At 71.7% G+C, this 908,767-nt stretch carries 806 protein-coding genes, 9 tRNA genes, 3 rRNA genes, 5 pseudogenes and 4 riboswitches (2 of these 827 cut by a window edge); of the genes and pseudogenes, 474 read left to right on the top strand and 349 right to left on the bottom strand.

Going from position 1 to position 908,767, the window contains the following annotated elements:
* From BJ999_RS35490 to BJ999_RS35450, 9 genes are all read left to right on the top strand, one after another.
* Positions 1–1,444, top strand: partial view of a bis-aminopropyl spermidine synthase family protein gene (locus tag BJ999_RS35490; RefSeq protein WP_229809980.1) — the 3' portion only. Its footprint begins 161 nt before the window's first position; the window shows 1,444 of its 1,605 coding nt (coding positions 162–1,605); the start codon falls outside the window, past its left edge; its stop codon occupies positions 1,442–1,444.
* Between the two features lie 110 nt (positions 1,445–1,554).
* A complete protein-coding gene (locus BJ999_RS35485) occupies positions 1,555–1,710 on the top strand; it encodes an aldehyde dehydrogenase family protein (protein WP_179837306.1) in 156 nt (51 codons plus the stop codon).
* Between the two features lie 146 nt (positions 1,711–1,856).
* Positions 1,857–4,151 carry a transketolase-like TK C-terminal-containing protein gene (locus tag BJ999_RS35480; protein ID WP_179837305.1) on the top strand — a complete coding sequence of 765 codons (2,295 nt, stop codon included), beginning with the start codon at positions 1,857–1,859 and terminating at the stop codon, positions 4,149–4,151.
* A 169-nt stretch (positions 4,152–4,320) separates the two neighbouring features.
* On the top strand, positions 4,321–4,734 hold the full coding sequence (locus BJ999_RS35475) for a VOC family protein (RefSeq protein WP_179837304.1): 414 nt from the start codon (positions 4,321–4,323) through the stop codon (positions 4,732–4,734).
* 164 nt (positions 4,735–4,898) lie between these two features.
* On the top strand, positions 4,899–6,068 hold the full coding sequence (locus tag BJ999_RS35470) for a PP2C family protein-serine/threonine phosphatase (RefSeq protein WP_179837303.1): 1,170 nt from the start codon (positions 4,899–4,901) through the stop codon (positions 6,066–6,068).
* Positions 6,069–6,435: 367 nt separating this feature from the next.
* Positions 6,436–6,978: a hypothetical protein gene (locus BJ999_RS35465; protein WP_179837302.1), complete on the top strand. Its 543-nt coding sequence runs from the start codon at positions 6,436–6,438 to the stop codon at positions 6,976–6,978.
* Positions 6,979–7,619: 641 nt separating this feature from the next.
* Entirely contained in the window at positions 7,620–7,979 is a 360-nt protein-coding gene (locus BJ999_RS35460; RefSeq protein WP_132054035.1) for a hypothetical protein, read from the top strand.
* A gap of 368 nt (positions 7,980–8,347) precedes the next feature.
* Entirely contained in the window at positions 8,348–8,704 is a 357-nt protein-coding gene (locus tag BJ999_RS35455) for a site-specific integrase (RefSeq protein WP_179837301.1), read from the top strand.
* Between the two features lie 685 nt (positions 8,705–9,389).
* Positions 9,390–10,253, top strand: coding sequence for an HNH endonuclease (locus tag BJ999_RS35450; protein WP_179837300.1), 864 nt, complete (start codon positions 9,390–9,392; stop codon positions 10,251–10,253).
* A 591-nt stretch (positions 10,254–10,844) separates the two neighbouring features.
* On the opposite strand, the gene BJ999_RS35445 is transcribed toward BJ999_RS35450, so the two are convergent.
* The 3 genes from BJ999_RS35445 to BJ999_RS35435 all read right to left on the bottom strand — a co-directional run bounded on the left by BJ999_RS35445 (position 10,845) and on the right by BJ999_RS35435 (position 14,282).
* Complete coding sequence (locus BJ999_RS35445; RefSeq protein ID WP_179837299.1) at positions 10,845–12,212, bottom strand: hypothetical protein; 1,368 nt, start codon at positions 12,210–12,212, stop codon at positions 10,845–10,847.
* A gap of 119 nt (positions 12,213–12,331) precedes the next feature.
* Entirely contained in the window at positions 12,332–13,492 is a 1,161-nt protein-coding gene (locus BJ999_RS35440) for a type III PLP-dependent enzyme (protein WP_179837298.1), read from the bottom strand.
* 22 nt (positions 13,493–13,514) lie between these two features.
* Positions 13,515–14,282, bottom strand: coding sequence for a GntR family transcriptional regulator (locus BJ999_RS35435; RefSeq protein ID WP_179837297.1), 768 nt, complete (start codon positions 14,280–14,282; stop codon positions 13,515–13,517).
* A gap of 176 nt (positions 14,283–14,458) precedes the next feature.
* Between BJ999_RS35435 and BJ999_RS35430 the strand changes: the two genes are divergently transcribed.
* The 13 genes from BJ999_RS35430 to BJ999_RS35370 all read left to right on the top strand — a co-directional run bounded on the left by BJ999_RS35430 (position 14,459) and on the right by BJ999_RS35370 (position 24,676).
* Positions 14,459–14,605 (top strand): hypothetical protein, encoded by a 147-nt coding sequence (locus tag BJ999_RS35430; protein WP_157419387.1) that lies wholly within the window; start codon positions 14,459–14,461, stop codon positions 14,603–14,605.
* A 6-nt stretch (positions 14,606–14,611) separates the two neighbouring features.
* Positions 14,612–15,031: a WhiB family transcriptional regulator gene (locus BJ999_RS35425; RefSeq protein ID WP_179837296.1), complete on the top strand. Its 420-nt coding sequence runs from the start codon at positions 14,612–14,614 to the stop codon at positions 15,029–15,031.
* Positions 15,031–15,450 (top strand): RapZ C-terminal domain-containing protein, encoded by a 420-nt coding sequence (locus BJ999_RS35420; RefSeq protein ID WP_179837295.1) that lies wholly within the window; start codon positions 15,031–15,033, stop codon positions 15,448–15,450. Before BJ999_RS35425 ends, BJ999_RS35420 begins: the two co-directional genes overlap by 1 nt.
* Positions 15,447–15,710, top strand: a complete 264-nt coding sequence (locus BJ999_RS35415) for a hypothetical protein (protein WP_179837294.1) — start codon at positions 15,447–15,449, stop codon at positions 15,708–15,710. The genes BJ999_RS35420 and BJ999_RS35415 overlap by 4 nt, the downstream gene beginning before the upstream one ends.
* Positions 15,707–16,105: an RRQRL motif-containing zinc-binding protein gene (locus BJ999_RS35410; protein WP_179837293.1), complete on the top strand. Its 399-nt coding sequence runs from the start codon at positions 15,707–15,709 to the stop codon at positions 16,103–16,105. The genes BJ999_RS35415 and BJ999_RS35410 overlap by 4 nt, the downstream gene beginning before the upstream one ends.
* Positions 16,102–17,322, top strand: a complete 1,221-nt coding sequence (locus BJ999_RS35405; protein ID WP_179837292.1) for a DUF2637 domain-containing protein — start codon at positions 16,102–16,104, stop codon at positions 17,320–17,322. Before BJ999_RS35410 ends, BJ999_RS35405 begins: the two co-directional genes overlap by 4 nt.
* The gene (locus BJ999_RS35400) at positions 17,319–19,490 is read left to right on the top strand and encodes a P-loop NTPase family protein (RefSeq protein WP_179837291.1); all 2,172 of its coding nucleotides are present in this window, start codon (positions 17,319–17,321) and stop codon (positions 19,488–19,490) included. The genes BJ999_RS35405 and BJ999_RS35400 overlap by 4 nt, the downstream gene beginning before the upstream one ends.
* 188 nt (positions 19,491–19,678) lie before the next feature.
* Positions 19,679–19,894 carry a hypothetical protein gene (locus BJ999_RS35395; RefSeq protein WP_229809979.1) on the top strand — a complete coding sequence of 72 codons (216 nt, stop codon included), beginning with the start codon at positions 19,679–19,681 and terminating at the stop codon, positions 19,892–19,894.
* Positions 19,895–19,995: 101 nt separating this feature from the next.
* The gene (locus BJ999_RS35390; RefSeq protein ID WP_179837289.1) at positions 19,996–20,352 is read left to right on the top strand and encodes a hypothetical protein; all 357 of its coding nucleotides are present in this window, start codon (positions 19,996–19,998) and stop codon (positions 20,350–20,352) included.
* Between the two features lie 100 nt (positions 20,353–20,452).
* Complete coding sequence (locus BJ999_RS35385; RefSeq protein WP_179837288.1) at positions 20,453–22,438, top strand: DUF3987 domain-containing protein; 1,986 nt, start codon at positions 20,453–20,455, stop codon at positions 22,436–22,438.
* A gap of 247 nt (positions 22,439–22,685) precedes the next feature.
* A complete protein-coding gene (locus tag BJ999_RS35380) occupies positions 22,686–22,880 on the top strand; it encodes a helix-turn-helix transcriptional regulator (RefSeq protein WP_179837287.1) in 195 nt (64 codons plus the stop codon).
* On the top strand, positions 22,877–24,253 hold the full coding sequence (locus tag BJ999_RS35375; protein ID WP_179837286.1) for a tyrosine-type recombinase/integrase: 1,377 nt from the start codon (positions 22,877–22,879) through the stop codon (positions 24,251–24,253). The genes BJ999_RS35380 and BJ999_RS35375 overlap by 4 nt, the downstream gene beginning before the upstream one ends.
* A 111-nt stretch (positions 24,254–24,364) precedes the next feature.
* Entirely contained in the window at positions 24,365–24,676 is a 312-nt protein-coding gene (locus tag BJ999_RS35370; RefSeq protein ID WP_179837285.1) for a hypothetical protein, read from the top strand.
* A gap of 233 nt (positions 24,677–24,909) precedes the next feature.
* On the opposite strand, the gene BJ999_RS35365 is transcribed toward BJ999_RS35370, so the two are convergent.
* Positions 24,910–24,981 (bottom strand) — tRNA-Arg (locus BJ999_RS35365).
* Between the two features lie 115 nt (positions 24,982–25,096).
* Between BJ999_RS35365 and BJ999_RS35360 the strand changes: the two genes are divergently transcribed.
* The 13 genes from BJ999_RS35360 (at position 25,097) to BJ999_RS35300 (ending at position 39,133) form a co-directional block, all read left to right on the top strand.
* Positions 25,097–25,459: a response regulator transcription factor gene (locus BJ999_RS35360; RefSeq protein WP_179839026.1), complete on the top strand. Its 363-nt coding sequence runs from the start codon at positions 25,097–25,099 to the stop codon at positions 25,457–25,459.
* A gap of 21 nt (positions 25,460–25,480) precedes the next feature.
* Positions 25,481–26,155 (top strand): DALR anticodon-binding domain-containing protein, encoded by a 675-nt coding sequence (locus tag BJ999_RS35355; RefSeq protein WP_179837284.1) that lies wholly within the window; start codon positions 25,481–25,483, stop codon positions 26,153–26,155.
* The gene (lysA, locus tag BJ999_RS35350; protein ID WP_179837283.1) at positions 26,152–27,543 is read left to right on the top strand and encodes a diaminopimelate decarboxylase; all 1,392 of its coding nucleotides are present in this window, start codon (positions 26,152–26,154) and stop codon (positions 27,541–27,543) included. The genes BJ999_RS35355 and lysA overlap by 4 nt, the downstream gene beginning before the upstream one ends.
* On the top strand, positions 27,540–28,844 hold the full coding sequence (locus BJ999_RS35345; RefSeq protein ID WP_179837282.1) for a homoserine dehydrogenase: 1,305 nt from the start codon (positions 27,540–27,542) through the stop codon (positions 28,842–28,844). Before lysA ends, BJ999_RS35345 begins: the two co-directional genes overlap by 4 nt.
* 58 nt (positions 28,845–28,902) lie before the next feature.
* Positions 28,903–29,970 carry a threonine synthase gene (gene thrC / locus BJ999_RS35340; protein ID WP_179837281.1) on the top strand — a complete coding sequence of 356 codons (1,068 nt, stop codon included), beginning with the start codon at positions 28,903–28,905 and terminating at the stop codon, positions 29,968–29,970.
* 22 nt (positions 29,971–29,992) lie between these two features.
* Positions 29,993–30,904 carry a homoserine kinase gene (thrB, locus tag BJ999_RS35335; protein WP_229809978.1) on the top strand — a complete coding sequence of 304 codons (912 nt, stop codon included), beginning with the start codon at positions 29,993–29,995 and terminating at the stop codon, positions 30,902–30,904.
* Between the two features lie 462 nt (positions 30,905–31,366).
* Positions 31,367–33,433, top strand: coding sequence for a transcription termination factor Rho (rho, locus tag BJ999_RS35330; RefSeq protein ID WP_179837279.1), 2,067 nt, complete (start codon positions 31,367–31,369; stop codon positions 33,431–33,433).
* A 201-nt stretch (positions 33,434–33,634) separates the two neighbouring features.
* A complete protein-coding gene (locus BJ999_RS35325; protein WP_229809977.1) occupies positions 33,635–35,020 on the top strand; it encodes a sensor histidine kinase in 1,386 nt (461 codons plus the stop codon).
* Positions 35,021–35,060: 40 nt separating this feature from the next.
* Positions 35,061–35,708 (top strand): response regulator transcription factor, encoded by a 648-nt coding sequence (locus tag BJ999_RS35320; protein WP_179837278.1) that lies wholly within the window; start codon positions 35,061–35,063, stop codon positions 35,706–35,708.
* Between the two features lie 294 nt (positions 35,709–36,002).
* Positions 36,003–36,221: a 50S ribosomal protein L31 gene (rpmE, locus tag BJ999_RS35315; RefSeq protein ID WP_173396406.1), complete on the top strand. Its 219-nt coding sequence runs from the start codon at positions 36,003–36,005 to the stop codon at positions 36,219–36,221.
* A 112-nt stretch (positions 36,222–36,333) separates the two neighbouring features.
* Complete coding sequence (prfA, locus tag BJ999_RS35310; RefSeq protein WP_179837277.1) at positions 36,334–37,398, top strand: peptide chain release factor 1; 1,065 nt, start codon at positions 36,334–36,336, stop codon at positions 37,396–37,398.
* On the top strand, positions 37,395–38,255 hold the full coding sequence (gene prmC / locus BJ999_RS35305) for a peptide chain release factor N(5)-glutamine methyltransferase (RefSeq protein WP_179837276.1): 861 nt from the start codon (positions 37,395–37,397) through the stop codon (positions 38,253–38,255). The genes prfA and prmC overlap by 4 nt, the downstream gene beginning before the upstream one ends.
* 62 nt (positions 38,256–38,317) lie before the next feature.
* Positions 38,318–39,133: an L-threonylcarbamoyladenylate synthase gene (locus BJ999_RS35300; protein ID WP_179837275.1), complete on the top strand. Its 816-nt coding sequence runs from the start codon at positions 38,318–38,320 to the stop codon at positions 39,131–39,133.
* A gap of 122 nt (positions 39,134–39,255) precedes the next feature.
* Here BJ999_RS35300 and BJ999_RS35295 read toward each other — a convergent pair whose 3' ends face one another.
* Positions 39,256–39,687 carry a hypothetical protein gene (locus BJ999_RS35295; protein ID WP_179837274.1) on the bottom strand — a complete coding sequence of 144 codons (432 nt, stop codon included), beginning with the start codon at positions 39,685–39,687 and terminating at the stop codon, positions 39,256–39,258.
* Between the two features lie 237 nt (positions 39,688–39,924).
* Between BJ999_RS35295 and BJ999_RS35290 the strand changes: the two genes are divergently transcribed.
* From BJ999_RS35290 to BJ999_RS35225, 14 genes are all read left to right on the top strand, one after another.
* Positions 39,925–41,001, top strand: a complete 1,077-nt coding sequence (locus BJ999_RS35290; RefSeq protein WP_179837273.1) for a DUF2207 domain-containing protein — start codon at positions 39,925–39,927, stop codon at positions 40,999–41,001.
* A gap of 87 nt (positions 41,002–41,088) precedes the next feature.
* A complete protein-coding gene (locus tag BJ999_RS35285) occupies positions 41,089–42,249 on the top strand; it encodes an MraY family glycosyltransferase (protein ID WP_179837272.1) in 1,161 nt (386 codons plus the stop codon).
* Positions 42,250–42,477: 228 nt separating this feature from the next.
* On the top strand, positions 42,478–42,894 hold the full coding sequence (locus BJ999_RS35280) for a Cg1360 family ATP-synthase-associated protein (RefSeq protein WP_179837271.1): 417 nt from the start codon (positions 42,478–42,480) through the stop codon (positions 42,892–42,894).
* Positions 42,895–42,981: 87 nt separating this feature from the next.
* Positions 42,982–43,206, top strand: coding sequence for an AtpZ/AtpI family protein (locus tag BJ999_RS35275; RefSeq protein ID WP_179837270.1), 225 nt, complete (start codon positions 42,982–42,984; stop codon positions 43,204–43,206).
* Between the two features lie 61 nt (positions 43,207–43,267).
* On the top strand, positions 43,268–44,059 hold the full coding sequence (gene atpB / locus BJ999_RS35270) for a F0F1 ATP synthase subunit A (RefSeq protein WP_179837269.1): 792 nt from the start codon (positions 43,268–43,270) through the stop codon (positions 44,057–44,059).
* A 103-nt stretch (positions 44,060–44,162) separates the two neighbouring features.
* Positions 44,163–44,396: an ATP synthase F0 subunit C gene (gene atpE / locus BJ999_RS35265; protein WP_089310093.1), complete on the top strand. Its 234-nt coding sequence runs from the start codon at positions 44,163–44,165 to the stop codon at positions 44,394–44,396.
* A 32-nt stretch (positions 44,397–44,428) separates the two neighbouring features.
* Positions 44,429–44,986: a F0F1 ATP synthase subunit B gene (locus tag BJ999_RS35260; protein WP_179837268.1), complete on the top strand. Its 558-nt coding sequence runs from the start codon at positions 44,429–44,431 to the stop codon at positions 44,984–44,986.
* Positions 44,983–45,804: a F0F1 ATP synthase subunit delta gene (locus tag BJ999_RS35255; protein WP_179837267.1), complete on the top strand. Its 822-nt coding sequence runs from the start codon at positions 44,983–44,985 to the stop codon at positions 45,802–45,804. Before BJ999_RS35260 ends, BJ999_RS35255 begins: the two co-directional genes overlap by 4 nt.
* A 41-nt stretch (positions 45,805–45,845) precedes the next feature.
* Positions 45,846–47,480: a F0F1 ATP synthase subunit alpha gene (gene atpA, locus BJ999_RS35250; protein WP_179837266.1), complete on the top strand. Its 1,635-nt coding sequence runs from the start codon at positions 45,846–45,848 to the stop codon at positions 47,478–47,480.
* A gap of 5 nt (positions 47,481–47,485) precedes the next feature.
* Positions 47,486–48,382, top strand: a complete 897-nt coding sequence (locus BJ999_RS35245) for a F0F1 ATP synthase subunit gamma (RefSeq protein WP_179837265.1) — start codon at positions 47,486–47,488, stop codon at positions 48,380–48,382.
* 7 nt (positions 48,383–48,389) lie between these two features.
* Positions 48,390–49,820 carry a F0F1 ATP synthase subunit beta gene (gene atpD, locus BJ999_RS35240; RefSeq protein ID WP_179837264.1) on the top strand — a complete coding sequence of 477 codons (1,431 nt, stop codon included), beginning with the start codon at positions 48,390–48,392 and terminating at the stop codon, positions 49,818–49,820.
* A gap of 78 nt (positions 49,821–49,898) precedes the next feature.
* Complete coding sequence (locus BJ999_RS35235; RefSeq protein WP_179837263.1) at positions 49,899–50,285, top strand: F0F1 ATP synthase subunit epsilon; 387 nt, start codon at positions 49,899–49,901, stop codon at positions 50,283–50,285.
* 22 nt (positions 50,286–50,307) lie between these two features.
* Positions 50,308–50,772: a DUF2550 domain-containing protein gene (locus BJ999_RS35230; RefSeq protein ID WP_179837262.1), complete on the top strand. Its 465-nt coding sequence runs from the start codon at positions 50,308–50,310 to the stop codon at positions 50,770–50,772.
* Between the two features lie 163 nt (positions 50,773–50,935).
* Complete coding sequence (locus BJ999_RS35225; RefSeq protein ID WP_229810012.1) at positions 50,936–52,474, top strand: M28 family peptidase; 1,539 nt, start codon at positions 50,936–50,938, stop codon at positions 52,472–52,474.
* A 25-nt stretch (positions 52,475–52,499) separates the two neighbouring features.
* Here the strand turns inward: BJ999_RS35225 and BJ999_RS42615 are convergent, their stop codons facing one another.
* The 3 genes from BJ999_RS42615 to BJ999_RS35210 form a co-directional block, all read right to left on the bottom strand.
* On the bottom strand, positions 52,500–53,066 hold the full coding sequence (locus BJ999_RS42615; RefSeq protein WP_179837260.1) for a DUF4913 domain-containing protein: 567 nt from the start codon (positions 53,064–53,066) through the stop codon (positions 52,500–52,502).
* A gap of 84 nt (positions 53,067–53,150) precedes the next feature.
* On the bottom strand, positions 53,151–54,077 hold the full coding sequence (locus BJ999_RS35215; RefSeq protein WP_179837259.1) for a DUF4097 family beta strand repeat-containing protein: 927 nt from the start codon (positions 54,075–54,077) through the stop codon (positions 53,151–53,153).
* Between the two features lie 119 nt (positions 54,078–54,196).
* The gene (locus tag BJ999_RS35210) at positions 54,197–54,811 is read right to left on the bottom strand and encodes a cob(I)yrinic acid a,c-diamide adenosyltransferase (protein WP_179837258.1); all 615 of its coding nucleotides are present in this window, start codon (positions 54,809–54,811) and stop codon (positions 54,197–54,199) included.
* A gap of 71 nt (positions 54,812–54,882) precedes the next feature.
* On the opposite strand from BJ999_RS35210, the gene BJ999_RS43825 reads away from it, so the two are divergent.
* Positions 54,883–56,475, top strand: a complete 1,593-nt coding sequence (locus tag BJ999_RS43825; protein ID WP_179837257.1) for a GMC family oxidoreductase — start codon at positions 54,883–54,885, stop codon at positions 56,473–56,475.
* 341 nt (positions 56,476–56,816) lie between these two features.
* Here the strand turns inward: BJ999_RS43825 and BJ999_RS35200 are convergent, their stop codons facing one another.
* Positions 56,817–57,167, bottom strand: a complete 351-nt coding sequence (locus tag BJ999_RS35200; protein WP_179837256.1) for a VOC family protein — start codon at positions 57,165–57,167, stop codon at positions 56,817–56,819.
* 58 nt (positions 57,168–57,225) lie between these two features.
* Positions 57,226–58,155, bottom strand: a complete 930-nt coding sequence (locus BJ999_RS35195) for an SDR family NAD(P)-dependent oxidoreductase (RefSeq protein WP_218935385.1) — start codon at positions 58,153–58,155, stop codon at positions 57,226–57,228.
* A gap of 110 nt (positions 58,156–58,265) precedes the next feature.
* Here BJ999_RS35195 and BJ999_RS35190 point away from each other — a divergent pair, with 110 nt between their 5' ends.
* From BJ999_RS35190 to BJ999_RS35180, 3 genes are all read left to right on the top strand, one after another.
* On the top strand, positions 58,266–58,922 hold the full coding sequence (locus tag BJ999_RS35190; RefSeq protein WP_179837255.1) for a winged helix-turn-helix transcriptional regulator: 657 nt from the start codon (positions 58,266–58,268) through the stop codon (positions 58,920–58,922).
* A 130-nt stretch (positions 58,923–59,052) separates the two neighbouring features.
* On the top strand, positions 59,053–60,147 hold the full coding sequence (locus BJ999_RS35185) for a DUF6745 domain-containing protein (RefSeq protein WP_179837254.1): 1,095 nt from the start codon (positions 59,053–59,055) through the stop codon (positions 60,145–60,147).
* A gap of 12 nt (positions 60,148–60,159) precedes the next feature.
* Complete coding sequence (locus tag BJ999_RS35180) at positions 60,160–60,630, top strand: hypothetical protein (RefSeq protein ID WP_229809976.1); 471 nt, start codon at positions 60,160–60,162, stop codon at positions 60,628–60,630.
* A gap of 41 nt (positions 60,631–60,671) precedes the next feature.
* Here the strand turns inward: BJ999_RS35180 and BJ999_RS35175 are convergent, their stop codons facing one another.
* The 4 genes from BJ999_RS35175 to BJ999_RS35160 all read right to left on the bottom strand — a co-directional run bounded on the left by BJ999_RS35175 (position 60,672) and on the right by BJ999_RS35160 (position 64,783).
* On the bottom strand, positions 60,672–61,151 hold the full coding sequence (locus BJ999_RS35175) for a GNAT family N-acetyltransferase (protein WP_179837253.1): 480 nt from the start codon (positions 61,149–61,151) through the stop codon (positions 60,672–60,674).
* A gap of 53 nt (positions 61,152–61,204) precedes the next feature.
* Positions 61,205–62,704 carry an aldehyde dehydrogenase family protein gene (locus BJ999_RS35170; RefSeq protein ID WP_179837252.1) on the bottom strand — a complete coding sequence of 500 codons (1,500 nt, stop codon included), beginning with the start codon at positions 62,702–62,704 and terminating at the stop codon, positions 61,205–61,207.
* A 66-nt stretch (positions 62,705–62,770) separates the two neighbouring features.
* Complete coding sequence (locus BJ999_RS35165; RefSeq protein ID WP_179837251.1) at positions 62,771–64,129, bottom strand: carotenoid oxygenase family protein; 1,359 nt, start codon at positions 64,127–64,129, stop codon at positions 62,771–62,773.
* Positions 64,130–64,165: 36 nt separating this feature from the next.
* Positions 64,166–64,783, bottom strand: a complete 618-nt coding sequence (locus tag BJ999_RS35160) for a hypothetical protein (protein WP_179837250.1) — start codon at positions 64,781–64,783, stop codon at positions 64,166–64,168.
* 96 nt (positions 64,784–64,879) lie between these two features.
* On the opposite strand from BJ999_RS35160, the gene BJ999_RS35155 reads away from it, so the two are divergent.
* Positions 64,880–65,431 carry a PadR family transcriptional regulator gene (locus BJ999_RS35155; protein WP_179837249.1) on the top strand — a complete coding sequence of 184 codons (552 nt, stop codon included), beginning with the start codon at positions 64,880–64,882 and terminating at the stop codon, positions 65,429–65,431.
* Between the two features lie 115 nt (positions 65,432–65,546).
* On the opposite strand, the gene BJ999_RS35150 is transcribed toward BJ999_RS35155, so the two are convergent.
* Positions 65,547–66,368, bottom strand: coding sequence for an NAD(P)H-binding protein (locus BJ999_RS35150; protein ID WP_179837248.1), 822 nt, complete (start codon positions 66,366–66,368; stop codon positions 65,547–65,549).
* Between the two features lie 82 nt (positions 66,369–66,450).
* Between BJ999_RS35150 and BJ999_RS35145 the strand changes: the two genes are divergently transcribed.
* The gene (locus tag BJ999_RS35145) at positions 66,451–67,074 is read left to right on the top strand and encodes a TetR/AcrR family transcriptional regulator (protein WP_229809975.1); all 624 of its coding nucleotides are present in this window, start codon (positions 66,451–66,453) and stop codon (positions 67,072–67,074) included.
* Here BJ999_RS35145 and BJ999_RS35140 read toward each other — a convergent pair.
* The 6 genes from BJ999_RS35140 to BJ999_RS35115 form a co-directional block, all read right to left on the bottom strand.
* Positions 67,071–67,892, bottom strand: a complete 822-nt coding sequence (locus tag BJ999_RS35140) for a site-2 protease family protein (RefSeq protein ID WP_179837246.1) — start codon at positions 67,890–67,892, stop codon at positions 67,071–67,073. The genes BJ999_RS35145 and BJ999_RS35140 overlap by 4 nt on opposite strands.
* Before the next feature lie 52 nt (positions 67,893–67,944).
* The gene (locus BJ999_RS35135) at positions 67,945–68,553 is read right to left on the bottom strand and encodes a TetR/AcrR family transcriptional regulator (RefSeq protein ID WP_179837245.1); all 609 of its coding nucleotides are present in this window, start codon (positions 68,551–68,553) and stop codon (positions 67,945–67,947) included.
* Positions 68,554–68,584: 31 nt separating this feature from the next.
* On the bottom strand, positions 68,585–68,992 hold the full coding sequence (locus BJ999_RS35130; RefSeq protein WP_179837244.1) for a DUF3224 domain-containing protein: 408 nt from the start codon (positions 68,990–68,992) through the stop codon (positions 68,585–68,587).
* A gap of 50 nt (positions 68,993–69,042) precedes the next feature.
* A complete protein-coding gene (locus BJ999_RS35125; protein ID WP_179837243.1) occupies positions 69,043–69,525 on the bottom strand; it encodes a GNAT family N-acetyltransferase in 483 nt (160 codons plus the stop codon).
* Between the two features lie 116 nt (positions 69,526–69,641).
* Entirely contained in the window at positions 69,642–71,069 is a 1,428-nt protein-coding gene (locus tag BJ999_RS35120) for an amidase family protein (protein ID WP_179837242.1), read from the bottom strand.
* Positions 71,070–71,522: 453 nt separating this feature from the next.
* On the bottom strand, positions 71,523–71,963 hold the full coding sequence (locus tag BJ999_RS35115; RefSeq protein WP_179837241.1) for a YybH family protein: 441 nt from the start codon (positions 71,961–71,963) through the stop codon (positions 71,523–71,525).
* Positions 71,964–72,848: 885 nt separating this feature from the next.
* Between BJ999_RS35115 and BJ999_RS41560 the strand changes: the two genes are divergently transcribed.
* Positions 72,849–74,696: a serine/threonine-protein kinase gene (locus BJ999_RS41560; RefSeq protein ID WP_218935384.1), complete on the top strand. Its 1,848-nt coding sequence runs from the start codon at positions 72,849–72,851 to the stop codon at positions 74,694–74,696.
* Between the two features lie 81 nt (positions 74,697–74,777).
* Here BJ999_RS41560 and nucS read toward each other — a convergent pair whose 3' ends face one another.
* The gene (gene nucS / locus BJ999_RS35105) at positions 74,778–75,458 is read right to left on the bottom strand and encodes an endonuclease NucS (RefSeq protein ID WP_179837240.1); all 681 of its coding nucleotides are present in this window, start codon (positions 75,456–75,458) and stop codon (positions 74,778–74,780) included.
* A gap of 33 nt (positions 75,459–75,491) precedes the next feature.
* On the bottom strand, positions 75,492–76,583 hold the full coding sequence (locus BJ999_RS35100) for a HEAT repeat domain-containing protein (RefSeq protein WP_179837239.1): 1,092 nt from the start codon (positions 76,581–76,583) through the stop codon (positions 75,492–75,494).
* Positions 76,584–76,745: 162 nt separating this feature from the next.
* Here BJ999_RS35100 and BJ999_RS35095 point away from each other — a divergent pair, with 162 nt between their 5' ends.
* Both BJ999_RS35095 and BJ999_RS35090 read left to right on the top strand, forming a co-directional pair.
* Positions 76,746–76,937 carry a hypothetical protein gene (locus tag BJ999_RS35095; RefSeq protein ID WP_179837238.1) on the top strand — a complete coding sequence of 64 codons (192 nt, stop codon included), beginning with the start codon at positions 76,746–76,748 and terminating at the stop codon, positions 76,935–76,937.
* Positions 76,938–77,070: 133 nt separating this feature from the next.
* Entirely contained in the window at positions 77,071–77,457 is a 387-nt protein-coding gene (locus BJ999_RS35090) for an SCO5389 family protein (protein ID WP_179837237.1), read from the top strand.
* 48 nt (positions 77,458–77,505) lie between these two features.
* On the opposite strand, the gene BJ999_RS35085 is transcribed toward BJ999_RS35090, so the two are convergent.
* A complete protein-coding gene (locus BJ999_RS35085) occupies positions 77,506–78,546 on the bottom strand; it encodes an LLM class flavin-dependent oxidoreductase (RefSeq protein WP_218935383.1) in 1,041 nt (346 codons plus the stop codon).
* On the opposite strand from BJ999_RS35085, the gene BJ999_RS35080 reads away from it, so the two are divergent.
* The 4 genes from BJ999_RS35080 to BJ999_RS35065 all read left to right on the top strand — a co-directional run bounded on the left by BJ999_RS35080 (position 78,545) and on the right by BJ999_RS35065 (position 82,105).
* Positions 78,545–80,131 (top strand): 3-hydroxyacyl-CoA dehydrogenase family protein, encoded by a 1,587-nt coding sequence (locus tag BJ999_RS35080; RefSeq protein ID WP_179837236.1) that lies wholly within the window; start codon positions 78,545–78,547, stop codon positions 80,129–80,131. The genes BJ999_RS35085 and BJ999_RS35080 overlap by 2 nt on opposite strands.
* A 28-nt stretch (positions 80,132–80,159) precedes the next feature.
* A complete protein-coding gene (locus BJ999_RS35075) occupies positions 80,160–80,471 on the top strand; it encodes an ATP/GTP-binding protein (RefSeq protein WP_179837235.1) in 312 nt (103 codons plus the stop codon).
* 59 nt (positions 80,472–80,530) lie between these two features.
* On the top strand, positions 80,531–81,250 hold the full coding sequence (locus BJ999_RS35070; RefSeq protein WP_179839021.1) for an alpha/beta hydrolase: 720 nt from the start codon (positions 80,531–80,533) through the stop codon (positions 81,248–81,250).
* Between the two features lie 63 nt (positions 81,251–81,313).
* A complete protein-coding gene (locus BJ999_RS35065) occupies positions 81,314–82,105 on the top strand; it encodes an alpha/beta fold hydrolase (RefSeq protein WP_179837234.1) in 792 nt (263 codons plus the stop codon).
* Positions 82,106–82,133: 28 nt separating this feature from the next.
* Here BJ999_RS35065 and BJ999_RS35060 read toward each other — a convergent pair whose 3' ends face one another.
* From BJ999_RS35060 to mce, 3 genes are all read right to left on the bottom strand, one after another.
* Positions 82,134–83,594, bottom strand: coding sequence for an AI-2E family transporter (locus BJ999_RS35060; protein WP_179837233.1), 1,461 nt, complete (start codon positions 83,592–83,594; stop codon positions 82,134–82,136).
* 100 nt (positions 83,595–83,694) lie between these two features.
* Positions 83,695–85,026 (bottom strand): DivIVA domain-containing protein, encoded by a 1,332-nt coding sequence (locus BJ999_RS35055; RefSeq protein ID WP_179837232.1) that lies wholly within the window; start codon positions 85,024–85,026, stop codon positions 83,695–83,697.
* Between the two features lie 329 nt (positions 85,027–85,355).
* Complete coding sequence (gene mce, locus BJ999_RS35050; protein ID WP_179837231.1) at positions 85,356–85,790, bottom strand: methylmalonyl-CoA epimerase; 435 nt, start codon at positions 85,788–85,790, stop codon at positions 85,356–85,358.
* Between the two features lie 107 nt (positions 85,791–85,897).
* Between mce and BJ999_RS35045 the strand changes: the two genes are divergently transcribed.
* Positions 85,898–87,097 carry an acetyl-CoA C-acetyltransferase gene (locus tag BJ999_RS35045; RefSeq protein WP_179837230.1) on the top strand — a complete coding sequence of 400 codons (1,200 nt, stop codon included), beginning with the start codon at positions 85,898–85,900 and terminating at the stop codon, positions 87,095–87,097.
* Positions 87,098–87,492: 395 nt separating this feature from the next.
* On the opposite strand, the gene BJ999_RS35040 is transcribed toward BJ999_RS35045, so the two are convergent.
* On the bottom strand, positions 87,493–88,206 hold the full coding sequence (locus tag BJ999_RS35040; protein ID WP_179837229.1) for a DUF4230 domain-containing protein: 714 nt from the start codon (positions 88,204–88,206) through the stop codon (positions 87,493–87,495).
* A gap of 34 nt (positions 88,207–88,240) precedes the next feature.
* Positions 88,241–89,038 (bottom strand): DUF2127 domain-containing protein, encoded by a 798-nt coding sequence (locus BJ999_RS35035; protein ID WP_179837228.1) that lies wholly within the window; start codon positions 89,036–89,038, stop codon positions 88,241–88,243.
* A 134-nt stretch (positions 89,039–89,172) separates the two neighbouring features.
* Here BJ999_RS35035 and BJ999_RS35030 point away from each other — a divergent pair, with 134 nt between their 5' ends.
* Positions 89,173–89,481 (top strand): DUF3817 domain-containing protein, encoded by a 309-nt coding sequence (locus BJ999_RS35030; RefSeq protein ID WP_179837227.1) that lies wholly within the window; start codon positions 89,173–89,175, stop codon positions 89,479–89,481.
* A gap of 41 nt (positions 89,482–89,522) precedes the next feature.
* Here the strand turns inward: BJ999_RS35030 and BJ999_RS35025 are convergent, their stop codons facing one another.
* Together BJ999_RS35025 and BJ999_RS35020 are read right to left on the bottom strand one after the other, a co-directional pair.
* Positions 89,523–90,809 (bottom strand): hypothetical protein, encoded by a 1,287-nt coding sequence (locus BJ999_RS35025; RefSeq protein ID WP_179837226.1) that lies wholly within the window; start codon positions 90,807–90,809, stop codon positions 89,523–89,525.
* A complete protein-coding gene (locus BJ999_RS35020; protein WP_229810011.1) occupies positions 90,802–91,710 on the bottom strand; it encodes an ATP-binding cassette domain-containing protein in 909 nt (302 codons plus the stop codon). The genes BJ999_RS35025 and BJ999_RS35020 overlap by 8 nt, the downstream gene beginning before the upstream one ends.
* 439 nt (positions 91,711–92,149) lie before the next feature.
* On the opposite strand from BJ999_RS35020, the gene BJ999_RS35015 reads away from it, so the two are divergent.
* Together BJ999_RS35015 and BJ999_RS35010 are read left to right on the top strand one after the other, a co-directional pair.
* On the top strand, positions 92,150–93,106 hold the full coding sequence (locus tag BJ999_RS35015; RefSeq protein WP_179837224.1) for a tetratricopeptide repeat protein: 957 nt from the start codon (positions 92,150–92,152) through the stop codon (positions 93,104–93,106).
* Positions 93,107–93,646: 540 nt separating this feature from the next.
* Positions 93,647–95,050: an NAD-dependent malic enzyme gene (locus tag BJ999_RS35010; protein WP_179837223.1), complete on the top strand. Its 1,404-nt coding sequence runs from the start codon at positions 93,647–93,649 to the stop codon at positions 95,048–95,050.
* 42 nt (positions 95,051–95,092) lie between these two features.
* On the opposite strand, the gene BJ999_RS35005 is transcribed toward BJ999_RS35010, so the two are convergent.
* The gene (locus BJ999_RS35005; RefSeq protein WP_179837222.1) at positions 95,093–95,770 is read right to left on the bottom strand and encodes a hypothetical protein; all 678 of its coding nucleotides are present in this window, start codon (positions 95,768–95,770) and stop codon (positions 95,093–95,095) included.
* 161 nt (positions 95,771–95,931) lie between these two features.
* On the opposite strand from BJ999_RS35005, the gene BJ999_RS35000 reads away from it, so the two are divergent.
* From BJ999_RS35000 to BJ999_RS34985, 4 genes are all read left to right on the top strand, one after another.
* Complete coding sequence (locus BJ999_RS35000) at positions 95,932–96,507, top strand: YqgE/AlgH family protein (RefSeq protein ID WP_179837221.1); 576 nt, start codon at positions 95,932–95,934, stop codon at positions 96,505–96,507.
* A 10-nt stretch (positions 96,508–96,517) separates the two neighbouring features.
* On the top strand, positions 96,518–96,781 hold the full coding sequence (locus tag BJ999_RS34995; protein WP_179837220.1) for a DUF3039 domain-containing protein: 264 nt from the start codon (positions 96,518–96,520) through the stop codon (positions 96,779–96,781).
* A gap of 207 nt (positions 96,782–96,988) precedes the next feature.
* Entirely contained in the window at positions 96,989–98,071 is a 1,083-nt protein-coding gene (locus BJ999_RS34990; RefSeq protein WP_229809974.1) for a zinc metalloprotease, read from the top strand.
* A gap of 36 nt (positions 98,072–98,107) precedes the next feature.
* Positions 98,108–99,850 carry a DEAD/DEAH box helicase gene (locus BJ999_RS34985; RefSeq protein ID WP_179839020.1) on the top strand — a complete coding sequence of 581 codons (1,743 nt, stop codon included), beginning with the start codon at positions 98,108–98,110 and terminating at the stop codon, positions 99,848–99,850.
* Between the two features lie 75 nt (positions 99,851–99,925).
* Here BJ999_RS34985 and BJ999_RS34980 read toward each other — a convergent pair whose 3' ends face one another.
* Positions 99,926–100,714 carry an FAD-dependent oxidoreductase gene (locus BJ999_RS34980; RefSeq protein WP_229809973.1) on the bottom strand — a complete coding sequence of 263 codons (789 nt, stop codon included), beginning with the start codon at positions 100,712–100,714 and terminating at the stop codon, positions 99,926–99,928.
* Between the two features lie 603 nt (positions 100,715–101,317).
* On the opposite strand from BJ999_RS34980, the gene BJ999_RS34975 reads away from it, so the two are divergent.
* Positions 101,318–101,926 carry a hypothetical protein gene (locus BJ999_RS34975; RefSeq protein WP_179837218.1) on the top strand — a complete coding sequence of 203 codons (609 nt, stop codon included), beginning with the start codon at positions 101,318–101,320 and terminating at the stop codon, positions 101,924–101,926.
* Positions 101,927–102,161: 235 nt separating this feature from the next.
* On the opposite strand, the gene BJ999_RS34970 is transcribed toward BJ999_RS34975, so the two are convergent.
* The 3 genes from BJ999_RS34970 to BJ999_RS34960 form a co-directional block, all read right to left on the bottom strand.
* The gene (locus tag BJ999_RS34970) at positions 102,162–102,707 is read right to left on the bottom strand and encodes a gluconokinase (protein WP_179837217.1); all 546 of its coding nucleotides are present in this window, start codon (positions 102,705–102,707) and stop codon (positions 102,162–102,164) included.
* A 2-nt stretch (positions 102,708–102,709) separates the two neighbouring features.
* Positions 102,710–103,291 carry a nicotinamidase gene (locus BJ999_RS34965; protein WP_179837216.1) on the bottom strand — a complete coding sequence of 194 codons (582 nt, stop codon included), beginning with the start codon at positions 103,289–103,291 and terminating at the stop codon, positions 102,710–102,712.
* 76 nt (positions 103,292–103,367) lie between these two features.
* On the bottom strand, positions 103,368–104,720 hold the full coding sequence (locus tag BJ999_RS34960; RefSeq protein ID WP_179839019.1) for a nicotinate phosphoribosyltransferase: 1,353 nt from the start codon (positions 104,718–104,720) through the stop codon (positions 103,368–103,370).
* A 121-nt stretch (positions 104,721–104,841) separates the two neighbouring features.
* Between BJ999_RS34960 and clpS the strand changes: the two genes are divergently transcribed.
* From clpS to rdgB, 11 genes are all read left to right on the top strand, one after another.
* Entirely contained in the window at positions 104,842–105,138 is a 297-nt protein-coding gene (gene clpS / locus BJ999_RS34955) for an ATP-dependent Clp protease adapter ClpS (protein WP_179839018.1), read from the top strand.
* Between the two features lie 4 nt (positions 105,139–105,142).
* Positions 105,143–105,670, top strand: coding sequence for a DUF2017 domain-containing protein (locus tag BJ999_RS34950; RefSeq protein ID WP_179837215.1), 528 nt, complete (start codon positions 105,143–105,145; stop codon positions 105,668–105,670).
* Between the two features lie 21 nt (positions 105,671–105,691).
* Positions 105,692–106,105 (top strand): M67 family metallopeptidase, encoded by a 414-nt coding sequence (locus BJ999_RS34945; RefSeq protein WP_179837214.1) that lies wholly within the window; start codon positions 105,692–105,694, stop codon positions 106,103–106,105.
* A 31-nt stretch (positions 106,106–106,136) separates the two neighbouring features.
* Positions 106,137–106,325, top strand: coding sequence for a hypothetical protein (locus BJ999_RS34940; protein ID WP_179837213.1), 189 nt, complete (start codon positions 106,137–106,139; stop codon positions 106,323–106,325).
* Positions 106,326–106,416: 91 nt separating this feature from the next.
* Entirely contained in the window at positions 106,417–106,689 is a 273-nt protein-coding gene (locus BJ999_RS34935; RefSeq protein ID WP_179837212.1) for a MoaD/ThiS family protein, read from the top strand.
* Positions 106,690–106,710: 21 nt separating this feature from the next.
* Positions 106,711–107,658 (top strand): PLP-dependent cysteine synthase family protein, encoded by a 948-nt coding sequence (locus tag BJ999_RS34930; protein ID WP_179837211.1) that lies wholly within the window; start codon positions 106,711–106,713, stop codon positions 107,656–107,658.
* Positions 107,659–107,767: 109 nt separating this feature from the next.
* On the top strand, positions 107,768–108,598 hold the full coding sequence (locus BJ999_RS34925) for a thioesterase family protein (RefSeq protein WP_179837210.1): 831 nt from the start codon (positions 107,768–107,770) through the stop codon (positions 108,596–108,598).
* Positions 108,599–108,711: 113 nt separating this feature from the next.
* Complete coding sequence (gene murI, locus BJ999_RS34920; RefSeq protein WP_179837209.1) at positions 108,712–109,551, top strand: glutamate racemase; 840 nt, start codon at positions 108,712–108,714, stop codon at positions 109,549–109,551.
* A 28-nt stretch (positions 109,552–109,579) separates the two neighbouring features.
* Entirely contained in the window at positions 109,580–110,329 is a 750-nt protein-coding gene (locus BJ999_RS34915) for an MBL fold metallo-hydrolase (protein WP_179837208.1), read from the top strand.
* A gap of 76 nt (positions 110,330–110,405) precedes the next feature.
* Positions 110,406–111,125, top strand: a complete 720-nt coding sequence (rph, locus tag BJ999_RS34910; RefSeq protein WP_179837207.1) for a ribonuclease PH — start codon at positions 110,406–110,408, stop codon at positions 111,123–111,125.
* A complete protein-coding gene (gene rdgB, locus BJ999_RS34905) occupies positions 111,122–111,736 on the top strand; it encodes an RdgB/HAM1 family non-canonical purine NTP pyrophosphatase (RefSeq protein WP_179837206.1) in 615 nt (204 codons plus the stop codon). The genes rph and rdgB overlap by 4 nt, the downstream gene beginning before the upstream one ends.
* A 45-nt stretch (positions 111,737–111,781) precedes the next feature.
* On the opposite strand, the gene BJ999_RS34900 is transcribed toward rdgB, so the two are convergent.
* The 5 genes from BJ999_RS34900 to BJ999_RS34885 all read right to left on the bottom strand — a co-directional run bounded on the left by BJ999_RS34900 (position 111,782) and on the right by BJ999_RS34885 (position 115,486).
* Positions 111,782–112,702, bottom strand: a complete 921-nt coding sequence (locus BJ999_RS34900) for a sensor histidine kinase (RefSeq protein ID WP_179837205.1) — start codon at positions 112,700–112,702, stop codon at positions 111,782–111,784.
* Positions 112,702–113,058: an STAS domain-containing protein gene (locus tag BJ999_RS42610; protein WP_338070790.1), complete on the bottom strand. Its 357-nt coding sequence runs from the start codon at positions 113,056–113,058 to the stop codon at positions 112,702–112,704. The genes BJ999_RS34900 and BJ999_RS42610 overlap by 1 nt, the downstream gene beginning before the upstream one ends.
* Positions 113,049–113,603 (bottom strand): MEDS domain-containing protein, encoded by a 555-nt coding sequence (locus BJ999_RS42605; RefSeq protein ID WP_244983830.1) that lies wholly within the window; start codon positions 113,601–113,603, stop codon positions 113,049–113,051. Before BJ999_RS42605 ends, BJ999_RS42610 begins: the two co-directional genes overlap by 10 nt.
* A 131-nt stretch (positions 113,604–113,734) precedes the next feature.
* A complete protein-coding gene (locus BJ999_RS34890) occupies positions 113,735–114,697 on the bottom strand; it encodes a sensor histidine kinase (protein ID WP_229809972.1) in 963 nt (320 codons plus the stop codon).
* 171 nt (positions 114,698–114,868) lie between these two features.
* On the bottom strand, positions 114,869–115,486 hold the full coding sequence (locus tag BJ999_RS34885; RefSeq protein WP_229809971.1) for a TetR/AcrR family transcriptional regulator: 618 nt from the start codon (positions 115,484–115,486) through the stop codon (positions 114,869–114,871).
* 38 nt (positions 115,487–115,524) lie between these two features.
* Between BJ999_RS34885 and BJ999_RS34880 the strand changes: the two genes are divergently transcribed.
* Positions 115,525–117,126, top strand: a complete 1,602-nt coding sequence (locus tag BJ999_RS34880; protein ID WP_179837204.1) for an MFS transporter — start codon at positions 115,525–115,527, stop codon at positions 117,124–117,126.
* Positions 117,089–117,173: transfer RNA gene (locus BJ999_RS34875), tRNA-Leu, on the top strand. The genes BJ999_RS34880 and BJ999_RS34875 overlap by 38 nt, the downstream gene beginning before the upstream one ends.
* Before the next feature lie 34 nt (positions 117,174–117,207).
* Here the strand turns inward: BJ999_RS34875 and bcp are convergent.
* On the bottom strand, positions 117,208–117,675 hold the full coding sequence (gene bcp, locus BJ999_RS34870; RefSeq protein ID WP_229809970.1) for a thioredoxin-dependent thiol peroxidase: 468 nt from the start codon (positions 117,673–117,675) through the stop codon (positions 117,208–117,210).
* A gap of 154 nt (positions 117,676–117,829) precedes the next feature.
* On the opposite strand from bcp, the gene BJ999_RS34865 reads away from it, so the two are divergent.
* Entirely contained in the window at positions 117,830–118,138 is a 309-nt protein-coding gene (locus BJ999_RS34865) for a DUF3618 domain-containing protein (RefSeq protein WP_179837202.1), read from the top strand.
* On the opposite strand, the gene BJ999_RS34860 is transcribed toward BJ999_RS34865, so the two are convergent.
* The 4 genes from BJ999_RS34860 to BJ999_RS34845 are packed head-to-tail and all read right to left on the bottom strand — an operon-like array spanning position 118,089 to position 121,329.
* A complete protein-coding gene (locus tag BJ999_RS34860; RefSeq protein WP_218935380.1) occupies positions 118,089–118,406 on the bottom strand; it encodes an anti-sigma factor family protein in 318 nt (105 codons plus the stop codon). The two genes, BJ999_RS34865 and BJ999_RS34860, sit on opposite strands and share 50 nt — an antisense overlap.
* Before the next feature lie 52 nt (positions 118,407–118,458).
* Positions 118,459–119,130 (bottom strand): SIMPL domain-containing protein, encoded by a 672-nt coding sequence (locus tag BJ999_RS34855; RefSeq protein ID WP_179837201.1) that lies wholly within the window; start codon positions 119,128–119,130, stop codon positions 118,459–118,461.
* Between the two features lie 30 nt (positions 119,131–119,160).
* On the bottom strand, positions 119,161–120,345 hold the full coding sequence (locus BJ999_RS34850) for an amino acid deaminase/aldolase (protein WP_179839014.1): 1,185 nt from the start codon (positions 120,343–120,345) through the stop codon (positions 119,161–119,163).
* Between the two features lie 42 nt (positions 120,346–120,387).
* Positions 120,388–121,329 carry a CE1 family esterase gene (locus tag BJ999_RS34845; protein WP_179837200.1) on the bottom strand — a complete coding sequence of 314 codons (942 nt, stop codon included), beginning with the start codon at positions 121,327–121,329 and terminating at the stop codon, positions 120,388–120,390.
* Positions 121,330–121,539: 210 nt separating this feature from the next.
* On the opposite strand from BJ999_RS34845, the gene purU reads away from it, so the two are divergent.
* The 8 genes from purU to BJ999_RS34805 all read left to right on the top strand — a co-directional run bounded on the left by purU (position 121,540) and on the right by BJ999_RS34805 (position 128,837).
* Entirely contained in the window at positions 121,540–122,400 is an 861-nt protein-coding gene (gene purU, locus BJ999_RS34840) for a formyltetrahydrofolate deformylase (RefSeq protein WP_179837199.1), read from the top strand.
* A gap of 120 nt (positions 122,401–122,520) precedes the next feature.
* Positions 122,521–123,135, top strand: coding sequence for a DUF6286 domain-containing protein (locus BJ999_RS34835; protein ID WP_179837198.1), 615 nt, complete (start codon positions 122,521–122,523; stop codon positions 123,133–123,135).
* Positions 123,136–123,241: 106 nt separating this feature from the next.
* Positions 123,242–123,817: a hypothetical protein gene (locus BJ999_RS34830; RefSeq protein ID WP_179837197.1), complete on the top strand. Its 576-nt coding sequence runs from the start codon at positions 123,242–123,244 to the stop codon at positions 123,815–123,817.
* 410 nt (positions 123,818–124,227) lie between these two features.
* Entirely contained in the window at positions 124,228–125,934 is a 1,707-nt protein-coding gene (locus BJ999_RS34825) for a sensor histidine kinase (RefSeq protein ID WP_229809969.1), read from the top strand.
* Entirely contained in the window at positions 125,931–126,602 is a 672-nt protein-coding gene (locus BJ999_RS34820) for a response regulator (protein WP_179837196.1), read from the top strand. Before BJ999_RS34825 ends, BJ999_RS34820 begins: the two co-directional genes overlap by 4 nt.
* A gap of 48 nt (positions 126,603–126,650) precedes the next feature.
* Positions 126,651–126,812, top strand: a complete 162-nt coding sequence (locus tag BJ999_RS34815; RefSeq protein WP_179278653.1) for a hypothetical protein — start codon at positions 126,651–126,653, stop codon at positions 126,810–126,812.
* 378 nt (positions 126,813–127,190) lie between these two features.
* Entirely contained in the window at positions 127,191–128,354 is a 1,164-nt protein-coding gene (locus BJ999_RS34810; protein WP_179837195.1) for a thiolase family protein, read from the top strand.
* A 39-nt stretch (positions 128,355–128,393) separates the two neighbouring features.
* Positions 128,394–128,837, top strand: a complete 444-nt coding sequence (locus BJ999_RS34805) for a winged helix-turn-helix transcriptional regulator (protein ID WP_179837194.1) — start codon at positions 128,394–128,396, stop codon at positions 128,835–128,837.
* Between the two features lie 48 nt (positions 128,838–128,885).
* Here BJ999_RS34805 and BJ999_RS34800 read toward each other — a convergent pair whose 3' ends face one another.
* The 4 genes from BJ999_RS34800 to BJ999_RS34785 form a co-directional block, all read right to left on the bottom strand.
* Positions 128,886–129,506, bottom strand: a complete 621-nt coding sequence (locus tag BJ999_RS34800; protein WP_179837193.1) for a LysE family translocator — start codon at positions 129,504–129,506, stop codon at positions 128,886–128,888.
* Between the two features lie 72 nt (positions 129,507–129,578).
* A complete protein-coding gene (locus BJ999_RS34795; RefSeq protein ID WP_179837192.1) occupies positions 129,579–129,950 on the bottom strand; it encodes a MerR family transcriptional regulator in 372 nt (123 codons plus the stop codon).
* 49 nt (positions 129,951–129,999) lie between these two features.
* Positions 130,000–130,749 (bottom strand): SDR family NAD(P)-dependent oxidoreductase, encoded by a 750-nt coding sequence (locus tag BJ999_RS34790; RefSeq protein ID WP_179837191.1) that lies wholly within the window; start codon positions 130,747–130,749, stop codon positions 130,000–130,002.
* A gap of 35 nt (positions 130,750–130,784) precedes the next feature.
* A complete protein-coding gene (locus tag BJ999_RS34785; protein WP_179837190.1) occupies positions 130,785–131,360 on the bottom strand; it encodes a TetR/AcrR family transcriptional regulator in 576 nt (191 codons plus the stop codon).
* Between the two features lie 89 nt (positions 131,361–131,449).
* Here BJ999_RS34785 and BJ999_RS34780 point away from each other — a divergent pair, with 89 nt between their 5' ends.
* The gene (locus BJ999_RS34780; protein ID WP_179837189.1) at positions 131,450–131,911 is read left to right on the top strand and encodes a nuclear transport factor 2 family protein; all 462 of its coding nucleotides are present in this window, start codon (positions 131,450–131,452) and stop codon (positions 131,909–131,911) included.
* A gap of 9 nt (positions 131,912–131,920) precedes the next feature.
* On the opposite strand, the gene BJ999_RS34775 is transcribed toward BJ999_RS34780, so the two are convergent.
* The 5 genes from BJ999_RS34775 to BJ999_RS34755 all read right to left on the bottom strand — a co-directional run bounded on the left by BJ999_RS34775 (position 131,921) and on the right by BJ999_RS34755 (position 137,181).
* Positions 131,921–133,294 (bottom strand): L-serine ammonia-lyase, encoded by a 1,374-nt coding sequence (locus BJ999_RS34775; RefSeq protein WP_179837188.1) that lies wholly within the window; start codon positions 133,292–133,294, stop codon positions 131,921–131,923.
* 55 nt (positions 133,295–133,349) lie between these two features.
* Complete coding sequence (locus tag BJ999_RS34770) at positions 133,350–134,606, bottom strand: serine hydroxymethyltransferase (protein WP_179837187.1); 1,257 nt, start codon at positions 134,604–134,606, stop codon at positions 133,350–133,352.
* Positions 134,603–134,992: a glycine cleavage system protein GcvH gene (gene gcvH / locus BJ999_RS34765; RefSeq protein ID WP_179837186.1), complete on the bottom strand. Its 390-nt coding sequence runs from the start codon at positions 134,990–134,992 to the stop codon at positions 134,603–134,605. The genes BJ999_RS34770 and gcvH overlap by 4 nt, the downstream gene beginning before the upstream one ends.
* Positions 134,993–135,051: 59 nt before the next feature.
* Positions 135,052–136,146, bottom strand: a complete 1,095-nt coding sequence (gene gcvT, locus BJ999_RS34760; protein ID WP_179837185.1) for a glycine cleavage system aminomethyltransferase GcvT — start codon at positions 136,144–136,146, stop codon at positions 135,052–135,054.
* Between the two features lie 73 nt (positions 136,147–136,219).
* Positions 136,220–136,309: riboswitch (glycine riboswitch) on the bottom strand.
* A gap of 4 nt (positions 136,310–136,313) precedes the next feature.
* Positions 136,314–136,409, bottom strand: a riboswitch (glycine riboswitch).
* A gap of 424 nt (positions 136,410–136,833) precedes the next feature.
* Complete coding sequence (locus tag BJ999_RS34755; protein WP_179837184.1) at positions 136,834–137,181, bottom strand: hypothetical protein; 348 nt, start codon at positions 137,179–137,181, stop codon at positions 136,834–136,836.
* Between the two features lie 276 nt (positions 137,182–137,457).
* On the opposite strand from BJ999_RS34755, the gene BJ999_RS34750 reads away from it, so the two are divergent.
* From BJ999_RS34750 to BJ999_RS34735, 4 genes are all read left to right on the top strand, one after another.
* Positions 137,458–138,129, top strand: a complete 672-nt coding sequence (locus BJ999_RS34750) for an ArsR/SmtB family transcription factor (RefSeq protein ID WP_179837183.1) — start codon at positions 137,458–137,460, stop codon at positions 138,127–138,129.
* Positions 138,126–138,863 (top strand): SRPBCC family protein, encoded by a 738-nt coding sequence (locus BJ999_RS34745; protein ID WP_179837182.1) that lies wholly within the window; start codon positions 138,126–138,128, stop codon positions 138,861–138,863. The genes BJ999_RS34750 and BJ999_RS34745 overlap by 4 nt, the downstream gene beginning before the upstream one ends.
* 155 nt (positions 138,864–139,018) lie before the next feature.
* Positions 139,019–139,591, top strand: coding sequence for a dihydrofolate reductase family protein (locus tag BJ999_RS34740; RefSeq protein WP_179837181.1), 573 nt, complete (start codon positions 139,019–139,021; stop codon positions 139,589–139,591).
* Positions 139,592–140,008: 417 nt separating this feature from the next.
* Positions 140,009–141,307, top strand: coding sequence for a M50 family metallopeptidase (locus BJ999_RS34735; RefSeq protein ID WP_179837180.1), 1,299 nt, complete (start codon positions 140,009–140,011; stop codon positions 141,305–141,307).
* Here the strand turns inward: BJ999_RS34735 and cds1 are convergent.
* Positions 141,297–142,397 carry an L-cysteine desulfhydrase Cds1 gene (cds1, locus tag BJ999_RS34730; protein WP_179837179.1) on the bottom strand — a complete coding sequence of 367 codons (1,101 nt, stop codon included), beginning with the start codon at positions 142,395–142,397 and terminating at the stop codon, positions 141,297–141,299. The two genes, BJ999_RS34735 and cds1, sit on opposite strands and share 11 nt — an antisense overlap.
* Positions 142,398–142,478: 81 nt before the next feature.
* Here cds1 and BJ999_RS34725 point away from each other — a divergent pair, with 81 nt between their 5' ends.
* Entirely contained in the window at positions 142,479–143,612 is a 1,134-nt protein-coding gene (locus BJ999_RS34725) for a hypothetical protein (protein WP_229809968.1), read from the top strand.
* Positions 143,613–143,618: 6 nt separating this feature from the next.
* On the opposite strand, the gene BJ999_RS34720 is transcribed toward BJ999_RS34725, so the two are convergent.
* On the bottom strand, positions 143,619–145,178 hold the full coding sequence (locus tag BJ999_RS34720) for an ATP-dependent DNA ligase (protein ID WP_179837178.1): 1,560 nt from the start codon (positions 145,176–145,178) through the stop codon (positions 143,619–143,621).
* A 123-nt stretch (positions 145,179–145,301) separates the two neighbouring features.
* Here BJ999_RS34720 and BJ999_RS34715 point away from each other — a divergent pair, with 123 nt between their 5' ends.
* Positions 145,302–146,051 (top strand): hypothetical protein, encoded by a 750-nt coding sequence (locus tag BJ999_RS34715; RefSeq protein WP_179837177.1) that lies wholly within the window; start codon positions 145,302–145,304, stop codon positions 146,049–146,051.
* A 527-nt stretch (positions 146,052–146,578) separates the two neighbouring features.
* Here BJ999_RS34715 and BJ999_RS34710 read toward each other — a convergent pair.
* The 5 genes from BJ999_RS34710 to BJ999_RS34690 form a co-directional block, all read right to left on the bottom strand.
* Positions 146,579–147,682 carry a serine hydrolase domain-containing protein gene (locus BJ999_RS34710; protein WP_179837176.1) on the bottom strand — a complete coding sequence of 368 codons (1,104 nt, stop codon included), beginning with the start codon at positions 147,680–147,682 and terminating at the stop codon, positions 146,579–146,581.
* Between the two features lie 236 nt (positions 147,683–147,918).
* Positions 147,919–149,049, bottom strand: a complete 1,131-nt coding sequence (locus BJ999_RS34705; RefSeq protein ID WP_179837175.1) for a serine hydrolase domain-containing protein — start codon at positions 149,047–149,049, stop codon at positions 147,919–147,921.
* Positions 149,050–149,555: 506 nt separating this feature from the next.
* The gene (locus tag BJ999_RS34700; protein ID WP_179837174.1) at positions 149,556–150,527 is read right to left on the bottom strand and encodes an AurF N-oxygenase family protein; all 972 of its coding nucleotides are present in this window, start codon (positions 150,525–150,527) and stop codon (positions 149,556–149,558) included.
* Positions 150,528–150,583: 56 nt separating this feature from the next.
* Complete coding sequence (locus BJ999_RS34695) at positions 150,584–151,444, bottom strand: SDR family NAD(P)-dependent oxidoreductase (RefSeq protein WP_179837173.1); 861 nt, start codon at positions 151,442–151,444, stop codon at positions 150,584–150,586.
* Between the two features lie 45 nt (positions 151,445–151,489).
* Entirely contained in the window at positions 151,490–152,599 is a 1,110-nt protein-coding gene (locus BJ999_RS34690; RefSeq protein ID WP_179837172.1) for a ferritin-like domain-containing protein, read from the bottom strand.
* 124 nt (positions 152,600–152,723) lie between these two features.
* Here BJ999_RS34690 and BJ999_RS34685 point away from each other — a divergent pair, with 124 nt between their 5' ends.
* Positions 152,724–153,398 (top strand): TetR/AcrR family transcriptional regulator, encoded by a 675-nt coding sequence (locus BJ999_RS34685; protein WP_179837171.1) that lies wholly within the window; start codon positions 152,724–152,726, stop codon positions 153,396–153,398.
* Here the strand turns inward: BJ999_RS34685 and BJ999_RS34680 are convergent.
* Entirely contained in the window at positions 153,349–153,990 is a 642-nt protein-coding gene (locus tag BJ999_RS34680) for a TetR/AcrR family transcriptional regulator (protein ID WP_229809967.1), read from the bottom strand. The genes BJ999_RS34685 and BJ999_RS34680 overlap by 50 nt on opposite strands.
* A gap of 83 nt (positions 153,991–154,073) precedes the next feature.
* On the opposite strand from BJ999_RS34680, the gene BJ999_RS34675 reads away from it, so the two are divergent.
* Entirely contained in the window at positions 154,074–155,537 is a 1,464-nt protein-coding gene (locus BJ999_RS34675; protein WP_179837170.1) for a flavin-containing monooxygenase, read from the top strand.
* An 86-nt stretch (positions 155,538–155,623) separates the two neighbouring features.
* Entirely contained in the window at positions 155,624–156,004 is a 381-nt protein-coding gene (locus BJ999_RS34670) for a nitroreductase family deazaflavin-dependent oxidoreductase (protein ID WP_218935376.1), read from the top strand.
* A gap of 49 nt (positions 156,005–156,053) precedes the next feature.
* Here the strand turns inward: BJ999_RS34670 and BJ999_RS34665 are convergent, their stop codons facing one another.
* Positions 156,054–156,701, bottom strand: coding sequence for a TetR/AcrR family transcriptional regulator (locus BJ999_RS34665; protein WP_179837169.1), 648 nt, complete (start codon positions 156,699–156,701; stop codon positions 156,054–156,056).
* A 106-nt stretch (positions 156,702–156,807) separates the two neighbouring features.
* Complete coding sequence (locus BJ999_RS34660; RefSeq protein ID WP_179837168.1) at positions 156,808–158,016, bottom strand: PucR-like N-terminal domain-containing protein; 1,209 nt, start codon at positions 158,014–158,016, stop codon at positions 156,808–156,810.
* 474 nt (positions 158,017–158,490) lie between these two features.
* Here BJ999_RS34660 and BJ999_RS34655 point away from each other — a divergent pair, with 474 nt between their 5' ends.
* The 20 genes from BJ999_RS34655 (at position 158,491) to BJ999_RS34560 (ending at position 179,497) form a co-directional block, all read left to right on the top strand.
* Entirely contained in the window at positions 158,491–159,480 is a 990-nt protein-coding gene (locus BJ999_RS34655) for an ABC transporter ATP-binding protein (protein ID WP_179837167.1), read from the top strand.
* 68 nt (positions 159,481–159,548) lie between these two features.
* Positions 159,549–160,337, top strand: a complete 789-nt coding sequence (locus tag BJ999_RS34650) for an MlaE family ABC transporter permease (protein ID WP_179837166.1) — start codon at positions 159,549–159,551, stop codon at positions 160,335–160,337.
* Position 160,338: 1 nt separating this feature from the next.
* Positions 160,339–161,175, top strand: a complete 837-nt coding sequence (locus BJ999_RS34645) for an MlaE family ABC transporter permease (RefSeq protein WP_179837165.1) — start codon at positions 160,339–160,341, stop codon at positions 161,173–161,175.
* A 33-nt stretch (positions 161,176–161,208) separates the two neighbouring features.
* Entirely contained in the window at positions 161,209–162,486 is a 1,278-nt protein-coding gene (locus BJ999_RS34640; RefSeq protein ID WP_179837164.1) for an MCE family protein, read from the top strand.
* Positions 162,483–163,541: an MCE family protein gene (locus tag BJ999_RS34635; RefSeq protein ID WP_229809966.1), complete on the top strand. Its 1,059-nt coding sequence runs from the start codon at positions 162,483–162,485 to the stop codon at positions 163,539–163,541. The genes BJ999_RS34640 and BJ999_RS34635 overlap by 4 nt, the downstream gene beginning before the upstream one ends.
* The gene (locus BJ999_RS34630) at positions 163,538–164,683 is read left to right on the top strand and encodes an MCE family protein (RefSeq protein ID WP_179837163.1); all 1,146 of its coding nucleotides are present in this window, start codon (positions 163,538–163,540) and stop codon (positions 164,681–164,683) included. Before BJ999_RS34635 ends, BJ999_RS34630 begins: the two co-directional genes overlap by 4 nt.
* 1 nt (position 164,684) lies before the next feature.
* A complete protein-coding gene (locus tag BJ999_RS34625) occupies positions 164,685–165,923 on the top strand; it encodes an MCE family protein (protein WP_179837162.1) in 1,239 nt (412 codons plus the stop codon).
* Positions 165,923–167,212: an MCE family protein gene (locus tag BJ999_RS34620; RefSeq protein ID WP_218935375.1), complete on the top strand. Its 1,290-nt coding sequence runs from the start codon at positions 165,923–165,925 to the stop codon at positions 167,210–167,212. The genes BJ999_RS34625 and BJ999_RS34620 overlap by 1 nt, the downstream gene beginning before the upstream one ends.
* A gap of 1 nt (position 167,213) precedes the next feature.
* Positions 167,214–168,464 (top strand): MCE family protein, encoded by a 1,251-nt coding sequence (locus BJ999_RS34615; protein ID WP_179837161.1) that lies wholly within the window; start codon positions 167,214–167,216, stop codon positions 168,462–168,464.
* Positions 168,461–169,018, top strand: coding sequence for a hypothetical protein (locus BJ999_RS34610; RefSeq protein WP_179837160.1), 558 nt, complete (start codon positions 168,461–168,463; stop codon positions 169,016–169,018). The genes BJ999_RS34615 and BJ999_RS34610 overlap by 4 nt, the downstream gene beginning before the upstream one ends.
* The gene (locus tag BJ999_RS34605) at positions 169,015–169,605 is read left to right on the top strand and encodes a hypothetical protein (protein ID WP_179837159.1); all 591 of its coding nucleotides are present in this window, start codon (positions 169,015–169,017) and stop codon (positions 169,603–169,605) included. The genes BJ999_RS34610 and BJ999_RS34605 overlap by 4 nt, the downstream gene beginning before the upstream one ends.
* A 20-nt stretch (positions 169,606–169,625) precedes the next feature.
* Positions 169,626–170,387 (top strand): nuclear transport factor 2 family protein, encoded by a 762-nt coding sequence (locus tag BJ999_RS41555; RefSeq protein ID WP_218935374.1) that lies wholly within the window; start codon positions 169,626–169,628, stop codon positions 170,385–170,387.
* A 19-nt stretch (positions 170,388–170,406) separates the two neighbouring features.
* The gene (locus BJ999_RS34595) at positions 170,407–170,958 is read left to right on the top strand and encodes a hypothetical protein (RefSeq protein ID WP_179837158.1); all 552 of its coding nucleotides are present in this window, start codon (positions 170,407–170,409) and stop codon (positions 170,956–170,958) included.
* An 84-nt stretch (positions 170,959–171,042) separates the two neighbouring features.
* Positions 171,043–171,717 carry a hypothetical protein gene (locus tag BJ999_RS34590; RefSeq protein ID WP_179837157.1) on the top strand — a complete coding sequence of 225 codons (675 nt, stop codon included), beginning with the start codon at positions 171,043–171,045 and terminating at the stop codon, positions 171,715–171,717.
* 338 nt (positions 171,718–172,055) lie between these two features.
* On the top strand, positions 172,056–172,739 hold the full coding sequence (locus BJ999_RS34585; RefSeq protein ID WP_179837156.1) for a hypothetical protein: 684 nt from the start codon (positions 172,056–172,058) through the stop codon (positions 172,737–172,739).
* Between the two features lie 80 nt (positions 172,740–172,819).
* A complete protein-coding gene (locus BJ999_RS34580; protein ID WP_179837155.1) occupies positions 172,820–174,931 on the top strand; it encodes a hypothetical protein in 2,112 nt (703 codons plus the stop codon).
* A 489-nt stretch (positions 174,932–175,420) separates the two neighbouring features.
* Complete coding sequence (locus tag BJ999_RS34575; protein ID WP_179837154.1) at positions 175,421–176,221, top strand: hypothetical protein; 801 nt, start codon at positions 175,421–175,423, stop codon at positions 176,219–176,221.
* A gap of 25 nt (positions 176,222–176,246) precedes the next feature.
* The gene (locus BJ999_RS34570) at positions 176,247–176,447 is read left to right on the top strand and encodes a hypothetical protein (protein WP_179837153.1); all 201 of its coding nucleotides are present in this window, start codon (positions 176,247–176,249) and stop codon (positions 176,445–176,447) included.
* 304 nt (positions 176,448–176,751) lie between these two features.
* Positions 176,752–177,951 carry a PucR-like N-terminal domain-containing protein gene (locus tag BJ999_RS34565; RefSeq protein ID WP_179837152.1) on the top strand — a complete coding sequence of 400 codons (1,200 nt, stop codon included), beginning with the start codon at positions 176,752–176,754 and terminating at the stop codon, positions 177,949–177,951.
* A 253-nt stretch (positions 177,952–178,204) separates the two neighbouring features.
* Complete coding sequence (locus tag BJ999_RS34560) at positions 178,205–179,497, top strand: PucR-like N-terminal domain-containing protein (protein ID WP_179837151.1); 1,293 nt, start codon at positions 178,205–178,207, stop codon at positions 179,495–179,497.
* 56 nt (positions 179,498–179,553) lie between these two features.
* Here BJ999_RS34560 and BJ999_RS34555 read toward each other — a convergent pair whose 3' ends face one another.
* On the bottom strand, positions 179,554–180,096 hold the full coding sequence (locus BJ999_RS34555) for a hypothetical protein (protein ID WP_179837150.1): 543 nt from the start codon (positions 180,094–180,096) through the stop codon (positions 179,554–179,556).
* On the opposite strand from BJ999_RS34555, the gene BJ999_RS34550 reads away from it, so the two are divergent.
* Complete coding sequence (locus BJ999_RS34550) at positions 180,077–180,766, top strand: superantigen-like protein SSL4 (RefSeq protein WP_179837149.1); 690 nt, start codon at positions 180,077–180,079, stop codon at positions 180,764–180,766. The two genes, BJ999_RS34555 and BJ999_RS34550, sit on opposite strands and share 20 nt — an antisense overlap.
* Positions 180,767–180,835: 69 nt before the next feature.
* On the opposite strand, the gene BJ999_RS34545 is transcribed toward BJ999_RS34550, so the two are convergent.
* From BJ999_RS34545 to BJ999_RS34535, 3 genes are all read right to left on the bottom strand, one after another.
* Positions 180,836–181,507, bottom strand: coding sequence for a TetR/AcrR family transcriptional regulator (locus BJ999_RS34545; RefSeq protein ID WP_179837148.1), 672 nt, complete (start codon positions 181,505–181,507; stop codon positions 180,836–180,838).
* Positions 181,508–181,543: 36 nt separating this feature from the next.
* On the bottom strand, positions 181,544–182,326 hold the full coding sequence (locus BJ999_RS34540; RefSeq protein ID WP_229809965.1) for an aggregation-promoting factor C-terminal-like domain-containing protein: 783 nt from the start codon (positions 182,324–182,326) through the stop codon (positions 181,544–181,546).
* A gap of 186 nt (positions 182,327–182,512) precedes the next feature.
* Entirely contained in the window at positions 182,513–183,055 is a 543-nt protein-coding gene (locus tag BJ999_RS34535; RefSeq protein ID WP_179837146.1) for a MarR family winged helix-turn-helix transcriptional regulator, read from the bottom strand.
* 323 nt (positions 183,056–183,378) lie between these two features.
* On the opposite strand from BJ999_RS34535, the gene BJ999_RS34530 reads away from it, so the two are divergent.
* The 10 genes from BJ999_RS34530 (at position 183,379) to BJ999_RS34485 (ending at position 193,341) form a co-directional block, all read left to right on the top strand.
* Positions 183,379–184,182 (top strand): MlaE family ABC transporter permease, encoded by an 804-nt coding sequence (locus BJ999_RS34530; RefSeq protein WP_179837145.1) that lies wholly within the window; start codon positions 183,379–183,381, stop codon positions 184,180–184,182.
* Complete coding sequence (locus tag BJ999_RS34525) at positions 184,182–185,036, top strand: ABC transporter permease (RefSeq protein ID WP_179837144.1); 855 nt, start codon at positions 184,182–184,184, stop codon at positions 185,034–185,036. The genes BJ999_RS34530 and BJ999_RS34525 overlap by 1 nt, the downstream gene beginning before the upstream one ends.
* Positions 185,033–186,136, top strand: a complete 1,104-nt coding sequence (locus BJ999_RS34520) for an MlaD family protein (protein ID WP_179837143.1) — start codon at positions 185,033–185,035, stop codon at positions 186,134–186,136. Before BJ999_RS34525 ends, BJ999_RS34520 begins: the two co-directional genes overlap by 4 nt.
* The gene (locus BJ999_RS34515; RefSeq protein ID WP_229809963.1) at positions 186,133–187,212 is read left to right on the top strand and encodes an MCE family protein; all 1,080 of its coding nucleotides are present in this window, start codon (positions 186,133–186,135) and stop codon (positions 187,210–187,212) included. Before BJ999_RS34520 ends, BJ999_RS34515 begins: the two co-directional genes overlap by 4 nt.
* On the top strand, positions 187,212–188,234 hold the full coding sequence (locus BJ999_RS34510) for an MCE family protein (RefSeq protein WP_179837142.1): 1,023 nt from the start codon (positions 187,212–187,214) through the stop codon (positions 188,232–188,234). The genes BJ999_RS34515 and BJ999_RS34510 overlap by 1 nt, the downstream gene beginning before the upstream one ends.
* Positions 188,234–189,307: an MCE family protein gene (locus BJ999_RS34505; RefSeq protein WP_179837141.1), complete on the top strand. Its 1,074-nt coding sequence runs from the start codon at positions 188,234–188,236 to the stop codon at positions 189,305–189,307. Before BJ999_RS34510 ends, BJ999_RS34505 begins: the two co-directional genes overlap by 1 nt.
* Entirely contained in the window at positions 189,307–190,413 is a 1,107-nt protein-coding gene (locus tag BJ999_RS34500) for an MCE family protein (protein WP_179837140.1), read from the top strand. The genes BJ999_RS34505 and BJ999_RS34500 overlap by 1 nt, the downstream gene beginning before the upstream one ends.
* Positions 190,410–191,702, top strand: coding sequence for an MCE family protein (locus tag BJ999_RS34495; protein WP_179837139.1), 1,293 nt, complete (start codon positions 190,410–190,412; stop codon positions 191,700–191,702). The genes BJ999_RS34500 and BJ999_RS34495 overlap by 4 nt, the downstream gene beginning before the upstream one ends.
* Positions 191,703–191,726: 24 nt before the next feature.
* Positions 191,727–192,746 carry a hypothetical protein gene (locus tag BJ999_RS34490; RefSeq protein ID WP_179837138.1) on the top strand — a complete coding sequence of 340 codons (1,020 nt, stop codon included), beginning with the start codon at positions 191,727–191,729 and terminating at the stop codon, positions 192,744–192,746.
* Between the two features lie 97 nt (positions 192,747–192,843).
* Positions 192,844–193,341, top strand: coding sequence for a MarR family winged helix-turn-helix transcriptional regulator (locus BJ999_RS34485; protein WP_179837137.1), 498 nt, complete (start codon positions 192,844–192,846; stop codon positions 193,339–193,341).
* 14 nt (positions 193,342–193,355) lie between these two features.
* Here the strand turns inward: BJ999_RS34485 and rpsD are convergent, their stop codons facing one another.
* Positions 193,356–193,961, bottom strand: coding sequence for a 30S ribosomal protein S4 (rpsD, locus tag BJ999_RS34480; RefSeq protein ID WP_179837136.1), 606 nt, complete (start codon positions 193,959–193,961; stop codon positions 193,356–193,358).
* 66 nt (positions 193,962–194,027) lie between these two features.
* On the opposite strand from rpsD, the gene BJ999_RS43820 reads away from it, so the two are divergent.
* Positions 194,028–194,819 (top strand): DUF2470 domain-containing protein, encoded by a 792-nt coding sequence (locus BJ999_RS43820; protein ID WP_179837135.1) that lies wholly within the window; start codon positions 194,028–194,030, stop codon positions 194,817–194,819.
* A 316-nt stretch (positions 194,820–195,135) separates the two neighbouring features.
* Positions 195,136–196,317 (top strand): trans-sulfuration enzyme family protein, encoded by a 1,182-nt coding sequence (locus tag BJ999_RS34470; RefSeq protein WP_179837134.1) that lies wholly within the window; start codon positions 195,136–195,138, stop codon positions 196,315–196,317.
* On the opposite strand, the gene BJ999_RS34465 is transcribed toward BJ999_RS34470, so the two are convergent.
* Complete coding sequence (locus BJ999_RS34465; RefSeq protein ID WP_308427168.1) at positions 196,314–197,471, bottom strand: DUF5925 domain-containing protein; 1,158 nt, start codon at positions 197,469–197,471, stop codon at positions 196,314–196,316. The two genes, BJ999_RS34470 and BJ999_RS34465, sit on opposite strands and share 4 nt — an antisense overlap.
* Before the next feature lie 74 nt (positions 197,472–197,545).
* The gene (locus BJ999_RS34460) at positions 197,546–198,331 is read right to left on the bottom strand and encodes a lysophospholipid acyltransferase family protein (protein ID WP_179837133.1); all 786 of its coding nucleotides are present in this window, start codon (positions 198,329–198,331) and stop codon (positions 197,546–197,548) included.
* A 134-nt stretch (positions 198,332–198,465) separates the two neighbouring features.
* Between BJ999_RS34460 and BJ999_RS34455 the strand changes: the two genes are divergently transcribed.
* Entirely contained in the window at positions 198,466–199,323 is an 858-nt protein-coding gene (locus BJ999_RS34455; RefSeq protein ID WP_179837132.1) for a hypothetical protein, read from the top strand.
* Positions 199,324–199,350: 27 nt separating this feature from the next.
* Here the strand turns inward: BJ999_RS34455 and BJ999_RS34450 are convergent, their stop codons facing one another.
* Entirely contained in the window at positions 199,351–200,028 is a 678-nt protein-coding gene (locus BJ999_RS34450) for a uracil-DNA glycosylase (protein ID WP_179837131.1), read from the bottom strand.
* A 255-nt stretch (positions 200,029–200,283) separates the two neighbouring features.
* Here BJ999_RS34450 and BJ999_RS34445 point away from each other — a divergent pair, with 255 nt between their 5' ends.
* The gene (locus tag BJ999_RS34445) at positions 200,284–201,732 is read left to right on the top strand and encodes a WS/DGAT/MGAT family O-acyltransferase (protein ID WP_179837130.1); all 1,449 of its coding nucleotides are present in this window, start codon (positions 200,284–200,286) and stop codon (positions 201,730–201,732) included.
* A gap of 5 nt (positions 201,733–201,737) precedes the next feature.
* Here the strand turns inward: BJ999_RS34445 and BJ999_RS34440 are convergent, their stop codons facing one another.
* Together BJ999_RS34440 and BJ999_RS34435 are read right to left on the bottom strand one after the other, a co-directional pair.
* Positions 201,738–202,727: a transcriptional regulator gene (locus BJ999_RS34440; protein WP_179837129.1), complete on the bottom strand. Its 990-nt coding sequence runs from the start codon at positions 202,725–202,727 to the stop codon at positions 201,738–201,740.
* Between the two features lie 9 nt (positions 202,728–202,736).
* Positions 202,737–203,651, bottom strand: coding sequence for an NAD(P)/FAD-dependent oxidoreductase (locus BJ999_RS34435; RefSeq protein WP_179837128.1), 915 nt, complete (start codon positions 203,649–203,651; stop codon positions 202,737–202,739).
* A 64-nt stretch (positions 203,652–203,715) separates the two neighbouring features.
* On the opposite strand from BJ999_RS34435, the gene BJ999_RS34430 reads away from it, so the two are divergent.
* Both BJ999_RS34430 and BJ999_RS34425 read left to right on the top strand, forming a co-directional pair.
* Positions 203,716–204,288 (top strand): helix-turn-helix domain-containing protein, encoded by a 573-nt coding sequence (locus BJ999_RS34430; protein ID WP_179837127.1) that lies wholly within the window; start codon positions 203,716–203,718, stop codon positions 204,286–204,288.
* Positions 204,289–204,358: 70 nt separating this feature from the next.
* Positions 204,359–205,579 (top strand): MFS transporter, encoded by a 1,221-nt coding sequence (locus BJ999_RS34425; protein WP_179837126.1) that lies wholly within the window; start codon positions 204,359–204,361, stop codon positions 205,577–205,579.
* Between the two features lie 19 nt (positions 205,580–205,598).
* On the opposite strand, the gene ddaH is transcribed toward BJ999_RS34425, so the two are convergent.
* On the bottom strand, positions 205,599–206,438 hold the full coding sequence (ddaH, locus tag BJ999_RS34420; RefSeq protein WP_179837125.1) for a dimethylargininase: 840 nt from the start codon (positions 206,436–206,438) through the stop codon (positions 205,599–205,601).
* Positions 206,439–206,748: 310 nt separating this feature from the next.
* Here ddaH and BJ999_RS34415 point away from each other — a divergent pair, with 310 nt between their 5' ends.
* Both BJ999_RS34415 and BJ999_RS34410 read left to right on the top strand, forming a co-directional pair.
* Positions 206,749–207,750: a hypothetical protein gene (locus BJ999_RS34415; protein WP_179837124.1), complete on the top strand. Its 1,002-nt coding sequence runs from the start codon at positions 206,749–206,751 to the stop codon at positions 207,748–207,750.
* Positions 207,751–207,962: 212 nt separating this feature from the next.
* On the top strand, positions 207,963–208,178 hold the full coding sequence (locus tag BJ999_RS34410) for a hypothetical protein (RefSeq protein WP_179837123.1): 216 nt from the start codon (positions 207,963–207,965) through the stop codon (positions 208,176–208,178).
* 176 nt (positions 208,179–208,354) lie between these two features.
* On the opposite strand, the gene BJ999_RS34405 is transcribed toward BJ999_RS34410, so the two are convergent.
* Both BJ999_RS34405 and BJ999_RS43275 read right to left on the bottom strand, forming a co-directional pair.
* Positions 208,355–208,573, bottom strand: coding sequence for a hypothetical protein (locus tag BJ999_RS34405; RefSeq protein WP_268247752.1), 219 nt, complete (start codon positions 208,571–208,573; stop codon positions 208,355–208,357).
* A 49-nt stretch (positions 208,574–208,622) separates the two neighbouring features.
* Positions 208,623–210,155 carry a PucR family transcriptional regulator gene (locus BJ999_RS43275; RefSeq protein WP_179837121.1) on the bottom strand — a complete coding sequence of 511 codons (1,533 nt, stop codon included), beginning with the start codon at positions 210,153–210,155 and terminating at the stop codon, positions 208,623–208,625.
* Positions 210,156–210,286: 131 nt separating this feature from the next.
* Between BJ999_RS43275 and BJ999_RS34395 the strand changes: the two genes are divergently transcribed.
* The 3 genes from BJ999_RS34395 to BJ999_RS34385 all read left to right on the top strand — a co-directional run bounded on the left by BJ999_RS34395 (position 210,287) and on the right by BJ999_RS34385 (position 213,269).
* A complete protein-coding gene (locus BJ999_RS34395) occupies positions 210,287–211,525 on the top strand; it encodes an NAD(P)/FAD-dependent oxidoreductase (RefSeq protein ID WP_179837120.1) in 1,239 nt (412 codons plus the stop codon).
* Positions 211,526–211,627: 102 nt separating this feature from the next.
* Positions 211,628–212,608 (top strand): DUF2637 domain-containing protein, encoded by a 981-nt coding sequence (locus BJ999_RS34390; RefSeq protein ID WP_179837119.1) that lies wholly within the window; start codon positions 211,628–211,630, stop codon positions 212,606–212,608.
* Between the two features lie 52 nt (positions 212,609–212,660).
* On the top strand, positions 212,661–213,269 hold the full coding sequence (locus BJ999_RS34385) for a hemerythrin domain-containing protein (RefSeq protein ID WP_179837118.1): 609 nt from the start codon (positions 212,661–212,663) through the stop codon (positions 213,267–213,269).
* A 68-nt stretch (positions 213,270–213,337) separates the two neighbouring features.
* Here the strand turns inward: BJ999_RS34385 and lpdA are convergent, their stop codons facing one another.
* Positions 213,338–214,741, bottom strand: coding sequence for a dihydrolipoyl dehydrogenase (gene lpdA, locus BJ999_RS34380; protein WP_179837117.1), 1,404 nt, complete (start codon positions 214,739–214,741; stop codon positions 213,338–213,340).
* Positions 214,742–214,853: 112 nt separating this feature from the next.
* Complete coding sequence (locus BJ999_RS41550) at positions 214,854–215,090, bottom strand: Lrp/AsnC ligand binding domain-containing protein (protein WP_218935373.1); 237 nt, start codon at positions 215,088–215,090, stop codon at positions 214,854–214,856.
* A 21-nt stretch (positions 215,091–215,111) separates the two neighbouring features.
* On the opposite strand from BJ999_RS41550, the gene BJ999_RS41545 reads away from it, so the two are divergent.
* From BJ999_RS41545 to BJ999_RS34345, 7 genes are all read left to right on the top strand, one after another.
* Positions 215,112–215,261 (top strand): hypothetical protein, encoded by a 150-nt coding sequence (locus BJ999_RS41545; protein ID WP_218935372.1) that lies wholly within the window; start codon positions 215,112–215,114, stop codon positions 215,259–215,261.
* 351 nt (positions 215,262–215,612) lie between these two features.
* The gene (locus BJ999_RS34370) at positions 215,613–216,263 is read left to right on the top strand and encodes a hypothetical protein (protein ID WP_179837116.1); all 651 of its coding nucleotides are present in this window, start codon (positions 215,613–215,615) and stop codon (positions 216,261–216,263) included.
* An 86-nt stretch (positions 216,264–216,349) separates the two neighbouring features.
* Positions 216,350–217,759: an MFS transporter gene (locus tag BJ999_RS34365; RefSeq protein WP_229809962.1), complete on the top strand. Its 1,410-nt coding sequence runs from the start codon at positions 216,350–216,352 to the stop codon at positions 217,757–217,759.
* 452 nt (positions 217,760–218,211) lie between these two features.
* Positions 218,212–219,645: a family 2B encapsulin nanocompartment shell protein gene (locus BJ999_RS34360; protein ID WP_229809961.1), complete on the top strand. Its 1,434-nt coding sequence runs from the start codon at positions 218,212–218,214 to the stop codon at positions 219,643–219,645.
* Entirely contained in the window at positions 219,642–221,012 is a 1,371-nt protein-coding gene (locus BJ999_RS34355) for a family 2B encapsulin nanocompartment shell protein (RefSeq protein WP_179837115.1), read from the top strand. The genes BJ999_RS34360 and BJ999_RS34355 overlap by 4 nt, the downstream gene beginning before the upstream one ends.
* Before the next feature lie 16 nt (positions 221,013–221,028).
* Positions 221,029–222,108 carry a family 2 encapsulin nanocompartment cargo protein polyprenyl transferase gene (locus BJ999_RS34350; RefSeq protein ID WP_179837114.1) on the top strand — a complete coding sequence of 360 codons (1,080 nt, stop codon included), beginning with the start codon at positions 221,029–221,031 and terminating at the stop codon, positions 222,106–222,108.
* A 78-nt stretch (positions 222,109–222,186) separates the two neighbouring features.
* Entirely contained in the window at positions 222,187–222,420 is a 234-nt protein-coding gene (locus BJ999_RS34345; protein WP_179837113.1) for a hypothetical protein, read from the top strand.
* A gap of 296 nt (positions 222,421–222,716) precedes the next feature.
* On the opposite strand, the gene BJ999_RS34340 is transcribed toward BJ999_RS34345, so the two are convergent.
* Positions 222,717–223,934: an ABC transporter substrate-binding protein gene (locus BJ999_RS34340; RefSeq protein WP_179839004.1), complete on the bottom strand. Its 1,218-nt coding sequence runs from the start codon at positions 223,932–223,934 to the stop codon at positions 222,717–222,719.
* 289 nt (positions 223,935–224,223) lie between these two features.
* Between BJ999_RS34340 and BJ999_RS34335 the strand changes: the two genes are divergently transcribed.
* The 5 genes from BJ999_RS34335 to BJ999_RS43270 all read left to right on the top strand — a co-directional run bounded on the left by BJ999_RS34335 (position 224,224) and on the right by BJ999_RS43270 (position 229,832).
* A complete protein-coding gene (locus BJ999_RS34335; protein ID WP_179837112.1) occupies positions 224,224–226,740 on the top strand; it encodes a sensor histidine kinase in 2,517 nt (838 codons plus the stop codon).
* A gap of 6 nt (positions 226,741–226,746) precedes the next feature.
* A complete protein-coding gene (locus tag BJ999_RS34330; protein WP_179837111.1) occupies positions 226,747–227,124 on the top strand; it encodes a DUF742 domain-containing protein in 378 nt (125 codons plus the stop codon).
* Positions 227,105–227,761, top strand: coding sequence for a GTP-binding protein (locus BJ999_RS34325; protein ID WP_179837110.1), 657 nt, complete (start codon positions 227,105–227,107; stop codon positions 227,759–227,761). Before BJ999_RS34330 ends, BJ999_RS34325 begins: the two co-directional genes overlap by 20 nt.
* 24 nt (positions 227,762–227,785) lie before the next feature.
* On the top strand, positions 227,786–228,835 hold the full coding sequence (gene galT, locus BJ999_RS34320) for a galactose-1-phosphate uridylyltransferase (protein WP_179837109.1): 1,050 nt from the start codon (positions 227,786–227,788) through the stop codon (positions 228,833–228,835).
* 70 nt (positions 228,836–228,905) lie between these two features.
* Positions 228,906–229,832: a WD40 repeat domain-containing protein gene (locus BJ999_RS43270; protein ID WP_179837108.1), complete on the top strand. Its 927-nt coding sequence runs from the start codon at positions 228,906–228,908 to the stop codon at positions 229,830–229,832.
* Between the two features lie 79 nt (positions 229,833–229,911).
* On the opposite strand, the gene BJ999_RS34310 is transcribed toward BJ999_RS43270, so the two are convergent.
* The 9 genes from BJ999_RS34310 to BJ999_RS34270 all read right to left on the bottom strand — a co-directional run bounded on the left by BJ999_RS34310 (position 229,912) and on the right by BJ999_RS34270 (position 240,401).
* Positions 229,912–230,847 (bottom strand): LamG domain-containing protein, encoded by a 936-nt coding sequence (locus tag BJ999_RS34310; RefSeq protein ID WP_179837107.1) that lies wholly within the window; start codon positions 230,845–230,847, stop codon positions 229,912–229,914.
* Between the two features lie 61 nt (positions 230,848–230,908).
* Positions 230,909–233,002 carry a PQQ-dependent sugar dehydrogenase gene (locus tag BJ999_RS34305; protein ID WP_179837106.1) on the bottom strand — a complete coding sequence of 698 codons (2,094 nt, stop codon included), beginning with the start codon at positions 233,000–233,002 and terminating at the stop codon, positions 230,909–230,911.
* A gap of 125 nt (positions 233,003–233,127) precedes the next feature.
* Positions 233,128–234,417, bottom strand: a complete 1,290-nt coding sequence (locus BJ999_RS34300; RefSeq protein ID WP_179837105.1) for a purine-cytosine permease family protein — start codon at positions 234,415–234,417, stop codon at positions 233,128–233,130.
* A complete protein-coding gene (locus BJ999_RS34295; RefSeq protein ID WP_179837104.1) occupies positions 234,414–235,244 on the bottom strand; it encodes a sugar phosphate isomerase/epimerase family protein in 831 nt (276 codons plus the stop codon). Before BJ999_RS34295 ends, BJ999_RS34300 begins: the two co-directional genes overlap by 4 nt.
* Entirely contained in the window at positions 235,244–236,359 is a 1,116-nt protein-coding gene (locus BJ999_RS34290) for a dihydrodipicolinate synthase family protein (RefSeq protein WP_179837103.1), read from the bottom strand. The genes BJ999_RS34295 and BJ999_RS34290 overlap by 1 nt, the downstream gene beginning before the upstream one ends.
* Entirely contained in the window at positions 236,356–237,507 is a 1,152-nt protein-coding gene (locus tag BJ999_RS34285; RefSeq protein ID WP_179837102.1) for a Gfo/Idh/MocA family protein, read from the bottom strand. Before BJ999_RS34285 ends, BJ999_RS34290 begins: the two co-directional genes overlap by 4 nt.
* 58 nt (positions 237,508–237,565) lie before the next feature.
* A complete protein-coding gene (locus tag BJ999_RS34280) occupies positions 237,566–238,375 on the bottom strand; it encodes an ABC transporter ATP-binding protein (protein WP_229809960.1) in 810 nt (269 codons plus the stop codon).
* 20 nt (positions 238,376–238,395) lie between these two features.
* A complete protein-coding gene (locus tag BJ999_RS34275) occupies positions 238,396–239,418 on the bottom strand; it encodes an ABC transporter substrate-binding protein (RefSeq protein ID WP_179837100.1) in 1,023 nt (340 codons plus the stop codon).
* 113 nt (positions 239,419–239,531) lie between these two features.
* The gene (locus BJ999_RS34270; protein ID WP_179837099.1) at positions 239,532–240,401 is read right to left on the bottom strand and encodes an ABC transporter permease; all 870 of its coding nucleotides are present in this window, start codon (positions 240,399–240,401) and stop codon (positions 239,532–239,534) included.
* 142 nt (positions 240,402–240,543) lie between these two features.
* Here BJ999_RS34270 and BJ999_RS34265 point away from each other — a divergent pair, with 142 nt between their 5' ends.
* The gene (locus BJ999_RS34265; RefSeq protein ID WP_179837098.1) at positions 240,544–241,602 is read left to right on the top strand and encodes a LacI family DNA-binding transcriptional regulator; all 1,059 of its coding nucleotides are present in this window, start codon (positions 240,544–240,546) and stop codon (positions 241,600–241,602) included.
* 30 nt (positions 241,603–241,632) lie between these two features.
* Positions 241,633–242,757 (top strand): mandelate racemase/muconate lactonizing enzyme family protein, encoded by a 1,125-nt coding sequence (locus BJ999_RS34260; RefSeq protein WP_179837097.1) that lies wholly within the window; start codon positions 241,633–241,635, stop codon positions 242,755–242,757.
* A gap of 22 nt (positions 242,758–242,779) precedes the next feature.
* On the opposite strand, the gene BJ999_RS34255 is transcribed toward BJ999_RS34260, so the two are convergent.
* The gene (locus BJ999_RS34255; protein ID WP_179837096.1) at positions 242,780–243,274 is read right to left on the bottom strand and encodes a DUF3237 domain-containing protein; all 495 of its coding nucleotides are present in this window, start codon (positions 243,272–243,274) and stop codon (positions 242,780–242,782) included.
* A 28-nt stretch (positions 243,275–243,302) separates the two neighbouring features.
* Positions 243,303–243,752 carry an ester cyclase gene (locus BJ999_RS34250; RefSeq protein WP_218935370.1) on the bottom strand — a complete coding sequence of 150 codons (450 nt, stop codon included), beginning with the start codon at positions 243,750–243,752 and terminating at the stop codon, positions 243,303–243,305.
* A gap of 87 nt (positions 243,753–243,839) precedes the next feature.
* Here BJ999_RS34250 and BJ999_RS34245 point away from each other — a divergent pair, with 87 nt between their 5' ends.
* Positions 243,840–244,469, top strand: coding sequence for a TetR family transcriptional regulator C-terminal domain-containing protein (locus BJ999_RS34245; RefSeq protein WP_179837095.1), 630 nt, complete (start codon positions 243,840–243,842; stop codon positions 244,467–244,469).
* A 90-nt stretch (positions 244,470–244,559) separates the two neighbouring features.
* On the opposite strand, the gene BJ999_RS43265 is transcribed toward BJ999_RS34245, so the two are convergent.
* On the bottom strand, positions 244,560–244,688 hold the full coding sequence (locus tag BJ999_RS43265) for a hypothetical protein (protein ID WP_268247751.1): 129 nt from the start codon (positions 244,686–244,688) through the stop codon (positions 244,560–244,562).
* 195 nt (positions 244,689–244,883) lie between these two features.
* On the opposite strand from BJ999_RS43265, the gene BJ999_RS34240 reads away from it, so the two are divergent.
* On the top strand, positions 244,884–245,411 hold the full coding sequence (locus BJ999_RS34240) for an NADAR family protein (protein WP_179837094.1): 528 nt from the start codon (positions 244,884–244,886) through the stop codon (positions 245,409–245,411).
* A 100-nt stretch (positions 245,412–245,511) separates the two neighbouring features.
* Here BJ999_RS34240 and BJ999_RS34235 read toward each other — a convergent pair whose 3' ends face one another.
* Positions 245,512–246,111 carry a helix-turn-helix domain-containing protein gene (locus BJ999_RS34235; protein ID WP_179837093.1) on the bottom strand — a complete coding sequence of 200 codons (600 nt, stop codon included), beginning with the start codon at positions 246,109–246,111 and terminating at the stop codon, positions 245,512–245,514.
* Between the two features lie 92 nt (positions 246,112–246,203).
* On the opposite strand from BJ999_RS34235, the gene BJ999_RS34230 reads away from it, so the two are divergent.
* Both BJ999_RS34230 and BJ999_RS34225 read left to right on the top strand, forming a co-directional pair.
* On the top strand, positions 246,204–247,151 hold the full coding sequence (locus BJ999_RS34230; RefSeq protein ID WP_179837092.1) for an NAD(P)/FAD-dependent oxidoreductase: 948 nt from the start codon (positions 246,204–246,206) through the stop codon (positions 247,149–247,151).
* Positions 247,148–248,347: an MFS transporter gene (locus BJ999_RS34225; RefSeq protein WP_179837091.1), complete on the top strand. Its 1,200-nt coding sequence runs from the start codon at positions 247,148–247,150 to the stop codon at positions 248,345–248,347. The genes BJ999_RS34230 and BJ999_RS34225 overlap by 4 nt, the downstream gene beginning before the upstream one ends.
* Before the next feature lie 50 nt (positions 248,348–248,397).
* On the opposite strand, the gene BJ999_RS34220 is transcribed toward BJ999_RS34225, so the two are convergent.
* The 3 genes from BJ999_RS34220 to BJ999_RS34210 form a co-directional block, all read right to left on the bottom strand.
* On the bottom strand, positions 248,398–249,348 hold the full coding sequence (locus BJ999_RS34220) for a hypothetical protein (RefSeq protein ID WP_179837090.1): 951 nt from the start codon (positions 249,346–249,348) through the stop codon (positions 248,398–248,400).
* Positions 249,345–250,010 carry an RNA polymerase sigma factor gene (locus BJ999_RS34215; RefSeq protein WP_229809959.1) on the bottom strand — a complete coding sequence of 222 codons (666 nt, stop codon included), beginning with the start codon at positions 250,008–250,010 and terminating at the stop codon, positions 249,345–249,347. Before BJ999_RS34215 ends, BJ999_RS34220 begins: the two co-directional genes overlap by 4 nt.
* Positions 250,011–250,143: 133 nt before the next feature.
* Positions 250,144–252,291: a terpene synthase family protein gene (locus BJ999_RS34210; protein WP_179837088.1), complete on the bottom strand. Its 2,148-nt coding sequence runs from the start codon at positions 252,289–252,291 to the stop codon at positions 250,144–250,146.
* 112 nt (positions 252,292–252,403) lie between these two features.
* Between BJ999_RS34210 and BJ999_RS34205 the strand changes: the two genes are divergently transcribed.
* The 5 genes from BJ999_RS34205 to BJ999_RS34185 all read left to right on the top strand — a co-directional run bounded on the left by BJ999_RS34205 (position 252,404) and on the right by BJ999_RS34185 (position 258,175).
* A complete protein-coding gene (locus BJ999_RS34205) occupies positions 252,404–252,775 on the top strand; it encodes a phage holin family protein (protein WP_179837087.1) in 372 nt (123 codons plus the stop codon).
* 78 nt (positions 252,776–252,853) lie between these two features.
* Complete coding sequence (locus BJ999_RS34200) at positions 252,854–253,399, top strand: (2Fe-2S)-binding protein (protein ID WP_218935369.1); 546 nt, start codon at positions 252,854–252,856, stop codon at positions 253,397–253,399.
* Complete coding sequence (locus BJ999_RS34195) at positions 253,396–254,370, top strand: FAD binding domain-containing protein (RefSeq protein ID WP_179837086.1); 975 nt, start codon at positions 253,396–253,398, stop codon at positions 254,368–254,370. The genes BJ999_RS34200 and BJ999_RS34195 overlap by 4 nt, the downstream gene beginning before the upstream one ends.
* A complete protein-coding gene (locus BJ999_RS34190) occupies positions 254,367–256,424 on the top strand; it encodes a xanthine dehydrogenase family protein molybdopterin-binding subunit (protein ID WP_179837085.1) in 2,058 nt (685 codons plus the stop codon). The genes BJ999_RS34195 and BJ999_RS34190 overlap by 4 nt, the downstream gene beginning before the upstream one ends.
* Positions 256,425–256,519: 95 nt before the next feature.
* Positions 256,520–258,175, top strand: a complete 1,656-nt coding sequence (locus tag BJ999_RS34185) for an L-lactate permease (protein ID WP_179837084.1) — start codon at positions 256,520–256,522, stop codon at positions 258,173–258,175.
* A 15-nt stretch (positions 258,176–258,190) separates the two neighbouring features.
* Here the strand turns inward: BJ999_RS34185 and BJ999_RS34180 are convergent, their stop codons facing one another.
* Positions 258,191–258,436 (bottom strand): DUF2630 family protein, encoded by a 246-nt coding sequence (locus BJ999_RS34180; RefSeq protein WP_179837083.1) that lies wholly within the window; start codon positions 258,434–258,436, stop codon positions 258,191–258,193.
* 123 nt (positions 258,437–258,559) lie between these two features.
* Here BJ999_RS34180 and BJ999_RS34175 point away from each other — a divergent pair, with 123 nt between their 5' ends.
* The 3 genes from BJ999_RS34175 to BJ999_RS34165 all read left to right on the top strand — a co-directional run bounded on the left by BJ999_RS34175 (position 258,560) and on the right by BJ999_RS34165 (position 260,346).
* Complete coding sequence (locus BJ999_RS34175) at positions 258,560–258,973, top strand: STAS domain-containing protein (RefSeq protein WP_179837082.1); 414 nt, start codon at positions 258,560–258,562, stop codon at positions 258,971–258,973.
* Positions 258,974–259,213: 240 nt separating this feature from the next.
* Positions 259,214–260,077 carry an acetate uptake transporter family protein gene (locus BJ999_RS34170; protein ID WP_179837081.1) on the top strand — a complete coding sequence of 288 codons (864 nt, stop codon included), beginning with the start codon at positions 259,214–259,216 and terminating at the stop codon, positions 260,075–260,077.
* An 83-nt stretch (positions 260,078–260,160) separates the two neighbouring features.
* Positions 260,161–260,346: a hypothetical protein gene (locus tag BJ999_RS34165; protein WP_179837080.1), complete on the top strand. Its 186-nt coding sequence runs from the start codon at positions 260,161–260,163 to the stop codon at positions 260,344–260,346.
* Positions 260,347–260,388: 42 nt separating this feature from the next.
* Here the strand turns inward: BJ999_RS34165 and BJ999_RS43815 are convergent, their stop codons facing one another.
* Positions 260,389–261,585: a PucR family transcriptional regulator gene (locus tag BJ999_RS43815; RefSeq protein ID WP_218935368.1), complete on the bottom strand. Its 1,197-nt coding sequence runs from the start codon at positions 261,583–261,585 to the stop codon at positions 260,389–260,391.
* Between the two features lie 98 nt (positions 261,586–261,683).
* Between BJ999_RS43815 and BJ999_RS34155 the strand changes: the two genes are divergently transcribed.
* Both BJ999_RS34155 and BJ999_RS34150 read left to right on the top strand, forming a co-directional pair.
* A complete protein-coding gene (locus BJ999_RS34155; protein WP_179837079.1) occupies positions 261,684–262,607 on the top strand; it encodes an SGNH/GDSL hydrolase family protein in 924 nt (307 codons plus the stop codon).
* Between the two features lie 80 nt (positions 262,608–262,687).
* The gene (locus BJ999_RS34150; RefSeq protein ID WP_179837078.1) at positions 262,688–263,488 is read left to right on the top strand and encodes a maleylpyruvate isomerase family mycothiol-dependent enzyme; all 801 of its coding nucleotides are present in this window, start codon (positions 262,688–262,690) and stop codon (positions 263,486–263,488) included.
* Between the two features lie 15 nt (positions 263,489–263,503).
* On the opposite strand, the gene BJ999_RS34145 is transcribed toward BJ999_RS34150, so the two are convergent.
* Together BJ999_RS34145 and BJ999_RS34140 are read right to left on the bottom strand one after the other, a co-directional pair.
* Positions 263,504–263,998, bottom strand: a complete 495-nt coding sequence (locus BJ999_RS34145; RefSeq protein WP_179837077.1) for a nuclear transport factor 2 family protein — start codon at positions 263,996–263,998, stop codon at positions 263,504–263,506.
* A complete protein-coding gene (locus BJ999_RS34140) occupies positions 263,995–264,867 on the bottom strand; it encodes a TIGR03619 family F420-dependent LLM class oxidoreductase (RefSeq protein WP_179837076.1) in 873 nt (290 codons plus the stop codon). Before BJ999_RS34140 ends, BJ999_RS34145 begins: the two co-directional genes overlap by 4 nt.
* Before the next feature lie 179 nt (positions 264,868–265,046).
* On the opposite strand from BJ999_RS34140, the gene BJ999_RS34135 reads away from it, so the two are divergent.
* Complete coding sequence (locus BJ999_RS34135) at positions 265,047–266,027, top strand: IclR family transcriptional regulator (RefSeq protein ID WP_229809958.1); 981 nt, start codon at positions 265,047–265,049, stop codon at positions 266,025–266,027.
* Between the two features lie 19 nt (positions 266,028–266,046).
* Here BJ999_RS34135 and BJ999_RS34130 read toward each other — a convergent pair whose 3' ends face one another.
* Positions 266,047–266,637 carry a flavin reductase family protein gene (locus tag BJ999_RS34130; RefSeq protein WP_179837075.1) on the bottom strand — a complete coding sequence of 197 codons (591 nt, stop codon included), beginning with the start codon at positions 266,635–266,637 and terminating at the stop codon, positions 266,047–266,049.
* A 284-nt stretch (positions 266,638–266,921) separates the two neighbouring features.
* Here BJ999_RS34130 and BJ999_RS34125 point away from each other — a divergent pair, with 284 nt between their 5' ends.
* From BJ999_RS34125 to BJ999_RS34110, 4 genes are read left to right on the top strand one after another with little or no spacing between them, the layout of a single operon-like run.
* Positions 266,922–267,791, top strand: a complete 870-nt coding sequence (locus BJ999_RS34125; RefSeq protein WP_179837074.1) for an alpha/beta fold hydrolase — start codon at positions 266,922–266,924, stop codon at positions 267,789–267,791.
* Positions 267,788–269,497, top strand: coding sequence for an FAD-binding protein (locus tag BJ999_RS34120; RefSeq protein ID WP_229809957.1), 1,710 nt, complete (start codon positions 267,788–267,790; stop codon positions 269,495–269,497). Before BJ999_RS34125 ends, BJ999_RS34120 begins: the two co-directional genes overlap by 4 nt.
* Positions 269,494–270,519 (top strand): ferredoxin--NADP reductase, encoded by a 1,026-nt coding sequence (locus tag BJ999_RS34115; protein ID WP_179837073.1) that lies wholly within the window; start codon positions 269,494–269,496, stop codon positions 270,517–270,519. The genes BJ999_RS34120 and BJ999_RS34115 overlap by 4 nt, the downstream gene beginning before the upstream one ends.
* Before the next feature lie 23 nt (positions 270,520–270,542).
* Positions 270,543–271,727, top strand: coding sequence for an acyl-CoA dehydrogenase family protein (locus BJ999_RS34110; RefSeq protein ID WP_179837072.1), 1,185 nt, complete (start codon positions 270,543–270,545; stop codon positions 271,725–271,727).
* Positions 271,728–271,803: 76 nt separating this feature from the next.
* Here BJ999_RS34110 and BJ999_RS34105 read toward each other — a convergent pair whose 3' ends face one another.
* A complete protein-coding gene (locus tag BJ999_RS34105; protein ID WP_179837071.1) occupies positions 271,804–272,640 on the bottom strand; it encodes an SDR family NAD(P)-dependent oxidoreductase in 837 nt (278 codons plus the stop codon).
* A gap of 189 nt (positions 272,641–272,829) precedes the next feature.
* Here BJ999_RS34105 and BJ999_RS34100 point away from each other — a divergent pair, with 189 nt between their 5' ends.
* The 5 genes from BJ999_RS34100 (at position 272,830) to BJ999_RS34075 (ending at position 278,347) form a co-directional block, all read left to right on the top strand.
* On the top strand, positions 272,830–273,741 hold the full coding sequence (locus BJ999_RS34100) for a VOC family protein (RefSeq protein WP_179837070.1): 912 nt from the start codon (positions 272,830–272,832) through the stop codon (positions 273,739–273,741).
* A gap of 5 nt (positions 273,742–273,746) precedes the next feature.
* The gene (locus BJ999_RS34095; RefSeq protein WP_179837069.1) at positions 273,747–275,213 is read left to right on the top strand and encodes an FAD-dependent oxidoreductase; all 1,467 of its coding nucleotides are present in this window, start codon (positions 273,747–273,749) and stop codon (positions 275,211–275,213) included.
* A 24-nt stretch (positions 275,214–275,237) separates the two neighbouring features.
* Complete coding sequence (locus tag BJ999_RS34090; protein ID WP_179837068.1) at positions 275,238–276,125, top strand: LLM class F420-dependent oxidoreductase; 888 nt, start codon at positions 275,238–275,240, stop codon at positions 276,123–276,125.
* Entirely contained in the window at positions 276,122–276,586 is a 465-nt protein-coding gene (locus BJ999_RS34085) for a nuclear transport factor 2 family protein (RefSeq protein ID WP_179837067.1), read from the top strand. The genes BJ999_RS34090 and BJ999_RS34085 overlap by 4 nt, the downstream gene beginning before the upstream one ends.
* A 135-nt stretch (positions 276,587–276,721) precedes the next feature.
* Positions 276,722–278,347 carry an AMP-binding protein gene (locus BJ999_RS34075; protein WP_179837066.1) on the top strand — a complete coding sequence of 542 codons (1,626 nt, stop codon included), beginning with the start codon at positions 276,722–276,724 and terminating at the stop codon, positions 278,345–278,347.
* A gap of 7 nt (positions 278,348–278,354) precedes the next feature.
* Here the strand turns inward: BJ999_RS34075 and BJ999_RS34070 are convergent, their stop codons facing one another.
* The 5 genes from BJ999_RS34070 to BJ999_RS34050 form a co-directional block, all read right to left on the bottom strand.
* Positions 278,355–279,200, bottom strand: coding sequence for an alpha/beta fold hydrolase (locus BJ999_RS34070; RefSeq protein ID WP_179837065.1), 846 nt, complete (start codon positions 279,198–279,200; stop codon positions 278,355–278,357).
* A gap of 35 nt (positions 279,201–279,235) precedes the next feature.
* A complete protein-coding gene (locus tag BJ999_RS34065) occupies positions 279,236–280,024 on the bottom strand; it encodes an SDR family NAD(P)-dependent oxidoreductase (protein WP_179837064.1) in 789 nt (262 codons plus the stop codon).
* A gap of 127 nt (positions 280,025–280,151) precedes the next feature.
* The gene (locus BJ999_RS34060; RefSeq protein ID WP_179837063.1) at positions 280,152–281,348 is read right to left on the bottom strand and encodes an RNA-guided endonuclease InsQ/TnpB family protein; all 1,197 of its coding nucleotides are present in this window, start codon (positions 281,346–281,348) and stop codon (positions 280,152–280,154) included.
* A 162-nt stretch (positions 281,349–281,510) separates the two neighbouring features.
* Positions 281,511–281,747 carry a ferredoxin gene (locus tag BJ999_RS34055; protein ID WP_089309888.1) on the bottom strand — a complete coding sequence of 79 codons (237 nt, stop codon included), beginning with the start codon at positions 281,745–281,747 and terminating at the stop codon, positions 281,511–281,513.
* On the bottom strand, positions 281,744–282,901 hold the full coding sequence (locus tag BJ999_RS34050) for a 3-ketosteroid-9-alpha-monooxygenase, oxygenase component (protein WP_179837062.1): 1,158 nt from the start codon (positions 282,899–282,901) through the stop codon (positions 281,744–281,746). The genes BJ999_RS34055 and BJ999_RS34050 overlap by 4 nt, the downstream gene beginning before the upstream one ends.
* Before the next feature lie 143 nt (positions 282,902–283,044).
* Between BJ999_RS34050 and hsaA the strand changes: the two genes are divergently transcribed.
* The gene (gene hsaA, locus BJ999_RS34045) at positions 283,045–284,211 is read left to right on the top strand and encodes a 3-hydroxy-9,10-secoandrosta-1,3,5(10)-triene-9,17-dione monooxygenase oxygenase subunit (protein WP_179837061.1); all 1,167 of its coding nucleotides are present in this window, start codon (positions 283,045–283,047) and stop codon (positions 284,209–284,211) included.
* A 474-nt stretch (positions 284,212–284,685) separates the two neighbouring features.
* Here hsaA and BJ999_RS34040 read toward each other — a convergent pair whose 3' ends face one another.
* Positions 284,686–285,846: an alpha/beta hydrolase family protein gene (locus BJ999_RS34040; RefSeq protein WP_179837060.1), complete on the bottom strand. Its 1,161-nt coding sequence runs from the start codon at positions 285,844–285,846 to the stop codon at positions 284,686–284,688.
* A complete protein-coding gene (locus tag BJ999_RS34035) occupies positions 285,843–287,363 on the bottom strand; it encodes an FAD-dependent oxidoreductase (protein WP_179837059.1) in 1,521 nt (506 codons plus the stop codon). Before BJ999_RS34035 ends, BJ999_RS34040 begins: the two co-directional genes overlap by 4 nt.
* Positions 287,364–287,537: 174 nt before the next feature.
* Here BJ999_RS34035 and BJ999_RS34030 point away from each other — a divergent pair, with 174 nt between their 5' ends.
* The 3 genes from BJ999_RS34030 to BJ999_RS34020 are packed head-to-tail and all read left to right on the top strand — an operon-like array spanning position 287,538 to position 289,765.
* On the top strand, positions 287,538–288,179 hold the full coding sequence (locus BJ999_RS34030; protein WP_179837058.1) for a TetR/AcrR family transcriptional regulator: 642 nt from the start codon (positions 287,538–287,540) through the stop codon (positions 288,177–288,179).
* Between the two features lie 48 nt (positions 288,180–288,227).
* Positions 288,228–288,977 (top strand): SDR family NAD(P)-dependent oxidoreductase, encoded by a 750-nt coding sequence (locus BJ999_RS34025; RefSeq protein WP_179837057.1) that lies wholly within the window; start codon positions 288,228–288,230, stop codon positions 288,975–288,977.
* Positions 288,978–288,988: 11 nt separating this feature from the next.
* Entirely contained in the window at positions 288,989–289,765 is a 777-nt protein-coding gene (locus BJ999_RS34020) for an SDR family oxidoreductase (protein ID WP_179837056.1), read from the top strand.
* A gap of 48 nt (positions 289,766–289,813) precedes the next feature.
* Here BJ999_RS34020 and BJ999_RS34015 read toward each other — a convergent pair whose 3' ends face one another.
* Positions 289,814–290,734 (bottom strand): 3-oxoacyl-ACP reductase, encoded by a 921-nt coding sequence (locus BJ999_RS34015; RefSeq protein ID WP_179837055.1) that lies wholly within the window; start codon positions 290,732–290,734, stop codon positions 289,814–289,816.
* Between the two features lie 283 nt (positions 290,735–291,017).
* Here BJ999_RS34015 and BJ999_RS34010 point away from each other — a divergent pair, with 283 nt between their 5' ends.
* From BJ999_RS34010 to BJ999_RS33985, 6 genes are all read left to right on the top strand, one after another.
* Positions 291,018–292,178 carry a steroid 3-ketoacyl-CoA thiolase gene (locus tag BJ999_RS34010; protein WP_179837054.1) on the top strand — a complete coding sequence of 387 codons (1,161 nt, stop codon included), beginning with the start codon at positions 291,018–291,020 and terminating at the stop codon, positions 292,176–292,178.
* A 7-nt stretch (positions 292,179–292,185) separates the two neighbouring features.
* A complete protein-coding gene (locus BJ999_RS34005) occupies positions 292,186–294,372 on the top strand; it encodes an acyl-CoA dehydrogenase family protein (RefSeq protein WP_179837053.1) in 2,187 nt (728 codons plus the stop codon).
* On the top strand, positions 294,369–294,980 hold the full coding sequence (locus tag BJ999_RS34000) for a PaaI family thioesterase (RefSeq protein WP_179837052.1): 612 nt from the start codon (positions 294,369–294,371) through the stop codon (positions 294,978–294,980). Before BJ999_RS34005 ends, BJ999_RS34000 begins: the two co-directional genes overlap by 4 nt.
* Positions 294,981–295,034: 54 nt before the next feature.
* Positions 295,035–295,619 carry a TetR/AcrR family transcriptional regulator gene (locus tag BJ999_RS33995; RefSeq protein WP_179837051.1) on the top strand — a complete coding sequence of 195 codons (585 nt, stop codon included), beginning with the start codon at positions 295,035–295,037 and terminating at the stop codon, positions 295,617–295,619.
* On the top strand, positions 295,616–296,740 hold the full coding sequence (locus BJ999_RS33990; protein WP_218935366.1) for an epoxide hydrolase family protein: 1,125 nt from the start codon (positions 295,616–295,618) through the stop codon (positions 296,738–296,740). The genes BJ999_RS33995 and BJ999_RS33990 overlap by 4 nt, the downstream gene beginning before the upstream one ends.
* 87 nt (positions 296,741–296,827) lie before the next feature.
* Entirely contained in the window at positions 296,828–297,445 is a 618-nt protein-coding gene (locus BJ999_RS33985; RefSeq protein WP_179837050.1) for a Type 1 glutamine amidotransferase-like domain-containing protein, read from the top strand.
* Positions 297,446–297,460: 15 nt separating this feature from the next.
* On the opposite strand, the gene BJ999_RS33980 is transcribed toward BJ999_RS33985, so the two are convergent.
* Positions 297,461–298,204, bottom strand: coding sequence for a hypothetical protein (locus BJ999_RS33980; RefSeq protein ID WP_179837049.1), 744 nt, complete (start codon positions 298,202–298,204; stop codon positions 297,461–297,463).
* Between the two features lie 182 nt (positions 298,205–298,386).
* Between BJ999_RS33980 and BJ999_RS33975 the strand changes: the two genes are divergently transcribed.
* Positions 298,387–299,808 carry an AAA family ATPase gene (locus BJ999_RS33975; RefSeq protein ID WP_218935365.1) on the top strand — a complete coding sequence of 474 codons (1,422 nt, stop codon included), beginning with the start codon at positions 298,387–298,389 and terminating at the stop codon, positions 299,806–299,808.
* Between the two features lie 81 nt (positions 299,809–299,889).
* Positions 299,890–300,681 carry an SDR family oxidoreductase gene (locus tag BJ999_RS33970; protein WP_179837048.1) on the top strand — a complete coding sequence of 264 codons (792 nt, stop codon included), beginning with the start codon at positions 299,890–299,892 and terminating at the stop codon, positions 300,679–300,681.
* 43 nt (positions 300,682–300,724) lie between these two features.
* On the opposite strand, the gene casG is transcribed toward BJ999_RS33970, so the two are convergent.
* Complete coding sequence (gene casG, locus BJ999_RS33965; protein WP_179837047.1) at positions 300,725–302,332, bottom strand: steroid-24-oyl-CoA synthetase; 1,608 nt, start codon at positions 302,330–302,332, stop codon at positions 300,725–300,727.
* 253 nt (positions 302,333–302,585) lie between these two features.
* Here casG and BJ999_RS33960 point away from each other — a divergent pair, with 253 nt between their 5' ends.
* The 17 genes from BJ999_RS33960 (at position 302,586) to BJ999_RS33880 (ending at position 320,094) form a co-directional block, all read left to right on the top strand.
* Complete coding sequence (locus tag BJ999_RS33960; RefSeq protein ID WP_179837046.1) at positions 302,586–303,347, top strand: SDR family NAD(P)-dependent oxidoreductase; 762 nt, start codon at positions 302,586–302,588, stop codon at positions 303,345–303,347.
* Between the two features lie 99 nt (positions 303,348–303,446).
* Positions 303,447–304,883, top strand: a complete 1,437-nt coding sequence (locus tag BJ999_RS33955; RefSeq protein WP_179837045.1) for an ABC transporter substrate-binding protein — start codon at positions 303,447–303,449, stop codon at positions 304,881–304,883.
* 55 nt (positions 304,884–304,938) lie between these two features.
* Positions 304,939–307,149: a branched-chain amino acid ABC transporter permease gene (locus BJ999_RS33950; protein WP_179837044.1), complete on the top strand. Its 2,211-nt coding sequence runs from the start codon at positions 304,939–304,941 to the stop codon at positions 307,147–307,149.
* Positions 307,142–307,891 carry an ABC transporter ATP-binding protein gene (locus BJ999_RS33945; protein ID WP_179837043.1) on the top strand — a complete coding sequence of 250 codons (750 nt, stop codon included), beginning with the start codon at positions 307,142–307,144 and terminating at the stop codon, positions 307,889–307,891. Before BJ999_RS33950 ends, BJ999_RS33945 begins: the two co-directional genes overlap by 8 nt.
* The gene (locus BJ999_RS33940) at positions 307,884–308,627 is read left to right on the top strand and encodes an ABC transporter ATP-binding protein (RefSeq protein WP_179837042.1); all 744 of its coding nucleotides are present in this window, start codon (positions 307,884–307,886) and stop codon (positions 308,625–308,627) included. Before BJ999_RS33945 ends, BJ999_RS33940 begins: the two co-directional genes overlap by 8 nt.
* Positions 308,628–308,633: 6 nt before the next feature.
* Positions 308,634–308,987, top strand: a complete 354-nt coding sequence (locus BJ999_RS33935) for a hypothetical protein (protein WP_179837041.1) — start codon at positions 308,634–308,636, stop codon at positions 308,985–308,987.
* A gap of 85 nt (positions 308,988–309,072) precedes the next feature.
* The gene (locus BJ999_RS33930; RefSeq protein WP_179837040.1) at positions 309,073–310,359 is read left to right on the top strand and encodes an NADH:flavin oxidoreductase; all 1,287 of its coding nucleotides are present in this window, start codon (positions 309,073–309,075) and stop codon (positions 310,357–310,359) included.
* Complete coding sequence (casI, locus tag BJ999_RS33925) at positions 310,352–312,007, top strand: steroid-22-oyl-CoA synthetase (RefSeq protein ID WP_179837039.1); 1,656 nt, start codon at positions 310,352–310,354, stop codon at positions 312,005–312,007. Before BJ999_RS33930 ends, casI begins: the two co-directional genes overlap by 8 nt.
* Before the next feature lie 16 nt (positions 312,008–312,023).
* On the top strand, positions 312,024–313,187 hold the full coding sequence (locus BJ999_RS33920; protein ID WP_179837038.1) for an acyl-CoA dehydrogenase family protein: 1,164 nt from the start codon (positions 312,024–312,026) through the stop codon (positions 313,185–313,187).
* On the top strand, positions 313,184–314,176 hold the full coding sequence (locus BJ999_RS33915) for a bifunctional MaoC family dehydratase N-terminal/OB-fold nucleic acid binding domain-containing protein (RefSeq protein WP_179837037.1): 993 nt from the start codon (positions 313,184–313,186) through the stop codon (positions 314,174–314,176). The genes BJ999_RS33920 and BJ999_RS33915 overlap by 4 nt, the downstream gene beginning before the upstream one ends.
* On the top strand, positions 314,176–315,240 hold the full coding sequence (locus BJ999_RS33910) for an acyl-CoA dehydrogenase family protein (RefSeq protein WP_179837036.1): 1,065 nt from the start codon (positions 314,176–314,178) through the stop codon (positions 315,238–315,240). The genes BJ999_RS33915 and BJ999_RS33910 overlap by 1 nt, the downstream gene beginning before the upstream one ends.
* Positions 315,237–315,716 (top strand): MaoC family dehydratase, encoded by a 480-nt coding sequence (locus BJ999_RS33905; protein ID WP_229809956.1) that lies wholly within the window; start codon positions 315,237–315,239, stop codon positions 315,714–315,716. Before BJ999_RS33910 ends, BJ999_RS33905 begins: the two co-directional genes overlap by 4 nt.
* Positions 315,713–316,888, top strand: coding sequence for a lipid-transfer protein (locus BJ999_RS33900; RefSeq protein WP_179837035.1), 1,176 nt, complete (start codon positions 315,713–315,715; stop codon positions 316,886–316,888). Before BJ999_RS33905 ends, BJ999_RS33900 begins: the two co-directional genes overlap by 4 nt.
* A complete protein-coding gene (locus BJ999_RS33895) occupies positions 316,885–317,727 on the top strand; it encodes a MaoC/PaaZ C-terminal domain-containing protein (protein ID WP_229809955.1) in 843 nt (280 codons plus the stop codon). Before BJ999_RS33900 ends, BJ999_RS33895 begins: the two co-directional genes overlap by 4 nt.
* A gap of 11 nt (positions 317,728–317,738) precedes the next feature.
* Positions 317,739–318,530 carry an SDR family NAD(P)-dependent oxidoreductase gene (locus BJ999_RS33890; RefSeq protein ID WP_179837034.1) on the top strand — a complete coding sequence of 264 codons (792 nt, stop codon included), beginning with the start codon at positions 317,739–317,741 and terminating at the stop codon, positions 318,528–318,530.
* Positions 318,531–318,794: 264 nt separating this feature from the next.
* Positions 318,795–319,424 carry an HNH endonuclease family protein gene (locus BJ999_RS33885; RefSeq protein WP_179837033.1) on the top strand — a complete coding sequence of 210 codons (630 nt, stop codon included), beginning with the start codon at positions 318,795–318,797 and terminating at the stop codon, positions 319,422–319,424.
* Positions 319,425–319,524: 100 nt separating this feature from the next.
* The gene (locus BJ999_RS33880; protein WP_179837032.1) at positions 319,525–320,094 is read left to right on the top strand and encodes a putative glycolipid-binding domain-containing protein; all 570 of its coding nucleotides are present in this window, start codon (positions 319,525–319,527) and stop codon (positions 320,092–320,094) included.
* Between the two features lie 22 nt (positions 320,095–320,116).
* On the opposite strand, the gene BJ999_RS33875 is transcribed toward BJ999_RS33880, so the two are convergent.
* Positions 320,117–321,049, bottom strand: a complete 933-nt coding sequence (locus BJ999_RS33875) for an aminoglycoside phosphotransferase family protein (RefSeq protein WP_179837031.1) — start codon at positions 321,047–321,049, stop codon at positions 320,117–320,119.
* A gap of 111 nt (positions 321,050–321,160) precedes the next feature.
* Complete coding sequence (locus tag BJ999_RS33870) at positions 321,161–322,753, bottom strand: amidohydrolase family protein (protein ID WP_179837030.1); 1,593 nt, start codon at positions 322,751–322,753, stop codon at positions 321,161–321,163.
* A gap of 549 nt (positions 322,754–323,302) precedes the next feature.
* Between BJ999_RS33870 and BJ999_RS33865 the strand changes: the two genes are divergently transcribed.
* Positions 323,303–324,862, top strand: coding sequence for a FadD3 family acyl-CoA ligase (locus BJ999_RS33865; protein ID WP_179837029.1), 1,560 nt, complete (start codon positions 323,303–323,305; stop codon positions 324,860–324,862).
* A 6-nt stretch (positions 324,863–324,868) separates the two neighbouring features.
* Here BJ999_RS33865 and BJ999_RS33860 read toward each other — a convergent pair whose 3' ends face one another.
* The 4 genes from BJ999_RS33860 to BJ999_RS33845 form a co-directional block, all read right to left on the bottom strand.
* Positions 324,869–325,771, bottom strand: a complete 903-nt coding sequence (locus BJ999_RS33860; RefSeq protein ID WP_179837028.1) for an acyl-CoA dehydrogenase family protein — start codon at positions 325,769–325,771, stop codon at positions 324,869–324,871.
* Positions 325,768–326,952 carry an acyl-CoA dehydrogenase family protein gene (locus BJ999_RS33855; RefSeq protein ID WP_179837027.1) on the bottom strand — a complete coding sequence of 395 codons (1,185 nt, stop codon included), beginning with the start codon at positions 326,950–326,952 and terminating at the stop codon, positions 325,768–325,770. The genes BJ999_RS33860 and BJ999_RS33855 overlap by 4 nt, the downstream gene beginning before the upstream one ends.
* Positions 326,953–327,386: 434 nt before the next feature.
* Entirely contained in the window at positions 327,387–327,791 is a 405-nt protein-coding gene (locus BJ999_RS33850; protein ID WP_179837026.1) for a nuclear transport factor 2 family protein, read from the bottom strand.
* A 67-nt stretch (positions 327,792–327,858) separates the two neighbouring features.
* Positions 327,859–328,299: a VOC family protein gene (locus BJ999_RS33845; RefSeq protein WP_179837025.1), complete on the bottom strand. Its 441-nt coding sequence runs from the start codon at positions 328,297–328,299 to the stop codon at positions 327,859–327,861.
* A 262-nt stretch (positions 328,300–328,561) separates the two neighbouring features.
* Between BJ999_RS33845 and BJ999_RS33840 the strand changes: the two genes are divergently transcribed.
* On the top strand, positions 328,562–329,338 hold the full coding sequence (locus BJ999_RS33840) for an NYN domain-containing protein (RefSeq protein ID WP_179837024.1): 777 nt from the start codon (positions 328,562–328,564) through the stop codon (positions 329,336–329,338).
* Between the two features lie 108 nt (positions 329,339–329,446).
* On the opposite strand, the gene BJ999_RS33835 is transcribed toward BJ999_RS33840, so the two are convergent.
* From BJ999_RS33835 to BJ999_RS33825, 3 genes are all read right to left on the bottom strand, one after another.
* A complete protein-coding gene (locus BJ999_RS33835; RefSeq protein ID WP_179837023.1) occupies positions 329,447–330,736 on the bottom strand; it encodes a phosphodiester glycosidase family protein in 1,290 nt (429 codons plus the stop codon).
* A 116-nt stretch (positions 330,737–330,852) separates the two neighbouring features.
* Complete coding sequence (locus tag BJ999_RS33830) at positions 330,853–331,809, bottom strand: DUF5954 family protein (protein ID WP_179837022.1); 957 nt, start codon at positions 331,807–331,809, stop codon at positions 330,853–330,855.
* A 266-nt stretch (positions 331,810–332,075) separates the two neighbouring features.
* Positions 332,076–333,461 (bottom strand): glycoside hydrolase family 10 protein, encoded by a 1,386-nt coding sequence (locus tag BJ999_RS33825; RefSeq protein ID WP_179837021.1) that lies wholly within the window; start codon positions 333,459–333,461, stop codon positions 332,076–332,078.
* A 429-nt stretch (positions 333,462–333,890) separates the two neighbouring features.
* On the opposite strand from BJ999_RS33825, the gene BJ999_RS33820 reads away from it, so the two are divergent.
* Genes BJ999_RS33820 through BJ999_RS33810 form a run of 3 tightly spaced genes read left to right on the top strand, consistent with a single transcriptional unit; the run spans position 333,891 to position 336,300 of the window.
* Complete coding sequence (locus tag BJ999_RS33820; protein ID WP_179837020.1) at positions 333,891–334,901, top strand: patatin-like phospholipase family protein; 1,011 nt, start codon at positions 333,891–333,893, stop codon at positions 334,899–334,901.
* A 45-nt stretch (positions 334,902–334,946) separates the two neighbouring features.
* Positions 334,947–335,447 carry an ArsR/SmtB family transcription factor gene (locus BJ999_RS33815; protein ID WP_179837019.1) on the top strand — a complete coding sequence of 167 codons (501 nt, stop codon included), beginning with the start codon at positions 334,947–334,949 and terminating at the stop codon, positions 335,445–335,447.
* 19 nt (positions 335,448–335,466) lie between these two features.
* Positions 335,467–336,300, top strand: a complete 834-nt coding sequence (locus BJ999_RS33810; protein WP_179837018.1) for a M23 family metallopeptidase — start codon at positions 335,467–335,469, stop codon at positions 336,298–336,300.
* A 13-nt stretch (positions 336,301–336,313) separates the two neighbouring features.
* Here BJ999_RS33810 and BJ999_RS33805 read toward each other — a convergent pair whose 3' ends face one another.
* From BJ999_RS33805 to BJ999_RS33755, 11 genes are all read right to left on the bottom strand, one after another.
* On the bottom strand, positions 336,314–337,345 hold the full coding sequence (locus BJ999_RS33805) for a M20/M25/M40 family metallo-hydrolase (protein WP_179837017.1): 1,032 nt from the start codon (positions 337,343–337,345) through the stop codon (positions 336,314–336,316).
* Complete coding sequence (locus BJ999_RS33800; protein ID WP_179837016.1) at positions 337,342–338,157, bottom strand: [LysW]-aminoadipate kinase; 816 nt, start codon at positions 338,155–338,157, stop codon at positions 337,342–337,344. Before BJ999_RS33800 ends, BJ999_RS33805 begins: the two co-directional genes overlap by 4 nt.
* On the bottom strand, positions 338,157–339,170 hold the full coding sequence (gene argC, locus BJ999_RS33795) for an N-acetyl-gamma-glutamyl-phosphate reductase (RefSeq protein ID WP_179837015.1): 1,014 nt from the start codon (positions 339,168–339,170) through the stop codon (positions 338,157–338,159). Before argC ends, BJ999_RS33800 begins: the two co-directional genes overlap by 1 nt.
* Positions 339,167–340,042, bottom strand: a complete 876-nt coding sequence (lysX, locus tag BJ999_RS33790; protein WP_218935364.1) for a lysine biosynthesis protein LysX — start codon at positions 340,040–340,042, stop codon at positions 339,167–339,169. The genes argC and lysX overlap by 4 nt, the downstream gene beginning before the upstream one ends.
* Positions 340,039–340,206, bottom strand: coding sequence for a lysine biosynthesis protein LysW (gene lysW, locus BJ999_RS33785; RefSeq protein ID WP_141582295.1), 168 nt, complete (start codon positions 340,204–340,206; stop codon positions 340,039–340,041). Before lysW ends, lysX begins: the two co-directional genes overlap by 4 nt.
* Entirely contained in the window at positions 340,181–341,197 is a 1,017-nt protein-coding gene (locus tag BJ999_RS33780; protein WP_179837014.1) for a transketolase family protein, read from the bottom strand. Before BJ999_RS33780 ends, lysW begins: the two co-directional genes overlap by 26 nt.
* Positions 341,194–342,036, bottom strand: coding sequence for a transketolase (locus BJ999_RS33775; RefSeq protein ID WP_179837013.1), 843 nt, complete (start codon positions 342,034–342,036; stop codon positions 341,194–341,196). Before BJ999_RS33775 ends, BJ999_RS33780 begins: the two co-directional genes overlap by 4 nt.
* Positions 342,036–342,875 carry a family 3 encapsulin nanocompartment shell protein gene (locus tag BJ999_RS33770; RefSeq protein WP_179837012.1) on the bottom strand — a complete coding sequence of 280 codons (840 nt, stop codon included), beginning with the start codon at positions 342,873–342,875 and terminating at the stop codon, positions 342,036–342,038. Before BJ999_RS33770 ends, BJ999_RS33775 begins: the two co-directional genes overlap by 1 nt.
* Positions 342,876–342,892: 17 nt before the next feature.
* On the bottom strand, positions 342,893–343,666 hold the full coding sequence (locus BJ999_RS33765; RefSeq protein WP_179837011.1) for an SDR family NAD(P)-dependent oxidoreductase: 774 nt from the start codon (positions 343,664–343,666) through the stop codon (positions 342,893–342,895).
* A gap of 1 nt (position 343,667) precedes the next feature.
* Positions 343,668–344,555, bottom strand: a complete 888-nt coding sequence (locus tag BJ999_RS33760; RefSeq protein ID WP_218935362.1) for a sulfotransferase — start codon at positions 344,553–344,555, stop codon at positions 343,668–343,670.
* A 184-nt stretch (positions 344,556–344,739) separates the two neighbouring features.
* Positions 344,740–345,777 (bottom strand): ketoacyl-ACP synthase III family protein, encoded by a 1,038-nt coding sequence (locus tag BJ999_RS33755; RefSeq protein ID WP_179837009.1) that lies wholly within the window; start codon positions 345,775–345,777, stop codon positions 344,740–344,742.
* Between the two features lie 157 nt (positions 345,778–345,934).
* Between BJ999_RS33755 and BJ999_RS33750 the strand changes: the two genes are divergently transcribed.
* A complete protein-coding gene (locus BJ999_RS33750) occupies positions 345,935–348,166 on the top strand; it encodes a lantibiotic dehydratase (RefSeq protein WP_229809953.1) in 2,232 nt (743 codons plus the stop codon).
* On the opposite strand, the gene BJ999_RS33745 is transcribed toward BJ999_RS33750, so the two are convergent.
* Both BJ999_RS33745 and BJ999_RS33740 read right to left on the bottom strand, forming a co-directional pair.
* Complete coding sequence (locus tag BJ999_RS33745; protein WP_218935360.1) at positions 348,139–349,482, bottom strand: MFS transporter; 1,344 nt, start codon at positions 349,480–349,482, stop codon at positions 348,139–348,141. The two genes, BJ999_RS33750 and BJ999_RS33745, sit on opposite strands and share 28 nt — an antisense overlap.
* 121 nt (positions 349,483–349,603) lie before the next feature.
* On the bottom strand, positions 349,604–350,188 hold the full coding sequence (locus BJ999_RS33740; protein WP_179837006.1) for a dihydrofolate reductase family protein: 585 nt from the start codon (positions 350,186–350,188) through the stop codon (positions 349,604–349,606).
* 529 nt (positions 350,189–350,717) lie between these two features.
* On the opposite strand from BJ999_RS33740, the gene BJ999_RS33735 reads away from it, so the two are divergent.
* Positions 350,718–352,511, top strand: coding sequence for a selenium-binding family protein (locus BJ999_RS33735; RefSeq protein ID WP_218935359.1), 1,794 nt, complete (start codon positions 350,718–350,720; stop codon positions 352,509–352,511).
* On the top strand, positions 352,495–353,904 hold the full coding sequence (locus BJ999_RS33730) for a hypothetical protein (RefSeq protein ID WP_179837005.1): 1,410 nt from the start codon (positions 352,495–352,497) through the stop codon (positions 353,902–353,904). The genes BJ999_RS33735 and BJ999_RS33730 overlap by 17 nt, the downstream gene beginning before the upstream one ends.
* Here the strand turns inward: BJ999_RS33730 and BJ999_RS33725 are convergent.
* On the bottom strand, positions 353,897–354,691 hold the full coding sequence (locus BJ999_RS33725) for an SDR family NAD(P)-dependent oxidoreductase (RefSeq protein ID WP_179837004.1): 795 nt from the start codon (positions 354,689–354,691) through the stop codon (positions 353,897–353,899). The two genes, BJ999_RS33730 and BJ999_RS33725, sit on opposite strands and share 8 nt — an antisense overlap.
* 229 nt (positions 354,692–354,920) lie before the next feature.
* Between BJ999_RS33725 and BJ999_RS33720 the strand changes: the two genes are divergently transcribed.
* Positions 354,921–355,568, top strand: a complete 648-nt coding sequence (locus BJ999_RS33720; protein WP_179837003.1) for a TetR/AcrR family transcriptional regulator — start codon at positions 354,921–354,923, stop codon at positions 355,566–355,568.
* A gap of 71 nt (positions 355,569–355,639) precedes the next feature.
* Here BJ999_RS33720 and BJ999_RS33715 read toward each other — a convergent pair whose 3' ends face one another.
* Both BJ999_RS33715 and BJ999_RS33710 read right to left on the bottom strand, forming a co-directional pair.
* Entirely contained in the window at positions 355,640–356,785 is a 1,146-nt protein-coding gene (locus BJ999_RS33715; protein WP_179837002.1) for an outer membrane protein assembly factor BamB family protein, read from the bottom strand.
* A gap of 128 nt (positions 356,786–356,913) precedes the next feature.
* Entirely contained in the window at positions 356,914–358,410 is a 1,497-nt protein-coding gene (locus BJ999_RS33710; RefSeq protein WP_179837001.1) for an MFS transporter, read from the bottom strand.
* A gap of 145 nt (positions 358,411–358,555) precedes the next feature.
* On the opposite strand from BJ999_RS33710, the gene BJ999_RS33705 reads away from it, so the two are divergent.
* From BJ999_RS33705 to BJ999_RS33690, 4 genes are all read left to right on the top strand, one after another.
* Positions 358,556–359,230 carry a TetR/AcrR family transcriptional regulator gene (locus BJ999_RS33705; RefSeq protein WP_179837000.1) on the top strand — a complete coding sequence of 225 codons (675 nt, stop codon included), beginning with the start codon at positions 358,556–358,558 and terminating at the stop codon, positions 359,228–359,230.
* Positions 359,231–359,386: 156 nt separating this feature from the next.
* Positions 359,387–360,331, top strand: coding sequence for a TIGR01777 family oxidoreductase (locus BJ999_RS33700; protein ID WP_179836999.1), 945 nt, complete (start codon positions 359,387–359,389; stop codon positions 360,329–360,331).
* Positions 360,332–360,536: 205 nt separating this feature from the next.
* Positions 360,537–362,321: a RecQ family ATP-dependent DNA helicase gene (locus BJ999_RS33695; protein ID WP_179836998.1), complete on the top strand. Its 1,785-nt coding sequence runs from the start codon at positions 360,537–360,539 to the stop codon at positions 362,319–362,321.
* Between the two features lie 92 nt (positions 362,322–362,413).
* Positions 362,414–363,856 (top strand): hypothetical protein, encoded by a 1,443-nt coding sequence (locus BJ999_RS33690; protein WP_179836997.1) that lies wholly within the window; start codon positions 362,414–362,416, stop codon positions 363,854–363,856.
* A gap of 104 nt (positions 363,857–363,960) precedes the next feature.
* Here BJ999_RS33690 and BJ999_RS33685 read toward each other — a convergent pair whose 3' ends face one another.
* Complete coding sequence (locus BJ999_RS33685; protein ID WP_179836996.1) at positions 363,961–364,155, bottom strand: DUF397 domain-containing protein; 195 nt, start codon at positions 364,153–364,155, stop codon at positions 363,961–363,963.
* Positions 364,152–364,967 (bottom strand): helix-turn-helix domain-containing protein, encoded by an 816-nt coding sequence (locus BJ999_RS33680; protein WP_179836995.1) that lies wholly within the window; start codon positions 364,965–364,967, stop codon positions 364,152–364,154. The genes BJ999_RS33685 and BJ999_RS33680 overlap by 4 nt, the downstream gene beginning before the upstream one ends.
* 99 nt (positions 364,968–365,066) lie before the next feature.
* Here BJ999_RS33680 and BJ999_RS33675 point away from each other — a divergent pair, with 99 nt between their 5' ends.
* Positions 365,067–365,495: an ATP-binding protein gene (locus tag BJ999_RS33675; protein WP_179836994.1), complete on the top strand. Its 429-nt coding sequence runs from the start codon at positions 365,067–365,069 to the stop codon at positions 365,493–365,495.
* Positions 365,496–365,591: 96 nt separating this feature from the next.
* On the opposite strand, the gene BJ999_RS33670 is transcribed toward BJ999_RS33675, so the two are convergent.
* The 4 genes from BJ999_RS33670 to BJ999_RS33655 all read right to left on the bottom strand — a co-directional run bounded on the left by BJ999_RS33670 (position 365,592) and on the right by BJ999_RS33655 (position 370,887).
* A complete protein-coding gene (locus BJ999_RS33670; RefSeq protein ID WP_229810008.1) occupies positions 365,592–367,598 on the bottom strand; it encodes a WD40 repeat domain-containing serine/threonine protein kinase in 2,007 nt (668 codons plus the stop codon).
* A gap of 22 nt (positions 367,599–367,620) precedes the next feature.
* Entirely contained in the window at positions 367,621–369,645 is a 2,025-nt protein-coding gene (locus tag BJ999_RS33665; RefSeq protein WP_179836992.1) for a WD40 repeat domain-containing serine/threonine protein kinase, read from the bottom strand.
* Between the two features lie 515 nt (positions 369,646–370,160).
* Positions 370,161–370,233: transfer RNA gene (locus BJ999_RS33660), tRNA-Lys, on the bottom strand.
* Positions 370,234–370,317: 84 nt separating this feature from the next.
* On the bottom strand, positions 370,318–370,887 hold the full coding sequence (locus tag BJ999_RS33655; RefSeq protein WP_179836991.1) for a response regulator transcription factor: 570 nt from the start codon (positions 370,885–370,887) through the stop codon (positions 370,318–370,320).
* Positions 370,888–371,621: 734 nt separating this feature from the next.
* Between BJ999_RS33655 and BJ999_RS33650 the strand changes: the two genes are divergently transcribed.
* Positions 371,622–372,188, top strand: coding sequence for a DUF488 domain-containing protein (locus BJ999_RS33650; protein ID WP_229809952.1), 567 nt, complete (start codon positions 371,622–371,624; stop codon positions 372,186–372,188).
* On the opposite strand, the gene BJ999_RS33645 is transcribed toward BJ999_RS33650, so the two are convergent.
* The 4 genes from BJ999_RS33645 to BJ999_RS33630 all read right to left on the bottom strand — a co-directional run bounded on the left by BJ999_RS33645 (position 372,173) and on the right by BJ999_RS33630 (position 374,669).
* Complete coding sequence (locus BJ999_RS33645; RefSeq protein WP_218935357.1) at positions 372,173–373,021, bottom strand: hypothetical protein; 849 nt, start codon at positions 373,019–373,021, stop codon at positions 372,173–372,175. The genes BJ999_RS33650 and BJ999_RS33645 overlap by 16 nt on opposite strands.
* Positions 373,022–373,239: 218 nt before the next feature.
* A tRNA-His gene (locus tag BJ999_RS33640) sits at positions 373,240–373,315 on the bottom strand.
* Between the two features lie 54 nt (positions 373,316–373,369).
* Positions 373,370–373,966: an oligoribonuclease gene (gene orn / locus BJ999_RS33635; RefSeq protein WP_179836990.1), complete on the bottom strand. Its 597-nt coding sequence runs from the start codon at positions 373,964–373,966 to the stop codon at positions 373,370–373,372.
* Positions 373,967–374,018: 52 nt separating this feature from the next.
* The gene (locus BJ999_RS33630; protein ID WP_179836989.1) at positions 374,019–374,669 is read right to left on the bottom strand and encodes a pyridoxamine 5'-phosphate oxidase family protein; all 651 of its coding nucleotides are present in this window, start codon (positions 374,667–374,669) and stop codon (positions 374,019–374,021) included.
* Positions 374,670–374,786: 117 nt separating this feature from the next.
* Between BJ999_RS33630 and pdxR (BJ999_RS33625) the strand changes: the two genes are divergently transcribed.
* A complete protein-coding gene (gene pdxR / locus BJ999_RS33625) occupies positions 374,787–376,106 on the top strand; it encodes a MocR-like pyridoxine biosynthesis transcription factor PdxR (protein WP_179836988.1) in 1,320 nt (439 codons plus the stop codon).
* A gap of 9 nt (positions 376,107–376,115) precedes the next feature.
* On the opposite strand, the gene BJ999_RS33620 is transcribed toward pdxR (BJ999_RS33625), so the two are convergent.
* Positions 376,116–376,805, bottom strand: coding sequence for a hypothetical protein (locus tag BJ999_RS33620; protein WP_179836987.1), 690 nt, complete (start codon positions 376,803–376,805; stop codon positions 376,116–376,118).
* 430 nt (positions 376,806–377,235) lie between these two features.
* Between BJ999_RS33620 and BJ999_RS33615 the strand changes: the two genes are divergently transcribed.
* Complete coding sequence (locus tag BJ999_RS33615) at positions 377,236–378,321, top strand: phosphotransferase family protein (RefSeq protein WP_179836986.1); 1,086 nt, start codon at positions 377,236–377,238, stop codon at positions 378,319–378,321.
* Between the two features lie 9 nt (positions 378,322–378,330).
* On the opposite strand, the gene BJ999_RS33610 is transcribed toward BJ999_RS33615, so the two are convergent.
* From BJ999_RS33610 to BJ999_RS33600, 3 genes are all read right to left on the bottom strand, one after another.
* A complete protein-coding gene (locus BJ999_RS33610; protein WP_179836985.1) occupies positions 378,331–379,815 on the bottom strand; it encodes an RNA polymerase sigma factor in 1,485 nt (494 codons plus the stop codon).
* A 213-nt stretch (positions 379,816–380,028) separates the two neighbouring features.
* Positions 380,029–381,540, bottom strand: a complete 1,512-nt coding sequence (locus BJ999_RS33605; protein WP_179836984.1) for a sigma-70 family RNA polymerase sigma factor — start codon at positions 381,538–381,540, stop codon at positions 380,029–380,031.
* Between the two features lie 292 nt (positions 381,541–381,832).
* Complete coding sequence (locus BJ999_RS33600; protein ID WP_179836983.1) at positions 381,833–384,082, bottom strand: substrate-binding domain-containing protein; 2,250 nt, start codon at positions 384,080–384,082, stop codon at positions 381,833–381,835.
* Between the two features lie 270 nt (positions 384,083–384,352).
* Between BJ999_RS33600 and BJ999_RS33595 the strand changes: the two genes are divergently transcribed.
* Positions 384,353–385,177: a TrmH family RNA methyltransferase gene (locus BJ999_RS33595; RefSeq protein WP_179836982.1), complete on the top strand. Its 825-nt coding sequence runs from the start codon at positions 384,353–384,355 to the stop codon at positions 385,175–385,177.
* Positions 385,178–385,201: 24 nt separating this feature from the next.
* Here BJ999_RS33595 and BJ999_RS33590 read toward each other — a convergent pair whose 3' ends face one another.
* From BJ999_RS33590 to BJ999_RS33570, 5 genes are all read right to left on the bottom strand, one after another.
* Positions 385,202–385,621: a hypothetical protein gene (locus tag BJ999_RS33590; RefSeq protein ID WP_179836981.1), complete on the bottom strand. Its 420-nt coding sequence runs from the start codon at positions 385,619–385,621 to the stop codon at positions 385,202–385,204.
* Between the two features lie 571 nt (positions 385,622–386,192).
* Positions 386,193–387,203 carry a hypothetical protein gene (locus BJ999_RS33585; protein ID WP_179836980.1) on the bottom strand — a complete coding sequence of 337 codons (1,011 nt, stop codon included), beginning with the start codon at positions 387,201–387,203 and terminating at the stop codon, positions 386,193–386,195.
* 104 nt (positions 387,204–387,307) lie between these two features.
* Positions 387,308–387,676 (bottom strand): hypothetical protein, encoded by a 369-nt coding sequence (locus BJ999_RS33580; protein ID WP_179836979.1) that lies wholly within the window; start codon positions 387,674–387,676, stop codon positions 387,308–387,310.
* Complete coding sequence (locus BJ999_RS33575) at positions 387,673–391,689, bottom strand: SseB family protein (protein WP_179836978.1); 4,017 nt, start codon at positions 391,687–391,689, stop codon at positions 387,673–387,675. Before BJ999_RS33575 ends, BJ999_RS33580 begins: the two co-directional genes overlap by 4 nt.
* A 111-nt stretch (positions 391,690–391,800) precedes the next feature.
* Positions 391,801–393,060: an aminotransferase class V-fold PLP-dependent enzyme gene (locus BJ999_RS33570; protein ID WP_179836977.1), complete on the bottom strand. Its 1,260-nt coding sequence runs from the start codon at positions 393,058–393,060 to the stop codon at positions 391,801–391,803.
* Positions 393,061–393,101: 41 nt separating this feature from the next.
* Positions 393,102–393,218: riboswitch (SAM riboswitch) on the bottom strand.
* A gap of 49 nt (positions 393,219–393,267) precedes the next feature.
* On the opposite strand from BJ999_RS33570, the gene BJ999_RS33565 reads away from it, so the two are divergent.
* Positions 393,268–393,642, top strand: a complete 375-nt coding sequence (locus tag BJ999_RS33565; protein WP_179836976.1) for a hypothetical protein — start codon at positions 393,268–393,270, stop codon at positions 393,640–393,642.
* A 15-nt stretch (positions 393,643–393,657) separates the two neighbouring features.
* On the opposite strand, the gene BJ999_RS43810 is transcribed toward BJ999_RS33565, so the two are convergent.
* The 3 genes from BJ999_RS43810 to BJ999_RS33550 form a co-directional block, all read right to left on the bottom strand.
* Complete coding sequence (locus BJ999_RS43810) at positions 393,658–396,708, bottom strand: transglycosylase domain-containing protein (protein WP_179836975.1); 3,051 nt, start codon at positions 396,706–396,708, stop codon at positions 393,658–393,660.
* A gap of 217 nt (positions 396,709–396,925) precedes the next feature.
* Positions 396,926–398,074, bottom strand: coding sequence for an FKBP-type peptidyl-prolyl cis-trans isomerase (locus BJ999_RS33555; protein WP_179836974.1), 1,149 nt, complete (start codon positions 398,072–398,074; stop codon positions 396,926–396,928).
* A 225-nt stretch (positions 398,075–398,299) separates the two neighbouring features.
* Positions 398,300–399,055 (bottom strand): response regulator transcription factor, encoded by a 756-nt coding sequence (locus BJ999_RS33550; protein WP_179836973.1) that lies wholly within the window; start codon positions 399,053–399,055, stop codon positions 398,300–398,302.
* Positions 399,056–399,253: 198 nt separating this feature from the next.
* On the opposite strand from BJ999_RS33550, the gene BJ999_RS33545 reads away from it, so the two are divergent.
* From BJ999_RS33545 to BJ999_RS33525, 5 genes are all read left to right on the top strand, one after another.
* A complete protein-coding gene (locus BJ999_RS33545) occupies positions 399,254–399,652 on the top strand; it encodes a hypothetical protein (protein ID WP_179836972.1) in 399 nt (132 codons plus the stop codon).
* A 2-nt stretch (positions 399,653–399,654) separates the two neighbouring features.
* Positions 399,655–400,023 carry a hypothetical protein gene (locus tag BJ999_RS33540; RefSeq protein WP_179836971.1) on the top strand — a complete coding sequence of 123 codons (369 nt, stop codon included), beginning with the start codon at positions 399,655–399,657 and terminating at the stop codon, positions 400,021–400,023.
* Between the two features lie 39 nt (positions 400,024–400,062).
* Complete coding sequence (locus BJ999_RS33535; protein ID WP_179836970.1) at positions 400,063–400,788, top strand: hypothetical protein; 726 nt, start codon at positions 400,063–400,065, stop codon at positions 400,786–400,788.
* A 27-nt stretch (positions 400,789–400,815) separates the two neighbouring features.
* Positions 400,816–401,649, top strand: coding sequence for an exodeoxyribonuclease III (locus BJ999_RS33530; protein ID WP_179836969.1), 834 nt, complete (start codon positions 400,816–400,818; stop codon positions 401,647–401,649).
* A gap of 101 nt (positions 401,650–401,750) precedes the next feature.
* On the top strand, positions 401,751–401,960 hold the full coding sequence (locus BJ999_RS33525; RefSeq protein ID WP_179836968.1) for a hypothetical protein: 210 nt from the start codon (positions 401,751–401,753) through the stop codon (positions 401,958–401,960).
* Between the two features lie 110 nt (positions 401,961–402,070).
* Here BJ999_RS33525 and BJ999_RS33520 read toward each other — a convergent pair whose 3' ends face one another.
* The 8 genes from BJ999_RS33520 to BJ999_RS33485 form a co-directional block, all read right to left on the bottom strand.
* Positions 402,071–402,652, bottom strand: a complete 582-nt coding sequence (locus BJ999_RS33520) for a class I SAM-dependent methyltransferase (protein ID WP_179836967.1) — start codon at positions 402,650–402,652, stop codon at positions 402,071–402,073.
* 9 nt (positions 402,653–402,661) lie between these two features.
* Positions 402,662–403,423 (bottom strand): class I SAM-dependent methyltransferase, encoded by a 762-nt coding sequence (locus BJ999_RS33515; RefSeq protein ID WP_179836966.1) that lies wholly within the window; start codon positions 403,421–403,423, stop codon positions 402,662–402,664.
* A 26-nt stretch (positions 403,424–403,449) separates the two neighbouring features.
* Positions 403,450–404,448 carry a hypothetical protein gene (locus BJ999_RS33510; protein ID WP_179836965.1) on the bottom strand — a complete coding sequence of 333 codons (999 nt, stop codon included), beginning with the start codon at positions 404,446–404,448 and terminating at the stop codon, positions 403,450–403,452.
* A 160-nt stretch (positions 404,449–404,608) separates the two neighbouring features.
* On the bottom strand, positions 404,609–405,445 hold the full coding sequence (locus BJ999_RS33505; RefSeq protein WP_179836964.1) for an SAM-dependent methyltransferase: 837 nt from the start codon (positions 405,443–405,445) through the stop codon (positions 404,609–404,611).
* Positions 405,430–405,954 (bottom strand): ATP-binding protein, encoded by a 525-nt coding sequence (locus BJ999_RS33500; protein WP_179836963.1) that lies wholly within the window; start codon positions 405,952–405,954, stop codon positions 405,430–405,432. The genes BJ999_RS33505 and BJ999_RS33500 overlap by 16 nt, the downstream gene beginning before the upstream one ends.
* A gap of 242 nt (positions 405,955–406,196) precedes the next feature.
* Positions 406,197–406,994: a methyltransferase gene (locus tag BJ999_RS33495; RefSeq protein WP_218935354.1), complete on the bottom strand. Its 798-nt coding sequence runs from the start codon at positions 406,992–406,994 to the stop codon at positions 406,197–406,199.
* A 40-nt stretch (positions 406,995–407,034) separates the two neighbouring features.
* The gene (locus BJ999_RS33490; RefSeq protein ID WP_179836962.1) at positions 407,035–408,072 is read right to left on the bottom strand and encodes a restriction endonuclease subunit S; all 1,038 of its coding nucleotides are present in this window, start codon (positions 408,070–408,072) and stop codon (positions 407,035–407,037) included.
* Positions 408,073–408,086: 14 nt separating this feature from the next.
* On the bottom strand, positions 408,087–409,490 hold the full coding sequence (locus BJ999_RS33485) for a type I restriction-modification system subunit M (protein WP_179836961.1): 1,404 nt from the start codon (positions 409,488–409,490) through the stop codon (positions 408,087–408,089).
* An 87-nt stretch (positions 409,491–409,577) separates the two neighbouring features.
* Between BJ999_RS33485 and BJ999_RS33480 the strand changes: the two genes are divergently transcribed.
* From BJ999_RS33480 to BJ999_RS33470, 3 genes are all read left to right on the top strand, one after another.
* On the top strand, positions 409,578–410,768 hold the full coding sequence (locus tag BJ999_RS33480; RefSeq protein ID WP_179838989.1) for a glycosyltransferase: 1,191 nt from the start codon (positions 409,578–409,580) through the stop codon (positions 410,766–410,768).
* Positions 410,769–410,852: 84 nt separating this feature from the next.
* Positions 410,853–412,106, top strand: a complete 1,254-nt coding sequence (locus BJ999_RS33475) for a lipase family protein (RefSeq protein ID WP_179836960.1) — start codon at positions 410,853–410,855, stop codon at positions 412,104–412,106.
* Positions 412,107–412,188: 82 nt separating this feature from the next.
* Positions 412,189–412,578, top strand: a complete 390-nt coding sequence (locus BJ999_RS33470; protein ID WP_179836959.1) for a DUF6221 family protein — start codon at positions 412,189–412,191, stop codon at positions 412,576–412,578.
* Here BJ999_RS33470 and BJ999_RS33465 read toward each other — a convergent pair.
* Complete coding sequence (locus BJ999_RS33465) at positions 412,575–413,204, bottom strand: nucleoside/nucleotide kinase family protein (protein WP_179836958.1); 630 nt, start codon at positions 413,202–413,204, stop codon at positions 412,575–412,577. The two genes, BJ999_RS33470 and BJ999_RS33465, sit on opposite strands and share 4 nt — an antisense overlap.
* A gap of 67 nt (positions 413,205–413,271) precedes the next feature.
* Positions 413,272–413,352: riboswitch (S-adenosyl-L-homocysteine riboswitch) on the top strand.
* Between the two features lie 22 nt (positions 413,353–413,374).
* Between BJ999_RS33465 and metH the strand changes: the two genes are divergently transcribed.
* Positions 413,375–416,980: a methionine synthase gene (metH, locus tag BJ999_RS33460; RefSeq protein ID WP_179836957.1), complete on the top strand. Its 3,606-nt coding sequence runs from the start codon at positions 413,375–413,377 to the stop codon at positions 416,978–416,980.
* Positions 416,981–417,007: 27 nt separating this feature from the next.
* Here metH and BJ999_RS33455 read toward each other — a convergent pair whose 3' ends face one another.
* Positions 417,008–417,523: a hypothetical protein gene (locus tag BJ999_RS33455; RefSeq protein ID WP_179836956.1), complete on the bottom strand. Its 516-nt coding sequence runs from the start codon at positions 417,521–417,523 to the stop codon at positions 417,008–417,010.
* A 124-nt stretch (positions 417,524–417,647) separates the two neighbouring features.
* On the opposite strand from BJ999_RS33455, the gene BJ999_RS33450 reads away from it, so the two are divergent.
* From BJ999_RS33450 to BJ999_RS42575, 8 genes are all read left to right on the top strand, one after another.
* Positions 417,648–418,331 (top strand): TetR/AcrR family transcriptional regulator, encoded by a 684-nt coding sequence (locus BJ999_RS33450; RefSeq protein WP_179836955.1) that lies wholly within the window; start codon positions 417,648–417,650, stop codon positions 418,329–418,331.
* 77 nt (positions 418,332–418,408) lie between these two features.
* Entirely contained in the window at positions 418,409–419,104 is a 696-nt protein-coding gene (locus BJ999_RS33445) for a formylglycine-generating enzyme family protein (RefSeq protein ID WP_420838220.1), read from the top strand.
* 149 nt (positions 419,105–419,253) lie between these two features.
* Complete coding sequence (locus tag BJ999_RS33440) at positions 419,254–420,300, top strand: SRPBCC family protein (RefSeq protein WP_179836954.1); 1,047 nt, start codon at positions 419,254–419,256, stop codon at positions 420,298–420,300.
* Between the two features lie 75 nt (positions 420,301–420,375).
* Entirely contained in the window at positions 420,376–421,662 is a 1,287-nt protein-coding gene (locus BJ999_RS33435) for a hypothetical protein (protein WP_179836953.1), read from the top strand.
* Positions 421,659–421,916, top strand: coding sequence for a hypothetical protein (locus tag BJ999_RS33430; protein WP_179836952.1), 258 nt, complete (start codon positions 421,659–421,661; stop codon positions 421,914–421,916). Before BJ999_RS33435 ends, BJ999_RS33430 begins: the two co-directional genes overlap by 4 nt.
* 41 nt (positions 421,917–421,957) lie before the next feature.
* Positions 421,958–422,440, top strand: coding sequence for a hypothetical protein (locus tag BJ999_RS33425; protein WP_218935351.1), 483 nt, complete (start codon positions 421,958–421,960; stop codon positions 422,438–422,440).
* A gap of 73 nt (positions 422,441–422,513) precedes the next feature.
* A complete protein-coding gene (bla, locus tag BJ999_RS33420; protein WP_229810528.1) occupies positions 422,514–423,470 on the top strand; it encodes a class A beta-lactamase in 957 nt (318 codons plus the stop codon).
* Between the two features lie 113 nt (positions 423,471–423,583).
* Positions 423,584–424,381 carry an NUDIX domain-containing protein gene (locus BJ999_RS42575; protein ID WP_179836950.1) on the top strand — a complete coding sequence of 266 codons (798 nt, stop codon included), beginning with the start codon at positions 423,584–423,586 and terminating at the stop codon, positions 424,379–424,381.
* Positions 424,382–424,452: 71 nt separating this feature from the next.
* Here the strand turns inward: BJ999_RS42575 and BJ999_RS33410 are convergent, their stop codons facing one another.
* Complete coding sequence (locus tag BJ999_RS33410; RefSeq protein ID WP_179836949.1) at positions 424,453–425,052, bottom strand: hypothetical protein; 600 nt, start codon at positions 425,050–425,052, stop codon at positions 424,453–424,455.
* A gap of 763 nt (positions 425,053–425,815) precedes the next feature.
* Between BJ999_RS33410 and BJ999_RS43260 the strand changes: the two genes are divergently transcribed.
* Entirely contained in the window at positions 425,816–426,127 is a 312-nt protein-coding gene (locus tag BJ999_RS43260; protein ID WP_218935350.1) for a dihydrofolate reductase family protein, read from the top strand.
* A gap of 66 nt (positions 426,128–426,193) precedes the next feature.
* Here BJ999_RS43260 and BJ999_RS33400 read toward each other — a convergent pair whose 3' ends face one another.
* Complete coding sequence (locus BJ999_RS33400) at positions 426,194–426,583, bottom strand: ATP-binding protein (RefSeq protein ID WP_244983827.1); 390 nt, start codon at positions 426,581–426,583, stop codon at positions 426,194–426,196.
* Positions 426,584–426,724: 141 nt separating this feature from the next.
* On the opposite strand from BJ999_RS33400, the gene BJ999_RS33395 reads away from it, so the two are divergent.
* Together BJ999_RS33395 and BJ999_RS33390 are read left to right on the top strand one after the other, a co-directional pair.
* The gene (locus BJ999_RS33395) at positions 426,725–427,540 is read left to right on the top strand and encodes a helix-turn-helix domain-containing protein (RefSeq protein ID WP_179836947.1); all 816 of its coding nucleotides are present in this window, start codon (positions 426,725–426,727) and stop codon (positions 427,538–427,540) included.
* Positions 427,537–427,731, top strand: a complete 195-nt coding sequence (locus tag BJ999_RS33390) for a DUF397 domain-containing protein (protein ID WP_179836946.1) — start codon at positions 427,537–427,539, stop codon at positions 427,729–427,731. Before BJ999_RS33395 ends, BJ999_RS33390 begins: the two co-directional genes overlap by 4 nt.
* Positions 427,732–427,905: 174 nt before the next feature.
* Here the strand turns inward: BJ999_RS33390 and BJ999_RS33385 are convergent, their stop codons facing one another.
* Positions 427,906–428,385, bottom strand: coding sequence for a hypothetical protein (locus BJ999_RS33385; RefSeq protein WP_179836945.1), 480 nt, complete (start codon positions 428,383–428,385; stop codon positions 427,906–427,908).
* 216 nt (positions 428,386–428,601) lie between these two features.
* Here BJ999_RS33385 and BJ999_RS44130 point away from each other — a divergent pair, with 216 nt between their 5' ends.
* The 4 genes from BJ999_RS44130 (at position 428,602) to BJ999_RS33365 (ending at position 431,568) form a co-directional block, all read left to right on the top strand.
* Positions 428,602–429,048 carry a MerR family DNA-binding protein gene (locus BJ999_RS44130; protein ID WP_218935349.1) on the top strand — a complete coding sequence of 149 codons (447 nt, stop codon included), beginning with the start codon at positions 428,602–428,604 and terminating at the stop codon, positions 429,046–429,048.
* Positions 428,957–430,306 carry a pentapeptide repeat-containing protein gene (locus BJ999_RS33375; protein WP_179836944.1) on the top strand — a complete coding sequence of 450 codons (1,350 nt, stop codon included), beginning with the start codon at positions 428,957–428,959 and terminating at the stop codon, positions 430,304–430,306. Before BJ999_RS44130 ends, BJ999_RS33375 begins: the two co-directional genes overlap by 92 nt.
* 402 nt (positions 430,307–430,708) lie before the next feature.
* Positions 430,709–431,071, top strand: coding sequence for a metalloregulator ArsR/SmtB family transcription factor (locus BJ999_RS33370; protein ID WP_229810529.1), 363 nt, complete (start codon positions 430,709–430,711; stop codon positions 431,069–431,071).
* Positions 431,068–431,568, top strand: coding sequence for an SRPBCC family protein (locus BJ999_RS33365; protein ID WP_179836942.1), 501 nt, complete (start codon positions 431,068–431,070; stop codon positions 431,566–431,568). The genes BJ999_RS33370 and BJ999_RS33365 overlap by 4 nt, the downstream gene beginning before the upstream one ends.
* Positions 431,569–431,748: 180 nt before the next feature.
* Here BJ999_RS33365 and BJ999_RS33360 read toward each other — a convergent pair whose 3' ends face one another.
* Together BJ999_RS33360 and BJ999_RS33355 are read right to left on the bottom strand one after the other, a co-directional pair.
* Complete coding sequence (locus tag BJ999_RS33360) at positions 431,749–432,273, bottom strand: hypothetical protein (protein WP_179836941.1); 525 nt, start codon at positions 432,271–432,273, stop codon at positions 431,749–431,751.
* A 290-nt stretch (positions 432,274–432,563) separates the two neighbouring features.
* Positions 432,564–432,941 carry a winged helix-turn-helix transcriptional regulator gene (locus BJ999_RS33355; protein WP_179836940.1) on the bottom strand — a complete coding sequence of 126 codons (378 nt, stop codon included), beginning with the start codon at positions 432,939–432,941 and terminating at the stop codon, positions 432,564–432,566.
* Positions 432,942–433,072: 131 nt separating this feature from the next.
* Here BJ999_RS33355 and BJ999_RS33350 point away from each other — a divergent pair, with 131 nt between their 5' ends.
* Complete coding sequence (locus BJ999_RS33350; protein ID WP_179836939.1) at positions 433,073–433,438, top strand: DoxX family protein; 366 nt, start codon at positions 433,073–433,075, stop codon at positions 433,436–433,438.
* Between the two features lie 442 nt (positions 433,439–433,880).
* Here BJ999_RS33350 and BJ999_RS33345 read toward each other — a convergent pair whose 3' ends face one another.
* On the bottom strand, positions 433,881–434,375 hold the full coding sequence (locus BJ999_RS33345; protein ID WP_179836938.1) for a hypothetical protein: 495 nt from the start codon (positions 434,373–434,375) through the stop codon (positions 433,881–433,883).
* Positions 434,376–434,631: 256 nt separating this feature from the next.
* Here BJ999_RS33345 and BJ999_RS43255 point away from each other — a divergent pair, with 256 nt between their 5' ends.
* Complete coding sequence (locus BJ999_RS43255) at positions 434,632–434,766, top strand: hypothetical protein (protein ID WP_268247845.1); 135 nt, start codon at positions 434,632–434,634, stop codon at positions 434,764–434,766.
* Between the two features lie 62 nt (positions 434,767–434,828).
* Here the strand turns inward: BJ999_RS43255 and BJ999_RS33340 are convergent, their stop codons facing one another.
* Entirely contained in the window at positions 434,829–435,608 is a 780-nt protein-coding gene (locus tag BJ999_RS33340) for a class I SAM-dependent methyltransferase (protein ID WP_179836937.1), read from the bottom strand.
* 422 nt (positions 435,609–436,030) lie between these two features.
* Here BJ999_RS33340 and BJ999_RS33335 point away from each other — a divergent pair, with 422 nt between their 5' ends.
* Entirely contained in the window at positions 436,031–436,825 is a 795-nt protein-coding gene (locus BJ999_RS33335; protein ID WP_179836936.1) for a family 16 glycosylhydrolase, read from the top strand.
* 166 nt (positions 436,826–436,991) lie between these two features.
* Here BJ999_RS33335 and BJ999_RS33330 read toward each other — a convergent pair whose 3' ends face one another.
* Positions 436,992–437,372: an ester cyclase gene (locus BJ999_RS33330; protein WP_179836935.1), complete on the bottom strand. Its 381-nt coding sequence runs from the start codon at positions 437,370–437,372 to the stop codon at positions 436,992–436,994.
* Positions 437,373–437,483: 111 nt separating this feature from the next.
* Here BJ999_RS33330 and BJ999_RS33325 point away from each other — a divergent pair, with 111 nt between their 5' ends.
* A complete protein-coding gene (locus BJ999_RS33325; protein WP_179836934.1) occupies positions 437,484–438,134 on the top strand; it encodes a TetR/AcrR family transcriptional regulator in 651 nt (216 codons plus the stop codon).
* 188 nt (positions 438,135–438,322) lie between these two features.
* Complete coding sequence (locus tag BJ999_RS33320; RefSeq protein ID WP_179836933.1) at positions 438,323–439,291, top strand: suppressor of fused domain protein; 969 nt, start codon at positions 438,323–438,325, stop codon at positions 439,289–439,291.
* Here BJ999_RS33320 and BJ999_RS33315 read toward each other — a convergent pair.
* On the bottom strand, positions 439,288–441,240 hold the full coding sequence (locus BJ999_RS33315; protein WP_179836932.1) for a SpoIIE family protein phosphatase: 1,953 nt from the start codon (positions 441,238–441,240) through the stop codon (positions 439,288–439,290). The genes BJ999_RS33320 and BJ999_RS33315 overlap by 4 nt on opposite strands.
* Before the next feature lie 260 nt (positions 441,241–441,500).
* Here BJ999_RS33315 and BJ999_RS33310 point away from each other — a divergent pair, with 260 nt between their 5' ends.
* Positions 441,501–442,928, top strand: a complete 1,428-nt coding sequence (locus tag BJ999_RS33310) for an MFS transporter (protein WP_179836931.1) — start codon at positions 441,501–441,503, stop codon at positions 442,926–442,928.
* 153 nt (positions 442,929–443,081) lie between these two features.
* Here the strand turns inward: BJ999_RS33310 and BJ999_RS33305 are convergent, their stop codons facing one another.
* Both BJ999_RS33305 and BJ999_RS33300 read right to left on the bottom strand, forming a co-directional pair.
* A complete protein-coding gene (locus BJ999_RS33305) occupies positions 443,082–445,238 on the bottom strand; it encodes a TerD family protein (protein WP_179836930.1) in 2,157 nt (718 codons plus the stop codon).
* A gap of 71 nt (positions 445,239–445,309) precedes the next feature.
* Positions 445,310–446,581 (bottom strand): acyltransferase family protein, encoded by a 1,272-nt coding sequence (locus BJ999_RS33300; RefSeq protein WP_218935347.1) that lies wholly within the window; start codon positions 446,579–446,581, stop codon positions 445,310–445,312.
* A gap of 131 nt (positions 446,582–446,712) precedes the next feature.
* Between BJ999_RS33300 and BJ999_RS33295 the strand changes: the two genes are divergently transcribed.
* Complete coding sequence (locus BJ999_RS33295; protein WP_179836929.1) at positions 446,713–447,255, top strand: VOC family protein; 543 nt, start codon at positions 446,713–446,715, stop codon at positions 447,253–447,255.
* 93 nt (positions 447,256–447,348) lie between these two features.
* On the opposite strand, the gene BJ999_RS33290 is transcribed toward BJ999_RS33295, so the two are convergent.
* Positions 447,349–448,212 carry an NAD(P)H-binding protein gene (locus BJ999_RS33290; protein ID WP_179836928.1) on the bottom strand — a complete coding sequence of 288 codons (864 nt, stop codon included), beginning with the start codon at positions 448,210–448,212 and terminating at the stop codon, positions 447,349–447,351.
* A gap of 116 nt (positions 448,213–448,328) precedes the next feature.
* On the opposite strand from BJ999_RS33290, the gene BJ999_RS43805 reads away from it, so the two are divergent.
* Both BJ999_RS43805 and BJ999_RS33280 read left to right on the top strand, forming a co-directional pair.
* A complete protein-coding gene (locus BJ999_RS43805; protein WP_179836927.1) occupies positions 448,329–449,276 on the top strand; it encodes an Lrp/AsnC family transcriptional regulator in 948 nt (315 codons plus the stop codon).
* Positions 449,277–449,428: 152 nt separating this feature from the next.
* Positions 449,429–450,097, top strand: a complete 669-nt coding sequence (locus tag BJ999_RS33280) for a nitroreductase family protein (RefSeq protein ID WP_179836926.1) — start codon at positions 449,429–449,431, stop codon at positions 450,095–450,097.
* Positions 450,098–450,447: 350 nt separating this feature from the next.
* Here the strand turns inward: BJ999_RS33280 and BJ999_RS33275 are convergent, their stop codons facing one another.
* Genes BJ999_RS33275 through BJ999_RS33255 form a run of 5 tightly spaced genes read right to left on the bottom strand, consistent with a single transcriptional unit; the run spans position 450,448 to position 457,926 of the window.
* On the bottom strand, positions 450,448–453,009 hold the full coding sequence (locus tag BJ999_RS33275; protein WP_179836925.1) for a glycosyl hydrolase family 18 protein: 2,562 nt from the start codon (positions 453,007–453,009) through the stop codon (positions 450,448–450,450).
* Positions 453,010–453,018: 9 nt separating this feature from the next.
* Entirely contained in the window at positions 453,019–453,639 is a 621-nt protein-coding gene (locus tag BJ999_RS33270; protein WP_179836924.1) for a DUF305 domain-containing protein, read from the bottom strand.
* A 13-nt stretch (positions 453,640–453,652) separates the two neighbouring features.
* A complete protein-coding gene (locus BJ999_RS33265; RefSeq protein ID WP_179836923.1) occupies positions 453,653–454,522 on the bottom strand; it encodes a lytic polysaccharide monooxygenase in 870 nt (289 codons plus the stop codon).
* A gap of 60 nt (positions 454,523–454,582) precedes the next feature.
* Positions 454,583–456,346, bottom strand: a complete 1,764-nt coding sequence (locus BJ999_RS33260) for a chitinase (protein ID WP_179836922.1) — start codon at positions 456,344–456,346, stop codon at positions 454,583–454,585.
* 11 nt (positions 456,347–456,357) lie between these two features.
* Complete coding sequence (locus BJ999_RS33255) at positions 456,358–457,926, bottom strand: chitinase (RefSeq protein WP_179836921.1); 1,569 nt, start codon at positions 457,924–457,926, stop codon at positions 456,358–456,360.
* Between the two features lie 412 nt (positions 457,927–458,338).
* Here BJ999_RS33255 and BJ999_RS33250 point away from each other — a divergent pair, with 412 nt between their 5' ends.
* Together BJ999_RS33250 and katG are read left to right on the top strand one after the other, a co-directional pair.
* A complete protein-coding gene (locus BJ999_RS33250) occupies positions 458,339–458,743 on the top strand; it encodes a Fur family transcriptional regulator (protein ID WP_218936275.1) in 405 nt (134 codons plus the stop codon).
* 30 nt (positions 458,744–458,773) lie between these two features.
* Entirely contained in the window at positions 458,774–460,990 is a 2,217-nt protein-coding gene (gene katG, locus BJ999_RS33245; RefSeq protein WP_179836919.1) for a catalase/peroxidase HPI, read from the top strand.
* 84 nt (positions 460,991–461,074) lie between these two features.
* On the opposite strand, the gene BJ999_RS33240 is transcribed toward katG, so the two are convergent.
* Both BJ999_RS33240 and BJ999_RS33235 read right to left on the bottom strand, forming a co-directional pair.
* Positions 461,075–461,509 (bottom strand): Fur family transcriptional regulator, encoded by a 435-nt coding sequence (locus BJ999_RS33240; RefSeq protein WP_179836918.1) that lies wholly within the window; start codon positions 461,507–461,509, stop codon positions 461,075–461,077.
* Positions 461,510–461,636: 127 nt separating this feature from the next.
* Entirely contained in the window at positions 461,637–463,205 is a 1,569-nt protein-coding gene (locus tag BJ999_RS33235) for a cellulose binding domain-containing protein (RefSeq protein ID WP_218935345.1), read from the bottom strand.
* A 266-nt stretch (positions 463,206–463,471) separates the two neighbouring features.
* Between BJ999_RS33235 and BJ999_RS33230 the strand changes: the two genes are divergently transcribed.
* The gene (locus tag BJ999_RS33230) at positions 463,472–464,197 is read left to right on the top strand and encodes a hypothetical protein (RefSeq protein WP_179836917.1); all 726 of its coding nucleotides are present in this window, start codon (positions 463,472–463,474) and stop codon (positions 464,195–464,197) included.
* A gap of 39 nt (positions 464,198–464,236) precedes the next feature.
* On the opposite strand, the gene BJ999_RS33225 is transcribed toward BJ999_RS33230, so the two are convergent.
* Positions 464,237–464,773 (bottom strand): cysteine hydrolase family protein, encoded by a 537-nt coding sequence (locus BJ999_RS33225; RefSeq protein ID WP_179836916.1) that lies wholly within the window; start codon positions 464,771–464,773, stop codon positions 464,237–464,239.
* Positions 464,774–464,863: 90 nt separating this feature from the next.
* Positions 464,864–465,481: a TetR/AcrR family transcriptional regulator gene (locus BJ999_RS33220; RefSeq protein WP_179836915.1), complete on the bottom strand. Its 618-nt coding sequence runs from the start codon at positions 465,479–465,481 to the stop codon at positions 464,864–464,866.
* Between the two features lie 86 nt (positions 465,482–465,567).
* Between BJ999_RS33220 and BJ999_RS33215 the strand changes: the two genes are divergently transcribed.
* A complete protein-coding gene (locus tag BJ999_RS33215; RefSeq protein ID WP_179836914.1) occupies positions 465,568–466,482 on the top strand; it encodes an oxygenase MpaB family protein in 915 nt (304 codons plus the stop codon).
* A gap of 22 nt (positions 466,483–466,504) precedes the next feature.
* Positions 466,505–468,049 carry a class I adenylate-forming enzyme family protein gene (locus tag BJ999_RS33210; RefSeq protein WP_179836913.1) on the top strand — a complete coding sequence of 515 codons (1,545 nt, stop codon included), beginning with the start codon at positions 466,505–466,507 and terminating at the stop codon, positions 468,047–468,049.
* A gap of 67 nt (positions 468,050–468,116) precedes the next feature.
* Here the strand turns inward: BJ999_RS33210 and BJ999_RS33205 are convergent, their stop codons facing one another.
* Positions 468,117–468,683, bottom strand: coding sequence for a hypothetical protein (locus BJ999_RS33205; RefSeq protein ID WP_179836912.1), 567 nt, complete (start codon positions 468,681–468,683; stop codon positions 468,117–468,119).
* Positions 468,684–468,989: 306 nt separating this feature from the next.
* Positions 468,990–470,432 (bottom strand): purine-cytosine permease family protein, encoded by a 1,443-nt coding sequence (locus BJ999_RS33200; RefSeq protein ID WP_179836911.1) that lies wholly within the window; start codon positions 470,430–470,432, stop codon positions 468,990–468,992.
* A 104-nt stretch (positions 470,433–470,536) separates the two neighbouring features.
* Here BJ999_RS33200 and BJ999_RS33195 point away from each other — a divergent pair, with 104 nt between their 5' ends.
* Complete coding sequence (locus BJ999_RS33195) at positions 470,537–472,093, top strand: PucR family transcriptional regulator (protein ID WP_179836910.1); 1,557 nt, start codon at positions 470,537–470,539, stop codon at positions 472,091–472,093.
* Positions 472,094–472,133: 40 nt separating this feature from the next.
* Here BJ999_RS33195 and BJ999_RS33190 read toward each other — a convergent pair whose 3' ends face one another.
* Genes BJ999_RS33190 through BJ999_RS33180 form a run of 3 tightly spaced genes read right to left on the bottom strand, consistent with a single transcriptional unit; the run spans position 472,134 to position 474,802 of the window.
* Positions 472,134–473,000 carry a polysaccharide deacetylase family protein gene (locus BJ999_RS33190; protein ID WP_179836909.1) on the bottom strand — a complete coding sequence of 289 codons (867 nt, stop codon included), beginning with the start codon at positions 472,998–473,000 and terminating at the stop codon, positions 472,134–472,136.
* A 34-nt stretch (positions 473,001–473,034) separates the two neighbouring features.
* Positions 473,035–474,165 carry an oxidoreductase gene (locus BJ999_RS33185; RefSeq protein WP_179836908.1) on the bottom strand — a complete coding sequence of 377 codons (1,131 nt, stop codon included), beginning with the start codon at positions 474,163–474,165 and terminating at the stop codon, positions 473,035–473,037.
* 43 nt (positions 474,166–474,208) lie between these two features.
* Positions 474,209–474,802, bottom strand: coding sequence for a DUF1989 domain-containing protein (locus BJ999_RS33180; RefSeq protein WP_229810531.1), 594 nt, complete (start codon positions 474,800–474,802; stop codon positions 474,209–474,211).
* 392 nt (positions 474,803–475,194) lie between these two features.
* Here BJ999_RS33180 and BJ999_RS33175 point away from each other — a divergent pair, with 392 nt between their 5' ends.
* The 17 genes from BJ999_RS33175 to BJ999_RS33095 all read left to right on the top strand — a co-directional run bounded on the left by BJ999_RS33175 (position 475,195) and on the right by BJ999_RS33095 (position 490,753).
* Positions 475,195–476,019 carry an STAS domain-containing protein gene (locus BJ999_RS33175; protein ID WP_373292827.1) on the top strand — a complete coding sequence of 275 codons (825 nt, stop codon included), beginning with the start codon at positions 475,195–475,197 and terminating at the stop codon, positions 476,017–476,019.
* The gene (locus BJ999_RS33170; RefSeq protein WP_179836907.1) at positions 476,019–476,405 is read left to right on the top strand and encodes an STAS domain-containing protein; all 387 of its coding nucleotides are present in this window, start codon (positions 476,019–476,021) and stop codon (positions 476,403–476,405) included. The genes BJ999_RS33175 and BJ999_RS33170 overlap by 1 nt, the downstream gene beginning before the upstream one ends.
* Positions 476,402–476,812 carry an anti-sigma regulatory factor gene (locus tag BJ999_RS33165; protein ID WP_179836906.1) on the top strand — a complete coding sequence of 137 codons (411 nt, stop codon included), beginning with the start codon at positions 476,402–476,404 and terminating at the stop codon, positions 476,810–476,812. Before BJ999_RS33170 ends, BJ999_RS33165 begins: the two co-directional genes overlap by 4 nt.
* A complete protein-coding gene (locus tag BJ999_RS33160) occupies positions 476,800–477,855 on the top strand; it encodes an ATP-binding protein (protein WP_229810533.1) in 1,056 nt (351 codons plus the stop codon). Before BJ999_RS33165 ends, BJ999_RS33160 begins: the two co-directional genes overlap by 13 nt.
* A 4-nt stretch (positions 477,856–477,859) precedes the next feature.
* The gene (locus tag BJ999_RS33155; protein ID WP_179836905.1) at positions 477,860–479,584 is read left to right on the top strand and encodes a sensor histidine kinase; all 1,725 of its coding nucleotides are present in this window, start codon (positions 477,860–477,862) and stop codon (positions 479,582–479,584) included.
* On the top strand, positions 479,581–481,161 hold the full coding sequence (locus BJ999_RS33150; RefSeq protein ID WP_179836904.1) for a fused response regulator/phosphatase: 1,581 nt from the start codon (positions 479,581–479,583) through the stop codon (positions 481,159–481,161). Before BJ999_RS33155 ends, BJ999_RS33150 begins: the two co-directional genes overlap by 4 nt.
* 199 nt (positions 481,162–481,360) lie before the next feature.
* Entirely contained in the window at positions 481,361–482,344 is a 984-nt protein-coding gene (locus BJ999_RS33145) for an urea transporter (RefSeq protein ID WP_218935344.1), read from the top strand.
* Positions 482,345–482,378: 34 nt separating this feature from the next.
* Positions 482,379–482,687: an urease subunit gamma gene (locus tag BJ999_RS33140; RefSeq protein ID WP_179836903.1), complete on the top strand. Its 309-nt coding sequence runs from the start codon at positions 482,379–482,381 to the stop codon at positions 482,685–482,687.
* The gene (locus BJ999_RS33135) at positions 482,687–483,487 is read left to right on the top strand and encodes a sirohydrochlorin chelatase (protein ID WP_179836902.1); all 801 of its coding nucleotides are present in this window, start codon (positions 482,687–482,689) and stop codon (positions 483,485–483,487) included. Before BJ999_RS33140 ends, BJ999_RS33135 begins: the two co-directional genes overlap by 1 nt.
* Entirely contained in the window at positions 483,477–483,908 is a 432-nt protein-coding gene (gene ureB / locus BJ999_RS33130; protein WP_179836901.1) for an urease subunit beta, read from the top strand. The genes BJ999_RS33135 and ureB overlap by 11 nt, the downstream gene beginning before the upstream one ends.
* A gap of 6 nt (positions 483,909–483,914) precedes the next feature.
* The gene (gene ureC, locus BJ999_RS33125) at positions 483,915–485,636 is read left to right on the top strand and encodes an urease subunit alpha (protein ID WP_179836900.1); all 1,722 of its coding nucleotides are present in this window, start codon (positions 483,915–483,917) and stop codon (positions 485,634–485,636) included.
* A complete protein-coding gene (locus BJ999_RS33120; RefSeq protein ID WP_179836899.1) occupies positions 485,633–486,343 on the top strand; it encodes an urease accessory protein UreF in 711 nt (236 codons plus the stop codon). Before ureC ends, BJ999_RS33120 begins: the two co-directional genes overlap by 4 nt.
* Positions 486,344–486,366: 23 nt before the next feature.
* Complete coding sequence (gene ureG, locus BJ999_RS33115; protein ID WP_179836898.1) at positions 486,367–487,002, top strand: urease accessory protein UreG; 636 nt, start codon at positions 486,367–486,369, stop codon at positions 487,000–487,002.
* 5 nt (positions 487,003–487,007) lie between these two features.
* Positions 487,008–487,952: an urease accessory protein UreD gene (locus BJ999_RS33110; RefSeq protein ID WP_229810534.1), complete on the top strand. Its 945-nt coding sequence runs from the start codon at positions 487,008–487,010 to the stop codon at positions 487,950–487,952.
* Between the two features lie 8 nt (positions 487,953–487,960).
* Positions 487,961–488,476, top strand: a complete 516-nt coding sequence (locus tag BJ999_RS33105; RefSeq protein WP_179836897.1) for a fluoride efflux transporter FluC — start codon at positions 487,961–487,963, stop codon at positions 488,474–488,476.
* Positions 488,473–488,829 carry a fluoride efflux transporter CrcB gene (gene crcB, locus BJ999_RS33100; protein WP_179836896.1) on the top strand — a complete coding sequence of 119 codons (357 nt, stop codon included), beginning with the start codon at positions 488,473–488,475 and terminating at the stop codon, positions 488,827–488,829. Before BJ999_RS33105 ends, crcB begins: the two co-directional genes overlap by 4 nt.
* Before the next feature lies 1 nt (position 488,830).
* On the top strand, positions 488,831–490,753 hold the full coding sequence (locus BJ999_RS33095; protein ID WP_179836895.1) for an FUSC family protein: 1,923 nt from the start codon (positions 488,831–488,833) through the stop codon (positions 490,751–490,753).
* A 6-nt stretch (positions 490,754–490,759) separates the two neighbouring features.
* On the opposite strand, the gene BJ999_RS33090 is transcribed toward BJ999_RS33095, so the two are convergent.
* A complete protein-coding gene (locus BJ999_RS33090; protein ID WP_179836894.1) occupies positions 490,760–491,974 on the bottom strand; it encodes an ammonium transporter in 1,215 nt (404 codons plus the stop codon).
* Positions 491,975–492,161: 187 nt separating this feature from the next.
* Positions 492,162–492,725, bottom strand: a complete 564-nt coding sequence (locus BJ999_RS33085) for a peptidoglycan recognition protein family protein (RefSeq protein WP_373292821.1) — start codon at positions 492,723–492,725, stop codon at positions 492,162–492,164.
* Between the two features lie 189 nt (positions 492,726–492,914).
* On the opposite strand from BJ999_RS33085, the gene BJ999_RS33080 reads away from it, so the two are divergent.
* Positions 492,915–493,925 carry an NBR1-Ig-like domain-containing protein gene (locus BJ999_RS33080; RefSeq protein ID WP_229810540.1) on the top strand — a complete coding sequence of 337 codons (1,011 nt, stop codon included), beginning with the start codon at positions 492,915–492,917 and terminating at the stop codon, positions 493,923–493,925.
* A gap of 52 nt (positions 493,926–493,977) precedes the next feature.
* Here the strand turns inward: BJ999_RS33080 and BJ999_RS33075 are convergent, their stop codons facing one another.
* The 3 genes from BJ999_RS33075 to BJ999_RS33065 form a co-directional block, all read right to left on the bottom strand.
* Positions 493,978–494,925, bottom strand: coding sequence for a peptidase inhibitor family I36 protein (locus BJ999_RS33075; protein ID WP_179836892.1), 948 nt, complete (start codon positions 494,923–494,925; stop codon positions 493,978–493,980).
* 34 nt (positions 494,926–494,959) lie between these two features.
* Positions 494,960–495,850 (bottom strand): peptidase inhibitor family I36 protein, encoded by an 891-nt coding sequence (locus tag BJ999_RS33070; RefSeq protein ID WP_179836891.1) that lies wholly within the window; start codon positions 495,848–495,850, stop codon positions 494,960–494,962.
* Positions 495,851–495,927: 77 nt separating this feature from the next.
* Positions 495,928–496,788 (bottom strand): peptidoglycan-binding domain-containing protein, encoded by an 861-nt coding sequence (locus BJ999_RS33065; RefSeq protein WP_179836890.1) that lies wholly within the window; start codon positions 496,786–496,788, stop codon positions 495,928–495,930.
* A gap of 284 nt (positions 496,789–497,072) precedes the next feature.
* Between BJ999_RS33065 and BJ999_RS33060 the strand changes: the two genes are divergently transcribed.
* A complete protein-coding gene (locus BJ999_RS33060) occupies positions 497,073–497,849 on the top strand; it encodes an aldo/keto reductase (protein WP_179836889.1) in 777 nt (258 codons plus the stop codon).
* Positions 497,850–497,900: 51 nt separating this feature from the next.
* On the opposite strand, the gene BJ999_RS33055 is transcribed toward BJ999_RS33060, so the two are convergent.
* From BJ999_RS33055 to BJ999_RS33045, 3 genes are read right to left on the bottom strand one after another with little or no spacing between them, the layout of a single operon-like run.
* A complete protein-coding gene (locus BJ999_RS33055) occupies positions 497,901–498,821 on the bottom strand; it encodes an NAD-dependent epimerase/dehydratase family protein (RefSeq protein ID WP_179836888.1) in 921 nt (306 codons plus the stop codon).
* Positions 498,818–499,423 (bottom strand): dihydrofolate reductase family protein, encoded by a 606-nt coding sequence (locus BJ999_RS33050; protein WP_179836887.1) that lies wholly within the window; start codon positions 499,421–499,423, stop codon positions 498,818–498,820. The genes BJ999_RS33055 and BJ999_RS33050 overlap by 4 nt, the downstream gene beginning before the upstream one ends.
* Positions 499,424–499,468: 45 nt before the next feature.
* The gene (locus tag BJ999_RS33045) at positions 499,469–500,071 is read right to left on the bottom strand and encodes a dihydrofolate reductase family protein (RefSeq protein ID WP_179836886.1); all 603 of its coding nucleotides are present in this window, start codon (positions 500,069–500,071) and stop codon (positions 499,469–499,471) included.
* A gap of 108 nt (positions 500,072–500,179) precedes the next feature.
* On the opposite strand from BJ999_RS33045, the gene BJ999_RS33040 reads away from it, so the two are divergent.
* Positions 500,180–503,074, top strand: a complete 2,895-nt coding sequence (locus tag BJ999_RS33040; protein ID WP_179836885.1) for an ATP-binding protein — start codon at positions 500,180–500,182, stop codon at positions 503,072–503,074.
* A 114-nt stretch (positions 503,075–503,188) separates the two neighbouring features.
* On the opposite strand, the gene BJ999_RS33035 is transcribed toward BJ999_RS33040, so the two are convergent.
* The 8 genes from BJ999_RS33035 to BJ999_RS33000 all read right to left on the bottom strand — a co-directional run bounded on the left by BJ999_RS33035 (position 503,189) and on the right by BJ999_RS33000 (position 508,584).
* Positions 503,189–503,767, bottom strand: coding sequence for an alkaline shock response membrane anchor protein AmaP (locus tag BJ999_RS33035; protein ID WP_179836884.1), 579 nt, complete (start codon positions 503,765–503,767; stop codon positions 503,189–503,191).
* A complete protein-coding gene (locus BJ999_RS33030) occupies positions 503,767–504,375 on the bottom strand; it encodes a DUF6286 domain-containing protein (RefSeq protein WP_179836883.1) in 609 nt (202 codons plus the stop codon). The genes BJ999_RS33035 and BJ999_RS33030 overlap by 1 nt, the downstream gene beginning before the upstream one ends.
* Positions 504,372–504,725 (bottom strand): Asp23/Gls24 family envelope stress response protein, encoded by a 354-nt coding sequence (locus BJ999_RS33025; protein WP_179836882.1) that lies wholly within the window; start codon positions 504,723–504,725, stop codon positions 504,372–504,374. The genes BJ999_RS33030 and BJ999_RS33025 overlap by 4 nt, the downstream gene beginning before the upstream one ends.
* Positions 504,722–504,925: a hypothetical protein gene (locus BJ999_RS33020; protein WP_179836881.1), complete on the bottom strand. Its 204-nt coding sequence runs from the start codon at positions 504,923–504,925 to the stop codon at positions 504,722–504,724. The genes BJ999_RS33025 and BJ999_RS33020 overlap by 4 nt, the downstream gene beginning before the upstream one ends.
* A 30-nt stretch (positions 504,926–504,955) precedes the next feature.
* Entirely contained in the window at positions 504,956–505,438 is a 483-nt protein-coding gene (locus BJ999_RS42565) for a hypothetical protein (RefSeq protein ID WP_229810535.1), read from the bottom strand.
* On the bottom strand, positions 505,435–505,929 hold the full coding sequence (locus tag BJ999_RS33010; protein ID WP_179836880.1) for an Asp23/Gls24 family envelope stress response protein: 495 nt from the start codon (positions 505,927–505,929) through the stop codon (positions 505,435–505,437). The genes BJ999_RS42565 and BJ999_RS33010 overlap by 4 nt, the downstream gene beginning before the upstream one ends.
* A gap of 112 nt (positions 505,930–506,041) precedes the next feature.
* Complete coding sequence (locus BJ999_RS33005; RefSeq protein ID WP_179836879.1) at positions 506,042–507,217, bottom strand: FxsB family cyclophane-forming radical SAM/SPASM peptide maturase; 1,176 nt, start codon at positions 507,215–507,217, stop codon at positions 506,042–506,044.
* The gene (locus tag BJ999_RS33000) at positions 507,214–508,584 is read right to left on the bottom strand and encodes an HEXXH motif domain-containing protein (RefSeq protein ID WP_179836878.1); all 1,371 of its coding nucleotides are present in this window, start codon (positions 508,582–508,584) and stop codon (positions 507,214–507,216) included. Before BJ999_RS33000 ends, BJ999_RS33005 begins: the two co-directional genes overlap by 4 nt.
* 196 nt (positions 508,585–508,780) lie before the next feature.
* Between BJ999_RS33000 and BJ999_RS32995 the strand changes: the two genes are divergently transcribed.
* From BJ999_RS32995 to BJ999_RS32985, 3 genes are all read left to right on the top strand, one after another.
* Complete coding sequence (locus tag BJ999_RS32995) at positions 508,781–509,749, top strand: hypothetical protein (protein WP_179836877.1); 969 nt, start codon at positions 508,781–508,783, stop codon at positions 509,747–509,749.
* Positions 509,746–510,753, top strand: a complete 1,008-nt coding sequence (locus tag BJ999_RS32990) for a hypothetical protein (RefSeq protein ID WP_179836876.1) — start codon at positions 509,746–509,748, stop codon at positions 510,751–510,753. The genes BJ999_RS32995 and BJ999_RS32990 overlap by 4 nt, the downstream gene beginning before the upstream one ends.
* A 62-nt stretch (positions 510,754–510,815) precedes the next feature.
* On the top strand, positions 510,816–513,221 hold the full coding sequence (locus BJ999_RS32985; protein WP_179836875.1) for an ATP-binding protein: 2,406 nt from the start codon (positions 510,816–510,818) through the stop codon (positions 513,219–513,221).
* An 84-nt stretch (positions 513,222–513,305) separates the two neighbouring features.
* On the opposite strand, the gene BJ999_RS32980 is transcribed toward BJ999_RS32985, so the two are convergent.
* The 5 genes from BJ999_RS32980 to BJ999_RS32960 form a co-directional block, all read right to left on the bottom strand.
* The gene (locus tag BJ999_RS32980) at positions 513,306–514,244 is read right to left on the bottom strand and encodes a hypothetical protein (RefSeq protein ID WP_179836874.1); all 939 of its coding nucleotides are present in this window, start codon (positions 514,242–514,244) and stop codon (positions 513,306–513,308) included.
* Positions 514,245–514,270: 26 nt separating this feature from the next.
* The gene (fxsT, locus tag BJ999_RS32975) at positions 514,271–518,158 is read right to left on the bottom strand and encodes an FxSxx-COOH system tetratricopeptide repeat protein (protein ID WP_179836873.1); all 3,888 of its coding nucleotides are present in this window, start codon (positions 518,156–518,158) and stop codon (positions 514,271–514,273) included.
* Positions 518,159–518,256: 98 nt separating this feature from the next.
* On the bottom strand, positions 518,257–518,427 hold the full coding sequence (locus BJ999_RS32970) for a hypothetical protein (RefSeq protein WP_179836872.1): 171 nt from the start codon (positions 518,425–518,427) through the stop codon (positions 518,257–518,259).
* A gap of 204 nt (positions 518,428–518,631) precedes the next feature.
* Positions 518,632–519,954, bottom strand: coding sequence for a hypothetical protein (locus BJ999_RS32965; protein WP_179836871.1), 1,323 nt, complete (start codon positions 519,952–519,954; stop codon positions 518,632–518,634).
* Positions 519,955–520,319: 365 nt separating this feature from the next.
* Complete coding sequence (locus tag BJ999_RS32960; protein ID WP_179836870.1) at positions 520,320–520,994, bottom strand: GntR family transcriptional regulator; 675 nt, start codon at positions 520,992–520,994, stop codon at positions 520,320–520,322.
* A gap of 195 nt (positions 520,995–521,189) precedes the next feature.
* On the opposite strand from BJ999_RS32960, the gene BJ999_RS32955 reads away from it, so the two are divergent.
* From BJ999_RS32955 to BJ999_RS32925, 7 genes are all read left to right on the top strand, one after another.
* Positions 521,190–522,872 carry an alpha-amylase family glycosyl hydrolase gene (locus BJ999_RS32955; RefSeq protein ID WP_179836869.1) on the top strand — a complete coding sequence of 561 codons (1,683 nt, stop codon included), beginning with the start codon at positions 521,190–521,192 and terminating at the stop codon, positions 522,870–522,872.
* Positions 522,869–523,804 carry a carbohydrate ABC transporter permease gene (locus BJ999_RS32950; RefSeq protein WP_179836868.1) on the top strand — a complete coding sequence of 312 codons (936 nt, stop codon included), beginning with the start codon at positions 522,869–522,871 and terminating at the stop codon, positions 523,802–523,804. Before BJ999_RS32955 ends, BJ999_RS32950 begins: the two co-directional genes overlap by 4 nt.
* 4 nt (positions 523,805–523,808) lie before the next feature.
* Positions 523,809–524,669 carry a carbohydrate ABC transporter permease gene (locus BJ999_RS32945; RefSeq protein WP_179836867.1) on the top strand — a complete coding sequence of 287 codons (861 nt, stop codon included), beginning with the start codon at positions 523,809–523,811 and terminating at the stop codon, positions 524,667–524,669.
* Between the two features lie 63 nt (positions 524,670–524,732).
* Entirely contained in the window at positions 524,733–526,043 is a 1,311-nt protein-coding gene (locus BJ999_RS32940; protein ID WP_179836866.1) for an ABC transporter substrate-binding protein, read from the top strand.
* Between the two features lie 78 nt (positions 526,044–526,121).
* Positions 526,122–527,258: a mandelate racemase/muconate lactonizing enzyme family protein gene (locus BJ999_RS32935; RefSeq protein WP_179836865.1), complete on the top strand. Its 1,137-nt coding sequence runs from the start codon at positions 526,122–526,124 to the stop codon at positions 527,256–527,258.
* Positions 527,259–527,315: 57 nt separating this feature from the next.
* Positions 527,316–528,089, top strand: a complete 774-nt coding sequence (locus tag BJ999_RS32930; protein ID WP_218935343.1) for an SDR family NAD(P)-dependent oxidoreductase — start codon at positions 527,316–527,318, stop codon at positions 528,087–528,089.
* 66 nt (positions 528,090–528,155) lie between these two features.
* Positions 528,156–528,539 carry a sensory rhodopsin transducer gene (locus tag BJ999_RS32925; protein ID WP_179836864.1) on the top strand — a complete coding sequence of 128 codons (384 nt, stop codon included), beginning with the start codon at positions 528,156–528,158 and terminating at the stop codon, positions 528,537–528,539.
* Between the two features lie 80 nt (positions 528,540–528,619).
* On the opposite strand, the gene BJ999_RS32920 is transcribed toward BJ999_RS32925, so the two are convergent.
* The 3 genes from BJ999_RS32920 to BJ999_RS32910 form a co-directional block, all read right to left on the bottom strand.
* Entirely contained in the window at positions 528,620–530,554 is a 1,935-nt protein-coding gene (locus BJ999_RS32920) for an ABC transporter ATP-binding protein (protein ID WP_229810537.1), read from the bottom strand.
* A 347-nt stretch (positions 530,555–530,901) separates the two neighbouring features.
* Complete coding sequence (locus tag BJ999_RS32915) at positions 530,902–531,708, bottom strand: SAM-dependent methyltransferase (RefSeq protein ID WP_218935342.1); 807 nt, start codon at positions 531,706–531,708, stop codon at positions 530,902–530,904.
* A 140-nt stretch (positions 531,709–531,848) separates the two neighbouring features.
* Positions 531,849–532,769, bottom strand: a complete 921-nt coding sequence (locus BJ999_RS32910) for a hypothetical protein (RefSeq protein ID WP_179836863.1) — start codon at positions 532,767–532,769, stop codon at positions 531,849–531,851.
* Between the two features lie 148 nt (positions 532,770–532,917).
* On the opposite strand from BJ999_RS32910, the gene BJ999_RS32905 reads away from it, so the two are divergent.
* Together BJ999_RS32905 and BJ999_RS32900 are read left to right on the top strand one after the other, a co-directional pair.
* Positions 532,918–533,283, top strand: a complete 366-nt coding sequence (locus BJ999_RS32905; protein ID WP_179836862.1) for a hypothetical protein — start codon at positions 532,918–532,920, stop codon at positions 533,281–533,283.
* A gap of 38 nt (positions 533,284–533,321) precedes the next feature.
* Entirely contained in the window at positions 533,322–533,687 is a 366-nt protein-coding gene (locus tag BJ999_RS32900; RefSeq protein ID WP_179836861.1) for a roadblock/LC7 domain-containing protein, read from the top strand.
* A gap of 71 nt (positions 533,688–533,758) precedes the next feature.
* Here the strand turns inward: BJ999_RS32900 and BJ999_RS32895 are convergent, their stop codons facing one another.
* A complete protein-coding gene (locus tag BJ999_RS32895) occupies positions 533,759–534,475 on the bottom strand; it encodes a DUF4386 domain-containing protein (RefSeq protein WP_179838974.1) in 717 nt (238 codons plus the stop codon).
* Between the two features lie 257 nt (positions 534,476–534,732).
* Here BJ999_RS32895 and BJ999_RS32890 point away from each other — a divergent pair, with 257 nt between their 5' ends.
* Positions 534,733–535,173 carry an SRPBCC family protein gene (locus BJ999_RS32890; protein WP_179836860.1) on the top strand — a complete coding sequence of 147 codons (441 nt, stop codon included), beginning with the start codon at positions 534,733–534,735 and terminating at the stop codon, positions 535,171–535,173.
* The gene (locus BJ999_RS32885; protein WP_179836859.1) at positions 535,170–535,685 is read left to right on the top strand and encodes an NUDIX hydrolase; all 516 of its coding nucleotides are present in this window, start codon (positions 535,170–535,172) and stop codon (positions 535,683–535,685) included. Before BJ999_RS32890 ends, BJ999_RS32885 begins: the two co-directional genes overlap by 4 nt.
* 49 nt (positions 535,686–535,734) lie before the next feature.
* Here BJ999_RS32885 and BJ999_RS32880 read toward each other — a convergent pair whose 3' ends face one another.
* Both BJ999_RS32880 and BJ999_RS32875 read right to left on the bottom strand, forming a co-directional pair.
* Positions 535,735–536,355 carry a DUF4240 domain-containing protein gene (locus tag BJ999_RS32880; protein ID WP_218935340.1) on the bottom strand — a complete coding sequence of 207 codons (621 nt, stop codon included), beginning with the start codon at positions 536,353–536,355 and terminating at the stop codon, positions 535,735–535,737.
* Between the two features lie 35 nt (positions 536,356–536,390).
* Positions 536,391–536,633 carry a hypothetical protein gene (locus BJ999_RS32875; RefSeq protein ID WP_179836858.1) on the bottom strand — a complete coding sequence of 81 codons (243 nt, stop codon included), beginning with the start codon at positions 536,631–536,633 and terminating at the stop codon, positions 536,391–536,393.
* A gap of 303 nt (positions 536,634–536,936) precedes the next feature.
* Here BJ999_RS32875 and BJ999_RS43800 point away from each other — a divergent pair, with 303 nt between their 5' ends.
* The 4 genes from BJ999_RS43800 (at position 536,937) to BJ999_RS32855 (ending at position 558,651) form a co-directional block, all read left to right on the top strand.
* Positions 536,937–538,577, top strand: a complete 1,641-nt coding sequence (locus BJ999_RS43800) for a phospholipase D family protein (RefSeq protein ID WP_179836857.1) — start codon at positions 536,937–536,939, stop codon at positions 538,575–538,577.
* A complete protein-coding gene (locus tag BJ999_RS32865; RefSeq protein WP_179836856.1) occupies positions 538,574–548,590 on the top strand; it encodes a hypothetical protein in 10,017 nt (3,338 codons plus the stop codon). The genes BJ999_RS43800 and BJ999_RS32865 overlap by 4 nt, the downstream gene beginning before the upstream one ends.
* A gap of 55 nt (positions 548,591–548,645) precedes the next feature.
* Positions 548,646–557,282 carry a LamG-like jellyroll fold domain-containing protein gene (locus BJ999_RS32860; protein WP_179836855.1) on the top strand — a complete coding sequence of 2,879 codons (8,637 nt, stop codon included), beginning with the start codon at positions 548,646–548,648 and terminating at the stop codon, positions 557,280–557,282.
* A gap of 250 nt (positions 557,283–557,532) precedes the next feature.
* Positions 557,533–558,651, top strand: coding sequence for a S1 family peptidase (locus BJ999_RS32855; protein WP_179836854.1), 1,119 nt, complete (start codon positions 557,533–557,535; stop codon positions 558,649–558,651).
* 228 nt (positions 558,652–558,879) lie between these two features.
* Here the strand turns inward: BJ999_RS32855 and BJ999_RS32850 are convergent, their stop codons facing one another.
* A complete protein-coding gene (locus BJ999_RS32850) occupies positions 558,880–560,232 on the bottom strand; it encodes a serine/threonine-protein kinase (RefSeq protein ID WP_218935339.1) in 1,353 nt (450 codons plus the stop codon).
* A 215-nt stretch (positions 560,233–560,447) separates the two neighbouring features.
* Here BJ999_RS32850 and BJ999_RS32845 point away from each other — a divergent pair, with 215 nt between their 5' ends.
* Both BJ999_RS32845 and BJ999_RS32840 read left to right on the top strand, forming a co-directional pair.
* Complete coding sequence (locus BJ999_RS32845) at positions 560,448–560,840, top strand: VOC family protein (protein ID WP_179836853.1); 393 nt, start codon at positions 560,448–560,450, stop codon at positions 560,838–560,840.
* Positions 560,837–561,712: a sigma-70 family RNA polymerase sigma factor gene (locus BJ999_RS32840; RefSeq protein WP_179836852.1), complete on the top strand. Its 876-nt coding sequence runs from the start codon at positions 560,837–560,839 to the stop codon at positions 561,710–561,712. The genes BJ999_RS32845 and BJ999_RS32840 overlap by 4 nt, the downstream gene beginning before the upstream one ends.
* Before the next feature lie 101 nt (positions 561,713–561,813).
* Here the strand turns inward: BJ999_RS32840 and BJ999_RS32835 are convergent, their stop codons facing one another.
* Positions 561,814–562,803, bottom strand: coding sequence for a BtrH N-terminal domain-containing protein (locus BJ999_RS32835; protein ID WP_179836851.1), 990 nt, complete (start codon positions 562,801–562,803; stop codon positions 561,814–561,816).
* A 319-nt stretch (positions 562,804–563,122) separates the two neighbouring features.
* On the bottom strand, positions 563,123–564,703 hold the full coding sequence (locus BJ999_RS32830) for an MDR family MFS transporter (protein ID WP_179836850.1): 1,581 nt from the start codon (positions 564,701–564,703) through the stop codon (positions 563,123–563,125).
* Positions 564,704–564,814: 111 nt separating this feature from the next.
* Here BJ999_RS32830 and BJ999_RS32825 point away from each other — a divergent pair, with 111 nt between their 5' ends.
* The 9 genes from BJ999_RS32825 (at position 564,815) to BJ999_RS32785 (ending at position 573,073) form a co-directional block, all read left to right on the top strand.
* The gene (locus BJ999_RS32825; RefSeq protein WP_179836849.1) at positions 564,815–565,369 is read left to right on the top strand and encodes a TetR/AcrR family transcriptional regulator; all 555 of its coding nucleotides are present in this window, start codon (positions 564,815–564,817) and stop codon (positions 565,367–565,369) included.
* Between the two features lie 169 nt (positions 565,370–565,538).
* Entirely contained in the window at positions 565,539–565,781 is a 243-nt protein-coding gene (locus BJ999_RS32820; protein ID WP_268247848.1) for a cytochrome P450, read from the top strand.
* A gap of 140 nt (positions 565,782–565,921) precedes the next feature.
* Complete coding sequence (locus BJ999_RS32815; protein WP_179836847.1) at positions 565,922–567,094, top strand: ROK family transcriptional regulator; 1,173 nt, start codon at positions 565,922–565,924, stop codon at positions 567,092–567,094.
* On the top strand, positions 567,091–568,062 hold the full coding sequence (locus tag BJ999_RS32810) for a hypothetical protein (protein ID WP_179836846.1): 972 nt from the start codon (positions 567,091–567,093) through the stop codon (positions 568,060–568,062). Before BJ999_RS32815 ends, BJ999_RS32810 begins: the two co-directional genes overlap by 4 nt.
* Positions 568,050–568,859 carry an ABC transporter permease gene (locus tag BJ999_RS32805; protein WP_179836845.1) on the top strand — a complete coding sequence of 270 codons (810 nt, stop codon included), beginning with the start codon at positions 568,050–568,052 and terminating at the stop codon, positions 568,857–568,859. The genes BJ999_RS32810 and BJ999_RS32805 overlap by 13 nt, the downstream gene beginning before the upstream one ends.
* Entirely contained in the window at positions 568,856–569,677 is an 822-nt protein-coding gene (locus BJ999_RS32800; RefSeq protein WP_179836844.1) for an ABC transporter ATP-binding protein, read from the top strand. The genes BJ999_RS32805 and BJ999_RS32800 overlap by 4 nt, the downstream gene beginning before the upstream one ends.
* A gap of 2 nt (positions 569,678–569,679) precedes the next feature.
* Positions 569,680–570,678, top strand: coding sequence for an aliphatic sulfonate ABC transporter substrate-binding protein (locus BJ999_RS32795; RefSeq protein WP_179838971.1), 999 nt, complete (start codon positions 569,680–569,682; stop codon positions 570,676–570,678).
* Positions 570,675–572,195 (top strand): sulfatase family protein, encoded by a 1,521-nt coding sequence (locus tag BJ999_RS32790; RefSeq protein WP_179836843.1) that lies wholly within the window; start codon positions 570,675–570,677, stop codon positions 572,193–572,195. Before BJ999_RS32795 ends, BJ999_RS32790 begins: the two co-directional genes overlap by 4 nt.
* 380 nt (positions 572,196–572,575) lie before the next feature.
* Positions 572,576–573,073 carry a beta-class carbonic anhydrase gene (locus BJ999_RS32785; RefSeq protein ID WP_179836842.1) on the top strand — a complete coding sequence of 166 codons (498 nt, stop codon included), beginning with the start codon at positions 572,576–572,578 and terminating at the stop codon, positions 573,071–573,073.
* Between the two features lie 54 nt (positions 573,074–573,127).
* Here BJ999_RS32785 and BJ999_RS32780 read toward each other — a convergent pair whose 3' ends face one another.
* The 6 genes from BJ999_RS32780 to BJ999_RS32755 form a co-directional block, all read right to left on the bottom strand.
* A complete protein-coding gene (locus tag BJ999_RS32780) occupies positions 573,128–574,243 on the bottom strand; it encodes an LLM class flavin-dependent oxidoreductase (RefSeq protein WP_179836841.1) in 1,116 nt (371 codons plus the stop codon).
* Between the two features lie 25 nt (positions 574,244–574,268).
* Positions 574,269–575,057, bottom strand: coding sequence for an ABC transporter ATP-binding protein (locus tag BJ999_RS32775; RefSeq protein WP_179836840.1), 789 nt, complete (start codon positions 575,055–575,057; stop codon positions 574,269–574,271).
* On the bottom strand, positions 575,041–576,084 hold the full coding sequence (locus BJ999_RS32770; RefSeq protein WP_179836839.1) for a taurine ABC transporter substrate-binding protein: 1,044 nt from the start codon (positions 576,082–576,084) through the stop codon (positions 575,041–575,043). Before BJ999_RS32770 ends, BJ999_RS32775 begins: the two co-directional genes overlap by 17 nt.
* Positions 576,085–576,122: 38 nt before the next feature.
* Positions 576,123–576,902 carry an ABC transporter permease gene (locus BJ999_RS32765; protein ID WP_229810538.1) on the bottom strand — a complete coding sequence of 260 codons (780 nt, stop codon included), beginning with the start codon at positions 576,900–576,902 and terminating at the stop codon, positions 576,123–576,125.
* A gap of 92 nt (positions 576,903–576,994) precedes the next feature.
* The gene (gene pdxR / locus BJ999_RS32760; RefSeq protein WP_476723716.1) at positions 576,995–578,422 is read right to left on the bottom strand and encodes a MocR-like pyridoxine biosynthesis transcription factor PdxR; all 1,428 of its coding nucleotides are present in this window, start codon (positions 578,420–578,422) and stop codon (positions 576,995–576,997) included.
* Between the two features lie 263 nt (positions 578,423–578,685).
* Positions 578,686–579,132 (bottom strand): Lrp/AsnC family transcriptional regulator, encoded by a 447-nt coding sequence (locus BJ999_RS32755; RefSeq protein ID WP_179836836.1) that lies wholly within the window; start codon positions 579,130–579,132, stop codon positions 578,686–578,688.
* Between the two features lie 93 nt (positions 579,133–579,225).
* On the opposite strand from BJ999_RS32755, the gene BJ999_RS32750 reads away from it, so the two are divergent.
* Both BJ999_RS32750 and BJ999_RS32745 read left to right on the top strand, forming a co-directional pair.
* The gene (locus BJ999_RS32750; protein WP_179836835.1) at positions 579,226–580,044 is read left to right on the top strand and encodes an LLM class flavin-dependent oxidoreductase; all 819 of its coding nucleotides are present in this window, start codon (positions 579,226–579,228) and stop codon (positions 580,042–580,044) included.
* The gene (locus tag BJ999_RS32745) at positions 580,041–580,508 is read left to right on the top strand and encodes a nucleoside deaminase (protein WP_179836834.1); all 468 of its coding nucleotides are present in this window, start codon (positions 580,041–580,043) and stop codon (positions 580,506–580,508) included. Before BJ999_RS32750 ends, BJ999_RS32745 begins: the two co-directional genes overlap by 4 nt.
* Before the next feature lie 159 nt (positions 580,509–580,667).
* On the opposite strand, the gene BJ999_RS32740 is transcribed toward BJ999_RS32745, so the two are convergent.
* The gene (locus BJ999_RS32740; protein ID WP_179836833.1) at positions 580,668–581,012 is read right to left on the bottom strand and encodes a hypothetical protein; all 345 of its coding nucleotides are present in this window, start codon (positions 581,010–581,012) and stop codon (positions 580,668–580,670) included.
* A 643-nt stretch (positions 581,013–581,655) separates the two neighbouring features.
* Between BJ999_RS32740 and BJ999_RS41535 the strand changes: the two genes are divergently transcribed.
* Together BJ999_RS41535 and BJ999_RS41530 are read left to right on the top strand one after the other, a co-directional pair.
* Positions 581,656–582,117, top strand: a complete 462-nt coding sequence (locus BJ999_RS41535) for a restriction endonuclease (RefSeq protein WP_218935337.1) — start codon at positions 581,656–581,658, stop codon at positions 582,115–582,117.
* A gap of 29 nt (positions 582,118–582,146) precedes the next feature.
* Positions 582,147–582,428 (top strand): hypothetical protein, encoded by a 282-nt coding sequence (locus BJ999_RS41530; protein ID WP_218935336.1) that lies wholly within the window; start codon positions 582,147–582,149, stop codon positions 582,426–582,428.
* A 648-nt stretch (positions 582,429–583,076) separates the two neighbouring features.
* Here BJ999_RS41530 and BJ999_RS32730 read toward each other — a convergent pair.
* A complete protein-coding gene (locus BJ999_RS32730; protein ID WP_179836832.1) occupies positions 583,077–586,340 on the bottom strand; it encodes a serine protease in 3,264 nt (1,087 codons plus the stop codon).
* A 45-nt stretch (positions 586,341–586,385) separates the two neighbouring features.
* Positions 586,386–586,721, bottom strand: coding sequence for a CU044_2847 family protein (locus BJ999_RS32725; RefSeq protein ID WP_189269960.1), 336 nt, complete (start codon positions 586,719–586,721; stop codon positions 586,386–586,388).
* 708 nt (positions 586,722–587,429) lie between these two features.
* On the opposite strand from BJ999_RS32725, the pseudogene BJ999_RS32720 reads away from it, so the two are divergent.
* Positions 587,430–588,005: pseudogene (locus tag BJ999_RS32720) on the top strand (NAD-dependent epimerase/dehydratase family protein); the annotation flags it as partial.
* Positions 588,002–588,928 carry a thymidylate synthase gene (locus BJ999_RS32715; protein WP_218935335.1) on the top strand — a complete coding sequence of 309 codons (927 nt, stop codon included), beginning with the start codon at positions 588,002–588,004 and terminating at the stop codon, positions 588,926–588,928. The pseudogene BJ999_RS32720 and the gene BJ999_RS32715, both read left to right, overlap by 4 nt.
* A 34-nt stretch (positions 588,929–588,962) precedes the next feature.
* On the opposite strand, the gene BJ999_RS32710 is transcribed toward BJ999_RS32715, so the two are convergent.
* On the bottom strand, positions 588,963–589,241 hold the full coding sequence (locus tag BJ999_RS32710) for a hypothetical protein (RefSeq protein WP_179831329.1): 279 nt from the start codon (positions 589,239–589,241) through the stop codon (positions 588,963–588,965).
* A 23-nt stretch (positions 589,242–589,264) separates the two neighbouring features.
* Between BJ999_RS32710 and BJ999_RS32705 the strand changes: the two genes are divergently transcribed.
* Positions 589,265–589,579, top strand: a complete 315-nt coding sequence (locus tag BJ999_RS32705) for a tyrosine-type recombinase/integrase (RefSeq protein ID WP_218935334.1) — start codon at positions 589,265–589,267, stop codon at positions 589,577–589,579.
* Between the two features lie 692 nt (positions 589,580–590,271).
* On the opposite strand, the gene BJ999_RS32700 is transcribed toward BJ999_RS32705, so the two are convergent.
* Positions 590,272–592,797 carry a GmrSD restriction endonuclease domain-containing protein gene (locus BJ999_RS32700; RefSeq protein ID WP_179836829.1) on the bottom strand — a complete coding sequence of 842 codons (2,526 nt, stop codon included), beginning with the start codon at positions 592,795–592,797 and terminating at the stop codon, positions 590,272–590,274.
* A 783-nt stretch (positions 592,798–593,580) separates the two neighbouring features.
* On the opposite strand from BJ999_RS32700, the gene BJ999_RS32695 reads away from it, so the two are divergent.
* The 3 genes from BJ999_RS32695 to BJ999_RS32685 all read left to right on the top strand — a co-directional run bounded on the left by BJ999_RS32695 (position 593,581) and on the right by BJ999_RS32685 (position 595,798).
* On the top strand, positions 593,581–594,126 hold the full coding sequence (locus BJ999_RS32695; protein ID WP_179836828.1) for a hypothetical protein: 546 nt from the start codon (positions 593,581–593,583) through the stop codon (positions 594,124–594,126).
* 120 nt (positions 594,127–594,246) lie between these two features.
* Entirely contained in the window at positions 594,247–595,224 is a 978-nt protein-coding gene (locus BJ999_RS32690; RefSeq protein WP_179836827.1) for a hypothetical protein, read from the top strand.
* 361 nt (positions 595,225–595,585) lie between these two features.
* Entirely contained in the window at positions 595,586–595,798 is a 213-nt protein-coding gene (locus tag BJ999_RS32685; RefSeq protein WP_218935333.1) for a transposase, read from the top strand.
* Between the two features lie 17 nt (positions 595,799–595,815).
* Here BJ999_RS32685 and BJ999_RS32680 read toward each other — a convergent pair whose 3' ends face one another.
* Together BJ999_RS32680 and BJ999_RS32675 are read right to left on the bottom strand one after the other, a co-directional pair.
* The gene (locus BJ999_RS32680) at positions 595,816–596,379 is read right to left on the bottom strand and encodes a hypothetical protein (RefSeq protein ID WP_179836826.1); all 564 of its coding nucleotides are present in this window, start codon (positions 596,377–596,379) and stop codon (positions 595,816–595,818) included.
* 371 nt (positions 596,380–596,750) lie between these two features.
* A pseudogene (locus BJ999_RS32675) lies at positions 596,751–597,245 on the bottom strand (HD-GYP domain-containing protein); the annotation flags it as partial.
* 252 nt (positions 597,246–597,497) lie between these two features.
* On the opposite strand from BJ999_RS32675, the gene BJ999_RS32670 reads away from it, so the two are divergent.
* The 3 genes from BJ999_RS32670 to BJ999_RS41520 are packed head-to-tail and all read left to right on the top strand — an operon-like array spanning position 597,498 to position 599,340.
* On the top strand, positions 597,498–597,734 hold the full coding sequence (locus BJ999_RS32670; protein WP_179836824.1) for a DNA-binding protein: 237 nt from the start codon (positions 597,498–597,500) through the stop codon (positions 597,732–597,734).
* A 5-nt stretch (positions 597,735–597,739) separates the two neighbouring features.
* A complete protein-coding gene (locus tag BJ999_RS41525; protein WP_218935332.1) occupies positions 597,740–599,149 on the top strand; it encodes a tyrosine-type recombinase/integrase in 1,410 nt (469 codons plus the stop codon).
* Positions 599,032–599,340: a tyrosine-type recombinase/integrase gene (locus BJ999_RS41520; RefSeq protein ID WP_218935331.1), complete on the top strand. Its 309-nt coding sequence runs from the start codon at positions 599,032–599,034 to the stop codon at positions 599,338–599,340. The genes BJ999_RS41525 and BJ999_RS41520 overlap by 118 nt, the downstream gene beginning before the upstream one ends.
* Before the next feature lie 302 nt (positions 599,341–599,642).
* Here BJ999_RS41520 and BJ999_RS32655 read toward each other — a convergent pair.
* Positions 599,643–599,719 (bottom strand) — tRNA-Arg (locus tag BJ999_RS32655).
* Between the two features lie 105 nt (positions 599,720–599,824).
* Here BJ999_RS32655 and BJ999_RS32650 point away from each other — a divergent pair.
* The 5 genes from BJ999_RS32650 to BJ999_RS32630 all read left to right on the top strand — a co-directional run bounded on the left by BJ999_RS32650 (position 599,825) and on the right by BJ999_RS32630 (position 604,389).
* Positions 599,825–600,613, top strand: coding sequence for a phosphotransferase enzyme family protein (locus BJ999_RS32650; RefSeq protein ID WP_179836823.1), 789 nt, complete (start codon positions 599,825–599,827; stop codon positions 600,611–600,613).
* Positions 600,588–601,493 carry a cobalamin biosynthesis protein gene (locus BJ999_RS32645; RefSeq protein WP_229810776.1) on the top strand — a complete coding sequence of 302 codons (906 nt, stop codon included), beginning with the start codon at positions 600,588–600,590 and terminating at the stop codon, positions 601,491–601,493. Before BJ999_RS32650 ends, BJ999_RS32645 begins: the two co-directional genes overlap by 26 nt.
* On the top strand, positions 601,490–603,001 hold the full coding sequence (locus BJ999_RS32640) for a cobyric acid synthase (protein ID WP_179836822.1): 1,512 nt from the start codon (positions 601,490–601,492) through the stop codon (positions 602,999–603,001). The genes BJ999_RS32645 and BJ999_RS32640 overlap by 4 nt, the downstream gene beginning before the upstream one ends.
* Before the next feature lie 51 nt (positions 603,002–603,052).
* On the top strand, positions 603,053–603,685 hold the full coding sequence (locus BJ999_RS32635) for a DUF1444 family protein (protein ID WP_229810777.1): 633 nt from the start codon (positions 603,053–603,055) through the stop codon (positions 603,683–603,685).
* A gap of 65 nt (positions 603,686–603,750) precedes the next feature.
* Entirely contained in the window at positions 603,751–604,389 is a 639-nt protein-coding gene (locus BJ999_RS32630; protein ID WP_179836821.1) for a LysE family translocator, read from the top strand.
* Positions 604,390–604,537: 148 nt separating this feature from the next.
* Here BJ999_RS32630 and BJ999_RS41515 read toward each other — a convergent pair whose 3' ends face one another.
* Positions 604,538–606,256, bottom strand: coding sequence for a serine/threonine-protein kinase (locus tag BJ999_RS41515; RefSeq protein WP_218935330.1), 1,719 nt, complete (start codon positions 606,254–606,256; stop codon positions 604,538–604,540).
* Between the two features lie 108 nt (positions 606,257–606,364).
* On the opposite strand from BJ999_RS41515, the gene BJ999_RS32620 reads away from it, so the two are divergent.
* The gene (locus BJ999_RS32620) at positions 606,365–607,321 is read left to right on the top strand and encodes an alpha/beta hydrolase (protein ID WP_229810778.1); all 957 of its coding nucleotides are present in this window, start codon (positions 606,365–606,367) and stop codon (positions 607,319–607,321) included.
* Positions 607,322–607,333: 12 nt separating this feature from the next.
* Here the strand turns inward: BJ999_RS32620 and BJ999_RS32615 are convergent, their stop codons facing one another.
* From BJ999_RS32615 to BJ999_RS32600, 4 genes are all read right to left on the bottom strand, one after another.
* Positions 607,334–609,031 (bottom strand): serine/threonine-protein kinase, encoded by a 1,698-nt coding sequence (locus tag BJ999_RS32615; RefSeq protein WP_179836820.1) that lies wholly within the window; start codon positions 609,029–609,031, stop codon positions 607,334–607,336.
* An 85-nt stretch (positions 609,032–609,116) separates the two neighbouring features.
* Positions 609,117–610,436 (bottom strand): DUF4389 domain-containing protein, encoded by a 1,320-nt coding sequence (locus BJ999_RS32610; protein ID WP_179836819.1) that lies wholly within the window; start codon positions 610,434–610,436, stop codon positions 609,117–609,119.
* Positions 610,437–610,508: 72 nt separating this feature from the next.
* Positions 610,509–611,471: a quinone oxidoreductase family protein gene (locus tag BJ999_RS32605; RefSeq protein ID WP_179836818.1), complete on the bottom strand. Its 963-nt coding sequence runs from the start codon at positions 611,469–611,471 to the stop codon at positions 610,509–610,511.
* Between the two features lie 81 nt (positions 611,472–611,552).
* A complete protein-coding gene (locus BJ999_RS32600; RefSeq protein WP_179836817.1) occupies positions 611,553–612,245 on the bottom strand; it encodes a TetR family transcriptional regulator in 693 nt (230 codons plus the stop codon).
* A gap of 316 nt (positions 612,246–612,561) precedes the next feature.
* Here BJ999_RS32600 and BJ999_RS32595 point away from each other — a divergent pair, with 316 nt between their 5' ends.
* From BJ999_RS32595 to BJ999_RS32585, 3 genes are all read left to right on the top strand, one after another.
* Positions 612,562–612,834, top strand: coding sequence for a hypothetical protein (locus BJ999_RS32595; RefSeq protein WP_229810350.1), 273 nt, complete (start codon positions 612,562–612,564; stop codon positions 612,832–612,834).
* A gap of 111 nt (positions 612,835–612,945) precedes the next feature.
* Positions 612,946–613,221, top strand: coding sequence for a DUF6504 family protein (locus BJ999_RS32590; RefSeq protein WP_179836816.1), 276 nt, complete (start codon positions 612,946–612,948; stop codon positions 613,219–613,221).
* Between the two features lies 1 nt (position 613,222).
* Positions 613,223–616,585 carry a DNA polymerase III subunit alpha gene (locus BJ999_RS32585; RefSeq protein WP_229810349.1) on the top strand — a complete coding sequence of 1,121 codons (3,363 nt, stop codon included), beginning with the start codon at positions 613,223–613,225 and terminating at the stop codon, positions 616,583–616,585.
* A gap of 30 nt (positions 616,586–616,615) precedes the next feature.
* Here the strand turns inward: BJ999_RS32585 and BJ999_RS32580 are convergent, their stop codons facing one another.
* From BJ999_RS32580 to BJ999_RS32565, 4 genes are all read right to left on the bottom strand, one after another.
* Positions 616,616–617,290 (bottom strand): DUF4328 domain-containing protein, encoded by a 675-nt coding sequence (locus tag BJ999_RS32580; RefSeq protein WP_179836814.1) that lies wholly within the window; start codon positions 617,288–617,290, stop codon positions 616,616–616,618.
* Between the two features lie 96 nt (positions 617,291–617,386).
* Positions 617,387–617,734 (bottom strand): hypothetical protein, encoded by a 348-nt coding sequence (locus BJ999_RS32575; RefSeq protein WP_229810348.1) that lies wholly within the window; start codon positions 617,732–617,734, stop codon positions 617,387–617,389.
* Between the two features lie 72 nt (positions 617,735–617,806).
* The gene (locus tag BJ999_RS32570) at positions 617,807–618,454 is read right to left on the bottom strand and encodes a response regulator (protein ID WP_229810347.1); all 648 of its coding nucleotides are present in this window, start codon (positions 618,452–618,454) and stop codon (positions 617,807–617,809) included.
* A gap of 26 nt (positions 618,455–618,480) precedes the next feature.
* Positions 618,481–619,674 (bottom strand): sensor histidine kinase, encoded by a 1,194-nt coding sequence (locus tag BJ999_RS32565; RefSeq protein WP_229810346.1) that lies wholly within the window; start codon positions 619,672–619,674, stop codon positions 618,481–618,483.
* Between the two features lie 119 nt (positions 619,675–619,793).
* Between BJ999_RS32565 and BJ999_RS42555 the strand changes: the two genes are divergently transcribed.
* The 5 genes from BJ999_RS42555 (at position 619,794) to BJ999_RS32545 (ending at position 623,986) form a co-directional block, all read left to right on the top strand.
* On the top strand, positions 619,794–619,985 hold the full coding sequence (locus BJ999_RS42555) for a hypothetical protein (RefSeq protein WP_229810345.1): 192 nt from the start codon (positions 619,794–619,796) through the stop codon (positions 619,983–619,985).
* Entirely contained in the window at positions 619,982–620,665 is a 684-nt protein-coding gene (locus BJ999_RS32560; protein WP_179836811.1) for an ABC transporter ATP-binding protein, read from the top strand. Before BJ999_RS42555 ends, BJ999_RS32560 begins: the two co-directional genes overlap by 4 nt.
* A complete protein-coding gene (locus BJ999_RS32555; RefSeq protein ID WP_179836810.1) occupies positions 620,665–622,662 on the top strand; it encodes an FtsX-like permease family protein in 1,998 nt (665 codons plus the stop codon). Before BJ999_RS32560 ends, BJ999_RS32555 begins: the two co-directional genes overlap by 1 nt.
* 176 nt (positions 622,663–622,838) lie before the next feature.
* Entirely contained in the window at positions 622,839–623,045 is a 207-nt protein-coding gene (locus BJ999_RS32550; RefSeq protein WP_179836809.1) for a hypothetical protein, read from the top strand.
* Positions 623,046–623,185: 140 nt separating this feature from the next.
* Positions 623,186–623,986 carry a methyltransferase domain-containing protein gene (locus tag BJ999_RS32545; RefSeq protein WP_179836808.1) on the top strand — a complete coding sequence of 267 codons (801 nt, stop codon included), beginning with the start codon at positions 623,186–623,188 and terminating at the stop codon, positions 623,984–623,986.
* A gap of 16 nt (positions 623,987–624,002) precedes the next feature.
* Here BJ999_RS32545 and BJ999_RS32540 read toward each other — a convergent pair whose 3' ends face one another.
* The 4 genes from BJ999_RS32540 to BJ999_RS32525 form a co-directional block, all read right to left on the bottom strand.
* On the bottom strand, positions 624,003–625,709 hold the full coding sequence (locus BJ999_RS32540) for an acetolactate synthase large subunit (protein WP_179836807.1): 1,707 nt from the start codon (positions 625,707–625,709) through the stop codon (positions 624,003–624,005).
* 97 nt (positions 625,710–625,806) lie between these two features.
* Positions 625,807–626,826, bottom strand: coding sequence for an LLM class F420-dependent oxidoreductase (locus BJ999_RS32535; RefSeq protein ID WP_179836806.1), 1,020 nt, complete (start codon positions 626,824–626,826; stop codon positions 625,807–625,809).
* A 135-nt stretch (positions 626,827–626,961) separates the two neighbouring features.
* The gene (locus BJ999_RS32530; RefSeq protein WP_179836805.1) at positions 626,962–627,162 is read right to left on the bottom strand and encodes a DUF397 domain-containing protein; all 201 of its coding nucleotides are present in this window, start codon (positions 627,160–627,162) and stop codon (positions 626,962–626,964) included.
* Complete coding sequence (locus BJ999_RS32525; protein WP_179836804.1) at positions 627,159–628,004, bottom strand: helix-turn-helix domain-containing protein; 846 nt, start codon at positions 628,002–628,004, stop codon at positions 627,159–627,161. The genes BJ999_RS32530 and BJ999_RS32525 overlap by 4 nt, the downstream gene beginning before the upstream one ends.
* A 202-nt stretch (positions 628,005–628,206) precedes the next feature.
* On the opposite strand from BJ999_RS32525, the gene BJ999_RS32520 reads away from it, so the two are divergent.
* Positions 628,207–628,719 (top strand): ATP-binding protein, encoded by a 513-nt coding sequence (locus BJ999_RS32520; RefSeq protein ID WP_179836803.1) that lies wholly within the window; start codon positions 628,207–628,209, stop codon positions 628,717–628,719.
* Here BJ999_RS32520 and BJ999_RS32515 read toward each other — a convergent pair.
* Complete coding sequence (locus tag BJ999_RS32515) at positions 628,716–629,342, bottom strand: TetR/AcrR family transcriptional regulator (protein ID WP_179836802.1); 627 nt, start codon at positions 629,340–629,342, stop codon at positions 628,716–628,718. The genes BJ999_RS32520 and BJ999_RS32515 overlap by 4 nt on opposite strands.
* 132 nt (positions 629,343–629,474) lie before the next feature.
* Between BJ999_RS32515 and BJ999_RS32510 the strand changes: the two genes are divergently transcribed.
* The 16 genes from BJ999_RS32510 to BJ999_RS32435 all read left to right on the top strand — a co-directional run bounded on the left by BJ999_RS32510 (position 629,475) and on the right by BJ999_RS32435 (position 649,436).
* The gene (locus BJ999_RS32510) at positions 629,475–629,954 is read left to right on the top strand and encodes a hypothetical protein (RefSeq protein WP_179836801.1); all 480 of its coding nucleotides are present in this window, start codon (positions 629,475–629,477) and stop codon (positions 629,952–629,954) included.
* Positions 629,955–629,956: 2 nt separating this feature from the next.
* Positions 629,957–631,204 (top strand): precorrin-6y C5,15-methyltransferase (decarboxylating) subunit CbiE, encoded by a 1,248-nt coding sequence (cbiE, locus tag BJ999_RS32505; RefSeq protein ID WP_179836800.1) that lies wholly within the window; start codon positions 629,957–629,959, stop codon positions 631,202–631,204.
* Positions 631,201–631,797 (top strand): precorrin-8X methylmutase, encoded by a 597-nt coding sequence (locus tag BJ999_RS32500; protein WP_179836799.1) that lies wholly within the window; start codon positions 631,201–631,203, stop codon positions 631,795–631,797. Before cbiE ends, BJ999_RS32500 begins: the two co-directional genes overlap by 4 nt.
* Positions 631,794–632,819 carry an Rv2231c family histidinol phosphate aminotransferase CobC gene (gene cobC / locus BJ999_RS32495; RefSeq protein WP_179836798.1) on the top strand — a complete coding sequence of 342 codons (1,026 nt, stop codon included), beginning with the start codon at positions 631,794–631,796 and terminating at the stop codon, positions 632,817–632,819. Before BJ999_RS32500 ends, cobC begins: the two co-directional genes overlap by 4 nt.
* A gap of 28 nt (positions 632,820–632,847) precedes the next feature.
* Positions 632,848–633,927: a nicotinate-nucleotide--dimethylbenzimidazole phosphoribosyltransferase gene (cobT, locus tag BJ999_RS32490; protein WP_179836797.1), complete on the top strand. Its 1,080-nt coding sequence runs from the start codon at positions 632,848–632,850 to the stop codon at positions 633,925–633,927.
* 127 nt (positions 633,928–634,054) lie between these two features.
* Positions 634,055–635,293, top strand: a complete 1,239-nt coding sequence (cobA, locus tag BJ999_RS32485) for a uroporphyrinogen-III C-methyltransferase (protein ID WP_179836796.1) — start codon at positions 634,055–634,057, stop codon at positions 635,291–635,293.
* Positions 635,290–637,302, top strand: coding sequence for a GTPase family protein (locus BJ999_RS32480; protein ID WP_229810344.1), 2,013 nt, complete (start codon positions 635,290–635,292; stop codon positions 637,300–637,302). The genes cobA and BJ999_RS32480 overlap by 4 nt, the downstream gene beginning before the upstream one ends.
* The gene (locus BJ999_RS32475) at positions 637,299–639,035 is read left to right on the top strand and encodes a GTPase family protein (RefSeq protein WP_229810343.1); all 1,737 of its coding nucleotides are present in this window, start codon (positions 637,299–637,301) and stop codon (positions 639,033–639,035) included. Before BJ999_RS32480 ends, BJ999_RS32475 begins: the two co-directional genes overlap by 4 nt.
* Before the next feature lie 84 nt (positions 639,036–639,119).
* Positions 639,120–639,593 carry a single-stranded DNA-binding protein gene (locus tag BJ999_RS32470; protein WP_179836795.1) on the top strand — a complete coding sequence of 158 codons (474 nt, stop codon included), beginning with the start codon at positions 639,120–639,122 and terminating at the stop codon, positions 639,591–639,593.
* Between the two features lie 979 nt (positions 639,594–640,572).
* Positions 640,573–641,862 (top strand): sensor domain-containing diguanylate cyclase, encoded by a 1,290-nt coding sequence (locus BJ999_RS32465; RefSeq protein ID WP_179836794.1) that lies wholly within the window; start codon positions 640,573–640,575, stop codon positions 641,860–641,862.
* 47 nt (positions 641,863–641,909) lie between these two features.
* Positions 641,910–643,574 carry an energy-dependent translational throttle protein EttA gene (gene ettA, locus BJ999_RS32460; protein WP_179836793.1) on the top strand — a complete coding sequence of 555 codons (1,665 nt, stop codon included), beginning with the start codon at positions 641,910–641,912 and terminating at the stop codon, positions 643,572–643,574.
* Between the two features lie 175 nt (positions 643,575–643,749).
* Complete coding sequence (locus BJ999_RS32455; RefSeq protein WP_218935329.1) at positions 643,750–645,285, top strand: aldehyde dehydrogenase (NADP(+)); 1,536 nt, start codon at positions 643,750–643,752, stop codon at positions 645,283–645,285.
* Positions 645,282–646,625 (top strand): enolase C-terminal domain-like protein, encoded by a 1,344-nt coding sequence (locus tag BJ999_RS32450; RefSeq protein WP_268247820.1) that lies wholly within the window; start codon positions 645,282–645,284, stop codon positions 646,623–646,625. Before BJ999_RS32455 ends, BJ999_RS32450 begins: the two co-directional genes overlap by 4 nt.
* Before the next feature lie 43 nt (positions 646,626–646,668).
* The gene (locus BJ999_RS32445) at positions 646,669–647,100 is read left to right on the top strand and encodes an acyl-CoA thioesterase (protein ID WP_179836792.1); all 432 of its coding nucleotides are present in this window, start codon (positions 646,669–646,671) and stop codon (positions 647,098–647,100) included.
* Entirely contained in the window at positions 647,097–647,690 is a 594-nt protein-coding gene (locus BJ999_RS32440) for a GNAT family N-acetyltransferase (protein WP_179836791.1), read from the top strand. The genes BJ999_RS32445 and BJ999_RS32440 overlap by 4 nt, the downstream gene beginning before the upstream one ends.
* A 336-nt stretch (positions 647,691–648,026) precedes the next feature.
* Entirely contained in the window at positions 648,027–649,436 is a 1,410-nt protein-coding gene (locus tag BJ999_RS32435) for a S28 family serine protease (RefSeq protein ID WP_179836790.1), read from the top strand.
* An 85-nt stretch (positions 649,437–649,521) separates the two neighbouring features.
* On the opposite strand, the gene BJ999_RS32430 is transcribed toward BJ999_RS32435, so the two are convergent.
* The 4 genes and pseudogenes from BJ999_RS32430 to BJ999_RS32415 form a co-directional block, all read right to left on the bottom strand.
* Positions 649,522–651,093, bottom strand: a complete 1,572-nt coding sequence (locus BJ999_RS32430; protein ID WP_179836789.1) for a glycoside hydrolase family 13 protein — start codon at positions 651,091–651,093, stop codon at positions 649,522–649,524.
* A 24-nt stretch (positions 651,094–651,117) separates the two neighbouring features.
* Positions 651,118–651,483 (bottom strand): annotated as a pseudogene (locus BJ999_RS32425) (globin); the annotation flags it as partial.
* A 73-nt stretch (positions 651,484–651,556) separates the two neighbouring features.
* On the bottom strand, positions 651,557–652,588 hold the full coding sequence (locus BJ999_RS32420) for a mechanosensitive ion channel family protein (RefSeq protein ID WP_179836787.1): 1,032 nt from the start codon (positions 652,586–652,588) through the stop codon (positions 651,557–651,559).
* Positions 652,589–652,882: 294 nt separating this feature from the next.
* Entirely contained in the window at positions 652,883–653,167 is a 285-nt protein-coding gene (locus tag BJ999_RS32415) for a hypothetical protein (protein ID WP_179836786.1), read from the bottom strand.
* Between the two features lie 469 nt (positions 653,168–653,636).
* Here BJ999_RS32415 and BJ999_RS32410 point away from each other — a divergent pair, with 469 nt between their 5' ends.
* On the top strand, positions 653,637–655,208 hold the full coding sequence (locus BJ999_RS32410; protein WP_179836785.1) for an NsdA family TPR-like regulatory protein: 1,572 nt from the start codon (positions 653,637–653,639) through the stop codon (positions 655,206–655,208).
* Between the two features lie 5 nt (positions 655,209–655,213).
* Positions 655,214–655,816: a GNAT family N-acetyltransferase gene (locus BJ999_RS32405; RefSeq protein WP_179836784.1), complete on the top strand. Its 603-nt coding sequence runs from the start codon at positions 655,214–655,216 to the stop codon at positions 655,814–655,816.
* A 441-nt stretch (positions 655,817–656,257) separates the two neighbouring features.
* Here BJ999_RS32405 and BJ999_RS32400 read toward each other — a convergent pair whose 3' ends face one another.
* Together BJ999_RS32400 and BJ999_RS32395 are read right to left on the bottom strand one after the other, a co-directional pair.
* Positions 656,258–657,040 carry a class I SAM-dependent methyltransferase gene (locus BJ999_RS32400; RefSeq protein WP_179836783.1) on the bottom strand — a complete coding sequence of 261 codons (783 nt, stop codon included), beginning with the start codon at positions 657,038–657,040 and terminating at the stop codon, positions 656,258–656,260.
* Complete coding sequence (locus tag BJ999_RS32395; RefSeq protein WP_179836782.1) at positions 657,037–659,139, bottom strand: prolyl oligopeptidase family serine peptidase; 2,103 nt, start codon at positions 659,137–659,139, stop codon at positions 657,037–657,039. Before BJ999_RS32395 ends, BJ999_RS32400 begins: the two co-directional genes overlap by 4 nt.
* Before the next feature lie 131 nt (positions 659,140–659,270).
* On the opposite strand from BJ999_RS32395, the gene BJ999_RS32390 reads away from it, so the two are divergent.
* From BJ999_RS32390 to BJ999_RS32380, 3 genes are all read left to right on the top strand, one after another.
* Positions 659,271–660,479: an RNA-guided endonuclease InsQ/TnpB family protein gene (locus BJ999_RS32390; RefSeq protein ID WP_179836781.1), complete on the top strand. Its 1,209-nt coding sequence runs from the start codon at positions 659,271–659,273 to the stop codon at positions 660,477–660,479.
* Between the two features lie 279 nt (positions 660,480–660,758).
* Positions 660,759–661,268 carry an HNH endonuclease gene (locus tag BJ999_RS32385; protein ID WP_179836780.1) on the top strand — a complete coding sequence of 170 codons (510 nt, stop codon included), beginning with the start codon at positions 660,759–660,761 and terminating at the stop codon, positions 661,266–661,268.
* A gap of 18 nt (positions 661,269–661,286) precedes the next feature.
* Positions 661,287–661,505 (top strand): FmdB family zinc ribbon protein, encoded by a 219-nt coding sequence (locus BJ999_RS32380; RefSeq protein ID WP_179836779.1) that lies wholly within the window; start codon positions 661,287–661,289, stop codon positions 661,503–661,505.
* A 4-nt stretch (positions 661,506–661,509) separates the two neighbouring features.
* Here BJ999_RS32380 and BJ999_RS32375 read toward each other — a convergent pair whose 3' ends face one another.
* The 3 genes from BJ999_RS32375 to BJ999_RS32365 form a co-directional block, all read right to left on the bottom strand.
* Positions 661,510–661,857 carry a DUF1330 domain-containing protein gene (locus BJ999_RS32375; protein ID WP_179836778.1) on the bottom strand — a complete coding sequence of 116 codons (348 nt, stop codon included), beginning with the start codon at positions 661,855–661,857 and terminating at the stop codon, positions 661,510–661,512.
* A gap of 96 nt (positions 661,858–661,953) precedes the next feature.
* Positions 661,954–663,816: a dihydroxy-acid dehydratase gene (gene ilvD / locus BJ999_RS32370; protein WP_179836777.1), complete on the bottom strand. Its 1,863-nt coding sequence runs from the start codon at positions 663,814–663,816 to the stop codon at positions 661,954–661,956.
* Positions 663,817–664,067: 251 nt separating this feature from the next.
* Positions 664,068–664,880: a nuclease-related domain-containing protein gene (locus BJ999_RS32365; protein WP_179836776.1), complete on the bottom strand. Its 813-nt coding sequence runs from the start codon at positions 664,878–664,880 to the stop codon at positions 664,068–664,070.
* 223 nt (positions 664,881–665,103) lie between these two features.
* Here BJ999_RS32365 and BJ999_RS32360 point away from each other — a divergent pair, with 223 nt between their 5' ends.
* Positions 665,104–666,528 carry an amidase gene (locus BJ999_RS32360; protein ID WP_179836775.1) on the top strand — a complete coding sequence of 475 codons (1,425 nt, stop codon included), beginning with the start codon at positions 665,104–665,106 and terminating at the stop codon, positions 666,526–666,528.
* Positions 666,529–666,556: 28 nt separating this feature from the next.
* Entirely contained in the window at positions 666,557–668,656 is a 2,100-nt protein-coding gene (gene malQ, locus BJ999_RS32355; protein ID WP_179836774.1) for a 4-alpha-glucanotransferase, read from the top strand.
* On the opposite strand, the gene BJ999_RS32350 is transcribed toward malQ, so the two are convergent.
* Positions 668,637–669,629, bottom strand: coding sequence for a hypothetical protein (locus BJ999_RS32350; protein WP_179836773.1), 993 nt, complete (start codon positions 669,627–669,629; stop codon positions 668,637–668,639). The two genes, malQ and BJ999_RS32350, sit on opposite strands and share 20 nt — an antisense overlap.
* A gap of 86 nt (positions 669,630–669,715) precedes the next feature.
* On the bottom strand, positions 669,716–672,250 hold the full coding sequence (gene pepN, locus BJ999_RS32345; protein WP_179836772.1) for an aminopeptidase N: 2,535 nt from the start codon (positions 672,248–672,250) through the stop codon (positions 669,716–669,718).
* Between the two features lie 165 nt (positions 672,251–672,415).
* Between pepN and BJ999_RS32340 the strand changes: the two genes are divergently transcribed.
* From BJ999_RS32340 to BJ999_RS32310, 8 genes are all read left to right on the top strand, one after another.
* Positions 672,416–673,030 (top strand): mycothiol-dependent nitroreductase Rv2466c family protein, encoded by a 615-nt coding sequence (locus BJ999_RS32340; RefSeq protein ID WP_179836771.1) that lies wholly within the window; start codon positions 672,416–672,418, stop codon positions 673,028–673,030.
* Positions 673,031–673,163: 133 nt separating this feature from the next.
* Entirely contained in the window at positions 673,164–673,874 is a 711-nt protein-coding gene (locus BJ999_RS41510) for an energy-coupling factor ABC transporter permease (RefSeq protein WP_229810342.1), read from the top strand.
* 11 nt (positions 673,875–673,885) lie between these two features.
* A complete protein-coding gene (locus BJ999_RS41505) occupies positions 673,886–674,242 on the top strand; it encodes a PDGLE domain-containing protein (RefSeq protein ID WP_218935327.1) in 357 nt (118 codons plus the stop codon).
* Positions 674,242–675,006 carry a cobalt ECF transporter T component CbiQ gene (cbiQ, locus tag BJ999_RS32330; protein ID WP_179836770.1) on the top strand — a complete coding sequence of 255 codons (765 nt, stop codon included), beginning with the start codon at positions 674,242–674,244 and terminating at the stop codon, positions 675,004–675,006. The genes BJ999_RS41505 and cbiQ overlap by 1 nt, the downstream gene beginning before the upstream one ends.
* Positions 675,003–675,755, top strand: coding sequence for an energy-coupling factor ABC transporter ATP-binding protein (locus BJ999_RS32325; RefSeq protein WP_179836769.1), 753 nt, complete (start codon positions 675,003–675,005; stop codon positions 675,753–675,755). Before cbiQ ends, BJ999_RS32325 begins: the two co-directional genes overlap by 4 nt.
* A gap of 138 nt (positions 675,756–675,893) precedes the next feature.
* Positions 675,894–676,838 (top strand): ATP-binding protein, encoded by a 945-nt coding sequence (locus tag BJ999_RS32320; RefSeq protein ID WP_179836768.1) that lies wholly within the window; start codon positions 675,894–675,896, stop codon positions 676,836–676,838.
* A gap of 61 nt (positions 676,839–676,899) precedes the next feature.
* The gene (locus BJ999_RS32315) at positions 676,900–677,922 is read left to right on the top strand and encodes a hypothetical protein (RefSeq protein WP_179836767.1); all 1,023 of its coding nucleotides are present in this window, start codon (positions 676,900–676,902) and stop codon (positions 677,920–677,922) included.
* Positions 677,923–677,965: 43 nt separating this feature from the next.
* Positions 677,966–678,442: a ribose-5-phosphate isomerase gene (locus tag BJ999_RS32310; protein ID WP_179836766.1), complete on the top strand. Its 477-nt coding sequence runs from the start codon at positions 677,966–677,968 to the stop codon at positions 678,440–678,442.
* A gap of 21 nt (positions 678,443–678,463) precedes the next feature.
* Here BJ999_RS32310 and BJ999_RS32305 read toward each other — a convergent pair whose 3' ends face one another.
* Positions 678,464–678,697: a hypothetical protein gene (locus BJ999_RS32305; RefSeq protein ID WP_179836765.1), complete on the bottom strand. Its 234-nt coding sequence runs from the start codon at positions 678,695–678,697 to the stop codon at positions 678,464–678,466.
* A gap of 132 nt (positions 678,698–678,829) precedes the next feature.
* On the opposite strand from BJ999_RS32305, the gene BJ999_RS32300 reads away from it, so the two are divergent.
* Positions 678,830–679,948, top strand: coding sequence for a PP2C family protein-serine/threonine phosphatase (locus BJ999_RS32300; protein WP_179836764.1), 1,119 nt, complete (start codon positions 678,830–678,832; stop codon positions 679,946–679,948).
* 24 nt (positions 679,949–679,972) lie between these two features.
* Here the strand turns inward: BJ999_RS32300 and BJ999_RS32295 are convergent, their stop codons facing one another.
* The gene (locus BJ999_RS32295) at positions 679,973–681,292 is read right to left on the bottom strand and encodes a serine/threonine-protein kinase (protein WP_179836763.1); all 1,320 of its coding nucleotides are present in this window, start codon (positions 681,290–681,292) and stop codon (positions 679,973–679,975) included.
* A gap of 333 nt (positions 681,293–681,625) precedes the next feature.
* Here BJ999_RS32295 and BJ999_RS43235 point away from each other — a divergent pair, with 333 nt between their 5' ends.
* Positions 681,626–682,987 carry a sensor histidine kinase gene (locus BJ999_RS43235; protein WP_179836762.1) on the top strand — a complete coding sequence of 454 codons (1,362 nt, stop codon included), beginning with the start codon at positions 681,626–681,628 and terminating at the stop codon, positions 682,985–682,987.
* Here BJ999_RS43235 and BJ999_RS32285 read toward each other — a convergent pair.
* Complete coding sequence (locus BJ999_RS32285; RefSeq protein WP_179836761.1) at positions 682,984–684,405, bottom strand: amidase; 1,422 nt, start codon at positions 684,403–684,405, stop codon at positions 682,984–682,986. The two genes, BJ999_RS43235 and BJ999_RS32285, sit on opposite strands and share 4 nt — an antisense overlap.
* 101 nt (positions 684,406–684,506) lie before the next feature.
* Between BJ999_RS32285 and BJ999_RS32280 the strand changes: the two genes are divergently transcribed.
* Positions 684,507–685,979 carry a carboxyl transferase domain-containing protein gene (locus BJ999_RS32280; RefSeq protein WP_229810341.1) on the top strand — a complete coding sequence of 491 codons (1,473 nt, stop codon included), beginning with the start codon at positions 684,507–684,509 and terminating at the stop codon, positions 685,977–685,979.
* On the top strand, positions 685,976–686,590 hold the full coding sequence (locus tag BJ999_RS32275) for a class I SAM-dependent DNA methyltransferase (RefSeq protein WP_179836759.1): 615 nt from the start codon (positions 685,976–685,978) through the stop codon (positions 686,588–686,590). Before BJ999_RS32280 ends, BJ999_RS32275 begins: the two co-directional genes overlap by 4 nt.
* 23 nt (positions 686,591–686,613) lie before the next feature.
* Here BJ999_RS32275 and BJ999_RS32270 read toward each other — a convergent pair whose 3' ends face one another.
* Entirely contained in the window at positions 686,614–686,994 is a 381-nt protein-coding gene (locus BJ999_RS32270) for a MerR family transcriptional regulator (RefSeq protein WP_179836758.1), read from the bottom strand.
* 116 nt (positions 686,995–687,110) lie between these two features.
* Between BJ999_RS32270 and BJ999_RS32265 the strand changes: the two genes are divergently transcribed.
* Positions 687,111–687,797, top strand: coding sequence for an SDR family NAD(P)-dependent oxidoreductase (locus BJ999_RS32265; protein WP_179836757.1), 687 nt, complete (start codon positions 687,111–687,113; stop codon positions 687,795–687,797).
* A gap of 130 nt (positions 687,798–687,927) precedes the next feature.
* Positions 687,928–688,548: a hypothetical protein gene (locus BJ999_RS32260; protein WP_179836756.1), complete on the top strand. Its 621-nt coding sequence runs from the start codon at positions 687,928–687,930 to the stop codon at positions 688,546–688,548.
* A 98-nt stretch (positions 688,549–688,646) separates the two neighbouring features.
* On the opposite strand, the gene BJ999_RS32255 is transcribed toward BJ999_RS32260, so the two are convergent.
* Complete coding sequence (locus tag BJ999_RS32255; RefSeq protein WP_179836755.1) at positions 688,647–689,570, bottom strand: hypothetical protein; 924 nt, start codon at positions 689,568–689,570, stop codon at positions 688,647–688,649.
* 188 nt (positions 689,571–689,758) lie between these two features.
* Between BJ999_RS32255 and BJ999_RS32250 the strand changes: the two genes are divergently transcribed.
* The gene (locus tag BJ999_RS32250) at positions 689,759–690,808 is read left to right on the top strand and encodes an alpha/beta hydrolase (protein ID WP_218935325.1); all 1,050 of its coding nucleotides are present in this window, start codon (positions 689,759–689,761) and stop codon (positions 690,806–690,808) included.
* On the opposite strand, the gene BJ999_RS32245 is transcribed toward BJ999_RS32250, so the two are convergent.
* Together BJ999_RS32245 and BJ999_RS32240 are read right to left on the bottom strand one after the other, a co-directional pair.
* Positions 690,805–692,232 (bottom strand): aldehyde dehydrogenase family protein, encoded by a 1,428-nt coding sequence (locus BJ999_RS32245; RefSeq protein ID WP_179836753.1) that lies wholly within the window; start codon positions 692,230–692,232, stop codon positions 690,805–690,807. The genes BJ999_RS32250 and BJ999_RS32245 overlap by 4 nt on opposite strands.
* 5 nt (positions 692,233–692,237) lie before the next feature.
* Positions 692,238–693,716, bottom strand: a complete 1,479-nt coding sequence (locus BJ999_RS32240; protein ID WP_179836752.1) for a PucR family transcriptional regulator — start codon at positions 693,714–693,716, stop codon at positions 692,238–692,240.
* A gap of 91 nt (positions 693,717–693,807) precedes the next feature.
* Here BJ999_RS32240 and gabT point away from each other — a divergent pair, with 91 nt between their 5' ends.
* A complete protein-coding gene (gene gabT, locus BJ999_RS32235; RefSeq protein ID WP_179836751.1) occupies positions 693,808–695,169 on the top strand; it encodes a 4-aminobutyrate--2-oxoglutarate transaminase in 1,362 nt (453 codons plus the stop codon).
* 90 nt (positions 695,170–695,259) lie between these two features.
* On the opposite strand, the gene BJ999_RS32230 is transcribed toward gabT, so the two are convergent.
* The 4 genes from BJ999_RS32230 to BJ999_RS32215 form a co-directional block, all read right to left on the bottom strand.
* A complete protein-coding gene (locus tag BJ999_RS32230; RefSeq protein ID WP_179836750.1) occupies positions 695,260–696,249 on the bottom strand; it encodes an LLM class flavin-dependent oxidoreductase in 990 nt (329 codons plus the stop codon).
* A 37-nt stretch (positions 696,250–696,286) separates the two neighbouring features.
* The gene (locus BJ999_RS32225; protein ID WP_179836749.1) at positions 696,287–696,595 is read right to left on the bottom strand and encodes a hypothetical protein; all 309 of its coding nucleotides are present in this window, start codon (positions 696,593–696,595) and stop codon (positions 696,287–696,289) included.
* A gap of 104 nt (positions 696,596–696,699) precedes the next feature.
* Positions 696,700–698,388: an ExeM/NucH family extracellular endonuclease gene (locus tag BJ999_RS32220; RefSeq protein WP_179836748.1), complete on the bottom strand. Its 1,689-nt coding sequence runs from the start codon at positions 698,386–698,388 to the stop codon at positions 696,700–696,702.
* 76 nt (positions 698,389–698,464) lie between these two features.
* The gene (locus tag BJ999_RS32215; RefSeq protein ID WP_218935324.1) at positions 698,465–699,328 is read right to left on the bottom strand and encodes an NAD(P)-dependent oxidoreductase; all 864 of its coding nucleotides are present in this window, start codon (positions 699,326–699,328) and stop codon (positions 698,465–698,467) included.
* Between the two features lie 81 nt (positions 699,329–699,409).
* Here BJ999_RS32215 and BJ999_RS32210 point away from each other — a divergent pair, with 81 nt between their 5' ends.
* Entirely contained in the window at positions 699,410–702,385 is a 2,976-nt protein-coding gene (locus BJ999_RS32210) for an ATP-binding protein (RefSeq protein WP_179836746.1), read from the top strand.
* On the opposite strand, the gene BJ999_RS32205 is transcribed toward BJ999_RS32210, so the two are convergent.
* The gene (locus BJ999_RS32205; protein ID WP_218935323.1) at positions 702,382–703,602 is read right to left on the bottom strand and encodes an MFS transporter; all 1,221 of its coding nucleotides are present in this window, start codon (positions 703,600–703,602) and stop codon (positions 702,382–702,384) included. The two genes, BJ999_RS32210 and BJ999_RS32205, sit on opposite strands and share 4 nt — an antisense overlap.
* A 47-nt stretch (positions 703,603–703,649) precedes the next feature.
* Here BJ999_RS32205 and pdxR (BJ999_RS32200) point away from each other — a divergent pair, with 47 nt between their 5' ends.
* The 4 genes from pdxR (BJ999_RS32200) (at position 703,650) to BJ999_RS32185 (ending at position 709,222) form a co-directional block, all read left to right on the top strand.
* Entirely contained in the window at positions 703,650–705,059 is a 1,410-nt protein-coding gene (pdxR, locus tag BJ999_RS32200; protein WP_179836744.1) for a MocR-like pyridoxine biosynthesis transcription factor PdxR, read from the top strand.
* Between the two features lie 111 nt (positions 705,060–705,170).
* Positions 705,171–706,442 (top strand): lipase family protein, encoded by a 1,272-nt coding sequence (locus BJ999_RS32195; protein ID WP_179836743.1) that lies wholly within the window; start codon positions 705,171–705,173, stop codon positions 706,440–706,442.
* A 57-nt stretch (positions 706,443–706,499) separates the two neighbouring features.
* Entirely contained in the window at positions 706,500–707,468 is a 969-nt protein-coding gene (locus BJ999_RS32190; protein WP_179838961.1) for an acyl-CoA desaturase, read from the top strand.
* Entirely contained in the window at positions 707,465–709,222 is a 1,758-nt protein-coding gene (locus tag BJ999_RS32185; protein WP_179836742.1) for a fatty acyl-AMP ligase, read from the top strand. The genes BJ999_RS32190 and BJ999_RS32185 overlap by 4 nt, the downstream gene beginning before the upstream one ends.
* 16 nt (positions 709,223–709,238) lie before the next feature.
* On the opposite strand, the gene BJ999_RS32180 is transcribed toward BJ999_RS32185, so the two are convergent.
* The 3 genes from BJ999_RS32180 to BJ999_RS32170 form a co-directional block, all read right to left on the bottom strand.
* Positions 709,239–710,483 (bottom strand): PucR family transcriptional regulator, encoded by a 1,245-nt coding sequence (locus BJ999_RS32180; RefSeq protein WP_229810340.1) that lies wholly within the window; start codon positions 710,481–710,483, stop codon positions 709,239–709,241.
* A 142-nt stretch (positions 710,484–710,625) separates the two neighbouring features.
* Positions 710,626–711,468, bottom strand: coding sequence for an EamA family transporter (locus BJ999_RS32175; RefSeq protein WP_179836741.1), 843 nt, complete (start codon positions 711,466–711,468; stop codon positions 710,626–710,628).
* Positions 711,465–711,983 carry a MarR family winged helix-turn-helix transcriptional regulator gene (locus tag BJ999_RS32170; protein ID WP_179836740.1) on the bottom strand — a complete coding sequence of 173 codons (519 nt, stop codon included), beginning with the start codon at positions 711,981–711,983 and terminating at the stop codon, positions 711,465–711,467. The genes BJ999_RS32175 and BJ999_RS32170 overlap by 4 nt, the downstream gene beginning before the upstream one ends.
* 99 nt (positions 711,984–712,082) lie before the next feature.
* Between BJ999_RS32170 and selA the strand changes: the two genes are divergently transcribed.
* The 3 genes from selA to selD are packed head-to-tail and all read left to right on the top strand — an operon-like array spanning position 712,083 to position 716,178.
* Positions 712,083–713,417: an L-seryl-tRNA(Sec) selenium transferase gene (selA, locus tag BJ999_RS32165; protein WP_179836739.1), complete on the top strand. Its 1,335-nt coding sequence runs from the start codon at positions 712,083–712,085 to the stop codon at positions 713,415–713,417.
* A complete protein-coding gene (gene selB / locus BJ999_RS32160) occupies positions 713,414–715,180 on the top strand; it encodes a selenocysteine-specific translation elongation factor (protein WP_179836738.1) in 1,767 nt (588 codons plus the stop codon). Before selA ends, selB begins: the two co-directional genes overlap by 4 nt.
* Complete coding sequence (gene selD, locus BJ999_RS32155; RefSeq protein WP_179836737.1) at positions 715,177–716,178, top strand: selenide, water dikinase SelD; 1,002 nt, start codon at positions 715,177–715,179, stop codon at positions 716,176–716,178. The genes selB and selD overlap by 4 nt, the downstream gene beginning before the upstream one ends.
* Here the strand turns inward: selD and fdh are convergent.
* From fdh to BJ999_RS43795, 5 genes are all read right to left on the bottom strand, one after another.
* Positions 716,175–719,426 carry a formate dehydrogenase gene (gene fdh, locus BJ999_RS32150; protein ID WP_229810339.1) on the bottom strand — a complete coding sequence of 1,084 codons (3,252 nt, stop codon included), beginning with the start codon at positions 719,424–719,426 and terminating at the stop codon, positions 716,175–716,177. The genes selD and fdh overlap by 4 nt on opposite strands.
* Positions 719,427–719,526: 100 nt before the next feature.
* Positions 719,527–721,257: a hypothetical protein gene (locus BJ999_RS32140; protein ID WP_218935322.1), complete on the bottom strand. Its 1,731-nt coding sequence runs from the start codon at positions 721,255–721,257 to the stop codon at positions 719,527–719,529.
* A gap of 141 nt (positions 721,258–721,398) precedes the next feature.
* Complete coding sequence (locus BJ999_RS32135) at positions 721,399–722,136, bottom strand: SCO6745 family protein (RefSeq protein ID WP_179836735.1); 738 nt, start codon at positions 722,134–722,136, stop codon at positions 721,399–721,401.
* A gap of 80 nt (positions 722,137–722,216) precedes the next feature.
* Positions 722,217–723,560 (bottom strand): PP2C family protein-serine/threonine phosphatase, encoded by a 1,344-nt coding sequence (locus BJ999_RS32130; RefSeq protein ID WP_179836734.1) that lies wholly within the window; start codon positions 723,558–723,560, stop codon positions 722,217–722,219.
* Between the two features lie 265 nt (positions 723,561–723,825).
* On the bottom strand, positions 723,826–724,350 hold the full coding sequence (locus BJ999_RS43795) for a MarR family winged helix-turn-helix transcriptional regulator (RefSeq protein WP_179836733.1): 525 nt from the start codon (positions 724,348–724,350) through the stop codon (positions 723,826–723,828).
* Positions 724,351–725,479: 1,129 nt separating this feature from the next.
* On the opposite strand from BJ999_RS43795, the gene BJ999_RS32120 reads away from it, so the two are divergent.
* Positions 725,480–725,896 carry a hypothetical protein gene (locus tag BJ999_RS32120; protein WP_179836732.1) on the top strand — a complete coding sequence of 139 codons (417 nt, stop codon included), beginning with the start codon at positions 725,480–725,482 and terminating at the stop codon, positions 725,894–725,896.
* A 39-nt stretch (positions 725,897–725,935) separates the two neighbouring features.
* On the opposite strand, the gene BJ999_RS32115 is transcribed toward BJ999_RS32120, so the two are convergent.
* The 8 genes from BJ999_RS32115 to BJ999_RS32080 all read right to left on the bottom strand — a co-directional run bounded on the left by BJ999_RS32115 (position 725,936) and on the right by BJ999_RS32080 (position 733,611).
* Positions 725,936–726,496, bottom strand: coding sequence for a TetR/AcrR family transcriptional regulator (locus tag BJ999_RS32115; protein WP_179836731.1), 561 nt, complete (start codon positions 726,494–726,496; stop codon positions 725,936–725,938).
* 30 nt (positions 726,497–726,526) lie between these two features.
* Positions 726,527–727,690 (bottom strand): acyl-CoA dehydrogenase family protein, encoded by a 1,164-nt coding sequence (locus BJ999_RS32110; protein ID WP_179836730.1) that lies wholly within the window; start codon positions 727,688–727,690, stop codon positions 726,527–726,529.
* A gap of 45 nt (positions 727,691–727,735) precedes the next feature.
* Positions 727,736–728,971, bottom strand: coding sequence for a cytochrome P450 (locus BJ999_RS32105; protein ID WP_179836729.1), 1,236 nt, complete (start codon positions 728,969–728,971; stop codon positions 727,736–727,738).
* Positions 728,968–729,615, bottom strand: a complete 648-nt coding sequence (locus BJ999_RS32100; RefSeq protein WP_218935321.1) for a GTP-binding protein — start codon at positions 729,613–729,615, stop codon at positions 728,968–728,970. The genes BJ999_RS32105 and BJ999_RS32100 overlap by 4 nt, the downstream gene beginning before the upstream one ends.
* Positions 729,596–729,958: a DUF742 domain-containing protein gene (locus tag BJ999_RS32095; RefSeq protein WP_179836728.1), complete on the bottom strand. Its 363-nt coding sequence runs from the start codon at positions 729,956–729,958 to the stop codon at positions 729,596–729,598. Before BJ999_RS32095 ends, BJ999_RS32100 begins: the two co-directional genes overlap by 20 nt.
* A complete protein-coding gene (locus tag BJ999_RS32090) occupies positions 729,955–730,359 on the bottom strand; it encodes a roadblock/LC7 domain-containing protein (RefSeq protein ID WP_179836727.1) in 405 nt (134 codons plus the stop codon). The genes BJ999_RS32095 and BJ999_RS32090 overlap by 4 nt, the downstream gene beginning before the upstream one ends.
* Positions 730,360–730,490: 131 nt before the next feature.
* Positions 730,491–732,146, bottom strand: coding sequence for a sensor histidine kinase (locus tag BJ999_RS32085; protein ID WP_229810338.1), 1,656 nt, complete (start codon positions 732,144–732,146; stop codon positions 730,491–730,493).
* A gap of 241 nt (positions 732,147–732,387) precedes the next feature.
* On the bottom strand, positions 732,388–733,611 hold the full coding sequence (locus BJ999_RS32080) for a cytochrome P450 family protein (protein WP_179836726.1): 1,224 nt from the start codon (positions 733,609–733,611) through the stop codon (positions 732,388–732,390).
* Positions 733,612–733,941: 330 nt separating this feature from the next.
* Between BJ999_RS32080 and BJ999_RS32075 the strand changes: the two genes are divergently transcribed.
* From BJ999_RS32075 to BJ999_RS32050, 6 genes are all read left to right on the top strand, one after another.
* On the top strand, positions 733,942–734,724 hold the full coding sequence (locus BJ999_RS32075; protein WP_179838955.1) for a DeoR/GlpR family DNA-binding transcription regulator: 783 nt from the start codon (positions 733,942–733,944) through the stop codon (positions 734,722–734,724).
* A gap of 200 nt (positions 734,725–734,924) precedes the next feature.
* Complete coding sequence (locus BJ999_RS32070; protein WP_179836725.1) at positions 734,925–737,621, top strand: alpha-L-rhamnosidase; 2,697 nt, start codon at positions 734,925–734,927, stop codon at positions 737,619–737,621.
* A 79-nt stretch (positions 737,622–737,700) separates the two neighbouring features.
* Positions 737,701–738,981: an ABC transporter substrate-binding protein gene (locus BJ999_RS32065; RefSeq protein WP_179836724.1), complete on the top strand. Its 1,281-nt coding sequence runs from the start codon at positions 737,701–737,703 to the stop codon at positions 738,979–738,981.
* Between the two features lie 3 nt (positions 738,982–738,984).
* Positions 738,985–739,956 (top strand): carbohydrate ABC transporter permease, encoded by a 972-nt coding sequence (locus BJ999_RS32060; protein WP_179836723.1) that lies wholly within the window; start codon positions 738,985–738,987, stop codon positions 739,954–739,956.
* Positions 739,953–740,780, top strand: a complete 828-nt coding sequence (locus BJ999_RS32055) for a carbohydrate ABC transporter permease (RefSeq protein WP_179836722.1) — start codon at positions 739,953–739,955, stop codon at positions 740,778–740,780. The genes BJ999_RS32060 and BJ999_RS32055 overlap by 4 nt, the downstream gene beginning before the upstream one ends.
* 157 nt (positions 740,781–740,937) lie before the next feature.
* Positions 740,938–744,612, top strand: coding sequence for a glycosyl hydrolase (locus BJ999_RS32050; protein WP_179836721.1), 3,675 nt, complete (start codon positions 740,938–740,940; stop codon positions 744,610–744,612).
* Positions 744,613–744,654: 42 nt separating this feature from the next.
* Here BJ999_RS32050 and BJ999_RS32045 read toward each other — a convergent pair whose 3' ends face one another.
* Entirely contained in the window at positions 744,655–746,241 is a 1,587-nt protein-coding gene (locus BJ999_RS32045; RefSeq protein WP_218935320.1) for an alpha/beta hydrolase, read from the bottom strand.
* A 311-nt stretch (positions 746,242–746,552) separates the two neighbouring features.
* Between BJ999_RS32045 and BJ999_RS32040 the strand changes: the two genes are divergently transcribed.
* Positions 746,553–749,087: a collagenase gene (locus tag BJ999_RS32040; RefSeq protein WP_308427260.1), complete on the top strand. Its 2,535-nt coding sequence runs from the start codon at positions 746,553–746,555 to the stop codon at positions 749,085–749,087.
* A gap of 56 nt (positions 749,088–749,143) precedes the next feature.
* Here the strand turns inward: BJ999_RS32040 and BJ999_RS32035 are convergent, their stop codons facing one another.
* From BJ999_RS32035 to BJ999_RS32015, 5 genes are all read right to left on the bottom strand, one after another.
* Positions 749,144–750,100 (bottom strand): ABC transporter ATP-binding protein, encoded by a 957-nt coding sequence (locus BJ999_RS32035; RefSeq protein WP_179836720.1) that lies wholly within the window; start codon positions 750,098–750,100, stop codon positions 749,144–749,146.
* Positions 750,097–751,062, bottom strand: a complete 966-nt coding sequence (locus BJ999_RS32030; protein ID WP_179836719.1) for an ABC transporter ATP-binding protein — start codon at positions 751,060–751,062, stop codon at positions 750,097–750,099. The genes BJ999_RS32035 and BJ999_RS32030 overlap by 4 nt, the downstream gene beginning before the upstream one ends.
* Before the next feature lie 67 nt (positions 751,063–751,129).
* Positions 751,130–752,119, bottom strand: coding sequence for an ABC transporter permease (locus BJ999_RS32025; protein WP_179836718.1), 990 nt, complete (start codon positions 752,117–752,119; stop codon positions 751,130–751,132).
* Positions 752,116–753,063: an ABC transporter permease gene (locus BJ999_RS32020; protein ID WP_179836717.1), complete on the bottom strand. Its 948-nt coding sequence runs from the start codon at positions 753,061–753,063 to the stop codon at positions 752,116–752,118. The genes BJ999_RS32025 and BJ999_RS32020 overlap by 4 nt, the downstream gene beginning before the upstream one ends.
* Entirely contained in the window at positions 753,063–754,727 is a 1,665-nt protein-coding gene (locus BJ999_RS32015) for an ABC transporter substrate-binding protein (RefSeq protein WP_179836716.1), read from the bottom strand. Before BJ999_RS32015 ends, BJ999_RS32020 begins: the two co-directional genes overlap by 1 nt.
* A gap of 99 nt (positions 754,728–754,826) precedes the next feature.
* Between BJ999_RS32015 and BJ999_RS32010 the strand changes: the two genes are divergently transcribed.
* Positions 754,827–756,272, top strand: a complete 1,446-nt coding sequence (locus BJ999_RS32010; RefSeq protein ID WP_179836715.1) for an aminopeptidase P family protein — start codon at positions 754,827–754,829, stop codon at positions 756,270–756,272.
* A 73-nt stretch (positions 756,273–756,345) separates the two neighbouring features.
* On the opposite strand, the gene BJ999_RS32005 is transcribed toward BJ999_RS32010, so the two are convergent.
* From BJ999_RS32005 to BJ999_RS31995, 3 genes are all read right to left on the bottom strand, one after another.
* A complete protein-coding gene (locus tag BJ999_RS32005) occupies positions 756,346–757,617 on the bottom strand; it encodes a S1 family peptidase (protein ID WP_179836714.1) in 1,272 nt (423 codons plus the stop codon).
* A 181-nt stretch (positions 757,618–757,798) separates the two neighbouring features.
* Complete coding sequence (locus BJ999_RS32000) at positions 757,799–758,467, bottom strand: GntR family transcriptional regulator (RefSeq protein ID WP_179836713.1); 669 nt, start codon at positions 758,465–758,467, stop codon at positions 757,799–757,801.
* Between the two features lie 104 nt (positions 758,468–758,571).
* On the bottom strand, positions 758,572–759,528 hold the full coding sequence (locus BJ999_RS31995) for a LysR family transcriptional regulator (RefSeq protein ID WP_179836712.1): 957 nt from the start codon (positions 759,526–759,528) through the stop codon (positions 758,572–758,574).
* Positions 759,529–759,774: 246 nt separating this feature from the next.
* Here BJ999_RS31995 and BJ999_RS31990 point away from each other — a divergent pair, with 246 nt between their 5' ends.
* Positions 759,775–760,590, top strand: coding sequence for an ATP-binding protein (locus BJ999_RS31990; RefSeq protein WP_179836711.1), 816 nt, complete (start codon positions 759,775–759,777; stop codon positions 760,588–760,590).
* 13 nt (positions 760,591–760,603) lie between these two features.
* Here the strand turns inward: BJ999_RS31990 and BJ999_RS31985 are convergent, their stop codons facing one another.
* The 6 genes from BJ999_RS31985 to gcvPA form a co-directional block, all read right to left on the bottom strand.
* Positions 760,604–761,269, bottom strand: a complete 666-nt coding sequence (locus BJ999_RS31985) for a GntR family transcriptional regulator (RefSeq protein ID WP_179836710.1) — start codon at positions 761,267–761,269, stop codon at positions 760,604–760,606.
* Positions 761,270–761,344: 75 nt separating this feature from the next.
* Positions 761,345–761,989: a GntR family transcriptional regulator gene (locus tag BJ999_RS31980; RefSeq protein WP_179836709.1), complete on the bottom strand. Its 645-nt coding sequence runs from the start codon at positions 761,987–761,989 to the stop codon at positions 761,345–761,347.
* 53 nt (positions 761,990–762,042) lie between these two features.
* Entirely contained in the window at positions 762,043–762,801 is a 759-nt protein-coding gene (locus BJ999_RS31975; RefSeq protein ID WP_179836708.1) for an SDR family NAD(P)-dependent oxidoreductase, read from the bottom strand.
* Positions 762,802–762,815: 14 nt separating this feature from the next.
* Positions 762,816–763,922, bottom strand: a complete 1,107-nt coding sequence (locus BJ999_RS31970) for an ATP-NAD kinase family protein (RefSeq protein WP_179836707.1) — start codon at positions 763,920–763,922, stop codon at positions 762,816–762,818.
* Between the two features lie 8 nt (positions 763,923–763,930).
* Positions 763,931–765,511, bottom strand: coding sequence for an aminomethyl-transferring glycine dehydrogenase subunit GcvPB (gene gcvPB, locus BJ999_RS31965; RefSeq protein ID WP_179836706.1), 1,581 nt, complete (start codon positions 765,509–765,511; stop codon positions 763,931–763,933).
* The gene (gcvPA, locus tag BJ999_RS31960) at positions 765,508–766,872 is read right to left on the bottom strand and encodes an aminomethyl-transferring glycine dehydrogenase subunit GcvPA (RefSeq protein WP_179836705.1); all 1,365 of its coding nucleotides are present in this window, start codon (positions 766,870–766,872) and stop codon (positions 765,508–765,510) included. The genes gcvPB and gcvPA overlap by 4 nt, the downstream gene beginning before the upstream one ends.
* Before the next feature lie 98 nt (positions 766,873–766,970).
* Here gcvPA and BJ999_RS31955 point away from each other — a divergent pair, with 98 nt between their 5' ends.
* From BJ999_RS31955 to BJ999_RS31935, 5 genes are read left to right on the top strand one after another with little or no spacing between them, the layout of a single operon-like run.
* Positions 766,971–768,320, top strand: coding sequence for an ABC transporter substrate-binding protein (locus BJ999_RS31955; protein WP_179836704.1), 1,350 nt, complete (start codon positions 766,971–766,973; stop codon positions 768,318–768,320).
* A 16-nt stretch (positions 768,321–768,336) separates the two neighbouring features.
* Positions 768,337–769,275: a carbohydrate ABC transporter permease gene (locus BJ999_RS42540; RefSeq protein WP_179836703.1), complete on the top strand. Its 939-nt coding sequence runs from the start codon at positions 768,337–768,339 to the stop codon at positions 769,273–769,275.
* Positions 769,272–770,117, top strand: coding sequence for a carbohydrate ABC transporter permease (locus BJ999_RS31945; protein ID WP_218935318.1), 846 nt, complete (start codon positions 769,272–769,274; stop codon positions 770,115–770,117). Before BJ999_RS42540 ends, BJ999_RS31945 begins: the two co-directional genes overlap by 4 nt.
* A gap of 50 nt (positions 770,118–770,167) precedes the next feature.
* A complete protein-coding gene (locus BJ999_RS31940; RefSeq protein ID WP_229810337.1) occupies positions 770,168–772,180 on the top strand; it encodes a beta-galactosidase in 2,013 nt (670 codons plus the stop codon).
* 2 nt (positions 772,181–772,182) lie between these two features.
* Entirely contained in the window at positions 772,183–774,336 is a 2,154-nt protein-coding gene (locus BJ999_RS31935; RefSeq protein WP_179836701.1) for an MGH1-like glycoside hydrolase domain-containing protein, read from the top strand.
* 24 nt (positions 774,337–774,360) lie between these two features.
* On the opposite strand, the gene BJ999_RS31930 is transcribed toward BJ999_RS31935, so the two are convergent.
* Positions 774,361–777,246, bottom strand: coding sequence for a tetratricopeptide repeat protein (locus BJ999_RS31930; RefSeq protein WP_179836700.1), 2,886 nt, complete (start codon positions 777,244–777,246; stop codon positions 774,361–774,363).
* 201 nt (positions 777,247–777,447) lie between these two features.
* On the opposite strand from BJ999_RS31930, the gene BJ999_RS31925 reads away from it, so the two are divergent.
* The 3 genes from BJ999_RS31925 to BJ999_RS31915 all read left to right on the top strand — a co-directional run bounded on the left by BJ999_RS31925 (position 777,448) and on the right by BJ999_RS31915 (position 779,018).
* Positions 777,448–777,612 (top strand): hypothetical protein, encoded by a 165-nt coding sequence (locus tag BJ999_RS31925; RefSeq protein WP_179836699.1) that lies wholly within the window; start codon positions 777,448–777,450, stop codon positions 777,610–777,612.
* Between the two features lie 546 nt (positions 777,613–778,158).
* Positions 778,159–778,323, top strand: a complete 165-nt coding sequence (locus BJ999_RS31920) for a hypothetical protein (RefSeq protein WP_179836698.1) — start codon at positions 778,159–778,161, stop codon at positions 778,321–778,323.
* Positions 778,320–779,018 carry a peptidoglycan-binding protein gene (locus tag BJ999_RS31915; RefSeq protein WP_179836697.1) on the top strand — a complete coding sequence of 233 codons (699 nt, stop codon included), beginning with the start codon at positions 778,320–778,322 and terminating at the stop codon, positions 779,016–779,018. The genes BJ999_RS31920 and BJ999_RS31915 overlap by 4 nt, the downstream gene beginning before the upstream one ends.
* A 76-nt stretch (positions 779,019–779,094) precedes the next feature.
* Here the strand turns inward: BJ999_RS31915 and BJ999_RS31910 are convergent, their stop codons facing one another.
* Both BJ999_RS31910 and BJ999_RS31905 read right to left on the bottom strand, forming a co-directional pair.
* Positions 779,095–779,832 carry a glucose 1-dehydrogenase gene (locus BJ999_RS31910; RefSeq protein ID WP_179836696.1) on the bottom strand — a complete coding sequence of 246 codons (738 nt, stop codon included), beginning with the start codon at positions 779,830–779,832 and terminating at the stop codon, positions 779,095–779,097.
* Positions 779,833–779,859: 27 nt separating this feature from the next.
* Positions 779,860–780,945, bottom strand: a complete 1,086-nt coding sequence (locus BJ999_RS31905; RefSeq protein ID WP_179836695.1) for an NAD(P)H-dependent amine dehydrogenase family protein — start codon at positions 780,943–780,945, stop codon at positions 779,860–779,862.
* 464 nt (positions 780,946–781,409) lie between these two features.
* On the opposite strand from BJ999_RS31905, the gene BJ999_RS31900 reads away from it, so the two are divergent.
* Complete coding sequence (locus tag BJ999_RS31900) at positions 781,410–782,672, top strand: hypothetical protein (protein WP_179836694.1); 1,263 nt, start codon at positions 781,410–781,412, stop codon at positions 782,670–782,672.
* A gap of 8 nt (positions 782,673–782,680) precedes the next feature.
* Here BJ999_RS31900 and BJ999_RS31895 read toward each other — a convergent pair whose 3' ends face one another.
* From BJ999_RS31895 to BJ999_RS31885, 3 genes are read right to left on the bottom strand one after another with little or no spacing between them, the layout of a single operon-like run.
* Positions 782,681–783,295 carry a TetR/AcrR family transcriptional regulator gene (locus BJ999_RS31895; RefSeq protein WP_179836693.1) on the bottom strand — a complete coding sequence of 205 codons (615 nt, stop codon included), beginning with the start codon at positions 783,293–783,295 and terminating at the stop codon, positions 782,681–782,683.
* Between the two features lie 5 nt (positions 783,296–783,300).
* On the bottom strand, positions 783,301–784,425 hold the full coding sequence (locus BJ999_RS31890) for a hypothetical protein (protein ID WP_179836692.1): 1,125 nt from the start codon (positions 784,423–784,425) through the stop codon (positions 783,301–783,303).
* Positions 784,426–784,441: 16 nt separating this feature from the next.
* Positions 784,442–785,926, bottom strand: coding sequence for an FAD-dependent oxidoreductase (locus BJ999_RS31885; protein WP_179836691.1), 1,485 nt, complete (start codon positions 785,924–785,926; stop codon positions 784,442–784,444).
* Positions 785,927–786,140: 214 nt separating this feature from the next.
* On the opposite strand from BJ999_RS31885, the gene BJ999_RS31880 reads away from it, so the two are divergent.
* Entirely contained in the window at positions 786,141–786,734 is a 594-nt protein-coding gene (locus BJ999_RS31880; protein WP_229810352.1) for a TetR/AcrR family transcriptional regulator, read from the top strand.
* A 166-nt stretch (positions 786,735–786,900) separates the two neighbouring features.
* Positions 786,901–788,835 carry an amino acid transporter gene (locus tag BJ999_RS31875; RefSeq protein ID WP_179836689.1) on the top strand — a complete coding sequence of 645 codons (1,935 nt, stop codon included), beginning with the start codon at positions 786,901–786,903 and terminating at the stop codon, positions 788,833–788,835.
* Between the two features lie 91 nt (positions 788,836–788,926).
* Here the strand turns inward: BJ999_RS31875 and BJ999_RS31870 are convergent, their stop codons facing one another.
* The 3 genes from BJ999_RS31870 to BJ999_RS31860 all read right to left on the bottom strand — a co-directional run bounded on the left by BJ999_RS31870 (position 788,927) and on the right by BJ999_RS31860 (position 794,436).
* Complete coding sequence (locus tag BJ999_RS31870) at positions 788,927–790,015, bottom strand: hypothetical protein (protein ID WP_179836688.1); 1,089 nt, start codon at positions 790,013–790,015, stop codon at positions 788,927–788,929.
* Positions 790,016–790,183: 168 nt separating this feature from the next.
* Entirely contained in the window at positions 790,184–792,346 is a 2,163-nt protein-coding gene (locus tag BJ999_RS31865; RefSeq protein WP_179836687.1) for a serine/threonine-protein kinase, read from the bottom strand.
* Positions 792,343–794,436: a protein kinase domain-containing protein gene (locus BJ999_RS31860; RefSeq protein ID WP_268247816.1), complete on the bottom strand. Its 2,094-nt coding sequence runs from the start codon at positions 794,434–794,436 to the stop codon at positions 792,343–792,345. The genes BJ999_RS31865 and BJ999_RS31860 overlap by 4 nt, the downstream gene beginning before the upstream one ends.
* 886 nt (positions 794,437–795,322) lie before the next feature.
* Between BJ999_RS31860 and BJ999_RS31855 the strand changes: the two genes are divergently transcribed.
* From BJ999_RS31855 to BJ999_RS31825, 7 genes are all read left to right on the top strand, one after another.
* Positions 795,323–796,777, top strand: a complete 1,455-nt coding sequence (locus tag BJ999_RS31855) for a site-specific integrase (protein WP_179836685.1) — start codon at positions 795,323–795,325, stop codon at positions 796,775–796,777.
* 209 nt (positions 796,778–796,986) lie between these two features.
* Positions 796,987–797,295 (top strand): hypothetical protein, encoded by a 309-nt coding sequence (locus BJ999_RS31850; RefSeq protein ID WP_179836684.1) that lies wholly within the window; start codon positions 796,987–796,989, stop codon positions 797,293–797,295.
* Between the two features lie 44 nt (positions 797,296–797,339).
* Positions 797,340–797,771 carry a PIN domain-containing protein gene (locus tag BJ999_RS31845; protein ID WP_179836683.1) on the top strand — a complete coding sequence of 144 codons (432 nt, stop codon included), beginning with the start codon at positions 797,340–797,342 and terminating at the stop codon, positions 797,769–797,771.
* A 586-nt stretch (positions 797,772–798,357) separates the two neighbouring features.
* Positions 798,358–799,746 carry a hypothetical protein gene (locus BJ999_RS31840; protein WP_179836682.1) on the top strand — a complete coding sequence of 463 codons (1,389 nt, stop codon included), beginning with the start codon at positions 798,358–798,360 and terminating at the stop codon, positions 799,744–799,746.
* Positions 799,739–802,393, top strand: a complete 2,655-nt coding sequence (locus BJ999_RS31835) for a phospholipase D-like domain-containing protein (protein WP_179836681.1) — start codon at positions 799,739–799,741, stop codon at positions 802,391–802,393. Before BJ999_RS31840 ends, BJ999_RS31835 begins: the two co-directional genes overlap by 8 nt.
* A 102-nt stretch (positions 802,394–802,495) precedes the next feature.
* On the top strand, positions 802,496–803,008 hold the full coding sequence (locus BJ999_RS31830; RefSeq protein WP_179838951.1) for a DUF4365 domain-containing protein: 513 nt from the start codon (positions 802,496–802,498) through the stop codon (positions 803,006–803,008).
* Complete coding sequence (locus BJ999_RS31825; protein ID WP_179836680.1) at positions 803,005–804,168, top strand: hypothetical protein; 1,164 nt, start codon at positions 803,005–803,007, stop codon at positions 804,166–804,168. The genes BJ999_RS31830 and BJ999_RS31825 overlap by 4 nt, the downstream gene beginning before the upstream one ends.
* On the opposite strand, the gene drmC is transcribed toward BJ999_RS31825, so the two are convergent.
* The 5 genes from drmC to BJ999_RS31800 all read right to left on the bottom strand — a co-directional run bounded on the left by drmC (position 804,138) and on the right by BJ999_RS31800 (position 811,405).
* Positions 804,138–804,935: a DISARM system phospholipase D-like protein DrmC gene (gene drmC / locus BJ999_RS31820; RefSeq protein WP_179836679.1), complete on the bottom strand. Its 798-nt coding sequence runs from the start codon at positions 804,933–804,935 to the stop codon at positions 804,138–804,140. The genes BJ999_RS31825 and drmC overlap by 31 nt on opposite strands.
* Positions 804,932–806,767, bottom strand: a complete 1,836-nt coding sequence (gene drmB, locus BJ999_RS31815) for a DUF1998 domain-containing protein (protein WP_179836678.1) — start codon at positions 806,765–806,767, stop codon at positions 804,932–804,934. Before drmB ends, drmC begins: the two co-directional genes overlap by 4 nt.
* Complete coding sequence (gene drmA, locus BJ999_RS31810) at positions 806,764–810,297, bottom strand: DISARM system helicase DrmA (RefSeq protein WP_179836677.1); 3,534 nt, start codon at positions 810,295–810,297, stop codon at positions 806,764–806,766. The genes drmB and drmA overlap by 4 nt, the downstream gene beginning before the upstream one ends.
* A gap of 71 nt (positions 810,298–810,368) precedes the next feature.
* Positions 810,369–810,581, bottom strand: a complete 213-nt coding sequence (locus BJ999_RS31805; RefSeq protein WP_179836676.1) for a DUF397 domain-containing protein — start codon at positions 810,579–810,581, stop codon at positions 810,369–810,371.
* The gene (locus BJ999_RS31800; protein WP_179836675.1) at positions 810,578–811,405 is read right to left on the bottom strand and encodes a helix-turn-helix domain-containing protein; all 828 of its coding nucleotides are present in this window, start codon (positions 811,403–811,405) and stop codon (positions 810,578–810,580) included. The genes BJ999_RS31805 and BJ999_RS31800 overlap by 4 nt, the downstream gene beginning before the upstream one ends.
* A gap of 501 nt (positions 811,406–811,906) precedes the next feature.
* On the opposite strand from BJ999_RS31800, the gene BJ999_RS31795 reads away from it, so the two are divergent.
* The 3 genes and pseudogenes from BJ999_RS31795 (at position 811,907) to BJ999_RS31785 (ending at position 816,875) form a co-directional block, all read left to right on the top strand.
* Complete coding sequence (locus tag BJ999_RS31795; protein ID WP_179836674.1) at positions 811,907–812,236, top strand: hypothetical protein; 330 nt, start codon at positions 811,907–811,909, stop codon at positions 812,234–812,236.
* Positions 812,237–812,669: 433 nt separating this feature from the next.
* Positions 812,670–813,412 (top strand): annotated as a pseudogene (locus BJ999_RS31790) (IS5 family transposase).
* Between the two features lie 187 nt (positions 813,413–813,599).
* A complete protein-coding gene (locus BJ999_RS31785; protein WP_179836673.1) occupies positions 813,600–816,875 on the top strand; it encodes a type ISP restriction/modification enzyme in 3,276 nt (1,091 codons plus the stop codon).
* 79 nt (positions 816,876–816,954) lie between these two features.
* On the opposite strand, the gene BJ999_RS31780 is transcribed toward BJ999_RS31785, so the two are convergent.
* The 3 genes from BJ999_RS31780 to drmD form a co-directional block, all read right to left on the bottom strand.
* Positions 816,955–817,278, bottom strand: a complete 324-nt coding sequence (locus tag BJ999_RS31780) for a PadR family transcriptional regulator (RefSeq protein ID WP_179836672.1) — start codon at positions 817,276–817,278, stop codon at positions 816,955–816,957.
* 414 nt (positions 817,279–817,692) lie between these two features.
* Complete coding sequence (locus BJ999_RS31775) at positions 817,693–821,943, bottom strand: Eco57I restriction-modification methylase domain-containing protein (protein WP_179836671.1); 4,251 nt, start codon at positions 821,941–821,943, stop codon at positions 817,693–817,695.
* Positions 821,943–825,143, bottom strand: coding sequence for a DISARM system SNF2-like helicase DrmD (gene drmD / locus BJ999_RS31770; protein WP_229810336.1), 3,201 nt, complete (start codon positions 825,141–825,143; stop codon positions 821,943–821,945). The genes BJ999_RS31775 and drmD overlap by 1 nt, the downstream gene beginning before the upstream one ends.
* Positions 825,144–825,260: 117 nt before the next feature.
* On the opposite strand from drmD, the gene BJ999_RS31765 reads away from it, so the two are divergent.
* The gene (locus tag BJ999_RS31765) at positions 825,261–827,369 is read left to right on the top strand and encodes a UvrD-helicase domain-containing protein (protein WP_179836669.1); all 2,109 of its coding nucleotides are present in this window, start codon (positions 825,261–825,263) and stop codon (positions 827,367–827,369) included.
* 328 nt (positions 827,370–827,697) lie between these two features.
* Here BJ999_RS31765 and BJ999_RS31760 read toward each other — a convergent pair whose 3' ends face one another.
* Entirely contained in the window at positions 827,698–828,150 is a 453-nt protein-coding gene (locus BJ999_RS31760) for a hypothetical protein (protein WP_179836668.1), read from the bottom strand.
* Between the two features lie 90 nt (positions 828,151–828,240).
* Between BJ999_RS31760 and BJ999_RS41500 the strand changes: the two genes are divergently transcribed.
* The 5 genes from BJ999_RS41500 (at position 828,241) to BJ999_RS31735 (ending at position 832,951) form a co-directional block, all read left to right on the top strand.
* Positions 828,241–828,699 carry a DUF4062 domain-containing protein gene (locus BJ999_RS41500; RefSeq protein WP_218935316.1) on the top strand — a complete coding sequence of 153 codons (459 nt, stop codon included), beginning with the start codon at positions 828,241–828,243 and terminating at the stop codon, positions 828,697–828,699.
* Positions 828,700–830,046: 1,347 nt separating this feature from the next.
* Entirely contained in the window at positions 830,047–830,463 is a 417-nt protein-coding gene (locus BJ999_RS44125) for a plasmid mobilization protein (protein ID WP_244983823.1), read from the top strand.
* On the top strand, positions 830,460–832,007 hold the full coding sequence (locus BJ999_RS31745) for a relaxase/mobilization nuclease domain-containing protein (protein WP_179836666.1): 1,548 nt from the start codon (positions 830,460–830,462) through the stop codon (positions 832,005–832,007). Before BJ999_RS44125 ends, BJ999_RS31745 begins: the two co-directional genes overlap by 4 nt.
* 195 nt (positions 832,008–832,202) lie before the next feature.
* The gene (locus BJ999_RS31740; RefSeq protein ID WP_179836665.1) at positions 832,203–832,748 is read left to right on the top strand and encodes a hypothetical protein; all 546 of its coding nucleotides are present in this window, start codon (positions 832,203–832,205) and stop codon (positions 832,746–832,748) included.
* A complete protein-coding gene (locus BJ999_RS31735) occupies positions 832,745–832,951 on the top strand; it encodes a helix-turn-helix domain-containing protein (protein ID WP_218935315.1) in 207 nt (68 codons plus the stop codon). The genes BJ999_RS31740 and BJ999_RS31735 overlap by 4 nt, the downstream gene beginning before the upstream one ends.
* A gap of 242 nt (positions 832,952–833,193) precedes the next feature.
* Here BJ999_RS31735 and BJ999_RS31730 read toward each other — a convergent pair.
* Positions 833,194–833,264, bottom strand: a tRNA-Gly gene (locus BJ999_RS31730).
* A gap of 137 nt (positions 833,265–833,401) precedes the next feature.
* On the opposite strand from BJ999_RS31730, the gene BJ999_RS31725 reads away from it, so the two are divergent.
* Positions 833,402–833,475, top strand: a tRNA-Pro gene (locus BJ999_RS31725).
* 117 nt (positions 833,476–833,592) lie between these two features.
* Here BJ999_RS31725 and alaS read toward each other — a convergent pair.
* Both alaS and BJ999_RS31715 read right to left on the bottom strand, forming a co-directional pair.
* Positions 833,593–836,226 carry an alanine--tRNA ligase gene (gene alaS / locus BJ999_RS31720; RefSeq protein WP_179836664.1) on the bottom strand — a complete coding sequence of 878 codons (2,634 nt, stop codon included), beginning with the start codon at positions 836,224–836,226 and terminating at the stop codon, positions 833,593–833,595.
* A gap of 128 nt (positions 836,227–836,354) precedes the next feature.
* Positions 836,355–836,735, bottom strand: coding sequence for a winged helix-turn-helix transcriptional regulator (locus tag BJ999_RS31715; RefSeq protein ID WP_179836663.1), 381 nt, complete (start codon positions 836,733–836,735; stop codon positions 836,355–836,357).
* Between the two features lie 123 nt (positions 836,736–836,858).
* On the opposite strand from BJ999_RS31715, the gene BJ999_RS31710 reads away from it, so the two are divergent.
* Positions 836,859–837,437, top strand: a complete 579-nt coding sequence (locus BJ999_RS31710; protein WP_179836662.1) for a YceI family protein — start codon at positions 836,859–836,861, stop codon at positions 837,435–837,437.
* Between the two features lie 63 nt (positions 837,438–837,500).
* Here the strand turns inward: BJ999_RS31710 and BJ999_RS31705 are convergent, their stop codons facing one another.
* From BJ999_RS31705 to BJ999_RS31690, 4 genes are all read right to left on the bottom strand, one after another.
* Positions 837,501–838,184: an HAD family hydrolase gene (locus BJ999_RS31705; RefSeq protein ID WP_179836661.1), complete on the bottom strand. Its 684-nt coding sequence runs from the start codon at positions 838,182–838,184 to the stop codon at positions 837,501–837,503.
* Positions 838,181–839,005 carry an alpha/beta fold hydrolase gene (locus BJ999_RS31700; RefSeq protein WP_179836660.1) on the bottom strand — a complete coding sequence of 275 codons (825 nt, stop codon included), beginning with the start codon at positions 839,003–839,005 and terminating at the stop codon, positions 838,181–838,183. Before BJ999_RS31700 ends, BJ999_RS31705 begins: the two co-directional genes overlap by 4 nt.
* A gap of 213 nt (positions 839,006–839,218) precedes the next feature.
* The gene (locus tag BJ999_RS31695; protein WP_179836659.1) at positions 839,219–841,051 is read right to left on the bottom strand and encodes a glycosyl hydrolase family 18 protein; all 1,833 of its coding nucleotides are present in this window, start codon (positions 841,049–841,051) and stop codon (positions 839,219–839,221) included.
* 190 nt (positions 841,052–841,241) lie between these two features.
* Positions 841,242–841,727, bottom strand: coding sequence for a MarR family winged helix-turn-helix transcriptional regulator (locus BJ999_RS31690; RefSeq protein WP_179836658.1), 486 nt, complete (start codon positions 841,725–841,727; stop codon positions 841,242–841,244).
* 61 nt (positions 841,728–841,788) lie between these two features.
* Between BJ999_RS31690 and BJ999_RS31685 the strand changes: the two genes are divergently transcribed.
* On the top strand, positions 841,789–842,205 hold the full coding sequence (locus tag BJ999_RS31685) for a cupin domain-containing protein (RefSeq protein ID WP_179836657.1): 417 nt from the start codon (positions 841,789–841,791) through the stop codon (positions 842,203–842,205).
* Between the two features lie 16 nt (positions 842,206–842,221).
* On the opposite strand, the gene BJ999_RS31680 is transcribed toward BJ999_RS31685, so the two are convergent.
* Entirely contained in the window at positions 842,222–842,866 is a 645-nt protein-coding gene (locus BJ999_RS31680; RefSeq protein WP_179836656.1) for a response regulator, read from the bottom strand.
* On the bottom strand, positions 842,818–844,104 hold the full coding sequence (locus BJ999_RS31675) for a sensor histidine kinase (protein ID WP_229810335.1): 1,287 nt from the start codon (positions 844,102–844,104) through the stop codon (positions 842,818–842,820). The genes BJ999_RS31680 and BJ999_RS31675 overlap by 49 nt, the downstream gene beginning before the upstream one ends.
* 197 nt (positions 844,105–844,301) lie before the next feature.
* Here BJ999_RS31675 and BJ999_RS31670 point away from each other — a divergent pair, with 197 nt between their 5' ends.
* Entirely contained in the window at positions 844,302–846,866 is a 2,565-nt protein-coding gene (locus BJ999_RS31670) for a Tex family protein (RefSeq protein WP_179836655.1), read from the top strand.
* A gap of 51 nt (positions 846,867–846,917) precedes the next feature.
* Here the strand turns inward: BJ999_RS31670 and BJ999_RS31665 are convergent, their stop codons facing one another.
* Positions 846,918–848,075, bottom strand: a complete 1,158-nt coding sequence (locus BJ999_RS31665; protein WP_179836654.1) for a DMT family transporter — start codon at positions 848,073–848,075, stop codon at positions 846,918–846,920.
* A 294-nt stretch (positions 848,076–848,369) separates the two neighbouring features.
* On the opposite strand from BJ999_RS31665, the gene tig reads away from it, so the two are divergent.
* The 4 genes from tig to clpX all read left to right on the top strand — a co-directional run bounded on the left by tig (position 848,370) and on the right by clpX (position 852,912).
* A complete protein-coding gene (gene tig, locus BJ999_RS31660) occupies positions 848,370–849,857 on the top strand; it encodes a trigger factor (RefSeq protein ID WP_179836653.1) in 1,488 nt (495 codons plus the stop codon).
* 251 nt (positions 849,858–850,108) lie between these two features.
* Positions 850,109–850,741 carry a ClpP family protease gene (locus tag BJ999_RS31655; protein WP_089309497.1) on the top strand — a complete coding sequence of 211 codons (633 nt, stop codon included), beginning with the start codon at positions 850,109–850,111 and terminating at the stop codon, positions 850,739–850,741.
* Positions 850,742–850,817: 76 nt separating this feature from the next.
* On the top strand, positions 850,818–851,465 hold the full coding sequence (locus tag BJ999_RS31650; RefSeq protein ID WP_179836652.1) for an ATP-dependent Clp protease proteolytic subunit: 648 nt from the start codon (positions 850,818–850,820) through the stop codon (positions 851,463–851,465).
* A gap of 172 nt (positions 851,466–851,637) precedes the next feature.
* Entirely contained in the window at positions 851,638–852,912 is a 1,275-nt protein-coding gene (clpX, locus tag BJ999_RS31645; RefSeq protein WP_179836651.1) for an ATP-dependent Clp protease ATP-binding subunit ClpX, read from the top strand.
* A gap of 83 nt (positions 852,913–852,995) precedes the next feature.
* Here clpX and BJ999_RS31640 read toward each other — a convergent pair whose 3' ends face one another.
* Positions 852,996–853,592, bottom strand: a complete 597-nt coding sequence (locus tag BJ999_RS31640; RefSeq protein WP_179836650.1) for a TetR/AcrR family transcriptional regulator — start codon at positions 853,590–853,592, stop codon at positions 852,996–852,998.
* A 65-nt stretch (positions 853,593–853,657) separates the two neighbouring features.
* Here BJ999_RS31640 and BJ999_RS31635 point away from each other — a divergent pair, with 65 nt between their 5' ends.
* Positions 853,658–854,821, top strand: a complete 1,164-nt coding sequence (locus BJ999_RS31635) for an SGNH/GDSL hydrolase family protein (RefSeq protein ID WP_179836649.1) — start codon at positions 853,658–853,660, stop codon at positions 854,819–854,821.
* A 21-nt stretch (positions 854,822–854,842) separates the two neighbouring features.
* Here the strand turns inward: BJ999_RS31635 and BJ999_RS31630 are convergent, their stop codons facing one another.
* The gene (locus BJ999_RS31630) at positions 854,843–855,496 is read right to left on the bottom strand and encodes a response regulator transcription factor (RefSeq protein WP_179836648.1); all 654 of its coding nucleotides are present in this window, start codon (positions 855,494–855,496) and stop codon (positions 854,843–854,845) included.
* On the bottom strand, positions 855,493–856,293 hold the full coding sequence (locus BJ999_RS31625; RefSeq protein ID WP_179836647.1) for a sensor histidine kinase: 801 nt from the start codon (positions 856,291–856,293) through the stop codon (positions 855,493–855,495). The genes BJ999_RS31630 and BJ999_RS31625 overlap by 4 nt, the downstream gene beginning before the upstream one ends.
* Before the next feature lie 384 nt (positions 856,294–856,677).
* On the opposite strand from BJ999_RS31625, the gene BJ999_RS31620 reads away from it, so the two are divergent.
* A complete protein-coding gene (locus tag BJ999_RS31620; RefSeq protein WP_179836646.1) occupies positions 856,678–859,299 on the top strand; it encodes a valine--tRNA ligase in 2,622 nt (873 codons plus the stop codon).
* A 136-nt stretch (positions 859,300–859,435) separates the two neighbouring features.
* Positions 859,436–860,416: a hypothetical protein gene (locus tag BJ999_RS44120; RefSeq protein WP_179836645.1), complete on the top strand. Its 981-nt coding sequence runs from the start codon at positions 859,436–859,438 to the stop codon at positions 860,414–860,416.
* Here BJ999_RS44120 and BJ999_RS31610 read toward each other — a convergent pair.
* Complete coding sequence (locus BJ999_RS31610; RefSeq protein WP_179836644.1) at positions 860,388–861,590, bottom strand: folylpolyglutamate synthase/dihydrofolate synthase family protein; 1,203 nt, start codon at positions 861,588–861,590, stop codon at positions 860,388–860,390. The genes BJ999_RS44120 and BJ999_RS31610 overlap by 29 nt on opposite strands.
* 107 nt (positions 861,591–861,697) lie before the next feature.
* Here BJ999_RS31610 and BJ999_RS31605 point away from each other — a divergent pair, with 107 nt between their 5' ends.
* The 18 genes from BJ999_RS31605 to BJ999_RS31520 all read left to right on the top strand — a co-directional run bounded on the left by BJ999_RS31605 (position 861,698) and on the right by BJ999_RS31520 (position 885,347).
* On the top strand, positions 861,698–863,068 hold the full coding sequence (locus BJ999_RS31605; protein ID WP_179838948.1) for a bifunctional folylpolyglutamate synthase/dihydrofolate synthase: 1,371 nt from the start codon (positions 861,698–861,700) through the stop codon (positions 863,066–863,068).
* Positions 863,069–863,073: 5 nt separating this feature from the next.
* Positions 863,074–863,418, top strand: coding sequence for a DUF4233 domain-containing protein (locus tag BJ999_RS31600; protein WP_179836643.1), 345 nt, complete (start codon positions 863,074–863,076; stop codon positions 863,416–863,418).
* A 124-nt stretch (positions 863,419–863,542) separates the two neighbouring features.
* Positions 863,543–865,045 (top strand): hypothetical protein, encoded by a 1,503-nt coding sequence (locus BJ999_RS31595; RefSeq protein WP_179836642.1) that lies wholly within the window; start codon positions 863,543–863,545, stop codon positions 865,043–865,045.
* 45 nt (positions 865,046–865,090) lie between these two features.
* A complete protein-coding gene (gene ndk / locus BJ999_RS31590; RefSeq protein ID WP_089309488.1) occupies positions 865,091–865,498 on the top strand; it encodes a nucleoside-diphosphate kinase in 408 nt (135 codons plus the stop codon).
* Between the two features lie 785 nt (positions 865,499–866,283).
* A complete protein-coding gene (locus BJ999_RS31585; protein ID WP_132197821.1) occupies positions 866,284–867,318 on the top strand; it encodes a rod shape-determining protein in 1,035 nt (344 codons plus the stop codon).
* Positions 867,319–867,460: 142 nt separating this feature from the next.
* Positions 867,461–868,450 (top strand): rod shape-determining protein MreC, encoded by a 990-nt coding sequence (gene mreC, locus BJ999_RS31580; RefSeq protein ID WP_179836641.1) that lies wholly within the window; start codon positions 867,461–867,463, stop codon positions 868,448–868,450.
* A gap of 1 nt (position 868,451) precedes the next feature.
* Positions 868,452–869,051 carry a rod shape-determining protein MreD gene (gene mreD / locus BJ999_RS31575; RefSeq protein ID WP_179836640.1) on the top strand — a complete coding sequence of 200 codons (600 nt, stop codon included), beginning with the start codon at positions 868,452–868,454 and terminating at the stop codon, positions 869,049–869,051.
* Positions 869,048–871,120 carry a penicillin-binding protein 2 gene (gene mrdA, locus BJ999_RS31570; protein WP_179836639.1) on the top strand — a complete coding sequence of 691 codons (2,073 nt, stop codon included), beginning with the start codon at positions 869,048–869,050 and terminating at the stop codon, positions 871,118–871,120. The genes mreD and mrdA overlap by 4 nt, the downstream gene beginning before the upstream one ends.
* The gene (gene rodA / locus BJ999_RS31565; RefSeq protein ID WP_229810334.1) at positions 871,117–872,301 is read left to right on the top strand and encodes a rod shape-determining protein RodA; all 1,185 of its coding nucleotides are present in this window, start codon (positions 871,117–871,119) and stop codon (positions 872,299–872,301) included. The genes mrdA and rodA overlap by 4 nt, the downstream gene beginning before the upstream one ends.
* A 60-nt stretch (positions 872,302–872,361) precedes the next feature.
* Complete coding sequence (locus BJ999_RS31560) at positions 872,362–874,284, top strand: TIGR03960 family B12-binding radical SAM protein (protein ID WP_179836638.1); 1,923 nt, start codon at positions 872,362–872,364, stop codon at positions 874,282–874,284.
* Between the two features lie 150 nt (positions 874,285–874,434).
* Positions 874,435–875,292, top strand: coding sequence for a TIGR03936 family radical SAM-associated protein (locus BJ999_RS31555; protein WP_179836637.1), 858 nt, complete (start codon positions 874,435–874,437; stop codon positions 875,290–875,292).
* Positions 875,293–875,495: 203 nt separating this feature from the next.
* Positions 875,496–878,600, top strand: a complete 3,105-nt coding sequence (locus tag BJ999_RS31550; RefSeq protein ID WP_179836636.1) for a ribonuclease E/G — start codon at positions 875,496–875,498, stop codon at positions 878,598–878,600.
* Between the two features lie 289 nt (positions 878,601–878,889).
* Positions 878,890–879,207 (top strand): 50S ribosomal protein L21, encoded by a 318-nt coding sequence (gene rplU / locus BJ999_RS31545; protein WP_179836635.1) that lies wholly within the window; start codon positions 878,890–878,892, stop codon positions 879,205–879,207.
* A 14-nt stretch (positions 879,208–879,221) separates the two neighbouring features.
* Complete coding sequence (gene rpmA / locus BJ999_RS31540; protein WP_075899989.1) at positions 879,222–879,479, top strand: 50S ribosomal protein L27; 258 nt, start codon at positions 879,222–879,224, stop codon at positions 879,477–879,479.
* A 94-nt stretch (positions 879,480–879,573) separates the two neighbouring features.
* Entirely contained in the window at positions 879,574–880,971 is a 1,398-nt protein-coding gene (obgE, locus tag BJ999_RS31535) for a GTPase ObgE (protein WP_179836634.1), read from the top strand.
* A gap of 174 nt (positions 880,972–881,145) precedes the next feature.
* On the top strand, positions 881,146–882,252 hold the full coding sequence (gene proB, locus BJ999_RS31530) for a glutamate 5-kinase (RefSeq protein ID WP_179836633.1): 1,107 nt from the start codon (positions 881,146–881,148) through the stop codon (positions 882,250–882,252).
* Positions 882,253–882,265: 13 nt separating this feature from the next.
* Complete coding sequence (locus BJ999_RS31525; protein WP_179836632.1) at positions 882,266–883,525, top strand: glutamate-5-semialdehyde dehydrogenase; 1,260 nt, start codon at positions 882,266–882,268, stop codon at positions 883,523–883,525.
* Positions 883,526–883,589: 64 nt separating this feature from the next.
* Entirely contained in the window at positions 883,590–885,347 is a 1,758-nt protein-coding gene (locus tag BJ999_RS31520) for a TIGR03767 family metallophosphoesterase (RefSeq protein ID WP_179836631.1), read from the top strand.
* A gap of 55 nt (positions 885,348–885,402) precedes the next feature.
* On the opposite strand, the gene BJ999_RS31515 is transcribed toward BJ999_RS31520, so the two are convergent.
* Complete coding sequence (locus BJ999_RS31515) at positions 885,403–886,437, bottom strand: M48 family metallopeptidase (RefSeq protein ID WP_179836630.1); 1,035 nt, start codon at positions 886,435–886,437, stop codon at positions 885,403–885,405.
* A 134-nt stretch (positions 886,438–886,571) separates the two neighbouring features.
* Between BJ999_RS31515 and BJ999_RS41495 the strand changes: the two are divergent.
* The 9 genes and pseudogenes from BJ999_RS41495 to BJ999_RS31470 form a co-directional block, all read left to right on the top strand.
* Positions 886,572–886,706 (top strand): annotated as a pseudogene (locus tag BJ999_RS41495) (helix-turn-helix domain-containing protein); the annotation flags it as partial.
* Between the two features lie 362 nt (positions 886,707–887,068).
* Positions 887,069–888,355, top strand: a complete 1,287-nt coding sequence (locus BJ999_RS31505; RefSeq protein WP_218935313.1) for a phenylacetate--CoA ligase family protein — start codon at positions 887,069–887,071, stop codon at positions 888,353–888,355.
* 52 nt (positions 888,356–888,407) lie between these two features.
* Positions 888,408–889,007: a nicotinate-nucleotide adenylyltransferase gene (gene nadD, locus BJ999_RS31500; RefSeq protein ID WP_179836629.1), complete on the top strand. Its 600-nt coding sequence runs from the start codon at positions 888,408–888,410 to the stop codon at positions 889,005–889,007.
* A 189-nt stretch (positions 889,008–889,196) separates the two neighbouring features.
* A complete protein-coding gene (gene rsfS / locus BJ999_RS31495; protein ID WP_179836628.1) occupies positions 889,197–889,610 on the top strand; it encodes a ribosome silencing factor in 414 nt (137 codons plus the stop codon).
* Entirely contained in the window at positions 889,603–890,265 is a 663-nt protein-coding gene (locus BJ999_RS31490; protein ID WP_179836627.1) for a histidine phosphatase family protein, read from the top strand. The genes rsfS and BJ999_RS31490 overlap by 8 nt, the downstream gene beginning before the upstream one ends.
* Before the next feature lie 76 nt (positions 890,266–890,341).
* A tRNA-Ala gene (locus tag BJ999_RS31485) sits at positions 890,342–890,414 on the top strand.
* Positions 890,415–890,936: 522 nt separating this feature from the next.
* Positions 890,937–891,167 (top strand): hypothetical protein, encoded by a 231-nt coding sequence (locus BJ999_RS31480; protein WP_179836626.1) that lies wholly within the window; start codon positions 890,937–890,939, stop codon positions 891,165–891,167.
* 111 nt (positions 891,168–891,278) lie between these two features.
* Positions 891,279–891,665, top strand: a complete 387-nt coding sequence (locus BJ999_RS31475; RefSeq protein ID WP_179836625.1) for a hypothetical protein — start codon at positions 891,279–891,281, stop codon at positions 891,663–891,665.
* An 84-nt stretch (positions 891,666–891,749) separates the two neighbouring features.
* Positions 891,750–891,822 (top strand) — tRNA-Ala (locus BJ999_RS31470).
* Positions 891,823–891,869: 47 nt separating this feature from the next.
* On the opposite strand, the gene BJ999_RS31465 is transcribed toward BJ999_RS31470, so the two are convergent.
* The 3 genes from BJ999_RS31465 to BJ999_RS31455 form a co-directional block, all read right to left on the bottom strand.
* Positions 891,870–892,970 carry a baeRF2 domain-containing protein gene (locus BJ999_RS31465; protein WP_179836624.1) on the bottom strand — a complete coding sequence of 367 codons (1,101 nt, stop codon included), beginning with the start codon at positions 892,968–892,970 and terminating at the stop codon, positions 891,870–891,872.
* 45 nt (positions 892,971–893,015) lie between these two features.
* A complete protein-coding gene (locus BJ999_RS31460; protein ID WP_179836623.1) occupies positions 893,016–893,525 on the bottom strand; it encodes a DUF1360 domain-containing protein in 510 nt (169 codons plus the stop codon).
* A 95-nt stretch (positions 893,526–893,620) separates the two neighbouring features.
* Positions 893,621–893,878, bottom strand: coding sequence for a DUF7218 family protein (locus BJ999_RS31455; RefSeq protein ID WP_179836622.1), 258 nt, complete (start codon positions 893,876–893,878; stop codon positions 893,621–893,623).
* A 67-nt stretch (positions 893,879–893,945) separates the two neighbouring features.
* Here BJ999_RS31455 and BJ999_RS31450 point away from each other — a divergent pair, with 67 nt between their 5' ends.
* A complete protein-coding gene (locus tag BJ999_RS31450) occupies positions 893,946–897,176 on the top strand; it encodes an ATP-binding protein (RefSeq protein WP_179836621.1) in 3,231 nt (1,076 codons plus the stop codon).
* Positions 897,177–897,276: 100 nt separating this feature from the next.
* Here BJ999_RS31450 and BJ999_RS31445 read toward each other — a convergent pair whose 3' ends face one another.
* Together BJ999_RS31445 and BJ999_RS31440 are read right to left on the bottom strand one after the other, a co-directional pair.
* Positions 897,277–898,098 (bottom strand): ABC transporter permease, encoded by an 822-nt coding sequence (locus BJ999_RS31445; RefSeq protein WP_179836620.1) that lies wholly within the window; start codon positions 898,096–898,098, stop codon positions 897,277–897,279.
* Positions 898,095–899,072: an ATP-binding cassette domain-containing protein gene (locus tag BJ999_RS31440; protein WP_179836619.1), complete on the bottom strand. Its 978-nt coding sequence runs from the start codon at positions 899,070–899,072 to the stop codon at positions 898,095–898,097. The genes BJ999_RS31445 and BJ999_RS31440 overlap by 4 nt, the downstream gene beginning before the upstream one ends.
* 762 nt (positions 899,073–899,834) lie before the next feature.
* Here BJ999_RS31440 and BJ999_RS31435 point away from each other — a divergent pair.
* The 3 genes from BJ999_RS31435 to rrf all read left to right on the top strand — a co-directional run bounded on the left by BJ999_RS31435 (position 899,835) and on the right by rrf (position 905,169).
* Positions 899,835–901,353: ribosomal RNA gene (locus tag BJ999_RS31435) — 16S ribosomal RNA — on the top strand.
* Positions 901,354–901,780: 427 nt separating this feature from the next.
* Positions 901,781–904,896, top strand: a 23S ribosomal RNA gene (locus BJ999_RS31430).
* Positions 904,897–905,052: 156 nt separating this feature from the next.
* A 5S ribosomal RNA gene (rrf, locus tag BJ999_RS31425) occupies positions 905,053–905,169 on the top strand.
* Together the 16S, 23S and 5S rRNA genes form the textbook arrangement of a ribosomal RNA operon.
* Before the next feature lie 217 nt (positions 905,170–905,386).
* Here rrf and BJ999_RS31420 read toward each other — a convergent pair.
* Positions 905,387–905,683 carry an ArsR/SmtB family transcription factor gene (locus tag BJ999_RS31420; RefSeq protein WP_218935311.1) on the bottom strand — a complete coding sequence of 99 codons (297 nt, stop codon included), beginning with the start codon at positions 905,681–905,683 and terminating at the stop codon, positions 905,387–905,389.
* Between the two features lie 126 nt (positions 905,684–905,809).
* Entirely contained in the window at positions 905,810–907,276 is a 1,467-nt protein-coding gene (locus tag BJ999_RS31415; RefSeq protein WP_179836617.1) for an MFS transporter, read from the bottom strand.
* Between the two features lie 155 nt (positions 907,277–907,431).
* On the opposite strand from BJ999_RS31415, the gene BJ999_RS31410 reads away from it, so the two are divergent.
* Positions 907,432–908,364 carry a helix-turn-helix transcriptional regulator gene (locus tag BJ999_RS31410; protein WP_229810158.1) on the top strand — a complete coding sequence of 311 codons (933 nt, stop codon included), beginning with the start codon at positions 907,432–907,434 and terminating at the stop codon, positions 908,362–908,364.
* Between the two features lie 62 nt (positions 908,365–908,426).
* Here BJ999_RS31410 and BJ999_RS31405 read toward each other — a convergent pair whose 3' ends face one another.
* On the bottom strand, positions 908,427–908,767 hold the 3' end of the coding sequence (locus BJ999_RS31405) for an SDR family NAD(P)-dependent oxidoreductase (RefSeq protein ID WP_179836616.1). Its footprint extends 367 nt past the window's final position; the window shows 341 of its 708 coding nt (coding positions 368–708); the start codon falls outside the window, past its right edge — the gene reads right to left on this strand; the stop codon is at positions 908,427–908,429.

Here is a 908,767-nt window from a genome sequence, read left to right as displayed (position 1 = left end):
GGCCGGGCTCTCGCTGGAGCACGCCGGCGGCGACCGGTTCCGCCTCACCCCGGAGCAGGGCGGCGAGATCGCCGAGTCGCTGCGCACCGGGTACCGTCCGCTCGACCCGGCCGACCCGGTGGGGCACCTGCTGCCCGAGTACGCCGCCGTGGTGGAGCGTGTGGCCGGGCTGATCGAGCGGGCGCCGCGGGCGCGGCACGTCCTGGACCACGTGTCGGCCACGCCGGAGACGGTGGTCCGGCGGGCGCTGCTCCTGGGGGCGCGGTTCTGGCTGCCGGGCACGCGCCTGCTGTGCGTGGGAGACCACGATCTGACCTCGCTGGCCGTCGGGCTGGTCCATCCGGGCGTGCAGACCACCGTCGTGGACGTCGACGAGCGGATCCTGGCCTACATCGACGCGTGCGCCGCCGAACTGGGGGCGGACGTGCGCACCCGCTGGGCGGATCTGAGGCTGGGGCTGCCCCCGTCCGCCGTCGAGTACGCGGATCTGGCGGTGACCGACCCCCCGTACACGCCGGAGGGCGTCGGACTGTTCGTGGCCCGGGCGGTGCAGGGGCTACGTGACCAGGGGCGGGGCCGGGTCCTGCTGGCCTACGGGGCGAGCGACCGCACGCCGATGCTCGCGCTGAAGGTCCAGCAGGCGCTGCAGGAACTGAACCTCGTGAGCGAGGCCGTCTACCCGGACTTCAACGCCTATTTCGGTGCGGAGGCGATCGGTTCGCGCGCCGACCTGTACCTCCTGCGGCCGACCGGAAAGAGCCTGCCGGCCGCCGCCGCCCGCGCCGACCGGTTCGCCACCGCCATCTACACCCAGGGGCCCCAGGCCGTCGAAGCCCGGACCGGGGTGCAGGCGTCGCCTGACGACGTCGCCGATCTGCGCCCGGACGTCCTGGTCGGGGACTGGCCCAAGCAGGTGCTCCCACAGGTGCCGCGGGTGCGGCTGACGACCTGGCTGGCCAAACCGTACGCCGCGCGGGTGCGTCACGCGGCCGTCGCGCTGCCCCCGGGGCTGGAGGGCGCCCTGGTCCGCGTGCTACTGGCCACCCGCGCCGAGCACGTGCGGGTGTTCCTGGCCGAGCCTCCCGGCGACCTCGCGGACGAGGCCGCGGCACTGGCGGGCGTGTACGAGCTGACCCGGCGCGGCTCGACCGTGGAGGCGGCGCGCACCTCGTCCGACACGGCCGACCAGGCGCAGCGGATCGTGCGCGCCATCATGGACCGGGCGCACGGGAAGGTCGCCAACGTCTGGCGCGACGCCCTGATCGACGCGCACACCGGCCTGACCAAGCGCCAGGCCCGCACGGTCGTGGCCGACGCCGCTCCCTGGGCGCGAGACGTCACATTGCTGGAACTCCCGCTCCACCGGCTGAGCGACCTGCCCGCCGCCGTGCGCACCTCCCTGAACCTCGCCACGACGGCATCGGGTAGTGAGAACACCCGGTAACAGCCCCTTCAGCAGGGTTCGGGTCGCGGCGGTATGAGCGCCCCCGAGCATCAGGCTGATGCGCCGGGCCCAGGACCCGCACGCCGGGGCGTCCGACGAGGGCTTGGCCGGTGCTGCGGGTCGCTGACGACGCCGAGGCGATCCTCCGCGCCGTGAACCGCGCCCCGTACGGGCTGACCTCGGCGGTCTTCGGGCGCGATCTGGACCGTACCCTGGCGGTGGCCGGCCGGCTCCGCGCGGGGCAGGTCACCGTCGACCACCGGTAGCCGCATCCGCCGTTCGGCGGAGCGCCGGGCACCGTCAGCGGTCACGGCCGGCTGGGAGGCCGCTTCATTCGCGGAGGCCGTCACGGAGATCCCGTCGATCTCCGTCGGCCCGACCCCGTCCTGGCGCTGAGGCAAAGGAGCCGACGATGAATGATCCGGTGGCGACGGCCACGCACTCCGGGGTGCTGGAGGAGGTCGAGCGGCGGGTGCTGTGGCTGTCCACGGCCATCGTGCACCACGCCAACCGCGTCCGGCCCAACCCGTCCGGGCTGAAGGTGGGCGGCCACCAGGCGTCCTCGGCGTCGATCGCGTCCATCATGACGGCGCTGTGGTTCCGCCACCTCGGGCCGCAGGACCGCGTCTCGGTCAAGCCGCACGCCTCCCCCGTCCTGCACGCGATCAACTACCTGCTCGGCGAGCTGGACGAGCGGTACCTGACGACCCTGCGCGAGTTCGGCGGGCTGCAGAGCTACCCGAGCCGGACCAAGGACCCCGACCCCGTCGACTACTCCACCGGATCGGTGGGCATCGGGGCCACCGCGCCGATCTGGGGCGCGGTCGCCCGCCGGTACGTGGAAGGGGCGCCCGCGGGCCGGCAGTACTCCCTGGTCGGCGACGCGGAACTGGACGAGGGCGCCGTCTGGGAGGCGATCCTCGACCCGGGCGTGGCCGAGCTGGGCGAGATCGTGTGGATCGTCGACCTCAACCGGCAGTCCCTCGACCGCGTCGTCCCGTACCTGGCCGCGCACCGGCTGAAGGGCATGTTCGCCGCCGCCGGCTGGCAGGTGCTGACGCTGAAGTACGGCCGGCTGCTCACCGAGCTGTTCGACCGCCCCGGCGGCGAGGACCTGCGCGCCCGCATCGACGCGATGCCCAACCCGGAGTACCAGCGCCTGCTGCGCTGCGACGCCGGCGAACTCCGCGACCGCCTCCCCGGCGGCAGCGAGCCCGTCGCCCGCCTGATCGCGGAACTCGACGACGCCACGCTCCTCGCGGCCCTCCGCAACCTGGGCGGCCACGACCTCGGCACCCTGGCGGAGGCGTTCGACGCCATCGACGACACCCGGCCGACCGTGATCTTCGCGTACACGGTCAAGGGCCGCGGCCTGCCCAGCGAGGGCCACCCGCAGAACCACTCCTCGCTCCTCACCGCCGACCAGATCGCCGAGCTCGCGCCCCGCCTGGGCGCCGACCCGGACGCCCCCTGGGCCCGTTTCGAGGACGGATCGGCGGCCGCCCGCCTGTGCGCCGACACCGCGACGCGGCTGCGCCGGCCCCCCGCCGCGCCGCAGGCACCGCCCCCGGTGCCGGACGACATCGGCCGCACCCCCAAGGGCACCGCCACCACCCAGGCAGCCCTCGGCCGCCTGCTCCTCGACCTCACCCGCGAGGCCCCCGACGCCGCCGCCCGCGTCGTCACCGTGAGCCCGGACGTCAGCTCCAGCACCAACCTCGGCGGCTGGGTGAACAAGGTCGGCGTCTGGTCGACCTCCGAACGCCGCGACTGGTTCGCCGACGACGGCGAGACGATCCTGCACTGGCGGGAAGGCCCCGCGGGCCAGCACATCGAGCTCGGCATCGCCGAGACCAACCTGGTCGGCCTCCTCGGCGAACTCGGCGCCACCTGGAGCCGCTGGAACCGTCCTCTGCTCCCCATCGGCGTCCTGTACGACCCGTTCGTCGGCCGCGCGCTCGAACCCTGGTCGTTCGGCATCTACGCGGGCGGCCAGTCGATCCTGATCGGCACCCCGTCCGGGGTCACGCTGGCCCCCGAGGGCGGCGCCCACCAGTCCATCGTCACCCCGTCGATCGGCGTGGAGCAGCCGGGCTGCGTCGCCTACGAGCCCGCGTTCGTCCTCGACACCGAATGGACGCTGCTCGCGAGCATGGCCCGCCTGGGCCGCCCCGACGGCGGCTCCGCCTACCTGCGCCTGTCGACCCGCCCGGTCGACCAGACCCTCGCCGCGGTCCCGGCCGACCCGGCGTCCCGCGAACGCCGCCGCCGCCAGGTGATCGCCGGTGCCTACCCGCTGCGCCGCTCCGCCCGACCCGCCGTGACCATCGCGGCGATGGGCGCCCTCGTCCCCGAGGCCCTGGCCGCCGCCGACCGCCTGGAGCAGGCGGGCGTCGGCGCGGACGTGGTCTGCGTGACCAGCCCCGGCCTGCTCTTCCAGGCCCTCCGCTCCCGCCAGGGCCAGGACGACGCCCCGAACTGGATCCTGGACCAGGCGTTCCCCGCCTCCCGCGCCACCCCGCTGGTCACCGTCCTGGACGGGCACCCCCACACCCTGGCCTTCCTGGCCGGCGTGAACAACGTCCCCTGCACGACCCTGGGTGTCACCGCCTTCGGCCAGTCCGGCTCCATAGAAGACGTGCACCGCCACCACGGCATAGACACGGACTCGATAATCCGCGCGGCCCTGGACCTCCACTCCTCCTGAACCGCGCAGGGATCGATCAGGAATCGAGAAGTGCCCGCCCCCGGTCCCTACGTAGCGTGATCCTCACAAGGCGGAAGCAGGGGGCCGACCGGCTCACCCACGCCGAGGTGCCCGCCCGAACCGGTCGCCGGTTCGGGCGGCACCCACCACGCACACAAGGGGACAAGACATGAAGGCGCACGTGAGCTCGATCCTGCTGGGCGTCCGGGACATGGACCGGGCCAAGCGGTTCTACACCGAGGGGCTCGGCTGGAAGATCCAGAATGACTACGGCATCTCGGTGTTCTTCGAATCGGACGGAGCCTCGCCCGTCGGCTTCTACGGCCGCGAAGGTCTCGCCGACCAGGTGGGCACGAGCCCGGACGGCAGCGGCTTCAGCGGGCTGGTGCTCACCTACGTCGTCCGCAGCGAGGCGCGGGTCGACGAGGTCATGGCGGAGGCCGAGAAGGCCGGCGCCACGATCCTCAAGCCCGCCGGCGCCCTGCCGTGGGGCGGGTACGGCGGCACCTTCGCCGACCCGGACGGCTACATCTGGAGCCTCGGCTACAGCGCCCAGGGAACCGACCAGCCCTACGCGGAGTGACCACGCGCCGGTCCGGCGTCGCCACCGCGGCGCGACGCCGGACCGCCGCACATCGAACGAGGCCCCGCTCCCGTCCCTTGGCCACGGGCCCCCATCCCATCCGGAGAAGCTCACGCTGCGTGTTCTAATGATCACGTCAGGGGCGGCTCTCGGTGGGGCAGGGGATGCACATCTCGGAGGATCCGGACGGTCGGAACACCGTCACGAGACGGGGCGGCCTCACCTGGCGAGTCCTGGCGGGATGGCTGGTGGGGATCACGGCCGCCCTCGCGGTCACCGGCATCGCGCTCGACAGGGAGACCGGCCTGGCCCCGTTCCTGGTCTTCCTGCCCACCTTGATCGCCGGCCGCGGGACCGTTCGGCAGACCGCGGTCGCCTCCGTGTGGACGGTCCTGGTCATCGCCGGCTCACTGATCCGCAGCCCCCTCCCCACCCTGGCGGCCAACACGAGCGTGATCGCTTTCGCCCTCGTGCTCGACGGCCTGAGCGTCATCCAGGCGGTCCGGCGCGTCCGCCAGGAAAGGGAGATCAGCCGGCTCCGTTCCGCGGCCGCCGCCCTGCAGCGCCAGATCCTGCGCCCGTTCCCCCTCGAAACCGACGAACTGGTCGTCCACGGCCTGTACGAGCCGGTCGAGGAGGACAGCATGGTCGGCGGCGACGTCTACGAGGCCCTGCCGACACCGTTCGGCAGCCGCGTCCTCATCGCCGACGTCCAGGGCAAGGGCCTGCCCGCCATCAGCGCCGCCTTCGCGGTGCTCAACTCGTTCCGTGAAGCGGCCCTGGCCGAGCTCACGCTCAGCGCCGTCGTCGAGGCCCTGGAGAACTCGGTGCGGCGGCACAACTCCTTCGCCGCCCAAGCAGGCGAGGAACAACGCTTCGTCACGGCGCTCATCCTCGACATCGGCTCGGAAACGAAGGCCCAGGCCATCAACTGCGGCCACATTCCGCCCTACCTGCTGACCGAGCAAGAAGCCGGCCAGGTACCCCTGGGAGAGGCATCCCTACCACTCGGCCTGGCCTCCCTCAGCCCCGAGCCACGGACCGTCGCAGCCTTCGACTTCCCAGGCGATTCCACACTCCTCCTGTGCACTGACGGCGTCACCGAAACCCGGAACCCGTCCGGCGCCTTCTTCCCACTGGCAGAGCGCCTGGCCGCCTGGAAGCACCTGCCTCCCGAGGAGATCGCACCGACCGTCCATGATGAGCTGAAGGACTACGCAAAAGGCAGGCTGGCGGACGACAGAGCACTCCTCGTAATCCACAGAAGCCCCACCAAGCCCCCTCTTCGACCACCGCCCGGATCGCGGAGAACATCCCACCAGGCCCGGGCGTAGAAAGAACCGACGCAACACATCGCCGGACAGTTTCTCATTCCGGATTTCCAGCCGAGTCGCCTCGTCCCGGAGCGTCCTCGCCCGCGCTCGGCGGCTTTGCGGTGCGCGGCACGGCACCGGCCTTCGGCACGCGTCGCAGGCGGCGGGGCCTGCCGTCCGGTCGGCGAGGGTCATCGCCACCGCGACGTTCGTCCTATCCAGTCCTATTTGTTGCTAAAAGTACCTACATGTCCCATGTCTCGCGGCAGTCTGACAGAGAGGGCATTGCCGATCGCCGCCGACCAGCGACGGTCCAACGAGAGCGACCGCCAGAAAGAGCGGTCAACAAAGAAAATTCGGAGGACCCAGCGTGCTTACCAAACAACGCGTGACCGTCGGGCTGCTCATCTTTGCGCTGACGGCAGTGCTCGCAAGCCTCTACAGTCGCGGGATCGCCGACAACGGGCCGCTGACTTACGCCGAGGTCTGCGCGAAGGAAGAGAAGGAACTGGCGGACCTGCCCGGCACCGAGGCCCTGACGCGGGCCCTGGAATCCCGGCGGACGTCGGAAGACGTCTACGCCGTCATCTGGGTCGACGTCCATCTCCTCCAGGCGCCCGGCTGCCCCGGCAGTACCGAAGCCGATCCCCAGTCCCTGGCGATCGACAAGTACATGCTGGTCGACGCGATCGACAAGGGCGGACCGGCAGTGCTGAGCAAGACCATCTACCGGCCGGTCGCTTCGGAACTCGCGGCCCTGGTCCACATCTCCGGTACGAAGGACACCGCGTGGGCCAGGTTCGACCGGCTGATGAAGAAGGTCGACGGGGATCTCGCGAAGACCGGCATCGGCGGGAACGGCCCGCTGAGCGACACCTCGGTATCCGGCTACCTGTTCGTCGGAGGCCACGGGTACGGTCACTGGCGCTGACCGGTACCTCGCGGGTCGATCCTCGCCGATGAACTCCTCCCGGCGTCACTGACGGCGCCGGGACACCAGCCGAGGGCGGGACGGATCACAACGATCCGCCCCGCCCTTCCTCGTCGTGCGAGCCCCTCTTCATCCGCGACAGGCATGGGCATGCGCGGCAAAGGCCTCATTGGAATCGCGACACAAAGTCTGCGAGGAAGTAGATGGAAGGGATGGGACGGCTGGAACTCGCCGACGGTGCTCCTGAAGATCTACGCCAAGGTCATCCCGGCCACGACCACATGTGGAAGGCACGCACAGACGACGTCCTAGGCAGTTAGGTGCTGGAACACAAATGGAACACGCGCCTTGGCATACGGCGTCCTGTAGTGGCATCTGAAGTCACATGGCCCAGGAACGAAAAGAGCCGGTTTCCGCAACTCAAGCACAGGAACCCGCTGGTCGTCTGAGGTGCCCCCTGCAGGATCCGAACACGCGCACACGGCTCCGGAGGGCGCTGACTCATCTCGGTTGCATCCAGGCGCTGACCTGCGAGCGGACGCGTGCTCTCCGTTGCTGATCCTTGTGCCGTTCCGTGTATGTTCCGGATCTTGCTCCTCGCCATGCTGCTGGGCTCTCCGGCTGCCTATAACGTCTGTCCCATGGAGATGCCCGACCTTGCGGACCTGATCTGGCTCTTCGAAGACGAACCGTTCTCGGAGTTCGAGGACATGCCTTGGCCTGTCGGGCTTCAGTCGTTTCGTCTCCGGCGAGGAACTCGTGAAGTGCTCTTCTCGCTCGATCCCACGTCGGGTGAGGCGTACCTGACGATGTACGAGGCGGGCGAAGAGACCATGTCGATTGGTCGGCTCCGCAGGTTGGAGAGCCTCACCGTTGAGAAGCGGGACGAGTATGAAGGCCTGGTCCTGCTCTTCGCGACTGGTGACCTTGATCCGTTGCGGTTGCAGACGCGTCCCGTCATTCGTCTCTCGTGGAACGTCATGCGGCTCGGAGTCTGGTGACCGGGTGTGCTCTCGCGCGCAGTGCCCTGCCCGAGCTTCCCGTCTGCCGTCGTCCCGCGCTCCGCAACGGACAAACGGACCGGTCCGGGGGGTGCTCCCGCGCGAACGGCGCGAATCCCGAGACAGACAGATTCGCGCGGGAGTGCCCTCCGGCTCCAGGAGGGGTCTGGGGAACCACGGGGTTCCCCAGTAGCGCACGCTCAGCCGATCTTCCGGCAATCTCCCCCGCGGCCTCCAATGGCGCTCGATCACAGTCAGGCCCTGGTGCTGATCGCCGAAACGGGCTCAGAGGCTCCGGCGTCGACTCGTCAGGGCGGTGGCGCGCCCCTGCGGTGAGCGGTCGGGGCGGGGCTAGCGGGCGTGGCGCGATGCGTGGCCCGGCGCGGCCGTCCGGTGACCGGCGCCCACGCCGCACGCTCCGGGCGGCCTGGCGCTGGGCCGCGCAGCGGCCTGAGCGCCGCCGCCCCTTGACGCTGTGGCGGGTCCTGGACGTAGCGCGGGGCAAGGCGCTGACGGCGGCACAGGTGAAGACTCCGCTGGCGCGCAAGCCGTACGACTTCCGGCACGCCGGGGTCTCGTGGCGGCTCAACTCGGGGGTGCCGGCTACCCAGGTCGCCGAGTGGGCCGGGCACAGCGTGGAGGTCCTGCAACGGATCTACGCGCACTGCCTCGACGGGGAGGACGGTCTCTGGTTCGAACGGATGGATGCGGCGCTACGCCGCTAGTCTGAGCCCCGGTTCCGCACCGGGGCTCTTTTCTTGGGGGTGACCTGGGCGGATGGCCTCGACCGCGTTCCGCGTATGTTCCGGGAAGCGTGACAAACGGCGGCTTCCGCTGGCACATGGCTGCATACGCAACAAACCCCGGCGACAGACAAGATGCCTGGTCAACCGGGGTTTGCGGTGATCGTCTGAGGTGCCCCCTGCAGGATTCGAACCTGCGCACACGGCTCCGGAGACCAGCACCGAATAGGCGCCCTACCAGGGAAGGTGCCTCCGCAGTACTGCTCAGCGGACGCAGATGGAACACGTCGCGGCCCTGAGTCGCGTTCTGAGGCCGCCCCTAGACCCCTTCCGACCTGTATGTGCCGAGGTGTGGGGCCTGACGGGCTCTCTCTTCGCTTCATGGGGGCGACGCGGTGAGCGGCGGTGCCGTACCTGAGCCTGATGTAGGCACGGCGCGGAGTGGCACCTAGAGCGATGCGCCATGCCTGGCACCGCCGGTGACTGTGTTGCCGTCGGAAAGACTCAGTGACAGTCATGATGGTGACGGCAACGAATCTGATGCATACACCGTACAGCCTGCATCTCTTACTACGTAAAGCCTAAGGCGGCATGTGCTCTGAACTTGCTATGACGGCATGCCGCCCTTAGAGTTTGATCACCTACTCCGCCCCCCGAGGAGGACGACATGCCCGACGTGGCACCGCAGGATCGGCCGCTGCCCGACCCGCAGAGCAGCGAGATCAGCGAGCTGTTCCCCAACCGCGAGGAGGAGGAAGCCTGCCGCTTCCTGCTGGAACGGAGGCTCGACCCGCCGACCATGGCTGAATGGCTCGAACGGTCCCAGGCAGTGCTGGGCAAGGCCAACGTTCAAAGCCAGCGTCGGCTGCGGGCGGTACGGGACCACTTCACCGTCACCTCCTATCGCCGGGAGGGAGACGGTGCGTGGGTCTACCGGGTCGATGGCTGGAGCCCGACGCCGGCCGCGGACAAGGGCCACCGCGTCTCGCCCAAGCTGGAGGCGGAGGTCTTCACCAAGCACGGCAGGTTCTGCGCCATGTGTGGCGTCGGCCCCGAGGACGCCAAGCTCCAGATCGACCACAAAGTGCCCCGATCCTGGGGTGGGGAGACGGTCCTTGAGAACCTTGAACCGCTGTGCGAGCGGCACAACAACGGCAAGAAGGCCTTCTTCGCCACGTTGGACCCCTACGGCGACGTCCTGGCAGCTGCGATCAACCGCCCCAACCCCTGGGAGCGCATCGGTGAGCTACTCAAGGCTTTCGCGGAACGTGGAGAGCAGACACCAGTCGAACTGCTGACCGTAGTGGCCAAGGACACCCACAAGGGAGACCCCAAGAAGAGGCTCCGTGAGCTGCGTTTCGTTCTGGGGTGGGACATCGCCCCGCATCGCGTGAAAGAGAACGGCGTTACGCAGGTGACCTACGAGCTGCGGGCCTGGAAGCCATGGCCCCCGGAGGGGGCTCCGGAAGCGGTCAACCGGTATGAGCGAGAGCGCAAGAGCCGGAAGGCTGCCGAGAAGCGCGAAGAGTAAAGGATAGGGCCCGCTTGCTCTCCGTAGGCTCGATCACAACTAGAGAGCAAGCGAGGACCGATTGTGCAAGCCGCCGGAGGTATCGTCGTGTACTGACACCAGTCGGTCTCGTGATTGGACTCGATCCGGCCACACCCGGAACGGTCGGACGGCGCCGCCTAGCGACGACAGGCAACGACGTCACAGCTGCCCGGAGGAGTCCACATACATTCATCTCGGTTGGCGCTCACTTCGGTACTCGATCTGGGTCAGCAGTGGCCCCGAGGCCGACTGCGGCCAAGGGTTCGCGTGCTGATCATCAGGTCGCTCCCTCATGCCAGAGTTCGTGTATGCGAGCGCCAACAGATGATGGTCGAACCTCGGAAGCTGAGTATTTGGTAGAGGCCAAGCCATGCAAGGACTTTTCGGAGACGGGCCCCTGTTATCTGCCAAGTAGGTCTGGCAATTCCGAGGACATCCTGTCAGGTGGCGATGAATAGCTTTATGAATTATCGGTCTTCGGATTTTTCTCCGAAAATGTAGCGGCCAATTCTGTGGATCAGGCGCAGCGATATGGGCGAGCCAGCATAGAACGTCAGACTCTCTGGCATGTCAATCTTCTCCAGATGTTGATTGCCCTCTGTCATCCGTCCAAGAGATATATCCCTCAAAGAGGGGATTCATGAACATCTCGTAAGGAGTGAGCGCCTGATTCTTGAGTTCCGCATCTATATCCTCCTTGCACCTGTCAAAATCGTCGAGAAGGAGGCATTTTGCAATACTGTATTTCCTGGCAAGACCTGTTACATCCCAGGACCTGACATGGGTAGCGACTGATGTATCATCCAACTTCTTGTGGGCGAGCCATCCGTTTACCCTGGCATCCAGAACTATGTGCCTGTTCGCCTCAAGTGATTCGATGTAGCGGGAAGTCAGGAGTGTTGCCGTCCACATTTGCTGGTGGATTAGCCCCTCCTGCCTATCGGAAATCCATGCAGCAGCCGTGTCGGCCAGAGGCTTATGTAGGCGCGCCCAGACGGAATGAACGAGTATCAGCCCGAATGCGATAAGGCGTTGCAATGCCTGATCGAGATACTGTGGGTCCACGCCAATATCTTGGCCAACTGATATACCTTTAGTATCGATGCCAGCTCTTTCTAGATCGGATATATAGCGTCGGCTTGCTACTCCTCCTGCGTGGACAATGATGTTTCTTCGGGCGAATATTTCCCTAGTCTCCATCCAATCTCCTACAATGTTTGGAAGTTTGATGTTTGTCGTCCTGTCAATCCATTTAATCCAATTGTCGACGCTCTCCATCAAAAGACTTTCGATGCGTCGAAAAATGAGGGCTTCGCGTGCATCCTCAATCGTTGCGTAAGTGTTGAGCTCTTCAAGTGTGAACTCATGGTCAGATCTTTGCAGTGCTGAAGGATTCTTTCGGTAGATCTCTCGCGCCACTGCACTCAGGAGTGCCTCGAATGATGAGGTGGCGGCCATAAGAAAGGCGCCTGTAGTGATCTGATTGCGGTGATCGGCGCCGGTGAACAGTGGCACAGTGAAAAGGTTCTTGAAAAAGTTGCCTATGCTTCGACTTGGAAGATTGAAGTGAATCGGCTCTACTTCTGGATTCTCGCCCTCCCCTTTTTGTTTCGCGAACTCCGTTAGTGCCTCTACGCCTTGGCTGATCTCTTTAAGTTTGTCTTTGATTATCTTGGCTTCGTCCGCTGGGAATAGGTTCATCGCCTTGCGGTACTTCTCGGACCATTCGGGGTCCAGAGCGGGCATCTCCTGTATCGCTCTGGAAACTCCACGTAGCGCTGATAGTTGCCCGAGGTAGCGGTCTCCAGCGACCGAGAATCCCTTGGATGGTTGCTTAGGCTGATTGCTGTTCATTGATACCTCCTTGTTGGGTTCTGTGGCATTCTCCAGTACAGGTGAAGAGCATGCAAGCAGTTCCGAGATATCGTTCTCGTCCACGCAACTGCGTTGTGTGACTTGTAGCTGTCAGGGATGTCGCTGCGCCAGGTCGCCTCTCCGCACAGATGAAAGCCCCTGACCGACGAACTGGACAGGGGCTGACATCCCGAAGCTTTGGTCTAGGGGTGCAAGTAGCGGAAGGCGGGTTTGGGATGCATGAGGAAGTCGTGGTGGGAGATGTTCCAGGCGTAGGCGCCGGACATGGAGAAGGCGACTAGGTCGCCTACCGCGATGCGGTCTGTGGGGACCTCGCGTGCGAAGACGTCCTTCGGGGTGCAGAGCTGGCCAACGAGGGTTATGGGCTCGCCGGCGACTGCCGGGCCGTCGCCGTTGCGGGTGAGGACGTCGTGCGGGTGGTTGTGTTGCTTGGTGACTGGTGTGCGGATGTGCATGGTGCCGCCGCGTAGGACGGCGTACCACTGGCCGTGTGCCTTCTTCACGTCCAGGACCTCGGTGATGTACCACCCGGCGTAGACGCTTATGGAGCGGCCCGGTTCGATGCGCAGCGTTTCGCCCGGCTCGGCGAGCGCAGCGACGTCGGCGCCGTACTGCTTCCAGTCGAATCGGGTGCCGGGCGTGGAGTAGTCGACGGCCATGCCGCCGCCGAGGTTGAACTCACGCGGTCCGGTGTGGCCGATCCTGTCGAGCCACGCGCGGCCCCACGCGAGGATCTCGGCGGACTGGGCGACCATGGCGGACGCGTCCAGGCCGGACGCCAAGTGCGCATGGATGCCGCGTAGGCGCGCCTGCGGGGAGTTGTTCAGGATGTCGGTGCATGAATCGATCAGCTCGGGGTCCATGCCGAACGGGCCGCTCATGGCGAGCGCGACGCCGCTGCGGTCGCCAGCGAGGTTGACCCGTAGCAGGACATCGACATCGCGGCCGGACGTGGCAGCGATGTCGGCCAGGCGGGACAGCTCGTAGGGGCTTTCGACGTGGATGCGCTCGACGCCGAGGTCGAGGGCCAGCCGTAGTTCGTCGTCGGTCTTGCCGGGGCCGCCGAACGCCAACCGCGCGTCCGGCAGTGCCTCGCGCACGTGCGCCAGCTCGCCGCCGGACGCGACCTCGATCCCGTCGACGTAGGGGGCGAGAGCTTGCAGGATCGGGGCGTCCGGGTTGGCCTTTGCGGCGTAGAAGATCTCCGGCGCACCGGGCGCCGAGAGCGCGGCCTTGACCTCGGCCGCGTGCTCGCGCAGCGCGGCGAGGTCGTAGACGAAGGCGGGTAGCTCGCCCTTGCCGGCGAGGGCCTGGGCGTGGTCCTGGACTGGGCGCGTGATCATCGGGTGTGATCTCTTCCGGTTGTCAGGCAAGCGGGAACTCGTACTGAGCCGTCACGTAGTGGGCGGGCGCGACCGAGACCGTGACCTCGACGGCGCGGCCCTCGGCCGTCAGGCCGACATGCGTGATCTCGACGACCGTGCGCTCCGGGCTGATCTCCAGCGCGCGCGCCTCGGCGTCGGTGGGCAGACGGCTCGGGATGATCTGCTCGCGCGCCCTGGTCTGCGCGTAGCCGAGTTCGGCGAGCGCGCTCTTGACGCCGCCGACGATCACCGGCCCGTCTTCCTCCAGGACGGTCCCCTCGGCGATGTCGAGCGGGAACCAACTGGCGTTCAGCCGGACGGGAATGCCGCTGGCGAGCAGTCGCCGGCGCCGGACAAGGCAGTTCACTTCGCCGGCCGGCAGGCCGAGCGCCTCGGCGACGGCCGCCGGCGGTTCGGCGCGTTCGGTGGTGATCTCGTGCTGCGGTTCCAGTCCCCGGGCGCGCACCTCGGCGTCGAACGCGCCGCGGGCGCCGTTGTTCTCGCGGGTCGCCCGGTCGTAGCGCGCCGGCGAGTGGAGCATCGGCGGAAGCCAGGTGACCATGGTGCCCCGCCCCTGCCGAGGCCGCACAAGGCCCTCGGCCGCGAGTACCTGCATTGCCCTGTTCACCAGGCTGCGGGACGCCCCGTAGCGGTCGGCAAGCTCCGGCTCGGCCGGCAGGACGGATCCGGTGGGGTACCGGCCGTCGATGATTTCTTCCCGGATCTTGGCGGCGATGTCGCGGAACCCGTGGCGCTCCGGTGTGGCCATCTACCTGCTCCTTCTCGCTGTCTACCCGCTATCTACCTGCTGCGTTAGCCCCACCTAACCAGACCAGACGTCAAACGCCAAACGATTGATGCCTCTTGACATCTGCTCTGGAGCGGCCACAATCGAGGGCAACGCCAAACGACAAACGTTTGATGTATTTCGTGAGGAGTGCTCGGATGTTCCCCCAGAAGTCCAGCAACATCCCGCAGTGGCTCGCCGGCATCGCGGTCGCGATCTTCGCGATCAACAACCCGGAGAAGGCCGCCGCGCTGGTCAACCAGGTGATTCACGCGATCACGACGTTCTCGGGCTCGCTGGGCTGACCAGCGATGACCGCCCGCCACACGCAGACGCTCGCCCTCGGCGCACAAGCCACCAAGCACGCCGCCGAGGGCCGTCCCTCCCGACCGATCACGAGTTTCAACGAGGTGCCCGTGTCCCGTTCCCTGACCCCGTTCGTCGCGCTGGCCGGTGTCGACCTGCGCGGCATGCCGATCACCGGCGCTCAGTGCCGGTTTGACCCCGACCTGCACACCGGCCCGGACGGCGACGAGTCGCCGGACGAGCGCGCCGCCCGTGAGCTGGTCGCCGCCGAGGTGTGCCAGACCTGCCCGCTACGCGGCGCCTGCTTGGAGCTGGCGACGCGGGTCCGCCCCGAGTACGGGGTGTGGGCCGGTCTGACCCCCGCCGAGCTGGCCGCCCTCCCTGACCTGGACATGTCCGACGTCGACCTGAACGAGGTGGCCTGATGAACGCCCCCACGAACACGACCACCGCGACCGGGCACGCCGAGGTCCGGGTGACCACGTTCGGATACCTGCACGACGCCCCGCCCGCCGGCGCGCACATCGTCCTCGACCTGCGCCACCACTTCCGCGACCCGCACGCCGTGCGCGGCCTGCGGAACCTGACCGCCCAGGACGCCGAGGTCCGCGCCGCGGTGCTGAACACACCCGGTATCCGGCCGTTGATCGACGCGACCGTCGCCGCGGTGCTGGCCTACCTGTCCGGCCCGTCCGCCGGTCCGGTCATGGTCGCGGTCGGCTGCGCCGGCGGCCGGCACCGCGCCGCCACCGTGGGCGGCGTCCTCGCCGCGATGCTGGCCGACCTCGACGTCCCGGTGACGCTCGCGCACCGCGACATCGGCAAGGCGGTGGTGCAGCGATGACCGCCGTGATCGTCGCGCTGGCCGTGCTCGCCGTGGCGGGGTGGCTGTGCCTGGCCCCCGCCCGCCTCGCCGTCGTCGGCGCGGCGCTGCTGATCACGCACCCCCTGCCGACGTTCGTCCTCACCGCGGTGGCGGTGCTCGGCGTGACGGTGGCCGGCGTGCGGCTGACCCGCCGGTCGCTGAGGGAGGGCGGTTGGTACCTGGTCACCGTGCAGCGTCCCGCCTACGCCAAGAGCCGGGCGGGGGGTGTGGCGTCGTGACCCGCCGCCGTAGCTCCGCGCGGTTCTTCGACCCGACCGGTGCCCGCTTCGGGATCCCCACGTGGCCGTGGCGCATGGCGCCGCCGCACCTGCGCACCCTCCGCCAGCTCGCCGCCGAGGGCCTGCGCCCCGGCGGTCAGGAGATCGCCGGACAGGTGCTGTGGAACTCCCGCCGCTATCGCAAGGGAGTGCGCGCCGCCTATCTGTACGACGTGCGCCTGGCGCTGCCCAAGCGCGTCCCGACCGACCGGCAGCGCGCCGCCCTCGGCAAGGCGCTCGCCGCCCGCCGGATGTGCCCGACCTGCCGACGCGACGCCGGATACGTCCTGCCCCGCCACCTCGGCGAGTGCCTGGACTGCGCCGACGCGATCGGAACGGAGGTATCAGCCGCATGACGACTCTCGACCACCGCATGCCCGCGTCCCTCGGCGCTCCCGCCCGATCGATCACGCGCCTCAGCGACACCCCGACCGCCCCGGCCGCCGTGCTGGACGGCGCCGAGGTCGCTGCGCAGCAAACTTCGCCGAGGGGCCGCGCGCTGACCAGTAGCGAGTTCACCGCGGTTGCCGTTGTGGCTGCGCTGGTGGGCGTACTGGGGCTGCTGGGGTTCGTCAACAGCTTCGCGGCCGTCGCCGAGGCGTCCCGCCCGTCGTTCGGTGGGCTGGCCTGGACGGTGCCCCTCGGTATCGACCTGGGCATCGCGATCTTCGCCGCCCTCGACATCGTGCTCGCCCGGCTGGACATGCGGATTCGGTGGCTGCGGTTCATCCCCTGGGCGCTGACCGCCGCGACCATCTACCTCAACGTGGCCGGTGAGCACGGCACGTTCGGGAAGGTCGCCCACGCCGTGCTGCCCGCACTGTGGGTCATCGCGGTAGAGATCGCCGCGCACGTGATCCGGATCCGCGCTGGCATCGCCGCCGGAACCCGCATGGACGGCATCCGGGCCGCCCGGTGGATCCTCGCCCCGTGGCCAACCATGAAGCTGTGGCGCCGGATGGTGCTGTGGGAGATCCGCTCCTACCCCGACGCCCTGAGCCGTGAGCGCGCCCGGCTGCTGGCCCTGACCGACCTGCAAGACACCTACGGCCGGTGGGCCTGGCGCCGCCGCGCACCCCGCCGCGTCCGCGCTCTGTACCGGCTCGGCGAACTCGCCACCGCCGAGGACACCGGCACGCCGTCCGCTGCGCGGTCCGACGAGGACGGTCCCGCCGCCGGGCCGGTGGACCGTCCCGCACTGGAGTCCGGACCGTCCACCCCACCCATCCCCGGACCGTCCGCCGCGCCGTCCCGGACGCGCACCCGGACCACCGGCGGACAGTCCGCGCGCCGCGCCGGTGGACCGTCCGCCCGCCGGTCCCGCAAGACCACCGCGCCGCCGCCGGACGTGGACGACCTCATGCCCACCGGACGGCGCATCGCCGCCGACCTCGCCGAGAACGGCCAGGCGCTGACCCGCAACGCGCTCGCCGTCCGGCTCCGCGAAGCAGGACACAGCGCCGGAAACGCCCGCGTCGGCGCCCTGCTGGCCCGCCTGAAGACCGAACCCGCCGACCCGTCCGACGCCGAAGACGCCGCCGTGCCGTCCGCCGAGGGGGACCCCAAGTCATGAGCCACGCCAACGCCATGGGCGAGGTCGTACACCTGCCCGTCAAGCACACCACCGACGCCGAGACGTCGCCCGCCCTCGACGCCCCGGCTACCGACCCGGCCGCCGGTCCGGACGGTCCTGCCGCACCGGCGGACACCTCCTATGAGATCGACCTGGACGAGTCGCCGACCGCCGCGGCGACCGCGCCGCCGGCCCCGGTCGACATGCCCGAGCGGGACGCCGCGCAGCGCCCGGTCATCCCGGCGGCCTTGCAGAGCTGGGTGGGGGTCAAGGCCGCCGCCCGGCAGGCGGTGAGCCGGTGGGCGCACGTCGCCGCGTTCCACGCGATTCGCGTCCCGGCCTACGCCGGACTGGCCACCGTCTACGCCGCAGCCGGTGTGTTCCGGCTCGCGGGCCGACAACTGCGGTGGTGGTGGGTGAGCGAACAGTTCTCGCTGCGCAACGGCGCCGCGGCGGCCGGTGACGCCGATCTGTGGCTCAAGCTTCACCGCGAGGCCAAAGCCACCCGCACGTGGCGCGGCATGGTCGTCGCCGGCGAGGCGGCCGGGGTGGCCGTGGGAGGGATGATGCTGGTCAGCGCCCCGTTCTGGACGCAAGCCCTCACCGCCGGCATCGTGGTCCCGCTGCTGGCGCGGTTCGGTCGCCCGGCTGACAAGCGCATCGTGAGCGCCGCCGTGGTGGCGCCCCGGTTCCGCAAGCTCAACGCCGACATCGTGCTTCGCGCCTACTACGCCGCCAAGCTCGGCGACCCGGCCAAGCCCGGACAACAGATCGAGTTCGGGTCGAGCATGTCCCGCGACGGGGAAGGCAGCCGCGTCGTGGTCGACCTCCCGTACGGCAAGGGCCTGGACGACGCCATCAAGGCCAAGCCCGCCATCGCGTCCGGCCTGGACGTCTCCCTGTCGCAGGTGTTCATCACCCGCGACCCGACCTCGCACCGGCGTCACGTGCTGTGGGTCGCCGACCGTGACCCGCTCGCCGTGCCCGCCGGCCGGACGCCGCTGCTCAAGCTGCAGCCCACCGACATCTGGGAACCGGCCCCGTTCGGCGTCGACGAGCGCGGACGCCCGGTGACCGTCGACATGATGTGGAACTCCATCCTGGTCGGCGCACAGCCGCGCCAGGGCAAGACGTTCTCGGCCCGCGCGCTCGCCCTGTACGCCGCGCTTGACCCCTACGTGCGGCTGAGCGTGTTCGACGGCAAGGGCTCGCCGGACTGGCGCAAGTTCAAGCTCGTGGCCGACCGATGCGCGTTCGGCCTGGCCATGGGACGCGACGGCGACCCGGTGGACCTGTTCATCCAGGCGCTACGCGACATCAAGGCCGACGTGCAGGACCGGTATCAGCGCCTGTCGGAGCTGCCCGCCGAGGTGTGCCCGGAGGGCAAGCTCACACGCGACATCGCCCGTGACCCGGCGTACCGCATGCCGGTCCGTCTGGTGGTGATCGATGAGTTTCAGGAGTACTTCGACACCCCCGACCCCGACGCCAACAAGGAGATCGCCGCGCTTCTGGTCTTCCTGGTCAAGGTCGCCCCGGCCGCCGGCGTCATCGTGCTCGGCGCGACGCAGAAGCCGTCCGGCATCGGCACCGGGCAGGTTGCCCAGCAGTTCAACGCCTTCCGCGACAACCACCAGATCCGTTTCAGCCTCCGCACCGGGTCATGGCAGGTCTCCGACCTGGTTCTGGGATCGGGCGCCTACTCCGAGGGCTACGACTCCTCGACCCTGCTGCCCGACTACAAGGGCGTGGGCATCCTGCGTGGCGCCGGCGACTCGACGCCGACGACCCGGACCTACCTCGCCGATGCCGAGGACGCCGAGAAGATCCTCACCGCGGCCCGCGCGTTCCGCGACCGCGCCGGAACCCTGTCGGGCATGGCGGCCGGAGAGGACGTCACGCGAGAGACCCGAGACGTGCTCGCCGACGTCCGCGCCGTCGTCCAGCCCGGCGAGAAGTGGGTGAGCTGGCAGCACCTGGCGACCCGTCTCGCCGAGCGGCTCCCCGAGAGCTACGGCGAGGTGACGGCCGAAGCGATCTCGGCTCAGGTCCGCGCGTTCGGCGTCCCCAGCGCCAACGGCAAGCGCGGCGGCCAGGTCCTCAAGGGCGCGAAGGTCGCCGCCCTCGACGAGGCCGTCGCGCGCCGCGCCGAGAGCCTCACCCGGTAGCGGACGCCCCGCTACCGGTAGCGGCTCCGCTACCTCGGCCGCTACCCGATCTACCTGCGCAAACAAGCGCAGGTAGCGGGTAGCGCCCACCCCCTAACTGGCCCGAAAACCGCCCTGGGAGACCCATGCACACCCTCTACGCCGCTACCGCTACGGCTACCGGCACCCCGGCCCCGATGCTCATCCTCTTGGCGATCATTGGCACCGCCGTCTACCTCGTGTCGTGCTTCATCTGGCCGTTCCGCCCGTGCTCCCGCTGCGACGGCGCCGGCCGCTTCCGCTCCCCGTCCGGCCGCGCCTGGCGCTACTGCCACCGCTGCAGCGGCAAGGGCGCCCAACTCCGCGCAGGCCGCCGCATCCTGACCTACCTCGGCAACACCCGCGACCGCGGAACCCGCCACTAGACGTAAAGCGGCCCTCGGCGCACAAGCCACCAAGCACGCCGCCGAGGGCCTACCCCCAACCGATCACGGACCCCAACGAGGCCCTAGAAGGAGGCCCCTTCATGATGCCGCACAACCCGCCCGAGTTCCCGCCCGTCGAGCAATGGCCCGTGCTGGCCGCGCCGGACTGCCCCACCTGTCAGTGCCCCGCCGACGTGGCATGGATCGGCCCCGCCACCTCGGCGACCGGCACCGAGGCCAACGTCTGGCACTGCCGCAGTTGCCGCGCCGAGATCTACGTCCCGGTGACGCATTGGCCGGTGCTGGACGGCCCCGACTGCCCGTACTGCCGCACCGTCGTTACGTGCTGGGCCGCGCTCGCCCTCGACATCCCCGGCGACCTCTGGACGTGCGAGCACGGGCATGAGTTCGTGCTCACGCCCGAGGGGCTGATCATCCTGCCCGAGGACGCCGCATGACCCGCCAGCAGCGCGAGGCGTCGGTTACGGCTGCCCGCGACACGTCGCGCCTCCAGACACAACGCGCCACCTCACCGACAGCACACGAGGGGACTGCAGGATGACCAACCCCGCACCGCTGCGCGTGGTCGACAGCCAGCCCGCCGGCCTCGACCTCGACCTCGACGCGCCGCCGCACAGCATCGAAGCCGAGCAATGCGTTCTCGGCGCGGTGATGCTCTCGCCTACCGCGCTCGCCGAGGTCCGGCCGCTGCTGGACGGCACCGACTTCTACCGGCCCGCGCACGCCCAGATCTGGGACGCCGTGTGCACTCTGGCCGACCGCGGCGCGCCCGCCGACCCGCTCGCCGTCGGTGCGCACATCGGCGCCCGGCAGCTCAGCAAGATCGGCGGTGGCCCCTACCTCCACACTCTGATCAGCCGTGTCCCGACCGCAGCGAACGCCGCCTACTGGGCCCACATGATTCGCGACCTCGCCTACGCGCGCACCGTCGCCGAGACCGGAACCCGGCTCATCCAACTCGCCAACCTCGCCGAGGGCGACGCCGCCGAGCTACGCGCCCAGGTCGCCGCGCAGCTGGCCGCCGTGACCGGCGCCGACCGGCGCGGCTGGCCCGACCCGACGCCGCTCTCAACCGCGCCCGACCTGCCGACGTTCCCCATTTGGTGCCTGCCGGACTGGGCCGCCGAGTACGCCGCCGGCGTCGCCGACGTCACCCAGACGCCGGTAGATCTGGCCGGGTGTCTCGCGCTGGCCGCGCTCGCCGTGGCCGCCGCCGGCAACGTGACGGTGAGCGCCGGCGCATGGTCCGAGCCGGTGAACCTGTTCCTGGTCATGGTGCTGCCGCCCGGCAACCGGAAGTCCGAGGTCTACAAGGCCATGACCGGACCCATTCGGGCCGCCGAGGGCATTCTGACCGACCTGGCCGCGCCGCTTATCGCCGAGGCGACCATTGCGCGCAAGGTCGCCGAGGCCGAGGCCGAGCGTTCGGAGAAGGCCGCCACCGACCACCCGGATAGTCTCGACCGGCGCGCCGACGCGTCCGCCGCGCGAATGGCTCTCGACAACGCCGCGGTGCCCGCCGAGCCCGCGCTGTTCGGCGGTAACGACTCGACGGTTGAGAAGGTCACCTCACGACTGGCCGAACAGAACGGCCGTTACGCCGTCATGGCGCCCGAGGGCGGCAAGCTGTTCTCGATCGCTGGTGGCCGCTACTCCGGCTCCCCGGACATCGGCGTATTCCTGTCCGGGCATGCCGGCGAGGAAATGCGCATCGAGCGCATGGGCCGCCCGTCGGAGCGCATCGACGCCGCTGCCCTGACCATCGGTGTGTGCCTGCAACCCGGCGTGCTGGCCGGGCTCGGCGACACCCCCGAATTCCGCGAACAGGGCTTGCTTGGACGCCTGCTGATCACCATGCCGGAGTCCATGCTCGGCCACCGCAACGCCCGGCCCGACCCCATCCCCGCGCACGCCGCCCACACCTACGAGCGGACGCTTACCGATCTCGTCCTGTCGCTGCGCAGGTTCGGCGACCCGGACGGCACGCCCGTCGCCCTGACGTTCACCAGCGAAGCGCAAGAGGCCGTCATCGACCTTCTGGAGGCCACCGAACCGCGCTTCCGCCCCGGTAGCGGCGACCTCGCCCACATGACCGATTGGGGCGGCAAGCTGGTCGGCGCCGTCGTTCGCATCGCCGCGCTCCTTCACCTGGCCAAGCACCTGCGCGACGGGTACGGGCGCCCGATCGACCTCGCCACGTTCCGAGAAGCCTGCCAGCTCGGCGAGTACTTCACCGCGCACGCCCAAGCGGCCTATGACGCCATCGGCGCCGACCCTGCCGTCAACCATGCCCGCACCGTCCTGGACTGGGCACGCCGCACCGAAACCACCCGGTTCACCGCTCGCGACCTCATGCGCGGCCCGCTCAAGAACCGCGCCCGCAAGGTCGCCGATCTCGAACCGGTCTTGCGGGTCCTGCAAACCCACGGCTGGGTTCGGCAGATTCCCGGCGCGCGGACGGGAGGACGGCCCACCTCACCGGCTTACGAGACTCACCCCGATCTGTCGGAGGACTTCCGATGACTCGCCTCGTACGCCGCTACGAGCCGTTACCGCACCTAGCGCAGATCTGGCGGCCGGGACGCCGGGACGGGGTGACAGAAGCCGACACAAGCCCTTGTGTCGCCTTCTGTCCCCGTGTCCCTTGTCCCCGCGCGCCCCCTCGGCCCCGATTCGCCTCACGCTCCGTCGCCCGGCGCACAAGCCACCAAGCCCGCCGCCGGCGCCGTCCCGACCGATCACCCCCGGACTGATTGAGGTGACCGCCCCAATGGCCAAGAGGTCCAACGCATGGATCACCGTGCCCGAGATCCTCGACGAACTCGGTGTCACCCGGCGCACATGGCAGCGCTGGCGCGCCCTCGGCAAGACGCCGCCCTGCACCGTTCTGCCCAACCGCAAGCTTCGGATTCGCCGAGTCGACTTCGAGAACTGGCTTTCCAGCCTTGAAGAGAGGGCCGCTTGAACAGGAGCTACGACGTCCGGTTCTGGAACATCACCATAAAGAAGGGAAGGAAACGGCCCTACGTCCTGCGCTGGCTGGTAGGCGGCAAGGTTCAAACCAAACCGTTCACCGCACGGGAACTCGCGGACAGCTTCAAGTCGGAACTGATTCAAGCCGCCCGGCGAGGTGAGGCATTCGACATCGAGACCGGCCTACCCGAGTCCATGATTCGCGCGGCCCGGTCCGTGAGCTGGTTCCAGCACGCGCGCGACTACGTGGACGATCGATGGGACAAGGTGTCCGCCAAACAGCGCATCTCGATCGCTGAAACGCTCACCGCCGTGACGGTAGGTCTCACCGCCGACCACAAGGGCGCGCCAGACTCGGAAACACTACGGAAGGCGTTGCGTCGATGGGAGTACAACAAGAACCGGCGCGAGGCCGACCAGCCCGCCGAGGTGGCCGCTGCGCTTAACTGGGTCCGTAAGGCGTCCGTGCCGCTGGCAGATCTCGCCGAGTTCGAGGGCATCACGCTGGCCCTCGCCACGTGTGCGCAGAAGCTCGACGGCTCCCCGGCCGCGCCGAGCTACTACACCCGGCGCCGTCGCGTCCTCTACAACGTGCTCAAGTACGCCGTTCAGCGGAAGCGCCTTGCCGGAAACCCCATCGACGGTCTCGACTGGAAAGCGACCGAAGATGACGAGGTGTGGGAGGAAATAGACCCGGCCGTCGTTCCTTCGCCGCGCCAAATGGCGGAACTCCTCACAGCAGTCAGCTATGCGGGACCTCGACGAGGCCCTCGAATGGTCGCTTTCTTTGCGTGCGTCTACTACGCCATGATGCGGCCCGGTGAGGTCGTCTCCCTGCGCGAATCCGACTGCGAGCTACCCGCGAAGGGATGGGGACGGTTGATGCTCGCTGGTTCCAAGCCCTCGGTCGGAACTGAGTGGACTGATTCGGGGGAGTACCACGACGACCGCGGGCTCAAAGGGCGGAATCGTAGGGCCAAGCGGCCCGTGCCAATCCCGCCGGAACTCTGCCGGATCCTGCGGGACCACATCAACCGATATGGCGTCGCTCCTGACGGTCGCCTGTTCCGCACTGAGCGCGGGGGAGTGCTGCTCCCGTCCGGCTACGGGCGGACGTGGCACAAGGCGCGCACGCTCGCCCTGATGCCCGCCGAGGAAGCGTCGGACCTCGCCAGGCGCCCGTACGACCTACGGCACGCTGGCGTCTCCCTACGACTCAACGCCGGCGTCCCGCCCACCCAGGTCGCCGAGTGGGCCGGTCACAGTGTGGAGGTGCTGCTGAAGATCTACGCCAAGGTCATTGCTGGCCAAGACCACTTGTGGGAGGGCCTCATAGACGAGGCCCTCGGCGAAAAGCCCCTGTAACCATGGGGGCTGGCGTACGCTCGGATGTGCAGGATGTCCGGAAGTGAAGGAGGTGGTCCGTCGTGGGCCGGAGTGTGGAGAAGAGGGTCTAGACCAGCTATGGCCGATCGCATGCCACTCGCGATCGGCTTGGGAACAGACGACGTACTGCTCGTCATCGGAGCCCTGTTCTTGGGGGTCGTTGCCACGATGGCAGCCGCCAAGGTGCTCCGCTTTCAGCGGTTCAAAGTTGTTCTGTTCGGGTTGGTCCAGATCGAAGGTGACCCCTGTGGGGTGAATGACAGCACCCAAGCCGGGCAAGGCAAGCCCGATCAGGTCGGTAAGGGTGAATCGAGGCAAAGTGATCGGGATAGGAGAAAAGCTGTGGCCCGCCCCAAGAAGGGACGCAGCAAGGCCGTAGAGCGAACCGGCCGCCCGGACTAACCCAACAGGAGACCGAGCTCCGCCCCAGAGGGGCGTTGAGCGCAAGGACCCCCGGACCTATGACCTCCGGGGGTCCTGTTCTTCTCAGAGGCGCTACTCGAAGCCTGGAACACAGATGGAACGCGTGCCGTGGCATACGGCGTCCTGTGGTGGCCTCTGGTGTCACATGGCCCAAGAACGACGAGAGCCGGTTTCCGCTGGTCAAGGGCGGGAACCGGCTGATCGTTTGTGGGTGCCCCCTGCAGGATTCGAACCTGCGCACACGGCTCCGGAGGCCGTTGCTCTATCCCCTGAGCTAAGGGGGCGCGACGCGGTATGAGGTTACCAGGGTTGGCGGGGTGACGCGCACGGGGAGGTTTGCCGTGCGTTCGGGGGGTGGAGTGGGCTAACTTCGAGGCCGTGACCGAGCCACTGGGACGCGTGCTGGTCGTCGATGATGACGAGGTGATCCGCCAGCTCATCGCCGTGAACCTGCAACTGGAGGGGTTCGAGGTGTCGACCGCGGTGGACGGTCAGGACTGCCTGGACAAGGTGGTGGAGGCCGGGCCGGACGTGATCACGCTGGACGTGATGATGCCCCGGCTGGACGGGTGGGTCACCGCGGTGCGGCTGCGGGAGGACCCGAGGACCGCGCACATCAAGGTCGTGATGATCACGGCACGGGCGCAGGAGCATGATGTGCGGCGGGGGTACGAGATCGGTGTCGACGCGTATGTGACGAAGCCGTTCGACCCCAATCAGCTGATCCAGACGGTGCGGAAACTGGCCGCGGTGTCCAGATAGTGGTCGGCTAGTCTCACCAGGATGACTCCAGGGGATGCTCTCGTGCGCGCGGTACGGGACGCCGTGGACGCGGGGGAGATCGATGTCGTCGTTCCCGAGCAGGTCGTGGTGTTCGGGCGGGGCGGCGGGGTCTTCGAGAGTCCGGTGGCGCTGAGGCTCGGCGTCGATCCGTGGGTGATCGCGCGGCGGGTCGGGGGGAGTGTCTCCGGGCCCGGGTTCGTCAGGGTCGTGGTGGGGCCGGAGCTGGTGGAGGTCATTCGGCGTGATCCTGGTTACGGGGTCGCGCGGGTGCCGCCGGGCGGGTGGAGCGAGTGGCCGCGGACGTTCGAGAATCCGGGGTTCTCGGTGCGTTATGCCTACGCGCGGGCCTGTTGGGTGGGGCGCTGGGCCCGGGAACTCGGGGTCGGGCCCGGGCCGTTCGAGGGTGGTGCGGAGGAGCTCTTGGGGGCGTTGGGGGACGTTCCCGGACGGGCCGCGCAGGCGGAGCGGGAACGCGACGCCAGGCCCCTGATGTTGTGCTTGGAGAGCGTGGCCGGGGCGTACCACGAGGTGCACGAGCGCTGTCCCGCGCTGCCCGTGGGCGATGAGGAGCCCCGGGCGGCGCATGCGGGACGGGTCGGCTTGGCGGAGGCCGTCAAGGTCGTCCTCGGCAACGGGCTGAACATGATCGGTGAGACCCCTAGAGAGCGGATATGAGTCGAGTACACCCTGCTGGGCCGCGGCATGCCGACGTCCTGCCGGAGGATCATCCGGTCGGGCCGGCGGAGGACCTGAACGCCCTCGAGTCTTCTGTGTGGCCGCGGAACTCCAAGCGGGAGGAGGGCGTCCTCACCGTCGGGGGAGTGGACGTCAGGGACCTGGCGAAGGAGTACGGGACGCCCCTCTACGTCTATGACGAGGAGGACGTCCGGAGCCGCGCCAGGGAGTACGTGGCGGCGTTCCACGACGGGGACGTCCACTATGCGGGCAAGGCGTTCCTGTGCACGGCCGTCGCGCGGTGGCTGAAGGAGGAGGGGCTCGGCCTCGACGTGTGCAGCGGGGGCGAGCTGGCCGTGGCGCTCGCGGCAGGGTTTCCTACTGAGCGCATCACGTTGCACGGGAGCAACAAGGCGCCCTGGGAGCTGAAGAGGGCCCTGGAGGTGGGGGTCGGACGGATCGTTCTCGATTCGTTCGAGGAGATTGCCCGGGTGGGGTATCTCGCCCAGGAGATGGGTGTCCGGCCCAAGGTGATGGTGCGCGTCACCACGGGTGTTGAGGCGCACACCCACGAGTTCATCGCCACTGCGCACGACGACCAGAAGTTCGGGTTCTCCAGGAGTTCCGGGGCGGCCCTGGAGGCGGTCAGACGGGTCCTGGAGCTGGAGCAGCTCGAACTGGTGGGGCTGCACAGCCACATCGGGTCGCAGATCTTCGAGGTGGACGGGTTCGAGGTGGCCGCGCACCGGCTGGCCGAGCTGCTGGTGGCCATCCGGGACGAGCACGGGATCGAGCTTCCGGAGCTGGACCTGGGCGGCGGCTACGGCATCGCGTACGTGCCGGGCGAGGAGCCGCACGATCCGAAGTCGATCGCGGACGGGCTGCGCGGCATCGTGGCGCGCGAGTGCCGGGCGTACGGGCTGTCGATGCCGCGGCTGACCGTGGAGCCGGGACGGGCGATCATCGGCCCGGGCGGCGTCACGCTGTACGAGGTCGGGACGGTCAAGGACGTCGAGGGCCTGCGCACGTACGTGTCGGTGGACGGCGGCATGTCCGACAACCTGCGCACGGCCCTGTACGGCGCCGAGTACACCGGGGCGCTGGCGAGCAGGTCGTCCGACGCCGCCCCCATGCTCAGTAGGCTTGTCGGCAAGCACTGCGAGAGCGGCGACATTGTGGTGCGGGACCTGTGGTTCCCCGAAGATCTTGCGGCGGGGGATCTGGTGGCGGTGGCGGCGACCGGTGCGTACTGTCGGTCGATGGCCAGCAACTACAACCATGTCCCGAAGCCCGCCGTGGTGGCGGTGAGGGAGGGCAGGTCGCGCGTGATCATCCGGCGGGAGAGCGCGGAGGACCTGCTGCGGCTCGATGCGGAGGTCGAAGCGTGAAACCCGGACTGCGCGTGGCGCTGCTCGGTTGCGGCGTGGTCGGGACGGAGGTCGTCCGGCTGCTGAACGAGCAGGCGGACGATCTGGCCGCGCGCGTCGGGGTCCCCCTGGAGCTGGCCGGGATCGCCGTGCGCAGGCCGGACCGGGTGCGCGCGGGCATCGACCCGGGGCTGCTGACCACGGACGCGCAGACGCTGGTGACCAGGGACGACGTCGACCTCGTCATCGAGGTGATCGGCGGCATCGAGCCGGCCAGGACGCTGATGCTGGAGGCGATGAAGACCGGCAAGTCGGTCATCACCGCGAACAAGGCGCTGCTGGCCGAGGACGGGGCGACGCTGTTCGCGGCGGCGCGGGAGTACGGCGCCGACCTGTACTACGAGGCGTCGGTGGCGGGGGCGATCCCGCTGCTGCGGCCGCTGCGGGAGTCCCTGGTCGGCGACCACGTGCACCGGGTGCTCGGCATCGTGAACGGGACCACGAACTACATCCTCGACCAGATGGACACGCACGGCGCCGGCTTCAACGAGGCGCTGGAGGAGGCGCAGGCGCTCGGCTACGCCGAGGCCGATCCGACGGCCGACGTGGAGGGTTTCGACGCGGCGGCCAAGGCGGCGATCCTGGCGCAGCTCGCCTTCCACACGCCGGTGACGGCCGCGGACGTCCACCGCGAGGGCATCACCGAGGTGAGCGCCGCCGATGTGGCGGGCGCCCAGGGCATGGACTGCGTCGTCAAGCTTCTGGCCATCTGCGAGCGCATCCCCTCGCAGGACGGCCGGAACGGCCGCGGGGTGTCGGTCCGCGTGTATCCGGCGATGATTCCCAGGTCGCACCCGCTGGCGAGCGTCCGCGAGGCCTACAACGCGGTGTTCGTCGAGGCGGAGTCGGCGGGCTCGCTGATGTTCTACGGCGCGGGGGCCGGCGGCGCTCCGACGGCGTCGGCGATCCTCGGCGACCTCGTCGCGGTCGCCCGCAACGTGGTCGGCGGTACGCCCGGCCCAGTGGAGGTCACGTACGCGAAGCTGCCGGTGCTGCCGATGGGCGAGACCGTCACCCGCTACTACATCGAGGTGGACGTGACGGACGAGGCCGGCGTGCTCGCCACGGTCGCCGAGGAGTTCGCCAGGCACGGGGTGTCGATCCAGGCCGTCCGGCAGGTGGGCTCGGGCGAGGAGGCGCAGCTCGTCGTCGTGACGCACCGGGCGCCGGACGCCGCGCTGTCGGCGACGGTGGCGGGCCTGCGCGAGCTGGAGATCGTCCGCGGCGTGACGAGCGTCATGCGCGTCGAGGGAGACGAGTGAGGCGGGGCCGGTCCCGGTAGACTCCGGGCGAACATCGCAGGTCAGCCGAGGAGACCGAGTGAACGCGAACGCCCGCGCGTGGCGCGGCATTATCGAGGAGTACCGCGACCGGCTTCCGGTGACGGACGCGACGCCCGTCGTCACCCTGCTGGAGGGCGGTACCCCCCTGGTGCCCGCCCAGCGGCTCTCCCAGTTGACCCGTTGCGAGGTGTTCCTCAAGGTCGAGGGCGCCAACCCGACCGGGTCGTTCAAGGACCGCGGCATGACGATGGCGATCAGCAAGGCCGCCGAGGACGGCGCCAAGGCCGTCATCTGCGCCTCGACCGGCAACACCTCCGCGTCCGCCGCCGCGTACGCGGTGCGGGCCGGGATGACCTGCGCGGTCCTGGTGCCCAACGGCAAGATCGCGATGGGCAAGCTGGCGCAGGCGCTGGTGCACGGCGCCCGGCTCCTCCAGGTGGACGGCAACTTCGACGACTGCCTCGAACTGGCGCGCAAGCTGTCGGTCGACTACCCGGTGGCGCTCGTCAACTCGGTCAACAAGTACCGGCTGCAGGGCCAGAAGACGGCCGCGTTCGAGATCGTGGACACGCTCGGCGACGCGCCCGACGTCCACTGCCTGCCCGTCGGCAACGCCGGAAACATCTCCGCGTACTGGATGGGCTACAAGGAGTACGCCAAGGACGGCGCCGCCTCGCGCACCCCGCGCATGCTGGGCTTCCAGGCGAGCGGCGCGGCGCCGTTCGTGAAGGGCGAGCCCGTCCTGAAGCCGCAGACCATCGCCACCGCGATCCGCATCGGCAACCCCGCCTCGTGGGACCTCGCGGTCGCCGCGCGTGACGAGTCCGGCGGCGCGATCGACTCGGTCACCGACCGGCAGATCCTCGCCGCCTACCGGCTCCTCGCCCGGGAGGAGGGCGTCTTCGTGGAGCCCGCCTCCGCGGCGAGCGTCGCCGGCCTGCTGCAGGTGAGCGAGCGTGGCGGGCTCGCGGCCGGATCCAGGGTCGTCTGCACGGTGACGGGCAACGGCCTCAAGGACCCCGACTGGGCCATCTCCGGGGCGCCCGCGCCGACGACCATCAAGGTCGACGCGCACTCCGCCGCGTCCGAGCTCGGCCTCACCTGAGGTGGGCTGGCAGGACGGCCCGGTGCTGGTGCGGACGCCCGCCACCAGCGCCAACCTGGGCCCGGGATTCGACTCGCTCGGCCTTGCGCTGGACCTGCACGACGACGTCGAGGTCGAGGCGACCGGGGCGGGTCTGTCCATCGAGGTGGACGGCGAGGGCGCCGAGGTCGCCGACCGCGCCGAGCGGCACCTGATCGTGCGGGTGTTGCGGCGGACCTTCGACGTGCTGGACGACCTGGCCGGAACCGGTCCCGCCCGCCCGGACGGGCTCCGGCTGCGCTGCCGCAACCGCATCCCGCACAGCCGCGGCCTCGGCTCCTCGTCGGCCGCGATCGTCGCCGGGATCGTCGCGGGCCGCGCGCTGCACCCCGCCGGGAAGCTCCTCGACGACGCCGGGGCGCTGCGCCTCGCGACGGAGATCGAGGGGCACCCCGACAACGTGGCGCCGTGCCTCGCCGGCGGCCTGACCGTCGCCTGGACGACGCCTGGCGGCCCCCGGTCGGTGCGGCTGGAGTCGCAGGTCAGGCAGGTTGTCGCCTTCGTTCCCGAGCAGCGGCTCGCGACGGAGCGGGCCCGCGGCCTGCTGCCCGAGACCGTCCCGCACGGGGACGCCGCCGCCAACGCGGGACGCGCCGCGCTGCTCGTCGCGGCCCTCACCGGCGGCCTGGACGCCGGCATCCTGCTCGACGCGACCGAGGACCGGCTCCACCAGGACTACCGCGCCCCGGCCATGCCCGAATCGGCGGCACTCGTCGCGCGGCTGCGGGACGCGGGCGTGCCGGCGGTGATTTCCGGCGCGGGGCCCACTGTCCTGGCCTTCACAACCGCATCGCAGGTTGATTCGATGGGCGGCGAAGTGGGTAAAGGCTGGCACGAGCACCCGTTGGACGTCGCGACCCGCGGCGCACGCGTGATGACCGGAGAATCCGAGTAACCGGGACTGACGGCGGCGCCGGGGGCGGGGGACGCGCGTCGCTCCGGCCGGTGCAGGTCCGGCAGGATCTCGCTAGGTAAAATGCGAAGACATCGACCTCTGGGGAATAGCAGTGTGCCCTGGTGATGTTAGGCTGATTGCCGCACCAGATGCCCCGTTCGGGGCAGCGTGCTCGTCAGCCGCGCGTCACCTTTTCGGCCCTCCGGTCGTGTCGGTCCCGCGTACCAGGCTCCCCGACACCGTGACTTCCCGTTGTCAGGCATTCCAGCGAAACTTCGGACGTGGCGGTACCGGGGACACGCACGAGCGGAACGTCCCGTCCACCATCTGGCTGTGCCCAGAACACGCAGATCCCGGTTCCATCGTGATCAGCGGAGCCCGATCCGGCGCCCCCGCCGGGCCGCACCACCGGGTCGACTGGCCGAACGCCGGCCAACGCCCGCGCCCTGGGAAGGACCCTTAGTGAGCGAATCCAGCGAACTCCTTACGGACGCAACCAGCACGGAACCCGCCGCCGCTCCGGCCGGCGCGGAGCCCGCCGCCCCCCGGCGCCGCCGCGGCACCGGCCTGTCGGCCATGGTGCTCCCCGAGCTCAAGGCACTCGCGTCCAGCCTCGGCATCACCGGCACGACCGGGATGCGCAAGAGCCAGCTCATCGCCGCCATTCAGGAGAAGCAGGGCGGCCAGGGGCAGGGCTCGGCGGGGGGCGAGCAGGGAGCCGCTGCCCCGGTGACGGCCGAGCGGCCGCGCCGCGGCCGCGCCGCGGCCAAGCGCGAGGTGCCCGACGAGCAGGTCACCATCGCCGACGCCGCGCCCGTGGCCGCGCCCGCGTCCGAGAACGCGGCCGCGCCCGAGGCGCAGTCCGGCACGGCCGAGAAGGCCGTCCAGGGCGACAAGCAGGAGAAGGCCGACCGGCAGGGCGGTCGGCAGCGGGGCGAGAAGCAGGAGCGGGGAGCTTCCGAGGGACGCGGCGACCGGCAGAGCCGGGACCAGGGGCGCGAGCAGGGTCGCGAGCAGAACGCCGAGGACGGCGAGTCGCAGGGCGGCCGGGACGGCAACCGCGACGGCCGCGAGGGCCGGGAAGGCGGCGGCCGCCAGCGGCAGCGCGGCAGCCGGGAGCGCGGCGAGGGCCGCGACCGGGGCGAGCGGGGCGACCGTGGTGAGCGTGGCGACAGGGGCGACCGCGGCGACCGTGGTGACCGCGGTGAGCGTGGTGACCGCGGTGACCAGGGCGGCGGCCGCCAGCGCGGTCAGGGTGGCGGCGGCGGTCAGGGCGGCGGCGGCCAGCACGACGATGACGACGGCGGCGGCCGGGGCCGTCGCGGGCGCCGGTTCCGGGAGCGCAACCGCGGCCGTGGCCGCGAGCGCTACGAGGAGCCGGTGGTCACCGAGGACGACGTCCTCATCCCCGTCGCGGGCATCCTCGACATCCTCGACAACTACGCCTTCGTCCGGACGACCGGCTACCTGCCCGGCCCGAACGACGTGTACGTCTCGCTGGCGCAGGTCCGCAAGAACGGGCTGCGCAAGGGCGACGTCATCACCGGCGCCGTCCGGCAGGCGCGCGAGGGCGAGCGGCGCGAGAAGTTCAACGCGCTGGTCCGCCTCGACACCGTCAACGGGGTGGAGCCCGACCAGGCCAAGGGCCGCGTCGACTTCAGCAAGCTGACCCCGCTGTACCCGCAGGAGCGGCTGCGCCTGGAGTCCGACGCGGGCATCCTGACGACCCGGATCATCGACCTGGTGTCGCCGATCGGCAAGGGCCAGCGCGGCCTGATCGTGTCGCCGCCGAAGGCCGGCAAGACGATGGTGCTCCAGGCGATCGCCAACGCGATCACCAAGAACAACCCGGAGTGCCACCTGATGGTCGTCCTCGTGGACGAGCGTCCGGAAGAGGTCACCGACATGCAGCGGACGGTGAAGGGCGAGGTCATCCACTCGACCTTCGACCGTCCCGCCGAGGACCACACCACGGTCGCGGAGCTGGCCATCGAGCGCGCCAAGCGGCTCGTGGAGCTCGGCCACGACGTCGTGGTGCTGCTCGACTCGATCACCCGCCTGGGCCGGGCCTACAACCTGGCGGCGCCCGCGTCCGGCCGCATCCTGTCCGGCGGTGTCGACTCGACCGCGCTGTACCCGCCGAAGCGGTTCTTCGGCGCGGCGCGCAACATCGAGAACGGCGGCTCGCTGACGATCCTCGCCACCGCGCTGGTGGAGACCGGGTCCCGCATGGACGAGGTCATCTTCGAGGAGTTCAAGGGCACCGGCAACATGGAGCTGAAGCTCAACCGGTCGCTCGCGGACAAGCGGATCTTCCCGGCGGTGGACGTCGACCAGTCCTCCACCCGCAAGGAGGAGATCCTCATGGCTCCGGAGGAGCTGCGGGTCGTCTGGCAGCTGCGCCGGGTGCTGCACGCGCTCGACACGCAGCAGGCGCTGGAGCTCCTCATCGAGAAGATGAAGGAGACCAAGTCCAACGCCGAGTTCCTGCTCCAGGTGCAGAAGACGACCGTCTCCGACGATCGCTGAGACGCGCCGCGCACGCCCCCGTCCGGTCCTCCGGGCGGGGGCGTCGCCGTCCCGCGGGCGGGCCGCGCGGCAGGGGGAGGGTGGGGTTAGCCCCACCTCTGATCGGGCGGCGGACGTCATGGCGGCCCCGCCCCGCACCCGGCACGCTTGACACGTAGGACGGAAGGGCCAACGCAGGTCGGAGCGGCACGGAGGGACGACGTGGGCGAGCTGAGCAAGGACGGCGGTGCGGTGGGCGGCGCCGCCGTCCAGTGGGCCGCGGCGCGGTGGGCGACGGCGACACGGGCCGGCGGCGGGTCGACGTCCGTCATGAACCGGTCCTGGCATCCGCTCGCGATGGTGAAGTCCTCGCTGACCTGGCGTTCGGCGGTGTATCTGGGCGTCAGCCTGGCCTGGGGGCTCGGCTGGTTCGTCGTCCTCGCCGTCGGGCTGACCCTGTCGGTCGCACTGCTGATCATCTGGGTGGGCCTCCCGCTGCTGGCGCTGCTGATGCTCGCCTGGCGGTTCGGCGCGGTGCTGGAGCGGCGGTTCGTCCTGGCGGCGTTCGGCGTCCGGATCCCGAGCCCCTACCGGCGCGTGCCGGAGGGCCGCAACCCGCTGGCCAAGCTCAAGGCGATGGCGGGGGACCCGGCCACCTGGAAGGACCTGGCCTACCTGGCCGTGCTGTTCCCGATCACGCTGGTGGAGTTCGTCGTGTCGGTGACGGCGTGGGCCGGGACGGGCACGCTGCTGTTCCTCCCGGCGATCGTGGCGGCGGGCGGCGGCGCCGAGATCAACTTCGGGGTCTCGTACTGGGCGGGCAACCCCGTCGAGGCGCTGCCGATGTCGCTCCTCGGCCTGGTGCTCCTCGTCCCGGCGATGTACGTGACGCGCGTCATGGCGATGGGGCACGCCGCGTTCGCCGCGCTGATGCTGGGCCCGAGCCCGTCGCAGGCCGAGAACGCCGCGCTGCGCGAGCGGACCGAGCACCTGCGGGCCAGCCGCGCCCGCGGGGTGGACGCGGCCGAGTTCGAGCGGCGCCGCATCGAGCGGGACCTGCACGACGGGGCGCAGCAGCGGCTGCTGGCCGTGGCGATGGACATCGGCCGCGCCCGCGCCAAGCTGGACGAGGACCCCGAGGGCGCGCGGGCGCTGATCGAGCAGGCCCACGCGGGCACCCGGGAGGCGATCTCCGAGCTGCGCGACCTCGCCCGCGGGATCTACCCGGCGATCCTCACCGACCGCGGTCTGGACCCGGCGCTGTCCGGGCTGGCCGGGCGCGCCCCCGTCCCCGTCGAGGTGGAGGTCGACCTGCCGGAGCGCCCGCCGGCGGCGGTCGAGAGCATCGCCTACTTCATCGTCGCCGAGTCGCTGGCCAACATCGCCAAGTACGCCCGCGCGACCCGCGCGTCCGTCCGCGTGGTCCGCGAGGACCGCTGGGTGGTCGTCGAAGTGATCGACAACGGGATGGGCGGCGCGGTCGCGCGGCCGGAGGGCGGCCTGGCCGGGCTGGCCGACCGGGCGGCGACGATCGACGGCCTGCTGATCGTGGACAGCCCGCCCGGCGGCCCCACGATCATCCGGGCGGATCTGCCCTGCACGTGGTGATCGCGGCACGCGGCGCCGCGCCGAGCCCGATAATGGGCGGATGCGGGTAGTGATCGCCGAGGACTCGGTGCTGTTGCGGGAAGGGCTCGTCCGGCTGCTCGCCGACGCCGGGATCGAGACGGTGGCGACCGTGGGCGACGGCCCGGGGCTGCCCGGGCTCGTCGAGGAGCACGCCCCCGACCTCGCCATCGTGGACGTCCGGATGCCGCCCTCGTTCACCGACGAGGGGCTGCGCGCGGCCCTCGCCGTCCGGGAGCGCCGCCCGGGCACGCCGATCCTCGTCCTGTCCCAGTACGTGGAGGAGCGCTACGCCACGGACCTCATCGGCGGCGGCGCCCAGGGCGTCGGCTACCTGCTGAAGGAGCGGGTGTCGGACGTCGAGGAGTTCATCGATGCGGTGCGCCGCATCGCCGCCGGCGGGACGGTCATCGACCCCGAGGTGATCGGGCAGCTCCTCGGCCGGCGCCGCACCGGCGACCCGCTGGAGACGCTGACCCCGCGCGAGCGCGAGGTGCTCGGGCTGATGGCGCAGGGACGCTCGAACGGCGCCATCGCCGCGGACCTCGTCGTCACCGAGGGCGCCGTGGAGAAGCACATCTCCAACATCTTCATGAAGCTGGGCCTGCAGCCGGCGCAGGGCGGGCACCGCCGCGTCATGGCGGTGCTGGCCTACCTGGGGCTGAGCTAGCCGTGTCTTCCCAGGGGGCGACCCCCTGGAACCCCCGTCACGAGCCGGGCGGTCCTCACGCCACGGCTGAGGTCTTCGTGCTCGTCCGGCCTCCAGGCGCCAGAGCGCCTTCCACCCGCCCGGCCCGGGTGGGTGGCCCCTAGATCGGGAATGCCCGGTGACCTCGCCGCGTTCGGGTATCTGGCACACTTGGTGTGCAACCGCTGCGGTACCGGTTCACGCCTCCCACATCTCCCATGGCATCGCCATGCGGATTCGGGGGCGCCCGGCGACCGCCTGAGGCGAGGAGAACCCATGAAGCCCGACATCCACCCGAACTACGTCGTCACGACCGTGACGTGTACGTGCGGCAACACCTTCGAGACCCGCAGCACCGCCGCCAACGGCGTGATCCACGCGGACGTGTGCTCGAACTGCCACCCGTTCTACACGGGCAAGCAGAAGATCCTCGACACCGGCGGCCGGGTCGCGCGCTTCGAGCAGCGCTTCGGCAAGAAGAAGGCCGACAAGTAGGGCGAACCGCACGGCGGACATCAGGGGCGGCCCGGGGACTCACAGGTTCCCGGGCCGTCCGAAACCGGTGCGGGGGCGCCCGTCCCCGCGCCGCAACGGGCCAGGACACAGCGTGAATCTCGACGATCTGATCAGCGAATACGCGGGCATCGAGGAACGGCTCGCCGACCCGTCCGTCCATGCCGACCAGAGCCTGGCGCGCAAGCTCGGCAAGCGTTACGCGGAGCTGCGCCCGATCGTCGAGACGCACCGCGAGCTGTCCGCGACCGAGGACGACCTCGGCACCGCCCGTGAGCTGGCCGGCGAGGACGCCGCGTTCGCCGCCGAGGCCGAGGACCTCGGAAAGCGCCGCGCGGAACTGGAGGAGCGGCTGCGGCGGCTGCTCGTCCCGCGCGACCCGAGCGACGGCAAGGACGTCATCCTGGAGGTCAAGGCGGGTGAGGGCGGCGAGGAGTCGGCGCTGTTCGCCGGCGACCTGCTGCGGATGTACCTCCGCTACGCCGAGCGCGTCGGCTGGAAGACCGAGATCCTCGACTCCCACCCCTCCGACCTCGGCGGATACAAGGACGTCACGGTCGCGGTGAAGGCCAGGGGCGCCCAGGAGGACGGGGTCTGGACGCGGCTGAAGTTCGAGGGCGGCGTCCACCGGGTGCAGCGGGTGCCCGCGACCGAGTCGCAGGGGCGCATCCACACCAGCGCCGTCGGCGTCCTGGTGACGCCCGAGGCCGAGGACGTCGACGTCCAGATCGACCCGAACGACCTGCGCATCGACGTGTACCGCTCGTCCGGGCCGGGCGGGCAGAGCGTCAACACGACCGACTCCGCGGTCCGCATCACGCACCTGCCGACCGGCGTCGTCGTCTCCTGCCAGAACGAGAAGAGCCAGCTGCAGAACAAGGAGCAGGCGCTGCGCATCCTGCGGTCCCGGCTGCTGGCGATGGCGCAGGAGGAGGCCGACGCGGCCGCCTCCGCCGAGCGCAAGAGCCAGGTCCGCACCGTGGACCGCTCCGAGCGGGTGCGCACCTACAACTACCCGGAGAACCGGATCTCCGACCACCGGGTCGGCTACAAGGCCTACAACCTCGACCAGGTGCTGGACGGCGACCTCCAGAACGTCACCCAGGCGCTGGTCGACGCCGAGATGGAACGCCGCCTGGCCGAAGCACAAGGATCATGAACCTGCTGCTCGACGAGATCGCCAGGGCCACCGCGCGGCTCGCCGACGCGGGCGCCGCCTCGCCCCGCGCCGACGCCGAGGAGCTCGCGGCGGCCGTGCACCGGGTGCGGCGCTCGGAGCTGCACGGCGTCCCCGACAGCGCGTTCGACGCCCGGTTCTGGGAGTTCGTCGCGCGCCGCGAGGCGGGGGAGCCGCTGCAGCACATCACCGGCCGGGCGTTCTTCCGCTACCTGGAGATGAAGGTCGGGCCCGGCGTGTTCGTGCCGCGCCCGGAGACCGAGGTGATGGTCGGCTGGGCACTGGAGACGCTGCGCGACATGGACGTCCGCGACCCCCTCGTCGTCGACCTCGGCACCGGCTCCGCCGCGATCGCGCTGTCCATCGCGCTGGAGGCCCCCCGCGCCCGCGTCCACGCCGTCGAGAAGGACCCGACCGCCTTCGTCCACGCGACCCGCAACGTGGAGGAGCTGGACGAGCGGGGCCGCGTCCGCCTGCACCTGGACGACTTCGCCGCCGCGCTCACCGAGCTGGACGGCACCGTCGACCTCGTCGTCAGCAACCCCCCGTACATCCCGATGAGCGAGTGGGAGTACGTCCCGCGCGACGTCCGCGACCACGACCCCGCCGACGCCCTGTGGGGCGGCGGCGACGACGGCCTGGACGCGATCCGCGTGGTGGAGCGCACCGCCCGCCGCCTCCTGCGGCCCGGCGGCTACGCGGCCGTCGAGCACAGCGATCTGCAGGGCAACGGCGTCTACTGGGTCTTCGCGGAGGAGCACGGCTGGCGCGACGTGCGCAACCGCCGCGACCTGGCGAACCGGGACCGCTTCGTCACCGCGCGTCTGGCCGCCGACTAGCCCCGCTATCCTGGGCGGTGCCAAACCGGACGAGCGCTGTGCAGATGGGAAGACGGGCGACCGTGAGCCGACGTTACGACTGCTCTGAGCCGATGGAGCGCACCCGGGGGATCGCCGAGGCCTTCTCGGCCGTCCGGCGCGGCGAGCTGATCGTCCTGCCGACCGACACCGTGTACGGCGTCGGCGTGGACGCCTTCATGCCGCCCGCCGTGACCGCCCTCCTGGACGCCAAGGGCCGCGGCCGCGAGATGCCGCCGCCGGTGCTGGTCGGCTCCGTCCGCGCCGCCACGGCCCTCGTGGACGACCTCGGCACCTACGGGCAGGACCTCATCGACGAGTTCTGGCCTGGCGCGCTGACCCTCGTCTGCCGAGCCAACCCCAACCTCATGTGGGACCTCGGCGAGACCAAGGGCACCGTCGCCATCCGGATGCCGATGCACGAGCTCGCCGTCCAACTGCTCAAGGAGACGGGCCCTCTCGCCGTCAGCAGCGCGAACCTGTCCGGCCGCCCCGCCGCCCGCACGGTCGACGAGGCCGAGAAGATGCTGGGCGACTCGGTCGCGGTCTACCTGGACGGCGGCGCCGCCGGCCACGCCGACCCGTCCACGATCATCGACCTGACCGGCTCCGTGCCCCGCCTCCTGCGCGCCGGCGCCGTCCCCGAGGACAAGATCCGCGCCGTGGTCGGCGTCCTGCTCACCGAAGAGGACGAGCCCGAGACGCCCGCAGAGGCCCCCTCCACCGCCGAGGCGGCCAAGCCTTCCCTCACCAAGGAAGAACCTCCGCAGACCCCTCAAGAGCCCTCTGAGCCCCTCCAGGAATCCCCTGCCCCGAACCCCAAGCCGTCCCTCCACAAGGACGAACCCGGCACCGACTGACGGGCGGGCCGGCAAGATCCGTTCGATCTGGGCCGGTGTGCCGGAGGCGGCGCGGCCCGAGAAACGCGAAGGCCCCGCCGGGTCGGGCGGGGCCTGTGTCGTCAGACGGAAAGGGGGGCGGATCAGAAGATCTGCTTGCCCTTGCCGTAGTAGTACTTGCCGGTCTTCTTGTTCCGGCCGCACTCCTGCACCCACATGTGGCTGCCGTAGGACGACTTCACGCTGATCTTGACTTTGGCCTTGCCGTCGAAGTTGTAACGGGTGCCGCTGGACGTCACGCCGATGATCTTGAAGCGTGACCAGTACACCTTGGAGCCCTCGGTGAACTTGAAGCGCACGCAGGAGGTCCAGCCGTTGGTCTTGTCGTCGAGGAGGTAGCCCGTGACGGAGGTGCTGCCGCCGCTCCGGGTGTAGGTCCCGTAGGAGGCCACGTGGCTGTAGGAGTCGTACGGCTTCCAGCTGCCGGTGGCGGCGGCTTCGGCGGGGGCGCCGACGGCGGCCATGCCGGCCATCAGCGTGCCGGCGGTCAGGGCTACTGCAGCGATTCGCCGCATAGGTCCCTCCGTGTTCGAATTGGGGGGTTAGCGAGCGACAACCTAGCAGCCCCTTACCAGCGATTTTTGGCGGGGAGCCACATCTGACCGGGGCAGGCCGAATCCGGCGGTTCGGCGAACCGATCCGGCGCTGGACGCGTCCAAGGCTCCTCTGACCGTCCGTGCAGGGGGCAAAGGGCTTACCCGGCGGGCGGATCGGGGGCGTTACACCGACACGATCACGGCAACGGTGGAAACATGCCCGACGTGCCTGGCCGTGTCCGGCGCTCCGCGATCATCGCGGGTGTGCTGCTGTTCCTCGTGCTCGGGCTGCCCGCCTGCGCCGGACGGGAGGCGGGCGCCGAGCCCGCGCCCGGAGCCTCCGGTGTCGCGCCGCCTCCCGAGCCGGCCTACCGCGGCGAGAGCATCCCGGCCTACGACGTCGTCCTCACCATCGGTACCGACGGCGTGCTGTACGTGCGGGAGACGATCACCTACGACTTCGACCGGGCGGGGGAGCACGGGATCGTCCGGCACGTGCCGTTCCGCCGCGGCGACCGCCTCTACGAGGTCCGGGGCGTCAGCAGCAGCTCCTCCACCGGCGCGCCGGCCCGCGTCCGCACGACCCGGTTCCTGCACGACGTGCAGATCAGCATCGGCGACCGGCACCGCGAGGTCCGCGGCCGCCAGGCCTACGTGATCGAGTACGAGGTGCGCCGCGTGTTCACCCCGCGCGCCGACCACGACGACCTGCTGTGGGACGCGATCGGGACGAACTGGGACGTCCCCATCGGGAACGCGGCGGTCCGGGTGCAGGCGCCGGTGCCGCTGCGGCACGCGACCTGCCGGGCGGGCGCGCCCGGCGTGACGACCCGGTGCCTGCGCGACCGCGACGGCCCGTACGCCATCGACTTCGTCCAGAACGCGCTCGCCCCGCACGAGGGGATGAGGATCCGGGTCCGGCTGCCCAAGCACGCGATCGCCGTCCCGCCGCCGCGGTACGTCCCGCCGCGCTGGACGGGCCACTGGACGGGCACCGCCGTCCTGGCCCTCGGGCTCGCCGCCGTGCCCCTGCTCGCGCGCCGCCCCGCGCCGCCGCGGGGGACCGGCGCCGGCCTGGCCGCCGCCGGGACGCTGCTCGTCGTCGCCGACGCCGGGGACGACGTCGCGGCGAGCGGCCCGTGGGCGTTCTCGCTGGGCGACCGGTGCCTCGCCGGGCTCGCGCTCATGATCGTCGGCGCCGGGATCATGTGCGTTCGGCGGACCCGTAGTGCCCGATATGCCGCGGACGACCGTCAGGGAGGACTACAGTTGGCCGGTCGCGACGTGAACTGATCGTCCCGGCGGGTCGTCTACCAAGGTGAACTCCGTCCCGGACGGGGCACGTAGGCATCGTTGATCGGCGAAGGGAGGCGCAGGGGAGTGCGGGAGTACCTGCTCACGATCCTGGTCGCCGCTCTCGTCGCCTACCTGCTGACGCCGTCGGTGCGCAGGTTCGCCGTCTGGTTCGGCGCGCAGGCCGTCCCGCGCGACCGCGACGTGCACGTGATCCCGACGCCCCGCCTCGGCGGCCTGGCGATGTTCGGCGGGATGGTGGCGGCGCTGGTGGTCGCGACCGGGCTCCCGGAGATGCGCAAGGTCCTCGGCGACGGCGGGATCAGCGTCAGCAAGGCGCTGCTGCTGTCGGGCGGGCTGATCGTGCTGATCGGGATCGCCGACGACCGCTGGGAGGTGGACGCGCTCACCAAGTTCGCCGGGCAGGTCGCGGCCGCCGGGATCTTCATCATGCAGGGCATCCAGATCTACGTGATCCCGCTGCCGACCGGCGACTCGCTGTCGCTGCCGCCCGCCTACGGGGTGCCGCTCACCGTCCTCGTCGTCGTCGCCACGATCAACGCGGTCAACTTCATCGACGGGCTGGACGGCCTCGCCGCCGGCGTCGTCGGGATCGCCGCGCTGGCGCTGTTCTCCTACGCCTACCTGCTGTCGAGGACGAACGGGCTCACCACGCTGAGCGCCGCGACCCTCATCGCCGCGGTGCTGTTCGGCATGTGCGCGGGTTTCCTGCCGCACAACTTCAGCCCGGCCAAGATCTTCATGGGCGACACCGGCTCGATGCTGATCGGGCTCCTGCTCAGCGCCTCCACGATCATGCTGACCGGGCAGTTCGACCCGGCCATCCTCGCCAACGGCCTGTTCCCGTTCTTCGTCCCGGTGCTGCTCGTCCCGGCGGTGGCGGCGGTGCCGTTCATGGACATGCTGCTCGCGGTGTGGCGGCGCACCAACCAGGGCCGCTCGCCGTTCGCCCCGGACAAGCAGCACCTGCACCACCGGCTGCTGGAGCTCGGCCACTCCACCCGCCGCGCCGTGCTGATCATGTACTTCTGGGTCGGGCTGCTGGCCTCCGGGCTGGTCGGCCTCGCGCTGTTCGACGCCGCCTGGATCACCCTCGGCGCCACCCTGCTCGTCGCGGTCGCGGGCGTGCTGCTGATGCTCCGCATCCCCGGTCGCCGCAGGTCGGCCCGCGCGAAGGCCCCGGGCGCCGGCGACCAGCCCGCCGAGCGCCCCTCGATGCCCGTCTGAACTGCGCCGGGGCGCCACCGGACGGCATCGGGCACGTCCGGTTCGCGCGCCTCGAACGTGCGTGGGCACGGGGCAGGCTCGGCTACAGTCCCTCGTGCGGGTGTCGCGCGCGGTAGCGTCGCGCGCGCCGGATCGCATTACCTCTAGGGTAATTGTGGACATTCCGGACGCTTGTGATACCTTTCACGAACAACAGACGACCACTGAACGTGACCAGCCGGAGCCCTCATGCATACCTCCGACGCCCGGATGCTCCGCGGCGCCGCGATCCCGACGTCGGTCGTCGGGGTGGGCGCCGTGGTGATCGGCCTGCTGGCCGCCGGCGCCAAGGGCGCCCTGGCGGCGGCGCTGGCCTCCGTCGTGGTGATCGCCTTCTTCTCGCTCAGCGCGGTGGTGGTCTCCTGGGCCGCCAAGTACTCGGCGCAGACCATGATGCTCGGCGCCCTCGCCAGCTACGCGGTGAAGATCCTCGCGGTGATGGTGCTGGTCACGGTCATCGACGGTGTCTCGATCTTCAACACCCAGGTCTTCGGCTGGACGGTCATCGGGCTCGCGCTGATCTGGATCGCGGCCGAGTTCCGAGTCGTCCTCCAGCGGAGGCCCTACATTGACGACCCCGAGAACGTCCTGGACCGGAGTCCGTGATGATGCGCTCGCGGACGGTGTCCTCCCCCATGACGGACTACTCCAATATGACCACCGCAGGCATGGCCTGCTATCGTCCGGAGCGCGATGAGCGAGCAGAAACGCCGGCCGGAGGACGGCCAGCGGGAATTCGCCGACGCCGCCTGGTCCGCGCCCAGCTATCTCCTTTCCGGGATGCTCATCTGGGGCGGTCTCGGGTGGCTGCTGTCCAAGTGGACGCACCAGACCTGGCTGGTCCCGATCGGCCTGGTCATCGGCATCGTGCTCGCCGTCTACCTGGTCTACGTGAAGTTCGGTCGCGACTCCTCCTGAGCGGCCCCGCCGCCGAGGAAGCCTCCGTGAAACATCACCACATTGATGAAGGGAACGCCGCGTGAACGCGCTGACGGTCCTCGCCTCCGGCGGAGATGAGTTCCAGGCCCCCGGCCCAGAGCTGTTCGACTTCCCGCCCCTGTTCGCCGGCGGCCCCGCTTGGCTGACCAAGCCCGTCGTCTTCGCGGTCGTCGGGTCGCTGGTGGTCTGCGTCTTCTTCTGGAGCGCCTTCGCCAAGCCGAAGCTCGTGCCGCGGGGCGTGCAGAACCTCGGCGAGGTCGGCTACATGTTCGTGCGGGACGAGATCGCCCGCCCGTTCCTCGGCAAGAACACCGACCGGTGGATGCCGATGCTCATGTCGATGTTCTTCCTGATCTGGATCTGGAACATCTTCGCGGTCGTCCCGATCATCCAGTTCCCGATCGCCTCGCACATCGCGTTCCCGATCGTCCTGGCGCTCTTCGTCTACATCGTCAAGATCTACCTCGGTCTGCGGCACCAGGGGATCCGGTACTTCACGAACATGATCCCCGGCGGCCTGCCGCTGCCCGTCTACTTCCTGCTGGTGCCGATCGAGTACCTCTCGACCTTCGTCCTGGCCCCGTTCACCCACGCGGTCCGGCTCTTCGCCAACATGTTCGCGGGCCACACGATCCTGGCGTTCTTCAGCCTGGTCGGCTTCTGGTTCCTGTTCGAGAAGCCCACGGTCGCCGGATTCGGCGTCGGCATCATCGGCGTGATCGTCACCATCGCCATGACGGCGCTGGAGCTGCTGATCCAGTTCCTGCAGGCGTTCCTGTTCACCATGCTGGCCGCGATGTACATCCAGAGCGGCCTGGAAGCCGACCACTAAGACCGCGGGGCACGCGACGCCCCCGGCTCCGCGGACCCCATCGGACAACCTCGTAAGCCCAGACCGGCGGAGCTTCCGTCGGCCGACAGAAAAGGGAAAGAACATGGGAGACCTCGCTGCCCTCAGCGGTAACGTCACCTCGATCGGTTACGGCCTCGCGGCGATCGGCCCGGGCATCGGCGTCGGCATCATCTTCGGCCAGGGCGTGAACGCCATCGCCCGCCAGCCCGAGCTGACCGGTGTCATCCGCACCAACATGCTGCTGGGCTTCGTCCTTACCGAGGCGCTCGCCCTGATCGGCCTGGTCGCGCCGTTCATCTTCCAGGGCATCAAGTAGTAGCCGTCCGAACCTGAGGAAGGGCTGCAGACATGATCACAGCAGCTTCCGTCCTGGCGGCGGAGGAGAACAACCCTCTCATTCCGCACCCGTTCGAGCTGGTCGTCGGCATCTTCTCGTTCCTGGTCGTCCTGATCATCCTCGGCAAGATCCTCACGCCGCGCATCCAGAAGACGCTGGAGGAGCGGACCGAGGCGATCGAGGGCGGTCTCGTACGGGCCGAGCAGGCGCAACAGGAGGCCCAGCAGGTCCTTGAGCAGTACAAGGCCCAGCAGAAGGCGGCCGCGGTCGAGGCGTCGAACGAGCGGCGCAAGGCCGAGGAGCAGGGCGCGCAGATCATCGCCCAGGCCAAGGAGCAGGCCCAGGTCGAGGCGCGCCGCATCGTCGAGAACGCCAAGGCGCAGATCGAGGCCGAGCGGCAGCAGGCGCTGCAGTCGCTGCGCGCCGAGATCGGGGCCCTGTCGGTCGAGCTGGCCGGACGGGTCGTGGGCGAGTCCCTCGAGGACAGCGCGCGGCAGAGCCGGGTCGTCGACCGGTTCCTCGAGGAGCTCGAGGAACGCGCTCGCACCCAGGAGCAGATCACATCATGACCATCACGGGAGCGGTGAGCAGGGCGTCGCTGGCCGAGGCCAGGGAACGGCTGGAGGCCGCGATCTCCTCCGCCGACCTGGCGCGGCTCGGCGGCGACCTGTTCGCGGTGCTGCACCTGATCGACCGCGAGCACGGCCTGCGGCGGGCGGTCTCCGACCCGGCGCGCGACGGTGCCGAGAAGGCGCAGCTCGTCCAGATCCTGCTGGAGGGCAAGGTGTCGCCGGCCGCTCTCGGGCTGGTCGCCGACGTCGTCCGGCTGCGCTGGTCCAGGCCGTCGGAGCTGTCGGACGCGGTGGAGATCCTCGCGGTCACCGCCGAGTCCGCCCGCGCCGAGGCCGACGGCCGGATCGACGACTTGGAGGACGAGCTGTTCCGGTTCTCCAGGGTCGTCGAGGGGGAGCCGGATCTGCGCGGCGCCCTGGCCAACCCCGGCCTGCCGGACGAGCGCAAGCTCGGCCTGGTCAACGCGCTGGTGGAGGGCAAGGTCACCGACGCGACGCTGACGCTCGTCACCGAACTGGTGCTGCGGCCGCGAGGACGTAGCCTGGAAAGCGGGCTCGCCGACTACGGCAAGCTCGTCGCCCAGCGACGGCAGCGGCTGGTCGCCCTGGTCCGCACGCCGGCGCCGCTTTCGGCGGAGCAGCGGACGCGGCTCGCCGCGGTGCTGGCCGCCGCCTACGGCCACGAAGTACATCTGAACATCGAGATCGACCCCACCTCGATCGGCGGCCTGTCGGTCCAGATCGGGGACGAGATCATCGACGGCACGATCGCCGGACGGCTGGACGACGTCCGCCGGCGGCTCGGCACCGGCTGACCCGCCGGCTAGCTGACCCCATAGGGAGCAAGAGAGGAATCATGGCGGAGCTGACGATCCGTCCGGACGAGATCCGGAACGCGCTGGAGCGCTTCGTCCAGTCGTACGAGCCCGAGGCCGCCGCGCGCGATGAGGTCGGCACCGTCGTCGATTCGGGCGACGGTATCGCCCACGTCGAGGGCCTGCCCTCCGCGATGGCGAACGAACTCCTTGAGTTCGAGGACGGTACCCGTGGCCTGGCTCTGAACCTGGACGTACGTGAGATCGGCGCCGTTGTCCTGGGTGACTTCAGCAAGATCGAAGAGGGCCAGAAGGTCCGCCGGACCGGCGAGGTCCTCTCGGTCCCCGTCGGCGACGGCTTCCTGGGCCGCGTCGTGGACGCGCTGGGCAACCCACTGGACGGCCAAGGGCCGATCGAGACGACCGAGCGCCGCGCGCTCGAACTGCAGGCCCCCACGGTCGTGCAGCGGCAGTCGGTGAGCGAGCCGCTGCAGACCGGCATCAAGGCCATCGACGCGATGACGCCGATCGGCCGCGGCCAGCGGCAGCTGATCATCGGTGACCGGCAGACCGGCAAGACGACGGTCGCCGTGGACACCATCATCAACCAGAAGGAGAACTGGGAGTCCGGCGACGAGAAGAAGCAGGTCCGCTGCATCTACGTCGCGATCGGCCAGAAGGGCTCCACGATCGCCAACGTGCGCCGCTCCCTGGAGGAGGCCGGCGCGCTGGAGTACACCACGATCGTGGCGGCTCCCGCCTCCGAGCCGGCGGGCTACAAGTACATCGCCCCCTACACCGGGTCCGCGATCGGGCAGCACTGGATGTACCAGGGCAAGCACGTCCTGATCATCTTTGACGACCTGTCGAAGCAGGCCGAGGCCTACCGCGCGGTGTCGCTGCTGCTGCGCCGCCCGCCGGGCCGCGAGGCCTACCCCGGTGACGTCTTCTACCTGCACTCCCGGCTGCTGGAGCGCTGCGCGAAGCTGTCGGACGACATGGGCGGCGGCTCGATGACGGGCCTGCCGATCATCGAGACCAAGGGCAGCGACGTGTCGGCCTACATTCCGACGAACGTCATCTCGATCACCGACGGGCAGTGCTTCCTGGAGACCGACCTGTTCAACCAGGGCGTCCGGCCGGCGATCAACGTCGGCATCTCGGTCTCCCGGGTCGGCGGCGATGCGCAGATCAAGGTGATGAAGACCGTCGCCGGCACGCTGCGCCTGGCGCTGTCGCAGTACCGCGACCTGGAGGCGTTCGCCGCGTTCGCGTCCGACCTGGACGCCGCGTCGCGTGCGCAGCTGGACCGCGGCGCCCGGCTGGTCGAGCTGCTCAAGCAGCCCCAGGGCAGCCCGTTCCCGGTCGAGCAGGAGGTCGTGTCCGTGTGGGCCGGCACCTCCGGCGGGCTGGACGACGTCCCGGTGGCCGACATCCGCCGCTTCGAGCGCGAGTTCCTCGACTACGTCGAGCGCGAGGAGAGCGGCGTGCTGACCTCCATCCGCGAGACCGGCAAGCTGTCCGACGACGGCTTCACCAGCCTCAAGAACGCCATCACGGAGTTCAAGAAGGGCTTCCAGACCAGCGAGGGAGAGCTGCTCGCCGAGGAGCCCGTCGAGGCGATCGAGGACGAGGACGTCAAGCAGGAGACGATCACCCGCGTCAAGAAGGGCTGACGGCCATGGCCGCACAGCTTCGCCAACTCCGGCAGAAGATCAAGACGGTCAAGTCGACCGCCAAGATCACTCGTGCCCAGGAGATGATCGCCACGTCGCGGATCGTCAAGGCCCAGCAGGCGGTGGCGGCCTCCAAGCCGTACGCCGACCAGATCACGCAGGCCCTGACCGCGCTGGTGAGCCACCACGTCGGGATCGACCATCCGCTGCTGGAGGAGCAGCCGGCCGACAACCGCAGCGCCGTGCTGATCATCACGAGCGACCGCGGGTTCTGCGGCGCCTACAACGCCAACGTCATCCGCGAGGCGGAGTCGCTGATCAAGGCGCTGCGGGACGAGGGCCGCGAGCCGGTCCCCTACGTCGTCGGCAACAAGGGCATCACCTGGTACCGGTTCCGGGACCGGGACGTCGCCGAGTCCTGGAACGGGTTCAGCGACCGTCCCGTCTTCGGCAACGCCGAGCGGATCGGGCGGCGGCTGGCCGAGGACTTCCTCAAGACCGACGCCGAGGGCGGGGTCGGGGAGATCCACGTGGTCTACACCGAGTTCGTCTCGATGCTGACCCAGACCGTCCGGGTCACCCGGCTGATGCCGCTGGAGATCGAGGAGGCCGAGTCCTCCAAGGTCCCGCCGGCGTACGAGTTCGAGCCGTCCGCCCAGGCCGCGCTCGACCTGCTCCTGCCGAACTACATCGAGAGCCGCATCTTCCACATGCTGCTTCAGTCGGCGGCGTCCTTCCAGGCGTCGGTCCGGCGGGCCATGAAGTCGGCGACCGACAATGCCAACGAACTGATCGGGGTCTACACGCGCCAGATGAACCAGGCGCGGCAGGCGGCGATCACCCAGGAAATCAGCGAGATCGTCGGTGGCGCTGACGCGCTCGCCGATTCTGGCGGGGAGTGAGAAGGGTATGACTGCTCAGGTAGAGACGGCGACCGCGACCGGGCGCGTCGCCCGTGTCATCGGCCCGGTCGTCGACGTGGAGTTCCCCGCCGACGCCATCCCGGAGATCTACAACGCCCTCAACGCGCAGGTCACCCTGGGCGGCGAGGCGAAGACCCTGACGTTCGAGGTCGCCCAGCACCTCGGCGACAACATGGTCAGGGCGATCTCGATGCAGCCGACGGACGGCCTCGTCCGCGGCGCTCCGGTGACGGACTCGGGCCGTTCGATCGCGGTGCCGGTCGGCGACATCACCAAGGGCCACGTGTGGAACGCCCTCGGCGAGGCGCTGGACGTCCCCACCGCCTCGCTGGAGGTCAACGAGCGCTGGGGCATCCACCGCGGTGCTCCGCCGTTCGACCAGCTGGAGTCCAAGACCGAGATGCTGGAGACCGGCATCAAGGTCATCGACCTGCTGTGCCCGTACGTCAAGGGCGGCAAGATCGGCCTGTTCGGCGGCGCGGGTGTGGGCAAGACCGTCCTCATCCAGGAGATGATCCGCCGCGTCGCCCGCAACTTCGGTGGCACCTCGGTGTTCGCCGGAGTGGGCGAGCGCACCCGTGAGGGCAACGACCTCTGGGTGGAGATGGACGAGGCGGACGTCCTCAAGGACACCGCGATGGTGTTCGGCCAGATGGACGAGCCGCCGGGCACCCGGCTGCGGGTGGCGCTGTCCGCGCTGACGATGGCGGAGTACTTCCGCGACGTGCAGAACCAGGACGTGCTGCTGTTCATCGACAACATCTTCCGGTTCACGCAGGCCGGTTCGGAGGTGTCCACGCTGCTCGGGCGCATGCCGTCCGCGGTGGGGTACCAGCCGACGCTGGCCGACGAGATGGGCGTGCTCCAGGAGCGGATCACCTCGACGCGCGGTAACTCGATCACCTCGATGCAGGCGATCTACGTGCCCGCCGACGACATCACCGACCCGGCGCCGCACACCACGTTCGCGCACCTGGACGCCACCACGACGCTGTCGCGAGGCATCTCCGAGAAGGGCATCTTCCCGGCGGTCGACCCGCTCGACTCCACCTCGCGGATCATGGACCCGCAGATCCTGGGGAACGAGCACTACGAGGTCGCCCAGGAAGTGATCCGGATCCTGCAGAAGTACAAGGAGCTGCAGGACATCATCGCGATCCTCGGCATCGACGAGCTCTCCGAGGAGGACAAGGTCACCGTCCAGCGGGCGCGGCGCATCGAGCGCTTCCTGTCGCACCCGATGTACGTGGCCGAGCAGTTCACCGGCCAGCCCGGTGAGACGGTGCCGAAGGACGAGACGATCTCCTCGTTCAAGGCGATCGCGGAGGGCAAGTACGACCATCTCCCCGAGCAGGCGTTCTTCATGTGCGGCGGCATCGAGGATGTCGAGAAGAAGGCCAAGGAGCTGGAGAAGTAGTCCGCTCCGGCGGGCCACGCCCGGGCCTCGCGCCCGGGGCGGCCCGCCGGATCCGCTCCAGTAGTCGGAGGGAATGACGTGGCAACCCTGAAGGTCGGGCTGGTCTCGCCGGAGCGCGAGGTCTGGTCCGGCGAGGCCAAGATGGTGGTCGCGCAGACCATTGAGGGCTCGCTCGGTATCCTGCCGGGGCACGCCCCGGTGCTGGGCGTCCTCCTCGACGGCAGCGTGGTGAAGATCGAGCCCGCGGACGGCGGCGCGCCGGTCCTGGCGGCGGTCGGCAGCGGGTTCTTCTCCGTCGCCGCCGACGAGGTCTCGGTGCTGGCCGAGCAGGTCGAGCGGGACGAAGAGATCGACGTCGACGACGCCAAGCGGGCGCTGGACGAGGCCCTGTCCGCCGAGGCCGAGGACGCGACGCCGGAGCGGCGCGCCAGGGCGCGGCTGCGCGCGGCGGGCGTCGAGGTCTAGGTTCGGGCGGACGGCGGGGGATTTGGGCGAGCACCTGGCACTGGACGTCGGCGGGGTGCTCGCCGCGCTCGTTCTGGCGGCGGCGCTGCTGTTCGTCTCCATGGCGGTGCGCCGCTGGCTGTTCACGCGCGGCGGCGGCACCGTGGAGTGCAGCCTGCGCGAACTGCCCCGGGAGGGCGGAGCCCCCGGAGTGTGGAGGCTCGGCATCGGCCGCTACAAGGGCGATGTCCTGCACTGGCACCGCGTGTTCGGTTTCCGCAGACGGCCCCGGCAGGTCATCCACCGCCGGGGCCTCGTCGTGTCCAACCGGCGCGTCCCGGATCCGGACGAGGCCGAGGGCCTGCTGCCGGACGTGAGCGTCATCGAGGTCAGGAACGGCGACCTGGCGGTGGAGCTGGCGATGGGCGCGGCGGCCCTGACCGGGTTCCTGGCGTGGCTGGAGGCGGCCCCGCCCGGCTTCCCGGTGGACCTGCACTCCCCGGAATGAGGGTGTGGCCGGCGGGCCGGAATGAGGCCCGGCCGGGAATGAGCTGGTAAGAGCCCGGTATCGAAACGGCCTTACCGTGCCGCGGCTGCTTGAGGCGGGCGGGGCGCGGGGTGAGGATCGCGCTGGTCCGCTCCCTACTCCGCCCGCTGGAGTGCACGTGCGCATGCTCCTCACCGGCCGCAGGCTGTTCGTCGCCCGCAGGCTCCTCTTCGGCACGGCCGTCGCGCTGCCCGCGCTGTTCCTGCCCGCCGCCCTGCCGCCGGCCGGGGCCGCGCGGGCGCGGCCCGATCTCGCGGCGCTGGTCACGTTGAAGGACGTCGAGCCGCACCTGTCCGCGTTCCAGGAGATCGCCGACTACAACGGCGGGAACCGCGCGGCGGGGAGGGCCGGCTACGACGTGTCCGTGCGGTACGTCACCGGACGGTTGAAGAAGGCCGGGTTCTCGCCGAAGGTGCTGAAGTTCACCTACCCGTACTGGCAGGAGCGGTCGCAGGCGAAGCTCGCGCGGACGACGCCGTCCAAGGCGTCCTACAAGCGGGAGGCCGACTTCCTCACGCTCGCCTACTCCGGTTCCGGCGATGTGACGGCGCCGGCGGCGCCGGTGGACGTCCCCGCCAAGGGCGAGGGGACGAGCGGCTGCGAGGCCGCCGACTTCAAGGGATTCGCGAAGGGCTCGATCGCGCTCGTCCAGCGGGGCACCTGCACGTTCGCGGCCAAGGCCGCCAGGGCGCGGGCGGCCGGCGCCTCCGCCGTGGTGATCTTCAACAAGCCGGGGGAGAAGGGGCCGGTGAACGGGACGCTGTCCAGGCCGGCCGCGATCCCGGTCGTCGGCCCGACGCACGCGGTGGGCGCCGCACTGGTGAAGGCCGCGCGCAAGGGCGGCCTGAAGCTGCGGGTGAGGACCGACGCCGTGCACGGCAGACGGACGTCGTCCAACGTCATCGCCGACACCCGGCAGGGGCGGGCCGACAACGTCGTGGTCGTCGGCGCGCATCTGGACAGCGTCCCGGCGGGCCCGGGGATCAACGACAACGGCACCGGCGCCGCCACCCTGCTCGCCATCGCCGCCAAGATCAAGGAACTCGGCCGGGACGGCCTGCGCAACCGGGTGCGCTTCGCCTGGTGGGGAGCCGAGGAGGAGGGGATGCAGGGGTCGGAGCAGTACCTGCGATCGCTGCCCGCGGCCCAGCGGGAGCGGATCGCGCTGAACCTGAACCTCGACATGCTCGGTTCGCCGAACGGCACCCGGGGCGTCTACGACGGCGACCACTCGACCGGCGCGGGCACGCGGGCGCCCGCCGGGTCGGGGGCGATCGAGCGGATGTTCCGGCAGTACTTCCAGGGCCGCCGTCTGCCGGTCACCGCGAGCGAGTTCAACGGGCGCTCCGACTACGGGCCGTTCGTCGAGCGGGGCATCCCGGCGGGCGGGATGGACACCGGGGCCGAGGGAGTGAAGACGGCCGCCGAGGCCAAGGCGTTCGGCGGCAGGGCGGGCAAGGCGTACGACCCGTGCTACCACGCGAGGTGCGACCGCCTGAAGAACGTCAACCTCAAGCTGCTCGACAGCAACGCCGACGGTGTCGCGCACGTCCTGCAGCACCTGGCCCGGACGACGGTCGCGGTGAACGGCGGCGCCCGGGTCGGCCCGGTCCGGGACCGGTCCTACGCCCCGCTGTGGCAGGGCTCGTACCTGCTGCGCTAGCCGCGCGGGTTCGGCCGGCTCGGCGTCACGCGGGAGGGAACCCGAAGTCTTCGACCGGGGTGGAGGGGCCCGCGTTGTGGGCGGGCCGCTCGGGATCGAGCATGCACCCCGCGAAGGGGCCGTCGGGGGCGCGGAGGCGGGCGAGCGCGGGGTCGAGATGGTCGCGGTGCCAGATGCTGGGACCGGTGTGCCCGCAGGACGGTGAGTCGGTGAGCCCCTGCCAGGCCATCCAGAGAGCGTGGAGGCGAGCGAGCGCCTCGGGATGTTCCCACCAGCGTGAGCACCACGGTCGGAGCGGGCTCACCTGGTTGACGTAGACGGGGACCAGGAGCACGTTGACCCACGTCGCCATGGTCTCGAGTTCCAGGGTGTGCTCTGGGCCGTCCAGGTACAGCAGGAAGGTCGGTATCAGCGGACGTTCGTCATCCGGCCGGCCGGCGGTCTCCTCGGCGTCGATGGAAGCGGGCGAACCGAGCCGATCGCGAAGGCCCTTGATGACCTCTGCGTGCCTGGCGAGACCATGGCCGTGGATCTCGACGACCGCACGCAGGTCGGCGAGATCTTCGGCGAGGCCGTCGGGTGAGTCGGTCATGGTGTGTCTCCATCGTGCTACTGGCTGCGAGCACCATGGATGACCGTCCGGAGACCTCGGGGCAGGTCAAGTCCGGCGTGACCGCTAGTGCGGCGCCACGGTGATCCCGCCGTCGTGGGTGCGGAGATCGATGTGCCGCGCGGACCGCGAGTCCTGGTGGACGGCCGGGTCGATCCGCTTGCCGCCCTCGGCGGACATGGTGATGGCGTAGCTCTCCCCGGTCGGGAGGCGCAGCCGGATCGAGCCGGTGCCGGCGAGGGCCCGGACGTTCGCGGGCGGCGAGTCCAGCCGCATCGTGATGCCGCCGTCGTCGGTCCGGACGGTGATCCGGTCGGCGGCCAGCCCGTCCAGGGTGATCGAGCCGCTGCCGGTGCCGAGGTCGGCGACGGCGACCCGCCCGCTCACCTCGACGCGGCCGTCGGACGCGCGGGCCTTCAGCCGGTCGGCGGTGAGGTTCTCCGCGGTGACGGCTCCGCTGCCGCTGCGCAGGTCGGCGGTGGCCGCGCGGCCCGTGACGTGCACCGAGCCGTCGTCGGCGCTGATCGACACCGTCGCCGCCCGCAGATCCGTCGCCCTGACCGAGCCGCTGCCGCTGCGCAGCCGCACCGTCCCGGCGAGGCCGGACGCCTCGATCGCCCCGTCCTGGCTGTCGATCTGCACCGCAGTGCTGCGCGGCACCTGGACGCGGTAGGAGACCCCGCACGTCGCGAAACCCATCACGTTCCTGCCGCACGAGGACGACAGCGCCAGGGTGGAGCCCTCGGAGACGTGCCGCGCCTTCGGCTTGTTCTTGTCGTTCGACCAGCGCAGCCGCTCGGTGATCCTGATGCCGGGGGAGTCGGACGCGGTGACCTCGACCCGGCCCCCGTGCGTTGTGATCTTCAGCCCGGCGGTGCCCGCGGGCGCGGCGTAGGAGCGGTCCTGCTGGTGCCGGCCGACGCCGACGTTGCCGCAGCCGGCCAGCGCCGCCGCCGTCACCGCCGCGGCGGCCGTGGCTGTCAGGGTCCTCACTGGTCTCTCCCCGTCGTCGGCGTGCGCCCGTCCAGGTCAAGCCTGCTCCAGGCGTGGCGGCGCCGCCAGGAGGGGAGCCGGTCATCCGGGGGTGGGGTTAGCCCCACCCCCGCGGTGCCTCAGCGCTCCCCGCCGGGCTTCCAGAGGACGTCGCCGTGCTCGGCGTTGGCGACGCGGCAGAGGATGAACAGCAGGTCCGACAGCCGGTTGAGGTACGTGGCCGTCAGCAGGTTCACGCCGCCCTCGGGAGTGGCGCCGGAGTCGCCGTGGGCCTCGATCGCGGCCCAGGCGGACCGCTCGGCGCGGCGGGTCACCGTCCGCGCGACGTGCAGGAGCGCGGCGCCGGGCGTCCCGCCGGGCAGGATGAAGCTGCGCAGCGTCGGAAGGTCGGCGTTGTACTCGTCGCAGGCCTCCTCCAGCCGCTCGATGTAGGCCGGCTCGACGCGCAGCGGCGGGTACTGCGGGTCGGGGACGACGGGCGCGCACAGGTCGGCGCCCACGTCGAACAGGTCGTTCTGGATGCGGGTCAGCAGCGCTACCAGGGCCTCGGGCAGGGACCCGAGCGCGAGCGCGGTGCCGATCGCGGCGTTGGCCTCCTCCACGTCGGCGTACGCGGCGAGGCGCGGATCGGTCTTGGACGTGCGGGACGCGTCGCCCAGCGCGGTGGTGCCGTCGTCTCCCGTGCGGGTGTAGATCCGGGAGAGCACGACGGGATTGTCCCTGTTCTTGGCCATGGGGGCAGCCTAGCCCTGCCGCTGGCAGAAGCCCGTTCGGTAGGGTTTTCGGAAAGACCCCGGAGGCCGCCGTGTACGACTACATCATCGTGGGAGCGGGCAGCGCGGGCTGTGTCCTGGCCGCCCGACTGACCGAGGACCCCTCCGTGAAGGTCCTGCTGCTGGAGGCGGGCCCGCCCGACGACGCCCCCGAGATCCACATCCCGGCCGCCGTGGCCGCGTTGATCAAGGGACCGTTCGACTGGGACTACGCGACCGTCCCGCAGGAGCACGCGGCCGGACGCAGCGTGTACTGGCCGCGCGGGCGCACGCTCGGCGGCAGTTCGTCCACCAACGCGATGATCTACATCCGGGGGGCCCGGTACGACTACGACACCTGGCGCGACTCCTACGGATGCGACGGCTGGGGCTACGAGGACCTGCTGCCCTACTTCGTCCGCGCCGAGGACCAGCAGCGCGGTGAGCGTCCCTACCACGGCGTCGGCGGCCCGCTGCGCGTCGAGGACCTGCGCTACAAGCACACCCTCACCCGCGCGTGGGTGCAGTCGGCCAAGGCGTACGGCCTCGCCGCCAACCACGACTTCAACGGCGCCGACCAGGACGGCGTCGGCTTCTACCAGGTCACCCACAAGCGCGGCCGCCGCTGGTCGACCGCCGCCGGCTACCTGCACCCGATCGAGTACCGCCCGAACCTGACGGTCGTCACCGACGCCCTCGCCACCCGCGTCGTGATCGAGGACGGCCGCGCCACCGGCGTCCGCTACGAGGCGCGCGGCGAGACGATGTCGGCCCGCGCCGAGGCCGAGGTGATCCTTTCGGGCGGCGCGGTGAACAGCCCGCAGCTCCTCATGCTCTCGGGCGTCGGCCCCGCCGACCACCTGCGCTCCCTCGGCATCGACGTCCTGGTCGACTCCCCGGTGGGGCAGCGCCTCCAGGACCACCCGTTCGTGAACGTCATGTTCGCCACCCCCCGCACCAAGGCCCTCTGGGAACTGGCGAACGCCCGCTCCTTCGCCCTCTACCAGGCCCTGGCGCGCGGCCCCTACGCCTCGAACGTCGCCGAGGCCGGAGGGTTCGCCCGCACGGTGGAGGGCCTGCCCGCCCCCGACCTGCAGTACCACGTCCTGCCGAACCCGTTCGTCGACCAGGGGCTCACCGACTCGTCCGAGCGCCTCCTGTCGGTCATGGTCACCGCGGTGGCGATCGCGAGCCGCGGCACGCTCACCCTCCGCTCCGCCAGCCCCCACGCCAAGCCGCTGATCGACCCCGCCTACCTCGCCGAGAAGGCCGACCTGGACATCCTGGTCGCCGGCGTCCGGCAGGCCCGCGAGATCGCCTCCTCCGGGCCGCTGGCGTCCCTGATCGGCGGCGAGTGGGCCCCCGGTGAGCAGGTCGACTCCGACGAGGCCATCGCCGACTTCGTCCGCCGCGAGGCCGCGACGCTGTTCCATCCCACCAGCACCTGCGCGATGGGCGCGGACGGCTCCGTCTGCGACACCGAACTGCGCGTCCGCGGCGTCGAGGGCCTGCGCGTGGTGGACGCCTCGGTCATGCCGGCCGTGCCTCGGGGCAACACCAACGCCCCGACCATCGCGATCGCCGAACGCGCCGCCGACCTGATCCGGGGCCGCGCCCCCCTCGCGCCCGCGGGCGCCCCGAAATGAGGAACGCCCCCGTCGGAGACGACGGGGGCGTGGCCGCTGGGACGCAGGCTGCGGGGTTCACCGCTTGAGCGCCTTCGCGATACGGGCGCGACGGCTGTTCTTCCCCTCCGCCCGCAGCATCCGCACGCGGTCCTCGATGACGACCTTCATGAACTCCTGGCTGAACATTCGCTTCTCCTTGTTCCTGCCGGTCCCTCTTGGCCCGACATGTACAAGGTTCGCCCTAAGGCCCCACCCCCAACATCGGGACGACGCCTTATCTAGGCATGCCTAGGACGCCTTAGGCCCCCGCCGTCCCCGCCGGACGGACCTGAGCCGGGTACCGGTGAGGAGCGACATGCTCAGGCGTCCTTCTTCCACTCGATGATCTGGAGGTAGTTCCCGTCGGGGTCGGCGAACGTGCCGAACCTGCCCTTCGCCCGGTCCTCGACCGAGATCCACTCGGCGCCGGCCGCGTCCAGCCGGGCCTCCACGACGTCGAAGTCGTCGACGTGGAAGTTGAGGATCATGCGCCCTGGTTCGTCGTTGTGCGGTCGAACGTCGTCACGCCCGTCGATGACGAGCAGGAAGCCGCCCAGGTCGATCGCGCCCTCGCCGGTGGACTCCGGCGCCAGCGCCTTGATGTACCAGGCCCGCAGCTCGGCGGGACGGGTCGTGCCGAGCAGCATGCTGCCGGGCTTCAGCGTCGTCATGTCGAATCTCCTCATGGGTGGTGTACCTGCGGCTGCGTTCGCACCTCTGGACCGACACTCAGTCCACGAGTGCTCCGCCGGACAGATTGGCGATCGTTCCGGTCATGGCTCCGGCTCGATCTGACGCCAGGAACGCGGCCGTCTCTGCGATCTCGGAAAGTGTGGGCAGCCTTTTCAGGAGCGTCCCCTGCACCATCCCTCCGTCCTCCAGGAAGTCCTGGACCGACTGCCCCGCCGCTGCCGCGGATCGTTCGAAGAGGTCTTTGGTGTAGGAACCCGCTGCCGGCGCGTCGACGACGGCGTGCGGACGGATGCCGATGACCCGGATGTTGCCGGGGGCCAGCTCCGCGGCCAGAAGCCGCGAGAACGCCTCCTTGCCGGCCGAGCTCACGCCGTGCCCCAGAATGCCGCCCACGGCCAGTTTGGCGCCCGGCTCGGAGAGGGTCAGGATGACGCCGGGGCGCTCGCGGCCCATGTGCCGTGCCACGGCCTTGCTCGTGATGAACAGCGTCCGCAGGAAACCGTCGATCGGCCGCATGAACTCCTCCAGCGAGAGGTCCGCCAGCGAAGTCCCCTGGTCGTGCATGACGCTCACGGCGTTCAGGGCGATGTCGATGCCGCCGGCCGTCGCGGCGATCGCATCGGCGTGCTTCTCGACCGCCTGCAGGTCGAGAACGTCGACCTGTGCGGTCTCGACCATTCCGCCCGTGGCGGCGATGTCACGTGCCACGGCGTCGAGTTTCGCCTGCGTCCGCCCGGCGATGAAGACTCGCGCGCCTTCCCGGGCGAACACCCGTGCGACGGCGCCGCCGATGGCGCCCCCGCCTCCGTAGATCACGGCGTTCTTGTTCTCGAGCAGCAGTCCACTCATGTGTTCTCCAGCTGATCGGCATACGGGGCCGAAGCGACGCCCGCGTCGGCTGTTGAGGCGGTCGGCGCGGCGGCCTTGCCGCCGTCCCGCGGGCCGTCCTGAACCCGGGTCGGCCATGTGAGCCAACGGTAACCACAGTTGGCTGTTAAAAACAACCAGCTCTAGTTGTAAAAAACAACCAGGATGCATGGTAGTTTCGGGGCCACACAGGGACGAGGAGAGTGGCCGTGCCGACCAGCCGTAGCTATCGGGACTCGTGCGGGATCGCCCGGGCCCTCGACGTCGTCGGGGAGCGATGGGCCCTGCTGGTCGTCCGCGAGCTGCTCCTGGCGCCTCAGCGCTTCTCGGAGCTGCGGCACGCGCTGCCCAACGTCAGCTCGAACGTGCTGGCGGACCGGCTTCGAGAACTCGAACACAACGGGGTGATCCGCCGCGGGCCGGCACCGGCGGACGGCCCCCGGGTCTACGAGCTGTCCGAACGGGGACGGCGGCTGGAACCGATCCTGACGGCTCTGGGCGACTGGGGGATCGCCGTCCCGGAGCCCCCGGCGCCGTCCGCGCTCAGCGCCACCTCCGTGCTGATCTTCCTGCGCGGCGCCGCTCGCCCCGACCCCGCGGCGCCTCCGACGACGTGCCGTCTCGAGCTCGGCGGTCGGGTCTGGACGGTCCGCCTGGCGGCCGGACGGGCTGAGGTCCGGCCCGGCGAACCCGCAAGGGCGGACGTCTCGCTCCGTACCGAGCCCAAGACGCTCAGCGCCCTGCTGAACGATCCGGGCGCGCTCGCGACCGCATGCGCCGACGGCAGCGTCGCCGTCGTGGGAGATCACGCGGCCGTCGACCGGCTGCTCCACGCGGTCACCGACCCGTGGTCGCCCGGCGATTAGACGAGCCCTTCCAGGGAGCGCCAGGCGGAGCGGCCGGTCGCGAACCCGTCCGAAAGGTGTGGACAGGCGGGGCGCGGTGTGCCACCATCCTGCGCATGATCAATGAAAGGGGCGCTGCCGCCCTGACCCGGTGAGCGTCGACGCGCAGCGGGAAGCTGCCGCCGTCCGCGCGGAGTGGCTCGGGCATCTGCTCTCCACCGCGCCGGCCGACCGACCGGCCGCCGAGGCCGCCATATCCGAGCTGTACCGGCTGATCGGTCTCGATCCTCCCCGTTTCCACTGGGTGTCGTCGCCGCTGTCGGCCCTGGAGACCGTCCCGCCCGGTACCCGGCCGCGGCCGTCCGAGAGCGCGGACCGACCTTCCGACTGGCCCCTGCCGACGCGTTTGCGCAGGCTGATCGCCGGGGCGTCCGTGGAACTGGACGAACGCGTCATGCGGGGCTCTCCGGGGCTGGACCCGATGGTCCGGCAACTGGTTCGGATGCCGCTCATGGCCTCGGTCCGGAGCACGATCCGCATGGCGCTCCGGTCGGCCCAGGAACCGTACCTGCGGGATGACGCCTGGTACACGGCCCTCTGCATCTCGTGGAGCGCCCACTACGACGCGGTTCGCCGGACGTCCGGCGTGGTCTTCACGCCCGAGCAGGATCGGCTGATCGACCTGTGGGCGACGCCGGCCCGGTCCTGCGGCTGGTGGTGGCCGCGCGAGGACGTCTGCGTCGTCTCCGAACGGCCCGTCGAGATCCACACGGAGGTCTGGGGCGACGATGGCGAGGTGCGCCTGCACCGCTCGGACGGTCCCGCGCTCCGGTACGCCGACGGCTGGGACGTGCACGCCTGGCACGGCACGAGGGTGCCGGCCTGGGTGGCGGAGGATCCGAGCGTCGAGCGGATCGCGCGGGAGGCCAACGTCGAGGTCCGGCGGTGCGCGGTCGAGAACATCGGCTGGGGCGAGTACATCGACCGGGCCGGGCTGCGGCTCGTGGCCGCCGCGCCGGACCCCGGCAACCCCGGCTCGGAGGTGCGGCTCTACGAGCTCGGGCCCCACGAGTTGCGCGAGCAGGCCAGGGTGCTGCTCGCCGCCAACGGCTCCGTCGAGCGCGACGGGAGCCGCCGCCGGTACGGGCTGGCCGTTCCGGGCGTCTTCGACGATCCGGTCGCCGCCGCCGGATGGACCTACGGGCTGTCCGCCGACCAGTACGCACGCCTCGTCCGCCGAACCTGAAAGGTGATCTCTGTGACCGTGATTCCCGAGACCGTGATGTCCGAGGCCGTGACTCTCGCCTCCCTCTCCCAGCAGACCGGGCTCGCCGTCCTCGACCATCTCGACCGGTCGGTGAGCATTCCCGTCGTCGACGGGATCCAGGCGCAGGGCGACCTGATCGTCGTCCCCATGTCCGAGATCTCGTCGCTGTCGTTCTGGCCGGACGCCAGGTGGACGGACGTGCCGCCCGAGGGCGTCGAACTGCTCCGGGGCGCGGCGGGCGGCAACCCGCACACGCTGGTCGCCGACCCCGGTACCTGCCGCTGGACGCAGAACGTGTGGGAGACCGGCGGCCTGGTCATCGGCGTCTTCGAGGCGTCAGCGCCCGTCTACCTGCTGCACCCCGAGCACGGCGCCTCCGGCTGCGCGCCGGGCCGCTACGCCGTCCGCCGCCAGCGCGAGTACGCTCCCGGCGGCTGGGGCTCCCGTCTCGTGGCCGACTGAGTCCGGCCGGCCGGCTGGGGGCTGGGCGGGCTCGACCAGAACTAGGCGACCTCGATGAAGCCCAGGCGGTCGTAGAGGCGGCGGGCACGGCGGTTGCGGCGCGTCACGGCCAGGGTGAGGGTGTCGTGGCCTTGCGCGGCCAGGGCGTGCATGACGGCCTGGACGAGGCCCTGGCCCAGGCCGCGGCCCGCGTGGGCCGGGGCGGTGAAGAGGAATGCGAGCAGGGGGCGGTCCCTGTAGAGGGTGACGAGGGCCGCTCCCACGGGACGGCCCTCGTAGTCGGCCACGAAGGACGCATCGGGGAGGAACGCGCCGTACTCGCCGGCCACGGTGAGGTGGATCTCGCGGACGGCGCCCTGGACGTCCCCCACGTCGGCCTCGTCGGGGGTGCCGCGGTAGGCGTCCCACATCAGGGCGGCCAGAGCCGGGACGTCGGCGCCGGTGAACGGCAGGAAACCGGGCGGGGGCGGAGGCGGCGCACCCAGGGTCACCTGAAGGCGGCTCCGCACGGGGGCGTTCATGGTGTCGAGTCTAGGCGGCGCCCCCGCCGGAGACCGGCGGGGGCGCTACCGGGTCAGCGCTTGTAGCGGCGGCCGTGGATCATGTTGATCATGCCGAGGACGCGCGCCATCTCCTTCTCGGTGCGGGCGAACGTGGTGAGGTTCATGGTCGCGAACCGCTGGCGCGTGATGGCCTTCGGGCGGGCGAACTCGCGCAGGCCGTCCGCGCCGTGGATGCGGCCGAAGCCGGACTCGCCGACGCCGCCGAACGGCAGGGCCGCGACCTGGGCGAAGGCGGCGAAGGCGTTGATGGACGTCATGCCCGACCGCATCCGGCGGGCGGCGTCCATCGCGCGGGACCTGTCACCGGAGAAGATCGTCCCGGCGAGGCCGTAGCTGGTCTGGTTGGCCTTCTCGACCGCCTCGTCCATGTCCTGCACGCGGTGGACGGTGATCGTGGGACCGAACGTCTCCTCGCGCACGGCCGACGAGTCGTCCGGGACGTTCGTCAGCACGACCGGCTCGACGTAGGGCTTGCGGACGGACTCGGCGCCGCCGACGACCGCCTTCCCGCCCTTGTCCAGCGCGTCCTTGATGTGGCGCTCGATGATGTCGAGCTGCGAGGGCATCGTGATGGGACCGTAGGCGGCCTCGCGGTCGAAGCCGGGACGCAGGTCGCGGGCCTTCTCGGTCAGCTTGCCGAGGAACTTGTCGTAGGCCTCGTCCACGACGTAGATCCGCTCGACGCCGATGCAGGTCTGGCCCGCGTTGGACATGGCGCCCCACAGCGCGGCGTCGGCGGCGGCGTCGAGGTCGGCGCCGGCGTCGACGATGCAGGCGTCCTTGCCGCCGCACTCGGCGACGATCGGGGTCAGGTTCTCGGCGCAGGCCGCCATGACGCGCTTGGCGGTGCGGGCCGAACCGGTGAAGGCGATCTTGTCGACGTGCGGGGACGAGGCGAGCGCCGCGCCCGTCTCGCCGAGCCCGGTGACCGTCTGCAGGACGGGGTGCTCGGGGATCACCGCGGCGAACAGCTCGGCGAGGAACACTCCGACGCCCGGGGTGAACTCGGACGGCTTGAACACCACGGCGTTGCCGGCGGCGAGCGCGTAGGCGATCGAGCCCATCGGGGTGAAGATCGGGTAGTTCCACGGCCCGATGACCCCGACGACGCCGAGCGACTGGTACTCCAGGACGCAGCGCTGGTTGATCGCCATGAGCCCGGGGTAGACGTTGCGCGGCCCGAGGATCTTCTGCGCGTTGCGCGCCGCCCAGTCCAGATGCGTGATCGCCATGATCGTCTCAAGCTGGGCGTCCTGGACCGGCTTGCCGGTCTCCTGGTGGATGAGCTCGGCCATCCGGTTCAGGTTGCGGGTGAGCGAGCCCTTGACGTTCAGCAGCCGGAGCCGGCGCTCCTTCCAGCCGAGGGCGCGCCACCAGCCGGCGGCCTCGCGGGCGCGCTCGACCGCCGCGGCCACTGCGGCGCCGTCCTGGACGGGGTGCTCGGCGACGACCTCGCCGGTGGCCGGGTTCAGCGACGCGAACGTCTCGGTGTTCTCCGTGGCCACGGACATGGGGAACCTCCCGGGAGGGGCCTGGTAAGTGACTGCTTGCACGGCAGTACCGGCTAGTAAACCACCCTATGTGCCGGTTCGGGCGTCGGGGATCCAGCTTCCGTGGAATCCGGCCGGAACGCGGCGCGGCAGCCGGACGCTCGCGGTGGGCGACAGGTCCGCCGCGTCCAGCACCAGCAGCTCGGACGCCGAGCCGCGGGTGACGATCGACAGCAGCCAGCCCTCGTCCTCCGCGCGGGCGCCCGCCGCCGGGACGAAGACCGCCTCGCCGACGTGCGCGTCCTCGCCGAGCGCGTGCGCGGACGTCCCCTGCCCGCGCAGGTCGTACTTCACGATCGATTCGCCGCCCACCGTGTAGAGGTAGCGGTGCTCCCTGCCGGTGCGGGCGTCGTCGTGCGTGGGGAACTCGACGCCGCGGTCGTCGAGCGGCTCCTCGGTCGCACGGCGGGTGGCGGGGTCGAGGATCCAGCGGTGCAGGCCGGCGGTCTGCGAGCGCGCCGCCCCGGTGGCGGGATCGACGGTTCCGCCGATGTCCTCCCAGAGGGTGACGAAGTTGTCGGGACGGTAGCGCGCACCGTCCACCACGATCCGTCCGGCGGCGTCCTCGTGGGCGTTGCCGACATGGAAGACGTAGCAGGGGTCGACCTCGTACCAGGTGACCTCGTCCGTGCCGTCCCGGCGCATCACACCGAGCCGGGCGCCGTACGCGTCGTCCCAGACGTAGGGCATGCCGGTCGATCCGGACAACGCCAGGTCGACGTCGAACACCACCGGCAGGTCGAGCCAGACCACGTGGTTCTCGGTGATCGCGAAGTCGTGCATCATCGTCGGGCCCGCCACCGTGACCTCGCGGCTCTCGGCGAGCGTCCCGTCCGGCGCCAGCCGATGGTAGGAGAGGTGGGGCTCGAACGCCCCGTACCCGAAGAACAGCAGGTCACCGGTGACCGGGTCCTCCTTCGGGTGGGCGGTCATGGCGCTGGTGAGCCGCCCGCCGAAGTCGCAGGCGCCGACCGTCTCCAGGTCGGGCGTCACCTCGTAGGGGAACCCGGCCTCCACCAGCGCCCAGATCTTGCCCGCGTGCGGGACGACGTGGGTGTTGGCCTGCACCGAGCGGCGGTCGAAGGTGAGGTCGTCGCGGACGAACGGCGTCCCGTTGAGGTAGGCGTCGGTCCGCACCCACCGGTTGCGGTACCACTCGGCGCGGCCGTCCCGCAGCCGGATGCCGTGGATCATCCCGTGGCCGGTGAACCAGTGCCTGCTCGGCTCGCCGGGCTTGGGGTTCGGCCCGTTGCGCAGGTAGCGGCCGGTCAGTTCGGGGGGCAGCACGCCGGTGACCTGGAGGTCGCGGGCGTCGGTCTCGTCGGGGACGGGGGCCAGATGACCGTCCAGCCAGGTGGCGGGGCGCTCGGCGATGTTCTCGCCCATCTCGGTGCTCCTTTCCGGGCCGCTCCTCGGCGAGGGTCAGCGGGGGGACGGCTCGGGCTGCGACGTGGCGGGCGCCTCCGTCAACGGTAGCCCGAGCCGCGCGAGGTGGCGCCTGCGCGCGGCCTCGGGGTACCGGGCGGTGACGACGGCCGGGACCAGGAAACCGGCGATCTTGACGGCGACCAGCAGCGCAGTGTCGTCCGGTGACCAGTGCTGGACGCAGCCGAGGGCGGCCGCCAGCACGGTGAAGCTCGCCGCCCACACGGTGGTGAGCACGCGGTTGATGCTCCGGAACACGTCCGTCGCGGCGATCTCCGCGGTGACCTGGCGGCGCGCGATGCCCGCCGTGAAGGGGCGTCCGAGCAGCAGCGTCGCCCAGGCGGTGAGCCCCAGCCACCCGATCGCGAGCGAGGCGCCGTAGTCCAGCGCCGGCGACCCGGGGACGGTGAAGGCGAGCGCGGTGAGGACGGCCATGAACACCGAGGTGGAGATCTCCAGGACCAGCGAGTCGGCGCGGCGGCCCCGGCGCAGGTCCTGGCCGAGCAGGGCCAGCGCGGCGACGAGCCCGGAGACGGCGCCGGCCCGGTCGTCGAAGCCGCTGACGACCGCGAGCAGGATCCAGGGGAGGAAGGTTCGGGCGTAGTACTTCGGCATGGCCGGGGACTCCTGGCTTCACGTTCCAACTTTGACATGTCAAAGATAAACATTCCAGTTTCGACATGTCAACTATGAAGGGTTAGAGTGCGGGGCATGAGTTTGCGACATGCGGTGCTCGGGCTCATCGCCGAGATGGACGGCGCCAGCGGCTACGACCTGCTGAAGATGTTCGAGATCTCGCTGGGGAACGTCTGGCCTGCCCGGCAGAGCCAGCTCTACGGCGAGCTGGGCAAACTCGCCGAGACCGGGCTGATCGAGGTCGCCGAGGAGGGACCCCGCGGTCGCAAGGCGTACCGGATCACCGAGTCCGGCCGCGCAGAGCTGCGCCACTGGCTGGTGGACGTCCCCTCGAAGGGGAGCCGCAAGGACGAGTCGCTGCTGCGCGTCTTCTTCCTCGGCCTGGTCGAGCCGGCGGAGGCCCGGCGCTACATGCGCGGGCACGTGGCCGGGCTCGGGGAGTACCTCGACGAGCTGACCGCCCTGGAGAAGAACGTCGACTGGGGCGAGGACGACCTGTCCGTCTACGGACGGCTGGTCATCGAGTACGGCAAGCGGTTCGCCGCGATGCGCCGCGACTGGTTCGACTGGGCCTCGCGGGAGATCGAGTCCCTCGGCGAGCGCGAGCGGGCCGCCGAGCGCGGGTAGCGCGGTGGGACGAACCGGGCCGGTGAGCGGCAGGGCCGCGAGCATTGCGGCTCGCGGCCCGGCGGGGCGGTCGGAGCAGGGGCGTGCGCGCGTTCGGTGAAGGTCGTGAACGCGGTCAGCGGAAGTCGTCGGCGTGGTCGGCGGCCCACTCCTTGAACGTCCGGCCCGGGCGGCCGGTGATCCGCTCGACCTCTCCGGACGGCGCGGCCGGATGGTCGACGGCGCGGGCGCGCAGGCGGAGCAGGACGTCCACCAGGCCCTCGCGCATGTAGGGGCGGCCGAGCATCTCCTCCCGCGCCTGCTCGGGAGCGACCTCCTCGAACCGCGCCGGCCGGCCGGCCGCCTCCCCGATGAGCCCGACCATCTCCGGATGGGTGAGCTGCTCGGGGCCGGTCAGCACCGGCTTGGCGCCGACCAGGGCATCGGTGAGCAGGGCCTTCGCCGCGACGGCCGCGATGTCGCGCTCGTGGATCGGCGTGCTGCGCGCGGTCGCGTACGGCTCGCGGACGGGCGCGCCCGCGCGGATCGCCTCGCGCCACCCCAGCGCGTTGGAGGCGAACTCGCCGGGACGCGTGAACGTCCACTCCATCCCGGTCGCCTCGATCGCCCGCTCGATGGCGAGGTGGTGGACGGCCAGGTCGTTGGACGGGTCGTCGTCCAGCGCCGCGGCGGACGAGAGCATGACGACGCGCCGGACGCCGCGGTCGACCGCGCGGGCGAGCAGGTCGTCGAGGCCGTGCCAGAACACGGCCGGGTTGAGGAAGAGCGACGTGACGCCGTCCAGCGGCATCTCGTCGGTACGGGCGACCTGCGCCTCGCTGGGCAGGTTCGCGGTGGCGGGGTCCCGGGACAGCGCGCGGACGGCGGCGCCCGCGGTGAGCAGCTCGCCGACGAGATGGCGTCCGACATTGCCGGTCGCTCCGGTTACGAGAATCATGGGGCCAGCTTCAACCAGTTGGATGAACTTGTCAAACAGCAGGATGGTTGAACTTCTCAGAAGCCCGGCTACCATGGGGAACGTGACGGAACCGACGAAGCGGCCGGCGACGAAACAGGCGAGGCGTGCTCCCGCCCCGGACGAGCGCACGCTGGACGCCGAGCGGTCGCGGCGCCTCCTGCTGGACGCCGCGCTGGAGGAGTTCTCCGCCAAGGGCTACGCGGGAGCCCGCGTCCAGGACATCGCCGACCGCGCCGGCGTCAACAAGCAGCTGATCAACTACTACTTCGGCGGCAAGGAGGGGCTGTACTGCGAGCTCCACCGCCGCTGGCTGAAGCGGGAGGCCGAGTTCAACGACCCGGACGTCCCGTTCGACGAGATCGTCGGCCGGTACCTGCGACACGTCCTGGACGACCCGCGCGGCACGAGGCTGAACGCCTGGCGCGGCCTCACCGAGGACCTGGACGACATCCCGCCCGGCCCCCGGGAGGACCTGTCCGACATCGAACGCCGCCAGGCCGCCGGGGAACTGCCCGGCGACCTGGACCCGGCCGCGATCATGTTCGCCGTGATGGCGCTGGTCTCGGCGCCGGTCACCAAGCCGCTCGCCGTACGCCACGTCTTCGGGATGGACCCGGAGTCACCCGAGTTCCAGGAGCACTACGCCGAGCAGCTGCGCCGCATCGTCCGCCACCTGACGGGCTAGTTCTTCCACCACTGGAACAGGTAGTGCCCGAGCTCGATCGGGAAGTGGTCGATCGAGCCGTTGACCCGGAACGGGAACTCGCCGAGGCCGATCGCGTCGGTGAGGTAGTAGATGACGTTGAAGAAGCCCTCGTTGATCGGGCCCAGCCACAGCAGCGCGATCAGGATGAGGAACGCGTAGCCGCCGTAGGCGTTCGCCTGGTCGGCCAGGCGCCGCGGCAGGTACGGCTCGACGATCCCGAAGCCGTCCAGCCCGGGGATCGGCAGCAGGTTCAGGATCGTGGCGGTCACCTGCAGGAACGCCAGGAACGCCAGGCCCGACCAGAACAGCGCGTGGTCGGCGTCGGCGAAGTTCTTGAAGATCACCGCGAGCATGATGGCGAACAGCGCGTTCGACAGCGGGCCCGCCGCCGAGATCAGGCTGTGGCGCAGCCGGCCCTGGATCACGTGCCGGTCGATCCACACCGCGCCGCCCGGCAGGCCGATGCCGCCGAGCACGATGAACACGACGGGGATGAGGAAGCTCAGCGTGATGTCGGAGTACTTCAGCGGGTTGAGCGTCAGGTAGCCCTTGGCGGCGACGCTGCGGTCGCCCGACCGGTAGGCCATGTAAGCGTGCCCGAACTCGTGCAGGGACAGCGACAGGACCCACGCCGAGATCACGAACCCGAACAGGGCGATCCGGCCTGGCTTGTCCAGGATCGTCCCGTACCGCCAGGCGATCAGGCCGCACAGGACGGTCGCCCCCACGACCGCGAGGAACACCGGGCTCGGCCGGACGGCCGCGCCTCCCCGCTTCTCGCCCGCAGTGCCATTCATCGTTCCAGGCCCCTCTCGCCGCGCCGTCTCCGCGGCGTCCCGTCCCAGGTCCTCATGCGGAGACCGTCCGCCCGGACGCCGGCGCCGCGATGACCGGGACGACGTAGGTGCGCAGGAAGCGGCGCAGCCCGTCGGCGTCCCGGTCCCGGTCCATCACGATCAGCGAGGTGATGATGCGGAAGAGGAACTCGACCGTCCCCTCCACCTCGATGTCGGCGCGCAGCGTCCGCTGCCGCTGCGCCTGATCGAAATAGGGCCGCACGTACTCGCAGCACAGCGCGAGCACGGGCTCGGCCGCCCCCGCCACCGCCGCCTGCATGTGCCCCGCCGCCTCAGGGACGAGGAAGTGCGCGATCGCCGGCTCCTCGCGGACGTAGTTCACCGCGTCCAGCGTCCCCTCGACGATCGCCTCCGAGACCGACCGCTCCCGGCGCAGCCGCTCGGCGAGCCGGTCAAGGAACCGCCGCAGGTCGCGCACCACCACGGCGAGGATCAGCTCGTCCCGTCCGCCGGTGACGCTGCGGTACACGGTCGCCCGCGACAGCTTCGCGGCGGCGGCGATGTCCTCGACCGTGGTCTTGGCCACGCCGAAACGGCCGAAGCACACTTCGGCCGCGTCGATGATGCGCTCACGCGTGGCGTCGCCGGTGACCGGGGGCATGACCCGAACATTACCGGCCGCTGGTCGGCGCTCAGTCCAGCGTGTACTCCAGCGCCCAGGTGTGCGCGCCGTCCTCGGTGACGGAGATCTGGCCGACGCCGCGGATCCCGGCGAGCTCCCCCGTCCCCGAGGTGGGGACGATCAGCCACCGCAGCCACTGGGTGTCGGCCGTCCCGTCCTCGCTGCCCGCGCTGTGCTGCAGGACGAACGTCCCCTCACGGCCGTGCAGGATCCCCTGGACGTGCTCGATCCCCACATAGGCGACCGGCCCCGCCGGCGACTCCACCGTGATCAGCTCGGTGGAGCTCGTCCCCACGAGGTCGCCGTGGAAGGTCTTGCCCACGTGGACCCGGGTCAGCCGGTTGCCGCCCTGCTCGTCATAGGGCTTGTCGGCGTCCCACGCCTCGATGTCGAAGCTGCCGCTGGCTTGAAACGTCATGCCCGCCATGATGCCCGCCCCATCCGACACCACGGGACCCTACGCCCACCTCACCGACCGACTTCCCGTCCTGGGGAGAGCCGGAGCTGAAAGACGACGCGGTCGATCGCAGGGCCGTCGTAGTCGGCGACGGGTCCGGTGACGGTGAAACCCATCGCGGCGTGAAAGGCGACGGAACCGAGGTTCTGTGGAGAGGTGATCGCCTTCACCTTTGTCCGACGCTCGGTCGCGGCCAGGTCGAAGAACTGGTGGTAGAGGCGACGGGCCAGGCCGTTGCCACGAAGACGGGGTGCAACGCCGACGAAGTGGATGTAGGCGGTGTCGGGCATCGAAGGCGACAACAGTCCGATGAGGAACCCCGCCAGGCCGACGCCGTCTTCGGCGACCAGGCTCGTGCGGTGGAAGTGATCCAGGAACAGGCGCGGCAGGATCGACCTGATCGGCCGCCCCCACCAGTCATCCACCACACCGACGATGCGGTCGTAGTCATCCGGTTCGGCCGGTCGTAGGCGCACACTCTGGTTCACGGCCATGAATCGTCCCGGCAACGCCCGTCCACTGTCCAGAGTTGACGGAGGGGAGCGTGAAGGGACCGGCCCCAGCGGGTGGCTGGGGCCGGTCGGAGGTCACCTGTCACACGTGCCGGGCGTCACACCGGAAGCGTGGGCAGGTACAGGGGCCGCTTGCGCGCCAAGGTCGCCTGCTCGAAGGAGTAGGCGAGACCCAGGAGTTCCTCGTCGCGGTTCCTGCGGCCTGTGAACGAGACCCCCAGCGGGAGCTGGGAGTCGGCGTAGCCGGCCGGGACGGTGATGCTCGGATATCCGCCGACCGCCGCCGGGCCGCAGGAGTGCAGCCAGGCGAAGTCGCGCTCGGAGATCTCCGGCGCCCGGCCGTTGGTCGGGCTCATGATCGCGTCCAGGCGGTGACGCACGAAGACGCGGTCAAGGCTGTCGCGCGCCTCCTCGGTGATCTGAACGCGTTCTTCCAGGTAGTCACTCGGCCGGCGGGCCATGTCCGAATCCTGGGCCCGTTCGAACTTGGCCAGCCCCAGATCGGACGTCCGCTCGGCAGGATGACTCCGGAATGCGATCAGCTCGTCGAGATCGTGCGGGCCGTCGCCGCCGATCGAGCTCAGGTAGTCGTTGATGCTCACCTTGAACTCGTAGGAGAGCACCTCGGACGTGTCGAACACGGACAGGTCCACCTCGACGATGGTCGCGCCCAGTTCGTGCAGCTTCGCCGTGGCTTCGGCGAGAACACGATTCTCATCCTGATGGCTCGCACTCTTCCTGACCCCGCTCCACAGACCGATCCTGGTCCCGGCCAGAAGGCCCGGTTCCAGACGGATTGCGCGGCGGGACGTGGCGATCACCTCGAACACCGCGCCCGCGTCGGCCACGTTCCGGGTGATCGGCCCGGCCGTGTCCTGGTACGGCGAGATCGGCACGATGCCGGCCCCGCTGACCCGCCCCAGGGACGGCTTGAAGCCCACGACGCCGTTCATCCCGGAGGGCGAGACGATGGAGCCGAAGGTCTCGGTGCCGATGGTCACCGGGGCCAGACCGGCGGCCGCCGCGACCGCGGAACCGCTGGAGGACCCGAAGGGCGACCGATCCAGGACGTAGGGATTCCTGGTCTGGCCACCGACCGGGCTCCACCCGTTGTGCGGGATCTCGGAGCGGTAGGCGGCCCACTCCGTCAGATTCGCCTTGCCCAGGATGATCGCGCCACTTCGGCGCAACCGGACCACCAACTCCGCGTCGCGGTGCGGCAGGGCGTGGCGCAGAGCCTCGGAGCCCGCCGTGGTGGGCAGGCCCAGGGTGTCGATGTTGTCCTTCACCAGGACCGGGATCCCGGAGAGCGGACCGAGCGGGAAGCCCGAGGCCCGAAGGCGATCGACCTTGCGGGCCTCTGCCAACGCGTGCGGATTCACGCTGATGACTGCGTGCAGCAGGGGGTTCAGAAGCTCGATGCGCTTCAGGCACCGGCCGGTGAGCTCTTCTGCGGTCAGCAGACCGTGCGCCATTGCTCGAAGCAAGTCGCTGACGGTCATCCTTTCGAAAAAGGCCGTTTCCATGGCCTCCTCCTGTCTGGTTTACCTCCGCCGTTCGGCGGGGCCGCCTTAGGCGACCATCAAGAACAGTCCGGGAGGGGAGGACGACGTCAAGGAGCTGCTTCCGCCTTGACGTGCTGATACCAGCGGGTTATGGCCTGCGGGTCCGGCTCTGGGCGAGGTGCTTTACGGGCCGTGTAAGTGTTGGACTGGACCGCGTTGGCGTAGTCCTTTTCGGTAAGGGACCAGTATTCTTCGGCGGTCGGTGCGCGGATCTGTGCGGCCTCAGGCTCGGAACCGTCCGAGGGCGGGGGCAGTAACTCGTTACCGCGCCGACCTCGCATTCTCTGGGGACGCGGGTCCGGTCGGCGCGAAGCAGGGTCTCGCTGACAGCGACAAGGCCGAGCCCGTGACCTGTGAGACCAGGTCACGGGCTCGGCCTTGTCGCATGCGCTGGGGGCTCGGGCCGGTGGCTCGTCAGGGCTGGAGGTCGATCACTCCCTTGCCACTCGCCATGTCGAGTGGCACGGAGACCTGGTCGTGCGCGATCAGCCAGTCGTCGTCGGTCTTCCGGAAGCAGAAGGTCGCCCGGACCCACATGCCGTCGGTCGCCGTTCCGTTCCCCAGCGTGCCGCTGAGCCGGCCGAAGCAGTACCCGAAGGCCACGTCCTCGCTCACGGTGACCGTCAGGTCGCGGATCTCGTACGCCGCCTCCTGGAAGAACGTGAACACGTTCGTCCAGTTCTTCATCTTCGCGGCGACCCCGACGTGCTGCAGTGGCGGCTCGACGTCGAAGGACACGACGTCCGCCGCGTACAGCCGCTCCAGGGCCTTCAGGTCCTTGGTCCGGATCCCTTCGACGATCTTGTCGATCTGCTGCCGGATCTCGGCTTCGTCGATCTCGCGTTGCGTAGGCATGCTCGTCCACCCCTTGGATTCAGTGAGGAATCTCGGCTTCTCACCCCTATGACGGAGCAGTCCCCGGAAATGTGATGCCCTCGCCGGAAGCCGTCTGGAATGACGGCTCTGCCGGAGGGACCCCTCGACCGCTCGTCCCCCCCCCCCGGGAGGGCCGCGCCACCGCGTCCAGGCCGCGCCAGCGGACGAGGTGCACCGGCGCAAGGTCCGTCGTTGCCCACAAACGGCCACCTGATCAGTGCTACCGCTGATTCATCGCCCGCGTTCCGAATGGTGGGATGGCCGAAGCCGTTTCGGGGAGGTTGGACTTGGTGCGACGGGTGGGCATCGCGGCGGTGGCGGTCTGCGGTCTGCTGCTGGCGGCATGCGGGGGGCGATGGCTGCTCCGGAGCCGGTGGCGGATCCCCCGGGGCCGCCGCGTCGTCCGCATCCTCGGCGGCGCCCGGGGCGCCCGGGGAGGCCGGCGGCCCGACGTACCCCGGGCCCACCGGACACGGCGCTCCCAAGCTCGGCCGGGAGCGGCGGCAGGACGAGCCGGCGGGGCTCATCGTCGTCCGGTCGGAGCCCCCCGGAGGGACGGGGTGCGGCACGTTCGGCCTCAAGGAGGCTTCGCAGAGGAGTTCGGACTCGGACGGGTACCTTTCGGCGGAACCCGGCGTCGCGTCGATCGTCGCCGTGGACGGCATGAGCACTCCCGAGGGCGTCAAGGTCGGCGCGCCGGCCTCGGAGGCCGAGAAGGCGTATCCGAAAATCCGCAAGGGCCCCCGCCCTTCTTTCGTCACGGTGCCGGGTGACGCCGAGGCCGTGTCCCGAACATCGGACCGAACATCCTCGCGGACCATCGCGTCACAGTGATCAACAAGGCCGGGGCGTCGAGGAGATCATGTGGGCGAGTGGAAGATCTCCGGTTTTCGCGAGGTGCGGGAGCTCGGGGCGGGGGCGCAGGGACGCGTCGTTCTGGCGCAGCACGAGGAGACCGGTTTCCCGGTCGCGGTGAAGTACGTCGCCCTCGGGGCGGACCCGGCCCCGCTGGAGGCGTTGCGCCGCGAGGCCGAGATGCTGGCCAGGGTGGAGAGCCCGCACGTGGCCCGGCTGTACCGGCTGGTGGAGAGCGAGCACGGCGCCGCCATCGTGATGGAGGCGGTCGACGGCGTCTCGCTCAAGGTGGTCCTCGCCGAGCACGGGCGGCTGGAACCGCACGCGGCGCTGACCGTCCTGAAGGGGTCGCTGCTCGGCCTGGCGGCGGCGCACGCGGCGGGCGTCGTCCACCGGGACTACAAGCCCGCCAACGTGGTGGTGCCCGAGGACGGGCGCAGCAAGCTCATCGACTTCGGCATCGCGTCGGCCGCCGGTTCGGCGTCGCGGTCGGGCACGCCGTCCTACATGGCGCCGGAGCAGTGGCAGGCGGGCGAGGCCGGACCGTCCGCCGACGTGTACGCGGCGACCTGCGTCTTCTACGAATGCGTCATGGGCCGGCGCCCGTTCGGCGCGGACAGCGTCGTCGGGCTGCGCGGGCAGCACCTCACCGCCCCCGTCCCGCTGGGCGACTTCCCCGAACCGCTGCGCCCGCTGGTCGCCCGGGGACTGGCGAAGAGCCCCGCGGAGCGGCACGCCGGGGCCCTGGACTTCGTCGCCGAGCTGGAGAGCGTCGCCCGCACGGCCTACGGGGACGACTGGGAGGGCCGCGGCATCCGCGCGCTGGCCACGACGGCGGCGGGGCTGTCCATGCTGTTCCCGCTCGTCGCCGCGGGGATCTCGGCGCCGGCGGGAACGACCGCCGCCGGCGCGGGCGCCGCGGCCGGGGCCGGGGGAGCGGGGGCGGGGGGCGCAGGGGGCGCCGGAACGGCCGGGACCGTCGCCACGGGTGCGGGGAAGACCTCGGCGGGCTTCCTCGCCAAGGCGAGCGTGGCCAAGGCGGCTCTGGTCGTCGCGGGGGCGACCGCGGCGGGTACGGTCAGCGTGGTCGCCTACGAGACGACCCGCCCGGAGGCCGCACAGGAGCCCCAGATCACCCTCGCCTCCCTGAACCAGACCTACGGCGACCGGGTGCTCAAGGTCCAGGGCGGCCAGTACGCCCGGGTCAAGGGGATGAAGAAGGCGTCGGTCCAGACCGCGGCCAACAAGGCCCTGCGCGTCCCTCTCGACCAGGCCATCAGGTTCTACAAGGAATGGGGCAAGACCGCCGCCGCGCGCGCCGCCTGCGGCGGCCGGATGAACCTGCTCGGCACGAGCGTCGTCAAGGGGTTGAGCGGCCCCGACCTCGTGTCGGTGCGCTACGTGCCGAAGTTCCAGCGCAGTTGCGGCAAGGGGCCCGGCTACTTTCCGGGGTTCGGCGTCACCGTCGACCTGCGCACCGGCCGCGCGCTGACGGCCGACGACATCTTCAAGCCCGCCTCGTTCGGCGAAGCTGGAATGACCCGGTTGTGGGACGGGATTCCGGAAGGACCCGACAAGCGGCAGATGATGCGCGGCTACTCAGGCTCGGGCGGTTTCTTCAACCCCTTCAACCGCGAAGCGTTCTTCCAGAACTCCCGGCGACCTGAGTCGCCCCCATGGGCGCTGCCGTTCTTCGGTAAGCGGCAGTTCGACCTTGTCTACACCGGACTGGATGTCGGACCGGACTCGGGGGGGCTGGATCTGAGCCACACGAGTGCCTACGATTTCGCCATCCCTTACGGAAGAGTGAAAGACCTCTTCAAGCCCGAACTGGTGGCACGGCTCCCCGTTTCGTGACCCCGCCGCGCACGCGTATGAGGTCACGAAACAAAAGGCGGGGACGTGCGAGGGCTTCACCGTCACCGAACGGCAGGACCGTCAGAAGAGGGTGCCCTCGTGTTCGATGCCGCGCAGGGCGTCGTAGTCGAGGGTGACGCAGGTGATGCCGCGGTCGGTGGCGAGGACGCGGGCCTGGGGCTTGATCTCCTGGGCCGCGAAGACGCCGCGGACGGGGGCCAGGTGCGGGTCGCGGTTCAGCAGCTCCAGGTAGCGGGTGAGTTGTTCGACGCCGTCGATCTCGCCTCGGCGTTTGATCTCGATGGCGACGGTGGCGCTGGCGGCGTCGCGGCAGAGGATGTCGACCGGGCCGATGGCGGTCGGGAACTCGCGGCGGATCAGGGTGTAGCCCTCACCGAGGGTGGTGATGTGCTCGGCGAGCAGTTCCTGGAGGTGGGCTTCGACGCCGTCCTTCTGGAGGCCGGGGTCGATGCCCAGTTCGTGGCTGGTGTCGTGGAGGAGCTCCTCGATGGTGAGGATCAGCCGCTCGCCCGATTTGCCGTGCGTGACCGTCCAGCGTGCGACGGCGCCGTTCTCCTCGTAGACCTCCTCGCGCAGCGAGCAGGGCGGGTTCATCCAGTTGAGGGGCTTGTAGGCGCGGTCGTCGGCGTGCACGCTCACACTCCCGTCCGCCTTGATCAGGATCAGGCGGAGGGCCATCGGCAGATGGGCGGTGAGCTTGCCGGCGTAGTCGACACTGCAGCGGGCGATAACGAGACGCACGCTGCATCACCTTAGTGCGACGTCCGGCCCGCTTCAGGCGAGACCGGCGTACCGGCGGCACTCTTCGTGGGCGGTGGGCAGGCCCCAGTCGCGGAGGATCTCCAGCAGATTGACCCACCGCCAGCTCTCGGACGGCAGTTCGGCGATCGTGCGGACGGTCCGCCGCTGCGCGGAGCTGAGCTCGGCGAACCGGGGGAGCGGGAGGACCGGTGTGCGGAACGTCAGCCTCAGCGCCGCCCCGGCCATCGGGAACGACGCCTCGTCGGACGTGCGGGCCAGGCCGTCGAGGACGGCGTCGACGGCATCGGACGGCACCTCGTCCAGCGCGGCGACCGTCAGTGCCGAGTAGAGGCGCAGGTCGCCCTCCAGAAAGGCCACCTCCCCCTCGGGCGGAGACGCGCTGCAGGCCGCCAGTTCGGCGATGACGGGTGCGTCGGCCGCGTCCAGCCGGGCGAGCGCGATCGCGGCGGCCCAGCGCGGCAGCGGCTCGGCGGCGGCCAGGTGCTCGCGGATCCGGGGGAGCAGCGCCCGGCCCTCCAGCAGCCCGGCGGCGACGAGCGCGTGCGCGATGACGCCCGGGTCCTGCTCGACGTCGAGGAGCGCGTCCAGCGCGGTGAGCGTGGCCGCCGCATCCTCGGGGAACCAGCCCGCCGTGTACGCGGCGGCGGCCCGCACTCCGGCGTCGTCATCGCCGAGCAGGTTCCGAACGGCGGGCAGCCCGGTGCGGACGGCGTCGTAGGCGGCGAGCTCCGCCTCCGCGGCACGGTCGGTCTCGCGCAGCCGCGCCGCCTCCTCGCGCCAGGCCGTGATGTCGACACCGGACGGCAGGTGCGCCTCGTCGTACCCGATGGCCAGCGCGGCCGCCAGGTAGAGCGGCCAGATGCGTTCCGGAGCGCCGGGATCGGACGCCAGGGCGAGCAGGAACGGGACGGCCGCGGCGGACGCGCCGTACCGGTTTCCCTGATGGAAGATGTTGGTGAACAGCTCCCCCAACGCCGTCTGCCGCTCATCCTCGTCCGCCGAGGAAAGCGCGCGGAGGAGGTCGGGCACGTCCTCCGCCGAGCCGTAGGCGTGGTCGAGGCCCGCCCAGTCGATGTCGTCCAGCCCGGCCGGCGGTTCGCGCATGCCGCGATCATGCCAGCCGCGCCGGGACATCCGCCCCTGAGCGCGCCTAAGACCACTGACCGGGCGATATAAGGCGTCATGCCCATGTGGGGACGGGGACCTTAGCGCGAGTCTCTTGGATGTCGGGCCGTGTCGATCGGCCCGGAGCCATTCGGAGGGGCCGTGTACCACCACGAGATCATGCAGTCGGTCATGAGCGAGCGGGTCCGAGCGCTGCGCGCGGAGGCCGGGGCCGAGCGGGACGCACGACTGGTGCGCCGGGCCCGCGAGTACTGGGCCGAGCGCGCCGAGCGGATCGCCGCCCGCCCGGCGGCACGGCGGCGTCGCCACCACGACGCCGCACCCGCGCGATGATCACGGTCCCGGCCGCCCGGCCGGGGCCGTGGTCATAGCGGAATGAAAACCTTTGTCAAGCCTGGAATTCTCTCGGGTCCGTGATTACCGTCGGCGGGTGGGTGTTCATCCTCCGTCTGCGAAAGGACCCCGCATGTCTCTCGACGTGACCCCGGAACTGCTGGAGACGGCGCAGAAGGGCGAGGTCGGCGACGCGGACTTCGTCGAGTGCATCAGGACCTCCCTCCCCTACGCCTGGGACATGGTCAGCGGCCTCGTCGCCCGGCTCCAGGTGGACGGCGGGGACTTCGCCGACAACCTCACCCCGCCGCCGGACGAGAAGGCGCGCGGCCAACTCCTCCGCGTCCTCGCGAGCGACGCCATGCGCGGCGCGCTGGAACGTTACTTCGGGGTGAGACTCGCGTTCCAGAACTGCCACCGCGTCGCGGTCTTCCCCACCGAAGACTCCTCCGCCTACCGGACGTTCGTCACGGCCCGCGAACAGATCCTCAACCAGTCCCCCGAACTCCGAGACTGCTGACCCGCCCAGCCCCACGCGGCGCGCCGACCGGTTCGGCGCGCCGCGCCGCTATGTGGCGGCGCGGAGTCCGGGGAGGACTTCCCGGCCCAGGCGGGTGATGTTCTCCAGGGTGGCGGCGCGGGAGCCGGCGGCCTCCACCAGGAGGATCAGGTGCCTTATGCCGGTCCGCTCGACCGTGGTGATGAGGGACTCGGCGCAGTCGTCCGGTGAGCCGATCGGGTGGAGGGCGCACATCAGGCGCGTGTAGGCCACGGGGTCGCGGGACGGGCGCGGGCGGTCGTCCACGGCGACGTATCCCTCCAGGCCGGGGCCCAGCCAGCGCGGCATCCCGTCCATGAGGGCGGCGACCGCCTGCTCCCGCGTGTCGGCGACCTGGGCCACATGGGCGGAGACGTGGGGGAGGGACGGGTCGCCGTGCCGGGCGACGGCGGCGGCCTTCTCGTCCGGTCCGACATGCATGCCGAGGAGCATCGGCAGGCCCCGCTCCGCCGCCAGCGCCTCGGTCGCGGGGGACGTGCAGGCGACCGTCACCGGCGGCGGGACGGGCGCCCGCGGGACGACCGGCACCTCCCGGAAGGCGAAATGCTCGCCCGACCACGCGAGACGGTCGGAACGCAGCCACGCCAGCAGCAGATCGAGGGATTCGGCGAAGCCGTCCTCGTAGCGGGGGAGGCCCGTGCCGAACACCTCCAGGTCGCGCCACGGTCCGCCGCGCCCGACGCCCAGCCGGAAGCGGCCGCCGGACAGCAGCGCCAGCATCGCGGCCTGCTCGGCCAGCGCCACCGGATGCTGGCTGGACAGCACGCTGACCGCCGTCCCGACGCCGACCCGCGAGGTGGCGGCCAGCAGATGCCCGGCCAGCACGGTCGCGGACGGCACCACCCCGTACGACATGAAGTGGTGCTCGGCGAGCCACACGTCGTCGAACCCGGCGCGCTCGGCGGCGACGGCGGCCTCGACGGTGCGGGACAGGGCGGCGGCGTCGTCCTGGCCGGGGAAACGGGCGGCGAGGAGGAGGATTCCGAGGCGCACGTCCCCGTCGTACCCGCCCTGGGGGACGGGCGAGCGCTCTGCAAGACTGCGATTCATGACTGGTGGTTCGTTCAACAGGGTCGGGGTCGTCGGACTGGGCACGATGGGCGCGGGCATCGCCGAAGTGCTGGCGCGGGGCGGCTTCGCGGTCGTCGGCATCGAGGTGAACCGGGAGGCGCTGGAGCGCGGGCGCGGCAACCTGGAGTCCTCGACCGGACGGGCCGTCAAGCGCGGCAAGCTCGGTGAGGACGCCCGGCGCGAGATCCTCGGCCGGATCACCCTGTCGACCGACTTCGCCGACCTCGGCGACTGCGGCCTCGTCATCGAGGCCGTCCCCGAGCGGCTCGACCTGAAGCGCACGGTGTTCGCCGAGCTCGACCGCGTGTGCCGGGACGACGCGGTCCTCGCCACCAACACCTCCTCCCTGTCGGTCACCGACATCGCGGTCACCACCGGCCGCCCCACCAAGATCGTCGGGGTGCACTTCTTCAACCCGGCGCCGGTCATGAAGCTCGTCGAGGTCATCGGGACCGTCCTCACCGAGCCGGAGGCCGTCGCCCGGGTGGCCGGCCTGGTCAAGGGCCTCGGCAAGACGCCGGTGACGATCGGGGACCGGGCGGGGTTCGTCGCCAACCGCCTCCTGTTCGGCTACCTGAACCAGGCCGCGACCATGCTGGAGACCGGGCACGCCACCCGCGACGACATCGACGCCGCGATGAAGGGGGGCGCCGGCCTGCCGATGGGCCCGTTCACCCTGATGGACCTGATCGGCCTCGACACCTGCGTCGAGGTGCTGGACGCGATCTACGCCGAGTCCCGCGACCGCCGCCACGCCGCCTCGCCGCTGCTCCGCGAACTCGTCACCGCCGGGCTCCTCGGCCGCAAGACCGGCCGAGGCTTCCACACCTACGACAAGTCCGGGCCAGGTGACGAGGGGCCGCCCGAGGCCGCGGCGCCGACCGTGGGCGTCGTCGGCGTCGGGCCGCTCGCGGACGCGGTCGCCGCGCTGTGCGACCGGGCGGGCGGCCAGGTCGTGGACTCCGCCGCCGAACTCGCCGGCTGCGACCTGGTCATCGAGGCCGCGCAGGACCCCGAGGCGGCGCGGGCGCTGCTGTCCGCCGCCGTCCAGGCCGTCAAGCCCGGCACGGTCATCGCCGTCACCTCGCTGGACGGCTCCGCGGACGGTTCCGCGATCCGGCAGGCCATGGCCACCGGGCGTCCGTCCGACGTCGTCGGGCTGCACCTCCCCGACCCGGCCGGCGCTCTGGTGGAGATGTCCGCCACGGTCGCGACCGCTCCGGACGTCGCCGACCGCGCCGCCGTCCTCCTCGCGCGTCTCGGCCTCACCGTCGTGCGCTGCCGCGACCGCGCCGGGTTCATCGTGGACGCCCTGCGGCTGCCGTACCTGAACGACGCCGCCGCCATGCTCGGCGCCGGATACGCCGATGCCGACTCCATCGACGCCGCGATGACGCTGGGCTGCGGCTATCCGACCGGCCCCATCGCCGACCTCGACCGCATCGGCCCCGATCGCGCCGTCGCCGTCCTGCGCGCCCTCCACGCGGAGACCCGCGACCCGGCCCTGGCGCCGGCTCCCCTCCTCGTGGAACACGCGACGGCGGAAAAGCCCCTGCGTTCGTGAGGGTGGTCGAGTTCATATGCTTTAGGGCATGAGCCCCCGGAAGAATCGCCGTGCCGCGTCTGGACGTTCCGCCGGAGGCGGGGGCGCTTCGTGGGCTCAGGAGACCGAGGAGGGGCCGGACGGGGAATGGATCGTCCGGTCGGTCTCCGGGGCGGGGGCGGCCAAGCCGTACCGCTGCCCGGGATGCGACCAGGAGATCCCGCCGGGCGTCGGCCATGTCGTCGCGTGGCGGGCGGGTGACGGCGGCGACGACCGGCGGCACTGGCACCGGCCCTGCTGGCAGGCCCGGACCCGCCGGTCGCCCCGCGTCCTGCGGTCGCGCAACGCCCCGCGCTACTGACGACCGGCGTCCGGAGCGCGGCGGACGCCGCCCGGCCGAGTGAGACGGAGAGAACGATGGTGGAGATCAGGGCGGCCTCGGTGCTGCCGGCGCGGCGTGAGGAGATCACGCTGCACACGTCCGACGGCCTGGAGCTGGTCGGCGAGCTGGCACTGCCGCCGGAGCGGCCGCCGGTGGCGACGCTGGTCTGCCTGCATCCGCTGCCCACGGCCGAGGGGATGATGGACAGCCACGTCCTGCGCAAGGCGTCCTTCCGGCTGCCCGCGCTCGCCGACCTCGCCGTCCTGCGCTTCAACACGCGGGGGACGACGTCCGCGCGCGGCACGAGCCAGGGCGAGTTCGGCGAGGGCGAGACCGAGCGGTTCGACGTGGCGGCGGCGCTGGAGTACACCGAGTACCACGACCTGCCGCGGCCGTGGCTGCTCGGCTGGTCGTTCGGCACCGAGCTGGCGCTCAAGTGGGGCCTCGACCCGCTGGTGGAGGGTGCGATCCTGCTGTCGCCGCCGTTGAAGAGGGCCGGCGACGCCGACCTCGACGCGTGGGGCGCCGACGGGCGGCCCGTCGTGGCGCTGGTGCCGGAGTTCGACGACTACCTGCGCCCGGCGGAGGCGCGGGAGCGGTTCAAGCGCGTCCCGCAGGCCGAGGTGGTCGCGGTGGACGACGCCAAGCACCTCTGGGTGGGCGAACCCTACGTCCGGATCGTGCTGAACGAGATCGTCAAGCGGGTCGCGCCAGCCGCCTGCCCGCTCCCCACCGAATGGGATGAAACGGACAGATAAACACGTGCGGCCGATCGCGGCCACTCCGTCCCACCGGCCGCGCCAGCGGGCGACCATTGCCCAATGACGGTGCAGCTGTACGCAAGGGACGTGGGGACCGGCACACCGCTCGTACTGCTGCACGCCTTCCCGCTGTCGTCGGCGATGTGGCTCGCCCAGCGCGAGGGCCTCGCCGCCCGGTTCCGGGTCGTCACCCCCGACCTGCGCGGCTTCGGCGGCTCCCTGCTGGGCGACGACGAGCCGTCCGTCGACGCGATGGCCGACGACGTCGCCCGCGCGTGCCGCTCGCTCGGCGTCCGGCGGGCCGTCGTCGGCGGGCTGTCCATGGGCGGGTACGTGGCGATGGCGCTGTGCCGGCGGCACCCCGACCTCGTCCTCGGCCTCGTGCTGGCCGCCACCCGCGCCACCGCCGACACCGCCCCCGCCCGGGAGAACCGGCTCCGGCAGGCCGACACACTGGAAAGCGAGCACAGCACGCGCGTCCTCGTGGACGAGGTGCTGCCCGGTCTCGTCGGCCCCACCACCTTCCGGCAGCGGGCGCTGGTCTACGGGCGGGTCCGCGGGCTCGTCCAGGCGGCGCCGCCGCTCGCCGCCGCGTGGGCGCAGCGCGCCATGGCGGGACGCGCGGACTCCTCCGCGACGCTCGGCGGCCTCCGCGCCCCCGCGCTCGTCATGATCGGGGACGAGGACGCGCTGGCCACCGTGGACGAGGCCCGCGCCATGGCCGAGGCGATGCCGAACGCCGAACTGCTGGTCATCCCGCGCGCCGGGCACCTGTGCGCGGTGGAGCAGCCCGACCTGTTCAACCAGGCGGTGGCGGAGTTCGCCGCCGCCCTCGCCCGCACCGCGCGCTGAGCCCGGCGCGGGCGCTCCGGAGCCCGGCCTACAGCGTCTCCTGGCGCGGTATGGCTACCTCGCGGATCAGCAGCGAGATCGCGGCCGCCGTGGGGATCGCCAGCAGCGCGCCGACCACGCCGAGCAGCGCCGCGCCGACCAGCGCCGCCACGATCGTCACCGCCGGCTGGACGTCCACGGTCCGCTTCATCACCCGCGGGTAGACGAGGTAGTTCTCCACCTGCTGGTAGACGACGTAGAAGATCGCGCAGACGATGAGGTCGGTCGTGGTCCCGGTCAGGAACGCCACCAGGGAGACGACCACCGCGCCGATCGTGGCGCCGATGAGCGGGACGAGGTCGGTCACCGCGACGATCAGCGCCAGGGCGAGCGCGTACTTCACCCCGACGATCGACAGGAAGATGTACGAGCACACGCCCGCGATGAGCGCGATCGTGAACTGGCCGGCGACGTAGCCGCCGATCCGGTCGAGGATCTCGTCGCCGAGCAGGGCGACGCGGGCCCGCCGGGTGCGCGGCGCCAGCTGGTAGAAGAACGTCTTGATCTGCGGCAGCGAGCTGAGGAAGTACAGCGTCAGGATCAGGATCGTGATCGTCTGGAAGATGCCGTTGATCGCGACCTTGCCGATGCCGGTGGCGGTGTCGGTGAGGCCCTTCTGGAAGCCGTCGCCGTTCACCGTCTTCTCGGCGCGTTCCAGCAGGCCGTAGCGCTTGTCCCAGTCGGCCAGCGTCTTGTTGTTCTGCAGCTGCTGGACGTACTCGGGGATGTTGTGCCGCAGCTCGGTGACCTGCTCGGACACCGGCTGGACGAGGGAGGCGACGAATCCGGCGAAGAACAGGATCACGATCAGGAACACCGTGGCGACCGCGGCCCCGCGCGGGAGGCCGAACCTGCGGAGCCGTTCCACCGCCGGGTTGAGGCCGACCGCGAGGAACATCGCCACCACGATCATGACGAGCACCGACTTGGCGTTCGTCGCGGCCTTCACCAGCATCCAGGCGGTGATGACGCCGAGCGCCGCGGTGAACCCGAACACGAACGGGTGCGCGCGGCCGAGCGGCTGGCCGGGCTTGCCGAACGGGAACAGGTGGTCGACGCCGGCCTCGCGCTTGCGCTGCTCGACGTCGTGCGCCGGGTCGGGCGCGCCGGGCTCGGGCGCCACCGGCTCGGCGGTGGTCGCCGCAGCCGGAAGGGTGACCGGGGCGCCGGTCGCCGGGTCGCGTTCCCCCACGGGCTGCTCGATCTCCTCGGGTATCAGCGCACCACTGGGCGCGACACTGCCGTCGTCACCGGTGTCGTCCTTGCCGGAGCCGGTCTCGCCGTCGCGGGACTCGCCGTCGCGGGAATCGCCGGACGGGTCGCCGTCGCGGTCCGCCTCGTCGGTGTCGTCGGCGGGCGGCGCCGGAGCGGGGACCCGGCGGCCGGTCGCGGACCGTCCCTCGCCGGGGACGGGCTCACGGCCGTCGTCCTGGGGGGTCTCGTCGGGCACGCCGCTCTCCTCTGTCGTGCGTCTACGGGGTTGAGACGACGGAAAGCCCGGAGGCGTTTCACCGCCTCCAGGCTTCCCGTCATGCCCGACCTTTAAGGGGTCACTCCTGCCACCAGTCCTCGTCGTCCTCTTCGGACTTCTTGGCCTGGGCCGGCTTGGCGGGTGCGGCCTTGGCGGCCGGCTGCTGCTGCTGCTTGGGCTGGGCCTGCGGCGCCGGGGCCGGCTTCGGCTCGGCGGCCGGGATCGCGGCCTTCTCCGGGGGCGCGGCCAGCTCGGGCTCGGAGCCCATCGACGGCGCGACGCCGCCGATGAGCTGGCGCAGCTGGTTGAGGTGGCTGGTGATGCTGTCGCGCTGCCGGGTGAGCTCGTCGACCTGGCGCTGCGCCGCCGTCCGGACGCGGTCGGCCTCGGACTTGGTCTCGGCGAGCAGCTGCTCGGCCTGCGACTTGGCCTCGGCGATCACGTTGTCGGAGTTCTTGCGCGCGTTGGCCATCAGCTGCTTGGCGTGCGAGTCGGCCTCGCGCCGGGTCTGCTCGGCCTGCTGCGTCGCCTTCGCGGCGCGCTGCTCGGCGGACGCGGCGCGCTGCTCGGCCTCGGCGACGAGCTTCTGCGTCGCGGCCTGGGCGGCGGAGTGGCGCTCGGCGTCCTGCCGGTCGGCCTCCTCGCGTCGGGCGGCGAGCTGGATCTCGAACTCGGCCTCGGCCTGGGCGCGCTGGGCCTCGCTCTCCTCCAGGATGCGCTGGGCCTGGGCCCGCATCTCGTCGGCCTGCCGCTTGGCCGTGGTGAGGATCTCGTCGCGCTCCCGCTTGGTGGACGCGCGCAGCTGCGCCACCTCGCGCTCGGTGGTGGTGCGCAGCTTGGCGATCTCACGCTCGGCGCCGGCGCGCTTCTCGGCGACCTCGTGGTCGGCGGTGGCCCGCAGCTTGGCGACCTCGCGCTCGGTGGTGGAGGTCAGCTCGTCGGCCTCGCGGTGGGCGGAGGTGCGCACCTCCTCGGCCTCCCGCTCGGCCGCCTGCCGCATGTCGTCGCCCTCGCGCTGGGCGTTGGCGCGCAGCTCGGAGGCGTCGTTCTCGGCGGTGGCGCGCTGCTCGGCGGCGTCGACCTTGGCCGCGGCCTTGATCTCGTTCGCCTCCGAGCGGGCCGCCTGGACCAGCTCGGTCGCCTGCTCCTCGGCGAGCCGCAGCAGCTGTTCGATGCGGGCGCCGAGGCCGGAGTAGGTCGGACGTTCCTGCTCCTGCAGCTGGCGATGGGCGTCCGACAGCTCGCGCTGCAGGGCCTGGGTCTGCTCGCGGGTCTGCCGCACCTCGTTGTCGAGCTGCTTGATGTGCTCGTCGACCTGGTGCCGGTCGTAGCCGCGAAGCACCACGTCGAACTCGCGCGGGGGCGTGTCTTCAAAGAAGTTGCTGAGCTGGGCGTCGATGTCGGACTGCATGTGGCTCAATCCTGATGTGACGGGGCTACGGGTGGTTCCGGGGACCGGTCGATCGCCTGGCATGACGGACGCACTTGCCCGAGACCTCTTCCGGCGAATGAAGCGTACTCCGGACACTGCCGTGTTGGGGGCTCATCTTGACGCGCTGCGTGGAATGTCCCTTTTGTTCGGACCTGTGACGGGGTCGCAGCGGCCCAGGTGTGGGGGGTGCAAATACACCAGATGTGTCCGAACGGTCACAGAGCGGCGGTCCATGCCGCGCGGTCCGTGACCGTGATATCGAACACGTCACGATCCTGGCGCACCCCCGCCAGGCCCGGCGTACAAGATCATTCGGCGTCCGGCCGCTTCTGCACCAGCTCCGTCAGGACGCCGTGGCAGTCCTTCGGATGCAAAAAGTTGATCAACGATCCCATCGACCCGTTGCGCGGCGCGTCGTACAGCACGCGCACGCCCTTGCCGGCGATTCCGGCGGCCTCGCCGGCGACCGTCCCGTCCGTCCCGAACGCGATGTGGTGGACGCCCTCGCCGTTCTTCTCCATCCACTTGGCGACGGCCGAGTCCTCCCGGATCGGCTCGATGAGCTGCAGGTAGCTCGCCGCGCCGTCCCCCGTGTCGTTGATCTTGAGCATGCACTCCCGCACGCCCTGCTCCTCGTTCACCTCGAAGTGCGCGTCGGTGAAGCCGTAGGTCGCCTTGTAGAACTCGACGGTCGCGTCCAGATCGCGGCAGGCGATGCCGATGTGGTCGATACGGGTCAGCATGGGCTTTGTCCCTCCTCGGACGGCCAGGCGGGGGCGAACGGAACCGAACGCCGCTCCCGTGGGTATCGTGGCAAACGTCGCCGCAGCACCACCCTGGAGGCCCCCACATGACCACCTCGTCCGTGATCGTCGCCGGAGCGCGCACCCCCATCGGGCGCCTGATGGGCTCGCTGAAGGACTTCTCCGCGGCCGACCTCGGGGCGCACGCGATCAAGGCGGCGCTGGAGCGTGCCGGGGTGTCCGGCGACCAGGTGCAGTACGTGATCCTCGGTCAGGTGCTGCAGGCGGGCGCGGGGCAGATCCCGTCCCGGCAGGCGGCGGTCAAGGCGGGCATCCCGATGAGCGTCCCGTCCATCACGATCAACAAGGTCTGCCTCTCCGGGCTGGACGCGATCGCGCTGGCGGACCAGCTCATCCGGGCGGGCGAGTTCGACATCGTGGTGGCGGGCGGCATGGAGTCGATGACCCAGGCCCCGCACCTGCTGCCGAAGTCGCGCGGCGGCTACAAGTACGGCTCCGTCGAGCTCCTCGACCACATGGCCCACGACGCCCTCACCGACGCCTTCGACGGCGTCTCCATGGGCGAGTCGACCGAGCGCTACAACGCCGAGCTGGGCATCTCCCGCGAGGAGCAGGACGAGTTCTCCGCCCGCTCCCACCAGCGCGCCGCCGAGGCGATCAAGAACGGCGTGTTCGACGAGGAGATCGCCCCGGTCGAGGTCCCGCAGCGGCGCGGCGAGGCGGTCGTGTTCGCCGCCGACGAGGGCGTGCGCGGCGACACCACCGCCGAGGGCCTGGCCAGGCTGCGCCCGGCGTTCGGCAAGGACGGGACGATCACCGCGGGCTCGGCCTCGCAGATCTCCGACGGCGCCGCGGCGGTCGTGGTGATGTCCAAGGCCAAGGCCGAGGAGCTCGGCCTCACCTGGCTCGCCGAGATCGGCGCGCACGGCAACGTCGCGGGGCCGGACAACTCCCTGCAGTCCCAGCCGTCCAACGCGATCAAGCACGCCCTCGGCAAGGAGGGCCTCACCGTCGACGACCTCGACCTCATCGAGATCAACGAGGCGTTCGCCTCCGTCGGCATCCAGTCGATGCGCGACCTCGGCGTCGGCCCCGAGAAGGTCAACGTCAACGGCGGCGCCATCGCCGTCGGCCACCCGGTCGGCATGTCCGGCGCCCGCATCCTCCTGCACCTGGCCTACGAGCTGAAGCGCCGAGGCGGCGGCACCGGCGCCGCCGCCCTCTGCGGCGGCGGCGGCCAGGGCGATGCTGTACTTATTCGTGTTCCGACCCGGGAACTCGCCTAGCGGCTCGCTCCCGATCGGACCACGGCGATCGCTGGCATCGCTTCGGCTCGCCTTGCGGCTCGCTGCGCGATCGGATTCTCGCAAGCTCGAATCCGCCTTCGGACGCGATCGCGATTGTCGGGGTCGTCGGGGGTTCCGACTCGGGAACTCGCTGCGGCTCGTTCTCGATCGGATCACTTAACGATCGCCGGCATCGCTGTGCCTGTGGCAGTGCTCTCCTTCTTCGGGCCTGGCGGCCCTCCATCGTCGGGCACGCGGGCGATCGCTGGCATCGCTTCGGCTCGCCTTGCGGCTCGCTGCGCGATCGGATTCTCGCAGGCTCGAATCCGCCTTCGGACGCGATCGCGAGTGGTGGGTCGTTGCTTGGGTGCGGGGGTGGCTGAGGGTGGTGCGGGTTATTGGGGGGCCGGGGTGATGGTCACCGTTTTGAAGCCGAGGGCCTTGAGCATGTTCTCCAGCATCGACTTCGTGTTGGCGTCGGCGCGTTGCTTCAGGCCGCTCTGGCCGGCGGCCGTCTGGATCTTCTGGGACGCCAGGACGTAGAGCTGCTGCTGGTTGTTCGGGTTGCTGCTGAAGAAGTCGCCGAAGCGGTCGAAGACGCCGCGCTGGGTCGCGTAGACGTAGCTGTTCTTCGTGTCGAGGTTCGTCTTCTCCAGCTGGGCGGGCGGGAGTGAGATCGTCGCCGCCGTCCGGTCCGCGTTGACCTTGAGGGCGCCCGAACCGAGCCGGGAGAGGTCCACGTAGGCGTCGACCGAGCCGTTGCCGACGAACAGGGTCCGCTTGCCGCGCAGCGAGGACGGCAGGAACTTGGCGTCCTTCTCCAGGTCCACGACGACCTGGAAGTTGCCGCTCGCCGCCTCGTAGCGGTGCAGGTCGCGGATCGACTTCAGCAGGACGGGGCCGCTGCGGTCCTTCGTCTCCTCCGCGAACGGGTTCAGCCAGTGGGGGAGGCCGTGCAGCACCTGCTGGGCGACCAGGACGAGCGCGACGGTGGCGACGATGATCGCGACCGGGGTGAGCAGGCCGCGCCGCGGGGGGCGGGACCGGCGGGGGGACGACTTGACGGATGCGTCGTTCTTCGCGTCGTTCTTCGTTTCCGAGCGAGCCATGTATCCGACATTCCCGGCAGCGGCGTTCGCTACCTCATCCGGCGGGTTCGGGCTCGGGCGGAGTCGGGTGCCGCAGGTCCGACTCGTGGGTCGCCTGCTCCACCTCGATCAGCGACTCGCTGCGAAGATGCGCCTCGTGGGCGGCCCGGCCGCCCCGCACGCCGAATAGCCGTTTGGTGACGACGATGTAGACGATGAGACCGATGTTGAGCACCAGCGCGCCGATGCGGAGCGCGGTGACCTTCTCCACCAGCTCGTAGACCTCGATCGGCAGCCCGAAGCACGTCGCGACGACCGCGAAGTACTCGCCCCAGCGCTGCAGCAGCCAGAGCCCGACCGCCTCGATCAGCTCGATCGCGCCGTAGACGATGAGGCCGACGGCCAGCCAGCGCAGCGTCCGCGCGTCCAGGTCGAACACGTGCCGGACGGACGTGACGACCTTGGAGTGGTCGAGGTCCCAGCCGACCTGCTCGGCGATGGGGCGCAGCAGCGGGATCTCCTTCTCGAAGATCCGCTCGATCGATCCGCGGCTGTCCGCGAAGCGCCACACCCCGTACGCGGCGACCAGCACGATCAGGCCGCGGATGCCGCGCTCCACGGCGAAGAACCGCATGATGAAGGCGTCGCGCAGCTCCCGGCCGCGCTTGACCAGCGGCGCCCGGTCGGCCGGGCCGGTTCCGTGCGGCTCGCCGTGCACGTAGGTCCCGCAGCGCAGGCATCGCCACGCCGCGCCGATGGGGGACGAGACGACGAGCCGCTCGCGCAGCGTCTCCTCGTCCGGCGCGTAGGTGATGTGTCCCTTGCGCGCGCAGGTCAGCAGGCTCCAGTCCACGCGGACACACTAGAGGTCCGCCGGGGTCCGGATACGTCACGGTTTGCACACGGTCGTGTGAGCGCCGTGTGAGCAACGCCATAGAGGGCGCGGAAACCGCGGGCCGATGCCGCGCCGTTGAGCGGGGCGTGGACATGATTCGTGCTTTCCGGTTCGTCTCCGTCGCCGAGGCGTTCTCGTTCCTCCTCCTGCTGCTGGTCGCGATGCCGCTGAAGTACGGGGCGGACGCGCCGATCGGCGTGCAGGTGATGGGCCCGGTGCACGGCGTCCTGTTCATGGCCTACGTCGGCCTGGTCTTCCTCGTCCGCGAGCAGCTCGGCTGGGACCTCGGGCGCACGGTCCTCGCGCTCGGCGCCGCCGTCCTGCCCGTCGCGCCGTTCTTCGTGGAGCGCCACTGGACGCGGCCCGCCGCCGAGCCGGAACCGGCCGGGCGGGGCGCCTGACCTCCTGCGTGACCGCGGCCGGCCGGGGGGTCCTGCCGCGGTCACGCAGGCCGGGTGTCCAGGACGTCGTCGAGGCGGCCCTCCGCGTTGCGGGGGACGTGGAAGTCCTGCGGGCGGAGCGTGCAGGCGCGGTACTCGGCGAAGTGGAGCCGCAGCCAGTCGCGCCGCCGCTGCTCGGTCCAGGACGCGAACCGGTGCCCCGCGCGCGTGTCGGCCATGGCGGGGGGCTCGTCGCCGAGAAGCCACGCGTCGACCACCGCGCGGTACCCGTCGCCGGACGCGCAGGACCGTGCGTCCTTGAGCGCCTCGCTGATCTGCCGGACGGCCCGGGACGCGTATCCCGGGGCCAGGTCCTCGTCGAGGTGGACGGCGGCGACGCCGTCCACCACCGTGACGGGCGTCCAGGCGGGACGCTGCTCGACCATCGTGAAGGCGCCGGGCGTGCCGTTCAGCCGCGCGGCGAGCGGGGTGGCCACCGCCATCAGCGGGGGCAGCGCGTCCCGCAGGGCGGGGTGCACGCAGACGGTGAGAGGCCATCTCCGGCACACCGGCTCCGCCTGGGCGGGCGCGACCGTCCCGCCGGAGCCGTGCAGGCCGAGGGTGGCGGAGACGGTCGCGGCCAGCGCCACCGCCAGGGGCAGGACGAGCAGGAAGCGCCGCGTCGCCCACATCACGTAGCCGAGGATCAGCGCGGTGGTCAGCCCGGCGGCCCAGAGGACCTGGACGGCGAACACCTCCGGACGCAGGGTGGTGAACAGCTGGATGCGAGGGAACGCTGCCGGGGGCAGCAGGCTCCACCAGGACATGCCGGGGACGCGCAGAGCGGCCCACAGGGACGTCGCGGCGAGCACCAGGGCCGCGGTGGCGCGGTGGGGTGCGACGCGTCCCGTCAGGTAGCCCATGACGACGTGCAGGACGAGCGCGACCGCGCCCGAGACCACGCCGAGCGGATGCGGCTGCCCGGCGTGCGCGTGCAGGAGGGTGACGGTGACGACCACCGCCGTGACCACGACGTAGGAGACCAGCGCGGCGGACGACAGCAGCAACAGGTCGAACAGCACGCCGGTCGCGGGAGAGCGGGCGGTGAGGTCGCGCAGGTAGTCGAGCGGGCGTTCCCGGACGGCCGTCCACGCGGCCAGCCCCGCGGCCGCCGGGCCCAGGAGCCGGACGGCGTTGACCAGCGCCACGACGGTGTTGTCCCAGTACGCGACCGCCGGGCTCAGCGACAGGCACGCCGCCGTCGTGCCGAGCACGGTGAGGACCGGCACCGCGACGAGCAGTGCCGTGCGGCGGGCGTCCAACCGGAGCACCCGCCCGAGGTCAGACACCGGTGGGGCTCTCGGCGGGCGACCGCCGCGCCCGCGCCTTCGCAAGCTGTGGCAGGGGCAGGTGCGGCAGGGCCAGCGGCGGCAGGGCGAGCTGCGGCAGGGACACCTGCGGCAGCGTGCGCCGGGCCGGGCGGCGCCCGGTCATCGCGTCGACGGTCTGCGGATGGAGAGCACTCCGCGGGGCGGCGGCGCCGCGCCGGTCGGCGGGGGAGCGGCCCCGGCGGGCGGCGGCCGAGTGCGTGGGCTGCTCGGAGAGCCGGCCGCGGGCGAGGGTGAAGAGGCGGTCGCACCAGCCGGTGAGCGTCCCGGCGGCGTCGGCGGTGACGACCACGGTGGGCGCCAGCGTGCGCAGCACGGGGACCAGCTCGGCCATGGCCGCGGTGAGCGAGTGCCGTCCGGGGCCCGCGGCGCCCGTGGGCCAGGGCTCGGCGGCGGCGCACAGCTCGCCGAAGGGGTCGTCGAGCAGCACCAGGCCGGGCTCGTGGACGCAGGCGGCGGCCAGCCCGGCGCGCAGCCGGACGTCCGGCGGCAGCAGCGCCAGCTCCGTCCCGGCGGCCTCGGTGAGGTCGAAGCGACGGATCATGCTCTGCGCGGCGGACGCGCTCGTCCGCTTGTAGTACGCGGCGTAGGCGACGAACTCGCCGGCCGTCATGCCCTCCGCGCGCGAGAAGCGGGCCGGCAGGTAACCGATCCCGGCACGGGCGGCCCGCTGCCCGGCGGCGTTCGTGATGTCGTGCCCCAGAATGTGCAGCGCGCCGGTGTTCGGTCTGCGCAAGGTCGCGAACGTGGCCAGCAGAGTGGATTTACCGGCACCCGGTGGACCGGCCAAGCCGACCACGCCTTCGGGCACGCCGAAGGTCACCGGGCGCAGGAGCCACCGCCCCCCGCGGCGGACACCCATTCCTCGGGCCACGATCACGGAATGCTCCGCGATCACAAGTTTCCCCCCGTTGTTCGTCATGCTGTCGCGGCGGCCGGACGGTGCGCCTGCCGCGCCGGTGGCCTCGGGTCCCCCAACCCGCCACGCGGCACGCCCGCAGGCCGGGCCGCCCCCCGGCGGCTCCGGCCCGGTCGCTTTTGCCGGGCCGCAATGCATCGACATCGTGACTATAACCGGGCTTGGTGATGGCTGTCAGCAATCTAATCGCCTTTACGGCGAGACGACGGAAGTCTTTGCCCCGGGGCGCGGCGGGAAAGAGAATAAAAAAGCCGGACAATTCTCTGGATATGCCGTCCATATGGACCCCCTGCGGACGCGCCGGGCGTCCGGCGCGGGCGCGGCGCTCCGCTGGGAGCGTACGGACGTACGGCAGGGCGCGGTCATGGGGCAGGATGGTCCCATGCCTTCTCGGGACTTTTCGTTGCACGGGGCCATCGACCTGGGAGCGCGCCAGGCCGCGGCAAGGAAGCAGCAGGAACGCCGGGCCCAGGGCGGCGGTGCGCCGGCTCCGGCCGCGGCCGCGCCCGGCGGCCCCTACGTCTTGGACGTCACTGACGAGACCTTCAACACCGAGGTCGTGGAACGGTCGCAGTCCGTTCCCGTCCTGGTGGACTTCTGGGCCGAGTGGTGCGGCCCGTGCAAGCAGCTCGGCCCCATCCTGGAGAAGCTCGCCACCGAGGCGGCCGGCAAGTGGATCCTGGCCAAGGTCGACATCGACGCGAACCCGCAGCTCGGCGCCTACATGCAGCAGATGGGCGTGCGCGGCATCCCGTTCGTGGCCGCGGTCGTCGCCGGGCAGCTGCTGCCGTTCCTGAACGGCGCCGCGCCGGAGCCGCAGGTCCGCCAGGCCATCGACCAGCTCTTCGACGCGCTGCGCAAGGAGGGCATCCTGCCGGACGCCCCCGAGGGCGAGCAGCCGGCCCCCGGCGCGGAGGCCCCCGCAGCCGACCCGGTGTACGGCGAGGCCGAGGACGCCCTGCAGCGCGGCGACCTGGACAGCGCCAAGGTCGCGTTCGAGCGGATCCTCGCCGCGGACCCGAGGGACGGCCAGGCCAGGCAGGGCCTCGCCCTGGTCGAGCTGAGCCTGCGCGTGCGCTCGCTGGACGCCGAGCGCGTCCTCCAGGAGGCGGCCGAGAAGCCCGGCGACGTCCAGGCGCAGATCAACGCGTCCGACGTGGAGATGGTGTCCGGGCGCATCGACGAGGCCTTCGACCGGCTGGTGGGCGCGGTGCGGCGCGGCGCGGGCGACGACCGCGACGCGGCGCGCAAGCACCTGCTGTCGCTGTTCGAGCTCCTGCCCCCGGACGACCCGCGCATCGGCAAGGCCCGCCGCGGCCTGCAGTCCGCCCTGTTCTGACCAGGCCGCCGGTCCGGCCCGGGCCGCTGTGCGACCCGGGCCCGTCTTCTGGCGCGCGGGCCGTTCTGGCTCGTGTCGTCGCGGTGGTCACCGTGTTCCGGGTGCGTGCCGGAGATGATCGCGGCCGCGTGGCGCGGGCGGACGGCGTCCCGGCGGCCCGTGCCGGCACACGGGCGACGGCCGAAGGGTGGCGAGCTGGGGCGAGCGGGACACCTGACCGCGCTGGTGAGCGTATGCTCGTTGACTGATGACCGCGCCCGTGCGGCCGTGTGGAGCACTTCCACGGGTGAAGTACTCCACGGGGCCGATCCGGCCGGTCCGCGGCTCCGCCGCCTCGTGATCGACACCGCCCGTGCCCGGCACCGGCTCGTGATCGACACCACGGGGGCGCCCGTGCCCGCGACCGTCGAGCCGATCGTCGTCGCGGCCCGGGCTCTGCGAGCCGCGGGACGGGACCGGGCGGCGGCTCCGGACGCACCGTCCCCTGGTGAGCGGCGCGCTCGGATGTGGACAAACCCGTATAAATAGGGAGCAGCTGTCGTGGCGAGCGTGCCAAGCGTGTCGTACTCCATCACCGTCCGGCTGGAGGTCCCGGCCGGCGGCAGGGCCGTCAGCCAGATCACCCATGTGGTCGAGAACGCGGGCGGCATCGTCACGGCCCTCGACGTCAACACCGCCGGTCACGAGACCCTGCGCATCGACGTCACGATCGCCACCCGCGACACCCAGCACGCCGAGGCGATCGCGGGCGCGCTGGAGCGGATCGACTCCGTCAAGATCCACAAGGTCAGCGACCGGACGTTCCTGATGCACCTCGGCGGCAAGATCGAGATGCAGTCGAAGGTGCCGCTGCGCAACCGCGACGAGCTGTCGATGGCCTACACGCCCGGCGTCGCCCGCGTCTCCCTGGCCATCGCCCGCAACCCCGAGGACGTCCGCCGGCTGACGATCAAACGCAACAGCGTCGCCGTGGTGACCGACGGCTCGGCGGTGCTCGGCCTCGGCAACATCGGCCCGGAGGCCGCGCTGCCGGTCATGGAGGGCAAGGCGGCGCTGTTCAAGCGGTTCGCCGGGATCGACGCGTGGCCGATCTGCCTGGACACCCAGGACACCGACGAGATCGTCCGGACGGTGCAGATCCTCGCGCCCGCCTTCGGCGGCATCAACCTGGAGGACATCTCCGCGCCGCGCTGCTTCGAGGTCGAGGCCCGGCTGCGCGAGCTGCTGGACATCCCCGTCTTCCACGACGACCAGCACGGCACCGCGATCTGCGTGCTCGCCGCGCTGACCAACGCGCTGGGCGTCGTCGGCAAGGACATCGGCACCGTGCGCATCACCATGGCGGGCGCGGGCGCGGCCGGCAGCGCCATCCTGAAACTGCTGATGTACGCGGGGGCCCGCAACCTCGTCGTCTGCGACTACGCCGGCGCCGTGCACAAGGGCCGCGACGACCTGGACGACTCGCTGCGCTGGATCGCCGAGCACACCAACGAGGGCGGCTACTCCGGCGACCTGCGCGGTGCGGTGAAGGACGCCGACGTGTTCATCGGCGTGTCCGCCCCCGGCATCCTGAACGGCGACGACATCGCCACGATGAGCCCCGACGCGATCGTGTTCGCGCTCGCCAACCCCGAGCCGGAGGTCTCGCCGGACGAGGCGCGCGAGCACGCCGCCGTGGTCGCCACCGGGCGCAGCGACTACCCGAACCAGATCAACAACGTGCTGGCGTTCCCCGGGGTGTTCCGCGGCCTGCTGGACGCCCAGGCCGACGGCGTCACCCTCGACATGCTCGCGGCCGCGGCCAAGGCCCTCGCCGAGGTCGTCACCCCGGACGAGCTCGGCCCGAACTACATCGTGCCGAGCGTCTTCCACCCGGACGTCAGCACCCGCGTGGCCGGCGCCGTCCGCGAGGCCGCGGGCGGCCGTCCCCGCACCGAGGCGTAGGCGCCCGGAAGGCGGGCCCGCGGCGCGGGCCCGCCGCTCCGCTCAGTCGGACTTCCTGCCCGCGAACATCTGCTCGCGGCGGCGCGGCCAGGTGCCGCCCCACCAGAAGATGATCGCGCCGGTCAGGATGACGGCGACGCCGGTCGCGGCCCGCGCCCACAGCACGGTGTCGGGGCCGGTGTGCGGCAGCTTGCCGGGCGGCGTCTCGCGCGGCGCGGCGCCGCCGGCCTTCTTGCAGTTCGCCTTGGCGGCGGCGCTCCCGATCTGACGGTTCGCCCACCGGACGGTGATGCGGGTGCCGCGGTCCTCGCGCAGCTTCACCGCGACCGTCCGGGTGGCGCCCGGGCCGATCTTGCCGGGGACGGCGGCGGTGTCGTCGTTCTTCTCGACGGAGAAGTCCTCGGTCTGCGTTCCGGTGTTGCGGACCCTGACGTTCACGGTGCGGTCCGGGCAGGACACCGATCCGATGGTGGCCGTCACCGGCCGCGCCGGAGCCCCCGTCGGCGTGCGGGTCGGGGTGCGCGTCGGGGTGCGCGTCGGGGTCCGGGTGGGCTTGCCCGAGGCGGACGGCGAACCGCCGGACGGGCTCGGGCTCGCCGACGTGGACGCGGCACCGGAGGTCGGCGACGCGGAGCCGTCCGACCTGAACAGGGCCGGGATCGCGATCAGCGCCCCGATCACGACGAACACGGCGGCGATGACGACCCTGGGCAACTGCATCGCTGGTCCTCCCGGCCCGCACCAAGCGGGTGGCCGATGATCCTAGATCATTCTTAACCCAGGACCTTGTGGTGCCGATATCCCCATCGATAGGAATGCGTAACAGGCTAACGAGCGAGGAGGCGTGCCGCCGGAGGTCCGGGCAACGCATCATGGGACCCATGGAAGACGGGATCAGGGTCGGGCTCCTGCTGGTGGCCACTCCACAGCTGGAGGATCCGAACTTTCGGCGCAGCGTCGTCCTGCTGGTCGAGCACGACGGCGACGGGGGAACCCTCGGGGTTGTCCTCAACCGGCCGACCGAGATTCCGGTGGACCGCGTGCTGCCGCCGTGGGCGGAGCTGGTGACCGGACCGGCCGTGGTGTTCCAGGGCGGGCCGGTCGCGCTGGAGAACGCGCTCGCCCTGGCCCGGCTCCCCGGCGAGGACGAGCCGCTCGGATGGCGCGCCCTGGACGGCGGCCATGAGGTCGCCCGGGTCGGCCTGGTCGACCTGGAGGCCCCGCCCGGCCTGCTCGCGGCGGAGCTGCTGCAACTGCGCGTGTTCGCCGGATACGCGGGCTGGTCACCCGGGCAGCTGCGCACCGAGGTCGAGGAGGGCTCGTGGTACCTGGTGCCCGCCGAGGCGGGGGACGTGTTCGCCGGCGACCCGGACCGGCTGTGGCAGGACGTGCTCCGCAGGCAGGGCGGCGACCTGGCCTTCGTCGCCACTTTCCCCGAGGACCCGACGCTGAACTAAGGTGAACGGTGTGAGTACGAAGATCCTTCCCGACGGCGACACCCAGACCGATGTCAAGCCGGACCTCTCCCACGGTGACGGCGACCACGAGCGGTTCGCCCACTACGTGAAGAAGGCCAAGATCACCGAGAGCGCGGTGACCGGTACGCCGGTGATCGCGCTGTGCGGCAAGGTCTGGGTGCCGAACCGGGATCCGAAGAAGTACCCCGTCTGCCCGGAGTGCAAGGAGATCTACGAGTCCATGCAGTCGGGCGGGGGCAAGGGCGAGGAGTGACCGGCCGCTGAACGGCGGCCGACGGCGCGGCGCCGGGTAGGCGTGCGCGCGAGAGGTCCTGCGGTCATGTGCCGCGGGACCTCGGCCTTTCTTATCGCGGGATGCCCCGAAAGGGACGTCCCTGAACAATCGGGGGATTGAATGCGGCGCTTGGCCGGGGTTTCACTGTGCGCACTGACGGTCACGGTGTGTGCTGTTCCAGGTTCGGTGAGTGAGGGGGAGTGGGAACGGACGAAGGTCGCTCCCGCCGCCGGCGGCGACGACTGCGTCCGCCCGGGCACGACGGGCACGACGGGCACAACGGGCGGGACGGCCGCCGTCGGCGGGACCGCCCTCCGCGGGAGGGGCGCCTCGGGCGGGGTGGCGAGATCGGCCCAGGCGCGCGACCGGGCCGACCTCGGCCACGAGCAGGCCACCGCCATGCTCGCCGACCTCCGCCGCACGCTCCTCGACCGGTTCGGGACGACCGACGAGGCCCTCCTCGACTCGCGCCTGCTCGGCGAGACGCTCCCGGGCTCGGCCCGCCGCGGGTCGGAACGGCGCGCGACGGGGAGCCTCGTCGTGCCGGTGCGGTTCCACGTCGTCCACAGCGGGGGTTCCGGGCGGCTGTCCACGGCGGCGGTCCGGCGCCAGATCGCCACGCTGAACGCGGCCTACGGCGGACGCCTCGGCGGCTCCGACACCCATGTGAGGTTCCGGCTCGACTCCCTGGACCGCACCGACAACTCGGCCTGGTTCCACAACCCGCAGCGCAACGAGGGCCCGATCAAGCGGCGCCTGCGCAAGGGCGGGCGCGGCACGCTCAACCTCTACACGGCGGCCGTCGGCTCTGACGTGCTGGGCTTCTCCACCTTCCCGCAGTGGTACCGGCGCGACCCGCGCCTGGACGGCGTCATCGTCGACTTCCGCAGCCTGCCGTACGGGTCGTACGCGCCGTTCAACCACGGGTTCACGGCCGTCCACGAGATCGGGCACTGGCTCGGTCTGATGCACACGTTCGAGGGCGGGTGCGTGTCGCCGGGCGACGGGGTGGCCGACACTCCGTACGAGCAGGAGCCGGCGCAGGGCTGCCCGCAGGGCCGCGACACGTGCCCGCAGCGCGGCCGCGATCCGATCCACAATTTCATGGACTACGCGCACGACGCCTGCATGCGGGGCTTCACCACAGGTCAGGGCCGCCGGATCCGTGCCGTGTGGGCGGCGTACCGGTCCCGAAAGCCCGGCCGCCACCGTGTGGATCTCGGCACAGGTGCGCCGGGCGCGGCACGATCTGTCGGTGCGGCTCGGTAGCCTTCAATGACCGTGAGCACCTTCGCCGCATCGAGCATGCCCCCCGCCTTCCCCGAGCGGGCCGCCTGGGGGACCGCGTCCTCCCTGCGCGCCTGGCAGCAGCAGGCGCTGGAGGCGTACTTCGGCGCGGACGGAACGGCGCCCGGCCCGCGCGACTTCCTCACCGTCGCGACGCCGGGCGCCGGCAAGACGACGTTCGCGCTCCGGCTCGCCCGCGAGCTGATGGAGCGCCGCGTCGTCTCGTCGCTCACGATCGTGTGCCCCACCGAGCACCTCAAGCGGCAGTGGGCCGAGTCGGCGGCCCGCGTCGGCATCAGGATCGACCCCGAGTACCAGAACGGGCAGGGCCCCGTCGGCAAGGACTTCCACGGCGTCGCCGTCACGTACGCGACCGTCGCCGCGCGCCCGGCACTGCACCGCAACCGCACCGAGGCGCGCAAGTCGCTGGTCATCTTCGACGAGGTGCACCACGCGGGCGACGGTCTGTCGTGGGGCGACGCCGTCCGGGAGGCGTTCGAGCCGGCGACGCGGCGGGTCGCCCTCTCCGGCACGCCCTTCCGCACCGACATCAACCCGATCCCGTTCGTCCAGTACGAGGAGGGGCCGGACGGCGTCCGGCGCAGCCGGGCCGACTACACCTACGGCTACGGCCCCGCCCTCGCCGACGGCGTCGTCCGACCGGTGATCTTCCTGGCGTACGCGGGCGAGATGCGCTGGCGCACCCGCGCGGGCGACGAGATCACCGCGACCCTCGGCGAGCCGCTCACCCAGGACCAGACGTCCCAGGCGTGGCGGGCCGCGCTCGACCCCAAGGGCAACTGGATCACACAGGTGCTGGCCGCGGCCGACCGCCGCCTCACCGAGCTGCGCCGCGTCATCCCGGACGCGGGCGGCCTGGTCATCGCCACCGATCACGAGGCCGCCCGCGCCTACGCCAAGATGCTGCGCGCGGTGACCGGGCAGGGCGCCACGATCGTGCTGTCGGACGACCCGACCGCGTCCAAGAAGATCAAGGCGTTCGGCGAGACCGACGACCGCTGGATGGTCGCGGTCCGCATGGTGTCCGAGGGCGTCGACATCCCGCGGCTGTGCGTCGGCGTGTACGCCACCTCCACCAGCACGCCGCTGTTCTTCGCGCAGGCCATCGGGCGCTTCGTCCGCGCCCGCAAGCGCGGCGAGACCGCGTCGGTGTTCCTGCCGTCGGTGCCGACGCTGATGGGCCACGCCTCCGAGATGGAGGAGGAGCGCGACCACGTCCTCGACCGGCCCGTCCGCGAGGACGGCCTCGACGACGATCTGCTCGCCGAGGCCAACCGCGAGCAGGACTCGCCCGACGTCGGCGAGGAGCTGCCGTTCGAGACGGTGGAGGCGTCCGCGACGTTCGACCGCGTGCTCTACGACGGCGGCGAGTTCGGCATGAACGCCGAGCCGGGGTCGGCCGAGGAGGAGGAGTTCCTCGGCATCCCCGGCCTGCTGGAGCCCGACCAGGTGTCGGCGCTGCTGCGCAAGCGGCAGGCCGAGCAGATCGCCAACGAGCGCAGGCGCAAGACCGGCGACCCCCGCGCCGACCGCACCGCCGCCGAGGACATCGCGGCCCTGCGCCGCGAGCTGAACGGCCTCGTCAACTCCTGGAACCACCGGACCGGCCAGCCGCAGGGAGTCATCCACAACGAGCTGCGGCGCGCCTGCGGCGGCCCGCCCGTCCCCCAGGCGAGCGCCGAGGAGATCCGCGAGCGCATAGCCAAGATCCGCGAATGGGCCACCAAACGCCGCCGCTGACGCGTCACCGCCGCGGCCGAGTCTGCCGCGGAGTCGGCGGGACCGCGGGCGCCCAGGCGATCCTGGAGGACGTCGTCAAGGACGCCCGCCACGCGCTGGGGGCCGTCGCACGGGTGGCTGGACCTGGTCGAAGAGGGCGAGGGCTTCGGCGGGGTCCGGGCTCACAAGGCGTTCCAGACCGGCCGTCGTGATCTTCGCCCACCTGCCGGCCCGTGCCCACATCTGTTCCTCGAAGACGCGGATGCCCTTGTCCATATCTCCGGGGCCGGCGGCGATGGACTCGGCGAGCTCGGCGCCTTCCAGCATCGCGAGGTTCGCGCCCGCCCCCAAGGGGGGCATCAGATGGGCGGCGTCGCCCAGTAGCGTCACCCCCGGGACATGGCTCCAGGTGTGGGACACGGGCAGGACGTAGAGGGGGCGGTGGACGAAAGCGCTGCCGTGGCGGAGCAGATCGAGGACGGGAGCGGCCCAGCCGTCGAACAGGGCCAGCAGGCTCGACCGCACGGCCTCGACGTCGGCCGGGTCCAGGTTCGTGTGCCAGTCCAGCGGCGCGCGGAATTGGGCGTACACCTTGACGTGGCCGCCGCTGTTGCGCTGGGCGACGAGACCTCGGTTCACGCCGTACACCGCCACGGAACCGTCGCCGACCAGCCGGGCGAGGTCGGGGTGGCGGGTGTCGACGTCGTCCAGGGAGGTCTCGACCAAGGTGACGCCGGTGTACTGCGGCGTCACCGGCGAGACCGCCGGGCGGACCCGGGACCAGGCGCCGTCCGCGCCGACCACGAGGTCGAACGCCTCCTGGCGCCCGTCCGCGAAATGGACCAGTACGCCATCCCGGTCCCCGGCACCACCTTCGTCACCCACCGGTTCGAGACGTGCCATAGTCCGGCGGTTCGATCAGAAGTGAACGAGGGCCTGGCTCCGCCAGGGGAGGTGGTCGTCGTCGGTGAGAGGGTGGCCCGCGCGCGCAACAGCGCCTCTCACGCGCAGGTGCTGGACGCCCACGCCAAGGGCGTCGGCCTGGAGGAGTACCGGCACGTGCGTGCTCAGAGGCCGAGCCCTCGAATCAGGGCGCGAAATGAAGGCCGGCCAGGCCTCGTAGATGATGTGAAAAGGCGTGGATTTCCATACTGTGACCGCCTTGTCAGGCTGGTCTGGTTGCCCCTGCAAAGGGGGCGCGCGGGGCGGCGGGCAGCCCGGAAGTTGTGAATGCCGCTGCTGATGGCGCCCGGCCTGAGGACGCTGGCGCCGATGCCGTCCGCCGTCGCGGATGCTGTCAGGTGCCGTCTGCGACGGCTCCCCGCCCGGTGCTGTCGGGGAGGGGGCGGGGAACTCAGGCCAAAGATTTGCAGGCAGAGCGGCATCGCCTGATTGCGAAGCGATTCAGCATGCGGACGGTGATATGAAGCACCCGCGCATCAGCGCGAGTGCAACGCAACCCAGACACCACTACTCAAGGAGTACGACATGCGTCGTCTTCTCAAGCAGCGCCTTCTGACCGTGCAACCCGGCCTCAGCCCGATTCTCCATGGTGGATTCGGCGCGATGACCATCGTCGCCGAAGACCGCCCGGACGTTCAGGTCGTCCTGAGCGGCCTCGGACTCCGCAGGATCCCCGAGTGGGTCATCCTGGATCCCACCACCAACGGATACTGCTTCGTCCGTTGTGATCGCCTGTGGGAATGGGGCGCGCTCGTCAGGGCGGTCACCGTCCGCGTTCCGCGCGATTTCGCCTACCTCATCCAGGCGTACACGCGAGGTCGCATCACCACCACCGGCCCGATCGGGCGCGTCCAACTGACCGCCTTCGGGCGCATCAGGGTCGAGGAGATCCCCACGAACTCCACGGCCGTTCTGTCCACCAAGGGCTGGTGGAGCTCGATCAAGGTCGGCAAGACCAGCGGTGAACTCTCCGCGTACACCAACGGCGGGTCCGTACAGGTCGAGGCGGCCGCCCCCAGTTCCCTCACCATCTCCCCCAAGGGAGGGAACGTCGACGTTCACGGCGACTGGGACGACCGAGCCCTGTGGATCTTGGGCGAGTGCTGGCGCGAGACCCTTCGCGAGAGCACCTGACCAGCCACGGGCAACGGCCGCCGGCCGTCACCCTTCACCAAGGCTTCGGCGCCGGCCAAAGCCCCGCACATCGAGAGGCCCGGCACCAGCCGGGTCTCTCTTCGTTCCGATCTGGGACGCGTGGCCATGGTGGAGTAGGTGTGATCGCCGAACCGGGCGTGCGGGCCGCCACGGCCCGGTCTCGTTGCACGGCACCCGGAAGTGACGTCAGGCGATCATCGTCATCGGCATGAGGTCAGGGGGAGGTGGGAGTCAGGGCCAGGGACTTGAGGATGTGGGTGACGGTTTCCTCGGGGGTGCCCGTGACGGGGGCGGTGATGATGTTCTCGTCCGGGCCCGGGGGTTCGAGGTCGGCGAACTGGGAGTCGAGGAGCTCGGCCTTGAAGAAGTGGCCCTTGCGGGAGCGCATGCGGGCGGCGATCGTGTCGCGGTCGCCGTCCAGCAGGACCAGGCGGACGCCCGCGTGGCCGCCGGCCAGCAGGTCGCGGTAGCGGCGTTTGAGGGCGGAGCAGGTGACGACGCCGGGGCGGCCGGTGGCGAGGCGGTCGGCGATCCACGCGGCGATGGCGCGCAGCCAGGGGAGCCGGTCAGCGTCGGTGAGGGGGTGGCCCGCGCGCATCTTGGCGACGTTGGCCTCGGAGTGGAACGCGTCGGCCTCGGCGTACTCCCAGCCGAGGCGTTCGGCGAGGAGCGTGCCGATCGTGGTCTTGCCGCTGCCGGACACGCCGGCGACCAGGATGACCATGGGCTCGGCCGTGTCCGGGGGGTTGTCCGGGGGCATGGTCAGGCGGTCACCACCGGGGCGCCGGACAGGACGATGCCCTCCTGCCCGAGCTCGTCCAGCGCCCGGTCGACGGTGGCCTTGCCGACCCCGGCCGTGAGGTCCAGCAGGACGGTGGTGCGCAGGCCCGCGCGGACGGCGTCCACCGCCGTGGCGCGGACGCAGTGGTCGGTGGCGATGCCGACGACGTCGACGGAGTCCACGCCGCGGGCGGCGAGCCAGTCGGCGAGCGGGGTCTCGTCGTCGGAGAACCCCTCGAAGCCGCTGTAGGCGGCGGTCTCGCGGCCCTTGCTGAACACGGCCTCGATGGGGGCGAGGGCGAGGTTGGGGTGGAAGTCGGCGCCGGGGGTGCCGATCACGCAGTGCGGCGGCCAGGTGTCGGCGAAGTCCGGTTCGGCGGAGAAATGGCCGCCCGGGTCGAGATGGAAGTCGCGGGTCGCCACGATGTGCGCGTACTCGGACCGGTGGGCGGCCATGTACTCGGAGATCGCGGTCGCCACCGCGGCGCCGCCGCCGACGGCGAGCGAACCGCCCTCGCAGAAATCGTTCTGCACGTCCACGATGATCAGAGCCTTCGTGCCCATGACCGCTCCCTCTACCGGTTGCCCCACCGGACCTCCACCGACCGTACCCCAGCCTTGTTCCCCCACGCGGGACGGCTCAACGGCGTGGCCCGCCGTCGACGAACTCGGTCGGGACGGCGGGCTCCCCCTTGGAGAGCCGGCGCGCCGTCGGGGGCAGTTCGGCGACCGAGCGCGTGTGCCGTTCCCTGGCGACGCTGAGCGGCTCGCGTCCGACGACCTCGCCGTCCCGCACCAGCTCCACCTGGAGGACGCGGTCGTGGGGGCCGGACGTCGGCTCCGTGGTGAACACGGTCTCGGCGTGGGCGACGCCGTGCCCGTCGACGCGGCGGACGGCGGTCTTGCGCCCGCCGCGGCTCGGCTTGCCCGTCGAGCGCTTGGCCACCGGGCGCATGGGCGCGTCCTCCCGCGGGCCGTCCGCCCGGGCGACGAGCTTGTAGACGAGCGAGGCCGTGGGGGCGCCGGAACCGGTCACCAGGGACGTCCCCACGCCGTACCCGTCCACGGGCGCCGCGCCGAGCGCCGCGATGCCGTACTCGTCCAGGTCGCCGGTCACCACGATGCGCGTGCCGTGCGCGCCGAGGGAGTCGAGCTGCTCGCGGACGCGCCGCGCCATCACGCCGAGGTCGCCGCTGTCGATCCGGACGGCGCCGAGGTTCGGTCCCGCCAGCTCCACCGCCGTCCGGACGGCCCGCTCGACCTCGTAGGTGTCGACCAGCAGTGTGGTGGCCTCGCCCAGGGCCGCGAGCTGCGCCTCGAACGCGTGCCGCTCGCTGTCGTGCAGGAGGGTGAAGGAGTGCGCGCTCGTCCCGGCGGTCGGGACGCCGTACAGCCGGCCCGCCTCCAGGTTGGACGTGGTGGTGAACCCGGCGATGTAGGCGGCGCGGGCGGCGGCCACGGCGGCGCGCTCGTGGGTGCGCCGCGACCCCATCTCGATGATCGGGCGCTCCTGCGCGGCCTGCGCCATCCGGGACGCGGCGGACGCGATCGCGCAGTCGTGGTTGAGGATCGACAGGGCGATGGTCTCCAGCAGGACCGCCTCCCCGAACGTCCCCTCGACCGTCAGGATCGGCGATTCGGGGAAGTAGCACTCGCCCTCGGGGTAGCCCCAGACGTTCCCGGTGAAGCGGTACTTCTCAAGCCAGCGCACCGTGGGCTCGTCCACGATGCCGTTCTCGCTGAGGAACTCCAGTTCGGCGTCGCCGAAACGGAAGGCCTCGATGGCGTCCAGGAGCCGCCCGGTGCCGGCGACGACCCCGTACCGGCGCCCGGCGGGGAGGCTCCGCGCGAACACCTCGAAGACCGCGCGGCGGCCCTCCGTCCCGCTGCGCAGGGCGGCCTGCAACATGGTCAGCTCGTACTGGTCGGTCAGCAGGGCCGTGCCGTCACCAAGGTCCACAAGTGGAACTTTAGGGCCGACTGCGGGCACCATGGTGACGCGGGCCGTCACACGCGCCGGGGGTGCGGCGCATAGCATCGGATGCGGTGGGCGGCCGCGTCCTCCAGGGTGAGACTGCGCGCGAGAGAAGGGGGAGACCCGGCCAATGAGCGCCATGAGCACGGCGCCCGCACCGGTGGAGCTGGAGCGGCCGGAGGGGGCGGAGGACGTGAGCGCCGACCGGCCCTGGCTGGCGATCGTCTGGAACGACCCGATCAACCTGATGTCGTACGTCACGTACGTGTTCCAGGCCGTCTTCGCCTACCCCAAGGCCAAGGCCGAGAAGCTGATGCTCGACGTGCACCACAAGGGCCGCGCCGTGGTGGCCAACGGCACCCGCGAGGAGATGGAGCGGGACGTCGAGATCCTGCACTCCTACGGCCTGTGGGCGACCGTGAAGAAGGACGACTGAGCCGATGAGCCATGTGAGGAAGAAGCGCGAGGGCTTCCGGGTGCGGTTGGAGCCGGAGGAGACCGCGCTGCTGCGCGCCCTCATGGAGCAGCTGCTCGCCCTCCTCGGCGAGGGGCCGGGCGAGGACGGTGAGCTGGCGTCCCTCGGCATCGCCGAGAACGCCACGAAGTCGGACGACCCGGTCCTGGCGCGGCTGTTCCCGGACGCCTACCGCGACGACGGCGAGGCCGCCGGGGAGTTCCGCCGCTACACGGAGATGGGCCTGCGCGACGGCAAGCGCGAGGCGGCCCAGGCGGTCCTCGGGGCGCTGGGCGAGCACGGCACCGACGCCGTCCTCGACGAGAAGCAGGTGCAGGAGTGGCTGCGGGCGCTGAACGACGTCCGGCTGGCGCTCGGCACCCGGCTGGACATCACCGAGGACTGGTACGAGGAGGTGGGCGGCATGGACCCGCGCGACCCGCGCGCCCCCATGTTCGCCGCCTACGACTGGCTGACGATGCTGCAGGACGGTCTCGTCCGCGCCCTGCAATAGGCGCCGCCTAAGCTTGCGGCCATGCTGACGATTGAACGGGCCCTGGTCGACCAGATCATCGCGCACGCGCGCGCGGACCACCCCGACGAGGCCTGCGGCATCATCGCCGGCCCGGTCGGCTCGGACCGGCCCGTCCGGTTCGTCGCGATGGTCAACGCGGAGCGCTCCCCGACCTTCTACCGGTTCGACTCCCAGGAGCAGCTGAAGGTGTGGCGGGAGATGGACGACCGGGACGAGGAGCCGGTGGTGATCTACCACTCCCACACCGCGACCGAGGCCTACCCCTCCCGCACCGACATCTCCTACGCGTCCGAGCCGAACGCGCACTATGTCCTCGTCTCGACCCGCGAGGAGGGCGAGACCGAGTTCCGTTCGTTCCGGATCGTGGACGGTGAGGTCACCGAGGAGGAGGTCGCCGTCGTCGACGGGTCCTGACGGCGTCGCCGGAGAGGACGGGCTGAGGACGATGCGCGGCGCGGGAGGTCCGGAGGCGGCCGGGATCGGCGGCCCCGCGGCCGGTAAACTGGTCGACATGTGGACGAGCGGGCATGGGACGGGCGGCGCCGGGCGCCGTGCCGGGGCCCCAGCGGTGCCGCCCGTGCAGAGCTTCCTGTTCGGGCACTCGCGCGCCGAGGTCGTCTACGACTGTCGCTGACGCGCTGATCACGCCTGGAATCATCCCGCCGCCCGCCCGGTTCCACACGAGGGGCGGGCAGTCCCGTACGACGTTTAAGGAGATCATCGCGATGGCGATCGAGGTCCGGATCCCGACGATCCTGCGCAACCTCACCGACGGCGCCAAGGCCGTCGAGGGCAAGGGCGGCACGCTCGACGAACTGTTCGCCGACCTGGACGCCCGGCATGCCGGCCTGCGCGACCGGCTCGTGGACGACAAGGGCCTGCGCAAGTTCGTCAACGTCTACCTGAACGACGAGGACGTGCGCTTCCTCGGCGGGCTGGAGACGGAGGTCGCCGACGGCGACAGCGTCACGATCCTGCCGGCCGTCGCCGGCGGCTGAGCCGGCCGGGACGAGCGCCACATGCGATTCGACTCACTGCTGGACTCGCTCGGCGGCACCCCGCTGGTCGGGCTGCCGCGGCTGTCGCCGAGCGAGGACGTGCGGCTCTGGGCCAAGCTGGAGGACCGCAACCCCACCGGCTCGGTGAAGGACCGCCCCGCCTTCCACATGATCGAGAAGGCGGAGAAGGAGGGGCTGCTGACGCCCGGCTGCACGATCCTGGAGCCGACGTCCGGCAACACCGGCATCTCGCTGGCCATGGTCGCCAAGCTGCGCGGCTACTCGATGGTGTGCGTGATGCCGGAGAACACCTCCGCCGAGCGCCGCCAGCTCCTGGAGATGTGGGGCGCGCGGATCATCTCCTCCCCGGCGGCGGGCGGCTCGAACGAGGCCGTGCGGGTGGCCAAGGGCCTGGCCCGGGAGAACCCCGAGTGGGTGATGCTGTACCAGTACGGCAACGAGGCCAACGCGCTCGCGCACTACGAGACGACCGGCCCGGAGATCCTCGCCGACCTGCCGTCGGTGACGCACTTCGTCGCCGGGCTCGGCACGACGGGCACCCTGATGGGCGTCGGCAGGTTCCTGCGCGAGCGGGTGCCGGACGTCAGGATCGTCGCAGCGGAGCCGCGGTACGGGGAGCTGGTGTACGGGCTGCGCAACATCGACGAGGGCTTCATCCCCGAGCTGTACGACGACTCCGTCCTGACGACCCGGTTCTCGGTGGGGTCGCTGGACGCGCTGCGCCGCACCCGCGAGCTGCTGGAGCAGGAGGGCATCTTCGCCGGCATCTCGACCGGCGGGGCGCTGCACGCGGCGATGGGGATGGCGAAGAAGGCGGTGAAGGCCGGGGAGCGCGCCGACATCGTGTTCGTCGTCGCCGACGGCGGCTGGAAGTACCTGTCGACCGGCGCGTACGGCGGCACCCTGGAGGAGGCCGAGGCCCGGCTCGAAGGCCAGCTCTGGGCCTGACCGGCGGGGTCGCCCGTGAGGGCGGGCAGGGTAGAGTGCGTACTCGAACGTGATTCTAGAACCGTCTCGGCGGGGCATCCGCCGGGACGGTCGAGCCGGGAGAGTGCGGATGAGCGGGTTCGGAGACTCCACGGCGGTGAAGCCGGCCGGTGAGGGCCGGTACGAGGCCGTCCTGGACGAGGGCTACGGCATCGCCCAGGCGCTGAACGGCGGCTACCTGATGGCCGTCCTCGCCCGCGCCGCCGTGGACGCCTCTCCGCACGAGCACCCGGTCTCGACCGCGGCGAACTTCCACCGCGTCGCCAAGGCGGGCCCCGCCGAGCTGGTCGTCGACTCCCGCAAGGTGGGGCGGACGGCCGCCTCGTCCCTCGTCACCCTCGTCCAGGACGGCCGTCCCGTCGTGGACGCCCTGATCACCACCGGCACCCTCGACCCGTCCGCCGAGCCCGACTTCGCCACCGAGGCGCCCGCCACGCTGCCGCCGCTGGAGGAGTGCACGGGGTTCCGGCCGCCCGCCGCCACCGGCGGCGGCTTCGCCGACCAGGTCGACATGCGCTTCGACCCGACGACCATGGGCTGGCTGGACGGGCGGCCGAGCGGGCGCCCGGACATCCGCGCCTGGTTCCGGCACGGCTGCGGCCAGGAGCCCGACGGCTACTCCCTGGCCCTCGCCGTGGACGCGCTGCCGCCCGTGGCGCTCAACCTCGGCGCGCAGGGCTGGGCCCCGACCGTCGAGCTGACCTGGCACATGCGGGCCGTTCCCGCGCCCGGCTGGCTCGCCGTGCACGGCACCGGGCGGCTCCTCTCCGGCGGCTGGTTCGACGAGGAGGTCGAGGTGTGGGACAGCGCCGGCCGCCTCGTCGCGCAGAGCCGGCAGATCGCCCGCGTCCCCCTCGCCCGCTCCCAGCCGGCGCGACGCACCGGCGTTTCGGAGCGATGAACGACCGGACCCTGTGTCAACGGCGTGAGCTGGACGGTTTTCCGGTGCGTGACGGTGTGATGTCCAACGCATGACGCACCCGGGCGGGGCGCTGTCGCCTAGCCTTGTGCACCATGTCAGATCCAGCCCGGGGGGACGGCCTCCCAGACGCGCCCATCGGGATCTTCGACAGCGGTTTCGGGGGCCTCACGGTGGCCCGCGCCATCCTCGACCAGCTGCCGAACGAGCCGATCGTCTACCTCGGAGACTCGGGCCGCCAGCCGTACGGTCCGCGCCCGATCGCGCAGGTCCGCGCGTTCGCCCTGGAGATGCTGGACGAGCTGGTCGACGAGGGCGTGAAGATGCTGGTGATCGCCTGCAACAGCGCCAGCTCGGCGATGCTGCGCGACGCACGCGAACGCTACGACGTCCCGGTCGTGGAGGTCATCAACCCCGCGACCCGGCGCGCGGCGCGCGCCACCTCCAACGGGCGGGTCGGCCTGATCGCCACCGAGGCCACCGTGAACAGCCGCGCCTACGAGGACGCGTTCGCCGCCGCGCCGCACATCGAGCTGGTCAGCGTCGCCTGCCCGCGCTTCGTCGACTTCGTCGAGGCGGGCGTGACGATGGGCGAGGACCTGCTCGACGCCGCCCGCGGCTACCTGCGCCCGATCGTGGACGCGGACTGCGACACCCTGATCCTCGGATGCACGCACTACCCCCTTTTGACGGGCGTCATCTCGTATGTGGTCGGAGACGGGGTCACACTGGTCTCAAGCGCCGACGAGACCGCCAAGGACGTGTACCGAGTGCTGCACGATCGGGGACTGGCCCGCGCCGAGGCGACGCCCCGGCCGGGGCACCGGTTCCGCGCCACCGGTGACCCCGCCGTGTTCGCCGAGCTCGGCCGCCGCTTCCTCGGGCCGGAGATCGGTCCGGTGGAGAGCACGTTGAGCAAGGCTTTGACGACCTGAATCCTCGGGACCCAGAGGAGGAGTGAGCGTGCGGGTCACTGTGATCGGCTGTTCCGGCAGCTTCCCAGGGCCGGACAGCCCGGCGTCCAGCTACCTGGTCGAGGCGGACGGCTTCTCCATGCTCCTCGACATCGGCAACGGCGCGGTCGGAAGCCTCCAGCGCTTCCACGGCCTGCTGGACATCGACGCCATCTGCATCTCGCACCTGCATCCCGACCACTGCCTCGACCTCACCGTCTACTGGATCGCGCGGACGTACTGTCCGGACGGCCCGGCGCCGCGCATCCCGGTGTACGGGCCCCGCGACACCGCGGACCACATGATCAAGGCGTACGAGCTGGAGCCGAACCCGGAGATGACCGCCACCTTCGACTTCCGTCCGCTGGAGCCGGGGCCGACGCGCATCGGCCCCTTCACGGTGACCACCGCGCTGATGAACCACCCGGTGGAGGCCTACGGCCTGCGGATCGAGCACGGCGGCAGCGCCCTGACCTACTCCGGCGACACCGGCCACAGCGACGACCTGGTGCGGCTGGCCCGCGGCTCCGACCTGTTCCTGTGCGAGGCGGGGTTCGCCGACCGGCCGGACCTGCCGCCGGACATGCACCTGACGGGACGGGAGGCGGGCGAGCACGCCGAGCGGGCCGGCGTCGGCCGGCTGGTCCTGACGCACCTGCTGCCGTGGAACGACCCGTCCGAGACGCTCTCCGAGGCGAAGGCCAGCGGCTTCCGCGGCCCGGTCGAACTGGCCGAGGTCGGCGCCGTCTACGACTTCTGAGTGGTGCCGTCGCGGTGACCGGCGCCACCCCGCGGTAGGCCGCGTCCGGCGAGGGCCCGCCCGCTAGGGTGGGCGCATGGCTCGCCCCGATGATCGTGCATCCGACCGGCTCCGTCCCGTCCGCATCCAGCGCGGATGGCTCGACCACGCGGAGGGGTCGGTGCTCGTCGAGTTCGGCGCGACCCGGGTGCTGTGCGCCGCGTCCGTGCAGGCTTCGGTGCCCCGCTGGCGGCGCGACAGCGGGCTCGGCTGGGTCACCGCCGAGTACGCGATGCTGCCGCGCGCGACCAACACCCGCAACGACCGCGAGTCCGTCAAGGGCCGGATCGGCGGGCGCACCCACGAGATCTCCCGGCTGATCGGCCGGTCGATCCGGGCGTGCCTGGACCTCAAGGCGCTCGGCGAGAACACCGTCCAGCTCGACTGCGACGTCCTGCAGGCCGACGGCGGCACCCGCACCGCCGCGATCACCGGCGCGTACGTCGCGCTGGCCGACGCGGTGAGCTGGATGCGCGAGCGCCGCCTGCTCAAGGGGGACCCGCTCATCACCTCGGTGTCGGCGGTCAGCGTCGGCGTCGTGGACGGCGAGCCCCGACTCGACCTGTGCTACGAGGAGGACTCGGCCGCCGGGACGGACATGAACGTCGTCTGCACCGGCGACGGCCGGTTCGTCGAGGTGCAGGGCACCGCGGAGGGCGCCCCGTTCGACCGGGCAGAGCTGGACGCGCTGCTCGACCTCGGCGCCGCCGGCTGCGCCGAGCTGACCCGCATCCAGAACGAGGCCCTCGGCCGATGAGCGGGATCGTCCTCGCCACCCACAACCAGGGCAAGGTCGCCGAGCTCCACCGGATCCTCGGCGCCCTCGACGTCGTCGGCCTCGACGCCTTCCCCGGTGCCCCCGACGTGCCCGAGACCGAGCTGACCTTCGAGGGCAACGCGCTGCTGAAGGCCCGCGCGATCGCCGCGTTCACCGGGCTGCCCGCCGTCGCCGACGACTCCGGCCTGTGCGTGGACGCGCTGAACGGCATGCCCGGCGTCCTGTCGGCCCGCTGGTCGGGACGGTTCGGCGCCGGCGACCGGGACGCCGCGAACCTGCGGCTCGTCCTGGACCAGCTCGCCGACGTGGCCGACGACCGGCGCGGTGGCTCGTTCGTGTGCGCGGCCGCGCTGGTCGTCCCGGGCGGCGCCGAGCACTGCGTCGAGGGCCGGATGCGCGGCACCGTCATCCGGGAGCCGCGCGGCACCGGCGGCTTCGGCTACGACCCGGTCTTCCTTCCCGAGGGTGAGACCCGCACGACCGCCGAGCTGGCGCCCGCCGAGAAGGACGCCATCAGCCACCGGGGCCGCGCCTTCCGCGCACTCGCCGAGATCGTCCCCAGCGCCCTCCGAACCGCCGGCCTGGCCTGACCACAGGTCCCGGCCGGCCGTCCGCGACCGGTCACCCGCTCCGGGTCACCCGCAGCGGAGCCGGACGAAGGTGCCGTCCCATCCGGCGCGCAGTTCCATCAGGTCGACCAGGAGGCGGACGGTCCACAGGCCGAAGCCGCGCTGGAGGGCGGAGTCGGGCGGGATGAAGCCGGTCAGCGGGTCGGGGCCGGGGCGCCAGAAGCCGTGGTCGCCGATCTCGCAGACGAGGTCGGCGCCGTCCTGCCACGTCCACAGCCCGATCGGCGGGGTGCCGTGCTGGAGGGCGTTCGCGGCCACCTCGTTGGCGGCGGTGACGAGGTTCTGCGCCTTCTGCTTGGTCAGGCCGTGCGTGAGGGCGCGCTCGCCGACGAACACGCGCAGCGCGTGCAGGTCGTCGCCGTCGATGGACAGGTACTCCGCGGCGGCCGGGCGGTCGGAGCGGAACCGGCGATCGCAGCCGGACCCGAACTTCACCGGGTCGATGTAGTCGCCGTTGACCCCGTCGTGGCCCGGGGCGAGCAGCAGCGGATGGGTGCGGCGCGCCTCGTCGAGGATGCGGGGCGGCAGTTCCTCCGCGTCGTAGGGGCACAGGGCCCGCGCCCCCGAATCGCCGAAGACCACGTTGATGAGGGATTCGTAGCGGACCCATTCGAGCGTCTGGCGCTCGTCCCACCCGTACCAGAGCGGCTCGGCGAGCGCGCAGACGGTGCGCGGCGCGCTCTGCTTCACGATGGTCTGGTAGTCGCGCAGGGTGTGCACGGGGTGCTGGTAGAAGGCGGCGGAGTCGAAGTACATGATCGCGTCGCCGTGCGGGGCCAGCGTGTCCCGCAGGGCGGCCAGATGCGGCTCGCGGGTGACGACGATCACGACCTGGTCGCCTTCCAGGCCCGACTCGACGAAGGGCACGGTGACGGACAGGAAGTCGTCGGTGCCCCGGTACATGAACGCCTTGTGCTCCAGTGCCATCAGGCGATGCCCTCCCTCTCCGCGAGCCGCCGTCCGCGGGCGAGGCCGGGCAGCCGGTGCCAGCCGACCATGTCGATGACGCTCTCGACGTCGGGCGAGAGGTGGTCCAGGACCAGCGCGGCGTCGGCGGGCAGCCGGGTGGCGTGCTTGGCCAGCAGGTGCAGCCCGCCGAGGTCGATGAACCCGAGCCGGGAGAGGTCGAGGTGGACGCTGCGGCCGGGCCGCAGCCGGCGGAGCTGCTCGGCGAAGACCGAGTGCCGCGCGGCGTCCAGCTCGCCCTCGACGCGGAGCCCGTCGGGCTCGAACGTGCGCACGATCTTCAATATCCCGTCGTCGAACTCGGGGTTCACTTCCACGAGGACCTCGTGTGTGTCGCGAAGGGCGGTGAGCTCGGCGGGCACGCGTACCGGTCGACCTGGCAGATCGCCATCGCCATGGTGCTCGGCGAGACGGTGTCGCCGACCCGGTGCTCGCAGCCCAGCACCCGGCCGAGGTCGGATCGGCCGGGATCGTTCAGCAGCCTGCTGTGGTCGGTGGTGAGGCGCACGGCGCGAAAGCCCTGCCCGAACGCGGTGCCGACCTCGCGGCTGACGGTGTCGGCCATCTTGGCCGGCTCGAACGCGCCGTCGCGGTCGAGGCACGCCTCCCGGAGCGGAATGACCCGCAGCTGGCCCGACCTGACGCGGGCGTCCACGTCGATCGGGTGCCCCGGGCCGAGGCCGGGCAGCCGATCGGCCGGGACGTCGGTGACGTACACGACCTTCTCGGTGGTCCCCAGGCCCTCCAGGACGAAGGGCCCGATGACCCGGTCGCGCTCCTCCTGACTGCTGTAGGCCAGCCAGCCGTGATCTCCGGGACGGAGTGCGCTTACGTGGCGCTTGGCGAACCAGGATGTGTCCATGGCCTGCCCATCGGTGTGAGGCGGATCTGTTCAGCGTACGCCGGTCCGCTGCCTTTGGAAGCCCAACGCATGGAGTTCCTCACGCTCTGTTCGAACCGCCGTGGTCACCTCGGCGATTCGCCGTGGTCGTGCTACGGGAGGGCGATGCGCAGCCGCACGGCGGTGCCGTTACGGCCCGTCCGGATCTGGACGAACGAGCACAGCAGCCGCACAGCCCACAGCCCGAACCGGTCGCCGGGCGGCCCACCGTCCGGCTTCGGCGGGACGAACCCGAACCCGCCGTTCGGCTCCCAGCGTCCTCGGTCGGTGACCTCGCAGACCAGGGCGGCGGCGCCGGGTGATGCGTCGGTCCACGTGCGCAGGACGACGGGCGGCTCGCCGTGCCGGAACGCGTTCGTGACGACCTCGGTGACCGCGACCAGGAGCCGCTGCAGGTCGCCGCCCGGCAGCGTGGTCTGCGCGCAGTCGGTGACCCACACACGGAGCCAGTACAGGTCGGGGCGCTCGACCTCCAGGGTCTCGGCGCCGTCCGGCGGCGGGGGCAGCGGCTCCCTGTCGCACCGGGCGCAGTACGCCGCGGTGCTCACGAAGCCGGGGTTCGGGAGGGCCCGCGCGCCGCGCACGGTCTCGGGGTGCGTCCTGCGTCCGGCCGCGACGACGGACGCGGGGAGCGACGCCGCGTAAGGGCACATGATCGCGGCGCCGGTGTCGCGGAGCGCCTCGTTCAGCACGGCCTCGGCGCGCTGCCATTCGACGACCTCCAGCGGCGGCCGCGTCGCCCAGACGGGCTCGCCGAGGACGCGCAGCCGTCGTCCGTGCCGCGCGGTCTCGCAGGCGACGCCCAGGCAGTCCGCCAGCGAGCGGGACGGGTGCGCGTACCAGGCGGCGGCCTCGGTGAACTCGACGCCCGCCGCGGCGGGCCCGAGGGCGTCGCGCAGCAGCATCCCGTGCCCCGTGCCGCACACCGCGAGGACGCGGTCGCCCGCGTCGAGGCCGGCGCGCAGGAAGGGCACCGCGCCGCCGAGGAACTCCTCCGCGCCGGAGAAGGGCAGCAGGCGATGGGTGAAGCCGCCGCTCAGGAGATCGGCGCTCACGGAGTCGGCGCTCACGGCGGTCCCGCCAGATGTGTGATCATGTTGTCACCGGCTGCGCGTGGTGAAAGGGTGCGGCCAGCCTAGAGCGCCCGCCCCGGGCGCGCTGAGAATCTTTGCCCGAATCGTCCGATGTGTCGTCCGCAATCCCGCCGCGGCGTGTCCGCTACCGGGTCACCGCATCCGGGGACGGCGGGACGGGCCGTGGACCGCGGCGCGGAGGCCGGGGGCGAGGTACCGGGTTAATTCATCGGGCGGCATCGAGGCGACGGGTTCCACCGCGAGGATGTAGCGCACGAAGATCAGCCCGGCGAGCTGGGCGCCGAACGCCCCGGCCCGCGCGGTGGCGTCGGGGCCGCCGAGATGGTCGGCGATGCGGCCGACCACCTCGCGTTCCAGGAGGTCGCGCACCAGCCGGGTCAGGTCCGGGTCCTGGACGGCCGCGCGCACCATGAGCAGCAGCGGCGCGCCGCGCTCGGGGTCGTCCCATGCGCCGACCAGCGCGCGCAGGACGCGTTCGGGCAGCTCGGCGGGGTCGCCGGGCAGCGCGCCCGCCAACACCTCGGGCGGGTTGGCGACGAGCCCGAGCACCGCGCCGAACAGGCCCTTCTTCGAGCCGAAGAAATAGCTGATCAGCGCGGCGTCCACGCCCGCCTCGGCGGCGACGGACCGCATCGTGACCGGCCCGTACCCGTCGGCCAGGAACCGCCGGCGGGCCACCGCGAGGATCGTCTCGCGGGTGTCGGGGCTGCCGCGCCGGCGCCCGCGTCCGCCCCCGGATTTATTCATCATGGTTGAAATATAGGCGGGGCCGGAGGCACGGTCGAGGCATGAACACCACGAAGCAGGGGCCGGGCGCCGTCCACCGGGCGGTGCTGCCGGCCGTGATGCTGTCCCTCGCCACGGTGGTCTCGGCCGTGGCCTCGCTCAACACGGCGGTGCCGTCCATCGCCCGCGACACCCACGCCGGCCTCACCGAGCTGTCGTGGATCATCGACGCCTACGCGCTGGTCTTCGCGGCCCTGCTGCTGCTCGGCGGCGCGATCGGCGACCGCTACGGACGGCGGCGCGCCCTCGCCGCCGGGCTCGCCGTGTTCGGTGCGGGCTCGGCCGCGGCGGCGCTGGGGGGCGACCCGAACTGGCTGATCGCGATGCGCGGCGTCCTCGGCGTCGGCGCGGCCCTGGTCATGCCGGCGACGCTGTCCACGATCACCTCGACGTTCCCGGCCGCGCAGCGCACCCGCGCGGTCGGCGCCTGGGCGGGCGTCGCCGGGGCCAGCGCCATCTTCGGCCTGCTGGTGTCGGGGACCCTGCTGGAGTTCTGGTCGTGGCGGTCGGTGTTCTGGATGAACGTCGTGCTCGCCGTGGTCGCGCTGGTCGCGACGCTCGCGTTCGTCCCCGAGTCCGCCGAGCCGGACGCGCCGAGGCTCGACCTGACCGGCGCGCTGATCACCGTGGCCGGGCTCGGCGCCGCCGTCTACTCGATCATCGAGGCGCCGACGCACGGCTGGGCCTCCGCGCGGACCCTGCTCGGCCTCGCCGCCGCCCTGGTCGTCCTCGCCGGGTTCGTCGCGTGGGAGCTGAAGCGGCCGAACCCGCTGCTCGACCCGCGGCTGTTCCGGCTCCGGGCCTTCTCGGCCGGCTCCCTCACGATCACCCTGCAGTTCTTCGCCTTCTTCGGCTTCGTCTTCATCATCCTGCAGTACCTGCAACTGGTGAAGGGCGACAGCGCGCTGGTGGGCGCCCTCAGCCTGGTGCCGATGGCGCTCGCGATGATGCCGTCCGCCCGGGTCGTCGCGCCGAAGCTGGCCGCGAGGCTCGGCCCGCGCCGCGTCATCACGGCCGGCCTGCTCCTGGTCGGCGTCGGGATGCTGGTCTTCTCGCTGCTGGACGAGGACAGCACCTACTGGCTGCTGCTCGCGGGCCTCATCCCGTTCGGCGCCGGCATGGGCCTCGCCATGACCCCGTCCACCGCCTCGATCACCGACGCGCTGCCCGCCGAGAAGCAGGGCGTGGGCTCGGCGATGAACGACCTGGCCCGGGAGCTCGGCGGTGCGCTCGGCATCGCCGTCCTCGGCAGCCTCCTCCAGTCGGTCTACCGCGCGAACCTCGACCTCGGGAACGTTCCGGACCCGGCCGCCGAGCAGGCGAGGACGTCCGTCGCGGTGGCGGTACGGCTCGGCCCGCAGGCCGCCGACCACGCGCGGGCGGCCTTCAGCGACGGCCTCCAGTCGGCGTTCCTCACCGCGTCGATCGCGCTCGCCGTCACCGCGGTCGCCGTCGCGATCCTGTACCGGGCGCCCCGGCGGGAGGCCGCGGAATCCGTTCCCGCACCCGCCGATCAGGGCGCTAAGCTGAACGCGCTCTCGAACGGGAGCCCGGACGAGAGCACGGGCGGGCGTGGCGAAATCAGGTATACGCGGCAGGTTTAGGTCCTGTTGGTGGCGACACCGTGGGGGTTCGAATCCCCCCGCCCGCACCCGGCCCGCGCGGAGCGCGGGCCGGCGCGGTGCCTACAGGCCGAGGTCGCGGCGGAGGCGCTCCACGTGCCCCGCCGCCTTCACGTTGTAGTACGACTTCTCGATCTTGCCGTCGGCGTCGATGAGGAACGTCGACCGGATGACCCCGACGACGGCCTTGCCGTACAGCTTCTTCTCCCCGTAGGCGCCGTAGGCCTGCAGGACCTTCGTGTCCGGGTCGGACAGGAGCGGGAACGTGAGCCCTTCCTTGTCCCGGAACTTGGCGAGCTTGGCCGGCTTGTCGGGGGAGACGCCGACGACGGTGACGCCCGCGGCCTCCAGCTCGGGCAGGCTTCCCTCGAAGTCGACCGACTCCTTGGTACAGCCGGGGGTCATGGCCGCCGGGTAGAAGTAGAGGATCACGCGCTTGCCGCGCAGCGAGGCCAGCGACACCGCGGTCTCGTCGGCGTCGGGTAGCTCGAACTCGGGGGCGACGTCGCCCGGCTGCAGCCGCTCGGACACCCTGTCCCGCCTTTCGCTCGGATGGTGGGTCCAACGGTACCGGCTGGGGTGCGGCGGGCATCCGCCGGGAAGACCTGCAAGACTGTGCGGATCACCGCTCGGCTCGTCACGGTCCCGGCCCGCGCGAGTACGCCCGACACGATAAGGACACGGCATGGCTGACAAGAGCCGCGACCCGGAGGCGCTGGAACGGGAGATAGAGCGCAGCCGGCGGCAACTGGCCCGCACCATCGACGAGCTCGCCGACCGGGTCAGCCCGCGGAATGTCGCGCAGCGTGGCGCGGAGCGGCTGAAGGAGGAGGCCGACCAGGTCGCCAAGGCGCTCGGCGCGATGGTGCGCCCCTCCGAGGACGAGGACGGCGAGGGCGGTCAGATCGACAGGCGGCTGGTGCTCGCGGGCGTCGGCGCGGCGGTCATCGTGACCGCCCTGGTCCTGCGGCGCCGTAGGCGCAGGCGCCCCTGAGCCCCGCCCCCGAGGCGCCGGTCCGCGGTCCGCGGCCGGCGCTTCCGCGTTTCCGGGCGGGACTCGGGTGCGGCGGGACGGCGCCGTTCCACTGCCGGGCGGAGCGGGCGAGCAGCTCGGCGACGTCGCGGAGCCGGGCGAGCTCGTCCCGGCACGGCGGGCAGTCGTCCAGGTGCGCCGACAGCGCGTCCGCCTCGGCGTCGGCGAGCCGCCCGATGGCGTAGACGCCGAGGCCGATCCGGTACTCCCCGCAGTCCGTTCCTCCCACGTCCTGGAGTACGGGCGCGGCGGCCCCCGCAGTTCAGCGGAGGCCGGGCCGGTCAGCCGAGGTCGGGCGCCGTCGCGGTGAACCGGGCCTCGACCGTGGCGCGGACGATCTGCGTCTCGGGCTCCAGGTCGATCGGCTCGGGCTCCTCGGCGGCCCCGCCCGGCGCGCGCCCGTAGGCGGCGGCGAGCGCGACGGGCCCGCCCGCGCCGTTGTCGCGGCCGAGGCCCTCGTCCGACAGCTCCACCAGCCCGGTGAGCCGGGCCCCGAGCGCCTCGGCGTAGCCGCGGGCCCGCTCGACGGCCTCGTTCGCCGCCTGCCGCGCGGCCCGCCGGTACACCTCGCTGTCGTGCCGCAGTTCCCACTCCGGCCCGGAGACGTAGGTGCGCTCCAGGTCGCCGAGCCGGGTGACCAGCTCGCCCAGCACCGCGAAGTCGCTGACCGTGATCTTGATCCAGACGGTGCCGCGGTAGGCGCGGACGTCGCCCTCGCGCCGCTTGTACTTCAGCAGCGGCGTGATCGACAGGCCGCCGGTCTCCAGCTTCTCCACAGCCTCGCCGTAGGACTTGACCAGGTCGAGGCACCGCTGGTTCCGCTCGGTGAGCCGGTCGAGGGCCGCGCGCCGGTCCGACTCCTGCGACTGGACGTGCACCGACAGCCGCGCGATCTCCGGCTCGGCCTCCAGCACCGCCTCGCCGCGGACACTGATCATGGGAGCGTCGCTCATGCCCCCCAACCTAGACGGTCGGGCGGGCGCTCACAGGAACGTGCGGCCCTCGCCCCGGTAGGTGGGGACGGTGCGGACGTGCCGGCCGTCCTCGACGAGGTGCAGCGCGTCGAAGCGTTCGCACAGCTCCCCGGCCTTGGTGTGGCGGAACCAGACGCGGTCGCCGACCGCCAGCAGGTCGGCGGCGCGCCCGAGCAGCGGCGTCTGCACCTCGCCCGCGCCCTCGTTGCCGTTGTAGGACAGGCCCGTCGGCAGGTAGGGCTGGGGGAGGCGGACGGCGTCGGCCGGTCCGGACGCGAGGTAGCCGCCGCCGAGGCACGTCACGACACCGGGCGCCGGACGCCGGACGACGGGCAGCGCGAACAGCGCGGCCGGCCGTCCGGTGAAGTTGGAGTACTGGTCGAACAGGTGCGGCTGGTAGAGGCCGGAGCCCGCCGCGACCTCGGTGACGGCGCGCTCGGCCGCGGTCTTCTCGACGCTGCCGGTGCCGCCGCCGTTGACGAACTCCAGCTCGGTCAGCCCCCGGACGGCCCGGACGATCGCCGCGCGGCGCCGGGCCAGCTCCGCCCGGGACTGCCGCTGCATGGCGCGGATGACGCGGCCCCGCGCGGGCCGGCCGGGCGGCACGTCGCCGACGCCCGCGATCTGCGACTCGTAGGCCATCAGGCCGACGAGGTCGAGCGAGGGCCGCTTGAGGACCAGCTCGGCGAACTCCCCGACGTCGGCGGCGGTGTGCAGCGGGGAGCGCAGCGCGCCGATCCGGACCCGGCCGCCGAGCGTGCGGAACGAGGCGTCGATGTCGATGCAGACCCGCACGCGCCGGTCGCCCGCGGCGGACTCGATCAGGTCGAGGTGCTCGGGGGAGTCGACCATCAGCGTGACGGCGCGGGCGGCGCGGGGATCGTCGGCGAGCGCGGCGATCGCGCTGCGGTCGGCCGTGGGGTAGGCGACGAGGATGTCGTCGCTGACGCCCTCGGCGGCCAGCCAGAGCGCCTCCGGGAGGGTGAACGCCATGATCCCGGCGAAGCCGTCCATCGCGAGGACGTCCTCCAGGAGGGCCCGGCAGCGCACCGACTTGCTGGCGACCCGGATGGGCTTGCCCGCGGCGCGGCGCACGAGGTCGGCGGCGTTGGCACGGAAGGCCGCGAGGTCGACGACGGCGAACGGCGCCTCTAGTCCGGCGGTCGCGGCGTCATAGCGGTCCCGGAGGTTCATGCTCGTCACGATGCCACACTACCGGGAGAATATGAAAAGCTCTCACGTCCCGCTGCGCGGATGGGCGGCGAAGAAGCTCCAGAGCATCGAGCTCGCCCCCTTGGGCCACTGGTGCCGCCCCCCGTCGATCTTGCAGAAGGTCACGGCGACGCCGCGCCCGCCCTTGCCCGTGCTCTCGCACCGGGTGTCGTCGCTCAGCGCCTTCACCCGCTCGCGCGGCTGGGGAAGCCCCGCGAGCCTGCGCCAGAAGTCCACCGCGTCCGAGACCGGCGGGAACGGGCGCTTGTCGTTGAAGTCCCGGTTGCCGCCCCCGTTGAAGGGGACGTTCCCGTCCGCCGTCCCGTGGAAGATCATCGCCGAGACCGGACGGCCCGGATCGCACTTGGTCACCAGCGCGCCCTCGACCACCCCGATCGCCGCCACCTTGCCCGGCTTCTCGCAGGCCATCCGGTACGCCATCCCGGCGCCGTTGGAGAACCCGGTGACATAGACGCGCTTCGGGTCGGCCAGCCCGGCGCCGGTGAGCTTGTCGATGAGCTTGCCGAGGAACCCCACGTCGTCGACGTTCCCGACCTTCGCCGCGCCGCAGCAGTCGCCCGCGTTCCACGTGGTCATGAACCCGTCGGGGTAGGCGACGAGGAAGCCGTGCTCGTCCGACAGCTTGTCGAAGCCGGTCAGGTCCCGCATCTTCGACATGGTGGCCAGGCCGCCGTGCAGGGCGATGACCAGCGCGGGCTTGTCGGCCGGCCTGCCGTCCTTCCATTTCCCGTCCGCGACCTTGGACGGGACGTGCAGCAGGTACTCGCGGTGCCCGACCGTCCCCACGTCGAGCTTCTGCTTGTGCGTCCCCTCGGAGGTCGGGACGCCGCCGACCGTCGCGGGACGGCCGCCCTTCCCGCCCTCGCCGCCCTTCTCGCCGGTCTTGTCGGTGCAGCCCGCCAGGGCCAGGGTGACCGCCAGCGCCACGAGCGCGATTCGCCGCATGGGGGCAAAGGTAACCCCAAGCCAAGGCTTCAAACTACTCACCGGTAGACAAGGGGGCGGTGGAAAGGCGCACGCGGCATGGGCCGCCGGCCGCCGCGCGGATCCACGCCTGACCGGCCGGTACGGCGGCGGGACGGAACGCCGCCGCGTAAGCTCGGGAGGGACCCGTCCTGAGCCGGCGCCTCCCGCGCCGAGGCGAGAATGAGACCCGTGAGCGAACCCGTGAACGAGTACGTGCTGACCCTGTCCTGCCCCGATCGGCCCGGCATCGTGGCCGCCGTCTCGGGGCTGCTGGCCGAGCGCGGGTGCAACATCGTCGAGAGCCAGCAGTTCGGCGACGGCGAGACCGGCACCTACTTCATGCGGGTGCAGTTCACGGCGCTCGACGACACCGACCCCGACGAGCTGCGCGGGGCGTTCGCGTCCCTGGTGCCCGAGCTCGGCCTGCAGTGGCGGCTGCACCCGCTGGCCGAGCGCCCGCGCGTGCTGATCATGGTGTCGAAGGGCGGGCACTGCCTCAACGACCTGCTGTACCGGACGCGGTCCGGGCTGCTCGACATCGACATCGTCGCGGTCGCGTCCAACCACCCCGACCTGCGGCCGCTCACCCAGTCGTACGGGATCGACTACCACCACCTGCCGGCCGGGCCGGGCGGCAAGGCCGCGCAGGAGGCCGAGATCCTGACGCTGGTCGAGCACTACCGCGTCGACCTCGTCGTCCTCGCCCGGTACATGCAGATCCTGTCCGACGACTTCTGCGCCAAGCTGCCCGGCGCGATCATCAACATCCACCACTCGTTCCTGCCGAGCTTCAAGGGCGCCCGCCCCTACCACCAGGCGCACGCGCGCGGCGTGAAGCTGATCGGCGCGACCGCGCACTACGTCACCGCCGACCTGGACGAGGGGCCGATCATCGAGCAGGAGGTCGCGCGCGTCGACCACAGCCACAGCCCGGAGGAGCTGGTGGCCGTGGGGCGCGACGTGGAGTGCCTCGCGCTCGCCCGCGCCGTCCGCTGGCACGCCGAGCACCGCGTGCTGCTCAACGGCGACCGGACGGTCGTCTTCCGCTGACCTGCGGGTATCCCCGACCGGCGAACGCGTGAGATGTCGGCATGGCGTGTTTCACTCCGCGTCACTTTCGCGCACCATGGGTGACGAAGCCGGATGTGCCGAGGGCTCACGGGGGTGGCTATGGCCGAGACGCTGGTCAAGGAGCTGATCGAGGAGGCGCAGGGCAGGCGGCTGGCGCGCCGGCTCGCCGTCCGCGAGCTGCGGCCCCGCCGCGCGTTCGCGGGGCTCGCCGCGGCGCTGCTGGTGACCGCGTTCGCCGGGGTGGCCGCGATCGAACTGCTCGCCGGGGCGCTCGGATCGGCCGTCCACCCGGTGCCGGGCGTCGCCCCGGTCGTGGAGGCCCTGCGGCGGCACGCCTGGAACGACCCGGACGTGCTGGCGGCGTCGGGCGCGCTGGCCGCCCTCGGGGCGGCCTTCATGGCGGCCGCGCTGCCCGGACGGCTGCGCGGGGTGCCGCTGGCGGGCGCCGATCCGCGGCTGGCGGGCGTCATCGGCCGCGCCGCGCTGCGCCGCACGCTCGCCGCCGCGGCGCTGGAGGTCCCCGGCATCGAGCGCGCACGTGTCCGGGGCCTCGGGATCTTCCGGCGGGGCCTGCTCGTGCGGGCCGCCACCCACTACCGCAACCCGGCGAACCTCGCCGACCTCGTCCACGACGCGGTCGACGCGCGCCTGGACCGGATCGAGCCGATGCACCGGCCGCCGGTCGACGTCCGCCTCGGTTGGCGGAAGGACTGAGGTGCCGGCGGAGGGACCGACCGTGCCGGCGGAGGGTCCGGCGGCGCCGGGCGGCACGTCTGACAGGGCTGCGAAAGGACCGACGGTACCGACGGAAGGACTGACGATGAGGATCGCGCTCGCGGTGACCGGGGCGGTGCTGCTGCTGGCCGGTGCGTCCGGTCTCGCCCTCGGCCTCGGCGCCTTCGACGCGTTCGGCGCCCTGTCGGAGCGGCCGCTGCTCGACCCCGCCCTGGCGCGCTTCACCCGGGAGACCGGCTGGTTCCTGCCGGCCGCGGCGGGCGCCGCCGAGGTGCTGGCGCTCGCCGGCCAGCTGTGGCTGGTCCTTCAGGGGCGGGCCGTCGTCCACCACCGGTGGCCCGACCTCGACCCCGAGACCCGCGCCCGGGCCCGCGCCGCCGCCGACGTCCTGCACCGGGACGCGCGCGGCCTGCCCGGCGTCCAGGACGCCCGCGCCCGCCTCACCGGGACGGCCGACCGGCCGCGCCTGCGGCTGAACGTGTCCTGCGGGGGCGATGCGCTCGTCAGCGAGGTGTACGGGGAACTCGGCGCGGGCCCGGTCGAGCGGTACCGCCGCGCGGTCGGCATGCCCGACCTCCCGGTGGTGATCCGCTTCCGGCCGGTGGCCGAACGGCCCCGCAGGCGCCTGCGCGGGCGCCGTCCGCAGCCCGAGTCCGCGTGAGACGGCCGCCCGGCGCCGGAGCGGGGACGCGCGGCGCCGGGCGGCCGGGCCTCTGGACGGGCGCGCCGCCTGGCGCGGGAAGCGGGGCCTTCCGCGTCCCGGACGGCTCGGCGGCCGGCGCGACGATCATGAAGGAGGCGGGCGGGGTCACGGGGCACCTCCTCGGCTCAGGACTCCCCGCCTCGGGGCGAGGAGCGGCGCCCGCCCGGTCCGGTCGGATCGGCGGGCGGGCGGCCGCCCCGCGGCGGCACCCATCCTCCGGCCGGAGCCGGAGCATGCACACCATGGGCGCCGCTCTGGAGGTGAGCTCGCAGGTACTATGCGCGGTTCCGTGACGGCGGTCACCCTTGTGTACATTTCGTTCACGGCAAGGTGCGATGTGGTGACGTCGAGAGGCGAGGGGGGCGGGAGTGCGTCCTCGATGGGCGGCGCCCGGCCGCTGGAGCCTGGCACGGCAGCTGCTCGTGCTCCAGGCGGCGATCGTCGGGCTCCTGGTGGCGGCCGGCGCGGCGCTGGCCTTCCTGGACTCCGGCCGCGCCGTCGACGACAGCGCGACCCAGACGGTGTCGGCGGTCGCGGCGAGCATCGCCGACGCCCCGACCGTCCGGGCCGCGCTCGCCGACCCGGCCCCGAGCCGCCTCCTGCAGCCCTACGCCGAACGCGTCCGGCACGACACCGGCGTCGACTTCATCACGATCATGAGTCCGGCCGGGATCCGCTACACGCATCCGAACCCGTCGCGCATCGGCGGGCCGTTCGTCGGCAACACCGCGCCCGCGCTCGCGGGCCGGACGTTCACCGAGACCTACACCGGCACGCTCGGACCGTCCGTGCGCACCGTCGCCCCCGTCTTCGGCGAGGACCACCGGGTGGTCGCCCTGGTCGCGGTCGGGATCACGGTCAAGGCGATCTCGGCCGAGCTCCGCCAGCGCCTGCTGGCCCTCGGCGCCGTCGCCGCGGCCGTCCTCGCCGTCGGGATGGCGGGCAGCTACCTCGTCTCCGCCCGCCTCCGCCGCCAGACCCGCGGCGTCGCCCCCGACGAGCTGCGCGGCATGTTCGAGTACTACGAGGCGATCCTGCACGCCGTCCGCGAAGGCCTCCTCATCCTCGACCGCGCGGGCCGTATCGTCCTCTGCAACGACGCCGCAAGACACCTCCTCGACCTCGGCGCCCCCCGTACCCCGTCCCCACCCGCCGCAGTGCGCGGGGGTGGGATGCCGCGCGGGCGGGCCTCGGGGGAGTTGCGGGGGCGGAACGTGGCGGAGCTGGGGTTGCCGGAGGAGTTGGTGGCGACGCTGGTGTCGGGCGAGCGGCGGTCGGACGAGATCCATGTGGGGGACACGCGGGTGCTCGTGGTGAACACCTCGCCCGTCCGGTCGCGGGACCGCGTGATGGGAAACGTCGTCACCCTGCGGGACCACACCGAGCTGCAGGCGCTGACGGGTGAGCTGGACACGGTGCGCGGGTTCGCCGAGTCGTTGCGCTCGCAGGCGCACGAGGCCGCGAACCGGTTGCACACGGTGGTGTCGCTGGTGGAGCTGGGCCGTTCCGAGCAGGCCGTGGAGTTCGCGACGGCCGAACTGGCGAGCGCGCAGCGGCTCACCGACCGGGTCGTCGGCTCGGTCGGCGAGCCGGTGCTGGCCGCGCTGCTGCTCGGCAAGTCCGCCGAGGCGGGGGAGCGCGGCGTGGAGCTCGTGATCGGCGAGGACAGCGTGATCGAGGGCACGATCGAGCCGCGCGACCTGGTCACCATCCTCGGCAACCTCATCGACAACGCGGTCGACGCGGCCGTCGAGGGCGCCGGCGACCGGCCGCCGCGCGTCGCCGTCAGCGCAGGCGAGCAGGACGGGGCGCTCGTGCTGGAGGTGTCCGACAGCGGGCCGGGCGTGGACCCGTCCGCCGTGCCCGCGCTGTTCCGGCGCGGGTGGACGACGAAGTCGTCCGACGGCCCGGTCGGGCACGGCCTCGGCCTCGCCCTGGTCGGCCAGGCGGTCCGCCGCAATGGCGGTGACGTGCGGGTCAGCGCCGCCGGTCCCGATCACGGCGCCGTGTTCACCGTCCGGCTGCCGCTGCCGAGGCGGACGGCCGAGGCGGGTCACGGGGGCGGCGAGCCGTGATCAGAGTGCTGGTGGTCGAGGACGACCCGGTGGCGGCGGAGGCCCACCGGACCTACGTCGAGCGGGTCGCCGGATTCACCGTCGCCGGGGTCGTGCACTCGGGGGCGGACGCGCTGCGGTTCTGCGGGCGCACGCAGGTCGACGTCGTCCTGCTGGACTTCTACCTGCCGGACACGCACGGCCTCACCGTCTGCCGCGCGCTGCGCGCCGGGGGACGGGACGTGGACGTCATCGCCGTGACGTCCGCGCGGGACCTCGCAGTGATCCGCACCGCCGTGGCGGTGGGCATCGTCCAGTACCTGCTGAAACCGTTCACGTTCGCCTCGCTGCGCGACAAGCTCGTCCGGTATGCGCGGTTCCGGGAGCAGGCGGTCGGCTCGGGGGAGGTCAGCGGGCAGGCGGACGTGGACGGGATGCTCGCCACCCTGCGCACCCCCGACCACCACGCGCTGCCCAAGGGGATGAGCGGGGAGACCCTCCAGGCCGTGACCGACGTGCTGGTGTCGGCCGCCGAGGGCCTGTCCGCCGCCGCTGCCGCCGATCTCACCGGCGTCTCCCGCGTCACCGCGCGCAGGTACCTGGAGTACCTGGCGGAGAGCGGGCTGGCGGACCGCCGGCCCCACTACGGCCAGGTCGGCCGTCCTGAGGTGCGCTTCTATCCCCGCTAGACGGGGTACCTAAGGACCGACAGTTGGAACGACATCGGGGGAGTTGTCGTGAACGACAAGCCTGGCAAGCCCGGGAAGCCCACGGGCAAGGCGGAGTCCGAACCGGAGCGCGAGAAGCGGCCGCGCCGCGGCGAGGAGGCCACGGGCAAGGGGCCGAAGCGCAAACCGGGCGACGCCGCGCGCAAGATGCGGGAGATGTACAAGGGCTAGACGGTCCGCCGGGACGGCGGTCCCCGATGCTTGACGGCGGTTTGGACTCCCATTTTGGGTCTATGTCGGCTCGTGGGACTAACGTCCAAAGTGAACGCGACGTCGAGGAGATCGAGGAGGCACGCTTGTCCGACCGACGACATTCGGGCGGCCCGCCCGAGGGGCTCTTCGACGCATGGAGGGTAGAGACGGACCACGGCACGGGCCCCTCCCGCTGAGCGGCCCGAAGACCCGGGGGTTGCGGCGATAGCTGCGGCCCCCGGGGTTTTTGCGCACTTAGTTGTGTAATCCAACTCACTCGCGATGTGGATTGTGCTCTCCAATCGGCCGAGCGGATACTGCCCGAGTGAGTTGGAAAACACAACGGAGGTGGGGTTCATGCGGGACGCGGTGATCGTGGAGGCGGTGCGCACGCCGCTGGGCAAGGGCAGGGCGAACGGGGCCCTGCACGGCGACCACCCGGCCGACCTGCTGGCGCGGACGCTGGCGTCCCTGGTCGAGCGGGCGGGCATCGACCCGGCGGCCGTGGACGACGTGATCGGCGGCGTGGTCACCCAGGCGGGCGACCAGGCGCTCAACATCACCCGCACGGCCGTCCTCGCCGCCGGGTTCCCCGAGAGCGTCCCCGCCATGACGGTCGACCGGCAGTGCGGCTCGTCCCAGCAGGCCCTGCACATCGCGGCGCAGGGCGTGCAGAGCGGCGCCTACGACATCGCCATCGCCTGCGGGGTCGAGTCGATGTCGCGGGTGCCGATGGGGTCGAGCGTCCTGCCGGGCAGCGACCCGTTCGGGACGCTGCTCCCCGACCGCTACCCCGGCGGGCTCGTCGGCCAGGGAATCAGCGCCGAGCTGATCGCCGCCCGCTGGGACCTGTCCCGGGAGGAGCTCGACGCCTACGCCTACGAGTCCCACCGCCGCGCCGCCGAGGCGTGGAAGAACGGCGAGTTCGACCGGGAGGTCGCCTGGACCGGGCAGCGGGACGAGACCGTCCGCCCGGGGACGTCGCCGGAGATCCTCGCCGGCCTGAGGCCCGCCTACCACGACGAGCGCATGGCCGAGCGGTTCCCCGAGATCGGCTGGAAGATCACCGCGGGCAACGCCTCCCCGGTCAACGACGGCGCCGCGGCCGTCCTGGTCATGGGCGCCGACGTCGCCGCGCGGCTCGGCCTGCGCCCGCGCGCCCGCTTCCACGCCTTCGCCGTGACGGGCCACGACCCCCTGCTGATGCTCACCGCGATCATCCCCGCCACCGCGAAGGTGCTGGAGCGCGGCGGCCTCACCCTGGACGACATCGACCTGTTCGAGGTGAACGAGGCGTTCTCACCGGTCGTCCTCGCGTGGGCGCGCGAGACCGGTGCCGACCTCGCGCGCGTCAACGTGCGCGGCGGCGCGATCGCCATCGGCCACCCGCTCGGCGCGAGCGGCGCCCGCCTCATGACGACCCTGCTGCACGCCCTGGAGGACCGCGGCGGCCGGTTCGGCCTCCAGACCATGTGCGAGGCGGGCGGGCTGGCCAACGCCACCGTCGTGGAGCGGCTCTGACGGGCGGTCCGGCCAGGTCCGGCGGCTAGGCTTCCCGGTATGCCGAAGGACGCCGATCCGCGCGAGTGCTCGATCGCCGACACCCTGGACCTGGTCGGCGAGCGCTGGAGCCTGCTGGCGATCCGGGAGCTGAGCTACGGGGTGCGGCGCTTCGACCAGATCGTCCACAACACCGGCGCGTCCCGCGACATCCTCACCGCCCGCCTCCGCAAGCTGGAGGCGGGCGGCATCATCCGCCGGGAGCGCTACAGCGACCATCCGGTGCGCCACGAGTACCGCCTCACGCCCGCCGGCACAGAGCTGTGCGACGTCCTGCTCGTGCTGATGGCCTGGGGCGACCGGCACCTGCACCCGGACGACCCGCCCGTCCGGTGGCACCACTCCTGCGGCGAGACGGTCAGCCCCCTGGTCGTCTGCCGTCACTGCGGCAACGAGGCCCGCCAGGGCGCGCACTCCCCCACAGGCCGGGGCGCCCGCCCCTGACCACCCCTCCCCGGGCGGTGCCTGGCCGGGCGGGTGTGGTTCGCGGCGTCACCGCTCCGCGGCCAGGCGGACGCCCAGGCCGATGAAGAGGGTCCCCACCGTGGCGTTGAGCCTGCGGCGGGCGGTGTGGCGGCGGCGCAGCCAGTCTCCGATGCGTCCGGCGAGGACGCCGACGGTGCCGTCCACGAGGAACTCCAGCGCGATCAGGATGGCGCCGAGGATCGCGAACTGCGCCCACACATGCCCGAGCCCGGGATCGATGAACTGGGGCAGGAACGCGACGGTGAAGGTGACCATCTTCGGGTTCAGCAGGTTGGTCAGCAGCCCGTTGAGATACGCCCGCCGTCCCGAGACGCCGTCCGGTGCCGCGTCCACGTCCCTGCGGTGCCGCAGGGTCTGGACGCCCAGATAGATCAGATAGGCGGCCCCGGCGACCCGCACCACCGTGAACGCGACCGGTACCGCCGCGAAGAGCGCGGCCAGCCCCGCCGCGGCCACGGCGATGTGCAGGGCCTCGCTCGTCGCGACTCCGGCCGTGGCGAGGAGCCCCGCCCGCGGGCCGCCCCGCATGCCGCACCCGAGGACGAACAGCATGTCGGGACCGGGGATCACCATGGCGATGATCGAGGTCACGAAGAACACCGCGAGCAGATGCGCGTCGATCGGCATGTCGCGATCATCACACGGTTCCCGGTGTGTGCGGAACCAGCCGGACCCGGGCGGGCCCCCGGAAGTCGCGCGTCAGCGGGCCGGTGCGGGGCGTCGCTCGCCCGCCCGGGCCAGGGCGGTCGCGAGGCGGTCGCGGGCTTCGGCCTGGGCGCTGATGCGGGCGTCGAGGATCGCGAGGCGGTCCTGTGCGATCTGGAGGCCCCTGGCGGACGGGGGCGAGGCCGCGACGTCGCCGTCCAGGCAGACCGAGAAGGCGCGCACGTCGTCGAGGGTGAGGCCGACGGCGAGCAGCTCCCGGATGTTGCGGACCCGCACGGCCGCGCTCTGGTCGTAGATCCGGTACCCGTTCTCCGCCCGGCGGGACGTGATCAGACCCGCCTCCTCGTAGTGCCGCAGCGCGCGCGGCGTCGTCCCGGTGATCCGCGCCAGCTCGCCGATCCGCACCGCCACCACCTCCGGCCCCAGTCCTACCAGGTGCCGCGCCCGCCCGCGCTCAGGCGATCACCGCGCCCCCGTCCACCGCGAGGACGACGCCGGTGACGAACGAGGCGGCGGGCGAGGCCAGCCGCGTGATCGCCCAGGCGACCTCCTCGGGGCGGCCGACACGGCCGAGCGGGGTGTGCTCGATCTGCCACTGCCGGAGCGCCGCCAGGCGCTCGGCGGAGAGGCCCTGGTGCTCGCCGATCGGGGTGGCGATCGCGCCGGGCGCCACGGCGGCCACCCGGATGCCGCGGGGCGCGAGCTCCACCGCCCAGCCGCGCGTCAGCGTCTCCAGCGCCGACTTCGTGGCGGCGTAGAACGCGTTGCCCGCCCAGCCCCGCTGCCCGACGGACGTGCTGACGTTGACGACCACCCCGCCGCCCTCCAGCGCGGGCAGCGCCGCCCGGGTCAGCAGGACGGGCGCCACCAGGTTCGTGGCGAGCTGCGGCGCGATCATCTCCGGGGTGAGGGTCTCCAGGGTCCCGCTCCGGACGATCGCCGCGTTGTTGACCAGCACGTCCAGCCGCCCGTGCGCGTCGGTCACCCTGCGCACGATCTCGGCGGCCGCGCCGTCGCCGGTGACGTCGGCGGCGAGGGGCTCGATGCCGGGGTGCCCGTGCGCGGTCTCGGCCAGGGGGTCCGCGCGGCGCCCGACGGCCACCACCCGGGCTCCGTCCGCCGCGAACATGCGCGCCGTGGCGCGTCCGATCCCGGTTCCCGCGCCGGTGACCAGGACGACCCTGTCCTGCGAGTTCGTCTTCATGCCCCCAGCCTGGAACCCTGCCGCCAACGGCAGGGTCAACCCTGGCCGGTCCTGTCCAGGAGGAGCCGGGCGCCCGTCCGGGCTTGGGCGGCGGCGGTGGGGTCGCCGTGGATCCCGGCGACCACGATGGCGCCCTCGGCGAGCAGGTAGACGGTTTCGGCGGCGGACGCGTCGACGGGCGAGACCAGGGCGACGACCTGGTCGCGGAAGGCCTGCTTGTGGGCTCGGGCCGCGTCCGCGATCGGCCGGGAGGACGAGCCGAGCTCCCCGTGGGCGTTGACCCAGGCGCAGCCGCGGAAGCCCGGCTCGGCGAACCACGCGCCGAGCCAGTCGAACAGGGCGAGGACGCGCCGCCGGGGGTCGGGCTCGGCGTCCAGGTGGGCGGCCAGGCTCGCCCGCCAGCGGCGGTCGCGGCGGTCCAGCATCGCGACGACGAGGGCCTCCTTCGTCGGGAAGAGCCGGTAGATGCGCTTGAGCGGCAGGCCGGACACGGTTCGCAGCTCGTCCATGCCCACCGCCTGGACGCCCTGCCGGTAGAAGAGGCGCTCCGCGACGTCCAGCAGCCCCTGGCGGTCCCGGTCCTGCTGCTCCTCGGTGATCGCGGCCGGCATCGACGCTCCTGGCTTGACGTTGAGAACGGGCGTTCCCTATCGTAGCGGAACAGACAGAGAACGCTCGTTCTCAACTTGAGGAGGCCGCTGTGCCCGACGATCGTCCGCCCTACCCGCCGTTCACCCTGGAGACCGCCGGGCAGAAGGTCCAAGCGGCCGAGGACGCGTGGAACACCCGCGACCCGCACCTGGTGGCGCAGGCCTACACGCCCGACTCGGTCTGGCGCAACCGGGACCGGTTCGTCACCGGCCGGGAGGAGATCATCGCCTTCCTGACGGACAAGTGGGAGCGGGAACTCGACTACGCGCTGCGCAAGAGCCTGTGGGGATTCCGCGAGAACCGCATGGCCGTCCGCTTCCAGTACGAGTGGCACGACGCCGGCGGGCAGTGGTGGCGCAGCTACGGCAACGAACTGTGGGAGTTCGACGAGCGCGGCCTCATGCGGCGGCGGGAGGCGAGCATCAACGACGTCGCGATCGGCGAGGCCGACCGGCGCATCCACGGCCCGCGCCCCGCGAGCGAGCACGGACTCGACGTCCCGCTCCGATAGCGCGGGCGCTCAGCATTCGATGACGTTGACGGCGAGGCCGCCGCGCGAGGTCTCCTTGTACTTGTCGAGCATGTCGCGGCCGGTGTCGCGCATGGTCTTGATGGCCTTGTCGAGGGAGACGAAGTGGCGGCCGTCGCCGCGCAGGGAGATCCGGGCGGCGCTGATGGCCTTGACGGCGCCGACGGCGTTGCGTTCGATGCAGGGGACCTGGACCAGGCCGCCGACGGGATCGCAGGTCAGCCCGAGGTTGTGCTCGATGCCGATCTCGGCGGCGTTCTCCACCTGCTCGGGGGTGCCGCCGAGGACCTCGGTGAGCCCGGCGGCGGCCATCGAGCAGGCCGAGCCGACCTCGCCCTGGCAGCCGACCTCGGCGCCGGAGATCGAGGCGTTCTGCTTGAACAGCACGCCGATCGCCCCGGCGGTCAGCAGGAACCGCACGACGCCCTCGTCGTCCCGGCCGGGGATGAACCGGTCGTAGTAGTGCAGGACGGCCGGGATGATGCCCGCGGCGCCGTTGGTGGGGGCGGTGACGATCCGCCCGCCCGCGGCGTTCTCCTCGTTGACGGCGAGGGCGAACAGGGTGATCCAGTCCATCGCGTGGAGCGGGTCGGACGCCTTCTCGACGGAGAGCTGGCGGTGCAGCTGGGGAGCGCGGCGGCGCACCTTGAGCCCGCCCGGCAGCAGGCCCTCGCGCGTGCAGCCCCGGACGACGCAGGCCCGCATGACCTGCCAGAGTTCGAGCAGGCCGTCGTGGATCTCGGCGGCGTCGCGGCCGAACGCCCTCTCGTTCTCCAGCATCAGCGCGGAGATCGAAAGGCCCGTCTCCCGGCAGCGTTCGAGCAGCTCGGCGGCCGTGTCGAAGGGGTGCGGCAGGACGGTGTCGTCAGGCTTGATGCGGTCGGCGCCGGTGGCGTTCTCGTCCAGGATGAAGCCGCCGCCGACCGAGTAGTACACCTTGGCGCGCAGCTCCTCGCCCGAGGCGTCCAGGGCCGTGAAGCGCATCCCGTTGGGGTGGCCGGGCAGCGACTCCTTGCGCTCGAAGACCAGGTGCTCGTTGACCACGAACGGGACGTCGTGGTCGCCGAACAGGCGCAGGGCCCCGCGCTCACGGATGGCGGCGAGCCGCTCGTCCACCCGGTCGACGTCGACGAGCTCGGGTTTGTCGCCTTCGAGGCCGAGGATGACGGCCTTGTCTGAGCCGTGGCCCTTGCCGGTGAGGCCGAGCGACCCGTAGAGGGTGACGGCGACGGACCCCGTCTTCTCCAGCAGCCCGTCGCGCTGCAGGCCCCTGGCGAACCGGTGCGCCGCGGCCATCGGGCCCCCCGTGTGGGAGGACGACGGTCCGATACCGATCTTGAACAGGTCGAAAACGCTGATGGCCATCGCTACCTCGTTGTAGCCGCGCCCCCTCCCCGCTAGGGGAGGGGGCGCCGGAACGTCACAGGTTCGGGTACAGGGGGTGCCGGTCGGCCAGCGCCTCGACCCGGGCCGCGAGCCCGTCCCGGTCGAAGGACGGCTGTAGCGCCAGCGCGATCACGTCCGCGACCTCGGCGAAGTCCTCGGCGGTGAAGCCGCGCGTCGCCAGGGCCGGGGTGCCGATCCGCAGGCCGGAGGTGACCATCGGTGGGCGCGGGTCGTTCGGCACCGCGTTGCGGTTGACCGTGATGCCGATGTCGTGCAGGCGGTCCTCGGCGTCCCGCCCGGTGAGCTCGGAGTCCACCAGGTCGACCAGCACGAGGTGGACGTCCGTCCCGCCCGTCAGGACCTTGACGCCGGCCTTGGCGGAGTCCTCGGCGAGCAGGCGCTCGGCCAGCAGCTTCGCGCCCTGCACCGTCGCCGCCTGCCGGGCCCGGAACTCCTCCGACGCGGCGATCTTCAGGGCGACGGCCTTGGCGGCGATCACGTGCTCCAGCGGCCCGCCCTGCATGCCGGGGAACACCGCTGAGTTGATCTTCTTGCCGAACTCCTCGCGGGCGAGGATCAGCCCGCCGCGCGGTCCGCCGAGCGTCTTGTGCGTCGTGGTCGTCACGATGTCGGCGTGCGGGACGGGCGAGGGGTGCAGCCCCGCCGCGACCAGGCCCGCGAAGTGCGCCATGTCGACCATGAGCAGCGCCCCGACCGAGTCGGCGATCCGGCGGAACGCGGCGAAGTCGAGCTGCCGCGGGTACGCCGACCAGCCCGCCACGATCATCTTCGGCCGGTGCTCGGCCGCGAGCGAGGCCACCTCGTCCATGTCGACCAGGCCGTCCTCGGCGCGGACGTGGTAGGGCACCACGTTCAGCACCTTGCCGGAATAGTTGAGCCGCATCCCGTGCGTGAGGTGCCCGCCGTGCGCGAGGTCGAGGCCGAGGATCGTGTCGCCGTGCTGGAGCAGCGCGAAGTAGACGGCCGTGTTGGCCTGCGCCCCGCTGTGCGGCTGGACGTTCGCGTGCTCGGCGCCGAACAGCGCCTTGGCCCGGTCGATCGCGAGCTGCTCGGTGACGTCGACGAACTCGCAGCCGCCGTAGTACCGGCGCCCCGGATACCCCTCGGCGTACTTGTTCGTCAGGACCGACCCCTGCGCCTCCAGCACCGAGACGGGCGCGAAGTTCTCCGACGCGATCATCTCCAGGGTGCCCTGCTGGCGCCGCAGCTCCGCCGCGACGGCCTCGGCGACCTCCGGATCGGCCGTCGCGAGAGAGTCGTCCAAGCTCATGATTCCTCGACCAGCTTGCCGTAGGCGGTGGAGTCGAGCAGGTCGCCCGGCTCCACCGAGATCCGCACCTTGAAGATCCAGCCCTCGCCGTACGGGTCGTCGTTGATGACCTTCGGCTCGTCCACCACCGCGCTGTTGATCGCGGTGATCTCGCCGCTGACGGGGGAGTAGAGCTCGCTGACCGACTTGGTCGACTCCACCTCGCCGCACGGTTCGCCCGCCTCGACGGCGTCGCCCTCCGACGGCGTCAGCTCGATGTAGACGATCTCACCGAGGGCGTCGGCGGCGTGCGCGGTGATGCCGACCGTGACGATGCCGTCCTCGCCACCGAGGCCCGACACCCACTCGTGCTCCTCGCTGTAGCGGAGCTCCTCCGGAACGCTCACGATCACTTCTCTCTTTCCCCTGTGGGGGGCGCGCGCCCCCACACCGCCGGACAACTTGTTCAGGAACGCTTGTAGAACGGTAGGGCCACCACGTCCACCGGCTCGTGCCGGCCGCGGACGTCCACGGCCAGGCCCGTCTCCTCGACGCCGCTGTCGAGGTACGCCATGGCGATCGGCGTGCCCAGTGTGGGCGACGGGGCGCCGCTCGTCACGATGCCGCACGGCGCGCCGCCGGACGTGACGACCTGGTACCCCTTGCGGGGCGCGCGACGCCCCCGCGCGACCAGTCCCACGAGCCTACGGCCCGGCGGGGTCTGCGCCTGCGCCGCCAGAGCGGACTTCCCCACGAAATCGCCAGGCTTGTCCAGCTTCACCACACGGCCGAGGCCCGCCTCGAACGGCGTCGTCTCGGCCGTCAGCTCGTTTCCGTACAGCGGCATCCCCGCCTCCAGGCGCAGCGTGTCGCGCGCCGACAGCCCAGCCGGGACGACCCCCTCCACCGCGGCGAGCGCCTTCCACAGCCGGACCGCGTCGGACGCGTCCACGAACAGCTCGAACCCGTCCTCGCCCGTGTACCCGGTGCGGGCGACCAGCGCGTCCACGCCCGCGACCCGCCCCGCGAGGATCGCGTAGTACTTCAGGCCCTCCAGCGGCGCATCCGTGAACCCTTCGAGAATCCCCTGGGAACGCGGCCCCTGCAGGGCGATCAGCGCGTAGGAGCCGGACCGGTCGTCCACCGCGGCCTCGAACCCCGCGGCACGCTCGACCAGCGCCTCCCGGACGACGGCGGCGTTCGCGGCGTTCGCCACCACCATCCACGTCTCGTCCGCGAGCCGGTAGACGATCAGGTCGTCCAGGACGCCGCCGTCGTGCCCGCAGATCATCGTGTAGCGGGCCTTGCCGACCGGCATCGGCGACAGGTTGCCGACCAGCGCGAAGTCGAGCGCGGCCCCCGCGCCCGGCCCCGAGAGGAAGATCTCCCCCATGTGCGACAGGTCGAACAGCCCCGCACCCGTGCGGACGGCCTGGTGCTCGGCGGTCTCGCTCGCGTAGCGCAGCGGCATCAGATGGCCGGCGAAGTCGACGAGGTTCGCGCCGAGGTCCTCATGGACGTCGTGCAGCGGCGTCTTCTTCGCGGTCGGATCGGCGGACATGGGCTCGGCTCCTTCGTCACGGGCGCGCATGGTCCATCGTCCCACTCGCGCACCGGGCGTATCGGTGCCTCCCCCTCTGTCATCGGCGCCTGAGAGCTTCACCCGCCGCGGCACGGCGGGCTTTCACCTTCGGCGGGGGACCGGAGTCCCCGCTTTCCAGAGGTCGCCTGGCCCGTGCGGTCCGTGGGCCTGAGAGGTTCCGGGGAGGATTTGCTCCTTCGGCGTCCCCCGCCGGCTGCGAGGGACTCTCCCGCACGGGATCATCGGCTGTCGCAGAAGGCTAGCAGTGTTCATTGCGTTTCCCCAGGGTCGGGGCCCTGGGGGCCCCGACCCTGGGGAAACGCGTGCGATCGCTGCATCGCTCCGGCTCGCCTTGCGGCTCGCTTCGCGATCAGATCCTTGCTTCGCTCGGATCTGCCTTCGGACGCGATCGCGGGGGTCCAGGTGGTCGCGGGGCTCAGGTGGCGGCTGAGGTTGCTTCGTCAGACGGCTGAGGTTGCTTCGTTGGACGGTTGCTGCCGCCCGCGGCCATTTCGGTCCCCCTTGGCGCGGCGCCCCTCGCGCTCTGGCTTGTGCTTGGCCTGGCGGGTGCCCGCGGCGGCTTGGCTGTGTGCTGCGGCAACGGGGGCGACAGATCTGAGCGTCCTTGGGGATGCTCGGGTGCGCTTCGGCCGGTTCCGGCGGGCGTCAGCGTGGGGACGTGCCGGGGGAGGCGGACATGGACTTTACGCAGGTTTGTAGGGCGGTCCTGATCTTTTGCAGCTCGTCGGGGGCGGGGGTTCTGGTGGGGTTGGGGGTCGGCATCTGGACGCCTTGCTCGTGCATGCAGTCGTTGAAGGCCTTGACCGCCTTGGACTGGGCCGGGGGGAGGGGCGTGGTCTCGCTGCCTGGGCCGGGCTTGGGGGTGGACGGGGCCGTGGCCGCGGGGGTCGGGGCGGGGGGTGACGACGCGCTCGTCGCCTTGCCGTCGTCGGAGCCGCCGCAGCCGGCCAGGGCCAGCGTCAGCGCCAGTACCGCTACATGACCGCGCTTCAAGGGGGAACCTCCGTGGGACGGGGTGGGGTCGCCCATGATGCGCGTTCGGCCCTCCTTGGGGATACGGGCTCTCGTGACAATGACGCGCGGCCGGGTTAGCACCGCGACCGCAGACGATCAGTACGGAATCGATGGCTTCCTCGGGCATCGCCGAGCCGGCGCCGCTGTGACCTTGGTCGGCCCGAACCACGATGACGCTGCACACCATGGGCGCTCGGCGGCACCGACAACTAGAATTTCCTTGACAAATTATTTTGTCGGTTGGATCCTGGAGCGGTGCTGGAAGTCGCTGTGATCGAAGAACCCGCTGCGGCCGAGGCGTCCCTGGACCCGATCAGGTCACGGATCCTCGCCGCCCTGGCCGAGCCCGGCTCGGCCGCCATGCTGGCCGCCCGGCTGGGGCTCCCCCGGCAGAAGGTCAACTACCACCTGAAGGAACTGGAGCGCCATGGGCTGGTCGAACTCGCCGAGGAGCGGCGCAAGGGCAGCGTCACCGAACGGGTGTACCGCGCTACCGCCGCCTCCTATGTGATCTCTCCCAGCGTCCTGGCCGCCGTCAGCCCGGATCCCTCCCGGTCTCCGGACCAGATGTCCGCCCACTGGCTGCTGGCGCTGGGGGCCCGGCTGGTGCAGGAGGTCGGGACCCTGCTGACCGGCGCCTCTCGGGCCCGGCGGCAGGTCGCCACCTTCGGCATCGACGCGGAGGTGCGGTTCGCCACCGCGGCTGACCGGTCGGCCTTCGCCGATGAACTGGCCCAGGCCGTGGCCGTCCTGGTCGGCCGCTACCACGACGAGTTCGCCCCGCAGGGCCGGAACCACCGGGTGGTCGTCGGGCTCCACCAGGTCCCCGCGCAGCCCGGCGCCCGGAGGACCGCGCCCGGCCCGCAGCAGGTGGACGCGGGGGCGCACGCGGGCGAACCCGAAGCAGGAGAGGAGAACCGACGATGACCCACCCCTTCGAGATCGAGCTGGAGACGACCCTGCCGGCAAGCCCGGAACAGGTCTGGGAGGCGATCGCCACCGGACCGGGGATCGACTCCTGGTTCATGGGCCGCAACGAGGTCGAGCCGCGCGAGGGCGGAGTCGCCGCGATGGAGACCGGAGGCCGCCGGGAGGAAGCGATGATCATCGCCTACGAACCCGGCAAGCGCTTCGCCACCCGCACGGCCACCGCCGAGGACGGCCGGTTCATGGCCTTCGAGTATCTGATCGAGGGACGGGACGGCGGCAGCACTGTGCTCCGCGTCGTTCACAGCGGCGTGCTCGGCGACGACTGGCAGGACGAGTACGACGGGCTGCGCCGCGGCTGGCCCTTCCACCTCCACACACTCCGCGAGTACCTGACGCACTTCCCGGGACGCGCCGGTGTCCCCGTCTTCGCCGTCGCGCCGTCGGCCGGACGCTCGGCGCAGGAGGTTCACGAGGCGCTCACCCGCGGGCTGTCACTGCCGACCCCGGTCGCCGTGGGCGCGCGGGCGCACGCCGAACCCGCGGAGCTGCCGCCACTTGACGGCGAAGTGGTCTGGTCGGACGACGAGCGCATCAAGGTCCGCACCGCGGACGGGATCTACACCTTCCTCCACATCGCCGGCGCGGTGCTGATGTTCCATCACCTCTTTCGGCCGGACACGGACGGGGCCGAGGCGGCCTGGCGGCAGTGGCTGATCGGGCTCCTCGCCTGAGAGCCCCCCAGGTACGCCCGTACGCCGCCGGCGCCGTCGGGCCACCGGGGACTGGACCGCCCCCGGCGCCGCGGAACGACCGCGCTCCGCTCCAACGCGGCCTAAGCGCGTACCGAACAGCCTGAATACACACACGAATGACCAAGGAGTCTTCAATGCGTACCCTGATCAGCACTGCCTTCATGTCGCTCGACGGGGTCGTCGAGGCCCCGGGCGACGAACCGGGCTACCGGAACTCCGGATGGACCTTCAAGGACGTCGAGTTCCTCCCCGAGGCCTACGAGATCAAGGGGCGGGAGCAGATGGAAGCTACCGCGATCCTGATGGGCCGGATCAGCTATGAGGTGTTCAGCCCGGTTTGGCCGAACATGCAGGAATTCGCGCATTACAACACGTTGCCGAAGTACGTCCTATCCACCACCCTCACCAAAGAAGACCTGGTCCCGAACTGGGGCGAGACCACGATCCTGCGCTCACTCGACCAGGTCACCGCTCTCAAGCAGACCGAGGGAGGCCCGATCATCGTCCACGGCAGCGCCTCCTTGAACCACGGCTTCTCGGACGCCGGCCTGATCGACCGCTACCACCTGCTCGTCTTCCCGCTGCTGCTCGGCGCCGGCAAGCGACTGTTCAGTACCACGGACAAGGACGCCCAGAAACTGAAGCTGGTAGAGCACGACGTCTACGCCAACGGCCTGCAAAAGCAGATCTTCGACGTGATCCACTGACAATGTGCTCCGGCATCTCGCTCTTCACCGCGATCGCGGGAGCGGGATGTCGTCCAGGTTAAGAGCCAGTGCCGACCGCGCATCCTGGTCTGGCAGCAACAGCGCGGCCACCAGCTCGCGAGCCCGGCCGGTGAGCTCGGCCTGTCCCGGGCCGGGGGCGAACGTCTCAGGGAGCTGCTGGACCAGGATCTGTCTGCCTCGCCGTCGGAGCCGCCGCAGCCGGCCAGGGCCGCTCCGTGGGGCGGGTGGGGTCGCCCATGACGCGCGGTCGGGTCGGCGCCGCGCATCAAAGCGGTGTGCGGCGCGTGCCGCTTCCTCGTTCGCCTCAACCGGATCGCGGGCCGTAACGTACTCTGAATTGGTTGTCGGAGATCACCCCCGGGTGCGTGGGGTGGACGGACCCGGAGGGCACGCCGCATGGTCTACTACCTGGCTGGAGCGCTGATCCTCTTCTTCGGCCTGCTGGTCTCCATCGCGCTGCACGAACTCGGGCACTTCTCGTTCGCCAAGCTGTTCAAGGTGCGGACCACGCAGTTCATGGTCGGATTCGGGCCCACCATGTGGTCGAGGCACAAGGGCGAGACCGAGTACGGCGTCAAGTGGATCCCGCTCGGCGGCTACATCCGCATGATCGGCATGCTGCCGCCGCGCAAGGGCGACGCGCCCGGGCAGGTGCGGCGGATCAGCACCGGACCGTGGCAGGGGCTGATCGAGTCCGCGCGCGGAGCCTCGCTGGAGGAGGTCGGCCCCGGCGACGGCGACCGCGTGTTCTACGCCAAGAAGTGGTGGCAGAAGCTGCTCATCATGTTCGGCGGGCCCGCGATGAACCTGCTGCTCTCGGTGATGTTCTTCGCGATCCTGCTGATGGGCATCGGGACCAACCAGCCGCAGCCGGTGATCAAGGAGGTCGCCGAGTGCATGGTGCCGGCGAGCGCCAAGGTCGCCGCGTGCCCGGCGAACGCGGCGCCGACGCCCGCGCGGCAGGTCGGGCTGCGGGCCGGCGACCGGATCGTGGCGTTCGACGGCCGGAAGGTCGACGACTACGGGCAGCTGCAGCGCATGATCCGCAGGGACGGCGGCAAGACCGTGCCGATGACCGTCCGGCGCGACGGCAGGGACGTGCGGTTGAACGTCCCCATCACCCGCAACCAGATGTACGACCTCAAGGACGAGGACAAGGTCGTCAACGTCGGGTTCCTCGGCATCACGCCGTCCAGCGCGATCGAGCGACAGGGGCCGGGCGTGGTCGCGAGCACGATGGGCGACCTGACCGCGCGCACCGTCGGCGCGCTGGTGCGGATGCCGCAGAAGATGGTCGGCGTGTGGAACGCGGCCTTCGGCGGCCACGAGCGCGACCCGAACGGGCCGATCGGCGTCGTCGGCGTCAGCCGGATCGGCGGCGAGGTCGCCGCGTCCGACGACTTCACCGGCACGCAGAAGGTCTCCTTCTTCGTGATGCTGCTCGGCTCGCTGAACCTCGCGGTCGGGCTGTTCAACCTCATCCCGCTGCTCCCGCTGGACGGCGGGCACATCGCCGGCGCGCTGCTGGAAGCGATCAAGAAGGCGTTCGCCCGGATCTTCCGCAGGCCCGACCCGGGTTACGTGGACGTCGCCAAGGCGCTGCCGGTCACGTACGTGATGGCGGTCGTCCTGATCGTCATGGGCGGCCTGCTGATCTACGCCGACCTGTTCAACCCGATCCGCGTCACCGGGTGACGTCCGGCATCGTGCCGGTCTTCAGGAAGCCGTCCAGCGCGGCCAGGTAGGGGGCGATGTCGAGGCCCTGCCCGGCCAGCCACGCGTCCGACCCGTAGGTGCCCGCGTAGCGCTCGCCGCCGTCGCACAGGAGCGTGACGACGCTGCCGCGCTCGCCGCGGGCCCGCATCTGCGCGATCAGTTCGGCCGCGCCCCACATGTTCGTGCCGGTCGAGCCGCCGACGCTGCGGCCGCTGACCTCGCTCGTCCAGCGCATCGCCGCGATGGACGCCGCGTCCGGCACCCGGATCATCCGGTCGATCACCGTGGGCAGGAACGACGGCTCGACGCGGGGGCGGCCGATGCCCTCGATCCGCGAGCCCGCCGCGGTGCGCCCGGGGTCGCCGTCGGCGAACGAGCCGTGGAACGCCGACCCCTCCGGGTCGACCACCGCGAGCCGCGTCTGGAACATCCGGTAGCGGGCGTACCGGCCGATCGTCGCGGACGTCCCGCCGGTGCCCGCGCCGACCACGATCCAGGACGGCTCGGGGAACCGCTCCAGCCGCATCTGCTCGAAGATCGACTCGGCGATGTTGTTGTTGCCGCGCCAGTCCGTCGCCCGCTCGGCGAAGGTGAACTGGTCCATGAAGTGGCCGCCGCACTCGGCCGCGAGCCGCCGCGATTCCTCGTAGATCGCCGACGGGTCGGCCACCAGGTGGCAGCGGCCGCCGTGGAACTCGATGAGCTGGATCTTCTCCGGGCTGGTGGAGGCCGGCATGACCGCGATGAAGGGCAGGCCCAGCAGCCGCGCGAAGTACGCCTCCGACACCGCCGTCGACCCGCTGGACGCCTCGATGATCGTCGTGTCCCGGCGGATCCAGCCGTTGGCCAGCCCGTACAGGAACAGCGACCGCGCGAGCCGGTGCTTCAGGGAACCCGTGGGGTGGACGGACTCGTCCTTCAGGTAGAGGTCGATGCCCCACTCCGGTGGCAGCGGGAACACGTGCAGGTGCGTGTCGGCGCTGCGGTTGGCGTCGGCGTCCACGAGCCGGATCGCCTCGGCGATCCATGCCCGGTACCCGGGATCGCAGCGGTCCACGATGCGGCTCATGACGGTTCTCTCCTTGATCGTCGGCAGGGTCCCACGATATCCGCGCATGTCACGGTGCATCATTGAGTGGGCGGGGGGCAGATGATCGAGATGTTCGACGAACGCATCATGGCGACCGGGCGGCTGCCGCTGTTCGGCTTCTTCGTCGCGTTCATGATCACGTTCGTGCTGACGCGGGTGAACGTGCGGCTGATCCGCGCGGACGTCCGCTGGTGGTTCCGGAACGTGAAGGCGGGGGACGTGCACATCCACCACGTCGTGTTCGGCGTGGTGCTGATGCTGATGGGCGGGGTGGCGAGCCTCGCCGTCCCGGACGCCTACGTCGGCCTCGACCTGGCGGCGGCGGTGGTGTTCGGGATGGGCTCGGCCCTCGTCCTGGACGAGTTCGCGCTGATCCTGCACCTCAGCGACGTCTACTGGACGGAGAAGGGCCGCGCGTCCCTCGACGCCGTGTTCGTCGCCATGGCGGTGACCGGGCTGCTGCTGCTCGGCATCCGCCCCCTCGGCTACGAGGGCATCGCGCCCGACCCGGGCACCGGGCTGATCACCCGCGTCTACGTCGCCTCCCTCGCCGTCAACCTCGTCCTCGCCGTGATCACGCTGCTGAAGGGCAAGATCTGGACGGGCCTGATCGGGCTGTTCATGCCCGCGCTGCTGATCGTCGGCGCGATCCGGGTGGCGCGGCCCGGCTCGCCCTGGTCGCGCTGGCGCTACGACCCCGCCTCGCGCCGGTACCAGCGGGCCGTCCGGCGCGAGACGCGGCTCCGGCGGCCGCTGATCCGCGCCAAGATCTGGGTGCAGGAGTTCATCGCGGGCCGGCACGACCTCATCCCGCCCGAGCTGCTGCAGCGCCGCGCCGAGGCCGCCGAGCGGATCCGCCGCCGCAAGCTGGCCCGTGCCGCCGCCCGCGCCGAGCGCTGGGCCGAGCGCCGGGCCGAACGCGGCCGGGCGCGCCGCGCCGAGCGCCGGGCGGCGCGCCGCGCGGCCGTCCGGGCCGAGCGGGAGGCCGTCGCGCGCGCCGAACGCAACGCCGCGGCACGCGCCCAGCGGGAGGCCGCGGCACGGGCGCGCCGCCGCAGCCTGTCGCGCGTGCGGGGGCGGACCGGCTCGCGGATCCGGACGCGCGCCGCGTCCACCCGGCGGGCACGCGGCCGCGGGGAGGAGCCGCAGGCCGGGGACCAGCCGCCGGCCGAGGCCCCCGAGCTCAGCCCGTGACGGGGCTCAGTCCATGACGGGCGCGACGGCCCGGACGGTGTCGATCGTGTCGGCCTCGGCGGCGGACTTGTCGGGCCGGTACCGCAGGACGCGGGCGAACCGCAGCGCGATGCCGCCGGGGTAGCGGGGGCTGTGCTGGACGCCGTCGAACGCGATCTCGACGACCAGTTCGGGCCGGACGTGCACCGTCCAGGAGTCCTCGCGCACGGCCAGCTCGCGCAGCTTCTCGGTCTGCCAGGCGAGCAGCTCGTCGGTGAGCCCCTTGAAGGTCTTGCCGAGCATGACGAAGCCGCCGGTCTCGGGGTCGCGGGCGCCGAGGTGCAGGTTGGACAGCAGGCCCTGCCGGCGGCCGTGCCCCCACTCGACGGCGAGGACGACGAGGTCGAGGGTGTGCCGGGGCTTGACCTTGATCCAGCCGGCGCCGCGCCGCCCGGCGGTGTACGGGGTGTCGAGCGCCTTGACGACGACGCCCTCGTGGCCGCGCGCGACCGCCTCGTCGAAGACCTCCTTGGCCTTCGCGGGGTCGCCGGTGACCACCCGGGGCATCCGCAGTTCTTCGGGGACGACCCGCGCGAGCGCCTCGTACCGCTCCGCCCCGGGCGCGTCGAGCAGGTCCTCGCCGTGCGCGCCCTGCGGAGGGGCGTCGCCGGCCTCCACGAGGTACAGCACGTCGAACAGGAAGACGGCCAGCGGCACCGGCTCGGTGTCCTTCGCCGTGCGCGTCGCGGTGCGGGCGGAGGTGACCTGGAACGGGTGGGGAGTGCCGTCCGGCCGCAGGGCGATCAGCTCGCCGTCGAACACGGCCTCGCGGACGGGCAGCCCCCGCACCGCCTCCACCACCTCGGGCAGCCGGGAGGTGATCTCGTCCAGCGTCCGGGTGAACACCCGGACCCCGCCGCCGGACACGTGCACCTGCGCGCGGATGCCGTCGAGCTTCCACTCGACGGCCGCCTCGCCCCTGAGCTTGGCGAACGCCTCGTCGACCGACGGCGCGGCGGAGGCCAGCATCGGCTTGACCGGCCGCCCCACCTCCAGCGTGAACGCGCGCAGCCCGTCCACCCCCTCCGCGAGGGCGGTCGTCGCGACCGGGCCGAGCGAGCCGCGCAGCATGAACGCGCGCCGGACCTCGGCGGAGGGCACCCCGGCCGCCGCCGCGATCGCCTCGGCCATCACCCCGTCCAGCGCGCCCTGACGCAGCTCGCCCGCCAGCAGCCTGACGAGGAAGCCCTGCTCGGGGGCGGTGGCGCGGCCGAACAGGGCCGCGAGCAGCTCGCGCCGCCGGGCGACCGAGCCGGGCCCGGACACGGCGCCGATCTCGCCGAACGCCTCGTGCACCCCGGGCACGGTCAGGGACGGCTGCGCGGCGGGCGGCGGGAGGTCGCGCAGCGCGGCGTACCCCACCCCGATCTGGCGCTGTGGCAGCTCGCCGGACAGGTAGGCGACGACGGTCGCGGCCTCGCCCGGGTCGGCCGCGCGCAGGCACTCCGCGAGCGCGGACACCTTGGCCTTGCGGCCCGAGGTGCCCGCGACCGCCTTCGAGGTCCGTGCGATGTCCGCTAGCAGCATCCCTTCATTGTGACCACCGGGTCTGACGAACGGCACCGTCAGGGTCCCTGGTCAGGTGCCGCGGCCCTGGTTACGTTGGCAGATGGCGGGAACGGTCGACGGGACGGGAGTGAGGAGCGCGGAGTGGGCCTTCAGCGTCCGGTCGAGCCGTTCCACCGGCCGTACTCCGGCCCGGAGCCGCCGGCCCCGGGCCGCCGCCCGCGCAGGCTGATCGCGGTGCTCGCGGCGGCCGTGGCGCTCGCCGCGGCGACGGTCGTGGTCGTCCTCGTCATGTCCGGGGGGAGCGAGCAGGAGGCCGCCCCGCGGCGGACGCCGCAGGACGGCCCGTCGCAGAGGCCGGGCCGCCCGTCCGGGTCACCGGGCCCGCGGCAGAAGGTGATCAACGCGCTCCCGGCGCCGTGCGGGACGGTCGCGGCGGGCACCGTCGAGCGGGCCGTCCCGAAGGCGACGCGGAGGCAGAGCGCGAACTCGACGCTCACCACGTGCACGTACTCCTCGACCGGCTCGGGGTTCCGCTGGCTGCGGGTGGAGGCGCACCTGTACGCGCCGGGCGACACCGCGACGCCCGTCCAGGACGCCGAGGGCTACTACGACGCGCAGTGGGCGCAGGCGCACGACGCGCCGCTCGTGCGGACCGCGACCCTGGAGCGCCGGGGCGGCATCGGGGACGAGGCGTTCCGCTGGTTCAAGACCGACGAGGGGCAGCCGACCGTGGTCGGGCAGGTCACGGCCCGGATCCGCAACGCGGTCTTCACGGTCAGCTACAGCGAGCAGACGCCGCGCAGGGGGCCCGCGGACGCCCGGGAGCGCGCCTGTCTCGACACCGCCACCGGCGTCGCCCGCGAAGTCCTCGCCGCGCTAAGTCATTCCTGACCTGAATCGGCCGATCACGGCGTCATTTTCGCCGACACCTTCTATGGTGAACCGGTAAAGGGGAGGGAGTGCGCCGATCGAGCTCCCGCGCCAGGCAGGATGATCGGCGCGCGGCGATGCCTGGGGAGGAGGGGGTCGACGTCGTGACCATGCCGTCGCTGGGAGTGTCCTGGGTGTGAGGCGCCCAGGTTGAGCGGCCCGCGCTCGCCTTGGGGCCGCGGAGTGGTCCCTGCTCCGCGGCCCTTTCGCGTGCTCGCGCCGAGTCCAGTTCCACGCCATTGGCGAACCATTTTCTAATAATCGGTTCGACGTCGAGACAAATGGCGTCCCGGTGTACCGGCCACCGCTTCGGAGGCCTCGCCCCGGATCCATATATCGCGTGCCCGGCCGTCCGGGAAACCGCCTCGTCCAAGAACGCGGTGCGTTTTCGGGGCGACCGCGCCATCGTCGCGCGGCGGTGCGGGCCGCGCGCCGCCACGCGTCGCGCCGAGCCCCGCCCCGGAACCGGGTCCAGCGCCGAGCAGGGCTCAGGCCGTCGGACAGAGGACGGCTTCGACGCTTTTGATCATCGCGGGGACGATGGCGTCGTCGCCGGCGGTGCTCCGCGTGACGGAGATGGCGAACTGCTGCCGGCCGTCGGTCGAGGCGAAGGTCAGTGTGGTGAGGCCGGGCGCCGAACCGCCGAGCATCTGGCCTTTGAGACTTCCTCCGCACAGGCCCCCGCCCTGCTGCGCACTGCCACCGGTGAGGACCGCCTGCAGCGGTGGCGGCAGAAGCCTGCCCTGGTTGAGGGCCCGCCGGAAGGTGCTGAGGTCCTGCGTGGTCGAGACGACGCCGCCGGCACCGTTGCCCCAGCTGGCATTGAAGCGGTGCACGTCGCGCGGGGCCCCGGTGGAGTCGGGGTAGTAGCCGTGTCCGTGCGGGCCCTTGATGCCCTGGGGAGGCCTGGTGGCCTGGTAGGTCCCGGTCATGCCGAGCGGGCGGAAGAGACGCCGGTCGAGCTCGCGGGCCAGGGTGTGCCCGGTCACCTTCTCGATGATCATGCCGATGAGGGTGTAGTTGGTGTTGGAGTAGGCGTACGTCTCGCCCGGCGCGCCGGTGCGCGGCCGGCCCCGCGTCATCTTCACGATCTCGATGGGCGGGTAGTAGGTGGTGAAGTCGAAGACGTCGAACGCCGGGGCGGTCGAGCCGCTCTGGTGGAACCAGTCGGGGATGCCGGAGGTGTGCTGGACGAGCTGCTGGACGGTGATCTCGTCTGCTCGTTCCACCAGCCCGTCGGCGGCCACCTCGGGCAGCAGGTCGGCGAGCTTGTCATCCAGGCCGATGCCGCCCTCCTCGACGAGCTGGAGGAGCACGGTGGCCACCATCGTCTTGGATTGCGAGCCGATGCGGAACCGGGAGTTCGCTGGGATCGCGCCGCCCTTGCCGTCGAGCAGCCGCGACCCGGCGGTGCCGCGGCCGGCGGGCTTGCCGTTCACGTACGCGCCGCCGATGGCGCCCACCACGCCGGGCGTCTTGGCCAGGGTCTCCATGGCCCGCTGGACGTCGCCGATCGCGGTGGCGGCGGCGCCCGTCGGGGGCGAGGCGGTGGCCAGCAGCAGGGCTGCCGCGGTCGCGACGGCAGCGGACATGCGCTTCAAGACGATAACTCCTTCGAGGGGACGAAAAGGGTCAGGAGAGTGCCCCGGGACCCGTGGAGCCGCCGGAGTGGCCGAGACGTGCCGGCCGTTACGATGGCGTCCACGAAGCCGCAGCCGTGGAAGGGCTGCCGGCGGGCGGGGGATGTGTCATGCGCCGCGCATGGGTTCTCAACCCTCCAGCCGCACAGGGCGATCATGATCACGCTCGCCCTGTGCGGCTGGACTGATCACTTCACGGGGCAGAACAGCGATTTCAGGGCGTTGGTGATGCGCGCCGGCACGGTGCCGCGCTCGGCGTCGTCCATGGCCAGGGTCAGGGACACGGCGAACTGCACGCGGCCGTCGGATGAGGTGAGGGTCGCGGCGGTGAAGCCGGGGGCGCTGCCTCCGCCCCCGGCGGCGAACTCAGGGTCGCCGGAGCACGGGCCGCCCCCCGGCTGCGGCGCCTGGCCGGCGGGCGGATCGGTGATCACCTTGGCCAGGGACGCCGGCAGCAGCCTGCCCTGGCGGAAGGCGCGTTGGAAGACGCTCATCTCGCGCGCGGTGGAGATCCCGCCGCCGGCGCCGAGCATGGTGGTGGCGTTGAGCTTGTCGGCATCGCGCATCGTGCCCGTACCGTCCGGGGCGTAGCCGTGCCCGTGCGGGCCCTTGATGCCCTCGGTCGCCTTCGTGGGCAGGTAGGTGTGGCGCATGCCGAGCGGGGCGAAGAGCCTCCGGTTGAGTTCGGCCGCCAGCGACCTTCCGGACAGCTTCTCGATGATCATGCCGAGCAGGATGTAGTTGGTGTTGGAGTAGTTGAAGGCGCCGACCTCCACGGGCCGGGCGTTCTTGCGCGAGAGCGCCAGCAGGTCGGTCGGGCTGTAGTTGCGATCGGGGTCCAGGGCTTCGGGGCCGAGGTAGTCGGGGATGCCCGAGGTCAGCTGGATCAGGTTGCGTACCGTGATCTCGTCGGCCCGTTCCACCAGGTCCTTTTCCGCCACCTCCGGCAGGACCTCGCTGAGTTTGTCGTCCAGGCCGAGCTTGCCCTCCTTGACCAGTTGAAGCGCCACGGCGGCGGTCATGGTCTTGGTCTGCGAGCCGATCCGGTAGCGGGCGGTCGACGGGACGGCGCCGCCCTTGCCGTTGAGCAGGCGCGACCCGGCCGATCCCTTCCCGACTTGTTTGCCGTCCACGTACACCTCGCCGATGGCGCCGACCACGTGGCCCGTCTGCACCAGGTTCTCCATCGCCTTCTGCACGTCCCCGACCTCGACGGGGGCGGCGGTCGTCGAGGCAGTGGTGGGCGGAGCCGCGCTCAAGACCAGCGCCGCGCACGCCAACGAGGCTGCGCCAGTGAGTGTCGCTCGACGCAGAATCATGCAGTCTCCTTTTCCAGTTCCGAATACCCGGCTGTCGAGCCACAAGTTCTAACGAGGGTGGCGTTTCCTCGGCGTTAGCCGTGCCGGCCGAGTGACTCTGCACGGCGCCCTAAGCGCAGGCGCGGACTTTCGGGGCGGCGTGCACCCGTGGGGCCGTCACCCGGTCGTGCAGGCGGCCCGTTCGGGGGCGAAGGCGCGAATGCGGCGACGCCGGATGCCGTCGGCCGCGAGAATGACGTCGTCCGGCCCGGAGCCTGCGCGGACCGGGTGATCGGTGCGCGGCGAGGCCTGGGGAGGAGGGGGTCCACGTCGTGACGATGCCATCGCTCGGAGTGTCCTGGGTGCGTGACATCCGGGGCTAGCAGCCCTTACTTGCCCTTGGGCCGCGGAGTGGTCCCTGCTCCGCGGCCCTTCTCCCGCTCGCCCCAGGTCCATTTCGCACCATTGCCGAACCATTTTCTAATCATCGGTTCGACAATGGTACGAATGGCGGACCGATGTATCGGTCACAGCTCCAGCAGCCCCGCCCGGACCCATACGTCGCGCGCCCGGCCGTCCAGGAAACCGACCTCGTCCAGGAACGCGGTGCATTTACGGAACGACCACGCCATCGTCGCGCGCCGGTGCGGGCTGCGCGCCGCCACGCGCCGTGCCAGCTCCGGATCCAGCCCCACCGCCGTGTAGCAGGACGGGTGGACGAGCTGCGCGGCCATCAGCCGCGTGGCCTGCGCCATCCCGTAGGCCACCATCCGCCGCCGCACCGGGGGGATCTCCGCGACCAGCCGCTTCAGCTCCTCCCGCGCGTACCTGATGTGCCGGGCCTCCTCGACCACGTGGATCCTGGTGACCTGGCGGATCATCGGCTGGACGTCCTCGTCCGGGAACGTCAGCCGCTGGAACGCGTCGGTGAACTCCTCCACGATCAGCGTCCCGGCGAACATCGGCATCGGGTCGTACACGGCGCCGAACAGCTTGGCGAAGTGGAACTCCAGCGCCCGCGGCCGGTGCGTGCGCAGCCCGCAGGCGCGCACCATCCGGCCGAACATCTTCGAGTGGCGGCACTCGTCGGCGATCTCCGTCAGCGCGTACGCCACGTGGTCGCTGTCGTAGCGGTGCCGGTAGGCGTGCATCACCAGCGACTGCATCAGCAGCATCTCCGACCAGATGCCGAACGAGGCGATGCTGCACATCTCCCGCTTGGTCAGCTCCACCCGCTGCCGGTGGGTCAGCCCGTCCCACAGCGGCGTCTCGTAGATCGACGTGAGCTGGGGCGGGAAGTAGAACACGTCCGGGTCCTGCGGGGCGTCCCAGTCGACGTCCACGTCCGGGTCGAAGGAGTGCTTGCGGGACGCGCGCAGCAGCCGCTCGGCGACCACCTCCCGATGGGTCAGCTCCAGCGTGTGGTCGCCGTCGCCGCACCGGATCCGCGCCGTCCAGTTCCGCGGACGGCCGTCGCTCAGCAGGACATCGGGGGGCATCGATCCTTCTCCTCTCACCGCGGGGAGAGTCGGGGGCCGCGCCCGGCGGGCGGGCGCTAGCCCCGGGCGGGAATCCTGGCCAGCAGGCGCAGGGAGGCGGGGGACACCCTGGACAGGGCGTGCAGGAGGTGCCCTTCGGCGTTGACGGGCACGACGGGCTTGTTCTTGATGATGGCGTGGACGACCCGCTCGGCGACCTTCTCCGGCGGGTAGTTGCGCAGCTTGATGGCACGCTGCCCGCGCTCGCGGAGGCGTGCGCGGGCCTCGGCGTCGCCCTCCAGGTGGACGGCGTTGTCGACGATGCTGGTGCTGACGAACCCGGGGCACACGGCCGTGACGCCGATGCGCGAGCCGGCCAGCTCGGCGCGCAGGCACTCGCTGAGCATGAGGACGGCGGACTTCGTCGTGCAGTAGGCGGGCATGCCGCGCCACGGCGCGAACGCGGCCGCCGACGCGATGTTGACGATGTGGCCGCCGAGGTTGGGCTTGTCGGGCTTGTTGGGCAGCGCGTCCACGCGGTCGCGCATCTGGCGGCCGAACAGCCGGCAGCCGTGGATCACGCCCCACAGGTTCACGCCGAGGATGCGCTCCCAGTCCTCGACCCCGGTGTCCAGGAAGGGGCCGGTGACCGCGATGCCGGCGTTGTTGACGACGATGTCGGGGACGCGGTGGGTCTCCTTCACCCGGGCGGCGAAGTCCTCCATCGCGGCCTCGTCCGCCACGTCCACCTCGTAGGCGGTGCCGCCCGCGCCGAGCGTCTTGGCGAGGGTGACCGTGTTCTCGGCGGCGGGGAGGTCGATGTCCGCCGCGACGACGGTGGCGCCGTTCCCGGCCAGGGCGAGGGCGACGGCCCGGCCGATGCCGCTGCCGGCTCCGGTGACGACGGCGAGCGCTCCGTCGAAGTGCGCGAGGGGCATCCAGACCTCCGAGGTGTGCGGCGGATCGAATGATCTGAACGTTACTCAGCCCGCCGCCGCCGCGCCGGCGATGACGGTGTCCACCTCCGCTTTGCGGGCGGTCTCCTCGGCGGCGAACCGCTCGGCGTCCACCTTCTCGGCGATCTCCTCGTCCTGGTGCATGAGGGCGTCGAGGTCGGCCTTGGACATGTCCAGGACGCCCATGTCGTCATAGGCGCGCCGGATGCGGTCGCTCCACAGCCCGATGTCCTTCACGCACGGCACGATGCGGCTGAACAGCAGGCTCTGGAACATCCGCATGTACGGCGAGTTCTCGACCATCTCGTCGACCTCCTTCGGGTCGATCCCGAAGTTGGTCCAGATCTCCCGGCCGCGGATGCGGTCGCGCATCAGGTAGCAGCCCTCGATGACGAAATCCTCGCGCTCGCGGAGCTCCGCCTGCGAGAGCTGCTTGTAGTAGTCGCGCAGCGCCAGCCGCCCGAACGCGACGTGGCGCGCCTCGTCCTGCATGACGTAGGCGAGGATCTGCTTGGGCAGCGGCTTGGTGGTGATGTCGCGGATGACGCCGAACGCGGCGAGCGCCAGGCCCTCGATGAGCACCTGCATGCCGAGGTAGGGCATGTCCCAGCGCGGGTCGGTGAGGGTCTCGTTCAGCAGGTCCTGCAGCTTGGTGTTGATCGGGTAGACCATCCCGACCTTCTCGTGCAGGAACCGCGTGAACAGCTCGACGTGGCGGGCCTCGTCCATCGTCTGGGTGGCGGAGTAGAACTTGGAGTCCAGGTCGGGCACCGACTCGACGATGCGGGCGGCGGTGACCATAGCGCCCTGCTCGCCGTGCACGAACTGGGAGAACTGCCAGGACGTGGAGTGCTGCCGCAGCTCACCGCGCTCCTTCTCCGACATCATGTCCCAGTACTTCGTCCCGTAGATGGCGAGGGACTGGTCGGGGACGCCGAGGACGTCGTGCGGGTCGACCTCCAGGTCCCAGTCGATGCGCTTGACCGAGTCCCACTGCTTGTCCTTGCCCTTCTGGTAGAGGGCGAGGAGACGGTCGCGGCCGTCGTCGTACTCCCAGGTGAACCTGGCGTCGCCGGTCATCGGCACGGTCCAGGCTTCGGACGGGACGGAGTCGGTGTACAGATCGTGGGTCGACATGGGCGTCCTCCCCGAGCGCGGGCGTGCGCCGCCCGCTGGTACGTACGCTGTACGTCTTACGTACAATGTACGTACCGTGTCATGACACACTTACGGGTGTCAACGGCGAGGAGGAGCGGAAGCGATGGCGAGGCGTGTGACCTCCGACACCCCGCGGCCGGGCCTGACCCGCACGCGCATCGTGGAGGCGGCGGTCGAGCTCATCGAGCGGGAGGGCGCGGACGCGCTGTCCATGCGCCGGGTCGCCGCCGAGCTGGACGTCGCCGTGATGTCGCTCTACAACCACGTCCCGAACAAGGGCGCGCTGCTGGAGGGCGTGGCCGAGCACGTCGTCGCGGGACTGGAGCTGTCCGACGACCCGTCCGAGCCGTGGCAGGAGCGCGCGCGGGCGCTCGTCCGGGCGTTCCGGAAGGTCGCCCACGACAACCCGCGCTGCATGTCGATCGTCCTCACCCACAAGGTCGACACCCCGGTGGGACTGCGGCCGGCCGAGCGCGCCCTGGCCCTCGCCGACGCGGCCGGGTTCGACGGCGAGACGGCCGTGCGCATCATGCGGGCGCTCATCGCCTACGCGCTCGGCGCCCAGATGCGCGAGATCGGCATGGCGAAGATGCTGGGGCACCTCGCCGAGACGGGGGCCGAGTCGTGGACGCGCCTCGACCCGGACGAGTTCCCGCACGTGATCGCCTATGGCCCGGCGCTGGCCGACTTCGATGCCGAGACCGACTTCGAGTTCGGCCTCGACCTGCTCATCGGGGCGCTGGACGCGCTTCCCCGGCGGGCGCCAGGTAGGGGCTGAGTCCGTTCCAGCAGAAGTCGGTCATGTAGCGGGCCGCGTCCTCCGCCGACACGTCGGGACGGCCCGTCTGCCACAGCGCCATCCGCTCGCTCGCCCCCATGATGATCTGCGTGTACGCCTCGACCGCCCCGGCCGGGGCGGACGGCGCGAACGTGCCGAGCACTCCGGCGATGAGCTCGCTCTGCTGCCGCCGGGTCTCGTCGATGGCCTGGATGGCCTCCGGGGCGGCGGCCATCGGCTCGCGCAGCAGCATCGCGAACGACCTGCTGTGCTCGTCGATGAAACGGAAGTAGGCGACCATTCCGCGCGACAGGATGTCCTCGGGGGTGGTGGCGCCCGCCATCGCCTTCTGGGTGACGTCGAACAGCTCGGCCTTGGAGCGGCTCACGCACGCCACGAGCAGGCCGTCCTTGGAGCCGAAGTACTCGTAGAGCATCGGCTTGGAGACCCCGCAGCGCTCGGCGATCTCGTCCATGGAGGCGGCCTGGTAGCCGCGCTCGCCGAACACCCGCTCCGCCACGTCCAGCATCTGCCGTTCGCGCTCGGCGCGCGACATCCGGCGGCGGCGGGGCGGGGGTGTGGCGCCACTCACAGGAGAATCCCCTCTGTTGGACCTACCGTCAGTAACCTACTCCCGGTAACTTACTGCGAGTAGGTTATCTGAGAGGAGGGGTCATGAGCGAGCGCGCCCCGGCGATCGTCATCATCGGCTCCGGTTTCGCCGGCCTCGGCATGGCGATCCGGCTCAAGCGGTCCGGCTTCCACGACTTCGTCGTGCTGGAGAAGAGCGAGGCGCTCGGCGGGACCTGGCACGACAACACCTATCCGGGCTGTGCCTGCGACGTCCCGTCGCACATGTACTCCTTCTCCTTCGAGCTGAACCCGGGCTGGACGCGGATGTTCGCGCCGCAGCCGGAGATCCGCGCCTACATGGAGCGCACCGCCGGCAAGTACCGGGTGCGCGAGCACATCAGGTTCGGGGCGGCGGTCGACTCCATGGAGTACGACGACGACGCCCGCCGCTGGAAGGTGGCGCTCGCCGACGGGACGGTCCTCACCCCGAAGGCCGTCGTGTCCGGCATCGGCGCGCTGCACGTCCCGTCGTTCCCGGACCTGCCGGGCGTCGAGCGGTTCCAGGGGACGGCCTTCCACTCCGCCGAGTGGGACCACTCCTACGACCTCACCGGCAAGCGCGTCGCCGTCATCGGCACGGGCGCGTCCGCGATCCAGTTCGTGCCGAAGATCGCCAAGCGGGCGGGCGAGCTCGTGGTCTTCCAGCGGACGCCGCCGTGGATCCAGCCGAAGCCCGACGTCCCCATCCCCGCGCCCGTCCGCGCGGTGTTCGGGAAGGTGCCGGGCGCCGCCCGCGCGTTCCGCGGCGGCATCTACTGGGCGCTGGAGGCCCGCGCGGTCGGCTTCACGATCGACCCGCGGCTGTCCACTCCGCAGGAGAAGATCGCCCGCCGGCACATCGCCAACCAGGTCGCCGACCCCGGGCTGCGCGCCAAGGTGACGCCGGACTACACGATCGGCTGCAAGCGGATCCTGCTGTCCAACGACTACTATCCGGCGCTCTCGCGTCCCAACGTGGAGGTGGAGACCTCCGGGATCGCCGAGGTGCGGGAGAACTCGGTCGTCACCGAGGACGGGCGCGAGTACGAGGTCGACTGCATCATCTACGGCACCGGCTTCAAGGTGACCGACGCCCTCACCGACCTGCGCGTCACCGGCCGGGACGGCGTCAAGCTCCAGGAGATCTGGGCGGACGGCATCGAGGCGCACCGCGGTACGACGATCCCCGGCCTGCCGAACTTCTTCATGCTGCTCGGCCCGAACACCGGCCTCGGCCACACCTCCGTCGTCTTCATGATCGAGGTGCAGATCCAGCACGTGCTGAGCTGCCTGCGCCTGATGCAGGAGACCGGCGCCGACGCCATCGAGCCGAAGCCGGAGGCGGCGCGCCGCTTCAACGACCGCCTGCAGCGGCGGCTGCGCCGCGCCGTCTGGAACGAGGGCGGCTGCAACAGCTGGTACCTCGACGACCAGGGCGTCAACCGCACCCTCTGGCCGGGCCACACGTTCGAGTTCTGGGCCGGCTCCCGCAAGGCCAGGCCGGAGGAGTTCGTCCTCACCCATTGAGCGGGGCCTGGCGGGAGGCCATGCCCGGCGGGAGGCCTTGCTGGTCATGGGCGGCGGTGGGTCAAGGGCCGTGCTAGTCAGGAGGCATGGTGAAACCGCTGATGCCGAGATCGGTCGCCCGCTTCAACAAGGTCGTCACGAACCGGGTGCAGGGCGTCTACGCGCCCTACCTCCCGCCCTTCGCGATGATCGTCCACCGGGGCCGCAGGTCGGGGCGCGAGTACCGGACGCCGGTGACCGCGTTCCGCAGCGGCGACCGGCTCATCGTCGGGCTGCCGTACGGGCGGGACGCGGACTGGGTCCGCAACCTGCTCGCCGAGGGCCGCGGCGGCGTGGAACGGCTCGGCCGCGTCCGCAGGCTCGGCCGTCCGCGCGTGCTGACGGCCGCCGACACCGCCGAGCTCCCGCCGCCCGCCCGCCTGGCCGCCCGCCACATGGACCTTCTGGTGGCCGAGATCGAGGACTGATCGGATCCGCGACGGCGCGGGGATGCCCGTCACGTCCTCCTCGGGGGCGTCACTTGCCGGGCGTGAACATCGGGCGGAAGCCCGCGACGAGCTGGCGGATCACCGGGCGCTGCTGGTCCGGGGTGCGGCCGCGCAGGTCGTGGATCGGGTCGAGGCCGTCGTAGTACGGGGCGAGCGCGAGGAACGGCAGGATCATCATCAGCCAGGTGGCGAGGACCTCCAGGTCGGCGTCCTCCCCGATGGCGCCCTGCGCCTTCCACAGCTCCAGCGTCGGGTGGATGACCAGCAGGTAGTGCTGGTTGGCCGTGTCGCGGACGACGGACCGGACGCCGTTGTCGAGCTCGAAGTTCGTGGCCGCGGTGACGCCGCGCTCCAGCGGGTGGTCGGCCATGTACTCGGTCCAGTCGCACAGGACGTCGACCAGCCACTCGTCGAAGGGCTGGTCGAAGTCGATCCGCTCGATGCGGCGCTCCATCTCCTCGCGGATGCGGCGCGACGCCTCGTCGCACACGAACGCGAAGAACTCCAGCTTGTCGCTGAAGTACTGGAACAGCGAGCCCTTCGCGATCCCGGCCTCGCGCGCGATCGTGTTGAGGCTGCCGGTCGAGTACCCGTGCTCCCCGAACTCGCGCATCGCCACTTCGAGCACGCGTTCGCGCTTGGCGACGTTGAGGCGGAACCAGGTCGACGTCGGCATGGACCCCTTCGACTTTCCGTCAGGAACCGGTAACCAGGAGGTCAGGATAACGCTCTGTCGAACCACCTGTGACCCGAACGTCACGCGCGCCCCTGGCGGGTCCTGGTCACCGTGCGCCGGGCTGGCCCCGGCGGGCGCGCCGGCGACCGTACAGACTTGCGGCGCGGAGGGTGGCGTCGAGGGAGAACCGGGCGTCGGCGTTCTCGAGGCTGTCGCCGAGGTAGCCCTCCAACTGGCGGAGCCGGTACCGGACGGTCTGCGGGTGGATCTTCAGGCGCTCCCCGATGTCGACGGCGGTCGCCCGGGTGGTGACGGATTCGGTGAGCGTCTCGACGAGGCGCCTGCGCTGCCCGTCCGACACGTCCTGCAGTGGTTCCAGGTGCCGGCGGGTGAGCTCCTCGACCAGCGGCGGATCGGACAGCAGCCACATGGTCATCAGGTGGTCCTCGCAGGGGATGAGGGAACCGTCCGGGATGATGCCCTCCTCGGCGAGGTCGAGGACGCGGCGGGCCCAGCGCAGGGAGTGGGCGGCCCGTTCCAGCGGCAGGGTGAGGCCGAGGACGCAGCTGGCGTCCGGCAGCGCGGCGCGCAGCATGTTCCGCCGGTCGGCGGTGAGCGGCCCGGGGACGAGCAGGCACGGTTCCGCCGAGTCGAAGTCGGTGAGGATGTCGGTGTCGAGCGCGGAGCGGGTGCAGGGCGCCTCGGGATGGACGGCGACGAGGGTGGCCTCGGCCGGCAGCGGCCACCAGCCGGTGGACTTGGCGAGGTCCTCGATGGCCTCGGGGACGACGGCGGGCCGCTGCAGGATCAGATGCAGCAGCCGGCGCCGCTCCTCGCGGCGGCGCAGGTCGGCGTGCCCGGTGGCCTGCTGGTAGCCGAGGCGGGCCTGTGCGACGGATTCCTCGAGGTAGACGAGCATGGCGTCGACGGCGGCGGACACGACGAAGGTGGGGACCCGGGCGCGCTCGGCGAGGACGGCCGTCCGGCGCCACGCGACGTGGAAGGCGATCCGGGCCGCGGCCTGGAGATGGTCGAGGCTGCGCCCCTCGATGGCCTCGAAGCGGCCGAGGGTGCGGCAGGTCTCGTCGCGCTGGTCGGTGGAGGCGTCCGGATCGGAGATCCGGTCCAGGAAGGTCGGCAGCAGGATGTCGGCGCAGAGCCGGAGGGTCTGGTCGTAGGCGGGATCGGGCCGGTCGTACTCCGGGATGCTCCGCTTGATCTCGGTGACGATCTCGTTCGTGACGTCGGACAGTTCCGCGCGCAGCAGGCCGAGGAATTCTTGGAAGTCAGTCTGACTCCGGTCGTGTTCAGACAATTCTAATGCCTGCGACATGGGAAAGCGAACCTCCACATCGAGCCGGCCCGGCGCCGTGGCGCCCTCCTGGCGGCGGCGCTGGATGGGGGTGTGCCGGACGGGAGGCGAACACCCTGGAATGAGATCGATAACACCGTGAACATAAAGTCGCCAGTCGGCGGTGGCAAGGGTCTTCGGTTCGATAGGCCGCACGGCGCCACGTCTTTGCGCGTGATGTGACAAGAACGACGTTCGGTTGCTGGGCCGGTGACAAAACTGGTGCCCTGGATGGGCGGGCGTGCCGTCGGCCGGTCTCATGTTACCGAGTGGTAGTCAACTGGTGACGGTTCCAGGGAGGGGGAAGGCTAAGCCGGTGACAATTTTCTGAGGCCATTTACCGAATTGTGCCGAAGAGCCCGTGGTCCCCTATTGAATACTGCGTCCAGTGCGCCGTAATGTCCTCGAAACCTCCTTCCGAGCGCGAGCGGTGGTGTCGTGGGAATTGAAGTGGTCGTCGAGGGGCTGACGAAAGTCTTCGGCCGGCAGACGATCTGGCGTGATGTCACGCTCACTCTCCCGCCCGGTGAGGTGAGCGTGCTGCTGGGCCCCTCCGGCACCGGCAAGACCGTCTTCCTCAAGTCGCTCGTCGGGCTGCTCAAGCCGGAGGAGGGCCGCGTCCTCATCGGCGGGGTCGACATGGTCAACGACCGCGACCGCGAGGTGTTCGAGGCGCGCAAGCGGTTCGGGCTGATGTTCCAGGACGGCGCGCTCTTCGGCTCGCTGCCGCTGTTCGACAACATCGCGTTCCCGCTCCGCGAGCACACCCGCAAGAAGGAGTCCGAGATCCGGCGGATCGTGATGGAGCGGATGGAGATGGTCGGCCTCACCGGCGAGGAGCGCAAACTGCCCGGCCAGATTTCCGGCGGCATGCGCAAGCGCGCCGGCCTCGCCCGCGCGCTCGTCCTCGACCCGGAGATCATTCTGTGCGACGAGCCCGACTCCGGCCTGGACCCCGTCCGCACGGCGCATATCTCCCAGTTGCTGATCGACGTCAACGCGCGGATCGACGCGACGATGCTGATCGTCACGCACAACATCGACATCGCCGCGACCGTCCCGGACAACATCGGCATGCTGTACCGCCGCGACCTCATCGCGTTCGGCCCCCGCGAGGCGCTGCTGACCAGCGACGAGCCGGCCGTCCTGCAGTTCCTGCACGGCGACACGCGCGGACCGATCGGCATGTCGGAGGAGAAGGACGCCGCGCTGCTCGCCGCCGAGGCCGCCGGCCCCGCGCCCCTCCAACGCACCCTGGAGATCCCGCCGCAGCTGCGTCCCACGCCCGGGGCGCCGCCCCGGCAGGGCGAGCTGCGGCACGCGCGGCGCCTCGACGAGATGATGCCGCGCCTCTCCCGCCGGGCGCAGCAGGCGATCTACGCGAACCGCAGGCACGCGCCGGAGGGCGGCGTCCCCGATGCGAACTGACCGCCCTCGAACCGACGAGCCGACCGCACCGCGCGGCGACGCCCGTGTGCACGAGGAAGGAGACGCGCGTGGCGGCACCTGACTCCGCCGTTCCCGGCGCCGGCGCGCTGCGCCAGACCGGGCGGCTCTTCGCGCTGGCCGCGACGGTACTGGCGCTGTCGTTCCGGCGCCCGTTCCAGCTCCGCGAGCTGGTCCAGCAGTTCTGGTTCATCGCGTCGGTGTCGATCCTGCCGACCGCGCTCGTGTCCATCCCGTTCGGCGCGGTCATCTCGCTCCAGGTCGGGTCGCTGGCCAAGCAGCTCGGCGCGCAGTCGCTCACCGGTGGGGCGAGCGTCCTCGCCGTCGTGCAGCAGGCCAGCCCGCTGATCGTGGCGCTGCTGATCTCCGGCGCGGCCGGGTCGGCGATCTGCGCGGACCTCGGCTCCCGGACGATCCGCGAGGAGATGGACGCGATGGAGGTGATGGGCGTCTCGCCCATTCAGCGCCTCGTGGTCCCGCGCGTCCTCGCCTGCATGGCGGTCGCGGTGCTGCTGAACGGCCTGGTCTCGGTCGTCGGGGTCGCGGGCGGCTACTTCTTCAACGTGCTGCTGCAGGACGGGACGCCCGGCGCCTACCTCGCCTCGTTCTCCGCGCTCGCGCAGCTGCCCGACCTGTACATCGGCGAGTTCAAGGCGCTGATCTTCGGATTCATCGCCGGCGTGGTGGCCGCCTACCGCGGCCTGAACCCGAATGCCGGCCCGAAAGGCGTCGGGGACGCGGTCAACCAGTCGGTCGTCATCACGTTCCTGATGCTGTTCTTCGTCAACCTCGTGCTGACCGCCATCTACCTGCAGGTCGTCCCCCCGAAGGGAGCGTGACATGGCGGTCTCCGGGGTTCGCCGCCTCCGCCCGGTGAAGCTGGTCTCCTGGCTGGACCAGCCCGGCGACCAGCTCGGCTTCTACGTCCGGGCGCTGCTGTGGACGCCGCGCGCGCTGCGCCGCTACCTGCGCGAGTCGCTGCGGCTGCTCGGCGAGGTCGCGTTCGGCAGCGGCGCGCTCGCCGTCATCGGCGGCACCGTCGGCGTGATGATCGGCATGACGGTGTTCACGGGCGTCGTCGTCGGCCTGTCCGGCTACGCCGCGCTCGACCAGATCGGGTCGGCGGCGTTCACCGGCTTCGTGTCGGCGTACTTCAACACCCGGGAGATCGCCCCCCTGGTGTCCGGGCTGGCGCTGTCGGCGACGGTCGGCGCCGGGTTCACCGCGCAGCTCGGCGCGATGCGGATCAACGAGGAGATCGACGCGCTGGAGGGCATGGGCATCCAGTCGGTGCCCTACCTGGTCACCACCCGGATCATCGCGGGGACCGTCGCGATCGTTCCGCTGTACGGCATCGGGCTGCTCAGCTCCTATCTGGCCTCCAGACAGGTGACGCTCTGGTTCAACGGGCAGTCGGCCGGCACCTACGACCACTACTTCAACATCTTCCTCGCCCCCGAGGACGTGCTGCTCTCGTTCGCCAAGGTGCTGATCTTCAGCGTGATGGTGGTGCTCGCGCACTGCTACTACGGCTACCGCGCGGTCGGCGGCCCCGCCGGCGTGGGCGTGGCCGTCGGCCGCGCGGTCCGCACCGCGATCGTGCTGATCAGCGTGACGGACTTCTTCGCCAGCCTCGCCATCTGGGGTGCCACGACCACCGTGAAGGTGACGGGCTGACATGGGGCCGAACTGACATGGGGTGGATCTGACATGGCTCGGCGAACCACCCGGCACGTGGTCGGGCAGCGCCTCACCGGGGTGGCGTTCCTGCTCGTCCCGGCGCTGCTGGTCTGGTTGTCGATCGCGATCTACGACAAGCAGTTCACCGACGCGACGACGGTGACGCTGCGCACCTCGACGGCCGGGCACGAGATGCACGCGATGGCGGACGTGAAGGTCCGCGGCGTCGTCGTCGGCGAAGTCCGGTCCATCAGGGCGGACGGGGCCGGCGCGAAGCTGGAGCTGGCGCTGAAACCGGGGGTGACCGACCGGATCCCGGCGGACGTCCAGGCGCGGCTGCTGCCGACGACGGTGTTCGGCGCCCGGTTCGTCTCGCTCGTCCCGCCGCCCGGGTCGACGGGACGGCCGATCGCCGACGGCGACGTGATCTCCGAGGACCGCAGCCAGAACGCGGTGGAGCTGTCGGAGGTCCTCAACCACACGATGGACCTGCTCGACACCATCCAGCCGGCGAAGCTCTCGGCGACGCTGAACGCCATGGCGCGGGCGCTGGAAGGGCGCGGCGACCAGATCGGCCGCAACTTCGAGCAGCTCGACGCGTTCCTGACCAGGCTCAACCCGGAGGTGCCGGCGCTCGCCCGCAACCTCCAGGAGCTGGCGGCGTTCACCCAGCACGCCTCCGACGCGGCGCCCGACCTGCTTCAGGCGCTCACGGACTTCACGGTCACCAGCCGGACGATCGTCGACCAGCGCACCGCCCTCGCGACCCTGTACGACGCGGTGTCGGGATCGTCCGCCGACCTTGAGGACTTCCTGCGCGCCAACTCCGGCAACATCATCGCGCTGGCGACCGAGAGCCGGGGGAGCCTGGACCTGATGCGCCGCTACGCCCCGGCCGCGCCCTGCACGTTCCGCGCGCTCGCGGGCTTCATCCCGACGATGAACAAGGTCCTCGGCAAGGGCACGGACGAGCACGGCGTCCACGGCCTGGTCGTGCCGGTCACGAGTAAGGGCCGCTACGTCCCGGGCAGGGACGCCCCCCGCTACGACGGCGGCGGTGGGCCGCGCTGCCCGGGCGTCCCCTACCTCGGGACCGGGGACGGGGTGCGGGTGCTGCCCGCCGGCGGCGCGCCGGGCCAGGGCGGCGCGGCCGGCAGCGGCCTGGGCCCCGCGAACTCGGCGTCGGAGAACGACCTGGTCAACGAGCTTGCCGGGGCGCCGCTGGACGAGGTCCCCGAGGAGCTGCCGGACTGGTCCAGCGTGCTGGTCGGGCCGATCTACCGGGGCACGGAGGTGACGGTGAAGTGAGGCTCGCCGGTCAGGGGATCAAGGGCATGGGCTTCCCGCTCGTCAGCTCGCTGATCTTCATCGTCGTCACGGTGCTGGCGACCGCGCTGCTGGCGTCCAGCATCACCGGCGCCACCAGCGGCGACCGCGTCACCTACTACGCCAAGTTCACCGACGTGGCCGGGCTCCACCCGGGGCACGGCGTGCGGATCGCGGGCGTCGAGGTCGGCCAGGTCGAGGAGATCAAGGTCAGCGACCGGCGGCTCGCCCGGGTGAAGATCTCCGTCGACCGGGACCGGCAGATCCCCGCGTCGGCGACCGCCGCCGTCAAGTACCTGAACCTGGTCGGCGGAAGGTACGTCTCCCTCGGCCAGGGCACCGGCTCGCCCGGCCAGGTACTGAAGCCCGGCGGGACGATCCCGGTCGGGCACACCGCCGGGACGCTCAACCTCACCCAGCTGTTCCAGGGGTTCCAGCCGCTCATGCAGGCGCTGTCGCCCGGGGACGCCAACAAGCTCTCGGAGTCGGTCGTCAAGGTGCTCCAGGGCGAGAGCGGCACCGTGGAGAGCCTGCTGCGCACCGTCGGAGAGCTGACGAGCACGCTCGCCGCCAAGGACAAGGTGATCGGCCAGCTCATCGCGAACCTCGACAGCGTCGTCCAGACCATCAACGGGCGGGACCGTCAGCTCGTCGACCTGGTCACCACGCTGCGCCGGTTCACCTCCGGCCTCGCCACCGACCGCGTCCCGATCGGCGAGGCGCTCGGGTCGGTCGCCGACCTGACCACCGCCACCGCCGGGCTGCTCCAGGTCACGCGGGACCCGCTGAAGGACGACATCGTCCAGCTCGGCCGGCTCAGCGACAACCTCAACCGCGACGAGCCGCTGCTGACGCGCTTCCTCCAGCGCTCGCCCGGGAAGATGGCGACCTTCGGCCGCCTGGCCTCCTACGGCTCGTGGGTGAACTTCTACCAGTGCGAGGTGAAGTTGATCGGCGTCAGCTACGCGGGCTCCGACCTGTCGAACCAGCCGCCGCCGACCGGCCTGCCCATCAAGGACGCGAGGTGCCGCGGATGACGCCCCCGACTCCGCCCCCCGGCGGCCCGCCCCCCGTCCCCCCGGCGGGCGGGCCGCCTTCGCCGCTGCCGCGCCCCCTGCCGCGCGCCCTGCCGCGCCCGAAGCGGGGCCGGCCGCGGCTGAAGCCGTTGCGCGACCGCAACCCGATCGGGGTGGCGGCCGTAGGCATCGTGATCCTGCTGGTCCTCGGCACGCTCGCCTACCGCGCCGACCGGCTGCCGCTCATCGGCGGCGGGACGACCTACAGCGCGTACTTCTCCGAGGCCGCCGGGTTGGATCCCGGCCAGGAGGTCCGTGTCGCCGGGGTGAAGGTCGGCAAGGTCACCGGCGTCTCGCTCAAGGGGAACAAGGTCAAGGTCACGTTCCGGGTGAAGGACACCTGGGTCGGGAACGCGACCCGCGCCACCATCATGATCAAGACGCTGCTGGGGTCGAAGTACCTCCAGCTGGACCCGCTCGGCTACCGCAGGCAGAACCCGGAGAAGCCGATCCCGCTCGACCGGACCGTGGCCCCCTACGACGTCACGACGGCGTTCCAGGACCTCGGCCGGACGTTCGAGCAGCTCGACACGACCAAGCTCGCGCAGAGCCTGGAGACGATCTCTACGACGTTCGAGGACACACCGGCCAGCGTCCGGGTCGCGCTGCACGGCCTGTCGGCGCTGTCCACCACGATCGCGTCGCGGGACGCCGAGCTGTCCCGGCTGCTCGCCGGGACCAAGCAGCTGTCCGGCACGATCGCCGCGCAGAACTCCCAGTTCGAGACGCTCTTCAAGGACGGCAACCTGCTGCTCGGCGAGCTGCGCCGGCGGCGCGACGCCATCCACGCGCTGCTCGTCGGCACGCAGCGGCTCGGCACGGAGCTGGTCGGCCTCGTCGACGACAACCGCCGCACGCTGGGCCCGACGCTCGCGTCCCTGGAGCGGGTCGTCGGCGTCCTCCAACGCAACCAGAAGAACCTGGAGCGCGTGCTGACGACCGCCACGCCCTACATCCGCGTCCTCGGCAACGCGACGGGCAACGGCCGCTGGGTGGACGGCTACCTGTGCGGGACCGTCCCCGAGGAGTACCTGGTGAACGGCAGATGGCAACCGGAGGACCCGGACCGCTGCAAGCCGCCGCACCTGACGGGAGGACGGTGAGATGGCGTCCCCCCCGACGCGCCCGGTGAAGCTGCCGAAGCTCGGCTCGCCGATCCGCGACCACCGGACCCGGGTGCTGCAAGCGCTCATCGCGGTCTTCGTCCTGCTGGTCGCGATCGCGTTGGTCCCCTTCCTGAGCGGCGGCCCGACGCACCGGATCACCGCGTACTTCGCCACCGCGATCGGCGTCTACCCCGGCTCCGACATCCGCGTCCTCGGCGTGAGGGTCGGCTCGATCGACTCCGTCGAACCGCTCGGCGACAAGGTCAAGGTCGAGATGCGGGTGGACGACGACGTCGACGTCCCCGCCGGCGCCCGCGCCATCGTCATCGCGCCGAACCTGGTGTCGGACCGGTACGTCCAGCTCGACCCCGCCTACGACGGCGGCCCGAAGATGGCCGACGGCGGGTCGATCGATGTGAGCGACACCGCGACCCCGTTGGAACTCGACCAGCTCTACGCCGCGGTCCGGAAGATCTCGGGCGATCTCGGCCCGCGGGGGGTGAACGCGCAGGGCGCCCTGTCGGACGTCATCCGGGTCGGCGCCGCCAACCTCGGCGGCAACGGGCAGGCCCTCAACACCATGATCTCCGACCTCGGCAAGGCGTCGCAGACGCTCGCCGACAACAGCGGCGACCTGTACGCGACCGTCGCCAACCTCAACAAGTTCAGCGAGATGCTCCGCGCCAACGACGGGCGGATCCGCCTTGCCGAGAACCAGCTCGCCGAGGTGAGCGGGTTCCTCGCCGCCGACCGCGACGAGCTCGGCGCGGCCCTGCGCAACCTCGCGCGGGCGCTCGCCGAGGTGAAGGGGTTCATCCAGGACAACCGCGCGGCGCTGAAACGCAACGTCGGCAAGCTCACGGACGTCACCCAGGTCCTGGTCGACCAGCGGGCGTCCCTCGCCGAGCTCATCGACACCGCGCCGCTGGTGACGCAGAACGCCCTGAGCGCCTACGACCCGAAGACCCGGACGCTGATGGCGCGCGGCAACCTCCTGGAGATCACCAAGTCGTTCGGCAGCCTGGACCAGCCGGGCGTCGACCCGATCGCCGCCGACCAGCGGCCGGTGTGCGCCGCGGCGGCGTCCGCCACGCGGACGCTCCGCGAGCAGTGCGACCGGCTGACGAGGGGCGGGCTGGTCGCGGTGGCGCCGGCCGGGGAGACCGGCCTGCCGGCGCTGCCGCTGCCGCCCGCGGGCAAGATCTACGCCGGTACCGGCGGGAAGGCGGACCGCTGATGCGCACGCCCAAGCTCGTCGCGGCCCTCGCCGCCGGTGTGGTCCTGACGGCGGGCTGCTCGGTGCGGCTGGAGGACGTCCCGCTGCCCGGCGGCGCCGACCTCGGCGCCCACCCCTACACGGTGAGGGTGCAGTTCGAGGACGTGCTGAACCTGGTCCCGCAGGCCGCTGTCCGTGTCAACGACGTCCCGGTCGGGCGGGTGAAGAAGGTGTCGCTGCCGGCGGGGGCGTGGCAGGCGGAGGTGACGCTCGTCGTGAACGGCGACGTGCACCTGCCCGCGAACGCGACCGCCAACCTGGAGCAGTCGAGCCTGCTGGGGGAGAAGTACGTCAAGCTCGCCGCGCCGACGACGGCGCCGTCCCCGCAGCGGCTCACCGACGGCGCCGTCATCCCGGCGTCCCGCACGACGCGCAACGCCGACACCGAGGAGGTGTTCGGCGCGCTGTCACTGCTGCTGTCGGGCGGCGGGCTCCCGCAGATCCGGACCATCAACCGGGAACTGAACCAGGCGCTCAACGGGCGCGAGGACAAGGTCCGGTCCGCTCTGCGGAACCTCAACGCCTTCACCGGCACGCTCAACCGGAACCGGCAGTCGATCGTGAACGCGCTCGACGGGCTGAACCGGCTGTCGTCCACGGTCAGAGCCCGCAACGGGCAGGTCGGGACCGTCCTGGACGACCTGTCGCCCGGCCTGAAGGTGCTGGAGGAGCAGCGCGGCCGGCTCGTCGAGATGCTGCGCCGGCTGGAGAAGCTCTCGGACGTCGCCGTCAAGACGATCAACGCCAGCAGGGACGACACGGCTGCGAACCTGCGCTCTCTGGCGGTCATCCTGCGCAAGCTCGCCGACTCCGGCCGCGACCTGCCGAAGTCCCTGGAGATCCTGCTGACCTACCCGTTCACCGACGAGGCGCTCAAGGCGATCAAGGGCGACTACCTCAACGGCTACGTCACCGTCATCGCCGCCGACGGCTTCAACTGCGTCATGCCGCCGGTGAAGGAGGAGGGGCCGTTCGACGGCCTCGACGACGAGGAGGGGGCGCAGGCGCGCGCCCTCGCCGCGACGCCCACGGTCCCCGGCCCGCAGCCGGCGCCCTGCCCGGACACGGCGGCGGGTCGCGGTTCCGGAGCCGCCGCGCCCGGCGCCGGGACCCCCATCACGGGGACTCCGGACACCGGGACCCCCACCACGGGGACGCCGCGACCGGTGACACCGAGCCGGGCACCCGGGCCCGAAGGCCCGAGCAGCGAGCCCGCCCTTCCGCTGCCGACTCTCGGGGAGGGGAACTGACATGCTGACCCTGGTCACCCGCATCAAGGTCGCCGTGTTCGTCGTCATCGCGATCGTCGTCGTCGCCTACATCGGCGTCAACTACGCCGACGCGGGCCGCTACATCGGGCTGCGCGGGTACTACACCGTCCGGCTCGACCTGGCCGGCACCGGAGGCCTCTTCGAAGGGTCCGCGGTGTCCTACCGGGGCGTCACCGTCGGCAAGGTCGGCAAGCTCGACCTGACGCGGGACGGCGTCATCGCCGAACTCCGGATCGACGACTCGGCGCCGGACATCCCCCGCGACCTCCAGGCGATCGTCGCGAACCGCTCCGCGGTCGGCGAGCAGTACGTCGACCTGCGGCCCCGCGCCGACGCCGGGCCCTATCTGGCCCAGGGCACCACGATCCCGCGCAGCGTCACCACCATCCCGGCGCCGGTCGACGAGACGCTCAAGAGCGTCAACGACCTCACCGCCTCGCTCCCGCTCAACGACACCAGGGTCCTCATCGACGAGCTGGGGCGGGCGTTCGCCGGGCAGGGCCCGCACCTCCAGCAGCTCCTCGACACGAGCGACCGGTTCATCTCGGCGTCCGACGCGGCGTTCCCCGAAACGCGCGCTCTGATCCACAACGGGGAGGCGGTGCTGCGGACGCAGAACGAGATGTCGGGGGCGTTCAAGGCGTTCGCGACCAACTCCAGCCTGCTCGCGCGGCAGCTCCGCGACTCCGACGCCGACCTGCGCGAGCTGATCACGGCCGGGCCCGGCGCGGCGGCCGAGCTGTCCGGCCTGCTCCACGACCTTGACCCGAGCCTCGGCGTCCTGCTGGCGAACCTCCTCACGACCGCCCGCGTGGCCGAGCCGCGCCAGGCCGCCATCGAGGAGATGCTGGCCAATCTCCCGCGGGTCGCGGCGATCGGCCCCAGCATCGTGGACGGGAGCAAGCTCAGGATGGGCCTGGTCACCACGTTCTTCAACCCGCAGCCCTGCACGCGCGGTTACGGCAAGACCAGGTACCGCGACGGCCTCACCCTGTCGCCCGCCCCGTTCAACAGCGACGCGCACTGCGCGGAGAGCCCGAGCAGCGGCATCAACGTGCGCGGCACCGCCAACGCGCCGCGCAAGGGCGTCCCGGCGCCGGCCAGGCCGGGCACGCTGGGCGGCCCGGAGGCGACCGGCCTGCTCGCCTCGCTGGGCTTGGCCGGGCTGGCGCGGCAGCAGGCGCCGCCCGGCGACCTCGCCGCCCTGCTCGGGCTCGGGGGTGCGCGGTGACCTTCGTGGCGGCCGTGCTGCGCAAGCCGACCTGGACGATCCGGTGGATCCGTCCGGCCGGCCACGCCCTCACGGCCGCCGCCACCGTCCTGCTGCTGCTGTCGTTCTGGTCGCTGATCCAGTCCGGGCGGGGCGCCGACCACGACCTCGCCACCGCGCGGGACGAGGTGAGCCGGACCGCCGTCCGCGATCTGGCGCTGATCAACAGCATCGACCCCAAGGTGGCGGAGCTGGACATGGCGCACTGGCTGGACGTCGCCACCGGCCCGTTCGCCGACGCGCTGAAACGCGACATGCCGGGCGCGCGCGCGAAGTTCGCCGGGCAGAAGGCTCCCTCGCACGGACGGGTCACCGCACTCGCCGTCACCGCACTCGACCGGTCGGCGGGCGAGGCGACCGTCCTGGCCTCGGTCCGGATCTTCACCGAGCCCGCCGGTGACGCCGCCCAGGGCACCGAGCAGCGCAAACGCTACGAGGTCGGGATGCAGCGGGTCGGCGGCGCCTGGAAGATCAGCTCGCTGAGATCGCTGACGCCCGGGGGGAGCGGCCCGTGAGCATCACGAAGGAGCGCGCCGCGCGCCGCGGCCCCGTCCCGCGGCGGAAGAAGAGCCGCCGGCGCCCGCTCGCCGCCGGGCTCAGGCGGGCGGCCGGGCTCGGGTGGCCGGTGGCCCTCGCGCTGGCGCTGTGCCTGTCCGCCCTCGCCCTCGACGCCTGGGCCGGCAGGCGGAGCGAGCGGTCACCGGCCGCCAACCGTGCACTCGTCGACAAGGCCCGGACCGGTGCGGTCGTCGCCGACGTCTCGGCGAAGGTCGCGCGGATCTTCACCTACTCCCACACCGACCCGGCGGCCACCGAGCGCGCCGCGAACGAGGCCCTCACCGGCCGCGCCGTCGGCGACTACCGCAGGCTGTTCGGTCTCGTGAAGCAGAACGCACCGGTCATGAAGCTCGCCCTCACCACGAAGGTCGCGAAGGCCGGGCTGATCAGACTCTCCCGGGACGGGACGGCGGTCCTGCTGGTCCTGCTCGACCAGCAGGCCACCCGCGGCGGCAAGGCGACCGGCCCGCCGGTCGCGGCCCAACTCATCGTCTCGGCCCGCGACGACCACGGCTGGCGCATCAGCGACCTCCGGGCCGCCTGAAAAGAAAGGGTGGATTTCAGGTGACCAAGACCAGGACGAAGACCGCCGGCCCGGCGGCCGGCGAGCCCGAGGTCCGGGCGGACGAGCCCGAGACCCCGGCGGAAGAGGCGTCGGAGCCGGAACCGTCCGCGGGCCACGCGGCCGAGACCCCGGAGCCCGCGGGAGAGGAGGCCGCCGAGGACCCGGAGCCGTCGCCGTCCGAGAAGGAGACCGCTGAGGCGCCGACCGCGGGGCGGTCGGCGAAGGACGCGGCCGACCGGCCCCGGAACCGCCTCTCCAGGGATCCGCTGATCCGGGTCGCGTCGCTCGTGACGCTGGTCGCGGCCGGTGCCGCCGCGTGGTCCGGCTGGTCGTACCACACGGCGTCCGGCGACGACTCGATGGCCTACGCCGCCGAACGGGACCGGGTGCTCGCCGTCGCGGGACAGGAGATCGTCAATCTCAACACCCTCGACCACCGGCAGGTCGACGCGGGCCTCAAGGTGTGGCAGGACTCGGCGACCGCGCAACTCTACGACCAGATCGTCCAGGGGCGGGCCCGGCTGAGGACCGAGGTGCAGAAGGCGAGGACGACCAGCAGCGCGAAGATCCTCGAATCCGGGCTGACCGAACTCGACTCCCGCGCGGGCAAGGCGGCCGTCATCGCCGCCGTCCGCATCACCATCACCGGTGCCGACGGCAGGCCGGTCGACAACACCCGCCGGTTCGCCGGCCAGCTCACCCGGACCCCGGACGGCTGGAAACTGTCGGCGCTCGGCCAGGCCCCCACCGGCACGCCCTGATCGGGGAGGAGAAAGCGAGATGGCAGCGATCACTTCGGCCGGACGGTTCGTCCCCGGCACCGCGCGCACCCGCCTGGTCGTTCTCCTCGGGGCGCTGACGATAGCGCTCGGTTGCGCGGCCGCCTGGGCGAACGCCCAGGAGCGCGACCTGGCGGGCGCGGCGTCCGCGCAGAACGACGCCCTCAGTGACAACGGCCGTACCGCCGAGGTGAAGGGCCAGGTGACCACGGCCGTCAACACGGTGTTCTCCTACAACTACGCCGACGTGGCCAAGACGGAGAAGGCGGCGCAGGAACTGCTCACCGGAAAGGCCGTCCAGCAGTACAACCAGCTTTTCGCCCTGGTGCGCGAGCAGGCTCCGCAGCAGAAGCAGGTACTCACCACGGCGGTCACCGACTCGGCGGTGAAATCCCTGACCGGCGACCGTGCCCGCCTGCTCGTCTTCGCCGACCAGCGCAACACCCGCACCGACACGAACAAGACGAGCTACTCCGCGGCCGTCTTCGCCGTCGACGCCCTGTACGCCGACGGCAAATGGAAGATCTCCGCCATCGACACCCTCGGCGCGTGATGGGAACGGCATGCCACTGACAGGTGTTCGCCGATTAAGGAATGGCAGAACTGGGTGATAATGATGTTCGGAAAAATCCCCAGAATGGTCCTGGCCGTCACCGCGGTCACGGCCACCGCCACCGCTCTCACCGCGACCCCCGCCTGGGCGCTCGATCACAACGTCTTCATGCCCGGCGTGCCCTCGCCCTCCACCCAGCCCGTCACCGGAGAGAACAGCGGTTCCATCACGGCCGTGACCAGCAGTGGCGGGATCCTGACCTGCGTCGACACGGGCGCTTCGAAGGCCCTGAAGGCCACCGGAACGGTGCGGGTCGGCACCCGCGTCCTGGACCCCCCGCCCATCGGCTGGGTGACCGGTCTGACGTTCAGCAACTGCACTGTCTCGGGCCAGATCGCCGTGGTGACACCCCAGCTGCCGTGGTCCCTCTCTCTCCCGGGCCCGACCGCTTCCGGAGCCACAGCCGCTCAGCTGGGCGGCGTGAGGTTCACGGTGAGCATCCCCGCCATGGGGTGCTCCGTGAGGTTCCAGGGTTTGAGCAGTGGCAACGGAACGATCAACGGCGTGCACGCCAACCCGGCTAGCGCTGGAGCCGCCAGCACCCTCTCGCTGCCCTTCTCCGTCGCCAGCCTCCACGCGATCGTCCTCTACCCATGCCCCCCCGGCATCGTCCGGGGCGGTGACCAGCTCCTGATCAACGGCGTGATCACGCTGAGGGGTGTCAACTCCACCGCCAACGAGGGCCCGACCATCACGTGAGAGCACGCCGCTGGCCCTGAATCGTTACCAGACTCGAATCCGTTGATAAATCCGGCCTGATCGAAGACTAATCCGATGACAAACCTGTAAGGATCGGCGGAGTGCTTTAAGGGGAAGTCGAACAGCCTCTTGAGAAGTTCACTACTGGCGGGTATATTCCATTTTAGTACGGCAGGACTGGGTGGTCTTGTGGTGAAGTCGAAGAAGTTCGGCTTTCGGGGTTCTGCTCCCGTCGACCTGGAGGAGTTCGACCTGTAGAACGCGGTCAGTGTCCCTACGAGAAGAAGAATCCACCCCCCGTGAAGGGAAAGCGGACTGACATGCGAAAGATCACGAGAATGGCTCTGACCGTCACCGCGGTCACGGCCACCGCCGCCGCGCTGACCACGACCCCCGCCTGGGCGGCCGGTATCAACGTCACCATGCCCGGCGTGCCCTCGCCCTCCACCCAGGCCGTCACCGGCGAGAACAGCGGTTCCGTCGCGGCCGCCAGTAGCAGCGGCGGAGTTCTGACCTGCGTCGACACGGGCGCTTCGAAGGCCCTGCTGGCCACCGGAACGGTGAAGGTCGGCACCGGCGTCACGGACCCCATCGGCTCGGTGACCGGTCTGACGTTCAGCAACTGCACCGTCTCCAGCCAGGTCGCCACGGTGACGCCGCAGAACCTGCCGTGGTCCCTCTCCACCACGGGCCTGACCGCTTCGGGAGTCACCCCCGGCCGGCTGAGCGGCGTCAGGATCGTGGTGAACATCCCCAGCATCCCGTGCTCCGCGACGTTCCAGGGCTCGACCAGCACTAACGGGTTCATCAACGGTACGCACACCAACCCGACGAGCGCGGGAGCCGCCAGCACCCTCTCGCTGCCGTTCGGGTCCACCAACAACCTCGTCGCGACCGCCGTCTCCGCTACGTGCCCCACCAACATCGTCAAGAACGGTGACACGGCCACGCTCGCCGGCGTGATCAAGCTGAGGGGCGTCAACTCCACGGCCAAGGAGGGCCCGACCGTCGTCCGCACGTGACGTGAGAGCACGCCTCTGACCGAAGCCGCACCCGGGCGCTCGCCGCCCGGGTGCGGTTCCCCGTCGAAAAAGGATGTGGAATGCAGCGGATGTTCCGAGGTGCAGCGCGGATCGCAGCGGTCGCGGGCCTTGCCGTGAGCGGCGGCGCACTGGTGGCGGTCCCGCCGGCGATCGCGGACATCGGCTCCGACATGGGGCTCCTCTGCTCCGGCAAGTCCGGAACACACGATGTGGCGCTGCGGATCGAGACGACCGTCCCGTCGACCGGGACCGTCGGCCAGCCGGTCCAGCTGGGCACCATCAGGATCGACGTCGGTCTTCCGCCCGAGTTGGTGAGAAGGGTCTCGGCGGCCTCCCCCGCCGGGGCGTCGACACCACCGGCGACGAGCGTCGCCCCATCGCCCGCGCCCTCGCCCGCGCTCGGCGGGGTCGCGGAGATCCAGGTCGCGGTGCGCGGGCCGGATGGCGACCGGCGTGCCGGGTGGCCGGCCTTCGCTCTGGCGGCCGCACCGCCACGGGGTGACGGGGCCGTGCACCTGACCGGCAGCGGGGTGGCACCGCCGGTGGTCCCCGAAGCGCCGGGGGAGCTCTCATGGTCCGCCGGGGCAGTGGACCTGTCGCTGGTGCCGGGCGACGCGGCGACGGGGAGGGACGCGGCCGAACTGGCGCTGCACTGCGCGGCGGAGAAGGCGCCGGTGCTCGGGAGCCTGCGGGTGCGGCGCGGAAACGAGTTGACGACCCCCGGCGCGTCGAGCGCGGCACCCCGTCAGCCCACCGCCTCCCAGGGGGGACTGTGCAAGCTGATCCCCGCTCGGGGGCAGGATCCGCGGTACGCCATCAGCGACGATCCCGAACTGGCAAAGATCTTTGAGTCCCCGGAGAATCCGAGCGGCCTGAACTTCGACACTGGCGATGGACTGATGTACTGCCTGAAGGCAACGGGGTTCTTCAACATCAAGAAAGTTGGAAACGCCGCTCCCGTTGCTTTCGAGAACAATGTTCGGGCACTGACCGAAAGTTATATGGGGAACATTTTCTTCGGGCCGAACTGGACGGATTTCCGCGGATACTTCATTAACCGTACCTATCCAACTCCCGCCACGATGCTGGGTTTCGGCTTCATGCCGACACGTGCAGTGGCGGAAGCTGTTCAGGTCGGTTCCCCGCGAGCCGGCGGGGCCGGTCCGATCACAGGCAACATGCGGATTCTCCAGCAGCTGTCGACTGAACTCGACATCTCGGGTCCGACGGTCGACAGACAGCAACTCAAAGCCAGCGCATACGTGCGCATCAAAGCGGGCAAGGCCGAGGTCAACGGAGTTCCGCTCAATCTCGGTTCCACATGCATGACCAGCCCCACCTCGCTCTCTGCGACCGGGTTCATGGGGACGCTGAGAACCGGGACGACCCAGTACGAGAGCGGGCAGCCTCTCATCGCCCAGAACGTCACGATCCCTTCCTTCTCCGGTTGCGGGGTGACCGAGGATCTCAGCCCGATCCTCACCGCGAGTGTCTCCGGGGCGGGAAACTACGCGAGCCTCGAATCGGGACTCTGGTGTGAGGTCACCACTGGCAACCGTTGCGTGGACGGCGCGGGCGCGCTTCCCCAGACCTTCACCGTGGAGCCGGGCGGGGTCGTCACTGCGGTCGCGAAACCGTTCATCCTGGGGTACGCCGGGGACAACGCGGAGTTCAGGTGCGAGTCGGCGACCATGCGGCTCGATCTCGAACGGGGGCATTGGCAGTCGCGCTTCAGGCTGGGCAAGGGCGACATGTCCCTCGACGGCTGCGAGGTGGAGGCGTCGGACGGCACCGTCCATCAGGTGCGGGGCGAGGTCACGCAGGACGGCTCGTTGTGGCTGAACATGACCATCGACGCGGCGACCGGCCGGCCGGCGATGAGGATCAACGGCGTCGTGCTCGACGCGACCGTGGACGTCGGCGGAGGGGCGCGGTGCACGCTGCGGATATCCCACAACCTCGGGGGCATCTTCCTCCCGGGGCAGCGCGAGGTTCCCGGGCTTCTCGAAGGCTCCTATGACAACGGGACCTTCTCCATGAACTCGCACACGTTGAAGCCGTCGGGGAGGTCGACGTGCGAGATCCCGGGGTTCACGGACTTCACCAGCGTCTTCAATTCATACAAGGGCGATTTCGTCTTCCGGCCGACTCAGCGGATCACCTCCCCCTGACCGGACCTTCCATCGCCATGGGCCTGTCGTTCCGACACGAGATCGGATCGTGCCGGAAGTCTCCCGGGCCCTCCAGGACTGGCCGCAACGTCGCCTGCACCACCCCGGGCGACGGCAGGGCCAGGCCGGCTCGCTGCAGGCCGTCGCCGGCCTGCGGCGAGTACGGTAGCTCCTCTCGCTGCCCGCCATATGAAGCGGACGGGGCGAACGAGTCCGGCGGAGGATGGCGCCCCCGTGATATGCGGTCGATGACAATACCGGCTACTCCCGGGCCGTCATCATTCGTATTCGCTTACAAGGCGAGAAAATCTCCATGCTCGTGCGTTGCGGTGTATTGAACCGGGCATTGTTTCGGTATTACCCTCCGATTGGGAATCGAGGATCTTTCTCGTCGAGGATCCGCTTCACGGTTCCGCGTCGGCTGGGATCACGCTGTGGCTGTCCGGCGCTCTGTATCCGTTTCTCCCGGCAAGAAGAAAGGACGGACTGGTGAAGTCCATTCGTTTCCGGAGAAGCAGTTCCCGGCTGGCGCTTCCCGCTGTGCTCGGTGCTGCGCTGCTCACCCTCGGCCTGGCGTCCCCCGCTTCGGCGGCCAACCCGGACCCGATCCCCGCGAACTTCAGCTTCGCCGACTGCCCGCCCCTCCCGGAGGGTGCGTCGCCGGACTACTCGCAGTGCTGGGTGGGTGTGGTCACCAGCGGCACCTTCAAGGTCGGCAAGTTCGACCAGAAGATCGAGGAGCCGATCAGGATCACGTGGGCGAACACCTTCAACACCAGCACCTTCGAGACCAAGACGGTCTTCGGCGCGATCAACGCCCCGAAGATGCTCGTCCAGCCCGGCCTGTTCGGGGACCCGCTCCTGTCGGCCGTGTACGCCAGGGTCGAGTACGCCGGCGTCTTCGAGATGCCGGTCAGCAGCAGCTTCGAGATCAACATCGGGCTGAAGGTCCGGCTCATCAACCCGTTCCTCGGAAGCAACTGCACGGTCGGCACCAACAGCAACCCGATCAGGGTGAGCCTCACCACCGGGACCACCAGCCCTCCGGCCCCCAACACGCCCATCACCGGCGAGGGCCTCTCGATCGCGCGGCAGGACCCGCCGCCACCGGTGCTGCAGGCCAAGCACGTCGGCAACTCGTTCGCGGTGCCCGGCGCCAAGGGGTGCCTGTTCGGCGGCGGCGTCGCCGACTGGCTGGTCAACCAGGTGGGCGGATTCCCCTCGGCGGCCGGCAAGAACACGATGATCCAGAACGAGTACCTCGTGTCGAAGAACTACAGCGAGCTCTGAGGCCGAGCCCGCTCGAGACCGGTCCGTGCCCGCGGCGATCCCGCTGGCACGGACCGTCGCGATGAGCGTGCCGCGCGTCGAGCGTCCGGGCGGTGCCGACGCGGCGGGCCCGGGTTTGGATCTGCTGGAGATCGGTGCAGGCGATGATCTCGAAGGACGCGGGTTCACCGTCGACGATGAACTGCGGCGACGCTTGTCCACTTCGAAGGCGCGAGACGGACACTAGTGGTGTCCGCATGACCACCATGAGAGAAATTCGTTACGTGGTGTAATGGCGGAAGATTCTCATAGTTCCGGCCGGGGTGCAGGGGTGATTGGCGGGCCAGGCGAGGCGGCCGGGCGGGAACGGGCGGGGCGCGGTGCTTCTCCGGATTGTCTCCGATTGATCGTTCGAACCGGCCATTTTTGTTGGCCGGTGAGTGTCGCGGCCATTCAGGGTGCGGGATCTCTTCCGTAATGATGTGCGGTGGCCGTGGTGTGGGTTACATTTTATCGACGCATTTCTTCGAACTGTGCGAGGGGAGGGGTGAATGACGAGGGCCCTCGTTGGGGGAGGGAGGCGTCCCGAAGCTCTCCCGCCACAGGTCATCGCCATTCTGAGTGCTGAGCTGCCCTCGCTGGCCGAGGAGATCCTCAAGGAGGTCCAGCGATCGGTGCCCGAGTACGCGCGGCAGGAGGGGATGCCGGAACCGGCCGCGTACCGGATCACCGTCGAGCAGGCCATGGCGGCCTTCGTCGACCAGGTCTCCGGCGGCGGCGACGGCTACGAGCGGCGCGACGAGCTGTGCCGGGAACTCGGTCGCAGCGAGGCCTACCAGGGGCGCACGCTGGACGCGCTGCAGGCGGCCTACAGGGTCGGGGTGCAGGTCGCGTGGCGGCGTGTGGCGTCCGTCGCGCGGGAGCGGCGGCTGCCGGCGGAGGTCATGACGCGGCTGGCCGAGGCGCTGTTCGCCTACATCGACGAGCTGGCCTCCCTGTCGGTCGAGGGCTACCTGGAGGTCCGGTCGTCCGCCGACGAGCTGCCCGGCGACCACCGGCGGCTGCTGCGCACGGTGCTCGGGCCCGGCGCGGCGAGCGGCGCGCTCGCCGGGGCCGCCGAGGCCGCCGGCTGGGCGGTGCCCCACACGGTGACGATGGTCGCGATGCCTGCGGGCGCGCGGTGCGTCCGGGAGGCGATGGACCGCGACGTGCTCGTCGACCTCGCGGACACCGAGCCCCATCTGCTCATCCCCGGCGGATACGGCGCGGAGCGCGCGGCGATGCTGCGCCGCGCCCTGCCCGAGCGCCGCTCCGCGGTGGGGCTGACCGTCCCGCTGTGGGAGGCGGCCGACTCGCTGCGCTGGGCGCGGCGGGCGCTGGCGCTGGTGGAGGCGGGCTGTCTGGAGGATGGCGGCCCCACACTGTGCGAGCGGCACCTGCTGGAGCTGTGGCTGCTCTCGGACGGACCGCTGCTCGACCAGCTCGCCCGCCGGGAACTGGGCGCGTTGGCGGGAATGCCGCGCACCCGGCGTAAGCGCGTGACCGAAACCCTGTGCGCGTGGCTCGACGCGCAAGGAAACGCAGTGGAGGCGGCGCAGAGGCTCCGGCTGCACCCGCAGACCGTCCGGTACAGGATGCGGCAGATCAGCGTGGAATTCGACCGGCAGCTCGCCGACCCGGCGGCGCGTTTCGTGCTGGACGCGGTGCTGCGCGCGTACCGGTTGCGGGAGCGTGGCCCCGCACTGAAATGAGACCGCCCCTATTGGGCGCTGAATGTGACTACAGGGCCACAGGCTGCTGAATTTACCTTCCCTTTACTTTGCTGGATTTCGTATGATCTAAGTTCAACGTGTTTCAGCTCACAGAATGCGGAGGGTGCGCAGGGTCCCCGCTCGGCGTGCTCTCGGTGTTGACGCCATATGGCCGATCATCCGGACGACCGGGTGCCCCGCCCGGAACCCCCCCCTCGTTCGCGATGGCGGTGTCTGGAGGTGTGCCGACCCCATGACACAGCAGACGTTGACACGGGAGGCGGCGAGTCCCCGGAGCCGGCTGCCGCGCCGGCTCGCCCTGCTGATGCGCCCGGAACTGCCCAGCCTCGCTGGGGAGATCATCGACGAGGTGCGCCGGTCGATCCCCGAGTACGGGCGGCCCCTCAAGGGTCCCTACGTCGAGGCATTGCGCATCGGGGTCGACCGTGCCCTGACGGACTTCGTCGACCGGGTCGCCAACCCGCTGGAACCGAGCGCGCGCCATCGGGAGACCTACCGCAGGCTCGGCCGCTTCGAGGCACAGGAGGGCCGGACGCTCGACACCTTCCAGGCCGCGCTGCGCATCGGCGCCCAGGTCGCGTGGCGGCGCATCATGAAGGTCGGGCCGCGCCGACGGGTGTCGCCCGAGGTGATGGCCCAGCTCGCCGACGCGCTGTTCGCCTACATCGACGAACTGGCCGCGCTCGCGCTGGAGGGATATCTGGACGCCCGCCCGGACGGCGAGGCTGAGGCGCACCGCCGCCGCCTGCTGGAGCTCCTGCTCCGCCGCGACGTGTCGTCCCGCGTCCTGGCCGAGGCCGCCGAACGGGCCGGATGGACGCTGCCGGACGAGGCGACCGCCGTTGTGGCCCCGCCCGGCGCCCGGTACGTCCGGGCCGCCCTGGACGAGGACGTGCTCGCCGACCTCACCGCCGCCCAGCCGTTCCTGGTCGTTCCCGGAAGACCGACCCCGGAGCGTCGGCGATCCCTGCTCCGCGTCCTGCCCGACAGGCAGGTCGTCATCGGCCTCACCGTGCCGATCGCGGGCGTCGCCGACTCGCTGCGCTGGGCGCGGTGCGCCCTCGGCCTGGTGGAGACCGGTGTGATCGAGGACGCCCCGGTGACCGACTGCGGGGAGCACCTCATCACCCTCTGGCTGCTCTCCGACCAGGCCCTCATCGGCCAGCTCGCGCACCGCCACCTCGGTGAGATGGACGGCTTCAGCCCCCGGCAGCGCGACCGCCTGCTGGAGACCCTGCACGCCTGGCTGGTGACCCGCGGCACCGCCAACGACATCGCCAGGGAGCTCGGCGTCCACCCGCAGACCGTCCGCTACCGGATGCGGCAGGTCGAAGGAGTCCTGGGCGACCGGCTGACCGACCGCGAGGCGCGCTTCGCGATCGAGGCCGTGCTGCGTGCGATGCGGTTGCGCGAACGTGCCGCGCGACCGCCCGGCACGAGTGCCGCATGGGATGGCGCCGCCGCCCGGGAACGAGCACCGATTGATAATCGCCCAATACCCGATCGGCGCGATATGAGCACCTGAAACGAACCTTGACCTGCGGGGTTGATTCCCCGAATCGCCGCATGCTTCCATCCAATTCAATGCAATTCGGCGGGATAGTCGCAATGCGGTGGAGGTGCGTTCGGGGTGCGTTCACGATCGGCTTCGATCCTGGCCGGATTCGGAGCGGTGACGCTCATCGGCATGGTGGGCGTCCACCCGGTTCTCGCGGACGAGCCGGCTCCCACGCCGACCACCACCGTCACCGACACGCCGACGGACCCACCGACGGATCCGCCCACGAACCCGCCCACCGATCCGCCGACCGATCCGCCGACGGACCCGCCGACGGACCCGCCGACGGACCCGCCGACCGATCCGCCGACCGATCCGCCCACAGACCCACCCACAGACCCACCCACGAACCCGCCCACCGACCCGCCGACGAATCCGCCGACGAATCCGCCGACGAATCCGCCGACCGGCCCGGGCAAGCCCAAGACGCCGGTGCTGTCCCTGGGGCTGACGGTGTCGGCGGCGACGATGCGGCCCGGCGGCTCGATCACCGCGACCGTGCGGGTGGCGTCGGCCAACGCCACCGCGAACGGGATCGTCCTGCGGATGTCGGCCTCGGGCGCCACGGTCGGTCCCCGGACGCAGTCCCTCGGCAGTGTCGGATCCGGCGGCGCCTCCGCGATCGCGACCGTGCGGGCGCCGTCCGGTGCGGAGCCCGGCGTGATCACCCTGCGTGCGGTCGTCTCGGCGGCCCGTGCCAGAAGCGTGTCCCGCAGCTACAAGCTGATCATCACGTCCGCGTCCGGGGCGCTGCCGCCGGGGGTCAGCCCGACGACGCCCGGCGTCCCGCCGCTGACCCCGCCCGACTTCAACCCCCTCGCCGGCATGGCCGGGCCGCAGGTGGCGCTGCCGCCGATCGTGTCCGCCGAGTCCCCGCAGATCGCGCCCGCCTCCGGGCCCCTCGTCCCGGTGTCGAGCCTGCACGAGCTACCCCCCGAGCCGTTCACCATCAAGGAGTTGACCGCGCTCCAGGCGGGGTTCCTCGCCGCACTGGCGGCCGGGGTGGTGCTCCTGCTGCTCAGGATGCGGCTGATCCGGCGCTCCGACGGCCGCGTCCCGCTCGCCGCGCGCCGCCGCCTGCGCGCCGCCGGCTCGCGACTCGCGGACAAGCGCCCCACCGCGGCCCGGCTCCGCACGCTCCCGCCGCAGCCTGCCCGCGCCCGGCGTCCGCGACCGCTCCAGCCGGTCCCCCCGATCCGGCTCTCCGTCCGCCGGGTCCACACCGCCCGCCCCTGACCGCCGCGTCCGCCGGGACACGGCTTCCGGAGGCCGCCGTGGCGCCGGCGGAGGCCCTGCGCCAGGAGGTCAGCGGGCCAGCCGGATCAGGATGCGGCACACCTCGTCGATGATCTCGGCGGCCTCCGCCTCGTCCTCGGCGGTGGCGATCTCCCGCCCGGCCTCGCCGATCACCGTCGTCAGCACGAGGCTCAGCACCTGCTCGGGACGTCCGGCGGGCGCGTCGCCGGACGGGCCGCGCAGCAGCTTGGTGTTCTGCGCGATCCAGTGCTGGGCGCGGCTGCGGCGCATCAGCGACGACCCGGACGGGCCCTCGCCGGCGAGGAAGAGCCGGGCCGCCTCGCGCCGCTCCCAGCACACCCGCAGGTAGGCGCGGGCGCCCGCGATGAACAGCGCGATCGGGTCGGACTCGCCGTCCTTGCGGGCGGCGGACACCGCCTGCGCGGCGCTCGCCTCCTGCTCCTCGGTGAGGTCCTCCCACAGCGCCACGTAGAGGCCGGCCTTGCCGCCGTAGTGGTGGTAGAGGCTGCCGACGCTGATACCGGACCGCTCCACGATCTCGGCGATGCCCGCGTCGGCGTAGCCGCGGTCGGCGAAGACCCGCAGCGCCGCGGTCAGCAGCGCCTGGCGGGTCGCGTCGGCGCGGGCCCACTGACGGCCCCCGCCGCCCTCGGCTCCGGCGCCCTCACCCGTGCCGTTCGCCCGCTCGTCGCCGGCGCGGCGCGCCCTGCTCGTCCGCATCACACCATGGTGCCAGGCCGGGCCGCCCGGTTGGGCTCAGTACCAGTTGTGCGCCTGCCACCAGGCCCAGGCGCCGCAGGGGTCCTTGTAGCGCGCCTTGATGTAGCCGAGGCCCCACGCGATCTGGGTGGGGGAGCTGGTGCGCCAGTCGGCGCCCGCGCTCGCCAGCTTGGAGCCGGGCAGTGCCTGCGGGATGCCGTACGCGCCGCTGGAGGGGTTCTCGGCCCGCTCGTTCCAGCCGCTCTCGTGGTTCCACAGCGTCAGCAGGGACGGCCAGCAGCGGTCCCATCCCTTGATCGCGTTCATCTTCTTGCCGAACGCCTTGTTCTGACCGGCGCTCGGGTTCGACTTGGCGAGCCGCTCGCGCTCCTGCTCGGCCTTGAGCTTCGCCCGCGCCGCCGCGTCCCGCTTGGCCTTCTCCTTGAGCCGCTTCAGCTCCCGCTGGTGCTCCTCGTAGGCGCGCTTCTTGGCGACCGCGACCGCGTCGGCCGCGACCTTGTCCATGTCGGACGCCGAGGTCAGCTTCGCGAGCATGTCGTTGGTGGACAGGCCCGCGCTCGCGGCCTTGGGCGGCTCGCTCGCGTCGTCGACGAAGCTGCCGAGGTCGACCACCGTCAACGCACCGCCGAGCACGCCGATCGCCGCGATCGTGATGGTGACGTTGCTGGTGAGCACCCGCCGGACGCGCCGCCCGCCCTCGCGCTCCCGGGGCGCCTCCGGTTCCTCGTACGGGTCGCGGGAGTCGTCCGGCTCCAGGAACTCCGGTCCGTAGGGTCCCCCCGCGTCGCGGCCGTCAGGCGACGTGCGGGGTTCCGGCACGCGCGTGGCGCGCCTGGTGCCGGCCCTCCTGGAGCCGCGACGCCCCCCGGCGCTCCCTTGAGCGCCTCCGGCTTCCTCCGCGGGACGTCTGCGCGTGCCGTGACTCTGTGGCATAGGAGAAGACTGCCTTATCGCCCGGGTGTGGTGCTCTCGAAGAGCAAGTACGCAGGCCGGACGATACCCGGTTCACCCGGCCTGTCGTCCACGGCCGCGCCCCCCGCCGGGGTTCAGCAGTTCCACGTCGCCGGCGGCCAGACGCGCGGGTTGCAGCGCCTCGAAGAGCTCGCGGTGCATCCCGTCGAACGCCGCGAGCGCGCCGCCGGGCGCCTCCAGCGCCTGGCTCACCTGGTTGGCCCGCTCCCGTCCCGCCGCGGTGATCTCGACGAGCGTGGCGCGCCGGTCGCGGGGATGCGGGGTCCGGCCGACGAGCCCGGCCGCCTCCAGCTGGTCCACGGTGAGCTTCACCGTGGTCGGGTGCATCATCAGGATCCGGCCGAGCGTGCTCAGCCGTGCCCGGCCGTGGACGGTGAGCGCGAGCGTGGTCAGCAGGAAGTAGCCGGTCTGGGTGAGATCCAGCCTCTTCAGCTCCACGTCCAGGGCCTTCTTGAGCAACTGGTTGAGCCGCCCGACCGAACAGATCGCCAGGAACGGCCACGGATCGCCGAGCAGCCCCTGGCCCTCCCAGCGGTCGCGCACGCCCATGACCAGCGGGTCCACGCCGTCGTCCATCTCGTCTTCTACGCCTCGTCGCGCCTCGGTCTGCACCGGCTGATCGTAGCTTCGGACAAAACCAGATGTAAGTACTCGCTTCTTAGACCTTCTTCCAATAGAGTGCCTCAAATCACAGGCGGAGCCCGTGTGCTCTTGAGGGTGCGCGGAGTCGCGTGTGGTAACCGGTCTCGGCCGAGACCGCTGTGGCGCGCGAACGAGCATGACGAGGGCGCCCCCGCGGTACCGGCAGGATCCGGTGTTTCGGATGGGCGCCGACGTCCGAGCACGAAGGAGGCTGGAGTGACCCTTCTCATCCCCGCCCCGGGGGAGGGCACCGGCTGATGGCCCTGAGCCTGAACAAGGCCCCGGACCTGGCACGCAGACGCGTCGGGAGAGCACTCGACGAGACCGGACTGCTGTGCGTGACCCTCCTCGAAGGGCTGCGCCGCACCTGGGACCTGCGCCAGTGGTGGGGCGAATTCGTCGAGCAGTGCTGGTTCCTCGCACGCGTCACGAGCGTGCCGGTCATGCTCATCGCCGTGCCGCTCGGCGCGACCATCTCACTTCAGGTGGGCGACATCGCCCGGCAGCTCGGCGCGCAGTCGGGCACCGGGGCGCTGCTCACCGCGGCGATGATCCAGCAGGTGGCGCCGCTGGCCGCGGCGCTGCTGGTCTCCGGCGTGGGCGGGTCGGCCATCACCGCCGACATGGGGGCCCGCAACATCCGCGACGAACTCGCGGCGATGGAGGTCATGGGCATCAACCCGATCCACCGCCTGGTCACCCCCAGGCTGTGGGCGGCGAGCATGGTGTCCGGACTGCTCTGCTCGGTGGTGATCCTCGCGGGCGTCATCGGCGGGTACTACTTCAACGTCATCCAGCAGGGCGTCAGCCCCGGCGCGTTCTTCGACGGCGCCACCACCCTGCTGCAGTTCTCGGACCTGATGATCACGCTGTTCAAGGCGTGGGTGTTCGGATTCATCGCCGCCGCGGTCGCCTGCTACATGGGCATGAACTGCGACTACGGACCCGTCGGCGTCGGCCGCGCGGTGAACCGGGCCGTGGTCGTCACCTCGATCGTGGTGTTCGCGACGAACTACATCCTCACCATGATCTACCAGGTCCTCTTCCCCCCGAGGTTCTGATGGTCGCCATATTCCCCGTCCGCAAGCTGGGCCGCGCCGTCAGGGGCCGCACCGCGGGCCTCGCCGCGTCGGCCGACCTGCCGGTGTTCCTCGGCCGGGTCCTGTACCACCTCCTGGTCGACATCATCATCCGCCGCAAGTACGGCAAGACCCTCGCCAAGCAGGTCAGCGACATCACCGTCGGCGTGGGCGCGCTCGTCATCGGCGGCGGCATGATCTTCGTGATCGCGACGATGTCGCTCGCCACCGGCGCCATGGTCGGCCTCCAGGGCTACCCCGGGCTGGAGCGCATCGGCGCCGAGGCGTTCACCGGACTGGTCGCGAGCTACTCCAACGTCCGCGAGGTCACCCCGATCATCGCGGGCGTCGCGCTGGTCGCGCAGGTCGGCACCGGGTTCACCGCCGAGATCGGCGCGATGCGGATCTCCGAGGAGATCGACGCGCTGGAGGTCATGGGCATCAACTCCCTGGCCTACCTGGTGTGCACCCGGGTCGCCGCGGGCGTCATCGCGCTGGTGCCGCTGTACCTGGTCTCGCTGTTCATGGCGTTCTTCGCCACGAGGTTCATCACGATCCAGTACTTCGGCCTCTCACCCGGCATCTACGACTACTACTTCCACCTCTACCTGCCGCCGATCGACGTGTTCTACAGCGTCATCAAGGTCGCGGTGTTCGCCTTCATCATCATGTTCATCCACTGCTACCGCGGCTACTACGCGGCGGGCGGTCCGGTCGGCGTCGGCGTCGCCGCCGGCCGCGCCATCCGGGAGTCGACCATCCTGATGATCCTGATGAACCTGGTCCTGTCGTACATCTTCTGGGGCCACGGCAGCACGGTGAGGCTGACCGGATGAGCGACGAATCACTGTCCAGCCGGTCCCGGACGGTCTTCGGGCTGGTCGGCGCCGGCGTCATCGCGGCGGCCGCGGCGTTCGTCGCGATCGGTTCCACGCCGTCCCACGCGGGCTCCACCTACTACGACGCGACGTTCGGCCGCGCCGGGCAGGGCCTCGACCCCGGCAAGTCCGATGTGAAGGTCCGCGGGATCGCGGTCGGCGCGGTCGAGGAGGTCAAGCTCGACCGCAACGGCAGGGTCACCGTCCGGCTCCGGGTCGACAAGGGCGTCAGGGTGGCCGACACGGCCGTCGCGACGGTCGAGCCGGTCTCGGTGTTCGGCCCGAAGGACCTCGCCCTCGACCTCGGCGCGCACGAGCTGACCGGCCCCTACCTGAAGGACGGCGGGCGGATCGCGAAGACCAACGACCCGAAGGAGCTGTCGGACACGGCCTGGCCCACCTACCGGCTCACGCGGGCGATCAACCCCGACGACGTGGCGACCCTCCTGCACACGTTCGGCGCCGGGCTCTCCGGGCAGGGGCCGGCGCTGCGCCGGACGATCGACAACGGCGCGATCGTCGTCGACGCGACCTACAAGGACCGGGCCGCGATCCAGTCGCTGCTGAACGACATCAACGGCCTGTCCGGGACGCTGGAGTCGCGCGGCGACACCCTCACCCGGTTCGCCGGGGACTTCAACCGGCTCTCCCAGGTCGTCAACGAGCGACCCGACAAGGTCACCCAGCTGCTGGACGAGTCGACCCGGCTCGGCCAGACCGTCGGCACGAACCTGGAGCAGCACGGCCGCAACCTCGGCAGGATCATCGACTCGGGCGGCCAGGTCGTGCGGGTGTTCAACGGGCAGCGCCGCAACGTCCCGGTGCTGCTCGACAGCCTGACCGGGTTCTTCGGCCTGCTGGCGCAGATCATCCGCATCCCCGGACCGGAGGGCACCCTGATCGCCCAGGCACGCGACGACCTCCCGCTGGACATCTGCCAGATCCTCATCGACGTCTGCGCGGTCAAGCCCAAGGCGACCGCGTTCGACGTGCCGCTCCCCGGCACGGGCGGCGGGCGGGGCGGGCAGGGCCGCACGGCGACGGGGACGCGGCCGTGAGCCCGCTGCTGCGCGGCAAGACCGCGCGCGGGCCCGAGTACTCCACGATCCTGAAGTTCCTGGTGTTCGTGGCGTTGACCGGGCTGCTCACGTTCTACATCGGCCAGCAGATCCTCGGCACGAGCTTCAAGTCCCGCTACCGGCTGTCCGCCACGTTCGACGACGTCACCGGCCTGCTGGAGGGCGACGCCGTGAAGGTGGCGGGCACGCCCGTCGGCCAGGTCGCGGGCATCAAGGTGGTGCGCGGCAAGGCCGTGGTGAAGATGGCCGTCGACAAGGAGGTCCGGCTGCCCTCCGACTCCACCGCCGCGATCCGCTGGCGCAACGTGATGGGGCAGCGGGTCGTCTACCTGGAGCCCGGGTCGAGCCAGGGCAGGCTGGGCGACGGCGACCGCGTCCCGCACACCAGGTCGGTGGTGGACCTCGGCGACATCGTCAACAGCCTCGGCCCGCTCACCCGCAACCTGGACCCGAACCAGCTCAACAAGATCCTTTTCGCCTTCTCCCAGGCGCTGGACGGCAACGAGCAGAGCATCTCGCTGCTGACCGACAACCTGGACATGCTGCTGCAGACGTTCGCGGCCCGGAAGAAGACGATCAAGGGGATGATCGACGACTACGAGACGGTGAGCGACGCGATCGCCACCCGGGACCGGCAGATCGCCGCCAGCGCCGACAACCTGGAGTCGCTGACCAGGGTCTTCGCCAACAACCGCAAGCTGCTGGAGAGCGCGGTCGTGGAGATCTCGGGCGTGACCACCAACCTCAACCAGGTGCTCGGGGGCAACGACGCGCAGCTCGCCCGCATCATCACCAACCTCGGCAGGTTCAGCGAGACGTTCCGGCTGAACGTCGACCAGCTGGAGAAGATGGTGCAGCAGCTCCCGCTGACCCTCCGGCAGCTGTTCGCGTCCGCGAACGGCGGCCACTACCTGCGCACCAACGCGCTCTGCCTGAACGTCGTCCAGGGCCCCTGCCCGTTCCCGATGGAGCTGCCGAAGTCGCCCGGTGCGGGCCAGCCCAGCAAGGACGACCTCACCAAGCTCAGGAAGATGCTGCTGGGGGGTGGCGGCTGATGGCGCTGAAGTCGCTGCGCGACGTCAACCACAAGATCGTCGCGATCGTCACCCTGGCCGCGCTCGGCGCGGGCTGCGTGTTCGCGTTCGCCCTCGGCCAGCTGCACCTGCTCGAGCGCGGCTACACGATGAGCGGGGAGTTCAGCGACACCGCCGGGCTGAAGAAGGGCCAGGACGTGCGGGTCGCCGGGGTGAAGTCCGGCCGGATCACCGCCGTGGAGCCCGACTTCGCCCACGGCAGGGTCATCGTCTCCTGGCACGTGAACGCCGGGATCGACCTCGGTCCGAAGACCCGCGCCGAGATCCAGACGACGACCCTGCTCGGCGGCCGGTACCTGCGGCTGTCCGGCCCGGTCTCCAAGCCCTACCTGGCGGACGTGCCGGAGTCGCGGCGGCGGATTCCGCTGTCGCGCACCAGCGTCCCGTTCACCGTGCCGGAGGCCCTGGAGAGCGCGCAGAACATCGTGGGCAAGCTCGACCAGCGCAGCGTCGACAAGCTGCTCACCGAGATCAACAAGATCAGGTCGCCGGGGGCGGTGAAGCTGCGCCGCATCCTGGTCAACATCCAGGAGCTGTCCCGGACGCTGAACGACTCCTATCCCGAGATCCAGCGGCTGATCGAGAACAGCAAGACGATCACCGGCACGCTGGCGGGCAAGGACCAGGAGCTGCGCCAGATCATCGACGCCAGCCAGGTGCTGCTGCAGTCGCTCGTCCGGCGCCGCAACGAACTGGCGGCGGCGATCGGGCAGGGCAGTGAGACCGTCCGGACGCTGTCCAACGTGATCTCCAGGAACCAGAAGGAGCTCGACACCCTGCTGGACAACCTGCACCTGCTGACGACCCGGCTCGCGCCCAACATGGACGCGCTGAACACCGACTTCTCGCTGCTCGGCCCGACGTTCCAGCAGGTCGCCAACCTCAAGGGCAACGGCCAGTACATCGAGGGCCTGCTCACCGGGCTCGGCCCGCTGCAGCCGGCCGGTCCGATCTCCACGCGGCGACCGCAGGGAGGCAACTGATGAGCGGCGACGGCACGGGGGGACGGCCCCCCGGAGGTCCCGGCGGCGGCCGGCTGCGCGGCGTGGCCGTCGCGCTCGGCCTCGCCCTGACCGCCTCGCTCGGCGGCTGCTCGCTCGCCCCGTCCGCGGGCGGCGAGCGCACCATGGTCGTCTACGTCCCGAAGGCCCGCTCCTTCTACGAGGAGTCGAAGGTCAAGGTGATGGGCGCCGACGTGGGGCTCGTCGACAAGGTCGAGAACCAGGGCGACCGGGTGAAGGTCACCTTCCATCTGCGCCGGGACGTCCCGCTGCCGAAGGGCGTGCAGGCCTCGATCGTCCCGCTGAACCTGATCGGCGAGCGCAACCTCGTCCTGCACCCGGCGTGGAGGCCGGGGGAGGCCAAGGAGACCGCGGACGTCATCCCGATCGAGCGCACCCACGTGCCCGTCGAGGTGGACGACGCGCTCAGCTCGTTCACCAACCTGGCCAACGCGCTCGACCCGACCAAGATGCAGAGCGCGCTCGGCACGGCCGCCGACACGGTGAAGGGCAACGGCAGGGAGTTCAACGCGACCCTGGAGCAGAGCGCCCGCCTCGTCGAGAACGTCGCCGGGCAGGACAAGGAGCTCATCGAGGTCGCGCAGAACCTCAGCCGGCTGGCGGGGGTGGTGCGCGGGCGCGAGCAGATCCTCGGCACGATGATCCGCGACTTCGGCACCGCGAGCCAGGTGCTGAGCTCCGAGCGCGGCGAGCTGCAGCAGCTGATCAGCGGCATCCTGGAGCTGGCGAAGAACGGCGACAAGCTGCTGCAGAAGTACAAGGGGAACCTGCCCTACGACCTGGCGGTCCTCACCCGGACGGCCCTGATCCTCAAGGGCAACGCCAGGGAGCTGGCGCAGCTCATCCGGGTGCTGCCCGGCATCAGCGACGCGCTCATCGGCGGCTACAACCCGAAGAACAAGTCGCTGCAGATCCGCTTCGCCACGGACGCGTTCCTGCGGACCTGGCTCAAGGGCCTGATGAACTCCGACGACGTCGACTGCCCGCTGCCCGCACCCAACTCCAACTGTCCCTGGCAGAACGGAGGCAACTGATGGGCAGGCTCGTCATCACGGGACGGCGCCGCGCGGCGGCCGGCGGCCGGCTGCTGCTGGTGCTCGTCGCGGCCGCGGCCCTCGCCGTCTCCGGCTGCTCCTACAAGACGGCGGGCGCGCCGAAGGGCGGCCTGAAGCTGACCGCCACGTTCGACGACGCGCAGGGTCTCGTCGCGGGGCACAGCGTGAAGATGTCCGACATCACGATCGGCACCGTCACGAAGGTCGAGCTCGCCGGCTACCGGTCGAAGGCGACGCTGGCCATCAAGGACGGCATCAAGATCCCGCAGGGCACCCGGGCCGAGATCAAGGTGACCTCGCTGCTCGGCGAGAACTACGTGGACCTGCAGATGCCGCCCGGCGCGAGCATGAACCGCGGCCCGTACCTGGCCACCGGCACGGCGATCACCGACACCAGCGTCCAGCCGGCGTTCGAGCAGGTCGTCGGGCAGGCCGGGCCGCTGATCCAGGCCCTGGCCGGGGACGACGTCGCGACGGTCGTCAACGCGGGCGCCACCGCCCTGGACGGCAACGGGCAGAAGCTGAACAAGACGATCGCGCAGGCGGGCGCGCTGCTGAAGATGTTCGCCGAGCAGCGCCGCGAGCTCGGCGAGTCGGTCGACCGGTTCGCCCGGCTCGGCCGGTCCCTCGCCAAGGGCAGCGACGCCCTGAACGAGACGCCCGAGCAGCTCGAACGCACCACCCGGCTGCTCGACCAGGACAAGTACAAGATCATCAAGATGGTCGACAAGCTCACCACGACGGCGCGCGAGCTGAACGACAAGGTGCTGGAGGGACGCATCCAGCGCTTCCGCGCGCTGCTGCGCGACCTCGACCCCGTCCTGCAGCAGCTCGGCGACAACCGCAAGCGGCTCACGGCGCTGGTGGACGGCCTGGTCGAGTTCACCGACAAGCTGCCGCGGGCCACCTATGACGGCCAGCTGCTGCTGTACCCGCTCCTGCGGATCGTCTGGCCGGACGGAACGCCGATCTTCCCGGGCCTCAGCCAGAGCCCCAAGAAGAAGAAGGCCGGATCGCCGGAGATCCCCAAGCAGCTCCAGGGCGCCCTGCCGGACCTCGACAAGATCCTGGAGCCGCGCGGATGAACAGACGGCTGACGATCAACCTGGCGGCGTTCGGCGTGCTCGCCGCGTTGATGGTCGTGTGGGCGTTCAACAACGTCGTCCGCTTCGACTTCATCGACCGGCCCTACCACATCACCGTGGAGTTCGAGTCCTCGCCGGGCCTGCACCCGAACTTCGAGGTCGACTACCTCGGCCTGCGGGTCGGCAAGATCGACTCGGTGCGGCTGGAGAAGGACAAGGTCGTCGTCCGGCTGGACATGCAGCGCGGCGTCAAGATCCCGCAGGGGGTCACCGCCGCCGCGGCCCGCAAGTCCGCGGTGGGCGAGCCGGTGGTCGAGCTGACCCCGGGGCCCGGCAGGTCCGGCGCCCCGCCGATGAAGCCCGGCACCGTGATCCCGGTGTCGCAGACGAAGGTCCCGCCGAAGTACGGCGACCTCTTCGGCGCCGTCATCGACACCCTGAAGGCGATCGACCCGGACGACGCCAAGGTGCTCACCCAGGAGCTGGCCGCCGGATGGGCCGGACGCGAGGACTCCCTCCGCCAGATCGTCAACGGCGGCGACGACCTCACCCAGACGTTCGCGCAGAACACCGAGCTGCTGGACGGGCTGACCAACGACCTCGGCCGCATCACCCACGTGCTGAACCAGAACCGCGGCTCCCTCGGCGCGGGGATCGACAACCTCGCCGCCCTCACCGCCGCGCTCAGCCAGGTCCGCGGGCAGATCGCCGAGCTGCGCGACCGCGGCCCCGGCCTGCTCGCCACGGTGAACGACCTGCTCGACAAGACCGGTCCCGACTTCGGCTGCACCGTGGACATGCTCGGCAACCTGGGCATCGGGATCTACGACCCCAACTACCTCAACGACCTGCGCAAGACGCTCGCGGTGGCGCCGCAGCTCAAGGTCGTCCTGGACAACGTGATCGGACGGGACCAGGGCCGGCCCGTGCTGAACGTCGTCTTCCAGGTCACGCTGAAGAGGCTCGCGACGCTGGAGTACAAGTACCCGCGCGCGCAGCCCGCGGTGAACCGGGTCCCGACCTGCCCCGGCGGCCGCACCCCGGCGGTGACCAAGCAGAAGCCCTACAAGGCGAAGAACCCGGGCGAGACGATCCCCACCCACGATCCCGCCCTCCAGCGGAACGTGCAGGCCAGGAAGGCCGCGAACGAGAGCGACTCTTCCGGCGGACCGCCGATCTGGCTGGTGTACGTTCCCCCGATCATCGCCCTTCTGGTGCTGATCAGGGTCATGATGGGCTCGGTGCCCGTGGTGTCCCGCCTTTCCCGACTGCGTCGGGGCAAGGACTGACCCCAACCCCGAGGAGTATCCGAAGTGACAGCCAAGACCACCAAGGGCGGGTCCGACCAGGTCGAGGCGGTCCCGGCCGAGGAGGCGCCCGAACAGACCGAGGCGATCGAGACCGAGTCCGCCGAGGAGGCCGTGGAGCGGCCCGCCAGGCCCGCCGCCAAGCGCAAGCGCCGGGTGCGGGTCATCGAGGTCATCGACGACGAGGACCTCGACGAGGTCCTGGAGGCGCTCGACGCCGAGGACGAGGAGGCCCCGGACGAGGCTCCGGCCCGGCCGGCCAAGCCGGCGGCGAAGCCCGCCGCCAAGGCGCCCGCCAAGCCGGCCGCCAAGCCGAGGCCGCGCCCGACCCGTCTCGAACCGCCGGAGGACGAGGCCGAGGAGGACGAGGCCGAGGCGCCGAAGAAGGCCCCGGCCCGGCGGAGCCCCGCGGCGTCCGCGGAGGCCCGGCCGGGGATCTTCGGTCTCGGCATGGTGCAGGCGGTCGTGGTGGTCGTCCTGGTCGCGCTGCTGGCGAGCCTGGCGATATGGCAGTGGACGAGCGCGAGCTCCCTGTCGTCCGAGCAGGACGACCGGGACGCGGTGAGCAAGGTCGCGTCCGCCTACGGCGACGTCGCGCTCAACTACAACGCGCAGAACTACCAGACGCAGATGGACAAGGCCCAGAAGCTGATGGGCGGCGACCTGCTGGAGAGCTTCAAGAGCACCACGCTCCCCAGCCTCGGCGAGACGTTCAAGAGCAACCCCGAGCTGTCGCTGACGTCCAAGACGAACCAGGTCTTCGTGGGCAGCGTGGACGGCAGGTTCGCCACCGCCGTCGTCATGGTCGACATCGACGTCCGGACCAAGGACGGCGCGACCTCGGCACCCGCGACGCTGCTCCGTCTCGCCCTTGCCAAGGTCGACGGGAAGTGGAAGGTCACCAAGCAGTACGCGTCGGGCACCAACGACCAGAACCAGAACCAGCAGAACCAGCTGCCGACCGTTCCGAGCGGCGGCGCGTCGAAGTCGCCCGAGGCGGAGAGCAGCGGCAAGCCCAAGAACTGAGCCCGCGCAGCACGGCGCAGGCGCCCCGCACGGAAGCCGTGCGGGGCGCTCGCGCGTTATGCCGATGACGGGGCCGAGGGACGGAGGCGGGGGCATCATGTCGATCGTGGCGGAGCCGGACGGGCAGGGCACGGCCGTCCCGGACGCGCTGGTGCACGAGTTCGGCGCGCTGCTGGGCGCGGCGTCGGGCCTGGAGCGGATCGCGGGCCGCGAGCTGGAGCGCCGCTGCGGCATCCGGCACGCGGTCTTCGAGGTGCTGCTGAGGCTGTCCGGCGCGGGCGGCGAGTGCGCGGTGTCGATGGGCGGGCTGGCCGGCGACCTGATCCTGACCAGCGGCGGCATGACCCGCATCATCGACCGGATGCAGGAGGCCGGGCTCGTCCGCCGCGAACCCGCCCCGGGCGACCGGCGCCGCCAGAACGTGGCGCTGACCCCGGCCGGGCGGGCGAAGCTGGACGAGGCCCTGCGCGTGCACGCCGAGACGCTCCGCGCGCACTTCGCGGGCCCCCTCACCGAGGAGCAGCGCCGCGTCCTCGTGGACGCCCTGCGCACCCTGCGCACCACCGCCCGCGAGGAACTCGGCGACCTGCGCTAGCCGCACGCGGGCGCCTAGCGGGAGTAGTGCTCGACGACGAGCTGCTCGTCGCAGACGATGGGGATCTCGGCGCGCTCGGGCAGCCGCGCGAGCCGGGCGGCGAGCGCGTCGTGCCGGACCTCCAGGTAGGGCGGGACCTCGGCGGCGTGCCCGCCGGCGGCCGCGACCTGGAACGGGACCATCGCGCGGCTCCGCTCGGCGACCGTGATGACGTCTCCGGGCCGCAGCCGGTAGGACGGGCGGTCCACGCGGCCGCCGTTCACCAGCACGTGGCGGTGCACGACGAACTGGCGGGCCTGGTAGATCGTCCGGGCGAACCCGGCGCGCAGGACGAGGGCGTCCAGCCGGCGTTCGAGGTCGACGAGCAGGGCCTCGCCGGTCTTGCCTCCCGTCCGGGCGGCCTTGTCGAAGGCGTTGCGGAGCTGCGCCTCGCGGATGTTGTACTGCGCGCGGAGCCGCTGCTTCTCGCGGAGCCGGACCTTGTAGTCGCTCTCCTGCTTGCGGGCACGGCCGTGCACGCCGGGCGGGTAGGGGCGGGCCTCGAAGTACTTCACGCTCTTCGGCGTCAGGGGGATGCCCAGGGCTCGCGAGAGCCGCACCTTGGGACGGGGGTTGTTCATCACGCTCCTTGATGGTTAGGTAAGCCTAAGTTAGGTAAGCCTAACCTGAAACGTCAAGGAGGCACGGTGCCGCGAGCGGAGACCACGCAGAGCGCGCAGACCCCGCCGGTCAAGCAGGGCCCCACGGCGGCGGAACGCGCGCGAACTCTCACCTATGGCGTCGCGGACGGCGTGCTCGTCGCGCCGGGCGTCCCCTACGCCCCCGTCCCGGCGCACACGACCGACCGGGACGGCAGGCCGCTGCTGCTCGTCCGGGCGGACGCGCCGGTCGCGGCGGCCCTCGCCGGCGAGGACGACGTGCCCGCCACGCTGCGGATCTTCGACGTCGCGCCGGTGCCGCTGCCGGACCGCGTCCGGGGCCGGGCCTGGCTGCACGGCTGGCTGAGCGAGATCCCCGAGGGCGAACTGCGCGCCGCCGCGCTGCGCCTCTCGCACGCGCACCCGCGTCCCGAACTGCTCGACCTCGGCGCCGAGCGGGACGGCCGGCGCGAGTGGACGATCCTGGCCCTCGAAGCCGCCCAGGTCGAGGTCGACGACGCCTGGGGGAGCGCCATCCTGGAGCCCGAGGAGTACGCGGACGCCGCACCCGACCCGTTCGTCGCCGTCGAGGCGGGCATACTGACGCACCTGGACTCCGCCCACCGCGCCGAGCTGACGCACCTGCTGCCGGAGTCGGTCCCGCCCGGACCGGTCCGGCCGCTCGGGCTCGACCGGTACGGCATGTGGCTGCGCTGCTCCGCGCCGCCGCCGGACGCGCCGTCGTCGTTCGACGTGCGGATCCCGTTCGCCGAGCCCGTCAGTGATCTCCACGGTCTGCGGCACGTGTACCGGAGGCTGTTCGCCCGGGCGACCCCGTAGTACGGAGGGCGGGGACACGTACAAGCCCTCCCCGGATGCCAGTGATCCCCCGGATGGTGGGCGGGCCCCTCCGCGGGCGATGATCGTGTCTCCGGTCGAGGACGCCGTTCTCACTCCCCGACCGGACGGCCTCGACCGCCGGTTCGCCCCTGCGGGGTGGGCGGGCCGGCGGCGAGACGGTACCGGCCGGCCAGGGACGCGGCGCCTTCGGCCGGGCCGGTGGTCCGGCGCGGTGCGAGCACGAGCCGGGGGCGCACCGGGCCACTGGTCGCGATTGGCCGTTCCCGCCGCGCCGTTCCCGCCGCACGCTGGGAGCATGACCGCACATCACCCGCAGACGCGAGCCGTCCACCCGCCCGTGATCGTCCCCGAGGGCAGCCGTCCGCTCGGCGTCCCGATCTACCAGGGCCACCTTTTCTCCTTCGACGCCTCCGACGCGCTGGCCGCCGCGTTCCAGGGCCCCGACGAGGCGTTCTTCTACGCCCGGATGGCCAACCCGACCGTCCGCGCCCTGGAGCAGTCGCTCACCGATCTCGAAGGCGGCTCCGGCACGCTCGCCACCGGATCCGGCATGGGCGCGGTCAACGCGGTGCTGATGGGTCTGCTCCGCAGCGGCGACCACGTCATCGCGCAGGCCGCCCTCTACGGCGGAACCCACGCGCTGCTCCAGGACCTCGCCGCACGGTGGGGCGTCGAGGTCACGTTCGTCTCCGGCGACGACCCCGCCGAGGTACGGGACGCGCTCCGCGCCACGACGAAGATCCTCTACCTGGAGACGGTCGCCAACCCCACCACCCACGTGACGGACCTGCCCGCGTTCACCGAGGCCGTCCGCGGGACGGGCGTGCTGACCGTCGTCGACAACACCTTCGTCCCGCTCCTGTGCAGGCCCATCGAGCACGGGGCCGACATCGTCGTCCACTCCACGACGAAGTACCTCGGCGGGCACGGCGACACCATCGGCGGGGCCGCCGTCTTCGCCGACGCGTCCGTCCACCAACGCGTCTGGGAGCACGCCGTCGAGCTGGGCTCCACCCCCGACCCGTTCGCCTCGTGGCTGACCGTCCGGGGTCTCGCCACGATGCCGCTGCGCGTGGCCAGGCAGAGCGAGTCCGCCCTCGACATCGCCCGCCGCCTGGCCGGCCACCCGTCGGTCATCCGCGTCCACTACCCGGGGCTGGAGGACCACCCGCAGCACGAGCTCGCCCGGCGGCTGCTGCCGGACGGCGCCGGCGGGGTCCTCGCGTTCGAGCTGGCCGGCGGCCGGGACGCGGGCCGGACCTTCTCCGAGGCCGTCGAGCTGGTCTCGCTGGGCCCGTCGCTCGGCGACATCGCGACCCTGGTCATGCACCCGGCCAGCACGTCCCACCGGCAGTTGGACGCCGCGTCCCTCGCCGCCGCCGGCATCGGCGAGGGAACGGTGCGCCTCGCCGTCGGCCTCGAACACCCGGACGACCTCTGGGCCGACATCGAGCAGGCCCTGCGGAAGGCGTCCTAGAGGTAGAAGCCGGTGGCGGTGCTGGGAGCGTCCTGACCCTCGGGACGCTTCTCGCCCTTGCGCAGCGCGGCCAGCTCGGCGAGCGTCGCGCCGTCGGCGCCGATCTCCGCGCCGGGGACGTCCGTGCCGTCCAGCCACGAGAGCGACTCCGCGCGGGTGAGCCGGCCCACCTCGATCTGGGCGAGGCAGCGGCCGGGGCGGACCACCGCCGGGTGCAGCATGGCGAGGTCCTCGTTGGTGGTGATGGCCACCAGCACGTCCCGGCCCTGGCCGAGCATCCCGTCGGTGAGGTTCAGCAGCCGCGACAGGCCCTGGCCCGTCGACTGCTTGGCCTCGCCGCGGATCAGCTCGTCGCAGTCCTCCAGGATGAGCAGCCGCCAGCGGCGGTTCTCGTCCTCGTCGTCGCCGACCGCGACCTCCATCAGGTAGCTGGGCGTGCCGAACAGCGCCTCGGGGTCCAGGACGCAGTCGGACTGGCACCAGTCGTTCCAGGAGCGGGCGAGGGCGCGCAGCGCGGTGGTCTTGCCGGTGCCGGGCGGGCCGTGCAGGAGCAGCAGCCGTCCGGAGACCTCGTCGCGGGTGAGCTTCATCACCGCGTCGAGCGCCTCGGCGACCGGCGCGGTGTAGTTGCGCCGGATGTCCTCCCACGAGTCGGCCGTGATGGCGCGCTCGCTGCGGACGGGGCCGTGCGCACCCATGTGCCAGAAGCCCATCTCGACGCTGGCCTCGTCCACCTTCGGCGGCTCGGTCGCGTCCTTCACCGACGCGGCGAGGACGGTCTCGGCCAGCTCGTCGGTCACGGCGGACACCGCGACGTAGGCGATGCCGCTCTTCCACCGGTTGCTCAGCAGCGTCCAGCCGTCGCCCTCGGCCAGCACCGACTCCTTGCCCTTCTCGTGCGCGACCCGCACGAGCCGTGCGTCGCCCGGGCGCAGCGGCGCCTCCGTCCGGACGTTCTCCAGCCGCGTCGACCGCGACCAGGGCTGCTCCCCGGACGCGAACGGGCGCAGCGACAGCACGTCCATCACGTCGGCGGGGGAGTTGTTGTCGGACAGGTTGAAGACCACGGGGAGCGCGGGCTCCGGCGCGTCGGCGCCTTGCCGGGGCTCGATCAGATGCAGGACCTCCTGCGGCCTCTCCTGCGACATGGTCATGACACTGATGATCACGCCCGGCGGCGGGCCGCGTCCACCGAATTAGCCGGACGCGCCGCGGGCCGGGGCCCGTGTCAGGAGCCGCCGCCCTCCCCGGCCTCGCGCTCCGCGTGGGCGGCCTTGCGCGCCTCGGCCTCCTCCAGGTCGAGCTTCTCGGCCTCCTCCGGCGTCGGCGCCGTGCCACCGAGGTAGGCGGGCTGCCACCACGTCTCGTCCGAGCGCGGGACGTCGGAGTACTCGCGCTGCGCCTTCTCCAGCAGTTCCGCCATCCGGGCGTGCAGATCCCGGGTGACCTGCTCGTAGTCGTCGCCGCGCTTGGGGTACATGGGCTCGCCGACGATGATCGTCACCGGCACGTTGCGCTGGAGGAGCCGGCGCTTGCGGCCCTTGGTCCACATCCGCTGCGGGCCCCAGAGCGCGACCGGGATGAGCGGCGTCTTGGACGCCACCGCCATCCGCACCGCGCCGCTCTTGATCTCCTTCACCGTGAACGAGCGGCTGATCGTCGCCTCGGCGAACACCCCGACGATCTCCCCGCTCTTCAGCGCCTTGAGCGCCGCCGCGTAGGAGGAGGCGCCCGCGTCGCGGTCCACCGGGATGTGGTGCATGCCGCGCATCAGCGGCCCGCCGATCCGGTTGTCGAAGATCTCCTTCTTCGCCATGAACCGCACCAGCCGGCCCGCCGGGTGCGCGGCGAGGCCCGCGAAGATGAAGTCGAGGTAGCTGACGTGGTTGCTGACGAGCACCGCACCCCCGGTGCTGGGGATCTGGTCGGTCCCCTCCAGACGGATTCTGATGTTCAGGGCCTTGAACACGCCGAGAGCCGTCTTGATCACCGGTGGGTACACGAGTTCGCGCATGTAGGCACCGTACTTGAGCAACTCCTGATCAGCGAGTGCGAGGCGGGGATCGCGATGCATCGCACAACCGGGCCCAACTCTGAGAAGGTGGTGTGTGCAACTGATCCGCCGAAGGCTGAGGGAGGATGAGCCCCATGGAACCGTTGGACGCGGCGGCGGACGTGCACGCGCTCATCCGCGACGTGCTGCCCGCCCTGGCGCCCAGCGCCTGGTTCGACCACGGTACCTCCGAGGTGGTGCTGCCCGTGGGCCGGTCAGAGGCCCGCGCCTCCAGTTGGACGGTGCTGGAGCGCTGCGCCCGCGAGCCGCGCTCGGCGTGGCCGAAGGTGGTGGACGAGTGGGTCCGCGAGGTCGGCGACCGCGCGTTCCTGGCCGTCGGTGAGATGGAGCTGTTCGGCGACGTCCGGGAGCTGCTCCGCCTGCGCATCGTGCCGAAGCTCGACCCCCGCGACCGCGAGGGCCTCGTCGTCGTCCCCGCCGGCGACCACTTCGACGCCATGGTGATGATCGAGCACCCCCGCTACGGCGGCCCCCTCACCAAGGCCCGCGCGGGCCTGCTCGGCCTCCACAAGCTCGGCTACGTGATGACGAACACCCACGACCGCGAGCTGGCCGACGTGTCCGTGCACGACCAGCCGCTCCTGCCGGGCCGCAACGTCCGCGTCGTCGGCAAGCCGGGCAGCCGCTACGTGTCGGCGCTGCTCAGCGAGGTCCACCAGTTCGTGCCGTGGCCGAACGAGCACGGCGCCCTGGTCGGGGTCCCCTGCCACAGCACGCTGCTGCTGTACCCGATCACCTCCACGGCCGTCCGCGAGGTCCTGCCCGTCTTCGCCGACGTCGTCCGGGAGATGCACGCCAACGCCGAGGACCCCTGCGCCCCCGGCGTCTACTGGAGCCACGGCGAGCGCCGCCTCACCCCCCTCTCCCCGGACGCGGCAGCCGAAGGCGCCGGCGAATTCGCCCTCTTCCTCCGCAAACTCCCCCAGGAGTGAGTCAACCCCAGGGGGTCGCCCCTGGGGTTAAGGCAGCTTCCAGTCGACCGGTGGGGCGCCTTGCTGTTCCAGGAGGTGGTTGGCGCGGGAGAAGGGGCGGGAGCCGAAGAAGCCGCGGTCGGCCGACATGGGGCTCGGGTGGGGGGACTCGATGCAGGGGACGTCGCCGAGCAGCGGCTTGAGGTTGCGGGCGTCGCGGCCCCAGAGGATGGCGACGAGGGGGCGGTCCCGGGAGGCGAGGGCGCGGATGGCCTGCTCGGTGACCTCTTCCCAGCCCTTGTTGCGGTGCGAGCCCGGCTTGCCCGGCATGACGGTCAGCGACCTGTTGAGCAGGCAGACGCCCTGCTGCGTCCAGGGGGAGAGGTCGCCGTTGGACGGCTGCGGGTGGCCGAGGTCGTCGCAGTACTCGCGGAAGATGTTGACGAGGCTGCCGGGCAGCGGCCGGACGTCCGGGGCGACCGAGAAGCTGAGGCCGACCGGGTGGCCGGGCGTCGGATAGGGGTCCTGCCCCATGATGAGGACGCGCACGTCGTCGAACGGCTGGGTGAAGGCGCGCAGGACGTGGTTCCCGGCGGGCAGGTAGCGGCGCCCGGCCGCGACCTCGGCGCGCAGCCAGTCGCCCGCGGCGGCGATCGTCCCGGCGACGGGGGCCAGCGCGGTCGCCCATCCCGCTTCGACGATCTCCGAGAGTGGTCGTGCCGTCATGGCGCACCAGCCTAGTGTGATGATCTTGGCGTCGGCGGGGGATTGCCTGCCTTATCGGCGTTGCGACGTTTCCCGACCGCATCAGGTCGGGGCGCGGGCAAATGTTCTCCAGTGCTTCGGAAAGTGCCAGATGAACTGGGTGAAACGCCCCGTTAAGTCGCTGTTACTTCCTGGCGGTCGTCATTGACCTGCGGACTTCCAGCGCATAACTCCTAGAGAGTAAGGACGGCGCAGGACGAGCGGACGGACGAGAGCATGACCCAGCTGACCACCGTGGACGCCACCTTCCTCCATGCCGAGAACGCGAAGACCCATGCCCACATCGCCGGGCTCGGCATCGTCGACCCCGGGACGTGCCCCGGCGGCCGGCTCACCGTCCCGCACGTCGCCGAACTGATCCGCGCCCGCGCGCACCTCGCGGCCCGGCCGCTGCGGCAGCGGCTCGTCCAGGTGCCGCTCGGCCTGGACCACCCGTACTGGGAGGACGACCCCGACTTCGAGCCCGAGCGGCACATCTCCGAGTTCGGGCTGCCGGAGCCTGGCAGCGACCGGCAGCTCGCCAACCTGGTCGCGATGCTGCACGAGCAGCCGCTCGACCGGTCCCGTCCGCTGTGGGAGATGGTCCTCATCCAGGGCCTCGCCGGGGGCCGGACGGCCGTCTACGTGAAGGTGCACCACGCCGCCATCGACGGCGTGATGGCCGCCGAGACGCTCGCCGCCCTGCTCGACCTGACGCCCGAGCCCCGCGACCTGCCCGCCGACGAGTCCGTCCCGGCCCGCGCCCCCGGCACGGCGAGCATGCTCGGCACCGGACTGCTGCGGACCGCGCTGCACCCGGTGCGGTCGGCGATGTCGGCGGTGCGCGCCGCCCCCTACCTCGACGAGGTCCCGGGCCTGTCGGCCGTTCCGGGCGTCGGGCTCATGTCGTCCTGGATGCAGGGTGCGCTGGGCCGCCCGGAGCTTCCGAAGGCGCCGCGGATCAGCGCGCCGCCGACGCCGTTCAACCATCCGATCGGGCGGCGCCGCGCGGTCGCGTGCGGGGAGCTGCCGCTGGCCGACATCAAGGAGATCCGGCGGGCCCTCGGCGGCAGCGTCAACGACGTGGTCATGGCGCTGTGCGCGACGGCGCTGCGGCAGTGGCTCGACAAGCGCGGCGAGCTGCCCGAGCGCCCGCTGGTCGCGGCCGTACCGGTGTCGCTGCGGCGCGGTGCGGGCGCGGCCGCGGAGCCGGGCAACCAGGTCTCGATCATGACCACCCCACTGGCCACGCACCTCCCCGACCCCGCCGACCGGTACGCCGCCGTCCAGCGCGACATGGACGTGGCGAAGCGGCGCTTCACCGGGTCGTCGGGCAGCTGGGTGCGGGAGATGAGCGGGCTGCTCCCGCCGCCCTTCGCCGCGGCGGTCACGCGGCTCGCGCTGCAGGCCGCGCCGGCGGTGTCGCTGCGCCCGGTCAACCTGGTCATCTCCAACGTGCCGGGCCCGCAGTTCCCGCTGTACCTGTGCGGCGCGAAGGTGCTCGGCTACTACCCGATCTCCGTCATCACCGATGTCAGCGGCGGCCTGAACATCACCGTGTTCTCCTACGACGGGAAGGTGGACGTCGGCATCGTCGCCTGCCGCGAGCTCATCCCCGACCCGTCGGAGATCATCGACCACCTCGTGGACGCGCTGGACGAGCTGCGTTCGCTCAGCCGCGCGTGAGGCCGCTACAGCCCGAGGGCCGCCCGGTGCCGCCGCGCCAGGCCCAGCGCGGCGGCCCCCGCCGGCTGCATCGGCCGGGGGAGGGGCCCGCCGAACGGCGCCATCGACACCTCGCCCTCGTCGTTGACCGCGACGAGGCCGCCGAAGAGCCGGCCGAACAGCGCGTCGTCGATGATGACGACGGTCAGCAGGTCGAGCGCCAGCGTCAGCGGGTCTACGCCGAGCCCCAGGAAGTGCGCCCGGATGCGTCCCTCGTCGCGGGCGGCGGACATCGCCTGGTGAAAAGGCCAGTCCTCCTGGACGAAGTCGTCGCCGTAGTCCTCGCCCGCGCCGAGAAACTCCTCGGCGTACTCGCGGACCATGCAATGCCACAGATCAGGCGGCTCGTCCCCGAGCGGCTGGAACACCCCGACCGGCATCACCTGGTAGAGCCCGCCGGCGTGCGCCACCTTCGCGGCGTCGCGCCGATGCAGGACGTACCGCCCGGACGTCGTCACGGTGACCGTGGTGACGGCGGGCAGCGCGGGCCTGCGTGACAGGTCGCACGGGTCGCCGATCCGGTCGCGCAGCGGCAGCCCGTCCACCCCGGCGGCCAGTTCGTGCGCCGCGGACTCGCCCACGTTGACGGCGTCGAAGTAGCGGGCGGGGCCGAGCCGGAGCACCGGCGGGTCGGCCGCGAGCAGCCGGTGGCTCGGACGGTCCTCGAACAGCTTCGGCGGGGCGAGGGCCGCGACCGCCTCCGCGTACGTCCGGTACCCGTCCGGGAGCCCGTCGGCAGGGTCGGCGATCGCGGGCGGGACGGGGCGGGCCTCCCACTCCAGCCGGATCTCCTCCAGCGGAACCGGCGCTTCAGGGATCCAGGCGTCCCGGCAGAGCAGCGGCGTTCCCGCGACGCGCGGCACGCCCGGGTACAGCCCGTCCGCGACCTCGCCCAACCGGCCGCGGGCGGCGTTCAGCGCCGCCCGCTCCCGCCGCCACGTCCCCGCGTCCGCCACACGCCGAGCCTAGGGCGTGCCTGGCAGCGCGGCGAGCCCCCGCGCGACCTCCTCCTCGACCAGATCGGCGTTGATCATCGCGGCCGCCATCGCCCCGGCCGCGGCCGCCATGACGACCTGGCCCGCGGGGACGACGACGTTGCCCGCCGCCCACACGCCGGGCACGCTGGTCCGCCCGGTCGGATCGGTCTTCACGAAGCCGTCCTCGCCGGTCTCGCAGCCGAGGTCGGTCAGCGGCCCGGCCTTGGGGACCCATGTCGGCGCGAGGAACACGGCGTCGCAGCCGAGCACCGAGCCGTCCGACAGTTCCAGCCCGGTCAGCCGGTCGTCCTCGACGACGACGCGCCGCACCCCGGCCGACGCGACGCGGATGCCGCGCGCGGCCAGGCGCGCCGCGTCCTCGCCCACCGGGGGCGCGTCCGCGACGAACGTCACGTCCGGCGACCACTGGCGCAGCAGCAGCGCCTGATGGACGGAGTTCGGGGACGTCCCCAGCACGGCGATCCTCTGGTCGCGGACCTCCCAGCCATGGCAGTAGGGGCACATCTGCGCCTCGCGGCCCCACCGCTCCCGCAGGCCGGGAACGTCCGGCAGGAGGTCGGTCACGCCCGTGGTGACCAGCAGGCGGCGGCCCCGCAACCGGGAGCCGTCGCCGAGGGTGAGGACGAAGCCCTCCTCGGCGCGGGCGACCGTCCCGTCAACGATCTCGCCGCCGTAGCCGCGCACCTCGGTGCGGCCGGTCTCCAGCAGGCGGCCGGGCGGCATCCCGTCCCGGGTGAGGAAGCCGTGCATGTGGTCGACCCCGGCGTTGCGCGGCTCGCCCGCGTCGACGACGGTGACGGAGCGGCGGGCGCGGGCGAGGACGAGGGCGCCGCTCAGCCCGGCGGGCCCGCCTCCGATGATCAGTACGTCTCGTTCGGTCATGACCCGAGCGTGCGCGACGCCTTCCGGATTTGACAAACTCCTTTGCCGATCCTGCAATAAGGCCATGGAGACGACCGAGGAGGTCCTGGCCGGGGTCGGGCCGAGGCTCAGGCGGCTGCGGCAGGAGCGGAACGTCACGCTGTCCGCGCTCGCGGAGGCCACCGGCATCTCGGTGAGCACGCTGTCGCGGCTGGAGTCGGGCAAGCGGCGGCCGAGCCTGGAACTGCTGCTCCCGCTCGCCCAGGCACACCAGGTCCCGCTGGACGAGCTGGTCGGCGCCCCGGCCGTCGGGGACCCGCGGATCAGGCCGCGGCCGCTGCGGATGCACGACATGGTCGTGCTGCCGCTGACCAGGCGCCCCGGCGGGGTCCAGGCGTTCAAGATGGTCGTGCCCGAACGGATCCCGGCGCCCGAGCCGCGGACCCACGAGGGCTACGACTGGCTGTACGTGCTGAACGGGCGCCTGCGCCTGCACCTCGCCGGCCGCGAGATGGTGCTGGAACCGGGGGAGGCGGCCGAGTTCGACACCCGGCTCCCGCACTGGTTCGGCGGCGACGGCGGGCCGGTCGAGGTGCTCAGCCTGTTCGGTCCGCAGGGGGAGCGGATGCACCTGCGCGCGAAGCCCCGGCAGGCGTGACATAAATTGGGTAAACGTGCAGACCGCCCAAATTCCCCAGAAAGCCCCTGCCCGTAAGAAGCCCGCCCCCATGGCGTGGGTGCTGTGGAGCGTCGGCGTCCTCGCCTACGCCGTGGCGGTACTGCACCGGACGTCCTTCGGCGTCGTCGGCCTGGACGCGGTGCACCGGTTCGACGCGTCCGCCGGGATCCTCGCGTCCTTCACCGTCCTGCAACTGCTCGTGTACGCGGGCCTGCAGATCCCCGTCGGACTCCTGCTCGACCGCGTCGGCCCGCGCTGGATGGTCGCCGGCGGCGCGCTGCTCATGGCCGGCGGCCAGGCGCTCATGGCCGTCTCCACCGGCGTCGGGACGGCCGTCGCCGCCCGCGTCATGGTCGGCGCCGGCGACGCCATGACGTTCATCAGCGTCCTCGGCATCGTCGCGACCTGGTTCCCCGGACGCTACGTCCCGGTCGTGACGCAGCTCACGGGGCAGCTCGGACAGCTCGGCCAGGTGCTCAGCGCGATCCCTCTGGTCGCCCTCCTGCACGGCCCCGGCTGGGGCACCGCGTTCGGCTCCGCCGCCGCGCTCGGCGCCCTCATGGCCGTGCTCGCGGTCGCCGTCCTGCGCAACGGCCCCGGCCGCGCGAGCGTCCCGTCGCTGCGCGAGACGGGCACCAACCTGGCCGAGGCGTTCCGCCACCCCGGCACGCGCCTCGGCCTCTGGTCGCACTTCGTCACGCAGTTCTCGTCCAACACCTTCGCGCTGATGTGGGGCTACCCGTACCTGGTGTCCGGACAGGGCATGCGGCCCGCGACCGCCTCGACGCTGCTGACGCTGTTCGTGCTGGTCAACGTCGTGTCGGGACCGTTCATCGGACGTCTCGTCGCCCGCTACCCGCTGCGCCGCTCCTGGCTCGTCCTCGGCATCGTCGCCCTCAACGCGACGGCGTGGGCGGCCGTCCTCGCCGTGCCGCCGCCCGCGCCGTCCTGGCTGCTGGTCCTGCTCGTGCTGTGCGTCGCGCCCGGCGGCCCCGGCTCGATGATCGGCTTCGACTACGCCCGGACGTTCAACCCGCCCGGACGGCAGGGCACCGCGACCGGCATCGTCAACGTCGGAGGCTTCGTCGCCTCCCTCGTCACGATCCTGCTGATCGGGATCGTCCTGGACGCCCTGTCGCCCGGGGGCGAGTTCACGCCTGGAGCGTTCCGGGCGGCCTGGACCGTCCAGATCGGCATCTGGGTGATCGGTGTGGCGGGCGTCCTGCGCACCCGCACCCTGGCCCGCCGCCACCTCGCCCTCGCCGACTAGGAGCGGAGCGCCCCACCCGTCAGGAACGCAGTTCCAGGGTGCAGCACTTCGGCCCGCCGCCCGCCTTGCGCAGCTCGGACAGGTCGACCGGCAGCGGCTCGTACCCGTGCCCCCGCAGCGTGTCGATCAGCCCGGCCGCCTCGGCGTTGATGACGACGTTGCGCCCGTCGCACACCGCGTTGAGCCCGAGCACCGCCGCGTCCGCCTCGCTCGCGAGGACCGCGTCCGGGAACAGCCGCTCCAGCACCGCCCGGCTGCCGGGGGAGAACGCGCCGGGGAAGTAGGCCACGTTGTCGCCGCCGAGGGGGAACAGCGCCGTGTCCAGGTGGTAGAAGCGCGGGTCGACGAGCCGCAGCGTCACCACCGGGCGTCCGAGGAACTCCTGCGCCTCCTGGTGTGCGGCGATCTCCGTCCGGAAGCCCGTCCCGGCCAGGATGACGTGGTCGAGCGTGAGGAAGTCGCCCTCGCCCTCGTTGGTGTGCTCGGCTTCCAGCAGCTCGGAGAACCCGTTCTCCAGCATCCACTTGGCGTACGCGGGCCCTTCGGCGTACCGCTCCGGATGCGTGAACTTCGCCCCGTACACCCGTCCGCCGACCACCAGCGCCCCGTTGGCCGCGAACACCATGTCGGGCAGTCCCTCGATGGGGTCGATGAGGCTCACCTCGTGCCCGAGCGCGAGGTACGCCGCCCGCAACTCCTCCCACTGCGCCACGGCCTTCGCGGCCTCGGCGCCCGCCACCGGGTCCATCCACGGGTTGATCGCGTAGGTGACGGCGAAGTGGTCCGGACGGCACATCAGGTAGTGCTTCCGCAGCGCGGTCCGGACGGCGGTCGGCTCCATCGCCGGCATGACGGTCATAGGTGGCTCCAGGAACATCCGAAGGGCGAACGACTCAGCGAAAGCCTAAGAACGAACGACGCGCAATCCAATGCGCCAATCTTGCTCTGACCTGGTCATTCGTTGCGTCTTTCTGACCTTCGCGCCCTATTCGTTGCGTGCTTCCGCGGGCCTGCCCCCGGCTGGGACCACCGATCCCCGGCCCGCCAGGACCTGCGCCCACCACACCGTCTTGCCGCCGCCCGGCCCCGGGCGCCAATCGGGGCGGCGGCGGTCGGGGTACACGATGGCGATCAGGAACGTCCGATGGCGGCGCACTAGGGTTTGCCGGATGTCAGAACCGACATCGTCCCCTCCGCGGATCGGGACTCCCGGGTGGGATCGGGAACTCGCGGGCGTCGGGCTGGACCGGCCCTGCGTCGACGCCAGTGTGGATCACGCGCTGGAGGCCGCGGACGCTCACGACGCCTTCGACCCGCACGCGCTGGATCTTGGGTCAGATGCCGAGAGTGCCGCAGTCTGGGTCCTGCTGCACCAGAGGTTCCCGTCCTATGGGGTCTTGATGTACCTGCGGATGTGCTGGTCGAGCGGTGACCACGTACTTCAGGACTGGATCGTGCGCCAGTTCGCCGCGATGCTGACGCACGGTCCGGACCCGGTGGCCGAGTCGGCCGAGTACGGGCTCTGGGTCGACTACTTCGAATCGCCCGAGGCATCGCAGGTCTTCACCGCGCTGGCCCTCCAGATGCCGCGGTCCCACCGGGGCCGTCTGATCAGCGGTGCCGGCCCGGTGCCCTGGGAGGCCAAGCACCACGTGTTCCAGGAGGCGGCCGAGGTCCCGGCGCTGCATCCCGCGCTCGCCAGGGGGCTCGCGGGTTCGTTCTATGACCTGTACGGCCAGGTGGACGCCGTGGCCGCGTCAGCGCTGGTCGATCGGATCACGGTCGCGGACGAGGATCTGCTGGAGGCACTGAGCGAGGCCACCACGCAGCCGCTGCGGCTGCGGACGGGATCGGCCGTGGTCGTGGACGAGTCCGATCCGGGCTGGCCGCACGAGGGGAGCTTCCTGCTCCGTGCGGTGGTGCGCAGCCCGCGGAGCCGGTGGGTGCGGCGATCCGAACTGGTGGCCGACGGCCGGGTGTACGGCCGGCTGGTCCACTGGGACTTCCCGTTCGACGCAGCGAAGATCGCGCACCGAACCGTGGTCGCTCCGGAGCCGGAGGGGCGGATCGTGCTGTTCCGGGTCGAAGGGCCCGCCGAGCACGCCGAACTGCTGGTGAACCGGGACATCGAGGCGTGGCCCCCCGGCCTGAGAGAACACCTCGCCCGCTGACCTTCGCGAAAGCTCGCGCGGCGTTCCGTCGCGGCGCCGACTCCGGTCCGGGGTGATCTTCAGCACAGGTGAAGGCCGGTGACCTGGTGTTCAGCGGTGCGCTACCAGGTCGGAGTCCTTATCAGACCTGCGGTTCGGGTGTTTCGACGAACGGTAGCGGCTGCGGCCGATGAGAGCCGCACCATCGGAACAACGAAAAGAGGAACCCAGATATGTCTGGTAACCAGAGCAGTGGCAGCGCTGCGGACGCGCACATCGCGGCCGAGGCCAAGTCCGACACCGCGCACGGCGACCTGGCCGACACGGCCAAGGCCTTCGTGCGGGGCGAGGCCTCTCAGACGGACTACGACACCGCGCGCGACAACGCGGCCGGCGCCACGCAGGACGTCCACCAGACCAACAGCCAGCTGCCCTACTCCCAGGGCTGAAGGCTTCTGATCAACAGCCCGAACTAAGGGCTGCGCACCATCCGGCCGGTTCCCACGCCCTTGCGGTGTGGGAGCCGGCTTCCTTCTTCCAGCGCGGCGCATCCGCATTTGCGGTCATTGCGTGATGCGGTTCTCCTCGGTGTCCAGCCAGATGCGCCGGCCTTCCGGGCGGACGGTCAAGCCCCACCGGTCTGCGGCGGGACGGTCCAGCGCGTCCCACCACTGGAAGGCCGCTTCCACCTCATCACACGGGCCGCGGTCACCCGGTCGAACGGCGCACCCGGCGGGAATCCCAGCGCGCCGTCTCCAGTCATCACGGTGACCTTGCAGCCGACCTCGCGCAGCTTTCGCCGGGCATGGTCGGCCACCGCCGGGTCCACCTCCGCCGAGGTCACGCGGTCGGCTCCGAGCCGGGGCGACGGGGACACGGGGCCGGCGCGCGGGTCATGGCCGGGGCTCCAGGGCGGCCAGTTGGAGGCGGAGGGCTAGGCGTGTCCGGGATGTCGACAGGTCGACCGGGGTCACCTCGGTCATGCGGCGGAGGCGGTGGCGGAGGGTGTTGGGGTGGACGGCCAGGGCCTGGGCCGTTCCCTTGGGGTCGCCGTAGTGGTCCAGCCAGGCGGCGAGGGTCGGGAGGTAGGACGTTCCGTGCTTCTCGTCGTGGGCGCGGAGGGCGGGGAGGGGGCCGCCCGGTGGGTCGGTGCCGACCGCCCTTCTGGCGCGGTCGATGGTGACGGCGTCCCAGGCGTCCTCCAGCAGGACCGTTCCGGAGGGCGGCTTGAGGTCGGCCGGGAGGGCGTGGAGTTCGGCGGCTTCGGCGCGGGAGCGGGGGAGGTCGGCGGGGGAGTGGGCGAGGCCGCCCGCCGCCGCGTACAGGGTGCGGTCGTGGGCGCGGACGCGGGCGAGCACGTGGCGCAGCCAGGGCATCGTTCCGGACTCGGCGGTGTCGCGTCCCGGCTCTGCCAGGACCGCGAAGATCGTTCCGGCGAGTTCGGTGAGGAGGGGGCGGTGCCAGCCGTAGCGGCGGGTGATCGCGTCCCAGAGGTCGAGGCGCCCGCGGAGGTCCTCGGTCTCGGCCTGGTCGCCGAGCGCGACCACGCGCCAGGGCGGTGGTGTCGGGACGGGCTGCGAGCCGTCCTGGAGTGCGGCGCGCACCTGGTCCGCCGTGACGCGGCGTGCGACGCCGGCCTCGGCCCGGAGGCGGAGCAGGTGCAGGGCCAGGACGGACGCCAGGTCGGCCAGGCGCCGGACGCGGTCGGGGGAGATCGCCGTGCGCGCCACCACCCAGATCGAACCGAGCCACTCGCCGCCGGCGCGGACCGGGATGACGAGGCGGGGCAGCATGCCGTCCGGGCCGGCGGGGACGAGGACCGGGTCGCTCGACCGGGCCAGCTTGCGGAACACCCCGGAGGCCCGCAGGTGGGCGATGACCTGCGGCGGGACGCGGCGGCCGACGATCGTGGAGACACGGGCCGGGTCGGTGCTGTCCTGGCGGCCCGAGTAGGCGAGAACGCGGGAGCGCGCGTCCTCCAGCGTCACCGGAGCGTCGGCGATCTCCGCGGCCGTGTCGGCCAGGGCGAACAGGTCGTCCTGCGGGCCGGACGGTCCGGGGAGCGGTGCGTGGGCGCGGTCGACGGCGCCGCGCACCAGCCAGATGACGTGCGTCCAGGACGCGTCCCGCTGGAGTTCGACGAGCGCCGGCTCCAGGCCGCGCGCGGCGGTGGTCACCTCGGCGGCCCCGGCGAGGGGCGCCTTGAACACCACGCCGCTCGCCCCCGCCGCGTCGGCGCGTTCCAGGAGCGCGACGGCGCCCGCAGGGTTCGTCACGCCGGCGCCGAGGACGATCTCTCCCGGCTGCCCGGCCGCCTCGCCGGGTTCGGCCAGGACCACGTCGTGCACCTGCGCGTCCCGGCCGGGCGCGACCAGCCGCAGCAGCCCCGGGCCCAGCGCGTCGACCAGGCCGGTCACGCTGATCATTGGCTCCCCCTTCCTCTTCATTGTGCGCTTCGCATCATGATGGCCGTCCGGATTGGCCGGACACGACAGGGGCGTCCGCTCGCGGACGTATCACCATGGAAGTGACCCATTTCACGAGGAGAGGAGAGGACATGGCGCGCCGAGTCGCCGTTGTGGGGGCCGGGATGGTCGGTCTGTCCACCGCATGGTTCCTGCAGGAGCACGGCGACGACGTCACCGTGTTCGACCGGCGCGACGTCGCGGCCGGCGCGTCCTGGGGCAACGCCGGGTGGCTCACCCCCGGCCTGGCGACCCCGCTGCCCGAACCGGCCGTCCTCTCCTACGGCGTGCGCGCGGTGCTCAGCCCGTCGTCGCCGGTCTACGTCCCGCCGAGCGCGAACCCGCGCCTGCTGCGGTTCCTCGCGGGGTTCGCCCGCAACAGCACCGCGGCCAGATGGCGGCGCGCGATGGAGGCGCTGGTCCCGATCAACGGCCGGGCGCTGCCGAGCTTCGACGCGCTGCTGGACGGCGGCGTCCGCGCGGAGACGAACGAGGCCGGGTCCTTCCTCGCCGCGTACCGGACGGAGGAGGAGCGGCGCGTCCTGCTGGAGGAGATCGAGCACATCCGCGCGGCCGGCCAGGAGCTGGAGTACGAGGTCCTGAGCGGCGACGAGGCGCGCCGGGTGGAGCCCGCCCTGTCCGAGGAGATCGGCGCGGCGATCCTGCTGCGCGGCCAGCGCTTCATCGACCCCGGCGTGTTCGTGCACGCCCTCGCCGACTCCGTCCGCGACCGCGGCGGCAAGATCCGCGCGGGTGCGGACGTGGCGGACGTCCGGGACGAGCCGGGCGGCGTGGCCGTCCGCACGGGCGGCAGCGAGTTCGAGACGTTCGACGCGGTGGTCCTCGCGAGCGGCGCGTGGCTCGGCGACCTCGCCCGGCGGTTCGGCGTCGGCGCGCTCGTCCAGGCGGGCCGCGGGTACAGCTTCAGCGTGCCGATGGAGCGCGTCCCGGACGGGCCGGTGTACTTCCCCGCGCAGCGGGTCGCGTGCACGCCGCTCGGAGACCGGCTCCGTGTCGCCGGGATGATGGAGTTCCGCCGTCCCGAGGCGCCGCTCGACCCGCGCCGGATCAGGGCGATCGTCGAGGCCGCCCGCCCGCTGCTGCGCGGCGCCGACCTCGGCGCCCGGCAGGACGAGTGGGTCGGGTCGCGCCCCTGCACCCGCGACGGCCTCCCGCTGATCGGCGCCACCCGGTCCCCGCGGGTCTTCGCCGCGGGCGGCCACGGCATGTGGGGCATCACCCTCGGCCCGGCCACCGGGAGCCTCCTCGCCGAGATGATCGCCACCGGGCGCCGTCCCGGCGAGCTGGACCCGTTCGACCCGCTTCGCTGACGACCTGCGGCTTCTGGGTGGTTATGGCGCTTTCGTCCGGACGGGCGGCGCCGGCACGCTACCGTCTCCGGGTGATCCGGACCCCGTGACGGAGGAACGCCGATGGACGAGCAGCGCGCGGCCGTCGTGCCGCTGACCCGGGCCCAGCGGGTCCTGGCCGGAGTCGGCGGGCTGTTCTTCGCCGGCCTCGCCGGGCTCGGCGGCTACGGGTCGTTCGCCTCCGTCCGGGACGTGGCCGAGCCCTGGTTCGGCGGCCAGGCGTGGATCGTCCCGGCGGGCGTCGACCTCGGCATCCTCGCGCTGGTGTCGGTCGCGCTGCTGCTGGAGTGGCTGGCCATGCCGATGCCGGCGCTGCGCTGGATGGCGTTCGCGTTCACCGCCGCCACCGTCTGGCTGAACGTCTCGGCCGCGCACGGCGACGCGACCGGCATGGTGATGCACGCCGCCATGCCGGTGCTGTTCATCACGTTCATCGAGGCCGTCCGGCACGCCATCCGCCGCCGTGCCGGGATCGCCGCCGGGACCGTCCGCGAAGGCATCCCCCTCGCCCGCTGGCTGCTGGCCCCGTTCTCGACGTTCCGGCTGTGGCGCCGCATGGTGCTGTGGCAGATCACCTCCTACCCGCACGCCCTGACCGCCGAGCAGCGCCGCCGCCACGCCCTGGCCCTCCTGGACGCCCACTACGGCCGCAGGTGGAGGACCAGGGCCCCCGCCGACGTCGTCTGGATGCTCACCGACGGCGTCATGCTCGACCAGGCCCTCGCCCGCGTCACCGAGTTGACCGCGCCGACGCCGGACCCCGTGGACGAGACTCCGCCCGCGAAGAAGCCCGCGTCGAGGAGACCGGCCGTGCCGGCTCCGCCCCAGAAGGGCCCGTCCCAGAAGACCTCGTCCCCGAAGGCCCCGTCCGAGAAGGCACCGCGCGGCGTCGCCACCGACAACGAGGCCCGCGCCCTCGCCATCCTCGACGCCGAGCCCGGCATCACCGGCGCCGAGCTGGCCCGCCGCCTGGACGTCAGCTCCCGCCAGGGCCAGCGCCTCCTCAGCCGCCTCAACCGGCCCGCGCCGACGCACACGTCCTGAGCCGTCACCTTTCCTCCGTTCGCTCCGTCAATGCGGTGAAGAAGGAGGAGCGATGAGCGAATACGACTGGACACTGATGTACGTCATGCACGACGCGCTGAGGAGGGAGCTGGAGCATCTCGCCAAGGTGACGGCGCGCGAGGACGACGACCCCCGCCGCCTCCTGGCCGCGGCCGCGGGCTGGGAGTTGTTCAAACTGTCACTGCACGCCCACCACACCGCCGAGGACGAGGCCCTCTGGCCGGTGGTGCGGGAGACCCTCGACGGCCGCTCCGACGACCTGGCCCTTCTGGACGCGATGGAGGCCGAGCACGCCGCGGTCGACCCCCTCATCGAGGCCATCGACACGGGCGCCGAACCCGTGGGCGAACTCGTCGACGCCCTCGCCACCGCTCTGACCGCGCACCTCGCGCACGAGGAGAAGGAGGCGCTGCCTCTGATCGACGCCACTCTGACGCTGGAGCAGTTCCAGAACTTCGGCCAGGCCCACGGACGCCGCGTCGGCCCCAACGCGCCGCGCGTGCTGCCCTGGCTCCTCGACGGGGTGGACGACGCGACGGTGACCTCCACGCTGTCCGTCCTGCCCGAGCCGGCCCGGACCGCGTTCGCCACGCAGTGGCAGCCCGCCTACACGGCATTGGAGCGCTGGCCGGCGTCCTGACCAGCGGAGAAACGGCGAGGCCGCCGCCACGGGCGAACCGTGGCGGCGGCCTCGCGCCGTTCCGCTCGTCAGAGGTTGATCATGTGCCCGGCCAGGCCGTGCACGGCCTCCTTCATGGCCTCGCCCAGGGACGGGTGGGCGTGCACGTTGCGCGCGACCTCCTTGACGGTGAGGTCCCACTGCTGGGCCAGGGTCAGCTCGGGCAGCAGCTCGGTCACCTCGGGGCCGATCATGTGCGCGCCGAGGATCTCCCCGTACTTGGCGTCGCTGATCACCTTCACGAAGCCGTCGCCCTCGCCGAGGCCGAGCGCCTTGCCGTTGGCGCTGAACGGGAACTTGGCGGTCTTGACGTCGAAGCCCTGCTCCTTCGCCTGCGCCTCCGTCCAGCCGAACGAGGCGACCTGCGGCTGGCAGTAGGTGGCGCGCGGGATCATCACGTAGTCGAGCTCCATCGTCTCGGCGTCGCCGATGGTCTCGGCCGCGACGATGCCCATGGCCTCGGCGGCGTGCGCGAGCATCAGCTTCGCGGTGACGTCGCCGATGGCGTAGATGTGGGGGACGGAGGTGCGGCAGCGGCCGTCCACGTCGATCGCGCCGCGCTCGGTCAGCGCGACGCCGGTCTTCTCCAGCCCGTAGCCCTCGACGTTCGGCTGGAACCCGATCGCCTGGAGCACCTTGTCGGCCTCCAGCACCTGCTGCGCGCCGTCCTTGCCGGTGACGGTGACCTTGACCTTCTCGCCCGAGTCGTCGATCGCGTCCACCCGGGTCGAGGTGAGGACGTCCACGCCGAGCTTGCGGTACCGCTTCGCCAGCTCCTTGGACACGTCGGCGTCCTCGTTCGGGACCATCCGGTCGAGGAACTCGACGATCGTGACCTTCACCCCGTAGTTGTGCAGCACGTAGGCGAACTCGACGCCGATCGCGCCGGCGCCCGCGATGACGATGCTGCCCGGCAGCTCGGAGCTGAGGATCTGCTCCTCGTAGGTGACGACGCGCTCCGACAGCGACGTGCCCGGCAGCAGCTTGGTGTGCGCGCCGGCCGCGATGATGCAGTTGTCGAACGTGACCGTCTCGCTCGACCCGTCCCGCCCGGCCACCTGGAGGGTGTTCGGGTCGGTGAACGTGCCGCGCCCGTCGTAGGACGTGATCTTGTTCTTCTTCATCAGGAACTGGACGCCCTTGACGAGCTTGTCCGACACCTGGCGGCTGCGCTGGTAGGCGACGCCGTAGTCGAAGGACACGCTGCCCTCGACGTTGATCCCGAACGTCTTCTGCTCCTGGGTGAAGATGTGCGCCAGCTCGGCGTTGCGCAGCAGCGCCTTCGAGGGGATGCAGCCGACGTTGAGGCACACCCCGCCCCAGTACCTCTCCTCGATGATCGCCGTCTTCAGCCCGAGCTGTGCCGACCGGATCGCGGCGACATATCCACCCGGGCCCGAGCCCAGGACCACGACGTCAAAGTGTTCGCTCATATCCAAGGACGATATTCGCCGCGACCATGTGCTCGCATCCCGGCGGGCACCGCCGGGATGCGAAGTCGCCGGCACGGATCTTCGTGGTCCTCGGCACGCCGTCCGGGGCCGCTCACGACCGGAGAGTCGCCACGGTCTTCAGGGTGCGCAGTACGGGGGCGGTCTCGATGGCGGTGATCGCGTCGATCGCCAGGCGCCGGGTCAGGTAGTGGTGCAGGTCCTCGGTGTCGGTGCACAGCGCGTGGGCCATGAGGTTGGTGCGGCCGGTGGTGGCGGCCACGACCGCCAGCTCGCGGTGGGTGGCCAGCTCGGTGGCGACGCGTTCCAGGTGCGCCGGGGCGACGGCCATCCACAGGACGCCGAGGCCGTGATGTCGACCACACCGGGGTCCAGGTCGACGTCGAAGAAGATCGCGCCCCGTGCGCGCAGGTCGTGCAGCCGCCTGGTGACGGTCGCCGCCGTCCTCGTGGTCGGCGCCGCCCTCGCGGCCGTCCCGCTCCGCGCCGGCCTCGAAAGATGACAGGGCCCCCGGAGCGCGTGTACGGCGCGGCGTTCCGGGGGAGTTTGTGGCGGTGTGCGGAACGTGTGCGGGACGTGTGCGGGGGGCGCCCGGGACGGTCCGCGGGCGACGCGCGGGGCGCCGGGTCGGATGCGGCGGTCACATCCTGTTAGGGTTTCGGCAAGGTCTCCCTCCGGTCACGATCCGTGGGAGCCCATCGACTGACAGGGCGGCGCGCAAGGGCGCGAGCCCGGTGCCGTCCCGGCCGCGGAGCCCGGCGGCGTCCCCTGGAACGGCGGTGCCACGGCGCTGGAACATCGCGCCCCGGCCCGGTCGTTGTCCCCGTTCCGAGCCGACTGGAGGAGAAGACGAGTGAGGATCCCCAAGCGCGTCAACACCGTCCTGGACTGGGTGGAACAGCACCTGCTCGCGCTCGCGGTCGTCTTCGCGCTGGTCGTGGTCGCACTGGTCGCCACGCTCGCACCGCCGGCCGTCGGCCTCCCGGTCGCCGGGTTCGTCCTGGGCGCCGCCGCCGGAGGCCTCCTCGTGCACGTCCGGATGAGCCGCCGCGTCGCCCGCGCCCGCTCCGACATCGACAACCTGCTCCGCGAGAACGGCGCGCTGCGGCACCGCAACACCGTCCTCGCCAGCGGCGTGATCACGCGGGAGGCGCAGGAGACGCAGGCGCTCGTCGCCATCCCCGAGGACGACCTGCGGGGCGCGCCGGACGACCCGCAGACCACCGCGTCCCTCGACGAGCTGCTGGACGGCGACCCGCAGACCACCAACGAGCTGCCGGACGAGCCCCGGACCACCGGTGACCCGCAGATCACCGGCGACCCCCAGACCACCGATGAGCTTCCCGGACGGGACAAGGCCCCGCGGCGCACCGCCGGCCCCCTGGACGGCGACCCGCAGCGCACCACCGTCCTGCCCGCGCTGCCGGACGACCTCCTCGGCGGCGCGGACGCCGGCGAGGAGGAGGACACCGCGCGGACTCCGCGCCGGTCCCGCAGGGCCTGACCGAGCCCGACCAGGGCCTTCTACCGCAGGGTCACCGGAACCCCAACCCGGCGTTACTTTTGCCGATCATCGGGCAGAGGCAAGCCGTGAACGACTCGACGAACGCGCGGCAGGGGGCGGATCCGGGACGCGGAGGCGAGGGCGCCGGGCCGCCGAAGGACGCGGAGCCCGGCGAGGGCACCGTCCGCAAGGCGGTGATCGCCTCGGCGATGGGCAACTGCATCGAGTGGTTCGACTTCGGCGTGTTCAGCGCCGGGGTGATGACCTCGATCATCGGCACGGTGTTCTTCCCCGAGGACGCGGGCGGCAGCGCCACGCTGCGCTCGTTCGCGCTGGTCGCGGCCGCGTTCCTCGCCCGCCCGTTCGGCGGCATGTTCTTCGGTCCGATGGGGGACAGGCTCGGCCGCAAGCGGGTGCTGGCCGCCACCATCATCCTGATGTCGGGCTCGACGTTCGTGATCGGCGTCCTGCCCGGCTACGCCACGATCGGGATCGCCGCGCCGCTGCTGCTGCTCGGCGTCCGGCTCGTCCAGGGCTTCTCGACCGGCGGCGAGTACGGCGGCGCCGCCACGATGATCGCCGAGTACGCGCCCACGAACCGGCGCGGGTTCTACGGCGCGTTCCTGGAGTTCGGCACCCTCGGCGGCTACATCATGGGCGCCGGGCTCGTCCTGCTGATCGACCTCTCGCTCAGCGAGAGCGCGATGCACGGATGGGGCTGGCGCATCCCGTTCCTGATCGCGCTGCCGCTCGGCGCCGTCGGGCTCTACGTCCGGACGCGGATCGAGGACACCCCGGCCTTCCAGCACATGGAGGCGGAGGGGAAGAAGGCCCGGTCGCCGCTCAAGGAGACCGTGGAGCACCACTGGCGCACCATCCTGAGGCTCATCGGGATCGTGATCCTGCTGAACGTCGCCGTCTACACGCTGCTGACGTTCATGCCGTCCTACCTCGTCGACTTCCTGGACATGAACGACACCTCATCGCAGCTCACCACGATCGGCGTGGAGGCGGCGATGATGGTGGTGATCCTGCCGCTCGGCGCACTGTCGGACCGGATCGGCCGCAAGCCGCTGCTGATCGCCGCCGCGGTCGGCTTCCTCGTACTGTCCTGGCCGGCGTTCGCGCTCATGCAGACGCACGACGCGGTCGGGGTCGTGGTCGGCTACGCGATCATCGGCGGGCTGCTGGTGCTGATGCTGGCGGTGATCGGCGCGACGTTCCCGGCCATGTTCCCGACCCAGGTGCGGTACGGGGCCTTCGCGATCGGCTACAACATCTCGACGTCGCTGTTCGGCGGGACGGCGGCCGTGCTCGTGGGCTCGCTGATCGACGCCACGGGTTCCAACTCCGTCCCGGCCTACTACCTGATGATCGTCGCGCTGGTCGCGCTGCTGCCGATCATCAGGACCCCGGAGACGGCCGGGGTGCCGATCGACCAGGCCGGGGACGAGAAGGCCCCGGAACCGGTGGGTTCCGGGGCGCGGCGGAGCTGAGGCCCGGGAGCCGGCACAGCGCGGGAGCGGGCGGTCAGCGGGAGCGGGCGAAGTGCCGGCGGGCCCAGCCCGCCAGCGAACCCGCGACCACCAGCGCGGCTCCGGTCTCGATCGCCAGTGCGGTCCACACTCCGGTCACTGGGGGCCTCCTCTCGGGTTCCGCCGGGCCCTTCCTGAACCGGGCCCGATCCGGTGCACGCCGGGTACAACATCGAAATGCAGTGGATCTTTCCGCGCCGGCGCCGTCCGGCGAGGTGATCTGCCCCACGGCCGCGTCGGTGAGCAGGCATGTTACGGGTGATGTTGCGCCTGGGTGCGAGTTGTGTGGCGTGAGGGCAAATCATAGGTGCTGTGAATGGCTCCTTGCGACCGTCTCATTACCGTCTGTAGCGTCACGGGTGGCCAAAGGCCGCCTCTTCCCCGCAGGACCACGACGAATCGGTGGTGTGGACGTGACGGAACAGCAGCATCAGGAGCAGCAGCAACAGGACCACCAGCTGAGCCTCGGTACCGCCGCCGCGCGGAACCTGGCGACCACGACCAAGTCCGTCCCGCAGATGCAGGGCATCACGTCGCGCTGGTTGCTGAAGCTGCTGCCCTGGGTGCAGGCGTCCGGCGGCACCTACCGGGTCAACCGGCGGCTCACCTATACGCTGGGCGACGGGCGCGTCACGTTCGTGACCACCGGCGCCGACATCCGCGTGATCCCGCGCGAGCTCGGCGAGCTGGCCCCGCTGCGCGGCTACGACGACGACCTGACCCTGGACGCCATCGCGGGACGCTTCACCCAGCAGGAGTACGCACCCGGTGAGGTCGTCGTCGAGCGGGGACGCCCCGTCGACCGCGTCGTCCTCGTCGCGCACGGCAAGCTCAGCAAGATCGGCGCCGGCGAGTTCGGCTCCGACGCCGTCCTCGGAACGCTCGCGGGCGGCGACTTCTTCGGCGAGCAGTCCCTCCTCCGGACGGAGGAGGGCGAGGAGCCGCCGACGTGGGAGCACACCGTCAAGGCGGTGACCACCTGCACGATCCTCAGCATGACCCAGGCCGACTTCCAGGCGACGCTCGGCCAGTCCTCCTCTCTCCAGGAGCACCTGGACGAGTACCGGGCGAGCCCGCGGCGCGCGCACAACGCGCACGGTGAGGCGGAGATCGATGTGGCGTCGGGGCACGACGGCGAACCCGTCCTGCCGAGCACGTTCGTCGACTACGAGGCGTCTCCCCGAGAGTACGAGCTGAGCGTCGCGCAGACCGTGCTGCGCGTCCACACCCGCGTCGCCGACCTCTACAACCAGCCGATGGACCAGATCGAGCAGCAGCTCAGGCTGACGATCGAGGCACTGCGCGAGCGGCAGGAGCACGAGATCGTCAACAACCGCGACTTCGGCCTGCTGCACAACACCGACCTGTCGCAGCGCGTCCACACCCGCTCGGGCCCGCCCACGCCCGACGACATGGACGAACTGCTCAGCCTCGTCTGGAAGGACCCGGCGTTCTTCCTCGCGCACCCGAAGGCGATCGCCGCGTTCGGCCGCGAGTGCAGCGCCCGCGGCGTCTACCCCGACAGCGTCGACGTCGGCGGCCACAAGGTGCCCGGCTGGCGCGGCGTGCCCCTCTTCCCGTGCAACAAGATCCCGGTCTCGTCGACGCTGACCAGCTCGATCCTGCTGATGCGGACCGGCGAGGCGGCGCAGGGCGTCGTCGGGCTGCACCAGGTCGGCCTGCCGGACGAGTACCAGCCGGGGCTGTCGGTCCGGTACATGGGCATCGACGACAAGGCGCTCCTCAACTACCTGGTCAGCGCGTACTACTCGGCGGCCGTCCTGGTGCCCGACGCGCTCGGCATGCTGGAGTCGGTCGAGGTCGCGCACGGCGGTGCCGGCGCGTGACGGAGGAACGGCTGGCCCTCTCCACCCGCGCGGCGAGCAACCTCGCCTCGACGACCAAGACCGTCCCGCAGACGCAGGGCACCACCCCGCGGTGGCTGCTGTCGCAGCTGCCGTGGGTGGAGGCCGGCGGCGGCTCCTACCGGGTGAACCGCAGGCTCACCTACCGGCTCGGCGACGGGCTCGTGACGTTCGTCAACGACGGCGCGGCGATCCGGGTCGTTCCGCCCGAACTGGCCGAGCTGCCCCCGCTGCGCGGCCTGTCCGACCCCGCGATCCTGGACGGTCTCGCCTCGCGGTTCGAGCAGCGCGAGTACCGGCCCGGCGAGGTGATCGCGGAGTCGGGCGGGCCCCTCGACGCGGTCCACCTGATCGCGCACGGCAAGGTCGAGGAGAGCGTCCCCGGCGCCTACGACGCCGCCGGGCGGGTCGGCGTCCGCGACGGGGGCGGGTTCTTCGGCGCCGACGCCCTGCTCGGCGAGCCGGGGGAGTGGGCGCACACGTTCCGCGCGCTCACCCCCGTGATCGTCCTGTCGCTGCCGCGGGAGGCGATCGAGGAGCTGACCGAGCGGTCCGCGGGGCTGCGCGCGCACCTGGAGGAGTACCGGGCCGCACCCGCCCCGCCGCGGACCAGGCACGGCGAGGCGGCGATCGAGGTGGCGTCCGGGCACGACGGCGAGCCCGTCCTGCCCGGCACGTTCGTCGACTACGAGGCCTCGCCCCGCGAGTACGAGCTTGCCGTCACCCAGACGATCCTGCGCGTCCACTCCCGGGTCGCCGACCTCTACAGCGAGCCGATGGACCAGGTCGAGCAGCAGCTCAGGCTGACGATCGAGGAGGTCAGGGAGCGCCAGGAGCACGAACTGGTCAACAACCCCGACTTCGGCCTGCTGCACAACGCGGACCTGCGCCAGCGCATCCAGACCCTCGGCGGCCCCCCGACCCCCGCCGACATGGACGAGCTGCTGGCGCGGCGCCGCAAGACCCGGTTCTTCCTCGCCCACCCCAAGACGATCGCGGCGATCGGCCGGGAGTGCACCCGGCGCGGCGTGTACCCGGCGCCCGTCGAGATCGAGGGACGCCGCGTGCACGCCTGGCGCGGCGTCCCGATCCTCCCGTCCGACAAGATCCCCATCTCCCCGACCGGGACCAGCTCGATCCTCGCGCTGCGCACCGGCGAGGACGACCAGGGCGTCGTCGGCCTGCACCGCACCGGGCTGGAGAACGAGGTCCGGCCGGGCCTCACGGCCCGGTTCACCGGCATCGACGACAAGGGCCTGCTGACCTACCTGGTCAGCACCTACCACTCGGCCGCCGTGCTGGTCCCCGACGCCCTCGGTGTCCTGGAGAACGTCGAGATCGCCCGCTGAGGAGAGGGGACCCCCCATGCCCGCCTGGAGAGACGACCCGGCCGTGATCGGCTGCGACCACCGGACGGGGCCGCAGCACCGCCCCCGGACGGCGGCGGAGGTGCTCACCTGGAGCCGCCGCCTGCTCGACCCCGCGCTGCGTCACGTGGTCGAGGCCATGCCGGACGCGTCGCGCTCCACCGCGGGCTTCCACTTCGGCTGGCGCGACGAGCGCGGCCGTCCTGCCGCCGGGGCGGGCGGCAAGGCGATCCGGCCCGCGCTCACGCTGCTGGCCGCGGAGGCGGTCGGCGGGACGGTCCAGGCCGCCCTGCCGGCCGCCGTGGCGGTCGAGCTCGCGCACAACTTCTCCCTCATGCACGACGACGTGATGGACGGCGACCTCACCCGCCGGCACCGCCCCACCGCGTGGGCGGTCTTCGGCGCCAACGCGGCGATCCTGTCCGGTGACGCACTCCTCGCCGCCGCCTACGAGATCCTCGCCGAGGAGCCCTCCGCGGTGGTCGCCCGCGGCGTGCGCATCCTCGCCCGGGCCGTCCTGGAACTGGTCGAGGGCCAGCGCGCCGACCTGGCCTTCGAGGAGCGCGGCGACGTCACGCTCGACGAGTGCCTGGCCATGGCGGCGGGCAAGACCGGGGCCCTGCTCGGCGCCTCGTGCGCGCTCGGTGCCGTGTACGGCGGCGGCACCGCCGGGCAGGTCTCCCGCCTGCGCGTCTTCGGCGAGCGCCTCGGCCTGGCCTTCCAGCTCGTCGACGACCTGCTCGGCATCTGGGGCGAACCGGCGGTCACCGGCAAGCCCGTCCACGCCGACCTGCGCCGCCGCAAGAAGTCGCTGCCCGTCGTCGCGGCCCTCACCTCCGGCAGCGCCGCCGGCGGCGACCTCGCCGCCCTCTACCTGCGCGACGCGCCGCTCACCGACGAGGAGGCGATCCTCGCCGCCGGCCTCGTCGACGCGGCGGGCGGCCGCGCCTGGGCCGCCGCCCACGCCGACGAACTCCTCACCGACGCGCTCGCCGACCTCGACGCCGCCGGCGCCGCCCCGTGCGCCGACGCCGAACTGCGCGCGCTCGCCCACCTGATGACCGACCGCGACCACTGACCGTCCGCCCGTACCCGGCCCCGCCGCGCGAGGGAGGCCCACTTCCTGATCGATCACATGTTCGAGTAGGGTCGAGCCGTGCAGGCTCCCGAACACGTCCCGTTCCTGTGCCCCGCCGGGCACCGGCTCGGCCCGGGCCGGGTCATCGTCGGCTGGTCGCCGTGCGTATGCCCGCCCTGCGACAGACGGGGCCGCGGGCTGCGCGGCCACCGCACCTACCTGTGCCTCGACTGCAAGGACGAGCACGTCACGACGAAGTGCTACCTGCCCCACCACGTCCCGCCCGAGGGCGCCGAGTACCGCTGGCCCTGAACGTGGTGCTGCCGGCCCTGAACCGGGGGCGCCACCAGTGGTCAGTACGGGAGGGTACGACCGGACGGGGTACGCAGGTCCAGGGCCGGGCGTTCGGCCCGGTCGTCGGCGGTGCGTTTGCCAATTCTGACGCGGACTTGACCCTTCATGGCGTTCTCCTTCCCCGGCTTTACAGGCCGTGGTACGGGAGATCTGCCCACATTCGTTCGACTTCACCGTCGCCCGCGGGTGACGGCTCGGTGCATTGGCCGGGGGAGGTGGCCGTGTCCACCGCCTGAGGCGCAGGTCAGACGGGGTCAGCCCTTGATCTGCGTCCAGGCCTGGGCCCAGCGGGAGTAATCCACGCATTTGTTGCCGCGGTCGTCCCCGCAGTCCTTCACCGGGGTTTTCCAGAACGCCAGGCGCTTGTAGAACTCCGGGTCGCCGACGTGATAGGTCGAGCAGAAGCCCTTGGCGGTGTACCTGCACGCCTTGGGGTTGGCGGGCGCCTCACCGAACCACTGCGCGACCTCCGCCTGCACCTTCGGCATGGTGATCCAGTTCATCCACTTGTACATGCAGGTCGGATGCTGGGCCTTCGAGGAGATCATCCAGGTGTCGGACCAGCCGGTCGCGCCCTCGTCCGGGATCGTCGTGGCGACCGGCGCCTTGTCCGTCATGGCCAGGTTCGCGGTCACCTGCCAGGCGGTGCCGGCGTAGTTGTAGCCGCTCTTGAACGACTGGAGCTCGTCCAGGTAGTTCGCCCAGTACTGGTTGACGTTCGGGCGCTGCTGCTTGAGCAGGTTCACCGCGGCGTCGAACTGCTCGTCGTCCAGCTCGTAGACGTCGTTGATCTTCAGATCGGGGCGGTGCGTCTTGAGGTAGAGCGCCGCGTCCGCGATGTAGATGGGGGAGTCGTAGGCGACGACGTGCCCGGCGGCGGGGGACTCCTTGTCCCACACCACGCTCCACGACGTCGGACGCTGGGTGATCTTGTCCGTCCGGTACATCAGCATGTTGGCGCCGTAGCCGTGCGGGACGCCGTACATCCGCCCGGCGGCGGAGTTGTACGGCTGGTTCTTCAGGTACTTGGCGATGTCCTCCCAACTGCTGATCAGGCCGGTGTTGACGGGCGCGACCGTCCCGCCGTAGATGAGCCGCAGGCTCGCGTCGCCGGACGCCGACACGCCGTCGTACCGCCCGGTCTTCATGAGCGCGACCATCGAGTCGGAGGTATCGGCGACCTTCGTGTACACCTTGCAGCCGGTCGCCTTCGTGAACGGCGTGACCCAGTCGACCTTCGGGTCGTTCGTGCCGTTCTCGGCGTATCCGGCCCAGGCGACGAGGTCGAGCCGGCCTTCTGGGGTGCCGAGTTCCTGCAGCACCGGGACTTCGGGCGGCGCCGCGGTCCCGCCGGAGTCGCCACTGCAGGCGCCGGTCAGCGCCGCCGCGACCAGCGCCCCCGTGGCGAGCAGGGTCCGGCGGGCGCGGGCCGGTGGGCGCACGGTCGTCGTCGCTTCTGGGGTACGAGCCATCACGCTGAGGCATCGTAGGGGTATTTTGGGCTGACCGCCGCCACAAAACGTGATGATCTGGAAACTGTCGACACATGGCGGCAGACCGTCCTAGGCTCTCCTGCGTTCCGCGTGAGCCGCTCCGCACGCAATCGATGCCAGCCGTCCGACCAGTCGATGTCAGCCGTCCGACCGAGTTGAAGGTTCAGCCGCAGTGCCAAATCGAGGCCGCACAACGGACTCGTCCGCCGGACACCGGCGGGCTCCCAAGGCCGCCCGTTTCCGGTCCATCCGCTTCAAGGTCGTCCTGATGGTCACCGTCTCGGTGGTCTCCCTGGGCGTGCTGTGGGCGTTCGCCGCGAGCATCGCGCTCGGCGAAGGGCTCAACCTCCGCCATGTCAAGACCGTCCAGGACCACTACGGCTACCCGTCGGGCGCGCTCGGCAGCGCGCTGCAGGCCGAGCGGCGGCTGTCGATGGTGTACCTCGGCGGTCGCGCGGAGGGCGACCGCGCCGCCATGGAGTCCGGCCGCCTGGTCACCGACCGGCAGGCCGACCTGTTCCGCCGGCTCGCCGGGTCCGAGTCCGTCCAGAACGCCGCCCCCAAGGACGCCCGGGGCATCGCCGGCAAGATCCTCACCGAGCTGGACGGTCTGGCGGACCGGCGCCGCGCCATCGACGCCGGCCGCCTGGACCGGGCCCGCGCGTTCGCCGACTACACGTCCCTGCTCGGCGACGTCGGCGCGCTGCAGGGCTCGCTCGCCACGCTGGACAACTCCGAGGTCGCCAAGGACGCCCGCAACGAGGCGTCGCTGACCCGGGCCCGCGAGGTCCTCGCGCAGGAGGACGCGCTGCTGGCGGGCGCGCTCGCCGCCGGCAGGATCACGCCCGGCGAGCACGCCCAGTACGTCAAGCTCGTCGGCACGCAGCGCACCCTGTACACCTACACGGCGGCCGAGCTGCGCTCGCCCGACCAGTCCTACTACGAGCGCATCGTCGGCATGCCCGAGTACGGCCGGCTCCGCACGCTGGAAGACCGCTTCGTCGCCTCGCCGCGGCTGGTCAACGCCACCGGCGCCGCCGGCGCGTTGTGGAAGACCACCGCCGACTCCAACCTCACCCGGCTCCGCGGCCTCGAACTGTCGGTGTCGGCGGGCGCCGAGAAGCGCGCCCAGCCGATCTCCGAGGGCATCATCACCCGCGTCGTCCTCGCGGGCGCGCTCGGGCTGGTCGCGGTCGTCGCCACCCTCGTCCTGGCGATCTGGGTCGCCCGGTCCGTCATCCGCGAGTTGCGCCGGCTGCGCCGCGAGGCGATCGACCTGGCCGACGTCCGGCTGCCCGGCGTGATCCGCCGGCTGCGCCGCGGCGAGGAGGTCGACGTGGCCGCCGAGGCGCCGCCGCTGTCGTTCGGGACGCGCGAGATCGACCAGGTCGGCGAGGCGTTCAACGCCGCCCGCCGCACCGCGATCCAGAGCGCCGTCGAGGAGGCGACGCTGCGCCACAACGTCAGCGACGTGTTCGTCAACCTCGCCCGCCGCAGCCAGACGCTGCTGCACCGCCAGCTCAAGCTGCTGGACTCGATGGAGCGGCGCATCGAGACCCCCGACGACCTGGAGGACCTGTTCCGGGTCGACCACCTCGCCACCCGCATGCGCCGGCACGCCGAGGGCCTGATCATCCTGTCCGGGCAGGCGCCCGGCCGCGGCTGGCGCAGCCCCGTCGCGATCGTGGACGTCGCCCGCGCCGCCGCGTCCGAGGTCGAGGACTACACCCGCGTCAACGTCGCCCCGATGACCCGCGCCGCGATCGTCGGCCCGGCCGTCGCCGACGTCATCCACCTGCTCGCCGAGCTGATCGAGAACGCCGCGACGTTCTCGCCGCCGCACACGACCGTCCAGGTGCAGGGGCAGGCCGTCTCGCACGGCTTCACGCTGGAGGTCGAGGACCGCGGCCTCAGCATGGACGAGCCCAGCCTCGCCGCCGCCAACGAGCGGCTCGCCACCGCCGCCGAGTTCGACCTGTCCGACAGCGCGCAGCTCGGACTGTTCGTCGTCGGCCGGCTGGCCCGCCGGCACGGCATCAAGGTCACCCTGCGGACGTCCCCCTACGGCGGCATGACCGCGATCGTGCTGCTGCCCGAGGAGCTCGTCGTCCCCGACGAGGGCGAACCGGTGCGTAACGCGCCCGCCCTCACCACCCGCCGCGCCGAGGACGCGCTCGTCCCCGTCGGCACCGTCGTGAACGGCGCCAGCGTCCGCAGCGGCCCGCAGCCGGTGCTGGACGAGGGCGGGTCCGTGCTGCACCTGCCGTCCGGACGGCACGCGGCGCAGTCTCCGGCGCCGCCCTCCCCGCAGCAGGAGCCGCTCGCCCCGCCCGCGCAGCCCGTCCGCCCGTTCATCCCCCCGGCCGCCGCCATGCCTGCGTCCGGGGAGCCGGACGCGCTGACCGGGCCCATCCCGGTGTTCGAGGAGCCGATCCAGGGCCAGTCGCCGGCACACCGGCCGGCCCCGTCCCCGTGGGGCGACCCGCCGCCCGAGCCCGAGCCCGCGTCCTCGCCGCCGCCCCCGCCGGGCGTGCCGCGCTCGCCCCGCGAGGTGCGGCGCCGTCCCCCGGGCAAGTCGTCCGGCGGCGACCGTCCCTCGCTGCCGAAGCGGGTCCGGCAGGAGAACATGGCCTCCCAGTTGCGGGAGGAGCACTCCGCCCCGGCCGGTCCCGCGCCCGCCGCCCGTGCCGACCGGTCGCCCGAGCAGCTGAGGTCGATGATGTCGTCCATCCAGAGGGGCACTCGGCGCGGACGCGCCGAGTCCCTCGATACCGAGGAATCGTGACGGACCATGACCGGTCCTGGCAGCGAATGGCTCGATGACGAGGCCGGCCCGATCGTGCGGTCGTACGCGCTCACCCGCGGGCGCGCCAGGCCCGCGACCGGCGAGGCCTTCGACATGATCACGATAGTCTCGACCGCGGCGCGGCCGCGGTCGGGCTCGCCCGGCATCGGTCCCGAGCACCTCGACATCCTGGAGATGTGCCTGCAACCGCAGCCGGTGGCCGAGGTCGCGGCGCGGATGCGGCTGCCGCTCGTCGTCGTGCGGGTGCTGCTCGGCGACCTGCTCCACCACCGGCTCATCACCGCCACCCGTCCCCAACAGGAGAGCGCGCTCTCCAAGGAACGTCTGCTGAGGGAAGTGCTCCATGGTCTCCAAGCCCTCTGAGAACGCCGGTGCGGCCGCCGGAGGGAGCGCGGGGCCGTCCCCCCGGGAGGGGGTCGGCCCGGCGACGCCGGTGGCGGTGAAGATCCTCGTCGCCGGGGGCTTCGGCGTCGGCAAGACCACGCTCGTCGGCTCCGTCAGCGAGATCCGCCCCCTGCAGACCGAGGAACTGCTCACCGACCGGGGCGTCGGCGTCGACGACACCGAGGGCGTCGAGCAGAAGACCACCACCACGGTCGCGATGGACTTCGGCCGCATCACGATCCGCGAAGGCCTCGTGCTCTACCTGTTCGGCACGCCCGGCCAGGACCGGTTCTGGTTCATGTGGGACGAGCTGTCCTTCGGGGCGCTCGGTGCCGTCGTGCTCGCCGACACCCGCCGCCTCTCGGACAGCTTCCCCGCCGTCGACTACTTCGAGAACCGGGGCCTGCCGTTCGTCATCGCCGTGAACCGCTTCGACGACGGCTACGACTACACGCCCTCGGAGATCCGGGAGGCGCTCGACCTCAGCGAGGGGACCCCGGTCGTGATGTGCGACGTCCGGGAGCGGACGTCCGGCAAGGACGTGCTGACGACGCTGGTCAGGTATCTGCTGTCGGTGCACGAGGAGGCGACGCGGGCGGACGCCTCCGCGCTGTAGGCTGCCGGTCGAGATGAAGTCGAGATGAACCGGACACGCGCGCGGCTCTCGGACGGCCGCGAGATCGTCTACTACGACGAGGCCCCCGGCCGGGCGCCCGTCGCCGACCCGCGCGGCCTGCCGCCGGTCGAGCCGGTCTGCGAGGTCCGCCGCGACCCGCTGACCGGCGACCACGTCACGATCACCGGGCACCGCAACACGCGGACGTTCCTGCCGCCCGCCGACCAGTGCCCGCTGTGCCCCGGCGGCCCGGCCTCGGAGATCCCGGACCCGTCCTACGACGTCGCCGTGTTCGAGAACCGCTTCCCCTCCTTCGACGTCCGCACCCCGCCGGTACCGCTCTCGATCGACGGTGTGGAACGGTCCCGCGGCGCCGGGCGCTGCGAGGTCGTCTGCTTCACCGACGACCACTCCACCTCGATGGCGCTGCTGCCCGTCTCCCGCGTCCGGACGGTCGTCGACGCGTGGGCCGACCGCACCGCCGAACTGTCGGCCGTCCCCGGCGTCGCGCAGGTCTTCGCGTTCGAGAACCGCGGCGTCGAGATCGGCGTGACCCTGCACCACCCGCACGGCCAGATCTACGCCTACCCGTTCCTCACCCCCCGCACCGAGCGGATGCTGGCGTCGGCCGCCGCGAACCCGGACCTGTTCGGCGACGTCCTGAAGGCCGAGCGCGCCGGCAGCCGCGTCGTGCTGTCCGGCGAGCACTGGACGGCCTACGTCCCCGCGGCCGCCCGCTGGCCGGTGGAGGTGCACCTGATGCCGCATCGCCACGTCCCCGACATGGCCGCTCTCGACGCAGGGGAGCGCGACGAGCTCGCCGTCCTCTACCGTGACCTCCTGCGCCGCTGCGACGCCCTCTACGGCGCCCCGCTGCCCTACGTCGCGGGCTGGCACCAGGCGCCGGTCGGCGAGGGCCGCGACCTGCTCCGCCTGCACCTGGAGCTCTTCTCGGTCCGGCGCGCCGCCGACAAGATCAAGTACCTGGCCGGCTCGGAGTCGGGCATGGCCGCCTGGATCAACGACGTCCCGCCGGAGGACGTCGCCGCGCGCCTGCGCGGCGACCGCGGTTGACTCGGGCTTGACCCGACCGATTTCGCGACTGTCCAGAACGATCTCCGCCGCGTGGCCTACGCTCCGACGCATGCCGGAAAGCGTGCTGGCGGACCCGTTGGCGCGAGGGTCCTTCGACGGCGTCGCCGCCACCGCCGAGCGTCCGTCGCTGGCGTTCACCTCCCGGGTCGGGCAGGGCGTGAACACCGGCCAGGCGTGGGACCTGGCGGCCGGCGCGCCGCTCGGCCCGCCGATCCCCGACTTCCCCGCCGATCGTGCCGACTGGGCGTTCGGCCTCCTCGCCGGGTCGCCGACCGTCGCCTGGACGCACCGCGACCGCCTCCACGTCCACGATCTCGGCACGGGCCGCGAACTCGCCCTGGACGCCCACCCGGACCTGCTCGGCCTCACCGTCCACCACGGCCGCGGCGCGGTCGTCGCCGTCTTCGGTCCCGCGAACGACGCCGAGGTCGCCGTGTGGGACGCCCTCACGGGCGACCGCCTCGCCGACTTCCGCCTCTGGCTCGGCCACCACAGCGCCCTCGGCCGCAGGCTCCTGCACGCGACGCCCGCGACGGGCGCCCTCACCGCCCTCACCGGCCTGACCGGCCTGACCGGCGACTCCACGGTCAGGCTCCTGGATCTCGAACGCGGCGAGGAGATCGCCGCAGCCCCCTCCGGCGCCGCGACCCTCACCCCGTCCCCGGACGGCCTCGTCCTCCTCTCTCCGACCCCGGAGGGCCTGGGCGTGCAGGGCCTGGACGGCGACCGCCTCGCGACCCTGTCCACACCGGCCCCCTGCGACCAGGTGGCCGGCGGCCTGGTCGACGGTCACCTCCTGGTGGCCGCCGCCCTCCGGGACGCTCCCGACACCCTCGTCGCCTGGAACGCCGCCGTCCCGACCCCGTCCCACCGCATCAAGCTGCCGACCCCGGCCAACGACCTGGCCCTGGCCCCCGACGGCACCCTCCTGGCCGCCACGGACACCGCCCTCTACACCGCCCGCCTGTGCACGTGAAAGGGCCGGGTGGTGACCCGGCCCTGATGTCGAGTGAAGAGAAGGACCGCCGGCGCCCAGGGGGCGCCGGCGGCGGGGGTCAGCGGTTCGCGAACTTGTACTGGATGGCCGCTTCCTTCGGGGTGAGGGGGCGGTCGAGGAACATCAGGCCGTCCATGCGGCAGTTGCAGGGGTTCTTCTCCGCGGTGTTCTGCGGGTAGCTCCCGCCGATCTTGATGCCGCGGGGGTCCGTGGCGGACGTGACGTCGGGCTCGGGGGCGCCTTCGAGGCCCCACGGGTCCCCGGCCGTGGTGTAGAAGCCGTCCAGCGGCCTGCCGTCCTTGTAGAGCGCCATCGCACCGGTGTCGTAGTCGAACGTCGCTGCGAGGTGCACCCAGGTGTTCTGGGGGAGGATGCTCTGCCAGTCCTCGCTCGCCGCGAACGTCTGGGACTTCGAACCGTCCACGCGGCGGCCCAGCGCGACGACGTGCAGGGTGCCGGAGACCTCGATGATCTCCAGCAGGGCGCGCACGGCGTGGCCGTCGGAGTCCCCGGTGAGCAGGCCGGACAGGCCGATCGCGTTGTAGACGTCGCTCGGGTTGGACGTCTCGGTGTTGGGGCTCGGGTTCGTGCCGGTCATCTTGATCCAGCCCGCGAGGGTCGCGCCCTTGGCGGAGCTGAACGCGTGCAGGGACGGGACGCCGGGCGCGGAGTAGACCCCCGCCTTCCAGTCGTCGTTGCCCTTCGCGGACGGGGCGACCTGCCCGAGCTGGACGGCGTGCCGCCGCGCGCCGTCCCGGACCCGCATGGCCGCGCCGCCGTTGATCAGGTTGATCGTGGTTCCGGAGCGTCCGCGGTCGGCCTCGCGGGACGGGTCGCCCGGGACGGGGTGCTCGAAGTCGTAGTAGGAGATGAGGTTCTTCTTCAGGGGCGGGAAGACGCCGCCGGTCGAGGCGTGGGCCGGGGCTGCGGCGACGCAGAGAGAGGCGCCCAGCAGCGCGGTGGTGAGTGCGGCGGTGCCGCGGCGAATCATCATGTCGACTCCTTGAGGCCCTCCGGGCGGGCGCCGGGTCGCGGCGCCCGCCCGGAGGAGGCCGTTACTTCGCCGGGGTTCCGCGGACCGTCAGGTCGCGGAGCCGGCCGATGTTGTCGAACGAGCCGAAGCCCACCCGGCCGGAGCCGAGGGTCTTGTCGACGGCCGTGAAGACCGGCCGGGAGGACCCGTCCACGTACACGGCGGTCTCGCCGGTGTCCGCTCGGCGGTCGACCCGGACGCGGTGCCACGCCTCGTCGGTGATGGCCGGCGGGGCGCCGTGCGACCGGTTGGCGTTCCACTGCTGGTCGATGCGCAGCCGGTCGGCGCCGTTCACCAGGAAGATCCCGTTGTGCGGGTAGATGGTGTTGTCGCTGGAGAGGTGGGTGTAGTAGTAGTGCGTGTCGTCCTGGTAGCCGAAGATGACGATCACGTCCCGGTTGCTGACCGACACCGGCGTGTCCAGCCGCACCTGCGCGTCGATCTGCGTCGAGGTGAGCGCGGGGCCCTTGTTCAGCACCGCGTACTCGAACGGGCGGCGCGGGCCCGGACGCTGCTCGCCGGCCTCGGCCAGGATCACCTGGTCGCCCGGGAACTGCCACTTGGACGGCGTGACGGGCGTCCAGTTCGCGGCGTTCATCGCGTTCCCGACGCGGACGGGGCCCGCCGCTCCGGACGCGACCCGCTTGGTCCCGACGACCTTCCAGATCTTGCCGTTGGCCTTGGCGAGCAGGTAGGGCTCGCCCTTGCCGTCCGACCCGTACCGCAGGTCGACGCGCTGGTCACCGGCCAGCTCCCGCATCGTGACGGGCTTGCCGGAGGTGTCGTAGGCCGCCATCTCGTAGATCTGGGCGCGGTTCGTGCCGGTCGCGTCGTGCTTCATCTCCGACTCTTCGGTGTACATGAGCCGGCCGTCCACGATGTCGGTGAACAGGTACTTGCCGCGCAGCGCGGGCAGCCTCGCGCCCCGGTAGACGTAGCCGCCGGAGATGGCGTGGCCGACGTCGCTGCTGCAGTTCCAGTCGGCGGGCGGGTCGTGGTCGTAGGCCGCGAGCGGGTACTCGTAGTCGTACTTGGCGTCGTCGGCCGGCAGCGGGTACAGGTGGCAGCGGTCGTCCTTGCGGAACGTGAACGCGCCCTCCCGCTCGCTCCACCCGATGTTCGCGCCCGGGTAGAGCTCGTGGATCGACTCGATCTCGTGCTCGCCGATGTGCGCGAGGAACAGCCGGTGCTTCCCGCCGGTGTCCCAGCTGAACCGGTGCGGGTCGCGCATGCCGTAGGCGTAGATCTCGCCGAGCTTGCCGGCCTGCCCGGCGAACGGGTTGTCGGCGGGGACGCCGTACCTGCCGTTGGCGCTGTCGTTCCCGGCGGGGTCGATCCGCAGGATCTTGCCCTGCGGGACGCCGAGGTTCTGCGGGTCGCCGCCGTTGTCGCCGACGTTGCCGTTGCCGCCGTCGCCGACCGACACGTAGAGCTTGCCGTAGTCGGCGTCGCCCGGACGGGCGTTCGGGTTGAAGTCGATCTGCTGGAGGTTGTGGATGCGCCCGGCGAAGCCGACGCGCAGGATCTCGCGATGCGTCCCGGAGAAGGTGTCGGCCTCGGGGTTCGTGGCCGTCCACTCGTCGATGACGCCGTGGTAGCCGGTCTTCGGCTGCGGGGTGAGGTCGGGCGTCTTGGTCTTCAGCGCCTCGCCCGCCTCGACGTGCGTGGTGTAGAACTTCCCGTTCTTGCGGAAGTCAGGGTGGAACGCGACGAATCCGAAGCCCTGCCCGAGTCCGGCCTGGGAGAAGAAGTCGGGCGCGAACGTGGCGGCGACGTCCAGGTAGACGTGCGGGGTGCGGGTCTTCTTGTCGAGCAGGTACAGGTTGCCGTTCAGGTCGGGCACGTACAGGCGGCCCGAGTGGTCGGGGACCTCACCGACGTGGTTGATGCGGTTCCACCGCAGCAGCCGCGGGTCGGTGGGGGTGCCGGTCGGCGTCGACTTCGGCAGCTGCGCGACCTCCTGGAGGACGAGGCCGAGGCCGGACGGGGCGGGGTCGTCGGGGATCGGGTCGAGGATCGGGGCGTCGTCCCGGGCCTGCGCCGCCGGGGGGACGCTGAGCAGCGGCAGCAGCAGCGCCGCGATCGTGAGGAGACACCAGCTGAGCTTTCTTCGCATTCCAGCCGTCCTAGGGTGGGGATCGGTGGCAGGAAAGCGCTTTCTGGAAGCGCTTTCCAGAAGGTACGACCGGCCTCGCCCGACGTCAAGGATCAATTTCGGGCCAGCCGGATGTGGACATCCCGTCACGACCGCTCGCGACGGAACCACGCGTGGACCAGCGTCGCGCCTGTGGACACGATGAGACCCACGGGGGCGGCGGCGGCATGCCCGGCCAGGGTCAGGGTCACGGCCACCGCGGCACCGGGCGCCCAGATCCACGTCGCCACGGGCCGTCCCGCGCGCCCGCGCCGCCTCCGCCCGAACTCGGCCGCCATCGGCGGAACCAGCGCCGGCAGCGCCGCCGCCAGCACCGTCAGCCATTCGAGCAGCATCCGGTCGACCCGCAGCGCCGCGAGCACCGCGCCGGGCACCGCGATCGCCAGCACCGCCACGACCCGCCGCCCCTCCATCCGCCCCCGACGCCCTCCTGGCGGCCCCCCGGCGGCGCCGTCCGCCGGGGCGGTGCCGGGTGGGGGATGGGGGAGGAAGCGGTTGGCGGCCAGGGCGCCGGAGTGGACGGCGGCGAGGGTCGGGGCTATGACCGAGGCGGCGACGAACAGGTTGGCGGCCGGAAGCCCGTCCGGGCCGGCGAGGACGGCGACCACGTCGGTGGAGCCGCTGGCCGCCGCGACCCCGGCGCCGACGACGGAGGCCGCCAGGGCGGGGACGACGAGCAGCGCGACGCAGGCCGCGAGGTCGCGGCGGCCGCGCAGGCCGACGGTGAAGTCGGGGGCCCGCACGGCGAACACCGACACGTACCCGATGTACCCGGCGAGGTCCGCGGCGAGGACGCCGGGCGGCCCGTCCCGCGCGAGCGAGACGGGCGAGGCGGGCGAGGCGGGCGGCGCGAGCTTCACCGCGACGATGCCGATCAGCGCGACCGCGGTGAGGGTGGTGGCGACCGCGACCGCGTTCCACCGCCCGCCGCCCGCGACCAGCACCGCGACCGTGGGGACGGTCAGCACCGCGACGCCGACCGCGTCCGGGACGCCGCCGAGCGCCGCGGCGGCCGCCCCGCCGAGGCCGACGTTGAACCCGAACCAGCCGACCATCGCGACCGCGAGCAGCGCGGTGAAGGCGCGCTCGGCGACCGGGGCCAGGTAGCGGGGCGCGAGGTCGGCCATGCCGGCGTTCTCCCCTGCGGGCTCCCGCAGGCCGAGCCGTCCCTGCGCGGCGAGCAGCGCGGCCATGACGGCCCCGCCGACCACCAGGACCGGGACGGGCAGCGCGCCGCCGTGCCGCCCGCCGACCTGCGCCCCGAGGACGAGCGCGCCCGGCGCCGTCCCGATCCCGAGCCACGCCCCGGACGCCGCCCGCCACGTCCGGCCGCCGCCGGATCCGGACGTGCGCGGGCGCGCCGGAGCGGACGTCACGCCCCGTGTCCCTCGAAGACGTGTCCCTCGAAGACGTGCTCCTCGTAGCGGGCCATCGTCAGGGCGAGGGCGTCGGGGCCCGGCATGGCCCACAACGCGTCGTTGAAGATCTCCACCTCGATCGGGCCGGTGTAGCCGGTGGCGTCCACCGCCTCGCGGAACCGGCGCAGCTCGACGCACCCGTCGCCGAGCATGCCGCGCCCGGTGAGGACGCCCTCGGGCAGCGGCGTGATCCAGTCGGCGACCTGGAACAGCGAGATCCGCCCCTCGGCGCCGGCGCGGGCGATGCCGTCCCACACCGCCGGGTCCCACCACAGGTGGTAGGTGTCGACCATGACGCCCACCTGGGAGGACGGGAAGGGCGCCGCCAGGTCGAGCGCCTGCCCGAGGGTGGAGACGACGCAGCGGTCCGAGCAGAACATCGGGTGCAGCGGCTCGATCGCGAGCTGGACGCCGTGCTCGCCCGCGTAGGGCGCGAGTTCGGCCAGGACGTCGGCGACGCGCGAGCGCGCCCCGTCCAGGTCGCGGGACCCGTCCGACAGGCCGCCGCTGACCAGGCACAGGGCCGGCGCGCCCAGCTCGGCCGCCTCCTCGACGGCGCGGCGGTTGTTCTCCAGCGCGTCCGGCTCCTGGAAGAAGCCGCCCCGGCACAGGGACGTGACCGCCAGCCCGTGGTCGCGCATGAGCTTGCCGGTGCGGGCCAGGCCGTACTCGGCGACGGGCTCGCGCCACAGCCCGACGCCCCTCACCCCGGCGGACGCGCAGCCGGCGGCCAGCTCGGCCAGGGGCCAGTGCCTGGTCGTCCACTGGTTGAGGCTGAACCTCATCACGCGGCTCCCTGGACGGTCAGCCAGGCGCGCATCCGGTGCGCCGCGAGGTCGGGGTCGGGGAAGAGGCCGGCGGCGTCGGCCAGCCGGAAGAGGCCGGTCATGTGCGGCACCGAGCGCGCGGTCTCCAGCCCGCCGACCATCCGGAAGTGCCGCTGGTGGCCGGTCAGCCAGGCCAGGAACACCACACCCGTCTTGTAGTAGTAGGTGGGGGTCTCGAAGAGGTGCCGGGCCAGCGGCACCGTGGGGCCGAAGATCTCCTCGTAGGACGCGGTGTCGCCGTCGTCCAGCGCGTGCAGGGCGGCCGCGGCGGCGGGCGCGATGGGGTCGAAGATCCCGAGCAGCGCGTCGCTGTGCCCCTCGGAGTCGCCCCGGATCAGCTCCGGATAGTTGAAGTCGTCCCCGGTGTAGAGCCGGACCCCGGACGGCAACCGGCGGCGCAGGTCGATCTCCCGCCCCGCGTCCAGCAGCGAGATCTTCACTCCGTCGATCCGGGACGCGTGCTCGCCGATCAGGGCGAGCAGCGCGCCGGACGCCACGTCCAGATCGGACGAGCCCCAGTAGCCCTCCAGCGCCGGGTCGAACATCGGGCCCAGCCAGTGCAGCACGACCGGACGCCCGGCCTGGGCGAGCAGCCGCCCGTATACGGCGGCGTAGTCCTCCGGGCCGCTCGCCGCGGCGGCCAGGTGCCGGCTCGCCATCAGCACCGGCACCGCGCCGACGGACTCGATGACGGCGAGCTGCTCCTCGTAGGCGGCGGCGATCTCCTCCAGCGACGCCGGTCCGGCGGGGAGCTGGTCGGTGCCCGCTCCGCAGACGATCCGGCCTCCTGCTGAAAGCGCTTCCTCACCGCTCCGCACGATGAGCTCGCGGGTCGTCGCCCAGTCCAGGCCCATGCCGCGCTGGGCGGTGTCCATCGCCTCGGCGACGCCCAGCCCGTGGGACCACAGGTGGCGGCGGAACGCCAGCGTCGTGTCCCAGTCCAGTGACTCGTCCCCCGCCACCACGTGCGCGGCCGCGTACGCGACGCGTGACGTGGCGGGCCCGGCGGGCGGCTTGTAGGTGCGCGGCTCGCTCATCGCGTAGCCGGGCGCCCCGGGCAGATCGATCTTCATGGCGTCAGCTCCGGGACGTCGAGGCGGCGGCCCTCCCGCCACGCCCGGAGGCCCAGCTCGGCGAGCTGGACGCCGCGCGCTCCGGCGTAGAAGTCCCAGGGGAAGGGGCCGTCGTCGGCGACGTGGCGCAGGAACATCTCCCACTGGGTCTTGAATCCGTTGTCGAACTCGGTGTTGTCGGGGATCTCCTGCCACTGGGAGCGGAAGTCCTCGGTGGCGGGCAGGTCGGGGTTCCACACCGGCTTCGGCGTCATCGTGCGGTGCTGGACGCGGCACCGCCGCAGTCCCGCGACCGCCGAGCCCTCGGTGCCGTCGACCTGGAACTCCACCAGCTCGTCGCGGAAGACCCGGGTGGCCCACGAGGAGTTGATCTGGGCGACGATCCCGCCCTCCAGCTCGAAGATCCCGTAGGCGGCGTCGTCGGCGGTGGCCTCGTAGGGCTTGCCGTGCTCGTCCACCCGCTCGCCGATGTGCGTCGCGCCGAGTGCCTGCACCGACCGCACCGGCGCGATCACCCCGTCCAGCACGTACCGCCAGTGGCAGAACATGTCCAGGATGATGCCGCCGCCGTCCTCGGCGCGGTAGTTCCAGCTGGGCCGCTGGGCCTCCTGCCAGTCGCCCTCGAACACCCAGTACCCGAACTCGCCGCGCACCGACAGGATCCGGCCGAAGAACCCGCCGTCCACCAGCCGCTTGAGCTTGAGCAGCCCCGGCAGGAACAGCTTGTCCTGCACCACGCCGTGCTTGACCCCCGCCTCGTCGGCCAGCCGGGCCAGGGCGAGCGCCTCGTCGAGGTCTTCGGCGAGGGGCTTCTCGGTGTAGATGTGCTTGCCGGCGGCCACCGCCGCGCGGATCGCCTCGACCCGCGCGCCGGTGACCTGGGCGTCGAAATAGATGTCGGTGCCCGGACGCGCCAGCGCCTCGGCCAGGTCGGTCGTCCACGCCGTCAGCCCGTGCCGTTCGGCCAGTTCGCGCAGCTTGGTCTCGCTGCGTCCCACCAGCACCGGCTCCGGCCACAGCACGGTGCCCTCGGCGGTGCGGACCCCGCCCTGCTCCCTGATCGCGAGGATCGAGCGCAGTAGATGCTGGCGGTACCCCATGCGGCCGGTGACGCCGTTCATGACGATCCCGATGGACCTGCGTGCCATCCCGTTCCTTCCTAGCCTGTCGTATGTCCTGTGCGGCGCGCCCTCTGCGGCGCGCCGGTCAGTCGGCCGCGCCGCCCGCGCCGAGAAGTCCCCGGACGCGGTTGGTGACGCGGGCGAACTCCGGGCGGGCCATCGTGGCTGCGTAGTCGCGCTCCGCGGGCAGGTCGACGTCGATGATCTCGGCGATCGATCCGGGCCTGTCGGTCATCACCACGACGCGGTTCGCCAGGTAGGCGGCCTCCGCGATGGAGTGGGTGACCAGCAGGACGGTCGTGCCCGTCTCCCGCCAGATCCGGTTCATCTCGATGTTGAGCTGCTCGCGGGTGAGGGCGTCGAGGGCGCCGAACGGCTCGTCCATCAGCAGGACGCGCGGCTCGTGCAGCAGCGCCCGGCACAGCGCGACCCGCTGCTGCATGCCGCCGGACAGCTCGTGCGGCAGCGCGTCCTCGAAGCCCTTCAGGCCGGTCATCTCGATCAGCTCGGCGGTCCGCCTGCGCGCCTGCTCGGACGGCATCTTGCGCATCTCCGCCTGGAGCAGGATGTTCTTGCGGGCGCTGCGCCACTCCAGCAGCGCGGCCCGCTGGAACACGTAGCCGATGTCGTGGCGGGGCCCCTTGACCTCGTCCCCGCGCAGCCGCACGTCCCCGGTCGAGGGCTTCAGCAGCCCCGCGACCAGCTTCAGCAACGTGGACTTGCCGCAGCCGGACGGTCCGACGATCGCGACGAACTCGCCCATCGGGACGTCCAGCGACACCTCGCGCAGGGCGGTGACGTCGCGCTTGCGGGTGCGGAACCGGACCGCGACCTCGTCGAGGCTGACGGCCGTCTCCCGGCCGGTGTCCGGCTTCGCGGTGGATTTCTCGCTCATGATCCTCATCGCTCGTCCCGTCACGTCTGCGGCGCGGCCGACGCCTGCCAGTACTCCGAGGGCGCCTGCGCCTTTCCGATGACCCCCGCCTGCTGGAAGGTGGCGATCGTCTGCTTCCAGTCGTCCTCGGAGTTGACGCCGGGCGCCTTGCCCTGCGTCGCGGGGGTGTGCAGCAGCGTCAGCGTGGTCTTGAACTGCTCGGTGAGCACCTTCTCGGGCGGCAGCTGCTCGGACGCGCCCGCCATGCTCGCGACGGCGCCGGCCTGGTCGGACTCCGCGGCCGTCCACGACTCGCTCGTGGCCGCGACCATCTCCTTGACCAGCTTGGCGTCGCTCTTCAGCTTCCGCTCGCCGGCCAGCAGGCCGTTGGAGAAGAAGTTCAGCCCGAAGTCGGAGTACCGCAGGTACGAGACCGGCTTGCCGGACTTGGCGGCCATCGTCGGGCCCTGGTCGTTCGCGAAGCCCATGAGCCCGGCGGTCTTCCCGGCCAGCACCGCGGCCATCTTCCCGGCCGGGTCGGTGTTCTGGACGGGGACGTCGCTCGCGCTCATCCCGTTCTTCTGCAGGAACACCGGGAAGGTGCGCGCCAGCGCGTCCCCGGCCGTACCCGCGATCTTCTTGCCCTTCAGGTCGGCGGGCTTCTTGATCCCGGCCGAGGTGAACGACTGCACGGACGCGGGCGTCGTCTGCAGGAACACGCCGATGCTCTTGACCGGCATCCCCTTGTCGACGGCGGCGAGCAGCGCGGGCGTGTCGGCCCAGCCGAAGTCGGTCTGCCCGGCGCCGGTGGCCTGGACGGTCTTCTGCGAGCCCTGGCCCGCCTTGATCTCCAGGTCGATGCCGTGCTTCTCGAAGATCCCCTTCTTCTTGCCGTAGTAGAACGGCGCGTGCTCGCCGTAGGGGTACCAGTTCAGGGTCAGCGTGACCTTGGTCAGCTTCTTGCCCGAGGCGCTCGTGGTCTCGCCCGAGTCACCGCCGCAGGCGGTGCCGGCGAGTGCCAGGGCCGGAGCCATGACGGCGATGGCGAGGGTGCGGAGTTTCATGAGGCGGCCCTCCGTAAGGGGGTGGGTTGTTCTCGGCCGTTGGTCTGTCGGGACGTCCCGTCCGGCGGATTCCGGGCGGGCGGTTCGGGTGGCGGGGGGCGCGTGGGGCGCCGTCAGTAGGTCGTGGTGACGGCGTCGCCTCGGCGGCTGGCGTGCCACGGCAGCAGCAGCTTCTCCGCGACCTCGACGACGACGAACAGCACGACGCCGATGGCCGACATGACCAGCAGCCCGGCGAACAGCATCGGGGTGTCGAGATTGCCGTTGGCCTGCAGGATCACGTAGCCGAGTCCCTCGTTCGCGCCGACGAACTCGCCGACCACGGCGCCGGTGACGGCCAGGGTGACCGCGACCTTCAGGCCGGAGAACAGGTGCGGGAGCGACGCCGGCAGCCGGATCTTGCTGAACGTGGCCATCGGGCTCGCGCCCATCGTGGCCGACAGTTGCAGCATCTCCGGATCCACCGCCTTCAGCCCGGCGACCATCGAGATCACCACCGGGAAGAAGGCGATCAGCACCGCCACGACGATCTTGGGACCGATGCCGAAGCCGAGCCACACCACGAACAGCGGGGCGATCGCGATCTTCGGGACGACCTGCGCGAACAGCAGGATCGGGTAGAGGGTGCGCTCGACCGTGGACGAGTACACCATGAGCACCGCGGACGCGACGCCGATGAGCACCGCGAGCGCGAAGCCGATCAGGGTCTCGTACGTGGTGACCCACGTGTGGTGCCAGATGTAGCCCCACTTGTCGCCCATCAGCCGCAGCGTCGCGCCGGGCGATGGGACGAGGTAGGCCTCGACCAGCTTGAAGGCGCTGATCGCCCACCACGCGGCGAAGCAGGCCACCAGCAGGGCGACCGGCCGCCACGACCGTTCCAGGCCGTCGCGGATCCGTTCGCCCGCGCCGGGCCTGGCGCGTTCCACGACGCCCGCCGCGTCCGCCGAGGGCGGTGCGGCCGTCGTACCCTGACTCACCATGGGTTCCTCCGGACGGGGTGGTTCGGAAAGCGCGTTCAGAAAGCGCTTTCTGATGTACCGTAAGAACCGGCACGCACCGCGGTCAAGAGGGTCTTCGTCAGGAACCCGCCGCGAGGGCCCGTGCCGGCCGAGGGGGGCGGGGATGACGGAAGCGGCCGAGGGGGAGCGCACCGGCGACCGAGCGTACGTGACCCTGCAGGACGTCGCGCGGGATGCCGGCGTCTCGCTCGCCACCGCGTCCCGCGTCCTGAACGGGACCTCGCAGGTCCGCGCCGACCTGCGGGAACGCGTCCTGGCCGCGGCGGCCGAGCTGAGCTACACCCCGAACGCGCACGCCCAGGCGCTCGCCAGCTCCTCCAGCAAGTCCGTCGGGGTGGTCTGCCACGACGTCAGCGACCCCTACTTCGCCGCCGTGGCCCGCGGCGTCATGCGCACCGCCGCCGAGTACGGGATGCTGGTGATGCTCGCCAGCACGTTCCGCGACCCGGCGCGCGAGGTCGAGTACGTGGCGATGCTGCGCGCCCAGCGTGCCCGCGCGATCCTGCTCATCGGCTCCGGCTTCGAGGACCGCGAGTGGGAGCGGGCGATGGCCGCCGAGCTCGACCCCTACCAGCGCACCGGCGGTCGCGTCGCCGTCCTCAGCCGGCACCGCAGCCTCAAGGTCGACGCCATCCTGCCGCAGAACCGGGAGGGCGCCGCCGCCCTCGCCCGCGCCCTGCTCGACCTCGGCCACCGCCGCTTCGGCGTGCTGACTGGCCCGCGCGCCCTGACGACCGTCCACGACCGGCTCGGCGGGTTCACCGAGGCGCTCGCCGACGCGGGCGTCCGCGTCGCGCCCGAGCACATCGTCGAAGCCCCCTTCACCCGCGACGGCGGCTACCGGGCGGCGGCCGAGCTGCTCCGCCGCGAAAACCGTCCGACCTGCGTGTTCGCCGTCACGGACGTGATGGCGGTCGGCGCGCTCGCCGCGCTGCGCGACCACGGCGTGTTAGTGCCGGGGGAGATGTCGCTCGCCGGATTCGACGACATCTCGATCGTCCGCGACCTGACCCCGGCGCTCACCACCGTCGCGCTGCCGCTGAACGCGATGGGGGAGCGCGTCATGGGACTGGCCCTGCGCGAGCCCGCCACCCGCCGCAGCCGCATCGAGCGCGTCGCGGGCGAGGTGGTGCTGCGCGCCAGCACCGCACCGCCCGGCTGAGCCGCGGGCGCCCGCTTCCCGGAGGCGTGAATGAAGATCGAAAAAATCGAGACGTTCTGCGTCGCGCTGCCCACCCGGCGCTCGTTCGGGGTGTCCGGCGGCGCGGTCGCCGTCGCCGGACGGCCCAGCCTGCGCGTCCTGGTCAAGGTCAGCGCCGAGGGCGCGCACGGCTGGGGCGAGGCGACCCCCATCCCCGCCTGGACGTACGAGACCGCCGAGTCCATCGTCACCACCATCGACCGGTACCTCGCGCCGGCGATCACCGGCCGTCCCGCCTGGGACCTCGACGGCGTGACGACCGCCTTCGACCGGGCCGTCAACCGGGGCTTCAGCATCGGCGCGCCGCTGGCCAAGTCCGCCGTGGACGTCGCCCTCCACGACCTCCTCGGCCGCGCCGCCGGCGTCCCGCTGGGCGTCATGTGGGGCCGGCGCCGACGGGAGACGATCGATCTCGGGTGGATCGTCTCCGGCCGATCCTCCGCCGAGGTGGCCGACAGCGTCGCCGAGGGCCGCGGCCTGGGGTACCGCGCCTTCAAGGTCAAGGTCGGCCTGGGCCCCGAGGACGCCGACGTCGTGGAGGCCGTCCGGCTCCACGCGGGTGACGCCGCGGCGCTCTGGGTGGACGCGAACCAGGGCTACACCGTCCGCTCGGCCCTCGCGCTGGCGCGCCGCCTGGAGGACCTCGGCGTGACCGCGTTCGAGCAGCCCCTCCCCGCCAACGACATCGTGGGCCTGCGCCGCCTCCGCGACGCATGCCCGATCCCGGTCGCCCTCGACGAGAGCCTGCGCCACCCATCCGACCTGGCGACCTTCGTCCGCCTCGACGCGGTCGACGTCGCCATCGCGAAGGTCCAGCGCACCGGCGGCCTGACCCTGTCCCGCCGCCTGTGCGCCCTCGCCGAGGACTGCGGCGTCGCGCTGATGGGCTCCGGCCTCACCGACTCCGACCTCGGCCTCGCCGCGTCCCTGCACCTCTTCTCGGCCTTCGGCATCGACACCCCGGTCGACCTCAACGGCCGCCAGTTCATCGACTCCCCGTACGCGGGGCCGACGGTCGAGATCCGCGACGGCACCGCCCGCGTCCCCGACGCCCCCGGCCTCGGCGTCGAGGTGGACGAGCGAACCGTCCGCGACCTCGCGGTGGACGTCCTCTGACCGCTCGGCGTCCGGAGGATCTTCACAGCACCTGGAAGACCTTGTAGGCGATCCCGTCCTGGACGAGGTAGCCCGATCCCACGCAGACGACGTCGTTGAGCCAGGTGTACTGCTCGGCTCCCGTCTCGAACAGCGGATTGGTCCGGAAGTAGTACCGGGACGGGTCGACCCGGTGCCTGGCGGCGGGGTCGGCCATCTCGGCGCGCAGGCCCGGCGGGGTGGTGTAGCGGCCGCCGTAGGTCATGTGCAGCAGGGCGCCGTCGTCGGTGCGCAGGGTGAGCCGGACGTCCAGGAGCATGGTCCCGTCGGACCGGAACAGCGCCCAGTCGCCGCCGCCCGGCAGGACCTCGCCGCGCAGCGCCGGTCCCTCGAACGTCCCGCCGGCGGAGCCGAACAGGACGCGCCGCCCGACCGGCCCCCGGCCGAAGTCCAGGGGCGGGTCCAGATCGACGACGATGTCGAAGAGGAACTCGGTCCGGATCCCGTCGACGTCCCTCACACGGGGATCTGCCGGCATGGGTCGCCGCCTTTCTCGTCGGAGGGCCTCAGCCTGCGGAGCCGAAGAGCGTGCGGCGGACGGCGTCGGTCGAGACCCCCGACTGGGCGCACAGCTCCGACAGGTCGAAGAAGAAGTACTCGGCGGCGATCAGGTCGTCCTCGAAACCGAACCGGATGAACACCGGGAGTTCGGCGCGCCTGCCGTTCGGCTCGGCGCCGAACCGGTCGCCGGTCATGGTCATGCGGACGGTCCCCCAGCAGGCCAGCGCCTCGCCGCTCGCGGCGTGGCCCTGCAGGACGACGTCGTAGTCGGGGAACGAGGCGAAGAACCGGCGGAGCGCCTTCTCGTTCTCGGCCGGGCCGCGGGCCGTCGTCCCGAAGGCCGGGCTCTCCAGCACCATCTCGGGGTGCAGCAGCTTCATCGCCGCGGGGACGTCCTGGCGGCTCTTGGCGGCGGCCAGCGCCTGAGCCAGTTCGAACATGCGGTCGCCGTCCATGGTCGGACCTCCGTCGGTGTGCCGATGGCCGAACAAACAATACGGTCGATCGTACGTATAGGCAATCGCTGTGCCAGGATGGAGGAGATGAGCGAGAACGACCCGTCCCCGGAGCCCGAGTCGACCGACGGGCGGCTCCTGCGCGGCGCCCGGGCACGACGAACGATCACCCGGCACGCCGTGGACGTCGCGTCGCTGGAGGGACTCAACGGGCTGAGCTTCGGCCGACTGGCCACCGACCTGCGGGTGAGCAAGAGCGGCATCCAGACGCTGTTCAGGACCAGGCAGAACCTGCAACTGGCCACCGTCGGGGCGGCCCGCGAACTCTTCGCCGACGCGGTCGTGCGTCCCGCGCAGGCCGCACCCGCCGGTGCCGCCCGGCTACGGGCCCTGGTCGGGTACTGGATCGAGTACGCGGAGAAGCCGCTGTTCACCGGCGGCTGCTTCTGGGCGGCCAACCTCCCCGACTTCGACAGCCGCCCCGGCCCCGTCCGGGACACGCTGGCGCAGCAGCACCGCCGATGGCTCTCCCTGATCGCGGGGGAGCTGCGGCACGCGGTCGACGCCGGTGAGATCGCCCCCCTGGACCCCGACCTGGCCGCCTTCCAGACCGACGCGGTCCTCAACGCCGCCAACACCGCCCTGCGCCTGGGCGATCAGGACGCGGCCGGCAAGGCCCGCCGCGTGGTCGACGCCTTGCTCACCCGCCCGGTCTGAACCACGCCGCGGCGCTCGTCCGCCGGGCCCGGACACGAAGAACCCGCCCGGGGGAGCCGGGCGGGTTCTCATCTATCGGCCGGAAGGCCGTCAATGCGCGGCGAGCTCGTCCTCGGACACGTCGGCCTCCGCGGGACGCTCGGAGTCCGGTTCCGCGGGCCGCCATTCGGGCCACGCGTCGATCTTGGTGCGCCGGGGGTTCGCCAGGGCGTTGTCCATTGTTACCGCAGTCCTCCTGTTCAAGGCCGGGCCGGATCAATAGATGGTCCCGGCGAGATGCCGGGTCCGCAAAATGGTCTAGACCGCGATCCCCACCCCGGGTCGCGGCAAACCTGTCAACAACGCCAATCGATCATCCATTCCCGGTGGGAAACCGGATGGACCGCGGCGGCCGGCCCTGGCACCCTCTCACCCATGGACGTCGCCGAGTTGACCCGCCTCCAGGAGCAGGGCACGCGCCTGAGGTTCCTGTTCTTCTGGGGCCACCAGACCCCAGGTCGCGGCTACCTCAGCCAGTGGTGGCCGTCCCCCTTCACCGTCGGCGGCGTCACCTACGCGACCGCCGAGCACTACATGATGGCGGAAAAGGCCCGCCTCTTCGGCGACGAGGAAACGGCCGCCGCCATCGTCGCCGCGTCCCATCCCCGCCGTGCGAAAGACCTCGGCCGCCGCGTCCGCGACTTCGACGAGCGGACATGGCGCGACAATCGTGTGACCATTGTCACGAAGGGCGGCGAGGCCAAGTTCGCCCAGAACAAAGATCTTCGCGACTACCTTGCCGGCACCCGCGACCGCATCCTCGTCGAAGCGAGTCCCCTGGACCGCGTCTGGGGCATCGGCCTGACCGCCGACGACCCCCGCACCGAACACCCCGCCTCCTGGCAGGGCGAGAACCTCTTGGGCTTCGCCCTGATGACCGTCCGCGAAGCACTGGCCTCCTGACCACCGCGCCGGCTGCGACGGTCTCGCACGCGGTCGTCGACGAAGACCGGACCGCGGCCTGGAGTCCTCGGCGGAACAGGCGCGCCCTTCGCCGGACGGGTCAGGACGCGGGCTCCTGGCGGGGGCGGGGCCTGGCGCGGATGTGGAGGCGTTCTCCCTGACGGCCGAAGAGGCTGAGGACCTCGACCGGGCCTTCTCCGGTGGTGCCGAACCAGTGCGGTAGCCGGGTGTCGAACTCGGCCACCTCGCCCGGGCCCAGCACCAGGTCGTGGTCGGCCAGGACCAGGCGCAGTCGTCCCGACAGCACGTAGAGCCACTCGTAGCCCTCGTGGGTGCAGAGGTCGGGTACGCGCCGGGCCGCCGGGAGAACCATCTTGTACGACTGGATCGGGCCGGGCTGGCGCGTCAGGGGGAGGACGGTGTTGCCGTTCACGCGCCGGGGGGTCAGCCGGACGCGGGGGTCGCCGACCTCGGGGGCTCCCACCAGTTCGTCCAGCGGGACCTGATGGGCGTGCGAGATGGGCAGCAGGAGTTCCAGGCTGGGACGGCGCTGACCGGACTCCAGGCGCGACAGCGTGCTCTTGGAGATCCCGGTGGCCTCGGAGAGCTCGGCCAGTGTCACGTTGCGCTCGTTGCGCAGCCGCTTGAGGCGCGGGCCGACTTCGGCGAGCGCGTCGGCGATGGCGGATGGGTGAGGCATGCCCCCATTCCACTGCGGTCGTCCCGGAAATGGCAACAAAGGTTGTCGTTCAGCCGGTGGGCAGGGCACCGTCCGCGGCGGAGGTGATCGCGATGAGCGATGCGGAGTACGACGTCGTGGTGGTCGGTGCGGGGGCCGCGGGGCTGAGCGCGGCGCTGGTGCTGGCGCGGGCGCGGCGGCGGGTCGCGGTGGTGGACGCGGGCGAGCCCCGCAACGCACCGGCCGCGCACATGCAGGGGTTCCTGTCGCGGGACGGGATGCGGCCCGCCGCGCTGCTGGAGGTGGGCCGGGCCGAGGTCACCGGATACGGGGCGGCGTTGATCGACGCTCGGGTGGAGCACGTCGACCCGGGGTTCACCGTGCGCCTCGTCGGCGGGGCGGTACTGGGAGCGCGGCGGCTGGTGGTGGCCACCGGTCTGCGCGACGAGTTGCCCGGCATCCCCGGTGTGGCGGAGCGGTGGGGCCGGGACGTGCTGCACTGCCCGTACTGCCACGGGTACGAGTTCCGCGACAGGCCCATGGGCGTTCTGGGCACCTCGCCCGGCGCGGTGCACCAGGCGCTGCTGCTGCGGCAGTGGTCCGACGATGTGGTGTTGTTCGTCCACACCCTGGAGTTGGACGAAGAGGAGCATGAACGTCTCACCGCCCGCGGCGTGCGTCTCGTGGACGGCGAGATCAAGCGCGTGGTGGCGGAGAACGACGGGGTGCGCGGCGTCGAGTTGGCCGACGGGCGCATGGTGCCGCGCCGCGTGGTGTTCCTGTTCCCGCGCATGGTTCCGCACGACGCCCTGCTGACCGCACTCGGCTGCGCCGTCGAGGACCGCCGGGTCGTCACCGACCGGACCGGGCGCACCACCGTGCCGGGCGTGTGGGCGGTGGGCAACGTGGCGGACCCGCGCGCCCAGGTCGTCACCGCCGCCGGCATGGGCTCCGCCGCCGCCATCGCCGTCAACGCCGACCTGCTGGACGAGGACGTCCATCAGGCCGTCGACCAGGGCCGTGCCGTCGAGCGGGGACGCGTCGGGGGTGGGGGCCGGTGAGCGTCGAGACCGCTTCGCCGCGGGTGTCGGTCTCCGGGGGGAGGCTGCCGCTCGGGGTCTACCTGCTGGCGTTCAGCCTGTTCGCGATGGGCAGCGCGGAGTTCCTGCTGGCCGGGGTCCTGCCGGAGATCGCCGACGACCTCGGGATCAGCCTGTCCTCCGCCGGGGCGCTGATCTCGGCGTTCGCCGTCGGGGTGGTCGTCGGCGGGCCGCCCTTCGCCATCCTGACGCTGCACCTGCCGCGCCGCACCACCCTGGTGGCCACGCAGGTCGTCTTCGCGGTCTCGGTGACGGCCGGCCTGGTGATCGACGGTTACGCGGTGCTGCTGGCCAGCCGCTTCCTGTGCGGGCTGGCCTATGCGGGGTACTGGGCGGTCGCGGCGGTCACCGCGATCGGCCTCGTCACGTCCGACCGCACCGCGCGGGCGTCCGGGGTGGTCGTCAGCGGGCTCGGCCTGGCGATGATCGCCGGTGGTCCGGCGGGCGCGCTGCTCAGCTACTTCACCGGGTGGCGGGGCGGGTTCTGGGGCGTGGTCGTCCTGACCGCCGCGGGCGCGGTCCTGAGCCTGCTCGCGGTGCCCGCGACCGGCGCGGACGCGAAGCCGAGCGTGCGGGGGGAGCTGCGCACCATGAGGCGGCCGCAACTGTGGGTCGTCTACGCCGCCACCGTCCTGAGCACCGCCGCCTACATGATCTCGTTCAACTACCTCGCGGCGTTCCTGACGGACGTCACCGGCATTCCAGGCGTGTGGGTGCCCGCGATCCTCGCGCTGTTCGGCGTCGGCGCCTTCATCGGCCTGTCCGTGGGGGGCCGGATCGCCGACAGGCGGCCCACTCACGCGCTCATGGCCGGCGCGCTGGGGATATCGGCCAGTTCCGTGCTGCTCGCGGTCCTGTCCGGGCATGCGACGGCCGTCGTCCCGCTCGTTCTGCTGCTCGGAGTCGCCGGATTCGTCCTGAACCCGGCCATCTACGGGCGGGTGTTCGCCATCGCGTCGGAGGCGCCGACGCTCGCCGGGGCCGCGACCGTCTCGGCCTTCCAGCTCGGCATCAGCCTCGTTCCGGTCCTCGCCGGCGCCGCCATGAACGCCGGCGCGGGACTCACCGCCGTCCCCTGGATCGGCGCCGGGCTGGCGGCGGCCATCGTGCCGACCGTCCTCCTCGACCGGACGCTCTCCCGCCGCGCAAAGATATGAGCGGGCCCTGAGAGCGGCGGACCGCCCCGGTCGGGGCGGTCCGCCGGTGCTCAGGAGGTCGGGGTCGCGCTCGGAGCGGCGGGTGCTCCGGGAGGCGCCGACGCGGGCGGCGCGCCGCCGGCGTCCTCGGTGGGGTGCGGGCCCACGAAGAGGAGGACCTGGTTCTTGGCCCAGGGGGTCGCGCTGTGGACGTACCACGTGGGCGGGACCTGGCCGGGCTTCAGCACGTTGCTGACGTTGCCCTCCATGGCGCGGTACTCGGGCACCGTGACGTGCCGCTTTCGCAGGGCGGCCAGCACCTCGCCGACGCGGTGCTTGCGGTAGGTCATGCCGTGCATGACCTCGCCCGGGGCCGTGGCGGGGGCGCTGCTGTTGTACTGCTCGCCCGGGCGGGCCTCCCGCCCGAAGGTGATGGAGGCGGTGCCCTTGTAGCCGGTGCGGATCCGGACGCCGACCGGGCAGACGTCCCCTCCGCCGCCGGTCTCGCACCCGCCCCTGGCGGTGATCGTGGTGACGTCGCGCTCGGCGGTGTTCTCGCTGGTCTCCATCGCGACGACCGTGCCGACGATGGACGGGGACGCCGGCACCATCGACAGCGTGACCTTGAGGCCGTGGGCGGCGAACTCCTCCTGGTAGCGCTTCGGGTCGGCCAGCGGGTCGCGCACGCGCACGTCGATGTAGCCGCCCTTGCGGGTGAACGTCAGCGCCGCGGCCAGCACGACGCGCGGGCTCGTCGGCGTGACGCCCGGGGTGCTGCCGGGTCCGCCGTCGCGGGTCGTCACGACCGCCGTGACGGCGGCGGCGGCGATGCCGGCCGCGGCCAGCGGCAGTCCGATGAGCATGACCGGCGAGCGCCGCCCGCGCGCGGGGGCCGAGGGGACCGCGGTCGCGGTGATGCGGTCGGCGAGGGCGGTGGCGGCGTCCTCGGGCAGCAGGGTCCCGGCCTGCCGGTCGGTGACGGAGGCGAGGCCCCCGATCAGCGGGTCGATGTCGCGGTTCATGTGGGGTCTCCGTTCGGGATCCGCCGCCCCTTGGCAGGCAGGGAGGCGGCATGCAGGGAGGTGGCGGGCGTGGAGGCGGCACGCAGGGAGGCGGCCGGCGCGGGGGCGGCGGGGGCGTCCGCGTCCATGCTGGCCAGGGCGCGGGCGAACCGGCGGCGGGCGCGGTGCAGGCGGATCCGCACCGCGTTGCGGGAGCAGCCGAGGACGGTCGCGATCTCGCCGTGGTCGAGTCCCTCCCAGCCGACCAGGGCCAGCAGTTCGCGGTCGGACTCGGGCAGGCCGCGGAACGCGGCGCCCACGCCGGTCGGCCCGTCGCCGGACGGGTCCTGGACGGCCAGGCCGTCGCGCAGCCGGGAGCCGAGGTCGGCGGCCAGGGCGGACCGGCGGCGCTCGCCGCGGTGGTGGTTGGCCAGGACGCGCCGGGCCACCCCGTACAGCCACAGCCGGGCCTGGTCGCCGGGCGGGACGTCGTCGAGCCGCCGCCAGGCGGTGAGGAACGTCTCCGCCAGGACGTCGGCGGCGTCCTGCGGGTCACTGGTCCGGCGCAGCGCGTACCCGAGGATCCGGGCGCGGTTGGCCGCGTAGACGTCCTCGAAGCGGCGCCGCCGGTCGTCGGGCGGGTGGGACTCCTGCGAGGTGGATTTTCGCAATGGGGATGGCAAGCCCTCTCCTCTCGTCGCGGCGTTCTCACCGGACGCAGGGCACATGTCCGCACATTGCCGAGCATTTCAACACAGCATGTCGCGGTGCCCGCTCAGGCCGCCGCCCCGGGGCGGCGGCCTGAGCGGGCACCGCTCAGCGGGCGGCGCGCGCAAAGAGGTGGAAGGCCGACATCCCCAGGCCGGTGGGCCTGGGAAGCCGGAGGACGGGCTCGCGCTCGTCGTAGCGATCGGTCTCGCGGTGCCACTTGAGGATCCCGGCCATCCAGTCGCGCAGTTCCTCGACGTAGGAGGAGAGCGCGGCCCGCGCGGCGTCGTCCAGGTCGAGCCGGTCGCAGAGGGCGGGGAGCTCCCCGGCGGCGAGGTGCTCGAACTGGCGGCGGCGCGAGGCGATGAGGTCGGCGACGATGGGCAGCGCCTCGTCGCGGCCGCAGCCGAAGAAGTTCCCGACGGCGAGGACGCCGTTGTTCAGCTCGCCCTCGTACTCGATCTCCTTCTGGTAGGAGAAGCAGTCGTTGAGCAGGCACGCGACGTCCATCGCGGAGGCGTCGATCTCGCGCAGGGTGCGGGTCTCGAAGACGTGCTGAGGGATCTCGTCCGCGCGCCCGATGCGCGCCAGGCTCATCGTCAGCTCGGAGCCGAACGTGTGCCGGCGCATCTCGATGTAGTCGACGGGGTCGGGGACGCGCGACTGGAGGTGGTTGTTCAGTTCCCACACCCAGCTCTCGACCATGTGCTCGACGGCCGCCCGGAACTCGCGGCGGCCCTTGTCGTCCATGGGCCCGGCGGTGCGGGGCCACAGGTCCGCGAGCCCCGCCTCGAACGGGTTCTCCGGGGCGGGGGCGGCGCCGCAGTCCAGCGGCATGAACCGGGGGACGCGGGCGTTGAACGCCTTCGCGCCCGCCATGTCGCGGTCGCGGTTGAAGACGGCCGGGAAGAAGTCGTCGCCGAACGTGCCGCACGCCAGCCACTGGACGGCGAGGTCGAGCGCCTCCGGATCGGCGTCCGGGTCGAGGGACGCGGCGCAGACCTCCAGCACCATCCCGGCGAGCCGGTCGGGGCTCCACACCGGGACGGGCGTCCGGGGGTGGGGGGAGAACATGCCCATCTCCCGCGCCCAGGCGAGCAGGTTGCGGCCGGCGCGCTCGCGGTGCGGGTTCACGCGGGCCGCGTAGGGGATGTCGAACGAGGGCAGCGGCGTCGGCCCCACCCTCTGGAACGGGACGTGGGGGAGGCTGATCCGCGCCGACTTCACCAGGGCCGGGATGCGGGCGGCGGACATGCCGAGCGACCTGTCGTTCATGTACCGGCTGGACCGCAGGTGCCATTCGTGGCCGCCGGACTGCCAGTCCTGGAGGGCCTTCACGTAGGCCGCGACGCCCGCCCGCTCCGCCGGGTCGAGGCCGTGGTCCTCGAAGACGTGCGGCAGCTCGGTCACCGCGGTGTTCTCGAACTGGCGCAGCCGCGAGGTCAGCAGGTCGTTGACGGTGTCGGCGGCGACCTGCGGCGCGACCGACAGGAAGCGCTCCATCACCAGGACGGAGTTGTTGACCTCGCCCTCGGACTCGGTCTCGCGCTGGTAGGAGAAGATGTCGTTGCGCAGGTGGACGCCGTCGGAGAAGGTGTCCTTCAGGACGCGCAGCGGCCGCGTCGCCACCACGCGTTCGGGGATCTCGACGCCAGCGGCGTGCTCGGCGAGGTCGGCCGACCAGGGCGCCCCGCCGACCTTGCGCCGCATCTCGATGTACTCGACCGGGTTCGGGATCCGGCCGGTACTGATGTTGGACAGCTCCCACAGCGACTCGCGCAGCAGGTTCAGGGTGCTCATCGAAAAGCGGCGCCGCCAGGCGTCCGACCGCGCCGGGACGGTCCGCGCCCACAGGTCGGCGAGCCCGCGCTCGACGGCGTTCACCGGTTCGGGCGGGTCGAGCGACATGAACAGCGGCAGCCGGTCGAGGTAGGTGCGGGCGCCCTCCTGGTCCCGGGGTTTCTTGAGCACCTCCAGGAAGTGGTCGTCGAAGTAGAAGACCCAGACGTACCAGTCGGTGACGAGGTCGAGTTCGGGGGCGGCGCAGTCGGGGTGCGTGTAGGCGCAAAGGAGGGCGTAGTCCATCGCTTCGAGTGCGGGCTCGTCCCAGATGTCGGGGGTGCCGGGGTCCCGGTCGGCGTCCAGCATCTTCATCTCGCGCGCCCAGGCCATGGTGTGCCGGCGTGCGCCCTCCAGATGCGGGTTGAGTCGCGCGGGGTACGGGACGTAGAAGTCGGGCAGCTCGAAGGGTTGCATGAACCGGCCTCTCTGTCGGGTCCGGTTCGGCAACCTACAGCACCTGCAAAGTCACTGAAAGTGACATATTGCTTCCTGGAATCTCCTCCCCATCTGCGGGTAAGCCGAGGTCATGTCGGAGTCGCGCAAACCTGCCGCGGCCGGCGACCCGCTGGAGCAGAACCTCGTGCTCGCCCGGCGTGTGGTCGAGGCGGCGCAGCAGGAGATGATCGATAAGGCCAGGCAGCGCATACCGGCGCTGCGCCTCGGGGCCGTGGCCGGGGCCTTCGGGGTCATGGCGACCGCGGCCACCTACCGGATGAACGTGCTGCTGCTGGAGAAGAAGCTGCCTCCCGAACTGGCGTCGTTCATCACCGCCGCCGTGTACGGGGGAGGGGCCGGCGCGGCCGCGATGGCCGCGTCCCGCAAGTGGAAGGGGCTGCCGGCGCCGCTGCCGACCGACACGGCCCGGCAGGTCGTGGAGATCCTCACCGACAACGACTGATCGCCGGCCGCCGGAAGCGGGTGCGGACGGCCGTCGATGTTCTGTGACCGATGGGAGATCTGGGGTAGGCCCCCCGGCATGGACAGCGAAGCCACTCCGGTGCGCGCCGACGTCACCCTGGTCGTGAACGGGGCGGAGCACCGGCTCAACGTCGATACCCGAGCGTCCCTCCTGGACGTGCTGCGCGAGCAACTCGGCCTGACGGGGTCGAAGAAGGGCTGCGACCACGGCCAGTGCGGAGCCTGCACCGTCCTTCTCGACGGCCGCCGGGTGAACGGGTGCCTGGCCCTGGCCGTCGCCCATGACGGAGCGGACGTCGTCACGGTCGAAGGGCTGGCGCGGGACGGGGAGCTCAGTCCCGTCCAGGAGGCGTTCATCGAGAACGACGCGTTCCAGTGCGGGTACTGCACACCCGGCCAGCTCTGCTCCGCCACGGGAATGCTGGACGAGGCCGAACGCGGCTGGCCCAGCGTCGTCACCGGCGACCTGAGGGCCGACCCCGTACTCGACGACGACGAGATACGCGAGCGCATGAGCGGCAACCTGTGCCGGTGCGGCGCCTACGTCGGCATAGTCGCGGCCCTCAAACAGGCCGCGAGACGCAGGGAGGGGGCCGAGGCATGAGGCCCTTCGCGTACGAGCGCGCCACCAGCGCCGAGGACGCACTGCGGCGCCACCAGGACGGAGCCGTCTACCTGGGCGGCGGAACCAACCTCGTCGACCTGATGCGACTCGGCGTGGAGGAGCCGGCCAGGCTCGTCGACGTCGCGCATCTTCCGTACGACCAGATCGAACTGCGGCCGGACGGGAGCCTCGTCATCGGCGCGGCGGTGACCAACAGCGCCGTCGCCGCCGACCGGACCGTGCGCGAGGGCCATCCCGTCCTGGCGCAGGCCGTGCTCGCGGGGGCGTCCGGCCAGGTCCGCAACCTCGCCACCGTCGGCGGCAACCTGCTCCAGCGGACCCGCTGCTCCTACTTCCAGGACGCCGCCAAGCCCTGCAACAAGCGCACCCCGGGCAGCGGGTGCCCGGCGCGGGAGGGCGAGCACCACAATCTGGCGATCTTGGGCTGGTCGGACGCCTGTGTGGCGACGCACCCGTCCGACATGGCCGTCGCACTGGCCGCCTTGGACGCGTCCATACGCATCCGGGGGCGCGGTGGAGAGAGAACCATCCCCATCGAAGACCTGTACCGGCTTCCGGGTGACGAACCCCAGCGCGACACCACGCTCGAACCGGGCGACCTCGTCACCGCCGTGGAGGTCCCCGCGCTGGGCGTGCCGTCCCGCTACCGCAAGGTCCGAGAGCGCGCGTCGTTCGCGTTCGCGCTGGTCTCCATCGCGGCGGCCCTGGACGTCGGCGACGGCCGGGTGCGGGACGTCCGGCTGGCCCTCGGCGGCGTCGCCCACAAGCCGTGGCGGGCGCGGCGCGCCGAAGAGGCCCTGCGCGGCGCGGAGGCGACCGAGGAGTCGTTCCTGCGCGCCGCCGAGGCCGAGTTGGAGGCCGCCGAGCCGCTGCGCGACAACGCCTACAAGGTGCCGCTGGCGCGCAACCTGATCGTCCGGACGCTGACCGAGCTGGGGGAGGAGTCATGACCGACCGGCTGGAGGGCCGCGAGAAGGTCACCGGGACGGCGCGGTACGCGTTCGAGTACCCCGTGCGGAACGCCGCCTACGCCGCGGCGGTCCAGGCGAGCGTGGGCAAGGGGCAGGTCAGGTCGGTCGACGCCGAGGCCGCGCTGAGGCTGCCCGGGGTGCTCGCCGTCCTGTCCTGCGAGAACGCCCCCGAGCTCAGCGACACCTCGGACGGCGAACTGGCCCTGTTCCAGTCGCGGACGGTCTCCTTCCGCGGCCAGTTCGTCGCCGCCGTGGTCGCCGAGACCCTGGAGACCGCCCGGGAGGCGGCCCGCCTGCTGCGCGTCGAGTACGCCGGGGAGGCACCGGACGTGCGGCTCCGCGCCGACCATCCGGGCCTCTACAAGCCGGACAAGGTGAACCCGGTGTTCCCGGCGGACACCGAGCAGGGCGAGCCCGAGAAGGCGTTCGCCGACTCGGCGGTGCGCGTGGACGCCGTCTACACGACCCCGGCCGAGCACAACAACCCGATGGAGCCGCACGCCACGATCGCCCAGTGGAACGAGGACGGCACCCTCACGCTCTACGACTCCAACCAGGGCGCGTCGACCGTCCAGGCCACGATCGCGAAGGTGTTCGGGCTCGATCCTTCCCGGGTGCACGTTGTATCGCCGCACGTCGGCGGCGGTTTCGGCTCCAAGGGAATGCCCCGGCCGAACGTGGTGCTCGCCGCGATGGCCGCCCGCGCCGTGGGACGTCCCGTGAAGTTCGCCGTCCCGCGCCAGCAGATGTTCGCCACCACCGGCTACCGGACCCCGACCATCCAGCGTCTCCGGCTCGGCGCCGACGAGGACGGGCGGCTGAACGCGATCCTCCACGAGGTGACCGAGCAGACCTCCACCGTCAAGGAGTTCGCCGAGCAGACCGCGACGCCCACGCGCATCCTGTACCAGGCCCCGCACCGCCTCACGTCGCACCGGGTGGTGGCCTTGGACGTCCCCACGCCGTCCTGGATGCGGGCCCCCGGGGAGACGCCCGGCATGTACGCGCTCGAAACGGCGATGGACGAGCTGGCCGTCGCCGCGGGCATCGACCCGGTCGAGCTCCGCGTGCGCAACGACACCGACCGGGAGCCGGAGAGCGGGCTGCCGTTCAGCTCGCGGAACCTGGTCGCCTGCCTCCGCGAGGGCTCCGAACGCTTCGGCTGGGCGGGGCGCGCCCCCGAACCCGGTGCCCGCCGGGAGGGCCGCAAGTTCGTCGGTATGGGCGTCGCCGCGTCCACCTATCCCGCCTACCAGCGCCCCAACCAGGCCACGGCCCGCGCCGAGCCCGACGGGACGTTCACCGTCCGGATCGCCGCCGCCGACATCGGCACCGGCGCCCGCACCGCCCTGGCCCTGATCGCCGCCGAGACGCTGAAGGAGGATCTCGCCGACGTCAGGATGGAGATCGGCGACAGCGCGTTCCCCCGGGCGTCGGTGGCGGGCGGCTCCGCCGGGACGGCCGGCTGGGGCACGGCCGTCGTGCGCGCCTGCGAGGCCCTGCGCGGCAAGCTGAACGGCGCCGTCCCGCCCGGGGGGATCGAGGCGTCCGCCGACACCGGCGAGGAGCTCAGGGCCCGGGCCGAGTACGCCCGGCACGCGTTCGGCGCGCAGTTCGCCGAGGTGGAGGTGGACGCCGACACCGGAGAGGTCCGCGTCCGCCGGATGCTCGGCGTGTTCGCCGCCGGCCGGATCATCAACCCCACGACGGCCCGGTCCCAGTTCATCGGCGGGATGACGATGGGCGTCGGGATGGCGCTGATGGAGCAGAGCGTCATGGACCGGGAGTTCGGCGACTACCTCACCCGCGACCTCGCCCAGTACCACGTCCCGGTCTGCGCCGACATCCGCGACATCGACGCCGCGTGGGTGGAGGAGTCCGACCCGCACCTGAACCCGATGGGCGCCAAGGGCATCGGCGAGATCGGCATCGTCGGGGCGGCGGCGGCCGTCGGCAACGCCGTCCACCACGCGACCGGCATCCGCGTCCGGGACCTGCCCATCACCCCGGCCAGGCTTCTCCAGGCCCTCTGACCGAGGGAAAAGTTCACTATCAAGGTGATCTCCGTCATCGGGACGGGTAAGGATCACGTGCTCGGGGGCGACCACTACCCCGCGAGGTGATCGCCGTGTACCAGCAGGTCCTCGATCCCGTCGCCGACTCGCTCGGCTGGAGCTCCCTGGTCGCCGCGCTGCCGCTGGCCGTGCTGTTCGTCCTGCTCGGCGGCGTGCGCATGCGCGCGTGGCCGGCGTCCCTGATCGCGCTGGCCGTCGCGCTGGCGGTCGCCGTCTGGACGTACGGCATGCCCGCCGACCAGGCGCTGCTCGCCGCCTCCGAAGGCGCCGCGTTCGGCTTCTACCCGATCCTGTGGATCGTCATCAACGCCCTCTGGGTCTACAACATCACCGTCGCCACCGGCCACTTCGACGTGCTGCGCCGCTCGTTCGCGCAGGTCAGCGACGACAACAGGCTCCAGGCGGTGCTGATCGCCTTCTCGTTCGGCGCGCTGCTGGAGGCCCTGGCCGGGTTCGGCACGCCGGTCGCGGTCACCTCCGTCATGCTGATCGCGCTCGGCTTCCCGCCGCTCAAGGCCGCCGTGCTGGCCCTCACCGCCAACACCGCGCCCGTCGCGTTCGGCGCGATGGCGACGCCGATCCTCACGCTCGGCAAGGTCACCGGCGAGTCCAGCGACACGCTCGGCGCCATGGTGGGGCGGCAGACCCCGATCCTCGCCCTGTTCGTCCCGCTCGTCCTCGTCGTCATCGTGGACGGGCGGCGCGGCCTGCGCGAGACCTGGCCCGTCGCCCTGCTGTGCGGCGCCGCGTTCGGCGTCGCCCAGTACGTCACGGCGAACTTCATCTCGGTGCCGCTCGCCGACGTCGTGGCCTCGCTGGTCTCGGCCGCGGCCGTCGTCCTCGCCGTCCGGCTGCGTCCGTCGGCGGCGCCGGCGAGGCCGGCCCCGGTCGCGGGCGGTGCGGCGGACGAGCCGACCCCCGAGTTCGCCGCCCGCGTCGAAGGACGGGACGGGGGACCGGACGGGGACTCCCGCGCCGAGGTCGCCCGCGCCTACGCGCCCTACGCGATCATCATCGCGGTCTTCGTCGTCTGCCAGATCGGGCCGGTCAAGGATCTCCTGGACAGGGCGACCCGGACGTTCTCCTGGCCGGGCCTGCACCTCACGGGCCCGTCCGGCAAGCCGCTGGCCCTGCCGACCTTCACCTTCAACTACCTGACCACGCCCGGCACGCAGATGCTCGTCGCCGGGCTGATCACCATGGCCGCCCTCGGCGTCGGCCTGCGCCGGGCCCTGGGCGCCTACCGGACGACCCTCGTTCAGCTCAGGTGGGCGATCATCACGGTCATGGCCGTCCTGGCGCTGGCCTTCGTGATGAACGCCTCCGGGCAGACCGTGACGCTCGGGACGTGGATGGCCGGTGCGGGCGGCGCGTTCGCGCTGCTGTCGCCGATCCTCGGCTGGCTCGGCACCGCCGTCACCGGATCGGACACCTCGTCCAACTCGCTGTTCGGCTCCCTGCAGGTCACCGCCGCGAACAAGGCCGACCTGTCGACGGTCCTGATGGCGGCGACCAACAGCTCCGGCGGCGTCCTCGGCAAGATGGTGTCGCCGCAGAACCTCGCCATCGCCGCGGCGGCCGTCGGCCTGGACGGGCGCGAGGGCGACATCTTCCGCCGCGTCGTGCTGTGGAGCCTGCTGTTCCTCGCCGGGATGTGCCTGCTCTCCGGCCTGCAGTCCACCGCCGTGCTCGGCTGGATGGTCCCGTGACGGGCCCGTGAGGCGCTACTGCCGGTAGCCTTCCACTTCGCCGGCGGGACGGACCTGGGCGTCGTCGGGGTTCTGTCCCGCCGCGAGGCGGGCCCGCCGCTGCCGCAGCAGATCCCAGCACTGGTCGAGGGCCACTTCCAGGTCCCGCAGCCGCGCCTGGGCCTCGGCGTTGGAGGTCTCGGCCCGCTCGTGCGCCTGCCGGAGGGCGTGTTCCTCCTCGATGAAATCGTTGATACGTTCCAGGATCGCCTTCTCGTCCATGAAATGGCTTCCGATCGTGGTTTTCCGCTCTGGTGGGGTCCAGAAGGTCCCGACAGGTGAGAGCCTTGCATATACGGGGCCGCGCACGGTAGCGGCGGCGCCCCCGTTGAGGGTGAGGAGCAGATGACGGTCTGGCGGATCACCGGCGGCGAGGGCGCCCCCGACCCCGGTGCGCGGGAGGCTGCCCGCTACGACATCGTCGAGCACGACTCCGCGCTGCTGCGCATCACGGCCGCGTCGGGCGTGTCCCGGGTGCTGCTCGCCGGGGAGGTCGACGTCTCCAACACCGCCGCGGTCGCGCACGCCCTGCGCGCCGTCCACGAACGCGGGTCCGGTGACCTGCACGCCGACCTGTCGGGGGTCGAGTTCATGGACGTCGCGGGTCTGCGCGCCTTCAGCGAGGCCGCCCGCGCCCTGCACGACCGTGGCCGCCTCCTCGTCCTGCACGGGGTCCCCCCGCACATCGAGCGGCTGTTCACGCTGATCGGCTGGCACACCACGCCCGGCCTTGAGATCCACTGCCCGCCGCCCCGCTGAGCCGCCGGAGGACCGGGCCGCCGGAACACTGAGCCGTCGGAACACTGAGCCGCCCGATCGCCGAGCCACCTGACCCGCGTCCCGGACCGCCGGGCCACCGGATCGCCATGCCCGTGTCAGCGCCTGGCAAAGGGTGCCGGGTGCAAACGCGAACCTCTTCAGGAAACGGTCATATGCCGTTTGACCTGCTTGAACACGGTTAGGAGGGGCTTACAGCTCTCCGATTCAGAGGGGGATCTCATGGCAAGGCGTAGAGAGCACCAATCCGCGCCGATGCCCGGCGAGCACACGGGATCGGCGATGCCCGCGGAGGGCATGGAGACGCCGGCGCACGGCGCGGCCGCGCCGGCGCACGGCGCGGCGATGGCGCCCCCGCGGGGCGCGGACCAGGCCGGCGAACACGCGCTCTGGGAGGACCGCACCCGCGTCTTCCTGCAGCCCATCGCGGCGCCGTCGATCCTCGGGCTGTTCGGGCTCGCCGCGGCGGCCATGATGGTGGGCGCGTGGCAGGCCGGCTGGTACGGCGGCGCCGGCACCCCGCTCATCCTGTGGCCGTTCGTGCTGACCTTCGGCGGCGTCGCGCAGCTGCTGGCCGGCATGTGGGGCTACCGGGCGCGCGACGGCGTGGCCACCGCGATGCACGGCATGTGGGGCGCGTTCTTCATCGGCTGGGGCCTGCTGTTCCTGCTGGTGAGCATCGGCGCCGCGCCCGTGGCGCTGGCGCCGGTCCTCGGTACCTCCTTCCAGGGCTTCGCGTTCTGGTTCATTCCACTCGCGGTGATCACCGGCCTGGGCGCGCTCGCCGCGCTCGGTGAGAATCTGATGACGGCCCTGGTGTGGGGCTGCCTGGCCGTCGGCGCGGGCTTCACGGCCGCCGGATTCTGGGCCGGCTCGACCTGGCCGCTGGACGTCGGCGGCTGGCTGTTCGTCGCGGCGGCGGTGGTCGCCCTGTACGCGGCGGCCGCGATGATGTTCGTGAACAGCTTCGGACGGACGATCCTGCCCACGGGCATGATCCGCCGGGGCGCCAACATGCCCGGCGGCCGGGGAGTCCGGCCCCTGGAGTACCGGTACGGTGAGCCGGGTGTGAAGATCGGGCAGTGATGTCCGGCGTTTCGCCTTGACATTCCCGTTACCCTATGCTGAGCCCAAGAAGGTTGGAAACCGGGCTCGGAGGGGGAGCGGGAATGTCATCGGCGGTCCGGCGGACGTGGCGACGCCTCGTCCAGTCCTACAACCTGCTGTGCGCGCGCGAGGACGCGACGGCGCGCGGCGTCTCCATTCCCAGCGGAGTCTGGGCCTGCGACCACTGCCACGCGCCGCACCTCGAACTGGCCACGCTCAAGCACCACCTCCGCACCGAACACGCCTGACCCCGCCCGTCCCCGGTCTCCCGGGGATCCGGCCGGATGGGATCAGTGCAGGGAGCGGCGGGCCACCAGGGCGGCGTTCAGCAGCTGGAGGTCGCCGGGGCGGCCCGGGTCCAGTCCGGTGAGGGCGCTGATGCGGCGGATGCGATAGGCGACCGTGTTCGGGTGGACGTGCAGGGCCGCACCGGTCGCGCGGCGGTCCAGGTCGAACGCCAGGTAGCGCTCCAGGGTGCTCAGCAGATCCGGCCTGCGGTCGAGCGGCGCCAGCAGGGCGGCGAGCGCGGCGAGCGCGCCGCTCGGGCGGCTCAGCTGGTAGTCCAGCAGGACGTCGGCGAGCCGGTACAGGCCGGGCGGGCGGCCCGCCCGGCGCACCAGATCCATGATCTCGGCGGTCTGGGCGACGGCGCCCGGCACGCCCGCCGGGCCGATGATCTCCGCGGCGGCCGTCACCTCGATGTCGGCCGCCTTCGCCGCGCCCGCGACCAGGTCGTGCAGGGCCTCCCAGCCGGAGGAGAAGGGCAGTAGAGCCGTCCCTCCCGATGCGTCCAGGGCGGTGAGGGCGGGCTCGTCGGCGACGGCGTCCAGGGCGGTCCGGACGCGGCGGATCTTGCGGCGGGCGGCGATCCGGGCCCGCTGGCCCGAGCCGGCCTCGTCCGGATGCGGGCCGAACGCCAGCGCCAGGACGGCGTACCGGGGCGCCGGGCGGTGCCCCGCGGTGTCCCCTGCCAGCAGCGCGGTCATCAGGGCGTGCCGGCCGCCGTGCTCCTGGCTGTCGAGGATCTGCCGCACCTCCAGGTAGGCGGCGCTGACGGCCGAGGTCAGCAGCCGCTGGAAGTCGAGGAAGTAGCCGAGCGCCTCCTGGAAGGCGGGCAGGTCGGCGGGCTCGGCCCCGGTGGTCAGCTCCTCCCAGGCCATGGCCGCCCCGATCTGGTAGGCGGCGAGGATCGCGTCCAGCGGCACGCCCTCCTCGGCCCGTAGCGCCGCCGAGTCGCGCTGCCGGGCGAAGTCGGCCGCGCGGGCCGGCCGGCGCCGCTCCAGGACGTCCGCGAACTGCCGCAGGCTGTGCTGGACGATCCCGGCGATGTCCCCGGCGACCTCCTCCTGCGGCAGTTCGGCGTAGACGGGCAGCTCGGCGAGCAGCCGCGCCACGACCCGGCGGGTCAGCAGCGGCGCGCGGACCCGCAGATGGGCCGCCATCGGCCGGCCCGCCACCCGCAGCGCCGGCGTCTTGTCCCGCGTCACAACGGCTCCCGGAAGAGTCTGTCCCCACGCCAATTGAACGGCGTGTCCAGATTCTGGACGATCACGGCGACATCGTCCATGACGCCGGGAGTCAGCTCATGAAGCGTCTGTTCAACGGCCGCCCGTCCACCGGCCGGGTCGTCACGCGAGTCGCCGCACGCCGGCGCGGCAGGGGCCGGGTCGTCAGGGGCGCCGTCGGCGCGATCGTCCTGGCGGGGGCGGCCCTCGGCGGGACGGCGGTGCCCGCGGCGGCGGCCGCGCAGGAGTACGTCGCGCTCGGCGACTCGATGGCGTCCGGCCCGCTCATCCCGGACATCACCGGCCCGATCGGCTGCGGGCGCTCCACCCACAACTACGCGCACGAGCTGGCGTCCCGGCTCGGCGCCGCGCTCCGGGACGTCACCTGCAGCGGCGCCAAGACCACCCACATGACCCAGTCGCAGAGCACCAGCGTCGGCGGTGTCGACACGGGGACCGTCCCGCCGCAGCTCGACGCGCTCACCGCGTCCACCGCGCTGGTGACCCTCACCATCGGCGGCAACGACGTCGGCCTCGTCGGCATCGCCCAGGACTGCGCCACCCTCGACCCCACCGCCACCCCGTGCAAGGGCGAGTTCGAGGAGCAGGTGGCCCAGCGCACCCGCGACTTCGGCCCGAAGCTGTCCGCCGTCCTGGACGGCATCCGCGCCCGCTCCCCGAAGGCCCGGATCGTCGTCACCGGCTACGGCCTCTACATCAAGCAGAACGGCTGCTGGCCCGTGCAACCCGTGCTCCCCACGGACGCCAACTTCCTGCAGGGCTCCGTGAACGCCATGAACGACGTGATCCGTCAGCAGACGACCGCGCACGGCGGGACCTACGTCGACCTGGTCACGCCCAGCGCGGGACATGACGCCTGCCAGTCGTCGTCCAGGCGCTGGGTCGAGGGCTACGTCCCCGTCCACGCCGCCGCCCCCCTCCACCCGAACGCGCAGGGCGAGGCCGCCTACGCCGCCGTCCTCGGCGGCGTCCTCGGCGCCTGAGCCCGCTGATGACCCGTCCCGGCCAGGCCCCTCGGCCGGGACGGGCCGTAAGCTTCGTGACGCCGACCGGAGGGGCTCACATGAACGAGCAGATGCGCGCCAACACCGCCGCGTACGAGCAGACGATCCGCTCGACGCTCGCGCTCGCCGAGACGTTGCGCGACGACGACTGGGACCGGCCGACCGAGTGCCCCGGCTGGACGGTCAAGGACCAGTTCTCCCACCTCGCCGGTGTGGAGCGCGACCTGCTCGGCGACCCCGCCCCGCCCGTCGAGCTGCCCGAGTTCGACCACCTCCGCAACGACTTCGCCCGGTACACCGAGATCGCGGTGCACGCGCGGCGGCCCGTCCCCGGCCCGCAGGTCGTGGCGGAGCTGGCGGACGCGCTCGAACGCCGCCTGGTGCAGGTGGCCGGCGAGGACCCCGACCGCGTCCTGATGTGCCCGGACGGCAGGGAGGGCCCCTACACGCGGTTCATGAAGTTCCGCGCCATGGACTGCTGGACCCACGAGCAGGACATCCGCCGCGCGGTCGGCCGCCCCGGCAACCTCGACGGCCCGGCGGCGCAGTGCTTCTGGGAGCTGCTGAGCCGCTCCCTGCCCCGCATCGTGGCCCGCGCCGCGAAGGGCGAGCCCGGCCGGAGCGCCGCCCTCACGATCTCCGGCCCGCCCGACTTCGAGGTCGCCGTGACCGTCGGCGACGACGGTCGCGGCACGTGGTCGGACGTCCCGGCGTCCCCGGCGGCGAGGATCGCCATGGACTGGGAGACCTACGTCCGGCTTGCCGCCGGCCGCTGCGCGGCGGGCGACGTCGCCGTCCGCACCGAGGGCGACGGGGAGCTGGCCGGCGGGGTCCTCGCCACCATGGGCGTCACCCCCTGAGCCGCCGCGACCCCCTCAGCGGTGCCGGACGGCGTCCGGGAAGTGGGAGGCGAGCAGGTCGGGCGACTCCTCGCGGCCGTCGAGGACGCGGTTGGTGCGGGTCACGGCGCGCCAGCCGGACGGGGTGCGGCGCAGCCGCCAGTGGTTGGCGGTGGCACGGCGCAGCACGAAGCCGTCCGGCCGCTTGACGATCATGAGGGTGTAGCCGACGGCGGTGGCCTCGTCGCCGGAGACCGCGACGTGCGGCGGGCCGACGACGTGCGCGCAGCCGCCGGAGATCCACCGCTGGTGGTTCGCCGAGCGGACCATCGCCTCGATCTCCGGGTGCCCGGTCATCATCAGCTCGTCCACGTCGTAGACGCCGTCCGGCTCCCAGAGCCCGGCGACCTCGGCCGCGCAGCCGGCGTCGACCAGCGGGCCGTAGGAGAGGATCAGCCGGGTGATCTCCCGCTCGTCCTCCAGGGCACGCAGCCGCTCTTCGAGGGCGGCCAGGCGGGCCTCGACGCTCACGCCTCCTCCCCGAAGGCCAGGCCGTAGTCGGCGGCCAGCCCGCGCAGGGCGGCGAGCTGCTCGCAGTAGTGCGGTGCCGAATCCGACTCCATCCGGACGCCGGCGATCGTGGCGCCCGCCTCGCGCAGCCGGGCGAGCGCCGTCCCGGACGCCTCCGGTGCGCCGATCGGGTCCAGCGGGCGCGACGGTGCGAGGACCACGTCGAAGCCGGGCGGCACGTCGGCGTCCGCGAGCATCTCCGCGAGCGTGCGCAGCGGCAGGCCGAACGGGACCCAGCCGTCGGCGTCCAGCGCGCGGCGCAGCGAGCGGCCCGAGCGGCCGCCGATCCACAGCGGGACGCGGTCCTGGACGGCGTGCGGCTCCACGACCAGACCGGAGTAGGCGTAGTGCTCGCCGCGGTACTCGGGCGTGCGCCGCGACAGGGACGCGCGGAGCGCGGCCAGTGCGTCGTCGGCGCGGGCGCCGCGGCCGGCGAACGGTGCTCCGAGCAGGCCGAACTCCTCCTCCAGGCTGCCGACGCCGAGGCCGAGCGTGAGCCGCCCGCCGCTGACCCGGTCGAGCGTGCCGTAGCGCTTGGCGATGGCGAGCGGGTGGTGGTAGCCGAGCACGAGCACCTGCGTGGCGAGCCGGATCCGGGACGTGCGGGCGGCGAGGTGGCCGAAGGTCGCGAGCGGGTCCCAGTAGACGCCGCCGCGCTGCTCGGCCGCCCCGGCCGGGACGGCGACGTGCTCGCTGCACGTCACGTGGTGGTAGCCGAGCCGGTCTGCGGTCCCGGCGATCAGGGCGATCTCCTCGATGCCCGCGTCGCGCTCCCAGGCGGCATGGCCGGGCGGCTGCGCCACCACCGGCGTGACGATCCCGACGCGCATCGCTGCTCCCCTCGTTGGCAGAAAAACGTTCTATCACGGCGTCCGGTCCGACCTGGGCCGCGGTCCCGATGTCGTAGCCTCCGGCTGACCTGCCCTTACTCCCCCTCTTCCGCTGAGAGCAAGCGGTTGCTACATTCGAGGTAACAAGAATTCATTTCAGTCATGTTCTGGGAGGTGCGATGACCGAGGCCACGATGCCGGAGGCAGCGACGCCGGAGGTCATGACGCGGCGGGGGGTCATGTCGGCGGCGGCCATGCAGTCGGAGAGCCTGCAGTCGGCGGACGCGCGCCGGGAGTCGCCGCCGTCGATGATCGAGCGGATGACGCTGATCCTCGACGCGTTCAACGGCCCGACCGCCCGGCTGACCCTGGAGGACGTCGCCCGCCGCACCCGGCTGCCGCGCTCCACCGCGCACCGGATCCTGGACCAGCTCGTCCGGCAGCGCTGGCTCGCGCACCACTCGTTCGGCTACGGGCTCGGCCAGCGCGCCCTCGGCCTCGGCGGGCAGGACGGCGGGCACGGCAAGATCCGCGAGGCCGCCGCGCCGCTGCTGCACGAGCTGCAGGTCACCACCGGGCTCGTCGCGCACCTGGCCGTCCTGGACGGCGCCGAGGTCTTCTACCTGGACAAGCTCGGCGGGCGGCTCGCGACCTCCGTCCCGTCGCGGGTCGGCGGCCGCGCACCGGCGCACTGCACCGCCCTCGGCAAGGCGATGCTGGCCTGGCTGGAGCCCGAGCAGGTGGACGCGCTGCTCGGCTCGGGCATCAGCCGCTTCACCAGCCGCACGATCGGCGAGCTCGGCACGCTCCACCAGGAGCTGCACCGCATCCGGCAGCGCCGCGGCCTGGCGTTCGAGCGCGGCGAGTCCTACCCCGGCATCGCCTGCGTCGCCGCGGCGATCCGCGGCGCGGAGGTGCCGGTCGCCGGGATCTCCCTGGTCGGCGACATCCGCGCACCGCTGGAGAACGTCGCGCCGCTGGTGGTCACCGCCGCCCGGGAGGCGTCGCAGATCCTGTTCCCCGGCTCGGCCCCCGGCGCCCGCGCGGGCCGCCCCGGCGGGCGCACCCGGCGCGCCGTGCGGACGGGCGAGGAGACCAGCTGGTCGCCGGAGACGATGAACCGGCTGCTCGCGGTCGACGGGCGCGGCGACTGGATGTGACGGGCGGCCGGAGGTGACGTCAACCCCAGCCCCACCGGTCGCCGATGCCCCACGGGTCGGGGGCGATCGGCGCGTCGGGCTCCCCGACGCCGAACCGGCTGCGGAAGAACACCATCGGGTGCCGCCACGTGCCGTTCACCACCTCGTGCCGGTCCACCGCCAGGACCCGCCCGATCACCACCTCGTGGTCGCCGGCCTCGTGCACGTCGTGCACGACGCAGTGGACGGCGAGCAGGACGTCCGGCAGGGCGGGGGCGCCCCAGCGCGACTCCTCCCACTCCAGGCCCTCGAACTTGGTGCCCCGGCTCGACCCGAAGCGCTCGCACAGGTCGCGCTGCTCCTCTCCGAGGACGTTCACGCAGAACCGCCCCGCCGAGCGGATCCGGGGCCACGACCGGCCGCGCTTGTCCGCGCAGAACAGGATCAGCGGCGGGTCCAGCGACACCGACGCGAACGACTGGCAGGCAAAGCCGACCGGCTCGCCGCCGTCGAGGGCGGTGACGACGGTGACGCCGGTCGCGAACTCCGCCATGGCCAGGCGGAAGTCCGCCGGCTCCGGCGCGGCCGCGTCGGCGTCGTGCAGGGGCGTGAGCGCTGGCTCGGCTGGCATGTGTTCACCTCGGGGCTGCGAGCGGGCGGGCGTTCGGATCCACTATGCGGTATTTCCACTAACAGGTACTCACCCGGCACCGGTCAAGGGGCGGCCGGTGAGCCCGAAGGTAGGCACGGCCCGCCGGGGCCACGCGCCCCGATCCCGATGAGTGGAAGCGGGTGCCGGGACGGGCCCGCCGAGCCGCCCTGAGACCCGCGTCCCGCTGATCGGGATCCACCGCCTGACCCCGCCGTCCCGCCGATTACGTTCCGGACAAGCCACCGTCGAAGGACTGGGAGATCATGCCTGCGGAGCTGACCTACGAGTCGACGTTGCGCGAGCTCGCCACCGACCAGGGCGTCCTGCGCTACCACGAGGCCGGTGAGGGCCCGCCGCTGCTGCTGCTGCACGGCTCCGGTCCCGGCGTCACCGGCTGGCGCAACTACCGCGGCAACCTCGCCCGGTTCGCCGAGCACTTCCGCTGCCTGGTCCTGGAGTTCCCCGGCTTCGGGGTCAGCGACCCGACCGACGAGCACCCGATGATGGCCGCCGGCGGCGCCGTGGTCCGGTTCCTGGACGGCCTCGGCCTCGACCAGGTCGACGTGATCGGCAACTCCATGGGCGGAATCGTCGCGACGCAGGTGGCGCTCCGGCACCCCGAGCGCGTCCGGCGGCTGGTGACCATCGGCGGGATCGGCCGCAACGTCTTCAGTCCCGCGCCCGGTGAGGGGATCAGGCTGCTGGCGGAGTTCACCGACGACCCGACCCGCGAGGGCCTCGTCCGGTGGCTGAACTCGATGGTGTACGACCCGCGGATCGTCACCGAGGAGATGATCGAGGAGCGCTGGCGGCAGGCGACCGACCCGGACACCCTCGCGAGCGCGCGCCGCATGTACGGCTCGAAGGCGATGGCGGCCCGCGCGAAGGCGATGGCGGCCTCCGACGAGCCGCCGTACTGGGCGATGCTCCACAGGCTCAAGGCCGAGACTCTGATCACCTGGGGCCGGGACGACCGGGTCAGCCCCGTCGACATGGTGCTCGTGCCGATGCGGACCATCCCGGACGTCCAGGTGAACATCTTCCCTAACTGCGGGCACTGGGTGATGATCGAGCAGAAGTCCGCCTGGGAGAGCGCCGTGCTGGCGTTCCTGACCCGGAAGGACGAGCGGTGAGCGACCGAGCGGTGAGTGACGGTGAGCACGCGAGCGACTGGGACCACGAGTACGACCTCGTCATCGTCGGCAGCGGCGGCGGCGGGATGGCCGCGGCGCTGACCGCGCACGACGCCGGGCTCTCCGCGCTGATCGTGGAGAAGGGCAAGAAGTTCGGCGGCTCCACCGCGATCTCCGGCGGCGGGATCTGGATCCCGAACAACCCGACGCTGAAGGCGCGCGGCCACGACGACAGCCGCGAGTCGGTCCGCCGGTACCTGGACCGGCTCACCGAGGGGCGCGTCCCGGCGGCGCGGCTGGACGCGTTCGTCGACAACGGGCCCGCCGCCATGGAACTGCTCTGCCAGAGCAGGTGGATGCGGTTCTTCTGGACGAAGGGCTACGCCGACTACCACCCCGAGTACGAGGGCGGGCGCGCGCTCGGCCGGTCCATCGAGGCCAAGCCGTTCGACACCCGCAAGCTCGGCGAGGACGAGCGGTACCAGCGGCCGAACAGCATGAAGGGCCCGCTCGGCCTGTGGATCACCGCGAAGGACTACCACGACCTCGCGATGGCCAAGCGCACCTGGACGGGCCGGCGCGCGTCGCTGGTCGCGGCGTGGCGCGTGTCGTCCAACATGGTCCGCCGCCGCCACATGGCGACCGGCGGCCGGGCCCTCGCCGCGCGGCTGCGGATGGCGCTGAAGGACGCCGGGGTCCCGCTCTGGCTGAAGACCGCGATGACCGAGCTCGTCGTCGAGGACGGCCGTGTCACCGGCGTCGTCGTCACGCGCGACGGTGCGCCGCTGCGCATCCGCGGGCGCCGGGGCGTCCTGCTCGCGACGGGCGGCTTCGACCACAACCAGGAGATGCGCGACACCTACCTGCCGAAGGGCGGCCAGGAGGACTTCGCGATGGGCGCCCGCGAGAACACCGGCGACGGCATCCGCGCCGGTGAGAGCGTCGGCGCGGCCCTGGACCTGATGGACGACGCCTGGTGGATGCCGGCCGTCCGCCACCCGGCGGGGGCGACGATCCCGCTGCTGTCGGAGCGGTGCATCCCGCGGTCGGTGATCGTGGGGCAGGACGGCAAGCGGTTCACCAACGAGTCCGCCCCGTACGTCAACTTCGTCCACGACCAGCTCGAGGGCGGGCACGTCCCCTGCTGGTTCGTGATGGACGCCAAGGCCCGGGCCCGCTACCCGTTCGCGCAGATCCTGCCCGGCGCGCCGATCCCGAAGGCGTTCTACGAGGCGGGCATCGCGTTCAAGGCGGACACGCTCGCCGAGCTGGCCGTCAAGATCGGCGTCCCGGCGGACGCGCTGGGCGAGACCGTCGAGACGTTCAACCGGTACGCGCGCGAGGGCAGGGACCCCGAGTTCGGCCGCGGCGACTCCGCCTACGACCGCTACTACGGCGACCCGAACCTGGAGAACCCGAACCTGGACGTGATCGAGGGCGGGCCGTACCACGCGTTCCGGATGGAGGTCGGCGACCTCGGCACCAAGGGCGGTCTCGTCTCCGACGAGCACGCCCGCGTCCTGCGCGGGGACGGGACGGCCATCGAGGGCCTGTACGTGACGGGCAACTCCTCGGCGTCGGTGATGGGCAACGAGTACGCGGGCCCGGGCGCCACGATCGGCCCGGCCATCGTCTTCGGCTACATCGCCGCCCGGCACGCCGCCGCCTCGGCCGGGTCGGCAGGGAAGGCCGCGGGACGCTCATGACGGCTCTGAAGGCGCGGGTGGTGGAGGTCGTCCGGGAGACGGCCGACGCGCACTCGCTCGTCCTCGAACCCGTCGAGGGCGACCGGGAGCGGTTCGCCTACCGGCCCGGGCAGTTCCTCACCGTCCGGGTGCCGGCGGAGGGCGGCTGGGCCGCGCGCTGCTACTCGCTGTGCAGCTCGCCGCTCACCGACGACCGGCCGAAGGTGACGGTCAAGCGGGTCGCGGGCGGTCTCGGGTCCAACTGGATCTGCGACAACGTCACGGCGGGCGACGTCCTGGAGGTGCTGCGCCCGGCGGGCACGTTCACGCCGCCCTCGCTGGAGGAGGACCTGCTGCTCGTCGCGGGCGGCAGCGGCATCACCCCGGTCATGTCGATCCTCAAGTCGTGCCTGGCGGGCGGCTCCGCGAAGGTGGCGCTGCTGTACGCCAACCGGGACGAGCGGTCGGTCATCTTCGCCGACGAGCTCAGGGAGCTGACCGAGCGCCACCCGGACCGGCTCACCGTCGTCCACCTGCTGGAGTCGGTGCAGGGCCTGCCGACGGCCGCCGCCGTCCTTTCCCTGGCGGGCCCCTACGCGGGCCGCCCCGCCTACGTGTGCGGGCCCGAGATCTTCATGGACCTGGTCTCCGAGACGCTCACCGGCCTCGGCGCGCGGGTGCACGCCGAGCGGTTCTTCTCGCTGGAGGGCGACCCGTTCGAGGGGCCCGAGGACGCGCCGGAGCAGGCGGAGGCGGAGGACGGCGACGCGGGCGAGATCGAGGTCGAGATGGACGGCGAGACCCGCACGGTTCCGTGGCGCGGATCCGAGCGGCTCCTCGACGCGCTGCTGCGCGCCGGGGTCGACGCCCCGTTCTCCTGCCGGGAGGGCTCCTGCTCGGCCTGCGCCTGCGTGGCGCTGGAGGGCGAGGTCACCCTGGACGCCAACACGGTCCTCGACGAGCAGGATCTCGCCGACGGCCTCATCCTCGCCTGTCAGGCGAGGCCGGTCACCGACCGGCTGAAGATCACTTACGACGGCTGACGAACACATACGGGAGACAGGCGATGGCCAACCGCGTGCTTGACACGATCATGGAGAGGGCGGAGCAGATCCGCGAGCTCGGCCCGGTCAACGAGGCGCTCGGCAGGCTCGACGACAAGGCGGCGCAGATCCTGAAGGACGCGGGCGCGATCCGGCTGCTGCAGCCGGAGGCGCACGGCGGCCTGGAGGTGCACCCGCGCGAGTTCGCCGAGACGGTGATGGGGATCGCCTCCCTGGACGGCTCCACCGGCTGGGTCGCCGGCATCGTCGGCGTCCACCCGTGGGAGCTGGCCTACGCCGACCCGAAGGTGCGCGAGGAGATCTGGGGCGAGGACCCCGACACCTGGATCGCCTCCCCGTACGCGCCGATGGGCATCGCCCGGCCCGTGGACGGCGGCTACGTCTTCAACGGCCGCTGGCAGTTCTCCTCCGGCACCGACCACTGCGACTGGATCTTCCTCGGCGCGATGCTGGGCGACGACGAGGGCAAGATGGCGCAGCCGCCGCGGTCGCTGCACATGATCCTGCCCCGCTCCGACTACCGGATCGTCGAGGACTCCTGGGACGTCGCCGGGCTCAAGGGCACCGGCAGCAAGGACATCATCGTCAAGGACGCGTTCGTCCCGGCGTACCGGACGCTGGAGTACACCAAGGTCGTGGACGGTTCGGCGCCGCGCGAGGCGGGGCTGACCAACCCGTCCTACCTGATGCCGTTCTCCTGCGTCTTCCCGCTCGGCATCTCCTCCGCGGTCATCGGCATCGCCGAGGGCGCGCTGCACCACCACCTGGCCTACCAGCGCAACCGCGTCCAGATCACCGGCACGAAGATCAAGGACGACCCGTACGTGCTGTACGCGATCAGCGAGGCGGCCGAGGAGATCAAGGCGTCCCGCACGGCGCTGCTCGACAACTGCTCGCGCATGTACGACATGGTCGCCGCCGGGCACGAGCCGACGTTCGCCGAGCGCGCCGCCGGCCGCCGCACCCAGGTCCGCGCGGCGTGGCGGGCGGTGCAGGCGATGAACGAGATCGTCGTCCGGTCCGGCGGCAACGCGATGCGCAACGACAACCCGATCCAGCGGTTCTGGCGGGACGCGCACGTGGGCCTCGCCCACGCCATCCACGTCCCGGGCTCGGTCTACCACGTCACCGCCCTGACGGACCTGGACATCGAGCCGCCCCAGGGCCCGATGCGGTCGATGATCTGAGCCCCGCCGACTCGCGGCGTGCCGGGAGCGTGGGCGCCTCCACCGCCCGGCACGCCGCGTCCCAGCCGACGGTCCCCTAGCCGAGCAGATCGAGGTCCGCGACGAGCTTGGGGGTCCAGACGACCCGGCCCAGGTACTCCTCCGCGGCCGGGTCGGTGACCAGCCAGACGACGGCCGCCGCCGGCGCCTCCTCCGGCGTCGGCACGAAGCCCTCGTCCTTCAGGCCGTCGAGGCCGCCGCGCGCCGCGCCCGCCTCGGTGACGACGAACCCGGGGTCGAGGTTGAACGCGCGGACGCCGCTGCCGCGGTACTCGGCGTTGATCGCGCCGGCGAGGCGCCCGAACGCCGCCTTGGACGCCGAGTACGCCACGCCCCAGCCGCCCTCGCCGGGCGGCCCGGGCGGGTCGGTGGTCGCCGACCCGGAGCACAGGTCGACGATCGTCCCGCCGCCCCGTGCCAGCATCGCGGGCAGGACGGCCTGCAGCAGGACGATCTGGTTCAGGTAGTTGCCGGTGACGGTCCGCGCCGCCACCTCCGGGTCGAGGTCGAGGAACCGCTCGTGGGTGCCCGCGATGTGCGCGACCGCGTTGTTGACCAGGACGTCCACCCGCCCCCACGCGTCGAGCACCGTTCCGGCGGCGGCCGTCACGCTCGCCCTGTCGAGCAGGTCCATCCGCACCGGCAGGGCCCGCGCGCCGAGCGCCTCGATCTCCGCCCTGGTGCGTTCCAGGCTTCCCGGGACGGGGATCGGCTCCGCCCGCCCGTGGCGCGGCGGTATCCGGCCCCGGCCCTCTTCGACCGTGCGCGCGGTGAACGCGACGTCGTACCCGGCGGCGGCCAGCGCGAGCGCCGTCCGCCGTCCGATGCCCCGGCTCGCCCCGGTCACCATCGCGACCGGCCTGTCCGCCGTCATGAGACCTCCCCCTTTGGTTGGGAGCCGCCGCTCGGGTGAGGGCGGCCGCCCCGATCAGAGCCGCCGCCGTCCGCCCGCCGCAGGAAGACTCTCACTCAGCGGGAAGGGCGCGGCGGCCCGCCCCCGGATTTGGCAGGTTGAGCCTGGACGGCCGCCGCGCGGGCCGCTATCCAGAAGGGACCGAGGACAGTGACGCAGATCCGAGGGCTGGGATATCTGAAGGTCCAGACCCGGCACATCGACCGCTGGCGCGAGTTCGCCCTGGACGGGCTCGGGTTCGCCGAGGGGAGCGGACCGGACCCGGACGGCCTCTACCTGCGCATGGACGAGCGCCGGTCGCGCCTCCAGGTGCTGCCCGGCGACACCGACCGGGTGCTGGCCGTCGGCTGGGAGGTCCGCGACCAGTACGCGCTCGCCGCCGTCCGCGAGGCCGTGGAGAAGTCCGGGACGGCCGTGACGAAGCTGACGTCCAAGGAGGCGGCGGAGCGCGACGCGGAGGAGGCCGTCGCGTTCACCGATCCGGGCGGTACCCCCGTCGAGGTGTTCTGGGGCCCGCTTCTCGACCACGGCCCCCTGCGCACCGGTTTCGCGCAGAAGTTCGTCACCGGCCCCATGGGCATGGGCCACGTCGTGCTGCCCACCCCCAGGTTCACCGAGACCGTCGCGTTCTACGCCGAGGTTCTCGGGTTCCTGCCGCGCGGCGCGATGAAGGTCGGCGGCGGCGCCGCGAAGGTCAGGTTCATGGGCGTCAACCAGCGCCACCACAGCCTCGCGATCTGCCCGGCGCCGTTCGACGGCGACCCGGGCCTCGTCCACCTCATGGTGGAGGTCGACACGCTCGACGCGGTCGGCATCGCGCTCGACTCCATCACGAAGAGGGGCTTCTCGATCTCCTCCACGCTCGGCCGCCACACCAACGACAAGATGGTGTCGTTCTACGTGCGCGCCCCCGGGGGCTGGGACGTGGAGTACGGCTGCGAGGGCATGCTCGTGGACGAGGCGTACTACACCGCCGAGGAGATCACCAAGGACAGCTACTGGGGCCACGACTGGTCCGGGTCCGAGCCGCTGGCGGCCTTCGTCCCGCAGCAGAAGGGCTGACGCCGATGGCGAAGCCCTCGGTGGAACCGGTCGGCGCCGCGGAGGCGGAGCCCGACCACGAGTGCGATGTGCTGGTGGTCGGCTTCGGCGCCGCCGGCGCCGCCGCGGCGTACGAGGCCGCGGTGGCGGGCGCGGACGTGCTCGTCCTGGAACGGTCGAGCGGCCCCGGCGGGACGTCCGCCCAGTCGGGCGGGGAGCTGTACCTCGGCGGCGGCACCCGGGTGCAGAAGGCGTGCGGCTTCGACGACACGCCCGACGACATGTTCGCCTTCCTCGCGGCGGCGCTCGGCCCGCACGCCGACGCGGAGAAGCTGCGACTGTACTGCGACGGGAGCGTGGAGCACTTCGAGTGGTTCCGCGCGCGCGGCGTCCCGTTCAAGGAGAGCCTGTTCGACGCGCCGGGCTGGATGCCGTACACCGACGACGGCCTGATGTGGCTCGGCGAGAACGCCTGGCCGTACAACGAGATCGCCCGGCCCGCGCCACGCGGGCACCGCCCGGAGACGCCGATGTTCGCCGGCGGCATCCTCATGGAGAAGCTGATCGCGGCCGCCGCCGAGGCGGGCGCCGTCGCCCACCAGGACACCTGTGCCACGAACCTCGTCGTGGACGGTGCGGGCCGCGTCACCGGCGTCGTCGCGCGCAGGTTCGCCGACCGGGTGGTCTACCGGGCGCGCAGGGGCGTCATCCTGACCTCCGGCGGGTTCGTCGACAACGAGGAGATGCTCGCCGACCACGCCCCGGTGCTGCTCGGGCACGACAAGGTCAGCGACGGCACCAGCGACGGGTCCGGCATCCGGATGGCGACCGCGCTCGGCGCCGCGACCCGCCGCATGGCGACGGTGGAGATCGCGCTCACCGCCAACCCCGCCGTCATCTGCCGGGGCATGCTCGTCGACGGCCTCGGCCGCCGGTTCATCAACGAGGACGTCTACCCGGGCCTGTTCAGCCACCAGGCCGTCCAGCACCAGCCCGGTCCCTACTGGGCGATCATCGACGAGGCCGGGCACGACGAGATCCCCGAGGCCGACATGTGGGGCGTCCGCCCCAAGCACGCGGCGGAGACGCTCGCGGAGCTGGAGGAGTCGCTCGGCCTGCCGCCCGGTTCGCTGGAGGCGACCGTCGAGACCTACAACCGGTTCGCGGAGCGGGGCGAGGATCCCTACTTCCGCAAGGACCGCAAGTGGCTGCGCCCCCTGAAGGGGCCGTTCGCGGCGATCGACCCGGCCGACGGGTTCTTCGGCGCCGGCAAGCACGGCGCCGGGACGGGCGCCGGCGGGTTCACCCTCGGCGGCCTCGACACCACCGTGGACGGCGAGGTCCGCAACAACTCCGGTGAGCCGATCCCCGGCCTGTACGCCGCCGGGCGCACCGCCTCCGGCATCCACGGCGAGGGTTACGTCAGCGGGACGTCCCTCGGCGACGGCACGTTCTTCGGGCGCCGCGCCGGACGCGCCGCCGCCGCGAACTGACGGCCCGGAACTGAGAGGAATCGGATGAAGTACGCCGTCCTGCTTCCCGTGGCGGCGGGGGTCACCGCCGATCCCGCGTGGATCGGCGAGTACGCCCGGCACGCGGAGGTCTGCGGCTTCGAGTCGGTCGGCGCGGTCGAGCACGCGGTGGTGGCGAGCGGCTACTCCAGCGTGTACCCCTACGACCGGTCGGGGCGGATGGAGCTGGCCGACGACCTGGACATTCCCGATCCGCTGGACCTGCTGGCGTTCCTCGCCGGACGGACCGGGCGGATCGGGCTCGCCACCGGTGTGCTCGTCCTGCCGAACCACCACCCGGTGGTGCTGGCCAAGCGGCTCGCGACGGTCGACGCGCTGTCGGGCGGCCGGCTGCGGCTCGTCGTCGGCATGGGCTGGATGCGCGAGGAGGTCGAGGCGTGCGGCGCCGACTTCGAGACGCGGGGCCGGCGCGGCGACGAGCAGCTCCGGGTGCTGCGCGAGCTGTGGGCCGACACCGCGCCCGGGGGCGCCTCCCACGACGGGGAGTTCTTCCGGTTCGAGGGTGCGATGAGCTACCCGAAGCCCGTCCAGGAGGGCGGGATCCCGATCCACATCGGCGGCCACTCCAAGGCCGCCGCACGCCGCGCGGGCCGCTACGGCGACGGCCTCCAGCCGCTCGGCGTGGCGGGGGAGGAGCTGCGCGGACTGGTGGCGCTGATGCGGGAGGAGGCCGAGAGGAACGGCCGCGACCCGGACGCCCTCGAACTGACCCTCGGCCACTCGCTGTCGGCGGTCACGCCGGAGAAGGCGGGGAGACTGGCCGCCCTCGGCGCGGACCGGCTCGTCCTGCGCGGGACCGTGACGAAGGACCTCGGCGAGGCCAGGGACGGGCTGTCCGCCTGCGCCGACCGCCTGGGCCTGTCGGGATCATGACGCTCGAAGCCGCCGACCGGATCGCGCTCGGCGACCTCGTCGCCCGGTACGCGCTGCACGCCGACCGCCGCGAGGTCGGCGCCATGGCCGACCTGTTCGCGCCGGGCGCGGTCCTCGTCCTGCCCGACGCCCCCGGCGAGCTCGACCCCGTGCGGACCTTCACCGGACGCGCCGAGATCGCCGCGACGCTCTCGGCGCTGCACGGCATCCCGGTCACGTTCCACGCGCTCGCCGGAGAGGTGTTCGCCGCGGGTTCCGAGCCCGGTACCGCCACCGGCGAGATCGCCTGCGTCGCCCACCACCTGAGCGACGGCGAGGACGGCTCCGCACGGGACCTGGTGTGGCACTGCCGCTACACCGACGCCTACCGGCTGGACGGCGGGACCTGGCGGTTCGCCCGGCGCGAGCAGCGGATCGACTCGATCGAGACCCGTCCCGTCCGGAGGCGGCGCGATGGCTGAGGGCGCGCGCACGATCCCGGTCGACGGCGGCACGCTCGCCGCGTCCGGCTGGTTCGTCCGCGCCGACGACCAGGGTTGGACGAACCGCCCGCACCGCGCCTAGGGGCGCTCCGAGACGAGAGGGGCCAGGGCAGCATGCAGGACGAGAAGGCAGGGGCGCTCAGAGAGAAGGCGGTGCTGGGCGAGAAGGCGGTGCTGGGCGACGATCGTCCCGCCCGCGAGACCGCGTTCGCGGAGCTGATCGCGGCGCGCGGCGGCGACGACCGGACGGGCCTGTGCTTCGAGGACCGCTCCTGGACCTGGAGGGAGGTCGTCGCGGAGTCCCTGCGGCGGGCCTCGCTCGTCCGGGACCTGCCCGGCCACGTCGGCCTGTTCCTGGAGAACGGCCCCGAGCACCTGTTCTGGCTGCTGGGCTCGGCCCTCGCCGGCGTCCCCGTCGTGGAGCTGAACCCGACGCGGCGGGGCGCCGAGCTGGCCCGCGACATCACCCACACCGACTGCGCGCTGCTGGTCACCGAGACGTCCCGCGCGCCGCTGCTCGAAGGGCTCACACCGGTCCCGTCCCTGGCGGTCGACACGCCCGCGCACGCCGAGCGGCTGGCCTCCGCCCGCCTGGCCGCGCCCGCCCCGGTGGACCCCGGCACGATCTTCTCGCTGGTGTTCACGTCCGGGACGACGTCCGCGCCCAAGGCGGTGATCTGCACGCAGCGCAGGCTCGGCCGGATCGCCGTGCAGCAGCGCGACCGGCGCCGCCTCACCGGGGACGACGTGTTCTACGTGGTCATGCCGATGTTCCACTCCAACGCGCTGATGGCCGGGATCGCGCCCGCCGTGGCCGCCGGCGGCCGCATCGTCCTGCGCCGCACGTTCTCGGCCTCCGGGTTCCTGCCGGACGTGCGCCGCCACGGCGTGACGTTCTTCAACTACGTCGGCAAGCCCCTCAGCTACATCCTGGCCGTCCCGGAGAAGCCGGACGACGCCGACAACACGCTCCGGATCGCGTTCGGCAACGAGGCGGCGCAGCGCGACATCGACGCGTTCGCCCGCCGCTTCGGCTGCACCGTCATCGACTCCTACGGGTCGAGCGAGGGCGAGATCCGCCTCAACCGCGTCCCGGGCACGCCGCCCGGCTCGCTGGGCGTCGCCGAGGCGGGCACCGTCGTGATGGACCCCGACTCCCTGCGGGAATGCCCGCGCGCCGAGTTCGACGCGGACGGGTTGCTGCTCAACGCCGAGGAGGCCATCGGCGAGATCGTCGACACGATGGGCGCCGCCAAGTTCGAGGGCTACTACAACAACCCCGAGGCGACGGCGCGGCGCGTCCGCAACGGCTGGACCTGGTCGGGTGACCTCGCCTACCGCGACGCCGACGGCTACTGGTACTTCGCCGGCCGCGACGACGACTGGCTGCGCGTGGACGGCGAGAACTTCGCCGCCGCCCCCGTCGAACGCCTCCTGGCCCGCTTCGAGCCCTTCACCGACGTCGCCGTCTACGCCGTCCCGGACGACCGCGTGGGCGACCAGGTGATGGCGGCCGTCACCCTGGCCCCGGGCCGCGCCTTCGACCCGTCCGCCTTCACCGCCTTCCTGGCCGCCCAGCCGGACCTCGGCACCAAGTGGACCCCGCGCTACGTCCGCGTGGTCGAGGCTCTGCCCCGCACCCCGACCAACAAGGTCGTCAAGCGCGTCCTCCGCACCGAAGGCCGCGACGCCCCGGACCCCGTCTACGAGCACCGCGACGGCACCTACCGGCCCCGCTGATCGCGGCTCAGCCCTCCCGGGCGGCGAAGGCGTGGATCTCGGCCCAGACCGCGGCGGGCTGCTCTTCCTGGGAGAAGTGGCCCGTGTCGCGGATGGTCGCGGTGGTCAGGTTCTCCACGCCCGCCTTGCGGAAGCCTTCCGCATAGGCGGCGATGTCGCCGCCCTCTCCGTCCCCGCGCAGGTAGAGAACGGGTGTCGTGACCGGGCCCGTCAGGGCGGCGTTGTCCTCGGCGTCCTGCGCGAAGGCGCGGTAGAGGTCGAAACCGGCGGTCAGGGACGCGTCCGTGCCGTAGGCGGCCGCGTGGGCGGCGCGGGCGTCGGGCGTGATCCTGGACGGATCCGCGGACAGCACGTCGTAGAAGTGGTCGAAGTACTCGGCCTGGCGGCCGCGGACGAGGGTCTCCGGCAGGCCGGGAACGGCGTGCAGGCCGAAATGCCAGATGGTGGGGCTGGCGATGACCGCGTCCCAGGGCGCGACGCCCGGGATCGCCGTGTTCATGATGACCACCCGCGCCGCCTCGTACCGGCGCAGGTAGGCGTAGGCGACCATTCCCCCGGCGTCGTGGCCGACCAGGGTGAGGTCGTCCAGGCCCAGGTGCCGGACGAGGTCGTGGACGACCGAGGCCAGGGCGCGCTTCGATCCGCAGGTCGCCCCGGTCGACCCCCCGATGCCCGGCAGGTCGGCCGCGACGAGGCGGACCCCCGGGGGCGCGGCGGCCATCACGTCCCGCCACGTCCGCCACGACTCCGGCCAGCCGTGCAGGAACAGGTACGGCCGGCCGGAGGGGTCTCCCGACTCCGCGACGTGCAGCGAGTGGCCGGCGACCGGGATACGGGCATGGTGAACGGACATGCTCCATGCCTACCGGACGCCGGCTCCGGAGCGTGTCAGGACGGCTTCGGAAGCATGCGCCGCATCGCGGCGTGCGCCCCGGCGACGAGCCTCTCGCGGGGGAAACCGGCGCGTTTGCGGGCCATGTCGTAGTTGCCGCCCGCGACCCAGACCGGGCCGTCCCCCAGGTGTTCGAGGCCCTCGCGGGCGACGTCGTCGGGCTCGGCGACGTTCAGGCCCGGCATGTCCATGTCGAGGCCGGCGCGCTCCATCGCCGGGGTGCGGGTCACGCCGAGGACCAGTTCCAGGACGTCCACCCCGTGCTCGCGCATCTCCAGCCACAGCCCCTCGGCGAAGACGCGGCCGAACGCCTTCACCGCCGAGTAGATGCTGATCTGCGGCTGTCCCATGTAGCCGGCGAGGGAGCCGACCAGCAGGATGCCGCCGCGCCCCCGCTCCTTCATCAGCGCGCCGAAGTGGTGCGTCAGCGCGAGCTGGGCGGTGACGTTGAGGTCGATGACGCCCTGGAAGCGGTCCAGGTCGCCGGTGACGAACTCGTGGCCGTAGCTGTTCGCGCCCGCGTTGAAGACCAGCAGCCCGACGTCCAGGCCCTCGGTCACCTCGCGGATCGCCTTGACCGGGTCCGGGGCGACCAGGTCCAGTTCGAGGGTGCGCACCTCGACGCCCTTCGCGCGGACGGCCTCGGCCGTCTCCGCCAGCGGCCCCGGCTTGCGCGCGATCAGCACGAGGTTCAGGCCCGCGTCGGCGAGGCGGTGCGCGAAGGCCGAGCCGACGCCCTCCGAGCCCCCGGCGATCACGGCCCACGGGCCGTATCGGTCGATCATTGCTCTCCGTCCAGGTCCGGGGTCCAGGCGACGCCGTTGACATGCGAGCCGCCGTCCGCGAACAGGGTGTTTCCGGTCAGTTGACGCGCTCTCCGGCCCGAAGGCCGAAAAATCAGCCCGTGCCGCGTCATGCGGCACCTCTGAGGCTTCCTGCTTCGCGGCGCTGTGCCGGGGCAGGCCCCGGTCTTACCTGCGCTCCACAGGCGTTTGGTCTGTCCGCCCGTCCGGCGGCCAGGATGTTGATCGCCGCGTTCACGTCCCGGTCGTGGGCCACCCCGCACGGGCAGGTCCACGACCGGATGTTCAGCGGCATCGACTCGGCGAGCGCTCCGCAGGCCGAACACAGCTTAGAAGAGGGGGACCACCGGTCGATCTTGGCGAAGTGGCGGCCGCTCCGGGCCGCCTTGTACGCCAGCATCGACACGAACTGCGACCAGCCCGCGTCATGCACGGATTTGGCGAGGCGTGTGCGACCGAGGCCGGACACGGCAAGGTCCTCCACGTACACCGCTTGGTTCTCGCGGATCAACGCGGTGGAGAGCTTGTGCGCCCAGTCGCGGCGCGCGTCGGCCACCCGGGCGTGGGCCCGCGCGACCTTGACCACGGCCTTCTCGCGGTTGCTGGAGCCCTTCACCTTCCGGAGCAGGGTTCGCCGCGCTTTTCGCAGTCGGCGTTCGGCGCGCCGCAGGAAACGCGGGTTGGCGATCTTTCGGCCGTCGGAGGTGACCGCGAAGTGGGTCAGCCCCAGATCGATGCCGATCTCTGATGTCGCGTCTGGCAGCGGCTCCTCGCGGGCCTGGATCACGAACGAGGCGAAGTACCGCCCGGCCGCGTCCTTGACCACCGTCAGGCTGGAGGGTTCGGCGGGCAGTTCCCGCGACCAGCGCACGCGGACGTCCCCGATCTTGGGCAGGCGCAGTCTCCCGCCCGCCGTGATGCGGAACCGGGCGTTGCGGGTGAACCGGATCGCCTGCCGGTTGTCCCTGCGGGACCGGAACCGGGGCGCGGCGGCCTTCGGCCCGTTGCGCTTGCCTGTGAGGGAGGCGAAGAAGTTGCGGTAGGCGGAGTTCAGGTCGGCCAGGGCCTGCTGCAGCACCACGGCCGACACCTCGCCCAGCCACGCGCGCTCCGAGGTCTTCTTGGCCTCAGTGATGACCCGCTTGGACAACTCGCCGTCGCGGATGTAGGGCAGTCCGGCCGCGTGGGCGTTCTGCCTGGCGCGCAGCCCGTCATTGAACACCGTTCGCGCGCACCCGAACGCGCGGGCCAGAGCCTGACGCTGGCCCGCGGTCGGATAGAGGCGGTACTGGTAACGAAGCTGCACGTCAAAGACCATAGTTTTGACCTAGGGCGTCGAGCAGCAGAACCGCACTGTCTGAGCCCACCTGGCGGCGGATCGGCTTTTCCTGACCCGCTGCGCCGGACAGCCCGCTTCTCCAGGCCGAAGGCCGGAGCGCCGCGACCCGCCCTGCCGGCCGCCCGCCCGTCACTCGACCACCGTGATGGCGCCGTTCAGCGCGGCCTCCTGGATGGCCGAGCGGAGCGCCGGGCAGGTCGCGTGCGGGTCGTCCAGACCCACGCACGCCTCCCTGGCCTCGGCGTTCCACTGGATGCTCGTCTGCTCCCAGCTCGACTTGCGCACCAGCACCTCGGCGGCGCAGCGGCGGCAGCGGACCGGCAGCAGCGGCCCCTCCAGCAGGCGCTCGTCCTGGCGGGTCGTCACGCCGACGCCCCCTCGGCCTCCCGGCGGGCCATGTTCGCGTCGACCTCCTTCTGCCAGGACTCCACCGGACGGGTCGTGTCGATCTCGTACTCGAACCGGTCGGTCATCTCCGGCGTGACGTCGGCGGCGTCCACGTAGAACTGCTCGTACCAGCGGCGCAGCTGGTAGACGGGCCCGTCCTCCTCGCAGAGCAGCGGGTTGTCGATGCGGGTCTTGTTCCGCCAGATCTCGATGTCCTGCTCGAAGCCCGTCAGGATGAAGTCCGACAGCTTCTGCGCGGTGGCCTCGGCGGCATCGGGCGGGAGCGCGTCGCTGTGCTGGACGATGATGCCCGAGTGCAGCGCGAACGAGTTCTCGTCGATCGGGTAGTGGCAGTTGATCAGGACGGAGTGCAGGTCGTACCCCTCGTAGTGGTACGTCAGCTCGTCGATCATGAAAGAGGGGCCGTGGTAGGACGCCACGGAGGTGTTGCCGAGCATCTTCGGCCCGCCGCCCCCGCCCTCCCGGCGCGCGTCCTCCCGCGTCCGGCCCTTCATGATCTGCGTGGCCACCTGGCCCTCGAAGATGTTCTTGAAGTAGGTCGGGAACGACTTGTGGATGTAGAAGAAGTGCGCCATGTCCACGACGTTGTCGATGACCTCGCGCGCGTTGGTGTGGACGACCGTCTCCGTCCAGCGCCAGTCGGTCCAGTCGTCGCGGGTGGCGCCCTCGATCACCGGGATCGTCACGTCCTCCGGCGGCTTGCGGCCCTCCGGGTCGTTCCAGACGAACAGCAGCCCGTCCTGCTCCATCGTCGGCCACGCGGCCGTCCGTGCCCGCAGCGGGACGCGGCGCGCGTAGGGGATCTGCTTGCAGCGGCCGTCGCCGCCCCAGCGCCAGTCGTGGAACGGGCACGCGATCGCGTTGCCCTTGACGGTGCCCTGGGACAGGTCGCCGCCCATGTGCCGGCAGTAGGCGTCCAGGACGTTCGTCGTGCCGTCCTCACCGGTGAAGACCACGAGCTTCTGCCCGAACGCGTTGACCGTGTGGGGCTTGCCGTCCCGGAACTTCTCGGCCAGCCCGAGGCAGTGCCATCCCCGGGCGAACCGGCGGGCGATCGCCTCCGCCTCGATGGCGCGGACGGCGTCCGACTCGGTAGCGGTCACGTGGATCATCCCTTCAGCGATGGATGGGTGATTCGAACGTTAGGTCGCAGGTCACCGTCCCGACCGCCGAGTCCCATTGGGCGGGACGCCCGTCCCCGCGCCGGCAGGGGACCATGGTCTCCTGCAATGGCCTTACTAGGGAAGGAGCGGGGATGAGCAACGAGGTCCTGGACGCGGTGCGCGGCCTGCTGCCCGGCATCGCCGAGCGGGCCCGGTCCGTGGACGAGAAGGGAGGCGTCCCCGCAGAGACGATCCGGGAGCTGACCGCCGCCGGGGTGTTCCGGATGCTCCAGCCCACCCGCTACGGCGGAGCCGAGGACGACCCGGTCGCCTTCTACGAGGTGATCCGCGCGGTCTCCGGCGCCTGCGGCTCGACCGGCTGGGTCGCCGCGGTCCTCGGCGTCCACTCCTGGCATCTCGGCCTGTTCGCCGACGAGGCGCAGCGCGAGGTGTGGGGTGCCGGCCCGGACACCCTCATCGCCTCCTCCTACGCCCCGATCGGGCGCCTCACCCCCGTCGACGGCGGCTACGAGGTGACCGGGCGCTGGTCGTTCTCCTCCGGCTGCGAGTTCGCCTCCTGGGCCCTGCTCGGCGCGCTCGTCGTCGGCGCCGAGGGCCGCCCGGTCGACTTCATGACCGTCCTCGTCCCCCGGCGCGACTACGAGATCGCCGAGGTCTGGGACTCGATGGGCCTGCGCGGCACCGCCAGCGACGACATCGTCGTGGAGAAGGCGTTCGTCCCGTCCCACCGCGCGATGCGCAACTTCGAGCAGGCCCAGCTCCGCAACCCCGGCCGCAAGGTCAACACGGGCCCGCTCTACCGCATGCCCTTCGGGACGATCTTCACCAGCACCGTCGCCGCCAGCGTGATCGGCATGGCGGCCGGCTGCCACGACCTGTACGTGACCCGCATGCGCGACCGGATCCGCCTCAGCCTCGGCGGCGGCCGCTTCGTCGAGGACCAGTTCGCCCAGGTCGCCGTCGCCCGCGCCGCCTCCGAGATCGACGCCGCGATCCTGCAGACCGACCGCAACGTCCGCGAGATCCACGAGTACGCCGTCCGCAACGAGAAGATCCCGATGGAGCTGCGCCTGCGCGCCCGCCGCGACCAGGTCCGCGGCACCGAGCGCGCCATCGAGGCCATCGACATCCTCTTCAAGACCGCCGGCGGAAACTCCCTGCACCGCGGCAACGTCATCGAACGCGCCTGGCGCGACGCCCACGCCGGCAGCGTCCACGTCGCCAACGACGTCGAACACGCCCTCTCCATGTACGGCCGAGGCGAATTCGGCCTCAAGGTGGAAGACAACCTGGTCTGACCCCGCCGGCCGGAATGTGATCTTCCCGACGCGGCGACGCGATTGCGGCCGGGGCTCCTCATCGGACCGTTCGGATTGAGCCGCCAGAGCGGTGGCCATCGAACAAACCGAGGAGGGTTCCCTTATGGGCACCTATCAGAAGGACGGCGACAAGGGCGGTTCCGGCACCCCGATCAAGGACGAGGGCGACAAGGGCGGCAAGTAGGCGCCTGCCCGTCACCGTCAGGATCGAGACCTAGGAGCAGACCATGCCCGACAAGCCCATCATTCCCCCCGACGACCTCCCCACGAGGACCCCGTCGGGTCGACCGCCGCAGCCGGGGCACCGGCTGATCGGCTGACATAGACCCGCGCCAGAAGCGAGCCTGCGAAGGCGCGCGGCCGAGTCGCAGCTCCTCCCCCCTCCGGGGGAGGAGCTGCACCTTTTTCGAGCCCGACCGAGAAGCACGCCAGTGTCGGTTTAGGGCGGTGCTCTCAGCAGGTCGTGGGCGGGGTCTCGCCTCTGCGGACGGCCTGGGCGAACTTCAGGGACGTCTCGAAGGACGCGCTGATGGCGCCCCGGTGGTCGGCGCCCTCGAACGGCCGGTACGCGATGTTCCCGTAGCGCTTGCACAGGTCGCCGACGACGTTCTGCGTCGCGGCGGGGGCCACCTCGCGGTCGGCGGTGCCCTGGGCGACGAGCGTCGGCACCTTCAGGGTCAGGCCGAGCGCCTCCTGCGAGTCGTAGTAGGCCTCGAACCGCGTCAGGTCGGCGTCCGGGCGGAACACCTTGTCCAGCGGCAGCGTCGGACCGAGCTGCTTGAGCTGGGCGAGGCAGGCGTTCGTGCGGCCGGCCTTGGCGATCGCCGCCGCCTCGGGGGCGAGGAGGTCCTCGGGCGGCATCGACGGGTCGGCCGCGTAGGCGCCGTTCAGCAGCACGAACAGGAACGGCAGCGCGGTCTCCGCCCCCGGGTACTCGCCCTTGACGAACTGCGCGGTCTGGCTCATGTTCGAGCCGGGCGCGATCGCCACGGCACCCTTGAGGCGGATGTCGCGGGGCTTCTGCCTCGACGCCGCCGTGTAGAGCGTGGCCTGGCCGCCCTGGCTGTGGCCGGCGACGAACCAGTCGCGTCCGATGCGGTGGTCCACCTCGCGGGCGGCCCGGACGATGTCGGTGACGGTGTTAGCCTCGCTGACCCCGTTCATGTACGGGTGCCCGCCGGGCGTGCCGAGTCCCTCGTAGTCGGTCTGGACGACCGCGAAGCCGTTCGCGACCCACTTGTCCAGGTACGGCTCGGTGAGCGACAGGTAGTCGCGCACCGGGCCGCCGGGGGCGTCGGCGGACGGCGCGCAGGCGTCGGCCGTCCCGGTGGTGCCGTGCGCCCAGCTCAGCACCGGCCAGCCGCCGCGCGGCGGGGCGCCCTTCGGGACGGCGACCGTCCCCGAGACCGTGATCCGCTTCCCGCCCACGCCCTCGGAGACGTAGGTGACGAACCGGTTCCTCGCCGCGCTCGGCAGCGCGGCGAGGTTCGTCAGCGGCCGGTTGTGGAGCAGCGTCCCGCGCTGCGCCGGGGCGGCCTGCGCGGGGACGGCGGCGACCCCGGCCATCGCGGCGCACGCGGCGGCCGCGACGGCGACCCTTCCTGCGGATCTCACGTGTGGTTCCTCCTGATGTCCTGGACGGCGCGGTAGGCGAAGGCCATGGCCGACCCGATCGGCACTCCGGGCCCCGGGTAGACGGGGCCCGTGAACGAGGCGCTGGTGTTGCCGGCGGCGTAGAGCCCGGGGAGGTGACGTCCCGAGCCGTCCAGGACGCGGGCGTCGGCGTCGGTGCGCAGCCCGCCCTTCGTGCCGAGGTCGCTCAGGACGACCCGTGCCGCGAGGTAGGGCGGCCGGTCGACGGGCACGACGCACGGCTCGCCGCCGGAGAAGTACAGGTCGTAGGCGTCCTCGCCGCGATGGAAGTCCTCGTCCGCGCCCTTGGCGGCGAAGCCGTTGAACCGCTCGACCGTGCCGATGAGCGCGTCCGGCGGGAGGCCGATCATCTCGGCCAGCTCGGGCAGGGCGCCCGCCCGGACCCAGGCGCCCGACGCGAGCTGCTCGTCGGCCCGCAGCGGCGGGACGGAGATCGCGGGCAGGCCGCCCGCGCGCGAGTCCCAGACGAGGTGGAACGGTCCCTCGGCGGCGGCCATCCGGCGGCCCATCCGGTCGTAGGGGAGGGACTCGTTGGCGAACCGGCGGCCCGCGGCGTCCACGATCAGCCCGCCGCGGAACCCGAGGGTGAACGCGGGCCGGCCGTCCGGGGTGAGGAGGCCGGGGCAGAACCAGGCCTGGTCCAGCAGGCCGGTGGACGCGCCGATCCGGACGGCGGCCTCGATCGCGTCGCCGGTGTTCGCGCCCTCGGGGGCCATTGTCCAGCCGGCGCCGCCCGGCACGCCGCGCTCGGCCCGCAGCGCGGTGGACGACTCGAACCCGCCCGCCGCCAGCAGGACGCCGCGCCGGGCCCGCAGCCGCACCGGGCCGTCCGCGGTCCTCGCCGCGACCCCGGCCACCCGGCCGTCCTCGACGATCAGGTCGGTCAGCGCGGTCCGCGTGCGGACGTCCCCGGCACCGGTCGCGGTGATCGCCAGCAGCAGCCGGCCGATCAGGGCCCGGCCCTGCGCCAGCGGCTTGGACGCCGAATGCCCCCGCCCCGCCCTGTCCCGGTCGACCGGCGGACGGACGAGCGCCGCCAGCTCCCCGAGCCGCTCGGCCGGCAGCTCCAGCGGGACGAACGACCGCCCCAGGTCCAGGCGTCCAGGCGCGTCGAAGTAGTCGGGGAACGCCTGGAAACGGAACTCGATCTCCGGGTCCTTCTCCAAGAAGTCCACCAGTTCAGGCGCCGTTTCCAGGAATGCCTCGCGGCGCTTCTCCTCGGCGTCGCCCAGCAGCGCCCGCAGGTAGGTCCGCGCGCCCTCGGTCGAGTCGCCGAGCCCGGCGCGCTCCTGGACCCGAGTCCCCGGCAGCCAGATCGCCGAGCCCGAGTACGCGGACGTCCCGCCGAGCAGGCCCGTCTTCTCCAGGACGGCGGTGCGCAGCCCGCCCGACGCGGCGGCGAGCGCGCCCGCCATCGCCCCGGCCCCGGAGCCGGCGACCACCACGTCGTACTCGTCGTCCCATCCGGCTCGTCCCATGTGACATGCCCTCCGACCTCGGGATCTCGGCGCGGGCACACCGTAGAGCGCGGCCCGGGCGGGGAGGGGCGGCCCGTCCCACTGACCGGTACGGACGTTCGCGGGGACGGTCCGGAGCCCGGATATTGTTCCTGGCAGGGAAGGATCGGGACGCGAGGGGACCGGGGGAGGACCGTGGCGAGGATCGCAGCGGGCAGGCTGTCCGCCGAGCCGAGCTCGCCGGAGCAGCACGACCGGCGCGAGCGCATCCTGCGCGCCGCGTCGCGCATCGGTGCCGAGAAGTCCCTCGAACGCGTCCAGATGCACGAGGTCGCGAAGGCCGCCGGGGTCGCGATCGGGACCCTGTACCGGTACTTCCCGTCCAAGGTCCACCTGTTCACCGCGGTCATGGCCAAGCAGGTCGACCGGCTCCGCGACCAGGTCAGCGAGCCCGCGCCCGGCACGAGCCCGGAGGACGCGGTCGCCGACCTGCTGGTGCAGGCCAGCCGGCACCTCATGGCGCAGCCGGTCCTTTCGACGTCGATGCTGCACGCGTCCAACACCGCCCACGTCGCCACCGTCGCCGACACCGTCTACATCGACAGCACGTTCCGGGAGATCCTGCTGCGGGCGGTGGGGATCGAGGTGCCGACCGCGCAGGACGTCACCCTCGTCCGGCTGCTGATGCAGTGCTGGTACGGCGTGCTCCAGTCGAGCCTGAACGGCCGCGCGTCCATGGCCGACGTCGAGAGCGACATCCGCCTCGCCTGCCGGCTGCTGCTGGCGCCCCGCTCGAACGCCCCGCGAACCGGCGGGACGCCCGACGCCTCCCGGTGATCGGGACCGTTCCGGCGGACGCCCCGCGGCCGCGGCTAGCGTGCCGCCATGAATCGCTTTGACGGCGTGAAAGTGCTGCTCACCGGGGCGGCGTCGGGCATCGGGCGGGCCACCGCGATCCGCCTGGCCGCCGAGGGCGCCGCGGTGTGCGCCGTGGACGTCTCGGAGCGGGGCCTCGCGGAGACGGCCGCCGCGGCGGGTGGTCCCGGCACCATCGCCACCCGCGTGGCGGACGTGACCGACGAGGCCGCCGTGGTCGCGACCGTGGCGGACGCGGCCGGGACGCTCGGCGGCATCGACGTCCTCGTCAACGTCGCGGGCGTCCACAAGACCACCCCGATCGAGACCCTCACGGTGGACGACCTCCACCGGATGTTCTCTGTCAACCTCGTCGGCACGGCCCTGTTCTGCCGCGAGGCCCTCCAGCACCTCCCCGACCGCACCGGCGTGATCGTCAACACCGCCTCGCTGTCGGCGACGCAGGGCAACCCGTTCATGACGGCGTACTCGGCGTCCAAGGGGGCCGTGCTGGCGTTCTCGCTGAGCCTCGCCGCCGAGCTGGCCGCCCGCCGCATCCGGGTCGTGCCGATCTCCCCGGGCGCCGTCGACACCCCGCTGACCCGGGCGCCCGGCATGTTCCCGGACGGCCTGGACCTCACCTACTTCACGAAGATCCGCTCCTACTACGGCGCGGCCGAGCCCGAGCACGTCGCAGCCGCGATCGCGTTCGCCGCCTCGTCCGACGCCGCCTACTTCACCGGCGCCGACCTCCGCGTGGACGGCGGCGCCCACACCTGAGAGGGACCACCATGGCACGCACCATCGCCGTCAGCGGTTCGGCGTCCGGCATCGGCGAGTCCCTCGCCGGGATGCTCCGCGACGCGGGTGAGACCGTCATCGGGATCGACCGTCGCGATGCGGACGTCTGCGCCGACCTCGGTGTCCCCGATGGCCGCGCGAGCGCGGTCGCAGAGACGCTGGAGAAGGCGGGCGGGCGGCTCGACGCCGTCGTGGCCTGCGCCGGCGTCTCCGACTTCACGATCATGCCCGTCAAGGTGAACTTCTTCGGTGTCGTCGGGCTGCTGGACGGGCTGCGGCCCGCGCTCGCGAAGGCCGGGGCGCCGCGCGCCGCCGTGGTCGGTTCGATCTCCGGCACCCACCCGGTGGACGACGGCACCGTCCGCGCCTGCCTGGACCTGGACGAGCCGGCTGCGATCGCGGCGGCGACGAAGGTCGAGGAGAGCGGCGCCGGCGGCCGGCTGTACCCGTCGTCGAAGTCGGCGCTCGCGCAGTGGATGCGCCGGGTCTGCGCCACCCCCGAGTGGGCGGGCGCGGGCATCCCGCTGAACGCGATCGCGCCGGGCGTCGTCAGGACGCCGATGACCGTTCCGCTCTTCGAGGACGAGGGCATGTTCGAGATCATGAAGGAGGCCGTCCCGATGCCGCTGAACGGCTTCGCCGGCCCCGAGGTGATCGCAGCTGCGCTGCGCTGGCTGATCTCCCCGGTCAACACGCACATGACCGGCCAGGTCATCTACGTGGACGGCGGCGCCGAGGCCACCCTCCGCGGCGCGGACGTGTTCTGAGCGGACGACGGCCGCCCTCGCCTCGCGGGGGCGGCCGTCGTCCGCGCTTCAGTGCTTGCTGGTGCCGGTGTCGTCGAGCGCGGCGACGCTGTAGGCGGCGTAGGTCCTGTGCGGCTCACGTCCCTCGAAGTACGGGGTGACCTGCTCACCGAGCTCCTCGACGGAGAAGACGCCGTCCGCGGCGGTGAACTTGTGCTCCACGGTCGGCGCGGCCATCAGCGCGACCATGTCGCCGTACACGACGAACACCTGCCCGCTGATCTTCTCCGCGGCCGGGGACGCGAGGTAGCCGACGAACGTCCCGACCCGCTCGGGCGCCATGGAGTCCAGCCCTCCGGGGGAGGTGCCCTCGGCGAACGTCGCCTCGGTCATCGCCGTCCTGGCCCGGGGGCAGATCGCGTTGGCGCGCACCCCGTACCGGCCGAGGCCCGCCGCCGTCGACAGCGTGAGAGCGACGATGCCGGCCTTCGCCGCCGAGTAGTTCGGCTGGCCGGCCGACCCGAACAGGAACGCCTCCGACGCGGTGTTGACCACCCGTCCGTAGACGGGACCGCCCGCGGCCTTGCTGGCGGTACGCCAGTGCACGGCGGCGGCCCGCGACACCGACGCGTGGCCCTTCAGGTGGACGCGGATGACGTCGTCCCAGTCCGACTCCGACAGGTTGAACAGCATCTTGTCGCGCAGCACGCCCGCGTTGTTGACCAGGACGTCCAGGGAGCCGAACGTGTCGACCGCGGCCGACACCAGCGTGTCGCCCATCGACCAGTCGCCGACGTCCCCGGTCACCGCGACGGCCTGGCCGCCCGCCCGCTTGATCTCGGCGGCGACCTCCTCGGCGGCCGGGCCCATGTCGTTGACGACGACGTTGGCGCCCCGCGCGGCCAGGGCGAGGGCCTCGCAGCGGCCCAGCCCCGCGCCCGCGCCGGTGACGACGGCGGTACGGCCCGCCAGGGAGAGGTCAGCGTTCATCAGAGCCTCCGGGTCGGTGATCGGGATCGTCCGCGCGGAGGCTAGTACGTATTCTAGTTCCGCGGCCGGGGACGTCCCGCTGAGCGGGTCCGAAGCGGCCGTTTGAGCGGCCCGGACCGTTGAGTGGGACATCCGTTGTGCCCGAATGAGAATGAATTCTAGTCTCGCATCATGACGCTGAACCTGGCGACCCTCTTCGAGGCGGTGGCCGCGGCCGTGCCCGGCCGCCCCGCCCGCGTCTGCGGCGACTGATCTGCTTGTTCGTAGTGAAGGAGTGTCCTCCATGCCCGAGGCCGTCATCGTCGATGCCGTCCGGACTCCGGTCGGCAAGCGGTACGGGGCCCTTTCGGGGCTCCATCCGGCGCAGTTGCTCGGGGCGGCGCAGCGCGGGCTGCTCGACCGCGCCGGGGTCGAGGCCGCGACGGTGGGGCAGGTCGTCGGCGGGTGCGTGACGCAGGCGGGCGAGCAGTCCAACAACGTGACCCGCAACGCCTGGCTGTACGCGGGCCTGCCGTACCAGACGGCGTGCACCACGATCGACTGCGCGTGCGGGTCGTCCCAGCAGGCCGTGCACCTCGTCGCCGGGCTGATCGCGTCCGGGGCGGTCCACACCGGGATCGGCTGCGGCGTCGAGGCGATGAGCCGGGTCTTCCTCGGCGGGGCGCTCACGCCGGAGACCGGCAGCCCGGCGCCGGACGGATGGGAGCTGGACATGCCCGACCAGTTCACCGCGGCCGAGCGCATCGCGAAGAAGCGCGGCATCACCCGCGAGGACGCGGACGCGTTCGGGCTGGCATCGCAGGTCAAGGCGAACACGGCATGGGCGGAGAACCGTTTCGCGGGCCAGATCCTGGAGATCGAGGCGCCGGTCATGACCAAGGAGGGCCCCACCGGGGAGACCGCCGTCGTCACCCGCGACCAGGGCCTGCGCGACACGACCGCCGACGCGCTCGCCGGGCTGAAGCCGGTCCTCCCGGACGGTGTCCACACCGCGGGCAACTCCTCGCAGATCAGCGACGGCGCCGCGGCGGTGCTGCTGATGGCGGCGGACCGGGCCGCCGAGCTGGGGCTGCGCCCCCGCGCCCGGATCGTCGCGTCCGGGATGGTGGGCTCCGACCCGTACTACCACCTGGACGGGCCGATCGAGGCGACGCGGCACGTGCTGGACCGGGCCCGGATGAAGCTGTCCGACATCGACCTCGTGGAGATCAACGAGGCGTTCGCGTCGGTCGTCCTGTCCTGGGCCTCGGTGCACGGCGCGGACATGGACCGGGTCAACGTCAACGGCGGCGCCATCGCCCTCGGACACGCCGTCGGCTCCACCGGCGCGCGACTCATCACCCAGGCCGTGAACGAGTTGGAGCGGTCCGACAAGTCGACGGCGCTCGTCACGATGTGCGCGGGCGGCGCGCACTCCACGGCCACCATCATCGAACGGATCTGAGGAGCACATGACCATCGGGCTGACCGAGGAGCACCGCGACCTGCGCGACGCCGTGCGCGCGTTCGCCTCCCGGCAGGTGACCCCAGCGGCCGTCCGCGCCGCCGTGGACGCCGAGCGGGAGCAGGCGCCCGCGTTCTGGGACGATCTCGCCGCGCAGGGCCTGCTCGGCCTGCACCTTCCCGAGGGCGCCGGCGGTGCGGGCTACGGTCTGGTCGAACTGGCCGTCGTCCTGGAGGAGCTGGGGCGGGCCGTCGCTCCGGGGCCGTTCCTGCCGACGGTGCTGGCGAGCGCCGTGCTGGACCGGGCGGGGCACACCGAGCACCTGCCGTCCCTCGCCGACGGGAGCACGGTCGGCGCCGTGGGCCTGGACGCGGGGACGCTCTCGCTCTCCCGCGCGGGCGGCGAGATCACGGTGACCGGCACGTCGGGACCCGTCCTCGGCGCCCCGCGGGCGGACGTCCTCGTCCTCCCGGTGAAGGACGGCGACGCGATGGCCTGGATCGTGCTGCCCCGGGACGCCGTGAGGGTGGACGAGCTGCCCAGCCACGACCTGACCCGTCGGCTGGCCCGGGTCGGGGCGGAGAACCGGATGGTCTCCGACCGTTCAGTCCTGAATCTGGACGCACAGGCCGTGCGCGACCTCGCGGCGGTCCTGTTCTCCGCCGAAGCCTCCGGCCTGGCCGACCGGGCGACGGCGACCGCCGCCGAGTACGCCAAGGTCCGCGAGCAGTTCGGCCGTCCCATCGGGCAGTTCCAGGGGGTCAAGCACCGCTGCGCCCGGATGCTCGCGCACGCCGAGCAGGCCCGCGCCTGCGCCTGGGACGCCGCCCGCGCCCAGGACGAGGGGCGGGCGCGGGAGGCGTCGCTCGCGGCCGCCGTCGCCGGGGCCACCAGCGTCCAGGCCGCGTTCCAGACCGCGAAGGACTGCGTGCAGACACTCGGCGGCATCGGCTTCACCTGGGAGCACGACGCGAGCCTCTACCTGCGCCGCGCCCAGACCCTCCGCGTCCTGCTCGGCTCCACCGCGTCCTGGCGCCGCCGCGTCGCCCGCCTCACCCTCGACGGCGTCCGCCGCGAACTCCGCGTCGGACTTCCCCCGGAGGCCGAGCGGATCCGCGCCGAGGTCCGGGCCGAGCTGGAGCCCGCCAAGGCCCTGGACGGCGAGGAGCGCTCCGCCTACCTCGCCGACCGCGGCTACACGTCCCCCCACCTGCCCGAGCCCTGGGGCAAGGGCGCCGGCGCCGTCACCCAGCTCGTCATCGCCGAGGAGATGCGCGCCGCCGGCCTGCGCGCCCACGACATGATCATCGGCAACTGGGTGGTGCCGACGCTGATCGCGCACGGCTCGCCCGCCCAGCACGAGCGGTTCCTGCCCCCTTCCCTGCGCGGCGACATCCGCTGGTGCCAGCTGTTCTCCGAGCCGGGCGCGGGCTCCGACCTCGCCGCCCTCGCCACCCGCGCGGAGAAGGCCGAGGGCGGCTGGAAGATCACCGGCCAGAAGGTGTGGACGTCCATGGCCCGCGAGGCCGACTGGGGCATCCTGCTCGCGCGCACCGACCCGTCCGTCCCGAAGCACAAGGGTCTGTCGTACTTCCTCCTCGACATGAGGTCGCCCGGCATCGACATCCGGCCGCTGCGCGAGCTGACCGGCGACACCCTGTTCAACGAGGTGTTCCTGGACGGCGTGTTCATCCCCGACGACCTCCTCGTCGCGGCGCCGGGCGACGGCTGGAAGCTCGCCCGCACGACCCTCGCCGACGAACGCGTCTCGCTCTCGAACGACTCGTCCCTCGGCAGCGGCGGCGAGGCCCTGATCAGGCTGGCCGCGGACGCCGGCGACGAGCGCCTGACCACGCTCGGCGGCATCCTCTGCGACGCGCAGTCGAGCAGCCTGTTCGGCCTGCGCACGACGCTGCGCTCGCTCGCGGGGGGCCGGCCCGGCGCCGAGTCCAGCATCAGCAAGCTGATCGGCGTCGAGCACATCCAGCAGGTGTGGGAGACGGCCGTGGACTGGATCGGCCCGGAGGCGCTCTCCGGCGAGGGCGAGGGCGGGAGGGACGACCCGACCTGGATGTTCCTGAACTCCCGCAACATGTCGATCGCGGGCGGCACCACCGACGTCCAGCTGAACATCATCGGGGAGCGCCTCCTCGGCCTCCCGCGCGACCCGCAGCCGTCCGGAGCGGCGTCATGACCCTCGACCTTCAGGCCGAGGCGCAGGCGACCGGTGTGGACGCGGCGGCCGCGGCGGCCCGCCGCGTCCTCGACGCGCTGGTCGGCTCCGGAGACCTCTCGGGTGCCGACATGTCGGACGTGGCCGCCCGCCTGAACGCCGTGGCCGACGACCTGGAGGCGGCGGCACCGCCGCTGCGCGACCGCCTGGTCGACATGTGGCGCGGCGACGGCAACACCCGCCACGACCCGGTCACCGGCCCCGAGAACCCGATCGCCCCGCCGCTGGAGTACACCGCCGCGGACTCCCGCACCATCGAGGCCACCACGACGCTGGGCCTGCCCTACCAGGGGCCGCCGTCCAGCGTCCACGGCGGAATCTCGGCCCTCCTCCTGGACCACACCCTCGGCGTGGCGAACGGATGGGCGGGCAAGTCCGGCATGACAGCGGAGCTCACCCTGCGCTACCACCGCCTGACGCCCCTCTTCGAGCCCCTCACGATCAGCGCCCGCCAGGTCTCCGTGGACGGCCGCAAGATCCGGACGGTGGGAGCCATCCGGGCCGGCGGCGAAGACTGCGTGACCGCCGAGGGCCTCTTCGTCGCCAAGTACCCACCCCGCCCTCGCTGACCTGCGATGACAGATATGTACGTTTGTTCCTAAGATTCGTGTACGTTTGTACATATGGGGGAGACGGAACCAGCGGAGGACCGCAGGCGGACACGCCGCAACGACCCGGACCGCAAGGCGCGCATCGTCGAGGCCGCCCTCGACGCCATCGCGGAGGACGGCGCGGCGGCGGCGACCCACCGGAGCATCGCCGCCCGGGCCGGCGTGCCGCTCGGCTCGGTCACCTACCACTTCGCCGGTCTCGGCGACCTGCACGCGCAGGCGTTCGCCCGGTACGTGGACGTGGCATCGGCGGCGTTCGAGGACCTGTTCGCCGACGTCGGGAGCCGCGAGCAACTCGTCGACGTCCTGGTCGGCTATGTGCACGGGGGGCCGGCCCGGCGGCGCAGTGCGACCCTCGGCTTCGAACTCCACCTCGCGGCGCTCAGGGCGCCCGCCCTCCGCGCCCTCACGCAGGCGTGGACGGCGGGAAGCCGCGCGGTGCTGGCCCGCTTCACCGGCCCCGACGCCGCCGCCCGCCTGGACGCGCTGCTGGAGGGGATGGTCATGCACGCCCTGCTCACCACCGAACCGGAGCCGCGCGAGGCGACGAGGGCGGCGATCGTCCAGACCCTCGGACCGGAGGACGCGCGCCCGTGACGCCTCCCGTGATCGCCGTGCCCGACGCCGACCTGGACGACCTGCGCTCGCGGCTGCGCCGCACCCGATGGCCGGACCCCTGGCCCGCCCCCGGATGGAGCGCCGGCACCGACCCCGCCGCGCTGCGACGCCTCACCGCCTACTGGGCGGACGGCTACGACTGGCGCACCCACGAGGCCGCCCTCAACGCGCTCCCGTCCCGCTTCGCGGACATCGGCGGAACACCGGTCCACTACCTCCGCTTCGACGGAGAGCACCCGGACGCCCTGCCGATCATCCTGACGCACGGCTGGCCCAGTACCGTCCTCGAACTGGTGGACCTGGCCCGCCGCCTTTCCGCGCCATCGCGATACGGAGGCGACCCGACCGACGCGTTCACCGTCATCGTCCCGTCCCTCCCCGGCTTCGCGTTCTCACCGCAGCGCCCGTCGCTCGAAGCGGAGCAGACGCACGAACTCTGGCACCGCCTCATGCACGACGAACTCGGCTTCGCCCGCTACGCCGCCCACGGCGGCGACCTGGGCGCCGGAATCAGCGCCCGCCTGGCGGAGGCCCACCCCGAAGCCCTCGTCGGCATCCACGTCCTGGCGGTGGCCGCCCCCACCGCCTACGACCCCGCGAGCCTCACCCCGCAGGAGCAAGCGCACCTCGACTCCGTGACGGCCTGGAGCATCGAGGAGGGCGGCTACCAGCACCAACAGAGCACGCGCCCCATCACGCTGAGCTATGGCCTGGCCGACTCTCCAACCGGGCTGCTCGCCTGGATCGTGGAGAAGTACCGGGCCTGGAGCGACTGCGGAGGCGACCTGTCCTCCCGGTTCAGCGACGACTTCGTCCTGACACAGGCGTCCCTCTACTGGTTCACCAACACCATCGGAACGTCCTTCCGCCCCTACTACGAGTACGACCAGGGCCTGACCCGCCGCGTGGAGAAGGTGGACGTCCCCACGGCCCTCGCCCTCTTTCCAGCCGACCTGGCTCACCCACCCCGCACCTGGGCCGAGCGCACCTACAACCTGACGAGATACACGGCCATGCCCCGCGGCGGCCACTTCGCCGCCCACGAGGAACCCGCCCTACTCGCAGACGACCTCAAGGACTTCTTCCGCCCCCTCCGCTGACTCCATCGACTCCTGGACCCTGACGCACCGCCACTCCTGCGTCCTGACCGCTCCCCGGCCGTGTCCAGGGCGGGAGAGAATCAGGGGGTGACCTTCTTGGCGGCGCGGTTGTTCCTGGGGTCGGCCGGGCTGGGAGCGCTGCCCGCCTGGCTGGGCTCGCTGCCGGTCGTGCCGCGCCGGGCGGTGCTGATCCCCACGGCGGCGAATCCTCTGCCGTCCGCACCGTTCGTCGGTGTCGCCGCCGAGCTGCTCGGGACGGAGGGGGTGGCGGTGGACGTCCTCGATCTCGAACGCGCCGCAGGTGACGACCTACGGCGTGCGCTGGACGGAGCCCAGGTGGTGTTCGTCACCGGCGGGTATCCCATCTTCCTGCTGGAACATGTCCGCCGCAGCGGGTTCGACCGCCTTGCCGCGACCGCCGTCGCCGACGGGGCCCTGGCCTATGCGGGGATCTCGGCGGGAGCGGCTCTCGCCGGGCCCGACCTGCGGGCGCTGCAAGCCGCGGACGACCCTGGAACCGTCGACTCCACCGCCGGGCTCGGCCTGGTCCCCTTCGTGGTGCTGCCCCACCGGAACCGGGGGCGGGCCGCGCGGCACGACCGGCTGGCCCGCGAACTCGGCGGGACCTGGCGCATGATCTCCATCAACGACGACCAGGCCGTCGGCGTCGCCGGCGACGCCTTCGAGATCTTGGATTCCGGCTGATTCTCGGGAGGCGCGCTAACGGCCGGTCCCCAGGGCGATGTGGGCCTTGCAGCCCTGCCTGGCCTCGGTCGGGGACGGCACCCATGCCTTGGTCTTGCCCGGGGAGACCCTGGCGAGGACGCAGCGCGGTTTGCCCGGGGGCGTGGCGTCGGAGTGCAGGGCCACGCCGACGGCGAAGTCGGACTGGGGCTCGGTCTCGATCCTGATCGCGGGGTGCAGGCCGAGCTTCGCCAACGCTGCGCGGACGTCCCTCTCCTCCACGCCCCGGCCCGAGGGAAGCGCGTTCACCTTGGGCAGGGCCCGCTCGATGCGCGCGGCGGAGACCGGCGGTGCCTCGGGCCATGGGGCGAACGTCGGGGGTGCGCCGTCGGGGCAGGGTGCGGGTGGTGGGGCGGTGTCCCACTCGCCGGGCCTGCCGTCGAAGGCCAGCTCGAAGCAGCGGTTCGCGGTGACCCGACCGGGCCCCTGGAACAGGCCCTCGCCGCGTAGCGCGACGCCGGAGACCCGCACGGTCACCCGGACGCCGCCCGGGGTGCCGGTGCCGGCGCCCGACACGTTCAGGACCTCGACGCCCTTGAGGTCCGCGATGTGGTGGCCGATGTCGTCCGCCTTGACCAGCCGGGTGCCGTACATGGCGTTGCTCACCTGCCTGACCTTGTCGCGGGCGTCGTCGACGGCGTCCGCCTCGGCCGTGGCGTCCGCGCAGCCGGCGGCGGCCAGGGCGGTGACCGCCAGGGCCGCGATCATGGTGAGGCGCACCGCTCGACTCAATCACACCCCGGGGGCGGCCCCCAGTCCGGCCGTCACGGTTCGTGAGGCCACCGCCGTTAGAGGTCGCGGCCAGGGCGACGGACAGTTCCACCGGCATCGGCCCTTCCTTGGTAGTTCTCATCTACGTAGACTGAATCTACATAGATTCGAGCTACGAGCTTGGGGGCCTGGTGTTCATCGGGAGGACGGCCGAGCTGGCGCTCTTGGGAAAGCGTCTGGAGCGGGTCGCGGCCACGGGGGCCGGGACGGCGGTCGCCCTGCGCGGTCGCCGCCAGGTCGGCAAGTCGCGGCTCGTCCAGGAGTTCTGCGACCTCGCCGGGGTGCCGTACCTGTTCTCGGCCGCCACGAAGGGGGCGTCGCCGGTCGAGGCGGTGGCCTCGTTCACCCGCGACCTCAGGGAATCGGCGCTGCCGAGCGAGCCCGATCTCGTCCCTCGGCTGGACGGCGGCAACTGGCCTGACGCGTTCAGGGTCCTTGCGGCGACCCTGCCGGACACGCCGTCCATCGTCGTGCTGGACGAACTGCCGTGGCTCGCCGAGCAGGACCCGGTGTTCGACGGCGCGTTGCAGACCGCGTGGGATCGGCTTCTGTCGTCCAAGCCCGTCCTGCTCCTGCTCCTCGGCAGCGACCTGCACATGATGGAGCGCCTCACCGCCTACGACCGCCCGTTCTACGGGCGGGCCGACAACCTGGTGCTCGGTCCGCTGAATCCGGCCGACCTGGGCCGGGCGCTCGGACTCGGCGCCGCCGACGCCATCGACGCGCACCTGGTCTCCGGAGGACTGCCGGGCATCGTCCGCACCTGGCCCCATGCCACCCCCGCGCTGGACTTCATGCGGGACGAGTGCGCCGACCCGGCCGCGGCCCTGTTCGGTGTGCCGGAAGCGTCCCTCCTGGCGGAGTTCCCCAACCCCGACACGGCGCGGCGCGTGCTGGAGGCGATCGGCTCCGGCGACCGGACGCACGCCAACATCGCCGCGGCGGCCGGTGGACGCGGCGAGGCGCTCCCGTCCGGGACCCTGTCGCCTCTCCTGCGCCGGCTGACCCGCGACAAGCACGTCCTCGTCGAGGAGCACCCCGTCTCCACGAAGCCCGGCAGGCCCGCTCTGTACCGGATCGCCGACAGCAGCATGCGCCTCTACCTGGCGGTCCTCCGGGCGGCGCACGAGCAGGCCCGCCGGGGACGGCCCGAAACGGGCTTCCGCCTGGTCGAGCGCCGCTGGACGTCCTGGCGGGGCCGGGCCGTGGAGCCGCTCGTCCGGCAGGCCCTGGAGCTGTCGGACCTGCCCTGGCCGGACGTCGGCGCGGTCGGCGGCTGGTGGAACCGCCGCTTCGACCCGGAGATCGACCTCGTCGGCGCCGACCGCGCCCCCGTGGCGAACCGGATCCGCTTCGCCGGCTCGATCAAGTGGCTCAACGGGCCGTTCGACGACCGCGACCTGGCGGAGCTCCGCCGCGCCGCCGTCGAGGTGCCCGGCCTGGACCCGGCGACCGCGGGCCTCGTCGTGGTCTCGCTTTCCGGCACGGACTTCACCGGTGATGTCGCCCTGAGCTGGGGCCCCGACGACGTGATCGCCGCCTGGCGCCACTAGCCGGGACGCGTCGATGTCACGTTCTCGGGGTGCGGGGGGTCGTGGAGGAGTAACGACACAGCGGATCCGCTTGGAGGAGTCATGACATCGACCATCCTGGTCACCGGTGGGACGGGCACCCTCGGGCGGCAGGTCGTGCCGCGGCTGCGGGAGGCCGGGCAGGCCGTGCGGGTGCTCAGCCGCAGCAGGCGGGAGCCCGCGGACGGCGTCGAGTACGTGACCGGCGACCTGTCCGAGAACGAGGGGATCGACGCCGCGCTGGACGGCATCGAGACCGTCATGCACCTCGCGGGCGGCAACAAGGGCGATGACGTGGTCGCGCGGAACATGGTGCGCGCCGCGTCGCGCGCGGGGGTGAGGCACCTCGTGCTCATCTCGGTCATCGGTGCCGACAGCGTGCCGGTGGCCTGGCTCAGGACCCAGATGGAGGTGGAGCGGATCGTGACGGAGTCGGGCGTGCCGTTCACGATCCTGCGGGCCGCGCAGTTCCACGACCTGGTGTTCAAGGTGGTGCGGGGGATGGCGAAGTCCCCGGTGGTGCCGGTCCCGGGCGGGCTCCGCTTCCAGCCGGTGGACGCGCGCGACGTCGCGGAGCGGCTCGTGGAACTGGCGCTCGGCGAACCGGCCGGCCGCGTCCCCGACCTGGCCGGGCCCGCGGTGTTCCCGATCGGCGCGCTCATCCGCGGATACCTGCGGGCGAGCGGCAAGCGCCGCGCGACGATGCCCGTCCGCATCCCGGGGAAGGCCGGGCGCGCCTACCGCGCCGGCGACAACCTCTCCATCGAAGGGACCGACCGGGGCGCGCACACCTGGGAGGACTTCCAGGCCGAGCAGCTCGGGCGCCCCGCCTCCCTCCAGGGGGCGGCCGGCTGACGGCGCCCGCCGCCGGGATCCCCGTCCCGGCGCTGCGGGCGGATCAGAGGACCTCGGTCTCGACCTGTTTGCGGAGCACCTTTCCGGTCGCGTTGCGGGGGAGGGGGTGGGTGGTGACGTGCCAGCGGGACGGGACCTTGAAGTAGGCGAGCCGCTCCCGGGCGAAGTCGGCCAGATCCTCGGCGGTGGGCGGGGCGTCGGCGAAGACGGCGACCGCGGCGACCTCCTGGCCGAGATCGGGGTGCGGGACGCCGATGACGATGCACTCGCGCAGCCCCGGGTACTCGGCGAGGACGTTCTCGATCTCCGCCGGGTAGACGTTCTCGCCGCCGCGGATGATCAGGTCGGAGCGGCGGGTGGTGAGCCGCAGCCGGCCCTGCTCGACCATGCCGATGTCGCCGGTGTGCAGCCAGCGGTCGGCGTCGAACGCGCGGGCGGTGGCCTCGGGGTCGCGCCAGTAGCCGACCATGTTGTAGGCGCTGCGGACGCAGACCTCGCCCTCGACGCCGTCGGGGAGCGGCTTGTCGTCGGGGTCGCGGATCTCCAGTTGCACCCCGACCGACGGGCGGCCGAGCGTCCCCGGCGCCTCCGCCAGGTCGGCGGGGGTGGCGGTGGACACGCCGGTGCACGACTCGGTGAGCCCGTAGCTGTCGACCAGGCCGCCCTTCGCGGGCGGGAACACCGCGCGCAGCCGCTCCTTGAACGCCGGTGAGGACGGCGCGGTGGCCAGCGAGAACGCCGTGAGCGAGGAGACGTCGTACTTGGCCAGGTCGCCGTGCTCGATCATCCGGTGCGCCATGGTGGGGACGGCGCCCCAGTTCGTCACGCGCTCCCGCTCGATGAGGCCGAGCACCTTGTCCACGTCGAAGCCGCCCTCGTGCATGATCACGGCGGTGCCGGTGGCGAGCCGGGGCACGGCGAGGTTGTGCAGGCACGCGATGTGGAACAGCGGCAGCGCCAGCAGGTAGCGGCGGGACGCGGGGTCCACCGGGTCGCCGAAGGCGCGCATCAGGGCGTCGTTGAAGCGGTGGTACTCGATCACCGAGGTCAGGTTCCGGTGCGAGTGGACGGCCCCCTTGGGGCGGCCCGACGTCCCGCTGGTGTAGAGGATGACCGCCGGGTCGTCCTCGGCGACCCGCGGCGGCTCCAGGACGGCGTCCGGGTAGCGGCGCGTCAGCGACGGGACGTCCCGCTCCACCGTCAGCACGTCCTCGGAGATCAGCGCGGCCCGCTTCTCGTCGGCGATGACGACCTTCGGGTCGGTGTGCCCGAGGGCGTACTCGATCTCGCGGGGCGCCCACCAGGCGTTGTAGCCGACCGCGACGGCCCCCGCGGCGATCGCCGCCCAGAACGACACGATCCACTCGGGGCTGTTGGCGGCGTCGATCGCGATGCGGTCTCCGGGGCGCACCCCGAGGTCGTCCCGCAGCGCCTTCGCCATGGAGGCGACGGCGGCCGCGTGCTCGGCGAAGCTCAGCCGCCGGTCCGCGGTGACGATGTAGTCGCGGTCGCCGTGGGACGCCGAGTCGACGAGCACCTCGCCGAGGCTGCGGGCGCGGTTCGCGAACACCGGGATCCGGGCGCCGAGCACGTCCTCCTCCCGCAGCTCGAACTCGCCACCGGGACCGGTCAGCCTCCGGACGATCTCCATGGGGACCCCTCCTCCTCGCCGGACGCGCTCATTGTCGGCCGCCCCACCACGGGCTTCACCAGGGCATTCCGCTCAGCGGGACCGCCGCCCGCACCTCAGGTCGCGGTGATTCCCGGTGAGCGGGACTGGTCACTTCACGTGGTCCCCATCACATCACCATGGGCCCTCACCAGGACTGATTCAGTCCGGGCCCTGCCGCGTGCGGCGCGGGGGACCGGGCTGGGCGCGAAGCAGGACTGAGCGGAGTCGTTACATGGGAAGCCTCAGCGGCAAGGTCGCGATCGTGACCGGAGCGGGACAGGGCGTCGGGCAGGGCATCGCGCTCGCGCTGGCGTCGGAGGGCGCGGCGATCGCCGCGCTCGGCAGGACGCGGGCCAAGCTCGACGCGACGTGCGAGCTGGTCCGGGCGCGCGGCGCGAAGGCCGAGGCGTTCGTGTGCGACGTCGCCGAGACCGAGGCGATCCCCGCGGTGGTCGAGCGGGTCGCCGAGACGTTCGGCGGCGTCGACATCCTCGTCAACAACGCCTACTCCGGCGCCTACGGGCCGCTCCTGGAGATGAGCGACCGCGCGTTCCGGAAGGGGTTCACGACCGGCCCGTTCGCCGCGTTCGCGTTCATGAGGGCGTGCCACCCGCACATGAAGGCGCGCGGCGGCGGCAGCATCGTCAACCTCGTCACCTCCGCCATGGTCCGCTGGGATCCCACCACCTTCGGCGCCTACGCGGCCGCCAAGCAGGCGCTCCGGTCGCTGACCCGCACGGCCGCCGCCGAGTGGGGGCCGGACGGGATCCGCGCCAACAGCATCGCCCCGCACGCCCTTTCTCCCGGGCTGAAGTGGTGGGCGGAGACGAACCCCGAGGAGGCCGAGGAGTTCCGCAAGACGATCCCCCTCGGCTACATCGGCGACTGCGAGGACGACATCGGCAGGGCCGTGGTGGCGCTCGTCCAGCCCGCCATGCGCTACCTCACCGGAGCCACCATCCCGCTTGACGGCGGCCAGGCCCACTTCGGCTGAACCGGCGGCGACACAGACCACGCCCCCCGCCTGACATCACCTCACCCACCCCATGCCACCGGCCGCGTCCGCGCGCGCCGGTGAAAGGAGTACGTCCGTATGAAGCTCGACAAGATCGGACGCCTCGCGGCGGGAGCCGTCGCGGTCGCGCTCGTGACGACGTCCTGTGCCAGCGACCGCTCGGGCACCGACGGGACGGCCGCCGGGAACGGGCCGGGCGGCGGCGCGAGCGCGAGCGCGAGCGCGAGCGCGGGCGCGGGCGCCAAGGCGTTCGGGACGCTGCCGTCGCCGTGCGGACCGGGCGACGCCAAGGGCAGGACCGACCAGGGCGTCACCGACGACCAGATCGCGATCGGGTTCGGCGACGACCGCGGCTTCACCTCGGCGCCCGGCCTGTCCAAGGAGATGGGCGACGCCGTCAGCGCCATGATCGACTGGTGCAACGGGCAGGGCGGCATCAACGGGCGCAAGATCAAGGGCAACCAGTACGACGCCGCCTACATGCAGTCCGCGAAGGTGGTGCAGGAGTCCTGCAAGCAGGACTTCATGCTCGTCGGGCAGGGCTTCGCGATGGACGAGGCCGCCGAGCAGTACCGCGTGGGCTGCAAGCTGCCGACCGTCGCCGGCTTCACCGTCGGCCCGAACGCGGCGATGGGCCCGATGAAGTACGAGGCCGTCCCGTACCCGGTGGACATGATGAACATCGGGGCGCTGCGCATCGCGCAGAAGATGTTCCCCGACTACAAGGACAGGACGGATCTGCTGCTGTCGACGTCCCCGGCCGTCAGCACCGGCACCAACAAGGTCGCGAGCGCGATGAAGGGGATCGGCGTCAAGCCGCTGGAGTGCGGCGTCCGGCTGAACGACGCGGGCGAGAGCAGCTACATGCCGTTCGCCAAGAAGATCAAGGACTGCGGGGCGAAGTACCTGTGGACGTCCGACTCGCCCGACCCGGGGCAGTTCAACCTGCTGGAGTCGATCGATCGGGCGGGCGCCGACCCCACCTACGTGTTCGAGGCGACCTGGTACAGCTCGCTGGTCTCCAAGTGGAACACCTCCGGCGCGGGTGACCGCCTGCACGTCGGCATGATCTTCCAGCCGCTGGAGAACGCGGACAAGGTCCCGGCGGTCAAGCAGTACACCGACCTCGTCAGCGCCGAGAAGGGCAAGGTCGCGCTGCTCGGCATGCAGGCGACCTCGGCGTTCCTGCTGTGGGCGCAGTCCGCGAGCAAGTGCGGCTCGGACCTCACCCGGCAGTGCGTGATCAACGAACTGTCGAAGGTGCACGAGTGGACGGGCGGCGGCCTGCACGCGCCGACCGACCCGGGCGCCAACAAGCCGGCGTCGTGCTCGCTCATGGTCAAGCTGGACAAGACCAGGTACGAGCAGGTCTACCCGAAGAACGCGGGCGAGTTCGAGTGCGGCGGCGACTTCGTCGTCAAGACCGACCCGAAGACGTGGGGGACGCAGCTCAACGGCGACCGGATCTCCACCAAGTTCCTGACCGGCGACGTCATCAAGCCCCAGACGTCCTGACCGCGACGGCGGCCGGAGCGTCCTCCCATGGCGGTGAACAAGTGGCGGTGACCACGTGACCACGTTCCTGACCTACACCATTCTCGGCCTGGTCCTCGGCTCGGTGTACTCCATCGCGGCCTCGGGGCTCGTGCTGACGTACAACACCTCGGGAATCTTCAACTTCGCGCATGGCGCGCAAGCCATGTTCGGAACGTTCCTGTACTGGCACTGCACCGAGCGGTGGGGCTGGCCGGTGTGGCTCGCGCTGACCGTCGTGGTCGGCGTCGCCGGCCCCGCGATGGGCGCCGCCCTGCACGCCGCCATCATGCGGGGCCTGCGCGGCACCGCCGACGTCACGAAGATCATCGTGACGGTGGCGGTGCTGCTCGGGACCGTCTACCTGGCGCAGTGGATCTGGAATCCCGACGAGGCCCACACCGTCGGCATGTTCTTCGGCGCGGGCTCGAAGATCACGGTCGCGGGGGTGGTGGTCCGGTACCACGAGATCGTGTGCCTGGTCGCCGCCGTCGCGATCGCCGCGGGGCTGCGGGTGCTGTTCACCCGCAGCCGCGTGGGCGTGGTGATGCGCGGGTCCGTCGACGACCCCGACCTGCTGCGGCTGAACGGCCACGACCCGGAGCGCGCCGCGATGCTGTCGTGGGCGCTCGGGTCGACGCTGGCCGTGCTGGCCGGGGTGCTGATCGTGCCGATCAGCGGCGGCGGGCTGGACGCCAATGCGCTGACGCTGCTGGTGATCGACGCGTTCGCGGCGGCGATGTTCGGGCGGCTGCGCAGCATCCCCCGCACCTTCGCCGGCGCGATGGTGCTCGGGCTGGCCGCCAACTACGTGCTGGCCTACCTGCCGTCGGCGGGCACGTTCACCGGCAACCTGCGCGTCTCGCTCCCGATGATCATCTTGTTCGTGGTCCTGGTGGTGCTGCCCCAGGACCGGCTGCGCGGGGCCGCGATCCGGACCCGTGAGCGGTACCGGCCGCCGACCGTCCGGTCGGCGGCGGTGTGGGGGCTCGTCCTGGTCGCGGTCGTCTACCTCTACAGCCTGCTGCTGTCGGACGGCGCGGTCACGACGTTCTCGCTCGGCATGACGTTCGCGATCATCGCCCTGTCGCTGACCGTCCTCACCGGCTACGCGGGCGAGCTGAACCTCGCGCCGCTGGCGTTCGGGGCGGTCGCGACGGTGGTGGCGTTCCACTTCGGCGTGCAGGGCAGCGGCCTCGGAGCCCGGACGAACATCCAGGGCGTGCTGCTCGCCGTCGCGGCGGCGGCGCTGGTCGGCGGGCTCGTCGCGCTGCCGGCGCTGCGGCTGCGCGGCCTGTACCTGGCGCTCGCGACCATGGCGTTCGGCGAGTTCCTGTCGAACATGGTGCTGCGCGACACCACCGAGCACGAACTTTTCGGGATGCGGTTCACCCTCTTCCCGGACGGGGCGCTCGTCGTCCCGCCCCTCAAGGTCGGCCCGCTCGACCTGCGGGACGGAACGACCTCGCTGATGACCGCGACCGCGCTGTTCGCGCTCATCGCCGTCGGGCTCGCCGCGCTGCGCGGCAGCGGCTACGGGCGGCGGCTCGCGGCGATGAAGGACAGCCCGGCGGCGACGGCGATGCTCGGGCAGAACCTCGTCCGGCTGAAGCTGAGCGTCTTCATGATCTCCGCGGCGATCGCGGGGCTCGGCGGCGTGCTGATGTCGGCGGCGACCGGGACCGTCGCGCAGGAGAACTTCTCCTTCGTCGGCAGCCTCGCCCTGCTCATGCTCGTCGTGGTGGCGGGCATCGGCTACCTCAGCGGCGCCCTGTTCGGCGGCCTGATGGCGGGCGTCGGCTCGGCCGTCCTCGTCTCGACGTTCGGCGACCTCGCCCTGGAGAACGAGGGCATGGCCACCGTCTACCGGGCGCTCGGCCACCTCGTCCTCGTCGGGACGGCGCTGGTCGGGATGGGCGTCGGCCGGAACCCGAGCGGGTTCGTCCACGACCTCGTCGACGGCTACCGCGCGATCCGGACTGCCAGGCCCCTGCTGTTCGGGGCGGGGGCGCTGGGCGCCGTCCTGTACGTCCTCGCGCTGACCGGCGTGATCGGCACCTGGACGTTCGCCCTGGCCGCGCTGTGCGTCGTCATGCTGCTGCCCGCCGTGGGCCGCGCCTACCTGGAGGAGGGACGCGGGGGCCGCCCGGTGCCGCTGGAACTCGTCGGCGTGGACGAGCCCTACACCGACGCGCTGCGCGTCCGCCTCGACCGCGAACTCGGCCTGAAGGGAACGGTCCATGCCTGAGACCCCGCCCCTGCTCGCGACCCGGGGCGTCACCGTCCGGTTCGGCGGCAACACCGCCGTGGACGACGTCAGCCTCACCATGGGCGAAGGCCGCATCACCGGGCTCATCGGCCCGAACGGCGCGGGCAAGACCACGATGTTCAACACCATCACCGGGCTGCAGAGGCCCGCGTCCGGCCAAGTGCTCCTGGACGGGGACGACATCACCCGCCTGTCCCCGGCCAAGCGCGCGCGGCGCGGCATGGCGCGGACGTTCCAGCGGCTGGAGCTGTTCCTGTCCCTGTCCGTGCGCGACAACGTCCGCGTCGCTGGCGACGTCCTGCGCGCCACGTCCCGCAGGCGGTTCGACCTGAACGAGGAGACCGACCGGGTCCTGGAGCGCACGGGCCTCATCGACGTCGCCGACCGCGACGTGTCCGACATCCCGATCGGGCGGGCCCGGGTGGTGGAGGTGGCGCGCGCGCTGATGACCTCGCCGCGCGTGCTGCTGCTGGACGAGCCCGCCTCCGGCCAGACCGAGCGCGAGACGGAGGCGTTCGCCGAGATGCTCACCGGCCTCGCCGCCGAGGGCCTCGCCATCTGCCTGGTCGAGCACGACCTGCCGCTGGTCATGCGGCTGTGCTCCACCGTCCACGTCCTCGACTACGGCGCGCTCATCGCGTCCGGCGCACCCCGGGAGATCAAGGAGTCGCCGGAGGTCATCGCCGCCTACATCGGCACCGAGGAGGGGAGCCATGCCTGAACCGGACGCGGTCGCCGAACCGGCCGCCACGGCACCGCCGGAACCGCTGCTCGAACTGAGGGGCATCCGCGCGGGCTACGGCGCCATCGAGGTCCTGCACGGCGTCGACCTGGCGCTGCGGCCCGGCTCGCTGCTGGCGCTGCTCGGCCCGAACGGCGGCGGCAAGTCGACCACGATGCGGGTCTGCGCGGGCCTGCACCCGCCGACCGGCGGCGACCTGCTGTTCGCCGGGCGGAGGGTGAACGGCGTCTCGGCGCAGGACGCGGCGCGCCTCGGCGTCTGCGCCGTCCCCGAGGGCCGCGGGATCTTCCCCAACCTGACGGTGCGGGAGAACCTGTGGGCCGCCACCGGGACCGGTGCCCGGCTGGAGGACCTGGAGGAGCGGGCCTACGCCCGCTTCCCGATCCTCGGCGAGCGCCGCCACCAGCTCGCCGGATCGATGTCCGGCGGCGAGCAGCAGATGCTCGCGCTGTCGCGCGCTCTCGGCAGCGACCCCGCGGTGCTGCTGCTCGACGAGCTGTCCATGGGCCTCGCGCCCATGATCGTCACCCGGATGTACGAGACGGTCGCCGAGCTGGTCGAGGGCGGCCTGTCGGTGCTGGTCGCGGAGCAGTTCGCCCGCGCCGTCCTGCCGATCGCCGACACCGCCGCGCTGATGCTGCACGGGCGCGTGGTGGCGGCCGGCCCGCCCGCCGAGATCGAAGACCGGCTGTCCAGCGACTACCTGGGAGGTTGACCCATCATGCTCACTGAGGAACGGCGCCAGCGGTTCAAGGACGACGTCGCGCGCCACCGGCTCAGGACCGGCCGGCCCCGCTTCGACGGGGCGGCGCGGATCGCCGGCGTCCTGGCCATGATCGCAGGAATCGCCGGGACCTTCGTCGCCTACAACGTGTCCCTCACCAAGGACGACCTGCGGGACGTGGGCTCGCTGCAGACGCTCGCCGTCGGGTTCCTGGCGGTGACCGTCCTCGGCGCGGCCCTCTACCTGGCCGCCGCCGTCACCCGCGTCCTGCGCCTGTGGCTGCTGCGCCAGCTCGTGGAGCAGCAGTCCCAGGCCGACCAGATCGCCGCCGCGCTGCGCGGGGACGCCTAGCGGCCCGACGCTCCCGGTCAGCGGGATGTCCGGAGTGCCCGGACATCCCGCTGATTAACGTCTAGTCCGGATGGAGGACTCTCACATGAACGACCCGACTCGCCTGCGGGCGGGCGACCCCCCGGCGACCGCCGCGACCCGCACGCGGGGGGACGACCCCCCGCACCCCCCGGCGGCCGCCCTTGGGCCCGACGTGTTCACCCCGGCCAAGCTGGGACCCGTCACGCTGCGGAACCGCATCGTCAAGGCGGCGACGTACGAGGGGCTGACCAAGGACGGCCAGGTCACCGACGCGCTGATCGACTTCCATGTCCGGCACGCGCGCGGCGGCGTCGGGATGACCACCGTCGCGTACTGCGCGGTCGCGCCGGAGGGCCGCACCGACCGCAGGCAGATCCACTGGCGGGACGAGGCGATGCCCGGCCTCCGCAGGCTGACCGACGCCGTGCACGCGGAGGGGGCGGCGGTCCAGGCGCAGATCGGGCACGCCGGTCCGGTCGCCAACCCCAAGAGCAACAAGCTCCCCGCGCTCGCGCCCAGCCGCCACTTCCACCTGACCACGCAGACCGTCGCGAAGGCCGCCACGCATGCGGACCTGAAGCGCGTCGTCGAGGCGCACGGCCGCGCGGGCAGGATGGCGATCGAGGCGGGGTTCGACTCCATCGAGATCCACATGGGGCACAACTACCTGACGAGCGCGTTCCTCAGCCCCAAGATCAACCACCGCGGGGACGAGTACGGCGGGTCGCTGGAGAACCGCGCCCGGCTGGCGCGCGACATCGGCCGCGCCGTCCGCGACGCCGTCGGCGACCGCATCGCGATCACCGCGAAGCTCAACATGGACGACGGCGTGCCCGGCGGCTTCTGGATCGACGAGGCCATCCAGGTGGCGCGGTGGCTGGAGGCCGACGGCACGGTCGACGCCCTCCAGATGACCGCCGGAAGCTCCCTGCTCAACCCCATGTACCTGTTCAAGGGCGACGCGCCGCTGCACGAGTTCGCCTCGGTCATGAAGCAGCCGACCAAGCTCGGGATCAAGCTGATCGGCAAGCACTTCCTGAAGTCCTACCCCTACGAGGACCTCTACCTGCTCAAGGACGCCCGGCAGATCCGCGCCGCGGTGAGGCTGCCGATGATCCTGCTGGGCGGCGTCACCGACAGGGCGGGCATGGACACCGCGATGGCGGAGGGCTTCGCGTTCGTCGCGATGGCCCGCGCCCTGCTGCGCGAGCCCGACCTGATCAACCGGATCAAGGACGAGCCCGCGACCCGGTCGCTGTGCATCCACTGCAACAAGTGCATGACCGCGATCTACGGCGGCACCCACTGCGTCCTGTCCACCGAGCCGGCCTGGGGCGCCGCGCGTGCGTGACGAGACGATCGCGGCGATGCTGCTGGCCCGGCTGGGCGACGCCCGCCCCGGCCTGCGGAGCCGCGAGCGGACATGGTCGTGGGACGAGGTGGTCCGGGAGAGCGCGGCGCGCGCGTCGCTCGCCCGCGCACTGCGCCGGGACGGGCCCTTCCACATCGGCGTGCTCCTGGAGAACGTCCCGGAGTACGTCCTGTGGCTCGGGGCGGCGGCACTGGGCGGCGCGACGATCGTCGGCATCAACTCCACCCGGACCGGCGCCTACCTGGAGCAGGAGGTCCGGCACACCGACCTTCAGCTCGTCGTCACCGACCGGGCCGGGCTGAAGCTGCTGGACGGCCTCGACATCGGCGTCCCGCGCGACCGCTTCCTGCTGATCGACGACGACGGCTACCCGGAGCTGGTCGCGGCCCACGCCTGCGAGCCCGGGGCCGATGAGTCGATCACCCCGCTGACGCAGCTGCTGCTGCTGTTCACCTCCGGGACCACCGGCGCGTCGAAGGCGGCGCGCTGCTCGCAGGGACGGCTCGCCGAGCTCGGCCGCAACAACAGCGCCAAGTACGACGTCAAGCGCGAGGACGTCAGCTACTGCCCGATGCCGCTGTTCCACGGCAACGCGCTCATGGCGCTCTGGGCGCCGTCGCTGGCGGTCGGCGCGACCGTCGTCCTGGCGAGGAGGTTCTCCGCGTCCGGGTTCCTGCCGGACGTCCGGTACTACGGCGCGACGTTCTTCACCTACGTCGGCAAGGCGATCGGCTACGTCCTCGCCACCCCCGAGAGCCCGGACGACGGCGACAACACGCTCACGCACGGGTTCGGGACGGAGGCGTCCCCGGAGGACAAGGCCGAGTTCCTGCGCCGCTTCGGCGCGCGGCTGGTCGAGGGCTACGGGTCCAGCGAGAGCGCCGGCATGATCAAGCAGGATCCGCAGGCGCCGCCGAGCGCGCTCGGGCGCCCGGCCCACGACGGCGTCCGCATCGTCAACCCCGAGACGCGCGAGACCTGCGCGCCCGCCGTCCTGGACGGGCACGGCCGCGTCACCAACGCCGAGGCCGCCGTCGGGGAGATCGTCGACGTGCACGGCGCGGCCAGGTTCGAGGGCTACTACAGGAACCCGGAGGCCGACGCCGAGCGCGTCAGGCACGGCTGGTACTGGACGGGCGACCTCGGCTACGTCGACGGCGACGGGTTCCTGTACTTCGGCGGGCGGTCCGGCGACTGGATCCGGGTGGACTCGGAGAACATCTCCGCGCTGCTCACCCAGAACGTCGTCCGCCGCCACCCGAAGATCGTGGACGCGGTCGCGTTCGGCGTGCCGGACCCGCGCTCCGGCGACCAGGTGATGGCGGCGATCGAGATCCCCGAGGGCGTCGGCTTCGAGGACCTGGACCTGCCCGCCTTCCTGGCCCGCCAGGACGACCTCGGCACCAAGGGCGCGCCGCGCTTCGTGCGCGTCTCGCACGCGCTGCCGACGACCGGGTCGGGAAAGCTCAAGAAGAAGGAGCTGCAGCTCGACGGCTGGCGGACGTCCGACCCCGTGTTCCGGTGGGCGGGCCGGGGCTCGCCGGAGTACGTCCCGATGACCGAGGCGGACAAGGCCGCGCTCCGCGAGGAGTTCGCCGCCGCGGGCCGCGGGCGCTTCCTCCCCTGACCGAGAAAGGGCATGTATGGATCTGCGTGAGTCCGAGGCGCATCGCGAGCTGCGCGCGGAACTGAGGGCGTACTTCGCGGGCCTGCTGCCCGAGGACGTGCGGCGCCGCGCCGGCGAGCAGGGCGTGGGCGGCGAGCGGTTCCGCGAGATCGTCAAGATGCTCGGCAACGACGGCTGGCTCGGCTACGGCTGGCCGGAGGAGTACGGCGGGCAGGGCAGGTCGATCGCCGAGCAGTACGTCTTCTTCGACGAGGTGCAGCGCGCCGGGCTGCCGTTCCCCTTCGTCACCGTGAACACGGTCGGCCCCACGCTGATGCGGTTCGGCACCGACGAGCAGAAGCGCGCGTACCTGCCCGGCATCCTGTCCGGCGACCTCGTCTTCGCGATCGGCTACACCGAGCCCGAGGCCGGGACCGACCTCGCCTCGCTGCGCACCCGGGCCGTCCGGGACGGCGACCGGTTCGTCATCGACGGCAGCAAGGTCTTCACCAGCGGCGCCAACACCGCCGACCACATCTGGCTCGCGGCGCGCACGAACCCGGACGCGCCCAAGCACAAGGGCATCTCGATCCTGATCGTCCCGACCGACGCCGACGGGTTCTCCTGGAGCCCGATCCCGACGGTCGGCGGGATGGTCGTGACGGCGACGTACTACAACGGCGTCGCGGTGCCCGCGTCGTCGGTGGTCGGGGACGTCGACGGCGGCTGGAGCCTGATCACCACGCAGCTCAACCACGAGCGCATCGGGCTCGCCGCACTCGGCGGCCGGATGATCCGGCTGTGGGAGGACGTGCGCGACTGGGCGCGCGAGAACGGGGTGATCGACCTGCCCTGGGTGCGGGCCGACCTCGCCCGCACCCACGCCAAGCTGGAGGCGATGCGGCTGATGAACTGGAAGATGACGATGGCGGTGGACGCCGGGACGCTGACCGGCGCGCAGGCCGGGGCAGCCAAGTCCTACGGGACCGAGACGCACATCGAGGTCCAGCGGACGCTGACCGGGGTCCTCGGCGCCGCCGGCCGGATCCGCCCCGAGTCGCCGGGGGCCGTGCTGCACGGGCAGATCGAGCAGCTGTCGCGGCAGGGCATCGTCAACACCTTCGGCGGCGGCGTCAACGAGGTGCTGCGCGACATGGTCGCGGTCCAGGGACTGGGTCTGCCGAGGTCGAGGCGGTCATGAGCGGGAACGGCGAGGAGTACGAGGCGCGGCTCCAGGCGTGGGTCGGGCGGCCCTACGGCGCGCCACGGGTCGGGCAGGACCCGGTGAACGTCCCCATGATCCGGCACTGGGTCGAGGCGATGGAGGACGGCAACCCCGTCTACCTGGACGAGGAGGCCGCGCGGGCCACCGGCCGCGACGGTGTCGTGGCCCCCGCGTCGATGATGCAGGCGTGGACGATGCGCGGGTACGCCGCGTCCGTCCGCGCCGACCCCGCGGGACCGGACGAGCTGACCGAGCTGCTGGCCGAGGGCGGCTACACCTCCGTCGTCGCCACCGACTCGGAGTTCGAGTTCCACCGGGAGCTGGTGCCGGGCGACCGCGTCAGCGTCGAGGAGACCGTCGAGTCGATCTCCCCGGAGAAGAGGACCGCGCTCGGTGCGGGACGTTTCGTCAGCACGGTCAAGACCTACCGGGACGGGGCGGGGGAGGTCGTCGCCACGCAGCGGTGGCGCCTCCTGAGGTTCCGCCCCGCCGGGAAGCCCGCCGGGAAGCCCGCCGGGAAGCCCGCCGAGAAGACCACCGAGAAGACGGAGCCGAAGGCGCTGCGCCCGCGCCCGGCGATCAACCTGGACAACGCGTTCTGGTTCGAGGCGGCCCGCGAGCACCGGCTCGTCATCCAGCGCTGCGCCGACTGCAAGTCGCTGCGGCACCCGCCGGGGCCGTGCTGCCCGCAGTGCGGCTCGTTCGACTGGGACACCGTCCAGGCGTCGGGCGACGGCCACGTCCACAGCTACGTCGTCAACCACCACCCGCGCCACCCCGCGTTCGACTACCCGCTGGTCGTCGCGGTGATCGAGCTGGCCGAGGGGACGCGGCTGATCGCGAACATGACCGGGGTCGCGCCGCAGGACGTCGAGGTCGGCATGCCCGTCGTCCTCGACTGGATCGACCCGGACCCCGACCTGTCCCTGCCGGCGTTCCGCCCGGCCGGACCGAAGGAGCGCTGATGGACTTCACGCTCGGCGAAGAGCCGGCGGCGGTCAGGGACCTCGCCCGGCAGATCTTCACCGACCGCGCCACGCAGGCGCGGATCAAGGACGCCGAAGGGTCCGGGCACGGATACGACGAGGGACTGTGGGCCGAGCTCGGCGAGACGGGCCTGCTCGGCGTCGCGCTGCCCGAGCCCGCGGGCGGTGCGGGCCTCGGCGCCGCCGGCCTGGCCGTCCTGCTGGAGGAGCAGGGCCGCACCGTCGCGCCCGTCCCGATCTGGCCCGCCGTCGTCGCCGCGCTCACGCTCGCCTCGCACGGCGAGGACGTCCCCGCGGCCTTCGCGGACGGGACGTCCCGGCCGACCCTCGCCCTGGAGGAGTTCGGCCCCGCCGACCCGGCCGCGCCGCGCTGCGCGGCCGCCCGCGACGGCGAGAACTGGCTGCTGACCGGCACGAAGGCCGCCGTCCCGACGCCGTTCGGGGCGAGCCACGTCCTCGTCTCGGCCGCGTCGCCGGAGGGGCCCGGCCTGTTCCTGCTGGAGACCTCGGCCTCCGGGGTGTCGTGGGAGCGCGCCGAGACCACCAGCCGCGACGTCGCCGGGCACCTGACCCTCGACGGCGCCCCGGCACGCGCCCTTCCGGACGGCGCGCTGGCCACGGCGCTGCGGCTGGCCCGCCTCGCCCTGGCCGCCGTCCAGGTCGGCGTCGCGGAGGGCGCGCTGCGCATGGCCGCCGACTACCTGTCGGGCCGCGAGCAGTTCGGCCGCCCGCTCGCCACCTTCCAGGCAGCCCAGCACCAGCTCGCCGACTGCTACATCGAGATCGACGCGCTGCGCGTCTGCCTCTGGCACGCCCTCTCGCTGGTCGACGCCGGGGAGGACGCCGAGACCGCCGTGCTCGTCGCCAAGTGGTGGTCGGACGAGGGCGGGCTGAACGTCGTCCACCGCGTCCAGCACCTGCACGGCGGCATCGGCGTGGACGTCGACTACCCGGTGCACCGCCACTTCCTGTGGGGCAAGCAGATCTCCGGGACGCTCGGCGGCGCGTCCTCCGACCTGGAGCTGCTGGGGGCGGCCCTGTGAGCGCGGACGCCGTGAGCAGGGGATACGAGGACGTGGCGGTGGGGGAGGAGCTCCCCGAGCTGAGCATCCCGCTGACCCGAACGATGATCGTCGCGACCGCGCTGGCGAGCCGCGACTACCAGGACGTCCACCACGACCCGTCGCTCGCGGTCGAGCGCGGCTCCCGTGACGTCTTCATGAACATCCTGACCACCAACGGGCTCGTCGACAGGTACGTGACGGGCTGGGCCGGGCCCGCCGCGGTCGTGAAGGCCATCAGGATCAGGCTCGGCGCGCCCAACTACCCGGGCGACACGATGGTGCTGACCGGCGCCGTCGCCGCCAAGCACGACACCGGCCGCCGGGTCGAGATCGCCGTGCGCGGCGTCAACGCGATCGGCCCGCACGTCACCGGCACCGTCGTGGTGGAACTGCCCGCCGCCGGAGCACCCGCCGTCGAGCTACCCGCAGTCGAAGCACAGGGGAGCGGCGCATGAGCGTGCTGCCGGGGGCGGCCGCGGTCGCCGGGATCGGCGCCACCGAGTTCTCCAAGGAGTCGGGCCGCAGCGAGCTGCGGCTGGCCTGCGAGGCGGTGCTCGCCGCCATCGTGGACGCGGGGCTCCAGCCGTCCGACGTGGACGGCATGGTGACCTTCACCGCCGACACCAACTCCGAGATCCACATCGCGCGCAACCTCGGTATCGGCGAGCTGAAGTTCTTCTCCCGCATCGGGTACGGCGGCGGCGCGGCCTGCGGCACCGTCCAGCAGGCGGCGATGGCCGTCGCGACCGGCGTCGCCGACGTGGTCGTGTGCTACCGCGCGTTCAACGAGCGGTCCGGCACCCGCTACGGCCTCGGGCAGGCCGACCGCCCGATGGACGTCAGCGCCGACAGCGCCGCGTACGCGTGGATGAACCCGTTCGGCCTCTCGACCCCCGCCCAGTGGGTCGCGATGTTCGCCCGCCGCTACATGCACGAGTACGGCGCGACCAGCGAGGACTTCGGCCGCATCGCCGTCGTCGACCGCAGGCACGCCGCCGCGAACCCGGCCGCGTGGTTCTACGGGCGGCCGATCACGCTGGAGGACCACCAGGCGTCCCGCTGGATCGCCGAGCCGCTCCGCCTCCTGGACTGCTGCCAGGAGAGCGACGGCGGCCAGGCGCTCGTCGTCGTCTCCGCCGAGCGCGCCCGCGACCTCCCGCACCGGCCCGCCGTGATCTGGGGCGCGGCGCAGGGTTCCGGCAACGACCAGCACATGATGACCAGCTACTACCGCTCGGAGATCACCGGCATTCCCGAGATGGGCCTGGTCGGGCGGCAGCTCTACGGCCAGTCGCGCCTCACGCCGGCCGACGTCCAGGCCGCGATCCTCTACGACCACTTCACGCCGCTCGTCCTTCCGCAGCTGGAGGAGCTGGGCTTCTGCGCGAAGGGCGAGGGCAAGGACTTCGTCGCCGACGGCAACCTGGAGCTCTGCGGCAGGCTCCCGATCAACACCCACGGCGGCCAGCTCGGGGAGGCCTACATCCACGGGATGAACGGCATCGCCGAGGCCGTCCGGCTCGTCCGCGGCACCTCGGTGAACCAGCCGGGCGACGTCCACAACGTCCTCGTCACCGCCGGCACCGGCGTCCCGACCAGCGGTCTGATCCTGGGAGCCGACCAATGAACGAGCGGAGCGAACCGGGAGGCCGTCCTCCCGCCGGGGGCATGAGCGCGTGGCAGGGGCGTGCGCTCGGCGCGCGGACGGTGACCTACGACGAGACGCGGCCCATCCTCTACGCGCTCGCGGTGGGCGCGGGCGCCTCGGACCTGGACCTGGTGTTCGAGGAGAGGCTCCGTGTCCTGCCCACGTTCGTGCTGACCCTCGCCCAGTGGGCCCCGGACGCCCTGGGCTCGGCGGGCGCGTTCGACGTGCGGACGGCCGTCCACGGGACCCAGCGCCTCCGCGTCCTGAAGCCGCTGCCGCGTTCAGGCTCGGTGGAGATGAGCGCCCGCGTCACCGACGTGTGGGACAAGGGCTCCGCGGCCGTCTTCGACGTGGCGGTCGAGAGCGAGTACTTCGAGGCGACGTGGTCGCTGTTCGCGCCGGGCAGCGGTGGTTTCGGCGGCGAGCGCGGCCCGTCGTCGCGCCGCCGGCCCGAGGCCGACCCGGACGGCGTGCTGACCGTCCGCACATCGTCCGACCAGGCGGCCCTCTACCGGTTGCTCGGCGACCGCCACCACCTGCACATCGACCCGGAGGCGGCGAAGGCGGCCGGGATGCCGCGCCCGATCATGCACGGCCTGTGCACGCTCGCGGCCGTCACCCTCCCGCTGGCCGAGTCCCTCGGTGCCCACCCGGCCGACCTCGCCGAGCTCGAAGGCCGCTTCGCCGCGCCCGTCTTCCCCGGCGACGTGCTCCAGGTCAGCACCTGGCAGGACGGTGACGCGGTCCTCTTCGAGGCGGCCGTGGACGGCCTGACGGTCATCTCGGGCGGACGGGCTCATTTCGCCGCGGCCCGCTAGGCTGCGGCACCATGGACGAGCCGTCGAGCGTCGTCGTGACCGGTGGGAACCGGGGTGTGGGACGGGTGGTCGCCGCGGAGGCCGTCCGGCGGGGGCACCGGGTGACGATCGTGGCGCGGCGGCCGGACGCGGGAGCCGCCGCCGCGCGGGAGATCGGCGCGGACCTCGTCGTGGGCGACCTGTCGTCCGTCCGCACGGTCCGTGACCTGGCCGGGGCGCTCGCCGCGGCCGATCCCGGGCCGGGCGTGCTCGTGCACAACGCGGCGCTCTGGCCCCACCGGCGCGAGGTCAACGAGGACGGCTTCGAGCAGGCGTTCTTCACCAACCACCTGGCGCCGTTCCTGCTGAACCGCCTGCTGGAGGAGCGGCTGCGCCGGGTCGTGCAGGTCAGCGCCGCCCTCTACACCACGGGCCGGGTCGACCCCGAGCGGACGCCCGAGGGCCGGGACTTCCACCCCGTCCGGACCTACGCCAACACCAAGCTGGCGAACCTGCTGATGGTCCCGCTGTTCGCCGAGAGGTGGAAGGACGCCGGGGTGACGATCGACGCGGTGCACCCGGGCGTGCTGCGCACGGAGCTCACCACCCGGGGCGGGCCCCTCGGCGTGCTCATGAGAGTGGTCAGGCCGGCGCTGAAGCCGGTGGCCAGGGCCGCCCCACCGGTCGTCGACCTGGTGGACTCCGGCGGCACCGGACGGTACTTCCAGGTCGCCAGGGAGAAGCCGCTCAAGCCCAGGGCCCGCGACGGCGCCCTCGCCCGCCGCCTCTGGGACGACGCCGAAACCGTCCTCGCCACCGTGTAGCGCCAGAGCGGGTTCTGCGCGCGCCGGGTCGCGGGTTCGAAAACTCTTCATCCGCCGTTACGGGACCGGCCTCTCCGGTGCTGTCGCAGCTCAGCGGCATTCGAGCGGCGAGAGACGTCACCTTCCGACCAACGGCGGCACCGCGCATGGGCAAAGCGTGACATTTATTCGGATTTGTCGAAAATGTAACCGTCGCAGTGCCGTCGTTCCCGCTCCCCCTCGGGGCCCCCGCCCCGGCCCGGGACGACAGCGGAAAGGCACCCGATGCGACGACTTCTCACGCTCGCGCTCCCCGCCGCCCTGAGCGCGGCACTGCTCGGCGCGGCGGCCGCGCCCGCGTCCGCCACACCGCCCAACATCCCGTCCGCCGCCACGGCCGCGAGCCGCCTGGCCACCCTCACCGTGGCCGCCGAATCGCACGGGAGCACCTACGACCGCGACCTGTTCCCGCACTGGATCACCATCTCCGGGACGTGCAACACCCGCGAGACCGTGCTCAAGCGGGACGGCACGAACGTCACCACCGACTCAGCGTGCGCCGCGACGTCCGGCAGCTGGCACTCGCCGTACGACGGCGCCACCTGGACGCTCGCGTCCGACCTGGACATCGACCACATGGTGCCGCTCGCCGAGGCGTGGGCGTCCGGTGCCTGGTCCTGGACGACGTCCCGCCGCCAGTCGTTCGCCAACGACCTCGGCGGCCCCCAGCTGTGGGCCGTCACCGACAACGTCAACCAGGCGAAGAGCGACAAGGACCCGGCCGAGTGGCAGCCGTCGGTCGGCTCCTTCCGCTGCACCTACGCCCGCGCCTGGATCCAGGTGAAGTGGTACTACGGCCTCACCGTGGACAGCGCGGAGAAGAGCGCGCTCAACACGATGCTCGGCACCTGCTGACCGACCCCACCGGCGCCTGCGAGAACCCTCTCGCGGGCGCCGGTGCGGCGTCCTCCGACCGGCCCTGCTGGTGTCCTCCCCTGGTGCCAGGATGGCGGGCATGACGTTCGCGGAACCCCCGGAAACGGCCGCCTGGCAGCATCGTGAGGCACGCACCGGCTTCGAGGTCCTCCAGATCGCGCGGTCGGGCGGAGGGTGGCGGCTGCACGGCACGACGACCGCCGTGGAGGACGGCGCGCCGTGGACCGTGGACTACGTGATCGAGGTCGACGTGCGTTGGCGCACCCGCTCCGCCAGGGTCTCGAACCTGCTCGACGGGGGTCCGGGAGAGGTGGTCGTCCGCCAGGTCCGGGAGGGACGCTGGACGGTCGACGGCCGGCCCGCGCCCGACCTGGACGGCTGCCTGGACGTCGACCTGGAGTCCTCGGCGATGACCAACGCGCTTCCGGTGCACCGGCTCGACCTGCCCGCCGGCGGCACCGCGGAGGTCCCGGCGGTCTACGTCCGGGCCGCCGATCTGAGCGTCGGCCGGCTCGAACAGACCTACACGCGCGGGGGCCGTGCCGCCTACGACTACGCGGCCCCCGCGTTCGACTTCACCGCCCGGCTCGTCTACGACGACGCGGGGTTCGTGCTGGAGTACCCGGGCCTCGCGACCCGCCGCGCCTGAGCAACGGCCCGCCTCTCCGAGGTCATCCGGCCCGGTGGCGGAGGAGAGTGGTGGCGATGGCGACCTGGGCGGGGTCCAGGGCGGTCTCGCCGTCCTCGACGTCCCACAGCGCGTTCTGCAGCACGCGGCCGAGCGTCCAGCCGGCCGCCCGCCGCCTGTCCAGGCCGAGGGCCTCGGTCAGCAGGTCGAAGCGGCGCAGGACCGTGCGGGTGACGTCGCCGCTCGCGACCACCTCGTCCCAGCGGTTGTCCAGCGCCGGCAGCAGGTCGAAGCCGGGGTCGCCGGCGAGGGGCTTCGGGTCGATGGCCAGCCAGGGTTCCCGCTCCCCGGCGAGGACGTTGTCGTAGTGCAGGTCCCAGTGCAGCAGGCGGTCGCCGGGTTCGCCGACCAGTTCGGCCACGGCGGACGCGCACGTCCGCACCAGCCGCCGGTCGGCCGGGTCGCCCAGCACGGGCACGGCGGCGGGAACCTGGTCGAGCATGGCGGCGGCGATGTCGGCCAGGTGGCGCAACCCCTCGGGTGCGGGCCACGCGACCAGGCGCACCAGCAGTTCGGCCAGGACTCCCACGGCGGTGTCGTCGTCGGGCACCGATGACAGCGGCCGGGCCGCGTCCAGGCGTTCGAGCAGCATCGTGCCGGTGTCCGGGTCGTGGTCGAGCAGGCGCACCGCCCCGTCGCCGTCCCATACGCGCAGGCCCACCGGTTCGGTGGCGTGCTCGTCGGTGACCGTCTGGAGCTTGAGCGCGGCCGGCGTGCCGTCCGCGCGGGTCACCGGGAGCACGAGCGAGGCCATGCCGTGCCGTCCCGGACCGTCCAGGCGCAGGGTCCAGCGGTCCAGGAAGCCGGCGGCCAGGTCGGGCAGCGCGGCGATCCAGGCGCGCCCGGACGCGCCGCTGTGCTTGCTGTACGAGGCGGCCAGCGCCTCGGGGACGTCGATGCGGATCGACGTGTTCATGGTGACGTCTCCTTCGTGGGTTCCGTTCTCGGTCGGGTGTCACGAAGGAGACGTCGGCGGTGCCCGGCTCGCGGGCAGGGGTCAACGCATGGCCCCCAGGCTACCGATCTTTCAGGAGGGCGCGGTCTCGGCGCCGCGCCACAGCCGCAGGTAGACCTCCGCGCCGCGCGCCATGTCCTCGGTGATCTCCGGCCCGCCGACCGCGCGGAGGTCGGCGATCCAGTCGGGGACGAGCCCGTAGTTCGCGACGCCGTCGGTGTTGAGGTCCCAGGTGCGCAGCCCGGCGCTGAGGCGGTCGAGCTTCACCGCCGGGTCGATCGGCGAGGTGAAGGGATAGCGCAGCGGGCCCGCGTCACCGCCCGTGCGGGGCTCCGGCAGCGCGCCCATGCCGTTGGCGTCGAGCCCGTACCCGTAGCCGAACGGGCGGGCGGGATCGCGCTGGGCCTTGTTGCGCCGCCACTCGTCGGTGAACCGGTCGGCCGCGCTCCCGTACCCGGCCACCATGCCGCCGAGCCGGTAGACGCGGGGCAGGTAGGTCGCGTCCATCCAGCTGTGGGACGAGATGACGCCGGGGTACCGCGCGGCCTCCAGGACGCCGAGGGCCTGGCCGGCGGCCTTGGCGCTCATGTGGTCGATCTCGACGATCATGTGCCGCTTCATCATCCCCTGGATCATGTACGCGCCGAGGTCGCTGAGCCCCCGGACGTTGCAGTGCGGGGCGCTCGGATAGATCGGGAGCGTGATCCCCGCCAGCCCGAGCAGCTTCAGGATCGGTTCGAGGGCGTCGCCGACCTCGCCCGCCGGGGCGATCGTGTTGTCGTGGGCGGGGCCCTTGCACGTCTCGGCCTGCCAGAACCGTCCGGTGCCGACGAAGTTGGCGAGGTTGACGAAGGCGCCCGCCACGCCGCCGTCGAACCGCACGCCGCACAGCGCGTTGTCGTACTTGTGGCACACGAACATCGAGGCCACGCCGAGGCTCCGCGCCTCGTCCAGACCCCGGTCGATGTCGGCGCGGGTGCAGGCCGGGGCGCCGCCCACGAGCCGGCAGCCGAACGGCTCGGAGGTCTCGATGCCGAGGACGACGGCGAGCTTGCCGTCCTCGATGACCCGGCGGGCGTCCGCCGAGTCGCGCACGATCCGGAACCAGCCCTTGCCGGGGCCGCCGCTGCGCTCGTCGATGAAGCTCTGCATCTCCCGCATCCGCTGCGCCTGGACCCGGATCGAGGCCATCTCGTCGCAGGGGGTGCGCTTGAGCGGATAGATCTCGCAGAGCTGCCGGTTGTCCACCAGGTGGTTGACGAGGACGCGCTGCCCGGCCCGCCAGGACCGCTCCAGCCATGCGTAGTAGACCTGCTGGTGGGTGCGGGAATCGTAGGCGGGCCAGTCCTTGAACGTCGGCCAGCCGGTCGGGTCGTGGGTCCCGAACGGGCTGCCGTACCTGAGGAAGTTCTCCCACCAGGCGAGCACCCCGTTGCCGGCGTGGTCGGGGCAGTCGCGCAGCGCCTCCTGGATGCCGCGCGGGTCGAACGGCTTGCCGCACATGAGCGCGCCGCCGAACGCCTCGTACGCCATCAGGTGGCTGTGGACGTCGATGTAGCCGCGCACCTCGCGCGGTTCGCCCTCCGCATGCGCGCGGGGGACGGGCAGAAGAGCGAGCAGGAGAACGAGGAGGATCGGAACGCAGGTGGCACGGCGGACGGGCATGGGGCACCTCGGCCGGGGAGACGTCCAGTGGCTCTCAGCCGAGTGAAACACCGATCCGAGAAAATGTGAATAGTCCTCACATCGCCGCCGGTCAGGCGAGCGGCACGCGCGCGACGGCCAGGCCTCCGACCTGAGGCGACGACCTGCAGAGAGAGAAGAGTCCCGGTGGGAGTGGCGCACGACCACCCCACCGGGATTCGATATCAGGGCTCCGCGCACGCGGAGCCCTTACTCAGCGCTGGTGCTCACAGCGCCGCCGGCGGCCGCGGCGCCCCCGGCCCGCCCGGGGTCTGCGGCGGCTTCGGAAGCGGAGGCGGGTACGGCGTGGCGCAGAGCGTGGCGTGATGCATCGCGTCGATCCTTTCGGTTGGGCGACCGTCGGTCGCATCTCGGTGAAGATCGTCCGCGCCACGCGATCTTCGGCAACCCGGACGCGGGCGGATGGGTCCAGACCGCGCCTACACCTTGCGCGCGTGCGGACGAGACCGGCGTACCGGTCACCGGGACGTCGGCGGCCGGGCGGGGGCGCGGCCGGGATGATGGTGGCTCATGAGCGAGCTGACGGTTCCGGGGTTGGTGGCGCGGGCGGCGAGGGAGTTTCCGGACGCGGAGGCGGTCGTGGACGGGGACGTCCGGGTCACCTACGCCGAGCTGCGGGAGCAGGTCCGCCAGGCGACGGGCGCGTTCGCCGGCGCGGGGATCGAGCCGGGCGACCGCATCGCCGTCTGGGCGCCGAACGGCCTGCGCTGGATCGTCACCGTGCTCGGCGCGCTCGGCGCGGGCGCGACGCTCGTCCCGCTCAACACCCGCTACAAGGGCGACGAGGCCCGGTGGCCGCTCTCCAAGGCCGGGGCGAAGATCCTGTTCGTGGAGGACGGGTTCCTCGGCATCGACTATCCCGGCATGCTCGGCGCGGACGGATCCGGCGTCCCCGGGCTGCCCGCGCTGCGGACGGTCGTCACCTTCAACGGCGCCGCGCGCCCGGGAGTGATCTCCTGGGACGACTTCACCGCCAAGGCCGCGCCCCCGGACGAGGCGGACGCGCGGGCGGCGGCCGTCGCGCCGGACGACGTCGCCGACATCCTGTTCACCTCCGGGACCACCGGCAGGCCCAAGGGCGCCATGGTCACGCACGAGCAGAACGTCCGCACCTACCGGGCGTGGGCGGGCCGCACCGGCGTGCGGGCCGGCGACCGCTACCTCATCGTGAACCCGATGTTCCACACGTTCGGCTACAAGGCCGGCGTGCTGGCGTGCGTGATGCAGGGCGCCACGATGGTGCTGCAGCGCACGTTCGACGTCCCGGAGACGCTGCGGCTCATCGAGCGGGAGAGGATCACCGTCCTGCCGGGGCCGCCGACCATCTACACCGCGCTCCTGGACGCCCCCGGCCGGGACGAGCGCGACCTGTCGTCCCTCCGGCTGGCGGTGACGGGCGCGGGGGACGTGCCCGTCGCGCTGGTGCGGCGTATCAAGGACGAGCTGTTCCCGCAGGTCGTGACCGCGTACGGGCTGACGGAGTCGTCCGGCACGGTCTCGGCGTGCTCCGTGGACGACGACGACGAGACCATCTCCACCACGTCCGGCAGGCCCATCGCCGACGTCGAGGTCACGATCGTCGACGGCGAGGGCGAGCGGGTCCCGGCCGGGACCGACGGCGCGATCCTCGTCCGCGGCTACAACGTCATGAAGGGCTACCTGGACGACCCGGAGGCGACCGCCGAGACGGTCCGCGACGGCTGGCTCGACACCGGCGACCGCGGGCGCGTCGACGAGCGCGGCAACATCACCATCACCGGCCGCACCAAGGAGATGTACGTCGTCGGCGGGTTCAACGTGTACCCGGCCGAGGTCGAGAACGTCCTCGCCCGCCACGACGCCGTCGCCGAGTCGGGCGTCGTCGGCGTCCCGGACGCGCGCATGGGCGAGGTGGGGCGCGCCTACGTCCGGCTCCGCCACGGCAGGACGGCCACGCAGGACGAGCTGGTCGCGCACTGCCGGGAGCGGCTCGCGAACTTCAAGGTCCCCCGGGAGGTCGTCTTCGTGGACGACCTCCCGAAGACCGCGTCCGGCAAGATCTGGCGCGTGAAGCTCAAGGAGCGCCTCTGACCGCGTCTAGAGCGCGGCGACGACCCGCGCCCTGTGCTCGGCCACGGTGCCCCACGCCGAGTACAGGGCCCGCGCCTTGCGGATCCACAGCGACGGGTCGTACTCGTCGGTGTAGCCGATCGCGCCGTGCACCTGGAGCGCGGTCTTGGCCATCCCGTAGGACGCCTCGGACGCGGCGACCTTCGCGGCGGACACGTCCCGCGCGAAGTCCGGCGTCCCGTACGCCAGCGCCGCCCCGTACACCAGCGGGCGGGCGAACTCCAGCTCGACCATCGCGCTCGCCAGATGGTGCTTGATCGCCTGGTACTCGCCGATCGGGCGGCCGAACTGCCGCCGGGTCCTGGCGTACTCGACGGACACCTCCAGCAGCGCCCGCCCGAGCCCGACCTGCTGCGCCGCGCACAGCAGCACGCCGAAGTCGGTGAACCCCGCCCCCTCGGGGACGCGGAACAGCCGCCGCGCCGGGTCGAGCGACGTCACGGCCGCCCCGGTCGCCCTGCGCTCGACGCCGTCGACGGTGAGCACCAGGTCGGCGACGTCGGCGTCCAGCGCGTGCGGGACGGCGAGCGTCACGACCGCCTCGCCCTCGGCGATGCGCGGCAGCCACGGCGACCCGCCGAGCAGCTCGGCGGCGGCGAGCGTCTCCACGTAGGGGCCGGGCGCGGCGGCCCGCCCCAGCTCCTCCGCCGCGACGGCCAGCTCGACCGGCAGCAGCCCGGCGCCGCCCGCCTCCTCCGGGACGGCCACCGCGAACGCCCCGGCCTCGGCGACCGCCGACCACAGCGCGCGCCCCGGCCCGGCGTCCCCGTCCGCCCAGGCGCGGGCCGCCTCGGCGGTGCCGGGCCCGCCCAGCAGCTTGCGCAGCGTCTCGCCGAACATCCGCTGCTCGGCGGAGAGAACGAACTTCACCGGGACCCCCTCGGCAGGCCGAGCAGCCGCTCGGCGATCACGTTGCGCTGGATCTCGTTCGTGCCCGCGTAGATGGGCCCGGCCAGCGAGAACACGTAGTTCTCCAGCCACTCGGACTCCAGCTCGCCGTCCGGGCCGAGCAGGTCGAGCGCGGTCTCGTGCAGCGCCACGTCCAGCTCCGACCAGAACACCTTGTTCAGGCTCGACTCCGCGCCGATGTCGTCGTCCCGCGAGACCGTCTCGAACCCCTTGAGCCGGTAGGCCCGCGCCCTGATCCAGGCGTCCGCGACCCGGTCCCGCAGCGCGTCGCCGGAGGCGTCCGCGCGCTCCTTCCACAGCTCGACGAGCCGCTCGGCCGCCGCGGTGAACCGCCCGGGGCTGCGCAGCGTGAGGCCGCGCTCGTTGCCGGCGGTGGCCATCGCGACCCGCCAGCCGTCCCCGGTCGTGCCGATGACGTCCTCGTCGGGGACGAAGACACTGTCGAGGAACAGCTCGGCGAACGCGGGCTTGCCGTCCAGCCGCCCGATCGGGCGGACCGTCACGCCCTCGGTGTCCAGCGGGAACATCACATAGGTGAGCCCCTTGTGTCTGTTCACTGTGGGGGGACGACCCCCCACACCCCCCGGTTCGCTCCGCTCGTTTCCGGACGACTCGGGATCGGACCGGAACAGCCCGAACCCCCGGTCGGCGAACGCGGCGCGCGAACTCCACGTCTTCTGCCCGTCCAGCAGCCATCCGCCGTCGGTGCGGGTCGCCGTCGACCGCAGGGCCGCCAGGTCACTGCCCGCGCCCGGCTCCGACCACGCCTGCGCCCAGATCACCTCGCCGGCCGCCATCGGCGGCAGGATCCGCGCGAGCTGCTCGGGCGTCCCGTGCTTGAGCAGCGTCGGCGCCAGCAGGTTGATGCCGTTCTGGCTGACCCGTCCCGGCGCCCCCGCCGCGTAGTACTCCTCCTCGAAGACCAGCCATTGCAGCACCGACGCGCCGCGCCCGCCGTACTCCTCCGGCCACGACACCACGCCCAGCCGCGCCGCCCCGAGCGTCCGCTCCCACTCCCGGTGCGCCGCGAAGCCCTCCCCGGTCTCCAGCGACGGGAGGGGGCGCGCCGGGACGTGCTCGCGCAGCCACGCCCGCACCTCGCCGCGGAACTCCTCGTCCGCCGCCCCGAACTCAAGATCCATGCGACCCTCTTTCTAACAACTGTTTGGTAGAGTAACCGCCCCTCGCCACCCCCGCCTCCCCCTCCCGCCCAGTGAGATCCAGGCGGCCGGAGAACCTTCGGGGCGCCGCCGCTTTCGCGTCTGCGGAATCCTCGTTCGTGGGGCTCATGGGCCGCCCGCCGTGACGACCGTCCCGGGCCTCGTCTGGGAGGGCGGCATGGGCGGCAAGATGCGCGCCGGCTCGGGGGAGCGGAGGTTGTGGGCGACACCGCCCGCCTCGACGTCACGGGCGATCGCGCGGGCGAGGATGCCTTCGGGGCCTCGCCGTCGGTCAGGCGACCGGGAATTCGAGAAGGAGCAGGGCCACCGGCCGGTCGAAGCCGAGCGTCGCGGTGGCCCTGGCCAGGATCACGTCCGGCTCGCGCGGGAGCTGGTCGCGCGAGCCGGCCGGACGGTCAGTCGCCGAAGTAGGCCTTGGCGACGGCGTAGGTGTCCTCGTAGAGGTGGTAGCGGGTGATCCGCCCGTCCCGGACCGTGGTGTGCAGGACGAACGCGGTGTCGATGTCCCGGCCCGTCTTCTTGACCTCGGAGACCATGTGCCCGATGAGCACGACATCGTCGCCCTCGGCGACGACCTGGTGGAGGTCGAGTTCTTTGGCCTGCACATGGGTCTGAAGCAGCTCGAAGAACGCCCGCATGCCGTCCGCCGAGTCGACCTCCGGTACCCACGGAATGCCCGGCGGGTGCGGGATCGAGAATGACACCGAGTCGGCGAACAACGCCGCCGCCTCCGCGCTCTTCCCCTCGGCGAGCAGCGGGAACAAACGCTGTACGGTCTGCGCCGGTGTTTCTGCTGTCATGCGTGCCGACCTTACAGGCCGGACCTGCGGAGCAAGCCCGCCGAGTGCGGGTCCGCGTCGGCGGCTCTCAGCTCAGCTGCTCGGCGAGTCCGACGACGATGCCCTCGGGGCCGCGGACGTAGCAGAGCCGGTAGATGTTCTCGTACTGCACGATCTCGCCGACGAGTTCGGCGCCGCGGGCCCGCAGGCGGGCGACGACGTCCTCGATGTCGTCGACGGCGAACATGACGCGACGAAGCCCGAGCGTGTTCGCCGGCGCGTCCTTCGGCTCGGGGGCGATGGCCTTCGGCCTGTGGAACCTCGCCAGCTCCACTCGCCCGGGGCCGTCCGGGACCCGCAGCATGGCGACGTCCTGCCGGACGTCGTCGAGCCCGATGACACGCTCGGCCCCGCGCCATTCGAGTGGCCCCTGGCCCTCGAGCTCCAGGCCCAGTTCGACGAAGAACGCGATGACGGCCTCAAGATCCTCGACGACGATGAGGACGTTGTCCATCCGCTGGACCGTCATGCCGGGCCTCCTCCGGGTGGCACGGCCAGTAGCCGCTTCTGGCCTTGGGACGGAGATGATAGGCCGTCCTCGGCATCCCCGGCCACGGAACAACCGCATGGTCGGCGAGGTGCGGGACGGCAAGGTTCCTGCGGGTGGGGGCCCGGCCTTGGATAATGAGGCCGGGGTCGCCTTGCCGGCGCAGGTCGGGCAAGGGGTGTACGACCTTTGACATGGTGAACCCGCTCGGGGCGAGCGGGGCGGAGGCTTTCGGGGGGCGCGTATGGTCAGCGAGAACACTGCCAGGCTGGCGGTGCTCATCGACTCCGACAACGCGCAGCCCGCGATCGTCGAGGCGCTGCTGGCCGAGGTCGCGAAGTACGGGACCGCGCACGTCAAGCGCGCCTACGGCGACTGGACCGGCACCAGCCTGCGGGGCTGGAAGGAGCAGCTGCTCGACCAGTCGATCCAGCCGATCCAGCAGTTCGCCTACACCAAGGGCAAGAACGCGACCGACGCGGCGATGGTCATCGACGCGATGGACCTGCTGTACTCGGACCGCTTCGACGGGTTCTGCCTCGTCTCCAGTGACAGCGACTTCACCCGCCTGGCCGCGCGCATCCGTGAGTCGGGCCTCACGGTGTACGGGTTCGGTGAACGCAAGACGCCCAAGCCCTTCGTGGCGGCGTGCGACAAGTTCATCTACATCGAGAACCTGCTGTACGACCAGAGTTCGACCACCCCGACCGCCGTGACGCTCAAGCCGGCGCCCCCGACACCGGCCGCCAAGCTGAAGAAGGACGCCGCCCTCGTCAACCTTCTCCGCAACGCCGTGGAGGCGGCGTCCGACGAGGACGGGTGGGCCGCCCTCGCGTCCGTCGGCCACATCATCACCAAGCAGCGCCCCGAGTTCGACTCCCGCAACTACGGCTACGTGAAGCTCAACGAGTTGATCGCCGCGACGACCCTGTTCGTCCTGGACCGCCGCAGCCCCGGTGACGGCAAGGCGAACATCATCTACGTCCGCGACAAGCGCCACCAGGACAAGAAGCCGTCCTAGCCCCCGGCCAGGCGTTCGTGCGCGACGGGTGATCGGTGGGGCATGCGATGCGGGGCACCGTCCCTCGTCCTCGACGCCAGTGCCTCCAGCGAGCGGCCGCGGGCCCTTTCAGTGCCGGGCGCCCGGTGTGAAGACGCCGATGCCGTTGGCGACCGCGCGTTCTGATCCGTCCGAGGGGGCGTTGCGGACGGTCACCGAGGGCTCGCCGGGGGATCGCGCGACGAACGTCGACGAACCGCCGCCGTCGAGGTTCACGGCGTCGTCGGCACCCGCCTTGTCCAGCAGGGACGCCAGCTCGGCGACGGTCACCCCGCCGCTCTGCTCGGACCTTCCGTCCACCACCACGAGGTAGAAGCGGCGGCCGTCGCGGCTCACCCCGGCGGCCGTGCGCGGCGCCGGGCCGGTGGCGCTCAGGCCGTCCAGCGGCCTGCCGTTCCGCAGGATCGGGAACCCGCCGACGGCGAACCGGAAGCGGACCGGCCCGGTGAAGCGGTAGGAGACCCGCACCCGGTCGCCGGGCTTGAGGCGGCGCAGCGCCTCGGCGCCCTTCTCCCTCCCGACCAGCACGGTCGTGCCGGACGGGATCGCGCCGCCGCCCACCGTGCCGGAGACGCCCGTCACCACGCCCCGGCGCACGGTCACCTCGGCGGTGTTCGTGCTGCACGGGTCGTTGCGCACCTTGTCCGTCCCGCATACGGCGCGCTGCCGGGAAACCTCCCCCCAAGCGGGGCCGAACGCCCCGACGCCGCCGACCGGGAGCGCGTACTGGTTGAGGCCGCGCAGAGCGATGGACGTCTTGCCGGAGCGGACAGTCCCGGTCAGGCGCAGGCGCGCCATGTGCCCCCGCCGGTCGGCGCCGACCCCGATGACGTCCTCGGCGGACGTGCCGGGCGGCAGCGGGGGGCCGAACCGCTGCCCGTCCGGGACGGCCCCCTTGAGCGGGCGGCCGCCGTCCACCTCCGGCCCGGACGACGACCCCGTGGGCAGCACCCCGGAATGGGTCTCGCTGATGTTGAAGAAGTCGCCGTTCACGCCCGCCACGGCGTGCTGCGCGTCCGCCATCGCCGACACCGTGCGCCGCGCGGCGACCACGGGCGGCCGCAGGAGGCCGACCCCGGCTCTGCGCAGGTCGACGCCCACCAGATCCCCGGCGACCCGGCCGCCGGCCCCGGACGTCTCGAACCTCCGGAACGTCGCGCCGGACGCGAGCTTCTCCGAGGAGGTGAACCGCACGTCCCCGACCTCGGCCGAGACCCGGGCCCGCGCCCCCGCCGCGTCCGCCCGCTCACCCGACCCCGCCCCGTCGCCGCCCGGCGGCGCCTGCGCCCGCGCGGGACCCCATCCGACCCCGACCACCACGATCGCCGCCGCTCCCACGGCCGCCCACCTGCTGCTCATCCGCCCACCTTCCATCGGCTCCCCTGCTTTTTGATCATGACGCGCGGCGGATGAAGGACAAAGGAGCCGGAGATTGACACCCGCGGAAGATCACGCGACACGCACCGGGCGGGCGGTCAGCCGAAGGTGGGGAGGCCGTAGTGGTCCTGGTCGGACGGGCGGGGGGCCTCGGGGCCGTCGCGGCCGAGGCGGAGCATGCGGCAGACGCGGACCGTGCGGAACTCGCGGCCCCGGACGCTGAACAGGTGGCCCGACGTCGCCCGGATGCCGTCGGCGATCGCGGTCCACTCGGCGAGCTCGGCGTCCGACGGGGGGTCGCCCTGGAACTCGCGGAGCCTCGGCATCAGGTCGGTGAAGTGGCGCGCCAGCCGGTCGCGGGCCTCCTCCGGGTCGTCGCCGCCGGTGAGCGGGGCCCAGGCCGCGCCGTCGACCTCCACCGCGATGAAGGTGGGCGGGAGCAGCACGACGCCGGGGTGCGTGCGGATCGCGTGCCGCGCCTCCGTGCGGATCATGTCCGGGACGGTGCCGGCGACCGGCAGCCGTCCGACGAGGTTCAGCCGGAGCTGCGCCTCCCACGGGCCGCACGGCGCCGGCGGGTCGAGCAGGTGGTCGCGCAGCAGGCCGTCGGCGGTGAGGTCGGCGTCGGTGGACCGGGGCGGCTCCATCACCCGGTCGCCGAGCAGGATGAACTTCTCCACCCGGACGACGCGGTAGCGGCGGTCGCCGATCTCCCACTCGTCCTTGGCGAGCTGCTCGCCCTCCTCTGGGTCGAGCCGCGCGGCCGCCGCGAGCATCGCCCGGACGGTCGGGGGATCGGTCTCCTGCGCGGCGGAGGTGCGGAGGTCGATCGCGAGGTTGTAGCGGGCGGTGGCCGGGCCGTCCGCGCCCAGCGACCCGATCCGCCATTCTTTCCCGAATTGCACTGCGTAACCGAACTCGGGGGATCCCGCGGGAAAGAGCTTTGGATATCCCTGAATCCGCTCACCGAGTTCCCGATCTCGGACGTCCGCGACCGGATCGAGCCGGGCCACCACGTTGATGTGATCGTACCCGTGCATCAGCGGGAAGGTCATGCCCGCATCCTGGCCGGACGCGGCACCGCTCGCACGGCTTTTCCCGCATTCGAACGCCGGAAAGATTCGGTCTTGAGAGTATTTGCGAGGTTTATTTGGCGGAGCTGTTCGGTGAGGGTGACAACGACTTTCCTATCGTCCGGATGGGGGTGAGGGCGTCCGCGAACGCTCCGGCGGGGCGCGGCGGGAGAACGGCCGCGTGAGCCGTCCGGCACGGCGGCACGGGAGCCGGCGCCGTGCCGGACGACGGTCTTACAGAGCGGGCGTCAGGGACTGCTGCAGGTGAGGGCCGGGGGCGCCTGGTTGCCGCCCGGGGCGTTGACGGTGAACCCGAACGAGGCGGACGCGCCCGGCGCGAGGTCGGCGTTCCAGCCGACCGGCTTCACCGTGACGACGTTGCCGCTCGTGCTCGGGGTTCCGTTCCACAGGCCGCTGATCTGCTGGCCCGAGCCCATCGTCAGAACGGCCGTCCACGAGCTGACCCGACTGGAGCCCGCCTTGATGGTCACCTGGCCGTTGAAGCCCGTGTCCCACTGCGCGGTGCGGGTGTAGGAGCAGGTGACGGCGCCGGGGTCGCCCGGGTCGCCGGGGTCGCCCGGGTCCGTGCCGCCCAGGGCTTCGAGGGACGCGTTGTAAGCGGGCTTCTTGCCGTAGTTGTCGTCGAACAGCAGCGCGGCGCCCTCACCGGGGAACACGTCGGGAATCCACGAGTACTTGTCGGTGATGCCCCAGACGGTGATGACGGTGCAGCGCGACACGGCGAGGCACGCGGAGACGACCTTCCTGTAGTCGTTCGCCTGGGTGGCGAGCTTGGAGCCGTCGGCGGGCGTGGACATGCGGATGTCCAGCTCGGTGATGTGGACGTCCACGCCCAGGTCGGCGAAGCGCTGCATGTTGGCCTGCATGTCGGACGGGACGTTCCCCAGCGTCAGGTGCGCCTGCAGTCCCACGCAGTCGATCGGGACGCCGCGCGCCCTGAAGTCCTTGACCATGGCGTAGACCGCATTGCTCTTCGCGTTCTGGCCGTCGATGTTGTAGTCGTTGTAGCAGAGCTTGGCGGCGGGGTCCGCCGTGCGCGCCGCCCGGAACGCCTCCTCGATGTAGCCGTCGCCCATGACGCGCTGGAACACCGAGTCGCGCCGCGCGCCGGAACCGTCCTGGAACGCCTCGTTGACCACGTCCCAGTAGGCGATCTTGCCCGCGAAGTGGCCGGCCTCCTTCGCGATGTGGTTGCGCATGGCGCTCAGCAGGTCGTCCCGGGACGAGATGCCGCCGGCCCAGCCCGGCAGCTGGTTGTGCCACACGAGGGTGTGCCCGCGGATCTTCATGCCCTGGGCCTGGGCGTGGCCGACGATCTGGTCGGCGGCGCCGAAGTTGAACGAGTTCCTGGACGGCTCGGTGGTGTCCCACTTCATCTCGTTCTCGGGCGTGAGCTGGTTGAACTCGCGGTCGAGCGTGGAGGCGTACGCCGATTCGCCCAGGTGGGCCTGGGCGGCGGCGGTGCCGAAGACCCGGCCCTTGGCGGCGGCGGCCTCCTTGAGCGTGCCCGGGGCGGCCTCCTTGATCGTGGCCAGGGCGGGAGGCGCGACGGCCACCGGCGCCGCCAGGAGCAGTGCGCCCGCGCTGAGCAGCGCGATGAATGCTCTCCTCATGGTCTCGTTCTCCTTGCAGGGGTGGGAGGATGAGGGGCTTCGAAAAGTTTCGATACTTTTCGACAACCGACAGGAAAGTAACCCCGGGGGTCCCGGGCGTCAACCGGTTGTTTCCTGTTTTCAAAGGGCAGGCATGCACAGGGTGTGCCCTACCGCGGAACCGTCCTTCGAAATGTTTCGATGCCTCAGCCGTGGTCCGGTCCCACCCTCCCCGCGCGGCCGGTCGCTGATGGGCATCGCGTCCGCGTCGCCGCCGCGACGGTCAGAAAAGGGTGCGTAAAAATACCCGCCGCGGACCAATGAAAGATCGATCGATAGGGCATCTCATAAGAGAGCGACGAAACGGATTCATTCATTAGACGAGTGATTTCTGTTTTCAACCGAAAAGTGATCCGTGGTGCCGTGGGGCGCCGCGGGGAAGGGAGATCGATGGACTCTTCGGCAGTGCCGCGCGCCGACCTCGTGCTGGAGGGCGGCGGCGTGAAGGGCATCGCGCTGGTCGGCGCGATCGCCGAGACGCAGGCGCGGGGGTACCGGCTCGGCGCGCCGGCCCGCGTCGCCGGGACGTCCGCCGGCGCGATCGTCGGAGCGCTGCTGGCGGCCGGGATGCCGGTCCCGGAGATGGTCGAGTTGATGCGCGGGCTCGACTACCGGTCGTTCCAGGACGGCTCGCGCTTCGCCGTCGTCCGGGGCCTGTCCCTGCTCACCACTCTCGGACTGCACAAGGGCGACGCCCTGCACGGGTGGATCTCGGCGCGCCTGAAGGAATGCGGCGTCGAGACGTTCGGGCAGTTGAAAATGCACGACCCCGATTCGGCGCTCCCGCCGCGGCACGCCTACAAACTCGTCGTCGTGGTCTCCGACATCAGCAGCGGGCGAATGGTCCGCCTGCCGTGGGACTACGAGCGGTACGGACTGGACCCCGACGAGCAGCCCGTCGCGGACGCGGTGCGCGCCTCGGCGTCCATCCCGGTGTTCTTCCGGCCGCGCCGCGTCCGCCGGATCGACGGTCGCGCATGCGTCCAGGTGGACGGCGGAATGCTCTCCAACTACCCGATCACCATCTTCGACCGGGAGGACCGCGAGCCCCGCTGGCCGACGTTCGGCGTGAAGCTGTCGGCCCGTCCCCTGCCCGGCGGCGTCTTCCCGCAGTGGCGCTCCGTCCGCGGCCCCGCCGGCTACGGCCGCGCACTAGTGACGACGATGGCGGAGGCGCACGACAGGGTGCAGATGGACGAGCCGGCCATCGTGGCCCGCACGATGTTCGCCCACACCGGCGGCGTCCTCGCCACCGACTTCGACCTCGACGCCGCCACCCGCGACCGTCTCTATGCGGCCGGTCGCGAGGCCGCGGCCCGCTTCCTGGACGACTGGGACCACCGCGCCTACCTGGCGCGCCACCGCACGTCCCGTCCCCTCGCGCGCCCGGCGACCGACTGAGCCGCGTGATTTGTCGAATCTACGTACTTACGTAATAGTGAAGCGGTGACAGAGGAGACGCTGGCGGAACGCGTCGCGCGCCTGGAGGAGCGCGTGACCGCGCTCGAAGGGACCCCGCCCGGCGCCGGACGCCCGGAACCGGCCGGCACGTTCTGGGCCCTGGACGCCCTGAAGGAGCGGGTCGCCGAGCCCGGCGCGGTGCTGTTCACCGGCTCGGTGACGCTCCCGTCCGGGGAGCACTACGAATGGCAGCAGGGGCACCCGACCGGCGACCTGCTGGCGGACGACTGGTCGCAGAACGCCGAGACGCTGTCGGCGCTCGCACACCCCGTCCGGCTGCTGCTGCTCCGGGAGATCCTGCAGGGCGCGCGCACCGCCGCCGAGCTGGCCGCCCACGAGAGCCTCGGCACGACCGGGCAGCTCTACCACCATCTTCGCCAGCTGGTCGCGGCCGGGTGGCTGCGCACCACCGGGCGCGGGCGCTACAGCGTCCCCGGCGAACGGGTGGTGCCGATTCTCACCGTGCTGGCGGCCACCCGCCGCTGACCGACCCGATGGAGGGACGATGCCCAGGACACTCGCACGATTCAGGACGCTGTTCATCCTGCTTGGGCTGGTGCCGGCCCTCACCGCGCCCCTGCACGGCATCGACGTGCTCGCGTGGCTCGGGATGGCCCTCATCGTGGCCGGGTTCGTCGTGTTCTTCGTGCGCAGCGGCCCCTCGGACACCGAACCGGTCGCCCTGCGCAGCCCGGTCGAAGGACGCTGGGTGCCCGTCAACAGCCCCGCCGACAAGGTGCCCAGCCACGGAACCCACGAGCTGGGCCAGACCTACGCGATCGACCTGGTCCACGTCCCGGACGGCGGCTGGAGCGCTCTGCGGAGCCGGCCCCTCGCGGCGCGTCCGGACACGTTCCCCTCGTTCGGGCGGGACGTCCTCGCACCGGCCGACGGCGTCGTCGTCCAGGTGAGCGGGTGGCAGCGCGACCACTGGAGCCGGAACTCCTGGCCCGGCGTCGTCTACCTGATGGTCGAGGGGATGGTGTTCCGCCAGCTGCTGTCGCTCCTGACGCTGTCGGCGGGCAGGTTCGTCGTCGGCAACTCCGTCACCCTCGACCTCGGCGACGGCGTGTACGCGGTCTTCGCCCACCTGCGCCGCGGCTCGCCGCGCGTCTCCAAGGGCGACCGCGTCCGGGCCGGGGACGTCCTCGGCGAGGTCGGCAACTCCGGAAACTCCTCCGAGCCGCACCTGCACTTCCACCTCATGGACCGCCCGCGCCCGATGGCCGCCGCCGGCCTGCCGTTCGCGTTCCCCTACGAGAGCGGCGGCGAGACCCGGACCGGCGTCCCCGGCGGCCGCCGCCCCTTCACCACCGCGGCCGGCGCGCCGGCCCGCTGAAGACGAGCCCGCGTCAGAGCGTGGTGGCCAGCTCGTCGAGGGCGGTGGTGAGCACGTCCACGCCCTTCAGGAACTCGGCGATCTCGATGTGCTCCTCGTCGGAGTGGTCCAGCGAGCTGTCGCCCGGCCCGTACGTCGCCATGGGCACGTCCCAGTGCGGCGCGACGGTGTTCATGTCGGAGGTGCCGGTCTTGAGGGTCGGCCGCGGCGTCCCGCCGTGCCGCCGGATCGCGGCCGACACCGCCCGGACCACCGGGTCGGTCCGCCCGCGGCGCACCGCCGGGACGTGCCGGACGACCGTGACCTCCCCGCCGTCCGCGCGGGCGCGCAGCCGCGCGGCCAGGGCCTGCGCGTCGTACCCGGGCGGGACGCGGCAGTCGACGTCGAGCCGCGCCTCGGTGAGGTCGCCGCGGACGCCGCGCAGGGTGGCGGCGGGCAGCCCGAAGGCGCCGTGGTCGCGCTCGGGGCCGAGCGCCTCCAGCAGGTCGTGCCAGAACGCCACCGCGACCTCGGTGGCCTTGGCGGCGGGGTTGGTGGAGTGCGTCGCGGCGCGGGCCACCCGGTACTCGATGTCGATCTTGCCCTTGTAGCCGAGCACCACCCGCGACCAGCCGCTCGGCTCCCCGACCAGCAGCGCGTCCGGCGCGGGGACGGTGCGCGCCAGGTGCTCGCCGCCCCGCGACAGCCGCTCCTCCTCGACCGCGCCCACCACCCGCAGCGTGCCGGGGAACGAGGGCCGGGCCGCCGCCGCGCTGATCATCGCGGCGAGCGGCCCCTTGGCGTCGGCGGCGCCCCGGCCGACGAGGCGGCCGCCCTCGCGCCGCGCCGGCAGCGGCCGGTCGACGGTGTCGAGATGGCTGAGCAGCATCACCACCGGTCCCCGGCCGGTGCCGATGTCGCCGATCACGTTGCCGGCCTCGTCGCGTCCCGCGGCCATGCCGAGGTCGTTCATGACCTTCTCCAGGTACCGCGCCAGCTCGTCCTCCCGGCCGGACGGGGAGGGGATGGACAGCATGGCGTGCAGCAGGTCGACGGGGCCGCTCATATGATCTCCAGTGTCGTGCCGGCGCCGTCCAGGGCCGCGGTGACCGGGCGGGGGAGCCGCCCGTCGCCGATCGACACCCGGGGGACGCCCGCGAGCAGGGCCTCGCGGGAGGCGATGAGCTTGCGGTGCATGCCGCCGCTCGCCGCGTGGGGGACGGGGCCCTCGCGCGGAAGCGGGCAGCGGTCGAGCAGGGAGTCCTCGTCGGACGCGTCGCGCAGCACGCCCGGCGCCGCGGTCAGCAGGACCAGCCGCTCGGCGCGCAGCGCGCCCGCGACCGCCGCCGCGACCCGGTCGGCGTCCACGTTCACCGGCGCGCCGTCCTCGCCCAGCGCGGGCGGCGACACCACCGGGACGAACCCGGCCCCGACCAGCACGTTCAGTACCCGGGGCCGAACGCCGGTGAGCCGCCCGCTGTGGTCGTCCCGGACGATGACGGTGCGGCCGTCGCGCACGGTGCGCTGCGCGGGCTTGCGCCGCGCCCGCAGCAGCCCGCCGTCCAGCCCCGTCAGCCCCACGGCCGGGACGCCGTTCGCGGCCAGGGCGCGTAGCAGCCGCGGCTTGACCCGCCCGGCGAGCGCCAGCGTGAGCACCTCCAGCATGGCCGGATCGGTGTGCCGGCTGCTCACGCCGCTCGGTGACACGAGGGTGCGGGCGGGCACGCCGAGGTCCCCGGCGAGCCGGTCGACGTCGGCGGCGCCGCCGTGCACGAGGACGACCCGGCCCGCGAGCCCGGCGAGGTCCGCGCACACCGCCTCGGCGGGCACCGCGCCGCCGCACTTCACCACGACGATCCCCATCAGACCGGAGCCCATCAGACCGGGTGCAGGCCGGGGAACCCCAGGCCCAGGGTCTCGGGCTGGCCGGTGCGGATGTTCAGGCACTGCACCGCGGCGCCCGCCCCGCCCTTCACCAGGTTGTCCAGCGCGGCGATCGCGGTGATCCGGTCGCCGTCCACCGCGAAGCCGACGTCGCAGTAGTTGGAGCCGGACAGCAGCTTCGGATCGGGGAGCCGGTGCGTCCCCGTGCGGTGCGCGACGATCCGGACGAACGGCTCGCCGGCGTAGCGCTCGCGGTAGGCGCGGCGGACGGCCCGCTCGTCGACGGAGCCGGTGCCGGTGGCGTGGCAGACGACCTGCACTCCGCGCACGGCCTCGACCCCGGTGGCGGTCATCCTCGCGTTCAGCCCGGTCAGGCGCGCCACCTCCGCCTCGTGGCGGTGCCGCACCGGGGCGAACACCCGCAGCGCGCCGCTGCGCTCGGCGTGCAGGTTGGCGTCCCCGGCGAGCGCGCCCGACCCGCTCGACCCGGTGCGCGCGTCGACGTGCACGTCCGGGCCGATCAGCCCGGTCAGGGGGTGCAGCGCGAGGATCGCCGCGGCGGCCATGCACCCGGGCACGCTGATGAGGTCGGCCTCGGCCAGCTCCGCGCGGAACAGCTCGGGGACGCCGGGGACGAACGCGCCGAGCAGCTCTGCCGCGGTGTGCGGGACGCCGTAGTACCGCTCGTAGACGGCGGGGTCGGGGTCGCGGAAGTCCCCCGAGAGGTCGATGACCGTCTTGGCCCGTCCCCTCATCTCGGGCAGCAGGCCCATGGTGGCCTTGTGCGGGGTCGCCATGAGCAGCACGTCGCAGGCGTCGAGGTCGTCGGGGGCGCTGAACAGCAGGTCGGTCTGGGCCCGCAGGTTGGGGTGGACGGAGTCCACGCGGCGGCCGGGGAACCGGGTCGAGACCGCGTGCGCGACCTCCGTCCCCGGATGGCCGATGAGCAGCCGCAGCAGCTCGCCGCCGAGGTAGCCGGCGGCGCCCATGACGGCGGCCCGGATCACGCCGCCTCCAGCACGTGGGAGACGATCGCGTCCGCGACGTCCACGTCCTCGCCGTGCGCGTCCTGGAACCCGCGGAACTCGACGTTGTGGTTGACCTCCAGGACGAGCGGCCCCCGCGGCCCCTCGATCAGGTCGACGCCCAGGATCCCGCCGCCCACGGCCCGCGCTGCCCGCAGAGCCGGCTCGACCAGCTCGGGCGTGAGCGGGCAGGGCTCGGAGCGCGCGCCCCGGGCGGTGTTGGTGCGCCAGCCGTCCGCGTAGCGGTACGTCGCGCCCACGACCGTGTCCCCGGCCACGATCACCCGGATGTCGCGTCCCGGTTTGTCGACGAGTTCCTGCAGGTAGACGATGTGCTGGAGCGGTGAGGGCAGGGCGGCCCGGTGCTCCAGGACGGTCTGCGCCGCGTCCCGGTCGCGCACCGCCGCCGCGAGCCGTCCCCACGATCCCGTCAGCGGTTTGATCACCAGGGGGAAGCCCAGCCGCTCGGCGGCCGCGGCGCCCTCGTCGGGGGTGAGCGCGACCGCCGTGCGCGGCGCCGGGACGCCGGCGCGCTCCAGCTCCAGCGAGGTGCGCAGCTTGTCGCCGCAGACGGCGATCACCTCCGACCGGTTGACCGTCGGCACCCCGCGCGCCTCCAGGAGCATCGACGCGTAGAGGCCGCGGCTGTGGGAGATCTCCCGGTTCAGCGCCGCCGCGTAGAGCGGCCCGTCCGCGTCCGCCGACCGGCCGCCCGGCGCCGTCCCCCCGCCCAGTTCGGCGCTGAACCGGCGGGTGTCCACGTGCGCGTACGGCACCCCGCGGCGCTCCAGCGCGGTGAAGATGCGCTTCTCCTCGTACCGCACCCGGGAGGCCAGCACGGCCACCGGCCTCACTCGCCCCAGTCCTCCTCGATCTCGGGGGCGAGCGCGAGGGTCACCGGCTCCAGGCCGACCACCTCCAGCTCGCTGGAGCAGTCGGCGCACTGCGCGATCTCGCTGAGCCGGACCGGCTCGGCGAGCTGGACCGGGCCCTCACACTCGGGACAGGTCTGGGTCATGGGTGCCACCTCCATGGGTTCCGCTGGTCAGGTTCAGCGCCGCGGCGACGACCGCGTCCGCCGTGATGCCGTACCGGTCGAGCAGGTCCTCCTGGCCGCCCGCGCGCTCGGCGAACGTGTCGGGCATGCCGACGCGCGCCACCCGGGCGGGCGCGTGCTCGGCGAGGGTCTCGGCGACGGCGCCGCCGAGGCCGCCCGAGCGCCAGTGCTCCTCGACGGTGACGACGCCCGCGGTGCCCTCGGCCGCCGCGACCACGGCCGCGGCGTCGAGCGGGCGCAGCGTGTGCAGGTTGAGGACGGCGGCCCGCACGCCCCGCCCGGCGAGCCGGTCGGCGGCGTGCGCCGCGGCCAGCACCGGATGCGGTCCGCAGGCGATGAGCGCCACGTCCCCGCCGCGCCGCAGCCACTGCGCCCGGCCGATCTCGAAGGGGCCGCCCCCGGGAGCCGCGCCGTCCAGGCCGGGGGTGGCCGACCGGCCGAGCCGGATGTAGACGGGGCCGGGCAGCGCCGCGCTCTGCCGGACGGCCTCGCCCGCCTGCCCCGCGTCGCCCGGGACGACCACGGTGAAGCCGGGCAGCGCCCGCATGACGGCCAGGTCCTCCAGCGCGTGGTGGGTCGGGCCGAGGTGCCCGGCGGCCAGCCCGCCGTGGGTGGCGACGATGCGGACGGGCAGCGCGTTGTACGCGATGTCGATCTTGATGGCCTCCAGCGCCCGGGTCGCGGCGAAGGTCGCCATCGTCGTGACGTACGGGACGTTCCCGCTGGCGGCCAGGCCCGCGGCCGTGCCCATGAGGTTGTGCTCGGCGATGCCGAGGTTGAGGTAGCGGCCGGGGACCTCGGCGAAGGCGGCCGCATCGAACAGCCCGGTGTCGCTGTCCAGGCAGTACAGCCGGTCGTCGGCGCGCATCAGCTCCGGCAGCAGGTCGCGGTACACCTCCCGCGCGGAGCGCGGCCGGGACGTCTCGTGGGGGGCGGGGCGGTCGGCCGTCATGAGACGGCCCTCCTGCGCCGGGCCCGGAGCACGGCCAGGGACCGTTCGGCCTGGCGGCCGCTCAGCTTGGCGTAGTGGCTGCGCGTCTTCGCCTCCAGCGACGGCAGGCCGCGCCCCTTGACCGTGCGGGCGATGACCGCCACCGGAGGCCCCTCCCCGGTCACGCCGGGGGCGAGCGCCTCCCGCAGCGCGCCGAAGTCGTGGCCGTCCACCTCGCGCACCGTCCAGCCGAAGCTGCGCCAGCGGTCCGCCAGCGGCTCCAGTCCGATCGCGTCCTCGGTGGGGCCGGTGATCTGAAGGCGGTTGCGGTCGACGACGGCCGTGAGGTTGCCGAGGCGGAGCGCGGCCGAGGCCATGGCCGCCTCCCAGACCGCGCCCTCCTGCAGCTCGCCGTCCCCGAGGACGGCGAAGCAGCGGCGGCCCCGGTCGGCGACCGCGAACCCGTTGGCGAGCGCGAGCCCGTGCCCGAGCGATCCGGTGGGCATCTCCACCCCGGGCACCGCGCGGACCGGATGGCCCATCAGCCTGCTGCCCGGCCGGGAGTAGTCCGCCAGCTCCGCGACGGGGAAGAAGCCCCGCTCGGCCAGCACCGCGTACAGGCACATCGCGCCGTGCCCCTTGCTGAGGAGGAAGATGTCACGCTCCACCGCGGCGGGACGGCGCGGATCGACCCGCATCACCTCGAAGTACAGCAGGGTGAGGATCTCCACCAGCGACATCGACCCGCCGAGGTGGCCGCCCTCCGGCCCGGCGCACATCCGCACGATGTGCTCGCGGACCCGGTGGGCGACCGCCGGCAGGTCCGCCGCCGGCGGATCGGCCGGTGCCTGCGCGCCCATCAGCGCCCGCCGGGAAGCGAGGTGAGCACGAAATGGCCGGGCAGGTGGACGGCCAGGCCCTCGCGGATCTCGGCCACCAGCGCGTCCCCGTCCAGCCGGATCGTCGAGGACCGGCGGTCCAGCAGCGTCGCGGCGGCGGTGAAGTCGCCGACCAGGGCCGTGCCCGCGGGCACCATGCGGGTCCGGCCGACCTTGACGCCCTGCACGGCGAGCCGTTCCAGGAACGCGCCGTCCCCCACGAGCGGCCACCAGTCGTCGGGGTGCATGACGATCCCGTCCGCCGACCCGCCGTACCACTCGCACAGCGCCGCCGTCGCCAGCAGCGTCCGGGCGGCGGACCCGCCGTCCGCCGGGTCGGCGGGACGGCGCCGTAACCCGGGGACGCGCAGCAGGCCCTGAATCGGTCCCGTTCCGTTGAGCAGGACGTCGTTCTCCGCCGTGCCGAGCCGCACCAGCAGGCGGTAGTCGACGAACGCGGCGAGCGCGGCGGGGTCGGCGAGGATCTCCTTGGGCACCGGAACCGAGGCCCGCACGACCTGCGTCCGGACGGTCGCGGAGCCCACCTCGAACTCCCACTCGGGGGCGGCGTCGTCCGGCGAGGTGTTCTCGGCCCGCTCGGTGAAGACGGTGACCTCGTCGGCGTCCACGACGGCCTTGCGGAGCAGGTGCCGGACGGTGAGGCGCGGACGACGTCTGGCCGGCGGGAACAGGTCGCTGATGGAGGCGCGCAGCCCGACCGCCGCGTCCGGGCCGTGCCGCGCGTGGGCGAGCGCGAACTCCTCGCCGGGGCTGCGCCGGGTCAGCTCGGGATCGTCCAGCATCATGCGCACGTCGGACATGGGCACATCGGACATGGTCAGACCCCCAGGGAACGGCCGCCGTCGACGACCTGGACGGTGCCGGTCACGAAGCTCGCGCGGGCGCTCAGCAGGAACACCCCGGCCGCCGCGACCTCCTCCGGACGGGCGACCCGGCCGAGCGGGATGCCCGCCTCCCGCGCGACGCGGGCGGTCTCGGCCTCGTGCTCGCCGGTGATGCCGGACAGCAGCGCGTCCGTCGCGGTGTACCCGGGCGCGAGGACGTTGACGGTGACGTCCCCGGGGCCGAGCTCGTGCACGAGGGTCTTGGCGTAGCCGACCAGCCCGGTCCGCACGATCCCCGACAGCGCGAAGGCGGGGATGAGGTCGCGGATCGTCTCGCTGGTGACCATCAGCACCCGGCCCCAGCCGGCCTCCCGCAGGTGCGGGAGCGCGGCCTGCACGAGCCCGATGTGGGAGACCATCCCGAGGTCGAGCGCGGCGCGGTAGTCGTCCGGGCCGAACGCCCCGGTCGGCCCGGCGGGCGGCCCGCCCGCGTTGGTGACCATGATGTGCACGGCGCCGTGCTCGGCCGCGGCGTCGTCCACCCAGGCCCGCGCCGCCGCGGTGTCGCGCACGTCCAGCGGGCGGGTCCCGACCTCCGCGCCGAGGTCGGCGAGGATCCCGTCGCGGGCCTTGGCCAGCCGGCCGGGGTCGCGGCCCGCGATCGACACCGTGGCGCCCTCGCGCACCAGGTCGCGGGCGATCGCGAGCCCGATGCCCGCCGACCCGCCCGCGACCAGGGCCACCTTGCCGTTCAGTCCGAGGTCCACGTCACACCCTCTTCTCGTAGCCGTACCGGTGCAGCAGCGGGAGCGCCATGAGCGTGGTCGCGGAACGCTGGGGGCGCGGGAGCGCGGCGTGCCACCTGCGGTCCTCCTCGATCCGGGTCCGGCCGCGGCCGAAGCGGTCGGGGTTGCCGGTGACCGTGTGGTTGCCGCCGAGCTCGACCGTCCCGTCGGCGTCGACGGGGTTCGGCCCCTCGTGCCCGAGCAGGTCGAGGATGGTGCCGACGGCGGCGCGGGGGCTGCGCACCAGGGTCTCGTAGCGCATGTGCAGCGAGCGGTCCCGGTGCGCGCGGCCGACCGCCTCGGCCGCCAGGTTGAAGCCGGTCCAGTGCCAGGTGCTGTTCAGCGCGGAGCGGCGGCCCGTGTACGCCTTGGGCCGAAGCCACGACCAGGCGACCGCGCGGGGATCGCGGATCAGGTGGACGTAGCTGCCCTCGACGCCCGGCAGGGACGCCAGCAGCGCGGCGTCCGAGGCGAACTTGGAGCTGTCGACGATGACGCGCGCCCCCGAGACCCGGGCGATGGCGCGGTAGGTGGCGGCGAGCGCGTCCGGCCACCCGTTGCGCGGCGGGTCGCGCAGCACCCGCCAGGTGTGCCGGGTCCGGTAGGCCTCCTGCCAGGCGACGACCTCGGCGGCGTGCCGTTCCAGGGGCGTCCCGGGCGGGCGGACCTCCTCCAGCACCTCGGACCAGAACGGGCATTCGCGGTGGCCGAGCCCGCAGCCGCACCTGCCGTTGCTGCCCGTTCCGAGAACCCCGTTCAGCCAGAGAAAACGCAGTTCGCCGACGTGCACGATGCCCGGGGCCTCGGCGAGGACGTTGCCCAGCATGGTGCTGCCGCTGCGACACCAACCGGTGATGTAAAGCACCTTCATTGGCAAACCGCGACCCTCCGGGGTGTACCGGCACAAGCTGGTCGGGAACATAAAAACATGATCTTCCGTAAAGTGGAACCGTCACGCGAGGAAGAGGATTGATTCGTCTTTTTGTGACTTCATGACATAACAGAGGGCGGTCGTGATGGCGGGGGCGACCAGCGCTCCGCAATATCGGCGGGCGTCAGCCGTCCCAGCCGGGACGCTCGGTGATCTCGACGGCGGCGCACGTCCAGGCGAACCCGGCGCCGATCCCGACCAGCAGCACCCGGTCGCCCGGCCCCACCCGCCCGGTCTCGACCAGATGGGTCAGGCCGGTGAGCTGGTCGGCCGCGCCGACGTGGCCGGTGCGGCGGCCCCAGTCCCAGGTGGTGCGCTCCACGTCCAGGCCGAGCGGCTCGGCGTACCGGGTGCGCAGCACGTGCAGGCCGACGTTGGGGAAGGCGAAGCGGGAGACGTCGGCGAGCTTCAGCCCGGCCTCGTCCAGCGTCCGTCCGACGGCCTCGCTCAGACCGGAGGTGGTCCGCTCCGCCAGGCTCCCCACCAGTTGCCTCGCGTGCGCGGCGAAGGCGGCGCGGCGGGCGCGCACGTCCACCCGGCGGCCGGGCGCCGCGGCGAACGGCTCGTCGCCGCGGTACATGCCCTCCAGCGCGGTGTCGACGACCGTCGAGACGGCCAGCAGCCGGGCGAAGCCCTCCCGGGCCAGCACCGCCGCCGCCGCGCCGTCCCCGTAGACGATGCCGCGCACGTCCCCGCGCCACCGGTCGAACCCGGGGTCGGTGAACCGGTCCGCGGTCGTGACCAGGGCGGACGCGCGGGAGGCGTCGGCGGCCAGGTAGGAGGCGGCCAGTTCCAGCGCGCCGAGGGCGCCCGCGCACATCTGCTGGACGTCCAGCGCGGGCGCGCGCCGGCCGTCGTCGCCGAGGACCTCGCGGTGCACGTACGAGGCGGCCGGCCAGTAGTCGACGCCCTGGAACCAGGCCGACGCGTGCAGCAGGAGCGCGACGCCGGACGGCGGGAGCCCGGACCGGTCCAGCGCGAGGCGCGCCGCCGCGGCCGCCATCTCCGGCGGGGCCTCGTCGGTGGCGACGGCGACGGAGGCGTACGCGTCGGCCTTCCGGTCGTCGGCGTCGTAGCGGCCGCCGTCCACCGCCCCGTCCACCTCCACGGCCTCGGGAAGCCGGTGGGCGAGCCCGGCGAGGAACAGACCGTCGCAGCGCATGTGCGGACCTCCGAGAGGGTGACGGCAAACAAATCACACATTATGTTGATCTTCTTTGCGGGGCGAGAGCCGTTTCCGGTGGCGGAGGGAGATCGCAGTGGGCGACGGACGGCACTCGGTGCCGCTACCCGGAACGCGATGGTCGGTTTGGCGAGATGTGCTGATCCGCTCCACCGGATTCCCCGCGGACGGGCTCGCGCTTTTCGCCGCGCCGGAATGCGCCGCCACCGCCGACGACTTTCTCGACGGCGCCACCGGTGAAACCGAATTCACGCAGGCCATGGACACCGCATTGGCGGACGCGAGCCGCGCCGCCGCGAAGATCGCCGCCGATCCGCTGTTCCGCGAGGCGGTGACATGGCAGAACCCCGCCGCCGCGGTGCATTTGGCACGTCTCGCCGACGGCCCGGCCGTCCGGCCGGGCAAGAACCCGAGGCTGGAGCGCAAGAAGCGGCGGGGGCGGGAGAACACGCTCGTCCGCTACTGGCAGCGCTACTGCGGCAAGAACGACACCGCCGGGTTCTTCGGCCCCGTCGCCTGGGGCACGCTAGACCCCGAGGCGACGGACGCGGTCGAGGCGCGGCCCGGTGGGGGGCTGGTGCGGTCCCGCAGGGTCGACTACGAGTTCTGGGCACTGGAGGCGTACGTCGCCGCACTCCTGGACGACCCGGACGTGGCGCGGTGGCTGCCCGCCGGCGTCCACCCGCACCTGCTCGCCGACGGAGACCGCGTCCTGCGTCCGGGGGAGGGCCCGCGCCCCCTGACCGCCGCCGAGGCCGAGGTGGTGTCCCGCTGCGACGGCACCCGCGCCGTGGCCGAGATCGCCTCCGACCCGCACCTGGCCACCGCGCTGGATCGGCTGGTGGACGACGGAATCGTCTGGCGGGGCGTGAACATGCCGTACAACCCGAGGGCGGAAAGCGTGCTGCGCGGCACCCTCAACGCGATTCCCGAGCCGAAGGCCCGGGAACGGGCGCTGGCCGGACTCGCCCGGCTCGACCGGGCGCGCGCGTCCGTGGCCGCCGCGGCGGGCGACGCCGACGCCCTGGCCGCCGCCCTGGAACGCCTGGACACCGAGTTCACCGCCGTCACCGGGGCGGAGCCGGAGCGGCGCAGCGGGCAGATGTACGCGGGGCGGCGGCTCTGCTACGAGGACACCGTCCGCGACCTGGACGTCACGTTCGGCCGCCCGCTCCTGGACGCGCTGTCCGGCCCGTTCGGGTCCGTCCTGCTGCCCGCCGCGCGCTGGCTCTCGGCCACTCTCGCGGACGCCTACGACGCCGCCTTCCGCGACCTGTACCGCGACCTGCTCGAACCGGGCGCCGACGGCGTGCCGATGCCGGTGTTCTGGGACGCCGCCCAGGCCCTGCTGACGGGGCACGACCGCCCGGTGGACTCGGTCGCCGCCGAGTTCGCCCGCCGCTGGAACGCGCTGTTCGGGCTGGACGGCGCGCCGGGCGAGCGCCGCCTGGCCTTCACCGCCGCCGACCTGGACGAGCCCGCCGCCCGGCTGTTCGCCGCCGAGCGTCCCGGCTGGGCGGGCGCCCGCATCCACAGTCCCGACCTGTGCCTCGGCGCGGCCGGCGCCGAGGCGATGGCGGCGGGGGAGTTCACCCTCGTCCTCGGCGAGATGCACACCGCGTGGCCGACCCTGGACTGCGCCGTGTTCGCCGACCGGCACCCCGACCCGGGCCGGCTGCGCGCCGCGGCGGCCGAGGACATCGGCCCCCAGTTCCGGCCGCTGTACCCGACCTGGTGGCCCCACTACACCGCGCGCATCGCGCCCGTCCTCGGCGTCACCGACCACCAGCTCGGGTTCGCCGCGGCCCCCGGAGCCGATCCCGCCCGCGCCCTGCCGCTCGTCGCGCTCACCGTGTCCGAGCACGCCGGAACCCTGGAGGTCACCGGACCGGACGGGCTCCGGTGCCCGCTCCGCGAGGTGTTCGCGCTGCTGTTCGGCTGGCTCGGCGCCGAGGCGTTCAAGCTCGCCGGCGCCGGCCCCCACCACCCGCGGCTCACCCTGGACGGGCTCGTCGTGGCCCGCGAGACCTGGCGCACGACCGTCGGCGGGACGGGCATCGCGCCCGCGCACGGCGCCCGCGAGTACCTCGCCGCCCGCCGCCTGCGCCGCTCCCTCGGCATGCCCGAACGCGTCTTCGCGAAGGTCGGCACGGAGGTCAAACCGGTGTACGTCGACTTCACCGGCCCCCGGTACGTCTCCTCGTTCGCCACGCTGCTCCGCGCCGCCCGCGCGTCCTCCGGCGACGACGTCCCCGTCGTCTTCACCGAACTCCTGCCGGACCTGGACGAATCGTGGCTGCCCGACGCGAAGGGTCGGCGCTACAGCTGCGAGCTGCGCCTTCAGCTCTGCGACCCGGAACGTCCCTGAGCGCGGAAGGCGACCAGCGCCAGGAGCATGCAGCCGGTGAACGCCACCCCGGCCGTGAACGCGTCCCGCATGCCGTCCACCTTCGACGAACCGGCGTGGTCCACGGTGACCAGGACGGCGACGCCCAGCGACCCGCCGATCTGCTGCATGCTCTGCAGCAGCGCCGAGGCGGCCCCGGACTCCCCGGGCGGCACCGACCGCATCGCCACGAACGTCGCCGCCACCGCCACCAGCCCCGTCCCCGCCCCGAACAGCAGCACCGGCCCGAGGATCATCGCGAGGTAGGAGCTGTCCCGCGCCACCTGGGTCAGCCACACCATCCCGGCCACGCACAGCACGGCCCCGGCCGCCATGATCGGCCGCGGCCCGTACCGGGGCAGCAGGCCGGGCACCGCCCTGCTGGCGGCGATCAGCGCGATCGTCGTCGGCAGGAACCCGAACCCCGTCGCCAGCGGCCCGTACCCCAGCACCCCCTGGACGTAGAGCGTCAGGAAGAACAGCATCCCGCTCATGGCCGCCGTGAGAAGGAACCGCATGAGGAAGGCGCCCACCCGGTCCCGGTCGGCGAACAGCCCCAGCGGCACGATCGGCTGCCGCGCCCGCGCCTCGACCACCGGGAACAGCACCAGCAGCGCCCCCGCCCCGCAGAAGGCGCCCACCGTGAGCGCCCCGGACCATCCCTGCTCGGCGGCGCGGATGAACCCGTACACCAGCAGCGTCGACCCGAGGGTGCACGTGAGCGCCCCGCCCACGTCGAACCGCCCCTCCTGCCTGGCCGACTCCCGCACGACCCGCGGCACGAGCAGCACGATCGCGAGGCCCACCGGCACGTTGACGAACAGCACGGCCCGCCAGGACGCCCACGCCGTCAGGACGCCCCCGAGCACCAGCCCGGCGACCATCCCCACACTCGCGACCATGGAGAACGCGGCCAGCGCACGGCTCCTGCGCTCCGCGTCCTGGAACGTCGTCGCGATGAGCGCCAGCGCCCCCGGACCCGCGAGCGCGGCCCCGACCCCCTGCGTCGCCCGGGCCGCCAGCAGCCACCCCGGCGAGACCGCGAGCCCCCCGACCAGTGAGGCGACGGTGAACACCCCGACCCCCGCGACGAACACCCGCCGGTGCCCGAGCAGATCGCCGGCCCGTCCCCCGAGCAGCAGCAACCCCCCGAACGCGAGCGTGTAGGCGTTGACCACCCACGAGAGCCCGGCGTCGCTGAAGCCGAGCCCCCGCTGGATCCCGGGCAACGCGATGTTCACGATCGAGGCGTCGACCACCAACGTGAGCTGGCACCCGCACAGCAACGCCAGCGCCACCCCCCCGCCGCCCGCAGCCGCAGGACGCCGACCAGACGCTTTCGCAGGGAGCATGGGTCTCCTCACCAGGAGCAGTCAGCCCAAAAGCTAACCAACATCCCACCAACCCCCAAATCCGGTCTCAGCGGCGGTTGTAGTGAGCGATGATCACGCCCTTGGGGGTCGTTACGCTTCCGGTCAGGTCGAACTCGGTCAGCGGGGCGGGGCCTTCGAAGAGGCGCCTGCCGGCGCCGAGGGTCAGCGGGTGGATCAGCAGCGTGTAGCGGTCGATCAGGCCGGCGGCGTGCAGGCTCTGGACCAGTGAGGCGCTGCCGTTGATCGCGAGATCGCCGCCGGGCCGGGCCTTCAGCTCCGCGACCGTCTCGGCGGCCTCGCCGCGCAGGAGGATCGAGTTCTGCCACGCGTCCACGTCGTCCAGCGTCCTCGACGCCACGTACTTCGTGGCCGCGTTCATGTGCTCGGTGAACGGGTTGCCGTCGGTGGCCCGTCCCCACGCGCGGAGGAAGTCCTCCCACGTCCGGCGGCCGAACAGCATGTGCCCGGCGTTGGCCATCCCCTTGGCCATCTCGCGGCCCATCACCTCGTCGTTGTACCGCGGGCCCCAGCCTCCGTGGGCGAAGCCGCCGCGGGTGTCCTCGTCCGGGCGCCCCAGGCCCTGGACGACTCCATCGAGGGTGACGAACATCGTGACGCTGATCGAACGCATCGAGCTGATCCCTTCCGTGGCGCGGGCCGTCCTGCTGCGGCCCCTCACCCCCTACACGAACGACCACCCCCGAAATCGACACTGCTGCGGCGAGACCTCAACCGAGTTCGCACTGCCGAGCGGGGCGAGCCTCAGGGCGGATCGGGCAGTGAACTCGGCGCCCAAGAATGTGGTCCGTGCGTAAGGGTCGTCGAAGCGCTTCGCTCAAACCTCGGACGGTGGGCCGGATTCGGTCAACTGGAGGATTATGTAGCAAAGTCGCGGCCCGCGAGCGTGGCTTATGGGGAATGGCGGGGAGGTGCGGCGTGACCGCCGGCCAGGTCGCCGACTGGCTGCACCGTGCGGAATGGCGTCGTCGGACGCGGAAATCCTTCACCTCCGGGCATCCGCGGACGGCGGCGAGGCAATCCGCGCGCCCTTCCGCCTTGGGGGTGGGGTGCTGCGCGCCGGACTCTGGATCGCTAGTAATTAGTATAGTAAATTGACGCCGATCGGCGATCCCGCCTGCAGGAACACGGGGGAGAAGGCCATGGTCGGCACCGCACCGTTCTCGAACCTGCGCCGAAGAGTGATCGTTCTCATCGCGGCGGCGGCGGCCGCCGGTCTGCTCGCGTTCCAGCCCATGGCAGGGGCGGACGCCAGGGCCGGTGACGTGGCCGTCAGCACGTCCAGCGTCAAGGGACGCGACGGCACCACCTACACCGTCACGAACCACGTGGTCCGAACGAAGGGCGAAGGCCGCCGGAAGGAATGGCTGCTGGTCTGGACGGGTGACGCGAGCGTCCCGGGCGGCCCGGTGGGCGCCGCAGGCCACACCGCCCACCGGAAGTCCGACGTCGAGGGCTCCGGGGACCCCGACTTCCTCGCCGTGATCGACGCGACGAAGGGGTCCCGCGACTACGGCAAGGTCGTCAACACCGCGACGATCGGCCCGCTGCTGCAGAACGAGCCGCACCACATGCAGTACGTGTGGCACAAGGGCGACAAGGTGTTCGCCGGCGGGCTGCTCAGCGACACGACCTACGTGTTCGACGTGGGGCAGCTGCCCCGGATCAGGCTCAGCGGCGTCACCACCGCCACGGACACCCCCTGCGGCACGGCCCCGGACGCGTTCACGACCCTGAAGGACGGCACCGTCTACGGCGCCTACATGGGCGGCCCCAACGTCCCCGGCCCCTGCACGTACACGCACGGCGAGGTCAGGACCGGTAACGGCGCGGCGGGTACTCCGGGAGAGGTGCTCCGGATCGACCAGACCGGCAGGGTGCGGGTCGAGTACCCGGCGGCCACAGAGGCGGCCGAGCCCGACACCTGCCACAGCATCCCGCAGGTGGACCCGCCGACCTGCGCCAACCCGCACGGCATCCGGGTGCGCGAGGACCTGAACCGGCTGGTCACCAGCGACTTCGCCGAGGTGCGGAGCCTGATGCTGCTCCCGACCGCCGACTTCTACATCGCCCGCGACACGGTGCGGATCTACGACATCGCGCACCGCGACCGCCCCAGGCTGCTGTCGGTCTCCCGCCTCCCGGACGGACCGCGCAAGGAGCCGTTCCTCATCGAGGAGGAGCCGCGCGTGGTGATGGAGACGGCGCTCACCAACGAACGCCGCCACCGGGGCGGGTTCGTGTCGACGATGGGCGGGGCGTCCATCTACTACACCCCCGACATCACCGACCCGAAGCCGACGTGGCGCGAGGTCTTCGACGACACGACCGCGTTCACCAGGCTCGCCCCCGAGCTGGACAACCGCGTCGGCATGGACGGCGGCTCCTGGCTCCAGACCAGCGCGGACGACCGCTACCTGTACCACGTCGTCATGCGCCGGGGGGACGAGTCGTCCGGCGGCAAGGACACCGGCATGGTGTACGTGCTGGACGTCCGCAAGCTCGTCGACGCGGGCAGGCGGACCCGGTGCAACATCGACACCCTGGAGGAGGTGACGCGCGGCGGCGCCGAGCCCGACTGCCCGTCCCTGGTGAGCGCCCTGCCCGTGGAGGACCCGACGACCGGCGGCCCGCACTGGGCGGCGCTGGACAACTTCCGGCAGGGCCCCGGCGGCCACTACCAGGAGACGCGGCAGCCGACGCGCCTCGTGCTGGCGAACTACTTCGTCGCCGCGTCGCCGTTCGACGGCGACCACCGCGTCTGCATGGTCGACATCTCGCCGCGGCAGCAGCTCTCCCTGGACCGGAGCTTCAAGGACGAGCACACCCGCCGCCCCTGCGTGGAGTTCAACCGGTCCGCGTGGCCGCACGGCGAGACCGGCGACGCCCGGCCGCACGGCGTGCTCTTCGCGGTCTCCGATGCCGACGTCCGCTGACGTCCGACGCGCGCTGCCGTCCACCGGGGTGTGGACGGCGGCGGCGCTGCTGCTCCTCGCCTCCCCGGCGTGGGCGGACGGCGGTCACGGCGGTCACGGCGCGGTGCCGGACGGCGGCCGGGCCACCACGGCGATCCGCGTCGTCGCCCTGCTCGCCACCGCCGTCGTGGCGGGCGCCGCGCTGCTCCGTCCGCGCACCGGCCCGCCGTCCCGCCGCCTCACCGTGCTCGTCTCCGTCGTCGCGGCCGTCGCGGCGGTCGGGTACCTGGTGGCCGTGGACCGCGTCCTCGTGGCGCTCGCGCTGGCCGCGGTGGCGCTCGCGACGCCCCGCGCGCTCCAGCACCCCCGGCGCTCCGTCGCGTCCGGCGCGGTGCTGGCCGCCGCGCTCGCGACGCTCACCGTGGGCGGCTCGCTCACGGTGGTTCGGGACCGGGTCACCCCCGGTGTTCCGCTGTTGCGCGAGGTCGACCTGGCCGGGGAGCGCCTGCCGATCCTGGTGACTCCGCAGCGCCCCGGCTGGAACCTCGTCCACACCGGCGACCGTCCGGTCTCGGTGGGGACCTCCCGGGATCCGGCGAGCGCCACGGCGCGCCTGCCGGGCGCGCCGGGAACCTGGCGGCAGGTGTGGCTCCCGACCGGCCGCAGCCGGATCAGCCTCGGCTCCGGCGGCCGGACGACCTTCCTCCCGGTCGACACCGGCCGTGGTCCGGCCACGTCGCCGCAGCTGGGCGCGGACGGCCCGGAATGCGCGAGCGCCGCCCTCGGCACCCTCGTCTCGGGCGGTCGCACGGCGGTCCCGTGCCCCGCCGGCCGGCTCGACACCGCCGACGCCGCCGCCCTCCGCGCGACGGTCGCGTTCCTCGCCGGCCGCGGGGTCCGTTCCGTTCACCTGGTCGGCGACGGGTCACCCCGCTCGCGGGCCGCGGAGCTGGTCGTCCGGGAGGCGAGCACGCGGGCCGGGATGAAGCTCGCGGCGGCGGGCGCGAACCGTCCGGTCATCCTCGTCTCAGGCTGGTCCGGAGGGGAGGCGGCCCTCCGCCAGATGGCGCGCGGCAGTCTGCGGGGACAGGGCGCCTACCTGGCGCCCTGGCTGCTCAGCGCGCCGCTGCTGGCCATCCCGGCCGCCCAGATGCTCCCGCTGCGCTTCTCCCCACGCGACCCGGAACCGCTTCGCTACGCCGCCGAGCTACGGGCCCGGTTCCCTGACGAAACCCCCTCCTCCGCCGGTTACCGGGCATGGCGCGGCGGCAGGGGAGAGGCCGGCCCGCCTCGGCTGTACTCGGCCTCCCTCGTCACCTTCATGCCGTCGAGAGCCCCGGCGCGACACCCGCACACCGGCACCAGCTGGCTCCCCGGCGGCACAATCACGGTGGCCACCGGCCCCCTCACCTGAGGTCGACCCGTCGCGTCACGACCTTGGCGATGAGCCGGCCCAGGGCCGGTATCTCCAGTGGCAGGAGCGACGTCGCCGGATGGCTGCGGCGAAGCTCGCCACGCTCGACGGCCTTCACGATCGCCTTGGCCGTCGACTCGGGCGAGACCGGCGGCGGGGTTCGCATCGGGCCGGCCCGCCAGGGGAGCAGATCGATGTCACGGGCGGCGGTGTCCGTGGCACCGGGCACGATCTCCAGCACCGACACACCGGTGCCCCGCAGTTCGTGTCGCAGCGTGACGGTCAGATGCGCCAGGGCGGCCTTTGACGCGCCGTAGTAGCCCAGAAGCGGGATCGGCACGGCCCGCAGGGTGGAGGTGACGTTCACCACCAGACCACCGCTGGAGCGCAGGGTCGGGAACAGGTGCCGGGTCAGGGCGAGCGGAGACCAGAGGTTCGTCTCGAACAGCGCCCGTGCCTGATCGTCGTCACCCATGGCGCACTGCGCGGCCACCAGGCCGATGCCGGCGTTGTTGATCAGAATCTGCACACTGCCCAGCGCGGACATCGCGTTCCGCGCCAGCTCGGCGGCCGCGCCGGGACGGGACAGGTCCGCCTCGATCACGTGGGGCCGTACCAGGCCGGCGCCCTCGATCTGGTCGGCGGTCTCCTCCAGGACCGCCCGGCGACGAGCGGCGATCGCCAACCGTCCACCCCGCTCGGCCAGGGCGAACGCCACCGCTCGGCCGATCCCGCTCGAAGCGCCCGTCACCAGGATCGGCGCCTCTGCCACCGATCGACGGCTCATCCTCCTGCTCCCACCCGAAGTGCCGCTGCCCATCCGAGGCTCCCTATTGACTGATTATCAATCAGTTTGGGACGGTAGTCCTGCCGTTCCGGATCGTCAAGCAAGGGGAACCTCGATGAAACCGGTGACCTTCAGGCCCCTGACGGCCCGCGCCCTGCCGCTGTCGTCGGCGAACTCCGCCATGCCCGAGCCCACGCGGCCGTCGGCCGCCGCGCTCTAGGCTTTTTCCATGACCGGCCCGCACCTCGACGGCACCAGGACACCCCGCATCGACCGGCGTGCCCGACTCATCACGGCCGCCTCGCAGCTGTTCTCAGAACGCGCCTACGACGAGGTGACGACCACCGAGATCGCCAGCCGGGCGGGCGTCGCTTACGGGCTCATCGCCCACCACTTCACCAACAAGCGCGGGCTCTACCTGGCCACCATCCGTGCGGCCGGCGAAGCACTCCAGACTCTTCAGGAGACCCCGCCCGACGGCGAGACGCCGGCCGAGCGGCTCCGCAACGCCATCAGCCGGCACATCGCCTACATGGACCGCCACGCCGCGGGGTTCCTCACCCTCCTCCGCGGCGGCATCGGTTCGGATCCCGAGGTCCGCGCCATCATCGAGGATCTGCGTTGGCAGGGTGCTCTCCGCATCCTCGACGCCCTCGGCGTCGACCAGCCCGTCCACCCCGTGCTCCGCGCCTCCATGCGCGGCTGGGTCGGCTACCTCGACGAACTCATCGTCGACCACATCCACCACCACGACATCCCGCGAGAAGATCTCGTTCGGCTCACCATCAGCGCGCTGACGGCGACCTTGCGCACGGCCTGGTCCATCACCCCCGATATCGGGATCGCCCCGGCCACCGTCGATCTCCTCGGCGCCTGACAAGGCGCCGGTGACGCGGGAGTCCGACGCCCGTCGTGTTCCGCTCGCCTGAGCGGGCCGCGGCAGGCCGTTCAGACGCGGATGAAGTCCAAGGTGAGCGTGTTCACCTTGGCGTCGTGGCCTATCGCGACCCAGTCGTTCCCGAGCCCTTGCAGCCATCCCGGGAAGCGGCCGAGGCGACGGCCCGTGGCGGCGTCGTAGACGAGGACGAACGGGTGGTCGCCCTCGGCTCCGCTGACGGCGACGCGCCGCTGCGTGACGGCGGTCTCCCAGCTGGCGGACTCTCCCGGCAGGCCGGGATCGGGCGCCTTCCACAGCACGCGGCCGGAAACGAAGTCCAGCAGAGAAAGGGCGCCGGTGTCCGCGTGCTGACGGACCAGGAGCGTGTGCCCGTCACCGTCGATCGGGACGCCCGGAGCGTCGCCGCGCCAGACCGTCCGTCCCGAGCCGAGATCGAAGACCTGCGGCCTGCCGGTGTCGGTGGACGCGGCGATCCGTCGGCCGTCGCCGATGAGGTCGAGTCCTGTGCTGGACGGGGCGAGCCGCTTCTCGCACTCGCCATCAGCATTGCGACCCGCGTAGACCTTCCGGGTCCATGCGCGGCGGGCGGCCCCCGCCTCGGCCGCGGAGACGGTGACCGTGCAGTTCTCGTCGCCGGACGGAGGATCGTGGTCGGTGCTGATCAGCGTCCGCCCTACCACCACCGAGTACCAGCCGCTCCTGTCGGGTCCACCCTCTTCGGGCGGTGGCAGGGGCCGGTCGTCGCCGCGGTGTGAAACGAAGATCTGGCCGGTGTCCGGGACGGACGGCCGCCGCACTCCGACCGCCGCGTTCGCCAACCGCACGTCGTCGCCCCGGAGGCTCCAGCCGACCTTCCCGGTGCGCAGATCCTTCCGGGTGATCTTGCAGGTGGCCCCTGCGCCGCAGCCGGTGGTGAGGACGGCGTCCGTCGTGACCTGCACTTTCGTGACCGGACCGTCCTGCCAGAGCGTCCGGCCGTTCGCCGGGTCGATGACGCTGAACCGAACCGCGTCGGTCGTGGAGGTCTTGCGCCGGTGCACGATCAGGGCGCCCGCCACATCGACCTCATCGTCCTCCCCGGAGGGCACCCGCCACAGCTCCCGGCCGGACCCGGGGTCGACGCCGAGGACCGCCCGGTCGTTGGCGATCACCGCGACCCGCCCGATGACCGCCGTGGAGTTCTCGCCGGTCGGCACGGTCAGGGACCAGGCCGCGGGCGGGCCCTCGCGGGTCGGGAGCTTCAGAGAGGCACCAGAGCAGGAGGCCCCCGCCGTGGAAACCAGGAGCACAAGGGCGGCAGTCCCTACACCGAGCCGGGAGCGGATCATTCCGACATTGTGACGGACGGCTGCGAATCGGTGGCGGGACCGGTCCGGGGCCCGCGGACGCGAGTGGACGGGGTGCGGAGGTTGAGGGCGACGAGGAGCGTGGCGACGATCCCTCCGGCGATGACGAGAACGGCGGCCTGTATGCCTTCGGCGGTGGCGACGCGCAGTTCTTCACCGGCGAGTCCCTCGGTGCGGGCGTTGGCGACCAGGACGAGTGCGGCGAGCCCGACGACGGCGCCGATGCCCGAGCTGGTGGAGGCCATGCCGGAGGCGACCCCCTGCCGGTGGTCGGCCACCCCCGTGCCGGCGGCGATGAACATCATCGTGAACACGACGCCGTCGCCGATGCTGACCGCGACGAGCCCCGGGACGAGCGCGGCGTAGGAGCCGTCGGCGGAGACGGCCAGGCCGACGGCGGCCGCTCCGGCCGCGCCGACGGCGAGCGCGGCGACCAGGGTGCGCCTGAGGCCGAAGCGCGTCACGGCCTGGCCGGCGAAGGTCGAGCCCGCCACCACCACCGCGGTGGGGAGCAGGAACGCCACGCCGGTCTGCAGCGGGTCGTAGCCGCGGACATCCTGGAAGTAGATGGACAGGAAATACAGGAGGGCCCCGAATGTCGCCGTGAACATGAAAGCGACCACCAGGGCCACGCACAGAACGCGGTTGGCGAGAAGCCGCATGGGCACGAGGGGGTCCGGGCTGCGCCGCTCGACGACGGCGAACGCCGCGAGCAGCAGGAGCCCCCCGGCCGCGGTGCCGATGGTCCAGGGCGAGTCCCAGCCGAGGGCCGGGCCCTGGACCAGGGAGAACACCAGCAGGGTGACCGCGCCGGTGGAGGTCAGCGCGCCCGGCAGATCGAACACCCGGCCCGCTTCCCGCGACCGGTCCGGCTCAAGGAGCCGGAAGGCCGAGACGAGCGCCGCTCCGGCGAGGGGGACGTTGACGAAGAACACCGCCTCCCAGCCGAGCATGCGGGTGAGCACGCCGCCGAGCAGCACGCCGACCACCAGCCCGGCGGCGCCGGAGCCGCCCCAGACGCCCAGGGCGCGGTTGCGATCACGACCCTCGGCGAAGGTGGTGTTGATGATCGCCAGCGTGCTGGGAAAGACCAGCGCCCCACCGAGCCCCTGGACCGCCCGGGCCGCCAGTTGCGGCGCCGGACCGGTGGCGAGCCCGCCGGCCAGCGAGGCCACGGCGTAAAGCGTGAGCCCGGCGACCAGCATCCGGCGCCGGCCGAGCAGGTCGGCGGCGCGGCCGCCCAGCAGCAGGAATCCGCTCGAGGCGACGGCGTACGCGCTGACCACCAACTGCAGCGTCCGCGTCGAATATCCCAGCTCGCGGCCGATGTCCGGCAGGGCGACGACGACGATGTACTGATCGAGGGAAACGATCAGCATCGCGAACGACAGCAGCGCCAAGGCGGCCGTCTTGGAGTGAGCACCACCCCGACCGTGCGGGTCGCGTGCTTTCGGTGGGACACGGGTGTCGTGCATGGCGTCACTCCAGTGTTCAGGTCTTGCCGCGGGGGAGGACACATCCAGCCCGCGGCCTTTCTTGTACTGTACGGAACAGTTCAGTTGAACTCAACCGTACAGTTCAGATTTTGGTACGCTGGACCTCCACGACGAAGGAGCGATGATGCCGGCACCCCCGCAGCGCGCAGGGTCACGCGCCGAGTCTCCGCGCGTTCTCACCGGCGACCGGGCGGCGCGCAAGCGGCAGGTGATCATCCAGGCGGCCCGATCGGCCTTCGTCCGGGACGGCTTCGACGCCGCGATGGACGCCATCGCCGCCGACGCCGGCGTTTCCAAGGTCACCGTCTACAACCACTACGGGAGCAAGGAGACCCTCTTCGTCGCCGTCATCGGCGAAGCCCTCCAGGGGGCCCTCGCCGACGCCATCTCCGGCACCGCGCAACGGCTGGAACACTCCGACGACCTGCGGGCCGCACTCAAGTGGACCGCCCGCGCGTGGGTGGACAGCATGACCCGGCCCGACATGGTGGCCCTGCGCCGCCTGGTCGCCAGTGAAGTCCGCCGCTTCCCGGAACTCGGCGAAGCCTGGCGCCACCATGGCCCGGACCGCGCCCGTCCCGCGCTGGCGGCGGCCTTCGAACGCCTCATCGCCGCCGAGCGGCTGACCATGCCGGACGTGGAGACCGCGATCCTCCAGCTCTACGCGCTCGTCCTCTACCCGCACCTGGTGCACGGCACCTACGGAACGACGCTCGACCGCCACACGACCGAGCGCCTCATCGACTCCGGAGTCGACATGTTCCTGTCCTTCTACGCCTACCGCGACGCCACGGCGTAACTTCGCATCTCGACTGCCACCCGCCGCGCCGGCGCCGTCGACCGCTCTCATGCGCGCCCTGCGACGGTCGCCTCTCCGTCTGATCGCCTTGCGACCAGGTATTGAACGTGTTCAAATACAGACGTCAGGCTCGTGCACGAGACGGGGAGAGCCGCCATGAGGATCGTGATACCTGGGGGAACCGGCCAGATCGGCGCGATCCTGAACCGCGCGCTGACGACCGCCGGCCATGACGTCGTGGTCCTGACCAGGCACCCGTCACACGAGCACGAGATCCCGTGGGACGGCGAGACGCCGGGTCCCTGGACCGAGGCGATCGATGGCAGCGATGTCGTGATCAACCTGGCCGGACGCAGCGTGAGCTGCCGATACACCCCGGCCACCCTGGAGGCCATGATGGATTCGCGGGTGCGCTCCACCAAGGTCGTCGGTGCGGCGATCGCCGGCGCCGCGAAGCCTCCCCGGGTCTGGCTCCAGATGAGCACCGCCACCATCTACGCCCACCGCTACGACGCGCCCAACGACGAGGCGTCCGGCGTGCTCGGCGGCGCCGAGCCCGGAGCGCCCGGCTACTGGGCCTACAGCGTCAAGATCGCCAAGGAGTGGGAGCGGGCGCAGCAGGAGGCCGAGACACCGTCCACCCGCAAGGTCGCCCTACGTTCCGCCATGGTGATGAGCCCCGATCGCGGCGGCGTCTTCGACTACCTGCTCTGGCTGGCCCGGCTCGGCCTCGGCGGCCCGGTCGCGGGCGGTGCCCAGTACGTGTCCTGGATCCACGACCAGGACTTCGTCCGCGCGGTCGAGTTCCTGATCGGCCAGGACGACCTCGCCGGACCGGTGAACCTCGCGGCTCCTGACCCCGTCCCGCAGCGCACCTTGATGCGAACACTGCGCACCGCATGCCGCGTCCCGGTGGGCCTGCCCGCAACGAAATGGATGGCCGAACTCGGCGCCCTCGCACTGCGCTCGGACACCGAACTCCTGCTGAAAAGCCGCCGCGTCGTCCCAGGCCGCCTACTCGAAGCAGACTTCACCTTCCACCACCCCCACTGGCAAGAGGCCGCCGAAGACCTCGTCCACCGCGTACGCACCTCCCGGTAACGACCGCCGCCGACCTCGTAGCGGGCCCGCCTGCGGGTGGCCGACGGACGTTTCCGCAGCCCAATGCCGCCGGAGGTTTCCGCAGAGCGTTCCTGAGGGAGAGATCCGCGTGTTTCGTCGCTTCCGGCGAGGGAGGACGGTCGGCGCCGCGCCGACACACGCTCCTCGAAACTCGGCGGCGGGGACACTGCGCAAGGAGGACTGGATGGGCAAGCGGGTTGTCTGGGGCCGGCTGGGCAGGCGTCGCCGGTTGCGCCGGGTGGCCAGGGAGGTCTTCGGCTGGCCGGACCTGCGCCCGGGCCAGGGCGAGGCGATGGAGCACCTGCTGCGGGGCCGTGACGTGCTGCTGGTCATGCCGACCGGCGGCGGCAAGTCCGCCGTCTACCAGGTCCCCGCCCAACTGCTTCCCGGGCCGACCGTGGTGATCTCGCCCCTGATCGCCCTGCAACGGGATCAGATGGTCGCGCTCGCCGGTCGCGACGCCGGCGGCGCCGTGATGGTCAACTCCGCGCAGTCCGACGGCGCGAGCGAGGACGCCATGGACCAGATCCGGGCGGGCAGAGCGGAGTACATCTTTCTCTCACCCGAGCAGCTGGCCAAGCCGTCGGTCGTGGAGCGGCTCGCCGCCGTGCGCCCCTCGCTGGTCGCCGTCGACGAGGCGCACTGCGTCTCCTCGTGGGGCCACGACTTCCGGCCGGACTACCAGCGGCTCGGCCGGGTGATCGAGCGCCTCGGGCATCCCCCGGTGATCGCGCTGACCGCGACCGCCTCGCCGCCGGTACGCGATGACATCCTCGCGACGCTCGGGCTCGGCGAGGCACGGCAGATCGTCCGCGGTTTCGACCGGCCCAACCTGTCCCTGGAGGTACGGCGGTTCCACGAGGAGGCGGACAAGAGGCGGGCGCTGGTCGAGGACGCCGCCGGTCGAAAGGGGCTGGGCCTCGTCTACGTCGCCACCCGGCGCGACGCCGAGGCCTACGGCGAGGAGCTGGCCGCGGCGGGGCTGCGTGCGGCCGCCTATCACGCCGGGATGAAGGCGGCCGACCGTCACCGGGTGCACGAGGCGTTCCAGGGCGACGAGCTCGATGTCGTGGTGGCCACCTCGGCGTTCGGCATGGGAATCGACAAGGCCGACGTCCGCTACGTGCTGCACGCCGCCCCGCCGGAGTCCCCGGAGTCGTACTACCAGGAGATCGGCCGTGCCGGGCGGGACGGGGAGCCCGCGGCCGCCGTCCTGTTCTACCGGTCGCAGGACCTCGGACTGCGCCGCTTCTTCGCCGCAGGTAAGCCGGACGAAGAGAAAATGCTCCAGACCGCGACGCTCCTCCAGGCCCACGGTGGCACTGTTCCGGCGAGCGAGATGCGCACCACCCTCGGCGTCGGCGCATCCAAGCTCACCAGCCTGGTGAATCTGCTGGAGCAGACCGGAGCCGTGGAGACGACCGGCCGGGGAGATCTGCGATACGTCCAGGAGGGGCCACCGCCCGAGGAGGCCGTCGCACGCGCCACGGAACTCGACGAGAACCGCCGCCGCGTCGACGACTCACGCATCGACATGATGCGCGCCTACGCGGAGACGACGGATTGCCGTCGCCGTTTCCTGCTGGAATACCTGGGCGAGCCCTACCCGGGCCCATGCGGCCACTGCGACGTCTGCCAAACCGGGACAGCCTGGTCGCCAGACCACGCCGACGAAACGGCCGCACCACCAGACCATGCCGACGGAGCCCCGTTCCCTCTGCACTCCGAGGTGCAGCACGCCGCGTGGGGAACCGGAACGGTCATGCGGGTGGAACCCGACCGGATCACCGTCCTCTTCGAGGAGGCCGGCTACCGCACGCTGTCCCTAGAGGCGATCCAACGCGACAACGACCTCCTGACTTTCCACCCCGACGCGGCCCGTCCACCAGCACGACGCGGACGGGGACCCCGAATACGCCGAGACAAGGCCGCCGCAGCCAGCAAGAAGACCACCACCGGCGTGTCCTAGGGGTTCGTGCCGGGGGCGCTGGGTGCGTGCGGCGGTGTGGGCTTACATGCGATGGTTCCTCCCCAGGAGGATCAGCGCTCAGGTGGAGGGGCATGAAGCGGCGAGAGCCGGGGGCTGCGGCCGCGTTCGGCGCGTTGCTGGACCGTTCGATGGTGCAGATCGAGGCGGTGGCCACTGACGGCCGGAAGTTCGACCGGGAAGCGGTCCGCTGGATTTCGGATGTGTGGGACAACAACACCTTCGCGCTGTTCGGTGTCGCGGTGGCCCCTACCCGAGGGGGCCGTGAGCGGCGGGCGCGGGCCGCGCTGACTTGGATGGCGGGCTTCGGGGCGGAACGACGGGCGTGGATGGTGCGGTCGGCCGGTTTGACCGGGCATCGGCTGGAGCCGCTGCCGACGCCGGAGGCCGTGCCCGGCCGGGACTACCGGGGTGTGGTGAGGCCGCGGCGGGTCCCGCTGACCGCGGACTTGGCGGCGGGACTTGCCGCCGACTATGACCTGACCGGCGCGCAGGTGCGGACCTTTCAGGTGGAACGGGCCGGTGACAGGCTGGTCGGCTTCGTGGAGGTCGTGGCCGGGCGGCGGTTCCCCGTCGGCTCCGATGACGTCGACCCGGCTGAGCTGGAGATGTGGTTGGACGATGTCACCGAGGCGCGTTTCGACTCCGGCGACAGGTCCCCGGTCACTGTGTGCGCAGGGCCTGACGGGATCGTTGTCGGCTTCGGCGACGGTCTCATCGGTGCGAAGAGCGGCTCGGTGTACTGCGACGATTCGTACTGGCATCTGTCGGGCGCCGGGCTGACCGCCGACCGTAGGACTCCGCCGAACGGCGAGCACCCTGCGCGCCCCGCTCCGTTGCGACGGCCAGAGCCGTTGGACGGTGCGGCGCTGGCGGCGGCGATGCTGCTGCGCGGCATCATGTGGGAGTTCCGTATGGTGCGCTACGTCGGCGAGGTCGGCGCGGTGCCGATTGCGCCGTTGTGCCGGGTGTTCGCCGGGGCGGGCACCCAGATCCTGGCCGCGGGCCGCCGCAGCGGCGCTGAACGCCGTGAGGAGGCGTTTCGTCGACTGGTCGAGGAGTGGCTGGACCGCGCTGGTCCTGCACTTCAGCACTGGCTCTGGCGATGGTTGGGGGGACCCGCCGACGATCCGCACATCGGTGAGAGCACCCGGTCGTGGCTCGCGGCCCTGGCACAACAACGGCCACGGCCTTCGAGGCAGGGGGGCGAGTCAAGCCTGGAGCTGCCTTCGCAGGCCGAACTGCGGTTAGCCTCCTATACCGCGGCGCACACCCGGTACGGCAAGGAGCGAGAGGCATCCAGCGTCCTCAACCTGGCCGTGCCGCTCCACGCTGAAGCCGCCCCGGACGAACCCTGGAAGCTGCGCACGCTGAAGATCGGCAACACTGGCCGGTTCCGCCTCGACACCACCGCTTTCGACGGCCCCCACCGCCCGCAAGCGATCATCGAGCAGGACGTGGTGCACTCCTTCACCCTGCACGAGGAGGCTCTCACCGTACGGCGCACGGACGAGTGACCGCTCGAATCAAGAGCGGCCTTTCACCGAGGAACACCACGGCGTCCGTCGTCGGATCTCGGGACTGGCCCGGCGTGTGGGGAACGAGTCGGGTGGGAGGGCGGTCAGCAGGCCGGGTCCCGCTTGATCTGCTCGATCAGGTGGGCGAACTGGGCGGGGGAGAGGGTGAGGCGGCCTCCGTCCGGGTCCTTCGAGTCCCGCAGGCCGATTCCGACCCCTGGGGCAAGTCGTCCCAGTTCAACGCACTGATTGTCGTTTGCTCCACCGGTGTACGTGCTCTTGCGCCACTTCACGATCATTCGTAGTGCTCCAAGTACCGCTTGATGATCTCTTGGGAGGCTTCCTCGGAAGCAGCCTTCACTCCGATGCGATCGAACATAACGGACAGCTCTCGAACCTCGCGAGGAGATTCGATCAACCGTCCGCCGTTCTGAGCGGCGGAGTACGCGACGTCTCGGTCCTCAAGGCCGATGATCTGCATAGACCCGTCAACGCCCATGTACTCCCCTGAAGAGAAGGGGATGACCCGCAAGCTCACGTGGGGCAGTTCAGCGATCTTCAGCAGGTGTTCCAGTTGCCTCTTCATGACCTCTACCCCGCCCACCGGGCGAGCCAGGACCCCCTCGTCGATCACTGTCCAGGTGAGTAGCGAGTCACCCTTCTCCCAGTACGCCTTCTTCTTTGCGATGCGGACCGCCATGATCGCGTCCAGGTCTTTGAATCTGCTCGCCTTGACGTACGCCCAGGTGTAGTCGTCGGTCTGTAGTGCAAGCGGGACGACCTGTCCGTGGTAGGTCTTGATCGAGACGGCTTCCTCCTCGTACTTGTCGATTTGGCGGGCCCAGTCTGGATCATGCGCCATTCGGGCAAACCAAAGAAGAACCTGAAAAAGCATTCCGGTCCCGTACGCATGGTCGAGCAGCCGCATTTGATCATCCTGCGGGCGCCGCCGTCCGGCCTCCAGATTGGAAACAGTCGAGCGAGCCACACCGATGATCTCGCCACACTGGGTCAGCGACAGCCCCATCTTCTCCCTGAAGAAGCGCATGCAGAAGGCCAGAAAGTGCCACATGGAGATCTTGGGATCGAGAGGGTCCCGGACGATCGGCATCGTTCCTCCTGTTTTCACTTCTCCCGTTAACAATGAAACCGTAGAACGTGCCGGTGATCCTTGCCATATGAATTCGGAATCTCGGGCAAGGGTGAGGCGATGGTGATGGCGGCGACCGGGGATCTGCTTTTGCCCCTTATGGGCACACCGTCCGCAGTGGGGCTGGCGCGTACGCTTGTGGACGCAAGAATCCGCAATTGGACCTATTTCCACATTCTCGACAATGCGCTTCTCGTCGTCTCGGAGCTCGTCACCAACGCGGCGCGCCAGACGCCGCACCAGGAGATCCGCCTGCAGCTCAGCCGGGTCGCGCACGGCATCGTCATCGCCGTATGGGACGCGGACTACGCCCTCCCTCAGTCCAAGCCGATGAAGGAGCTCACCCTCGAAGACCTGGACCTCTCCGCGAAGGCGTTCGATGACAACGGCGGCTGGGGCCTCCACATCGTCCAGGCGCTGTCGAGCAAGTGCGGCGTCACCGCCGACCCGGCCGGCGGTAAGTGGGTCTGGTCACGCATCCAACCGTGACCTTTCCGTCGAATACCAACTGTTCGCGGCGTGCCTGGCGTCATGGGGGTCGTGACGCCGGCACGCCGCGACACCTGACACGGTCGGCTCGCGTGCCTACGTGGGCACCTTCCACAGGCGGATGGTGCCGTCCTGGCCGCCGGTGGCGAGAGTATGGCCGTCCGGGCTGAAGCGCACGCTGAGGACGGCGCCGTCGTGCCCGGTGAGCGTCGGGCCGAGCTGCCGGTGGCGGGTCACGTCCCACAGCCGGACGGTCCCTTCCGAGCCCCCGGCCGCGAGGATGCGGCCGTCCGGGCTGAACACCGCCGTGTGGCAGCGGCTGTCGCACTGGAACGGAGTGCCCTTCTGCAGGCTCCTGGCCACGTCCCACAGACGGACTGTCTCACCGCCCGCCGTCGCCAGTGTCTGCCCGTCGGGGCTGAACGCCACGTCCTCCGTCCATGAGTCGTGCCCGGACAGGTCCCCGCTGAGCTTCTTGCGGTCGTACACCTCCCACAGCTGCGTCACTCCGCGGGTGTTCCCGGTGCCGGGATCCTCCTCGGTACCGGTCGTGCCGATCGCCAGCATCCGGCTGTCCGGGGCGAACGCCAGGGCCTGCACGTTGCCGGCGCCGGTCTCCAGGAGCGGGCCCACCTTCCCGTCGTCCAGGTCCCACAGCCGTACGGACTGGTCCGTGTTGCTGGTGGCCAGGACGCGGTCGTCCGGGCTCAGGGCCAGGGACGTCAGGGGTCCGAGATCGATGTCGAGGTCGCCTGGTTCACCCTTGCCCGACACCGGGAAGAGGCGGAGGCTGCCGTCGTCGCCCGCGGTGTACAGGGTGCTGCCGCCGTGGCTGATCGCCAGCGCGTTGACGCCGTCGGGGTGGTCGAGGGGCGCGCGGCGCTGCTTCCCGTCCGCGACGTTCCAGAGCCGCACCGTGGCGTCGTCACCGGCGCTGGCCAGCGTCCGTCCGTCCGGGGTGAACACCAGGTCGCGCACGGACGCGGTGTGCCCGCGCAGCGATCGGCTCGGCGGCGGGGCAGTGGACCGGTGCGCCCCGGGGTCGCTCCGGGCAGCGGACCCCGACCAAGGCGCCACCACCAGGGCCGTCACCACGAGGGCCACCACCAGGGCCGTGGCCACCGCCGCGCACGCCGCCAGCGCACCGCGCGGGGAGCCGAGGACGGTGAAAGGGCCGGAGCGGGGGCGGCGCGTGTCGACCAGGGTCGCCGCGGGCTCCGGGCCGGGCGCCCACCCGATCCAGGCCCGCCGCTCGTCGATCATTCGCTGCACTGCGGGCGGCCACGGCTGCGCGGCCGGGGCGACCGCGCCGAGCATCGCCCTCAGCCGGGCGGGGTTCGGCCGCCCGGCCGGGTCCTTGGCCAGGCACGCCGCGACGGCCGGGCGGAGCCGGTCCGGTACGGCGGACAGGTCGGGCTCGGCGTGCACGACGTTGTACAGAGCCTGCGCCGGGCCGGGCCCGTCGAAGGGGCCGCGGCCGGTGCAGGCGTACACCAGCACCGCCCCCAGCGAGAAGACGTCGTCGGCCGCGGTCGCCCACCCTCCCTCGGCCTGTTCCGGCGACATGTACCCGGGCGTTCCGGCCGGCACGCCGGTCTGCCCGTGGCGGCCGTCGCCCTCGGCCGCCCGCGCGACCCCGAAGTCGATCACCTTCGGGCCGTCGGCGGCCAGCAGCACGTTGGACGGCTTGAGGTCGCGGTGCACCAGCCCGGCCCGGTGGATCTCCACGAGCGCGGCCGCGAGCCCGGCCGCCAGCCGCAGCGCGGCCGGCTCCGGCAGCGGCCCGGCCGCCCGGACCGCGTCCCGCAGCGACGGCCCCGGCACGTACACCGAGGCCAGCCACGGGGTCGGCGCGTCGGCGTCCGCGTCGAGCACGGCGGCCGTGTACGCGCCGGACACGCTGCGGGTGGCCGCCACCTCGGCGTGGAACCGCTCCCGGAAGCCGGGGGTGCCGGTCAGCCGGGCGTGCAGGAGCTTCACCGCGACCGGACGCCCGTCGGGCGCGGCCCCCAGCAGCACCCGGCCCATCCCGCCGCGGCCGAGCTCGCCGAGCATCCGGTAGTGCCCGACCCGCCGCGGGTCGGACGCGGCGAGCGGTCGCATGGTCACCTCGCTCACCGGTGGTTCAGGCGCGGGTGCGGCCGGCGACGTCGTAGAGCCACACCTTCTCGTCGCCGCCGACGGCGAGGACCTTCCCGTCCGGGCTGAACGCCACGGCGGACGCCTTGCTCGGGAGGCTGATCGGCTTCCCGACCTCCTTGCGCCCGGCCACGTCCCACAGCCGCGCGGTGGTGTCGTTGCCCACGCTGGCCAGCAGCCGTCCGTCCCCGCTGAACGCGAGACCCTGCGGGGCGTGGTCACTCGCGGGCACTATCTCACCGAGCGGAGCCGCACGCCGAACGTCCCACAGCCGCACGGTCATGTCGGCGCCCCCGGTCGCCAGCGTCCGGCCGTCCGGGCTCATCACCGCCTCCGTGATCTGGACGGTGTGCCCGCGCAGGGGCTGCCCGACCACCTTGCGGGAACTCACGTCCAACACCCGCACCAGATCCCGCTCGGTGAAGGCCAGCAGCCGCCCGTCCCCGCTGAACGCGATGAACGACATGATGTTCGCCTTGTCGAAGGTGAGCCCGCTCACCTCCTTGCGGGACTCGGTGTCCCACACCTTCAGGTGGGAGCCGATGGCCGCCAGCCGGTCCCCGGCCGGACTGAAGGCCACGTCGCTCACCGGGGCCGGATCGTCGCTGAAGTCGAACATGGGGATGCCGAGGGTCGCGCCGATCTGCCGGCGGGTCCGCACGTCCCACACCTTGACGCCGCCGTCCATGCTGGCGGTGAGCAGCAGCCGCCCCGCCCTGTCGAACCTGGCCTTGAGGGCCGACTTGGGGGCGATCTTGAGCGGCTGGCCGGACGGCCGCCGGGCCTTGGCGTCCCACAGCCGTACGGTGCCGTCCTCCCCGGCGGTGACCAGGAGAGCACCCGCGCGGTCGAACTCCGCGTGGTGCACGGAACCGGCATGGCCTTCCAAGACCGCCAGCGGCTTCGCGTCCGTACCGCCGCTCCCGCCGGGCACGCTCTTCCGGCCGGACGCCGGCTCGCCGTCACCGCGCAGTGCCCAGGCGGCGGCGCCGCCGAGCGCGGCGAGGCCGAGGGCGCCACCGCCCGCCATCAGCAGGAACCGCCTCCTGTCCGGCGCCGGCGCGACGGCCGTGGGCGTAGGCGCCGGTGCGGGCGGGACGTGCGGCGCCGGGGCCTGCGGGGCCTGAAGCAGCCACGCGACCTCGGTGCCCTGCCGCGCGATCGCATCGTGCACCACGTCCGGCCAGGGCCGCGCGGACGGCGGTACATCGCCGATCCACCGCAGCAGCTCGGCGGGCGCCGGCCGTGCGGCCGGGTCCTTGGCCAGGCAGGCCGAAACGATCTCGCGGATCCGGTCCGGCAGGTCGCCCAGCACGGGATCGGCGTGGATCACGTTCTGCAGGGTCTGCGGGGTGCTCCGCGCGTGGAACGGGCCGTGGCCGGTGCAGGCGTACACCAGCGTCGAGCCCAGCGAGAAGACGTCGCTGGCGGTGGTCAGGTCCCGCCCCAGGGCCTGCTCCGGGGACATGAAGCCGGGCGTGCCGACCAGGGCGCCGGTGCGGGTGAGCTGGGTGCCGTCCTCGCCCTCGGCGGCCCGCGCGATACCGAAGTCGATCACGCGCAGGCCGTCCTCGGTGAGCAGCACGTTGGACGGCTTCAGGTCGCGGTGCACCAGCCCGGCGCGGTGCACCTCGGTCAGCGCGGCGGCGAGGCCGGCGGCGAGCCGGAGCGCCGATCCGGCCGCCGGCGGACCGGTCGCGGCGACGACCTCGTGCAGCGACGGGCCCGGAACGTACACCGAGGCCAGCCAGGGCTCGGCCGCCTCGGGGTCGGCGTCGATCACCGCCGCGGTGTAGGCCCCGGCGACCCGGCGGGAGGCGCGGACCTCGCGGCGGAACCGGCCGCGAAACCCGTCGTCGTGCACGAACTGCTCGTCGACCAGCTTGACCGCGGCCAGCCGCCCGTCCGGCGCGCTGCCGAGCAGTACCCGTCCCATGCCTCCGCGGCCGAGCTGGGCCAGCATTCGGTAATGCCCGATCTGGCGGGGATCGGACGCCTCCAGGGGTCTCACGGCACACCTCCCTCTCAAAAAGACAATAACGTCTGATTGATCGTTGTGGAGGCATCCGCAGTCATCCGTCACCACGCCGTCACCTTCCGCCGCCGCGGATGGAGAGGGTCGGTTCGCGCCACCCGGACTTCCAGCGGCTGGTCTGGCTGCACGAGGGGGGCGGGACCTCCGCGTTCCGGGTCGCCGGGGCCGCTCGTCCGCGAACGCCGCCGATGAGATCTACATCCTGCCCACCGCCGACGCGCCTCGGCCCGCAACAAACGACGCGGGCGAAAGGGCGCTTTTCGGTTCCATGGCGTTGACCCGGCGATGCCGAAAGGGCAACTGAACTCCATGCGGGGGGTGATCCGAATGGGTCCACGTGCGTGCGTCCCGGGCGCTGGTCGCCCTCAGAAGGGCCGAAACGATCTCGCCTTGATCGCACGCACAGTGGCGGGCGCAGGTCGGCCTCAATTCGGCCCCATACGGAAGCAGCGACGACTCCCGGGAGGGACGTCGTCGCTGGTGGTAGCGGGTGCGCCGTCAGGGACTTGAACCCCGAACCCGCGGATTAAGAGTCCGCTGCTCTGCCAATTGAGCTAACGGCGCCTGTCGTACGGGCCTCGGCGGTGGGCCGGGGTCCCTCGCGACAGGAAGAACAGTATCAGGCCCTGCGGACCAGTGCGAACCGGTTTAGTCCCTGGCCGGGAGGACGCTCATCATGCCCCGCCAGAGGGCGATGGCGGTGGCGCGGGAGCCGACGCCGAGCTTGGCGTAGATGCGGTTGACGTGGTTCTTGACCGTCTTCTCGCTGAGGAAGAGCTGCCGGGCGATCTCGCCGTTGGAGCGGCCGGTGGCGATGAGATCCATGACCTCGGCCTCGCGGGCGGACAGGCCGAGGGTGGTGCGGGACGCGTGGCGGACGCCGCGGACGAGGTCGTGCGCGGTGAACGAGCCGGGGACGAGGTGACCGCAGGCGCCGGCGCGGAGGGCGGCCTCGACGGCGGGCTGGTCGTCCGAGCCGAGGACGAAGACGCGGGAGGACGTGCTGAGGGGCAGCACGTGGTCGGCGGCCGCCGCGTCCAGCAGGACGATGTCGGGCCGCAGGCGCTCGGCCAGCGGAACCGCCGCTGCGGGATCGGGGGACTCGGCCACGACCTGGAACTCGTCGCTGGCCTCCAGTACGGAGATGACGTCAGCCCTGCCCTGGGCGTCACCGTCCACCACGAGTACGCGCAGCGGGGCCGTCTCGTCGACGCTCATCCATCGCCCTTGGCGTGTCGTTGACATCTCTAGGGTCGGAGCATAACCGGATGATCTTCGAAGGTCGATGAGCCCGCCACTACGGACGCCTTATCGAGACCGGAACGGCGTCAGGACCTGATCGTCGGCGGGCGCCCAGGCCCTGGCCTCGTAGCCAGGGCGGCGATGCGAACAGTGTGCGGCTGGCACCCAGATGGTTGTGGCCGTGAGAAGCGGCAACGTTTGTTCGTCGGTATGAGCGACGGCCGCCAGGAAGCTAAGGGGTGATGTCGATGAGATTTAGTGACGGGGGCGTGGAGTGCATGGTTGAAGCGCCGGCCCCGCGTTTACGAGCCCTAACACCACGACTTCAAACATCCAGGTCAAAGGCCCTCTCCGGGGACGAACTCCCGCTGGCGAGGGCGGGCGATGTGGTCGGTGAAGATCAACCGACAACGTGTTCGGTTCGGGCGCGAGTCTGGACGAGGCGGTAGGAGTCGAGACCCGCTCTGCCCTGGCTGACGCCCCACGGGCCTCCGGCGCGGTCATCGGCCGTGCATGGTCAACGCGGGCACCCCGTATGTCCTGAAATCCGAGCGGATGGGGCACGAGGTTCCCGGCATGCGCGGCACCTAAGCCCACCCCACTCCGGAGATGCGCGCCACTCCTCACGGCTCTCGGGTGCCCTTGGGAGGTAGCGGTAGCGCGAGCGGGCTTGGCCGGCGCCTCGGTCCGGAGTGCGGACCCTGGACGTCTTGCTCAAGTGGGTGCCAAGACCGAAGGCGGTCGCCAAAACAGCGGATATTGCCCGAACTGAGGGGGAGGCGGTTTACATCTATGATCGCCATGAGAGGCTGAGCGGCATGTCCGTAACCGATCAGTTCACCGGCCAGACCGGCTTGACCGGCATCGGCTACCAGGGGTATGACCTCGCCTCGTTCCTTGCGCAGCTCTCCGCCGAAGGCGTCTCGCTTCTCGTAGACGTACGGCTGAACCCGATCTCACGCAAACGCGGATTCAGCAAGCGCGCCCTGGCCGAAGCCCTGGACTCTGTCGGGATCGGATACGAGCATGCCCGGCCGCTCGGCAACCCGAAGGAGAACCGCGCGGGGTTCGGCGGCGGCCCGTCGGAACTGCGGGACGCTAGACAGCGCTTCGCTGAGGAGCTGGACGCACCGGCCGCGCGAGAGTGGCTCTCGGCCATCGCCGGCTGGGCAACCGAACGCAGGGTTGCACTGCTCTGCTTTGAAGCCGAGCAAGAACGCTGCCACCGTGACGTGGTGGCCGACGCCATCGCCGCCGAGGTTCACCGCTTCGGGTAGAAGACCCCCAAGGTCATGAACGTCTGCTGGCGCTTGGCTTGGTTGCCCACGTAAAAGATCGTGTCCTTGTCCGGGCCGCACATCTGCTCGAAGAACTTGTTCCGCAACTCCTCCTTGGCCACGGCGTCGCTGACGCCACGCAGGTTCCGTTGCAGGGCGACCCATTCCCAGTCGTAGATGCCCTGCTTGTGCCCCTTGCAGGTCGCCGACTGGCACAGGTAGTCGTACCAGCCCCTGAACCGCGGGGCTTCGAGGGGAGTGCGGGGGCCGCCCCCGAACAGGTTCTCCTGCGTGACGTAGCGATCAATCTTCGCCTGCTCGTCCGGCCTCCAGCCCCCGTGTGGCTTGATCTCTATGTTCTTGACCATTCGTGGGCGGATGGCGGCCAGAGAGCGTGCCGGCGGCTGGTTGCGAACGTCGGCCAGCAGGTCGCACATCGAAGCCTGTACGTGGTCGATGACGAACACCTTGCGCCGATCCCACTTCGGAATGTTCGTCTCGGCTCGGACGGTACTGATATTCGGGCGGTAGCTCTCCGGGCGCGGATCAGCAGGGGCGGGCCGGGCGCGGACGGAGACGATGTCGTACTTGCGGAACGTGTTGTTGCTTTCCAGTTCGCGGAAATTGATCGGATACAGCCGAACCCACTGCGTCGGCTCCACGTCGATCCGGATACCGGCGACGCACACGGTCTCGCCGTAGGTCTCCGAAGGGTTCGGCGCGGCCTTAACGGTGATCAGGACGCGCATCTCTTCCTCCAAGTGGCCTGGAGGCTTCACCAGCGGCTCGTGAGGGTCGGGCCCGAACAAAGATGGCTGATCGGCGGTCGTCACTGTCGGTTTCCTCCTCAGTCCCTCTTGTGAGGGTCCGTCTGGAGGACGGCCGACGCTAGATCGTGACCGCATCCGGCGCGGTTCGAAGGGAGTTACGGAAGCTCGCTGGTAGCAAGATCACTCCCAGATCGCTCCCGGAATCGGACGTCCGAGAGGGGGAGCCTGACGCAGGACGCGGAGAAGCCCTGGTCGTCTTCGTGATGACCAGGGCTTCTCGTTGGGGTGAGTGAGGGGACTTGAACCCCCGACATCTTGGACCACAACCAAGTGCTCTGCCAGCTGAGCTACACCCACCGTGGCCGGGATCGATCCCGGCTCCCAGTAGTGTAGCGGCTTCTTCGGGGTGGGTCAGCCGGAGGCGACCTGGGAGGCGATGGCGCGGGCCGTGTCGGAGTCGGGGCCGGGCTGCTGGACGAAGACGGCGGCGCGGTAGTAGCGCAGTTCCTGGATGCTCTCGGTGATGTCGGCGAGGGCGCGGTGGCCGCCCTTCTTCTCGGGGCTGGCGAAGTAGACGCGCGGGTACCAGCGCCGGGCAAGCTCCTTGATCGAGGAGACGTCCACCATGCGGTAGTGGAGGTGGGAGTCGAGGGCCGGCATGTCGCGGGCGAGGAACGAGCGGTCGGTCGCGATGGAGTTGCCGCACAGGGGCGCCTTCTTGGCGTCCTTCACGTGGCCCCTGACATAGGCGAGGACGATGTCCTCGGCCTCGGCGAGGGTGACCCCGCCGGGGAGCGCTTCCAGCAGGCCCGACGTGGTGTGCATGTCGCGGACGACTTTGGTCATCTGGGTGACCGACTCGGGCGGGGGCTTGATGACCACGTCGACGCCCTCGTCGAGGATGTTGAGCTCGCTGTCGGTGACCAGGGCGGCTATCTCGATGAGCGCGTCGTCGCGCAGGTCGAGTCCCGTCATCTCGCAGTCGATCCAGACCAGCCGCTCGTTCATGCACTCACCCTACGGCCATGAACGACTGCGCGGGGCATAGCGGGCGATCGAATTAGGAGGTCACGCGCTGGGCGATATGTCCGGGGATGGGGATGCCGGGACGCAGCAGCGGATCGGGGTCCGGTGTGCCGAAGGCCTGGGTGACGGGCAGGACGCCGGCCCAGACGTCGAGGGCGTGGTCCTCGTCCTCGTCTCCGGGCGGGCCCTGCCGCACCTTTACGGACGCCTCGTCCAGGGAGAGCGCCAGGACGGAGACGCCGGCCAGTTCCTTGCGGTTGGGCCGGCGGGCCACGTCCCACTGGCCGGGGGTCAGCTGCTCGGTGATGACGCGGAGGCCGGTCAGCTTCTCCTCCGGGTCGTCGGCGAGGCGGGGCGTCCCGTAGACGACGGCGCTGCGGTAGTTGATGGAGTGGTGGAACAGAGAGCGGGCGAGGACGAGCCCGTCCAGGTGGGTGACGGTGACGCAGATGTCCTGGGACGGCCCGGCCCTGAGGCTGCTCGCCCCGGTGGATCCGTGGAGGTAGAGAGTGTCGTCCAGGCGGCCGTAGCCGGTGGGGATGACGCGGGGTGAACCGTCCACGATGAGGCCGAGGTGGCAGATCATGCCGTCGTCGAGGATCTCGTACAGGACGGAACGGTCGGTGCTGGAGCGTTCGGGAAGGCGGCCGAGACGGGTGCGGGCGGTTGAGGAGAGCGGGTTCATGTCCGTTTACGCTAGGAGGCGAGTGGCCTGGCCGGTATGGCCACTTGGCGCGTATAGCAGGTGACCACTTTGTCGATCGATCTGCCTCTTTCCGTGGAGCGGGACGCACGGCGGCCGATGAGCACGCAACTCGTCGCGCAGTTGCGTTCCGCGATGGGGGAGGGACGGCTCGCCGCGGGCGAGCGGCTTCCGTCCAGCAGGGCGCTGGCCGGTCTGCTCGGTGTCAGCCGGACGGTGGTGACGGAGGCGTATGAGCAGCTCTACGCGGAGGGCTGGCTGGAAGGGCGGCATGGGTCCGGCACCTATGTGACCGAGGGTGTCGCCGCCGCGCCTGTGCCGAGGCATGAGGTGCCGGAGACGATATCGGTGCGGAGGGCTGCGGCCCCACACGAGATCGACCTGAGGCCCGGTCTCGCCTGGATCGGGGCCCTGGACACACCCGCTTGGCGCAGGGCATGGCGGCTCGCTGCGGGGATGCCGCCGCAGCAGCGTCAGGACCCGCATGGTCTGCTCGGCCTACGGCAGGCTCTCGCCGACTACATCAGGCGTAGTCGCGGCGTGACCTGTCCCTTGGACGGCCTTCTCATCACGCGTGGAGCGACGAACGGGCTCGATCTGCTTGCCGCGACCGTGCTGCGCCCCGGGGACCGGGTGGGTGTGGAAGAGCCCGGCTACAGCAGAGCGCGCGCGGTCCTGACGGGACGTGGCGCGGAGCTCGTTCCCTGCCCTGTGGACGAGCACGGCCTCGTTGTCGATGCTCTGCCCGATGACCTGCGCATCGTCTACACGACGCCGTCGCACCAGTTTCCGATGGGCGGCGTGCTGCCCGTCCCGCGCAGGCAGGCCCTGCTGGCATGGGCGAGGCGCAACGGGGCGCTCGTCGCCGAGGACGACTACGACGGAGAGTTCCGCTACGACGTCGCGCCGCTGCCCGCGCTCTACGGCCTGGACCCGGACGTCGTCGTCTACCTGGGTACGACCGCCAAGATCCTCACCGCGGACATGGGCGTCGGCTGGCTGGGAGGCCGTCCCGACCTGGTGGCGGAGGTGGCGCTCCGGAGGGAGGAGCTGAACGACCGCACCGCCGTGGTGCCGCAGGACGCGTTGAGGCTCCTCCTGGAACGGGGTGACCTGGACAGGTACGTCCGCCGGATGCGCGGGGAGTACGCACGGCGCCGCGAGGTGGTGGTGCAGGCGCTGGACGGCCTGCCCCTGCGCGGCGACACGGCCGGCCTGCACCTCGTGGTGGACGTCCCGGAGACGGTGGCCGCGCGCACCGTGGACGAGGCGGCCCGGCGCGGTGTCGTGGTGGAGACGCTGGACCGCCACCACATGGGCCCGGTGCGCGCCTCCGGACTGGTGATCGGCTACGGCTCCGCCGCGACCCTGGCCGAGCTGCGCGCGGGGTGCGAGGTCGTCCGGACGCTCGCCGGGTAGCGCCGCAGGTCAGTTGGACAGGGGGCCGACCGGGACGGGCTCCACCGCGGGGTGCAGCGGTCCGGGACGCGCGGACGGCGCGTCGCTCGGCGCCGGACGGACGGTCTCGGGCGTGCGCGGCCGCGCCGTCACGAGCCGGGGGCCGGCGGGGGTGCCGGGGAGCCGGGGCTTCGGGATGGGGGCGACCGGGGTGTCGGGCCCGGTGATGCGCCGGACGTCGATCCCGCCGGGGTCGGGACGGTCCAGGAGCGGCACCTGGGACGCGCCGTAGTGCCCGCCGCGCGCCCAGTCCCTGCGGCTGCGCTGCGCGTGGTAGGACTGCGGCGACGGCAGCGGGGGGCCCGCGGGCCAGCGGCGCGCGACGCCCCACGCGTCCAGCCATTGGACGATCGCCTCGACGCCGGTGAGCGGCCAGCCGGTGAACGGCGAACGCGACTGGCCCACCACCATGATCTGCGCGCAGACACGGCCCTCCCGCCCGAGGGCGCCGCCGAGCAGCCGGGCCGCGCGGGTGATCGGCAGGAGCTGGACGATCTCACCGGTGCCCGGGTGCCACACCAGGTGGGCGGGCCGGTTCTCCTTCAGCAGGTCGGCGGCCACCGAGCGCGCGGAGACGGTGTGCGGGTCGTGCTCCTCGGCGCACCAGACGACGCGGGGAGCACCTCCCCGCAACGCTCCGCCATCGTTCGGTGCCGGCATGCGGCCGGCTGTTGGCAGCCATGCGTCTGCCACGGTGCGTCCCCCCCAATCGGGCGGTCTGACCCCCGAGTGGTATCAGTTACTTCTCTTAGCCCAGCGAGACCCATAAGTCCAGCCCGCCGCCTTGTGGCGGGATGACGGCTGACGCCCACTGAGCCGGGTTTGATCCGGTGTGGTGGCAGACGGGCACCCCGCGTGTCCGAGCATTCCACCTTGTGTCACATTTTTCCTCCGGGGGTTCGGTCGAGTTGCTCACCCTGGGCGGAAGAGAGGCTGAGGCTCCCCGTGTTCTCGCAGGTCAAGCCCTACTCTGGAGAACGGATTACACGCGGCCGCAAGTCGGCCGGAAGTGGCCGGGGTTTCAGGGGCCGGACGCCGGTACGGGGGTGGGGTTCACAGCCCTGACCGAGCCGCGTTCTAATAGTGCGTCATGACCGTTGACGCAGAACTGCCCGCCGGGGTGCCCGGTATCGACGTCCCCCGGCTGGCGGCCTGGCTGGCCCGTGAGCTGCCCGGATCCGGACGGATCAGCGCGATCGACCTGATCGCGGGCGGGCGTTCCAACCTCACGTACGGCCTCACGCTGGACGGGGGCCGCCGCATCGTGCTGCGCCGGCCGCCGCTCGGCCACGTCCTGCCGACGGCGCACGACATGGGCCGCGAGTACCGCGTGCTGTCGGCACTCGGCCACGGGACGGCGGTGCCGGTGCCGACGACGCTGGCCTTCTGCGACGACGAGGAGGTCATCGGCGCCCGCTTCTACCTCATGGACTTCGTCGAGGGCCGCGTCCTGCGCACCCGGGAGGACGCCGCCGACATCACTCCCGAGCAGGCGCGCGGCCTCAGCGACGCGCTGGCCGAGGCGCTCGCCGCGATCCACACGGTCGACGTGGAGGCCGTCGGGCTGGGGGACTTCGGGCGTCCGAGCGGCTACATGGAGCGCCAGCTCAAGCGCTGGGGCAAGCAGTGGGACAGCTCGCAGGAGGCCGTCCGCGCCACCGGCGACACCCATGACCTGCCCGAGTACGACCGGCTCGTCGCGCGGCTGGCCGAGAGGCTGCCGGCCGACGCCCCGGCCCGCCTGGTCCACGGCGACTTCCGGCTCGACAACGCGCTCGCGCGCCTGGAGCCGCGCCCGCAGATCGCCGCCGTCGTCGACTGGGAGATGTCGACGCTCGGCGACCCCCTGTCCGACCTCGGGCTGACGCTCGTCTACTGGGCGGAGGCGGCCGACGCCGAGCAGCTCCCGGTGGGCGCCACGATCACCTCCGCGCCCGGCTTCGTCACGCGCCGCGAGTTCGCCGGGCGGTACGCCGAGCTGACCGGATTCGACCTCGCCGACCTCGACTTCTACGTCGCCTTCGCGTGCTTCAAGCTCGCGGTCATCCTGGAGGGCATCCACGCCCGCTACCTGCAGAACGCGACGGTCGGCGAGGGCTTCGACCAGATCGGCGGCGGCGTGCCGCTCCTGCTGGACCGCGCCCACCGCACCCTCGACGCGGGCTCGGTCTGGTAGCCGCCCCGCTCAGCAGCGGTAGGTGACCGTCGCCGAGCCGCCCGAGGAGAACGACACCGTCCCGGTCTGCCTGCCCCAGCAGAACCCGGACGCGCGCGACACCCGCACGCCGCCGCTCTGGCCCGCGTCGAGGTGGCCGGAGCCGCCCGCCCTGACGGGCCCGGACGTGCCGGTCACCTGCCAGTTCACATAGCCCCCCACGGCGGTGACCGTGACGGTGCACGCGTCGTTCCTGTCCATGTCGCAGCCGCTCACCGACAGGGTGCCCGGCTTGGGCGGCTTCGGCGCGCTGGTCGTGGGCGGCGCCGGCGGCCTGCTCGACGGCGGCTTGGACATGCTCTTGGACGCCGACGGCGACGGCGACTTCGAAGGCGACTTCGACTCGGTCGGGGACGCCGTCGGCGATGTGGGCGACGACGGGTCGGTCGGTATCGGCTCCGGCGCGGACGAACCGCCGGGCGGGGTGCCGCCGGGCGTCACGGGCCCGGTCGCCGCCGCGTTCGTCCCCTCGTCCCCGCCGCCCAGCCACGCCATCGCGCCGGCGAACAGGACCAGGACGCCGACGCCCACCGCGACGGCGGCGAGCAGCGGCCCGCGCCGCCGCCCGGGCGCGCGGTCCCGGGCGCGCGGGGCGGTCTGCTGGTAGGGGAGCGGCCAGCCGTACTCGTCGAACGGCTCGGTCCAGGCGGCGATGGCGCGGCGGTTCCCGGCCCGGTCCTCGGCGGTCGCCGCGGTCAGCACGTCCAGCCGCAGGTCGGCGGGGATCGCCGCGATCGGCAGCACCGACAGCAGCCGGTCCGGCGGCAGCGGCGGCGTCTCCCGCGCCCCGCACACCGGGCAGTTCTCCACATGCCGGACGAGCGCCGCCGATGTCTGCGGGGACAGCGGCCACGACTCGGTCAGGGCCGCGACGCTCGGGCAGTCCTTCCAGTGGTTCTGCGCGATGAGGGACGCGTGCAGCGCGGCGGCGAGGTCCTCGCGGGCCTGCTGCGCCAGGGCGAGCGTCTCCTCCAGCGGCATGCCGAAGATGCCGGACAGGTCCACCTCGTCCAGCTCGTGGCGGACCGACAGGTCGATGGCCTCGCGCTGCCGCCCGTTGAGCGCGGCGAGCGCGCTGTGCGCGAGCAGCCGGCGCTCCTCGCGGCGGGCGAGCTGCTCGGGCGTCAGCTCGTCCTCGGCCTCCGGGGCCTCCTGACCGGTGTGCCGGTTCGGGCTGTCGCGGCGCCGCATGCACTCCTTGCGGGCGATCGCGTACAGCCAGCCGCGCAGCCGGGCCGGCTCGGTGAGCCGGTCCACGTGCTCGCGGGCGGCGATGACGACGTTGCGCAGGGCCCCGGACGCCTCGACGCGGTCGCGCAGCAGGCCGTGGCAGTAGTCGTAGAGGAACGGCGCGTAGGTGTCGTAGACCTCGGTCAGCGCGATGACGTCCCCGGCTCGCAGCGAGTCCGCCAGCCTGAGGTCGTCATTCTGCGCGGCCCCTGACTCACCGGCCACGGGAACCCTCCCAGTCGAAATCGGTCATCGAAGATCTGCCCCCGACGAGCCCCGACGCGCGTCGGCCGGCTCAGGTTGCCTGATCTTGCCACCAAGTTGCTGGGATTTCTCCCTTATGAGCAGATTTAAGTGACGAATCCGGTACGCCCCGTGGCCGTATCGCCTCGTGGGGCGGCCCTCCCGCGCGCGAAAGTGATCTGGATCACCCTTCGATCAGCTGGACCGCCGGCCGCCGCCGTCTCCGTCCTCCGGCTGGCACGTCAGCGTCACGGTGCGCACGTCCCCGTTGGAGAAGCTGACCGTCCCGGAGCCGCCGGGCGGGGTGCAGGTCCCGCTGACGCGGGCGTAGCCGACCTGGCCGCTGCGCAGCGTGCCGCCGCCGCTGGCGCTGAGTCCGCCGGACGCGCCCGTGACCGACCAGGTGGCCGTCCCGCCGACGGCCCGCACGGTGATGGTGCAGCTGCCCGGCCCCGCGCCCTCGATGGCGCAGGAGCCGATCGACAACCGTCCGGTCCTGGGCTGGGTACGGGTCGCGGTCGGGCGGGGCGAGCGCGACGGCTCGCGCGTCTTCGTCGGGGTCGGCGTCGGCGAGGAGGTCGTCGGCGTCGGGGTGGCCGACCGCGTGGGCGTCGGGGTGTCGGACGGCTCCTGCGACTCGGTCGGGGAGGACGGCGAGACGGAGGACGCCGACGTCCCGTCCGAGGGGCCCTGCGCGGCCGTCGGTTCGCCGGACGAGCCGGACATCAGGTAGTACGCCGCCGCGACGACAGCGATGACGGCGGCGGCCGCGGCCAGCGCGGCCCACACCCCGCGCTGGCCGCCGCCCCCTCCGGACGACGCGGCGCGCACGGGCTCCTGCTCGACCATGGCGGGCCAGCCCCAGTCGTCGAACGGCCGGGCCGCGTGCGCGACGGCGGCGAGGTCCGGCGCCAGCGCCGGGTCGGTGGCGGTCGCCATGACGAGCCCGCGCAGGTCGTTCGGCATCATCGCGACCGGCAGCACCTGCAGGAGCCGCGCCGCCGAGACGGTGCGGTCGCGCCGGGGGCCGCAGACGCCGCACGACTCGATGTGCTGGACGAGCCTGTGCACGACCGGCGGCGGGAGCGGCCATCCCGCGTCGTCGACGATCGCCGCGGCCTCGAAGCAGTCGTCGCGTCCCGCGCGGGCGATGTAGGCGGCGGCGAGCGAGTCGTCCAGACGGGCGCGGGCCTCGGCGGTCAGCCCCGCGGCCTGCTGCGCGTCCATGCCGAGGACGCCGCCGATCTCGTCGGCGTCCAGGCCGTGCCGCAGCATGAGGTCGACCGACTCGCGCTCGCGTCCGCGCAGGCCGGACAGGGCGGCGTGGACGAGCCGCCGGGCCTCCTGGCGCCGGGCGAGCTCCGCGTCGTCCAGGAAGCCGTCCTCGACCTCGGGCGCCTCGTGGCGCTGCGCGGGACGGTCCGGGTCGCGCAGCCGCCGCATGCACTCGTTGCGGACGAGCGCGTACAGCCAGCCGCGGAAGCGGTCGGGTTCGCGCAGGCCGGACACGTGCGCGTAGGCGGCGATGAGCGCGTCGTGGAGTGCGCCGGCCGCCTGGTCCTGGTCGCGCAGCAGTGCGTGGCAGTAGTCGTACAGGCGGGCCGCGTAGCGGTCCATGACCTGGATGAGGGCGCTCGGATCGCCTGCCGCGAGCGTCCGCGCCAGGCGCTCGTCGTCGGCGCGGTCGAGACTGGGCCAACCGGACACGAAGTCCTCCCGCGGGCTGTGCTGGGAATCCTCGTCCGGGGCGTCGTGGACGCCGGGGACGGGCTGGAAGATCTCAGAGGGAGCGGTTCGCTCTCCCGGCCCCGGTCGGTCGTCCGACCGGCGGCCGCCTCCCCGTCACGGGCCAGGGAGGGATGTAGGTCGGAGGCCCGACGGCCCCGCTCCCCGTCGGGCCTCCACATAGATTGACGGTCGAATCGGGCGCCCGGTTGACACGGATTTCAGGGAAAAATCAAGAACTACCTGGCGCATTCGGAAGATCACCGAATGGTGATCACTGGATCCGGCGGGAGAGCATCTTGAGGAAGATCTTGGAGATCTCGCCGGGCGTCATGGCGATCTGCACGTTGCCGTTCGTCGCCGCGGCGATCTGCTCCAGCTCGCCCCGGTCCACGCCCTTGCCGAACCCGATCATGTTCACCTGGATCGGCTTGTTCGGGTCCTGCATGTCCTTCAGCTGCTCCAGGGTGTCCTTCAGCGACGGGCCGTCCGGGTCGTCGTTCTTCCCGTCGGTGAGCAGCAGGATCGAGTTGCCGAACTCCGGCTTGTAGGAGTCGTTCATGCTCTTGTACGCGGCCAGCATCGTCCGGTAGAGGCCGGTGTCGCCGTCCGGCTTCGGCTTCATCTGGTTGAGCGTGGACAGGACGAGGCCGCGCCGCGTGTTGGACCCGACCCGCTCGCCGAGGGGGCCGACCGGCACCGTCTCCTTGTACGGCGTCTTGCCGTCCATGTTCGTCGAGAACAGCCACTGTCCGAGCTCGGTGTCGTTGGACATCATGCTGAGCCCGCCCTGCGACACCTGCGCGATGGCCTGGAGCCGGTTGACGTTCGGCCCGACCTTCTCGGACATCGACCCGGACACGTCGATCAGGGTGAGCATGCGCAGGCCGAGCGACAGCTTCGACCACGCCTGCATGACCTTCGCGACGTCCTCGCTCTTCGGCGCGGGCAGCTGCCGCGGCCGGGCCGGGCTGACGCCGGCCGCCTCGCCGAACCCGGGCGGCGCCTTGCCGTCGGTCGCCCGGAACCCGGCGTCGAGGACGTCCTTGCGGGTCGCCTCGGTCCGCATCGCCTGTTCGAGCAGGCGGGCGGCCTTGCGCTCACCGTCGCCCTTGGCGGTGACGGTGAACGGGTAGTCCATCGACAGCGTGCCCTCGATCGGGTACAGCGCGACCGCGGGCTCGGCGGGCTTGCTCCGGTTGTAGGAGTAGAGCGACTGCTCCGACGACAGCGAGATCGGCTGCTTGCCGGTGCGGTCCTTGCGGAAGTGCTCGAACTCCGCCTTCACGTTCGGGACGGTGCTCTCCCGGACGGTCCGGACGATGCCGGTGAAGATCGAGTCCCGGTTCGGGTCGTTGGCCAGCAGCGTGCTCGTGACCATCAGCGAGCCCATGCCCGCGGCGTTCCTCATCGGGTCGGGCACGACGAGCCGCACCGACCCCGCCGGGATCATCTGGTTCTTGGTGACCGCGCCGCCCGCGACGCCGCCCGCGGCCTTCAGCAGGTTGTCCCACGACGGGCTGGCGGTGATGCCCTGCTTCTTCAGCTGCAGCGCGAGCGTCCGCGGCAGCCCCACCACGATCGGGCTGGTCGCGAGCGAGGTCTTGGTGGACACGACGCCGCTCTTGTCGCCGTTCTCGCCGTCGGTCTGCGCCAGCGAGATCCACAGGGACGAGTCGGGGATCCACACGTCCGGCCGGTCGTTCGCCACGGCCTGCCCGGACAGCTGCGTCGTCACCGCCGAGGGCTCGACCCGCTTCACGGTCGCCTTGACGCACTTGCCGTCGACCTTGTGCTTGCCGTCGTTGAACCGTCCGGCGGCCTTCTCCACGACCGGCGCGATGTCGAGCGCGGCCGCCACGGACAGGTTCATCGCGCCGTCGCCGGAGCAGCCGCCGCCGCTCTCGGCGAAGGCGTAGACGCCCACACCGAGCAGCAGCGCCAGGCCCACGGCGCCCGCCATCGGCCCGATCAGCGCGGTCGCGCTGCGCTTGCGCCTGCGCCGCCCGTACTCGTAGCCGCCCGATCCGCTGCCATGGCCGCCCGAGCCGCCCGAGCCGCCTGAACCGCCCGAGCCGCCTGAACCACCAGAACCGCCGCCGTATCCGCCGGAGTCACCCGACCCGCCGGAACCGCCGAAGAACCCGGCCTGGCCGCCGTCCGACCTGCTGATGGCGTCGTACTCGCTGTAACCCGTCCCGGCCAGGGGCGAGGACTCCGGGGGAGGCCCCTGCGGGGACGCGGTCCTCGGCTCCTCTCCGTACCGGCCCTGCCCGTAGACCGGCTGCTCGGACGAACTCCGGGGCGTGAACCACTCGGGCGTCTCACCGGACGCGCCCGGCGCCGTGCCGGGCGGGGCGCCCTGCGGGCCCGCCTGGGGCTGGGCGAGCGGCTGGCCCTGGCTGTCCCGCGCTCCGAACCAGTCGGACGACCCGTCGTTGGCCGGGCCGAAGACGGGGGTGGACGGGTCGTACCCGCCTTCGCCCGCCCCTCCGGGGAAGTCATTGCGATGACGTCCGCTCACGGCTGCCCTCGATTCGCCTGAAACCCGCCGATGTTCCCCGGCACTGTAGTAGTACGCCACAGAGGTTACAAAGGACTCAAAACTGATAATGACGCAGGTCATGAGCGTGAGCCCCGACGAACCTGGCAGCGTACGCGGCCGCCCCGCCCAGCGATCGGAGGGGTACGAGAGTACGCGAATCTCTCTCTAGAACCGGATTCAGGGCCTCTCGCGGCCGGATCCGGCCGCGACGCAGCCGGGGCACCGCGTGCCCGGCGGCAGACTGGGGGGATGGCCAGCCTGATCCCCGTCTCCGACCCCGCCGACCCGCGCCTCGCGGACTATGTCCGCCTCCGCGACGTCAACCTCCGCAAGAGCCTGGAGGCCGAGCACGGCCTGTTCGTCGCCGAGGGCGAGAAGGTGATCCGCCGCGCGGTCGGCGCCGGGCACCCCGTCCGCTCCCTGCTGATGGCCCGCCGCTGGACCGGACCGCTGGCCGACCTGCTGGACGGCATGGACGCCCCCGCCTACCTTGCCGACGACGCCACGATGGAAGCGATCACAGGCTTCCAGGTGCACCGCGGCGCCCTGGCCTCCCTGGAACGACTCCCCCTGCCGCCCGTCGACACCGTCCTCGGCACGGCCCGCCGCGTCGTCATCTGCGAGGACATCGTCGACCACACCAACGTCGGCGCCATCTTCCGGTGCGCGGCCGCGCTGGGCGTCGACGCGATCATCCTGTCGCCGAGGTGCGCCGATCCCCTGTACCGGCGCGCGGTCAAGGTCTCCATGGGCGCGGTCTTCGCGATCCCCTACGCCCGGATGACCAGCTGGCACGACGGCCTCGGCAAGGTGCGGGCGGCGGGGTTCAGCCTCCTGGCGCTGACTCCGGACCAGTCGGTCACGCCGCTGGACGAGGTGCCCATCGGCGACCGCGCCGCGCTCATGCTCGGGTCGGAGGGGGACGGCCTTTCCTCCCACTGGCTGGACGAGGCCGACGAGCGCGTGTGCATCCCCATGAGCGCGGAGGCCATGTCCAACGGAGTCGACTCGCTCAACGTCACCGCGGCCGCCGCGATCGCCTGCCACACCCTCATGCGCAGGGTGCCCTCCTGAGGAGGACGGGCGCTGGGGCGCCGTCTATGCGACGGCGGCCTCGTCGTCCCGGTCGGCCAGCAGCCTCGTCAGGCGCTCCCTTTCCATGAACGCCCAGTCCTCCGGGTCGTCCTCCCAGTCGACGCGTTCGTCGACGTCCAGACCGGCGTTGAACTCCTCGTGGAGGCCGGAAGGGTTCTGCCTGACCGGGTCGGAGAACTGCCACACCTCCACGGCGGCCCTCAGGTCGCCGCGGTCGGCCAGCAGGTCGGCCAGGCGCCTCGTCGTCGGCGAGGCCTCCCCGTAGGCGCGGGCCCACACGTGCAACGCCGCTTCCAGGTCGCCGTGCTTCGCCAGCAGCTCACCCAGCCGTCCGGCGGCGTTCCGGTCGCCGGCCTCCGCCCGGGCGCGCAGCTCCGCGATCTCGTCCTGGTTCGGCACGTCACCGTTTGTCCGAATTTCCATTACCGGTCACCTCTTCCGGGGGCAGCAAGGGCGCTGGCAAGGAACAGTCGCTTCGGGAAAGTGTCCATTTCAGAGGGCCTCAAACCGCTTCCTTCCAGCGAGTTGGCCGATCCGTGCTCCTGAATCCGAGAGGACGGTCACGCGGTCGCCGCCGTTTCGCCGGGCATCCCGCACGCCTGCCCACAATCGTCAAGACGCGCTACGCGAATCGGGGTTTTCGCTCGGCTTGGAACGGGACGGTCGGCGCCGCGCCGCCCGACGGCGGACGCGGAGTCCGTCGTTCCGCATCAGTGGGTTCGGCGGTTCGCCGGGGAACGACGCGTGTCGGCCCGGACGGTCGGGGTCACCGGGTACGGGTATTTCCGGGCCCCGTTCCCCGACGTCTGGGAAGGGCGTGCGTGAGATTCTCTTTCGAGGATCCGCCGTTTCCGGGGCCGTCCTCGATGTGGTGCCGGCGCCGGCGGTCGAGTTCCACGGGGCATGCCATAAACGAACGCGCGCCACTCGTCGAATGCGCGACCGGCGCATGACCTGCGCTGATCATCTGGGTGAAGACGCGCGCGTCCCGGCGTCACCGGCCGAACATGCCGCCTCGCGGCCGGCGGTGCGTTCCCCTGGGCCGCCTGGGGGCCCCGGCGGGCAGCCGCCGGCGGCCGAGGCGCAGCTGCGTCAGCAGCAGCGAGAACGCCACCATCAGCGCCGCCAGCCACGCGATCTGCGTGCTGGCCATCCGCTCGAACGTCAGGTCCTGCGCGACGGGCGCCTTGTTGCCCTGGAGCCGGCTCTGCGGCGTCTCCGCCCCGGGGTTCGGGCTCGGCGCCACGGACGGGTTGGGCGCCTGGATGGAGGGCAGCGCCACCTGCGGGTTCTGCGCCTCGAACGACGAATTGGGCGACGTCTGGACGGACCCGCTCGTCCCCGTGCCGTTCCCGGAGGAGCCGCTTCCCCCGCCGGACCCGCCGTGCGACGTCCCCGACGACGAGGAGTGCGACGACGTGGGCGAGGGCTTCGTGGGCGTGCGCGACGGCGACTTCGTGGGCGTCTTCGAGGGCGTGGGGGTCGGGGTGGGCGTCTTCGTGGGCGGCTTGGACGGGACGACGTACTTGAACGTCGTGGTCCCGGCGACCGGGGAGAGGTCGGTCGCGTCGACGGTCACGATGATCGTGTAGACGGTCGTCGCGTCCGGGCCCTCCTTCGGGACCGTCACGTGCGACTTGACGGGCGCCCCGCTCTTGCCCTCGGCCAGGTCACCGACGGCGCACCCCGCCGACTCGAACGGCGCGCCGCAGTCACCGGTCACCGTCGTGCCCTTGAGGGTCGCCGTGATGTTGGTGACCTTGATGTTCGCCACGGCGCCGCCGGCGGCCGTGACCGTCGTCGTGATGTCGAGCGAGTCACCGGGGTCCAGCCTGGTCGCCGTCGAGGCGACGTTCACCTGGAGCCGGCCCGTCGCGGGGGACTCGGGATCCGATCCTGAGGGGGAGGGCGCGGCGTCGGCCACGGCGGACGCGCCGCCGGCGGCGAGGATGGCCGCCGTGCCGAGCCCAACAAAGATCGGTTTCACCGTCGCTCGGCAGATCACTGCCGCCGCACCTCCGTCGCGTCGCCGTTGAGCGCTTCTGTCCGAGGGATCGCCTCGGGACACATGCGAACACGGATCCAAGGGCCAAATCAACCCCGCCCGGGTCAGACGAACTCTTCCCGGACGTCCTCAATCTCCGCCCCGGGCGCCCACGCCTGCCAGATGCCCTGGTCGACGCGGTCGAGCCCCAGACTCTCGGCGACCGGGGCCCGCCCGCCCGCGTATTCGACCCGCACCCACGTCTCGTGCTCTCCGACGATGACGAAGCGCTCGCCGCGCCAGCGGCACGTCGTCCGGACGTAGCGGAGCTCCTCGACCTCGGACGCGGGGACGATGCGGCGGAAGCGCCCCGGCCGCAGCTCCTCGAACCCGTCCGTCGGCTCGGGCGCGTACAGCCTGATCTCGCCGTCGGCGCCCGGCGCGGCCTCGAAGTCGCGGCCGAGCCACCGCGCGACGTACCCGTCCCGGATCACTGCGCGGCCTCCGTCCGTCCGTCCCATGCCTCGGCGCCGGTGTCCGGCCGCAGCCAGGCGAGCCGGTCGGGGTCGTACATCGCGATGAAGCGCTCGGAGCGGTCCCTGCCGATGTAGTACATCTCCGCTCCGTACGGCAGCCGGACGCTGGTCACCTTGTACTCGCGGATGGACCCGGCGCTGCCCGGCGCGAAGCCGCTCCCCGTGAACGGCGGCCGCTCGATGACCCAGCCGGACTCGCCCCAGGAGGCCATCTCCTCCTCGTCGCGTCCGCCGAACGGGACGAGGTAGAGGTCGGGGCAGTACGCCGGCCACCGGATGACGTACACGCCCTCGTCGTCGGGGGAGAACGAGGAGTCGGAGAACAGCAGCCCCAGCGCCTCGTAGATCTGGGCGGGCGTCTGCAACTCGGCCACGTCGTTCGTGGAGTGGACGAAGCCGCCGACGCGGTCGTACCCCTGCTCCAGGTACCAGGAGACGTGGCTGTGCGGGACGACCTTCTGCATGATGACCGGCGAGGCGACGCGGTCCTCGGGGTCGGAAGGCATCTGCGGCACCGGCTCCCGCCGCGGCGGCGGCAGCGGAACCTCCGGCCGCGCCTGGACGAGCCCGACCCGCACCGCCCACTCGCTGAGCGAACGCACCTGGTCGCCGTGCAGCGACGCCCCGATGTGCGTCCCCGGGTTGAGCACCATGGCCCAGTCCTCCCGGGGCCACGCGCCGATCAGCTCCCGGAAGTCGGCGTACACGAACCGGGACTCCGGCAGCACCTCGCGCAACCGGACCATCGACGTGAACACCTGCACGGACACCGCGTCCCGCAGCGCCGCGTCCCACCGGAACTCCTGCTGTACCGGCGTCACCTCAAGCGGCGCGTCATCGGGAATCGGCACGAGCACGTTCGCGTTCAGCAGCACCCGCAGGAACGCGTCGGAGTCTCCGCTCGAAGCCGCCTCGTACAGGTCCTGGTCGATCCGGTTCCCCGGCTCGAACGCGGGCTCCGGCTCCCCGACGGCACGCAGCGCCCGGCCCGCCCCCGGCCCTCCAGTGGGCGCGCCCTTTCCACCGCCGTCATCCCCGCCGGCGGCGTCGGCCGCATCATGCCTCTCCGGCCGGCCGGGGTGCGCGGCATCCTGAGGAACCGCCGCGAGGCCGCTCGGCGCCGCTTCACCGCCGGGCGCGTTATGCGGAACCGTCGGCGCGCCCGCGTGGTGAACTCCCGCTTCCTCCGGGGTGCCAGATGTGGCACCCGGAGGTTCGTTGCCCTGGGCGCCGACACCAGCGGGCCCGGTTTCCACGGGGCCGCCACTCGACGAGGGAACGCCGTGGTCGGACCCCGCAACGCGACGGTCGGCACCTTCCGGCAGGCCGGGGACGGCGCCACCAAGCCCGGCCACATGCCCCGGATCGTCGGCCGCACCCGACGGTACTCCGGGCGCGCGGCCCGCGTCGTCTCGGCCGCCCGGTGCGGCGCCGAGGGGCTCGACGCCCTGAGCCGTAGGTCCGGGAGGAGTTGGGACCGGCGGTGCGCCGGGCGCGACCGTGTCGTCCGGCTTGCCCGGCGCGTTGTCGAGGGGCGTGGCGCCTTGAGCCGCAGGCCCGGGGAGGCCGGGCTCCGGGACGCCGCCGGGGGTGGTTGCGCTGGGTGCGCCCAGGTGGGGTCGGTTCGTGTCGTCTTGCAGGCCCGGTGCGGCGCCTGGTGGTTCGTTGCCTTGGGGAGCGGGGGCGCTGGGAGGCGCGTCCGCGAGGTGGCGGCCCGCGTCGTCTGTCGCACTCGGTGCGGCGCCGAGGGGCTCGACGCCCTGAGCCGTAGGTCCGGGAGGAGTTGGGACCGGCGGTGCGCCGGGCGCGACCGTGTCGTCCGGCTTGCCCGGCGCGTTGTCGAGGGGCGTGGCGCCTTGAGCCGCAGGCCCGGGGAGGCCGGGCTCCGGGACGCCGCCGGGGGTGGTTGCGCTGGGTGCGCCCAGGTGGGATCGGCTGGCGTCGTCTTGCAGGCCCGGTGCGGCGCTTGGAGGCTCGATGCTCTGGGGCGCAGGTCCAGGAGCGGGGGCGCTGGGAGGCGCGTCCGGGAGGTGGCGGCCCGCGTCTCCCGGCACTCCTGGCGCGTCACCGAGGGGGTCGGTGCCCTGAGGGGCGGGTTCGGGGAGGCCGGGCACTTCGATGCCGGACGGGTCGGGCGTGACGGGAGTGGGCGCGCCGGAATAAGGACGGCCCGCGTCTGCCGGCGCTCCTGGCGTGGCGCTGAGGGGTTCGGCGCCCTGAGACGCGGGGTCGGGGAGGCCGCCGGGCGGGTTGGTCGTGCCGGGGGTGGCCGCCGGCTCAGGTCCGGCCATGTGGCCTGGGTCGATGGCAGTGCTGGACGGGTCCGCGAAGTGGCTCCCCGGAACGCCCGGTACGGGCCCCGGAACATCGGCGGCCGAGACGTCGCCCGCCTCAACCGCCGTGTCGGGGGCGGCCGGCTGGGGTGCGGCCGCCTCGCCGAAGTGCGCGGGGGCCGGGGGCACGGCTTCAGGAAGGCCGAGCTGCGCGGCGCCGCCAGGTGTTCCTGCGTGGTGGCGGCCCGATTCCGCGGGCGCGGGGACGGCGGGCTCGTCCGCGGGCGGCGGGCCCGCGTGGCGGCCCGTGCCGGCGGCGGGGGCGGCCGGCACGGCGGGGGCCACCGGAACCGAGGGCGCGTCCGGAGGCGGGGGCGTCGCGGCGGACGGGGGAGCGGGCGGGCCGCTGAGGGTGCGGACCTGCTCGCCCGGCATGGACGCGTCGATGGGCGTGCCCGGGTTGAGGACGAGCGTCCACGAGGCGTCCGGCCAGGCGGTGACCATTTCCAGAAGGCTCGGCATGATGAAGCGCGACGAGCCGATCGCCTCGTTCATCCACTTCAGCGACGTGAAGATCTGGATCGACGTCCGCCCGTGGACGGGGACGGGGCGCCACGGGAACTCGGGGTCGCCGGGGACGATGCCCCACGGGGTCTCGGCGTCCACCGGGACGAGCACCTGGGCACCGAGGAGGATCTTGAAGAACGTCTCGGTGTCGCGGCGGCGGGCGGCGTCGAAGAGGCGCTGCTCGATGTCGTTCTGGGGCTCGAAGCGGTCGGTCATCCGCTGGGCGGCGCGCTGGTCGGCCCAGGTGGCGAGGCCGGGGAGCTGCTGCGCGAGGACGGTGCCGCCCGCTGGTGAGCCGGAGTTGATGGCGAGGAGCCAGTGGTGGTCCGGCCAGTAGCGCAGCGCGACGGTGAACGGCAGCGCGATGTGCTCGGTGCCGGGCCCGGACGCCTCGGCCAGGCGCTCGGGCGAGGTGAAGACCGGGACGACGGTGGAGCCGTCGACCTCACGGGTCTGCCACGGGAAGCCGGGGCGGCCCGGACGCAGCGAGAAGTCCATGTCGTCCGGGACGGGCAGCAGCACGTCGGTGGCCGCCAGCGTCTGGAGGAACAGGTCGTGGTCGTTGTTCGCGGCGGCCCGCAGCAGCTCGCGCTCCACGTCGTTGGCCGGCTGGAACTCCGGGCGCGGCGCCTCGCGGGGCAGGTCGCGGTGCTGGTCGCGCAGCTCCTCCCACGGCGGGGACGCGCGGCCGACCTGCGGGGGGCGGCCGTCGCCCTCGGCGACCTGCCGGACGAACCAGGCCGGCAGCCGCGCCTCGATCGGCAGGGCGGCGGGGACGCCGCGCGCGGGGGCGTCCACGGCGAGCCACCAGCGGCTGTCCGGCCAGCTCTCGGCGATGTCGCCGAACCGGACGGTCATGAAGTGCTGGTAGGACGGCCCGAGGCACGCCCGCATCGCCGCCGCCGACGTGTAAACCAGGACGTGGACCCGGCCGTCCTCCTCCTGGGTGGGCCACGACGGCTGGGCCTCCCCCGCGAGGACGCCGTCCACCAGGTCGGGCGGAACGGGAACGACGAGGTCGGCGTCCGCGAGGAGGCGGAAGTAGCTCTCCTGGTCGCCGGCCCGTACGGTCTCCTGCAGTCGGTGCTCCAGTTCCGACGTGGGTCGCCACGCGTCGGCCACGGTCGCCACCCCCTGTTTCTAGCGTGCTCGTCCCCGCGCGACTGCCTACGCTACATGGGCGAACAGGACCAAAGAGCATAATCATCTGACTGCGCGCGAGAGTTCCCAGGTCGGAGGCTGTCAGCGCGCAGTCAACGCGGCGAGGGCGGTGAGCAGCCGGTCGATGTGCTCCTCGTCCGTCCCGATGCCGATGCTCGCGCGGACGGCGCTCCGGTCCTCGCCCAGCAGGTGCCGGACGAAGGGATGGGCGCAGAACTTCCCGTCGCGTACCCCGATGCCGTGCTCCTCGGACAGCGTAAGCGCCACGTCCCGCGCGTTCCAGCCGTCCACGGTGAACGACACGATTCCGACGCGCGGCGCCCGCTCCCCCCACAGCGTCAGCTCCCTGACGCGGGGGAGCGCCGCGAGTCCCGACCGCAGACGTTCCACCAGCTCCTCTTCGCGGGCGGCCAGGTCGTCCCAGGCCGGGGACAGCGTCTCGCACGCGGCGGCCAGCGCGAGGGCGCCGAGGACGTTCGGGGAGCCCGCCTCGTGCCGCTGCTCGGCGGAGGGCGCCCACCGGGTCGTCTCCCCGACCGAGGCGCTGGCGCCGCCGCCCTTGAGGTAGGGCTCGGCGGCGCGCAGCCAGTCGGCCCGCCCGGCGAGCACGCCCGCACCGAACGGTGCGTACAGCTTGTGCCCGGAGAACGCGACGTAGTCGAGGCCGAGCGCGGTCATGTCGAGGGGGCGGTGCGGGACGAGCTGCGCCGCGTCGACCGCGATACGGGCGCCGTTGCGGTGCGCGACGTGCGCGAGCTCCTCGATCGGCCACAGCTCGCCGGTGACGTTGGACGCGGCGGTGACGACGAGCAGCCGCGACCCGATCGGGCACGAGCGCAGCGCGCGGTCGGCCGCCGAGAGGGCCTCGGCCGGGGTGGCGGGCGCCGGGAGGCGCACGGCGCGCTTCCACGGCAGCAGCGACGCGTGGTGCTCGCTCTCGAAGACGACGACGCTCGTCCCGGCCGGGACGGCGTGCGCGAGCAGGTTCATCGCGTCGGTCGTGTTGCGCGTGAAGACCACGGCCGAGCGCCGCCACGCGCCGAGGAACGACCGCACGGCCTCCCGCGCGTCCTCGTAGGCGGACGTCGTGACCTGGGACGCGTACCCCGCGCCGCGGTGGACGCTGCTGTAGTACGGCAGCGCGCGGGTGACGGCCTCGTGCACCGCCTCCAGACAGGGGGCGCTGGCCGCGTAGTCGAAGTTGGCGTAGGGGACGTGGCGGCCGTCCCGCACCGGAACCGGGACGTCCGCTCCGATGACGCGGGGAAGCGGGCGAACCCGGACCCCCTCGGGGCGCGTCACAGCAGGCGTGATGGGGGAGCGGGCGAGCAGCGTGGGCATGCCGGAACCTTCCGGGTCGGGGACCCCGGGATGTCCGTCGGGATCCGCGCTTGCCGGAACGCGGTGCCGCGTCCGGCCAGGTCCTCACCCGGGGCACCCCATCGCGGACGAAGGGTTGCCGGCCAGCAAGCCGGGGCTTTGCGCTGGCGCTCATGACCTCATGCGGAAGTATATGCGGAGCCGATCGGGGATCAAGGGGAGGGTGCGATGCGGTACGGGGTGGTTCGGACGCTGGCCGGCGGCGCGCTGGTGCTCGGCGCCCTCAGCGGGTGCGGGGCGCTGGGCGGCGGCAACTCCGGCCAGGTGTGCACCGACACGAAGAAGGCGTTCCAGCAGTACGTCACCCAGGTGCGGAGCCTTCCGGCGGCGGAGCCCGCGCAGTGGCGGCAGGCGACCGAGCAGCTCGCCGGACGCGTCGACGGGCTCGCGAAGCAGGCCGACGACGCCGACCTGAGCAAGGCGCTCAAGGCGGAGGCGGGCAGGCTCCGCGCCGCCGCGCCCGGGGTCGGCGCCGGCGACGTCTCCCAGCTCGACAGTGTGATCAGGGAGACGCCGGCCACCATCGGAAAGGCCTGCGACTAGAGGCGGGCGCGGGGGCTACCCGCCGGTGCCGGGGCGGCCGAGCGGCCCGTCGCCCGTTCCGCCTCCGGGGTCGCCGCCGGTCCCACCGTCGCCTCCGTCGCCCCCATCGCCCCCATCGCCGCCACCGCCGGGCTGCTGCGGCGGGATGATGGTCGGCAGGTCGGTGGGGGGCGTCGGGATGTCGGGACGCTCCGTGGACGGCGGCGGCTCGACCGGCCCGCCCGTGTCCGGCGGCTGCGTGCCGCCCGGCGGGACGTCCTGCGTCGGCCCGCCCCAGCCGCCGCCGGGCGTCATCGACGGCTCCCCGAAGGACTCGGGCTCGTAGCCCTTGATGTTCACCGCGTCCGACATGTACGAGCGCCACATCTGGGCGGGCAGCTGCCCGCCGTACGCGCCGTACCCGGGGATGTTCAGCGGCTTGCCGTCGCTGCGGAACATCGAGACCGTCGTCGCCATCTGCGGGATGAACCCGTTGAACCAGATCGCGCGGCCCTCGTCGGTGGTTCCGGTCTTGCCGGCGACGTCGCGGCCGTCGGGCAGCTGCGCGCCGGTGCCGGTGCCGCCCTGCACGACCTTCTGCATGGCGTAGGTGGCGTCACGGGCGACCTGCTGGCTGAACGCCCGCTCGCCCTTCTCGGCGAAGGTGCGCTTGTGGTTCTCGTTGTCGGTGACCGACTTCACCACGAACGGCGTCCGGTGCACGCCCTCGGAGGCGAACGTCGAGTACACGCCCGCCTGCTGGACGGGGTGCAGCGACACGACGCCGAGCGGGAACGTGGCGGCGTCCCGCTGCGCCGGCTTCATCTGCGATCCGGGGATGCCCATCTTCTCGGCCATGGCGACGATCTTCTTGTTGCCGATGTCCTGGCCGAGGTTGACGTAGGCGGTGTTGATCGAGTGCTCGGTGGCGGTGACGAGGTTGACCGTCCCGAAGTTCTCGTTGCTGTCGTTGTGGATGGACGCGCCGTGGAAGTACTGCGGGGAGCTGCCGTCGTAGCTGGTGGACAGCGTCTTGCCGTCGTCCAGCGCGGCCGCCAGCGCGATCGGCTTGAACCCCGACCCGGCCTGCGCCCAGTCGCCGAAGGCGCTGCTCAGCGCCTCCTCCAGGTAGCCGCGGCCGCCGTAGAAGGCGAGCACCTGCCCGGTCTTCGGGTCGACCGACACCGCGCCGGTGCGGATCTTCTTGCTCATCCCGTTCGGGGCGTTGTTCGCGACGGCCTGCTTCATCGCGTCCATCAGCCGCTTGTCGAACGTCGTGGTGATCTTCAGCCCGCTGCGGTTGATCTCGTCCTCGCTGTAGCCGCGGCGCTCGGTGAGCTCCTTCTTGGCCACGTTCACCATGTAGCCGCGCTGGCCCTTGAGGACGTCGGTGATCTTCTCCTTGCCGGGGGCCGGGAAGGTCAGCGAGGCCGCCTCGGACGAGGTGAGCGCCCCGTCCCGGACCATGTTGCCGACGATCGCGCGCCAGCGCTGCTCGGAGTAGGCGCGGCGGGGACCGGTCGGGTCGGCGAAGTTGCTCGGCTGCTGGATCGCGGCGGCGAGGTAGGCGCCCTCCGCGGGCGTCAGCTTCGAGACGTCCTTGTTGTAGTAGGCGTGCGCGGCGGCCTGCACCCCGTAGGCGTCGCGGCCGAAGTAGATGGTGTTGAGGTACTGCTCGAGGATCCAGTCCTTGTCCTTCTCCCGGCCCACCTTCAGGGAGACCATGACCTCCTTGAGCTTGCGGGTGACCGAGCGGTCCTTGCCGATGCCGCCGTAGTAGTTGCGGACCATCTGCTGCGTGATCGTCGAGCCGCCCTGCAGTTGCTTGCCTGTCGCGGTGGACCACAGCGCCCGCGCCGTGCCCTGGACCGACACCCCGGGGTCGTCGTAGAAGCTGCGGTTCTCCGCGGCGATCACCGCGGCCCGCGTGCTCTCGGGGATCTTGTCGAGCTTGACCGCGTCCCGGTTCATCCCGGTCTTGGCGATCTGCGTCTTGCCGTCGGAGTAGTAGAACGTCGGCCCCTGCGCGATCGCCTGCTCCTGCGCCGACGGCACCGGCGTGAACACGTAGGCGACGCCGAACGCGGCGATGCAGAACCCGATGAAGCCGAGGATCAGGAACAGCGCCCGGCGCAGGAACCGCGACCTGCGGCTGCGCGGCTTGCCGGGCCCCTTGCCCCCGCCGCCCCCACCGCGCCCGGAACCGGGCGGCTGGCCCCCCTCGTGGGAGCCCCGCTGGGTCGAGTCGCGCTTGGCGGCGGCCATGCTCTTGGTATCTCCGGCCACCGCCCCATCGACACCATCAACCGCAGTGACTTCATCAGACGCACCGACCTCGTTCGCCGCGCTGACCTCGACAGACGCACCAACCCCATCGGCCGCGCCGCCAGTGTCCGACGCGGTGACGTCGTCAGGCACGATCACTTGATCGATCGCGGTGGCTTCGGTCGACGCGCCGGCGTCGTCGGACGCGTCGCCAGTGTCCGATGCGGTGACCTCGTCAGGCACGATCACTTGATCGATCGCGGTGGCTTCGGTCGACGCGCCGGCGTCGTCGGACGCGTCGCCAGTGTCCGATGCGGTGACGTCGTCAGGCACGATCACCTGATCGGTCGCGGTGGCTTCGGTCGACGCGGTGCCATCGTCGGATGCGGTCACGTCGTCAGGCGTGGTGGGGGCGTCGGAGACGGGGGTGTCGGCGGTCGTCGTCGTGGCCTCGGGGTCACCGGCCTCGGCGGGCGGGGGTGGCGTCTCGGTGGTGGGGTCGGCGGTGCCGGGGGCGTCGGAGGCGGAATCCGCGGCGGTATCGGCGGAGGTCGTGGCGTTATCGGCGGCGTCCGATTCGGTACCCTCGCTCGCGCCGACGGCCTCTTCGCGCCCCTTGTCGCCGTTTCGAGATATGTCGCTCTCGTCGACGAATTCGGCGTCGCCGGTGGATTCTCCGGCCGCGCCTTCGGTGTCCGCTGTCAGCGTGGCGGTCGCGGGACCGTCCGTGCCGGCCGGTGCCCCGGCCGCGGTTTCGTGTCGGTCCGCCTGGCCCGTCCCGGAGCGTTCCTCGCGCTCCGGGATCTTCTCGCTGTCGCTCACAAGCCCCCCGTGATTAATGCGTTACAGACGATACCTGAGGGAATCCGTGCGTCGACCGCCCAATGCGCTTCCGCGGCCTCCCAAAGGAGGACGGGCAATCCGCCTCTCCGGTTGTCGTGACGGATGTCGCAGTAGGCGGTCTTTCGTGAAAAGCCGAGCGGCGGGGACCCCGACCGGGTGCCCCGCCGCTCCCGCGCACGGCCGCGCCTCGGTCAGCTCACTTGTAGACCTTCGCGAGGATGTCCACCACGAAGACCAGGGTGTCGTCACCCTTGATCTTGGGCGGGCTGCCCTTCTTGCCGTAGCCCTCCTCCGGCGGCAGGACGAGCAGCACGCGGCTGCCGACCTTCGCGCCGGTGAGCCCCTTGTCGAAGCCGGGGATGGTCTGCCCGGTGCCGATCGGGAAGGTCGCGGGCTGCTTGTTGTCCCAGCTGGAGTCGAACTTGTCGCCGGACTTCCAGATCTTGCCGGTGTAGTTGACGACCGCCTCGTCGCCCTTGGCCAGCGCGGGGCCGTTGCCGGTGACGAGGGTCTTGACCTGGAGCTTCTTGGGCGCGTCCTTGTCCGGGACCGTCACCTTGGGCTCCTTGCCGGCGCCCTTGTCCTCGACCTTGGGCAGCGCCGCGTCGTCCAGCTTCTGCGCGGTGCCCTGCGGCTGCTGGCTCTTCGGGACGACCGCCTGGACGTCCATGATGAACAGGATCGCGTCCTTGGCGGTGATCTGCTGCGGGCTCAGCTGGGTGAGTTCCTTGGACGGCGGGAGCTGCATGACGAGCCGGCTGCCGGCGGACTTGCCGACGAGGCTCTTGTCGATGTCCTTGAGGCCGCTCTTGCCGATGACGAGGTGCATCGGGCCGCCGCCGCCCTGCTGCTGGCCCTCCTCGTAGGACGAGCGGACCTTCTCGCTGGAGCTCTTCACCCGCGAGTTCTCCTCGTCCTTGTCCTTCGACCACTTGTAGGTGGCGAACTGGACGTAGACGGTGTCGCCCTCTGCGGCGACGGGGCCGCCGCCCTTGATGGGCGTGCTCACCTTGAGCGTCTTGGTCGGCTCCAGCTTCGTGGGGATCGCGACCTTGGGCTCGGCGGCGAACTTGCCGGTCACCTCGATCTTCGGGCCGGGGCGGCTGACCCACCAGTACACCCCGCCGGAGACGGCGAGCGCGGCGACCACGATCCCGGCGATCATCATCAGCCGGCGCTTCTTGGCCTCCTTGGCGGTCAGCGCGGACGGCCGGTTCAGCCCGCTGCCGCGGCCGGCGCTGATGCCGTGCGGAGTGAACTCGGGGCTGCGGATGCTCTGGGCGTTCGGAATCTTCGCCTTCGCCTTGACCGCCGGCTTGCCCCGGGGCTTGTCATCCTCGGACATGTTTCCTCACTTGCTCCGGGTTCGACGACACCACAACCGTGACCACCCTTCCAGGGCCGGGCTAAGCACAGCGTGAAAACCGGGTAAAGGAGGCCGACCCGCAATCTACCGGTCACACACAAGGAGCGGTGTCATCTGGCAGGGGACAGGGGAAGGCGTCAGGATATCCCCGTCGCGCGAGTGACACACGCCCCCCCACGCCGCCGGAGACGGTGCCGGGGGCGGTCAGATCCAACCGCGGCGCTGGGCGGTGATCGCGGCTCGGAAACGGCTCGTGGTGCCGAGAAGGCTCAGCAGCTCGCTGACCCGGCGGGCGTAGGTGCGTGCCGACAGGCCCAGGCGTGCGGCGGCGGCGCGGTCGGGCAGCCCGTCCCGCATGCAGACCAGGATCGGGACCAGATGGGCCGGCGGCAGGTCGGGGCCCTGGTCGGCGGGCAGGGCGTCGCCGGAACCCCACGAGTGGTGGTGCAGGCGGAACAGCGCCTTGACCACCGCGGGGTCGCGGATGATGAGCAGGCCGTTGTAGAACACGTCCAGGTCGAGCGGGATGATGGCGGTCGTGCGGTCGAACACGGCCAGCCGGACGGGGATCTGTTCGATCAGACGCACCTGCCCGCCGTTGCGCCACTGGATGGTCTCCAGGGCGCCGTCCTGGGCCAGGCCCTGCGGAGAGGTGATCTGGCGCAGGGTGGGGACCTGGGTGACCGCGCGGCGGACGCAGTCGGCCGCGTGCCGGAGCATCCCCTCGGGCACACCCTGCCGGAGGCACCCCGAGGGGTCGTCGAAGGTCAGCAACTCCTGCCGGGTGGCGTCGGCGAGGCGGGCGACCACGGCGCCCACCTTGGGCGGATCCACCCGCCGGGTCGGAGGCCGCAGCCCCCGCGCGGCGTAGAAACCGGCTTCCTCCAATGCCTGGCCCACGGCCTCGCGCACCTCGGCGCGCCGCGGGGGTGCCGTCTTCCCGTCGCCTGACGGCGTCATCTGGCGGCTCCCCCGTTCGGCATCGCGTCCAGCGCGGCCCCATCACCGCGGCCATTGACGGTTCAAGCACTGGCATCTGTACGCCATGAGATTGCCTGTTCACCCTATGTAGTCGCAATGTGGAGAGCAAGACGTTTCCCACCCGTCCGCACGACGGGCCAGGACGCGTTCGGACCGGCACACCAGTGAGGTGCGACCATGTTGAAGACCGTCAGTGCTCTGGCCGTCGCGGTCGCCGCGATCCCGGCGACGCCTGCCCCGGCCGCGCAGGCGCAGGCCCCTCCGGCCGCGCGGCGGGCCGGCGCCCCGGCCCGCGTCGCCGACATCGGCGGCGACTTCACCGAGCCCGGCGTCAGGATCCGCGCGACCCCCCGGCTCAACGGACGCGTCCGCGGGCTCGGCAACCCCGGCGACCGCTACACCTGGAACGGCGGCCAGAGTTTCGCCGACCCGGTGACCTGCTCGAACGGCGACGTCAAGGACCACTGGACCTACCTGATCAACAACAGGACCAGGGTGCAGGGCTACGTCTCGGACTGCTTCGTCAAAGAGGACCCGCGCCGGAGATCCGGGCTCGGAACACGCGAAGGACGCTGAAGATGCGACGTACCGCACTCGCCACCGCTCTCATGGCCTCCGCCGTCATCACCGCGGTCCCGGCCGTGGCCGGAGCCTCCCCCCTTCCCGCGGAGAAGGGGGCCGCGGCCCGCTTCTCGCCGTGCTGGAAGCGCTGGGACGCCTGGTGGTGCGACAACCGGTGGCCCGCTCCGGTCCTGGTCAACGGCCAGGTCGTGGACAACCTCCGCAAGACGCCCAAGATCTTTCGATGTCGGGCCGAACTCGACTGGCACGGCCTCGGGCCGCACCCGCGCCGGTGGGTCTACACGCGGGGCGACGACCACGGCGCCTGGGGCTGGGTGAAGGACAGCGACATCAACGGCGACACCGACCCTCTGCCGACCTGCTAGGCCGACCCCGCTTTCCACCACGAACCCGAAGGAGCGCGCATGCGCCTGTTCAGCAAGATCGTTCTAGCCGTCCCCGCGGTCCTCGCCGCCGCGGCGAGCGCGGCTCCGGCAGGAGCCGCCACCACGCCCGCGGCGCCGGCCGGACGGGAACTCCGGCCGGCTCCGTCCGCCCGCCAGGGGCCGGCCGGGACCCCCGCGAAGGCCAGTCCCTGGTTGGCGCTGCGCACGGTGCGGCAGGAAGACGCGGTCGGCACGCTGTGGTTCCGGCCCGGCGACAGGTCATGGCACGCCGACATCCGCGACGCCCCGGTCGGCTCCGAGGTGTCGGGCCAGGAGGAGTACGGCTCCCGGGGGGCACGCGCGACCGTTCCCATGGGGGCCTCGTCCGTCAACACCCCGGACTGGTTCGGCGGCGGCTCGTTCCGCGTCTGCGTCCAACTGCCGGCGCGGCCCCTGGCGTGCTCGACCTACGCCAACCCGGAAGCCCGGAGGCGGACCGCGGCCCCCTCCCGCCCGGCGGAGGGAAGCGGCGAGCCCTACCCCGACTTCCGGGTTCCCGGGGTGGTCATCTGGGACAACCCGCTGAACACCGCCCACCGGGTCGGGCTCGGCTATCCGGGCCAGAAGTTCGACGCGATCCGCGGCAGCGGCCCCTGGGACTACTACCGCTGCGACAACGGAGTGACCAGCAACTTCTGGATCTACGGGCGGAACGTGGCCACCAACGTCGTCGGCTGGGTCCCCGACTGCAACCTGACGGGATAGCTCCGCCGGGGATGGCAGGCTGGGGGGATGCGCCTCGCGACGTGGAACGTCAATTCCGTCAAGGCACGCCTTCCGCGCCTTCTCACCTGGCTGGACGAGACGAAGCCGGACGTGGTCTGCCTCCAGGAGACCAAGTGCCGCGCCGATCAGTTCCCCGCCGCGGAGGTCGAGGAACTCGGGTACGCCACCGCCGCGCACGGCGACGGACGATGGAACGGCGTGGCCGTCCTTTCGCGGGTCGGCATCGAGGACGTCTCGAACGGCTTCCCGGGCGAGCCCGCCTATGCGGGCGAGGCGGGGGCCGAAGGCGAGGACGAGCAGATGGAGTTGAGCGAGCCCGTCCTGCTGAAGCCCGAGGCCCGCGCGCTCGGCGCCACGTGCGGCGGCGTGCGGGTCTGGTCGCTGTACGCGCCCAACGGCCGCACCCCGGAATCGGCCCACTACACCTACAAGCTGGCGTGGTTCGCGGCCCTCCGCGACGCCCTCGCGGAGGAACTGGCCGCGGGGGCGCCGCTGGTCGCCTGCGGCGACTACAACGTCGCCCCCACGGACGAGGACGTCTGGGACCCGGCCGTCTTCGCCGGCTCCACCCACGTCACGCCTCCCGAGCGGCAGGCGCTCGCCGACCTGCAGGCCCTCGGCCTCCACGACGTCGTCCCGACGATCTTGAAGGGCCCCCATCCCTACACCTACTGGGATTACCGGGCCGGCGCCTTCCACAAGAACCTGGGCATGCGCATCGACCTGTTCTACGCGAGCGAGGACGTCGCCGGACGGGTCGGCTCGGCTTACGTCGACCGCGAGGCCCGCAAGGGCAAAGGCCCGTCCGACCATGCTCCGGTCGTCGTCGACCTCGACTGACCTCGCGCCTTGCGGATCCCGCCGAACGCCGCACGGTTCTTGCCGAGGTCCAGCTGATCATCAGCAGGACGCAACCGAGAGATATGGGAAGGAAACTGACCATGGCGATCAACAACGCCCCGCACCACGGCGACTACGACAGGGCTCCGACCGGCCGCTCCTACAGCGTCGCTCCGCACAGCAGCGGGAGCAGCGCCGGTTCGGCCGCGGACACCGGGCGTACCGAGCAGCCCGCGCCGGTCGAGTCCGGTACCCCCGACCCCCTGGTCCAGGCGTACCTGGCGGCCGGAGAGGTCAAGTCCGAGGGCTGACGCCTGACGGTCTGACGCCTCGCGGCAGGTGAATCAGTGTTCCGGCGAGTGGGGCGGCTTCGTGCCGCACCCGCTCGCCGGAACATCTTTTTTCGGCCCGGCCCGGGGCGCTAGCCGTCGTGGCGGGCGAGGAAGCGGCGCTTGCCGCCTTCGTCGTACTGGTCGAGGACGGTGAAGCCGGCCGGCAGGAGCGAGACGGGCTCACCGGGCTTGAGGCACCATTCGGCGGGCAGGCGCGGCCGGCCCCGGCGCGCGGCCTCGGTGAAGGCCTCCCAGGCCAGCAGGCCGCCGGGCAGGACGGCGCCGGCCGCGCGCTCGAACACGGCGCGGTCCCAGAACCCGGTGCACAGGACGAGCGCGAACCGGTCCGGGCCCGGCCGCCAGGCGCCGAGGTCGGCCTGGACGAGCGTGACCAGCGGGCCGAGCCCGCGCCGCCGGGCCTCCGCGGCGAGCCGCGCGAGGGCGATCTCGGAGATGTCCACGGCCGTCACACGGCGTCCCGTCCAGGCGGCCAGCAGGGCGCTGCCGGACGGTCCCGACGCCAGGTCGAGCACTCCGCCGTCCGGCATCCCGAGCGACAGCGCCCGCTCCGCGAGCGGGTGGGCCCGCGACGATCCGGACGAATCCGCGTACTTCTCGTTCCACCGGAGCCTGTCCGGATGCCCCGTTAATTCCGCCGGCACGTCCTCCATGGGACGACTCTAACGGCGCTCCGCGATCAAGAGCATGAACATGGCCGTGGGGAAGCCCTTGCGCCACCACGGGTCGTCCCGCAGCTGCTCATCCGTCGGGTGCGGCTCGCGCAGGTCCGCGATGACGAATCCGGCGTCTCGGAGCGTTCCAGCGTAGTACTCCAGCGGCCGGAGCCAGCTTGTGATCATCGAAGGGGATTCCAGGCCGTCCACCATGAACCGCTGGTCGATCCCGCGCGGGGTGAAGTACTGCGACGCCGGGACGCTGCTCGCCGCGCCCTGCTCGGCGTTCTCCACGTAGAAGCAGGGGTGCAGCGTCAGCAGGACCAGCCGGCCGCCGCTGCGCAGGACGCGCGAGAACTCGCCGATGGCGCGGGTCGGGTCCTGAAGGTGGCTGAACAGGTGGTTGCACAGGACGAGGTCGAACCGGTCGTCCTCCAGCGGCAGGTCCTCGACGCTGGCGCGGGTGAACGTGGCCTTGCCCTCCTGCGCCGGGTGCGCCGAGGCCGCGTCGATCAGGCCCTGCGCCGCGTCGACGCCCGTGACCTCGGCGCCCATGGCGGCGAGCCTGCGCGACAGGTAGCCCTCGCCGCATCCGGCGTCCAGGACGCTCTGGCCGGCGCAGTCGCCGACGGCCTCCAGGACGGCGGCGTCGGTCAGTTCGGTCCGGTACCGGTCGCGGCGCTCCCTGATGACCTTGACCCAGTACTGCGCGTTCGCCTCCCATCGCGCGCGCGTCAGTTTCGCGATGGCTTGCGCCGTGTCCTCCACCGGCTCCCCATTCTCCAAGGCCTGGCTCAGGCAAGGCCCTTGAGCCGCCGCACCAGCGTGTTGCAGGTCTGTCTGATCCTTCTGTCCCGGCAGTCGACCCCGCGCAGTTCCAGCGCCTGGATCAACTCGGGGAGCTTTCCGCCGAACGCCGGATCGCGTTTGAGCGCCAGCGGAATGTACGTCGACACCAGGTAGTAGAGGTAGGCGTCGTTGTAGACCGCGATCTCGCGGAGCACCTCGGTGGCCGTGTTGCGCAGCGACAGGGAGCTCGGAAGGGTGAAGTCGCTGCTGATCCGGCTGTCTCGCGTATAGGTGGGGAACGACCATTCCTCAAGCGCCGCGTAGACGGGCGTCGCGTCGAGTTCCTGGCGGTAGCGCTCGGCCAGGTCGAAGTCGTTCGAGCTGATCAGCGAGCCCATCACCACGCCGCGCATCATGAAGGCGGTCTGCCGCCCGGGCACCTCGAAGCCGAGGTCGGCCTCCAGTGCCCCGGTCACCTTGCTGACCTGGTGCGTGAGGATGTTGAGCGCGAGGATCGAATGGAACGAGTAGGTCTTGCGGTTCAGCCGCGGGGCCAGGTCGATGGACGAGTCGAAGAGCTTCTGGGGGTCCCTCAGGAGGCCGTGGCCGGCCTCGGTGGAATAGAGCGCCTCCAGTGCGGTGTCCTGCTCGCGCCCCCAGAAACGGGCGATGAACGAGGACGTCTTCTGCGTCGCCTGGCCGCGCATGATGTGCAGCCCGGCCTCCAGCGCGTTCAGCAGGTGCTGCTGCGCGACGGACGAGTTCTGCAGTGCCTCCAGATCGACGGTGAGCCCCTGGCCGTGCAGGTCGGCGACGAGCCCGTCGCGCCTTTTCCGGACGGCGTGCGCCATCGAGTACTCGGCGATTCCCGGCACGGACGACATGAGGCTCTGCAGCGACCGCCCGCTGACCCGGTCGAGCCATTCCGCGTTGTCCCACAACCGGAAGATCGTGCTCTCGTCGAGTCCGGAGAAGGCCGCCACGTCGGACATGTTGAGTCCCATGTCCCTGGTGATGTCGGAGAGAGACTTCGGCTCGCCGTCCGCTGTCATCACTCGCCCTAGATGTGGCAGTTGCTGGCGGTTCGATGGTAGCGAAGCACCGCGGGCGGGGGACGGACGATCGACAGAAGTCTCGGCGAGTACCGCGGGGGACATGCCGTCGTCACCCCGGTACGCGCCCGACGCAGCCGATGAGCGGCAGCGGGCGCAGGTCGGTCAGGGGGGCGGGCCCCGGCAGCCGGGCCGGGTAGGGGTCGAGCATCCGCAGGCTCGCGCAGATGCGGGCGATCTCGTCCGCGCTCCGCGGCCGGAACGGGGTGTCGACGCCCTCGCACGGCCCGGAGACCGGGTCCAGTTCCGGCGACCGCTCGGCGTGGCTGATCACCACATGGCTGCCGGGGGCGAGGCCCGCGGCGAGCGCGGCGACGATCCCGGCCGGGTCGTCCTCGTCGGGAACGAAGTCCAGGACGCCGAGCAGGAACACCGCGACGGGCTCGGAGAGGTCGATCAGGCGGCGCAGGCCGGGCTCGGCGAGCAGGGCGGCCGGGTCGCGGACGTCCCCGGCGAAGGCGCCGGTGCCGGCGTCCACGGCGAGCAGTGCGCGCGCGTGCGTGAGCACCATCGCGTCGTTGTCGACGTAGGCGACGCGGCAGTCCGGGTCGGTCCGCCGGACGAGGTCGCCGAGGTTCTCGGCGGTCGGCAGCCCGCAGCCGACGTCGACGAACTGCCGCAGTCCCGCCTCCCCGGCGAGCAGTGCGGCGGCGTGGTCCAGGAAGCCCCTGTTCGCCTGGACGAGCCGCAGCACCGACGGGCAGCTGCGCAGCGCACGCTCGGCGGACTCGCGGTCCGCGGCGTAGTTGTCCTTGCCGCCGAGGAGGTAGTTGCACATGCGGGCGACGCTGGCCGACGTCGTGCTGAGCGCGGGCCCGCCCCCGGGAGGGGACGGGTCGGCCCGGCGGGTCGGGGTCAGCGCCGCCCCGGAGGTCACGGCAGCCGCCATCCGTCCCGGACGCCGACGCCGAACCAGAAGGTGGAGGTCCCGCTCTTGCCGCGGCAGGTGCCGTAGTCGGTGGCGAGGGCCTTCATCAGGGTGAGCCCGCGCCCGCCGGTCGGCAGCGCATCGTCCACCACCCGGGGCGGCCCGTGGGCGGCGCCGCCGTCGGTGATCTCGACCCGCACGTACCGGTCGACGTGCAGCACGGTCAGAGTGATCGTCCCGTCCCGGCGCGGCCGCGCGTGCAGCACCGAGTTGGTCATGGCCTCGCTGGTCAGCAGTTCCAAATCGCCGAGCTCGGACCGGTCGGCGCCGAAGTGCTGCCCGACGAGCTCGCGGACGTAGGAGCGGCCGAGCCGCACGGCGGGCGGGGTGGCGGCGAGGTCGATCTCGCCGATGAGGCGCCCCGAGGACTTGCCGTTGTGGTTCCAGGCGGACGGGATCCCGACTTCCAGCGAGGGAGCGGGGGCGGGCACCAGCACGGGCGCCCCGGACCATGTGTCTGATGCGTTCATGGCGATGTCGGCTTCACGTCTCCGTGTCGGGCTGTAAGCGAACATGTGCTTCTCGGCCAAGTCGATGTCGGACGTGGAAGTGAAACAACACACACTCTTACGCAGCCACCTCGGGCCAGTCACCAACGCTTGCGCGCATGCAAGGGCCCTGCCGCACCCTGCGGGAGGTCACACGCCGTCCAAGATCCGCCACATGGCGGCGCCTTACCGGTCCTGGACCGGATCCGCAAACCGGCCGGAGGTCAGCCGCCTGGCCTGCGGCCCCAGACGGAGATCAGCGGCGCGAGGGTGAGGTCGAGGCGCCCCGCGGCGATGACGGCCAGCAGGTGGCGGATCTCCTCGGCGGTGGCGTGCCCGCCCTCGATGAGCCGCTCGCGCACCTGGAGGACGGACGCGGTCTCCAGGACGCCGCAGGCCGGAGCCGAGAGGGGGAAGAACGCGTCGGCGCGCACGTCGTCCAGCCCGGCGTCGCGCAGGAGCCGGGGGAGCCTGCGGCCGTAGGCGAGGTCGGCGCCGCGCTCGGCGAGCAGCGCGCGGAAGCCGCGCCGGACGGCGTTGGCGAGGCGTTCGTCCGGACCGCGCTCGTCGGGGCAGGCCAGCGGCTGGAGCCCCGGGTCGGCGTCCTCGACGAGCAGGACGCCGCCGGGCCGCAGGGCGTCGACCATCGTCTGGAGGGCCCGGTCGCGGTCGGCGAGGTGGACCAGCACCAGCCGGGCGTGGACCAGGTCGAAGGGCCCCTCGGGCGGGTCGTCGCGCACGAGGTCGTGGCGCCGGACCTCCACCGGGGCACCGGCGAGTTCCGGTGCGTCCGCCAGCCACGACACGTCGATGTCGGTCGCCAGCACGCGGCCGGCGGCCCCGACGCGGCCGGCGATCCAGGACGGCACGGACGGCCCGCCGGCGCCGACCTCCCAGACGCGCCATCCCTGGCCGAGGCCCGCGTCGTCCATGTGGCGGAACGTCCACGGGTTGAACAGTTCCGAGATCGCCTCGAAGCGGGCGCCCGCCTCGACCTGCCGGTTGTCCAGGAGATAGTCCACTCTCCGATGATGCCGCCTGTTCGACGGCGCGGGCGCGCGTTCAGGGGATCAGTTCCGGCAGGAGGGTGTCGCGGAGCTCCGCGAGGGCCGCGCTCTCCGCCGTGGCGGCCTCCACCCGGCGCGCCAGCGCGGTGGCGAGACCGCCGAACGAGCGGACGGCGGCGTCGCCGGGCCAGGGGACCGTGAAGGCGGCGATGTCCTGCCACCTGGCGCGCGGCATCCGCGTGCCGTCGCCGACGGCGCAGGCGTGGGCCACCACGTCGTCGCTCGCCAGGGCGGCGAGGAGCCACCCCCGGCGGGCGGCGTCCCGCGGGCGGACGACGAGGATGTCGGTCGAGGCGACGCCGTCCACGAAGGCGAGCCCCACCTTGTGGAAGGCGGGCCTGAGCTTGCCGAACAGGACGTCTCCGGCCGCGAAGCGCCGTTTCGCGCTGGTGGCTCCGGACGCGTCGGTCCAGGTCGAGAGCCACATGTGCCGCTTCGGCATGTGCTCCAGGGCGATGTAGTTCTCGTCCCGCCCGATCCGCTGCGGCGGGACGTTGCGGCGCACCAGGTCCCCGAGCTCGCCGATCGGCATGACGGACGCGGCCGTGGACGCCGACTCGTCGTAGCGGGCGCGGACCAGCGCGTCGCCGCAGGCCGCGATGCGCCCGTTCACTTCGATCTTGTCGTCGAGCGCCCCCAGAACGGACGCCGCCGCGTCCTGCTCCGCCCGGCTCAGGCGCGGGGCGGTGAGGCCGCTCAGGATCGCGTGGGTGAGGAGCGGCTGCCCCGAGCCGATGCGGTACCTGTTCAGGCCGAGCCGCTTGAGCAGGTAGTGGACGTAGCGCGCGTTCACTCCGTCCTTGGCCGTGGCGATGATGGCGTTGTCGGTGGCCCAGCACGGGTCGGGGCTGTAGTGGACGGTGCCGCAGAAACTCCCGACGCGTCCCACGATGGTGGAACCCGGCCCGGCGTTGAACCCGCCGGACGTCCCGATGACCCCGTTGGCGCCGAAGGTCCGGTAGCGGGTGCCCGCGGCGGGACGCGATCGGCCGTTCGAGAACGTGACGAGTTCGCCCAGCGCCACGTCAGCCATCAGGACGCCCCGGCTCAGCCACTGAACCGTCCCAGCTCGTCCCTGACGACCTGGTCGAGGCGCGCCGACTCCTCCAGATGCGTGAGGAGCTCCTTGGCGAGCCGCTCCACGCGGTCGGCGGCGGGCTCGTCGCCGCGATCCGCCTCGGCGGCCCCGACGTAGCGTCCCGGTGTGAGGACGTGGTCATGCGACCTGATCTCGTCCAGTCCCGCCGCGTGGGAGAAGCCGGGGACGTCGGAATGGCCGCGGTCGCGCCACGCCCGGTACGCGCCGGCGATCCGCGCGACGTCGTCGGCGGTGAGGATCCGCTCGGTGCGGTCGACCATCGTCCCCATGTCCCGGGCGTCGACGAACAGGACCTCGCCCGGGACGCTCTTGCGCCTGTCGAAGAACCAGAGGCAGGCGGGGATCGGGGTGGTGCGGAAGAGCCGGTCCGGCAGCGCGACGACGCACGAGACGAGATCGGCCTCCACGAGCGCCGCGCGGATCTCCCCCTCGCCCGACTGCCGGGACGACATCGAGCCGTTCGCCATGACGACGCCCGCGCGGCCCTGCGGCCCGAGCTTGGCCACGATGTGCTGGATCCAGGCGAAGTTGGCGTTCCCCGCGGGCGGGAGGCCGTAGCGCCAGCGCGGGTCGCCGGGATCCCGGTACCAGTCCGACATGTTGAACGGCGGGTTGGCGAGCACGTGGTCGGCGGCGAGCTCCGGATGCGCGTCCTCGTAGAAGGCGTCGGAGCGGCGGACGTCGCCCGCGATCTCGTGGACGGCCAGGTTCATCCTGGCCAGCCGCCACGTCCGCTCGTTCGCCTCCTGCCCGTACACCGCTATGTCGTCCGGCCGCCCCCGATGGCTCAGGACGAACCTCTCCGCCTGGACGAACATGCCGCCGGAGCCGCAGCAGGGGTCGTACACCCGTCCCCGGAACGGCTCCAGGACCTCCACCAGCAGCCGGACCACGCCGGCCGGCGTGTAGAACTCGCCGCCGCGCCTGCCCTCGGCCCGCGCGAACTTCTCCAGGAAGTACTCGTAGACCTCGCCGAGGACGTCCCGCGCGGGCCGCGCCCCGACCTCCGCCCCGAACCGCACCTGGCCGATCAGCTCGACCAGCCCGCCGAGACGCCGCTGGTCCACCCGGGTGAAGATCTGCGGGAGGACGCCGTCGAGCGACGGGTTGGCGCGCATGACGGCGCCCATCGCCGCGTCGACCCGCTCACCGATGCCCCCGGCGGCGGGGGAGAGGTCCGCCCACCGCGCCCCGTCCGGGACCCGGAAAGCCCCCTCACCGGACGAGTCGGACACGTACTTGAGGAACACGAGCCCGAGGACGAAGTCCCTGTACTGCGCCGCGTCGACGGATCCGCGCAGCTTGTCGGCGGCCTTCCAGAGGACATCGTCTTTCCAGAGGACATCGTCCATCCGCGTGACTCTAGCGTCCGGCCCGCCACGCTGGCGGGACGCCGTTCGTGGACGGGGAGCGGGTGCGGTGCGAGGCTGCGGACCGTGATGGTCGTGGGCGTCCTGGCATGCGCGGCGCTGGCCGGATGGCTGTATCTGGCGTTCGCGCACGGCGGCTTCTGGAAGACGGGACCGGGCCTGCCCGACGCACCGGCACCGGACGCGTGGCCAGGGGTCGTCGCCGTCGTCCCCGCCCGCGACGAGGCAGCCGTCCTCCCGGAGACGCTCCCGACGCTGCTCGCCCAGCGGTATCCGGGCGCCTTCCGCGTGATCCTGGTCGACGACGGGAGCGGCGACGGCACCGCCGAGACGGCCGCCTCCCTCGCGGACGGTGACCCGGCCCTGTCGATCGTGCCCGCGGGGGAGCGCCCGCCGGGGTGGGCGGGCAAGGTGTGGGCGATGTCGGAGGGCGTCCGGGCGGCGGGCGAACCCGACTTCCTCCTCTTCACCGACGCCGACATCGCCTACGCCCCCGGCACCGTGGAGGGGCTCGTGCGCGCCGCCGTGGCCGGACACCGCGACCTGCTGTCGCAGATGGCGACGCTCAGCACCCGCACGGGCTGGGAGCGGGTGGTCGTCCCCGCCTTCGTGTACTTCTTCGCCCAGCTCTACCCGTTCCGCCGCGTCGGCCGCGACGGGGCGCGCACGGCCGCCGCCGCGGGCGGCTGCATGCTCGTCCGGCGCGCCGCCCTCGTCGAGGCGGGCGGCCTCGCCCGGATCCACGACGCGCTGATCGACGACGTGGCGCTGGGACGGCTCGTCAAGCGCGCGGGCGGGCGCTGCCGCCTCGATCTCAGCCGCGACGTCGTCAGCCGCCGCCCCTACCCCCGCCTCGCCGACCTGTGGGCGATGATCGCCCGCAGCGCCTACCACCAGCTGCGCTACTCGCCCGCCCTGCTCGCCGGGACCGTCGCCGGCCTGCTGCTCCTCTACGCGGTCCCGCCCGCCGCGACGGCCGCGGGCCTGATCGCGGGCCCGGCCGGCGGCGCGCCCGCCCTCGCGACGGGCGCGCTCGCCTGGGCGCTCATGGCGGTCACCTACGCGCCGATGCTGCGCTTCTACGGCCTGTCGCTCGTGCGCGCCCCGGCCCTGCCGCTCGTGGCCCTGCTGTACGCGGCGATGACGCTCGACTCCGCCCGCAGGCACCGCGCCGGCCGGGGAGGTACCTGGAAGGGCCGCACTTTGTCGGGACGGCACAAATCCGGTGCCGCCGATGCGTCCCGCGCACCATTGGAGTAAGTGTCCAATTACGTTACTGTCGGGTGGCCGTCACGCCGACGGCAGGCGCGGAGACGCCGCCGCCACGTTGAAGGGTTACCCGCCATGTCCATCACCGTTCGCCGGGTCGTGCGCGCCGCCGTGGCGTCGTGCGTCGGCCTCGCCATGACGGCGGCCGCCCTGCAGGGCACCGCCGCCGCGGCGCCGCAGGCCCCGAAGCCCCCGGCCGAGGATCCGTTCTACCAGCCGCCCTCCCCGCTCCCGGCGGGCGCGCCCGGTGACGTCATCAGGTCGCGTCCCGCGGTGTTCACCGTGGACCCGATCGGCCACTCGCCGTACGAGGGCGTCAAGTCCTGGCAGGTGCTGTACCGGTCGGAGACGGTGCAGGGGCAGCCGACCGCCGTCTCGGGCATGGTCCTCGTCCCCACCAAGGAGTGGACGGGCCAGGGCGAGCGGCCGCTCGTCTCCTACGCCGTCGGGACGCGCGGACTCGGCGACGCCTGCGCCCCGTCCTACACCCTCACCCAGGGCATGGACTACGAGGAGCTGTTCATCGCCGACGCGCTCAGCCGCGGGTGGGCCGTCGCCGTCACCGACATGGAGGGCCTCGGAACGCCCGGTCAGCACACCTACGAGGTCGGCGGCTCCCAGGGCCGGGCCCTGCTGAACGTCGCCCGCGCCGCGCAGCGCCTCCCCGACGCGGGACTCGGCGGCTCGCCGGTCGGCCTCTGGGGCTACTCGCAGGGCGGCACGACCGCGGGCTGGGCCGCGGAGCTGGCGAAGACCTACGCCCCCGAGCTGGCGATCAAGGGGGTGTTCGCGGGCGGCGTCCCGGCGGACCTCCAGGCCGTCGCCAAGGGACTGGACGGCTCCCCGTTCGTCGCGCTCATGTTCATGGCCGCCGTCGGCTACGACGCCGCCTATCCCGAGCTCGACCTGGCCGGGTACCTCAACGACGACGGCCGCGAGCTGCTGGCCAAGGCCCAGGACATGTGCCTGGTCAGCTTCGACGGGCCACTCACGGTCGTGCAGACCGCGTTCAAGCACATCAGCGACTACACGACCACCGACCCGCTGGCCACGCCCGAGTGGCAGCGCCGCCTGGACGCCAACAAGCTCGGCTCCACCGCCCCGAGCGCCCCGGTGCTCCAGACGCAGGCCGTCTACGACGAGATCATCCCCGCCGCGCAGGCCGACACCCTCCACAAGGCGTGGTGCGCGAAGGGCGCCAACATCACCTGGAAGACCTACACCTTCGCCGAGCACGCCACCGGCATGCTCTGGAGCGAGCCCGACGCGATGACGTTCCTCGGCGACCGCTTCGCGGGCAAGCCGGTCACCGGCAACTGCGCCGCCTGACCCTTGCCCGCGGGGCCGTCCCGCATCTGCGGGCGGCCCCGGCCCTGGGGCCGTCCCGCTCCGCAAGGGGCAGGATGGCCCTATGGATTTGGTGGAGTTCCTCCGCGCTCGGCTGGACAGGGACGAGCAGATGGCCCGCGCCTGCTCCGGCACACCCTGGAAGGCGACCCCCTCCGGCACGGTCAGCACCGACACCGGCGATCCCGGCACGGACGGCTCCGCCTACGTCGCGACGGCGGAGAACGGCGCGTACGCCGAGCACATCGCCCGCCACGACCCCTCCCGCGCGCTCGCCGAGGTGGCCGCCCGGCGCCAGATCGTCGACGACTACGAGAAGCAGGCCTGGATCCTCGGCCAGGGCCACCGCACCCCCGAACTCGACGCGGCGCAGTCCGTCCGCGAGGCGGTCGTGCGCCTTCTCGCGCTGCCCTACGCCCACCACCCCGCCTACCAGGAGGAATGGCGGCCCTAGGCGTCGGTGATCAGCGCCGGGTGGCGGGGGTCGTCCAGCTTCAGGACGACATCGGCGGTGCGCACGGGCTCGACCTCGGCGTCATAGCGCGCGTAGGCGGGAAGCGTCCACGCCTCGTCGCCGGCCGTGCGGCGGGCCAGCGCCCCGCGCGACAGGGACAGGTGGACGGTCAGCTCGAACGGCAGCCCCCGGCCGAGCAGCAGCGAGCCGTCCAGCAGCAGCACCCCGCCTGGCCGAACGGGCACGTAGCCGGCCCTCGTCGCCCTGTCGAGCGCCGCGTCCCACAGGCTCGGCAGGACCCTCCCCGTGCCGGACGGCTCCAGCGGCCCCAGCGCCTCCCGTACGAGCCCGCCCACGTCGAGCCACTCGTCGTAGAAGACGTCCGGATCGTCCCGCCCGTGCTCGTAGCGCAGCGACGCCGGACGCAGGAAGTCGCGCGCCGACACCCGCACGACGTCCCGTCCCCGAGCGCGCAGCGGCGAGACGAGGGCGTCGGCCAGGTCGGAGGGCGCCGCGGGCGGGGCCCCGTCGATCGCCACCCGCGCCCAGGAACCGGACCCGGACGCCGTGATCCGGTCGGCCAGCTCCTCGACCACCAGAGACGGCGAGATCGGTCGTGCGCGCATCACCTCATCCTGCCCGCAACCCCGGGCGCGCCTGACACACCGCCCTCTCGGAATGTAACCTCGGTACCGGGCCGAGAGGCGCTGCAACGGGCGAGAGCCCGCCACGCTCGGCCCGAGACACCTGATTCCGCAAGGGCGCCTCCCAGATCCCATGGGAGGTGCTCGAAAACATGACTCAGACTCCATTGCGCGAACTTCTTGAGCAGCGGATCGCGGTACTGGACGGCGCGTGGGGCACGATGCTCCAGGGCGCGGGCCTGACCCCCGGCGACTACCGCGGCGACCGCATCGGCGACGACCACCCGAAGGACGTCACCGGCGACCCCGACCTGCTGAACCTGACCCGCCCGGACGTGATCCTGGACGTCCACCGGCAGTACCTGCGGGCCGGCGCCGACATCACGACGACCAACACCTTCACCGCGACCAGCATCGGGCAGGCCGACTACGGCCTGGAGGGCCTGGTCCGGGAGATGAACGTGCAGGGCGCGCGGCTGGCGCGGCAGGCCGCCGAGGAGTTCGGCGGGCGCTACGTCGCCGGCTCCATCGGCCCGCTGAACGTCACGCTCTCGCTGTCCCCGCGGGTCGACGACCCGGCCTACCGCGCCGTCACGTTCGACCAGGTCAAGGCCTCCTACGCCGAGCAGATCTCCGCCCTCGCCGAGGGCGGCGTCGACCTGCTGCTGATCGAGACGATCTTCGACACGCTGAACGCGAAGGCCGCGATCGCCGCCGCCCGCGAGGCCGCCCCGCACCTGCCGCTGTGGATCTCGGTGACCATCGTCGACCTGTCCGGCCGGACGCTGTCCGGGCAGACCGTCGAGGCGTTCTGGCGGTCGATCGAGCACGCCGAGCCGCTGGTCGTGGGCGTGAACTGCTCGCTCGGCGCCGACGAGATGCGCCCGCACGTGGAGGAGTTGGCGCGTCTGGCCGGCACCTACACCGCCTGCCACCCGAACGCGGGCCTTCCGAACGCCTTCGGCGGCTACGACGAGACCCCCGAGGAGACGAGCGGCAAGGTCGGCGAGTTCGCCGCGTCCGGCATGGTCAACGCCGTCGGCGGCTGCTGCGGGACGGGCCCCGACCACATCGCGAAGATCGCTGAGGCGGTGCGGGGGATGGCGCCCCGCGAGGTCGCCGCACCCGGCGCGGCGAGCCGGTTCAGCGGCCTGGAGCCGTTCGCGATCGGCGCCGACACCGGCTTCGTCATGATCGGCGAGCGCACCAACGTCACCGGCTCCAAGAAGTTCCGCAAGCTCATCGAGGCGGGCGACCACCAGGCCGCCGTGGACGTGGCGCTCGACCAGGTGCGCGGCGGCGCGAACCTGCTCGACGTCAACATGGACGCCGACCTGCTCGACAGCGAGCGGGAGATGACGACCTTCCTCAACCTCATCGCCACCGAGCCCGAGGTCGCCCGTATCCCGATCATGGTCGACAGCTCGCGTTGGAGCGTGCTGGAGGCGGGGCTGAAGACCGTCCAGGGCAAGGGCGTCGTCAACTCCATCAGCCTCAAGGAGGGCGAGGGCCCGTTCCTTGAGCAGGCCCGCCGCATCCGCGACTTCGGCGCCGGCGTCGTCGTCATGGCCTTCGACGAGACGGGCCAGGCCGACACCACCGAGCGCAAGGTGGCGATCTGCGGCCGCGCCTACGACCTGCTCACCCAGGAGATCGGCTTCCCCGCCGAGGACATCATCTTCGACCCCAACGTCCTCGCCGTCGCGACCGGCATCTCCGAGCACAACGGCTACGCCAAGGCGTTCATCGACGCGCTGCCCCTCATCAAGGAGCGCTGCCCGGGCGCCCGCACCAGCGGCGGCATCTCCAACCTGTCGTTCTCCTTCCGGGGCAACGACGTCGTCCGCGAGGCGATGCACTCGGCGTTCCTGTTCCACGCCGTCCGGGCCGGCCTCGACATGGGCATCGTCAACGCCGGGCAGCTCGCCGTCTACGAGGACATCCCCGCCGACCTGCTCGAACTGGTCGAGGACGTGCTGTTCGACCGCCGTCCCGACGCCACCGACCGGCTCGTCTCGTTCGCCGAGAACGTCAAGGGCGAGGGGACCAGGCGAGAGGTCGACCTGTCCTGGCGGGACGCGCCGGTCGCGGCCCGCCTCTCCCACGCCCTCGTGCACGGCATCATCGACTTCATCGAGGCGGACACCGAGGAGGCCCGCCGGGAGGCCGAGCGTCCCCTCGACGTCATCGAGGGCCCGCTGATGGACGGCATGAAGGTCGTCGGCGACCTGTTCGGGTCCGGCAAGATGTTCCTCCCCCAGGTGGTCAAGAGCGCCCGCGTGATGAAGCGGTCGGTCGCCTACCTGGAGCCCTTCATGGAGAAGGAGAAGCAGGAGGCGCTGGCCGCCGGCCGCGTCACGAGCGACCGCGGCCAGGGCAAGATCGTCCTCGCGACGGTCAAGGGCGACGTGCACGACATCGGCAAGAACATCGTCGGCGTCGTCCTCGGCTGCAACAACTACGACGTCATCGACCTCGGCGTGATGGTCCCCGCGGCCAAGATCCTGGAGACCGCCGTCCAGGAGGGCGCCGACGCCGTCGGCCTGTCCGGGCTGATCACCCCGTCCCTGGACGAGATGGTCTCCGTCGCCGCGGAGATGGAGCGCCGCGGCATGCGGCTTCCGCTGCTGATCGGCGGCGCCACCACGTCCCGGCAGCACACCGCCGTGAAGATCGCCCCCGCCTACGACGCGACGACCGTGCACGTCCTGGACGCCTCCCGCGTCGTCGGCGTCGTCTCCGACCTGCTCGACGGCAAGCGCGCCGCGGCGCTGGACGCCGCCAACCGCGAGGAGCAGGCCCGGCTGCGCGAGCAGCACGAGACCAAGCAGCGCCGCCCCCTGCTCACCGTCGAGAGGGCCCGCGAGAACCGGGAGCGGGTCGACTTCGGCGACCTGCCGACGCCCGACTTCACCGGTGTGCGGATCGTCCGTCCCGAGATCTCCGCGATCCGCGAGCTGATCGACTGGCAGTTCTTCTTCCTGGCCTGGGAGCTGAAGGGCAAGTACCCGGCGATCCTCGACCAGCCCGTCGCGCGCGAGCTGTTCGACGAGGGCAACGAGCTGCTCGACCAGATCATCGCCGACGGCGCGTTCGAGGCCCACGGTGCCTACGGCTTCTGGCCCGCGCACTCCGACGGCGACGACATCATCCTGCCCGGCGCCGCGCGCTTCCCGATGCTGCGCCAGCAGACGTCCAAGCCGACGGGACGCCCCAACCGCTGCCTCGCCGACTACATCGCCCCCTCCGGCGACCACCTCGGCGGTTTCGCCGTGACGATCCTCGGCGCCGAGGACCTCGCCGCGAAGTACGAGCACGACAACGACGACTACAAGTCGATCATGGTGAAGGCCCTCGCGGACCGTCTCGCCGAGGCGTTCGCCGAGTACGTCCACCTGGAGGCCCGCCGCGCCTGGTTCGAGCCGGACGCCGACCCCGCCCTGGAGGACCTGCACGCCGAGCGGTTCCGCGGCATCCGTCCCGCCCTCGGCTACCCGGCGAGCCCCGACCACAGCCTCAAGCAGGCCCTGTTCGACCTGCTGGACGCGGGCCGCCTCGGCATGAAGCTCACCGAGTCGTACGCGATGGCCCCGGCCGCCAGCGTCAGCGGCCTCATCTTCGCCCACCCGGCGTCGCGCTACTTCACGGTCGGGCGCGTCGGCAGGGACCAGATCGAGGACTACGCCCGCCGCTGCGATCTCCCGATCGCCGAGGTCGAGCGCTGGCTCGCCCCCAACCTCGCCTACGACCCCACGTAAGGGATTCCGCCGCCATCGCACCGGTGGTCAGACGGAGACGGCGACCAGCGCGATGGCGGATCCGGCGAAGACCACCGTGTTACGGATGTAGGTCTGGGCGCGCACCCAGCCGGGGAACGCGTTCTCGGCGGCCTTGAGGAAGGCGGCGACCTGGACCCGGGCCAGTTCCGGAGTGCCCTTGCGGCGGAAGGCGGCCTGGACGGACTTCACCGCGGTGAGGTTGCTGTAGACGATCCCGGTGTTCAACAGGAGGACCAGCGAGGAGAAGACCCAGGTCAGCGGCTGGGCGAGGCCGACGCCGGCGAGGTTCAGGACGGCAGTGCCGATCATGGCCGCGGCGACGGCGGCCGGGACGGCGGTCTCGTGGCCGCCGGCGTCGAAGCGCAGCCCGTTCTCCGCCAGGACCTCGGGCCGGACGTCCTGGCGGCGCAGCTCGGCGACCGCGGCGGCTTCGGCGGCCGGGCCGTAGCGGTGGCGGACCAGCGGGATGCTGACGAAGGCGGCGGCGACCAGCAACTGCATGGCGGCGGGGAGAGCGTGCACGGGGTCCCTCCGGGAGGACTTGTACTTAGTTCAAGTGCCTGACGTCGAGAACGCTAGAACAAGACTTGAACATTGTGCAAGTGCTGACTTGAACATTGTTCAAGGACGGCCTAGCTTGAGAGTCGTGCCACGCGACACCCTCTCCCGGGACCAGATCGTCCGTACCGCCATCGAGCTCATGGACGTCGAAGGACTCGAAGGCCTGAACATGCGCGCCCTGGGCGATCGGCTCGATTCGGCCGCCACCGCCGTGTACTGGCACGTCAAGAGCAAGGACAACCTGGTCCTGCTGGCCACCGACCAGGTCTGGGGCGAGCTCACGCTGCCCGATCCGGACGCGGTCGGCTGGCGTGCCGCGGCCACCGCCATGGCCTTCGACCTGTACGGGATGTTCACCCGGCACCCCTGGCTCGTGCAGGTCTTCGCCGCCCACGTCGTCTATGGGGAGGGCAAGGCGCGTCACGACGACCACCAGCTCGCCGTCTACGAGGCCGCCGGCTTCACCGGTGCCGAGGCCGACCGGGCCGCCGCCGCGGTGTTCACCTACGTGCTCGGCAACGCGGCCGGCGTCGCCGCCACCGCCGCGCTCACCCGCAGGCTCGACCAGAACGGCGGCACCGCCCAGGAGCGGTTCCGCGATGCCATGACGAAGGCTCAGGAGATCGCCACACGCTTCCCGCGCCTGCGCGCCCGCCTGGACACCACGGCGGGTACCGACTACGCCGCCTCCCCCGACGAGACCTTCGAGTTCGGCCTCCACGCCGTCCTCGACGGTCTGGAGCGCTGCGACGCCCGCCGCAGGCGATGAAGGAGCTGGAAGCGGCACCGGCCCCACGTCCGGTGGCCGCACGAATCGAAGGCGTGCGTCGGTAGGATCACCAGCCGATGGACACGGGCCCCGCAATCGAGATGGTCACCGTCCCCGCAGGGACGGTGACGCTGTCGGATCGGCGGACGCGGCGCAGCTGGCCGGTCGACCTCGCGCCGTACCGGCTGGCGGCGTTCCCGGTCACCCAGTCGCAGTACGCGCAGGTCACCGACGAGCGGCCGAGCACCGCGCGGGGAGAGCGGCTGCCGGTCGAAGGCGTCTCGTGGCTGGACGCGATCCGGTTCTGCAACGCCCTGTCCCGGCGTGAGGGGCTGGCGCCCGCCTATCGCCTCCACGCCGACGGCGAGGGCGCCGAGTGGGACGCCTCCGCCGACGGGTACCGGCTGCCCACCGAGGCCGAATGGGAACACGCCTGCCGTGCCGGCACGACCGGTCCGAGGTACGGGCCGCTCGACGAGATCGCCTGGTATCGCGGCAACGCCCAGGGGCACGTTCACGACGTGGGCGGCAAGCGGTCGAACGCGTGGGGCCTGTACGACATGCTGGGCGACGTCTGGGAATGGTGCTGGGACCTCTACGACGCCGAGGTCTACGGCGCCTACCGGGTTCTCCGAGGCGGCGGATGGTCCGACGAGCACTGGAGTTGCCGGGCCTCGGTGCGTCGCCGCAGCCATCCGACCTTCCGGATCGACGACGTGGGCTTTCGCGTGGCGCGTTCCCCCGCGAGCCGACGGCGGGATAGCTCGGATTAGGGCTGCCTGAAAACCGAGGCCGTCCCCATGCATAGGGATGGTAGATCATTCGTTTTTGCTGGTCAGTGGCGCTTTTGTCGTTTTAGCCCGCGTTTCTGGGGCTATGTCGTCAGGGTCAGGTGAAATCAGCGAGGAAACGAAGGCTGACCATGACGGAAGCGGGCACGGGGAACGGCGACAAGGCGCAGGATCTCCCCGTCGAGCAGCTCAAGGACGCCGGCCGCGCGCTGGCTCAGGCGCTCATGGTGCGGGCGCTGGAGAAGGCGAGCGGCCAGATCGAGGGACTGACCGAGCGCCTCGACGGCGGGGACGGCGCGGGAGTCGCCGGAAAGGCGGCGGCCACCGGCGCGAAGAAGCTCGCCCAGGGAGAGTCTCCGCTCAAGGCGGGCCTCAGCGCGGGCGCCACCGGGGCGAAGGAAATGGTGAAGGACAAGGTGAAGAGCGCCGTCGGCGGGGGAGGCAAGGACGGCAAGGGCGGTGGCCAGGGCAAGATGAAGGTCACCAACATCATCGAGGAGTTCGACGTCGGGCTGCCTCGCCGCGTCGCCTACGACCAGTGGACGCAGTTCGCCGACTACCCGAGCTTCACCAAGAAGGTGGAGAGCGTCGAGCAGGAGTCCGACGAGAAGATCAACTGGCGGGCGCAGGTCTTCCTGTCCCACCGCACCTGGGAAGCGACGATCATCGAGCAGGTCCCCGACGAGCGGATCGTCTGGAAGTCCAAGGGCCCCAAGGGCTATGTCGACGGCGCCGTGACGTTCCACGAGCTGGCGCCGTCCATGACACGGGTCCTGCTGGTGGCCGAGTACCACCCGGACGGCTTCTTCGAGAAGACGGCGAACATGTGGCGCGCCCAGGGTCGTCGCCTCCGCCTGGACTTCAAGCACATCAAGCGCCACATGATGACCAAGACGCTGCTGGACCAGGAGGAGGTCGAAGGCTGGCGCGGCGAGATCCGCGACGGCGAGGTCGTCAAGACCCACGAGGACGCGCTCAAGGAGGAGCAGGAGGCCAAGGAGCGCGACGAGGCGGAGAAGCCGGAGGACGGGGAGAAGCCGAAGGCGGAGCAGGAAGAGGAGGAGAAGCCGAAGGCGGAGCAGGAAGAGGAGAAGGAGCCGGAGGCAAAGCAGGAGGACGACAAGGAGGAGCCGGAGGCAAAGGAAGAGGAGAAGGAGACGGAGAGCGCCCACGCCTGACGTCTTCGCTGGTGGAAGGTGGCACTGAGGGGGCATGTACACCCCCGGGACCAGGATCGAGCATCGGGGGGAACGATGAGCGACGGCGCGTCCGGCAATGCTGACCGCGAGCGGAACGAGTCCCGCGATGACTCGGAGAGCCTGACCGGAAGGGCCATTCAACCGGACAGGCGAGCGCAGCCCGCGGAGGGCCCCGACGTCCATCTCGACGTCCCGCAGCTCAAGGTGGAAGAGATCTCGCTGGAGGTCGAGAACCTGGAGGCGCACGTCTCCCTCGTCGCGCAGGTCCTCGACCTGCTCAAGCTGAACGTCGGCGCGGACGTGTTCCTCGGCAGGGTCAAGCTTGAGATCAAGGGTGTCGAGGCGCAGGCGGAACTCCAGGTCCGGCTGGACAACGTGGCCGTCATCGTCGACCGCGTCCTGACCACCCTCGACCGCAACCCGGAGATCCTCCAGCACATCGGACGCGGCGTCGAGCGGGCGGTGAGCGACATCGGCACCGGAGCCGGCACCGCCGTGGGCGAGGTCGGCCGGGGCGCCAGGGGCGCCGTCGAGGACGTGGGCCGCGGCGCCGGCGGCGCCGTCGAGAGCGTCGGCGAGGGCGCCGGGGGCGCGGTCAAGGACGTCGGCGAGGGCGCGGGGGGCGCGGTCAAGGACGTCGGCGAGGGCGCGGGCGGCGCGGTGAAGGACGTGGGCCGCGGAGCCGGCGGCGCCGTCCAGGACGTCGGCAAGGGCGCGGGCGAAGGCGTCGGCGAGGTCGGGAGAGGCGCCGGCCGCGCAGCGGAAGAGGTGGGCGAAGGCGCTGGCGAGGGGGTAGGCGAAGCGGGCAAGGGTGCGGGCCGAGCGGCGGAACAGGTGGGCGAAGGTGCCGGCGAGGGGGTAGGTGAAGCGGGCAAGGGTGCGGGCCGAGCGGCGGAGCAGGCGGGCGAAGGCGCAGGAGAAGCCGCCAAGGGTGCGGGCCGCGCCGCCGAAGGCGCAGGCGAGGGCGTCCGAGATGTGGGCAGCGGCGCCGGCGGCGCGGCCGAAGGCGTCGGCCAGGGTGCCGGACGAGCCGCCGAGGGAGCTGCGGACACCGTGAACAAGACGGCGGAGACCGCCGAAGACGCCGGCGGCTCGGCGGCGCCCGACGACACGTCCGAGAGCGGCAAGGACAACGCCTCATCCGACGACTCGTCCGCCAAGGACGAGGAGAAGGACGACTCGGAGGGGGATCAGGAGGGGAACGGCGCGGACACGTCCGATGGAGAGCCGGAGGTCACGGCGGTCCAAGGTGCCCTGCGCGAGACCGAGGACTCCGTCCGCGAACTGGGCAAGGCCCTCCTGCGGATGGTCTCCCAGCCACGAGGAGGAACCCGCTCATGAGCCCCGGCGACCACCCCGACGCTGACCTCCAGCGCACGGCGGACATCCTCTTCACCGCCAGGGTGAAGGCCGACGAACTCCGCTTCGACGTGGTCCCCGACGTCTCGGTGACCTTCACCGAGGGCTCGTCAGAGGAGTCCACCTCCGGAAGCGCCCGCACCAACCTCCCGGACGAGGTCAAGACCCAGACCACCTACCGAGACATCCAGATCGACTACGCGATAGCCGCAAAACTCTCCCCACCCCCGGAGTGACCTCGCGCATGGATTATCAGGGCCTGGTAAAGACACTTCAGGTGCCCAGCGGGTGGACCGCCCCCCTCAGGCTGAGCTACGGCGACATCCGGATCAGCGCGCTCGCCCGCGAACACCTGCGGGACGATGTGCGCGGCATCAACGCCAGCCTTGAACTGATCCGGCGCACTCGCGGCGGGTCCTGGCCGACCGAGCCGGTCACCGAGGAGTACGACTACGTCGACCTGGTCTGGCACGAGTGCGAGTTCCGCGAGAACGAATCATTCGGCTACGCCGTGTACGACGACGAGGACCGCTACCTGGGCTGCTGCTACCTGTACCCGATGGGACGGCGTACGCCGCTCACCCAGGACCTGCTCGGCTATGACGTCGACGTGAGCTGGTGGGTGACCCCCGACGCCTACCGAAACGGCCATTACGAAACCCTGTACAGCGCGCTGGGCCACTGGGTCGCCACCGAATTCCCCTTCTCGCGGCCGTACTACTCCAACATCGAAATCCCCGGCAAGGGTCCAGGCACGTGATATGCGAATCCATATGGATCGATGATTCAGTAGATATTGGACATCGCCGGCGAGATCATGATCTTCTCTCTGCATGATCCGACACCTCGGAATGCGACTGGGCGTCGCGACCGTGACCGCGTCCGCGCTGCTGGGCGGGCTGGCCTATGCGGCCGGCGCCCCCGGCGAGACGAAGGCCGCGACCGTCGCCACTCGGACGGGAGGCAAGGACCCTTCGGACCTGAACAGGACTCTCGAGGAACTGGAGAAGTCCTACGACGGGCGTATCGGCGCCGTGGGCATCGATCTCGGCACCGGCAGAACGGTCGGCTACCGGGCCGACGAGCGCTTCCCGTTCAACTCCATGTTCAAGGTGTTCGCGTGCGCGGCGGTGATGCGGAAAGCGCGCACCGCGGAGCCCGGCCTGATGGACAGGGTGATCCGCTGGAAGCCCAGCGACATGGCCGAACTGACCGGGAACTCCCCGGAGACCACCGAATACACCGACACGGGCATGACGCCCGCCCAGCTCTGCCGGGCCGGAATCACCAAGTCCGACGGCTTCGCGGGCAACACGCTCCTCGGGCAGATCGGCGGACCGCGCGGGCTGACCGGGTTCTTCCGCGCCACCGGTGACGGCACGAGCCGCCTGGACCGGCCGGAGCCCCACTTGACCGAGTGGAAGCCCGGCGAGGAGCGCGACACCACCACCCCCGCGGCGGCGGCGCGCACCTTCACCAAGCTCACCACCGGCAAGACCCTCCACCCCCGCGACCGGGCGCGGCTGGTCGGCTGGCTGAAGGGCAGCCTCACCGGCGCCGGCCGGATCCGGGCGGGCCTCCCCAAGGACTGGACGGTGGGCGACAAGACCGGCACCGGTGGCGCGGCCAACTACGGCACCGCCGACGACATCGCGATCGTGTGGACGCCCGGTTCGGACGCGCCGCTCGTCCTGTCGGTCTTCACCAACCGCAACCGTCCGGCCCCGCACGACGACAAGGTGATCGCCTCCACCGCGACCGCCCTGGCCAAGGCGCTCGGCAAGCTGTGACCCCGCCCCGGAGCGGCCTCCACCCGACGCGGCCGGGCCGGCGCCCGGACACGACTCGACCAAATGTTCGAGACTGCGGGTTCTGCGGTCGCTCCGGGGGCTAGGGTCGCGGCGTGGCGAACTCCGAGAGTGCTGAGCCCTGCGACGGCTTCTGGGCCGACACCGCCCGGGTCCGGGCCGGTTACCTGGCCGAGGTGCCCGCGCACCTGCTGGTGATGAAGCTCGCCGAGGAGGTCGGCGAGGTCGCCGAGGCCTACATCGGGATGACCGGCGGCAATCCCCGCAAAGGCGTCCACAAGACGGTCACGGACGTCCTGGACGAGTTGGCCGACGTCATCCTGGCCGCCGCCGTGCCCATGGTCGACCTGGCCGGTGGCGCCGAACAGGCCGCACGACACCTGGCCGGACGGCTCGGCGTCGTCTCCGCCCGCGATGCCGCTCCGGCCGCGAGCGGCTGGCACGGATCTTTCATCGCGCCACACGTCCTGCTGCGGCGCGAAGACGGCGCGGTGCTGATGCTGCGCCGCCACAACACCGGATACCGCGACGGTTGGCTGTGCCCGCCCGCGGGACGGATCGAGCCCGGCGAGGACGTCCTGGCCGCGGCGATCCGCGAGGCCGGGGAAGAGACCGGCGTGAGGCTACACCGCGTCGACGCCGAGTTCTCCCACGTCCTGCACCGCACCGCCGAGTCGTTGCCGGGCCCCTGCCAAGCGGTCAGCGACTACTGGTTCACCTTCCGGACCTGGGTGGGCGAGCCGCACGCGGCCGAACCCGACAAGGCCTCGGAGGCGCTGTGGATCGATCCGGCGGCCCCACCGGCCGACCTGATCCCCCACTGCGCACAGGCCCTCGCGGCCATCGGCCGCGGGGAGACGTTCGGCCTCCACGGCTGGACACCGGACTCCTGAGCGGCAACACAGGTGCGGCGGAGTCCCGCAGGGCGACCGCGTCGGTGACGCCTCTCCCGTTGCCCGCTGAGTCAGCGCAACAGTGTGTTGCCCAACGTGATGCCGTGCAGGAGGCGCAGCCTGCGCAGTTCGTAGTGGGCGAGGGCGGACACCGTCACCGGCGCCCCCAGCAGCAGCGCCAGGGCCAAGACGTGCGGAACTCCCTTGTAGGAGTCGGTGAACAGGTTGACCAGGGCCATCACCCAGGACGCCGACACGCTCACCAAGGGCGGCACCACCTCGTGGATGTCGGCCGTCCGGAACACGTTGGTCAGTGAGAGGACGATGCCGTAGAGGGCGAAGGGGAGCATCCAGAGGAAGAGGATCACGCCCGCGGGGATCAGCACCACCGGCCCGGCCGCGTCACGCACGCCCTCCAACTCGGGGACGGCCGCGAGCACGAACGTGAACATGGAGCCGAACATCGCCGCGACCGCGATCAACGGGTGACGGATCCGGCGCGCGAACGCGCCCCGGTTCGGCGGCCGGGCCGCCATGACGAAGGCGCCCACGACCAGTGGCAGGACGCACGTGAGCACCAGGACGTTGATCCAGGCGTCGTTGAACCGCTCGCTCGCCAGTTCCTTGGGGGCGGCGACCCTGTAGACCACGGCCACGGCGAGAGACACCACGATGCCCGCCCAGGCACGGGCGACCTGCAGCTTTTGGACCCGCGCATCGACGATCAGATCCGGCCGCGAGGGCCGGAACACCGCCCGCGCGGCGAGGAACGGGTTCAGCTTCCGGAGGATCCGTCCCGCCCGCGACGGCGGCCGCGGGGGCGGCTGAGGTCCGGGTGGCCGATACGGCGGGTACGGGGGCGGAGGCTGCGGCGGGTGGGGACGCTGCGGGTAAGGCGGATACTGCGGCAGCGGGCCTTGCTGCCAGGGCGGCGGTGCTCCGTATCCGGGATGAGGCGGCCGGCGCTGCGGCGGAATCGGGGGCGGTCTGTGTCCGCCTTGTCCCCATGACGGACCAGCGGGACCTGTCACCAAGGGCTCCTCAGGGGGTTCGTCGCAGATATCCGGAACACCTGGCCCGGAACCGGCTCGGGACCATAGTGCATGATCTGGCCGGCCCCGTGCACCGGAGCGATCAGACCCGCAAGACGCTGCAGCCCGTTCTCCCCGGGGTCATTCGGGCCATCGTCTCGGAGGTGCTCATGAGTGAGCGATGACTCCGGGCGGCGGCACGGGTCTGTACTGACATGGCTCGCACCATCGCTGACATCTCCGTCTCGCTCGACGGCTTCGTCACCGGGCCCGATCCCGGCCCGGAACACGGGCTGGGCGTCGGGGGCGAGGCCCTGCACACCTGGGCGTTCTCCGACGACCCCGCCGATCGCCGGATCCTGCGCGAGGGGACGGCCCGCTCGGGCGCCGTCCGCCAGAGTCGGTGCGTCTCACCGAACTCGACTGGACGTTCGTCACCACCGGCCTTCCCGACGCCGTCGCCGCCGCACGCGAGCGCGCCGAGGCGGCCTCGTCGGCCGGCGGCAAGGACCTCGACGTCGTCCTCATGGGCGGCGCCGCAACGATCCGCTCGGCGCTCGACGCCGGGCTGGTCGACGAGCTGACGTTGCACCTCGCGCCCGTGATGCTGGGCTCCGGGACGCCCCTGTTCACCGGCGGAACGCCGCGCTCGCTGGTGCAGCGGGCCGTGATCCCGACGAAGACCGTGACGCACCTGACCTACGACGTCGCCTGACGAGGCCACGGGTCCGAGGAGCTGGACGGGCTCTTCTCAGCACCGTTCTCACGTTCGGTGGGAGAGTCACGGGCGGATGCGGGACCAGATCCACTTGCCGCCCGCCGGGTCGCCTGTGACGCCGCACTTGCTCGACAGCGCCTGGACGATGTGGAGGCCCCAGCCGCCGTTGTCGTCGAACGCCTCCTCGGAGAGGTCCAGGTCTTCGAGGGTGAGTGCCTTCACCGGCTTGCTCTGGGGGAGGGCGTAGTCCGCGTCCCAGACGGCGATGACGATGCCGTGCGCGTCCCGGCTGAGCTGGAGGCGGATCTCCTCGTGCGGCGTCTGGCGCGCCGCGTTGGTGACGAGCTCCGACACGACGAGAAGCGCATTGTCGAGAATGTGGGAATAGTTCCAGTTTCGGATTCGTGCGTCCACAAGGGTACGTGCCAGCCCCACTGCGCACGGTGTTCCCATAAGAGGCATAAGTAGATCCCCGGTCGCCGTCATCACCATCGTCCCCGCCCTTGCCTGAGATTCCGATTTTCTGAGACAAGGGTCACCCGATCGACTTATGGTTTGCCTGTAGTCATCCGAGCTGAATACAGGGAGTGTGAGATGCCCATCGTTCGCGATCCTCTTAACCCCAGGCTGTCGATGTGGCACTTCCTCGCCTTCTACCTGCGATTTTGTCGCGAGAAGGCAAATCTCTCCCTCACGCAGTGCGGAGAGATAATGGGTGTCCAGCGCGGCACTGTATCCAACTTTGAGGCAGGACGGAGACGGCCCCAGGAAGATCACATGCGGGCGCTCGACAAGCACTACGGGACCGGGTGGCTTTTTCAGCTACTGCTCTGGTTCGCCCGGATGGCACATGACCCCAACTGGGGGAAGCACCTCGTCAAGTACGAGCAGGAGACCACATTGATCAAGGCCTACCACGGTCAAGTGATCCCGCTCGCTCTTCAGACGGACGAGTACACCTGGGCCTACGTCCAGGCCGGTACTCCGAAGGACTTCGAGGCCGAGATGGCCGAGCGTGTCGCTCGCAAGAACTCCTTCTTCAGCCGGGGAACCGAGGTCGAGATGTGGGCCACGATCGATGAGAGCGTGCTTGCTCGTGAAGTCGGCGGTTCCGAGGTGCAGAAAGCCCAACTGGAGCACCTCCTCGCCATGGCGGACCTGCCGCAGGTCAGCCTCCGTATCGTCCCGTTCAAGTCGGGGGCTCACCTGGGGGTTGACGGCTCCCTCCAGATTCTCAGTCTGGGGGGCCGTGACATCGCCTATTCGGGTGCTCAGAACGGTGGTCGCTTGATCGAAATGCCTGGCGAGGTCCGGGAATTGTCGGTTAAGTTCGATCGTATCGGCGCGAAGGCGGCCTCTCTGGAGGACTCGCGCGAGATCATCAAGCGGTACTTGGAGAGTTACGAATGAGCGTCCAGTGGCGTAAGAGCACTCACAGCGGTGGAGCGGATGACCAGCACTGTGTTGAGCTGGGACGACTTGCGCCAGAGGCCGGGATCGGGTTGCGTGACAGCAAGGACCCGGATGGAGGACACCTCGTCCTCTCCGGTGGGCAGTTCGCCGGCCTGATCGAGAAGATCAAGCAGGGCTCGGCCCGCTGACCGGCCTCGCCTGAGTCTCCTGGCACGTGGGTCGACCGTGCCTTCGACTTGCCGAAGCCGGGCCTCTCCCCGGGCTATCGCAACGGTTCGCCCGGCTTGGGGGAACAGAACGGGGGCCTGGCAGTGCCAGGCCCCCGGTGGACGGGGCCGGTTGGGCCGGGCCCCGCGAGTGGATCAGTTGTCGGTACGGGCGGCACCGACGACGGCACCCACGGCGAAGCCGCAGGCGAGGATGAGGAGGTCCCCGAGGCGGCTGACGCCAAGGGGGCCGGTGATGGTGATGGCGGCGACGCCGAAGGCGGCCAGGGCGACGCATGCGACGCAGGCCGCGACCGCCGCGGTGGCGATGCCACCGGCGACGCGGATGACGATCTTCCGCCCGCCGGGGCTGTCGGGGCCGTCGTAGACGGTGCAGAAGGCTCCGCCGCTGGCGCCGAGGGCGCCTATGGCGGCGCCGAGGGCGGCCTTGGTGGCGAGGTAGCCGAGGTCACCGAACTCGAAGGGGTCGATCCCGTGGCGGTGGTGGAGGTCGGCGAGGAAGACGGCGTAGTCCAGTCCCTCGATGATGCCTCCGATGACGGCGCCGATGGCGACGCCCAGAGCCAGCGAGATCAGCTGACGCCTTTCCTCTGAGATCAGCTGACGCTTGTTCATGTTGATTCCCTGGTTGGGTCGGGGTGCCCGTGCCTTGCACGGGCAACCGGTTGTTTGTTGAACGCAGGTGGGTTCACCGCGTTCCTGGGTCCTACCGTGCCGAGCACGCCCCGCCCGGCAAACGATCGGGTGCGACTCCTACGACGCGTTCGAGGCGACCCGGTCCCTCCGCCCGGGGCCTGACGCGACACCACTCGACGGCGTGACCGGCTCTACTTGCCGGCCGACGTCGCGCGCATCAACCGAGTTCTCATCTACCGCGAACTGGGTCTGCCCCTCGACGACATCGGCGAGCTTCTCGATGCTCCGACCGTCGACATGACCGTGCCGCCGAGGCGGCAGCGCGCCCAACTCCTCGACCGAATCTCCCGCCTGCGGGCGATGGTCGACGCGGTCGATCGCATGATCGAAGCCGCGAGCGCCGGCATCCTCCTCTCCGGAGGAACAAGCCGCGATCTTCGGGCAGGGCTGGAATCGTCATGGCTCGCGGGTGCACACTGCGCCCCCGCTCCAGGCGAGAGATGGTGGCCGGCCTCTGGATGCGTGACGCGTCCCGTGATAGGGAGCGAGTATGGCGCTGCCTCGCCCGTTCAACACCGAGATCTATGTCAGCCCGGAATCTGCCGGCCTGGAAATCACACGGCTGGCAGCTCGCCTGCCTGATTGGGCGGGACGGCGAGCCACTGAGCCGGCGGACCGGCCTGCCGCCGAGGCGGCGATCCGCGGGTTGTACGAACTGGTCGGCGCGCCGCAGCCTCAGCTGGTGTGGATCGACTCGCCCCGCGGGGATCCCGATTGGAAATGGAGTGAGTTCGGCACGCCGAAGCCCCAGACGATCGCGGCCTCCCACGGTGTGCCGGAACCGGGCGAGTTCCTCTTGACCCTGCTCAGCGGTAGTCCGGGCAAGAGGGGCGGATGGTTTTCCCGTAAACGCCGCCGCGAGGTCTGGATTCACAGGCTGGCGCTGTGGAAAGAACTTATCGAGTCCTGCGGCGGCTGGTGGCCCTTCGAGAAGATCTGCCTGGTGTGCGAGCGTCCCGCTCAGATCCGTCTCGCCACCGCGCCAAGGCTCGGGGAAGACCCCTTGGTGCTGCACTGCCGCACAGGTCCGGCACTACGCTACCGCGACGGTTTCCACCTGTACGCGCTGCACGGAAGGGTCGTCCCCCAAGACGCCATCACCGGCGAGCGGACAGGGGCCGAGCGGCCGTCCGGCTTACCGGAGAACCTGGCGGCACTGATCGATGACAGCAGTGCCGAGGCCGTCGCCCGGCTCGTCGGCAAGGACTTGCACGGGGCCGACCTGCGGGGCGTCCGGTTCCCCGAGGGCACCGACCTCACCGGCGCCGACCTCAGCGGAGCCGATCTGCGCCATGCCGATCTCTCCTCGGCCGAACCAGGCCGGACCGCGGGCGCGGGAGCCCAGTTCACCGGCGCCAAACTCATCGGCGCGGATCTACGCCACGCCGACTTCGGCATCGTCGGCGATTTCATCGGCGCCGACCTGACCGATGCCGACCTGACCGGTGCCCACCTAGGCGGCGCCCCCGAGGTCGGCGCCTGGTGCTTCAATGGCGCCAGACTCGTGCGGACCAAGTTCATCGGCGCCCACCTGGTGGGAGCCGTTTTCACCGGCGCCGACCTCACTGGGACGGATTTCAAGGGCGCCCGCCTACACTACATTTCCGGACCGATCGACCCGAGTTACGTACTCTGCCACTTCGCTCAGTGCACCTGGGACTCCGCGACGAGATGGCCGAACGCCGAGTTGGCCGAGGCCGTCCGCAGGGTATCCGACCCCATCGACCAGGACACCTTTCGAGTACACGAACGGCCACCAATTCCGTCCGCACGACAGGAACCCCTCCCGCAACCACGAACCCTTCCGCAGGGCGACCCCTTCTTTGACTTCGGCCGCTAATTGGCAGTCGCGCGCATCATGGCTGGGTGTCTTCGCGTGCCACAGCGTGCCCGACCATGAGTGAGCCCGGTCGATCCGGCGGCCGGGGTGTGGTTCATCCTGGACGCTTACACCGCCCTGTACCCGCATACATGCGGCGCGGGCTGTGGCCGATCAACCCGCTGTGGACCATCGGGAAGAGTGCGAACTTCAGCGCCGTGCCGTCCTTCCTCAGGGTTATCACTGCAGATCGGATACCGAATCCGGTCACCTCGATAATCTGCAGGGCACCTCCGGAAATGACTCGCCCGCCACGCGAAGGGGGAGATCCGTTAGACGTCGGCAACGATCCGGCGGCTGTGCCTGGAGGGTGCAGGCGGCCCGCCGTCGACGGAAGCGTAACCTATGGGTTACGCTTCTGGTGTGGACGACGTGGTGAGGGCGATCGCGGACCCGGTGCGCCGGGAGATCCTGGTCATGCTGCACGGCGGTCGGCTCACGGCAGGGCAGATCGCCGGACGCTTCGAGATCAGCAGGCCGGCCGTGAGCCGCCACCTGCGGGTGCTCCGACAGAGCGGGCTGGTACGCGACGAACTCGTCGGCAGGGAACGCCTCTATGAGATCGACCCGGGGCAGCTGACCCAGCTCGCCGTGTGGCTCGCGCAGTTCGTCCAGCCACTCGGCTGGGAGCACCGCTTCGACGCGCTGGAGACGGAGGTCCATCGGACCCGCCGCGAACGCCGTCCCCACAGCACCTCCGACGAGGCGAAGGAGAACACCGCATGAACCCTCGACCCACCGGCAAGCTGGTTCGTACCGCCACCGGAAGTGATCTCGTCCTGACCCGGACGTTCCGGGCGTCCGCCGAGGACGTCTGGGCCAGCGTCACCGAGCCCGAGCGCACGGCTCGCTGGTTCGGCTCGTGGAGGGGCGACGCAGCGCCGGGCCGGACGATCAAGGTGCAGATGGCGTTCGAAGACCAGGCGCCATGGTGCGACATGCACATCGACGCCTGCGAACCCCCGTGGCGGCTGGCCCTGTCGGCGACGGACGAGTTCGGCGCCTGGCGCATCGAGTTGCTGCTGTCCGAGGCCGACGGTTCGACCCGGCTGCAGTTTGTGCAGCACCTCGACACCGAGGAGCAACTCGGCGAGATCGGTCCAGGCTGGGAGTACTACCTGGACATGCTCGTGGCCGCGCGCGACGGCTCACCCGAGCCGGACTTCGACGCCTACTTCCCCGCCATGAAGCCGTACTTCATCGACCTGGCCGCCCGAACCTGACATGGGCCCCGGTGCGGGCCGCCTCATCGCCCGGTGCCGATCGCCGCAGGCCCCGGTGCGCTGACCGGAGTCACCCCTGAACGTTTGGTCGGGGGCGGTGAAAGAGACGGAACGGGGGACCTGGCAGTGCCAGGCCCCCCGGGGAGCAAGGCCTGGTGGGTGCCAGGCCCCGCGAGTGGGTCAGTTGCCGGCGCGGACGGCGCCGACGACGACACCTGCGGCGTAGCTGCAGATGCCGATGAGGAGGTCGCCGACGGTGATGGCACCGAGGGGACCAGGGATGCCGACGACGGCGATGCCGAAGGCGGCCAGGGCGACGCATGCGACGCAGGCCGCGACCCCGCCGATGACGACGCCACCGGCGGTGCGGATGGCGATCTTCCGCGGGCTCCTGGCGAAGCCGACGAAGGCGCCCATGATGCCGCCGATGAAGCCGCAGATGGCCCCGACGACGGCGCCGACGATGGCCTTGGCGACGAGATAGCCGAGGTCACCGAACTCGAACGGGTCGATCCCGTAGCGGTGGTGGAGGTCGGCGAGGAAGACGGCGTAGTCCAGGCCCTCGATGATGCCTCCGACGACGGCGCCGAGGAGGGCGCCCACAGCGATCGAGATCAGCCGACGCCTGTTCGTCGAGATCAGCCGGCGCGTGCTCGTCGAGATCAGCCGGAGCCTCTTCGACGCGTTCAGCCGAAGCTGGTTCATGGTGGTTCCCCTTTTTGGGTCGGGGTGCGCGTGCCTTGCACGGGCAACCGGGTTGTTTGTGGAGCGTTCCGTGGCTTGACCACAGTCCTTGGGTTCTACTGTGCCGTGCACAGGCGTCCCGGCAATCGATCTACCGCGCTACCTCCTCAGTGCTCCAGCGCATCGCACCATGACGAGGCGGCCTCCCTGACTGGCCTCGTCACCTGGTCCAGGGCTCCGGCGTAGTGGAGGTCACGACCTGATCGTCTGGTTCGAGCGGCGGTGTTGCGGAGTGGAGGCGGAGCGCCGGGTCACTGGTTTCGGGTCTGGTACGCCTCGCGGCTGGACTCGATGTGCGGGACGTGTTCGATGGCCCAACTGGCGAGGGCCAGTGCGGGAGGAAGCAGGCTCTTCCCGGTGGGGGTGAGTGCGTACTCGACCCGGGGCGGGACTTCCGCGTGCACCGTCCGGGAGACCAGGCCGTCGCGTTCGAGGTTGCGGAGCGTCAGGGTCAGCATGCGCTGCGAGATGCCCGGGATCTGCCGATGGAGGTCGGTGAAGCGCAGTTTTCCTTGGTCGAGGGTGGCGACGACCAGCAGCGTCCACTTGTTGCAGATGCGGTCGAGGATGGCGCGGATCGTTCGCCCCGCGTCCCCCCGGATCATGCAGGTGTCCGCGTACTCCGACATGACGGCCCCCTGTGGGCAACGCACACGTATGTGCCTTTTGTAAGTCCTTCAATAGTGACGCATCATGAGGCTTCATACGACTGGTAACCATCGTGGCCAGCGCTACGTCACTACTTTCCGGGGTGTCCCTCGTGGAGATTTCCTACTGGATCGTCGCAGCCCTCCTCGCCGCCTTCTACCTCTACGCCGGAGGCAAGAAGGTCGCGCAGAGCCAGGATCGGCTGCGGCCGATGATGGGGTGGGTCGACACCGTTCCGATGCCGCTCGTCCGTCTGATCGGAGTCCTGGAAGTCCTGGGTGCGGTCGGTCTCATCCTGCCGCCGCTGTCCGGGATCGCCTCATGGGTCGCGATCGGCGCAGCGATCGGCCTCGTCCTGATCCAGGTCGGCGGCATCGCGGTCCACGTGTCCCGCGGCGAGGCCCGGCTGATCTGGCTCAACGTCGTGCTCCTGGCCACCGCCGCGGCCCTCATCTGGCTCGGCACCACGTGGCTCTGAAAAGCGAGGACGCCGCATCCAAGGACCTCTTCGCTCAAGACGCGTCTGGCCGTGGGCATCGGCCCAGTCCTGGTCCGCGGCGTAAAGGAGTGCTCCGCCTCCGCCCACGGTCCGGGAGTGCAAATCGCGGTCGAGGGCCCGGCGTGTGATGGTCGTCGGTGTGAACGACGAAGCGTCTCCAGCGGCGAGATCGGTCCAGGCTGGGAGTACTACCTGGACATGCTCGTGGCCGCGCGCGACGGCTCACCCGAGCCGGACTTCGACGCCTACTTCCCCGCTATGAAGCCGTACTTCATCGAGCAGATCGAGCAGGACCCGGCCCGCTGACCGGCGGCGTCTCCGAGCGTTCGGTCGGGGGCGGGGAGCAGGGACGAGAACGGGGGCCTGGCGGTGCCAGGCCCCCGGGGAGCAGGACCTGGTGGTGCCAGGTCCCGCGGGTGAGTCAGTCACCGCTGCGGACGGCGCCGACGATGAGCCCCGCAGCGAAGCTGCAAGGGCCGATGAGGAAGTCGCCGGGCGAGGTGAAGCCCTGAGGGCCGACCGGGCCGTGGACGGCGATGCCGAAGGCGGCCAGGACGACGAACGCGACGCAGGTGGCGCCCCCGACGATGACGATGCCGAGGGCGATGCGGACGTCCGTCTTCCGCGCGCCGAACTTCTTGGAGGCGCCGAGGAGGACGCCGATGACGCCGATGAGCGCGCCCAAGATCGCTCCGGTGATGACCTTGGCCAGGAGGTAGTCGAGGTAGTGGAACGCGAAGGCGTCGATCTCGTGGCGGTGGTGGAGGTCGGCGATGAAGGCGAGGTAGTCCAGGCCTCCGACGACGCCTCCGACGACCGCGGCGATGAGGACGCCCACGGTGATCGAGATCAGCCGACGCGCTTTCGTTGAGATCCGCCGGAGGCCGTCCGGCGTGATCAGCTGAAGCCTGTTCATGTCGGTTTCCTTTTTGGTCGTGGTGCGCGTGTCTGACACGTGCACCGGGGTTGTTTGTCGGGCGTTCGTGGATTCACCACAGCCCTCGGGTCCTACCGTGCCGAATGCGGCCCTCCTGGCAAACGATCGGTTGTGCCGTCCGCCTCCCCAGAGCCGCTGTCAGGTGGTTCGCCCGCGTCGATGACCGCAGGACGCGGTCCGGCGCCGAGCCGCACCGGGGACGAACCGTCGCACCGCCATCGCGCTCGCGCAGGAGATGAGGTCCGTGTTCGCGGCCGAGTGCCTCGAAATGGTGGAGCACTCGCGGACGGGTGCGGAGGCCGCCGGCGAGGACGCCGTCATGCAGGACGTCCTCGCTCAGTGGCGGGGTTTCCAGTGCCCGAAGGGGTGAACGGCGCCTTCCCGCAGGGAGCTTCTCGGGTAGGCGCTCCGCCCTTCTGCGCGGCCGGATCGTCAGGAGTGACGGCGGGCTTCGACAATCCAGGCACGCGAGTCGAAGTACACACCGCTGTCGGTGCTGTGGGCGTCGAGAGCGGCGCGTAGTCGCGTGCGTGCCCGCTCGACCGTCGCCGCGTCGAGACCGGCGAGCCGGTTCTCGTCCCAGAGGCGGGTCACGTTGTCGAACGCGGCGGCGCTGTCCGGGCCGTAGTAGACGGGTTCGTCGACCTCGGTGAAGCCGGCGTCCGTGAAGCCCGCCGCTGTCAGGACCTCTTCGGTGAAGGCCGGGTCAGCGAGCGAGAAAGGGCCTGGGCCGGGGGCGGGGGAGTCCGAACCGGGATCCCGGGGCTGGCTGATCACGGAGTCCCATGCGTTGCGGTCGCGTCCCTGCCAGACCAGCAGCACCAGGCGCGCCGCGGGGCGCAGAGCGAGCCCGATGTTGGTGAACGCGGCGACCGGGTCGGCGAAGAACATCGTGCCGAACCTGCTGATGCAGACGTCGAAACGCGCCGGCGGGAAGCGGTGGACCTGGGCGTCGGCCTGCTCGTAGGTCACGTTGGACAGCCCCTGGTCGCGACTCAGCCGGCGGGCCCGTTCGAGCATCTGTGCGGATCGGTCGACGCCCACCGCGGTTCCCTCGACGGCGGCGCGGGCGGCCTCGCGCGTGGTCTGGCCGGCGCCGCAGCCGATGTCGAGCACGCGGTCGCGGGGGCCGACGCGGGCGGCGGCGCGGAAGATCTCGTTGTGCGGACGCAGTTCCGCGTCGTAGTCGAACAGGCGGGAGTGGTCGGCCATGGTCGGCGGTTCCTCTCGTGCGGTCGCCTCCGGTGTGCCGGACAGTACCGGGAAGACCACGTCCCCGCAGGAGCCCCGGCGGCCGCGTCCTGCTCGACCAGCGCACGCGTGGCGGTTTCGAAGGGCACGCTGTGAACGGGGGATATGTGCGGCCGGGGCCGCCCGGAAAAGGTTCTGAGTCGGCATCAGGCCCGTGGGTTTGCTGTTTCTTCTCCGACTTCCCCGGCACGGTCCTGATACTGCTCGTCTTTCTGCCGAGTAAGCGGACAAGTGATCATCGGGCCTCTATAGTGTGCCGGATGACCCCCACTCTGAAGGCGCGAAAGGCCGTCGCCGTACTGGCGGCGGCTTTCGTATGTGTGCCACTGGCTGCGGAGAGTTCCTCGGCGGACGACACATTCCCCTCGCAGGACGCCTGTGCGGTGACGAACAACAACACCCCCTCCGGCGACTGCGGTCCCTTCGTCCAGCTCTACGCGGAGAACTTCAACGGCGGCGACGTGCCCGTGGGCGCGTTCAAGACGTGCGCCGGCGACGGTGACTTCCGCTGCGCCGGGCTGAAGACCGGCTACTCCCACTACTACGACACGCTGGGCGCGTACCCCTCGGGCTGGCCGGACACCGCGACGAGCGGGGCCGACGGGAACGGCGGCCGGACGTTCGGCGGGTACTACCGGCCGGAGAAGGCCGTGAGCGTGTACACGGCGTCCAACGGGGACGGCCAGATGCGGGTCCACATGACCTCCGACGGTTCCGTCAACTCCGTGGCCGCCGTGGTTCCCCGGAAGTGCATGAACCTGCGGTACGGGAAGTTCACCGAACGGTTCATCGTCCGCACCCGCACCCCCGGCTTCAAGATGGCCCACCTGCGCTACACGCCGAACGAGGTGGACTACCCGGAGGCGGGCGGGAACTTCTCCACCGACCCCGTGAGCGTCTTCACGCACGGCTTCAAGGAGTCCAACGCCGACGTGGCGCCCGGCACCGCATGGACCTCGTGGCACACCTACTCGACGGAGATCGTGCCGGGCTCGCTGCGGTTCTACCTGGACGGCAAGCTGGTCAAGACCGTCAACGCCGACTTCCCCGAGGCGGCCGACTGGGTCCTTCAGAACGAGAGCGCGCTCGCCGGCGCCTACGCGGCGGCCGGGGCGTCGGTGACCATCGACACCACATGGCTCACCTGCTACAAGTACGTGGCTCCCACGTCCCACTGATCAGCACCGGCCCGGGTGGATCATCCGGGTACGGCGATCGACCAGAAGATCGCGGCCGCGGAAGGTCTCGCGACGCGTGTGAACGTGGAGGGGCCGGTGCTTTCGCCCCTGGCGGGCCCGGCGGTCGGCTTCGGCCTCCGGGTGGAGCCCGGCCCCTCCCGCACGGCTAGGTGAGCAGGTCCTCGGGGCTTGCCGAGGTCGGGAAGCCCGTGCTGGCGCCCCACATCTCGGCGAACCGGCCGTCCTCGATGCGGAAGATCTCGAACAGTTCGGGCGGTGCGGCGTCGTCCGGGAGGGCGAGTCCCTCGACGGTCGAGCGGACGGCGGCCCTGTCGCCGTCGACCAGGACGTCCCGGGCGACGACCCGCATGTCCGGGAACCGGGCGACGAGCACGCGCCAGGCCGCCTGGCCGGCCTCGAAGCCGGCGCCGAGGGGGTGGCTGAAGAAGTCGGGCGTGTGCAGAGCGGCGGCTTCGTCGAATCGTCTGGTGTTGAAGCATTCCTGCATCTGCCGAACCAGGGCGCCTGCGTCCTCGCGTGCGGTCATCCGCGCGTCTCCTCGTGGCCGGTCATGATGAGCGGCGCCGGCCTAACCGGTGCGCCGCCCCGGTTAGGGACAGACTATCCGGTGCGACGCCCCGGTTACACTTGGATCGCCATGTCCAGCCGGTCACCTGATCCCGAGCCCTCGACGGCTCCCCGGCGCGACCGGGAGCTCCGGGCCGACGCGCGCCGCAATCGCGAGCGGGTCCTGCGGACCGCTCGGCGACTGTTCGCCGCGGAAGGTCTGGGCGTCTCGCTCGACGAGATCGCCCGCCGCGCCGGCGTCGGCCCCGGCACCGTCCACCGGCACTTCCCGGCCAAGGAGGATCTGTACCTCGCCGTCGCGACCGACATGCTGGAAGGACTCATAGCGGAGGCGGAGGCGCTCGCCGCCGGCGGCGACCCCGAGGCGGTCTTCACGCTGCTGGCCCGGATGATGGCCACCGGCGCCGAGAACGTGGCCGTCAAGAGCGCGCTCGCGGCGGCCGAGTTCGACCTGCGCACCACCGCCCCGGACGTCGCGGCGAACCTCACCCGCCATGTCGCGGACCTGCTCGACCGCGCGCACGCAGCCGGAACAGTGCGCGACGACGTCACCGCCGACGACGTGATGGCCCTGGTCGCCGGCGCCTTCGCCGCCATCCGCCACGCCGCCGCGGAGACCAGCCCCGACCGCGCGGCCCACATCGCCCGACTCATCCTGGACGGCCTGCGCCCCCAGCGGACGACGCCGGCACCCGAGCACCGGGGAGCCTCGCCCGGCTGACGGCGAGTTCCTTTTCCAGGCCGGAACCAGCGACCCGGTCAACGCCGCGTCCGCCAGGTATCCACCTGCCAGGCCGCCTTTCCCGCCGACCGCCACCTCGCCGGCGTGGGAGCGCGGGCGGCCGACGTGAACCTTGATCGCGTTGGGTGCGTCGGTACGGGGGACGCTGGGTCGACGGAGGGAACGGGATGCTCAATCTGGACGGGTGGAACGCGATCGACGGGGTGCTCAAGGCGCAATACGGGGACGCGGAGCGGCTGGAGTGGGACGCGCCCGTGCCGTACCGGCCGGCGGGTCCGATGCCGATGGGCCGGTTCGTCACCAACACGATCGCGATCTATCCGCGGGACGAGCCCGTGCCGCACTGGCATCTCGTCGGGTACGCGCTGACGGCGCCGTACGAGGAGCGCGGGTACGAGTTCACGCTGCGGGTGCCGCGGCGGCCGGAGGAGACGGCCGCGCCGAACTGGGCGCTGGCGCACCTGGAGCACCTGGCGTCGTACGTGGTGAAGAGCGGCAACGACTTCGAGGTGGGGCACTACATCGAGTTCCCCGACCCGCTCGACCCCGAGCGCCCGGACTCGGACATCCGGGCCGGGGGGCTGGTGCTGGACCCGGAGCTCGGGCGGGCGCGGACGGAGCTGGGGGAGATCGCGTTCCTGCAGTTCGTCGGCCTCACCACCGACGAGCTGCACGCGGCGCAGTCGTGGCATGTGGACGGACTCGTCGAGGCGATGGCCCCGCACCTGCCGCTGCTGGTCACCGACCTCGGCCGGATGTCGCTGGCGGACCTGCCCGATGTCGCGTGGACGGTCCGCGAGGGCTCGGCGCGGGAGGGGGCCGGGACCGGGTTCCTGTTCTTCCAGCGGCTGGCCGCCGACACCTCGGACGGTGTCACGCTGGAGATCGGCGTCCAGCACGTCTCGCAGTTCACCAAGGTGCTGCCGGCCCGGGTGCCGCACGGGAACCCGCTGATCCTGCGCGGTCCCGGAGAGCCCGTCGTGCTGCTCCCGGGGCGGGAGTTCCGCCACACCCGCAACGGCGAGGCCCTGGAGATCACGCTGCCGGACGGGGTGAGCCGCGCCGTCGCCGAGGCCGTCCGGCCGCGGCCGGGGACGTACCGGATCGGGCCCCTGACGGTGAACGTGGTCGCCTAGCCGGGTTCGTTCGTCGTGTGGGGGAGGGCGACCACGGCCATGACGTGCTGTGCGGGGCTGCCCGGCGGGGCGTAGAGGAGGAACGGGCGGCCCGGGGAGTCGGTGCGGGTCTCGGCCTCGTAGAGGACGGCGACGCCGGCGCTGGACAGGTGGGTGACGCCGGTCAGGTCGACGGTGAGGGGCGTGGTGCCGCCGCGGGTGCGGACCACGAGCTCCTCGCGCAGCTGCTCGGCGGTGGCGGCGTCGACCGGGCCGTCCAGGCGGATCCGCGGGCGCCCGTCCGAGGGCTGGTCCAGGATCAGCAGCAGGTTCGGCAGGTCCGACGGGGCCGGTGACGGCGTGACCTCGCCGGGGCTGAGCAGCCGCGCGGGACGGGTCAGCCGGTGCCGGACGGTCGCGGTCGTCCCGCGCGGGCCCGTCTCGACGTGCAGGTCGTCGGCGAAGTCGCTCGCCATGGCCAGGCCGCGGCCGCGGTCCTCGGTGGGCTGCCAGGGCTCGCGCCAGTGGCCGTCGTCGGCGACCTCGATCTCGACGACGCCGCGCCCGGTGCACTCGGCCCGGATCCGGACGGCGCCGGGCGTGCCGTCGTAGGCGTGCTCCACCGCGTTGGTGACGAGCTCCCCGATCGCGTGCCGCAGGAGGATCACGTCCTCGGCGCGGGAGCCGAGGTCGTACAGCCATTCGTCGAGGGCCTTGCGGGCGGCGGGGATCGCCTCCGACTCGGCCGGCAGGTCCAGCAGCAGCGGCGCGTGCGGTGCGGTCCGCTGCGCGGCCAGCAGCGCGATGTCGTCGTCGTGCCCGGACGTCCTGACCAGCAGTTCCAGCGTCTGCGTGGTGAGGCGGTCGACGGCGGCGAGCCAGTCCTCGCGCAGCGCCCGGCCGGCGGCGACGTCCGCGGCGACCTCCGCCAGCTCGACGGTTCCGGCCGCGACCTCCAGGCCGGGCCGCCGCAGGATGCCGTCGCTGTACAGCAGGAGCTGGTCGCCGACGGCGAGGTGATCCACGGCGAGCGGGAAGCGGGTCCCGGTGCCGAGCGGCCCCCCGCCGGACGAGCGCAGGTAGCGGGCGGGGCCCGCGGACGGGATCAGCAGCGGCGGCGGATGCCCGGCCGTGCAGTACGTGAGCCGCCCGTCCGCCGGGTCCACGGCGGCGACGCACAGGGTCGCCGCCCGTGCGGCGGGGAGCCGTTCCGCCAGCCGGTCGGCGGCGGCGAGCGCCTCGGCGATGTCGCCGGTGTGGTCGAGCCGGTCCTCCAGGACGGCGCGGATCCGTCCCATCGCCGCCGACGCCTCGACGCCGTGTCCGGCCACGTCCCCGACCACGAGGGCCGTCCGGCCGTCCGGGAGGGGGACGGCGTCGAACCAGTCGCCGCCCGCGGCGGAACCACCGCCTGCGGGCAGGTAGCTCCCGCCGATCTGCAGGCCCGGCAGGATCGGCAGGCCCGCGGGCAGAAGCTGCCGCTGCAGGACCCCGACGATGTCCCCGGGCTCGGCCGGGCCGTCCTCGGCGGCCCGGCGCGCCGCCTGCCGCTCCCGCACCCGCTCGGTGACGTCCTGGGCGAACGCCACGAGCCGGACGACCTCGCCGCTCGCGGACTTCTGCGGGATGACCGTGCAGTCGATGTAGACGTCCTCATCGGGCCCGGTCTCGCGGGGAAGCTGGATCCGCCACTCGCGCGCCGTCACCGTCTCTCCCGTGCGGAACGGGCGGTCGAGCAGGTCGATCAGCTGCTTGGCGGCGAACTCGGGGAACAGTTCGGAAGCGGAGCGGCCGAGCACCTCGTCCCGCTCCACCAGCGCGCGGTAGGCGGCGTTCACCGCGACCAGGCGGTACTCGCCGGGGCTCTCGACCCCGGCGACCGCGGCCGGGATCGCCTCGAACACCTGCCGGACGGTCCGGGCGTCGCCGGTGAGCCTGTCCATGTCCTCGTCGCGTGCGGACTCTTGCATCAACCCTCCGGATGGTCACCTCCGTGCGTCCCTTTGTTTCCGACTCATCCGGGTTAACACCTTGTGACGCACTCGTTGCGCAAGCATCCGGTACCCGCTTGCGTCGAGGAGATTCATCTCATACCCGAGGCGTCCCGCGCCAGGTCTGGGCGTCCGTCCGCACGCGCCGCCGCGCCTCACCTGGTCCTAGGCCGATCGGACCTCGCCGATCGGGACCGCAGACCGACGCGGCCGGCCGCCCCGGCGACCAGCATGGACGCATGACCGCAGAACTCACCGCGCAGGCGACGGCCCGGCCGGCCAGGGCGACGACTCCGGGCTGGGCCGCGCTGCTCGCCGCGTCGATCGGCCAGTTCCTCGTCGTCCTCGACATCTCCGTCGTCAACGTCGCCCTGCCGCACATCCGCGAGGGCCTCGGCCTCGGCGCGACCGGCCTGCAGTGGGTCGTCAACGCCTACTCGCTGACCTTCGCCGGGTTCCTCCTCCTCGGCGGGCGCGCCGCCGACCTGTTCGGCCGCAAGCGCGTCTTCATCACCGGCCTCGGGCTGTTCACCGTCGCCAGCCTCGCCGGCGGGTTCGCGCAGGACGGCGCCATGCTGATCGGCGCCCGCGCGTTCCAGGGCCTCGGCGCGGCCATCCTCGCGCCCGTCACGTTGTCGCTCATCACCGGGACGTTCCCCGAGGGCCCGGCGCGGACGAAGGCGATCGCCATGTGGACGGCCGTCGGCACCGCGGGCGGCGCGACCGGCGGCCTCGTCGGCGGACTGCTGACCGACTACCTGAGCTGGCGCTGGGTGCTGCTGATCAACGTCCCGGTCGGCGCGGTCGTCGCCGTCATCGCGGCCCGCTGGCTGGGCGGCGAGGCCGACGCGGCCGGGCGCCGACGCCTCGACCTGCCCGGCGCCGTCCTCGTCACCGCGGGCGTGGGCCTGCTCGCGTTCGGCATCGGCGAGACGGGGGACCACGGCTGGAGGGGCGTGATCCCGCTCGCCGCCGGCGTCGTCCTGCTCGCCGCGTTCGTCGCCGTCGAGGCGCGCACCGCCGAGCCGCTCGTGAAGTTGCGGCTGTTCCGGCTGCGCAGCGTCGCGGTCGGCAACCTCGCGACCCTCGTCGGGACGATGGCGGGCTTCGCGCTCTGGTACTTCCTGTCGCTCTACATGCAGAACGTCCTGCACTACAGCGCGGTCCGGACCGGCCTGTCGTTCCTGCCGCACACGGCGGGGATCATCATCGGCTCGCGGCTCGCGCCGCCCCTGATGGCCCGGATGGGCGCCCGGAGCCTCGCCGGCATCGGCGGGGTGATGGCCGCGGCCGGGTTCGCCTGGCAGAGCCTCGTGCTGGACGCCGACGGAACGTTCGTCACCGCGCTCCTCGGTCCGGGCGCGACCATGGCCCTCGGCTTCGGCCTCCTGATGACCCCGCTGGTGGAGGCGTCGACCAGCGGCGCGGACTCCTCCGAGGCGGGCGCGGTCGCGGGCGTCGTCAACACCTCCCGCACGATCGGCGGCGCGATCGGCCTCACCATCCTCGGCACCGCCGCGGCGCACGCCGGGCCGGACCTGGCGGACGGCTACTCGGCCGCCTTCCTCGTCGCGGCCGTCATCACCACCGCCGGCACGGCCATCGTCCCGTTCCTGCCGCGGCCCCACCGGGCGTCCCAGTCCGAGGAGGGGGAGGCGATCGCGTGACGCAGGGCCCCGGGGCCGACCAGCCGACCGAAACAGAACGGGCGCACCGGAAGGTGCGCCCGTCTCTGTCAAAGCGAGGAAAGCGAAAGGGCTGGTGCCATTTGAGAGATGAGAAGGAAGCCCTTTCATGGCCTCGTATGCCGACTTTATCAGTCAGGCCGGGACCAGGTCACTCAGATTTTCCGGCGTGTACACCGTGGAGCCCTCGTGCAGGCCGTCCGGGCGTTCCAGGCCGATGAACGTGACCGGTTCGCCGGGCGCCGTGCCGTCCCAGCGGGTGGTCTCCCCGGCGTCGAGCAGGTCCACCAGGTGGCGGACCGTGAGGTGGCGGCGCTCCACGATGCCGCGCAGCAGCTCCGCCGTCGTCACGCGGTTGTCCTCCACCCGGTTGAACTCCGGCGCGCCCTGCAGGTGCAGGTGCAGCCACTTGGCGCGCCACCGGCCGTCGTCCCCGCGCAGGAACACCATCGGCAGTGCGACCCGGCCCGGCCCCCGCAGCTCCGACTTCATCCGGACGGTCCGCGCCTCGAAGGGGCGCCCCTTCTGCTCCCCGTCGCGCAGCATGAACCCGAAGAACGACTCCTCGACCTGATCGAATCCTTCCCCGGAAAAGATGTCCACCTGCGGGACGATGAACCGGGCCTCGACCTTGGCCAGGGTCAGGTTGATGAACTCCGAGGCGCCTTCGGGGGCGTCGGTGATGTCGCCGGAATGCTCTCCCGCCACGGACTTGAGATTGGTGTAGGAGATCCATTCGGGGTCGCCGTAGTCCTCGCCGAGCATGAGCACGGAGAGGTCGAAGTCCGTCCTGCGCTCGCGCTGCCGCCAGTAGACGAAGAACCGCAGCAGCCCGCCGTCGACGGGCGTCACCGAGCCGCGCGGCAGGACGCCGAGCCCCTTCCCGGCGGCCTTCCCGCTGAGCGGCAGCGCGACGTCGAGCACGTCGGGATCGACGACCAGCCGGCCGACGGACGGGAGGCGGCCGCGGATCTCCTCGTCCAGCAGCGCCGAGAGCCGCTCCGCCGCGTCCGGGTCCAGGGGCGGGCGGGTGTCGGGCAGGGTGACGCCGCGTCCGAGCCGGTTGGCGAACAGCCGTGTCCGTCCGGTCTCGGCGGCGCGGTTGAGCAGGTGCTCCCGCACCGACAGCAGCACCCGGCCCGAGACCCGGCCGGCCACGGACTCGGCCGTGGCCAGCACCGCATCCTGGGAGTCCGGCGCGAGGCGCAGCAGCCGGTCCAGGGACCGGAACAGCATCCCGGGCGCGCCGGCCCCCACGCGCGCCGCGCCCGCGACGTCGCCGCAGGCCAGCCGCGCCTCGAAACGCGACGCGAACGACGGCGCCTTCTTCTCGCCGCGCGCGACCGCGAACACGTCCGCCGCCCCAGGCCACTTCGGGTACTCGTACGGGTGGAGCCGCTCGCCGAGCCGCTTCCACGGCTCGCGCCGGGCGGCGACGTCGCCGAGCCTGCCGGGGTCGTCGCGGACCACGCCGTCGAGCGCGGCGAGCAGCGCCCGGCGCGTGGGACGCGGCATCGACACGAACCGCGTGGGCTCCTGGAGGGTGACGTCGCCGTCCGACAGCGCGCACGCCAGGCGCAGCACGTCGGTGACCGTGTCGACGAGCAGGTCGGCGCCCAGCGCCAGTCGGACCCGGTTGACGACGGCGCGGTTCTCCCGGACGGGGATCCGCGCGGGGTGCGGTCCCGAGGCGTGGTGCGCGGCCAGCTTCCCGAGCGTCTCCAGGTCCTCCTCGCCCAGCGGCGTGGTGCTCTCCGCGAGCCGCAGGTACAGCTCCGCGGCCTCCTCGGCGAGAGCGCGCCCGAGGTGCAGGACGGTCACCCGGTCGCCCGCGGCGGCGACCAGTTCGTCCTGCGCCGCCAGCATCTCCTCGTAGGTGTGCTGGTAGCGGCCGTAGCCCTTGAGCGTGAGCAGGTCGAGGACGCCGCCTCGCTGCGCCTCGCGGGCCGCCGGCGCGAGCTTCGCGTCCCGCAGCGTCTCGTGGAGGAGCCCGAGCCAGAAGTCCAGGGTGTCGGGCACGCCGTCGGGGAAGTCGCGGAAGTAGGTGTTGTGCTGGACGTGGTCGCCCGCCATCTCGCGGACGTTCGCGAGCGTGCGCACCGCGACGCTCCGGACGGTCTGCGCCGACAGCCCCGACAGGGCACGCAGGACGTCCCCGGACAGCTTGAAGCCGGCCGACATCAACGCGGCGTCGAACTGCCGCGCCACCGCCGCTCCCTCTCCGGACGGACCGGACGGCGCGGGAATGCGATGCGTGTGCCGGACGACCAATGCCTCAAGCCAGATGTTCACCGGGCCATGGTGACAGAGCGCCATAAATCACTGCACTCGATTAAGCGCTTCCGACCGATCGACCACGCTGGTCAGGAGGCGAGGGCGTGCTGTTCCAGCCGCGTGTCCGGCGCGGACGGGCGGGCCAGGCGCTTTCCCAGCCGTTGCGCCGGCGCCTCGATCCAGCGCTGCGAGGCCCAGCTCGCCGCGATCAGAACGAGAAGGAAGAAGACGATGCCGACCGCGTCCTCGCGCCCGGAAACGCCGAGGAATTGCGCGGCCGCCATGAGCAGCAGCGGATGCAGCAGGTAGACCGAGAAGCTGATGGTGCCGAGACCGGTCGTCCAGGCGGGAAAGCGCCGGTGCCGGAGCCGCCACCCGGCCGCGAACGCCGCGGCCGCCGCCAGGACCGCGCCGCACCACACGAGCTGGGCGTTGCGCCCGTAGGGGGCCGCGTTCCACGTCCCGGCGGCGAGCGCTCCGGTCAGGACCGCCGCGCCCGTCGCACCGGCCGCGCGCCGCGAGATCTGGCCGTGCTCGGCGCGGTGCACGGCGGTGCCCATGAACATGGCCGCCAGCATGAGCAGGCCCTCCCAGGCGCCGAGGCGGCCGTTGACCGCGACCAGCACGAGGGCGAGCAGCCCGCCGAGCAGCCCGCCCGCGACGCGCGGCGCGGGACGCCGGGACGACGCCGCCGGGACCGCCACCGCCAGGGCGGCCACCGTCACCGCGACCACCGGGCCCGTCCCCGCGGTGCGCGACAGCAGCGCGGCGGGGGCGTACGCGCCCGTCAGCAGCCCGCACGCCGTCAGCGCGACCGCCACCAGCGCGACCACCGTGAGGACGACGGCGGCCGGCGCCGAGCGGCGGTGCCCGCCGACGACGAACAGTGCGACGACCAGCAGGTAGAAGGCCATCTCGTAGGACAGCGTCCACAGCACGTTCATCGCGTTCGGCACGTTCAGGACGTCCTGCAGCATCGTCATGTGCGCCAGGACGGCGGTCGCGGGGGAGTACTGCTCCAACCCCGCCCGGAGTCCGAGCACGCCCAGCAGGAACGGCAGGACGCCGAGGAAGCAGGTCACCGCCAGCAGCGGGTAGATGCGGAAGAACCGGCCGACCCAGAACCCGCGCACGTTGCCGCGCCGTTCCAGCGAGGCGGGCACGATGTAGCCGCTGACCAGGAAGAACACCAGCACGCCGAACAGGCCGGGATCGAACCAGTCGGCGATTCGCACCCGGAGGTCGGGCAGGTACACGTAGCTCGCGTGGTGCAGTGCCACCGCCAGGGCCGCGGCCCCCCGCAGCGCATCGAGCCACCCAAGCCTGGACGATGCGGGGGAAACACCCAAAGCGGGAATCATTCCGACAGACTAGTAGCTCTCGCCCCATCTCCACCATCGAACGCAGGTCTTCCGTTAATCGCATTTCTGCCGTGAAATGGATGAGAAACATTTCTCGCTCGCCGCTCGGAAGGCGGCGGATTGGAGGGGCAATGCCGGGGATCACGCATCGCTCGACCAAGGAGGCCGCGATCAGGTCGCGTTTCCTTTCGCACGGCACACTCAAGATCACTGATGTGGCGGCCACCCGGCGCTTCTACGAGGAGGTGCTCGGTCTGGAGGTCGTCCAGCCGATGACGGCGGTCCTCTACGCCAGGCTCGGCGGCGACCACACGTACGTGTGCGTGGAGTCCAGGCCCGACCGCCCCGACATGCCGCTGCTCTACCACAACGGAATCGACGTGGGCAGCGACGAGGAAGTGGACGAGGCGTACCGCGCGATGGCGGAGGTCGGCGAGGAGTACGGGGTCAAGGAGCTCAACAGACCCGTCCGCCAGCACGGCGTCTACTCGTTCTACCTCAAGGACCTCGACGGCAACTGGTGGGAGATCGGCCACCTGCCGCCGGGCGGCTACCGCTTCCGGTTCACCGACGCGCGCAACGACCTCACCGGCCGCACCGGCCTCACTCCGCAGGAGGCGAAGGACGTCTTCCTCAACCCGGTCATCGACACCGACCGACTCGTCCCCGAGTGATCGCGCCACCCGGGTGACCACACCGACACCGCGCCGGAGCGCCGATCCCCGGCGCGGCGTGCGTGATCACGGTTCTGCGTCGCCGGCTCGGGTCTACTGCCGGGAGAACTGTCCGGCGTGGTCGAGCACCCACCGGTGGAAGGTGCGCGCCGGAGTGCCCGTCACCGTCTCCACGGTGCTGGTGAGGGTCGGTGCTGGAGCGTCGAGCATCTTGGCGTAGCCGTCGAGCAGGACGTCCACGAAGGAGTCGGGGAAGGACTCGTCGTCCAGTAGCCGCCGCCTCGCCTGTTCGCGGGACAGTTCCTGCCATCGCAACGGCCGGCCGAGGGCCCGGCCGATGACGTGGACCTGCTCGGCCTGGGTCAGCAGTTCGGGGCCGGTCAGCTGGTAGCACTTCTGGACGTGATCGTCCTCGGTCAGCGCGGCCACCGCGACGGAGGCGATGTCGGCCTCGTGCAGCATCGCCATCCGTACCGCGCCGAACGGCCCGGCGACCGTGTCGCCGGCGCGGATCTGGTCGGCCCACCACAGCGCGTTGGCGGCGAACGTGCTCGGTCGCAGGACGGTCCAGGCCAGGCCGGACCGCCGCAAGAGGCGCTCGACCTCGGCGTGCGAACGGCCCACGGGATCGGTGTGCCGGTCAGGGGCGAGCCCGTCCTGCACCGCGCCCGAAGACAGCAGCACCACACGCTGGGCGTGCCGCTTGATCACCTCCAGGAGCGCCGCCATGGGCCGAGCGTCATGGAACGGCCACATGAGGAAGACCGCGTCCACACCGTCCAGGCACGTCCGCAGGCCCTCCGGATCGGCGAGGTCTCCGCGCACCACCTCGGTGGCCTCGGGAAGGCGCGCCGACTCGGGATCGCGTGTCACCGCCCGTGCCCGGATCCCGCGCTCCAGAAGCTGGGCGAGGACCTGATACCCGACGTTTCCGGTTGCCCCGGTCACGAGGATCATCGTTGCTGGCTCCTTCGATCGCTGTCGCGGCGGGTCGAGCCTCCTGTCGGTGGGCATCGCGGCGCCAGTTCGCGGCTGGAATCCGGCGGACTCCTCCATCGCAGTAGCTTTGAGCGGTGGATTCCATTGATCGTGGATTGGTGCATGCTCTTCAGCTGGAAGGCAGAGCCCCGTTCAGCCGGATCGCCGAGGTGCTGGGGGCGTCCGAGCAGACGGTCGCCCGGCGCTACCGGAAGCTGCGGTCGAGTGGGGCGATCCGTGTGGTGGGCGGCGTTGACGGGGCGCGGCTCGGTTACACCTCGTGGACCATCCGGCTGCGGACGACCCCGGACGCCTCGAATGCGCTGGGCGCCGCATTGGCCCGCCGACCTGACACCTTCTACGTCCACCTGCTCTCGGGAGGAACCGAGATCTCCTGTTTCACTCAGGCCCGCTTGGAGGACGGCGAGGCGTCGCTCCTGGAAAAATTGCCCCGGACGAGCAAGGTGTTGGCGATGAGCGCCCACTCGCTCCTGCGGGGTTTCGCCCTCCCCAGCGGCTGGGCGGGGCTGGCCGCTCTGGAGGAAGAACGAGCAGCGCGGCTCCGGTACACCGCGGCCCCCGAACGCCGGGCCGCCGTCGATGCCAACGATCACGCCCTGCTGGAGACGCTGGCGGCCGACGGCCGGACCAGCCTTGCCGACCTGGCCACCACGACCGGCTGGTCGGAGTCGACGGTCCGGCGTCGGCTGGATCACCTGCGCCGCTCGGGGGCGCTGCTGATCCAGCTCGAGTTCGACCCGCCCGCCCTGGGATACCGGGCACAGGCGCGGCTCTGGATGTCGGTACGCCCCTCGGGACTGGTGGCGGTCGCCGAAACGCTGGCCACCCACCCTGAGGTCTCCTTCGTCGGCGTCACCACCGGCACGACCAACCTCATGGCCGAGGTGATCTGCCGGGACAACGCCCACCTCTACCGGTACCTGACCGAACAGGTGAGCGCTCTGGACGCCATCCAGACGCTGGAGAGCGGCCCGGTGATGCGCACCCTCAAGCGGACCGGCACGATCCTGCCGGCCAGGTGAACGGCCGGGCCGAGCATCTGCCAAGAGCAGTTGCCGGCGAGCTCACCGAACGCTCCCCCTGATCCTCGACACGGAGGGTGGTCGCTCCTACCGGCTTACGTGGTCCGCCCCCGCAGCGGGTAGCCCGGGGGCGTCTGGGGACGATGGTGGGCATGACGACTGACGAGGGCACGACCACGCTGCCGCTGAGCCCGGACGAGCTGCTGACCACGACGCGCACCGTGCGCAAGCGCCTCGACCTCGACCGTCCCGTCCCCCTGGAGCTGGTCCGCGAGTGCCTGGAGATCGCCGTGCAGGCGCCGAGCGGCAGCAACCGGCAGGGCTGGCAGTGGGTCGTCGTCACCGACCCCGAGATGCGCGCGGCGATCGGCGAGTACTACCGGCGCGCGTTCGCCGCCTACGCGCAGGCGGGCGGCGCCGGCGGCGGGCAGTACCAGGACGACCCGGAGCGCGCCGAAGTGCAGCGCCGCGTCGGGGAGAGCGCCGCCCACCTGGCCGACCGCATGGGCGACGTCCCGGTCCTGGTGGTCCCGTGCCTGCGCGTGCCCGGCGGGCGGCTGCCGGAGGGCAACCAGGCAGGTCTGTGGGGCTCGCTGCTGCCCGCCGTCTGGAACTACTCCCTCGCGGCACGTGCCCGCGGGCTCGGCACCGCGTGGACGTCCCTGCACCTGACGTACGAGCGGGAGGTCGCCGAGCTGCTCGGCCTGCCCGAGGACGTCCGGCAGGGCGCGCTCATCCCGACCGCCTACTACACCGGCGACACCTTCCGCCCGGCCCCACGGGTCCCGCTGGAGGAGATCCTCCACCTCGACCGCTGGTGAGGGCGCCTTGCCGTCCAGCTTATTGGCGGAACGCCAATAAGCTATTGCCGCAGCGCCAACAACGTTCTAGGGTTGGGTGTGCACCCGGGGACACGGAGGCGAGGAGGCCGGCTCCAGCGGCTGCGCCCCCAGCCCCAGGTGATGAACGGTTCCCGCCGGAGACACCGGCGGCCCCGCGTGATCCCCGTCTCCGCGCCAGACGCACGCGGGACCGCCGGCTTCCCGGCACGCCCGAGCCGGAGAAGACCCGCTGATCTGAGCATGGAACAGGGCCGGCGCCGCGAGCGGGGCAGCGACGCCGGCCCTGGGATCGGGGACGGGACGGGCTCAGGCCGTCATCTCGGGCCCGTTCATTTCAGGCCGTCGTCGAGGGCCTTGGTCAGGACGCCCGGATCGCCGGACATCTCCCAGATCATGGCGCCGAGCAGGTTCTTGCTCCGCAGCCAGGCGGTCTTCTTCTGGATGGACCAGGCGTCGTCGAAGGTCCACCACTGGCCGTTGTCGCCGGTGTAGCAGGACGTCGCCACCGCCTGCTCGTCGTGGACGATCCTGCAGTTGGGCACGCCCGCGATCAGGTTGCCGTAGCCGCGCGTTCCGGCCTCCTCTTGGAACTGGCCGGGCGCCGCGCCCTTGGCGTCCTGCCATTCGCCGCTCTTGCCGCCGTCGGTCACGTTCTGCCAGCCGCGGCCGTAGTAGGCGAGGCCGAGCGTCAGCTTGCGCGGGTCGACCCCGGCGTCCAGGTACGGCTTGACCGCGTTCTCGACGCTGAAGTGGAACGAGTACGGGTCGTCGGGGTCGGTGTAGAGGTTGCCCTGGTGGCCCGTCCTGTTGGGCTCCCAGGAGTTGTCGCTGCCGGCGCCGTGGAAGTCGTAGCCCTGGACGTTGAAGATGTCCATGGACTTGGCGACCTCCGCCAGTTCCCAGCCTGCGTCGATCTTCGCCGGGTCGGCGGGGGTGAACGCCGACAGCAGGTACCGCTTGCCGGTCGACCTGGTCAGCTCGTCGAGCTGGCGGCGGAACTCGGCGATGAGCAGCGTGTTGTTGTGCTTGTCGTCCGGGCCGACGTGGTTGCCGGCGTGGCCCTCGGCGCCCGGCCACTCCCAGTCGAGGTCGATGCCGTCGAAGATCCCGGCGGCCGTGCCCGGCCCGCCCGCGCCGTTGTAGTCGGGCAGGTTGCCCTTGATGTAGGTGTCGATGCAGGACGCGGCGAACTTCTTGCGGGACGCGTCGGTCTTAGCGACGTCGGAGAAGTACTTGGAGTACGTCCAGCCGCCGATCGAGATCAGCACCTTCAGCTTCGGGTACTTGGCCTTGAGCTTCTTCAGCTGGTTGTAGTTGCCGCGCAGCTTCTCCCAGCCCGTGTCGGCCACGCCGTCCACCGACTGCGCGGCGCTGAACGGGCGCCCGTAGTCGGCCTCGGCGTCGCCCGCTCCGTCGCCCTGGCCCGGGTCCTGCGGGTCGGACGTGGTGCCCTTCGTCACGCCCTGCAGGCATGTCAGGTTGACCGGGTCGACGTTCGCGAACGCGTAGTTGATGTGGGTGAGGCGGGCGGCGTTGCCGGTGGTGTCCAGGTTCTTCACGAAGTACTGGCGGCCGTAGATGCCCCACTGGACGAAGTAGCCGACGCGCGCGTAGCCGTCTGCGACCACGTCGTCGGTCTTCACCTTCACCGCCGCGCTCGCCGCCGACATGTTGTCGTACAGGTCGCGCGCCCGGACGGCGAACGCGTACTCGGTGGACGGCGACAGGCCCGCGACCGTGGCGCTCGTGCCGGCCACGGTCGTGGCGACCTTCCCGTCCACCAGCACGTCGTAGTTCGCGACGCCGGTGTTGTCGGTCGAGGCCGTCCACGCGAGCTTCACGCCGGAGGAGTCCTTGCCGGTGCTGTGCAGCCCGGACGGGACGGTCGGCGCCTGCGTGTCGGCGGCCGGGTCGTTGGTCCTGACGGTGATGGGCCCCCCGGCGGGGGACAGGTTCCCCTTCCGGTCGCGGGCCTTCACCGTGAACGTGTACTCGGTGTTCGGGGTGAGGCCGGTGACCGTGGCGTTCGTCTCGGGGACGGTGCTCGCGAGCGTCGACCCGGTGTAGACCTCGTACGCGGTGACCGGCAGGCTCCCGGGCTTCGCCGCGTCCCAGGCCAGCGAGACGGTCTTGGTGGTCTTGACCGTGGACTTCAGGCCGCCGGGCGCGCTCGGCGGCACGTCGGGGGTCCCGTCGCAGTTGACGTCGTTGACGCGGCAGCTCGTCGGCTCGGCGCCGGACGTGCTGACGGTGAACGTCGGGCTGTAGGGCTCGGTCGTCCGCCCGGCTCCGATCGTGGAGTTGTAGTGGACGGGGGTGAGGGTGACCGTGGTGCCGCTCTGGCCGACCGTCCCGTTGCCGGCGTTGCTCGCGGTCACGCCGGCCGGGAGGTCGAAGACGACGGACCAGTTGCTGATCGGCGCGCCGGTGTGGTTCGCGACGACGACCTTGGCCTGGGACCCGCTGACCGTGTACTCCGCGGTGACGCCCGCGGGCGCGGGCGGGGGCTCACCCGTCCCGTCGCAGTTCGCGCCGTTCAGCGTGCAGCTCGTCGGCTGGGCGGCGGAGCTGAGCGTGAACGTCGGGCTGTAGGGCTCGGTGCTCCCGCCCGCCTTGACCGTGTTGATGTAGAACGCCGGGGTGAGCGTCACCTTCGTGCCGTTCTGCGCCAGCGCGGCGTTCTGCGGGTTGCTCGCCGTCACCCCGGCGGGCAGCCCGAACACGAGCTTCCAGCCGCTGACGTCGGCGGACCCGGGGTTGCCGACCACGTACTTGCCGGTCGTGCCGGACAGGCTGAAGGCCGCCGTCAGCCTGTCGGCCGCCCGCGCGGGCGCGACGGCCAGCGCCGCCACGACCACGAAGGTCAGAAGGATTCCGGTTGATCTGCGCATGCCGAACACCTACTTCTGGGGGTGGTTCTTCGGGGTCGGGGAACCGAGGAGCGTCAGCATCTGGCCGATCTCGGCCGAGCGGGAGCCGTCGACGCGCCGCGCGAGCCGCCTCGTCCACGCGTCCTCGCCCCCGCCGGTCTCCAGCCGCGCCAGCTGGACGGCGTCGTCCTGGTGGGCGATCAGCAGGTCGAGGAACGCGCGCTCGAACCGGTCCGGCGGCGTCCTCGCCAGCGCCTTCAGCTCGGCGTCGGTGGTCGCGGGCATTCCGCCGTGCAGGTCGTGCTCGTGGGAGTGCGGGTCCGCCGTCGGCGGCCGGTGCCAGGCCCGCAGCCTTCCCGCCATGTCCCTGATCTCGGCGAGTTGCGTCGTCTCGATCGCCGCGGCCAGCGTCGCGACCTCGGGACGGACGGGACGCCCGCGGGCGATCCGGGCGAGCCTCACGCCCTGGCCCTGATGCGGGACCATCATCTGCAGGAACATGACGTCGGTGGAGTTGAACCCGGTCCCGCCGCGCGCCCGCACGGGGACCGGCGACGGCGGACCGCCGCCGGCCCCGCACTGGACCGCGAGCAGGACGACGCACGCGGCTACCAGTGCCAGCGAGCCGGACGTCGTCAGGCCGCGCCTCATCGTGGCCGGCCCGTCAGGCCGGCTGCCAGAGCGCGGCCGTGGCCGGGGGCTCCCATCCGGCGATCGCCGTGTGCGCCTGGCGGCACGCGTAGGTCGCGCCGCCATAGGTCACCCGGTCGCCCGCGGCATAGGACGTCCCCGCCTTCCACGTTCCGCCCGGCGTCCCGGTCGGTGCGGGGGCCGGTGTGGGGGGCGGGGTCTCGGTGGGCGTGGGAGTCGGGGTGGGGGTCGGCGTCGGGTCGCCGGTCCCTCCGAAGTCGACGTCGGAGCAGGTGTAGAACGCCTCCTGGCTGCCCAGCACCCGCTGCCAGATCGAGTACAGGACGTGGCGGCCCGTCCGCGGCGGGATCTCCAGCGTCCAGTCGGTGTACTCGGACGGGTTCTGGTGCGTGAAACCGGCCAGCGGGACGAGGTCGCCCCACCGCAGCGGCTGCGTCGGGTCCCAGCCCTCGCGGGTGATGAGGAAATCGAAGTTGCTGTCCCCGTGCGGCGCGGACGCGCGGTAGGTGATGGTCTGCCGGCCCGCCCTCATCGGCTTGGCGGGCCAGTCCGCGCGCCGGAGGTCCAGGCCCCGGTACTTGGCCCGCCCGGCACTGCACAGCTGCCCGTCCGGGATGATCTCCCGGTGCCGTCCGCCCGCGTCCAGCAGCGACACCTCGTTCCAGTCGTAGAAGGCCTGCGTGCCGCCGGCCGCGACGGCCGCCTTGCAGGCGTCCGACTCCGGGCTCTCCGGACCCTCCTGGTTGCACACGTACACGCGGCTGGGCGGGTCGGACATCGTGCCGTGCGCGCTCGCGGCGGTGGCCGTGCCGAGCACGGCCAGCGCGGACGCGGCCGGCACGGCGGCCGCCGCCGCGGCGGCCTTCCTGCGGGTCGATCGCATGGGTTTCCTTCCGGTGGGGGTGGGCTCCGGTGAAGGAGGCGGGGCGTCGGGGAAGGACCGTCAGGGGAGGCCGTTCAGGAAGGGCTCGTGGCTGTTCATGAACTCCCAGCCGTAGTAGCGGTCCCAGTTGATCGACCACGTCATCAGCCCGCGCAGGTCGGGGGACGTCCCGCCGCGCAGCGTGTAGGAGCCGCAGCCCTGCCCCTTGACCAGGCAGGTCACGGCCTGCTGCACCTGGGCGGGCGGCGTGTGCCCGTTGCCGGCGCTGACCGCGGCGGGCAGGCCGACCGCGATCTGGTCGGGACGCAGCCCCGGGAACGTGCGACCGGTGCCCGCCACCGGGAACCCGGCCTTCACCATGTCGGTCATCGCGATGTGGAAGTCGGCGCCGCCCATGGTGTGGTACTGGCCGTCCAGGCCCATCACCGGGCCGGAGTTGTAGTCCTGGACGTGCAGGACGGTCAGGTCGTCCCGCATCGCGTCGATCACCGGCAGGTACGCGCCCGTCCGGTTGTCGCCGCCGCCCGCGCCGCCGTAGAACTGGTGCCCGACCTGGACGAAGAACGTCTCGGGCGCCATCGTCAGGACGAAATCGGCGCCGTACTCGGCCTTCAGCGACTTCAGGGCCGAGATGAGGTTGACGATGACCGGGGTGGTCGGGTTGCGGAAGTCGGTGTCGCCCGCGTTCAGGTAGAGCGAGTGGCCCTCGAAGTCGACGTCCAGGCCGTCCAGCCCGTACCTGTCGATGATGGCCGAGACGGACCGGACGAACGCGTCCCGCGCGGCCGCCGTCGTGAGCTGCACCTGCCCGTTCTGGCCGCCGATCGAGATCAGCACCTTCTTGCCCTGCGCCTGCTTCGCGCGGATCGCGGCGATGAACTCCTCGTCGCTCTCCACGTTCGCGCACTCGCCCGCCGGGCAGCGGGTGAACCGGATGTCGCCGGAGGTGGGCGACGTCGGCTCGCCGAACGCCAGGTCGATGATGTCCCACGCGTCCGGGACGTCCGCCATGCGCACGTAGCCGGAGCCGTTGGCGAAGCTCGCGTGCAGGTAGCCGACGAGCGCGTGCTCGGGCAGCCCGCTGTCGGTGCAGCCGCCGGTCCGCGCGCTGACGGGCCCGGACTTCGCGGACTCGCCGAGGTCGTTGTAGGCGGCGACCGTGAAGGTGTGCGAGCTGCACGCGGCCAGGCCCGAGACGGTGGTGCTCGTCCCGGTGACCGCGGCCTTGACCGCGCCGCCCTCGTAGACGCGGTAGCCGGTGACCGTCCCCGACGACGCCCCCCAGCGCAGGGCGATCGAGCCGTCGGTGACGGCGCCGGCCTTCGGGTCCTCGGGCACCCCCGGCACCCCCGGCTGGGGCTCGCCGCCGGGGCCGTCGAGGGCGACGTCGTCGGCGTGGTAGGCGCCGGCGCCGTACCAGCCGTGCAGGTAGATCTGCACGGACGTCTGGTCGGCGCCGGTCGTGAACGTCACCGACAGCTTGGTGAAGTCGGCGGCGGACGGCGTCCACACGGAGGTTCCGCCCGTCACGCCGAGGTAGACGTAGCTGCCGCGCACCCAGGCCGACAGCGTGTAGGCGGTGTTCGCCCTCACGTTCACGGTCTGCGTGCACTGGCCGGTGCTCCCGGCCGACACCCCGCCCGCGAGCGCGTGGCCGCCCGTCCGCGCCGGGCTGGTCACGACCGACCCGCCGTCGCACGTCCAGGGGCTGAGCGAACCGCTGTCGAACCCGGCGTTGGCCAGGATGTTCTCCGCGTGTGCCGGGGCCGTGACCCCGGCCGGCAGTCCGGCGATCACGGCCGCCAGAACCAAAATCCTCTTCATAGACCGGCTCCCTAGGGCAGGGTGTCCAGGTGCGGGCCGACGGTCCCGGCGAAGCCGCCGCCGTTGGTGACGTCCCAGTTGATGGACCACGTCATCGCGCCGCGGATGTCGGGGTAGGCGCGCGACGGCGTGAACGTGCCGCAGCCGGTGCCCTTGGCGAGGCAGTCCAGCGCGTTGCCGACCGCCGAGGGCGCCACGACGCCGCCGCCCGCCGCGCCCGGCCCGGCCGGGAGCCCGAGCGACACCTGGTCGGGGCGCAGCCCGTTCTCCAGCTGGATGCAGGCGAGCGCGGTCATGAAGTCGACCGTCCCCTGCCCGTAGACCTTCTGGTCGCAGCCGAGCATCGCGCCCGAGTTGTAGTACTGCATGTGGACGACGGTGAGGATGTCCTTGATCTTCAGCGCGAGCTGGAAGTACGCCGCACCGGTCGACTGCATGTCGAGCGTCTGCGGTGCCATCGTGATGATCAGGTCGCTTCCGGCCCTGGCCCGCAGCGCCCGCAGCGCCTGCTCCATGGAGGTCGGGTTGAGGCCGTTCTCCAGGTCGATGTCGACGCCGTCGAACCCGTACTGGGTCATCAGCCCGGAGACCGAGTCGGCGAACAGCTGCGCGGACGCGCCGTCCGCGACCCGGATGGCGCCCTTCTCTCCGCCGACCGACAGGATGACCTTCTTGCCCTTGGCGTGCAGGCCGGCGATGTCGGCCTTGAACTGGGCGTCGGTGTAGCCGCCGAGTGCCGTGGACAGCTCGGGGTCGACGCGGAACGAGACCTCGCCGGCCCGGCCGGTAGCCTCGCCGAAGGCCACGGCGACCAGGTCGTACTGGTCCGGCACCTGGGAGAGCCTGAGCTCCTGCGCCGGGTTGACGAAGTCGTGCCAGTAGCCGGTCAGGAAGTGCCTGGGCAGCGGGCCGGTCGCGCACCCGCTGGTCGTGCCGGTGACGGCGGCGCTGGCGGGCGACTCGCCCTTGTCGTCGTAGGCCTTGACCGTGTAGCCGTGCGTCGAGCATTTGGCGAGCCCGCCGATCGTGGCGGCGGTGCCGCTGACGGTCGCCTTGAGGACCGAGCCCTCGTAGACCCGGTACCCGGCGGGCGTCCCGCTTCCGGCCTGCCAGGCCAGCGTCAGCGAGGTGTCGGTCCGTCCGGTGACGGTGGGCGTGCCGGGGGCACCGAGCCCGCCCGGGGGATCGCCCGGCCCGCCCTCGCAGGGACTGCCGTTGAACGTGCAGTTCTGCGGGCTCCCGGGACCGTTCCCGAGGAACCCGAACGTGACGGACCCTCCGGGCGGGACGACGGCGTTGTAATCGCGGTTCTGGAACGTGCTGCGCTGCCCGTTCTTCGTCAGCAGCGCGTCCCAGTAGGACCCGACGGACGTCCCGGACGGCAGGTCGAACTCGACCCGCCACCCGTTGATCGCGGCGTCGGTGCCGTTGGTGAGCGTGAAGCGTCCCTCCCACCCCGAGCCCCAGTCGGAGGGCTTGGTGAAGGTCGCGGCCGCCGCGCCGGCGGCGTGCGCGCCGGGCGCGAGGGCGAGGACGAGGAGCAGGGCGGCGAGGACGCTGAGAGCAGAGCGGGGGCGCAAGGGCTCACTCCATCGCTTGAGACGGCCGGCGGATTCCCCCGAACCCCGAGATCGTTCACGTATTGGACAGGAAGGTTTCCTATCTATTTAGGGTCAAGGTAGCCAGCGTCCGGGACGTCGGCAAGACCCCGGTGCGGGCGCCGTGCGGCCGTCCGGCAACCACCCCAGCTCGCGCGCCGAACCAGCTCTGGCGATCTTCGAAATCGGCAACTCTCGCCGGAAAGAGCGGCGATCAACGGCGAACATCGCCAGGTGACCCGCCCGGCCGGCCGATCTAGGCTCGCCTGAACCCCTCCCTGGGCCGGCGCGGGTAAAGAAGCGATCTTCCTGAACATGGTTCATTCAATATCTTGACTGATTCCAGAAAATGGGACAGTCTGGGGGCGTGGCCAGCTCCTTGGACTTCCACGAGATGCTGCGCGCGGCCGCCCTGAGCGTGACCCGCCCGCGGCTGGCTGTGCTGGGCGCGGTCGTCGCGCACCCGCACGCCGACACGGAGTCGGTCATCGGCGCCGTGCGCGAGGTACTTCCGAAGGTGTCCCACCAGGCCGTCTACGACTCGCTGCGCGCGCTGACGGCGGCGGGCCTGCTGCGGCGCATCCAGCCGTCCGGTTCCGTGGCCCGCTACGAGTCGCGGATCGGGGACAACCACCACCACGTCGTCTGCCGCTCCTGCGGGGCCATCGCCGACGTCGACTGCGCCGTCGGTGAGGCGCCCTGCCTGACGGCCTCCGAAGACCACGGCTACCTGATCGACGAGGCCGAGGTCGTCTACTGGGGCCTCTGCCCCGACTGCACAACCGCACACAGTTCCTGATTCACCGACGGTCGCCCTGGAAGGAATCACATGTCCGAGAAGAACGAAGCCGCCGCCGGTGGCGGCTGCCCGGTCGCGCACGAGCGCGCCCCCCACCCGACCCAGGGTGGCGGCAACCGTGGCTGGTGGCCGGAACGGCTCAACCTGAAGCTGCTCGGCAAGAACCCGCCCCTGGCCAACCCGCTGGGCGCGGACTTCAACTACGCCGAGGCGTTCGAGAGCCTCGACCTCGCCGCCGTGAAGCAGGACATCGCGCACGTGCTCACGGACTCGCAGGACTGGTGGCCCGCCGACTTCGGCAACTACGGGCCGCTGATCATCCGCATGGCGTGGCACAGCGCGGGCACCTACCGCGTCAGTGACGGCCGCGGCGGCGCCGGCGCGGGGCAGCAGCGCTTCGCGCCCCTCAACAGCTGGCCGGACAACGCGAGCCTCGACAAGGCCCGCCGCGTGCTGTGGCCGGTCAAGAAGAAGTACGGCCGCAAGATCTCGTGGGCCGACCTGATGATCCTGGCCGGCAACGTGGCCCTGGAGACCATGGGCCTGAAGACCTTCGGCTTCGCCGGCGGCCGCCGGGACGCCTGGGAGGCCGAGGAGGACGTCTTCTGGGGCCCCGAGACCGCCTGGCTCGACGACGAGCGCTACAGCGGCGAGCGCGAGCTGGAGAAGCCCCTCGCCGCGGTGCAGATGGGCCTCATCTACGTCAACCCGGAGGGCCCGAACGGCAACCCGGACCCGGTCGCCGCGGCGCGCGACATCCGCGAGACGTTCGCCCGCATGGCGATGAACGACGAGGAGACCGTCGCGCTGATCGCCGGCGGCCACACCTTCGGCAAGACGCACGGCGCGGCGCCGGCCGACAGCATCGGCGCCGAGCCCGAGGCCGCCCCGCTGGAGGACATGGGCCTCGGCTGGAAGGGCACGCACGGCACCGGCAAGGGCCGCGACTCCTACACCAGCGGCCTTGAGGTCACCTGGACGCCCACGCCCACCACGTGGGACAACAGCTTCTTCGAGATCCTCTTCGGGTACGAGTGGGAGCTGACCGAGAGCCCCGCCGGGGCGAAGCAGTGGCGGCCGAAGGACGGCGCGGGGGCCAACACCGTCCCCGACCCCGAGGACGGCACGCTGAACCGCCAGCCGATGATGCTGACGACCGACCTCTCGCTGCGCTTCGACCCGATCTACGAGCCGATCTCGCGGCGCTTCCTGGAGAACCCGGACGAGTTCGCCGACGCGTTCGCCCGCGCCTGGTTCAAGCTGACCCACCGCGACATGGGCCCGGTCTCGCGGTACGTCGGTCCCGAGATCCCGTCCGAGACGCTGATCTGGCAGGACCCGGTCCCGGCGGTGGACCACGAGCTCGTCGACGCGCAGGACGTCGCGGAGCTCAAGCGCCGCCTGCTGGACTCCGGGCTGTCCGTCGCCCAGCTCGTCACCACCGCGTGGGCGTCGGCCGCCTCGTTCCGCGGCACCGACAAGCGCGGCGGCGCCAACGGCGCCCGCATCCGGCTGGAGCCGCAGCGCAGCTGGGAGGTCAACAACCCCGACGGGCTGCGGAGCGTGCTGCGCACCCTGGAGCAGGTCCAGGAGGCCTTCAACGCCGGGCAGACCGGCGGCAAGCGGATCTCCATCGCGGACCTGATCGTGCTCGGCGGGTGCGCCGGGGTCGAGCAGGCCGCCAAGGCCGCCGGGTACGACGTCGAGGTGCCCTTCACGCCGGGACGCACGGACGCCTCCCAGGAGGAGACCGACGTCGAGTCCTTCGAGGCGATGGAGCCGACGCACGACGGGTTCCGCAACTTCCTCCAGAAGGGCAACGTCCTGCCGGGCGAGTTCCTCCTGGTCGACAGGGCGAACCTGCTCACGCTGACCCCGCCGGAGATGACGGTCCTCGTCGGCGGCCTGCGCGTCATCGGGGCCAACTACGACGGCTCGTCCCTCGGCGTCCTCACCGCCAACCCGGGGGCGCTGACCACCGACTTCTTCGTGAACCTGCTCGACATGGGCACGGTGTGGAAGGGGACGGGCGAGGACCCGATGACCTCCGAGACCTTCGAGGGCCGCGACGCCTCGGGGCAGCTCAGGTGGACCGGGAGCCGCGCCGACCTCGTCTTCGGCGCCAACTCCGAGCTGCGCGCCGTCACGGAGGTCTACGCGAGCGACGACGCGGGCGAGAAGTTCGTCCACGACTTCGTCGCCGCGTGGGACAAGGTGATGAACCTCGACCGGTACGACCTCACCTGATCGAGAACGTCCGGGACGTCCGGGCCGGCCGCCGCGGCGGCCGGCCCGGACGCCGTTTCGGGGGAGACGCGGGCGCGACCGGCGTCAGCCGGCGGCCGTCCGGCACGCCGGGCACAGGCCCCAGAACGTGACGTCGGCCTCGTCGATGCGGTACCCGGCGTCGTCCACCGGGTCCAGGCAGGGCGGGTGCCCCACGGCGCAGTCGACGTCCTTGATCGCGCCGCAGTCCCGGCACACCAGGTGGTGGTGGTTGTCGCCGACGCGCCCCTCGAACCGGGCCGGGCTCCCGGCCGGTTCGATCCGGCGGACGAGCCCCGCCGCGGTCAGCGCGTGGAGCGCCTCGTACACCGCCTGGAGGGAGATGTGGCCCACACGGTCGCGCACGCCCGCGGCGAGCGCCTCGACGCCGAGGTGGTCGCCGGCCCGGACGGTGTCCAGCAGGGCCACGCGGGCGGCCGTCACCCGCAGGCCGGCGCCGCGCAGCTCCTCGGCGGTGGACGGGGTCTGGGACGCGGTCATGGCGCCGAACCTTCCCTCACAAACGCGAATCGTTTAAGACAACAAATGAGGCAAGTCTATCCGGGCGGGCCGGATGCGGGCGCGGCCCGCGCCCCCCGAGCCGGGACGCGGGCCGCCGGCGGGCCGGTCAGAAACCGGCCGTGATCTTGGTGAACTCCCAGGGCTGCTGGTCGGTGCCGCTGCAGTTCTCGGCGACGCCGCCACCCGGGCAGGGCCGGTCCCGGTTGACCGACCAGAACGCCAGCCTCGCCAGGCCCTTGGACTTCGCCCAGTCGCGGATCCTCGTCCACGTCGCGGTCGAGGTGAGCTCCTGCTGGTCCGACAGGCCGTTCATGCCGGAGATCCCCATGTGCGAGTAGGCCGTGGCGTCCGACCATCCGAACGCCGACGTCAGCGCGGTCCTCAGGCCCTCGGACGCGTTGACGGTGCTGCCGTACATGTCCGCGCCGCCGCCGAAGTCGAACGGCATGATCGTGAACACGTCCACGTTCGCCTGCAGCGCCGCGGCCTGGTCGATGAGCCGCTTGCCCCAGTAGTTCGGCCCGGTGGTGGTCGTGCCGAACGTCAGGATCGTCTGCAGACCCGGGTTGTTCCGCTTGAGGATCTTCAGGGCGCCGAGGACGCGGTCCTGCACGGCCGCGTTCTCGAACTCGTCGCTGTTCTCGATGTCGATGTCGATGGCCTTGAGCCCGTAGGCGTCGATGACCTTCTGGTAGGCGCCGGCCAGAGCCTCGGGCGTGGAGCAGTTCGGGCCGAGCTTGTTGCCCGACCAGCCGCCGACGGACGGCAGCACGTCACCGCCGGCCGCCCGGATCTGCGAGATCGCCTGCTCGTCCACCCCTCCCTTGAGCGGGCGCTGCCCGTCCCACCCGGGGTTGCACCCGCCGCTGGACAGGATGAACGCCATCGTGAACCACTTGATCCCGGTGGCGCCCATGACGGTGGACGGGCTGGGCGGGTCTCCCCAGCCGAGGTACAGGTAGGGCGCGGCGCGCCGGCTCGCGGGCGGCGGCTCCGTGCAGCCGGTCGTGGTGGCCGTGACCGGGCCGCTCGCCGCCGACTCGCCGGCGGTGTTGTACGCCTTCACCGTGTAGGTGTGGTCCGAGCAGGCGGTCAGCCCGCTGATGGTGGTGCCGGTCCCGGTCGCGGTGGCCTTGACCGCCGTGCCCTCGTAGACGCGGTAGCCGGTGACCGTCCCGGACGAGGCCGGCCACGTCAGCGTCAGCGAGGTGTCGGTCCTGGCGGTCACGGTCGGCGCCCCGGGCGCGGAGGGCGTGCCGGGCGGAGGCGTGTCGCCGCCCGCGCAGGAGGCGCCGTTGATCGTGCAGTTCTGCGGCGCCCCGGTCCCGTTGACGATGAAGCCGAACGTGACGCTCGCGCCGGCGGCGACGCTCCCGTTGTACTCGCGGTTGGCGAACGCGGCGTGCTGCCCGGCCTTGGTGAGCAGCGCGTCCCAGTAGGTCCCGACCGACGAGCCGGACGGCAGGTCGAACTCCACCTTCCAGCCGGTGACGGCGGAGGCGGTGTCGTTCTTGATCGTGTACCTGCCCTCGTACCCCGAGCCCCAGTCGGAGGCCTTGGCGAAGGTCGCCGTCACCGAGGCGGCGGCGCCGGCCTGGACGGGGACGAGCAGGGCGAGCAGGAGGGAGCAGAGGGCGGTGAGCAGGAAACCGGGGAGAAGCCTTCTTCTTCGCAATGTCACTCCCGGGTAGGAGACGTGGACGAGCGGGAATCCCCCGAACCCCGAGTCGGTCGCGCGGTGATCTAATAGGAAACTTTCCTATAAAACACGAGTGCACCGTAACCACCCGTCCGCCGCCCCGCAAGCCCCTGGAACGCGCCGATCGCGGCCCGTCCCGGGCGCCCGACCGACCACCCCTGCTCCCGCACCGAACCAGCCCGCCGGCGCCCGGAGAACTGGCATGATCGTTTCCGTCCAGACCAGACAGGACGGTACGTCGAATGCCTCCCAGAATCGTGTCCGGCGCCCTCGCGCTGGGCCTGGCCGCCGGTGTGCTCGCCGGCGGCGCCACCGCTGCCGAAGCCGAGTCGCCGCAGTTCCGCGTCAAGGTGCCGAAGCACCTCTCCGTAGGAAAGGGGGAATACAACAAGTCCTGCGCCATGGACGTGTGGGTGTGGGGCACCGAAGGCTCCGCGGTCGCCTATTCCAAGGCCTATCTGATCGCCCCCGACGGGCGGATCCCGTCGCCGCTGGTCTACAAGAAGATCCTGCCCGGACGCCAGGTCGGCTGGGGCGTCGGGTGCCCCAACCAGGTGGAGGACCTCGGGAAATGGCGCGTTCGCGTCATCGCCTACGACCGGAAGGGCAAGGCCCTGGGAAGTCGTGAGGACTACTGGTACGAGAAGTACGACACGGCCATCCAGAATGGCAACGCCGCGCCCGAGCCCGTGCGCGCGGGCCGTCCGATCACCGTGTCCGGCCGCCTGAAGCGGCTCAACAATCCCGGCACCGGGTACACGGCGTATCCGGGCAAGGTGATCCGCGTCTACTTCCTTCCCAAGGGCTCCGCTTCCTGGGCCTACATGGGATCGGCTGAGACCGCCCGCGACGGCCGTTTCCGCAAGGCGTTCAAGGCCGAGCGCGACGGCTACTGGCGCGCCTACTTCCCCGGCACGAGCAACTTCGACCGCCAGAACTCCTTCGACGACTTCGTCGACGTTCGCTGACCGGCAGGGGACGTCCCGCCCGCGCCGCGGGACGTCCCCTCAGAAGCACCGGTCGGCGCTGACGATCTCGGCGCGCATGTTCGACTCCATCATGCGCAGCGCGGCGTCGCCGAGGTCCGCGTCGATGTGCGCCACCGCGTCCCGGACCACCCTGAGTTGGAAGTGCCGGACGTAGGCGTCCAGCGCGCTGTAGAGGACGCACTGCTCGGTGACCTGGCCGGTGAGGACGACCCGCTCCACCTTCTCGCGGGACAGCAGGTACTCCAGCGCGGTGCCGTAGAAGGCGCTGTGCCTGACCTTGGACATGAACCCGCAGCCGGGCTCCGGGACGACGGGCTCGACGAGGTCGGGCCGCCGCCCGTTCAGGGCGCGGTCGACGAGGTCCTTCCGGTCGGCCGAGAAGTCGCCGTAGTTGTCGTTGACGTAGAGGACGCGCACGTCGTCACGCCCTCGGGCGTCGTCCAGCAGGCGCCGCAGCGGGTCGACCATCTCCTGAACGCTCTCGACCAATGCGGCCGCGTCCTGGTGGTCGTAGGGGTTCAGCATGTCGATGACGATCAGTGCGCTCGTGCTCACAGGCGTGCCCTGCCCTGCCAGCACGGCCGCAACCAACGGGACGTCACAGAACTCCTGGGGCGGGCGGCCGTGATGGGGCGCCCCGGCGCGTCAGCCGCGGATGTAGCCGATGACGAGCTCGGCGAGCTCGTCGACCATCCGCTCGTGCGGGATGGGCGGCCGGTCCAGGACGTACTTGATGGACAGCAGGCCGACGGTCTCGGTGATGATCCACAGCGTGGCGTCGATGTCGAGGTCGTCCCGGAACTCGGCGCGGTTGAGCAGGAGGTAGACGCGCACCAGGTCGGTCAGCCGCCGCTGCAGCGCCGCGAGCTTGTCGAACGGCCCGAGCCGCGGCACCTGCTCCACGACGATGCGCAGCAGGTCGGCGTTCTCCTCGAACAGCCAGATCTGGACGTCCAGCAGCGCGCGCCCGGCCTCCTGCCACGGCAGGCGCATCGTGGCCTCGATCTCCTCGCCGAGCCGGTCGGCGAGGCGGTCGGCGAAGCGGTCCAGCACCGCGATGACGATCGCGTCCTTGTTGGGGAAGTACTGGTACAGCGATCCGTTGCCGACGCCCGCCGCCTTGGCGATCCGGTTGGTGGAGGCGCCGTCGTACCCGTGCTCGGACAGAACGCGAGTGGCGGCCTCCAGGATGCGCTCGACGGTGCGGCGCGAGCGGTCCTGGGAGGGGGTTCTGCGCGGTGAAAGCCCAGGTGAGCGCGTCACCGGAGGTTCCCTTCAAAACGCGACTTGTAAGCGACTTCTTATTCGCGTTTAGCTTACAGGAGTCGTTTCGTCAGGAGGTCGCGCCGATGACGGTGACCGATGGGACGCCCGCGAGCCCACGGGCCGAGCGGGAGCGCCGCGGCGATCCTGCGCCGTTCGGGCCGGGTTCGCTGCTGTGGGAGCAGATAGGGCTCTACACGTCGGCGATCGCGGGAAACAGCGTGTTCATCCTCCAGGTGATGCACCCGGCGATCGGTACCGTGGTCGACCGGCTGTCGAGCTTCCGCACCGACCCCCTGGGCCGCGCCGCGCGCAGCTTCGCCTCGGTGCAGACCTGGGTCTACGGCGGGCGCACCGCCATCGAGGAGGGCCGGCGGCTGCGCGAGATGCACAAGCCGCTCAGCGCCGTCGACGAGGAGGGGCGGCGCCACCACGCGCTGTCGGCCGAACCGTGGGCGTGGGTCCACCTCACCGGTTTCCACGCCGCCGTCACCGCGGCCAAGTACTTCGCGCCCGCCCCACTGGCCCCGGAGGAGGAACAGCAGATCTTCGACGAGTTCCTCCAGCTCGGGAGGATCCTTCAGGTGCCCGAGAGGATGCTGCCGAAGAGCATCCCCGACTACTGGGTCTATTTCGACGACATGGTGGCCAACACGCTCGTCCCCCACAAGGTGGCGCACGAGGTGCTCGCGCAGATGGACCAGGTGCCGCCGAACGTGCCGGGGCCGCTGCGTCCGGCCGTCGCCCCCCTGAGCCTGGCCGCCGGACGTCTCGGACGGCTGATCACGATCGGCACCCTCCCGGCGGAGGCGCGCGACAGGCTCGGCCTGCGGTGGACCGCGGCCGACGAGCGCAGGCTGCGCCTGGTCGGGCAGGTCATCGGCCGCGGCACGCCGCTGCTGCCCGAACGCGTCCGCTACATGCCGATCGCCTACCGCGCCCGGCAGGCGGCCCGCGCCCAGGAGCGGCTGGAGCGCGCCCTGGCGCACCGGCCCATGTGAACCCCGCAGGAGGTCGATCAGCATGCCCGACGAAGATCCGCTGGCGACGATGGCCGCCGTCGCCCCCTCGAAGATCGCGGTCGTCGAGGACGAGCGCCGCCTGACCTACCCCGAGTTCAACGCCCTGGTGAACCGGTACGCCAACCTGCTGGTCGAGCACGGCGTCCGGGCCGGCACCAAGGTCGTGTGGTGCGGCCGCAACAGCACCGAGGTCGTCGCGCTGATCTCGGCCCTTCGCAAGTGCGGGGCCGTCGGCGTCCCGCTGAACTACCGCCTGACGCCGGAGGAGACGACCTACGTCGTCGAGAACGCCGACGCCGCGCTGGTGGTGTTCGACGCCGAGCAGGCTCCCCAGCTCGAAGCGGCCCGTGTCCGGGCGACCGGCGTCCGCGCCTGGCTGGCCTGGGGCTCCGCGCCGCCGGACTGGGCCTCCTCGCTCGACGCCCTGGCCGGACGGAGCCCCGACACCGAGCCCATCGCCCGCGGCGCCGACCCGGCGGCCGGCACCTCGATGTTCTACACCTCCGGGACGACCGGCAAGCCGAAGGGCGTCGTGCGCGGCGAGCCCGACCCGGCCCTGGTCCTCGGACTGGTCGGCGAGATCGGCTTCGAGCCCGGCGACGTCTACCTCACCACCGGCCCGCTCTACCACTCGGGCCCGATGAGCTTCATGCTCATCGTCCAGCTCATGGGCGGGACCGTGGTCGTGATGCGCGATTTCGACCCCGAACGCTGGCTGGACCTGGTCGAACGGCACCGGGTGACGACCACGTTCTCCGCGCCGACCCCGATCCGCCGCGTGGTGGACCTGCCGGCGGAGACGATCCGCCGCAGGGACCTCTCCTCGCTGCGGCGCGTCATCGCCAACGCCGCCCCGTGGCCCTTCGAGCTCAAACGCCGGTACGTCGACCTGATCGGCGACGGCTCCCTGTTCGAGGTGTACGGCTCCACCGAGCTCGGCGTGGACACCGTCCTGCGCCCCGAGGACCAGATGCGCAAGCCCGGAAGCTGCGGCCGCGCCGCCCCCGGCGTCGAGATCGCGCTGTTCGGCGAGGACGGCCGCCCCATCGGGGAACCGCACGTGCCCGGCGACCTCTACGTGCGCGGCACCGGCACCTTCAACGCCTACTACAAGGCCGAGGGCAAGTTCCAGGACGCCAGCCGCGGCGAATGGCTGACCGTCGGCGACATCGCCTACCGCGACGAGGAGGGCTTCTACTACATCTGCGACCGCCGCACCGACATGATCATCTCGGGCGGTATGAACATCTACCCGGCCGAGATCGAGGCCGTCCTCACCGCCCACCCGGCGGTGGCCGACGCGGCCGTGTTCGGCGTCCCGTCCGACGAATGGGGCGAGTCCGTACACGCCGCCATCGTCCTGGCGCCAGGCGGCGCCGCCGCCGACGACGAACTCCGTGACTTCTGCCGGGAGCACCTCGCCGCCTACAAGACCCCCAGGGGCTTCGACCGGCTCACCGAGATCCCGCGCAACCCCTCGGGCAAAACCCTGAAACGCCAACTCCGCGCCCCCTACTGGGATTCCCGAACCTCCAACATCACCTGACCCGGCGGCGCGGACGGCGCCGTCGACGGCCGCGGCGTGGGCGCCGCGGCCGCTGGTCGTCCTTCGGTCACGGGTGTGCGCGCTCGGTGTGCCGGTGATCTGCCTTTCCGTCGGGCTCCGGAGGGCGGGCCCAGGGGGAGCGCTGGGCAGGGTGGCGGTGGCGGGTTCTGTTCGCGGTGGTCTTTCTGCCGAAGACCGCGTCGCGCCCCGGCGGGCGCTGCGTCAGGTACTCCGTGGTGGCCTCGGCGTCCCGTGCGGAGGGCAGGCGCGGCGCGGTGCCTCGGTCGGCCAGGCGCGCCGAGGTGATCGTGAGTTCGTAGTGGGCCCACACCATGGCGGCGTTCTCCAGGCGGCGGGCCGTGGCCTGGACGAGGTAGACGTCGGACAGGGCGGTGACGATCAACAGGACGGGCGTGCCTCTGTCCAGGTCGGCCGCGGTGGGGCCGGACGGCCAGACCGCCACGCGCAGATGCCGGTCGTCGAGGACGTGGAGTTCCCCCCAGTCCGGCACGCAGACCAGGGGCCGCCCGTCGGGGGCGCAAGTGATCATGACGACGGGATGCTGGCGGGACGGGGCGCTGCTGATCGCTTGGACGGCGGCTGGGAGCAGCTCGGGGGAGAACGCCATCGGCATGTCCGCCTTACGTCGAAGGTCCTGCCGGCCCGGCGGGCGACCAGGGCCGGCCCCGGCTCGAAGAGTCCGTCTCGCTCACTCGATCATATGTTCGATTTTAGAGGCGGGCGAGCGATATTTCCACGAGCGAGGTCGCCTGTTTCCTTCCCAGTCCCGGGGGGCCGCCATGCGCCAACCTGTCGCGCAGGAAACATGGTTGGCCCTTTGAGGATGGTCGATCCCGGCGGTCCGCGCATGGGCGGACGCACACGGTGAGCCGCCGGCGCGATGGCGTCGGCGGCTCACCGCGGAAGGCGCGGTTTCCCGTCAGGAGATCTTCTCGACCGGGGCGGCCCGACGGGCCTTCCGGTGGGCCCGGCGTTCCAGGGCGTAGTAAAGCCCGCCGGCGACCAGGCCGCCCGAGAGCCACGAGAAGTCGGTGTGCCCCAGTGCCCGCGCGATCGGGCCCTGCAGCGCGGGCACCGTGCCGAACTGCCATGCCCATGCCGCCAGCAGCCCGACCGCCAGGCTGCTCAGGGCCCGGGGGTTCGCGCCGCCGTCCCGGTAGAGGGCGGCCACGTCGATCCGGCCGCGCCGCAGGACGAAGAAGTCGACCAGGACGATGGCCGCCCAAGGGCTGATCCACACCAGGATGGACGCCATCCAGTGGTCGAACGCCTGGGCGAAGCTGTCGGCCTGCACGAACACCACCAGCACCGCGGACGCCACCGCTCCGGCCACCAGCGTCACCTTCCAGCGGGCGACCCGGATGCCGACCGACAGCGCGGCGAGCGAGCACGAGTACAGGTTCAGGATGTTGGTCGCCACGGGCCCGTGCATGATCAGCAGCAGGACCGGCACGGCCATGACCCCGAACGCGCCGGTCACCAGGCTGGACGGGTCGCCCCCGTCGCCCGCGCTGGCCAGGCAGGCGCCGAGCCCGGCCAGCCACACGGTGGGGACGTACATCCCGAGCGCGGTGGACCAGAACACCGACCGGTCCGAAGCCCGCGGGCGCACGAAGCGGCTGTAGTCGGCGGAGTAGGGGAGCCAGCTGATGCCCCAGCCGATGCCGATGGCGGTGAGCAACTGGGTCACGGCGGTGAACTTGTCGCTCGTGGTGGCGGCGGTGGCGGTCGTCCAGTGGAGGTCGGCCTGCCCGAGGGCGAGCCCGGTCATGGCCACCATGACCAGCACGGTCGCCGGGACGGTGTACTTCTCGAACGTGCGGATCGCATAGAACCCGTAGAGGGCCAGGGCGAGCTGGGCGGCCATGATGAGCCCGGCCACCAGGTAGCGCAGCCCGGCGCCGCCGTGCACCCCCGCCTGGGCGAGGATCTCGATCACCAGGTCCAGCACCACCCAGGTGTTGACGCCGACCCAGCCCATGGTCAGCAGCCCCTGCACCAGGCCCGGGACGAGGGCGCCGCGCCGGCCGAACGGCCCGCGGCCGAGGACCATCTGGTTGACGCCGGTCCGGTGGCCGATGACGTTGAACAGCCCGAACACCGCGCAGCCCACCAGGTTGCCGAGGGTGACGACCACCAGGGTCTCCACCAGGCTCAGGCCGAGCGTGACCCCCAGCGCCCCGAGCACCCAGTTGATCGGCGCGATGTTGGCCCCGCACCAGATCCAGAACTGCTGCCACGGCGTGGAGTCGCGCGCCGAGGCCGGAATGGGGTCGATGCCGTGTTCGTCGAAACGGACCGGTTCTTCCAAGCGAACCGGTTCGGCGGCAAGGATCTGGTGTGCGGATTCGTTGCTGGACATGGTTCCTCCGTCCGTGACGTACAGCACACCAAAGCATCGTGCCTTCTCGTCCAGAAGTAGAGAAACCTCTATCGTCGGCCGTGTTGGGTGGATAGATTTACAGGGTGTTCACGCTGGCATCCCTGCTGGAAGACGAGTCGCTGGGTCTGAGCGTCCTGGTTCCGGGTCCGCCGGGGGCCCTGGAGGAGCCGGCCGCCTGGGTCCACAACACCGAGCTGCCCGACCCCTCGGGCTACGTGCGGCGGCGCGAGCTGGTGCTGACCAACGGCCTCTGGGACGACCGGATCGCGGCCTCGGGGTTCGTCGCCAACGTCCAGCGGGCCCAGGCGGCGGGCATCGTGTTCGGCCTGCGCTCGGAGCGTCCCACCACTCCGGAGGATCTGGTCGCCGCCTGCCGCGACGCGGGCGTGCCCCTGCTGGAGATCGCGGCGGCGGTGCCGTTCACCGCGATCTCCGAGGCGGTCGCCACCCGCTACACCGAGGAGCGCCAGGGCGCGCTGGTCGGCATGGTGCGCCGGGGGGACGCGCTGGCGACGGCGATCTCGCGGGGCGCGGGCGCGTCCGGCGTCCTGCGGGTGCTGCGCCGCGACCACGAGCTGCCGCTCGCGGTCATCGACCGGATGGGCCGCCTGCTGGCCTCGGCGGGGACGGAACTGGACACCGCCCAGCTCCACACGGTCGCCACGGGGCTGACCCGTCGCCCGCCGCCCCTGGAACTCGACCTCGGCGCCGCCGGACGGGCCGCGCTGTACCTGGTCGGCGCGGTCGGCGACGTGGACGCGGCGCTGATCTGCCTGCGCCCGGTGAGCGAGCTGACGCGCGTCGAGCAGGACGCGCTGGACCAGGCGGCGCGCTTCCTCAGCCTGGAGGTCGCCAAGCAGCAGGCCGTGCAGGCGATCGAGCTGCGGTTCGCCAGCGAGCTGCTGGAGATGGTGCTGTCGGGCGGCAGCCGCGACGCCGAGGTCCCCGGCCGGCTGCGCGCGTTCGGCGTCGACCCCGAGGGGCCGCTCGCGGTGTGGACGGCGGCGTTCGCGGGCCCGGAGGCCACCCTGCCCGGACTCGCGGAGGTGATCGGCGAGTTCTTCGTCGCCGCCGGCGTCCCGGTCGTGGTGGCGGCCGGGTCGCAGGACGTGGTGGCCGTCCTGTCGTGGCGGCAGGGCGAGCGGGAGGCGGCGCTCCTCGCCGAGCGCCTCGCGGCCGCCGTCGGGGAACGGTTCCCCGGCCACCGCGCGGTCGTGGGCCTCGGCGGGACCGCCCGGGGGCCGGCGGGGCTGCGCGAACCGCTCATCAGGTCGCGCGAGGTCTGCCGCACCCTGCGGCGGGGCGGCGCCGGGCCCGCCGTCCGGACCTTCGCCGAGCTCGGCCCCCACCGGCTCCTGCTCGGAACGCAGAACGCCGTCGCTCTGCGCACCCTGGCGGACGGCGTGCTCGCGCCGATACGCGAGCACGACGCCAGGCGGGGCGGCGAGCTGGAGACCACGCTGCGCGCGTTCCTGGACCACGACGGGCACTGGCAGGCGACCGCCGCCGCCCTCCGGGTGCACGTCAACACGCTGCGGAACCGGCTCGCCAAGATCAGCGAGTTGACCGGCCGCGACACCTCCCGCACCGCCGACCGCGTCGACCTCTTCCTGGCCCTTCAGGCCGCCGACATGGTCTGACGCCCGTCCGCGGGCCGGTGCGGGCGGTCAGTGCGGGCGGTCAGTGCGGGTGGACGTCCGGGTCCACCTGCGGCGGGCGATGAGGCCGCGGCCGGACGTCCGGGTCGGCGAACGCCGCCTCCGCCACGTCCCGGCACCGGGCGAACGCCACGTCTCCGCACTCCCGCGCGTACTCGATGAACCGGCGCAGGGCCAGCGCCCGGCCCGGACGCCCGGACAGGAACGGGTGCACGCAGAGGTTGAACAGGCACCGGTACTGCCGCATGCCGTCCAGCTCCGTGCGCCACAGCTCCAGCACCTTGAGCGGCGACTCGATCACCGCCCCGACGTGCGGTGCGGGCAGGAAGGCGTACTGCTCCCAGTCGTCCAGCGACCAGTGCACCGGCAGCTCGACGATCTCGCCCGCCGCGGTGGGCACCCGGTAGGGCCGGTCGTCGCCCATCAGGGACGAGTCGTAGCGCAGGCCGTGCTCGGCCACCAGTTCCGCCGTCGTCCAGGACGCCTCCCACAGCGCCGCCCGGTGCCCGGTGATCTCGATGCCCTGCCCGGCGAACACCTCCAGGGCGCGCTCGAAGTCCGCGCGCTCCTCCTCCGGGGACATCGACGTGGGCGGACGGTGGGCGTAGGAGTGGTGCGCCACCTCGTGTCCGCGCTCGACGATGGAGGCGGCCAGCCCCGGGCGCCGCTCGGCCACCCAGCCCGGCACGAAGAACGTCGCCGGGACCTCCATCTCGTCCAGCAGCCCGAGGATCCGGGGCAGCCCCACGTCCGGCCCGTAGGCCTGGTGGGACATGGTGCTCGCGTGCGCGGCGTACCGGCCGCCCTGGGCGAGGATCGGCGTCTCGGCGTCCACGTCGAAGCCCAGGGCCACCACGGCGGCGGCCCCGCCGTGCCAGCTTCCGGCCATGTCCCCGTTCCTCCCCTCGCCCCCGGCCGCCGGATCAGGCGTCCGCACCGGCCGCCAGCCGCCAGCGCCGCGCGTTGTCCAGGGTGACCATCGGCGACAGCATCGCATGGTCGAAGGACACGGGCGCACTGCCCTCGGCGAGGCGGCGCGGCAGGTCGGGATTCACCAGCGCGGCCCTGGCCACCGAGACCAGGTCGGCATGGCCGTCCGCCAGGACCTGCGCCGACAGGTCCGCGTCGTGCATCCCGCCGTTGGCGATCACGGGCAGCCCGCTCACCCGGCGGGCCAGGCCGGTGACGGTGAGCCCCCGGTCCAGCCGCGCGGAGTCGAGCCAGTTCCGCCCCTCGCTCGCGACGTGCAGGTAGGTCGCGCCCGCCTCGGCCAGCGCGGCGAAGATCACCTCCGCGTCGTGGGCACCGCCGGGCCAGCGGTACCGGAAGTCGTTCACCTTGGTCTGCGACACACGGACCCCGACGCACCAGTCAGGCCCCACCTCCGCGCGGATCGCCGCGACGATCTCCGCCGTCAGGCGCACCCGGGCCGCGATCGGCCCGCCGTAGGAGTCCTCGCGCAGGTTGGTGTAGTCGGTGAGGAACTGGTCCAGCAGGTAGCCGTTGGCGGCGTGGACCTCCACACCGTCGAACCCGGCGCGCTCGGCGTTCACCGCCGAGGCGACGAAACCGTCCACGGCCTGCCTGATGTCGTCCGGGCTCATCTCCCGGGGTGCCGCCCAAGGGCCGTGCCCGCCGTACTCGGGCATCTTGACGCCCTGCGGCACCACCGCCGACGGCCCCGCGGTGTCGTCGCGGTAGGGGTTGCCCTGCGACAGCGCGCCCGCGTGCATCAGCTGGGCCACGATGGAGCCCCCGGCCTCGTGCACGCCGGCGGTGACCTCTCGCCAAGCGGACACGTGGCGTTCCGACACCAGGCCCGGCTGGTTGAGATAGCCCTGGCTGTAGACGGCGTCGGTGTAGACCCCCTCGGTGATGACCAGGCCGAAGCCGCCGCGGGCGTACTCGGCGTAGTACTCGGCCATCTCGGGCGTCGCCGTGCCGTCCGGCGCGGCCGAGACCCGAGTCATCGGCGCCACCACCAGGCGGTTGGACGTGCTCAGCCCGCCGACTCGTCCCGGCTCAAGCGCCGGATGTGCGACTGTGACGGTCATCTTCACTCCTTCTCGTTCATGGACCGGTCGGGGCCGGTCCGCTTCACAGGACGTCGATCGCCATCGGGGTCGGGCCGTCACCGTTGATCCCGGCCAGGTCCTGCGGGCACGCCGACACGACGACCACGCAGTCCATGGCCGCCTCGAAGGTGATCGCGTCCCCGGGCCGGCTCTCGGCGGCCAGCCACCGCAGCCGTCCGGAGTCCTCCACCGGGATCCGCATGAACACGTTGACCGGCTGCGGGACGGTGCAGGTCGACAGCCCCATCTCCGCCAGCGCCGATTCCAGGTTCTGCGCGCACGAGGCGTGGCCCGGCGCCCCGAGTCCCGCGTACCGTGCGGGGTCGCACGCGGCGATCAGCATGTCGTGCGAGCCCGGCGAGGTGTCGCCGGCCAGGGTCAGGATCGGCCTGCGCCGATCGGTGACGAACGACTCGCCCACCTGCGGGAACAGCCGGCTCGTCACGCTGCGGGTGTGCGCGGCGCTCAGATGCTCGCGCGGGTCGTCCGCGGCGAACGCGAACAGGTCGCCGACCTGACCGCCCTCCACGTCCACGACCCGCACCCGCCGCCCGGCGCCCACCCGCACCGCCCGGCCTTCTCCGGCGGGCACCATCGTCCGTCCCATCGTCACCATGCCGGCCAGCACACCACCGGCTGGACCTCCCGAGCCATGGAGGTTCATCCAAGCTTGAGTCGGTGTGTTGTGTTTTCGTCTATGGCCCACGGCTCGGCGGTCGGCCGCCCGTCGAGCGTGCCGCGTTCGCGCCCGCACGGGACGCGGGCCGAAGGCGGACATGCACCCTCGGTCACCGTCGGTAACCGACAGAGTCGGTTACCGGTCAGTCGCTTCTTGGTCCCCGGCCCGCCCGCCGAGTGCGGCCCGCGACGAAGCCCAAACGCCCTCCGATCATTAATGATCATGGCGCCAAGTCCGTTTCCCTCTGCTATGGGCGGTACTCTTCCCGCAGCGTTCGTGCGTGATGGCGGTGGCCAGTGGGCAGTGAGGGAGCACGGCAGTTGAGCAAGGTGACAAGCGATGCGCATCTTCCGGAGCTGTTGCGCTCCCGGCGGGATGTCATTCTTGACCGGTGGGTCAAGCTGGTCGTCGCGGGGGTGCGCGGCCGGATCACGGAGAGTGAGCTGAGGGCCGAGCTCTTCGAGCTGTACGGGCTGATCGAGAGGGCGACCGGCGGGGAGCAGGAGGCGGCCGGGGAGCTCCGGGCCGCACTGACCGAGATCTCCCGCACCCGCGCCCGGCAGGGGTTCAGCCCCAGCGAGACCGCGGTGAGCGTCTTCGCGCTCAAGCAGGCGGTGCTGGAGCAGGTCGGCGCCGTCGGTGACGTGGCGGCGTACGCCGAGTTCGTGGCGTTCTCCTCCGAGGTCGACGAGCTGGGACTGCTGACGTTCGAGACCTACGCCGCCGCGCGCGAGCAGGTCATCGCCGACCAGACGGAGCAGTTGCTCGAACTGTCCACGCCCGTGGTGAAGCTGTGGGACGGGATCCTCGGGGTCCCGCTCGTCGGCACCCTCGACTCGGCGCGCACGCAGGTGGTCATGGAGACCCTGCTGGAGCGCCTGGTGGAGACGGGCTCCGAGTTCGCCGTGATCGACATCACCGGGGTCCCGGCCGTGGACACCGAGGTGGCCCAGCACCTGCTGAAGACGGTGATGGCGGCCAGGCTGATGGGCACCGAATGCGTGATCTCCGGCATCCGCCCGCAGATCGCCCAGACCATCGTGGCGCTCGGGATCGAGTTCGGCGACATCCCGACGAAGGGGTCGCTCGCCGACGCCCTGGAGTGGGCGCTGGACCGCACGGGTACCCGGGTCGTCGGCGGGGCGGGGGCCTGATGGAGCGCGTGCCGATTCTGAAGATCGGCGAAGTCCTGCTGGTGTCGATCCAGATCGACCTGCAGGACCAGACCGTCCTGGCGCTCCAGGAGGACCTGGCCGACCGCATCGTCAAGACGGGCGCCCGCGGCGTGATCATCGACATCACCGCGGTGGACATCGTGGACTCCTTCATCGGCCGGATGTTCGCCACCATCGCCTCGATGTCGCGGCTGATGGACGCGGAGACGGTGGTGGTGGGCATGCGGCCCGCGGTGGCGATCACCCTGGTCGAGCTGGGGCTGTCGCTGGGCGGCGTGCGCACGGCGCTGGATCTGGAGAAGGGCATGCGGCTGCTCGGCGCGCCGCTGCCGGCCATCGGCGCCGGCGCCGTGGACCGCCCGTGACGAGTCCGGCGGACGGCACCGTTCCCATCTCCTCCAACGACGACGTGGTCCGCGTGCGGCAGCTCGTGCGGGCCGCCGCGGCCTCGGCGGGGATGTCGCTGGTCGACCAGACCAAGATCGTCACGGCGGCCAGCGAGCTGGCCCGCAACACCTTCGTGCACGGCGGAGGCGGTTCCGCGCGCGTGGAGTCCGTGGTCAACGCGCGGGGACGCGCCGGCGTACGGCTGGTGTTCACCGACACGGGCGGCGGCATCCCCGACGTGGCGCAGGCCCTGACCGAGGGCTGGACGAGCGGAGGCGGCCTCGGCCTGGGCCTGCCCGGTGCGCGGCGCCTGGCCGACGAGTTCGAACTGGAGACCGAGGTCGGCAGGGGCACCACGGTGACGGTGACCAAGTGGATCCGCTGACCGGCACCGGATGGATGACCAGCCCGCCCCTGGGTGACGCGGTGTGGCTGCGGGCCGAGGAGCCCAGCGCGGCGGCCGGCGCACGGCGCCACGCGGGCCGCCTCGCCGAGCGGCTCGGCTTCGCGGGGGAGCGTCTCGGGCAGATCCAGCTCGCGGTGACCGAGGCGGCCACCAACCTGGCCAAGCACGCGGTGCGGGGCGAGATCCTCGTCCGGATCGTCCGGATGGGGGAGGACGCCACGCTGGAGGTCGTGTGCCTGGACCGGGGGCCCGGCATCGCCGACGTCCCCGCGTCCCGCGTGGACGGCCATTCCACGTCCGGCACGCTCGGCCTGGGGCTCGGGTCGATCGAGCGGCTCGCCGACCGCACCGGCCTGCATTCGCTTCCCGGCGCCGGCACCGTCCTGTACGCCGGGTTCTCCCCGTCCGGCGGCAGGACGGCTCCCCCGCCGCCGGGGCCGCCCTTCGCCGGGCTGACCCGCCCGATCGACGGTGAGGAGGAGTGCGGCGACGCCTACGCCGCGCGGCTGGACGGAGGAACGGTCTACGCGATGGTCTGCGACGGCCTCGGGCACGGGCCGATGGCGGCGCGGGCCGGCCAGGAGGCCGTCATGGCGATGCGCGAGGCCGTGCTGCCGGCGCGTCCCCTCGACCTGCTGCGGAAGGTGCACCAGCGGCTAGGGGCGACCCGGGGCGCCGCGGTCGCTGTGGTGGCGGTGGACCCGGCGGCGCGCCTGGTGCGGTTCGCGGGACTGGGCAACATCGCCGGTTGGATCGTCGGGCTCGACCGGCGGCACGGCATGATCTCGGTGCCGGGCATCGCCGGCGCGAAGACCCGGACGCTGCGCGAGCACGCCTACGAGCTGCCGGAGGGCGCCGCCGTGGTGCTGCACTCCGACGGGCTGACCGACAAGTGGGACGCCGCCGGCCGTCCCGGGCCCTCCCGCGAGCCGCTGCTCATCGCCGCCGAGCTGCTGCGTTCCGCCGGGGTGCGGCACGACGACCGCTGCGTCCTCGCCGTGACCACCGCCGGGCGGAGGTGAATCGATGGCGGAGGAACTGCTGCGTTTGCGGGTGGCCGACGAAGAGGGCGTCTTCGCCCTCCGCCAGGCCGGGCGCCATGTCGCCGCCGCGGTCCGTCTCGACTTCCAGGACCAGGTGCGGGTCGCCACCGCGCTCAGCGAGATCGGCCGGGAGCTGGTGGCCCACTCCGGCATGGTCGCGGTGGCCTTCTGCCTCGACCGGCGGCCCGCGCCGCGGCTGCTGATCGAGATCGAGTACGCGCCCGAGGCGGGCGCCCACCGCCCGAAGGAGGGCGACACCGCGGCCGCGCGCCTCATGGACCTGGTCGAGGAGACGGGAACCGAGGCGCGGCGGACCGTCAGGCTCGCCAAGGACCTGCCCGCGGACGTCTCCGCGGTGGCCGACGCGACGCTGGCCGACCTCCGTGCGCGGCTGGGACGCCTCCAACCCGCCACCGCCCTGGAGGAACTGCGGACCCAGAACGCCGAGCTGCTGCGGACGCTGGAGGACGTGCGGCGGCAGAGCGAGGAACTCCGCGCGCTCAACACCGAGCTGGAGGAGACCAACCAGGGCGTGATGGCCCTCTACAACGAGCTGTCCACCGAGCTGGAGGAGACCAACCGGGGGGTGGTGGCGCTGTACGCCGAACTGGAGGAGAAGTCCGACCAGCTCCGCGAGGCGGGCGAGGCCAAGAACCGCTTCTGGGCGAATATCAGCCACGAGCTGCGCACGCCCGTCAACGGTGTCATCGGGCTCGCCCGGCTGCTCCTCGACCCCGCAGCCGAACCCCTCACCGAGGAGCAGCGACACCAGGTCTCGCTGGTCGCGGGAGCCAGCGAGACCCTGCTCTCCCTGGTGAACGAGCTGCTGGACATGGCCAAGGCCGAACAGGGCCGGCTCGCGCCGCGCCGCACCTTCGTCGAGGTGCCCTCGATGCTGCGGCAGCTGGCGGACCTGATGACGCCCATGGCCGAGCAGGCGGGGGTGCGGCTCCGGGTGGACGCCGCCGACGCGGGGGCCCTCACCATGGTCACCGACGAGGTGATGCTGACCCGCATCCTGCGCAACCTGGTGGCCAACGGGCTCAAGTTCACCGACGAGGGCGAGGTGCGCCTGACGACCCGGCGCACCGCCGACCACCTGGAGTTCGCCGTCGCCGACACCGGGATGGGCATCCCGTCCGCAGAGCGGGAGCGCGTCTTCGAGGAGTTCTACCAGGTGCCGGGCGGCAAACCGGGCGGAACGGGGCTCGGGCTGACCTACTCCCGCCGCCTCGCCCATGCCCTCGGCGGCGACCTGACGCTGGAGAGCGAGGTCGGCGCGGGCACGACGGTGACGCTGCGCCTCCCCCCGTACCGGAGCCTGGCCGAACTCCGTCTCGCGCACGTGCTGGTCGCCGACGGGCACGAGGCCGCGCGCCGGGTCCTGCGCGACATGATCGGCGACGTCGCCGAACGCGTCAGCGAGGCCGGCGACCCGCGGACCGTCCGCGACCTGGCGGCCTCCTCCGACCCGCCCGAGCTGATCCTGCTCGGCCCCGACATCTCCGCGGCCGACGCGGTGGGCGAGCCGGGCGGGCCGCCGCCCGGGACCGCGGTCGTGCTGATCGCCCCGTCGGACGGGGCCGCCTCGGACGAGACGCGGCCGGAGCGCGTCGACGCCGTTCTCGACCAGGCCCAGCTCGCACCGGTCATGCTCGCCGACGCGGTGGCGCGGGCCCGGACCAGGCGGACGGCCCGGATGCCATGACCGACGCGATACCGACCGCGACCACCCTGGTCGTCGACGACAACGAGACCAAGCGGTACATCATCGGCAGCTGGCTGCGCCGCGCCGGGCACAACGTCGTGGAGGCCGCCACCGCCGCCCAGTGCTGGGAACGGCTCGCCGACCACCAGATCGACCTGGTCGTCCTGGACGTGCAGCTGCCCGACGCGAACGGCATGGAGGTCTGCGAGCAGATCAAGGCCGCCCCCGCCACGGCGTCGCTGCCCGTCGTCCACATCTCCGCCACGGCCGTCGAGTCCACCGACCGCACCCACGGGCTGCGGCGCGGCGCCGACGCCTACATGACCGACCCCATCGACCCGGGCGAGTTCATCGCCACCGCCGAGGCGGTCCTGCGCTACTACCAGGCGCGCCGCCGCGCCGAGCGGATCGCCGAGCGGATGGCGGCCTTCACCCGCACATCGCTGGCCATCAACGCCGCCACGACCTTCGACGGGCTCGCGGCGGTGGCGGCGCGCGGCGCCCTCGACATCTTCCGCGTGCCCGCGGCGGTGTTCATCCACCCCCCGGACGGCCGGGTGAGGAGGACCGTCCATCTGGGCAACGAGCCGTGGAACCGGCCCTGCCCTCCCGAGGTGCCCGCGCGGCTCGTCGCGATGACCGGCCTCGGCGAGGACACCGGTACCCGCATCGCCGCCGTGCCGGAGGCGCAGTGGCGGGAGCTGCTGCCCGACAGCGCCTCCAAGGGCGACGTCCTCCTGGTGACCTCGCGGGCCAAGCGCGGCCGTCCCACGATCGGCGTGGCGATCGAGGCCGGCGGCGCGTCCGACGAGGACGCCACCCACCTCCTGCGCCAGCTGGGGCAGGCGGTGGCCCTGGCGATGGAGGCGCTGCGCTCCTACACCGAGGAGCACCTGATCTCCCTGACGCTCCAGCGCAGCCTGCTGCCCGCCGTCCACCCCGCCATGCCCGGCTGGGCGTTCAGCGTCCGCTACGAGCCGGCCAGCGACCAGGCCGAGGTGGGCGGCGACTTCTACGAGGTCATCGACCGCGGCGAGGACGTCCTGGTGGCCATCGGCGACGTGCAGGGGCACTCCCTGCACGCGGCCACCGTCATGGCCGAACTCCGGCACGCGCTGCGGGCCTTCGCCGCGGAGGGCCATGACATCGTCAGGATCCTCAGGCTGCTCAACACCGTGATGCAGCGGTACCACGACGACCAGACCGCCACGATGTGCCTGATGTCCCTGGACCCGCGCACGGGACGGCTCCAGGTCGCCAACGCGGGCCACCTGCCGCCCCTCCACATCGCCGCCGGACGGGCCGAGTACGGCGGCAGGGGCGGCCTGCTGCTCGGCTTCCCCGCCGAGCGGCTCGGCCTGGAGGAGACGAGCGTCCCGCCGGGCGGCACCGTCGTCCTCATCACCGACGGGCTGGTCGAGGAGCGCACCGTCTCCCTGACCGCGAACCTCGAACGCCTCAGGACCCTCGCCGTGGACGTGGACGACGACCTGGAGGCCTACAGCGACCGCATCCTCGCCGAGTTCGGGCGACGCGAGGACGACGTCGCCCTCGTCGTCCTGCACCGCGCCCCCTGAGCAACGGCGACGCCGGACGTGGCGATCTTCAATGCCGCCACCGTGGGCCGCGAGTGCCGGGCCCTGTCACGGACCTTCGCCGTGATTGACCCAAAGCGTGAACTCCCTTGAGCTAGTTGATCGAGGCATCGGGCATCAGGTCAGGCGTACGAAGAGTCTGCGTACGCACGTGCCTGCGTGTCATTAAAGGAGTCGGCAATTGTCCTCGGCACCCGCGCCGCCCGATCCGTCGGAACCGACGGTGGATCGGCAGCGGCGGCGGGTTCTCGACCATCTTCTCACCATTCCGAAGGGCATCGCCCAGGTCGATTTCCAGGCGAACCACTGGACCGGTCTGGTCTTCCTCGCGGCCTTGTTCGTGGGCGGCTGGCAGTTCGGCGTCTTCGGGCTGCTGGGGACGGTGGCCGCCACGCTCACCGCCCACCTGTTCGGCGTCTCCTGGCGGGACCGGATCTCGCTGGGGCTGGAGGGCTTCTGCGGCACCCTGATCGGGGTCAGCCTGGTGCTCTATCTGGACGCCCGGTGGATGACGGTCCTGCTCGTCGTCGGCGGCGCGATCGCCGGCAGCGTGCTCACCTCGGCGCTGAGGGTGATCCTCGCCCCGTACGACCTGCCCACGTTCACCGCGCCCTTCTGCGTGATCACCTCCGTCATGGTGATCGGCGGGCCGTCCTTCGACAGGGTGTGGGCGGAGCACGCGGGCACGGCCCCGCCGTCCGCGACCGCTCCCGGCACGGCGATGACGTGGACCTACTTCTGGAAGGGCATCTTCAACGGCGTCGGCCAGGTGTTCTTCCAGGACCAGTGGTACGTCGGGCTGATCTTCCTGGCCGGCCTGGTCATCGCCGGATGGGTGACGGGGCTGGTGGCCCTGGTCTCCAGCCTGATCGGCCTGCTCACCGGCTGGGCGCTGGGTGCGCAGGCCGCGGACCTCGGGGCCGGCCTGTACGGCTACAACTCCGTGCTGACCGGGCTCGCGCTGTTCGGCACGTTCGTCGCGGTCACCTGGGTGAGCGCCGTCTACGCCGTGATCGGCACGGTGGCGGCGGCGGGCGTGACGGCCGGAATCGGCACCCTGTTCGAGGTGGTCGGAGGCCACACCCTCACCTGGCCGTTCGTCCTGGTGACCTGGGTGTTCCTCGCCGCCGTCCCGTTGCTCAACAAGATCGAGCGCGCTGGGTGACCTCGGTGGCAACCGGGCGCGGAAAGGACAACCGATGAACCTCACTCCGCGGGAGATGGACAAGCTGGTCCTCTTCACCGCCGCCCAGATGGCGCAGCAGCGCCGGGACAGGGGCCTGAAACTGAACTACGCCGAGACGGTGGCGCTGATCAGCTCGGCGATCGTGGAGGCGGCCCGGGACGGCAGGACCGTCGCCGAGTGCATGCAGCTCGGCAAGCAGATCGTGGGGCCCGGCGACGTGCTGCCCGGCGTGCGCGCGATGCTGACGCTCATCCAGATCGAGGCCGCCTTCGACGACGGCACCAAGCTGGTCTCCTGCCACGACCCGGTCGGCGGCAAATAGTGTCCGGCGGCCGGCGGGTCGTCCTGGTCGGCGGGCACGAGAGCCGGCAGGGCGGGTGCCTTCCGGAGCTGATCGGATCCGGGGGCGCGCCCGTCCATGCTCCAGGACGGGACCTGCAGTCGGCCCTGCGTCCGCGGCACCGGCTCGTGGCGGTGCCGATGACGCTCGGGCGCGACCCGGACCTGCCGGTCGTCACCGCGCAGACCCTGAGATGGGCGGCCCGGGACCGGGAGCCGGGAGACCTGCTGCTGGCCGGGCCGCTGGGCACGACGGAGCACCTGGTCGGCTGGATCAGAGGCGCGGTGACCCGGACGCTGCGCGACCTGCCGGGGGAGCGGGCGGTCCTGCTGGTGGCGCCCGCCGCCGGGCCCGAGCCGGACGCCGACCTGTTCAGGGTGGCGCGGCTGGTCTGGCAGTACACGCCCATCCGCTGGGTGGAGGTGGCGCTGTCGGGCGGGGAGCCGGACGTGGACGAGGGCGTCGAGCGCTGCCGGCGCCTGGGGGCGGACGACGTCGTCCTGGTGCCCGCCTCCTTCGTTCCGGCGCCCCGGCGGGCCGATGCCCGCACCGCGGGCCCGCTTCTGGGGGCGGCCTCACTCGCCGCGCTGATCCGCCGGCGGGCGGCCGAAGCGGAACGCCGGTGGAGCCGGGACGGCGACGACGGGCTGGCGCCCACCGCCCACGGGCACGGGCACGGCCACGCCCACGAGCAAGGCCATGAGCAGGATCACGGTCACCTCCAGGAAATTCCACGTCGGGTGATGGCGGACATGAAAGGGGAGGAATCCCATGTCGGATGACGTTTACATGTACGGCGAGGGCGATATCGAACTGAACGCCGGTCAGCCCAGGGAGACCATCCTGGTGCAGAACACGGGCGACCGTGCCGTCCAGGTCGGCTCGCACTTCCATTTCTTCGAGACCAATCGGGCGCTGAAATTCGAACGCGACAAGGCGTTCGGGAAACGGCTGGACATCCCGTCGGGAACCGCGGTCCGGTTCGAGCCCGGAGACACCAAGGAGGTGACCCTGGTCGAATACGGCGGCGGGCTGCGGCTGGTGGGGTTCGGCGGCCTGCTCAACGGGAGCGTCCGGTCCGCCGAGGCGCACCGCACGGCGCTGCGGCGGATGCACAAGCGCGGCTATCTCGACGAGCCGGTCGAGCCGCCGAAGAAGCCGTCCAGGAAGACGAAGTCAGCACGCTCCGGGAAGAAGGGCTGAGCCGCCATGACCACGATGAGCCGTCAGCAGTACGCGTCCATGTACGGCCCGACGGTGGGCGACCGGCTCCGCCTCGGGGACACCAACCTCGTCGTCGAGGTGGAGAAGGACCACACCGAGGGGCACTACGGGGACGAGGCCCAGTACGGCGGCGGCAAGACCGCCCGCGACGGCATGTCGGCCGACCCGGCCTCGGGACGGTCGGTCGCCCTGGACATGGTGATCACGAACGCGGTGATCCTCGATCCGATGCTGGGCGTCGTCAAGGGCGACATCGGCATCAAGGACGGGAAGATCGCCGGGATCGGCAAGTCGGGCAACCCGCACACCCAGAACGGCGTCGACCGGCGGCTGATCATCAGCGCGACCACCGAGGTGGTGTCCGGCGAGAACCTCATCGCCACGCCCGGGGCGATCGACACCCATGTCCACTTCATCACTCCCCAGCAGGCCCAGCACGCGCTGAGCAACGGGATCACCACCCTGGTCGGCGGCGGCACCGGGCCGGCGGACGGCAGCCGCGGCTGCACCACCACCCCCGGCCCGTGGAACATCTCCCGCATCCTGCAGGCCTACGAGGACATCCCGATCAACATCGCCGTCTACGGCAAGGGCAACAGCAGCCTGCCGGGCCCGCTGGAGGAGCAGATCGTCGCCGGCGCCGCGGGGCTGAAGGTGCACGAGGACTGGGGTGCCACCCCGGCCGTCATCGACTGCGCGCTGTCGGTGGCCGACGAGCTGGACATCCAGATCAACATCCACACCGACACGCTGAACGAGGCCGGCTTCGTCGAGGACACCATCAACGCGATCAACGGCCGCGCGATCCACACCTACCACTCCGAGGGCGCGGGCGGCGGGCACGCCCCCGACATCCTGCGGGTGACCGGCGAGCCCAACGTGCTCCCGGCCTCCACGAACCCGACGCTGCCCTACACCGCCAACTCGGTGGACGAACTGCTGGACATGACGATGGTCTGCCACCACCTCAGCTACGACGTGCCCGAGGACGTGGCGTTCGCCGACAGCCGGGTCCGCGCCGAGACGATCTCGGCTGAGACGGTGCTGCACGACCTCGGCGTCATCAGCATCATCGGTTCGGACTCCCAGGCGATGGGCCGGGTGGGCGAGTCGTTCACCCGCGCCTTCCAGGTGGCCCACCACAACAAGGACAAGAGGGGCGCGCTGCCCGAGGACTCGTCCCGCAACGACAACTTCCGGGTGCTGCGCTACCTGGCCAAGCTGACCATCAATCCGGCCCGCGCCTCCGGGATAGCGGACACGATCGGCTCCCTGGAGGACGGCAGGCTCGCCGACATCGTGCTGTGGCCGATCCACTCCTTCGGCGCCAAGCCCTCCATGGTCATCAAGGGCGGGATGGTGAACTGGGCGCAGATGGGCGACCCGAACGCGTCCCTGCCGACGCCGCAGCCCGTCTACTACCGGCCCACGTACGGGGCCTTCGGCAGGGCGCTGTCGAGCACCTGCGCGACCTTCATGTCCGGGGCCGCGATCGAGGCGGGCGTGCCCGAACGGCTCGAACTGAAGCGGCTGATCCGGCCGGTGCGCCAGTGCCGGACCGTCGACAAGCGCCACATGCTCCACAACTCGACGCTCGCCGAGATCAAGGTCGATCCGGAGACCTACAAGGTGACCGTGGACGGGGAGCCCGCGCACATCGAACCGGCCACGAAGCTGCCGCTGAACCGGCTGTTCTTCCTGGCATGAGCGCACGTCCGGACACCGCCGACCTGGACTCTCTGCTGGCCCAGCTCCAGCTCACCGACTCCGGCTTCCCGAGCGGGATGTACACGCTGTCGCACGGGCTGGAGGGGTACGTCCAGCTCCAGATCACCGGGCCGGAGAACCTGCGCGAGCTGCTGACCGACCTGCTGTACAACGCGGTGGGCCCCGCGGACGCGGCCGCCCTGGCACTGGCGCACCGCGCGGCGGGCGAGGCCGACTGGGACGGGCTGGTCCACGTCGACCGGCGGCTGCACGCGATCAAGCTCAACCGCGAGCAGCGCAACGCCTCGACCCGGACCGGCCGGCAGGTCCTGGACACGGCGGCCTTCGCCTTCCCGGTGCCCGAGGGCGCCCGGCTGGCGGAGCTGGTGGCGGACAAGGCCGCGCCGGGCAACCACGCGGTCGTGGTGGGCGCGCTCTACGCGGGGCTCGGCGTGTCCGCGGCGCACGCGGTCGCGGCCGACCTGTACGCCTTCGCCGCGAGCTGGGCGGCGTCGGCGGTGCGGCTGGCCCGCACCGACTTCCGCCGCGCCCAGCGGCTGCTGTGCGAGATCCGCCCGGATCTCGCACGGGTCGCACGGGCGGCGCTCGCCGTCCGCGACCCGCGGGAGCTGCACGGCTCGGTGCCCGTCGCCGACGTCGTCGCGGCCGCGCACGAGCGGGCGGACGCCCGCCTGTTCGTCACCTGATCCGTTGACACGAAGGAGGCGGGATGGAGCTGGAGAAGGTCTTCAAGGTGGGCATCGGCGGCCCGGTCGGAAGCGGCAAGACGGCGCTGGTCGAGGCGCTGGTGCCGCGGTTGCAGACGCTGGGGCACCAGGTCGGCGTGATCACCAATGACATCTACACCCAGGAGGACGCCGAGCACGTCCGCCGCACCCTGGCCGGGACGCTCGACCCCGAGCGGATCGTGGGGGTCGAGACGGGCGCGTGCCCGCACACCGCCGTCCGCGACGACCCGACCATGAACCTGGCGGCGGCGGCCGAGATGCTCGACCGCTTTCCCGAGCTCGACCTCCTGCTGTTCGAGAGCGGCGGCGACAACCTCACGCTCACGTTCAGCCCGGCGCTGGCCGACGTGTACATCTTCGTCCTGGACACCGCCGAGGGCGAGAAGATGCCGCGCAAGCGCGGCCCCGGCACCACCGACTCCGACCTGCTGGTCATCAACAAGATCGACATCGCCCCGTACGTCCGCACCGACCTGGCGGTCATGGAACGCGACGCGCGGGCGGTGCGCGGCGAGGGCCCGGTCGCGCTGACCGACTGCCTCCTCGGCACCGGCGTCGCGGAGGTCGTCGACTTCATCGAGGCGCGGGCGGGAGCGGCGTGTACCTCGCCGGTGTAGGCACGGTGGGCGGTGCAGGGGCGACCGACCGCCTCTCGCCCGAGCGGTACCTTCCCCGGTGGGTCCCCGAGCCCGTGCGGCGGCACGCCTGCGCCGTGGACATGCTCCCGGTCGGCAGCCCCGGCAAGGTCGGGATACTCGACCTGGAGTTCGAGCTGATCGGCGACCGGACGGAGCTGACCGGCCACTACCAGAAGGCGCCGCTGCACATCACGCGGCCCCTCTACCCCGATCCCGCGGCGCCGGACCTGCCGTACGTCATGCTCATGTCGTCGGGAGGCGGAGTCCTCCAGGGCGACCGCTACCGCGTCGACGTCTCCTGCGGCGCGGGCGCGTCCGTGCACGTGACCACCCAGGGCGCCACCCGGCTCTACCGGATGGAACAGGACTACGCCACGCAGCTCGTCGGTCTCGCCGTGGGCCCTGGCGGCTACCTGGAGTACCTGCCGGACACGACGATCCCGTTCGGCGGAACCCGCTTCTACCAGCACATCGCCCTGAACGCCCACCCCGACTCCACCGTCCTGGTGGGCGAGACCCTGCTGGCCGGCCGCCTCGCCCGCGGGGAGCGGCACGCCTACACGGCGTACTGCAGCGACGTCGAGGTGCACGACACCACGGGACGGCTCCTGTTCGCCGATCCGCTCCACCTGGTTCCGGAGGAACGGGCGGTGACGGGCCCCGCGGTGATGGACGACTTCGGGGTCCTGGCGTCCCTGTACGTCGTCACCGGCCAGAGCCCCGCGCAGGCCGTGGCCGACACGATGCACGAGGTGCTCGCCCGCACGGGACTGCGGGCCGGAGCCAGCGTCCTGCCGGGGAACCGGGGCGCCTGGGCGCGCGTGCTGGGGGAGCGGTCACCCGAGGTCGAGACCGCCTTGATGCAGGCCTGGGACGCCGTCCGCCGGCTGCTGCTGGGTGTGCCCGCGCCCGGCCGGCGCAGGTGGTGACACCGGCCATGGGGGACCCGGGACGGTCGGTGGGACGCCTGCTCCGCCGCGAGGTGGCCGAGGCGTCCGTCCTGGACCGGCACAGGAAGGGACCGCCCCGCCACCCCGGGATACGGCCGCGGGCACTCCTCGACGTCGCGATCGGAGGAGCGGTCGGGGCGCTGGCACGTGATCTGCTCATCAAGGCGATGCCCGGAGCCCGGCACGGATTCCCCTGGGGGACCCTCCTGGTGAACATGCTGGGCTGCCTGTTCATGGGGATCCTGACGTCGTACCTGCTCAAGGGCAGGCCGCACCCCGTCGCCCGGCCGCTGCTGGTGACCGGCTACCTGGGAGGGTTCACCACGTTCTCCCACCTCATCGACGGGGTCCACGCCCTCGGCCGCGCCGGGACCTGGGACCTGAGCGCCGTCTACGCGGTGGTCAGCGTGGCGGGCGGGTGGATCGCGGTCGCCGTCGGCCTCTGGGGCGGAAGGCTCCTGCCGTACCGCCCGACCGGACCGGAGACCGGCACGCCGTCATGATCGCCCTGCTGGTGCTCATCGGAGGGGCGTGCGGCGCCGTGCTGCGCTTCGTCCTCGACACCCTGGTCAAGAACCGGTTCGGGAAGGCGTTCCCCTGGGGGACGCTGACGGTCAACCTCCTCGGCACGGGGATCCTGGGCGCTCTGCACGGCGTGACCGCGAGCGCGGAACCCGACGCTCTGGTCGGCACGGGTTTCTGCGGCGCGCTGACAACGTTCAGCACCTTCGAGCTGGACACCGTCCACCTCTTCCAAGAGGGGAAGTACGCCAGAGGCGCGGTGAACGTGATCGTCTCCCTGGGGGTGGGCATCGGCGTCTTCACGCTCCTGTACGCCCTGTTCCAGAAAATCTGACATGGCGGGCGCCACCCGGGTCGACGCGGGGAACTGGCTGAGCCGGGCGCTCACGATCTCCAAGGGGCCCCCGCCCTGGTCCGAGGCCATCCGTACGGCGGTCGCGTTCGGCGCAGTGGTCTCGGTGGCGCTGGCCCTGGACGAGCTCCGCGCCGGGTTGCTCGCGGCGGCCGGCATGTTGCTGGCGGTGATGCGGCCGAGCACCGGCCCGTACCGGTCGAGGGCGCTGGGGCTCCTCGTTCCGCAGCTGACGGGTGCGGTGGGCCTGATCATCGGTCAGCTCGGCCACGGGCACGGCTGGTGGACGGTGACGATGACCACGCTGGTCGCCCTCGTCGCCGGCCTGGTCAGCTCGATCGGCAACGTGATGTCGGGGGCGGGGCTGAGCCTGCTGTTCCTGAACGTGATCGGCAGCGGGCTGCCCCCGGTCGGAGCGTGGTGGCTGCCTCCGCTCTGCCAGTTCGCGGGCGGGACCTTCATCTTCCTGCTCAGTCTGCTGAGCTGGCGCCTGTGGAGAGGCCGTCCCGGACCCGAGCACCAGGCCGTCGCCGCCGTGTACGCCAGGGCCGCCGACCTCATCGACGCCCTCCCCGACCCGGGCGACGCCCGGCTCGCGCTCAGCACGGCGATGGACACCGCACAGGACGCCCTGACGAGCCATCGCCTCCGCACGGTGGAGAACTGGAGCGACGAGACGCGGTGGCTCGTCGGCATGCTCAACGCGGCCATGCCCCTGATGGAGACGCTCACCGATCTCATCTGGTCGCGGCGGCCGGCGCCGCCCGGTCTGGCCGCGGCGGTGCGGCAGATCGCGAACGCCGTCCGGACCGGGAACAGGGACGCGAAGATCGCGCCGCACCGGGGCGAGGCCGAGTTCGCCCGGCCCGTCGAGCACGCCCGGCGGCGACTGCCGCAGGCGCCCCTGGAGGAGCCCGAGTGGCTCGGCCTGCCCAAGCCCCTGCCGACCCGGGCGTACCGGGCCGCCCAGCTGGCCCTGACCTCCGCGGCGGCCTGGCGGTACGGGCTACGGCTGGCCCTGTGCATGGCGATCGCCTCGGCGTTCGTCGACCTCGAGGGCGTCTTCCACCACTTCTGGCTCCCGACGGTGCATTCCCTCTGGCTTCCGCTGACGGTGGCCGTGATCCTGAAACCCGACTTCGGCTCGGTCTTCGTCCGGGCCCTGCTGCGGGCGCTCGGCACGATCGCCGCGGCCGTCCCCACCCTGCTGGTGCTGGTCGTCGTGCCCCGCGGCTGGGCCGCCGTCCCGCTCGCGGCGTTCTTCGGCGGGCTGATCCCGGTGCTGAAGGCCAAGTCCTACGCGATGCGAACGGTGGCCGTCACCCCGCTGATGCTCTTCCTGTTCGACCTGGTCTCGCCGGAGCCCTCGGACGAACTCGTGCTGGCCCGGCTGTCCGACACCCTCCTCGGCTGCCTGATCGTGCTGGTCTTCGGCTACGCCCTCTGGCCGGGAAGCCGCCGGATCCGGCTCGGCGGGCGGTTCGCCGTCGGGTTCCAGGCGCTCGCCGACTACCTCGACGAGGCCTTCACCGGCTCCCGGGAGAGCCGGACGCGTGATCGGCGGGCGCTCCACCGCACCCTCAACGCCGTCCGGGTCGAACTGCGGCGGGCCCAGGCCGAACCTCCGCCCGCCAGCCGCCTGAGCGCCGCCTGGTGGCCGGTCCTGGGCGGGCTCGACAGGCTCGTGGACGCCGTCACCGCCGCCTCCGTCCGGGTTCGCGGAGGTGCCCCCGCACCACCGGCGCACACGGCCCGGACCCTTGCGGCGGACCTGCGGGAGATGGCGGCGGCGATCGAAGAGGGACGGCGGCCGCAGACGCGCGACCTGCTCGAACTCCCCACCGAGGGCGTCCTCGGCGAAGCCGTCGTCCAGACTCGCCGCCTGCGCAGAACCCTTCCCGTGTGACGGGCCTCATTCGATGCGCAGTTCGGTGTCGAGGCCCTCGGCCTCCTCGCGGGCGCTCGGGCGGAAGGTCAGCAGGACGTCCACGACCTTGCCGATGACGTAGGTGAGCACGAAGCTGTAGCAGCCGACGGCGAGGATGGCGACGATCTGCTTGCCCAGCAGGGAGATCGAGCCGCCGTAGGCGAGGCCGGCGGTGGGGCTGCCGTACTTGCCGGTGGCGAAGAACCCGATCAGGATCACGCCGACGATGCCGCCCGCCCCGTGGATGCCCACGACGTCCAGGGTGTCGTCGTACCCGACGGACGTCTTGACCTCGACGGCGTAGGTGCAGACGACGGCGACGACGATGCCGAGGATCGTCGCGCCGAGCAGGTTGACGTACCCGCAGGCCGGCGTGATGGCCACCAGTCCGGCGAGCGCGCCCGTCGTGCCGCCCAGCCTGGAGAACCGGCCGAACCGCGCCCGTTCGAGCAGCATCCAGACCAGCATCGCGACGCACCCGCACATCATGGTGTTGACCACCGCGTTCGCCGCGAGGGCGCCGTCCGTCAGCGCCGATCCGCCGTTGAAGCCGAACCAGCCGAACCACAGCAGCCCCATGCCGGCCATCACCAGCGGGATGTTCTTCGGCTCGGGAGGGCCCTCCCTGCGGAAGCGCAGCCCCGGTCCGAGCACCAGCGCCAGCGCCAGGCCCGCGATGCCGGAGTTGAGCTCGACGACCAGGCCGCCGGCGAAGTCCAGCGCGCCCCACCGGTTGATCCAGCCCCCCTTGGAGAACACCCAGTGGGCGATCGGGAGGTAGACGAGGGTCACCCAGACCAGCCCGAAGACCATCCAGGGCCCGAGCCTGACGCGGTTGGCGACCGAGCCGCTGATCAGCGCGAGCGTGATGATCGCGAAAACGAGCTGGAACATCGAGAACACGTACTCCGGGATGACGCCCCTCAGGACCGACGGGGTGGTCTTGAGGAACTGCCACCTGCCCCAGCCGATGAGGCCGGCCCCTCCCACGTCGTCACCGAACGCCAGACCGTACCCGTAGAGGAACCAGATGACGGTCACCACGGCGATCGAGACGAAGCTCATGTACAGGACGCTGACGAGGTTCCTCGCCCGGACCATTCCACCGTAGAAGAGGGCGAGTCCCGGCGTCATGAGCAGCACCATGGCGAAGCTGACGAGCACCCATGCCGAATCGCCGGTATTCAACCCAGATCTCATGCCCAACTCCTGGCTTCAGGCGACACCATTGAGGTATGGGCATACGGCGGGGACGCGAAACACCCGCGTGGAGCGCCCTGGACAAAATTACGTCCATCGGCCTTTACCTTGGCGGACCAGGCAGGACTTTTCATTTCCTTTCGGCGCGCCGAGAACCGGCACGTCCGCGACGTTTCGGGAAGCCCGGTCAGCGGGTGGGGTCTCCGGGCCCGACCGCCGGCCCGTGGTCGAAGGTGAAGCGCGGCCCGGGCAGGCCGCCGGGCACGGCCCCCGGCACCTCCGCCGGATACCGCTCGCCCAGACTGTCGGCGACCTGGTCGCGCAGGCGCGGCAGCAGCGCGTACAGGGCGTCGCCGGGGCAGGCGGTGGCGTTGTGGTCGCCGTGCCCGACGATCGCCGCGTGCGGCTCCAGGCCGTAGACGTCGCACAGCCACGCACAGGTCGAGACGAGCTTCGCCCACAGCGCGCCGGTGGGCTCCGCCGTCATGTAGGTGCCCTCGTTCTCGATGCCGATGGTGTGGTCGTTCTGGCCGAGGGTGTGGGCCCCGACGACGTGCGTTCCGGCGCCGATGGCCTCAAGGGTGCGGTTGCGGCCCTCCATGAGGTGGCCGCCGCGGCTGATGGTGAGCTGCTGACCGATGTCGTCCCAGCCGTTGGTGTCCATGTGGAAGTTCTGGATCGTCCGGGACAGCCCGAGGGCGTGCTCCAGCGAGTGGTCCGTGGCGTTCGCCGATGCGGTGTGGTGGACCACGATCTGGTCCGTCCATGATGACGGCGGTGCTCCTGAGCAGGTTACGGCGGGGAAGATCTGCGTCCGCGGGCATGAGCGTCCTCTCCAGATGTTGATCAGCTCAAAAGGCGACCCGAACGGAAGATAACCGATAAAAACCTGTGCTTGAGGGGAGGACGTGGGCGCTGTTAGCTTCACCCGGTGGACCACATGCGTGCACAGGCGGAGGCGATCGAGGACTTCGCGGCGGTTCTGCGGGAACTGCGGGAATCCGTTGGCAACCCGCCTTTCCGGGAGATGTCCGGAAGGTCGGGGGCGATCTCGCACACGACGTTGCACGAGGCCACGAAGGGCAACCGGCTCCCGAGTTGGGGGACCACCGTCGAGTTCGTCAAGGCGTGCGGCGCGGACCCGGCCGCGTACCGCGAACGCTGGGAGCGGGCGAACCTGGCGGTGAGGTCGGCGAGCGCCGGGAGGCCCGCGTCCGCCGCGCTCGAAGGCTCCGCCGTGAGCACCGTGGACGCCCAGGCGGTGCACATCGCCATCGAGCCGCCAGAGGCCCCGGCGGGTGACGAGACCTCGGAATCCCGGCCCGTCCGGCCACCACCGCCCGGACGGATGGCGGGGGACGTCCAGGCGACCTTCCCCGCACCGAAACGCCGGCGGCGGCTCCGGCTGAGCAGCCCGGGTGCGGTCGCGCTGACGGCGGCGGTCATCGGTACGTGGGCCGTGGTCCTCATCGTGGTCGATCGCGACTCCGGCAAGGACGCCCTGGAGGAGTACGGCAACCGGGCGAAGGCCGCGCTGTCTCCGGCCGACTGCCCGGTGCAGGCGACGAACCCGGCGGCGGCTCCGCCGAGGCACAAGGGCGACGCCGCCCAGTTCGTCGCGGACATCACGCTGCCCGACTGCACGCGCGTCGGCACCGGCCAGAACATCACCAAGGTATGGCGGCTCAAGAACTCCGGAACGGTCCCGTGGGACGGCTACTCGCTGCGCCGCCTGGACCTCCCGCAGAAGGCCGACAACTGCCAGACCATCTCCGAAGTGCCGATCGCCGACACGGAACCAGGCCACGTGGTCGACGTCCGCACCGACATCACCACGCCGAGGAAGCCGGGCTTATGCTACGTGCGCTTCAAGATGGTGGACGGCACGGGGAAGGTCGCGTTCCCCGGAAGCCGGCCGGTCAACTTCCAGATCATCGTCGAAGGGCCGTAGCCCCCCGCCGCGGAGGGGCCACGGCGGGGGGCTCGGCAGGACGGTCAGGGGATCAGGAGAGGGCGATCCCGGTGTAGTAGGCGGTGAGGATCCTGGAGTAGCTCCAGCCCGCGTCGGCCTTGTCGCGGGAGCCGTACTGCGACATCCAGTCCCCGGTGACCCAGCCGCCGCACGCCGTCGTCGTGGAGCAGTAGTGGGCCTCAAGGATCTTTCCGCCGCGGGTCATGCGGGTGCCCCACGTGGCGTCCACCGCGGCGCTCGTCGACGCCTGGGCGGAGCCGGGCTTGTAGACCTGGCTCGACGTGGTGTCGTAGACGTCGAAGCACTGGCCGCCAGACGTCTTGCGGGTCGAGTGCAGCGCCCAGTACCAGCCGTAGCCCTTGACGGCCATCGCACCGGCCTTCAGGGACTCCGCGGGCCAGCTCGGCACCCACTCGTTGGGCAGGACGTCCTTGACATAGGTCTTGAACGCCACCCGGTCCACACGGCCGAGTGACACTCGGTACACCAGGATCGTGGAAGGGAGCTTGCTGTCGGTGCCGTCGGTCTTGCAACCGGTCGGCGGTGGCGTCGAGCCCAGGAACTGGTGCGAGGCGTTCTGGTTCTTGAGCGTGGCGTTCAGGTTGCCCTTGGCGCCGGCCTTGAAGTCCTGGTAGCTGCCGCCGTAGTTGCTGTTGTAGTAGACGCGGACGGTCTTGCCGCTGTTGTTCCAGACCGAGGCGGCGGCGTTCTTGACGCACGTGCCCTTGCCGTTGCCGGGGCCCTTGAAGTCGTAGCAGGAAGGCTGGGCCGTCCCGTAGTCGGCGACCGAGCCCGTGAAGTCCGAGACCGAGCCCTGGTTGTCGCTGTTGAAGTAGTAGCAGAACTCGCCGGTCTCGCAGACGCCGTCGCGGGCCGCGGCCGAGGCGGGGGAGGCCGGGATGAGGGCGGCCCCACCGAGCGCCATCGCGGCGGTCGTCGCGGTGAGCCGCGGGCTCAGCCGCACGCTTCGTGTCGACACAGTCGTGTTCCCCTCTGGTGGAGGCCGCTGCGCTCTATCGGACGTTGTAGCCCTGGGAGTTCCAGAACGTGGTCGGGTTCGGGTTGTCCAGGGTCGGGTCGTTGACGCTCTTGGCCGCGTGCGTCTGCTGGCCGAGACGCATCTCGACGTGGGTGTGGGCGGACGAGCTGGACGACACCCCGTGCCACGACTCGTCGGCGATGACCTGGCCGCGGCTGATCGACTGCCCCACGCTCAGCGAGGACCGCGGAGCGGAGTGCAGGTAGATCACCGTCTTGTCGAGCGAGCTGTTGTAGACGGAGATCGTGGACAGCCCCGAACTCCCGGTGGCCCCGCGCGCGATGTAGATGACCTTACCGGCCACCAGGGCGTGGACGTCGGAGCCGATGCCGCGGGCGATGTCGATGCCCTCGTGCCGGCCGGGCGTGGTGGTGTAGCCGTCGAAGCCGCAGGTGATCTGCCCGCCGCTCGTCGCGTACAGCCCGTAGGACATGTTCGTGCGCGCCGACGGAGAGAACTCGTGCGAGGCGTTCTGGTTCTTGAGGGTCGCGTTCAGGTTGCCCTTGGCGCCGGCCTTGAAGTCCTGGTAGCTGCCGCCGTAGTTGCTGTTGTAGTAGACGCGGACGGTCTTGCCGCTGTTGTTCCAGACCGACGCGGCGTTGTTCTTGACGCAGGTGCCCTTGCCGTTGCCGTCGCCCTTGAAGTCGTAGCAGGAGGGCTGCGTGGTGCCGTAGTCGGCGACCGAGCCGGTGAAGTCCGAGATCGAGCCCTGGTTGTCGCTGTTGAAGTAGTAGCAGAACTCGCCGCTGTCGCACTTGCCGTCCCGGGCCGCCGCCGAGGCGGGCGAGACGAAGACCGACGCCACCCCGCCCAGCGCGACGGCGCCGGTCGCCGTGGTGGTGAGGACCTTGGTGAGCTTGTTCATGCCGTTCTCTCCTTCTGTTCTCGTTCCTGTTCTCGTTGCCTGTCTGTTCTCGTTGCCTGGTGTACGGACGGGACGGGTCAGCTGCGCTGGTACTCCTCCCAGGTGCGGATGGTCACCTTCGGGCCGTCGTCGGGGCCGCGGCCGGAGAGGCCGTTCAGGCCGAGGTAGTAGTCACCGGTCTGGTGCTGGGCCTGGCTTGAGAGGTCGGTGTCGTTGATGGCGGCGGCGTGGATGTGCCACGGCCAGTCGCCCTGGGAGGGGCTGCGGACCCATGCGGCGAAGCCGACACGGCGCAGCGCGCGGGCGACCGTGGTGCGGGTGGCGGAGTCCATCCCCTGCACCGAGACGTCGACGACGCCTCCGCCGTCGTGGGTGCCCGCGGACGTGGGGTCGCCGCCGGGGTTGTAGGAGCCCTGGTCCAGCGCGAGGTCGCGGCCGAGCAGCCGTTTCGCCTCGGCCAGCATGCTCTGCGTCCGGGTGTTGACGACGGCCCCGCCGGTGGACACGCGGGCTCCCGGCTCGATGACGTCGGCGACGGTGAAACGTCCGGTCCCGAGCTTGGCGAGCGACGTCCTGCCCGGCAGCCCGTTGGCGGCAAGGCCGGTGTAACCGAGCGACTTCTGGTACTTCGCGTAGGCGGCGGTCGTGGTGGTGCCGAAGTAGCCATCCACCCACGCGGCGTCAAGCAGGTTCCGGTCGCGCAGTGCCTGCTCGACGAGGAGCACGCTGGCCTTCGCGCCCGGAGTCAGCGTGTCGTCCGCCCGCCGCGGGTCGATCTGGGCGGCCTTGACGGTGGCCTCCATGTTCACGCTCGGCAGGGCCTGGGCGCCGGGCACCTGGCCGCCGGCCGCCCGGGCCGCCGGTGACCCGGCCGTTCCGGGGAGCGAGGTGAGCAGGGTCGCCGTCACGACGGCGGCGGCATACGAAGGCAGCTTCATCGGGTCTCCTGGTAGGGGAGCTGGGCGCAAAGCCCGCGACGAAGACCACGGTCGCTCGACCGCTCACGTGTTCACAAGAAGATCGTTGTTGTCAGCCTGTCCAGCATGCGATCCCGTACAGACGTGCACACGATCTGACAGACGGGACACCCGGGTCCGTAAGGTCACCGGGGCGGCCGTCCGCCCGCGGCTCCCTGACCGTGCCGCCGGGCCGGTCGTCCACGCGCAGCGCCGACCGAACGGACATCGTTGGAGGGGCGGCGATCATGGGCAGAATACGAGGCATGACGCGGACTGTGAATCTGCCCGGCGGCGCCGCGCTGCCGCTGATCGGTTTCGGGACCTGGCAACTGCGGCCCAGGACGGCGTACGCGTCGGTGCGGGCGGCCCTGGAGATCGGCTACCGGCATGTCGACACCGCGACGCTGTACCGCAACGAGGCGGACGTCGGCCGCGCCGTGAAGGACAGCGGCGTGGACCGGGAGCAGGTCTTCGTCACCACCAAGCTGCGCCCGCAGGACGCGCCGCACGCCCGCCGCACCCTGGAGTCGAGCCTCCGCCTGCTCGGCACCGGTTATGTGGATCTCTGGCTGATCCACTGGCCGACCGGCCGGGACGAGTTCGTCCCGACGTGGGAGGCGCTGCTGGAGGCCAAGGACGCGGGGCTGGCCCGCGAGGTCGGGGTGAGCAACCACAGCCCGGCGCTGATCGACCGGCTGGCCGAGGCGACCGGGCGGCGGCCGGCGGTCAACCAGATCTCGTGGAGCCCGGCGCAGCACGACCCGGTCCTGCTGGAGGAGCACCGGCGCCGTGGGGTCGTGGTCGAGGGCTACAGCGGTCTGAAGAACACCGACCTGCGCGACCCGGTCCTCACCGGGATCGCCCGGCGGCACGGCGCGACGCCCGCCCAGGTCGTCCTCCGCTGGCACCTGGAGCACGACATCGTGGTCCTTCCCAGGTCGTCGCGCCGGGAGCACATCGCCGCCAACTTCGACCTGGAGGGCATCGCCCTCACCGACGAGGACGTCGCCGCCATCGACGCCCTCGCCGCCAACGCCTGACCTGGCCCGTCCCGCGCGGGCGGGGGGCCAGGACAGTGGCGGAACCCGTCGTCAGCGGGGGTTGCCGGCGCGCCAGGCGACGTAGTCGGCGACCGCTCCCGCGGCGTCGAACTCCGGCGTGAAGCCCGTGTCGCGGGTGAGCCGGCCGATGTCGAGGTAGGGGTCCTCGCCGGGGCCGTTCCGCCGTCCGGGCAGGAGATCGAGCCGCAGGCCGGGCGTGATCGCCTCCAGGGCGTCCGCGAACTCGCGGTTGGCGACCGGGCGGCCGCTGGAGACGTTGTAGGTGTCGTGCTCCAGCGTCTTCGCGGTCATGAGGAGGGCGATCGCGCGCCCGGCGTCCGGTGCGTAGCAGCAGTCGCCGCCGTCGTCGGCGTGCAGCGGTGGCGGCCGCTCGCCGCGGAGCACCGCGTTGATGTACGGCGGGACGTGGAAGAACGGGGAGTCCGGATCGACGAGCGGTCCCCAGATCGTCCCGATCCGCAGGACGACCGGCTGGACGCCGCTGCCCTGGAGGGCGTGCGTGGTGAGCGGCTCCACGGCCTTCTTGAAGGCGACGATCAGGTGCGGCAGATCCGTGGTGGGGAGCGCGAGTTCCTCCCGCCAGGGGATCTCGGAGCGGCCGACGTACGCGCCGAGGCTGCTCGCGACGGCGAACCTGCGGACGCCCCAGGCGCGGGCGGCGTCCAGCGCGTTGAGCAGGCCGGTCGTGTCCGTGCGGAAGTAGCGGACCGGGTCCTCGCCGGGGATGCCGCCGGCGAGGTGGACGATGTCGCCGATGTCGTGGCGGTCGGCGAGGGCGAGGAAGGCGTCCCGGTCGGTGACGTCGAGGCGTTCCACGGTGACCCGGCCGGCGAGGAAGGACGGGACCTCGCTCCGGCGGTGCGAGGTGACCACGACCTCGTGTCCGAGGTCGGCGAGCGCGCGGGCGGTGTGGGCGCCGATCATGCCCAGCCCTCCGGTGACGAGGATCATCGGACCACCTCGTAGCGGAGGTGGGTCACGCCGGGCGCCGGGACGGCCTCCAGCAGCCGGAGGTCCACCTGCCGGGGGAACGCGCGGAAGAAGCCGTGACCGCCGCCGAGCAGGACGGGGACCTGGTGGAGGATCACCTCGTCGACCAGGCCCGCCTCCAGCGCGGAGGTCAGCACCCCGCCGCCCATGAGGGCGACGTCCTTGTCCCCGGCGGCCTCGCGCGCCGCCGCGACCGCGTCCTCGATCCCGCCGGTGACGAGGGTCTGCCGCTCGCCGATCCCGGGGACGGTCCCGTGGCTGAGGACGAAGAGCGGCGCCGTCGGGTGGGGGCCGCCGCCTCCCCAGCGCCCGGAGTGCTCGTAGGTGACGCGCCCCGCCACCACCGCTCCCACGCGTGCCGCAGCGGCGTCGAAGAAGCGGACGCTCGCCTCGCTCAGCTTGAACCCGTCGAACTCCCGGCTCGGCGTGTCCCCGTCGAAGTACCAGTCGAAGAGCGTCGGCGCGTCACCGAGCCCGCGTCCGAGTTCTTCCTCGCCGTCGGGGGTGCGGCCGCTGATATAGCCGTCCACCGAGACGGCGTGGGCGCTGAAGACCCTGTTCATGTGTGTCCTTCGCTGGTGATCGGCTGGATGTCGGTTCGAGGCGTTTCAGCGCTCGGCGCGGTCGTAGAGGAGGCAGATCGCGCCACTCTCGGTGACCAGGCTGGAGGTCAGCGTCCATGACGCGGACGGGCCGTCGGGGAACAGCCGGGCGCCGCCGCCGACGAGTTCGGGGCACAGCGTGATGCTCAGCCGGTCCACCTCGCCCGACTGCAGGAGGCCGCGGATCACGCTGGCGCTGGCCAGGACGACGATGTCGCCGCCGTCCTGCTCGCGCAGTTGCTTGACCGCCGTGACGGGGTCGGTGCCGGCGATGCGCGCGTTGTCCCAGGCGGCCTCCTTGAGCGTGGTGGAGAAGACGACCTTCTCGACCGCGTTGAGCCAGCGGGAGAACTCCCGGTCCCGCGGGTCCGCGCTCTCGTCGTCGGCGACGGCGGGCCAGAACCCGGCGAAGCCCTCGAAGTTCTTGCGGCCGAGCAGGGCGGTGGTCGCCGTGCCGGTGACCGCCATCATGTGGTCGCGGGACGCGGACGTGGTGGCGTGGGGGACGATCCAGCTCATGTCGTACTCGCCGCCGGGGCCGTTGACGCGGCCGTCCAGGGACAGCGTGATGTTGGCGGTGACGGTGCGGTGGGCGTTCTGTCCGGTCATCGGACGGTTCCTTTTCGGTCGTGGGCAATACCCCTTCACAGTGGCGGCACCGATGGGAGGCTGTCGTCGTCAGAGTTGGTGACATCCGGTCCGGGCTTGGAGGGGGCGATGACCGGTTCTGTCGTCAGCCCGGTGCTGGTCGGACGGAACGACGAGATCGCCGTGCTGCGGGCGGCCTACGACGGTGCCCGGGCGGGGACCCCTGGGACGGTCCTGGTCTCCGGTGAAGCGGGCATCGGCAAGTCGCGGCTGGTCGCCACGACGGTGGGGGAGCTGCCCGGCGATCCGCTGGTGCTGTCCGGGGGATGCCTGGAACTCGGCTCGGAGGGCACCCCGTACGTGCCGTTCGTCGCCGTCCTGCGCGATCTGGTGCGCCGCCTCGGCCGCGACCGGGCGGCGGCGCTGCTTCCGCCGGGCGGGGCCGCGCTCGGCGACCTGCTCCCGGACCTCGGCCCGGCGCCGGCGCGGTACGGACCGGCCAGGCTGCTGGAGGAGATGCTGTCACTGCTGGGCCGGGCGGCGGAGGAGCGGCCCGTCGTCGTGCTGGTCGAGGACCTCCACTGGGCGGACGCGTCGAGCCGCGAGCTGTTCGCCTACCTGGCCCGCAACCTGACCGGCGCCGCCGTGCTGCTGGTCGGCACCGTCCGCACCGGCGAACTGACCGCCCGGCATCCGAACTGGCGGACGCTGGCCGAACTGGGCCGCAGCGGCGCGATGTCGCGCATCGTCCTCGGCCCGCTGGAGCACCGGCACGTCGCCGCGCTGCTGGCGGCCGTCGACGGGCGGCCGCCCGACCCGGCGCGCAGCGTCCGGATCCACCGGCGCAGCGGCGGGAACCCGCTGTTCGTCGAGGCGCTGAGCACCGCGGGCGAGACGCCGCCGGGCGATCTGCGGACGCTCCTGCTCGCCCGGGTCACCGACCTGCCGGACCCGGCCCGCGAGGCGCTGGAGGTCATGGCGGTGGCGGGCGCCGAACTCGACGACGACCTCGTCCGCGCGGTCGCCGGCGGGCTCGGCCGCGGGCTCGCGGACGCCCTCGGCGACCTGACCGGGCGGGAGCTGGTGGTGGCGCGGGAGAACGGGTACGCGATCCGCCACGACCTCCTCCGCGAGGCGGTCTACGACGCGTTGCCGCCGCCCCGGCGGCGGCGCATGCACGCCCGGTACGCCACCGCGCTCGCCGACCGCGCCGCGCCCGCCGCGGGCGGCACGGCCCTGGCCGAGCACTGGACGGCCGCGGGCGAGTTCGAGCGGGCCCTGCCCGCCGCCTGGCACGCCGCCGACCGCGCCCGGCGCCAGAACGCCTACGACGAGCAGCTCCACCTCCTGGAGCTGGTCCTGGACCAATGGCCGAAGGTGGCGGAGCCGATCGGGCTCATCGGCGCCGGCCGCACGGTCGTGCTGGAGCGAGCGGCCACCGCGGCGTTCAACGCGGGCAGGTCGGCCGCGGGGGTGGCCCACGGCACCGCGGCGCTGGACGAACTGGATCCGGCGGCCGAGCCGGAGCGGGCGGCCCGGCTGCTCGGCCTGCGCGGCCGGTTGCAGAGCCGCATCGACGGCGGGGGACGCGACGACCTGCGGCGGGCGGTCGCGCTGGCACCGCCCGGGGCCTCGCGGGAGCTGCGCGGCCGGCTGCTGTCCGCCCTGGCGTTCGTGGAGTTCATGGCGTTCGAGCTCGACGACTGCCGGCGGCACGCCACGCAGGCCCTGGACCTCGCCGACCGGCTCGGCGACGACGCCCTGCGCGCGCCCGCACTGCTCGTGCTCGGCGCGCTCCACGGCACGCGCGGTGAACTGGACCAGGCGGGCGGCGCCTTCGCCGAAGCACGCCGCGCCGCCGACGCGGCCGGCGACGCGCACACGTTCCTGACCAGCTTCCAATGGGAGTCGACGTTCCTGTGCGACGCCGGGCGGTACGAGGAGGCGGTCGAACTCGCCCGCACCGGCCAGTCGGCCGCCGAACGGCTCGGCCAGGCCCGGTCCCGCGGCAGCATGCTCGCCAACGCCCGCGGCGTCCCGCTGCTGTACCTGGGACGCTGGGACGAGGCCCTGCGCGTCGTCGACGACGCCCTCGCCCTGGCGCCGCCCCCGCTGTACGCCGCGTACCTGCGCCTGATCGCCGCGGACATCGCGCACCGGCGCGGTGAGACCGGGCCGGGCGGGACGCTCCTGCGCCAGATCACCGAGTTCGCCGTGCGCACCGTGGGCGCGGCGGAGGCGAAGGCCTGGCTGGTCCTGCTGCGCCTCACCCGCGCGATCGACCAGGACGACCCCGACACCGCGGACCTGATCGTGGGCGAGCACCTGGCGACGGCACCGGACGCCTGGCCGCCGCAGGACACGGCGCGGCTCGCGGTGCTCGGCGCGCGCGTGCAGCGCGCCCGGCGTGCGGCCGCGCCGCGGAACCGGCGGGTCGCGGGCGAGGCCGCGGACCGGCTGGCGTCCCTCGCCCGCATGCTCGGCTCGGTGCGCACCACCACCCCGGTGATCGAGGCCTTCCGCCTCACCTTCCGCGCGCTGACCGACGGCGGCGAGCTGGCCGCCTGGGACGCGGCGGCCGCGGCCTGGCGCGACCTCGGCAACCGCCACGAGACCGCGGTGGTGCTGACGGAGGCCGCGGCCGCGGCGCTCGCGTCCAACAACCGTCCCGGCGCCCGGTCCCGGTTGCGCGAGGCACGCGCCATCGCCGCCGACCTGGGCGCCGCACCGCTGCGGGCGCGCATCGACGACCTCGCGGCCCGCGGACGCCTGACCGACGACCTCGCCTCGCCCGGCAGGAGCGGCACGTCCGGCCGCACCTTCGGCCTGACCCCCCGCGAACTGGGCGTCCTGCGCCTCCTCGCGGGCGGACGGACGAACCAGCAGATCGCCGCGGAGCTCTTCATCTCCGCCAACACCGTCGCCACCCACGTGACCAGGATCCTGACCAAGCTCGGCGCCGCGTCCCGCACCCAGGCCGCCGCCAGGGCCCGCGAGTCCGGCCTCCTGGACGCCCCGCCCTGACGCGGCACGCCTGAGGAGGGACGCGGTCGCCGTGCCACGCGGATGTCCGAAGTTCATCAGCACCGGGACCTCGCGGGCGGCGAGGCGCGCGGGCAGACGGCGCCGGCCGGGGCGTCAGATGACGGTCGCGGTCCGCTCCCCGGGCGTCGGTCGCAGCCGCACCACGGTGGGGATCGACTCGCGTTCGAGTGCGGCGCAGAGCCGCGGCATGGCCTCGTCCTGGATGCGGCGCCGCAGTTCGGCCGGGTCGGAGTCCTGCTCGTAGGCGATGCTCAGCCGCAACCCGGCCCCCTTGGACGAGCCGATCAGCAGGGCCCGCACCTTGCGCACGCCGGGGTAGTCGCCGATCTCGGTCTCCAGCGCGCCCGTGATCGCCTTGGCCTCCACCCGCGTCGTGCCGGCCTCGGCGTCCGGCTCCAGCGCGAGGCCCCGTGCCCGGCGGGTACGGAGCTGCGCGAGCATCCAGGCCAGTCCCAGAAGCGCCAGGACGACGGCCACCGCGGCGACGGCCGGCCAGAACCAGCCGTGGTCGTCGGCGAAGCGGCGGGCCTGCCCGGTGAGCACGGGCGCGGAGGCCCGTGCGTCCCCGAAGGCGCCCACGCCGCGCGCGAAGCCGGCGCCCCCGGCAACGGCGAGGACGACGCCGAGAAGGATGAGGCCGGTGCGGTTGATGTGCGCGAGACGGCGGTCCATCAGTCCTCCCGCTGCTTCATCCGCACCGAGACGGAGCGGGCGGGCACCGGCTGGAGCCGGTCGAGCCGATCGCGCACCGCCTCGGTGATCCCCGCGTCCAGTCCCGCGGGCTCGTGCAGGGGTGTCTCCGCGACCACCCGCACCCTCCGGCGGCCCAGCCGGACCCTCGCGACGCCCGACACCCCCGGTGCCCCTTCGGCCGCGGCGGCGACGGTGCGCTTGAGCCCCCGCCTGCTCACGCCCATCATCAGGCTCGGGTCCCGCCCGCGCAGCGGGACGATCCGGGACTTGCCCGGCAGCACGGCGGCCAGCACGAAGCAGACACCGATCAGTGCCAGGGCAGCGAAGATCGCGAGCACGTGCCGGTGGTCCCAGTGGGCGTCCTTCACCCACCCGTAGGGGAAGAAGTGCGCCGGGCGGTCCAGCGCCGCCGAGATGACCTCGATCGCCGTCAGCACGCCGGCCGCCGTCATCAGCAGCGCACCGGCGAGTGCCGGCAGCGCTCGGCGCGAGCGGAACACGTGCCTGGCCGCCCGGTCCGCCCTGCGCGACCCGGGCGCCTCCGTGCTCGGCTCCGTGGCGGCCCGGGCGCCCGCCTGCGCGGTCACAGCACGGTCCTCTCGCCCGCGGCGGGGCGGCCCATCTCGGCCACGTCGACGTCCACCTGCCGGACGGTGAGACCGGTCAACTCCGCCACCCGCTCGCGTACCCTCTGGCGCACCTGGCGGGCGACCGTGCGGACCGGCGTCGGGTAGGCCACCGACATCGTCACCCTGGCCGTGACGATGTCGCCGTGCACCCGCACCTCCGTGCGGGCGGGACCCCGCCCGGGGATCGGCACGCCGACCAGCGTCCGGCCGAGTCCGCCGGACGCCTCGACGTCCTGCGCGGCCTCGGCGACGATGCGCGCGACGCTCCGCTCACGGATCGTCGTCCTGCCCCGCTCGGCGGTCGTCATCGCGGTCGCCGTCTCGTGCCGCCCTGCGAGAAGACCTCCCCGAGGTCGATACTGCCCTCGACGACGCGGCCGACCACGAAGCCGAGCGCGCCGAGGAACAGGACGAGGAAGAACGGGCCGGCGCCGCCGAACCCTCCGGCGAACCCCAGTGCCAGCCCGAAGACCAGGCCGATCACGGGCCACGGTACTCTCACATCCATCCCGATCATCCTCTCGGCTCCGCGGGGCCCTCAGCCGCCATCGGCCACGTCCCCGATCAGCACGTCCACCGTCCGCCGACCGGCCAGCGGGCGCACCAGACGCCGTACGTCCTCGGCGATCTCGGCGAAGGGCCGTCCGTAGCGGACGACCACCCCCACCTCGATCACCGCGTCGTGCACCGCGACCCCCGCGTAAGGGGGCCCGGCGCGGTAGGTCGCTATCCAGCCACGCGGACCGGCCGTCAGTCCCAGCACGTCCGGAGACGACAGGGCCTTCGCACCGACCCGCTCGGCCAGTTCGGCGAGCGGGTCCCGGCGGTCGGGCGCCGCGCTCGGCCGGGCGGCCGCCGTGCGGGTCCCACCGGACGGTCCCTCGCCCGGCGGGGCCTCCGGCCGCCCCGCCGCGAGGAACTCCGGCCCGGTCGGCCCCGCGCCGCGGGCCGGATCCGGCCGACCGGCCGGGACGGGCCGGGGCTGGTGGGACGCGCCCACCACGTCGGTCCAGGAGATCATCGAACTCGGGACTCCTCGTGCCGCGGCTCCGGAGGCTGCTCGTCGGGCACGTGGACGTCGTCCACGGTGATGTTCACCTCGACGACCTCCAGGCCGCACATGTGCTCGATCTCGTTGACGACGTTGGTGCGCACGGCGCCGGCCAGGTCCGGGATGGACAGCCCGTACTCCACGACGAGATCGATGTCGACGGCCGCCTGGCGCTCACCGACCTGCACGGCCACACCCTGCGTGCTGTCGGCCGTCACGCCCGGCAGGCGGTCCCGGACCGTCCCGAGCGTCCGGGACATGCCCGCGCCCATCTCGTGCACGCCGCCGACCTGCCGGGCGGCCATCGTGGCGATCTTCGCCACGACGTCGTCGGCGATCCTGGTGCTGCCGCCGGACGTGACGAGTTCGCTCGACCCTCCGTCGGCGCCCCGCTTGCGCCTGGTCCCGACCGCGGCCTGCTCGGCTCCTCGCCTGTCGTCCTGACTCACGATGCCCCCCATGCCATGCGTCGCCTGACCTGCGGATGATGCTCACAGGGCGTCACCTGAAACAGCCATACAGTCAAAAGGCGGGTCAATATCGGACTAAGACAGATGAACCGGAGACGTTCCGTCAGGCCGCGCCGCCGCGCCCGGAGGGGCGGGCCGCGGCCGCCAGGTCCTCGGCCACGCGGACGCGCACGTGCTCGATGAGACGGATCATGTCCGGGCAGTAGACCGTGGGGTTGTCGAAGCCCGACCCGTGCCGGTAGCGGTGGGCCTGGAGGCCCGCTCCGCACACGGCGACGAACCGGCAGGCCCGGCAACGCTCGCACAGCGCCGCCGCGCCGAGCTGCCGCTCGACGGCGGCCGGCAGGGCGCGCGCCGCGTCCAGGGAGTCGCGCAGGACGTTCAGGCCGGTGCCGGCGGACGCGGCGGTCATGGGCTTGAGCAGGTCGGAATGCTCGATCGCGCCGTCGGTCTCGATGACGGCGTACCGCACGGGGGCGAGCCCCAGCCCCTCGTTGCCGACCTTTCCGCCGAGCAGCAGGGTGAGCAGGTCGCTGAAGGTCCGGACGTCCGCCGGCGGCTCCGCCGCGCCGTACCAGCGGTCGAAGATCTCCATGAGCCAGTCGGCGTACGGCGTGGCGGGCGACCCCTCGGCGCGTCCCGGGGGAGGCGCCGACCAGTTCCCGTGGGGGAGGAGGAAGTCCAGGCGGGGCGGGCGGTGGCGCAGCAGCGCCTCGTAGGTCGCGACCGGGTCGTTGCGGAGGTCGATCGTGCAGAGGATGCCCGAGAACAGGTGCCGGTACGGGCCGGTGGACAGGGCGTGCAGCGCGGCCGCCACCGGGGCGTGGCTTCCCCGGCCGTCCGGCAGGCGGCGGTGCCTGTCCTGCGCGGCGGCGTCGCCGTCCAGGCTCACACCGATCCGGACGCCGAGCCGGTCGAGCTGGGCGAGGCGGGCCTCGGTCAGGCGGGTGCCGTTCGTCTGCACGAAGAACGACGCGGACACGCCTTCGGCGCGCACGGACCGGACGACCCGCTCGACGAGGGACGGCGCCGCCAGCAGCGGCTCGCCCCCGTGCAACACGACGTCGACCGAGGGAATCGCGTGCTCGCGGACGTGGTCCCCGATGCGCCGGGCGGCGGCGTCGACCACCTCGGGCGGCATCGTGACCGGACGGTCGCGCCAGCTCTGGTCGCCCATCTCGTAGACGTAGCAGTAGTCGCAGGCCAGGTTGCAGCGGCTGTGGATCTTGAGGATGAACTCCCGGAAGGGCAGCGCCTCGGGGGCCGCGGGCGCGCTCATGCGACCGGGTCCGGAAGGTCGCGGACCGTCCGCAGGCAGCCGGGCAGCGGCCCGTTGGCGGCGATCCAGCGCTGGCGGTGCGCGTGGAACCGCTCCGCCGCCAGTGCGGCGGCCGGCCCGGGGACCGGCTCGGCCCCCCACTGGTCCAGCACGCGCCGCATCCCCTGGACGAACCGCACGGTGAGCGCGGGCAGGCGGTCGTGCGAACAGAGCTGGACGAGCCCGAGCCGCACCGCCTCGCGCCAGTGCGCGTACTCCAGATGCGCCGCCAGGGCGTGCTCGCCCGCCTCCAGCCAGCGCTGCCGCCGCCAGAACCGCACGACGCCCAGGAACGCGTAGGTGCCGTGCAACAGGCCGGAGAACGGCCTCGGGTCGGGGCGCCAGGGCGCGTAGTACCGGCGGCCGTCATCCCCGGGCAGCAGCTTCACCGCGTCCATGATCGCCGCCAGCTTGCCGTGCTGGGCCTCGTGGACGAGCGTGACCGCGAGCTGCGTCGGGTCGACCGGCAGGGAGAACGCGACGCAGCCGTAGTGCTCCCGCGAGGTGGCGCTGCGGAACGAACCGACGGACGACCGCAGGGGCGTGAGCGTGGACACCATGCCGGACAGCTCGCGCGCGCTGGAGCCGTGGTGGCGCGACAGCAGGGCCCAGCTCGCGCCGAGCGTCCGCTCCAGTTCCGCGACGGCGGTCTCGGAGAGGCGCTCGGCTCCGGCGGACGACGCGTCGGGGAAGCGGAACGGGTCCACATCGTCGAGAAGGAGCTCGAACTCGGCTCTCCCGGCGGACGACGCCCGGAGGGTGCGCAGGCCCCGCCAGCCCGGCGCGTCCGGGGTCCCGTCAGCGGGGATCGGTGAACTCGTCCGTCCGGCCGTGGCGACGACCTCCCGGCCGTCGTGGACGATCCGCACCGTCTCGGCGTCTCCGGGCGCTGTGAGAACGCCCACCGAGGGCAGGGTCACCACGCCGCGGGAGGCGGGAACGGTGAAGGTCCCCGGGCGGCGTCCGCGCACCGCCGCGGCCGCGGCCATCCCCGCGAGCTGCGCGGGGCGCACGCCGGGCGAGGCGCCGGGCGAGGCGCCGCCCTGGAGGACGCGCAGCGCGTGCAGGCCCCACCCGCCGGTCGAGGGGTGGCTGATGACGGCCGCGGCGGCGTCGGGGACGCGCCGCTTCAGCTCCATCAGCTGCTCGAAACCGTGCCGGGCCGCCGCGGCCTCCGGGTGGCCGGCCCGGCGGGCGGCGTCCACCACGGAGCACAGCAACAGCAGGTTCCGGCTGTGCTGGATCGCTCCCAGCGATTCGATCGCACCGGACGTCGCCATTCCCGAGGCGAGCGAGTCGAAATCGGAACCGGAAAAGGAGTGATTCATCAACGTCATAAAGCCCGGCCTTCCGCCGAACACCCGAACACCCGCATTTTAGTCCGCATCTCGTGATCGTGAAACGTCGCCGCCCGTCCCGCATGCGCCCGTCACTCGCCGGCGGCGCTTGCCGTCCGGTAGCGAGTCCGTGACTCGTCCACGGCGGGCGACGCCGGCGCGCTATTCTGACCGCGGAGGACGATCAATGGGCGTTCGCAGGCTGTTCTTCTGTATGGTCGGTCTGCTGCTCATCGGGTGCGTGAGCCGTCCCTCCGGCGCGGCCGCGGAAATCTCGCCCTCGTTATCGGACGATCCGCCGCCCTTGTCCGCCCCGTCCCCCGGTGCGGGGGACCAGCGGGAGGCCGCCACCGTGTACTGCCTGTCCCGCCCCGGCCAGATGACCACCGCACTCCTGGCGCTCGGGCTCCCCGCCCCGGGGGCCGCGTCCGCACCGGCGCCCACCGGGACACCGCCGGGGACGCCGGCCCCCACCGCGTCGCCCGCCCCTTCGGGCCCGTCCGGAGCATCGCCGTGGCCGACTTCGGCCGCCCGCACTCCCGGCCCCGCCGAACTGCAGGCCTGGGCCGTACTTCACAGAAAGGACTTCGACCGCGCCTGTGACGCCCTGATAGGCGCCCAGACCGTTTCGCGGGAGAAGTCCAAGAAAGGATCATCGGCGTGGGCGTCCGCCGCAAAGGTCATCGGTCCGCTCCTGGTGGGCGCCCTGCTCACCCTCTTCACCACCGAATGGAGAGCGGCCGTGGACCGCGGCCGGAAAGAGGGGCTCGAACTCCGGAGACTGGGCAGGGAATTCCTCGCCGAGGCCGGCGACTACGCCGAGCGGCGCAGGACGGCCGGGCAGCCGTCCGCCCAGGCCATGCGCGACACCGCGCGGAAACTGGCACTCCACCTGGAGGAGATCAAGGCCCGGCACCCCTGGTGGCGCACCCTGTCCCCGGTGCTCGCCGCACTCGCCCCGGACGAGCTTGACACCTCCGTCGTCGCGGGGTGGAGCGACCTGGACGACGAGGACAGAGAGACCCGGCACGCGGCGGTCATGGACCTCGTCCACCGGATCGACGCCCAGGTCGGCGGCACCGCGCGCGCCTTGGAGCACCCTTGGCGACCGCCGGTCCTCCGCTGGTTCGCGCTGTGGCAGAAGGTTCCCTCGTGACGAACGACCTCAGGCCGGGAAACGGGCGCCTCTCGGTGGGGAATCCGCTTCGTCTGGTGCGTTACGCCGACAGGCCGCCCCTGGCCCTGGAGCCCCACCGCGTCGGCAAGCACGCGGACCACTACGTGAAGATCCGCTCGTTCACCACATGCTTCTCGGCCTTCCAGAGCGAGATAGACGATATCGAGGCGATCCGCGACAGGGGCCATCTCGTCTTCGTCCACGGAATGGAGGGGACCGGAAAGACGTCCCTGATCTGCAGGTGCGTCCATTTCCTCAAGGAGCTCGCCGGACAGATCGACCTGCAGGTCGTCGACGCCAGGACGCTGAGCGGCCCGGTCGGGACACCGGAGCGGCGGATGCTGGGACTGGTCTTCAAGATCTGCTCGCAACTGATGGAGAGCGCGCACTTCGCGGGCTCGCAGTCCCGGCTGGAGCGCCTGCAGAGCGTGATCAAGGACGTCGACCGCCTCAAGGCCCGGGAGGGCCTCACCACGGATCGGGTGAGGGACGAGGTCGCCACCATGCTCTGGGAGATCGGCCTGGGAGCCGCCGACGACGGCCCGCTGGTCGTGGTCATCCTTCCGCGCTCCGCGAGCCTGCTCGACGTGCGCTTCTACGCCGACGTCGTCCAGCCCTGCATGCTGTTCTTCGCGGAGTTCGAGGACGAGGACACCGATCAGGAGCACCCGCCGTTCCACGGCAACCTCTCCGTCATCCCGCTGCGTCCCGGCCCGCTGGCCGTCGAGGACGGCTGGGAATTCGTCCGGCGGCGCCTCTACCGGGAAACGGACCGCCGGGAATCGCTGAATATTCAGGAAGACCATATCAAAGCGATTATGACGGCATATGACGGGCGCATGACGATAAGGCTGCTGGTGGACGGCTTGGCGGAGGTCTTCGAGCAGATCATTAGGGCTGACAGTCCGCGCGATGTGAGTTACAGTGATCTGGCGTCCCAGTTCATCCTGGCCCCGCCGATCGCAGAAACGGGCTCCTCATGACTGCTGATCATGAGCCGTCACCGGCGGCACGGCGCAATCCCTTCCCTCCCGGGGCGTCCGCCATGCTGGGCGAACTGCCGGGCGAGGTGGTCAGCCTCGACACCCCGGCGATCCTCACCGTGCGGCGCGTGGTCGACGACTATCTCGCGCGGAGCCTGATCCTCTGGCGGGACGTGCGCTCCCAGCAGGGCACCGGTCGGCGCGGTGGCGAGGCCGGAGCGGCCGACCCGCGGGAACTGACCGACGACGAGGCGGTGCGGGCGTCCTCCACCGGCGCGAACGGCGAGGTCATCGCCGTCGCCGGTGAGGCGGGCACCGGCAAGACGCACCTGCTCAACACCCTGATCCACCGGTTACGCCATCCGCCGCCAGGCGCCGCGATCCCGCGCAAGATCATCTATCTGTCGGCGCAGGCCGCCGACTTCGGCACGCTGTACCGGGCCTCCTTCATCACCAGGTTCCACCCCGACGAGCTCAAGGACATCGCCCTCGGCTACTACGCCGACGTGGTCGCCGAGCGGCTCCGGATCGACTTCCCCCACCTGGCCGAACAGGCGGCGGCGCTGGAGAGGCGCGACCCCGGACTCGACCCCCGGACGATCGCGCGGCAGGCCGGTCTGGCGGCCAGGGTGCCGAGGCAGCTCCAGGAGCGGCTCTGGCAGGTGACCGGGAACAAGCAGTTCGGCACCGCCTTCGCCCTGCTGGCCGACGTCCAGCTCGTGCTCGCGGTGATGGACTGGCTGGCGAGCGGCGCGCCGCCCGACGCCCGCCTCCAGGAGCAGGGGATCACCGGGGCCCTGTCGTCCAACGCCCAGATGCTGGACTGCATGGGCGCGCTCACCAGCCTCTACGGACGGCAGGGGCAGCACTTCGCACTCGTCATCGACGACATCGAGAAGTTTCTCGGCCGTCCCGGCCCCCTCCAGCCGGACATGACGAACACGGCCGACACCCTGAAGTCGTTCCACAAGCTGCTGCGCACGTTCGTCGAGAGCGGTGGACTGCTCGTCCTCGGCGGTCTGCCCGAGTACCTCGACCAGCTCCCCGACGACGTCAAGTCCCGCATACGCACCCGCATCTCGCCCTCCCCCCTGGACGGCGGGCAGATCGCCGAGTACGTCCGGCTGCGCCAGGGCGGCGTGCTCGAACCGTTCGAACAGTCGGCCTGCGACGCGATCCGCCGGCTCACCGGCGGCCGTCCGCGCCAGGTCGTCAGGCTCTGCTACCGCAGCTTCCAGCTCACCGTGCCGCCCGCGCGGGTGGACGCGCCCGCCGTCCACACGGCGGCGCGGCAGGAGAACCTCGGCTACGTGGTGCCGCTGGACGACCTCCTCTCGAACATCTCCGAGATCCTCAACGGGCGGGGCTGGGTGGCCGAGACGAGCTATCCCCTGCTGCCCGAGCGCGAGCGGCCCGACTTCTGGATCCCGATGCCCCCCGGGCAGGACCGCGCGGGCTGCGCGATCGTGGTGAGCGCGCCGCTGGTGCAGGCGGACGAGGCCGAATCGCTGATCGCCCGCGTCCGGGCCATCCGCAGCAACAGCCCCAAGCGCCGCGTGGTCGTGGTGACGGGGTTCCTGAGCGAGGAGATCCGCCCCTCCCTGACCCGGGCGTGCGGAGCGCCGCCGATCGTGTACCTCGCCGACCAGTTCCACGATGTCCTCACCGGAAGCGTGGACGCTCTCAACCGGGAGATCATCGGCGACCGCGCCGGTCCCGCGGCCTCCGGCAAGGACATCGAGATGATGCGCGACTCGATGGAGCGGATCAGGCGGCAGGTGACCGCCTCGCACGACCACCTGCTCAACCTGCAGAGCCAGGTCGAGCAGATCCGCCAGCAGGCCGACCGGCAGCTCCAGGCGATCAGAAGGGACCTGACCCACCCGCCCGCGGCGCCCGCCCGAGCCGCCGCCGAGCCGGAGCGGCCCGGCCCGGACCTGCCGAACGCCGTGATCCGGCTCTTCACCCACGCGCTCGAATGCCTCGCCGCGATCGACGACGTCGACGGCTACATCGGGCGCTCCTTCGACCTGTCCCGGGACGACGCGGCCACCGCCGGCGCCATGCTCAGCTACCGGCTGCGCCGCTACGAGATCTTCGAGGCGATCGGGGTGAGCATGGTGCTGCGGCGGCTCGTGACCTCGTTCGAGGAGTCGGTCGCCGGCTGGCTGGCCGGCGTGCGGTCCCGGCCGGGCCCCACCACCGAGGACCGGGTCAGGCTGGACCGGCTCTGCGAGGCGTTCGACGCCAGCTACGACGCCGTCCCGCTGTCGGCGCTGAGCCAGCTCGGCAGCCTGTCCGACGACGTGGTCCCCGGCCTGAGCGGCTCGGTGGCCCAGGTCGCGATCGTGGACAGCCTGGACGGGCTGAGCGGGCGCGTCAGGCGCAGCGTCCTCCTTGCCGCGGAGGAATCGGACAGCACCTCCGACCCGCCGCCGGACGCCTTGCCGGGCCCCTCGCCCGCCTGAGAGACGTCCCGCCGCCGGCGCCCGTCCGCTCCCGAAGTAGACCGCTCCCCTCCAGTCCTCGCCCGTCCCGCCGGTTCCCGGTGCTCACGCCGCGGAGCCACCGCCGGTGTACTCGTCAATGATCGTTTCCAGGCGCCGGTCGGCGTCCCACACGTTCCTCTGGCGCAGGGTGACACCGAAGAGCGCCAGATCGTCCGGCAGGCACCGGTAGTAGAGCGCCCCCTGCTCGACGTCCATGACGAGCCGGGACAGCCGCCCTCGCAGGGCGGGTCTGAGCCGGTACGACAGGGACCGCACGAGCTGCCGCGAGGCGAGGAAGATCTCCTCGTAGCGCTTCCTGTGCTCGGCGACCGACACCTTGCGGAAGTACGTCCCGAGGCTGTCGTCGGTGAGCACGTCGGTGCTGAAGAGGTGGTCGCCGCCGCGGTGACCTGAGACGTAGTGAAGGTCGAGCGGAGAGACCCGCCGCCGGCTGAGCTCCACCAGGCGGGCGTCGGCGTCCGGGGCCTCGAACAGGACGGGCGCCGGTTCGGGGACGTCCGGGAGCACCGGGGCATAAGTGCTGTAGCCGCCGAGGTTCTCGGGCCCCAGCGAGTAGAGCTCGCGCACCTGGTCGGAGATCTGCGCCATCTGCCGGTCGCCGCGTTCGACCGCCGCGCCCTCCCGCGCGACACCGAACTGGGTCTCCCCCGGGCGGAGCGAGATGTAGTAGACGCCGCCGGCGGCGCAGGACAGGACCAGGCGGATGAGCCGCCCGCAGTCCAGCGACGCCGTCCACGAGTCGATCTTGGCGAAGGTCGGGCCCAGCCTGCCGCCGATCTGGGCGTGGAGCTTCCTGTCCTCCGGTGACAGATCCGTATCTTCCACAGCGAACCGGAACATGCCGTCGATGAAGTTCGCGGTGTGCAGCAGCCCGGCGGCGCCCTCGAAGACCTCCTTCACCGTGTTCTCCAGCAGCAGCGTTCCGGCGCCGGCGTCGATATGGCCCGCACGTCGCGTGGCGGTCCTCGGGGTCTCGGTCACTCGGTCTCCTCTCCGTCCGGCCGCTCTCAGATCTGCGGCGCGTCCCACTGGAACGCCCGGCGCTCGGTGGCCGGCGCCTCGTTCCGCAGCCGCGCCCGGGTGTGGGCGAGGTTCCCGCGCACGGCGAGGGCCCACGGATGCTCGTCGTCGGGATAGCAGGACACGAGACGATCCTCGGCCTGCTCGTCGAGGTCCAGGGCCTCGTCGAAGCGGCCGAGGGCCATCAGGGCGTTGGCCTGGTCGACCAGCGCCCCCACCACGTACGGGTGGTCGTCGTCCAGCCTCTCGCGCAGCAGGTCAAGGGCGGTGGCGCTCTGCTCACCGGCGAAGTCGGCGTCGCCGAGGGCGAGAGCGTAGACCGACAGGTTGCAGCGAGCGAGCTGGACGAACGGATGCCCTTCGTCGTACAGGCCGAGGTAGCCCATGACCGCCCGGCTCGCCTCGTCGCGCGCGGCCTCGTACGCGCCGCAGGCGTGCTCGGCCGCGGCGACGGCGAGCCGGCAGGCGAGCGTCTCGTAGTTCTCACCGGGATGGAAGTCCAGGTGGATCTTCAGCAGCCTGCGCAGCTCGTCCCGGTCGTCGGCGCGCGCCTCCGGGTCGCCGGGCCGGTGCCGGCGGGTGATGCGCTGGTGGCGCTGGGCGCTCAGCAGATGGAGGTTGGCGGCGTCGTCGCGGTAGAGCTCGCGGAGGATGACGACCGAGTGGGTCAGCTCCCGCGCCGAGTCGTCGTACCGCCCGAGACGGCGCAGGAGCGCGCCGATCTTGTAGGCGGAGATCGCGAGCGCCAGATGGTCACCGGGTTCCGTCCGCCGCTGCCGCTGCCGGGTGCGCCGTTCGATCGCCAGCGCCTCCCGGACGGAGGCGTCCTGCCCGTCCAGGGTCAGGGACAGCGTGAGGTTCATGGCCGCGGTCCGGGTCAGCTCGTGGTCGTCGCCCAGCTCGCGGCGCAGCCCGATCAGCGTCGCGCGGTCGCGCACCAGCGCGGCGGTGAAGTCGCCGGCCTGGCGCAGGTCGGCGGCGTACCCCCGTGCGCTCATCAGCGTCCGGGTGTCGGAGTACCCGAGGCGCATCTGCCGGTTGAGCGCGTCTTCGGAGATGACCGCCGCCTCCTCGAAACGGCCGAGCGCCCGCAGGAGGTTGGCCCGCTGCACCTCGACGCGCAGCAGCAGCGGATCGTCGGCGTCCAGGCGTTCCCGCCAGCCGGCCGACAGCCGCTCGGCGACGTCGAGACCGAGCCTGCGGTCGTTCACGTCCCCGGCCAGGTACAGGTGGCGCACGTGACAGGCCAGCCAGCGGCGGACGGGCCGCTCCCCGCTCGCCAGCGCCTCGCTGACGAACAGGTGCCGCCGGAGCTCGGCGAACGTCGCGGCATGGTAGGGCTTGTCGACCTCGGCGTCGGCGGGCGCGAACGCGGCGAGGACGCGGTGCACCTCGGCGGTCACCCGGTCCCGTTCGCCGTCCCGCAGCGAATCCCGAATGATCTTCTGGACCATCCGGTGGACGCGCAGCTCCCCGCCGAGCTCGTAGTCCACCTCGGCCAGGCCGTAACGCATCAGCCGGACGAGCAGCGCCTCCAGCCGCACGGAGTCCTCGGCGAGGTCGGACCAGTGCGCCTCCAGCGCGGCGAGCATGGCGGGGGAGAACAGCAGCCTGCGCCCCACGCCGTCCGGGGAGAGGAAGGCCGCCATCCGCATCAGGTGCACGGCGGCCTCGCCCGAGTCGATCTGGCGCAGGGCGTCGAGGGTCAGCCCGAGGACGATCCGGGCGGTCAGCAGGTCCGCCTCTTCCCGGCGGGCCGCGTCGCCCCGCGGCGCCGGGGGAGCGAGCCGCACGGCCGCGGCGCCGTCGGCGAACAGGCTGGTGAACGTCTCGACCGCGTCCTCGACCGCCTCCATCTCGCGGAAGGCCCCCGCGGACGCCGCCGTCCCGGGGCCGGGCTCCACGGGACGGGTGGCGCCGCGCTGCCTCCAGTCGGCGTGGCGTTCCACCCACGCCGCGGCCAGCGCCACGTTCAGGGGGAGGTCGCGCATGTGGCGCGCGAGCCGGTCGATGTGCTCGTCGGAGAGCGCGGGGACCCTCCTGCGGAACAGCTCCCGGCTCTCGGCCCTGGTGAACGGCCCCGCCCGGGTGATCTTCTCGACCCGGCGGACCAGCGTTCCGGTCCTGAGGGTCTCGACGTCCCCGCCGGTGATGATGACGTGGTTCCCGCGGGTGGTCTCGGGCACGAGGTCGGCCAGGTCCTCGGCGCGCTCGACGTTGTCGTAGATCAGCAGCCAGGTCCCGGCGCGGTCGACCTCCTCCCGGACGAACTGCGCGACGGGGTCGCCCGCGGCGGACGCGGACCGGCGGCCGCCGCGGGCCTCGACCGCCTCGTGCATGGCGGTGAGGCCGGCCCGCACGCTCCCGGACGACGCCGCGGTGATCCACCAGATCGCGTCGTAGTCGCCCGAGAACCGGAGGGCGTACTCCAGGGCGAGCCTGCTCTTCCCGGTGCCCGCCGCACCGTTGATCAAGTAGATGCCGTCGCGGTCCGAGCCGAGCAGCGCGTCGCGCATCCGCTCGATCTCCCCGCCCCGCTCGACGAAGACGCCCGCGGCCGGGGGCAGGCGGCGGTGCCCGGGCGCCCGGCCCGGGAACCGGGGATCGCCCGGGGCCTCCCTGGGCGCGGGCGGCGTCCGCGCGGGCATCAACCGCTGGAACAGCTCGTCGCGGGCGGCCGGCTCGCCCAGGGCGAACAGGTCGATTCGCGCGGACGGCGGGACGTCCCGGGCCGGATCCTCGGGGGACAGCCGGAGGTACCAGTGACCGCCGGACACCGGCGTCACGGACGGGGCCGCCCCGGCCGCCTCGGGGCCGACGACGATCACGACGTCGTCGTCACGGACCTGACCCTGCCCGGCGGGACGCAGGTGCGTCGAGCGGAACTGGACGCCGAGCCAGTCGGCCCAGGCGCGCTGGGCGGGCTCGTAGATCACGCGGTAGTGGCGCGTCCGCAGCTCGTCCTCCGCGCCGATGCGGACCCGGTACTCCTCCACCGCCTCGGCCGTGGCCCGCGGCGGGTCGAACCGCTGCTCGTCGAGGATCGTGCGGAGCACGTCCCGGTAGGCGGTGAGGAGCCCGGAGCCCGCCTGGTCGCCGCCGAACACGGCGAGCCTCTCGGCGTCCGCGACCCTGGGAATCGCCATCCGCCGCCAGTAGGCGTCGCGCACCGAGGGCGGCGTCGTTCCGGGGAAGAGCCACGCGAACGCCACACCCGCCCCGCTGCGCACGCTGAGGGACGACGCGTCCTCCACCTGCATGAGCATCGGGAGGAGCCGGGGGACCACCACGGCCTTCAGCTCCCGGGCGAGCGCCTCTCCGGCCACGATGCCGCCGGAGTCGGCCCTGACCCCGATGACCACGGTGTCGGCGAGCCTCGCCAGGGCCTCCGCCGGGAGGCCGGCGGCGTCGACGAGCACGTGGTCGTAGGAGGTGCTGCGCAGTCCGTCGCGGAGCGCGGCGACGAAACCGTGGAGGTCGGAGGTCCCCAGCTCGGTCCAGTGGCCGCGGGCGCCGCCGGAGCCCCGCGCCGGGAGGAAGTCCACCCGCCCGGCGATCGGCGGGCCGGGCGGCTCCCGGTGCCGCAGGACGGGCAGCAGGTCGAGCCCGCGGGGAGCGCCCTGGCCGCCGGAGCCGAACCCGCGGGCGAGGTCGAGGAGCCCGGCCTCACCGGAGCCGTCGCCGGCGAACCTCGTCGCGTGGTCCTCCAGGGCGGGCGACGCCAGGTCGCCGTCGACCAGGAGCACGGCGCGGCCGGCGAGCGCGAGCATCCACGCGAGGTTCGCGAGGGTCGTGGTGCAGCCCGCGCCGCGCTCCGGCGAGGTGAAGGCGATGACGTTCGGCGGGCCGCTGCGCGGCGGAACGGGGGGGACCAACGCGGCTCCTTCGGGACCTCGCGTCCGGCGGCGGGCCGTCGCCCGCGCCGCGGACGCCGCTCACAACTGGAACATTCGCGACCGTTCGCACAATCCTTTCATATTCGTGCATTGAACGTGAGATACAAGGCCGATTCCTTCAGGTTCTCGCAATAGATGCGGTTGACGGCTCTGCGGAGCGCCTCGCTCGGCAGAGCGTCCATTTGATCGAGATCGAAGTCGGTCACATCGATGATGGTGGTCGGGAGTTCCTCACTCGCATCGTCCATCGATCACTCTATTCGGCTGGTACGGCAGTTCTTTGGGGTTGACCGAATTCGGCCGCATGTGTCGAGGCCGCTTCCGCCATCCCGCATGGGCACGGTCGAGGCTAGCCTCATCCCGCAATGACGACTATGTCCCATGGCGCGTTTTCCGTGTTCCGCCGGGAACGCATCAGGGAACGTGCCCGCGTCGCGCCCCATCAGGCGGGGTCACGTTTCCGGGTCGGCGCCGGGAACGGAGGCGCACGCGTCGGCCTGGGAGGCCGGCACGGGATCCGGGTGGCCGTCCCCAGACCCGGCAGCCGACGGCGCCCCGAGCGGAACCGCGCCCGTTCCCGGCCGGCCCGGCTCTTCGGCCGGAGGGTGGGGCGGATCGTCGGCGAACCGGTTCAGCACCCCGTTGGAGGCGTAGTGCAGGACGTTCACGACCAGGATCGCCGGCGCGACGATCCCGACGGTGCCGCGGAAGTCGGGCTCCAGCGCCAGCGCCAGGATGATCGCGGTGATCCCGTTCTGCTGGCCGAGGGCCAGGTGGACGCGGTCGCGGCGGCTCAGCCCGTGTTTCAGCACGGGCACCACGAGCAGCGAGATGAGCGCCTGGGCGCCGAAGGCCGCGACGCCCAGCACCAGTGCGGGGAGCAGGTCGACGCCGTCCACCAGCAGCAGGCCGAGCGCGAAGGAGGCGACCAGGAACGCGGTCGCCACGGCGCGGTCGATCGCCTTCGCGTACGTCCCGACCCTGAAGAAGAGGCCGATCAGCGCCACGGCGAGCATCAGCATCCACTGGGCCGCGACCAGGAAGACGCCCACCAGCACCGCCAGCGACAGCAGATCGGTCGACCGGCCGCCCGTGCCCGCGCTCCGCTCCGCGGCGGTCCCCACCACCCGCGTCCCAGCGAACTTCGGGCCCGGGGCCGGTAGTCTCCGCAACGCGACGAAGAGCAGATAGGCCGCGGCCACCAGCGTGAGGTTCAACCCCAGATCGGACAGGTAGGCGCCGAGCCCGTCTCCCGAGGGGCCGGCCTGCGGCGCACCCTCCCGCCCCGAGAACCGGAAAGCGAGAATCGAGAAGTAGAGGGAGAGGAGCACCGTCACGGGGTCGTCGAACGAGGCCCAGGCGAACATGAGCGCCTTCGCCCGCGCCGACATCCGGCTGTTCGCCCGCATCGCGGCCACCGACAGGGGATCGATCTGCGCGACGGCGATACCGAGAACCAGGTACCGGGCGTCGCGGAACACCAGCAGCATCACCCCGGCGATCAGGGCCGCCTTGATGACCACGCCCAGCGTGACGGCCACCAGCACGCCCCGGGCGTCCCGCCTGAGCGCCCCGAGGTCGATCTCGTGCGTGCTCCCGTACAGGCCGATCGCCAGCAGGAACCCGGCGAGTAAGGAGTACCGGGCCGAGCCCGCGAGATCACCCGGATGGACGAGGGCGCCCGCGCCGAGCCCGGCCATCGTGGCCAGCAGCGCCCCGACGACGATGAGAGGAACGATCCGCGACAGCCGTCTCCACGATTCGCGCGCACTCAAAAGGCGTTCTCCGTTCCACGGGCCGGCTGCGCCTTCCAACGGAGCACCGGCGTCCGGATCGACGGACCCCCTCACCCAAGAACATCATAGGAAATGATCATCGGTCACCGAAAGCCTCATCCGATATCCGCCCCTTACCGCCTGACCGAATCCGGAGGCCGGTCGAAGCCGGAAAGTGCTCAGAAGGGGGTGTGGGAAGCTTTCGGGGCGCGGCGTGGGGCGTCCGCGGCCGGCCGCTGACTGGAACGGCGTGAAATTCGCCTATGACCTGACGGTTGATAGTTCCTCCGTACATCTATCCCGTCAGGGGGCCCTGCGGTGGGGCCTGTCCTATGCCGAGCCCTTCGTGCGTACCGGAACCGCCGTCACGTGTCGGTGTCCGCCTTGGCCGACGCCTCGTCCAGATGGATGTGGATGTGCTCGTCCACGGCCGTCGCCAGGCGTGCGGGGTCCCCGGCGGTGAGCGCGTCGATGAGGGCCGAGTGCTGTTCCGCGACGGCATGGCGGTCGGCGTGGCCGGACGCGTCACGGCGGAAGTACGCGCGGACGCGCGGCTGGATGGTGCGCCAGAGCTGCATGCAGTGGGTCTGTCCAGAGCGCTCGATGACCAGCTCGTGGAATCGGAGGTCGGCGTCGGCCATCCGGTCGGCGTCGCCTGCGTCCGCGGCTTCCCGCATCTCGGCGACGAGTTTCCGGAGGGCCGAGAAGTCCGATTCGTCCAGCAACGGCATGGCGATCTTGAACGCGAACCGCTCGATGACGATGCGGATGGGGACCAGGACCTGCTCTATCTCCTCCTGGGAGATGTCCGCCACCAGCGTGCCCCGGTAGGCGTAGCTCACGACCAGTCCCTCCTGTTCGAGCTGGCGGAGCGCCTCGCGGATGGGGCCGCGGCTGGTGCCCAGTTGTGCCGACAGGTCGAGCTCGACCAGCCGGTCGCCCGGACGCAGCTCACCGTTGATGATCGCCTCCCGGAGCGCATCGGCGACCCGCTGCCTGCGGGAGTCCTGGGAGACGCGGGGGAGCGTGGGTCCGGGCATGGACGGGGGTCCTCTCTGGTCGTCATCGGGGTCCCAGTGTCTCACAATCGACTGTTGATTGGTAATTGTTGACAATCACCAACCTTGGTGTACTGTTCGGACCGCACGCCTCCCCGACGGCGCTACCTGCGGAAACTCGCGCAGTGCCCCTCGCGGGCAGCGGTTTCCGCCTCACCTACGGAGGTCCTCACCCCCATGAACGAACCATCTGTACGGACCCAGGGGCGGCCTGAACCCGCCGTCGCGGAGGTGGCGCCGTGGTGGCGGACGGCGGTGTTCTACGAGAACCACATGGCGAGCTTCCGCGACGGCGACGGTGACGGGATCGGCGACCTCAAGGGTCTGACCGAAGCGCTGGACTACCTCGCCGGCACGCTCGGAGTGTCGGCAGTCTGGCTGAGCCCGTGCTTCCGCTCGCCGCTGCTCGACCAGGGCTTCGATATCAGTGACTTCTGCGACATAGAGCCCGTGTTCGGCACGATGGCCGACTTCGACCGGCTGGTGGCCGAGGCGCACCGCCGCGGCGTGCGCATCCTGGCCGACTACGTCCCGAACCACACCTCCGACCAGCACCCCTGGTTCGTGGAGTCGCGATCCTCGCGCGACAACCCCAAGCGGGACTGGTACGTCTGGCGAGACCCCGAACCGGACGGGTCGCCGCCCAACAACTGGATCAGCGAGGCCGGGGGATCCACCTGGGAGTTCGACCCCCGAACCGGCCAGTACTACCTGCACTCCCACCTCAGGCAGCAGCCGGACCTCAACTGGCGCAACGCCGAGGTCGTCGAGGCGATGCTCGATGTCCTGCGCTTCTGGCTCGACCGCGGCGTGGACGGGTTCCGCATCGACGTGGCGCACATGCTGATGAAGGACCCCGAACTCCGCGACAACCCGGTCCAGCCCGTCGCCGAGCGCAATGTCTACGACGTCCAGCACGACGACTTCGGCTCACAGAAGCACATCCACGACCGCCTGCATCCGGACGTGCACGGCGTCCTGCGCGCCATCCGCGCCGTGGTGGACGAGTACCCCGACCGGGTGCTCGTCGGCGAGATCGAGGCCATGGGGTGGTCCGACTGGGCGGGCTTCTTCGGCGCCGACCAGGACGAGATCCACATGCCGTTCGCGTTCCGTCTGATCGAGACGTCGTGGCGGGCGGCCGACCTCGCCCGCGAACTGGACGATCTGGACGCCGCGACGCCCGACGACGCGTGGCCGATCCTGGCGCTCGGCAACCACGACCGGCCCCGCCTGGCCACGCGCCTCGGCCGGGACCAGGTCCGGGTCGCCGCCATGCTGCTGCTCACCCTCCGCGGCACGCCGATCATCTTCTACGGCGACGAACTCGGCATGTGCGACCAGGACGTCCCCCGCGAGCGTCAGCGCGACACCTTCGGTCTCACTGCCGGCGGCCGGTCCCGCGACCCGATTCGCACGCCGATGCCGTGGAACGACGGGCCCAACGCCGGGTTCTCCACCGCGCCCGCGCAGGACCTGTGGCTGCCGGTCTCGGCCGAGGCCGCGACCCTCAACGTCGCCGCTCAGCTCGCCGATCCCGGCTCCCTGCTCTGCCTCTACCGGTCGCTGATCGCGCTGCGCCGCGACAGCGCCGCGCTGCGCGAGGGCGGCTACCGCGGTCTGCCCGGCGCGCCGGAGGGCTGCCTGGCGTACGAGCGGCGGGCCGGCTCCGACCACAAGATCGTCATGCTCAACCTGACGGACCGCCCGCTGCGCGTCCCGCTGCCGGGGCCGGCGACCGTCGTGCTCTCCACCGCCGACCGTGGCCGGGCCGGGGCCCGTCCCGCCGATGCCCTCGTACTCGCGGCCGCCGAGGGCGTCGTCCTCGACGCCGACGGCGGGGAGGGGGACGGCGCATGACCCTGAGGGCATCCCGGCTCGCGGGCCGGACGGTCCCGGTGACCGGCGGGCGCTCGCGGCCGCGCGGATCCGCCGACGCCGAAGGCCGGTTGGCGGTGGCCATGCTGTCGCCCGCCGTTCTCCTGGTCGGCGCCGTCGCGCTCGTCCCCGTCCTCTACACGCTCTACCTGAGCTTCCACGACGCGAGCGTCGCGGAAACCGGACCGTACAACGGGCTCGCCAACTACCGCGCGCTCCTTGACGACCCGGACTTCATCACGGCGAGCGCCAACACCGCCGTCTTCACGGCGGTCAGCGTCGTGCTGGAGTTCGGGATCGGGCTGGCCGCCGCGCTGGCGCTGCACCGCCGCTTCCGCGCTCGCGGCCTTGTCCGGTCGGCGGTGCTCGTGCCCTGGGCGTTCCCGGTCGTCGTGTCCGCCCTGATGTGGCGTCTCATGCTCCAGGACCAGGTCGGCATCGTTCCGTACCTGGCCCGGCAGATCGGGTTCGGCGACTCCTCCCTGCTGTCCGACCAGCACTCTCTGATGATCGCCTCGATCGGCGTGGACGTCTGGAAGACCACGCCCTTCGTGACGCTGCTCCTCCTGGCCGGACTGCAGACCATTCCGGAGGAGCTGAACGAGGCCGCGCTCGTCGACGGCGCCGGGCCGCTGGTGCGGTTGTGGCGCATCACGCTGCCGATGCTCAAGCCGGCGATCCTGGTCGCGCTGCTGTTCCGGACGCTGGAGGCATGGAGCGTCTACGACCTGTTCTGGGTGATGAGCGACCGGCAACTGGAATCACTGTCCACGTACGTCTACAGGACCGTCCGGATCAGCGAACTCGCCTTCGCGAAGGGGACCGCGGCGGCGGTCCTGGTGTTCCTGTCCTCGATCGTCATCGCGCTGATCTACATGCGGACCCTGCGGTCCGACCCGGGAGAACAGGACTGACGCCATGGCAGCGACGACCTCGTCCGGCCCCGACCGGAAAGGCACCCGGGCGCGCGACGCCTTCTTCTACCTCTTCCTGACCGTGTTCGTCCTGGCCGTCGTCGCGCCGGTCGCGTGGGTGCTCAAGATGAGCCTCAGCACGCGCGCCGACCTGCTCGCGACGCCGCCGCCCATCGTCCCGCCCCACCCGACGCTCTCCAACTACACCACCGTGTTCGGCGCCCCCGAGTTCCGCCGGGCGCTCCTCAACAGCGTGCTCATCGCCGGCGCGACCACGCTGGTCTCGCTCACCTTCGGCGTGCTGGCCGCCTACCCGCTGGCCCGGGTGCGCTTCCGGGGCAAGGCCGCCCTGCTCACCGGGTTCCTCGCCCTCGCCTTCTTCCCCACCGTCGCCATCATCGCGCCGCTGTTCAAGGAGTTCCGCGAGCTCGGACTGCTGGACACCTACGCGGCGATCATCGCGGTGGACAGCGCGTTCGCGCTGCCGCTGACGGTGTGGATCCTGACGGCGTTCTTCCGCACCCTGCCCCGGAACCTGGAGGAGGCGGCCCGGGTCGACGGAGCCTCCACATTCCGGGTCCTGACCGGCGTCATCCTCCCGCTCTCCGCTCCGGGCGTCGTCACCGCGGGACTGCTGGTGTTCGTCTTCGCCTGGAACGAGTTCCTGTTCGCCAACACCTTCCTGTTCTCGCAGGACCACTGGCCGGTCACCGTCGCCATCCCGGGCTTCGCCACCACCCACACCATCGACTTCGGCGCCCAGGCCGCGGCGTCCATCACGGTGACCCTTCCGATCCTGGTCATCGTCTTCGTCTTCCAGCGCCGCCTGGTCGCCGGCCTCATGGCCGGCGCGCTCAAGGGCTGACGCCCGTGCGGCCCCGCCCGCGACCCACCCCACATCGCGATTTCCCTCGCGAAAGGAACCACCATGTCGACGTCACGCACGTCCGTGTCCGGCACCACACTGTCCCGCCGTCGATTCCTGCAGGCGGGCACCGCCGGCGCCGCCCTCCTGGGGCTGAGCGCCTGCGGCGGAGGGGACGACGCCGCCGGCGGCGGGCGCAAGGTCGTGCTCGCCGCGTCCACCGACCAGCGCGAGCTGCTCAGGAAACCGCTGGCCCAGTTCCAGGCGGCGCACGGCGTGACCGTCGAGTACCGGACGATGCCGGCGGACACCGGCGCCTACTTCGACCAGATCCGCACGCAGTTCCAGGCGGGCTCCGACGACATCGACGTCATCGCGGGCGACGTCTCCTGGCCCGCGCAACTGGCCGCGCACGGCTGGCTCGCGGACCTGACCCCGCGGCTCGCTCCGGCGGCGCGTGCGGCCTTCCTGCCCGCGACCATCGCCGCCAACACCTACCGCGGCAAGCTCTACGGCGTGCCGTGGTTCAACGACGCCGGCTTCCTCTACTACCGCAAGGACCTCCTGGAGAAGGCCGGGTACGGCGGCCCGCCCGAGACCTGGCAGGAACTCCAGGAGATGGCCCTCAAGGTCAAGGCGGACACGAAGATCCTCAACGGGTACGTCTTCCAGGGCGCGCGGTACGAGGGCGGCACCGTCAACGGGACCGAGTTCATCCGCTCCTCGGGCGGCGACGTCCTGCGGAACGGCAAGGTCGTGATCGGCGAGCCGGCGGCGGTGCGCGGGCTGCAGATCGCACGGGGTCTCGTCGCAAGCGGCGCCTCGCCCGCGAGCGTCGCGGAGTTCAAGGAGGACGAGTCCGCGGGCTCGTTCGTGGGCGGCAAGGCCGTGTTCCTCCGGAGCTGGGGCTACCTGTACAGCGTGGTCTCCGACAAGACCCAGTCGAAACTGAGCCGCTCCCAGGTGGGCGTGACCGAACTGCCGGTCGCGCAGCAGGGTCTGCCGCACGTCAACGTGGGCGGCGGCTGGAACCTCTTCCTCAACCGGGAGTCCCGCCGCAAGGACCTGGCCTGGAGCCTGATCACGTACCTGGCCGCGGAGCCGCAGCAGCGGATCTGGGCGACCGAGGGGTCGCTGATGCCGACGCTGACCGGCCTGTACGGCGACGCCGAGGTCCTCGGGACCATGCCCGTCCTGGGCAGGGCCCGCACGGTCGTGCCGCACACCACGACGCCGCCGATCTCGCCGTACTACGCGGACATGTCGCTGGCGATGGCCAAGCATTTCAACGCCTCGCTGCGCGGGGCCGAACCGCCGGAGCAGGCCGCCGCCGCGCTGGCGTCCGAGCTGCAGAAGATCGTTGACCACGGCTGAGCGGTCGCAGCCGGCCGTGCGGCCCGTCCGCTCCACCACGACCGCCCAGGAGCGGTTCCCTAACGAATCGGGACACCCATGAAGATCCGTGACATCCGTGCGGCCGGTCTGCGGGGCGCCACCCCCCAGGGCGGTTGGCAGGAGGAACTCAGCCCCGACGACGTCGTCCACACTCTGGTGGCGGTGCACACCGACGAAGGGCCGGTCGGCGTCGGAAGCGTGTTCACCAGCGAGGCCCTGGTCCGCGGCGCCCTGGAGATCCTGCGGCCGATGCTGATCGGGGAGGAGGCGACCGAGCCGGAGCGGGTCTCCGAACGTCTGCACCGGGCCACGTTCTGGATGGGCCGCGGCGGCACCGTGACGCACGCGATCAGCGGGATCGACATGGCGCTGTGGGACGTGCTCGGCCAGGTGACCGGCCAGCCCGTCGGCCGCCTGCTGGGCGGGCGGTACCGGGAGCGCGTCCGGCCCTACGCCTCTCTGCTCATGGACGCGCCGGAGATCCTGACCGATCGGCTGGCGCGGCTCGTCGATCGCGGCTGGCGGGCCTTCAAGATCGGCTGGGGTCCGTTCGGCCGGGTCAGCGCGGAGCTCGACGAGCGGATCGTGGCCGCGGCCCGCGAGGCCGTGGGAGCCGACGCCCTGCTCATGGTCGACGCGGGCGGCAGTGACAGCGCCTGGGGGAACGGCTACAAGTGGGCGTTGCGCACGGCCCGGATGCTCGACTGCCACGATGTCGCCTGGTTCGAGGAGCCCCTCAGCCCCGACGCCCTGGAGGACTACGCGCATCTGCGCCGTGAGGCGACCGTGGCGATCTCGGGCGGGGAGGTGCTGACCAGGCGGCAGAGCTTTCACCCCTGGTTGGAGGCCGGCGCCCTCGACATCGTCCAGCCGGACGTGACCAAGGTCGGCGGCCTGAGCGAGCAGCGCCGCATCGGCTGGGCGGCGCAGGACCACGGGGTGCGGCTGATCCCGCACGGCTGGAACACCGCCGTAGGGCTCGCCGCCGACCTCCAGCTCGCCTCGGCGCTGCCGGGCACGGACCTCGTCGAGTACGTCACCGGGTCGCCCTATGTCGACGACGTCACCGCCGAGCCCTGGCGGCTGGACGAGGACGGGATGCTCGCCATTCCCGAAACGCCCGGCCTTGGACTCCACCTCGACCCGGAGGCCCTGGCCCGCTACACCGACGCGACCGGTCTGCTGCGCCCGTGATCGTCGCACCACCATGCCCTCCGGCTTCCGGAGATCGACCGAGACCAGGGAAGGCACATGTCCGGCGAAGTCACTTTGATCACAGGAGCCGCCTCCGGCATCGGCCGGGCCGCCGCGCTGTTGAGGGCGTCGGCCGGACACCCCCTCGCCCTTCTGGACAGGGACGAGGCCGGTGTCCGGGCGGTCGCCGCGGAGGCGGAGGAGCGGGGAGCCCCGCGAGCGCTGGCCATCGCGGCCGACATCTCTTCCGAAAGGGAGGTGGCCGACGCTTACGCCCGGTGCCGGGCGAGCCTGGGAGTTCCGGTCAATATCGTCGCGAACGCCGGCGTGGAGATCGCGCGGGAGGCGCACGAGACGACGTTCGCGGACTGGTCGGGAGTGCTCGGCGTGAACCTCAGCGGGACGTTCCTCACCTGCCGCGACGGCATCCGGCTGCTCCTGGCCGAGAGCCTGCCCGGCGCGATCGTCTGCGTCTCCTCGCCCTCGGCGTTCGTCGCGTTCGCCGGAGGGGCCAACAGTGCCTACGCGAGCTCGAAGGGCGGAATCTCCGCCCTGGTCAGAGCACTCGCCGTCGAGTACGCGGCATACGGCATCCGCGTCAACGGCGTCGTCCCCGGTGCCACGGCGACCCCTCTTCTCGACGTCACCACCGGTGCGGACGACGACATCGCCGCGCGCGCCCGGACCCAGATCCCGATGGGCCGGCTCGCCCGTCCCGGGGAGATCGCCGAGGCCATCGACTGGCTGCTCGGCCCGAAGGCCGGCTACGTCACCGGCAGCCACCTCCACGTCGACGGCGGCCTCACCGCCCGCGGCGCCAACGACTTCTGACCTGCCGCGCTGCGGACATCCGCGGCCACGCGGCAAGGGCCGCCACCGCCAACCGAAGGAGCGCTCATGCAACGACACCCGGCCGGTATCGGCTCTCGCACATGGGTCGTCGCCGACGGCTACATCCCGCCTCGCAGTTCCGGTCCCGCACCTGAGATGACGAGCCACGACAGCATCTGCATGCTCAACGCGGGAGAGGCCGAGGCGCGGGTCGAGGTGCAGGTGTACTTCACCGACCGGGAACCTGCGGGCCCGTTCGTCCTCCCCGTTCCCGCCCGGCGGGCCTTCCATCAGCGGATCAACGACCTGAGCACTCCGGAGCGGATCCCCCCCGGCACCGACTACTGCCTCGTGGTCACCAGCGACGTCCCCATCGTCGTGCAGCACACCCGCCTGGACTCCCGCCAGGAGGCCAACGCCCTCATGAGCACGATCGCCTTCCCCGGATGAGGCCGGGAAACGGCGCCGGGCCGCCCCGGCGGCGGAGGCAGGGGGCCCTGGACGGCGTCTCCAGGATGGAGCGCTCGGTTTCAGGTGGCCGCTTCCCGGGCTGATGGTGAGGGCGTCGTCGCCGTCTCGCCTTGGCGGTAGGCCGATGCCTGCAGTTCGTACAGTTCGGCGTACAGGCCGTTCACAGCCATGAGTTCGTGGTGGTCGCCGTGCTCGGTGACGCGGCCGCCGTCGAGGACGTAGATGCGGTCGGCGTGCCGGACGCTCGCCAGCCGGTGGGTGATCAGCAGGACGGTGCGCCCGTGCTGCGCGGCGTGCCGGCGGATCTGGTCGAACAGGTGGTGTTCGGCGCGGGCGTCGAGTGCGGCGGTGGGCTCGTCGCAGATCAGCAGGGGCGCGTCCCGGTAGAAGCCGCGCGCGGCCGCCAGCCGCTGCCACTGCCCGCCCGACAGTTCGCATCCGTTGGCGAAGCGCTTGTCCAGCAGAGTGTCGAGGCCGAGGGGCAGGTTGGCGATCACCTGGTCGGCGCCGGCCGAGGTCGCGGCCTCGTCGACGCTCGCCCGCACGCCCGTGGCGGCCAGGTCGTCGCCCATGGTGATGTTGTCGGCGGCGGTCATCGGCCAGTGGGTGTGGTCTTGGGCGACGACGGCGATGGCCCGCCGCAGGGCCTCGGGGTCCAGGTCGCTCACGCGGGTGTCGTCCCAGCGGACGACGCCGCTCTGCGGGGCGTAGAGGCCGGCGAGGATCTTGGCGAGGGTCGTCTTCCCCGATCCGTTCTCCCCGACCAGCGCCACGATCTCCCCGCGGCCGAGCCGCACCGACACCGCGCACAGCGAAGCCGCGTCGCTGTCGGGGTAGGTGAAGGTGACCTCCTCGGCGCAGATCTCCCCGAACCCGCGCAGCTCCCCAAGCTGCCTCTCCACGTCGTCCAGTTCGCGGACGCCGATGCGGGCTCGTTGCACGCGCTTCTCGGCGGTCTGGCAGTAGGCCATGTAGTCGCTGAAGTACAGGCCGTCCTCGTAACAGCGGTTCAGGGCGTAGACGAGGTTGACCAGGGAGGTCTGTCCGGCGCGGATCGCCAGGACCGCCGTTCCGGCCACCGCGAGCGGCATCACGCCCCGCCACAGGAGCAGTCCGAGCGCCGTGTACATCAACGCCGTCGCGACCCCTTTGAGGGCATCACCCCAGACCTGGGACATCGTCTGCCTGCGTGCCAGGTCGAGGAGCACGCGACGGATGTGGGCGGCCAGTGCGGCGTACTGGCGCAGCAGGAAGGCCCGGACGGTGAAGGAGCGGACCTCGGCGGCGTGGCGCCGCTCGGTCATCAGATCGGACATGATCCAGCTCCGCCGCCGCACCTCCACCAGATCCAGCTGGGTCAGGTACCCCAGCCGGGCCGCGCGGACCGCCGCCCATCCCTCGGGCAGCGCGGTCAGCAGCAGCAGCGGCAGCAGCACCGGGTGCAGCACGCCGAGCGCGCCGGCCGCCGCCGTGACGCCGACGGCCGCGGTGAACAGGTCCACCGCGTTGTCGACCATGGACGGAGCCGAGTCCATGCCCCGCAGCCGGGCCCTGTGCAGGTCGTCCTGGAACTCGGCGTCGTCGAAGGCCGCCAGCTCGATGGCGGTCGTCAGCTCGTACAACTGCTGCTCGACGATCTGCTGGACCTGCGGACGCAACCGGGCCTGCGCCCACTGCGCCGCCGCCGAGAACACCGCCCGGACCGTGACCGCCGCCCCCACCAGCACCAGTTCCGGCGCCGCGGACCGCACCCGATCCGGGGTCGGGCCCGCCGAGAACAGGGCGGTCAGCACTCCGGTGGTCGCCAGCAGCCCGAACGCGGTGAACACCCCGGCGGCCACGTTGAACGCGATCGTCGCGGCCAGGTCCCGCCGGCTCGCCCGCCACGCGAGCCGCATCACCTGCCCGATCAGCGTCGGCAGCCGCCGCGCCATGGTGAGCGTCCCGGTGTCGGACAGTTCGGCGGCCTTGCGATACCACTTGTGCTCGCTCAAAGCCGGTCCCAGAGGTCCCTGGACCGGCGCGGCGACGCGTCCGCGTCGTAGCGGCAGCCTCACCGGCCCACCCCAGGGGCCGACGACGTCAGGTGATCATCGGAGCAGGCGGCACTGGTCATGAAACCAGCCTCCAGACAGTGGGGGACGGGCACCACCCTCTGCGCCGCACTTGTACCTGAGGAAGGGGTATGGCGGTCTTTGGCCCCACGCCCCCGCGGCACAGTTCTCCACCCACCGGGTAAGCCTCGCAAGGCGTCACGGAGAAGGAGAAGCCGCGGACAGTGCAGGGTGGGACCGCCGGTATGCCGGCGGCGAGTTGGTCTGGCCGGCTCGCCCGCCCGGGGTCAGCCGATGCGGCCGATGCCGCCGTAAAGCCATTTGCCGACATCGGCGGCCGGCCGGTCCGCCTCGTCGCCTTCGGGGTTCCACGCATCGATGGTGACCAGGCCCGGATCGACGAGTTCGAAGCCGTCGAAAAAGAGCTCGATTTCTGTTCTACCGCGGAAATAGATGGGGGTGGGGGTGGCCGCGTAGGCTCCCTCGATCTGCTCGACGGCCGCCGCGGCATGCCCTTCCGTCGTCACATGCGTCGCGGCGAGGTGGCTGCCCGGCGCAAGGGCCTCGCGCAAGGGCGCCATGACGCCCTCCCGCTCCTCCAGGGTGAGGAAGTGGGTCATGGCGATCATCAGCACGCCGACCGGAGCGGCGAAGTCGATCAGCCCGGTCCTCCGCGCGTGATCGAGGACCTCGGCGGGCCGGCGCATGTCGGCCTGGGCGACGGTGGTGAACTCGTTGGTCGCGAGCAGTGCGCGCCCGTGCACCAGGACCACCGGATCGCTGTCGACGTACACGACGCGGGCGTCCGGGATGATCTCATGGGCGATCTCGTGCGTGTTCCCGACGGTCGGCAGCCCGGAGCCGATGTCGAGGAACTGCCGGATTCCCTGGCGCGCCATGTACCGCACGGAACGGCGCAGGAACGAGCGGTTCTCCAGGGCGAGCTCGCCGATCTCCGGCATGGCCCGCGCGACCCGGTCCGCCGCGTCGCGGTCGACCTGGTAGTTGTCTTTCCCGTGCAGGTAGTAGTCGTACATGCGGGCGACGCTCGGACGAGAGAGATCGATTTCCGGGGACAGGCCATCCTCGGCCACGTACGACCTCCACCCAAGATCAAGTTATTGCCGGAGCAAGACTAGCCGCCGTCCGACACGCTGGCCAAGTCCGGCCGCGCCGGACGGGTTGACCCCGCCCTTTCCGCTTCGCGAGGCCGCGTGAGCGAAAAGGCTCGACGTCAGGTTGGCGGCTCCTCTTGGAACCATCGTCCAAAGTCGGTCTTCCGGTATCTGCGCCGTGGCAATCCGGCCGACTCCTGGGAGGGGGCGTTCTGGTGCGGGGGAGGCGGCACCGCCTGCGACCGGATGCTCTCGCTCGGGAGATCTTGCGGACGGGCGGCGGGCCCGCCTCCCGGCGCCGGGTCGAGGACGGCCTCGGACCCTCCGGCGAGGGGCGGCTCGACGGTGGCGAGCCCGTCGACGATGAGAGTGGCCATGTCGCTCATGACCGGGAACAGGCCGCGTCCGAGTGCGAAGGCGATGTCGCGCGGTGTCCGGCGGCCGTTGACCTTGGCGAGCAGTTCCTGCCGCTGGGCGTTGACGGGCACGGAACCCGTGGGGCGCCTGCTCTGCGGCCTCGACCGTATGGACAGGCCCAGCGCGGTCCAGGAGTGGGCGAGATCGAGCCGGCGGCGGATCTCGCGGATGGCCCGTTCGGTGTCCAGGCCCGGGTCGGACGCGAGCAGCGGGGCGGGATCATCGGGGTCGGCCGTGCAGGTGCGGACCCCGCACAGTGCCATGGCGAACAGTGCGTCGGCGACCGCGGCGCGGGTGATGACCTGCACGCCGGCGTCACCCAGGAGCCCGCGCACGACCAGTTCACGCTCCAGCCGGCCGTCGGGGGCCCCGGCGGTGAAGGCGGCGCTCCAGTCGGCTTCGCTGATCCGCCCCGACCGCAGCAGCAACGGCTCGGGCCCCGGCGCGGCAGGGGTGGAGGCGGCCACCACCAGGCCGTCGCGCATGCTCACCGAGCCTCCAGGGGACCCGTCCATCCGCAGCGTTCCGGTGAACCGCTGCCGGCCGCGCCGGGTCAGCGCCGAGGTCAGCACGCCCGCGTGGTCACGCCCGCGTTCTCCCGGGGGCTGCGCTTCTGATGCCATCTGTCCCTTCTCGCCTTCTTTGGTGGTACCGCATGCCCCATTGAGTGTGGCCACGGTGCCGGATCGGCGGAATCCGAGGTTTCCCGGTTGTGGAAGCCCGTTCGCGAGATATATTAGCGGCCAAAATAAGCAATTCGTCGGGAGTGGTATGAACATCGAAACGGCGCTCAAGGAGGCCATGGCCGTCGAGGGCGCGATCGGCGTGGCCCTCGTCGACTATGACAGCGGCATGTCCCTTGGAGCGCTGGGAGGCGGCCCCGAGCTCGACCTGGACGTCGCGGCCGCCGGCAACACCGAGGTCGTGCGCGCCAAGGTTCGCACTCTGGAGTCGTTGGCCATCGACGACGCCATCGAGGACGTCCTCATCACGCTGAACCGGCAGTACCACCTGATCCGCATCCTCGGGCGCGGCCACGGCCGCCTCTTCCTCTACCTCGCGCTCAACCGGGAACGCGCCAACCTGGCGCTCGCCCGGCACCACCTGCGGCGCATCGAAGCCGAACTCAGCGTCTGACCGCGTCTCCGTCACGGGGCGATCAAGGGGGAACGGGTATGCGCGAAGCGGTGCTGGCGGAACTGCAGAAACTCCGCGGCCAGGTCGTGGGCGTCACGGACGCGGCCGTGGCGTCGGTGGACGGGATACTGGTGGCCTCCGACACCGACGAGGTCCGGCCCGACGTCCTGGCGGCGCTGGCCGCGGCCTCACTGGGCCTCGGCCGAAGCGCGGGAAACGAGGTCGGCATGGGCGAGCTGCGCGAGGTGGTGACCCGATGCCAGAGCGGTCATATCGTGGTCTACGCCGTCCGGCGCACGGGGCTGCTCGTCGTGCTGGGCGACGAGGGACTGGACATCGCCGACCTGCACCTGCAGTCCCGCGCCACCGTGGACCGCCTCGGCGCCATCCTCGAAGAGAACTGAACCCCCGAGGGCGTCGGGAACGAGCTCGCCGCTCATCGGGCGACGGATTTCCCCGCAAATGAAGCAAATCGTCACACTGTGTCGGGCTCCTGGGTTGCTTTGCGGGCCGTTCCTGTGATGTGGGGGGCGGGGCGGAAGCCCTTGGTGATGAGCCAGATGCCCAATGACACTTCCCAGACGATTTCTGGTGCCGTGAACAGAAAATTCACCGGGGATTGCTGCTCGTAGGCGCCGAACAGGACGGCGGTCGCGGTGGCGCACGCGAGGGGGCCTCCGATGAGCCCGATGAGCGCCATGGGGCGTGGCACCAGACCCGACCGGTACATCAGGTAGCCCAGCAGCAGCCCGTTGCCGAAGCCCGCGCAGAAGGCGGGGCCGAGCAGGAACGTCTGATCCTTCAGTGCCACCAGCGCCCGGCCGATCGGAACGGCATCGGCGCTGCCCCCGTCCGCCAGGTCCTGCCGCAACGCCACGACGGCGAGCACGCTGACGACTCCCACCACGATGACGGTCGATTCGAGGATCCGCGTGCCGACGTAGCCGAGGGCGATGCTCTCGCTCTGCCGCTTCAGGATCGGGAACAGCACGACCGCGGTGGCGGTGTTCGCGATGGCGGTCAGAATCTCGAGGAGGGCTCCGATCCGCACCTGCGCGTCCGCGCTCGCTCCCACGATGTAGTGCGCGTCATTGAGGACCGGGTCGTAGAGCAGCACCGCCGGGATCGAGAAGACGAAGGTGAGGACGAACCAGACACCGGCGATCCTCGCCCTCCGCTGGGCGGCTTCCACCGGGGGTCCGGGCGCCCGAGATCTGATCGTGTTCACTTGGCTCTCCACAACGCGCAACGACCCTCGCCCGATTGCCGGGATAGTCGTAGAGAACCACGTCGAACGGGTCTTGTCCCCACCCGCTGGTGGCCGGTTCAAGCCGTCCTTCGGTCGTAGGAAGGGCGGTCGTCAAGCCCCCCGGCCCCAGGGATGTGGGGCCGCGGTGCGCGGCGTGGGGTTGGGCGACATCGGCCCGGTGCGGTGAAAGGATGATCGGCATGGGACAAGTCGTGGTGACCGCGGAGAGAACGCTGAAGGCCGGCCCGGACCAGGTGCTCGGAGCGCTGGGCGACTACACGGGAGTGCGCTCCCGCATGCTGACGGAGCACTTCAGCGAGTACGAGGTGCGGGAAGGCGGTCAGGGCGAGGGCACCGTGGTGCACTGGAAGTTGGCGGCCACCAGCAAGCGGGTGCGCGACTGCCTCTTCACCGTGAGCACCCCTGCCGGCGACCGCCTGGTGGAACGGGACGCCAACTCCTCGATGGTCACCACGTGGACGGTCACCCCGGCCGCCGAAGGCGCGCGCGTGCAAGTCACCACCACCTGGGACGGAGCGGGCGGCATCGGGGGCTTCTTCGAGCGGACCTTCGCCCCCAAGGGCCTGCAGCGCATCTACGACGCCCAGCTGGCCAAGCTGGACTCCGTACTGGGCTCGTGACCAGCGCGCCGGCCGACGAGGTCTACCGGCGGCGCACCGCCCGTGTGCTGCTGGTGGACGACACCGACAGCGTCCTGCTGTTCCGCTGGCCGAAGGTCTCCGGCAAGCCCGAGGCGGGCCACTGCTGGATCACTCCGGGCGGAGGCGTGGAGCAGGGCGAGAGCCTGCGCGCGGCCGCGGCCCGCGAGCTGCGTGAGGAGACAGGCCTGATCGTCTCCCCGGGCGACCTCGGCCCGCGGGTCGCCCTGACCTCCGGCCACGCGGATTTCGGCTGGGCCCGAGGGCTGTTCCGGGACGACTTCTTCCTGCTTCGCACGCCAGCCCGCGATATCGACACCGCCGGGTTCACCCCGGTCGAACGCGAGCATGTCAGCGCCCACCGCTGGTGGCCGCTGGAGGAACTGGCGAGGTTGGAAGAGCCGGTCTATCCGCTCATGCTCGCCGAACTCCTCACCGACCTCCTCGCGGGCCGCGCGCCCTCCGAGCCGGTCCGCCTCCCCTGGCACCACTGACCGACACCATCGGACGGCCGGCCCGTCACAGGCCAGCGCTTCGGGCGGCTCAGAGGAAGAGCGCGGCCAGGCGGGGGAGCCGCAGCCGGGTCTCGTCGTCGTCCTCGACGTCCCAGCCCGCCCCCAGGGGTGCTTCAGGCCGCCGCATCGAGCGCACTGCGTCCTCCATCGCCGTGTCGAACGACGTCGTTTCGCCCATGACGCGGTGGTAGGCGGTCCTGGGTGCGTAGTGCAGGGCCTCGCAACCGATCCAGCCGCCTTCCCCTCGGCTCATCCGGGTCACCGTCGGCACGGCGGCGAGGGCATCGGGGTCGGCGACGGCGCGGGTGAACACCTCGCGTCCCAGCAGGACGAGCCCGGCGCGGAAGTCCATGAAGCCGTCGTCGCCGCAGCCGCCCTCGATGAGGTAGGCGGCGTTCCAGAGCGGACGCCGGTAGGCCGAGTCGGTCACGCGCGTCAGCCGGACGTCGAAGTCGAGGATCTGGGGGCCGTCCAGCTCGCCCAGCCGGTCGGTCAGGATCCGGACCAGCGGATCATCGGGACGATCGCGGTCGTCGGCGCGGTCGCCGGCCACGGCCCGCGCCTTCTCGATCAGCTCCCACCACGTGTCCTGGTCCATTCCGTTCTCCCGTACCTCGTTCTTCTTCGGCCGGGAGACAGCGTCGCGCACCGGTCCGACAATCGACACCGCCGATCGGCCGACGGTCAGCGCACGATGCCGCCCGCGCCCAGCGCCGCCCGGATCCGGTCGACGTCGCCGCTCTCGGCGGGCGGCAGCGGCGCGCCGACCGACTCCCGCAGCGCGGCCGCCTCCCGCAGCAGGCGCAGCGCCTCCTCGGCCGCGCCCTCGAGCACCGCGACGCCGGCCAGCCCCTCATAGGCCAGGGCGACCGATCGGGGATCACCGATGACCGCTCCCACCGCGTTGCCCGGGTCGAAGGTATTCACGGTTCCCTAATCTCGCGACGAGATCATCGGTGCCGTGTCGAATAAAACGTCGACATCCACGTCCCGGTCCGGGGACAAACAGCACACAGTATGACAATCTGGCGGAGGGAAGCCGGGTTGACCGGATCGGGCCGAACAGTTGTGGAGATGGGCCTCCCGGTGGGAAAATCAGGTCATCGCTGGTTCCACCTCATCGACCGGGGCTGATCGTCGTTCCTGATCGATATTAGTCTGCCATCTTCTGCAACCCCAGAATGCTGAATTCTGTTGTTGTGGTCGCATATAGCTTCGGGGGCCCGTCTGGTGGCTGATATCGATGCTCTGAAAAAGAAGTACTTCGTTCAGCCCGACGATACGAATCCCCCTTCGGAACCGCTGCCGGCCACCTTCGCCGGCTGCCGGGTCACCCCGCTGATCGACGGCGGCGCCTACTTCGCCGACCTCGCCGCGCAGATCGCCGCCCTGGGCCAGGGGACGCCGAGCGAGAACAGCAACCAGTTCCTCTACATCGCGGGCTGGTGGCTCCATCTCATGGGTGGCAAGGTCAACCCCTCGCCCGGCTCGTCGGGCGCCTCGACCGGGCCTTCGATCGGGCTGGAGAACCCGTTCTCCCTCGACGGTCCCGGAGACCCGAACCACCTGGTCGACCTGCTCAAGGCCAAGGCGGCGGCCGGAGTCGACGTCCGCGTCCTGGGCTGGGTGTCGTCCTCCGTAATGGCCGACTACTTCGTACTGACCGCGTCGATCCAGAATGGGGCGGGCAGTATTCGCGATGTCAACGTGGGCACGATGGCCGCGATCCGTGAATTACGCAAGGCGCCCGCCCTCGCCGACAAGGCCTGCCTGAACATCATCTCCCACTCCGCCGGCGCGGTGCACACCAAGATGGTGCTCGTCGGTAACGGCAGTGGCGCCATCGGTTACACCGGTGGGCTCGATTTGGTAGGCGATCGCCACGGCGCCCAACCGCATCCCCCCGCACAGTGGCACGACGTGCAGGCGAAGGTCGAGGGCCCGGCGGTGCAGGCGATGTACGACCTGTACCGGAGCATGTGGAACGAGGTCAAGGCGCGAAAGGTCAGATCCTTTCGCTATGCCGACGAGAAGATCGTCAGCCACTTACCGAGCACGCCCACCGCCCCGGCGCGCACCCTGCCGACCACGCCGGTGGGCAAACACCACGTCCAGTCGCTGCGCACCGTGCCGCGTTTCAACTACACGACCTTCAACATCCTGCCCGAGAACGAGAAGATCTCCTTCGCTCCCGACGGCCTTTTCGAGGTGCGCTCCGCCTGGTTCAACGCCATCCTCACCGCCGAGAACTACGTCTACATCGAGGACCAGGGATTCTGGTCCGTCGAAGTGATGATCTGGCTGAACCAGGCGCTCAAGGCCCGCAACGATCTCAAGGTGATCCTGGTGACCGGGATCACCGACCCGAACGACCCGCACTTCCCTCCGTACGCCAACGTCGCGCTGTTCAAGGGCCTGCTCCACGACCTGAACGGCCAGCAGCGGGGCAGGGTGCGCGCCTTCAGCCGCGACCTGATCGTGCACACCAAGAGCACGATCGTCGACGACCACTGGGCGATCATCGGTTCGGCCAACGCCTTCCGGCGCAGCCTCTACAGCGACGTCGAGCACGCGGTGGGCCTGCTCGACGAGGACGACGTGCTGGTGCAGCAGTACCGGACGCGGCTCTGGAGCGACCACTTCGGCCTGCTCGGCCCGGCCGACCAGCAGAAGATCGCCGACATCGACAAGGCGCTCAACGTCTGGGACGGCACCTGGGGCACGCCGGGCAGCGGGGTCGCCCTGCCGACCGCCCTCACCCCTATCCCGCTCCCCACGACACAGACGGTGCTCAGTAGCAAGGATCAGGACAAATACGACCGTTACGCCGACGTGGACTCGCGCGAGGCGTGGGGGGGTTGCCTGCCATGAGCAGCAGCAGCATGTTCGTGACCCTCAATGACTTCCTGGGCAGCAAGTGGCCGGCCTTCCTGCCCAAGCCCCCCGACCCGGCCACGCTCGACCATGTCTGGATCGAGCCGCCGCAGACCACCGCCAAGGCCGGCGAGGTCAATCTGACCACCCGCCTGCTCTTCGAGCAGGAACTCGTGCTGGGTCTGCCCGGTCTCGACGCGGTGAGCCTCGTGCTGTTCCCCGCCCGCGGCGATGGTGCGCCCGCCGAGCTGGGCCTGGAGATCGACGTGCTGCCGCAGACCGTCCTGCGCGTGGTCGACGTGCCCGTCGCGCTGCGCTTCGGCACGGAGCTGCTGCGCCCGATGCGCAAGGTGACGAACGGCGGCGACGCCCGCTATGAGCCCGATCCCGGACGTCCGTTCGTCCAGCTCGCGATGCCGAAGCTCAGCGGGAGCGCCGGCAAGGACGGCATCAAGTTCGACGCGCCGTTCACCGCTGAGCTGCCCCATCCCGTGATGATCGGCGATACCGGGCTGGTGATCGACGGCGCCACGGTCGGCTTCCACCGCGCGGGCGGCAAGGCGTGCCTGGTCCTTCAGTGGAAGGAGGGCGGCCTCAACAGGCTGCTCGGGCAGCTCATCCCCAACCTCGGCGACCGAAGCCCGGCGGGCGAGCAGCAGGTCACCCTGCGCCTGATCATCGGCGACGGCCTCGAAGAGCTGCGCCTCGACTGGCAGGCGGCCGCCCCCGGCGCCGCTTTCGCGCTCCCCGGCCTCGACGTGGGCCTGCCGGCGTCCAGCCGCTTCTCGCTGCTGCTGCTGCGCCAGGGCGCGGGGCTCGGCCGCGCCGCCCTCGTCGTCACTCTGGCCGGGGGCGAGCCGGTGACGGCGGGCAGCACCTTCGCCTGGGGCCGCGACGGCGACCGCGAGCTGCACAACGACGAGCCGCCCCCGCCGCCCGACAAGCCTCTCTTCAGCGTCACGCTCAAACCGACGGACGGACCGCGCAGCCTGGTGCTGCTGGACGTCGCGCTCGGGGCTGCGAAGCTGCCCGGCTTCTTCCGCCAGCTCACCACGCCGATCGCCCCGCTCGACCTCAACGACCCGGCCGCCCTCTGCACGCCCGTGGCGTTCGACCCGGCTGACCTCCAGGGGGACTGGACCGCACGGCTGAGCGTCAACATCGACGCGGCAGGCGGAGCGTTCACCCTGCCCTTCCTCAAACAGGGCCAGGGCGAGGACGCCCAGTTCCTGCAGCTCTATCTCCGCACGCCGCTCGACGGGCTGCCGATCACCCTGCCCCAGGGCGAGGTCGGCTTCGACATCGGGGTGCGGCTGCGCGTCCTCAGCCTCAGCTTCGACCTGCTGTGCCGCCTGACCTTCAACCTCAGCACCTTCGCCCTCAAGGTCGACCACGACCAGGGGATCGAGCTGCGCTCCCCGGAGCCCGAGCGCGAGTTCCCCGATCTGTTCGGGATGCGCTGGCGGTTCAAGGGCAAGGATCTGGGCGACAAGACCTTCCACTACTTCACCATCGCCACGAAGGACTACCACTACCAGATCCAGCAGCCCGAAGGGTCCGTGCTGGAGCTCGACTTCACGCGGGCCAGCGAGGAGCCCATCACCTTCAGCGTGCGGGACTTCGCCCTCACGCCCAAGGGCGTCAATCTCGCCGCCACCGTCACCGACCGGCCGGCCCGGCTCAACGGCCTGCGCACGCGCTTCCGCTTCACCGACAGCGGCTTCGTGATCCGCGAGAACCGCATCGCCGACTTCACCATCGCCGGCTCGGGCCCGCTGCCGCCCGACCTCGTGGGCGACGCCACGGCCGACATCGCCCTGCAGTTCGCCCAGCGCGAGGGCGGCAACCTGACCCTGGTGCAGGGCGCCGCGAACCTGCGCGGCGTCAAGCTGCTCGACTGCAAGGGCACGCGCTTCCAGTTCTCGGTGGACGCCCTGGGCCTGCGGTTCGTCGACGACGGCGCCTTCCACCTCTACTTCACCATCACCGGATCCGCCCAGTTCGTGGCGGCCCCGGGCGATGACCCCGACGGGCCGCTGGCCCTGCTCGGCAAGACCCGCATCGACCTGGTCCAGTGCCCGCTCACCGGCGACGCCCGGGTGATCGGCAAGCACGTGAAGTTCCTGATCGAGCTGCCCAAGCCCAAGTCGTTCAGCTTCCTCGGCTGCTTCGAGATGGAGCTGCGCGCGATCGGCTTCGTGCCGCAGTGCGAGTTCTTCGGCGGCGACGGAGCCATGCAGGTGACCGGCCAGCTGAAGTTCGCCCAGGGCCCTGGCGACACGCCGGACTCGCGGCCCGACTACCACGAGCTGTTCATCGGCCTGCCGCTGCCGGGCGAGTTCGTGCCGCGCATCCACTTCACGCGCCTGGCGGTGAACCTGGCCCTCGGCGCCGCCTTCCGGCTCAACGGCGCGGTCGACTTCGTCGACGAGCCCGACCAGACCGGGCTGATCGGCGAGGGCCTGGTCCAGATCCAGGGCCTGCCGGCCATCGCGGCGAGCTTCGGCTTCCTGCGCGTGCGCCGCGGCGCCGGCTCGCCGTGGCTGCGGGCCTGGTTCCTCTACCTGGAGATCCGCCAGGTCAGCTTCATGATCCCGGTCATCCAGATCTATCTGCGCGAGATCGGCATGGGCTTCGGCTACCGCTTCACCATCGCCTCCATCAAGGCCGCCGACGCCGAGAACGACGTCAAGAAGCTGCTCAAGACCTTGGAGGGCCTCTCGCGCACGCAGGGAGATCTGTCCAAGCGCGACCGCTGGGCGGTGGACCTGGAGGAGGCCGGTCAGGATCCACGCTGGACGATCGTGCTGCGAGCGATGATCTCGCAGACCTCGGCCTCGGCCTCGCCCCTGCGCTACGAGGCCTTCGCCGAGGCCGACCTCGCCTGCGTCTTCCTCGTCGACGCGATCATCGCCTTCCGCAGCGACCTGACCTTCTTCATGGCGGTGCGCGGCTGGTTCAACACCAACTACGCCGACTACGTCGACAACAAGGACGGCGTCCGCGAGAACCCCATCCTGAGCGGCTTCGTGCTGCTCTCGCCGCGCCAGAAGCGCTTCCTGGCCCACATCTCCAAGCCCGAGGGCGGCAAGCCGGGCAACCACCCGCCGCTGCCCGACTTCGTACGCGACGCGATCGCCAACAGCCGCTTCTCGGCCACCCTGCTGATCGAGCCGGGCCTGTTCCACTACGAGCTGGGTTGGCCCAACATGCTGCGTTGGCACACCAAGCTCGGCCCGCTGGCGGTGGAGGTCGAAGGCGGATTCATCTTCCGCGTCTCGACCACGGAGATGGTGCTCGGGACGAGCTTCCTGGCCCGCGGCAGTCTCGAACTGAGCGCCGGTGTGGACCTCGGGCTGGTCGGAATGCGGATCAGCGCCACCGCACGGGTGGCCTTCGGAGCGCGCTACATCGGCGTGATCGACTTCCGTGACCCCACGACCAACTCGGCGGTCTACGGCGCGATCGGGCTGGAGGTGCAGATCGCCTTCGCCATCGAGTTCTGGATCAAGATCCCGCTGGTCTTCACCACCATCAGGCTCTCGTTCAGCTTCAGCCTGGAGATCACGTTCAGCGCCGGCCTGGAGATCGGCGTCAAGGGGCTGAGCGTGCCCGGTGTGCGCGGCGTCGGCACCGTCGGCGTCTCCTGCTGCGGCCACAGCCTCCAGGCCACCGTCAAGGTGGCCTTCGAGGAGGAGAACGTCCAGGCCGCCCTCGACCGGACCAAGGAGTTCCTGTCGCTGGGGCTGGAGGCCACCGAGGTCGAGCCGGTGCCGGGCACCGAGGGTGCGCTGGACGCCGCGGCGGCCCTCACCCGCACGCCGTCCGCGCGTCGTCCCGCCCTGCCGCCGCGCGCCCTCGCGGCCGTGCTCGGCGCAGCGGCGTCGGCCCAGGCCGAAGGCGACGTGTTCCATGTGCCCGGCTACGTCATCTTCGTGCTGCGCGACTCGCCGAGCTGGGACGACGAGCACCAGATCTACTTCGTGCTGCTGCCGCAGGGCGAACGGCTGCACCGGGACGCGCAGGGCGGGCTCGAACTCGACGAGGACGGCTTCCCGGTGGCGGAGCCCGAGCCGGGCTTCCTGCCGCCGCCACCCGCCGAGGGCACCGTGGTCGGGAAGGACTTCGCCCTGCGCGTGCCGAAGCCGGCGGCCGGCGAGAGCTTGACGCTGCGGCACTTCGAGCCCCTGCCCGATCCGCGGTTCGTCGACGTGAGCGGCGCGGTCGCCGCCGGCGAGCCGATCACCTGGGGGGTGAACTGGGCCGCGCGGCTCTACACCGGCGGCTCCGCCGAGCGCCGCGTCGTCAACCAGGCCACGGGGGAGCCAGGCGCCCCCACGTCCCTGGAGGACGGGCTCAGCCTCGCGCAGCACCTCGCCAACGCCTTCAAGCAGACCTACGCCGGCGCGGGAGACGGCGCGGTCGCCCGCCCGGTCGGCGATCCCGGCGCGCTGCCCGGCTACCGCCCCCCGGTCAGCGACCCGCGGGTGCAGAACCCCTCCGACAGCTCTTTCGAGGCGGCCGTGCGCGGAGCGTACGAGCAGTTCAGCGGCTCGCCCTTCCTCAAGCGCGACCCCCAGGAGCTGTACGGCCAACTGCTGGAGTCGGCCTTCGATCCGCATTCGACGATCTACGCCGCCGACGGCGTCGCCCAGGACGACGGTGATCCCGGCGCCGTCAGCCCGGTCCAGGCCGACCAGCAGGCCCACCAGCTGCGCGGCGTGATCATCCACGACATCATCTCCGATCTGCGCGCGTTCCACGCCGAGAGCAGCCAGAGCGAGCGCGCCAAGCTGGTCGCCGGCTCACTGGCCTTCCAGATGGGGCTGGTGTTCGCGGTGCGAACCGCCGACGGCCGCCGGCCCTCCTGGCTCGACCAGGTGGGGACCGGCATGGACGCCCAGCCGTCGATCAGCCAGCGCGAGCGGCCCGAGGCGACCGCGCCCGGCCCGGCGAGCGAGGGCGTGCGCACCTTCAACGTCGCGCAGGCCCAGTTCGACCTGTTCCCGCCCGAGTTCGAGCAGGTGCGCCAGTACAGCGACGCGAGCACGATCGCTCTCGCCTGGGAGCTGAGCTGGCGACGCCAGGCCGCGCCGGGGACGAGCCGGGCCCAGAACGACCCCGACCACCACCTGGCCCACTATCTCGTGCGCCGGCGCGCCCTCGACGGTGACGAGGCCGAGCGCATCACCACGGTGAAGCCGGTCAAGGTGCTGCACCGCCACACGACCGACGTCGCCGGTGCCGAAGGGGCGGACCAGGCCACGCCGACCGACACCCTCTCGCTGCTGCAGCCGCGCTTCCAGGTGGTCGACCACTTCTCCGACACGGCGAGCGACCGCGCCGCTCTGCCGCGCGAGGGGCGCGGCTACGTCTACACGATCACACCTGTCGACTTCGCCGGCGGCTCCGGGCGCCCGCTGACCCTGATCGCGACCCGCTACCCGAACACCCCTCCCGCGGTGCCGGTGGACGGCGACCTCACGGTGAGCTACAGCATCGCGCCGTCCGACCTCGCCCCGGCGGGAAGCGTGGCGACCCCGCAGGTGATGTCGCCGCGCCAGGTCTACGTCGAGTGGAGCGAGCCGGCCCGTCAGAACGGTCCCGCGGTTCCGATCCGCACCCACCGGCTGATCTTCCGTCGCGAGAGCACCGTGCCGATCGGCTCCTACGGCCTGGACAGCACGACCCAGCGCGGGCGCACCGCCGGCCTGCCGACGTCGAACGCCCGCCCCCTGCCCACCGACATCAAGATCGACCTCGATCACGTCTTCGGGCCGCCCGGCGCGCGCGCGGCGGTGGTCCCGGTCGCCGTCCTGCGCGAGCGGGGCGTTCTGCCCGACGGCGCGTGGCGCCCCGAGGCGTGGCGGGTCTTCTTCCAGACGATCTCTGACCGCGACGTGCCCTCGGCCCTGGCGCCGGTGCAGCTCCTGCTCGCCGCCGAAGCGGTGGCCGCGCCGCCCACGTCCCCCGCGCCGACCGACCGCATCGAGCACTCGGGCAACCCGCGTGAGGAACGCCGCCCGGCCGAGCTGGAGTGGCTGCCGCGCCCGACCGCCTTCGACGTGGTGCGGCCCGAGGACGAGCGCGCAGAGCCCGGCCTGGCCCACACACCGATGCCGCTCCCGAGCGTTGATCGATCCGACGCGGCGGCGGCCGGCCCGGCACCGTTCGTCTTCACCGGCGATATCGGCGCGATCGTGGGGTTCCGGCCGCACCCCCTGGGGATCCGGGCGATCCGGTTCCGCTGGAACCAGGGTCCGAGCGGCGACGCCGCCTACCCCCTCGAACTGAACGCCGGCTACCGGTTGTACGAGCTGAACATCGACGAGGCCACCACCGATGCCTTCGCCGACGCCGCCCGGCTCGCCGAGGAACTGCGGCTCCTGCAAGAGGTCCAGATGCTCCCGGCCGACGACCTGCCGCTCATGCCCGGCGACACGCTGAACACCAGCCAGTGGGAGGCCTGGTATCCCGGCGCCGTCCAGCGTCGCCGCCGGCCCGATCCCTCCGCCCAGGGCGTCCAGGACGAGCGCGGACCCTGGTACTCCTGGCAGGACTCCTATCTGGAGTGGCCGGAGTGGGAGGGCGTCACCCGGCCCGGCGGGAAGCGCGAGACGGCGCTGCACCCGCTGCTCGAACGCCTCGTGGAGCGGCTGCGCGGGATGCGCCCCGGCAGCGGCACCGGCCCCCAGGGCCGCCTGTCGGACGGCTACGCCGCCGCCCTGCAGGTCAGCCCGCCGACACTGCCCAACGACCTGGCCGACTTCCTGGCCAGCTGCCCGCCGGGTGCCGACCGATATGGCTGGGGTGCGCTCCAACGCCTCGGCCTGGCGGTGACCTTCAGCCTCCACGACCCCGTCACGGGCACCCTGCGCGGCCCGAAACTGCTGGAGTTGCTCCAGGCGCTCTTCGCGCAGCTGGGGAGCGGCGAGACCGACCCCGACCCCGATGCCGCGGCCTTCGCCGCCCTCCGCCGTCACCTCCATGTCGAGCTGCTGTTCCAGCCGGGGCGCAGCGTCCAGCTCAGCGAGCGGCCGGCCGACGGCGACGATCTGCTGGCCCTGGTCCAGCTCAGCCTGCGGCCCACCGTGCGGCAGCGGCTGCGCTACCGCGCCGTCACCATCAGCGGGCGCTCGAACACCGATGTCGACGTGCGTTTCACGCTCACCGCGCCCTGCAGCCTGGTCGACCGGCCGGACGGCGGGACCGGCCAGCTGGAGCTGGAGCCGCAGCCGGCTCCGATCACCCGCACGGTCAGGCTGCCGCTCAACGGCGAGGCGGCCCTGCTCCTGCGCGGCGCGGCACTGCCCGCGACGATCGAGGTGAGCCCGTCGGCCCGGCTGAGCGTGGATCCCCAGCCTTTCGACCCGTCGATCGCGCCTCTGCTGAACTACGATCCGGGCCGCAAGCTGCTCAGCGCCCGCACCATGCTCGGCGCCGACCAGATGAGGCTTCTGCGCCCCTCCCTCGCCCCGGCCGACCTCCCGGCAGCGGAGAGCCTGGCCGGGACGGTGCGGAGCGAGGAGTTCGGCCCCACCGACGAGCGCACCAACCACTTCACCGTGGCCACCGGTGCGCTGGCCAAGGTGTTCGCCACCGCGGACGACGGCCTGCCCGAGCACGTCCAGTGGCTGCGGCTCAAGTACTACCTGGAGACGCTGAACAGCAACGACCCCAAGGTGCCGGACACCGGCAAGGTCAACGTCCCCACCGGCGAGGCCGAGATCGTCAAGGCGCTGCCCGACGTCCTGGCCTGGACGGCGCGCTTCTTCGACGCCGGCGGCGCGATAGAGGAGACGGCGGACGGGCTGGCCAAGACGGGCGCCGGTCCCTGGGCGGCCACGGCCTACCCGCGCGCGGGATCACCCGCGCCGGCCACGCCCGACGCGGGCGGCCGCCTGACCCACACCCAGCTGCTTGAGGACCGCTGGGCGCACACGCTGCGCTACTACTTCCAGCCCTACGGCCGTTACGACCTGCTCTGGCAGAGCCTGCGCCGCTCGCCCACGCTGTTCCCCGGCCGTGCCGCCGCCGAGGTCGACACCCCGGCCGTGAAGGTGGACCCGGCCGCGGGCGGGCTCGACGTGGTGATCGAGCGCACGCAGGCCGTCGACGCTCCGCTCATCCTCAGCTCGCGCCGGCTCGACGAGGCGGCCACCCCGGCCCGCCCGCCGGCGCCCGGCGCGATCTGGGAGGTGATCGTCGCCCGGCACCACGAGCAGGCCCTGGCCGAGCGCAACCAGACCCTCGCCCGCCGGCTCGCCTTCCGCAGGCTCGCCTTCAGCCTGCTGCGCCGCTTCGGCTACCCGAGCTGGTACCAGTGGGTGCGCGGCTTCGCCGAGGACCACCAGCACGAGCTGCCCGTGCGCCTCGTCGAGGGCGAGTACCCGGCCATCCCGGACCACCTGCCGAGCCGGCCGGACCACCTCGTCCTCGACGGCGCGGCCGATCAGGACGAGCTGCGCGGCCTCGATCTGCCCGAGCGCGTCGGCGACTTCTCGCAGGGCGTCCTCGCCCTGCAGTGGCGGGCCCTGCCGTTCTACTACGAACATCGCCTGCTGGTGATCGCCCAGACGGACGGCACCGTCTCGCCGGTCAACAGCGTGACCCAGCGCGACCTGACCTACCGCTCGCCCGTGCCGGACGCCACCATGAGCGGCGCGGACATCGTGTGGCACCGGCTGCCGCCGTTCCCCGCCGGGGTCCCCGGTGACGCCCGGCTCCAGTCCGACACCCGCGTGCGCACCCTCACCATCCCGCTGCGCAGATTCTGGGACAGCCTGCCCGACGAGGCCCAGGTGCGCTGGCCCGGCGAGGCGCCGGACCCGGCGACCGGCGAGGCGACGGCGCGCAAGCTCAGCGCCCTGCCCGACCCCGAGGTGGTCTACCAGATCGTCGAGCTGTTCAGCGGCAACATCGAGGTGCAGGCCGAGTGCTTCTACGACCCGGTCGCCGAGAAGTTCGCCCACCGCCAGCTCGGCAAGCGCTTCTTGGTGGCGCGGACCACGCTGACGCCCCCGGAGGGCGCTCTCGGCGACTTCCCCCTGGCGGTCGATCTGGTCCAGGTGAGCGAGGAGCAGCTGAGCGGCGGCTACTCCACGGCGAACCTGCCGCCCGACACCCGCAACCGGGTGGCCATCGACGAGCGCGGGCGCCTGCTGCTCGCCGGGGTGATGACGAGGGGAGACCGCGACGCCCTGGTCGGGCTGGTGAACGCGTCGGACGCGGCGAAGATCCGGCAGCTGTTCGAGAGCTGGGACGTCACCGAGCCGGTGAGCGCCCCCGCCGGGAACCTGCCCAGCCGGCTCGAAGCGTTGATCGACTTCCTGCCCGCGCAGACCTTGACCCTGGTCTGGGAGGGGCCCTCGGACGCCGCCGCGGGAGATCTCCAGCGGCTCCCCGGCGACAGCGCCTTCACCGGGGCCATCGCGCAGATCATCACCCAGGCCGCGGGCGCCGGTCCGGACGCCGTCACCCGCGTGGAGATCCCCGTCGGGCCGGAGCAGATCCCCGACGAGCTCCAGGGCAAGGTGGAGCTCGCGCGCAACGCACCGGGCACGCAGTACAGCGCCATCGGTTGGAACGGCGCGATGAGCAGTGCGGACATCGCCGCCCTGCGGCGCTGGGCCCGCTTCCCCGAGTTCGCCGAGGCCGTGGAGAAGCTGATCGTCGCGGTACGCGACGCCGGCGCCGGCAGTGAGCCGGCATCTCCGGTCACGGTCGCCTTCGTCGTCGCGGTACGCCCCACCCAGGCCGGACTCGGCGGCGCCCTCGCCGAGAAGCTGCTGCTCGGCGCCGTGCTGATGCGCTATCACGGCATGATGCGCGCGGACGATCCCGCCGCGCTCCTGCCGTCCTACCCCGGGCGGCCCGACCAGCTCGCCCTCAGACGACTGCACCACGCGAGCCAGGGCAGCGGAATGCGCGGGCGGTCCCTGGTGATCCGCGCCCGTCGTGGCAGCGCCGCGCCGAGCGAGCCGCGGCAGATCGAGCCCGCGGACGTGTAGGCGGAACGGCCTTTGACGGCGGCCTCCAAGGCCACGAGCGGACCAGGAGCAGCAGATGGCGAAACTCCCCGAGCTGCCGAAGCTGAAAATCGCGGGCCCCTTCTGGACGGCCGAGGCCGAGGTGATCCGGCTGGCCGATCCGGCCACCAACTTCGCGTTCCGCACCCTGTTCGCGGACACGACGCCCCGCCAGGCCGTCGGCGAGAACAACGTGCTGCTGCCGGGCTCCCTGCTGGCACTGGTCTACGTCACCAGCGTCACGATCAGCCCGACCAACGGCAGCACGCCGCAGTACGTGTGGAAGCGCAGCGGCAACAAGCCCGACGGCAAGCTCTCGCCGCAGGCGATCCGGGCCGCGATCAGCGCCGGCACCGTCGGCCTGCTGCTCCTGCAGGCCCCGGCCGACGGCTGGCCCAAGAACGTCGCCGGCAAGCTGCCGACCTTCACCTGCCTTGGCGGCGAGATCGTCCTCGACCCGATGACGGCCCAGGCCGGCGCCGCTCAGAAGCTGTACGCCGCGCTGGGAATCGGGCCGGCGGCGATCACCCAGCGCACCGGGGCGGCCCGCCTGCTCGGAGCCCTCGCCGTCCACGCCGGCGGCCTCTCGGTCTTCGGCCAGGTCCGCCTGCTCTGGGACACCGCGCCGGTCACCGCCGTGTTCCAGCTCGCCCGGGTCGTCCCCGACCCCGAGCCGACGGCGGGGGCCCAGGTGCGCGGCTTCCGGATGACGGTCGAGGCCGAGCGGCTGACGGTGAGCGAGCGGACGGCGATCACCGACTCCTGGCGGCGCCTCAACCGCTACCTCAACCCGAACAACCCGCTGAACGGCCTGGCCGAGCCGCTGCCCGCGCCGGAGTGGGCCACCCTGGAGCTCGCCAACCCGCTCGCCGTCCCGCGCCTCTTCTGGGAGATCGCGCCCTGGCAGGAGCAGCCCGGCACGCGCCCGATCAGCTTCGCGGGCGACGAGTTCAGCGTGCTTCTGAGCGACCGGGGGCCCTACGACCCCACCGCCCGGCCGGACACGCTCGCCCAGATCACGCCGGCCAGAGCGCGCGTGGCCGCCGACGGCACGAAACTGCGGGTGGAGCTGGCGGCCGGCGGCCCGCCCGCGAGCTCCGCCGGCACGCTCGGCTACCAGGCCGGCCGCGACGGCGCCGGCTGGAGCGAGCGGGTCACCCTCGCCGCCACCACGCTCGCCTTCGACCCGAACGAGGCCGCGCGCCGGCTCCGCGCCACGTTGCGGGCGCCCGAGCCGTCCTGGAGCCGGCCGGAACCGGGTGAGGCCCGGCCCGTCACCCCGGCCGTGCTGTGGGGGTTCACGCCGCTGGACGACGGCTGGGCCCAGCTCCCGCTGCCCAACCTGTCCGAGCAGATCTACCTCGACGCGGGCGCGGCCCGGGAGGAGCCCGCCCCGGCGCCCGGCAACCTGCTGCGCGGCGCCGTCAGCTACGGCAACGACGATCCGGCAGGGCTCGGCCAGGTCCCCGGCGAGCAGCCCTGGAGCCTCACCCTCGCGGCGGCCCAGCGCATGACCGCCACCTGGGTGCTCGGCCCGGCCGGCGGGGGATACCAGCTCCAGTCGGCCGAGCTGGCGCTGGACGCGCCCGAGGTGGCGCTCAACGGGCTGTTCTGGCTGAGCACCGAGGCGCCCACCGCGGCCGACGCCCTGCCCGGCTTCGACGACTGGATCGGCGGCCTGGCGACCGTCCCCCTGCACACCGTCACCGGACGCGAGCTGTTCCCGCCCCTCGTGCGGCTCGCCTTCGAGGCGATCAGCTTCGCGTGGCGGAGCAAGCCCGCCTCCTCGGCCGGCCTCGGCGCCTGGGCCTTCCAGTACGGCATCGACCCGGCGCTCCTGCGGGCCCTGGTGGACGGTGGCGTCCTGCCGCCCGACGCCATCGGCGCCGCACTGCCCCTCGTCTGGCGCCGCCACCCGACTCTGCCGATGGTGCAGGCCCTCGCGCTCACGCAGAGCGTCAGCCCGCCCAACGTGCCGATCGCGGGCCGGCAGCTCGTCCCGTTCGAGCTGCCGGTGACCCGCCAGGACGGCATGGACCTGCCGGACGGCTGGCGCTTCACGGCGGAGGGCGCCTCGGGCTGGCCGCGCCACGGCGGCGGCCTCTCGCCCGCCCGCGAATGGCTCGGCGCGGATGAGGAGAAGCTGTACGACCTGCCCCTGGTGGCGCTCTCCCTGCCCGGTCTGGTGCTCGACCCGCGGCCCGACGGCGAGCCGCCGCAGAGCGACTCCGGGCTCGGCCTGCCCATCCAGTACCGCTACGACCTGCCCTACACGGACGAGATCCAGGCTCTGGCCCAGCTTCCCAAGATCCCCAAAGACCCTCGCGAGAGCGCGCCGCTGCCCGACACGGCGCGCCCCGAGCCGCCGCGTCCGCTCACCCGCGCGGACTACGCCGCCCACTGGCGGCGCCTCGCCGAGCGCGCCGGCCTCGCCGCCGCCGACAGCGTGGCCGCCTTCGCGCGGCAGGACGGCCAGACCGTGCTCCGCCACCTGGCCTCGATCCACGCCTGGCGGGTCCGCGCCACGCTCGCCCTTGACGGCTATCCCGGCGAGATCCGCCTGGACAACGCCGACCCCGCCCCGAGCGCTCCCTTGACGCTGACGCGCGAGGCGGCCCTGTCGGGGATAGACGGCGATTTCACCGACGGGGCCGGGGGCTTGCGCCGCCTGCCCGCGGACGCGCCCACGGACTCGGCCCGATACCAGTTGACGGCCGGGAGCATGGCCGCCCGCGCCGTCGGTGACGCCGGCTTCGCCGACCAGCGCGGCCTGGTGCGCGGTGCGAGCCTGCCCACGTCCAACCTGATCAGGACCCCGCTGAGCCATCCCACGGCGGGCGAGGTGCAGCTGACCACCACCCGCCTGCCGCTCACCCTCGGCCACGCCACGGCGACCTGGCGGCTCTGGTTCCGCGACCTGCCGGCCCAGGGCTCCACCTTCAGCAAGGCCTCCGCCCGCTCACCCAAGGCCGTCGAGCTCGATCTCGACGGCAACGACCCCGAGGCGCGCAGCAGCGACTACGAGCACCGGACCGGGTACGAGTGGCGCCTGCGCCCGCTCGACGATGATCCTGACGCGCCCCCGCCCGGCCTCGACCTGTTCGGCCTGCGCTTCTTCCCGATGGTGCTCGACCGCGTGGTCTTCGCCGGCGACGGCGTGGCCGCGGTCGACGTGATCGGGCGGTTGCAGCTCCCGGTGGCCGGTTCCGACGACGAGCAGACCGATCTGAGCAACTGCGTGCGGCTGACCTTCTCCGGCGGCGGCACCGCGCTGAACCTCAGTGCCATCGGCCTCGACGGCGACGTCCTGGAGTGGCCCCTGGCCGTCGCCGCCGGTGAGGCCGGCGACGCGCCGCGCCTGCGGGTCGGCCGCGTCGCGCTGGCGTCCGGTGGCGCCGGCCTGACCATCGAGCAGGTGCGGCTGCACTTCCACCTGTTCCAGGTGGAGTGGGCGGTCGGCCTGCCGCCGATCAGCTTCCCCGACCCCGCGACGCCGCCCTTCACCCTGCCCGGCGCGACCGGGACCGCCCCGATCGTGCCGCAGCGGGTCGCCCTCGGCCTCGACATGACCGGTGGTGAGCACACCCTGAACCTCACCGTCGCCGTACGGATCGACAGGCCGCCGACAGGTCTGCAGGCTCTCTACCGCTTCGACGAGGGCGGCGGCGCCACGGTCCACGACACCTCCGGCATCGGTGAGCCGCTGCACCTGAGCGCGGCCGCGACCCAGGGCATGAGCTGGAGCCCCAACGGCCTGACCCTCACCAAGGCGACGCTCATCCGCTCGGGCGCTCCCGCCGCGAAACTGAACGCCGCGGTGAAGGCGAGCAACGAGATCAGTATCGAGGCATGGGTGAAGCCCGTCACCGGCCTGCTGACGGGCGGGCAGTTCGACATCCTCACCGTCTCCTCCGACGCGGGGCACCGGAACGTGACCCTCCAGCAGCGCAAGGGCCTGCTCGATTCGTCCTTCGTGGACGTGTGGCTGCACACCGACGCCACCAACGATGAGGGCGCCCCCGACCTGGCCACCCCGGCCGGTTCGCTCGGCGCCGCCCTGACCCACCTGGCCTACACCCGCTCCGCCGACGGCCGAACCCGGATCTACGTCAATGGGCAGCTGAAGGCCGAGCACAACGTGGGCGGGAGCCTGGCCGCCTGGAACGACCAGTTCGAGCTGGCTCTCGGCGATGAGATCACGGGCGGCCGGGCCTGGCTGGGCACCTATCGCATGGTCGCCGTCTACGGCCGCGCCCTCACCGCCGAGGAGGTGTCCGCGCGCTTCGGCGCGGGGCCGGCGACGGCGCCCACCGCGTCCAGAGGGGAGGCGGTCGCGGCCGGGCTGACCTTCGACCTGATGGCGAAGGGGACGGATCGTTTCACGCTCGACACCGCGAACCTCTTCGGCGACCTCACCCTCGCCGTCACGCTGCCCGACGGCTCGCCCGCGGCGCTGGCCGGCGACACGACGCTGCAGTTCGGCTGGAACGGCTACGGTGCCCCGCAGCCCGAAGGCCTCCAGTTCCTGCCGGGCATGCGCCTGGCCGATGCCCAGACGCCCGGCCTGGGCGAACGCGCCGCCCCCGGCTTCGCCACGGTGACGTTCCGCGCCACCGCCCGTCCGGACGACGTGCCGAAGCTGACCCTGACCGGCGCCTTCGTGGAGGCTCTGCTCGTAGCCCACTGGGGCCGCTCGCTGCACGACCGCGGTCCCAGCCGAAGCGCCGAGGCCGCGGAGCTGTACGGCTCCTCGGCCGGCGATCTCGTGGTGGGCTACACCTCGCGCCTGCAGGGTTCGGACTGGCAGGAGAGCTTCCTGCTCAACGGGATGCTGACCGCGACCAACCTGGTCTCCTGGCCGCAGCAGCTCAACTACGACGCGGCCACCGCGCGCATCACCCTGCCTGCGGCCCGCACCGCCGGGGCCCCGCCCCTGACCCATCTGCGGCACACGATCAGGGTGCTGCTGAACCAGCACGAGCTGCCCGGATCCATCCTGACCGGCGCCGCGGGCCCGCTGCTGTTCACCTTCGCCCAGGGCCAGAGCTGGCAGACCCTGGCCCTGGTCGAGCACCAGCTCGTCGAGGTGACGCCGGCGGCCGGCGGGAGCGGCGGGACCCTCGGCCGTGAGGCCCGCTGGACGGCCGTGCAGGAGGTGCGCCTGCTCGCGCCGCAGCGCGCCGCGCAGTTCCTGCGCGCCATGGCCGCGCTCAAGATCACCGACCCCGTCGAGGGCGTCAGCCCGCTCGGCAGCGTGAGCGGCGGCTACCTGGGCGCCGGCCTGTCGGCGCTGCTGGCCGACTCGGGGGCGGCGCTCGACGCACTGCCCCCGGACACGCTGCTCGTCGAGGCGAGCGCCCACCACCTGGTCAGGCTCACGCCCGCCGGGGAAAGCGTGGCCACCACGCTGCAGTTCCTCCCGACCGGCAGCCAGGGCGCCCTGCTCAGCAGCCCGGCGGACTACGCGCCCAGCGACCCGACCGACCCGCGCTGGCTGCTGCTGACCATGCCCTTCCTGGGCCGGCTGCAGGACACGACCCGCGACCTGGCCCAGCCGCCCGCCGGGCAGCAGCCCAGCCCGCTGCAGACCGACCCGCTGCTGCTCATCGCCCGCCTGCGCGCCGCGGCCCCCACCACCGCACTGCCCAGCCTGGCTCTCGCCCTCAGCGGCTGGGCCGACAGCGCCCCCCTGGCCGTCACCTTCGCCAGCCTGGACACCGTGGTCGGCCGCAGCTTCGCTCGGCTCGACCCGTTGGCGTTGGAGGAGAGCTGGTTCCGCGCTCAGAATCCGTCCCCCGAGCCGCAGGACGCACTGCTGCAGAGCGTCCTTGCCGCCCTCCCCGAGACGCCGGCCCGGCTCAGCCGTCCGGTCGCCCTGCGCCAGGCCTTCGACCCGCGCCGCCCCTTCTACCCGCCCCAGCCGGACGACCGGACGGCGCCGGCCGAACCCTCGCCGTACGCCGACCCCGTCTGGCGCGAGGACGGGCTCCTGCTGACCCAGGCCGTGAGCACTCTGGCGCCGACCAGCAAACCGCCCTACGGCTGGACCCTGGCCGCCGCGCTCATCGCGAGCAGCGGGCTGCTCGGCCAGCCTCCCGCCGACGGCCAGGGCCCCCGCCGCCATCCCGCGGCCACCCTCGTCCCCGCACCGCTCGCGCTCGACGGGGCCGACAACCCGCGCCCGCTGAACATCGTGATCAGCCCGTACCTGGGGCTCCAGTGGCGGCCGGCTCCGACGGTGCCGACGGGCGGTCCGTCGCCCCTGCAACCCCGGTTGCTGCTCGCCGAGCTGCTCTGCCTCGCGCCCGGCACCGCACGGCTGCGGCCCGTGGCGAGCCGCATGTGGAGCGTGCAGCCCGACCACCCCGAGCTGGCCGATGAGAGCCACCTGCGCGCCCAGGCCCAGGGCTGGGCCGTCCAGTCCCAGCGTCTTCTGGCGCCGGAGTCGCCGATCGCGGTGCTGCGCTACCGGATCATCAGCGACAACACCCGTCCGGACGGCCTGGGGGAGGCCGCCCTGACCATCGGCTACGCCTTCGCCCTGGTCCGGGTGACGAGCGCGGAACCACTGGCGAGGCGGCTGTTCAGCGTCCGCCCGGAGCTCGCCGATCTGCGCTACCGCGAGGGCCAGTGCGCCATCGCGGCGATCCCCGCCAGCCCCCGCGACTTCGAACTCGCGCCGCCGCAGACGGTCGGGGTGCAGCCGCTCTACCTCACCCAGCGCCCGGTGCGGGGGGACCTGCCGGCGTGGCCCTGGGGCCTCAGCGCGCTGCGCGTCAGTGTGCACTACACCAAGGGGCAGCAGGGCGTCATCGGCGTGGCCACGCCCGGCACGGCGGGCCAGACGCTCTGGTGGCAGACGGTCCAAAGCACGGTGCAGTTCCGCTCGGCGCTGCACACCGACCGGCCGACCGGCGGCCTGCCACGGCGCTTCCGCGCGCCGGCCGTACGCAGCCTGCTCCCCGCACCGCCCGACCCGCCACTCCCCGCGCTGACCGAGCCGATGTTCGATGAGCCCGCCCTTCCCGATCCGGACGCGGCCGCCCCCGAGGGGCCGGCCCTGGAACGCTGGCAGCCGGTCCTGCCCGGCGAGCTGCGCTACCTGGTGAGCGGCACACGTGCCGGCGTGTTCGTGACGCTGCGCAACCACCTCCTGCGCCAGAGCGGCGTCACCCTGGCGGGCGAGCACCCGCGCCCGCGCGGTCTGGCCATGCTCTCCGGCGGGCTACCGGTACAGCACCGTGCCCCGCGTCCAGTACCGCTGCCGGCCAACGTCGACGGCCGGCAAGGAGTCGCGCTGCGCACCTGGGCGAGCCACTTCGACCCCGAGAAGCCGGCCCTGGTCACGCCGTCCCCGACCGACGAGGCCTTCCGCGCCGGCTTCGAAGACCCCCGGGAGAACCCGACCTACCGACAGACCGCCCAGCGCCTGCGGCTGCAGTTGGCCGCGGTCGAGCGCTCCAGGCTGGACGTGGGCTGGGACGGTGTCCTGACCTTCGTCTACCGGATCGACGGCAGCATCACGCTGCTCGGCGGTCAGAAACCGGAGACGCCGGAGACCGGCATCCGCGACTGGGTCCTGGCCCTGGAACTCGTGGGCGCCGGGCGGGTCACGACGCTTGCGGACATCACCACCCCGACGCTGGTGCTGACACCGACCCTGCGGGCCCAGCTCGGTGCGGTCGGCGTGCCCCTGCCGGGGCCGGAGGTCGACACCGTCGACACGGCGAAGTTCGCGATCTGCCGGTTCGGGCTCCCCGGCGACGCGAAGACCCGCGCCGACCGGGCCCGCGAGCTGATCGCCGGCATGCCGCCCGGTGCGACGATCCACGCGCGCGTCAGAGCGCAGTTCGCCCCTCACCGGCCCGGCGCGGAGCCGTATCACGACGGCTACAGCCATGTGCTGCGTTTCCCGCTCCGTGTGGCCGACCCGAGCGCGCCCCACCTGCCCCTCGTCCCGCGCTACGTCCATTTCGAGGACCCGGAATACAACCGGCGGCTGGCCTCGCCTTCCGCCCACGCCACCGTGCCGGTGCAGTTCCCGCAGCAACCGGGCGGCAGCACGAGCCCGCAGCGCGCCGTCACGCTTTCCGCGGAGCGGCGGGAGTGCAACCCGGACGGCACGCTGGCCCTGCGCTTCGACTGGGACGAACCGCCCCCGGGCAGCCCGAAGGCCACGCTGACGCTCCAGAAGATCGACCTGGACCAGACCCCACGCGACCTGGTGGACCCGAACGCACCCGGCGGTCCGCAAAGGCTCGACCCGGGAAAGCTGTACGAGCTCTCGCTGGCCGCGATCCAGAAGCTGAACGGGCCGCTCAACCCAGGCGAACGGCTGCGACTCGTCCTGCACGTCGACTCGGGCCCGGTGAAGCCGGTCGTGGCGCAGCTCGACATCACCATCGTCGAGGCTCCGGTGATCCCCACGACCGAGGCGGCGTACGCGCTGCTGCGCAGGCAGACGGCCGGCGACCACACGTACGTCGAGTGTGTGCGCTTCGCCTGGGGCCCGGAGGCGCAGCGCGTCGAGCTCGTGAATCCGGCCGACCTGCGCACGGAGGTAGTGCGCCGACGCGCGGTGTTCCAGTTCACCGACTCGACCCGCCCCGAGCGAGCGGAGTCCTACACCGTCCAGAAGATCAGCCAGACCGGCTCGACGCACATCCCGCTTTGAACAGGTCACCCGGAACTGATCGGGTCGTCGATCGGCGGGGGCACGGGGAAAAGGAGGCCGAGAGCACGGGCCTTGTCGAGCGCGGTCACCCGATCGGAAACGGAAACCACCGATGGCACGAAGAAGATCCAGACGCGCCTGCGCCCTCACGACCCTCACGATCGTCACGTCGGCCTGCCTGTCCGATGCCGCGACGGCCGCTTCGCTCCGCCCGCCACGCCCGGAGGGATCGGACGCCGTCCTCAAGGCCATGGCACGTGACCTGCACATCGACGAAGCCGCCGCCCGCCGCCGCCTGGCGGCCGAGAACGAGGCGGCCAGGACCGAGGCCGCGGTCGTGCCCACCCTGGGCAGGACCTACGCCGGTTCGTGGTTCGACCCCGGCAGCGGCAAGCTCGTCGTCAACCTCACCGACGCGACAATGGCAGCGTCGGTGCGCAGAGGCGGAGCCCTTCCCAGGATCCTGCCGAACGGCCATGGCCTTACCGAACTCAACGCCATCAAGACCGAACTCGACGAACTGGCCGAGTCCGAACCGTCCGCGGTCGCCGGAGTGAGATCGTGGGGCGTCGACCCGGTCACCGGCCGCGTCGTGGTCACCACCCTCGCCGGGCGCGAGCGCGGCCAGCTCGCGAAAAGAGCGCTCGCCCACGGCGGCGCTGTACGGTTCGAGACCACCACGGCGCCGGCCGTCGCCACCGAGTGGGCGGACGGTGGCGAGGGCATCCAGTCCGGAAACACCCCGTGCTCCCTCGGATTCAACGCTCGGCTGACCTACTCCGACCTGCCCGGAGTCTCCGACCCGGTCATCATCAGCGCGGGACACTGCGCGACCGCCGCAGAGGCCTACGGCTTCGGCAACGCCCGCTACGAGGAACCGACCAAGACATCGACGATTCTCGGGCGCTGGTGGCTGGTCAATCGCGATCACGACTGGGGCGTCATCGGTTCGATCAGGACCGACTACTGGAGCCAGGGTCCATGGATCTCCCTCCACACCCCTTTCGACGGCGTCCTGATCGTCCATGGAACCCAGCAGCGGCCCATCGGCAGCTCGATCTGCAAATCGGGCTTTCGGACCGGTATCACCTGTGGCGTCATCCGCAACCGCGGCGAATCCGTCTACCAGACCGACCAGCACCGGACCGTCTACAACCTGACCCGTGACACCACCTGCACTCGACCCGGCGACTCCGGCGGTCCCCGCTACACGGCCGATGGCGAGGCTCAGGGAATAACCAGCACAAGCGCGCCGGTGTCCCCAACCGACGATCGATGCCTCCAGGACATCGGCCAGGAGAATCGCAGCTGGTACGTCGAAATCACCTACATCCAGGGCTACACCGGCGCACGCGTCACCACGGGATAACAGCGATCGGACGTACGAAAGACTTCGACGTCGCTGAGGGGGAACTGCCGCCATACGAGCGGGGTGGGGGTGCCTCCCGGCCGGACGTTCTCGACACCACGGTCGCCGACAGGCACCTCATCCCCGTGACCCACGGGTCACCCGGACTCCTCGCTGCTCGACGCCGAAGCACCGAGATCTGGTTCGCGGGCCGTAGGCTGCCCGAGCCAGATCGATGGCCCGCCGGGCTCAGCTGACCTCGATCTGCAGGAGGGTCCTGTCGTCGCGGAGTACCACCTGGGCCTTGACGACGCCCGGTACGCGGACGGGTTGAACGCCGATGATGCAGCTCTTGCCGTCCGGGGACAGCGCCGGGGGGTGCACTGCCGCGATGCCGGGCCTGGTCGTGAGCCATTCCGTGATGGCGGCGAACTCCGCGCGATCCGCGGTGGTGGCAGGACCGGAGCACCCTGACGTGCACCTGCGGGCGCCGGTGAACGTCACCTCCGCTCGGCTGCCGCCCACCTTCCTCGCCGATGTACGGGTGTAGCCGCTGGGCGCTCCCAGCTTCTCGGCGATGCTCACATTGTTCTCGTAGGTGGAGTCGCCGCCGGTGAGGATCACGGATGCGGACACCGCCACAGCGGCCACGACGGTCACCGCCGCGGCGACCAGCGCCACCCACAGGAGTTTCCCGCGCTGAGCCGCGGGCGACATCGGGGGCGGCGGCTGGTGGGCGAACCCCTGCGCGGGTGCGCGGCCGGGCGCCGCGGCATCTGCCGGTGGACCGGAACTGAGCCGGGCCAGTGTCGCGCGCACCTGATCGGCGGTAAGCCGCTGGGCCGGGTCCTTGCGGAGAAGGCCGCTGATCACTGGTTCCAGGGGACCGGCGCGGACGGCGGGCGCGGGGTCTTCGGTCGCCACGGCGACGAAGACCGCTCCGGTGCTCGTGCCGCCGAACGGGGGACGGCCCTCCGTGGCCGTGTGGAGGGTCGCGCCCAGCGACCACAGGTCGGTGGCGGCGCTCGTCGGAAGGCCCCGCACCTGCTCGGGGGACATGAAGGCGGGGGTCCCCATGATCTCGCCCGAACGGGTGAGGGTCGCATCGTCCTCAAGGGCGGCGATGCCGAAGTCCGTCAGGACGACCCGGTCGCCTTCCAGGAGCACGTTCGCGGGCTTCACGTCCCGGTGGGTGATGCCCGCTCGGTGCGCCGTATGGAGGGCGTCCAGCATCTGCAGGCCGATTCCCGCCGCCTGCCGCGGTGTGAGGGGCCCTTGGGACTTGAGCAGGTCGTCCAGCGACCCGCCGTGGACCAGCTCCATGACGATCCAGGGGCGCCCGTCATCTCCGGTGACCAGGTCATGGACGGTGACGATGCCGGGATGCTTCAGCCTCGCGGCGGCGCGTGCCTCCCGGTCCAGCCGCGCGATCAACCTCGCCCGCTGGGCGGCGCCCAGCTGCTCGGGAAGCCGGAGCTCCTTGACGGCCACGTCCCGGTCCAGCTGAACGTCGCGCGCGTGCCAGACGGCTCCCATGCCGCCCTGCCCCAGGAGATCCGTCAACCGGTACCGATGGGCGAGGACCTGGCCCAGATCACTCACGGGCCGACCCTAGCCGTCCCGCTGACGAACAGACAACCGTGTTCATTCGACTGCGCCGCAGGCCCGGCTCACCCGGGGGCGCGCCGAAGCGCTACCTGCGGAAGCCGCTGCGGTTGAAGGGCCGGCGTCCTGTTACCTTCTCCCGCCGGCACTCGTCATGGATGTGACGACGGAGGACGAACGGTCGTCGCACCGACGAGTGAATCGAGAACGGGATGCTGACCAACATCATGTACGTGACCGTCTACGTCACCGATCAGGACCGAGCGCTGGGGTTCTACACCGAGGGACTCGGCCTGGAGAAGCGGATCGACTTCCCGGGGCCCGACGGACGGTTCCTCACCGTCGGCGTGCCCGACAGCCCGGTACAGATCATCCTGTGGTCGCACGCCGCCGGCGCGGGACGGCCGGGGGGCGGGGGCCGGCATGCCGCGCCCGGTCCGCTGATCCTCGAATCCGACGATCTGCGAAAGGACTTCGAGACCATGCGCCGGCGCGGCGTCACCTTCGATGAGCCCGAACCCGAGGACTACCCGTTCGGGGTCCGCATCGAGGCGGTGGACCCGGACGGCAACCGGATCTCGCTCCGGCAGCAGCGGAAGCCGTGACCGCCCGCCCCACCGGCCTGGTGACCGAGGCGTTCGAAGCCCAGCGGGACCGGCTGCTCGCCGTCGCGTACCGCGTGCTGGGCTCGCACGCCGACGCCGAGGACGTGGTCCAGGAAGCCTGGATGCGCCTCGTCCGCCAGGACGAGGCGACCATCGCCAACCTGGCGGGCTGGCTGACCACCGTGGTCGGCCGGATCAGCCTGGACCTCCTGAGATCTCGCCGCGCCCACCCCGAGACCGCCTACGGGCAAGAGTCCGCGGACCTGGTGGTGACGCCCGCCGACGGCCCCGCGCCGGACGAGCAGGCGGCCCTGGCCGACTCGGTCGGCCTCGCCCTGCTGGTCGTGCTCGACTCGCTCACCCCGAACGAGCGCCTGGCGTTCGTCCTGCACGACATGTTCGCGGTCCCGTTCCACGAAATCGGTCAGATCCTGGGCAAGTCCGCGGGCGCCGGCAAGATGATCGCCAGCCGCGCCCGCCGGAAGGTCCAAGCCACGGACCGGCCGGCGGATCCCGGCCGCGAGCACCGAGAGGTCGTCCAGGCCTTCCGCGCCGCCGCCCTCAGCGGCGACTTCGAAGCGCTCCTGCGCGTCCTGGACCCGGACGTGAAGCTGACCGTCGACACCCCCGACGGCGTGGTCGTCACCCTCGGCGCCACCACGGTCGCCGCCCGCGCCCGGATGTTCTCCGGCGAGGCGGCCCGCCACCGGCCCGTGCTGGTCAACGGCATCCCCGGCCACATGTCCTGGCGCCCCGACGGCACCCCTCTCTCCGTCATCGCCTTCACCGTCACCGGAGGCCGGATCACCGGTATCCACATCGTCGTCGACCCGGCCAAACTCGCCTCGATCCGTCTGCCCGCCCCGGCCTGAGCCGGTGCCGTCCCGGCATACGCGGGTCATCCCGGGCCGACCGACCGAGTTCCGCGTCCGGCCGTGGCCAGGGTTCTGCAACCTGCCAGGACGGGGTCGCGTCAGTTCCCCAGGCGGCTCAGCACCTGCATGGCCTCGCGCTCTATGCGTGAAAGATCGTGGAGGACGGTGCCTGCCTGGACGAGGCACTGCGCATCGCCCGACTCACCGGCTTTCGTGACCAGCGCTGCGACTTCCGTCCACAGGCAGGCCGCCTCGCTGTACAGCTCGTGGCCGGTGCGCAGGCGGCCGCTGTCGACCAGTTGGGCGCATTCGGCGAGGAAGTCGCGGTAGATGTTACGGAACAGGGCGCCGCCGGTGCCCGCCTCCTCCATCAACAGGGCCGCCTGCGGCAGGTCCCGCTGCGGGTCGTCGGTCCGCTGGAACCAGGTGCGCACCAACGTGCCGGCCTTCTCGATGCCGCGGTGACCGAGGTTGGCGATGGGCGGGTTGAGGAAGGCGTCGGCGCAGGCGGTGATGGCGGGAATGATCTGGCCCTGCGGGGAGGGCAGGCCCTTCGCAGCGGTGAGGGTGAAGGACCGGTGCTTGGCGGTCATCGGGCCGCGCGCGGCCCTGGCCTGGGCGAGGCTGGTCAGACTGGTGGACACCGCGCCGCCCTGCTGGTCGGTGTCCACCAGGTAGGCGTTCTGGTCGTCGTAGCCGTACATGGCGACGACATGACCGCCGAAGTGCACCTTCGACCCGAAGTAGTCCAGGTAGAAGCTGTCGAGCTGCAGTCCGACAGGGTGGCCGTCGTCGATGGAGGCCACCACGTTCTCCCAACCCCTGCGGGGCGAGGTGGTCTCCTGGACCAGGAGTTCCAGCCCGAGTCCGGCGGCCAGGTTCCTGGTGAGGTCGAACGGCTTGACCCGTCCTCCGAGGAAGGGAAAGCCCATGTTCTTGCTGTCCCAGTAGATGAAGGAGAGGCCGGAGCCGAGGCCGAAGAGCATGGGCTCGGACAGATCGAGTCCTTGGTGCCGCAGAAGCACCCCCAGCGCCGTCGTCTCGCAGTGCTGCGCACCGCGGGCATCGATGTCTCTTACCGTGGTCATGCCAATGCTCTCTTCGAAGGGATGACCAGCCGGGTCATCAGCACATCCTGCTGTGCCTCCGCCGGTCCGAGGAGTGGTTCGTCTCGCACGCCATCATGGTGAACCCTCCCACCGGGGGAGAGTCCAACCCGCACCCCTTGACCCACGACCGCACGTCCGACCAGCCGAACAGGTTCGCGACAGCCGGGCGAACGCGCGGGCCATGATCTTGGATCTCGGCAGCGGCGAGGGGGCTTCGACGTTGCAGCGTCGGCGCCCGGCCTGAATGAGACAGGGGCCGTCCTCCTGGGAGGACGACCCCTGGTGGTGCTGCGGCGGGTCAGACCGTGACGGGTTCGGTGAGTGCGCGGTCCTCGGGGGCGGACTGGTCGGCGGCGCCGCCGCGCAGCGGGGTTTCGCGGATGAACCAGGCGGCGACGATGGCCAGCAGCGTGAACGCGGACGCCCAGAGGAAGACGTTGTGGACACCTGAGGTGACCGCGTGCTCCACGGCGTCGCGCACGTCGACCGGCATCCGCTTGAGCAGCGCCGGAGTGAGCTGGCCGCCGCTGCCCGAGATCGACTCGCCTGCCTGCTCGCCGAGCCGGTCGGTCAGCGCACCGGTCAGGTGGCTGCTGTAGATCGCGCCGAGGATCGACACGCCGAGCGAGCCGCCGATCGTCCGGAACAGGGTGGCCGCGCCGCTGGCCGCGCCCATGTCCTTCATCTCCACGCTGTTCTGCGCGATGAGCATCGTGTTCTGCATCAGGAACCCCATACCGGCGCCCAGCACGAGCATGAACAGCCCGGTGGTCAGCCGGGTGGAGCCCACGGTGAGCTGGGCCAGCAGCAGCATGCCCGCGGTCATGAACACGCCGCCCACGATGGGGTAGACGCGGTAGCGCCCGGTGCGGGTCACCAGCTGTCCGACCGCCATGGTGGTGACGAGCATGCCCATCATCAACGGCAGCAGGAGCAGGCCGCTGTTGGTGGCCGAGGCGCCCTGCACCAGCTGCTGGAACTGCGGCAGGAAGGTCACCGCACCGAACATCGCGAAGCCGACCAGGAAGCCCAGCACCGAGGCCAGAGTGAAGTTACGGCTGCGGAACAGGCTCATCGGCAGGATCGGGGACTCGACACGCAGCTCCCACAGCACGAACAGCGTCAGCAGGACGGCTGCGCCGGCGCCCAGGCCGATGATCGTGGCGGAGGTCCAGGCGTACTCCAGACCGCCCCAGCTGGTCATCAGCGACAGGCAGACGATGCCGCCGGTCAGCAGGGCCGCGCCGGCATAGTCGATGCGGGAGGTGCCGCGAGGACGCTTGGGAAGGTGCATGGTCAGCGCGGTGACCACCAGGGCGAGGGCGCCCAGCGGCAGGTTGACGTAGAAGGCCCACCGCCAGCTGAGGTGGTCGGTGACCAGGCCGCCCAGCAGCGGGCCCCCGATGAACGCCAGCGGCATGACCGCGGCCATCAGTCCCTGATAGCGCCCGCGCTCGCGGGGCGGCACCAGGTCGCCGATGATGGCCATCGCCCCGACCATCAGGCCACCGGCGCCCAGTCCCTGGAGACCGCGGAAGGCGATCAGCTGCATCATGCTGTGCGCCATGCCGGCCAGTGCCGACCCGGCCAGGAACAGCACGATGGCGGCCATGAACATGCCCTTGCGGCCGTAGATGTCACCGAGCTTGCCCCAGATCGGCGTCGCCGCGGCGGTGGCGAGCGTGTAGGCGGTGACCACCCAGGACAGATGCGCCAACCCGCCCAGCTCGCCGACGATCGTGGGCATCGCGGTGCCGACCACCATGTTGTCCAGCATGGCGAGCAGCATCCCGATCATCAGCCCGCTCATCACGATGTAGATCTGGCGCTTGCTCTGGGGAGCGGCCCCCGCCCCGCTCTCCGTCTGTGTCGTACTCATCCCGGTCGTCCCTCCATCGTACTTACCTGCCGCCCGGCTAGTTTGCTTACTTGCCGTACGGTAAGCTGGAAACTAGCCGGGCGTCAAGTAAGATTGTTTGGGGAGGACGTGATGACCCGCCGACGAAGCGACACCCGCGAGCAGATCCGCAGGGTCGCCCTGGAGCTGTTCGCCGAGCAGGGCTACGAGAAGACCTCGCTCCGCGAGATCGCCGAACGGCTCGACGTGACCAAGGCGGCGCTGTACTACCACTTCAAGACCAAAGAGGACATCGTCGCCAGCCTCTTCGCGGACTTCCACGCCGAGGCCGAGGAGCTCCTGGAATGGGCGCGCGGGCAGCAGCCCACCCCGGCGTCACGACGGGAGTTCGTGCGCCGCTATGCCGAGATCATCCAGGGTCCCGGCAAGGAGATGCTCCGCTTCATGCAGCAGAACGAACCGGCGGTACGGGACCTGAAGGGCGGCGCCGACCTGCGCGCGCGCATGCAGTCGTTCGCCGAATTCCTGGTCGACAAGGAGACGAGCCTCCCGGACCAGATCCGCGCCCGCCTGTCCATCCTCACCCTGCACATGACCCACTTCGCCATGCGCGACACGGACATCGACGAGAACGAACTGCAGGACGCCGCACTGGAGGTCGCCCTCGACCTCATCCCGGACGAATAGGCACGCAGCCGCCGTCTTCCGTCGCTCAGCGAACCGGAACTGGTCAGCCTGACCACCAACCTCATCGCGGCCGGTCACGAGACGACCGCCAACCTGATAGCCACCGGGAACTTCACGCTCCTGACGGACGGCGTCTACTCCGGACTGGCCACGGTCGCCGCGCCGATGGCTGAGGGACTGGTCGAGGAACTCCTGCGACATGACACGCCCGCCGCCCGCTCAGCACATGACCTTCGGGTACGGTGCGCACTTCTGCCTGGGCGCCCGACTCGCGCGCCTCGAGGTCACCACAGTGCTGAGCGTCCTGCTCGCCGAGTTCCCCGCTCTGGAGCTCGCGGTCCCCGCATCCCAGGTGGATTGGCGCAAGAACGCACTCGTCACAGGACCCAAGGGCCTGCCGGTCCGCTGGTGAGGCGCCCGCTGTGCGCGCTGCTGTGACCCGCCTCACTCTTTAACCTACTAAATCTGTATGGAAAATCGTTAATTTCGTTGTTACTCTCCACTCTCACCAGCGGAGATTTTGTCCGGAGGCACGACAGAACGGTGGGCGGTATGGCATCCGGCGCGGAGCCCGGTGTCCTGGAGCTGGTCCGCCGTGGGCACGAGGAGCGGATCCTGGCGCTGCTGCGCGCCCGGGGGCCGCTGAGCCGGGCCGAGATCGCCCGGTCGTCCGGGCTGTCCCGGTCGACGCTGTCGGAGATCGTCAGTGCGCTGCTGGAACGCGGCGCCGTGGTCACCGCCACGGCGGAGGCGACCGGACGGCGCTCTCCGGGACGCCCGGCGGAGCTGGTCACGCTGAACCCTGCCGCGGGCCGGACGCTCGGGATGGACTTCGGGCACCGCAGGGTGCACGTCGCGGTCGCCGACGCCGCGCAACAGGTGGCCGCCACCGGGACCCGCTCTTACGCCCGGTCCACCTCATGGGGGCGGCGGGTGCGCATCGCCTGCAACCTGGTGGATTCGCTCCGGGTGGACCTCGGGCCGCTCACCGGTGTCGGGGTCGGTGTGGCCGGGCCGGTGCCCCGCGACCGGGACGGACGCCCGGACGGTGCGGCGCGGCAGGTCGCGGAGGCTGTCGGCGAGCATTTCGGCGTGCCGGTCGTCGCCGACAACAACACCCGGCTGGCGGCCCTGGCGGAGGCCGCGCGGGGCGCCGGGACGGGATCGTCCGACGTCGTCTACGTGCGGCTCTCGGACGGCGTCGGCGGCGGGATCGTGGCGGACGGCCGGCTGCTGCGCGGCGCCGCAGGAACGGCCGGGGAGATCGGGCACGTGCCGGTGGACGCGGCCGGACCGCCCTGCGGTTGCGGAGGACACGGCTGCCTGGAGGCTTACGCGTCGGTTCCCGCCGTCCTGGCCGCCTGCGGCGGCGCCGACCTTCCCGGTGCGCTCGCCGCACTGGACGCGGGGGACGCCGCGGCGCGGGCGGCGTTCGATCGGGCCGGCCGGGCGCTCGGCCTCGTCCTCGCCGGGGTCTGCAACACCCTGGCCCCCGAGCGGGTCGTGGTGGGCGGTGAACTGGCGGCCGCGGGCGAGGCGATCCTCGGCCCGGCGGAGGAGGCGCTGCGGCGGCACGCGCTGCCGATGGTCCGCGCGGACCTGCGCCTGAGTCCCGCCAGCCTCGGGCCCGAGGCGGGCGCGCTCGGCGCGATCGCCCTGGTGGCCCATGAATCCCCGCTGCTGGCGGGCTATCCGTTTCTGATGGCAGGAGGGACCCCCGCATGACCTTCGACCCCGAGGCGGGCGTCACGGTGTTCGAGCCCGAGCGGGCCGAGCCCGGCTACTGGGTGGGCTGTCCCGGCGTCCTGCGCGACGAGGGCCGCCACCTGATGACGTACAGGCGCCGGCGTCCGCGCGGTGCCGCCGGCACGGAGCGGGGCTGGCGCTGCGCGGTCGCGGTGAGCGCCGACGGGCTGGAGTTCGAGGACGTCTGGGCCGTGGAGAAGGGCGAACTGGCCACGCCTTCGATGGAGCGCTTCAGCCTGTACCGGCGACGCGACGGCGTCTACCAGCTGTATCTCAGCTACGTGGACCCGGCCGACGGCAGATGGCGGATCGATGTGGCCGAGGCCGCGGCGCCGGACGGCTTCGACGTGGCGGCGCGGCGCCCGGTTTTCACGGCCGCGACGACCGGCACGCAGGGCGTCAAGGATCCGCGTGTGGTGCGCACTGCGGACGGGCGGGTGGTGATGCTGGTCAGCGCCGCGCGCGCCGCGCTCTCCGAGCGGGATCTCGAGCGCGCCCACGCGACCGCGGACATCCACAACACGGGCCTGTCGGACTCGGTGTCGGCGCTCGCCGAGAGCGCCGACGACGGGAGGACGTGGGAGTGGCGCGGGATCGTCTTCGAACCGGGAGCGGGCTGGGACCGCTGGGCCGCCCGCCTCAACAGCGTCGTGGAGACCGGCGGTGGATATCTCGGGTTCTACGACGGCGAGGTCGACCACACCCGCAACTACGAGGAGAAGACAGGCCTCGCCTGGTCGGCCGACCTGGCGGACTGGAAGCGTCTGACGCCCGACGGGCCGGCGGTCGTCTCGGCGTCCGGAACGGGATCGGTGCGCTACGTGGACGCCGTCCCCCAGGGCGACGGGCGGCTGCGCCTCTACTACGAGATGACCCGTGCGGACGGCGCCCACGACCTGCGTACGCTGGAGCTTCTGTCGGCGGAGGTGAGCCGATGGGTGCGGTGACCGCGCCGGCGCCATCGCCGGTGCGCGACGTCCGGCGCCGCAGCGTGCCGCCCCGGCTCCGGGGCCCGGCGCTCAACCTCCTCACGCTGCTGCTCGGCATCGGGCTCTGGGCGGTGCTGGCGGGATTCGGCGTCCAGGGGCTGCCCGGTCCCGTCCGGGTGGCCCAGCGCGCGGCCGAGCTGATCGGTGACGGGACGCTGGCGGGCGACGCGCTGGCCAGCCTGCGCCGGGTGTTCCTCGGCTTCGCGCTGGGGACGGTCCTGGCGGTTCCGGCCGGCTTCCTGATGGGCTGGTACGGCGTGGCGCGCGGGCTGCTGGAGCCGTGGGTGCAGTTCTTCCGGACGGTCCCGCCGCTCGCGATCATTCCGCTCGCCATCGTCGTGCTCGGCATCGGCGAGACGCCGAAAGTCCTGGTGATCGCCCTCGGCGCCTTTCTGTCGTGCGTGATCTCTACTTTTCAGGGCGTGATTGGGGTGGATCCCACACTGGTCAACGCGGCGCGGGTGCTGGGCGCGGGGGACCGGGTCGTCTTCGCCCGCGTGGTCGTCCCCGCCTCGACCCCGTTCATCGTGGTCGGGATGCGCATCGGCCTCGGTTCGGCCTGGGCCACGCTGGTGGCGGCCGAGCTGATCGCTGCGCAGGAGGGCCTCGGCTTCCGGATGCAGCAGGCCCAGGTGTACTACGACCTCCCCACGATCTTCGTCGGGCTGATCACGATCGGTGTGCTCGGCCTGCTGATGGACCGGCTGCTGCTGCTCGCCGAACGGCGCCTCGGCGGCTGGCAGGAGCGCCGGTGAACGCGGCGCGCCGGGACGGCGCGGGCGCCGCGGCGACCACGCCGGACGCCGCCAAGATCGAGTTCCGTGAGGTGGGGAAGGTCTATCCGGCCGCCGCCGGAGCCTCCGTCACCGCGCTCGACCGGGTCGCCCTCGGCGTCGCCGACGAGGAGTTCGTCACCGTCGTCGGCCCGTCCGGATGCGGCAAGAGCACGCTGCTCGGCGTCGCCGCCGGGCTCGTCCCACCGACCTCCGGCGAGGTCCTGGTGGACGGCCGCGCGGTCGCCGGTCCGGGCCCGGAACGCGGTGTGATCTTCCAGCAGTACGCGCTGTTCCCCTGGCTGACCGTGCGCGGCAACGTCGAGTTCGGGCTGAAGATCGCCAGGGTGCCGCGGCGGGAGCGCCGGGCGCGGGCCGAGTACTTCATCGACATGGTCGGGCTGGGCGACTTCGCCGACGCGCACCCGCGGACGCTGTCCGGCGGGATGCGGCAGCGCTGCGCGCTCGCCCGCGCCTACGCCGCCGAGCCCCGGATCCTGCTGATGGACGAGCCGTTCGGCGCCCTGGACGCGCTGACCCGCGTCCGCATGCAGGACCGGCTGCTCGACATCTGGAGCCGGGAGCGCCGCACGGTCCTGTTCATCACCCACGACGTGGACGAGGCCGTCTACCTCGGCGGCCGGGTGGTCGTCATGGCGGCGCCCGGCCGCGTCCAGGAGGTCGTGGACGTCGGCCTGCCCCGTCCCCGCACCGAGGAGGTGCGGCTGTCCCCGGAGTTCGCGGAGATCCGCAACCGCATCTGGCATGCGGTCTACCACCAGGAAGGGAACACAACGTGAGGATGCGCACCGCGCTGGCGGGTCTCGCCGCGGCCGTGCTGGCGCTGTCGGCGGCCGGATGCGGCGACGACGCCAAGGCCGGGTCGGGCGGGTCGGGGGAGAAGGTCCGGTTCGGCTACATCGCCGACTTCAACGGCTCCAGCCTGCTCGCGATCGCGGAGAAGCAGGGCCTGTGGGAGAAGCAGGGCCTCAAGCCCGAGACCAAGGTGTTCACCAACGGCCCGCTGCAGATCCAGGCGCTCGGTGCCGGGGACCTGGACGCCGGCTACATCGGGCCGGGGGCGTTCTGGCTGCCCGCGTCCGGCAAGGCGAAGATCCTCGCGGTGAACGGACTCGGGTTCGCCGACCACGTGATCGCGCAGCCCGGCCGGGGCATCAAGACGGTCGCCGACCTGAAGGGGAAGAGGGTCGGCGTGCCGGAGGGCACGTCCGGCGACATGATCCTCTCGCTCGCGCTGAAGCGGGCCCGCCTGACCGTCAAGGACGTGCGGAAGGTCGCCATGGACCCGACGACGATCGTGTCGGCGTTCGTCTCCGGCCAGATCGACGCGGCCGGCATCTGGTACCCGCTGATCGACACGATCAAGCAGCGCAAGCCGGACCTGGTCGACCTGGCCGGCGATCGCGACTTCTATCCGGCGATGAGCTTCCCGAACGCCTTCGTCAGCGCTCCCGACCTGCCGAGCCGCAAGCCCGAGCTGACCACCAAGGTGATCCGGGTGCTCCAGGAGGCCGCCGACTACCGCGCCGGGCATCGGGACGAGACGATCAAGCTCACCGCGGCGTTCATGAAGCTGCCGGTCGACAAGGTCGAGGCGGACGCCGCCAACGGCGAGTACCCCACCACCGCCGACCTCGTCGCCAGGACGCAGGACGGGACGGTCGCCAGGTGGCTGGACGGGCTGGCGGCGCTGTTCGTCGAGTCCGGCAAGCTCAAGACCGTGCCCAAGGCCGACACCTACTACGCGGGCGACCTCTACACGAAGGCGGCCGGGAGATGACCGGACCGGGGGAGCGCCGGAACATCCTGTTCCTGATGACCGACCAGCACCGGGTGGACACCCTCGGCTGCTACGCGCGGGACGGCTCGGTGAGCACCCCGCACCTGGACGGCCTGGCGGAGACGGGAACGCGCTTCGACCGGTCGTACACGCCGACCGCGATCTGCGCGCCCGCGCGGGCGAGCCTGCTCACCGGGTACGCGCCGTTCCGGCACAAGCTGCTGGCCAACCGGGAGCGCAACGTCGGCTACACGGTCGAGCTGGCCGACGGCCAGTTCACCTTCGCCGATCCGCTGGCCAAGGCCGGATACAACCTGGGCCTCATCGGCAAGTGGCACGTCGACGCCGAGCGGAGCGCGGGCCACCACGGCTTCGACGGCCCGCATCTGCCCGGCTGGCACAACCCGGTGGACCATCCCGACTACCTCGCCTACCTGGAGGAGCGCGGGCTGCCTCCCTTCGCGATCACGAATCCGATCCGCGGGACGCTGCCGAACCGCAGGCCGGGCAACCTGCTGGCCGCGCGGCTGAGCCAGCCGCTGGAGGCGACGTTCGAGCACTACCTGGCCACCCGCGCGATCGAGCATCTGGAACGGTACGCCGAGGACCATCGGACGGGCCGCCGCCCGTTCTTCCTGGCGACCCACTTCTTCGGCCCGCACCTGCCCTACCTGCTCCCGGACGAGTACTACGACCGCTACGACCCGGCCGCCGTCGAGCTGCCGGCCTCGGTGGCCGAGACGTTCGCGGGGAAGCCCGCCGTGCAGCGCAGGTACAGCGAGCTGTGGACCTACGACACGCTGCCGGAGGAGGTGTCCCGCGAGCTGATCGCCGTCTACCGCGGCTACGTCGCCATGATCGACCACGAGATCGGCAGGATCCTGGCCGCGCTCACCCGCCTCGGTCTCGACGACTCGACGGCGGTCCTCTTCACGGCCGACCACGGCGAGTTCACCGGCGCGCACCGGCTGCACGACAAGGGGCCGGCCATGTACGAGGACATCTACCGCACGCCCGGAATCGTGCGGGTCCCCGGCGCGCCCGCGGGACGGGTCCGCGAGGAGTTCATCGGCCTCACCGACCTGACCGCCACCATCCTCGACCTCGCCGGGGAGGACGCGGCACCGGCGGTCGACGGGCGCAGCCTGCTGCCCCTGGTCGAAGGCCGCGACGTCCCGTGGCGGCAGGAGTTCGTCGCCGAGTTCCACGGCCACCACTTCCCGTACCCGCAGCGGATGATCCACGACGGCCGGTACAAGCTCGTGGTGAACCCGGAGTCCTGCGACGAGCTCTACGACCTGCACGCGGACCCGCACGAGCTGCTCAACCGGATCGACCATCCGGAACTGGCGGACGTCCGGCGCCGCCTCACCCGGCGGTTGTACGAGCTGCTGGTGGAGCGCGGCGACAACTTCCACCATTGGATGAGCGTCATGTCCGACACCGGACCGCTCGACCACGACCCGACGCTGTCGGCGTTCGAGCGAGGCGCCGGCGTGTACGGCGGGAAGACGTAGGCGCGGCTCGCCCGTCCGCGGACAGACGTCGGCTTCGGACGCAGGTGAGACGGCACTCGTCGCCGCGGCGGCGCGAGGACGTTCCCTGTCACCTGTCACCTGTCACCTGTCACCTGGCGCCCGGGTCCCGGCCGGATCGGGCGGTCCCCGCGTCCAGGAGGGGGACGGCGTCCGGCAGGCAGCGCGCGACCCGCGTCGCGGAGCGCCGTCCAACGGAGCGCGCGCCGAGCGGGCTCAGCGCCGGTGCGGTCGAAGGCAACGCGCCCCTGGCTTATTAGCAACTATTCCTACTTGTTTACTTGGTATATGCTCCTCCCCATCCGGAGGCGACCGCCGGAGCGGCCGGACATCGGGACTTCGCGCAGGATGAAGGAGGACTCATGAGCACGACGGACGGATTCCTCGCCAACGCCGAGCGCTACGCGGCGGGCTTCGGCAAGGGCGACCTGCCCCTGCCGCCCGCCAAGGGGGCGGCGGTGGTCGCGTGCATGGACGCCCGCCTCAACCCCTACGGGCTGCTCGGCCTGTCGGAGGGGGACGCGCACGTCATCCGGAACGCCGGCGGAGTGGTCACCGCGGACGTGCGCCGCAGCCTGGCCATCAGCCAGCGGCTGCTCGGCACCCGCGAGATCGTCCTGGTCCACCACACCGACTGCGGCATGCTCACCTTCACCGACGACGGCTTCAAGGCCGCCGTCCAGGACGAGGTCGGCCTGAAGCCGGACTGGTCGGCCGAGGCTTTCACGGACCTGGACCAGGACGTCCGGCAGTCCATCGGCAGGATCAAGGCCGACCCGTTCATCCCGCACACCGGCGCGGTGCGCGGATTCGTGTACGAGGTCGAGACGGGCCGCCTGCGCGAGGTCAAGCCCCGCTGACCCCGCGGGCCGCCGCGGCGGCGGCCGAGGCCGAACCGCACCGCCGCGCGTCGCTCATCCGGTGACCTGTCCCGACACGAGCCCGGCCGGGCCGGGCGCCAGCCGGGGAATGACGTACTCCCCGACGCGGTATGCCTCCTCCAGGTGGGGCCAGCCGGAGAGGATGAACTCCTCGATCCCCAGGTCGGCATACTCCCGGATCCGCTCCGCCACCTCGTCGTACGATCCGACGAGGGCCGTCCCGGCGCCCTCGCGTACCAGCCCGACGCCGGCCCACAGGCCCGGCGCGACCTCCAGGCTCCGTGCGTCCGTCCCCTTCACCGAACCGCCGTGCAGTGCGGCCATGCGCTGCTGGCCCGTCGAGTCGAAACGGGCGAAGCGCTGCTGCGCGGCCTCGATGCGGGCCGGATCCATGCCGGCCAGCAGGCGTTCGGCCTCCGCCCACGCCTCCGAGGCGGTGTCGCGGGCGATGACGTGCAGGCGGATGCCGAAACGCACATGCCGGCCCTCGGCCGCGGCCAGCGCTCGCAGGCGGGCGGCGCGGGCGGCGATGGCCGCGGGCGGTTCGCCCCACATCAGAGCGACGTCCGCATGCCCGGCCGCGACCTGTTCGGCCGCCGGGGACGCGCCGCCGAAATAGACGTCCGGGATCGGGTCGAGCGGTGCGGTCAGGCCGTCCTCGATCTTGTAGTGCTCGCCGTGGAAGTCGTACCGACGGCCCGTCCAGGTGCGGCGGAGCACGTCGAGGAACTCGGCGGTACGGGCGTAGCGGGCGTCGTGGTCGAGGAAGTCTCCGTACGATCGCTGCTCGACCGGGTCGCCGCCGGTGACGACGTTCAGCAGCAGGCGGCCGCCGGAGATCTCCTGGAAGGCCTGTGCCTGCTGGGCCAGGAGAGTCGGCAGGGTGAAGCCCGGACGGAACGCCACCAGCAGCTTCAGCCGTCCGGTGTGCTGGGCGACCGCCGCGCAGACGATCCACGGGTCCGGGCAGCCCGCGCCGACCGGGGTGAGGGCCGCCTCGAAGCCGGCGTCCTCGGCCGCCCGCGCCACCTGCGCCAGGTAACGCACGCTGCCCGGCCTGCCCGGCGGGCGGTGCGCATCGGTGCTCATGATGGCGGTCCGTACCTCGTGGCCGTCGCCGGTCGTGGGCAGGAACCAGTGCAGACGCATGGCGATCCTTCCTGATGGTGGGGGGTCAGGCGGCGGCTTCGCGGACGGTGGCGGCGATCTCCTCGCGCAGCGTGAGGAAGTCCTGGTGCGCGTGCGGGTCGTCCTCGCCGGGCAGCGTGGAGGCCCTGTCGAGGACGATCCGTCCAGGGCGCTTGCTGAGGACGATGACGCGGGTGCCGAGGAAGACGGCCTCGTCCACGCTGTGCGTGACGAACAGGACGGTCTTGCCGGTCTGCTGCCAGATGCGGCGCAGCTCTTCCTGCAGCCGCTCCCGGGTGAGGGCGTCCAGCGCGGCGAAGGGCTCGTCCATCAGGAGGATGTCGGGGTCGGGTGCCAGCGCCCGTGCGATGGCCGCGCGCTGCTGCATCCCGCCGGACAGCTCGTACGGCCGCCGCGAGGCCGCGTCGGCGAGGCCGACGAGCCGCAGGAGTTCGTCGGCCCGCCGGTCGCGCCGAGCTCTGGGGGTGCGGGTGGTGCGCAGACCGAATTCGACGTTGCGGCGCACGCTGAGCCACGGGAACAGGCGCGGCTGCTGGAAGACGATGCCGCGATCCGGGCCCGGCCCGGTGATCGGCGCGCCGGCCGCGAGGACCTCTCCTGCGGTGGGCTCGGCGAAACCCGCGACCAGCCGCAGCAGGGTGCTCTTGCCGCAGCCGGACGGGCCGACGATGGTCACGAACTGCCCGGCGGGGATGTCGGCGTCGACGTCCCGCAGCGCCTGCACGGTGGCGGGGTCCCGCAGGAGTCCGCGCCCGCCGCCGAACACCAGCGAGACGTTCCGGAGGGAGACCGCGGGATCAGCTTGGGAAGGCATCGCCGAGTTCCTTGGTGGCCAGGCCTTGCTGGAAGACGCTCAAGGCCGGGACCGAGGGGAGCTGGTTCTGCGCCTTGAGGAACTGGGCGGTGCTGTGGAGAGTCTGCGCGAACGCGCCGGGCTTGGCCGCCGTGCCCAGGTACTCCGGTCCCGCCTGCTGCTCGCCGTCCAGCAGGATGAGCTGGTCGATCTGGCGCGCGGCCTCGGCGGGGGGCAGGTTGAGCTGGCGTCCGACGGCGGCGGCCGCGCCGTCCCTGTCGCCGCGGATCAGTTCGACCGCCCGGTCCTGCTGCTGCAGCCAGGTGGTCAGCGCCTTGGGGTACCTGTCGGCGAACTCGGTGCGCACCACGGCGAGGTCGGCGGTCACCTTGCCCTTGGCGGCCAGGTCCTTGCTGGTGATGAGGACCTTGCCGGTCTTCTCCAGCGTGCCGAGCACCGGCGTCCACACGTACGCGGCGTCGATGTCGCCGCGTTGCCAGGCGGCCTGGACGTCCTGCGGCTCCAGGTCAATGATCTTGACGTCGGACTCGGCGAGCCCGGCGTCCCGCAGCGCGGCCAGCAGGCTGTAGTGGGAGGTCGAGGAGAACGGCGTGGCGATCTTCTTGCCCCTGAGCGCGGTGACCGACGTGGCCTCGCGCGCCACGAGCGCCTCGTTCTCGCCGATCACGTCGAAGATCCATGGCACCTTGTACGTGATGTTCAGCGGGGCGGAAAGGCCCTTGGTCACCGGGCTGGACCCGGCCAGCCCGATGTCGAGCGAGCCGGCGATCATCGCGGTGTTCACGTCCCCGCCGGAGTCGAACCTGGACCAGGTGATCTTGGTGTGGGGCAGCGCCTGCTCCAGCCATTTCCGGTCCTTGACCACCAGGTCCCCGTTCGGGATGAGCTGGTAGCCGATCCGCAGTGTCTTCGGAGTGCCGTCGCCGTTGCCGCCGCCGGCGGCGGCCTTGCTCGCGCCGGTGCCGGAGGAGCAGGCGGCCAGTCCGAGGCAGAGCGCGGCGAGGACAAGTCCGTAGGTCTTCTTCAAAGTCGTGCCTCTTGCTTCTCTTCGGGTTTCGCAGGGGGTCAGGACTTGCCGCGCCAGGGGACGAGGCGGCGTTCGGCCAGTTGCAGCAGGCCGTCGATGAGCAGGCCGGAGGCGCCGATGGCCAGCAGCCCGAGCACCACGACGTCGGTCTGGTTGTAGCGCTGGGCGTCGCGGATCATGCCGCCGATGCCGGGCACCCCGTTGACCGTCTCGGCGGCGACGACGGTGGTGTAGGCGACGCCGACGGCGACCCGGACGCCGGTGATGACCTCGGGCAGGGCGGAGGGCAGCACGATGTTCAGCGGGATCTGCCACCGGCGTGCCCCGAGGGACCGGGCGGCGAAGACGTAGTCCTCGTGCACCCCGCGCACGGCGTCGGCGGTCGCCACGGCGACCGGTGGCAGGGCGGCGACGAACAGCAGCGTCACCTTGGGCGCCTCGTCGATCCCGAACCAGATGATCAGCAGGCTGAAGTAGGCCAGCGGAGGCAGCGTGCGCACGAACGTCACGAGCGGCCCGAGCAGCGCCCGCACGGTCGGCACCAGGCCGACGACCAGGCCGAGCACGATCCCGCCCGCCACGCCGTACAGGCTTCCCAGCAGGATGCGGCGCAGGCTGACCCCCAGGTGCTCGTACAGCAGGTGGCCGCTGTAACCGCGCACGCCGTCGTGCGTGGTGGAGGTCTGGATCAGCTGATGCCACACCGCGCCGGGCGGCGGGACGAACACCTCCGACCAGATGTGCGCGGCCGCGACGGCCCACCAGACGGCCAGCAGGGCCAGGACCCCGCCGGCTCTGAGTACCAGGGCACGCGCCACCTTCCCCACACCCCACTTTTCAGATCAAACTAGTCGGAAAAGGATGCTATTGGTTGTGTGGTGCCGTGCAAAGAGCCAGTTTCGAGTGATCCTCAGGTACCAGATGCCATGCGGTCCGCCTCCGCGGCGAGCAGCGCGATCCCGGCGTCGATCCGCGCGGGGTCGATCGCGCCGAACCCCAGCTTGATCCAGTGCCTGGGCACCGGCGGGGCGAAGAAGAACGTGTCGCCGGGCTCGATGAGCACACCGCGCGACGCGACGCGGGCGGCGAGCTCGCGCGTGTCCAGCCCGTACGGCCCGCCGATCCAGACGCTGACCCCGCCCGCGCGCGGACGCATCGCCCAGTCGGGCAGGTGCCGCCGCACGGCGCCGACCACCTCCTCCCAGCGCAGCCGCAGCGCGTCGCGCAGGTGCCGCACGCCGCGCCGGTACTCGCCGGAGGCGATGAGCAGGCCCAGGGCGCGCTGCTGGTGCCCGGACGGGTGCCGAACGGTGTAACGGCGCAGGTCCCGCAGGTGCTCGATCAGAGCGGGCGGACCGTGCACGAATCCCAGCCGCAGGCCCGGAGCCAGGAACTTCGAGAAGCTGCCGAGGTACACGACCGCGTCGGGGCCGAGCGAGGCGAGCGCCGGGGACGCCCTGCCGACGAAGCGCAGCTCGCTGTCATAGTCGTCCTCGACCACCACGATGTTCCGCTCGTGGGCGAGTGCGACCAGACGTTGCCTGCGCCGGCCGTTCATCGTGACGTTCGAGGGGTAGTGATGGGTCGGCGTGGTGACGACCATCCCGACGTCCAGGAGCCGCTCGTCGACGATGAGACCGCTGTCGTCCACTTCCCCGGCGACCAGCCTCGCCCCGGCGCGGGCGAGGATGTGCCGGGCGTCCGGATATCCGGGGTTCTCGACCAGGACCCGTGTCCCCGTCCGTACCAGGGCGGTGGCGACCAGGTGCAGCGCCTGCTGGGAACCGATGGTGACCAGGACCCGGTCGGGGGTCGCGGCGACGCCCCTGCCCGCGAGGATCTGCTTGCAGATCATCTCGACCAGCAGCGGATCGTCGGCGTCGATGCCGTCCTGAAGGCTGTGGCGCCGGTGCTCGGGCCGCAGCGCCTCCTTGAGGCAACGCAGCCACGCACGCTCGGGGAACGTCTCGGGCGGCAGGTGCCCGGTGACGAACGGATACCGGTAACCGTCCCAATCCACCGGTTTGCGGATGTGCGGCAGTTCCGCGAAACCCGGCGGCGGGGCCAGCCGGTCCAGCCAGCGAGGCGCCGCCGGTACCGCCGGACGGGCCGCCGGGCGTACGGCCATCTCATCGTTGACGACGTAGCCCGACCGGGCCTGCGCGATCACGAAGCCGTCGGTGACCAGCTCCTGGTACGCCTGGTTGACGGTATTGCGCGACACGCCCAGCTCGACGGCCAGCTCGCGGGAGGACGGCAGCCGCCCGTCCTCGAACCGCCCGGCGAGGATCGCCTCCTCAAGCCCGCGCCGCACCCGTCGATAGAGCGGCTCTTCCACTCCGCCGTCCGAAACCGGAAACAACCCCACACCGCGTCAGCCTAAAGGCCGACCGCTGGCGCGCCGCTCGACGCCAACACAAAGGGAACCGCCGCAACCTGGCCGGCAGCATCCTGGAACCCGCTCCCGCACCGGCAGGAGCGAACCACCGGCCCAGGACCACGGCCCCAAGAGCGTGCCGCGCCCGGCAGGATTCGAACCCGCGACCGTCGGATGTGGGAGGAGGTCGGTGCGCTCCGGATCGCCTGCCGCTCGGCCGTTGCTCAGGGCCGGTCGGGGCCGCGGTAGGGCAGCGTCTGGCTGTAGACGACGTTGGTGGTCGTGCTGCCGAAGCCGGCCAACTCGTCCATCACGTGCTCCAGATGCGCCATGGAGGTCGCGGCCACCTTCAGCGTGTAGCAATCGTCTCCGGTGGTGCGCAGGCACTCCAGGATCTCCCGGCGCTCGACGAGCAACCGGCGCAACGGCTGGTGATGGTTGCCGGGATACTTCAACCGGACCAGGGCCAGGACGGGGTAGCCGACCTTGGCCAGGTCGACGGTCGCCTGGTAACCGGTGATGACGCCCTGCGCCTCCAACTGCCGCACCCGTTCGGTGGTGGCCGACGCGCTGAGGTTCACGCGCCGTCCCAGCTCGCTGAGGGAGATCCGCGCGTCCTGTTGCAGCTCGTCGATGATCGCCCAATCGACGGCATCGAGATTCGCGGTCATTCCGCGACTTTACCGGCAGATTCACGAAAAATCGCCAATATGACCGGTAACAGTCGGTTTCGGCCTGATCGGCCGCCGGGATAGCCTCACGTTATGCAACTCGGCGTCAACGTACCGAACTTCGGGCCTGGAACCGATCCCGGCGTCCTGCGCGAGTGGGCCGGGGTCGTGGAGGGGCTCGGATTCGACCTCCTCATGATGTCGGACCACGTGGCCATCACCCCGGACGTGGCCGAGCAGTACCCGGAGCCGTTCTACGAGCCGTTCACCACGCTGTCCTGGATGGCCGGCATCACCACCAGGGTGCGGTTGGGCACGACCGTGCTGATATTGCCCTACCGGCATCCGCTTCTGGTGGCGCGCATGGCCGGCAACCTGAACCAACTGAGCGGCGGCAGGCTCGTGCTCGGCGTGGGCGTCGGCTGGGCACGCCAGGAGTTCGAGGCGCTCGACGTGCCGTTCGCCGAGCGCGGCAGGCTCATGGACGAATACCTGACGGTTCTGAGCGACGCCTGGCCTGCGGGCAGTGGGGAAAACGAGCCCGAGGTGCCCATCTGGGTCGGCGGGAACAGCGCCGTGGCGATCCGGCGGGCCATCCGCTTCGGCCGCCCCTGGCATCCGCTGCGGAGGACCCTTCCGTGGCTTCGCTCGGCCCTGGCGGAACACTCGCCGCCCGCGTTCGTGCCCCGCATCGTCCTGCAACTGACCGCCAAGCCCGTCGAAGACGGTGGGCGGCTCGCCGGTGTCGGCACCATCGACCAGGTCCTCGACGACCTCGACCAGCTTCGCTCGCTGGGTGCCGAGACCGTCGTGCTCGACCCCTTCAGCGGTGATCCGGAAGAAACACGCCGGCCCATGGAGGCATGGAAGGCGCTCACCGCCGTGGCCACACACTGGAGAACAAGGTCATGATCACCCCTGCCGACGAAGAATTCCTGCGGCGTGCGATAGCCATCGCGGCCCACGCCGTCACCTCGGGCGACGCGCCGTACGGCTCCCTCCTGGTGGGCCCGGACGAGACGGTCCTCGTCGAGGCGCACAACACGGTTCAGCGCGACAACGACATCAGCGCCCACCCGGAACTGAAGCTGGCCCGCTGGGCGGCCCGCGAGCTCGACTCGCGCACCGCGGCGGGCACCACCATGTACACCAGCTGCCAGCCCTGCGGCATGTGCACCGGCGGCATCGCCCGCTCGGGGCTCGGCCGGGTCGTCTACGCCCTCGCCACCGAGCAGCTCATCGAACTCAACCCGTCAGGGACCTGGCCGACGGTGCCGCAGGACGGGCCGGCCTTGTTCGCTCAGGCACGCGTCCCCATCGACGACTTTTACCGGCTCGGCTCCGCCGGTGTGCAAGCACCGTCCGCTCAAGAGTGAGGCGATAGCGGTTACGAGGCCGCCCACGACCTGGCGCGCTTCAAGCAGATCGAGACGTTGCCGCGCCGCTGGCGCATGCGGGGCTTCGACGGCTTCCACGGCCGCGCGCTGTACCAGCGGCGTAGCCGCTGTTCTTCCCCCACCTTCCAGGCCGACCCGCTACTGCCAGAGGTAGTCATAGCGGGCCGGTGCCTGGCCAACCTGAACCTTCCCGTCCCTGATCTGCCATTCGGTCTGGTGCCCCTCCTCGTGGAGGACGAGGAAGAGCCCACATACGCGGTCGTTGTCCTCGTCGGTGGCCGGGAGGGCGGCGATCTCTCGGATCTGATCGAGGACATCATCGGAGTACCGGGAGCGAACGGCTCGGGCATAGCAGGCCGCGTCGAGCCAGCCGCCTTCTGGGAAGGCCCATCCTGCAGGCTCCCCGCGGTGGATGATGTGCTCGGCTTCGGCTTTCTGCCCGTAGAACTCCAGCCAGCCTCGTATGTAGACCCATGTGCTCATGCGCCCATGATGTCGGGCGGCGGAGCAGGTCCCGTGACCCCCGGCGGCCGGCGGCCGGTACGGAGGTGCCGCGATGCGCGGCCGTCCGGTGACCGGCGCCCCCACCGCACGCTCCGGGCGACCTGGCGCGCGTATGACCTGCGGAAACGCGGACCGAGTCATTCCGCTTATGTTCCGGGAACACTGCCGCGCGGCCGCGTTCGATGGCGTCTGGCTGCAACCGGCGCGACGACGGCGAGAGATGTTCTTGCAGGTCAGCGCATGGATGTCCTGGTTGTGAGGGCGCGCCCGGCAGGATTCGAACCCGCGACCGTCGGATTAGAAGTCCGAGGTCAAAGCTGTTAGTCAACTATTTCGGGTGACGGCACCTGTCGTTCCGTCCCATTATGAGGAAATAGTAGCGGCCCGAGATGCCACTCTATGCCACCTACTGCCAACGCGTTCCGCGACATACGAGCAAACAATGAGCGAACACGCCCCCGCCGCGGGTCGGTGTTCGCAAGGGTTCAAGTATGGCTCTCCCGGACCGCCTCCGTTCGGAAAGTGGGTGGTGATGGCACCGCGCAACGTTGGTGGCCTACATCGGCCCCACCGCGAAAAAAAGTAGGCTCATCGCGGGCGACAGTCGTTCGCTCCTGAGAGCATGGACTCGGCACCGAACAAAGTCCTGGAGGCGGAGGGCTCTGTGGCGCAGGCGTGGGTGGTTCGAGCCGGGTGGTACGGCGAGCGGGATCAATGGGCGCTGGAACAGGGATGGTCCGGTGGCGGCTGGCGTGAGGTACCTGATCTGACCGACTGCACCACTCGCGAGGACTTGGCGAAGGTGGTCGCTGCGACGTTTCCCACGGCGTCTGATGGCCGTCTCAACAATTTCATCGGCCAGATGTGGGCGTTGCGTAGCCGTATCCAGGCAGGCGACCTGCTCGTCATGCCGCTCAAGACGACCAAGCAGATCGCATTCGGCCGCGTGACCGGCGCTTACACTTACCGCGGCGATGACCCGGACCCGGACAAACGCCACGTGGTCAAGGTCGACTGGAAGCGCACGGACCTTCCGCGCACGGCGGTCAAGCAGGACTTGCTGTTCAGTCTGGGAGCTCGCTGACCATCTTTGCGCCGAGCAAGAACAACGCAGTGATGCGTCTGGAGCAACTCCTGTCGACCGGCGCAGATCCCGACAACGCGGCCCTCATCGGCCCGTCACCCGGGATCGCCAACATTGCCGAACCTGGTGAAGAGACCGATGTCGACGAGCCAGAACTGGCAACTGACATCGAACAGGCGGCTCTCGAGCAGATCACCGCACGCATCGCCGAGGATCTCGCCGGCCACGAGCTGGCCACTCTGGTGTCAGCGGTGCTGACCGCGGAGCTTCTACTGCGACCAGTCGTCACCCGGGCCCGACGGCGGAATTGATATCACCGCTGGCCGGGGGCCTCTTGGACTTGACAGCCCACGGCTGCTGGCCCAGGTCAAATCCAGCGGCCAGATAGGGCACCGGTGGTCACCCAATTGCACGCGTCATGTCCACTCACGGTGCCGAAAAGGGGCTCCTGGTCGCCTGGGACGGATTGACCAAACCCAGGCCCGCGACACCTTGACGAACCAAGCGCTGCGTGTACACGTCTGGCAGGCAGCCGATGTCGTCAACGCGGTCCTGCGTACCTACGACCGGCTACCCGAAGACATCCTTACACGGGTCCCGCTTCGCCGTGTCTGGATGCTCAGCGATAGCGACTCCTAGCCGAAACCTTGGTCCGGGGAATGGGCACCTGTGGCCAGCCTGGCTAGGGCAGATGAGGTGGTCGGTTCGATGAGGCGGCCGCCACTGACCGACCGTCCGCCTGTTCAACCGCGTCGTCCGAACATGCTCGCTTAAGACCGTCACCAGCGTCCGTGTGATAGCACTGCACCGTACCGCCGTCGCCGCACTGCGTGATCATCGCAAGCAGCAGTGTGAACGGGAACAGGGGTGGATTATCGCGACAGCGGCAACATGTTTACCGACTCAACGGTGACTCGCTGGCCCCAAAGCGTCTGACTCGGCCGTTCCATTGGCTAACTTCACTGCAACGCAGCCAGCTTACCTGAATAGGCCTGCCATGCATCGACTATGCCTTTGGCCTCTCTGTCGACCTCCGGGTCGACACGAATTGCACTTGCGAGCTTGATGTGCGAACGTAGACCGTTTGTTCCCAGCCAGTCGCGAATAAATGCGACCTCTGGCAGAAACGTTGCGAAGATCGGGCTGAGGCTCCGCATATCGATCGTGGACTTGCTATTGCGCAAGACCTGAGCTATTTCAATCACCGATTCGGGGAGCCAACGAATTTCAACACGGGAGCCGCCAGAGATGTCCAGCGACTGACGGGTCGCCATCTCACGGCTTTGAAAGAGATAACTGTGCGTGATGTATCTACCAAGCCGGGGAGAACCAGTCCGTGCACTTGCCCGTGCATCGCCGACGAAGTGCTCGCCGAGAGGGATAAAAGGAATGCGATCATCGGCGAACTGATGCTCGTACGCGGACCTGTTCGCCGCTCGAGATTTGGAGCGTCCTCGTTGCCGTTTTGGTTGCAAAGAGTAGTCGGCAAGGTTGTCCCTCCCATGCGAATGGCGCAGTCTCCGGTTCCCTTCTTCCTTGAATTCCCGAGCCTCCACAGACTCTCTGGCACCCCGGTGACCTCGGAGAAGCAAACTGAAAATATCGGCGATGGCTCGAGAGTTGTGCTCGTTATTTCCTGTAGCCAGGCAGCCGGATAGAAATAGGCACAACAAAGCAACACTCGCCGAACCGTCGTGGGAGAGACGCGCCTGCTGAGCTAGGGCCCCTGGTCCCAGCTGGGTCTGAGTCCTGCCATCGACGACATGCAGCAACGGAAGGAGAATCTCCCATGCCGTCAGCGGTTTCCGGTTTCGACCACCATCGGCGGTCATCGCTACTTCTAGATCATGCACCAAACTCGGGGACGCCAACAAGCTGTCCGCTGCTCGCCAAGACACCGCACCGGTGAGGTCTCGTAGAAAGGTCGCAATGGTTGGATCGTCGCTGGACACGCGCAGCAGTTTGACGAAGGTCGCCACCTCATCGGTTGCTAGGGCGTCATATTGGGCTACGGTCATATCGCCAGACCTCAGCCGGCGAAGGGCCTCCTCCGCTACCAGGAATTCGTGGAATGACCTATGTGCGAAGCGTATGCGGTCACCGTACCGTCGGTCGAGCGGGGACGCAGTTATCAAGTCACGTCTCGTTACAGAAATATCACGGTCGGTTGCGTACGGTGCAACTAGGTCGTCGGGCAATTGATCTGCGGTCAAAACCCCCGTGCCGCGCTGATTCCACATCCAAAATGCGAGCCGCGCAAGGAACTCGCGCCGCACGGCACGACTAAACGCCAAACGGTGCTGTTTATTCTCCTCTCGAAGCATCACCTCAGTAATCAACTGATCCACAAAGGTGTCATAGAGGGTCTCGAGGTCCATGTCCTCAATGTCCCCTGCATAATCAGGAAGGATGTCGGCGAGCATGCGGAGTTGGACCGGGCGTCGCCCAATGTCGCGCAACTCGGGTGACTGAACCTGCTGCCATATTCGTTCGATGTCAAAAGGGCGTCCGCTGAGCGACTCAATGTAGCCGAGATACCGTTCTAGGAATTGACGAATTTGAAGCGTCTCCAAAGGAGCAAGCTCGATCTCGAAGTAGTCCACGCCAACAGGTTCCCGGTTTCTCGAAAGTCGCCCCGGAATTTTTCCATGCAGCGCCTCCGCCATCTCCTCGTCATTCTCAAATGCGGTTGGCCGCCCAAGAAGCATCACTTTTGCATTCTTTCCAGCCAATCGTCCAAGTTGGGTAAGGTTGAATTTAAATTCTGGCCACGTCAGGAGGTGCTTCATCTCGTCGAAGCCGTCAAAAATGACAACAAGCTTTCCGCGGCGATTTAGATTTAGAAACTTGGGAAACGAGTAACCTGGCACCGGATTGGCGGCAGTGAAGTGCGCTCCGATGAGGCCTTCAAGGCTCTGCTCGGACGAAATCTCGCCAAGTTTAATTAAGACAGGAACGCGGGCGAGATCGTTTTTTGCCGCGCGCGCGGCGAGGATAGAGGTCAGCCGGATTGCGAACGAGGACTTACCTAGACCGTAAGAGCCGAGCACAGCCACCGGATGGTCGAGTGGAATGCCGGACTTGGGGTCGTCGTCGATCCACCTGAGGATCTCGGTTTCCAGGTCCGCGCCGTCGTGTGATGAGGGTGGAATGTAATAGTTCGCAAGGCCCTCGGGAGAATCGCTGAACAACTGTGCCGCCGTGCGAAGGTAACCACGCAGGTTCAGACCGCTGGCGACGAGCGCGTCGAGTGTGCGCAAGAACAGCCGAGGTCGAGAGCCCGCAAACTCCACGGCCTGCACTGACGGGGGGACCTCGGTCACGACGAGCACCTCGTTGATCGCCCCGTCGGACAAAAGCTTCTCATAAGCCAGCCACAGGAACTTCAGATCCGCCTCGGACAGTGGCTGTCCGCTGGCTATGCAGACGACGCCGACTAGCCAGTCCTGGTGATATCTAGTCGTGCGGCCAATTAGGTCGAATTCGGCGCTTTCGATCACCTCGTTAGCGGTCACGTCATAGCCATCGATGACAAGGTACTCTTCGACGAGCCGACGGAATTCCGCCTCGTTGGTGTGGGAGGTGGCTGGAGTTGCCTCCTGCACAGTGAGTGTCGTCAATTCTGACGGCGGCACGACTTGGCCGAGCAGCTGCAGAAGGTGCTCGGTTCGGGCCACCCACACCGAATCTCGCAACCAACCGTCCTGCGAGTTGTATCGCGATGAAACAATCCCTACTACAAGGTCGTCATTGTGCCGGCGCACGGGCGCACCGCTCATACCCCGCATGACAGCCTTGGACTCCAGTCGACCAAGGTGAACGCGGCCGTCACGTTGAGCGCTTCCTTGCCATTCGCCAGCGACATCAAGCCAGTCGTACTTGTGTGTGTCGTCAACAACAGACACGCCGGTGACTGTCACCTTTGCGAAGTGCGGGACCGAGTCCGAAAGGACGATGCCTTTAACCGGTGCTAGACACTCCCTAGCTGCCCGAAGGATCGCCAGGTCACTGATCCTGTCCTTGGCGAGAACAGTCGCGCTGACCGTTGGCACCGTCCCATCGAGCAAGTCGAACTCAACGCTGTCGCCTATCTCGGCAGACAGCTGGTCGAGAACATGACTTGCAGTTACAACGATGAGCGGTGACACCGCGAAGCAACTGCCAGTCGGCCTACCGTCCGCTAGGAGGATCCGGCCCACTTGGTTTCCGAAACGAGGACTCATGGACTAGTTCCTTCGATCTGGGCGTTCGGGGCCGGGAAACGGAGATCAAGCCGCGGCGGGGGACGTGCCATAACTCAGGTGCACGACGATCGATGCCTGGACAGCCCCACCAGCGACAACTACGCCACCCTGAGCCGTGAATGCAAGGCCAAGCTCAACCTCGATGCCAGTCGGGGCTATCGCCGCCTTAGCCAGGCGTTCGGCAGTCCCCGAGATGCTCTTTGCCACCGCCTCAATGGCTTCCCCGGCGTTTTCCAGGGCATCGACCGCACGATCCCGCAACCCCTCTGCGGCGCTTGTCTCCTCTGTTCCGGCCTGGACGACTGTACTGACCAGGACTGTCTGGTCGCCAAACGTCAACTCTCTGAGAGCGCTATTCATAGCTAGCAGAGTAGCGTCAACCCTGGGCTTCATGCCCGGGCGAGAGAAGTTTACTGCTTGGCGATCAAGGGCCGCGCGCAAAAAGCATGCCCGAGCCGGCAACCGATGCGACGCGGCCAGAACGGCAGCCAGCGCGCTACCGCCGCGAACACCGCACAGTCGGACTAGTTCGGCTGCTGCCGTCCCGCCTCCCAGCGCAGCACCGTGACCTTGTGCCGCAATGTCCGCAACCTGGCCACCGGTCACGTACCCCAGTGCCAGAGCCAACGCCTGACGGACCCTCCTGGCCAGGAGGTTTCAGTGCTTGATCCATCTGTAAGGCCTTAGCGATGTGACGGCCTTAGATTTCACTGCTCCGCAAGCCCGCTGGGTGATCATTGGCTCAGTCGTCCCCCAGCGCGTACAGGGGAGGTCGGTGCGCTGGTGGTCGGCAGGTTGCCAGCTTTCGATCCGGCCGGAGAGGGCGTCCAGCACAAACGACGGGTACAACCGACCTTCCTACGTGTGCACATAGGTAACGCCTGCTGGCCACAACCGGTCGGGCCGGTCGGTGATGCCTGGTGTCAGCCAACTTCTCATGGCTTGGGGGGCAGGTCTCCAAGGACGAGACAGGGCCGGTGGAGCTGAAATCCACCATGCTGTGGGCGGCCGCGTCCTGCGCTCTCGCACCCCGTAGGGCGCCCGGCCACCACTGGTGCAGAGCCGGTTCGGGAGAGCGACCCCACCGAGCCCACCTCGCCATACGGTGTCGCCAAACTCGCCGCCGAACGACTGGCGCTGGCGTACGCGCGCCGCCCCGGCTCCCAGCTCAGTACGGTCGCGCTGCGGTTCTCTCCGGCCTTCGGGCCCGGCTGCAACCCCCAGATGGTGATCCCGCGATTCTTCACCGCCGCGCTTACCGGAGAGGCCGTGCCGCTCTTCGGCGACGGCACAGCCCGGCACACCTGGACTTACATCAGCGACCTGGTAAAGGCCGCCGTGCGCGCGGTCGCCGCCCCGCTGCCGCCAGGAGGCGCCGAGGTCGTCAACGCTGCCGGACGCGACGCCGCGTCGCTGCGACAGGTCGCCGAACTGGTCGGCCAGATCGTCGGCCGACCCGTGCCGCTCCGACCGGCCGGAGAACGTCCTGGCGACGCGGTCGCCGTCCTCGCCGACGTGACCCGTGCCAGCCGGATGCTGGGATTCGTCCCGGCCATAACGCTGCCCGACGGCCTGGAACGCCACTGGAACACCACGATCCCCAACTCGGTGCGTAACACCACCAAGGCGGAGGTCACGGCGTGATCACCGTGACCGCCGACTCGGCCAGCGCCCTGTGGCGGGACACCGTCGACGCGGTGCTCACCCACGGCGCTCCCAGCTCCCCGCGTGGGCTGGAGACGTGGGAGGCGACCGATGCGCACCTGACCCTCACCCGCCCAAGGCGGCGGCTGGTGTGCGTCCCGCCCGACCGCGTCATCAACGCCGCGTTCGCCGCCGCCGAGACGGTGTGGATCCTGGCCGGGCTCGACGACGCCTGGATCTACACCTACAACCAGCAGCTCAAGCAGTTCGCCGACGACCACATCCTGCGAGGCGCCTACGGGCCACGGCTGCGTTCCTGGGCCGGGGACGCCGACCAGCTCGATCAGGTTCGCCAAGAACTGTTGGACGACCCGGACACCCGCCGCGCAGTGATCCAGCTGTGGGACGCCGCCCGCGATCACCGCGGCCATCGGGATGTGCCCTGCACGCTCGGCTACCAGTTCCTCCTGCGCGACGGACGCCTGGACATGCACACGACCATGCGCAGCCAGGACCTGTGGCTCGGATTCTGCTACGACCTCTTCGCCGCCACTGTCCTGCACGAGCTGATGGCCGGCTGGGTCGGCGCGGAACTCGGCCATTACCACCTGCACGTGACCTCGCTGCACCTGTATGCCGAACACCTTCCCTACGCCCGCGCCTTGCCGCACTACGACACGCAGCTTGCGCCTGTCAGCCCTCCGGAGATGCCGCCGCTGATGCTGCCCTGGGACGACCTCGGAACGGTCCTGGAGGCCGTGATCGAGGGACGCCCCTGCCCACGTCCCGGCTGGGATGACTTCGCATCGGTGATGCGTAGTTACCGCATCTACAAGAGCGGGGACCGCGACGACGCCCGCGCGCTCGCTGCCTCTTCGGACGGCCCGCTGGCAGGGGCCTCATGGCCTGGTACACGCACCTGAACCGTGCCGAGGCCCACCTCGTCCCCACCAACTCTCAGGACGGATCGCGTTCCGCGGGCTGCGGCGCGGTGAAGCGTGCGGGCTGCGGTGGGCCGACGTCGACCTGGACGAGGGCACCATCCGGGTCCGGTGGCAGATCACCCAGATCGGGGGTCGCACTGAACAAGGCCGTCCCAAGTCCGAAGCCGGAGAACGGCAGGTCACACTCGACCAGCACACCATCAAGCAGTTGGCCGCGCACCGGGCCCGGCAGAATCAGGAACGGCTGGTCGCAGGCGATACCTGGCACGACACCGGGTTCGTCTTCACCCAACCAGATGGGACTCGTTGGCGCCCATGGCCGTCTCCGAGCAGTTCCTGCTGCTGGCGATGGAGGCGGGGCTCCCGCCCGTCCGACTGCACGACCTGCGGCACGGCGCGGCCACCATCCTGCTGCGCGCCGGACACGACCTGAAGGTCGTGCAGGAGACGCTGGGGCTGTCGTCGATCACCATCGCCTCCGACACCTACACCAGCGTCCTTCCCGACCTGGCCCGCCAATCCGCCGAAGACGCCGCCGCCGTCATCCTCAACGCCCGCACCCAGCCAGACCCGGATGAAACGGCAGGGCCGGGCCGTGTCGTCCGGTTGCGGGGGGTGTCGAGGCGATGACCTGCACAGATTGATCATCAGGTTCGCTGCGCAGGTGCCCCTACCCGAGCGGTTCCGGGTGCGGGCACCTGAGCCGCACACGGTGACCTGGCCAGCGGCTGGAGGGCCGACAACCGCTTGCGCGGCGGTGTTCCAGGTGCCGCCCGGTTGATGTGGCTGGAGCGGCGGCAGGAGGGGCGATCGCAGCGATTCGCCGGGGTGGCGGTGACAGGTCCGCGACAGCCGAGCAAACATCGAGCAAACGCGGGGACATACCGGGACGGAAATATGGATCTTGGCAGTGGTAAGACTGCAGGTCAGGCTGTTGCGCGCCCGGCAGGATTCGAACCCGCGACCGTCGGATTAGAAGTCGGCTATCAGGCCTGTCACGTTGTTATCGCAAGTGCCGACCCCTGTCACCCTATCCCGTTATGTGCGGCTTTCGGCGACCTCCCATGCCGCTAGATGCCGTCCAGGGCCAACGCGTTCCGCAACATACGAGCAAACAACGAGCGAACATCAATGTCGACCGGCCGCTGGGTCAGGGTTTCTTCCTCTTGCCGTTGTCGAGGATGCGTGCGGAGATGTCGTCTTCATGGCAGAGAGCGAGGAGGCTGCTGCCATCGATGAGGTTGAGGGGCTTACCAGCGGCGAACTGGAGCTCGCCAGTGGCGAAATTGAAGCCGTCGGGGCTGTACCTGGAGGAGTGGCCCTCAGTTGTTGTCGCTGCGGTCGATCTGGGCTTTAAACCAGTCGAGGGTGGCAATGACGACGTCCCAGGTGGCCTCGTCGGCCAGTTGGGCGATGGGGAAGCTGGGCCACAGGTCGAGTTTGGAGGCGGGCAGGTCGATTCCGGGGGCGTCGTTGAGGCGTTGCCGTAGTTCCTCGCGAAGGCCGGGGTCGTCGAATACGGGTCGGCCTTTCAGCAGGCCGAAGGGCACCTCGACGGTGCGGGTGTAGAGGTTCAGCATCTTGGTCACGCCGGGTTTTTGTGGCAGGACCGGGCTGCAGCGGGCTTGGGCTCCGGTGCCGCACTGGAACTGGCCGCCCAGGTCGCGCCAGTGGTCGAGCAGGCGGGCCACGGCCCCGGTGGTCTTGGGACCGTGGAGGCTGCCCAGTTGGCTGTGGAAGCGGTGTTCTTGTTCGGTCAGGTCCGGGGCGTCGCCTTCGGTCAGGTCGTTTTCCTTCATCCCGGCTGCCCCGGGCAGATCGAGTAGCGCCGCGAGTTCGTGGGCGGAGACGTGCTGGGCGGGGTCGGCGCGGCCGTTGTCGTCGAGCTTGATGCCGTCGTCGACCAGTACGTCCAGGACGTTACGGTCGTCGTCCGGGTCAGGCCAGCGAAAGTTAGGGGACGGTCGCCGCTCGGCGGTCAGGACCCGGTGCGCGTTCGCGACTTGCACGCTGCCCAGGTGGACGCCTACTGGCACGGCGTGCGAGCCGATCAGCTCGGCGATGTCCCCGTAGGTCGTCCATGTTGCCGACGGCAGTGCGGCCAGGGCGTTGTGCAGCAGCGTCCAGTCCCGCTCCGGGGAGGACTTACGGCCGGTCTCATCCGGGCCGGGCCATAGCGTGATCGCCCGCTCGGTGAGGTCGTCGGCGCGAGCGTGGATCTCGGTCTTGCCCCAGTGGCCTTGTTCGGCGATGGCCTGGTTCATGGCGATGCTGGTGTGGCTGAGCTGCTCGCGCTTACGTGCGAACGGTAGGTCGCTCAAGGCCGAGTTGTACCCGGTGAGGGTCAGGTTCCCCAGCGTGTGGACGAGTTCGCGGTGCAGCATCGCTGGGTCGTCGCTGTCACGCGACAGCTCGGTCCGCCATTCGGGGGTCAAGTGCTGGGGAAGGACATGCTCGATGGTGATGTTCTTGTGCGCTAGGTCGACTAGCTCAGGGCTGCGGAAGGTTCCCGCAAGGCGGCGGAGCACGAGCTTCTTTTGAGGGCCGCTACCTTGCCAGTAGAACTGCCGGGTCCTGGCCGCATCGCGCAGCTCGGTGTCGGTGGGCCAGTACAACCGTGCTGGCGACAGGATGGAACGGACGGTGCCGGGCACCGGCTCGTCCGGTGACAGCAGCCCCGACAGCCGTTGGAAGACCCGATTCAGGTTGTTGGTGGGGACACCCGCGATGAGCCGGCGTACCACGAAGCTCTCGATGTAGCGCAACGCTTCGGCCAGGTCATCATTGCTGGCCTCACCGTCCTCACGCAGTTCCAGAAGCCTCATCACCACGGGGTAGGTAGTAGAAGCCTGCCATTCGTTGAGGAACTCAAGGCTCGCCGAAATCCGGCTGTCAGCCTCCCGGCCGGGGTCGCGGATGACGGCGAAGTGGCGGGCACGGCGGGCCAGGTCTGCGACGTAAGCCTCGATCTTGTCCTCGTCAGCGCCGGCTTGGTCCAGTAGTTGCTGGTGACCGCGGTAGATGTCGTTGTAGGTGGCGTCCTCACCCTTCTTCAGCACCAGGACCAGGTACATCAGTTGCTCCAGCGCCTTGGTGTCGTTGCCGAGCATCCGCTGGAGCGGCAGCCAGTAGGTGTCGTACACGTGCTCACTCTTGGTCGCGAGCATCATGAAGATGTAATTACGGATCAGGTCCACCTGGCTGAGCCGCATGCCCGTGTTGTTCAGCGACTCGAAGATCCGGAACGCGTTGTCGTCTTGCTCCACGGTGATCTGCACCAGGCTGAGCCAGTCCAGCACCGCCGACTCGATACGCTTGATGTCGTGCGGGTCCGCCGGATCATCGGCGGTGACCAGCCTGCTGCGGAAGAACTGGTAGCTGGTGCCGATCACTCCCGAGACCCGCTGATCGAGGGACCCGCTCACACATGCGGTGAACGCGCTGCGATCGACTTGCGTGGGCAGCAACCGGAAGCGGGCGTCCCCCCGCTCGAACTTGTTGATCAGATGGAGCTCATTGATCCGGTCCCACTCACCCGGATCCTCGACCTTCAGATGGTCCCGGATCGCGCACAGCAGCAACAGCAGCGTGGTCAGCCGCTGTTGCCCATCGACCACGATCCACCGCGCCAGCGACGGGCTCGCATGAGGACTGGGCGCCAGGACCACCGACCCGAGAAAATGCCCGCGAGGAGACCCCTGCGCGACCGCGTCCGCCTGCGCCACCACGTCCTGCCACAGCGGCTTGAGATGGTTGTCCGTCCACGCATACGGACGCTGGAACAGCGGGACCACGAACTGCTTCTCACCCGCGATCAGCTTCCGCAACGTCGTCTCGCTCGCCTTCACCGACGCCTCCCGCTTCCACCGCCGAACCCTACTTGCATCCCTATCCGAGCATTCCACAACAGCATCACACGCTGGTCACACTCCGCCGCCTGCGAGACAGACGCTCCACGGAGGCGTGAGTCGCAACCGAAAGATTCGGGTCCTCACGCGAATGGGACCCGAGATCGGACGGCAGTTCGCCACTGTCTCCAGCCGAGCGGTACATTAGCGGTCACGGTCATGCGGAAGAGACCCTGGCCAGAGAGATGCGACTGAACGGATACGAACCCAGTTGGGGTGGGGTCATCCACAAACATGTGCTTTGAAAGCTTCCTTGGTCTCCCAAGGTCCGCCGTTCAATCTGGAAGACGGGCAGGTTGAGGCGCGATGGATGTACTAGTTCGCCGAGACGGTCTATCAATTCTACGAGAACAACTCACACCTGATTGCACAGGTGCTCTATAAGTCGCAGTCGGAATCGACGACCGCCTATCGGTGCGCCCCCGAGTGGACGCGAACGCTGAAAAACAGATGACCCCGTGGGCGCATGCCGTCCGTGTGGTGGTGGGGGACCTCCGGGGAGTATCCGACGGGCAGCGGGAAGTGAGCGGCCGTCGGCGCCTTCACCGGGCCGCGAGCACGGTCTGATGGCCTCGGGGTGCTTTGCGCCTCGCTTGTCGAGCCGCCGCCGAACCTGCTGGTCGCCGAATCGGCGCCTGGGAGGTGTTGCGGCGGGTGAACGCTGGGTTGGCCGGGTGCGTCCGAACGGTAATCGCTAAAATGGTCTGCCAACGGAGTGTCGAGATGAACCAGTTCTGGACGCTGATCGCGGTCATTGTCGGTGGTGCAATGTCCTACCTTGTGACCTGGCTTCATGAGCGTCGCCAGACTCGACGCGAACGCGCGGTGCGCTGGGATGAGCGACGCCTGGATGCGCACGTTGTGTACCTGAACGCGGTGAGCGACCAGGCCATGCTCACCCGTCGTCTCGCGGCAACTCGCGGCTTTGGTCACCGATTGCCTGCGGCCAGCCTCGCTGACGGACTTGATCTGCTGACTGAGGGAGAGGCCAGACGAGGAGTGGCGTTCCAGGTCATCGAAGTGCTCGGGGATGCGGCGACGGTCGAGGCCGCTTATGACCTGAACCGGAAGCTGTGGCATCTGGAATGGTGCGTACGTGGGCTTGTGCGTGTGGACGAGGCTGGGTGGGATAACGCCTACCAGGCGTTTCGAAGAGCACGGACCGATTACTACGCCCGGGTGCGGGACGAGTTGCAGGTTCCCGGCGCTGTGCCGGCGATGGCGTCAGACGATCGCCCGATGGTCGGCATCGATCAAGAAGACCCATGAGGGGTTGGAAACGGCGGATCCAGGACAGGCCAAGGCTGCCCTAGGAATCTCACCGTTTGGATACTCCGGTCGTTTCGGGCGATCGGTGAGTCTTGGAGCGGACTGGGAAGGCGGTTGGGGATGGCGCCGAGTGTGGGCATCACGGACGCGGCGGCCAGGCAGGCGGCGGCGGATCTGGGGTGGACGCCGGTCCAGGCTCGGGCCTTCCTGGAGAAGCAGGTGCCCAGCGCCGGTCGGGTGGTGACTTCGGATCAGTTGCCCGCACCGTACAAGGGAAGGCGCAGTAAGACCGGCAGGTTCCTGCTCATCGACTGCGTGCTGATCCTGCCCTTGGCCGTGGACAGGCGGGATGCCAGTGGCTTCGCTGCGACCGGTTGTGTGGTCCTCGATGCGTACTTGCGGGCCAACGGGCGCGGTAAACGCCACATCGACCCGTTCGCGTTGACCGGTGCCGAGTTGATGGACCAGGTACGGCTGACCGAGCACGCGGTGGAGCGTTACCAGCAGAGGACCGGTGGCCCTGCAGATCCGAAGGCGGCTCATGACCAGATGCGCCGGGTGCTGGGGCCTGACGCCAGGGCGGTACGGCGTCGGCCGCGTTGGACCAACTCCAGCAACACCGCGGACTTTTTCCTGCTCGCGGGTGGGAACGACGGCGAGGAGGAGTTCTGCTTGCCGATCTCCCGGCATGGCGGGGGCGCGAAGCCGTTCGAGGCGCTGACGTGCCTGCACCGCAGCATGCCCTTGTTCGAGCTGTCATCGGCAGAGTTGGCGCGACAAGTCGCCTTCTCCAAGGAGGTGCTGGCCGCCTTCGACCGGCTGTACTCCGGCGAAGGGAGCGGCGAGGGGAGCACGGCTTCGCGGTTCACCGAGATGATTGCGCTGCACAGCAGGTTGGAATGGCATCCTCCGAGTGGTCACACAAGGCACCATGGCGCCCGGTTCTACGTGGTCGCCGGCACGGCCTTCATTCCGGTGGCGTGGAAGAAGAACTCCCAGGTCCCGCTGCTCGCACTCGGCGTGGAGAGTACCCGCGTACCGCTGCGCCGACGTCTCGTCGCCTGGTTGCGACGGCGGTTCTCGTTGCGGGTCACGTGACTGTGACCCGCGCCTCGAGACGCTGCCGGTGGTCACCATGCCCCCATTCCCTTCCAACCCCGAGCCAGCAGCCCACCCTCCTCATTCCCATCACTCCCACCACGGGCCTGGCCAGACAGCAGTCAACCGGGCACTGACCTGGGCGAGCAGGCGGGAGTGTCCAATTGACGGCGGATCCGATGATCAAGGAGGCGCCAGGTGAACCGACAGCGCTGTTGAGGACGAGTCCGCTGAGCAGCCGGTCCAGGCGCCGCCCCCGGGGGCGGCGTCGGGGGAGCAGCTGATCTCGATGCTGGTGGACCGTGCTCGGACGCAGGGTCTGCAGTTGACCGGAGAGGGCAGCATGTTGCAGTAGCTGACCATGCGATTGCTGGAGTCCGCTCTGGAAGGGGAGATCACTGACCACGTCGGCTATGGCAAGCGCGACATATCGGGCAGGGGAAGCGGCAACAGCCGTAGCGGAACGCGGGCCAAGACCGTGCTCACTGACGTCGGCCCGGTCGAGGTCAGGGTGCCCAGGGGCGCCGGCGGCACCTTCGAACCGCAGATCGTGCGCAGCGGCAGCGCCGTCTGACTGTGCGTGTTGTGGCTTCACTCGGTTGAGTCGCGTCCGGGGCGGCGGAGTTCCCATACGGGATCGTTCAGCTCGGGTCGGCCGGAGATCCGGCGCAATGGCCGGCCAGTCGCGCCGAGCTGCCGGCGCGCGACGTTAATGAACTCGTGCCGGCGGTGTTCGATCTGGTCTCTGAGGGGGAACCAGTCGTCTCCCTGCAGCATCTCGGCTTTGATCTTGAGGTGGACGGGCCAGATCTCCGCGTCGATCAGGTGCGCCGCCTGGACGACCTGGTCGTTGGCGATCAGGTTCACCATGGCCAGCGCCTCGTTCCACGGCCGCCAGTCGATCTCGCTCCGCAAACCCGGGACGGGGCGTATCTCGCCTGGCGGCGGGTGGAGGCGTCGTCCGTTCATCGCGGCGAGTTCGATCAAGATGTTGGAGGACTCGCGCAGCAGCAGGGCGCAGGCTTCCATCTCGTGGTCCCGTGTCCAATGCCGAGCCTGTGCGCGGCCGGAGACCAGGCCGCCGACGATGACGCCGAGGAGCGTCGTGGCGACGGCGCTGGCGGTAGTGATGTTCAGGCTCCACGTCGCGGCCATAGCCACCTCCGATGCGCACCCGGGCGGGGGGCGCGCGGCGCACGTTGCGTCGGTTGGACGGGCCGCGGTCCCGGGCGGTTCGGCCCGCCGGAACGCGGAGGCCGACACCCGCCGACGGAGCGTTCGAAGCGGCGGCGGGTACTAAATGACAAAGTCTCTTATCGTGTAGCCCGTGACCACACCCCCACCCGCTGGGAACCGTAGCCCTCCTCCACGTGAACGGTCGTCGACACGGTCGATCACGGACATGACGTGTGATTATCCCCCCGAAGAACGTGGCGCTTCACCCACTGATCACTTGCTCCCCAAGCTGGAGGGCGAACCGCCGTGGGCAGGAGCTTGTAACTCCTGGAGAGATACCTCCAGCCGTTTCACGTCGGAGTGCCGATGTTTGATGCGGCTCGCTTTGTGATCTCGTTGGTCGTTGTCTCCGTGCGTGGTTCGAGTGCGGGTGGATGGTTGGAGTAGATGATCTCTTCGATCATCTCGCCATGACTGGTCAGGACGTTGAGGAAGGCGTTGACCATGTCGGGATCGAAGTAGGTGCCGGCTCCGCGGCGCAGTTCTTGCATGGCCTCGTTGAGGGAGCGGGCCCGGCGGTAGCTGCGGGCCGTTGTCATGGCATCGAAGGCGTCGGCGACGGCGATGACTCGGGCGACCTTGGGGATGTCGTGTCCAGCCAGGCCCATGGGGTAGCCGCAGCCGTTGAACTTCTCGTGGTGATGCAGAATCCCCGCGACAGTCTCTGACAGAACGATCTTCCGCTCGGACACCGGAGCCGTGTCGAAAACTCCGGTAGATCTTGCACGATGGCTGCGCCGCGCAGTGTGCAGTTGGATGATCATGAACTCGTTCTCAGTGAGCGCGGTGGCCTTGTGTTGCCAACCGTCCCCAGCACATCACCCCGCCCCTCACTCTTGCCCATGACATTCGGTTCGGCGGGGCGGGGCTTGACCGGCAGGGCGCAGGCAAGCGTGCATACCGGTGCTCCCGCCTGGGCCAATCCGCTGGTCCGCAACATCAGCGCAGACGTTCGGGCGCCGGAGCGGACCCGATCCGCTGGCAGACGTCCCCAGCGCCCCACTGGCCCCTTCTCTCGCGACGTACGGAGGCGGGCGGTGAGGCAGGGGCTGACGCCAGCGGAGATCCGCACGCTGCCCGCCGTGGTCGATCTGGTCACCGCAGGTCAGGCGCTGGGAGTGGGGCGCATCAAAAGCTATGAGCTGGCACGCGCCGGGCGGTTTCCCTGCCCAGTGCTGCGGGTCGGTCGTAGCTACCTGGTTCCCACCGCCGGACTGCTGGCCCTGCTTGGCCTCGACCAGTCGGCCGGGCAGCCCACGCCAGAAAGCGAGTAGGGCTCGTGTCTGTTGGAACGACCTACAAATCCTGCGGTTGCCGTACCCCCGAGGGACGGCTGCTGCGCACCAAGTGCCCCAGACTGCGCCGCAAAGGCGGCGCATGGGGCCCGACCCACGGCAACTGGTACTACCAGTTCGAACTGCCGCCCAATTCCGACGGCACCCGCCGCAGCCCCATCCGCCGAGGCGGGTTCAGCAGCCAGGACGCCGCCGAAGCGCAGATAACTCGGCTTCACGAACTGCTGGGTATCAGCGGCGACCCCGAGGACCGCATCCGGATCGCCGATCTCATCGCGGCCACTCTGAAGAAGGAGAAGCGGCTCCCGGTGCCTGAGGAAGTGCGCCGCAAGATCCGCACCGGTCAGGACCTGGACGCTGTGATCACGGTCGGGCAGTGGCTGCAGACCTGGCTCGCCGGACGTAAGGGGCTGCGCAGCGGCACGTTGCGCAGCTACCGCACCCACATCACCACTCACTTGCAACCGGTGATCGGCCACATACGCCTGGACCGACTCCGCGTCGCCGACGTTCAGGCGGTGTTCGACGCCATCGACGAACGCAACGAGATGATCGTGCGCGCCCGCGAATCCAGCGACCCCGGCCTTCGAGCGCGAGTGAAGGGCTGCCGGGTGGTCGGTCCGGCGACCATGCACCGGATTCGCGCCACTCTGCGCGCCTCCCTCAACCAGGCGATCCGGGAACGGCGCCTCGACCTCAACGTCGCATCCCTGATCGAACTGCCTTCCGGTCGCCGGCCTAAAGCGCTGGTGTGGACATCCGAACGCGTCAGCGAATGGCGCCAAGCCCGAGAAGCGTTCATCGCGGCCAAGAGTCACACGCACTCCACAGCAGGTAGGCGGGTGCGTAGCGGGCGGATCAAACCGATGGATGCCTATGTCAGCACACCGCGACCTTCACCGGTCATGGTGTGGACACCAGAGCAGACCGGCGCCTTCCTCGACCGCGCCGCCCGCCATCGGCTGTATGCGCTGTACCACCTCATCGCGTTCCGCGGGCTGCGGCGCGGTGAAGCGTGCGGGCTGCGGTGGGCCGACGTCGACCTGGACGAGGGCACCATCCGGGTCCGGTGGCAGATCACCCAGATCGGGGGTCGCACTGAACAAGGCCGTCCCAAGTCCGAAGCCGGAGAACGGCAGGTCACACTCGACCAGCACACCATCAAGCAGTTGGCCGCGCACCGGGCCCGGCAGAATCAGGAACGGCTGGTCGCAGGCGATACCTGGCACGACACCGGGTTCGTCTTCACCCAACCAGATGGGACTCGTTGGCGCCCATGGCCGTCTCCGAGCAGTTCCTGCTGCTGGCGATGGAGGCGGGGCTCCCGCCCGTCCGACTGCACGACCTGCGGCACGGCGCGGCCACCATCCTGCTGCGCGCCGGACACGACCTGAAGGTCGTGCAGGAGACGCTGGGGCTGTCGTCGATCACCATCGCCTCCGACACCTACACCAGCGTCCTTCCCGACCTGGCCCGCCAATCCGCCGAAGACGCCGCCGCCGTCATCCTCAACGCCCGCACCCAGCCCGACCGAACGGCAGCAACCGGCCGTGTCGTCCACTTGCCGGAGGCGTCACGCCGGTGACGGCATGTGTTGACCATCGGATTCTCGACGTCGGTGTCCGCCCCCCGAGCTGTTCTGGGGGCGGACACCGACGCTCGTGCGGTGGGGCAGGCGGCGGGTAGAGCCCGGCAACCGCCTGCGCCGGGGGCGTTCCAGCGGCCGCTGGGCGGCTGTGGCCGGAGCGGCGGTGGACGGGTGATCGCGGCGATGCGCGAGGGGTGCGGCGACAGGTCCGCGGCATCCGAGCGAACATCGAGCGAACACGGGGACGAAGCGGGACATTATTTGGGATCTTGGCAGTGGCAAGACTGCAGGTCAGACTGTGGCGCGCCCGGCAGGATTCGAACCCGCGACCGTCGGATTAGAAGTCCGATGCTCTGTCCAGCTGAGCTACGGGCGCTCGGCGCCCGGCGGGACGCCGGGACACAGTGTAAGGGTGTGCGTCGTCCGTCTCCACATCCATTACGTCCTTACCGCTGGGGCGGGGGTTCTATCTTGGGGTGCTGTGGCGGTGAACTTTGAGGTGCCGCTCTCCGGTGGGGACGTGTCGGAGGGTGTGGTGCGGGTCGGGGAGACGGTACGGCGGCCGCTGCGGGCGCACAGTCCGGCGGTCCACGGGTTGCTGCGGCATCTGGAGGCCGTGGGGTTCGAGGCGCCGCGGGTGCTGGGGGTCGATGAGCTGGGGCGGGAGGTGCTCAGCTGGGTGCCGGGGGAGGTGCCGCATCGGCCGTTGGAGGCCGATGTCGTCTCGGAGGACGTGCTGCGGGGCGTGGGGCGGCTGCTCAGGCGGTACCACGACGCGGTCGCCTCGTATGAGGCGCCGGTGGGGGCGCCGTGGGACGCGGAGACGTCCAATGTGGACGGGGAGCCCGAGGTCATCGGGCACTGCGATGTGACGCCGCAGAACGTCGTCTTTCGGGGTGGGCGGCCGGTCGCCTTGATCGACTTTGACCTCGCGCGGCCCACCACGCGTGTGTTCGACGTGGTCACCGCGTTGCGGCACTGGGGGCCCATCGAGGATCCGGCCGATCGGGACGCCGTGCTCTACGGGGCGGACGTGGGGCGGCGGATGCGGGTCTTCTGTGATGCCTACGGGTTGGACCGGGAGCGGCGGCGGGAGGTTCTGCCGGCGGCGCGGGTGAGGTTCGAGCGGTCCTATCGGGCGATGCGGGGGAGGGCCGAAGGCGGTGGGGGATGGGCGCGGATCTGGCAGGGGGGCGCCGGGCCCCGGATACGGCGGGCCCAGGATTGGCTGGAGCGGCACTGGGATGAGCTCGATGCGCGTCTCTGGTGAGGGTTTGGTTCTCGGGGTCGCGCTGGACGCTGTTCTCGGGGACCCGAAGCGGTGGCATCCCGTGGCCGGGTTCGGCCGGGTGGCGTCGGCGGCGGAGCGTCATGTGTACGGGGATTCGCGCGCGCGGGGCGTGGTCTATGTCGCGGCTCTGGTGGGGGGTGCCGGGGTCGCGGGGGTTGTACTTGAGCGGATGAGCCGGCGGCCCCTCGTGCATTGCCTTGTCACCGCCGGGGTCACCTGGGCCGTGCTCGGCGGGACGTCTTTGGGGCGTGAAGGGCTCTACATGGCGCGGGTGCTGGAGCGGGGAGACGTGGGGGCGGCCAGAAAGCGGCTTTCGCATCTGTGCGCGCGGGATCCGCGGGGGCTGGACGCGCGTGATCTGAGCCGTGCGGTGGTGGAGTCGGTGGCCGAGAACACCTCGGACGCGTCCATCGCGCCTTTGGTGTGGGGAGCGGTGGCGGGGATTCCGGGGCTGCTCATGTATCGGGCCGTGAACACGCTTGACGCGATGGTCGGGTATCGGAATCCGAGGTACGAGCGGTTCGGGTGGGCGGCGGCGAGGCTCGATGATGTGGCGAACTGGGTTCCGGCGAGGGTCACCGGGGGATTGGTCGCTCTTTGCTCGGGGCGGGAGGCCTGGCGCGTTCTGAGGAGGGACGGGGCGAAGCATCCGAGTCCCAATGCCGGACGGTGCGAGGCCGCTTTCGCCGGGGCGCTCGGGGTGAGGCTGGGCGGGGTCAACGCTTACGGCGGACGGGTCGAGCGGCGGCCCGAGATGGGGGACGGCCGGGCGCCCGAGGTCAGGGACATCCGGAGGGCCGTCCGGCTCTCGGCGGCGGTGACGTTCGCGGCGGCGGCCGTGGTCTGGAGTGTGCGGTGAGCGGGCTTCTGGTGGCGGGGACCACCTCGGACGCGGGGAAGAGCGTCGTCACCGCGGGGCTGTGCCGGTGGCTGGCCCGGCAGGGGGTGAAGGTCGCGCCGTTCAAGGCCCAGAACATGTCGCTGAACTCGATGGTGACGAGCGACGGGGCGGAGATCGGGCGGGCGCAGTACATGCAGGCGCAGGCCGCGGGGGTGGAGCCTGCGGCGCTGATGAATCCGGTGCTGCTCAAGCCGGGAAGCGACCGCAGGAGCCAGGTCGTGGTTCTGGGAAGGCCCGTGGCGGAGGTCGACGCCCTGCAGTACGGGGCGCACAAGGAATGGCTCAAGGGCGTCGTGCTGGAGAGCCTTGAGGAGCTGCGGGCCGAGTACGACGTCGTGGTGTGCGAGGGCGCCGGGAGTCCCGCCGAGATCAACCTGCGGGGCGGCGACATCGTGAACATGGGGCTGGCGCGGGCCGCCGACCTGCCGGTGGTGGTGGTCGGCGACATCGACCGGGGCGGTGTCTTCGCGTCGCTCTACGGCACGGTCGCGTTGCTGGAGCCGGCGGACCAGGCGCTGATCGCCGGGTTCGTCATCAACAAGTTCCGGGGGGCGGAGGAACTGCTTGCGCCGGGGCTGGAGCAGCTCGCGATGCTCACAGGGCGGCCGACGCTGGGGGTGCTGCCCTGGAAACTCGGCCTGTATCTCGATTCCGAGGACACCCTGGCTTTGGACGCGCCGAGGCCCGACGCGAAAGGGCCCTGCGGGAGGGAGACACTGCGCATCGCCGTCGTCCGGTTCCCGCGCATCTCCAATTTCACGGACATGGACGCTCTGGCCTGCGAGCCCGGCGTCGTCGTCCGGTACGCGGCGAGTGCCGGCGATCTGGCCGAGGCGGATCTGGTGGTGCTTCCGGGGACCCGGGCCACGGTCGCCGACCTGGCGTGGCTTCGCGACCGGGGAATGGCCGAGGAGATCCGGAGAAGGGCCGAAGAGGGACGGCCCGTCCTCGGGATCTGCGGCGGTTACCAGATGCTCGCCGAGGAGATCGTGGACGATGTCGAGTCCAAGGAGGGGAGAGCGAAGGGGCTCGGCCTCCTTCCCGCGAGAGTCGAATTCAAGAAGGAGAAGACCCTCGGGCGGCCTACAGGGAGCGCCTATGGGGAAACTGTGCACGCCTACGAAATCCATCACGGCGTGGTGACCGTGGAAGGGGAGCCCTTCCTCGACGGGTGCCGGAAAGGCGCCGTGTGGGGGACGACCTGGCACGGTGCGATGGAGAACGACGGCTTCCGGAGGGCATTCCTCGCGGACGTCGCCCGGACGGCGAAACGGGAGTTCGTCACGGCCCCGGACGTGTCGTTCGGGGCGCTGAGGGAGGCGACCCTGGACGCGCTCGGCGACCTCGTTGAGGAGCACATGGACACCGAGGCCGTGTGGCGGCTCATCGAGGGCGGCGCGCCGGGGGGCCTGCCCGTCGTCCCGCCCGGCGGAGCCCCGACGCCGCCCTCCGCGGCGGTAAGGTGATCCACTCGTGAAGACAGGCGCACGCAGGCCGAGCACCAGGAGGAACGTCCCGTGACCGACCCGCGGTCCAAGCTGATCGTCCCGCTGATGAAGGCGCGGGTGCCGGCCGAGGTCCAGCTGGAGTTCCCGCTCCCGGCGGACGAGGAGCCGATCCGCGACCCGTTCGCCGCCGACCTGTACGTCACCTACGCGGTGGAGATCGCCGACGAGGGCGCACCGTCCGGCCGCCGCTACGAGCACGTGGCGCGCCGGCACTGCGCGGACCTCGGGGTCACGCAGGGCGAGCTGCGCCGCCACGCGGTGATCAACCTGCGCGACCTGCGTCCCGAGCTGAGCCTCAGCTGGTACCCGGACGTGCGCGCCGTGACGGTGTCGCTGGGCGCGTCCGCGCACGGCGGGGGCCTGGAGTCGGGCCTGCTGCTGGACGAGGGGTTCCTGGAGAAGCTGGCGCAGGACGTGGACGGCGACCTCGTCGTCGCGGCGCCCGCGCGGGACGTGTTCGTCGCGTCCGGCACCGGTCACCCGGACGGCGTCGACAAGCTCCGCTGGGCGGTCGCGCAGGTGTGGGCCGAGGACCGCGGGGACGACGGCGTCGACCCGGTGTGGGACGTCCCCGTCGGAAGCCTGCTCACGCACAACCTCCTGGTCCGCCGCGGCGGCGCCTGGGACGTCCTCACCACCTGAGCCGCGTCTCGGCCCCCGGGAAAATCGGGTGGGCCGCCCTGCCCGGAATGCGTACTCTGCGGGTCATGGTGTCGAGTCATCAGCTTCTGGCGTTCTCCGCGATGGCGCTGGCGATCATCTTGATCCCCGGGCCGTCCGTCCTGTTCGTCGTCGGCCGCGCGCTGGCGCACGGGCGGCGCACCGCGCTCGCGGGGGTGGTCGGCGGGGTGCTCGCCGCCCTGGTGCTGACCGCGGCGGTCGCGGTGGGCATCGGATCGGTCGTGGAACGCTCCGTCGTCGTGTTCACCGCCCTGAAGATCGTGGGCGCGGTCTACATCGTCTACCTCGGGGTGCAGGCCATCCGGCACCGGCGCTCGCTCCAGGAGGCGATCGCCGGGAGCGAGGCGGAGCGCGGCGGGGGCCGGGCGCTGCTGCAGGGCTTCTTCGTGGGCATCACCAATCCGAAGACGACCGTGTTCTTCGCGGCCGTCCTGCCGCAGTTCGTGGTGCGCGAGAACGGCCACGTCGAGCTCCAGATGATGGTGTTCGGTGCGATCTTCGCGGTGATCGCGCTCTGCTGCGACAGCGTGTGGGGGATCGCGGCGGGGACGGCCCGCGACTGGTTCGCCCGCTCGCCGCGCCGCCTCGCGGCGATCGGCGGCACCGGCGGCCTGATGATGATCGGTCTCGGCGTCACCGTCGCGACGACGGGCCGCAAGGACTGAGCCAGACCCCTGTCCTGCCCGCCGGGACGGTGGGAGCGGTGACCGGCGGCCGCCTGCCCAAGCGGCGGCGCAGCGGGTGGGCGAGCGCCACGACGGCGAGGCTGACCGCGCCGGTTCAGCCGCACCAGCCCGGAGGGGCGTCGCCGTCTCAGACCTCGCAGAGCGCGAAGTCGTCGAAGACCGCCTGCGGCCATCCGGTGGCGCCCTCGGAGCGGACGACGAGCAGGCCGCTGTGACCGGGAACACTGCTCGGCGGCGTGGCGGCGGACGAGGCGACCGGCTTTCCGTTCACCCACATCGCGAGGTCGATGTTGCCGTCCTCGCGCTTCACGCAAGCGGCCTGGAGGCGATTGCCGTCGCGAAGCCTGGGCACCGTGCCGGTCGTCACGGTCTGCGCGCTCCAGGTGGACAGCTTGGCGATGCGCGCGCGCCCGTCCGAGCGGAGGAGGAACGCGTAGCCGAAGCCTCCGTGGCAGTACACCCCCGACTCGCCGTAGGCGTCCTTCGGCGTGACCTCGGCCTCGATGAGCTGGGAGTCGGGGATTCGGCTCACCGGAGCGTCGACGGTCGTGCGCGCGGCCTTCGGAAGGACGTGGATCTCGTACTTCCTGTCGCGGTAGGCCGCGTCGAAGACCGGGGTGACCGCCGTCTTCCAGCCGGAGTCCGCGTCGTTGAACCGGTCGCTGAAGATCTTGTCCTTGACCTCCGGCGGTTCGTCGCCGGGGACGGCGTCCGTGCCGGGCCCCGAGGCGTCCGGGGAGTCGTCGTCGCCCGGGACGTTGAGGGAGCCGAGCACGGCGGCGACGGCGAGGACCGCGATGCCGACGGCGGCGCGCAGGCCGCTGGTGCGGTACGGGAACGGCGTCTTCGCCGGAGCCGCCGGCGTCCGCGCGCCGATCGGACGCGTCGGCGGCACGGAGTCGACGCTCGTCAGAGGTGCGGGCGCGGGCGCCCGCACCGGGGCGGACTTCGGTGCCGGGGCGGACTTCGGCGCGGGGGCGGGGGCGGGCGCCGGTTCAGGTGGGGGCGGCGTGACCGGGGGCGGAGTCGCGGACGGCTCGTCCTGGCCGGTCAGCGCCTGGATCAGCTGCCTCACCGTCGGACGTTCGGCGGGCTCCTTGGCCAGCGACCGGGTCACCAGATCGCGGACGGCCGGGTCGAGGCCGTCCAGGTCGGGGTCGGCGGACGTCACCCGGCTGATGACCTCCGGGAGCGTCCCGCCGCCGAACGGGGCACGGCCGGTTCCCGCGTAGGCGACGACGCAGCCCCAGGAGAACACGTCGGCGGCCGGTGTGATCTCCCGCTCGTGCATCAGTTCGGGCGCGATGTAGGCGGGCGTGCCCACGAACTGGCCGGTCCTGGTCGGGCCGTCGGTGGCGTCCAGCGCGCGGGCGATGCCGAAGTCGATCACGCGCGGCCCGGTCGGGGAGAGCAGCACGTTGGACGGCTTGAGATCGCGGTGCACGATCCCGGCGCCGTGGATCGCGCCCAGCGCCGTCGCGATGTTGACCGCGAGGGCCTCCAGGTCCCCGCCGCGCAGCGGGCCGTTCGCCTTGACGGCCTCCTCGACGGACGGCCCGTTGACGTACTCGGTCACCACGTACAGCGGGTCGCCGTCGAGGCGGGCGTCCAGGACGGCGGCCGTGCAGAACCGGCTGACCTGCCGCGCGGCCGTCACCTCGCTGCGGAACCGGTCGTGGAACGCCTCGTCGTCGGCCAGCTCCGCGTTGATGACCTTGACCGCGACCCGCCGTCCCGACTCGTCCTCGCCGAGGTAGACGGTGCCCATGCCGCCCCGGCCCAGCCGGGCGGTGAGCACGTACGGGCCGAGCAGCCGCGGGTCTCGGTCGCGGAGGGGCGCCTGCATGGCTCGACTCCCGGGGGGTGGCGGTGGGCTGTGATTCAGTCTGTCGTACGGTCAGTCCCTTTGACGCCCGATCATGGGGCATCAGTTCACCGGACAACGGGAGGAAAAGTGGACGTGACGGCGGACGTGCTCGGCCCCGGGTACGAGGCGATCGAGCTGCCGATGGGCCGGGACGCCGAGGGCGAGGTCGTGGCGACGCTCGTGCGGCGCCGCGGCGGCGGCGACCCGTCCCGGCGGGCGGTGCTCTACCTGCACGGGTTCGTCGACTACTTCTTCCAGCGGCACCTCGCCGACTTCTACGTCGAGCTCGGCTTCGACTTCTACGCGCTCGATCTGCGCAAGTACGGGCGCTCGCTGCGTCCGCACCAGACCCCGAACTACGTCGAGAGCCTCGCTGACTACTTCCCGGAGATCGACGAGGCGGTGCGGATCGTCCGGGACGTGGACGGGCACGACACGCTCCTGCTGAACGGCCACTCGACCGGCGGCCTGGTCGCCGCCCTGTGGGCCGACGGGGCCGGGGGCAAGGGCCTGGTGGACGGCGTGTTCCTCAACAGTCCGTTCCTGGACATCGCAGAGCCGCTGGTGATGCGCAAGGTCGGCGCCGGGCTGGCGCGGGCGCTGCGCCCCCGGTTCCCCAAGGCGAAACTGCCCGCGGGCGTGTCCGACCGGTACCCGCGCAGCATCCACCGCGACCACGAGGGCGAGTGGGAGTTCGACCTCGCCTGGAAGCCGCTCGCCGGGTTCCCGGTGCGGGCGGCGTGGCTGGCGGCCGTCCGCCGGGGTCAGCTGCGCCTGCACCGCGGCCTGGACGTCGACGTCCCGGTGCTGGTCATGGCGTCGACGCGCAGCGTCCGCCCGACCCGCAGGGTGCTGGACGTGACGGGCGCCGACGCCGTCCTGGACGTGGAGCACATGGCGAGATGGGCGCCGCGGATCGGACGCCATGTCACGCTCGTGCGGATCGACGGCGGCCTGCACGACCTGGTGCTGTCCGCCGAACCGGCCCGCACGCAGGTCTTCGCGGAGCTGACCCGCTGGACGAACGGCTACCTGCCCGGCTGACCGGCCCCCGGCCTAACCGAGGATCTTCGACAGGTCGAAGTCGTCGAAGTCGACGATGATCTGCTGCGCGGCGTTGCCGCCCCGCTCGACCTGCAGACCGGCCTTGCCGTTGCCGAGCGGCTGGTCGGTGTCGGTCGCGTCGATGACCTGGTGGCCGTTCACCCAGAGCCGCAGCCGCACCTGCTTGCCCCCGTCGCCGCTCTCGCAGGCGATCTGGAGCTGGTTGGACTCGCCCTCGGTGAAACCGGGGACCGAGTCGGGGTTGTCCAGCTCCTTGGTCCCGCGATCCTTGGTGACCTTGCGGAGCACCGCGCCCTTGCCGTCGTTGCGGATCAGGAAGCTGTACTCGTTGTTGCCGTTGTCGGACGAGCGGCAGGTGAGGCCGTACCTGCCGTCGGGGGACCCCTGGGCGACCCTGGCGCCGACCGTGGCCAGCATCGGGTCGGGGGCGAACTCGTCCTTGGGCACGTCGCGTCCCGTCGAGCCGGTGCTCCCCTCGGTCTGCAGCCGGTAGGCGCCGTTCGTATAGGTGTACTGGCCGGTGAAGGAGCCCCAGCCGGAGCTGTCGCTGGAGAAGTCGTCGCTGAACGTCGTGGCGAGGTCGTCGGGCGGGCCGTCCGGGCGCAGCGCGAGGAACCCGACGACGGCGAGCACGGCGAGGACGGCCACGACGGCGCCCCCGATGATCAGCGGGCGCCGGGTCGACCCGCCGCCGCCCGGCCGGGCGGCGGGCCGCGCGTCCTGGCGGGTGGCGCCGGGCGGGGCGGACGGCGGGGTCGGCTGCTGGAAGGCGGCCTGGGCCGTCCGCTGGACGGTCGGCTCGCTCGCGGGCCCGTGCCAGCTCGCCTGGACGGTCTCGGCGAGCCTCGCCGGGTCGGCCTGGCCGTTGCCGACGAGCCGGCCGAGCAGGTCCTGGACGGTCGGCCGCCGGCGCGGGTCCTTGTCGAGCGCGGCGGCGACGACGTCGCGCAGGCCGGGGTCGAGCCCGTCCAGCTTCGGTTCCTCGTGCACGACGCGGTAGAAGATCTCCGGAACCGTGTTGCCCGCGAAGGGGGGACGGCCCGTCCCGGCGTAGGTGACGACGCAGCCCCACGAGAACACGTCGGAGGCCGACGAGACCTGCTCGCCGCGCAGCAGCTCGGGCGGCAGGTAGTTCGGGGTCCCGACGAACTGGCCGGTGCGGGTGGGGCCGTCGGCGGCGTCGAGGGCGCGGGCGATGCCGAAGTCGATGACGCGGGGGCCGGTGGAGGACAGCAGGACGTTGGCGGGCTTGAGGTCGCGGTGCACGATCCCGGCGCCGTGGATGGCGGCGAGCGCGGTGGCGACGCCGACCGCGAGGCCCTCCAGGTCGGAACCGGGCAGCGGGCCGCGCTCGGCGACGGCGCTCTCCAGGCTCGGGCCCTCGATGTACTCGGTGACGACCCACAGGGGGTCGGTGTCCAGCTCGGCGTCCATCACGGGCGCGGTGCAGAACCGGCGGACCTGCCGCGCGGCGGTCACCTCGCGCCGGAACCGCTCCCGGAACGTGCCCTCGCCGGCGAGCTCCCGGTTGATCATTTTCACGGCGACGCGGCGCCCGGCGCGGTCCTCGCCGAGGTAGACCGTCCCCATGCCGCCCCGGCCGAGCCGCCCGACGAGCCTGTAGGGGCCGAGCTCTCCTGGGTCGTCGGGGCGCAGGGTCTCCCCGTTCTCTCCTGCGTGCGTGGTCATCATGATCCTGAGGGGGATTCGGGAGTCTTCGTGGTAGAACCCTAGCGGTCCATGGCAATTCGGACGCGCGGAGCCGTCACCGCGTTCAGTGCGTTCGGCGGGCGCGCGGAAGCGTGCGGAACGGCGGCAGCTTCTCGCCGGTCAGCCCGAACGCGTACGCCACGACCCGGCTGGACCAGCGCTGGCATCCGACGACCAGCGCGTACAGGGCGCGGGGATACCGGCCGGTGAACGGGATGACCAGCCAGCTGAGCAGCATGACGACCACCAGGGCCGCGTACATGAGCAGCATCACGGCCAGGTGGGGGACCACCAGCAGGCCCCTGAGCAGGGTGAACCAGCGCCGCGGTCCGCGCCAGGCGGCCGGGAACGGCAGGTCGACGAGGACGGTCTCCTCGCCCGGGCCGGGCTCGCGCGCCGCCACGGCCGCAGGCGCGGCGGCCTCCGGCGCGGGCCTCGGCGCCGGAACCTCGACGGCCGCCGGCGGCTCGCCGTCCCGATCGGAGGGGGAGGCCGGCTCCGCGGCCGGATCCGGCCCCCGCCACGACGCCGAGATCGTCTCCACGGCCTGCGTGAGGTCGGCCTTCTCCTGCCCGACGAGGAGGGTGAGCAGCCGCCGCGCCGTCGGACGGTCGCGCGGGTCCTTGCCGAGCGCGGCGGCGACGACGTCGCGCAGCCGCGGGTCCAGGCCGGCGAGGTCGGGCTCCTCGTGCTCGATGCGGCGGAACGTCTCGGCGACGGTGCCGCCCTGGAACGGAGCGCGGCCCGTCCCGGCGTAGGCGACGACGCAGCCCCACGCGAACACGTCCGACGCCTGCTCGACCGGCTCGCCGCGCAGCACCTCGGGCGCGATGTAGGACGGGGTCCCGACGAACTGGCCGGTGCGGGTGGGGCCGTCCGGGGCGTCGAGGGCGCGGGCGATGCCGAAGTCGATGACGCGGGGGCCGGTGGAGGACAGCAGGACGTTGGCGGGCTTGAGGTCGCGGTGCACGATCCCGGCGCCGTGGATGGCGGCGAGCGCGGTGGCGACGCCGACCGCGAGGCCCTCCAGGTCGGAACCGGGCAGGGGCCCTTTGCTCTGGACGGCCTTCTCCAGGCTCGGCCCGTCGATGTACTCGGTGACGATGTACGGCGGGTCCTGGTCGAGCTCGGCGTCGATCACGGGCGCGGTGCAGAACCGGTGGACGCGCCGCGCGGCGGTCACCTCGCGCCGGAACCGGGCGAGGAACGCCGGCTCCCCGGCCAGCTCGCGGTTGACGACCTTCACCGCGACCCGCCGGCCGTCGGGCTCGGCGGCCAGGTAGACCGTCCCCATGCCGCCGCGCCCGAGCCGCCCGAGCAGGCGGTACGGGCCGAGGACACGGGGTTCGTCGTGCTCCAGCGGTCCGGCGGCGTACGTCGTCATGGGGGGCGGCGCTCCTTGGAAGATCGTCTGTCCGGGCCAGCCTAAGGGAGGCGGCGGCGCCGGGCGGGACGGTCAGGGGATCAGCAGGAGCTTGCCGGTGCTGCGCCTCGCCTCCAGATCGGCGTGCGCGGCGGCGGCCTCGGCGAGGTCGTGGCGGCGGCCGACGTGGACCTTCACGGCCCCGGACTCCACCCACGCGTAGACGTCGGCTGCGCGCTCCAGCAACTCCTCGCGCTTCTCCACGTAGTGGGCGAGGGACGGCCGGGTCAGGAACACCGACCCGGCCCGGTTGAGGCGCTGCGGGTCGACCGGCGGGACCGGGCCGCCGGCCGCCCCGTACAGGGCCAGGGTGCCGCGCCGCCGAAGGCTCTCCAGGCTCCCGTCGAACGTGGGCGCCCCGACGCCGTCGTACACCACGGCGACGCCTTCGCCGTCCGTCAGCTCCCGCACCCGCTCGGGGAACCCGTCGTAGCCCATCGTGGCGGCCGCGCCGACGTTCCTCGCCAGCTTCTCCTTCTCCGGGGTGGACGCCGTGGCGATCACCCGGGCGCCGAGGGCCACGGCCGCCTGCGTGAGCAGCAGCCCCATCCCGCCCGCCGCCGCGTGCACGAGGACGGTGTCGCCCTCCTGGACCGGATACGTCGACCTGGTCAGGTAGTGGGCGGTCATGCCCTGCAGCAGGGAGGCCGCCGCGTCCTCCAGGCTCACCCCGCCGGGGACGGGGACGACCTTGTCCGCCGGTACCACGGCCTTCTCCGCGTAGCCGCCCTGCACGTTCGCCCACGCGACACGGTCGCCCACCGAGAACTCCCGGACGCCCTCGCCGACCGCGGCGACCGTCCCGGCCGCCTCGACACCCGGCGTGTAGGGGGTCTGCTGCGGGTAGGCGCCCGTCCGGTAGTACACGTCGATGAAGTTGACCCCGGCCGCCGCGATGTCGATCAGCACCTCGCCCGGCCCGGGCTCGGGGGCCGGGAGCTCGGACGCCTCCAGGACCTCCGGGCCGCCGGTGCGGGTGATGACGATCGCGCGCATGTCGTTCTCCTGACGGTCGGTTCGCGTGGACGCTCCCGCAGAACCCCGGCTCCCCCGCGGGCTATTCCGCCGGCGGGACGCTCACACCCAGTCGCGCATGGTCCGGCTGACGAGCGTCACGGCCTCCTCCACGCGGGCGGCGACCGTCCCGGGGTCCCAGATGTCGTGGCGGGCGCAGTCCTCGAACGCGACCTTGGTCGCGGCCAGGTAGAACGACACGACGATCCGGGGCCGCAGATCCTGCTCCATGTCGACGCCCTCGCGGCGCGCGATCTCGGTGGCGAGCGCCTCCGCCGACGCCGAGTACCGCGCCATCTGCGCCGCCATCAGCGACGGCGTCGCCTCGATCACCTGCCGGACGCGGCGGAACCGGGCGCTGTCGGCAGGGTCGCTCTCGGCGATCGTGCGCAGCACGACGCGCAGCGACTCGAACAGGGCGGGGAACGGCCGCTCCTCGGGCGGACGGGCCGCGAGGGCCTCCGCCAGCACCTGGTCGTGCTCGGTGAGGAAGCTCGTGACCACGTCCTCCTTGGTGCCGAAGTAGCGGAAGAAGGTGCGCTGCGACACCTCCACCGCCGCCACGATCTCGTCGATCGTCGTCGCCTCGTACCCCTGGGCGAGGAACAGGTCCAGGGCCGCGTCGATGAGTGCGAGGCGGGTCCGCTGCTTCTTGCGCTCGCGGAGCCCGGCCAGGGCCTGGTCCTGCTCGGGACCGTGCCCGTGGACGCCGTGGTGTGTGTGGCCTGACGGGTCGCCGGCGGGGACGGCGCTCATCGGCTCGCTCCTTCTTTTTTGGGTGACGCGGGCGATGCCCGCCTCACAGAGGCTTTTATCACGGACGGAGCCTCCGTATGCGGGCCAGGTTCCGGGGACCGGAAACCACCCGCACGGTGATTGGCGCGTATCCGGACGGCGCGTTACACCGCTTCAGCGGACCATCCCCTAGCGGGCGGGGTACACCCGTCCCCACTCTTGGGATTCTCCCCGCACGGCCGCCGGATCGGGGTCATGCTGAGGACCGGTCACCAACCGTCGCCGGAGGATCGCCCAAGGTCATGAAGGCGGCTCGGACCCTGCTGAGGCGGATGATGTGTCTGTAGTCGGTGGGCGGGAGATCGCCGAGACGCGCCGGCGTCACCTCGCGGCGCTCGCGCGCGAGGTCGAGGCCCGGGGCCTGGCCTGGCGGTTCGCCGGGCCCGGGGAGTCCCTGCTGGCCGTCTACGTGCCGGGCGCGGGGCGCCACGTGATCGTCCTCGCCACCCCGTGCGGCGACGGCTGGTACTACCTGTGGCCCGCCGGCGGCATGGCCGACGCCGCCCGCCCCGCCGAGGTCGCCGACCGCATCCGCGCACTTCTCGACTGACCCCGCCTTGCTCCTCGGGCCCGGGGTTCCCTAGACTCGACTCCGAACGTTTGTTCGAGAATGAGGTCCGCATGCTCCTTCCCCCGTGCGGCGAGCGCGAGGGGGAGGCAGATGACGCGCGTGTTCGGCGATCCGGTGGACGTCTGGGTGAGCGACGGGCGTCCGGTCCGGTTCGTCTGGCGTGGCCGGCTCTACACCGTCCGGCGGGTGCTGGAGCACTGGGTCACGACCCGCGACTGGTGGCGGGAGCAGCATCCGGGCGGCGAGGCCGCCGGCGAGCGGGAGTTCTGGCGGATCGAGGCGACCCCGGACCGGGAGATCGGCGTCTACGAGCTGCGTTATGACGTGGCCGCCGACAGCTGGCTGCTATCCCGGGTATGGGACTGACGTGCATATTCATGTCGCTTCGTCCTATTCGCTCCGGTTCGGCGTCGCGCCGCCCGCGGCGCTGGCGGAGCGCGCGGCGGTCCTCGGCATGGAGACGCTGGCGCTGACCGACCGCGACGGCCTGTACGGCGCCGTCCGGCATGTCCGGGCGTGCGCGGACGCGGGGATCGGCGCCGTCGTCGGAGCCGACCTCAGGGTCGCCTCCACGGGGGAGGAGCGCGTCGTGGTCCTCGCCGAGGGGCGCACCGGGTGGCGGTCGCTGTGCCGGCTGGTGACGGCGGCGCACGCCGCGGGCGAGCGCGGCCGCCCGCTGGTGACCAGGGAGATGGTCGGCGCGCACGCCGACGGCCTCATCGTCCTGCTCGGCCCGGCGTCGGACGTCGGGCGGGCCCTCACCGGCCGGCGCCCGGACGTGGCGGCGGCCCGGCTGGCGGCGTGGCGCGCCGTCGCCGAGGCGGTGATCGAGATCGTCGACCACCGCGACAAGGGCGACGGGCCGCGGGCGGCGCGGATGCTCGCGCTCGCCCGCGAGGCCGGGGTGCCCGCCGTACTGGGCAACGCCGTCCGCTACCTGGACCCGTCCGACCACCCGGTCGCGCAAGTCCTGGACGTGACGCGCCGCCTCGTCCCGCTCGACCGGCGGCACCTCGACGACCGCACCGGCCAGGCGTACCTGAAGTCGGTCCCCGAGATGCGCCGGGTCGCGGAGGCGGCCTGCGGCCCGGACGAGGCGGACGCGCTGCTCGCGGCCACCCGGCGGCTGTCGGAGCGCTGCGTCCTCGATCCCGGCCGTGACCTCGGCATGGACGAGGTCCACCTGCCGGACGTCGAGGGCGACCCGTACGCCCGGCTCGCCGCCCGGTGCGCTGAGGGGATGGCGCGGCGCGGGCTCGACGGGTCGCGGGAGGCCGCGGCCCGGCTCGACCAGGAGCTCGGCGTGATCGGGCGCAAGGGCCTGGCGCCGTACTTCCTCACGGTCGCCGACGCCGCCGCGCTGATCAGGTCGCGCGGCATCCGCTGCGCGATCCGCGGCTCGGGCGCGGGCAGCCTGGTCAACTACCTGATCGGCATCGGCGACCTGGACCCGCTGCGGCACGACCTGGTGATGGAGAGGTTCCTCGCCGACAGCCGCGAGGGCCTGCCCGACATCGACCTGGACGTGGAGTCGGCCCGCCGGCTGGAGGCCTACCGGGCGCTGTTCGACCGGTTCGGCGCGGACGCCACGGCGTGCGTGTCGATGATGGAGACCTACCGGGCGCGCAGCGCGCTGCGCGACGTCGGCAACGCCGTCGGGCTCCCGCCGCACGAGATCGACGCGATCGCCAAGGCGTTCCCGCGGATCCGGGCGAACCAGATCCGCGCGGCCCTGGACGACCTGCCCGAGCTGCGGCAGAGCAACCTGGCGGCGGGACGCCTGGAGGTGCTGTTCCGGATCGCCGAGCGCCTGGACGGGCTGCCCCGCCACATCGCCATGCACCCGTGCGGCGTCCTGCTGTCGAACCCGGGCCTGCGGGACCGGACGCCGGTCGAGCGGGCCGCCGTGGGGTTCCCGATGAGCCAGTTCGACAAGGACGACGTCGAGGCGATGGGGCTGCTCAAGCTCGACGTGCTCGGCGTCCGGATGCAGTCGGCGATGGCGCACGCGGTGGCGGAGGTCGCCCGGGTGACGGGGGAGACGGTCGCGCTGGAGGACGTCCCCCGCGACGACCCCGCGACGTACGCGCTGGTGCGCACGTCCCGGACGCTCGGCTGCTTCCAGATCGAGTCGCCCGGCCAGCGGGAGCTGATCGGCCGGCTCCAGCCCCGCGACCTGGACGACCTGGTGATCGACATCTCGCTGTTCCGCCCCGGCCCGGTCAACTCCGACATGGTGACGCCGTTCCTGGAGGCCCGCGCCGGGAACCGGGAGCCCGCCTACCCGCATCCCGACCTCGAACCCGCGCTGCGGGAGAGCCTCGGCGTGGTCGTCTTCCACGAGCAGGTGCTGCGCGTCATCGACGTGATGACCGGCTGCGGCCTGTCCAAGGCGGAGGCGGCGCGGCGGAGCCTGAACCACGAGCGGGGCCAGGCCGTGGTCGGCGCCTGGTTCCGGGAGCGGGCGCTGGCGCGCGGCTACGACGGGGCGACGGTCGAGCGCGTGTGGCGGATGCTGACCGCGTTCGGCGCGTTCGGCTTCTGCAAGGCCCACGCCGCGTCGTTCGCGCTGCCCACCTACCAGTCGGCCTGGCTGAAACGGCACCACACGGCCGCCTTCTACGCCGGCGTCCTCACCCACGACCCCGGCATGTACCCCAAGCGGGTCATCCTTGACGACGCGCGGCACTTCGGCGTCCCGATCCTCCCTCTGGACGTCAACCACTCGGACGCGGACTGGCGCGCCGAACCCGTCCCGGCGGGCGGCCCGGCCGGGATCCGGGTCGCGCTGAGCGAGGTCAGGGGCATCTCCGACGCCGAGGTCGGCAGGATCGCCGGGGCCCGGCCGTACCGGTCGCTGACCGACTTCTGGCGCCGCGCCCGGGTGTCGCGGCCCATCGCCGAACGGCTCGTCCTGGCGGGCGCGTTCGACGCCCTCCACGAGGGCGTCCCGCGCCGCGACCTGCTGTGCCGCGTCGGCGCCCTCGACCGGGTCACCGTCCGACCCGCGCGCGTCCCGCAGGGCCAGATCCCCCTCGGCCGCGAGGACGGCGACGATGTCCTGGCCGGAGTGGAGACCGGCCTGGCGGAGGAGATCCCGGCGGGCGGGCTGCCGCCGATGACGCCCGCCGAGGTGGTGGAGGCCGAACTGGACATCCTGGGCATGGACGTGAGCCGGCACGTCATGACCTTCTACGCCGGGCTGCTCGCCGCGCTCGGCGTCGTCCGCGCCGCCGACCTGCCGGGACGTCCGGACAAGAGCGAGGTCCTGGTCGCCGGGGTCAAGGTGGCGACGCAGACCCCGGCGGTCAGGTCGGGGCAGCGCGTCATCTTCGCCACGCTGGACGACGCGACCGGCCCGGTCGACCTCACGTTCTTCGAGTCGGTGCAGGACAGGTGCGCCGCCACCGTGTTCGGCTCCTGGCTGCTCGTCGCCCGGGGGCGGCTCCGCCGCGCCGGGGACCGCGCCGTCTCGATCACCGCGAACGCCTGCTGGGACCTGAACGCCCTGCACGAGGAGTGGCGCCGCGGCGGCCCGGACGCCCTCCGCGCGGCCATGGCGGGCCCGTCCGGCCGGAGCCGACCGGTCGGCCGCCGCATCGTCCAGCCCACGGGCTTCGCGATGTCGCCGTACTCCGACGTCGACCACGCGGGCCCGGCCGTCAGGCGCCCGCCGAGAACTCCCCTCTGGCACACCAGCCAGGGAAGCTCCGGCCCTCCCCCCGCCTGACCTGCCGCCACGTCCGCCGGTCCGGGCGGTTCACCGGGTGATCTGGATCCGGGTGATCTGGAAGACGGTCGCCATGCACAGGGCGGCGGCGAGGGCCTGGAAGGCCGCCGCGGCGACGCCGATGTGCACGTCGAGGCGGGCGTCGGCGAGGGTCTCGACGCTGCCGTGCGTGAACACGCGGCCGAGGACGAGGCCGAGCAGGGCGCAGCCCCACCAGCCCGCGACGACGATCCCGGCGGCCTGCCGCTCGGCCGTCCGGTACCGGCCGCTGTTCACCCACACCTCGTAGACCATCCGGGGCGGCAGCCACAGGTTGACGATCGGGAGGAACCAGCCGAGCAGCACCCAGGCGCGGTGGTGGCGGTGCGGACCGGGGGACTGGTGGAACGCCCGCCACAGCCAGGTCAGGTACAGCAGGCCGGTGACCGCGGCCATGATCGCGCCGATCGTGAACACGTCCGCGTAGGGGGCGAGGGCCTGGCCGGTGGCGGCGGCGTCATAGCTGTCGTGCGTCGCGCCGTGCAGCGGCCGCGCCAGCCTGAGCAGGCTGATCCCCGAGCCGAGGGCCACGAACGCGTTGAAGCCGAGCAGCATGAACACGGCCACGCCGACGGCCCGGAAGTCGCGGCGCCGCGCCCACGCGCCGCAGGCCGGGCACCGGTCGACCTCGGTCGGGATGATGTCGCCGCACAGCGCACACGGCATGATCCACCTCCCCAGGGCCTTTGCTGTTGGCTGTTTTGGATACTACGTACGTTTGACCGACACGGCCCAACGGGAGTTCGGGCCCTTACAGGATCGTCACATGTGGAGCATGAGCCGCGTGACCGCCCACGTCGCGGCCGCGGTGACGGCGGCCCAGGCGGCCAGGCGCCCGAGGCCACCTGTGGACAGCAGCCGCTCGGGACGGAAACGGGTCACCGCGAGCAGCGCCCACCATTCGGCCGTCAGCGCGATCGTCGCGTACAGCGACCCGAGGCCGATCAGGGAGAAGAGCAGGACGGTGCCCGCCGGGGTCGCGATATGCGCGAACAGGGCGGGCCCCCTGGCCGGTCCGCGCAGGCCGCGCCGCAGGGCCAGCAGGACGGCGCCCCAGCCCGCGGCGCACAGCACCCACACGACCAGGACGGTCACGGGCACTCCGTTCATCGACTCCGGTGCCAGCGCCGAGCCTCCCCCGTCTTTCGCGCGTTCCCCGTCTGCGTTCCCTGCCGAGACCCGTCAGGTCATGAGGCCCGACTCCCAGGCCCACGCGGCCGTCGCGACCCGGTTCCGCGTGTCCAGCTTGCGGTTGACGCTGCCGAGATGCGTCTTGACCGTGGACAGCGACACGTACAGCTCCGCGGCGATCTCCTCGTTCGTCCGGCCGCGCGCCACGAGCCTGACCACGTCCAGCTCCCGCTCGGTGAGAGGCTCGCGCGGCTGGACGGGCCGCGCGGGCGGCTTGGCCAGGTGCTCCAGCAGCCGGACGGTGATGGACGGCGACACCAGCGACCCGCCGTTCGCCGCCGCGCGGACGGCCTCCACCAGCAGCGCGGGCCCGCTGTCCTTCAGCAGGAACCCGACCGCGCCGCCGTGCAGCGCCCCGTAGACGTACTCGTCCATGTCGAACGTCGTGACGATCACGATGCGGGGCGGGTCGGGGACGCCCGGGCCGGCGAGGGCGCGGGTCGCCTCCAGGCCGTCCATCCGCGGCATCCGGATGTCGAACAGGCACACCTCGGGACGCAGCCGGCGGGCCAGCGCGACGGCCGCGGCGCCGTCGGCGGCCTCCCCGACCACCTCCATGTCGGGCTGCGAGTCGACGATCATCCGGAACCCGGTCCGGACCATCTCCTGGTCGTCGGCGATCAGTACGCGGATGGTCACCTTGCCGATTGTGTCAGCATCACCGGTCATCCGTCCGATACGGGGAGCCGTGCGACGACCTCCCATCCCCCCTCGGGGCGCGGGCCCGCGTGCAGCCGCCCGCCGAGCGCGCCGACCCGCTCGCCCAGCCCGGTGAGCCCGAAACCGCCGGACGGCAGCCGCCTGCCGCCGCGCCCCCGCCCGTCGTCCCGCACGGCGACCTCGACGTCGCCGCCGACCCGCGCCAGCGTGACGCGCACGGCCGCGGCGTCGGCGGCGTGCTTGCGGATGTTGGTCAGCGCCTCCTGGACGACGCGGTGCGCCGACGCCGCGACCTCCGGCGGCAGCGTGCCGAGGCCGGGTTCCACCGTGAGCGCGGCGGGCGGGTGGGAGAACCCCTCGACGAGGCCCCTGAGCTGCGCGAGGTCGCCGACGGGACGGGTGCTGGAGCCGCCGTCCGGGAGGGCGTCCCCGTCCGGGGCGTTCACGTGCTGGGCGTCGCGCAGCAGCCCGACCATGCGCCGCATCGACGTGAGCGCCTCGGTGCCGGCCTTCTCGATCTCGCCGAGCATCCGGTCGAGCTGCTCCTGGGTCTGCGCGGCGCCCGACTGGGCCGTGAACCTCGCCGCCTGCGCCTGGACGACGATGCCGGTCACGTGGTGGGCGACGAAGTCGTGCAGGTCGCGGGCCAGCTCCAGCCGCTCGTCCCGCCGCGCCGACGCCAGCGACCTGGCCCGCCGCGCGTCCAGCGCCCGCAGGTAGAGGCCGACGCCGAGCGCGATCGCCACGGTGATGCCGAGCGGCGCGGTGAACAGCGCCGCCGCGATCAGCGACCAGCGCAGCGGGGTCGCCAGGACCGCCGCGGCGAGCAGCACCGCGATGGGGACGAGCCGGTCGCGGCGGGCCTTCCACACCACCCGCGCGATGATGATCAGCAGGCCGCCGATCTCCGCGAACAGGCTCGGGGCGCCGAGATCGGGCCGGACCACCGTGCCGAGGTACAGGGTGCTGAGCGCCGACAGCGCCCCCGCACCGGCCGCCCACACCAGGAAGCCGCGCCCGGAGACCGCCGCGATGTTGGCCACCGCCGCGACGAACACCATCCACAGGGTGGGATGGTCCCGGATCCCGGCGGCCGTGCACCCCAGCAGGTACAGGGAAGCGAACCCGGCGTACGCCGCGCGCACCAGGCAGCCGCCCACCGAATGGATGCGGTCCAGCCGTGCCCCTACGTCGCTCACGTTCACGCAGCGTACGACCCGATGCGGACTGCCGGATCGGCCATTCGGCCGATCCGGCCCCTCGGGGACCGGCCCCGCGTCCGATGCGGCCGGGCGGCGGCGCCGCGCACGCTTGGGCCATGTACCTGATCTACGTTCCCCTCGCCGCCGCGTTCTGCGCGTTCGTGGTCTACGGCGGCGTCGTGATGCCCGCCATGGAGATCGCCGAGTCGATCCGCGATCGACGTCGCACCCGTCCGCCCGACAACGTCCTGGAGCTGCGCCCGGCGAGCGGGCCGCGTCCGGTGGGAGAGCGGGGGGAGGCGGCGTGAGCGAGCCCGTCCTGCTCGGCCGCGGGCTGGTGAAGCGGTTCGGGACGGCCGTCGCCCTCGACGGCGTCGACCTGGCCGTGGGCCGCGCCGAGGCCGTCGCGATCATGGGTCCGTCCGGGTCGGGCAAGTCGACGCTGCTGCACTGCCTGGCCGGGATCATGCGGCCGGACGCGGGGGAGGTGCACCTGCTCGGCCAGCGGATCGACACGCTCGGCGAGCGCCCCCGCAGCGCGCTGCGCCGCAACCGGTTCGGCTTCGTGTTCCAGTTCGGGCAGCTGCTCCCGGAACTGCCCGCCGTGGAGAACGCCGCGCTGCCGCTGATGCTGAACGGCACGTCCAGGCGGGAGGCGGTGCAGGCGGCGCGGAACTGGTTCCGGCCGCTCGGGCTGGACGGGCTGGAGCACCGGCGCCCGGGCGAGCTGTCGGGCGGCCAGGCGCAGCGCGTCGCGATCGCCCGTGCGCTCGTGCCCCTTCCGGCCGTCGTGTTCGCCGACGAGCCGACGGGCGCGCTCGACCAGGCGACCGGCCACGACACCATGCGGCTGCTCGTGGACGCCACCAAGCACAACGGCGCGTCCCTGGTCGTCGTCACCCACGACCCCTCGGTGGCGGCCTGGTGCGACCGCGTCGTGGAGGTCCGCGACGGCCGCATCCGGTCGCCCTTGGAGAGGACGGCCTGATGCGCACGGCGGTGGAACTCTCCTGGCGCCTGCTGCGCGGCGGCGGCAGGAACAACGTGCTGGGCTCGCTCCTGACCCTTGCCGCCGTGGCCGTCTCGACCGGGCTGCTGCTGTTCGCCGTGGGCGCCGACCACGCGTTCCTCCAGCGCGCCCACGCCGACGCCTGGCGGCATCCGGGGAAGCCGGCCGCGAACCCCTCCATGATCGAGGCGCTGTCGACCGACTACGTCCAGGGCAAGCCGATCACGGTCGTCGACCTGGCCGCGCTGAGGGGCGACGCTCCCGTCCCGCCCGGGATGACCCGCTTCCCGAAGCCCGGTGAGGCGTGGACGTCGCCCGCCCTGGCCCGCCTGATGCGGGACCTGCCCGCCGAGCGGCTCGCCGAGCGGTTCCCGCCCCCGGCGGGGACCCTCGGACGAGGCGCGCTCGTCCACCCCGGAGAGCTCGTCGCGGTGGTCGGGCGCAGCCCGGACGACCCTGCCATGACCGCCGGCCGGGGCGCCGTCGAGCATCTCGGGACGACCGGAGGCCCGTCGCGCATCGACCGGTTCACGACCGGCGCGTCCTGGTCGGCGGGCGTCTACCTGCTGCTCGCGGGCCTGGCGTCGGTGCTGATGGTCGTGCCGCTGCTGGTGTTCGGCGGCGCCGCCGCCCGGCTCACCGTGGCCCGCCGCGACGGCCGGCTCGCGGCGCTGCGGCTGGTCGGCGCCACCCCCGGCCAGGTCGTCGCGATCACGGCGACCGAGGCCGTGCTGACGGCCGTCGCGGGCGCCGCGGCCGGGCTCGTGCTGTACGCGGCGGCGACCCCGCTGCTCACCCGGATCACGATCGCGGGCGGCGGCTGGTTCGCCGGCGACCTGTGGCCGGGCCCGCCCGCCCTCGCGGGCCTGCTCGCGGCGGTGCCGGTGCTCGTCGGCGTCAGCGCCGTCGTCGGCCTGCGCCGCGTGGTCGTCAGCCCCCTCGGCGTCGCGCGCCGCGAGACCCCGCCCGGCATGCGGGCCGTCCGGATCGCCGCGCTGCTCGCCGTCGTGATCGCCTTCGGCGCGGTGGGCGGCGGCCTGATCGACATGGGCCGCGCGGGCATGATCGTTCTGATGGTCTTCCTCGTGCTGGCCTTCCTCGCGATCAACTTCGCGGGCCCGTGGGTGGTGGCGATCATCGGCCACCTGACGGTCGGCACGGCGCGCGGCCCGGCCCGGCTGCTCGCCGGGCGCCGCCTCGTGGACGACCCGCGCTCGGCCTGGCGGACGGTCGCCGGCGTCGCGCTCACCGGCTTCATCGCCGGGTTCCTCGCCCTGCTGAACGCCCACCCCTCCGCCGGCGAGCCGCGGGACGAGCTGAAACTGGCCGTCCCCTACGAGCGGTCCGCCGCCGTCGCCGAGCAGGCGAAGGGCAGGCTCGGCGGTCTCGACGCGGGCGTCTCGGTGCGCAGGATCGAGGCCGGGGACGGACCTCCGGCCGCCGACGCCCGTCTCACCGCGACCGCCGTCGTGACGGTCACCGTCCCCGGCGGGTCCGCCGCCGTCGACCGGGCGCGCACCGCGCTGACCGGACTCGTCCCGGGCAAGGCCGCCACGACCCCGGCCGACGACGAGGTGACCGGCGACTTCCTGGTGGCCGATCTGCGCACCGGCGCGCTGATCGTCCTCGCCGTCTCGTTCCTGGTGGGCATCACGAGCGCGGGCATCACCGGGACGTCCGCCGTCCTGGACCGCAGGCAGACGTACGCGATGCTGCGCCTGGCCGGCACGCCCCTGTCCGTCCTGGACCGGGCACGCCGCCAGGAGACGCTGATCCCGCTCGCGGTCATGGGCGGCGGCTCGCTGCTGACGGGCCTGCTCTTCGGGCTGCCGTTCGCCCAGGGGTTCGGGCTCTCCGGCCTGGCGGGGCTCGCCGGGTTCGTCGTCCTCGGCTTCGGCGGCGTCCTCGGCGCGAGCGCGCTGAGCCGCCCGCTGTTGCGCTCCGTGACGGCCGACCCGGCCCCGCGCCCCGACTAGCTCGAATAAGGGTTCGAGAATGTCAGACCCTCCGCGTAGCGTTGACCTTGTGATTTGGGAGACATCGGGAACACGTGTCGAACCAGATCGCTTTCAACGACGTACCTAGGGGTATGTGACAGACGGTGGCGCTCGCACAGGCGCGGCCCCACCGGGCGAAGGAAGGGGCGTTGGCAGTGAGCGCAGCGACCGGCACGTTCCATCTCACCCACCCGCGGCTGGACGGGCCCGCCGAGCGGACCGTCGTGCAGCCGTGGCTCACCGAGCTCTCCCATGCGACGCTGAACGCCTACGCCGAGACCGCGCCCCCGCTCGCGGCGGTCGAGGCCCTGCCCGTGCGTCCGCAGCCGCTGCCCGCCCGCCGCGTCGCCGTGGCGGCCTGACACGCATCACCCGAAAGGGATCGAGGCCGGTGCCTCGATCCCTTTCCTCTTGTCCGGCTGTCTCATATATTGATACACATTTCTCAAAATCTGAGAAGTGATCGTACGGTGGGAGGCACCGGACAAGAGAGGTGATCCCGATGACCGCGAAGGCGACCTACACCCACGGCCACCACGAGAGCGTTCTGAGCGCGCACCAGTGGCGCACGGTCGAGAACTCCGCCCCCCACCTGGTCGAGCACCTGCGGCCCGGCCTGTCGGTGCTGGACGTCGGCTGCGGACCGGGCACCATCACCGCCGGGATCGCCGAACGCGTGGCGCCGGGCCGCGTCGTCGCCGCCGACTCGGCCGAGACGGTCCTGGACGAGGCCCGCAGGAACACCGCCCCGCTGGACAACGTCGAGTTCGCGGTCGCCGACGTCCACGCCCTGGACCATCCCGACGGCACGTTCGACGTCGTCCATGCCCACCAGGTCCTGCAGCACGTCGGCGACCCCGTCCAGGCACTGCGGGAGATGCGCCGCGTGGCCCGGCCCGGAGGGATCGTCGCCGCGCGCGAGGCCGACTTCGGCACCATGGTCTGGTACCCGGACCCGCCCGGCATGGACGCCTGGCTGCCGATCTACTACAAGGTCGCGCGCGGCAACGGCGGCGAGCCCGAGGCCGGCCGCCGCCTCGTCTCCTGGGCGCGCGCCGCCGGGTTCACCGACGTCACCGCCTCCGCCTCGGCCTGGTGCTACGCCACCCCGCAGGAGCGCGAGTGGTGGAGCGAGTCCTGGGGCGGCCGCCTGATCAGGTCGTCGGTGGCCGACCACGCCGTCGCCGGCGGCCATGCCACCCGTGCCGAACTCCAGCGCGTCTACGAGGGCTGGAAGGCGTGGGCCGCCGCCGAGGACGGCTGGTACTCCGTCACCCACGGCGAGATCATCTGCCGCGTGTGACCGGCGCGCCGGGGCGTCAGAAGGGGCCGGTGAGATCGCCGAGCTTGTCGGTCAGCTGCAGGTTGTGGGAGTAGTCGACCGGGACGGTGATGACGGAGACCGCGTCGTCGGCGAGGGCCTTGCGGAGGGTGGGCAGCAGCTCGGCGGCCGACTCGACGCGGTAGCCGCGGGCGCCGAAGCTCTCGGCGTACCGGACGAAGTCGGGGTTGCCGAACCTGATGTTCGAGCTGCGCCCGAGGTCGAGGTCCATCTTCCACTCGATCAGCCCGTAGGCGGAGTCGTCCCAGATCAGCACGGTGATCGGAATGTTCTCGCGGACGGCCGTCTCCAGCTCCTGGGAGTTCATCAGGAACGCGCCGTCCCCCGTCGCCGCCAGGACCCTGCGCCCGGGGTGCGCGAGCTTGGCGGCGATCGCGCCGGGGACGGAGAAGCCCATCGACGACAGGCCGTTGGAGACCAGCAGCGTGTTCGGCTCGTAGGTCGGGTACATGCGCGCCATCCACATCTTCACCGCGCCGGTGTCGGCCAGGACGATGTCGCTGCGGCCCATCGCGGCGCGGACGTCGGCGATGATGCGGCGGGGGGAGAGCGGGTGGCCGTCCTCGGTCGCGCCCTCGGCCAGCTCCTCCCGGAGCATCTGGCGGATCTTCTGGCCCGTCGAGCGGAGCTCGTCCGTTGGACGGTGGTGGGCGGGGGCTGGAGGACGGTCGGTCCCGTTCACGTCGAAGCGGCGGTGGACCGAGTCGGCGAGGGCGCGCAGCGACCGGGACACGTCGCCCTGGATGCCGACCTCGACCGGGTAGTGGTCGTCGACCTCGGCGGGCGACTGGTGGATGTGGATGATCTTCTTGTCCGCGTTCGGGTTGATCTTGACGGGGTCGAACTCCTGGAGCTCGTAGCCGACGGCGACCAGCACGTCCGCCTCGTCGAATCCGAAGTTGACGTAGTCGTGGCGCATGAAGCCGACCGCGCCGAGGGCGTTGCGGTGGTCGTCGGGGAAGACGCCCTTGCCGTTGAACGTGGTGGCGACCGGCAGGCCGAGGCGCTCGGAGAAGTGCACCAGGGCGTCGCTCGCGCGGGCCCGGGTGGCGCCGTGGCCGGCCAGGACGACCGGCCGCCGCGCGAGGGCGATCACGTCGGCGGCGCGGGCGATCTGGGACGCCGAGGGCTCCTGCGCGCGCACGACGTTCACCGGCAGGGGCGCGAGGTCTTCGGAGACCTCGGCCGACTCGACGTCCTCCGGGATCGCCAGGTAGACGGCGCCGGGACGTTCGGTCTGGGCCGTCTTGAACGCCTTGCGCACCATCTCGGGCAGCGCCTCCGCCCGCGGTGCCAGCTCCGACCACTTGGTGATCGGGCGGAACAGGGACACCAGGTCGACGATCTGGTGCGACTCCTTGTAGATCCGGTCCAGGCCGACCTGGGCGGAGATCGCGACGACGGGCGTGCTGTTGGTGGTGGCGTCGGCGACGCCGAGCTGGAGATTGATCGCGCCGGGGCCGAGCGTCGCGGAGGCCACGCCCGCCTTGCCGGTGAGGCGGCCGTAGATCTCCGCCATGAACGCGGCGCCCTGCTCGTGCCGGACGAGGATGTAGCGGATCGGCGAGTCGTTCAGCGCGTCGACGAAATGGATGTTCTCCTCGCCCGGGATGCCGAAGACGTACTCGACGCCCTCCGCCTCAAGGGTCCTGACGAGAAGCCGGGCGGCGTCCTGCGTGGACATCGTGTGTCCCATCTCCAGTCTGCGTCTGTCCTGGGTGCTCTCCGTGCAGCACCCGGGTCCCTACCTCCATTCCGCGCGAAGATGTGTGCTCGGTCTCTCAGGAGTCGACCATCTCCTTGATGGCGCGCAGCGTCGGCTCGTCCTTCACCCCGGCGATCAGCAGGGTCGTGACCGGGCTGTCCCGCCACAGCCGCAGCCTCTCCTTGATCCGCCCGAGCGGGCCCAGGAGCGAGATCGCGTCGGCCAGCCCGTCCGGCACGGCCTTGATCGCCTCGTCCCGGCGGCCGCTCAGGAACAGCTCCTGGACGCGTCCCGCCTCCTCCGCGTAGCCGAGCCGGCCGATCAGGTCGAGGTGGAAGTTGCGGTCCTTGGCGCCCATCCCGCCGATGTAGAAGGCGAGCGGGATCTTGGCGAACTCCAGCGCGGCCGCCAGGTCGTCGGTGACGATCGTGGTGACGGTCGCGGCGATCTCGAAGCCCTCCGGGCGTCCGGCCAGCGACCCGCCGAAGACGGGCTCGATCTGCTCGGGGTCGACGAACAGCGGCAGCCAGCCCTGCGCGACCCCGGCGGACAGCGCGACGTTCTTCGGGCCCTCCGCGCCCAGGTAGACGGGGATCTCCGGGCGCAGGGGGTGGGCGATCGACTTCAGCGGCTTGCCGAGGCCCGACCCGCCGGGGTAGGGCAGCGGGTAGTGCGGGCCCTCGCTGGTCACCGGGTCCTCGCGGCGCCACACCTGCCGGACGATGTCGAGGTACTCGCGGGTGCGGGCGAGCGGCTTCGGGAACGGCTGCCCGTACCAGCCCTCCACGACCTGCGGACCGGACGCGCCGAGCCCGAGGATCACGCGCCCGCCCGACAGGGCGTCCAGGGTGAGCGCGTGCATCGCGGTGGCCGCCGGGGTCCGCGCCGACATCTGCACGACGGCCGTGCCCAGCTTGATCCGGGACGTGCGGGCGCCGTACCAGGCCAGCGTGGTGAACGCGTCCGAGCCGTACGCCTCGGCTGTGAACACCGAGTCGTAGCCGCAGCGCTCGGCGGCCAGGACCGTCTCGGTCTGGTCCTCGGGGTCGCGCTGCCAGTAGCCGACGTTGATGCCGAGCTTGAGTTCCGCGGTCACGTTGCACCCTCCGGTAGTCGACGCACCGGCGATACTAGAACACGTTCTATTTTCTCGGAAGGGGCGCCCCGGGGCCGCCGCCGGGTACGGCGAGGGGCCGCGGCGAGGTCTCGCCGCGGCCCCGTCGACCTGTCGCTAGCCCTCCCTGATCCCGTCCAGCAGATCCCGCCAGGCGGCCGGCGTCAGTACCAGTGCCGGTCCGGAGGGGTCCTTGGAGTCGCGCACGGCGCGCAGATCGCTGGACAGGGCGGCCATCTCGACGCACTGGTCTCCGCTTCCGCTGCGGGACGACTTGCGCCAGACGGCCAGGTTGAGTTCGCGCTGGAGGTGGGTCACAGGCTGCTCCTTGCTGCCTCGGCTATGAGGTGCGCGGACTCCTCGGGGGACAGGGCCCGCTTCATGATCCGTTCGAAGCGGTCCCTATGTTTTGCTATTTCCTCGGCGCTCTCGAGGTAAACGTCGCCCATGGTGCCCTCGACGTAGGCGATATCGGGGCCTGCGGGGTCCGGATACGACAATATGGTGAAACGTCCATCTAGGCCCGCATGTGCCGCTGCCGTGTAGGGGAGTACCTGGATCGTGACGGATGGGCGGATCTCCGCGACGGTGGCGAGGGCGCTCAGCTGGGCCCGCATCACCTTCTCGCCGCCGATCGGGCGGTGCAGCACCGCCTCGTCGAAGATCACCTGGAAGCGCGGCGCGTCGGCGCGGTCCAGCAGCGCCTGGCGGATCTTGCGGGCGGCGATGCGGCGCTCGATCTCCTCCTCCGAGGGCAGCAGCCGGCCCGCCGTGATCACCGCGCGGGAGTAGTCCTCGGTCTGCAGCAGCCCGTGCACGAGCTGCGGATCCCAGGTGCGGATGTGCGAGGCCTCGTCCTCCAGTGCGACGTAGCTGCCCGCGAAGACGTCCTGGTAGGCGGTCCACCAGCCGCGCTGACCGGCCTGCCGGGCCAGGGTGATGAGCGCGTCGCGGTCCGGGCTCGGCACGCCGTACAGGTCGAGGATGTCGGCGATGTCGCCGGGTTTCGGGCGGGTCTGACTGGTTTCCAGGCGGGAGACGGTGGCTCTCGACCAGTCGAGCCGGTCCGCCACTTCCTGCAGCGTCAGGCCCTGCTCCTCGCGCAGCTTGCGGAGCTCCCTGGCGAGACGGCGGCCACGGACGGTGGGGCGGTAGGTCATGGGACTGGAGTCTTTATCACTCCCGGCGCCTGTCACAACGCGATTGACGAACCCGGCAGGAAGGTCAGAGCAATTCCATGAAGGGTGTTGCGATTGTGAGAATCTCAGGAGACGCTTGGATGCGTGATCGGTCGTCAACTGACAGTGACGACCGGTCGCACCGCCCGCCCTTCACACTCGCACCAGTTACGCGGGAGGAACCGTGAAGACCACGCCAGCCCACCTGACGGCGGAGAGCATGGCCGACGCTATGGCGGGCGGTGACCCAGCCCGGGGCGACGGTGTGCCCGGGTGGGTGTGGGCCCTGCCGGGCGGCCCCGGAGGGGCGGGGTACGCCCGCCGCGTCCTGTGCGACGCCCTCGCCTCCCTCGGCGTACCGCCGGACGGGACGGCCGACGCCCGGCTCATGGTGAGCGAACTGGCCACCAACGCCCACCAGCACGCCGGCGAGCACGGCCCGCACGAGCTGTGGCTCTACATGGGGGACGGGACGGCGGGCGAAGTGCGGTGCGCCGTCTTCGACACCCATGCCGACGTCGGCCTGCCGGGGTACTCCTGGACGTCCGGCGACTGCGGGCGCGGGCTCAGCATCGTCCACGAGCTGTCCAACGGACGCTGGGGCCTGCGGCGGACCCTCTCGCGCCTCGGGCCGCCCGTCCGCGGCAAGGCCGTCTGGTTCGCCGTCCCCGGAACCATCCAGACGCGCCCCGGCTAGCCCGCGCCGGCCCGCGGCCGGTCCTCCGGGGCCCGCTCCAGGGCGGGGCCGATGTCGCTGACCAGCGTGAGCAGCGACCGGGTGAGCAGCGTGCGCACCTGGTCGCGGTCGAGCGTCTTCTCCTGGAGCCACTGGCGCGTCGCCGCGTCCGCGAGCCCGGAGTAGACGCGCAGCACGGCCCGCAGCGTCTCGGTCGGCTCGGCCACGCGCAGCACGGCCAGCATGTGCTCGACCGTCTCGTCCCGGAAGCGGTTGACGATGCGCAGGAGTTCGGGGTCCTGTCCGAACCCCTCGGCGTCGAGCGCGGCGAACCACGTGGTCGCGTTGCGCTCGGCGGTGTCGAGGAACAGGTTGACGAGCAGCTCGACCGCCTCGGGCAGCGCCAGCCGCTCGTCCGGCGGCGGGGCCTGCATCGCGGCCGAGGCCGTCAGCCCCTGGACGACCTTGAGGAACAGCTCCCGCTTCGTCCCGAAGTAGTAGTGGATCAGGCCGCGCTGCACGCCGGTCTCCCGCGCGATCGCGGCGGTGGACACCTCGGCGTAGGGCAGTTCGGTGAACATCCGCCGCGCGACGTCCAGGATCTGGGCGCGCCGCTCGTCCGGGGACAGGCGCTGGTAGCTCACCGCGACAGCCTATTCTGTGGGCGGCCGGCGCCGTACGGTCGCGACCGATCCGGCTCTCGTCGGCGTGCCATGGCGCCGTGCCGACGGCGCCTCCGGGAAGCTCGTCGCCGACGACCAGGAGGGACGGCACAGGTGACCGCTGCGGAGAAGACGCTCGTGATGTACGGAGACGGCGCGCGGGAGGCCGCGCGCCGGATGCTGCCGAACCTGCCGGACGCGTGCTTCGTCCCGGTCGCGGCGGAGCGGCTGCGGGAGGCGGCCAAGGCGGGGCTCGCGCAGGTCGTCATGGTCGCCCGCATGCAGGAGCAGGCCGCGTTCCTCGGCGGCGCCGCGGGCCTGCTGGAGTCGATCACGCTGGACATGGACTGCGGGCCCGCCCTGGCCGGCCGGGTGGCGCAGGCCCCGGCCGTCCAGGACGTCTACGACGTGTGGGACGCCGCGGGCAAGCTCGGTCCGTGCGGGCGCGAGCTGTGCCGCAGGACGGCCGCGGGGCTCGAACGCCTGGCCGCCGAGGCGGAGGGGGCGGCGGACAGTCCGGTCGCCGCCCAGGTGGTGCTCCTGGACGCGGCGGGAGAGCGCATGGTCGGCATGTACGGGCGGATGGCCCGATAGCGATGCTGACGGTCGTCGGCCGCGACGGGACGCCCCTCTCCGAGGGGGCGAAGGCGGCTCTGGAAAGTGCCACGCTGGTCATAGGCGCCCCAGCCCATCTGGACGGGCTGCCCATGGCATCGGATGTCCGCACGGTCGCCACCACGGTGTTCGCCGAGGCGCTCGAAGGCGTCGACGTCACCGAAGAGGACGTCGTCCTCGTCGTGGACGGCGACCCCGGCTACTTCGGCGTCGTCCGCGAACTACTCGAAAAGGGCCACGCGCCAGAGAGCTTCCCCGCGACGACCCTGGTAGCGCGTGCCTTCTCCCAGGCAGGATTGCCCTGGGACGACGCTCTCGTGGTCTCCGCCAAGGGCGGGCACCTGAGGCAGGCCGTGAACGCGTGCCGCGCCCATCCGAAGGTGGCCGTCCTGACCGAGCCGGGCGCGGGACCGTCCGAGCTGGCGCGCGCGCTGTTCCCCGTCACGCCGCGCTCCTTCGTGGTGTGTGAAGACCTGGGCGGGCCTAAAGAGCGGATCGTCTACGTCCGGCCGGCGGAGGCGACCACTCGCCCATGGAACGACCCCGAGGTCGTGCTCGTCCTGGACAACCGCCACGCGCTGGGCGAAGCGAACTGGGTCCCCGGGCCCGTGCTCGGCCCCGCCGGATGGGCGCTCCCGGCGGAGGCCTTCGGCGACGGACCCGGCCCACGCCCTGACGTGCGCGCCTTCGTCCTGGCCAAGCTCGGCCCCAGGGTCGGCGACATGGTGTGGGACGTGGAGTCCGGCGACGGCTCGGTCGGCATCGAGTGCGCCCGCTTCGGCGCGGCCGTCGTCGCCGTCGACCGCGACCACTCCGCGTCCGCGCGGGTGCGGGAGAACGTCCGCCTGCACGGCGTCAAGGTCGCGATGGCGTCGGGCGACGTCCGGTCCAGCGCCGAGCACCTTCCCGAGCCCGACGCCGTCTTCCTCGGCCGCGGCGGGCCGGAGGCCGTCCGGGTCTGCGCGGCGCTCCGCCCGTCCCGGATCGTCGTCCTCGCCGCGCCCGGCGAGGCTCAGGCCATACTGGACGAACTGGGCGGGCAGGGCTTCGCCGCCGACGCCGTCCGGCTCCAGGCCGCCCCGCTGACCACGCGGGGGGAGGCCGCGGAGCCCGTGATCGTCGTCTGGGGCGAACGCGACGCCCGCACCCCCGCGTGGCGGCCGTCCCGGACGGGCCGCCCCATCGAGACCATCCCCGCCTTGCCCGGAGTTGTGGAGGAGCGCAGTTGACCGTCCGCCGGCCCCACCCGATCGAGGTGCGCTCGTATGAGGTCCTCCGGTCCCGCGTCGACCTGTCCCCGATGCCGCCGCTGTGGCGGGCGGTGGCGGAGCGGGTGATCCACGCCACCGCCGACCTGGAGTACGCGGTGGACCTGGTGACCACGGAGGAGGCCCTCGTCCAGGGCTGGTCCGCGCTGCGCGCCGGCGCGCCGATCGTCACCGACGAGGGCATGGCCGCCGCCGGGATCAGCGCCCGCGAGGCGGTCTGCCACGCCGCCGACCCGGCCGCCGCCCGGATGGCGCGCGCCGCCGGCATCACCCGGTCGGCCGCGGCCGTCCGGCTGTCGTACTCGGAGGTGGGACCGGGCGCGGTCTGGGTGGTCGGCTCCGCGCCCGAGGCGATCTTCGAGATCGTCGCCCGCCGGGTCAGCCCCGCCCTGGTGGTCGGGATGCCGGTGGGCTTCGTCGGCGCCTGCGAGGCCAAGGAGGCCCTGCGCGCGAGCGGGCTGCCGCAGCTCAGCAACGTCTCGGAGAAGGGCGGGTCGGCGGTCGCGGCCGCCGCCGTCAACGCGCTGCTCTACTACGAGGCGGAACGGCCGTGACCGGGCCCGCCGAGGTCGACCTGCGCCACCACGGGGACACCGAGGTCGGCGACGGCCTCGCCGACTTCGCCGTCAACGTCCGCGCCGGCACGCCTCCCGAGTGGCTCGCCGAGCGGATCCGCGCGTCCGTCGACGGCCTCGCCGCCTACCCCGACCCCCGCCCGGCCCGCAAGGCGGTCGCCGCGCGGCACGCCAGGTCCGCCGGGGAGGTGCTGCTCACCGCCGGGGCCGCGGAGGCGTTCGTGCTGCTCGCACGCGTGCTCGCCCCGCGCCGGGCCGTGGTGGTGCACCCCCAGTTCACCGAGCCGGAGGCGGCGCTGCGGGCCGCCGGGCACGAGGTGGAGCGGCTGATCCTGGAGAAGGACTTCACCCTCGACCCGAGGGCCGTCCCGGACGGTGCCGACCTCGTCGTGATCGGCAATCCGACCAACCCGACCTCGGTCCTGCATCCGGCCGACGCGATCGCCGCGCTGGCCGCGCCCGGACGGACGGTCGTGGTCGACGAGGCGTTCATGGACTGCGTCCCGGGCGAGCCGGAGAGCCTCGCCACCCGGCTGCCCCCGGGAGTGGTGGTCATCCGCTCCCTGACCAAGACGTGGGGGCTCGCGGGACTGCGCGCCGGGTACGTCCTGGCCGACCCCCACATGATCGGACGGCTGGCGGAGGCGCAGCCGCTGTGGGCGGTGTCCACGCCCGCGCTCGCCGCCGTCGAGGCGTGCTCCACCCCCGAAGCCGTCGCCGAAGGCGAGGCATGGGCCGCCGGGCTCGCCGCCGAACGCGATCGGCTGGCCGCCGAACTGTCGGCAAGGGGCCTGTACGTCGTACCCGGGGCCCGCGCGTCGTTCCTGTGCCTCCGCGTGCAGGACGCCCTGGGCATCCGGGCCCTGCTGAGGCAGCGCGGTTACGCCGTCAGGCGCGGAGACACCTTCCCCGGGCTCGGCCCGGACTGGCTGCGGATCGCCGTGCGCGACCGTCCGTCCAACGACCGCCTGCTGGACGTGCTCGGCGAGCTGGGCATCTGACCCCCCGACGACCCCCCGAAAGGACGCCATGAACCTGATCGAGGAGACCGTCGCCTCCATCGCCCCTCCGGACGGGGCGGCCATGCGGGACGCACGCGACCTGCAGGCCCGGCTCACCAAGCCGCCCGGGTCGCTCGGCGTCCTGGAGGAGGTGTCGGTCCGGCTCGCCGGACTCGCCGGGCAGTGCCCGCCGCCGCTGCCCGAACCCGCCGCCGTCGCCGTGTTCGCCGCCGACCACGGTGTCCACGCCCAGGGCGTCACCCCGTGGCCGCAGGAGGTCACGGCGCAGATGGTGGCCAACTTCCTGGCCGGCGGCGCCGTCGTCAACGCGTTCGCCGCCCAGGTCGGCGCCGCCGTCACGGTGGTCGACATCGGCGTCGCCACCGAGCTGGAGGAGGCCCCCGGCCTGCTCCGCCGCAAGATCGCGCCGGGCACCGCCGACATGACGGCAGGGCCCGCGATGACCGCCGACCAGGCGCGGCGCGCCGCCGAGACGGGCATCGAGGTCGCCCGTGATCTTCACGCGCAGGGCGCCCGGTGCCTGCTCACCGGGGACATGGGGATCGCCAACACCACCGCGTCCGCCGCGCTGATCGCCGCCTTCACCGGCCTGCCGCCCGAGCGGGTCACCGGCCGGGGGACCGGCATCGACGACGCCACCCACGCGCACAAGGTCGAGGTGGTGCGCACCGCCCTGGACCGGCACGGGCTCCTCGAAGGGCACGGCAGGGCGCCGATGGAGGTCCTCGCGGCCGTGGGCGGGCTGGAGCACGCCGCGATCGCCGGGTTCGTCCTCGGTGCGGCCGCGCTGCGCGTCCCCGTCGTCCTGGACGGTGTGATCGCCGGCGCCGCCGCCCTCGCCGCCGCCGCGCTGTGCCCGGACGCCCTCGGCGCGTGCGTCGCCGGGCACCGCTCGGCCGAGCCCGGTCACGGCGCCGCCGTCGACCACCTCGGCCTGCGGCCGCTGGTCGACCTTGAGCTGCGGCTCGGCGAGGGAACCGGTGCCCTGCTGGCGTTGCCACTGGTCCAGGGCGCGGCGCGAGTCCTGCACGAGGTCGCCACCTTCGACTCCGCCGGAGTGAGCGAGAAGGACGCCGGGCGGCCGTAACAACGTGATCACGGAATGAGTCACGCTCGGCTATCGAACGGGCGAGGCCCCTCTCCACGGACTCCCCGAGCCGAGTACCTTTGTTCCACAAAGAGACTGTCCGCCACCCGCGTCCGAGAGATCCACCGTGCCCCCGTACCTGCTAGGCCTGCGACTCGGCGGGCGACGCGTCCTCGTCGTCGGCGGGGGACGGGTCGCCCAGCGCCGCGTGCCCGCCCTGCTGGACGCCGGCGCCGAGGTGGTCCTGGTGTCCCCCTCGGTCACCGCCACCCTGGAGGGCCTCGCCGAGCGCGGCCGGATCACCTGGCACCGTCGGGGCTACCGGCGCGGCGACTGCGCCGGCGCCTGGCTGGTGCAGGCCGTCACCGACGACGCCAAGGTCAACGGCGACGTGGTGGCGGAGGCCGACGCCGCGCGGATCTGGTCCGTCCGGGCCGACGACGCCGAGTCGTCCCCGGCCTGGACGCCCGCCAGCGGGCACGCGGGCGACGCGACCGTCGGGGTGCTGCTCGGCGGCGACCCGCGGCGCGCCGCCGGCATCCGCGACGCGGTGGTGGAGGGCCTGCGCGACGGCGCCCTGGAGTCCCGGCACTCCCGGACCAAGCCCGCGGGCGTCGCGCTCGTCGGCGGCGGGCCGGGCGACCCGGGCCTGATCACCGTGCGCGGGCGGCAGCTGCTCGCCATGGCCGACGTCGTCGTCACCGACCGGCTCGCCCCCGGCGGGCTGCTGGACGAACTGGCCGCCGACGTCGAGGTCGTCGACGCCGCCAAGATCCCCTACGGCCGGACGGTCACCCAGGACCGCATCAACGAGTACCTGGTCGAGCACGCGCGGCAGGGCCGCTTCGTCGTCCGGCTCAAGGGCGGGGACCCGTTCGTGTTCGGCCGCGGCGGCGAGGAGGCCCTGTACTGCGCCCGCCACGGCGTCCCCGTCACGGTCGTCCCCGGCATCACCAGCGCGGTCGCCGTGCCGTCGGCCGCGGGCATCCCGGTCACCCACCGGGGCGTCGCGCAGGAGTTCCACGTCGTCTCCGCGCACGTCCCTCCCGGGCACCCCGACTCGACCGTCGACTGGGAGGCGCTGGCCCGCGCGAACGGCACGATCGTCCTGCTCATGGCGGTGGAGCGGATGGGGCTCATCGCGGCGGCCCTCATGCGCTATGGTCGGTCGTCCGGAACGCCGGTGGCCGTGGTGCAGGACGGCACCCTCCCCGGCCAGCGGGCGCTGACGACGACGCTGGGCACGGTGGCCGACGAGATGGCCGCCGGAGATGTCCGGCCCCCGGCGATCGTGGTCGTGGGCGACGTGGTCAACGTGGCACGAGAGATCGACATGATTCGAGCGGACTTGGGACGGGATCCGTGACACCCCCCGCAGAGCAGAGCACGGTCCACGACGAGGAGGCCGGCGCCGGCTCGGGCCGGGCCGGCGAGCCCGCCCCCCACGAGGCCGCGGCGTCCGGCGAGACCACGGGCGGCGAGGACGCGTCCGGGAAGGACACGGGAGGCCGCGCCACGGCACGGGAGAAGAAGACCTCGAAGAAGGACGCGGCCGAGGACGACGCCGCATCCGAAGACCAGGCGACGGACACCGACACCGACACCGGGAGCGCCGAGGGCGACAGGAAGGCCGAGGCCAAGTCCAGGCGCGGACGGCGGCGCGCCCCCAGGGCCGGGGCGACGGTCAACCGGGGCGAGCTGGTCCGCGCCCTGACCGCGCTGCGCGAACAGCTCGGCGCTTTCGACCTCCTGCTCGACGTCCCCGGCGTCGAGCAGGCCCGCGAGGCCCGCGACGAACTGCGCGCCCAGCTCGTCGACTACGTCCTGCCGCGCGTCCAGGCCGCCGGCGCCCCCATGCTCGTGGTGCTCGGCGGCTCCACGGGCGCGGGCAAGTCCACCCTGGTCAACACGCTCGTCGGCGCCCGCGTCAGCGCGACCGGCGTGCTGCGCCCCACCACCAGCAGCCCGATCCTCGTCTGCCACCCCGACCATTTGCGGTGGTTCATGGAGGGGCCGATGCTGCCCGGCATGGGACGGGTCCGCGGGCCCGCGCCCGACGCCATCGCGGGCGACCAGCTGGTCGTCATCGCCAGCGACGTCCTGCCGCCCGGCCTCGCCCTGCTCGACAGCCCCGACTTCGACTCCGTCTTCGAGGACCACTACGAGTTCGCGACGAAGCTGATGGCCGCCGCGGACCTGTGGCTGTGCGTCACCACCGCCGCCCGGTACGCCGACGCCCAGGTCTGGCAGATGCTCCAGCGCGCCAAGGAGAACGGCGCCACGATCGGCGTCGTGCTGTCGCGCGTCCCGCAGGGCGCGGGCGCCGGCGGCGGCGAGATCGTCGAGCACTTCGCCGAGATGCTGGACGAGCACGAGGTCGGCGACGCGCGCCGCTTCACCATCCCCGAGACCCGGATCGAGGAGAGCCGCCTCCCCGAGGAGACCGTCGAGGACATCCGCGACTGGCTGACCGGCGTCGCCGACGACGCCGAGGACCGCGAGATCGTCGTCAGCGACACCCTCGCCGCCGTCCTGGACAGCTTCCGCACCCGCGTCCCCGAGCTCGCCCGGCAGGTCGAGGCGCAGGTCGAGCGGCGCACCGAGCTGGCCAGGGAGATCGAGGCCGGGTACGGCACCGCCCTCGCCGAGCTGGACGAGGCGACCCGCAACGGCTCGCTGCTGCGCGGCGAGGTGCTGGCCCGCTGGCAGGACTTCGCCGGCACCGGCGACCTGCTGCGCGCCCTGCACGTCCAGCGGTCCCGGCGCGGCCGCGCCGCGAACCGCCGCCACCGCAGCCCGGCCCGCGTGCGCGCCCTCAAGGCGGCGCTGCGCAGCGGCCTGGAATCGCTGATCATGGCGTCCGCCGAGCACGGCGCGGAGCAGGTCATGGCCCGCTGGCGCGAGCACCCGGCGGGCGCCCAGGTGCTCGCCGGCGCCGACGCCGGCCTCGCGCACGTCTCCCCGGAGCTGTCGCGGCGCGTCACCCGGGCCGTCAGCGCCTGGCAGGACCACGTCCAGGAGCTGATCCGCACCCACGGCGTCACCAAGCGCTCGGTCGCGAAGCTGGTCTCGTTCGACACCGAGGCGGTCTCCCTCGTCCTGATGATCGGCCTGCTCGGGTACGGGACGTCCGACGTGGCCGTGGAGGGCGGCAACAGCGCCGTCCCGCAGCGGCTGCTGAAGGCCCTGTTCGGCGCCGAGTCCCTGCGCGGCATGGGCGCCAAGGCCCGCGCCGACCTGCGCAGCCGTATCGGGATGCTGTTCGACGAGGAGGCCATCCGGTTCGGTCAGGTGCTCGACTCCGCCGGCATTCCCGACGAGACCGTCCCCGTCCAGCTGTACCAGGCCACCTACAACCTTGAGGTTGCCCGATGACCACCTCGGCCATCCCCGCGAACTCACCGGCGGGAACCGGCGAGACCCCGCTCCCCGGCGCTCCCGAAGCCGGCCCTCCCGCCGGCCCCTCCGGCCCCTCCGCCGGTTCCGCCGGCCCGCCCGGGCTGGTCGAGCGGCTCGACGGGCTCGACCGGCTCGTCCAGGCGGGCCTCGGCCGGCTCGACGAGCCCGTCCTGGACGACGCCGGCGCACTGCTGCGGCGTGCCGGGCAGCGGCTGCGGCTGTCGGGCGACCACACCGTCGTCACCCTGGCCGGTGGGACGGGCAGCGGCAAGTCCTCGCTGTTCAACGCCATCTGCGGGCTCGAACTGTCGCCGACCGGGATGCGCCGCCCGATGACGTCGCAGGCCCACGCGTGCGTCTGGGGGCTGGACGGCGCGGGCCCCCTCCTCGACTGGCTCGACGTCGACAAGCGCCACCGCTACGCCCGCGCCAGCGCCCTCGACCTGGAGCGCGCCGACGCCACCCTGCAGGGCCTCGTCCTGATCGACCTGCCCGACCACGACTCCATCCAGGCGATGCACCGCGCCGAGGTCGACCGGTTCGTCACCATCGCCGACCTGCTGGTCTGGGTCGTCGACCCGCAGAAGTACGCCGACGCGGCCCTGCACCGCAACTACATCGTCCCGTTCGCCCGGCACACCGGCGTCACCCTGATCGTCCTCAACCAGGTCGACCGGCTCGCGCCGCACGAGATCGACGACTGCGTCGCCGACCTGCGCCGCCTGCTGGAGGCCGAGGGGCTCGCCGACCCGCGGATCGTCACCACCTCCGCGGTGGCCGAGGACGGCGTGCACGGCTTCCGCGACACCCTCGTCGACACCGTCGCCGCCCGCCGCGCCCGCACCGAGCGGCTGTCGGCCGACGTCGACCGGGCCGCCGAGCGGTTCACCGGCTACCGCTTCGACGCCGAGCCGCCCGTCACGGTGGACGACGGACGCAAGGCCGAGCTCCTGCAGGCCCTCACCGACGCCGCGGGCGCGCCCGCCGTCGCCGAGGCCATGGAGAGCGCCTACGAGCTGCGCGCCGCCGACTTCATCGGCTGGCCCGTCACCGCCATGATCGGCCGGCTGCGGTCGGACCCGCTGCGCCGGATGCGCCTCACCGAGCTGCGCGAGGAGCTGCGCAACGCCTTCACCGGCCCGATCGGCGCCCAGCAGGGCGACGTGGACAACGCGCTCCAGAACGTCTCCGAGGGCGTCGCCGCCGAGCTTCCGCCGCACTGGGGCCGCTCCGTCCGCACCGCGGCCCGCTCCCACGCCGCCGAGATCCCGGAGGCGCTCGGCGAGTCCCTCAAGGAGGCCCTGCCCACGTTCAACGTGGTGCCGCGCTGGTGGTGGCTGGTCAAGACCTGGCAGTACTTCCTGGTCCTGGTCGCGGCCCTCAGCGTCGTGTGGATCGGCTTCCTCATCGCCTACGGCCTGTTCGACCTCGGCGGCGACGACCCGGACGGCCTCATCGGCCAGGCGGGCCTGATCCCGTACGTCGCCATCCTGGTCGTCTGCACCCTCGGAATGGGCTGGCTCACCGCGTCCGCGTGCCGCAACATGGTCGCGCTGTCGTCCGCCAAACACGGCGAGAAGATGGAGCAGCACATGCGCCAGGGCATCGAGCGCGTCGCGCGCGAGAAGGTGATCGTCCCCGTCGAGGAGGACCTGGAGGTCTACGCCCGCTTCCGCCGGGACGTCGACGTCGCCCTCGGCCGCGGCTGAGTTATCCACAATTCCGCGACACCCGGCCCCGCCCTCCGCCTCTGAGCCACCGTTGTCCTCGTACGCGAGACAACGGAGGACGCGATGAACGAGGCGCACGTCACCATCACCGGCTGGGTCGCGGCCGAGCCCCGCTATGCCGTGACGACCAACGGCCACCCCTTCCTGTCGCTGCGGGTGGGCTGCACGCCCCGCCGCTTCGACCGGCAGACCGGCCAATGGCAGGACGACGAGTCCCTGTACGTCACGGTGAACTGCTGGCGCGGCCTGGCCGACAACGTCAACGCGTCCGACCTCCAGCGCGGCACGCCGATCCTGGTCACCGGCCGCCTGCGCATCCGCCAGTACGAACGCGACGACCAGTGGCGCTTCTCCGCCGAGGTCGAGGCCACCACCCTGGGCCCCGACCTGACCCGCGGCACCGTCGACTACCGCCCCGCCCAACGCAGCGGCCCCCTGACCGACGAAGACCGCCAACTCGCCCGCGACGCCGCCGACCAATGGGCACTGACCACCCCCACGGAAGAAGCGGAAGAAGCGGAACCCAAAGCCGCTTAGCCGAACCCCGTCCCCGCCTCACCCGTCCAGGCCATGGCCGAGAGATCGGCCTGGTCACGAAGCTGCTCGACCGTCTGGCCGGGCTGGGCAGCGGCAGGGCGCGGCCGCGCGTGGCCGACCGTGCCATGGAGTGCGGGCCCAGCCTGGCCGGGACCCGCACCGCCGGCCTGCTGGTGGTGTGCCCGCTGGTCGCGGTGTGCCCGTGGGTCGGGAGGCCGGCGAGCACCTGTCGGTCGGCGCCCGTGGGTCGGCGTCCGTGGGTCGGCGTCCGTGGGGCGGCGTCCGTGGGGCGGCGTCCGTGGGTCGGCGTCCGTGGGTCGGCGTCCGTGGGGCGGCGTCCGTGGGGCGGCGTCCGTGGGGCGGCGCCCGTTGCGCGGCGCCCGTGGGGCGGCATCCGTGGGGCGGCGTCCGTGGGGCGGCGTCCGTGGGGCGGCACCCGTGGGGCGGCACCCGTGGGGCGGCACCCGTGGGGCGGCATCCGTCCGGCGGGCATCCGTGGGGCGGCGTCCGTCGGGCGGGCATCCGTCCGGCCACCCTCTACCCGTGTCTGTACGAGGCAGGGCGTCATCGGGCGCAGGCTCCGCACGCTCCGGACGACGCCCAGAAGCAGCCCGCCTCCAGCTTGCGGCTGTCGGCCAGGTGCGGCCATTGCGCGTCCGCGGGCCGGAGAGCGGGCAGGGCGCGACCGGGGATTGCCGGGTTGGAGGGTGGTGCGCAAAGAGTTTTAGTGGGGGGAGGTGGTCCGTGGGAGCGGTGAACGTGCCCCCGCGGTGTCGGTGGCTGTTGGCTGGTCAGATCCAGGAAACGCCGCGCATGGTGGTCCCCCTCAGGATGGTCGGGCTTCGCCTGTCAGCGGGCCCGGATACCGGTGATCAGAACGGTCACCCGCTTGTGCGTTCCCGAACGTACCTGTTTCACGCCCGTTCCGCACACGTTGCAACTATCGTGTTACACAACGTGATGTGCGTAAGGGGGAAGGATGACGGCAGTGCAGTCGTCCGCCGAGGACCGTGGTGGGGAGCTGGTCCGCAGGCCACAGCGCAGGGCGCGACTTGGGCGTCCGTCCCTGCTCCTGGTCTACGTGCCGGTGGTCGTCGCCGTCCATCTGGGGCTCATCGTCGCGGGGCTGGTGGAGACCCCGTTCCGGGGCGACGACCTGACGACCTTCGCGGCCCTGCTGGCGTGCGGCGCCGTGTGCGTCGAGGCGACGCGGAGGCTGGGGATGCCGGCGGGGGTCGCGCGCGACCTGCTGTCGGCCTGGTGGCTGCCGGTCGCGCTGCTGCTGCCGCCGGTGTACGCGCTGCTGATCCCCGTGCCGATGCAGGCGCTGATGCAGTTCCGCGTCCGGCGGACGCTGGTCTACAGGCGGGCGGTCGTCGCCGCCGCGCTAGGGATCGCCGGGGCGTGCGCGTCGGTGGTGTTCCACCGGGTGGTGGCCGATCCGCTGCAGGGGGCTCCGCGGTGGGTCGTCGAGAGCTATCCGGGCATCCCGGCGGCCGTCGGCTGCGCGGCGCTGTTCACGGTGGTGAACGCGGCGATCGTCGCGGTTGCCGCGCACGCCGCCGATCCCGAGAGCCGGTGGCGGGACGTCCTGTGGACGCGCGAGAGCCTCCTGCTCGACACGGTGGAGCTCTGCGTCGGCATCCTGGTGGCGATCACGAGCGCCCTGTCGCTGGGGCTGCTCCTGCTGGCCCTTCCGCCGGTGATGCTCCTGCAGCGCAGCCTGATGCACCAGCAGCTCCAGGCCGCCGCGCGCACCGACGCCAAGACGGGCCTGCTGAACGCCGCCGCGTGGCAGCGCGAGGCCGACACCGAACTCTCCCGGGCCCAGCGCACCCACGACGCCGTCGCACTCCTCCTGATCGACATCGACCATTTCAAGCGCGTCAACGACACGCACGGCCACCTGGTCGGCGACCAGGTGCTGGTGGGGGTGGCCAGCACCCTGTGCCACCAGCTGCGCGACTACGACGTGGTGGGCCGTTTCGGGGGTGAGGAGTTCGTCGTCCTGCTGCCGGGCGCCGACACCGTGGAGGCCTGCCGTGTCGCCGAGCGCCTTCGCGGCCGGGTGCGCCGTCTCGCCGTCCCCGCCGAGGAGGGAACCGTCACGGTCACGGTCTCCGTGGGGGTGTCGCTGTTCCGCACGCACGGCCAGGACCTCCTGGAACTCATGACGGCGGCCGACCTGGCGCTCTACCGGGCCAAGTCCTCGGGACGCGACCGGGTGTGCCTTCCCGCTCTGGAGGGCCCCAAGCCGTCCGGCAACTGAGGCGGCAACGCGATAAACAGGTTCCAGGACCCCCTAGTCTTGAGGATATGGCCGAGTACATCTACACGATGCAGCGTGTGCGCAAGGCACATGGCGACAAGGTCGTCCTTGACGACGTCACCCTGCATTTCCTTCCGGGCGCGAAGATCGGCGTCCTGGGGCCCAACGGCACCGGTAAGTCGACGCTGCTGCGCATGATGGCCGGTCTGGAACAGCCTTCGAACGGCGACGCGCGCCTCATGCCCGGGTTCACCGTGGGCATGCTGCAGCAGGAGCCGCCGCTGAACGAGGAGAAGGACGTCCTCGGGAACGTCCAGGAGGGCGTCGCCGAGACCAAGGCGATGCTCGACCGGTTCAACGAGATCGCCGAGCAGATGGCGACGGACTACTCCGAAGCGCTGATGGAGGAGATGGGCAAGCTGCAGGAGCAGCTCGACCATCGCAACGCGTGGGACCTCGACAGCCAGCTCGACCAGGCGATGGACGCGCTGCGCTGCCCGCCCGGCGACGCCGAGGTGTCGAAGCTGTCGGGTGGCGAGCGCCGGCGCGTCGCGCTGTGCAAGCTGCTGCTGGAGGCGCCCGACCTGCTGCTCCTGGACGAGCCCACCAACCACCTCGACGCCGAGAGCGTCCAGTGGCTGGAGCAGTTCCTCGCCAAGTACGAGGGCACCGTCCTGGCCGTCACGCACGACCGGTACTTCCTCGACAACGTGGCCACCTGGATCCTGGAGCTGGACCGGGGCCGCTGCTACCCCTACGAGGGCAACTACTCCGTCTACCTGGAGAAGAAGGCCGACCGGCTCAAGGTCGAGGGCAACAAGGACGCCAAGCGCAAGAAGCGCCTCGAGGACGAGCTGGAGTGGGTGCGGTCGAACCCGAAGGCGCGCCAGACCAAGAGCAAGGCCCGCCTTGAGCGGTACGAGGAGATGGCGGCCGAGGCCGCCAAGCACCGCAAGCTGGACTTCGAGGAGATCCAGATCCCGCCGGGCCCGCGCCTCGGCCAGACGGTGATCATCTCCGACAAGCTGACCAAGGGCTTCGGCGACCGGCTCCTGATGGACGACCTGTCGTTCAACCTGCCCCCGAACGGGATCGTCGGCGTCATCGGCCCGAACGGCGTCGGCAAGACCACGCTCTTCCGCATGGTCGTCGGGGAGGAGCAGCCGGACGCGGGAGACCTGCGTGTCGGCGAGACCGTCAAGGTCTCCTACGTCGACCAGGGCCGCGGCGGCATCGACCCGAAGAAGACGGTGTGGGAGGTCGTCTCCGACGGCCTGGACCACATCAACGTCGGCCAGGTCGAGATGCCGTCCCGCGCGTACGTCGCGGCGTTCGGGTTCAAGGGCCCCGACCAGCAGAAGCCGGCCGGCGTCCTGTCCGGCGGCGAGCGCAACCGGCTCAACCTGGCGCTGACGCTCAAGCAGGGCGGCAACGTCCTGCTGCTGGACGAGCCCACCAACGACCTGGACACCGAGACCCTGTCCAGCCTGGAGAACGCCCTCCTGGAGTTCCCCGGGTGCGCCGTGATCACCTCGCACGACCGGTGGTTCCTGGACCGCATCGCCACGCACATCCTCGCGTGGGAGGAGGGCTCGAACTGGTTCTGGTTCGAGGGCAACTTCGCCGACTACGAGAAGAACAAGATCGAGCGGCTGGGCGCCGACGCGGCCCGCCCGCACCGGGTCACCCACCGCAGGCTGAAGCGCGACTGACTCCGGTCGCCCCCGAACGGACGCGCGATCCCGATCGCGCGGCCGTTCGCGTTCCCGGCGCGGCCGGTGATACGCGCGGAGCATCGAACGATGCGTTCTTCGTGTTGGACAGGTATCGATCGCGTCTCCTATCGTCCGGTTCAGGCATTCCGCCCAACCGAGGAGGACGGGGACGTTGGCGCAGCTCACCGGGCAGATGCTGATCGGGTTCGAGCGCGTCACCGGGACGGGGAGGGCGATCACCGCCGTCGATCCCCGTACCGGGGAACGTCTCGAACCGGAATACCGCTACGGCGGCGACGCCGAGGTGGACCGGGCCTGCGGTCTCGCGGAGGAGGCGTTCGACGCCTACCGCGCGACGAGCCCCGAGGAACGCGCCGCGTTGCTCGACGGGATCGCCGGGAGGCTCGACGCGCAGGCCGCCGATCTCGTCCGGCGCGCCGCGTCCGAGACCGGCCTCCCCACCGCCCGGCTGACCGGCGAGGTCGCGCGGACGTCGGGGCAGCTGCGCCTGTTCGCATCCGACCTGCGCGCGGCGGCGACACCCGGCGTCACCGCGCGCCACGGCTCGAACCCGCCGGAGGGCGCCGATCTCGCGGGCGGGACGGCGACGAGCGTCGACCCGGCGGGCGAGGGTGCGCCCGAGATCCGGCAGGGCCGGGTGCCGCTCGGGCCCGTCGCGGTCTTCGGTGCGAGCAACTTCCCGCTGGCGTTCTCGGTGGCGGGCGGCGACACCGCCGCCGCGCTCGCGGCGGGCTGCCCGGTGATCGCCAAGGCGCACGACGCCCACCCCGGCACGTGCGAGCTGGCCGGACGGGCCGTCGTGGAGGCCGTCCGGGAGGCGGAGCTGCCCGAGGGCGTCTTCTCGATGCTGTACGGCGACGGGCCGACGCTCGGCACCGCGCTCGTCACCGACGCGCGGGTCCAGGCGGTCGGGTTCACCGGATCGCGGAAGGCGGGCCTGGCGATCGCGGGCGCGGCGGCGGCCCGGCCGCGGCCGATCCCCGTCTACGCGGAGATGAGCAGCGTCAACCCGGTCTTCCTGCTGCCCGACGCGCTGGCGGAGCGCGCCGCCGGGCTGGCGGAGGAATACGCCGGGTCGGTGACCCTTGGGGCCGGGCAGTTCTGCACGAACCCGGGCCTCGTCTTCGCGATCAGGGGACCCGGTCTCGACGCCTTCCTGGACGCGGCGGCGACGGCGATCGGGGCCGACCCCGGGGCCCCCATGCTCACCCGAAGCCTGGCCCGCGCCTACGCCGAAGGGGTCGACAAGCTCGGAAGGCGTCCCGGCGTGGAGATCCTCGCGCGCGGCCGGGAGCCGGACGCGGTCGCCGGATGCCGGGCCGCCCTCGCGGCCGTGGACGCCGGGGACTTCGGGCCCGACCTCCAGGACGAGATCTTCGGCGCCTGCTCGCTCGTCGTCCGCTGCGCCGACCTCGACGAGGTCATCGGGCTGGCCCGCGGCCTGGAGGGCCAGCTGACCGCGACGATCCACGGACGGGGTGAGGCGGCGGCGCGGCTGCTGCCCGTCCTGGAGCGGCTCGCCGGACGGATCCTGTGGGGCGGGTGGCCCACCGGCGTCCGGGTCGGGCACGCCATGGTGCACGGCGGACCGTATCCGGCGACGTCCGACGCGCGGGCGACGTCCGTCGGGAGCCTCGCCGTCGAGCGGTTCCAGCGGCCGATCGCCTACCAGGGGGCACCGCGGTGAGCACGCCGGTCGTCACCGGGATGCGGGTCGTGCCGGTCGCCGGACGCGACAGCATGCTGCTCAACCTGGGCGGCGCCCACGGGCCGTTCTTCACGCGGAACCTGGTGCTGCTGACCGACTCGTCCGGCAGTACGGGCGTCGGGGAGGTACCGGGCGGCGAGGGCATCCGGCGGATGCTGGAGGACGCCCGCGCGCTGGTCGTCGGCAAGCCCATCGGGCGCTCGGACGAGATCCTCAACACCGTCCGCGCGACGTTCGGCCACCTGGACGCGGGCGGACGCGGCCCGCTCACGCACGACACCAGGATCACCGTGCACGCGCTGAGCGCGATCGAGGCGGCGCTGCTCGACCTGATGGGGCGGTTCCTCGGCGTGCCGGTGGCGGCGCTGCTCGGCGACGGCGTCCAGCGCCGCACGGTCCCGGTGCTCGGCTACCTCTTCTACGTCGGTGACCGCAACAGAACGGACCTTCCGTACGAAGCACCACCGCACGGAGCGGACGGCTGGCTGCGGGTGCGGCGCGAGGAGGCGCTGACGCCCGAGGCGATCGTCCGGCAGGCGGAGGCCGCGCGCGAGCACTACGGGTTCGCCGACTTCAAGCTCAAGGGCGGCGTCCTGCGCGGCGAGGAGGAGGCGCGGGCCGTGCGGGCGCTCGCCGAGCGGTTCCCCGGCGCCCGCGTCAACCTGGACCCGAACGGCGCCTGGTCGCTGGAGGAGGCCGTCCGGATCGGCACCGGGCTGCGGGACGTCCTCGCCTACGCCGAGGACCCGTGCGGCGCCGAGCACGGCTACTCGGGCCGGGAGACGATGGCCGAGTTCCGCCGCGCCACCGGCCTGCGCACCGCCACGAACATGATCGCGGTCGACTGGCGGCAGCTCGGCCACGCGATCCGGCTGGACGCGGTGGACATCCCCCTCGCCGACCCGCACTTCTGGACGATGCGCGGCTCGGTGCGGGTCGCGCAGCTCTGCGAGGCGTGGGGGCTGACCTGGGGCTCGCACTCCAACAACCACTTCGACGTGTCCCTGGCGATGTTCACCCACGTCGCCGCGGCCGCGCCCGGCGAGATCACCGCGATCGACACGCACTGGATCTGGCAGGACGGCCAGCGCCTCACGACCGACCCGCCGCGGATCGCGGACGGCGCGATCGCGCTGCCCGAGGGCCCGGGGCTCGGCGTCGACCTCGACGACCAGCGCGTCGAGGAGGCGCACGACCTCTACGTCCGGTACGGGCTGGGCGACCGCGACGACGCCGCCGCGATGAGGTACCTGATCCCGGACTGGCGGTTCGACCCGAAGCGCCCCTGCCTGGTCAGGGACTCGGCCCGCTCCGGGTAGCATCGGGCCGACCACCCAGGTTCCCCCGCACCCAGGCGAGGACATGCAGCAGTTGCCCGCGGCCGAGTACCGCCACGTCTACGAGTTCAAGATCCGATTCGGCGACATCGACTCCCAGGGACACGTGAACAACGTCAAGTTCCTCGGTTACCTGGAGGACGCGCGGCTGGAGATGTTCCACGGCGACCCGGTGCGCAAGGGGGAGCAGCCCGTTCGCGGCATGGTGATCTCCCGGCACGAGATCGACTACCGGCACCCGCTGCTGCCGACCGTCTACCCGATCCGGGTGGAGACGTGGGTGACCGAGGCCCGCGCCGCGTCGTTCAAGCTGGCCTACGAGGTGCGGGACGACGACCACGTGTACGCCGCGGCGACCTCGACCCTCGTCGCGTTCGACGTGGAGGCGAACCGCCTGCGCCGCTTCACCCCGGAGGAACGGGAGTTCATCGGGCGGTACGTGGTGCCCCGCGCATGACGGCGCTCGCCGGCCCTCCGCCCGCGCTCGACGGCCGTCGAGCAGGGGTGCGCCTGCGCGCCGTCCAGATGGCGGACGCGGTGGCGCTCGCGGCGCTGTACCGGGAGAACCGCGCCTACCTGCGTCCCTGGGAACCGGAACGGGGCGAGGCGTACTTCACCGTCGACGGCCAGCGCGACAACCTGCGCGAGCTGGTCGAGGCGTACGCGGCGCAGGAGATGTGGCCGGGCGTCATCCTCGTCGACGGCGAGGTCGCCGGGCGCATCACGCTCAACAACATCCTGCGCGGGCCCCTCCAGAGCTGCTTCGTCGGCTACTGGGTGGCGCGCGCGCACGCGGGCAGGGGCGTCGCCACCGAGGCCGTCAGGCAGGCCATGGACGTTGCGTTCGGTGCGCTCCGCCTGCACCGCGTCGAAGCGTTCACGAGAGTCGACAACCTCGCGTCCCAGCGCGTGCTCGAACGCAACGGCTTCACGCTTGTGGGGACGGCCCGCCGCCACATCCACCTGGACGGACGCTGGCACGACGAGCGGTTCTTCGAACGCCTGGCCCCCTGGGACGACGGCTTCACCCTTGCCCCTCCCGCCTGACCCCCGTCTCACCCCTCCTGACCCGATCGCCGCTCCCGGACCGGCCGACTTTTCCCGGGTCTGATCTCTGGCGCGGCTGTGCGCCGTTCCGGACGTGATCGAGGTTCACCCGGTGGGTTCGCGTTCCTCCAGCGTGAGCGCCATTGCCTGCCTGATCACGGTTCCGCCCCTCCTGGGCTTGATTTCCGGTCTGATCGGGTGACAACCGACCCGTCACGGATAGGTAACAAGCCCAACAGCAATCCGTTTTGGCCGGGCTTCTCCCTCTAGGGTCGCGACGCGAATGTGGAGAACCCACGTGAAAGGGGCACAATGCGGCGCGTCTCACGAGGAGCCATGGCACTGCTGCTCGCCGCGGGCATCACCGGGGCGGGGGCCACCGCGGCGCAGGCCGCGGGCCCGGCCCAGGCGGGCACGGTGAAGGCCGGCGCCGCCCAGGCGGGCGACATCCTCGCCCAGCTGAAGGCGATCCCCGGCATGCAGGTGACGGAGAAACAGTCCACCTTGCCCGGCTACCGCTGGTTCTGGTTGGAGTACAGGCAGCCTGTCGACCACCGCAACCCGCGGGGGCAGTGGTTCGAGCAGCGCATCATGTTGCAGCACAAGTCGGCGGACCGTCCCATGGTGCTCTACACCAGCGGGTACAACACGCCGGAGACGATGTTCACCTCCGAGCCGACGGCACTGGTCGACGGCAACCAGATCTCGGTCGAATACCGGTACTTCACCCCGTCCCGTCCGGAGCCGACGGACTGGAAGAAGGACACGATCTGGCAGGCGGCCACCGACGAGCACCGGCTGATCGGCGCCCTGAAGACGATCTACCAGGGCAAGTGGATCTCGACGGGGGCCAGCAAGGGCGGCATGACGGCCGTCTACCACAAGCGGTTCTACCCGCGTGACGTCGACGGCAGCGTCGTGTACGTGGCGCCGAACGACGTCAACAACAACGACGACCGCGCCTACGACAAGTTCTTCCAGACGGTCGGCTCCGACCCCGGGTGCCGCACCCACGTCAAGGCGCTGGCGCGCGAGTTCCTCAAGCGCCGCCCCGCGATGCTCAAGCGCTTCAAGGCCGCCGCCGACGAGAACGGCTGGACGTTCAGCATCCTGCGCAGCCAGGACCGCGCGTTCGAGAACTCGGTGATGGACTACGAGTGGGGCTTCTGGCAGTACAGCCTGCAGTCCGACTGCGCGTCGCTGCCCGCGGTGGACGCCTCGGACGACGAGATCTACCAGACGCTCGACAACATCTCGGGCCTGTCGTTCTACAGCGACCAGGGCCTCGCCCCGTACATCCCGTACTACTACCAGGCGGGGACGCAGCTGGGCTGGCCGACGCCGAAGTTCAAGCACCTGCGGCCGCTGCTGCGGTACGAGGACAGCTACCAGCCGCGCACCTACGTTCCGCGTGACATCCCCATGCGGTTCGACAACGGCCGCGCCATGCGCGACATCGATCGCTGGGTGCGCGGGAACGCCGAGCACATGCTGTTCCTGTACGGCGCCAACGACCCGTGGGGCTCCGAGCCGTTCCGCCTCGGGCACGGCAGCCGCGACTCGGCCGTCTACGTCGCCCCGGGGATGAACCACAGCGGCCGGCTCATCGCCAAGCTGCCCGGTGACGAGCAGACCAAGGCGACCGCCGACGTCAAGCGCTGGGCGGGCGTCGGGACCGGCATGCAGACCCTCAAGTCGGCCCCCATGGCCGACGACCCGCTCCAGCTCCAGCGTCCGCCGCTGTAGCCGGAGGCACCCTTCCCGCGAAGTACCGCGGTGTGCCGGTCCGTGCGTTGCCCCCTCGCACGGACCGGCACACCGCGTCGCGCGTTCAGGGGGCGCTCAGCCAGGCGGCGGTGTTGCCGGGAAGCAACTCGCCGTAGAGGGGCGTGCTGGTCAGGAGCGGGGTGCCCGCAGGGAGGCGCACAGGGTTCTCGCCGCAGTTGAGGGCGAGGACCAGGGAACCGCGCCGGAAGAAGAGGGCGGTCTCGGGGGAGTCGATCCACTCCAGGTCTTCCGGGAGGTCGCCGTGCAGGCGGCGGCGCAGCGCGAGCGCCTCGCGGTACCAGCTCAGCATGGAGGAGGGGTCGGACGCCTGCGCCTCAGCGGCCAAGGACGCCCACCGCTCCGGCATCGGCAGCCACGGCCGGACGCCGTCGGGGGAGAAGCCGTAGGGCTCGGCGCGGCCCGACCAAGGCAGCGGTACCCGGCAGCCGTCGCGTCCCGCGCTCTGCCCGTTCGTGCGCTTGAAGATGGGGTCCTGCCGGGCGTCGTCCGGCAGATCGGTCACCTCGGGCAGCCCCAGTTCCTCGCCCTGGTAAAGGTAGGCCGACCCAGGAAGTGCCAAGAGCAGCAGTAACGCGGCCTTGGCCCGGGCGTGCCCGATGCCCTGGAAGACCCCCTGCTGCTCATAACGGGTGACGTGGCGGACGGAGTCATGGCTCGACAGCACCCACGTCGGAGCGGCGCCCATGGGAGCGACGGCCTTCAGCGCGCCGTCGATCACTTCGCGGAACGCCATGGCCGACCACGGGGCCGTTTGCAGGTCGAACTGGAAGACCTGGTGCAGCTCGTCTGGACGCAGGTACAGCGCGAGGTCTTCCGGGCCGTCCGTCCACACCTCGCCTATGGCCATGCGGTCGCCGTCGTACTCGTCGAGGATCTGGCGCCACCTCCGGTAGACGTCGTGGACTTCGGGCCGGCTGTACACGGGGCCGTTCGGCATGCGCCGGTCCTGGCCGTGGAGGTCGCGGAACGACTCGTCCTTGAACAGGCCGGCGGCGACGTCGATGCGGAAGCCGTCCACGCCGCGGTCGAGCCAGAACCGCAGGATGTCCTCGAACTCGTGCCGCACGTCGGGGTTGCGCCAGTTGAGGTCGGGCTGCTCGGGCGCGTACAGGTGCAGGTACCACTCGCCGTCGTCCAGCCGCGTCCAGGCGGGACCGCCGAACGCCGACGGCCAGTCGTTCGGCGGGCCGTCCTCGCCGGGACGCTCCCCTGGCTTGCCGGACCGGAAGATGTAGCGGGAGCGCGCGGGTGACCCGGGAGGCGCCGCGAGCGCCTCCCGGAACCAGCGATGCCGGTCGGAGGAGTGGTTCGGGACGATGTCGACGATCAGTCGCATCCCGTGGGCGTGCACGTCCGCGACGAGGGCGTCGAAGTCGTCCAGCGTGCCGAACCGGGGGTCGACGTCGCGGTAGTCGGCCACGTCGTAGCCGCCGTCCGCGAGCGGGGAGGTGTAGAAGGGGGTGAGCCACAGCGCGTCCACACCGAGATCGCGCAGGTGACCGAGCCGGGACCGGATCCCCTGGAGGTCGCCTTCGCCGTTCCCGTCGGCATCGGCGAAGCTGCGGACGTAGACCTCGTACACGACGGCGTTGCGCCACCAAGGGGTTCGTGTCATACGGGGCCCTCTACCCGCTCACGTAGGGGCGTTCACCATGCTCTGCGCCGCCATCGTGAAGTAGGCCCAGAGCTGCCTCTCCAGATCCTCGGGAAGGCCGAGCTCGTCCACCGCGACGCGCATGTGCCGCAGCCACGCGTCCCGCTCGGCCGCGCCGATGACGAAGGGCACGTGACGCATCCGCAGCCTCGGGTGCCCGCGCTGCATGCTGTAGGTGTTGGGGCCGCCCCAGTACTGGATCAGGAAGAGACGCAGCCTCTCCTCGGCCGGACCGAGGTCCTCCTCGGGGTAGAGGGCGCGGAGGTCGGGGTCGTCCGCGACCCCCTGGTAGAAGCGGTGGACCAGCCGGTGGAAGGTCTCCTCGCCGCCGACCGCTTCGTAGAAGGTCACCTGTTCAGCCATAGCGCCCCCACCCTATGTGAGACACGTCCTCTTCCTCACCTTGATCCACTCGGGAGGCGGGTCAGGGCGCGGGGGTGGCGACGGTGACGCCCGCCTCGTCGAACGCCCGCTTGACGCGTTCGCGCAGCTCGCGGGCGATGTCGCCCTGCCTGCCCGGCACCGTCTTCAGCACGACGCGGATCACGATGGCGTCGCCCGCGAGGGCCTGCACGCCCCACACCGAGGGCTGCTCCAGGACGATGTCGCTCCAGGGCGCGTCCGCGACCAGTTGGTCGGCGGTGGCCTGCAGGATCTCCTTGACCTTCTCGGTGTCCTCGTTGATGTCGACCGGGATGTCCAGGACGGCGCGACCCCAGTTCTGCGACTCGTTCCCGACCTTCTTGATCTCGCCGTTCGGGACGTACCAGACGACGCCGTCGACGTCCCGCATGCGGGTGACCCGCAGGGTGACGGCCTCGACCGTCCCCTTGGCGCTGCCCACGTCGATGACGTCCCCGACGCCGTACTGGTCCTCCAGGAGCATGAACAGCCCGGCGAGGAAGTCCTTGACGATGTTCTGCGCGCCGAAGCCGACCGCGACGCCGATGACGCTGGCGCTGGCCAGGATGGGCGCGAGGTTGAGGCCGAGAGAGCCGAGGATGCTGAACGCGGCCGTCCCCATGATGATGATGGACGCGATGGAGCGCAGCACCGAGCCGAGCGTCTGGGCCCGCTGGGCGCGCCGCCTGTTGAGGAGGGCGGGGCTGCCCTCGAAGACCGTCCGGGACCGGTCCCGGACCCTCTCCGACATCGTGCCCTCGGCCATTCCCAGCGTGACCTTGGTGATCATGCGGTGCGCGATGTTCTTCACGATCAGCGCGACCACGAAGGTCAGGGTGATCCACAGCAGCGTGCTGAGCGGCTTGTCCAGCCAGGTGGCCCAGAACTCGGTGAAGCCGGTGTTCTTCGAGATGTTCCAGACCAGCCGGCACGAGACGCTGGGGTCCGTGTTCCTGCAGGCCGCCTCCGGGGTGCCGTTCTCGGCCCAGGGCAGGAACGGCTTGGCGACCGGCGAGACGGCGAGCGGCACGCTGATCGACGCGAACAGAGACATGGTGTTGCAGACCCTCCCCGGCCATTGCGGTTCCTCGCCACCTCACCGTGGACCGGCGGCGGTACGAGCCCGATCGTAGGGGACGGTTCCGACCGGTTCATACGACCGCCGGGGCGGGTGGCGGGACTGGCCGGGGAGGGGGTCTGCCGGGCGAACGTGCCCCGCGTGGTCCGCGGCTGCCGCGCCCTTCGCCGCGGCCACGCGGGACACGCCCGGTCTCGCCGGGCGCCCGTTCGGCGGGCGCCCGAGTCTGTGATGGAGCTCGGATCAGGGCTCAGGGGCCCGTGGAGCCGTTCACCTCGCGGCGAGCGGTTGGAGGACGTGCGCCAGCTTGAGGGCCGCGCCGCCGACGTCGTCGACGCGGTGCATGCGCTCGCCCCACGACCACCAGAAGTAGTGGTCCTTGGTCTCGGGGGCCGGCGCGCAGGTGACGTCCTCCGCGAGGCTCGCGGCCTCGGGGTTCACCACCCTCAGGAAGGCCGGCCCCGAGCGGGTCCTGACGACCCGCGCGACGAGGCCCCGCGTGTCCAGTTCATGCTCCAGCTCTTCGAGGTAGCCGACGCGTCTGTCGCTGACCACCTTCGCACCCCCCTCCCTAGGCGGGCGGAACGCCCGCGGGCCCAGTGCCCGGTCGACCAGATGATCGACTCTCCGGATTCGCTCGATCACGACACGAGAGATTTCCAACTCTCACACTGACCGGTCAAGGGGGCGGCCAGGGGCCGAAGAACCGGATTCCCCCACCTCAGGAGAAGTCCTCCTCCCCCCGGAGGAAGAATCTCTACCCACGGGGTGCGGGGTGCCTCCCGGCCGCCATCACTTCGCCGGAATCGCTTGGCGGGGGCTGTGGCGAGGATTACGCTGCGTGCGCAAGCAATCATCTGTCGTGGCCAAAACGACCGGTCGCCGTGGCGGGGACGACCGCCAACCCCCTGGGGGACGGCGTTCCGGCCCGACGGGAGGAGGCCGGGTGTCGGACCCCCCTCGGAGAGAGACGGAGGTGGCTCGCCGGATCCGTGCGCACGCCCTGGCGCGAGGACGGGGTCCGGTGGCGATCGCGCAGGAGATCCACGAGCAGTGCGGGCCGCTGTTCGGGACCAGCCGGATCAAGGCGCACCGGCTGGCCCACGGCGTCGCGCTGTCCGACATCGTGGCGCAGGTCAAGGCGCTCTACGAGGTCGACGGCAAACCGCTGCCGCGGCTCGGGGAGACGCTGCTGTCCGCCTACGAGAGCGGGTACAAGCGTCCCGGCCCGGAGTACCTGCACTACCTGTGCGCCGTCTACCGGGTGGAGCCCGACGCCCTCGACTACCAGAGTCCCTGTATCTGCGGCCGCGGCCACGCGACCCGTGCGGGCGCCGGGAGCGTTCCGCAGCCGCGCGTGCCGGACCAGCGTCCGGTACCCGACCCCGACGCGATCGTCGGGGCGATCGTGCCCAGGAGCGAAGAGCGCCCCTGGGCGACCGTCAACGACCTGCGGGGCCATGACCGCGCCGACGGCCCCCTGACCATTGATGTGGGAGAGGAGGACATCGTGCTTCGTAGGACCCTTCTGCAGTTGCTGGCCGGAGCGGGCGTGGCGCTCGACGGTCAGTTCCTTGGGGCCGTCGACAACCTGCGCCGCAAGATGGACGACACACTCGTCGGCGCGACCGTCTCGCCGACCATGCTCGACCAGTGGGAGGAGACGACCTACGGCTACGGCCGGCAGTACCAGGCGACCCCGTCGCTCCGGATGCTCTGCGACGTGCTGCTCGACTTCAGCGAGGTGCGGCGCATGTGCGACAAGCGCCAGCCGGTCGAGCTGCAGGAACGCCTGTGCCGGATCGCCGCGCAGCTGTCCGGGCTGTCCGGGCTCATCATGATCAACCTGGGGGACCACCGGCTGGCCCGCTCGTTCTTCCGGACCGCGCGGACCGCCGCCGACGAGACCGGCGACCGGCAGTTACGCGCCTGGGTGACCGTCCGCGAGTCCCTCGTTCCGATGTACTACGGCGACCCGCGCGAGGCGCTGCACCTGGCGCGCAAGGCGCAGGACCTCGCCGGCCGGACCCCCGGCGTCGCCGCCGCCATGGCCCCCGCCGTGGAGGCGCGCGCGCTCGGCATGCTGGCGATGCGCGGCCGCGGGGACGCCGCCCCGAGCGCCCGTCGCGCGCTCGTGCGCGGCCGCTCCGTCTTCGACCAGCTCTCCAAGACCGACACCTCCGACCTGGTGTTCGGGTTCACCGACCGGCAGATGGCCTTCTACGAGGGCGACACGTTCACCAACCTCGGCGACCACAGGCAGGGCGACGAGGTGCTCAGCCACGCCCTCACCCTGTACTCGCCCACCGACCGCGTCGACCTGACCCTGGTGCGGCTCGACCGGGCGATGTGCAAGCTGCACGCCGGCCACCCCGAGGCCGCGCTGACGGCCGGCCGGGAGGCCATCTACGACCTGCCCGCCGACCACCGTTCCGACATCCTCGTGCACCGCGCCCGGCAGATCGGCGCGGCGGTCGCGACCAAGCACGGCCAGATCCCGGAGCTGAAGGACTTCTACGAGGCCCTCTCCGGCCCCTCGGTGAAGAGCCCCACGCAAGATCCGCCCGCCGCCGTACGCCCGGGGGAACAGGTCTGACCGGGATGAGCACCGACAACGCCTCCTGGCAAGGCCACCCCACGCTCGTCCGGCTCAAGGACGATCCCCCCGAATGGCGCTACGGCGACCTGCGGATCCGCCGGTACCACGCGGCCGACCACGGCGTCGTCCTGGCCCTGCACCAGGAGGGCCTGGCCCAGGTCGGCCTGCGCCCCGGCGACGGCGTCTACTACGACCACGACTTCTTCCGTATGGAGGACATCTATCTCCGCAACAACGGTGAGTTCCTCGTCGGCGAACTCGACCGCCGGATAGTCGCGATGGGCGGCCTGCGCCGAGCCGACCTCATCCCCGGCGGCCACGCCCGCGCCTTCGGCGGCTACGCCCCCGGCAACCCGACCCTCGACACCGCCGAGATGGTGCGCCTGCGCGTCCTTCCGGCGGTCCAGCGCCGCGGCTACGGCACAGCGCTGGTCCAGGCCCTGGAGGAACGCGCGGCAGAGTACGGCTACCGCATACTGCGCGCCGACACCACCGAACGCCAGACCCCCGCCCTGGCCCTCTACCGCAACTTCGGCTGGACGGAGACCCGCCGCGAGTCCATCGGCGGCATAGTCAACATCTACATCGAAAAACCGCTGCGCTGAACCGCGCCGCCGCAGTGCCCTCCTCCGAGCCGCAAGGCGAGTCGGAGCGATGCCAGCGATCGCCGCAGTTCCCGACGATGGAGGGCCGCCAGGCCCGAAGGAGGAGGGCACTGCAAACAAACACCGCACGCCCCAACCCCCTCCTGGAGGCTTCCCAACCCCAGGAGGGGGTCGCTCATGGGCACGGTTGGCCGTGCGTGTTCCTTTGGAAGCGTAGCGCGATCTTCGAGTGAGTCCTAGCGGAGCGGCCCGGGTCAGGGACCTCAGCCATCACCGCACCCCGCAACAACCACAAGGGTCGCGATCGCGTCCGAAGGCAGGTTCGAGCTTGCGAGAACCTGATCGCGAAGCGAGCCGCAAGGCGAGCCGGAGCGATGCCAGCGATCGCCCGCGTTTTTCGACGATGGAGGGCCGCCAGGCCCGAAGGAGGAGAAGAACAAATCAGACGCTACCGGCGATGACCTGCATGAGGGGGTAGCGGCGTTGGCGGACGGCGGTGTAGCCGCGGTCGGTGAGGGCGCGGGTGACCTCGCGGTCGCCGAAGGCGGTGAAGCCGGTGGCGCGGCGGAGGAGTTCGGCGCCGAGGCGCGGGGTGGGGAGCGGGCGCCGGGACGTGAGGATGATCAGGTGCCCGCCGGGTCTGAGGACGCGGGTCATGCCGTCCAGGGCCGTCCAGGGGTCGTCGAAGAGGTAGAGGGCGCCGAAGCAGCTGACGGCGTCGAACGCGCCGTCGCGGAACGGCAGGTCGACGGCGTCGCCGCGGACGTAGGCCACGGGGTCGCCGGGGGCGGTGTCGGCGACGGCGCGGGTCAGCATGGTCTCGGACGCGTCGAGGCCGACGACCAGGCCCGCCGGGCCGACGCCGGCGGCGAGGGCGCGGGTGACGTTGCCGGGGCCGCACGCCACGTCCAGGACGGTCGCGGGGGGCCGGGCGGCGTAGCCGGGTTGTGACAGGCCGAGCCAGTCGCGCGCCATGGCGTGCTCTTCGGCGGTGTCCGGACCGAGTGGCCAGCCCTTCGCCAGGTTGAAGCCGACGGGCCGCCACACCTTCTCGTAGATCCGCGGGAGGAACGTCGACTCCATCACCGACTGGGCGAGGGAGGGCGACTTCTTCTCGGCCGCCCCGAGCAGGTCGAGGTACCCGGCGGACACGTCGGGCTCGCCCGGCGGCTCGCGAAGCAGCTCCAGCGCCCGTTCAGCCGGATCGCGCAGCGTCTTGCTCATCCAACTATTAGACCATGCGTCAATTCGTCGCTCAGGGCGAGCCCGGTCTGTGCCGCCAGGAACGTGAGGGTGTCCGCCGTGAGGTCGGCGGAGCGCGTGACCGAGCGGGCGGCGTGGCCTACCTCGGGCTCGTCGCGGAGGAGGACCGGGGCTTCGGAGGCGGTCGCGTGCTGGAGGGCGGCGCACATCTTGCGGGCGTGCAGCGGATCCACGCGGGTGTCGCTGCCGAACGTCGTGAACAGGACGGCCGGATAGGCGGTGCCGGGGTGGACGTGGTGGTACGGCGAGTAGCCGATGAGCCAGCCGAACTCCTCGGGGTCGTCGGCCGTCCCGTACTCGTCGTTCCACGTCTGGCCGAGGCCGAACCGCTCGTAGCGGACCATGTCCAGGAGCGGCGCGGAGCACACCACAGCCCGGTACAGGTCGGGGCGCTGGGTGAGGGCCGCGCCGACCAGGAGCCCGCCGTTGGAGCCGCCGGAGATCGCGAGCTGGGACGGTGTGGTGAGGCCGTCCGCGATCAGCTTCTCGGCGGCGGCGTGGAAGTCGTCGAAGACGTTCTGCTTGCGGTCCCGCATGCCGGCGCGGTGCCACTGCTCGCCCTCCTCGGAGCCGCCGCGCAGGTTGGCGACCGCGTAGACGCCGCCCGCTTCGACCCACGCGAGGATGCTCGCCGAGTAGGACGGGGTGAGGGAGATGGTGAACCCGCCGTACCCGTAGAGGATCGCGGGGCGCGGCCCGGTCAGGCCCGGACGGGACGCGACGAGCATGCGCACCTCGGTCCCGTCCCGGGAGGTGTAGACGACCTGGCGCGTCTCGATCTCGGGGACGTCGACCGTCCCCGGCGCGGACGCCCACAGCGTCGTCTCCCCGGTGCGCGCGTCGTAGCGCAGGATCGACGAGGGGGTCACGTTGTCGGTGTAGCCGAACCAGGCCTCGTGCCCGCCCTCGGGCCGCTCGACGATGCCGCCGATGGAACCGAGACCGGGGGTCGGGACGGCGCCGAGCCGCTCCCCGGACGCCAGGTCGTGCACGGTGATCTCGCTGATCGCGTGGCGCGTCCAGCCGGCGAGCAGGACCGGGCGCTCCAGGTCGTCCAGAATCGCGAAGTCGGTGAGCACGGCCTCGGGGTCCTGGGGGAGGAGGTCCCGCCAGGTCCCGTAGGAGAGGTCGGACGGGTCGGCGACGCAAAGGCGGGACCGGGGCGCGTCGCGGTCGGTGAAGACGTAGGCGCGGCCGTCGCGGCCCACGTGGACGCCGGTGGAGGCGTCGACGCCCTCCTGCACGGCGCGCAGCGCGGGCGCCTCGGGGGCGGACGCGGTCAGGTCGGCGATCCACAGGTCGTTGCGGGGCGCGGTGCCCTGCGACGCGGAGATCGTGAGCCAGCGGCCGTCCCGGCTGACGCCGACCCCGTAGTAGTTGGTCTTGTCCCGGCCCGCGCCGAAGACCAGCACGTCGTGGGTGTCGGGTTCGGTGCCGACGCGGTGCAGGTAGACGCGCCGGTGGTACTGCTCCTCGCCCTCCGGGACGTCCAGCGCGGGGAGCCGGCGCGTGTAGTAGTACGCCTCGCCGCCCGGCAGCCAGGCCACCGAGGAGTACCGGGCCCGGTCGATCGGCCCCTCCACGCGGTCGCCCGTCGCGACGTCGATGACGTACAGCAGCGACTCCTCGTCGCCGCCGGTCGACACCTTGTACGCCAGGAGGCGTCCCTCCTTGTCGGGCTGCCAGCCGTCCAGCGTCGTCGTCCCGGCGGGGTCGAGGGCCGTCGGGTCGACGAGGACGCGTTCGGACCCGTCCGGGTCCGCGGTGTAGAGCACCGGGTGCTCCTGGTCGGCGGAGCGGCGAGTGAAGAAGCGCCGCTCGCCCCGCCACACCGGGGCCCCGACGCTTCCCGCGCCGAGCAGATCGAGCAGGCGTGCCCGCAGCGCGTCCCGGCCGGGAAGGGTTTCCATGACCTTGTGGAAGAGCCGGTCCTGCGCGGAGCGCCACTCGCCGGTCTCGGCGCTGTCGGGATCCTCCAGCCAGCGGTAGGGGTCGGCGACCCGGTGGCCGTGGATGTCCTCGACGATGTCCTCGCGCTGCGCGGACGGATACGGCGTCATCGGTTCTCCTCCTGAGAGCCCCCGGCCTTCAGGGCTGGGTGGAAACGGGCTTTTGTGCAGCAGGTCGGGGAAGCCGGGGCGTTTCGGCGTTCGCCAGGTTGGCCGGCACCGAGGCTGCTAGAACGTGAGGCATGGCGCGGCAGGTCAGGCGGGCGTTCAAGTACCGCTTCTACCCCACCGAAGAGCAGGCAGCCGAGTTGTCGCGGACGTTCGGGTGTGTGCGGCTGGTGTACAACAAGGCTTTGGAGGAGCGCACGCTGGCCTGGTACGGCGAGCGGCGCCGTGTGTCCTACGTGCAGTCGTCGGCCGCGCTGGCGCAGTGGAAGAAGACCCCAGGGTTGGCGTTTCTGTCCGAGGTGCCGTGCGTCCCGTTGCAGCAGGCGCTGCGGCATCTTCAGACGGCGTTCGCCAACTTCTTCGCCAAGCGGGCCGCATATCCGCGGTTCAAGTCGCGCAAGCGGTCGCGTGCGTCGGCCGAGTACACCCGCAGCGCCTTCACCTGGCGCGAGGGACGTCTGACGCTGGCGAAGATGACGGCGCCGCTGGACATCCGCTGGTCGCGTCCGCTGCCCCAGGGGGCGGAACCGACCACGGTGACGGTGTCGCGTGACAGCGCCGGACGCTGGTTCGTCTCTCTGCTGTGCCAGGACACCATCACCGCGGCCCCTGCCACGGGCGCGGCGGTCGGGATCGACGCCGGGATCGCCTCCCTGGTGACCCTGTCCACCGGGGAGAAGATCACCAACCCCCAGCACGAGCGACGTGACTGCGCCCGCTTGGCCAAGGCGCAACGGGACCTGTCGCGCAAGGCCCCAGGGTCGGCGAACCGGGAGAAGGCCCGGCGGAAGGTCGCGCGTGTGCATGCGCGGATCGCTGACCGGCGCCGCGACTTCCTGCACAAGCTGTCGACCCGTCTCGTCCGTGAGAACCAAACGGTCGTGATCGAGGACCTCGCTGTCGCCAACCTGCTCAAGAACCACCGGCTCGCCCGCGCCATCTCCGATGTGGCGTGGAGGGAGCTGCGCCGCATGCTGGAGTACAAGTGCGCCTGGTACGGGCGCGACCTCGTCGTGGTCGACCGCTGGTTCCCCTCCTCCAAGCTGTGCGGGACCTGCGGAACCGTCCGCGCCAGGCTGCCGCTGGACGTCCGCGAGTGGACGTGCGGGTGCGGCGCGGTGCATGACCGCGACGTGAACGCGGCGCGCAACATTCTGGCCGCCGGGCTGGCGGTGACCGCCTGTGGAGACGGTGTAAGACCTCAACGGGACACCTCCCGGACGGGGCACTCGTCGGCGAAGCAGGAAACCCAGCGGGCGACCACTGGAATCTCCCGCCTGTAGGTGGGAGAAGGAAGCCAAGGATGCACTTTATTGGCCGTTAAGCGCTGCCCGTCCCAGTACTCCCCGCGGGTTCCGTGTTCGAGCAGTGTGCGGCTGGGGATTATTGGGGTAGCGGACGACCTCCCTCAGACGCCACACTGATTCTGGTCGGTTCGCCCCTGGGGAGGTCCTCATGGCGAGTGCGCAGGTGCCGGAAACGATAATCGGGCCTCGGTGGGAGGCGCGCTGCGCCGTGACCACCGGGGCGAACGGACAGCACGGCCCGTTGGAGGGCGTCTGATGCGACAGGTCCTCCTCCTGAACGCGACGTACGAACCCCTCACCACGCTGCCTCTGCGAAGAGCGGTCTGCCTCGTGCTCCGCGAGAAGGCGGAGATCGTCCATCACGACACCTCGGGTGCCGTGCTCCACGCGGCGACGATGACGGTCGAGGTGCCGTCCGTCATCCGGCTCCGCCGCTACGTCCGCATCCCGTTCCGCACCCGCGTGCCCCTGACCCGCGCGGCACTGATGCGCCGCGACAACTTCCGCTGCGTCTACTGCGGCCGCCGCGCCGAGACGATCGACCACGTCCATCCGCGCAGCCGCGGCGGCAAGCACGTCTGGGAGAACTGCGTGGCCTCCTGCATGGCGTGCAACCACGGCAAGGCCGACCGCCTGCTGTCGGAGCTGGGCTGGACGCTCAGCGTCACCCCGGCCGTTCCGAGGGGCGCGCACTGGCGGCTCATCGGCCTCGTCCACGACGGCGATCCCCAGTGGGCCCCCTATGTCACCGAGCCCGCCGCCTGACGCGCGTATCCTGGGGGCGTGCCTCGCTATGACTACCGCTGCCGCGCGTGCGGGTCGACCTTCGAGGTCTCCCGCCCGATGATCAATGCGTCCGACCCGGCCCCGTGCCCGGACGGCCACGACGACACCGTCAAGCTCCTGTCCACCGTCGCCGTCACCGGCACGTCCCGCGGCGGGGCGCCCCAGCCCCCGCCGAGCGCGGGCGGAGGCTGCTGCGGCGGAGGATGCTGCTCCTGACCGGTCAGCCGGCCTGGGCCGCACGCAACGCCCTGCCGGTGGCGGCTGCGTCGTAGTTCGGCGGGGTGCCCTGGAGCAGCACGGTGGTTCCGGGGATGTTGTCGGTGCGCATCGCCAGGATCGCCTGATAGGCGTCCGAGGTGTACCAGGCGCGTGCCTCGTCCATGTCGGGGAACTCGATGATGACGTAGCCGCCCTCGAACGGGCCTTCGATCACCTCGGTGTGGGCGGCGTGCACGATGAAGCGGCCGCCGAACGGGTCCATGGTCTCCTGGATGCGCTCCATGTAGACGAAGACGTCGTCGTGCAGCGGCGGCTCGGGGAACAGGTGGGCGAGGGCGTAGGCGGTCATCGAGAGCTCCTTCAGCGGTGGGGCCGGGCTGGTCGGCCCGGCACCCACCACTCTGCCCCGGACGGGGAATGGAGGCGATTACCCGCCGGGTAATGCTCAGCCGTTCAGACGGTCGAGCTGGGAGACGTCGCGCGCGGCACCGGTCGAGGCCGACGTGGCCATCGCGGCGTAGGCGCGCAGGGCGGCGCTGACCGGGCGGTGGCGGTCGCGGGGCCGGTAGCCGCCGAGGTCGGCGAGCAGCTTCTCGCGTCGGATCTCCAGCTCGTCGGCCGGGACGTCCAGCTCCAGCGTGCGGTTGGGGATGTCGATCACGACGCGGTCGCCGTCCTCGACGAGGGCGATGATCCCGCCGCCCGCGGCCTCGGGGGAGGCGTGCCCGATGGACAGCCCGGACGTGCCGCCGGAGAACCGGCCGTCGGTGATCAGCGCGCACGCCTTGCCGAGCCCGCGGCCCTTGAGGAAGCTCGTCGGGTACAGCATCTCCTGCATGCCGGGCCCGCCCTTCGGGCCCTCGTAGCGGATCACGACGACGTCGCCGGCCTTGACCTTCCCGCCGAGGATGCCCTCGACGGCCTGGTCCTGCGACTCGAAGACGACGGCGGGGCCGGTGAAGGTCCACAGCTCCTCGTCCACCCCGGCGGTCTTGACGATCGCGCCGTCGGGGGCGATGTTGCCGCGCAGGACGGCGAGGCCGCCGTCGGCGGTGTAGGCGTGCTCGGCGGAGCGGATGCAGCCGTTCTCGCGGTCGAGGTCGAGCGACTCCCAGCGGGCGCTCTGCGAGAACGCCGAGGTGCTGCGGACGCCGCCGGGCGCCGCGTGGAACATCTCGACGGCCTCGGGCAGGACGTCGGGGGAGCGGACGTCCCATCGGGCGAGGAACTCGTCGAGGGAGGCGGAGTGGACCGAGTGCGCCGACGCGTTCAGCAGGCCGGCGCGGTTCAGTTCGCCCAGCAGGGCCGGGACGCCGCCCGCGCGGTGGCAGTCCTCGACGTGGTACTTGGCGGTGGCGGGGGCCAGCTTGCAGATGCACGGGACGCGGCGGGACACCGCGTCGATGTCGGCGAGCCCGAAGTCGACGCCGCCCTCGGTGGCGGCGGCGAGCAGGTGCAGGATCGTGTTGGTGGACCCGCCCATCGCGACGTCGAGGACCATGGCGTTCTCGAACGCCTCGCGGGTGGCGATGCTCAGCGGCAGGACGGACGCGTCGTCGCCCTCGTAGTACCGCTTGGCGACCTCGACCACGGTGCGGCCGGCGTCCTCGTAGAGGCGGCGGCGGGCGGTGTGGGTGGCGAGGACGGTGCCGTTGCCGGGCAGCGCCAGCCCGATCGCCTCGGTGAGGCAGTTCATCGAGTTGGCGGTGAACATGCCCGAGCACGACCCGCAGGTCGGGCAGGCGCTCTCCTCCATCTCCAGCAGCTTGTCCTCCGACAGGGAGGAGTCGGCGGAGGCGATGATCGGGTCGATCAGGTCGAGCTTGTTGCCGCCCATGACGCCCTCGACGGGCTTGCCGGCCTCCATCGGCCCGCCGGAGACGAACACCGTCGGGATGTTCAGGCGCAGCGCGGCCAGCAGCATCCCCGGGGTGATCTTGTCGCAGTTGGAGACGCAGACCAGGGCGTCGGCGCAGTGCGCGTTGACCATGTACTCGATCGCGTCGGCGATCACCTCGCGGGACGGCAGCGAGTACAGCATGCCGTCGTGGCCCATCGCGATGCCGTCGTCGACGGCGATGGTGTTGAACTCGCGGGGCACGCCGCCGGCCTCCCGGACGGCGCCGGCGACGACCTTGCCGACCTCGTCCAGGTGGACGTGGCCGGGGACGAACTGGGTGAAGCTGTTGGCCACCGCGACGATCGGCTTGCCGAAGTCCTCGCGTTGGACGCCGCTGGCCCGCATGAGCGCGCGGGCGCCCGCCATGTTCCTGCCATGGGTGACCGTGCGTGACCTGAGCGGTGGCATTTCGACCTCTCCAAACCTGTGGCGTGCGGGGACGACGGGCCGCGCATGGTTCGGCGTGGGCGGGCGGGTCGCCTGGAAGGTGTGACGCGCAGCGGCGGGTCGCGGCGCTGCCGCCGGCTCGGCGGAGGTTCGCGCCCGGGCCGGCCGTGGTCTCCGATGCTACCAACCGCCGGAGGGCAGGAAAAAAGCCGGGACCGCGGTGTCCCGGCTTTACGGCGGGCCGCCCCGGGGAAGCGGGGCCGCCCTCGGCCTCAGTCGGGGTACTTCGGCGGCAGGGCGTCCTCGGCCGCCTGGAAGATGCGCTGGACGTCGCTCTCGGTGAGGATCTTCGGGCGCCGGCGCAGGTACGAGCGAGCCCGGTTGCCCGCGTAGACGTCGACGTCCCGCACCCGCATGACCTTCCACGGGATGGACGGGCCGTAGATCGCCACGGACGGCTGCACCGGCACGTCGAAGCCGACCCGCTCGGCGAGGATGATGCTCGCCATCTGGGCCTCCCAGCGCGCCTCGTCCAGCCGGTCCTTCTTGTTGAAGGGGCCGTGGAAGAGCTTGAGGTGGGACATGGTGCGCACGGGGAGGCGCTTGTCCCACTTCTCCGAGTCGATGGCGTAGACGCCGCTCGGCCCGATGACCAGGTGGTCGATCCGCCCGTCGCTGACGCCCTCGTCGTCGCGGGGGACGGCCCGCGCGTGCAGCACGAGGTATCCGTTGCGCCGCAGGGACTTCAGCTGCTTCTCGGTGCGCCGTTCCGCGGCCGAGGACTTCTGCCAGGCGGTCACGGTGGAGCTCCTGCGGGACTGCCGCACGTAGTCGCCGATGACGACGAGCACCGCGACGGTCAGGCCGAGCCGCCAACTCGTCAGCAACAGCGCGGCGGCGCCGGCGACGACGGCCGCGCCGATCCGGTACGCCCAGCGGCGGATCTTGGGATCGTCGAGCATCGCCGCGGCGGCGCTCCCCTCCAGCCGCTCCTTCACCGGTGTCCGGTCATCGTTCTCACGCGCCTCCTCTGACTCGGGTCGCGCCCTGGCATTCTGCGTGTTGCCCCGCTCCATGGTCGCCATGGTGACGCTCCGTGTTCCTTTCCCATCGGGGGCATGATCCTCCGTGCGCAGAGTAATCATCGGGAGGGTGGGCGACCAGCCATGCCGGGTTAATGTTTTGTCGCCCAACGTCAGTGATTCTCTTACGGCGCGGTCGGGTAGGCCAGTATTAATCTCCTTCTGCCGCTGCTGTCGTGTGTGCCCTCTTTGATGCCCGCGCACACGGCGTCTAGCGTTCCGGATCGTGACACAGATTCATGACCTCAGCGCCACCCGCATGGCCGCCGCCGTCCGCACCCGGGAAGTATCCCCGGTCGAGCTCGCCGACCATTACCTGGCCCGCATCGAACGGTTGGACGAGCAGGTGGGCGCCTACGTGACGGTCACCGCCGAGCGCGCCCGCGAGGAGGCGCGCGGCGCCGAGAAGGCGGTGCTGGAGGCGGGGGACCCGGCGGAGCTGCCGCCGCTGCACGGCGTCCCGGTGCCGATCAAGGACCTGAACATGGTGAACGGCGTCCGGATGACGTTCGGCTCGGCGGTCTACGCCGAGCTGACCGGGTTCGCCGACGACCACGCGGTGGCCAAGCTCGCGGCGGCCGGGACGGTGCTCCTCGGCAAGACGGCGACCCCCGAGTTCGGCCTGCCCTGCTACACCGAGGGAGCCGTGTCGCCCCCGGCCCGCACGCCGTGGGACCCGACCCGGTCGGCCGGCGGTTCGAGCGGCGGCGCCGCGGCGGCGGTCGCGTCCGGGCTGGCGCCGATCGCGCAGGGCAGCGACGGCGGCGGCTCGATCCGGATCCCGAGCAGCGTGTGCGGGCTGTTCGGGATCAAGCCGACCCGCGGCCGGATCTCCCAGGGGCCGGTCATCCCCGACCTGTTCGGGCTCTCCACCAACGGGCCGATCGCGCGGACCGTCCGCGACGCCGCCCTCATGCTGGACGTCATGTCGGGCCACATGCCGGGCGACCTGTACCGGGCGCCGCAGGCGGACGGGCCCTTCCTCGCCGGCGCCGACCGCGCGCCGGGCCGGCTGCGGATCGCGCGGAGCCTCCAGCCGCCGGTGCCGGACGTCGAGGTCCACCCCGACTGCGTCGCCGCCTACGAGGACGCCTCGGCGCTCCTTGAGGAGCTGGGCCACGAGGTCGTGGAACTGCCGCAGGTGCTCGGCTCCGACCTCGTCCCGCACTTCGCGACGCTGTGGGGCGTGATGGCGACGATGACGCCCGTCCCCGAGGGGAGTGAGGACCTGCTCCAGCCGCTGACCCGCTGGCTGCGCGGGTACGGCGAGAAGACGACGGCGCCGCAGCTGTTCCAGGCCCACGCGGCGCTGCAGGGGGCGCTGCGCGCGGCGTTCCCGGTGATGGACGGGTTCGACGCGATCCTGCACCCCACGCTCGCCATGCCGCCCGTGCCGGTCGGGTACTTCCACGACCAGGACCCGGAGGAGAACTTCCGGCGGCAGACGCAGTTCACCCCGTTCTGCGCCATGTACAACATCTCGGGGCAGCCCGCGGTGAACGTCCCGCTGCACTGGAACGGCGAGGGCCTGCCCATCGGCGTCATGCTCGCCGGACGGCTCGGCGGGGAGGGCACCCTGATCTCGCTGTCCGCGCAGCTGGAGGAGGCCCGCCCCTGGATCGGCCGCAAGCCCCCGGTGTGGACGGCGTGACGCGGGCCGCACCGGGCATGGTGCAGGCGTGGGTGACGACGAACTGATCAGACTGGCCGGGCACCACGGCGTCGCGACGCGCTACGAGGACTGGCGGGGGCGGGAGGCGGCCGTCTCGCGCGACACGCTCGTCGCCGTCCTCGGGGCGCTCGGGGTGGACGCCTCCACCCCCTCCTCCGTCCGGGCGGAGCTCGCGCGCCGGCGGGAGCGGGCGCGCGAGCTGCCGCCGACCGTCGTCGTCCGCCGGGCCGGCGGTGGGACGGCCGGCCGGATCCGCGCGGCGCTCGGCGGGCACCTGGACGGCGGCGCCGAGGTGGAGATCGAGACCGGCACGGACGAGGTCCTGGCGCCGCCGCGCGCCCGCGTGCCGACCGCCGAGCGCTCCTTCGAGCCCCTCGACGGGCTCGCGGACGTCCCGCCCGGGTGGCGCGGCCTGCGCGTCCGGAACGGGGCGCGGACGCAGTACGCGCAGCTGCTGGTGGCCCCCGACGCGCTGCGGCCGCCGCCCAGGATGTGGGGGTTCACGGCGCAGCTGTACTCGGTGCGGTCCGCCGCGTCGTGGGGTCTCGGCGACCTGCGCGACCTGGCGGACCTCGCGGACTGGAGCGGGCGGGAGCTCGGCGCGGGGTTCGTCCTGGTCAATCCGCTGCACGCGACCGAACCGGTCCCGCCGGTCGGAGCGTCCCCGTACTCGCCGATGAGCCGCCGCTTCCCCTCGCCGCTGTATCTGCGGATCGAGGACATGCCCGAGTACGCGGACCTGCCCGCCGCGGACCGGGAGCGGTTCGGAACCCTCGCCGCCAAGCTGCGGGCCCAGGAGGGCCTGCTGGACAGGGACGCGGTGTGGGCCGCGAAGCTGGAGGCCCTGGAGACGATGTACCGCCGCCGGGACCGCGACCCGCGCTTCGAGGAGTTCCGGCGGCGGGAGGGCGCCGCGCTCGCGAGCTTCTCGACGTGGTGCGCGATCAGCGAGGAGCAGGAGGCCACGGACTGGCGGCGCTGGCCGTCCCGGCTGCAGGGAGCCCGTGACCACGGCGTGGTGGACGCTCCCGGGCACCAGGCCCGCGCCGGCTTCCACGCGTGGCTTCAGTGGCGGCTGGACGGGCAGCTCGCGGCCGCTCAGCGCGCGGCCCGGGACGCGGGGATGCCCCTCGGGATCGTCCACGACCTGGCGGTCGGGGTGCCGCACGGCAGTGCCGACGCCTGGATCTACCGCGACTCCTGCGCGCCCGGGATGAGCGTCGGGGCGCCCCCGGACGAGTTCAACCAGCGCGGCCAGGACTGGGGGCAGCAGCCGTGGCGGCCGGGCGCGCTCGCCCTCGCCGGCTACCGGCCGTTCCGCGAGATGGCAGCCGCGGCGCTGCGGCACGCCGGCGGCATCCGCCTGGACCACGCGATGCAGGTGTCGCGCCTGTGGTGGGTGCCCGAGGGGGCGTCCCCCGCCGACGGCACCTACGTCCGCTACGACCGCGACGCCCTGCTCGGCTCGCTGTCCTGGGAGGCCGAGCGCTTCGGCGCCGTGGTCGTCGGGGAGGATCTCGGCACCGTCGAGCCGGAGGTGCGGGAGGCGCTGGCCGACAGCGGAGTCCTCGGCACGTCCCTGCTCTGGTTCGAACGGGACGAGCACGGCCGCCCCAAGCCGCCGGGCCGGTGGCGGGAGCTGTCCCTGGCGACCGTCGGCACCCACGACATGCCGCCGATCACCGGGTTCGTGCACGGCGACCACATCGACCTGCGCGACCGCCTCGGGCTGCTTACCCGCTCCCGCGCCGAGGAGGAGGACGACCACCGCCGCCAACTGGCCGACTGGCTCGCCGTGCTGCACGCCGAGGGCCTGCTCCCGGCAGAGCCGGCAGAGGTCGTGCGGGCTCTGGCGGACGGCTCCACCGCCTACGACGAGGAGATCGTCACCGCGCTGCAGGAGTTCCTGACCCGCACCCCGGCCCGCCTTATCGGCATCTCCCTGGCCGACGCCGTGGGTGAGCGCCGCACCCAGAACCAGCCGGGCACCGTCGACGAGTACCCGAACTGGCGGGTTCCGCTGGGCGACGCGGACGGCCGCCCGGTTCTCCTGGACGACCTCAGGACCCGCGGCGCGCTCAGGCTCTTCAGGCGAGCGTCGAGGTGATGCGCTCGGTGACGTCGTGGAGGAGCGTGTCGGGGCGCAGGTCGGTGGCGGCGACCGCCGAGAAGACGGCCGGCAGGCCCGGCAGGGGATAGGAGTCGTCGTCCGCCAGCGCGGACTTGCCCAGCGGGTGCCGGGACAGGGACCTGCGGGCGCGCGTCCATGCCGTCTGGACCTCCTCGGGCGAGGGGACGCCGAACCCGTGGCCGACCGGCGCGGCGTGCCGCAGCTTCACCAGGGCGCCGTCGGCGAAGTCCGCGGCGAGCCGGCAGCGGTCGCTGAGGTCGGCGCGGACGAGGTCGTCCAGGCGGGTCATGACCGTGCAGGGGGTGCGGCAGCGGGCGGCGCAGTCGCCGAGCGCGGCCGCGACCTGGCTGTGCTGGCGGTCGAGGTAGGCGCGCCAGCCGGACGGCGGCTCCTTGGCGACCCGCAGGGTGCGCTCGCAGGCGGAGCGCTCCGGCCGGGTGTGGTCGCACATGCGGGCCGACCCCGGCTCGACGGGGACGCCGAACCGGCTGCCCTCGCCGCGCACGGCGGTCCCGATGAGGGCCGGGTCGCCCGCGTGGCCGAGGACGGGCTCCCAGGCCAGCATCGGCAGGTACTCGCCGGCGATGTGGACGGCGGCGACGAGCGCGGCCATGTCGCGGCGGTGCCAGCGGATCGCGATGACCTCCAGCAGGAGGCGGTAGGCGGGGCGGAGGCTGGCGAGCGCCCCGCGGGGGTGCTCGCGCGGTGCCTGCGGCATGCGGCTGGCGCGGGCCCGGTCGAGGAGGTCGAGCGGGACCTCGCCGGCCTCCTCCGGCATGCCGAAGTCCTCGGCGTCCAGGTCCAGGACGCGCTGCCCGAACGCGCACAGCGCCGCGACCGCCGCGGAGCGGCCGTCCGCGGCCAGGGCGCCCTGGCCGATCAGCGCCTCCAGGTCGCCGAAGGCGTGGCGCCGCGCCAGTGCCGTCAGAACGTCGCGTGCCGTCTCCACCGCGTCCCCTCCCCCGTGACCATGCAACGATCGCATGGCCACGGGGGCCTTCGGGCGGGTTCTCCGGACGGACGGGTGCGGACGGGTCAGGCGGAGGCGGCGTCCTTCGCGCGGGCGCGCAGGGCGCGCGCGACGCCGTCGCGCCCCTCCAGCAGCAGCCGCCGCAGCGCCGCCGGCGGGTCGTTCTCGGCGATGTAGGCGTCGGTGCGGTCGACCGTGGACTGCTCGATCACCAGGAACGGGTAGGCGACCTCGGCGAACGTCTGTGCCATGTCGCTGGTCCACTCCTTCCACACGCGCCCCACCTCGGCGAAGTACGCGTCGACGTAGGGGACGAGCAGGCTGGCCTGGTCCGGCTCGACGAAGCCGCCGAGCGTCGCCCGGTAGACGGCGTTCGGCAGGTCGCCCGCCACGATCCGCTCCCAGGCGGCCGCCTTGGCCTCAGGGGTCGGGATCGCGGCCCTGCAGGCGGCGGCGTGCCGCTCCCCGGCGGCGGTCCGGTCCCGCTCGTGCTCGGCGTCGATCTCGGCCTCGCCCGCCTTGCCGGTGGTGACGAGGCGGCGCAGCAGCGCCCAGCGCAGGTCGGTGTCGACGGTGAGGCCGTCGAGGACCTGCGAGCCGTCCAGCAGGCCCTGGACGAACGCCAGGTGCTCGCCGGTGACGGCCGACGCGGTGAACGCCAGGGTGTAGGCGAGCTGGAGGTCCGAGCCGGGCTCGGCCTCGCGGGCCAGATCCGACAGGGTGTCGGCCATCAGGGCGAGGCCCTCCTCGCGCCACACCGGGTCGGCGTACTGCTGGACGGCGGTGCGCGCCTGCCGCAGCAGCGTCTGCGTGACCGAGATGTCGGTGACGCCGCGGATCCCCTTCGCCACGAGCCGGACATAGTCGCGCGTCGCCATCTCGGCGTCACGGGTCATGTCCCACGCCGCCGACCAGCACAGGGCGCGCGGCAGGCTGTCCCTGACCTCGCCGATGTCCTCGATGAGCGTCTTCAGGGAGTGCTCGTCCAGGCGGACCTTGGCGTAGGTGAGGTCGTCGTCGTTGACCAGGACCAGGTCGGGCCGCTTCCTGCCGACGAGCTGCGGGACCTCGGTGCGGGCCCCGACCACGTCCAGCTCGACCCGGTCGCGCCGCACGAGCCCGTCGGCGGTCTTGTCGTACAGGCCGATGGCCAGGCGGTGCGCCCGCAGCGTCGGGTAGTCGGCCTTGGCCTCCTGCAGCACGGTGAAGGAGGAGAAGTCGCCCTCGCCGTCGACCTCGTACTCGGGCCGCATCGTGTTGACCCCGGCGGTCTCCAGCCACTCCTTCGACCAGGACGCCAGGTCGCGGCCGGACGTCTCCTCCAGCGCCCCCAGCAGGTCGGTGAGGACGGTGTTGCCCCACGCGTGCCGGTCGAAGTAGCGCCGCACGCCCTCCAGGAAGTTGTCGAGGCCGACGTAGGCCACGAGCTGCTTCAGCACGGACGCGCCCTTGGCGTAGGTGATCCCGTCGAAGTTCACCTCGACCGCGCGGATGTCGGGGATGTCGGCGGAGATCGGGTGCGTGGACGGCAGCTGGTCCTGCCGGTAGGCCCACGCCTTCTCCAGGTTCGCGAACGTCGTCCACGAGCCCTTCCACTTGGTGGCCTCCGCCTGGCACAGGACGCTCATGTACGTGGCGAACGACTCGTTCAGCCACAGGTCGTCCCACCAGCGCATCGTGACGAGGTCGCCGAACCACATGTGCGCCATCTCGTGCAGGATCGTCTCGGCGCGCCGCTCGTAGGCCGCGTCGGTCACCCGGGACCGGAAGACGTAGTCCTCCAGGAACGTCACGCAGCCCGCGTTCTCCATGGCGCCCGCGTTGAACTCGGGCACGAAGAGCTGGTCGTACTTCGAGAACGGGTACGGGCGGCCGAAGACCTTCTCGAAATAGCCGAAGCCCTGGCGGGTCACGTCCACGATCGCGTCGGCGTCGAGGTGCTCGGCCAGCGAGGCGCGGCAGTACACGCCGAGCGGGATGACGGTGCCGTCCTCGCGGCGGTACTCGTCCCGGACGACGTGGTACGGCCCGGCGACGAGCGCGGTGATGTAGGTGGAGATCTGCGGCGTGGGCAGGAAGTGCCACGTTCCGCCCTCGGCCGTCTCGGCGGCCTCGTTGGTGACGACCTCCCACCCCTGCGGCGCCTTCACGGTCAGCTCGAAGGTGGCCTTCAGGTCGGGCTGGTCGAAGCAGGTGAACATGCGGTGCGCGTCGGCCGTCTCGAACTGCGAGTACAGGTACACGCTCTCGTCGACGGGGTCGACGAACCGGTGCAGGCCCTCACCCGACCGGGAGTACGCGCAGTCGGCCACCACCCGCAGCTCGTTGTCGGCCGCCAGGCCGGGCAGCGGGATCCGGCCCTTCTCGGCGTCATAGGACCCGGGATCCAGGGCCTCGCCGTTCAGGGTCGCCTCCCGCACGACGGCGCCGTGCAGGTCGATGAAGGTGGACGCGCCGGTCTCGGCGCTCCCGAACCTGATCACGGTGGTGGAACCGAACCGCTCCTCGCCCGTCGTGAGGTCCAGGTCGACCGTGTACGACGCCACGCTGAGCAGCCGGGCCCGTTCCCGCGCCTCATCGCGCGTGAGGTTGCCTGCCACATGAACTCCTTGGTCGGCTTAAAGGCTTGGTGTCCCCATGTCTACCAACCGGACGACCCTACGGCCCGTCCGCCACGGCCTTCGGCGACCTCTCGCCGACGGGAATCGGGACGGTCGCACCCGGGTTGTCGCTGGGGAGACATGCACACTCCCTAGGAGGCGACGTTGCCCGAGGACGTTCCCACACCCGTGGATTTCTGGTTCGACCCCCTGTGCCCCTGGGCGTGGATCACCTCTCGCTGGATCCTGGAAGTCCAGGAGCAGCGCCCGATCGACGTGCGCTGGCATGTGATGAGCCTGGCCGTCCTCAACGAGGACAAGGACATCCCGGAGGACTACCGGCGGATGCTCGCCGACGCCTGGGGCCCCGTCCGCGTGTGCGTGGCCGCCGAGCAGAAGTACGGCCCCGAGGTGCTCGGGCGCCTCTACACCGAGCTGGGCACCCGCAGGCACCACGAGCGGCAGAAGTTCGGCCGCGCGTTCTTCGAGGAGTCGCTGACCGCCGCGGGCCTCGACCCGGCCCTCGCGGACGCCGCCGAGTCCACCGGCTACGACGAGGCCGTGCGCGCTTCCCACAAGGACGGGATCGACCGCGTCGGCCAGGAGGTCGGCACGCCGGTGATCGAGGTCGAGGGCCACGCCTTCTTCGGCCCCGTCGTCACCCCCATCCCGCGCGGCGAGGCCGCGGTCAAGCTCTTCGACGGCGTCCTGGCGGTCGCGAGCACGCCCGGTTTCTTCGAGCTGAAGCGCACGAGGACGGAGAACCCGAGCTTCGACTGAGCGAGAGCCGCGGCCGTCCCGCGTTCTCGCCGGCAGGCCACACATGGGTTGCTATTGCGAGGATGTTGCAACTACGAGGTGAATGCCGACAAACTGGTCCTGCTGGCTGTGCAGAGGTAGGGGTGGTTGAGTCGTGCACGTACCGGACGGATTCATCGATGCGCCGGTCTCGCTCGCTGCGGGCGCCGTGGCGGTGGCCGGGGTCGGGGTCGCGCTGCGCGGCGCCCGGCGCGAACTGGACGACCGCACCGCGCCGCTCGCCGGGCTGACGGCCGCGTTCGTCTTCGCCGCGCAGATGCTCAACTTCCCGGTCGCGTCCGGGACGAGCGGGCACCTGCTCGGCGGGACGCTCGCCGCGATCCTCGTCGGGCCCTATACCGGCGTCCTGTGCGTGTCGGTCGTCCTGCTCATGCAGGCGCTGCTGTTCGCGGACGGGGGCCTGACCGCGCTGGGCGTCAACATCACCACGATGGCGCTGGTCACCGTGGTCGTCGGCTACGGGTTGTTCCGGCTGCTGCTGCGGGTGCTGCCCAAGACGCGCGCCTCGGTCTCCGGGGCGGCGTTCGCCGCGGCCGTCGTCTCGGTGCCCGCCGCGGCCGTCGCCTTCACGCTGATCTACGCGGCCGGGGGGACGACCGACGTCTCGATCGGCAAGGTCGCCGCCGCGATGATCGGCGTGCACGTGCTGATCGGCATCGGCGAGGCGCTGATCACCGCGGTGACCGTGTCGAGCGTGCTCGCCGTCCGGCCCGACCTGGTGTACGGGGCGCGCGGGCTGATGAAGCCGCTGGAGCTGCGCACGGGCGGGCGGAACGCCGCCGAACCGAAGCCGTCCCAGGCCTGAGGAGGACCACGATGACCACCAAGCGCTTCTTCGCCGGGTTCCTGCTCGTCTCCCTCGTCCTGGCCGGGATCGTCAGCTACTACGCCAGCGCGAACCCCGACGGCCTGGAGAAGGTCGCCGAGGACAAGGGCATCAGCGCCAAGGAGAAGGACCACTCGCTCAAGGACTCGCCGCTCGGCGACTACGGCGTCAAGGGCGTCGACGACGCGCGGCTGTCCGGCGGGCTGTCCGGCGTGATCGGCGTGGGCCTCGTCCTCCTCGTGGGCGGCGGGCTGTTCTGGACGGTCCGGCGGCGGGACCCGGTCGCCGCGCGGACGGCTCCGGAGCGGGCCGGCGAGGCACCGTCCGAGCCGTCCAGGAAGGGCTGATGGGCGCGGGCCACGCGCACCGGCTCTACATCCCGGGCGCCTCGCCGGTGCACCGGCTTCCGCCGCAGTGCAAGCTCGTCGCCGTCCTGGCGTTCGTGCTGCTGGTCGTCGCCACGCCGCGCGAGCGGATCTGGGCGTTCGGCGTGTACGCACTGCTGCTCGCGGCGGTCACGGCGGCGTCCCGGATCCCGTTCGGGACGGTCGCGCGGCGGATCGTCATCGAGGTGCCGTTCGTCGCGTTCGCCTTCCTCATGCCGTTCGTCGCGAACGGCGAGAAGATCACCGTGCTGGGGCTGCGGCTGAGCGAGAGCGGGCTGTGGGGCGCCTGGAACATCCTCGCCAAGGGCACCCTCGGCGTCGTCGCGTCGATCCTGCTGGCCGCGACGACCGAGCCTCGGCTGCTGCTGCTCGGCATCGAGCGGCTGCGGATGCCGCAGCTCATCACGCAGATCGCCACGTTCATGCTGCGGTACGGCGACGTCGTCGCCGCGGAGCTCGGCCGGATGAGGGTCGCGCGGGCGGCCCGCGGTTTCGAGGCCCGCGACATCCGCGCGACGGGGGTGCTCGCCAGGTCCGTGGGCGCCCTGTTCCTGCGCTCCTACGAGCGCGGCGAGCGGGTGCACCTGGCCATGGTGAGCCGCGGGTACGAGGGGCGGATGCCCGTCGTCGACAGCGTGGGCGCGACCGCGGCGCAGTGGACGGCCGCCGCCGCGCTGCCCTCGGCCGCCGCGCTCGTCACGCTGGCTGCTTGGATGGCCCCATGACCCCGTCGCTGGAGGTGAAGGGCCTCGCCTACGCGTATCCCGACGGCACGCAGGCGCTGTACGGCGTCGACCTGACGGTCGGGCGCGGGGAGCGCGTCGCGCTGCTCGGTCCGAACGGCGCCGGGAAGACCACGCTCGTCCTGCACCTGAACGGCATCCTGAACGGCGGCCTGGGTGAAGTCCGGGTGGGCGGTCTCGCCGTCGACTCCAAGGACAGGAAGGCGCTGCGGGAGATCCGCCGCCGCGTCGGGATCGTCTTCCAGGACCCCGACGACCAGCTGTTCATGCCGTCCGTCCGGGAGGACGTCGCGTTCGGCCCCGCCAACCTCGGCCTGCGCGGCGCCGACCTGGACCGCCGGGTGCGGGACGCGCTCGCCCGCGTCGGCATGCTGGACGCCGCCGACCGCCCGCCGCAGCACCTCAGCTTCGGCCAGCGCCGCCGCGTCGCCGTCGCCACCGTCCTGGCGATGGAGCCGGAGATCCTCGTGCTGGACGAGCCGTCCTCCAACCTGGACCCCGCCAGCCGCCGCGAGCTCGCCGAGATCCTGCTGAGCCTGGACGTGACGGTCCTGATGGTCACGCACGACCTGCCGTACGCGGCGGAGCTGTGCCCGCGGTCGGTGATCCTCTCCGGCGGCGTCATCGCGGCCGACCGTCCCACGCGCGACCTGCTCACCGACGCCGAACTGCTCGCGGCGCACCGCCTGGAGCTGCCCTTCGGGTTCGACCCGGCCGCGGCCCTGCGCTGACCGCCGCGCGCCTCCCCTCGGCCCGACCCGCGCGGGATCGCCGGCACTTCGGCCGTTCCGCTTGCCTGCCCGGCCCCGCTCCGGGAGACTCGTTGCCTGACAGTGGTAACGGTTTTCATATCCAGAATGGGGGCATTCGTGAAGGTTGCGTTCGTCGGGAAGGGCGGCAGCGGCAAGACCACCCTGTCGGCGCTGTTCGTCCGCCATCTGGCCGGACGCGGGCTGCCCGTGGTCGCCATCGACGCCGACATCAACCAGCACCTCGGCGTGGCGCTGGGGCTGGACGAGGGCCGCGCCGCCAAGATCCCCGCGCTGGGCGACCGGCTCGCCGAGCTCAAGGAGCACCTGCGCGGCGCCAACCCGCGCATCTCCTCCGCGGCCGCGATGGTCAAGACCACCCCGCCCGGCTCCGGGTCGCGGCTGCTGCGGTTCCGCGGCGACGACCCCTTCCACGAGGCGGGCCAGGAGGTCGACGGCGTCACGCTGCTCGCCACCGGCCCCTTCAACGACGACGACCTCGGCGTGGCCTGCTACCACTCCAAGACCGGCGCGGTGGAGCTCTACCTCAACCACCTGGTGGACGGGGCCGGCGAGTACGTCGTCGTCGACATGACCGCCGGCGCCGACACGTTCGCCTCGGGGCTGTTCACGCGGTTCGACCTGATGTTCCTGGTCGCCGAGCCCACCCGCAAGGGCGTGGGCGTCTACCGGCAGTACACCGAGTACGCCCGCGACTACGACGTCGCCATCCGCGTCGTCGGCAACAAGGTGCAGTCCGAGGAGGACGTCGCCTACCTGCGCGAGCACGTCGGCGACGACCTGCTGACGTGGGTCGGCCAGTCCGCCGCCGTCCGGGCGCTGGAGCAGGGCCGGGACGGCGTCTCGCTCGAGGACGGCAACACCGCCGCCCTCGACCGCATGCGCGCCGAGGTGGACGGCCGCGTCAAGGACTGGGACGAGTTCCAGCGGCAGGCCGTGGAGTTCCACGTCAAGAACGCGCGGAGCTGGGCGAGCCGGGCCGCGGGGGAGGACCTCGAAGCGCAGGTCGACCCCGGGTTCCGCTTCCCCGTCCCCGCCTCCTAGCGCCTACTGCGGGTAGTTCGGGCCCTACCGGCGGAGACGAAACGGCACTACTCTGCCCGCCATGACGATGCGGCGGATGCTCGCGACGACGGGCGGCGCGGTGGTTCCGATGGCCCTTCTCGCGCTGCTCTTCGGCAACCAGTGGGTCGTCGACGAGATCAACAAGAGCGACCTCAGGTACGACGAGGGCATCGGGCCGGTGGTGACGTGGCTGCTCACGCTCGCCTGGCGGATCACCCCGATGGGAAGCCTCGGCGTGAAGCAGGTGGTCGCGGAGGACTTCGGCCTGCTCGTCTTCTTCGGCGTGCTGGTGGGCCTGGTGCTGGCGGGCACCCGGCTGGCGGATCCGGAGCGCGGCCCGTTCGGCGCGTTGATCATCGGCTGGTGGGCGGCGGTCGTCGCGGGCGGCGTGTCCGGGATCGTGGCCGCGCCGCTGACCCGCTGGGCGTTCGAGTTCCACGACGGGTCGTTCGGCCGCACCTTCAGCGCCACGGTCGGCCAGGGTGCCTCCTTCGGCTTCGCGTTCGGCTGGCTCGCCGGGCTCGGCGCGCTGGGCGGGTTCTTCCTCGCCCGCATCCGTGAGTCCGGGCCCCGGCCGCAGCAGCCCTACGCCCCGGCCCAGCCCTACATGGCCCCGCAGGGCGCGCCGATGCAGCAGCAGCCCTATCCGCAGCAGATGCAGCCGCACCCCTCCGCCGTCCCCTACGTCCCGCCGCAGGGGCAGCCGCAGCAGCCCGCCTGGGGCGCCGCGCCCGTTCCGCCGCCTCCGCAGCAGGGGCAGCCTCCGCAGCCGGGGCAGTTCGGCGTGCCGCCCGTGCCGCCGCAGCCGTCCGCGCCGCCGCAGGAGCAGGCGGCCCCCGAGGCGTCCGAAGAGCCGGAGGAGGCGCCGGAGGGGGCGCCTGAGGGACGGAGGGAGGAGAGCCCGGAAGAGGCGCCGGAAGGACCGGAGGAGCCGAAGGACGGCTCCGCGGACGGCCCCAAGGACGGCCCCGAGGACGGCCCCGAAGAAGACCTCCCCGAGGACGACGACCTCGACCTCGCGGACCGGACGATGATCGACCGCAAGCGGGACGACGACACCTGACCCCGGCGCGCGGGGACGGCGCGGGCCTGCGACAATCGGGCGCATGCGCGTGTTTCTTGGATCCGACCATGCCGGCTTCGAGCTGAAGGAGCACCTGGTCTCCTGGCTGGAGCGGAACGGGCATGAGGCCGTCGACTGCGGCGCGTTCGTGTACGACGCCGTGGACGACTACCCGCCGTTCGTCCTGCGGGCGGCCGAGCGGACGGTGGCGGAGCCGGGAACGCTCGGCGTCGTGATCGGCGGCTCCGGCAACGGCGAGGCGATCGCGGCGAACAAGGTCAAGGGCGCGCGAGCCGCCCTGGTCTGGAACGAGGACACCGCCACGCTCGCCCGCGAGCACAACGACGCGAACATCATCGCGCTCGGGGCGCGGCAGCACGACCTGGACACCGCGACCCGCTTCCTGGAGCTGTTCCTCGCGACGTCCTACTCCAAGGAGCCGCGCCACACCCGGCGGATCAGGATGCTCAGCGCCTACGAGCACACCGGCGAGCTGCCGCCGCTGCCGCGCGAGGGCTGACCCGGGCCGTCGCCGTCCCGGCTAGCGCCCGTTCTCGGAGGGCCGGCGGGCGCCGCGCTTGTCGAGGCGGCGCCGCTCGTTCTTCTCGGCCTTGGTCCGCCTGCCGTTGTCGCCGGACTTGTTCGGGTTCGATCCGGAGCCCGCCGCGGGGCCCGGGTCGGCGGCGGGCGGCTCCCCGCCCCCGGCGCGCGGGCGCGAGACGTCGCGGGCCCGCATCGCCGCGTCCACCGTGATCCGCATGCCCGGCTGGACCATGAGCCGCTCCCTTCCGAGTTGGTCGCAAGGCCACATCTACCCTGATTTCACGTAGCACGATCGTTACAGTGCGTCACTGGTGCCCCGGGATACTGACCGACCGGGCGCATTGCTCGATACAGTGCCGGAGTCATGCTTCAACGTCTGGTGCAGCTGCTCCCGCCGCGTGTGCGTGCCGTGCTGCGCAAGATTCCGTTCCTGGTCGTGCTCTACCGGTGGCTGAGGCGGGGTTCGCTGACCCGGGACCGGTACGTCTTCGTGGCCCTGGCGCTCCTCGCGGTCGTGATCGGCATCGCCACGTCCGGTGACTCGCGCGGGCTGGCCCCCTCCGGCGCGCTGGTGCTGATCGTGGTGGTCGGCGGGCTGCTGCTGAAGGTGCGGAGCCTGGTCGCCCTCCTGGCGATCGTGGCCGCGATGGCCGCCTACAACGTCTGGAAGGACGTCGCCGCCTTCGGCCTCGGCATGATCGCCACGCTGAGCATCACCGCGGTGCTCGCCATCACCCTCGCCCGGACCCGGCAGCAGCTCGGCGTGCAGGGCCTGCGCGGCGACTCGATGCTGCTGGAGTTGCGCGACCGGCTCCGGCGGCACGGCGAGATGCCCGAGCTGCCGGACGGCTGGAGCTCGCAGGTCGTGATGCTGCAGGCGGGGGGCTCCTCGTTCGGCGGAGACTTCGTGGTGTCGGCGTCCGACGGCGAGAAGCTGGAGGTCGCGCTGGTCGACGTGTCCGGCAAGGGCACCGACGCCGGCACCAGAGCGCTGATGCTGTCGGGTGCCTTCGGGGGCCTGCTTGGATCGGTCCAGCCCGAGAACTTCCTGCCCGCGTGCAATATCTACCTGCAGCGCCAGCGGTGGGACGAGGGCTTCGTGACGGCCGTGCACGTCGTGGTCGACCTGCGCACGGGGGAGTACACGGTCGAGTCGGCCGGGCACCCGCCCGCCGTCCAGTTCGACGCGGGCAGCGGCGCCTGGCGGGTCAGCTCCGCCAAGGGCGTGGTGCTGGGCGTGGTGCCCGACCTGAACTGCGTGCCCGAGCGGGGGCAGTTGCGGCCGGGCGACGCGCTGCTCCTGTACACCGACGGCCTGGTGGAGTCGCCGGGCAGCGACCTCGACGCCGGGATCGACCGGCTGCTCGGCGAGGCGGAGCGGCTCGTCCCGCAGGGGTTCGGCCGCGGCGCGCGGGAACTGGTGGAGACGATGGCCGCGGCGCGCGACGACGACTGCGCTCTGGTCCTGGTCTGGCGCACCTGACGGGCGCGGCCCGGTGGGCCGGGCTCAGTGCTTGTACCTGCCTTTGGCCTTGCCGTGCTTCGCCGTGCTCTGCTGCTTCGCCTTCGGCTTCTTCCCCTGCTGCTTCTGCTTGCGGGTCTTCGCCGGGGGCCGCCTGGACGTTCCGGCTCTGACGGCGCTCGCCTTCTTCGTGGGCGCGGCGGAGGCCGCCGGCGCGGACGGGGCCGGCGCGCCCGGGGAGGAGGACGGGGCGGCCTTGGCCCCGGTGATCCCGAGGATGATCGCCCCGACCAGGAGGGTGCCCGCCGCGGCGCCGGCACCCGCCAGCAGACGGGTGCGGGTGGACGTCGTGGCGCCCGCCATGCCGAGCGGCGTGAACGCCCTGGTGTCGGTCTCCTCGGCGCTGGGCTTCCGGGACCAGAACGGCGTCGAGGGGCCCGCGGCGGGGCGTCGCCGCCGGGGGCGCGGCGCGGGGGAGCGCCGGGGAGCGGCGCGCAGGGGCGTGTCGCTCGGCGGAACGGGGCGCGGTGCGAGGCGGTCCGCGGCGTGCGGCTGCGGCTGCTCGACCAGGGCGAGCAGCAGGTCGGTCGCGGTGGGGCGGTCCGCCGGGTCCTCCGCCAGCGCCCACCGGACGAGCGGGACCAGCGCGTCCGGCAGCCCGGACAGGTCGGCGTCCCCGGCCGCGGTGCGCAGCGTCGCGGGATCGCCGCCGATCGGCATCTGCCCCGTACCGGCGTGGGCGATGAGGCAGCCCCAGGAGAAGATGTCGGCCGCCTGGGACGAGGGGCCCCCGACGAGCACCTCCGGGGCGATCCACCCCGGCGTGCCGAACACCTGTCCGGTCGTGGCGGTCTCGTCCGGCTCGTCCTGGCTGCCCGCGATGCCGAAGTCGATGACGCGGCATCCGGACAGGGTGAGCATCACGTTGGCGGGTTTGATGTCGCGGTGCACGAGCCCCGCCGCGTGGATGGCGGCGAGTGCGGAGGCGACGCCGACGGCGACGCCGTGCAGGTCGGCGGGCGGCAGCGGGCCGCCGGCGGTGAGCCGGTCGTGCAGGGAGACGCCCCCGACATAGTCGGTGACGAGGTAGGGGAGGCCGTCCTGCTCGCCCTGCGCGAGGACCCGCGCGGTGCAGAACGAGGCGACCCGGCTGGCGAGATGCGCCTCGTCGTGGAAGCGCCTCCGGTAGGACGGGTCGTCGGCTAGGTGCGGATGGATCGTCTTCACCGCGACGCGCCCGCCCGACACGGGGTCGGCTCCGAGGAAGACCGTCCCCATGCCGCCGGATCCGAGCCTGCCCAGTAGTCGGTGCCCGCCGACCTCGCGGGGGTCGGCGGGTTCGAGTGGCCTGAAGTCAGTGTCCATGCGGTGCCTCAGCACCTCCCTTCCGTCTCTCCCGGCCTCCCCTCCCCCATCGGCGGCGAATTATGGCGGGTTTTTCCGAAGAAGGGCGGAAACGTGATCGTCACGTCGATGTAGCACCCCGTGCATCGGGGGCGTGCACAGTGAGGGAAGCGGTGCCCGCGTGGGCGGCTCCCCAGGGGTGGGAGGCGCCGCCCGCGCGGGCGCCGGTCCGGTATGTGGCGATGTTTCGCAGGGCAATGGCTCGGTAAGAACCGTCCTGCGTTCTCCCCCCGGCGCGTCGACGCCGTGCGGCGCCGGTCGCCGCGTGCGAGCCGGAAGGGGGAGGGGCGCCGGGTGCGGATACTCGGGGACCTGCTGACGCCGTCGTGCTGGTCGGTGCGGACCCGCGTGACCGTGGCCGCGACCCTGATCGTCACGCTCCTGCTCGTCGGCGGCGTCACGCTCTTCTACCAGGCCCTCCGCGGCACCGTCTACCGTGGGTTGCACGAGCGCGGCACCCTGGTCGTCACCGACCTCGCCACGCTCGTCCGGGAGACCGACCTCCGGGGGACGATCCGCGTCGACGATCCCGGCTTCCCGCTGCTCCAGGTCCTGGACGGGGACGGCGACGTCCTCGCGGCCAGCGAGTCCCTGCACGGTCGCGGTCCTGTGAAGGTTCCGGTCTCACCGGTGGCGGGCCGTCCCGAGTACCACACCGTGCAATTCCAGGGGCTGGCCGACTTCTACTTCGTCACCGAGCGGGTGGACACCCGCTTCGGCACCCGAACGGTCTACGTCGGCGCGCCCATCACGACGTTCACCCGCTACCGGCCGGTGTTCATCGCGCTGCTCGCCGTGACGGTGCTGGTCGCGGCCTCCGCGGTGGGGTGGATCGTGTCGCTGTCGGTCCGGCGGGCGCTGCGGCCGGTCCGGCTGATGAGCACCGAGATGACGGAGATCACCGGCGGCGCCGCCCGCCGGGTGACCGTGCCGGGGCCGAACGACGAGGTGTCCGACCTGGCCGAGTCGGTGAACGTGATGCTGAACCGGCTGGAGGACGTCCTCACGCGGCAGCGCGCGTTCGTCGCGGACGTCTCGCACGAGCTGCGCAGCCCGCTGGCGGGCCTGCGCACCCAGCTGGAGGTGGCGCTGGAGCAGCCGGAGGACGAGGACTGGCCGGCGGTCGCCCGGGCGGCCCTCGCCGACGCCGACCGGCTGCAGGGCATCGTCAGCGACATGCTCATCCTGGCCAAGCTGGGCGCGGGCGTGCACGTCGCGCGGGAGCGGATCGACCTCGCCGAGCTGGTCCGGAGGGAGGTGGGCCGGCGGCCCCGCCGGGTCCCGGTCGAGGTCGCGGCGGACGAGGGCGTCACGGCCCGGGTCACCGAGGCCCATCTGGTCCGGCTGCTGACGAACCTGCTGGACAACGCCGAGCGGCACGCGGAGTCGCGGATCTGGGTGAGCGTCACTGCGGAGGGGCCGGAGGCGGTGCTGGAGGTCCGCGACGACGGCTCCGGGATCGCGCCGGAGGACCGCGAGCGGGTCTTCTGGCGGTTCCACCGGCTCGCCGAGGGGCGCGAGCGCGACCGCGGCGGCACCGGCCTCGGGCTGACGATCTCCCGCGACATCGCCCGCGCGCACGGCGGCACGCTCGTGGCCGCCGACAGCGACCGGGGCGCCCGGTTCGTCCTGCGCATCCCCCGCGAAGACCCCTAGGGAAGGGCCAGGGGCGGGCGCCGTGCGCCGTGCCGGGTCGCCCGCTCGAACGCGTGCCCTATCTGCAGGACGGCGAGGTCCCCGTGGTGGGGGCCGACGACCTGCAGCCCGACCGGCAGCCCGTCCGAGGTGAACCCGGCGGGCACCGACAGCGCGGGGCATCCGGTCGCCGAGATGAGGAAGCACGACCGCATCCACTCCAGGTAGTCGCGCATCGGCCGCCCCGCGACCTCGCCCGGGTACTCGGCGCCGGCGTCGAAGGGCGGGACCTGGCTGACCGGCAGCAGCAGCGCGTCGTAGCGTTCGAAGAACTCCCGGACGCGGTGGAACAGCGCCGTGTGGAGCGTCTCGGCGCGGCCGAGGTCGGCGCCGGTGAGGGAGCGGCCGGCGTCGATGTTCTCGGCGAGGGAGGGCTTGAAGTCGGCGCGGCGCTCGTCCAGCAGGGGGCGCAGGGTGATGTCCCAGTGCCAGGCCCGCAGGGTCCGGAAGACCTCGTCGGCGCCGGTCAGGTCGGGCGAGGCCTCCTCGACCGCGCAGCCCATCTCCTCGAACACCTTGGCCGCGGGTTCGAGGACGGCGGTGACGGCCGGGTCGACGGGGATCGTCCCGCCGAGGTCGGGGGACCAGGCGAGGCGCAGCCCGGCGAGGTCGCGGTCCAGCGGCGCGGCGAACGCCGACCCGTGCGTCTCCAGCGCGATCGGGCTGCGCGGGTCGGGGCCGGCGAGCACCGACAGCAGCAGCGCGACATCCGCGACGTCCCGGGCCATCGGGCCCTGCACGCCCAGCGTCGACCAGCCCGCGAGGACCGGCCAGGACGGCACCCGGCCCGGCGACGGGCGCAGCCCGACGACGTTGCAGAACGACGCGGGGTTGCGCAGCGAGCCGCCCATGTCGCCGCCGTCCGCGAGCGGCTGCATCCCGCACGCCAGCGCGGCCGCGGCGCCGCCGCTGCTGCCGCCCGCCGAGCGGGACGGGTCGTAGGGGTTGCGGGTCAGGCCGAACACCCGGTTGAAGGTGTGGGATCCGGCGGCGAACTCCGGCGTGTTCGTCTTGCCGAGCGTGACGGCGCCCGCGGCGCGGATCCGCTCGATGACGAGTTCGTCGCGGTCCGGGACGTGGTCGGCGAAGATCGGCGACCCGGACGTGGTGCGGATGCCGGCGGTGGCGTGGGTGTCCTTGTGCGCCATGGGCAGGCCGTGCAGCGGACCCGGCCGCTCCCCGGCGGCCAGTCGCTCGTCCGCCTCCCGCGCCTGCCGCGCCGCCCGCTCGGCGACCAGCGTGACGATGGCGTTGACCTGCGGGTTCGTCCGCTCGATCTGGTCGAGATGCGCCTGCAGAACCTCGCGCGCCGACAGCTCGCGGGCGCGGATCCGGCGCGCCAGGTCGCGGGCGGACGCGAAACAGATCTCCTCGGACACATGCCCTCCTCGTGCGCGGGGTCCCCACCAGTGTCCACCCCGCGCGCCCGGTGATCCCAGGGTGAGGTCATCATGCAGGGGAGACCGGCGGGAGGGGCTTGGTGACGGAACGTGTCGGGGCGCGCGAGCTGCTGCGCCGCGTGCTGGACGCGGGCGCCTGGACGTCCTGGGACGTCCCGCCCGCGGGGGAGCCGCCCTCGTCCTCCGCGTACGCCGAGGATCTCGCCGCCGCCCGCGAGCGCAGCGGCTGCGACGAGGCCGTCCTGACGGGGGAGGGACTGCTGCGCGGGCGCCGCGTCGCGTTCGTCGTGTCGGAGTTCCGGTTCCTCGCGGGATCGATCGGCCTCGCCACCGCCGACCGGATCGTCGCGGCCGTCGAGCGCGCCACCGCCGCGGGCCTGCCGCTGCTCGCCGCGCCGTCCTCCGGCGGCACCCGCATGCAGGAGGGGACGGCCGCGTTCGTGCAGATGGCCCGCATCACCGCCGCCGTCATGGCGCACCGGGCCGCCGGTCTGCCCTACCTGGTCTACCTGAGGCATCCGACGACCGGCGGGGTGTTCGCGTCGTGGGGGTCGCTCGGGCACGTGACGGCCGCCGAACCCGGCGCGCTGATCGGGTTCCTCGGGCCGCGCGTCTACGAGGGCCTGTACGGGGAGCCGTTCCCGCCGGGGGTGCAGGTCGCCGAGAACCTGGCGGCCAAGGGCCTGCTCGACGCCGTCGTGGCCATCGACGATCTCGCCGGGGTCGCCTCCGCCGCGCTGGACGTCCTGTGCGGGCGGCCGCCCGCGGCTCCCTCGCCCCTGCCCGAGAGCGTCCCCCCGGAAGGGACGGCGTGGGATTCGATCGAGCGTTCGCGCCGTCCGGACCGTCCGGGCGTGCGCGAACTGCTGCGCTACGGCGCCGCGGACGTGACGCCCCTTTCGGGCACCGGCCAGGGGGAGGCGGAGCCCGGCCTGCTGCTCGCCCTGGCACGTTTCGGGGCGGCGCCGTGCGTTCTGGTGGGCCAGGACCGGCGCGGCCAGCGTGGCGGCCACCCGCTGGGCCCGGCCGGGCTGCGCGTGGCGCGGCGCGGGATGCGGCTGGCCGCCGAGCTGGGCCTGCCGCTGGTCACCGTGGTCGACACGCCCGGCGCCGTCCTGTCGGCCGACGCGGAGGAGGGCGGGCTCGCGGGCGAGATCGCCCGCTGCCTCGCCGACCTGATCACCCTCCCGGCGCCGACGCTCTGCCTGCTGCTGGGCGAGGGCACGGGCGGCGCCGCGCTGGCGCTGCTGCCCGCCGACCGCGTCCTCGTGGCCCGGCACGCCTGGCTCTCGCCGCTGCCGCCCGAGGGCGCCTCGCTGATCGTCCACCGGACCCCGGCGCGGGCCGGTGAGATGGCCGAGGCGCAGGGCGTCCGGTCGGCGGACCTGCTGCGCGGCGGGCTGGCGGACGCGCTCGTCGACGAGCGCCCGGACGCCGCCGACGAGCCGGAGACGTTCTGCCGCCGCGCCGCCGCCGCGGTGGAGCGGGGGCTGTCGGGCCTCGCGCCCGGCGCACCGGCCGCCCGCCAGGCGCGCTACCGTCGGGGATCATGACCGAGACCGTCTCCCGCGCCTACGACGCCATCGCCGACCTCTACGCCGACCTCTTCCGCGACGCGCTCGACGAGCTCCATCTGGACCGGGCGATGATCACCGCGTTCGCGGCGATGGCCCCGGCCGGGCCGGTCGCCGACCTCGGCTGCGGTCCCGGCCGCGGGACGGCGCTGCTGCACGGCCTCGGCCTGGACGCGTTCGGGCTCGACCTGTCGCCCGCCATGATCGCCCGCGCCCGCGCCGACCACCCGCACCTGCGCTTCGACGAGGGCGACATCACGGCGCTGGACCTCCCGGACGGCGGCCTGGCGGGCGTCCTGTCGTGGTACTCGACCATCCACCTGGGACCGGCGGAGATCCCGCGTGCCTTCGCCGAGTTCCACCGGGTTCTGGCCCCCGGCGGCCTGGTCCTGCTCGGTTTCCAGTCGACCGACGAGGGCGAGGCGGAGGCGTTCGACCACAAGGTCGCCCTCGCCTACCGCAGGCCCGTCGACGACATCGCCGGGCTGGCCGCCCAGGCCGGGCTGGTGGAGGTGGCGCGGCTCCTGCGCCGGCCTGCGGAGACGGAGCGCCCCTTCCCCGCAGGCTCCCTCCTGGCCCGCAAACCCTGAGGGGGCGCGGCGGTGCCCCGTTGCTAGCTGCCCGGCGTTCCGTCCGCCGGGCGCTGCGCGGCGGCGAGTAGAGTGTGAAGGGCCTGCTGGTAGGACTGGAGCCGGGTGATCATCCCGGCGATGCGGTCGCTTTCCCCGCGCAGGTCGGCGACCATGCTCGGACACGAAGCGGGCACCGGGCCATCGTCACCGTCGTGCAGGCAGTGCAGGAACCGCGCGATGACCGCGGTGGGCAGCCCCGCGGCGAGCAGCGCGCGGACATGGCGCACGGCGACGACGTCCGACGGCGCGTACTGGCGGTAGCCGTTGGCCGACCGCAGGGGTCGCAGCAGGCCCTGCTCCTCGTAGTAGCGCAGCAACCGCCGGCTCACCCCGGTCGCCGCCGACAGATCGCCGATCCGCATACCGCCCCTCCCCGAGCTTGACCCTCACATCGATGTGACGCCCTACCGTCCCATCGTCGACGCTTCACATCGTCGATCGTCCCACCATCCCCCACCGATCAGTCGAGGAGAGGTCCATGCCCGGAGCAGTGATCGTTGGTGCCGGCCCGGGAATCGGACGGGCCGTGGCCCGCCGCTTCGCCGGCGAGGGTCTGCCCGTCGCCCTGGTCGCCCGCAGCCGCACCACCGTGCAGACCGTCGCCGAAGCCGTCGCCGAGGTCGCGCCCGGCGGCGTCCGGGTCGTCACCGCCACCGCCGACGTCACCGACGAGGACGCGCTGCGCGCCGCCCTCGACCAGGCGGCCCGCGAACTGGGCCCACCCGACGTCGCCGTCTACAACGCCGCGGTGATCCGTCCCGACACCACCGACGACCTGTCGGCACGCGACCTGCTGGACGCGTACGCGGTGAACGTGGTCGGCGCGCACACCACCGCCGCGCACCTGCTGCCCGCCATGGCCGAACGCGGCGGCGGCTCATTCCTCATCACCGGCGGCATGCCCGACCCCAAACCGGAGTACCTGAGCCTCTCCCTCGGCAAGGCCGCGGTCCGGACGCTGGTGACACTGCTGGACCAGCGGTACGGGCCCTCCGGAGTGCACGCCGCCAGCATCACCGTGGACGGACCCGTCGCACCCGGCACCGCCTTCGACCCCGACGACATAGCCGAGCACTACTGGCGCCTGCACACCCAGCCGCCAGGACACTGGGACCACGAAATTCTCCACAGCGGGGACGCGGGCGCGCCGGGTGAGCGGCGATGACCCCCACCGAGGCACAGCGGTTCCGGGAGAACCGCTCGACACCTGGCGACGTGGGATTCCCCCGTACGGGGGAGGACGGTGGTGCCCGCGGGTGATCAATGCGGGCCGGGGCGGGCGCGAGGGTGGGCCCATGACCCTTGTGAGCACACCCCCGGTCCCGTTCGCGCGGCTGCGCGCGGGCTGGGCCTCCGCGCACGCGCCGGTCGCCGGAGTCCCGCGCTGGGCGCGGATCGCGGCGATGGCCGTCCCCTTCACCGTCCTGCCGGCCGGGCTGTGGCGGATCGCCGCCTTCGCCTTCCACCTGCCGATCCTCAGCGGCAACGGCCTGGATACGGAGGCGGCGGGCGGTGACCTTCCCGGCTGGGTGCCGCTGGAGGCGTACGTGGTGCTGCTGTCGATCGTGTCGGAGGTCGTGGCGTTCACCGCGGTCGGCCTGGTCGCCGGCTGGGGCGAGGTGTTCCCGCGGTGGGTGCCGGGCCTGCGGGGACGGCGCGTGCCGATCACGGTCGCCGTGGTCCCGGGCCTCGCGGGTGCGGCGATCCTGACCCCGATGTGGACGGCCTCCGTCGTGAACTGCCTGGTGTTCCAGAAGAACATCCAGGGGCGCCCGCTGCCCGACGACTTCCCCATCCACTTCCACGACTGGCAGGGCGTGCTCGGTGCCGTCGCCTACGCGCCGCTGCTGGCGTGGGGACCGCTTCTCGCCGCCGTCACGCTCGCCTACTGGCGCCGCCGGACGCGCGCGTCTTGAGACGCCGCCCCGGTCCGCGAAACGGCCGTGACGATCACCCGACTATGCGAAAGCCCACGTCTGCGCACCACCCGGTCCCAGCCGAGAGGACCGGGGGCTCAGGCGTAGGGGTCGGGGGAGGCGAGGGCGAGGGTGCAGAGGTCGTCGAGGCTGTCGTCGGTGTAGTCGGCGGGCAGTTCGATCCCGAGCGTCCGGAAGACGGACCGGATCTCCTCGGCGCTCGGGACGCGGCTCAGCTGCGTGTTCCGCAGCGAGTGCAGCGGCAGCCGTCTGGCCTGCTGGAAGCTGACGTGCAGCTCCGTCTCCCAGGACAGGTACGTCGGCGTGCCGCTGTTGATCACCAGGGCGGGGAACTCCGGGCCCCGCTGGGTGAAGATGAGGCAGCTCGTCGACAGCTCGTAGCGCAGCAGCGAGTAGGCCGAGGAGAGCCGCACGTCGATGTCGAGGAGCTCGTAGCGCTGCTGGTGCCAGGCCGCCGCGAGGATCGTCGCGAACAGCTCGCGGCGGGTCTCCTCCACCGTCCAGGTCTGCTCGGGGCTGTCGGAATCGGTCGCCAGCCGCTGGTGCAGCCGGACGTACTCGCGGCACAGGTCCGGGTCCATGGGGTCGAGGATCTCCAGCCGGAAGTCCAGCCTGCGCCGCAGCGGCCGGGCGGTCGCCACGCACTCGGGGAGCGTGACCGCGCGGATGAAGGCGCCCGTCCCGCCCCGGAAGACCCAGCGGTCGGTGGTGCGGCGCGCCTCGGTCAGGACGCGGTTGCACTCGGTCCCGCTGATGACCCGCACGTCCAGCTGCTTCTGCAGGGCCTCGACCGACTTCTGCACCTCGATGCCGCGGGTGTCGCTGCGGGCGCGGTCGCGCAGGAGGACGATGGAGACCACGGCCAGCGTCGCCATGGTGGCGCTCTGCACGACCTTGGTCGAGGCGATCCCGGCGATGTCCAGGCCGAGGATGACGACCGCGAGGACGAACGCGACGGCCACGTCGACGTAGGCCGTCAGCATCTTCCAGATCCGCTGCATCCACCGCTCCCGTCACCCACCGCCACAGGGCCGCGACGATCCTAGCCACTTCGGCCCGGATGCCAGAGCCCTTTGCGGGCGGGGGTTCCGGCGGCCCGCGCCGGTGTGCCCGCGGCCCCCGGGGAGGGGATGGGCCCCGAGGGCTACTGGGGAGTACGGTGTGCGGGACCCGAGGGCTGGAGGCTGGTGTGGCGTCGTTGACCGAGAAGGTGCCGCCGGGGGTGACCGGGGCCGTGCTCCGCGCCGTGTTCGCGCTGCCGGGGCCGGTGAAGCGGCTCATCGCCGGGACGCCGGTGCGGCGGGACGGGCAGCGGCTCGCGCTGGACGCGCAGCTCCTGCTGACGATGATGCGGCTGGAGGGCGAGCGGAGGCTGGCCGGAGGCACGGTCGAGGATGCGCGGCGGGGGATCGCCCGTGGGCAGTCGTACCTTCCGGGGGTGCCGGCGCGGCCGGTCCGGACGCGGAAGGTGGACGCGGACGGCGTGCCGGCGCGGCTCTACACGCCGAAGGGCCTCGCGGAGGGGTCGCCGCTCCTCGTCTTCTACCACGGCGGCGGCTGGGTCATCGGGAGCCTCGACACGCACGACACGGTGTGCCGGTACCTCGCCGTGCACGCGGAGGTGCGGGTGCTGTCGGTGGACTACCGGCTCGCGCCCGAGCACCCGTACCCGGCGGCGACCGATGACGCGCTGGCCGCCTACGAGTACGCGGCGGCCCACGCCGGCGACCTCGGCGCCGACCCGGGGGCCCTCGCGGTGGGGGGCGACAGCGCCGGCGGCAACCTCGCGGCGGTCGTGGCCGTGCAGGCCCGGCGGACGCCGGACTTCGCGCTGCTGTACTACCCGGCGATCGACATGTCCGTCCTGCGGCGGTCGCGGGACCTGTTCGCCGACGGGTTCTACCTGACCGACGACGACATGACGTGGTTCAGCGACCACTACTGCCCGGAGGCGCGTCGCGCCGAGCCGGCCGCCTCGCCGCTGCTCTTCGACGATCTCGCCGGCTTCCCGCCCACCTACCTCGTCACCGCCGGGTTCGACCCGCTGCGGGACGAGGGGGAGGAGTTCGCCGAGCGGCTGCGGAAGGCCGGTGTGCCCGTCGCGCTGAGGCGGCAGGAGGACCTCATCCACGGGTTCGCGAACATGTGGTCCCTGGGCGGGCGGTTCCGTGAGGCGGCGTCCGAGGCGGCCGGGGCCCTGCGCACCGGGCTGTACGCGGGGCCCCGGGGCCGGGGCTAGAGGGGCAGGCCCGTGAGGATCATGACCTTCTCCTCGGTGTAGTCGGCGATCGCCGACCGCAGCCCCTCGCGGCCCACGCCGGAGTCCTTCACGCCGCCGTAGGGCATCTGGTCGGCGCGGTAGGACGGGACGTCGCCGATCACGACGCCGCCCACGTCCAGCTCGCGGTGGGCGCGGAACGCCACGTCCAGGCTCCGGGTGAACACGCCCGCCTGGAGGCCGAACTTGGAGTCGTTGACGAGGGCGAACGCCTCGTCGGCGCCGTCCACCGGCTGGACGAACATGACCGGCCCGAAGACCTCCTCGCGGGCGATCTTGGAGTCGGGCGGGACGTCGGCGAGGACGGTCGGCGCGTACGCGGCGCCCTCGCGGGTGCCGCCGGTGAGCGTGCGCGCGCCCGCGGCGACGGCCTCGTCCACCCAGGCCTCGACGCGCTCGGCGGCCTCCTCGTTGACCAGCGGGCCGACCTGGGTCTTGTCGTCCCACGGGTCACCGGTGACGAGGGAGGAGACCGTGTCGACCAGCTTCGGCAGGAACGCGTCGAGGACGGTCCGGTCCACGTAGACGCGCTGGACGGCGATGCAGCTCTGCCCCGCCTGGTAGTTGGCGAACAGCCCGATCCGCTTGGCGGCCCAGTCGAGGTCGGCGTCGGGCAGGACCACGGCCGCGCCGTTGCCGCCGAGTTCGAGGGTGACGTGCTTGCGCGGCGCCCGGTCGTTGATCGCCCAGCCGACCGGCACGGAGCCGGTGAACGACACGATCGGCAGCCGCGGGTCGTCGACCAGGGCGGAGGCGCGGTCGTTCGGCACCGGCAGGACCGAGAACATCCCGGCGGGCAGGTCGGTCTCGGCCAGCAGCTCGCCGAGCAGCAGCGCCGACAGCGGCGTGGCGGGGGCGGGCTTGAGGACGATCGGCGCGCCCGCGGCGATCGCCGGCGCGATCTTGTGGGCGGCGAGGTTCAGCGGGAAGTTGAACGGCGAGATGCCGAGCACCGGTCCCTTCGGGACGCGGGTGATGTAGGCCATCCGGCCCTCGGCGGCCGGGTCGGTGTCGAGCCGCTGCGTCGTGGCGGCGATGCGGCGGGCCTCCTCGGCGGCGAACCGGAACGTGGAGATCGCGCGGGTCACCTCGCCGCGCGCCCACAGCAGCGGCTTGCCGTTCTCACCGGTGATCAGCCGGGCGACCTCCTCGGCGCGCTCGGCGAGCCGCGCGGACACGTGCGCGAGGGCCTCGGCCCGCACGTGCAGCGGCAGCGCCGCGGCCTCCCGGCGGACGCCGTCGGCCGCGGCGACCGCCTCCTCCACCTGCGCGGGCGTCGGCACCGCCGCCGTCCCGACCACGCGGCCGTCGTAGGGATGCGTAACGGTCAGCTCGCCGTCACCGGTCTCGGGCCGGCCGGCCAGCCAGAATGGGGTCACGTTCATGCTTTTCACGGTATCCGCGGTGCGCTCGATTGGGAGTCGCCACGATGTCCAATCCGTTCCTCGACGTTGGACGCGATGGCGAGCGCGATCCACAGTTCGGCGCGGACGGCCGGATCGTCCGGGTCGCGCCCGAGGAGCTCGGCCGCCTTGCGCATCCGCGACCGCAGCGTGTGCCGGTGCACGCCGAGCGCCCGCGCCGCCGCCTCCCCCTGCCCGTTGGCCGCGACGTAGGCCCGGACGGTCTCGACCAGCCCCTCCGCGCGGAGCGGGGCGAGGAGCGCGTCGGCGAAGGCGTGCGCGAGGCCGGGGTCCATCAGCCCGAGCACGCCCTGCCCGGGGAGCCGGGAGTAGTGCAGGACGTCCCGGCCCGACCGCCCGGCCGCCGCGAGGGCCTCCTCCGCCTGCCGCAGCGCGGGCCGCAGGTCCCCGGAGGCCGGGTCGCTGACGCCGATGGGGCCGCTGCCCGCGAGGAGCCGTTCGACCGTCCCGAGCGCCCCGTCCGGCACGATCACGGCGATGCGCCCGCCGAGCGGCAGCGCCGGGCACCGCGCCCCGGCCGCGTCGGACTCCAGCGTGTCCAGGACGGCGGCCCCGCCGGCGCAGACCAGCACCCGGACGGGCCCGCGCGGGATCGCCGGGCCGTCGTCCGGGCGGCCGAGCAGCAGCGCCGCCAGCGACGCCCGGAGCTCGCGCCCGGTGCGCGGCGTCTCCGACTGGAGCGTCAGCAGGGCCACGGCGGCGCCCACGATCGTGTGCGCCGTGGGAGGGAGCGGCGCGTCCGCGCCCACCGCGAGGAATCCGCGCGGCCGCCCGCCCAGCCCGATGCGCTGCACGACGATGTGGTCGTCGGGGACGGCCAGCGCGACGCTCGCGGCGGGGCCGCCCTTGTCAGGGCGGTGCCGCAGCCGGGCCAGCTCGGGAGCGAGGTCTCCGGCACGGTCGCGGGCGCGGGCGGGTTCGGCGTGCCGGACGTCGCCGGACGCGTCCAGCAGCAGCGCCCACCCGCCGAGCAGCCGGGCGAGCCGGGCGACCAGCGCGCCGGGGCCGGTGAGAGCGGCCCGTGTCAGCTCGCGTTGGGCCTGGAACGCGCGGGTCACGTCCTCGTACCACTCGGCGGCGAGCACCCGGGAGACCGCCTTGCCGATCGCGATGAACGGGGTCGGGCGCGGTACCTCCAGCAGCACGAGCCCCTGGTCGCGGGCGGCTGCGAACAGCTCGGCGGGGACGGTCTCGTGGATGACGCCGACCGCGAAACCGAGCCCGGCGACGCCCCGCGCGACCAGCCGGGACACATAGGCCCCGGCGTTCGCGGCGGTGAGCCGCATGCCGGTGGTCAGCACCAGCTCGCCGCCCTCCAGGAACGGGGTCGGGTCCTCCAGTTCGCTGACCGCGACCCACACGACCGGGGTCGCGGGGAGCGGTCCGGTGAGCGACCGTAGTCCGAGCTGGGGAAGGGCGGCCACGGCGGCCAACGTGGGCGGCATGTCAATCCCTGTGCAAAGTGTCTACCTCGCTGGACGGATTTCGCCGTCCCGTACGGTTCATCGTAGGCGGCGCCAGGCTTATGTTCAGGCCATGACCAGCCAGGACCCCACCCTCGGCGCGAGCGGCTCCCGCCTGCCGCAGGAACGCCGCGTCGTGACCGAGATCCCCGGCCCGCGCTCCCGCGCGCTGCACGAGCGGCGCCTCGCGGCGGTGCCGCCCGGTGTCGGCAGCGTCCTGCCGGTGTACGTGACGGACGCGGACGGCGGTGTGGTCGTCGACGCCGACGGCAACTCGCTGATCGACTTCGGCTCCGGCATCGCGGTCACGAGCGTCGGCAACGCCAACCCGCGGGTCGCGGCGCGGGTGAAGGCGCAGGCCGACCGGTTCACCCACACCTGCTTCATGGTCGCGCCGTACGAGTCGTACGTCGCGGTGTGCGAGAACCTCAACCGGATCACGCCCGGCGACCACGAGAAGCGCTCCCTGCTGGTCAACAGCGGCGCCGAGGCGGTGGAGAACGCCGTCAAGATCGCCCGGTACGCGACGGGGCGGCAGGCGGTCGTGGTGTTCGACCACGGCTACCACGGCCGGACGCTGCTGACGATGACGCTGACCGCGAAGAACATGCCCTACAAGCAGGGGTTCGGCCCGTACGCGCCCGAGGTCTACCGGATGCCGCTGGCCTACCCCTACCGGTGGCCGACCGGCCCGGACGACTGCGGGCCGGAGGCGGCGGCGCAGGCGATCGACCAGATCACCAAGCAGATCGGCCCGACGAACGTCGCGGCGCTGCTGATCGAGCCGATCCAGGGCGAGGGCGGGTTCATCGAGCCCGCGCCCGGTTTCCTGCCGGCGCTCGCCGAGTTCTGCCGGGCGAACGGCATCCTGTTCATCGCCGACGAGGTGCAGACGGGCTTCGCGCGGACCGGCGACCTGTTCGCCTGCGAGCACGAGGGGGTCGTCCCCGACCTGGTCGCGACCGCGAAGGGCATCGCGGGCGGGCTGCCCCTGGCGGCCGTCACCGGGCGCGCCGACATCATGGACAAGGTGCACGGCGGCGGGCTCGGCGGCACCTACGGCGGCAACCCGCTCGCCTGCGAGGCGGCGCTCGCCGTCCTGGAGGAGATCGAGGACGGCAAGCTCACCGAGCGCGCCCGCCGGATCGGGGAGATCATGCTCCCCCGGCTGCGCGCCCTCGCCGCGCGGCACCCGGCGATCGGGGACGTCCGCGGGCGCGGCGCGATGATCGCCATCGAGCTGGTGCGGGAGGGGACGAAGGAGCCCGACCCCGAGCTGACCGCGCGGCTGGCCCGCCGCTGCCACGAGAACGGCCTGCTCGTGCTGACGACCGGGACCTACGGGAACGTGATGCGCTTCCTGCCGCCGCTCGTCATCTCCGAGGAGCTGCTGACCGAGGGCCTGGACGTCCTGGAGGCGGCCTTCGCGGGCTGATCCGCGGCGACGCCGACCGCCGGTCTCGCTCGGAGGCCGGCGGTCCCGGCGCGTCGGGCGAGGTCCTCACCGCCGGCGCGCGGTTCCGCGTCACGCAGGGTCGAGGCTCTCCCGGTACAGGTCGGCGAGGATGTCGTAGGAGCGCAGCCGGTCGGCGTGGTCGAAGACCTGCGTGGTCACCATGACCTCGTCGACCCCGGTCCGGCCGACCAGCTCGTCCAGCTGCTTGCGGACGGTGTCCGGGCCGCCCACGACCTGGTCGGCCAGCCGCGCGTCGATCATCTGCCGTTCCATCGGCGTGTACGGGTAGGACGCGGCCTCCTCCGGCGTCGGCAGCAGCCCCGGACGCCCCTGCCGCAGCCGCAGGAACGACAGCGCCTGCGGCGCGGCCAGCTCGCGGGCCCGCTCGTCGGTGTCGGACGCCGTCACCGACACCCCGATCATCGAGTACGGCTCGTCCAGCGCGCCGGGACGGAACGACTGCCGGTACAGGGTCAGCGCGGGCACGGTGTTCTCGGCGCTGAAGTGGTGCGCGAACGCGAACGGCAGGCCGAGGAGGCCGGCGAGCCGCGCGCTGTACCCGCTGGATCCGAGCAGCCACACCGGCGGCTCGTTCCCGGCGGCCGGGGTGACCTTGCCGTCCGCGGCGAAGTAGCTGCGCAGCTCGACGACCTGCTCGGGGAAGTCGTCGACCGACAGCGCCTCGGGGGACCGGCGCAGCGCCCGCGCGGTCGCCTGGTCGGTGCCGGGCGCGCGGCCGAGGCCGAGGTCGATGCGCCCGGGGTACAGCGCCTCCAGCGTCCCGAACTGCTCGGCGACGACCATCGGCGCGTGGTTGGGCAGCATGACCCCGCCCGACCCCACCCGCATCCGGGAGGTCGCCGCCGCGACCTGCCCGATCAGCACGGCGGTCGCCGAGCTGGCGATGCCGGGCATCGCGTGGTGCTCGGCCAGCCAGTACCGGTGGAAGCCGAGCCGCTCGACGTGCCGGGCCAGGTCGAGCGTGTTGCGCAGGGCCTGGCCGGACGTGGAGCCGGTGACGACGGGGGCGAGATCGAGGACGGAGAGGCGCACGGTCATACCGTGGCCAACCCGTCCCGGGCCGGTCCTCTTCCCGCTAGCCCTTCAGCGCGGCGACGACGACGATCGCGACGGCCGCGATCAGGACGGGGGTCGTGATGCTGAGCCACGACCAGTTCACCAGCGTGCGGGCCCGCGCGGGGTCCTCCCCGAACCGGGTTTCGGCCCGCGTGTACAGGAGGGCGCCGACCACGACCAGCGGCAGGAACACGAACGTCGTGAGGAGGCCGAGGGCGAAGGCGACGATCTGCCCGAACCGGGTGTAGGTCCCGTCGGGGCCGATACCGAATGCGAGACGGGGAACGGCGGGCGAGGCGGGGACGGCGCCGGACACGGCTTCGGTCATGTGCGCACCGATCTCTAGGAATGTGACCTGGATCATACGCTCGGTCACCGTGCCGCGCGAGAGGGCCGGCCGCCCTTTTCCGGCGGCCGGCCCGAGGGAGGGGCTCAGCGCAGGTCGAGGCCGAGCAGGACGGGGTCGTGGTCGGAGGAGCGGAACGCGTCCGGCCGGTAGAACGCGGGCGGGTTGAACTCGGTGTTGTAGTCGAGGAACACCGGCTCGTCGCCGTTGACGTGCCAGATCGTCGCGCCGGTCACGCGCCGCGACAGCGCTCTGCCCGCGAGCGCGTGGTCCAGCTCGCCCGACTGCCCGTCGAACACGTAGCTGTACCGCTGGTCCGGGCGGACGAACCGCTGCGTCTGCCCGACGAGCCCGGCGCCGGTGAGCGCCTTCACCGGGTCCTCGGCGGTGTAGGCGTTGAGGTCGCCGATCACGAGCGGGTTCGGCACGCCCGCCGCGAGCGCGCCGACCGCCTCGGCCTGGGACACGCGGCGGGCGTTGTAGCAGCCCTGGCCGTCGCCCTGGTCCTGGTCGGGTCCGGTGGCGCCGTCGCAGCCCTTCGACTTGAGGTGGTTGACGATCATGGTGAACGCCGTCCCGCCCGCACGGGGGCGGAACGTCTGCACCAGCGGCGGGCGGTCGAACACCGGGTCCTGCGACGAGCGCGCGTCACCGACCGGCGCGACCTTCGACGGCCGGTAGACGAGCGCCACGTGGATCTCGTCCGTCCCCGGGTACGGGTGCCTCACCCACGCGTACGTCCCGGCGCCCGCCGCCTGGTTGAGCCGGTCGACGATCGCCCCGACGGCGGTGTCGCCGTTGTTCTCGACCTCCATCAGCCCGACGACGTCGGCGTCCAGGCCCCGCAGCGCGGCGGTCAGCTTGGCGAGCTGCCGCTCCTGCTCCTCGGGGGTGTCCGCTCCGCGCTCGTCCAGCGTCGTGAACCAGTTCAGCGTGTTGAAGCCGGCGACGCGCACGTCACCGCCCACCTTCTGCGGCCGCTTCCGCCTCGGGTTCTCGTCGTCGAACCGCGCGGCCCTGGTCGGCTGCAACGCGTAGTCGCCGAACTGGTAGGTGAGCACGCCGGTCAGCCCGGTCGTGGCGTCCCCGATCCGCAGGACGCGGGGATCGGTGTACGGGATCGTCGCCGGGTTCTGCACGTTCGACCCGTCGTCGACGAGGAGCCGCCGCGCGTCGTTGCCCGCCTGGGTGGAGCCGTGCCCGTCGGTCGGCTGGAAGAGGCGGCCGCCGGCGGAGACGGTGACCTGCCCGTACCGTCCGAGCTGGTAGGTCTCGGTGGCGGTGAGCCGCTGGCCGAACCGCAGCAGCACGCCCTCGTACTGCTCCCTGCCCGCGCCGCCCTTGAGCGGCAGCCGGACGGCCGTGGACGCGACCTTCCCCTGGCCGCACACGTCCACGGCCGAGACGGGCGACAGCTCGGTGAGCCCGTTGTACTCGACGGCCTTGCCGGTGACCAGGACCCGGTCGCCGACCGCGACCTCGATGGTCGAGTAGACGAAGAGCCCGTCGGAGGTCCGCGGGTCCGCGTCGGGCGTCGGGTCCTGGACGAAGAAGCCCTTGAGCTGGTCGGCGCGCTGGAAGTCCGCGGTCACGACCCCCTCGACCCGGACGGTCTGCCCGGCGAGGGGGGTCGCGCCGCCGCTGCCCTGGACCTCGGCGATCTGGTGGTCGGCGGGGGTGCCGCAGGTGGACGGCTCCGCCGCGGCGGCCGTCTGGACGCCGGCGGCGAGGCCGGCGGTCAGGACGGTCGCGAGTGCTGCTGCTGTTCGGCGCATGGCGGGAGAGTAGGCGCGCCCCCTGCACGACCAGCGAACCGTTAATGAAGACTCCACCAATTCGCAACGGACCCGGCTACCGCGCGGGATGCTCCAGCAGGGGGATCAGGCGGGCCAGGCCGTCCTCGCCGTGGCCCTGCTCGACCGCGCGGTCGAGCAGGTCCCGCAGGGGGAGCAGGTACCCGGGGTCCACGCCCTGGTCGCGGCTCGTCTCGATCAGGCCGGGGAACGCGACCTGACTGGTCGCGACGCTGGAGACGCTGGTGGCGAAGTCGCCCGCCTCGACGGCGCGGGCCTGTTCGGGGAGCATGCCCATCATCGCGGTCAGCCACGCCGTGGCCATCGGCTCGAAGTCCGTGGCCGCGACCTTCTCCGACCGCACGAGCGCGAAGGCGTGCTGGAAGCCGGCGATCAAGCCGTACATGGCGTCCAGCAGGGCCAGGTCGAACAGCGGCGCGAGCCCCGGGTCGGCGCCGAGGAACTCCGGCCGGCCCAGCACGGCGAGCGTCTCGCGGTGCTCCTCGAACGCCTCCTCGTCGCCGCTGTAGAGGATCAGCGCCTCCGGCCGCCCGATCATCGGCGGGACGGCCATGATCCCGCCGTCCACGTACCGGGCGCCGAGCCCGGCGGCGCGGCCGGCCAGGGCGCGCGCCTGCCGGGGCGTCCCGTTGGTGAGCTGGACGATCGTGCGCCCGGCCGCCGCGCCGCCGTCGAGGATCTCCTCGGCGTTGGCGTACACGGACAGGCACACGATCACCAGCGGGCTCGCCGAGATCGCCGCCGCGGCGCTCTCCGCCTCCACGGCGCCCTTGGCCACGAGCGGCTCGGCCTTGGCGCGCGAGCGGTTCCAGACGGTCACGGTCCGCCCGTCCTCCAGCAGCGCCTCGGCGAGCGCGCTTCCCATCAGCCCCAGCCCGAGCACGGTCACGGAAGTCGTCATCATGTCGATCCTCTCGTTCGCAGGGCTCCAGCCTGCGGCGGGCGGGTTCGGGAAAGGTTCGGGCCGCATTACGGTGGGTGCATGCGCTTCGGGGTCCTCGGTCCGCTGGAGGTGCGGACCGAGGACGGCCGTCCGGTCCCGGTCCCGGACCGGAAGGTGCGGACGCTGCTGGCCGATCTCCTCGCGCACGCCGGACGCGCCGTCCCCGCCGACCGGCTCATCGACGACCTGTGGGGCGACGCGCTGCCCGCCGATCCGGCGGCGACGCTGCGGGCCCGCGTCTCCCAGCTGCGCCGGACGCTGGAGGACGCCGAACCGGGCGCCCGGGCACTGGTCGAGACCCGCCCGCCCGGCTACCGGCTGGCCGCACGGACCGACGCGCTCGACTTCGCGGACCTCGCCGGGCGGGCTGCGGACGAACCGGGCCCGGCCCCTCGCGCCGCGCGGTTCGCCGAGGCGCTGGCGCTCTGGCGCGGTTCGGCGTTCGCCGACTTCGCCGACGCGCCGTTCGCCGCCCCCGAGATCGCCCGCCTGGACGAACTGCGCCTCGCGGCCCTGGAGGGGCAGGCCGAGGCCCGCCTGGAGCTGGGCGAGGACGCGGCGCTGGCGGCCGAGCTGCGCGGACCGGTGGGCCGGCACCCGTTCCGGGAACGGCTGCGCGCGGCCCACATGCGGGCCCTCTACCGCGCGGGCCGCCCCGCCGAGGCCCTCGCCGCCTACGACGACCTGCGCGTCCGCCTGCGCGACGACCTGGGCCTGGACCCCTCGCCCGCGCTGGCGGCCCTGCACGCGTCCATGCTCCGCCGCGACCCGGCGGTCGCTGGATCACGGGGCAACCTGCCGGCCGACGTGGCGCCCCTCATCGGCCGCGACGCGGCCGTCCGGGAGCTGACCGCGCTGCTGGAGGAGTCGCGGCTCGTGACGCTGCACGGGATGGGCGGGGTGGGCAAGACCCGGCTCGCGGTGGCGGTCGCGCGCGGACTGCGCGACCCGGGCGAGGTGTGGCTCGTGCGGCTCGACGAGGGGCTGGAGGCGGGCGCGTCCGCCGACGACGCGGCGTCGTTCACCGCCGGGGTGCTCGGGCTGCGCGACGACGCGGGCTCCGGCGGCGGACCGGCCGCGCGGCTGGGCGAGGCGCTGGGCGGCAGGCGGGCGCTGCTGGTCCTCGACAACTGCGAGCACGTGGCCGAACCGGTGGCTCGGCTGGCGGCGGCGCTGCTGCGGGACGTCGCGGACCTGCGGGTCCTCGCCACGAGCCGGGAGCCGCTCGCGATCTCGGGGGAGCGGCTGTGGACCGTCCCGCCGCTGGACGCCGGGGCCGCCGCCGCGCTGCTCGCCGAGCGGGCGGGCATCGCGCCCGGACCCCGGAGCACCGAGTCGATCGCGGCGATCGTCGACCGGCTCGACGGCGTCCCGCTGGCCCTGGAACTGGCGGCGACGCGGGTACGGGCGCTCGGCCTCGCCGGTCTGGCCGAACGGCTGGACGACCGCTTCCGGCTGCTGTCGTCCGGTGCCCGGGACGCCCCGCCCCGGCAGCGGACGCTCCGCGCCCTGATCGACTGGAGCTGGGAGCCCCTGGACGCGCGCGGGCGGGCGGTGCTGCGGCGGCTGGCGGTCCACGCGGGCGGCTGCACCCTCGACGCGGCCGAGGCGGTCTGCGGCGCCGACGTCGAGACGCTCGCGGGCCTCGTCGACAGGTCGCTCGTCGTGGCCGGAGAAGGACCGCGGTACCGGCTGCTCGAAACGGTGGCCGCGTACGGCGCCGAGCGGCTCCGGGAGGCGGGCGAGGACGAGCGGGTGCGCCGCCGCCATGCCGAGTACTACATCCGCCTGGCCGAACGCGCCGACCTGCGCGGTCCGGGGCAGCGCGACGCCCTGCGGCGGTTGCGCGCGGAGACCGGCAACCTGCGGGCCGCCCTCGACGGCGCCGTCCGGGCCGGGGACGCCGGTCTCGCGCTGCGGCTGGTCAACGCCATGGGCTGGGCCTGGTTCCTGTGGGGCCGCGCCGGCGAGGCGCGCCGGGCGTTCGAGCGGGCGCTCGCCGTGCCGGGCGCGGCGGACCCGGCGTCCGCGGCCCGGGCGCGGACCTGGCACACCGGGTTCGCCCTGCTGGACGGCGACGGCGCGGACCGCGCCGAGCGCGTGCGCGAGGCCCTGGCCGCCGACGGCGACCCGTGGGCGCACTGGTTCCTCGGATTCGTCCGGGGAGGGTTCGGGGACCTGGCGCCGATCGACGAGCTCACGGCCCGCGCGCTGGACGGGTTCCGCGCCCGCGCCGACGGCTGGGGCGAGGCGGCGGCGCTCGCCGTCCGGGCCGGGCAGGCGCTGTCGGCCGGTGACCTCCCCCGGGCCCGGTGCGACGGCGAGCGGGCCCTGCGGCTGTTCGGTACGGCGGGCGACCGGTGGGGACGGCTCCAGGCCACCGAGACGCTCGGCCTGGTCGCGGAGGTGGCCGGCGACTACGCCCGCGCGCGGGACCTCCACGAGAGCGGGCTGCGCGACGCCGAGGAGCTCGGGCTCTGGGCGGAGGCGGCCGGACGGCTGGCCCGCCTCGGCCGCGTCGCGCTGCTCGAAGGCGACCTCGACGGTGCAGACGACCTGCACGAGCGCGGCAGGCGGCTGGCCGTCCGCCAGTCGCACCGCCGGATGGAGCACTTCGCCGAGATCGGCCTCGCCCTCGCGGCGCGCAGGCGCGGGCGCCTGGCCGAGGCCGAGGCGATCCTGCGCCGCTGGCTCGGCTGGTGCCGCGACATCGACGGCGCCCCCGGCCTCGCGTTCCTCCTGGCCGAGCTGGGGTTCATCGCCGAGCTGCGGGGCGACGCCGACCGGGCGCTCGACCTGCACACCGAGGGCCTGGCGGCGGCCCGCGCCACCGGCCACCCGCGCGCGGTCGCGCTCGCGCAGGAGGGCCTGGCCGGCGCGCTCTCCCTCGCCGGCCGCCGCGCGGAGGCCGCGCGGGCGCTGGCCGCCGCGTCGCGGGCCCGGGCGGCCGCCGGTGCGCCGCTGCCCGAGGCGGAGCGCGGCGACGTCGACCGGATCGCCGCCCGTCTCGGCTAGGAGCGGCGGGAATCGGAACGGCGGGAATCGGAACGGCGGGAGAACGCCAGGGGAAGGGCCAGGAGCATCACGGCGGAGGTGAGCGCGAAGGCGACCGGGTAGCCGGTCGCGGCGGCGGCGAGGCCGAACGCGGCGCCGCCGACGCCCATGCCGCCGTCGTAGCCGATGTTCCACAGCGCGCTGACCGTGCCGTAGCCGGACGCGGGCGCCCGCTCGAACATCACGGTCATGCTCGCGTTCTGCGTGACGCCGAAGCCCGCGCCGAACACCACCATGGCGGCGAGGACGGCGACCGTGTTCGGCGCGAGGGACAGCAGCGCGATGCCGGACGCGGAGACGGCGACGGCGGGCAGGAGGAGCCGCGCGGCGCCGTGCCGGTCCCCGATGCGTCCCGCCCACCAGCGCGAGAGCGTGGCGGCCGCCGGCTGGACGAACAGCGCCGCCGCCGCGACCCCGCCGGGAACGGCGTCGGGCAGGAACGTGATCAGGATGCCCGCCGCCATCGCGGTCGAGGCGAACGCGACGGCCGGGCGCAGCAGCGCCGCCGACCGCAGGCCCGCGGCGATGCCGAAGGGCCGCTCAGGGGCCGGCGACGACGAGGCCGGGCCGGAGATCCTGCGCGGCAGGCCGGGCAGCACCGCCAGCGCGGCGAGCGAGGCCACCGAGCCCGCGACGAACACCGGCGTGTAGCCGACCTCGCCCGCCAGCCACACCCCGAGCGGCAGCGCGAGCAGCGACGGCACCCCGGCCACGATCCCGAACACCCCGATCCCCTCGCCGCGCCGCTCCGCCGGGACGAGCGCCGCGACCAGCGCGCCCGTCACCACCACGGCCACCGCGAAGCCGAGGCCGCGGACCAGGCTCACCACGGTGATCGTCGCCATGGCCGAGGAGAACGGCAGCGCCAGCGAGGGCGCCCCGAGCAGCAGGATCCCCGCCGCGAGCACCCGTCGGTGCCCGAACCGGTCGAGCAGCCGGGGCAGCGAGAGTTCGGCGAGCACCGTCGTCAGCATCAGCGCTCCCGTGGTGAGGCCGGCGCCGACCCCGCCCGCGCCGCCGTCCACCGCGTACATCGGCACGACCGAGAACAGCAGGAAGAACCCCGTCAGCGTGGCGAAGGCGGCCGCGAACACCAGCGCCAGATGCCGCCCGACCAGCGGCGGCCGCACGGCCCGGACGGTGCTCGGACGCGGCAGGGTTCCCTGTGTCTCGCTCATGGGCATGACCGTAAGGGAGCATCCGGCCTGCTATATGGTCCAATTTCATGGCAATCGAGTGGGCCGGTTCGACACCGGAGCTGCTGCTGGCCCTGGACCGGGACGCGACCGGGACGCTGCGCTCCCAGCTGGAGACCGCGCTGCGCGACGCGATCTGCACCGGACGGCTGAAGGCGGGGGAGCGGCTGCCGTCGTCCCGCGAGCTGGCCCGCCAGCTCGGCGTCTCCCGCGGTCTCGTCCAGGAGTGCTACGGCCAGCTCAACGCCGAGGGATACCTGTGCGCGCGGACGGGGTCGGCCACCCGCGTGGCATCCGTCCGCGCGGTCGACGACGAACCGGCGCCCGGCGCGCCGCCGGACGCCTCCCGGCTCCGCGTCGACTTCGCCGCGGGCGTGCCCGACCTGGCGTCCTTCCCGCGCGGCGACTGGTCGTGGGCGCAGCGGGAGGTCGCCCGGACGGTGCGGAACGAGGCGCTCGGCTACGGCGACCCGCGCGGCAGCGAGGTCCTGCGGGGCGTCCTCGCCGGTCATCTGCGGCGGGTGCGAGCGGCGGTCGCCGAGGCCGACGACATCGTCGTCTGCGGCGGCTTCGCCCAGGGGCTCGGCATCGTCCTGCACGTCCTGGCCCGCCGGGGCGTCCGCCGCGTGGCGTTCGAGGACCCCGGCTACGGCGACGGCGCGACCATGGCCGCCGCGGATCGCGCCGGGATCGAGGCGGTGCCCGTCCCGGTGGACGACCTCGGGCTGGACGTGGACGCGCTGGACGCGAGCGGCGCCCGCGCGGTCGTCGTCACCCCGGCGCACCAGTGGCCGACCGGCGTCGTGCTGGCCCCCGAGCGGCGCCGCGCCCTCGCCGACTGGGCGTGCGAGCGGGACGGGGTCGTCGTCGAGGACGACTACGACGCCGAGTTCCGCTACGACCGGGAGCCCGTGGGGTCGGTGCAGGGGCTCGCGCCCGGCCGCGTCCTCGGCCTCGGGACGGTCAGCAAGTCGCTGGCCCCGGGCGTCCGGCTCGGCTGGATCCTGTGCCCGCCCGCGCTGACCCGGGCGGTGGCGGAGGAGAAGCGGCTCGCCGACCGCGGCTCGCCCGTGCTCGACCAGCTCGCGCTCGCCGCGCTCATCGAGTCCGGCCGCTACGGGCGGCACCTGCGCCGGATGCGCCCCCTCTACGCCGGGCGCCGCGCGGCGCTCGTCGCGGCCCTCGCCGAGCACGCGCCCGCCGTCCGGCTGACCGGGCTGGCCGCGGGTTTCCACGCCGTCGCGCACCTCCCCGGCGGGACGGACGAGCGGCGCGTCGTCGCCGAGGCGCGCAGGCGGTCGGTCGGCCTGTACGGGATGAGCACCTACCGGGCGTCCGGCGCGGCCGAGCCGCCGCGTCTCGTCCTCGGCTTCGGCGACCTCACCGAGACCGCGATCCGGGACGGGATCGGGAAGGTGGCCGACCTCCTCAGATCTTGAGTTGAGTGCTAATAACGGCGCCCCGGCATGTGACAGGACTTCATTCCGCGCGTCGCGCCGGGTGGGAGACAGTCGTCAGCATTCGGTTTCCAGTCCACTCCTGGAGCGAGAATGCGCTTCCGCAGCCTGCTCACCACCGCGGCGCTCGGCGCGGCCCTCGCCGTGCCCGTCGCCGCGCCCCCGGCCGCCGCCGTGCCCTCCGGCTGCGACGCGACCGACGCGGAGATCTACGCGGCGCCGCCCGCGACGGTCACGGGGAGCCCGGGGGATCTGCTCGCCTGCCGTCCGGCGAAGCTGACGAACATCCCCGGCGACGTCCCGATGAAGGCGTGGAAGGTCCGGTACGTCTCGACCGACGCCAAGGGCGCCGGGAACGTGGTGACCGGGACGGTCGCCGTCCCCGACGCGGCCTGGACGAAGGGCGGGTCCCGCCCGACCGTCGCGTTCAACCCCGGCACGCTCGGCTCCGGCCCGCAGTGCGCCTTCTCCAAGCAGCTCGCCGGCGAGTACGTCGACATGTACGAGGGCGCGAACCTGACGCTGTTCCTCAAGGCGGGCTTCGCGGTCGCCGCCACCGACGGCGCCGGGTACCTCGCCGGGCAGGTCCACACCTACATGGTCGGCGCGAACGCGGGGCATGCGCTGCTCGACGCCGTCCGGACGTCGCGCCGCATCCCCGGCGGACCCCTCACGGCGGACGGCGCGGTCGGCATCTCCGGCTACTCCGAGGGCGGTGCGGCCGCGCTGTGGGGCGCGCAGCTCGCCTCGTCCTACGCGCCGGAGCTGAAGGTCGTCGGCGCGGCGGCGGGCGGCGTGCCCGGCGACCTGAAGCTGACGGCCGAACAGCTCAACGGCAGCCTGTTCGCGGGCTTCCTCGCCGACGCGCTCGTCGGCCTGCACGCCGCCCACCCGGAGATGCCCTTCGACGAGCTGATGAACGACCGGGGCGTGCAGGCGATCAAGGACGTCAGGTCCAACTGCCTGTACGGGACGCTCGCGGTCTTCCTCGGCGCGAGGGCCGAGAGCTTCTCCACGGACGGCCTGTCGCTGGGGCAGATCTACGCGCTGAGGGGCCCCGGCGGCGTCACCTGGGGCGACATCGTCGACCGGCAGAAGCTCGGAGTCGGCATCGGCACCCCGTCCTCCGGCGCCACGTACAGGATCGGCTTCCCGGTGTTCCAGTACCGCGGCTGGCTCGAGGAGATCATCCCGCACGAGACCGAGGACGCCACCCGCCAGGCCTACTGCAAGGCCGGCATCACCACGACGTGGAAGAACACCTACCCGGCCGAGCACCTGTCCACCGACTGGGGAGCCGCCGGGGACGTGACCAACTTCCTCGGTGACCGCTTCGAGGGCAAGCCCGCCCAGGGCAACTGCTGACCGCGAAGCCGAGACGCACACCAAACGCAGCTACACGAGACCAAGGGAGTCGTGAACATGACAGCGGGCGTCGCCGACGTCGGCAGCCGCACCCCGCAGCCGGACCTGTCCGGCACCGTCCCGTTCCCCGAGCGCGTCGCGGTCGTGGTGTTCGTGGTGGGGCCCGTCATCGGGCTGCTGGGCGCCGTCCCCTTCCTGTGGGGCTGGGGGATCGGCTGGACCGACGTGGCCATCTTCGCGTTCCTGTATCCGCTGAACGCGATCGGGATCACGGTCGGCTACCACCGGCACTTCACCCACGGCGGATTCAAGGCCAAGCGGTGGCTGCGGATCGCCCTCGCGATCCTCGGCGGGCAGGCCATGCACGGCTCGGTGGTCCGCTGGGTCGCCGACCACCGCCGCCACCACAAGTACGCCGACCAGGAGGGCGACCCCCACTCGCCCTGGGCGTACGGGCCCGGCGTGTGGGGGCTCACCAAGGGGCTCTACCACGCGCACATGGGCTGGCTTTTCAGCAAGGAGCGCACGTCCCGCAGCAAGTACGCGCCCGACCTGCTGAAGGACAGGGACATCCGGTTCCTGTCCCTCGACCCCGTGTACGCCGTGATCGTGCTGTCGACGTTCCTCGTCCCGATGGGGCTGGGCGCGCTGCTCACCTGGTCGTGGCACGGCGCCGTCACCGCGCTGTTCTGGGGCGGGGTGATGCGCGTCTTCGTCGGCGACCACATCACGTTCTCGATCAACTCGATCTGCCACGTGTTCGGCAAGGAGGACTTCAAGACGCGCGACCGGGCCCGCAACGTGTGGTGGCTGGCGATCCCGTCGTTCGGCGAGTCCTGGCACAACCTGCACCACGCCGACCCGACCTGCGCGCGGCACGGCGTCCTGAAGGGGCAGATCGACATCAGCGCCCGCGTCATCTGGGTCTTCGAGAGGCTCGGCTGGGTCTGGGACGTCCGCTGGCCCGACCACGAGCGCCTCGCCGCCCGCCGCGTGACCGCCCCCAGCACCGGAGAGCGAGCATGACCGACCTTCCCCCGCTCGACCGCACGCCGCTGATCGAGCGGCTCGCCCGGTTCGCCAAGGACTTCCCCGGCGACCGCGCCTACACCTTCATGGACTACATGACGGACCCGGATGGCGTCGCCACCGACGTCACCTGGGGAGAGCTGGACCGGCGCGCCCGCAGCATCGCCGCCGCCATCCGCCGGGCCACCGAGCCCGGACGCCGCGTCGCGCTGCTCGCCCCGCAGGACCTGCACTACGTCACCGCGTTCCTCGGCGCCATGTACGCCCGCGTCATCGGCGTCCCGCTGTTCTCCCCGGACCTGCCGGGCCACGGCGACCGGCTCCTCGCCGTCTACCAGGACGCCGAACCCGACGTCGTGATCACCACCAGCGCCTCGCTGCCGCACGTCCGCTCGTTCCTCGCGGGCGGCTCCGTCCGGGAGCCCGCCGAGATCATCGTCGCGGACGAGGTGGACGCGGCGCTCGACTGGACGCCCGAGCCCATCGACCCGGGCGACGTCGCCTACCTCCAGTACACCTCCGGCTCCACCCGCACCCCCGCGGGCGTCATCATCACGCACGGGAACTTCGCGACGAACGCCGAGCAGCTGTGGCGGACGTTCGAGGGCATCCCGCGCGTGTCGTCCGGCGTGAACTGGCTGCCCGTCTTCCACGACATGGGCCTGGTCACCACCGTCGCGCTGCCGCTGGTGTACGGCAACCCGGGCGTGATCATGGATCCGGTGGCGTTCGTCATGCGCCCCGTCCGCTGGCTGGAGCTGCTCAGCGCGCAGAGCCACGCGTTCACCGGCGGCCCCAACTTCGCCTACGAGTACCTCACCGCGCAGGTCACGGAGGAGGAGAAGGCGAAGCTCGACCTGAGCGGCGTGCAGGTCTTCATGAACGGCGCGGAGCCGATCCGGGAGAGCACGCTCACCGGCTTCTACGAGGCGTTCAAGGACTGCGGGCTGCGGCCCGAGGCGCAGGTGTGCGCGTACGGGCTGGCCGAGGCGACCGTGTACGTGTCGGCGTCGTCCCGCTTCCGGGAGCCGACCCGCGTCGCCTTCGACCACGAGGGGCTGCGCCGGGGCACCGCCGAACCGTGCGACGCGGGCGCGCCCGGCGCGATCCAGCTGATCGCCTGCGGGACGTCCTACGGCCAGCACGTCGCCATCGCCGACCCCGAGACCGGCGTGCGGCTCGCGGACGGCGCCGTCGGCGAGATCTGGGTGCACGGCCCGAACGTCGCCGCCGGCTACTGGGGGCGTCCCGAGGCCACCAGGGAGACGTTCGAGGCGAAGCTCGCGGGCCACGGCGACCTGCCGCGCTCCCCGTGGCTGCGCACCGGGGACCTCGGCGTCCTGCACGGCGGGGAGCTGTTCGTCACCGGCCGGATCAAGGACCTGGTCATCGTGGACGGGCGCAACCACTACCCGCAGGACATCGAGTTCACCGTCTCCGGCGCGCACAAGGCGGTCCGCCGCGAGTACGCCTGCGCGGTGGCGGTCGACACCGGCGACACCGAGGGCCTGGTCGTGGTGGCCGAGCGGAACCGCCGGGTGCCGATCGCGCTGCTCGACCAGGACGAGGTGGCGCGGGCGGTGCGGACGGCCGTGAAGCAGCAGCATGACCTGCGCGTGCACGACTTCGTGCTGATCGAGCCGGGCGGACTGCCGCGCACCAGCAGCGGGAAGATCGCCCGGTCGGCGTGCCGGCAGGACTACCTCGACGGGAGGCTGCCGGTCGCGGAGGCGGCGTCCCGGTCCGCGTGAGCCGGGACCGGGCTCCTCACGCGTGCTCCCCGTCGGCGCCGTCGCGCAGCCAGACGGGGAGCAGCAGCATCAGCTCCAGCCGGATCGCCGGGTCCTCGATGTCGTAGTCGAAGATCTCGTGCAGCTGCGCCAGCCGGTACCGGACGGTCTGCGGGTGCACGCACAGCGCCTCCGCCGCGTCCGTCGCGTTGAAGCCGTGCTTGAGGCACTCCAGCAGCGTCACCGCCAGCCGGCCGCCGCGGTGCGGGCCGAGCGCGGTGAGCGGGGCCAGCCGCCGCCGCGCCGCCGCCTCGGCGAGCGTCCAGCCTTCCTCCAGCAGCAGGTCGGGCACGTACCGGTCGGCGTGGACGAGCGCGCCGGGGCCCTGCCGGCCGAGCCGTCCGGCCGCCATCGAGTCGAGCGTCCGGTGCGCCCAGTGCAGCGAGATCCCGGCCCGGTCCAGCGGTACGGAGGGCCCGACCGCGCCCGCCCAGCCGCCGAGGGTGGCGGTCAGCCGGGCGGGGCCGCCGGGGCGGTCCGGGTCGGGCATCACCAGGCACGGCCGCCCGCGGTCGATGCCGCTCAGCAGGGACGGCGGCAGCCCGGCGGGCCCCTCCCCGCCGCTGCCGGGCCGCGGCTCCAGCACGATCACCGCCAGCCGCTCGGGCAGCGGCCAGCCGGCGAGGTTGGCCTGCTCGGCGACGACCTCCCGCGGCGCCCCCGGGTCGGACAGCAGCAGGCTCAGCAGCCGGCCGCGGCGCTGCTCGCGCTCACCCGCGGTCTTCTCCCGCGCCCGGGCGTAGCCCTGCGCGGCGGCGGACGCCAGCAGGTCCAGGTACGCGAAGTTCGCCTCGGTGAGCGCGATCGCCAGGTCGCGGGGCTTCTTCAGCCGGTCGGCCTCCCGCGACAGGTACCGCCACGCGGTCCTGGAGGCGACCCGCATCGCGTTCTGCAGGTGCTCCAGCCCGCGACCCTCGACCGCCTCCCCGTACCCGATGTCGAAGTAGACCTGGTGCACCTCCTGCCAGGAGGTGTCGGGGTCGGCGATCATCTGCACGAAGTGCCCCATGCCCTGCGCCGTCGCGAGCCGCATCACCTCGATGTAGACGGGGTCGTCGGGGCGCGCGTACTCGGGGACGTGCCGCAGCACGCCCTCCACCATGGAGTCGACCAGGGCCGGAAGGTGCGGGCGCATCCACTGCGCCTCTTCTCGCGGTACGTCGCGCCAGGGTTCCCCTGACAGATCGTCGGCCTGGGCGGACCTCTCGTACAGCTCCGTCAAAGTGTCACCTCCGTCAGCGGACACTCGGCCCGCCAGGCTAGGTGGCGTGCGTCACACAAGACACTCACATCGGTGACAACGCCGCCCGGTTCCTTGTCACACTCGGCGGATGCGCCTGGTCGCAGCCGACAAGGAGTGGTCCTCACCCCGCCGCGAGGGTCAGCAGGACGACGGCCGCGGCGGCGCCGGCCAGGCCCGCGGCCTGCGTCCGCGACAGGCGCTCGCGCAGCGCCGTGACGCCGAGCAGCACCGGGACCACCGGATACAGCGAGGACAGCACGACCGCGATGACGACGAGCTGCTGCCGGGTCGCGAGGAGGTAGCAGACGAGCGCCGCCGCCGCGAGGCCGCCGTTCACCGCCGACCAGAGCCACACCGTCCCGCCCGGAAGGCGCCGCCCGCCCGAGCACATCATCGGCGCGATCGCGAGGACGGCCGCGACCCGTCCCGCCGCGACGGGCCAGATCCCGGAGTCGTCTCCCGCCTGGGCGAGGGCCAGGTACTGGACGCCGATCCCGGCCCCCGCGGCGAGCCCGTTCGCGAGGGCCGCGCGGACCCGGCCCCCCTCGTCCGACCGGGACCGGGACACCAGCCACAGCGCGGGCACCACGATGGCGATCCCGAGCCAGGCCGCCGCCGTGGGGCGGTCGCCGAGGAACGCGACGCCGACGACCACCGGCAGGGCCACCCCGCCGACCGCGCTCACCGGGACGACGATGCTCAGGTTCCCCTTGCTGATCCCCCGGTACAGGAAGACCATCGCGAGGCCCGTCCCGGCGCCCGAGAGCGCGCCCCACGCCAGATCCCCCGCGGACACGGCGCGGGCGGGCACGGCGAGCGCGGCCGCGACCGCGCACGCGAGCCCGCCGATCTGGCCGAGCAGCGCGACGGCGGCGAAGTCGGCGCGCCGCGACAGCAGCCCGCCCCAGACGTCGGCGACGCCGTAGAGCAGGGCCGAGGCGAGGGCCAGGAGAACGCCCGTCATGCGCGTCCCGCGTCGCGTTCGGCCTGGCCGACCGGGCAGACGCCACCGCTCGTGCAGCACCCCCGGTCGCAGAGGCGGCAGATGACCTCGGAGTCGCCGATCTCCTCGTAGAGGCGGGCCAGGAGCTTGGCCAGCAGCCCGGTGAGCACCTCGCGCTCGGCGTCGTCCAGGACGGCCAGCACACCGGCCAGCGGCGCGCCCCGCGCGGCCAGCATCGCGCGCACCGACTCCTCGCCTTCCGGCGTCAGCAGGACCTGGACGGCGCGCCCTCCGCCGGGGCGGCGCCGGACCTGGCCGGCGGCCTGGAGCCCGTCCACCATGCGCGCGGCGGCGGACTGGGTCAGCCCGACGCGGCGTCCGAGTTCGGTGACGCCGAGGCCGGGCGCGTGGGACAGGACGACCAGCGCCGCCGCGCCGCTCGCGCCCACCCGTCCCGCGTCCGTGGCCCCGGCCAGCACGAGGTCGGTCACCGCCAGCGAGGCGGCGCCCAGCAGGTTCGCCACTCTGTCATGCATGAGTCATGCATGTTAGCAGGGACGGTCGCGCCCCTGCCGGGGGCGGCGCTGTTTGCGTGCCATGCTGGCGGGGTAGCGCTGCATGTCGGAGGTCGCCTGATGGATCGCGGAGCCGGGCCCGCCGCGGGGGAGGACGAGCGGCGGCGGATCACCCGCACGGACGTGCTGCTCGCCGAACCCCGCCTCGCGGGTGCGGCGGGACGGCTCGGGCGCGGCGTCGTGAAGGCGGCGATCGCCGCGGCCCAGCGCCGGGCCCGCGCCGGGGAGATCGCACCGGAGGCGGTGGCCGACGCCGCCGTCGCGTCGCTGCCGCCGAGCGCCTCCGGGCTCCACCCGGTGATCAACGCGACCGGCGTCCTCCTGCACACCAACCTCGGGCGCGCGCCGCTGTCGGCGGCGGCCCGCGAGGCTGTGGCCGTGGCCTCCGGCGCCACCGACGTCGAGCTCGACCTGGAGACCGGCCGGCGCGCCGAGCGCGGGCGGTCGGCCCTCGCGGCGCTGCGGGAGCGGGTGCCCCAGGCGGAGGCCGCGCACCTGGTCAACAACGGTGCGGCGGCGCTGGTGCTGGCCGCCGCCGTGCTCGCGCCCGGCCGGGAGATCGTCATCAGCCGCGGCGAGATGGTGGAGATCGGTGACGGGTTCCGGATCCCCGAACTGCTCGCCGCCACCGGCGCCCGGCTGCGCGAGGTGGGCACGACGAACCGGACCGCGCCGGACGACTACGCGGCGGCCGTCGGCGAGGCGACCGGGTTCATCCTCAAGGTGCACCCCTCCAACTTCCGCGTGACGGGCTTCACGCGGGGCGCCGGCGTCGCGGAGCTGACCGGGCTCGGAGTGCCGGTCGTGGCCGACATCGGCTCCGGCCTGCTCGTCCCCGAGCCGCTCCTGCCCGACGAGCCCGACGCCGCGTCCATGCTCAAGGCGGGCGCGGACCTGGTCACCGCCAGCGGCGACAAGCTGCTCGGCGGGCCGCAGTGCGGGCTCCTGCTCGGGAAGGACGAGCTGGTGCGGCGCCTCGCCCGCCATCCGCTCGCGCGGGCCCTGCGGGTCGACAAGCTGACGCTCGCCGCCCTGGAGGCCACCCTCCGCGGGCCGCTCACCCCGACCGGCGAGGGGCTGCGCGCCGACGCGGCGGCCGTGCGGGAACGGGCCGAGCGTCTGGCCGCCCGGCTGCGGGACGCGGGAGTGGACGCGGTGGCCGTCGGGAGCGAGGCGGCGGTCGGCGGCGGCGGGGCGCCGGGCGTCGTCCTGCCGAGCGCGGCGGTCTCGGTGCCCGAGCCGTACGCGGCGCGCCTGCGGCGGGGGACGCCCGCCGTCATGGGGCGGGTCGAGGACGGCCGGTGCCTGCTCGACCTGCGGTCCGTGCCACCGGACCAGGACGGCGTCCTCGCCGAGGCGGTCCGCGCGCAGACCATCCGGGCGGAGGCGCGATGACGCACGTCGTCGCGACCGCCGGCCACGTCGACCACGGCAAGTCCACGCTCGTCCGCGCCCTCACCGGGATGGAGCCCGACCGGCTGGAGGAGGAGCGCCGGCGCGGCCTCACCATCGAGCTGGGCTTCGCCTGGACGACCCTGCCGGACGGCGAACGGATCGCGTTCGTGGACGTCCCCGGTCACGAGCGGCTCGTCACCACGATGCTCGCCGGGGTCGGGCCCGTCCCGGCCGTCATGTTCGTGGTGGCCGCCGACCAGGGCTGGCAGCGCCAGTCCGCGGAGCACCTGGCGGTCCTGGACGCGCTGGGCGTCCGGCACGGCCTCCTCGTCGTGACGCGGTGCGACCTCGCCGACGCGGCGGCGGCGGACCGGGTCCGCGAGGAGGCGCTCGCCCGCCTCGCGGCCACCTCGCTCGGCCGCGTCGAATCGGTCGTGGTCAGCGGCGCCACGGGCGAAGGCCTCGACGGGCTTCGCGCGGCCCTGGAACGGCTCACCGGCTCCCTGCCGGAACCCGACCGGGACGCCGACGTCCGCCTCTGGATCGACCGGGTCTTCACCGTCCGTGGCCGGGGCACGGTCGTGACCGGCACGCTCGGCGCGGGGACGATCAGCGTCGGCGACCGCCTCGCCGCCGGCGACGCCCTCCTGCGCGTGCGGGGGCTGCAGAGCCTCAAGGAGGACCACCGGGAGGTCGGCGCCGTCGCCCGCGTCGCCGTCAACCTGCACGGGGACGCGGGGGAGATCGGCCGGGGCGACGCCCTGCTCGCCCCCGGGCGCTGGCTCACCGCCGACGTCGTCGACGTCCGGCTGCGCGGCGACGCCGCGCCCGACCTGCCGCGCGAGCTGACGCTGCACGCGGGGTCGGCGGCCGTGCCTGTCCACGTCCGCCCGCTGGGGGAGGACACGGCGCGGCTGTCGCTGCGCCGCCCGCTGCCGCTGCGCGTCGGGGACGTCGCGCTGCTGCGCGACCCCGGACGGCATCGCGTCCCGGCGGGGGCGACCGTCCTGGACGTCCGTCCCGAGCCGTTCGCGCGGCGCGGCGCGGCGGCGGCGCGGGCCCGTGTGCTCGCCGCCATGAGCGGGCGCCCGGACGGCGCCGAGGAGCTCCGCCGCCGGGGCCTGATCAGCCGGTCGGACCTGGTGGCGATGGGAGTCCCCGTCCCCTTCGAGCCGGTGGCGGGGGAGTGGCTCGCCGACCCCGCCCACTGGAAGGACCTGCGCGAGCGCCTGGCGGCGGCCGTCGAGGAGCACGCCGCGGCGAACCCCGCCGACCCCGGGCTCCCGGCCGACGCCGCGCGCCGTGCCCTCGGCCTCCCCGACCGCGTCCTCGTCGACGCCCTCGCCGGGGGCCTCCGGCGGCGCGAGGGCAGGATCTACGGCCGGACGACCTCCCCCGAGCTGCCGCCGCCCGTGCGCGAGGCCGTCGAGGCCGTCCGCCGCGACCTGGCCGCGGCGCCGTTCCAGGCGCCGGACGCGAACCGGCTCGCCGAACTCGGCCTCACACCGAAGATGCTCGCGGTCGCCGCCGCGACCGGCGCGCTCCTCAGGGTGGCCGACGGCGTCGTCCTGCTGCCCGGCGACGACGCCCGCGCCGCCGAGCTGCTCGCCCGGCTCGGCGGCCCCTTCACGCTGAGTGAGGCGCGCCGCGCGCTCGGCACCTCCCGCCGCGTCGCCGTCCCGCTCCTGGAGTACCTGGACGACCGGGGCTACACGGTCCGGGTCGACGACCTCCGCCGCCGCTGCACCGGAAGGCAGGCATGACCGGACCGCCCACGAAACGGCTGACCCAGTACGCGCACGGCGGCGGCTGCGCCTGCAAGATCCCGCCCGGCGAGCTCGAGGAGGTCGTCGCCGGCCTCGGCGCCGCACCCGCCTCGCCCAACGCCGACCTGATCGTCGGCCTGGACACCGGCGACGACGCGGCCGTGGTCAGGCTCCAGGACGGCCTCGCCGCCGTCGCCACCGCCGACTTCTTCACACCCGTCGTCGACGATCCCTACGACTGGGGACGCATCGCCGCCGCCAACGCACTGTCCGACGTCTACGCGATCGGCGGCCGTCCCCTCGTGGCGGTGAACCTGCTCGCCTGGCCCCGCGGCGTCCTGCCGTTCGACCTGGCGCGGGAGGTCCTGCGCGGCGGCCTCGACGTCGCCGCCGAGGCGGGCTGCCACGTCGGCGGCGGCCACAGCGTCGACGACCCCGAGCCCAAGTACGGCATGGCCGTCACCGGGGTCGCCGACCCCGCCCGCCTCCTGCGCAACGACGCCGGCAAGCCGGGTACGCCGCTCAGCCTCACCAAGCCTCTCGGTCTCGGCGTCCTGAACAACCGGCACAAGGCGACGGGCGAGGTCTTCGCGCACGCCGTCGCGACCATGGCCGCGCTGAACCGCGACGCGTCCGCCGCCGCCCTGGACGCCGGGATCGCCTGCGCCACCGACGTGACCGGCTTCGGGCTGCTCGGCCACCTCTACAAGATGGCCCGCGCGTCCGGCGTGACCGCCGTGGTCGACGCCGCCGCCGTCCCCTACCTCGACGGCGCCCGCGCGTCCCTGCGGGACGGGTACGTCAGCGGCGGCACCCGCCGCAACCTCGACTGGGTGGCCCCGCACACCGACTTCGGCGCCGCCGGCGAGGACGAGCGGCTCCTGCTCGCCGACGCCCAGACCTCCGGCGGCCTCCTGCTCGCAGGCGAGATCCCCGGCGCCCCCGTCATCGGCGAACTGATCCCCGCGGGCGTGCACCCGATCGTCGTCCGCTAGATCTCGGTGCCGGTCCGGTCGGTCACCCCGGCGCGCTGCCGGTACTCGCGGACCATCGCTGCGGCGGCCGGGCCGCGCGGGCGCCGGCCTGGGCGGACGTCGACCGACAGGGCCTTCGCCTCCTGGATGTGCGTGTTCGGGTCCAGGGACAGGTGCAGCAGCTCGTTCGCCGCGTCGCCGCGGCTGTAGCCGTTCGGGCCCCAGTGGTAGGGCAGCCCGACCTGGTGCAGCGTGCGGCCGTCCACGGTCAGCGGCGACATCCGCTCGGTCACCAGGACCCGCGCCTCCACGACGCCGCGCGGGCTGACGATCGTCGCCCAGCCGCCGTGCTCCAGCCGCCGCTCGGCCGCCAGCTCGGGCGAGACCTCGCAGAAGAACTCCGGTTGCAGCTCCGCCAGATACGGCTGCCAGCGCGACATGCCGCCCGCCGTGTGGTGCTCGGTGAGCCGGTACGTCGTCGCCACGTACGGGTAGACCTCGGCCCCCGGGTCCGCGCCGCTCGGCGCGTACCGGTTGTCGGGATGCGGCGGCGGCAGGTGCCGGACGGGGTTGCGCTGCTGCTCGTAGAGCGGGTTCCGGAACGGCGAGTCCTGCGGCTCGTAGTGCGTCGGCAGCGGCCCGTCCGTCAGGCCGGCCGGCACGTACAGCCACGCCTTGCCGTCCGCCTGCATGATGAACGGGTCGGTGCCGGCGAGCGCGTCCGGCCCGGTCGCGTCGCTCGGCGGCCTGTAGTCCGGCGGACGGTCGGCGATGAAGTCGGGCACGTCGTGGCCCGTCCATGTGCCTTCCTCGGCGTCCCACCAGACCAGCGCCTTGCGGTCGCTCCACGGGTTGCCGTCCGGATCGGCGGACGCCCGGTTGTAGAGGATGCGGCGGTTCATCGGCCACGCCCAGCCCCACTCGGGCGCCACCCAGTTCTGGTCCTTGCCGGGCTTGCGGCGCGCGGTCTGGTTGACACCGTCGGCGTAGCAGCCGCAGTAGATCCAGCACCCGCACGAGGTGGACCCGTCGTCCTTCAGCTGCGTGTAGGACGACAGCGGGTTCCCGTCGGCGTCCCGGCCGTTGATCTCGGCGAGCACGGCCTCGGCGTCCGGCTCGGCGAGGTCGCCCCGCGTCGGGTAGTCCCACGTCAGGTCCAGGACGGGCCGGTCCATCTCGTCGGTGGACCCGGCGAGCTTCTCCCGGACGATGCGGCCGAGGTGATACATGAACCACAGGTCGCTGCGCGTGTCCCCGGCGGGCTCAACGGCCTTGTGGTGCCACTGGAGCATGCGCTGCGTGTTGGTGAAGCTGCCGTCCTTCTCGGTGTGCGCGGCGGCGGGCAGGAAGAACACCTCGGTGCCGATGTCCTCGGTGCGCATCTCGCCCGTCTCGATCTCCGGGCCGTCCTTCCACCACGTCGCCGACTCGATCAGCGAGAAGTCGCGGACGACGAGCCAGTCGAGGTTGGCCATCCCGAGCCGCTGGATCTTGGCGTTGGCCGACCCGACGGCCGGGTTCTCGCCCATCAGGAAGTAGCCCTTGCACACCCCGTCGATCTGCGCCATGCAGGTCTCGTAGGTGCTGTGCGATCCGGTCAGCCGCGGCAGGTAGTCGAAGCGGTAGTCGTTGTCGGCCGTCGCCGCGTCGCCCCAGTACGCCTTCAGCAGGCTGACCATGTAGGAGCGCATATTGCCCCAGAAGCCCTTGCTCGCCGCCTCCGCCTGGACGAACGCGTCCAGGTCCTCATTGCTGTGGGCGTGCGGCATCGGGATGTAGCCGGGGAGGAGGTTGAACAGGGTCGGGATGTCCGTCGAGCCCTGGATGGACGCGTGGCCGCGCAGCGCCAGGATGCCGCCGCCGGGACGTCCGATGTTGCCCAGCAGCCCCTGCAGGACCGACGCGGCGCGGATGTACTGGACGCCGACCGTGTGCTGCGTCCAGCCCACCGCGTAGGCGAACGCGGTCGTCCGGTCGCGGCCGGAGTTCTCCGTGACCATCTCGCAGACCTCGAGGAACCGCTCCCGGGGGACACCGCAGATCCGCTCGACCATCTCCGGCGTGTACCGCGCGTAGTGCCGCTTGAGGACCTGGAACACGCACCGCGGGTGGTTCAGCGTCGGGTCCCGCTCCGGGGCGCCCACGCCGATCGCCGGGCCGCCCGAGCCGTGCGCCTCGCCGCGCGCCGCCTCCTCGACCGGCCCGACGCGGTCCTCGTACTCCATGTCGCGCTGGCCGGAGGCCGCCTGGACCTCCATGCCCTCGTACCGCCAGCTTCGGTGGTCGTAGCTGCGCTCGTCCCTGTCCAGGCCGGAGAACACGCCGTCCAGGTCCTCGGTGTCGCGGAACTCGTCGGTGAGGATCACCGACGCGTTGGTGTAGGCCACGACGTAGTCGCGGAAGTACTTCTCGTTCCGCAGGACGTAGTTGATGATCCCGCCGAGGAACGCGATGTCACTCCCCGCGCGCAGCGGGACGTGCGCGTCGGCGAGCGCGCTCGTCCGCGTGAACCGCGGGTCCACGTGGATCAGCTTCGCCCCGCGCGCCTTCGCCTCCATCACCCACTGGAACCCGACCGGATGGCACTCGGCCATGTTCGAGCCCTGCACGACGATGCAGTCCGCGTGCTGCAGGTCCTGCTGGAAGGTGGTCGCGCCGCCGCGCCCGAACGAGGTTCCCAGACCGGGAACGGTGGAGGAGTGTCAAATGCGGGCCTGATTCTCGATCTGCACCGCGCCGAGCGCGGTGAACAGCTTCTTGATCAGGTAGTTCTCCTCGTTGTCGAGCGTGGCGCCGCCGAGGCTCGCGAAGCCCAGCGTCCGCCGCACCCGCAGGTCGTCCTGCTCCCACTGCCAGCCGTGCCGGCGCGCCTCGATCACCCGGTCGGCGATCATGTCCATCGCCGTGTCGAGGTCGAGCGCCTCCCACCCGGTGCCGTGCGGGCGCCGGTACAGCACCCGGTGCTCGCGGGCCGCCCCGGTCGTGAGCTGGAGGGACGCCGAGCCCTTCGGGCACAGCCGCCCCCGGCTGACCGGCGAGTCGGGGTCGCCCTCGATCTGGGTGACCTTGCCGTCCTCGACGTACACGTCCTGCCCGCAGCCGACCGCGCAGTAGGGGCAGACCGACTTCACGACCTTGTCGGCGGTGCTGACTCTCGGCCTGATCCGCTCGGTGCCGGCGCTCCTGGCCGCCGCGCCCCGCCCGAGGGGGTCCTCGCCGCTGAACTGGCGGTAGACGGGCCACGACTCGATCCATGTTCGAACGCCCACGTCACACCGCCCTTTCCGGCTCGGCCCGCCGCCCACCTACCCGCCGCCCGCACCGCGAAACACCGGGTGCCGCGGGGCGGGCGGCGGGTCAGGGGGAGCGTCACCCGGCGGCGAACGCGGCGAGGTTCACCGAGACCGGCTCCGGCCGTCCGCCGTTCTGGACGGCGGACGCCGTCAGGACGTCGATGTGCTGGTAGCCGGGCGCGACGACGTCGCCGGGCTGCGGGTCGCCGCCGAGACCGCCCTCCGCCTCCAGGTTGAGCGTCGGGTTCGCGGTGACGCCGTTCTCGTGGACGGCGTCGTCGGCGATCCCGGGGGCGGCGGCCAGCGCGATGTCGGTGACCATCTTCGTCGGGAAGTAGTGCTCGGTGAAGTCGAGCGGGTGCTCCGCCAGGCTGCGGGCCAGCTCGGCGAGGTCGGTGACCTCCTCGCCCGCGGACGTGAACGGGGTGCCGTCCTCGGCCTTGTGCACCGGGTCGTCCGGGGCGCCGACGCGGTCGAAGTCGCGCCAGGTGTACAGCGGGCCGTCCGGCTCGTCCGGGATCGCCTTCTTCTCCGTCCCGAGCAGCCGGGACAGGCCGCCGAGCCCGATCCCCTCCAGGTCGTTCGGCGCGGGGAACTCCTTGTCGACGATCTTCCCGCCGTCCCAGAAGCCGAGGCTGGCCTGCATGAAGGCGAGCGGCTGGGAGTTGTCGTCCAGCAGCCCGCCGAGCGCGGCGGCGTTGGTGATCCGGAAGTCCTTCACCGCCGGGGAGCCCTTGAGGAACGTCGGGTAGTCCTTGGAGAACAGGATCCGGTAGGTGGTGTCGGTGTTGAACGACGGCGGGACGTAGGTCGCGAGGTCCGAGACGCCGCCCGGGTCGAGGCGCGCGGCCAGGCCCGCGATGGCGAGCAGGTTCATCGTCTCGGTGTTGATCACGGCGGGGGCGGACAGGGCGCGCGGGACGACGCCCGTCTCCAGCCCGGCCTGGACCGCGCCCGCGCCGAACCGCAGGAGCGGGACCCAGTCCTCGGGGAAGGCGCCGCCGAACCCGGGCAGTCGCGTCGAGATCCGGGTGTCGAGCGCGAAGTAGCCCGAGCACTGCTCGTACCCGGCGTCGTCCGTGGTGGAGTGGTCGCCGTCGAAGTCCCATTCGGCGAAGAACGCCGTCAGGACGCCGCCGAGCGAATGTCCCCCGCACATCATCTTCCGCTTGCGCGCGGCCTGGTCGGGAAGCTCCCTGACCATCAGGTCGTACTGGTCGCGGACGGTCTGCTCAAGCCCGACGTTCTGGAGCCACGTCACCTGGTCGTTGGTCTGGTATCCGGCGAACTTCCGGCCGTCCACCTCTTTCTGCCGGTAGTAGTAGTCGACGGCGAGATGGGCGTCCTTCGCCCTGAGCCCCGCCTGGATCCCGGTGCCGTCCTCCAGGCAGTTGGAACGCCGGTCGAGCGCCCAGAACTCGATGTGCTTCCCGCTCCTGCCCGCGGCCGAGACCGTGTTGCGGGCGACGCTGTCGAACGCGCCCGCGCCCTCCAGGATGCCGGGCTGCGCGACCAGGATCCGGTCGGCGGCGGCCGACGAGGCGGGTCCGTCCTTGTGCCGGAACCGCAGGTAGGACAGCCAGTCGCAGGCCGCCGGATGCGGGCCGGCCGACGCCGGCAGCGGCACCCTGACCCGCACCGCCGACTCGGTGACGTCGGTGACGGGCGAGCCGGAGGCGACCGGCGTCTCGGACCGGCCGGTCTCGCGCGCGCTCACCGGCCCGGCCGTCGCGGTGACCGCCAGCAGGGACGCGGCCGAGGCGGCCAGGACCGCGAACGCGCCGAGGGGGTGGGGAGACCGTCCCATCACGTGCTCCTTCCGGGCGTGATCGGTTCACGGTCCGACAATGGACCCGCCGCTCCCCGCGCGACAGTCCCCGTGCGCGCAATCTCCGCCCGGCTCTTGTGCGCCGGCGACAAGTCCGGCCCCGGCGCCGCGCGGAACCGGTCAGCGGAGGACGGCCTCGCCGAGCGCGCCGATCCGCTCCGCGAACTCGGCGCGCTCGGACGGGGACAGCGCCCGCTCGTAGACGGCGGCGGAGAGCCGGTCGGTGATCTCCTCCGCCTCCGCGCGGCGCGGCCGGAGCGCCGCGCAGTCGGGGAGGTCGCCCTGCCAGCCGAAGAAGCGCGCGGTGTCCGGCCCGTCCTGCGTCAGGATCGCCTCCAGCGGGGAGAGCCCGACGGACGTCGTCGCGACGAGATGCAGCCCGCCGCGCAGTTCCCGCAGCACCTGCACCAGCTGCATGAGCCGGGCCCGGGCACCGTCCGGCAGCGGTTCGGCGCGCCAGCCGCAGAACAGCGGCAGCCCCGACCCACCAGCGGCGCGCGCGACGCGCTCGGCCAGCTCGCACAGGCGCGGGTCGTCCGGCAGGTGGGACTCGCCCCAGGCCGCGCATCCGAGGGTGTACCGCCGCGTCGCCTCGCGCGCCCCGGCGACCGCGACGCCCTCGTCCCACTGGGCGCGGACGAACCCCGGCTCGAACCAGCCGAGCGCCGCCGAGACGACGTCGGCGTCCGCGTCCCCGAGCACCCCGCCGCGCCCGGCGAAGTAGTACGCGAACGGATTGCCGTATCCCTGCTGCTTACCGTGCTCCGCCGTCCTGCGCGACAGCATCCACCGCGACCCGACACCGTGGATGATCCTGTCGGCGGCGCGGACGGTCTCCGCGGCGCTCAGCTCGCCCATCGACGCACTCCCGCTTCCTCGCCAGCCAAGTAACCGGAAGGTTACTGCCCGGGCGGGCCGGCCCCGCGGGCGGCTCCCGGCTAGATCGCGGACTCGCCCTGCACGGCCCTGCCGGGGTCCGGCGAGGGGCCGCCGGGCGGGTGGTGCCAGTCGAAGCACACCACGACGGCGTCGTCGGCGAGGTCGGTCCCCTCGTGGAACTCGATGAGCTCGTCGATCACGGTCAGCGGGACCTCGGCCGCGGGCTGCAGCCGGCTGCGCCGGGTGGCCTGCTCCAGCAGGAGCGTCCCGTACTCGCCGGCCGTGGCCCTGGCCGCGAAGACCCCGTCGCTGACGATGACCAGTCGGTCACCCGGTTCGAGGTCGAACCGCTGGGGTCGGTACGCGGTGTCGGGGAACATGCCGAGCGGCATCTGCTGCTCCAGTGGCACCGGCGTCACCTCGGCGCCGCGCAGCAGGAGGATGCGCGGGGATCCCGCGTCGATGACGTGCACGGTCCCGTCGGCGAGGTCGATCCGCATGACGAGGGTCTCGGTGAACTCCCGGCCGCCGTGGCGCACGTGCACCATGTCGTTCGCCAGGCTCGCCTGCTCGCCGAGGTCGGCCCCCGACCGGCGGGCGTTGCGCAGCGCGCCGACGGTCAGGGACGTCAGCAGGGCCGCGTTGATGCCGGTGCCCGAGCCGTTGGTCACGGTCAGCGCCAGATGGTCGTGCTCGACGGACCAGTCGAAGTTGTCGCCGCCGATCGAGTAGGCCGGCTCCAGATGCCCCGCGAGACTGAACGAGTCGTCCGCGTGCGCGTGGCCGGGCAGGAGCTGCCACTGCAGTTCCGCGGCGAGGGTGAGGCGGTGCCGCCGCCTGGCCCGCTCGTACCGGTCGGTCCGGTTCCAGGCGACCTTCAGGGCACTGCCGAGAAGCTCGCCGATCTCGGCCAGCTCGCCCACCTCGTCCGCGCTCCAGGGACCGGACGCACTGATCTCCAGGACGCCGATCCGCTCGCCCCGCGCACGCACCGGTATATAGGTGCCGGTCTCCCCGGACCCGTCGCCGTCCCCCTCGGGGGAGGCGAGGACACGGCCGGTGACGAACGCCCGCCCGGCCGGGGTCTGCCGGATCCCGAGCGCTTCGGCGTCCTCCTCGGCGATCGGCACATCGCCGTCAGGTACGGCCAGGGCGAGGCTGTCCGGGTGGGGCGTGGCCAGGAGCGGCGCGACCGGCATCAGGGCGCGCGAGTGGTAGTCGCAGACCAGCAGCCGGGCGGCGGAGACCACGGGGTACTCACGCGACAGCGTCGCGGCCAGCACCTCGGGCAGCGCGTACGCCGGGGCGGCGCGCAGCGCCCGCTCGACCCTGGCCGTGCGCCCCTGTCCACCTCTGGCCGGGCCTCCGTGTTCGTCCCTGGCCGGGCGGCCGTGCGTGCTCATCGCGACCCCATCTCATCACTGCCTGCCGACGCGCCGGACGCGGCCGCATCCCCGCTGCGGCCCGGTCCTGGTGCACCGGGCCGCGGGAACGGCCGTGCCCCCCTCGACCGGCCGTCCAACCGCGGGAATGCGGCTCTGTCATCGGGTCCGCCCCGTCTCGGACGCAGGACCGCAGGGGAAGACTGCCAAAGAGATTGCCATATGGCAAATACTTGATATCGAGGTGCGGAGGAAGGGGTTCGGTGCCGGGGCGCGCGGGTGCCGGTCAAGCCGTCCGGGACCCGAGCATCCCCCTCCCACCGTTCTCGCGCCGTTCGCCGGCCTGGCCGAACTCGGTGAGCGCGTCGAGCAGCCGGCCCCGGGAGGCCGGGGACATCTGCGCCAGCACGTCCCGCACCGCCGCGCGGCGGCGCCGGACCAGCTCGGCGTGCAGGCGCTCGCCCTGGTCGGTCAGCCGCAGCACGATCTCGCGCCGGTCGACGCGGGCGGTCTCCCGCACGATCAGCCCGGCCGCCTCCAGCCGGTCGCACAGCCGGCTCGTGGACGAGGGGATCGCGCCGAGCTCCTCGGCCAGCCCGCCGAGGTTCAGCCGGCCGAACCTCGCGATCACCTCGACGGCGCGCAGCTGGATCGGCGAGATGGCGGGTTCGAGGCCCTGGTCGGCGCGGTTCCAGAGCAGCGCCGTCGCGCTCAGCACGCGTTCCACGGCGACCGCGACGTCGTCCGGGACGGCGCCGGGCGCTTCGCCCGCCTGCTCTTCGCCTGACGGCCGCGGTCGTCGCTGACTCACACCCCAGCCTTTCGCACGGAGTCCCCGCCGGCGGCACCTCACCTCGGCCCCCGGTGGCCCCGCCGCGCCGCCCCCGGTCAGGCCGGACGGTACGGGCGCGGGCAGTACCACGATAGGGGTTCCCGCCGTCACGACGCACGACCGCGTCCGGGCCGGCGTGCGGCGGTGCCCGCCCCGCAGGCCCCGCCCGCGCCCGGAGCCAGGCGTGCCATAAGGCACATTCAGGGCATCCGTCCCGCATTCTCGATCCCAAGGTCGATAAATCCCGTTCCGTGCGAGTGGACTATTGCGGCCAAAGTATGTCCTTGGTGGATATGTGCGATATGGCATTTGCGCCCAGACGTTGCCGATCCACGGGGATGGGCATTCGTGGGTGAGCGGATACGGGGGCGTCCCGGGCCGGCGCGGACGACCGGTGAGGCGGGCTGTCCCGCACCTTCTGGTCCTCCTGCCCTGCCTCGGCGGGAGTGCTCTGTGCAGGGAAGACGGACAGGTCTGGGGGACGGGCGCCGCCCTGGCGCAGGCCATCGCGAACCCCGGCCGCCTGGCCACGCCCAAAGCGCGGCTGGACGATCCGGAATACGGCGACGGCGTCGAGACGTACGATCCGATGGCCATTTTGGTACCCAGGTTTCCTGGATACTCAGGCCTTGCCAGAAGCTTCGATCCGGCCTTCGTCGGCACTTCGGGCTGGACGACGCCAACTATCTCGAATTCGCCTACGACCGGCGGCGTCCGGTAGCGGTCTACTCCGCCGGGCTCGCCGGCTCGCCGGCGCGGTGGCGCCGCGCCTCGCGACCCTGCGGGAGCGGTTCGCCACCGCAGGGGTCATCCTCGTCGCGCACAGCGTGGGCGGTCTCGTGGTGGTCGACTACCTCCGCCGCCAGACGTCTCCCTCGTCCTGGCGGGCGCGCTCCACGACGGCGTCTGGCTCCGGGGCGTCGTCCTGTGCGGGCCGGCGCTCGCCCTGGCGAGCCTGCTGGTCCGCATCCGCGTCGAGTTGATCAAAGCGACGCGATGACCGGTGCGGATCCGAACCCGGCGGCCCAGGCGCGCGTACGAGGGAGTGGGCCCCAGCGGGCCCGACCACGCGACGTGAATGGACAGGGATTCGTGAAGCCTGCACGGGGTGACCGGAGTGGGTGACCGGGCGGCGAGCGCCGGGTTCCTGTCGCGGTTGCTGGAGGCGCTGGAGGACGACTGCGCGGTGTGCGGGGGGACGGGCAGCACCCCGAACGAGCAGTGGCTCGCCTGGCACCGGCGGGCCGGCGAGCTGATCGCGGTCGCCCAGGCCGCCCGCCGCGCCCACGTGCTGCGTCCCGCCCCGGGCGCCCCGCCCGTCGCCGCGCCCGAGCACGCCGCGGACGCCGAGCCCACCATCGTGACCGCCGTGGAACGCGCCATCGACGATCACATGAGGGCCCGCCCGGACGAGCCGGAAGAAGAACGCTGCGCCGCCTGCCGCGGCCTCGGCAAGGAGCTCACCCCGGCCGGGCGGCAGTTCGCCGAGGTGCTCGCGCGGCACGGCTTCGTCCGCCGGGGGTGAGGCCCGGCCAGGGAGCGAGCCGGTCAGGGAGCGAGCCGGTCAGGGAGCGAGAAGGATCTCCAGCATGCGTTCCCGCGGGTCGGGCCCGGTCCCGGGCACGAGGTAGCCGCCGGCCCACACCCGCAGCATCAGCTGCGCCCGCAGGTGCGCCTCCTCCTCGTCGAACCCCAGGTCCTCCAGGCACGCGGCGATGTGCCCGAGCAGCGCCCGGTCGGCGTGCCGCACCGCCTCCTCCGCCGCGGGCTCGTGCTGGGCCCACAGCCGCATCGCCCGGTCGATCGGCGCGACCTCGCGGCCGAGCGCCTGGATCCGGCGCAGCCGCTCGCGCGGGTCGGTGGTGCTGCCGAGCGCGAGCCGCAGCATCTCGTCGGTCCGCTCGTGCGCCCACCGGTCCAGCAGCGCCCGCATCAGCTCCGGGCGGTCCTGGAAGTGCCAGTAGAAGCTGCCCTTGGTGACGCCGAGCCGGGCCGCCAGCGCGGTGATCGCCACGCCGCGCTCGCCGGCGCGGGCCAGCTCCCCGTAGGCGGCCTCGATCCAGTCGCGCCGCGCCACCCTGGGCCGCGCCGTCTTCGCGCGGGCCGTCTTCGTGCGGGCCGTCATCCCACCCCCTTCTCCGCCCGGCGGACGCCGTCACACCAGGGTCACCGGGCCGGGGTCCAGGCCCAGCTCGATCCTGCCGTAGAGGGCGTACGCCGCGTCCGGTTCGAACACCACGTGCCCGGAGATCGTATTCACGTCCCGCTGCGCCCGCTGGAAGGGGGAGTCGGTGAACTGCGCGCTCGCCCCGGCCGCCGAGCACAGGTCGTTGACGACGCGCCGCGCGGTCCCGGCGACGTGCGCCGCCACGAGCCGGGCCCCGGCACGCCGCCGCAGGTCGCAGCTCCCCTCCGCCACGGCGCGGACGACGCCGCGCAGGGCGTCCTCCAGCAGCAGCCGGGCGGCGGCCAGGTCCGCGGTCGCCGAAGCGAGCCGGATCTGCGCACCGGTCGTCTCGCGCTGCCGCTCGCCGGAGTAGGCCATCACCCGGCCGCGCGTCCGCTCGGCGAACCGTGCCAGCACGCCTTCGGCCACGCCGAGCACGGGCGCGGCGCCGGTCAGCGCGAACACGGGCACGAGCGGCGTCCGGTAGAGCGCCCCCGAGTGGACGAAGGAACCGGGCGAGCGCCCCTCGGCCAGGTCGAGGAGCGGCACCGACCGGTGCGCCGGGACGAAGACGTCCGCCACCTCGATGTCGTTGCTGCCGGTGCCCCGCATGCCGCTGGTGCGCCAGACGTCGTGGACCGTCACGTCCGCGCGGGGCAGCAGGAACAGCCTCGGCTCGATCGCCTCACCCGCGGTGACCAGCGCCATGACCATGACGTGCCCCGCGTGCATCACCCCGCTGCCCCACGACCAGCGCCCCGTGACCCGGTGCCCGCCGTCCGCGGGAGCCGCCGTCCCGGTCGGCGCGAGGACGCACGGGATCAGCGCGTACGGCCGGTCCGCCCAGACCTCGGCCTGCGCCCGCTCGGGGAAGAGCCCGACCATCCAGTTGTGCAGCGTGTAGATGACCGACAGCCACCCCGTCGAGGCGCACCCGGCGCCCGCCTCCCGGCACGCCGCCGCCATCTCCTCGAACCCGCGCTCGGCACCGCCGAAGCGCTTCGGCACCAGCATCTCGAAGAGCCCGGCCGCGGCCAGGTCGGCGATGGTCTCGTCGGGCAGCCGCCGCGCCTCCTCGGCGCCCCGCGCGCGTTCGGCGAACACCGGCGCGAGGTCCCGCACACGGCGGACGATCTCGTCTCCATACTCCATGGTACGGAACCATACTCACAGGTATGGTCCCGTGACGAGCCCTTGTCAGTGGGGCGCCATCGCCGGGGTGAACCTGACGGGGAGGGCGGCCAGGCGGCGGACCCAGAACGACGGGAGCCAGAGGAGTTCGTCCGGTTTCACGGCGAGCTCGATGTCGGGCAGGCGGTCGAGCAGGACCTCGACCGCGGTCCTGGCGACGACCTCGGCGAGTTCCGGGGCGGGGTAGGGGCAGCCGTGGTCGCCGTGGCCGAACGACAGGTGGGCGCGGTTGCCCGCGCCGGCGCCCTGCGCGGGCGGCTGGACCTGGGGGTCGGCGTTCGCCGCGGCCCAGCCGAGGATCAGCATGTCACCCGGACGGATCTTGCGGCCGGCCAGCTCGCAGGAGCGGACGGCGAAGCGGCCGATGTTGTTCTGGGACGGCGTGTCCTCCCACAGCACCTGGTTGAGCGCCTGGGAGACGCTGCCGCGGCCGCCCTGGAGCGTCACGGCGAACTGCTCGTCCACCAGCATCAGCCGCAGCGTGTTGCCGATCCAGTGGCCGGTCGGCAGGGTCCCGGCGCTGAGCATGGGGATCAGGTCGCTGATCAGCTCGTCGACGGTGTAGCCGGCGGGGTGCTGGAGCAGGCGGGAGGTGACGTCCGCGCCGGGGTGCGCCCTGCGGGTCTCGGCCAGCCGGCGCATGGTCCCCTGGAGCCGCTGGTAGGCCGCGACGGCCTTCTCGTCGGAGCCCGCCACGTCCTGGATGTCGCGGATCATGTCCGGGACCTCGGCGTCGGGGACGCCGAAGAGCCCGACCATCACCATCGGCGGGAGCCGGTCGGCGAACCGGCTGCCGAGGTCGGCCTCGCCGTCCCCGGCGAACTCGTCGATCAGGTGGTCGGCGACGCGCTCGCTGATGCCCGCCAGCTCGGTGCGGTCGACGGCGTCCAGCGCGTCGCTGATCGCCGCGCTGCGCCGGTGGTGCTCCTCGCCCTCGGCGAGCATCACCGAGGGGTTCCAGCCGACGAACGGCAGCAGCGACCAGTTCTCGGGGACCAGGTCCCAGGCGTTCCAGCGGCGGGTGTCGCGGGCGAACAACGCGGGGTTGCCGGTGACGTGGTTGACCTCCCGGTACCCGATCACGTACCAGGCGGGGATGTCGCCTTCGAGCAGGACGGGCACGACGGGGCCGTGCTCGCGCCGCATCCGTTCGAAGAAGTCCTTCGGCCGCTGGTCGAAGTCCTCCCCGTACAGGCGGACGGCGTTCTCGTCGGCGTGGGGCCGGACGCTCTCGTCGGTCACTGCGCGGCCTCCTGGAGCGCGGCGGGGTCGTGGAGGGTGGTGAGGTGCCGGACGAGCGTGATCAGCACGCTCTTGGAGGAGTCGCGCTGCCGGGCGTCGCAGTCGACCAGGGGGACGCCCTCGGAAAGGGACAGCGCGTCGCGGACCCTTTCCAGCGAGGGCCGCGGCTCGGGGCCCTCGAAGCGGTTGACCGCCACCACGAACGGCATCTTGTGGTGCTCCAGCCGGTCGAGCGGGTAGAAGGACTCTTCCAGGCGGCGCGTGTCCACCAGGACCACCGCGCCCAGGCTGCCGGAGAACAGCTGGTCCCAGATGAACCAGAACCGCTGCTGGCCCGGGGCGCCGAACAGGTAGAGCACGCGGTGGGCGTCCAGGGAGATCCGGCCGAAGTCGAAGGCGACCGTGGTGGTCCGCTTGTCGGCGACGCGGCTCGGGTCGTCGATGCCGACGCCGGCCTTCGTCATGATCTCCTCGGTGCTCAGCGGGCGGATCTCGGAGATCGAGCCGACCATGGTGGTCTTCCCGACGCCGAACCCGCCCACGATCACGATCTTCAGCGCGTCCCGGACGCTGCGGCGCAGTGGCACGCCGCCTGCGGGCGCGGTCGCGGGGTCCGGTGCGCGGTCAGAGGGCTTTGAGTCCAACGAGCACCTCCTTCAGGGTGTCCAGGTCGGCCAGGTGGGTCGTCGCGGTGGCCGACGTCGGATGGCGGACGGTGATGTGGCCGGTGTCGCGCAGGTCGAGCAGAAGGATCTTCACCACGCTCACCGGCAGCCGCAGATGGGAGGACAGCTCGACCACCGCCACCGGCTCGTTCCGGCACAACTGCAGGATCGCGACGTGCTCGGACTGCATGCCCGGCGCCGGGTCGTTCTCCGCCACGACCAGCGTGACGAGGTCGAGGTCGGTGTCGCCGGCCCGGCTGCGGCCACCGGTCACGGTGTAGAGCCGGTCCGGACCGTCGAGATCGAGGGGGCGGGGGTTCATCTCGACGCGGGCGTGCGCGGAGCCGCGGTCAGGTAGCCGCCGATCTGCTCCACCAGCTCGTTCATGCTGTGCCCGACCAGGCCGACGTCGGCGTCATCGCGGGCCACGACGGCCAGGTGCGCGCCCTCCCCGGCCGGGATGATCAGCAGCAGCCCGCCCGGGAACTCCACCATCGACTGGCCGGCGCCGACGCCCCGGCCGAACTCGTGGGAGGCCGTCATGGACAGGCTCTGGATGCCCGAGGCGATGGCCGCGAGCTGGTCGGCCCGGTCGTCGTCCAGCCCGGGGGTGTGGCAGATCTTCAGACCGTCCCTGGACAGCACCAGGACGTGCTGGACGCCGGGGGCCCGTTCCGCGAGGGACGTCAGAAGCCAGTCGAGTCGACGCTCATCGGTGCTCATCAAGATCACGGGGCTGCGTCCGCCGCAGACGCGGGCCCCTGCCTCCTATCTGTCGATCCTGCGGTCCGGACGAGGCCGCCGGGACCGGTCGGCCGGCGGCCGTCCGCGGGACGGGCGCCGGGCCATGAGCGCTACTGATCGGGGTCTTCGGTGGACGGGTCTTCCTGGTCGGCGCCGGTCTCGGCGCCGCCGGTCGTTCGGTGGCTCCCCGATGTGGACGCGCGGAACGCGGCGAACCGCGCCCCCGGGTCGCGGGGGAGGGGAGGCGGGGCCGCCTGCGGCTCCACCTCCTCGGTGAGCGTGGCGCCGCGGCGGCGTTTGGGCAGGTACGCCGCCGGGTCGGAGGCGTCCGCGCCGGGCGCCGCCGCGGCCATGGCCGGGGCGGGCTCGCGGGCGGGCTCGCGGGTGTGGGCGCCGGTGCTCCTGGGCGCACTGCGGATGGACTCCGCCAGGGTCCCCGTGCCGGCCCCGCCGGAGGAGTGGGTGACGAGCTGGCGCGGGATCAGCACGACGACGCCGACGCCGCCGCGCGAGGACGGCCGGAAGCTGACCCGCAGGCCGTGCTTGCCCGCCAGCCGCCCGACCACCGCCAGGCCCAGCCGGGTGCCGGGCAGCGACGTCAGGTCGGCGGCCTCGGAGACCAGCCGCTCGGCGCGCTCCCGCTCGCGCTGGCGCATCCCGAGCCCGCTGTCCTCGACCGTGATGACGATCCCGGCGTCCTCCTCCTCGGCGTAGACGTGCACGGCCGAGCCGTGCGGGGAGAAGTTGGCCGCGTTGTCCATCAGCTCGGCCAGCGCGTGCATGACGCCCTCGGCGGCGAACCCGGCGATGGCGGCGGTGCTGGTCGAGTGGTACTGGACGCGCTGGTAGGACGCGATCCGCCCCATGGCGCCGCGGATGACGCTCTCCAGCCCGATGGGCCTGGTCCAGCGCCGCCCCGAGCGACCGCCGCTGAGCAGCGCGATGCTGTCGGCCAGGCGCCCCATCTGGGAGACGTGGTGGTCGAGGTCGAGCAGGTCGCCGAAGACCTCGTCCTCGCTGTAGCGGTCCTCCAGCTCACGGAGCTGGGCGAGCATGCGGGTCGTCTGCGCCTGGATCCGAGCCGCCGCGGCCGCGGAGGCCGCCATGGCGGCCGCCCGGGTGCGCTCCCCGGCGGCCACGTCGTCGGTGAGCGCGCGAAGGAGCCGGTCGAGCGCCGCGTGCGCGGGTGCCGGGAACTCGGCCAGCACGGACGCGGCCGAGGCGCGGTCGCCGCGGATCCGCTCGACCATGGCGGGCAGCGTCGAGTCGGCCAGCCGGTCGACCTCCTCCTCCAGGGCGGCCAGCTCGGTCTCGGCCCGGGACGCGTGCCGCTCGCTCGCGGCGACGCCCTCCGCCACCATGCGCACCAGGCGGCCCAGCAGGTGGTTCGGGACGGCCTGCAGCTCGGCCAGGGTCTCGTCCTGCGCGGCCCCGGCGTGCAGCCGTTCGATCAGTGCCGGGAGCGGTCCGTCGACGAGCTCCTGGAGCCTGCGCTCCAGGAGGTCGCTCTCGCCCTCGACCCGGGCCAGCCGCTCGCGGGCGCCCCGCGCGCACTCGGCGTAGTAGGCCGCGGCCCCTGCGGTGAGGCTCACCAGGAGCGCTCCCGCGCCGCCGCCCAGGGCGACGATGGCCCGCGACCCGTCGTCCACGGCCAGCAGCGCCCCGAGCCAGGCGCCGCCGGTGACGATCGCCGCGATCAGCCAGACCCAGAAGGCGCGTTCCAGCGCGGCGCGCTCGGTGCGTGCTCGATCCGCTCCTGTTGCCATCCCTCGTGTCCCTGTGAGCGTCGGTGACTGGCGCGCAGGACTTTTCGACCTGTTGCACGGCGGTCATATCGGTATAAGGCGTGACAATGATGCACCAAAACGTGCGGGCGCACAGGTGATCACAAGAAATGGCCGATCTTTCCGGTCGCGGGGCGGGTGCGCCCGCCGCGCGCGGTTTCCCGCGGCCGGGCCCGCGGCGGCCCGGTCCGGCGGCCCAGGCCGCCGGACCGGGCCGGGGGCGTCAGGGCCTGACGGGGCCGAGCGCGACCGGCAGGCTGAGCGGGCCCACCGTGAAGAACGAGGGCGAGTAGGGGATGTCGTCCGGGTCGGCGGCGAGGGCGAGGTCCGGCAGCCGCCGGTACAGCGCGGCGAGTGCCAGCCGGCCCTCCAGGCGGGCCAGCGAGGCGCCGATGCAGTACCGGGGGCCGTGGCCGAAGCCGAGGCGCCCGTTCCGCTCCCGCGTGATGTCGAAGCGGTCCGCGTCCTCGCCGTGCTCCGCCGGGTCGAGGCCGCTCGCCTGGAAGGCCACGCCGACGGCCTGTCCCCTGGGGACGCGCACCCCGGCGATGGTCACCTCTTCCGCGGTGAAGCGCCAGCTCGTCATCATCACCGAGTGGCGGTAGCGCAGGGTCTCCTCGACCACGTCGGCCCACCGGTCCTCGGCCTTGGCCAGTTCGAGCTGGTCGGGGTTCTGGGACAGCGCCACCACGGCGTGCCCGAGCAGGTGGACCGTGGTCTCGTGACCGGCGACGAGCATCAGCCACAGCACGCCGACCAGTTCGTCGGTGGTGAGCCGGTCACCCTCGTCGCGGGCCTGGACCAGGCCGGAGGTGAGGTCGTCGCCGGGTGCCCTCTGCTTGCTCTCCGCCAGTTCGTGCAGGTAGGCCTGGAGCGTGTTCTGCGTCGCGAACGCCACGTCGGGCGGGGTGGTGTGCGCGAGCAGCGTCGCGGTCCACTCGCGCATCCGGGGGCGGTCCTCGGCGGGGACGCCGAACAGCTCGCAGATCACCCACATCGGCAGCGCCTCGGTGAAGGCGGGGACCAGGTCGACGACCTCGCCCGCGGACACGACGTCGTCGAGCAGGCCCTCCACGATCTGACGGACGCGCGGCTCCAGCGCCTGCACCCGCGAGGGCGTGAACGCCTTGCCGATCAGACCGCGCAGCCGGCGGTGGTCCGCCCCGTCCTTGGTGGACAGGTGACCCCCCTCGACGATGGCGCGCAGCGGCCAGTCCTCGGGGATCGACCCGTCGTGCAGGGCGGGCCAGTGCCGCGGGTCGCGCAGAAAGGTCCGGTTGTCCCCGGCGAGGATCTCCCGGACGGCGTCGTGGGTCAGCGCCAGGTAGGCGGGGACGCCGCCGGGGAACTCCACCTCGACCACGGGGGCGATCTCCCGCAGCCGCCGGCAGGTGTCGAGCGGGTTCTCGTTCGCGGCGGGGAAGGGGGGCAGGGGGCTTGTCGTCATTCTGTCCCATTCGGAGATGAGGTAAGTGACAGATGGTCCATCCTTTCTCCTGTGATCACCTCGCGGCAAGATATTCACCAATTAGGCCGTATGTCGTTTCGTATGGTATTTGCAGTAAACAAAGACCCGGAAGGCTCCGCGTGCGCGGCGGCCGCGCCGACCGCGGCGCTGCGCCGACGGGCACGGGAGCCGCGCCCGGTGCGGCGATCCGACGGCCCGCGTCAACCCGGCTGACCAGTGTGTTAACAAACCATCCGAACGTGTTACCTTGTGTGGCGCCCGGCCTCCGCCGACAGCCCGTCGCGCGCGCCGGCCACGGGAGGTTCCGTGATGGTCGAGCAGGGCACGGGCGGACCGGAGCGACGCCGGCAGGACATCGCCGACATCGTCCTGTCCGCCGGTTCGGTCTCGGCCGCCGGGCTCGCCGAGCGGTTCGGCGTCAGCCTCATGACGATCCACCGCGACCTCGACGAACTCGAACGCCAGGGCGTCGTCCGCAAGCACCGCGGCGGGGTGACCGCGCAGCCGTCCGGAGTGTTCGAGAGCAACGTCGCCTACCGGATGAAGTCCATGCGGCCCGCCAAGGACGCCATCGCCGCCAGGGCCGTCGAGCTGGTCGAGCCGGGCATGGCGGTCATGCTGGACGACTCCACCACGGCGCTGGCGCTGGCCCGCCGGCTCGCCGGCGTCGCCCCGCTGACGGTCGTCACCAACTTCCTGCAGGCCGTCAACCTGCTGTCCGCCGAGCGCGACATCCGGCTGATGGCGCTCGGCGGCGACTACGACCCGCTGCACGACTCGTTCCTCGGGGTCTCGTGCGTGGACGCGATCGAGTCGCTCAACGTGGACCTGTGCTTCGTCTCGACCTCCGCGGTGTCCGGCGGGTTCGCCTACCACCAGGAGCAGCGCATCGTGTCGGTGAAGCGCGCCATGCTCGGCGCGGCGGCCCGCAGCGTGCTGATGATCGACCATTCCAAGCTCAGCCGGGTGGCCCTGCACCGGGTGGCGCCGCTGTCGGCGTTCGACCGCGTCATCGTCGACGACGGTGCCGCGGCCGACGCGCTGCGCGGGCTCGACGAGCACAAGGTGGCCTACGAGCTGGCGACGGCCTGACGGTCGGTTCCACCGGTCGGGGCGCCCGCGAGGCGCCACCTGATCACGCCGGTGACGGCGTCCCCTCACCGGCGGGCGCTGCCGAAAGCGACCGCATCGTGAACCTTGACACCCTGATCAGCGCCCTCCTACTCTCAAGCTCACATTTTTCACGTTAACTTCACAGCCAACTTTGTTGGGATTGCGATCGGAGCGGGTGAGTGACGGGTTCCCTGGGCCGAGGGCTCGCGCCGTACGGGCTGCGCTGCGACCACCGGGTGGAGCCGCTCGGGGTCGACGAGCCGGCGCCGCTGCTGTCGTGGCGGCTGGCCTCCGGCCGGCGCGGGGACGCCTCCACCGGTTTCCGGGTCCGGGTCCGCGCCGAGGACGGCGCCCAGCTCTGGGACACCGGCGCCGTGGCCGAGCCGTCCGCCGTCTCCGTCCGCTACCGCGGGCCCGCGCTGCGGCCCCGCACCCGGTACCGCTGGACGGTCGAGGTCACCGACGCGACCGGCGCTTCGTCGCGGGAGGAGTCCTGGTTCGAGACCGGGATGCTGAGCCCGTCCGCGTGGTCGGCCGCCTGGATCACGCACGACCCGTCCGTCCAGGACGTGGTGGACGCGCCCGAGGAAGGCGAGCTCGCCCTCGCCGACCACGGCCTCCGGCCGGCCGTCCGGCTGCGGAAGGCGTTCGAGGCGGCCGCCGCGCCGGTCGCCGCGCGCCTCTACGTCACCGCCCGCGGCCTGTACGAGATGCGCCTCAACGGCGCGCGGGTCGGGGACGCCGAGCTCGCCCCCGGCTGGACGGACTACCGCGACCGTGTCGACTACCAGGTCCACGACGTGACCGGCATGCTGCGGACGGGCGCGAACATGCTGGCCGCCACGGTCGCGGACGGCTGGTGGAGCGGGTTCGTCGGGTTCGACGAGCGCCGCTCGGGCGCGCACTACGGAACGTTCCCGCAACTGCTGGCCGAGCTGCACCTCGTGCACGCCGACGGCTCCACCGACGTCGTCGCGACCGGCGGCGACTGGCAGAGCGCGCGGTCGCCCGTCCGGTACGCCGACCTGCTGATGGGGGAGTGCCACGACCTGCGCCGCGAGACCCCGGGCTGGGACCTGCCGTCCGGTGACCGCGACGGCGCGGGATGGCGGCCCGCCCGGGTCGCCGCCGCCGACCGGAGCCGGCTCACGGCCTCGGTCGCGCCGCCGGTCCGCGCCGTCCGGGAGCTGCCGGCGCGGTCGGTCACCCGGATCGCCGGGGACCGGTTCCTGGTCGACTTCGGGCAGAACTTCGCCGGACGCGTCCGGCTCACCGCGCGCGGGCTGGCGTCCGGCGACCGGGTGGTCGTCAGGCACGGCGAGGCCCTGGACGAGGCGGGCGCGCTCTACACCGCCAACCTGCGCACCGCCGACGCGACGGACGTGCTGATCGCGGGGGAGGACGCCGAGACCGTCTTCGAGCCGCGCTTCACCTACCACGGCTTCCGGTACGCCGAGGTGACCGGCCTGGGCGCGCTCGCCGCGGCCGACATCACCGGCGTGGTGCTGCACAGCGACACGCCCTGGGCGGGGGAGTTCACCTGCTCCGACCCGGAGGTCGACCGCCTCCACCAGGCGATCTCCTGGGGGCAGCGCTCCAACTTCGTCAGCGTCCCGACCGACTGCCCGCAGCGCGACGAGCGGCTCGGCTGGCTGGCCGACGCGCAGGTCTTCCTGCCCACCGCCTGCCTCAACGCCGACGTCGCCGCGTTCTTCGACGGCTGGCTGCGCGAGGTGCGCGGCGCGCAGTCGCCGGACGGAGCGTTCGGCAACGTGGCGCCGAAGATCGCGGGAGTGGCCGACGAGGGCGCCCCGGGCTGGGGCGACGCGGGCGTCCTCGTTCCCTGGCATCTCTACCGGGTGTACGGGGACGAGCGCTTCCTGGAGCGCAACCTCGACGCCATGTGCGCCTGGGTCGACCACGTCCACCGGAACAACCCCGATCTGGTGTGGACCCACCGCACGGGCCCGCACTTCGCCGACTGGCTCGCGCCCGCCCCCACCCCGCGCGACGTCCTCGCCACCGCCTACTTCGCCCGCAGCGCCGCGCTGACGGCGCGCGCCGCCGAGATCCTCGGCGCGGACGAGCCCGCGGCCCGGTACGGCGCGCTCGCCGCCGACGTCCGCACGACGTTCGCCGAGCGTTTCGTGTCGCCGGACGGGCGGGTCCACGGCGACACCCAGACCGCCTACCTGCTGGCCCTGGCGTTCGAGCTGCTCCCGGACGAGCTGGTCCCGAACGCCGTGCGGCGCCTCGCCGCACTGGTCGAGGAGGCCGGTCCGGGCCTCACCACGGGGTTCCTCGGCGTCGGGCTGATCGCGCCTGTCCTCGACGCGCACGGCCGCGCCGATCTCGCGCACGCCCTGCTGCGCCGCACCGACCCGCCGTCCTGGCTGTACCCGCTGCGCCACGGCGCGACCACCGTCTGGGAGCGCTGGGACGGCTACACCACCGAACGCGGCTTCCAGGCCGCGGCGATGAACTCCTTCAACCACTACGCGCTCGGCTCGGTCGGCGAATGGCTCTACCGGGGCGTCGCCGGCCTCGACCAGGCGCCCGGCTCGGCCGGCTACCGCGAGCTGCTGGTGCGGCCGCGTCCCGGCGGGCTGACCGCGGCGAGCGCCCGCTACACGTCGGTGCGCGGGCTCGTCTCCACCGCCTGGACCCGCCGCGACGGCGTGTTCGAACTGCGGGTGGCGGTACCGCCGGGCGCGACCGCCACCGTCCACATCCCCACCGACGACCCGGGCGGGGTGCGCGAGAGCGGGATCCCGGTGGCGGACGCCCCCGGGGTCTCGATCGCCGGAACGGCGCGGCGGGAGCTCCGCTGCCGGACCGGCTCGGGGGAGTACCGCTTCACGGCGGCCCTTCAATGACGTCCGTCCCCCTGCGGGACGGCCGCGGCCGGGACCGCCGCCACCCCGGCGGTCCGCGCCGCGAACGCGAGGAGGAAAGATGACATCGTCGTTCCAGAGGGCGGCCCTCAGCCGCCGCGGATTCCTGCGGTGGTCCGGGGGAGTCGCCGCCGCGGCCGCGCTGCCCGCCGGCCTGGCCGCCTGCGGGGGGTCGTCCGGCGGCTCGGGGACCCTGCGCCTGGTGGGCGTCGCCGACCAGCAGAAGGCGCTCGACCTGCTCACCAAGGACTACACCGGGGCGAAGTTCAGCACCTCGTTCGCGCCCACCGACCAGGTGCAGACGTCGGTGCGCACCCAGCTCGGCGCGGGCAACGCCCCCGACCTGCACGTGGTCTTCCCGGGCAACGGCAGCGCGATGAGCATGGCGCAGATCGCGCAGGCCGGGCTGCTCGCCGACCTGAGCGGCCAGGCGTGGACGAAGAAGATCCCGGCGAGCCTGAAGCCGGCGTTCCAGAAGGACGGCAAGACCTTCCTCTACTCGGCCGGGTCGAGCGTCATCGGCGCGATCTACAACACGAAGGTCTTCGACAAGGCCGGGGTCGAGCCGCCGAAGACCTGGAGCGAGTTCCTCGACGTCTGCGAGAAGCTCAAGAAGAAGGGCACGGTCCCGATCGCGCTCGGCGCGCAGACCCCGTGGGTCACGCAGCTGATCACCTACGCGCTGGTGCCGTCCACCGTGTACGCCAAGAACCCGCAGTTCGACAGCCAGATGCAGGCGGGGTCGACGTCCTTCGCCCAGTCCGGCTGGGTGCAGGCCCTCGAGATGTACCTGGACCTGCAGAAGCGCGGGTACTTCAACGACAACCCCAACGGCACGACCTTCGAGCAGCAGACGTCCATGGTCGCCACCGGCAAGGCCGCCATGGCGATCCAGGTCTCGGCCGTCCTGCCCGACTTCCGCAAGGCCGCCGCGAACGCCGCCGACCTGTCGATGTTCCCGGTGCCGGGCGCGGACGACGCGGCGCAGGTGCGGATCCCCGCCGGGGTCGTCGTCGGGCTCGGTGTCAGCGCCCGCAGCAAGAACAAGGACGCCGCCGAGAAGTTCGTCGCGTTCCTCGGCGAGCAGCAGAACATCAACCGCTGGGCCGAGGCCGTCGCCTGCGTCCCGCTCGTCCGCGACTCCTCCTCCAAGATCGACCCGGTGCTGGAGCCGTTCCTGCCGTACCTGGACGGCGACAAGGCCGACCCGTTCATGGACCAGGCGTGGCCGAACGCCGAGATTCAGCCCGCCCACTTCGCCATGGTGCAGGAGCTGCTCGCGGGCAAGACCACCATCGCCGAGGGCCTGGCGAAGCTGGACGAGACCTACCGGAAGAAGTAGCCCGTGTCCCCGACCGCACGTCCGGCACCGGCCGCCTCGGCGGCCGGTGCCGCGGGACCCCCCGAGAGGGCGGCGCGCCTCCCGGCGCCGCCCCGCCGCCGCCGGAGCCGATTCCTGGCCCCGCCGTGGTGGTTCGCGGCGCCCGCCCTGCTGGTGTACGCGCTGATCGTCCTGTACCCGAGCGCCAGCGGAATCGTCTACGCCTTCACCGACTGGAACGGCATCGGCGACCGGTCGTTCGTCGGCGTCGACAACTTCGACCGCCTGCTGCGGGACGACGCCGCACGAGGGTCGCTGGTCAACACGCTGCTGCTGACGGTCGCGATCGTGGTCGTCCAGAACGGCATCGGACTGCTGCTCGCGCTGGGCGTGCACACGCGCATCAGGTCGCGCGCGGTGCTGCGGGTCGTCTTCTTCGCGCCCGCCGTCGTCAGCCCCGTGATGGTGGCGTTCCTGTGGAAGTACGTCTACAACCCGGCGCCGGACGCGGGGCTCAACGGGATCCTCGGCGCGGTGGGCCTCGGCTCCCTGCGCCAGGACTGGCTCGGCGACCCCTCGCTGGCGCTGTGGTCGGTGGCCGGGATGGTGATCTGGCAGTTCTCCGGCTACTCGATGGTCATCTTCCTGGCGGGGCTGGAGGGGGTGCCCGTGGAGCTGCACGAGGCCGCGATGATCGACGGCGCCGGCCGGTTCCAGCGGTTCCGCAGCGTGACGTGGCCGCTGCTCGCGCCCGCCGTCACGATCAACGTCATGCTGTCCACCATCGGCGGGCTCAAGCTGTTCGACCAGGTGTACGCGGCCACGAGCGGCGGGCCCGGCCACGCCAGCGAGACGCTCTCGACCGTCCTGTACAAGCAGGCGTTCGTCTTCGGCAACTACGGCTACAGCACGGCGATCGCGCTGGTGCTGGCGCTGTTCGTCGCCGCGGTCTCGCTGATCCAGATCCGGTACCTGCGCGGTCGGGAGGTGGCATGAGCCTGCGCTACGGACTGCGCACGTTCGCCCTGGAGGTCGTGATGATCGCGGTCGCCCTGGCGTTCCTGTTCCCGGTGTACGCGCTCGTCACGCTGTCGCTGAAGGACAAGCAGCAGATCGCCTCGGCGCCGCTGTCCCCGCCGTCGTCGCCGACGCTCGGCAACTACTCCGACGCCTGGTCGCGGGCGTCGCTGGGCTCGGCGCTGCTGAACAGCACGGTGATCACGGTGGTGAGCCTGGTGGCGCTCATCGCGATCGGGGCGTTCGCGGCCTACTTCCTCGCCCGCTGCGCCTCGCGGCTCGGCTACACGCTGTACGTGCTGTTCCTGCTCGGCATCGTGCTGCCGTTCCAGCTCGGCATGATCCCGCTGTTCAAGCTCGCCGACGCGGCGGGCCTGCTCGGCACCTACCAGGGCATGATCATCTTCTACACCGGCATCCAGCTGCCGTTCACGATCTTCTTGTACACGGGGTTCATCCGGGCGCTGCCGGGCGACTACGCCAACGCGGCGCTGATCGACGGCGCGGGCCATCTCCAGGCCTTCACCCGGGTCGTGTTCCCCTTGCTGCGACCGATCACCGGCACGGTGCTGATCCTCAACGCCGTGTTCATCTGGAACGACTTCTTCACCCCGCTGCTGTACCTGGGCGGATCGGCGCGCGAGACGGTCCCGGTGCGGGTCTTCGCCTTCGTCGGCCAGTACGTCTCGGACTACGGCCTGGTCTTCGCCGGCCTGGTCCTCGCCGCACTCCCGATCATCGTGATCTTCCTGGTGCTGCAGCGGTATGTGATCAAGGGGTTTGCGAGCGGGCTCAAGGGATGAGCGGAGCGAACCGGGGGGTGTGGGGGGTCGTCCCCCCACGGGGAGCAGGGATGAGCGGAGCGAACCGGGGGGTGTGGGGGGTCGTCCCCCCACGGGAGCAGAGATGAGCGAAGCGAACCGGGGGGTGTGGGGGGTCATTCCCCCACCGGAGACAGGGATGACCGCGATCTCGGGGCGGTTGCGGGAGGTGCTGGACGCGCCGCCGCGGGCGTTCTCGCCCGCGCCCATCTGGTGGTGGAGCGGGGAGCGGCTCGACCGGCGGCGGCTGCGCGACCAGCTCGAACGGTTCGCCGAGGGCGGCGTCCACAACCTGGTCGTCCTGAACCTGGCGCCGTCCGGCCCGATGTTCGGCGCGGACGCCGACGATCCGCCGTTCTTCTCCACCGCGTGGTGGGACCTGCTGGACGCCGTCTGCGAGGACGCCGCCGAGCTGGGCGTGTCGCTCTGGTTCTACGACCAGCTCGGGTTCTCCGGCGCCGACCTGCAGGCCCGCCTGGTGCGGGACGTCCCGGACTACGCGGGGCGGTGGCTGCGGCCGGACGGGACGGCGGACGTGCGCGGCTTCGACTACCTGTCGGCCGAAGCGTGCGCGGAGCTCCTGGACCGTGTGCACGGCGAGTTCGCGCGGCGGCTGGGGCACCGGCTCGGCACGGTGATCGTCGGGTCGTTCCAGGACGAACTGCCGTCGCTGCCGACCTGGTCGGAGGGGTTCGCCGGGGAGTTCGAGCGGCGCCGCGGCTACGACCTGACGCCGCATCTCGGAACGCTGTGGGGGAGCGGAGGCGGGGACGCCTTCCGGGTCCGCCGCGACTACCACCTCACCCGCGCCGAACTGGCCGAGGAGGCGTTCTTCCGGCCGCTGGCCGACTGGCACGAGCGGTACGGCCTGCTGCACGGCTGCGACCAGCAGGATCCGGCGCGGGCCGGGCTCCCCGTGGACGGGGTCCGGCTGTACGCCGACTACGCGCGCACGCACCGCTGGTTCGGGGCCCCCGGGTCCGACCACCACGGCGACGCCCGCGTCCACTCGTCGCTCGCGCACCTGTACGGGCGGGACCGGACCTGGATCGAGGCGTTCCACTCCAGCGGCTGGGGCGGGACGCTGGAGGAGACCTTCGACTGGTTGCTGCCCTGGCTTCGTGCCGGGGCGACCCTCTACAACCCGCACGCCGTCTACTACACGACCAAGGCGGGCTGGTGGGAGTGGGCGCCGCCGTCCACCGACTGGCGCCAGCCCTACTGGCGGCACCACCGCGTCTTCGCCGACGCCGTCGCCAGGCTCTGCGCCGCCCTGTCGCTGGGGCGGCACGTGTGCGAGGTGGCCGTGCTGTTCCCGACGGCGACCGCGCAGGCCGGGACGCGGCTCGACGGCGTGGACCCGGACGCCGGGCTCGCCCAGGAGACCTACCGGGACCTGGTCGGCGACATGGCGTGGTTCCGGATGGTGCCCGGCGTGCTCGACCGGCTGGGAATCGACGCCGACGTGGTGGACGACGACTCCGTGCAGCGCGCCTCGGTCACCGAGGGACGGCTGGACGTCGCGGACGAGTCGTACGGGGTCGTCCTTCTCCCGTCCTGCACGGTGCTCGAAGGGGAGACGGCGCGCAGGCTCACCGCGTTCGCCGAGCACGGCGGCCGTGTCGTCGCGGTCGGCGCGCCGCCCCGCCGCGGGGTCGGCGACCCGGGCGCCGACGAGGCGGTGGCCGGGCTCCGCGCCGTGCTGGAGGTCGTGCCGGACACCGGCGCTCTCGGTGCCGCCCTCGCCGGCGTCCGCCGGGTGGACGCGCCGGTGCCCGCACTCGTCCGGGAGGTCGACGGCACCACGCTGGTGTTCCTGACGGCCGCACCGTCGATGGCCAGCCGCGTGTCGGTGGGACGGCCCGACGAGCGCGGGGCCGACCTCGGCTGGCTCGACGTGACCTACGACTTCGATCCCGATCGGTACCTGAGGGACATGCGGGTGCGGGTCCGCGGCGTGAGCGGCCCGGCGTTCGTCGCGAGCCCGTTCGGGGGCCCGCCGCGCCGGTTGGAGACGCGCGCGGTGGACGGGACGTCCGTCGAGACCGTCGTCCCGTTCGACGACGGGCCCGCTGCGCTGCTCCTCTTCCCCGGCGGTGAGGACATCGCCGTAGCGGGCCCCGTCCCGGCGGGTCAGGAGACCGTTCTCGACCTCGGCACCTCCTGGACGATGGACCTGGTTCCGACCCTCGACAACGCCTGGGGCGATTTCGCCCGGCCCGCCGGTCACGACGTCCTGCTGGAGCGCTGGACCATGAGTCACCGGACGGAAGAGGAGTCAGAGTGGTCCGAGGCGCACGCGACGTTCGGCCCGCACGGTGTCTGGTCCAGGGAGAGTGAGGGAACGTGGCGGCCCTTCGTTTACTCCGACTCCCGCGGCATCCGCAAGGACACCCTGCACCGCGCCTTCCTCGGGCCGAAAGGACACGTCCCTGAGGAGTTCCTCGACTTCGGGGACGTCCGGTCCGATGACGTGGTCGTGCTCCGGACCCGCCTGACCGTGCCCGGCGAGGGCGGCTTCGTGGCCGTCGGCGCGGCCGCCGCCAAGACGCTTCGCGTGGACGGCGTCGCGGTCCCCCTGGACGACCAAGGCCACCTGGCGATCGCCGAGACGCCCGTCCCCGCCGGTGACCATGACGTCGAGGTCCGGCTCGCCCCGGGCGAGGACGTGCGGCTGCGGGCCCACCTCGCCGTCGTCACCGACCGCGGGCGCTACCGGCGGCCGGAGTGGATCACTGCGGCGGGGCCCGCGCGGCCGGGGGCCGAGGTCGCGCTCAGCGTCCCCCTCCCGGCGTCCGCCGCCGGCGCGGCGCTCCAGGTGGCCTCGGCCGCGCCCTGCCGCGTCCTCGTCGACGGCGAGGAGATCGGCCGCCAGGGAGGGTTCGACCCGTACGCCGAGCAGGAGGTCCCGCGCGTCGGCCGCTACCGCGTGACGGGCGGCCGCCTGACCCTGGTCCTCACCGAGGGCGGCCCGCCTCCCGCGGTCCTCGTGGACGGACCGGTCGTGTCCGGCGCGGGCTGGACCGCGGCGCGCGACGGCCACCCGGTGCCCGTCGCGGCGCGGCGCGGGCAGTACGGCGACCCGGCGTCGATGCACCTGCGGCGGCGGCCCCATCCGATGCCCGGCGCCGCCTGGCTTGAGGACGACCCGGACACCGACGTCGTCCTCCCGGCAACGCTCGCGATGCCGGACGCGGTGCCGCGAGTCGAGAGGCTGCGGTTCGCCGTCCCGCCCGGTGCGACAGGCATGGCCGTGGACGTCCGAGGCGAACTTCTGGAGGCGACCCTGGACGGCGAGCCTCTGAAACCGGCCGCCGAGATGCCGCTGCCCGGCCCGGAGTCTTCACCCGGCCGGATGGCGGAGCTGCGGATCCGCACCCTTCCCGGTCACCGGGCGGGTGCGGCACTCGCGGGGCCGGTGCGCTTCACCGTGGGGCCCGGGACGATCGAGCTGGGCGACTGGGAGGAGGCGGGCCTCTCCGGCTACAGCGGCGCCGTCCGCTACCGGCGCTCGTGCCGCCTCTCGGCGCCCCCGGCCGCCGCGACGCTCGATCTCGGACGGGTGCGCGGCACCGCCGAGGTCACCGTCAACGGTGCCCCCGCCGGGGTCCGCATCTGCGCCCCGTACCGTTTCGACGTCGGAGCGGCCCTGCGCGAGGGTGACAACGAGATCGAGATCCTCGTCTGCGGAACCCTCGCGCCCTACCTCGACGAGGTGAGCCCCACGCATTTCGTCTTCGATGGCCAACGAGCCTCGGGCCTCTACGGCCCCGTCCGACTTCTCATGGAGGCACCGGCCGCCGGCGGGCGCTGACCGAAAGGGACAGTAGCGCCGCACGGCGGCCGGTACCCCACGTCACCTCACGAACTGGCGCGGTAGGGCGGTCGCCTGCGCGCGCGTGGCCGCGGCCGGGGCGGGCGTGACCCAGACCGGTGCCGGGTCAGGGTTCTTGGCGCAGGTGCGGTCGACCAGGCCGCGGTCCGACGGCACCTTCCCTCCGCGGAGATAGTCGACCAGGAGGTCGTCGAGGCACGTGTTGCCCGCGAACGTGATGGCGTGGCTGCCGCCACCCCTCTCCACGACGAGCCGTGCGCTCGGCAGGGCCCGCGCCATGGCGAGGCCGCCCTCGTACGGTGTCGCCGGGTCGTCCGTCGCCTGGAACAGCAGCATGGGCGGCAGCCCCCTGCCGGTGATCCGGGTGCGGTTCCCCGCCTTGACGGGCCAGGTCAGGCAGCCCGCGTTGAACCACATGTTGTTGTAGGTGTAGAAGGGCGCCTTCTCGTTGACCTTCGCCTGGTCCTTCCGCCAGTACCGGAAGTCGCGCGGCCACTTGCTGTCGCTGCACATCACGGCGTTGTAGAGGTCGAAGGAGTCGTCCGCCGGGTCCGGCGCCGCGTAGCGTTCGTACGCGGTGACGAGAGGCGCGCTGTCGCCCGAGTTGGTGTAGGCGGACAGGACCGTCGCGAGCCGGGGCCAACGCAGGACGTCGTAGCCGCCCGCGACCTGCGTGTCGTCGAACTCGTCGGGCCCGATCCGGCCCACGGGGTGCTCGCGCAGCCGGGTGCGCATGGCGTACCACCGGGCCTCGACCTCGGCGGGGTCGGTACCGAGGTGGTAGACGCCGTCGGCCTTGGCGACCCACGCGGTGAACGCCTTGAACCGCTTCTCGTGCTGCAGGTCCTGGAGGACGTTGTGGTCGTACCAGGAGACGGACGGCCCGACGATGCTGTCCAGGACGAAGCGGCGGACGTGCCGCGGGTACAGCTGGGCGTAGGTCGAGCCCAGCGTGGTGCCGTACGACCACCCGAAGAAGTTGATCTTCTCGGCGCCGAGCGCGCGGCGGATCGACTCCATGTCCCCGACATGGTCGACCGTCGACAGGTGCGGCAGTAGCCAGGAGTGCTTCTCGGTGCACTTGGCGACGTACCCGGCGGCCTTCTCCAGCCACGCCCCCGTGGTGCCCTGGCCGACCTGGAAGTCGGGCCGCGGGCCGTCGAAGTAGTGCGGGTCGCACGACATGCGCGGCTCGCTGTGCTGGGATCCGCGCAGGTCGAAGCCGATCCAGTCGTAGGCGGCGGCGACGTCGGGCGGCAGTCGGGAGGGGATCCAGCTCGCCATCCACAGGCCGCTGATCCCGGGCCCGCCCGGGTTGAGCAGCATCGGCCCCTGCCGCTCGCCCGGGGGCGCGGTGGCGGGGAGCCGGTTCAGCGCGATCTTGACCGTGCGCCCGTCCGGCCGGTCGTGGTCGAGCGGCACCTCCAGCATCGCGCACTGCAGCGCCGGGGTCGCGGCGTCGCCGCAGGACTTCCAGTCCAGGCGTGGCGGGTCCCCGGCCGCCGCGGTCGCCGGCGGCGGCCCGGCCAGCGCCGCGGCCGCCAGCACGCCGCCGCACATGACGAGCGCGGCGCCCGCGCGTGTCCTGCTCGGTCGTCTCACAGACACCTCCAGAGTATGAGTGACATTGCAGTGTACAATTTCACCATTCTCTCGTCATTGTCCGGAAACGGCATGCGGCGCGCCTCGCGGCCGAAGACGGGGCGCCACCTCGAAGAATTCCTTTCCGATGTCGCCGGTGAGGTCCGCCCGGGCGGATCCATAACCCAGATCGATGGGGCGGTGTATGACCACGGGCCGTTTCCGCCCCAGACACTGCGGGCGCACGCTTTTCCGACCCTCCGGGCCTTGGACCCCGGAGTCCTGCGAATCCGTCCGGCACCCCCACCGGACGCCCGCCCCATGGAGGAAAACCCCCCGTGAGAAACAGACGCAGATCGACCCGCTGCCTGCTGGCGTCAATGGCGGTGGCCCTCGGGACGACGTTCCTGGTCGCGCCCGCGAGCGCCGCCCCGAAACCCCCTCCGGCCAGCATCCGCCCGGACGGCGGCGACGCGCGCCACGTCCAGAAGGCCCCGCTCCCCGCCAAGGACCGGCCGCCGCTCTCCGCGGACAAGAACGAGCTGAAGAGCAGTCCCGACCAGCCGAAGAAGCCGGCGGAGCACAAGCGTCCTTCCATGAAGGGCGCTCCGAAGACGAGCGCGAAGGCCGCCGCCGCCGCGTGCAGTGCGAGTGACTTCACGAGCCGTTCCGGAAGTGCTCTCGTACAGCAGATCAAGTCGTCCACGACCGACTGCGTCAACTCGCTGTTCAGCCTCACCGGCACCGACGCGTACTACGCGTTCCGCGAGTCGCAGATGGCGAGTGTCGCCTATGGACTGCGCGACAACGCGGTCTACTACCCCGGCGACAACAGCACCGGCACGGCCCAGCTGGTCCTCTACCTGCGCGCCGGCTACTACGTCCACTGGTACAACTCGTCGACCGTGGGGACCTACGGCCCCACCCTGAAGACGGCGATCCAGTCGGGTCTGGACGCCTACTTCGGCAACTCCAAGTCCTCGACGGTCAGCGACGCCAACGGCGAGGTCCTCGCCGAGGCGGTCACGCTGATCGACAGCGCGGAGGAGAACGCCCGCTACATCTACGTGGTCAAGCGGCTGCTGACCGGCTACAACAGCTCCTACGACGCGTCGTGGTGGATGCTCAACGCGGTGAACAACGTCTACACGGTGCTGTTCCGCGGCCACCAGGTCCCGGAGTTCGTCTCGGCCGTCGGGTCCGACCCGAGCCTGCTCGACACGCTCAACTCCTTCGCCGCGGGGCACCTCTCCCTGCTCGGCACCGACCGCAGCTACCTGACCTCGAACGCGGGGCGCGAGCTGACGCGCTTCGTGCAGCACTCCGCGATGCAGGCCAAGGTCCGGCCGCTGGCCAAGGGGCTGCTCGGGCAGAGCGCCATGACCGGCAAGACCGCGCCGCTGTGGGTCGGCGTCGCCGAGATGACCGACTACTACGACAAGGCCAACTGCTCCTACTACGGCACCTGCGACCTGGCGCAGCGGCTCGCCGCGAACGTCCTGACCATCAACCACACCTGCAGTTCGAGCATCAAGATCCGGGCGCAGGACATGACGGCCGCCCAGCTGTCGGACAGCTGCGCCAGCCTCCAGAACCAGGACGCCTACTTCCACGGGCTGGTGAAGGACGGGAACAGGCCCGTCGCGAACGACAACAACACGACGATCGAGGTCTGCGTCTTCGATTCGAGCACCGACTACCAGACCTACGCCGGTGCGATGTTCGGCATCGACACCAACAACGGCGGCATGTACCTGGAAGGCGACCCGGCCGCCGCGGGCAACCAGCCCCGATTCATCGCCTACGAGGCCGAATGGGTGCGCCCGGCGTTCCAGATCTGGAACCTCAACCACGAGTACACGCACTACCTCGACGGTCGCTTCGACATGTACGGCGACTTCAACTCCAACGTCACCACGCCCACCATCTGGTGGATCGAGGGATTCGCCGAGTACGTCTCCTACTCCTACCGCAAGGAGGTCTACGACGCGGCGATCACCGAGGCGGCGCGGAACACCTACGCGCTCAGCACCCTTTTCAACACCACCTACAGCCATGACACGACCCGCATCTACCGCTGGGGCTACCTGGCGGTGCGGTACATGTTCGAGAAGCACCCGAGCGACGTCGCGACCGTTCTCGGCTACTACCGGACCGGCAACTGGAACGCCGCCCGGACGTTCCTGACGAGCACCATCGGCAGCCGCTACGACAGCGACTGGTGGACGTGGCTCGCCGCGTGCGCGTCCGGTGCGTGCGCGGGCGGCGGCGGAGGCGGCAACCAGTCGCCGACCGCGGCGTTCTCGGCCTCGGCCAACGGGCTGGCGGTCTCCTTCACCGACCAGTCCGCCGACTCCGACGGCACCATCGCCTCCCGGCGGTGGGACTTCGGCGACGGCGCCACCTCGACGTCGGCCAACCCGTCCCACACCTACGGCGCGGACGGCACCTACACCGTCTCCCTCACCGTCACCGACGACAAGGGCGCCACCGGCACCGCGACCAAGCAGCTGGCGGTGTCGGCCGGAGGCGGCGGCGGAACGACCGAGTGCACCGGGACGGACACTCGCCAGCTCGGGCAGAACTGCCAGCGCAGCAACCTGACGGCCACCCAGGGCAACCTGGCCTACCTGTACCTCTACGTGCCGGCCGGCACGCAGTCGATCAAGATCACCTCGTCGGGCGGCACCGGCGACGCCGACCTCTACTACAGCTCCACCAGCTGGGCCACGTCGACGTCCTACACCCAGCGGTCCGTCAACACCGGCAACAACGAGACCCTGACCATCACCAACCCGCCCGCGGGCTACAACTACATCAGCCTCTACGGGAAGCAGGCGTTCAGCGGAGTGACGGTGAAGTCCCAGTACTGATCTGACACCCCCGTAACGCCGCCGGGGCCGGACCGAGAGGTCCGGCCCCGGCTTCGTCACGAGGCGAGCGGCCCGGTCTCCGGGTAGTGGCAGGCGACCTGGCGGCCCGCGGCCATCTTCAGGGACGGCCGCTCGGCGCGGCACCGCTCCTGCGCCTTGAAGCACCGCGGGTGGAAGGGGCAGCCCGGCGGCAGCGCCGACGGGCTCGGCGGGTCGCCGCGGAGCACGATGCGCTCCCGCGCCCGCTCGGCCACCGGGTCGGGCAGCGGGATCGCCGACAGCAGCGCCCTCGTGTAGGGGTGCGCCGGCGCGCCGTACACCACGTCCCGGGCCCCCGTCTCCACGATCCGGCCGAGGTACATCACCGCGATCCGGTCGCACACGTGCCTGACCACCGCCAGGTCGTGGGCGATGAACACGTACGCCAGGCCGAGCCGGCGCTGCAGGCCGGCCAGCAGGTTGACGATCTGGGCCTGGATCGACACGTCCAGCGCCGAGACCGGCTCGTCCGCGATCACCAGCCGGGGCCCGGTGACCAGCGCACGGGCGATCCCGATCCGCTGGGCCTGACCGCCGGAGAACTCGTGCGGGTACCGGTCGAGTTGCTCGGCGCCGAGCCCGACGTACTCCAGCATCTCCTGGACGCGGGGCCGCGGGTCCTGCTCGCCCTGCACCCGCAGCGGCTCGGCCACGATGGAGCCGACCGTGTGGCGCGGGTTCAGCGAGGCGAACGGGTCCTGGAAGATGATCTGCAGGTCCCGGCGGAGCGGTCGCATCGCGCGCTGGGACAGCCGGGTGATGTCCTGGCCGTCGAAGGTGATCCGCCCGGCCGTGGGGTCCAGGAGCCGGACGAGCATCCGCCCCGTCGTGGACTTCCCGCAGCCGGACTCGCCGACCAGGCCGAGCGTCTCCCCGGCCCGCACCTCCAGGTCCAGGCCGTTCACGGCCCGCACGGTGCCGCGCCGCGTCTGGAACGTCCTGGTCAGCCCCTCCAGGCGGAGCAGCGCCGTCATGCCGAGGTCTCCCTGGTCGTGAGCAGGTGGCAGGCCGCCGGGTGGGACGCGCCGAGGAGCTCCGGGCGGGTGGTCTCGCACACCTCGACCCGTTCGGCGCACCGCGGATGGAACGGGCACCCCGCCGGTGGAGACAGCGGAGACGGCGGGGCGCCCGCGATCGGGGTCAGCTCGCCGGGCGGGCCGGTGAGCCGGGGGAGGGAGCCGAGGAGACCGCGCGTGTAGGGATGCAGGGGCACGGCGAACAGCGCGTCGGCCGACGCGCGCTCGACGGCCCGTCCCGCGTACATGACGAGGACGTCGTCGGCGACCCGCGCGACCACCCCCAGATCATGCGTGATCATCAGGACCGCCAGCCCGCGCTCGCGCTGGATCCGCGCGATCAGCTCCAGGATCTGCGCCTGCACGGTCACGTCCAGGGCAGTGGTCGGCTCGTCGGCGATCAGCAGGTCGGGCTCGCAGGCCAGTGCCATGGCGATCATCACGCGCTGGCGCATCCCGCCGGAGAACTGGTGCGGGTGGTCGCCCGCCCGCTCCTCGGGATCGGGGATGCCGACGTCGGCGAGCAGCCGGACGGCCTCCCCGCGCGCCGCACGGCGGGACGCGCCGAAGTGTAGGCGCCGCGCCTCGGCGATCTGCTCGCCCACGCGGTAGTGCGGATGCAGCGACGACAGCGGGTCCTGGAAGATCATCGCGACCCTGCGGCCGCGCAGCGCGCGCACGCGCTCGCGGTCCGCCCCGACGATCTGGGTGCCCGCGAACTCGACCGACCCGCCCACCCGGGCGCCGTCGAGCAGACCCATGATCGCCAGGCTGGTCACGGACTTGCCGGACCCGGACTCCCCGACGATGCCGAGGGTGCGGCCCTCCTCCAGGGAGAACGACAGCCCGTCCACCGCGCGGATCGTCCCCTTCGCGGTGCGGAACTCCACGGCGAGGTCCCGGACGCTCAGCAGGCCCATGGCCGCTCCTCCATCATGCGAGTTCCTCGTGAGGGGGCGCCCCCCCACACCCCCCGGTTCGCTTCGCTCATGCGTATCTCACCTGGGGGTCGATTGCGGCGTAGAGCAGATCCACGACGAGGTTGGCGAACGTGATGAAGAAGGCGGCCAGCAGCGCGACGCCCATCACGACCGGCTGGTCGGACTTGTCGATCGAGTCGATGGTGAGCCGCCCGATGCCGGGCAGCCCGAACACGCTCTCGGTGATCAGGGCACCGCCGAGCAGCGCGCCGAGGTCCATGCCGAAGACGGTGAGGACGGGGGTGAGCCCGGCGCGCAGCCCGTGCTTGGTGACCACCGTCCGCTCGGGCAGGCCCTTGGCGCGGGCCGTCCGGATGTAGGGCTCGGCCATCGTCTCCACCATCGACGCCCGGGACAGCCGCGCGTACATGGCCGCGTACAGCAGCGCGAGCGCGACCCACGGCAGGACGAGGTTCTTCGCCCAGGTGGCGGGGTCCTCCGCGAACGGCACGTAGCTGGAGTAGGGGAGCAGCCCCCCGATCTGGACGACCAGGACGGTCAGCGCCATCGCCGTGAAGTAGATCGGCAGGGACGCGGAGGTGAGCGTGCCCACCATCATCGTCCGGTCGAGCAGCGAGTCCTTGCGCAGCGCGGAGACGACGCCGACGGTCACGCCGCCGACGAGCCACAGGACCGCCGCCCCGATCCCGATCGAGACCGTGGTCGGCAGCCGCTGCATCATCAGGTCCCAGACCGGCATGTTGTTCTGGTAGGAGAACCCGAGGCACGGGACGTGGCACCGGACGGCCTGCGGCCCCGAGCCGTAGCTCCGGCCCGCGAAGATGCCGCCGAGGTAGTCGGTGAACTGCCGCCACAGCGGGCGGTCCAGTCCCATCTGGTGGTGAAGCATGGCGAGCCGCTCCGGCGTGCACGACTTGCCGCACGCCTGCAGCGCGGGGTCGGCGGGGAACACGTAGAAGATCGTGAAGGTCACCGCGCAGATGACCAGCAGCACCCCGGCGACCCCGGCCAGGCGCATCGCGACGTACCGGGTCACCGTCCCGCCCCCTTCGGGTCCAGGGCGTCCCGGAAGGCGTCGCCGAGCAGCGTGAACGCCAGCACGGTCAGCAGCAGGCAGACGCCGGGGACCATGAAGAACGTCGGGTCCACCTGGTACCAGTCGATCGCCTTGGCCATCATCTGCCCCCACGAGGCGTCCGGCGGCCGGACGCCGATGCCGAGGAACGACAGGGCAGCCTCGGTGCCGATGTTGATCGGGATGGTGAGCGTCGCGTAGACCAGGACCGGTGCCAGCAGGTTCGGCATGACCTCGCGGAAGACGATCCGGTGGCGGGGCATGCCGGTGGCGCGCGCGGCCTCCACGAACTCCCGGTGGCGCAGCGAGAGCGTCTGCCCGCGCACGATCCGCCCGATGTAGGGCCAGCCGAAGAAGCCCATGACGAACACCAGCTCCAGCGTCCGGTTCCCCTCGGGCAGCACCGACACCAGCGCGATCATGAAGATGAGCTGCGGGAACGACAGCACCAGGTCCATGACGCGGCTGATCGCCGCGTCGACCCTGCCGCCGGCGAAGCCCGCGGTGAGGCCGAGGGCGGTGCCGGCGGCGGTGGCGACGCAGGTCGCCGCGACGGAGATCAGCAGCGAGATCCGGGCGCCGTAGACCATGCGGCTGAACACGTCCCTGCCGGTGCCGGGCTCGACGCCCAGCCAGAAGTCGCCGTCGATGCCGCCGAACGCCCCCTTGGGCGCGCCGGCCAGCGCCTTGTCGATCTTCTCGGGGTGGAACTCGTCCGGCCCGTGCCCGTTGAGGGCGGTGAGCAGCGGGGCCGCGAGCGCCAGCAGCACGAACAGCGCGATGATCGTCAGGCCGGCGAGGGCGGCCGGGTCGCGGCGCAGCCGCCCGCCGGCCAGTCGCCAGGGCGACCGGCCGGCGGGCGCCGGCACGCCGCCCGCCGCCTCGGTGAGCGGCGGGGCGGCCACTACATCACCCCGATGGTGGCGAAGTCGAACTCGCCTTCCCAGATGGCGTGGCCGAACGTGCCGGTGACCTTGGAGCCGTGCAGCAGCGGCAGCTTGTCGTGGATCAGGGGGACCATCGGCGACAGCCCCATCAGCTCGCGGTCGAGCGCCGTCCACGCGGCCGGGTCGCCGCCCTTCACGGCCGCGCCGATCTTCTCGTTGACCGCCTCGTCGTTCATCTGCGAGACGACCGTGTTGCCCTTGGGCGCGATGTTGCGCCCGTCGAAGACGGGCGGGATGAACGAGGCCGCGGACGGGTAGTCGGCGCACCACCCGTAGAAGACGAGCTCGTCCTCCTTCGCGGTGTCGCCGATGGTGTCGTAGTAGACGCTCTTGGCGACGGCGTTGATCCGGACCTTCACCCCGACGCGGGCGAGCGCCTGCTGCACCGCCTCGGCCTCGGACTTGCCCAGCTCGCTGCTGGTCGTCGTCAGGTTGATCGAGAAACCGGCCCCCTTGCCGGCCGCGGCGAGCATCTGCCTCGCCTTGGCCGGGTCCCCGTTCGGCGGCGCCTGGTAGACGTTCTGCGCCTGCCCGCCGGTCATGGCGGGCGGGAGGTAGGAACCGGCCAGCTCGCCGACGCCGCTGCCGCCGTGCGCGGTGCGGTAGGCCTCCTTGTCGATCGCGTACTGCATCGCCCGCCGCACCTTCGGGTCGTCGAAGGGCGGTTTGGAGGTGTTCATCGCCAGGAACCGGGTGCACAGGCTCGTCGCGCTGACGAACCGCTTCCTGACGTCCGGGCGGGTGAGGATGCGCGGCATGCTCGCCGGCGCGACGGAGTACAGCGTGACGGCGCGCCGGTCCCGGCCCTGGTCGGCGATGAGCCGCTGGTCGATGGTGGCCTGCGCGAGGCCCTCCTCCACCACGATCTTGTCGGGGTTGGCCTGGCGGATGCCGTCGGTGGCCTTGTCCCAGTGGGTGTTCCTGACGAGGATCAGCCGCCGGCCGCGGTCGTACGACTCGACCTTGTAAGGGCCGGAGGAGAAGGGGCGCCTGTCGAAGTTGACGCCGGTGTCCTTCGCCTTCGGCACGGGGGCGAACGTCGGCAGCGTGGTGACCTTCGGCCAGTCCATCGACGGTTCCTTGAGCCGGAACACGACCGTCCCTGCGTCCGGTGTCGCGATGGAGGCGAGACCGCCCTTGTCCTTGTAGGGCCCCTTGTACCCGTCGCCGCCCTCCAGCATCGTCCTGGCGTATCCCGGGCCTTCCGGCAGGTCGGGCGCGAAGGAGCGCTCGACCCCGTACTTGACGTCGGCGCTGGTGACGGGCGTCCCGTCCTCGAACTTCAGCCCCGGCTTGAGGTGGAACGTCCACGTCCTGCCCTTGTCGGGCGTGGTGCCGGTGTCGGTCGCGAGGTCCGGGACGACCCTGGTGCCCTCCTGGCCCTCCTTTGCGGCGTAGGTGGTCAGCGTCCGGTAGAGCAGCCGCGTGCCGAAGTCCATCGCGAACATCACGTAGTTGCGCTGCGGGTCGAGATGGGCGAAGTCCTGCGTGTACAGGACGGTGAGGGTGCCCCCGGTCCTGGCGGCGGTGGCGCCGTCGCCCGAGCCGCAGGCGGAGGCCCCGCCGGCGGCGGCGCCGAGCGAGAGGGCGAGGGCGAGGCAGGTCCTGACCGGACGTTTCATGGCGTCTCCGTGCATCGTCGGGCGGAGTGCCATATAAAATAGTACAGTGCAATTGCACTACAAGCCCCGTTATCGAATCTCCACATCCAGGACTTTCACATGGACGACCCTGCAGCCGGCCGCTTCGCGACGGGCAGCCACGACCTGCCCGTCTCCGAGACCCTCGCCTCCTTCATGACCCGGGACTGGGCCCCGAGCGGGAAACCGCTTCCGGTGCGCCGGTCCGTGGCGCCGTACGCGGAGAAACGCCGCGCGGCCCTGTCGGCCCTCTTTCCCGGCGAACGCCTCGTCCTGCCCGCCGGTCCGCCGAAGGTGCGCAGCAACGACTGCGACTACCGCTACCGAGCGCACACCGCCTACACCCATCTCACCGGGGACACCGGCGCGGACACCGGAACCGGCGCCGTCCTGGTGCTGGAGCCGACCGGCACGGGCCACGACGCCGTCCTCTACCACCGGCCACGGTCCTCGCGCGACGACGCGGGCTTCTTCCGCGACCGCCGGCACGGGGAGTTCTGGGTCGGCCCCCGCGCCACGCCGGCCGAGACCGAGGAGAGACTCGGGCTCGCCTGCGCACCGCTGGGCGACCTGGCCGGTGCGCTCCGCGGCCAGGTCCCGACCCGGGTGATCCGGGGCGTGGACCCGGAGGTCGACCGTGCCGTCCCGGCGCGCGCCCCCGAGGCGGACGCCGAACTGGCCGCCTGCGCCGCCGAGCTCCGCCTGGTCAAGGACGACTGGGAGATCGCCCAGCTCCAGGCCGCCGTCGACCACACGGTGGACGGCTTCACCGCGGTCGCCGCCGGGCTGGCGCGCGTCACCGGGATGCCGCGCGGTGAGCGGTGGGCGGAGGGCACCTTCGAGCGCGTCGCGCGCATCAGGGGCAACGGCGTCGGATACGACACCATCGCCGCGGCGGGGGCGCACGCCTGCGTCCTGCACTGGACGCGCAACGACGGCACGCTGCGCCTCGGCGAGATGCTCCTGCTCGACGCCGGGGTCGAGACCGACACCCTCTACACCGCCGACATCACCCGCACCCTCCCGGTGAGCGGATGGTTCACCCCGCGGCAGCGGCAGGTCTACGACCTCGTCTACCACGCGCAGGAGGCGGGACTGGCGGCCGTCCGGCCGGGCGCCCGCTTCCGCGACTTCCACATGGCCGCGATGCGCGTCATCGCCGAAGGCCTGCAGGACTGGGGCGTGCTGCGCAGCGCGGAGGACGCCCTCGACCCCGAGTCGGGCATCTACCGCCGCTACACCCTCTGCAGCAGCGGGCACATGCTCGGCCTGGACGTCCACGACTGCTCGGCGGCGCGGGCGTCCCAGTACCTGGACGGGGAACTGCGCCCCGGACACGTCCTGACCGTGGAGCCGGGCCTCTACCTGCAGCCGGACGACCTGACGCTGCCCCCGGAACTGCGCGGCATCGGCGTGCGCATCGAGGACGACGTCCTCGTCACCGAGACCGGCTCCCGCCTGCTGTCCTTCGCCCTTCCCCGCCACCCCGAGGAGATCGAGACCTGGATGCAGTCCCTGCACGACTGACGCCGTGAAGGGGCGGCGCCGTCCCCGGGTCACCGGGCACGGCGCCGCCCCTGCGCGCAGGACGGGGGAGTGGTCAGCCCCTGAGCAGGGTCACCCCCAGGCCGGACAGGGCCCGGCCGATGGGTTCGTGGATCATTCCGCACCCCGAGTTCGGGCCGCCGCTCAGGATGCCGTGGGCGTAGTTGCCGTAGAAGACGCCGCTGCCGCTGTCGCCCGGACCGTCACACGCGGTGCTCCAGGTCATGCCGGACAGCGTCCGGTTGGGGTAGGAGACGGTGGCGTCGACCTCGGTGATCGACCCGCAGGTGTAGCCGGTGGTCGAGCCCTGCTTGCAGACGTATCCGCCGACGTAGTCGCTTTCGCTTCCGTAGACGGAGGTCTGGGGGAGGACCCAGCCCCTGGGCCGCCACCAGCCCGGATCGTCGACCGATACCGCGGCGTAGTCGCCGTACCAGCCGAAGGTGTAGTCCACGGCGCCGCCGACGTTCTGGTAGCCGTAGCTGTAGGTCGACACGTCCCAGTAGTAGCCGAGTTCGGCGCAGTGGCCGGCGGTGAGCATGTAGTACCGGCTGCCCGAGTACGTCATGAACGCGCTGGTGCAGCGCGCCCCGCCGGTGAAGATGGCCAGGCCGGACCGCAGTGGCGGGTCGCAGGCGTAGTCGTCGTAGCAGTACCGGGGCACCGACTTGTGGGCGTAGGTCGACACCTGGACGGCGCCGCCGAACGTGCGCCGCGCCCAGCCGATGACGTCGCGCTGGGCCGGGGTGAGCGCGGCGCCCTTGAGGCTGCTCAGCCTCACCGCGTTGCCGGACGTGACGATGCCGGTCTGCAGGCCGCTCTCGGCCCCCTTGTTGGCGTCGGCGACGCGCTTGGCCAGCGACGCGGACACCTGCTGGAGATGACCGAAGCCGTACCGGACCTTCTTCGTCCTGGTGGCGCTCAGCCCGGCGCTCTGCGCCTTCGACCGCACCTTGGCCGACGCGCCGGTGCCCGTGACGCCGACGGTGAGCTCGCCGCCGTGCGCCTGGTCGATCCAGGCGCCGCCGTAAGCGGCGCCGAGGTCCTTGCCGAGCCGGGCGGCCAGGGAGAACTGCGCGGGTTGCCGGTCGGCTCGGCGGCCCGCCTCGGACGCCGAGACGCCGTGGTCCTTGGCGATCTGCTTGACGAGTGTCTCCTTGGCCTCCTGCTGGATCTGGGTCTGGGACCTGGGGTTCGGGGAGGGGGCGGGGGCCGCGCCACGGTCACCGGGAGCGTCGGCACGGGCCGGCGCCGCCAGTGAGGCCGCGGTCAGGGCGGTGGCCACGGCGACTGCCGCGGCGACCCTTCTGCGTTTCGGGCGGACCATGGGGGAGCCTCCTTCGCGGACGGGGGTGCCGCGGCATCCGACCGCGGTGTCCGCAATGCAATGTGAAATTGCACTGTAAAATGTGAAACGGCACTTGCCAAGAGCAGCCGCTTCGGCGAAAGCCCAGCTCCGGAGACTTATGGCCGGATCCGGCCAGGAGATACGCGGGCGGAGGTCGCCCTCAGCGGTGGTCGCCCCGTACGTGGTCGAGGTGGCGCGTCATGAGCTCCCGCGCCTTCTCGGCGTCCCCGGCGACGAGCGCGTCCAGCAGCCCGAGGTGCTCCTCCGCCGACGCCACCAGCGTCTCGGCCGCGGCCGGACGGGCGAGGCCGTGCATCTGCGAGCGGCCGCGCAGGTCCAGGATCGTCCTGACCAGCGTCCGGTTGCCGGTGAGTTCGAGCAGTTCGGAGTGGAAGCGGTGGTCGGCGTCGAGGAAGCCGATCGGGTCGCCTTCCCGCGCCGCCGCGAGCGCCTCCTCGGCGAGGGCGCGCAGGCGCGGGCGGGTCGCCTCGGGAACGGCGCCGGCCAGCCGCACGACGGCGGGGACCTCGACCAGCTCTCTGATCTCGGTGAGTTCGGCGAGGTCGCGGGCCGAGGGGCGCACGACCCGGAAGCCCCGGTTGCGCACGGCCTCGAACAGGCCGTCCCGCACCAGGTCGATCATGGCTTCGCGGACCGGGGTGGGGGAGATCCCGAACTCGTCCGCGAGGGTCGGGGCGGAGTACACGACGCCCGACCGCAGCGAGCCCGTCGCCAGCGCCCTGCGCAGCGCCTCGGCCACCTGGCCGCGCAGACTGCTCTGGCCGCCGAGGTCAGGCAGCCCGACCATGGCATCGGCCACCGGATCCATTGGCCCTCCTCACCCACGATCAGAATACCGCCACGTGGGCGGCCCAGGGGCCCGGCGTCCCGCACCCGGCGGCAAGATCACGGCGCCTGATCACGGGCGCCCGGTCACAGCAGCGGGTGCACCTGGGGATGGGCGTGCCACCAGGCCTCGAAGGTCGGATGGCTGCCGGTGTGCTCCAGGTAGGCGGCCGCCAGCCCCCGGTAGAGGGCCGCGGCCTCCTCCTCGCCCAGGCGGTCACGCCGCCAGGCGACGATGAGCCGGGCGACCTGCGGCTCTCCGGCCAGGGGCCGCACGACCGTGCCGGGATGCGGCGGCCAGGACGGGTCCACCATCCGGACGCCGTGCCCCGCCGCGACGAGCGGGCACGCCGCCCCGCTCGGCGCCTCGTAGCGCACGATGGGCTCGAATCCGGCGGAGCGGCACGAGGCCCGCAGGGAGGACAGCGAGCCGTCGTCGGCGCCCGGCGGGGCGATCCACGCCTCGTCCCGCAGGTCGAACAGGTCGATCTCGTCCCTGCCGGCGAGCGGGTGGTTCTCGGAGAGGGTGACGAAGATCGGGTAGCGCGGCACCAGGGTGCGGCTGACCACGGGCGCCGCCAGGGGGATGTCGAAGCCCTCCATGAGCCCGATCAGCGCGGCGTCGAGATGGCCGCGGGCGAGGGCGTCGCCCAGCAGGGCGGAGGAGGGCTCGATGCGCAGCGAGACCTCGCGGCCGGGAAGGGCCTCGCCCACCCGCGCGACGATGCTCCCGACGCAGGCGAGGTGGACGCATCCGAGGCCGAGGGTCTCCTGCGGGCTCCGCGGTCCGCGCAGGTCGCCGAACAGCGTGTCCATCTCGGACAGGATCGTCCGCGCCCGGCTGATGACCTGGCCGCCGAGCGGCGTCGGCTCCAGGCCGGACCGGCTGCGGGTGAACAGCGCCCCGCCGACGATCTCCTCGACCCGGCGGAGCTGGTTCGACATTGCGGGCTGGGACATCCCCATCCGGGCCGCCGCCCGGGTGACGCTCCCGGTCTCCGCCATCGCGCACACCATGCGAAGGTGACTGATGTCGAGATCCATAGCTGGAAATTATGCATCAGCCGATGACCCGCGACTCGGACCGACCGCAATAATCTCCGTACTCCTCCACAAAGGTAAGCGATCACGGCGCCAGCGGCGCCCTCACCCTCGGTCTCCTGGCCGTGATCGCGCGGATGGAAGAAGGGAGATCCCGTCTCGCCGGCCCCCAGGACGAGGACCTTCTCACCCTTTTCCTCCTTGGGGGCCGGACGCGCCGCCGATAATTCTCGTGGAAAGCGATCGCTCATGCCGGAAAAGTCGCAGACAGCGGAGACAGAGGGTGCGCAACTGGCCGACGGCGCGTTCCCGGCATGGCCCTTACCGCCCGGGCCGACGGCGGCGGCGTTCGCACGCTCCGTCGCCCGGTCGGTGCTCGCCGAACTGGACATGCCCCCGGCCGTCGTGGGCGACGCGCAGACGATCATCTCCGAGCTGGCCACCAACGCCGTCGTGCACGGTGACCGGGACCGGGCCGAGGTGTGGGCGTATCTCAGCCGCCACCCCTTTCCCCAGCTCACCCTCAAGGTGTTCGACGCCGCCCCCTGGCGGGGGACCGGCGCCGCCGGCCCCGCGGGCGCCACCGCGCTGATCACCGGGGAGCCCGCCTCCGACGCCTGCGGCGGCCGCGGGCTGATGCTCGTGAACGCGCTGACCGAGGAGGCCGGCGGATGCTGGGGCGTCCACCCCACCCGCTGCAGGCTCGGCCCGGGCCCGGTGTCCGGCAAGGCCGTCTACTTCACGGTCCCGCTGCCGGAGGCGTCCGCGGCCGTCCTGTCCCCGCCGGCGCCGGGCCCGGTGCCCGAACGGCTGTGCGAGCTCGCGGGCGTGCGCGGGCTGCGGGCCCGCGTCTCGCTCGGCGCGGAGGCGACGGTGGTGCACTTCGGGGCCGGGCTGTGGATCTGGGTGAAGGACGGGTCCCTGCTGTACGAGCTGCCGGGACGCGGCGTCGTCCGGCACCCGCCGTCGGACGCGGTCGAGGTCGTCGAGCAGATGGTCCGGCTGAGCGAGGAGGGCGCGGCCGGCGGCCCCGCCCCTCGCGCGCCGTCATGGGACCTGTGCTGAGCGGCGCCCCGCCTTACCGGCCTTCGGGCCGGTCCGCCCAGATCCCCCGGACGTGCCGGAGGTGGTGGCGCATCAGCGCTTCGGTGCCCGGCGCGTCGCCGTTCGCCACCGCCTCGATCAGGTCCTCGTGCTCGCGTGCGGACGGTTCGAGCTCGCCCCGCTCCGCCAGCCGCGGCACCCCGTAGAGGCGGGACTTGTAGCGCAGCTCGCTCACCAGCCGGACGAGCTGGGCGTTGCCGGCCAGCCCGAGCAGGGCGAGGTGGAAGCGGTGGTCGGCGTCGATGTAGGCGACGACGTCCCGCTGCTCGGCCGCCGTCACGATCGCCTCGGCCAGCGGCCGCAGCGCGCGGACCTCCGCGGCCCGGCCGGCGCCCGCGAGCCGCACGGCGGCGGGGATCTCGATCAGGGACCGGACGTCGGTGATCTCGTCCAGCTCGTGGTCGGACAGCTCGGTGACCCGGAAGCCCTTGTTGCGGACGACCTCGACCAGCCCCTCCCGGGCCAGGTCGATCATGGCCTCCCGGACGGGGGTCGGGGACACGCCGAACCGCTCGGCGATGGCCGGGGCGGAGTACACGACGCCCGACCGCATCTCACCGCTGACGATCGACGCGCGCAGCGCGTGGGCGATCTGGACCCGCACGCTCTTCCTCGGGCCGAGCGAGGGCAGGTTCAGCATCTGGGTCGCAACCCCCGGGCCTCGGTGTCGGGTGGGCAGCGAACACGCCGCCGGTGAAATATGATATTGCATGCGTCATCGCTCGGTGAGGCGCGCGAGGATCCTGTCCTTGCCGCTCTGCCAGTTGGCCTTCAGGGCCTCGACGGCTCCCTCGACGTCGGAGTCGACCAGGCGTTCGGCGATCCGCTCGTGCTCCTCGGCCGAGCGCTCCAGCACCTCCCAGTCGCCGACCACGACGCGCTCGTAGCGGTGCATGGTGAGCTTCAGCGAGGTGATGAGGTCCATCAGCCGCTCGTTGGGGCAGCCGGAGAGCAGGAGATCGTGCCAGGCGTCGTCGTAGCGCTCTATCACGGCGTGCTCGGCCTCGGGGGCGGAGAACGCGCGGGCCTCCTCCAGGAGGCGGGGGGCGACCGCGTGCAGGAAGGCGGGGTCGGTCAGCTCCAGCGCCATCGACTCCAGGGCGGCGACGATCGTGGTGAGGTCGTCGAACTCCTTGGCGCTCATCGGGGCGAACCGGAATCCCTTGCCGCGCTCGCTGACGATGATGCCCTCGCGCTCCAGCCCGATGAGCGCCTCGCGGAGCGGGGTGCGGCTGACGCCGAGGTCCGTGGCCAGCACCATCTCGTTGATCGCCTGTTCCGGGGCGAACTCGCCCTTGCCCAGCCGGTCGAGGATCTCGTCCTTGATCTGTTCGCGAAGGGGGCGGCGGTCGATCGGCATCCTGTCGTCTTCCTCTCCTGGGGTGACCGGACGGTCAGGCCGTTACCGGACGGTCAGGCCGTTCCGGCGCCGTCGACCGGGATGACGGCCCCGCTGACGAACGCGGCCGCGTCGCCGGCGAGGAACGCCACCATCGCGGCGATGTCGGCGGGCCGGCCGATCCGGCCGAGGGGGCGGTCCGCCGCGTCGGCGTAGAACGTCTCCGCCGGGGCGCCGAGCTGGCGGGCCTCCTCGGCGAGCATGCCGGTGTCGGTGTCGCCGGGGCACACGCAGTTGACCCGGATGTTCTGCGGCCCGTGGTCGATCGCCATGGCCCGGGTCATGTTCACCACGGCGCCCTTGGAAGCGCAGTAGGACACGGCTTGCGCTCCCCCTTGGATGCCCCAGCCCGAGCCGGTGTTGATGATACTGCCGCCTCCGGCGGCGGCCATCAACGGTATCGCCGCCCGGCTCATCAACATGATCGATTTGACGTTGACGGCCATCACCAGGTCCCAGTCGTCCTCGCCGATCTCCAGGACGGTGGAGCGGCGGATGATGCCCGCGTTGTTGAACAGGACGTCCAGCCCGCCGTAGGCGTCCCGCGCGGCGGCGACGATCCGCGCGCAGTCGGCCGCGGAGGAGACGTCCCCGCGCACGAAGGCGGCCCGGCCGCCCGCGGCCTCGACGGCCTCCGCGGCCCGCGCCCCCGCCTCGTCGACGTCGGCCAGGACGACCGCGGCGCCGAGCCCCGCCATCAGCTCCGCGGCGGCCCGCCCGATGCCGCCCGCCGCCCCGGTGACCACGGCGGTCTTGCCTTCGAGTGAGTTCACGTTCGCTCTGCCTTTCATCGGACGGGATACATGGCGAACCGGCCGTGCCCGGTCAGCACGGGCAGATGGCCGCGCAGGCCGGCGTCGAGGTCCTCGTCGCCGGTGTCGACCAGCAGGGGACGGCCGCCGAGCGAGGCGAGCTTGGCCTCGGTCGCCACCACGGCGAGCCGGTCGCGGCCGGCGGCGCGCAGCACGGCGGGGGAGATCTGCTGGTTGCCCCTGCCGAACAGGAAACCCTGCCCGCCGATCGGAGTCACGGCTATCCACGCCGGCGCCGTGTCCACCAGCGCCTCCAGTTCGGCGGCGGCGACGTCCGCCGCGACGACCGCCCCGCCGGCCGCCACCACGTTGACGCCCATGAGGGGGACGTGGGCGCCGAGGGCGGCCGCGACGGCGCGCATCGTGGTGCCGGGCCCGAGCACCAGCAGATCGGACGGCCGGGTGCGCTCGGCGAGGCCGGCGGCGATGCCGGCGACCGACGACGGATCGGCCACCGTGCCGCCCACCTTGCGCTGCTGGACGCGCACCGGGACGTCGGGCACCCGCACGTGGCCGTACAGGCGGGCGGAGACGCGGCCGTCCCGGACGGCGTCCTCGTCCAGGTCCATCACCTCGGCGTCCCGGATCCGCACGCCGCCGGCGGCCATCAGGGCGGCCGCCTCCCCGGCGGCGCGGGGCGTGGCCCCGAACACCGCCGAGTGCATCTTCACCCCGGTGGGCACGCCGAGCACGGGAACCGAGGACCCGACCGCGTCCAGCACGTTGCGCGCCGTCCCGTCGCCGCCGGCGAACAGCAGCAGGTCGACCTGCGGCGCGAGCGCGGTCGCCGCGCGCACGGTGTCGGCCGCCGTGGTGGGCTCGCCGGGCTGGTACCGGACATCGGGGATCAGCCCGGCGCCGAGGACGGCGTGCTCGCCCATGGGGCCGCCCGCGGTCGGCACCGCGAACGGGCCGCCGAGCCGGGAGCGCAGTTCCGCCAGCGCGAGCACGGCGCGCTCCGACGCGTGCGGCGTCGCGCCGAGCGCACGGGCCTTCTCCTGCACGTCGGCGCCGTCGCTGCCCTTGAGGCCGACGCGGCCGCCGAGTCCGGCGACGGGGTTCACCACCAGCCCGATCCTCATCGGCGGCCTCATTCCCCGAGGATCTTCCGGCGGTACGCGCGCCAGGTGACCGCCCAGGTCGCCGGGTCGTCCAGGACGTCCTCTCGGGCGCGGTGCACGGTGGAGCGGTGCGGCGCGGTCCGGACGGTCTCGGGGTCCTCGTAGGCCTCGCGGGCCACCTCGGCGAGGATGGCGGCGTACTCGTCCAACTCGGCCCGGGAGTAGGACTCGGTCGGCTCCAGCGTCATCGGCTCGGGGACGATGTACGGGTGGTGGCTCGTCCAGTAGTGGGTGCCGAAGTCGGCCGCGCGGACGCCGATGTCCTCGCTGTGCACGCCGGTCTCCTCGGCGAGCCGCTCCCAGCTGTAGCGGACCTGCTCGACCCGCGGCCGTCCCGGCGCGTACGGCACCGACGCCCCGCGGATCTGGAGCACCTTCGCCATCAGGTAGTTGTTGTTGAGGACGGCCACCTCCGCGGCCTCGCGCAGCCCCGCGCCGCCCATCGACATGATCCAGGCGTAGGCGCGCACCAGGTTCGGCACGACGCCGTAGAACGGCCGGATCTTCCCGACCGACTCGGGACGGTCGTCGTCCAGGCGGTAGCGGGTGCCGTCGAACTCGACGGTCGGCGTCGGCAGGTAGGGGGCGAGTTCCGCGCTCACGCCGCAGGCCCCCGCGGCGGGCCCGCCGCAGGCGTGCGGCGTGGAGAACGTCTTGTGCAGGTTGAAGTGGCACAGGTCGAACCCGGTGTCGCGGGCGCGGGTGATGCCGAGGATGCCGTTGGCGTTGGCCTGGTCGTAGGCGCACAGCCCGCCGGCCTCGTGCACGATCCGGACGAACTCCTCGATCCGCGGGTTGAACAGCCCGGTGTCCTCGGGGTTGGTGATGAGCAGGGCCGCGGTGCGGGGGCCGACCGCCCGCCTGAGCGCCTCGATGTCGGGGTAGCCGTCGGCGTCCGGGTACAGGGTGATGACCTTGAACCCGGCCGTTCTGGCGCACGCCGCGTTGGAGGGGTGCGAGAAGATCGTGGTGATGACCTCGTCGCGGGTCTCGGCCTCCCCGCGCGCCGCGAAGTAGGCGCGGATCATCGCGACGTTGGTGTAGATCGCGGCGGAGCCGGCGCCCGGCTGGAGCGAGAACCGGTCCATGCCGGAGATCTCCCGCAGCAGCCCCTCCAGCCGGTACATGATCTCCAGTACGCCCTGCACCGTCCGCTCGTCCTGCAGCGGGTGCAGCGCGGCCACCTTCGGGTCGCGGACGAACCGGTCGTTCACCTTGGGGCTGTACTTCATGGTGCAGGTGCCCTGGCCGACGTCGACGTTGAAGTCGGCGCCGAGGTTCTCCTGGGACAGCCGCAGGTAGTGCCGCAGCACCTGGGGCTGCGACAGCTCCGGCAGTGCGGGGGGCGAGGTGCGGCGCAGCCCGTCCGGGAGGACGACGTCCGCGGGCACCTGCGGGAGGGGCGGCAGTACGCCGCGCTCGCCCGGGGAGCCCAGCTCGAACAGCAGCGGCTCGTCCCACCGGGCCTGGTGGAACCGGCGCAGCGGGGGTTTCGGGCCGATCCTGGCGTCGGCGGGGGTGAGGGGGGAGGGGGTGGGGCCCGTCTTCACTTGGCGATCTCCTGGAGGGTCTCGGCCAGCCGGTCGATGTCGTCCTTGGTGTGGATCTCGGTGACGCAGTACAGGGCGTCGGTCTCCGACAGGACCCTGCCGCCGAAGATCCCGTGTTCCAGCAGCGCCTCGCCGATCTCGGCGGAGGTCTGCGGGCCGGTGAAGCGGAGCGTGAAGTCGGCGAAGTGGGGGGCGTCCGCGTAGGGGGTCTCCACGCCCGGGACCCCGGCCAGCCGGTCCAGCGCGTAGCGGGTGTTCGCCAGGATCGTCTCCGCGACCTCGCGCATGCCCTGCGGCCCCATCAGCGCCAGGTAGACCCCGGCGGCGATGCCGTTCAGGGCGGCGGCCGTGCCCACCCACTCCTTGCCCTGCTCGCGGACGGCGAAGGAGGTGCGCTCGTAGGCCACGTCGCCGAAGCCGTACTCGCCCTCGACACTGGTGGGAGCCAGGCCGAACAGCCGGGAGGGGAACTCGCCCACGTAGAGTTCCTCGTCCCGCGTGGCGATGAAGCCGCCGTTCATCCCGCCGTAGCTCATGGGCAGCCCGAGCGGCTGGACGTCGCCGCAGACGATGTCGGCGCCGTACCCCGCCGGCGGGGTCACCGCTCCCAGCGAGATCGGGTTGCAGCCCACGACGTACAGGCCCCCCGCCTCGTGCGCCATCTCGGCCAGCGACGGGAGCGCGGGATCCAGGATCCCCGACGCCGAGGGCGCCTCGGCGAACACCGCCGCGACGTCCCCGGCCGCCAGCTCCGCCCGCACCGCGGCCGGGTCGGCCAGCCCGGTGGCGGGATCCACCGGCACGACGACCACGTCGTGGTCGGGACGGACATAGTCCTTGATCTTGGACAGCTTGTCCGGGGCGACGGCCGTCACCAGCAGCAGCCTGCGGCGGCCGGTGATCCGTCCCGCCATGCGCAGCGCGGTGGCGGCGGCCTGGTGGCCGTCGTACACCGGCACGCTCACGACGTCCATCTCCAACAGCTCGCCCATCAGCGACTGGTACTCCCACAGCGCCTGGAAACGGCCGTGGTCCTCATACGGCTCGCCCGCGTACGCGGTGAGGAACTCGCTCCGGTTGACCACCTCCTCCACCACCGCGGGCACATGGTGGTGGTAGCACCCGGCGCCGAGGAAGCTCAGCGCCTCCTCCGCGCTGGTGTTGCGCCGCAGCAGCCCACCGACGTGCCGGACCAGCTCGGCCTCGGAGCGCAGCGGAGGCGGCAGGTCCAACGGGCGGTCCAGCCGGATCCGGCCGGGCACGTCCGCGTAGAAGTCCTCGACGCTCCGCGCGCCGATCGCCGCCAGCATCTCCCGCTTCACCTCGGGCACCGAGTTCGGGATGTAGGGGTGCGCGTTCATCTCCCTCTCCTTCACATTCCTTGCCTCACCCTCTTGACGAGAACACAGGATGCAGTGTGCTGTATACAGCATTATCCCGAATCCCTTGGGGAGGCAAGATGGCGACCAACCCCGAACGGGCGGCCATCGGGCGCCGGACCGTCCTGACCGCCGGAGTCGCCGGAGCCGTCTCGGCGCTGCTCGGAGCGAGCGGATGCGCCACCGGAGGCGGCGCGCGGAAGGCGGGGCCCGCGCTGAGCGCGGGCACGCAGGCCAAGATCGAAGGAAGGATCGGCGTCTGGTCGTGGGACGTCGCGGCGAAGGCGCTCAAGCGGCTCGCCCCGGCCTTCGAGCAGCGCCATCCCGGGACGAGCGTCGACGTCGTCGACATCGGCTACGACAACGCCTACGACAAGATCACCGTAGGAATGAAGGCGGGGAAGGGGCTGCCCGACGTCCTCACGATCGAGGGCAGCAGGCTGCCCGGCTACGTCGGCGCCTTCCCCGGCAGGCTGTACGACCTGACCCCGCTCGCCGGGGCCCGCCAGGCCGAGTTCGCCCGCGCGGCCTGGAAGGACGTCACCGACGAGCACGGCAAGGTCTTCGCCCTGCCCTGGGACGGCGGGCCCTGCGCCCTCTACTACCGCACCGACCTGTTCGAGAAGGCCGGCGTCGACCCGGCGGGCATCGCGACCTGGGACGACTACGTCCGCGCGGGCGAGCGGATCAAGGCGGAGACCGGCAGGAAGCTCCTCGTCATGGACCCGCAGGAGGACAGCATGTTCCCGATGCTGCTCCAGCAGCAGGGGCAGGGCTACATCCGCGGCGGGAGGATCGCCGTCTCCGACCGGCAGGCCGTCCGAGCCGCGACGCTGCTCAAGACGCTCGCCGACAAGGACCTCGTCGCCTTCGAGAAGGGCTGGGACGGCCTGGTCTCGGCGACCAAGGCGGGCAAGGTCGCCACAACCCCCTACGCGGTGTGGTGGTCGGGCACCCTCACCGACGAGATGCCCGAGCTCAAGGACAGGTTCGGCGTCGTGCCGCTGCCGGCGTTCGACCAGGGCGGGGTGCGGACGTCCAACGACGGCGGGTCGACGCTCGCCGTCAGCGGCCACAGCGCGAACGCGCGGGCGGCGTGGGCGTTCATCGAGTTCGCCCTCGCGAACACCGCCAACCAGGTGTCCATGCTGAAGAACGAGGGCCTGTTCCCCGCCTACCTGCCCGCGCTGAAGGACCCGTTCGTGACCGCGCCGCAGCCCTACTACGGCGGCCGGCCCGTCTTCGCGACGTTCGCCGACCTCGCGAACAAGGTGCCCCCGATCGAGATCTCCAAGGACGGACCCAAGGCGAGGGACGTCGTCAACCGGACCGTCTCCGGCATCGTGCTGCACGGGGACGACCCGGCGAAGGCCCTGACCTCGGCGGCCAAGCAGATCGCCGCCGCGACCGGCCGGTCGATCGCCGAGTGACGCGGTGGTCGTCGACGTGACGAAACGGAGGGCCGGAGAGAGCGGCCCCGCCCGGACGGCCCGGCCGGACGCGCCGCCCCGGCGGCGGGAGCGCTGGCGCCGCCGGTGCACCCCGTGGACCTTCGCGGGCCCGGCGGCGGCGCTGCTGGCGCTGTTCTTCGCCTATCCGCTGCTGGCCGGCCTCTACCAGAGCTTCACCGCCGACCGCGACGGCGTGACGACCTGGGTCGGGCTGGCCCAGTACCGCCGGATGGCGGCGGACCCCGTCTTCTGGGCCGCGCTGCGCAACACCGGACTGATCCTCCTCGTCCAGGTCCCGGTCATGATCGGGCTGGCGCTGCTGCTGGCGTTCGGGCTGAACCAGTCCTGGCTGCGCCTGCGCTCGGGCTTCCGCATCGCCTACTTCCTGCCCGCCGTCACGATGCTGGTCGCCTACTCGGTGGTGTTCCGCGTCCTGCTCAAGACCGACGGCGGCCTGGTCAACCAGATGCTCGGCGCCGTTGGCCTGCCCGCGGTCGACTGGCTGAACGGGCCCGGCTGGGCGCGGCTGGCGCTGATCGGCTCGATCACCTGGCGGTGGACGGGCTACAACGCGGTCATCCTGCTGGCCGGCCTCCAGTCGATCGGCCGGGAGCAGTACGAGGCGGCGGCCATCGACGGCGCCGGGCCCGTCACCACGTTCGTCCGGGTGGTCATGCCCCAGCTGCGCCCCGTCATCCTGTTCTGCTCGGTGACCTCGACGATCGGAACGCTCCAGCTCTTCGACGAGAACTACGTCCTGACCGGCGGCGGGCCGGGCAACGCCACGACGACGCCCGTCCTCTACCTCTACAAGGTGGGCTTCGAGCAGCTCGACTTCGGCTACGCGGCCGCCCTCTCCTGGGTCGTCGTCGTGGTCATCGGCCTGATCTCCTACGCCCAGTTCCGCTTCTTCGGGAAGGAGAAGTCCCGGTGAGGCCGGCCGCCGAAGGAAGAGCCCGTCCCCGCGCGGGCCGCGCGCTCGCCCTGCTGCTGCTCCTGGTGGGCGCGATGATCAGCGCGGCGCCGTTCTACTGGATGGTGGTCGCCTCCACCCGCGACGACGCCGAGCTGTTCGCCTCGCCGCCGCCGTTCCTGCCGGGCGGACGGTTCCTGCACAACCTGGTGGAACTGGAGCACACGATCGGCTTCGGCCGGGTCATGCTCAACAGCGCGGGCGTCGCCGTCGTCTACACCGTGCTCAGCTCGCTGATCTCCGCCATGTGCGGGTACGCGCTGGCCAAGTACCGGTTCCGGGGACGGCGGCTACTGCTCGGCGCCGTGCTGGCGACCATGATGATCCCCTTCCAGGTGCTGCTCGTCCCGCTGTTCCAGATGATGGCGAGCCTCGGATGGGTCGACACCTACCAGGCGGTCATCCTGCCGTTCCTGGCCAACTCGTTCGGCATCTTCCTCATGCGCCAGGCGTTCCTCGGCTTCCCGGACGAGCTGATCGAGTCGGCCCGCATCGACGGCGCCGGCGACCTGCGCATCTTCTACCGGGTCGTCCTCCCGGTGGTCCGGCCCCAGTTCGGCGCGCTGGTCATCTTCACCTTCATGACGCAGTGGAACGCCTTCCTGTGGCCGCTGCTGATGCTGAACACCGAGGACAAGTACACCGCGCCGGTCGCGCTGTACACGCTCATCGGGCAGAGCCACGTCGACTACTCCGGGCTGATCCTCGGCTCCTTCCTGGCGACGCTCCCCCTGATGTTGATCTTCTTCCTGTTCCAGAAGCAGTTCGTGTCCGGTTTGCTCGGAGGGGCGGTCAAGGGATGAGCGAAGTGAACCGGGGGGCGCGGGGGGTCGTCCCCCCGCAAGGAACAGGGGTGAAAGCGGCTATTCGGGTGCCGGGGCTGCTCTATGGCGGGGACTACAACCCCGAGCAGTGGTCAGAGGACGTCTGGGCGGAGGACGTCCGGCTGATGAACGAGGCCGGGGTCAACCTGGTGACGGTGGGCGTGTTCTCCTGGGCGCGGCTGCAACCGGGCCCGGACGCCTGGGACTTCGGGTGGCTCGACCGGCTGCTGGACCTGCTCGCCGCGCACGGCGTGGCCGCCGACCTGGCCACCGCCACCGCGTCGCCGCCCGCGTGGCTGGTGCGCCGCCACCCGGAGATGCTGCCCGTCACGGCGGACGGCGTCCGGCTGGAGTTCGGTTCCCGCCAGCACTACTGCCCGTCCTCGCCCGTCTACCGGGAGTCGGGGACGCGCCTGGCGCGGATGATCGCCCAGCGCTACCGGGCCCATCCGGCGGTCGTGCTGTGGCACGTCCACAACGAGTACGGCGACCATGTGACCGAGTGCTTCTGCGCCACGTCGGCGGCCGACTTCCGGTCCTGGCTGCGGAGGAGGTACGGCGGCGTCGCGGAGCTGAACCACGCCTGGGCGACCGACTTCTGGTCGCAGCGGTACGGCCGGTGGGAGGAGATCGAGCCGCCGCGCGCCGCGCCCGGACCGGTGAACCCGACCCAGCTGCTCGACTGGCGCCGGTTCTGCTCCGACGCCCTGCTCGGCTGCTACCTGGCGGAGAAGGCCGTCCTGGACGAGGACGGCGGGGGCCTCCCGGTGACGACGAACTTCATGTCGATGTTCAAGCCCCTGGACTACTGGAAGTGGGCGGCGCACGAGGACGTCGTGTCCGACGACGCCTACCCCGACCCGGCCGACCCGGTGGCGCACGTGAACGCCGCGATGAACTTCGACCTGATGCGCTCGCTGAAGGCGGGCCGTCCCTGGCTGCTCATGGAGCAGGCGCCGTCGGCGGTGAGCTGGCGTCCGGTCAACGTGCCGAAGCCGCCCGCGCTGGCACGGCTGTGGTCCTTCCAGGCGGTGGCGCGCGGCGCGGACGGCGTGCTGCACTTCCAGTGGCGGGCGTCGCGGGCCGGGGCCGAGAAGTTCCACAGCGCGCTCCTCCCGCATCGCGGCACCGGATCTCCGCAGTGGGACCGGACCGTGCGCCTCGGGCGCGACCTCGCCCGCCTCGCCGAGGTCGCCGGGACCCGCACCACGGCCGACGTCGCGATCGTCCTGGACTGGGACTCCTGGTGGGCGCTGGAACTGGACGACCACCCCTCGTCCCGGCTCCGGCTCAGAGACCTCACGCTGTCCTGGTACGGCGCGGCGCACGCCCGCGGCGTGACCGTCGACTTCGTCCCCCTCGGCGCGGACCTGGCGCCGTACCGGCTCGTGCTGCTGCCCAACCTCTACATGGTGAGCGACGCGACGTCCGCCTGGCTCGGCTCGTACGTCGCGGACGGCGGCCGGTTGGTCTGCGGCTTCTTCAGCGGCATCGTCGACGAGCACGACCACGTGCATCTGGGCGGTTATCCGGCGCCGCTCCGGGACGTGCTCGGAGTCGTCGTCGACGAGTTCTGGCCCGTCCCGGACGAGGCGTCCGTCGAGGTCGCGTTCGGCGACCGCACCGTCCCGGCGACGCTGTGGAGCGAGTGGCTGGAGACCACCGGGGCGGAGACCGTGGCCGCCTACGCCTCCGGGGCGCTCGCCGGACGCCCGGCGGTCACCCGCAACGCGCACGGCGCCGGCCGGGCCTGGTACGCGAGCTGCCACCTGGGCGAGCGCATCGGGCTCGTGCTGGACGAGGCGTTCGCCGACGCGGGCGTCCGCCCGGTGCACGCCGTCCCGGACGGGGTCGAGGCCGTCCGCCGCGACGGGCCCGCCGCGTCGTACCTCTTCCTGCTCAACCATCGCGACGCCGAGACGGACGTGCCCGTCCCGGACGGCGTCGACCTTCTGTCCGGTACCGCCGTGCGGGACACGCTCCGGCTGCCCCCGCTCGGGGCGGCGGTGCTCAGGACGGCCCACCCCCACCCCGAGAGGTGATCATGCGACGATCGCTCAACGCCCTGGCCGGGCTCACGCTCGGCTCCGCCCTCATCGTCACCGCCGTGCCGGCGTCGTCCGCCGCAGAGCGCAAGGCCGGGCCGGAAGGCTACGCCGACGTGCTCGACCTGCACGGCGTCCCGGCCGACGCCCTGCCCGCGGAGGTCAACGAGGTCAACGTCTTCAGCGACCGCGGCGCCTGGCACGCCTATGCCCTGCCGCGGGCGGGCGACAAGGACGCGTACGGCGGGTTCTCCGGACCGCTGTACATCGCCCAGGAGTACCCGTGGTGGCTGAGCAAGGCGTTCAGCCGCATCCGGCTGCGCGCGGACGGCCGGGACCTCGACCTCGGCGCCGCCGGCGCGCCCCGGCTCACCGCGCTGCCCGGGATGGTGCGCCAGGTCTACGAGCTGCCGGGGCTGCGGCTCACCCTCGAACTGCGCTTCGCCTCCGGGCACAGCGCGCTCGTCCGCGCTTCGGTCGCCAACACCGGGAAGGGCTCCCGGACGGTCGAGGTCGGCTGGAGCGGGTCGCTCCTGCGCCCGGACGACGAGCCCATGAAGAGCGCACCGTCCCTGCACGCCACGGCACGCGGCGTCGCGGTCGGTTTCGCCCGCGTCCGCGAGCAGTGGGACTACCTCACCGACGGCACCGAACGGTTCGAGGTGACCCACGCCGAGCCCGTCCGCACCACCGTCACCGGCGACTCCTACCGCACCGACCTGGCGCGTCCGCTCACCCTCGCGCCGCGCCGCTCGTCCGAGCTGACGTGGGCCGAGACCTACACCTTCACCGCCGCCGAACGCGAGCGGGAGGCCCCGGCGGTGCGCGACCTGCTGCTCCGCCCCGGCAAGGCGATCGGCGACACCGACGCCCGCTGGCGCCGGTACGTGGCGGCCGTCACCGCCGACGTGCCCGCCGAACGGAGGCGGCTCGCGGTCAAGGCGCTCGAAACCCTCGTCACGAACTGGCGCGGCCCGGCCGGAAGACTCGACCACGGGGGCATCACGCCGTCCATCTCCTACAAGTGGTTCACCGGCGGCTTCTGGGCCTGGGACACGTGGAAGCAGGCGGTCGGCGTGGCCGGCTTCGACCCGGCCCTGGCCGAGTCGCAGATCAGGTCGATGTTCGACCACCAGATCACCGCGGGTTCGCGGGCCCGGCCGCAGGACGCCGGCATGATCCCCGACTGCCTCTTCTACAACGACCCCGCCCGCGGCGGCGGCAACTGGAACGAGCGCAACACCAAGCCGCCGCTGGCCGCCTGGGCGGTCTGGGAGACCTACCGGCGAAGCGGTGACGCCCGGTTCCTGCGCGAGATGTATCCGAAGCTGCTGGCCTACCACGACTGGTGGTACCGCAACCGGGACCACGACCACGACGGCCTCGCCGAGTACGGCGCGACCGTCGACCCGGCCAACGACACGCCGGAGGCGCGGCGGCAGGCCGCCGCGTGGGAGAGCGGCATGGACAACGCCCCGCGCTTCGACGCCGCGCTCGGCACCACCGCCGTCGAGAACCGGGACGCGGCCGGAAGGGTCGTGGGCTACTCGCTGAACCAGGAGTCCGTCGACCTCAACTCCTACCTCGCCGCCGAGAAGGGCTACCTCGCGCTGATCGCGCGGCGGCTCGGCGACGGGGCGACGTCCCGCCGCCTGACCGCGCAGGCGCGGACGCTGACCGCCGCGATCCGCGAGTCGATGTACGACCCGGCGACCGGCTACTTCTACGACACCGACCTCGCGTCGGGGCGGCGCCTCACGGAACGGGGCCGCGGCATCGAGGGCGCGATCCCGCTGTGGGCGGGCGTCGCGACCGGACCCCAGGCCGCCGCCGTCCGCGGCAGGCTGACCGACCCGGAGGAGTTCGCCACCCCGATGCCGTTCGCGACGGTGTCGAAGAGCTCGCCGTACTTCGCCCCGGACAAGTACTGGCGCGGCCCGGTCTGGCTCGACCAGGCGTACTTCTCCCTGGAGGGCCTGCGGAGGTACGGCTACCGCGCCGACGCGTCCGCTCTCGCCGACCGCCTGCGCGGCTCGGCGTCCGGCCTGCTCGGAGACGCGCCGATCATGGAGAACTACCACCCCCTGACGGGAGCCCCGCTGAACTCCACCAACTTCAGCTGGTCCGCCGCACTGCTGCTGGCCTTGGACTGACGTCCCGGGCGGCGACCGCGCCGCCTACTCGTGCCCGGGCGGTCCTGACCACTCAGGACCGCCCCGGGGTCCTTTGCTGCGATGCCTGGTGCGTCGGCGCTTGGTGTCCCGTTGCTGGACCTGGGACTCGCGCTGCAGGCGGCGGCGCCATCGTTCCAGGCTCTTGAGGGTGTTCTGGGTGTGCTCGTGGTTGCGGCCCAGCACCCGCCAGCGGTCGGCCAGGACCTCCTCGAAGGTGGTGACGGCCGCCACCACGTCGCCTGATTCGGCCTGCCAGCGACCGAGGCCGTTGCGGGTGGCCAACGTCTGGGGATGGTCGCGGCCCAGGATTCGTTCGTGGTCGGCGAGAAGGTCCTCGTAGGCGCTGACCGCGCTGACCGCGTCCCCGGCCTGGCCTCGGGAGTAGGCCAGCTGGGCGCGGGTGCGCAGGGTCTCGGGATGGTCGGGCCCGAGGACGCGCAGGTGGTCGGCCACGAGCCGCTCCAGATCCTCGACCGCGCTCGCCGGGTCGATCTTCTTTCCCCGTACGCGGGCGAGGATGCCGCTGACGACCAGGGTGGCGGGATTGTCGGCGCCCAGGATCCGCACGTGCGCGGCGACGAGCCGCTCGTACTCCTCCAGGAGGTTCTCGGTGTCCCCTCTGCGCCACCGCCAGTGGAGGGCGTCCTTCCAGGCGGCCAGGGTCTGGGGGTGGTCCGGCCCCTGGATCCGTTCCCGGTCGGCCAGGAGTTCTTCGCAGGCGGCGGCCGCCCCCGCCGCGTCGCCCGCGTCACCGCGCCATTTCGCCAGGCTCTCCCGGACGCTCAGCATGGCCTGGAGGTCGTCGGGGTCGTCCGGCCTCGCCAGGCGCCCCTGGTGGGCGAGGATGCTCTCGAACGCGTTCACGGCGCCGTCGGCGTCGCCCGCCTCCCCGCGGGAGTTCGCCAGGTTCCTCCGGGTGGCCAGGACGTCGGGGTGGTCGGCGCCGAGAATCCATTCCTGCTCGGCCAGCAGCTCTTCGAGTTCTTCGATCGCGCCCGCGACGTCGCCGCCGCGGCGGCGGAGGGTCGCGAGGTCGTTGCGGGCGGAGAAGGTCCGCGGGTGCTCGGGGCCGAGCGTGCGGGTGAGGTCGGACAGGAGTTCCCCGTACTCGGCCATGGCGCCCGCGATGTCGCCCGCTTCGCCCCGGGCGTGGGCCCTGCCTCTGCGTGCGGACATGGTGTCCGGATGCTCGGGGCCGAGGATGCGGTCGCCGGCCTGGAAGAGCTCGTCGTAGGCGCCGACGGCCGCTTCGACCTGGCCGGTGTCGCTCAGGCTTCGCGCCGCGCGGAACAGCACCGGATGGCCGCACTCGCGGCCGCCGTCGCCGGTGTGCCGCCACAGGTCCGTGTGGGTGACCTCGTGCAGGCTGTTCGCGTTCGTGCGCAGGACGCTGGTGATCTGGTCGTACTTGATGCGCGGCCACACGTGCATGAGCGCGTCGGCGGCCGTGTGCGCGGTGCGCAGGCGCTCTTGCTCGCCGAGCGTCTCGCGGGTCGCGCGCTGGATGAGCGCGTGGACGCGGACGGCGCCTCCGGCCGCCGTGTCGTGGTCGAGGAGGCTGAACCGGTGCAGGACCCTCAGACCGTCCCACACGTCGGTGCCGTCGGTGCCGTCGGTGTCGCGGCCGGCCGCGCCGGCGGAAGCGGCGAACGTCAGGTATCCCAGGGCGGGCGGGCTGGTCAGCACCGATGAGGGGATGCCGTTCGGGTTCAGCACCGAGCACAGTTGCAGCAGCGGCCTCGCCAGTCCCACGGGGCGGGCCTGGTCCGCGCGCTCGATCGACAGCGACCACGCCGCCGCGACGACCTTGCCGTGGTCGTCGGGGAGGTGTTCGGGCTCGGGCACCAGCTCGGCCAGGGTGCGGCGCCGGTCGGCGAGCCGCTCGCGGTAGCCCGCGCAGTCCAGGCCGAGGTCCACCATGTAGGCGGCCGCCTGCGCCAGCGCCAGGGGGAGCCACCCCAGATCCTCGGCGAGCGCGTCCATCTGGCCGGGATCGTCGGTCATCTCATGGACGCGGAACTTCGCGGTCAGATAGTCCCGTGCCTCTTCCGGTGTGAACAGACCGACGTTCACCCGGCGCCGGCCCTGCTCGACGAGGGCGGCCTCGCGGCGCCAGGTCGTGGCGAGCACCTGTCCCGACGGCCGGTCCGGCGGCCACCAGCCCTGCACGTCGCCCGGTTCCCGAATGTCGTCCAGGACGATGAGCCACGTGTCGCGGGTCGTGGACGCCCACTGCAGGAACCGCCGCGCGGCCTGCTCCGGGTCGTCGGTCGCGACCGACAGGCCCAGGGCCGCAGCGGCCTCGGCGTAGCCGGCCACGATCCCCGGACGGGACGACGCCGTCACCCACAGCAGCATCCGCACCCGTCCGGCGTCCCAGACCTCGCGTGCGTAGGCGGCGGCGAGCTGCGTCTTGCCCACCCCGCCCATCCCGGTCAGCACGCGGCCCCGGGGCGGAACCGCTCCATCGGCCTCTGCCGTCGCCTTCTCCAGCAGGGCCAGGACGTCACGTATCTGGTAGCAGTCGGCCCCTCTCGGGATCACCCCGACGAGATGGCGCGGCGCGTCCGGCGGGGGCTGCTCCTCGGCGGCCTCCCGCGCGGGCGGCGAGACGGCCGCCCTCTCCGGGCCCTTCTCCTTGTCGCGGATGCGGCCGCGGGCTTCGAGCCAGGGCGCCGGGTCCATGCGGAAGGCCTTCATGAGCGCCCTCACCGTGTCGGCCCGCGGCAGCACGGCGGTGTCGCTCACGGCCTTGCGGACGGTAGCCGGGCTCAGGCCCGCCTTGTGGGCGAGCCGGTGATGGCTCCAGCCGCCGCGGTCGTACAGCAGACCCATCTGTTCAACGAACTGGCGGCGGGTCGTGATCCTCTCGGGTGCGATCCGCTCCACCGACGCCCTCCTCCGGACCCTGGACGTTCACCCGGGCAGTTGTGTTCAGGTTCGTTCGCCTTCCGGCGCGCGCGAAGCCGGTGACCTGCCCGCCCGGACGGCTTCTCAGGATGAACAGAAGTCTCTCGCAGGTGAACATCATCCCGGCGCACGCTTCCTCCATCAGGCCACGTCCGGCCGATCACCTCCAGGAGGAGAGCAATGGAACGCATCGCGCAGACCGAGCGCCGCCCCGCGCGCGCCGGGAAGGTCCGGCGCCTGCGGGACGCCGCCCTTTTCGCCGCCGTCCGCGGGTTCGCCTACGGCGCGGCCACCGCGGGCGGCGCCGCGGCCATCACCTTGATCTCATGGTGGATCGACCGCTGACCCCGCAGGAAAGGCAGGGCCCTGACAGGGGCCCTGCCTTTCGCGCGCCGTTCAGGCGTCGACGGCGCCCGGGCGCGACCGCGAACGCCTTCGAGCCCCTGACCGGCGTCCGCCTGCCCGACGGACGAACACCCTCCGCCGGGAAACAGGAAGGCTGAATCCCATCCGGCCCTGGAGGCACAGCCGTTTCTCAAAACCCGCCGGCCGGCCTGGGGCGACGAAACAACTTGCATCATGCGGTGCTTCCTGGGCCGGGTGTGACGCAAGGCCCTGAACAATCCGGAGAGGAGCAAGGACTGCTGGGCGGGCGACAAGGGTCTTTCCGTTCGGCTGGAGAAACGCCGCATTCAGGGAGACATACTCTCTGTAGTGGCTCGTTGCCGAGCGTGATCATTCTTTCGTCGGTACGCCGTCTCGGCAATGCGCCTCCAGAAATCTGGCCGCGACGAGCGACGCCCGCACGGCCGGCACCAGGACGGCGTCACCGTGGTCACGGCCGGCGGCTGCCCGCGAAGCCGGAAGCGCGTGCGCGACCAGGAGGACGGCATGAACCAGGAGATCGAGCACATGGACGAGGTGGACGTCCACCCGGACGTGCACGTCGCCACCGAGCCCGACGAGCAGGAGATCCTCGGACGGCTCTACGGTCCGCCCGACCGTGAGGGGATCTTCCGCGGTCCGCCGACGCGCGAGGAGGGCGAGAAGCGATGACCGCGGCGAAGATGGTCGCCGAGGCCCGCGGGTCGCTCGGGATGTCCGGGCGGCCGAACACCATCACCCGGGAGTACGCGTCCCGGCACGGCGACGAGTTCCTCCGGGCGTCCTGGTGCGACATGGCCATCACCTACTGGGCGCGGCACAGCGGCAACGCGGGCGCCGTCCTGCCCGGCGGGGACCGCGCCTACACCGTGTGGCACGCGCAGGACTTCCAGAAGGCCGGGAGCTGGCACAGCGGGACGACCGCGAGCGTCGACCAGGCGAAGCCCGGCGACATCGTGTTCTACGACTGGGGCGCCACCAACAGCGTCGGCGCGATCGACCATGTCGGCGTCGTCGAGAAGGTCCTCGGCGGCGGGCGCCTCCAGACGATCGAGGCCAATACCGATGACGCGGTGAAGCGCCGCGTCCGCGCGTCCGGCGTCATCGCCGGCTACGGACGGCCCGCTTACGACGACTGGACGGAGAACATGGTGAAGAACCTCCCGACGCTCGCCAGAGGAGCCACCGGGGAGGACGTGCAGACCGTGCAGGGTCTCCTGCTGGCGCGCAGCCACTCCGAGGTCTCGATCAACGGCATGTTCGACGCCACCACCGAGGCGGCCGTGAAGGCGGTCCAGCGATGGGGCCGCGTCGACGACGACGGGATCGTCGGCCCGCTGACCTGGCCGGTCCTGCTGCGCGTGTAGAGCCCGATGGAGTCCGGCGCCAGATGAGCCGGTGATGCGTCGTGCGAGGTCCGGCCGGGGCGCCGCGCGCCCCGGGTCAGCCCTTGTGGGGGATCTGCTGGACGGTCCCTCCGTCGATGACGAACTCGGATCCGGTGGCGAAGGACGACTCGTCGCTGGCGAGGAAGACGACGAAGGAGGCGACGTCCTCGGGCAGGCCGGGCCGTCCGAGGGGGATCGGGACCATGTCGTCGGGGATGCCCTCGGTGAGCGGCGTCCGGATCAGCCCGGGGTGCAGCGAGTTGACCCGGACGCCGTGCGGGGCGAGCTCCACGGCGACCGACTTGGTCAGGCCCCGCAGCCCCCACTTCGAGGCCACGTAGCCGTGCGCCCAGGAGGTGCCGCGAAGGCCCTCGATGGAGGAGTTGTTGATGATCGAACCGCCCCCGGCGGCGATCAGCGCGTCGGTGGCCGCGCGGATGCCGAGGAACGGGCCGGTGAGGTTGACGTCGATGATCTGCCGCCACTTCTCCGGCTTGAAACGGTTGATGGCCGCGCCGTTGGCGATCCCCGCGTTGTTGAACAGCACGTTCAGCGCGCCGAACTCGGCGACGGTGGTCTCGACGGCGGCCGCCCAGTCGTCCTCGCTGGTCACGTCGAGGTGCACGTAGCGTCCCGCGTCGCCGAGCTCGTCCGCGACGGCCTTGCCCTCCTCGTCGAGGATGTCGCCGATGACGATCCTGGCGCCCTCGGCGGCCAGGGCCCGGGCACTGGCCGCGCCGATGCCGCGGGCCCCGCCGCTGATCAGAGCGGTCTTCCCGTCCACACGTCCCATGGTTGCCGTCCCTTCTGACGGGGTGCCCTAGTCGGTCAGCGCCGCCGCGAAGACGCCGCGGGCGGTGGTGAAAGGCAGGTCGAGCGGCGTCCGCAGTCCCGGCGCCGCCGCGATGACGTCGGGGATCGCGTTGACGACGCGCCCGGCGCCCGCGGCGATGGCGGCGTAGTTGTGGTCTCCCTTGGCGCTGGTCGGGCAGACGTCGACGCGGTAGGACGGCTCACCGACGATCTCGACCCGGTAGGAGCCGCCGTCCTGCGCCGGCTGCGGCCAGTCCGGACGCAGGTCGCCGCGCAGCCGGGTCGTGTGGTCGATGACGAGGACCTCCTTGCCGCCGACGACGCCGCTGATCTGGAACCGAACGGCCGCCATCCCGCCCGCGGGGATGTGCCCGGCTGCCACGTCGAACGCCTCCGGCGCCGGCTCCTGCTCGAACCACTCGGTGATCTCGTCGAGCTCGAAACCGAACCCCCGGGCCAGCATCCGGAGGCTGACGCCCCACGACGCGGCCAGCATCCCCGGTCGCAGGATCTTCGGCAGATCCCCCACCGGACGTCCGAAGCCCATGAAGTCGAGCATGACCGGGCCGCCGTCATAGGTCGCGTAGTCGGCGATCTCCGAGCAGCGCACCTGCTCCACCCGCTGGCAGGTGCTCGCGATCGCGAAGGGCAGCAGGTCGTTGACCCAGCCGGGGTCCACTCCGGTGACGAAGATGCTCGTCCCGCCCGCCCGGCAGGCGTCCTCGACGGGACGGATCATTCGGTCCGGCAGCAGCCCCCAGGGGTAGATCAGCGGCACCGGCGAGGAGGCGACGACGTTGCTGCCCGCGGCGAGTATCTTCCCGATGTCGGCCAGGGCGCCGGACAACCGGGTCTCGCCGATCGCGCAGTAGACGGTGCACTCCGGCCGCGCGGCGAGCGCCGCCTCCAGGTCGGCGGTGGCCGCGACCCCCGTGACCACGTCGAGCCCGGCGAGTTCGCCGGCGTCGCGCCCGACCTTCCCGGGACTCGACACGACCAGCCCGGCCAGTTCGAAGCGGGGATCCTCGATCAGCTGTGCCAGGGCGATGCGGCCGACGTTGCCGGTGGCCACGTGCAGGACGCGGATGGCCATGATGCTCCTCGACGGGTGAGAACGGTGCCGGCCGTCCAGGGGGCCCGGGGCGGCAGGGCGGCGGGATCGCCCCCTGCGGACGCCCGGCGCACCGCCCGGGACGTGCGCGTCGAGCGATCGGACGCGGGGGAGCGCAGGCCAGGGGCCGGATCAGCGTGCACCTGCAGTCCTCCCAGGGGGTGGGGCGAACGACCCCGGCTTTCTCGGCGGGCGTGGGCCTAGGTGGTAGAACGCGTTATCGAACAACGGTCCAGTGGCCGCTCTCGGCGGTCACCGTGCCGCCCCGGTCAGTTGGCTGGACACATGTCCAACATAAGGCTCGGTTCAGCGCCACCGCAATGGTGATCGCTGGCCGGTCAACGAGTCGGACACCTGTCCGGACACTCTTCCAGTTCTGCTGGAACGCGTTCTACTATGGGATCATCCGCATCCTCCGCACGCCCGAAGACCGAGGAGATCCGCAGATGTCCCACCCGCCGGTGACACCTCCGGGCCGGTACGCCGACCTGACCCGCGGGGAACTCGCGGTCGTCGTACCCGAGCTGCTCCTGATCGGGCAGCTCATCGACCGCTCCGGGATGGCGTGGTGCATCTCCGCGTTCGGAAGGGAGGAGATGGCGCGGATCGCGATCGAGGAGTGGGCGGCGTCGAGCCCGATCTACACCAGGCGGATGCAGCGGGCGCTCGGCTACGCCCCCGACGAGCCCGGGAAGGGCGACGTCCCGACCATCTTCAAGGGCCTGCAGCTCGACATCGGCGCCCCACCGCAGTTCATGGACTTCCGCTACACCGTCCACGACCGGTGGCACGGCGAGTTCCACCTCGACCACTGCGGCGCCCTGATGGACGTGGAGCCGATGGGCGACGACTACGTCCGGTCCATGTGCCACGACATCGAGGACCCCACCTTCGACGCCACCGCGGTCGCGACCAACCCCAAGGCCCAGGTGCGGCCGATCCACCGGCCGCCGCGCCGGCCCGCCGACCGGCACCCCCACTGCGCGTGGACCGTGGTCATCGACGAGTCCCACCCGGACGCGGAGGGCATCCCCCTCCTCGCCGACAACGAGCGTTCCCGCGCCGCGACCCTCGAACTCGCACCGATCGACCCGTCCGAGGACGGGCTCGCCGACTACTCCGGGCCCCTGCTCTCCGACCTGGACTTCGCGGCCTTCTCCCGTTCCGCGCTGTCCCGGATCGCCGACGAGGTCTGCCTCCAGATGCACCTGCTCAACCGGGCCTTCACGCTCTCGGTGGCCCGGCGGGCCGCCGGCGCCGAAGACCTGCTCCGCATCCGGCGCAAGCAGCTCGTCGGCATCGCCGGTGTCGCCGCCGAGAGGCTCGTCCGCGCCCTGGACCTGCCGCGCGACCCGGAGGGAGCGGCCCGTCTTCTCGCGGTGCATCCCCTCCTCAACCCCGCCGCCTACGTCGACGCCGACATCAACGGCGCGACCGTCGCCGTCCGTCCGTCCGCCGCGCATGAGGACGGCGCCTGGATCTCGCTCTGCGGCCCCGAATGGACGACCGCGCTCCAGGCCGCCGTCCGCGCCGCGGACGTCCATCTCGACGTCGAGGTGACCGGTCCCGGCGGCGACGGATGGCAACTGACCGTCGTCCGCCGCGACGACCCGACCCCGGAGCCCGGCGAGGTGGCCGTCGTCCGCTTCAGCACCGGCACCGCCTTCACCTTCCAGCCGCGCCGCCCCCTGCCGATCACCCCCGTCTGACGGGGTGATCACACCCGGCGCGGCCCGCCGGTGCGCAGGCCGGGGGCCAGCCAGCGGTTCAGGACGGCACGGACCTCAGCCTCGTCCCTCGGCGGCTCGCTCGGGTGCTGCAGCAGCGAGGTCAGCAGGCGCATGACGATCTCGGCGAGGCCGTCGAGGTCGTCCTCGCCCACACCGGCGGCCGCCCAGTCGACGGGGAAGCGCTGCAGCATCTCGGCGCCGTAGGCGATGGCATCCGCGGTGGTGGCCCCGCGGCCGAAGGCGGCGGAGTCCTCGAGCTGCAGCAGCAGGCTCAGCCGCGGCTCGTTCGGGATGGTCCGCACACAGAAGATCATGCCCTCGACCACGGCCTCGGCCGGATCGCCGATGCCCTGGAGGTGGGCGATCAGCCGGTCGACGAACGACTCGGCGCCCTGGGCCGCGACCTCGCCGATGATGTCGCTGATGCGGCCGAAGTGGCGGTAGACGGTCTGCCGGGTCACACCGAGCTCGTTCGCGACGTCGGACAGGGTCGTCTTGGCGACGCCGTGCCTGTCGATGCAGCGGACGGTCGCGTCGACGATGCGCTGCCGGGCCTCGGCCTCTGATGCGGGAGGCCGGCCTCCCCAGCCGTGGTGCCCCATGGGCCTTAGGATCGCACAGGCTCCGCCGCCCCTCGCGGCACGCTCGCACGGAGCGCGGCCACGATCATTCCGGCGGCGGCGGCGGAGCACAGCGCGACGTACCACAGGCTGCCGATCGGCGTGCCCTGCTCGGTGACGCCGTCGGTCGAGGCGAGGTACGCCGGCAGCGCGACGAGCCAGAAGACGATGTGGACGCCGAGGTACAGCGCCGGATACGTCCGCGCGAACAGCGGCGACACCACCGGGGCGGCCCTGCCGGCGCGCCCCTCGCGCCAGGCGTCGGCGAGCAGGAGGAGGCCGGCGATCCAGACCGCGGCGAGCTCGGCGGCGAGGATGGCCCGCTGGACGCCGAGGCGGCCCTCGAAGGCGCCGCTGGGGGCGCTGACGACGATCATCGCCAGGGGTGTCACGGCGCCGGCGACGACGGCGCGCCGGCCGATCTGCCGGCCTGTGAGCGCTCCACGGCCGTCCCTGTCACCGACCAGGCGGACGACGAGGTAGGTCATCGCGCCGAAGGAGACCGAGGCGAAGAGCAGCATGCTGTTCATCGGCACCGAGGCGAGCGCCGGTTGGTTGATCTTCGCGTTCGCGGTGTTCCACGCCCACCACCTCAGCTGGGGACCGAGCTGGTCGAAGACCTCGTAGAAGACCTGGCAGGCGAACGCGACCGCCACCGAGCCGACCAGCGGCCCCCGCCGTGCGAAGACGCCCAGGGCCCGGACGAGCTCGTAGGCGAGCTGGGAGATCGCGGGATAGAAGGCCACGATGTAGAGCGGCAACCGGTCGTACATGAACTGCACGGTGAACACGTTGTGGGAGAAGATGAACCCGACGTGGTCCTGCAGACCGAACCAGCCGGGGAAGTACAGCGGCGGTTCGATCACGGCCAGGTAGACGACCGAGGCGAACCACAGCGAGATGTTGACCGGGTCGCCGTCGCGCCGCCACCGCCGCCACGCGTGGACCAGGGCGAACACCGCGCCGCCGACGATGAGCAGTTCGAGCACCGCCATGGTGCCGTCCGCAAGGTCGAACGGGTTGCGGAAGGTCACCACGGGATCGGCGTCGTGGCAGGAGAAACCGAGTTTCCCGGCGACGCGCTCGGCCGCCGAATCGCAGGTGTAACCCATGAGCCGCTCCCTGGCGTCAGGTGCCGACGAGGTCGTCACCGCGGGCCGGCGAGGCACCGCGAGTGCCGGTGTAACCGGTGAAGTCGATGCCGGGCGGATCCCGCCGGTCGTCGAACCCGTGGGGCACGACGGTGCGCCCGAGCCGTTGCCGCAGCCTGTAGCGCGCGATGCCGAACCAGAACCGCGGATCGGCGGCCATCTGCCCGAGTGACCTGTCGAGGTTGAACACCTGGGCGAACGTCCGTTCGACGTAGGCGTCCTCGCGGCTCGCGGCGGTGATGGCGTTGAAGACCGGCCAGCTCAGGCGCGAGGTGAGCGCTCGGCGCCAGGCGGCGGCGACTTCGGTCCCGGTCGCGAAGTCGTAGGCCTGGTCGCGGGCCATGGCCAGCATCCAGGGCACCTGAAGGGACTTCTTCTGCCTGCCGAGGAAGTCGCGCGCGAAGGCGAGGTCGATGGTCTCACGCCTGCGCAGCACCTCGTCGAGGATGAGCGCGGAGCGGGCGGCGGAGCTCATCCCCTGGGCGTAGAAGGGGTTGAAGGCGCAGATCGAGTCACCGATGGACACCAGCCCGATCGGGGGCGCCTTCAGCAGGTCGAAGCGGCGCCACTTGTTGCCGGTCGCACGAGTCACGTGCACCGCGGAGGTCGGAGTGCAGGCACGGGCCGCCTGCGCGAACACCGGTGTCCGCACGCGGTCCAGAGCGGTCTCGAACGCTTCGACCTTGCGCGGCATCTGGATACCCCACGACCCCATGCACACGATGGCGCGCTCCCCCTCGATGGGGAAGAAGTTGCTGAGGAACTCGTGCTCGGCGGGGTGGTCCCCGTCGTCCTGCGTCGGAGTGATGACCAGGTGCTTCCACCACCACGTCTCCGGACGCCGCTCTGCCGGGGGCAGGTCGTACCAGCGCGAGGTATAGGTGACCTTGGCGTCGAGAGTCCTCTCCGGCGGCGCGGCCCACCCGTCCGCGCCGAGCCATTCCACGACCGAAGAGCCACGCCCCAGCGCGTCGACGACCAGATCGGCGGGCAGATGGCCGCTGTCGCACTCGACCCCCTCGACGCGACCACCCGTCGTGCGAAGCCCGGTGACGGTCACACCCTCGCGGATCTCGACGGCCGGCAGCTCGCGAACCTTGTCGCGCAGAACCCGCTCGATCAGCACTCGGGAGCTGTACACCATCGTCATCGATCCCGCCTTGCGCGGGGCCCAGCCGTCGTTCTCGCAGTAGGCCGCGTCCATCGACGGCATCAGGTGCATCCCGCCGGCGGCGATCAGCGCCTCCTCGAACCCGGGAAAGATCTCACCGATCGCACGCCGGCCGGAGTTGAGAAGGAAGTGCGGGTGCTTGCTCTGCGGAACGCCCCGCCGGTGCTCGGCCCCCGGCGGCAGCCGATCCCGCTCCAGCACGACCACCTTCTCGAAATGCCTGGCGAGCACCCCCGCGGCGCACAGCCCCGCCACGCTCCCACCCAGCACCACAGCCGTCTCTCCCGGCATCTCCCCACCTCATCCATTCATACATCTAACGAGTGAATGTATGATGAGGGTGCGGCGAGGTCAACAGCCCCCTGCGGATCCGCCACCGGCGGGCGGGCGATGCCCGGTGCCGGCGGACGAACCCCCGGCCACGGCCGAGTAAGTCGTCTACCTGCGGAAACACTGCACAGAGAGGGAAGGTGAGCAGGGCGAGTCCAGGAGGTCGGTGAGCGACATGTCCCGTCCCGACGAGGAGTCGGTGGAGGAGCGGCTGCTGGCTGTGGCGGGGAGGCTGCTCAGCGAACTGGGGTACGACGCGGTCACCAACGAGATGATCGCTGAAGCCGCCGGGGTCGACCTCCCGACGCTGGTCGACCGTTATGGGGGCAAACGCGGTGTCTTCATGACGGTGCTGAAGCGGGTCCACAGGCGGCGCATCGAGCGGTTGCGCGCGGTGGAGGCGGTCTACACCCCCGATCTCGACGGCCTGTGGCGGCTTCTGGACGAGTACCTGGACCTCTGCCTGGACACCCCGGAACTGGGCGCCTTCTGGATGCAGCGCTGGCTGTCGGACGCGAGCGACATTCCCCAGCTGGACGCCATGTTCGGCGGACCGGAACTCGGCCGGGTGATCGCGATGGTGCGCGGGGCCGTCGCCGACGACCTGGACGCCGGCATGGTCATGCGCACGCTCACCTGGACCATCCTCGCCTTCTCCCAGAAGGGCATCGTGGACACGGACGGAGTACGGCAGGAGCCCCGCGATCCGGAAACGCGGCAGAGGTTCCGCGCGCACCTCCACCAGCTCGCACGCCACCTCGTCGCCTGACCGACGGCGCAGGGCGCCGGCGCGCGCCCCCACCTCGGGCTCTCTGCCAGAACCGGCCCGAAGGTTCCGCACGTCGAGATATCGGGAGATCGCGGGGCGGGGGCGCGGGTGACCGCTGTCGCCAGTATTGTGTGCGGGCTCGCGAATCGATCCTGGGGGCGGCCGGATGGACACGTCACTGAAGCCTGACGCGGACTCAGGGATGCGGCGCTGGCTGCTGCAGGGACTGCACCGGCCGGGGCACAAGCCGGGCCCGCACAAGAAGCAGCCGTCCCATCACGAGGACGCGCCGCACAAGCAGCACACCTGGTGGCAGGTCATGTGCCTGACCGGTGTCGACTACTTCTCCACCCTGGGCTACCAGCCGGGCATCGCCGCCTTGGCCGCCGGGGCGCTGAGCCCGATCGCCACCCTGCTGCTGGTGGCGCTGACCCTCTTCGGGGCTCTTCCGGTCTACCGGGCGGTGGCGGGGCAGAGCCCGCACGGGCTGGGGTCGCTGTCGATGCTGGAACGGCTGCTGCCCGGCTGGCGCGGCAAGCTCCTGGTGCTGTTCCTGCTCGGCTTCGTCGCCACCGCGTTCATCGTGACGATCACGCTGTCGGCCGCCGACGCCACCGCTCACCTGCTGCACAACCCGTTCGCGCCGGACGCCGTCGCGGGCTGGCAGATCCCGGTCACGCTGGTGCTGATCGCGGCGCTGGGCGCGGTCTTCCTGGTGGGGTTCAGCGAGGCGATCTCGATCGCGGTCGTCCTGGTCGCGGTGTACCTGGTGCTGAACGTCGTCGTGGTGGGGACCGCCCTGGCCAAGGTGGCGTCCGACCCGGGTCTGGTCACCGACTGGAAGCACGCGCTGACCGCCGAGCACTCCAACCCGCTGGTCATGGTCGCCGTCTCGCTGTTCGTGATGCCCAAGCTCGCCCTCGGACTGTCGGGGTTCGAGACCGGGGTGGCCGTGATGCCCCTGGTCAAGGGTGACCTGAACCGGCGGATCCAGGGCGCCCGCAAGCTGCTGACCACGGCCGCGGTCATCATGAGCGTCTTCCTGGTCACCTCCAGCTTCGCCACCAGCGTGCTGATCCCCGAGAAGGAGTTCGAGGAGGGCGGGAAGGCCAACGGCCGAGCGCTGGCCTATCTCGCGCACGAGAACCTCGGGGATTGGTTCGGCAGCGCCTACGACCTCAGCACGGTCGCGATCCTGTGGTTCGCCGGCGCCTCCGCCATGGCCGGGCTGATCAACATCGTTCCCCGGTACCTGCCGCGCTACGGGATGGCACCGGACTGGACCCGCGCCACCCGCCCGATGGTCCTGATCTTCACCCTCGTCTCGTTCGCGATCACGCTGCTGTTCGGAGCCCAGGTCGAGACGCAGGGCGGCGCCTACGCCACCGGCGTCCTCGCGCTGATCCTGTCCGCCGCGGTCGCCGCGACGCTGGCCGCCTGGAAGCGCGGCCGCCGCCGCGTCGGCGCGGCCTTCGGCATCGTCACCCTGATCTTCACCTACGCCACGATCGCCAACATCATCGAACGGCCCGACGGCCTGGTGATCGCCGTGGTGTTCTGCGTGGCGATCGTCGTCACGTCGCTGATCTCCCGCGCCACCCGCTCCACCGAACTGCGCATCACCGACGTCGAGTTCGACGGGAAGGCCCGCGAGTTCCTCGACGAGCGCGGCGAGCTGCGGATCATCGCCAACGAGCCCGACGAGCGCGACCGGCAGGAGTACCTGGACAAGGCGCAGGAAGCCTGGGAGTTGCACCGCCTGCGCGCCGAGGAGGGACTGCTGTTCCTCGAACTCACCGTGTCGGACGCGTCCGAGTTCGAGTCCACCGTGCGCGTCACGGGCGAGGACCGGCACGGGTACCGCATCCTGCGCACCGAGACCCCGAGCATCCCCAACGCGATCGCGGCGATCCTGCTCCACATCCAGCATGAGACGGGCAAGCAGCCGCACGTCTACTTCCACTGGGCCGAAGGCAACCCGATCGGCGCCCTGCTGCGCTACCTGGTCTTCGGCGGCGGCGACGTCCCGCCCCTCACCCGCGAGATCCTCCGCCAGGCCGAACCCGACATCGAACAGCGCCCCGTCGTCCACGTCGGCTGACTTCGGACACCGGGCCGCCTGACAGGCGGCAACGCACGCCGGCGAGCCGACGGGGACCGCTCGACCCGGCTCACGGTCGCCTCGGGTGCGGTCAGGTGAGGCGGTCCTGGTGCTCGTTGGCCTCGGCGCGTACGGCATCGGCGAAGGGGCCGTCGGCTCCTTCCTCTGTTTCCGCGCTTTCCCGGTAGATGAGCCAGCATCCGCGGATTCCGTCGAGAAGGTCTTCGAGAAGGTCGTGCGCGGGCCGCATGGGGTCGAGCGGGGTGGTGCGGAGCGTTTGGAGGAGGGCGTCCCGTAGGCGCGGGTCCTGGTGTTCGTCGGCGAGTTCGTCCGCCTGGCTGATGCAGTCGCGGACGGCTTCGATATCGGGGATCTTGCCTTCGGCGGCCGTCATGGCCTCCCGGATCATGCCGGTGATCGCGTCATAGGGGGAAAGGCCGACCTCCAGGCTCTCCAACACGGCGGTGGGCGTGGCGTGCGCGAGGGCCTCGATGTTGTCGGCCTCCTCGACGATCTGGGTCGGGGCCAGCCCGGATGTCTCGGCCGCGACATCGGCGGCCGCCTGCAGCCAGTGTGCGGCCGCGATGGAGGCGGCGACGGGATCGACGTCGGTGAACAGGGCGCGGCTGCCGAGCGGGTGGTCGGAGAGGATCCTGTCGGCGGCCTGGACCTGCGCCGGGGAGGCGCCGGCGCGGGTGAGCGCCACGGCCTGCCGGGCGCGGCCGGTGAGGTCGCCGAGCTCCGCCTGCTCGACCGCGTTCATCTCCGTCTGGATCTCCGCCACGATTCGCGCGGTCAGGTCTGCGTCGCCTGCGGCGTGGAGTGCGCGGCCGGCCTGTTGCGCCGCCTCCTCGACGGGATTGTGGGAGTGGAGCAGCATGCCGTCACTGGGGAGGTTGGGCGTGGTCAGCGCATCGGCGACCGTGGTGAAGGCCTCTCGGTGGTGTTCGCGGCGCCACCCTTCGCTGTTCTCGCTCTGGTCCTCGGCCGCGGATGCCGGGTGCGTGTAGGTCCGCCAAGCCTGTTTCGAGAGGCGCGTCAACGCATGGGCGAGATGCTGAGCCTGATCGCCGGTGACCTTCCGGGAGAGGTCCGCGACGGTGAAAGCGGCGTTTCCCATCCCGGTGTTCCAGAAGACCACCAATGCGTGACGGTCCACGTCGTAGGCGTACGTACTCAACATCCCTCCCTGACCTCGACACCTCCCACCCTCCCACTCCCAACTACGAAGAGTGAGACGAACACACCCGCGGAACCGCGCCGTCCGGGCGGCAGGTGGTGGCCTCCAGCCGACGTGGAGCGCCGAGCGCGGGACGGCGCCGAGCACGACGGCCCGCCGGAAGCCGTCTCAGGAGAGGCGGAAGGCGAGCAGGGTCTTGTCCTGGGAGGCCACGAGGGTGCGGTCGCGGGTGGTGAGCGCCCAGCGCTTGGTCGGGACGGAGGTGGAGGCGGGGTGGTTCCAGACGAGCTCGCCCGTTTCGGCGTCCCAGCCGTAGAGTCCCGCGCCCGCGGTGCCGGTCACGCCGGTGCAGATCAGTCCGCCGGCGGCGATCAGCCGGGCGGGGAGGGCAGCGGGCGTGTTGACGGACCAGACCCGGCGGCCGGTGCGGGCGTCGAGCGCGACTAGCTGCGGGTTGTCGAGGATGTAGGCGTACTTCCCGCTGACCAGGAGGCTCCGCTCCTGCCCGCCGGGCGAGGTCGGTGTGTAGGTCCACCGCTCGCGGCCGGTCGACGCGTCCAGGGCGTACAAGGTCGGGCTGCCGGTGTAGACCGTCCCGCCGGCGACGGTGAAGCCTGGCGAGAGCTGCTTGTCGCGGTGGGGATCCGCCGCGGCCTTGGGAAGCTCGGCGGTCCAGAGCCTGCGGCCGGTGTCGGCGGCCAGCGCGTCGAGCGTGACGCCCGACGGGTTGCGGAAGATCAGGTTCCCGCCGCCCTCGGGGACGACGGTCAGGCTCCCGTCCGGGTCGGCCCAGCGGAGCACGCCCGTCGCGGTGTCGAGCCCGATGAGCAGGCTGTTCGACCCCTGGACGCCGATCGCGACGAGGGTGCGGTTCGTGATGCCGTAGAGGAAGTCGATGGACGTCTTGGCGGGCCACTCGTGGGCCCAGAGCCGCTCGCCGGTGGCGGCGTCCACGCCGCTGATGACGCGGTTGTGCCCGGCGAGGACGAGCGTCCCGCCGTCCGGCCCCAGCAGCTCGGGGGTGGCGTCCCCGTCGGCCACGTCGCTGGTCCACCTGACCTTGCGGGACTCGTCCATGGCGATCAGCCGGTCGCCGTCGTCCGGGATCCCGTAGATCAGGTTCGGTTCGGTGACCGCGACGGAGAACTTGCTGGACCACAGCTGCCGCCCGGTGCCGAGCGAGTGGCAGCGGTACACCTCCGCCTGGCCGTGGGAGACGACCGTCCGGGAGAAGACCTCGCCGGCGAAGGACCGGTCACCGGGTTCGTTGATCGTCGTCCGCCACAGCAGCTTCGGCGGGGCGGGCCTCCGTCCGGCCCCGGCCGTGGCCAGTGCCGCGGCCGTCCCGCCGCCGATGACGGCGAGTCCCGCGGCGGCGGCACCGCCGAGCAGCAGCCGCCGGCGGGTGCGGGACCTGGCGATTTCCCGCAGATCCAGGAGGAGCGTGGCCTCCCGCTGCCGCAGCTCCTCGCCGAGGGACCCCGGAAGCCAGCCGGGGGCCACCGGCTCGGCCGCCAGAAGTGACGGCAGCAGGTCGGTGGGCGGGCGTTCACCGGGGTCGCGGCTCAGGCAGGCGGCCACCATCCGCGCAAGGGACGCCGGTACGCCGTTCAGATCGGGCGCCTCGTGCAGGGTCCGGTGAACGACCGCGGGCAGCTCGCCCCTGCCGAACGGGGGGCGGCCGGTCGCGGCGAAGGCCAGCACGGCCCCGAAGGCGAACACGTCGGCGGACGCGGTGAGCGTCCCGCCACGGATCTGCTCGGGGGACATGTAACCGGGGGAGCCGATGATCTGCCCGTCGGAGGTGAGCGCCTGCGTGGGCCCGTGGGCGGACGCGTCATGGTCGACGGCCTTGCTGATGCCGAAGTCGATGACCCGGGGCCCGTCCTTGGCCAGCAGGATGTTGGCCGGTTTGAGGTCGCGGTGCAGCAGCCCCGCCGCGTGGATCGCGACCAGCGCCTCGCCCAGCCCGGCGCCGAGCGTGCGCAGCAGCGGCTCGGGCATCGGCCCGTACCGTTCGACCGTCTCCTTCAGGCTGAGGCCGTTGACGTACGCGGTCGCCAGCCACGGGACGGTCCCGTCCGGCTCGGCCTCGACCACGGGGCTGGTGAACGCGCCGCTGACCCGCTGGGCGGCCGCGACCTCCGCACGGAACCTGGCCCGGAACCCCGGGTCCCCGGCGAGCTCCGGCCGCACCACCTTGATCGCGACCGCTCGCCCGGCCGGGGACGCGCCCAGGTAGACCCGTCCCATGCCGCCCTCGCCCAGCCGCCGCAGCACCCGGTACCTGCCGATGCGGTCGGGGTCCCCGGGCCCTGGCGGGGACGTCACGAGTCCGTCCGGAAGCAGAGCAGCCGCTGGTGATCGGTCGCGAAGATCGACGAGCCTGACACGACGACGTCCCACTCCTTGGCGCGGGGGACATCGCCCCAGTGCGCCCAGAGCCCCCGGCCGGAGGCCGTGGCGGCGAACACTCCGTTGGTCGAGCCGCCGCTGAACGCGGCCGCGAGGACGTCGTCCGACGCCGCGTCCCGCCCCGGCTGGTCGACGAACTTCTCCGGGCCGGCCAGCGTCCACGCGGGGGCCCCGGTCGCGCGGTCGTGGGCGTGCAGGTCGTCCCCCCTGAAGATCACGTTGCCGGCCGCCAGCTGGACGGAGGAGAAGCCCGTGCCGGTGGTCCGCGACCACACCGCCTTCCCGCCGGCCGTGTCGACCGCCTGGAGCGTGTCGGCGAAGTTCCCGAAGACCCTGCCGCCGCCGACCGCGATGCCCTGGGCCGGCCAGTCCTGTCCGGATCTGGACCAGTCGACGGTCCAGCGCCTGCGGCCCGTGGCGAGGTCGACGGCGCTGAGGGTGTGCTCCACGTTGAGGTACAGGCCGTTCCGGTCGACCGCGCCGCTGACGACCGAGTCGGCGAGGGGGAGCCGCCACCGGGCCTTGCCGCCCGCGAGGTCCACGGCCCACACGGCCGGGGTGTCCTCGTCCGAGTACGTCCCCGACTCCAGCAGGACCGCGCCGCCGGCCACGCCGAAGACGGAACCGGGAAACGCGCCGTCGGGCATCGGCAGATGCGTCGGCTCACCGGACGCCGCGTCGACCAGGGTGATCGTCGTCTTCTCGTCGGTACCGCCGCCGTTCGGGAGGATGAACGTCGACCCGTGGACCGCGCAGCCCGCGAACGTGCCGACGTCCGCCGTCCACCGCCGCCGCCCGGACGCGGCGTCCACCCCGTAGGTCGCGTCCTCGCCGCCCCACAGAACGACACCGTCCGCGACCAGCAGGTGCGATTCGTCGGACGCGACGGGCGCGGGCGGGACGAAGCTCCACGCCGGCGTGGGCGCCGCGGCGAGAGCGGTCCCGCGGGGCGCGGGCTTGGCGGGCCTGGACTCCCCGCCCGCCAGCGCCCAGCCCGCCGTCCCCGCGCCGACGCCGGTCACGGCGACCGCCGCCCCGGCGGCCAGCCCCAGCACGCGCCGCCGCCGCAGACCGCCGGGGGCCGTCCCCTCGATCCTCGGCAGCGGCGGCGGCAACGTCACGGGCCCGGAGGAGATCCGGTTCGCCTCGGCCTCCCTGGCCGCCAGGTCCCGGCGCAGGGCAGGGGAGACGAGCGCCGAAGGGTCGGCGGGGGTCAGCGCCGCGATCACGTCCGCGAGCGGAGGCCGCCGGGCCGGTTCCTTGTCCAGGCAGGCGGCCAGGGTGCTCCGCAGGGACGCGGGCAGCCCGTCCAGACCGGGTTCGCCGTACATGATCTCGTAGAGCAGCGCGCCCGGGTCGCCCTTGCCGAAGGGCCGGGCCCCCGTGGCCGCGTAGACCAGCACGCCACCCAGCGCGAACACGTCCGCCCCGGGCCCTGCGTCCTTGGCACCGGCGATCTGCTCGGGCGCCAGGTACGCCAGCGTGCCGATCATGCCGCCGGTACGGGTGATCTGCGTGGCGTCGACGACCTTGGCGATCCCGAAGTCGATGATCTTGGGGCCGTCCTCGGCCAGCAGGACGTTGCCGGGCTTGAGATCGCGGTGCACCAGCCCCGCCCCGTGGACGGCCTGCAACGCCTCGGCGAGCCCCGCGCCCAGAGCGCGGACGGCGGGCTCGGACAGCGCCCCGCCGTCCTCGACGGCCTCCTTCAGCGTGGGCGCGGGGACGAAGGCGGCGGCGAACCAGGGCTGCGGCGCGTCGGCGTCGGCGTCCAGCACGGGAGCTGTGTACAGGCCGCTGACCCTGCCCGCGGCGGCGATCTCGCGGCGGAACCGCCTCCGGAAGCCCGGGTGGTCGGCGGCGTCCGGCCGGATGAGCTTGAGGGCCGCCAGCCGCCCGCCCGGCGACCGGGCAAGATAGACGACCCCCATCCCACCCGCCCCGAGCCGAGCGAGGATCCGGTACCCGCCGACCCCAATGGGATCCCCCGGCTGGAGTGGCCCCATCCCGCCCCCACCTCGAAAGAACAAACGTGTCTGTAAGTCTATCGAACCCCCAACAGCACACCCGCTGACTCAACGTCCCCCTGCCGCCGTCCGAGCGCGGTTCCCAAGATGTGGAGAGCCCCGCCATCGACGCCCAGTGTGGCGCCGACGTGACAATGGCGTCATCCAATGCGAGGAAGGGCGGCGACTCTCCCCCCGGGCATGCGAGCCGCCCCGACCTCACCCCTCGTTGCCACCACTTGATCAGCCTTTAGACGAGATCGGTCACCCCTACTGGCCAAGGGCCCGCCCCCAGTCCGAGGCGAACGATGAGAGACCCGAGTCCGGGCAAGCCCGGCGGTCCTCCTTGTCGTGGCGACGCGACGTTAAACGCACGTGGGCGCTGCGGGCTCGACATCATGGACGTGCGAACTTTGCGCGCGCGTTTACATAGAGACCGGTGTGAACTGGCGTAGGCCCCGCACGTCACAGACACGCCCGGTGAGCCGTCCGGTCGGGCCGTTCATCATCCCCGTGGAAGGGCTGCGAGCGTGGGCGTGGAGCACCCCGGTGGGCCGGGCAAAGGCCCCGAGACTGCCGACAAGACCACCGCGCAGGGCACCAGCGACCAGCCACCGGCCGACCCTCTCGGAGCGACCGGGAAAACAAAAGTAGGCCCAGGTGGGGAAACAAGGTTCCTACCTGGGCCTTCTCGGTGGGAGCGGGCGACGGGAATCGAACCCGCGTAGCCAGTTTGGAAGCGGCAGTTGAACACCTCTCGGAGATCGTCACTGAACCGCTAAACTGCAGGTCAGAGGCTGTTTCGTATGCCATCCTGTGCTCGCCGATGTCGCTCGGATTTCCGTGATCCAGTGACAAACGAGTGACAAATGATCTTCGGGGGATCATGGGTTTCACACGCAAGCGCAAGGGGCCCGAGGGCACCCGATACCAAGCGCTTTATGACGACGCTCGGGGCGTCCGCCAGACGGCCGGCACCTTCGGCACCCGCAAGGAGGCCGACCGCGCCTGGCAACGAGCCGAGTCCCGCATCGCCGAGGGCAAGGCGGGCGACCCCCGCCGAGCCCGCCAGACCTTCCGCACCTACGTAGAGGAACGCTGGTTCCCCAACCACCGCATCGAGGCATCGACCCGTCAGGACTACGCCTACGCCCTCGCATCACACGTCATGCCGTACTTCGCGGACATGAAGCTGCAGGACATCACCTCAGAGACCGTCCGTGAGTGGATCACGCACCTCAAGAAGCAGGGCGCCTCCGCATACCGCATCAAGTACTGCAAGACGGCGATCCTCAACGCCATCTTCACCACCGCTGTGAACGACGGCGTCCTCGTGTACCACCCCAGCCGCGGCGTGAAGACCGACCCCGTCCCCGAGAAGCCGCGCCAGATCATCACCGCCGACCAGTTCGCCCGTATCTACGAGGCGCTCCCGGACGCGACCGCCCAACTCCTCGTCGAGACCGACATCGAAAGCGGTCTCCGCTGGGGCGAGCTGACCGAACTCCGCGTTAAGGACCTCGACTTCGCCACCGGCATCCTCACCGTCAGCCGCTCCGTCGTCGAACTAGTCCCCAAGTTCCACCCCGAAGGCCGCCGCTTCCTGGTGAAGGACTACCCCAAGGGCAAGCGCTGGCGCCGCTTCAAGCTCAGCCCCCAGATCGTCGCCAAGCTCAAGGCCCACGCAGAAGCCAACAACCTCGCCCCAGAGGACCTCTTCTTCAGCCGCCGCCGAGCCGAGCCACCCAAGCTCGAACTTCTGGACCCTGACACCCTCACCTTCGAAGGCCCGAACGGCCGCACCTACACCCACGGAACGACCACGGCCTACAGCCTCGGCAAGTGCAAATGCCACCACTGCCGAGCCGCCTACGCCGCCTACCGAGCCGAGCGCCGCTCCCAGGGCAAAGACAACCCCCGCAAACCACGCATCATCGACGACGATCCCCACATCTCCGCGAACTGGTTCCGCACCCGCTGCTGGCACCCAGCCCGAGCCGCCGCCGACCTCGGATGGTCACCCCGCATCCACGACCTCCGCCACGCCCACGCCTCCTGGCTCCTGGCTGGCGGCGCCGACCTCCAGGTCGTCAAAGAACGCCTCGGCCACCGCAAGATCTCCACAACCGAGCGCTACCTCCACACCCTCCCCACCGCCGACGAAACCGCCTTGGAGGCCCTAGCCAAGATCCGCGCAACCCAGGCCGGCCAGGACGCACCCGCAGACCTCGAAGCCCAACTCGCCGAAGCCCAAGCAAAGATCACCCAACTACAGGCCGTCCTAGCCGACCAGCTGATCGCCCAGCACACCGAAACAAGACCGAACTTGCGCTCTGTGTAGTGCGCTCGCATGGTGGCCCCGGGAAGCAGAGGAGTTGATCATGATGGGGTCCACGTCCTCGGAGGGCCGAGGATCGCGCGAGTGAGGCCGCGAGCCTGTCTTGTCGTCCCGCAGCGAGGAATTGCGTCAGGCCAAGACCCACTAGCTCGTACGTGAGTTCTGCCGCTCTCGCCGGGACAGTCGGCTCCTACCATTGGTAGGATTGAGTCGTGGACGCCAAGCGAACTACCGCCAACCAGCCTCTTCGTGTCGCGAAGCGCCGCAAGGCCGCGAGTGGACACAGCGCGACCGAGAAGCTGTCGGCCACCATCCGCCGCGGCCGCAAGGCCGAGATCCGCGAACAAGCCCGCAAGCTGGGCCTGTCCGATTCCGCCTACGTTGATGAGGCGATCGCGGCCAAGCTCCAACTCGACGCCCTCGCCGAGTTCGTTGACGAGTTGGAAGAACAGCACGGGCCGTTCAGCGAGGACGAGATCCAGGCCGCCCTCGCCGCCTGGCCGTCTGCGCAAGATCAGTGAGCGCCGCTCGAGGCCGTCGGGCTGCCAGGCTTGGCGGAACTTTGGTGCTTGACAACGATGCCATCAACAAGGCGGCCACGGACCGCGACGTTGCGATCTTCTTCGCTGCTGCGCTGCGCAAGCAGGCACGCTTGGTCACGTCCAGTGTCGTGCTGACGGAGATCCTTCGCGGCTCCGACCGGGACACGAAGCTGAACCATGTGCTGTCCAGCACCAGAACGGTCGTTGAGCCTGTCACCGAGGACCTCGCACGCGCCGCCGGGAAGCTGATCGGGGACGCGGGGTTCGACTCGACGGAGGTTGTTGACGCTCTGGTCGCCGCGACGGCTCACATGTACGCCGACCGTGCGGAGGCGGCAGGGCAACAGCCTGATGTGCTGATCTTGACCGCCGACTCCACACACCTGCCGGGGCTGGCCGGTGATCGAAAGGGAGTAAGGGTGCAGAACGTGAAGGACATTCGCCGGCCCGCGTGAGCGTGGGCTGGCGGTGCGGCTGAGAATCAGCCTCCGGATGCCTGGCGAGGTGACGCCTCGCTGCACGGCGGCAACTCCGCGAGGCTGAGGACGGCGGCGCAGCCGTACTGCAAACCCGAGTCCGACGTGATCGTCGGGACTGCCGACAGAGAGTCTGTGCAGACTAAGGGCTCTTTCGTCTCTGTCGCTCTTTCGGTGTAGAGGGTGAGGCCCCAATCCGAGGAGGATGCGGTGGCGGAGGAGGCGGAAGCCCGCTCGACCGTACGACTGCCTCTTGATCCCGATCGACCGTTCTACCGGGGAATTCTTGACATCCGAAGCTGCCCACGCCGTCCATGATCATGCTGTGACCAGCACACACGAAACGGCTGCTGAAAAAGGCTCACTGTGGTTCACCGCGACCGGCAGCCAATTGAGGTGGTGAGTGCCAAGCGGTGATGGTATGAATAAAGTTGAGGCTGGCTGTGCTCATCGATAGTCAACGAACGCAGGGTGTGTGGTGAGCATTCTCGTGGAGGGGCCGGCTTGGAGCTCAAGAGGGCTTCCGCCGGTGGCGGGGCGATTCCCCTTGTCGGTTGAGTCGCACGTGCTGAACATGGTGGATCGACTTGTCCCAGGCGTGACCACGGTGACTCCGCATGCGCGCTATTACGCCGTACACGCCCTGGTCGCGCACGAGGCGGTAGGGCGGGATCTTTCTGGCAAGGACACGCAGGAACTGCTGCGCCGTGTCGAGGTGGCGCTCGCCGTGGTGTCGACCCATCACGATCACGAAGTCAGGCTGCCCAAGGCCCATGGACAGGATGCTTTGGCGGGAGTGAGTCCGGTCGTGCTCGCAGAGGCGGCCCAACCGGGCAAAGGCGGTTACAGCAGTTCTCCGTGGGGGTTCTGGAGGCCGTACTCGGCTTCAGAGAGAGCTTTGGGGATCCTCGAGCCGGGTGGCTCGTCTCTGACGCCGGGACCACGTAGCGACGAGGCAGTGTTGCGAGCCAGCCTGGGTCCGCTTCTCGAACTGGCGGCTCAAGAGGAGATCGGCGACGAAGCTGCTGCGTTTTCCGACCCCCTGTGCTTGTGCACGGCAGGGGAGGCACCTGACGGCCAGTGGCTTTCAACCATCCTCTGTGGGGTGGGGGATGGGCCGACGACGCCTCACGACCGAGACCGCAGGGAGACGATTAGTCTGCTGGCGCGCGTGCTTGCCACCCATCAGGTCGAGAGCCTCACCCAAGACTTCACGGAGGCGGTCGCATTCGGTGAGTTCGGTGTCACCGACGAGGTGGCCGCGTCGCTCTCCATCACTTCCGCGTGGCAGGGGTTGCTGCTGCGGAACTATGTTGTAGGCGCATGGCGACGTCTCTGGGCGTGGCTTGTGAACCAGATCGAATCCTTCATGCCCGCTGAGGAGCTGGGCGATCGTCTTGCGGCTGAACTGCCGAACCAGACAGTCGGCGCGTTCGTCGACGATTTGCCATCGTCCATCGATGGCAACGGGCACACGGCTCCGGTTGAACCGGCACTTCGTCGGAGTGACTGGCCCTCGCCCTGCACCGAGCTGGCCGTCCTCGCCATCGGAGCTCGCCGCACCAAGGAACTCGAAGGCGACTCTTTGCGCGCGTTCATCGGCAATGAACGGATTCGAGACCGCGAGCTCAGCCCCCTCTGGATGTGCCGCCGTCTGGAAGAGCACCGATCGCAGCATCTCCGAGACTTCGCCAGGGAACTGGTGAGGATCCTGCTCGCTCGTGCCCAGCGCATCGCGCTGGCCAAGTCGCAGCGACGGGACGATGGCAGCCTTTGGGTGCCCAGCAGAGTTCGCAGCCGCGACGGTCACCTGTTCGCGGTCGGGACAGAAGGCTCCGGGGACGTCGGCCTGCGCATCGACCAGCTCGGCAGCGTACTTGTCGGTGCCGGCGTGCTCACCAACGCGACGGGCCACTGGAAGGTCACGGAACGAGGGTGGGCGCTCCTTGCCTGACGACGATGGCTTCTCTGCAACACCCGTCGAGAGCGAACGATGGTTGGTCTCGCCTCTTTCTCTGGTTCTAGAGGAAGAACGTCAGGGGGACGAGCAGACAGAGGAGGCCCTGTTCCTCAGTTACACCCTCGACTGGGGGTTCTTCGAACGGGTCATCTTGGGGCCTGCGAAGGCGACCGGTGCCAGGGTCACCGTCGTAGGTGACGCCACGGTGGCGGTAGCGGACCCCTACGCCGCCCGGCAGTGGGGGCGCGGCTACCTCGCCGCGCTGACCTTCGTGCCGAACGCTGCCTTTCACCCCAAGCTGATGGTCCTGGCCGGTCCGCGACGAGCGACGGTGGCGATCGGATCCGGCAACACCACGATGGCCGGGTGGGCGGACAACCGCGAGATCTGGACGGTGGCCCGAGGCGGGCCCGACGGAGCACCGCTGCTGTTCGGCCGGCTGGCCGCCTGGCTCCGCGGCCAGGCCGGGCTGCCCGACCGCCTCACTCCGGCCGCCTGCGCCGCCTTCGGACGTACCGCTGATCTGCTGGACTCCTTCCCGGCGGAAGCCGAACCGCCGGAAGCGCGCCTCGTGAGCAGCTTGGAACAGCCGATCATCCAGCAGCTCCCCTCTGGCCCCGTCCGGGAGCTCGCGGTGTTCGCTCCGTTCTACGACCGCGCCTCGGCGGCACTGTCCGAGTTGGTGAAGAGATTGCGGCCGGACCGCCTGGTGGCCGTCTATCAACCCGGCCGCACCGAGCTGGACGGCAGCTCACTGACCGAACTCGTCGACCGCGTCGGCGGCGAGATCCGTGCTGACGGTGAACGGCGCTACCGGCACGGCAAGCTCGTTGAATGGGAGGTCGACGGTCGGCGCTTCGCCCTGACGGGCAGCCCCAACCTCTCTCGCCGCGCTCTACTGCTCGACCAGTCGGCAGGTGGCAATTGCGAGCTCGGTGTGATCGCACCCGTCGAGTCGTCGCTCTGCCCTGAGGGCGGAGCCGTGCCGTTTGCGACCGTGCGCACGATCACGGTCCCGAAGTGGAAGCCGGCTCGGTCAGGCCCGCTGCTGCTGGCTGCCGAGTTGCAGGACGACGGCACCAGGCTGACCCTCGTTCCCCAGCCGTCCGTTGCGCGACTCCGGGTCTCCCCGGTCGACGCCCCGCCCGACCATTGGCAGGAACTGGCGCAGGTCGGTCCGGGCCGGCCGGTCGAGACCGTGCCCGTACGCCTTGCGGCCGGCAGCAGGCTCCAGCTGGTGCTCGACACCGATAGCGGTCCACGGTTCGGCAACATCATCGCGGTCAACGACCCTGTGCGGGTGCAGCGGCGACGCAGCACCCGCGCGAACTCCTCCGCGCCTACGCCCGAGGAATTCTGGGAGACCCCTGGACTTGCGGAGAAGTTCTTCGCCGATCTCGCTCAGCTGCGGGGCTCTCTCGCCGGTGCCGCCTCCACACCGGCTGCCGGAGCCCGCTCCGCGACACCCTCGTCCGGGTCGACCACGGATCACTCCACATGGCGTGACTACCTGGATGAGCGCACCGAACGGCTTGGTCTTCCCCTTCTGCACTTCGCGCTCGGGCTGCCCCGGCCGGCGGCCCTGACCGAGGGCGACGGGCCCGACCTCGTGCCCGCCTCCTGGGACGAGGAGTACGCCGACGATGATGCGGCCGGTCTGGAGAGCGACGAGACCGACAACTTCGTCCAGGACGAGCCGGACGGCTCAGCTTCTCTCGCCCCGAACCTGGCGGGGCGAAGCGAACATGAGCGGCGCCGCTACCGCCGCTTCGCGAACGGCCTCACCGAGCTGGCTCCGGAACTGCCGCCCCTCGAACGACTCCTGGCACTGCGCCTCACACTGTGCGTGGTGGGGCAGGACGCCTGGGACCCCGGCATGGAGGCGGAGTGGCTCCAGCTGCTGCTCCTGGGGCTGGATTCGCTGGCCGAGACCGATATCCCCGAGCAACTGGAGCCGCATGCGGCAAGTCTCGCGGCCGTGACCATTGCCATTGTGCGCAGCGAGATCCCGCGGCACTCCGGGACGCGCGAGAGTCTGCTGGTGAGAGAGGTCATCGATTCCCTCAGCCACCTGCTCGTCGTCGTGGAGTATGACCTTCTTGCCGAATACGGCGCCCATCTTGAGCACCGCTTCGGCTGGTACGTCCATCCCGAGGCGGTGCTCGCTCTCGTGCACGACATCGTCGAGAACGACACCTTGGACGAGGCCATCGCCGAGCTGACCGAACGCGGCATCGACGTCCATCGGCACTCGGACGCGTTGCTGCACGTGCATGGAAGCTTCGCCAATCCCATGAAGGTCGCACTCCAGGTGATCGCAGCGGCCGAGAAGGCGACGCTGGTGGGGGCGTGGGCGAGCAATGACCAAGGACTGTGGGCTCTCGCGCTCTGGCAGCCGCGCAAGCTGATCACTATCGAGATCATTCGCCAGAGCGGCCGTGTCAGAGGGCCGCTCTGGCGCCATTACGAGCTTTCGGGAATCGTGACCCCTGCGGCGGCGGTCCATGACGGGTCGGTGCTCAGAAGGTATTTGATCAACCATGGCCCTCTCAACCGCCCGGTACCTGGGGCGCGCGACCTCCTGACCCGGCTCGGGCTGGACGATCCGGCTCCGCCTCGGTGCGGTGACCCACTGCGGTGACCGTAAAAGCGAACTATCGGCAGTTGGTGGATGTCGTGGTCAAAGTGCTTGAATGGTGTGCAGTCCGGTCGGGGGGACCGATGAGGCTCCGGGAGGTCAGCGCTGGCACTCGACCACAGCAATCATCAGGGGAAGTTCGGTGAGTCGTTCGTTCGGACTGTTGCCGCGGCGTCCGGACTGCTGGTTTCGCAACCTGATCCCGACTTCGATGGCGTTGATTTCTCATTCAAGTACCCCGGGGCGAGGAAAACGGCGTACCTGCCGCAGATCGATGTCCAGGTGAAGTCGTGGCGCGTCCCCACCGGGGCGGGGGACACCTGGAACTACTCGATGGAGTCCAAGCATTTCAACCAGCTGGCCGGGACGTTCGACATCCCCCGATTCCTGTTCCTGGTCGTGGTGCCGGCGGATGTCCGGGCCTACACTCGGGCTGACGACGAGTGCCTCCGCCTCTACCGGGCCTGCTACTGGGCGTCCTTCAAGGATGTTCAGCCCGCATGGGAGATTCCCGGCGACAAGGAGGTCAAGGCCCCGGTTCCGAAGCGGAACCTGCTCACCGTCGACTCCTTGCTGGCGCTCATGGTCAGGCCGGTCACGTCGCTGGAGGCTTCATGACCGTCGAGGAGGATCTGCGCCGGACGCTCGCCGCGATCCCGCCGGACGACGTGAGGACCTATCTCTCACACAGCGGCTGGGAAGCCTATGACCGGATCGGGTCGTCGCGTCTGTGGGCGGTCAGTGAGGGAGACCAGGACTTCGAGGTCGTCATCCCGCAGGACGCTGAAGTGCGGGACTACGAACTCCGCATGATCAATCTTCTCCAGGCCCTCACCGAGGCCGAAGGGCGCCCGCGCGAGCAGATCCTCCGGGACCTGACGACCGTGAACGTCGACCGCAACCGCGTCCGGACCCAGCCGCCGGCGCCGACCGGCAGTATTTCGGTGGCGGACGGGGCGGCCGCTTACGCGGGCGTCAGGGAGATGCTCATCGCCGGGGCCTACGCGGTGCTGAGCGAGCCCGCCGTCCGCCTGCCACGGCGCAAGCTCGCCGAGGTGGAGGAGTTTCCGAAGAAGGCAAGGCTGGGACCGGCGGAAGCCGGCAGCTACATCATCACCGTCGAGGTTCCGCTGGCGGAGGACGACGGCGCAATGTTCAGCGTTCCCCAGCCTCTTGGCCGCCGGGTCATGCTGCGGCTCTACAGCGCGATCCAGGCGGCCCACGCGGCGTCGAGTGAAGCCCTTGAGACCTCCGAACTCGATCCGTTCGCGGACCGGGTCGGTGAAGGGATCTCCGCACAGCTGTGCAGGGCGTTGGGCCGGTTCGGCGGCACCGAGCAGGACCAGCCCTTCGAAATGCGGTTCGCCTGGGCGCTGCGGAATCCGACCGGCATCGCGACACCGCCCGTCCGCTTCGACGCGTCCATGGCGTCGGTGCTCGCCCAGGCGGGTGAAGACCTTGGTATAGGTGATCGAATCGACCGCGACGCCGTGGTCGTGGGGACGGTCTGGCGATTGCAGCGGGTCCGGCCGACCGACGACGGCTGGATCATCGTTCGCGGCGCCAACATCGCGAGCGAGGACCGCCAGCGGCGACTGGTCAGAGTGCCCCTGCCGCCGGAGGACTTCAACAAGGCCCTGCAAGCCAGCCGGGACGGCCTCCCGGTCAGGATCGTCGGGACTCTGGCCCGAACTGGCAAGCGTACGGAGTTCACGTCCGTCCGCGACTTCTCCATCACCGGCGCGGATCAGCGCGAGACCGGTTCCAGGGGCCCCTGACCGGGACGCATCAGTCCGCGGAAGTGTCCGACCATGCGGCGCACGGCCGCCGGGTCGCGCACGACCACGCCCAGCTCGATGTTGTCGCCCAGCGCGCGGTCGGTGAGGTTGGCGCTGCCGAGGAAGGCGACCCGGTCGTCCGCCGCGACGAGCTTGGCGTGCAGCGCGGCGGGGGATGCGCCGGCCGCCTGCCGGTGGCGGGCGGGCCAGGTCCAGAAGGTGGCCGAGTCGCGCAGCGCGGCGAAGGCCGCGGCCGCGCCGGTTCCCCTGAGCGCTCCGCCTTCCTGACGGGGGCTTTCGAGCACGAGGTCGATGTGGACGCCGCGCGCCGCGGCGTCCTTGAGTTCGCGGACGACCTCGCTCACGCCGAAGGCGGCAAAGCTCACGACGAGCAGAGCCGACCTGCTGCTCCTGATGATCTCCGTGACGACGGCGCCGGTGAGCCTGACCGCCGGGCGGTCGCTCAGGGGCCCGCTCACGACGACGTCGGTCTGGCGCCGGGCATGCCGGGCGTGCAGGACGGCCCCGGTCTCCAGCGCCAGCGCGACGGCCTCCCCCGGGGGACGTGGCTCGGCCTCCCGCCATGCCCGAGCGAGCCGCGCGGCGCGGACACCGGCCGCGAAGCCCGGCCCCGCCTCGATGAGTTGTGCCTCAAGGTCGGTGCCGGGCGCTCGGTGGCCGCGCAGGATCCGCGCCCACTCCTCGATGTGCCCCGGCGGCAGTTCTTCGGCCAGCCGGGCGACGACGCGGGCCAGCTCCGGGGTCACCGGGCGAGGAAGCCGATGTCGGAGTCGATCACGGTGTCCACGAGCAGCGCTCGGTCGAGGTAGTGGTTGCCGTGCTCGCAGGACGTCTCGGCCGCGAACAGGCACGCGTGGCAGGCCGCGCCGAACAGGCGGCCGTGCGGGCGCGGGTCGTGCTGCGCGCAGAGCGGGTCGGAACTGCACAGGCGGGCAGCGTCGAGCGCCTGGCCGATGAGGTCGCCGAGCCGGTCTCGGCGCCCTAGCGAGACCAGTCCACCGAACGTGCCCTCGCTGTCGGGTGCCGCGGTGTAGAGCAGGATCCCCGCCATGGGGCGGTCACCGGAGCGGGCGTAGATGCGTTCGGCGATGCCCGAGGCGTTGTAGCCGCACTCCAGTGCGAACTGCCGGATGAGCACGTGCGCGAAGGTGTGCAGGAGGACGTAGCGCATGCCGGGCCAGTCGCCCGGAGACATCTTCCGCTGCGCGCGCCAGCGCTCGTGCCCGAGCCGCAGGACGCGTTGCCTCTTCAGGACCTCCGGCCGCTGTTCCCAGGCGGCGATCCTGTCCTCCTGGAAGCGCAGGAGGATGCCCTCACCGCGCGTCTCGGCGCAGGGCACCCAGGTCGGCGCTTCGCGGGACAGCCGGACGCGCCGGTCGGTATCGGTCGCTTGGACGTCCCATTCCGGTGCGTCGATGCGAGTGAAGCCGTAGAGCGCGGACACCCGCCTCAGCCGCGGAGCGAGAACGACCTCGTGCAGCCAGGAGCGCGTCGTCGTCGGAACCTTCTCCTTGCGGATGGTGAAGTCGGGAAGGTCGACCGGGTCGGGGCGGGTCAGCGCCTCCCATTCGGGGGTGTCGAGGTCGCGTTCGTCGGCGGGTTCGTCGTCGGTCTCGGTGGCCCGCCTGCGCATCGCCTGGAGGACCTTGTCGGCGCCGAACGCTTCGAGATCCTGCCAGCACGTGAGCTCGACGACCAGACCCTTGACGATCTCGTCCGGGAGCGGCACCAGGAGGCTGAGCTGCGGCCAGTTCTCGATGATCTTCTGGGTGAGCTCGTCGTCCGCGCGGGGGAGCGTGAAGGCCTGCAACTGCATCGCGAACCAGGAGTTGGTCGCTCCGAGGCCGAGGGTGCGGGTCGGTTCACCGCACTCGCTGAAGGACGCGAGATGGGGGTCGCGGCCCCGGCAGGCCGGCAGCCTGCGCCATGCCTCCGGGCCGAGGGCCGGAGCCATGGACCGGCCGCCGGACTTGTCCGTTTGACACTCGCAGCTCACGTACACGTTCGCGGCCTCGCCCGTCGTGCCGCGCTCCTGGAGCTTCAGGGTGTGCTGCCCGCCTTCGGGGACGGCCCCGCCGTGCACGTAGAACATCCAGGGGAAGTCGTCGAGGTGGCCGCGCTCGCAGGCCAGGACGAACCGCGCCGGAACGACGACGGGCCGGTTCCCGCCTCGCCCCCGGCACTCGTGGATGTACCGGATCCGCTCGGGCGAGTAGGAGTGCGGCAGCAGCTTGAACAGCCCGCTCTCCACGGGGGCGAGGATGTTGCAGCCCGAGCAGCGCAGCCAGCGAGGGAAGAGGCGCACGGGGACGCCGACCCGGCTCCACTCGGCGAACGGGTCGCTGGTCTCCGGGATGTGCGGCGGCGTGCGCAGGGCTTCGACCTGGTCGCCCAGTTCCCTGCGCACGGCGGCGAGGAGCCGGTCCTCCCGGACCCGTTCGGACTTGGCGAGGTCCCAGTCGTCCAGCCCGCCGATGACGACGGACAGGTTCGGCAGGTCGGCGACCGCACCGACCCCGAACGTGTGCAGGAGCTGGTTGGGCCGAAGCTCGCCGACCCGTAGCGGCTGGACCGTCATGAGGTCGCTCCGTCCTCTTCGTCGTCGGTCTCCACCGGGACGTGCGGGGGCTCGTCGACGATCGAGAGCCCGTCGTCCTCGGGAAGCAGCAGCAGCCTGATCCCCGGCTCCACGTCGCGCAGCGAGGTGGGGCACGTCATCGGCTTCCACTTGCCCTCTTCCGGCCGGCGGAGCAGCCCCGCGGTGTCGGCCCCGGCGCCGAGGGGCTTGTCGTAGGCGAGCCTGCGCCCCGGGATGAGGCGCTCCCTGTGCCACTGGTCGAGGCGCGCGTCGAGCAGGTGCTCGACGGTCCGTCCGACCGCGTTGTCTCCGGTGACGTCGGTGGCGCGCCGCCGAACGGACCGGACGACGTGGTCGGCGAGGCTGTTGTTCCGGTCGAACGCCGCGGCCTTCAGATTGCCGTTGTAGGACAGGTCCAGATCGCGCACCAAAGACATCAGCACCCCGGTCAGCCCGCGGTCCACGGCCCGCTCGGCGTACGGCGTGACCGACAGCGCCTCCACATGCTGGTAGATCGTCTGGTGGAAGTGCTCGAACGACTCGTAGTGGGACAGGTCCCGGGGCCGGGCCCAGTTGAAGACGGTGAGGACCAGACCGGGCGCGGCCCGCCCGACACGGCTCGTCGCCTGGATGTACTCGGCGGTCGACTTCGGCTGGTTCGCCACCACCATCACGCCGAGCCGGGACACGTCCACCCCGACCGCGATCATGTTGGTGGCCAGCAGCACGTCGATGGGACGGCGCTCCCCCTTCGGGCGGTTCTTCCGGAACGGCACCTGGAGGTGGTCGAGCACCTCGGGGATCTGCTGGGACGAAAGCCGCGAGGTCAGCTCCTGGGGGAGCGGATCATGTCGTTTGGCCAGGCCGCGCTCGTCCGCCCGCATTAGCCGGGTGGAGACGTCGTCCTCGACCAGCCGCCGCATCCCCGCGAGGTCGCGGAGGCTGTTGAAGTAGCCGACGAGGGTCATGTACGGGTCGGTGACCTCGTTCTCGCCGTACTTGGTGTGGAGCGCCTGCGCGGCGCCCAACACCGCGACGTAGACGCGGATGAGCGTGGACTTCAACCGGGTGCCGTGCGCGCAGATGCCGACGTAGCGCCGGCCGGGCGCGTACCCGGCCGCGTCCGGGGCGGTGGGCCGCTGCCGGGCGAAGAAGCCGTCGCCGATGTCGACGCCGGGCGGCGGGAACAGGTCGGTGCGCCGGTCGAACAGGGCGCTGATCTGCTTCTCGGCGCGCCGGATCGTCGCGGTGGACGCGACGACCTTCGGTCTGACCTTGCGCCCCTCGCCCCGGTCCCAGGTCGCGAGCTTGTCGACCGCGGTCTCGTACAGGCCGACCATCGAGCCGAGCGGCCCGGAGATCAGGTGCAGCTCGTCCTGGATGATCAGGTCGGGCGGGCGGAGGCGCCCGACCGGGACGATCCGCGCGGCGGGCGCGTCGCCCTTCGCCGGGTGGGGAGCCGTCGTCCCGGACAGCTCCCAGTCGTTGTTCTGGAGGTCCTCGGTGACGTAGCCGTGCCGTTCGCACCGGTACGCGACCCGGCCGAACAGCGTGATGGTCTCGCCTTTCCAAGCAAGCTGCGCGAACTTGTCGACGGTCCCGATGACAAGGCTCGGCAGCAGCCGGTAGATCTCCTCGTCGACCACCACGATCGGGATGCCCTCGGGGCCCGCGGCCGACCCGAACGGGCAGAACACGTCCGGGCAGACGACGGTCGTGCGCCGCCGCGTCATGTCGACGTGGACGTCCTGCCCCGGCTCGATCCGGCTGCCGCACCACGGGCAGCTCGTCAGCTGGTGGGGTGAGCCCTGCCTGACCACGGGGCGCTTCCGGTTGCCCTTGTGCTGCTTCAGCCATTCGGAGGCCTGGTCGGTGCGGTTCGGAGTCACCCGGGCGCCCACCCACAGGCCGACCCGGAACGGTTCGGCGCCCCACGTCGCCTCGTCATCGCGCCGGAGCGTCTCGCAGGCGCAGATCAGCGCCGTCGCCCGCTGGAACTGCTGGATGGTCAGCAGCCGCAGCGTGTACCGCATGAGGACGGCGACGCCGGCGCGCGGGTCGAGGCCGCCCAGGGGGGCCTGGAGCCGCCGGATCGCCAGCGTGAAGGCGGTCAGCCCGAGATACGCCTCGGTCTTGCCGCCACCGGTCGGGAACCACAGCAGGTCGGCCAGCGCCGAGTGGCCGTCGGTCCGCTCCTCGTGGGCGGGATCGGCCAGCGACGGCAGGTTCAGCAGGACGAACGCCAGCTGGAAGGGCCGCCAGCTCCGGTTCTTCGTCACATCAACAGCCGCGACCACGTCGTCCAGCGGCCGGTCGGGCTCCTTAGCGCGGATGTCGGCGGCCATCGTGTGCACGCGCTGGAGATGCATCGCCCGGTTGGCGAACGCGAAGGCGCGGCGGACCGCCGGGTCGTCGTCCAGCAGCCGGATGCCCGCCTCGATCCGATCGGCGGCACGCACAGCCTTGCGGAGAGTCTCGTCGACCTCCGCGGTGTACCCGGCCAGGTGCCGCGCCGGATCGGTGAGCCCGGCCCTCTGCCGGTCGACCCAGGCGCGGTACCCGGTGACCAGCGGCATCAGCGCGCCCCGAAGGTCGTCGGCCGGGCTGCCCGCCAGGCCCGCGAGGTCGCTCATGTCGACCACGAGGTCGGCGAGTTCGGGCAGGTCGGCGTCCGTTTTCACGTCCGGGACGCCGGTGGCGGGGACCTCGTGGTCGGCCACGGCGACCGTCTCGACCCGGACCGCGCGCATTGGATCGTCCGGCGCCGGCGTGACCCGCACACCGGTGCTGTGACCGACGGCGAACTCGGGCGTGAACCGGTACGCCATCATCAGGCGCTTCTGCTCGGCCTTGTCGGCGTTGTCACCGCCGCTGACGGTCGCGGGCCGCGGCAGGAACACCGCCGCGCCGCCGGGACCCGTGACGCTCAATCGGACCTGGAACATCCAGGCGGAGTCGGCCAGCTGGGACGGCTTGGGCCTGCCGTTCACCAGGAACACCGACACCAGCCAGTTGCCGTCGAGCCTGCGGGCCCGGCCGCTCACCACGACCTCCGGATGCTCCGAGGTGAGCTGTTCCGCCGACAGGAAACCGTCCCGCAGTTTCAGGGATGCGGACCCGTGCTCGGGAACACGTCGCCACACCGGGCCCGAGGCGTCCTCATCCTCGGGGTAGACGCGCTCGTGGTAGGCCCAGTCGGCCTCGACAACGAGTTCCTGGACGTCTCCGGACACGTAGACGGTGCACCCGAGCGACGACGGAGCCAGGCTGACCATGTTCGGCGCGTTGCGGTCGCGATCGTCCTCGCCGTGGTCACCACCGGTTCCGTCGGCGTTCTCGTCCTGCTCGTCTGGCTCGATCACCTCGCCGTCCGGCGCGAGCCGCCCGAGGATGTAGCGGTCGGTGGGCCGCTCCCCGAACTCCTCGCGCTCCCCGGCGAGCGGCCCGTGCAGATCCTTCAGGACGAGACCGAGCAGCTCGTCGCGGATCTCGGCGGGCCGGGGCACCCGCAGCACCGTGTCGTCGCTCACGGCGTCACAGTAGCGCCGACCGCCGACACCGCGCCGTCATCGATCTGAAAGGTCCGATCGCCACGAGGTGATCAGCCCAGGTCGTGCCGACCCGCTTTGATGACGCTGGCGAAATCTGCCCAGGTGGCGGCATCGAAGGTCAGCATGGGTCCGTCAGGATTCTTCGAGTCACGGACGGCGACGGAGGGACTCAATGCCGCGACCTCCACGCACTGACCGCCGGTATCGCCGCTGCGACTACTCTTACGCCATTGGAGAAGTTCCTGGCCTGGGCCGCCGGTCATAGATCCTCCACGATTGCGTGCAGCAACTCCAGGGATTGATCTGCGGACAACGCCGCAGCCCTGATCAAGTTGAAGCGTAGCGTGTGGGCACGCACCTCACGAGGGTCGTGGAAGAACTGCTCGCCCGTATGACCTTCTACGTACACGACCTCGGGAGCATCGTCGAATCCGAGCATGGTGAAGGCTCCCATGGTCCCTGCGTATGCCCCCTTGCTCAAGGGAACTATCTGCAGGGCGATCCGTGGATCACTAGCCATGGTCGTCAGGTGAAGAATTTGCTCCTTCATCACTGCGATGCCACCCGTAGGCCGCCTTAGGACGCCTTCGTCTATAACGATCACGATCTGGGCCAGCTTCTGCCCCTGGAAGATCTCCTGTCTTGCCATTCGAGCTGCGACCTGCTCTTCTATCTCTTCTGGAGCGCGACTCGTAGCTAGCACTTCCCGTGCGTACGCCGGTGTCTGGAAGAGACCGTGGAGAACCATGGCCGCGAAGATGTTCAGCGTCGACACCCTCCTTTCTCGAAGTACGTACTCGTGAAAGCCGGGCGGACTGGCCGGTTGCTTGCCCTCCTTCTTGATCTCGGCCCAGAGGGTGTGGAAGGTACGGGTCTGGAGCTTGAAGAAGGTGTCGAGGTCGTCGGACGTCGCCTCGGACGGGGGCTTCTCGCAGGTCTCCAGCTTCTCGATCCATCCCGGCGAGCAGCCGAGGGCTTCGGCGAGCTTGGCTCGCGACAGAGACGTCGACTCCCGGTAGGAGCGTAAGAGCGCGGCGTAGGCCCTGATCAAGGGGTCCCGCGTGAAGTCGCAGGTGTCTGCGGACATAAGACCGACCGTTTCCTGAGAGACCCGGGACGCGGTGGGGGGCGAACCGGCCCAGGTGGGGGGTGGTGGGTGGGGCATCGGTATGTAGTCCGATCGTAACTCGCTGTACCACTCTCGTCACAGCAAACGCGCGAACAACCGACGGGAGGCAACCGAAGTGGACAGAAAACCACCCACGGACGATCAAGAACTCAGCCGGCTCCGGGCGGACTTCACGAGTCACCGGATCTGGCGCTCGGTCCGATCGGACGGGCGACTCGGCGGCTGGGTCGCGACCCTGCACGACCCGAGGGCAGGCGTCGACCCCACCGTTGTCACGGACACGGCCACGCAACTGCGCGAGGCTCTCGTCCGCGAGCGCGACAGGGCAGCGGCCAGGCCCTTCCGGACGTCATGACCCGGCACCAGCGCCGACGACGCGTCCGAGCGCGCCGACCGGCTAGCGACCATGCCCTGTCAGCCCCCGCGCTCTACCCGTCGTCCCAACTGCCACCGCCGAAGGTGCCGCTGGGAGCGGAGGAATGCCTGAGTGAACTTGCCTTCGAACTCGAATCCAAGGGGTGGATGACGCTCCCGCAGTTCGACACATCTCCCAAATTCCTGCGCGTCATCGATGTCCGGGTGCCGCGCATAGGGCAGAGCGTCATGCTCGTGGCGGCGCCGAAAGTCCCATCGGCTGAGCAGGTCCCGTGGTACAAGTCCGCGACAGGCGTGCTCTTCGGCCCGTGCACCGCTCCGGCGAAAGCAGCAGAGGCGGTCCACCACCTGCTGGCCCCGTGGGTCTCCAGCGCCCTACAGGCACGCCGCGACACCCATGAGCCTTTTCAATGATCGCTGCCAGCGGCAGCAGTGGCGTCAGAACAAGGTGTCGGGCGGAGCGAAGAGCCCGTCCTCAATCGACGCTTGCGACTCGGCAGAGGCTTTCGACGCGGGTGCACGCTTCGGGGCTCGCTTCTTCGGAGCGTGCAGCCTCTTCCCTCCGACAAGCCAATAGCGATGCAGGGAGTGCTGATCTGCTCACTCACGAAGCTTTCAGGCCGCAGACCGAACTAGCGACCCACCTACAAGGCCGGTTCTGGTCTCCGCCAGCGCTGACGCACTCGGCAGTACGTTCAGCTCCTTAACCGGCACATTCATACCGCCGATCCTAGTGAGCCCCGAACCCCTCGACTTAGAGATCACAACAAGATGTGCATGTGGCGCGGCATAGAATGATGTCCGCGTGTGGCGTGGGCGGGTGCGTAGAGGTGAGCAACCTCCATGAATCGTGGCCGACAGCACGTCGGAGCGGGTTGAGCCGCTGCTGCCGAAGGTCGAGCGCCGCAACCCCATTCTGGGCGTAAGCGGTTGGACGACCACAAGGTGCTGCGCGGGATCTTGTTCGTGCTGCACACCAAGATCCGATGGGAGTTCCTGCCTCAGGAGCTGGGGTTCAGGTCGGGGATGATGTGCTGGCGGCGGGTGGCCGAGTGGCACCAGGCAGGCGTCTGGGAGCGGGTGCACCGGCTGCTGCTGGAGGAGTTGCACGCCGCCGGGCAACTGGACTGGTCCAGGGAGATGATCGACAGCTCCCACGTGCGGGCTTTGAACGGTGGCCCAAAACAGGGCAGAGCCCGGTCGACCGCGGCCGACCGGGCTCGAAACGCCACGTGCTGACCGACGGGCACGGCACCCCGCTCGCCCTCGCGCTGACCGGCGGCAACCGCGGGCGATGTCACTTAGCTGATCCCGTTGCTGGGCAAGGTGCCGCTCGTCCGAGGCGGGGTTGGACGCCCCGCCGCCGGCTCAGGCGGCTGACCGGTCATCGCCCGCCGCGGCGCCCCACACGGCTCCGGGCTGAGCGTCCACCGCTATGTCGTCGAGCGCACCATCGGCCTGCTGCACTGGCCCCGCCACCTGCGCACCCGTTGAGAGATCCGCGCCGCCATCCACGAAGCATTCATGCCCCTCGCCGCAGCCGTCATCTGCTGCCACCGCCTCGTCCGCCGGTTCTGTTATGACCTCTAAGACCGCTGGCGAGGGCAGCGTGCTCGGCTACCAGCGTTGTGGGGAGCCGATCGGTGACCATCCCGCTGACCGGCTAGCTTCGCGAACCTCGGGGGAAAATTAGGATTGTTGTGTCCAACTTCGCCCTTAGTTAGTACGCTTTCGTAGGATAGGTGGTTGCTGAGATCTGAGGACGGGGTGGCTGGAGATGGCTTCGGTACCCGAGTGGCTTGAGCGCGCTGTGGCGGACTTTGCCAGGGCTTGCCAGGAGCGACTTGCTGGAGGTGCGGGAGGAGCCGAGGCAGCGATCCGCAGCCCTCTGGAACAGCTAATGCGGGAAGCCGGAGCGCAGTTCGGCTTGGACGTTGTCATGCATGGAGAAGCCCCGCTCGCAGATCTTGGAGTGCGCCTCGACTATGCGGTCCGAGTTAATGGCGCGGTGACTGGATATCTTGAGGTCAAGAGGCCTGGAACCTCGCTGGACCCAGAAGGTTTCCGGGGTCATAACCACCGTCAGTGGAATCGCCTGAAAAAACTTCCGCTTTTGATCTACACTAACGGTAATGAGTGGAGACTCTACAAGAGTGGACGCCTTGTGGAGAAGGCTAATCTGGACGGGAACCTGGAAGCTCCCGGGCACCCGATTTTGATCTCTGACTCTGCGCTGGAACGGATTCTGATCGATTTTCTGCGATGGACTCCTCCTCCCATCGTCTCGGTAGATGATCTGGTAGAGACTGTAGCGCCACTCTGTCGATTGCTGCGTCAATTTGTCGTTGACCAAATGGCCTTGGAGAAAAAAGCCGTCAGAGAAGGCGCGGACGAATGGCGGCAGCCGTTCAGTGGTCTAGCCAGAGATTGGCGCAGTCTACTATTTCCCACTGTGTCCGATACCGTCTTCGCTGATTATTATGCACAGACATTGACGTTTTCTCTGTTGCTTGCTCGAAGCGAGGGTATCGACGTCGCTGGCGCGGACATGAATGCAATCTCAGTCCAATTGAGAGCAGGTCAGACGCACGAGCTCATGGGCAAGGCCTTGCAGTTGCTGACTGAGTCCGCGACAGATCAACTTTCCGATCTCCTGGACCTACTCCGCCGCGTTATCGGTGCCGTTGATTGGCACCGAGTTCGTCGTGGAGAACGAGACGCCTACCTTCACCTTTATGAGTCGTTCCTAAATATGTACGACCCTGAGCTCCGCCAGAATAGCGGCGTATACTATACGCCACGTGAAGTTGTCGATTCGATGGTCCGTCTCACGGGCGAAATTCTGGCTAATCGATTGAACACACCAGACAAGTTCTTGGCGCCCACAGTTACGACAGTCGACCCGGCGATGGGTACCGGCACCTACCTCCATGCGATAATAGAGCAAACTGCACAGCAGGTCACTGACAGGCAAGGTCCTGGCTCTGTCCCCTCCGCGATCAGTAGTCTGGCAGAGCGACTAATGGGATTCGAAAAACAGATGGGTCCTTATGCAGTTGCAGAAATGCGAGCGGTTGACCTCATGAGATCGTATAATGCCAAGCTGCCGCAGCATGGAATGCATATGTACGTGACCGACACTCTTGATGACCCTTTTGTTGCGGTGCCCTCAATAGCATCTGCCTATGAACCAATCGCGCGCTCTCGCCGGCGCGCTAACGATGTTAAGGGAAAAATTCCGGTAACCGTAGTTATTGGCAATCCACCTTATCGGAGGGCTGCTGAAGGCCAGGGTGGCTGGGCAGAATCCGGAGGATGTGGCAGAAGGGCACCTCTTGATCGCTTTCGCATGACTGGAAACGGTCGCATGGAATATGTCCTAAAGAGCCAATACATTTATTTTTGGGCATGGGCAACTTGGAAGGTGTTCGAAAGTCTAGATAATGGCCACCATGGCGTGGTGGCATTCATCACTCCAGCTGGATACCTCAAGGGTCCTGGATTTAAAGGGATGAGAAGATACCTGCGTCAAACTTGCAGCGAGGGTTGGGTAATAAATGTCACTCCTGAAGGCATGGAACCCGACGTGTCTACTCGAGTATTTCCCGGCGTGAGACAGACGTTGGCCATCGGAATTTTCGTTCGCCGTCGAACTGGAGTCGACTCGGATACTCCTGCTGATCTGTACTTCAGCGAAGTCACTGGCCAACGTGATGATAAGTATCGACGACTCAAAAATATCTCTATAACGGATTCTTCGTGGCGTCACATTCGCAATGACTGGGACGCACCTTTTACGCCCACGTCAGAGTCGTCTTGGGACGACTATCCAGCTCTCGGCGACTTGTTCCCTTGGACGACTACCGGGATTACGAGCAATCGTAGGTGGGTTTATGCTCCGTCGCCAGATATTCTGCGACGAAGGTGGGCCGTTCTTGTTGGAGAGAGGAACCCAACTCGAAAATCAGTTCTGCTGAAGAGAACCGTTGATCGCGACATTGACTCAAAGGTAGAACCTCTCAATGGGTATCTTCCTAACCCAAAAAATCTGCGGGAAGAAACCGAGCCCTGTCCGGAGCCACGTCGGGTGGCGTATCGTTTCCTTGATCGGCAATGGATAATACCGGATCGTCGAGTTATCGACCGCCCGCGTCCGAACCTTTGGGCCGCAGAGGTGCGAGGTCAGGTCTTCATCAGTGAACAGCACTCACAGCCAATTGGGCCCGGCCCGGCGGTCACGTTTGCCGGCCTGATTCCGGAGACGCACCATTTCAAAGGAAGTGAAGGTGGTCGAGTCATTCCTATGATGCACCCGGACGGGTCGGGGAATGTCGCTCCCAGCCTGCTCCAAGCGCTTGGTCGTGAGTACGGAAAGTCTGTCAGCGTGGAGGAGTTGACTGCCTACATCGCTGCCGTCGTATCGCATCCGCTTTTCACGACCCGATTCCTTGATGAGCTCCAAACGCCTGGTGTACGAGTGCCGATAACTCGTACGTCAAAGCTGTTCGATCAGGCGGTTCATTTGGGGCAGGAACTGCTCTGGGCAGTCACCTACGGTGCTACGGCAGCTGACATTGACCAGGGGCGCCCCCCTAATGCGATCGCCTTTTCTTCAGGTGACGCACGGCGCATTGTCAACGTTAGTTCTATGGGAGATCGGCTACCTGAACACATTTCATACGACGAGGCAGCCCAGATCGTTCACGTCGGTAAAGCTGGCTTCGGTCCTGTCACTCGCCTCATGTGGGATTACTCTGTCAGCGGAATGCGAGTGATCAAACACTGGTTCGGCTATCGCAAAGCTGAGCCTGGCGGGAGGAGAACCAGTCCGCTGGATGATATCTATATTGATAGATGGCCTTATGAGTGGGTGCAGGAGTTTAATGAACTTCTGACTGCGCTGCGTCGGATAGTAGACCTTGAGGAGGCGCAGGCGCTAACCCTGGAGGCGATTCTCAATGGTCCTGTCATCACTGCTGGTGAACTAGCTAGAGCGGGAGTTCGATTCCCCCGTACAGATAGAGAGCGGCAGCCTCGCGCAAACCATATGTAACTAGCGAGGATGAGGAGCGTTGCCGATGGTTCATCTATATTAGACTGGCGCGATCGATGTGAAGTGGTTCCCGAAATAGTCAATCCGCATCTTTTTTAGGGGCTGTCTTCCTGAGAGCCAGGACGATGTTAGCTGCCCGGGCCATTCGTACAGCTTCCCGCATGACGGCTTCGGTGCCCTCGTCGGTTATTCGAAAAAGACGACGGGAACGTCCTTGGCTGATCTCCCCCCGGTCTACAACGATGAGGCCACCGCGGATCATCCGATCGAGTGCGTCGTAGAGTGTGCCAGCGGCGAGCTGTACGTCCCCGCCAGAACGCTCGGAGGCGCGCGTGACAATCCTATAGCCGTCGAGCGGGCCATCAAGGAGTACAGCCAGGATGATGTAAGTAGTTTCGCTCATCACAGGCATGATCCGAACATTTGCCGGTCGCTGGGGTGCAACAGGGCCTTTGAGTCGGTAGCGATCGGTTGATTACTTTTAGTAATTGCTGGGGTCACTGCTGTTGTCATCAGTGGAGGTGCGATTGACTGTCAGGAAGTTGCACCTCCACTCATAGAGTGTTAGCGCGGGCAGTTCAAGGCCTGTCGGAGTCGTCCAGTTGAGGTTGAGTGGCTTCGCCGGTTTGGCGAGTAAGGTGGCGGCATCCTGTGCCGTGCCGAGCTGCTGGCCGTTCCTCCGGCTCATGGTGTGCAGGAACGTGACGGGCGGATACCGTTCGGAAGCCAGCACAGATTGCCCATCCCACAGTGCCGCAGCAGATCTGGAACATCGATCGAACTGGACCCCGGCGCGGAGCGCCTTGCCTGAGAGGAATCAGAATAGTGTGTCGGGAGGTGCGAATAGGCCATCTTCGATCGGTGGCTGCGTATGGTTGGAGTTTTTCGGTGAGGATCCTCGTTTCCCGGTTCTCTTCACCGTGACACGCTGGCCGCTATCTCGTTCGTATTTATGGCGATGATAGTTCAACGCCAAAAGTTTGTCCAGCACGTCCAATTGCGCTTGCGGGTTGATCGTAAACCGTTCTCCCTGCCGTGTTTCGTAGAACCCATGTGCAAGGTCTATATCCCGCCATGAGGGCAGCGACACGGACGCAGTTTGCATCTCAGAGCTTCGAATTTTAGGGTCTCGCTCTTCATCGAGCGCATAAGCATCTAGGACCGCTTCATCTATCTGCGCATGAAGCCTTCTCATGTGAGCTATATCTGGATCTTGGTTTGAAGGGGAGTTTAGAGCATTATATAGAGAGGTGAGGCCGATGTTTCTGGTGTTAATCACTGTTGTTCTGTATGAGATTAGGGACCTGGCCGCGTCGGCCATTCTTGCGGTGAGGGAAGGTTGAGGGAGGGTCTCATAAGCGTCGGAGGGAGAGTAATTCAAGTCCGCTTTCATAGTTGAGGACCATTGCCATGCCCAAGAACTATGAAAAACACTCGAAAGCAGGGCCAGTCTTCCATGGTCGCTCGTGGGAAATATACAAAGTTTATGCGAGAAGATTTGCCGAGAGGATACGAGTGTTGGCATAACCAGGCGGCTGACGAGCGCTATCGCGATCACCTCCTGTGTCGACGATACTCTTTCGTATAGTTCGGCGCGGCGGCGCTCATATTGCCACCAGTATGTCCTGGCCCTGGAGCTGTATCTGACCTGATCGCGCTCTGGCTTTACCTTTTCTTCTAGTATTTGGAAGGCTTGGGGGTAGCTTGAGGCTTGTTCAATCGACCAATCTCGGAAATCAATCACCCAACGGCTTGCTTGTGAGTGTGGGTTTTGGTTTAGGTCTTCCCCTGTCAGATATGGAAAGATGACTTGTCGATTCTCGGGATTCTCCTCAATTAGGGATTCGGCCTCTTCTCGAGTTAGGACGAACCCCTTGCCGAGCACGTAGGAACCGATGAACGCCTGGCCCTTGTTGGCGGCGAGGCGGTGAGGCTTGCCGGTGACCCTCGAGATGGGGTCGAGGGACGTGGTGATGGCCGGGACCTTGTTGCCGTCCAGTACGCGGGTCTCGTCCTTGGAGGCGTGGCCCTCCCACACCAGGGAGACTTCCAGCGACGCCGTGCCGGGCCAGGGCTGGGACTTGACGGCGCGGTAGATGTCCCAGTTCCATTCGGCGGCCTGGTCGAGGCCGACCTCTCTGGTGTCGCCTTGGGCGATTGTGTTGGTGGCGATGATGCCGGTCCGGCCCTGCGGCGCGAGGTCCAGGTCGCGCAGCAAGAAGTAGGAGCACAGGTCGGCGCTGCCGCGCTGCTCCCGGGCGATCCACTGGACGAGGTACTCGCGTACGTCCTCGCCGATGCTCCCGGTCAGCTTCTGGCCGCCGATGAAGGGCGGGTTGCCGACGACGGCGTCGAAGCCACCGCGCCCCATGACCTCGGGAAATTCCAGTGGCCAGTGCAGAGGACGGATGGGCTCCTTCCGGGAGCCCTGGAGCATCGGGGTGATGAGGTCGCGGACCTCCTTGGAGGCTCGCTCGGATTGCTCCTGGAGAGCGATCAGGTCCGCGCTTCCGGCCCACTGGTGCAGGAGGGCGTCGAGCCGCAGGCCGTATTCGGCCGGGTCGAGGTTTCCGCCTTCGAGGGAGCGCAGTGCGGCGGCGACGCCGGCGAGTGACGTCTCGACGTCTTCGGCGAGGCGGGCGAGGCGCCGTTCGTAGTAGTCCTCTTCGCGGCCGTCCGCGTCCTCCCAGTGGGGCCTGCGGTTCTGCTTCTTGTCGATAGCGGCGGTGAGGGCGGCGGCCACCACGGCGTCGGCGGCGAAGCGCAGGTCGTCCACCAGACTGTCGGCCAGGGCCAGCTTCCTCGCAAGCTCCTCGCCGTGGACGGCGTCGCGGACGGGTTCGGCCTCGATCTCCCGGCGCAGCCGCTCGACCTGCTCAACGATCACCTGGGTGGTGTCGGTGAGGGTGTTGGTCAGTCGCGAGTTGACCCGGTACCCCTCCTGCGGGTCCAGGTGGAAGGCGAGGAGCTGGTCGATCGACGTCAGGCCCACCAGGGAGTCGCCGGTGCGCAGGGCGTGGTCCAGGAACGAGAAGGGCTTGTCCTTGGCGAGGGTCACCAGCCACATCGACAGCTTCGCCAGCTCCACCGCCATCTCGTCGCGGTCCACGCCGTAGATGCAGCGGGCCGCGACGCGGCGGCGGGCCTCCAGGACGAGGTCCTCGCGGTCGTAGCCGGGGCCGACCGCCGTCCGGACGTCCTCGGGGAGGCCGTCGCGGCCCCAGGCGTCCATGACCCGCTCGGCCAGGTAGCGGCATGCGGACACGAGGAACGCGCCCGAGCCCATCGCGGGGTCGAGCACCTTCAGTTCGAGCAGCTCGTCCGCCGACCTGGCGCGCCAGACGGTGGGCTCGGCGCCCTGCGCGGGGCCGGGAGAGAAGCACAGCGGGGCGAGGGTGTGCTCGACCACCTCGTCGGCGAGTTCCCGCGGCGTGTAGTGGGTGCCGGTCGCCCGCCGGTCGCCGACTCGGCTGATGATGAGCGAGCCGGCCGGGTACACGGCCGGACGGCCGCGCAGGTCCTTCTCGTACAGGCCCCAGAAGCGCACCGCTCGGGCCGCGAGATCGTGGTCGTTGTCGCACGCCGCGTCGAGCCTGCCGACGTCGGCCTGTGCGGGCTCGGCGGCAAGCGCCCTGGTGAGCTGGGACGCCGTCGCGCCGCTCCGCTGGGCCAGCCAGTCCTTGAAGGAGTCCTCGCCCTCGGCCGCGGCCTCCAGCGCCGACAGCGGGACCTTCGCCTCCTGCTTGCCGATGAGCCGCACGTACGGTTCACCGGTGATGGTGCAGGAGAACTCCAGCAGGCCCTCGTAGACGTGACCGATCTGCTCGACGCCGAGGCCCTTGTACGACAGCCGCTCGCCGCGCTTCTTTAGGAACAGCAGCGCTTCGAGGACGGCGTGCACCACCAGGTCCGAGACGGGGAGGTGCTCCAGCCAGGGGAAGCGCTCGGGGTCGAAAAGGCGTCCGCCGTACGGGGGGATGCGCATCGCGTCGTGCTGCGAGCCGCCGTGCACCGCGCGGAAGATGGCGATCAGCCGGGGCCAGGCGGCCGACCGGCGGTCGCCGACTCCCGGGCCGTGCCGGGACCGGTCGTCCTCTAGCTGGTCGAACAACTTGCTGACCGAGTACGACAGGTCGTACAGCCGGGTCCCGACCGGCATCAGCCGGGCCTCCTCGGCGTACAGGAGGAACACCAGCCGCATCATGACGACGAGGGCGCTGCGGTAGGCCTCGCGCGGCTCCACACCCGCGAGTAGGCGGCCTTCCACCGCCCGGTCGAGCTGCCCCATCTCGGCGACAAGCAGTTCGACCGCGTCGCGCACCTGGCCGCCGAGAGTGGTGGTGATCTCCGCCTGCGCCTCGGCGCTGCGGGCGAACAAGGCCGCCAGGCTCGTGGAGTGGCCGCCGTCCGGTGCCGTCGCGGGGGCGAGGACGCGCTGCGCCGACAGCAGCGTCACGAACGCGCGCAGAAGGTCCGTCTCCTCCAGCCACAGGTCGGCGTCGAACTTCGCGATGGTCGCGGGCTCGTTGGGCCGCGCGTGCACGAGCGTCCAGGACCGGCCGTTGGTCAGCAGCGCCAGGGGAGTGCCCCGGCGGCGGCACAGGTCGGCCGCGTGCTCGACGGGCGTGCCGATGGCTAGTCGTCCCGGCTTGTCCAGTGCCTCGGTCCAGGGGCGCCGGTAAAGGAGCAGGCGTTCTGCCCGGCCGCCTTTGCCGTCGGGGCCGTAGAGCACGCCGTCCGGCCGGGCCCGGTGGTCTCCGGGCGCGGGGCGCAGCGCGCCCGGGAGCGCCGCGCCCTCGGCGATGACTCCGCTGGTGAGGCGCAGAACCTCCCGCAGGACGAAGTCGCACCAGGCCGCGTTGAGGAGGTCCGGTGCGTCCTGGACCTCCTTCCACGCGTGCCGCAGGCGGTCCATCACCGCCGCGGGGACCGTGTCCAGTCCCTGCTCGAATACCGCCGCGAGGACGGGGACGGCGATGAACGGGCCTTCGGTGGGCAGCAGCCGGACCCAAGCGGCGTGCTGGTCGGCGATGGACGGGGCCTTCGGCCTTCTTCCGCGCGGCGGCATTACTGGCTGCTCCCGTGGGCGATCGAAGCGGGCACGAGGAAGGTGACGGCGGCGGGGAACCACCGCGCCTTTGGGTCGGCGTAGCGGCGGCGGAGGGCGTCGGTCTCGTCCTGGAGCTGGGCGGGGATCGTCGCGAGGCGGCCGAGCAGGGCGTCGCGGTTGGCGCGCAGCTGCCGCTGCTCCACCTCGAACAGGCTGGGCTGCTCCCAGTGCTCCTTGTCGTCGAGGACGGATCGGATCGACTGCTCCAGTTCGGCCAGGACCCGCTCCATGGCGGAGATCTCCTGGGTGCAGCGGGCGTCGAGGTCCGCGCCGAGCCGCCCCTTGCGCTGGTTGGCGCGGGTCTCCAGAAGGCGGGCGAGGCGCGGGTCCAGTTCGTCGTCCCAGAGGCCGGTCAACCGGTCGAGCACGTGCGCGGGCGGCTGCTCCTCCGAGGCGGCGGCCAGCCATGCCTCCAGGTCCTCGGCCTTCACCCGGACGAGCTTTCCGCCTTCCAGTACCCCGCCGGCAACGATGATCTCCTCGTGCAGGCGGGTCCCCTCCGCACCGGTCACCACCACCCGCATGTGCGCCGCGATGGCGGGCGTGCGCAGCACGTCGCCGGGGACGACCCGGGCCGTCACGCGGTTCAGCTTCGTCCGCCGGGCGACGTCGTGCGCGCTCGACCACAGCTCCGCGCGCAGCAGGCGAAGGCACATCTGGACGAGACGGTGGCCCAGATGCAGCAGGACGACGTCGGTGCGGCCGCCGACGGCGTCACCGTCGAAGGTCACCACGCGCTCCGCGCGGGTGAGGGGGTGGTGCAGGCCGTCGTTGCGGGCGTCGGCCCATGAGCCCGACAGCGCGGGAAGCCGGAAGCACGCCGCCGGGAAGTCCGGCGGCGACTGCGCCGGGAGGAGGTCCTTGTTGTGCTCCAGCCGCAGCGCGGTGCGCACGACCCGTTCGATGGTCTCAGGGGAGAGGTTGAGCTGGGTGCGGCTTCCCGCGAGGGTGTCGGCGAGCCGCTGGAGGTCGCGGGCGAGGTCGTGCTTGACCTTCAGGGCGGCCCGGCCGCTGCGCGTCGATATCTCGGCGTCGGCGGTCTGCCAGTCCGCCCGCTTGCCGAGCATCTTCTGCTCGACCTGGACGGCGATGACGTCGCCGGCGCTGCCGAGGTCCTCACGGATCTGCTCGACCTTCTTGGCCGCCACGTACAGGAAGTGGAGCTCGTCCTCCAGGGAGCCGTCCTCGCGCGGCTTCGTCCCCTCCCAGCCCTTGGGGACGAAGTGGAACACCTCGACCCGGTCGGCCGTCTGCCCGTGGCGGTCGATGCGGCCGTTGCGCTGCTCCAGCCGGTTCGGGTTCCACGGGATCTCCCAGTGCAGCAGCCGGTGGCAGTGGTTCTGCAGGTTGATGCCCTCGCTAGCGGCGTCGGTCGCGAGCAGCACCCGGACCTCGCCGCCCTCGATCCGCGGATCCTCCTGGAAGACGTTCTTGACGTGTTCGCGCTCTCTGACGTCCTGACCGCCGTAGAGCTGGGCGATGCGCGCCGCCGGGTACCCCGCGATGATCAGCCGGTCGCGCAGCCAGCGCTGCGTGTCCAGGTACTCGGTGAACACGATGACCCGCTGGTCGGTCCAGCCGCCGTCCGGGGTGCGCACGATCGGCTCCAGCCACTTCAGGAAGGCGTCGAGTTTGGCGTCCTGACGGTTCGTCGCTTTGCCGGCCCAAGTGTGGAGCTCGTTGAGCAGCCGTTTGTCGTCGGCGGTGAGCGGCACCATGACGCGACGCGCCGCACCGAGCGCTTCGGCCTCGGTCTCCTTGTAGGCGTCGTCCTCCTCGGCCGTCTCTTCGAGTCGTTCGATGAGGGGGCGCAGGACGCGTTCCCCTGCCTTCTCCGCGGCCCGCTCCAGCTCGTCCGGCTGGTCGGCCGCACGCTCCCGCTCGGTCATGGTGCGCAGATGCGTGCCGACCGTCTCGTAGAAGGCTTTCGGGGAGGAGAACAGTCGCTTCTTCAGCAGCATCGTCACGAAGTCGGCGGCGGTGCGGCCGCCCTCGGAGGCCGCGGCCTTGCGCCGGTTCGCCGCATAGGCCGCGAGCTTGGCGTGCGCCTGGCGCTCCTCGTCGGAGTAGGCGGTCTCCAGGTAGGACGTGACACGCTCGGGGAACTCCGGGGACCCGTCCCAGCGCCTGGGCAGCTCCCGCTTGAGCCGCCGCACCATGATCTGCGCGAGCTGCTCCTCGCCCGGCGGGACGTCGCGCGCGAACCGCTGGTCGTCGAGGAGCTCGAGGAGGGCCGCCCATGACTCCGGGAAGCCGTTGTGCGGCGTCGCGGACAGGAAGAGGCGGTGCTCGCAGTGCGGCGCCAGCAGGCGGATCGCCTCGGTCCGTTTGGAGTCCATCGCGTAACGCCCCCGCGTCGTGGGCGCGCACGTGTGGACCTCGTCGACGACGAGCATGTCGAACCTGCGCGGATACTTCGGGACGTCGGGCAGGATGTCGCGCAGCAGGCGCCTCGGCCGGTCGCGCTTGAGCCAGTCGACGCTGACGATGATCCGTGGGTAGTGCTCCCAGGGGTTCACATACAGGCCGCGCGACCTGCGCAGCTCCTTGAGCAGCGCCGAGTCCAGCACGACGAAGTCGAGGCCGAACTTGTCGCGCATCTCGGCCTGCCACTGAAGCGTCAGGCCGGCGGGGCAGACGATCAGCATCGTGCGGGCCCGGTGGCGGAGCATGAGCTCCTGCATCACCAGACCGGCCTCGACCGTCTTGCCGAGCCCGACGTCATCGGCGATCAGCAGGTTCGTCCGGGGCATGGACAGGGCCCGCACCACCGGGTCGAGCTGGTAGTCCTTGATCTGCACGCCCGACCGGAACGGCGCCTGGAGCACCGTGCGGTCGGCGGAGGCGATGGCGCCCCAGCGGACCGCGTCCAGGAACGCGTCGAGTTCGCGAGGGTCGTCGAACCCCCGGCCCGGATGGGGCAGAGCGTGCTGGTCGTGGGCGACCGCACCGGGCTCCAGCTCCCAGACCACCTCCAGGCGCTCGTCGCGGGCGTCGTCCTCGATGCTGACCAGTTCCACCAGGTGGGGCGTGCGGCCGGTCAGCATGCTGTCGGTCGCGCTGCTCACCGTCCCCGGCACGACGTTGGCGGCGACCCAGACGCGATTGCGTACCGTGACGAGCTGCCCGTGGGCCGGAACGTCACTGTCGAGTGCCACCGTTTCCGCCATGCTTCCCCGCTCCCCGTCGCGCTCAGGTGGACATCCTGCCCTAACAATCACGAGAATTCACCGTGAACCGCCCTCTGACCCGGGATACCACGGAGGCGAACAAGCGTGCCGAGACTCGCGATCGCGAAGAGCTTTCTGACCGGCTATGCAAACCTGGAGAAAACGGTGCGCAAGTCGGTCGATGAGGCGATCAGCCGATTCGAGCACCACACCTTCGCGGGCCTCCATCTGGAGAAGCTGCAGGGCGCCGAAGACCCCAACGTGCGCACGATCCGCATCGACGGAGGGCGGCGCGGGATCGTGCTCAAGCCCGAGACCGGCGACGTGTACTGCCTCATCGCGGTGATGGAGCACGACGCCGCCATCAAGTATGCCAAGAGCCGCAAGTTCAGCGTGCACCAGAAGCTGGGCGTCCTCGAGGTCCGCGACGCGACGGCGCTCGCGCAGGTCAGGCCGGCACTTGACGCGCTGGCGCAGGCGCAGCCCGAACGGCTGTTCGCGGAATACGACGACGGCGAACTGATCAACCTCGGGCTGGACGCGGAGGTGCTGCCGATCGTCCGCCTGCTGACCAGTGAAGACCACTTGGTCGCGCTGGAGAGCATGCTCCCCCAGCCGCAGTACCTCGCGCTCGTGGCGCTCGCGAGCGGCATGTCCGCCCAGGAGGCGTGGGAGGAGATCTGCCAGCTCCTTCCCGACTCCTCGCCGCCCGAGGACGTGGACACCTCCGACCTGGTCAAGGCCATGGAGAGGTCACCGGGCGACGTGGTGTTCGTCTCCGGCCCGGACGAGTTGGCGCAGATGCTCGCCCACCCCTTCGCGCTCTGGCGCGTCTTCCTGCATCCGGCCCAGCGCAGGCTCGCCCGGCGCCCTTCGTACAACGGCCCCGTCCAGGTGACGGGAGGAGCTGGGACGGGCAAGACGGTCACCGCCCTGCACCGCGCCAGTCACCTTGCCGAGCAGGGCGAGCCCGTACTGGTGACGACCTTCACCACGACCCTCGCCGAGACCCTCGCCCGCCAACTTGATCTCCTCGTCGATGATCCCGAGGTCCGTGGTCGGATCGAGGTGATCAATATCGACAAGCTGGCCTACCGGATCGTCAAGAAGGCCAACGGTCACAGCCCGAAGATCGCCGGAAGCGCTGAGATCCAAGTACTCTGGAACATCGCGATCACTGAGACGGACGCACCGTTCTCGGCCGCATTCCTGCACCGCGAGTGGGAGCAGGTCATCCTGGCCCAGGACCTCCTCGGCCGGGAGGCGTATCTCGGCTGCGTCCGCCGGGGACGGGGTAAGCAGCTCAGCCCCGAGCAGCGGAAGAAGGCGTGGGCGGCGATCTCCCGGTTCCTAGAACTGCTGGCAGGTACGCACGCTCGCACCCACATGCAGATCGCGGCGGAGGCCGCGCGGATCCTCTCCGCCGAGGCCCTTCCGCGTTACCGGCACATCATCGTCGACGAGTCCCAGGACCTGTACCCCGCACAGTGGCGAATCCTTCGCGCGGCCGTCGCGGTAGGGCCGAACGACCTGTTCATCGTCGGTGATCCACACCAGCGCATCTACGATCACAGGGTCTCGCTGAAGAGCCTCGGCATCAGCGTCACCGGGCGCAGCCACAAACTGAAGCTCAGCTACCGCACAACCGCGGAGATCCTCAATTGGGCGGTGCGCCTGCTCGGAGTCGAGCCGGTCGCCGGGCTGGACGATGCGCAGGACAGCTTGGCGGGGTACCGGTCGTCCCTGCACGGGCGGCGACCGGCCGTCAGGGGATTCTCCGACCGAAGCTCGGAGCTCGATGCGCTGGTGGAGCAGATCAGGGCCTGGCTCGACGCCGGTGTCGAGCCCCATGCCATCGGGGTCGCGACGCGCTTCGTGAGCGGTGTCGGCAAGATCGAACAGGCGCTCGCCGGCGCGGGGATCAGCACGGCTTCCCTTGCGGCCAGCGAGTCGGCCCAGGAAAGCGTGCGAGTCGGCACCATGCATCGCATGAAGGGGCTGGAGTTCCGCTGCGTCGCCGTGATCGGCGCGGATGCCGAGGCCTTGCCGGCCGCTTTCGCGCTCACTGAGAAGGACGAGGACCCGACGGCGCATGCTCACGATCTCCAGCGGGAACGCTGCCTGTTCTTCGTCGCCGGCACCCGGGCGCGTGACGCACTGTACGTCTCCTACACCGGCCAACCGAGCCCATTCCTACCCGACCATTCCACTTGAGCGAGGTGTGCGGCAGGGGCCCTCCCTTTACACCGAGGGCGTCTGATCCTGATCGCCACTTCCCAAGCCGGACTGACCTCTCGCCGGTCGCTGATGACATTTGAGTCCAGATGGGCACTGCTTGCGCGAGTTGCCCCGCGTATAGCGCTGGAACGACCGCCAGGTTCCAAAGATCGAAGGACCGCCATCACCGCCTCCCTGTCCTGGATCGGGATCGGGTCTCGGCTGGGCACGCTGCTGCTGATTAACGACCTAACGCGCGTGATTCCCGTCTGCGACCGACTCGGCGTCAACCCCCGGCGCCGCCAAGCCCGCACTTCCCTCCTAGTCAGGCCATGACCACACTGACCAACATCAGGGATAGTCCGTAGGACCCGATGGCGAGGTGGAGGACCACCCACAGCCGATGAAGGCGGATGCGATGCATCCGAGGGAAGGCCCGGTAGTGATCCGCACGGGCTCGCACCAGCTTTCCATCTGTGCCCAACACTCCGCGCTCTCTGAGCTCTCTGGTCAAAGCACGTGCCTGTGACAGGTGGTAGGCGGCCCTCTCGTAATACTTCGAGACAGCCACAGCGCCATACAGGCCAGCCATCGAGATGAACACGCACAGGGGCAGGATGTACAGCGAGAAGCGCTGCTGAACGATCAGGGCGCTCAGGGCGGCTGTGATGACGATCAGGAGGTTGGTCAGCGTTGAGCGCTGAGTCTCACACTGGCGCAACTGCTCCCGATGCTCCTTCCAGTAGGCGCGTATTGCTTCCTCGGAAACCTCGGCCATCCAACTCCACCTCGACTGCATTTGGATACCATGTGATGCAAGGGCCAGCCTGGCCCGCAAGCCAACCGCGACCAGTGGAGACACCGTAGCGTGAAAGTCTTCATAAGCAGCGTACGGGAGGGCTTGGAGGAAGAGCGTGACTCCCTCCGCGGTCTGATCATGGCATTGGGGCATACGCCAGTGCTGTTCGAAGACTTCTCGGCCCAACCCGTGCCGAGCAGGGAGGCATGCCTGACGGCTCTGGAGTCTGCAGATGTCTATCTGCTTCTTCTGGGGCCCAACTACGGACATGTTTTCCTGGAAACTGGGCACTCGGCTACACATGACGAATGGGTGTACGCACAGCAGTTGGGGAAGCCGCGCCTGGTCTACCGCAAAAATGGGGTTAGATTCGAGCCTGATCAGCAAGAATTCAGCCGGATCGTGCAGGCGTACGCGACGGGTGTCTTTCGAGATTCTTTTTCCAATAGTGCGGAACTTCAGACGAAGGTCGTCCAGGGGTTGCGTGAGCTGAATCGAAACCATCCCACCTGGATTTCAGGAAGTTAGCAGAGAGGCCCGCCCTCAGTTGGATTGCGGAACCTGGTGAAGGGCGCCACTTCGATACTAGCCAGGGCTCCCTGCTCGAACTACATGTTCTTCCGCTGGAGTGCCACGGGTATTCGGCTCGTGAAATGAATGAGATCTCTGCTTCACTGGTGAAGCGGATCCGCAGAACCGAATACTTCGAGAGTGACAAAGCTCTCGAAATTTCCCAATCCCAGGATTATGTCGCAGCCAGTGTCGCGAGTGGTCGGGGGCGCGCGTGGGACGAGCCCCGGAGTGGAGAGATCAGGGAAGTTCGGCTGTATAAGACCGGGCAGATCTCCACGCGTGCAACTCTCCCGAGAGACGGGATGGGCCCCATCCTGGATCGAGAGGTGCTACCGAAGCAGTTCGCTGAGATGTTGCGCCTGACCGGCGCGTTGGGCATCCGCCGAGGTGGGCGTGTCATCGTCGCAGGTGGTGTGCCAGCGAGTTCGTCCCTTAGCGTCGATACTTTTGATCCGTATCGCTCGCGTACACGTGCTCAACTTTTGGGCTTGGGCCGCACGGGTGGCATTTGCCGGACTGAACCGGATGAGTCCGTCAGCGTGGCGGCGCTGGAGGCTGGAGCCGACGAAGTCGGCAGAGATCTTTCCCGAGCATTGTTCGGGCAGCTCTCGGCGTAATCGACGGTAAACCCTCGGTTCAGGGGATTGTGGTCCGAATGGCGGATTTCGTCCTCCGGGCCTTTCGATCACAAGTTTGTCGAGGGGAGTTGGAGACCTGCGACCCCCGCCCAAATTATCAGCAAAGGGCTAGCGTAGGGAACTCGGATTCGTGGTGCGCGCGGCAGGTGCACGCGTTACGTGGATAGGCGGAGGACCAGGTGCGCCATCCTCAGGAATCGGCTCTCGTGGCAGCGTCTCGGTGCACGCGCAATCCTAAGGCACGACGCCTGCACCACGCTCGGGCGCAAGCTAGTGATCGTCGGGGATGAGATCTCGGCGGTGAAAGCTCTGATCGGGTAGGCGCGAGATGCTGCGATGGTGGTCGGAGCAGCCTCCCCTACGGCAGAACGAGCGATCGAAACTGACATCGACCGTGTTCCGGGCGATTCCTGTTCTCGCTTCGCAGAGCGGATATCGAGAGGGTCGCCCAAAGAATGAACGTTGTGATAGCACTTGACATCGAGCACCATAATCAGATTCTCGGTTGATATTAATCGGGCATACTAGATTGCTCGATAATCAGTCCAGAACGGGATGCAAGATAGCTGGTAGAGCGCTACCTGTTGTGGATAACTTCCGCCCGGAAGCTCACACTGGCCAGGTAGGGACCGACGTGGTCCCCAAATGCCGGGAGCGGAGGTGTATGACGACATCCAGGCAAAACAGCGAGTCAGGACCGCTGCAGCGCAGAGCGAAGCTCGGTGGTGGGCGGCGGCGAGAGCGAGAGCTGAGAATCCGCGTCAGCGACGTGGAGTACGAAGAGATCCACGAGGCGGCTACGGGTGCCGGGCTCGCCTGTAGCGCGTTCATCGTAAGGACGGTGCGCACTGCGATTCGGGAGCAGCGTCCCCTGGACGGAGAGCTCGTGGCGCTGCATGCCGAGCTGCGGAATGCCAGCCGTCAGGTCAACGCGGTCGGTGTCAACCTCAACCAGCTCGTGCGCCATGCCAACACCTACAACGAGGTCCCGGAATCGGTGCAGTGGTTGGCGGCGTACTGCTTCCAGGTCGTGCGGCGGGCGGAAGCCGTCATCGTGGAACTGAGCAGACGTCTGCCGTGATCGCGAAAGTCACGCGCGGCGTTGATGTCGGCAACCTGCTGCGCTATCTGTACGGGCCAGGCAAGCGGAACGAGCACGCCGACCCTCACATCGTTGCCGGGTACCGGCACCCGGCTGCTCTGGAACCAGTGCGACGCGCGGACGAGAAGCGTGTTCTCCGGCCGCTGGCCGAGGCGCTGCGCTCTCCTTTGGAGACGATGAGGCGAAGCCGGCCAGCGGACCCGGTCTGGCAATGCTCGCTGCGGACGGCCCCTGCAGATCGGGCCTTGACCGATGAGGAGTGGGCCGACGTTGCTGAGGAGCTGATGCACCAAACCGGCATCGCACCGCGCGACGATGCTGATGCGTGCCGCTGGATCGCGGTGCGTCACGCGGACGATCACATCCATGTCGTGGCCACACTCGCGCGAGAGGACGGCCGGAGACCCAACATCAACCGCGACTACCTCAAGGCCCGCACAGCGTGCCAGATCGTCGAGCAGCGATATGGGCTGTGTCGCACTGCGCCTTCGGATCGGACGGGAGCGCCCCGTCCTTCGCGGGCCGAGCTGGAACGGGCTCACCGTGCCGGGTTGGAGGAGCCGCCTCGGGTCGCGTTGCGTCGGCATGTGGCCGCCGTCGCCGCAGCGTCGGACAGCGAGGAGGCGTTCTTCGCCGTCCTGCGTGAGCGTGGGCTGGTGGTGCGGCTGAGATTCAGTGTCCGGACGCCTGGCGAGGTGACGGGTTACGCCGTAGCGGTGCCCGAGTACACCAACTCGGAGGGTGAACCGATCTTCTTCTCGGGTGGCAAGCTCGCCGCTGACCTCACCTTGCCCAAGCTGCGCCACAGGTGGACGGATGGCGCCACCTACCGGCGGGCTGCCAGACCCCGCAGGTGGACGCCGGGTTCATCGGGCGACTACGCGGAGCAGGCCGCTGCCTACCGGGAAGCCGCCCGAGTTGCCGGGACGGCGGCTTGGCAGATGCGCGTCCTGCGTGATCCGAGTCTTCGCGCCGATATCGCCGCAGCGGCCTCTGACGTCCTCCATGTCACGGCGGACATCACCGGCAACCGTGAACTGGCCAAGGTTGCCGACTTCTACGATCACGCCGCCCGGGAACCGTTCGGCCGCCTGCCGCCGGTCACGCGGTATGGCAGCGCCTTGCGTGCGGTGGCTTGGACCCTTGCGGTCACCAACGTCGGCTGGGGTGATCGACGCGAGCAGAAGCGAGATCTCACGGTTGATCTGCTGTTCCTCATAGCGAACCTTGTAGATCTCATCGAGTCGGTGGCCGAGCATCGCCTTGTCCAGCAGCGCGTTGCCCAGACCGATGCTGCGCGCTTGGCCGCAAGGCGGCTGGACGCCGTCCGACGGAGGGAGCTCCATCCAGCTACACCGGTATCGCCGCGAGTCGCGGAGACACTTGAAGAGGGTCGGGCGATGGCGAGGCTTGCCGCCGAGTCCTTCCCCGTGCCGCTGGGCGACGGGTTGCAACTGGGGGCCGCGCCGGCACCCCATCCGTCCCAGCGATCTTCGCCTCGAAAGGGCGCGCCCGGGCGCTGACCAGGGGAAGTCGAGACTCGCCGATGCGTTCGCAGTGATGGAGTCACGAACACGGTACGTGCACAATGACGGAGCGGAAACAAAGTCATGGAGCGGCAAGGCGTCTGCCTGTCGCTCCCCGAGAGAAAGGACGGGCCATGTCCACGATCAGCTATGGCCCTCCCGCGGAGGGTCTGCGCCTTCAGGAGTGCACCCTTGACAGACGACCACACTCAGGTCGGCCGTAACCCCCAAACCGACCACGAGACCGAGCAGTCCGCCCTGGAGCTGGAGAGCGCCGTACGGTCGCTGAACCGGGCCATCGGTCAGACGGGCGGCCTTGCCGGACCGGCGACCGTCTACGCAGTGCTGGACGCCGTCCACGCAGCCGCCTCCAGCCTCGACACTCTTCTCCTCCGACTCGAACGCTTTCTCGCGCGCCAGCATGCAGATGGACTTCTCACCCATGACCACGGCGCGCCTCTCGACGAGGCACTCGACGCCTTCGGCCGCGCAGTCCTTCACGCCCGTCATCTGGGCGCGGGATGCGGGGAAGCCATCGACCAAGCGCGCAGGGCGATCAACCACGTTCACAGCAACGGGCTGCCGTTCGAGACCGGCGCACCCCCGTCCTACGACGCCGCCGCCGAAGCCGTCCCCACCGCCCCGCGCCGGCGAGCAGAGCCACGAGCGAGACAGCCCGAGAACGGAAGGCCCCGGACGAGATGGTTCGGCAGCTCCCGGAAGGGGGCGGGAGCATGAAGCAGATGAGCCAGGACGAGCTTCTCGCTCTCCCCACCACGGTCAGCGTTGAGACCGCCGCCCGCGCCCTCGGGCTCGGACGTACCCGCGCCTACCAACTCGCCCAACAAGGGCAGTTCCCCTGCAAGGTGATCCGTATCGGCACGAGCTACCGCGTCGTGACGGTCGATCTCCGCCGACTGCTCGGCATCGAGCCGAGCTAGCGAGCCGTCCACCGAACGAAGGTCCGGCTCCCCGAGGGGAGCCGGACCTTCCGTGTTGAGGACGCAAGATCCGTCACCGTGCTGATCTACGCCAGGGATGGTCAGACCGTGATCACGAAGCACGGCAGTTGAACCAGAAGGCCGCTCAGGCGTGCCAGATCCCAGTGACAAATGGGTGACAAATGATCTTCGGAAGGGCGGTCAAGATCGCCACATAGGGCTCTGACCTGGGGAAATAGAAGAGCGGGCGACGGGAATCGAACCCGCGTAGCCAGTTTGGAAGACTGGGGCTCTACCATTGAGCTACGCCCGCTAGGCGTGTGAGGGCCCGGCGGGCCTCGGTCGCCATCCCGTAGCGTACAGGGTTCTCGGGGTGGACGTGCCGGGGCGGAGCGGGCGGGGGGCGATCGGGACTACACTTCTCGCGTCATCGCGTTCAGCGGTGGTTTGCGGGCTGTAGCGCAGCTTGGTAGCGCACTGGCTTTGGGTGCCAGGGGTCGTGGGTTCGAATCCCGCCAGCCCGACCGTGTTTCATCCCCCCCGACCGGCAGGCCCCACAGTCGTGGTGGTCGTCGCAAGGTTCCAGGACCAGCGAAGCCAAGGCAGGCGTCCGCACGGGGTTCGTGCGGACGCCTGCTGGGCTACGCCTGGTCTGCGGCCAGGAGGGTGCGGGCCCTGGCCGCCGCGGTGGTGATCGCCTTGGGGAGGTTCTCCGGGCGGCGGCCGCCGGCGTTCGCCACCGGGCCTCTGCCGCCCGCGCCGCCGCCGACCTCGCGGGCCGCGTCGGACAGCAGGTCGCGGGCCTGGACGCCGGTGGACGCGCCGGCCGCCGCGACGAGCACCGCCTTGCCGTCCGACTCGGTGCCGAGGACGACGAGGCCGCGCTGGTCGCGGCGGGTGAGGACGCCGGTCGCGATCGTGCGCAGGTCCGAGCCGGTCAGGCCGGGGATGGTGTGCGCCACCAGCCAGCCGCCGGGCAGGGGCTCGGCGAGGGACGCGAGACGGTCGGTGTGCCGGTCGAGTTCGGCGCGGTGCATCGTCTCCAGGCTGCGCCGGGTCTCCGCGAGTGTTTCCAGGCGTTCCCGGAGACGGTCGGGGGCCTGGTCGGGACGGACGTTCAGCAGCGCCGCGAGCTCCTCCAGCAGCAACGTGGCGCGGTCGTGGTGGCGGAGGGCGTCGGCGCCGGTGAGGGCCTCGATGCGGCGCAGGCCGGTGCCGATGGACGCCTCGCCGACGATGTGGACGGGGCCCGCCTGCGAGCCATGGCCGACGTGGGTGCCGCCGCAGAGTTCGCGGGAGGCGTCACCGATGTCCACGATGCGGACTTCGTCGCCGTAACGCTCGCCGAACAGCGCGACCGCGCCCGCGCGCTCCGCCTCCGTCCGGGTCGTTTCCCAGACGCGCACCTCGGGGTCGTCGAGGAGGTAGTCGTTGACGAGGGTCTGGACGAGATTCGTGTCGACGGGGGAGAAGTGCGCGAAGTCGAAGCGCAGGCGTCCGGGTTCCACGCGGGAGCCCCGCTGCGCCGCGTGGTCGCCGAGGGTGCGTCGCAGCATCGCGTGCAGGACGTGGGTGGCGCTGTGCGAGCGGGCGGTGGCCGCGCGGCGGTCCGCGTCCACGGTCGCTTCGGCCTCGTCGCCGGGACGGACCTCGCCGTCCACGATGCGGACCGTGTGGACGTGGAGGCCGTCCAGTCCCGGCCGGGTGTCGAGGACGTCGAGGGTCGCGCCGGACGTGCGGATCGTGCCCGTGTCGCCGACCTGGCCGCCTGACTCCGCGTAGAACGGGCTGCGGGTCAGGACCACCTCCAGTTCGTCGCCCTCGGTCGCCGTGGGCACCTCGCCGTCTGAGCCGAGGAGGGCGCCGATCTGTGTTTCGGCTGTTTCGGAGGAGTAGCCGACGAAGTCGGTGAGGCCGTGCGCCGCGGCGACGCGGCGGTAGAGGTCCTGCCGCGCGACCGCGCTGCCCTTGCGGCCCTGGCCGGCGCGGTGCGCCTGGCGGCGCTGCGCTTCGAGGAGCTCGGCGAACGCTTCTTCGTCGACGGTGAGGCCGGCCGACCGCGCCGCGTCGATGGTCAGGTCGATCGGGAAGCCGTAGGTATCGTGCAGTTCGAACGCCGTCCGCCCGGAGATGGCGGTCGTGGCGCGGCCGATCGCCGTGTCGAGGATCTGGGAGCCCTGGCGCAGCGTCCGCTCGAACGCCTCCTCTTCGGCCGTGACGACCTGCTCGATGAGCTCGGACCGACGGGAGAGCTCAGGCCAGGTTTCGCCGAGGGTGCCGACGACGCTGGAGGTCAGCGCGGGCAGCGCGGGACCGTCGATGCCGAGCCTGCGCGCGTGCCGGATCGCGCGGCGCATCAGGCGGCGCAGGACGTAGCCGCGGCCGTCGCGGGCGGGCATGACGCCGTCCGCGATGAGGAACGCGATCGAACGGGAGTGCTCCGCGACGACGCGGAAGGACGTCGAGTCGTCGCTGCCGTCGCGTCCCGGGTAGGGGCGGCCCGCCATCTCCTGGACGAGACGGAACGCCGGCGCGAGCAGGTCCGTCTCGCACACCGTGTCCACGTCCTGGAGCACCGCCGCGAGACGGTCGAGCCCGAGCCCCGTGTCGATGTTCCGTGCGGGGAGCGCGCCGAGAATCGGGTATCCGTCCTTGCCGGGGCCCTCTCCCCGGAGGTTCTGCATGAAGACGAGGTTCCACAGTTCCTGGTACCGCTCGCCGTCCACCGCGGGTCCGCCTTCACGTCCGAAGGACGGCCCCCTGTCGTAGTGCAGTTCGGAGGACGGTCCGCAGGGGCCGGGGATGCCCATCGACCAGTAGTTGTCCTCCATGCCGAGCCGCTGGATCCGCTCGGAGGGGACGCCCAGGCGCCGCCACAGCCGGACGGCCTCGTCGTCGTCCAGGTACACGGTGACCCAGAGGCGTAGCGGGTCGAGGTTGTAGTGGCGGGTGAGGAGCTCCCACGCCCAGGGGATCACCTCCGCCTTGAAGTAGTCGCCGAAGGAGAAGTTGCCGAGCATCTCGAAGAACGTGGTGTGCCGCGTGGTGCGGCCGACGTTCTCGATGTCGGACGTACGCGCGCACTTCTGCACGGACACCGCGCGCGGGTGGTCGGGTGTGCTCTCGCCGAGGAAGTACGGCTTGAACTGGTTCATGCCCGCGTTCGCCAGAAGCAGCGTGGGATCGGACGGGATCAGCGGGCTGGACGGCACGACGCGGTGGTCGCGCTCCTGGAAGAAGCCCAGGAAGGTCGAACGGATGTCAGTCGAGTGCATGGGACGGCCTCACGAGGTCGATGGGATGGCAGAGCACACCGCCGAGCCGGGCCGGGCGCGTCTGCACGTTCCCCGGCTCGGCGCGACTAGCTCGCCGTCCCACCTCGTGAATGACCATCGCGTCCACGTTACCGGCGCCCGTTGTCCCCTTGCACGTCGATTTGGCGGGCGTCGTAGTCGGCGCGGGCGGCGTCGATCTGGGCGAGGTGGTCCTCGGCCCAGGCGACGAGGGTGCCGGCCGCGTCCATCAGCGTGGCGCCCATCGGGGTGAGCGAGTACTCCACGCGGGGCGGCACCACGGGGTAGACGGTCCGGGTGACGATGCCGTCGCGCTCCAGGCCGCGCAGCGTGACGGTGAGCATCCGCTGGCTGATGCCGTCGATCTCGCGCCTCAGCTCGGTGAACCGCTTGGTGCGCTCGCCGAGCAGCGCGATGACCTGCAGCGACCACTTGTCGCCGACCCGGTCGAGGATCTCGCGGGCGCGGCAGCCCGCGACGGTGTGCTCCATCGGTTATCTCCAGGTGACCAGGGCAGAAAAAAGTGCCTTCTTGTGCCGGTTGGCGGGCTGTCCGCACCATGGAGGCGGTTCCTGATGGGAACCGCCTTACCTTCCATAACCGTAGGAGACACCATGACGGCCCAGCTTGTCGAGATCCCCGGCTACCTCGCGGGGACCTGGACCATCGACCCCCTCCACTCCGGGGTCGGCTTCACCGTCCGGCACCTGATGGTCAGCCGGGTCCGCGGCCGCTTCGGGACGTTCGAGGGGACGATCGTCACCGGCGCCGACCCGCTGGCCTCGTCGGTGACCGCGACGGTCGACCTGGCGTCGGTCGACACCGGCAACACCCAGCGCGACGAGCACATCAGGTCCGGCGACTTCCTGGACACCGAGAGGTACTCGACCATGAGCTACCGCTCCACCGGCGTGCGCCCGGACGGCGAGGACTTCGTGCTGGACGGCGAGCTGTCGCTGCGCGGCCTCACCAGGGAGGTCCCGCTCCGGCTGGAGATCGGAGGCTTCGGTCCCGACCCGTTCCGGCAGGACGACCCGTCCAAGGGCGCCCGCGCCGGGTTCACCGCGACGGGCGAGCTCAGCCGCCTGGAGTTCGGCGTGGGCGCGGCGACGACCGTGGCGGGCGGCGGGCTCGCGCTGAGCGACAAGATCCAGATCGTCCTGGAGATCGAGGCGGTCCTCCAGGACGGCTGATCCCGCCCGCGCCGCCGGGCCGGACGGGGTGCGCCGCCGCGCTGGAGACAGCGCCGCGCCGCGTCAGCCCCAGAGCAGTGAGGGGAGCGCGTCCAGCGTCGTGATGCGCGCGACGTCCAGGGCGTCCGGGGCCGGGTCGCCGGAGCGGTCGAGCCACACGCCGGTGAGGCCCGCGGCGGCGGCGCCCCGTGCGTCGACGATGAGCCGGTCCCCGACGTAGGCGGCCGCGTGCGGCTCGGTGCCGAGGGCCGCGCAGGCCGCGAGGAAGATCCCGGCGTCGGGCTTGGCGGCGCCCGCCTCGCTGGAGGCCACGACGACGGGGAGCCGGTCGGCGAACCCGAGCCGTTCGACCTTCAGGCGCTGCTGCGCGGCGTCCCCGTTGGTGATCACCCCGAGCCGCAGGCCGTGCGCCGCGAGGGCGTCGAGCGCCGGCGCCGCGTCCGGGAACGGGCGCCAGGCGGCCTGGTAGCGGGCCACGAACCCGGTGAGCCACGCGTCGGCGCGCGCGTCGTCCCAGGCGCCGAGGCCGAGGTCCCCGGCGAGGGTGACGATCCGGAGGCGGCGCTGCTCGGCGAAGCTCAGCTCGCCTGCCAGGTACCGGTCGACCGCCTCTTCGGTCAGCTCGGCCCAGCGCGCGGCGAGCCACACCGGGTCGACTTCCGGGAACGTTCCGACGATGGCGCGGCGCGCGGCGTCATCGTGGTCGAGGAGCGTCCCGTCCAGGTCGAACAGGACCGCCGTGATCATGAGAGGAACGCGGTGAGCGCGGCGGTCAGCTCGGCCGGTGCGTCCTCCTGCACCAGGTGCCCCGCCCGCTCGACCGTCTGGAGGCGCGCGCGGGGGACGAGCCCGGCCAGCTCGCGGCCCTTGGCCGGGGGGATCCACGTGTCCTCGGCGCCCCAGCAGATCAGGACCGGGAGGTCCAGCTCGCGGTAGCGGCCCTGGACGTCGTCGGTGTGGCGCTGGTCGGCCTGCGCGATCTGCCGGTAGAACGCGGGCTGGCCGGCGTCTCCCAGCCAGGGGGCGACGAGCGCGTCGAGAGTGGCCGGATGCAGCCCCTTGTGGCTCGCGGACGTCACGTACTCGCGGACGAGCGCGCCGTGCAGCGCGGGCGGGAGCTGCTCGAACACCTCCGCGTTGGCTCCGACCAGACGGAAGAACGGCGACCCCCACGGCGCCAGCGCCACGGGGTCGACGAGAGCGAGGCGGCGGTAGGGGGCGCCGTGCAGGAGGTGCGCGCGCAGTGCCACGGCACCGCCGAAGTCGTGCGCCACGACGGACGGCTCGTCCAGGCCCCAATGCTCCAGCAGTTCGACGAAGACTCTGCCCTGCGCCGCAAGCGAGACGTCCTGTCCTTCGCTCATTTCGGACGTCCCATAGCCAGGCATGTCCCAGACGTACACGCGATGGGTCATGGCCAGAGCGCGCGCGACACCACGCCACACGTAGGACGAGAACGGGGTGCCATGCAGCAGGACGACTGGGGGTGCTCCCTCAGCGCCTAGTACCGCCCACCGGACCTCTCCGGCATGGCTCCGGTACGTCCTGCCCAGCGTCCAGTCGTGCAAGAAGGCTCCTCGTGTCGTGCGTCCGCGCAGCCGAACCGGTGCGGTTCGGTGGGCGTTCCTGACCGTTCCCATGATGGACGCCCGCACGCCGTGGCAGAGAAGCCCGCCTGGTCCGAGCCCGTCGAAGGGGCGGGCCCCTGACCGGCGTCCGGTTGGTCAGGGGCCCGAAGTCTCGGCTGTCTGAGGGGCTGGGAGTGCCCTTCTGCGAACAGCTCAGCCGAGACCGCTCTTGATCGCGGTGATCAGCTCACCGCCCGTGGTGTCGCCGCTGAGTTCCCAGAAGAAGGCGCCGCCGAGACCCTGGTCGCCGGCGAAGCCCATCTTCCCGCGGATGGTGGACGGGGTGTCGTAGCTCCACCACTCGCTGCCGCACTTGCCGTAGGCGGTTCCGGCGACCGTGCTCGTCGCGGGGCACCTGCCCTTGAGGACCTTGTAGTCCTCGATGCCGGCCTCGTAGGTGCCCGGCGCGGCGCCGGTCGCGGTGCCGCCCGGCTCGGACTGGGTGACGCCCGTCCAGCCGCGGCCGTAGAAGCCGATGCCGAGCAGCATCTTGTCCGCCGGCACGCCCTTGGCCCTGAGCTTGGAGATGGTGTCGGTGGTGTTGAAGCCCTGCTGCGGGATGCCCGGGTAGGACGTGAGCGGCGAGTGCGGCGCCGTCGGTCCCTTGGCGTCCCAGGCGCCGAAGTAGTCGTAGGTCATGGGGTTGTACCAGTCGACGTACGAGGCGGCGCCTCCGTAGTCGGTGACGTCCATCTTGCCGCCGTCGCTCGCGTCCGCGGTGATCGCTGCCGTCACGAGGTTGCCGGACCCGAACTTGGCGCGCACCGCGGCCATCAGCTTCCCGAACGCGCCCGGACCGCTGGTGTCGCAGGTCAGGCCGCAGGCGTTCGGGTACTCCCAGTCGATGTCGATGCCGTCGAACACGTCGGCCCAGCGCGGGTCCTCGACCAGGTTGTAGCAGGACTCGGCGAACGCGGCCGGGTTCTGGGCGGCCTGGCCGAAGCCGCCGGACCAGGTCCAGCCGCCGAACGACCACAGCACCTTCAGCCCGGGGTGCAGCTTCTTCAGCTTGCGCAGCTGGTTGAAGTTGCCGCGCAGAGGCTGGTCCCAGTTGTCGGCGACGCCGTCGACGCTCTGGTCGGCGGTGTAGGCCTTGTCGTAGTCGGCGTAGGAGTCGCCGATCGCGCACCGGCCGCCCGTCACGTTGCCGAACGCGTAGTTGATGTGCGTCAGCTTGGCGGCCGAGCCGCTGGTCTCGACGTTCTTGACGTGGTAGTTGCGCTGGTACACGCCCCAGTTGGTGAAGTAGCCGACGACCTTGCCGCCGCCTCCGGGGTTGCCGCCGCCGCCCTCGTCGGTGGTGACCGACACCGAGGCCGACGCGGGGGAGGTGTTCCCGGCGGCGTCCTTGGCCTTGACGGTGAAGGAGTAGGCGGTCTTGGCCGACAGCCCGCCGACGGTGGTGCTGGTCCCGGTCACCGACGCGGCCTTGGCGGAGCCGTTGTAGACGTCGTAGCCGGTGACGCCGACGTTGTCGGTCGAGGCGCTCCACGCCAGCGACACGCTGGTGGCGGTCTTGCCGGTGGAGCGGAGTCCGGACGGAGCCGAGGGGGCCTCGGTGTCCTTCTCGGGGGGTGCGGAGCCGTCGCAGGTCGCGCCGTTGACCGTGCAGCCGGTGAACCATCCGGAGCCGGTGCCGCCGAACCCGAAGCTGGTGGTCGCGCCCGCGGCGATCGTGCCGTTCCAGCCGGTGTTGGCGAACGTGTAGTGGTTCCCGGAGACGGTCTTGGTCGCGTTCCAGACGTTGCCGACGGACGTCCCGGACGGCAGGTCCGCCTCCAGCTTCCAGCTGCTGATCGCCGAGCCGGTGCCGTTGGTGATGGTGCAGTTTCCGTCGAAGCCGGAGCCCCAGTCGGAGGTCTTCTTACAGGTGGCGGTGACGGCCTGCGCCGACGACGCCGGGGGCGCCGTGAGCAGGGCGGTGGCCGCCGCCAGTGTCGCTGCGCAGGCGAGCGCGATGGCCCGCCGTCCGCCCGGTCGTGACATGGTTCTCCGTTCGGTTCGGCCCCCGAAGCAAACAGGAATCCCCGCCATCTCTTAGGAAAGTTTCCTAAGAATTGCGCCGATCGTAACCGCGCCGACCGGGGTCGACAAGGGCCGCCGCGAGGCCGGCGGACACCGGTGCGAGTGGTCTAAGCGACTGCCTGGACCCATACGGTCACCGCCCCCGAAAAAATCAGGGCGCGCCGAACCATCCCGGCATGTCGAGCCGCCACAGGTCCGCGGGCGTCATCCGGCGGAGATCGTCCTCCAGGGCCCGCAGGCGCTCGGCGCCGAGCGCCCGAACCCAGTCGCCCCGGATCCGCTCGAAGATGCGCTCGGACCGGACGAGTGAGTCCGTGCCCCGCGCGGTCACCCGGACGATCTTCCGTCGGGCGTCCCGCGGATCGACCCCGCGCTCCAGGTAGCCGGCCCGCTCCAGCGACTCCACCATCTTGCCCGCGGCCTGCTTGGACACCCCGAGCCGGCGGCCGAGCTCCACCGCCGTCGTGCCGTCCGGGCCGATGGCCTGGAACACGAAGCCGTGCATCGGCCGCAGGTCCGGATGGCCCTCCCGGGCCAGCTCGGCGTGCAGTTCGTCGATGATCGCGCGGAACGCCAGGAAGAGCCGCAGCGGCAGTTCGAATCCGGGCGCGTCCCGCGGCCCGCCGTCACTTGACATGAAAGACAACCTCGTTGACTATATGGACAACCACATTGTCTAACTTAGGGGACAGGGAACCATGACGCTCATCCGCAACGCCGAGAGCCGCCGGACCGAGACGCCGGCCGTCGTGATGACCACCGCCGCATCGCCGACCCAGGGCGGCACGGAGGGGATCGCCGTCTGGCGCGTGGAGATGGCACCGGGCAAGACCGGTCCGCTGCACGCGTTCGACACCGAGCAGGTGTGGACGTTCCTCGACGGCGGCGCCACCGTCGACCTGGACGGCCGCAAGCTGGAGGCGGGCGCCGGCGACACCGTCGTCCTGCCCGCCGACGCGCCCCGCCAGATCACGACCGGGGACACCGGGTTCACCGCCGTCGTCGCGGCCCACGCGGGCTGCCTCGCCTACGACCCGGACGCCCTGGTGGACGAGACCCGCTGCGCGATCGCCCCCCAGGGGGACGAGCGGATCGTCCCGCCCTGGGCCAAGTGATCAGAGGGCCCGGGGCTCAGGCGCCCAGGTAGGCCAGGACGGCGAGGACGCGGCGGTTGTCGTCCTCGGACTGCGGCAGCCCGAGCTTGCCGAAGATGCTGTTGGTGTGCTTGCTGATCGCCTTCTCGGTGACGAAGAGCTTCGCGGCGACCGCGGCGTTCGAACGGCCCTCCGCCATCAGCCCGAGGACCTCACGTTCGCGAGGGGTGAGCTGCTGCAGCGGCTCCTCGCGGGCGTGCCGGGTGAGCAACTGGGCCACCACGTCCGGGTCGAGGGCGGTGCCGCCGCCCGCGACCCGGCGCACCGCCTCCACGAAGACCTTGACGTCCGAGACGCGGTCCTTCAGCAGGTAGCCGATGCCACCCGTGCTGTCCGACAGCAGCTCCCGCGCGTACAGCTGCTCCACATGCTGCGACAGCACGAGCACCGGCAGGCCCGGGACCTGCTTGCGCGCCTCCAGCGCGGCCTTGAGGCCCTCGTCGGTGAACGTCGGAGGGAGCCGGACGTCCACGACCGCCACGTCCGGGCGGTGGGTGGTCAGCGCCCGGAGCAGGGACGGCCCGTTGTCGACCGCCTCGACGACCTCGAAGCCGAACGCGCCGAGCAGGCGGATCAGGCCGTCCCGGAGGAGGGCGAGGTCCTCGGCGATGACAACGCGCACGGCAGCTCCATGGTCACGACGGTCGGCCCGCCGACCGGGCTCGTCACCGCCATCGTCCCATCGAACGCCGCCAGTCTGCGCTCGATACCGCGCATTCCGCTTCCGGCCGCCGGGTCGGCGCCGCCCGTCCCGTCGTCTCCGACGATCATGAGCAGCCGGTCCCCGGGGTGCTCGATCTGCACCCAGGCGCGCCGCGCGGCCGAGTGCTTGACCACGTTGGCGAGCATCTCCGCGACCGCGAAGTACGCCGCCGACTCCACCGGTGCGTCGCTGCGCCCCGGCAGGTCGATCTGGACGTCGACCGGCAGCGGCAGCGTGAGGGCGAGGGCGCGCACGGCCCCGTCGAGGCCCCGCTCGGCCAGCACCGGCGGGTGGATGCCCCGGACCAGGTCGCGCAGTTCCGTCAGCGCCGTCCCGCTCGCCTCGCGGGCCTCGGCCAGGAGCTTCTGCGCCGTCTCGGGGTCGTGCTTCATCATCTCCTCGGCGAGGCCGATGTTCATGCTCAGCGCGACCAGCCGGGCCTGCGCGCCGTCGTGCAGGTCACGTTCGATGCGGCGCAGCTCGGCCGCCGAGGCGTCCACCGCTTCCGACCGCGTCTCGGTGAGCCGCTCGACGCGCTCGGCCAGCGCGTCCCGCGTCGGCGCGAGCAGCGACTGGCAGAACCTGGCGTGCGCCGTCAGGAACATCGTTCCCAGCGGGATGGACACCACGGTCAGCGCCGCGCCCAGCACGACGGTGCCGACGAGGCCGACGACGCCCCAGTCGCCCAGCGGCCAGAAGGGACCCCACCCGTAGTCGGTCAGCTGCGCCACCCACGGCGCCACCAGCACGCCCTCCACCCCGTACAGCGTCAGACCGCCCGCGAGGACGCCGAGGACGAGCGCGACCGGCACGTTCAGGAGCGTCCACAGCAGGTCGCGCCACGAGGCCGGATCGGTGAGGATCCACTTCAGCCGGCCGAACACGCCCGCCCCGGCCGGCTCCGCCCGGTACGGAACGGGGATCCGCACCCCCGACCACTCGGCCGCCCACAAGCGCTGCTGGTTGGCGACCGTCCGGATCGCCTGGAACATCATCGGCGCCAGGACGACCCCGAACCCCAGCGGGATGAACGCGATCGACAGCACGGTCACGATGAACAGCGGCAGGTTCACCGCGTACGCGAGCACGATCTGGGCGACGGCCCGGACGAAACAGGTGAGGGCGCGCCGCCCGTACCCGCGCAGTAGCTCGCTCACCGTTCCTCCAAAGGGGTTCGCCGTGGGACCTCCACCATTGTCATCGTTCGCGCCTCGGGGCTCGGTGGTGCTAGACCCCCTCTTCGTGACCGAGGCGGTGGGGTTAGGCCTACCGTCATTCGAGCGTGACAAGACAACAGGCCCCGTTCCCTGGACAATGCACAGGCGACACTCAGGGGAGAAAGCGAATTCAAGCTGTGACAGCGACCACAAGCCAGACGTCCGACGGTCAGGGCCCCGGGCCCGCCCTGCGGCCCATCACCGAGCGCATCGCCGAGGAGATCGGCGTCCGCGAGGGGCAGGTGCGGGTCGCGGTGGACCTGCTCGACGGCGGGGCGACCGTCCCGTTCATCGCCCGCTACCGCAAGGAGGCGACCGGCGCGCTCGACGACGCCCAGCTGCGCGCGCTGGAGGAGCGGCTGCGCTACCTGCGCGAGCTGGACGAGCGCCGCACCGCGATCCTGGAGTCGGTCGAGTCGCAGGGCAAGCTCACCGACGACCTGCGGGCGCAGATCATGACGGCCGACTCCAAGGCGCGGCTGGAGGACATCTACCTCCCGTACAAGCCGAAGCGGCGCACGAAGGCACAGATCGCCCGCGAGGCCGGGCTCGAACCGCTCGCCGAGATGCTGTTCGGCGACCCGTCCCGCGACCCGCGGGCCGAGGCCGCGGCCTTCGTGGACGAGGAGAAGGGCGTCGCCGACGCGACCGCCGCGCTGGAGGGCGCCCGCGCCATCCTGGTCGAGCGCTTCGCCGAGGACGCCGACCTCATCGGCGCGCTGCGCGAGCGCATGTGGAACCAGGGGCGCATGGTCTCGCGCGTGCGGGACGGCAAGCAGGAGTCGGGCGCCAAGTTCTCCGACTACTTCGACTTCGCCGAGCCCTTCGCGAAGCTGCCCTCGCACCGTGTCCTCGCGTTGTTCCGCGGGGAGAAGGAAGAGGTCCTCGACCTCGACCTGGAGCCCGAGGAGGCCGGGGAGGACCCCGCCGCGCGCAGCTCCTTCGAGGTGGAGATCGCCCGCCGGTTCCAGATCACCGACCAGGGGCGTCCGGCCGACAAGTGGCTGTCGGACGCCGTCCGGTGGGCCTGGCGCACCCGGATCCTCGTCCACCTCGGCATCGACCTGCGCACCCGGCTGCGCCAGGAGGCCGAGGACGAGGCGGTCCGCGTGTTCGCGGCCAACCTGCGCGACCTGCTGCTCGCCGCGCCCGCGGGCACCCGCACGACCATGGGCCTGGACCCGGGCCTGCGCACCGGCGTCAAGGTCGCGATCGTCGACGCGACCGGCAAGGTCGTCGCGACCGACACCATCTTTCCGCACGAGCCCCGCCGCAGGTGGGACGAGTCGATCGAGACGCTCGCCCGGCTGGCCCGCGAGCACCGGGTCGACCTGGTCTCGATCGGCAACGGCACCGCCTCCCGCGAGACCGACAAGCTCGCCGCCGACCTGATCGCCCGGCATCCCGACCTAAAGCTGACCAAGGTCATGGTGTCGGAGGCGGGCGCGTCGGTGTACTCGGCGTCGGAGTACGCGAGCCGCGAGCTGCCCGGTATGGACGTCTCGCTGCGCGGCGCCGTCTCCATCGCCCGCCGCCTGCAGGACCCGCTCGCCGAGCTGGTCAAGATCGACCCCAAGTCGATCGGCGTCGGCCAGTACCAGCACGACGTGTCCGAGGTGAAGCTGTCGCGCTCCCTCGACGCCGTCGTCGAGGACTGCGTGAACGGCGTCGGCGTCGACGTCAACACCGCGTCCGCGCCGCTGCTCACCCGCGTGTCCGGCATCGGCGAGGGCCTCGCGGAGAACATCGTCGCGCACCGCGACGCCAACGGCCCCTTCCGCAGCCGCGCCGGGTTGAAGGGCGTCCCGCGGCTCGGTCCGAAGGCGTTCGAGCAGTGCGCCGGCTTCCTGCGCATCCCCGGCGGGGAGGACCCGCTCGACGCCTCCAGCGTCCACCCCGAGTCCTACCCGGTCGTCCACCGGATCCTGGACAGCGCGGGCACGGACATCAAGGCCCTCGTCGGCAACACCGCCGTCCTGCGCTCGCTCAGGCCGGCGGAGTTCGTCGACGACACCTTCGGGCTGCCGACGGTCACCGACATCCTCGCCGAGCTGGAGAAGCCGGGCCGCGACCCGCGCCCGGCGTTCCGGACCGCCACCTTCAAGGAGGGCGTCGACAAGCTCGCCGACCTCGAACCCGGCATGCTCCTGGAAGGCGTCGTCACCAACGTCGCCGCGTTCGGCGCGTTCGTGGACGTCGGCGTCCACCAGGACGGGCTCGTCCACATCTCCGCGATGTCGGACAAGTTCGTCTCCGACCCGCGCGAGGTCGCCAAGCCGGGCGACATCGTCCGGGTGAAGGTCCTGGACGTCGACCTGCAGCGCAAGCGCATCTCACTGACCCTGCGCCTGGACGACGAACCCGGCCGTGACCAGCAGGGCGGCGGCCGGCGCGGCGAGCAGCGCGAGCAGCGCGAGCAGGGCGCACGTCCGGAACGCGGCGGGCAGGACCGGCGCGGTGGCCAGAACCGGCGCGGCCAGGACCAGCGGGGCCAGGAGCAGCGGGGTCAGGGCCAGCGGGGTCAGGGCCAGCGGGGTCAGGACCAGCGCGGCCGGAACCAGCGAGGCGGGCAGCGCCGCGGCGGCCAGGGAGGCGGCGACTCCTCCGGCGGCGGCGCCATGGCCGACGCGCTCAGGCGCGCCGGCCTGGACAAGGGCCTTCCCGGCAACGACAAGCGCCGTTCCGGCGGCAAGGGCCGCTGAGACCCGGCCACGCGGGCGGCACGGTGTCCCGGCTTCGGGCCGGGGCGCCGTTCAGCCGTCGCCGAAGCCGCGCCACCGCCCGTCCGCGCCCGTCTCGGTCGGGCGCTGCGGGCGGACGGGGCGGCGCGGCTGCGGCGGCGCCGCCTCGGAGGGAGAGGCCTCGGGCCGGTCGTAGGGGCCCTGGCCGAGCGGGTCCTGCGCGTACGGGGAACGCTGCGGCGGCACCTGCGGAGCCTGCCGGTGCGCCTGGCCGAGCCTCGGGCCGCCCAGGACCGGCCCGCCGACCGCCGTGCCGCCGAACGGGTCCACCGCGTCCGCCTCCTCCGCGGAGGAGGCGTCCGGCTCGTCCGGAATCGGCCGGTGCCGGGGGAACTGAAGGACGGCGATCGCGCCCAGCGCCAGCGCGCCCAGCCGCATCGCCGAGTGCCCCACGTCCTGCGGCCACGGCTCCGCGTAGAGGAAGGTGCCCATCGCCAGCAGGTAGGTCTTCGCGCTCACCGTCATCACGGTGGCCACGATCGACACCCGGCAGCGCTGGAACGCCATGACCATGATCCCGAACCCGATGGCCGCCGCCAGCACCGTCAGGTACGGCCACGGCGTCGCGGCGATCCGCAGGCTCGTGGCGTGCGCGTCGTCGCTCCACCCCTTGATCGCCAGCTCGGCGGTGCCGACCGGGAAGCCCGAGCTCAGCCCGTAGGCGATGCCGGTCACCGGGCGCGCGTGCCGGCCGTCGGGCCGGTGGTCGCCGAGGACCAGGATCAGCACCGGCACCAGCACCGCGGGGGCGACCACCGCGGCGATCTTCCACAGCGGCGCGTCCGCCGAGCCGATCGGCTCGTCCCCCCGCAGCGACGCGGTGAGCAGCAGGATCGCCGCGCCGATCAGCACCAGGCTGAGCCACTCGCGCGGGGTCAGCCGCTCGCCGAAGAAGACCAGGGCGATCAGCAGCAGCGGCACGATGCCGGACATGAAGATCGGTACCGCGGTGGACAGCGGCAGGTTGCGCAGCGCGAGGATCTGCAGGCCGAGCCCGCCGAGCACGACCCCGAGCGCGATCAGGAAGACCCAGTTGCTCACGATCGTCCACACCATGTGCGGGATGCGGTTGCCCCGTACAGCGGGCATCCGGTCCGCCGCGAGCTTGAAAACGGCGAACCCGAGGTAGTAGAGACCGGTCGCACTGAAGGCCGCGGCTATCCCGTTCATCCCGGACGAGTATGGGGGTCCCGGTGCTCCATGTCACTGCCCGTGCGGCGGCGTTGACGCGGATTCGCCGGGCTTGTGGGCCTCCGATGTCCGCAGACGGCGCCGCGACCCCATAGACTTGGCCGCGCGAAGGCGCGGAGCCGTATTTCGGCGCGCCCGCGCCGCCGAGAGACTGACCGGCCGAGCACCACGGCGCAGCCCGCTGCGTGGAGGCCGAGGACTCGCACGTCAAGAGGAAGAGAACGCGTCGAACGCCGCGGCCGAGACAGCGCCCGATCAAGGAGACCGACCCCAGTGAAGACCGATGTCGAGGAGCTGACCCCCACGCGGGTCAAGCTCACCGTCGAGGTTCCGTTCGACGAGCTCAAGCCGAACCTCGACAAGGCGTACAAGGAGATCTCGCAGCAGGTGCGGATCAAGGGCTTCCGGCCCGGCAAGGTTCCCGCCCCGCTGATCGACAAGTACGTCGGCCGGGGCGCGGTCCTCCAGGAGGCGGTCAACGACGCGCTTCCCGAGCTGTACGGCCGCGCCGTCGAGGAGTCCGAGATCTTCGTGCTCGGGCAGCCCGACGTCGAGGTGACCGAGCTGGAGGACGGCACCCAGTTCGCCTTCACCGCCGAGGTCGACATCCGGCCGAAGTTCGAGGTGCCCGACTACGACGGCCTGGAGGTCGTCGTCGAGGACGCCGAGGTCACCGACGAGCAGGTCGGCGAGACCATCGACAACCTCCGCGAGCGCTTCGCCTCCCTCACCGGCGCCGAGCGCGCGGCCGAGGACGGCGACTTCGCCACCATCGACCTCGTCGCGCGGATCGACGGCGAGGAGATCGAGGACGCCTCGACCACCGGTTACTCCTACGAGGTCGGCAGCAACTCCGCGATCGAGGGCCTGGACGAGGCCCTCGTCGGCCTCGCCGCGGGCGAGGACAAGACCTTCACCGGCACCCTGGTCGGCGGCGAGCACGCCGGCGAGGAGGCCGAGATCACGGTCACCGTGCAGAGCGTCAAGGTGAAGAACCTGCCCGACCTGGACGACGAGTTCGCCCAGCTCGCCAGCGAGTTCGACACGATCGAGGAGCTGCGCGAGGACGTGCGCGTCCGGCTCGGCCGGCAGGTGAAGCTGCAGCAGCTGTCCGAGGCGCGCGACAAGGCCCTTGAGGCGCTCCTGGAGAAGGTCGACATCCCGCTTCCCGACAAGGTCGTGGAAGAGGAGGTCGACCGCCGCAACCAGCAGCTGGAGCAGCAGCTCCAGATGGCGGGCATGACCAGGGACGACTACCTCAAGGAAGAGGAGAAGACCGCCGAGGAGTTCGACACCGAGGTCGCCGACGCGGCCCGGCTCGCGGTCAAGGGCGGCTTCGTGCTCGACCAGCTCGCCGTCCAGGAGGAGCTGAACGTCGAGAACGAGGAGCTCAGCGAGTACGTCGTCACGCAGGCGATGCAGATGGGCGTGCAGCCGCAGCAGCTCGCCGAGTACCTGACGCAGAACAACCAGCTCCCGGCGATCGTCTCGGAGGTGCTGCGCAGCAAGGCGCTGAACCTCGTGGTCGAGCACGTCACGGTCAAGGACGAGTCGGGCAACGAGATCGACGTCGACGCCGTGCAGCGCGAGCTGAACGGCGAGACCGCCCAGGCCGAGGACGCCGCCGAGGACGCCGCCGACGCGGAGGCCGAGGACGGCGCGCAGGAGGAGACCCCCGAGGAGACGGCTGAGGCCGCCGCTGAGGAGGCCCCGGCCGGCGAGGCTGCCGACGAGCAGGACGCCAAGACCAAGGACGCCTAGAGCATTTTCTGGACGTCCGTGAGGCACCGGGCACGCCCCGCACCCGTACGACGGGTGCGGGGCGTGCGCGTGAGCGGGCCCCGCTCGGCCGGGCGCGGCGGCGAAGATCGTCAGCTACGTGCGCGTCGGCCGGGCCGCGCCGGGTACGCCCCTGGCGAAAAGCCGGGCCCCCGGGCGTGAGTGGGCCCGTGAGCGCGTTAATGTCCAATCATCCGAACCGATTAAAAGGACCGGAGGAACACCCGGTGAGCATGCCTCCGACTTTCGACGAGTCGTCGCGGATCCAGGCGCGGGTCGCCGAGGCGCCCCTGTTGCCTCTGGGCGACCAGCTGTTCCAGCGGCTGCTGCGCGAACGCATCGTCTTCCTCGGCCAGCAGGTCGACGACGACATCGCCAACCGCATCTGCGCCGAGCTCCTGCTGCTGTCTGCCGAGGACGGCCGCCGCGACATCACGCTCTACATCAACTCGCCAGGTGGCTCCGTCACCGCCGGCATGGCGATCTACGACATCATGCAGTACGTCCCGAACGACGTCGTCACGGTCGGCATGGGCCTGGCCGCGTCGATGGGCCAGTTCCTGCTGTGCGCGGGCGCCCGGGGCAAGCGGTACGCCCTGCCGCACGCGCGGATCATGATGCACCAGCCGTCCGGCGGCATCGGCGGCACCGCCTCCGACATCAAGATCCAGGCCGAGCAGATGCTGTACGTGAAGAAGACGCTCGCCGAGAAGATCGCCGAGCACACCGGCCAGGAGCTCGACCAGATCGAGCGCGACTCCGACCGGGACCGCTGGTTCACCGCCGACGAGGCCAAGGACTACGGGTTCGTCGACCACGTCGTGCTCAGCGCCACCCAGGTGCCCTCCGAGGGCCCCGTCTCCTGACGACCTCACAACGAATCGGAGGCACACAGTGAGCGACCTCATCCGACCCGTTCTCGGCGATAGGGTCCGGCCCGGCGTGAACGCCGGCGGAACTCCGCGTCCGGTCGACGACCGCTACATCATTCCGTCGTTCGTCGAGCGCACCACGTACGGGGTCAAGGAGATGAACCCGTACAACAAGCTCTTCGAAGAGCGGATCATCTTCCTCGGCGTGCAGATCGACGACGCGTCCGCCAACGACGTGATGGCCCAGCTGATCACGCTGGAGTCGATCGACCCCGACCGCGACATCAGCATCTACATCAACTCGCCGGGCGGCTCGTTCACCGCCATGACGGCGATCTACGACACGATGCAGTTCGTCAAGCCCGAGATCCAGACCGTGTGCATCGGCCAGGCCGCGTCCGCCGCGGCGGTGCTGCTCGCGGCCGGGACGCCGGGCAAGCGGGCGGCGCTGCCCAACTCGCGGATCCTGATCCACCAGCCCGCGACCGAGGGCAGCTACGGCCAGTCCAGCGACATCGAGATCCAGGCCCGCGAGATCATGCGGATCCGCGATCTGCTGGAGACGATCCTGGCCGAGCACAGCGGCAAGAGCGTCGAGGAGGTCCGCCGCGACATCGAGCGCGACAAGATCCTCACGGCGGCCGAGGCCAAGGAGTACGGCCTCATCGACGACGTCTTCGCCAGCAGGAAGCGGAAGGCCGAGGTAGTGTCGTCCTGAGACGGCACGAGGACGAGGGAGTCCCCCAGCCCGGTCGTCACACTTCCGGGCGAGGGGCTTTCCAAGTCCGCTGGAGGCGGTAACGTCGAATCCGACGTCGTGAGCCTCTGGGACGCAACCAGCTGCGCCGCATCCTCCAAGGCTGGCGGCCCCACGAAAAGGAGACGGTTGGGTGGCACGCATCGGCGACGGCGGTGACCTGCTCAAGTGCTCGTTCTGCGGGAAGAGCCAGAAGCAGGTCAAGAAGCTCATCGCGGGCCCGGGCGTGTACATCTGCGACGAGTGCATCGATCTCTGTAACGAGATCATCGAGGAGGAGCTCTCCGAGACCTCCGACCTCAAGTGGGACAACCTGCCCAAACCGCGGGAGATCTACGAGTTCCTCGACTCCTACGTCATCGGGCAGGACACGGCGAAGAAGGCACTGTCCGTCGCCGTCTACAACCACTACAAGCGGATCCAGTCGGGTGACACCGGCCGTGACGACATGGTCGAGCTGGGCAAGTCCAACATCCTGCTCCTCGGTCCCACCGGATCCGGCAAGACGCTGCTCGCGCAGACGCTCGCCAAGCTGCTCAACGTCCCGTTCGCCATCGCGGACGCCACGGCGCTGACGGAGGCGGGCTACGTCGGGGAGGACGTGGAGAACATCCTCCTCAAACTGATCCAGGCGGCCGACTACGACGTCAAGAAGGCCGAGACCGGGATCATCTACATCGACGAGGTCGACAAGATCGCTCGCAAGAGCGAGAACCCGTCGATCACCCGGGACGTGTCGGGGGAGGGCGTCCAGCAGGCCCTGCTGAAGATCCTTGAGGGCACCACCGCGAGCGTCCCGCCGCAGGGCGGCCGCAAGCACCCGCACCAGGAGTTCATCCAGATCGACACCACCAACGTGCTGTTCATCTGCGGCGGCGCGTTCGCCGGCCTGGAGAAGATCGTCGAGTCCCGGGTGGGCAAGCAGGGCATGGGCTTCGGAGCGCAGATCCGCTCCAAGTCCGACTTCGAGGAGTCGTCGGCCGTGCTCGGCGACGTGATGCCCGAGGACCTGCTGAAGTTCGGCATGATCCCCGAGTTCATCGGCCGGCTCCCGGTGATCACCTCCGTGCACAACCTGGACCGCGAGGCCCTGATCAACATCCTCACCGAGCCGAAGAACGCGCTGGTGCGCCAGTACCACCGCCTCTTCGAGCTCGACGGGGTCGACCTGGAGTTCACCGACGACGCCCTGGAGGCCATCGCCGACCAGGCCATCCTGCGCGGCACCGGGGCCCGCGGCCTCCGCGCGATCATGGAGGAGGTGCTCCTGTCGGTGATGTACGAGGTACCGAGCCGCCAGGACGTCGCCCGCGTCGTCATCACCCGCGAGGCGGTCCTGGAGCACGTCAACCCGACCCTCGTCCCGCGCGACCGTCCCAAGCGCGAGCCGCGGGAGAAGTCGGCCTGACACCGCGAGACCCGACACAGCACGAGACCTGACACCGAGAGCAGCGGGCGCCCACACGGCACCGCTGCTCTCGGTGTTCCCGGCTAGGGCCGCGTCCCGCCCGGGGCGGCCTCGCGGGACGGGTGGTTCCTGAGGGCGAAGTCGACCGTGTCGAGCGCCCACGCCCAGGACGCGTCGGCCTTGCGGGGCGTGTGGCCGAAGGAGCCCGCCAGTTCCAGGCTCACATAGCCGTGGAACACGCTGCCGAGGAAGCGCACCGCGTCGGTCTGGTCGGGTTCGGGTAGGTCGTACCCGCGCAGGATGGCCCTCGTCATCTCCGCGTGCCGGGGCCCGGCGCTCGCCGCCGCCGTCTGCGGGTCGAGGTCGAAGCGCGCCGCGGCGTAACGCCCGGGATGCTCCGCCGCGTAGGCGCGGTAGGCGCCGGCGCACGCCACGAGAGCGTCCTTTCCCGCGCGCCCCGCCACCGCGCTCGCGACATGGTCGGCCAGTTCCTCCAGGGCCAGCAGCGCGACCCGCACCTTCAGCTCCCGCGCGTTCTCGATGTGCGCGTACAGGCTCGGGTCCTTGACGCCGAGCCTGCGCGCCACCGCCGAGACGGTCAGCCGGTCGAACCCGATCTCGTCGGCCAGCTCCGCCGCCGTCCGGGCGAGGCGTCCGGGGGTGATGCCCGCGCGCGCCATGGGACCTCCGTACCTAGAGTAACTTGGTATCTGCCTAATTCTATTAGGAAGCGAGGGAGACGGGAATGACCGAGTGGACCACCACCCCCATCGACACGCGCATCGTGCGCGGCGCGCTCGAACTGGAGCGGACCGGCCGCGGAGTGCTGCCGCACCGGCTGCCCCTCGCCGCCCGCGTCCAGTTCCCGGACGAGTACCTGGCGAGGACGGAGGAGCAGCCGTCCGGCGTGCGGCTGGTCTTCCGCACCCGGGCCACCGCGGTGGAACTGGACGTCCTGCCCACCAAGCGGGCCTACGAGGGCACCCCGCCGCAGCCGGACGGTTTCTACGACCTCGTGATCGACGGGCGCCCGGCGGGCCGGGGCAGCGTGCCCGGCGGGAACCTGACCGTCATCGACATGGCGACCCAGAAGGCGGTCACCACCCCGGGAGAGCCCGGCACCCTCCGGTTCGCGGGCCTGGCCCCCGAGGCGAAGGACGTGGAGATCTGGCTGCCGCAGGTCGAGCCCACCGAGCTGATCGCGCTGCGCACCGACGCCCCCGCCGAGCCCGTCCCGGACCGCGGGAGCCCCGTGTGGCTCCACCACGGCAGTTCGATCAGCCACGGCTCCACCGCCGCCGGCCCCACCTCCACCTGGCCCGCGGTGGCCGCCGCCCGCGGCGGGGCGAACCTGATCAATCTCGGCTTCGGCGGCAACGCGCTGCTCGACCCGTTCACCGCCCGCGCCATCCGCGACACCCCCGCCGACCTGATCAGCCTCAAGATCGGCATCAACGTCGCGAACGCCGACGCGATGCGCCTGCGCGCGTTCGGGCCCGCCGTGCACGGCTTCCTCGACACCGTCCGCGAGGGGCACCCCGAGACGCCGCTGCTGCTCGTCTCGCCGATCCTGTGCCCCGTCCAGGAGCGGACGCCGGGTCCGCTGGCCCCCGACCCCGGCGCTCCGCGACTGCGGTTCCGGGCTCTGGGCGACCCGGCGGAGGTCGCGAGCGGGCGCCTGACGCTCACCGTCATCAGGGACGCGCTGGCCGGGATCGCCGCGCGGCGCGCCGAGGACGATCCCCACCTGCACTATCTCGACGGCCGCGTGCTCTACGGCGAGGCCGACTACGCGGAGCTGCCCCTGCCGGACGAGGTCCACCCGGCCCCCGAAAGCCACCGCCGCATCGGAGAACGCTTCGCCGCACTGGTCTTCGAGAGCGAGCACGGAGCCTTCGCGGCCCGCTGAGCCGGGGGAGGGCCGGAGGGGTCAGCCGCGGGACTCGCCGAGGCCGGCCTCGCGGGCCAGGACGATGGCCTGGGCGCGGTCGGCGACGTGCAGCTTCATGAAGATGTTCGAGACGTGGTTGCGGACGGTCTTCTGGCTGAGGTAGAGCGTCCCGGCGATCTCGGTGTTGCTGCGGCCCTGCGCGATCAGTTCGAGGACCTCCCGCTCCCGCTCGGTGAGCTGCGGGAACGCGGCCTGCCGCGGGTCGGGCATGTCGGTGAAGTAGGTGAGCACGCGGCGTGCGATCTCCGGGCCGTAGATGGCCTCGCCCGCCGCGACCGCCTTCACGGCGCGGGCGATCTCCTCCGCGCCCGACTCCTTCAGCAGGTAGCCGCGGGCGCCGGCGCGCATCGCCGCGAAGACAGAGTCGTCGTCGCGGAACATCGTCAGCACCAGCACGCCGATGCGCGGGCTGGTGCGGGTGATGGTGCGGGTCGCCTCGATGCCGTTGCCGCCGGGCATGTGCAGGTCCATGATGACGACGTCCGGCTGCAGCTCCGCCGCCAGCCGCACCGCGCCCGGCCCGTTCTCCGCCTCGCCGACGACCTCCACCCCGAGCGCCTGCAGCAGGCCCTTCAGCCCCTGCCGGAACACCGGGTGGTCGTCGGTGATGAGCACCCGGATGGTCTCGGTCATCTCCGCCCGTCTCTTCCGATCGAGGGACGATGGTACCCGGCGGCGATCCGCGCGGCGGCGAGCGGGAGCCGGACGGTGACGACGGTCCCGCCGCCGTTCCGGGACGTGATCGCGCAGCTGCCGCCGACCTCGGCGGCCCACTCCCTCATCGCGGCCAGGCCCCGGCGCGGCTTCGGCTGGCCTCCGTTGCGGGCGGCGTCCGGCAGGCCGGGTCCGGTGTCGGCGACCATCAGGTGCAGGTCGGCGTCCCGGCTCAGCCTGACCGTCGCGGTGCTCTCGGGCGCGTGCAGCCGGACGTTCGTCAGCGCCTCCTGCACGATCCGGTACGCCGCGACCTCCACCGCGGCGGGCAGCCCCGCGGGCTCGCCGTCGAACCGGACGTCCACCCGCTCGCAGCAGCCGTCGGCGAACGACTCGATCGCCGCGACGAGGCCGAGGTCGTCCAGCGCCGGGGGCCGCAGCCCGTGCGCCAGGTCCCGGATCTCCCCGACGGCGGTCGCCAGCCGGTCCCTCACCTCGGCGAGCAGGGGGTCCATCCGCTCCGGCTCGCCGGCGAGGGTGATGCGGGCCGCGTCCAGCGACATCGCGAGGCTGGCGAGCGTCGGCCCGAGCCCGTCGTGCAGGTCGTGCCGCAGCTGGCGGCGCTCCTCCTCCCGGCTGGCGAGGATGCGCTCCCGCGAGCGCTGCAGGTCGGCGGTGAGACGGCGGAGGTGAGGGATGGTCGCGGCGCGTGCCGCCACGGCCCCCGCTGTGAACGCGCCGGCCAGCACGGTGGCGCGTGCCAGTACCGCTCGCATCCCGTCCCTCTCCTCCGTCCCGCCGTCGCGGAACTTCGCCGCCACCCTTTCCGGGGAGGCGACCCGGTGTCAGGTGACCAGTGTCCCGACCGCGGCGGGAAAACGCTCTCTGGCCCGCCCCGCCGCGTGTCGCGGACGTCGCGCAGGACGCTGGCCAGGCCGATGCCCGCGCACGGCGCACCGACTCGCACGGTGGTCGTGGACATGGTCCGGGCCCGGTCCGGCCGCCGGCCGGGCGGTCGGGCGGTGGTTCCGGTCGACCGGATCAGGGTGATCGGCGTGAACGTGGACTGCGCGACGGGGTGCTCGCCGGCGCGGATTCCTCCGCGCGCCGGGCCGTCCCCGGGGCCGTCCACCCCCGGCGTCCCCGTAGAATCGTCAGCCGTGACACAGCCCAGCACTGAGCGCGGCCAGGGCGCCGCCGCGGACGTCGACCTTCCCACCCAGTACCGACCGGCCGATGTCGAGGGCCGGCTCTACGAGCGGTGGGTATCGGCGGGGCTGTTCACCGCCGACCCGGAACGCGCGCCGGAGCGGCCCGCCTTCTCCATCGTGATCCCACCGCCGAACGTGACCGGCTCGCTGCACATGGGGCACGCCCTCGACCACTCCATCCAGGACACCCTCGTCCGGCGCCGCCGGATGCAGGGCCACGAGGTGGTGTGGGTGCCGGGCATGGACCACGCGGGCATCGCCACGCAGAACGTCGTGGAGCGCGAGCTGGCCAAGGAGGGCCTGTCGCGGCACGACCTCGGGCGCTCCGACTTCGTCGAGCGGGTCTGGCAGTGGAAGGCGGAGTCCGGCGGCCGCATCCTCGGTCAGATGCGCCGCCTCGGCGACGGCGTCGACTGGACGCGCGAGGCGTTCACGATGGACGACGACCGTGCCCGCGCCGTCCGGACGATCTTCAAGCGGCTGTTCGACGACGGCCTGATCTACCGCGCCGAGCGCATCATCAACTGGTGCCCGCGCTGCCTGACGGCGCTGTCGGACATCGAGGTCGAGCACGAGGAGGTCGACGGCGAGCTGGTCTCGATCCGGTACGGGTCGGGCGAGGACGAGATCGTCGTCGCGACCACCCGGGCGGAGACGATGCTCGGCGACACCGCCGTGGCCGTCCACCCGGAGGACGCCCGGTACGCGCACATGGTCGGGCGGGAGATCGAGCTCCCGCTGACCGGCCGCCGCATCCCGGTCGTCGCCGACGAGCACGTCGACCCCGCGTTCGGCACCGGCGCAGTCAAGGTGACCCCCGCGCACGACCCGAACGACTTCGAGATCGGGCGGCGGCACTCGCTGCCGTCCCTGTCGGTCATGGACGAGCGGGGCAACGTCACCGCGCCGGGCCCGTTCGCGGGGCTGGACCGGTTCGAGGCGCGCCCGGCGGTCGTGGCCGCGCTGCGCGAGCAGGGCCGGATCGTCAAGGAGGTCCGCCCCTACAAGCACTCGGTCGGGCACTGCCAGCGCTGCTCCACGGTCGTCGAGCCGCGCGTGTCGCTGCAGTGGTTCGTCAAGGTCGAGTCGCTGGCGCGGGCCGCGGGCGACGCCGTCCGCGACGGCCGCGTCAAGATCCACCCGCCGGAGATGGCCTCCCGCTACTTCGAGTGGGTCGACAACATGCACGACTGGTGCATCAGCCGCCAGCTGTGGTGGGGGCACCGGATCCCGGTCTGGTACGGGCCGGACGGCGAGGTCGTCTGCCCGGGCCCGGACGAGGAGCCGCCCGCCGGATGGACGCGGGACTCCGACGTCCTCGACACGTGGTTCTCCTCGGCGCTGTGGCCGTTCTCGACGCTCGGCTGGCCCGACGAGACGCCCGACCTGAAGCGGTTCTACCCCACGTCCGTCCTGGTCACGGGCTACGACATCCTGTTCTTCTGGGTCGCCCGCATGATGATGTTCGGGCTGTACGCGATGGACGGCGTCCAGCCGTTCGACACCATCGCCCTGCACGGGATGGTCCGCGACCAGTTCGGCAAGAAGATGTCCAAGTCGTTCGGGAACGTCATCGACCCGCTCGACTGGATCGACGCCTACGGCGCCGACGCGACCCGCTTCACGCTGCTGCGCGGCGCGAACCCGGGCGGCGACGTCCCGGTGGCCGAGGAGTGGGCGCAGGGCTCGCGCAACTTCTGCAACAAGCTGTGGAACGCGACCCGGTTCGCGCTCATCAACGGCGCGCACACCCGCGGCGCCATGCCCGCCGAGCTCTCCACGGTCGACGCCTGGGTCCTGTCCCGGCTGCACGCGGTGATCGCCGAGGTCGACGCGCACCTGGAGGCGTTCGACTTCGCGAAGGCGTGCGAGGCGCTCTACCACTTCGCCTGGGACGAGGTCTGCGACTGGTACGTGGAGCTGGCCAAGGTGCAGCTCGCCGACGAGCGCGCCGAGGCGACCCGCCGCGTGCTCGGCGAGGTCTTCGACAACCTGCTGCGGCTGCTGCACCCGGTCGTCCCGTTCGTCACCGAGGAGCTGTGGACGTCTCTCACCGGCGCGGAGACGGTCGTCACCGCGCCGTGGCCGACCGCCGACCCGGCGCGGCGCGACGGCGGCGCCGAGGAGCTCGTCGGCTCGCTCCAGCGGATGGTGACCGAGGTGCGGCGGTTCCGCGCCGACCAGGGCCTCAAGCCCGGTCAGCGGGTCGCCGCGCGGATCGAGTGGAACGGCTCCGCCCTGCACCGCCACGAGGACGGCATCCGCTCGCTGCTGCGCCTCACCGAGCCGGAGGACGGCTTCTCCTCGACGGCGTCCCTGCCGGTCGAGGACGTGAAGGTGCACCTCGACACCGCCGGGGCGATCGACGTCGCCGCCGAGCGCAAGCGGCTGGAGAAGGACCTGGCCGCCGCCCGCAAGGAGGTCGACCAGGCGCGGCGCAAGCTCGGAAACGAGGCGTTCATGGCGAAGGCGCCCGAGGCGGTCGTGGCGAAGAACCGCGACCGGCTCGCCCAGGCGGAGTCCGACATCGGCAGGCTGGAGGCCCAGCTGGCCGCGCTCCCGGCGGGCTGACCCCCGCCGGCGGGCCGGCCGGGCCGCTCTTGACACGGGTGCTGACACGGCGATCCTTCGGCACGGCGGCGCCTGCCGCAGTTACGATCCGGTAGGGCCCGTGGGCCCCTGCGGTATTTGAACTATCGGGAGTGCAATGGCCGATTCACCACCTCGGTCCGGCACGCCGGACTCCCCGTCCGGCGACGACCTGGACGCGGCGCAGGTCATCGAGGACGGTCGCGAACCGGAGGACGACCCGACGCCCTTCGGCGGCGCGCGCCCCTGGTGGTCGGTCGACATCGGCGACGGGACCGGCCCGCACGCGATGGTGAACGGCACCGGCCCGCAGGCCATGCCTCCCCTGCGGGAGGTGTCGGGCCCGCACGCCATGCCGAGGAACGGCACCGGCCCGCACGCGATGCCCGGTTCGGCGAACGGGTCGGGGGCGCTTCCGGTCGTGGGCACGGGCCCGCACGGCGTCCTCCCGAACGGCACCGGCCCGCTGCCGCGGGTGACCGGCGCGCCGGCCGGGCCCGGCGGGCGCCTGCCGAAGCCGCTGCTGGTCGCCGGCGTCGCCGTGGTCGTCGGGATGCTGCTGGTCGCGGGCGCGCTGGCGCTGCGGGCCGGCGGCGCCGGCAAGGACGCCGAGACGGCGGCCGGCCCCGGGCCGTCCAAGAAGGTGATCAAAGCGGGTCCGACGGCCGGGGGCCTGCACAAGGATCCGCTGACCTCGCCGCAGGCGAGCGCCGCCTACCCGTTCCTCGCGGGCGCGGTCGAGGCGGGCGGTGTCCCGGTGGCCGAGAACGGCCTCGCCGTCTACACCGAGGTGCCGGTGCGCAATGTCGACCTGCTGTTCGTGGGCGGGACGGGCCAGATCGGCGATCCTTCCGGCTTCCTGCAGAAGACACAGCCGACCACGTTCATCGCCGGGCAGGACGCCGACCCGGGCCGCAAGGGCGGCAAGGCGGTGTGCGGCACCTTCGCCGTCCTCGCCGAGACCCACACCTACTGCGCTTGGGCGACCAAGGACTCCTTCGGCGTCGTCGCGTCCAACCGGCCCTCGGTGAACCCGCAGTTCCCCCTGATGGCCGACCTGATGCACCGCATCAGGAAGGACGTCGAGAAGCCGAAGTGATGTAGAGGCGCTCAGTGTCGGCGCCCACCGCGTCCAGGACGAGCCCGGTGAAGTAGACCGTGCCGAGGGCGACCACCCGGTGCCCGAGCGTCGCGAGGGACTCGGGAGTGATGGCGGCGGACCCGACCACGTCCCAGCAGGACGGCAGGGTGCGGGTGAACCGCAGGTGCGATGGCGAAAGCCGGACGAACGTCACGGGCAGCGAGCCGAGTTCGGCGATGGCGCCGTCCAGGTCCTTGTGGTCGGGGAGGCAGACCACGACGTGGTCGATGGTCCCCCAGGCATCCCAGGCGGCGCCGAGGGCGGCGGCGACCCCGGCCCGGTCGATCGCGGAGTCGACCAGCAGCCGCGTGGCCGACCCGGGCACGTCGTGCCAGGACAGGCGGCCGGGCAGGGCGATCGAGGACAGCGCGGCCCGCACCGTTGCGGCCGCGGGCTCGGCCACTCCGGGGAGACGGCGGGCGGCGACCACGCCCAGTTCGGCCGCCGCGCGCCCGAGACCGGCGGGAAGCAGGTCCGGGGGGAGCGCGCTTCCTCCGGGCCCGACGAACTCCGCGGCGCCGAGCACCCCCGCGACCTCGGCCGACTGCGGCGCCGACAGGACGCGCGTCCGCGGCCCTGCGACACCGAGCTTCTCTTCGGCGATCTCCGCCGGCGTGTCGCCGAGCACCCCGGCGTGCTCGCGGAAGACCGGCGTGATCGCGGCGACGTCCGGCGGGAACAGGGCGACCTCGTCCGACCGTCCGCCCATGCCCGCCTCCAGGACGAGCGCGTCCGCACCGGCGCGGCGCGCGTGCAGGACGCCCGCGATCGTGAAGAGGCCCGACGGCGACAGGTAACCGCCGGACGGCGGCGGGAGCGCGGCCACGGCCTCCCCGAGCACGTCCGCCAGGAAGGCGAGTTCCCCGGCGGAGACGGCGCGCCCGTCCACCCGGATGCGGTCGCGATCGCTGCGCAGCCCGGGGCTCGTGACCGTGCACACGCGGAACCCGGCGGCCCCGAGGAAGGCCGACGCGTAGGTCGCCGCCGTCCCCTTCCCCTTGGAGCCGACGACGGTCAGGACGGGAACGTCCGGCGCGAGGAGGCCCAGCGCGCCCGCGAGGGCGCGGGCCCGCCCGACGTCGCGGGTCTCGCCCGGCGCGCGCCGCTCCCACTCGCCGAAGAACACCTCCATGCCTCCAGTGTGACCCCGGGCGGAGCCGCGCCCACCGCCGAGTAGGCTCTGTGACCGTGAGTCAGGTATCCGAGCCGTCCGATTACAGGGCCACCGTCGGCGCGATCATGGGGCGCGGGGTCGAGTGGGAGATCGACCCGACCCTCGACCGGATCGCCGACCTGGTCGACGTCCTGGGGGCGCCGCACCGCGCGTACCCGGTGATCCACATCGCCGGGACGAACGGCAAGTCCACCACGGCCCGGCTCGTCGAGGCGCTGCTGCGCGAGCGCGGCCTTCGCACCGGGCTCTACACCAGCCCCGAGCTGACGACGCTGCGCGAGCGCATCGCGATCGACGGGGAGCCGATCGGCGAGGAGCGGTTCGTCGAGGCGTTCAACGACGTGCTGCCCTACCTCCAGCTGGTCGACGACAAGCACGAGGCCCGGCTGTCGTTCTTCGAGGTGCTCACCGCGATGGCCTTCGCGGCGTTCGCGGACGCGCCGGTCGACGTGGCGGTGGTCGAGGCCGGCATGGGCGGCGCCTGGGACGCCACGAACGTCGCCGACGGCGCGGTCGCGGTGATCACGCCGATCGGCCTGGACCACACCCGCTACCTGGGCGACACGCTGGAGCAGATCGCCGGGGAGAAGGCGGGCATCATCAAGCCGGGCGCGATCGCCGTGCTGGCGCAGCAGCCGGTCGAGGCCGCCGAGGTGCTGCTGCGGCGGGTCGTGGAGACCGGCGCGACGGCGGCGCGCGAGGGCGTCGAGTACGGCGTGCTGAGCCGGGACGTCGCCGTCGGAGGCCAGCAGATCTCGCTGCGGGGCCTGCACGGCGTCTACGACGACATCTTCCTGCCGCTGTTCGGCGAGCACCAGGCGAGCAACGCCGCGACGGCCCTGGCCGCCGTGGAGGCGTTCGCCGGCGGCGCCCCGACCCGGGGCGAGCCGAACCTGGAGGCCGCGACGCGGATCGCGCCCGGCGAGTCCTTCCTCGGCGGCGAGGAGGGGCAGCTCGACCCGGCCCTGGTCCGCAGCGGCTTCGCCAAGTCGGCCTCGCCGGGCCGGCTGGAGGTCGCCCGGACGGGCCCGACCGTCCTGCTGGACGCGGCGCACAACCCCGCAGGGATGGCCGCGACCGTCGCCACGGTCACCGAGTCGTTCGGCTTCACCCGGCTCGCCGGTGTTCTCGCCATCGCCGTCGACAAGGACGTCGCCGGGGTCCTCGACCAGCTCGAACCGGTGCTGGCCGAGCTGGTGGTGACCCGCAACTCCTCGGCGCGCTCGATGCCGCCCGAGGAACTGGCCGAGATCGCCGAAGGGGTCTTCGGCGCCGAGCGCGTCCATGTCGTCGAGCGGCTGGACGACGCCATCGACCGGGCGATCGGCCTCGCCGAGGAGACCGGGGAGTACCGGGGCGCCGGCGTGCTGATCACCGGCTCGGTGGTCACCGCGGGCGACGCCCGCACGCTGCTGCGCGTCGGGGAGGGCCGGTGACGGGCATGAGCGCGCGGACCGCCGCGAACCCGGCGCGCAGGCTGTTCGCCACGGTGCTGGCGTGCGAGGCCATCGTGATCGCGCTCGCGATCCCGGTGGCGGTGACGGTGCTGGACGTGGACGGCGCGACCGCCGGCGGCGTGTGCGGCGGCCTGGCCGTCGCGTGCGTGGTGCTGGCCGGTCTGCTGCGGTTCCCGTGGGCGGTCCACGCGGGCACGGTCCTGCAGGTGCTGATCATCGCGACCGGGTTCATGGTGCCGGCCATGTTCTTCCTCGGTGTCGTGTTCGGGGCACTTTGGGGAACGGCCATTTGGCTGGGACGCAAGGTGGGCGGCGCTCCGCCGCGCTAGGTTCGCGGGGACGGCACCATTGCGTCCGCCGATTCCCGCGCATTCACCTCATCATCTTATTTGGACATATTTCCTTTTTGGGAAATGTGCGTGCGGCGGATGACAACGTCCTAAGGAGCACGCCGTGTCCTCCCACGCACGCGAACACACGCCCGGCGACCTCGCCGGGACGCGGCCCGCCTGGCCTCCGGCACGCCCCACCGAGGGGGTCGCCCGGCGGCGGCTCGCGACGCTCGGTGCGCTGCTGCTGACGTTCACCGCGCTGCCCGCGGCCGTCCTGGTGGTGCCCGACGCCTCCGGCAACGTCGTCCCGGCAGCCGCGAGCGCCCTCGCGCTCGGCGACGCCGAGGTCCCCGGACTGCTGCGCGCCACCGGGCTGTCGCTGCCCGCCCTGCTGGTCACCGTGCCGTTCGCCGCCGTCGCCGCCCGCCGGCTCCCCGCGTGGGGCGTGCTCATGGCAGGGCTCGCGGTGCTGCTCGCGGGCATCGGCGCCGCCGGCCTCGCCCACTCGCTGCCCGACATCGGGGCGGTCCGAGGCGTCCAGGGCGTCGGGGCGGGCATCGTGCTGCCCGCGAGCCTCGTCCTGGTGTGGGAACGCAGGAACCGCGCCCTGTCGGCCGCCTGGGCCGGAGCCCTCGCGGGCACGCTGATCCTCGCCATGCCGCTGGCGCTGAAGGCCGTACCCGTGCCCGCCGACGGCACCGCCGTCCACGACTGGCGTGTCGCGCTGGCGCCCTACCCGCTGCTCGCCGTCGCCGCCGCGGGGGCCGCGCTCGCCCACCCCCTCCTGCGCGGACGCCGCCACCGGCGACCGCCCGCGCTCCGGAGCACCGAGCGCGGCCGGCTGCTCCTCGTGCCGGTCCCCGCAGGCGGCTTCGCGTTCCTCGCCGTCGTCGCCGCGTACGGCTGGTCGCCCGGGGCGCGGCTCCTCCTCGCCGGGCTCACGCTGCTCGCCCTGGCCGGCCTCGCCTTCGCCGGCGGCCGGGGCGCGGCCGCGGGCGGCCCGTCCGGCGGCGTGGTCGTCATGATCGCCGTCGGCCTGCTCTGCCAGCCCGTCGCCGGCCCGCTCGCCGGGCTGGCCGCCGCCGAGGCGGGGGCCGGCGGCCCGCCGCTGCTCCCGTTCGCCGTGGCGGCCGCCGCCGCCCTCGCGGCGGCGCTCGCGGCCACCCGCGCCGGGACGCGCGGCGCCGTCCGCACCGGCCACATCCTCATGGCCGTCGCCGTGCCGCTCGGCCTCGCGGGCGGCGCCCTCGGCCGCTGGGCGCTGCTCGCCCCGCTCGTCCCCCTCGGCGCCGGCGCGGGACTCGCCCTCGCCGCCTCGCTCCGGGACGCGAGGGTGGGCGCCGCGCTGTTCGGGCTGTCGCTGTGCTTCCCCGCGGTGCTGGCCGGGCAGATGCTCGTCCTGTCGTTGCAGGCGGCGCGGCTGGAGCGGCTCCGTCCGGTCACCGACGCGCAGCATGTGCACGCCCTGCTGGAGGGCTACCGCATCTGGCTGGCCGTCGCCGGGGTGGCCGCCGTGCTGCTCGCCGGAGCCACCGCCCGCCTGTGCGCCGGACGCGCCGCGGCACCGCGCGCCCGCGCCGCTCGGCTCCCCGGGAATGCCGCTGCGGACCCCGGAGCCGGGTAGGATTCGCGCGCTTACCGAATCCGCAATCCTCTAGGAGAAACTCCCGTGTCCGAGCGCACTCTTGTCCTGGTCAAGCCCGACGGCGTTCGCCGCGGCGTCGTCGGCGAGGTCATCTCCCGGATCGAGCGCAAGGGCCTGAAGCTCGTCGCGCTGGAACTGCGCACCCTCGCCCGCGAGACCGCCGAGGCGCACTACGAGGAGCACGCCAGCAAGCCGTTCTTCGGCGAACTGGTCGACTTCATCACCGGCGGCCCCCTCGTCGCCATGGTCGTGGAGGGTCCGCGCGCCATCGAGGCGTTCCGCTCCCTCGCCGGCGCCACCGACCCGGTCAGCGCCACCCCCGGCACCATCCGCGGCGACTTCGCCCTGGAAATCGGGGAGAACATCGTCCACGGCTCCGACTCCACCTACTCCGCCGAGCGCGAGATCAAGCTCTTCTTCCCCGAGGTGTGAGTCGGCCCAGGGGGCGACCCCCTGGAACCCGCTGTGTTTCCCAGGGGGTGACCCCTGGAACCCCCGTCACGAGCCGGGCGATCCTCACGCCACCGCGCGGGTGCGTTGTGCCCGTGCGAGTTGGCGTTGTGTCGCTGTGGTCGCCCGGCTCGACGGGCAGGTGCGTTGCGCTCGCTCCCCGCACCTGACCGTGTCCCGGCTCGGGTCTTCTCCACGTGCGTCCGGGCGCGGCACGTCCAAGAGCGTTGGATGTGGATGATTCGCACCCTCTTTGAGCGGGGTTCCAGCTGCCGCTGGGTGAGGTTCGGTTCGAGAGGGCTTGGATGTTCCTCTTTCGAGAACCGGGCCCGTTCCGGCGGAGACGGGGCGGGGGCGCTCGTCCCACGACCGGCTTGAGGACGAGTAAGGGCTGGCCCTGTGGTGCCCCGGTCCCCTTCATGAGCCGGTAGATCCTCGTCCCGGGGTTCGGCTTTTCTGTGGCCGTGCGGGACGGTTGTTGCGGAGCTGGTCGAACCGTGTCGGTGTGGGGGCTGTGTCCGGCCGGGGGAGACCCCCTAAGATCCTCGGATACCCGGTGGCGTCGGGTCTGCCGTGGCGTCGCGCGTCTTTGGCCGATCGGGCCGCCGGGTCAGTCCGCCGGGTTCTCTTTATGGAAAACCGGGCTGGTCAGGACGCGTTTTTTTCGCGACGCGCGGCGCGGGGGTTACTGCCCGCGGAGGTAGGCGCACGTTACGATGGACGCGCCGCTATACACGCCCGTCAATCATGAAGGGCTCCCTTTCTTCATGGGTAACAAGCTGTCGTTTCTTGGCCGTGACATGGCGGTCGATCTAGGTACCGCCAACACCCTGGTGTACGTGCGCGGGCGTGGCATCGTCCTGAACGAACCCTCAGTGGTGGCGATCAATACCAATACCGGGAAGATCGTCGCGGTGGGCATCGAGGCGAAGCGGATGATCGGCCGCACACCGGGCAACATCGTCGCGGTCCGTCCGCTGAAGGACGGCGTCATCGCCGACTTCGACGTCACCGAACGGATGCTGCGCTATTTCATCCAGAAGGTGCACAAGCGCCGGCACTTCGCCAAGCCGCGGATCGTCGTGGCCGTGCCGAGCGGGATCACGGGGGTGGAGCAGCGCGCGGTGAAGGAGGCCGGGTACCAGGCAGGGGCCCGCCGCGTCTACATCATCGAAGAGCCGATGGCCGCCGCGATCGGCGCCGGGCTGCCCGTCTACGAGCCGACCGGCAACATGGTCGTCGACATCGGCGGCGGCACCACCGAGGTCGCGATCATCTCGCTCGGCGGGATCGTCACGAGCCAGTCGGTGCGCGTCGGCGGCGACGAGCTCGACCAGGCCGTGATCTCTTTCTCCAAGAAGGAGTACTCCCTGATGCTCGGGGAACGCACCGCGGAGGAGATCAAGATGGCGATCGGGTCGGCCTATCCCGGCGGCGAAGAGGAGCCGCACGCCGAGATTCGGGGCCGCGACCTCGTCAGCGGGCTGCCCAAGACCGTCGTGATCTCCGCCGAGGAGGTCAGGCGGGCGATCGAGGAACCGGTCAACGCCGTGGTGGACGCGGTGAAGACCACTCTCGACAAGTGCCCGCCCGAGCTTTCCGGCGACATCATGGACCGCGGCATCGCGCTCACCGGCGGCGGCGCTCTGCTGAAGAACCTCGACGAACGGCTCCGCGAGGAGACCGGGATGCCCATCCATCTGGTGGACAACCCGCTCGACTCGGTGGTGCTCGGCACGGGCAAGTGCGTCGAGGACTTCGAGTCGCTCCGGCAGGTGCTCGTGCCGGAGCCGCGGCACTGATTCGGACGTGGCCGGCCAGGGGACGTGAGGGGTCGTCCCCCGGGCGAGCCGATTCGGACATGGTCCGCCGAGGGGGACGCGGGGGCGTCCCCCCTCGTGAGGCACTGGGCTCCCGGCGGACCAGTGAACGGGAGGTCGGTGCGTGAAGGACACCCGGCGTACCCGCGTGGTCCTCGGCGCATTGCTGGTCGTGGCGCTCGCGATGATCACTATCGACTACCGCGGCGGGGGGGACTCGCCACTGCGCGGCCTGCGCGGCGTCGGCGCGGCGGTCTTCGGACCGGTGGAGCGGGCGTCGGCCTCCGTCGTCCGGCCGGTGGGCAACAGCTTCGACGCCATCACCGACGCGCCGGGCGAGCGGCGCCGCGCCGACCGGCTCGTGCGGCAGAACCAGCGGCTGCGCGAGCAGCTGCGCTCCAGCCGCCTCGACCAGGACCGGTCCGCGCAGCTGCGCAGGCTGCTCGGCACCGCCGGGATGGGCGGCTACAAGATCCACGCCGCGCAGGTGATCTCCGCGGGGCAGGGCTTCGAGGACACCGTGACCATCGACGTCGGCAGCCGCAGCGGCATCAAGCCCGACATGACCGTGATGAGCGCCGACGGCCTCGTCGGCCGCGTCACGCGCGTCGGGCCCGCGACGGCCACCGTCCTGCTCGCCACCGACCAGACCTCCTCCATCGGCTCCCGGCTCGAACAGTCCAAGGAGATCGGGATCACCCAGGGCCGGGGCCGGCGCGGTCTCGGCCGGGGCAGCGCGACGCCGCTGCGGTTCCAGTTGCTGGACGCCGCCGCGCCGATCAAGGTCGGCCAGCGGATCGTCACGCTCGGGTCGCAGGGGCAGAGGCCGTACGTCCCGGGCGTCCCGATCGGCGTGGTCGAGCGGATCGAGCGGTCCACCAGCGGGCTGACCCGCACCGCCTACATCCGGCCGTTCGTGCGGTTCACCAGCCTGGACGTCGTCGCCGTCGTGGTCGCCCCGCCGAGGACCGACCCGCGGGACGCGGTGCTGCCGCCCAAGCCCCCGCCGCCGCCGACCCCGACGCCGACCGCGACGCCGTCGGCGAGCAAGAGCCCGACGGCGAAGCCGCGCCGCTCGAAGAGCCCGTCCACGAATCCGACCCGGGGGGAATGACGTGCTGAACCCGCCCGAGGCGTCGCCGGCAGGCCGCGCCGCGGTGACCGCCGTGGTGATCGTCGTGACGCTGGTCCTGCAGGTGTCGGTGGCGAACCGGCTGCCGCTGCCCGGGGGCGTCCAGCCCGACCTGGTGCTGCTGGCCGTCGTGGCGCTCGCGCTCGTCGCGGGCTCGATGACCGGGATGGTCGCCGGGTTCCTCGCGGGCCTCGCCGCCGACATCATCCCGCCCGCCGACCACACCATCGGCCGGTACGCGCTCGTCTACTGCCTCATCGGATACCTGTGCGGCGCCGCGTCCGCCGAGATGGACCGCCAGTCCGCGGTGCCGTTCTTCGCCGTCGCCGCCGGCGCGCTCGCCGGGACCGTGCTGTACGCGGGCACCGGCATGATCCTCGGCGACCCGCGCGCCGGGTGGGCGACCGTGTCCAGCATGGTGCCGCTGCAGGTGCTCTACGACGTCATCGCGAGCCCGTTCGTGGTGTGGGCGGTGCTGCGCGCCACCCGCCGGTACGAACGCGGGGAACGCGCCCGCGGCGACCGCCTCGCCGTGCCCGCCGCCCGCTACCGCGCGATGTCGGGGCGGAGCGAGACCCTGTGAACCCGCGGACCCACTTCCGCCTCGTGGTCCTGTACGTGCTCGTAGCCGCGCTGCTGCTCGTCCTGATCGGGCGGATGTGGGCCCTGCAGGTCCTGGAGGGCGAGCACTACCGGGCGGTCGCCGCCGAGAACCGCACCCGCGACATCGTCGTCCCCGCCACCCGCGGCATGATCCTGGACGACCGCGGCAGGCCCCTCGTGCGCAACCGCAGCGCGCTCGTCGTGTCGGTCGACCGCACCACGCTGTCGCGGCAGAAGGACGGCGGCCAGACCGTGCTGAAGCGGCTCGCCGCCGTGCTCGGGACGTCCCAGGACGAGATGTCCAAGCGGATCCGGCTGTGCGGTCCCGGCATCAAGCGGCCGTGCTGGCCCGGCTCTCCCTACCAGCCGATCCCCGTCGAGGACCACGTCGACCCCAAGCGCGCCCTGCAGATCATGGAGCGGCAGGAGGACTTCCCCGGGATCACCGCGCAGGTCCAGGCCGTCCGCGACTACCCCGAGCCGGAGGGCGCGCGCCCCGCGCAGCTGCTCGGCTACCTCCAGCCCGTCACGCAGGACGAGCTCGACAAGCGCAAGGGCCTCAAGGTCACCGGCTACAGCGGCGTCGACCTCGTCGGGCGCGACGGCCTGGAGGCGCAGTACGACTCGGTGCTGAGCGGCGAGCCCGGGTTCCGCAAGGTCCTGGTCGACAGCCAGGGCCGCGTCACCGGCACCGCTCAGGAGCAGCCCCCGACGGCCGGGAGCAACCTCGTCACCAGCATCGACGCCGGCGTGCAGGGTGCGGCGGAGAACGCCCTCAAGCACGCGATCGACGGCGCGCACAAGCAGGGCCGCCCCGCCGACGCCGGTGCCGCGGTCGTGATGGACGTGCGCACCGGCCGGATGATCGCGATGGCGAGCTACCCGACCTACGACCCCGGCATCTGGACCGGTGGCATCTCCCAGGACGAGTACGACGCGCTGCTCGGCAAGAAGCAGGGCGAGCCGCTGATCTCGCGGGTCACCCAGGGGCAGTTCGCGCCCGGCTCCACCTTCAAGATCTCCTCGGTGTCCGCCGCGGTGAAGGACGGCAACAGCCTGTCCGGCACCTACGACTGCCCCGGCTCCTACAACGTCGGCAACCGCGCGTTCCGCAACTTCGAGGGCGAGGAGCTCGGGGCGATGTCGCTGCACACGGCGCTCGTCAAGTCCTGCGACACGATCTTCTACCGGTTCGCCTACCAGGAGTGGCAGCGCGACGGCGGGATGAAGCCGAAGAAGAACCCCTCCGACCCGATGGTGAAGATGGCCCGCAACTACGGGTTCGGGGCGCGCACCGGCGTCGACCTGCCCAGCGAGAGCGAGGGCCGCATCCCGGACCGGGGGTGGAAGAAGAACTTCTGGGACGTCACCAAGGCCGCCAACTGCAAGGGCGCCAAGGAGGGCTACCCGGAGGTCGCCAAGACCGACCCGGCCCGCGCCGCGTACCTGAAGGCCGTCGCGACGGAGAACTGCACCGAGGGCTACGTCTGGCGACCCGGTGACGCGGCGAACTTCTCGGTCGGGCAGGGCGACGTCCTGGTGACGCCGCTGCAGCTCGTCCGCGCGTACTCGGCCGTGGCGAACGGCGGCAAGCTGCTGACCCCGCGGCTCGGCGTCGCGGTCGTGCGTCCCGACGGCTCGATCGTCCGCCGGATCGACGCGCCGCCGGCGCGCAAGGTGCCGGTCGACGGCAAGGTGCTCAAGTACATCCGCGAGTCGCTCGCGGAGGTGCCGAAGAGCGGCACGGCGGCCGGGGCGTTCACCGGCTTCGACTTCAAGCGCGTCGACGTCGGCGGCAAGACCGGTACCGCGGAGGTCTACGGCAAGCAGGACACGTCCTGGTTCGCCTCGTTCGGCCCGGTGGACAAGCCGCGCTTCGCGGTGGTCGCGATGGTCTCCCAGGGCGGGCAGGGCGCGCAGACGTCCGCGCCGGCCGTCCGGGAGATCTGGGAGGCCATGTACGGGACGAAGGACCGCAAGGCCATCCTCCAGGACGGAAGGCTCCCGTCCGAGCTGCCGCGGATGCCCGCCGAGGGGACCGCCCCGTGATCACAGGTTCCGGGGTCGGCAGCGTCGACGCCTATGCCGCGCACCGGTCGTGGACCAGCAGGCTCTCCGGGCTGCGCAGGCTCGACCTGCCGATGCTGCTGGCCGTGCTGGCGCTGTCGGCGGTGGGCGCGCTGCTGGTGCGCTCGGCGACCTTCCACCTGCTGACCGAGCAGGGCAAGGATCCCGAGGGCTTCCTCAAGCGGCACATCCTGAACCTGGTCATCGGGTTCCTGCTCGGCGGCCTGGTCACCGTGCTGGACTACCGGCTCCTGCGCGCCTACGTCCCCATCCTGTACGGGCTGGCGTGCGTCGGGCTGCTGGCCGTGCTGACCCCGCTCGGCTCGACGATCAACGGCTCGCACTCGTGGATCGTGATCGGCGGCGGGTTCCAGGTGCAGCCGTCGGAGTTCGCGAAGGTCGGGCTCGTGGTGCTGCTGGCGATGATCCTCGGCGAGCCGCGCGACGGGGAGATCGGCCCGGGGCGGCGGGACGTGCTGCTCGCGCTCGTGCTCGCCGGAGTGCCCGGCATGCTGATCATGTTTCAGCCCGACCTCGGCACCACGCTGGTGTTCATCGCGGTGGTGCTCGGCATGCTGGCGATCTCCGGAGCGCAGAAGCGCTGGCTCGTCGGGCTGGTGGGCGGTGGCATCGCCGCGGGCTTCGCCGTGTACTTCTTCGGGCTGCTGAAGGCCTACCAGATCGCCCGGTTCACCGCGTTCCTGGACCCCGAGGCCGACCCTCGCGGCGCCGGCTACAACGCCCAGCAGGCCCGCATCGCGATCGGGTCGGGCGGGGCGTTCGGCAAGGGGCTGTTCCACGGCGAGCAGACCGGCGGCCACTTCGTCCCCGAGCAGCAGACCGACTTCATCTTCACGGTGGCGGGGGAGGAGCTCGGCTTCGTCGGCGCCGCCGTCATCATCGCGCTGCTCGGCGTGGTGCTGTGGCGCGGGCTGCGCATCGCCACCCAGGCCGCGGACCTGTTCGGGACGCTCGTCGCCACCGGCGTCGTGTGCTGGCTGGGGTTCCAGACGTTCGAGAACGTCGGGATGACGATCGGGATCATGCCGATCACCGGGCTGCCGCTGCCGTTCGTGTCCTACGGTGGGTCCGCGACGTTCGCGAACATGATCGCGTTCGGCCTGCTGCAGGCCGTCCACGTGCGCCGCCGCCCATTCGATTAGCGACCGGCGACCGCGTAGGCTGAACGTTCATCCCACGTCCCCTGCACGGAGGGTCCCGTCATGCCGGTCGAGTCGCTCTTCCCGCGCCTGGAGCCGCTGCTCCCGAGCGTGCAGAAGCCGATTCAGTACGTTGGCGGCGAGCTGAACTCCCAGCTCAAGGACTGGGACGAGACCACGGTCCGGTGGGCGCTGATGTATCCGGACGCCTACGAGGTGGGGCTGCCGAACCAGGGCGTCCAGATCCTCTACGAGATCCTCAACGAGCGCGACGGCGTGCTCGCCGAGCGGACGTACTCGGTGTGGCCCGACATGGAGGCCGTCATGCGGGAGCACGGCATCCCGCAGTTCACCGTCGACGCGCACCGGCCGGTCGCCGCCTTCGACGTGTTCGGCGTGTCGTTCTCCACCGAACTCGGCTACACCAACCTGCTGACGGCGCTCGACCTCGCCGGCATCCCCCTGGAGGCCGCCGACCGCACCGGCGACCACCCGATCGTGATCGCGGGCGGGCACGCCGCGTTCAACCCCGAGCCGATCGCCGACTTCGTCGACGCCGCCGTCCTCGGCGACGGCGAGGAGATCGCGCTCGCCATCACCGAGGTCGTCCGCGAGTGGAAGGCCGAGGGCGAGCCCGGCGGTCGGGACGGGCTGCTCCTGCGTCTCGCCGCGTCCGGCGGGGTCTACGTGCCGCGCTTCTACGACGTGACCTACCTGCCCGACGGCCGTATCCAGCGGGTCGCGCCGAACCGCCCGGGCGTCCCGTGGCGGATCGAGAAGCACACCGTCATGGACCTCGACCAGTGGCCGTACCCGAAGAAGCCCCTGGTCCCGCTCGCCGAGACCGTGCACGAGCGGTTCAGCGTGGAGATCTTCCGCGGCTGCACCCGCGGCTGCCGGTTCTGCCAGGCCGGAATGATCACGCGCCCGGTGCGGGAGCGGTCGATCACCACGATCGGCGACATGGTGGAGCAGGGGCTCAAGGAGTCCGGCTTCCAGGAGGTCGGGCTGCTCAGTCTGTCCAGCGCGGACCACAGCGAGATCGGCGACGTCGCCAAGGGCCTCGCCGACCGCTACGAGGGCACCAACACCTCGCTGTCGCTGCCGTCCACGCGGGTGGACGCCTTCAACATCACGCTCGCCAACGAGTTCTCCCGCGGCGGACGCCGCTCCGGCCTGACGTTCGCGCCGGAGGGCGGCTCCGAGCGGATGCGCAAGGTGATCAACAAGATGGTCACCGAGGACGACCTGATCCGCACGGTCAGCACCGCCTACGAGAACGGCTGGCGGCAGGTCAAGCTGTACTTCATGTGCGGCCTGCCCACCGAGGAGGACGAGGACGTCCTCGCCATCGCCGACATGGCCAAGCGGGTCATCCAGGCCGGGCGGGACGCCACCGGCCGCAGGGACATCCGCTGCACCGTGTCCATCGGCGGGTTCGTGCCGAAACCGCACACCCCGTTCCAGTGGGCCGCGCAGTGCGACCACGAGACCGTCGACCGCCGCCTGCGCGCCCTCAAGGACGCCCTGCGCGGCGACAAGGAGTACGGGCGCGCCATCGGCCTGCGCTACCACGACGGCCAGCCGTCGATCGTCGAGGGCCTGCTGTCGCGGGGCGACCGGCGCGTCGGCAAGGTCATCCGCGCCGTCTGGGAGGACGGCGGCCGCTTCGACGGCTGGAGCGAGCACTTCTCCTACGAGCGCTGGACGGCCTGCGCCGAGAGGGCCCTGGCCGAGGAGCCCGTCGACCTCGCCTGGTACACCGTCCGGGAGCGCGAGGAGGTCGAGGTGCTGCCCTGGGACCACCTCGACGCGGGCCTCGACCGCGAGTGGCTCTGGCAGGACTGGCAGGACGCCGTCGACGAGACCGAGGTCGAGGACTGCCGCTGGACGCCGTGCTACGACTGCGGCGTCTGCCCCACGATGGGCACCGAGATCCAGATCGGCCCGACCGGCAGGAAGCTGCTCCCGCTGAACGTGGTGTGAACCGGATTCGGCCGCGTCGTCCCTTGAGCTGCAAGGGTTCCGGGCTTACGGGGGCGGTGCCTGGCGGAACCGGGTCCGGCGCCCCGTACTCTATAGGGAGACCTTTATTTCGACTCGACACGAGTAGGAAGGACCAGAACCCTGGCACCCATGCCGGAGGGTCCGGCGCCGGCCCCCGTGACCCAGCGACTGCGCGTCCGCTACGCCAAGCGGGGCAGGCTGCGGTTCACGAGCCATCGCGACATTTCCCGGGCCGTGGAACGCGCCGTGCGGCGCGCCGGGATCCCTGTCGCGTTCAGCGCCGGATTCACCCCCCACCCGAAGATCTCGTATGCGGGTGCGGCGGCGACAGGGGTGGCCAGTGAGGCCGAATACCTCGAACTCGGGCTCACCGAGACCCGCGACCCTGCGCGGGTGCGAGCCGATCTCGACGCGGCCCTGCCTCCCGGACTCGACGTCCTGGACGTCGTGCCGGTACGGGCGGGACGCGGCGACGCCCCGGTGAAGCCGGGCGCGTTCACCGATCGGCTCGAGGCGTCCGCATGGCGGATCCGGCTGGACGGCGTCGCCGAAAACGACGCCGCCGCGGCCGTGGCCGCCTTCATGGACGCCGAGAACATCGAGGTGGAACGTCTCACGAAGAAGGGACGGCGCCGTTTCGATGTGCGGGCCGCCGTGTCCGTCTGCGAGCTGGACCGGCGTGCCGCCGAGACGGCGGATGCCCCTTGTGCGATACTTCGAATGGTTGTTCGGCATTCCACACCCGCCGTTCGACCCGACGACATCCTCACCGGACTGCGCCAGGTCGCCGACCTCGCGCCGCCGTCACCACCGCTGGTGACCAGGCTGGCGCAGGGGCCCCTCGACGCGGAAACCGGTGGCCTCGCGGATCCCCTGGATCCCGACCGGGAGACCGGACCGCCGCCCGGCGACGACGCCGGGACGGCCCACGGCCATGAGCGGCCGCGGTCCGGGGACCCCGCGAGCGCGGATGCCGTCAGCGCCTGACCGTGGAACCGAAGCCGTGGAGACACGGAACCGGTTCCGCAGGGTACGGAAGGCGCACCCCCGACGACTTCGTCGTCATGGCCGGACCACCGTCCGGCGGTGACGACACCGACTGACGAGGTGCTCTCGTGCGGCGCACCGCATCGTTCCGCCCCTGGCGGGACGGGCGGACGCGCCCGGGAGCCTGACGGGAGATTGCCCGGATGCTTGAGAACGAAGCCGATGCGGCCGCGGCCGAAGGCGCCGACGACGGGACCGTCGACGACGAGACCGCCCAGACCGAGAGTGCGCAGAGCGGGAACGCTCAGAGCGAGGGCACGGGCGTGACGTCGCGTCCGCGCCGTGCGAGCCGGCCCGCCGGCCCGCCGCCCGACGTGGACGACACCTCCGCCGGGGCCCCCGCCGCTCAGCCGGAGCCCGCCTCCACCGAGCGGCCCGCGCCCGCCGAGGAGCCCGCGGCGCCCGCCGAGACGGCCGAGCCGCCCGAGACGGCCGAGCCGCCGAAGCGGACCCGGACCCGCGCGCGCAAGAGCACGAAGGCCGCCGCCGAGACGGCCGAGCCCGTTCCGATGACCGGCGCCGAGACCTCCCCCGAGGCCCCCGCCGAGCAGCCTGAGCCCGCCTCCGCCGAGCAGCCCGCCGAAGAGGCGCCGGCGCCTCGCACCAGGACCCGCCGCCGCTCCACCAAGGCCGCGGCCGAGGTCCCGTCCGTGCCGCAGGTCCCCGCCGTCCCGGTCGCCGGGGAGGTGCCGACCCCCGAGCAGGTGTCGGAGACCGAGCCCGCGAGCGGCGTCGGCGTCCCCGGCGTGACGTTCCAGCCGCCGATGGTGGTCTTCCAGCCGCCGCAGCCCAAGGCCGAGGCGCCCGCCCGGCCGAAGCCCGCCGAGGCCGAGCCCGCCGTGCAGGACGCCGGCGAGGAGGACCAGGACCAGGACCACGGGCCGGCGGACGAGGACGACTCCGACGACCGCCCGTCCCGCCGTCGCCGCCGCCGTGGCGGCCGCGGACGGGGCCGGGGCGGCAAGGAGGGCGCCGAGGACGAGGGCGACGACACCGAGGCCGACGACGAGGCCGAGGCCGAGGAGCCCAAGGAAGAGCAGCCCGCCAAGCCCGCCAGGGCCCCCAGGGCCGCCAAGGGCAAGACGGCCAAGGGCGGCAAGGCGTCCAAGGCCAAGGACAGGGAGCAGGACAAGGAGCCCAAGGCCGAGGAGCCCGAGCAGGGAGCCGCCGAGGGTGAGGACGACGACGCAGAGGGCGGGACGAGCCGCCGCCGTCGCCGCCGCAGGCGCCGGACCGGGGCCGACGGCGAGTCCGGCGGCGGCACCGACGACCCGCCGAACACCGTCGTCCACGTCCGCACGGCCCGCGAGGAGCGCGCCGCCGCCGAGGACGAGGTCCAGTCCGTGCGGGGCTCGACCCGCCTGGAGGCCAAGAAGCAGCGCCGCCGCGAGGGCCGCGAGCAGGGCCGCCGCCGCCCGCCGGTGATCACCGAGGCGGAGTTCCTGGCCCGCCGCGAGGCCGTCGAGCGGGTCATGGTGGTCCGCCAGGAGGGCGAGCGCACCCAGATCGCCGTCCTGGAGGACGACGTGCTCGTCGAGCACTACGTCAACCGCGCGACGCACCAGTCGTACGTCGGCAACGTCTACCTCGGCAAGGTCCAGAACGTCCTGCCGTCGATGGAGGCGGCGTTCGTCGACATCGGCAAGGGCCGCAACGCCGTGCTGTACGCGGGCGAGGTCAACTGGGACGCCTCCGGGCTGGAGGGCCAGCCCCGCCGCATCGAGTCGGCGCTGAAGTCGGGCCAGTCGGTGCTCGTCCAGGTCACCAAGGACCCCCTCGGCCACAAGGGCGCCCGGCTGACCAGCCAGGTCTCCCTGCCCGGCCGGTACCTGGTCTACGTGCCGGACGGCTCGATGACCGGCATCAGCCGCAAGCTGCCCGACAAGGAGCGCAGCCGCCTCAAGTCGATCCTGAAGAAGGTCATGCCGGAGCACGCCGGCGTGATCGTGCGGACCGCGGCCGAGGGGGCGACCGAGGAGGAGCTCGCCCGCGACGTCTCGCGCCTGGCCGCCCAGTGGGACAGCATCCAGAAGAAGGTCAAGACGGCCTCGGCGCCGTCCCTGCTCTACGGCGAGCCCGACCTGACGATCCGGGTCGTCCGCGACATCTTCAACGAGGACTTCTCCAAGCTCGTGGTGTCCGGCGCCGAGGCCTGGGACACCGTCTCCGACTACGTCCAGTACGTCGCCCCGCATCTGGCCGACCGCGTCGAGCGCTGGAACGGCGGCCAGGACGCCCTGTCGGCGTACCGCATCGACGAGCAGCTCGCCAAGGCGCTGGACCGCAAGGTCTGGCTGCCGTCCGGCGGCTCCCTGGTGATCGACCGCACCGAGGCGATGACGGTCATCGACGTCAACACCGGCAAGTTCACCGGGCAGGGCGGCAACCTGGAGGAGACCGTCACCCGCAACAACCTGGAGGCGGCCGAGGAGATCGTCCGCCAGCTCCGGCTCCGCGACATCGGCGGCATCATCGTGGTCGACTTCATCGACATGGTGCTGGAGAGCAACCGCGACCTGGTGCTGCGCCGCCTCGTGGAGTGCCTGTCGCGGGACCGTACCAAGCACCAGGTCGCCGAGGTCACCTCGCTCGGGCTGGTGCAGATGACCCGCAAGCGGGTCGGCCAGGGGCTGCTGGAGGCGTTCTCGGAGACCTGCGAGTCCTGCAACGGCCGCGGCATCCACGTCCACCTGACGCCGGTCGAGCCGAAGGCGGAGAAGGCGGCCGGCAAGGAGTCCGGACGCCGCCGCAAGCGCAAGGGCGAGGTCGAGAAGGCCGTCGAGGAGAAGCTGTCCCGGCACGAGCCCAAGCCCAAGGAGGCCGCGGAGGAGCCCGCGAGGGAGCCCGCCTCCGAGACGGTGCCGGTCGCGGAGGCCGCGCCGGAGCCGGCCCGTTCGCGGCCGAAGAAGTCCCGGCCCGCCAAGCGCCCGGCAGGCCCGCCGCCCGAGATCGACGAGGCCCCGGCGCAGGCCGCCGTGGAGGCCGCCGAGGCCGCCGAGGAGACCGCCGACACCGCGCCGGGCGCGCTCGACTCCCCCGAGCCGGTGCAGGTCGGCTCGAACGGCGCCGAACCGGCGGGCGGCGAGCCCGCCGGCGAGCTGAACGGCACGGGAGCGGCCGCCGGCGAGTCCAACGGCTCCGCGCCCGCGGGCGACCAGGACGGCGCCGAGCCCGCCCGCCGGCGCCGTGCCCGCCGCCCCCGCGCGACGGCGGCGCAGGCCGCCGACGGCGGCGAGTCCTCGGACTGACACGAGGCCGGGGCCCTGGCCGGACGCGTTCGCGTTCCGGCCAGGGCATCCGGTACCCTTGACCTTCGGCGCGCCTTCGGTGCGTCGCCCGAATCCGCACCGCGAGCCCCGTCCGGGGATCGTTCGGTGCTCACCTCATCGATCCGGTGGGGCACAGCAGAGAGCGCCAGGGTCCTCCTGGTGTGCCGCCCTCGGCCCGGTGCCGGGGGTAGGCCCCCGTCCGGGGGCTGGTTAGCCACGCGTGGGGCCGGTTCACTCCGGAAGCGCGCGCAGACGAAGGGTTTCCGCGGTGTACGCGATTGTCCGCGCAGGCGGCAGGCAGGAAAAGGTCGCCGTCGACGACGTGCTGACCGTCGACAAGCTGGCCGGTGACGTCGGGTCGACCATCACGCTCCAGCCCCTGCTGGTCGTGGACGGCGACGACGTCGTGAGCCGCACGGCCGACCTCGCCCGCTACGAGGTGACCGCCGAGATCCTCGGCGCGGTCAAGGGCCCCAAGATCAACATCATGCACTACCGGAACAAGACCGGGTACAAGCGGCGGATGGGTCACCGCCAGCCGTACACCGAGGTCAAGATCACCGGTATCAAGGCCGGCAAGAAGTAAGGGAGAGCGGTCTCATGGCACACAAGAAGGGCGCATCGTCCAGCCGCAACGGTCGCGACTCCAACGCCCAGCGCCTCGGTGTGAAGCGCTTCGGCGGCCAGGTCGTCAACGCCGGCGAGATCATCGTCCGCCAGCGCGGCACCCACTTCCACCCCGGTCCGGGCGTCGGCCGCGGCGGCGACGACACGCTGTTCGCGCTGGTCGCGGGCGCGGTGGAGTTCCGGCGCTACCGCGGTCGCAACGCGGTGAGCGTCGTCCCGCCGGCGGAATAGTCCGCCGGGGGCAGCGACTTTTTGTTCGAAGGGGCGGACCGTTTCCGGTCCGCCCCTTCGCCGTTCTTACCAAGGTTCCCTGAGGAGAGTCACCGTGGCCGCTGGAGCGGGATCGGGCGCGCAGTTCGTCGACCGGGTGGTGCTGCACGTCGCGGCGGGCAACGGCGGCAACGGCTGCGCCTCGATCCACCGGGAGAAGTTCAAGCCGCTCGGCGGCCCGGACGGCGCCAACGGCGGCCGCGGCGGCGACGTCGTCCTCGTCGTCGACTCCAATGCCGCCAGCCTCCTCGAATACCACCGGCGCCCGCACCGCAAGGCGGGCAACGGCAGGCCGGGCCAGGGCAGCCTGCGGACGGGCGCGGACGGCGGCGACGTGATCCTGTCCGTCCCCGACGGCACCGTCGTGAAGTCGGGCGACACCGTCCTCGCGGACCTGGTCGGCGAGGGCACCCGGTTCGTGATCGCCAAGGGCGGCAGCGGCGGTCTCGGGAACGCGGCGCTGGCGACGGCCAAGCGCAAGGCGCCCGGATTCGCGCTGCTCGGCGAGCCGGGGGAGGAGCGCGACGTCGTCCTGGAACTGAAGAGCGTCGCCGACGTCGCGCTCGTCGGGTTCCCGAGCGCGGGCAAGTCGTCGCTGATCGCCGCGCTGTCGGCCGCCAAGCCGAAGATCGCCGACTACCCGTTCACGACGCTGATCCCGAACCTCGGCGTGGTGAGCGCGGGCGACACGACGTTCACGGTCGCGGACGTGCCTGGCCTGATCGAGGGCGCCAGCGAGGGCCGCGGCCTCGGCCTGGACTTCCTGCGCCACATCGAGCGCTCCTCCACCCTCGCGCACGTCCTCGACTGCGCGACGATGGAGCCGGGCCGCGACCCGGTCAGCGACTTCGAGGTCATCGAGCGCGAACTCCAGGCCTACGACCGGGTGCTGGGCGACCGCCCGCTGTCGGACCGCCCCCGCATCGTCGTCCTGAACAAGGTGGACGTGCCGGACGGCCGCGACCTCGCCGAGATGGTGCGGCCGGAGTTCGAGTCCCGGGGCCTGCGGGTGTTCGAGGTGTCGGCGGCGACGCACGAGGGGCTGCGGCAGCTGTCGTTCGCGATGGCGGCGATGGTCACCGACTACCGCGCCTCGCTGCCGGCGGCGGAGCCCACCCGCATCGTCATCCGTCCCGAGCCGGTCGGCGGCGACACCGACTTCGAGATCAGGACCCTCGGCGACAACACCTACCTGATCACCGGCACGAAGCCGGTCCGGTGGCTGCGCCAGACCGACTTCGCCAACGAGGAGGCCGTGGGCTACCTCGCCGACCGCCTCGCCCGGCTCGGCGTGGAGGACGCGCTCCGCCAGGCGGGCGCCAGCGCGGGCGCCACCGTCCTGATCGGCACCATGGACGACTCGATCGTCTTCGACTGGGAGCCGGAGGTCGCGGCGGGCGAGGGCACGAGGGGCCCGCGCGGCACCGACCGCCGCCTGGACGGTTGGTCCTGACCGAGCGAAGCGGCCGGGGGGTGTGGGGGGTCGTCCCCCCACAGGAAACAGGGCCGAGCGAGGCGGACCGGGGGGTGTGGGGGATCGTCCCCCCACAGGAAACAGGGCCGAGCGAAGCGGCGGGGGTGTGGGGGGTCGTCCCCCACAGGAGACAGGGTTGAGCGGAGCTGAGTCATGAGTGGGCGTGAGGCGGTCGCGAAGGCGCGGCGGATCGTGGTGAAGGCGGGCTCGTCCTCCCTGACCACGCCGCAGGGCACGATCGACGTGAACCGCATCGACGCGCTGGTGGACGTTCTCGCCGCGCGCCGCGGCGAGGGCACCGAGATCGTGTTCGTGTCGTCCGGCGCGATCGCGGCGGGGCTCGGCCCGCTCGGGCTGACCCGCCGGCCGCCCGACCTCGCGACCCAGCAGGCGGCGGCGAGCGTCGGTCAGGGCCTGCTGTTCGCCCGCTACACCTCCTCGTTCGCCCGTTACGCGCTGACGGTGGGGCAGGTGCTGCTCACCGCCGACGACATGATGCGCCGCTCCCACCACCGCAACGCGCAGCGCACCCTCGCGCAGCTGCTCGCCATGGGCGTCCTGCCGATCGTGAACGAGAACGACACCGTCGCCACCGACGAGATCCGGTTCGGCGACAACGACCGGCTGGCCGCGCTGGTCGCGCACCTGATCCGCGCGGACGCGCTGGTCCTGCTCTCGGACGTGGACGCCCTCTACACCGGGGACCCGCGCCGTCCCGGGACCCGCCGCATCGAGGACGTGCGCGGCCCGGACGACCTCCGGGACGTCGAGCTCGGCGGGTCCGGCCGGGTCGGCACCGGCGGCATGGTCACCAAGGTCGAGGCGGCCAGGATCGCGGGCATCCCCGTCGTGCTGACCAACGCGGCGTCCGCGGCGCGCGCGCTTTCCGGCGACCAGGTCGGGACGCTGTTCCATCCGGCCGAGGGCCGCCGCATGTCGACCCGCCACCTGTGGCTGGCGCACGCGACGACGGGCCAGGGCCGCGTCATGCTGGACGCGGGCGCGGTCGAGGCGGTCGTGCGGCGCCGCACGTCCCTGCTCCCGGCCGGGGTGACGGGCGTGGACGGCGACTTCGCCGCGGGCGACCCGGTCGACCTGTGCGACGCGGGCGGCGAGGTCGTCGCGCGCGGCCTGGTGAACTACGACGCGTCCGAGATCCCCGAGCTGATGGGGCGCTCGACGCGCTGGCTGGCCCGTGAGCTGGGCGCCGAGTACGAACGCGAGATAATCCACCGCGACCATCTGGTGATACTGCGATGACAGGAGCCTGCTGATGAGCGACGAGCGCGAGGAGTTCCTGCGGGTGGCGCGGCGCGCCAGGGAGGCGGCCGCCGGGCTGGCCCCGCTGCCGCGGTCGGCGAAGGACGCGGCGCTGCACCGCATCGCGGACGCCCTGGTCACCGCCGCCCCGGAGATCGTCAAGGCGAACGAGTCCGATGTCGCGCGGGCCCGCGGGAACGGCACCTCCGAGTACATGATCGACCGGCTGAGCCTGTCGGAGCCGCGGATCGCCGCGATCGCCGACGCCGTCCGGCAGGTCGCCGCGCTGCCGGACCCGGTGGGGGAGACGGTCCGCGGGAACGTGCTGCCGAACGGGCTGGAGCTGCGCCAGGTGCGGGTGCCGCTCGGCGTCGTCGGGATCATCTACGAGGGCCGCCCGAACGTGACCGTGGACGCCGCCGCGCTGTGCCTGAAGAGCGGGAACGTGGCGATGCTGCGCGGCTCGTCGTCGGCGTACGCCTCCAACACGGTGCTGGTCGAGGTGATGCAGGGCGCGCTGACCGGTACGGAGGTCCCGCCGGACGCGGTGCAGCTCGTCCCGGGCACGTCCAGGGAGTCGGTGAAGCACCTGATGCGGGCGCGCGGCCTGGTGGACGTGCTGATCCCGCGCGGCGGCGCCTCGCTGATCAACTCGGTGGTGGAGGAGTCGACCGTCCCGGTGATCGAGACGGGCGTCGGGAACTGCGCGGTGTACGTGGACGCCGCCGCCGACGTCGACATGGCCGTGGACATCCTCCTGAACGCCAAGACGCAGCGCCCTTCGGTGTGCAACGCCGCCGAGACGTTCCTGGTGCACGCCGACATCGCCGACACGTTCGTCCCGCGCGCGCTTGAGGCGCTGAAGAGCGCCGGTGTCACGGTGCACGGCGACGACCGGATCCGTTCCTTCGGCGGTGACGTCGTGGAGGCGACCGAGGACGACTGGCACGCCGAGTACCTCTCGCTCGACATCGCCGCCCGCGTGGTGGACTCGCTCGACGACGCCGTCGCGCACATCCGCCGGTACGGCTCGGGGCACACCGAGGCGATCGTCACGACGTCCCAGCCGGCCGCGAAGCGGTTCGTCGCGCTGGTCGACTCGGCGGCCGTGATGGTGAACGCCTCGACGCGCTTCACCGACGGCGAGGAGTTCGGGTTCGGCGCGGAGATCGGCATCTCGACGCAGAAGCTGCACGCCCGCGGCCCGATGGGGCTGCCGGAGCTGACGTCCACCAAGTACGTGGTGACCGGGGAAGGGCACGTGCGCGGCTGAGCTCCGGATTTGTGACAGTTTTGCCATTGATGTCACGTGTGCGGGTGTGGTCTGATTCACGATTGTGACTCGTCAGTACAGCCGCCGCCGCGTCCTGCAGGGCGCCGCCCTCGGCGCGGGGATCGCCACCACCGGACTGGCCGCCTTCCCCGCGCGCCCCGCCGCCGCGGCGGCGCCCGCGCTGCGCGGTCCCACCGCCGGCACCACCCTCGACCGGACCTACCTGCTCGGCGCCGCCGGCGCCGGCGGGTACCGCAAGGTGACCACCGCCCCGGGTGAGCCGCACCTGCTGCGCCGCGACCTCGGCGGCACCGCCTCCGCGCGCCGGGCCGCCGTCCGCCGGGGCGTTCTCGCCTTCGGCCATCTCACCGACGTCCACATCATCGACGCGCAGTCCCCGGCCCGCGTCGAGTTCGTCGACCGGCTCAAGGACGGCCTGGACGTCCTGCCGGTCGAGGGCGCCTACCGGCCGCAGGAGATCCTGTCCACGCAGGTCGCCGAGGCCATGGTCCAGGCGGTGAACCGGGTCGGGCGAGGACCGGCGACCGGGCTCGGCCTCGCCTTCACCATCAACACCGGCGACGCCGCCGACAACGTCCAGTACAACGAGCTCCGCTGGATCATCGACCTGCTGGACGGCGGGCGCATCCGCCCCGACTCCGGCGACCCGAACCGCTACGAGGGCGTCATGGACTGGGCGTCCTACGACCGCTCGTTCTGGCACCCCGAGGGCCCGCCGCCCGGCGCCGAGGCCGACCTCCCGAGCAGCAGGTACGGCTTTCCCCGTGTGCACGGCCTGATCGACGCCGCGCGCCGCCCGTTCGAGGCGACCGGCCTCGACGCCCCGTGGCTGGCCGCGTTCGGCAACCACGACGGACTCGTCCAGGGCAACCTGCCGGTCAACCCGCTGGTGTCCGGCCTCGCCACCGGCGGCATCAAGATCGGCGCCCCGGCGGACGCCGGCCAGGCCGAGCGCCTCGCCCGCATGATGAGCGGGGGCGACGCCGCCGAACTCGTCCGCCTCAGCCGCGAGCAGGGCGGCGCGGGGGGCCTGTTCCGCCCGGTGACCCCCGATCCGAACCGCCGGATGCTGTCGCGTGCCGAAGTCGTCGCCGAACACTTCAGGACCAGTGCGTCCCTGCACGGCCACGGCTTCACCGCCGCCAACCTGCGCGAGGGGACGGCCTACTACGCCTTCGACAAGGGCGTCGTGCGCGGTCTCGTCCTCGACACCGTCAACCCGAACGGCTACTCCGAGGGCTCGCTCGACAGGAAGCAGTTCACGTGGCTGGAGTCGCAGCTCAAGGCCGGTAGCGGCCGCTACCTGGCGCCGGACGGCTCGGTCGTGGAGCACGCGGTGAAGGACCGGCTGTTCGTCTTGTTCAGCCACCACCCGATCGGTTCGCTGGAGAACCCGCTCGGCGGTGACCGCGTCCTCGGCGACGAGGTCGAGGCGCTTCTGCTGCGCTACCCGAACGTCGTCCTGTGGGTGAACGGCCACACGCACCGCAACCAGGTGATCCCGCACGCGCGCAAGGGCGGCGGAGGTTTCTGGGAGGTCAACACGGCCGCGCACATCGACTTCCCGCAGCAGAGCCGCATCGTGGAGCTGGCCGACAACGGCGACGGCACCCTCTCGGTGTTCGCGACGATCCTCGACTCCGCCGGGCCCGCCTCCCATGGCGGCCGCCTCACCGACCCGGTGAGGCTGGCGTCGCTGTCCCGCGAACTGGCGGGCAACGACTGGCAGGACCGCGAGGAGGACCGCCGCGGCGAGGCCGCCGACCGCAACGTCGAGCTCCTGGTTCCGGCCCCCTTCTGAGGAACCGCGAAGGGCCGCCGCGTCCGTGTCGCGGCGGCCCCGGCTCGGTGCCCGGTCAGTTGCCGGACGTGGGCCCGTTGTCGCGCCGGGTGAAGCGGTCGAACAGCCCGCCGGCCGCGCCGGCCGCCGCGTCGGCCATGTCGCGGACCTTGCCCACGAACGGGTCGGCCGTCCGCTCCCACGACTCGCGGTACGACTGGGCGGCCTCCTTGATCCCGTCGCGGACCGACGCGTTGCCGTCGTCCTCCCGGCGCGCGTAGTCCCCGGCCAGGATGCGCTCGTACGCGCCGCTGCCCGCCCACTGCTCGATCTCGGCGAACCGGATCACCGCGAACGGGTGCGACTGCCCGAGCAGGTTCATGAACTTCAGCAGCCCGTCCCGCACGTCGCCGGCCGCGTCGTACTCGCGCGCCTGCTGCAGGAACGCCTCGCTGCTCATCTCGCCGAGCCGCGTCCCGCCCGCGAGCTTCATGTTCACCCGCTTGGCCGCGTCGAGGTCCTGCCCGACGAGCAGCCCGGCACGGTCCGACGACAGCTCCGCCTTACGGAACCACTCGCGCAGCCCGATGATGATCGCCGCGATCCCGACGTTGCCGAGCGGCAGCCACGCCAGCCGCGCCCCGAGCTGCAGCAGGATCTGCATCATCGTCTGGTACACCGCGTGGCCGGACAGGATGTGCCCGACCTCGTGTCCGACGACGAAGCGCAGCTCCTCCTCGTCCAGCAGGTCGATCAGTCCGGTGTTCAGCACGATGAACGGATGGTCGGACCCGAGCGCCATCGCGTTCGGCGTCGGGTCCTGCCGCACGTAGAGCTCGGGAACTTCCGGCATGTCCAGGATGTAGGAGGCATCGCGGACCATGTCGTAGATGTGGCGGAACTGGTCCTCGCCGACGCGCACCGTCCCGCCGAGGAACATCAGCCGCAGGGACCGCTCGTTGACCAGCCCCGACAGCTTGCGCAGCACGACGTCGAACCCGGAGAGCGAGCGCAGCGCCACGAGCGCCGATCGGTCCGCCGGGTGTTCGTAGGCCCGGGAACTGATCCCTGGGAACCGCGTACGTGCTCGATCCGGTGTGTTCTCCGTCATGTCCGACCTCCTGGAGGGTGCAGAGCCTGGTCGACAGGCGGGCGTGAGGCGGTGCCACGCCCCGGAGAGGTCCGGGGCGACGGGTTCGTACGTGTCCCCGACCCTCGCCGACGTGTTCGAATGGTGCCTGCGGCGTGACGCACTGTGTCCGCCGGTCCTTCCGGTACCGCTTCTACCCGATCTTGGAACAGGCCGAGCACCTGAGCCGCACGTTCGGTTGTGTCCGTCTGGTCTACAACATGGCCTTGGAAGCGCGCATCCGGGCACACCGGGGCGGTCGGCCCTTGACCTGCGACGAGGGCCGCCTGGCCTTGGCCGCCCTGATGGAACCGCCGCGCTTCGTGTGGTCGCGCCCGCCGCCGGAAGGGGTGGAGGATCGCCGACCGGTGACCACCGATGCGGCCCGTGACGTCCTCGCCGCCGGGTCTGCGGAGGGGCGAAACGCCGGTGGAGCCGATGTCAGACCTCAACGGGAGTCTTCTTTCCGAGCGGGCGATCGGCGACGAAGCGGGACATTCCTTCCAACAGGGGAGAAGCCAAGTCTGGCATGGTAGTTCCGACGATCCACCGTGCCGCAGGGTTCCCCGCCGCGGGAGCCGCGTCCGGCTCTGGCCGCGCCCGGGAGGCAGCCATGTTCGACCCGAAGGCCGAGGCGATGTCCCTCGACGAGCGCGCCGCCCTGCAGCGGCACCGGGTGTGGGGGCTGGTCGACCGGCTCCTGGCGGCCGGCGGCGTGCAGGGGCGGCGGCTCAAGGAGGCCGGGGTCGGACGCGGCGCCGACGTGACGCTCGCGGGGCTGCGGGACCTTCCGTTCACCACCAAGCAGGACCTCTGGGACCACTACCCGTTCGAGATGCTCGCCGTGCCCCGCGACCAGGTCGCCGCCGTGCACGGGTCCAGCGGGACGCGGGGGCGCCCGACGCTCGTGGCGTACACCAAGGCCGACCTCGACCTGTGGGCGGCGATGTGCGCGCGCTCGCTGTCGTGCGCCGGGGCGTCGCCGGGGAGCATCGTCCACAACGCCTACGGATACGGGCTGTTCACCGGCGGGATCGGCATCCACCAGGGGGCCGTGGCGCTCGGCGCGACCGTGGTGCCGATGTCGGGCGGCATGACCGACCGGCAGGTGCGCATGCTCGCCGACCTCCGCCCCGACATCCTCACCTGCACCCCCGCGTACGCGCTGCGGCTGGGGGAGGCCGTCGCCGAGGCCGGGATCGACGCGACCTCGCTCACCGCGGGGCTCTTCGGCGCCGAGCCGTGGTCGGAGGAACTGCGCACGGCCATCGAGGACGTCCTGCCGATCAAGGCGATGGACGTCTACGGGCTGTCGGAGATCATCGGGCCCGGGGTGGCCACCGAGTGCCTGGAGCAGGACGGCCTGCACGTCAACGAGGACCACTTCATCGTCGAGGCCGTCGACCCCGCCACCGGTGTCCCCGTCGAGGACGGGACGCCCGGCGAACTCGTCTTCACCACCCCCACCAAGCAGGCGCTGCCGCTGCTGCGCTACCGGACGGGTGACATCGCGTCCCTCACCCGCGGTGAATGCGCCTGCGGACGGACCCTGGTGCGGATGAGCAAGATCCTCGGCCGTGCCGACGACATGATCGTCGTCCGGGGCGTGAACGTGTATCCGAGCGAGGTCGAGCGGGTCCTGCTCGGCTCCGGGCTCGTCCGGCCGCACTACCAGCTCGTCGTGGACCGGCGCAGCCCCACCGCGCGGCTCATCGTCGCCTGCGAGGCCCTCTCCGGCGACCCGACGGCCGCCCTCGTCCACGCCCTGTACGAGACGCTCGGCCTCACCGCCGAGGTCGCGGTCCTGCCCGAGGGCACCGTGCCGAGGGTGGAGGTGGGCAAGGCCGTCCGCGTCGTGACCTGGGAGGACGGCGACCCGCCATTGCCCGGCCTGGCCTGAGCCGCCGGGGGCGGACGTTCCGGACGCCGATCGGCTGGCTATTGTCGTCGCCATGACGCAAAAGCGGCGCATGGGGATCATGGGCGGCACCTTCGACCCGATCCACCACGGGCACCTCGTGGCCGCCAGCGAGGTCGCGCACTTCTACTCCCTGGACGAGGTCGTGTTCGTGCCCACCGGCATCTCGGCCCACAAGGAGGGGGCCAAGGTCGCCGCCGCCGAGGACCGCTACCTCATGGCCGTCATCGCCACCGCGTCGAACCCGCGCTTCTCCGTCAGCCGCGTCGACATCGACCGGCCCGGCGCCACCTACACCGTCGACACGCTCCGTGACATGCGCGAGATCCAGGGCCCGGACACCGACCTGTTCTTCATCACCGGCGCGGACGCGCTGGAGAAGATGCTCACCTGGCACGACACCGACGAGCTGTTCGAACTCGCCCACTTCGTCGGTGTCACCCGCCCCGGCCACCGGCTCGCCGACCCCGGGCTGCCCGACGGGCGCGTCTCCCTCATGGAGGTGCCCGCGCTGTCCATCTCCTCCACCGAGTGCCGGGAGCGGGTCGGCAGCGGCGAACCCATCTGGTACCTCGTCCCGGACGGGATCGTCCAGTACATCAACAAGCGGAGCCTCTACCGCGGCGCCGCCTGACGCGGCGCCGCCTGACGCGGTGCCGCCTGACGCGGTGCCGCCTGACGCGGTGCCGCGGCCACATATTCTGGACGGAGAGCGGGGCCGCATCCGCCATTGCGGTCGAACAACAACAAAGAGGTCGATCGTCCGCCGCACGTGAGAAGGTGGAGTGGAGACGACCCCTACAGGGAGGATCGCGAGCGCACCGTGACCGCATCCGAGAGGGCGGCGCAGCTCGTCCGGATCGCCGCCGAGGCGGCGGGCGACAAGCTGGCCGACGACATTCTTGCCTACGACGTGAGCGAGCAGCTCGTCATCACCGACGCGTTCCTGCTCTGCTCGGCCCCCAACGACCGCCAGGTCCGCGCCATCGTGGACGAGGTCGAAAAGCGCCTGCGCGACGAGGCCGAGGCCAAGCCCGTCCGCCGCGAGGGCGAGCGCGAGGGCCGCTGGGTCCTGCTGGACTACGCGGACATCATCGTCCACATCCAGCACGAGGAGGACCGCATGTTCTACGCCCTCGAGCGGCTCTGGAAAGACTGCCCCATCATCGCCATGCCGGAAAGCGTCACCGCTCACCAGGCCCAGCGCACCCGCGCCGTCGGGAGCCCGAGTGAGTGACGCCCGCCCGGCCCGCGAACCGGGCAGACGTCGCCTCGTCCTCTGGCGGCACGGCCAGACCGCGTGGAACGTCGAGCGCCGCTTCCAAGGCAAGACCGACATCCCTCTCGACGAGACGGGCGTCGCCCAGGCCCAGCGCGCCGCCCGGCTCCTCGCCGGCCTCCGCCCCACCGCGCTGCTCTCCTCGCCGCTGCGCCGCGCCGCCGACACCGCCCAGGCCCTCGCCGAGATCACCGGACTGCCCGTCCACTACGACCGGGACCTCATCGAACGCGACGGCGGCGCCTGGGAGGGCCTCACCTCCAACGAGATCCGCGAGCGCTACCCCGCCGAGCACGCCGCCTGGCAGCCGCCCGGCGGCGAGACCAGCGCCCAGGTCGCCAAACGGGTCGGCGCCGCGCTCGAACGCGCCCTCGACGACCTGCCGCCCACCGGCCAGCTCGTCGTCGCCTCCCACGGCGCCGCGCTCCGCCTCGGCATGTCCCACCTCCTCGGCCTCCCCGAAGAGACCTGGGAACGGCTCGGCGGCCTGTCCAACTGCTGCTGGTCCGTCATCACCGAGATGCGGAACGGCGGCTGGCGCCTCGTCGAGCACAACGCCGGCACCCTCCCCGAACCCCTCCTCAGTGACGACCGCCCCGACGCCGGCGCCTGACCCAAACGATTCGAGACCAGGCCCGGCCGTCCTATACACTGGCTGGGCGCCGCGGGATGCAAGTCCACGCGGCGGCGGGGCTATGGCGCAGTTGGTAGCGCGCCTCCATGGCATGGAGGAGGTCTGGGGTTCGAATCCCCATAGCTCCACGAACGGAGTTGGGAGGACTGTGCCCACGGAAAAGCGTGGGCCGGGACTCCCTTCTTCATGTCTGCCTGGGGGGCGACCCCCAGACCCCCGATGTGGGGGCTCCGCCCCCACGCCCCCTCCCGGCTCAGGTCTCTGATCACCTGCGGGACTGGTGACGCTTACTGAAGCAGGCTCCGCCCGTTTGTTGGGGCTGCGCCCCTTGCCCCCCTCCCGGGTCAGGTCTCTGATCACCTGCGGGATGGGTGAGGCTTGCTGTAACGGGCTCCGCCCGCTTGGGGGCTTCGCCCCTTGCCCCCTGGCGGGTCAGGTTTTTGATCACCTGCGGGATGGGTGAGGCTTGCTGAAGTGGGCTCCGCCCGTTTGTTGGGGATGCGCCCTTGCCCCTGTCGGGGCAGGTTTTCGGTCATCTGTGGGTTGGTGTGGCTTGTTCGGGGGCTTTGGTCCTGGCTCCTTTCCGGCTCGGGGCTTGGGGGTCTGCGGGTTGGCCTCTGCGCGGGTGGAGGGATGGTTTCATGCGGGGTATGGGAAGACACCGCAGGGGGGCGAAGCGCGAGGTCACCGTGGGTGATCTCATCGACGAGCTGCGACGGTTCGATCCCGGCGCCGAGGTGCGGCTGGCGATCCAACCGCGGATGCCGCAGGAGCATGCCGTCGGGACCGTCGCGCAGGCCGACGGGATCGTGTGGATCGGCGACGGCGGGCAGCGGGGCTACGCGCCCGACGAGGTCGGCGAACGCCTCGGGTGGAGATGACCGCAAAGCCTTCACCATGACGGCGGCTACCTTTGGCCCCTCGCGCTTCACCGTGTTGATCATGCGGAAGGCCCCACGTGGCGATGCATGATCGAGATGAGGGTTGACCCCATGAGAAGCCGGTTCACCGGGAAGAGGCTGCTGCTGGCCGCGGCGGTCGCGGGGGCGTCCGTCACGGCGGCGACCGTTCCCGCGCATGCGGCTCCGCCGCCCGAGTACCAGGTCGACGACTGCGCCAAGGCGCTCGACGTGCTGTCCTACTTCAAGCTGCTCCCGAACCAGCCCGACCTGGGCCGGACTCTGTGCTCCGTCGCGCAGCAGCAGAAGGAGCATAAGGACCAGTACACCAACGAGGTCCACACCGAGTACACCGACGAGAACGGCAAGAAGGTCGAGCGGGACAAGTCTCTCGGCTCGGTCGAGTGGCTCAAAAGCCTCACCGTCCAAGTCCCGACGGTCAACGACCGCTGGTACGTCTACACCTCGAAGAAGCCCTGACCCGCGCGCCGGCCGCGGAGGGGCGACCCTCCGCGGCCGACGCGTCCCAACCGCTCCCAGCGTGCACTAAGCTTTTCCTCGCGAGGGGCTATGGCGCAGTTGGTAGCGCGCCTCCATGGCATGGAGGAGGTCTGGGGTTCGAATCCCCATAGCTCCACGAACGATTCAGGAGTGGTCGCCGAGAGCGCCACTCCTTCTCGTTTCTCAGGCGGTGAAGCGCAGGACGGCGCCCACGTGCAGCGTCGGGGCCGGGCCGTCCGAGGGCAGGACGACCAGCTCGCCGTCGGTCGCGGCGGCCGCTCTCACCAGGGCGGCGTCGGCGCGGTCCTCGCGGGGGTCGCCCACGCCGAACTCCTCACGCAGCTGCTCGGCGGTCGTGGCGATCTGGGACGGGTCGGGGCCGACCCACAGCCGGCCCCGCGAGTCCGGTTCGTCCGCCAGCAGGAGCGTCTCCACCCGGGCCTGGCGCACGGCCTCCGTCGTCGCGTCCAGTCCGGAGACGGCGCGCTGGCCGTTCGCGAGTTCCCGGTCGAAGCGCTCCGCCACGGTCATGATGCGCTCGGTGGACTTCAGCCGCAGCAGGCGGCGCAGTTCGGCGTCGAGGTCCGGGTCGTCGACCGTGGTGTTCTTGTCGGCCTCGACGGTGTGCTCCAGGACGTGTTCCGAGATCTCCTCCAGGACGGCCGTCCGGGCGCGGGTGTCACCGGCGATCACGACGGCCTCGGCGCCGCAGCGTTCCGCGGCCCTGTCGATCTCGTGGGCGACCTTCTTGGCGTTGAGCTTCCAGACGTTCTCCGCGGAGCGCTGGAAGCGGGACTGGTTCCAGTCGCCCGCCTTGACCTTGCGGATGGGGTACTCCTCGTCCCCGTCCACCTCGATGCGCTCGCGCTTCCCGTCGGCGGTGACGCACTCGATCGCGCCGCCGCGCCGGTCGACGACCGCCAGCAGGTGCGGGAACCTCTCGCCGCGCTCGACGAGGTAGGGCAGGACGTCGGGGAGCGGGGCGAGGGTGGCGCGCGTGCTGCGGGGCGGGCCCGGGAGGCGTTCGCTGTGCACCACCGCGCCGTCCGCCGCGAAGATCACGATGCCTTCGGAGCGGCGCAGCGCCATGTCCTCCTGGACGGTCTCTTCGACCGCGCGGAGCGTGGCGTCCGGTGTGCTCTGAGCCTCCAGTTCCGAGCGCAGCGCCCGCCACCGCAGCTCCGCGGCCTTGGACGCGTCCTCCGTGGTGCGGGTGAGGTCGGCGTACACCGACGCGTACGGTCCCGGCTTCTGGTACAGCGTTTTGAGGAATGCCAGATCCATGGGTTCGCCGTACCCCCCGCATCTGTGACAAACGTCGTTGGGGCGTCAGCCTTCGGCGGACTTCTGGAGCCGCGCGTAGGCGAGCTGCAGCCAGTCCGACCCGGCGACCGCGGTCATCGTGGCGCCGGCGAGCCGCGTCGCGTCCGGAGCGAACACCAGGCCCGCCGCGTAGGCGGTCGCGACCCACTGGGAGGTGCAGAAGGGGCAGGTGATCAGCTCCCCGACGGCGTGCCGGACGCCCTTGCCGCGCACCTCCTCCGACAGCTCGGCCGGGCCGGCCGTCCCCGAGTAGCGGGTGAACGGGGCGCGCAGCGGACTGGTCACCGGGTCCTTCGTGATCAGCCGGGACGCCTTGTGCGTCGTGACCGTCATCAGCGCCAGATCGGCGAGGCCGATCGCCGGGGCGCCGTCGCGGAGGCGGCGGCCGAGCAGGGCCAGCGTCCCCGTGGTGAGGGCGTAGACGGCGAGCGTGCCGAGATACGAGCCGAGCGGCCGGTCCTCCCCGGCGGCGTACTCCTCCTTCTGCCTGCGCGCGGTGTCGACGACCGCGTTCATGGGCTCTCCTTCTGTGGGGGGCGAACAGGCAGGACTCGCTGCCCTCGGCGGGTGCCCGGAACTCCGCGACGTTCGGCTCGGCGCGAAGATCCCGTCTAGTGGTCGCGCAGCGCCTTCACCAGTTCCGACTTGTTCATCGAGGAGCGGCCCTCGACGCCGATCTCGCGGGCGCGCTTGAGCAGCTCGTCCTTCGTCCACTCGTCGTAGGAGGGGCTCTTGCCGCCCTTGCGGCCGATCTTCTTCTCTCCCTGAGCCGCGGAGGCGTTGGCGATCCGTGCCGCCTTCTCCTTGCTCTCGCCCTTCTCACGCAGCTTCTGGTACTTCTTCTCGTCCTTGATCTGTGCTCTGGGCATGGGGAACCCATACCCGGCCCGTGAGATCCACACATCGGGGACAATGGCACCCGGGAAGGGGGCACGCGTGCGCATCGGCATCCTGGGACCGCTCGACGTGCGGGACGGGGCCGCGCGGCCCGTCGAGGTCGCGGGCCGCAGGCTGCGAGCCCTCCTCGTGCGGCTGGCGGCCGAGGCGGGCCGCCCCGTGTCGGCCGAGCGGCTGCTGGACGATCTGTGGGAGGGCGCCCCGCCCGGTGGGAACGCGCTCCAGGCGCTTGTGTCCCGGCTGCGCGGCGTCGCCGGGCGGGACATGGTCGAGCACGGCCCGGCGGGCTACCGGCTCGGGATCGACCCCGGCGAGATCGACGCGGTCGCGTTCGAGCGCGGCGTCGCCGCCGCCCGCGCCGAGGAGGACCCCTGCGCGCGGGCGGACGGCCTGCGCGCGGCGCTCGCGCTGTGGCGCGGCCCCGCCCTCGCCGACGTCGCCGACGCCGACTTCGCCTACCCGACCATCGCGCGGCTGGAGGAACTGCGGCTCGCCGCCGTGGAGGACCGGGTCGACGCCGAGATCGCCGCCGGGCTCCCCGCCCCGCCGGTCGCCGAACTGGAGCCCCTCGCCGCCGCGAACCCGCTGCGCGAGCGCCTGCGCGGCCAGCTGATGCGCGCCCTGTACGCGGCGGGGCGCCAGGCCGACGCCCTGGAGGTGTACGAGGAGACGCGGCGCGCCCTCGCCGACCGGCTCGGCGTCGACCCGTCCCCGGAACTGGCCGCCGTGCACCTGTCGATCCTCCGGCGCGAGACGACCGTCCCGCCGCCCGAACCGGCGCCGCCCCCCGCCGTCCCGCGGCCCGCGCGCACCAACCTGCCCGCGCAGCTCACCAGCTTCGTCGGCCGGGAGGAGGAGTCGCAGCGGGTCGGCAAGCTGCTCCGCGAGACCCGCCTGGTCACCCTCACCGGCCCCGGCGGCGCCGGCAAGACGCGGCTGGCCGGGGAGAGCGCCGCCGCGCTTATCGAGGAGATGCCGGACGGCGTGTGGTTCGTCCCGCTCGCCCCCGTCAGCGACCCGGGCGATGTCGTGCAGGCGGTGCTGTCGGCACTGGCGGTCCCCGAGAGCGTCCGCCCCACCGAGACCCGCGTGGTCGTGCGGCCCCTCGAACGGCTCACCGACTTCCTCGCCACCAAGCGGAGCGTGCTCGTCCTCGACAACTGCGAGCACCTCATCGACGCCGTCGCGCGGCTCGTCGACCACGTCGTCGCGCACGCCGACGGCGTCCGCGTCCTCGCGACCAGCCGCGAACCGCTCGGCATCACCGGCGAGTCGCTGTGCCCGGTGCCGTCCCTCCCGCTGCCGGCCGAGGACGCCGTCGACCCGGCCGACGCCCTCGGCTACGCCTCGGTGCGGCTGTTCGCCGACCGCGCCGCCGCCGTCCGCCCCGGCTTCGCCGTGGACGCCGGCAGCGTCGCCGACGTCGTCGCGATCTGCCGCGCGCTCGACGGCATCCCGCTCGCGATCGAGCTGGCCGCCGCCCGGCTGCGCTCCCTCACCCCCGGCCAGGTCGCGGCCCGCCTCGGCGACCGGTTCCGGCTGCTGACCGGCGGCAGCCGCACCGCCCTGCCCCGGCACCGGACCCTGCGCGCCGTCGTCGACTGGAGCTGGGATCTGCTGGACGAGGGGGAGCGCGCCGTCCTGCGCCGCCTCGCGGTGTTCGCCGGCGGCGCCACACCGGACGCCGCCGTCCGGGTGTGCGGGCTCGACGCGCCGGACGCGCCCGACCCGCAGGACGTCATCGACGTGATCGCCGCGCTCATCGACAAGTCGCTGGTGATGGCCGACGGCGACACCGACGTCCGCTACCGGCTGCTGGAGACCGTCCGCGTCTACGCGGGGGAGCGGCTGGAGGAGGCCGGCGAGACCCGCCGCGTCCGCGACGCGCACGCCGCCTACATGATCGAGTTCGCCGAGCGCGCCGAGCCGGAGCTGCGCCGCCGCGACCAGCTGGTCTGGTCCGCCCGGCTGGCCGCCGAACGCGAGAACTTCACCGTCGTGTTCCGGCACGTCACCGAGATCGGCGACGTCGAGGCGGCGCTGCGGCTCGTGGCCGGGCTGGTGTGGTTCTGGGTCCTGCGCGACATGGAGCGGGAATCGGGCGGCTGGACGGTCGTCGTCCGCGACATGGCGGGCGGCGCCGCGCCTCCCGGCCTGGAGGAGCAGTACGCGATCAGCGTGGTCGCCGCCGCCCTGGTGAGCGAGATGACCAAGGAGTCGGGGCCCACACAGGAGTCGCTGCGCCGGGCCATGAGCGACGCGGTGGCCGTGGTGTCCGCGGCGCCCATGCATCCTCTGCTCGCCCTCGCCGAAACGGGGGCCAGGATGTTCGGCGGGGACATGGAGGAGGTCAGGCAGAGCCTCGGCCGCATCCGCGACCACGCCGACCCGTGGGTGCGGGCCGTCGTCCGCGTCATCCTCGCGCACGTGGGGATCAACCACGGCGAGATCGACGACGCCGCCGAGCAGGCCGCCGACGGCTACGCGCGGTTCCGCGAGCTGGGCGACCGGTTCGGAATGATCGTCGGACTGAGCGGGATGATGCAGACCGCCATGGCGCGCGGCGACCTGGCGGAGGCGGTCCGCCTCGGCGAGGAGGCCTACGGCTACGCCACGGGCGGCGTCAGCCCCGAGCAGGGCTCCGCGCTGCTCGCCCAGCTCGCGTGGGCGCGCGCCCGCCGAGGCGAGGTCGCGCGCGCCCGAGCCGACCTCGAACGCGCCATGGTGCAGTCCGAGCGCATCGGCGAGTTCGCCGACGCCGCGAACTCCTCCCTCATGCTGTGCGAGATGGCGCTGCTGGAAGGCGACCGCGAGACCGCCCACACCCATGCCGACCGCGCGTGCACGTGGGTCGAGTCGCGCGGGCACCGCCCCGACTTCGCGCAGACCGCCCGCAGGATGTTCAGCCGCCTCGGGTGCCTGGCGGAGGAGGACGGCGACCTGGAGGCCGCGAAGCGCCGGCACGTCCAGGCGCTGCGCGATCTGCCGAACGACGCGCTCATGGGGAACCCGACCGTGGCGGCCCTCATCGACGGCCTCGCCGCGTATGCCGCCGCGCGGGGGAGGCACGTGCGCGCCGCCGAGCTGCTGGGCACGGCCCACAACCTGCGCGGCTACCGCGACGCGGCGAGCTACGAGGTCTGCCGGACGCTGTCGCTCGTCAGAGGCGTCCTCGGAGAGGAGGCGTTCGCCGCCGCGTACGAGCGGGGGCGCCAGATCACCCGGGACGACGTCTTCGACGAGGCGGACGGGCTGGTCACCTCCCTCTGAGGGCCTCCGCGTCTCGGCCGGTGCGGTCGGCGCCGGAAACGCGCGCCGCCCCGAAGACGGATTCTTCGGGGCGACGCGCGTTCGGATACGAGGCCGGACGTCAGGCCCTCCGCGAGTACATGCGCATGGCCAGCGGGAACGTGACGACGACGATGCCCGCCGCCCAGGCGAGCGTGTACCAGGCGTGGTTCCCGATCGGGCCGCCGACGGTCAGCGCGCGCACCGACTCCGCCAGGTGCGTGACCGGGTTGACCTTCGTCCACGCCTCCAGCCATCCCGGCATCGTGGACGTGTCCGGCACGAGGATGCTGCTGCCGAACGTCAGCGGCATCACCCAGATGAACGCGAGCCCCTGCACCGTCTCGGGCGTCGGCGCGACCAGCCCCACGAGCACGGAGATCCAGCAGACCGCCAGGTAGAACACGTACGCCAGCGCGAACGCCGCGAGCACCGACAGCGGATCGGTGTGGAAGCGGAACCCGAGGACCGACCCGAACCCCACGAGCACCGTCATCACGGTGATGAACCGGACCGTGTCCCCGAGGACCGTCCCGAGCAGCGGTGCGGAACGAGCGATCGGCAGGCTCCGGAACCGGTCGAACACGCCCTTGTGAATGTCCTCGTTCAGCGCCGTCCCGAGCCCCATCGTGGCGAACATCGCCATCTGCGCGACGAGCCCCGGAAGCAGCTGCTGCAGGTAGGAATGCGTGTCGCCGGCCACCGCGCCGCCGAACACGTACAGGAACAGCAGCAGGAACACGATCGGCATCAGCGTCGTGTCCAGCAGCTTCTCCGGCGAGTGCTTCAACTGGGCGACGTTGCGCCACGCCAGCGTCAGACCGTGCCGCACCGTCCTCCTCACGCTGATGCGCGCGGGCGGCTCGGCGGCGGACGGACGGCTGTCAACGGTGATGGCGGTCATGCCAGGCTCCCCTCGGAAACGAGCTCGGACGCGGGCTCTTCGGCGTGATGGCCTGTCAGCGTGAGGAACACCTCGTCCAGGCTCGGCATCCGCAACGCCAGCTCGGCCGCCACGATGGACGCCTCGTCCAGCCGCCGCACCAGAGCCGACAGCAGGCGCGGATCGTTGACGGGCGCCGAGACGAGGCCCGCGGCCTTCTGGACCTCCGGAGGCTCCCCGGTCAGCTCCGCGACGATCGCGGTGAGCTGCGCAAGGCGGAACGGCTCGGCCGCCCGGACCACCAGCGTCTGCCGCCCGATCCGCCCCTTCAGGTCGTCGGAGGTGCCCTCCGCGATGACCCGCCCGTGGTCGAACACCGCGATCCGGTCGGCGAGCGCGTCGGCCTCCTCCAGGTACTGCGTGGTCAGCAGCACCGTCGCCCCCTCGGCGACGATCTCCCGGACCGTGTCCCAGACCTCGTTGCGCGCCCGCGGGTCCAGCCCGGTCGTCGGCTCGTCCAGGAAAATGATCTCCGGGTGGTTGATCAGGCTCGCCGCCAGGTCCAGCCGGCGGCGCATCCCGCCCGAGTACGTCTTCACGGCGCGTGCCCCCGCGTCGGTGAGCCGGAACCGGTCGAGCAACTGCCGTGCCCGAGCCTTCGCCTCCGCGCGGCCGAAGTCCAGCAGCCGGGCGATCATCACGAGGTTCTCGAAGCCGGTCAGCTCCTCGTCCACCGACGCGTACTGTCCGGTCAGCCCGATCTTCGCCCGGACGCGCACCGCGTCCTTGACCACGTCGTACCCGCCCACCTCGGCATGTCCGGCGTCCGGCTTCAGCAGTGTCGCCAGTACGCGCACCGCGGTGGTCTTGCCCGCTCCGTTCGGCCCGAGGACCCCGAGCACCGTGCCCCGGCGAGCCGTGATGTCCACACCGTCCAGCGCCTTCGTGTCACCGAACCTTTTCCGCAGCCCCTCCGCGCGGATCACATCGTCCATCTGGGTGCCTCCCGTAATTCCTTCGTTGTGACGGTCACCACCGTGGGCGACGGCGCTGACATCACGCGGACACCGGTGCGCGAACGCTGACGTGACGCTGACGCGTTGGTGACGCCGCCGACTTGAACAGTGCGTGACCTGGGGGTTTCGATGGACGGGTGAACAGGTGGCCGGGCCCGATTTGACGGACCTCCCGGGGCTGCCTAATCTCTGTGGTGCCCCAAGGGGATGCGGGACGCCGACAGGCGGACGGCCCCAGGGGACACCGACAGAGGAAAACGGTTCGCAGGGCTCTGCGCACCGAGGTACTCTTGAAGGACAAGCCAGACGGGATGCAGGACGCCGCAAGGTGGCCGGCCCGCAGGGCGCCTCCCACGGAGCGATCTTTCTGAGTCTTCGACTTGGTCGTGTCGTCGCGTGGGGGACTGGATCACCTTCGACTCGTCAAAAAGATCTTCGCAGATCGGCTTGACACCGGAGATGGATCTGGTAAGTTAGCAGGGTTGCCCCGGAGCCGGGGACCGCGGGAGCGGGGTCCGGCGCGGTGGGTGTCCGTTTCTTGAGAACTCAACAGCGTGTTAAAAGCCAGTGCCTTTATCGGCTCGGTCTTCAATGACCGGGTCGCCCCGTGCCACTTCACTGTGTGGGGTGGTGGGGATTTCTTTGAGGCAATGCTGTCCCTCTTTGTGGGGGATGGTGATGCTGGGATTGTTTCCTGAGGTTTGGCCGGTCGGGGTTCGCCCCCTGGTTGGTCGTGTGACCTTGATGGAGAGTTTGATCCTGGCTCAGGACGAACGCTGGCGGCGTGCTTAACACATGCAAGTCGAGCGGAAAGGCCCCTTCGGGGGTACTCGAGCGGCGAACGGGTGAGTAACACGTGAGCAACCTGCCCCTGACTTTGGGATAAGCCCGGGAAACTGGGTCTAATACCGGATGTAACCGCTGATCGCATGATCGGGTGGTGGAAAGTTTTTCGGTTGGGGATGGGCTCGCGGCCTATCAGCTTGTTGGTGGGGTGATGGCCTACCAAGGCGACGACGGGTAACCGGCCTGAGAGGGCGACCGGTCACACTGGGACTGAGACACGGCCCAGACTCCTACGGGAGGCAGCAGTGGGGAATATTGCGCAATGGGCGGAAGCCTGACGCAGCGACGCCGCGTGAGGGATGACGGCCTTCGGGTTGTAAACCTCTTTCAGCAGGGACGAAGCTAACGTGACGGTACCTGCAGAAGAAGCGCCGGCTAACTACGTGCCAGCAGCCGCGGTAATACGTAGGGCGCAAGCGTTGTCCGGAATTATTGGGCGTAAAGAGCTCGTAGGCGGTTTGTCGCGTCTGTCGTGAAAGCCCACGGCTTAACCGTGGGTCTGCGGTGGATACGGGCAGACTAGAGGCAGGTAGGGGAGAATGGAATTCCCGGTGTAGCGGTGAAATGCGCAGATATCGGGAGGAACACCGGTGGCGAAGGCGGTTCTCTGGGCCTGTACTGACGCTGAGGAGCGAAAGCGTGGGGAGCGAACAGGATTAGATACCCTGGTAGTCCACGCCGTAAACGTTGGGCGCTAGGTGTGGGGTCCTTCCACGGATTCCGCGCCGCAGCTAACGCATTAAGCGCCCCGCCTGGGGAGTACGGCCGCAAGGCTAAAACTCAAAGGAATTGACGGGGGCCCGCACAAGCGGCGGAGCATGTTGCTTAATTCGACGCAACGCGAAGAACCTTACCAAGGCTTGACATTGCCGGAAAACCATCAGAGATGGTGGGTCCTTTTTGGGCCGGTGACAGGTGGTGCATGGCTGTCGTCAGCTCGTGTCGTGAGATGTTGGGTTAAGTCCCGCAACGAGCGCAACCCTCGTTCCATGTTGCCAGCACTTCGGGTGGGGACTCATGGGAGACCGCCGGGGTCAACTCGGAGGAAGGTGGGGATGACGTCAAGTCATCATGCCCCTTATGTCTTGGGCTGCAAACATGCTACAATGGCCGGTACAGAGGGCTGCGATACCGTGAGGTGGAGCGAATCCCTTAAAGCCGGTCTCAGTTCGGATCGAAGTCTGCAACTCGACTTCGTGAAGTCGGAGTCGCTAGTAATCGCAGATCAGCAACGCTGCGGTGAATACGTTCCCGGGCCTTGTACACACCGCCCGTCACGTCACGAAAGTCGGCAACACCCGAAGCCCGTGGCCCAACCACTTTGTGGGGGGAGCGGTCGAAGGTGGGGCCGGCGATTGGGACGAAGTCGTAACAAGGTAGCCGTACCGGAAGGTGCGGCTGGATCACCTCCTTTCTAAGGAGCATCAACTGGCCGGGGTCGCCTCGTGAGAGGGACCGTGGTCGGTGGCCACCAGTGACGGCGCATGTTCGTCAGGTGGCTGCTCATAGATGTGGAGCACTGGTTACTCAGCTCACTGCGTGTGTGAGCCGGCTAGTACCGACCTGCAGTTTCGGCTGCGGGGAGTGGGAACGTTGGTTTCAGGCAGGTGGTGGGTTGGACACGCTGTTGGGTCCTGAGGGAACGGGCGCGAGCTCGGGTGACCTCGGACTACGGGACCAGGACCGCATCATCTTCGGGTGGTGTGGTTTTGGTGGGCCCGGTTGTTTTTTGAGAACTGCACAGTGGACGCGAGCATCTCTGGTAGATGATGAGACTCGCAGGGATTTCGGTCCTTGTGGGTTTTGTTGTTTATCTGCGATTTGTTCTGATCGTTTTGTGTGTTCAAGTTTTTAAGGGCATACGGTGGATGCCTTGGCATCAGGAGCCGATGAAGGACGTGGGAGCCTGCGATATGCCTCGGGGAGTCGGCAACCAGACTTTGATCCGGGGATTTCCGAATGGGGAAACCTGGCACCCGTCATGGGGTGTCGCCGCCTGCTGAATGTATAGGCAGGTTGGTGGGAACGCGGGGAAGTGAAACATCTCAGTACCCGCAGGAAGAGAAAACAATAGTGATTCCGTGAGTAGTGGTGAGCGAAAGCGGAGGAGCCTAAACCGTGCGCGTGTGATAGCCGGCAGGCGTTGCGTGTGCGGGGTTGTGGGACCACCCTGGTCCAGCTGCCGCTGGGCCGAGGAGTTATAAACCGCTGGGATAGTCGAATGGCTTGGGATGGCCGACCGTAGACGGTGAGAGTCCGGTAGACGAAATTCGAGTGGCTTCTGGGTGTGTTCCCGAGTAGCACGGGGCCCGTGAAATCCCGTGTGAATCTGCCACGACCACGTGGTAAGGCTGAATACTTCCTGATGACCGATAGCGGACCAGTACCGTGAGGGAAAGGTGAAAAGTGCCCCGGTGAGGGGTCGTGAAATAGTACCTGAAACCGTGTGCCTACAAGCCGTCAGAGCCTCCTCAGTGAGGGACTTGTTCCTTGTTGTTGGTGATGGCGTGCCTTTTGAAGAATGAGCCTGCGAGTTATGGTGTGTGGCGAGGTTAACCGGTGTCGGGTAGCCGTAGCGAAAGCGAGTCTGAATAGGGCGTTTTTAGTCGCATGCTGTAGACCCGAAGCGGAGTGATCTAGCCATGGGCAGGGTGAAGCGCCGGTAAGACGGTGTGGAGGCCCGAACCCACCAGGGTTGAAAACCTGGGGGATGACCTGTGGTTAGGGGTGAAAGGCCAATCAAACTCCGTGATAGCTGGTTCTCCCCGAAATGCATTTAGGTGCAGCGTCGCGTGTTTCTTGCCGGAGGTAGAGCTACTGGATGGCTGATGGGCCCTACCAGGTTACTGACGTCAGCCAAACTCCGAATGCCGGTAAGTGAGAGCGCGGCAGTGAGACTGCGGGGGATAAGCTTCGTAGTCGAGAGGGAAACAGCCCAGATCATCGGCTAAGGCCCCTAAGCGTGTGCTAAGTGGGAAAGGATGTGGAGTTGCTGTGACAACCAGGAGGTTGGCTTAGAAGCAGCCACCCTTGAAAGAGTGCGTAATAGCTCACTGGTCAAGTGATTCCGCGCCGACAATGTAGCGGGGCTCAAGCACACCGCCGAAGCCGTGGCATTGACACGTATGTGTTGATGGGTAGGGGAGCGTCCTGTATCCGGTGAAGCCTCGGGGTGACCCAGGGGTGGAGGGTGCGGGAGTGAGAATGCAGGCATGAGTAGCGAATCACACGTGAGAAACGTGTGCGCCGGATGACCAAGGGTTCCTGGGGCAGGCTAATCCGCCCAGGGTAAGTCGGGACCTAAGGCGAGGCCGACAGGCGTAGTCGATGGACAACGGGTTGATATTCCCGTACCCGCTGGTATGCGCCAACGCTGAATCCTCTGATGCTAACCACCTGAACCATCCTTTGGGCCTTCGGGTCTGTTGGGTGGGGAGCGTGGGGCCCGAGGGGGTAGTAGGTGAGTGATGGGGTGACGCAGGAGGGTAGCTCAGCCCGGGCGATGGTTGTCCCGGGGTAAGGCTGTAGGGAGAGAGATAGGTAAATCCGTCTCTCACGTATCCTGAGAGCTGATGCCGAGCCGTTTTAGGTGAAGTGAGTGATCCCATGCTGCCGAGAAAAGCCTCTAGCGAGTGTACCGGCGGCCCGTACCCCAAACCGACTCAGGTGGTCAGGTAGAGAATACCAAGGCGATCGGGTGAACTGTGGTTAAGGAACTCGGCAAATTGCCCCCGTAACTTTGGGAGAAGGGGGACCTTGCCTGGTGATGGCATTTGCTGTCTGAGCTGGGTGGGGTCGCAGAGGCCAGGGGGAAGCGACTGTTTACTAAAAACACAGGTCCGTGCGAAGTCGTAAGACGCTGTATACGGACTGACGCCTGCCCGGTGCCGGAACGTTAAGAGGACCGGTTAGGGGGACTTGTTCCTTCGAAGCTGAGAATCTAAGCGCCGGTAAACGGCGGTGGTAACTATAACCATCCTAAGGTAGCGAAATTCCTTGTCGGGTAAGTTCCGACCTGCACGAATGGCGTAACGACTTCCCCGCTGTCTCAACCACAGGCCCGGCGAAATTGCAGTACGAGTAAAGATGCTCGTTTCGCGCAGCAGGACGGAAAGACCCCGGGACCTTCACTATAGCTTGGCATTGGCGCTTGGAGCGTCTTGTGTAGGATAGGTGGGAGACTGTGAAGCCCAGACGCCAGTTTGGGTGGAGTCGTTGGTGAAATACCACTCTGGTCGTTTTGAGCGTCTAACCCGCACCCGTGTATCCGGGTGGGGGACAGTGCCTGGTGGGTAGTTTAACTGGGGCGGTTGCCTCCCAAAATGTAACGGAGGCGCCCAAAGGTTCCCTCAGCCTGGTTGGCAATCAGGTGGCGAGTGCAAGGGCACAAGGGAGCTTGACTGTGAGACGGACGTGTCGAGCAGGTGCGAAAGCAGGGCCTAGTGATCCGGCACCTACGTGTGGAAGTGGTGTCGCTCAACGGCTAAAAGGTACCCCGGGGATAACAGGCTGATCTTCCCCAAGAGTCCATATCGACGGGATGGTTTGGCACCTCGATGTCGGCTCGTCGCATCCTGGGGCTGGAGTAGGTCCCAAGGGTTGGGCTGTTCGCCCATTAAAGCGGCACGCGAGCTGGGTTTAGAACGTCGCGAGACAGTTCGGTCCCTATCCGCTGTGCGCGTAGGAGAATTGTGAGGGTCTGTCCCTAGTACGAGAGGACCGGGACGGACGAACCTCTGGTGTGCCAGTTGTCCCGCCAGGGGCACGGCTGGTTGGCTACGTTCGGTCGGGATAACCGCTGAAAGCATCTAAGCGGGAAGCCTTCCTCGAGATGAGTTCTCCCACCCTGTTAAAGGGGTGTAAGGCCCCCGGTAGACGACCGGGTTGATAGGCCGGAGATGGAAGCGCGGTAACGTGTGGAGTCGACCGGTACTAATAGGCCGAGTGGCTTGAACACACTGAACGTTCAGAGTGAATTGCTGCGAGAGATGTTCGCGTCCCTGTGTGGTTCCCAGAAAACAACCGGGAACCCGTTAGACTTAACTTAATGGAATGTCGAGCCGATGGCTCGGACGTGGATTTGCCCACCCAGGTTGGGTGGTGCGTTGAGACGTTCGGTGGTTTTGGCGAGGGGGAAACACCCGGTCCCATCCCGAACCCGGAAGTTAAGCCCTTCAGCGCCGATGGTACTGCATGGGAGACCGTGTGGGAGAGTAGGACGCCGCCGGACATATATTGCAGAAAGGCCCCGCCGTTACCGGCGGGGCCTTTCTCATTTTTGGCATGGTGGGCGGTCATCCGGGGTCGGTGAGCGAAGCGGCCAGTGCTTCCTTGAAACGGCTTCCCCGCGGGGCGGCTGCGGGGTTCGAGAAGCAGATTGGTGCCTTCCGGGTCCTTCGGGGACACCACCGTAAGCCAGCGGTGCTCGCCCAGGGAGACGTCGTTCTTCAACGGTGGGGCCGTGAGGGACGCTCGGCGCCCGTGGGCCTGTGGAGCCACCGCTCGACGATGTACTGGAGCGGACTGGTGTTGATGTAGTGGAACTTGTACCGGCCCTCGCGCCTGGTCTCGACCAGGCCGGCGGCCTCAAGGACGTCGAGATGCTGCGAGATCGCCTGCCGTGAGGACCCGAGCCCGTGCATGGTCGTCAGGCGGCCGCAGATCTCGTAGAGCGTCTGACCGTTCTGGCGGGTCAGCTCGTCGAGGATGGTGCGCCGGGTGGGGTCGGCCAAAGCCTTGAACATGTCTCCCACTCGCCCAACGTTAGGCAAGCCACTGCTTGCCTGTCAAAGATCGACCGCCGGTGGGCGCGGCAGGTGTTCAGTGCCCTGCCGCGCGGCCCGTGTCTCGCCGGCCCGTTGATACCGGTCTTAAAGGGGTGCTCGTTCCGTCCCGGACCTGCTCGCTGCGGCCGTCGGGTCGAGGGGCGTCGCCCGGAGGAGCAGCGGTAGGGCGGTGGCGGTCAGGCAGAGGAGACCCGCCACGAAGGTGGCCGTGTGCAGGCCGCCCAGGGTGGCGAGGACTGGATCCGCCGCGGACGAAAGGGCATCGGTGCGAGCCGTGACGATGGCCGCCAGGCCGGCCGTGCCGATGCCGCCGAGGAACTGCGGCAGTTGTGACAGGCCGCCTGCGGTGCCCTGCTCGTCGTCCCGCAGCCCGGACGTCATGGTGGTGATGAAGGAGACGACCGTCAGGACGTGGCCGAAGCCCATGGCGCCGGATGTGGCGAGCAGGAGCGGAAGTCCGCCCTCCACGGGCAGGAGGACCATCGCGCCGGTGCCGATGCCCTGGACGGCGAGGCCGAGGCTCATGGCGCGGGCCTTGCCCAGGACTGCGATCAGCCGGGCGGCCAGCACACCCGCGACGAGGGCCGCGATGCCCTCCGCGAGGAAGCCGGCACCCGTGGCCAGTGCCGAATAGCCGAGCACGTCCTGCATGTAGAGGCTGAGGAGGACCGTCGTCCCGCCGCACATGCCGAGGGTGACGAAGCCGACCAGGCCGCTCCACTTCACCGTCGGCCTGTTCAGGAGGCCCAGCGGGATCAGGGGTGCCGGGTGCCGCCGCTCCGCCAGGAGGAACGCGCTCAGGGAGAGCGCGGCCAGGGAGAGGGAACCCAGCGTCGGCGGGCTCGCCCAGCCCGCGTCGGCGCCTGTCGAGATGCCATAGACCAGGGCGAACAGGCCGATGCTCGCCAGGGCGGCGCCGGGGACGTCCAGGCGGGCCGTCGCCCGTGTGCCGGTGCCCGGCGGCAGCGTGGTCGTGCCGAGCAGCACCAGGACGCTGATGGCGGCCAGGAGCAGCATGGTCCAGCGCCAGTTCAGGCCGCTGGTGATGACGCCGCCGCCCAGGGTGCCGAGGACGAACCCCAGCGACAGCACCGCACCGTTGACGCCCAGCGCCCGCGTTCGGCGGGGTCCTTCCGGGAACGCCGCGGTCATCAGCGCGATGGCGGTCGGGGTGATCATCGCGGCGGACGCGCCCTGGCCCGCACGGGCGGCGATCAGCAGGGCCGGCCCCGTCGCCAGCGCCGCCGCCAGGGAGAGGCCCCCGAACAGGACGACTCCCAGGGTGAACAGCCTGCGGCGGCCGACGATGTCGGAGACGCGGCCGAACAGAGGCAGCAGGCTCGCGGTCGGGAGCAGGCAGGCCGTCGCGACCCACTGGAGCGAACCGGTGCTCGCGAAGCCCAGATCGCGTCCTATCTCGGGCAGGGCCACGGTCACGACCGAGTAGTCCAGCCCTGTCATGAAGGTGGCGCCGCACAAGGTGAGCAGGGCCAGCCATCCGCGGCGGCCGAGCGCGCTGGAACGCGCGCGCCGGATCGATTCGTCCGTCATGTTCGCCTTTCATGATGTGCCGTGCCGGAACGCATGACGGCGTCCCGGCACGGCCCACCCTGCGGCGGACCGCGAGCGCTACCCAGCCCCCTGCTGAGGGCACCCCTGCGGTGCCTACATCCGACGGGTGCAGGCAAAGGGGGGCGGAGGCGGGCATGCTGGACGGCATGGAGCAGCGGTCCGAACTCGGTGAGTTCCTGCGCAGCCGTCGCGCCCGGCTTCGCCCCGAGGACGTCGGCCTACCCGACTACGGCGGCCGGCGGCGCGTGCCCGGGCTGCGCCGCGAGGAACTGGCGCAGCTCGCGGGCGTCAGCGCCGGGTACTACACACGCCTGGAGCAGGGGCAGAGCACCAACGCCTCGCAGGCCGTCCTCGACGCGGTCGCCCGCGTCCTGCGGCTGGACGAGACGGAGCACGCCTACATGCGGAGCCTTGCCCGCCAGAAGGCGGAACCGCGCCGGCGCCCGCGCCCGGAGCGGCTGCGCCCCGCTGTCCGCCTCATGGTCGGCGCGTTCGGCGACACCCCCGCACTGATCATGGGGCGCCGCTACGACGTGCTCGCCTGGAACCGCGCCGCGCACGCGCTGCTCGCCGGGCACGTCCCGTTCGAGGCTCCCGAGCAGCCCCGTGGACGCCCCAACATCGCCCGCCTGGTCTTCCTGGACCCGCATACGCGCGAGCTGTACGCCGACTGGCGGACCAAGGCCCGGGACACGGTCGCGGACGTTCGCATGACCGCCGCCCGCTACCCCCACGACCCGGAACTGAACGGCCTCATCGGCGAGCTCACCGTGCACAGCCCGGAGTTCACGTCTTTGTGGGCGGCGCATCCGGTCCAGGACTGCGCCGTCCGGTACACGCGCGAGTTCCGGCATCCGCTGGTGGGGGCGATGATGCTGAACAACGAGATCATGGAGCTGTCCAACGACGAGGGCCAGCGCATGGCGGTGTTCACCGCCGACCCGGGCACCCCCTCGGCCGCGGCCCTGAGCCTGCTCGCGGGCCTGGCCGGGGAGGCCGCCGGCATCCTCGAAGGCGGCGCCGCTCGCGCGGCGACGCCACCGGGAGCATCCGAACGGAACGGCTGAGGAGCGACCACCACGGGGCTCCGCGGCGCAACTTGCGATGATGCGCCGCGTGGGGGAGGGCGTTACGCCAGCGCGTTGAAGACCGCTTCGGCGCGGTCGCGCTTGGCGTAGAGGTCCCATGCGGTGTCGGCGATGTCGTCGGGGTCGAGGGTGCCGACGGTGATGCCGTCCAGGTCCTCCATCCGGGACATGATCATCCGGTGGATGTCGCCGCGTTCGATCAGCCCGCCGATCGTCAGCGTGCCGGCGTAGATCCCCTTCTCGGTCAGGGCCGCGTTGAGCGTGAGGGCGTAGTTCCGCAGAGCCGCCGAGGAGAGGGCGAAGCCGCCGAGCATGGGCATCGGGACGACGGCGCTGAGGCCGCCCGCGAACAGCAGCCCGCCGCCGCCGCGCTCCAGCATCC

Source organism: Actinomadura citrea (assembly GCF_013409045.1).
Taxonomy (GTDB): Bacteria; Actinomycetota; Actinomycetes; order Streptosporangiales; family Streptosporangiaceae; genus Spirillospora; species Spirillospora citrea.
Note: the sequence above shows the minus strand (reverse complement) of the source record. Positions and strands in the feature narration are given on the sequence as shown.

Excerpts from the sequence above, each read along its gene's own strand:
- BJ999_RS44120 (WP_179836645.1), top strand. The coding sequence starts at position 859,436 with ATGGCCGATTCACCACCTCGGTCCGGCACGCCGGACTCCCCGTCCGGC.
- BJ999_RS32420 (WP_179836787.1), bottom strand. The coding sequence starts at position 652,588 with ATGTCTCTGTTCGCGTCGATCAGCGTGCCGCTCGCCGTCTCGCCGGTC.
- BJ999_RS34970 (WP_179837217.1), bottom strand. The coding sequence starts at position 102,707 with ATGCCCCCGGACAACCCCCCGGACACGGCCGAGCCCATGGTCATCCTG.
- BJ999_RS33355 (WP_179836940.1), bottom strand. The coding sequence starts at position 432,941 with ATGTCGGAGTACGCGGACACCTGCATGATCCGGGGGGACGCGGGGCGA.
- BJ999_RS33275 (WP_179836925.1), bottom strand. The coding sequence starts at position 453,009 with ATGCGCAGATCAACCGGAATCCTTCTGACCTTCGTGGTCGTGGCGGCG.
- BJ999_RS33885 (WP_179837033.1), top strand. The coding sequence starts at position 318,795 with ATGCGACGACTTCTCACGCTCGCGCTCCCCGCCGCCCTGAGCGCGGCA.
- BJ999_RS33440 (WP_179836954.1), top strand. The coding sequence starts at position 419,254 with ATGACGGAAGCGGGCACGGGGAACGGCGACAAGGCGCAGGATCTCCCC.
- BJ999_RS41520 (WP_218935331.1), top strand. The coding sequence starts at position 599,032 with ATGGCCGTCTCCGAGCAGTTCCTGCTGCTGGCGATGGAGGCGGGGCTC.
- BJ999_RS32395 (WP_179836782.1), bottom strand. The coding sequence starts at position 659,139 with ATGACGCCGTATCCGTCCGCGCAGCGCGAGGACATCGTCGAGGACATC.
- BJ999_RS31875 (WP_179836689.1), top strand. The coding sequence starts at position 786,901 with ATGGACACGTCACTGAAGCCTGACGCGGACTCAGGGATGCGGCGCTGG.
- BJ999_RS32170 (WP_179836740.1), bottom strand. The coding sequence starts at position 711,983 with ATGCATGACAGAGTGGCGAACCTGCTGGGCGCCGCCTCGCTGGCGGTG.
- BJ999_RS31635 (WP_179836649.1), top strand. The coding sequence starts at position 853,658 with ATGACCGAGTGGACCACCACCCCCATCGACACGCGCATCGTGCGCGGC.
- BJ999_RS32615 (WP_179836820.1), bottom strand. The coding sequence starts at position 609,031 with ATGACCACGCACGCAGGAGAGAACGGGGAGACCCTGCGCCCCGACGAC.
- BJ999_RS34000 (WP_179837052.1), top strand. The coding sequence starts at position 294,369 with ATGACCCTCGACCTTCAGGCCGAGGCGCAGGCGACCGGTGTGGACGCG.
- BJ999_RS35085 (WP_218935383.1), bottom strand. The coding sequence starts at position 78,546 with ATGAATCGCAGTCTTGCAGAGCGCTCGCCCGTCCCCCAGGGCGGGTAC.
- BJ999_RS35100 (WP_179837239.1), bottom strand. The coding sequence starts at position 76,583 with ATGCGCGAACCGCCGGCCGGGCTGGACGACATCGACTGGGCGGGCCTC.
- BJ999_RS32400 (WP_179836783.1), bottom strand. The coding sequence starts at position 657,040 with ATGAGCAAGACGCTGCGCGATCCGGCTGAACGGGCGCTGGAGCTGCTT.
- BJ999_RS34685 (WP_179837171.1), top strand. The coding sequence starts at position 152,724 with ATGGCGAGGCGTGTGACCTCCGACACCCCGCGGCCGGGCCTGACCCGC.
- BJ999_RS33960 (WP_179837046.1), top strand. The coding sequence starts at position 302,586 with ATGGGAAGCCTCAGCGGCAAGGTCGCGATCGTGACCGGAGCGGGACAG.
- BJ999_RS34235 (WP_179837093.1), bottom strand. The coding sequence starts at position 246,111 with ATGCCTCACCCATCCGCCATCGCCGACGCGCTCGCCGAAGTCGGCCCG.
- BJ999_RS33565 (WP_179836976.1), top strand. The coding sequence starts at position 393,268 with ATGCGGTACGGGGTGGTTCGGACGCTGGCCGGCGGCGCGCTGGTGCTC.
- BJ999_RS32790 (WP_179836843.1), top strand. The coding sequence starts at position 570,675 with ATGACCGGACCGGGGGAGCGCCGGAACATCCTGTTCCTGATGACCGAC.
- mce (WP_179837231.1), bottom strand. The coding sequence starts at position 85,790 with ATGCTGACCCGTATCGACCACATCGGCATCGCCTGCCGCGATCTGGAC.
- BJ999_RS35120 (WP_179837242.1), bottom strand. The coding sequence starts at position 71,069 with ATGGAAACGGCCTTTTTCGAAAGGATGACCGTCAGCGACTTGCTTCGA.
- BJ999_RS34390 (WP_179837119.1), top strand. The coding sequence starts at position 211,628 with ATGGACGAGCAGCGCGCGGCCGTCGTGCCGCTGACCCGGGCCCAGCGG.
- orn (WP_179836990.1), bottom strand. The coding sequence starts at position 373,966 with ATGAACGAGCGGCTGGTCTGGATCGACTGCGAGATGACGGGACTCGAC.
- BJ999_RS33830 (WP_179837022.1), bottom strand. The coding sequence starts at position 331,809 with ATGACCTTCCCGCTGATGCACGGGTACGATCACATCAACGTGGTGGCC.
- BJ999_RS34505 (WP_179837141.1), top strand. The coding sequence starts at position 188,234 with ATGAGCGGCGACGGCACGGGGGGACGGCCCCCCGGAGGTCCCGGCGGC.
- BJ999_RS34125 (WP_179837074.1), top strand. The coding sequence starts at position 266,922 with ATGCCTGCGGAGCTGACCTACGAGTCGACGTTGCGCGAGCTCGCCACC.
- BJ999_RS32325 (WP_179836769.1), top strand. The coding sequence starts at position 675,003 with ATGACCCCGTCGCTGGAGGTGAAGGGCCTCGCCTACGCGTATCCCGAC.
- BJ999_RS35005 (WP_179837222.1), bottom strand. The coding sequence starts at position 95,770 with ATGCAGTTGCCCAGGGTCGTCATCGCCGCCGTGTTCGTCGTGATCGGG.
- BJ999_RS33895 (WP_229809955.1), top strand. The coding sequence starts at position 316,885 with ATGAACGAGCGGAGCGAACCGGGAGGCCGTCCTCCCGCCGGGGGCATG.
- BJ999_RS34205 (WP_179837087.1), top strand. The coding sequence starts at position 252,404 with ATGTCGGAGTCGCGCAAACCTGCCGCGGCCGGCGACCCGCTGGAGCAG.
- BJ999_RS31605 (WP_179838948.1), top strand. The coding sequence starts at position 861,698 with ATGGGGCGCGGGGTCGAGTGGGAGATCGACCCGACCCTCGACCGGATC.
- BJ999_RS32435 (WP_179836790.1), top strand. The coding sequence starts at position 648,027 with ATGGCACTGCTGCTCGCCGCGGGCATCACCGGGGCGGGGGCCACCGCG.
- BJ999_RS33205 (WP_179836912.1), bottom strand. The coding sequence starts at position 468,683 with ATGCCGATGGCGTTCTCCCCCGAGCTGCTCCCAGCCGCCGTCCAAGCG.
- BJ999_RS33250 (WP_218936275.1), top strand. The coding sequence starts at position 458,339 with ATGCTGCGCGCGGCCGCCCTGAGCGTGACCCGCCCGCGGCTGGCTGTG.
- BJ999_RS34965 (WP_179837216.1), bottom strand. The coding sequence starts at position 103,291 with ATGGGCACGAAGGCTCTGATCATCGTGGACGTGCAGAACGATTTCTGC.
- BJ999_RS35065 (WP_179837234.1), top strand. The coding sequence starts at position 81,314 with ATGACGGTGCAGCTGTACGCAAGGGACGTGGGGACCGGCACACCGCTC.
- BJ999_RS34530 (WP_179837145.1), top strand. The coding sequence starts at position 183,379 with ATGGCCCTGAGCCTGAACAAGGCCCCGGACCTGGCACGCAGACGCGTC.
- BJ999_RS43255 (WP_268247845.1), top strand. The coding sequence starts at position 434,632 with ATGAGGTCCGTGTTCGCGGCCGAGTGCCTCGAAATGGTGGAGCACTCG.
- gcvT (WP_179837185.1), bottom strand. The coding sequence starts at position 136,146 with ATGTCCGCCGATCCGACCGCGAAGAAGACGCCGCTGCACGACGTCCAT.
- BJ999_RS31525 (WP_179836632.1), top strand. The coding sequence starts at position 882,266 with ATGAGCGACGAGCGCGAGGAGTTCCTGCGGGTGGCGCGGCGCGCCAGG.
- BJ999_RS33140 (WP_179836903.1), top strand. The coding sequence starts at position 482,379 with ATGAACCTCACTCCGCGGGAGATGGACAAGCTGGTCCTCTTCACCGCC.
- BJ999_RS34845 (WP_179837200.1), bottom strand. The coding sequence starts at position 121,329 with ATGCGGCGAATCGCGCTCGTGGCGCTGGCGGTCACCCTGGCCCTGGCG.
- alaS (WP_179836664.1), bottom strand. The coding sequence starts at position 836,226 with ATGCACTCGACTGACATCCGTTCGACCTTCCTGGGCTTCTTCCAGGAG.
- BJ999_RS33695 (WP_179836998.1), top strand. The coding sequence starts at position 360,537 with ATGGGCAAGCGGGTTGTCTGGGGCCGGCTGGGCAGGCGTCGCCGGTTG.
- BJ999_RS33360 (WP_179836941.1), bottom strand. The coding sequence starts at position 432,273 with ATGAACCAGCTTCGGCTGAACGCGTCGAAGAGGCTCCGGCTGATCTCG.
- rdgB (WP_179837206.1), top strand. The coding sequence starts at position 111,122 with ATGAGCGGGATCGTCCTCGCCACCCACAACCAGGGCAAGGTCGCCGAG.
- BJ999_RS33105 (WP_179836897.1), top strand. The coding sequence starts at position 487,961 with ATGGGGGACCCGGGACGGTCGGTGGGACGCCTGCTCCGCCGCGAGGTG.
- BJ999_RS33620 (WP_179836987.1), bottom strand. The coding sequence starts at position 376,805 with ATGCCGGCACCGAACGATGGCGGAGCGTTGCGGGGAGGTGCTCCCCGC.
- BJ999_RS32610 (WP_179836819.1), bottom strand. The coding sequence starts at position 610,436 with ATGACGACGTACGCCGCCGGACCGCTGGAGCACGACGAACCCCGTGTC.
- BJ999_RS34410 (WP_179837123.1), top strand. The coding sequence starts at position 207,963 with ATGTCTGGTAACCAGAGCAGTGGCAGCGCTGCGGACGCGCACATCGCG.
- BJ999_RS35045 (WP_179837230.1), top strand. The coding sequence starts at position 85,898 with ATGACCACCTCGTCCGTGATCGTCGCCGGAGCGCGCACCCCCATCGGG.
- BJ999_RS31990 (WP_179836711.1), top strand. The coding sequence starts at position 759,775 with ATGCCGGAAAAGTCGCAGACAGCGGAGACAGAGGGTGCGCAACTGGCC.
- BJ999_RS33595 (WP_179836982.1), top strand. The coding sequence starts at position 384,353 with ATGGCCAGCCTGATCCCCGTCTCCGACCCCGCCGACCCGCGCCTCGCG.
- BJ999_RS33045 (WP_179836886.1), bottom strand. The coding sequence starts at position 500,071 with ATGACCGGACAGAACGCCCACCGCACCGTCACCGCCAACATCACGCTG.
- BJ999_RS32190 (WP_179838961.1), top strand. The coding sequence starts at position 706,500 with ATGACAGCGGGCGTCGCCGACGTCGGCAGCCGCACCCCGCAGCCGGAC.
- BJ999_RS34510 (WP_179837142.1), top strand. The coding sequence starts at position 187,212 with ATGGCGCTGAAGTCGCTGCGCGACGTCAACCACAAGATCGTCGCGATC.
- BJ999_RS34640 (WP_179837164.1), top strand. The coding sequence starts at position 161,209 with ATGGCTCGGCGAACCACCCGGCACGTGGTCGGGCAGCGCCTCACCGGG.
- BJ999_RS31465 (WP_179836624.1), bottom strand. The coding sequence starts at position 892,970 with ATGGATCTGGCATTCCTCAAAACGCTGTACCAGAAGCCGGGACCGTAC.
- BJ999_RS34470 (WP_179837134.1), top strand. The coding sequence starts at position 195,136 with ATGACCGCACATCACCCGCAGACGCGAGCCGTCCACCCGCCCGTGATC.
- BJ999_RS34950 (WP_179837215.1), top strand. The coding sequence starts at position 105,143 with ATGAGCCATGTGAGGAAGAAGCGCGAGGGCTTCCGGGTGCGGTTGGAG.
- BJ999_RS32245 (WP_179836753.1), bottom strand. The coding sequence starts at position 692,232 with ATGAACGTGACCCCATTCTGGCTGGCCGGCCGGCCCGAGACCGGTGAC.
- BJ999_RS32275 (WP_179836759.1), top strand. The coding sequence starts at position 685,976 with ATGACCGAGACCGTCTCCCGCGCCTACGACGCCATCGCCGACCTCTAC.
- BJ999_RS34295 (WP_179837104.1), bottom strand. The coding sequence starts at position 235,244 with ATGAGGTTCAGCCTCAACCAGTGGACGACCAGGCACTGGCCCCTGGCC.
- BJ999_RS33995 (WP_179837051.1), top strand. The coding sequence starts at position 295,035 with ATGGGGGAGACGGAACCAGCGGAGGACCGCAGGCGGACACGCCGCAAC.
- BJ999_RS33500 (WP_179836963.1), bottom strand. The coding sequence starts at position 405,954 with ATGAACGCATCAGACACATGGTCCGGGGCGCCCGTGCTGGTGCCCGCC.
- BJ999_RS33770 (WP_179837012.1), bottom strand. The coding sequence starts at position 342,875 with ATGTCCGACGTGCGCATGATGCTGGACGATCCCGAGCTGACCCGGCGC.
- BJ999_RS34550 (WP_179837149.1), top strand. The coding sequence starts at position 180,077 with ATGTCGGCCTCGGGCGCCACGGTCGGTCCCCGGACGCAGTCCCTCGGC.
- BJ999_RS34395 (WP_179837120.1), top strand. The coding sequence starts at position 210,287 with ATGGCGCGCCGAGTCGCCGTTGTGGGGGCCGGGATGGTCGGTCTGTCC.
- BJ999_RS42605 (WP_244983830.1), bottom strand. The coding sequence starts at position 113,603 with ATGGACACATCCTGGTTCGCCAAGCGCCACGTAAGCGCACTCCGTCCC.
- BJ999_RS32075 (WP_179838955.1), top strand. The coding sequence starts at position 733,942 with ATGGTCGAGCAGGGCACGGGCGGACCGGAGCGACGCCGGCAGGACATC.
- BJ999_RS34565 (WP_179837152.1), top strand. The coding sequence starts at position 176,752 with ATGACGAGGGCCCTCGTTGGGGGAGGGAGGCGTCCCGAAGCTCTCCCG.
- BJ999_RS31900 (WP_179836694.1), top strand. The coding sequence starts at position 781,410 with ATGTCCCACCCGCCGGTGACACCTCCGGGCCGGTACGCCGACCTGACC.
- BJ999_RS33900 (WP_179837035.1), top strand. The coding sequence starts at position 315,713 with ATGAGCGTGCTGCCGGGGGCGGCCGCGGTCGCCGGGATCGGCGCCACC.
- BJ999_RS35280 (WP_179837271.1), top strand. The coding sequence starts at position 42,478 with ATGCATACCTCCGACGCCCGGATGCTCCGCGGCGCCGCGATCCCGACG.
- BJ999_RS33060 (WP_179836889.1), top strand. The coding sequence starts at position 497,073 with ATGACGCGGACTGTGAATCTGCCCGGCGGCGCCGCGCTGCCGCTGATC.
- BJ999_RS34945 (WP_179837214.1), top strand. The coding sequence starts at position 105,692 with ATGCTGACGATTGAACGGGCCCTGGTCGACCAGATCATCGCGCACGCG.
- BJ999_RS33720 (WP_179837003.1), top strand. The coding sequence starts at position 354,921 with ATGACCGGCCCGCACCTCGACGGCACCAGGACACCCCGCATCGACCGG.
- BJ999_RS31985 (WP_179836710.1), bottom strand. The coding sequence starts at position 761,269 with ATGCTGAACCTGCCCTCGCTCGGCCCGAGGAAGAGCGTGCGGGTCCAG.
- BJ999_RS34220 (WP_179837090.1), bottom strand. The coding sequence starts at position 249,348 with ATGAACCGCGACATCGACCCGCTGATCGGGGGCCTCGCCTCCGTCACC.
- BJ999_RS32900 (WP_179836861.1), top strand. The coding sequence starts at position 533,322 with ATGCGCGAAGCGGTGCTGGCGGAACTGCAGAAACTCCGCGGCCAGGTC.
- BJ999_RS31695 (WP_179836659.1), bottom strand. The coding sequence starts at position 841,051 with ATGTCACGACCGGGCGGACGGCGGGCCATCGCGCTCGCCTGCGCAGCG.
- BJ999_RS34430 (WP_179837127.1), top strand. The coding sequence starts at position 203,716 with ATGGAGACGACCGAGGAGGTCCTGGCCGGGGTCGGGCCGAGGCTCAGG.
- BJ999_RS33340 (WP_179836937.1), bottom strand. The coding sequence starts at position 435,608 with ATGGCCGACCACTCCCGCCTGTTCGACTACGACGCGGAACTGCGTCCG.
- BJ999_RS35390 (WP_179837289.1), top strand. The coding sequence starts at position 19,996 with ATGATGCCGCACAACCCGCCCGAGTTCCCGCCCGTCGAGCAATGGCCC.
- pdxR (WP_179836988.1), top strand. The coding sequence starts at position 374,787 with ATGAGCACGCAACTCGTCGCGCAGTTGCGTTCCGCGATGGGGGAGGGA.
- BJ999_RS41550 (WP_218935373.1), bottom strand. The coding sequence starts at position 215,090 with ATGGCCGTCGCCCCGGCGCACCTGGAACGCGTCGCCACCGAGCTGGCC.
- BJ999_RS33760 (WP_218935362.1), bottom strand. The coding sequence starts at position 344,555 with ATGAAGGTGCTTTACATCACCGGTTGGTGTCGCAGCGGCAGCACCATG.
- BJ999_RS34035 (WP_179837059.1), bottom strand. The coding sequence starts at position 287,363 with ATGGGACGAGCCGGATGGGACGACGAGTACGACGTGGTGGTCGCCGGC.
- BJ999_RS33390 (WP_179836946.1), top strand. The coding sequence starts at position 427,537 with ATGAGCGTCCAGTGGCGTAAGAGCACTCACAGCGGTGGAGCGGATGAC.
- BJ999_RS35475 (WP_179837304.1), top strand. The coding sequence starts at position 4,321 with ATGAAGGCGCACGTGAGCTCGATCCTGCTGGGCGTCCGGGACATGGAC.
- BJ999_RS32810 (WP_179836846.1), top strand. The coding sequence starts at position 567,091 with ATGACCTTCGACCCCGAGGCGGGCGTCACGGTGTTCGAGCCCGAGCGG.
- BJ999_RS35030 (WP_179837227.1), top strand. The coding sequence starts at position 89,173 with ATGATTCGTGCTTTCCGGTTCGTCTCCGTCGCCGAGGCGTTCTCGTTC.
- BJ999_RS34285 (WP_179837102.1), bottom strand. The coding sequence starts at position 237,507 with ATGGCACGCAGGTCCATCGGGATCGTCATGAACGGCGTCACCGGCCGC.
- BJ999_RS32945 (WP_179836867.1), top strand. The coding sequence starts at position 523,809 with ATGGCAGCGACGACCTCGTCCGGCCCCGACCGGAAAGGCACCCGGGCG.
- BJ999_RS33070 (WP_179836891.1), bottom strand. The coding sequence starts at position 495,850 with ATGAACAAGCTCACCAAGGTCCTCACCACCACGGCGACCGGCGCCGTC.
- BJ999_RS34445 (WP_179837130.1), top strand. The coding sequence starts at position 200,284 with ATGACCCAGCTGACCACCGTGGACGCCACCTTCCTCCATGCCGAGAAC.
- BJ999_RS31780 (WP_179836672.1), bottom strand. The coding sequence starts at position 817,278 with ATGAGCGAAACTACTTACATCATCCTGGCTGTACTCCTTGATGGCCCG.
- BJ999_RS32730 (WP_179836832.1), bottom strand. The coding sequence starts at position 586,340 with ATGAGTCCTCGTTTCGGAAACCAAGTGGGCCGGATCCTCCTAGCGGAC.
- atpD (WP_179837264.1), top strand. The coding sequence starts at position 48,390 with ATGACTGCTCAGGTAGAGACGGCGACCGCGACCGGGCGCGTCGCCCGT.
- BJ999_RS35055 (WP_179837232.1), bottom strand. The coding sequence starts at position 85,026 with ATGCAGTCCGACATCGACGCCCAGCTCAGCAACTTCTTTGAAGACACG.
- BJ999_RS35075 (WP_179837235.1), top strand. The coding sequence starts at position 80,160 with ATGAGCCCCCGGAAGAATCGCCGTGCCGCGTCTGGACGTTCCGCCGGA.
- BJ999_RS33630 (WP_179836989.1), bottom strand. The coding sequence starts at position 374,669 with ATGAACCCGCTCTCCTCAACCGCCCGCACCCGTCTCGGCCGCCTTCCC.
- BJ999_RS32685 (WP_218935333.1), top strand. The coding sequence starts at position 595,586 with ATGCGATTGCTGGAGTCCGCTCTGGAAGGGGAGATCACTGACCACGTC.
- BJ999_RS33865 (WP_179837029.1), top strand. The coding sequence starts at position 323,303 with ATGAGCGAGCTGACGGTTCCGGGGTTGGTGGCGCGGGCGGCGAGGGAG.
- BJ999_RS31935 (WP_179836701.1), top strand. The coding sequence starts at position 772,183 with ATGCGACGATCGCTCAACGCCCTGGCCGGGCTCACGCTCGGCTCCGCC.
- BJ999_RS33065 (WP_179836890.1), bottom strand. The coding sequence starts at position 496,788 with ATGAAGCTGCCTTCGTATGCCGCCGCCGTCGTGACGGCGACCCTGCTC.
- BJ999_RS34590 (WP_179837157.1), top strand. The coding sequence starts at position 171,043 with ATGGTCCTGGCCGTCACCGCGGTCACGGCCACCGCCACCGCTCTCACC.
- BJ999_RS34645 (WP_179837165.1), top strand. The coding sequence starts at position 160,339 with ATGGCGGTCTCCGGGGTTCGCCGCCTCCGCCCGGTGAAGCTGGTCTCC.
- BJ999_RS33190 (WP_179836909.1), bottom strand. The coding sequence starts at position 473,000 with ATGGCCGGAAGCTGGCACGGCGGGGCCGCCGCCGTGGTGGCCCTGGGC.
- BJ999_RS32230 (WP_179836750.1), bottom strand. The coding sequence starts at position 696,249 with ATGACCGTGCGCCTCTCCGTCCTCGATCTCGCCCCCGTCGTCACCGGC.
- BJ999_RS34785 (WP_179837190.1), bottom strand. The coding sequence starts at position 131,360 with ATGCCGGCCGCGATCACCGAGGAGCAGCAGGACCGGGACCGCCAGGGG.
- BJ999_RS34930 (WP_179837211.1), top strand. The coding sequence starts at position 106,711 with ATGCGATTCGACTCACTGCTGGACTCGCTCGGCGGCACCCCGCTGGTC.
- BJ999_RS31775 (WP_179836671.1), bottom strand. The coding sequence starts at position 821,943 with ATGCCGCCGCGCGGAAGAAGGCCGAAGGCCCCGTCCATCGCCGACCAG.
- BJ999_RS32690 (WP_179836827.1), top strand. The coding sequence starts at position 594,247 with ATGGCGCCGAGTGTGGGCATCACGGACGCGGCGGCCAGGCAGGCGGCG.
- BJ999_RS34745 (WP_179837182.1), top strand. The coding sequence starts at position 138,126 with ATGACCCACCCCTTCGAGATCGAGCTGGAGACGACCCTGCCGGCAAGC.
- BJ999_RS33185 (WP_179836908.1), bottom strand. The coding sequence starts at position 474,165 with ATGACCGTCACAGTCGCACATCCGGCGCTTGAGCCGGGACGAGTCGGC.
- BJ999_RS34415 (WP_179837124.1), top strand. The coding sequence starts at position 206,749 with ATGTCAGAACCGACATCGTCCCCTCCGCGGATCGGGACTCCCGGGTGG.
- BJ999_RS31585 (WP_132197821.1), top strand. The coding sequence starts at position 866,284 with ATGGGTAACAAGCTGTCGTTTCTTGGCCGTGACATGGCGGTCGATCTA.
- BJ999_RS32005 (WP_179836714.1), bottom strand. The coding sequence starts at position 757,617 with ATGGTCCGCCCGAAACGCAGAAGGGTCGCCGCGGCAGTCGCCGTGGCC.
- BJ999_RS32795 (WP_179838971.1), top strand. The coding sequence starts at position 569,680 with ATGCGCACCGCGCTGGCGGGTCTCGCCGCGGCCGTGCTGGCGCTGTCG.
- BJ999_RS35355 (WP_179837284.1), top strand. The coding sequence starts at position 25,481 with ATGACTCCAGGGGATGCTCTCGTGCGCGCGGTACGGGACGCCGTGGAC.
- BJ999_RS34985 (WP_179839020.1), top strand. The coding sequence starts at position 98,108 with ATGCCCCCCGCCTTCCCCGAGCGGGCCGCCTGGGGGACCGCGTCCTCC.
- BJ999_RS33230 (WP_179836917.1), top strand. The coding sequence starts at position 463,472 with ATGCCTCCCAGAATCGTGTCCGGCGCCCTCGCGCTGGGCCTGGCCGCC.
- BJ999_RS33475 (WP_179836960.1), top strand. The coding sequence starts at position 410,853 with ATGTCCATCACCGTTCGCCGGGTCGTGCGCGCCGCCGTGGCGTCGTGC.
- BJ999_RS33295 (WP_179836929.1), top strand. The coding sequence starts at position 446,713 with ATGCCGGGGATCACGCATCGCTCGACCAAGGAGGCCGCGATCAGGTCG.
- BJ999_RS35165 (WP_179837251.1), bottom strand. The coding sequence starts at position 64,129 with ATGGGCGAGAACATCGCCGAGCGCCCCGCCACCTGGCTGGACGGTCAT.
- BJ999_RS35260 (WP_179837268.1), top strand. The coding sequence starts at position 44,429 with ATGATCACAGCAGCTTCCGTCCTGGCGGCGGAGGAGAACAACCCTCTC.
- BJ999_RS33020 (WP_179836881.1), bottom strand. The coding sequence starts at position 504,925 with ATGGATGTGAGAGTACCGTGGCCCGTGATCGGCCTGGTCTTCGGGCTG.
- BJ999_RS35420 (WP_179837295.1), top strand. The coding sequence starts at position 15,031 with ATGAACGCCCCCACGAACACGACCACCGCGACCGGGCACGCCGAGGTC.
- BJ999_RS34385 (WP_179837118.1), top strand. The coding sequence starts at position 212,661 with ATGAGCGAATACGACTGGACACTGATGTACGTCATGCACGACGCGCTG.
- BJ999_RS32825 (WP_179836849.1), top strand. The coding sequence starts at position 564,815 with ATGACCCGCCGACGAAGCGACACCCGCGAGCAGATCCGCAGGGTCGCC.
- BJ999_RS42565 (WP_229810535.1), bottom strand. The coding sequence starts at position 505,438 with ATGATCTCCTGGACCGACGTGGTGGGCGCGTCCCACCAGCCCCGGCCC.
- BJ999_RS41515 (WP_218935330.1), bottom strand. The coding sequence starts at position 606,256 with ATGCAGGCGCCCCTCCGCGACCGAGACCCGCGGCTGCTCGGCCCGTAC.
- BJ999_RS32430 (WP_179836789.1), bottom strand. The coding sequence starts at position 651,093 with ATGACACGAACCCCTTGGTGGCGCAACGCCGTCGTGTACGAGGTCTAC.
- BJ999_RS31995 (WP_179836712.1), bottom strand. The coding sequence starts at position 759,528 with ATGGATCTCGACATCAGTCACCTTCGCATGGTGTGCGCGATGGCGGAG.
- BJ999_RS43265 (WP_268247751.1), bottom strand. The coding sequence starts at position 244,688 with ATGGACAACGCCCTGGCGAACCCCCGGCGCACCAAGATCGACGCGTGG.
- BJ999_RS35130 (WP_179837244.1), bottom strand. The coding sequence starts at position 68,992 with ATGACGTTTCAAGCCAGCGGCAGCTTCGACATCGAGGCGTGGGACGCC.
- BJ999_RS35430 (WP_157419387.1), top strand. The coding sequence starts at position 14,459 with ATGTTCCCCCAGAAGTCCAGCAACATCCCGCAGTGGCTCGCCGGCATC.
- BJ999_RS33930 (WP_179837040.1), top strand. The coding sequence starts at position 309,073 with ATGAACGACCCGACTCGCCTGCGGGCGGGCGACCCCCCGGCGACCGCC.
- BJ999_RS35425 (WP_179837296.1), top strand. The coding sequence starts at position 14,612 with ATGACCGCCCGCCACACGCAGACGCTCGCCCTCGGCGCACAAGCCACC.
- BJ999_RS34720 (WP_179837178.1), bottom strand. The coding sequence starts at position 145,178 with ATGCTGCTAGCGGACATCGCACGGACCTCGAAGGCGGTCGCGGGCACC.
- BJ999_RS34675 (WP_179837170.1), top strand. The coding sequence starts at position 154,074 with ATGAGCGAGCGCGCCCCGGCGATCGTCATCATCGGCTCCGGTTTCGCC.
- BJ999_RS33000 (WP_179836878.1), bottom strand. The coding sequence starts at position 508,584 with ATGAATCACTCCTTTTCCGGTTCCGATTTCGACTCGCTCGCCTCGGGA.
- BJ999_RS33270 (WP_179836924.1), bottom strand. The coding sequence starts at position 453,639 with ATGAGGCGCGGCCTGACGACGTCCGGCTCGCTGGCACTGGTAGCCGCG.
- BJ999_RS34170 (WP_179837081.1), top strand. The coding sequence starts at position 259,214 with ATGGCAAGGCGTAGAGAGCACCAATCCGCGCCGATGCCCGGCGAGCAC.
- selA (WP_179836739.1), top strand. The coding sequence starts at position 712,083 with ATGGATCGCGGAGCCGGGCCCGCCGCGGGGGAGGACGAGCGGCGGCGG.
- BJ999_RS34450 (WP_179837131.1), bottom strand. The coding sequence starts at position 200,028 with ATGACGGCACGACCACTCTCGGAGATCGTCGAAGCGGGATGGGCGACC.
- BJ999_RS35195 (WP_218935385.1), bottom strand. The coding sequence starts at position 58,155 with ATGGCCGACCCGGGTTCAGGACGGCCCGCGGGACGGCGGCAAGGCCGC.
- BJ999_RS33810 (WP_179837018.1), top strand. The coding sequence starts at position 335,467 with ATGCCCAGGACACTCGCACGATTCAGGACGCTGTTCATCCTGCTTGGG.
- rpsD (WP_179837136.1), bottom strand. The coding sequence starts at position 193,961 with ATGAACAACCCCCGTCCCAAGGTGCGGCTCTCGCGAGCCCTGGGCATC.
- BJ999_RS32065 (WP_179836724.1), top strand. The coding sequence starts at position 737,701 with ATGACATCGTCGTTCCAGAGGGCGGCCCTCAGCCGCCGCGGATTCCTG.
- BJ999_RS32970 (WP_179836872.1), bottom strand. The coding sequence starts at position 518,427 with ATGGACGATGCGAGTGAGGAACTCCCGACCACCATCATCGATGTGACC.
- BJ999_RS32865 (WP_179836856.1), top strand. The coding sequence starts at position 538,574 with ATGAGCAGCAGCAGCATGTTCGTGACCCTCAATGACTTCCTGGGCAGC.
- BJ999_RS33090 (WP_179836894.1), bottom strand. The coding sequence starts at position 491,974 with ATGAGATCTGGGTTGAATACCGGCGATTCGGCATGGGTGCTCGTCAGC.
- BJ999_RS33890 (WP_179837034.1), top strand. The coding sequence starts at position 317,739 with ATGGACGAGCCGTCGAGCGTCGTCGTGACCGGTGGGAACCGGGGTGTG.
- BJ999_RS34155 (WP_179837079.1), top strand. The coding sequence starts at position 261,684 with ATGAAGCGTCTGTTCAACGGCCGCCCGTCCACCGGCCGGGTCGTCACG.
- BJ999_RS32115 (WP_179836731.1), bottom strand. The coding sequence starts at position 726,496 with ATGACGGCCCGCACGAAGACGGCCCGCGCGAAGACGGCGCGGCCCAGG.
- BJ999_RS35255 (WP_179837267.1), top strand. The coding sequence starts at position 44,983 with ATGACCATCACGGGAGCGGTGAGCAGGGCGTCGCTGGCCGAGGCCAGG.
- BJ999_RS35040 (WP_179837229.1), bottom strand. The coding sequence starts at position 88,206 with ATGGCTCGCTCGGAAACGAAGAACGACGCGAAGAACGACGCATCCGTC.
- BJ999_RS33945 (WP_179837043.1), top strand. The coding sequence starts at position 307,142 with ATGCCTGAGACCCCGCCCCTGCTCGCGACCCGGGGCGTCACCGTCCGG.
- BJ999_RS33955 (WP_179837045.1), top strand. The coding sequence starts at position 303,447 with ATGAAGCTCGACAAGATCGGACGCCTCGCGGCGGGAGCCGTCGCGGTC.
- BJ999_RS43270 (WP_179837108.1), top strand. The coding sequence starts at position 228,906 with ATGCCGGAAAGCGTGCTGGCGGACCCGTTGGCGCGAGGGTCCTTCGAC.
- BJ999_RS33095 (WP_179836895.1), top strand. The coding sequence starts at position 488,831 with ATGGCGGGCGCCACCCGGGTCGACGCGGGGAACTGGCTGAGCCGGGCG.
- BJ999_RS34460 (WP_179837133.1), bottom strand. The coding sequence starts at position 198,331 with ATGCGCGAACTCGTGTACCCACCGGTGATCAAGACGGCTCTCGGCGTG.
- BJ999_RS31550 (WP_179836636.1), top strand. The coding sequence starts at position 875,496 with ATGCTTGAGAACGAAGCCGATGCGGCCGCGGCCGAAGGCGCCGACGAC.
- BJ999_RS34495 (WP_179837139.1), top strand. The coding sequence starts at position 190,410 with ATGAACAGACGGCTGACGATCAACCTGGCGGCGTTCGGCGTGCTCGCC.
- BJ999_RS33155 (WP_179836905.1), top strand. The coding sequence starts at position 477,860 with ATGGCGGAGGAACTGCTGCGTTTGCGGGTGGCCGACGAAGAGGGCGTC.
- BJ999_RS33590 (WP_179836981.1), bottom strand. The coding sequence starts at position 385,621 with ATGGAAATTCGGACAAACGGTGACGTGCCGAACCAGGACGAGATCGCG.
- BJ999_RS31925 (WP_179836699.1), top strand. The coding sequence starts at position 777,448 with ATGGAACGCATCGCGCAGACCGAGCGCCGCCCCGCGCGCGCCGGGAAG.
- BJ999_RS32740 (WP_179836833.1), bottom strand. The coding sequence starts at position 581,012 with ATGAGCACATGGGTCTACATACGAGGCTGGCTGGAGTTCTACGGGCAG.
- BJ999_RS32095 (WP_179836728.1), bottom strand. The coding sequence starts at position 729,958 with ATGAACCCCCGCCCCCTCGATCTCGACGGTCCGGACCGGCTCTACACC.
- BJ999_RS33710 (WP_179837001.1), bottom strand. The coding sequence starts at position 358,410 with ATGCACGACACCCGTGTCCCACCGAAAGCACGCGACCCGCACGGTCGG.
- BJ999_RS32985 (WP_179836875.1), top strand. The coding sequence starts at position 510,816 with ATGCTGGGCGAACTGCCGGGCGAGGTGGTCAGCCTCGACACCCCGGCG.
- BJ999_RS33080 (WP_229810540.1), top strand. The coding sequence starts at position 492,915 with ATGCGTGCACAGGCGGAGGCGATCGAGGACTTCGCGGCGGTTCTGCGG.
- BJ999_RS32590 (WP_179836816.1), top strand. The coding sequence starts at position 612,946 with ATGACGCGCGTGTTCGGCGATCCGGTGGACGTCTGGGTGAGCGACGGG.
- BJ999_RS34350 (WP_179837114.1), top strand. The coding sequence starts at position 221,029 with ATGCCCGCCTGGAGAGACGACCCGGCCGTGATCGGCTGCGACCACCGG.
- BJ999_RS32830 (WP_179836850.1), bottom strand. The coding sequence starts at position 564,703 with ATGAGTACGACACAGACGGAGAGCGGGGCGGGGGCCGCTCCCCAGAGC.
- BJ999_RS34265 (WP_179837098.1), top strand. The coding sequence starts at position 240,544 with ATGACGGAAGCGGCCGAGGGGGAGCGCACCGGCGACCGAGCGTACGTG.
- BJ999_RS31440 (WP_179836619.1), bottom strand. The coding sequence starts at position 899,072 with ATGGACGATGTGATCCGCGCGGAGGGGCTGCGGAAAAGGTTCGGTGAC.
- BJ999_RS34310 (WP_179837107.1), bottom strand. The coding sequence starts at position 230,847 with ATGATGATTCGCCGCGGCACCGCCGCACTCACCACCGCGCTGCTGGGC.
- BJ999_RS41535 (WP_218935337.1), top strand. The coding sequence starts at position 581,656 with ATGGACTCGGCACCGAACAAAGTCCTGGAGGCGGAGGGCTCTGTGGCG.
- BJ999_RS34065 (WP_179837064.1), bottom strand. The coding sequence starts at position 280,024 with ATGATCGACCGATACGGCCCGTGGGCCGTGATCGCCGGGGGCTCGGAG.
- BJ999_RS32365 (WP_179836776.1), bottom strand. The coding sequence starts at position 664,880 with ATGGCGACCATGGAGCGGGGCAACACGCAGAATGCCAGGGCGCGACCC.
- ilvD (WP_179836777.1), bottom strand. The coding sequence starts at position 663,816 with ATGCCACCGCTCAGGTCACGCACGGTCACCCATGGCAGGAACATGGCG.
- BJ999_RS44125 (WP_244983823.1), top strand. The coding sequence starts at position 830,047 with ATGACGACATCCAGGCAAAACAGCGAGTCAGGACCGCTGCAGCGCAGA.
- BJ999_RS31415 (WP_179836617.1), bottom strand. The coding sequence starts at position 907,276 with ATGACGGACGAATCGATCCGGCGCGCGCGTTCCAGCGCGCTCGGCCGC.
- BJ999_RS31460 (WP_179836623.1), bottom strand. The coding sequence starts at position 893,525 with ATGAACGCGGTCGTCGACACCGCGCGCAGGCAGAAGGAGGAGTACGCC.
- BJ999_RS32780 (WP_179836841.1), bottom strand. The coding sequence starts at position 574,243 with ATGCGTCTGCACTGGTTCCTGCCCACGACCGGCGACGGCCACGAGGTA.
- BJ999_RS34115 (WP_179837073.1), top strand. The coding sequence starts at position 269,494 with ATGACGGCTCTGAAGGCGCGGGTGGTGGAGGTCGTCCGGGAGACGGCC.
- BJ999_RS35450 (WP_179837300.1), top strand. The coding sequence starts at position 9,390 with ATGCCCGACGTGGCACCGCAGGATCGGCCGCTGCCCGACCCGCAGAGC.
- BJ999_RS33530 (WP_179836969.1), top strand. The coding sequence starts at position 400,816 with ATGCGCCTCGCGACGTGGAACGTCAATTCCGTCAAGGCACGCCTTCCG.
- BJ999_RS33680 (WP_179836995.1), bottom strand. The coding sequence starts at position 364,967 with ATGCCGATCGTCCGGGACCCTCTCGATCCCAAGATCTCCATGTGGCAC.
- ettA (WP_179836793.1), top strand. The coding sequence starts at position 641,910 with ATGGCCGAGTACATCTACACGATGCAGCGTGTGCGCAAGGCACATGGC.
- BJ999_RS35295 (WP_179837274.1), bottom strand. The coding sequence starts at position 39,687 with ATGCGGCGAATCGCTGCAGTAGCCCTGACCGCCGGCACGCTGATGGCC.
- BJ999_RS34810 (WP_179837195.1), top strand. The coding sequence starts at position 127,191 with ATGCGGGACGCGGTGATCGTGGAGGCGGTGCGCACGCCGCTGGGCAAG.
- BJ999_RS32705 (WP_218935334.1), top strand. The coding sequence starts at position 589,265 with ATGGCCGTCTCCGAGCAGTTCCTGCTGCTGGCGATGGAGGCGGGGCTC.
- BJ999_RS32295 (WP_179836763.1), bottom strand. The coding sequence starts at position 681,292 with ATGGACACTGACTTCAGGCCACTCGAACCCGCCGACCCCCGCGAGGTC.
- BJ999_RS34240 (WP_179837094.1), top strand. The coding sequence starts at position 244,884 with ATGGACGTCGCCGAGTTGACCCGCCTCCAGGAGCAGGGCACGCGCCTG.
- BJ999_RS31920 (WP_179836698.1), top strand. The coding sequence starts at position 778,159 with ATGAACCAGGAGATCGAGCACATGGACGAGGTGGACGTCCACCCGGAC.
- BJ999_RS32755 (WP_179836836.1), bottom strand. The coding sequence starts at position 579,132 with ATGACCGCGAATCTCGATGCCGTCGATTGGGCGATCATCGACGAGCTG.
- BJ999_RS33755 (WP_179837009.1), bottom strand. The coding sequence starts at position 345,777 with ATGCGCTGCGACGGTCTGTTCCTCGCCGGGCTCGCCCACCGGCTTCCC.
- BJ999_RS33325 (WP_179836934.1), top strand. The coding sequence starts at position 437,484 with ATGTCCAGCCGGTCACCTGATCCCGAGCCCTCGACGGCTCCCCGGCGC.
- BJ999_RS33670 (WP_229810008.1), bottom strand. The coding sequence starts at position 367,598 with ATGCGACCGCTCGCCGCGTCCGACCCGCGGCGGGTCGGGCACTACCGG.
- BJ999_RS33430 (WP_179836952.1), top strand. The coding sequence starts at position 421,659 with ATGAGCCCCGGCGACCACCCCGACGCTGACCTCCAGCGCACGGCGGAC.
- BJ999_RS32055 (WP_179836722.1), top strand. The coding sequence starts at position 739,953 with ATGAGCCTGCGCTACGGACTGCGCACGTTCGCCCTGGAGGTCGTGATG.
- BJ999_RS33825 (WP_179837021.1), bottom strand. The coding sequence starts at position 333,461 with ATGAGGAGAGCATTCATCGCGCTGCTCAGCGCGGGCGCACTGCTCCTG.
- BJ999_RS34255 (WP_179837096.1), bottom strand. The coding sequence starts at position 243,274 with ATGCCGGCAGATCCCCGTGTGAGGGACGTCGACGGGATCCGGACCGAG.
- BJ999_RS32750 (WP_179836835.1), top strand. The coding sequence starts at position 579,226 with ATGCAACTCGGCGTCAACGTACCGAACTTCGGGCCTGGAACCGATCCC.
- BJ999_RS31910 (WP_179836696.1), bottom strand. The coding sequence starts at position 779,832 with ATGGGACGTGTGGACGGGAAGACCGCTCTGATCAGCGGCGGGGCCCGC.
- BJ999_RS31760 (WP_179836668.1), bottom strand. The coding sequence starts at position 828,150 with ATGGCCGAGGTTTCCGAGGAAGCAATACGCGCCTACTGGAAGGAGCAT.
- BJ999_RS31880 (WP_229810352.1), top strand. The coding sequence starts at position 786,141 with ATGTCCCGTCCCGACGAGGAGTCGGTGGAGGAGCGGCTGCTGGCTGTG.
- BJ999_RS32390 (WP_179836781.1), top strand. The coding sequence starts at position 659,271 with ATGGCGCGGCAGGTCAGGCGGGCGTTCAAGTACCGCTTCTACCCCACC.
- pdxR (WP_179836744.1), top strand. The coding sequence starts at position 703,650 with ATGGCAATCGAGTGGGCCGGTTCGACACCGGAGCTGCTGCTGGCCCTG.
- BJ999_RS35020 (WP_229810011.1), bottom strand. The coding sequence starts at position 91,710 with ATGGGTGTCCGCCGCGGGGGGCGGTGGCTCCTGCGCCCGGTGACCTTC.
- BJ999_RS33510 (WP_179836965.1), bottom strand. The coding sequence starts at position 404,448 with ATGGGACTCAACATGTCCGACGTGGCGGCCTTCTCCGGACTCGACGAG.
- BJ999_RS32575 (WP_229810348.1), bottom strand. The coding sequence starts at position 617,734 with ATGAACGGAGTGCCCGTGACCGTCCTGGTCGTGTGGGTGCTGTGCGCC.
- BJ999_RS35090 (WP_179837237.1), top strand. The coding sequence starts at position 77,071 with ATGTCTCTCGACGTGACCCCGGAACTGCTGGAGACGGCGCAGAAGGGC.
- gabT (WP_179836751.1), top strand. The coding sequence starts at position 693,808 with ATGACCAGCCAGGACCCCACCCTCGGCGCGAGCGGCTCCCGCCTGCCG.
- BJ999_RS34770 (WP_179837187.1), bottom strand. The coding sequence starts at position 134,606 with ATGAGCTTGGACGACTCTCTCGCGACGGCCGATCCGGAGGTCGCCGAG.
- BJ999_RS31735 (WP_218935315.1), top strand. The coding sequence starts at position 832,745 with ATGAAGCAGATGAGCCAGGACGAGCTTCTCGCTCTCCCCACCACGGTC.
- BJ999_RS31860 (WP_268247816.1), bottom strand. The coding sequence starts at position 794,436 with ATGGGGCCACTCCAGCCGGGGGATCCCATTGGGGTCGGCGGGTACCGG.
- BJ999_RS34830 (WP_179837197.1), top strand. The coding sequence starts at position 123,242 with ATGAGGATCGCGCTCGCGGTGACCGGGGCGGTGCTGCTGCTGGCCGGT.
- BJ999_RS31805 (WP_179836676.1), bottom strand. The coding sequence starts at position 810,581 with ATGACCGGCGGCCCAGGCCAGGAACTTCTCCAATGGCGTAAGAGTAGT.
- BJ999_RS32935 (WP_179836865.1), top strand. The coding sequence starts at position 526,122 with ATGAAGATCCGTGACATCCGTGCGGCCGGTCTGCGGGGCGCCACCCCC.
- BJ999_RS34340 (WP_179839004.1), bottom strand. The coding sequence starts at position 223,934 with ATGGCTCGTACCCCAGAAGCGACGACGACCGTGCGCCCACCGGCCCGC.
- BJ999_RS34210 (WP_179837088.1), bottom strand. The coding sequence starts at position 252,291 with ATGCAACCCTTCGAGCTGCCCGACTTCTACGTCCCGTACCCCGCGCGA.
- BJ999_RS33675 (WP_179836994.1), top strand. The coding sequence starts at position 365,067 with ATGGTGATGGCGGCGACCGGGGATCTGCTTTTGCCCCTTATGGGCACA.
- BJ999_RS34165 (WP_179837080.1), top strand. The coding sequence starts at position 260,161 with ATGTCATCGGCGGTCCGGCGGACGTGGCGACGCCTCGTCCAGTCCTAC.
- BJ999_RS34885 (WP_229809971.1), bottom strand. The coding sequence starts at position 115,486 with ATGATGAATAAATCCGGGGGCGGACGCGGGCGCCGGCGCGGCAGCCCC.
- BJ999_RS32540 (WP_179836807.1), bottom strand. The coding sequence starts at position 625,709 with ATGTCCACGCAGGACGCCGCCCGGCTTCTCGTCAGGACCCTTGAGGCG.
- BJ999_RS32940 (WP_179836866.1), top strand. The coding sequence starts at position 524,733 with ATGTCGACGTCACGCACGTCCGTGTCCGGCACCACACTGTCCCGCCGT.
- BJ999_RS31685 (WP_179836657.1), top strand. The coding sequence starts at position 841,789 with ATGACGCTCATCCGCAACGCCGAGAGCCGCCGGACCGAGACGCCGGCC.
- BJ999_RS32050 (WP_179836721.1), top strand. The coding sequence starts at position 740,938 with ATGACCGCGATCTCGGGGCGGTTGCGGGAGGTGCTGGACGCGCCGCCG.
- BJ999_RS33855 (WP_179837027.1), bottom strand. The coding sequence starts at position 326,952 with ATGGATCTTGAGTTCGGGGCGGCGGACGAGGAGTTCCGCGGCGAGGTG.
- BJ999_RS35200 (WP_179837256.1), bottom strand. The coding sequence starts at position 57,167 with ATGACGACGCTGAAGCCCGGCAGCATGCTGCTCGGCACGACCCGTCCC.
- BJ999_RS31655 (WP_089309497.1), top strand. The coding sequence starts at position 850,109 with ATGCCTCCGACTTTCGACGAGTCGTCGCGGATCCAGGCGCGGGTCGCC.
- BJ999_RS34290 (WP_179837103.1), bottom strand. The coding sequence starts at position 236,359 with ATGAAGATCGATCTGCCCGGGGCGCCCGGCTACGCGATGAGCGAGCCG.
- BJ999_RS35380 (WP_179837287.1), top strand. The coding sequence starts at position 22,686 with ATGGCCAAGAGGTCCAACGCATGGATCACCGTGCCCGAGATCCTCGAC.
- casG (WP_179837047.1), bottom strand. The coding sequence starts at position 302,332 with ATGGAGATCGTCCGGAGGCTGACCGGTCCCGGTGGCGAGTTCGAGCTG.
- proB (WP_179836633.1), top strand. The coding sequence starts at position 881,146 with ATGAGTGGGCGTGAGGCGGTCGCGAAGGCGCGGCGGATCGTGGTGAAG.
- BJ999_RS35275 (WP_179837270.1), top strand. The coding sequence starts at position 42,982 with ATGAGCGAGCAGAAACGCCGGCCGGAGGACGGCCAGCGGGAATTCGCC.
- BJ999_RS32815 (WP_179836847.1), top strand. The coding sequence starts at position 565,922 with ATGGCATCCGGCGCGGAGCCCGGTGTCCTGGAGCTGGTCCGCCGTGGG.
- BJ999_RS33480 (WP_179838989.1), top strand. The coding sequence starts at position 409,578 with ATGGTCGTGGGCGTCCTGGCATGCGCGGCGCTGGCCGGATGGCTGTAT.
- BJ999_RS32910 (WP_179836863.1), bottom strand. The coding sequence starts at position 532,769 with ATGGCATCAGAAGCGCAGCCCCCGGGAGAACGCGGGCGTGACCACGCG.
- BJ999_RS41545 (WP_218935372.1), top strand. The coding sequence starts at position 215,112 with ATGTCGACCACACCGGGGTCCAGGTCGACGTCGAAGAAGATCGCGCCC.
- BJ999_RS35405 (WP_179837292.1), top strand. The coding sequence starts at position 16,102 with ATGACGACTCTCGACCACCGCATGCCCGCGTCCCTCGGCGCTCCCGCC.
- BJ999_RS31475 (WP_179836625.1), top strand. The coding sequence starts at position 891,279 with ATGAGAAGCCGGTTCACCGGGAAGAGGCTGCTGCTGGCCGCGGCGGTC.
- BJ999_RS34075 (WP_179837066.1), top strand. The coding sequence starts at position 276,722 with ATGCAGGACGAGAAGGCAGGGGCGCTCAGAGAGAAGGCGGTGCTGGGC.
- BJ999_RS31970 (WP_179836707.1), bottom strand. The coding sequence starts at position 763,922 with ATGAGGATCGGGCTGGTGGTGAACCCCGTCGCCGGACTCGGCGGCCGC.
- BJ999_RS33520 (WP_179836967.1), bottom strand. The coding sequence starts at position 402,652 with ATGGAGGACGTGCCGGCGGAATTAACGGGGCATCCGGACAGGCTCCGG.
- ureB (WP_179836901.1), top strand. The coding sequence starts at position 483,477 with ATGTCGGATGACGTTTACATGTACGGCGAGGGCGATATCGAACTGAAC.
- BJ999_RS33545 (WP_179836972.1), top strand. The coding sequence starts at position 399,254 with ATGTTGAAGACCGTCAGTGCTCTGGCCGTCGCGGTCGCCGCGATCCCG.
- selD (WP_179836737.1), top strand. The coding sequence starts at position 715,177 with ATGACCGGACCGCCCACGAAACGGCTGACCCAGTACGCGCACGGCGGC.
- BJ999_RS34960 (WP_179839019.1), bottom strand. The coding sequence starts at position 104,720 with ATGGTGCCCGCAGTCGGCCCTAAAGTTCCACTTGTGGACCTTGGTGAC.
- BJ999_RS31885 (WP_179836691.1), bottom strand. The coding sequence starts at position 785,926 with ATGCCGGGAGAGACGGCTGTGGTGCTGGGTGGGAGCGTGGCGGGGCTG.
- BJ999_RS32185 (WP_179836742.1), top strand. The coding sequence starts at position 707,465 with ATGACCGACCTTCCCCCGCTCGACCGCACGCCGCTGATCGAGCGGCTC.
- BJ999_RS33655 (WP_179836991.1), bottom strand. The coding sequence starts at position 370,887 with ATGAGCGTCGACGAGACGGCCCCGCTGCGCGTACTCGTGGTGGACGGT.
- BJ999_RS42555 (WP_229810345.1), top strand. The coding sequence starts at position 619,794 with ATGTACCTGATCTACGTTCCCCTCGCCGCCGCGTTCTGCGCGTTCGTG.
- BJ999_RS32215 (WP_218935324.1), bottom strand. The coding sequence starts at position 699,328 with ATGACGACTTCCGTGACCGTGCTCGGGCTGGGGCTGATGGGAAGCGCG.
- BJ999_RS34620 (WP_218935375.1), top strand. The coding sequence starts at position 165,923 with ATGCGCACGCCCAAGCTCGTCGCGGCCCTCGCCGCCGGTGTGGTCCTG.
- BJ999_RS34335 (WP_179837112.1), top strand. The coding sequence starts at position 224,224 with ATGGTCACCGTCTCGGTGGTCTCCCTGGGCGTGCTGTGGGCGTTCGCC.
- BJ999_RS33775 (WP_179837013.1), bottom strand. The coding sequence starts at position 342,036 with ATGGGCGCGCAGGCACCGGCCGATCCGCCGGCGGCGGACCTGCCGGCG.
- BJ999_RS32010 (WP_179836715.1), top strand. The coding sequence starts at position 754,827 with ATGGACGACCCTGCAGCCGGCCGCTTCGCGACGGGCAGCCACGACCTG.
- BJ999_RS32645 (WP_229810776.1), top strand. The coding sequence starts at position 600,588 with ATGAGCTCGATGCGCGTCTCTGGTGAGGGTTTGGTTCTCGGGGTCGCG.
- BJ999_RS32955 (WP_179836869.1), top strand. The coding sequence starts at position 521,190 with ATGAACGAACCATCTGTACGGACCCAGGGGCGGCCTGAACCCGCCGTC.
- BJ999_RS31420 (WP_218935311.1), bottom strand. The coding sequence starts at position 905,683 with ATGTTCAAGGCTTTGGCCGACCCCACCCGGCGCACCATCCTCGACGAG.
- BJ999_RS31710 (WP_179836662.1), top strand. The coding sequence starts at position 836,859 with ATGACGGCCCAGCTTGTCGAGATCCCCGGCTACCTCGCGGGGACCTGG.
- BJ999_RS35225 (WP_229810012.1), top strand. The coding sequence starts at position 50,936 with ATGCTCCTCACCGGCCGCAGGCTGTTCGTCGCCCGCAGGCTCCTCTTC.
- BJ999_RS32255 (WP_179836755.1), bottom strand. The coding sequence starts at position 689,570 with ATGCAGCGGATCTGGAAGATGCTGACGGCCTACGTCGACGTGGCCGTC.
- BJ999_RS33470 (WP_179836959.1), top strand. The coding sequence starts at position 412,189 with ATGGATTTGGTGGAGTTCCTCCGCGCTCGGCTGGACAGGGACGAGCAG.
- BJ999_RS32205 (WP_218935323.1), bottom strand. The coding sequence starts at position 703,602 with ATGAGCGAGACACAGGGAACCCTGCCGCGTCCGAGCACCGTCCGGGCC.
- BJ999_RS32805 (WP_179836845.1), top strand. The coding sequence starts at position 568,050 with ATGGGTGCGGTGACCGCGCCGGCGCCATCGCCGGTGCGCGACGTCCGG.
- cds1 (WP_179837179.1), bottom strand. The coding sequence starts at position 142,397 with ATGAGCCGCATCGTGGACCGCTGCGATCCCGGGTACCGGGCATGGATC.
- BJ999_RS32905 (WP_179836862.1), top strand. The coding sequence starts at position 532,918 with ATGAACATCGAAACGGCGCTCAAGGAGGCCATGGCCGTCGAGGGCGCG.
- BJ999_RS33730 (WP_179837005.1), top strand. The coding sequence starts at position 352,495 with ATGCCGACGTCCGCTGACGTCCGACGCGCGCTGCCGTCCACCGGGGTG.
- BJ999_RS34630 (WP_179837163.1), top strand. The coding sequence starts at position 163,538 with ATGACGCCCCCGACTCCGCCCCCCGGCGGCCCGCCCCCCGTCCCCCCG.
- BJ999_RS34775 (WP_179837188.1), bottom strand. The coding sequence starts at position 133,294 with ATGGCCATCAGCGTTTTCGACCTGTTCAAGATCGGTATCGGACCGTCG.
- BJ999_RS31715 (WP_179836663.1), bottom strand. The coding sequence starts at position 836,735 with ATGGAGCACACCGTCGCGGGCTGCCGCGCCCGCGAGATCCTCGACCGG.
- BJ999_RS33490 (WP_179836962.1), bottom strand. The coding sequence starts at position 408,072 with ATGGCTGACGTGGCGCTGGGCGAACTCGTCACGTTCTCGAACGGCCGA.
- rpmA (WP_075899989.1), top strand. The coding sequence starts at position 879,222 with ATGGCACACAAGAAGGGCGCATCGTCCAGCCGCAACGGTCGCGACTCC.
- BJ999_RS31445 (WP_179836620.1), bottom strand. The coding sequence starts at position 898,098 with ATGACCGCCATCACCGTTGACAGCCGTCCGTCCGCCGCCGAGCCGCCC.
- BJ999_RS31890 (WP_179836692.1), bottom strand. The coding sequence starts at position 784,425 with ATGGGTTACACCTGCGATTCGGCGGCCGAGCGCGTCGCCGGGAAACTC.
- BJ999_RS34900 (WP_179837205.1), bottom strand. The coding sequence starts at position 112,702 with ATGGCACTGGAGCACAAGGCGTTCATGTACCGGGGCACCGACGACTTC.
- BJ999_RS32135 (WP_179836735.1), bottom strand. The coding sequence starts at position 722,136 with ATGGGCGAGCTGAGCGCCGCGGAGACCGTCCGCGCCGCCGACAGGATC.
- BJ999_RS42615 (WP_179837260.1), bottom strand. The coding sequence starts at position 53,066 with ATGACCGACTCACCCGACGGCCTCGCCGAAGATCTCGCCGACCTGCGT.
- BJ999_RS33485 (WP_179836961.1), bottom strand. The coding sequence starts at position 409,490 with ATGGACGATGTCCTCTGGAAAGACGATGTCCTCTGGAAGGCCGCCGAC.
- BJ999_RS33150 (WP_179836904.1), top strand. The coding sequence starts at position 479,581 with ATGACCGACGCGATACCGACCGCGACCACCCTGGTCGTCGACGACAAC.
- BJ999_RS34280 (WP_229809960.1), bottom strand. The coding sequence starts at position 238,375 with ATGAGCGAGAAATCCACCGCGAAGCCGGACACCGGCCGGGAGACGGCC.
- BJ999_RS34455 (WP_179837132.1), top strand. The coding sequence starts at position 198,466 with ATGGAACCGTTGGACGCGGCGGCGGACGTGCACGCGCTCATCCGCGAC.
- BJ999_RS33555 (WP_179836974.1), bottom strand. The coding sequence starts at position 398,074 with ATGTCCGAGGATGACAAGCCCCGGGGCAAGCCGGCGGTCAAGGCGAAG.
- BJ999_RS34585 (WP_179837156.1), top strand. The coding sequence starts at position 172,056 with ATGGCTCTGACCGTCACCGCGGTCACGGCCACCGCCGCCGCGCTGACC.
- ureC (WP_179836900.1), top strand. The coding sequence starts at position 483,915 with ATGACCACGATGAGCCGTCAGCAGTACGCGTCCATGTACGGCCCGACG.
- BJ999_RS34465 (WP_308427168.1), bottom strand. The coding sequence starts at position 197,471 with ATGACCATGTCGCAGGAGAGGCCGCAGGAGGTCCTGCATCTGATCGAG.
- BJ999_RS34520 (WP_179837143.1), top strand. The coding sequence starts at position 185,033 with ATGAGCGACGAATCACTGTCCAGCCGGTCCCGGACGGTCTTCGGGCTG.
- bla (WP_229810528.1), top strand. The coding sequence starts at position 422,514 with ATGATCCGACACCTCGGAATGCGACTGGGCGTCGCGACCGTGACCGCG.
- BJ999_RS31555 (WP_179836637.1), top strand. The coding sequence starts at position 874,435 with ATGCCGGAGGGTCCGGCGCCGGCCCCCGTGACCCAGCGACTGCGCGTC.
- BJ999_RS34190 (WP_179837085.1), top strand. The coding sequence starts at position 254,367 with ATGACCGACCGGCTGGAGGGCCGCGAGAAGGTCACCGGGACGGCGCGG.
- BJ999_RS31955 (WP_179836704.1), top strand. The coding sequence starts at position 766,971 with ATGGCGACCAACCCCGAACGGGCGGCCATCGGGCGCCGGACCGTCCTG.
- BJ999_RS32855 (WP_179836854.1), top strand. The coding sequence starts at position 557,533 with ATGGCACGTGACCTGCACATCGACGAAGCCGCCGCCCGCCGCCGCCTG.
- BJ999_RS35370 (WP_179837285.1), top strand. The coding sequence starts at position 24,365 with ATGCCACTCGCGATCGGCTTGGGAACAGACGACGTACTGCTCGTCATC.
- BJ999_RS34865 (WP_179837202.1), top strand. The coding sequence starts at position 117,830 with ATGGCTGACAAGAGCCGCGACCCGGAGGCGCTGGAACGGGAGATAGAG.
- BJ999_RS34615 (WP_179837161.1), top strand. The coding sequence starts at position 167,214 with ATGCTGACCCTGGTCACCCGCATCAAGGTCGCCGTGTTCGTCGTCATC.
- BJ999_RS34270 (WP_179837099.1), bottom strand. The coding sequence starts at position 240,401 with ATGGTGAGTCAGGGTACGACGGCCGCACCGCCCTCGGCGGACGCGGCG.
- BJ999_RS35125 (WP_179837243.1), bottom strand. The coding sequence starts at position 69,525 with ATGGCCGTGAACCAGAGTGTGCGCCTACGACCGGCCGAACCGGATGAC.
- atpE (WP_089310093.1), top strand. The coding sequence starts at position 44,163 with ATGGGAGACCTCGCTGCCCTCAGCGGTAACGTCACCTCGATCGGTTAC.
- BJ999_RS31630 (WP_179836648.1), bottom strand. The coding sequence starts at position 855,496 with ATGACCGAGACCATCCGGGTGCTCATCACCGACGACCACCCGGTGTTC.
- BJ999_RS34195 (WP_179837086.1), top strand. The coding sequence starts at position 253,396 with ATGAGGCCCTTCGCGTACGAGCGCGCCACCAGCGCCGAGGACGCACTG.
- BJ999_RS34690 (WP_179837172.1), bottom strand. The coding sequence starts at position 152,599 with ATGTCGACCCACGATCTGTACACCGACTCCGTCCCGTCCGAAGCCTGG.
- BJ999_RS33970 (WP_179837048.1), top strand. The coding sequence starts at position 299,890 with ATGACATCGACCATCCTGGTCACCGGTGGGACGGGCACCCTCGGGCGG.
- cobT (WP_179836797.1), top strand. The coding sequence starts at position 632,848 with ATGAACCTGATCGAGGAGACCGTCGCCTCCATCGCCCCTCCGGACGGG.
- BJ999_RS33465 (WP_179836958.1), bottom strand. The coding sequence starts at position 413,204 with ATGCGCGCACGACCGATCTCGCCGTCTCTGGTGGTCGAGGAGCTGGCC.
- BJ999_RS32130 (WP_179836734.1), bottom strand. The coding sequence starts at position 723,560 with ATGAGCACGCACGGCCGCCCGGCCAGGGACGAACACGGAGGCCCGGCC.
- lpdA (WP_179837117.1), bottom strand. The coding sequence starts at position 214,741 with ATGAGCGAACACTTTGACGTCGTGGTCCTGGGCTCGGGCCCGGGTGGA.
- BJ999_RS34790 (WP_179837191.1), bottom strand. The coding sequence starts at position 130,749 with ATGAAGACGAACTCGCAGGACAGGGTCGTCCTGGTCACCGGCGCGGGA.
- BJ999_RS41505 (WP_218935327.1), top strand. The coding sequence starts at position 673,886 with ATGACCACCAAGCGCTTCTTCGCCGGGTTCCTGCTCGTCTCCCTCGTC.
- BJ999_RS33940 (WP_179837042.1), top strand. The coding sequence starts at position 307,884 with ATGCCTGAACCGGACGCGGTCGCCGAACCGGCCGCCACGGCACCGCCG.
- drmB (WP_179836678.1), bottom strand. The coding sequence starts at position 806,767 with ATGACGGTCCAGCCGCTACGGGTCGGCGAGCTTCGGCCCAACCAGCTC.
- BJ999_RS35245 (WP_179837265.1), top strand. The coding sequence starts at position 47,486 with ATGGCCGCACAGCTTCGCCAACTCCGGCAGAAGATCAAGACGGTCAAG.
- BJ999_RS33920 (WP_179837038.1), top strand. The coding sequence starts at position 312,024 with ATGGATCTGCGTGAGTCCGAGGCGCATCGCGAGCTGCGCGCGGAACTG.
- BJ999_RS43275 (WP_179837121.1), bottom strand. The coding sequence starts at position 210,155 with ATGATCAGCGTGACCGGCCTGGTCGACGCGCTGGGCCCGGGGCTGCTG.
- BJ999_RS34175 (WP_179837082.1), top strand. The coding sequence starts at position 258,560 with ATGACGGTCTGGCGGATCACCGGCGGCGAGGGCGCCCCCGACCCCGGT.
- BJ999_RS34110 (WP_179837072.1), top strand. The coding sequence starts at position 270,543 with ATGGCCAACCGCGTGCTTGACACGATCATGGAGAGGGCGGAGCAGATC.
- BJ999_RS33365 (WP_179836942.1), top strand. The coding sequence starts at position 431,068 with ATGAACCCTCGACCCACCGGCAAGCTGGTTCGTACCGCCACCGGAAGT.
- BJ999_RS33310 (WP_179836931.1), top strand. The coding sequence starts at position 441,501 with ATGACCGCAGAACTCACCGCGCAGGCGACGGCCCGGCCGGCCAGGGCG.
- BJ999_RS32695 (WP_179836828.1), top strand. The coding sequence starts at position 593,581 with ATGAACCAGTTCTGGACGCTGATCGCGGTCATTGTCGGTGGTGCAATG.
- BJ999_RS34935 (WP_179837212.1), top strand. The coding sequence starts at position 106,417 with ATGGCGATCGAGGTCCGGATCCCGACGATCCTGCGCAACCTCACCGAC.
- BJ999_RS31665 (WP_179836654.1), bottom strand. The coding sequence starts at position 848,075 with ATGAACGGGATAGCCGCGGCCTTCAGTGCGACCGGTCTCTACTACCTC.
- BJ999_RS35455 (WP_179837301.1), top strand. The coding sequence starts at position 8,348 with ATGCGTGGCCCGGCGCGGCCGTCCGGTGACCGGCGCCCACGCCGCACG.
- BJ999_RS34695 (WP_179837173.1), bottom strand. The coding sequence starts at position 151,444 with ATGCCCCTCGCGCACTTCGACGGAGCGCTCGCCGTCGTCACCGGAGCC.
- BJ999_RS33690 (WP_179836997.1), top strand. The coding sequence starts at position 362,414 with ATGAAGCGGCGAGAGCCGGGGGCTGCGGCCGCGTTCGGCGCGTTGCTG.
- BJ999_RS33915 (WP_179837037.1), top strand. The coding sequence starts at position 313,184 with ATGAGCGGGAACGGCGAGGAGTACGAGGCGCGGCTCCAGGCGTGGGTC.
- clpS (WP_179839018.1), top strand. The coding sequence starts at position 104,842 with ATGAGCACGGCGCCCGCACCGGTGGAGCTGGAGCGGCCGGAGGGGGCG.
- BJ999_RS33740 (WP_179837006.1), bottom strand. The coding sequence starts at position 350,188 with ATGCGTTCGATCAGCGTCACGATGTTCGTCACCCTCGATGGAGTCGTC.
- BJ999_RS32220 (WP_179836748.1), bottom strand. The coding sequence starts at position 698,388 with ATGCGCCGAACAGCAGCAGCACTCGCGACCGTCCTGACCGCCGGCCTC.
- BJ999_RS34735 (WP_179837180.1), top strand. The coding sequence starts at position 140,009 with ATGGTCTACTACCTGGCTGGAGCGCTGATCCTCTTCTTCGGCCTGCTG.
- BJ999_RS32835 (WP_179836851.1), bottom strand. The coding sequence starts at position 562,803 with ATGACCACGGTAAGAGACATCGATGCCCGCGGTGCGCAGCACTGCGAG.
- BJ999_RS32085 (WP_229810338.1), bottom strand. The coding sequence starts at position 732,146 with ATGGCAACAGGAGCGGATCGAGCACGCACCGAGCGCGCCGCGCTGGAA.
- galT (WP_179837109.1), top strand. The coding sequence starts at position 227,786 with ATGAACCGGACACGCGCGCGGCTCTCGGACGGCCGCGAGATCGTCTAC.
- BJ999_RS33055 (WP_179836888.1), bottom strand. The coding sequence starts at position 498,821 with ATGATCCTCGTCACCGGAGGGCTGGGCATGATCGGCGCCCACACCGCC.
- BJ999_RS35400 (WP_179837291.1), top strand. The coding sequence starts at position 17,319 with ATGAGCCACGCCAACGCCATGGGCGAGGTCGTACACCTGCCCGTCAAG.
- BJ999_RS31855 (WP_179836685.1), top strand. The coding sequence starts at position 795,323 with ATGGGTTTCACACGCAAGCGCAAGGGGCCCGAGGGCACCCGATACCAA.
- BJ999_RS34070 (WP_179837065.1), bottom strand. The coding sequence starts at position 279,200 with ATGTCCGTTCACCATGCCCGTATCCCGGTCGCCGGCCACTCGCTGCAC.
- BJ999_RS32775 (WP_179836840.1), bottom strand. The coding sequence starts at position 575,057 with ATGCCTTCCCAAGCTGATCCCGCGGTCTCCCTCCGGAACGTCTCGCTG.
- BJ999_RS34020 (WP_179837056.1), top strand. The coding sequence starts at position 288,989 with ATGGCACGCACCATCGCCGTCAGCGGTTCGGCGTCCGGCATCGGCGAG.
- BJ999_RS31625 (WP_179836647.1), bottom strand. The coding sequence starts at position 856,293 with ATGCGAGCGGTACTGGCACGCGCCACCGTGCTGGCCGGCGCGTTCACA.
- BJ999_RS35140 (WP_179837246.1), bottom strand. The coding sequence starts at position 67,892 with ATGAATGGCACTGCGGGCGAGAAGCGGGGAGGCGCGGCCGTCCGGCCG.
- BJ999_RS34130 (WP_179837075.1), bottom strand. The coding sequence starts at position 266,637 with ATGCCAGCCGAGCCAGCGCTCACGCCCCTGCACGACGCCGACGCGGCC.
- BJ999_RS34805 (WP_179837194.1), top strand. The coding sequence starts at position 128,394 with ATGCCGAAGGACGCCGATCCGCGCGAGTGCTCGATCGCCGACACCCTG.
- BJ999_RS35470 (WP_179837303.1), top strand. The coding sequence starts at position 4,899 with ATGCACATCTCGGAGGATCCGGACGGTCGGAACACCGTCACGAGACGG.
- BJ999_RS33435 (WP_179836953.1), top strand. The coding sequence starts at position 420,376 with ATGAGCGACGGCGCGTCCGGCAATGCTGACCGCGAGCGGAACGAGTCC.
- BJ999_RS32925 (WP_179836864.1), top strand. The coding sequence starts at position 528,156 with ATGCAACGACACCCGGCCGGTATCGGCTCTCGCACATGGGTCGTCGCC.
- BJ999_RS32440 (WP_179836791.1), top strand. The coding sequence starts at position 647,097 with ATGACGGCGCTCGCCGGCCCTCCGCCCGCGCTCGACGGCCGTCGAGCA.
- BJ999_RS34180 (WP_179837083.1), bottom strand. The coding sequence starts at position 258,436 with ATGGACGAGAAGGCGATCCTGGAACGTATCAACGATTTCATCGAGGAG.
- BJ999_RS32960 (WP_179836870.1), bottom strand. The coding sequence starts at position 520,994 with ATGCCCGGACCCACGCTCCCCCGCGTCTCCCAGGACTCCCGCAGGCAG.
- BJ999_RS33935 (WP_179837041.1), top strand. The coding sequence starts at position 308,634 with ATGCTCACTGAGGAACGGCGCCAGCGGTTCAAGGACGACGTCGCGCGC.
- BJ999_RS34010 (WP_179837054.1), top strand. The coding sequence starts at position 291,018 with ATGCCCGAGGCCGTCATCGTCGATGCCGTCCGGACTCCGGTCGGCAAG.
- BJ999_RS34325 (WP_179837110.1), top strand. The coding sequence starts at position 227,105 with ATGGTCTCCAAGCCCTCTGAGAACGCCGGTGCGGCCGCCGGAGGGAGC.
- BJ999_RS31610 (WP_179836644.1), bottom strand. The coding sequence starts at position 861,590 with ATGGAGGTGTTCTTCGGCGAGTGGGAGCGGCGCGCGCCGGGCGAGACC.
- BJ999_RS32385 (WP_179836780.1), top strand. The coding sequence starts at position 660,759 with ATGCGACAGGTCCTCCTCCTGAACGCGACGTACGAACCCCTCACCACG.
- BJ999_RS34835 (WP_179837198.1), top strand. The coding sequence starts at position 122,521 with ATGGCCGAGACGCTGGTCAAGGAGCTGATCGAGGAGGCGCAGGGCAGG.
- BJ999_RS34485 (WP_179837137.1), top strand. The coding sequence starts at position 192,844 with ATGTCGATCGTGGCGGAGCCGGACGGGCAGGGCACGGCCGTCCCGGAC.
- BJ999_RS34005 (WP_179837053.1), top strand. The coding sequence starts at position 292,186 with ATGACCATCGGGCTGACCGAGGAGCACCGCGACCTGCGCGACGCCGTG.
- BJ999_RS34085 (WP_179837067.1), top strand. The coding sequence starts at position 276,122 with ATGACGCTCGAAGCCGCCGACCGGATCGCGCTCGGCGACCTCGTCGCC.
- BJ999_RS33445 (WP_420838220.1), top strand. The coding sequence starts at position 418,409 with ATGGACACGGGCCCCGCAATCGAGATGGTCACCGTCCCCGCAGGGACG.
- BJ999_RS32210 (WP_179836746.1), top strand. The coding sequence starts at position 699,410 with ATGCGCTTCGGGGTCCTCGGTCCGCTGGAGGTGCGGACCGAGGACGGC.
- BJ999_RS33850 (WP_179837026.1), bottom strand. The coding sequence starts at position 327,791 with ATGACAGCAGAAACACCGGCGCAGACCGTACAGCGTTTGTTCCCGCTG.
- BJ999_RS32950 (WP_179836868.1), top strand. The coding sequence starts at position 522,869 with ATGACCCTGAGGGCATCCCGGCTCGCGGGCCGGACGGTCCCGGTGACC.
- BJ999_RS33870 (WP_179837030.1), bottom strand. The coding sequence starts at position 322,753 with ATGCCCGTCCGCCGTGCCACCTGCGTTCCGATCCTCCTCGTTCTCCTG.
- BJ999_RS32225 (WP_179836749.1), bottom strand. The coding sequence starts at position 696,595 with ATGACCGAAGCCGTGTCCGGCGCCGTCCCCGCCTCGCCCGCCGTTCCC.
- BJ999_RS31455 (WP_179836622.1), bottom strand. The coding sequence starts at position 893,878 with ATGCCCAGAGCACAGATCAAGGACGAGAAGAAGTACCAGAAGCTGCGT.
- BJ999_RS33040 (WP_179836885.1), top strand. The coding sequence starts at position 500,180 with ATGACCGGTTCTGTCGTCAGCCCGGTGCTGGTCGGACGGAACGACGAG.
- gcvPA (WP_179836705.1), bottom strand. The coding sequence starts at position 766,872 with ATGAACGCGCACCCCTACATCCCGAACTCGGTGCCCGAGGTGAAGCGG.
- BJ999_RS31690 (WP_179836658.1), bottom strand. The coding sequence starts at position 841,727 with ATGTCAAGTGACGGCGGGCCGCGGGACGCGCCCGGATTCGAACTGCCG.
- BJ999_RS32465 (WP_179836794.1), top strand. The coding sequence starts at position 640,573 with ATGACGGCAGTGCAGTCGTCCGCCGAGGACCGTGGTGGGGAGCTGGTC.
- BJ999_RS31895 (WP_179836693.1), bottom strand. The coding sequence starts at position 783,295 with ATGGGGCACCACGGCTGGGGAGGCCGGCCTCCCGCATCAGAGGCCGAG.
- BJ999_RS33375 (WP_179836944.1), top strand. The coding sequence starts at position 428,957 with ATGGCGCTGCCTCGCCCGTTCAACACCGAGATCTATGTCAGCCCGGAA.
- BJ999_RS33385 (WP_179836945.1), bottom strand. The coding sequence starts at position 428,385 with ATGAACAAGCGTCAGCTGATCTCAGAGGAAAGGCGTCAGCTGATCTCG.
- BJ999_RS33395 (WP_179836947.1), top strand. The coding sequence starts at position 426,725 with ATGCCCATCGTTCGCGATCCTCTTAACCCCAGGCTGTCGATGTGGCAC.
- BJ999_RS32260 (WP_179836756.1), top strand. The coding sequence starts at position 687,928 with ATGACCCTTGTGAGCACACCCCCGGTCCCGTTCGCGCGGCTGCGCGCG.
- BJ999_RS33780 (WP_179837014.1), bottom strand. The coding sequence starts at position 341,197 with ATGACGGCCGACCGCCCCGCCCCCCACGAGACGTCCCGGCCGCGCTCC.
- BJ999_RS31560 (WP_179836638.1), top strand. The coding sequence starts at position 872,362 with ATGCCGGTCGAGTCGCTCTTCCCGCGCCTGGAGCCGCTGCTCCCGAGC.
- BJ999_RS34200 (WP_218935369.1), top strand. The coding sequence starts at position 252,854 with ATGGACAGCGAAGCCACTCCGGTGCGCGCCGACGTCACCCTGGTCGTG.
- BJ999_RS34025 (WP_179837057.1), top strand. The coding sequence starts at position 288,228 with ATGAATCGCTTTGACGGCGTGAAAGTGCTGCTCACCGGGGCGGCGTCG.
- BJ999_RS34850 (WP_179839014.1), bottom strand. The coding sequence starts at position 120,345 with ATGAACCTCCGGGACCGCTATGACGCCGCGACCGCCGGACTAGAGGCG.
- BJ999_RS33845 (WP_179837025.1), bottom strand. The coding sequence starts at position 328,299 with ATGACGGTCCAGCGGATGGACAACGTCCTCATCGTCGTCGAGGATCTT.
- BJ999_RS35015 (WP_179837224.1), top strand. The coding sequence starts at position 92,150 with ATGCCTTCTCGGGACTTTTCGTTGCACGGGGCCATCGACCTGGGAGCG.
- BJ999_RS33265 (WP_179836923.1), bottom strand. The coding sequence starts at position 454,522 with ATGCGATCGACCCGCAGGAAGGCCGCCGCGGCGGCGGCCGCCGTGCCG.
- BJ999_RS34925 (WP_179837210.1), top strand. The coding sequence starts at position 107,768 with ATGAGCGGGTTCGGAGACTCCACGGCGGTGAAGCCGGCCGGTGAGGGC.
- BJ999_RS34425 (WP_179837126.1), top strand. The coding sequence starts at position 204,359 with ATGGCGTGGGTGCTGTGGAGCGTCGGCGTCCTCGCCTACGCCGTGGCG.
- BJ999_RS34330 (WP_179837111.1), top strand. The coding sequence starts at position 226,747 with ATGACCGGTCCTGGCAGCGAATGGCTCGATGACGAGGCCGGCCCGATC.
- BJ999_RS34710 (WP_179837176.1), bottom strand. The coding sequence starts at position 147,682 with ATGTCCGCTGCCGTCGCGACCGCGGCAGCCCTGCTGCTGGCCACCGCC.
- BJ999_RS34740 (WP_179837181.1), top strand. The coding sequence starts at position 139,019 with ATGCGTACCCTGATCAGCACTGCCTTCATGTCGCTCGACGGGGTCGTC.
- BJ999_RS32110 (WP_179836730.1), bottom strand. The coding sequence starts at position 727,690 with ATGGAGTATGGAGACGAGATCGTCCGCCGTGTGCGGGACCTCGCGCCG.
- BJ999_RS32140 (WP_218935322.1), bottom strand. The coding sequence starts at position 721,257 with ATGGGACGGTCTCCCCACCCCCTCGGCGCGTTCGCGGTCCTGGCCGCC.
- BJ999_RS32300 (WP_179836764.1), top strand. The coding sequence starts at position 678,830 with ATGCTTCAACGTCTGGTGCAGCTGCTCCCGCCGCGTGTGCGTGCCGTG.
- BJ999_RS32680 (WP_179836826.1), bottom strand. The coding sequence starts at position 596,379 with ATGGCCGCGACGTGGAGCCTGAACATCACTACCGCCAGCGCCGTCGCC.
- BJ999_RS33910 (WP_179837036.1), top strand. The coding sequence starts at position 314,176 with ATGGACTTCACGCTCGGCGAAGAGCCGGCGGCGGTCAGGGACCTCGCC.
- BJ999_RS32405 (WP_179836784.1), top strand. The coding sequence starts at position 655,214 with ATGAGCACCGACAACGCCTCCTGGCAAGGCCACCCCACGCTCGTCCGG.
- cbiQ (WP_179836770.1), top strand. The coding sequence starts at position 674,242 with ATGGGCGCGGGCCACGCGCACCGGCTCTACATCCCGGGCGCCTCGCCG.
- BJ999_RS35175 (WP_179837253.1), bottom strand. The coding sequence starts at position 61,151 with ATGAACGCCCCCGTGCGGAGCCGCCTTCAGGTGACCCTGGGTGCGCCG.
- BJ999_RS35415 (WP_179837294.1), top strand. The coding sequence starts at position 15,447 with ATGACCGCCGTGATCGTCGCGCTGGCCGTGCTCGCCGTGGCGGGGTGG.
- BJ999_RS33035 (WP_179836884.1), bottom strand. The coding sequence starts at position 503,767 with ATGGACCGCCGTCTCGCGCACATCAACCGCACCGGCCTCATCCTTCTC.
- BJ999_RS33010 (WP_179836880.1), bottom strand. The coding sequence starts at position 505,929 with ATGGGGGGCATCGTGAGTCAGGACGACAGGCGAGGAGCCGAGCAGGCC.
- BJ999_RS34500 (WP_179837140.1), top strand. The coding sequence starts at position 189,307 with ATGGGCAGGCTCGTCATCACGGGACGGCGCCGCGCGGCGGCCGGCGGC.
- BJ999_RS33820 (WP_179837020.1), top strand. The coding sequence starts at position 333,891 with ATGGACTCTTCGGCAGTGCCGCGCGCCGACCTCGTGCTGGAGGGCGGC.
- BJ999_RS33260 (WP_179836922.1), bottom strand. The coding sequence starts at position 456,346 with ATGAAGAGGATTTTGGTTCTGGCGGCCGTGATCGCCGGACTGCCGGCC.
- BJ999_RS33835 (WP_179837023.1), bottom strand. The coding sequence starts at position 330,736 with ATGAGCAGCAGGTGGGCGGCCGTGGGAGCGGCGGCGATCGTGGTGGTC.
- BJ999_RS33050 (WP_179836887.1), bottom strand. The coding sequence starts at position 499,423 with ATGAACAGGGTCTTCAGCGCCCACGCCGTCTCGGTGGACGGCTATATC.
- BJ999_RS32445 (WP_179836792.1), top strand. The coding sequence starts at position 646,669 with ATGCAGCAGTTGCCCGCGGCCGAGTACCGCCACGTCTACGAGTTCAAG.
- BJ999_RS34525 (WP_179837144.1), top strand. The coding sequence starts at position 184,182 with ATGGTCGCCATATTCCCCGTCCGCAAGCTGGGCCGCGCCGTCAGGGGC.
- BJ999_RS35115 (WP_179837241.1), bottom strand. The coding sequence starts at position 71,963 with ATGCCTACGCAACGCGAGATCGACGAAGCCGAGATCCGGCAGCAGATC.
- BJ999_RS33215 (WP_179836914.1), top strand. The coding sequence starts at position 465,568 with ATGACGGTGACCGATGGGACGCCCGCGAGCCCACGGGCCGAGCGGGAG.
- BJ999_RS35480 (WP_179837305.1), top strand. The coding sequence starts at position 1,857 with ATGAATGATCCGGTGGCGACGGCCACGCACTCCGGGGTGCTGGAGGAG.
- BJ999_RS32845 (WP_179836853.1), top strand. The coding sequence starts at position 560,448 with ATGCTGACCAACATCATGTACGTGACCGTCTACGTCACCGATCAGGAC.
- BJ999_RS33005 (WP_179836879.1), bottom strand. The coding sequence starts at position 507,217 with ATGAGCGCGCCCGCGGCCCCCGAGGCGCTGCCCTTCCGGGAGTTCATC.
- BJ999_RS33805 (WP_179837017.1), bottom strand. The coding sequence starts at position 337,345 with ATGAGCGGCCCCGTCGACCTGCTGCACGCCATGCTGTCCATCCCCTCC.
- BJ999_RS32030 (WP_179836719.1), bottom strand. The coding sequence starts at position 751,062 with ATGGGCCTGCTGAGCGTCCGGGACCTCGCCGTGGAGTTCCGCACCGCG.
- BJ999_RS31980 (WP_179836709.1), bottom strand. The coding sequence starts at position 761,989 with ATGCCGATCGACCGCCGCCCCCTTCGCGAACAGATCAAGGACGAGATC.
- BJ999_RS35000 (WP_179837221.1), top strand. The coding sequence starts at position 95,932 with ATGGAAGACGGGATCAGGGTCGGGCTCCTGCTGGTGGCCACTCCACAG.
- BJ999_RS32555 (WP_179836810.1), top strand. The coding sequence starts at position 620,665 with ATGCGCACGGCGGTGGAACTCTCCTGGCGCCTGCTGCGCGGCGGCGGC.
- BJ999_RS34560 (WP_179837151.1), top strand. The coding sequence starts at position 178,205 with ATGACACAGCAGACGTTGACACGGGAGGCGGCGAGTCCCCGGAGCCGG.
- BJ999_RS32605 (WP_179836818.1), bottom strand. The coding sequence starts at position 611,471 with ATGCGCGCGATCGTCATCACCCGCACCGGCGGCCCGGAGGTCCTGGAG.
- BJ999_RS34595 (WP_179837158.1), top strand. The coding sequence starts at position 170,407 with ATGGCAGCGATCACTTCGGCCGGACGGTTCGTCCCCGGCACCGCGCGC.
- BJ999_RS33540 (WP_179836971.1), top strand. The coding sequence starts at position 399,655 with ATGCGACGTACCGCACTCGCCACCGCTCTCATGGCCTCCGCCGTCATC.
- BJ999_RS31785 (WP_179836673.1), top strand. The coding sequence starts at position 813,600 with ATGGCTTCGGTACCCGAGTGGCTTGAGCGCGCTGTGGCGGACTTTGCC.
- BJ999_RS32090 (WP_179836727.1), bottom strand. The coding sequence starts at position 730,359 with ATGAGCACCGATGAGCGTCGACTCGACTGGCTTCTGACGTCCCTCGCG.
- BJ999_RS34250 (WP_218935370.1), bottom strand. The coding sequence starts at position 243,752 with ATGGACGGCGACCGCATGTTCGAACTGGCTCAGGCGCTGGCCGCCGCC.
- murI (WP_179837209.1), top strand. The coding sequence starts at position 108,712 with ATGTCAGATCCAGCCCGGGGGGACGGCCTCCCAGACGCGCCCATCGGG.
- BJ999_RS33735 (WP_218935359.1), top strand. The coding sequence starts at position 350,718 with ATGGTCGGCACCGCACCGTTCTCGAACCTGCGCCGAAGAGTGATCGTT.
- BJ999_RS33345 (WP_179836938.1), bottom strand. The coding sequence starts at position 434,375 with ATGAACAGGCTTCAGCTGATCACGCCGGACGGCCTCCGGCGGATCTCA.
- hsaA (WP_179837061.1), top strand. The coding sequence starts at position 283,045 with ATGAGCAACGAGGTCCTGGACGCGGTGCGCGGCCTGCTGCCCGGCATC.
- katG (WP_179836919.1), top strand. The coding sequence starts at position 458,774 with ATGTCCGAGAAGAACGAAGCCGCCGCCGGTGGCGGCTGCCCGGTCGCG.
- BJ999_RS33840 (WP_179837024.1), top strand. The coding sequence starts at position 328,562 with ATGGTCAGCGAGAACACTGCCAGGCTGGCGGTGCTCATCGACTCCGAC.
- BJ999_RS32195 (WP_179836743.1), top strand. The coding sequence starts at position 705,171 with ATGCGCTTCCGCAGCCTGCTCACCACCGCGGCGCTCGGCGCGGCCCTC.
- BJ999_RS33705 (WP_179837000.1), top strand. The coding sequence starts at position 358,556 with ATGCCGGCACCCCCGCAGCGCGCAGGGTCACGCGCCGAGTCTCCGCGC.
- BJ999_RS34275 (WP_179837100.1), bottom strand. The coding sequence starts at position 239,418 with ATGAAACTCCGCACCCTCGCCATCGCCGTCATGGCTCCGGCCCTGGCA.
- BJ999_RS32860 (WP_179836855.1), top strand. The coding sequence starts at position 548,646 with ATGGCGAAACTCCCCGAGCTGCCGAAGCTGAAAATCGCGGGCCCCTTC.
- BJ999_RS32745 (WP_179836834.1), top strand. The coding sequence starts at position 580,041 with ATGATCACCCCTGCCGACGAAGAATTCCTGCGGCGTGCGATAGCCATC.
- BJ999_RS32175 (WP_179836741.1), bottom strand. The coding sequence starts at position 711,468 with ATGACGGGCGTTCTCCTGGCCCTCGCCTCGGCCCTGCTCTACGGCGTC.
- BJ999_RS34705 (WP_179837175.1), bottom strand. The coding sequence starts at position 149,049 with ATGATTCTGCGTCGAGCGACACTCACTGGCGCAGCCTCGTTGGCGTGC.
- BJ999_RS33330 (WP_179836935.1), bottom strand. The coding sequence starts at position 437,372 with ATGACCGCACGCGAGGACGCAGGCGCCCTGGTTCGGCAGATGCAGGAA.
- BJ999_RS34670 (WP_218935376.1), top strand. The coding sequence starts at position 155,624 with ATGGTGAAACCGCTGATGCCGAGATCGGTCGCCCGCTTCAACAAGGTC.
- BJ999_RS35080 (WP_179837236.1), top strand. The coding sequence starts at position 78,545 with ATGACTGGTGGTTCGTTCAACAGGGTCGGGGTCGTCGGACTGGGCACG.
- ddaH (WP_179837125.1), bottom strand. The coding sequence starts at position 206,438 with ATGACCGTCATGCCGGCGATGGAGCCGACCGCCGTCCGGACCGCGCTG.
- BJ999_RS34665 (WP_179837169.1), bottom strand. The coding sequence starts at position 156,701 with ATGCCGACGTCGACCTGGTTCCGCCTCAACGTCGCCAAGCGCGAACGC.
- BJ999_RS34245 (WP_179837095.1), top strand. The coding sequence starts at position 243,840 with ATGAGCGAGAACGACCCGTCCCCGGAGCCCGAGTCGACCGACGGGCGG.
- BJ999_RS31480 (WP_179836626.1), top strand. The coding sequence starts at position 890,937 with ATGGGAAGACACCGCAGGGGGGCGAAGCGCGAGGTCACCGTGGGTGAT.
- BJ999_RS33025 (WP_179836882.1), bottom strand. The coding sequence starts at position 504,725 with ATGACGACCGCCGAGCGGGGCAGGACGACGATCCGTGAGCGGAGCGTC.
- BJ999_RS34535 (WP_179837146.1), bottom strand. The coding sequence starts at position 183,055 with ATGGACGACGGCGTGGACCCGCTGGTCATGGGCGTGCGCGACCGCTGG.
- BJ999_RS32000 (WP_179836713.1), bottom strand. The coding sequence starts at position 758,467 with ATGGATCCGGTGGCCGATGCCATGGTCGGGCTGCCTGACCTCGGCGGC.
- BJ999_RS32725 (WP_189269960.1), bottom strand. The coding sequence starts at position 586,721 with ATGAATAGCGCTCTCAGAGAGTTGACGTTTGGCGACCAGACAGTCCTG.
- BJ999_RS31705 (WP_179836661.1), bottom strand. The coding sequence starts at position 838,184 with ATGATCACGGCGGTCCTGTTCGACCTGGACGGGACGCTCCTCGACCAC.
- BJ999_RS34260 (WP_179837097.1), top strand. The coding sequence starts at position 241,633 with ATGAAGATCGAAAAAATCGAGACGTTCTGCGTCGCGCTGCCCACCCGG.
- BJ999_RS35385 (WP_179837288.1), top strand. The coding sequence starts at position 20,453 with ATGACCAACCCCGCACCGCTGCGCGTGGTCGACAGCCAGCCCGCCGGC.
- BJ999_RS32525 (WP_179836804.1), bottom strand. The coding sequence starts at position 628,004 with ATGACCTACCGCCCCACCGTCCGTGGCCGCCGTCTCGCCAGGGAGCTC.
- BJ999_RS33320 (WP_179836933.1), top strand. The coding sequence starts at position 438,323 with ATGCTCAATCTGGACGGGTGGAACGCGATCGACGGGGTGCTCAAGGCG.
- BJ999_RS34800 (WP_179837193.1), bottom strand. The coding sequence starts at position 129,506 with ATGCCGATCGACGCGCATCTGCTCGCGGTGTTCTTCGTGACCTCGATC.
- BJ999_RS31505 (WP_218935313.1), top strand. The coding sequence starts at position 887,069 with ATGTTCGACCCGAAGGCCGAGGCGATGTCCCTCGACGAGCGCGCCGCC.
- BJ999_RS34880 (WP_179837204.1), top strand. The coding sequence starts at position 115,525 with ATGAACACCACGAAGCAGGGGCCGGGCGCCGTCCACCGGGCGGTGCTG.
- BJ999_RS33880 (WP_179837032.1), top strand. The coding sequence starts at position 319,525 with ATGACGTTCGCGGAACCCCCGGAAACGGCCGCCTGGCAGCATCGTGAG.
- BJ999_RS33180 (WP_229810531.1), bottom strand. The coding sequence starts at position 474,802 with ATGGTGACGATGGGACGGACGATGGTGCCCGCCGGAGAAGGCCGGGCG.
- BJ999_RS32475 (WP_229810343.1), top strand. The coding sequence starts at position 637,299 with ATGACCACCTCGGCCATCCCCGCGAACTCACCGGCGGGAACCGGCGAG.
- BJ999_RS34940 (WP_179837213.1), top strand. The coding sequence starts at position 106,137 with ATGCGCGGCGCGGGAGGTCCGGAGGCGGCCGGGATCGGCGGCCCCGCG.
- BJ999_RS33505 (WP_179836964.1), bottom strand. The coding sequence starts at position 405,445 with ATGGCGGCTGCCGTGACCTCCGGGGCGGCGCTGACCCCGACCCGCCGG.
- BJ999_RS31600 (WP_179836643.1), top strand. The coding sequence starts at position 863,074 with ATGAGCGCGCGGACCGCCGCGAACCCGGCGCGCAGGCTGTTCGCCACG.
- BJ999_RS33535 (WP_179836970.1), top strand. The coding sequence starts at position 400,063 with ATGCGCCTGTTCAGCAAGATCGTTCTAGCCGTCCCCGCGGTCCTCGCC.
- BJ999_RS32375 (WP_179836778.1), bottom strand. The coding sequence starts at position 661,857 with ATGACCGCCTACGCCCTCGCCCACCTGTTCCCCGAGCCGCCGCTGCAC.
- lysA (WP_179837283.1), top strand. The coding sequence starts at position 26,152 with ATGAGTCGAGTACACCCTGCTGGGCCGCGGCATGCCGACGTCCTGCCG.
- BJ999_RS34015 (WP_179837055.1), bottom strand. The coding sequence starts at position 290,734 with ATGAACGCTGACCTCTCCCTGGCGGGCCGTACCGCCGTCGTCACCGGC.
- BJ999_RS32630 (WP_179836821.1), top strand. The coding sequence starts at position 603,751 with ATGGTGTCGAGTCATCAGCTTCTGGCGTTCTCCGCGATGGCGCTGGCG.
- BJ999_RS33170 (WP_179836907.1), top strand. The coding sequence starts at position 476,019 with ATGGAGCGCGTGCCGATTCTGAAGATCGGCGAAGTCCTGCTGGTGTCG.
- cbiE (WP_179836800.1), top strand. The coding sequence starts at position 629,957 with ATGCTGACGGTCGTCGGCCGCGACGGGACGCCCCTCTCCGAGGGGGCG.
- BJ999_RS31515 (WP_179836630.1), bottom strand. The coding sequence starts at position 886,437 with ATGACGGAGAACACACCGGATCGAGCACGTACGCGGTTCCCAGGGATC.
- BJ999_RS35155 (WP_179837249.1), top strand. The coding sequence starts at position 64,880 with ATGAGTTTGCGACATGCGGTGCTCGGGCTCATCGCCGAGATGGACGGC.
- BJ999_RS32545 (WP_179836808.1), top strand. The coding sequence starts at position 623,186 with ATGACCGCGAAGGCGACCTACACCCACGGCCACCACGAGAGCGTTCTG.
- rpmE (WP_173396406.1), top strand. The coding sequence starts at position 36,003 with ATGAAGCCCGACATCCACCCGAACTACGTCGTCACGACCGTGACGTGT.
- BJ999_RS32930 (WP_218935343.1), top strand. The coding sequence starts at position 527,316 with ATGTCCGGCGAAGTCACTTTGATCACAGGAGCCGCCTCCGGCATCGGC.
- BJ999_RS34230 (WP_179837092.1), top strand. The coding sequence starts at position 246,204 with ATGAGCGATGCGGAGTACGACGTCGTGGTGGTCGGTGCGGGGGCCGCG.
- BJ999_RS33300 (WP_218935347.1), bottom strand. The coding sequence starts at position 446,581 with ATGATTCCCGCTTTGGGTGTTTCCCCCGCATCGTCCAGGCTTGGGTGG.
- BJ999_RS32315 (WP_179836767.1), top strand. The coding sequence starts at position 676,900 with ATGACGATGCGGCGGATGCTCGCGACGACGGGCGGCGCGGTGGTTCCG.
- BJ999_RS34105 (WP_179837071.1), bottom strand. The coding sequence starts at position 272,640 with ATGACGGCGGACAGGCCGGTCGCGATGGTGACCGGGGCGAGCCGGGGC.
- BJ999_RS34305 (WP_179837106.1), bottom strand. The coding sequence starts at position 233,002 with ATGCGAAGAAAGCTCAGCTGGTGTCTCCTCACGATCGCGGCGCTGCTG.
- BJ999_RS35440 (WP_179837298.1), bottom strand. The coding sequence starts at position 13,492 with ATGATCACGCGCCCAGTCCAGGACCACGCCCAGGCCCTCGCCGGCAAG.
- BJ999_RS33700 (WP_179836999.1), top strand. The coding sequence starts at position 359,387 with ATGAGGATCGTGATACCTGGGGGAACCGGCCAGATCGGCGCGATCCTG.
- BJ999_RS34090 (WP_179837068.1), top strand. The coding sequence starts at position 275,238 with ATGAAGTACGCCGTCCTGCTTCCCGTGGCGGCGGGGGTCACCGCCGAT.
- BJ999_RS32890 (WP_179836860.1), top strand. The coding sequence starts at position 534,733 with ATGGGACAAGTCGTGGTGACCGCGGAGAGAACGCTGAAGGCCGGCCCG.
- BJ999_RS35460 (WP_132054035.1), top strand. The coding sequence starts at position 7,620 with ATGGAGATGCCCGACCTTGCGGACCTGATCTGGCTCTTCGAAGACGAA.
- prmC (WP_179837276.1), top strand. The coding sequence starts at position 37,395 with ATGAACCTGCTGCTCGACGAGATCGCCAGGGCCACCGCGCGGCTCGCC.
- BJ999_RS33615 (WP_179836986.1), top strand. The coding sequence starts at position 377,236 with ATGACCGTTGACGCAGAACTGCCCGCCGGGGTGCCCGGTATCGACGTC.
- BJ999_RS32995 (WP_179836877.1), top strand. The coding sequence starts at position 508,781 with ATGGGCGTTCGCAGGCTGTTCTTCTGTATGGTCGGTCTGCTGCTCATC.
- BJ999_RS34580 (WP_179837155.1), top strand. The coding sequence starts at position 172,820 with ATGCAGCGGATGTTCCGAGGTGCAGCGCGGATCGCAGCGGTCGCGGGC.
- BJ999_RS34095 (WP_179837069.1), top strand. The coding sequence starts at position 273,747 with ATGGCGAAGCCCTCGGTGGAACCGGTCGGCGCCGCGGAGGCGGAGCCC.
- BJ999_RS31915 (WP_179836697.1), top strand. The coding sequence starts at position 778,320 with ATGACCGCGGCGAAGATGGTCGCCGAGGCCCGCGGGTCGCTCGGGATG.
- BJ999_RS34855 (WP_179837201.1), bottom strand. The coding sequence starts at position 119,130 with ATGAGCGACGCTCCCATGATCAGTGTCCGCGGCGAGGCGGTGCTGGAG.
- BJ999_RS35170 (WP_179837252.1), bottom strand. The coding sequence starts at position 62,704 with ATGTCCGTGGCCACGGAGAACACCGAGACGTTCGCGTCGCTGAACCCG.
- BJ999_RS31825 (WP_179836680.1), top strand. The coding sequence starts at position 803,005 with ATGACCGTCGAGGAGGATCTGCGCCGGACGCTCGCCGCGATCCCGCCG.
- BJ999_RS34135 (WP_229809958.1), top strand. The coding sequence starts at position 265,047 with ATGACCGAGGCCACGATGCCGGAGGCAGCGACGCCGGAGGTCATGACG.
- BJ999_RS32305 (WP_179836765.1), bottom strand. The coding sequence starts at position 678,697 with ATGGTCCAGCCGGGCATGCGGATCACGGTGGACGCGGCGATGCGGGCC.
- BJ999_RS33875 (WP_179837031.1), bottom strand. The coding sequence starts at position 321,049 with ATGAACACGTCGATCCGCATCGACGTCCCCGAGGCGCTGGCCGCCTCG.
- BJ999_RS32310 (WP_179836766.1), top strand. The coding sequence starts at position 677,966 with ATGCGCGTGTTTCTTGGATCCGACCATGCCGGCTTCGAGCTGAAGGAG.
- BJ999_RS34435 (WP_179837128.1), bottom strand. The coding sequence starts at position 203,651 with ATGACCGAACGAGACGTACTGATCATCGGAGGCGGGCCCGCCGGGCTG.
- BJ999_RS33315 (WP_179836932.1), bottom strand. The coding sequence starts at position 441,240 with ATGCAAGAGTCCGCACGCGACGAGGACATGGACAGGCTCACCGGCGAC.
- atpA (WP_179837266.1), top strand. The coding sequence starts at position 45,846 with ATGGCGGAGCTGACGATCCGTCCGGACGAGATCCGGAACGCGCTGGAG.
- BJ999_RS32240 (WP_179836752.1), bottom strand. The coding sequence starts at position 693,716 with ATGCCGCCCACGTTGGCCGCCGTGGCCGCCCTTCCCCAGCTCGGACTA.
- BJ999_RS32265 (WP_179836757.1), top strand. The coding sequence starts at position 687,111 with ATGCCCGGAGCAGTGATCGTTGGTGCCGGCCCGGGAATCGGACGGGCC.
- BJ999_RS34700 (WP_179837174.1), bottom strand. The coding sequence starts at position 150,527 with ATGCCCCCCGATGTCCTGCTGAGCGACGGCCGTCCGCGGAACTGGACG.
- BJ999_RS33570 (WP_179836977.1), bottom strand. The coding sequence starts at position 393,060 with ATGCCCACGCTGCTCGCCCGCTCCCCCATCACGCCTGCTGTGACGCGC.
- rph (WP_179837207.1), top strand. The coding sequence starts at position 110,406 with ATGGCTCGCCCCGATGATCGTGCATCCGACCGGCTCCGTCCCGTCCGC.
- BJ999_RS33200 (WP_179836911.1), bottom strand. The coding sequence starts at position 470,432 with ATGTCCAGCAACGAATCCGCACACCAGATCCTTGCCGCCGAACCGGTT.
- BJ999_RS34625 (WP_179837162.1), top strand. The coding sequence starts at position 164,685 with ATGGCGTCCCCCCCGACGCGCCCGGTGAAGCTGCCGAAGCTCGGCTCG.
- BJ999_RS35435 (WP_179837297.1), bottom strand. The coding sequence starts at position 14,282 with ATGGCCACACCGGAGCGCCACGGGTTCCGCGACATCGCCGCCAAGATC.
- BJ999_RS34545 (WP_179837148.1), bottom strand. The coding sequence starts at position 181,507 with ATGCGGACGAGCAGGGCGCGCCGCGCCGGCGACGAGCGGGCGAACGGC.
- BJ999_RS33210 (WP_179836913.1), top strand. The coding sequence starts at position 466,505 with ATGCCCGACGAAGATCCGCTGGCGACGATGGCCGCCGTCGCCCCCTCG.
- metH (WP_179836957.1), top strand. The coding sequence starts at position 413,375 with ATGACTCAGACTCCATTGCGCGAACTTCTTGAGCAGCGGATCGCGGTA.
- BJ999_RS34975 (WP_179837218.1), top strand. The coding sequence starts at position 101,318 with ATGCGTCGTCTTCTCAAGCAGCGCCTTCTGACCGTGCAACCCGGCCTC.
- BJ999_RS34725 (WP_229809968.1), top strand. The coding sequence starts at position 142,479 with ATGATCGAGATGTTCGACGAACGCATCATGGCGACCGGGCGGCTGCCG.
- BJ999_RS32600 (WP_179836817.1), bottom strand. The coding sequence starts at position 612,245 with ATGAGCGCCGTCCCCGCCGGCGACCCGTCAGGCCACACACACCACGGC.
- BJ999_RS33550 (WP_179836973.1), bottom strand. The coding sequence starts at position 399,055 with ATGACGCCGTCAGGCGACGGGAAGACGGCACCCCCGCGGCGCGCCGAG.
- BJ999_RS31640 (WP_179836650.1), bottom strand. The coding sequence starts at position 853,592 with ATGGCGCGCGCGGGCATCACCCCCGGACGCCTCGCCCGGACGGCGGCG.
- BJ999_RS34140 (WP_179837076.1), bottom strand. The coding sequence starts at position 264,867 with ATGCGCGTCGGGATCGTCACGCCGGTGGTGGCGCAGCCGCCCGGCCAT.
- BJ999_RS31410 (WP_229810158.1), top strand. The coding sequence starts at position 907,432 with ATGCTGGACGGCATGGAGCAGCGGTCCGAACTCGGTGAGTTCCTGCGC.
- BJ999_RS33290 (WP_179836928.1), bottom strand. The coding sequence starts at position 448,212 with ATGATCCTCGTGACCGGGGCAACCGGAAACGTCGGGTATCAGGTCCTC.
- BJ999_RS33280 (WP_179836926.1), top strand. The coding sequence starts at position 449,429 with ATGACGACTGACGAGGGCACGACCACGCTGCCGCTGAGCCCGGACGAG.
- BJ999_RS33725 (WP_179837004.1), bottom strand. The coding sequence starts at position 354,691 with ATGAGCCGTCGATCGGTGGCAGAGGCGCCGATCCTGGTGACGGGCGCT.
- BJ999_RS32470 (WP_179836795.1), top strand. The coding sequence starts at position 639,120 with ATGAACGAGGCGCACGTCACCATCACCGGCTGGGTCGCGGCCGAGCCC.
- BJ999_RS35160 (WP_179837250.1), bottom strand. The coding sequence starts at position 64,783 with ATGCCGAAGTACTACGCCCGAACCTTCCTCCCCTGGATCCTGCTCGCG.
- BJ999_RS35210 (WP_179837258.1), bottom strand. The coding sequence starts at position 54,811 with ATGGCCAAGAACAGGGACAATCCCGTCGTGCTCTCCCGGATCTACACC.
- BJ999_RS32080 (WP_179836726.1), bottom strand. The coding sequence starts at position 733,611 with ATGACGACAAGCCCCCTGCCCCCCTTCCCCGCCGCGAACGAGAACCCG.
- ureG (WP_179836898.1), top strand. The coding sequence starts at position 486,367 with ATGGAGCTGGAGAAGGTCTTCAAGGTGGGCATCGGCGGCCCGGTCGGA.
- BJ999_RS33400 (WP_244983827.1), bottom strand. The coding sequence starts at position 426,583 with ATGGGAACACCGTGCGCAGTGGGGCTGGCACGTACCCTTGTGGACGCA.
- BJ999_RS32035 (WP_179836720.1), bottom strand. The coding sequence starts at position 750,100 with ATGACGGCGCTGCTCCGCCTGGAGGGGCTGACCAGGACGTTCCAGACG.
- BJ999_RS35150 (WP_179837248.1), bottom strand. The coding sequence starts at position 66,368 with ATGATTCTCGTAACCGGAGCGACCGGCAATGTCGGACGCCATCTCGTC.
- BJ999_RS34050 (WP_179837062.1), bottom strand. The coding sequence starts at position 282,901 with ATGATCCACGTGACCGCTACCGAGTCGGACGCCGTCCGCGCCATCGAG.
- BJ999_RS35135 (WP_179837245.1), bottom strand. The coding sequence starts at position 68,553 with ATGCCCCCGGTCACCGGCGACGCCACGCGTGAGCGCATCATCGACGCG.
- BJ999_RS33685 (WP_179836996.1), bottom strand. The coding sequence starts at position 364,155 with ATGATCGTGAAGTGGCGCAAGAGCACGTACACCGGTGGAGCAAACGAC.
- nadD (WP_179836629.1), top strand. The coding sequence starts at position 888,408 with ATGACGCAAAAGCGGCGCATGGGGATCATGGGCGGCACCTTCGACCCG.
- BJ999_RS33525 (WP_179836968.1), top strand. The coding sequence starts at position 401,751 with ATGGCGATCAACAACGCCCCGCACCACGGCGACTACGACAGGGCTCCG.
- BJ999_RS32580 (WP_179836814.1), bottom strand. The coding sequence starts at position 617,290 with ATGCCGTGTGCGCTGTGCGGCGACATCATCCCGACCGAGGTCGACCGG.
- BJ999_RS35320 (WP_179837278.1), top strand. The coding sequence starts at position 35,061 with ATGCGGGTAGTGATCGCCGAGGACTCGGTGCTGTTGCGGGAAGGGCTC.
- BJ999_RS31905 (WP_179836695.1), bottom strand. The coding sequence starts at position 780,945 with ATGGCCATCCGCGTCCTGCACGTGGCCACCGGCAACGTCGGCCGCATC.
- BJ999_RS32270 (WP_179836758.1), bottom strand. The coding sequence starts at position 686,994 with ATGCGGATCGGCGATCTGTCGGCGGCGACCGGGGTGAGCCGGCGGTTG.
- BJ999_RS33240 (WP_179836918.1), bottom strand. The coding sequence starts at position 461,509 with ATGACCGCGTCCCAGACCCCGTCCACCGCCGAGGAGCTGCGCGGCGCC.
- selB (WP_179836738.1), top strand. The coding sequence starts at position 713,414 with ATGACGCACGTCGTCGCGACCGCCGGCCACGTCGACCACGGCAAGTCC.
- BJ999_RS32785 (WP_179836842.1), top strand. The coding sequence starts at position 572,576 with ATGAGCACGACGGACGGATTCCTCGCCAACGCCGAGCGCTACGCGGCG.
- BJ999_RS35290 (WP_179837273.1), top strand. The coding sequence starts at position 39,925 with ATGCCCGACGTGCCTGGCCGTGTCCGGCGCTCCGCGATCATCGCGGGT.
- BJ999_RS31800 (WP_179836675.1), bottom strand. The coding sequence starts at position 811,405 with ATGTCCGCAGACACCTGCGACTTCACGCGGGACCCCTTGATCAGGGCC.
- BJ999_RS34150 (WP_179837078.1), top strand. The coding sequence starts at position 262,688 with ATGAACGAGCAGATGCGCGCCAACACCGCCGCGTACGAGCAGACGATC.
- lysW (WP_141582295.1), bottom strand. The coding sequence starts at position 340,206 with ATGACCCAGACCTGTCCCGAGTGTGAGGGCCCGGTCCAGCTCGCCGAG.
- BJ999_RS32015 (WP_179836716.1), bottom strand. The coding sequence starts at position 754,727 with ATGAAACGTCCGGTCAGGACCTGCCTCGCCCTCGCCCTCTCGCTCGGC.
- BJ999_RS33120 (WP_179836899.1), top strand. The coding sequence starts at position 485,633 with ATGAGCGCACGTCCGGACACCGCCGACCTGGACTCTCTGCTGGCCCAG.
- crcB (WP_179836896.1), top strand. The coding sequence starts at position 488,473 with ATGATCGCCCTGCTGGTGCTCATCGGAGGGGCGTGCGGCGCCGTGCTG.
- BJ999_RS33800 (WP_179837016.1), bottom strand. The coding sequence starts at position 338,157 with ATGGGCTCCGGTCTGATGGGGATCGTCGTGGTGAAGTGCGGCGGCGCG.